723 protein-coding genes, 3 tRNA genes, 27 pseudogenes and 1 riboswitch (2 of these 754 cut by a window edge) are annotated in these 922,746 nt (G+C 72.6%); of the genes and pseudogenes, 434 read left to right on the forward strand and 319 right to left on the reverse strand.

Annotated features, from left to right (window positions below):
* From O7609_RS15460 to O7609_RS15470, 3 genes are all read left to right on the forward strand, one after another.
* A protein-coding gene (locus O7609_RS15460; protein WP_269736389.1) for a serine/threonine protein kinase crosses the window boundary here: on the forward strand, positions 1–747 show its final stretch. The gene continues 1,575 nt to the left of window position 1, outside the view; only the last 747 of its 2,322 coding nucleotides appear in the window; its start codon lies beyond the left edge, outside the window; the stop codon is at positions 745–747.
* A gap of 178 nt (positions 748–925) precedes the next feature.
* Positions 926–2,524, forward strand: coding sequence for a succinic semialdehyde dehydrogenase (locus O7609_RS15465; RefSeq protein ID WP_269736388.1), 1,599 nt, complete (start codon positions 926–928; stop codon positions 2,522–2,524).
* 59 nt (positions 2,525–2,583) lie between these two features.
* On the forward strand, positions 2,584–4,431 hold the full coding sequence (locus O7609_RS15470; RefSeq protein WP_443072131.1) for a GMC family oxidoreductase N-terminal domain-containing protein: 1,848 nt from the start codon (positions 2,584–2,586) through the stop codon (positions 4,429–4,431).
* A gap of 54 nt (positions 4,432–4,485) precedes the next feature.
* Here O7609_RS15470 and O7609_RS15475 read toward each other — a convergent pair whose 3' ends face one another.
* From O7609_RS15475 to O7609_RS15485, 3 genes are all read right to left on the reverse strand, one after another.
* Complete coding sequence (locus O7609_RS15475) at positions 4,486–5,073, reverse strand: hypothetical protein (RefSeq protein ID WP_269743720.1); 588 nt, start codon at positions 5,071–5,073, stop codon at positions 4,486–4,488.
* Positions 5,074–5,324: 251 nt separating this feature from the next.
* Entirely contained in the window at positions 5,325–6,413 is a 1,089-nt protein-coding gene (locus O7609_RS15480) for an LAETG motif-containing sortase-dependent surface protein (protein WP_269736386.1), read from the reverse strand.
* Between the two features lie 256 nt (positions 6,414–6,669).
* On the reverse strand, positions 6,670–7,119 hold the full coding sequence (locus O7609_RS15485; protein WP_269736385.1) for an ATP-binding protein: 450 nt from the start codon (positions 7,117–7,119) through the stop codon (positions 6,670–6,672).
* Between the two features lie 160 nt (positions 7,120–7,279).
* Between O7609_RS15485 and O7609_RS15490 the strand changes: the two genes are divergently transcribed.
* The 3 genes from O7609_RS15490 to O7609_RS15500 all read left to right on the forward strand — a co-directional run bounded on the left by O7609_RS15490 (position 7,280) and on the right by O7609_RS15500 (position 9,233).
* A complete protein-coding gene (locus tag O7609_RS15490) occupies positions 7,280–8,131 on the forward strand; it encodes a helix-turn-helix domain-containing protein (protein ID WP_269736384.1) in 852 nt (283 codons plus the stop codon).
* 14 nt (positions 8,132–8,145) lie between these two features.
* Positions 8,146–8,340, forward strand: coding sequence for a DUF397 domain-containing protein (locus O7609_RS15495; RefSeq protein ID WP_269736383.1), 195 nt, complete (start codon positions 8,146–8,148; stop codon positions 8,338–8,340).
* Positions 8,341–8,621: 281 nt separating this feature from the next.
* Positions 8,622–9,233, forward strand: a complete 612-nt coding sequence (locus tag O7609_RS15500) for a hypothetical protein (RefSeq protein WP_332330048.1) — start codon at positions 8,622–8,624, stop codon at positions 9,231–9,233.
* Here the strand turns inward: O7609_RS15500 and O7609_RS15505 are convergent.
* A complete protein-coding gene (locus O7609_RS15505; RefSeq protein WP_269743721.1) occupies positions 9,225–9,989 on the reverse strand; it encodes an IS5 family transposase in 765 nt (254 codons plus the stop codon). The genes O7609_RS15500 and O7609_RS15505 overlap by 9 nt on opposite strands.
* 1,481 nt (positions 9,990–11,470) lie before the next feature.
* On the opposite strand from O7609_RS15505, the gene O7609_RS15510 reads away from it, so the two are divergent.
* The 4 genes from O7609_RS15510 to O7609_RS15525 all read left to right on the forward strand — a co-directional run bounded on the left by O7609_RS15510 (position 11,471) and on the right by O7609_RS15525 (position 20,582).
* On the forward strand, positions 11,471–11,923 hold the full coding sequence (locus O7609_RS15510) for a hypothetical protein (protein WP_269743722.1): 453 nt from the start codon (positions 11,471–11,473) through the stop codon (positions 11,921–11,923).
* Between the two features lie 86 nt (positions 11,924–12,009).
* Complete coding sequence (locus O7609_RS15515) at positions 12,010–12,774, forward strand: IS5 family transposase (protein ID WP_269734603.1); 765 nt, start codon at positions 12,010–12,012, stop codon at positions 12,772–12,774.
* A gap of 16 nt (positions 12,775–12,790) precedes the next feature.
* A complete protein-coding gene (locus tag O7609_RS15520) occupies positions 12,791–14,029 on the forward strand; it encodes a LamG domain-containing protein (RefSeq protein ID WP_269743723.1) in 1,239 nt (412 codons plus the stop codon).
* A gap of 142 nt (positions 14,030–14,171) precedes the next feature.
* Complete coding sequence (locus tag O7609_RS15525) at positions 14,172–20,582, forward strand: RHS repeat domain-containing protein (RefSeq protein WP_269743724.1); 6,411 nt, start codon at positions 14,172–14,174, stop codon at positions 20,580–20,582.
* Between the two features lie 825 nt (positions 20,583–21,407).
* On the opposite strand, the gene O7609_RS15535 is transcribed toward O7609_RS15525, so the two are convergent.
* On the reverse strand, positions 21,408–21,995 hold the full coding sequence (locus tag O7609_RS15535; RefSeq protein WP_269736381.1) for a hypothetical protein: 588 nt from the start codon (positions 21,993–21,995) through the stop codon (positions 21,408–21,410).
* 170 nt (positions 21,996–22,165) lie between these two features.
* Between O7609_RS15535 and O7609_RS15540 the strand changes: the two genes are divergently transcribed.
* Together O7609_RS15540 and O7609_RS15545 are read left to right on the forward strand one after the other, a co-directional pair.
* A complete protein-coding gene (locus tag O7609_RS15540; RefSeq protein ID WP_269736380.1) occupies positions 22,166–22,456 on the forward strand; it encodes a hypothetical protein in 291 nt (96 codons plus the stop codon).
* A complete protein-coding gene (locus O7609_RS15545; RefSeq protein WP_269743725.1) occupies positions 22,453–22,848 on the forward strand; it encodes a type II toxin-antitoxin system VapC family toxin in 396 nt (131 codons plus the stop codon). The genes O7609_RS15540 and O7609_RS15545 overlap by 4 nt, the downstream gene beginning before the upstream one ends.
* A gap of 282 nt (positions 22,849–23,130) precedes the next feature.
* Here the strand turns inward: O7609_RS15545 and O7609_RS15550 are convergent, their stop codons facing one another.
* Positions 23,131–23,457 (reverse strand): chorismate mutase, encoded by a 327-nt coding sequence (locus O7609_RS15550; protein ID WP_269736378.1) that lies wholly within the window; start codon positions 23,455–23,457, stop codon positions 23,131–23,133.
* A 257-nt stretch (positions 23,458–23,714) separates the two neighbouring features.
* On the opposite strand from O7609_RS15550, the gene guaA reads away from it, so the two are divergent.
* The 3 genes from guaA (at position 23,715) to O7609_RS15565 (ending at position 26,990) form a co-directional block, all read left to right on the forward strand.
* A complete protein-coding gene (gene guaA, locus O7609_RS15555) occupies positions 23,715–25,328 on the forward strand; it encodes a glutamine-hydrolyzing GMP synthase (protein ID WP_443072254.1) in 1,614 nt (537 codons plus the stop codon).
* 158 nt (positions 25,329–25,486) lie between these two features.
* Entirely contained in the window at positions 25,487–25,927 is a 441-nt protein-coding gene (locus O7609_RS15560) for a cold shock domain-containing protein (protein WP_269736376.1), read from the forward strand.
* A gap of 280 nt (positions 25,928–26,207) precedes the next feature.
* Positions 26,208–26,990, forward strand: a complete 783-nt coding sequence (locus O7609_RS15565; protein WP_269743727.1) for a thioesterase II family protein — start codon at positions 26,208–26,210, stop codon at positions 26,988–26,990.
* 312 nt (positions 26,991–27,302) lie between these two features.
* On the opposite strand, the gene O7609_RS15570 is transcribed toward O7609_RS15565, so the two are convergent.
* On the reverse strand, positions 27,303–30,251 hold the full coding sequence (locus O7609_RS15570) for a helix-turn-helix transcriptional regulator (RefSeq protein WP_269743728.1): 2,949 nt from the start codon (positions 30,249–30,251) through the stop codon (positions 27,303–27,305).
* Positions 30,252–31,244: 993 nt separating this feature from the next.
* Here O7609_RS15570 and O7609_RS15575 point away from each other — a divergent pair.
* Entirely contained in the window at positions 31,245–32,642 is a 1,398-nt protein-coding gene (locus tag O7609_RS15575; protein WP_269736373.1) for an NAD(P)/FAD-dependent oxidoreductase, read from the forward strand.
* Between the two features lie 178 nt (positions 32,643–32,820).
* Here the strand turns inward: O7609_RS15575 and O7609_RS15580 are convergent, their stop codons facing one another.
* Both O7609_RS15580 and O7609_RS15585 read right to left on the reverse strand, forming a co-directional pair.
* Positions 32,821–33,228 carry a nuclear transport factor 2 family protein gene (locus O7609_RS15580; protein WP_269736372.1) on the reverse strand — a complete coding sequence of 136 codons (408 nt, stop codon included), beginning with the start codon at positions 33,226–33,228 and terminating at the stop codon, positions 32,821–32,823.
* A 29-nt stretch (positions 33,229–33,257) separates the two neighbouring features.
* Positions 33,258–33,695: a nuclear transport factor 2 family protein gene (locus O7609_RS15585; protein ID WP_269736371.1), complete on the reverse strand. Its 438-nt coding sequence runs from the start codon at positions 33,693–33,695 to the stop codon at positions 33,258–33,260.
* A 506-nt stretch (positions 33,696–34,201) separates the two neighbouring features.
* Between O7609_RS15585 and O7609_RS15590 the strand changes: the two genes are divergently transcribed.
* The 7 genes and pseudogenes from O7609_RS15590 to O7609_RS15620 all read left to right on the forward strand — a co-directional run bounded on the left by O7609_RS15590 (position 34,202) and on the right by O7609_RS15620 (position 120,580).
* Positions 34,202–70,675: a type I polyketide synthase gene (locus O7609_RS15590; RefSeq protein ID WP_269743729.1), complete on the forward strand. Its 36,474-nt coding sequence runs from the start codon at positions 34,202–34,204 to the stop codon at positions 70,673–70,675.
* 86 nt (positions 70,676–70,761) lie between these two features.
* Positions 70,762–76,461: a type I polyketide synthase gene (locus O7609_RS15595; protein WP_443072132.1), complete on the forward strand. Its 5,700-nt coding sequence runs from the start codon at positions 70,762–70,764 to the stop codon at positions 76,459–76,461.
* 81 nt (positions 76,462–76,542) lie between these two features.
* Positions 76,543–89,580 (forward strand): type I polyketide synthase, encoded by a 13,038-nt coding sequence (locus tag O7609_RS15600; protein ID WP_269743731.1) that lies wholly within the window; start codon positions 76,543–76,545, stop codon positions 89,578–89,580.
* Positions 89,581–89,608: 28 nt separating this feature from the next.
* A pseudogene (locus tag O7609_RS15605) lies at positions 89,609–98,728 on the forward strand (type I polyketide synthase); the annotation flags it as partial.
* A gap of 266 nt (positions 98,729–98,994) precedes the next feature.
* Entirely contained in the window at positions 98,995–112,035 is a 13,041-nt protein-coding gene (locus O7609_RS15610) for an SDR family NAD(P)-dependent oxidoreductase (RefSeq protein WP_443072255.1), read from the forward strand.
* Between the two features lie 43 nt (positions 112,036–112,078).
* Positions 112,079–119,470 (forward strand): annotated as a pseudogene (locus tag O7609_RS15615) (SDR family NAD(P)-dependent oxidoreductase); the annotation flags it as partial.
* A 183-nt stretch (positions 119,471–119,653) separates the two neighbouring features.
* Positions 119,654–120,580: an SDR family NAD(P)-dependent oxidoreductase gene (locus O7609_RS15620; RefSeq protein ID WP_269736364.1), complete on the forward strand. Its 927-nt coding sequence runs from the start codon at positions 119,654–119,656 to the stop codon at positions 120,578–120,580.
* Positions 120,581–120,886: 306 nt separating this feature from the next.
* On the opposite strand, the gene O7609_RS15625 is transcribed toward O7609_RS15620, so the two are convergent.
* Positions 120,887–122,494, reverse strand: coding sequence for an ABC transporter permease (locus O7609_RS15625; protein ID WP_269736363.1), 1,608 nt, complete (start codon positions 122,492–122,494; stop codon positions 120,887–120,889).
* Entirely contained in the window at positions 122,491–123,435 is a 945-nt protein-coding gene (locus O7609_RS15630) for an ABC transporter ATP-binding protein (RefSeq protein ID WP_269743735.1), read from the reverse strand. Before O7609_RS15630 ends, O7609_RS15625 begins: the two co-directional genes overlap by 4 nt.
* Before the next feature lie 113 nt (positions 123,436–123,548).
* Here O7609_RS15630 and O7609_RS15635 point away from each other — a divergent pair, with 113 nt between their 5' ends.
* On the forward strand, positions 123,549–124,049 hold the full coding sequence (locus tag O7609_RS15635; protein ID WP_269736361.1) for a GbsR/MarR family transcriptional regulator: 501 nt from the start codon (positions 123,549–123,551) through the stop codon (positions 124,047–124,049).
* Positions 124,050–124,252: 203 nt separating this feature from the next.
* Positions 124,253–124,672, forward strand: coding sequence for a peptidoglycan-binding domain-containing protein (locus O7609_RS15640; RefSeq protein ID WP_269736360.1), 420 nt, complete (start codon positions 124,253–124,255; stop codon positions 124,670–124,672).
* Between the two features lie 162 nt (positions 124,673–124,834).
* On the opposite strand, the gene O7609_RS15645 is transcribed toward O7609_RS15640, so the two are convergent.
* Genes O7609_RS15645 through O7609_RS15655 form a run of 3 tightly spaced genes read right to left on the reverse strand, consistent with a single transcriptional unit; the run spans position 124,835 to position 126,218 of the window.
* Positions 124,835–125,089, reverse strand: a complete 255-nt coding sequence (locus O7609_RS15645) for an AAA family ATPase (RefSeq protein ID WP_269736359.1) — start codon at positions 125,087–125,089, stop codon at positions 124,835–124,837.
* 50 nt (positions 125,090–125,139) lie between these two features.
* Positions 125,140–125,334 (reverse strand): DUF397 domain-containing protein, encoded by a 195-nt coding sequence (locus tag O7609_RS15650; RefSeq protein WP_269736358.1) that lies wholly within the window; start codon positions 125,332–125,334, stop codon positions 125,140–125,142.
* 2 nt (positions 125,335–125,336) lie between these two features.
* On the reverse strand, positions 125,337–126,218 hold the full coding sequence (locus O7609_RS15655) for a helix-turn-helix domain-containing protein (protein ID WP_269736357.1): 882 nt from the start codon (positions 126,216–126,218) through the stop codon (positions 125,337–125,339).
* Between the two features lie 194 nt (positions 126,219–126,412).
* Between O7609_RS15655 and O7609_RS15660 the strand changes: the two genes are divergently transcribed.
* Positions 126,413–126,829, forward strand: a complete 417-nt coding sequence (locus tag O7609_RS15660; RefSeq protein ID WP_269736356.1) for an ATP-binding protein — start codon at positions 126,413–126,415, stop codon at positions 126,827–126,829.
* 12 nt (positions 126,830–126,841) lie between these two features.
* Here O7609_RS15660 and O7609_RS15665 read toward each other — a convergent pair whose 3' ends face one another.
* Both O7609_RS15665 and O7609_RS15670 read right to left on the reverse strand, forming a co-directional pair.
* Positions 126,842–127,558, reverse strand: coding sequence for a LuxR C-terminal-related transcriptional regulator (locus tag O7609_RS15665; RefSeq protein WP_269736355.1), 717 nt, complete (start codon positions 127,556–127,558; stop codon positions 126,842–126,844).
* The gene (locus tag O7609_RS15670) at positions 127,555–128,820 is read right to left on the reverse strand and encodes an ATP-binding protein (protein ID WP_269736354.1); all 1,266 of its coding nucleotides are present in this window, start codon (positions 128,818–128,820) and stop codon (positions 127,555–127,557) included. The genes O7609_RS15665 and O7609_RS15670 overlap by 4 nt, the downstream gene beginning before the upstream one ends.
* A gap of 136 nt (positions 128,821–128,956) precedes the next feature.
* On the opposite strand from O7609_RS15670, the gene O7609_RS15675 reads away from it, so the two are divergent.
* The 4 genes from O7609_RS15675 to O7609_RS15690 all read left to right on the forward strand — a co-directional run bounded on the left by O7609_RS15675 (position 128,957) and on the right by O7609_RS15690 (position 134,107).
* Positions 128,957–130,576 (forward strand): PspC domain-containing protein, encoded by a 1,620-nt coding sequence (locus O7609_RS15675; RefSeq protein WP_269743736.1) that lies wholly within the window; start codon positions 128,957–128,959, stop codon positions 130,574–130,576.
* On the forward strand, positions 130,573–130,872 hold the full coding sequence (locus O7609_RS15680; protein WP_269743737.1) for a hypothetical protein: 300 nt from the start codon (positions 130,573–130,575) through the stop codon (positions 130,870–130,872). Before O7609_RS15675 ends, O7609_RS15680 begins: the two co-directional genes overlap by 4 nt.
* A gap of 364 nt (positions 130,873–131,236) precedes the next feature.
* Positions 131,237–132,631, forward strand: a complete 1,395-nt coding sequence (locus O7609_RS15685; RefSeq protein ID WP_443072133.1) for a helix-turn-helix domain-containing protein — start codon at positions 131,237–131,239, stop codon at positions 132,629–132,631.
* Between the two features lie 201 nt (positions 132,632–132,832).
* A complete protein-coding gene (locus O7609_RS15690) occupies positions 132,833–134,107 on the forward strand; it encodes a M64 family metallopeptidase (RefSeq protein WP_269736350.1) in 1,275 nt (424 codons plus the stop codon).
* Positions 134,108–134,232: 125 nt separating this feature from the next.
* On the opposite strand, the gene O7609_RS15695 is transcribed toward O7609_RS15690, so the two are convergent.
* The gene (locus O7609_RS15695) at positions 134,233–134,745 is read right to left on the reverse strand and encodes a DoxX family membrane protein (RefSeq protein WP_269743738.1); all 513 of its coding nucleotides are present in this window, start codon (positions 134,743–134,745) and stop codon (positions 134,233–134,235) included.
* 364 nt (positions 134,746–135,109) lie between these two features.
* On the opposite strand from O7609_RS15695, the gene O7609_RS15700 reads away from it, so the two are divergent.
* Entirely contained in the window at positions 135,110–135,493 is a 384-nt protein-coding gene (locus O7609_RS15700) for a hypothetical protein (protein WP_269736348.1), read from the forward strand.
* Positions 135,494–135,572: 79 nt separating this feature from the next.
* Here the strand turns inward: O7609_RS15700 and O7609_RS15705 are convergent, their stop codons facing one another.
* Positions 135,573–136,652, reverse strand: coding sequence for a C40 family peptidase (locus O7609_RS15705; protein ID WP_269743739.1), 1,080 nt, complete (start codon positions 136,650–136,652; stop codon positions 135,573–135,575).
* A 247-nt stretch (positions 136,653–136,899) separates the two neighbouring features.
* Here O7609_RS15705 and O7609_RS15710 point away from each other — a divergent pair, with 247 nt between their 5' ends.
* Positions 136,900–137,253: a hypothetical protein gene (locus O7609_RS15710; protein ID WP_269736346.1), complete on the forward strand. Its 354-nt coding sequence runs from the start codon at positions 136,900–136,902 to the stop codon at positions 137,251–137,253.
* A gap of 22 nt (positions 137,254–137,275) precedes the next feature.
* Here the strand turns inward: O7609_RS15710 and O7609_RS15715 are convergent, their stop codons facing one another.
* Complete coding sequence (locus O7609_RS15715) at positions 137,276–137,899, reverse strand: DUF1707 SHOCT-like domain-containing protein (protein WP_269743740.1); 624 nt, start codon at positions 137,897–137,899, stop codon at positions 137,276–137,278.
* Between the two features lie 67 nt (positions 137,900–137,966).
* On the opposite strand from O7609_RS15715, the gene pcrA reads away from it, so the two are divergent.
* A complete protein-coding gene (pcrA, locus tag O7609_RS15720; RefSeq protein ID WP_269743741.1) occupies positions 137,967–140,516 on the forward strand; it encodes a DNA helicase PcrA in 2,550 nt (849 codons plus the stop codon).
* 52 nt (positions 140,517–140,568) lie between these two features.
* Here pcrA and O7609_RS15725 read toward each other — a convergent pair whose 3' ends face one another.
* Both O7609_RS15725 and O7609_RS15730 read right to left on the reverse strand, forming a co-directional pair.
* The gene (locus O7609_RS15725; protein WP_269743742.1) at positions 140,569–142,224 is read right to left on the reverse strand and encodes a M23 family metallopeptidase; all 1,656 of its coding nucleotides are present in this window, start codon (positions 142,222–142,224) and stop codon (positions 140,569–140,571) included.
* A 242-nt stretch (positions 142,225–142,466) separates the two neighbouring features.
* Complete coding sequence (locus O7609_RS15730) at positions 142,467–143,330, reverse strand: esterase/lipase family protein (protein WP_269736342.1); 864 nt, start codon at positions 143,328–143,330, stop codon at positions 142,467–142,469.
* A gap of 275 nt (positions 143,331–143,605) precedes the next feature.
* Here O7609_RS15730 and O7609_RS15735 point away from each other — a divergent pair, with 275 nt between their 5' ends.
* Positions 143,606–144,016: a cobalamin B12-binding domain-containing protein gene (locus tag O7609_RS15735; protein WP_269737243.1), complete on the forward strand. Its 411-nt coding sequence runs from the start codon at positions 143,606–143,608 to the stop codon at positions 144,014–144,016.
* 64 nt (positions 144,017–144,080) lie between these two features.
* Here the strand turns inward: O7609_RS15735 and O7609_RS15740 are convergent, their stop codons facing one another.
* Together O7609_RS15740 and O7609_RS15745 are read right to left on the reverse strand one after the other, a co-directional pair.
* Positions 144,081–145,775, reverse strand: coding sequence for a DUF5691 domain-containing protein (locus O7609_RS15740; protein WP_443072134.1), 1,695 nt, complete (start codon positions 145,773–145,775; stop codon positions 144,081–144,083).
* On the reverse strand, positions 145,772–147,124 hold the full coding sequence (locus tag O7609_RS15745; RefSeq protein WP_269743743.1) for an SWIM zinc finger family protein: 1,353 nt from the start codon (positions 147,122–147,124) through the stop codon (positions 145,772–145,774). The genes O7609_RS15740 and O7609_RS15745 overlap by 4 nt, the downstream gene beginning before the upstream one ends.
* Before the next feature lie 164 nt (positions 147,125–147,288).
* Here O7609_RS15745 and O7609_RS15750 point away from each other — a divergent pair, with 164 nt between their 5' ends.
* The 5 genes from O7609_RS15750 to sucD all read left to right on the forward strand — a co-directional run bounded on the left by O7609_RS15750 (position 147,289) and on the right by sucD (position 154,418).
* Positions 147,289–148,437, forward strand: coding sequence for an ATP-binding protein (locus tag O7609_RS15750; RefSeq protein WP_269736340.1), 1,149 nt, complete (start codon positions 147,289–147,291; stop codon positions 148,435–148,437).
* Positions 148,434–150,863: a DUF5682 family protein gene (locus O7609_RS15755; protein ID WP_269736339.1), complete on the forward strand. Its 2,430-nt coding sequence runs from the start codon at positions 148,434–148,436 to the stop codon at positions 150,861–150,863. The genes O7609_RS15750 and O7609_RS15755 overlap by 4 nt, the downstream gene beginning before the upstream one ends.
* Positions 150,864–150,943: 80 nt before the next feature.
* The gene (locus O7609_RS15760) at positions 150,944–152,119 is read left to right on the forward strand and encodes a VWA domain-containing protein (protein ID WP_269736338.1); all 1,176 of its coding nucleotides are present in this window, start codon (positions 150,944–150,946) and stop codon (positions 152,117–152,119) included.
* A 200-nt stretch (positions 152,120–152,319) separates the two neighbouring features.
* Positions 152,320–153,492, forward strand: coding sequence for an ADP-forming succinate--CoA ligase subunit beta (gene sucC / locus O7609_RS15765; RefSeq protein WP_269743744.1), 1,173 nt, complete (start codon positions 152,320–152,322; stop codon positions 153,490–153,492).
* A gap of 41 nt (positions 153,493–153,533) precedes the next feature.
* Entirely contained in the window at positions 153,534–154,418 is an 885-nt protein-coding gene (gene sucD, locus O7609_RS15770; RefSeq protein ID WP_269736336.1) for a succinate--CoA ligase subunit alpha, read from the forward strand.
* Between the two features lie 87 nt (positions 154,419–154,505).
* Here the strand turns inward: sucD and O7609_RS15775 are convergent, their stop codons facing one another.
* On the reverse strand, positions 154,506–155,606 hold the full coding sequence (locus tag O7609_RS15775; protein ID WP_269736335.1) for an RNA polymerase sigma factor: 1,101 nt from the start codon (positions 155,604–155,606) through the stop codon (positions 154,506–154,508).
* Between the two features lie 116 nt (positions 155,607–155,722).
* On the opposite strand from O7609_RS15775, the gene O7609_RS15780 reads away from it, so the two are divergent.
* Positions 155,723–157,312, forward strand: a complete 1,590-nt coding sequence (locus O7609_RS15780; RefSeq protein ID WP_269744363.1) for a cell division protein PerM — start codon at positions 155,723–155,725, stop codon at positions 157,310–157,312.
* A 26-nt stretch (positions 157,313–157,338) separates the two neighbouring features.
* On the opposite strand, the gene O7609_RS15785 is transcribed toward O7609_RS15780, so the two are convergent.
* Complete coding sequence (locus O7609_RS15785; protein WP_269736334.1) at positions 157,339–158,166, reverse strand: hypothetical protein; 828 nt, start codon at positions 158,164–158,166, stop codon at positions 157,339–157,341.
* Positions 158,167–158,451: 285 nt separating this feature from the next.
* On the opposite strand from O7609_RS15785, the gene purN reads away from it, so the two are divergent.
* Together purN and purH are read left to right on the forward strand one after the other, a co-directional pair.
* Entirely contained in the window at positions 158,452–159,093 is a 642-nt protein-coding gene (gene purN, locus O7609_RS15790) for a phosphoribosylglycinamide formyltransferase (protein ID WP_269736333.1), read from the forward strand.
* Entirely contained in the window at positions 159,090–160,667 is a 1,578-nt protein-coding gene (gene purH, locus O7609_RS15795) for a bifunctional phosphoribosylaminoimidazolecarboxamide formyltransferase/IMP cyclohydrolase (RefSeq protein WP_269743745.1), read from the forward strand. Before purN ends, purH begins: the two co-directional genes overlap by 4 nt.
* A gap of 134 nt (positions 160,668–160,801) precedes the next feature.
* Here the strand turns inward: purH and O7609_RS15800 are convergent, their stop codons facing one another.
* From O7609_RS15800 to trpS, 3 genes are all read right to left on the reverse strand, one after another.
* Positions 160,802–161,725 carry a YihY/virulence factor BrkB family protein gene (locus tag O7609_RS15800; protein WP_269743746.1) on the reverse strand — a complete coding sequence of 308 codons (924 nt, stop codon included), beginning with the start codon at positions 161,723–161,725 and terminating at the stop codon, positions 160,802–160,804.
* 98 nt (positions 161,726–161,823) lie between these two features.
* On the reverse strand, positions 161,824–162,411 hold the full coding sequence (locus tag O7609_RS15805) for a 2'-5' RNA ligase family protein (RefSeq protein WP_269743747.1): 588 nt from the start codon (positions 162,409–162,411) through the stop codon (positions 161,824–161,826).
* A gap of 103 nt (positions 162,412–162,514) precedes the next feature.
* Positions 162,515–163,528, reverse strand: coding sequence for a tryptophan--tRNA ligase (gene trpS, locus O7609_RS15810; RefSeq protein ID WP_269736329.1), 1,014 nt, complete (start codon positions 163,526–163,528; stop codon positions 162,515–162,517).
* A 195-nt stretch (positions 163,529–163,723) separates the two neighbouring features.
* Here trpS and rocD point away from each other — a divergent pair, with 195 nt between their 5' ends.
* Both rocD and O7609_RS15820 read left to right on the forward strand, forming a co-directional pair.
* Entirely contained in the window at positions 163,724–164,929 is a 1,206-nt protein-coding gene (gene rocD / locus O7609_RS15815) for an ornithine--oxo-acid transaminase (RefSeq protein WP_269736328.1), read from the forward strand.
* A gap of 319 nt (positions 164,930–165,248) precedes the next feature.
* A complete protein-coding gene (locus O7609_RS15820) occupies positions 165,249–165,875 on the forward strand; it encodes a LuxR family transcriptional regulator (RefSeq protein ID WP_269743748.1) in 627 nt (208 codons plus the stop codon).
* Here O7609_RS15820 and rfbB read toward each other — a convergent pair.
* The 5 genes from rfbB to mpaP all read right to left on the reverse strand — a co-directional run bounded on the left by rfbB (position 165,830) and on the right by mpaP (position 173,775).
* Positions 165,830–166,864, reverse strand: coding sequence for a dTDP-glucose 4,6-dehydratase (gene rfbB / locus O7609_RS15825; protein WP_269736326.1), 1,035 nt, complete (start codon positions 166,862–166,864; stop codon positions 165,830–165,832). The genes O7609_RS15820 and rfbB overlap by 46 nt on opposite strands.
* Complete coding sequence (locus O7609_RS15830; RefSeq protein WP_269743749.1) at positions 166,861–167,928, reverse strand: glucose-1-phosphate thymidylyltransferase; 1,068 nt, start codon at positions 167,926–167,928, stop codon at positions 166,861–166,863. The genes rfbB and O7609_RS15830 overlap by 4 nt, the downstream gene beginning before the upstream one ends.
* 43 nt (positions 167,929–167,971) lie before the next feature.
* Positions 167,972–169,297 carry a YcaO-like family protein gene (locus O7609_RS15835; protein ID WP_269743750.1) on the reverse strand — a complete coding sequence of 442 codons (1,326 nt, stop codon included), beginning with the start codon at positions 169,295–169,297 and terminating at the stop codon, positions 167,972–167,974.
* On the reverse strand, positions 169,294–171,954 hold the full coding sequence (lanKC, locus tag O7609_RS15840) for a class III lanthionine synthetase LanKC (protein ID WP_269736323.1): 2,661 nt from the start codon (positions 171,952–171,954) through the stop codon (positions 169,294–169,296). Before lanKC (O7609_RS15840) ends, O7609_RS15835 begins: the two co-directional genes overlap by 4 nt.
* 87 nt (positions 171,955–172,041) lie before the next feature.
* Positions 172,042–173,775, reverse strand: coding sequence for a daptide biosynthesis intramembrane metalloprotease (gene mpaP, locus O7609_RS15845; protein WP_269736322.1), 1,734 nt, complete (start codon positions 173,773–173,775; stop codon positions 172,042–172,044).
* A gap of 14 nt (positions 173,776–173,789) precedes the next feature.
* Here mpaP and O7609_RS15850 point away from each other — a divergent pair.
* Positions 173,790–174,704: pseudogene (locus tag O7609_RS15850) on the forward strand (RNA-guided endonuclease InsQ/TnpB family protein); the annotation flags it as partial.
* Between the two features lie 30 nt (positions 174,705–174,734).
* Here O7609_RS15850 and O7609_RS15855 read toward each other — a convergent pair.
* The 10 genes from O7609_RS15855 to O7609_RS15900 form a co-directional block, all read right to left on the reverse strand.
* Positions 174,735–175,478: an ABC transporter permease gene (locus O7609_RS15855; protein ID WP_269736321.1), complete on the reverse strand. Its 744-nt coding sequence runs from the start codon at positions 175,476–175,478 to the stop codon at positions 174,735–174,737.
* Positions 175,471–176,241 carry an ABC transporter ATP-binding protein gene (locus tag O7609_RS15860; protein ID WP_269736320.1) on the reverse strand — a complete coding sequence of 257 codons (771 nt, stop codon included), beginning with the start codon at positions 176,239–176,241 and terminating at the stop codon, positions 175,471–175,473. The genes O7609_RS15855 and O7609_RS15860 overlap by 8 nt, the downstream gene beginning before the upstream one ends.
* Positions 176,238–176,435: a hypothetical protein gene (locus O7609_RS15865; RefSeq protein WP_269736319.1), complete on the reverse strand. Its 198-nt coding sequence runs from the start codon at positions 176,433–176,435 to the stop codon at positions 176,238–176,240. The genes O7609_RS15860 and O7609_RS15865 overlap by 4 nt, the downstream gene beginning before the upstream one ends.
* A gap of 97 nt (positions 176,436–176,532) precedes the next feature.
* Entirely contained in the window at positions 176,533–176,703 is a 171-nt protein-coding gene (locus tag O7609_RS15870; protein ID WP_269743751.1) for a daptide-type RiPP, read from the reverse strand.
* A gap of 137 nt (positions 176,704–176,840) precedes the next feature.
* Entirely contained in the window at positions 176,841–177,047 is a 207-nt protein-coding gene (locus O7609_RS15875) for a daptide-type RiPP (RefSeq protein WP_257578109.1), read from the reverse strand.
* A 36-nt stretch (positions 177,048–177,083) separates the two neighbouring features.
* Positions 177,084–178,385, reverse strand: coding sequence for a daptide-type RiPP biosynthesis dehydogenase (gene mpaC, locus O7609_RS15880; protein ID WP_269736317.1), 1,302 nt, complete (start codon positions 178,383–178,385; stop codon positions 177,084–177,086).
* A complete protein-coding gene (mpaD, locus tag O7609_RS15885; protein WP_269736316.1) occupies positions 178,382–179,674 on the reverse strand; it encodes a daptide-type RiPP biosynthesis aminotransferase in 1,293 nt (430 codons plus the stop codon). The genes mpaC and mpaD overlap by 4 nt, the downstream gene beginning before the upstream one ends.
* Positions 179,671–180,546, reverse strand: coding sequence for a daptide-type RiPP biosynthesis methyltransferase (mpaM, locus tag O7609_RS15890; RefSeq protein ID WP_269736315.1), 876 nt, complete (start codon positions 180,544–180,546; stop codon positions 179,671–179,673). Before mpaM ends, mpaD begins: the two co-directional genes overlap by 4 nt.
* Entirely contained in the window at positions 180,543–181,637 is a 1,095-nt protein-coding gene (gene mpaB / locus O7609_RS15895; protein WP_269736314.1) for a daptide biosynthesis RiPP recognition protein, read from the reverse strand. The genes mpaM and mpaB overlap by 4 nt, the downstream gene beginning before the upstream one ends.
* A 208-nt stretch (positions 181,638–181,845) precedes the next feature.
* Positions 181,846–182,844, reverse strand: coding sequence for an LLM class flavin-dependent oxidoreductase (locus O7609_RS15900; RefSeq protein ID WP_269736313.1), 999 nt, complete (start codon positions 182,842–182,844; stop codon positions 181,846–181,848).
* Positions 182,845–183,458: 614 nt separating this feature from the next.
* Between O7609_RS15900 and O7609_RS15905 the strand changes: the two genes are divergently transcribed.
* From O7609_RS15905 to O7609_RS15935, 7 genes are all read left to right on the forward strand, one after another.
* Positions 183,459–184,505 (forward strand): glycosyltransferase, encoded by a 1,047-nt coding sequence (locus tag O7609_RS15905; protein ID WP_269736312.1) that lies wholly within the window; start codon positions 183,459–183,461, stop codon positions 184,503–184,505.
* Positions 184,502–185,938 carry an NDP-hexose 2,3-dehydratase family protein gene (locus O7609_RS15910; protein WP_269743752.1) on the forward strand — a complete coding sequence of 479 codons (1,437 nt, stop codon included), beginning with the start codon at positions 184,502–184,504 and terminating at the stop codon, positions 185,936–185,938. Before O7609_RS15905 ends, O7609_RS15910 begins: the two co-directional genes overlap by 4 nt.
* Positions 185,935–186,906 carry an NAD-dependent epimerase/dehydratase family protein gene (locus O7609_RS15915; RefSeq protein ID WP_269743753.1) on the forward strand — a complete coding sequence of 324 codons (972 nt, stop codon included), beginning with the start codon at positions 185,935–185,937 and terminating at the stop codon, positions 186,904–186,906. Before O7609_RS15910 ends, O7609_RS15915 begins: the two co-directional genes overlap by 4 nt.
* Positions 186,903–188,012: a DegT/DnrJ/EryC1/StrS family aminotransferase gene (locus O7609_RS15920; protein ID WP_269736309.1), complete on the forward strand. Its 1,110-nt coding sequence runs from the start codon at positions 186,903–186,905 to the stop codon at positions 188,010–188,012. The genes O7609_RS15915 and O7609_RS15920 overlap by 4 nt, the downstream gene beginning before the upstream one ends.
* Positions 188,009–188,593 carry a dTDP-4-dehydrorhamnose 3,5-epimerase family protein gene (locus O7609_RS15925; RefSeq protein WP_269736308.1) on the forward strand — a complete coding sequence of 195 codons (585 nt, stop codon included), beginning with the start codon at positions 188,009–188,011 and terminating at the stop codon, positions 188,591–188,593. The genes O7609_RS15920 and O7609_RS15925 overlap by 4 nt, the downstream gene beginning before the upstream one ends.
* A 2-nt stretch (positions 188,594–188,595) precedes the next feature.
* The gene (locus O7609_RS15930) at positions 188,596–189,825 is read left to right on the forward strand and encodes a class I SAM-dependent methyltransferase (protein WP_269743754.1); all 1,230 of its coding nucleotides are present in this window, start codon (positions 188,596–188,598) and stop codon (positions 189,823–189,825) included.
* Positions 189,826–189,985: 160 nt separating this feature from the next.
* Positions 189,986–190,291, forward strand: coding sequence for a hypothetical protein (locus tag O7609_RS15935; protein WP_269743755.1), 306 nt, complete (start codon positions 189,986–189,988; stop codon positions 190,289–190,291).
* A 43-nt stretch (positions 190,292–190,334) separates the two neighbouring features.
* On the opposite strand, the gene O7609_RS15940 is transcribed toward O7609_RS15935, so the two are convergent.
* The 8 genes and pseudogenes from O7609_RS15940 to O7609_RS15975 all read right to left on the reverse strand — a co-directional run bounded on the left by O7609_RS15940 (position 190,335) and on the right by O7609_RS15975 (position 201,279).
* On the reverse strand, positions 190,335–191,099 hold the full coding sequence (locus tag O7609_RS15940; protein WP_269734603.1) for an IS5 family transposase: 765 nt from the start codon (positions 191,097–191,099) through the stop codon (positions 190,335–190,337).
* A gap of 194 nt (positions 191,100–191,293) precedes the next feature.
* Positions 191,294–191,943 (reverse strand): annotated as a pseudogene (locus tag O7609_RS15945) (RloB family protein).
* Positions 191,940–193,256, reverse strand: coding sequence for an AAA family ATPase (locus O7609_RS15950; RefSeq protein WP_269743757.1), 1,317 nt, complete (start codon positions 193,254–193,256; stop codon positions 191,940–191,942). Before O7609_RS15950 ends, O7609_RS15945 begins: the two are co-directional and overlap by 4 nt.
* A 543-nt stretch (positions 193,257–193,799) precedes the next feature.
* Positions 193,800–194,774: an ABC transporter substrate-binding protein gene (locus O7609_RS15955; protein ID WP_269736303.1), complete on the reverse strand. Its 975-nt coding sequence runs from the start codon at positions 194,772–194,774 to the stop codon at positions 193,800–193,802.
* 91 nt (positions 194,775–194,865) lie between these two features.
* On the reverse strand, positions 194,866–196,983 hold the full coding sequence (locus O7609_RS15960; RefSeq protein WP_269736302.1) for an ABC transporter permease: 2,118 nt from the start codon (positions 196,981–196,983) through the stop codon (positions 194,866–194,868).
* A pseudogene (locus O7609_RS15965) lies at positions 196,980–198,078 on the reverse strand (quaternary amine ABC transporter ATP-binding protein). The gene O7609_RS15960 and the pseudogene O7609_RS15965 overlap by 4 nt, the downstream one beginning before the upstream one ends.
* The gene (locus O7609_RS15970) at positions 198,078–199,667 is read right to left on the reverse strand and encodes a GMC family oxidoreductase (protein WP_269736300.1); all 1,590 of its coding nucleotides are present in this window, start codon (positions 199,665–199,667) and stop codon (positions 198,078–198,080) included. The pseudogene O7609_RS15965 and the gene O7609_RS15970 overlap by 1 nt, the downstream one beginning before the upstream one ends.
* Before the next feature lie 118 nt (positions 199,668–199,785).
* Complete coding sequence (locus O7609_RS15975) at positions 199,786–201,279, reverse strand: aldehyde dehydrogenase family protein (protein ID WP_443072135.1); 1,494 nt, start codon at positions 201,277–201,279, stop codon at positions 199,786–199,788.
* Between the two features lie 185 nt (positions 201,280–201,464).
* On the opposite strand from O7609_RS15975, the gene O7609_RS15980 reads away from it, so the two are divergent.
* Positions 201,465–202,238 (forward strand): hypothetical protein, encoded by a 774-nt coding sequence (locus tag O7609_RS15980; RefSeq protein WP_269743758.1) that lies wholly within the window; start codon positions 201,465–201,467, stop codon positions 202,236–202,238.
* Positions 202,239–202,377: 139 nt separating this feature from the next.
* Here the strand turns inward: O7609_RS15980 and O7609_RS15985 are convergent, their stop codons facing one another.
* The 4 genes from O7609_RS15985 to O7609_RS16000 form a co-directional block, all read right to left on the reverse strand.
* Complete coding sequence (locus O7609_RS15985) at positions 202,378–203,367, reverse strand: malate dehydrogenase (protein ID WP_269736297.1); 990 nt, start codon at positions 203,365–203,367, stop codon at positions 202,378–202,380.
* Positions 203,368–203,658: 291 nt separating this feature from the next.
* On the reverse strand, positions 203,659–204,777 hold the full coding sequence (locus tag O7609_RS15990) for a helix-turn-helix domain-containing protein (protein ID WP_269743759.1): 1,119 nt from the start codon (positions 204,775–204,777) through the stop codon (positions 203,659–203,661).
* 178 nt (positions 204,778–204,955) lie between these two features.
* Entirely contained in the window at positions 204,956–205,375 is a 420-nt protein-coding gene (locus tag O7609_RS15995; RefSeq protein ID WP_269736295.1) for a DUF3017 domain-containing protein, read from the reverse strand.
* A gap of 3 nt (positions 205,376–205,378) precedes the next feature.
* Positions 205,379–206,233, reverse strand: a complete 855-nt coding sequence (locus O7609_RS16000; protein WP_269736294.1) for a bifunctional methylenetetrahydrofolate dehydrogenase/methenyltetrahydrofolate cyclohydrolase — start codon at positions 206,231–206,233, stop codon at positions 205,379–205,381.
* A gap of 279 nt (positions 206,234–206,512) precedes the next feature.
* Here O7609_RS16000 and O7609_RS16005 point away from each other — a divergent pair, with 279 nt between their 5' ends.
* Positions 206,513–207,097 carry a hypothetical protein gene (locus O7609_RS16005; protein WP_269736293.1) on the forward strand — a complete coding sequence of 195 codons (585 nt, stop codon included), beginning with the start codon at positions 206,513–206,515 and terminating at the stop codon, positions 207,095–207,097.
* A gap of 24 nt (positions 207,098–207,121) precedes the next feature.
* Here O7609_RS16005 and O7609_RS16010 read toward each other — a convergent pair whose 3' ends face one another.
* From O7609_RS16010 to O7609_RS16025, 4 genes are all read right to left on the reverse strand, one after another.
* Positions 207,122–208,489 carry a D-alanyl-D-alanine carboxypeptidase family protein gene (locus O7609_RS16010; protein WP_443072136.1) on the reverse strand — a complete coding sequence of 456 codons (1,368 nt, stop codon included), beginning with the start codon at positions 208,487–208,489 and terminating at the stop codon, positions 207,122–207,124.
* 119 nt (positions 208,490–208,608) lie between these two features.
* Positions 208,609–209,982, reverse strand: coding sequence for a metallophosphoesterase (locus O7609_RS16015; RefSeq protein ID WP_269743760.1), 1,374 nt, complete (start codon positions 209,980–209,982; stop codon positions 208,609–208,611).
* Between the two features lie 29 nt (positions 209,983–210,011).
* Positions 210,012–210,278, reverse strand: a complete 267-nt coding sequence (locus O7609_RS16020; protein WP_269743761.1) for an SCO4848 family membrane protein — start codon at positions 210,276–210,278, stop codon at positions 210,012–210,014.
* Positions 210,279–210,372: 94 nt separating this feature from the next.
* Entirely contained in the window at positions 210,373–210,786 is a 414-nt protein-coding gene (locus tag O7609_RS16025) for a cytidine deaminase (protein ID WP_269744365.1), read from the reverse strand.
* Between the two features lie 149 nt (positions 210,787–210,935).
* Here O7609_RS16025 and O7609_RS16030 point away from each other — a divergent pair, with 149 nt between their 5' ends.
* Positions 210,936–211,865, forward strand: a complete 930-nt coding sequence (locus O7609_RS16030; RefSeq protein WP_269736290.1) for a LysR family transcriptional regulator — start codon at positions 210,936–210,938, stop codon at positions 211,863–211,865.
* Positions 211,866–211,953: 88 nt separating this feature from the next.
* Positions 211,954–213,312 carry an alpha-lytic protease prodomain-containing protein gene (locus tag O7609_RS16035; protein ID WP_269743762.1) on the forward strand — a complete coding sequence of 453 codons (1,359 nt, stop codon included), beginning with the start codon at positions 211,954–211,956 and terminating at the stop codon, positions 213,310–213,312.
* A 79-nt stretch (positions 213,313–213,391) separates the two neighbouring features.
* Here O7609_RS16035 and O7609_RS16040 read toward each other — a convergent pair whose 3' ends face one another.
* Both O7609_RS16040 and O7609_RS16045 read right to left on the reverse strand, forming a co-directional pair.
* Positions 213,392–214,981: an alpha/beta hydrolase gene (locus O7609_RS16040; protein ID WP_269743763.1), complete on the reverse strand. Its 1,590-nt coding sequence runs from the start codon at positions 214,979–214,981 to the stop codon at positions 213,392–213,394.
* Positions 214,982–215,186: 205 nt separating this feature from the next.
* Entirely contained in the window at positions 215,187–216,281 is a 1,095-nt protein-coding gene (locus tag O7609_RS16045; RefSeq protein ID WP_269743764.1) for a trypsin-like serine peptidase, read from the reverse strand.
* Between the two features lie 270 nt (positions 216,282–216,551).
* Here O7609_RS16045 and O7609_RS16050 point away from each other — a divergent pair, with 270 nt between their 5' ends.
* Complete coding sequence (locus O7609_RS16050) at positions 216,552–217,310, forward strand: SAM-dependent methyltransferase (protein ID WP_269743765.1); 759 nt, start codon at positions 216,552–216,554, stop codon at positions 217,308–217,310.
* Here the strand turns inward: O7609_RS16050 and O7609_RS16055 are convergent.
* The 6 genes from O7609_RS16055 to O7609_RS16080 form a co-directional block, all read right to left on the reverse strand.
* Positions 217,247–217,876, reverse strand: a complete 630-nt coding sequence (locus tag O7609_RS16055) for a PH domain-containing protein (RefSeq protein ID WP_269743766.1) — start codon at positions 217,874–217,876, stop codon at positions 217,247–217,249. The genes O7609_RS16050 and O7609_RS16055 overlap by 64 nt on opposite strands.
* Before the next feature lie 321 nt (positions 217,877–218,197).
* Positions 218,198–218,956 (reverse strand): succinate dehydrogenase iron-sulfur subunit, encoded by a 759-nt coding sequence (locus tag O7609_RS16060; protein WP_269736283.1) that lies wholly within the window; start codon positions 218,954–218,956, stop codon positions 218,198–218,200.
* Positions 218,956–220,710, reverse strand: coding sequence for a succinate dehydrogenase flavoprotein subunit (sdhA, locus tag O7609_RS16065; protein WP_269743767.1), 1,755 nt, complete (start codon positions 220,708–220,710; stop codon positions 218,956–218,958). Before sdhA ends, O7609_RS16060 begins: the two co-directional genes overlap by 1 nt.
* Positions 220,711–220,729: 19 nt before the next feature.
* Positions 220,730–221,188 carry a succinate dehydrogenase hydrophobic membrane anchor subunit gene (locus O7609_RS16070; protein ID WP_269736281.1) on the reverse strand — a complete coding sequence of 153 codons (459 nt, stop codon included), beginning with the start codon at positions 221,186–221,188 and terminating at the stop codon, positions 220,730–220,732.
* Positions 221,189–221,194: 6 nt separating this feature from the next.
* Entirely contained in the window at positions 221,195–221,575 is a 381-nt protein-coding gene (gene sdhC / locus O7609_RS16075) for a succinate dehydrogenase, cytochrome b556 subunit (RefSeq protein WP_269736280.1), read from the reverse strand.
* Positions 221,576–221,728: 153 nt separating this feature from the next.
* A complete protein-coding gene (locus O7609_RS16080) occupies positions 221,729–222,253 on the reverse strand; it encodes a 2-oxo-4-hydroxy-4-carboxy-5-ureidoimidazoline decarboxylase (RefSeq protein ID WP_269736279.1) in 525 nt (174 codons plus the stop codon).
* A gap of 429 nt (positions 222,254–222,682) precedes the next feature.
* Here O7609_RS16080 and O7609_RS16085 point away from each other — a divergent pair, with 429 nt between their 5' ends.
* Positions 222,683–224,308 carry a beta-N-acetylhexosaminidase gene (locus O7609_RS16085; RefSeq protein WP_269736278.1) on the forward strand — a complete coding sequence of 542 codons (1,626 nt, stop codon included), beginning with the start codon at positions 222,683–222,685 and terminating at the stop codon, positions 224,306–224,308.
* A 100-nt stretch (positions 224,309–224,408) separates the two neighbouring features.
* Here the strand turns inward: O7609_RS16085 and O7609_RS16090 are convergent, their stop codons facing one another.
* The 4 genes from O7609_RS16090 to O7609_RS16105 form a co-directional block, all read right to left on the reverse strand.
* A complete protein-coding gene (locus tag O7609_RS16090; RefSeq protein ID WP_269743768.1) occupies positions 224,409–224,969 on the reverse strand; it encodes a nitroreductase family protein in 561 nt (186 codons plus the stop codon).
* Between the two features lie 99 nt (positions 224,970–225,068).
* Positions 225,069–226,088 carry a CU044_5270 family protein gene (locus tag O7609_RS16095; RefSeq protein WP_269743769.1) on the reverse strand — a complete coding sequence of 340 codons (1,020 nt, stop codon included), beginning with the start codon at positions 226,086–226,088 and terminating at the stop codon, positions 225,069–225,071.
* On the reverse strand, positions 226,085–226,699 hold the full coding sequence (locus O7609_RS16100; RefSeq protein ID WP_269743770.1) for an RNA polymerase sigma factor: 615 nt from the start codon (positions 226,697–226,699) through the stop codon (positions 226,085–226,087). The genes O7609_RS16095 and O7609_RS16100 overlap by 4 nt, the downstream gene beginning before the upstream one ends.
* Before the next feature lie 55 nt (positions 226,700–226,754).
* Entirely contained in the window at positions 226,755–227,237 is a 483-nt protein-coding gene (locus O7609_RS16105; RefSeq protein WP_269736274.1) for a MarR family winged helix-turn-helix transcriptional regulator, read from the reverse strand.
* A 94-nt stretch (positions 227,238–227,331) separates the two neighbouring features.
* Here O7609_RS16105 and O7609_RS16110 point away from each other — a divergent pair, with 94 nt between their 5' ends.
* The gene (locus tag O7609_RS16110; RefSeq protein WP_269743771.1) at positions 227,332–228,210 is read left to right on the forward strand and encodes a haloalkane dehalogenase; all 879 of its coding nucleotides are present in this window, start codon (positions 227,332–227,334) and stop codon (positions 228,208–228,210) included.
* 300 nt (positions 228,211–228,510) lie between these two features.
* On the forward strand, positions 228,511–229,254 hold the full coding sequence (locus O7609_RS16115; RefSeq protein ID WP_269736272.1) for a DUF4333 domain-containing protein: 744 nt from the start codon (positions 228,511–228,513) through the stop codon (positions 229,252–229,254).
* 158 nt (positions 229,255–229,412) lie between these two features.
* On the opposite strand, the gene O7609_RS16120 is transcribed toward O7609_RS16115, so the two are convergent.
* Genes O7609_RS16120 through O7609_RS16130 form a run of 3 tightly spaced genes read right to left on the reverse strand, consistent with a single transcriptional unit; the run spans position 229,413 to position 230,897 of the window.
* A complete protein-coding gene (locus O7609_RS16120; RefSeq protein ID WP_269736271.1) occupies positions 229,413–229,814 on the reverse strand; it encodes a YchJ family protein in 402 nt (133 codons plus the stop codon).
* A 34-nt stretch (positions 229,815–229,848) separates the two neighbouring features.
* Positions 229,849–230,070, reverse strand: coding sequence for a DUF397 domain-containing protein (locus O7609_RS16125; RefSeq protein WP_269736270.1), 222 nt, complete (start codon positions 230,068–230,070; stop codon positions 229,849–229,851).
* The gene (locus O7609_RS16130; RefSeq protein WP_269736269.1) at positions 230,067–230,897 is read right to left on the reverse strand and encodes a helix-turn-helix domain-containing protein; all 831 of its coding nucleotides are present in this window, start codon (positions 230,895–230,897) and stop codon (positions 230,067–230,069) included. Before O7609_RS16130 ends, O7609_RS16125 begins: the two co-directional genes overlap by 4 nt.
* A 146-nt stretch (positions 230,898–231,043) precedes the next feature.
* Between O7609_RS16130 and O7609_RS16135 the strand changes: the two genes are divergently transcribed.
* The 3 genes from O7609_RS16135 to O7609_RS16145 are packed head-to-tail and all read left to right on the forward strand — an operon-like array spanning position 231,044 to position 231,827.
* Positions 231,044–231,262 carry a hypothetical protein gene (locus O7609_RS16135; protein WP_269736268.1) on the forward strand — a complete coding sequence of 73 codons (219 nt, stop codon included), beginning with the start codon at positions 231,044–231,046 and terminating at the stop codon, positions 231,260–231,262.
* Positions 231,259–231,441 carry a hypothetical protein gene (locus O7609_RS16140; RefSeq protein ID WP_269736267.1) on the forward strand — a complete coding sequence of 61 codons (183 nt, stop codon included), beginning with the start codon at positions 231,259–231,261 and terminating at the stop codon, positions 231,439–231,441. Before O7609_RS16135 ends, O7609_RS16140 begins: the two co-directional genes overlap by 4 nt.
* A complete protein-coding gene (locus O7609_RS16145) occupies positions 231,438–231,827 on the forward strand; it encodes a hypothetical protein (RefSeq protein WP_269743772.1) in 390 nt (129 codons plus the stop codon). Before O7609_RS16140 ends, O7609_RS16145 begins: the two co-directional genes overlap by 4 nt.
* 124 nt (positions 231,828–231,951) lie before the next feature.
* On the opposite strand, the gene O7609_RS16150 is transcribed toward O7609_RS16145, so the two are convergent.
* From O7609_RS16150 to O7609_RS16165, 4 genes are all read right to left on the reverse strand, one after another.
* Positions 231,952–232,194 carry a hypothetical protein gene (locus O7609_RS16150; RefSeq protein WP_269736265.1) on the reverse strand — a complete coding sequence of 81 codons (243 nt, stop codon included), beginning with the start codon at positions 232,192–232,194 and terminating at the stop codon, positions 231,952–231,954.
* A 122-nt stretch (positions 232,195–232,316) separates the two neighbouring features.
* The gene (locus O7609_RS16155; protein ID WP_269743773.1) at positions 232,317–234,698 is read right to left on the reverse strand and encodes an ABC transporter permease; all 2,382 of its coding nucleotides are present in this window, start codon (positions 234,696–234,698) and stop codon (positions 232,317–232,319) included.
* A 6-nt stretch (positions 234,699–234,704) separates the two neighbouring features.
* On the reverse strand, positions 234,705–235,502 hold the full coding sequence (locus tag O7609_RS16160) for an ABC transporter ATP-binding protein (protein WP_269736263.1): 798 nt from the start codon (positions 235,500–235,502) through the stop codon (positions 234,705–234,707).
* Positions 235,499–236,005 carry a PadR family transcriptional regulator gene (locus O7609_RS16165; protein ID WP_269736262.1) on the reverse strand — a complete coding sequence of 169 codons (507 nt, stop codon included), beginning with the start codon at positions 236,003–236,005 and terminating at the stop codon, positions 235,499–235,501. The genes O7609_RS16160 and O7609_RS16165 overlap by 4 nt, the downstream gene beginning before the upstream one ends.
* Positions 236,006–236,120: 115 nt before the next feature.
* Here O7609_RS16165 and O7609_RS16170 point away from each other — a divergent pair, with 115 nt between their 5' ends.
* From O7609_RS16170 to O7609_RS16220, 11 genes are all read left to right on the forward strand, one after another.
* Positions 236,121–237,389, forward strand: a complete 1,269-nt coding sequence (locus O7609_RS16170) for an ABC transporter substrate-binding protein (protein ID WP_269743774.1) — start codon at positions 236,121–236,123, stop codon at positions 237,387–237,389.
* Positions 237,390–237,657: 268 nt separating this feature from the next.
* On the forward strand, positions 237,658–239,379 hold the full coding sequence (locus tag O7609_RS16175) for a glycoside hydrolase family 13 protein (RefSeq protein WP_269743775.1): 1,722 nt from the start codon (positions 237,658–237,660) through the stop codon (positions 239,377–239,379).
* Between the two features lie 22 nt (positions 239,380–239,401).
* On the forward strand, positions 239,402–240,754 hold the full coding sequence (locus O7609_RS16180) for an ABC transporter substrate-binding protein (protein ID WP_269736259.1): 1,353 nt from the start codon (positions 239,402–239,404) through the stop codon (positions 240,752–240,754).
* A 12-nt stretch (positions 240,755–240,766) separates the two neighbouring features.
* Positions 240,767–242,113, forward strand: coding sequence for an ABC transporter permease (locus tag O7609_RS16185; protein ID WP_269743776.1), 1,347 nt, complete (start codon positions 240,767–240,769; stop codon positions 242,111–242,113).
* Entirely contained in the window at positions 242,110–243,048 is a 939-nt protein-coding gene (locus O7609_RS16190) for a carbohydrate ABC transporter permease (RefSeq protein ID WP_269736257.1), read from the forward strand. The genes O7609_RS16185 and O7609_RS16190 overlap by 4 nt, the downstream gene beginning before the upstream one ends.
* 528 nt (positions 243,049–243,576) lie before the next feature.
* Positions 243,577–245,070, forward strand: coding sequence for a xanthine dehydrogenase small subunit (locus O7609_RS16195; protein WP_269743777.1), 1,494 nt, complete (start codon positions 243,577–243,579; stop codon positions 245,068–245,070).
* A complete protein-coding gene (xdhB, locus tag O7609_RS16200) occupies positions 245,067–247,481 on the forward strand; it encodes a xanthine dehydrogenase molybdopterin binding subunit (protein WP_269743778.1) in 2,415 nt (804 codons plus the stop codon). Before O7609_RS16195 ends, xdhB begins: the two co-directional genes overlap by 4 nt.
* 1 nt (position 247,482) lies before the next feature.
* Positions 247,483–248,292 carry a xanthine dehydrogenase accessory protein XdhC gene (gene xdhC, locus O7609_RS16205; RefSeq protein WP_269736254.1) on the forward strand — a complete coding sequence of 270 codons (810 nt, stop codon included), beginning with the start codon at positions 247,483–247,485 and terminating at the stop codon, positions 248,290–248,292.
* A 529-nt stretch (positions 248,293–248,821) separates the two neighbouring features.
* Positions 248,822–249,682 carry a hypothetical protein gene (locus O7609_RS16210; RefSeq protein WP_269737238.1) on the forward strand — a complete coding sequence of 287 codons (861 nt, stop codon included), beginning with the start codon at positions 248,822–248,824 and terminating at the stop codon, positions 249,680–249,682.
* Positions 249,683–250,417: 735 nt separating this feature from the next.
* Entirely contained in the window at positions 250,418–252,757 is a 2,340-nt protein-coding gene (gene pucD, locus O7609_RS16215; protein WP_269736253.1) for a xanthine dehydrogenase subunit D, read from the forward strand.
* A 150-nt stretch (positions 252,758–252,907) separates the two neighbouring features.
* Positions 252,908–253,411, forward strand: a complete 504-nt coding sequence (locus O7609_RS16220) for a nucleoside deaminase (protein ID WP_269736252.1) — start codon at positions 252,908–252,910, stop codon at positions 253,409–253,411.
* Here the strand turns inward: O7609_RS16220 and O7609_RS16225 are convergent.
* Positions 253,405–254,400 carry a hypothetical protein gene (locus O7609_RS16225; protein ID WP_269743779.1) on the reverse strand — a complete coding sequence of 332 codons (996 nt, stop codon included), beginning with the start codon at positions 254,398–254,400 and terminating at the stop codon, positions 253,405–253,407. The two genes, O7609_RS16220 and O7609_RS16225, sit on opposite strands and share 7 nt — an antisense overlap.
* A gap of 173 nt (positions 254,401–254,573) precedes the next feature.
* On the opposite strand from O7609_RS16225, the gene O7609_RS16230 reads away from it, so the two are divergent.
* Both O7609_RS16230 and O7609_RS16235 read left to right on the forward strand, forming a co-directional pair.
* Entirely contained in the window at positions 254,574–256,160 is a 1,587-nt protein-coding gene (locus O7609_RS16230) for an IS1380 family transposase (protein ID WP_269736250.1), read from the forward strand.
* 10 nt (positions 256,161–256,170) lie between these two features.
* A pseudogene (locus O7609_RS16235) lies at positions 256,171–256,635 on the forward strand (tyrosine-type recombinase/integrase); the annotation flags it as partial.
* A gap of 88 nt (positions 256,636–256,723) precedes the next feature.
* On the opposite strand, the gene O7609_RS16240 reads toward O7609_RS16235, so the two are convergent.
* Complete coding sequence (locus O7609_RS16240) at positions 256,724–257,218, reverse strand: SMI1/KNR4 family protein (RefSeq protein ID WP_269736249.1); 495 nt, start codon at positions 257,216–257,218, stop codon at positions 256,724–256,726.
* Positions 257,215–259,761: pseudogene (locus O7609_RS16245) on the reverse strand (HNH/ENDO VII family nuclease); the annotation flags it as partial. The gene O7609_RS16240 and the pseudogene O7609_RS16245, both read right to left, overlap by 4 nt.
* A gap of 166 nt (positions 259,762–259,927) precedes the next feature.
* Between O7609_RS16245 and O7609_RS16250 the strand changes: the two are divergent.
* A complete protein-coding gene (locus tag O7609_RS16250) occupies positions 259,928–260,446 on the forward strand; it encodes a GNAT family N-acetyltransferase (RefSeq protein ID WP_269736248.1) in 519 nt (172 codons plus the stop codon).
* Positions 260,447–260,532: 86 nt separating this feature from the next.
* Positions 260,533–260,742, forward strand: a complete 210-nt coding sequence (locus tag O7609_RS16255; RefSeq protein WP_443072257.1) for a mycothiol transferase — start codon at positions 260,533–260,535, stop codon at positions 260,740–260,742.
* Between the two features lie 11 nt (positions 260,743–260,753).
* Here the strand turns inward: O7609_RS16255 and O7609_RS16260 are convergent, their stop codons facing one another.
* Positions 260,754–261,128 carry a hypothetical protein gene (locus tag O7609_RS16260; RefSeq protein ID WP_269736246.1) on the reverse strand — a complete coding sequence of 125 codons (375 nt, stop codon included), beginning with the start codon at positions 261,126–261,128 and terminating at the stop codon, positions 260,754–260,756.
* Between the two features lie 434 nt (positions 261,129–261,562).
* Between O7609_RS16260 and O7609_RS16265 the strand changes: the two genes are divergently transcribed.
* On the forward strand, positions 261,563–269,461 hold the full coding sequence (locus tag O7609_RS16265; RefSeq protein WP_269743780.1) for a golvesin C-terminal-like domain-containing protein: 7,899 nt from the start codon (positions 261,563–261,565) through the stop codon (positions 269,459–269,461).
* Positions 269,462–269,754: 293 nt separating this feature from the next.
* Complete coding sequence (locus O7609_RS16270) at positions 269,755–270,081, forward strand: hypothetical protein (protein ID WP_269743781.1); 327 nt, start codon at positions 269,755–269,757, stop codon at positions 270,079–270,081.
* A gap of 151 nt (positions 270,082–270,232) precedes the next feature.
* Here the strand turns inward: O7609_RS16270 and O7609_RS16275 are convergent, their stop codons facing one another.
* The 3 genes from O7609_RS16275 to O7609_RS16285 form a co-directional block, all read right to left on the reverse strand.
* Entirely contained in the window at positions 270,233–271,477 is a 1,245-nt protein-coding gene (locus O7609_RS16275) for a tyrosine-type recombinase/integrase (RefSeq protein ID WP_269743782.1), read from the reverse strand.
* On the reverse strand, positions 271,477–271,668 hold the full coding sequence (locus O7609_RS16280) for a helix-turn-helix domain-containing protein (RefSeq protein WP_269736241.1): 192 nt from the start codon (positions 271,666–271,668) through the stop codon (positions 271,477–271,479). The genes O7609_RS16275 and O7609_RS16280 overlap by 1 nt, the downstream gene beginning before the upstream one ends.
* 348 nt (positions 271,669–272,016) lie before the next feature.
* Complete coding sequence (locus O7609_RS16285) at positions 272,017–272,826, reverse strand: transposase family protein (protein ID WP_269744366.1); 810 nt, start codon at positions 272,824–272,826, stop codon at positions 272,017–272,019.
* Between the two features lie 315 nt (positions 272,827–273,141).
* Between O7609_RS16285 and O7609_RS16290 the strand changes: the two genes are divergently transcribed.
* Positions 273,142–273,303 (forward strand): hypothetical protein, encoded by a 162-nt coding sequence (locus O7609_RS16290; protein ID WP_269743783.1) that lies wholly within the window; start codon positions 273,142–273,144, stop codon positions 273,301–273,303.
* Between the two features lie 216 nt (positions 273,304–273,519).
* Positions 273,520–273,816 carry a bacteriocin immunity protein gene (locus O7609_RS16295; protein WP_269743784.1) on the forward strand — a complete coding sequence of 99 codons (297 nt, stop codon included), beginning with the start codon at positions 273,520–273,522 and terminating at the stop codon, positions 273,814–273,816.
* Positions 273,817–274,556: 740 nt separating this feature from the next.
* Here the strand turns inward: O7609_RS16295 and O7609_RS16300 are convergent.
* From O7609_RS16300 to O7609_RS16315, 4 genes are all read right to left on the reverse strand, one after another.
* Positions 274,557–274,985 carry a hypothetical protein gene (locus O7609_RS16300; protein WP_269743785.1) on the reverse strand — a complete coding sequence of 143 codons (429 nt, stop codon included), beginning with the start codon at positions 274,983–274,985 and terminating at the stop codon, positions 274,557–274,559.
* An 85-nt stretch (positions 274,986–275,070) separates the two neighbouring features.
* Positions 275,071–276,648: a peptidoglycan recognition protein family protein gene (locus O7609_RS16305; RefSeq protein ID WP_269743786.1), complete on the reverse strand. Its 1,578-nt coding sequence runs from the start codon at positions 276,646–276,648 to the stop codon at positions 275,071–275,073.
* Between the two features lie 164 nt (positions 276,649–276,812).
* Positions 276,813–277,703: a hypothetical protein gene (locus O7609_RS16310; RefSeq protein WP_269736236.1), complete on the reverse strand. Its 891-nt coding sequence runs from the start codon at positions 277,701–277,703 to the stop codon at positions 276,813–276,815.
* Positions 277,687–278,304 carry an RNA polymerase sigma factor gene (locus tag O7609_RS16315; RefSeq protein WP_269736235.1) on the reverse strand — a complete coding sequence of 206 codons (618 nt, stop codon included), beginning with the start codon at positions 278,302–278,304 and terminating at the stop codon, positions 277,687–277,689. Before O7609_RS16315 ends, O7609_RS16310 begins: the two co-directional genes overlap by 17 nt.
* 910 nt (positions 278,305–279,214) lie before the next feature.
* Here O7609_RS16315 and O7609_RS16320 point away from each other — a divergent pair.
* The 15 genes from O7609_RS16320 to O7609_RS16390 all read left to right on the forward strand — a co-directional run bounded on the left by O7609_RS16320 (position 279,215) and on the right by O7609_RS16390 (position 297,045).
* A complete protein-coding gene (locus O7609_RS16320) occupies positions 279,215–279,865 on the forward strand; it encodes an RNA polymerase sigma factor (protein WP_269736234.1) in 651 nt (216 codons plus the stop codon).
* Positions 279,866–280,080: 215 nt separating this feature from the next.
* On the forward strand, positions 280,081–281,445 hold the full coding sequence (locus tag O7609_RS16325) for a hypothetical protein (protein WP_269743787.1): 1,365 nt from the start codon (positions 280,081–280,083) through the stop codon (positions 281,443–281,445).
* Between the two features lie 216 nt (positions 281,446–281,661).
* Positions 281,662–282,273, forward strand: a complete 612-nt coding sequence (locus O7609_RS16330; protein WP_269736232.1) for a SecDF P1 head subdomain-containing protein — start codon at positions 281,662–281,664, stop codon at positions 282,271–282,273.
* Positions 282,274–282,628: 355 nt separating this feature from the next.
* The gene (locus O7609_RS16335; protein ID WP_443072138.1) at positions 282,629–283,966 is read left to right on the forward strand and encodes a DUF6716 putative glycosyltransferase; all 1,338 of its coding nucleotides are present in this window, start codon (positions 282,629–282,631) and stop codon (positions 283,964–283,966) included.
* An 84-nt stretch (positions 283,967–284,050) separates the two neighbouring features.
* Positions 284,051–285,280 (forward strand): acylneuraminate cytidylyltransferase, encoded by a 1,230-nt coding sequence (locus O7609_RS16340; protein WP_269736230.1) that lies wholly within the window; start codon positions 284,051–284,053, stop codon positions 285,278–285,280.
* Positions 285,281–285,423: 143 nt separating this feature from the next.
* Positions 285,424–286,359: an N-acetylneuraminate synthase family protein gene (locus tag O7609_RS16345; protein WP_269743788.1), complete on the forward strand. Its 936-nt coding sequence runs from the start codon at positions 285,424–285,426 to the stop codon at positions 286,357–286,359.
* 19 nt (positions 286,360–286,378) lie between these two features.
* On the forward strand, positions 286,379–287,476 hold the full coding sequence (locus O7609_RS16350) for a hypothetical protein (protein ID WP_443072139.1): 1,098 nt from the start codon (positions 286,379–286,381) through the stop codon (positions 287,474–287,476).
* Between the two features lie 270 nt (positions 287,477–287,746).
* The gene (locus O7609_RS16355) at positions 287,747–287,965 is read left to right on the forward strand and encodes a hypothetical protein (protein WP_443072140.1); all 219 of its coding nucleotides are present in this window, start codon (positions 287,747–287,749) and stop codon (positions 287,963–287,965) included.
* 302 nt (positions 287,966–288,267) lie between these two features.
* Entirely contained in the window at positions 288,268–289,515 is a 1,248-nt protein-coding gene (locus tag O7609_RS16360; RefSeq protein WP_269736228.1) for an amidohydrolase, read from the forward strand.
* Positions 289,516–289,804: 289 nt separating this feature from the next.
* Complete coding sequence (locus O7609_RS16365; protein WP_269743789.1) at positions 289,805–290,842, forward strand: BMP family lipoprotein; 1,038 nt, start codon at positions 289,805–289,807, stop codon at positions 290,840–290,842.
* A gap of 360 nt (positions 290,843–291,202) precedes the next feature.
* On the forward strand, positions 291,203–292,816 hold the full coding sequence (locus tag O7609_RS16370) for an ABC transporter ATP-binding protein (RefSeq protein WP_269737235.1): 1,614 nt from the start codon (positions 291,203–291,205) through the stop codon (positions 292,814–292,816).
* Positions 292,817–292,916: 100 nt separating this feature from the next.
* On the forward strand, positions 292,917–294,017 hold the full coding sequence (locus tag O7609_RS16375; protein WP_269737234.1) for an ABC transporter permease: 1,101 nt from the start codon (positions 292,917–292,919) through the stop codon (positions 294,015–294,017).
* Positions 294,014–295,285: an ABC transporter permease gene (locus tag O7609_RS16380; RefSeq protein ID WP_269736226.1), complete on the forward strand. Its 1,272-nt coding sequence runs from the start codon at positions 294,014–294,016 to the stop codon at positions 295,283–295,285. The genes O7609_RS16375 and O7609_RS16380 overlap by 4 nt, the downstream gene beginning before the upstream one ends.
* Positions 295,282–295,689 (forward strand): cytidine deaminase, encoded by a 408-nt coding sequence (locus O7609_RS16385; protein ID WP_269736225.1) that lies wholly within the window; start codon positions 295,282–295,284, stop codon positions 295,687–295,689. Before O7609_RS16380 ends, O7609_RS16385 begins: the two co-directional genes overlap by 4 nt.
* Positions 295,690–295,776: 87 nt before the next feature.
* Positions 295,777–297,045, forward strand: coding sequence for a thymidine phosphorylase (locus O7609_RS16390; protein ID WP_269736224.1), 1,269 nt, complete (start codon positions 295,777–295,779; stop codon positions 297,043–297,045).
* A 32-nt stretch (positions 297,046–297,077) separates the two neighbouring features.
* Here the strand turns inward: O7609_RS16390 and O7609_RS16395 are convergent, their stop codons facing one another.
* Both O7609_RS16395 and O7609_RS16400 read right to left on the reverse strand, forming a co-directional pair.
* Positions 297,078–297,875: a VOC family protein gene (locus O7609_RS16395; protein WP_269743790.1), complete on the reverse strand. Its 798-nt coding sequence runs from the start codon at positions 297,873–297,875 to the stop codon at positions 297,078–297,080.
* 175 nt (positions 297,876–298,050) lie between these two features.
* Entirely contained in the window at positions 298,051–299,307 is a 1,257-nt protein-coding gene (locus O7609_RS16400; RefSeq protein ID WP_269743791.1) for an MFS transporter, read from the reverse strand.
* A gap of 93 nt (positions 299,308–299,400) precedes the next feature.
* Between O7609_RS16400 and O7609_RS16405 the strand changes: the two genes are divergently transcribed.
* A complete protein-coding gene (locus O7609_RS16405) occupies positions 299,401–300,357 on the forward strand; it encodes a LysR family transcriptional regulator (RefSeq protein ID WP_269743792.1) in 957 nt (318 codons plus the stop codon).
* 13 nt (positions 300,358–300,370) lie between these two features.
* On the opposite strand, the gene O7609_RS16410 is transcribed toward O7609_RS16405, so the two are convergent.
* Both O7609_RS16410 and O7609_RS16415 read right to left on the reverse strand, forming a co-directional pair.
* A complete protein-coding gene (locus tag O7609_RS16410; protein WP_269736220.1) occupies positions 300,371–301,120 on the reverse strand; it encodes an alpha/beta hydrolase in 750 nt (249 codons plus the stop codon).
* A gap of 103 nt (positions 301,121–301,223) precedes the next feature.
* Positions 301,224–302,423: a lactate 2-monooxygenase gene (locus O7609_RS16415; RefSeq protein ID WP_269736219.1), complete on the reverse strand. Its 1,200-nt coding sequence runs from the start codon at positions 302,421–302,423 to the stop codon at positions 301,224–301,226.
* A gap of 328 nt (positions 302,424–302,751) precedes the next feature.
* On the opposite strand from O7609_RS16415, the gene O7609_RS16420 reads away from it, so the two are divergent.
* From O7609_RS16420 to O7609_RS16430, 3 genes are all read left to right on the forward strand, one after another.
* On the forward strand, positions 302,752–303,624 hold the full coding sequence (locus O7609_RS16420) for an SGNH/GDSL hydrolase family protein (protein WP_269743793.1): 873 nt from the start codon (positions 302,752–302,754) through the stop codon (positions 303,622–303,624).
* Between the two features lie 89 nt (positions 303,625–303,713).
* Entirely contained in the window at positions 303,714–304,883 is a 1,170-nt protein-coding gene (locus O7609_RS16425; protein WP_269736217.1) for an adenosine deaminase, read from the forward strand.
* A gap of 114 nt (positions 304,884–304,997) precedes the next feature.
* Complete coding sequence (locus O7609_RS16430) at positions 304,998–305,510, forward strand: hypothetical protein (RefSeq protein WP_269736216.1); 513 nt, start codon at positions 304,998–305,000, stop codon at positions 305,508–305,510.
* Between the two features lie 164 nt (positions 305,511–305,674).
* Here O7609_RS16430 and O7609_RS16435 read toward each other — a convergent pair whose 3' ends face one another.
* The 4 genes from O7609_RS16435 to O7609_RS16450 are packed head-to-tail and all read right to left on the reverse strand — an operon-like array spanning position 305,675 to position 309,389.
* On the reverse strand, positions 305,675–306,337 hold the full coding sequence (locus O7609_RS16435; protein WP_269743794.1) for a VanZ family protein: 663 nt from the start codon (positions 306,335–306,337) through the stop codon (positions 305,675–305,677).
* Positions 306,338–306,385: 48 nt separating this feature from the next.
* Complete coding sequence (locus tag O7609_RS16440) at positions 306,386–307,087, reverse strand: hypothetical protein (RefSeq protein ID WP_269736214.1); 702 nt, start codon at positions 307,085–307,087, stop codon at positions 306,386–306,388.
* Positions 307,084–308,715 carry a sensor histidine kinase gene (locus O7609_RS16445; protein WP_269736213.1) on the reverse strand — a complete coding sequence of 544 codons (1,632 nt, stop codon included), beginning with the start codon at positions 308,713–308,715 and terminating at the stop codon, positions 307,084–307,086. The genes O7609_RS16440 and O7609_RS16445 overlap by 4 nt, the downstream gene beginning before the upstream one ends.
* On the reverse strand, positions 308,712–309,389 hold the full coding sequence (locus O7609_RS16450) for a response regulator transcription factor (RefSeq protein ID WP_269736212.1): 678 nt from the start codon (positions 309,387–309,389) through the stop codon (positions 308,712–308,714). The genes O7609_RS16445 and O7609_RS16450 overlap by 4 nt, the downstream gene beginning before the upstream one ends.
* A gap of 216 nt (positions 309,390–309,605) precedes the next feature.
* On the opposite strand from O7609_RS16450, the gene O7609_RS16455 reads away from it, so the two are divergent.
* Complete coding sequence (locus O7609_RS16455; RefSeq protein ID WP_269736211.1) at positions 309,606–310,421, forward strand: SigE family RNA polymerase sigma factor; 816 nt, start codon at positions 309,606–309,608, stop codon at positions 310,419–310,421.
* Between the two features lie 182 nt (positions 310,422–310,603).
* Here the strand turns inward: O7609_RS16455 and O7609_RS16460 are convergent, their stop codons facing one another.
* The 3 genes from O7609_RS16460 to O7609_RS16470 all read right to left on the reverse strand — a co-directional run bounded on the left by O7609_RS16460 (position 310,604) and on the right by O7609_RS16470 (position 312,521).
* Positions 310,604–311,113 (reverse strand): PGPGW domain-containing protein, encoded by a 510-nt coding sequence (locus O7609_RS16460; protein ID WP_269743795.1) that lies wholly within the window; start codon positions 311,111–311,113, stop codon positions 310,604–310,606.
* Between the two features lie 122 nt (positions 311,114–311,235).
* Positions 311,236–311,697, reverse strand: a complete 462-nt coding sequence (locus O7609_RS16465; protein ID WP_269736209.1) for a PGPGW domain-containing protein — start codon at positions 311,695–311,697, stop codon at positions 311,236–311,238.
* 218 nt (positions 311,698–311,915) lie between these two features.
* The gene (locus tag O7609_RS16470) at positions 311,916–312,521 is read right to left on the reverse strand and encodes a uridine kinase family protein (RefSeq protein ID WP_269736208.1); all 606 of its coding nucleotides are present in this window, start codon (positions 312,519–312,521) and stop codon (positions 311,916–311,918) included.
* 130 nt (positions 312,522–312,651) lie between these two features.
* On the opposite strand from O7609_RS16470, the gene O7609_RS16475 reads away from it, so the two are divergent.
* The 3 genes from O7609_RS16475 (at position 312,652) to O7609_RS16485 (ending at position 313,556) form a co-directional block, all read left to right on the forward strand.
* Positions 312,652–313,005: a hypothetical protein gene (locus tag O7609_RS16475; RefSeq protein ID WP_269744368.1), complete on the forward strand. Its 354-nt coding sequence runs from the start codon at positions 312,652–312,654 to the stop codon at positions 313,003–313,005.
* A 45-nt stretch (positions 313,006–313,050) separates the two neighbouring features.
* Positions 313,051–313,188, forward strand: coding sequence for a hypothetical protein (locus tag O7609_RS16480; RefSeq protein ID WP_269743796.1), 138 nt, complete (start codon positions 313,051–313,053; stop codon positions 313,186–313,188).
* Positions 313,189–313,421: 233 nt separating this feature from the next.
* Positions 313,422–313,556 (forward strand): hypothetical protein, encoded by a 135-nt coding sequence (locus tag O7609_RS16485; RefSeq protein ID WP_269743797.1) that lies wholly within the window; start codon positions 313,422–313,424, stop codon positions 313,554–313,556.
* Positions 313,557–313,638: 82 nt separating this feature from the next.
* Here the strand turns inward: O7609_RS16485 and O7609_RS16490 are convergent, their stop codons facing one another.
* Genes O7609_RS16490 through deoC form a run of 3 tightly spaced genes read right to left on the reverse strand, consistent with a single transcriptional unit; the run spans position 313,639 to position 316,911 of the window.
* Complete coding sequence (locus tag O7609_RS16490) at positions 313,639–314,532, reverse strand: aldehyde dehydrogenase family protein (RefSeq protein WP_269736205.1); 894 nt, start codon at positions 314,530–314,532, stop codon at positions 313,639–313,641.
* Positions 314,525–315,955, reverse strand: a complete 1,431-nt coding sequence (locus O7609_RS16495) for an aldehyde dehydrogenase family protein (RefSeq protein ID WP_443072142.1) — start codon at positions 315,953–315,955, stop codon at positions 314,525–314,527. Before O7609_RS16495 ends, O7609_RS16490 begins: the two co-directional genes overlap by 8 nt.
* A 2-nt stretch (positions 315,956–315,957) precedes the next feature.
* Positions 315,958–316,911, reverse strand: a complete 954-nt coding sequence (gene deoC / locus O7609_RS16500; RefSeq protein ID WP_269737231.1) for a deoxyribose-phosphate aldolase — start codon at positions 316,909–316,911, stop codon at positions 315,958–315,960.
* Positions 316,912–317,226: 315 nt separating this feature from the next.
* Here deoC and O7609_RS16505 point away from each other — a divergent pair, with 315 nt between their 5' ends.
* Complete coding sequence (locus tag O7609_RS16505; protein WP_269736204.1) at positions 317,227–317,868, forward strand: PH domain-containing protein; 642 nt, start codon at positions 317,227–317,229, stop codon at positions 317,866–317,868.
* A gap of 217 nt (positions 317,869–318,085) precedes the next feature.
* Here the strand turns inward: O7609_RS16505 and O7609_RS16510 are convergent, their stop codons facing one another.
* On the reverse strand, positions 318,086–318,676 hold the full coding sequence (locus tag O7609_RS16510) for a dihydrofolate reductase family protein (protein ID WP_269736203.1): 591 nt from the start codon (positions 318,674–318,676) through the stop codon (positions 318,086–318,088).
* A gap of 238 nt (positions 318,677–318,914) precedes the next feature.
* Between O7609_RS16510 and O7609_RS16515 the strand changes: the two genes are divergently transcribed.
* From O7609_RS16515 to O7609_RS16525, 3 genes are all read left to right on the forward strand, one after another.
* A complete protein-coding gene (locus O7609_RS16515) occupies positions 318,915–319,727 on the forward strand; it encodes a purine-nucleoside phosphorylase (RefSeq protein WP_269736202.1) in 813 nt (270 codons plus the stop codon).
* A 95-nt stretch (positions 319,728–319,822) separates the two neighbouring features.
* Positions 319,823–321,478 (forward strand): phospho-sugar mutase, encoded by a 1,656-nt coding sequence (locus O7609_RS16520; protein WP_269736201.1) that lies wholly within the window; start codon positions 319,823–319,825, stop codon positions 321,476–321,478.
* Positions 321,479–321,685: 207 nt separating this feature from the next.
* Positions 321,686–322,246, forward strand: a complete 561-nt coding sequence (locus tag O7609_RS16525) for a GNAT family N-acetyltransferase (protein ID WP_269736200.1) — start codon at positions 321,686–321,688, stop codon at positions 322,244–322,246.
* 35 nt (positions 322,247–322,281) lie between these two features.
* On the opposite strand, the gene O7609_RS16530 is transcribed toward O7609_RS16525, so the two are convergent.
* Positions 322,282–324,204, reverse strand: coding sequence for an AfsR/SARP family transcriptional regulator (locus O7609_RS16530; RefSeq protein WP_269736199.1), 1,923 nt, complete (start codon positions 324,202–324,204; stop codon positions 322,282–322,284).
* 472 nt (positions 324,205–324,676) lie between these two features.
* A complete protein-coding gene (locus O7609_RS16535) occupies positions 324,677–325,114 on the reverse strand; it encodes a gamma-glutamylcyclotransferase (RefSeq protein WP_269736198.1) in 438 nt (145 codons plus the stop codon).
* A gap of 88 nt (positions 325,115–325,202) precedes the next feature.
* Between O7609_RS16535 and O7609_RS16540 the strand changes: the two genes are divergently transcribed.
* Positions 325,203–326,633, forward strand: a complete 1,431-nt coding sequence (locus O7609_RS16540) for an NAD(P)H-quinone dehydrogenase (RefSeq protein WP_269737230.1) — start codon at positions 325,203–325,205, stop codon at positions 326,631–326,633.
* Positions 326,634–326,782: 149 nt separating this feature from the next.
* Positions 326,783–327,715, forward strand: a complete 933-nt coding sequence (locus tag O7609_RS16545) for a DeoR/GlpR family DNA-binding transcription regulator (protein ID WP_269736197.1) — start codon at positions 326,783–326,785, stop codon at positions 327,713–327,715.
* A 176-nt stretch (positions 327,716–327,891) separates the two neighbouring features.
* Here the strand turns inward: O7609_RS16545 and O7609_RS16550 are convergent, their stop codons facing one another.
* Positions 327,892–328,179: a hypothetical protein gene (locus O7609_RS16550; RefSeq protein ID WP_269736196.1), complete on the reverse strand. Its 288-nt coding sequence runs from the start codon at positions 328,177–328,179 to the stop codon at positions 327,892–327,894.
* Between the two features lie 304 nt (positions 328,180–328,483).
* On the opposite strand from O7609_RS16550, the gene O7609_RS16555 reads away from it, so the two are divergent.
* Positions 328,484–329,680, forward strand: a complete 1,197-nt coding sequence (locus O7609_RS16555) for a cytochrome P450 family protein (protein ID WP_269736195.1) — start codon at positions 328,484–328,486, stop codon at positions 329,678–329,680.
* 99 nt (positions 329,681–329,779) lie between these two features.
* Here O7609_RS16555 and O7609_RS16560 read toward each other — a convergent pair whose 3' ends face one another.
* The 6 genes from O7609_RS16560 to O7609_RS16585 form a co-directional block, all read right to left on the reverse strand.
* Positions 329,780–330,382, reverse strand: coding sequence for a hypothetical protein (locus tag O7609_RS16560; protein ID WP_269743798.1), 603 nt, complete (start codon positions 330,380–330,382; stop codon positions 329,780–329,782).
* 126 nt (positions 330,383–330,508) lie between these two features.
* Positions 330,509–332,041 (reverse strand): FAD-dependent oxidoreductase, encoded by a 1,533-nt coding sequence (locus tag O7609_RS16565; RefSeq protein ID WP_269743799.1) that lies wholly within the window; start codon positions 332,039–332,041, stop codon positions 330,509–330,511.
* A 14-nt stretch (positions 332,042–332,055) separates the two neighbouring features.
* On the reverse strand, positions 332,056–332,850 hold the full coding sequence (locus tag O7609_RS16570) for a class I SAM-dependent methyltransferase (RefSeq protein WP_269736192.1): 795 nt from the start codon (positions 332,848–332,850) through the stop codon (positions 332,056–332,058).
* Positions 332,851–332,885: 35 nt separating this feature from the next.
* Positions 332,886–333,698 carry a hypothetical protein gene (locus tag O7609_RS16575; protein ID WP_269736191.1) on the reverse strand — a complete coding sequence of 271 codons (813 nt, stop codon included), beginning with the start codon at positions 333,696–333,698 and terminating at the stop codon, positions 332,886–332,888.
* An 88-nt stretch (positions 333,699–333,786) separates the two neighbouring features.
* Positions 333,787–336,936, reverse strand: coding sequence for a DNRLRE domain-containing protein (locus O7609_RS16580; protein ID WP_269736190.1), 3,150 nt, complete (start codon positions 336,934–336,936; stop codon positions 333,787–333,789).
* Between the two features lie 53 nt (positions 336,937–336,989).
* Entirely contained in the window at positions 336,990–339,917 is a 2,928-nt protein-coding gene (locus O7609_RS16585; protein WP_269743800.1) for a DNRLRE domain-containing protein, read from the reverse strand.
* 818 nt (positions 339,918–340,735) lie between these two features.
* Between O7609_RS16585 and O7609_RS16590 the strand changes: the two genes are divergently transcribed.
* Entirely contained in the window at positions 340,736–347,707 is a 6,972-nt protein-coding gene (locus O7609_RS16590; protein ID WP_269743801.1) for a polymorphic toxin-type HINT domain-containing protein, read from the forward strand.
* Positions 347,708–347,729: 22 nt separating this feature from the next.
* Entirely contained in the window at positions 347,730–348,170 is a 441-nt protein-coding gene (locus tag O7609_RS16595) for a hypothetical protein (RefSeq protein WP_269743802.1), read from the forward strand.
* 79 nt (positions 348,171–348,249) lie between these two features.
* Here O7609_RS16595 and O7609_RS16600 read toward each other — a convergent pair whose 3' ends face one another.
* From O7609_RS16600 to O7609_RS16630, 7 genes are all read right to left on the reverse strand, one after another.
* Positions 348,250–349,560, reverse strand: a complete 1,311-nt coding sequence (locus O7609_RS16600; RefSeq protein ID WP_269743803.1) for a tyrosine-type recombinase/integrase — start codon at positions 349,558–349,560, stop codon at positions 348,250–348,252.
* On the reverse strand, positions 349,560–349,784 hold the full coding sequence (locus O7609_RS16605; RefSeq protein WP_269743804.1) for a helix-turn-helix domain-containing protein: 225 nt from the start codon (positions 349,782–349,784) through the stop codon (positions 349,560–349,562). Before O7609_RS16605 ends, O7609_RS16600 begins: the two co-directional genes overlap by 1 nt.
* Complete coding sequence (locus O7609_RS16610; RefSeq protein ID WP_269743805.1) at positions 349,784–351,214, reverse strand: replication initiator; 1,431 nt, start codon at positions 351,212–351,214, stop codon at positions 349,784–349,786. The genes O7609_RS16605 and O7609_RS16610 overlap by 1 nt, the downstream gene beginning before the upstream one ends.
* A 153-nt stretch (positions 351,215–351,367) precedes the next feature.
* Positions 351,368–352,120, reverse strand: a complete 753-nt coding sequence (locus O7609_RS16615) for a DUF2637 domain-containing protein (protein WP_269743806.1) — start codon at positions 352,118–352,120, stop codon at positions 351,368–351,370.
* 36 nt (positions 352,121–352,156) lie between these two features.
* Positions 352,157–353,548 (reverse strand): cell division protein FtsK, encoded by a 1,392-nt coding sequence (locus tag O7609_RS16620; protein ID WP_269743807.1) that lies wholly within the window; start codon positions 353,546–353,548, stop codon positions 352,157–352,159.
* 1 nt (position 353,549) lies between these two features.
* Entirely contained in the window at positions 353,550–353,738 is a 189-nt protein-coding gene (locus tag O7609_RS16625) for a hypothetical protein (protein ID WP_269743808.1), read from the reverse strand.
* A complete protein-coding gene (locus O7609_RS16630) occupies positions 353,735–354,088 on the reverse strand; it encodes an SCO3933 family regulatory protein (protein WP_269743809.1) in 354 nt (117 codons plus the stop codon). Before O7609_RS16630 ends, O7609_RS16625 begins: the two co-directional genes overlap by 4 nt.
* A 165-nt stretch (positions 354,089–354,253) precedes the next feature.
* On the opposite strand from O7609_RS16630, the gene O7609_RS16635 reads away from it, so the two are divergent.
* From O7609_RS16635 to O7609_RS16650, 4 genes are all read left to right on the forward strand, one after another.
* Complete coding sequence (locus O7609_RS16635) at positions 354,254–355,144, forward strand: GntR family transcriptional regulator (RefSeq protein ID WP_269743810.1); 891 nt, start codon at positions 354,254–354,256, stop codon at positions 355,142–355,144.
* A 590-nt stretch (positions 355,145–355,734) separates the two neighbouring features.
* A complete protein-coding gene (locus tag O7609_RS16640; protein ID WP_269743811.1) occupies positions 355,735–356,982 on the forward strand; it encodes a helix-turn-helix domain-containing protein in 1,248 nt (415 codons plus the stop codon).
* Between the two features lie 126 nt (positions 356,983–357,108).
* On the forward strand, positions 357,109–357,480 hold the full coding sequence (locus O7609_RS16645) for a hypothetical protein (RefSeq protein WP_269743812.1): 372 nt from the start codon (positions 357,109–357,111) through the stop codon (positions 357,478–357,480).
* Entirely contained in the window at positions 357,473–357,748 is a 276-nt protein-coding gene (locus tag O7609_RS16650) for a DUF7848 domain-containing protein (RefSeq protein ID WP_269743813.1), read from the forward strand. The genes O7609_RS16645 and O7609_RS16650 overlap by 8 nt, the downstream gene beginning before the upstream one ends.
* A gap of 954 nt (positions 357,749–358,702) precedes the next feature.
* Here the strand turns inward: O7609_RS16650 and O7609_RS16655 are convergent.
* From O7609_RS16655 to O7609_RS16670, 4 genes are all read right to left on the reverse strand, one after another.
* The gene (locus O7609_RS16655) at positions 358,703–359,971 is read right to left on the reverse strand and encodes a tyrosine-type recombinase/integrase (RefSeq protein ID WP_269736187.1); all 1,269 of its coding nucleotides are present in this window, start codon (positions 359,969–359,971) and stop codon (positions 358,703–358,705) included.
* Entirely contained in the window at positions 359,968–360,153 is a 186-nt protein-coding gene (locus tag O7609_RS16660) for a helix-turn-helix domain-containing protein (RefSeq protein WP_128839800.1), read from the reverse strand. The genes O7609_RS16655 and O7609_RS16660 overlap by 4 nt, the downstream gene beginning before the upstream one ends.
* Positions 360,146–361,492 (reverse strand): replication initiator, encoded by a 1,347-nt coding sequence (locus tag O7609_RS16665; protein WP_269736186.1) that lies wholly within the window; start codon positions 361,490–361,492, stop codon positions 360,146–360,148. The genes O7609_RS16660 and O7609_RS16665 overlap by 8 nt, the downstream gene beginning before the upstream one ends.
* A gap of 137 nt (positions 361,493–361,629) precedes the next feature.
* Entirely contained in the window at positions 361,630–362,196 is a 567-nt protein-coding gene (locus tag O7609_RS16670) for a hypothetical protein (RefSeq protein ID WP_269736185.1), read from the reverse strand.
* Between O7609_RS16670 and O7609_RS16675 the strand changes: the two are divergent.
* A pseudogene (locus O7609_RS16675) lies at positions 362,112–362,576 on the forward strand (hypothetical protein); the annotation flags it as partial. The gene O7609_RS16670 and the pseudogene O7609_RS16675 sit on opposite strands and share 85 nt — an antisense overlap.
* On the opposite strand, the gene O7609_RS16680 reads toward O7609_RS16675, so the two are convergent.
* Together O7609_RS16680 and O7609_RS16685 are read right to left on the reverse strand one after the other, a co-directional pair.
* On the reverse strand, positions 362,554–363,087 hold the full coding sequence (locus O7609_RS16680; RefSeq protein ID WP_269736184.1) for an NUDIX hydrolase: 534 nt from the start codon (positions 363,085–363,087) through the stop codon (positions 362,554–362,556). The pseudogene O7609_RS16675 and the gene O7609_RS16680 overlap by 23 nt on opposite strands.
* Before the next feature lie 110 nt (positions 363,088–363,197).
* Entirely contained in the window at positions 363,198–364,139 is a 942-nt protein-coding gene (locus O7609_RS16685; protein ID WP_269736183.1) for a LysR family transcriptional regulator, read from the reverse strand.
* Between the two features lie 89 nt (positions 364,140–364,228).
* Here O7609_RS16685 and O7609_RS16690 point away from each other — a divergent pair, with 89 nt between their 5' ends.
* Together O7609_RS16690 and O7609_RS16695 are read left to right on the forward strand one after the other, a co-directional pair.
* Positions 364,229–365,149 (forward strand): zinc-binding dehydrogenase, encoded by a 921-nt coding sequence (locus O7609_RS16690; RefSeq protein WP_269743814.1) that lies wholly within the window; start codon positions 364,229–364,231, stop codon positions 365,147–365,149.
* The gene (locus O7609_RS16695; protein ID WP_269743815.1) at positions 365,146–366,162 is read left to right on the forward strand and encodes an alpha/beta hydrolase family protein; all 1,017 of its coding nucleotides are present in this window, start codon (positions 365,146–365,148) and stop codon (positions 366,160–366,162) included. The genes O7609_RS16690 and O7609_RS16695 overlap by 4 nt, the downstream gene beginning before the upstream one ends.
* Before the next feature lie 116 nt (positions 366,163–366,278).
* On the opposite strand, the gene O7609_RS16700 is transcribed toward O7609_RS16695, so the two are convergent.
* Entirely contained in the window at positions 366,279–366,689 is a 411-nt protein-coding gene (locus O7609_RS16700) for a type II toxin-antitoxin system VapC family toxin (protein ID WP_269736180.1), read from the reverse strand.
* Positions 366,686–366,910, reverse strand: a complete 225-nt coding sequence (locus O7609_RS16705) for a hypothetical protein (protein ID WP_269743816.1) — start codon at positions 366,908–366,910, stop codon at positions 366,686–366,688. The genes O7609_RS16700 and O7609_RS16705 overlap by 4 nt, the downstream gene beginning before the upstream one ends.
* A 193-nt stretch (positions 366,911–367,103) precedes the next feature.
* On the opposite strand from O7609_RS16705, the gene O7609_RS16710 reads away from it, so the two are divergent.
* Both O7609_RS16710 and O7609_RS16715 read left to right on the forward strand, forming a co-directional pair.
* Entirely contained in the window at positions 367,104–369,119 is a 2,016-nt protein-coding gene (locus tag O7609_RS16710; protein WP_269743817.1) for an NADPH-dependent 2,4-dienoyl-CoA reductase, read from the forward strand.
* Between the two features lie 96 nt (positions 369,120–369,215).
* Positions 369,216–369,770, forward strand: coding sequence for a PadR family transcriptional regulator (locus O7609_RS16715; RefSeq protein ID WP_269743818.1), 555 nt, complete (start codon positions 369,216–369,218; stop codon positions 369,768–369,770).
* A 36-nt stretch (positions 369,771–369,806) separates the two neighbouring features.
* On the opposite strand, the gene O7609_RS16720 is transcribed toward O7609_RS16715, so the two are convergent.
* The 3 genes from O7609_RS16720 to O7609_RS16730 all read right to left on the reverse strand — a co-directional run bounded on the left by O7609_RS16720 (position 369,807) and on the right by O7609_RS16730 (position 372,577).
* Entirely contained in the window at positions 369,807–370,049 is a 243-nt protein-coding gene (locus O7609_RS16720) for a type II toxin-antitoxin system Phd/YefM family antitoxin (RefSeq protein WP_269744369.1), read from the reverse strand.
* Positions 370,050–370,207: 158 nt separating this feature from the next.
* The gene (locus O7609_RS16725) at positions 370,208–371,407 is read right to left on the reverse strand and encodes a S8 family peptidase (protein WP_269736176.1); all 1,200 of its coding nucleotides are present in this window, start codon (positions 371,405–371,407) and stop codon (positions 370,208–370,210) included.
* 123 nt (positions 371,408–371,530) lie between these two features.
* Positions 371,531–372,577 carry a helix-turn-helix transcriptional regulator gene (locus O7609_RS16730; protein WP_269736175.1) on the reverse strand — a complete coding sequence of 349 codons (1,047 nt, stop codon included), beginning with the start codon at positions 372,575–372,577 and terminating at the stop codon, positions 371,531–371,533.
* A 396-nt stretch (positions 372,578–372,973) separates the two neighbouring features.
* On the opposite strand from O7609_RS16730, the gene O7609_RS16735 reads away from it, so the two are divergent.
* The 3 genes from O7609_RS16735 to O7609_RS16745 all read left to right on the forward strand — a co-directional run bounded on the left by O7609_RS16735 (position 372,974) and on the right by O7609_RS16745 (position 376,832).
* Positions 372,974–374,149: an aromatic ring-hydroxylating oxygenase subunit alpha gene (locus O7609_RS16735; RefSeq protein WP_269743819.1), complete on the forward strand. Its 1,176-nt coding sequence runs from the start codon at positions 372,974–372,976 to the stop codon at positions 374,147–374,149.
* Complete coding sequence (locus O7609_RS16740; RefSeq protein ID WP_269743820.1) at positions 374,142–375,446, forward strand: MFS transporter; 1,305 nt, start codon at positions 374,142–374,144, stop codon at positions 375,444–375,446. The genes O7609_RS16735 and O7609_RS16740 overlap by 8 nt, the downstream gene beginning before the upstream one ends.
* A 111-nt stretch (positions 375,447–375,557) precedes the next feature.
* Positions 375,558–376,832 (forward strand): pyroglutamyl peptidase, encoded by a 1,275-nt coding sequence (locus tag O7609_RS16745; RefSeq protein WP_269743821.1) that lies wholly within the window; start codon positions 375,558–375,560, stop codon positions 376,830–376,832.
* Between the two features lie 12 nt (positions 376,833–376,844).
* Here O7609_RS16745 and O7609_RS16750 read toward each other — a convergent pair whose 3' ends face one another.
* A complete protein-coding gene (locus O7609_RS16750) occupies positions 376,845–377,681 on the reverse strand; it encodes a TIGR02452 family protein (RefSeq protein WP_269743822.1) in 837 nt (278 codons plus the stop codon).
* Between the two features lie 163 nt (positions 377,682–377,844).
* Here O7609_RS16750 and O7609_RS16755 point away from each other — a divergent pair.
* Positions 377,845–378,121 (forward strand): annotated as a pseudogene (locus O7609_RS16755) (transposase); the annotation flags it as partial.
* Positions 378,122–378,619: 498 nt separating this feature from the next.
* Here O7609_RS16755 and O7609_RS16760 read toward each other — a convergent pair.
* Genes O7609_RS16760 through O7609_RS16770 form a run of 3 tightly spaced genes read right to left on the reverse strand, consistent with a single transcriptional unit; the run spans position 378,620 to position 379,886 of the window.
* On the reverse strand, positions 378,620–378,826 hold the full coding sequence (locus O7609_RS16760; protein WP_269743823.1) for a DUF397 domain-containing protein: 207 nt from the start codon (positions 378,824–378,826) through the stop codon (positions 378,620–378,622).
* Positions 378,827–378,841: 15 nt separating this feature from the next.
* Entirely contained in the window at positions 378,842–378,976 is a 135-nt protein-coding gene (locus O7609_RS16765; RefSeq protein WP_269743824.1) for a DUF397 domain-containing protein, read from the reverse strand.
* Positions 378,918–379,886, reverse strand: coding sequence for a helix-turn-helix domain-containing protein (locus tag O7609_RS16770; RefSeq protein ID WP_443072258.1), 969 nt, complete (start codon positions 379,884–379,886; stop codon positions 378,918–378,920). The genes O7609_RS16765 and O7609_RS16770 overlap by 59 nt, the downstream gene beginning before the upstream one ends.
* Positions 379,887–380,018: 132 nt before the next feature.
* Here O7609_RS16770 and O7609_RS16775 point away from each other — a divergent pair, with 132 nt between their 5' ends.
* Both O7609_RS16775 and O7609_RS16780 read left to right on the forward strand, forming a co-directional pair.
* Positions 380,019–380,642, forward strand: coding sequence for a hypothetical protein (locus tag O7609_RS16775; protein WP_269736169.1), 624 nt, complete (start codon positions 380,019–380,021; stop codon positions 380,640–380,642).
* Positions 380,639–381,061, forward strand: a complete 423-nt coding sequence (locus tag O7609_RS16780) for a hypothetical protein (protein ID WP_269736168.1) — start codon at positions 380,639–380,641, stop codon at positions 381,059–381,061. The genes O7609_RS16775 and O7609_RS16780 overlap by 4 nt, the downstream gene beginning before the upstream one ends.
* A 173-nt stretch (positions 381,062–381,234) precedes the next feature.
* On the opposite strand, the gene O7609_RS16785 is transcribed toward O7609_RS16780, so the two are convergent.
* The 3 genes from O7609_RS16785 to O7609_RS16795 form a co-directional block, all read right to left on the reverse strand.
* On the reverse strand, positions 381,235–381,534 hold the full coding sequence (locus O7609_RS16785) for a hypothetical protein (protein WP_269736167.1): 300 nt from the start codon (positions 381,532–381,534) through the stop codon (positions 381,235–381,237).
* A 79-nt stretch (positions 381,535–381,613) separates the two neighbouring features.
* Positions 381,614–382,177 carry a Uma2 family endonuclease gene (locus O7609_RS16790; RefSeq protein ID WP_269743825.1) on the reverse strand — a complete coding sequence of 188 codons (564 nt, stop codon included), beginning with the start codon at positions 382,175–382,177 and terminating at the stop codon, positions 381,614–381,616.
* A 132-nt stretch (positions 382,178–382,309) separates the two neighbouring features.
* The gene (locus O7609_RS16795) at positions 382,310–384,088 is read right to left on the reverse strand and encodes an ATP-binding protein (RefSeq protein ID WP_269736165.1); all 1,779 of its coding nucleotides are present in this window, start codon (positions 384,086–384,088) and stop codon (positions 382,310–382,312) included.
* Between the two features lie 366 nt (positions 384,089–384,454).
* Between O7609_RS16795 and O7609_RS16800 the strand changes: the two genes are divergently transcribed.
* The gene (locus tag O7609_RS16800; protein ID WP_269743826.1) at positions 384,455–384,901 is read left to right on the forward strand and encodes a hypothetical protein; all 447 of its coding nucleotides are present in this window, start codon (positions 384,455–384,457) and stop codon (positions 384,899–384,901) included.
* Positions 384,902–384,916: 15 nt separating this feature from the next.
* Here the strand turns inward: O7609_RS16800 and O7609_RS16805 are convergent, their stop codons facing one another.
* From O7609_RS16805 to O7609_RS16820, 4 genes are all read right to left on the reverse strand, one after another.
* A complete protein-coding gene (locus O7609_RS16805) occupies positions 384,917–385,534 on the reverse strand; it encodes a Maf family protein (RefSeq protein ID WP_269736163.1) in 618 nt (205 codons plus the stop codon).
* Between the two features lie 38 nt (positions 385,535–385,572).
* Positions 385,573–385,701 (reverse strand): morphogenic membrane protein MmpB, encoded by a 129-nt coding sequence (gene mmpB / locus O7609_RS16810; RefSeq protein ID WP_269736162.1) that lies wholly within the window; start codon positions 385,699–385,701, stop codon positions 385,573–385,575.
* A gap of 187 nt (positions 385,702–385,888) precedes the next feature.
* Positions 385,889–386,095: an acyl-CoA carboxylase epsilon subunit gene (locus tag O7609_RS16815; RefSeq protein ID WP_269736161.1), complete on the reverse strand. Its 207-nt coding sequence runs from the start codon at positions 386,093–386,095 to the stop codon at positions 385,889–385,891.
* Between the two features lie 40 nt (positions 386,096–386,135).
* Positions 386,136–387,731, reverse strand: a complete 1,596-nt coding sequence (locus tag O7609_RS16820; protein ID WP_269736160.1) for an acyl-CoA carboxylase subunit beta — start codon at positions 387,729–387,731, stop codon at positions 386,136–386,138.
* A 109-nt stretch (positions 387,732–387,840) separates the two neighbouring features.
* On the opposite strand from O7609_RS16820, the gene O7609_RS16825 reads away from it, so the two are divergent.
* From O7609_RS16825 to hutH, 6 genes are all read left to right on the forward strand, one after another.
* Complete coding sequence (locus tag O7609_RS16825) at positions 387,841–388,767, forward strand: biotin--[acetyl-CoA-carboxylase] ligase (RefSeq protein WP_269736159.1); 927 nt, start codon at positions 387,841–387,843, stop codon at positions 388,765–388,767.
* Between the two features lie 233 nt (positions 388,768–389,000).
* Positions 389,001–390,251 (forward strand): adenylate/guanylate cyclase domain-containing protein, encoded by a 1,251-nt coding sequence (locus tag O7609_RS16830; RefSeq protein WP_269736158.1) that lies wholly within the window; start codon positions 389,001–389,003, stop codon positions 390,249–390,251.
* Between the two features lie 124 nt (positions 390,252–390,375).
* Complete coding sequence (locus tag O7609_RS16835) at positions 390,376–390,879, forward strand: YfbM family protein (RefSeq protein WP_269736157.1); 504 nt, start codon at positions 390,376–390,378, stop codon at positions 390,877–390,879.
* Between the two features lie 156 nt (positions 390,880–391,035).
* The gene (locus tag O7609_RS16840; RefSeq protein WP_269736156.1) at positions 391,036–391,830 is read left to right on the forward strand and encodes an enoyl-CoA hydratase/isomerase family protein; all 795 of its coding nucleotides are present in this window, start codon (positions 391,036–391,038) and stop codon (positions 391,828–391,830) included.
* A gap of 56 nt (positions 391,831–391,886) precedes the next feature.
* A complete protein-coding gene (locus O7609_RS16845) occupies positions 391,887–393,017 on the forward strand; it encodes a GGDEF domain-containing protein (protein ID WP_269743827.1) in 1,131 nt (376 codons plus the stop codon).
* Positions 393,018–393,097: 80 nt separating this feature from the next.
* The gene (gene hutH / locus O7609_RS16850) at positions 393,098–394,651 is read left to right on the forward strand and encodes a histidine ammonia-lyase (protein WP_269743828.1); all 1,554 of its coding nucleotides are present in this window, start codon (positions 393,098–393,100) and stop codon (positions 394,649–394,651) included.
* A gap of 96 nt (positions 394,652–394,747) precedes the next feature.
* On the opposite strand, the gene O7609_RS16855 is transcribed toward hutH, so the two are convergent.
* Complete coding sequence (locus tag O7609_RS16855; protein WP_269736153.1) at positions 394,748–395,053, reverse strand: hypothetical protein; 306 nt, start codon at positions 395,051–395,053, stop codon at positions 394,748–394,750.
* A 142-nt stretch (positions 395,054–395,195) separates the two neighbouring features.
* Between O7609_RS16855 and O7609_RS16860 the strand changes: the two genes are divergently transcribed.
* The gene (locus O7609_RS16860) at positions 395,196–395,567 is read left to right on the forward strand and encodes a hypothetical protein (RefSeq protein ID WP_269743829.1); all 372 of its coding nucleotides are present in this window, start codon (positions 395,196–395,198) and stop codon (positions 395,565–395,567) included.
* 221 nt (positions 395,568–395,788) lie between these two features.
* Positions 395,789–397,048: a L,D-transpeptidase gene (locus tag O7609_RS16865; RefSeq protein ID WP_269736151.1), complete on the forward strand. Its 1,260-nt coding sequence runs from the start codon at positions 395,789–395,791 to the stop codon at positions 397,046–397,048.
* A 99-nt stretch (positions 397,049–397,147) separates the two neighbouring features.
* Here the strand turns inward: O7609_RS16865 and O7609_RS16870 are convergent, their stop codons facing one another.
* From O7609_RS16870 to hypA, 11 genes are all read right to left on the reverse strand, one after another.
* Entirely contained in the window at positions 397,148–398,506 is a 1,359-nt protein-coding gene (locus O7609_RS16870; protein ID WP_269743830.1) for an APC family permease, read from the reverse strand.
* Positions 398,507–398,516: 10 nt separating this feature from the next.
* Entirely contained in the window at positions 398,517–399,851 is a 1,335-nt protein-coding gene (locus O7609_RS16875) for an amidohydrolase (RefSeq protein WP_269736149.1), read from the reverse strand.
* A gap of 7 nt (positions 399,852–399,858) precedes the next feature.
* On the reverse strand, positions 399,859–400,710 hold the full coding sequence (locus O7609_RS16880; protein ID WP_269736148.1) for a hypothetical protein: 852 nt from the start codon (positions 400,708–400,710) through the stop codon (positions 399,859–399,861).
* A gap of 111 nt (positions 400,711–400,821) precedes the next feature.
* A complete protein-coding gene (locus O7609_RS16885) occupies positions 400,822–401,739 on the reverse strand; it encodes a TauD/TfdA family dioxygenase (protein WP_269736147.1) in 918 nt (305 codons plus the stop codon).
* A gap of 684 nt (positions 401,740–402,423) precedes the next feature.
* Positions 402,424–402,966, reverse strand: coding sequence for a type 1 glutamine amidotransferase domain-containing protein (locus O7609_RS16890; RefSeq protein WP_269736146.1), 543 nt, complete (start codon positions 402,964–402,966; stop codon positions 402,424–402,426).
* A gap of 109 nt (positions 402,967–403,075) precedes the next feature.
* On the reverse strand, positions 403,076–404,167 hold the full coding sequence (gene hypE / locus O7609_RS16895; RefSeq protein WP_269736145.1) for a hydrogenase expression/formation protein HypE: 1,092 nt from the start codon (positions 404,165–404,167) through the stop codon (positions 403,076–403,078).
* Positions 404,160–405,311: a hydrogenase formation protein HypD gene (gene hypD, locus O7609_RS16900; RefSeq protein WP_269736144.1), complete on the reverse strand. Its 1,152-nt coding sequence runs from the start codon at positions 405,309–405,311 to the stop codon at positions 404,160–404,162. The genes hypE and hypD overlap by 8 nt, the downstream gene beginning before the upstream one ends.
* On the reverse strand, positions 405,308–405,613 hold the full coding sequence (locus O7609_RS16905) for a HypC/HybG/HupF family hydrogenase formation chaperone (protein ID WP_219090145.1): 306 nt from the start codon (positions 405,611–405,613) through the stop codon (positions 405,308–405,310). Before O7609_RS16905 ends, hypD begins: the two co-directional genes overlap by 4 nt.
* A gap of 10 nt (positions 405,614–405,623) precedes the next feature.
* Complete coding sequence (gene hypF / locus O7609_RS16910; RefSeq protein ID WP_269743831.1) at positions 405,624–408,137, reverse strand: carbamoyltransferase HypF; 2,514 nt, start codon at positions 408,135–408,137, stop codon at positions 405,624–405,626.
* A gap of 18 nt (positions 408,138–408,155) precedes the next feature.
* The gene (hypB, locus tag O7609_RS16915; protein WP_269743832.1) at positions 408,156–409,028 is read right to left on the reverse strand and encodes a hydrogenase nickel incorporation protein HypB; all 873 of its coding nucleotides are present in this window, start codon (positions 409,026–409,028) and stop codon (positions 408,156–408,158) included.
* Entirely contained in the window at positions 409,028–409,429 is a 402-nt protein-coding gene (gene hypA / locus O7609_RS16920) for a hydrogenase maturation nickel metallochaperone HypA (protein ID WP_269736141.1), read from the reverse strand. Before hypA ends, hypB begins: the two co-directional genes overlap by 1 nt.
* A gap of 206 nt (positions 409,430–409,635) precedes the next feature.
* On the opposite strand from hypA, the gene O7609_RS16925 reads away from it, so the two are divergent.
* The 12 genes from O7609_RS16925 (at position 409,636) to O7609_RS16980 (ending at position 420,907) form a co-directional block, all read left to right on the forward strand.
* Complete coding sequence (locus tag O7609_RS16925; RefSeq protein ID WP_269736140.1) at positions 409,636–411,390, forward strand: hydrogenase maturation protein; 1,755 nt, start codon at positions 409,636–409,638, stop codon at positions 411,388–411,390.
* Between the two features lie 142 nt (positions 411,391–411,532).
* A complete protein-coding gene (locus tag O7609_RS16930) occupies positions 411,533–412,597 on the forward strand; it encodes a hydrogenase expression protein HypE (protein WP_269736139.1) in 1,065 nt (354 codons plus the stop codon).
* Between the two features lie 37 nt (positions 412,598–412,634).
* The gene (locus tag O7609_RS16935; protein ID WP_269736138.1) at positions 412,635–414,428 is read left to right on the forward strand and encodes a nickel-dependent hydrogenase large subunit; all 1,794 of its coding nucleotides are present in this window, start codon (positions 412,635–412,637) and stop codon (positions 414,426–414,428) included.
* A gap of 8 nt (positions 414,429–414,436) precedes the next feature.
* Complete coding sequence (locus O7609_RS16940) at positions 414,437–415,015, forward strand: NifU family protein (RefSeq protein WP_269736137.1); 579 nt, start codon at positions 414,437–414,439, stop codon at positions 415,013–415,015.
* Positions 415,012–415,713: a DUF5947 family protein gene (locus O7609_RS16945; RefSeq protein ID WP_269736136.1), complete on the forward strand. Its 702-nt coding sequence runs from the start codon at positions 415,012–415,014 to the stop codon at positions 415,711–415,713. Before O7609_RS16940 ends, O7609_RS16945 begins: the two co-directional genes overlap by 4 nt.
* Positions 415,698–415,904, forward strand: coding sequence for a hypothetical protein (locus O7609_RS16950; protein WP_269736135.1), 207 nt, complete (start codon positions 415,698–415,700; stop codon positions 415,902–415,904). The genes O7609_RS16945 and O7609_RS16950 overlap by 16 nt, the downstream gene beginning before the upstream one ends.
* Entirely contained in the window at positions 415,901–416,620 is a 720-nt protein-coding gene (locus O7609_RS16955; RefSeq protein WP_269743833.1) for a DUF6084 family protein, read from the forward strand. Before O7609_RS16950 ends, O7609_RS16955 begins: the two co-directional genes overlap by 4 nt.
* Positions 416,621–416,703: 83 nt before the next feature.
* On the forward strand, positions 416,704–417,789 hold the full coding sequence (locus tag O7609_RS16960; RefSeq protein WP_269743834.1) for a hypothetical protein: 1,086 nt from the start codon (positions 416,704–416,706) through the stop codon (positions 417,787–417,789).
* Positions 417,786–418,682, forward strand: coding sequence for a hydrogenase maturation protease (locus tag O7609_RS16965; protein ID WP_269736132.1), 897 nt, complete (start codon positions 417,786–417,788; stop codon positions 418,680–418,682). The genes O7609_RS16960 and O7609_RS16965 overlap by 4 nt, the downstream gene beginning before the upstream one ends.
* Positions 418,682–418,837 carry a hypothetical protein gene (locus tag O7609_RS16970; protein WP_219090158.1) on the forward strand — a complete coding sequence of 52 codons (156 nt, stop codon included), beginning with the start codon at positions 418,682–418,684 and terminating at the stop codon, positions 418,835–418,837. Before O7609_RS16965 ends, O7609_RS16970 begins: the two co-directional genes overlap by 1 nt.
* 136 nt (positions 418,838–418,973) lie before the next feature.
* On the forward strand, positions 418,974–419,321 hold the full coding sequence (locus tag O7609_RS16975; protein WP_269736130.1) for a DUF1330 domain-containing protein: 348 nt from the start codon (positions 418,974–418,976) through the stop codon (positions 419,319–419,321).
* A gap of 152 nt (positions 419,322–419,473) precedes the next feature.
* Positions 419,474–420,907, forward strand: coding sequence for an MFS transporter (locus tag O7609_RS16980; protein ID WP_269736129.1), 1,434 nt, complete (start codon positions 419,474–419,476; stop codon positions 420,905–420,907).
* A gap of 295 nt (positions 420,908–421,202) precedes the next feature.
* Here the strand turns inward: O7609_RS16980 and msrA are convergent, their stop codons facing one another.
* Together msrA and O7609_RS16990 are read right to left on the reverse strand one after the other, a co-directional pair.
* Positions 421,203–421,865 carry a peptide-methionine (S)-S-oxide reductase MsrA gene (msrA, locus tag O7609_RS16985; RefSeq protein WP_269736128.1) on the reverse strand — a complete coding sequence of 221 codons (663 nt, stop codon included), beginning with the start codon at positions 421,863–421,865 and terminating at the stop codon, positions 421,203–421,205.
* 35 nt (positions 421,866–421,900) lie between these two features.
* On the reverse strand, positions 421,901–423,091 hold the full coding sequence (locus O7609_RS16990) for a hypothetical protein (RefSeq protein ID WP_269743835.1): 1,191 nt from the start codon (positions 423,089–423,091) through the stop codon (positions 421,901–421,903).
* 138 nt (positions 423,092–423,229) lie between these two features.
* Between O7609_RS16990 and O7609_RS16995 the strand changes: the two genes are divergently transcribed.
* Entirely contained in the window at positions 423,230–424,372 is a 1,143-nt protein-coding gene (locus O7609_RS16995; RefSeq protein WP_269736126.1) for a cystathionine gamma-synthase, read from the forward strand.
* 69 nt (positions 424,373–424,441) lie between these two features.
* Here O7609_RS16995 and O7609_RS17000 read toward each other — a convergent pair whose 3' ends face one another.
* The 3 genes from O7609_RS17000 to O7609_RS17010 are packed head-to-tail and all read right to left on the reverse strand — an operon-like array spanning position 424,442 to position 425,802.
* Positions 424,442–424,726: a hypothetical protein gene (locus O7609_RS17000; protein ID WP_269736125.1), complete on the reverse strand. Its 285-nt coding sequence runs from the start codon at positions 424,724–424,726 to the stop codon at positions 424,442–424,444.
* Complete coding sequence (locus O7609_RS17005) at positions 424,723–425,205, reverse strand: sigma factor-like helix-turn-helix DNA-binding protein (protein ID WP_269736124.1); 483 nt, start codon at positions 425,203–425,205, stop codon at positions 424,723–424,725. The genes O7609_RS17000 and O7609_RS17005 overlap by 4 nt, the downstream gene beginning before the upstream one ends.
* 57 nt (positions 425,206–425,262) lie before the next feature.
* Positions 425,263–425,802, reverse strand: a complete 540-nt coding sequence (locus tag O7609_RS17010) for a MarR family winged helix-turn-helix transcriptional regulator (RefSeq protein WP_443072147.1) — start codon at positions 425,800–425,802, stop codon at positions 425,263–425,265.
* A gap of 247 nt (positions 425,803–426,049) precedes the next feature.
* On the opposite strand from O7609_RS17010, the gene ilvA reads away from it, so the two are divergent.
* The 3 genes from ilvA (at position 426,050) to O7609_RS17025 (ending at position 429,447) form a co-directional block, all read left to right on the forward strand.
* Entirely contained in the window at positions 426,050–427,267 is a 1,218-nt protein-coding gene (gene ilvA, locus O7609_RS17015; protein WP_269736123.1) for a threonine ammonia-lyase, read from the forward strand.
* Between the two features lie 318 nt (positions 427,268–427,585).
* Entirely contained in the window at positions 427,586–428,578 is a 993-nt protein-coding gene (locus tag O7609_RS17020) for an ATP-binding cassette domain-containing protein (protein ID WP_269743836.1), read from the forward strand.
* A gap of 50 nt (positions 428,579–428,628) precedes the next feature.
* Complete coding sequence (locus O7609_RS17025) at positions 428,629–429,447, forward strand: ABC transporter permease (protein WP_269737226.1); 819 nt, start codon at positions 428,629–428,631, stop codon at positions 429,445–429,447.
* Between the two features lie 110 nt (positions 429,448–429,557).
* Here O7609_RS17025 and greA read toward each other — a convergent pair whose 3' ends face one another.
* Both greA and O7609_RS17035 read right to left on the reverse strand, forming a co-directional pair.
* Positions 429,558–430,055, reverse strand: coding sequence for a transcription elongation factor GreA (gene greA / locus O7609_RS17030; protein ID WP_269736121.1), 498 nt, complete (start codon positions 430,053–430,055; stop codon positions 429,558–429,560).
* A 258-nt stretch (positions 430,056–430,313) separates the two neighbouring features.
* Complete coding sequence (locus tag O7609_RS17035; protein ID WP_269736120.1) at positions 430,314–430,718, reverse strand: DUF4307 domain-containing protein; 405 nt, start codon at positions 430,716–430,718, stop codon at positions 430,314–430,316.
* An 84-nt stretch (positions 430,719–430,802) separates the two neighbouring features.
* Between O7609_RS17035 and mca the strand changes: the two genes are divergently transcribed.
* Positions 430,803–431,675, forward strand: coding sequence for a mycothiol conjugate amidase Mca (mca, locus tag O7609_RS17040; protein ID WP_269736119.1), 873 nt, complete (start codon positions 430,803–430,805; stop codon positions 431,673–431,675).
* Positions 431,676–431,679: 4 nt separating this feature from the next.
* On the forward strand, positions 431,680–431,889 hold the full coding sequence (locus tag O7609_RS17045) for a hypothetical protein (RefSeq protein WP_269743837.1): 210 nt from the start codon (positions 431,680–431,682) through the stop codon (positions 431,887–431,889).
* A gap of 90 nt (positions 431,890–431,979) precedes the next feature.
* On the opposite strand, the pseudogene O7609_RS17050 reads toward O7609_RS17045, so the two are convergent.
* A pseudogene (locus tag O7609_RS17050) lies at positions 431,980–435,286 on the reverse strand (tetratricopeptide repeat protein).
* Positions 435,287–435,507: 221 nt separating this feature from the next.
* Here O7609_RS17050 and O7609_RS17055 point away from each other — a divergent pair.
* Entirely contained in the window at positions 435,508–435,765 is a 258-nt protein-coding gene (locus O7609_RS17055; protein ID WP_219090686.1) for a hypothetical protein, read from the forward strand.
* Between the two features lie 74 nt (positions 435,766–435,839).
* Here O7609_RS17055 and O7609_RS17060 read toward each other — a convergent pair.
* Positions 435,840–437,908, reverse strand: a pseudogene (locus tag O7609_RS17060) (thioredoxin domain-containing protein).
* Between the two features lie 94 nt (positions 437,909–438,002).
* On the opposite strand from O7609_RS17060, the gene O7609_RS17065 reads away from it, so the two are divergent.
* Positions 438,003–438,581 (forward strand): recombinase family protein, encoded by a 579-nt coding sequence (locus O7609_RS17065; protein WP_269736116.1) that lies wholly within the window; start codon positions 438,003–438,005, stop codon positions 438,579–438,581.
* 516 nt (positions 438,582–439,097) lie between these two features.
* Here O7609_RS17065 and O7609_RS17070 read toward each other — a convergent pair.
* Complete coding sequence (locus tag O7609_RS17070; RefSeq protein ID WP_269734603.1) at positions 439,098–439,862, reverse strand: IS5 family transposase; 765 nt, start codon at positions 439,860–439,862, stop codon at positions 439,098–439,100.
* 554 nt (positions 439,863–440,416) lie between these two features.
* Here O7609_RS17070 and O7609_RS17075 point away from each other — a divergent pair.
* Positions 440,417–442,213: a sugar-binding protein gene (locus O7609_RS17075; RefSeq protein WP_269743838.1), complete on the forward strand. Its 1,797-nt coding sequence runs from the start codon at positions 440,417–440,419 to the stop codon at positions 442,211–442,213.
* Between the two features lie 499 nt (positions 442,214–442,712).
* On the opposite strand, the gene O7609_RS17080 is transcribed toward O7609_RS17075, so the two are convergent.
* From O7609_RS17080 to O7609_RS24765, 14 genes and pseudogenes are all read right to left on the reverse strand, one after another.
* A complete protein-coding gene (locus O7609_RS17080; RefSeq protein ID WP_269743839.1) occupies positions 442,713–443,120 on the reverse strand; it encodes a hypothetical protein in 408 nt (135 codons plus the stop codon).
* Positions 443,121–443,493: 373 nt separating this feature from the next.
* Positions 443,494–443,799, reverse strand: a complete 306-nt coding sequence (locus O7609_RS17085; protein ID WP_269743840.1) for a hypothetical protein — start codon at positions 443,797–443,799, stop codon at positions 443,494–443,496.
* Between the two features lie 153 nt (positions 443,800–443,952).
* The gene (locus O7609_RS17090; protein WP_269736106.1) at positions 443,953–445,305 is read right to left on the reverse strand and encodes a peptide ligase PGM1-related protein; all 1,353 of its coding nucleotides are present in this window, start codon (positions 445,303–445,305) and stop codon (positions 443,953–443,955) included.
* A gap of 199 nt (positions 445,306–445,504) precedes the next feature.
* Entirely contained in the window at positions 445,505–446,950 is a 1,446-nt protein-coding gene (locus O7609_RS17095; RefSeq protein ID WP_269736107.1) for a class I SAM-dependent methyltransferase, read from the reverse strand.
* 380 nt (positions 446,951–447,330) lie between these two features.
* Positions 447,331–447,595, reverse strand: a pseudogene (locus O7609_RS17100) (transposase); the annotation flags it as partial.
* An 82-nt stretch (positions 447,596–447,677) separates the two neighbouring features.
* A pseudogene (locus O7609_RS17105) lies at positions 447,678–448,417 on the reverse strand (transposase family protein); the annotation flags it as partial.
* Positions 448,418–448,530: 113 nt separating this feature from the next.
* Positions 448,531–448,965: a cupin domain-containing protein gene (locus O7609_RS17110; RefSeq protein WP_269736108.1), complete on the reverse strand. Its 435-nt coding sequence runs from the start codon at positions 448,963–448,965 to the stop codon at positions 448,531–448,533.
* A 301-nt stretch (positions 448,966–449,266) separates the two neighbouring features.
* Positions 449,267–449,494: pseudogene (locus tag O7609_RS17115) on the reverse strand (helicase associated domain-containing protein); the annotation flags it as partial.
* Between the two features lie 575 nt (positions 449,495–450,069).
* On the reverse strand, positions 450,070–451,062 hold the full coding sequence (locus tag O7609_RS17120; RefSeq protein WP_269736109.1) for a sugar phosphate isomerase/epimerase family protein: 993 nt from the start codon (positions 451,060–451,062) through the stop codon (positions 450,070–450,072).
* 2 nt (positions 451,063–451,064) lie between these two features.
* Positions 451,065–451,982, reverse strand: a complete 918-nt coding sequence (iolE, locus tag O7609_RS17125; protein WP_269736110.1) for a myo-inosose-2 dehydratase — start codon at positions 451,980–451,982, stop codon at positions 451,065–451,067.
* 17 nt (positions 451,983–451,999) lie between these two features.
* Positions 452,000–452,542 (reverse strand): hypothetical protein, encoded by a 543-nt coding sequence (locus O7609_RS17130; protein ID WP_269736111.1) that lies wholly within the window; start codon positions 452,540–452,542, stop codon positions 452,000–452,002.
* Positions 452,543–452,564: 22 nt separating this feature from the next.
* Positions 452,565–453,707: a ferritin-like domain-containing protein gene (locus tag O7609_RS17135; RefSeq protein WP_269736112.1), complete on the reverse strand. Its 1,143-nt coding sequence runs from the start codon at positions 453,705–453,707 to the stop codon at positions 452,565–452,567.
* 66 nt (positions 453,708–453,773) lie between these two features.
* Positions 453,774–455,684 (reverse strand): GMC family oxidoreductase, encoded by a 1,911-nt coding sequence (locus O7609_RS17140; protein ID WP_269736113.1) that lies wholly within the window; start codon positions 455,682–455,684, stop codon positions 453,774–453,776.
* A 396-nt stretch (positions 455,685–456,080) separates the two neighbouring features.
* Positions 456,081–457,064 (reverse strand): hypothetical protein, encoded by a 984-nt coding sequence (locus O7609_RS24765; protein ID WP_443072148.1) that lies wholly within the window; start codon positions 457,062–457,064, stop codon positions 456,081–456,083.
* Between the two features lie 332 nt (positions 457,065–457,396).
* Here O7609_RS24765 and O7609_RS17150 point away from each other — a divergent pair, with 332 nt between their 5' ends.
* From O7609_RS17150 to O7609_RS17160, 3 genes and pseudogenes are all read left to right on the forward strand, one after another.
* Positions 457,397–458,143, forward strand: a complete 747-nt coding sequence (locus O7609_RS17150; protein WP_269743841.1) for a TNT domain-containing protein — start codon at positions 457,397–457,399, stop codon at positions 458,141–458,143.
* A 187-nt stretch (positions 458,144–458,330) separates the two neighbouring features.
* Positions 458,331–459,062: pseudogene (locus O7609_RS17155) on the forward strand (transposase family protein); the annotation flags it as partial.
* A gap of 170 nt (positions 459,063–459,232) precedes the next feature.
* Positions 459,233–460,003: a transposase family protein gene (locus O7609_RS17160; protein WP_269743842.1), complete on the forward strand. Its 771-nt coding sequence runs from the start codon at positions 459,233–459,235 to the stop codon at positions 460,001–460,003.
* A gap of 28 nt (positions 460,004–460,031) precedes the next feature.
* Here O7609_RS17160 and O7609_RS17165 read toward each other — a convergent pair whose 3' ends face one another.
* On the reverse strand, positions 460,032–460,274 hold the full coding sequence (locus O7609_RS17165) for a hypothetical protein (RefSeq protein WP_269743843.1): 243 nt from the start codon (positions 460,272–460,274) through the stop codon (positions 460,032–460,034).
* A 111-nt stretch (positions 460,275–460,385) separates the two neighbouring features.
* Between O7609_RS17165 and O7609_RS17170 the strand changes: the two genes are divergently transcribed.
* Positions 460,386–461,150 (forward strand): IS5 family transposase, encoded by a 765-nt coding sequence (locus O7609_RS17170; protein ID WP_269743844.1) that lies wholly within the window; start codon positions 460,386–460,388, stop codon positions 461,148–461,150.
* Between the two features lie 382 nt (positions 461,151–461,532).
* Here the strand turns inward: O7609_RS17170 and O7609_RS17175 are convergent, their stop codons facing one another.
* From O7609_RS17175 to O7609_RS17185, 3 genes are read right to left on the reverse strand one after another with little or no spacing between them, the layout of a single operon-like run.
* Positions 461,533–463,803 (reverse strand): MMPL family transporter, encoded by a 2,271-nt coding sequence (locus O7609_RS17175; RefSeq protein ID WP_269743845.1) that lies wholly within the window; start codon positions 463,801–463,803, stop codon positions 461,533–461,535.
* A gap of 45 nt (positions 463,804–463,848) precedes the next feature.
* The gene (locus O7609_RS17180; protein ID WP_269736100.1) at positions 463,849–465,108 is read right to left on the reverse strand and encodes a beta-ketoacyl-[acyl-carrier-protein] synthase family protein; all 1,260 of its coding nucleotides are present in this window, start codon (positions 465,106–465,108) and stop codon (positions 463,849–463,851) included.
* Positions 465,105–465,365 carry an acyl carrier protein gene (locus O7609_RS17185; protein ID WP_269736099.1) on the reverse strand — a complete coding sequence of 87 codons (261 nt, stop codon included), beginning with the start codon at positions 465,363–465,365 and terminating at the stop codon, positions 465,105–465,107. Before O7609_RS17185 ends, O7609_RS17180 begins: the two co-directional genes overlap by 4 nt.
* A gap of 346 nt (positions 465,366–465,711) precedes the next feature.
* Between O7609_RS17185 and O7609_RS17190 the strand changes: the two are divergent.
* A pseudogene (locus O7609_RS17190) lies at positions 465,712–466,800 on the forward strand (IS630 family transposase).
* A 149-nt stretch (positions 466,801–466,949) separates the two neighbouring features.
* Here the strand turns inward: O7609_RS17190 and O7609_RS17195 are convergent.
* Positions 466,950–468,139, reverse strand: a pseudogene (locus O7609_RS17195) (IS1380 family transposase); the annotation flags it as partial.
* Positions 468,140–468,242: 103 nt separating this feature from the next.
* A pseudogene (locus O7609_RS17200) lies at positions 468,243–468,404 on the reverse strand (DUF255 domain-containing protein); the annotation flags it as partial.
* A gap of 229 nt (positions 468,405–468,633) precedes the next feature.
* Between O7609_RS17200 and O7609_RS17205 the strand changes: the two are divergent.
* A complete protein-coding gene (locus O7609_RS17205; protein ID WP_269743846.1) occupies positions 468,634–469,200 on the forward strand; it encodes a Uma2 family endonuclease in 567 nt (188 codons plus the stop codon).
* 233 nt (positions 469,201–469,433) lie between these two features.
* Here O7609_RS17205 and O7609_RS17210 read toward each other — a convergent pair whose 3' ends face one another.
* The 3 genes and pseudogenes from O7609_RS17210 to O7609_RS17225 all read right to left on the reverse strand — a co-directional run.
* Positions 469,434–470,780: an SMODS domain-containing nucleotidyltransferase gene (locus tag O7609_RS17210; RefSeq protein ID WP_269743847.1), complete on the reverse strand. Its 1,347-nt coding sequence runs from the start codon at positions 470,778–470,780 to the stop codon at positions 469,434–469,436.
* The gene (locus O7609_RS17215; protein WP_269743848.1) at positions 470,777–471,979 is read right to left on the reverse strand and encodes an SAVED domain-containing protein; all 1,203 of its coding nucleotides are present in this window, start codon (positions 471,977–471,979) and stop codon (positions 470,777–470,779) included. The genes O7609_RS17210 and O7609_RS17215 overlap by 4 nt, the downstream gene beginning before the upstream one ends.
* Positions 471,980–472,905: 926 nt before the next feature.
* Positions 472,906–473,058 (reverse strand): annotated as a pseudogene (locus O7609_RS17225) (DUF255 domain-containing protein); the annotation flags it as partial.
* A 208-nt stretch (positions 473,059–473,266) separates the two neighbouring features.
* On the opposite strand from O7609_RS17225, the gene O7609_RS17230 reads away from it, so the two are divergent.
* From O7609_RS17230 to O7609_RS17245, 4 genes are read left to right on the forward strand one after another with little or no spacing between them, the layout of a single operon-like run.
* Positions 473,267–473,989, forward strand: coding sequence for an NUDIX hydrolase (locus O7609_RS17230; protein ID WP_269743850.1), 723 nt, complete (start codon positions 473,267–473,269; stop codon positions 473,987–473,989).
* Positions 473,990–475,165 carry a 5'-methylthioadenosine/S-adenosylhomocysteine nucleosidase family protein gene (locus tag O7609_RS17235; RefSeq protein ID WP_269743851.1) on the forward strand — a complete coding sequence of 392 codons (1,176 nt, stop codon included), beginning with the start codon at positions 473,990–473,992 and terminating at the stop codon, positions 475,163–475,165.
* Positions 475,162–477,201 carry a hypothetical protein gene (locus O7609_RS17240; RefSeq protein ID WP_269743852.1) on the forward strand — a complete coding sequence of 680 codons (2,040 nt, stop codon included), beginning with the start codon at positions 475,162–475,164 and terminating at the stop codon, positions 477,199–477,201. Before O7609_RS17235 ends, O7609_RS17240 begins: the two co-directional genes overlap by 4 nt.
* A gap of 26 nt (positions 477,202–477,227) precedes the next feature.
* Positions 477,228–477,761, forward strand: coding sequence for a hypothetical protein (locus tag O7609_RS17245; protein ID WP_269743853.1), 534 nt, complete (start codon positions 477,228–477,230; stop codon positions 477,759–477,761).
* A gap of 548 nt (positions 477,762–478,309) precedes the next feature.
* On the opposite strand, the pseudogene O7609_RS17250 reads toward O7609_RS17245, so the two are convergent.
* From O7609_RS17250 to O7609_RS17270, 5 genes and pseudogenes are all read right to left on the reverse strand, one after another.
* Positions 478,310–478,459: pseudogene (locus O7609_RS17250) on the reverse strand (DUF255 domain-containing protein); the annotation flags it as partial.
* 271 nt (positions 478,460–478,730) lie between these two features.
* On the reverse strand, positions 478,731–479,417 hold the full coding sequence (locus O7609_RS17255) for a DUF4011 domain-containing protein (RefSeq protein ID WP_269743854.1): 687 nt from the start codon (positions 479,415–479,417) through the stop codon (positions 478,731–478,733).
* Between the two features lie 198 nt (positions 479,418–479,615).
* The gene (locus O7609_RS17260; RefSeq protein ID WP_269736097.1) at positions 479,616–479,933 is read right to left on the reverse strand and encodes a helix-turn-helix domain-containing protein; all 318 of its coding nucleotides are present in this window, start codon (positions 479,931–479,933) and stop codon (positions 479,616–479,618) included.
* Positions 479,930–480,274, reverse strand: coding sequence for a type II toxin-antitoxin system RelE/ParE family toxin (locus O7609_RS17265; RefSeq protein ID WP_443072259.1), 345 nt, complete (start codon positions 480,272–480,274; stop codon positions 479,930–479,932). The genes O7609_RS17260 and O7609_RS17265 overlap by 4 nt, the downstream gene beginning before the upstream one ends.
* 127 nt (positions 480,275–480,401) lie before the next feature.
* Positions 480,402–480,563, reverse strand: a pseudogene (locus O7609_RS17270) (DUF255 domain-containing protein); the annotation flags it as partial.
* 231 nt (positions 480,564–480,794) lie between these two features.
* Here O7609_RS17270 and O7609_RS17275 point away from each other — a divergent pair.
* The 3 genes from O7609_RS17275 to O7609_RS17285 all read left to right on the forward strand — a co-directional run bounded on the left by O7609_RS17275 (position 480,795) and on the right by O7609_RS17285 (position 483,015).
* Entirely contained in the window at positions 480,795–481,361 is a 567-nt protein-coding gene (locus tag O7609_RS17275) for a Uma2 family endonuclease (RefSeq protein ID WP_269736095.1), read from the forward strand.
* 487 nt (positions 481,362–481,848) lie between these two features.
* On the forward strand, positions 481,849–482,400 hold the full coding sequence (locus O7609_RS17280; RefSeq protein WP_269736094.1) for a hypothetical protein: 552 nt from the start codon (positions 481,849–481,851) through the stop codon (positions 482,398–482,400).
* A 45-nt stretch (positions 482,401–482,445) separates the two neighbouring features.
* Positions 482,446–483,015, forward strand: coding sequence for a hypothetical protein (locus O7609_RS17285; RefSeq protein ID WP_269736093.1), 570 nt, complete (start codon positions 482,446–482,448; stop codon positions 483,013–483,015).
* 468 nt (positions 483,016–483,483) lie between these two features.
* Here O7609_RS17285 and O7609_RS17290 read toward each other — a convergent pair whose 3' ends face one another.
* Positions 483,484–484,581 carry a hypothetical protein gene (locus O7609_RS17290; protein ID WP_269744408.1) on the reverse strand — a complete coding sequence of 366 codons (1,098 nt, stop codon included), beginning with the start codon at positions 484,579–484,581 and terminating at the stop codon, positions 483,484–483,486.
* A gap of 102 nt (positions 484,582–484,683) precedes the next feature.
* Here O7609_RS17290 and O7609_RS17295 point away from each other — a divergent pair.
* Positions 484,684–485,085, forward strand: a pseudogene (locus O7609_RS17295) (outer membrane protein assembly factor BamB family protein); the annotation flags it as partial.
* A gap of 436 nt (positions 485,086–485,521) precedes the next feature.
* On the forward strand, positions 485,522–486,094 hold the full coding sequence (locus O7609_RS17300; RefSeq protein ID WP_269736091.1) for a DsbA family oxidoreductase: 573 nt from the start codon (positions 485,522–485,524) through the stop codon (positions 486,092–486,094).
* A 29-nt stretch (positions 486,095–486,123) separates the two neighbouring features.
* Here the strand turns inward: O7609_RS17300 and O7609_RS17305 are convergent, their stop codons facing one another.
* The gene (locus O7609_RS17305) at positions 486,124–486,606 is read right to left on the reverse strand and encodes a MarR family winged helix-turn-helix transcriptional regulator (protein ID WP_269736090.1); all 483 of its coding nucleotides are present in this window, start codon (positions 486,604–486,606) and stop codon (positions 486,124–486,126) included.
* 414 nt (positions 486,607–487,020) lie between these two features.
* Between O7609_RS17305 and O7609_RS17310 the strand changes: the two genes are divergently transcribed.
* Positions 487,021–488,067, forward strand: a complete 1,047-nt coding sequence (locus O7609_RS17310; RefSeq protein WP_269736089.1) for a ParB/RepB/Spo0J family partition protein — start codon at positions 487,021–487,023, stop codon at positions 488,065–488,067.
* Here O7609_RS17310 and O7609_RS17315 read toward each other — a convergent pair.
* From O7609_RS17315 to O7609_RS17325, 3 genes are all read right to left on the reverse strand, one after another.
* Positions 488,061–489,206, reverse strand: coding sequence for an FAD-dependent monooxygenase (locus O7609_RS17315; RefSeq protein ID WP_269743855.1), 1,146 nt, complete (start codon positions 489,204–489,206; stop codon positions 488,061–488,063). The genes O7609_RS17310 and O7609_RS17315 overlap by 7 nt on opposite strands.
* The gene (locus O7609_RS17320) at positions 489,203–489,823 is read right to left on the reverse strand and encodes a chorismate--pyruvate lyase family protein (protein WP_269736087.1); all 621 of its coding nucleotides are present in this window, start codon (positions 489,821–489,823) and stop codon (positions 489,203–489,205) included. Before O7609_RS17320 ends, O7609_RS17315 begins: the two co-directional genes overlap by 4 nt.
* Positions 489,824–489,924: 101 nt before the next feature.
* The gene (locus O7609_RS17325) at positions 489,925–490,404 is read right to left on the reverse strand and encodes a carboxymuconolactone decarboxylase family protein (RefSeq protein WP_269736086.1); all 480 of its coding nucleotides are present in this window, start codon (positions 490,402–490,404) and stop codon (positions 489,925–489,927) included.
* 412 nt (positions 490,405–490,816) lie between these two features.
* Between O7609_RS17325 and O7609_RS17330 the strand changes: the two genes are divergently transcribed.
* The 10 genes from O7609_RS17330 to O7609_RS17375 all read left to right on the forward strand — a co-directional run bounded on the left by O7609_RS17330 (position 490,817) and on the right by O7609_RS17375 (position 505,396).
* Positions 490,817–491,902, forward strand: coding sequence for an AMP-binding protein (locus O7609_RS17330; protein WP_269743856.1), 1,086 nt, complete (start codon positions 490,817–490,819; stop codon positions 491,900–491,902).
* Entirely contained in the window at positions 491,902–493,275 is a 1,374-nt protein-coding gene (locus O7609_RS17335; RefSeq protein WP_269736084.1) for an aldehyde dehydrogenase family protein, read from the forward strand. Before O7609_RS17330 ends, O7609_RS17335 begins: the two co-directional genes overlap by 1 nt.
* Positions 493,276–493,326: 51 nt before the next feature.
* Positions 493,327–494,727, forward strand: coding sequence for a 3-deoxy-7-phosphoheptulonate synthase (locus O7609_RS17340; protein ID WP_269736083.1), 1,401 nt, complete (start codon positions 493,327–493,329; stop codon positions 494,725–494,727).
* Between the two features lie 53 nt (positions 494,728–494,780).
* Complete coding sequence (gene pabB / locus O7609_RS17345; protein WP_269736082.1) at positions 494,781–496,964, forward strand: aminodeoxychorismate synthase component I; 2,184 nt, start codon at positions 494,781–494,783, stop codon at positions 496,962–496,964.
* A 49-nt stretch (positions 496,965–497,013) separates the two neighbouring features.
* On the forward strand, positions 497,014–498,504 hold the full coding sequence (locus O7609_RS17350) for an AMP-binding protein (RefSeq protein WP_269736081.1): 1,491 nt from the start codon (positions 497,014–497,016) through the stop codon (positions 498,502–498,504).
* Positions 498,505–498,588: 84 nt separating this feature from the next.
* Positions 498,589–500,181, forward strand: a complete 1,593-nt coding sequence (locus tag O7609_RS17355; RefSeq protein WP_269736080.1) for a class I adenylate-forming enzyme family protein — start codon at positions 498,589–498,591, stop codon at positions 500,179–500,181.
* 31 nt (positions 500,182–500,212) lie between these two features.
* Positions 500,213–501,445 carry an FAD-dependent monooxygenase gene (locus O7609_RS17360; protein WP_269736079.1) on the forward strand — a complete coding sequence of 411 codons (1,233 nt, stop codon included), beginning with the start codon at positions 500,213–500,215 and terminating at the stop codon, positions 501,443–501,445.
* A gap of 3 nt (positions 501,446–501,448) precedes the next feature.
* Entirely contained in the window at positions 501,449–502,261 is an 813-nt protein-coding gene (locus tag O7609_RS17365; RefSeq protein WP_269736078.1) for an aminotransferase class IV, read from the forward strand.
* A gap of 208 nt (positions 502,262–502,469) precedes the next feature.
* Positions 502,470–503,999: an FAD-binding oxidoreductase gene (locus O7609_RS17370; RefSeq protein ID WP_269736077.1), complete on the forward strand. Its 1,530-nt coding sequence runs from the start codon at positions 502,470–502,472 to the stop codon at positions 503,997–503,999.
* A 185-nt stretch (positions 504,000–504,184) separates the two neighbouring features.
* Complete coding sequence (locus tag O7609_RS17375; protein WP_269743857.1) at positions 504,185–505,396, forward strand: pyridoxal phosphate-dependent aminotransferase; 1,212 nt, start codon at positions 504,185–504,187, stop codon at positions 505,394–505,396.
* A gap of 67 nt (positions 505,397–505,463) precedes the next feature.
* On the opposite strand, the gene O7609_RS17380 is transcribed toward O7609_RS17375, so the two are convergent.
* On the reverse strand, positions 505,464–505,883 hold the full coding sequence (locus O7609_RS17380; protein WP_269736075.1) for an SCO4983 family protein: 420 nt from the start codon (positions 505,881–505,883) through the stop codon (positions 505,464–505,466).
* 214 nt (positions 505,884–506,097) lie between these two features.
* Positions 506,098–507,924, reverse strand: coding sequence for a phosphoenolpyruvate carboxykinase (GTP) (locus O7609_RS17385; protein ID WP_269743858.1), 1,827 nt, complete (start codon positions 507,922–507,924; stop codon positions 506,098–506,100).
* Positions 507,925–508,346: 422 nt separating this feature from the next.
* Between O7609_RS17385 and trhA the strand changes: the two genes are divergently transcribed.
* Positions 508,347–508,985 carry a PAQR family membrane homeostasis protein TrhA gene (gene trhA / locus O7609_RS17390; RefSeq protein WP_269737225.1) on the forward strand — a complete coding sequence of 213 codons (639 nt, stop codon included), beginning with the start codon at positions 508,347–508,349 and terminating at the stop codon, positions 508,983–508,985.
* Positions 508,986–509,055: 70 nt separating this feature from the next.
* Here the strand turns inward: trhA and O7609_RS17395 are convergent, their stop codons facing one another.
* Entirely contained in the window at positions 509,056–510,336 is a 1,281-nt protein-coding gene (locus O7609_RS17395) for an alanine racemase (protein WP_269743859.1), read from the reverse strand.
* Between the two features lie 120 nt (positions 510,337–510,456).
* Here O7609_RS17395 and O7609_RS17400 point away from each other — a divergent pair, with 120 nt between their 5' ends.
* The 17 genes from O7609_RS17400 to O7609_RS17480 all read left to right on the forward strand — a co-directional run bounded on the left by O7609_RS17400 (position 510,457) and on the right by O7609_RS17480 (position 525,697).
* The gene (locus O7609_RS17400; protein WP_269736072.1) at positions 510,457–511,419 is read left to right on the forward strand and encodes a trypsin-like peptidase domain-containing protein; all 963 of its coding nucleotides are present in this window, start codon (positions 510,457–510,459) and stop codon (positions 511,417–511,419) included.
* 132 nt (positions 511,420–511,551) lie between these two features.
* Positions 511,552–513,201 carry a hypothetical protein gene (locus O7609_RS17405; protein WP_269736071.1) on the forward strand — a complete coding sequence of 550 codons (1,650 nt, stop codon included), beginning with the start codon at positions 511,552–511,554 and terminating at the stop codon, positions 513,199–513,201.
* The gene (locus tag O7609_RS17410; RefSeq protein WP_269736070.1) at positions 513,198–513,632 is read left to right on the forward strand and encodes a hypothetical protein; all 435 of its coding nucleotides are present in this window, start codon (positions 513,198–513,200) and stop codon (positions 513,630–513,632) included. Before O7609_RS17405 ends, O7609_RS17410 begins: the two co-directional genes overlap by 4 nt.
* Before the next feature lie 172 nt (positions 513,633–513,804).
* Positions 513,805–514,653, forward strand: coding sequence for a hypothetical protein (locus tag O7609_RS17415; RefSeq protein ID WP_269736069.1), 849 nt, complete (start codon positions 513,805–513,807; stop codon positions 514,651–514,653).
* A 13-nt stretch (positions 514,654–514,666) separates the two neighbouring features.
* The gene (locus O7609_RS17420) at positions 514,667–516,028 is read left to right on the forward strand and encodes an Nramp family divalent metal transporter (protein ID WP_443072260.1); all 1,362 of its coding nucleotides are present in this window, start codon (positions 514,667–514,669) and stop codon (positions 516,026–516,028) included.
* Positions 516,029–516,139: 111 nt separating this feature from the next.
* Positions 516,140–517,120, forward strand: a complete 981-nt coding sequence (locus O7609_RS17425) for a hypothetical protein (protein WP_269743860.1) — start codon at positions 516,140–516,142, stop codon at positions 517,118–517,120.
* A gap of 179 nt (positions 517,121–517,299) precedes the next feature.
* Entirely contained in the window at positions 517,300–518,013 is a 714-nt protein-coding gene (gene cpaB / locus O7609_RS17430) for a Flp pilus assembly protein CpaB (RefSeq protein ID WP_269743861.1), read from the forward strand.
* Positions 518,014–518,021: 8 nt separating this feature from the next.
* On the forward strand, positions 518,022–519,359 hold the full coding sequence (locus O7609_RS17435; protein ID WP_269743862.1) for an AAA family ATPase: 1,338 nt from the start codon (positions 518,022–518,024) through the stop codon (positions 519,357–519,359).
* A 90-nt stretch (positions 519,360–519,449) separates the two neighbouring features.
* Positions 519,450–519,782, forward strand: coding sequence for a TadE/TadG family type IV pilus assembly protein (locus tag O7609_RS17440; protein WP_269736065.1), 333 nt, complete (start codon positions 519,450–519,452; stop codon positions 519,780–519,782).
* Positions 519,779–520,171, forward strand: a complete 393-nt coding sequence (locus O7609_RS17445; RefSeq protein WP_269743863.1) for a TadE/TadG family type IV pilus assembly protein — start codon at positions 519,779–519,781, stop codon at positions 520,169–520,171. Before O7609_RS17440 ends, O7609_RS17445 begins: the two co-directional genes overlap by 4 nt.
* A gap of 36 nt (positions 520,172–520,207) precedes the next feature.
* A complete protein-coding gene (locus O7609_RS17450) occupies positions 520,208–521,545 on the forward strand; it encodes a CpaF family protein (RefSeq protein ID WP_269736063.1) in 1,338 nt (445 codons plus the stop codon).
* 10 nt (positions 521,546–521,555) lie between these two features.
* Positions 521,556–522,494: a type II secretion system F family protein gene (locus O7609_RS17455; RefSeq protein ID WP_269736062.1), complete on the forward strand. Its 939-nt coding sequence runs from the start codon at positions 521,556–521,558 to the stop codon at positions 522,492–522,494.
* A 12-nt stretch (positions 522,495–522,506) separates the two neighbouring features.
* On the forward strand, positions 522,507–523,394 hold the full coding sequence (locus O7609_RS17460) for a DUF5936 domain-containing protein (protein ID WP_269743864.1): 888 nt from the start codon (positions 522,507–522,509) through the stop codon (positions 523,392–523,394).
* Positions 523,395–523,664: 270 nt separating this feature from the next.
* The gene (locus O7609_RS17465; protein ID WP_269743865.1) at positions 523,665–523,844 is read left to right on the forward strand and encodes a Flp family type IVb pilin; all 180 of its coding nucleotides are present in this window, start codon (positions 523,665–523,667) and stop codon (positions 523,842–523,844) included.
* Between the two features lie 56 nt (positions 523,845–523,900).
* The gene (locus tag O7609_RS17470) at positions 523,901–524,455 is read left to right on the forward strand and encodes a pilus assembly protein TadG-related protein (protein WP_269744372.1); all 555 of its coding nucleotides are present in this window, start codon (positions 523,901–523,903) and stop codon (positions 524,453–524,455) included.
* A gap of 29 nt (positions 524,456–524,484) precedes the next feature.
* Positions 524,485–525,078, forward strand: a complete 594-nt coding sequence (locus tag O7609_RS17475; protein ID WP_332330050.1) for a hypothetical protein — start codon at positions 524,485–524,487, stop codon at positions 525,076–525,078.
* A 40-nt stretch (positions 525,079–525,118) separates the two neighbouring features.
* A complete protein-coding gene (locus tag O7609_RS17480; RefSeq protein ID WP_269743866.1) occupies positions 525,119–525,697 on the forward strand; it encodes an OmpA family protein in 579 nt (192 codons plus the stop codon).
* Positions 525,698–525,794: 97 nt separating this feature from the next.
* Here the strand turns inward: O7609_RS17480 and O7609_RS17485 are convergent, their stop codons facing one another.
* Positions 525,795–526,244 carry an ATP-binding protein gene (locus O7609_RS17485; RefSeq protein WP_269743867.1) on the reverse strand — a complete coding sequence of 150 codons (450 nt, stop codon included), beginning with the start codon at positions 526,242–526,244 and terminating at the stop codon, positions 525,795–525,797.
* Between the two features lie 216 nt (positions 526,245–526,460).
* On the opposite strand from O7609_RS17485, the gene O7609_RS17490 reads away from it, so the two are divergent.
* The 6 genes from O7609_RS17490 (at position 526,461) to O7609_RS17515 (ending at position 530,375) form a co-directional block, all read left to right on the forward strand.
* Positions 526,461–527,312: a helix-turn-helix domain-containing protein gene (locus O7609_RS17490; protein WP_269736055.1), complete on the forward strand. Its 852-nt coding sequence runs from the start codon at positions 526,461–526,463 to the stop codon at positions 527,310–527,312.
* Between the two features lie 13 nt (positions 527,313–527,325).
* A complete protein-coding gene (locus tag O7609_RS17495) occupies positions 527,326–527,505 on the forward strand; it encodes a DUF397 domain-containing protein (RefSeq protein ID WP_443072151.1) in 180 nt (59 codons plus the stop codon).
* 31 nt (positions 527,506–527,536) lie between these two features.
* A complete protein-coding gene (locus O7609_RS17500) occupies positions 527,537–528,073 on the forward strand; it encodes an SMI1/KNR4 family protein (RefSeq protein WP_269736053.1) in 537 nt (178 codons plus the stop codon).
* 616 nt (positions 528,074–528,689) lie between these two features.
* Positions 528,690–529,253 carry a cysteine hydrolase family protein gene (locus O7609_RS17505; protein WP_269743868.1) on the forward strand — a complete coding sequence of 188 codons (564 nt, stop codon included), beginning with the start codon at positions 528,690–528,692 and terminating at the stop codon, positions 529,251–529,253.
* Positions 529,254–529,426: 173 nt separating this feature from the next.
* On the forward strand, positions 529,427–530,200 hold the full coding sequence (locus tag O7609_RS17510; RefSeq protein ID WP_269743869.1) for an SDR family oxidoreductase: 774 nt from the start codon (positions 529,427–529,429) through the stop codon (positions 530,198–530,200).
* Between the two features lie 34 nt (positions 530,201–530,234).
* A complete protein-coding gene (locus O7609_RS17515) occupies positions 530,235–530,375 on the forward strand; it encodes a hypothetical protein (RefSeq protein WP_269743870.1) in 141 nt (46 codons plus the stop codon).
* Here O7609_RS17515 and O7609_RS17520 read toward each other — a convergent pair.
* Positions 530,368–531,225, reverse strand: a complete 858-nt coding sequence (locus O7609_RS17520) for an alpha/beta fold hydrolase (protein ID WP_269743871.1) — start codon at positions 531,223–531,225, stop codon at positions 530,368–530,370. The genes O7609_RS17515 and O7609_RS17520 overlap by 8 nt on opposite strands.
* 29 nt (positions 531,226–531,254) lie before the next feature.
* Between O7609_RS17520 and O7609_RS17525 the strand changes: the two are divergent.
* Positions 531,255–531,560, forward strand: a pseudogene (locus tag O7609_RS17525) (rhodanese-like domain-containing protein); the annotation flags it as partial.
* Positions 531,561–531,590: 30 nt separating this feature from the next.
* On the opposite strand, the gene O7609_RS17530 reads toward O7609_RS17525, so the two are convergent.
* Positions 531,591–532,043 carry a hypothetical protein gene (locus tag O7609_RS17530; RefSeq protein ID WP_269736048.1) on the reverse strand — a complete coding sequence of 151 codons (453 nt, stop codon included), beginning with the start codon at positions 532,041–532,043 and terminating at the stop codon, positions 531,591–531,593.
* 230 nt (positions 532,044–532,273) lie between these two features.
* A complete protein-coding gene (locus O7609_RS17535) occupies positions 532,274–532,507 on the reverse strand; it encodes a hypothetical protein (protein ID WP_269736047.1) in 234 nt (77 codons plus the stop codon).
* A 448-nt stretch (positions 532,508–532,955) separates the two neighbouring features.
* On the opposite strand from O7609_RS17535, the gene O7609_RS17540 reads away from it, so the two are divergent.
* Positions 532,956–533,243 (forward strand): plasmid stabilization protein, encoded by a 288-nt coding sequence (locus tag O7609_RS17540; protein WP_269736046.1) that lies wholly within the window; start codon positions 532,956–532,958, stop codon positions 533,241–533,243.
* A gap of 568 nt (positions 533,244–533,811) precedes the next feature.
* Here O7609_RS17540 and O7609_RS17545 read toward each other — a convergent pair.
* Positions 533,812–534,312 carry a GNAT family N-acetyltransferase gene (locus tag O7609_RS17545; protein WP_269743872.1) on the reverse strand — a complete coding sequence of 167 codons (501 nt, stop codon included), beginning with the start codon at positions 534,310–534,312 and terminating at the stop codon, positions 533,812–533,814.
* A 103-nt stretch (positions 534,313–534,415) separates the two neighbouring features.
* Positions 534,416–534,784 (reverse strand): DUF192 domain-containing protein, encoded by a 369-nt coding sequence (locus O7609_RS17550; RefSeq protein WP_269737223.1) that lies wholly within the window; start codon positions 534,782–534,784, stop codon positions 534,416–534,418.
* 294 nt (positions 534,785–535,078) lie between these two features.
* Between O7609_RS17550 and O7609_RS17555 the strand changes: the two genes are divergently transcribed.
* Entirely contained in the window at positions 535,079–535,810 is a 732-nt protein-coding gene (locus O7609_RS17555; RefSeq protein WP_269736044.1) for a prepilin peptidase, read from the forward strand.
* A gap of 192 nt (positions 535,811–536,002) precedes the next feature.
* Here O7609_RS17555 and mgrA read toward each other — a convergent pair whose 3' ends face one another.
* Positions 536,003–537,067 (reverse strand): L-glyceraldehyde 3-phosphate reductase, encoded by a 1,065-nt coding sequence (mgrA, locus tag O7609_RS17560; protein ID WP_269736043.1) that lies wholly within the window; start codon positions 537,065–537,067, stop codon positions 536,003–536,005.
* A 124-nt stretch (positions 537,068–537,191) separates the two neighbouring features.
* Between mgrA and O7609_RS17565 the strand changes: the two genes are divergently transcribed.
* From O7609_RS17565 to O7609_RS17580, 4 genes are all read left to right on the forward strand, one after another.
* Positions 537,192–537,959 (forward strand): isoprenyl transferase, encoded by a 768-nt coding sequence (locus tag O7609_RS17565; RefSeq protein WP_269736042.1) that lies wholly within the window; start codon positions 537,192–537,194, stop codon positions 537,957–537,959.
* A 341-nt stretch (positions 537,960–538,300) separates the two neighbouring features.
* Positions 538,301–539,632, forward strand: coding sequence for a PhoH family protein (locus tag O7609_RS17570; protein WP_269736041.1), 1,332 nt, complete (start codon positions 538,301–538,303; stop codon positions 539,630–539,632).
* A gap of 498 nt (positions 539,633–540,130) precedes the next feature.
* Complete coding sequence (locus O7609_RS17575) at positions 540,131–540,847, forward strand: transglycosylase SLT domain-containing protein (protein ID WP_269743873.1); 717 nt, start codon at positions 540,131–540,133, stop codon at positions 540,845–540,847.
* Positions 540,848–541,099: 252 nt separating this feature from the next.
* Positions 541,100–542,536, forward strand: a complete 1,437-nt coding sequence (locus O7609_RS17580; protein WP_269736039.1) for an AI-2E family transporter — start codon at positions 541,100–541,102, stop codon at positions 542,534–542,536.
* Between the two features lie 51 nt (positions 542,537–542,587).
* On the opposite strand, the gene O7609_RS17585 is transcribed toward O7609_RS17580, so the two are convergent.
* The gene (locus tag O7609_RS17585; RefSeq protein WP_269736038.1) at positions 542,588–544,372 is read right to left on the reverse strand and encodes an alpha/beta hydrolase; all 1,785 of its coding nucleotides are present in this window, start codon (positions 544,370–544,372) and stop codon (positions 542,588–542,590) included.
* 270 nt (positions 544,373–544,642) lie between these two features.
* Between O7609_RS17585 and O7609_RS17590 the strand changes: the two genes are divergently transcribed.
* From O7609_RS17590 to O7609_RS17600, 3 genes are read left to right on the forward strand one after another with little or no spacing between them, the layout of a single operon-like run.
* A complete protein-coding gene (locus tag O7609_RS17590; RefSeq protein WP_269736037.1) occupies positions 544,643–545,167 on the forward strand; it encodes a PadR family transcriptional regulator in 525 nt (174 codons plus the stop codon).
* Positions 545,164–545,877: an ABC transporter ATP-binding protein gene (locus tag O7609_RS17595; RefSeq protein WP_269736036.1), complete on the forward strand. Its 714-nt coding sequence runs from the start codon at positions 545,164–545,166 to the stop codon at positions 545,875–545,877. The genes O7609_RS17590 and O7609_RS17595 overlap by 4 nt, the downstream gene beginning before the upstream one ends.
* Complete coding sequence (locus O7609_RS17600; RefSeq protein WP_269743874.1) at positions 545,874–548,264, forward strand: FtsX-like permease family protein; 2,391 nt, start codon at positions 545,874–545,876, stop codon at positions 548,262–548,264. The genes O7609_RS17595 and O7609_RS17600 overlap by 4 nt, the downstream gene beginning before the upstream one ends.
* Positions 548,265–548,361: 97 nt before the next feature.
* Here O7609_RS17600 and O7609_RS17605 read toward each other — a convergent pair whose 3' ends face one another.
* Entirely contained in the window at positions 548,362–549,324 is a 963-nt protein-coding gene (locus tag O7609_RS17605) for a hydrogen peroxide-inducible genes activator (protein ID WP_269743875.1), read from the reverse strand.
* Positions 549,325–549,508: 184 nt separating this feature from the next.
* On the opposite strand from O7609_RS17605, the gene O7609_RS17610 reads away from it, so the two are divergent.
* Positions 549,509–550,063, forward strand: a complete 555-nt coding sequence (locus O7609_RS17610; RefSeq protein ID WP_269736033.1) for a peroxiredoxin — start codon at positions 549,509–549,511, stop codon at positions 550,061–550,063.
* A gap of 36 nt (positions 550,064–550,099) precedes the next feature.
* A complete protein-coding gene (locus O7609_RS17615) occupies positions 550,100–550,636 on the forward strand; it encodes an alkyl hydroperoxide reductase (RefSeq protein WP_269736032.1) in 537 nt (178 codons plus the stop codon).
* Positions 550,637–550,712: 76 nt separating this feature from the next.
* On the opposite strand, the gene O7609_RS17620 is transcribed toward O7609_RS17615, so the two are convergent.
* The 4 genes from O7609_RS17620 to O7609_RS17635 form a co-directional block, all read right to left on the reverse strand.
* Entirely contained in the window at positions 550,713–552,794 is a 2,082-nt protein-coding gene (locus O7609_RS17620) for an ATP-binding SpoIIE family protein phosphatase (RefSeq protein WP_269736031.1), read from the reverse strand.
* Positions 552,795–553,326: 532 nt separating this feature from the next.
* Positions 553,327–554,043 carry a cytidylyl-2-hydroxypropylphosphonate hydrolase gene (fomD, locus tag O7609_RS17625; RefSeq protein WP_269743876.1) on the reverse strand — a complete coding sequence of 239 codons (717 nt, stop codon included), beginning with the start codon at positions 554,041–554,043 and terminating at the stop codon, positions 553,327–553,329.
* A 74-nt stretch (positions 554,044–554,117) separates the two neighbouring features.
* A complete protein-coding gene (locus O7609_RS17630; RefSeq protein ID WP_269736029.1) occupies positions 554,118–555,503 on the reverse strand; it encodes a class II fumarate hydratase in 1,386 nt (461 codons plus the stop codon).
* 156 nt (positions 555,504–555,659) lie between these two features.
* Positions 555,660–557,354 (reverse strand): fumarate hydratase, encoded by a 1,695-nt coding sequence (locus O7609_RS17635; protein ID WP_269736028.1) that lies wholly within the window; start codon positions 557,352–557,354, stop codon positions 555,660–555,662.
* A gap of 239 nt (positions 557,355–557,593) precedes the next feature.
* Here O7609_RS17635 and O7609_RS17640 point away from each other — a divergent pair, with 239 nt between their 5' ends.
* Both O7609_RS17640 and O7609_RS17645 read left to right on the forward strand, forming a co-directional pair.
* Complete coding sequence (locus O7609_RS17640; protein WP_269736027.1) at positions 557,594–558,328, forward strand: DUF1707 SHOCT-like domain-containing protein; 735 nt, start codon at positions 557,594–557,596, stop codon at positions 558,326–558,328.
* Between the two features lie 122 nt (positions 558,329–558,450).
* Positions 558,451–558,822 (forward strand): WhiB family transcriptional regulator, encoded by a 372-nt coding sequence (locus O7609_RS17645; protein ID WP_269736026.1) that lies wholly within the window; start codon positions 558,451–558,453, stop codon positions 558,820–558,822.
* Between the two features lie 39 nt (positions 558,823–558,861).
* Here O7609_RS17645 and glpX read toward each other — a convergent pair whose 3' ends face one another.
* A complete protein-coding gene (gene glpX, locus O7609_RS17650) occupies positions 558,862–559,893 on the reverse strand; it encodes a class II fructose-bisphosphatase (protein WP_269736025.1) in 1,032 nt (343 codons plus the stop codon).
* 171 nt (positions 559,894–560,064) lie between these two features.
* On the opposite strand from glpX, the gene O7609_RS17655 reads away from it, so the two are divergent.
* On the forward strand, positions 560,065–560,634 hold the full coding sequence (locus tag O7609_RS17655; protein ID WP_269736024.1) for a DUF4245 domain-containing protein: 570 nt from the start codon (positions 560,065–560,067) through the stop codon (positions 560,632–560,634).
* A 105-nt stretch (positions 560,635–560,739) separates the two neighbouring features.
* On the opposite strand, the gene O7609_RS17660 is transcribed toward O7609_RS17655, so the two are convergent.
* The 3 genes from O7609_RS17660 to xseA all read right to left on the reverse strand — a co-directional run bounded on the left by O7609_RS17660 (position 560,740) and on the right by xseA (position 563,013).
* Positions 560,740–561,333, reverse strand: coding sequence for a malonic semialdehyde reductase (locus O7609_RS17660; RefSeq protein ID WP_269736023.1), 594 nt, complete (start codon positions 561,331–561,333; stop codon positions 560,740–560,742).
* A 102-nt stretch (positions 561,334–561,435) separates the two neighbouring features.
* Positions 561,436–561,738 carry an exodeoxyribonuclease VII small subunit gene (locus tag O7609_RS17665; protein ID WP_269736022.1) on the reverse strand — a complete coding sequence of 101 codons (303 nt, stop codon included), beginning with the start codon at positions 561,736–561,738 and terminating at the stop codon, positions 561,436–561,438.
* A 60-nt stretch (positions 561,739–561,798) separates the two neighbouring features.
* Positions 561,799–563,013 carry an exodeoxyribonuclease VII large subunit gene (gene xseA, locus O7609_RS17670; RefSeq protein ID WP_269743877.1) on the reverse strand — a complete coding sequence of 405 codons (1,215 nt, stop codon included), beginning with the start codon at positions 563,011–563,013 and terminating at the stop codon, positions 561,799–561,801.
* A 123-nt stretch (positions 563,014–563,136) separates the two neighbouring features.
* Between xseA and O7609_RS17675 the strand changes: the two genes are divergently transcribed.
* Positions 563,137–564,117: a 4-hydroxy-3-methylbut-2-enyl diphosphate reductase gene (locus O7609_RS17675; RefSeq protein WP_269736020.1), complete on the forward strand. Its 981-nt coding sequence runs from the start codon at positions 563,137–563,139 to the stop codon at positions 564,115–564,117.
* Between the two features lie 60 nt (positions 564,118–564,177).
* Here O7609_RS17675 and O7609_RS17680 read toward each other — a convergent pair whose 3' ends face one another.
* Positions 564,178–564,840, reverse strand: a complete 663-nt coding sequence (locus O7609_RS17680; protein ID WP_269744374.1) for a DUF6542 domain-containing protein — start codon at positions 564,838–564,840, stop codon at positions 564,178–564,180.
* Positions 564,841–565,130: 290 nt separating this feature from the next.
* Between O7609_RS17680 and ychF the strand changes: the two genes are divergently transcribed.
* Positions 565,131–566,219, forward strand: coding sequence for a redox-regulated ATPase YchF (ychF, locus tag O7609_RS17685; protein ID WP_269743878.1), 1,089 nt, complete (start codon positions 565,131–565,133; stop codon positions 566,217–566,219).
* Positions 566,220–566,823: 604 nt separating this feature from the next.
* Here the strand turns inward: ychF and O7609_RS17695 are convergent.
* Positions 566,824–567,708, reverse strand: a complete 885-nt coding sequence (locus O7609_RS17695) for a PaaX family transcriptional regulator C-terminal domain-containing protein (protein ID WP_269736017.1) — start codon at positions 567,706–567,708, stop codon at positions 566,824–566,826.
* Positions 567,705–568,346: a GNAT family N-acetyltransferase gene (locus O7609_RS17700; RefSeq protein ID WP_269736016.1), complete on the reverse strand. Its 642-nt coding sequence runs from the start codon at positions 568,344–568,346 to the stop codon at positions 567,705–567,707. Before O7609_RS17700 ends, O7609_RS17695 begins: the two co-directional genes overlap by 4 nt.
* Positions 568,347–568,430: 84 nt before the next feature.
* Between O7609_RS17700 and O7609_RS17705 the strand changes: the two genes are divergently transcribed.
* Positions 568,431–569,504, forward strand: coding sequence for an alpha/beta hydrolase family protein (locus O7609_RS17705; protein WP_269743879.1), 1,074 nt, complete (start codon positions 568,431–568,433; stop codon positions 569,502–569,504).
* 216 nt (positions 569,505–569,720) lie between these two features.
* On the opposite strand, the gene O7609_RS17710 is transcribed toward O7609_RS17705, so the two are convergent.
* Positions 569,721–571,493, reverse strand: coding sequence for a M14 family zinc carboxypeptidase (locus O7609_RS17710; RefSeq protein WP_269743880.1), 1,773 nt, complete (start codon positions 571,491–571,493; stop codon positions 569,721–569,723).
* 263 nt (positions 571,494–571,756) lie between these two features.
* Between O7609_RS17710 and O7609_RS17715 the strand changes: the two genes are divergently transcribed.
* The 10 genes and pseudogenes from O7609_RS17715 to O7609_RS17760 form a co-directional block, all read left to right on the forward strand.
* On the forward strand, positions 571,757–572,725 hold the full coding sequence (locus O7609_RS17715) for a helix-turn-helix transcriptional regulator (protein ID WP_269743881.1): 969 nt from the start codon (positions 571,757–571,759) through the stop codon (positions 572,723–572,725).
* 233 nt (positions 572,726–572,958) lie between these two features.
* Complete coding sequence (locus O7609_RS17720; protein ID WP_269743882.1) at positions 572,959–573,498, forward strand: Asp23/Gls24 family envelope stress response protein; 540 nt, start codon at positions 572,959–572,961, stop codon at positions 573,496–573,498.
* Positions 573,499–573,862: 364 nt separating this feature from the next.
* Complete coding sequence (locus tag O7609_RS17725; protein ID WP_269736011.1) at positions 573,863–575,431, forward strand: S8 family peptidase; 1,569 nt, start codon at positions 573,863–573,865, stop codon at positions 575,429–575,431.
* Positions 575,432–575,652: 221 nt separating this feature from the next.
* Complete coding sequence (locus tag O7609_RS17730) at positions 575,653–576,405, forward strand: GntR family transcriptional regulator (protein ID WP_269743883.1); 753 nt, start codon at positions 575,653–575,655, stop codon at positions 576,403–576,405.
* 171 nt (positions 576,406–576,576) lie between these two features.
* A complete protein-coding gene (locus tag O7609_RS17735; protein WP_219092885.1) occupies positions 576,577–576,780 on the forward strand; it encodes an SPOR domain-containing protein in 204 nt (67 codons plus the stop codon).
* Positions 576,781–576,878: 98 nt separating this feature from the next.
* Entirely contained in the window at positions 576,879–579,443 is a 2,565-nt protein-coding gene (locus tag O7609_RS17740) for a SpoIIE family protein phosphatase (protein WP_269736008.1), read from the forward strand.
* Positions 579,444–579,550: 107 nt separating this feature from the next.
* Positions 579,551–581,473 (forward strand): annotated as a pseudogene (locus O7609_RS17745) (ATP-binding SpoIIE family protein phosphatase); the annotation flags it as partial.
* A gap of 176 nt (positions 581,474–581,649) precedes the next feature.
* Complete coding sequence (locus O7609_RS17750; RefSeq protein ID WP_269743884.1) at positions 581,650–584,040, forward strand: ABC transporter family substrate-binding protein; 2,391 nt, start codon at positions 581,650–581,652, stop codon at positions 584,038–584,040.
* A gap of 135 nt (positions 584,041–584,175) precedes the next feature.
* Positions 584,176–585,345, forward strand: a complete 1,170-nt coding sequence (locus O7609_RS17755) for an amino acid deaminase/aldolase (protein WP_269744375.1) — start codon at positions 584,176–584,178, stop codon at positions 585,343–585,345.
* A gap of 94 nt (positions 585,346–585,439) precedes the next feature.
* Positions 585,440–585,544: pseudogene (locus O7609_RS17760) on the forward strand (family 1 glycosylhydrolase); the annotation flags it as partial.
* Between the two features lie 61 nt (positions 585,545–585,605).
* Here O7609_RS17760 and O7609_RS17765 read toward each other — a convergent pair.
* Both O7609_RS17765 and O7609_RS17770 read right to left on the reverse strand, forming a co-directional pair.
* Complete coding sequence (locus tag O7609_RS17765; protein ID WP_269736006.1) at positions 585,606–587,702, reverse strand: discoidin domain-containing protein; 2,097 nt, start codon at positions 587,700–587,702, stop codon at positions 585,606–585,608.
* A gap of 138 nt (positions 587,703–587,840) precedes the next feature.
* Positions 587,841–588,440 (reverse strand): TetR/AcrR family transcriptional regulator, encoded by a 600-nt coding sequence (locus tag O7609_RS17770; RefSeq protein ID WP_269743885.1) that lies wholly within the window; start codon positions 588,438–588,440, stop codon positions 587,841–587,843.
* Between the two features lie 245 nt (positions 588,441–588,685).
* Here O7609_RS17770 and typA point away from each other — a divergent pair, with 245 nt between their 5' ends.
* The 11 genes and pseudogenes from typA (at position 588,686) to O7609_RS17825 (ending at position 603,414) form a co-directional block, all read left to right on the forward strand.
* Positions 588,686–590,551, forward strand: coding sequence for a translational GTPase TypA (gene typA / locus O7609_RS17775; RefSeq protein WP_269737221.1), 1,866 nt, complete (start codon positions 588,686–588,688; stop codon positions 590,549–590,551).
* 170 nt (positions 590,552–590,721) lie between these two features.
* Positions 590,722–592,353, forward strand: coding sequence for a peptide ABC transporter substrate-binding protein (locus O7609_RS17780; protein WP_269736004.1), 1,632 nt, complete (start codon positions 590,722–590,724; stop codon positions 592,351–592,353).
* Positions 592,354–592,429: 76 nt separating this feature from the next.
* Positions 592,430–593,353 (forward strand): ABC transporter permease, encoded by a 924-nt coding sequence (locus tag O7609_RS17785; RefSeq protein WP_269736003.1) that lies wholly within the window; start codon positions 592,430–592,432, stop codon positions 593,351–593,353.
* The gene (locus O7609_RS17790; protein ID WP_269736002.1) at positions 593,346–594,359 is read left to right on the forward strand and encodes an ABC transporter permease; all 1,014 of its coding nucleotides are present in this window, start codon (positions 593,346–593,348) and stop codon (positions 594,357–594,359) included. The genes O7609_RS17785 and O7609_RS17790 overlap by 8 nt, the downstream gene beginning before the upstream one ends.
* Before the next feature lie 14 nt (positions 594,360–594,373).
* Positions 594,374–595,372, forward strand: a pseudogene (locus O7609_RS17795) (ABC transporter ATP-binding protein); the annotation flags it as partial.
* Between the two features lie 133 nt (positions 595,373–595,505).
* Positions 595,506–596,738 (forward strand): ABC transporter ATP-binding protein, encoded by a 1,233-nt coding sequence (locus O7609_RS17800; RefSeq protein WP_269736001.1) that lies wholly within the window; start codon positions 595,506–595,508, stop codon positions 596,736–596,738.
* A gap of 443 nt (positions 596,739–597,181) precedes the next feature.
* Positions 597,182–598,222 (forward strand): ABC transporter permease, encoded by a 1,041-nt coding sequence (locus tag O7609_RS17805; protein ID WP_269743886.1) that lies wholly within the window; start codon positions 597,182–597,184, stop codon positions 598,220–598,222.
* 98 nt (positions 598,223–598,320) lie between these two features.
* A complete protein-coding gene (locus tag O7609_RS17810; protein ID WP_269735999.1) occupies positions 598,321–600,120 on the forward strand; it encodes an ABC transporter substrate-binding protein in 1,800 nt (599 codons plus the stop codon).
* 119 nt (positions 600,121–600,239) lie between these two features.
* Positions 600,240–601,217, forward strand: a complete 978-nt coding sequence (locus O7609_RS17815) for an ABC transporter permease (RefSeq protein ID WP_269735998.1) — start codon at positions 600,240–600,242, stop codon at positions 601,215–601,217.
* A 12-nt stretch (positions 601,218–601,229) separates the two neighbouring features.
* On the forward strand, positions 601,230–602,291 hold the full coding sequence (locus O7609_RS17820; RefSeq protein ID WP_269735997.1) for an ABC transporter ATP-binding protein: 1,062 nt from the start codon (positions 601,230–601,232) through the stop codon (positions 602,289–602,291).
* A 12-nt stretch (positions 602,292–602,303) separates the two neighbouring features.
* Positions 602,304–603,414: pseudogene (locus O7609_RS17825) on the forward strand (ABC transporter ATP-binding protein).
* Positions 603,415–603,505: 91 nt separating this feature from the next.
* Here O7609_RS17825 and O7609_RS17830 read toward each other — a convergent pair.
* Positions 603,506–605,680 (reverse strand): S9 family peptidase, encoded by a 2,175-nt coding sequence (locus O7609_RS17830; protein WP_269735996.1) that lies wholly within the window; start codon positions 605,678–605,680, stop codon positions 603,506–603,508.
* A 445-nt stretch (positions 605,681–606,125) separates the two neighbouring features.
* Between O7609_RS17830 and O7609_RS17835 the strand changes: the two genes are divergently transcribed.
* The 4 genes from O7609_RS17835 to O7609_RS17850 all read left to right on the forward strand — a co-directional run bounded on the left by O7609_RS17835 (position 606,126) and on the right by O7609_RS17850 (position 609,468).
* Positions 606,126–606,320, forward strand: coding sequence for a hypothetical protein (locus O7609_RS17835; protein WP_219092901.1), 195 nt, complete (start codon positions 606,126–606,128; stop codon positions 606,318–606,320).
* A gap of 23 nt (positions 606,321–606,343) precedes the next feature.
* Positions 606,344–607,225: an N-acetyl-1-D-myo-inositol-2-amino-2-deoxy-alpha-D-glucopyranoside deacetylase gene (mshB, locus tag O7609_RS17840; protein WP_269735995.1), complete on the forward strand. Its 882-nt coding sequence runs from the start codon at positions 606,344–606,346 to the stop codon at positions 607,223–607,225.
* Positions 607,222–607,605: a DUF6113 family protein gene (locus O7609_RS17845; protein WP_269735994.1), complete on the forward strand. Its 384-nt coding sequence runs from the start codon at positions 607,222–607,224 to the stop codon at positions 607,603–607,605. The genes mshB and O7609_RS17845 overlap by 4 nt, the downstream gene beginning before the upstream one ends.
* 78 nt (positions 607,606–607,683) lie before the next feature.
* Complete coding sequence (locus O7609_RS17850; protein WP_269735993.1) at positions 607,684–609,468, forward strand: hypothetical protein; 1,785 nt, start codon at positions 607,684–607,686, stop codon at positions 609,466–609,468.
* Between the two features lie 45 nt (positions 609,469–609,513).
* Here the strand turns inward: O7609_RS17850 and O7609_RS17855 are convergent, their stop codons facing one another.
* Complete coding sequence (locus O7609_RS17855; RefSeq protein ID WP_269735992.1) at positions 609,514–610,401, reverse strand: transglutaminase-like domain-containing protein; 888 nt, start codon at positions 610,399–610,401, stop codon at positions 609,514–609,516.
* A 13-nt stretch (positions 610,402–610,414) separates the two neighbouring features.
* Complete coding sequence (locus O7609_RS17860) at positions 610,415–611,428, reverse strand: GNAT family N-acetyltransferase (RefSeq protein ID WP_269735991.1); 1,014 nt, start codon at positions 611,426–611,428, stop codon at positions 610,415–610,417.
* A 113-nt stretch (positions 611,429–611,541) separates the two neighbouring features.
* Here O7609_RS17860 and fdxA point away from each other — a divergent pair, with 113 nt between their 5' ends.
* Positions 611,542–611,868, forward strand: coding sequence for a ferredoxin (gene fdxA, locus O7609_RS17865; protein WP_269735990.1), 327 nt, complete (start codon positions 611,542–611,544; stop codon positions 611,866–611,868).
* 181 nt (positions 611,869–612,049) lie between these two features.
* The gene (dapC, locus tag O7609_RS17870; protein WP_269735989.1) at positions 612,050–613,147 is read left to right on the forward strand and encodes a succinyldiaminopimelate transaminase; all 1,098 of its coding nucleotides are present in this window, start codon (positions 612,050–612,052) and stop codon (positions 613,145–613,147) included.
* Between the two features lie 117 nt (positions 613,148–613,264).
* Here the strand turns inward: dapC and O7609_RS17875 are convergent, their stop codons facing one another.
* Both O7609_RS17875 and O7609_RS17880 read right to left on the reverse strand, forming a co-directional pair.
* Positions 613,265–613,705 (reverse strand): ATP-binding protein, encoded by a 441-nt coding sequence (locus O7609_RS17875; RefSeq protein ID WP_269735988.1) that lies wholly within the window; start codon positions 613,703–613,705, stop codon positions 613,265–613,267.
* Positions 613,706–614,028: 323 nt separating this feature from the next.
* On the reverse strand, positions 614,029–614,943 hold the full coding sequence (locus O7609_RS17880; RefSeq protein WP_269735987.1) for a heavy metal transporter: 915 nt from the start codon (positions 614,941–614,943) through the stop codon (positions 614,029–614,031).
* A gap of 57 nt (positions 614,944–615,000) precedes the next feature.
* Here O7609_RS17880 and dapE point away from each other — a divergent pair, with 57 nt between their 5' ends.
* A complete protein-coding gene (dapE, locus tag O7609_RS17885; protein WP_269735986.1) occupies positions 615,001–616,077 on the forward strand; it encodes a succinyl-diaminopimelate desuccinylase in 1,077 nt (358 codons plus the stop codon).
* A 98-nt stretch (positions 616,078–616,175) separates the two neighbouring features.
* A complete protein-coding gene (locus tag O7609_RS17890; protein WP_269735985.1) occupies positions 616,176–616,961 on the forward strand; it encodes a TIGR00730 family Rossman fold protein in 786 nt (261 codons plus the stop codon).
* Positions 616,962–617,009: 48 nt separating this feature from the next.
* On the opposite strand, the gene folP is transcribed toward O7609_RS17890, so the two are convergent.
* Positions 617,010–617,870 (reverse strand): dihydropteroate synthase, encoded by an 861-nt coding sequence (gene folP, locus O7609_RS17895; RefSeq protein ID WP_269735984.1) that lies wholly within the window; start codon positions 617,868–617,870, stop codon positions 617,010–617,012.
* Between the two features lie 239 nt (positions 617,871–618,109).
* Here folP and O7609_RS17900 point away from each other — a divergent pair, with 239 nt between their 5' ends.
* A complete protein-coding gene (locus O7609_RS17900) occupies positions 618,110–618,574 on the forward strand; it encodes a DivIVA domain-containing protein (protein ID WP_269735983.1) in 465 nt (154 codons plus the stop codon).
* On the forward strand, positions 618,571–619,146 hold the full coding sequence (locus tag O7609_RS17905; RefSeq protein ID WP_269735982.1) for a DNA-3-methyladenine glycosylase I: 576 nt from the start codon (positions 618,571–618,573) through the stop codon (positions 619,144–619,146). The genes O7609_RS17900 and O7609_RS17905 overlap by 4 nt, the downstream gene beginning before the upstream one ends.
* Positions 619,147–619,228: 82 nt before the next feature.
* On the opposite strand, the gene O7609_RS17910 is transcribed toward O7609_RS17905, so the two are convergent.
* On the reverse strand, positions 619,229–620,017 hold the full coding sequence (locus tag O7609_RS17910) for an enoyl-CoA hydratase-related protein (protein WP_269735981.1): 789 nt from the start codon (positions 620,015–620,017) through the stop codon (positions 619,229–619,231).
* A 277-nt stretch (positions 620,018–620,294) separates the two neighbouring features.
* On the opposite strand from O7609_RS17910, the gene O7609_RS17915 reads away from it, so the two are divergent.
* Complete coding sequence (locus O7609_RS17915; RefSeq protein WP_191210935.1) at positions 620,295–620,462, forward strand: DUF3117 domain-containing protein; 168 nt, start codon at positions 620,295–620,297, stop codon at positions 620,460–620,462.
* A gap of 116 nt (positions 620,463–620,578) precedes the next feature.
* Here O7609_RS17915 and O7609_RS17920 read toward each other — a convergent pair whose 3' ends face one another.
* Positions 620,579–621,211: an O-methyltransferase gene (locus O7609_RS17920; protein ID WP_443072154.1), complete on the reverse strand. Its 633-nt coding sequence runs from the start codon at positions 621,209–621,211 to the stop codon at positions 620,579–620,581.
* Between the two features lie 172 nt (positions 621,212–621,383).
* On the opposite strand from O7609_RS17920, the gene sigE reads away from it, so the two are divergent.
* From sigE to O7609_RS17945, 5 genes are all read left to right on the forward strand, one after another.
* Positions 621,384–622,160, forward strand: a complete 777-nt coding sequence (gene sigE / locus O7609_RS17925) for an RNA polymerase sigma factor SigE (protein ID WP_269735979.1) — start codon at positions 621,384–621,386, stop codon at positions 622,158–622,160.
* Positions 622,157–623,020 carry an anti-sigma factor family protein gene (locus O7609_RS17930; protein ID WP_269735978.1) on the forward strand — a complete coding sequence of 288 codons (864 nt, stop codon included), beginning with the start codon at positions 622,157–622,159 and terminating at the stop codon, positions 623,018–623,020. The genes sigE and O7609_RS17930 overlap by 4 nt, the downstream gene beginning before the upstream one ends.
* A 158-nt stretch (positions 623,021–623,178) precedes the next feature.
* Complete coding sequence (locus O7609_RS17935) at positions 623,179–624,912, forward strand: S1C family serine protease (protein ID WP_269743887.1); 1,734 nt, start codon at positions 623,179–623,181, stop codon at positions 624,910–624,912.
* A 199-nt stretch (positions 624,913–625,111) separates the two neighbouring features.
* Positions 625,112–625,624 (forward strand): sec-independent translocase, encoded by a 513-nt coding sequence (locus O7609_RS17940; RefSeq protein ID WP_269735976.1) that lies wholly within the window; start codon positions 625,112–625,114, stop codon positions 625,622–625,624.
* Positions 625,625–625,753: 129 nt separating this feature from the next.
* Entirely contained in the window at positions 625,754–626,416 is a 663-nt protein-coding gene (locus O7609_RS17945; protein ID WP_269735975.1) for a hypothetical protein, read from the forward strand.
* Positions 626,417–626,519: 103 nt separating this feature from the next.
* Here the strand turns inward: O7609_RS17945 and O7609_RS17950 are convergent, their stop codons facing one another.
* Positions 626,520–627,677 carry an Mrp/NBP35 family ATP-binding protein gene (locus tag O7609_RS17950; RefSeq protein WP_269735974.1) on the reverse strand — a complete coding sequence of 386 codons (1,158 nt, stop codon included), beginning with the start codon at positions 627,675–627,677 and terminating at the stop codon, positions 626,520–626,522.
* A gap of 104 nt (positions 627,678–627,781) precedes the next feature.
* On the opposite strand from O7609_RS17950, the gene O7609_RS17955 reads away from it, so the two are divergent.
* Entirely contained in the window at positions 627,782–628,621 is an 840-nt protein-coding gene (locus O7609_RS17955) for a hypothetical protein (protein ID WP_443072155.1), read from the forward strand.
* Positions 628,622–628,709: 88 nt separating this feature from the next.
* Here the strand turns inward: O7609_RS17955 and O7609_RS17960 are convergent, their stop codons facing one another.
* Together O7609_RS17960 and O7609_RS17965 are read right to left on the reverse strand one after the other, a co-directional pair.
* A complete protein-coding gene (locus O7609_RS17960; RefSeq protein WP_269735973.1) occupies positions 628,710–629,267 on the reverse strand; it encodes a hypothetical protein in 558 nt (185 codons plus the stop codon).
* Between the two features lie 94 nt (positions 629,268–629,361).
* Positions 629,362–630,507, reverse strand: a complete 1,146-nt coding sequence (locus O7609_RS17965) for a magnesium and cobalt transport protein CorA (protein ID WP_269735972.1) — start codon at positions 630,505–630,507, stop codon at positions 629,362–629,364.
* A 415-nt stretch (positions 630,508–630,922) separates the two neighbouring features.
* Between O7609_RS17965 and O7609_RS17970 the strand changes: the two genes are divergently transcribed.
* The 5 genes from O7609_RS17970 to O7609_RS17990 all read left to right on the forward strand — a co-directional run bounded on the left by O7609_RS17970 (position 630,923) and on the right by O7609_RS17990 (position 635,245).
* A complete protein-coding gene (locus tag O7609_RS17970; RefSeq protein WP_269735971.1) occupies positions 630,923–631,561 on the forward strand; it encodes a suppressor of fused domain protein in 639 nt (212 codons plus the stop codon).
* 43 nt (positions 631,562–631,604) lie between these two features.
* The gene (locus O7609_RS17975; protein WP_269735970.1) at positions 631,605–632,237 is read left to right on the forward strand and encodes a DUF6758 family protein; all 633 of its coding nucleotides are present in this window, start codon (positions 631,605–631,607) and stop codon (positions 632,235–632,237) included.
* 234 nt (positions 632,238–632,471) lie between these two features.
* The gene (locus tag O7609_RS17980; RefSeq protein ID WP_269733058.1) at positions 632,472–633,539 is read left to right on the forward strand and encodes an IS110 family transposase; all 1,068 of its coding nucleotides are present in this window, start codon (positions 632,472–632,474) and stop codon (positions 633,537–633,539) included.
* A gap of 119 nt (positions 633,540–633,658) precedes the next feature.
* Positions 633,659–634,504 (forward strand): PHP domain-containing protein, encoded by an 846-nt coding sequence (locus O7609_RS17985; RefSeq protein WP_269744376.1) that lies wholly within the window; start codon positions 633,659–633,661, stop codon positions 634,502–634,504.
* Between the two features lie 138 nt (positions 634,505–634,642).
* Positions 634,643–635,245 carry a MarC family protein gene (locus tag O7609_RS17990; RefSeq protein WP_269735969.1) on the forward strand — a complete coding sequence of 201 codons (603 nt, stop codon included), beginning with the start codon at positions 634,643–634,645 and terminating at the stop codon, positions 635,243–635,245.
* Here the strand turns inward: O7609_RS17990 and O7609_RS17995 are convergent.
* The 3 genes from O7609_RS17995 to O7609_RS18005 form a co-directional block, all read right to left on the reverse strand.
* On the reverse strand, positions 635,214–636,386 hold the full coding sequence (locus O7609_RS17995) for a sulfite oxidase (protein ID WP_269743888.1): 1,173 nt from the start codon (positions 636,384–636,386) through the stop codon (positions 635,214–635,216). The genes O7609_RS17990 and O7609_RS17995 overlap by 32 nt on opposite strands.
* A gap of 354 nt (positions 636,387–636,740) precedes the next feature.
* On the reverse strand, positions 636,741–637,589 hold the full coding sequence (locus O7609_RS18000; protein ID WP_269743889.1) for an alpha/beta fold hydrolase: 849 nt from the start codon (positions 637,587–637,589) through the stop codon (positions 636,741–636,743).
* 135 nt (positions 637,590–637,724) lie between these two features.
* A complete protein-coding gene (locus O7609_RS18005) occupies positions 637,725–639,320 on the reverse strand; it encodes a DEAD/DEAH box helicase (protein WP_269743890.1) in 1,596 nt (531 codons plus the stop codon).
* 419 nt (positions 639,321–639,739) lie between these two features.
* Here O7609_RS18005 and O7609_RS18010 point away from each other — a divergent pair, with 419 nt between their 5' ends.
* A complete protein-coding gene (locus O7609_RS18010) occupies positions 639,740–640,477 on the forward strand; it encodes a ferritin-like fold-containing protein (RefSeq protein ID WP_269735965.1) in 738 nt (245 codons plus the stop codon).
* Between the two features lie 251 nt (positions 640,478–640,728).
* On the opposite strand, the gene O7609_RS18015 is transcribed toward O7609_RS18010, so the two are convergent.
* From O7609_RS18015 to O7609_RS18030, 4 genes are all read right to left on the reverse strand, one after another.
* Positions 640,729–641,004 carry a hypothetical protein gene (locus O7609_RS18015; RefSeq protein WP_269735964.1) on the reverse strand — a complete coding sequence of 92 codons (276 nt, stop codon included), beginning with the start codon at positions 641,002–641,004 and terminating at the stop codon, positions 640,729–640,731.
* Positions 641,005–641,166: 162 nt separating this feature from the next.
* Complete coding sequence (locus O7609_RS18020; RefSeq protein WP_219092018.1) at positions 641,167–641,394, reverse strand: DUF3107 domain-containing protein; 228 nt, start codon at positions 641,392–641,394, stop codon at positions 641,167–641,169.
* Positions 641,395–641,589: 195 nt separating this feature from the next.
* Entirely contained in the window at positions 641,590–642,216 is a 627-nt protein-coding gene (locus O7609_RS18025) for a TetR/AcrR family transcriptional regulator (RefSeq protein WP_269735963.1), read from the reverse strand.
* A gap of 187 nt (positions 642,217–642,403) precedes the next feature.
* Entirely contained in the window at positions 642,404–642,652 is a 249-nt protein-coding gene (locus O7609_RS18030; RefSeq protein ID WP_269735962.1) for a hypothetical protein, read from the reverse strand.
* 147 nt (positions 642,653–642,799) lie between these two features.
* Here O7609_RS18030 and O7609_RS18035 point away from each other — a divergent pair, with 147 nt between their 5' ends.
* The 7 genes from O7609_RS18035 (at position 642,800) to moeZ (ending at position 651,719) form a co-directional block, all read left to right on the forward strand.
* Complete coding sequence (locus O7609_RS18035) at positions 642,800–643,831, forward strand: alpha/beta fold hydrolase (RefSeq protein ID WP_269735961.1); 1,032 nt, start codon at positions 642,800–642,802, stop codon at positions 643,829–643,831.
* Between the two features lie 424 nt (positions 643,832–644,255).
* Positions 644,256–645,254 carry a DUF3152 domain-containing protein gene (locus tag O7609_RS18040; RefSeq protein ID WP_269735960.1) on the forward strand — a complete coding sequence of 333 codons (999 nt, stop codon included), beginning with the start codon at positions 644,256–644,258 and terminating at the stop codon, positions 645,252–645,254.
* A gap of 188 nt (positions 645,255–645,442) precedes the next feature.
* Complete coding sequence (locus O7609_RS18045; RefSeq protein ID WP_269743891.1) at positions 645,443–647,305, forward strand: DUF3492 domain-containing protein; 1,863 nt, start codon at positions 645,443–645,445, stop codon at positions 647,303–647,305.
* Between the two features lie 5 nt (positions 647,306–647,310).
* Positions 647,311–648,711 (forward strand): hypothetical protein, encoded by a 1,401-nt coding sequence (locus O7609_RS18050; protein ID WP_269735958.1) that lies wholly within the window; start codon positions 647,311–647,313, stop codon positions 648,709–648,711.
* A gap of 49 nt (positions 648,712–648,760) precedes the next feature.
* Positions 648,761–649,678: an NAD-dependent epimerase/dehydratase family protein gene (locus O7609_RS18055; protein WP_269735957.1), complete on the forward strand. Its 918-nt coding sequence runs from the start codon at positions 648,761–648,763 to the stop codon at positions 649,676–649,678.
* Positions 649,666–650,475, forward strand: a complete 810-nt coding sequence (locus tag O7609_RS18060; protein WP_269735956.1) for a spherulation-specific family 4 protein — start codon at positions 649,666–649,668, stop codon at positions 650,473–650,475. The genes O7609_RS18055 and O7609_RS18060 overlap by 13 nt, the downstream gene beginning before the upstream one ends.
* 65 nt (positions 650,476–650,540) lie before the next feature.
* The gene (moeZ, locus tag O7609_RS18065; protein WP_269735955.1) at positions 650,541–651,719 is read left to right on the forward strand and encodes an adenylyltransferase/sulfurtransferase MoeZ; all 1,179 of its coding nucleotides are present in this window, start codon (positions 650,541–650,543) and stop codon (positions 651,717–651,719) included.
* Positions 651,720–651,827: 108 nt separating this feature from the next.
* On the opposite strand, the gene O7609_RS18070 is transcribed toward moeZ, so the two are convergent.
* Positions 651,828–653,459: an alpha/beta hydrolase gene (locus O7609_RS18070; RefSeq protein WP_269735954.1), complete on the reverse strand. Its 1,632-nt coding sequence runs from the start codon at positions 653,457–653,459 to the stop codon at positions 651,828–651,830.
* 105 nt (positions 653,460–653,564) lie between these two features.
* Positions 653,565–656,501, reverse strand: coding sequence for a lysylphosphatidylglycerol synthase transmembrane domain-containing protein (locus O7609_RS18075; RefSeq protein WP_443072157.1), 2,937 nt, complete (start codon positions 656,499–656,501; stop codon positions 653,565–653,567).
* Between the two features lie 134 nt (positions 656,502–656,635).
* On the opposite strand from O7609_RS18075, the gene O7609_RS18080 reads away from it, so the two are divergent.
* The 11 genes from O7609_RS18080 to O7609_RS18130 all read left to right on the forward strand — a co-directional run bounded on the left by O7609_RS18080 (position 656,636) and on the right by O7609_RS18130 (position 671,040).
* Entirely contained in the window at positions 656,636–657,196 is a 561-nt protein-coding gene (locus O7609_RS18080) for an MGMT family protein (RefSeq protein ID WP_332330051.1), read from the forward strand.
* A 215-nt stretch (positions 657,197–657,411) separates the two neighbouring features.
* Complete coding sequence (locus O7609_RS18085) at positions 657,412–660,738, forward strand: ATP-dependent helicase (protein ID WP_269744377.1); 3,327 nt, start codon at positions 657,412–657,414, stop codon at positions 660,736–660,738.
* A 104-nt stretch (positions 660,739–660,842) separates the two neighbouring features.
* Complete coding sequence (locus O7609_RS18090; RefSeq protein ID WP_269743893.1) at positions 660,843–661,640, forward strand: hypothetical protein; 798 nt, start codon at positions 660,843–660,845, stop codon at positions 661,638–661,640.
* Positions 661,641–661,728: 88 nt separating this feature from the next.
* On the forward strand, positions 661,729–662,535 hold the full coding sequence (locus O7609_RS18095) for a hypothetical protein (protein ID WP_269735951.1): 807 nt from the start codon (positions 661,729–661,731) through the stop codon (positions 662,533–662,535).
* A gap of 61 nt (positions 662,536–662,596) precedes the next feature.
* Complete coding sequence (locus O7609_RS18100) at positions 662,597–665,998, forward strand: ATP-dependent DNA helicase (RefSeq protein ID WP_269735950.1); 3,402 nt, start codon at positions 662,597–662,599, stop codon at positions 665,996–665,998.
* Positions 665,995–666,939 (forward strand): NAD(+) diphosphatase, encoded by a 945-nt coding sequence (gene nudC, locus O7609_RS18105; protein ID WP_269735949.1) that lies wholly within the window; start codon positions 665,995–665,997, stop codon positions 666,937–666,939. The genes O7609_RS18100 and nudC overlap by 4 nt, the downstream gene beginning before the upstream one ends.
* Before the next feature lie 137 nt (positions 666,940–667,076).
* Positions 667,077–667,319, forward strand: a complete 243-nt coding sequence (locus O7609_RS18110) for a mycoredoxin (RefSeq protein ID WP_269735948.1) — start codon at positions 667,077–667,079, stop codon at positions 667,317–667,319.
* Positions 667,320–667,472: 153 nt separating this feature from the next.
* Positions 667,473–669,731 (forward strand): ATP-dependent DNA helicase UvrD2, encoded by a 2,259-nt coding sequence (locus O7609_RS18115; protein ID WP_269744378.1) that lies wholly within the window; start codon positions 667,473–667,475, stop codon positions 669,729–669,731.
* Between the two features lie 225 nt (positions 669,732–669,956).
* Entirely contained in the window at positions 669,957–670,253 is a 297-nt protein-coding gene (locus O7609_RS18120) for a hypothetical protein (RefSeq protein ID WP_269735947.1), read from the forward strand.
* Between the two features lie 122 nt (positions 670,254–670,375).
* Positions 670,376–670,735: a WhiB family transcriptional regulator gene (locus O7609_RS18125; RefSeq protein WP_269735946.1), complete on the forward strand. Its 360-nt coding sequence runs from the start codon at positions 670,376–670,378 to the stop codon at positions 670,733–670,735.
* Positions 670,732–671,040, forward strand: a complete 309-nt coding sequence (locus O7609_RS18130) for a hypothetical protein (RefSeq protein WP_269735945.1) — start codon at positions 670,732–670,734, stop codon at positions 671,038–671,040. The genes O7609_RS18125 and O7609_RS18130 overlap by 4 nt, the downstream gene beginning before the upstream one ends.
* A gap of 295 nt (positions 671,041–671,335) precedes the next feature.
* Here O7609_RS18130 and O7609_RS18135 read toward each other — a convergent pair whose 3' ends face one another.
* Positions 671,336–672,877, reverse strand: coding sequence for an ABC1 kinase family protein (locus O7609_RS18135; RefSeq protein ID WP_269735944.1), 1,542 nt, complete (start codon positions 672,875–672,877; stop codon positions 671,336–671,338).
* Entirely contained in the window at positions 672,858–674,060 is a 1,203-nt protein-coding gene (locus O7609_RS18140; protein ID WP_269743894.1) for a ThiF family adenylyltransferase, read from the reverse strand. The genes O7609_RS18135 and O7609_RS18140 overlap by 20 nt, the downstream gene beginning before the upstream one ends.
* 310 nt (positions 674,061–674,370) lie before the next feature.
* Here O7609_RS18140 and O7609_RS18145 point away from each other — a divergent pair, with 310 nt between their 5' ends.
* From O7609_RS18145 to O7609_RS18160, 4 genes are read left to right on the forward strand one after another with little or no spacing between them, the layout of a single operon-like run.
* Positions 674,371–674,955: a M48 metallopeptidase family protein gene (locus O7609_RS18145; RefSeq protein ID WP_269744379.1), complete on the forward strand. Its 585-nt coding sequence runs from the start codon at positions 674,371–674,373 to the stop codon at positions 674,953–674,955.
* A gap of 47 nt (positions 674,956–675,002) precedes the next feature.
* The gene (locus O7609_RS18150; RefSeq protein ID WP_269735942.1) at positions 675,003–676,613 is read left to right on the forward strand and encodes a TerD family protein; all 1,611 of its coding nucleotides are present in this window, start codon (positions 675,003–675,005) and stop codon (positions 676,611–676,613) included.
* 11 nt (positions 676,614–676,624) lie between these two features.
* Positions 676,625–677,308, forward strand: a complete 684-nt coding sequence (locus O7609_RS18155; protein ID WP_269735941.1) for an AIM24 family protein — start codon at positions 676,625–676,627, stop codon at positions 677,306–677,308.
* 16 nt (positions 677,309–677,324) lie between these two features.
* Complete coding sequence (locus tag O7609_RS18160) at positions 677,325–678,059, forward strand: AIM24 family protein (RefSeq protein WP_269743895.1); 735 nt, start codon at positions 677,325–677,327, stop codon at positions 678,057–678,059.
* A 146-nt stretch (positions 678,060–678,205) separates the two neighbouring features.
* On the opposite strand, the gene O7609_RS18165 is transcribed toward O7609_RS18160, so the two are convergent.
* Complete coding sequence (locus O7609_RS18165; protein WP_269735939.1) at positions 678,206–678,733, reverse strand: NUDIX hydrolase; 528 nt, start codon at positions 678,731–678,733, stop codon at positions 678,206–678,208.
* Positions 678,730–680,190, reverse strand: a complete 1,461-nt coding sequence (locus O7609_RS18170) for a zinc-dependent metalloprotease (RefSeq protein WP_269743896.1) — start codon at positions 680,188–680,190, stop codon at positions 678,730–678,732. Before O7609_RS18170 ends, O7609_RS18165 begins: the two co-directional genes overlap by 4 nt.
* Before the next feature lie 234 nt (positions 680,191–680,424).
* On the opposite strand from O7609_RS18170, the gene O7609_RS18175 reads away from it, so the two are divergent.
* The 4 genes from O7609_RS18175 (at position 680,425) to O7609_RS18190 (ending at position 683,666) form a co-directional block, all read left to right on the forward strand.
* Positions 680,425–681,543: an SDR family oxidoreductase gene (locus O7609_RS18175; RefSeq protein ID WP_269735937.1), complete on the forward strand. Its 1,119-nt coding sequence runs from the start codon at positions 680,425–680,427 to the stop codon at positions 681,541–681,543.
* Between the two features lie 108 nt (positions 681,544–681,651).
* A complete protein-coding gene (locus O7609_RS18180) occupies positions 681,652–682,122 on the forward strand; it encodes a molybdenum cofactor biosynthesis protein MoaE (RefSeq protein ID WP_269735936.1) in 471 nt (156 codons plus the stop codon).
* Between the two features lie 127 nt (positions 682,123–682,249).
* Positions 682,250–682,546, forward strand: a complete 297-nt coding sequence (locus O7609_RS18185; RefSeq protein ID WP_269735935.1) for a hypothetical protein — start codon at positions 682,250–682,252, stop codon at positions 682,544–682,546.
* 25 nt (positions 682,547–682,571) lie between these two features.
* Positions 682,572–683,666 (forward strand): YlbL family protein, encoded by a 1,095-nt coding sequence (locus tag O7609_RS18190; protein ID WP_269735934.1) that lies wholly within the window; start codon positions 682,572–682,574, stop codon positions 683,664–683,666.
* A 133-nt stretch (positions 683,667–683,799) separates the two neighbouring features.
* Here O7609_RS18190 and O7609_RS18195 read toward each other — a convergent pair whose 3' ends face one another.
* Positions 683,800–684,363, reverse strand: coding sequence for a PPA1309 family protein (locus tag O7609_RS18195; RefSeq protein WP_269735933.1), 564 nt, complete (start codon positions 684,361–684,363; stop codon positions 683,800–683,802).
* Positions 684,364–684,496: 133 nt separating this feature from the next.
* Between O7609_RS18195 and O7609_RS18200 the strand changes: the two genes are divergently transcribed.
* From O7609_RS18200 to O7609_RS18215, 4 genes are all read left to right on the forward strand, one after another.
* A complete protein-coding gene (locus O7609_RS18200) occupies positions 684,497–687,478 on the forward strand; it encodes a UPF0182 family membrane protein (protein WP_269737214.1) in 2,982 nt (993 codons plus the stop codon).
* Between the two features lie 43 nt (positions 687,479–687,521).
* A tRNA-Met gene (locus O7609_RS18205) sits at positions 687,522–687,595 on the forward strand.
* 195 nt (positions 687,596–687,790) lie between these two features.
* On the forward strand, positions 687,791–689,662 hold the full coding sequence (locus O7609_RS18210; protein ID WP_269735932.1) for a tetratricopeptide repeat protein: 1,872 nt from the start codon (positions 687,791–687,793) through the stop codon (positions 689,660–689,662).
* A gap of 66 nt (positions 689,663–689,728) precedes the next feature.
* Positions 689,729–689,802, forward strand: a tRNA-Met gene (locus tag O7609_RS18215).
* Between the two features lie 170 nt (positions 689,803–689,972).
* Here the strand turns inward: O7609_RS18215 and O7609_RS18220 are convergent.
* Complete coding sequence (locus O7609_RS18220; RefSeq protein ID WP_269735931.1) at positions 689,973–690,389, reverse strand: Fur family transcriptional regulator; 417 nt, start codon at positions 690,387–690,389, stop codon at positions 689,973–689,975.
* A 158-nt stretch (positions 690,390–690,547) separates the two neighbouring features.
* Here O7609_RS18220 and O7609_RS18225 point away from each other — a divergent pair, with 158 nt between their 5' ends.
* Positions 690,548–692,011 carry a catalase gene (locus O7609_RS18225; protein WP_269743897.1) on the forward strand — a complete coding sequence of 488 codons (1,464 nt, stop codon included), beginning with the start codon at positions 690,548–690,550 and terminating at the stop codon, positions 692,009–692,011.
* 142 nt (positions 692,012–692,153) lie between these two features.
* Here the strand turns inward: O7609_RS18225 and O7609_RS18230 are convergent, their stop codons facing one another.
* On the reverse strand, positions 692,154–692,579 hold the full coding sequence (locus tag O7609_RS18230) for a CBS domain-containing protein (RefSeq protein WP_269743898.1): 426 nt from the start codon (positions 692,577–692,579) through the stop codon (positions 692,154–692,156).
* Positions 692,580–692,762: 183 nt separating this feature from the next.
* Positions 692,763–693,557, reverse strand: coding sequence for a histidinol-phosphatase (hisN, locus tag O7609_RS18235; RefSeq protein ID WP_269735928.1), 795 nt, complete (start codon positions 693,555–693,557; stop codon positions 692,763–692,765).
* Positions 693,558–693,772: 215 nt separating this feature from the next.
* Between hisN and O7609_RS18240 the strand changes: the two genes are divergently transcribed.
* The gene (locus O7609_RS18240; protein ID WP_269735927.1) at positions 693,773–694,345 is read left to right on the forward strand and encodes a TetR/AcrR family transcriptional regulator; all 573 of its coding nucleotides are present in this window, start codon (positions 693,773–693,775) and stop codon (positions 694,343–694,345) included.
* Between the two features lie 69 nt (positions 694,346–694,414).
* Here the strand turns inward: O7609_RS18240 and rsgA are convergent, their stop codons facing one another.
* Genes rsgA through O7609_RS18255 form a run of 3 tightly spaced genes read right to left on the reverse strand, consistent with a single transcriptional unit; the run spans position 694,415 to position 697,546 of the window.
* A complete protein-coding gene (gene rsgA / locus O7609_RS18245; RefSeq protein WP_269735926.1) occupies positions 694,415–695,407 on the reverse strand; it encodes a ribosome small subunit-dependent GTPase A in 993 nt (330 codons plus the stop codon).
* Between the two features lie 13 nt (positions 695,408–695,420).
* Positions 695,421–696,734 carry a 3-phosphoshikimate 1-carboxyvinyltransferase gene (gene aroA / locus O7609_RS18250; protein ID WP_269735925.1) on the reverse strand — a complete coding sequence of 438 codons (1,314 nt, stop codon included), beginning with the start codon at positions 696,732–696,734 and terminating at the stop codon, positions 695,421–695,423.
* A gap of 41 nt (positions 696,735–696,775) precedes the next feature.
* The gene (locus tag O7609_RS18255) at positions 696,776–697,546 is read right to left on the reverse strand and encodes a M50 family metallopeptidase (RefSeq protein ID WP_269735924.1); all 771 of its coding nucleotides are present in this window, start codon (positions 697,544–697,546) and stop codon (positions 696,776–696,778) included.
* 244 nt (positions 697,547–697,790) lie between these two features.
* Here O7609_RS18255 and O7609_RS18260 point away from each other — a divergent pair, with 244 nt between their 5' ends.
* From O7609_RS18260 to O7609_RS18295, 8 genes are all read left to right on the forward strand, one after another.
* Positions 697,791–699,881 carry a glycosyltransferase gene (locus tag O7609_RS18260; protein WP_269743899.1) on the forward strand — a complete coding sequence of 697 codons (2,091 nt, stop codon included), beginning with the start codon at positions 697,791–697,793 and terminating at the stop codon, positions 699,879–699,881.
* A 51-nt stretch (positions 699,882–699,932) separates the two neighbouring features.
* Positions 699,933–700,748 carry an SOS response-associated peptidase gene (locus O7609_RS18265; protein WP_269735922.1) on the forward strand — a complete coding sequence of 272 codons (816 nt, stop codon included), beginning with the start codon at positions 699,933–699,935 and terminating at the stop codon, positions 700,746–700,748.
* Between the two features lie 31 nt (positions 700,749–700,779).
* Positions 700,780–701,418: an alpha/beta hydrolase family protein gene (locus O7609_RS18270; RefSeq protein ID WP_269735921.1), complete on the forward strand. Its 639-nt coding sequence runs from the start codon at positions 700,780–700,782 to the stop codon at positions 701,416–701,418.
* Between the two features lie 258 nt (positions 701,419–701,676).
* Positions 701,677–702,360 carry a sigma-70 family RNA polymerase sigma factor gene (locus tag O7609_RS18275; RefSeq protein WP_374226943.1) on the forward strand — a complete coding sequence of 228 codons (684 nt, stop codon included), beginning with the start codon at positions 701,677–701,679 and terminating at the stop codon, positions 702,358–702,360.
* Complete coding sequence (gene rsrA / locus O7609_RS18280; RefSeq protein ID WP_269743900.1) at positions 702,357–702,749, forward strand: mycothiol system anti-sigma-R factor; 393 nt, start codon at positions 702,357–702,359, stop codon at positions 702,747–702,749. Before O7609_RS18275 ends, rsrA begins: the two co-directional genes overlap by 4 nt.
* Before the next feature lie 372 nt (positions 702,750–703,121).
* On the forward strand, positions 703,122–704,135 hold the full coding sequence (locus tag O7609_RS18285) for a tetratricopeptide repeat protein (protein ID WP_269735918.1): 1,014 nt from the start codon (positions 703,122–703,124) through the stop codon (positions 704,133–704,135).
* Between the two features lie 96 nt (positions 704,136–704,231).
* Positions 704,232–704,891, forward strand: a complete 660-nt coding sequence (gene def, locus O7609_RS18290) for a peptide deformylase (protein ID WP_269735917.1) — start codon at positions 704,232–704,234, stop codon at positions 704,889–704,891.
* Positions 704,892–705,135: 244 nt separating this feature from the next.
* On the forward strand, positions 705,136–705,873 hold the full coding sequence (locus O7609_RS18295) for a D-Ala-D-Ala carboxypeptidase family metallohydrolase (protein ID WP_269735916.1): 738 nt from the start codon (positions 705,136–705,138) through the stop codon (positions 705,871–705,873).
* 538 nt (positions 705,874–706,411) lie between these two features.
* On the opposite strand, the gene O7609_RS18300 is transcribed toward O7609_RS18295, so the two are convergent.
* A complete protein-coding gene (locus tag O7609_RS18300; RefSeq protein WP_269735915.1) occupies positions 706,412–707,821 on the reverse strand; it encodes a hypothetical protein in 1,410 nt (469 codons plus the stop codon).
* A 295-nt stretch (positions 707,822–708,116) separates the two neighbouring features.
* Between O7609_RS18300 and O7609_RS24770 the strand changes: the two genes are divergently transcribed.
* Both O7609_RS24770 and O7609_RS18305 read left to right on the forward strand, forming a co-directional pair.
* Positions 708,117–708,347, forward strand: coding sequence for a DUF5988 family protein (locus tag O7609_RS24770; RefSeq protein ID WP_443072261.1), 231 nt, complete (start codon positions 708,117–708,119; stop codon positions 708,345–708,347).
* A gap of 137 nt (positions 708,348–708,484) precedes the next feature.
* Positions 708,485–714,964, forward strand: coding sequence for a type I polyketide synthase (locus O7609_RS18305; protein ID WP_269743901.1), 6,480 nt, complete (start codon positions 708,485–708,487; stop codon positions 714,962–714,964).
* 508 nt (positions 714,965–715,472) lie between these two features.
* Here O7609_RS18305 and O7609_RS18310 read toward each other — a convergent pair.
* The 8 genes from O7609_RS18310 to O7609_RS18345 form a co-directional block, all read right to left on the reverse strand.
* Complete coding sequence (locus O7609_RS18310; protein ID WP_269737213.1) at positions 715,473–715,982, reverse strand: GNAT family N-acetyltransferase; 510 nt, start codon at positions 715,980–715,982, stop codon at positions 715,473–715,475.
* A gap of 76 nt (positions 715,983–716,058) precedes the next feature.
* The gene (locus O7609_RS18315; protein WP_269735911.1) at positions 716,059–716,259 is read right to left on the reverse strand and encodes a YbdD/YjiX family protein; all 201 of its coding nucleotides are present in this window, start codon (positions 716,257–716,259) and stop codon (positions 716,059–716,061) included.
* A gap of 2 nt (positions 716,260–716,261) precedes the next feature.
* Positions 716,262–718,481 carry a carbon starvation CstA family protein gene (locus O7609_RS18320; protein WP_443072160.1) on the reverse strand — a complete coding sequence of 740 codons (2,220 nt, stop codon included), beginning with the start codon at positions 718,479–718,481 and terminating at the stop codon, positions 716,262–716,264.
* Positions 718,482–718,816: 335 nt separating this feature from the next.
* Positions 718,817–719,866 (reverse strand): SIS domain-containing protein, encoded by a 1,050-nt coding sequence (locus O7609_RS18325; protein ID WP_269735910.1) that lies wholly within the window; start codon positions 719,864–719,866, stop codon positions 718,817–718,819.
* 92 nt (positions 719,867–719,958) lie between these two features.
* The gene (locus O7609_RS18330) at positions 719,959–721,515 is read right to left on the reverse strand and encodes a glycoside hydrolase family 3 protein (protein WP_269735909.1); all 1,557 of its coding nucleotides are present in this window, start codon (positions 721,513–721,515) and stop codon (positions 719,959–719,961) included.
* A 3-nt stretch (positions 721,516–721,518) separates the two neighbouring features.
* Positions 721,519–722,322, reverse strand: a complete 804-nt coding sequence (locus O7609_RS18335; RefSeq protein ID WP_269744380.1) for a carbohydrate ABC transporter permease — start codon at positions 722,320–722,322, stop codon at positions 721,519–721,521.
* Between the two features lie 113 nt (positions 722,323–722,435).
* Positions 722,436–723,425 carry a carbohydrate ABC transporter permease gene (locus O7609_RS18340; protein ID WP_269735908.1) on the reverse strand — a complete coding sequence of 330 codons (990 nt, stop codon included), beginning with the start codon at positions 723,423–723,425 and terminating at the stop codon, positions 722,436–722,438.
* Between the two features lie 93 nt (positions 723,426–723,518).
* The gene (locus tag O7609_RS18345; RefSeq protein WP_269735907.1) at positions 723,519–724,790 is read right to left on the reverse strand and encodes an extracellular solute-binding protein; all 1,272 of its coding nucleotides are present in this window, start codon (positions 724,788–724,790) and stop codon (positions 723,519–723,521) included.
* A 303-nt stretch (positions 724,791–725,093) separates the two neighbouring features.
* Between O7609_RS18345 and O7609_RS18350 the strand changes: the two genes are divergently transcribed.
* Positions 725,094–725,876, forward strand: coding sequence for a GntR family transcriptional regulator (locus O7609_RS18350; protein ID WP_269737210.1), 783 nt, complete (start codon positions 725,094–725,096; stop codon positions 725,874–725,876).
* A 419-nt stretch (positions 725,877–726,295) separates the two neighbouring features.
* Entirely contained in the window at positions 726,296–727,780 is a 1,485-nt protein-coding gene (locus O7609_RS18355; RefSeq protein WP_269735906.1) for a PAS domain-containing sensor histidine kinase, read from the forward strand.
* 163 nt (positions 727,781–727,943) lie between these two features.
* Here the strand turns inward: O7609_RS18355 and O7609_RS18360 are convergent, their stop codons facing one another.
* Positions 727,944–728,201 (reverse strand): WhiB family transcriptional regulator, encoded by a 258-nt coding sequence (locus tag O7609_RS18360; RefSeq protein WP_191211014.1) that lies wholly within the window; start codon positions 728,199–728,201, stop codon positions 727,944–727,946.
* A 316-nt stretch (positions 728,202–728,517) separates the two neighbouring features.
* The gene (locus O7609_RS18365) at positions 728,518–729,489 is read right to left on the reverse strand and encodes a diacylglycerol/lipid kinase family protein (RefSeq protein ID WP_269743902.1); all 972 of its coding nucleotides are present in this window, start codon (positions 729,487–729,489) and stop codon (positions 728,518–728,520) included.
* Between the two features lie 116 nt (positions 729,490–729,605).
* Between O7609_RS18365 and O7609_RS18370 the strand changes: the two genes are divergently transcribed.
* Positions 729,606–730,133: a hypothetical protein gene (locus O7609_RS18370; protein WP_269735904.1), complete on the forward strand. Its 528-nt coding sequence runs from the start codon at positions 729,606–729,608 to the stop codon at positions 730,131–730,133.
* 40 nt (positions 730,134–730,173) lie between these two features.
* Here O7609_RS18370 and O7609_RS18375 read toward each other — a convergent pair whose 3' ends face one another.
* From O7609_RS18375 to O7609_RS18390, 4 genes are all read right to left on the reverse strand, one after another.
* The gene (locus O7609_RS18375; RefSeq protein ID WP_443072262.1) at positions 730,174–731,298 is read right to left on the reverse strand and encodes an RNA polymerase sigma factor SigF; all 1,125 of its coding nucleotides are present in this window, start codon (positions 731,296–731,298) and stop codon (positions 730,174–730,176) included.
* Positions 731,187–731,594, reverse strand: coding sequence for an anti-sigma regulatory factor (locus O7609_RS18380; protein WP_269735903.1), 408 nt, complete (start codon positions 731,592–731,594; stop codon positions 731,187–731,189). The genes O7609_RS18375 and O7609_RS18380 overlap by 112 nt, the downstream gene beginning before the upstream one ends.
* Before the next feature lie 236 nt (positions 731,595–731,830).
* Positions 731,831–732,355, reverse strand: coding sequence for a GNAT family N-acetyltransferase (locus O7609_RS18385; protein WP_269737208.1), 525 nt, complete (start codon positions 732,353–732,355; stop codon positions 731,831–731,833).
* An 18-nt stretch (positions 732,356–732,373) separates the two neighbouring features.
* Positions 732,374–733,297 (reverse strand): 1-aminocyclopropane-1-carboxylate deaminase/D-cysteine desulfhydrase, encoded by a 924-nt coding sequence (locus O7609_RS18390; protein WP_269735902.1) that lies wholly within the window; start codon positions 733,295–733,297, stop codon positions 732,374–732,376.
* A gap of 80 nt (positions 733,298–733,377) precedes the next feature.
* Between O7609_RS18390 and O7609_RS18395 the strand changes: the two genes are divergently transcribed.
* Positions 733,378–734,529, forward strand: coding sequence for a class I SAM-dependent methyltransferase (locus O7609_RS18395; RefSeq protein WP_269743903.1), 1,152 nt, complete (start codon positions 733,378–733,380; stop codon positions 734,527–734,529).
* Here O7609_RS18395 and O7609_RS18400 read toward each other — a convergent pair.
* Positions 734,495–734,980, reverse strand: coding sequence for an NUDIX domain-containing protein (locus tag O7609_RS18400; protein ID WP_269735901.1), 486 nt, complete (start codon positions 734,978–734,980; stop codon positions 734,495–734,497). The two genes, O7609_RS18395 and O7609_RS18400, sit on opposite strands and share 35 nt — an antisense overlap.
* A 215-nt stretch (positions 734,981–735,195) precedes the next feature.
* On the reverse strand, positions 735,196–735,888 hold the full coding sequence (gene snpA, locus O7609_RS18405) for a snapalysin (protein ID WP_269735900.1): 693 nt from the start codon (positions 735,886–735,888) through the stop codon (positions 735,196–735,198).
* Between the two features lie 227 nt (positions 735,889–736,115).
* On the opposite strand from snpA, the gene O7609_RS18410 reads away from it, so the two are divergent.
* The 4 genes from O7609_RS18410 to O7609_RS18425 all read left to right on the forward strand — a co-directional run bounded on the left by O7609_RS18410 (position 736,116) and on the right by O7609_RS18425 (position 739,482).
* Complete coding sequence (locus O7609_RS18410; protein ID WP_269735899.1) at positions 736,116–737,102, forward strand: LysR family transcriptional regulator; 987 nt, start codon at positions 736,116–736,118, stop codon at positions 737,100–737,102.
* Between the two features lie 182 nt (positions 737,103–737,284).
* A complete protein-coding gene (locus O7609_RS18415) occupies positions 737,285–738,484 on the forward strand; it encodes a S8 family peptidase (protein ID WP_269743904.1) in 1,200 nt (399 codons plus the stop codon).
* Between the two features lie 131 nt (positions 738,485–738,615).
* A complete protein-coding gene (locus O7609_RS18420; RefSeq protein ID WP_269743905.1) occupies positions 738,616–739,008 on the forward strand; it encodes a helix-turn-helix domain-containing protein in 393 nt (130 codons plus the stop codon).
* A 63-nt stretch (positions 739,009–739,071) separates the two neighbouring features.
* Positions 739,072–739,482, forward strand: coding sequence for a VOC family protein (locus O7609_RS18425; RefSeq protein ID WP_269743906.1), 411 nt, complete (start codon positions 739,072–739,074; stop codon positions 739,480–739,482).
* A gap of 86 nt (positions 739,483–739,568) precedes the next feature.
* Here the strand turns inward: O7609_RS18425 and O7609_RS18430 are convergent, their stop codons facing one another.
* Positions 739,569–740,195: a TetR/AcrR family transcriptional regulator gene (locus O7609_RS18430; RefSeq protein WP_269735897.1), complete on the reverse strand. Its 627-nt coding sequence runs from the start codon at positions 740,193–740,195 to the stop codon at positions 739,569–739,571.
* Positions 740,196–740,518: 323 nt separating this feature from the next.
* Between O7609_RS18430 and O7609_RS18435 the strand changes: the two genes are divergently transcribed.
* Together O7609_RS18435 and O7609_RS18440 are read left to right on the forward strand one after the other, a co-directional pair.
* Positions 740,519–742,183: an FAD-binding dehydrogenase gene (locus O7609_RS18435; protein ID WP_269735896.1), complete on the forward strand. Its 1,665-nt coding sequence runs from the start codon at positions 740,519–740,521 to the stop codon at positions 742,181–742,183.
* Positions 742,180–743,127, forward strand: a complete 948-nt coding sequence (locus tag O7609_RS18440) for a bile acid:sodium symporter family protein (protein ID WP_269735895.1) — start codon at positions 742,180–742,182, stop codon at positions 743,125–743,127. The genes O7609_RS18435 and O7609_RS18440 overlap by 4 nt, the downstream gene beginning before the upstream one ends.
* Before the next feature lie 126 nt (positions 743,128–743,253).
* Here the strand turns inward: O7609_RS18440 and sodN are convergent, their stop codons facing one another.
* Complete coding sequence (gene sodN / locus O7609_RS18445) at positions 743,254–743,649, reverse strand: superoxide dismutase, Ni (protein ID WP_219090416.1); 396 nt, start codon at positions 743,647–743,649, stop codon at positions 743,254–743,256.
* A 190-nt stretch (positions 743,650–743,839) separates the two neighbouring features.
* Here sodN and sodX point away from each other — a divergent pair, with 190 nt between their 5' ends.
* On the forward strand, positions 743,840–744,178 hold the full coding sequence (gene sodX, locus O7609_RS18450) for a nickel-type superoxide dismutase maturation protease (protein WP_332328091.1): 339 nt from the start codon (positions 743,840–743,842) through the stop codon (positions 744,176–744,178).
* Here the strand turns inward: sodX and O7609_RS18455 are convergent.
* The gene (locus O7609_RS18455) at positions 744,100–744,711 is read right to left on the reverse strand and encodes a CGNR zinc finger domain-containing protein (protein WP_269735894.1); all 612 of its coding nucleotides are present in this window, start codon (positions 744,709–744,711) and stop codon (positions 744,100–744,102) included. The two genes, sodX and O7609_RS18455, sit on opposite strands and share 79 nt — an antisense overlap.
* Before the next feature lie 89 nt (positions 744,712–744,800).
* Here O7609_RS18455 and O7609_RS18460 point away from each other — a divergent pair, with 89 nt between their 5' ends.
* Positions 744,801–745,571, forward strand: coding sequence for a class I SAM-dependent methyltransferase (locus tag O7609_RS18460; RefSeq protein WP_269735893.1), 771 nt, complete (start codon positions 744,801–744,803; stop codon positions 745,569–745,571).
* Between the two features lie 76 nt (positions 745,572–745,647).
* Here O7609_RS18460 and O7609_RS18465 read toward each other — a convergent pair whose 3' ends face one another.
* Positions 745,648–746,844, reverse strand: a complete 1,197-nt coding sequence (locus O7609_RS18465) for an NAD(P)-dependent malic enzyme (protein ID WP_219090419.1) — start codon at positions 746,842–746,844, stop codon at positions 745,648–745,650.
* Between the two features lie 558 nt (positions 746,845–747,402).
* Between O7609_RS18465 and O7609_RS18470 the strand changes: the two genes are divergently transcribed.
* From O7609_RS18470 to O7609_RS18490, 5 genes are all read left to right on the forward strand, one after another.
* A complete protein-coding gene (locus tag O7609_RS18470) occupies positions 747,403–748,368 on the forward strand; it encodes an ABC transporter substrate-binding protein (RefSeq protein WP_269743907.1) in 966 nt (321 codons plus the stop codon).
* 185 nt (positions 748,369–748,553) lie between these two features.
* Positions 748,554–749,498 carry an amino acid ABC transporter permease gene (locus O7609_RS18475; RefSeq protein WP_269737206.1) on the forward strand — a complete coding sequence of 315 codons (945 nt, stop codon included), beginning with the start codon at positions 748,554–748,556 and terminating at the stop codon, positions 749,496–749,498.
* Positions 749,495–750,283 (forward strand): amino acid ABC transporter ATP-binding protein, encoded by a 789-nt coding sequence (locus tag O7609_RS18480; RefSeq protein WP_269735891.1) that lies wholly within the window; start codon positions 749,495–749,497, stop codon positions 750,281–750,283. Before O7609_RS18475 ends, O7609_RS18480 begins: the two co-directional genes overlap by 4 nt.
* Positions 750,284–750,410: 127 nt before the next feature.
* Complete coding sequence (locus O7609_RS18485) at positions 750,411–751,385, forward strand: zinc-binding dehydrogenase (RefSeq protein ID WP_269735890.1); 975 nt, start codon at positions 750,411–750,413, stop codon at positions 751,383–751,385.
* On the forward strand, positions 751,382–751,861 hold the full coding sequence (locus O7609_RS18490) for a GNAT family N-acetyltransferase (protein WP_269743908.1): 480 nt from the start codon (positions 751,382–751,384) through the stop codon (positions 751,859–751,861). Before O7609_RS18485 ends, O7609_RS18490 begins: the two co-directional genes overlap by 4 nt.
* 121 nt (positions 751,862–751,982) lie before the next feature.
* Here O7609_RS18490 and O7609_RS18495 read toward each other — a convergent pair whose 3' ends face one another.
* The 3 genes from O7609_RS18495 to O7609_RS18505 form a co-directional block, all read right to left on the reverse strand.
* Entirely contained in the window at positions 751,983–752,978 is a 996-nt protein-coding gene (locus O7609_RS18495) for a PadR family transcriptional regulator (protein ID WP_269735888.1), read from the reverse strand.
* A 1-nt stretch (position 752,979) separates the two neighbouring features.
* Positions 752,980–753,981, reverse strand: coding sequence for a DUF4097 family beta strand repeat-containing protein (locus tag O7609_RS18500; RefSeq protein ID WP_269743909.1), 1,002 nt, complete (start codon positions 753,979–753,981; stop codon positions 752,980–752,982).
* A 255-nt stretch (positions 753,982–754,236) separates the two neighbouring features.
* The gene (locus O7609_RS18505) at positions 754,237–754,416 is read right to left on the reverse strand and encodes a DUF6104 family protein (RefSeq protein WP_219090424.1); all 180 of its coding nucleotides are present in this window, start codon (positions 754,414–754,416) and stop codon (positions 754,237–754,239) included.
* A gap of 139 nt (positions 754,417–754,555) precedes the next feature.
* On the opposite strand from O7609_RS18505, the gene O7609_RS18510 reads away from it, so the two are divergent.
* The 7 genes from O7609_RS18510 to fxsT all read left to right on the forward strand — a co-directional run bounded on the left by O7609_RS18510 (position 754,556) and on the right by fxsT (position 766,447).
* Positions 754,556–755,005 (forward strand): CU044_2847 family protein, encoded by a 450-nt coding sequence (locus tag O7609_RS18510; protein WP_269735886.1) that lies wholly within the window; start codon positions 754,556–754,558, stop codon positions 755,003–755,005.
* On the forward strand, positions 755,002–757,047 hold the full coding sequence (locus O7609_RS18515) for a VMAP-C domain-containing protein (RefSeq protein ID WP_269743910.1): 2,046 nt from the start codon (positions 755,002–755,004) through the stop codon (positions 757,045–757,047). Before O7609_RS18510 ends, O7609_RS18515 begins: the two co-directional genes overlap by 4 nt.
* Positions 757,048–757,156: 109 nt before the next feature.
* Positions 757,157–758,287, forward strand: coding sequence for an AAA family ATPase (locus O7609_RS18520; protein ID WP_269743911.1), 1,131 nt, complete (start codon positions 757,157–757,159; stop codon positions 758,285–758,287).
* Positions 758,288–758,294: 7 nt separating this feature from the next.
* A complete protein-coding gene (locus O7609_RS18525; RefSeq protein ID WP_269743912.1) occupies positions 758,295–761,519 on the forward strand; it encodes an SAV_2336 N-terminal domain-related protein in 3,225 nt (1,074 codons plus the stop codon).
* Between the two features lie 147 nt (positions 761,520–761,666).
* A complete protein-coding gene (locus tag O7609_RS18530; protein ID WP_269743913.1) occupies positions 761,667–761,966 on the forward strand; it encodes a hypothetical protein in 300 nt (99 codons plus the stop codon).
* A gap of 29 nt (positions 761,967–761,995) precedes the next feature.
* Positions 761,996–763,336: an aKG-HExxH-type peptide beta-hydroxylase gene (locus tag O7609_RS18535; protein WP_269743914.1), complete on the forward strand. Its 1,341-nt coding sequence runs from the start codon at positions 761,996–761,998 to the stop codon at positions 763,334–763,336.
* 90 nt (positions 763,337–763,426) lie between these two features.
* Positions 763,427–766,447 carry an FxSxx-COOH system tetratricopeptide repeat protein gene (fxsT, locus tag O7609_RS18540; RefSeq protein ID WP_269743915.1) on the forward strand — a complete coding sequence of 1,007 codons (3,021 nt, stop codon included), beginning with the start codon at positions 763,427–763,429 and terminating at the stop codon, positions 766,445–766,447.
* Between the two features lie 114 nt (positions 766,448–766,561).
* Here fxsT and O7609_RS18545 read toward each other — a convergent pair whose 3' ends face one another.
* From O7609_RS18545 to O7609_RS18555, 3 genes are all read right to left on the reverse strand, one after another.
* The gene (locus O7609_RS18545; RefSeq protein WP_269735878.1) at positions 766,562–770,461 is read right to left on the reverse strand and encodes a multifunctional oxoglutarate decarboxylase/oxoglutarate dehydrogenase thiamine pyrophosphate-binding subunit/dihydrolipoyllysine-residue succinyltransferase subunit; all 3,900 of its coding nucleotides are present in this window, start codon (positions 770,459–770,461) and stop codon (positions 766,562–766,564) included.
* A gap of 305 nt (positions 770,462–770,766) precedes the next feature.
* Entirely contained in the window at positions 770,767–771,819 is a 1,053-nt protein-coding gene (locus O7609_RS18550; protein ID WP_269737205.1) for a HAMP domain-containing sensor histidine kinase, read from the reverse strand.
* Positions 771,820–771,910: 91 nt separating this feature from the next.
* Positions 771,911–772,675 (reverse strand): response regulator transcription factor, encoded by a 765-nt coding sequence (locus O7609_RS18555; protein ID WP_269735877.1) that lies wholly within the window; start codon positions 772,673–772,675, stop codon positions 771,911–771,913.
* A gap of 221 nt (positions 772,676–772,896) precedes the next feature.
* On the opposite strand from O7609_RS18555, the gene O7609_RS18560 reads away from it, so the two are divergent.
* The 3 genes from O7609_RS18560 (at position 772,897) to O7609_RS18570 (ending at position 777,141) form a co-directional block, all read left to right on the forward strand.
* Positions 772,897–773,718: a rhomboid-like protein gene (locus tag O7609_RS18560; protein WP_269735876.1), complete on the forward strand. Its 822-nt coding sequence runs from the start codon at positions 772,897–772,899 to the stop codon at positions 773,716–773,718.
* A 284-nt stretch (positions 773,719–774,002) separates the two neighbouring features.
* Positions 774,003–776,426, forward strand: a complete 2,424-nt coding sequence (gene lon, locus O7609_RS18565) for an endopeptidase La (protein ID WP_269735875.1) — start codon at positions 774,003–774,005, stop codon at positions 776,424–776,426.
* Positions 776,427–776,685: 259 nt separating this feature from the next.
* Positions 776,686–777,141 (forward strand): MarR family winged helix-turn-helix transcriptional regulator, encoded by a 456-nt coding sequence (locus O7609_RS18570; protein WP_269735874.1) that lies wholly within the window; start codon positions 776,686–776,688, stop codon positions 777,139–777,141.
* A gap of 60 nt (positions 777,142–777,201) precedes the next feature.
* On the opposite strand, the gene O7609_RS18575 is transcribed toward O7609_RS18570, so the two are convergent.
* Positions 777,202–777,999: a hypothetical protein gene (locus tag O7609_RS18575; RefSeq protein WP_269735873.1), complete on the reverse strand. Its 798-nt coding sequence runs from the start codon at positions 777,997–777,999 to the stop codon at positions 777,202–777,204.
* A gap of 432 nt (positions 778,000–778,431) precedes the next feature.
* On the opposite strand from O7609_RS18575, the gene O7609_RS18580 reads away from it, so the two are divergent.
* From O7609_RS18580 to O7609_RS18600, 5 genes are all read left to right on the forward strand, one after another.
* Positions 778,432–781,374 (forward strand): sensor histidine kinase, encoded by a 2,943-nt coding sequence (locus tag O7609_RS18580; RefSeq protein WP_269743916.1) that lies wholly within the window; start codon positions 778,432–778,434, stop codon positions 781,372–781,374.
* Entirely contained in the window at positions 781,371–781,859 is a 489-nt protein-coding gene (locus tag O7609_RS18585) for a roadblock/LC7 domain-containing protein (protein WP_269735871.1), read from the forward strand. Before O7609_RS18580 ends, O7609_RS18585 begins: the two co-directional genes overlap by 4 nt.
* Entirely contained in the window at positions 781,856–782,275 is a 420-nt protein-coding gene (locus tag O7609_RS18590) for a DUF742 domain-containing protein (protein WP_269735870.1), read from the forward strand. The genes O7609_RS18585 and O7609_RS18590 overlap by 4 nt, the downstream gene beginning before the upstream one ends.
* A 70-nt stretch (positions 782,276–782,345) precedes the next feature.
* Complete coding sequence (locus O7609_RS18595; protein ID WP_269737204.1) at positions 782,346–782,969, forward strand: GTP-binding protein; 624 nt, start codon at positions 782,346–782,348, stop codon at positions 782,967–782,969.
* 117 nt (positions 782,970–783,086) lie between these two features.
* Positions 783,087–784,319, forward strand: coding sequence for a styrene monooxygenase/indole monooxygenase family protein (locus O7609_RS18600; RefSeq protein ID WP_269735869.1), 1,233 nt, complete (start codon positions 783,087–783,089; stop codon positions 784,317–784,319).
* On the opposite strand, the gene O7609_RS18605 is transcribed toward O7609_RS18600, so the two are convergent.
* The 4 genes from O7609_RS18605 to O7609_RS18620 all read right to left on the reverse strand — a co-directional run bounded on the left by O7609_RS18605 (position 784,309) and on the right by O7609_RS18620 (position 788,098).
* Positions 784,309–785,868 (reverse strand): NlpC/P60 family protein, encoded by a 1,560-nt coding sequence (locus tag O7609_RS18605; RefSeq protein ID WP_269743917.1) that lies wholly within the window; start codon positions 785,866–785,868, stop codon positions 784,309–784,311. The genes O7609_RS18600 and O7609_RS18605 overlap by 11 nt on opposite strands.
* A gap of 154 nt (positions 785,869–786,022) precedes the next feature.
* Positions 786,023–786,283, reverse strand: a complete 261-nt coding sequence (locus tag O7609_RS18610; RefSeq protein WP_269743918.1) for a hypothetical protein — start codon at positions 786,281–786,283, stop codon at positions 786,023–786,025.
* Between the two features lie 10 nt (positions 786,284–786,293).
* Complete coding sequence (locus O7609_RS18615; protein WP_269743919.1) at positions 786,294–787,007, reverse strand: TetR/AcrR family transcriptional regulator; 714 nt, start codon at positions 787,005–787,007, stop codon at positions 786,294–786,296.
* Between the two features lie 146 nt (positions 787,008–787,153).
* Positions 787,154–788,098, reverse strand: a complete 945-nt coding sequence (locus O7609_RS18620; protein ID WP_269743920.1) for an AurF N-oxygenase family protein — start codon at positions 788,096–788,098, stop codon at positions 787,154–787,156.
* 263 nt (positions 788,099–788,361) lie between these two features.
* On the opposite strand from O7609_RS18620, the gene O7609_RS18625 reads away from it, so the two are divergent.
* The 7 genes from O7609_RS18625 to O7609_RS18655 all read left to right on the forward strand — a co-directional run bounded on the left by O7609_RS18625 (position 788,362) and on the right by O7609_RS18655 (position 799,964).
* Entirely contained in the window at positions 788,362–789,996 is a 1,635-nt protein-coding gene (locus O7609_RS18625) for a M28 family metallopeptidase (RefSeq protein WP_269743921.1), read from the forward strand.
* Positions 789,997–790,229: 233 nt separating this feature from the next.
* Entirely contained in the window at positions 790,230–792,893 is a 2,664-nt protein-coding gene (locus O7609_RS18630) for a helix-turn-helix transcriptional regulator (protein ID WP_269743922.1), read from the forward strand.
* Between the two features lie 77 nt (positions 792,894–792,970).
* Positions 792,971–793,042, forward strand: a tRNA-Arg gene (locus O7609_RS18635).
* A 396-nt stretch (positions 793,043–793,438) separates the two neighbouring features.
* Positions 793,439–796,075, forward strand: coding sequence for a class III lanthionine synthetase LanKC (lanKC, locus tag O7609_RS18640; RefSeq protein ID WP_269743923.1), 2,637 nt, complete (start codon positions 793,439–793,441; stop codon positions 796,073–796,075).
* Positions 796,072–796,197 carry a SapB/AmfS family lanthipeptide gene (locus tag O7609_RS18645; RefSeq protein WP_269735861.1) on the forward strand — a complete coding sequence of 42 codons (126 nt, stop codon included), beginning with the start codon at positions 796,072–796,074 and terminating at the stop codon, positions 796,195–796,197. The genes lanKC (O7609_RS18640) and O7609_RS18645 overlap by 4 nt, the downstream gene beginning before the upstream one ends.
* Positions 796,198–796,341: 144 nt before the next feature.
* Positions 796,342–798,141: an ATP-binding cassette domain-containing protein gene (locus O7609_RS18650; RefSeq protein WP_269743924.1), complete on the forward strand. Its 1,800-nt coding sequence runs from the start codon at positions 796,342–796,344 to the stop codon at positions 798,139–798,141.
* The gene (locus O7609_RS18655) at positions 798,138–799,964 is read left to right on the forward strand and encodes an ATP-binding cassette domain-containing protein (protein WP_269743925.1); all 1,827 of its coding nucleotides are present in this window, start codon (positions 798,138–798,140) and stop codon (positions 799,962–799,964) included. The genes O7609_RS18650 and O7609_RS18655 overlap by 4 nt, the downstream gene beginning before the upstream one ends.
* A gap of 16 nt (positions 799,965–799,980) precedes the next feature.
* Here O7609_RS18655 and O7609_RS18660 read toward each other — a convergent pair whose 3' ends face one another.
* A complete protein-coding gene (locus O7609_RS18660; protein ID WP_332328075.1) occupies positions 799,981–800,541 on the reverse strand; it encodes a response regulator transcription factor in 561 nt (186 codons plus the stop codon).
* Between the two features lie 452 nt (positions 800,542–800,993).
* Positions 800,994–802,013 carry a TerC/Alx family metal homeostasis membrane protein gene (locus O7609_RS18665; protein WP_269735858.1) on the reverse strand — a complete coding sequence of 340 codons (1,020 nt, stop codon included), beginning with the start codon at positions 802,011–802,013 and terminating at the stop codon, positions 800,994–800,996.
* 323 nt (positions 802,014–802,336) lie between these two features.
* Here O7609_RS18665 and O7609_RS18670 point away from each other — a divergent pair, with 323 nt between their 5' ends.
* Genes O7609_RS18670 through O7609_RS18705 form a run of 8 tightly spaced genes read left to right on the forward strand, consistent with a single transcriptional unit; the run spans position 802,337 to position 810,509 of the window.
* Complete coding sequence (locus tag O7609_RS18670; RefSeq protein ID WP_269735857.1) at positions 802,337–802,687, forward strand: NADH-quinone oxidoreductase subunit A; 351 nt, start codon at positions 802,337–802,339, stop codon at positions 802,685–802,687.
* Complete coding sequence (locus O7609_RS18675) at positions 802,678–803,823, forward strand: hypothetical protein (RefSeq protein ID WP_269743926.1); 1,146 nt, start codon at positions 802,678–802,680, stop codon at positions 803,821–803,823. The genes O7609_RS18670 and O7609_RS18675 overlap by 10 nt, the downstream gene beginning before the upstream one ends.
* Positions 803,820–804,806: an NADH-quinone oxidoreductase subunit H gene (locus tag O7609_RS18680; protein ID WP_269743927.1), complete on the forward strand. Its 987-nt coding sequence runs from the start codon at positions 803,820–803,822 to the stop codon at positions 804,804–804,806. The genes O7609_RS18675 and O7609_RS18680 overlap by 4 nt, the downstream gene beginning before the upstream one ends.
* A 5-nt stretch (positions 804,807–804,811) precedes the next feature.
* Positions 804,812–805,336 (forward strand): NADH-quinone oxidoreductase subunit J, encoded by a 525-nt coding sequence (locus O7609_RS18685; protein ID WP_443072264.1) that lies wholly within the window; start codon positions 804,812–804,814, stop codon positions 805,334–805,336.
* Complete coding sequence (gene nuoK / locus O7609_RS18690; protein ID WP_269735853.1) at positions 805,333–805,638, forward strand: NADH-quinone oxidoreductase subunit NuoK; 306 nt, start codon at positions 805,333–805,335, stop codon at positions 805,636–805,638. Before O7609_RS18685 ends, nuoK begins: the two co-directional genes overlap by 4 nt.
* Positions 805,635–807,536 carry a proton-conducting transporter transmembrane domain-containing protein gene (locus O7609_RS18695; RefSeq protein ID WP_269743929.1) on the forward strand — a complete coding sequence of 634 codons (1,902 nt, stop codon included), beginning with the start codon at positions 805,635–805,637 and terminating at the stop codon, positions 807,534–807,536. The genes nuoK and O7609_RS18695 overlap by 4 nt, the downstream gene beginning before the upstream one ends.
* A 2-nt stretch (positions 807,537–807,538) precedes the next feature.
* On the forward strand, positions 807,539–809,023 hold the full coding sequence (locus O7609_RS18700) for a complex I subunit 4 family protein (RefSeq protein ID WP_269735851.1): 1,485 nt from the start codon (positions 807,539–807,541) through the stop codon (positions 809,021–809,023).
* A 7-nt stretch (positions 809,024–809,030) separates the two neighbouring features.
* Positions 809,031–810,509 (forward strand): NADH-quinone oxidoreductase subunit N, encoded by a 1,479-nt coding sequence (locus tag O7609_RS18705; protein ID WP_269743930.1) that lies wholly within the window; start codon positions 809,031–809,033, stop codon positions 810,507–810,509.
* A gap of 32 nt (positions 810,510–810,541) precedes the next feature.
* Here the strand turns inward: O7609_RS18705 and O7609_RS18710 are convergent, their stop codons facing one another.
* Positions 810,542–811,528, reverse strand: a complete 987-nt coding sequence (locus O7609_RS18710) for an NAD-dependent epimerase/dehydratase family protein (RefSeq protein WP_269737202.1) — start codon at positions 811,526–811,528, stop codon at positions 810,542–810,544.
* Positions 811,529–811,775: 247 nt separating this feature from the next.
* Positions 811,776–811,959: riboswitch (cobalamin riboswitch) on the forward strand.
* 30 nt (positions 811,960–811,989) lie between these two features.
* Here O7609_RS18710 and O7609_RS18715 point away from each other — a divergent pair.
* The 10 genes from O7609_RS18715 to O7609_RS18760 all read left to right on the forward strand — a co-directional run bounded on the left by O7609_RS18715 (position 811,990) and on the right by O7609_RS18760 (position 823,061).
* A complete protein-coding gene (locus O7609_RS18715; RefSeq protein ID WP_269737201.1) occupies positions 811,990–812,709 on the forward strand; it encodes an energy-coupling factor ABC transporter permease in 720 nt (239 codons plus the stop codon).
* Positions 812,706–813,068 carry an energy-coupling factor ABC transporter substrate-binding protein gene (locus O7609_RS18720; protein WP_269735849.1) on the forward strand — a complete coding sequence of 121 codons (363 nt, stop codon included), beginning with the start codon at positions 812,706–812,708 and terminating at the stop codon, positions 813,066–813,068. The genes O7609_RS18715 and O7609_RS18720 overlap by 4 nt, the downstream gene beginning before the upstream one ends.
* A 5-nt stretch (positions 813,069–813,073) precedes the next feature.
* Positions 813,074–813,823 (forward strand): cobalt ECF transporter T component CbiQ, encoded by a 750-nt coding sequence (gene cbiQ, locus O7609_RS18725; RefSeq protein ID WP_269735848.1) that lies wholly within the window; start codon positions 813,074–813,076, stop codon positions 813,821–813,823.
* Positions 813,820–814,683, forward strand: a complete 864-nt coding sequence (locus O7609_RS18730) for an ATP-binding cassette domain-containing protein (protein WP_269735847.1) — start codon at positions 813,820–813,822, stop codon at positions 814,681–814,683. The genes cbiQ and O7609_RS18730 overlap by 4 nt, the downstream gene beginning before the upstream one ends.
* Before the next feature lie 677 nt (positions 814,684–815,360).
* Positions 815,361–817,823, forward strand: coding sequence for a sensor histidine kinase (locus O7609_RS18735; protein WP_269743931.1), 2,463 nt, complete (start codon positions 815,361–815,363; stop codon positions 817,821–817,823).
* Complete coding sequence (locus O7609_RS18740) at positions 817,820–818,227, forward strand: roadblock/LC7 domain-containing protein (protein WP_269743932.1); 408 nt, start codon at positions 817,820–817,822, stop codon at positions 818,225–818,227. Before O7609_RS18735 ends, O7609_RS18740 begins: the two co-directional genes overlap by 4 nt.
* A gap of 77 nt (positions 818,228–818,304) precedes the next feature.
* Complete coding sequence (locus O7609_RS18745) at positions 818,305–819,513, forward strand: ABC transporter substrate-binding protein (RefSeq protein WP_269743933.1); 1,209 nt, start codon at positions 818,305–818,307, stop codon at positions 819,511–819,513.
* Position 819,514: 1 nt separating this feature from the next.
* Positions 819,515–821,557 (forward strand): ABC transporter permease, encoded by a 2,043-nt coding sequence (locus tag O7609_RS18750; protein WP_269743934.1) that lies wholly within the window; start codon positions 819,515–819,517, stop codon positions 821,555–821,557.
* The gene (locus tag O7609_RS18755) at positions 821,554–822,342 is read left to right on the forward strand and encodes an ABC transporter ATP-binding protein (protein ID WP_269735842.1); all 789 of its coding nucleotides are present in this window, start codon (positions 821,554–821,556) and stop codon (positions 822,340–822,342) included. The genes O7609_RS18750 and O7609_RS18755 overlap by 4 nt, the downstream gene beginning before the upstream one ends.
* Positions 822,330–823,061 carry an ABC transporter ATP-binding protein gene (locus tag O7609_RS18760; protein ID WP_269735841.1) on the forward strand — a complete coding sequence of 244 codons (732 nt, stop codon included), beginning with the start codon at positions 822,330–822,332 and terminating at the stop codon, positions 823,059–823,061. The genes O7609_RS18755 and O7609_RS18760 overlap by 13 nt, the downstream gene beginning before the upstream one ends.
* A gap of 97 nt (positions 823,062–823,158) precedes the next feature.
* On the opposite strand, the gene O7609_RS18765 is transcribed toward O7609_RS18760, so the two are convergent.
* Positions 823,159–824,382, reverse strand: coding sequence for an FAD-dependent monooxygenase (locus tag O7609_RS18765; RefSeq protein ID WP_269735840.1), 1,224 nt, complete (start codon positions 824,380–824,382; stop codon positions 823,159–823,161).
* 685 nt (positions 824,383–825,067) lie between these two features.
* On the opposite strand from O7609_RS18765, the gene O7609_RS18770 reads away from it, so the two are divergent.
* Complete coding sequence (locus O7609_RS18770; protein ID WP_269735839.1) at positions 825,068–825,991, forward strand: AurF N-oxygenase family protein; 924 nt, start codon at positions 825,068–825,070, stop codon at positions 825,989–825,991.
* 21 nt (positions 825,992–826,012) lie between these two features.
* Entirely contained in the window at positions 826,013–827,722 is a 1,710-nt protein-coding gene (locus tag O7609_RS18775) for an FAD-dependent oxidoreductase (protein WP_269735838.1), read from the forward strand.
* Positions 827,723–827,869: 147 nt separating this feature from the next.
* Here the strand turns inward: O7609_RS18775 and O7609_RS18780 are convergent, their stop codons facing one another.
* Positions 827,870–829,561 (reverse strand): glycoside hydrolase family 13 protein, encoded by a 1,692-nt coding sequence (locus O7609_RS18780; protein ID WP_443072162.1) that lies wholly within the window; start codon positions 829,559–829,561, stop codon positions 827,870–827,872.
* 267 nt (positions 829,562–829,828) lie between these two features.
* Here O7609_RS18780 and O7609_RS18785 point away from each other — a divergent pair, with 267 nt between their 5' ends.
* From O7609_RS18785 to O7609_RS18800, 4 genes are all read left to right on the forward strand, one after another.
* Positions 829,829–831,097 (forward strand): acyl-CoA dehydrogenase family protein, encoded by a 1,269-nt coding sequence (locus tag O7609_RS18785; protein ID WP_269743935.1) that lies wholly within the window; start codon positions 829,829–829,831, stop codon positions 831,095–831,097.
* A complete protein-coding gene (locus O7609_RS18790; RefSeq protein WP_269735836.1) occupies positions 831,094–831,945 on the forward strand; it encodes an SDR family NAD(P)-dependent oxidoreductase in 852 nt (283 codons plus the stop codon). Before O7609_RS18785 ends, O7609_RS18790 begins: the two co-directional genes overlap by 4 nt.
* Positions 831,946–831,991: 46 nt before the next feature.
* Positions 831,992–833,107, forward strand: a complete 1,116-nt coding sequence (locus O7609_RS18795; RefSeq protein WP_269735835.1) for a phosphotransferase family protein — start codon at positions 831,992–831,994, stop codon at positions 833,105–833,107.
* 73 nt (positions 833,108–833,180) lie between these two features.
* Positions 833,181–833,564, forward strand: a complete 384-nt coding sequence (locus O7609_RS18800; protein ID WP_269735834.1) for a PKD domain-containing protein — start codon at positions 833,181–833,183, stop codon at positions 833,562–833,564.
* Between the two features lie 74 nt (positions 833,565–833,638).
* Here O7609_RS18800 and O7609_RS18805 read toward each other — a convergent pair whose 3' ends face one another.
* Entirely contained in the window at positions 833,639–834,295 is a 657-nt protein-coding gene (locus O7609_RS18805) for a DedA family protein (protein ID WP_269735833.1), read from the reverse strand.
* 294 nt (positions 834,296–834,589) lie between these two features.
* Here O7609_RS18805 and O7609_RS18810 point away from each other — a divergent pair, with 294 nt between their 5' ends.
* The 24 genes from O7609_RS18810 to O7609_RS18925 all read left to right on the forward strand — a co-directional run bounded on the left by O7609_RS18810 (position 834,590) and on the right by O7609_RS18925 (position 858,600).
* Positions 834,590–835,051 (forward strand): response regulator, encoded by a 462-nt coding sequence (locus O7609_RS18810; RefSeq protein ID WP_269735832.1) that lies wholly within the window; start codon positions 834,590–834,592, stop codon positions 835,049–835,051.
* Between the two features lie 49 nt (positions 835,052–835,100).
* On the forward strand, positions 835,101–835,883 hold the full coding sequence (locus O7609_RS18815; protein ID WP_269735831.1) for an arginine--tRNA ligase: 783 nt from the start codon (positions 835,101–835,103) through the stop codon (positions 835,881–835,883).
* 18 nt (positions 835,884–835,901) lie between these two features.
* Positions 835,902–837,293, forward strand: coding sequence for a diaminopimelate decarboxylase (lysA, locus tag O7609_RS18820; protein ID WP_269735830.1), 1,392 nt, complete (start codon positions 835,902–835,904; stop codon positions 837,291–837,293).
* 125 nt (positions 837,294–837,418) lie between these two features.
* Positions 837,419–838,720, forward strand: coding sequence for a homoserine dehydrogenase (locus O7609_RS18825; RefSeq protein WP_269735829.1), 1,302 nt, complete (start codon positions 837,419–837,421; stop codon positions 838,718–838,720).
* Between the two features lie 5 nt (positions 838,721–838,725).
* Positions 838,726–839,814: a threonine synthase gene (thrC, locus tag O7609_RS18830; RefSeq protein WP_269735828.1), complete on the forward strand. Its 1,089-nt coding sequence runs from the start codon at positions 838,726–838,728 to the stop codon at positions 839,812–839,814.
* A gap of 293 nt (positions 839,815–840,107) precedes the next feature.
* The gene (thrB, locus tag O7609_RS18835) at positions 840,108–841,100 is read left to right on the forward strand and encodes a homoserine kinase (protein WP_269743936.1); all 993 of its coding nucleotides are present in this window, start codon (positions 840,108–840,110) and stop codon (positions 841,098–841,100) included.
* A 371-nt stretch (positions 841,101–841,471) separates the two neighbouring features.
* Positions 841,472–843,478, forward strand: coding sequence for a transcription termination factor Rho (rho, locus tag O7609_RS18840; protein WP_269743937.1), 2,007 nt, complete (start codon positions 841,472–841,474; stop codon positions 843,476–843,478).
* Between the two features lie 191 nt (positions 843,479–843,669).
* Positions 843,670–844,746, forward strand: a complete 1,077-nt coding sequence (locus tag O7609_RS18845; protein WP_269743938.1) for an LCP family protein — start codon at positions 843,670–843,672, stop codon at positions 844,744–844,746.
* 168 nt (positions 844,747–844,914) lie between these two features.
* Positions 844,915–845,133: a 50S ribosomal protein L31 gene (gene rpmE / locus O7609_RS18850; RefSeq protein ID WP_219093098.1), complete on the forward strand. Its 219-nt coding sequence runs from the start codon at positions 844,915–844,917 to the stop codon at positions 845,131–845,133.
* 115 nt (positions 845,134–845,248) lie between these two features.
* Positions 845,249–846,319: a peptide chain release factor 1 gene (prfA, locus tag O7609_RS18855; RefSeq protein WP_269735824.1), complete on the forward strand. Its 1,071-nt coding sequence runs from the start codon at positions 845,249–845,251 to the stop codon at positions 846,317–846,319.
* Positions 846,320–846,348: 29 nt separating this feature from the next.
* The gene (gene prmC, locus O7609_RS18860) at positions 846,349–847,239 is read left to right on the forward strand and encodes a peptide chain release factor N(5)-glutamine methyltransferase (protein ID WP_269735823.1); all 891 of its coding nucleotides are present in this window, start codon (positions 846,349–846,351) and stop codon (positions 847,237–847,239) included.
* Positions 847,239–847,886 carry an L-threonylcarbamoyladenylate synthase gene (locus tag O7609_RS18865; protein ID WP_269735822.1) on the forward strand — a complete coding sequence of 216 codons (648 nt, stop codon included), beginning with the start codon at positions 847,239–847,241 and terminating at the stop codon, positions 847,884–847,886. The genes prmC and O7609_RS18865 overlap by 1 nt, the downstream gene beginning before the upstream one ends.
* Positions 847,883–848,548, forward strand: coding sequence for an arsenate reductase/protein-tyrosine-phosphatase family protein (locus O7609_RS18870; RefSeq protein WP_269735821.1), 666 nt, complete (start codon positions 847,883–847,885; stop codon positions 848,546–848,548). Before O7609_RS18865 ends, O7609_RS18870 begins: the two co-directional genes overlap by 4 nt.
* A gap of 87 nt (positions 848,549–848,635) precedes the next feature.
* Complete coding sequence (locus O7609_RS18875) at positions 848,636–850,027, forward strand: MraY family glycosyltransferase (RefSeq protein WP_269735820.1); 1,392 nt, start codon at positions 848,636–848,638, stop codon at positions 850,025–850,027.
* A 224-nt stretch (positions 850,028–850,251) separates the two neighbouring features.
* Entirely contained in the window at positions 850,252–850,683 is a 432-nt protein-coding gene (locus O7609_RS18880; RefSeq protein WP_269735819.1) for a hypothetical protein, read from the forward strand.
* A gap of 267 nt (positions 850,684–850,950) precedes the next feature.
* Positions 850,951–851,760: a F0F1 ATP synthase subunit A gene (gene atpB, locus O7609_RS18885; RefSeq protein WP_269743939.1), complete on the forward strand. Its 810-nt coding sequence runs from the start codon at positions 850,951–850,953 to the stop codon at positions 851,758–851,760.
* A 92-nt stretch (positions 851,761–851,852) separates the two neighbouring features.
* A complete protein-coding gene (atpE, locus tag O7609_RS18890; RefSeq protein ID WP_219093090.1) occupies positions 851,853–852,086 on the forward strand; it encodes an ATP synthase F0 subunit C in 234 nt (77 codons plus the stop codon).
* A 40-nt stretch (positions 852,087–852,126) separates the two neighbouring features.
* Positions 852,127–852,669 carry a F0F1 ATP synthase subunit B gene (locus O7609_RS18895; RefSeq protein WP_269735817.1) on the forward strand — a complete coding sequence of 181 codons (543 nt, stop codon included), beginning with the start codon at positions 852,127–852,129 and terminating at the stop codon, positions 852,667–852,669.
* Positions 852,666–853,490, forward strand: coding sequence for a F0F1 ATP synthase subunit delta (locus O7609_RS18900; protein WP_269735816.1), 825 nt, complete (start codon positions 852,666–852,668; stop codon positions 853,488–853,490). The genes O7609_RS18895 and O7609_RS18900 overlap by 4 nt, the downstream gene beginning before the upstream one ends.
* 96 nt (positions 853,491–853,586) lie before the next feature.
* Positions 853,587–855,158 carry a F0F1 ATP synthase subunit alpha gene (atpA, locus tag O7609_RS18905; protein WP_269735815.1) on the forward strand — a complete coding sequence of 524 codons (1,572 nt, stop codon included), beginning with the start codon at positions 853,587–853,589 and terminating at the stop codon, positions 855,156–855,158.
* A gap of 2 nt (positions 855,159–855,160) precedes the next feature.
* Complete coding sequence (locus O7609_RS18910; RefSeq protein WP_269735814.1) at positions 855,161–856,087, forward strand: F0F1 ATP synthase subunit gamma; 927 nt, start codon at positions 855,161–855,163, stop codon at positions 856,085–856,087.
* A 2-nt stretch (positions 856,088–856,089) separates the two neighbouring features.
* Positions 856,090–857,532 (forward strand): F0F1 ATP synthase subunit beta, encoded by a 1,443-nt coding sequence (atpD, locus tag O7609_RS18915; RefSeq protein ID WP_269735813.1) that lies wholly within the window; start codon positions 856,090–856,092, stop codon positions 857,530–857,532.
* A 95-nt stretch (positions 857,533–857,627) separates the two neighbouring features.
* Positions 857,628–858,011: a F0F1 ATP synthase subunit epsilon gene (locus O7609_RS18920; RefSeq protein WP_269735812.1), complete on the forward strand. Its 384-nt coding sequence runs from the start codon at positions 857,628–857,630 to the stop codon at positions 858,009–858,011.
* A 136-nt stretch (positions 858,012–858,147) separates the two neighbouring features.
* Positions 858,148–858,600: a DUF2550 domain-containing protein gene (locus O7609_RS18925; protein WP_269735811.1), complete on the forward strand. Its 453-nt coding sequence runs from the start codon at positions 858,148–858,150 to the stop codon at positions 858,598–858,600.
* A gap of 136 nt (positions 858,601–858,736) precedes the next feature.
* Here the strand turns inward: O7609_RS18925 and O7609_RS18930 are convergent, their stop codons facing one another.
* The 3 genes from O7609_RS18930 to O7609_RS18940 form a co-directional block, all read right to left on the reverse strand.
* Entirely contained in the window at positions 858,737–860,353 is a 1,617-nt protein-coding gene (locus O7609_RS18930) for a glycosyl hydrolase family 18 protein (RefSeq protein ID WP_443072164.1), read from the reverse strand.
* 213 nt (positions 860,354–860,566) lie between these two features.
* The gene (locus O7609_RS18935) at positions 860,567–861,214 is read right to left on the reverse strand and encodes a response regulator (protein ID WP_269735809.1); all 648 of its coding nucleotides are present in this window, start codon (positions 861,212–861,214) and stop codon (positions 860,567–860,569) included.
* Entirely contained in the window at positions 861,211–862,416 is a 1,206-nt protein-coding gene (locus tag O7609_RS18940; RefSeq protein WP_269735808.1) for a sensor histidine kinase, read from the reverse strand. The genes O7609_RS18935 and O7609_RS18940 overlap by 4 nt, the downstream gene beginning before the upstream one ends.
* A 152-nt stretch (positions 862,417–862,568) precedes the next feature.
* Between O7609_RS18940 and O7609_RS18945 the strand changes: the two genes are divergently transcribed.
* Positions 862,569–863,153 carry a hypothetical protein gene (locus tag O7609_RS18945; protein WP_269744382.1) on the forward strand — a complete coding sequence of 195 codons (585 nt, stop codon included), beginning with the start codon at positions 862,569–862,571 and terminating at the stop codon, positions 863,151–863,153.
* A 175-nt stretch (positions 863,154–863,328) separates the two neighbouring features.
* Positions 863,329–863,535: an antitoxin gene (locus O7609_RS18950; RefSeq protein ID WP_269735807.1), complete on the forward strand. Its 207-nt coding sequence runs from the start codon at positions 863,329–863,331 to the stop codon at positions 863,533–863,535.
* Between the two features lie 60 nt (positions 863,536–863,595).
* On the opposite strand, the gene O7609_RS18955 is transcribed toward O7609_RS18950, so the two are convergent.
* The 4 genes from O7609_RS18955 to O7609_RS18970 form a co-directional block, all read right to left on the reverse strand.
* Positions 863,596–864,231 carry a class I SAM-dependent methyltransferase gene (locus O7609_RS18955; protein ID WP_269735806.1) on the reverse strand — a complete coding sequence of 212 codons (636 nt, stop codon included), beginning with the start codon at positions 864,229–864,231 and terminating at the stop codon, positions 863,596–863,598.
* 158 nt (positions 864,232–864,389) lie between these two features.
* Positions 864,390–865,208, reverse strand: coding sequence for an SDR family NAD(P)-dependent oxidoreductase (locus O7609_RS18960; RefSeq protein WP_269735805.1), 819 nt, complete (start codon positions 865,206–865,208; stop codon positions 864,390–864,392).
* 54 nt (positions 865,209–865,262) lie between these two features.
* Positions 865,263–865,940 carry a hypothetical protein gene (locus O7609_RS18965; RefSeq protein ID WP_269735804.1) on the reverse strand — a complete coding sequence of 226 codons (678 nt, stop codon included), beginning with the start codon at positions 865,938–865,940 and terminating at the stop codon, positions 865,263–865,265.
* A 124-nt stretch (positions 865,941–866,064) separates the two neighbouring features.
* The gene (locus tag O7609_RS18970; protein WP_269743940.1) at positions 866,065–866,889 is read right to left on the reverse strand and encodes a pentapeptide repeat-containing protein; all 825 of its coding nucleotides are present in this window, start codon (positions 866,887–866,889) and stop codon (positions 866,065–866,067) included.
* Positions 866,890–867,007: 118 nt separating this feature from the next.
* Here O7609_RS18970 and O7609_RS18975 point away from each other — a divergent pair, with 118 nt between their 5' ends.
* Both O7609_RS18975 and hemC read left to right on the forward strand, forming a co-directional pair.
* Positions 867,008–867,313, forward strand: coding sequence for a Uma2 family endonuclease (locus tag O7609_RS18975; RefSeq protein WP_269735802.1), 306 nt, complete (start codon positions 867,008–867,010; stop codon positions 867,311–867,313).
* A gap of 31 nt (positions 867,314–867,344) precedes the next feature.
* Positions 867,345–868,277 carry a hydroxymethylbilane synthase gene (gene hemC, locus O7609_RS18980; protein WP_269735801.1) on the forward strand — a complete coding sequence of 311 codons (933 nt, stop codon included), beginning with the start codon at positions 867,345–867,347 and terminating at the stop codon, positions 868,275–868,277.
* A gap of 49 nt (positions 868,278–868,326) precedes the next feature.
* Here hemC and O7609_RS18985 read toward each other — a convergent pair whose 3' ends face one another.
* On the reverse strand, positions 868,327–868,899 hold the full coding sequence (locus tag O7609_RS18985) for a cob(I)yrinic acid a,c-diamide adenosyltransferase (RefSeq protein ID WP_269735800.1): 573 nt from the start codon (positions 868,897–868,899) through the stop codon (positions 868,327–868,329).
* Positions 868,900–869,103: 204 nt separating this feature from the next.
* On the opposite strand from O7609_RS18985, the gene O7609_RS18990 reads away from it, so the two are divergent.
* From O7609_RS18990 to O7609_RS19000, 3 genes are all read left to right on the forward strand, one after another.
* Positions 869,104–869,955, forward strand: coding sequence for a 3-hydroxyacyl-CoA dehydrogenase family protein (locus tag O7609_RS18990; RefSeq protein WP_269735799.1), 852 nt, complete (start codon positions 869,104–869,106; stop codon positions 869,953–869,955).
* Positions 869,956–870,124: 169 nt separating this feature from the next.
* Positions 870,125–870,436, forward strand: a complete 312-nt coding sequence (locus tag O7609_RS18995; protein ID WP_269735798.1) for an STAS domain-containing protein — start codon at positions 870,125–870,127, stop codon at positions 870,434–870,436.
* Positions 870,437–870,556: 120 nt separating this feature from the next.
* Positions 870,557–873,067 carry an ATP-binding protein gene (locus O7609_RS19000; protein WP_269743941.1) on the forward strand — a complete coding sequence of 837 codons (2,511 nt, stop codon included), beginning with the start codon at positions 870,557–870,559 and terminating at the stop codon, positions 873,065–873,067.
* A gap of 75 nt (positions 873,068–873,142) precedes the next feature.
* On the opposite strand, the gene nucS is transcribed toward O7609_RS19000, so the two are convergent.
* Entirely contained in the window at positions 873,143–873,805 is a 663-nt protein-coding gene (nucS, locus tag O7609_RS19005; RefSeq protein WP_269735796.1) for an endonuclease NucS, read from the reverse strand.
* A 219-nt stretch (positions 873,806–874,024) separates the two neighbouring features.
* Here nucS and O7609_RS19010 point away from each other — a divergent pair, with 219 nt between their 5' ends.
* Complete coding sequence (locus tag O7609_RS19010; RefSeq protein WP_219093070.1) at positions 874,025–874,417, forward strand: SCO5389 family protein; 393 nt, start codon at positions 874,025–874,027, stop codon at positions 874,415–874,417.
* 6 nt (positions 874,418–874,423) lie between these two features.
* Here the strand turns inward: O7609_RS19010 and O7609_RS19015 are convergent, their stop codons facing one another.
* The gene (locus tag O7609_RS19015; RefSeq protein ID WP_269743942.1) at positions 874,424–875,515 is read right to left on the reverse strand and encodes an LLM class flavin-dependent oxidoreductase; all 1,092 of its coding nucleotides are present in this window, start codon (positions 875,513–875,515) and stop codon (positions 874,424–874,426) included.
* Between the two features lie 249 nt (positions 875,516–875,764).
* Here O7609_RS19015 and O7609_RS19020 point away from each other — a divergent pair, with 249 nt between their 5' ends.
* A complete protein-coding gene (locus O7609_RS19020; RefSeq protein WP_269735794.1) occupies positions 875,765–876,091 on the forward strand; it encodes an ATP/GTP-binding protein in 327 nt (108 codons plus the stop codon).
* Positions 876,092–876,117: 26 nt separating this feature from the next.
* On the opposite strand, the gene O7609_RS19025 is transcribed toward O7609_RS19020, so the two are convergent.
* From O7609_RS19025 to mce, 7 genes are all read right to left on the reverse strand, one after another.
* The gene (locus O7609_RS19025) at positions 876,118–877,065 is read right to left on the reverse strand and encodes an ABC transporter permease (protein ID WP_269735793.1); all 948 of its coding nucleotides are present in this window, start codon (positions 877,063–877,065) and stop codon (positions 876,118–876,120) included.
* On the reverse strand, positions 877,062–878,267 hold the full coding sequence (locus O7609_RS19030; protein WP_269743943.1) for an ABC transporter ATP-binding protein: 1,206 nt from the start codon (positions 878,265–878,267) through the stop codon (positions 877,062–877,064). Before O7609_RS19030 ends, O7609_RS19025 begins: the two co-directional genes overlap by 4 nt.
* A gap of 122 nt (positions 878,268–878,389) precedes the next feature.
* Positions 878,390–879,157, reverse strand: a complete 768-nt coding sequence (locus O7609_RS19035; RefSeq protein WP_269735791.1) for an ABC transporter permease subunit — start codon at positions 879,155–879,157, stop codon at positions 878,390–878,392.
* Positions 879,158–879,159: 2 nt separating this feature from the next.
* Positions 879,160–880,242 carry an ABC transporter ATP-binding protein gene (locus tag O7609_RS19040; RefSeq protein ID WP_269743944.1) on the reverse strand — a complete coding sequence of 361 codons (1,083 nt, stop codon included), beginning with the start codon at positions 880,240–880,242 and terminating at the stop codon, positions 879,160–879,162.
* A 140-nt stretch (positions 880,243–880,382) separates the two neighbouring features.
* Positions 880,383–881,321 carry a cellulose-binding protein gene (locus O7609_RS19045; protein WP_269735789.1) on the reverse strand — a complete coding sequence of 313 codons (939 nt, stop codon included), beginning with the start codon at positions 881,319–881,321 and terminating at the stop codon, positions 880,383–880,385.
* A 238-nt stretch (positions 881,322–881,559) separates the two neighbouring features.
* A complete protein-coding gene (gene scy / locus O7609_RS19050; RefSeq protein ID WP_269743945.1) occupies positions 881,560–885,012 on the reverse strand; it encodes a polarized growth protein Scy in 3,453 nt (1,150 codons plus the stop codon).
* 254 nt (positions 885,013–885,266) lie between these two features.
* Positions 885,267–885,698: a methylmalonyl-CoA epimerase gene (mce, locus tag O7609_RS19055; protein WP_219088558.1), complete on the reverse strand. Its 432-nt coding sequence runs from the start codon at positions 885,696–885,698 to the stop codon at positions 885,267–885,269.
* Between the two features lie 136 nt (positions 885,699–885,834).
* On the opposite strand from mce, the gene O7609_RS19060 reads away from it, so the two are divergent.
* Together O7609_RS19060 and meaB are read left to right on the forward strand one after the other, a co-directional pair.
* Positions 885,835–887,037, forward strand: a complete 1,203-nt coding sequence (locus tag O7609_RS19060; RefSeq protein WP_269735787.1) for an acetyl-CoA C-acetyltransferase — start codon at positions 885,835–885,837, stop codon at positions 887,035–887,037.
* A 55-nt stretch (positions 887,038–887,092) separates the two neighbouring features.
* Positions 887,093–888,052, forward strand: coding sequence for a methylmalonyl Co-A mutase-associated GTPase MeaB (gene meaB / locus O7609_RS19065; RefSeq protein WP_269735786.1), 960 nt, complete (start codon positions 887,093–887,095; stop codon positions 888,050–888,052).
* 13 nt (positions 888,053–888,065) lie between these two features.
* Here meaB and O7609_RS19070 read toward each other — a convergent pair whose 3' ends face one another.
* The 4 genes from O7609_RS19070 to O7609_RS19085 are packed head-to-tail and all read right to left on the reverse strand — an operon-like array spanning position 888,066 to position 890,556.
* Positions 888,066–888,542, reverse strand: coding sequence for a MarR family winged helix-turn-helix transcriptional regulator (locus O7609_RS19070; protein WP_269743946.1), 477 nt, complete (start codon positions 888,540–888,542; stop codon positions 888,066–888,068).
* A 27-nt stretch (positions 888,543–888,569) separates the two neighbouring features.
* Entirely contained in the window at positions 888,570–889,271 is a 702-nt protein-coding gene (locus tag O7609_RS19075) for an AIM24 family protein (RefSeq protein ID WP_269735784.1), read from the reverse strand.
* Positions 889,268–889,918 (reverse strand): AIM24 family protein, encoded by a 651-nt coding sequence (locus O7609_RS19080; protein WP_269735783.1) that lies wholly within the window; start codon positions 889,916–889,918, stop codon positions 889,268–889,270. Before O7609_RS19080 ends, O7609_RS19075 begins: the two co-directional genes overlap by 4 nt.
* Positions 889,918–890,556: an AIM24 family protein gene (locus tag O7609_RS19085; RefSeq protein WP_269735782.1), complete on the reverse strand. Its 639-nt coding sequence runs from the start codon at positions 890,554–890,556 to the stop codon at positions 889,918–889,920. The genes O7609_RS19080 and O7609_RS19085 overlap by 1 nt, the downstream gene beginning before the upstream one ends.
* A 108-nt stretch (positions 890,557–890,664) precedes the next feature.
* Between O7609_RS19085 and O7609_RS19090 the strand changes: the two genes are divergently transcribed.
* The 4 genes from O7609_RS19090 (at position 890,665) to O7609_RS19105 (ending at position 895,171) form a co-directional block, all read left to right on the forward strand.
* A complete protein-coding gene (locus O7609_RS19090) occupies positions 890,665–891,021 on the forward strand; it encodes a DUF3817 domain-containing protein (RefSeq protein ID WP_269735781.1) in 357 nt (118 codons plus the stop codon).
* On the forward strand, positions 891,018–891,308 hold the full coding sequence (locus tag O7609_RS19095) for an MTH1187 family thiamine-binding protein (protein ID WP_269735780.1): 291 nt from the start codon (positions 891,018–891,020) through the stop codon (positions 891,306–891,308). Before O7609_RS19090 ends, O7609_RS19095 begins: the two co-directional genes overlap by 4 nt.
* Positions 891,309–891,496: 188 nt before the next feature.
* Positions 891,497–893,233, forward strand: a complete 1,737-nt coding sequence (locus O7609_RS19100; protein WP_269735779.1) for a glycosyltransferase family 2 protein — start codon at positions 891,497–891,499, stop codon at positions 893,231–893,233.
* A gap of 3 nt (positions 893,234–893,236) precedes the next feature.
* On the forward strand, positions 893,237–895,171 hold the full coding sequence (locus tag O7609_RS19105; RefSeq protein ID WP_269735778.1) for a kelch motif-containing protein: 1,935 nt from the start codon (positions 893,237–893,239) through the stop codon (positions 895,169–895,171).
* 54 nt (positions 895,172–895,225) lie between these two features.
* On the opposite strand, the gene O7609_RS19110 is transcribed toward O7609_RS19105, so the two are convergent.
* Positions 895,226–896,230 (reverse strand): glycoside hydrolase family 6 protein, encoded by a 1,005-nt coding sequence (locus tag O7609_RS19110; RefSeq protein WP_269743947.1) that lies wholly within the window; start codon positions 896,228–896,230, stop codon positions 895,226–895,228.
* A 152-nt stretch (positions 896,231–896,382) separates the two neighbouring features.
* Here O7609_RS19110 and O7609_RS19115 point away from each other — a divergent pair, with 152 nt between their 5' ends.
* The 3 genes from O7609_RS19115 to O7609_RS19125 all read left to right on the forward strand — a co-directional run bounded on the left by O7609_RS19115 (position 896,383) and on the right by O7609_RS19125 (position 899,263).
* The gene (locus O7609_RS19115) at positions 896,383–896,892 is read left to right on the forward strand and encodes a MarR family winged helix-turn-helix transcriptional regulator (RefSeq protein ID WP_269735776.1); all 510 of its coding nucleotides are present in this window, start codon (positions 896,383–896,385) and stop codon (positions 896,890–896,892) included.
* Positions 896,893–897,064: 172 nt separating this feature from the next.
* Positions 897,065–897,403 carry a DUF3817 domain-containing protein gene (locus tag O7609_RS19120; RefSeq protein ID WP_269735775.1) on the forward strand — a complete coding sequence of 113 codons (339 nt, stop codon included), beginning with the start codon at positions 897,065–897,067 and terminating at the stop codon, positions 897,401–897,403.
* A gap of 159 nt (positions 897,404–897,562) precedes the next feature.
* Positions 897,563–899,263, forward strand: coding sequence for an acyl-CoA mutase large subunit family protein (locus O7609_RS19125; RefSeq protein ID WP_269735774.1), 1,701 nt, complete (start codon positions 897,563–897,565; stop codon positions 899,261–899,263).
* Between the two features lie 63 nt (positions 899,264–899,326).
* Here O7609_RS19125 and O7609_RS19130 read toward each other — a convergent pair whose 3' ends face one another.
* Entirely contained in the window at positions 899,327–899,920 is a 594-nt protein-coding gene (locus O7609_RS19130; protein ID WP_269743948.1) for a TetR/AcrR family transcriptional regulator, read from the reverse strand.
* 144 nt (positions 899,921–900,064) lie between these two features.
* On the opposite strand from O7609_RS19130, the gene O7609_RS19135 reads away from it, so the two are divergent.
* From O7609_RS19135 to O7609_RS19150, 4 genes are all read left to right on the forward strand, one after another.
* Positions 900,065–901,039 carry a tetratricopeptide repeat protein gene (locus O7609_RS19135; protein WP_269735772.1) on the forward strand — a complete coding sequence of 325 codons (975 nt, stop codon included), beginning with the start codon at positions 900,065–900,067 and terminating at the stop codon, positions 901,037–901,039.
* A 594-nt stretch (positions 901,040–901,633) separates the two neighbouring features.
* A complete protein-coding gene (locus O7609_RS19140; protein ID WP_269735771.1) occupies positions 901,634–902,272 on the forward strand; it encodes a DUF6230 family protein in 639 nt (212 codons plus the stop codon).
* A 104-nt stretch (positions 902,273–902,376) separates the two neighbouring features.
* The gene (locus O7609_RS19145; protein WP_269743949.1) at positions 902,377–903,018 is read left to right on the forward strand and encodes a DUF6114 domain-containing protein; all 642 of its coding nucleotides are present in this window, start codon (positions 902,377–902,379) and stop codon (positions 903,016–903,018) included.
* A complete protein-coding gene (locus O7609_RS19150; protein ID WP_269735769.1) occupies positions 903,008–904,285 on the forward strand; it encodes a hypothetical protein in 1,278 nt (425 codons plus the stop codon). The genes O7609_RS19145 and O7609_RS19150 overlap by 11 nt, the downstream gene beginning before the upstream one ends.
* Positions 904,286–904,380: 95 nt before the next feature.
* Here O7609_RS19150 and pyk read toward each other — a convergent pair whose 3' ends face one another.
* A complete protein-coding gene (pyk, locus tag O7609_RS19155) occupies positions 904,381–905,808 on the reverse strand; it encodes a pyruvate kinase (protein WP_269735768.1) in 1,428 nt (475 codons plus the stop codon).
* 54 nt (positions 905,809–905,862) lie between these two features.
* Positions 905,863–907,068: an acetate/propionate family kinase gene (locus O7609_RS19160; RefSeq protein ID WP_269743950.1), complete on the reverse strand. Its 1,206-nt coding sequence runs from the start codon at positions 907,066–907,068 to the stop codon at positions 905,863–905,865.
* A gap of 229 nt (positions 907,069–907,297) precedes the next feature.
* Here O7609_RS19160 and O7609_RS19165 point away from each other — a divergent pair, with 229 nt between their 5' ends.
* Entirely contained in the window at positions 907,298–908,323 is a 1,026-nt protein-coding gene (locus O7609_RS19165; RefSeq protein ID WP_269735766.1) for an ATP-dependent 6-phosphofructokinase, read from the forward strand.
* A 155-nt stretch (positions 908,324–908,478) separates the two neighbouring features.
* On the opposite strand, the gene O7609_RS19170 is transcribed toward O7609_RS19165, so the two are convergent.
* Complete coding sequence (locus tag O7609_RS19170) at positions 908,479–909,465, reverse strand: alpha/beta hydrolase (RefSeq protein WP_269735765.1); 987 nt, start codon at positions 909,463–909,465, stop codon at positions 908,479–908,481.
* Between the two features lie 366 nt (positions 909,466–909,831).
* Here O7609_RS19170 and O7609_RS19175 point away from each other — a divergent pair, with 366 nt between their 5' ends.
* The 10 genes from O7609_RS19175 (at position 909,832) to O7609_RS19220 (ending at position 920,484) form a co-directional block, all read left to right on the forward strand.
* Complete coding sequence (locus O7609_RS19175; protein WP_269735764.1) at positions 909,832–910,977, forward strand: hypothetical protein; 1,146 nt, start codon at positions 909,832–909,834, stop codon at positions 910,975–910,977.
* On the forward strand, positions 910,974–912,344 hold the full coding sequence (locus O7609_RS19180; RefSeq protein ID WP_269735763.1) for a hypothetical protein: 1,371 nt from the start codon (positions 910,974–910,976) through the stop codon (positions 912,342–912,344). The genes O7609_RS19175 and O7609_RS19180 overlap by 4 nt, the downstream gene beginning before the upstream one ends.
* Before the next feature lie 6 nt (positions 912,345–912,350).
* A complete protein-coding gene (locus O7609_RS19185; protein WP_269735762.1) occupies positions 912,351–913,094 on the forward strand; it encodes an SDR family NAD(P)-dependent oxidoreductase in 744 nt (247 codons plus the stop codon).
* 26 nt (positions 913,095–913,120) lie between these two features.
* A complete protein-coding gene (locus O7609_RS19190; protein WP_269735761.1) occupies positions 913,121–913,897 on the forward strand; it encodes a hypothetical protein in 777 nt (258 codons plus the stop codon).
* A gap of 22 nt (positions 913,898–913,919) precedes the next feature.
* Positions 913,920–914,834, forward strand: a complete 915-nt coding sequence (locus O7609_RS19195; RefSeq protein ID WP_332328074.1) for a carbon-nitrogen family hydrolase — start codon at positions 913,920–913,922, stop codon at positions 914,832–914,834.
* Entirely contained in the window at positions 914,831–915,820 is a 990-nt protein-coding gene (locus O7609_RS19200; RefSeq protein ID WP_269735760.1) for an alpha/beta hydrolase, read from the forward strand. The genes O7609_RS19195 and O7609_RS19200 overlap by 4 nt, the downstream gene beginning before the upstream one ends.
* Before the next feature lie 235 nt (positions 915,821–916,055).
* Positions 916,056–917,279, forward strand: a complete 1,224-nt coding sequence (locus tag O7609_RS19205; protein WP_269735759.1) for an ATP-grasp domain-containing protein — start codon at positions 916,056–916,058, stop codon at positions 917,277–917,279.
* Positions 917,276–918,487: an MFS transporter gene (locus tag O7609_RS19210; RefSeq protein WP_269735758.1), complete on the forward strand. Its 1,212-nt coding sequence runs from the start codon at positions 917,276–917,278 to the stop codon at positions 918,485–918,487. Before O7609_RS19205 ends, O7609_RS19210 begins: the two co-directional genes overlap by 4 nt.
* Before the next feature lie 54 nt (positions 918,488–918,541).
* Complete coding sequence (locus O7609_RS19215; RefSeq protein ID WP_269735757.1) at positions 918,542–920,230, forward strand: AMP-binding protein; 1,689 nt, start codon at positions 918,542–918,544, stop codon at positions 920,228–920,230.
* Positions 920,227–920,484: an acyl carrier protein gene (locus tag O7609_RS19220; protein ID WP_269735756.1), complete on the forward strand. Its 258-nt coding sequence runs from the start codon at positions 920,227–920,229 to the stop codon at positions 920,482–920,484. The genes O7609_RS19215 and O7609_RS19220 overlap by 4 nt, the downstream gene beginning before the upstream one ends.
* Positions 920,485–920,531: 47 nt before the next feature.
* Here O7609_RS19220 and O7609_RS19225 read toward each other — a convergent pair whose 3' ends face one another.
* Positions 920,532–921,803, reverse strand: a complete 1,272-nt coding sequence (locus O7609_RS19225) for an ATP-grasp domain-containing protein (protein ID WP_269735755.1) — start codon at positions 921,801–921,803, stop codon at positions 920,532–920,534.
* Positions 921,804–922,126: 323 nt separating this feature from the next.
* Here O7609_RS19225 and O7609_RS19230 point away from each other — a divergent pair, with 323 nt between their 5' ends.
* Positions 922,127–922,746 carry the 5' end (the start) of an MFS transporter gene (locus O7609_RS19230; RefSeq protein ID WP_269743951.1) on the forward strand. It continues 688 nt past the right edge of the window, so only the first 620 of its 1,308 coding nucleotides appear in the window; it begins with the start codon at positions 922,127–922,129; its stop codon lies off the right edge, out of view.

A 922,746-nucleotide genomic window follows, 5' to 3' on the forward strand; every position in this document is an offset into this window, starting at 1 on the left:
CCCCGCAGCCCTCGTCGGCTGGGGCTGCTGCTGCTCGGTGCCGTGCTGCTGGGGCTGGTCTCGGCCGTCACCGCGGCGGCGCTGCTGATGCCGCCCGCCGACCCGGCCGACCGGAACCGGCCCGGCTCGGTCGGCGAGGTGCCGGGCAAGCAGCCGGGGGAGACGCAGGACCCGCGGCCGGGCTCGCCGGAGCCGGGCGCCTCGGAGGAGACCGAGCCGCCGAAGGAGGATCCCGAGCCCGGGGAGTCGTCGGAGACGCCGCAGTCCGGGGAGCCGGGCGGCGAGGAGCAGGCCGCGCCGGAGGACTACGTGCTCCACCGCGATCCGGCCGGGTTCCAGATCGCCGTTCCGGAGGGCTGGACCCGGGGGCGGACGAGCAACGGGCAGGTCCGGTTCAGCCAGGGTGCGCTGCAACTGGTCGTCGTGCCCGGCCGGGACGGGACGGCGACGTACGGGACCGACCCGCGCGAGTACCAGCTCGCCGACGAGCCCGAGCTCGCCGACTACCGCGAGTCCACCGCCTGGAAGACGGTGAGCGGCGTCCGCAGCATCACCGTCGGCGACACGGCGATGGCGGAGGGCGAGTTCGTGTGGGAGTCGGGCGGGCGGCGGACGCTCGTGCGCAACCGGGCGATGCTGCTGGGATCGACGTACCACGTGGTGCTGGTGCGGGGCCCCGAGGACCGTAGGGCGGAGATCGACGCGCACTTCTCGCAGGTCGTCGACACCTACCGCGCGACGGGCTGACCGGCGGCGACGCCCCCGACCGCCCGGCTGCCGTGACGCGGTCTCGCCCCGCCGGGACGGTACGTCCGGCCTCACTCCGACGGGCGAACGATTCACGCCAGTGATTACTGGCAGATTTTGCAAAAACAGTGTTACCGCCGGGTACCCAATCGCTTTCCCGGGCCGTACCCTCCCCTCTATGACGGACTCCCAGCACAGGAACCCGGTCGCCGCCGCGCCCGCGGGCGCCCGCGGCGCCGCCGACGTCGTCACCCCGGAACTCCTCGCCCGCCTCACCCGCGACGTCCGCGGCTCCGGCCGCACCGCGTCGCACACCCCGCTCACCGGCGACCGCCTGGCCGAGCTGCCGGAGTCCACCCCCGAGGACGTCGCCACCGCCTTCGAGCGGGCCCGCGCGGCCCAGCGCGCCTGGGCGGCCCGGCCCGTCCGCGAGCGCGCGGCCGTGCTGCTCCGCTTCCACGACTCCCTCCTCCGCCGCCAGGCCGAGGTCCTCGACCTCATCCAGCTGGAGACGGGCAAGGCCCGGCTGCACGCCCACGAGGAGATCCAGGCCGTCTGCCTGGCCGCCCGGCACTACGGCCGCAAGGCCCCCGCCTACCTGGCGCCCAAGCGCCACGCCGGCGCCGTCCCGCTGCTGACCCGCACCCGGCAGCTGCGCCAGCCCCGCGGCGTCGTCGGCATGATCTCGCCGTGGAACTACCCGCTGGAACTGAGCGTCGGCGACGCGTTGCCCGCCTTCGCCGCGGGCAACGCGGTCGTCATGAAGCCGGACACCGAGACCGCGCTCACGGCCCTGTGGGCCCGGGACCTGATGGTCGAGGCCGGCATGCCCGCCGACGTCTGGCAGATCGTGATCGGCGAGGGACCGGTCGTCGGCCCCGCCGTCGTCGAGCGAGCCGACTACGTCTCCTTCACCGGCTCCACCCGCACCGGCCGCGAGGTCGCCCAGCGCGCCGCGGCCCGGCTCGTCGGCAGCACCCTGGAGCTGGGCGGCAAGAACGCCATGATCGTCCTGCCCGACGCCGACCTCGACAAGGCCGCCGCCGGGGCCACCCGCGCCTGCTTCTCCTCGGCCGGGCAGCTGTGCATCTCCATCGAGCGGCTCTACGTGCACGCCTCCGTCGCCGACTCCTTCGTGGAGAAGTTCGTCGCCCGCACCCGCGCCATGCGGCTCGGCGCCTCCCTCTCCTTCGGCGCCGACATGGGCTCGCTCGTCTCCGAGGCCCAGCTGAAGACCGTCTCCCGGCACGTCGACGAGGCCGTGGCCAAGGGCGCCACCGTCCTCGCCGGCGGCACGGCCCGCCCCGACATCGGCCCGCTCTTCTACGAGCCGACCATCCTCGACGGCGTCCAGGAGCCCATGAGCGTCTGCACCGAGGAGACCTTCGGCCCCGTCGTCTCCGTCTACCGCTACTCCGACCCGGACGAGGCGGTCGCCCAGGCCAACGCCACCCCCTACGGCCTGAACTCCAGCGTCTGGTCCCGCAGCGCCCGCTCGGCCTGGGACGTCGCCGCCCGGCTGCGCACCGGCACCGTCAACATCAACGAGGGGTTCGCCCCCGCGTACGGCAGCGTCCAGGCCCCGATGGGCGGCATGGGCGACTCCGGGCTCGGCCGCCGCCACGGCTCCGAGGGCATCCTCAAGTTCACCGAGGCCCAGACCATCTCCCAGCAGCGGCTGCTCCCGATGGCGCCCTCGCTGGGCATGTCCGACGCCCAGTACGCGGCCTTCATGTCCCGCTCCCTGAAGGCCCTCAAGGCGCTCCGCTTCCGCTGAGCCCTCGTCCCCCTTTCTCCTTCTCCGCCTCTTCCGCCTCTTCCGCCTCGGAGGTATCCGTGTCCCAGGACGAGTCCGTCCGCGCGCCGTCCCCGACGGCCCCGTCCTCGCCGTCCCCCGACGACGGTTACGACTACGACGTCATCGTCGTCGGCTCCGGCTTCGGCGGCTCCGTCACCGCGCTGCGGCTCTCCGAGAAGGGCTACCGCGTCGGCGTCCTCGAAGCCGGGCGCCGCTTCGACCGGGAGACGCTGCCGAAGAACTCCTGGGACATGAAGAACTACCTGTGGGCCCCGGCCCTCGGGCTCTACGGCATCCAGCGCATCCACCTGCTCAGCAACGTCATGATCCTGGCCGGGGCGGGGGTCGGCGGCGGCTCGCTCAACTACGCCAACACCCTCTACGTGCCGCCGCCCGCCTTCTTCCAGGACCGCCAGTGGGGCCACATCACCGACTGGCAGGACGAACTCGCGCCCTACTACGACCAGGCCAAGCGCATGCTCGGCGTCCGGCTCAACCCGACCACGACGCCGTCCGACGTCCACCTCAAGGCCGCCGCCGACCGCATGGGCTGCGGCGACACCTTCCACATGGCCCCCGTCGGCGTCTTCTTCGGCGACGGCGAGGACGCCGACGGCACGGCCAAGGCCAAGCCCGGCGAGACCGTCCCCGACCCCTACTTCGGCGGCGTCGGGCCCGCCCGCAAGGCCTGCACCGAGTGCGGCGAGTGCATGACGGGCTGCCGCCACGGCGCCAAGAACACCCTCAACGAGAACTACCTCCACCTCGCCCAGCAGGCCGGAGCCGTCGTCCACCCCATGACGACCGTCACCGCCGTCACCGAGGACGGGGAGGGGGGCCACGCCGTCACCGTCGTCCCCACCGACCGGCGCCGCAAGGCCAAGCCGCGCGTCCTGCGCGCCCGCCAGGTCGTCATAGCCGCCGGTACCTACGGCACCCAGACCCTGCTGCACCGCATGCGCGACGAGGGCCTCCTGCCCCGCCTCTCCCGCCGCCTCGGCGAGCTCACCCGCACCAACTCCGAGGGCCTCGTCGGTGCCCAGACGGCGGGCAGGCGCTACCGCAAGAAGTGGGGCAAGGACGCCACGCTCGACTTCACCCGCGGCGTCGCCATCACCTCCTCCGTCCACCCCGACGCCAACACCCACATCGAGCCCGTCCGCTACGGCAAGGGCTCCAACGCCATGGGCTTCATGACGACCCTGGCCGTCCGGCACAACTCCCGGCTGCCGCGCGTGCTCGGGCACGTCCTCACGTACCTCATGCACCCCTCGCAGGCCCTGCGCTCGCTGTCCAATTACAAGTGGTCCGAGCGGGTCATCATCGGCCTCGTCATGCAGTCCCTGGACAACTCGCTGACGACCTACCGGAAGGAAAAGGGGCTGGGCAAGGGCCTGCTCACCGCCCGGCAGGGCCACGGCGCGCCCAACCCGCTGCACATCCCCGAGGGCGCCGAAGCCTGCCGACTGCTGGCCGACGAGATCAACGGCTTCGCCGGCACCAACGTCGGCGAGGTCATGGGCACGCCGCTCACTGCGCACTTCCTCGGCGGCTGCCCCATCGGGGAGGACGCCGACCAGGGCGTCATCGACCCCTACCACCGCCTCTACGGCCACCCCGGCATCTCCGTCGTCGACGGCGCCGCCGTCTCCGCCAACCTCGGCGTCAACCCCTCGCTGACCATCACCGCGCAGGCGGAACGCGCCATGTCCCTGTGGCCCAACAAGGGCGAGGCCGACCCGCGCCCCGAACAGGGCGCCGCCTACACCCGGCTCACCGCCGTCGCCCCCAAGGCCCCCGCCGTCCCCGACTCCGCCTTCGGCGCCCTGCGCCTGCCCGTCCTCCCCGTCCCCACGGTCCCCCCGAAGCCCGCCGCCACCGACTGACGCGGCGTCGGACGCGGCCCCGGGCACCGGGGCCGGGGCCGGGTCCGCGGAGTCCTACCGCTGCGGGAGCCGCTGCTCACGGCTGAGCGGCGGCTTCGCGGAGACGGCCTGCTCGGGAAAGGGGACGCGCAGGGCGTCCTGGTGCATGCCCTGCCGGAGCAACTCCGGGAACACGGCGTCGGCGTGCGTCGTGCTGACGGTGATGTAGTGCCCGTCCCGGCTGACCATCTCGACGCCCGGGCCGGGCTCGACGACGATGTTCTTCCGCGACATCCGCCACCGGTTCGACCGGCTGAAGTCCGCCTTCCCGATGTAGGCTATGGCGCCCACCGGGACGTTGACCTTCTTCTGCCCGGTCGAGACCCGCAGGACGCCGTCCTTCAGCTCCATCCGCGCGGCGGCCATGTAGTAGGCGATGCCCCCGACGAACAGGACGCCCAGCAAACCCGCCAGCACCGCCCACAGCACGACCGAGCCGCCCTCCGCGTCCGCCATCGCGCCTCCGATGCCGCCGAACGCCGCCCCGCCGAACAGGCCGAGGGGCGCCGCTTGCAGCCAAACGGTCCGCGGGTGGTGCGCCCACTCGAACCTGCCCTCCGACACCTCACCGTTCATGCGTACGTACGTGTCGTCCTGCGCCATGCTTCGCCTCCCCGTGCTCGCACATTCCGGCCATGTGGCCGGAACTCCCCTGCTCAGGGGTACGGCCAAGCCTAGGCACGGCAGGCGCACGCCTCGTGAGGGGGGCCAGCGCCCCGGAGTTCAGCCCGGAACACGGCAGCCGCGCCGCCCGCACCGTCCACCACCCGGCCCCGGTACGCGTCAGGCCCCGGCCTCCCTACGGAGACCGAGGCCAGGCGGCCGTCTGCTACGGCCTAACGCTTGCCTGAGGCTCAGGCGGTGGCGTCGGCGTCCTTGCGGCGACGCACGACGAACATGGCGCCGCCACCGAGGGCGATGGCCGCGGCACCCGCGATGGCGAACATCGGCAGGTTGGAGTTCGACCCCGTCTCGGCGAGCTCACCCTCAAGCTTCAGGTTGGCGTCCGGCTTGCTGTCGGGCTTGGCCGGCAGCTTGGTCTTGCCTCCCTGGGGCTTGGCGTCGTTGCCGTTCGGCTTCTTGCCGGCCGCGATGATCTCGAAGAGGTAGTCCTCGCTGTAGTTGTCAGCGCAGGTCTCGTCGTCCGCGTCGGTCAGGTAGAACGCGTAGCTGAACGCCACGCCGAGAGAGTCCGGAGCCTTCTCGTCGACCTGGATCCGGAGCTGCAGCGTGCTGGCCTCGTCCTTGTCCAGGGAGCCGTTACCGACGTAGCCGAGCTGGTCCGACGACCAGTCCATGTCGACATCGACCCAGATGCCGTCGATGTCCTTGACCTGGAGGCTGAGGTGGTCGCTGTGGTCCTCGCCGTTCTCGTCGAAGGCGTAGGTGTACACGTGGGCCTGGGCGAAGTCCATCTTCGCACCGGTCTTGTTCGTGACCGTGAGGGAGAAGTTCTGCCAGCCGCTGCCGGCGGCGATCTGCGCGGGCAGGCCGTTGAGGGTCGAGACGAGGTCCTCGTCGGTGCCCGTGATGAGGCACTCCTCGAGCACCGGCTCCTCGGACTCGTCGGCGTCCTCGTCCTCTTCCTTGGAGCCGTCCTCGTCCTCGGACTCGTCGGCGTTCTCGTCGTCGGAGGCGTTCTCGTCTTCGTCCGAGGTGCTGTTCTCGTCGTCGGAGGCGTTCTCGTCTTCGTCCGAGGTGGCGTTCTCGTCCTCGGTGGTGTTCTCCTCGTTCGAGGTGCCGTCCTCGTCGGCCGAGGTGCCCTCGCCCTCCGTGGCGGTGTCCTCGGTCTCGTCCGACTTCGGGTCACCCTCGGTCTGCGAGGTGGTCTCGCCCGTGCCGCCGGCGGTCTCGTCGGCGTAGGCGGGCGCCGCCGCGAGAAGCGCGGCGGGGGCGATGACAGCCGTGGCGGCGGCAGCCGCTACTGCACGGCGAATACGCATGTGTGACCTCTTCGATGGTCGTCGCAAAGAAAGCGTTAATGGGGTGCCGGCGCGCCGGTGATGGTGACCGCGCTGCTCGGGCAGGACGACAGTAGAGCCGGCCAAACCGCCTGTCAGCAGGGAATTCCCTGCTCCGGGCGGCGATTGAGGCGCCTCACCGGAGGCAAAAGCGACACGCTGGGGTAGTTGCCCACGTCGCTGACCCTTCTCTGTGGTTCATCTCACATCCGTGAGGCGCGAAGCTGTTTCGCTACCGTTATCGAGCGCCGTACAACCTTGTCCCGCCCGCTCGGCTCCCGAGCTCGAACCAGACCACCTTGCCGCCGAACCGCCGGCGCGGGTCATGGAGCGGAAACCAACCCCAAGCCGTCGCACACAGGTCGAGAATGCGCAGCCCCCGCCCGCCCTCGTCGTCCCCGTTCTCCGTGACGACGCGTGGGCCGACATCGCTGACGTCGCACGAGCTGACCCGCAGGCACCGGCGCGCCGTCTCCCACTGCGCCCGCACCGTGATCGGCCCCTGGGCGTAGCGATGCGCGTTGGTCACGACCTCGCTGGTCAACAGCTCTGCAGAGTCGGCCAGTTCGCCGAGCTGGTACGCGTTCAGCGTCGTGCGCACGTGACTGCGCGCGATCCGTGGCGCCTGCGGACTGTTGGACAGCCGCAGTGTGAACCACCAGAAGGGCGCGGTGGCGGTCGTCGTCATGGCGGACTCCTTCGAGGCGTGACCGATCACGCGAAGCCTCAACGGCTCCACGTGAGTGACTCATCGCTCACGGTAGTCATTGAGGGGTCATGCTCGCTGCTTAATCTGGGAAATACATGTTCCCTAGTAGGCTGTTGCCCTACCGGGAGAGTGGAGACCGATGCCGCCGAGGAGTACGCCAACCGCGCGTGAGCAGCGGCTTGGCGCGGAGCTGCGCAAGCTACGGGAGCGCGCCGGGATGACGGCCACGGAGGCCGGAGCCCTGCTCGGCGTCGACCAAGCCCGGATGAGCAACATCGAGAGCGGCAGGGTCGGCATCAGCTCCACCCGTCTGCGGACACTGGCGTGCAACTACGACTGCATGGACGCGCAACTCGTCGACGCCCTCGCGGGCATGACCGGCCGACGCACCCGCCAGTGGTGGGAGGAGTACCGAGGACTCCTCCCACAAGCCCTCTTGGATCTCGCGGAACTTGAGCATTACGCGGTCTCGATGCGCACCGCACAGACGGCGACGCTGCCGGGGCTACTGCAGACCGTCGACCACGCTCGCGTGGTCTTCGGGCAGAGCATTCCGCAACTGCCACCGCATGAGGTCGAGCACCGGACTTCGTGGCGGATCAAGCGGCAAGCCGTGCTCTACGGGGAGGATCCGGCGCCTTACACCGCGATCATCCATGAGGCCGCACTGCGCATGCAGTTCGGAGGACGGGAAGTCGCCAAGGCGCAACTCCGGCACATCCTGGACATGAGCGATCGGGAGAACATCACGGTGGTGGTTCTCCCCTTCGAGGCGGGGGAGTACCCCGGCGCGGGGCAGACGATCTTCTACGCTTCGGGTGCGGCGCCGCAGTTGGACACGGTGCAGCTCGACCAGTCGCATGGGCCTGTGCTCCTCGACGCTGAGGCTCAGTTGAGCAAGTACCGCCAACTGCTCGACCGTATGCAGGCCATCGGTTTGGATGCTCGGAAGTCTCAGGACGTCATCCAAAGCATCATCAAGAGTCTCTGAGGGGGGACACACACGTGAACGAGGTGACCTGGCAGAAGTCGTCCTACTGTGCCGAGGGCAACAACTGTGTCGAGATAGGGGGCGGGATGGACGGGCACGTCGTCGTGCGGGAGTCCACAGAGGGAGAGCGCGTGCTCCACGCATCCCGGGAGCGCTTCGGCGTGCTGCTCGCGGCCGTGCGGCAGGGACGCCTCGACCTGCAGCTGTAGCCGACCCCAGACTTTGATGGGCGAACGGTGAAGGGTGCCGAGGCCGCCTGGCGCGACCCTCTATTCTATGCAGCGGATTGCCCGGAATGTCCCCTCTTATTTGCAAGAGGCTGTTGACATGTCCATACGTGACTGATGGGCTACAGAGCGTCCCCCCACGACGCACACTGACCACTTCTTTCACTGGGGGACACATGTCTCGCGCGGGGCGACGTGCCGACTCGCGAAGAACCATCGGGGCAGCAGTCGCCGGGATCCTGCTGGGAGGCTTCACTCCCGCGATGCCGACTGCGGCTGCCGCGATGCCGACGGCTGCGGAGCAAGCTTCCCAGCAGCTGACTGCGGAGCAAAGGGCGCTCGCTGAAGCCAGAGAGTCTGGTGAGCGGGTAGAGGTCACCCGGCAGCGATCCGAACATACAACGGTGTTCGCAAACCCGGATGGCATGACGTTCACGCTGGAGGAATCGGCCGTACCCGTGCGTGTCGAGGCCCCGGGGGGCGGTTGGCAGAAGCCGGATCCGACGCTGGAGAAGCGTTCCGACGGATCGATCGGGCCGAAGGCCGCAGCGGTAGAGATGTCCTTCGCCAACGGTGGTGACGGATCCGACCTTGTGAGGATTTCTGAGGGCGGACGAACCCTCGCTCTCGACTGGGAGGGCGAACTACCTACCCCTGACCTGAATGGTCCCAGCGCGCTGTATAGCGAGGTCCTGCCCGACGTCGACCTCCAAGTTACCGCAACTGTTGAGGGATTCCAGCACGTCTTGGTTGTCAAGACACCGAAGGCCGCACAGCTTCCAGAGTTCAGGCAACTAGATTTTGGCCTCAGGGCGCAGGGCCTGGACGTTCGTGCCGGCGAGCGTGGCAGTGAGCCTTTGCCAACCTCACTTTGAGCTGGCCAGATGTAGGGCGAGGACGGCCTGCACGAGGCCGGTGGTGCGCATGGTCGAGCAGCGGAGCCTGCGGAGGAGCCGCCAGGCCTTGAGAGTGGCGACGGCCTGCTCGACGAGGGCCCGGATCTTCGCTTGGGACCGGTTCACGGCTTTCTGACCTGCGGAGAGGGTCTCCCACCGTCCCCAGCACGGGGTGCGGACTGTGCCGCCGGCGCCCCGGTAGCCCTTATCCGCCCAGCACGTGACGCCGACCTCGGTGAGGGCTTCGACGATGCCGTGTTCGCGGGCCGCGCGGACGTCGTGGACCGCGCCGGGCAGGGCCGGTGAGGCCCACAGCAGACGGCCGAAGGGGTCGGCGAGGACCTGCACATTCATCCCGTGTTTCCTGTGCTTGCCGGAGAAGAAGGGCCGGTCGGCTGCGATCCGGTCGATCGGCAGGAGCGTCCCGTCGAGCAGGACGTAGGCCTTCCCCGAAGCGGTCCGAACCGCCTCGGCGAGGGTCGGTGCGAGTGCGGCCAGCAGCTCGACGGCCTCGTTGATGTACCGGTAGACCGTACTCGTGCCGATCTCGAAACCCGCCGCGAGCTGGGCATATGTGGTCCCGTTGCGTAGATGCGCCAGCACCAGCAGGGCCTGACGGCCGACGGTGAGCCGACGCCAGCGGCTTCCGATCCGACGACGGTGCTCGCGCAGACGAGCGGCGAGGAAGGTCAGGGACCGACTGGACACGTCCAGCCCGCACGGGTAGACAAGCACGTGAAGCCTCTGGTGGGTATCGGGCGATCTTGGTCGTGAACCCGTCTACCAGGGGCTTCACCCCTGTGTCGAGCCAACTGGACAGCTCAAAGCCCAGGTTGGCAAAGGCTCAGTCTCGAGGCTGTGGACGCGGAAGGAAAGACCGTGTTCCGTGCGCCGCCTGCCCAGATGTGGGATTCCTCAGGTGAAGTAGCCGCCAATGAGCAGAAGGCCAAGGATCGTAAGCTTGCGAATTCGGTCGACCGAATGAGGGGGCCTCCGGCAACGATTTGGTGCAAGATCCAGCCGCAGGCCCGGGGCCGGGTGACAAGGTAGCCCGGATGAGCGTCAAAGTACAGCCGCGTAAGCTCTCAGTGGTACCTGACAGCTCCATGCTGAAGGAGACGGACGCCACAGCCTTCCCTCTGTATATTGACCCGCCGGTCACTTGGGGGGAGTCCGAACGCACGTTGCTTCGGTCGGATGGCTACGAGGATTATTCCTGGGGCAACGGGAGCAACAACCACGGTGAAGGCGTGGGCAAGTGCGGAACGTATAACGGGTACTATTGCGGTCCCGGATATCGGCAGCGTCTCTACTTTGAGTTCTCGCCTTCGCAGCTGGCAGGGAAGCACGTCCTCGACGCCACGTTCCGAGTGACTCAGCCGTGGTCATTTACCTGCACCGCTCACACTGTTCAACTTTGGCGGACGAACAACATCTCCTCATCCAGTACGTGGCCAGGGCCAAAACACCTGGACATGATGGGCGACCGATCCGTGTCGGCTGGACGGGAAAGCCTTTGTAGCCCCTCCCAGCCAGATGTCCCCACTGAATTCCACGACAATCCGGGCGAGACTAACGAGAATCTCACGCCCACGGTGCGAGATTTTGCCAGTGGTAAGTTCTCTCGTTTCACCTTGATGTTGAAGGCTGCGGACGAGACCAACACTGGAGCTTGGAAGCGTTTCCGGAACGATGCGGTCTTGGCTGTCGACTACGTTGGAAAGCCTGCCAGGCCCACGAATATCGGTGTCGTTACAGGATCTGGCACGGTATGCGAGACGAATTCGTCGCACCCTGCCATCATTGCAGATCCGTCGCCGACCTTGACTGCTACGCCTCAGACTGAACGAGGAGGCGAAAATCAAGCGCAGCTCCGCGCCTATTTCGACATAGATGAACAGAACAGTGATGGATCCTGGTCAGACTCGCCAGCTTCCAATGGTGATCTCCGCCCGTCCAGCGGGTACGTGGGAGACAACGTCAAGTTGTCCATGTCCTGGCCCACTCTGACGGAGGGTGTGCTGTACCGTTATCGTGCCTGGACGCGTTCCTACCATTCGGGAGGACACCTCGCTGGTCCGTCCAACGCTACGGGTGATGGATGGTGCTATTTCGAAGTCGACCCCACTGCGCCAGCAGCTCCGGATCCCGTGATCTGGCGTGGTCCCTACACTGAATGCACGTCGAATGAATGCGTTCCTGGGGGAGGGCCAGGAGTGGTCGCACGCGTTGGCGTTCCAATTAAGACGTGGTATATCACGGGCGAGGTGCCGCCTCCGTATCAGTACAAACTGAGTACCGGGGATTCCTGGATTCAGACTGTTCCACAACTCGATTTCCGCACTCGCCAGGCCTATGCGTCGGCCTCCCTGATTCCGGAGAAATCCGGAACCTACAGGATCTATATGCGGCAGCAGGACGAACTCGGCCGATGGGGCGAGCATGCCGTGCTCGATATCCTGGTAGCCGCAGGGGAAGCGCCGGTAGCCCGCTGGAACTTCAGCGAGGCGGACGGTGTGGCCCAGAACTCGGAGAGTTCCAGCACCCATGACGCGACCCTCCATGATGGAGCCGTCCGAGATGATCGCGGGCGTCGCGGTACGTTGACGCACGACTCCTCTGGTGCCCCGCTGGATGTGCCAGTGAGCCTTTGCCAACCTGGGCTTTGAGCTGTCCAGTTGGCTCGACACAGGGGTGAAGCCCCTGGTAGACGGGTTCACGACCAAGATCGCCCGATACCCACCAGAGGCTTCACGTGCTTGTCTACCCGTGCGGGCTGGACGTGTCCAGTCGGTCCCTGACCTTCCTCGCCGCTCGTCTGCGCGAGCACCGTCGTCGGATCGGAAGCCGCTGGCGTCGGCTCACCGTCGGCCGTCAGGCCCTGCTGGTGCTGGCGCATCTACGCAACGGGACCACATATGCCCAGCTCGCGGCGGGTTTCGAGATCGGCACGAGTACGGTCTACCGGTACATCAACGAGGCCGTCGAGCTGCTGGCCGCACTCGCACCGACCCTCGCCGAGGCGGTTCGGACCGCTTCGGGGAAGGCCTACGTCCTGCTCGACGGGACGCTCCTGCCGATCGACCGGATCGCAGCCGACCGGCCCTTCTTCTCCGGCAAGCACAAGAAACACGGGATGAATGTGCAGGTCCTCGCCGACCCCTTCGGCCGTCTGCTGTGGGCCTCACCGGCCCTGCCCGGCGCGGTCCACGACGTCCGCGCGGCCCGCGAACACGGCATCGTCGAAGCCCTCACCGAGGTCGGCGTCACGTGCTGGGCGGATAAGGGCTACCGGGGCGCCGGCGGCACAGTCCGCACCCCGTGCTGGGGACGGTGGGAGACCCTCTCCGCAGGTCAGAAAGCCGTGAACCGGTCCCAAGCGAAGATCCGGGCCCTCGTCGAGCAGGCCGTCGCCACTCTCAAGGCCTGGCGGCTCCTCCGCAGGCTCCGCTGCTCGACCATCCGCACCACCGGCCTCGTGCAGGCCGTCCTCGCCCTACATCTGGCCAGCTCAAAGTGAGGTTGGCAAAGGCTCAGTGACAGACCGTGGGCTGGACCTCAACGGCACCACGGCGTATGCGGCCACCGGCGGTCCGGTGCTCGAAACGCGATCCGCCTACACGGTCTCCGCCTGGGCTCGGCCGGAGACTGCTTCCCAGGACGGCATCGTGCTGTCCCAGGACGGGACCTCGTACAGCCCGTTCGTGATTGGCCTCGACGACGGGCATGGTCGCTGGCTCTTCGGTGTCAGGGGGGCGGATGCGCCCAGCGAAGAGGGTGACTACTGGGGAGTGGTGTCCGATCACCCGGCGACTCTCGATGTGTGGACCCACCTTGCCGCCACATACGAACCTTCGACTGGGAAAGTCAGCTTCTATGTGAACGGCAAGCTACAAGGAACAAGCACGGCAGAGGGGTCCTGGTCGGCGGAAGGAGCCCTGCAGGTCGGCCGCTACAAGTCAGGCGGAAACCACCGGGGGTACTTCAAGGGTTCCATCGACGAGGTCGCTGTCTGGCAGCGCGCACTGACACCGCAGGAGATTGCTGACGAGGCCCGTCTGCTGACCTCGGAGACCTATGCGGGAGCGGAACTCGTCGCGGCCTGGGATCCCGAGACCGCTACGGACACCGCCGTGGCCGACACCCAGTCCGGGTACGGGCACACGCTCACCCTTACCGGTGGCGCGTCGACGGATGGGCAAGCGATCAGGCTCGACGGCATCGACGACGCAGCGACTACGCAGGCCTCGATTGTGGACAGCACTGGGTCCTTCACGGTTACCACCGCGGTGGCCCTCGATGGGGGCGAGCTGATCTCGAAGCCGACCGGATTCACGGGCCAGGTCCTGGGCCAACGCACAGCCGATGGCTCTGCCTGGGGCTTCTGGTTCGAGCTGACCGGTAAGGAGACGGTGCTCGACGATACCGGCAACGAGAGCACCGTACCCGTCGGGGTTTGGCATTTCGGTCGTCTCAACAGTGACGGCACGTTCAGTTCCGTGAAGTCGGACCAGGCCGCGGAGATGGATGCCCTGACGCGCCTCACAGGTGTGTATGACGCACAATCCGGGGAGATCAGTCTCTACCTCGGACACAACCAGAACGGTGACGACACAGCATTCACCGCGAAGCTCGCGTCCGGCGACCTGACCATCGGCCGAGGATTCACCGGCGGTGTCTGGAAGCACCACCTTCCGGCCCGTGTAGCCGACGTGCGGTTGTGGGTGGGGGCCATGGCAGGTGTCGAGCAGGTACGCACGACGGTGGGTGACTGAGGGCCCGGTTTGTGCGTGGTGGCGGCGCGGTCCGCGCCGCCACCACATCACAGTTCTTTCCTTCAACGGCCATGGGTGGGGAACCGAAGCCATGCGAATAGTCCGACGTGCGTCAAAGCCGACTCTCGTAGCAGCGATCGCAATGTCGTTGCTCGCACCGACAGCAGTGACGGCGGAGGCTCAAGGGAAGAATGGGGGGCTTGGTCGTCCTGATCTTCCGGAGCAGCGGGTCAGCAAGGTGAAGGCTGTCGAGGGGCTGGCGGCGAAGGAAGCCCGCGCCCAGGTCGCCAAAGACCGGAAGGCCAACGAGCAGCAGGCGGCAAAGGCGAGATCCGAACAGAAGGCGACCTGGCCAAGAGCGGGACAGGACGTCTTGGACTTCGAAGGGTCAGGCGAGGACTCCGGACAGCCCGGGGGCTTGCCGGTCACGGTCGACACCGGAGAGGCTGAGTCCGGAGGCGGACGAGTCACCGTTCTGAGCCGCAAGAAGGCACAGCAGGCCGGCGTCGACGGTGTGCTGCTGACTGCGGAGGTCACCGAAGGCGGCAGCGCCACCGTCGAGATCGACTATGGCGAGTTCGCCGGAGCCTACGGCGGCGGTTGGTCCAAGCGACTCCAGCTAGTCGAGCTGCCTTCTTGCGTGCTCACTACACCGGAGAAAGAAGAGTGCCGGAAGAGAACTGAGCTCGGCTCCCGGAACAACGTCTCGGATCAATCGGTATCCGCCGACGTATCGCTGGAGGCAAGCAAGCAGGGCCAGGTAGCGCAGCTCGGCAGCAGCGGCGACGCCACCGTTCTGGCCGTCACGGCGAGTGCGACCTCCACGTCCGCTTCGGGCGAGTCATCCGCAGGCAGCGGGGACTACTCAGCGACACCGCTAGCCGAGTCTGCCTCCTGGGAGGCGGGGAGTGGCTCCGGTGCCTTCACGTGGTCGTACGACTTCACCATGCCGCCCGCAGCGGCCGGCCCGACTCCGGCGCTCGCGCTGGCCTACGACTCGGGCAGCATTGACGGCCGGACGGCGACGACCAACAACCAGGGCACCGCGGTAGGTGAAGGCTTCTCTCTCACGGAGTCGTACATCGAGCGCTCCTACGTGGCTTGCGACGATGACGGCCACGACGATGTCTATGACCGCTGCTGGAAGTACAACAACGCGCAACTCGTGCTCAACGGTCAGGCGAACCGCCTGGTGAAGGACGACGACAGCGGCGAATGGCGCCTGGCCAACGACGATGCCTCCAAGGTCATCCGGCACACCGGGGCTGACAACGGTGACGACAACGGTGAGTACTGGCCCGTCGTCACCGGGGACGGCACCAAGTACGTGTTCGGCCTGCACAAGCTCGACGGTGCCGCAGAGCAACGCACCAACTCGACGTGGACCGTGCCCGTCTTCGGGGACGACGCAGGGGAACCGGGATACTCGAACGGCGGTGCTTTCAAGGACCGCTCGCTGACGCAGGCGTGGCGTTGGAACCTCGACTACGTTGAGGACACCCACGGAAACGCCATGACGTACTGGTACGCGAAGGAGACGAACCACTACAGGAAGAACAAGGCGGAGACGGCCAACGCATCCTACGTTCGCGGTGGGTATGTGAAGGAGATCCGGTACGGCCAGCGCGCGGGCGCGCTCTTCACCGACGACGCTGATGCCAAGGTCACGTTCTCCCATGCGGAACGTTGCACGGTGGGGGACTGCGCAGAGCTGACGGAAGACACGGCGAAGAACTGGCCGGACGTTCCGTTCGATGCCATGTGCTCCAGCGGTGACAGCTCCACTGACTGCCGCGTGACGGGGCCGGCCTTCTTCAGCCGCAAGCGGGTAACGGGCATCTCGACGTTCTCGTGGTCGGCACCCGACGGCTCCTACGACTCCGTGGATTCCTGGACGTTGAAGCAGGACTACCTCGATGGTGGTGACATCGGGGACACGACCGACCACGTCCTCGTGCTGAAGTCCCTCCAGCGCACGGGAAAGACGGGCACAGCCGTCTCGGTGAACCCCGTCACGTTCACCTACCAGATGCGCCCGAACCGTGTGGATGCTACAGACGACATCCTTCCGCTCACTCGGCCGCGTGTTTCCACAGTGACCTCTGAGACGGGCGCAATCACCACGGTGACGCTGTCGAATCCCGAATGCCGGCGTAGCGAGGTCATCGATGCTGCCGAGGACACCAACACCCGCAACTGCTATCCGCAGTACTGGCATATCAACGGTGCGCAGGAAGCGTCAGTCGACTGGTTCCACAAGTACCGTGTGCTTGCGGTCACTGTTTCCGATCCAACTGGTCACAATGAGGCAGTCGAGCACGCGTACACCTACTCCGGGGCGGCATGGCGTCACAACGACGACCCGCTCATCGCAGCCGACGAGCGGACGTGGTCGAACTGGCGCGGATACCGGCAGGTCACGGCCTACACCGGAGCTGAGAGCACCACTCGGTCCCGGGTCACCTCCGTGTACTACCAAGGTATGAACGGAGACAGAAAGGCAGACGGCTCCACCCGATCCGTCGAGCTACCGCCCTTGGCGTCTCCGGCGCTCGGCATTCCCACGGTCGCCGACAACGAGGCCTACGTCGGGCGTCTGCGCCAGCAGGTGACCTACAACGGTGCGACGCCGATCTCCGTCGTGGTGAACGACCCATGGAGCAGGGAAACCGCACGGCAAGACGTGCCTTCCGCCGCTGACCGGGTCGCTCGCTACGTGCGGACCGAACGCACCGCGACGCATACACACCTCACCGCTGCGCAGTCCTGGCGGGAACGTGCCCAGACGACATCCTTCGACGACCACGGCATGCCGGTGAAGGTCAGCGACTCGGGTGAGGTGGGCAAGTCGGGGGACGAGACCTGCACGCGAACCTGGTACGCACGCAACGCCAGCCTCGGCGTCACGTCGCTGCCTTCCCGCACCCGCACCGTGGGGAAGGCATGCTCGGTTGCCGAGACGGGGCTGGCCCTCCCTCTGACCACTGCCGCTCGCGGGGACGTGCTCGCCGATGTGGCCACGGTCTATGACGACCCCGAAGCGACGGCCTGGGCGTCAGGCCAGAAGCCGACGAAGGGCGCCGTCACGTGGACGGGGCGGGCGACCGGCTACTCGGCTATCGTCGGCCTTGACGGTGAACGAGATGTCACGGGATGGCAGACGACCAAGCGTGTCACTCACGATGCTCTGGGCCGTGTCGTCTCTGCCACCGACGCAGCAGGAAACACCGGAACCACGGCGTACACGCCGATCAGCTCGGGCCCGCTGACCCGGACCGTCACGACGAACGCCAAGGGACACAAGGAGTACGCCTTCCTGGACCCGCGGCGCGGGCTGCCGTTGCGGACGTACGACGCCAACATGAAGAAGACCGAGCAGACGTACGACGCTCTTGGCCGGCTCACGGCCGTCTGGCTCCCGAACCGCAGCAAGGGAGCTGGGTACAGCCCCAATCTCAAGTTCGGGTACCACCTCAGCAGTACTCAGCCGTCTGCCATCTCCACTTCATCGCTTCAGGCTGACGGGAGCACTTACAACACCAGCCACGAGATCTACGACGCTCTGCTGCGACCTCTCCAGACACAGAAGCCCACACCTGTGGGTGGTCGCCTGCTCACCGACACGCGCTACGACAGCAGGGGACTGGCATACGAGGCATACGCAGACATATTCGATAACGCTGCCGCCCCGAACCGGACGTATACGCGAGCCGAGTATGGGGAGGCCCCGAAGCAGACGTCCCTCACCTTCGACGGGGCAGGCAGGGAGACGAGCTCCTCTCTCTTCACCTACGGTGAGAAGCGTTGGTCGACGGTGACGACGTACACCGGCGACTCCACGGCGACTACGGCCCTCACCGGGGGCTCCGCCCGCCGCACGATCACCGATGCCCTCGGCCGCACAACGGAGGTTCGCGAATACTCGGGTGAGAGCCCCGCGGACAGCGGATACGGAACCGGACCTGGCGCCGCCTACACGTCGACGAAGTTCACTCACTTCCTCGACGGTCAGCAGGCCACCATCACCGGCCCCGATGACGCGTCGTGGACGTACTTCTACGACCTCTTCGGCCGTCAGACGGTCTCGAACGACCCGGACAAGGGTGAGGTCACGACCGAGTTCAACGAGCTCGACCAGGCAGTCAAGGTCACGGACGCCCGTGGCGAGGTCATCCACACCGCCTACGACGAACTCGGTCGTGCGACTGGCACCTGGTCGGGCACCAAGACCGATGCGAACCAACTGACGTCACAGACGTACGACGCGGTGCTCAAGGGCCACATCAGCGCATCGACCCGCTTTCTCGGGGGGAAGAACGGGCGCGCGTACACAAAGGAGATCACCGAGTACGACAGTCTGAGTCGACCAGTCACCCGGAAACTCCACCTTCCGTCGTCCGACCCTCTGGTCATGGCAGGCTCCCCTTCCACCCTGACCTTCGAGTCCCACTACAGCATTGATGGGAATCTCAAGAGTGCGACCGAACCGGCCCTCGGTGGTCTTGCCGCCGAGTCCGTCGAATATGACTACACGGACCTTGGGCAGGTCCAGGGTGTTGGCGGAGTAACCGGCTACGTGCTCGATGCCGACTATTCGGCGATGGGGCAGCTACAGCAACTGACGCTCGGCACAGCCAATACCGAGGCACACAAGAGGGCCTACATCACGAACACGTACGAGGAGGGCACCGGTCGGCTTATACGAAGCCATGTCACGGATCAGACCCACCCGTACATGCTGCAGGACCTCAACTACCGCTTTGATGAGGCCGGTAACGTCACATCGATCGCCGATCCCACGCACCTCGGCAACACCAGCGCAGCGGAAACCCAGTGCTTCGCGTACGACGGCTACCGTCGGATGAACCACGCCTGGACGCCGACGTCCCAGGACTGCCAAACAGAGCGCAGCGCGACAAGCCTCGCCGGACCTGCTCCGTACTGGACCAGCTACACGTACAACGATGCCGGCCTCCGAACCTCCGAGACCCAGCACAAGGCAGGCGGCCCGGAGAATACGACGTACTGCTACGAGGGAGACCAGCCGCACGCGCTGTCCGGAACCAGCACCACAGCGAACTGCGCAACCCCAGAGCGCAGCTATGCCTACGACGTAACCGGCAACACCACCGGTCGCCCGGGCGAGACCGCCTCACAGGAGCTGAGCTGGTCCGAGGAAGGCCAGTTGACGAAGCTGACCGAGGGTGAAACCTCCACGGACTACATCTACGACGCGGACGGCACCCTGCTGATCCGCAACACCGAGAACGGGGAGCGAGTCCTCTACGCGGGTGCCACGGAGCTCCACCTCCGAGCGAACGGTGACACCTGGGCGCAGCGCTACTACCGAGTCGGCGACCTCACCGTGGCTGTCCGCAGCAATGAGTCCGGGGAGCAGAAGGTCTCCTACCTAGCTGGCGACCACCACGGCACGTCCAGCCTGGCCATCGACTCCGAGACCCAGGACTTCGCCAAGCGCTACATGACCCCCTTCGGCGCGGAACGAACCGGCGGCGCGGTCGGCGCCTGGGCCGACGACAAGGGCTTCCTCGGCAAGACGACCGACAAGAGCACGGGCCTGACGCACATCGGAGCCAGGCAGTACGACGAGACCACCGGCCGTTTCATCAGCGTCGATCCGATCCTGGACCCGGCGAAGGCCCAATCCGTCAACGGCTACACGTACGCCAACAACAACCCCACAACCTTCTCCGATCCCACCGGGCTGGACTACGGCTGTGGCGCGAACACCGGTGCCTGCGAGTACAAGCAGGACGGAAGCAGCGGCAGCCTCGGCAACGGAATCCCTGCTGGTGGCCCGAGTGTTCCGGGCGGTGGCTCGTCGCCCAGTCGAGACACGGGAGGGTCTCATAGTTCCGCAAGCACATCTGTGCCTAGCCGGACCGACGCTCTAGGTAGTCGTGCACGGGCTTTGTACAAGACTGGTATCAAGTGGAATGAGCATGCCCTAGACCCATCTCCGTTCTCGATGCTTCAGATGTGGTTGGTTGGTGCGACACCCAGCAAGTGGATCTTCGTCGAAGGTGATCAGTTTACAGAGCTCGTTAAGAAGCAACGTCACATGGACGAGGTGAGGAAGATCTTGTCGATGTGTCAGACGTGTCAAGTCGGAGACAGCGTCGAAGGGCTTGGGTACTCGACTCGAAGGGCGGCCTCCGCTCATGATGTGGATATGCTCGTACTGGCGATGAATGACGCCAGTGCCATGCTGCTCAGTGGTTCAGGAGACAGTTCGCATGATGTTGCTGCGAGCGTTGCTCTCCTGGGCTCCTATTCACTGACGGCCGAGATCTCTGGGTACGACAAGCTGTCGCGCTCGGCAGAAGTTACTTTCCGCTTGAGGAGCGACATAACGATTGAATCGTTCACTCGAGCTCCCACTGAAGCGGGGTACACTGCAGGAGAATCTTCCGGCCCGGCGAAGCAGGCCTCTGATTCCCTATTGCGGGTCTTCCCGAGCGGGCAGCGTGACACGGAGCTGGTGGTTGTGTGGAGCGAGCGCGTACCCATGAAGGAGCCGGAATCACCGTGACATATGGGTCGCCAGGTCTCATGCCGGACTCGTAGCGTGTTAGGGGAGCCATGGATAGAAGGAGATTGAAGAGGGAGTGCGACCTCGAATCTCTCGAGTGTCGCGCGCGAAAAGCTGAGAGGCGCACGTGGATTACTGTCGCTGTGGTAATTTCCCTCATCTGTCTATTTGTTGTCCTGGCTCTTGCCTCGGTGGTTTTTGTGGCCATCTTCGGCCCGTTGATCATTAACGGCGGCTGATGAAACTTGCGACCGGGACGGGAGCGGATATGCCTTTGGGTGATACTCGGTGCAGAGCGCATGCCGCGCCCGGTTCTCCGCGGTGTGGTGTTTCCGGTGGTCGCTTGGGCCGTAGAATTGCTAAGCGCCGCTCTCATTGGTCTTTGAGTGGCTGACACAATGAGGTTCAATGTGGTTGGTAGCCTCGTCTGACCAATGAGTTGGACGCTGTTCGTTCTGTGGGGACTTCGCTGTGGATCGTGCTGGATGACTTGTGGGAGCGGATCGAGTCGCTGTTGTTCTAGGAAGCGACGCGGCTTTCGGTGCCCCGGCCGAAAGCCAGTTCCTGTTGCGACCGCGGTCTACGGCTACACCGTCGACCGCGTGCTGCACGGCCTGGCTCACCCCGACTGACTCCCGCGGGGGCGGCCGGAGGGGACAGTGCCCGCGACCGCACGCACGGGCACCGGCTTCAACTGCCCACCTGCTCGGCCATCCGGGCGGGGCGGAAGAGCTGGAAGGCCCGGCAACTGGCCCCGGCAGCGTTGGCGTACCCGGGTCCGCCCCTGAGGGCGGGGACGCGCGGGGCGGACCCGGGGGGGCGGGGTCAGAGCGTGGGGACCGTGCTGTCGAGCAGGGCGGTGGCGGTGCCGAGGGCGTCGGGGAGCTGGGAGTCGCCCTCCTCGTTGACGAGGTCGACGCGGGCCGTGCGCTCGCCCTGCACGGTGGGGGTGGTGAGGCGGGCGCCCGGGGTGGTGACGTCGGTGAAGCCGGAGGAGCTGCGGGCCGGGTTGGTCAGGGGGAGGTCCGCGCTCAGGGCCGGGGTGACGGTGTGCAGGGCCTCGCTGCCGGTGGACAGTTGGGCGGCCGTGCCGTCGAGGCCGGGTACCGGGGCCTCGGCGGTGAGGGCGGGGGAGTCCAGCACGGCCCCGAGTGCGGGGACGGCCGGGACGGTGACGCGCTCGTCCTGCATGAGCGGCGGCATCGTGGGCGTGGTCAGGGGGGAGGACGGGACGGTGGCGAAGACCGTGGGGGCGTCCGCCACGGGCAGCGCCGTCTCGACCGACTCCAGCGGGACGTCGACGGGCACCGGGACGCTGCTGTTGTCCGCGGCCGCCGCCTGGGCGGCGGGCGCGAGTGCGCTCGCCGCGCACATCGACAGTGCCGCGAACGTGCCCTGCTTGGAGATCTTCATGACCCTCTTCGTCCTCTCGACGCCGTGCTCAGCGGATTCCCCCGTCTCTGGGGGACAACGACGCGAACCGCCGCGCCAGTGCGCACCTCCACCCGAACGGCTGACCCGGACTTCGTCTCCGGGTAGGCAGGCACAACGATTCTGGCAAAACTTTTGTTAGAGTTGCTTTCGTGAGCGGTGCTACCTATGCCCCTGGTGAGGGGCCGACCAAGTCCGTGTCCGTGTCCGTGCACGAAGGCACGATTCAGGCCGTGCGTGCTCGTGTCGGCAAGCGCGGTGTCTCCCCGTACGTCGAGGCCGCCATACAGCGCCAGATCGAGCGGGACAACCTGGCTGAGCTGATCGAGGACTACGAGGCTCGTCACGGTGAGATCACTGAGAAGGAGTTGAAGGCGGCCGAGGAGAAGGTGTTCGGCCCCACGGACAGGGGCGGCGCGGGCCGGCCCGAGGCCGCCGCGTGAGCGGTACGTGGGTCCTCGACAGCGAAGCCCTGTCGCTGTATTTCCGTGATGACCGAGAGATCGTCACCCTGCTCAAGGTCGCGGCCAAGAGGGACGTCCGGGTCGTCGTCAGCGCGGTGACGCTCGTTGAGGCGGACCCGAACGGAGCCCACAAGGCGCGCATGTCCTGGGCTCTCTCGCGAGTCGTCGTCGAGCCGGTGACCAAGGAGATCGCCACGCACGCAGTCGAGCTACTGAGGGGCGGTGGCGGTCTGGCGGGGCACGAGTACGCGATCGACGCGATGGTCGCGGCCACGGCGCTGCGGGCCGCGCGGCCGGTGAGCGTGCTCACCTCGGACCCCGAGGACATGGCGTTGTTGTGCGGTGAGGACGTCACCGTCGTCAAGGTCTGACCGCCGCACGGAAGGTGCCCCGGGGCACGGTCGGCCCCAGGGGGGCCGGGGGCCGACCGCGGAAGGAGTGACCGGGCTGCTGTCCCCTGCCGTCCGGTCACCCGGGCCGGAGCGCGGTCCCATGGCGGGCCGCCCTCGTGGGGCGGGCCCGCCCCACGCTCCGGTGTGGGCCGTCCCGCGAGCCGCCGGGCGCCCGGCGGACATCGGGGACACCTCGGACAACGAAGGCCCGGCGGGCAGGGTCACGCACCGTACGGGTGACGGGGCGGACTCAGAGGCGACTCAGACTCGGCCTCGGGAGAGTTCGAGCAGGGTCATCGCGAGGGTCGTGCCGTGGCCGCCGAGCTCGGCGCGGAAGCGGGTGAGGATCTCCATCTCGCGGGAGAGGTGGACGCGGCGTCCGCCGCCGGCGATCCGGGCCTCCTGGATGGTGGCGGAGACGGCCATGCGCTCCCGGACGAGGGCGATGATCTCGGCGTCGAGGGCGTCGATGCGTTCGCGGGCCGTCGCGATCTCGGCCTCGGGGGAGGCGGGGTCTGTGGTCTCGCTCACGGGAGACGACACGGGGGACGAGGAGGCCGGGGCGGTGGCGGTGGTTGTGGTGCTCATGGAAAGGGGCTCCTTCGGCGGTGGTGGGGAGCCCCGGTCCGTCCGTCGGCCCGGGTGGGCGGAAACGCACAGGCGCCCCGGGCCTTGATCGGCCCGGGGCGCCTGTTGGGGTCTGTGGTGTCGCCTACGCGCGACGACGGTCGACCTGGCGGCAGCCGGACGGGCCGGTGCCATAGGTAAACCAGAAGCGCGGGTGCATAGGCATGCGGACAGTATGCCACGGGGGGCGCCGTGCGGCGTCGGTAGAATGGGTGGACATTCCTCCCGCTCCACCGCCGAAAGGCCGTCTCGTGGCTTCAGTGCCCACCCCGCCGGACGTCGTTCTCGTCGTCGACTTCGGCGCGCAGTACGCCCAGCTCATCGCCCGCCGCGTGCGCGAGGCCCGTGTCTACAGCGAGGTCGTGCCGTCGACGATGCCGGTCGACGAGATGCTCGCGAAGAACCCGAAGGCGATCGTCCTGTCCGGCGGTCCCTCGTCGGTGTACGCGAAGGACGCGCCGCGGATCGACCGGGCGCTGTTCGAGGCCGGGGTGCCGGTCTTCGGCATGTGCTACGGCTTCCAGCTCATGGCGGAGGTGCTGGGCGGCACGGTGGACAACACCGGGGCGCGGGAGTACGGGCGCACGCCGCTGACCGTCTCCAAGCCCGGGTCGACGCTCTTCGAGGGCACGCCGGCGGAGCAGAGCGTGTGGATGTCCCACGGGGACGCCTGCTCGGCGGCGCCGGAGGGCTTCACGGTGACGGCGTCCACCGACGGCGTGCCCGTGGCCGCGTTCGAGAACGACGAGCGCAGGCTCTACGCCGTCCAGTACCACCCCGAGGTGATGCACTCCACGCACGGGCAGCAGGTGCTGGAGCACTTCCTGTACCGGGGTGCGGGGCTGGCGCCGAGCTGGACGGCCGGGAGCATCGTGGAGGAGCAGATCGCCGCGATCAGGGCGCAGGTCGGCGGCAAGCGCGCGATCTGCGGGCTGTCCGGCGGCGTGGACTCGGCGGTGGCCGCGGCGCTGGTGCAGCGGGCCATCGGCGACCAGCTCACCTGCGTGTACGTCGACCACGGCCTGATGCGCCAGGGCGAGACGGAGCAGGTGGAGAAGGACTTCGTCGCGGCCACGGGCGTGCAGCTCAAGGTCGTGGACGCGGAGAAGCGCTTCCTGGACGCGCTGGCGGGCGTCAGCGACCCGGAGCAGAAGCGCAAGATCATCGGCCGGGAGTTCATCCGGGTCTTCGAGCAGGCGCAGGCGGAGCTGGTCGCGGAGGCCGGCGAGGAGGGCGCGGAGGTCGCCTTCCTGGTGCAGGGCACCCTCTACCCGGACATCGTGGAGTCGGGCGGCGGCACCGGTACGGCCAACATCAAGTCGCACCACAACGTGGGCGGGCTCCCGGAGGACCTGGAGTTCGAGCTGGTGGAGCCGCTGCGGCAGCTCTTCAAGGACGAGGTCCGGATGGTGGGCCAGGAGCTGGGGCTGCCGGAGGAGATCGTCCAGCGGCAGCCGTTCCCCGGCCCGGGGCTGGGCATCCGCATCGTCGGCGAGGTCACCAAGGACCGGCTGGACCTGCTGCGCGCGGCGGACGCGATCGCCCGCGAGGAGCTGACGGCGGCCGGGCTGGACCGGGAGATCTGGCAGTGCCCGGTGGTGCTGCTCGCGGACGTGCGCTCGGTGGGCGTCCAGGGTGACGGCCGCTCCTACGGCCACCCCGTGGTCCTGCGCCCGGTGTCCTCGGAGGACGCCATGACGGCGGACTGGTCGCGGCTGCCCTACGACGTCCTGGCGAGGATCTCCACCCGGATCACGAACGAGGTGCCGGACGTCAACCGTGTCGTCCTGGACGTGACGAGCAAGCCGCCGGGCACCATCGAGTGGGAGTGAGCGGGCGGCCCTCCGGGGCCGTTCCGCGCCGTCCCCGCGGGGGGACGTGTTCGCCTCGCCGTCGTCCGCCGAGCGGGCGGCGGCGACGGCGTTTTCGCTGGTGTATCGTTCCCGGGTCAATCGATAAGTCGTTACTGGCTGTTGTGGTGAGGTGTGCGGTGTCGCTGGGTCGAGTGGTTCGTTTCGACGACGTGCGTGGGTACGGGTTCATCGTTCCGGATGAGGGTGGCGAGGACATCTTCATGCACGCGAACGACCTTCAGGACGAGAAGCACCTGTACAAGCCGGGCACGGTCGTGGAGTTCCGCCTCGGGCACGGAGACCGGGGGCCGAAGGCGTCCATGGTGAGCATCGTCGAGTCGGACGGGGGGCCGCGCAGCGCCGTCGGCCAGCCCGCCTCCGACCGGGTCGCCCAGGCCGCCTACGCGGCCGAGGCCGACGACGACGTCATGTGCGACGTGCTGTCGCCGACCGAGTTCCGGCAGGAGCTGACGGAGGCGCTGCTGGACGCGGCGCCGACGCTGACCGGCGGGCAGATCCTCGCCGTGCGGCAGCGGATGGAGCGGCTGGCCCGCGCCCACGGCTGGCTGACCGCCTGAGCCGTCCCGGACTCCCGCCCGGGCCACGACCCGGGGCAGCGGCCTCTTCGCCCGCGGCCCCGGGTCGTCTCGCGTCTGCGCGGCCGGGGATCGCCGGCCGGGGATCGCCGGCCGGCGGTCGTGGCGGGGACGAGGCAGGGGCGCGGCGGGAACGAGGCAGGGGCGAGAGGCGCACGAGTAGGGGTCTTAGGGGGTTCTGCGGGGGCTGGCCCGAGCCGTACCGTGGTGATCACGCTCAAGGGCAGCACGCCCGGTGATCAGCAGGAGGAAGGGCTCCGTCATGTCGGCCGCATCCGGTAAGCACGACACCTGGTTCCGCAGGTTCCAGTCGGCGTCCTCGGGCGCCGTGAAGCTTGTCGCGCTGCCCCATGCGGGTGGTTCCGCCCCGTACTTCCTGCCACTGGCCCGTGCGCTGGCGCCGGAGCTGGACGTCCTGTGCGTGCAGTACCCGGGCCGCCAGGACCGCTACCGCGAGCCGCTCGTGGAGAGCCTCGACTCCCTCGCCGACCAGCTCTACGACGCGCTGACGGCCGAACCGCCGCAGCAGCTCGTGCTGTTCGGCCACAGCATGGGCGCCGTCCTCGCCTTCGAGCTGGGTCGGCGGATCGAGCGCGACGGGGGCGGCGAGCTGCTCGGCGTCATCGCCTCCGGACGCCGTGCCCCGTGCCGGCACCGCGAGGAGACGGTGCATCTGCGCGACGACGACGGCCTCGTCGGCGAGATCCGCGAACTCAGCGGCACCGACCCGGGCGTGTTCGACGACGAGGAGCTGCTGCGCATGGTGCTGCCCGCCCTGCGCGCCGACTACCGGGCCGTCGAGACCTACCGCTACCAGCCGGGCGAGCCGCTGCGGGCGCCGATCAGCACGCTGACCGGCGAGAGCGACACCCGGGTGACCCTGGAAGAGGCCCGTGCCTGGGGTGAGTTGACCAGCGGTTCCTTCCAGTTCCGCTCCTTCCCCGGCGGGCACTTCTACCTCAACGGCCATCAGGCGGCCGTCACGGAGGCCATCCGGGAGAGCGTCGCCGCCTTCCGCCTGGCCGCCGCGTCGGCCAAGCCCTGACGCGGCCGGGCCGAACAGGGCGAACCCGACCGCCGGACGCGCTGAGCGCACGCGTCCGGTGAGCCGAAGGGGCCCCGCCACGCGGAACCCGACCGCGAGGCAGGCCCGCAGCGTCCGGCGCCGGCGAGCGTCGGACGGCAGATACCACCCCTGAGCGCAGGGCAGCGGCACCCTTCCCCGCCGCGCCCTGCCACCTCTGGGGGTCACGCCCCCGGACCCCCAGGGGCGGGAGCCCGGCGGACGGCACGCCCCGCCACCGCCGGGCCCCGCCCGAACCCGAACCGAGCCGGCCGCCGGTGCGGGCGGCACGGTTCAGCCGTCCAGCCTGGGAACACCCGCCCGCACGGAGGACAGCCGGTTGGCCAGGTCCGTGCGCTGCTTGACGTCCAACTTCCGGTACACCCGCGTCAGGTGCTGTTCCACGGTGCTGACGGTGATGAACAGCTTGCTGGAGATCTGCCGGTTGGTGTGCCCCTGCGCGGCGAGCGCCGCGACGCGCCGCTCGGCGCGGCTGAGACCGGTGCCGGAGCCGGTGCCGGCGGCGTCGCCGCCTGAGTGCTGCTGTCCGTCGCGGGGCCGTGGGCACAGGGGGAGGTCGGCGGCCGCCCGGGCCGTGCGCTGCGCGAGCGCGGGCGAACCGGCCCCCTGGGCCAGCTGGCCGGCTCGCTGGAAGTACGGGCGGGCCCCGGCGTCGTCTCCGGCCTTGCGGAGCGCCTGACCGGTGTCGGCCAGGGCCCGGGCCAGCTCGATACGGTCCCCGCAGGCCTCCAGCAGCTGGACGGCCTGGGCACGCAGCCCCCCGCCCCGCTCGGGCGGCACGAGCCCGGCCAGCACGCGCAGGGCCATGCCGCGGGTGCGGTCGTCCACGCTCCGCCGGACGTCGAGCTGCTCCTCCAGCAGCCGGACGGCTTCGCAGTGGTCGCCGAAGGCCAGGTGGACCCGGGCCAGTTCCAGCCGCCACGGTACGAGCGTCGCGGTGTCCAACCGCCAGGTCGCGACCTCCTTGCCGCACCAGCGCAGGTCGTCGGCCGCGGCCCGGCGGCGTCCCGTGGCCAGGTGGTAGCGCGCGCGGGCGAGGAGGTAGTGCAGGCCGAGCGGGGTGCGGAACGACTCGGCCGGTACGGGCTTGGCCAGCCAGCGTTCCGCCTCGTCGTGGCGGCCCGCCTCCGTCGCGGCGCCGATCAGTGTGCTCAGAGGCCCGGCCACTGCCACGCCCCAGGCCTGCGGGGTGAGCACGGTCAGCGCGGTGCGGGCGTGCTCACCGGCGTCCACGAGAGCACCCAGGCGCAACCCCGCCTCGGCGTGGATGGCGTGCAGGACGGCCTTCCAGCTGGGCGCGTAGCCCACCGAGGGGCGCCGCAGCAGTACCTGCGTCCAGGCGACGACGAGGTCCGGGCGCCCGGCGTAGAGCATCGCCAGCAGCGGCGTGACGAGCGCTCCGAGAGCCCCCTCGTCGGCCATGTAGCGCTGGATCATCAGCTCGGCGTTGCTCACCGTGTCGTGCCGGGCGCGGTCGGGGGTCAGCGTGTCGGCGAGCAGTGTCATGGCGTCCAGGTGCCGGCCGGTCACGGAGGTCGCGGTGCCGACGTCGGCCACGTGCCGGGCGTCGGCGCGGGCCTGCGGGTAGCGGTCGGGGTGGACGAGCGAGATCAGCAGCCGGGCGGCGTCGAGCCGGGCCCGCACGTCGGGTGCGGGGTGCGCCTGGGCCGCGACGGTGCGCACGATCCGGCAGGCGGTGTCCGGACGACCGTGCCACAGCAGCGGCGGCACGGCGCCGACGGTCTCGGGCCCGTACCGCTGGTCGGCTGTGCCGGTGCCGGTGGCCGTGGCCTCCGCGTCGTGACCGGAGCCGTAGGCGTCCCCGGCGAGTTCGGTCAGGGCGCCCAGGTCGGTCGCGGCCGCGAGGGGGTTGATCTGCCACCGGGAGCGCAGCAGCAGCGTGTCGGCCTCCGTCCAGCGGGTGCCCGGGCGCACCGCGCCACGGGCCAACCGCAGGCAGGCAGCGGTGACATCGGGGCGCCCGGCCTCCAGCGCCTGGGCCGCGGCCTCGTGCAACGCCGCGTCGGCCCAGGCGGGTTCGGCCCAGTCGGCGCTGACGAGGTGCGCGGCGACGACCCCGGGCTCGGCACCGTACTCGTGCAGCACCTCCGCGGCGCGGCGATGCAGGCGGAGGCGCTCCTCCGTCGGCAGGTCGGCCAGGACGGCGCCGACGATGCGCGGGTGGCCTAATCCGTCGGACGAGACCAGACCGGAGCGCCGGAGCAGCCGCAGGGACTGGGAGGTGAACTCGGGGCTGAGGCCGAGGAGCCTGCCGAGGACGGGCAGCGGGGCCGGTCGGCTCAGCACGGCCAGGGCCTGTGCGGCGCCGCGGACTTCGGGCTCGTGGCGGTACAGGCAGCGCAGGACGGCCTGGTCGAACGTGCCGTGGAGGACGGGAGCGGGAAGGGGCTGGAGGCCGGGGACGGCCGACGCGTCCGGGGCGGGGGACGGCGTGGCGCACGACTCGTCGAGGAGCGCACGCATCAGCAGGGGGCTGCCCCCCGTCAGCGTCGGTGCCTCCCGGGCGACGCGGTCACGCGCCTCGGACGGCACCGGGTGGATGCGCGCCAGCCGGGACAGGGCGGCGTCCGTCAACGGTTCGAGGCCGATCCGGGAGACGTGCGGCTGGCTGAGGAGCTCGGCCCGGAAGTGCGGGTGCTGGGTGCGCAGCATCGGCGACTCGGTCAGGAGGACCATGATCTGCTTGTGCCGCAGCCGCCGTATCGCGTACAGGAGGCACCGCAGGGAGGCGGCGTCGGCATGGTGGACGTCGTCGATCGTGACGACGAGCGGCAGCGGCCCGGCGAGGTCGAGCAGGGAGGTGAACAGGCCGTAGGCGGCGGAGGTGGCGGTCGGCGGCGGGAAGCCGGGCGCGGGCGGGTGGAGCGCGTCGTCCTCGGGAGCCCCGGGGGGCGAGGTGGTGAGCGCGAGGTGGCGTACGACGGTGGCGGCCTTGCGGGCCGAGGCCCGTTCCAGCCCGGAACTGTCGATGAGCTGGTCCATCACGCCGAAGGGCAGATGGCGTTCGACCTGCGAACCGGTCGCACTCAGCAGATGGCCGCGCCCGTCCGTCACATGGGCGATGAAGGCTTCCAGCAGGGCTGTCTTCCCGCTGCCGACGGCACCGCTGATCAGGCATACCCGTCCGCCCTGCAACCCGGCACAGGCGTCGAATGCCGTGCGCAATTGTGAAAGCTGCGCTTCCCGCTGTATCAGAACCACTCGCGTCTATCCCCCTTGAACGCGATGACATGGAATGAACCAACGTTTTCGGTTGTCTCTGCAGTTGCTCTCGAAGCTGTTCCGGCCGAGCTGTCACGGCCGGACCGTTCTGGCCTGGCTGTTCTCGCCGGTCCGTGCGGTGCTGTGCACGGACTGACGGTGGACGGTGCGCGGTTCCACCGGTCGAGGCGGCGCGCGGGAGGCGGGGGCCACGGCTCGGGCTTCCCGCGTGCCGCGTGCGCGTGCCGGCCGGTGTGCTGACGGTGCGTTCCGGCACCGCTGCGGTGGCCCGTGTCCGCCCCTTGCGGGCCGGCCGTGGTCCGGAGGTCGTGGCTGTCCGCGTCGGTCGGGCCGATCGGGTCGGTCGTGGCTTCCGCCCGGCCGGGCGGACGTCCGCCGCGCGTTCCGGTGACCGTCCGGGACCGCCGCACCGAGGTACGAACACGCCAGATGTGTGAAGCCGTCGGATGAGGTTGTACGTGTAGGGGGCTTCCGGGGAAGCGCCGCCCGCACCGAACGTTCGCGCTCTTGAGAACCACCTCCACACTCGTCGTCCGTCGGCGTTCCGGTGCGTGACGCACGGGCACACCGGTACGACGCGGGGTCGGATTTTCGCCAACGGCGCACAGCTTACAGCCCGGTTTTCTACAGGACTCTTACCGCTGCGTTGCCGGAGTGAGGCAATCTCCGGATCGGGGGCGCCCGAGGAATCCACCATTCCGACCCCCTGTTCGGAAAGACAGGGGTTGACATGACGTCACGTCTGAACAAAGCCCGGTGGGCACGCTCCGAGGGAGACGGCCCGCCCCCGACGGCGGGTGACCCCCTCCGCGGGGCGCCGGCGACCACCCCACGGATAGGGGGCCGCAGGTGCCGTGAGGTTAGGGGTTGGTGGCCCGATGCCCGCTCAATAGATTCGGACCACGTCACGGATGCGGAACACCCCTCTGGGGAGCAGCACATCGGGAACGGGCAACGGGAAGGACCCCACCTGTGTCGACGAAGCCCACTCACGGCGTGGTGCTCGGTGGCGGGCTCGCCGGAATGCTCGCGGCCCGCGTGCTCCGGCGGCACCTCGACCGCGTCACCGTCATCGACCGCGACGAGCTGCCCCACGGGCCCGTCCCGCGCAAGGGCGTGCCCCAGGCGCGCCACGCCCACCTGCTGTGGTCCGGCGGCGCCCGGCTCATCGAGTCCCTGCTGCCCGGCACGACCCAGCGGCTCCTGTCCGCCGGGGCGCACCGCATAGGTGTCCAGTCCGATCTGGTCAACATGTCGCCGTACGGCTGGCAGCAGCGCTTCCCCGAGACCCAGTTCCTTCTCGCCGCGAGCCGGCCGCTCCTGGACTGGACGGTCCGCGACCTCACCCTCGCCGACGAGGCCGTCACCGTCCTCGCCCAGACCGAGGTCGACGCACTCCACGGAACCGAAGGCCACCTGGACGCCGTGTCGGTCCACCGCGCCGGCTCCGGGGACGCCGTCCGGCTGGACGCCGACGTCGTCGTCGACGCCGGTGGCCGCGGCTCCCGGCTACGCACCTGGCTGCGGCCCCTCGGCGTCCCCGAGCCGGAGGAGGACGTCGTCGACTCCGGCATCACCTACGCCACCCGCGTCTACCGCGCCCCCGAGCGGGCCGCCGCCACGTTCCCCATGGTCAGCGTGTACGCCGACTTCCGGGCCGGCGTCCCGGGGCAGAGCGGACTCATCCTGCCCATCGAGGACGGCCAGTGGATCGTCACGCTCTCCGGCACCCGTGGCGGTGAACCCCCCACCGACGAGGCCGGGTTCACCGCGTTCGCCGAGGGCCTGCGGCACCCGGTCCTCGGGCGGGTCCTGGCCGCCGCCGAACCCGCCGGGCCCGTACGCGGCTCCCGCAGCACCGCCAACCGGCGGCTCCACTACGACCGGGTCGAGCGCTGGCCGGACAACCTCGTCGTCCTCGGCGACGCCCTCGCCGCCTTCAACCCCATCTACGGGCACGGGATGAGCTCCGCCGCGCGCGGCGCCGCCACCCTCGACCGCACCCTGCGCCGCCACCTGGGCAAGCCGGACCTGGCCCGCACCGCGCTCCAGGGCATCGCCAAGGCCATCGACGATCCGTGGATCCTCGCAGCCTCCCAGGACGTCTTCTACCCCGACTGCCGCGTCGAGGCCAAGGACCCCCGGCTCTCCGAGGAACTGCACAGCCGCCAGGACTTCTCCGAGCGCGTCGGCACCGTCGGCCTCAGCGACCCCGTCGTCAGCGCCGCGTCGGCAGGCGTCACCACGCTCGCCGCACCCGTCGCCAGCCTCCAGTCGCCGGCCGTCCTCAACGCCCTGCGCACGGGCCCGGCGAACCCGCCGCCCTCCGAGCCCCCGCTGACGGACGAGGAGTGGGCGCGGCTGCGCTGAGCCGGGGCCGGCGGGCCGCCCCGCGTGCGGCTCGCCCGCCCGCGGGCGGTGCGGTACCGGGTGCGGCGGTGCGTGTCGGCGGGCCGGGCCTCAGCGGGCGCCTGTGGTCGGCGCCGGGTTTCGGCCTCGGTGCCGTTTCGGCCCGGATTCGACCTCAGTGCCGGTATCGGCCTCGGCGTCAGGTCCGGGTGGCGTCGTTCCGCAGCGTGTAGTCCGAGCGGCCCGCGATGATGCGCGTCTCGAAGATCAGGCCCGCGTCGTTCACCCGCATCAGGCTCACCAGGTTGAACGCCACCCGCGCCCCGTCCGACCGGCCGGGCGCGTCCATGGTCCCGGACAGCGGCAGCGTCACGCTCTCCCCGTCCAGCGCGGCGGTCGGCGTGCCCGGGCTCTCCCGCACCCCCGCCTCCACCGCCGCCGCCAGGTGTCGGCGCAGCGCCTCCCGGCCCACCAGAACGGGGGTGCCCACCGGGTCCTGAAACCGGACGTCGGGCGTGAACAACTCCACCACCCCGTCGACGTCACCGGCGTTCATCCGGCGGCAGTACTCCAGCGCCACCGCCTTGCGCCGTGCCTCGTCGGTCATCTGCGTCCTCCTCCGGCCGTTCCGGCGGTTCAGGCGATGAAGCGGACGTCCGAGCGGCCCCAGTACGCGCGCATGTCCTCGATCAGACCGGCGGCGCCGACCTCGATCACCAGCGTGCAGGTGAACTCCACGCGGGCCGACTCCGGCTCCGGCGGCGCGTCCAGAATCCCGTAACGCACGAGCAGCGGGCCGCCGGGCAGGAAGTTCATCGTGGACGTCACCGGCACCGCCGCGTGGCGGCCGTCGGGAGCCGCGACCGGCTCCCCGTAGGCGTCGTGCACCCCGCCCGCCACCGCACCGGCGATGTGCGAACGCAGCGCCCCGTGGCCGATCCGCGGCCCGGAACCGACCGGGTCCTCGAACCGCACCGCGGGTGAGTACAGCGCCAACAGGCCCTCAACGTCACCGGCGTTGATCCGCTCGCAGTGCGCGATCGCCAGGGCCTTGCACGTCGCTTCGTCGGGCACGGCGTCCGTCTCTCTCGTCTACGGCGGGCGGCACAGTGACGCGGGAAGTCTCACAGCGCCCGCCGCCGGCACGGAACCCCTAACGGAAGCGTCCGACCCCCTATGTGCCCACCCCCCACCAGGTTGCCCCGAAGGGACGGAAGACAGGGGTTGGTCGGCCGGTGCGGCGTTCATAGTGTGGGCGATCAACCTGGCCGGAGAACGGGGTGACGGAGCCCGGCACCGCTCGACAGCACCACACGCCCGGTGGCGAAAACCGCGCGCACCACGGACCTGCGGCATCCGACCACCGGACGGGACGACGTCACCCGTCACCCCTCCGCGACCGAACGCCGGACCGAACGCCGGAACTCGGCCCGACCCCTCGGGGCCGAGCGTCAATGGGAGACCTGGTGGCGAAGAGCGGAAGCCCTGACGGACGCGCCAACACCGCGACGACCGACGCGAACCGTGCGACCCACGGGGACCATGGAGATCGCGGGGGCCACACGAGCCCCGCGTCCGCCGTGGCGAGCGCGGACGCGGGCGCGCACGCGGCCCGTACCGAACCCATAGCGGTCGTCGGACTCGCCTGCCGGCTGCCGGGCGCCTCCGACCCCGCCGCCTTCTGGCGGCTGCTGCGCGAGGGCCGCGAAGCCGTCACCGACACGCCCGCCGAGCGCCACGGCGGCGCCGAACCCGGGCGAGCCGGTCCGCACCGTCCGGAGGACGAGGACACGCTCCCCGGCAGGGGCGGCTTCCTCGACCACGTCGACCGCTTCGACGCCGCCTTCTTCGGCATCTCCCCGCGCGAGGCCGTCGCCATGGACCCGCAGCAGCGGCTGATGCTCGAACTGGGCTGGGAGAGCCTGGAGGACGCCGGCATCGTCCCCGGCTCGCTCGCCGACCGCAGCACCGGCGTCTTCGTCGGTGCCATCGGGGACGACTACGCCACCCTCCTGCACCAGCAGGGCTCCCAGGCCATCGGCGCCCACAGCGCCACCGGCCTGCACCGCAGCATCATCGCCAACCGCATCTCCTACGCCCTGCACCTGACCGGGCCCAGCATGACGGTCGACACCGGCCAGTCCTCGTCGCTCGTCGCCGTCCACCTGGCCTGCGAAAGCCTGCGCACCGGCGAGAGCGAGATCGCCCTCGCCGGTGGCGTCAACCTCAACCTCGTTCCCGAGAGCACCATCAGCGCCGCCAAGTTCGGCGCCCTCTCGCCCGACGGCCGCTGCTACACCTTCGACGCGCGGGCCAACGGCTACGTCCGCGGCGAGGGCGCCGGACTCGTCGTCCTCAAGCCGCTCTCCCGCGCCCTGGCCGACGGGGACGACGTCCACTGCCTCATCGTCGGCAGCGCCACCGGCAACGACGGCGGCGGCGAGGGCCTCACCGTGCCCAGCCCCGACGGCCAGCGGCGCGTCCTCTCCCACGCCTACCGGCGCGCCGGGGTCGAACCCGCCGACGTCCAGTACGTCGAGCTGCACGGCACCGGCACCCGCCGCGGCGACCCCGTCGAGGCCGCCGCACTCGGCAGCGTCTTCGGCGGCGCCGCGTCCGGGGGCGCCGCGTCCGGGGATTCGGGAGACGCCGGCCGCAGCCCCCTGGCCGTCGGCTCCGTCAAGACCAACATCGGTCACCTGGAGGGGGCCGCGGGCATCGCGGGCCTCCTCAAGACCGCCCTCGCCCTCCGCCACCGCGAACTCCCCGCCAGCCTCAACTTCCAGCGGGAACACCCCGACATCCCCCTCGGCGAGCTGGGACTGCGCGTCCAGACCCGCCTCGGCGCCTGGCCCCGAGAGGAGGACCGGCTCCTCGCCGGTGTCAGCTCCTTCGGCATGGGCGGCACCAACTGCCACGTCGTCCTCGCCGAAGCCCCGCGGACGACGGACGGGGACGCGGACGGGGGCACGGGCGCGGACACCTTGGCCGCCGCCCGGTGCGCCGACGCCGTGCCTGCCCCTGGCACCACTCCTGGCGCGGACGCGGACGCTGCCGCGGGCCCGGGCACCGTGCGGGGCTGGGCGCTCTCCGCCCGTACCGCCACGGCCCTGCGAGCCCAGGCCCGCCGACTGCGCGCCCACCTCGACACACACCCACACCCCCGACCGTCCACCGCCGACGTCGCCCACTCCCTCGCGACCACGCGTACCGCCTTCGCGCGCCGCGCCGTCGTCCTCGCCACCGAGTACGAGGACTTCTCCCGCGCCCTCGCCGACCTCGCCGCCGGCCGGCCCAACCCCGCCGTCGTCCAGGGCACCGTCGACGACGGCGCCACCGCCTTCCTCTTCTCCGGCCAGGGCAGCCAGCGCATCGGCATGGGCCGCGAACTGTACGAGGCCGAGCCCGCGTTCGCCCGGGCCCTGGACGAGGTCTGCGCACACCTCGACCCCGACGTGCGCACCCTCCTCTTCGCCGAGCCCACCCCCGAGCACACCCACCGGCTCGCCCAGACCGCCTACACCCAGCCCGCCCTCTTCGCCGTCGAGGTCGCACTCCACCGGTACGTCACCTCCACCCTCGGCATCGCCCCCGACTACCTCCTCGGCCACTCCGTCGGCGAACTCGCCGCCGCCCACGCCGCCGGAGTGCTCTCGCTCCCCGACGCCTGCGCCCTCGTCACCGCCCGCGGCCGGCTCATGCAGACCCTGCCCGAGGGCGGCGCCATGGTCGCCGTCGAAGCCACCGAAGCCGAGATCACCGCGGAACTCGACCGAGCCGACTGCCACGGCGCCGCAGCGCTCTCCCTCGCCGCCGTCAACGGCCCGCGGGCCTGCGTCGTCTCCGGGGACGCCGACGCCGTCACCGCGTTCGCCGCCGCCTGGGCCGAGCGCGGCCGCCGCACCCGCGCCCTGACCGTCAGCCACGCCTTCCACTCCGGGCACATGGACCCGATGCTGGCCGACTTCCGCCGCGTCGCCGAAGGGCTCGACTACCACCCGCCGGCCATCCCCGTCGTTTCCAACCTCACCGGCCGCCCCGCCGACGCCGCCGAGATCCAGACCCCCGACTACTGGGTCCGGCACGTCCGGCAGGCCGTCCGCTTCGCCGACGGCGTCCACTGGCTCCTCGACCAGAACGTCACCGCCTTCCTGGAGCTCGGCCCCGACGGCGCCCTGTGCGCCATGGCACGCGCCTGCGCCGCCGAGCGGCACGCCACGGCCGACGGCACCGGCGCGGAGCCCGCACGGGGCGGTGCGCGGGACGCCGCCTTCCACGCCGTGCTGCGCCGCGACCGGCCCGAGCCGCTCAGCCTCGCCGCCGCCATGGCCGGGCTCCACGTGCGCGGCGCCGCCCCGGCCCGCCCCGCCCTCACCGCCGAGGCCCGCGCCCGCCGCGTCCCCCTGCCCACCTACGCCTTCCAGCGCAAGCGGTACTGGCTCACGGGGGCCGGGGTGTCCGACGTCCCGGCCCCGGGGGCGTTCCCGGCCCCGGCAACGGTTCCGGGGGCCTCCTCGGCCGGGGACGAGGCCGAGGAGCACGAGCACGGTCAGGCCACGCCCGCCGACGCCCCCGCCGACGCCCCGACCTCCTGGCGAGCACGCCTCGCCGCGCTCAGCGCCCCCGAGCAGACCCGAGCCGTGCTGGACCAGGTGCGCACCGACATCGCCATGGTTCTCGGCCACAGCGCGGCGGCCGACCCCGCCGACGGTGACGACGGCATCGACGTCACCTGGTCCTTCAAGGACCTCGGCTTCGACTCCCTCACCTCCGTCGAACTCCGCGACCGGCTCGGAGCCTCCACCGGCCTGCGGCTGCCGTCCAGCCTGCTCTTCGACCACCCCACCCCGGCCACCCTCGCCGAACACCTCCGGGCCGAACTCCTCGGCGTCGCCGCCGACGCCTCCGCGTCCGTCCGTCGGCGCCGGTCCGGGGCCGGGGCCGGTTCCGCGGGCACCGGGGAACCCGTCGCCATCGTCGGCATGGCCTGCCGCTACCCCGGCGACATCACCTCACCCGAGGCGCTGTGGCGCGTCGTCGCCGGGGAGCAGGACGTCATCACCCCCTTCCCCACCGACCGAGGCTGGGACCTCGAAGCCCTCTACCACGCCGACCCCCATCACCACGGCACCAGCTACACCCGTGAGGGCGGCTTCCTGCACGACGCGGCCGAGTTCGACGCCGAGTTCTTCGGCATCTCGCCGCGCGAGGCCCTGGCCATGGACCCCCAGCAGCGCCTGCTCCTGGAGACCAGCTGGGAAGCCTTCGAACGGGCCGGTATCGACCCCGCCACCCTGCGCGGCTCGCAGACCGGTGTCTTCGCCGGAGCCATGTCCCAGGACTACGGCGACCGACTCCACGAGGCCGGCGAACCCGCCGAGGGCTTCACCCTCACCGGCAGCGCCGCCAGCGTCGTGTCCGGGCGCCTCTCCTACACCTTCGGCCTCCAGGGCCCGGCGGTGACGGTGGACACCGCGTGCTCGTCGTCGCTCGTCGCCCTGCACATGGCCGTGCAGTCGCTGCGCAACGACGAATGCGACCTCGCGCTGGCGGGTGGCGTGACCGTCATGCCGACCCCCGGGATGTTCGTCGAGTTCAGCCGTCAGCGGGGCCTGTCGGCCGACGGCCGCTGCAAGCCCTTCGCCGAGGCCGCCGACGGCACCGCCTGGGCCGAGGGCGCCGGCATGCTCGTCGTCGAGCGCCTGTCGGACGCCCGCCGCAACGGTCACCGGGTGTTGGCGGTGGTGCGGGGTTCGGCGGTGAACCAGGACGGTGCGTCGAACGGTCTGACGGCGCCCAACGGCCCCTCCCAGCAGCGGGTGATCCACCAGGCACTGGCCAACGCCGACCTCACCCCGTCCGACGTCGACGCCGTCGAGGCGCACGGCACGGGTACGACGTTGGGTGACCCGATCGAGGCGCAGGCGCTGCTGGCGACCTACGGCCAGGGCCGGGACGCGGACCAGCCGCTCTGGCTCGGCTCGGTCAAGTCCAACTTCGGGCACACGCAGGCCTCCGCGGGTGTGGCGGGTGTGATCAAGACGGTGATGGCGTTGCGGTGCGGGGTGTTGCCGCGGACGTTGCATGTGGATGAGCCGACGCCGCATGTGGACTGGTCGTCGGGTGGTGTGCGGTTGCTGCGTGAGGCGCGGGAGTGGGTGCGTCGGGGTGACCGGCCGCGTCGTGGTGCGGTGTCGTCGTTCGGTGTCTCGGGCACGAACGCGCATGTGATCGTCGAGGAGGTGGGGTCGGACGACGTCACCGCCGAGCCGGAGACGGTGCTGGGTGGTGGGCGCGGCCTTGCGGGTTCGTCGGTGGTGCCGTGGGTGGTGTCGTCGCGTTCGGTGGGGGCGTTGGCGGCGCAGGCGGGTCGTGTGGCTGAGGCTTCGGTGGGTTTGGATCCGGTTGATGTGGGTTGGGGTCTGGTGTCGTCGCGTTCGGTGTGGGAGCACCGTGCGGTGGTGTGGGGTTCGGGGTCGGGTGAGCTGGCGTCGGGGTTGGGGGCGTTGGCGTCGGGTGAGGTGGTGGGGAACGTGGTTTCGGGGGTTGTTGCGGGTGGTTCGGGTGGTTCGGGTGGTGTGGTGTTGGTGTTTCCGGGTCAGGGTTCGCAGTGGTTGGGGATGGGCCGGGGGCTGTTGGCGTCGTCGCCGGTGTTCGCGGATCGTCTGGCTGAGTGTGAGACGGCCCTTGCTCCGCACGTTGAGTGGTCGTTGCGTGAGGTGCTGACGGGCGGGGATGAGGGTTGGCTGGATCGGGTGGATGTGGTGCAGCCGGTGTTGTGGGCGGTGATGGTGTCGTTGGCGGCGGTGTGGGAGTCCTTGGGTGTTGAGCCTGCTGGGGTGGTGGGTCATTCGCAGGGTGAGATTGCGGCTGCGGTGGTGGCGGGTGTGTTGAGTGTGGGGGATGGGGCGCGGGTGGTGGCGTTGCGGTCGGCTGCGATCCGGGAGGAGTTGGCGGGTCGTGGGGGCATGGTGTCGTTGGCGACGGGGGTGGAGCAGGCGGCGGCGTGGGTGGAGCCGTTCGGGGGCCGGGTCTCGGTTGCGGTGCTGAATGGTCCGTCGGCGACGGTGGTTGCGGGGGAGCCGGGGGCGTTGGAGGAGATCGCGGCGATGGCGGAGGCGGCCGGGGTGCGGGCTCGTCGGGTTCCGGTGGACTACGCCTCGCACTCGGTCCACGTGGAGGACATTCGCACGCGGCTGTTGGAGGCTCTGGCCGGCGTGGAGCCGCACGAGTCCCGGGTACCGGTGATCTCCACGGTGACGGGTGGGGTGTTGGACACCTCCACGATGGATGCGGCGTATTGGTACGCGAATCTGCGGGAGCCGGTGCGGTTCACCGATGCCGTGACCGAGGCGCTGGGGTCCGGTCACCGTACCTTTGTCGAGGTCAGTGCCCATCCGGTGTTGACGATGGGTGTGCAGGCGATCGCGGAGGCGGCCGAGGTCGAGGCGACCGTCGTGGGGACGTTGCGTCGGGAGGAGGATGAGTCGGCCCGGTTCATCGCGTCGGCGGCGGAGTTGTGGGTCCGGGGTGTGGATGTCGACTGGTCGGCTGTCTACGCGGGCCGTTCCGTGCGGCGGGTTGATCTGCCCACCTACCCCTTCCAGCGTCAGCGCTACTGGATGGAGTCCACGGCGGGAAGCGGGGATGTGAGCGGCGCCGGGCTTCAGGCGGCCGAGCATCCCTTCCTCGGCGCGACCGTCGGCTTGGCCGGAGGCGATGGCGCCGTGCTGACCGGGCGCCTTTCCCTGCGCACCCATCCGTGGCTCGCCGACCATGCCGTTGCCGGGACCGTGGTGTTCCCGGGGACGGGGTTCGTGGAACTGGCCGTCCGGGCCGGGGACGAGGTCGACTGCGGGTATGTGCGTGAGCTGACGCTGCAGGCGCCGCTGGTCCTGACCGACCAGGGGGCCGTTCAGGTTCAGGTGGTCGTCGGGGCGCCGGACGTGGAGGGACGGCGGTCGCTGGCGATCTACTCTCGGCCCGCCGGTTCCGGCACGGACGGTGGGGGCGAGCTCTGGATCCGGCACGCTGAGGGGATCTTGGAGGCCGAGGCGCCGTCCGTTCCGGCTGAAGACCTCGCCGCCTGGCCTCCTGCGGGCGCGGAGCCGGTGGACGTGCGCGACCGGTACCTGCGGCTGAGCGCTGCCTCCTACGGCTACGGTCCGGTCTTCCAGGGGCTTCAGGCGATGTGGCGGCGGGGAGAGGAGCTCTTCGCGGAGGTCGTGCTGCCGGACGAGCAGCAGGGCGAGGCCGGCCGCTTCGGGATTCACCCGGCGCTGCTGGACGCGGCGCTGCACGCGGCGCTCCCGGTGGGCGGCGGTGAGACCCTCCTGCCGTTCGTGTGGTCGGGTGTCTCGTTGGCCGCTGTGGGGGCCTCGTCCGTTCGCGTGCGCCTGGCGCCTGCGGGTGGTGACGCGGTGTCCCTGCTGGTGGCCGACGCCGCCGGGGCGCCCGTGGTCTGGGCGGAGTCGTTGGCGTTGCGGCCGGTCGACGTCGAGCGTCTCGACACCGGCGGCGCGGCGCAGCGCGACGGGCTGCTGCGCACGGAGTGGCAGCCCCTCACGCTGGATCCTCGGGCCGATGAGCTGGAACGGTGGGCGCTGTTGGGCGACGAGGACGCGTTCGGGTTCCATCTGCCGAAGCACCCGAGCGTGGCCGCGCTTGCGGCTCTGGAGCAGCCGCCGCTGGCCGCGGTGCTCTGCGTCCAAAGCGGCCAGGGACCGGGCCGGGCAGACCAAGCAGGCCAGGCGGACCAGGCGGTAGTGGCGCACGAGACGCTGATCCGTACCTGGGAGACCGTGTGTGACTGGTTGGCCGAGGAGCGGTTGGCTGGATCCCGTCTCGTCGTGGCGACGCGCGGTGCGGTGGCGACGGCGGCCGAGGGCGTATCCGACCTGGCCGCGGCGGGTGTGTGGGGGCTGCTGCGCTCGGCTGAGGCGGAGAACCCGGGGCGGTTCGCGCTCGTGGACGTCGACCCTGACAGCGCTGGCCCGAGCATCGATGCATCGGTGTCCTCGCTGGCCGCCGCGGTGAGTGGGGGCGAGTGGCAGGTCCGTGTGCGAGGCGGGGAGCTGGCGGCGCCGCGGTTGGTGCGCGCGGCGGGCACGACGGGCGAGGAGTCCCCGGGGTGGTCGGGTACCGGGACGGTGTTGGTGACCGGTGGCACCGGCACCCTGGGTGCGTTGGTGGCACGGCGCCTGGTGCGGGAGCACGGGGTACGGCATCTTCTGCTGACCAGCCGCCGGGGCCTGGGGGCGTCGGGTGCCACGGAGTTGGTTGCCGAACTCGAGGCTCAGGGAGCCTCGGTCGAGGTCGCCCGGTGCGACGTGGCCGACCGGGATCAGGCAGCCGCGCTGCTGGAACGGATACCCGGAGCACGTCCTCTGACCGGCGTCGTGCACACGGCCGGAGTCCTGGACGACGCCGTCGTCACCGGGCTCACGCCCGAGCGGTTCGAGCGGGTGCTGCGGCCGAAGGCGGATGCGGCGGTTCACCTGCACGAGCTGACCCGTGACAGCGAGCACCTGTCGCACTTCGTCCTCTTCTCCTCGGTCGTGGGGGTTCTGGGTGGCCCCGGGCAGGGCAACTACGCCGCGGCGAACGCCTTCCTCGACGCGCTGGCTCAGCAGCGTCGGGCCGAAGGGTTGCCCGCTACGTCGTTGGCGTGGGGACTGTGGGAGGACGCCAGCGGCATGACCGGCCACATGGACCAGACCGCCGTCCTGCGGATGGCCCGTGCCGGAATCGTCGGGCTGCCCACCGAGCAGGGTCTCGACCTCTTCGACGCGGGGACTGCCGGGAGCGACGCAGCCCTGGTCGCGGCCAAGCTCGACCAGGGTGCTCTGCGTTCCCACGCGGTGAACGGCACCCTCGCACCGATGCTTCAAGGCCTCGTCCGCGGCGCCGGACGCCGGACGGCCGCGGCCCCGCAGGGCGGAGCGGTCGCCGACTCCCTGAGCCGGAGGCTGGCCGGCCTCACGCGCGAGGAGCAGGAGCACGAACTGCTCAGCCTCGTCCGAGTCAACGTCGCCCTGGTGCTCGGATACGCATCCGACCGCACGGTGGACACCGACCGGACGTTCAAGGAGTTGGGTTTTGATTCCTTGTTGGCGGTGGAGTTGCGGAATCGGTTGGGTGAGGCGTCGGGTTTGAGGTTGCCGGCGACGTTGGTGTTTGATTTTCCGACTCCGGTTGCGGTGGCGGGGTTGTTGTTGGGTGAGTTGGTGGGTGGTGTTGAGGGTTCTGAGGGTGTTGTAGCGGGTGTGGGTGCGGGTGTGGTGTCGGGGGTTGGTGTGGATGATCCGGTGGTGATTGTGGGTGCGGCGTGTCGGTATCCGGGTGGGGTGTCGTCGCCGGAGGAGTTGTGGGGTTTGGTTGTGGGTGGTGGTGATGCGGTGGGTGGTTTTCCGGTGGATCGTGGTTGGGATCTGGGCGGTTTGCGGGAGCGGTCTGCTGCGGTTGAGGGTGGGTTCTTGTATGGGGCGGCGGAGTTCGATGCGGGGTTGTTCGGGGTGTCGCCGCGTGAGGCGGTGGCGATGGATCCGCAGCAGCGTTTGTTGTTGGAGACGTCGTGGGAGGTTTTCGAGCGGGCGGGTATCGCGGTGGATGCGGTGCGGGGGAGTCGTACCGGTGTTTTCGCGGGCGTGATGTACCACGACTACGCCAGCCGACTGAGCACCGTTCCGGAAGAGGTCGAGGGATATCTCGGCACCGGAAGCTGGGCCAGCGTGCTGTCCGGGCGTCTGGCTTACACGTTCGGTCTCGAAGGTCCGGCGGTGTCGGTGGACACGGCGTGTTCGTCGTCGTTGGTGGCGTTGCACCTGGCGGCGCAGTCGTTGCGGCAGGGCGAGTGCGACATGGCCCTGGCCGGCGGCGTCACCGTCATGCCGACACCGGCGACCTTCGTGGAGTTCAGCCGCCAGGGTGGTCTCGCCGCCGACGGCCGGTGCAAGCCGTTCGCGGCCGCGGCTGACGGGACGGGTTGGTCCGAGGGCGCGGGTGTGCTGTTGCTGGAGCGGTTGTCGGACGCGCGTCGTCAGGGGCATCGGGTGCTGGCGGTGGTGCGGGGATCGGCGATCAACCAGGATGGTGCGTCGAACGGTCTGACGGCGCCGAACGGGCCCTCGCAGCAGCGGGTGATCCGTCAGGCACTGGCCAATGCCGGGCTCGCCCCGGGTGATGTCGACGTGGTGGAGGCGCACGGTACGGGGACGACGTTGGGCGACCCGATCGAGGCGCAGGCGCTGCTGGCCACGTATGGGCAGGGCCGGGAGGCGGACCGGCCGCTGTGGCTGGGCTCGATCAAGTCCAACATCGGGCACACGCAGGCCGCGGCGGGTGTCGCGGGTGTGATCAAGATGGTGATGGCGATGCAGGCGGGGGAGCTTCCCCGCACCCTGCACGTGGATGAGCCGAGCCCCCACGTCGACTGGGCGAGCGGCAACGTCCGACTCCTCACCGAGGCGACCGAGTGGCCGCAGGCCGACAGGGCACGTCGAGCGGCTGTCTCGGCGTTCGGCATCGGCGGTACGAACGCTCACGTGGTGTTGGAGCAGGCTCCGGGGGTGGAGGCTGCTGAGGTTTCGGGTGTTTCCGGTTCGGGTTCGGGTGTGGGTGTGGTGCCGTGGGTGTTGTCGGCGGCTTCGGATGCGGGGTTGGTGGCTCAGGCGGGGCGGTTGGCTGAGCGTGTTGGTGTGGGTTCTGGTGTGGGTTCTGGGTTGGGTGCGGTGGATGTGGGGTGGTCGTTGGCGTCGGGTCGTGCGGCGTTGTCGCGTCGTGCGGTGGTGTGGGGTGCGGATGTGGGTGAGTTGCGGGAGCGGCTTGGTGGTGTGGTTTCGGCTGGGGGTTCTGTGGTGGATGGTCGTCTTGCGGTGTTGTTCTCGGGTCAGGGTGCGCAGCGGTTGGGGATGGGTGCGGAGTTGGCTGGGGTGTTTCCGGTGTTTCGGGAGGCGTTTGCTGAGGTGTGTGGGGGGTTTGAGGGGTTGTTGCCGCGGTCGTTGGGTGAGGTGTTGGGGTCTGGTGTGGGTTCGGGTGTGGGGGGGTTGGTGGATGAGACGGTGTTTGCGCAGGCGGGTTTGTTTGCGGTGGAGGTGGGGTTGTGGCGGTTGGTGGAGTCGTGGGGGGTGCGGCCTGATTTTGTTGTGGGTCATTCGGTGGGTGAGGTGGCGGCTGCGTTCGCGGCGGGGGTGTTTTCGTTGGAGGATGCGTGTCGTTTGGTGGCTGCGCGGGGTGGTTTGATGCAGGCGCTTCCGGGGGGTGGGGGCATGCTTGCGGTGCAGGCTTCGTTGGGTTGGGTTGGGGAGGTTTTGTCTGGGGTTGTGGGTGTGGAGGTGGCGGCGGTCAATGGGCCGTCGTCGGTTGTGGTTTCGGGTTTGGTGGCGGGGTTGGATGTGGTGGCTGAGCGGTGTGCGGTGTCGGGGGTGAAGGCGCGTCGTTTGAGGGTGTCGCATGGTTTTCATTCGGCGTTGATGGAGCCGATGTTGGCGGAGTTCGGGCGTGTGGTGGAGGGGATTTCGTTCAGTCCGCCCAGTTTGGGTGTGGTGTCGAATGTGTCGGGTGGTTTGGCGGGGGAGGAGTTGTGTTCGCCGGGGTATTGGGTGCGGCATGTGCGTGAGGCGGTGCGTTTCGGTGATGGTGTTGGGTGGTTGTGGTCTGCGGGGGTGCGGAAGTTCTGGGAGTTGGGTCCGGATGCGTCGTTGACGGCGTTGGCTTCGGAATGTGTCGAGGGTGAGGGTGAGGGTGGCGGGGTGTTCGTGGCTTCGATGCGGCGTGGGAAGGGCGAGGTGGAGACGTTCACCTCGGCCGTGTCCAGACTGTGGGCCAGCGGGGTCACCGTCGACTGGCCTGCGGTGTTCGCGGGGCATGAGCCTCGCCGGGTGGAGCTGCCGACGTATGCCTTCCAGCGGGAGCGTTATTGGCTGGAGGAGGCTGGGTCTGGGGTTGCGGATGTCAGTGGTGCCGGTCTGACCGCTGCCGGGCATCCGTTGCTCGGGGCTGCGGTGGGGTCGGCGTCGGATGGTGGCGTGCTGTTGACCGGTCGGGTGTCGCTTGGTGGGCAGGGGTGGTTGGCGGATCACGCGGTGGCGGGGACGGTGCTGTTCCCGGGGACGGGTTTTGTCGAGTTGGCCGTGCGGGCTGGGGACGAGGTGGGTTGCGGGTGTGTGCGGGAGCTGACGTTGCGGGCGCCGTTGGTGGTGCCGGAGCGGGGCGGGGTCCAGGTTCAGGTGGTCGTCGGCCCTGAACAGGACGGCGACGAGGCGGTTCGGACTGTTGCGGTCTACTCGCGGCTTGAGGGTGCTGGAGTGGACGCAGCCTGGACGGAGCATGCCCGGGGAGTGCTCTCACCGCAGTCCCGCCCCGAACCGGGCGTGGGGCTTGAGGCGTGGCCGCCGGCTGGTGCGGAGGCGTTGGATGTTGCCGGGTTCTATGAGCGGGCGGAGTTGGCCGGGTACGGGTACGGTCCGGCGTTCCGGGGGCTGACGGCGGCCTGGCGGCGCGGGGAGGAGCTGTTCGCCGAGGTCAGCCTGCCGGAGGAGCCGCGGAAGGACGCTGCCCGGTTCGGCATGCATCCGGCCCTGCTCGACGCCGCCCTGCATGTGGTGCTGGCCGCGGAGTCCGAGGGCGAGGGGCTGCGGCTGCCGTTCATGTGGGAAGACGTGTCGCTGTTCGCGGTGGGCGCCACGACCGCCCGCGTCCACATAACCCCCACCGGCGCGGAGTCGGTCGGCGTCCGGATCGCCGACGACTCAGGCGCACTGATCGCCGCCGCCGAGTCCCTGACCCTGCGCTCGGTCACGCCTGAGCAGTTGGCCCTTTCGAGTGGTGCTGGGGCGGAGCAGGAGTCGCTCTACCGCCTGGAGTGGACGGGTGCGTCCGTCGAGGACTCCGTCCCGGAGACCGCCTGGTCGGTGCTGGGTGAGGTCGACCTCCCCGGGGGAGGCGGCTCCCGGTACGCCGATCTCCCGACGTTGATCGCCGGTCTGGACGAGGGCGCGGAGGCTCCGGCTCTCGTCATGGTCGGGTTGTCCGCCGCGATGGACGGCGACGACGTGTCCTGTGCCGCGGAACACGTCACAGCGGAGGCCATGGCCCTGCTCCAGGAGTGGCTGGCCGAGGAGCGGCTCGCGGACTCGCGGCTGGTCGTCGTCACCCGTGGCGCGGTGGCCACCAGCGGCGGTGAGCTGCCAGGTCTCCTGTACGCACCGGCGTGGGGGCTCGTTCGTTCCGCCCAGACGGAGAACCCCGGACGCTTCCTGCTGCTGGACCTCGATCCGGCGGTCGAGGTCGCCGCAGGTGAGGACCTCGCCAGGGCCTTGGCCTGCGGTGAGCCGCAGGTTGCGGTGCGTGAGGGTCGGGTGTTGGTGCCGCGTCTGGTGCGGGCGGCCTCGGGTGAGGGGCTGTTGCCGCCGGCCGGTGAGCCGGCCTGGCGCCTGGACACCTCGGGCTCGGGCACGCTGGAGGGGCTGTCCCTCGTGCCGGCGCCCGAGGCATGGGCGCCGCTCGCGGAGGGTGAGGTGCGGATCGAGGTGCGCGCCGCCGGCGTGAACTTCCGCGACGTGCTCATGAGTCTCGGGATGTACCCGGGCGAGCCTCTGCTCGGCAGCGAAGCCGCGGGCGTCGTGCTTGAGGTGGGCCCGGGTGTTTCGGGTCTGGTGGTGGGTGATCGGGTTCTGGGTTTGGTGCCGCGGAGTTTTGGTCCGGTGGTGGTGGCGGATGCGCGTGTGGTGGTGCGGATGCCGGTGGGGTGGTCGTTTGAGCAGGCGGCGGTGGTGCCGGTGGTGTTTTTGACGGCGTTTTACGGGTTGGTGGATCTGGCGGGTGTGCGGTCGGGTGAGCGGGTGTTGGTGCATGCGGGTGCGGGTGGTGTGGGGATGGCGGCGATTCAGTTGGCGCGGTATTTGGGTGCTGAGGTGTTGGCGACGGCGAGTGAGGGGAAGTGGGGGGTTCTTCGGGGTTTGGGGGTTGCGGATGAGTGTATTGCGTCGTCGCGTGATCTCGGTTTTGCGGAGCGGTTCGCGGGTGTGGGTGTGGATGTGGTGTTGAATTCTTTGGCGGGGGAGTTTGTGGATGCGTCGTTGGGGTTGTTGGGTGCGGGGGGCCGGTTTTTGGAGATGGGGAAGACGGATGTGCGGGATGCGGGGGTGGTGGAGTCTGGTTGGGGTGTGGTGTATCGGGCGTTTGACATGTTGGATGCGGGGCCGGTGCGGATTGGGGAGATGCTGGGTGAGTTGATGGGGTTGTTCGAGGCGGGGGTGTTGGTTCCGCTTCCGGTGTCGGTGTGGGATGTGCGGCGGGCTCGTGAGGCGTTTCGGTGGATGAGTCAGGCGCGGCATGTGGGCAAGGTGGCGTTGTCGGTGCCGTGTGGGGTGGATCGTCGGGGCACGGTGTTGGTGACCGGTGGTACGGGTGCGTTGGGTTCGGTGGTGGCGCGGCATGTGGTGGCCGCGTATGGGGTGGGGCATGTGGTGTTGACCAGTCGCAGGGGTATGCGGGCGGATGGTGCGGGTGAGTTGGTGGCCGAGTTGGAGGCGTTGGGTGCGTCGGTGGAGGTGGCGGCGTGTGATGTGGCCGACCGGGAGCAGTTGGCCGCCGTGTTGGAACGCATTCCCGACACCCGGCCCCTGACCGGCGTCATCCACACCGCGGGAGTCGTTGACGACGGAGTACTGGGTGCGCTGACGTCCGAGCAGCTGGCTGCCGTGTGGGCTCCGAAGGCCAGGGCCGCCGTCCATCTGGATGAGCTGACGCGTGGTGCGGATCTGTCGCTGTTCGTGTTGTTCTCGTCGGTGTCGGGTGTGCTGGGTGGTGCGGGGCAGGCGAATTATGCGGCGGCGAACGCGTTCTTGGACGCGTTGGCTGAGCGGCGTCGGGCTGAGGGTCTGCCGGGGTTGTCGTTGGCGTGGGGTTTGTGGGAGCAGGCCGGTTCGATGGCCGGTGGTTTGGAGGAGGCGGACCGGCGTCGGCTGGGACGCATGGGGCTGGCGGCGTTGTCGTCCTCGGAGGGTGTCGAGCTGCTGGACCGCTCGCAGGTCCATGGAGATGCGGCGCTGGTGCCGGCCCGGCTGGACCTGGCGGCCCTGCGCGGACGGGAGGACATACCCACCGTCCTCCGCGGACTCGTGCGCGGTACCGCACGCCGCACCGTGACCGGAAGCGCCTCCCCCAGCACCACCAGCGGTACCGGCCCATTGGCCGCCCGGTTGGCGTCGATGGGCCGCGGTGAGCGGGAGCGGCACCTGCTGGAGCTGGTCCGTGCCGAGGTCGCGGCCGTGCTGGGGCACGGCTCGGGTGCGGCCGTGGAGGCCGAGCGGTCCTTCAAGGAGCAGGGCTTCGACTCGCTGACCGCCGTCGAACTGCGCAACCGCCTGGGTTCGGCCACCGGACTCCGGCTCCCCGCCGCCCTCGTCTTCGACCACCCGAGCCCCGCGCGAGTCGCCGCCTGCCTGCACGTCGAGCTCTGCCCGGACGACGAGCCCGCCGGCACCTCCGGGGCATCGGCTGCGGCAAGCCTTCCGGTCGCCGCCCGCGTCGACGAGCCCATCGCCATCGTCGGCATGGCCTGTCGCTACCCCGGTGGCGTGTCCTCGCCTGAGGAGCTGTGGCGGCTCGTCGACGCGGGCACCGACGCCATCGGCGACTTCCCGGCCGACCGGGGCTGGGACGTGGAGGGCCTGTACCACCCGGACCCGTCGCACCAGGGCACGAGCTACACCCGGCGGGGCGGCTTCCTCTACGACGCCGCCGACTTCGACCCCCACCTGTTCGGCATCTCGCCCCGCGAGGCCCTCGCCATGGACCCGCAGCAACGCCTGCTGCTGGAAACCACCTGGGAGGCCCTGGAGCGTGCCGGTATCGCTTCGGCCTCGTTGAAGGGCACCAACAGCGGCGTCTTCGTCGGAGCCGGATACCCCAGCTACCTCGTCGACCTGGAGCGCACGCCGGACGTCGTCGAGGGGTTCTCGCTGACGGGCAACGCGGCGAGTGTGGTCTCGGGCCGGCTCTCCTACACCTTCGGGCTGGAGGGCCCGGCGGTGACCGTCGACACGGCCTGCTCGTCGTCACTGGTCGCCCTGCACCTGGCTGCCCAGTCGCTGCGCAACGGTGAGTGCGACCTCGCGCTCGCGGGAGGCGTCACCGTCATGCCCGGTCCGGGCCTCTTCCTCGAGTTCAGCCGTCAGCGGGGCCTGTCGGCCGACGGCCGCTGCAAGCCCTTCTCCGCCGCGGCCGACGGCACCGGCTGGGCCGAGGGCGTGGGCGTGCTGGTGGTCGAGCGCCTGTCGGACGCGGTGCGCAACGGGCACCGCGTACTGGCGGTGGTCAAGGGCTCGGCCATCAACCAGGACGGGGCCTCCAACGGCCTGACGGCGCCGAACGGGCCGTCCCAGCAGCGGGTGATCCGCAAGGCTCTCGACGACGCCGGCCTGTCCGCTGCGGAAGTCGACGTGGTGGAGGCGCACGGTACGGGTACGACTTTGGGTGACCCGATCGAGGCGCAGGCGCTGCTGGCCACGTATGGGCAGGGCCGGGAGGCCGACCGGCCGCTGTGGCTGGGGTCGGTGAAGTCCAACTTCGGGCACACGCAGGCTGCGGCGGGTGTCGCGGGTGTGATCAAGATGGTGATGGCGATGCGGGCCGGGGAGCTTCCCCGCACCCTGCACGCCGACGAGCTGAGCCCCCACGTCGATTGGTCGGCCGGCGAAGTCCAACTGCTGACCGAACCCAGGGAATGGGCGACCGAGAACGGACGTCCCCGCCGGGCCGGCGTCTCCGCTTTCGGCATCAGCGGCACCAACGCGCACGTGGTTCTGGAGGAGGCTCCGGGGGACGAGGGGCCGGAGGCCGGTGCGGTCGTGCTCTCGGGCGCCGGCGGTTTGTCCGGGTCGTCGGTGGTGCCGTGGGTGGTGTCGGCGCGTTCGGTGGGGGCGTTGGCGGCGCAGGCGGGTCGTGTGGCCGGTGCGGTGGTGTCGGATGCGGATGTGGTTGATGTGGGGTGGAGTCTGCTGTCGTCGCGTTCGGTGTGGGAGCACCGTGCGGTGGTGTGGGGTTCGGGGTCGGGTGAGCTGGCGTCGGGGTTGGGGGCGTTGGCGTCGGGTGAGGTGGTGGGGAACGTGGTTTCGGGGGTTGTTGCGGGTGGTTCGGGCGTTGCCGACGGTGCTGATGGTGTGGTGTTGGTGTTTCCGGGTCAGGGTTCGCAGTGGTTGGGGATGGGCCGGGGGCTGTTGGCGTCGTCGCCGGTGTTCGCGGATCGTCTGGCGGAGTGTGAGACGGCCCTTGCTCCGCACGTTGAGTGGTCGTTGCGTGAGGTGCTGACGGGCGGGGATGAGGGTTGGTTGGATCGGGTGGATGTGGTGCAGCCGGTGTTGTGGGCGGTGATGGTGTCGTTGGCGGCGGTGTGGGAGTCCTTGGGTGTTGAGCCTGCTGGGGTGGTGGGTCATTCGCAGGGTGAGATTGCGGCTGCGGTGGTGGCGGGTGTGTTGAGTGTGGGGGACGGGGCGCGGGTGGTGGCGTTGCGGTCGGCTGCGATCCGGGAGGAGTTGGCGGGTCGTGGGGGCATGGTGTCGTTGGCGACGGGTGTGGAGCAGGCGGCGGCGTGGGTGGAGCCGTTCGGGGGTCGGGTCTCGGTTGCGGTGCTGAATGGTCCGTCGGCGACGGTGGTTGCGGGGGAGCCGGGGGCGTTGGAGGAGATCGCGGCGATGGCGGAGGCGGCCGGGGTGCGGGCTCGTCGGGTTCCGGTGGACTATGCCTCGCACTCGGTGCAGGTGGAGGACATCCACGCACGTCTCCTGGAGGCTCTGGCCGAGGTCTCACCGAAGGAGTCCCGGGTACCGCTCATCTCGACCGTCACCGGCGAGGTGTTGGACACCTCCACGATGGATGCGGCGTATTGGTACGCGAATCTGCGGGAGCCGGTGCGGTTCACCGATGCCGTGACCGAGGCGCTGGGGTCCGGTCACCGTACCTTTGTCGAGGTCAGTGCCCATCCGGTGTTGGTGATGGGTGTGCAGGCGATCGCGGAGGCGGCCGAGGTCGAGGCGACTGTCGTGGGGACGTTGCGTCGGGATGAGGATGAGTCGGCCCGGTTCATCGCGTCGGCGGCGGAGTTGTGGGTCCGGGGTGTGGATGTCGACTGGTCGGCTGTCTACGCGGGCCGGTCCGTGCGGCGGGTTGATCTGCCCACGTACGCGTTTCAGCGTGAGCGGTTCTGGCTGGAGTCGGTGTCGGGTGCCGGGGATGTGAGTGGCGCGGGGTTGGCTGCCGCTGGGCATCCGTTGCTGGGGGCTGCGGTGAGTCTGGCGGCCGATGGGGGTGTGGTGCTGACTGGGCGGTTGTCGATGCGGACGCATGCGTGGCTGGCGGATCATGCCGTTGGTGGTGTCGTGCTTTTCCCGGGTGCGGGGTTTGTGGAGTTGGCGGTGCGGGCTGGGGATGAGGTGGGGTGTGGGTGTGTGCGGGAGTTGATGTTGCGGGCGCCGTTGGTGGTGCCGGAGCGGGGTGGGGTTCAGGTTCAGGTTGCGGTGAGTGCGCCGGATGGGGAGGGTTGCCGGGCGTTGAGCGTGCACTCCCGTCCCGATGATCTGGGTTTGGCGGGGTCGTGGACGGCTCATGCCGAGGGTGTTCTGGTGACCGGGGCGGTCCGTGGGGTCGGGGGTGGTCTTGAGGTGTGGCCGCCGAGGGGTGCCGAGGCGGTGGATGTGTCCGGGTTCTACGAGCAGGCTGCGGCGGCCGGTTACGGCTACGGGCCCGCTTTCCAGGGGCTGCGGGCCGCGTGGCGACGCGGCGACGAGACCTTCGCCGAGGTGGAGCTGGCGCAGGAAGTCCAGGAGGAAGCCGGACGGTTCGGGATTCATCCGGCCCTGCTGGACGCCGCGCTGCATGCCGTGCTGCTGGGTGACGGACACGGTGACGGTGAGACGGCGCTGCCCTTCGCGTGGACCGGTGTGTCGCTGATGGCTGTGGGCGCCTCGACGGTGCGGGTGCGGTTGGCACCAGCCGAGGACGGCGGGGTGTCGTTGGAGCTGGCCGACGCCACGGGCGCGCCCGTGGCGTCCGTGGAGGCCCTGTCCCTGCGCCCGATGTCAGCCGAGCAGCTTGCTTCGGCCGTGCCGGGTGGCCAGGACGGCATGTTCCGGCAGGTCTGGACGGACGTCACCGCCGAGGCCGGTGACGTGCCCGGCCATGCCGCACTCGGCGAGGTTCCGGCGTCCCCGGACGTCGAGCGCTTCTCGACGGTGAGCGAACTGGCCGGCGCCGACGTCAGCCCGGCGTATGTGCTGTACACGCCGCCCGCCGTGGACGCCGGCGACCTCGCCGCGGCGGTGGAGTCGGTCACCGCCCAGGTGCTGCGCACGGTGCAGGAATGGCTCTCCGAGGAGCGCTTGGCGGAGGCGCGCCTCGTCGTGGTGACACGGGGAGCGGTCGCCGTGGACGCGTCGGGTGTGGAGGACCTCTCGTCGTCCGGTGTATGGGGGCTGATCCGTACGGCGGAGACGGAACACCCCGGCCGCTTCGCCCTCGTCGACCTGGACCCGGCGGAGTCCGGTCCCGAGTCGTGGGGCGCGGTTCTGTCCACGCTGGGCGCGGGGGAGTGGCAGGTCGCGGTGCGGGGCCGCGACGTCCTGGTTCCCAGGCTGGCGCGAGGTGCGGGAGGCGCGGCGGGCGCCGAGCCCGCCCATGCGTGGTCGGCCGAGGGAACGGTGCTGGTATCCGGCGGTACGGGGACGTTGGGCGGCCTCGTGGCACGGCGCCTGGTGCGGGAGCACGGGGCACGGCGGCTGATGTTGCTGAGCCGTCGGGGCCTGGATTCCCCCGGCGCCGTAGAGCTGGCGCGCGAGCTGGGCGCCGACGGCGCACACGTCGAGGTGGTGGCGTGCGACGCCGCCGACCGTGGAGCGCTGCGCGAGGCCCTGGCGCGAATTTCGGAAGACCATCCGCTGACCGGCGTCGTCCATGCCGCCGGTGTCCTGGCCGACAGCGTCCTCGAATCCCTGACGGTGGAAGAGCTCCAGCGCGTCCTGCGGCCGAAGGTGGACGCGGCGGTCAACCTGCACGAACTGACCCGCGAGCACGCACGCCTGAGGTCCTTCGTCCTGTTCTCCTCCGCCGCCGGTCTCTTCGGCACCGCTGGGCAGGCCAACTACGCCGCGGCGAACGCCTTCCTCGACGCGCTGGCCCAGCAGCGGCGGGCGGAAGGCCTGCCCGGGACGTCGTTGGCGTGGGGACTGTGGGACGACGCCAGCGGCATGACCGGGGACATGAGCGAGACGGATCGGGCTCGCGTGACCCGTCAGGCCGTGATCCCGCTCGCCGCCGACGAGGGCTTGGCACTCTTCGGCACAGCGCTGACGAGCTCCACGGACGCACAGCTCGTACCGGTGCGCTTCGACGGGGCCGAGCTGCGGGCCCGTGGAGCGAAGGGCACGCTTCCGCCCCTGCTGCGCGCCGTGGTGCCGGGCGCCCCGACCCGCCGTGCGGCACGGGCGGCGTCGGCGGAGCCCGCCGGCTCCGCACTCGCACGACAGCTCGTCGGCCTGCCTGAGGCGGAGCGGCTGCCGGTCGTCCTCGACGTCGTCCGCACCCATGTCGCCTCCGTCCTCGGCCACGCCGGAACGGCACTCGTCGGCGCTGACCGGACGTTCAAGGAGTTGGGTTTTGATTCCTTGTTGGCGGTGGAGTTGCGGAATCGGTTGGGTGAGGCGTCGGGTTTGAGGTTGCCGGCGACGTTGGTGTTTGATTTTCCGACTCCGGTTGCGGTGGCGGGGTTGTTGTTGGGTGAGTTGGTGGGTGGTGTTGAGGGTTCTGAGGGTGTTGTCGCGGGTGTGGGTGCGGGTGTGGTGTCGGGGGTTGGTGTGGATGATCCGGTGGTGATTGTGGGTGCGGCGTGTCGGTATCCGGGTGGGGTGTCGTCGCCGGAGGAGTTGTGGGGTTTGGTTGTGGGTGGTGGTGATGCGGTGGGTGGTTTTCCGGTGGATCGTGGTTGGGATCTGGGCGGTTTGCGGGAGCGGTCTGCTGCGGTTGAGGGTGGGTTCTTGTATGGGGCGGCGGAGTTCGATGCGGGGTTGTTCGGGGTGTCGCCGCGTGAGGCGGTGGCGATGGATCCGCAGCAGCGTTTGTTGTTGGAGACGTCGTGGGAGGTTTTCGAGCGGGCGGGTATCGCGGTGGATGCGGTGCGGGGGAGTCGTACCGGTGTTTTCGCGGGCGTGATGTACCACGACTACGCCAGCCGGCTCCAGAAGATCCCCGAGGACATCGAGGGTTACGTCGGCACTGGCACTTCGGGCAGTGTCGTGTCCGGGCGTCTGGCTTACACGTTCGGTCTTGAGGGCCCGGCGGTGTCGGTGGACACGGCGTGTTCGTCGTCGTTGGTGGCGTTGCACCTGGCGGCGCAGTCGTTGCGGCAGGGCGAGTGCGACATGGCCCTGGCCGGCGGCGTCACCGTCATGCCGACACCGGGCACCTTCATCGACTTCAGCCGCCAGGGCGCCCTGGCGGCCGACGGCCGGTGCAAGCCGTTCGCGGCCGCGGCTGACGGGACGGGTTGGTCCGAGGGCGCGGGTGTGCTGTTGCTGGAGCGGTTGTCGGACGCGCGTCGTCAGGGGCATCAGGTGCTGGCGGTGGTGCGGGGATCGGCGATCAACCAGGACGGCGCGTCCAACGGCCTGACCGCACCCAACGGCCCGTCGCAACAGCGCGTCATCCGACAGGCGTTGGCGAGCGCGGGGCTCTCCGCGTCGGACGTGGATGCCGTCGAGGCGCACGGTACGGGGACGACGTTGGGTGACCCGATCGAGGCGCAGGCGCTGCTGGCGACCTACGGCCAGGGTCGGGAGGCGGACCGGCCGCTGTGGCTGGGCTCGATCAAGTCCAACATCGGGCACACGCAGGCCGCGGCGGGTGTCGCGGGTGTGATCAAGATGGTGATGGCGATGCAGGCGGGGGAGCTTCCCCGCACCCTGCACGTGGATGAGCCGAGCCCCCACGTCGACTGGGCGAGCGGCAACGTCCGACTCCTCACCGAGGCACGCCCATGGGACGTGCGAGACGGCGTGCGACGCGCGGGTATTTCGTCCTTCGGGGCAAGCGGTACGAACGCGCACGTGGTCATCGAGCAGGCTCCGGTGGAGGAGTCTGCCGAGGGTGAGGTGCCGGTGGTGCCGTCGGTGGGTGTGGGTGTGGTGCCGTGGGTGTTGTCGGCGGCTTCGGATGCGGGGTTGGTGGCTCAGGCGGGGCGGTTGGCTGAGCGTGTTGGTGTGGGTTCTGGTGTGGGTTCTGGTGTGGGTTCTGGGTTGGGTGCGGTGGATGTGGGGTGGTCGTTGGCGTCGGGTCGTGCGGCGTTGTCGCGTCGTGCGGTGGTGTGGGGTGCGGATGTGGGTGAGTTGCGGGAGCGGCTTGGTGGTGTGGTTTCGGCTGGGGGTTCTGTGGTGGATGGTCGTCTTGCGGTGTTGTTCTCGGGTCAGGGTGCGCAGCGGTTGGGGATGGGTGCGGAGTTGGCTGGGGTGTTTCCGGTGTTTCGGGAGGCGTTTGCTGAGGTGTGTGGGGGGTTTGAGGGGTTGTTGCCGCGGTCGTTGGGTGAGGTGTTGGGGTCTGGTGTGGGTTCGGGTGTGGGGGGGTTGGTGGATGAGACGGTGTTTGCGCAGGCGGGTTTGTTTGCGGTGGAGGTGGGGTTGTGGCGGTTGGTGGAGTCGTGGGGGGTGCGGCCTGATTTTGTTGTGGGTCATTCGGTGGGTGAGGTGGCGGCTGCGTTCGCGGCGGGGGTGTTTTCGTTGGAGGATGCGTGTCGTTTGGTGGCTGCGCGGGGTGGTTTGATGCAGGCGCTTCCGGGGGGTGGGGGCATGCTTGCGGTGCAGGCTTCGTTGGGTTGGGTTGGGGAGGTTTTGTCTGGGGTTGTGGGTGTGGAGGTGGCGGCGGTCAATGGGCCGTCGTCGGTTGTGGTTTCGGGTTTGGTGGCGGGGTTGGATGTGGTGGCTGAGCGGTGTGCGGTGTCGGGGGTGAAGGCGCGTCGTTTGAGGGTGTCGCATGGTTTTCATTCGGCGTTGATGGAGCCGATGTTGGCGGAGTTCGGGCGTGTGGTGGAGGGGATTTCGTTCAGTCCGCCCAGTTTGGGTGTGGTGTCGAATGTGTCGGGTGGTTTGGCGGGGGAGGAGTTGTGTTCGCCGGGGTATTGGGTGCGGCATGTGCGTGAGGCGGTGCGTTTCGGTGATGGTGTTGGGTGGTTGTGGTCTGCGGGGGTGCGGAAGTTCTGGGAGTTGGGTCCGGATGCGTCGTTGACGGCGTTGGCTTCGGAATGTGTCGAGGGTGAGGGTGAGGGTGGCGGGGTGTTCGTGGCTTCGATGCGGCGTGGGAAGGGCGAGGTGGAGACGTTCACCTCGGCCGTGTCCAGACTGTGGGCCAGCGGGGTCACCGTCGACTGGCCTGCGGTGTTCGCGGGGCATGAGCCCCGCCGGGTGGAGCTGCCGACGTATGCCTTCCAGCGGGAGCGTTATTGGCTGGAGGAGGCTGGGTCTGGGGTTGCGGATGTCAGTGGTGCCGGTCTGACCGCTGCCGGGCATCCGTTGCTCGGAGCCGCGGTGGAGTCGGCGTCGGATGGTGGCGTGCTGTTGACCGGTCGGGTGTCGCTTGGTGGGCAGGGGTGGTTGGCGGATCACGCGGTGGCGGGGACGGTGCTGTTCCCGGGGACGGGCTTTGTCGAGTTGGCCGTGCGGGCTGGGGACGAAGTGGGTTGCGGGTGTGTGCGGGAGCTGACGTTGCGGGCGCCGTTGGTGGTGCCGGAGCGGGGCGGGATCCAGGTTCAGATGGTCGTCGGCCCTGAACAGGACGGCGACGAGCGGTCGGTTGCCGTGTACTCGCGGCTTGAGGACGCCGCCGGCACCGCTTGGACGCTGCATGCCGAAGGCGTGGTGTCGGCGCAGGGTCAGCCGGAGCCCGAGCCCGAGGCGGGGACGTGGCCGCCGGCCGGTGCGGAGGCGTTGGATGTTGCCGGGTTCTATGAGCGGGCGGAGTTGGCCGGGTACGGGTACGGTCCGGCGTTCCGGGGGCTGACGGCGGCCTGGCGGCGCGGGGAGGAGCTGTTCGCCGAGGTCAGCCTGCCGGAGACGGCGCACTCCGAGGCCGGGGCGTACGGCCTCCACCCCGCGCTCCTCGACGCCGCCCTGCATGTGGTGCTGGCCGCGGAGTCCGAGGGCGAGGGGCTGCGGCTGCCGTTCATGTGGGAAGACGTGTCGCTGTTCGCGGTGGGCGCCACGACCGCCCGCGTCCACATAGCCCCCACCGGCGGCGACACGCTGTCGGTGCGCCTGATGGACGAGAGCGGGCGGCCGGTCGCTCTCGCGGAGTCGTTGACGCTGCGGCCTGTCACGGCGGCGCAGATGGCCGCGCATGCGGCCGGCGACGACGACGCCCTGTTCCGACTCGACTGGACGGCCGCCCCCTCGGCCGCCCCCTCGGCGGACGACTCCGCCGACGCCCCGGCCGTGCCGGACTGGGTGGTGCTGGGCTCCGAGGAGGGTGGCGGTCTGCCCGCGCCGGGCGGCCGTCATGCCGACCTCGCGTCCCTGGTGGGGGCCATCGAGGCGGGGGCCGGTGCTCCGGCGCTCGTTCTGTGCTCGCTCTCAGCTGGCCGACTGCCGGAGGACCTGGCGACCGCCGCCCAGGGTGTGACGGCGGAGGCGCTTGCGCTCGTGCAGGAGTGGTTGGCCGAGGAGCGGCTCGCGGACTCGCGGCTGGTCCTGGTCACCCGGGGAGCGGTGGCGGCCGACGGGCGGGGTGTCTCGGAGCTGACCACTGCCGCGCTGTGGGGCTTGATCCGTTCCGCGCAGTCGGAGTACCCGGACCGGTTCGTGCTGCTCGACGTCGTGGGCGATGACGTGACGGACGGGGAGTTGCGTGCCGCGCTGGCCTGCGGTGAGCCGCAGGTTGCGGTGCGTGGGGGTCGGGTGTTGGTGCCGCGTCTGGTGCGGGCGGCCTCGGGTGAGGGGCTGTTGCCGCCGGCCGGTGAGCCGGCCTGGCGCCTGGAGCCCTCCGGTTCGGGGAGCTTGGAGGGGCTGTCCCTCGTGCCGGCGCCGGATGCGGTGGCGCCGCTCGCGGAGGGTGAGGTGCGGATCGAGGTGCGCGCCGCCGGCGTGAACTTCCGCGACGTGCTGATCAGTCTCGGGATGTACCCGGGTGCCGCGCAGATCGGCAGTGAGGTCGCCGGTGTGGTCACCGAAGTCGGCCCGGGTGTTTCGGGTCTGGTGGTGGGTGATCGGGTTCTGGGTTTGGTGCCGCGGAGTTTTGGTCCGGTGGTGGTGGCGGATGCGCGTGTGGTGGTGCGGATGCCGGTGGGGTGGTCGTTTGAGCAGGCGGCGGTGGTGCCGGTGGTGTTTTTGACGGCGTTTTACGGGTTGGTGGATCTGGCGGGTGTGCGGTCGGGTGAGCGGGTGTTGGTGCATGCGGGTGCGGGTGGTGTGGGGATGGCGGCGATTCAGTTGGCGCGGTATTTGGGTGCTGAGGTGTTGGCGACGGCGAGTGAGGGGAAGTGGGGGGTTCTTCGGGGTTTGGGGGTTGCGGAGGAGTGTATTGCGTCGTCGCGTGATCTCGGTTTTGCGGAGCGGTTCGCGGGTGTGGGTGTGGATGTGGTGTTGAATTCTTTGGCGGGGGAGTTTGTGGATGCGTCGTTGGGGTTGTTGGGTGCGGGGGGCCGGTTTTTGGAGATGGGGAAGACGGATGTGCGGGATGCGGGGGTGGTGGAGTCTGGTTGGGGTGTGGTGTATCGGGCGTTTGACATGTTGGATGCGGGGCCGGTGCGGATTGGGGAGATGCTGGGTGAGTTGATGGGGTTGTTCGAGGCGGGGGTGTTGGTTCCGCTTCCGGTGTCGGTGTGGGATGTGCGGCGGGCTCGTGAGGCGTTTCGGTGGATGAGTCAGGCGCGGCATGTGGGCAAGGTGGCGTTGTCGGTGCCGTGTGGGGTGGATCGTCCGGGCACGGTGTTGGTGACCGGTGGTACGGGTGCGTTGGGTTCGGTGGTGGCGCGGCATGTGGTGGCCGCGTATGGGGTGGGGCATGTGGTGTTGACCAGTCGCAGGGGTATGCGGGCGGATGGTGCGGGTGAGTTGGTAGCCGAGTTGGAGGCGTTGGGTGCGTCGGTGGAGGTGGCGGCGTGTGATGTGGCCGACCGGGAGCAGTTGGCCGCCGTGTTGGAACGCATTCCCGACACCCGGCCCCTGACCGGCGTCATCCACACCGCGGGAGTGGTCGCGGACGGTGTCATCGGCTCTATCACTCCGGAGCAGTTGGACCAGGTGTGGCGTCCCAAGGTGACCGCGGCAGTGAACCTGGATGAGCTGACGCGTGGTGCGGATCTGTCGCTGTTCGTGTTGTTCTCGTCGGTGTCGGGTGTGCTGGGTGGTGCGGGGCAGGCGAATTATGCGGCGGCGAACGCGTTCTTGGACGCGTTGGCTGAGCGGCGTCGGGCTGAGGGTCTGCCGGGGTTGTCGTTGGCGTGGGGTTTGTGGGAGCAGGCCGGTTCGATGGCCGGTGGTTTGGAGGAGGCGGACCGGCGTCGGCTGGGACGCATGGGGCTGGCGGCGTTGTCGTCCTCGGAGGGTGTCGAGCTGCTGGACCGGTCGCAGGTCCATGGAGATGCGGCGCTGGTGCCGGCCCGGCTGGACCTGGCGGCCCTGCGCGGGCGGGAGGACATACCCACCGTCCTCCGCGGACTGGTCCGGGCCAAGGAGCCGAGCCGCCGCCGGAGTGCGCGGCCCGGCGCCGGGGCGGAGACGGCCGGGGCCGGTCTCGCCGCCAGGCTGGCGTCCTTGAGCCGCGGTGAGCGGGAGCGGCACCTGCTGGAGCTGGTCCGTGCCGAGGTCGCGGCCGTGCTGGGGCACGGCTCGGGTGCGGCCGTGGAGGCCGAGCGGTCCTTCAAGGAGCAGGGCTTCGACTCGCTGACCGCCGTCGAACTCCGCAACCGCCTGGGTTCGGCCACCGGACTCCGGCTCCCCGCCGCCCTCGTCTTCGACCACCCCAACCCGACCGCGCTCGCCGCCTACCTGTACGCCGAGCTGTGCCCGGAGACGGAGGCCGGCGACGAAGGCGCGGACAGGGTCGGGGAGGCCGGTGCCGCCCGTGCGGCGCGCGGCGCCGCCGCGGCGTCCGTGGACGAGCCGATCGCCATCGTCGGGATGGCGTGCCGGTTCCCCGGCGGCGTCCGCTCGCCGGAGGAGCTGTGGCGACTGGTCGCGGACGGCGTGGACACGATCGGGGCGTTCCCGGCCGACCGGGGCTGGGACGTGGAGGGCCTGTACCACCCGGACCCGTCGCACCAGGGCACGAGCTACACCCGGCAGGGCGGCTTCCTCTACGACGCCGCCGACTTCGACCCCCACCTGTTCGGCATCTCGCCCCGCGAGGCCCTCGCCATGGACCCGCAGCAACGCCTGCTGCTGGAAACCACCTGGGAGGCCTTCGAGACGGCGGGCATGGCACCCACCGCGCTGCGCGGCAGCCGGACGGGAGTGTTCGCGGGGGTCGTATCCACCGACTACGCGTCGCGGCTGGACGAGATACCGGGTGACGTCGAGGGCTACCTCGGCATCGGCAACACCTCCAGCGTGGCGTCGGGCCGCCTCGCCTACACGTTCGGCCTGGAGGGTCCGGCCGTCACGGTGGACACGGCCTGCTCCTCGGCGCTGGTGGCGCTGCATCTCGCAGCCCAGTCGCTGCGTCAGGACGAGTGTGATCTCGCGCTGGCCGGCGGCGTCGCGGTGATGCCGTCGCCGTACATGTTCGTGGAGTTCAGCCGGCAGCGTGGGCTGGCGGCCGACGGCCGCTGCAAGCCGTTCTCGGAGGCGGCCGACGGTACGGCGTGGTCGGAGGGGGTGGGCGTCCTCGTCGTGGAGCGGCTCTCGGACGCCCGTCGCAACGGCCACGAGGTGCTGGCCGTCCTCAGAGGCTCGGCGGTCAACCAGGACGGCGCGTCCAACGGCCTGACCGCTCCGAACGGCCCGTCCCAACAGCGCGTCATCCGGCAGGCTCTCGCCGGGGCGGGGCTCGCGGCGTCCGAGATCGACGCCGTCGAGGCGCACGGGACCGGGACGGCGCTGGGTGACCCGATCGAGGCGCAGGCGCTGCTGGCGACGTACGGCAGGGACCGGGACGCGGTCCGGCCGTTGTGGCTGGGGTCGGTGAAGTCCAACATCGGGCACACCCAGGCTGCGGCCGGTGTCGCGGGCGTCATCAAGATGGTGATGGCGATGCGGGCCGGGGAGCTGCCCCGCACCCTGCACGCCGACGAGCCGACCCCGCACGTGGACTGGTCGACGGGCGGTGTCGCGCTGCTGCGCGAGGGCCGGGAGTGGGCGGCCGAGGGCCGTCCCCGCAGGGCTGGAGTGTCCTCGTTCGGCATCAGCGGCACCAACGCGCACGTCATCCTCGAACAGGAGCCGGACACGGCCGCTTCCCCCGCGCCCGCCGACACCGACAACACCGACAACACCGACACCGACAACAGCGACAGCGACAGTGGCACCGGCTTGACGCCGCCCTGGGTGCTGTCCGGCAAGACCGAGGCCGCGCTGCGCGCCCAGGCCGAGCGGCTGGAGGCCTTCGTCACCGCGCACCCGGGCACCCGGGCCGTGGACGTCGGGTGGTCGCTGGCGGCGACCCGGGCGACGCTCGAACACCGTGCCGTCGTCCTCGCCGACGACGTGAGCGGGCTGCGGCGCGGACTGACGGCCGTCGCGGAGGGACGGCGGGCTCCGGAGACGGTGACCGGGACGGCCCGGTCCGGTGGTGCCGTGGCGGTGCTGTTCACCGGGCAGGGCAGCCAGCGCCTCGGTATGGGCCGGGAACTGTACGCCGCGTTCCCGGCGTTCGCCGCCGCGCTGGACACCGTCTGCGAGGCGTTGGACGCGCACCTGGACCACCCGGTGCGCACCGTGCTGTTCGCCGAGCCCGGTACCCCCGAGGCCGAGCTGCTGGACCGGACCGCCTACACCCAGCCCGCCCTGTTCGCCGTCGAGGTGGCGCTCTACCGGCTGGCCGAACACTGGGGGCTGCGGGCCGACTTCGTGGCCGGGCACTCGATCGGCGAGCTGACGGCCGCGCATGTCGGGGGCGTCCTGTCGCTGGCCGAGGCCGCGGCGCTCGTGGCCGCGCGCGGGCGGCTGATGCAGGCGCTCCCGGAGGGCGGGGCGATGCTGTCCGTGACGGCGTCCGAGGACGAGGTCCGGGAGGACCTCGTCGGCCGGGAGGAGGCCGTGAGCCTCGCCGCCGTCAACGGCCCGCGGTCCGTCGTCGTCGCCGGTGACCGGGACGCGGTCGCCGCGCTGGCGGAACAGTGGCGCGAACGCGGCCGGAAGACGAAGTTCCTCCGCGTCAGCCACGCGTTCCACTCCCCGCACATGGACGGGATGCTGGAGGAGTTCGGGACCTTCGCCGCGGGCCTCGGCTACGCGGAGCCGGTGATTCCCGTCGTCTCCAACGTCACCGGTGCCGGTGCGTCGGCGGCGGAGCTGGGCGATCCCGGTTACTGGGTGCGGCACGTGCGCGAGCCCGTCCGCTTCCTGGACGGCGTCCGCTGGCTGCGGGCGCAGGGTGTGACGACGTTCGTGGAGCTGGGCCCCGACGGCGTCCTGACCGCCATGGCCGAGGACTGCCTCACCCCCACCGGCGGCGGGAGCGACGGCGACGGCGACCGGGGAGGGGACCGCGACGGCGACGAGGCCGGGCCGCTGCTGGTGGCCGCGCAGCGCGGTGGCCAGCCCGAGGTGGAGACCCTCCTGCGCGCCCTGGCCACGCTGCACGTCCACGGGGTCACGGTGGACTGGGCGACGGTGCACGAGGGCACCGGCGCCGAGCGGGTGAGCCTGCCGACGTACCCGTTCCAGCGGGAACGCTTCTGGCTGGAGCCCCCGGCCGCGGCCGGCGACGCCGGGCGGCGGTCCGGCTCCGGCCACCCCGGAGCCGACACCGTGGACGCCCGGTTCTGGGACCTGGTCGAACGCGGCGACGCAGCCGCCCTCGACCTGGCGGGTGCCGACGGCGCCCCGGAGGGCGCCGGGCTCGACGCGCTGCTGCCCGCCCTCGCCGCCTGGCGGCGCAGGCAGCGGGACCGCACGGCCCGGGACGCCTGGCGCTACCGCGTCGGCTGGAAGCCCGTCACCGCGCTGGAGACGGGACGGCTCACCGGCACCTGGCTCGCCGTCCTGCCGAGCTCGCGACGGCCGGGAGCGGCCCCGCGGGGAGCGGACCCGCGGGAGGTGCTCGACGCCCTGCGCGGGCGCGGGGCGGAAGTCACCGTGCTGCGGCTGTCCGAGGAGGACGCGGCGGGCGGTGCGGAGCGGCTGGCGGAGACGCTGCGGGCCGCCGCGCCGGACGGCGGCTTCTCCGGGGTGCTGGACCTCGCGACCGCCGGACTCGGCCTGCCCGCGACGCTCACCCTGCTGCAGGCCCACGCGACCGCGGGGCTCGCCGCCCCGCTGTGGTGCGTGACGCGCGGCGCCGTCGCCGTCACGCCCGAGGAGCGGATCGCCGATCCGGCGCTCGCCGGGGTGTGGGGCCTGGGCCGCGTCTTCGGCCTCGAACACGCCGAGCTGTGGGGCGGTTTGGTCGACCTGCCGGGGACGGGCCACGTCCTGCCGGGGACGGACGAGGGAGCCGGGACGGGGCCGGCCCTCGCCGAATCCGTCGCCGCCCGCCTCGTCGACGTCCTCGGCAACCGGGCCGGTGAGGACGCGTGCGCCGTGCGGCCCTCCGGGACGTTCCTGCGCCGCCTGACCCGCCCCACCACGACCGCGTCCGCCCCCGCGCCCACGAGCGCGGCCACGACCGGCGGCGGGCCGACGGGGCGCGACGGCTGGAGGCCGACCGGCACCGTCCTGATCACCGGTGGCACCGGCGGCCTCGGGGCGCACGTCGCCCGCTGGCTGGCCCGGACCGGGGCACAGGACCTCGTCCTCACCAGCCGTCGCGGCCCGCAGGCGCCCGGCGCCGAGGATCTGGTGGCCGAACTCACCGCGCTCGGAGCCGAGGTGCACGTCGTGGCCTGCGACGTCGCCGACCGGGACGCCGTCACCGCGCTCCTGGCCGAGCTGCCGGGACGCCGTCCGCTCAGCGCCGTCTTCCACGCCGCCGGCATCGCCCACTTCACCGCCGTCCGCGAGACCGACCGGGCCGCGCTGGCCGAGGTCCTCGCGGCGAAGGCGGACGGCGCGGCCCACCTCGACGCGCTCCTCGGCGACCGGGAGCTGGACGCCTTCGTCCTCTTCTCCTCCATCGCCGGGATCTGGGGCAGCGGCCACCAGGGCGCCTACGCGGCGGCCAACGCCCGCCTCGACGCCCTGGCCCACGACCGGCGCGCCCGCGGCCTGACCGCCACCGCCGTCGCCTGGGGAGCCTGGGCGGACGGCGGCATGGCCGACGGCGACATGACCGACCACCTCCTGCGCCGCGGCGTTCGCCCCATGCCGCCGGAGTCCGCCGTCGCGGCGCTCCAGCAGGCCCTGGACGGCGACGAGGCCACCGTCACCGTCGCCGACATCGACTGGGAACGCTTCGTCCCCGCCTTCACCGCCACCCGGCCCAGCCCGCTCCTGAGTGAACTGCCCGACGCCCAGGCCCTCATGGCGGGCCCGGACACCGGCGGCCCGCGAGCCACGGCGCCCCGCGACAGCGAGCTCGCCCGGCGCCTGGCCGGTCTCGGCACCGCCGAACAGGGCCAGCTGCTCACCGAGGTCGTGCTGACCGAGGTGGCCGCCGTGCTCGGGCACGCCGACACCACCGGCATCCCGGCCGGACGTGCCTTCAAGGACCTGGGCTTCGACTCGCTCACCGCCGTCGAGCTGCGCAACCGGCTGACCGCCGCCACGGGGCTGCGGCTGCCGTCCACCCTCGTGTTCGACCACCCGACACCCGCCGCGCTCACCGGTCACCTGCGGGACGAGCTCCTGGGCGCGGCCGCCGGGGGTGCCCAGGCCGCGGCCCTCGTCCCGTCCGGGGCCCGCACCGACGAACCCATCGCGATCGTCGGCATGGCCTGCCGCTACCCGGGCGGCGTCGAGTCCCCCGAGGACCTGTGGCGGCTCGTGAGCGAGGACGGCGACGCCATCGGCCCCTTCCCCGGTGACCGCGGCTGGGACGTCGACGCGCTCTACGACCCGGCGGCCCGGCGGCCCGGCACCTCCTACGTCCGCGAGGGCGGCTTCCTGTACGACGTCGCGGACTTCGACGCCGAGTTCTTCGGCATCTCGCCGCGCGAGGCCGTGGCCATGGACCCGCAGCAGCGGCTCCTGCTGGAGACCTCCTGGCAGGCGCTGGAGCGGGCCGGACTCCCCCCGACGGCGCTGCGCTCCACCCCCACCGGCATGTTCGTCGGCTCCAACGGCCAGGACTACGCGACGCTGCTCAACCAGGCCCCCGAGGACGTCGCCGGTTACCAGGCCACCGGCAGCGCGGCGGCCGTCGTCTCCGGCCGCGTCGCCTACGCCCTCGGCCTGGAGGGCCCGGCGGTGACGGTGGACACGGCGTGCTCGTCGTCGCTGGTGGCGTTGCACATGGCGGTGCAGTCGCTGCGGCAGGGGGAGTGCGAACTGGCGCTCGCGGCGGGTATCACGATCATGTCCACGCCCGGCGCCTTCGTGGAGTTCAGCCGGCAGCGCGGGCTGGCGGCCGACGGCCGCTGCAAGCCGTTCTCGGAGGCGGCCGACGGCACGGCGTGGTCGGAGGGCGTGGGCGTCCTCGTCGTGGAGCGGCTCTCGGACGCGGTGCGCAAGGGCCATCGCGTGCTCGGGGTGGTGCGCGGCTCGGCGATCAACCAGGACGGTGCGTCCAACGGGCTGACGGCGCCCAACGGCCCGTCCCAGCAGCGGGTCATTCGTCAGGCCCTCGCCAACGCCGGTCTCGCCCCGGGTGACGTGGACGCTGTCGAGGCGCACGGTACGGGGACGACGTTGGGTGACCCGATCGAGGCGCAGGCGCTGCTGGCGACCTACGGCCAGGGTCGGGAGGCGGAGCGTCCGTTGTGGCTGGGGTCGGTGAAGTCGAACATCGGGCACACGCAGGCCGCGGCGGGTGTCGCGGGTGTCATCAAGATGGTGATGGCGATGCGGGCCGGAGAGCTTCCCCGCACCCTGCACGCCGACACCCCCACGTCACACGTCGACTGGTCGGACGGCACCGTCGCCCTCCTCTCCCGGTCCGCCGACTGGACGGCCGATCCCGCCCGGCCGCGCCGCGCCGCCGTCTCGGCCTTCGGCATGTCCGGCACGAACGCCCACGTCGTCCTGGAGGAGGCCCCGGCGACCGCCGAGCCGGCCCGACCCGTGCTCGTCTCCGGGCCGCGCGGACTGCCGGGCTCGCCCGTCGTGCCGTGGGCGCTCTCCGCCCGCACGGCGGACGGCCTCGCCGCCCAGGCCCGCAACCTCGCCGCCCTCGTCGGCGGCACGGATCCGGGCCACACCGGCTCCGTCCTCGCCGGCCCCGTCCATGGCGACACCGACCCCGTCGACATCGGGTGGAGTCTGCTGGCCACCCGGTCCGCGCTCGAACACCGCGCGGTGGTGTGGGGCACCAAGACGGGCGAGCTGACCGACGGCCTCCGGGCGCTCGCCGCAGGCGAGCCCACCGCCAACCTCACCACCGGCGCCGCGGCGGAAGCGGTCGCCGGCACCGTCCTCGTCTTCCCCGGGCAGGGTTCGCAGTGGCTGGGGATGGGACGCGGGCTGCTGGCGTCCTCGCCGGTGTTCGCCGAGCGTCTGGCCGAGTGTGAGACGGCCCTCGCTCCGCACGTTGACTGGTCGTTGCGTGAGGTGCTGACCGGCGAGGACGACGGCTGGCTGGATCGGGTGGACGTCGTCCAGCCGGTGTTGTGGGCCGTGATGGTGTCCCTGGCCGCGGTCTGGGAGTCCTTCGGCGTCGAGCCCGCCGCCGTGGTCGGTCACTCGCAGGGTGAGATCGCCGCAGCGGTGGTCGCCGGTGCGCTGAGCGTGGAGGACGGAGCCCGCGTCGTGGCTCTGCGCTCGGCCGCCATCCGCGAGGAACTCGCCGGACTCGGCGGCATGCTGTCCCTGGCCACCGGCGCCGAGCAGGCCGCCGCCTGGCTGGCACCCCACGGCGAGCACGCCGCGATCGCCGCGTACAACGGCCCCACCGCCACCGTCGTCGCCGGAGACCCCGCCGCCCTCGACGCGATCGCCGCGACCGCCGAGGACGCCGGGGTGCGGGCCCGCCGCGTCCCCGTCGACTACGCCTCCCACTCGACCCACGTCGAGCGGCTCCACGACCGGCTGCTCGACGCCCTCGCCCCCGTCCGGCCCACCGCCGCCCGGGTGCCCGTCCTGTCCACCGTCACCGGCGAGGTCCTCGACACCACCACCATGGACGCCGACTACTGGTACACCAACCTCCGGCAGCCGGTCCGCTTCACCGACGCCGTCACCGCTGCCCTCGCCCTGGGCCACGGCCGCTTCGTGGAGGTCAGCGCCCACCCCGTCCTCACCATGGGCGTCCAGGCCATAGCGGAGGCGGCCGGTGCCCCGGCCACCGCCGTCGGCACCCTGCGCCGCGACGAGGACGAGAACGCCCGCCTCCTCGCCGCCCTCGCCGAACTGTGGACGCACGGTGCCGACGTGGACTGGTCGGCCCTCTACTCCGGCCGCGCCGTGAACCACGTCGAGCTGCCCACCTACCCCTTCCAGCACCGCCGCTACTGGCTCGACGCCGCCACCGACTCCGCCCGCGCCGCGCGGGCCGCGGAGGCCGCCGTCACCGCCGCCGCGGCCGAGGGCGGCGACTCGACGGACGCCGAGTTCTGGCAGGCCGTCGAGAGCCAGGACCTGGACGCCCTGACCGGCGCCCTCGCCCCGGACGGCGACACCCCGAACGGCCGGGCCGAAGCCTGGCAGCGCGTGCTCCCCGAGCTCGCCGCCTGGCGGCGCCACCGCCGCGAGCTGGCCACCATCCAGGGCTGGCGCTACAAGGTCGTCTGGCGGCAGCAGCCCGAGGCCGCGGCCGGGCCTGGCGCCGGGTCCGGCGCCGACGTGCTGCCCGGCCGCTGGCTCCACCTCCACCCCGAGGACGCCCAGGGCGACTGGTTCGAGGCCCTGCCCGAACTCCTCGGCGCGCACGGTGCCGACGTCGTGCCCGTCCCCGTCCCCACGGCGAGCGCCGACCGCACCGAACTCGCCCGCCTCCTCATCGAGGCCGCCGCCGACGCCACCCTCGCCGGCATCGTCTCCACCCTCGCCCTCGACGACGGCACCCCCGCACCCGGCCACCCGGTGGTGACCTCCGGTACCGCCGCCACCCTGGCGCTCATCCAGGCCCTGGCCGACACCGGGCTCCCCACCCGCCTGTGGTGCCTCACCCGCGGCGCCGTCGCCACCGGCTTCGGCGACACCGTGGACAGCCCCGCCCAGGCCGAGGTCTGGGGCATGGGCCGCGTCGCCGCGCTCGAACTGCCCCACCAGTGGGGCGGACTGCTCGACGTCCCCGTCGACGTCGACGACCGCGTCCTGCGCCGTCTCGCCGCCACCCTGGCCCAGGCCGCACCCGACGCCGAGGACCAGCTCGCCCTGCGCCCCGGCGGCACCTTCGCCCGCCGCATGGCCCCCGCCCCGCTCCCGGCCGACGGGCCCACCCGGAACTGGAAGCCCCGCGGCACCGCCCTCATCACCGGCGGCACCGGCCTCCTCGGCAGCCACCTCGCCCGCTGGCTCGCCCGGAACGGCGCCGAGCACCTCGTCCTCACCAGCAGGCGCGGCACCGACGCCCCCGGCGCCGAGGAACTGAGCGCCGAACTCCGCGCCCTCGGCGCCCGCGTCACCGTCGCCGCCTGCGACGTCACCGACCGGGACTCCCTCACCGCGCTCGTCACCGCGCTCGACGAGGCCGGGGAGGACGTCCGCACCGTCATGCACACCGCCGTCCGCTACGAACTCGGCGCCCTCGCCGACACCACCATGACCCAGTACGCCAACGTCATCGACGCCAAGATCGCCGGAGCCCGGCTCCTCGCGGAACTCCTCGGCGACCGGGACCTGGACGCCTTCGTCGTCTACTCCTCTGTCGCCGCCCTGTGGGGCAGCGGCGACCACGGCGCCTACTCCGCCGCCAACGCCCACCTCGACGCCTGGGCCCTCCAACAGCGCGCCGCCGGGCGACCCGTCACCGCCGTCGCCTGGGGCATCTGGGACGCCGTCAACACCTGGGACAGCCGCGACGCCGCCGAACGGCCCGTCCTCAACCAGCGCGCCGAGCGCCAGGGCCTGCCCCTCATCGACCCGGCACTCGCCCTCACCGCGTTCCAGCAGGTCCTCGACCACGACGAGGTCTGCGTCGCCGTCGCCGACGTCGCATGGGAACGCTTCGTGCAGCTCTTCACCTCCGCACGCGACACGCACTTCCTCGACGAGCTCCCGCAGGCCCGCCGCCACCTCGCCGCGGGCGACGGCACCGAACTCCAGGGCCGGGACAACGGCGAGGACGGCCAGCCCGCCCTCCGCCGCCGCCTGCTCGACCTTCCCGAGGCCGACCGCGACCGCGAACTCCTCGACCTCGTCCGCTCCCAGGCCGCCGCCGTCCTCGGCCACAGCGACCCCGCGACCATCGACCCCACCCGCGCCTTCCGCGACCTCGGCTTCGACTCCCTCACCGCCGTCGAACTGCGCAACCGTCTCGGCACCGCCACCGGGGTCAAGCTGCCCACCACCCTCGTCTTCGACCACCCGACCCCCGAGCACGTCGTCACCCTGTTCCGCGGCGAGCTGGGACTCGACACCGACGGCCCCGACCACCGCGCCCCCGGCACGGCCCTCCAGGAACTCGGCCGTCTCGAAGCCGCCCTGGCCGCGACGACCCCCGACAGCGACACCCGCCTCAAGCTCACCCGCCAACTCCAGTCCCTGCTCCTCCAGCTCACCCGCGACGACGGCACCGGCCCCGCCGCCGGCACCGGCTCGATCCCGGCCTCGGGCCCGGCCACCGGCATCGGCACGGGCGAGGAGGCGGCAGACCCCGACGACCTCGACTCCGCCACCGCGGACGAGATGTTCGACCTCATCGACCGCGAATTCGGCACCTCCTGACCCACCTGCCCCCCCGACCTCCCGACCCCACCTGACCGCCCCTCCCGCCCCGCCGCCGGGGTGTCCCCGGCCCCGACCCAGCAGCGTTGGAGACGTCGACGATGGCGCAGAACGAAGCAAAGCTCCTCGATTACCTCAAGCGCGTCACCGCAGACCTCCGGCAGGCCCAGAACCGCCTGGCGGCAGCGGAGGAGAAGGACCACGAGCCCGTCGCCATCGTCGGCATGGCCTGCCGCTACCCCGGCGGCGTCCGCTCGCCCGAGGACCTGTGGCGGCTCGTCACCGAAGGCGGGGACGCGATCACCGGCCTCCCCGACAACCGCGACTGGGACCTCGACAACCTCTACGACCCCGACCCCGACCGCCACGGCAAGACCTACGTGCGCGAAGGCGGCTTCCTCCACGACGCGGACCGGTTCGACGCCGACCTCTTCGGCATCTCACCCCGCGAAGCCCTCGTCATGGACCCCCAGCAGCGCATCCTGCTGGAAGTCGTCTGGGAAGCCTTCGAGCGCACCGGACTCGCCCCCACCGCCCTGCGCGGCACCGGCACCGGGGTCTTCGTCGGCTGCAACCCCCTCGACTACCGCTCCGGCATCCACCAGGTCCCCGAGGGGTTCGAAGGTCACCTCGTCACCGGCAGTGCCAGCAGCATCGTCTCCGGCCGCGTCGCCTACACCTTCGGCCTCGAAGGACCCGCCGTCACCCTCGACACGGCCTGCTCCTCCTCCCTCACCGCCCTCCACCTCGCCGCCCACGCCCTCCGCAGAGAGGAATGCAGCCTCGCCGTGGCGGCGGGCGTGGCCGTCATGTCCACCTCCGACGAGTTCACCGGCTGGAGCCGCCAACGCGGTCTCGCCGCCGACGGCCGCTGCAAGGCCTTCTCCGCCGCCGCCAACGGCATGGGCCTCGCCGAAGGCGCCGGCGTCCTCGTCCTGGAGCGGCTCTCCGACGCCCGCCGCAACGGCCACCGTGTCCTCGGCCTCCTCCGCGGCTCCGCCCTCAACCAGGACGGCGCCTCCAACGGCCTCACCGCCCCCAGCGGCCCCGCCCAGCAGCGCGTCATCAAGCAGGCACTCCTCAACTGCAGGCTGACCGCGTCCGACGTCGACGCCGTCGAGGCCCACGGCACCGGCACCCCCCTCGGTGACCCGATCGAGGCGCAGGCGCTGCTGGCCACGTATGGGCAGGGCCGGGAGGCGGACCGGCCGCTGTGGCTGGGCTCGATCAAGTCCAACATCGGCCACGCCCAGGCCGCCGCGGGCATGGCCGGCGTGATCAAGATGGTCATGGCCATGCAGGCCGGTGAGCTTCCCCGCACCCTCCACGTCGACGAGCCGACCCCGCACGTCGACTGGACCGCCGGCCACCTCGCCCTCCTCACGGAACCCGTCGCCTGGCCCGACACCGGCCGCCCCCGCCGCTCGGCCGTCTCCGCGTTCGGCATCAGCGGCACCAACGTCCACGTGGTGTTGGAGCAGGCTCCGGGGGTGGAGGCTGCTGAGGTTTCGGGTGTTTCCGGTTCGGGTTCGGGTGTGGGTGTGGTGCCGTGGGTGTTGTCGGCGGCTTCGGATGCGGGGTTGGTGGCTCAGGCGGGGCGGTTGGCTGAGCGTGTTGGTGTGGGTTCTGGTGTGGGTTCTGGGTTGGGTGCGGTGGATGTGGGGTGGTCGTTGGCGTCGGGTCGTGCGGCGTTGTCGCGTCGTGCGGTGGTGTGGGGTGCGGATGTGGGTGAGTTGCGGGAGCGGCTTGGTGGTGTGGTTTCGGCTGGGGGTTCTGTGGTGGATGGTCGTCTTGCGGTGTTGTTCTCGGGTCAGGGTGCGCAGCGGTTGGGGATGGGTGCGGAGTTGGCTGGGGTGTTTCCGGTGTTTCGGGAGGCGTTTGCTGAGGTGTGTGGGGGGTTTGAGGGGTTGTTGCCGCGGTCGTTGGGTGAGGTGTTGGGGTCTGGTGTGGGTTCGGGTGTGGGGGGGTTGGTGGATGAGACGGTGTTTGCGCAGGCGGGTTTGTTTGCGGTGGAGGTGGGGTTGTGGCGGTTGGTGGAGTCGTGGGGGGTGCGGCCTGATTTTGTTGTGGGTCATTCGGTGGGTGAGGTGGCGGCTGCGTTCGCGGCGGGGGTGTTTTCGTTGGAGGATGCGTGTCGTTTGGTGGCTGCGCGGGGTGGTTTGATGCAGGCGCTTCCGGGGGGTGGGGGCATGCTTGCGGTGCAGGCTTCGTTGGGTTGGGTTGGGGAGGTTTTGTCTGGGGTTGTGGGTGTGGAGGTGGCGGCGGTCAATGGGCCGTCGTCGGTTGTGGTTTCGGGTTTGGTGGCGGGGTTGGATGTGGTGGCTGAGCGGTGTGCGGTGTCGGGGGTGAAGGCGCGTCGTTTGAGGGTGTCGCATGGTTTTCATTCGGCGTTGATGGAGCCGATGTTGGCGGAGTTCGGGCGTGTGGTGGAGGGGATTTCGTTCAGTCCGCCCAGTTTGGGTGTGGTGTCGAATGTGTCGGGTGGTTTGGCGGGGGAGGAGTTGTGTTCGCCGGGGTATTGGGTGCGGCATGTGCGTGAGGCGGTGCGTTTCGGTGATGGTGTTGGGTGGTTGTGGTCTGCGGGGGTGCGGAAGTTCTGGGAGTTGGGTCCGGATGCGTCGTTGACGGCGTTGGCTTCGGAATGTGTCGAGGGGGATGCCGACGGGGTGTTCGTGGCGTCGATGCGGCGTGGGAAGAGTGAGGTGGAGACGTTCACCTCGGCCGTGTCGAGGTTGTGGGCCAGCGGGGTTGCCGTCGACTGGCCTGCGGTGTTCGCGGGGCATGAGCCTCGCCGGGTGGAGCTGCCGACGTACCCCTTCCAGAGCGAGCGTTACTGGCTGCAAGTAGAGGCCGGTTCGGGTGACGCCAGCGGACTGGGGATGAAGACGGCCGGGCATCCGTTGCTCGGAGCCGCGGTGGAGTCGGCGTCGGATGGTGGCGTGCTGTTGACCGGTCGGGTGTCGCTTGGTGGGCAGGGGTGGTTGGCGGATCACGCGGTGGCGGGGACGGTGCTGTTCCCGGGGACGGGCTTTGTCGAGTTGGTCGTGCGGGCGGGGGACGAGGTGGGTTGCGGGTGTGTGCGGGAGCTGACGTTGCGGGCGCCGTTGGTGGTGCCGGAGCGGGGCGGGGTCCAGGTTCAGGTGGTCGTCGGCCCTGAACAGGACGGCGACGAGCGGTCGGTTGCCGTGTACTCGCGGCTTGAGGACGCCGCCGGCACCGCTTGGACGCTGCATGCCGAGGGGCTGCTGACGTCGGGCGTGCCGCGGGCGAAGGAACCTGGGCTTGAGGCGTGGCCGCCGGCTGGTGCGGAGGCGTTGGATGTTGCCGGGTTCTATGAGCGGGCGGAGTTGGCCGGGTACGGGTACGGTCCGGCGTTCCGGGGGCTGACGGCGGCCTGGCGGCGCGGGGAGGAGCTGTTCGCCGAGGTCAGCCTGCCGGAGACGGCGCACTCCGAGGCCGGGGCGTACGGCCTCCACCCCGCGCTCCTCGACGCCGCCCTGCACCCGTTGGGCCTGTTGGCCGACGCCGAGCGGCACACCATACGGTTGCCGTTCGCCTGGACCGGGGTCGAGCTCCGGGCGACCGGCGCCGCGTCCGTGCGCGTCGCCCTGACTCCTCGCCGCGACGAAGACAACACGACGGTCGGCCTGACCGTCACGGACGCCGGCGGACGGTTGGTGCTCACCGCCGACTCGCTCACGCTGCGCCCCCTCGACCCGGACCAGTTGCCGTCGGCGTCCTCCCACGGGGACCGGCTGTTCCAGGTCGCCTGGAGTACCGCGGACCAGGAGGCGGCCCGGGACCTCTCCGAGGACGCCCTCGCCGGGGAACCGTGGGCCATCGTCGGACCCGACCCGCTGGGTTTGGCCGCTGGGCTGCAGTACGCGGGCACGACCGTCTCCGCCTACGACGAGCTGACGCCGTTCACCGAGGTGCTGGACGCGGGGGTGCCTGCTCCGCCCGTCGTGCTGCTGACCTGCTCGGAGGCTGGCGCTGACGCCGCGGAACCGGCGGTCGCCGCGCATGAGGCGGTGCAGCGCACGCTGTCCGCGCTCCAGTCGTGGTTGGCCGACGAGCGGCTGGCCGACAGCCGACTGGTCGTCGTCACGGGCAACGCGGTGGCCGCACGGCCGGGCGAGGACGTCACCGGTCTCGTGCACGCCCCGGTGTGGGGTCTGGTCCGCACGGCCCAGACGGAGAACCCGGGACGTTTCCTGCTCGTCGACGTCGACGTCGACGCGGCCGGTGGCGCAGGCGTGGAGGGTGAGGCGCTGGTCGCGGCCGTCTCCGTGGCGTTGGCCGAGGACCGGCCCCAGGTCGCGGTCCGCGGCGACGACATCCTCGTCCCCGCGATCGTGCCCGCCGTCGCCGGGGCCGCGCCGGCGGTTCCGGCGCCCGCGAACGCCCCGACGGCGGAGGCGGCGGAGGACGACAAGGGAACACCGTGGCACGCCGAGGGCACCGTTCTGATCACCGGCGGGACGGGTGCGCTGGGCATGCTCGTCGCCCGTCACCTCGCCGGTGAACACGGCGTGCGGAGGCTTCTGCTCACCAGCCGCCGTGGACCGGCGGCGCCCGGCGTCGAGGCCCTCCTGGCCGATCTCGCCCGGCTGGGGGCCGAGGCCGAGGTACTCGCCTGCGACGTCGCCGACCGGGAGGAGCTCGCCGCCGTTCTGCGGAAGGTGCCGGACGAGCACCCGCTGACCGCCGTCGTCCACACGGCGGGCGTCGTCGACGACGCGGTGCTGCCGGCACTCGTGCCCGAGCAGGTCGGGGCCGTGCTGCGGCCCAAGGTGGACGCCGCGCTGAACCTCCACGAACTCACCAGTCACGCGGGCCTCTCGGCCTTCGTCCTGTTCTCCTCGACGGCCGGCGTCCTCGGCGGCCCGGGGCAGGCCAACTACGCGGCGGGCAACGCGTTCCTGGACGCCCTCGCCCAGCACCGACGCGCACAGGGTCTCCCGGCCACGTCCATTTCCTGGGGGCTGTGGCAGGCGGAGCACGGAATGACCGGAGCTCTCCACCGCGCCGACCTCGACCGCATCACCCGCTCCGGGCTCGCCCCGATGCCCTCGCGAACAGCGCTGGCCCTCATGGACGCCGCCGGTTCCTCGTCCGACCCGCACTTCGTCGCCGCCGAGATCACCATGAGCGCCCTGCGTCAGAACGCCCAGGCCGGGACGCTTCCCGCCATCCTGCGCGCCATCGTCCCGAGCGCGACCGTCCGCCGCGCCGCCTCCGCCCACGCCGACGGCGGCGCGGACTCCCTCTCCCGGCAGCTCGCCGGTCGCAGCCCGGACGAACGGCTGGCCTTCTTCCACGAACTCGTGCGCGACCACGTGGCCGACGTCCTCGCCCGAGGCAGCGCCCACACCGTCGACACCACACGGGAGTTCGCCGATCTCGGCTTCGACTCCCTGACCGCCGTCGAACTGCGCAACCGCCTCGGTGGCGTGACCGGGCTCCGGCTGCCCGCCACCTTGGTCTTCGACTACCCGACCCCCGACGCCCTCGCCCGCCACCTCAACGACCGGATACGGCCCGACGCCGACGAAGTGCCCAGCGGCTACGCCGAACTGGACCAACTCGAAGCCGCCCTGAGTGCCACGAGGATCGACTCCGAGAACCGCGCGGGTCTCGTCAAGCGGCTCCAGTCGCTGGTCTGGAAGCTGGAGAACGACACCCCCGAGGACGCCTCCACCGGCCCGGGAGACGGCACGTCGCTGGACTCGGCCACCGACGACGAGATGTTCGACCTCATCAACAAGGAACTCGGCCTCGGCTGACGCCGGCCACCGGTGCACCACCGGCCCGACCCGCCCCTCCCGACCCGTCCCGTTCCACCTCGCGCCTGGAGACGAAGGTAGATGTCCGGCAACGAAGCGAAGCTCCGCGAGTACCTCAAGCTCGTCACGGCCGACCTGCAGGAAACGCGGCAGCGCCTGCAGCAGGCCGAGGCGAAGAGCAGGGAGCCCGTCGCCGTCGTCGGCATGGCCTGCCGCTACCCCGGCGGCGTCAGCTCGCCGGAGGAGCTGTGGCGGCTCGTCGAGTCCGGCGGGGACGGCATCACGCCGTTCCCCGTCGACCGGGGCTGGGACGAGAACCTCTACGACCCGGACCCGGACGCTCACGGCAAGAGCTACGTCACCGAGGGTGGTTTCCTGCACGACGCGGCCGAGTTCGACGCCGAGTTCTTCGGCATCTCGCCGCGCGAGGCCCTGGCCATGGACCCCCAGCAGCGCCTGCTCCTGGAGACCAGCTGGGAGGCCATCGAGACCGCGGGCATCCCCCCGGCCTCCCTCCGAGGGCACAGCACCGGAGTCTTCGTCGGCGCCTCCAGCTTCGGCTACCTGACGGACATGCTGAACGTCCCCGAGCACGTCAGCGGATTCTCCCTCACCGGCAACGCGACCAGCGTCCTGACCGGGCGCGTCGCCTACACCCTGGGCCTGGAGGGCCCGGCGGTGACCGTCGACACGGCCTGCTCGTCGTCACTGGTCGCCCTGCACCTGGCGGTGCAGTCGCTGCGCAACGGTGAGTGCGACCTCGCGCTCGCGGGAGGCGTCACCGTCATGCCCTCGCCTGGCGTCTTCGTGGAGTTCAGCCGTCAGCGTGGACTCGCCCGAGACGGCCGTAGCAAGGCCTTCTCCGCGGACGCGGACGGCACCGGGTGGTCCGAGGGCATCGGCGTCCTGGCGGTGGAGCGGCTGTCGGACGCCCGACGCCTCGGTCACCGGGTGTTGGCGGTGGTGCGGGGTTCGGCGGTGAACCAGGACGGTGCGTCGAACGGTCTGACGGCGCCGAACGGCCCCTCCCAGCAGCGGGTCATCAAGGACGCCCTGGAGAACGCCCGCCTCAACCCCTCGGACGTGGACGTGGTGGAGGCCCACGGCACGGGAACCCCTCTGGGTGACCCGATCGAGGCGCAGGCGCTGCTGGCCACGTATGGGCAGGGCCGGGAGGCCGACCGGCCGCTCTGGCTCGGCTCGATCAAGTCCAACATCGGGCACACGCAGGCCGCGGCGGGTGTCGCGGGCGTCATCAAGATGGTCATGGCCATGCGTGCCGGAGTCATGCCTCGGACGCTGCACGTCGACGAGCCGACGCCTCAGGTGGAATGGTCGGAAGGCGAGGTCTCGGTGCTGACCGGGCCCCGTGAATGGACCCTCGCCGAAGACGGCGGCCCGCGCAGAGCGGCCGTGTCGTCCTTCGGCATCAGCGGCACGAACGCGCATGTGGTCCTGGAGGAGGCTCCCCCGGAGGGTGAGCCGGGCGACGTGGTGGCGGCCGGGAGCGGGGGGCTCGCGGGTTCGTCGGTGGTGCCGTGGGTGGTGTCGGCGCGTTCGGTGGGGGCGTTGGCGGCGCAGGCGGGTCGTGTGGTTGAGGTTTCGGTGGGTTTGGATCCGGTTGATGTGGGTTGGGGTCTGGTGTCGTCGCGTTCGGTGTGGGAGCACCGTGCGGTGGTGTGGGGTTCGGGGTCGGGTGAGCTGGCGTCGGGGTTGGGGGCGTTGGCGTCGGGTGAGGTGGTGGGGAACGTGGTTTCGGGGGTTGTTGCGGGTGGTTCGGGTGGTTCGGGTGGTGTGGTGTTGGTGTTTCCGGGTCAGGGTTCGCAGTGGTTGGGGATGGGCCGGGGGCTGTTGGCGTCGTCGCCGGTGTTCGCGGATCGTCTGGCGGAGTGTGAGACGGCCCTTGCTCCGCACGTTGAGTGGTCGTTGCGTGAGGTGCTGACGGGCGGGGATGAGGGTTGGTTGGATCGGGTGGATGTGGTGCAGCCGGTGTTGTGGGCGGTGATGGTGTCGTTGGCGGCGGTGTGGGAGTCCTTGGGTGTTGAGCCTGCTGGGGTGGTGGGTCATTCGCAGGGTGAGATTGCGGCTGCGGTGGTGGCGGGTGTGTTGAGTGTGGGGGATGGGGCGCGGGTGGTGGCGTTGCGGTCGGCTGCGATCCGGGAGGAGTTGGCGGGTCGTGGGGGCATGGTGTCGTTGGCGACGGGTGTGGAGCAGGCGGCGGCGTGGGTGGAGCCGTTCGGGGGTCGGGTCTCGGTTGCGGTGCTGAATGGTCCGTCGGCGACGGTGGTTGCGGGGGAGCCGGGGGCGTTGGAGGAGATCGCGGCGATGGCGGAGGCGGCCGGGGTGCGGGCTCGTCGGGTTCCGGTGGATTACGCCTCGCACTCGGTGCAGGTGGAGGACATTCGCACGCGGCTGTTGGAGGCTCTGGCCGGCGTGGAGCCGCACGAGTCCCGGGTGCCGGTGATTTCCACGGTGACGGGTGGGGTGTTGGACACCTCCACGATGGATGCGGCGTATTGGTACGCGAATCTGCGGGAGCCGGTGCGGTTCACCGATGCCGTGACCGAGGCGCTGGGGTCCGGTCACCGTACCTTTGTCGAGGTCAGTGCCCATCCGGTGTTGGTGATGGGTGTGCAGGCGATCGCGGAGGCGGCCGAGGTCGAGGCGACCGTCGTGGGGACGTTGCGTCGGGATGAGGATGAGTCGGCCCGGTTCATCGCGTCGGCGGCGGAGTTGTGGGTCCGGGGTGTGGATGTCGACTGGACCGCCGTCTACGCGGGGCGGTGCACCCAGCGGGTTGATCTGCCCACGTACGCGTTTCAGCGTGAGCGGTTCTGGCTGGAGTCGGTGTCGGGTGCCGGGGATGTGAGTGGCGCGGGGTTGGCTGCCGCTGGGCATCCGTTGCTGGGGGCTGCGGTGAGTCTGGCGGCCGATGGGGGTGTGGTGCTGACTGGGCGGTTGTCGATGCGGACGCATGCGTGGCTGGCGGATCATGCCGTTGGTGGTGTCGTGCTTTTCCCGGGTGCGGGGTTTGTGGAGTTGGCGGTGCGGGCTGGGGATGAGGTGGGGTGTGGGTGTGTGCGGGAGTTGATGTTGCGGGCGCCGTTGGTGGTGCCGGAGCGGGGTGGGGTTCAGGTTCAGGTTGCGGTGAGTGCGCCGGATGGGGAGGGTTGCCGGGCGTTGAGCGTGCACTCCCGTCCCGATGATCTGGGTTTGGCGGGGTCGTGGACGGCTCATGCCGAGGGTGTTCTGGTGACCGGGGCGGTCCGTGGGGTCGGGGGTGGTCTTGAGGTGTGGCCGCCGAGGGGTGCCGAGGCGGTGGATGTGTCCGGGTTCTACGAGCAGGCTGCGGCGGCCGGTTACGGCTACGGGCCCGCTTTCCAGGGGCTGCGGGCCGCGTGGCGACGCGGCGACGAGACCTTCGCCGAGATCGCTCTGCCTGAGGAGACGCAGACAGAGGCGGGCCGGTACGGTCTGCATCCGGCCCTGCTGGACGCCGCACTGCAGGCCGTCGGCCTGGGCGACCCGTCCGGTGATGCGGCCGACGGGCTGCTACGGCTTCCCTTCGCGTGGAACGACGTGTCGTTGACCGCGTCGGGTGCGACCGCCGCCCGCGTGCGGCTGGCTCCGGCGGGTACGGATGCGGTGACGATCGAGTTGGCGGACGCCACGGGGCAGCCGGTGGCGTGGGTCGGTTCGCTCGGGCTGCGTGCCGTGCGTCCCGAGCAGATGACGGTGATGGCTCAGTCGGTGCCGGCTCGGGGTCACGCCGACGCGCTGTTCACCGTGCGCTGGGACCAGGCTCCCGGTGCGGGCGGAGCCGATGGACCGACCACCGCGTGGGCGGTCGTGGGCGAGGACGTGTTGGGGTTGGGCGCGTCGGTGCAGGGGGCGGGTGTCCCCGTGGACTCGTACCCGGAACTGACCGCGCTTCGGGCGGCGGTGGAGGCGGGGGTGCCGGCCCCGCAGACGGTTCTGTGCACCCCTCCTGCCGTCGCGGGCGACGACCTGGCCCGGGCGGCCGAGGAGACGACGGCCGGAATGCTCGGTGTCGTGCAGGAATGGCTGGCGGACGACGGGCTGGTGGACGCCCGGCTGGCCGTCGTCACCCGCGGTGCCGTCGCGACCGGCGGTGACGGCGACGTGGCGGACCTGGCGGCAGCGGCCACGTGGGGCCTGGTCCGCACGGCGCAGACCGAGGCCCCCGGCCGCTTCCTGCTCGTGGACCTGGACCCGGCCGTCGACGACTCCGCCGCCGCTGACGACCTGGTGGAAGCGCTGTCCGTGGCCTGGTCGGCGGACGAATCCCAGGTGGCGGTGCGAGGCGGTGAGGTGTTGGTGCCCCGGTTGGCGCGTGTGGACGCCGGTGGTGCGTTGGTGCCGCCTGCCGGTGCGTCGGCGTGGCGGTTGGACACGGCGGCTTCCGGGACGTTGGAGGGCCTGCGGTTGCTGCCCGCGCCGGAGGCGGAGGCGCCGCTCGCCGCCGACGAGGTCCGCATCGCCGTGCGTGCGACGGGTGTCAACTTCCGGGATGTGCTGATCGGTCTCGGCATGGTGCCGGGCCAGACGGTCATGGGCAGCGAGTGCGCCGGAGTCGTCCGTGAAGTCGGCTCCTCGGTGCAGGGCTTCGCGCCGGGCGACCGAGTCGTCGGCATCGTCAACGGTGGCTTCGGACCACTTGCCGTGGCCGATGCGCGCATGCTGGCGCCCGTTCCGGAGGGGTGGTCGTTCGAGCGGGCGGCGTCGGTTCCCGTCGCTTTCCTGACCGCCTACTACGGGCTGAAGGATCTGGCCGGTCTGCGGGCGGGGGAGACGGTGCTCGTGCATGCGGGGGCGGGCGGTGTCGGTATGGCGGCCGTGCAGTTGGCCCGGCATTTCGGGGCGCGGGTGTTGGCGACGGCGAGTCCGGGGAAGTGGGGTGCGCTGCGTGAGCTGGGGCTCTGCGAGGACGAGATCGCGTCCTCGCGTGATCTGGACTTCCGGGAGAAGTTCCTCGCGGTGACGGACGGGGCCGGAGTGGACGTGGTCCTGAACTCCCTGGCCGGTGAGTACGTGGATGCCTCCCTCGAACTCCTCCCGCGCGGCGGCCGGTTCCTGGAGATGGGCAAGACCGACATCCGAGACGCCGAACAGGTGGCGCAGGAGTACGACCGCGTCGATTACCGCGCCTATGACTTGAAGGAGGCCGGGGCCGAGCGTGTCGGCGAGATGCTGACCGAGGTCCTCGGGCTCTTCGAACACGGCGTTCTCGGGCACCTCCCGCTCACCTCCTGGGATGTGCGGCGTGGGCCGGAGGCGTTCCGGTACATGAGCCAGGCCAGGCATGTGGGCAAGGTGGTGTTGACCGTTCCCGGTTCGCTCGACCCGGACGGGACGGTGTTGGTCACCGGTGGGACGGGCACGTTGGGGTCGTTGTTGGCGCGGCATCTGGTGGTCGGGCACGGGGTGCGGCATCTGGTGTTGACGAGTCGCAGTGGTGATCAGGCGCCGGGGGCTGCCGAGTTGGTGGCGGAGTTGTCCGGGTTGGGGGCCGCTGTCGAGGTGGTGGCGTGTGACGCGGCGGACCGGGAGGCGTTGGCGGGTGTGCTGGAGGCCGTTCCGGCCGAGCGACCGTTGACCGGTGTGGTCCACGCGGCCGGCGTGCTGTCCGACGGTGTCGTCACGTCACTGACCTCCGAGCAGGTGGCGCGGGTGTGGCGGCCGAAGGTGGACGCGGCGGTCAACCTGCACGAGCTCACCCGCGACGCGGAGCTCGGGATGTTCGTCCTGTACTCCTCCGCCTCCGGGGTGTTCGGCGGACCGGGGCAGGCCAACTACGCCGCGGCGAACGTGTTCCTGGACGCGCTCGCGCACCACCGCCGGGCGCGGGGCCTGGCGGCGACGTCGCTGGCCTGGGGGCTGTGGGAGCAGGCCAGCTCCATGACCGGGCACCTGGCCGAGGGCGACATCGACCGCGTGGCCAAGAACGGCTTCGTCCCGCTCAGCGACGAGGTCGGCATCGGGCTCTTCGACGCTGCCGCACTGCGTGACGAGGCCCTGTTCGTCGCGGCTGAACTCGACCCCGGCGCACTGCGTGCCCGGGTGCGTGGCGCCGTCCCCCCGCTGCTGCGCGGCGTCGTCCGTGCCCCTGTGCGTCGTACCGCCGAGGCCGCGGACGGTTCGGACACGGGCGCTCTCGCCAGGAGCCTCACGGGCATGACCCCGGGGGAACGGGACCGCCATCTGCTCGAACTGGTCCGGTCCCACATCGCCGCCGTTCTCGGGCATACGGGCGCACACGCAGTCGAGGCCGAACGCCCCTTCAAGGAACTCGGGTTCGACTCCCTGACCGCCGTCGAGCTCCGCAACCGCCTCAACACCGCGACGGGTCTGCGCCTACCCGCCGCGCTCACCTTCGACCACCCGACGCCGACGGCCGTCGCTCGCTTCCTCGACGTCGAACTGGGCGGAGTACAGGGCGAGGTGGTCACCACGCGGACGCTCGGTGCCGCAGGAGGCGAACCGGGGGAGGACCCGATCGCCATCGTCGGGATGGCGTGCCGCTTCCCCGGCGGTGTCGATTCCCCCGAGGACCTGTGGCGACTGGTGCGGGACGGCGGAGACGCCGTCGCCGCGTTCCCCGCCGACCGCGGTTGGGACATGGAAGCCCTCTATGACGCGGACCCCGACGCACACGGCAAGACCTACCTGCGCGGTGCCGGTCTGATGGACGACGTCGCCGGCTTCGACGCGGACTTCTTCGGCATCTCGCCCCGCGAGGCACTCGCCATGGATCCGCAGCAGCGGATCGTGCTGGAGACCTCCTGGGAGGCGGTGGAGCGTGCCGGTATCGCGCCCGGTTCGCTGCGAGGGACCCAGACCGGCGTCTTCGTCGGTGCGCTCTCCTCCGAGTACCTGGCCCGGCTGAAGACGGTTCCCGACGGTGTCGAGGGCTTCCTCGGGACGGGGAACATGTCGAGTGTGACGTCGGGCCGGGTGGCCTATCAGCTCGGGCTGGAGGGTCCGGCGGTGACGGTGGACACGGCGTGTTCGTCGTCGCTGGTGGCGTTGCACATGGCGGTGCAGTCGTTGCGCCAGGGGGAGTGCGACCTCGCCCTCGCGGGCGGCGTCACCGTGATCTGTACGCCCGCCGGGTTCGTCGAGATGAGCCGGCAGCGCGGGCTTTCGACCGACGGCCGCTGCCGCGCGTTCTCCGCCGACGCCGATGGTTTCGGTCCGGCGGAGGGTGTGGGTGTGCTGGTGGTGGAGCGGTTGTCGGACGCGCGTCGTCAGGGGCATCGGGTGCTGGCGGTGGTGCGGGGTTCGGCGGTGAACCAGGACGGTGCGTCGAACGGTCTGACGGCGCCGAACGGGCCCTCGCAGCAGCGGGTGATCCGTCAGGCTCTGGCCAACGCCGGGCTCGCCCCGGGTGATGTGGACGTGGTGGAGGCGCACGGTACGGGGACGACGTTGGGTGACCCGATCGAGGCGCAGGCGCTGCTGGCCACGTATGGGCAGGGTCGGGAGGCGGACCGGCCGCTGTGGCTGGGGTCGGTGAAGTCGAACATCGGGCACACGCAGGCCGCGGCGGGTGTCGCGGGTGTGATCAAGATGGTGATGGCGATGCAGGCGGGGGAGCTTCCCCGCACCCTGCACGTGGACGAGCCCACCCCCCACGTCGACTGGACGACAGGCGACCTTCGGCTGCTGGACGCGCCTCGCGAGTGGGCGGCCGGCCACCGAACGCGTCGAGCGGGCATCTCGTCCTTCGGCATCTCGGGCACGAACGCGCATGTGATCGTCGAGGAGGTGGGGTCGGACGACGTCACCGCCGAGCCGGAGACGGTGCTGGGTGGTGGGCGCGGCCTTGCGGGTTCGTCGGTGGTGCCGTGGGTGGTGTCGGCGCGTTCGGTGGGGGCGTTGGCGGCGCAGGCGGGTCGTGTGGCCGGTGCGGTGGTGTCGGATGCGGATGTGGTTGATGTGGGTTGGGGTCTGGTGTCGTCGCGTTCGGTGTGGGAGCACCGTGCGGTGGTGTGGGGTTCGGGGTCGGGTGAGCTGGCGTCGGGGTTGGGGGCGTTGGCGTCGGGTGAGGTGGTGGGGAACGTGGTTTCGGGGGTTGTTGCGGGTGGTTCGGGTGGTTCGGGTGGTTCGGGTGGTGTGGTGTTGGTGTTTCCGGGTCAGGGTTCGCAGTGGTTGGGGATGGGCCGGGGGCTGTTGGCGTCGTCGCCGGTGTTCGCGGATCGTCTGGCGGAGTGTGAGACGGCCCTTGCTCCGCACGTTGAGTGGTCGTTGCGTGAGGTGCTGACGGGCGGGGATGAGGGTTGGCTGGATCGGGTGGATGTGGTGCAGCCGGTGTTGTGGGCGGTGATGGTGTCGTTGGCGGCGGTGTGGGAGTCCTTGGGTGTTGAGCCTGCTGGGGTGGTGGGTCATTCGCAGGGTGAGATCGCGGCTGCGGTGGTGGCGGGTGTGTTGAGTGTGGGGGACGGGGCGCGGGTGGTGGCGTTGCGGTCGGCTGCGATCCGGGAGAAGTTGGCGGGTCGTGGGGGCATGGTGTCGTTGGCGACGGGTGTGGAGCAGGCGGCGGCGTGGGTGGAGCCGTTCGGGGGTCGGGTCTCGGTTGCGGTGCTGAATGGTCCGTCGGCGACGGTGGTTGCGGGGGAGCCGGGGGCGTTGGAGGAGATCGCGGCGATGGCGGAGGCGGCCGGGGTGCGGGCTCGTCGGGTGCCGGTGGACTACGCCTCGCACTCGGTGCAGGTGGAGGACATCCACGCACGTCTCCTGGAGGCTCTGGCCGAGGTCTCACCGAAGGAGTCCCGGGTACCGCTCATCTCGACCGTCACCGGCGAGGTGTTGGACACCTCCACGATGGACGCGGCGTATTGGTACGCGAATCTGCGGGAGCCGGTGCGGTTCACCGATGCCGTGACCGAGGCGCTGGGGTCCGGTCACCGTACCTTTGTCGAGGTCAGTGCCCATCCGGTGTTGGTGATGGGTGTGCAGGCGATCGCGGAGGCCGCCGAGGTCGAGGCCACCGTCGTCGGAACGTTGCGTCGGGAGGAGGATGAGTCGGCCCGGTTCATCGCCTCGGCGGCAGAGCTGTGGACCCGGGGCGTGGACATCGACTGGACCGCCGTCTACGCGGGCCGTTCCGTGCGGCGGGTCGATCTGCCCACCTACCCCTTCCAGCACGAGCACTACTGGTTGGAGGAGCCGGCGGGAGCCTCCGACGTGAGCGGTGCGGGGCTGGCTGCCGCTGGGCATCCGTTGCTGGGGGCTGCGGTGAGTCTGGCGGCCGATGGGGGCGTGATGCTGACCGGGCGGTTGTCGACGCGGACGCACCCGTGGCTGGCCGACCACGCCGTCGGCGGAACCGTGCTCTTCCCCGGTACCGGGTTCGTGGAGTTGGCCGTCCGGGCCGGGGACGAGATCGGCTGCGGGCATCTGAGCGAGCTGACGCTGCAGGCGCCCTTGGTCGTACCCGATTCCGGGGCTGTGCAGGTGCAGGTCGTCGTGGGTGCGGCAGAGGCGGACGGGCGCAGGGAGCTGGCGGTCTATTCGCGCCCCGAGAACGCCGAGCGTGATCGTGCCTGGACGCTGCACGCCGAGGGGCTGGTCGGCCCCGAGGACGTGGAGCACGAGGCTGAGGATGAGCTGACGGCCTGGCCGCCGAGCGGTGCGGAGGCCGTGGACGTCTCGGCCTTCTACGCGGCCGCCGCCGAAGCGGGGTATGGCTACGGGCCCGCCTTCCAGGGGCTTGCGGCGGTGTGGCGGCGCGGGGACGAGGTGTTCGCCGAGGTGGCGCTGCCGGAGGGGGAGTCCGGTGAGGCGGCACGCTTCGGTGTGCACCCGGCTCTGCTTGACGCCTCACTGCATGCGATCGGGTTCGGCTCCTTCGGCGGCGAGACCGGTGCCCTGCGGCTTCCGTTCGCCTGGACTGGCGTGTCGTTGTTCGCGAGCGGTGCCAACCGGCTTCGGGTACGGCTGGCGTCCGCCGGGGACGGCGCGCTGACGGTACGGGTGGCGGACGCGGAGGGCAGCCCCGTCGCCCGAGTGGACTCGTTGGTCCTGCGAGCCGTCAGCCCGGAACAACTGGCAGCCGCGAGCGCACCGGGCGCGGATTCGCTTTTCACCCTCGCGTGGACGCCGTTCCCGGTTCCGGAGTCGGCGGTGGACGGGCGTGGCTGGGCACTGCTGGGCGACGGCGGCCCCGGCGGGGAGTACGGCGGGACGGCCGACGTCGAGCAAGGCGTGGACGCCCAGTGTCATCCCGAGCTGGCGGCTCTGCGCAGTGCGCTCGACGCGGGTGCCAGCGTCCCCGAGGTGGTCTTCTGCTCGCCTCCGGAACTGGTCGAAGCGAGCGGCGGGCTGGCGGATGCGGCGCGGCTGGCGACCGAGGCGGCGCTTTCCCTCGTGCAGGAGTGGCTGTCGGACGAGCGACTGGAGGAGGCGCGACTCGTCGTCCTCACGCGCGGCGCGGTGCCGGCGGCCGGGGACGAGGGCGTGACCGATCTGGTGCATGCTGCGATGTGGGGTCTGCTGCGTTCCGCCCAGTCGGAGAATCCCGGCCGACTGCTCCTGGTCGACCTCGACCCCGCCGAGTCCGAGCCCCATCTCACCCGTGCACTGCTCGCCACGGTGAGGGCAGCGCTGGACGCCGGGGAGACCCAGCTCGCCCTGCGCGGCGGGGAGCCCCTCGCACCGCGACTGGTGCGGTCGGGGACGACGGGATCCCTGGTACCGCCCGCCGAAACCGAGGCCTGGCGGCTCGACACGGCGGGCACGGGCACGCTGGAGGGGCTCACCCTGCTGCCCGCACCGCAGGCGACAGCGCCGCTGGGGCCGGAGGAGGTGCGCGTCGCCGTCCGCGCGGCCGGGGTCAACTTCCGTGACGTGCTCATCGGGCTGGGCATGGTCCCTGGCCAGACGGTGATGGGCAGCGAGGGCGCCGGTGTGATCCTGGAAGTCGGGGCCGACGTCACCGGGTTCGTCCCGGGTGACCGGGTACTGGGGCTGATGGGCGGGGGCCTGGGCCCGCTGGCCGTCACGGACCACCGCGTCATCGCCCCGATGCCGGAGGGGTGGTCGTTCGAGCGCGCGGCGTCGGTTCCCGTCGCCTTCCTGACCGCCTACTACGGGCTGAAGGATCTGGCCGGTCTGCGGGCGGGGGAGAAGGTGCTCGTCCATGCGGGGGCGGGCGGTGTCGGCATGGCGGCCGTCCAGTTGGCCCGGCACTTCGGTGCGAAGGTGTTCGCGACGGCGAGTCCGGGGAAGTGGGACACGCTCCGCGGTCTCGGCGTGCCCGATGAGCGCATCGCCTCGTCCCGCGACCTGGCCTTCCGCGCGGCGTTCAAGGAGGTGACGGGCGGCTCGGGTGTCGATGTCGTCCTCAACTCGCTCGCCCGTGAGTACGTGGACGCCTCCCTCGAACTCCTCGGCCAGGGCGGGCGCTTCCTGGAGATGGGCAAGACCGACAAGCGGGAGCCGGAAGAGGTCGGCCAGGAGCACCCGGGTGTCGACTACCGCGCCTACGACCTCGGCGAGGCTGGTCCTGAACGTATCGGCGAGATGCTGACGGAGATCCTTTCGCTCCTCGCCAAGGGGGTGTTGGAGCCTTTGCCGGTGCGGTCGTGGGATGTGCGGCGTGCGCCGGAGGCGTTCCGGTACATGAGCCAGGCCAGGCATGTGGGCAAGGTGGTGTTGACCGTTCCCGGTTCGCTCGACCCGGACGGGACGGTGTTGGTCACCGGTGGGACGGGCACGTTGGGGTCGTTGTTGGCGCGGCATCTGGTGGTCGGGCACGGGGTGCGGCATCTGGTGTTGACGAGTCGCAGTGGTGATCAGGCTCCGGGGGCTGGCGAGTTGGTGGCGGAGTTGTCCGGGTTGGGGGCCGCTGTCGAGGTGGTGGCGTGTGACGTGGCGGACCGGGAGGCGTTGGCGGGTGTGCTGGAGGCTGTTCCGGCCGAGCGTCCGTTGACCGGTGTGGTGCACGCGGCGGGTGTGCTGGCCGACGGTCTGGTGGGTTCGTTGTCGCCGGAGCAGGTGGCGCGGGTGTGGCGGCCGAAGGTGGACGCGGCGGTCAACCTGCATGAGCTCACCTGCGACGCCGACCTGGCCCTCTTCGCCCTCTACTCCTCCATCGCCGGTGTCGCCGGTGGCCCCGGACAGGGCAACTACGCGGCGGCGAACGTGTTCCTGGACGCCCTGGCCCACCACCGCCGGGCGCAGGGCCTGGTGGCGACGTCGTTGGCCTGGGGGTTGTGGGAGCAGGCCAGCACCATGACCGGCGCCCTCGCCAACCCCGAGGCGAGTGACGGGGGCAACCGGGAGCAGACGGGGCTCACCGGCCGGGACGGCGTCCTGCCCATTCCCTCCGACACCGGCCTCGCGCTCTTCGACGCCGCCCACCGCATCGGCGACCCGCTGGCCGTCCCGATCAGCCTCGACCTCACCGCGCTGCGGGCCCGCGCCCAGGCCGAGGGCGGGACCGTCCCGCCACTGTTCCGCACGCTCGTACGCGTCAGCGGGCGCGGGCAGGCCGCGGAGGGGCGCCGCACGGCGGACGGCGGCGCCTCGTTCGCCGCCCGGCTCAGCGGCCTCAGCGCCCCGGAACAGGAGCACCGGGTACTGGAGTTGGTGCGTACACACGTCGCGGCCGTCCTGGGGCGGACCGGCGGACGGAGCGTCGAGGCCGACCGGCCGTTCAAGGACCTCGGCTTCGACTCGCTGACCGCCGTCGAGCTGCGCAACCGGCTCGGCGCGGCCACCGGGCTGCGCCTCACCACGACGGTGGTCTTCGACCAGCCCACGCCGACCGCGCTCAGCCGCCACATCCTCGGCCAGGTCATGCCCGGCGAGGCCGAAGGCGCCGACGGAGCCGCCTCCGCCCCCGGCACGACGGGCCGCGCCGAGGAGCTCACCGGGGACGCGGAACTGAGCCGCGCTCTGGCCGCCATCCCGCCGCAGCGCCTCCGGGAGGCCGGGCTCGTCGAGACGCTCATGAGCCTCGCCCGGGCCGAGACGGAACGCGCCGACACGACCAACCCCACCACCCCACCCAACGACGACGGATCCACGGAAACCATCGCGGACATGGAGGTCGACGACCTCGTGCGGATGGCCCTCGGCGATGCCGACGCCTGAGACGACAGACCCGGAACACGGAGGCGTCATGACCAACCCCACCGGAAACGACAAGGTCGTTGCCGCCTTGCGGGCCTCGCTCACGGAGACCGAGCGGCTGCGCAAGCAGAACCGGCAACTCCTGGCGGCAGCACGCGAGCCCGTCGCCATCGTCGCCATGGCCTGCCGCTATCCCGGCGGCGTCCGCTCGCCCGAGGACCTGTGGCGGCTCGTCGACGACGGCGTCGACGCCATGTCCGCGTTCCCCACCGACCGCGGCTGGGACCTCGACGCTCTCTACGACCCGGACCCCGACCGCCAGGGCACCTCCTACGTGCGGGAGGGAGGCTTCGTCTACGACGCGGCCGACTTCGACGCCGAACTCTTCGGCATCTCGCCCCGTGAGGCCCTGGCCATGGACCCGCAGCAGCGCCTCCTGCTGGAGACCTCCTGGGAACTCCTGGAACGAGCTGACCTGGACCCGGCCGCCCTGCGCGGCCGTCCCGTCGGCACCTTCGTCGGCAGCGGCCACTCCGGCTACGGCACCAGCGGCGAGACCCTGCCCGAAGGCACCGAGGGCTACGCCCTGACCGGCAGCACCTCGAGCGTGGTCTCCGGCCGCGTCGCCTACACCTTCGGGTTCGAAGGTCCCGCCATCACCGTGGACACCGCCTGCTCCTCCTCCCTGGTCGCACTGCACATGGCCGTCCAGTCCCTCCGTCAGGGCGAGTGCGATCTCGCCCTGGCCGGCGGGTCGGCCGTCATGGCCACGCCTTTCGGGTTCGTCGAGTTCAGCAGGCAGCGCGGACTCGCGGCCGACGGCCGCTGCAAGCCCTTCGCCGCCGCGGCCGACGGCACGGGCTGGGGCGAGGGCGTCGGCGTGCTGCTGCTGGAACGGCTGTCCGACGCCCAGCGCAACGGTCACCAGGTGCTGGCCGTCGTGCGGGGTTCGGCCGTCAACCAGGACGGCGCGTCCAACGGCCTGACCGCGCCCAACGGCCCCGCCCAGCAGCGCGTCATCCGCCAGGCCCTCGCCAACGCCGGGCTCTCTCCGGCCGACGTCGACGCCGTCGAGGCCCACGGCACCGGCACCACTCTGGGTGACCCCATCGAGGCCCACGCCCTCATGGCCACCTACGGTCAGGGCCGGGCCGCCGACCGGCCGCTACGGCTCGGCTCGGTCAAGTCCAACATCGGGCACACTCAGTACGCCGCCGGGGTTGCGGGCGTCATCAAGACCGTCATGGCGATGCGGGCCGGAGTGCTGCCGCGCAGCCTGCACGTCGACGAGCCGTCTCCGCACATCGACTGGACGGACGGCACGCTCCGCCTCCTGACGGAGGCCGAGAGCTGGGACTCCGGCGAGCAGCCGCGCCGAGCGGCTGTCTCGGCGTTCGGCATCAGCGGTACGAACGCGCACGTGGTCATCGAGCAGGCTCCGGTGGAGGAGTCTGCCGAGGGTGAGGTGCCGGTGGTGCCGTCTGTGGGTGTGGGTGTGGTGCCGTGGGTGTTGTCGGCGGCTTCGGATGCGGGGTTGGTGGCTCAGGCGGGGCGGTTGGCTGAGCGTGTTGGTGTGGGTTCTGGTGTGGGTTCTGGGTTGGGTGCGGTGGATGTGGGGTGGTCGTTGGCGTCGGGTCGTGCGGCGTTGTCGCGTCGTGCGGTGGTGTGGGGTGCGGATGTGGGTGAGTTGCGGGAGCGGCTTGGTGGTGTGGTTTCGGCTGGGGGTTCTGTGGTGGATGGTCGTCTTGCGGTGTTGTTCTCGGGTCAGGGTGCGCAGCGGTTGGGGATGGGTGCGGAGTTGGCTGGGGTGTTTCCGGTGTTTCGGGAGGCGTTTGCTGAGGTGTGTGGGGGGTTTGAGGGGTTGTTGCCGCGGTCGTTGGGTGAGGTGTTGGGGTCTGGTGTGGGTTCGGGTGTGGGGGGGTTGGTGGATGAGACGGTGTTTGCGCAGGCGGGTTTGTTTGCGGTGGAGGTGGGGTTGTGGCGGTTGGTGGAGTCGTGGGGGGTGCGGCCTGATTTTGTTGTGGGTCATTCGGTGGGTGAGGTGGCGGCTGCGTTCGCGGCGGGGGTGTTTTCGTTGGAGGATGCGTGTCGTTTGGTGGCTGCGCGGGGTGGTTTGATGCAGGGGCTTCCGGGGGGTGGGGGCATGCTTGCGGTGCAGGCTTCGTTGGGTTGGGTTGGGGAGGTTTTGTCTGGGGTTGGGGGTGTGGAGGTGGCGGCGGTCAATGGGCCGTCGTCGGTTGTGGTTTCGGGTTTGGTGGCGGGGTTGGATGTGGTGGCTGAGCGGTGTGCGGTGTCGGGGGTGAAGGCGCGTCGTTTGAGGGTGTCGCATGGTTTTCATTCGGCGTTGATGGAGCCGATGTTGGCGGAGTTCGGGCGTGTGGTGGAGGGGATTTCGTTCAGTCCGCCCAGTTTGGGTGTGGTGTCGAATGTGTCGGGTGGTTTGGCGGGGGAGGAGTTGTGTTCGCCGGGGTATTGGGTGCGGCATGTGCGTGAGGCGGTGCGTTTCGGTGATGGTGTTGGGTGGTTGTGGTCTGCGGGGGTGCGGAAGTTCTGGGAGTTGGGTCCGGATGCGTCGTTGACGGCGTTGGCTTCGGAATGTGTTGAGGGTGAGGGTGAGGGTGGCGGGGTGTTCGTGGCTTCGATGCGGCGTGGGAAGGGCGAGGTGGAGACGTTCACCTCGGCCGTGTCCAGACTGTGGGCCAGCGGGGTCACCGTCGACTGGCCTGCGGTGTTCGCCGGGCATGAGCCCCGCCGGGTGGAGCTGCCGACGTACCCCTTCCAGCGGGACCGCTACTGGTTGGAGAGGCGGCGGCCCCCGGGCGGGTCGGCGTCGCCCGGGGACGTGGGGGACGCGCGGTTCTGGCAGGCCGTCGAGCGGCAGGACGTGGGCGAGCTGGCCGGGGCCTTGGACGGCGATGACGGTGTCGCGTTGCGCGAGGCCCTGCCGGCGCTGGCCGAGTGGCGGAGGCGGAGCCGTGAGCAGGAGGCTGTGGGCGGGCTCGGGTACGCGGTGACGTGGAAGCCGTTGGAGGCCGGGCCGGGAACGCTGCGTGGCCGTTGGGTGGTGGCCGTCCCGGAGGCTGGCGGTGACGTGGAGTGGCAGCAGGCCGTGCTCGACGCGCTCGGAGCCGCCGGCGCCGAGGCGGTGACGCTGTCGGTGCCGCTGACGGAGGCGCCTGACGTGGCGCGGCTCGCGGGGGAGCTGGCCGAGCTGTCGACCGACGAGGGCGCTGGGGAGACGGGGACGCTCACCGGGGTGTTGTCGCTGCTCGGATGTGACGGCGCCGCCCTACGGGCCGACGGGGACGGGCTCACTCCGGCGATGAGCGGAACCGTGGCTCTGCTCCAGGCGCTTCAGGCTCTCCAGGCGCGCGGGCCAGCCGGCACAGCTGGGTCAACCGGCACAGCCGGGGCGACCTGCGGCCCGGTGCCGTTGTGGTGTGCGACGCGGGGTGCGGTGGCGGCCACGGCGTCCGACGCCGCCCCGGAGGCCGGGGGCGCCGCGCTGTGGGGGCTCGGCCGGGTGGCGGGGCTGGAGCAGCCGGATCTGTGGGGCGGGCTCGTGGACCTCCCCCGGCGTTGGGGCGAGCGGACGGGGCGTCTCCTGGCCGGTGTGCTGGCCGGCGTGCGGGACGAGGACCAGCTCGCCGTCCGACCGTCGGGCCTGCTGGCGCGTCGGCTCACACGGGCGCCGCTGCCGGGTCCGGTGCCGGCGCCGGGCGCCCGCCGCTCGTCGACGACCGGCGGCGAACAGGGCGCGAAGGACGGGACCGAGGGGGGCGGTACCGGAGACGCGCGCGGGGTCCAGTGGCCGCCGAAGGGGACCGTCCTCGTCACCGGGGGCACGGGCGCGCTGGGGGCGCGGGTGGCGAGGTCGCTCGCGGAGGCGGGGACCGAGCATCTGCTGTTGCTGAGCCGTCGGGGCGAGCAGGCGCCGGGGGCCGTCGAGCTGGCCGCGGAACTGCGCGCGGAGGGCTGCGCGGTGACGATCGCGGCCTGCGACGCCGCGGACCGGGACCGGTTGGCGGAGGTGCTGGGCGGTGTTCCGGCGGACCGTCCCCTCGGCGCCGTCTTCCACACCGCGGGTGTGGTGGACGACGGTGTGCTGGGGTCGTTGACGACGGAGTCGCTGCGCCGCGTGCTGCGTCCCAAGGCCGCCGCCGCGCGCAATCTGCACGAGTTGACCAGCGGTGCCGAACTGAGCGCGTTCGTGCTGTTCTCGTCGTTCGCCGGTACGGTCGGGGCGCTCGGGCAGGCGGCCTACGCCGCGGCCAACGCCTTCCTCGACGCCGTCGCGGCGCAGCGGCGGGCGGCCGGGCTGCCGGCGACGTCGCTGGCGTGGGGGCCGTGGGCCGGTCAGGGCATGGCCGCCGAGGGAACGGTGGCGGCGGGGGCGCGACGCGTCGGGCTGCTCCCGATGGCGCCCGAGCGGGCCCTCACGGCGCTGAGCCGCGCCGCCCTGGGCTTTCCGGGGCCGGGCGCGGCGGCGGTACCCGGCGCGGCGTCCGGGAACGGCCACCTCGTCCTGGCGGACGTGGACTGGGAGCGCTTCGCCCCCGCGTTCACGGTGGGCCGTCCGAGCCCCCTCATCGCCGACCTCCCCGACGTCCGGCGCGTGCTCGACGCGACGCGGCCGACGGCGGGGTCCGAGGGCTCGGGCGGCACGGCGGACGAGCTCACCGCGCGGCTGCGTGGTCTGCCCGGACCGGACCGGGCCCGGGCTCTGGCCGATGTCGTCCGGGAGCACGTGGCGGCGGCCCTCGGGCACGCGTCGTCCCGCACCGTGGACCCGGACCGGCCCTTCAAGGAGCTGGGTTTCGACTCGCTCACCGCCGTCGACCTGCGCAACCGGCTGACCGCGCACACCGGGCTGCGGCTGCCGACCACGCTCGTCTTCGACTATCCCACCGCGGGCGCCCTCGCCGGGTACCTGCTCGCACGGCTCGTCCCGGAGGACGCGGACGCCGCCGGGCGGACCTCCGCCGCCGGGCTGCCCGCCGCCTTCGCGCCTCGCCCGGTGGACGACGAGCCGATCGCGATCGTCGGCATGAGCTGCCGCCTGCCCGGCGGGGTGACCTCGCCCGAGGAGCTGTGGGAGCTGCTGGCGGAGGGCCGGGACGCCATCACCCCGTGCCCCGACGACCGCGGCTGGGACATCGAGGACTTCTACGACCCCGACCCCGAGCAGCCCGGCCGCACCTACGGACGGCAGGGCGGGTTCATGGCCGGTGCCGACGCCTTCGACGCCGCCTTCTTCGGCATCAGCCCGCGCGAGGCCCTCGCGATGGACCCGCAGCAGCGCGTTCTCCTGGAGGCGAGCTGGGAGGCCGTCGAGCGGGCCGGAATCGACCCGCACAGCCTGCGCGGCAGCCGCACGGGCGTCTTCGTCGGCCTGGTCTCCTTCGACTACGCCGCCCGCTCCCTCGGGCCCGGGCTGGAGGACCTGGAAGGGTTCCTCGGCATCGGCAACTCGGCCAGTGTCGCCTCCGGCCGCGTGGCCTACACGCTCGGCCTGGAGGGCCAGGCGCTGACGATCGACACCGCCTGTTCCTCGTCCCTCGTCGCGCTGCACCTCGCAGCGAGGGCACTGCGCTCCGGCGAGTGCGGCATGGCCCTCGCCGGGGGCGTCACGGTGCTGCCGTCGCCGAGCATCTTCCTGGAGTTCAGCCGTCAGCGCGGTCTCTCCGAGGACGGCCGCTGCCGCGCCTTCTCCTCCGGCGCCAACGGCTTCGGCCCGGCGGAAGGCGTCGGCGTGCTGGTCCTGGAACGGCTGTCGGACGCCCGCCGCAACGGGCACCGGGTGCTGGCCGTCCTCAGGGGCTCGGCGGTCAACCAGGACGGCGCGTCCAACGGGCTGACGGCGCCCAACGGCCCGTCCCAGCAGCGCGTCATCCGCCAGGCCCTCGCCGAGGCGGGGCTCTCCCCGGCCGACGTCGACGCCGTCGAGGCCCACGGCACCGGGACGTCGCTGGGCGACCCGATCGAGGCGCAGGCGCTGCTGTCCACCTACGGACAGGGCCGGGAGGCGGACCGGCCGTTGTGGCTGGGCTCGGTGAAGTCCAACCTCGGCCACACCCAGGCCGCCGCGGGTGTCACCGGCATCATCAAGATGGTGCTCGCCATGCGGGAGGGCACCCTGCCGCGCACCCTGCACGTCGACGAGCCCTCCCCCCACGTGGACTGGTCCGGCGGTGACGTCACACTCCTCACCGAGGCCACCCCGTGGCCGGACACCGGCCGACCGCGACGCGCGGCGGTGTCCTCCTTCGGCATCAGCGGCACCAACGCGCACGTCATCCTGGAGGCCGCAGACCCCTTCGCCGGGGAGCACGAGGACGCCGAGCAGCCCGACGAGGCCGAGGAGCTTCAGGGGGCCGAGGGAGCTGGCGCTGCCGGTGCCGTCGGCGCGGGCCCGCTGTGGCGGGCGCAGGCCCCGCCGTGGGTGCTGTCGGCTCGTGACGGCGACGCGCTGCGTGCCCAGGCCGCCCGCCTTGCCGCCCACCTCACCGAAACGGCTCCCGACGCCGACCCCTTCGACGTCGGCCACGCCCTGCTCACCCAGCGGGCCGCTCTGGAGCACCGGGCCGTCCTCACCGGCCCCGACCTGCCCGGGCTCCTCGCCTCCGCCCGAGCACTGGCCGACGGCGCACCCGGGCCCGGCACCGTCACCGGGCGGACCGGGCAAGTCGGCGGCGTCACCTTCGTCTTCCCCGGCCAGGGCTCCCAGTGGCTCGGCATGGGCCGTGAACTGCTGGCCGACTGCCCGGTGTTCGCCGCCCGCATGGCGGAGTGCGAGAACGCTCTCGCGCCCTTCGTCCCCTGGTCGCTCACCGGACTGCTCACCGGTGACGGCTCCGACCCCGACGCGAAGTGGGGCGACTGGACGGAACGCGTCGAGATCATCCAACCGGCGCTGTGGGCGGTCATGGTGTCCCTGGCCGCGGTCTGGGAGGCCATGGGGGTGACCCCGTCGGCCGTCGTCGGACACTCGCAGGGCGAGCTCGCCGCCGCCGTCGTCGCCGGGGCGCTCAGCCTCCACGACGGCGCCCGCATCGTCACCGCCCGCTCGGCGCTGGCGGCGCCACTCGCCGAGCACGGCCGGCTCATGTCCGTCGCGCTCGGCGTGGACGAACTCGCGCCCCGCCTGGCCCGGTGGGAAGGTGTCCTGACCGTGGCCGCGGTGAACGGCCCCGCGTCCACCGTCGTCGCCGGGCCGCACGCGGAGCTCGACGCGCTCTCCGCCGAACTGGAGGCCGACGGAGTGTGGTCGCGCAACGTGGCCCACACCTACGCCTCCCACTCGCCGCAGATGGACGCGTTGCGCGAAGCGCTCCTCGACGTCGCGCGACCGGTGACCCCGGCGCCGTCCCGCGTCGCCTTCGTCTCCACCGTCACCGGCGGACTCCACGACGGCGAGCAGCTCGACGCCGCCTACTGGTACCGGAACCTGCGCGAGCCGGTGGCCTTCCGGAAGGCCGTCGAGACCGCCGTCGCCCTGGGCCACACCACCCTCGTCGAGGTCAGCCCGCACCCGGTGCTGGTCGGGGCGGTCCAGGAGACCGTGGAGGCCGCCGCGGCACCGGGGGCCGCCGAGACCGTCGGCGCCGCCGCCGTCGGCGGCACCCTGCGCCGGGACGACGGCGGCACCGCGCGGCTGACGTCCGCCGCCGCCGAGCTGTGGGTGCGCGGGGTCCCCGTCGACTGGCGGGCCCTGTTCACCGGCCGTCACCCGGCCCCCGTGGACCTGCCCACCTATCCGTTCCAGCGCAGGCGCTACTGGCTCACCGGGCAGACGGCCGCCTCCGGCGACCCCACCGGGCTCGGGCTCACCGACCCCCGGCACCCGCTGCTCGGCGCCGCCCTGCGCCCCGCCGACGGCACCGGGGACACCGTGCTCCTGACCGGCCGCCTAGCCACCCACGCCCACCCCTGGACGGCCGAACACCGCGTACTCGGCACCGCTGTGCTGCCCGGCTCCGCCCTCGTCGAGCTCGCCGTACGGGCGGGCGACGAGGTCGGCTGCGACCGGCTGCGCGAACTCGTCCTCCACAGCCCGCTGGTGCTGCCGGAGCGCGGCGGAACCCGGCTGCAGGTCGTCGTCGGTCCACGCGACGCCACCGGGGCCCGCGCCGTCGGCATCCACTCACGCCCCGAGGGCCGTCCCGAGGACCGCCCCGCGGAGGGCTCGGCGGGCGGCTCCGAGGACGGCTCCGAGGGCGTGTGCTGGACCTGCCACGCCGAAGGGATCCTCCTCCCCGACGCCGACCACGTCCCGGACGACGACCGCAGACTGGACGTCTGGCCGCCGCTGGGCGCCCAACCCGTGGACGTCAGCGGCTTCTACGAGAACCTGGAGCAGGCCGGTTACGGCTACGGCCCCGCCTTCCAGGGGCTCCAGGCGGCCTGGCGGCGCGGCGACGAGCTCTTCGCCGAGGTCGCCCTGCCCGACGCACTGCGCTCCGACGCCCAACGCTACGGGCTGCACCCCGTCCTGCTGGACACCGCGCTCCAGGCAGCCGCCGTGGCCTCCACGGACGCCACGGACGCCGGTGGTGGCCTGCGGCAGCCCTTCGTCTGGTCCGCCTTCTCCCTGCACGCCTCCGGCGCCACGGCGCTGCGCGTACGGCTCGCCCCCTCCGGCGCCGACGGCATCCAGGTCACCCTCGCCGACCCGGCCGGTCAACCCGTCGCCGAGATCGGCACGCTCGTCCAACGCCCCGTCGACGCCGAACAGCTCGCCGAGACCGTCCGCCGCGGCACGGACGCCGTCACCGCGCCCGCCCCCGGCGAGCCGGCCGGCCCCGCGACGGCGGACGGCGCCAGGCCCGGGGGCGCGGCACCGTCCGACGCGAGGCCGGGCACCCGCCGCCGCACGGCGGCCGCCGCCGCCCAGCCCGGCGACGGCACGGCGGCGGCCACCGCCCTCGCCCGACGGCTCGCCGGACTCGCCGCACCCGAGCGCGCCCGGCTGCTCACCGACCTGGTCCGGCACCAGGCCGCCGCCGTCCTGGGCCACGGCTCCCCGGACGAGGTCGAGGCGGACCGGCCGTTCAAGGACGTCGGCTTCGACTCGATGATGTCCGTGCAACTCCGCAACCGTCTCGCGGCCGAGACCGGGCTCGCCCTCCCCGCCACCCTCGCCTTCACCTACCCCGACCCCGCCCGGCTCGCCGCCCACCTGAACGACCTCCTCGACCCGGAGGGCGGCACCGGCGGCCCCGCCGACGAGACCGGCCGTGTGCTGGCCGAGATCGAACGCCTCGACACCGCCCTCGCGGCCGTCGAGGGCGGACTGACCGACCACGACGCCCGCGCCCGCGTCGTCAAACGGCTGCAGACCCTGCTGTGGCGCTGGACCGGCAGCAGCGCGGCCGCCCCCGGCACCGCCGAGGACGCCCCCGGCACCGGCGGTGTCCTTGACGACGGCGCCCTCGAATCCGTCACGGACGACGAGATGTTCGACCTGATCGACCGCGAGCTTGGAGCCTAGGAGTCCCGACGATGACCAGCAACGAAGACAAGCTCCGCGAGTACCTCAAGCGCGTCACCGCCGACTACTCCCAGGTGCGGCAGCGCCTCCGGGAACTCGAGGCCAAGGACCAGGAACCCGTCGCCGTCGTCGGCATGGCCTGCCGCTACCCCGGCGGCGTCAGCTCGCCGGAGGAGCTGTGGCGGCTCGTCGAGTCCGGCGGGGACGGCATCACGCCGTTCCCCGTCGACCGGGGCTGGGACGAGAACCTCTACGACCCGGACCCGGACGCCCACGGCAAGAGCTACGTCACCGAGGGTGGTTTCCTGCACGACGCGGCCGAGTTCGACGCCGAGTTCTTCGGCATCTCGCCGCGCGAGGCCCTGGCCATGGACCCCCAGCAGCGCCTGCTCCTGGAGACCAGCTGGGAGGCCGTCGAACGGGCCGGAATCGACCCGCACTCCCTGCGCGGAAGCCGCACCGGCGTGTTCGCCGGAGCCGTCGCCTCCGACTACGCCTCCCGCCTCGACGCGGTCCCCGAGGAGATCGAGGGCTTCCTCGTCACCGGCAATATGACGAGCGTCGTCTCCGGCCGCGTCTCCTACGTCCTCGGCCTCGAAGGCCCGGCGGTGACGGTGGACACCGCGTGCTCGTCGTCACTCGTCGCCACCCACCTCAGCATGCAGGCACTCCGACAGGGCGAGTGCGACCTCGCCCTCGCCGGCGGCGTCACCGTCCTCCCCACGCCCTCGGGCTTCGTCGGCTTCAGCCGGCAGCGCGGGCTCGCCCGCGACGGCCGCTGCAAGGCCTTCGACGCCTCGGCCGACGGCACCAACTGGTCCGAGGGGGTGGGCGTGCTCCTGCTGGAACGCCTCGCCGACGCCCGCCGCCACGGCCACCGGGTACTCGCCGTCCTCCGCGGCTCCGCCACCAACCAGGACGGCGCCAGCAACGGCCTCAGCGCCCCCAGCGAGCTCGCCCAGCGCAACGTCGTCGAGCAGGCCCTCGAGAACGCCCGTCTGACCGCGTCTGACGTCGACGCCGTCGAGGCGCACGGCACGGGTACGACGTTGGGTGACCCGATCGAGGCGCAGGCGCTGCTGGCGACCTACGGGCAGGGCCGGGAGGCGGACCGGCCGCTCTGGCTCGGCTCGATCAAGTCCAACATCGGCCACGCCGGCGCCTCCGCGGGTGTGGCGGGTGTGATCAAGACGGTGATGGCGTTGCGGTGCGGGGTGTTGCCGCGGACGTTGCATGTGGATGAGCCGACGCCGCATGTGGACTGGTCGTCGGGTGGTGTGCGGTTGCTGCGTGAGGCGCGGGAGTGGGTGCGTCGGGGTGACCGGCCGCGTCGTGGTGCGGTGTCGTCGTTCGGTGTCTCGGGCACGAACGCGCACGTGATCGTCGAGGAGGCTCCGGAGGACGAGGGGCCGGAGGCCGGTGCGGTGGTGCTCTCCGGTGCTGGCGGATTGTCCGGGTCTTCGGTGGTGCCGTGGGTGGTGTCGGCGCGTTCGGCGGGGGCGTTGGCGGCGCAGGCGGGTCGTGTGGCTGAGGCTTCGGTGGGTTTGGATCCGGTTGATGTGGGTTGGGGTCTGGTGTCGTCGCGTTCGGTGTGGGAGCACCGTGCGGTGGTGTGGGGTTCGGGGTCGGGTGAGCTGGCGTCGGGGTTGGGGGCGTTGGCGTCGGGTGAGGTGGTGGGGAACGTGGTTTCGGGGGTTGTTGCGGGTGGTTCGGGTGGTTCGGGTGGTGTGGTGTTGGTGTTTCCGGGTCAGGGTTCGCAGTGGTTGGGGATGGGCCGGGGGCTGTTGGCGTCGTCGCCGGTGTTCGCGGATCGTCTGGCGGAGTGTGAGACGGCCCTTGCTCCGCACGTTGAGTGGTCGTTGCGTGAGGTGCTGACGGGCGGGGATGAGGGTTGGCTGGATCGGGTGGATGTGGTGCAGCCGGTGTTGTGGGCGGTGATGGTGTCGTTGGCGGCGGTGTGGGAGTCCTTGGGTGTTGAGCCTGCTGGGGTGGTGGGTCATTCGCAGGGTGAGATTGCGGCTGCGGTGGTGGCGGGTGTGTTGAGTGTGGGGGATGGGGCGCGGGTGGTGGCGTTGCGGTCGGCTGCGATCCGGGAGGAGTTGGCGGGTCGTGGGGGCATGGTGTCGTTGGCGACGGGTGTGGAGCAGGCGGCGGCGTGGGTGGAGCCGTTCGGGGGCCGGGTCTCGGTTGCGGTGCTGAATGGTCCGTCGGCGACGGTGGTTGCGGGGGAGCCGGGGGCGTTGGAGGAGATCGCGGCGATGGCGGAGGCGGCCGGGGTGCGGGCTCGTCGGGTTCCGGTGGACTACGCCTCGCACTCGGTCCACGTGGAGGACATTCGCACGCGGCTGTTGGAGGCTCTGGCCGACGTGGAGCCGCACGAGTCCCGGGTACCGGTGATTTCCACGGTGACGGGTGGGGTGTTGGACACCTCCACGATGGATGCGGCGTATTGGTACGCGAATCTGCGGGAGCCGGTGCGGTTCACCGACGCGGTCTCGCAGGCTCTGGCGTCCGGCCACCGCACCTTCGTCGAGGTCAGTGCCCATCCGGTGTTGGTGATGGGTGTGCAGGCGATCGCGGAGGCCGCCGAGGTCGAGGCCACCGTCGTCGGAACGCTGCGTCGGGATGAGGATGAGTCGGCCCGGTTCATCGCCTCGGCGGCGGAGCTGTGGGTCCGGGGCGTGGACATCGACTGGACCGCCGTCTACGCGGGGCGGTCCACCCAACGGGTCGACCTTCCCACCTACCCCTTCCAGCGTGAGCGGTTCTGGCTGGAGTCGGTGTCGGGTGCCGGGGATGTGAGTGGCGCGGGGCTGGCTGCCGCTGGGCATCCGTTGCTGGGGGCTGCGGTGAGTCTGGCGGCCGATGGGGGTGTGATGCTGACCGGGCGGTTGTCGACGCGGACGCATCCGTGGCTGGCCGACCATGCCGTCGGCGGAACCGTGCTCTTCCCCGGTACCGGGTTCGTGGAGTTGGCCGTGCGGGCCGGGGACGAGGTCGGCTGCGGGCGCCTGGACGAGCTGACCCTTCACGCGCCGCTGATCCTTCCCGAGCGCGGCGGCGTGCACCTTCAGGTGGTCGTCGGCCCGGCGGATCAGAGGGGTGGGAGAGAGCTTGCGGTGTACTCACGCCCGGAGGAGGCGGCGTCCGATGACGCCTGGACGCTGAACGCCGACGGCTCTCTGGGCGCTGCGCCCGTAGCTCCGCCCACCATGGACCTGACCGCTTGGCCGCCGCCGGGTGCGGAGCGGGTCGACGTGTCCGATTTCTACGGTGCCGTCGAGGCCGCGGGCTATGGCTACGGCCCGGCGTTCCGCGGGCTTCGGTCGGCGTGGCGGCGCGGTGGCGAGGTGTTCGCCGAGGTTGCGTTGCCGGAGGAACCGCGCGGGGACGCGGGGGCCTTCGGCGTCCATCCCGCACTCCTGGACGCAGCGTTGCACGCGAACGGGTACGGGGACTTCGGCGGTGACGCTGATGCGCTGCGACTGCCGTTCGCGTGGACGGGGGTGTCGCTGTTCGCGGCCGGAGCGGACCGGCTGCGGGTGCGTATCTCCGCCGCGGGAGAGGACGCCCTGGCCGTGGAGGTGGCCGATGCGACGGGGCAGCCGGTGGCGGAGGTGCGGTCGATCGTCCTGCGACCGGTGTCGGCTGCGGCGCTGGCCGCGGGCGAGGCGCCCGGCGATGACCTCTTCCGCACGGCATGGACCGCGGTGCCGGTCGAGGAGGAGCTGACCGGGGCCGGCGTCTGGGCGGTCCTCGGAGCCGACGACCGCCTCGGCGTGGGCGCGGCCGTCCAGGGTGCGGGCTTGGCTGTGGACGCCTACCCGACGATGGAGGGTCTCCGGGCCGTGCTGGACGCCGGGGTCCCGGCACCGGAGGCGGTGCTGTACCCCGTCCCCGTCGGCCTTGCCGAGGGGACCGCGGAGGCGGCCCTGCGGACCACGACGGAACTGCTCGCCGTCGTCCAGGAGTGGCTGGCTCAGGAAGCGCTGGTCGACACCCGGCTGGTGGTGGTGACCTGTGGCGCCGTGGACGTCGACGGAGGCGGGGTCGCCGACCTGGCGGCAGCCCCGGTGTGGGGGTTGCTGCGCTCCGCGCAGTCGGAGAACCCGGACCGATTCCTGCTGCTCGACCTGGACCCGACGGATGCCATGGGCGCCGATCTGGTCGCCGAGGCCGTGACGGCGGCGCTGGAGGCCGGGGAACCGCAGGTGGCGGTGCGGGGCGGTGAGGTGTTGGTGCCCCGGTTGGCGCGTGTGAATGCCGGTGGTGCGTTGGTGCCGCCTGCCGGTGCGTCGGCGTGGCGGTTGGACACGGCGGCTTCCGGGACGTTGGAGGGCCTGCGGTTGCTGCCCGCGCCGGAGGCGGAGGCGCCGCTCACCGTCGGGCAGGTGAGGATCGCCGTACGGGCGGCGGGGCTGAACTTCCGGGACGTGTTGATCGGTCTCGGCATGGTGCCGGGGCAGACGGTCATGGGGAGCGAGGGCGCCGGTGTCGTCGTCGAGGTGGGCGAGGGAGTCGACCACCTCGTGGTCGGCGACCGGGTGATGGGATTCCTCACCGGTGGCCTGGGTCCCGTTGCGGTCACGGATGCCCGTGTGGTGGCCCGGATGCCGGAGGGGTGGTCGTTCGAGCGGGCGGCGTCGGTTCCCGTCGCTTTCCTGACTGCCTACTACGGGCTGAAGGATCTGGCCGGTCTGCGGGCGGGGGAGACGGTGCTCGTGCATGCGGGGGCGGGCGGTGTCGGTATGGCGGCCGTGCAGTTGGCCCGGCATTTCGGGGCGCGGGTGTTGGCGACGGCGAGTCCGGGGAAGTGGGGTGCGCTGCGTGAGCTGGGGCTCTGCGAGGACGAGATCGCGTCCTCGCGTGATCTGGACTTCCGGGAGAAGTTCCTCGCGGTGACGGACGGGGCCGGAGTGGACGTGGTCCTGAACTCCCTGGCCGGTGAGTACGTGGATGCCTCCCTCGAACTCCTCCCGCGCGGCGGCCGGTTCCTGGAACTGGGGAAGACCGACATCCGCTCGGCGGAGGATGTCGGCCGTACGCACGAGGGCGTCACCTACCGCGACTACAGCCCCGGCGACGGTGGCCTGGAACGAGCGGGAGAGATTCTGCGCACGGTGCTCTCCCTGTTCGGGGAGGGGGTGGTGGAGCCTTTGCCGGTGCGGTCGTGGGATGTGCGGCGTGCGCCGGAGGCGTTCCGGTACATGAGCCAGGCCAGGCATGTGGGCAAGGTGGTGTTGACCGTTCCCGGTTCGCTCGACCCGGACGGGACGGTGTTGGTCACCGGTGGGACGGGCACGTTGGGGTCGTTGTTGGCGCGGCATCTGGTGGTCGGGCACGGGGTGCGGCATCTGGTGTTGACGAGTCGCAGTGGTGATCAGGCTCCGGGGGCTGCCGAGTTGGTGGCGGAGTTGTCCGGGTTGGGGGCCGCTGTCGAGGTGGTGGCGTGTGACGTGGCGGACCGGGAGGCGTTGGCGGGTGTGCTGGAGGCTGTTCCGGCCGAGCGTCCGTTGACCGGTGTGGTGCACGCGGCGGGTGTGCTGGCCGACGGTCTGGTGGGTTCGTTGTCGCCGGAGCAGGTGGCGCGGGTGTGGCGGCCGAAGGTGGACGCGGCGGTCAACCTGCACGAGCTCACCCGCGACGCCGACCTGGCCCTCTTCGCCCTCTACTCCTCCGCCTCCGGGGTGTTCGGTGGTCCCGGGCAGGCCAACTACGCGGCGGCGAACGTGTTCCTGGACGCCCTGGCCCACCACCGCCGGGCGCAGGGCCTGGCGGCGACGTCCGTGGCCTGGGGGTTGTGGGAGCAGGCCAGCGCCATGACGGGGCACATGGGCGACCGCGATCAGGCCCGTCTCGGGCAGGGCGGCCTGCTGCCGCTCACCTCATCCGACGGACTGGCCCTGTTCGACCGTGCGACGGCCGTGGACGAGGCCCACGTGCTGGCGAGCCCCCTGGACATGCCGGGTCTGCGGCGTCTCGCCGCAGACGGGGTGCTGCCCGGCGTGCTGCGTGGCCTGGTACGGGCCGCGCCCGGAGGCGCGACACGACGCCTCGTGGGAGCGTCGGGAGCGGGCGGTTCCGGCGACGGTTCCGAGCTGGGCGCGCAGTTGGCCGGGCTGGGGGAGGGGGAGCGAGAGCGGCTCCTGCTGGATCTGGTGCGTTCGCACGTGGCGGCCGTGCTCGGGCATGCCGCCGGGCAGTCCGTGGACGCCGACCGCCCGTTCAAGGATCTGGGTTTCGACTCGCTGACGGCCGTGGAGCTGCGTAACCGGCTGAACGCCGCCACCGGCCTGCGACTGCCCGCCACCCTCGTCTTCGACCACCCCACCCCCACCATCCTCGCCACCCACATTCGCGCTCAGGTCACCGGCGCGGAGACGGCCCCCGTCGGCCTGGACGCAGGCGTCACCACGACGGACGACGAGCCGATCGCCATCGTCGGAATGTCCTGTCGCTTCCCGGGGGGCGTCGCGTCGCCGGAGGACCTGTGGCGACTGGTGCGGGACGGCGACGACGCGATCACCGCCTTCCCCACCGACCGCGACTGGGACGAGAACCTCTACGACCCGGACCCGGACGCACAGGGCAAGACCTATGTGCGCGGTGGAGGATTCGTCGCGGGAGCGGCCGAGTTCGACGCCGGCTTCTTCGGGATATCCCCGCGCGAGGCGTTGGCCATGGACCCGCAGCAGCGGCTGCTGCTGGAGGCGTCCTGGGAGGCGGTGGAGCGTGCCGGGATCGCTCCCATGTCGCTCCGGGGCAGCCGGACCGGGGTCTTCGCCGGTGCTCTGGCCTCCGAGTACGTAGCGCGGCTGAACGCCGTCCCCGATGGCATCGAGGGCTTCCTCGGGACGGGGAACATGTCGAGTGTGACGTCGGGCCGGGTGGCCTATCAGCTCGGGCTGGAGGGTCCGGCGGTGACGGTGGACACGGCGTGTTCGTCGTCGCTGGTGGCGTTGCACATGGCGGTGCAGTCGTTGCGCCAGGGGGAGTGCGACCTCGCGCTCGCGGGCGGCGTCACGGTGATGTGCACCCCGACGGGATTCGTGGAGCTGAGCCGTCAGCGTGGTCTTGCGGAGGACGGTCGGTGCAAGGCGTTCGCGGGTGCGGCCGATGGTTTCGGTCCGGCGGAGGGTGTGGGTGTGCTGGTGGTGGAGCGGTTGTCGGACGCTCGTCGTCAGGGGCATCGGGTGCTGGCGGTGGTGCGGGGTTCGGCAGTGAACCAGGACGGTGCGTCGAACGGTCTGACGGCGCCGAACGGGCCGTCCCAGCAGCGGGTGATCCGTCAGGCTCTGGCCAACGCCGGTCTCGCCCCGGGTGATGTGGACGTGGTGGAGGCGCACGGTACGGGGACGACGTTGGGTGACCCGATCGAGGCGCAGGCGCTGCTGGCGACCTACGGCCAGGGTCGGGAGGCGGAGCGTCCGTTGTGGCTGGGGTCGGTGAAGTCGAACATCGGGCACACGCAGGCCGCGGCGGGTGTCGCGGGTGTGATCAAGATGGTGATGGCGATGCGGGCGGGGGAGCTTCCCCGGACCCTGCACGTGGACGAGCCCACCCCCCACGTCGACTGGACGACAGGCGCGGTCGAACTGCTCACGGAACAGCAGGGCTGGGATACCGGCGAGCGGCTCCGCAGGGCAGGCATCTCGTCCTTCGGCATCTCCGGCACGAACGCGCACGTGATCCTGGAGGAGGCCCCGCCCGGCGAAACGTCCGGCCCGCAGACCGTTCCCGGCAGCGGTACCGGACTCACGGGCTCGGCCGTCGTGCCGTGGGTGCTGTCCGGGCGTTCGGCGGAGGCCCTGACCGCCCAGGCCGAGCGTCTGGCCGATGCTGTCTCGGAGGCCATGAACTCGCAGGACGTGGGCTGGAGCCTCCTGTCCTCGCGCACCGCGTTCGAGCACCGCGCTGTGGTGTGGGGCGCTGACACCGTTGAACTCGGTGACGGACTGCGCACGTTCGCATCCGCTGAGGCTTCCGGGAACCTGGTGTCGGGCGTTGCCGACGGTGCTGATGGTGTGGTGTTGGTGTTTCCGGGTCAGGGTTCGCAGTGGTTGGGGATGGGCCGGGGGCTGTTGGCGTCGTCGCCGGTGTTCGCGGATCGTCTGGCGGAGTGTGAGACGGCCCTTGCTCCGCACGTTGAGTGGTCGTTGCGTGAGGTGCTGACGGGCGGGGATGAGGGTTGGTTGGATCGGGTGGATGTGGTGCAGCCGGTGTTGTGGGCGGTGATGGTGTCGTTGGCGGCGGTGTGGGAGTCCTTGGGTGTTGAGCCTGCTGGGGTGGTGGGTCATTCGCAGGGTGAGATTGCGGCTGCGGTGGTGGCGGGTGTGTTGAGTGTGGGGGACGGGGCGCGGGTGGTGGCGTTGCGGTCGGCTGCGATCCGGGAGGAGTTGGCGGGTCGTGGGGGCATGGTGTCGTTGGCGACGGGTGTGGAGCAGGCGGCGGCGTGGGTGGAGCCGTTCGGGGGTCGGGTCTCGGTTGCGGTGCTGAATGGTCCGTCGGCGACGGTGGTTGCGGGGGAGCCGGGGGCGTTGGAGGAGATCGCGGCGATGGCGGAGGCGGCCGGGGTGCGGGCTCGTCGGGTTCCGGTGGACTACGCCTCGCACTCGGTCCACGTGGAGGACATTCGCACGCGGCTGTTGGAGGCTCTGGCCGGCGTGGAGCCGCACGAGTCCCGGGTGCCGGTGATTTCCACGGTGACGGGTGGGGTGTTGGACACCTCCACGATGGACGCGGCGTACTGGTACGCGAATCTGCGGGAGCCGGTGCGGTTCACCGATGCCGTGACCGAGGCGCTGGGGTCCGGTCACCGTACCTTCGTCGAGGTCAGTGCCCATCCGGTGTTGACGATGGGTGTGCAGGCGATCGCGGAGGCCGCCGACACCGAGGCCACCGTCGTCGGAACGTTGCGTCGGGATGAGGATGAGTCGGCCCGGTTCATCGCGTCGGCGGCGGAGTTGTGGGTCCGGGGTGTGGATGTCGACTGGTCGGCTGTCTACGCGGGCCGGTCCGTGCGGCGGGTTGATCTGCCCACGTACGCGTTTCAGCGTGAGCGGTTCTGGCTGGAGTCGGTGTCGGGTGCCGGGGATGTGAGTGGCGCGGGGTTGGCTGCCGCTGGGCATCCGTTGCTGGGGGCTGCGGTGAGTCTGGCGGCCGATGGGGGCGTGATGCTGACCGGGCGGTTGTCGACGCGGACGCATCCGTGGCTGGCCGACCATGCCGTCGGCGGAACCGTGCTCTTCCCCGGTACCGGGTTCGTGGAGTTGGCCGTGCGGGCCGGGGACGAGGTCGGCTGCGGGCGCCTGGACGAGCTGACCCTTCACGCGCCGCTGATCCTTCCCGAGCGCGGCGGCGTGCACCTTCAGGTGGTCGTCGGCCCGCCGGACGAGTCCGGGTGCCGACGGATGACCGTGCATGCGCGTGCGGAGGACGCGGAGCCGGACACTCCCTGGACCTGGCATGCCGACGGCACGCTGAGCACCGGGCCGGTCACCCCGTCCGCAACGGAGCTGACGGTGTGGCCCCCGCCGGGCGCGGAACGCGTTGACGTGTCGGGCTTCTACGCCGGGGCCGAGGAGGCAGGGTACGGCTACGGGCCGGCCTTCCGGGGGCTCCGGGCCGCGTGGCGACGCGGCGACGAGATCTTCGCCGAGGTTGCGCTGCCGGACGAACGGCAAGAGGAGGCGGCCGGGTTCGGCATCCACCCCGCCCTCTTGGACGCTGCCCTGCACGCCAACGGCTACGGGAGCTTCGTCGGCGCCCACGACGCCGGCGCCACCTCCCCGGAGTCGGTGAGGTTGCCGTTCGCGTGGACCGGTGTGTCGCTGTTCGCAGCCGGTGCCGATCGTGTCCGGGTGCGGATCACCGCGGCGGGGGAGGACGCGCTGTCCGTGGAGGTCGCGGACGTCACGGGGCAGCCGGTGGCCGAGGTGGCCTCGCTCGTCCTGCGTCCCGTCTCTCCCGGTCGGCTGGGCTCGGGCTCGGGCATGGGCCCGGATCTCGGCGCCGGGCAGGACGGGCTGTTCCGTCTCGACTGGACGGCGCTTCCGGCTCCGGAGGATGTGACCCCGGAGGCGGTCTGGGCGGTGCTCGGCACCGAGGACCGGTTCGCCGTCGGGGCGGCCGTCCAGGCGTCGGGGCTGGCCGTGGACTCCCATCTCGACCTCGACGGGCTCCGTGTCGTCGTCGAGGCCGGGGTTCCGGCTCCGGGACTGGTCTTCCACGCCCCGTCCGCGCCCCAGTCCCGGCCCGAGCCCGCCACTGGACCGGCGACCGAGTGGGGTCCGGCCCAGGACGCCGAGCGCATCACGGCCGAGGTGCTCGCAGTCGTCCAGGAGTGGCTGGCCGGGGACGCGTGGGCGGACGCCCGGCTGGTCGTCGTCACCCGAGGCGCTGTCGCCGTGGGGGACGAGAACGTCCACGACCTGGTGACCTCGCCGGTGTGGGGCCTGGTCCGGTCCGCCGAGTCGGAGAACCCGGGACGCTTCCTGCTGCTGGACCTCGACCCCGCGGGCGAGCCGGGCACCGACCCGATCGCCGAGGCCGTGACGGCGGCGCTGGAGGCCGGGGAGTGGCAGGTGGCCGTGCGGGGCGACGAGGTGCTGACGCCGCGACTGGCCCGCACGGGTGCTCCCGGGGGCGGCGCGCTGGAGCCGCCCGCCGGTGCCGCGGCCTGGCGGCTGGACATGAGGACGCCGGGGACCCTTGACGGGCTGGCCCTGCTGCCCGCCCCGGAGGCCGGGGCACCGCTCGCGGCCGGGCAGGTCAGGATTGGCGTGCGCGCCGCCGGAATGAACTTCCGCGACGTCCTGATCAGCCTCGGCATGTACCCGGGGCAGCCGATCCTGGGCAGCGAGGGCGCGGGCGTCGTCCTGGAGGTGGGCGAGGGCGTCGACGGCCTGGCGCCCGGTGACCGCGTGATGGGTGTGCTCCCGCACGCGTTCGGGCCGCTCGTCGTCACCGACGCGCGCACACTCGCCCCGATTCCCGAGGGGTGGTCGTTCGAGCGGGCGGCGTCGGTTCCCGTGGTGTTCCTGACCGCCTACTACGGGCTGAAGGATCTGGCCGGTCTGCGGGCGGGGGAGACGGTGCTCGTGCATGCGGGGGCGGGCGGTGTCGGTATGGCGGCCGTGCAGTTGGCCCGGCATTTCGGGGCGCGGGTGTTGGCGACGGCGAGTCCGGGGAAGTGGGGTGCGCTGCGCGCGCTGGGGCTCTCCGACGATGAGATCGCGTCCTCCCGCGACCTGGACTTCCGCGACGCCTTCAAGTCCGCCACCGGGGGCGCGGGCGTCGATGTCGTCCTCAACTCCCTGGCCCGTGAGTACGTCGATGCCTCGCTCGAACTACTCGCCCCTGGCGGCCGGTTCGTCGAGATGGGCAAGACCGACCTCCGTGACCCGCAAGAGCTCGCGCAACAGCATCCCGGCTGCCGCTATGCCGCCTTCGAACTCGGTGAGGCCGGTCCCGAGCGGATCGGAGAGATTCTGCGCACGGTGCTCTCCCTGTTCGGGGAGGGGGTGGTGGAGCCTTTGCCGGTGCGGTCGTGGGATGTGCGGCGTGCGCTGGAGGCGTTCCGGTACATGAGCCAGGCCAGGCATGTGGGCAAGGTGGTGTTGACTGTTCCCGGTTCGCTCGACCCGGACGGGACGGTGTTGGTCACCGGTGGGACGGGCACGTTGGGGTCGTTGTTGGCGCGGCATCTGGTGGTCGGGCACGGGGTGCGGCATCTGGTGTTGACGAGTCGCAGTGGTGATCAGGCGCCGGGGGCTGCCGAGTTGGTGGCGGAGTTGTCCGGGTTGGGGGCCGCTGTCGAGGTGGTGGCGTGTGACGCGGCGGACCGGGAGGCGTTGGCGGGTGTGCTGGAGGCCGTTCCGGCCGAGCGTCCGTTGACCGGTGTGGTGCACGCGGCCGGTGTGCTGGCCGACGGTCTGGTGGGTTCGTTGTCGCCGGAGCAGGTGGCGCGGGTGTGGCGGCCGAAGGTGGACGCGGCGGTCAACCTGCACGAGCTCACCCGCGACGCCGACCTGGCCCTCTTCGCCCTCTACTCCTCCGGTGCCGGTCTCCTCGGCAGCCCCGGGCAGGCCAACTACGCGGCGGCGAACGTGTTCCTGGACGCCCTGGCCCACCACCGCCGCGCCCAGGGCAAGGCGGCGACCTCTGTGGCCTGGGGCTACTGGGAGCAGGCCAGCGCCATGACGGGGCACATGGGCGACCGCGATCAGGCCCGTCTCGGGCAGGGCGGCCTGCTGCCGCTCACCTCATCCGACGGGCTGGCCCTGTTCGACCGCGCCGTGGCCTCGGACGAGCCGCTCGTGCTGGCGAGCCCGATGGACGTGGCGGGACTGCGGCGTCTCGCCGCAGACGGCATGGTGCCGGGGGTGCTGCGCGGCCTCGTGCGGGCGCCCGTGGGCGTGGGCCGTCGTGTCGTCGGGCCGACCGGCGGCACGGGTGCGGGCGCGGCCTCTCTCGCCGAGCGTCTCGCCGGGCTGGGGGAGGGGGAGCGAGAGCGGCTCCTGCTGGACCTGGTGCGTTCGCACGTGGCGGCCGTGCTCGGGCATGCCGCCGGGCAGTCCGTGGACGCCGACCGCCCGTTCAAGGATCTGGGTTTCGACTCGCTGACGGCGGTCGAGCTGCGTAACCGGCTGAACGCCGCCACCGGCCTGCGACTGCCCGCCACCCTCGTCTTCGACCACCCCACCCCCGCCGCGCTCACCCACCACATCCACTCCCAGGTCGCGGTTCCCGAGGGGACGGGCGGTGCCCCGACGCTCGCCGCCGAGCTGGAACGCCTGGAACAGATCATCGGCTCGGCCAGCGCGGACGACATCGTCGAACACCGGATGACGGACCGGCTCCGGGCGCTGCTCGGCAGGCTGGCGGAGCCGGAGCCGGCCGTGGAGGACACCGGTGACGAGGACCTCGACGGTGCCTCCGACGACGAACTGTTCGACCTCCTCGACGGGGAGCTGGGGAACCCGTGAACGGACCGACCTTCCGACCGCCAGCCTGGATGGATGACGCGCGATGAACAACGAGCAGAAGCTTCGTGAGTACCTGAAGCGGGCGACCGCCGACCTCCGGCAGGCTCGGCGTCGGGTGAAGCAGCTTGAGGAGCAGCCCCCGGTCGCGATCGTCGGCATGGCCTGCCGTTACCCGGGCGGGGTCTCCTCGCCGGAGGAGCTCTGGCGCGTGGTGGCCGACGGAGTCGACACCATCGGCCCCTTCCCCGAGGACCGCGACTGGGACGTGGAGAGCCTCTATGACCCCGACCCGGATGCCGAGGGCCGCACGTACGTCAAGGGCGGCGGCTTCCTCGACGGCGTCGGTGACTTCGACGCCGCGTTGTTCGGGATATCCCCGCGCGAGGCGTTGGCCATGGACCCGCAGCAGCGGCTGCTGCTGGAGGCGTCCTGGGAGGCGGTGGAGCGTGCCGGCATCGCGCCCGACTCGCTGCGGGGGAGCGCGACGGGGGTGTTCACCGGAGCGCCTTCCTCCGAGTACGTCTCCCGTCTGAACAGCGTGCCGGACGGGCTGGAGGGCTACATCAGCACCGGCAACGCGGTGAGCGTGGCCTCGGGCCGCGTCGCCTACACCCTCGGCCTGGAGGGGCCTGCGGTGTCGGTCGACACGGCGTGTTCGTCGTCCCTGGTGGCCCTGCACCTGGCGATTCAGGCACTGCGCCAGGGCGAGTGCACCCTCGCCCTGGCGGGCGGCGTGACCGTCATGCCGACTCCCGCGACGTTCATCGAGTTCGGACGTCAGCGTGGTCTTGCGGAGGACGGTCGGTGCAAGGCGTTCGCGGGTGCGGCCGATGGTTTCGGTCCGGCGGAGGGTGTGGGTGTGCTGGTGGTGGAGCGGTTGTCGGACGCTCGTCGTCAGGGGCATCGGGTGCTGGCGGTGGTGCGGGGTTCGGCGGTGAACCAGGACGGTGCGTCGAACGGTCTGACGGCGCCGAACGGGCCCTCGCAGCAGCGGGTGATCCGTCAGGCTCTGGCCAACGCCGGGCTTGCCCCGGGTGATGTGGACCTGGTGGAGGCGCACGGTACGGGGACGACGTTGGGTGACCCGATCGAGGCGCAGGCGCTGCTGGCCACGTATGGGCAGGGTCGGGAGGCGGAGCGTCCGTTGTGGCTGGGGTCGGTGAAGTCGAACATCGGGCACACGCAGGCCGCGGCGGGTGTCGCGGGTGTGATCAAGATGGTGATGGCGATGCGGGCGGGGGAGCTTCCCCGGACCCTGCACGTGGACGAGCCCACCCCCCACGTCGACTGGACGACAGGCGCGGTCGAACTGCTCACGGAACAGCAGGGCTGGGATACCGGCGAGCGGCTCCGCAGGGCAGGCATCTCGTCCTTCGGCATCTCCGGCACGAACGCGCACGTGATCCTGGAGGAGGCCCCGCCCGAGGAGACGTCCGGCCCCCACACGGTTCCGGGCGACACGGGGGGACTCACGGGCTCGGCGGTCGTGCCGTGGGTGCTGTCCGCGCGTACGGGCGAGGCGTTGGCGGTGCAGGCCGCACGTCTGGCCGAGACGGACTCGGATGTGGATCCGGTCGACGTTGGCTGGAGTCTGCTGTCGTCGCGTTCGGTGTTGGAGCACCGTGCGGTGGTGTGGGGGACGAAGGCGGGTGAACTGGTCACCGGCCTCGAAGCCCTCGCTTGTGGCGGGGCGACGGCGAACCTGGCGTCCGGATCGGCGGTCTCCGGTTCGGGTGGTGTGGTGTTGGTGTTTCCGGGTCAGGGTTCGCAGTGGTTGGGGATGGGCCGGGGGCTGTTGGCGTCGTCGCCGGTGTTCGCGGATCGTCTGGCGGAGTGTGAGACGGCCCTTGCTCCGCACGTTGAGTGGTCGTTGCGTGAGGTGCTGACGGGCGGGGATGAGGGTTGGCTGGATCGGGTGGATGTGGTGCAGCCGGTGTTGTGGGCGGTGATGGTGTCGTTGGCGGCGGTGTGGGAGTCCTTGGGTGTTGAGCCTGCTGGGGTGGTGGGTCATTCGCAGGGTGAGATTGCGGCTGCGGTGGTGGCGGGTGTGTTGAGTGTGGGGGATGGGGCGCGGGTGGTGGCGTTGCGGTCGGCTGCGATCCGGGAGGAGTTGGCGGGTCGTGGGGGCATGGTGTCGTTGGCGACGGGTGTGGAGCAGGCGGCGGCGTGGGTGGAGCCGTTCGGGGGCCGGGTCTCGGTTGCGGTGCTGAATGGTCCGTCGGCGACGGTGGTTGCGGGGGAGCCGGGGGCGTTGGAGGAGATCGCGGCGATGGCGGAGGCGGCCGGGGTGCGGGCTCGTCGGGTTCCGGTGGACTACGCCTCGCACTCGGTCCACGTGGAGGACATTCGCACGCGGCTGTTGGAGGCTCTGGCCGACGTGGAGCCGCACGAGTCCCGGGTACCGGTGATTTCCACGGTGACGGGTGGGGTGTTGGACACCTCCACGATGGATGCGGCGTATTGGTACGCGAATCTGCGGGAGCCGGTGCGGTTCACCGACGCGGTCTCGCAGGCTCTGGCGTCCGGCCACCGCACCTTCGTCGAGGTCAGTGCCCATCCGGTGTTGACGATGGGCGTGCAGGCGATCGCGGAGGCGGCCGAGGTCGAGGCGACCGTCGTGGGGACGTTGCGTCGGGATGAGGACGAGTCAGCCCGGTTCATCGCGTCGGCGGCGGAGTTGTGGGTCCGGGGCGTGGACATCGACTGGACCGCCGTCTACGCGGGGCGGTCCACCCAACGGGTCGATCTGCCCACCTACCCCTTCCAACGCAGCCGCTACTGGCTTGACGGCGGCGCCTCCGCGGCGGACGTGAGCGGGGCCGGCCTTGGCGCGGCGCAGCATCCGCTGCTCGGTGCGGCGGTGAGCCTGGCGGTCGACGGGGGCGTCATGCTCACCGGGCGGCTGTCGTTGCGGACGCATGCGTGGCTCGCGGATCACAGGGTCGGCGGAACCGTGCTCTTCCCCGGCACCGGGTTCGTGGAGTTGGCCGTCCGGGCCGGGGACGAGATCGGGTACGGGCACCTCCGCGAGCTGATGCTCCAGGCGCCGCTGGTCCTGCCCGAGCAGGGTGCCGTGCAGGTACAGGTGTTCGTGGAACCGCCGGACGAGGCGGGCCGGTGTGCTGTGTCCGTGCACTCCCGTCCGGAGGCGGAGCGGGCGGAGTCGGGCGAGGTGGGCGTGTCCGGAGGCGAGTCGCCCTGGACGTGCCACGCGGAGGGGACGCTGAGCCCTGAGCCGCCACCCCCCGCGACCGCTTCCCTCCCCGGAGCGGCGAGCGCCGGGCCCAGCGAGGCGTGGCCGCCGCCGGGCGCTGAGGCGGTGGACGTCTCGGCCTTCTACGCGGCCGCCGCCGAAGCGGGGTATGGCTACGGGCCCGCCTTCCAGGGGCTTGCGGCGGTGTGGCGGGGCGAGGGCGACGGCGAGGTCTTCGCCGAGGTCGCGCTGCCCGAGGGGCAGCGGCGTGAAGCGGCCGGGTTCGGCCTGCATCCGGCCCTGCTGGACGCCGCGCTGCACGCTCACGGCTTCGCGCCGGTGGAGGACGGCGAGGCCCGGGACAGCGGTACGTTGCGGCTGCCGTTCGCCTGGACCGGGGTCACGCTCCTGGCGAGCGGTGCGGACCGGCTGCGGGTGCGGCTGCGGTCGACGGCGCCCGACGCGGTGTCCCTGGAGTTGGCGGACAGCGAGGGTGCCCCGGTCGCCGTGGTCGAGTCGCTGCGCGTACGTCCGGTGACGTCGGCGCAGCTTGCCGCCGCGCGGGCGCCGCAGGCGCAGGACGTCTACGGGGTCCGTTGGACGGGGGCGCCCTGCGACGTTGACGCGGTACGGCACGCCACCTGGGCCGTGGTCGGGGACGACCCGTTCGGGCTGGGTGCGGCCGTGCAGGGCGCGGGGCTGGCGGCGGACGCCTACCCGGACGTCGCCGGCATCCGTACGGTGCTGGAGTGGGGTGTGCCCGCGCCGCGGGTTGCCCTGGTCGCCGTGCCCGGTGAGGTGGCCGCCGACGCGTCGCGGGTGGCCCGGCGCGCGGAGGAGACGACGAGCGCGCTGCTCGGCGTCGTGCGGGAGTGGCTGGCCGACGAGGGGCTGGCCGAGTCCCGGTTGGTCGTGGTCACCCGGGGCGCGGTGGCCGTCGGGGGTGACGCGGAGGTCACGGATCTCGCGGCGGCGCCGGTGTGGGGCTTGCTGCGCTCCGCCCAGTCGGAGAACCCGGGCCGCTTCGTGCTGGTGGACCTCGATCCGGCGGAGGCACCGGGCGGCGTGGACGTCGACCTGCTGCCCGCCGCCGTCACCCTGGCGCTGGACAGCGGCGAGGGCCAGGTCGCGGTACGGGGCGGGGAGGTGCTGGTGCCTCGGCTCGTGCGGGCTGGCACCGAGGGCGCCCTCGTTCCGCCGGCCGGTGAGCCGGCCTGGCGGCTGGACGCTGCCGGTTCCGGCACGCTCGACGGCCTGGGCCTGGTCGCGGCGCCGGGGGCGACGGCTCCGCTCGCGCCGGGGGAGGTGCGCGTCGCCGTCCGGGCGGCGGGCGTCAACTTCCGGGACGTGCTGCTGAGCCTCGGCATGTACCCCGGGAAGCCCGTACTGGGCAGCGAGGGCGCGGGCGTCGTGGTCGAGGTGGGTGACGGCGTCACCGGGGTCCAGCCCGGCGACCGGGTCATGGGGCTGATGACGGAAGGCTTCGGTCCGCTCGTCGTCACCGATGCCCGCACCCTGGCCCGGATGCCGGAGGGGTGGTCGTTCGAGCGGGCGGCGTCGGTTCCCGTCGCTTTCCTGACCGCCTACTACGGGCTGAAGGATCTGGCCGGTCTGCGGGCGGGGGAGACGGTGCTCGTGCATGCGGGGGCGGGCGGTGTCGGTATGGCGGCCGTGCAGTTGGCCCGGCATTTCGGGGCGCGGGTGTTGGCGACGGCGAGTCCGGGGAAGTGGGGTGCGCTGCGTGAGCTGGGGCTCTGCGAGGACGAGATCGCGTCCTCGCGTGATCTGGACTTCCGGGAGAAGTTCCTCGCGGTGACGGACGGGGCCGGAGTGGACGTGGTCCTGAACTCCCTGGCCGGTGAGTACGTGGATGCCTCCCTCGAACTCCTCCCGCGCGGCGGCCGGTTCATCGAAATGGGGAAGACCGACATCCGAGACGCCGAGCAGACGGCCGAAGAGCGTCCGGGCGTCGCCTACACCGCTTTCGAACTGAGCGAGGCGGGCGCGGACCGGATACAGGAGACGCTGCGTACGGTGCTCTCCCTGTTCGGGGAGGGGGTGGTGGAGCCTTTGCCGGTGCGGTCGTGGGATGTGCGGCGTGCGCCGGAGGCGTTCCGGTACGTGAGCCAGGCCAGGCATGTGGGCAAGGTGGTGTTGACCGTTCCCGGTTCGCTCGACCCGGACGGGACGGTGTTGGTCACCGGTGGGACGGGCACGTTGGGGTCGTTGTTGGCGCGGCATCTGGTGGTCGGGCACGGGGTGCGGCATCTGGTGCTGACGAGTCGCAGTGGTGATCAGGCTCCGTGGGCTGGCGAGTTGGTGGCGGAGTTGTCCGGGTTGGGGGCCGCTGTCGAGGTGGTGGCGTGTGACGTGGCGGACCGGGAGGCGTTGGCGGGTGTGCTGGAGGCTGTTCCGGCCGAGCGTCCGTTGACCGGTGTGGTCCACGCGGCCGGCGTGCTGTCCGACGGTGTCGTCACGTCACTGACCTCCGAGCAGGTGGCGCGGGTGTGGCGGCCGAAGGTGGACGCGGCGGTCAACCTGCACGAGCTCACCCGCGACGCCGACCTGGCCCTCTTCGCCCTCTACTCCTCCGCCTCCGGGGTGTTCGGTGGTCCCGGGCAGGCCAACTACGCCGCGGCGAACGTGTTCCTGGACGCCCTGGCCCACCACCGCCGGGCGCAGGGCCTGGCGGCGACGTCCGTGGCCTGGGGCTACTGGGAGCAGGCCAGCGCCATGACGGGAAACCTGGGACAGCAGGAACAGAGCCGCATGGCGCAGGGCGGGCTGCTGCCGCTCTCCACGCCGCGCGGGCTCGCCGTGTTCGACGCGGCGGTGGGCTCGGCGGCGGCCACGGCCGTCGGCGCCGCCCTGGACCTGGGCGGACTGCGCGGGCGCGGCGGGCACCAGGTGCCGCCGTTCCTGAGCGAGCTGGCGGCGGCGCCCCGGCGGCGTCGCGGCGTCGCGGCCACCGGGGGCGTGGCGGAGTCGCCGACCGGGCTGGCGGGACGGCTCACCGGGCTCGACGAGGCCGGGCGGGCCGAGGTTCTGCGGGACCTCGTGCGGGACCACGTCGCCGCGGTACTCGGTCACGCGGAGCCGACGTCGCTCGACCCGGGGAAGGAGTTCGTCTCGCTCGGCTTCGACTCCCTGACGGCCGTGGAGCTGCGCAACCGGCTGAACGCCGCCACCGGGCTCGACCTGCCCGCCACGCTCATCTTCGACCACCCGACGCCCTCCGCACTGGCCGAGCACCTGGCCCGCCGCCTGGCCGACGTCGGCGGCCCGAAGCCCGGCCCCGGCATGACGTCCGGCCCCGGCATGAAGCCCGGCTCCGGTACGACGTCCGGCGTCGAGGTGTCGCCGGAGGCAGCCCCGCAGGCACCCGGGCAGGAAGCCGGGGAGGGGCAGCCGCAACACCGTTCCGGCCGCCCGGCGCAGCGCACCGAACCGGAGTCGCTGAGCGGGCTGTTCGTGCAGGCGTGCCGGGAGGGCCGCTTCCCGGAGATCGGGCCGGTGCTGCGGACCGCGGCGGAGTTCCGTCCGTCGTTCTCCGGACCGTCCGAGCCGGGCGCTCTGCCGCGATTCGCCCGGCTGGCCCGCGGTTCACGGTTGCCCCAACTGGTCTGTTACCCGACGTTCGCCTGGAAGCCGAGCGTCTACCAGTACCTGCCGTTCGCGTCGGCGCTCGCCGAGTCCCGAACGGTGTCCGCGGCCTCGCTGCCGGGCTTCATGACGGGCGAGGCGTTGCCGGCCGACCTGGACGCGCTGGTGCGGGTGCAGGCCGAGGCGCTGCGGCGGAACGTGGCGGCCGACGAGCCGGTCGTGCTCGTCGGCTACTCCAGCGGCGGGCTGATCGCCGCGGCCGTGGCGCGCCACCTGGAGCTGACGGGAAGGGGCGCGGCCGGGCTCGTCATGATCGACACCCATTGGTGGGACTCGTCCGGGGGCTTCGGCCTGGACGACTGGGCCGCCACCGTCCTCGCCGGGTTGCTGGAGCGCATCGGCGAGGACGAGCACGACGGCGAGAGCTGGGGTGACGCCTGGGTGACGGCGCGGGCCCGCTATCTGGCCATGGACTTCGCGCAGGAGCCGGTGGCGGCGCCGACCCTGCTCGTCCGGGCCTCGGACCCGCTGACCCGGGACGGCGAGGGTGGCGAGCGCCGCGCTCACTGGCCGTTCCCCCACACCGCCGTCGACGTACCCGGCGACCACTTCACGCTGATGGAGGCCGGGCACGCGGCCGGCACCGCGCAGGCCGTGGACGGGTGGCTGCGCAGGCAGTTCTGCTGAGCCCCGGCGCGGCGGGCGGCGTCCGCCCGCCGCGCCGGCCACCACGACCGCGGCCACCTCCACCACCATGACCACATGCCACGACCACGAGCGCAACCACCACACCACGACCGACGACACACACGAGGAGCGACGGTGTTCGAACTCGAGGGGCGCACCGCCTTCATCACCGGTGGCGCCCAGGGCATCGGACTGGGCATCGCCAGGGCCTTCGCCAAGGAGGGCGCCCGGCTCGCCCTCGCCGACCTCGACGAGGGGGCGCTGAGCGCCGCGGGCGCGGAGCTCGCCTCGCTCACCCGGGTGGAGACGTTCCGTCTGGACGTCACCGACCGGGCCGCCTACGCCAGGGTGGCCGACGAGGCGGAGGAGAGGCTCGGTCCGGTATCGGTCCTGTGCAACAACGCCGGGGTCGGCGGCAGTTACCCCGTCGAGGCGATGACCTACGAGCTGTGGGACCTGTACGTCGGCACCAACCTCGGCGGTGTCGTCAACGGCGTGCAGACGTTCCTGCCCCGGATGATCGCCCGAGGCGAGCCCGCGTCCGTGGTGAACACCGCGTCGGCCGCCGGTCTGGCGCCCACGGGCGGGCAGGCGGGCTACATGTACGAGGGGACGAAGGCGGGCGTGATCGGGCTGTCGGAGGCGCTGTCGAAGCAGCTCGGGCACGAGGGCCACCCGATCGGGGTGACGGTGCTGTGCCCGGGGCCGGTCGCCTCCGACATGGTCGCGACGGGGCGCGCGGCCCGGGAGCGGCTGACCGGCGAGGTCCGGCTCACCCCCGAGCAGGAAGAGGTCCGGGACGGGCTGCTGGCCGAACAGGAGGCGTACCTGAAGTACCTGGGGCTCTCCCCGGACGCGGTCGGGCAGATGCTCGTGGACGGCGTCAGGGCGGGACGGCTGCACGTCATCACCGACCGCAGCATGGCCGAGCCGCTGGCCACCCGGGCCAAGACCCTGTTCACCTCGCTGCCCCCGGAGACCGAGCACGACCGGCGCCTGGCCCGGCACATCGCCGCCCAGATCCGCGAGTTCGCCAGGTCCGGGGGCGACCCGAGGCACTGAGCGCGCCGTGGGCACGGGCCGCGCGTGCCGCCGGCCTCCGCGCGGGGCGCCGTACCCCTGCCACGAGGTCCGGCGCGGCAGCCCGGTGACGCGCCGGGGACGGCTTCCTGGGGCTGGTGGACGCCTCGGTCGACACGTGGGGAGGCGGTCGGCCCGCCGGGCGCGATGCCGCGGTGGCCCAACCCTCCCGCCGCCCGGCCCGCACCCGGTACGGGGCCCACACCGCAGAGCGCGCTGCTGACCGCCCCGCCGAACCTCCCTCCTCCCCTCCGCCGCCCCTCCGCGGTGACGGCCGGCCCCGGTGCCCTACGCGATGTCGCGGCGCCGGAATCCGCCGAGCCCCGCGGCGACGAGGGCCGAGGCGAGGAGGGTCAGCAGGAGCAGGGGCGCGGCCTGGAGGTCCGCCGAGGGGAGGCCGGGGACGTGGGTGAAGGGTGAGAGGTTCAGGACGCTCTGGTCGAGCTGGAGCAACTCCCCGAACTGGCCGATCACCAGGGCGACGGCGAGGACGGCCCAGCTCAGCGCGGCCCAGCGGGGGGCCAGCCCGAACAGCAGGGCGCACAGGCCGACGAGCGTCCACACGGCCGGCACCTGGGCGAGCGCGGCGCCGAGGACGCGGGGCAGCTCGCCGCCGAGGTCGCCGCTGTTGAGGCCGTGGGCCAGCCCGGCGGCGAGGCCCGCGGACGTCAGCATGACGACGGAGCCGAGCGCCGCGACGGTCAGGTGGCTGGCCGCCCAGCGGACGCGGTCGACGGCGGTGGTGAGGATGGGGTCCGCGCGGTGCGTCGACTCCTCGCCGGAGAGCCGGAGGGAGGACTGCACCGCGTAGGCGCCGACGACGACGCCGATGAGCGAGGTGATCGTCGCGAGGAAGACGTCGACGATGTCGCCGCCGCCCCCGAGGTCGCGCAGCAGTTCGTCGATGTCCGGGTTGTCCGCGGCGACGTCGACCATACCGTCGGCCACGCCGCCGAACGCGGCGCCGACGACGGCGAAGCCGAGGGCCCAGCCGAGCAGGGAGCCCTTCTGCAGCCGCCAGGCGAGGGCGAAGGGGCCGCGCAGGGCGGGGGCCGCCTCGGCGGGGCCGAGCTTGGGGGGCAGGACGCCGCCGCCGATGTCACGGCGGTCGACGAGGACGCCGACGGCCGCCACCAGCCCCGCGACGGAGACGACGAACAGCAGCCCGACGGACCAGCTCTCGTCGGCGTAGGGGCGCATCAGCTCGGCCCAGCCGATGGGGGAGAGCCAGGTCAGCCACTCCAGGCCGCCGTCGGAACCGCTGGCCGCGTCACCGGTGGCCCGTAGGAGGTAGGCCAGCCCGAGCACGGCGGAGGCCAGTCCGGTCGCCGCCCGGGTGTGGTCGGTGAGCTGGGCGGTGATGCCCGCGACGGCGCCGAAGAAGATGCCGACGCCGGCGCAGCCGATGGCGTAGGCCCAGGAGCCCTCGGCGGGCAGCCCGGTGCTCTGGAGCCCGAGGGCCGTGAGGACGGCGACGACGAGGTTCACCCCGGTGACGAGCAGCAGCGCGCTGGCGAGCCAGGCCTTGCGGCCGAGGACCGCCGAACCGGCCAGCTCCGCGCGGCCGCTCTCCTCCTCCGCGCGGGTGTGGCGCACGACGAGCAGGATGCTCATGAGGCCGATGAGCGTGGCCATGAAGGCGACGAGCTGGTAGGCGTTGATGCCGCCCGCCGTATTCAGGTCGAAGGCCCGGCCGCCCAGGGCCAGCATCGCCGGGTTGGTCGCCACCGTCTCGGCCAGCCGGGCCCGGTCCTCGGCGGTCGCGTACAGCTCGTTGTTGCTGTTCGCGGAGGCGGTGGTGAACAGGACGATGCCCGCGACCCAGGCGGTGGCCCGGACGCGGTCGAGTCGGAGGGCGAGGCGCAGCAGCGTGCCGGTGCCGGTGTAGTCCTTCACCGCAGCGCCTCCGCGTCCGCGCCCTCGGCGGCCGGGCCCTCGTCGTCCCCGGCGGTGGTGTAGTGCCGCATGAACAGGTCCTCGAGCGTGGGCGGGTTGCTGACGAGGCTGCGCAGGCCCAGCGTCGTCAGGTGCTGGACAGCCGTGTTGAGGTCGTCGGAGTCGACGTCGAAGGTGACCTTGCGGCCGTCCTCGCCCTCGACGCGCACCTCGTGGACGCCCGGCAGCCTGGACAGGTCGCCCACGGGCTCGGCGAGTTCGGCGTGGACGGATGTGCGGGTCAGATGCCGCAGGTCCGCCAGCGTGCCCGACTCGACCGTCCGCCCGCCGCGGATGATGCTGACCCGGTCGCACAGCCGCTCGACCTCGGACAGGATGTGGCTGGAGAGCAGGACGGTGCGGCCTCGTCGGCGCTCCTCCTCCACGCAGTCCTGGAACACGGACTCCATCAACGGGTCCAGGCCCGAGGTGGGTTCGTCGAGGATGAGCAGCTCCACGTCGGAGGCGAGGGCCGCCACCAGGGCGACCTTCTGCCGGTTGCCCTTGGAGTAGGCGCGGCCCTTCTTCCGCGGGTCGAGCCCGAAGCGTTCGATCAGCTGGTCCCGGCGCTGTTTGGCCGCACCGCCGCGCAACCGCCCGAGCAGGTCGATGACCTCGCCGCCGGAGAGGGTGGGCCACAGCGTCACGTCACCGGGCACGTAGGCGAGTCGGCGGTGCAGCTCGACCGCGTCCCGCCAGGGGTCGCCGCCCAGCAGCGACGCCCTGCCGCCGTCGGGTCGCAGCAGCCCGAGCAGGACGCGGATCGCCGTCGTCTTGCCCGCACCGTTGGGGCCGAGGAACCCGTGCACCTCGCCGGCCTCGACCGTGAGGTCCAACCCGTCGAGTGCTCGGGTGGGCCCGAATGTCTTGACCAGTGAGGAGATGGAGATTGGCGTCGTCATGCTTTGAGATTAAGCGAATATTTTGAAATTTGCGAGAACTGGAAGAGTGCTGAGTGGCCGGTTAATGTGGGCTATCAGGAGGTGTGTCCGTGTCAACAGGCAGAACAGAATCAGTGCGGGAAACGTCCGCTTCCGCCGCGGAGCAGGCGGCCTCGGGGGAGGCCAGGGTCGTCGAGCGGCTGGCCGGCAGGTTCACCGAAACGGGTCTGCCCAGGATGACGGCGCGCGTGTTCGCCGCACTCATCGTCTCCCCGAACGGCGCGCTCACCGCGGCCGACATCGGCCAGTTCCTCTCCATCAGCTCGGGCACCGTCTCCACGGCGGTCCAGAGCCTCGTGCGCATCGGGCTGATCACCCGCGAGAACGTCCCCGGCTCCCGGCGCGACCTCTACCGGGTGCGGGAGGACCCGTGGCCCGACGTCTTCGCCATCCGCAGCCGCTGGCTGGGGGAGTTCGCCAAGGGCTCGATGGAGGACATCGAGATGCTGGAGGAGTCCAACTCCGGAGCGAAGCAACGCCTCACCGACATGCGGGAGTTCGGCCTGTTCGTGATGCCCAAGCTCGAACAGATCGTCACCGACTGGCGCACCCACCGCCCGACGGGAGAGGCCTGACGGTCCGGCCGCTGCCGGGACGTCCCGCCAGGCCGTCCCGAGGCGCGGCGTCCTCGCAGCTCAGCGCACGGGACGTCCCACGCGTGCGTCACTTCTCCGGTGATCGTTGCGGCCGTCGGCCCCGGGCCCGCAGCCTGGTTCCGGACCTGTCCGAGCAGCCGGAGCCCCTCGGCACGGCTGCTCCCCGACCGACCAGGAGAACCATGAAGCTCCGCGCCAAGACCGCGTCCGTCCTCGGGGCGGCGGCGGTCGCCACCGCCTCCCTCGTCGTCGTGCCCGCCGGCACCGCGCACGCCGCCTACCCGACGTGCAACAGCACCAAGAACCTCGACACGAGCTACGGAAACGTCCGCCAGCCGTACTACACCGGCAACGGCTCCCGGAACTGCGTCCTGAGCCTCGGGGACGACTCCATCGCCGTCACGCGCCTCCAGATCGTCCTGAGGGAGTGCTACGGCCGCAACATCACGGCCGACAGCCAGTACGGCCAGAACACCCGCGACGCCGTGCGGTACGTCCAGAACTACGAAGGCCTGCCCGCCGACGGCGTCTACGGCCCGCTGACCCGCAAGGCCATGAAGTGGAAGACGAGCAACGGCCTCTGCGTCCGCCTCGGCATCTGACACCCCCGCAGTGCCCCGCCGCCCGGCTCTGGCGCCCCCGCAGCGGTGAACGCAGAGCCCGGCGGTGGCAGGGGAACGAGCCGCGCGCCTGAAGGCCGACCGAGCGGGCAAGCCGGCTGGACGCTGTGAGCGCACGACGTGCCCCACCGTCCGGGCGGGTCGCTACGCGGACTCGGACGCATCATCCGCGTCAGCCGGTAGGCCGTGGTCCTTCGGGCAGTTCATGCGCAGCAGTCGGGCCGTGGTCCGGGAGGGTGACTCGTCCAGGGTGTAGAGCGTCCGTGTTGCGATCTGCCCGGCGTCCGGGTCGACGAACGGCCGGTGCGTCTTCGCCGCGACTTCCCGGCCGATGGTGGTCTTCCCGGTGCCGGCCGGACCGATGAGCACCATCCACGGTGCCTCGAGTTGTCGCCTCACACAGCAGTCACTTCGGGCTCGGAGAGGGCGGGTGAGCCCTTGCCCGCCCCTCAGGCCGCGCCCGGGTGCCGCGTCAGGGCGACGAAAGCCGCCCAGGCTTCGGGTGAGAGGTGGAGGGCGGGCCCGTCGACCGCCTTGGAGTCGCGGACGGCCACGACCGCCGGTACGTTGACGGCCACTTCGACACACTGCGAGTCCGGCTGCCCGCCGCTGTAGCTGGACTTGCGGAACTCGAACTGGGCCACGGCTACATCTCCTTACGGATGCTGTCGATCAGCCGGATGGAGTCGCGCTGTGCCAGGCCGAGCCGGGCGATGCGATCGAAGACCGCACTGTGGTGCTCGGCGTCAGCCTCGCTCTCCAGCCAGAGCTTCACTGCGAGTGTATCCGTGCGTACGACGTCCAGCGCTGCCGGTTCCGCGAAGGAGAGCAGGGTGAAGGCGCTGGTCATGCCGGGATGTGCGCCTGCCTGGTAGGGCAGCACCTGAAGGCGGATGTGGGGGAGTTCGGCGGTCTCGAGGAGGTGAGCCAGCTGTGAGCGCATGACCCCCGTGCCGCCGACGCGCTGACGCAGGACGGCCTCGTGCACGATGGCCCAAAGCTGGAGGGGCTGATCGCCACGAAGGCGTGCCTGTCGTGTCATCCGGGCCTCCACGAAAGGCTCGACTTCCTCGATGTCCTCCCAGTCGTGGTTGCCGACGGCCAGTGCCCTGGCGTAGTCGGGGGTCTGGAGGAGGCCGGGCACGAAGGCCAGCTCCCAGCTCCGGACCTGCGTCGCCATCTCCTCAAGGGCGAAGTACTCGGCCATGGCGGCGAGCTGCGGGTACTGATCCCACCATCCCTTGGCCTTGCGGCGGTCCCGGTCTGCTTTGGCCAGGCGCAGCAGCCGCTCTACGACCGCTTCGTCCTGCACGTCGTAGAGGTGGCACAGCGCCCTCACGTCAGGGTCGCGCACCGGGACCAACCCGCGCTCCAGCTTGGCCACTTTGGCGATCGAGCTGGTCAGGGCTTCAGCGGCCTGCGGCTGGCGTAGGCCGCATGCTTCACGCATGCGCAGGAGTTCGCCGCCGAGTCTGCGCCCGAGCACGGTTGAGACGGTGGCACCGCGATTCTCTCTCCTGCCAGGCATGAGTCTCTTCCTACCTGGGCTTTCCAGCTGCGCACAAGCCAACCAGACTTTCTGGAACACCAGTTCAGGAAATATTTCTGCGTGAAGATGTTGCTGCGAATGTCCCCGTGTGGCTACTTTGGGTGCGCAGTCGGACACGTCGCGGCGTCAGGGCGGGCGGCGGTCTCTGCCTGAATCCCGGAGGTGGATTGCGCATGCGAGAGCCAGGCGTCGTGCCCGTTGAAGTCCTTCAGGAAGACCGGCTGGACTACACGCCGTGCGCGGGGAGCGTGCGGCTCGCGCGGCGGCGTGCCGCGCGGCTGGCGGAGGAGTGGGGGTACCCCGCCGTCGCGGGGGACGCGGCGGTCGTCGTCAGCGAACTGGCGGGCAACGCCCTGCTGCACGGCTGCGTGCCCGGGCGGTACTTCCGGGTCCGGCTGGTGCTGACGTCGGCGGTGCTACGCGTCGAGGTGAGCGATCCGCGCGGGGAGCGTCGGCCGACGCGGCGGGCCGCGGCCGATGACGAGATGTTCGGCCGCGGCCTGCTGATCGTGGCCCACCTGGCCACACGCTGGGGCGTTGCCCCGCGCACGGTGGGCAAGACAGTGTGGGCCGAACTCGCCCTGCGGTGAGGTGCGGTGGTGTCAGACCAGGCGGCGGGCCGTCGCCCAGCGGGTGAGTTCGTGGCGGTTGGAGAGCTGGAGCTTGCGCAGGACCGCCGAGACGTGGGACTCCACCGTCTTGATGGAGATGAACAGCTGCTTGGCGATCTCCTTGTAGGCGTAGCCGCGGGCGATGAGCCGCAGGACCTCGCGCTCGCGCTGGGTGAGCCGGTCGAGGTCCTCGTCGACGGGCGCGGCGTCGGAGGAGGCGAAGGCGTCGAGGACGAAGCCGGCCAGCCGCGGGGAGAAGACGGCGTCCCCGTCGGCGACCCGGAAGACGGCGTTCACCAGGTCGGCACCGGTGATCGTCTTCGTGACGTAGCCGCGGGCGCCGCCCCGGATGACGCCGATGACGTCCTCGGCGGCGTCGGACACGGACAGGGCGAGGAAGCGCACCGGCTGGTCGATCGCGCCCATGAGCGAGGCGCTGCGCCGCAGGACCTCCACCCCGCCGCCGCCGGGCAGGTGGACGTCCAGCAGGACGACGTCCGGGCGGGTGGCGGTGATGACGGAGACCGCCTGGTCCACGTCACCGGCCTCGCCGACGACCTCCACGCCCGTGGTCGCCGTCTCGCCGATCTCGGCCTGGACGCCCGCGCGGAACATGCGGTGGTCGTCGACGAGGACGACCCGCACCCGGCGCCGCTCCGCCTCCGCCGGTCCGCCGGACGCCTGCCCCGGTGCCGTCTCGCCGCTCATGCTGTCTCCGCCCTCTCCATCTCCAGCTCCACTTCGGTGCCCTCGCCGGGCGCGGTACGGATACGTGCCGTGCCGCCGTTGCGCTCCATGCGGCCGATGACGGACTCGCGCACGCCCATCCGGTCCGCGGGGACGGCGTCCAGGTCGAACCCGGGGCCCCGGTCGCGCACGGAGACGAAGACGCCGCGCCCCTCCACCTCGGCGAACACCTGGACCGCACCGCCCTCGCCACCGTACTTGGCGGCGTTGACCATCGCCTCGCGGGCGGCCTGCACCAGCGCCGACAGCCTCTCGTCGCAGGGGCAGTCGCCCACGCAGACCACCTCGACCGGGACCCCGTGGTGGTCCTCCACCTCGGCCGCCGTCTTCTTCACCGCCTCGGCGAGGGTCCGCGGCGTCTCCGGCTCCTCCTCGGCGCCCGCCCGGGGCGCGCCCCGGTAGAGCCACTCCCGCAGCTCCCGCTCCTGGGCCCGGGCGAGCCGGGCGACCTCGCGCGCGCTGTCGGCGTTGCGCTGGATCAGGGTGAGGGTGTGCAGCACCGAGTCGTGGACGTGGGCCGCGACCTCGGCCCGCTCCTGCGCCCGGATGCGCATCGTCCGCTCCTCCGAGAGGTCCTGGGTGATCCGGACGAGGTAGGGCCCGGCCAGCAGCGCGATACCCACCAGGACGGCCAGCGAAGCCTGGAGCACGGCACCGAACTGCTCCGCCGACCCCTGGATGACGACGAACCCCGTCACCCCGACGCCGACGAGCACCATGCCCGCCGCGCTCCGCGCGATGGGCAGCAGCCGGTGCCGCCGGCCGACTTCCTCCCAGTGCGCCCGCCGCGCGTTGTCGGCCTGCCGCCACACCACGGCCACGCCGATGCCCATGATGACCAGGGGCCACAGATAGGCGTTGGCGCGGCCGAACTGCAGGTTCGCCCCGAGGGCCAGCAGGGCCGCGAACATCACCAGGACGGCGGAGATCTGCCCCCGGTCCGGACGCCGCAGCCACCGCTTTCCGCCGGGTGCGGCCGCCCGTCTTCCGGCCGCCACACCGCCCGCCCCGAGCGGGACGACGAACCAGAACACCGCGTACAGCAGCGCGCCCAGCCCGCTGGTGAAGAACAGCAGCAGGAAGACGACGCGCACCCACAGCACCGGCAGGGCCAGATGCCCGGCCAGCCCCCGTGCCACGCCGCCCAGCCAGTTCCCCTCCGAGCTGCGGTAGAGCTTGCGCAGGGGAGGGTCCTCGGCGGGGGCGGGCGCGACGGTGGTCATGGTGCGATCGTCACACGCGGCGCGGGGCGCGGGCATCAGGGTTGTCCCCGACCGTGCCCCCGAGCCGTGATCTCAGGGACGCCTCCGGGGCTGCCCCGGATGCCGCGCCCGGCGACGACGGGCGACCATGGGGCGCATGGTGAGTGACGAGGACGGGCAGGCCGGGCTGCGGTCCGCGCCGGGCCCCAGGTCGGGCACGGCCGACGGCCCGGGATCCGGTGCGGGCGGCCCGGGCGAGGCCGGTGCGGGCGGCCCGGGCGCGTCCGGCGCGGACGGCGGCCGGCCCACGCGACCGGAGCGGAGCAGGCGCACGAAGGTCGTCGCCGGGGTGTGCGGGGGCATCGCCCGCCACTACGACGTCGACCCGGTGATCCTGCGGGTGCCGCTCGCCGTCCTCTCCGCCATCGGCGGCCTCGGCCTCCTGCTGTACGGCTTCGCCTGGCTGCTGCTGCCCCTGGAGGGGGAGGACGAGAACGAGGCGAAGCGGCTGCTGTCCGGGCGGGTCGAGGGCCCCGGCCTCGCGGCCGTGCTGTTCACCCTGGCCGGCAGCGGGCTGATGCTCTCCTCCCTGGGCAACAACGGGCGGAGCATGTCGTTCTCGATCCTGGTGCTCGCGGCGGTCGCGGCGGGCGTCCACTGGTCGCAGCGCCGGCGTCGGCAGGACGCGCCGCGCGAAGCGGAGCCCGGCCACCCCGACGCCGGACCGCAGGCGCCTCCGGAGGCGCAGGCGCCGCCGGTGCCGAACGCCCCCTCGTGGTGGCGCGAGCCGCTCACCAAGGACCCGAACGCGCAGGACACCGGGTACCTGTGGGGCCCGGCCGACGCCTACCCGCAGGGCCGTGAGCCCACGCCGGCCGGCGGTGTTCCCACGGCCGGGCACGGCGCCCACCCGTGGCCCGGCCTTCCCCCGGGCTCGCGTCCGCCCGGTTCCGGTCCGCCCGGTTCCGGGCCGCTCGACCCCTTCCGTCCACCCGGTTCGGGCCTGCCCGGTTCCGGCCCGCCCGTGCGGCGCGGGTGGCGCGGCTGGCGGCTGGGCTGGGCGATCGTCCCGGCCGCCGCCCTCGCGGGCTGGATCGGCGTCGCCGCGAACTGGGACGGCGACTCCCTGTCCACCGCCCTGGTGACGGGGCTGGCCTGCGCGCTCGCCGTGCTGGGTCTCGGGCTGGCGGTGGGCTCGTTCGTCGGGCGCGTCGGCGCGGGCACGGTCATGGTGGCCGTCATGACCGCCGGTCTGCTCGCCGGTTCCGCGGCCCTGCCGGAGGACCTGTCCACGTCCTGGAGCAGCACCCGGTGGGCGCCGGCGACGGCGGCCGACGTCCGGCCCGCCTACGACCTCGGCAGCGGTGAGGGCGTGCTGGACCTCTCCGGCCTGGACCTCGCCGAGGACCAGACGGTCAGCAGCGAGGTGAGTGCCGGGGTGGGCGAGTTGCGCGTCATCGTGCCGGAGAACGCCAGGCTGGTGCTCGACCTGGACATCGTGGTGGGCGAGTACCGGCTGACCGGTGGGAGCTTCGACGGGGACGGGGGCGGGAACGGCGGAGGCGTCGGCCTCACCGAGACCGTCACGGTGGAGCCGCGGGGCGATGCCGAGCCGAGGGGCACCATCCGCCTGGGGGTGGATCTGGTGCTCGGCGAGGTGGTGGTGGACCAGGCGATCGTCGAACCCGCCCCCGCGCCGCAGCCCCCCGACGAGCCCGCCGACGCGTCAGCCGAGCAGGCCCTGGGACGGCCCGACAGGGAAGGAGCGAGGCTGTGAAGGACCCTGCGGCCCAGCCCGTGGAAACCTCCGCGGACCAGCCCGCGAACCACCCCGCCGAACGGCGCCGTTTCGAGCCCGCCAAGCTGGTGCTCGGCCTCTCCCTGCTCGCGCTGGCCGCGGGGTACCTGCTGCGGGAGCACGGTGAGCTGGACGTCTCCGCGCGAATGCTGGCCCTCCTGTTGCCCTGCGCGCTGCTGCTGACCCTGCTCGTCGCCGGGCTCGCGCTGCTCGTGCGCCGCGCGCGAGGGCGCCGTGCCCTAGCCCGGGCCCGCTCGGGGGGCCGAACGGGCTGAGCCGCGCCCGGACGCCGACGGGGGTGTGAGCGCGGGCGGTCTGTGGCACCGTGGAGCGCATTGGTCTGGACCTTGCGGGAGGGTGTGGGCATGCGCGGAACGACGGTGTTACCCGGCTCCGGGGACGAGGAGGGGCGGGAGGCGTTCCCCACGCACCGGCTGGCCGTACCGATGCCGAACGTCCTGCTCTTCGCGGTCGGCACGTTCGACACGAGACGAACCCGAGCCCGACGCGTTCGTTCCCACGCTCACCGACGCGTGTGAAACGACGGCCCGCACGGTCCTGACGTCGGGTTCGGCGGCGGCCCCGGCGGTCACCCGGCCCCGGGCCGCACCCCGGCCCGGGGCCGCTACCGTGGGCGACATGGGAGACGCGCGAACGTCCGGTCCGGCCCGGGGGAAAGGGCAGGAGGACGCGGTGGGGGAGGGGCCCGGGGCCGTGGGGCGGCGGGTACACCGCCTGCGCACGGAGCGGAGGTTGACCCAGCGTCAGGTGGCCGAGCCGGTGTACACGGCCGCGTACATCTCCACCGTCGAGTCGGGCAAGGTGCAGCCCTCGGAGAAGGCGCTGCGCCACATCGCGGAGCGGCTGGGCACGACGCCTGAGGAGTTGAGCAGCGGTCGCCCGGCCCACCTGGCGACGGAGCTGCGGCTGCGGCTCGCGGAGGCCCAGCGCGCTCTGGCCACCGCGGACCCGCGGGAGGCCGCGCAGCGGTACGCGGGCGTCGAGCGGGACGCCCGGGCGCACGGGCTGGCGGCCGAGCTGGCCGCGGCGCAGGTGGGACGAGGCCAGTGCGCGGTCGAGGCGGGTGAACTCGACCTGGCGCGCGGGTTCTTCGAGGCGGCCGAGACGGTCCTGGTGGACTCCGGAGCCACGCTCCCCCAGCGGGTGCCCGCCCTGCGCGGCCGGGCCGTGACGCACCTGCTGGCCGGGGAACTGCGCTACGCCTGCTACCTGCTGGAGACGGCGCTCGACGAGCTCAACTCCTCGGGTCTGTCCGACCCTGAGGCACTGGTTCTGCTGTACACCGCGATCATCGCGCCGTACATGGACCTGGGCGCGCACGCCCGGGCGGCGCAGGCCGCCGAACTGGCCCTCGCGCTGTCCTCGGAGGTCTCGGACCCGGCGCTGGTGGCACGGTTGCACCGGACGGTCGCCCGTACCCTCCTCGCGGAGGGGCGGGTGGCGGAGGCCGACGCCGCGCTGGTGAAGGCCGCGGACGCCTACCGGCAGCTGCAGATCAGCCCGGAGCTGGCGCACTGCCACTGGATGCGCGGCTACGTCTTCGCGCAGTCCGGCGACCTCGCCCGGGCCGAGGACGCGTATCGGACGGCCCGTGACATGCTCGCCTCGCGTCGGGCGGGGCTCTACACCCACCAGGTCGGCGTCGAACTGGCGGACGTGCTGCACCGGCGGGGCAAGGACGCGGAGGCCGAGGCGCTGCTGGACGAGCTCCTGGCCGGCTTCGGCGCGGGCCGGGGCGCGGTGCACGAGGCGGGCGCGCACCGGCTGCTCGGCCGCATCGCGGAGCGGCGGGAGGACGTCGAGGGGGCGGAGCGGCACTACGTCACCGCGCTGAGTCTGCTCGAACGCGCGGGCGCGGCCGGGGACCTGGCCGACGTCTGCCGTCTGCTGGGGGACCTGTTCCGGCGCACGGGCCGCCCCGAGGCGGCCCTGGACGTCTACCGGACGGGGCTGGGCCACCGGGCGGCGCCGGGAACCACGACCCTGGGCCCGGCACCGGTCGGGCCCTTCTGACCGTCCCGGTCGAAGTCCGTTGCCGAGGCGGCCGGTTGGGCCTGCGCTGATGTCTTGTCAGGGACGCGTAGCATCGTTAACTTAAGTGGCCACGCGAGTCCATTTAACTCCGTACTTAACTCGCCTTCGTGTCACCGCGCCCGCCTCCGGTACGGCCCGGCGCGCGCACCACTTCGCCGCACCCCCCACGAGGAGACGTCCATGCGTCGACGCCGTTCCGCCCTCCTGGCCCTGGCCGCCCTCTGCGCCGCGCCCCTGGCCGCCCTGCCCTCCGGCGCGGCCGTCGCCGGTCCGCCACCCCGTGGCGAGTGGCGGGAGGTCTTCTCGCCCGACGGTTCCCTCACCCGCGTCCACATACCCGTGCGGGCCGAGCAGGCGCCCGACGCCCGCGAACGGGAGGCGGCGGCCACCGCCGAGGTGATCCCCATCAGGGAGACCGGACCCTCCGACCGCCGCTTCGACGTGGTCGTCGTCGGCGACGGCTACACCGCCGAGGAATCGGCGACCCTGCGGCGCCACGCCGAGGAGAAGTGGGCCGAGATCGCCGCGACCGCCCCCTGGAACCGCTACGTGGACGGCGTCAACGTGTGGCTGGTGAACGTCGTCTCCCGGGAGTCGGGCGTCGACCACGACCCACAGTGGGGCGTCTACCGCGACACCGCCCTGGACATGCACTTCTTCTGCGGCGGCACCGAGCGCCTGCTGTGTCTGAACGAGTCGAAGGCCCAGGCGTACGCCGCGCAGGCGCCGGACGCGGACGCCGTCATCGCCGTCGGGAACACCACCAAGTACGGTGGCGCCGGGTACCCGAGCCTCGCCACCGTCGCGGGCGGCAACGCCCAGGCCGGACGCATCGCCATCCACGAACTCGGCCACTCCGTGGGCGGCCTGGCGGACGAGTACTACACCCCCGGCACGACCTACACCGGTGGCGAACCGTCCGCGCCCAACGTCACCAGGAGCCCGAACGGCGCCAAGTGGTCCGACTACCACGGCCGAACGACGCCGGACGGCGGCGTGATCGGAGCCTTCCAGGGCGCCCATTACCACGAGTACGGCATCTACCGGCCCTCGCAGGACTCGTTGATGCGCAACATCAACAAGCCGTTCAACCTCGTCGGCCTCGACGTCATGGACCGCGCCATCAGCGCCGAGATCAGCGGCCTCCCCGGCGCCGACTGCACCGGTCACGAGCACACCCGGACCGGCAGCCTGTCCGTCGGCGGCTCGGCCGGCCAGCCCGACGGCAGCTACTTCGGCGCGGTGGCGGGCACGCACCGCGCGTGCCTGCGCGCCCCCGAGGGCAGCCGGTTCACCCTGTCCCTGCTGCACTGGGACGGCGGCGCCTGGCGGACGGTGGCCACCGCCGACGCCGACGGCAGGCTGGAGCACACCGGCGCCCGGGGCTCCTACGCCTACCGCGTCCGCGCCGAGTCGGGCTCCGGTGCCTACACGCTGGGGTACGACGTCCCCTGACCTCCGCGGCGGTCCACCGGAGCCTCGTGACGACGGGGAGCGGCCGGACGCCGGACGCCGGAGGCCGAGAGGGGCGGGCCGGGTGACGGCGCTCGCCCTCCCGGCGTCCCTCGGCCGCGTCAGCCTTAGCCGAAGAGCTGGCCGCCGTTGCGCCTGCGGCGCTTGGCCAGCGCGGCGTCCAGTGACCACATCGGGGTCCCCGCCATGATCAGCGGCACCCAGGCCATCAGGTAGGGCAGATCCTGGCTGTAGTAGTAGGGGCCCACGCTCCAGCTGATGGTCAGCCAGAAGGAGAGGGAGATCAGCGCTCCGCCCAGCGCCGCGAGCCGGCCGAGCAGCCCGAGGAGCGTGCCGAGGCCCACCGCCAGCTCGCCGAAGGCGATCGCGTAGCCGAAGCCCTCCGGGCTCGCCAGCGCCATGTCGAGCAGCCAGGGTGCCGCCGCGTCGGTGATGGAGAGCAGCAGCGGTTCCATCGACCCGGGGAAGTCCGGATCGGTCAGTTTGTCGAGCCCTGCGTAGACGAGGGTCACGCCGAGGAAGACGCGCAAGGGCAACAGGGCGTACCGTGCCGCCGTATCCCGCAGGCCCCCGGGCTCCGCGACCCGGGCGTGCGTCCCTGGACGATTCTCGAAGGCCATCGCGCCGCCTGCCCTCCTGTTCGCGGACGCCGTCGTCCGCGGTCCGGCCGCCTGACGCCGATTGTCCTGCTCAAGCCTCTGTCCGGCCATACGTACGACACCGCCGTCGTGTTCAGCCGAGGTGGAGACCGATTCCGGAGCGGGTGCGGGGGCGTGCGTGAGGTTGGCACGCGCCGGCACCGGGCGCCGCACTCGCACTGCTTCGGCCACGCGTGAGCTGATGAGTGTGGGGAACATGCCATCGCTGTGGCCGGCGGTCGGCGGAGCGGAGGTCACAGGGGCACCCGTGTGGTCATGCACAATGGGCGATGGCAGGTTTACGGAGAGATCCCGCCGAAGTAGCGATCGGGCTGGTGGAACACACATGGGCAGCGAGAGTCATCTGACACCCCGCATCACGGAGGACCTCCGGCCGGATCCGGTCGGCGGCTCGGAGGACTACGGCTACGTCGCGGAGGGGCCCGTCAGCTATGTCGCGATCGGCTCCGAGGACGGCGTGCTGGGCTACCTCTGGGCGTCCGACGCCGAGGACGCCGCCGGGTTCGAGCCGCGTGGGGAGGCGGGGGACGTGGCGTTCAACGCCGCGGTGGCCTGGGCGCAGGCGCTGAGGGAGCGCCGGGCGAAGGGGCTGTCGCCGTCGCGGGCCCTGGGCGAGCTGGTCGAGGAGGCGGGGGACGACGCCATCGGCCGCGCCGTCCCCGGCACCCGGGCGGAGGCCACCCTGAAGGCCCTGCGCGAGGCACCGTAGGCTCCGGCGCCCTCGGCGCGGCCGTCGCCTTCGCCCTCGTCGCGTCCCTCGTCGCACCTCTCGGCGCGGCCGTCGTCGGTCAGGCGGGGCGGGTCGAGGCGGTGAAGGGCATCGAGTCGACGGGGGCCACCGTCACCGTCGATCCCGGGCGGGGCGCGTGGATCATCTGGCCGTTGCCGATGTAGAGGCCGACGTGGCTGAGGCCCTGGTAGAAGAAGACGAGGTCGCCCGGGGCCAGTTCGGCGCGGGACACCCGTCGGCCGGCGTCGACCTGGGTGTACGTCGTGCGGGGCAGCGAGACGCCCGCCGCCCGCCAGGCGGCCTGGGTGAGGCCGGAGCAGTCGTAGGAGCCCGGGCCCGTCGCGCCCCACACGTAGGGCCTGCCGATCGCGTCGCGGGCGAACGCGATGGCCTGGGCGGCCCGTCCGCTCGCCGCGGGGACGGGGGTCGCCGGGGCGGGTGCCCCGGGTGCGGGCCGTGTGCCCCGGTCGGCCCGGCCGTCCTCGCCGCCCCGGTCACCGGCGGTGCGTTCCCGGGGAGTGAGCTGCTTCAGTAACCGTTCGGCCTTCGCCAGCTTCCCGCGTGCCGTCTCCTTGTGCCGACGGGCCTCGCGTTCCGCCTTGCGGACCTCCTCCGCCCGCTCGGCGCCCTCGCGCCGGAGCTGTGCGCTCTCCCGGAGCCGTCCGCGCAGCTGCCGCAGGGCCCGGCTCTGGCGCAGCCCGGCGCGCTCCCGGGTGGCGGCATGGCGCAGGAAGTCCTCGGGGTCGCCGGCCAGGGCGAGTTGGGCCGGGGTGGCGGCCTGGCCGTTGCGGTACTGGGTGGTGGCGTGGGAGCCGAGGGTGTTGCGGGCGGCGTTCACCCGGGCCGCCGTGCGGGCGGACCGGCCCTGGAGGGCGGTGAGGCGCCGCTCCGCCTTGCGGGAACGTTCCTTCGCCGCGTGGTGCAGCTCGCCCGCCGCCTCCGCGTCCCGCTGCAGGCGGTCCACCTCGGCGCGCACCTGGCGGGCGTCGGGGCGGGGTGCGGCGAACGCGCCGCCCGCGCCCGACACGGCGGCCGTGGCCGTCGCCGCCCCCGCCAGGGCGAGACTCGCCCAGGCCCTCGTTCCCGGTCCCCGCACCGAGCGGGTCCACGCACTGCGGTTCTTGCGATGTGCTGCCATGGGCCCGGACGCTAGGGCTCTGCGGCCCCCGCGGACCCGGCGATGACCGGCACTGTCCGCATTCGGTTCGCTGTCGACCGAGTCTGCCGCCGGAGTGTTTGGACGGCACCGCTCGACGTCGTCCCCCGACCGTTCCTGCCCTGCCCGTTCCCGCCCTGGGTCTCGCCCGGCCTCGCCCGTTCCTGGCCCTGTGCGCCGAGCCCGACCTGCCCACCGACGCCGAAGGGCCGCCGGTTACCCTCCGGGCATGGACGTCCTGATCAATGTCTTCGTCGCCCTCCACGTCATCGGCATCGCCGCGCTGCTCGGTGGCTTCCTGTTCCAGACGAAGGCCATGCGCGCGGGCGAGGCGCGGATGCTGCCGGGCATGCTGCACGGCGCCCTGACCATGCTCGTCACCGGCATCTGCCTCGTCGGCCTGCACCAGGCCGAGGACCACGCGGTGAACAACCTCAAGATCGGGATCAAGCTCGCGCTGCTCGTCGTGATCCTCGGCCTCGTCTACGTCAAGCGCGACGACGCGAGGGTGCCCGCGTCCGTCATGGGCACCGTCGGCCTGCTGACCGTGGCCAACATCTTCATCGCGACCCTCTGGACCTGAGCCGCTGGTTCCGAGACGCGGCCTAGACGTCGCGCCCGCGGCGCTTGAACAGCTCCCAGCGGTTGGGGTAGCGGACCCGGACGTCGCCCAGCGCCGTCGAGCCGGTCAGAACCACGGTCGGCGCACCGGGCGTGGGCGGGTCCACGGCGCGGTTGCGCAGCGACCCCACGTACACCCGCATCCCCTGCGTGCGCACCGACCAGCCCCGGGGCACGACGACCGTGACGTTGCCCATGGCGGCCTTCACTTCGAGGGACACCTCGGAGACGCGGCAGACGGCCGCGCTGAAGTCGATGCGGATGTTGCCCATCTTGGAGGCTGCGGAGATCTGCCGTGGGACCTCCCAGTGACCGGTGTGGACGATGTCCCCCGCGCCCGTGCGCAGGACCAGGGGCTCGGCGGGCGCCCCGGGGGAGCGGCCGCCGTCCGGAAGGTCGCCGGTCAGCGGTGCCAGCTCGCCGTAGGTCTTCGCCGTGTAGGCCCGCTCCAGCCGTTCCTCCAGCTCCGCGAGGTCGATGCGCCCCTCCCCGGCGGCTTCGCGCAGCACCTCCGCGATCGCCTCCCGGTCCGCGTCCGAGGCGCGCAGCTGCTGTGCGTCGCCGGAGCCGTCGGGGCGGGGAACGGGCGCTCGTGAGGCGTCGGTCATACCGGTCAGTGTAGGAGTGGGGAACCGGCCGAAGGCCGTCGGCGGCAGACCCTAGACTCGGTAGGCGATGAGCAGCCTCTTCGACGACAGCTTCCTGGCCGACCTCGAACCGCCCCGGGACGACGAGCCGCCGCCCCCGGCCGAGGGCGGTGTCGGCGTGCCCGGCCGGCCGGGCGACGTCCCCGGGGAGGTGGCGGAGGAGGTGCCGGACGGCCTGTTCACCGGGGCCTACGCGGGCGGGCGCGGCCCGGACGCGCACTACCGGGACGGGGCGCCGCGTCCCGTCATCGACCCCGAGGCGCTGCTGACCGGGCTGAACGAGCAGCAGCGCGCCGCGGTCGTGCACAGCGGAGGTCCGCTGCTCATCGTCGCGGGCGCCGGCTCCGGCAAGACGCGGGTGCTCACCCACCGCATCGCCCATCTGCTCGGGGCCCGCAAGGTGCATCCGGGCTCGATCCTCGCCATCACCTTCACCAACAAGGCCGCCGGCGAGATGAGGGAGCGCGTCGAGGAGCTCGTCGGGCCGCGCGCCGGGTCGATGTGGGTGTCCACGTTCCACAGCGCCTGCGTGCGCATCCTGCGCCGGGAGAGCAAGAAGCTCGGCTTCACCTCCTCCTTCTCCATCTACGACGCCGCCGACTCCAAGCGGCTCATGGCCCTCGTCTGCCGTGATCTCGACCTCGACCCCAAGCGGTACCCGCCGAAGTCGTTCAGCGCGAAGGTCTCCAACCTGAAGAACGAGCTGATCGACGAGGAGGACTTCGCCGGGCAGGCGACGGACCACTTCGAGAAGACGCTCGCCGAGGCGTACACGCTGTACCAGGCGCGGCTGCGCGAGGCCAACGCGCTGGACTTCGACGACATCATCATGACGACGGTGCACCTGCTCCAGGCGTTCCCCGATGTCGCCGAGCACTACCGCAGGCGCTTCCGGCACGTCCTCGTCGACGAGTACCAGGACACCAACCACGCCCAGTACACGCTGGTCAGGGAGCTGGTCGGGGTCGGCGCCCCGGAGCCCGCCCGGGAGGGCGAGGACGGGAGCGCGGACGGGGACGGCGACGCGGACGGGACACGGGCCGTCGAGCGCGGCGAGCTGTGCGTCGTCGGCGACGCGGACCAGTCGATCTACGCCTTCCGCGGCGCCACCATCCGCAACATCCTCCAGTTCGAGGAGGACTACCCGGACGCGACGACGATCCTGCTGGAGCAGAACTACCGCTCCACCCAGACGATCCTCTCCGCCGCCAACGCCGTCATCGAACGCAACGAGAACCGCCGCCCGAAGAACCTGTGGACGCAGGCCGGTTCCGGCTCCCGCATCACCGGCTATGTCGCGGACAGCGAGCACGACGAGGCCCAGTTCGTCGCCGACGAGATCGACCGGCTGACGGACGAGGGCACGGCGGGCCCGGGCGACGTCGCCGTCTTCTACCGCACCAACGCCCAGTCCCGGGTCTTCGAAGAGGTCTTCATCCGGGTCGGGCTCCCCTACAAGGTCGTCGGCGGGGTGCGTTTCTACGAGCGCAAGGAGGTCCGGGACGTCCTGGCCTACCTGCGGGTCCTGGCGAACCCGGAGGACTCCGTCCCCCTGCGCCGCATCCTCAACGTCCCCAAGCGCGGCATCGGCGACCGTGCCGAGGCGATGATCGAGGCGCTGGCCTCCCGGGAGAGGATCGGCTTCCCGCAGGCCCTGCGCCGGGTGGACGAGGCGTACGGCGTGGCGGCCCGCTCGGTGAACGCCGTCAAGCGCTTCAACACGCTGATGGAGGAGCTGCACACCGTCGTCGAGTCCGGAGCCGGACCGGCCACCGTGCTGGAGGCCGTCCTCGAACGGACGGGGTATCTGGCCGAGTTGCAGTCGTCCAACGACCCGCAGGACGAGACGCGTGTGGAGAACCTCCAGGAACTCGCCGCCGTGGCGCTGGAGTTCGAGCAGGCCCGCGGCGACGACGAACCCGGCACGCTGGCCGACTTCCTGGAGCAGGTCGCCCTCGTCGCCGACTCCGACCAGATCCCCGACGAGGACGAGCGGGAGGAGGGCGACGGCGTCATCACGCTGATGACCCTGCACACCGCGAAGGGCCTGGAGTTCCCCGTCGTCTTCCTCACCGGCATGGAGGACGGCGTCTTCCCGCACATGCGGGCCCTGGGCCAGGTCAAGGAGCTGGAGGAGGAACGGCGGCTGGCCTACGTCGGCATCACCCGGGCCCGCGAGCGGCTCTACGTCAGCCGGGCCACGATGCGCAGCGCCTGGGGACAGCCCGCGTACAACCCGCCCTCCCGTTTCCTGGAGGAGATCCCCGCCGACCACCTGGACTGGCGGCGCCTCGGCGGAGGCCCCGGCGGCACCGCCTCGGCGAGCGTCGCGCGGCTGGCCTCGTCCTCGTCCACCGCCTCGGTGCGGCGGGACGGCTCCGGCTTCGCCACCCGCCGCGTCCAGGAACGACCGGTCGTCTCCCTGGCCGCGGGGGACCGGGTCACGCACGACAGCTTCGGGCTCGGCACCGTGGTGTCCGTCGAGGGCAGCGGAGACCGCGCGCAGGCGACGATCGACTTCGGGGACGCCAAGCCGAAGCGGCTGCTGCTGCGCTACGCGCCGGTGGAGAAGCTGTAGGCCGGGCCACGGCCGCCCGCGCCCCGTACGGGGCGCGGGCGTGGGCCCGGGCTTACGTCGGGTCGAGGCCCTTGGCGCGGAACCAGGCCACCGGGTCCACCGCCGAGCCGCCGCCGGGCCGCACCTCGAAGTGCAGGTGCGGTCCGGTGGAGTTGCCGGAGTTACCCGCGTAGCCGATGGTGTCACCCGCCTTGACCTGCCCGGAGCGGATACGGGTGCTGCTCAGGTGGCAGTACCACGTCTCGGTGCCGTCCGGCGCCGTCAGGATGATCATGTTGCCGTAGGCGAAGTCCCACTTGGTGGTGATCGTCCCGTCGGTCGCCGCCTTGACCGGCGTGCCGTAGCCGACGGGGAAGTCAACACCGGTGTGGACGGAGATCCAGTTGAGGCCCGCCTGACCGAAGTAGGCGCTCAGGCCGCGCTGGTCCACCGGGAGGGCGAACTTGGGCCGCAGCGCCTCGCGCCGGGCGGCCTCCTCGGCCTTGCGCTTGCGTGCGGCCTCCTCGCGGGCCTTCAGGTCGATGCGCTCCTGGGTGCGGCTCGCGCGGTCGCCGAAGTCCCGGGCGTCGGCGGAGAGCCCGGCGAGCTGGGTGTCCAGCTTGTTGTTGACGGCCACGGCCTCCGCGCTGCCCGTGTCCGGGGCGGCCTGCGCCGGGTTCTCCTCCGGGGTGTCGGCGACGCCGCTGACGGAGGCTGCGGAGATCCCGGCCACGCCCATGACGGCGACCGAGGGCACCGCGACGGTCAGCAGAGCCGAGCGCTTGGGCTTCGCCGCCCGGCGGCGTCCGGCCCGGGTGGACGCCACGGCCTCCTCCGGCTCCGCCGCCGGGGCCGCGTCCTCGGCGTACGCGCCGTCCTCGGGGTATCCGCGGCCCTCGGCGTACGCGCTGTCGTCGGTGTACGCGCCGTCCTCCGTGTACCCGCCGTCCCCGAGGTACCCGCCGTCGCCGAGGTGCCCGCCGTCGCCGTCGTGGTCCTCCGCGGGGCCCGCGGGGTCCCAGGCGTCGTGGGGGCGCTGGACGCCCTCGTCTCCCTCGGGCCCGGCCATCGCCTCGGCCGTTCCGGCGTCCGCCGGCTCGGGGGAGTACGCGGAGGCGTTCCAGGTCACCCCCTCGCCGTCGGCCCACGCGTGGTCCGGCTGGGGGGGCACGGAGTGCAGCGGCTGATCCACCGCGCCCCACGGATCGGCCGTTCCGAGGCCGTAGACGGCACGGGAGCCGTCGTGGGTTCCGCCGGTGTCGTAGGCGCCGGAGGAAAGGCCGCCGGTGTCGTAACCGGCGGCCTGGGAAAAGCTGTTGATCCCGGGATCGGAGGAGTGGAAGCTGTTCGCGTCGATGCCGACGCCGTAGCCGTCGGTGCCGTAGCCCGTGGCGAAGTCGGTGCCGTGGCCGCCCGTTCCGTAAGTGGAGCCGTCGTAAGCCGAGCCGCCGAACGGGTTGTCGGCCTGCTCGTAGCCGTGGTGGTCGGCAACACCGGCGGGCTGCTCGCCGTAGCCCGGGTAGCCCATGGTCCCGTGGCCGTCGCCCGGCAGAGCGCCGAAGAGGGGGTCGGCCTGCTGGTAACCGGAGGTGGTGTCGGTGACGCTGCCGCCGTAGCCGGCGGCCTGCCCGTAGGGGTCCTCGTATCCGGCGTACCCGGTATGGGGTGAATGCTCGGAGAACCCGGAGCCGACGGGAGTCGTCAGATCCGACGGGGGACGGTCGTTCACCACCAACTTCTCTTTCGCCTCGGAGACGGGGGCTGCCAGAGCAGTGTCGGCGACTGTACCGGGCGCGTCGTGACGTCGACAATGTTCAGCAGGTTTTGAGCTGGCCAAGAACGGGCAACCGTCCGTCCGTTTGGCGTACTACGAACCGGTAACGGGGGGCTCGTTCGAGCCTCATGTTCGGTTTCACGCCACTTCACGCTCGCGGTTTCTTCACCGTTCCCGGCGCCACCGCCACCGCGGGTTCACGCGACGTCGACCGATTCCGCCCGCTTCGCGGCAACATCGTCCGCGTCGGCCAGCTCGGCGTGGACCTGTGCGATGACGGCCGGGTGCACCGGCAGCGCGAGATGGCCCACCCCCCGTACCCGCACACCGCGGGACCGCAGATCGGGGTGGTCCAGCCGGGCCGTCTCGCGGGGCAGCATGAGGGGGTCGCTGTCGCTCCAGAAGCTGACGAACAGCGTCCGGCAGCCCGGCGCCGGGCCGGCCAGCTCGGCCAGGACCTCCGAGCCCGGCCGCAGCTGCCGGATGAGCGGAGGAGCGGCCACGGGCGGCACCGCCCGCGTGCCCGCGTGCGGGGTGCCCAGGGTGACGAGCGTGCGCACCCGGGCGTCACCGCCCTGCCGCTGCACGTGGTACCGGGCGATCAGCCCGCCCAGGCTGTGCCCGACGACGTCCACCCGCCGGTGCCCGGTCCGCGCCCGCAGTTCCTCGATCCGCTCGCCGAGGGTCTCCGCCGCGGCCCGGACGTCCCGCGTCAGCGGCGAGTAGTTGACGCACACGACCTCCGCCCTGCCGTGCCGCCGCAGCGAACGCCGCAGCAGGGTGAAGACGGAGCGGTTGTCGACCAGGCCGTGGAGCAGCAGTACCGGAGGCGGCCCGGGGAACTCCGGCCGGGGGCGCCCGGCGGCGGCCCGGTCGGAGCCGGGGCGCTCGGGGCGCACTCCGGTGGGGTAGAGGGCCAGGCGCCCGGTGAGGACGGCCGCCTCGACGACCGCCGTACGCAGCGTGCCGGACACGGCCGAGAGCCCGGAGAGCGCGGAGATGCCGGGAAGCCTGGTCAGCGCGGAGGTGCCCGCAAGCGCCGACGGAACCGGTCGTCGCATCCTTGCTCACCCCCGTCCCCGTGGCCGCCCGACCGGCTTGCGGCCGGTACGACGCCCCGGCGGTCGGCCGCCGCAGACTCCGTGCGACGCTCTGTGCCTCCCCGCTCACGAACCCGCGGCGGTGTGGCGGTGGAGTCGCTCTCCCATTGTGTGATTTCCCCCTCCCCCCGCACCATGAAACGAGCGGGTGCGCGATGCTGGGGAGATAACGTTCGTTCACACCGGCACCCCGAGCGGCGGAGCCGGAGCCGCGATCAATGACGATGGAGGCAGTGATGGGTGTGTCGGGTCCGATCCGCGTGGTGGTCGCCAAGCCGGGCCTCGACGGCCACGACCGGGGCGCGAAGGTCATCGCCCGCGCGCTGCGGGACGCTGGCATGGAGGTCATCTACACCGGGCTGCACCAGACGCCCGAGCAGATCGTGGCCACCGCGATCCAAGAGGACGCGGACGCCATCGGCCTGTCCATCCTCTCCGGGGCCCACAACACCCTGTTCGCCAAGGTGCTGGAGCTGCTCGACGAGCGGGACGCGGGGGACATCAAGGTCTTCGGCGGAGGCATCATCCCCGAGGACGACATCGAGCCGCTGAAGGCCAAGGGCGTGGCGGCCGTCTTCACCCCCGGCGCCACCACCTCGGAGATCGTCGACTGGGTGCGCTCCAACATCCGGTCCGTCGCCGCCTGAGCACCCGGCGGGTCCGGCGGTGCCGCGGGCGGGACGGCCGACCGCCGCCCGCCCTGCCGCCGCCTCAGCCCACCAGTTCCGCGTGCATGGCCGCCCGGACGGTCAACGTCGAGACCAGCCGCTGGAACGCCTCGGCCCAGTAGCCGCCCGCGCCCGGCGCCTCGGCGCCCGACTCCTTCGGCAGCGCCGCCAGCGGGGCTATCCGGTCGGCCTGGGCCGGATCGAGGCAGCGCTCGGCCAGCCCCATCACCCCGCTGAGACTCCACGGGTAACTCCCGGCGTCCCGCGCGATCTCCAGCGCGTCGACGACCGCCCCGCCCAGCTCGGGCGACCACGGCACGGCACACGTGCCGAGCAGCCGGAACGCCTCGGACAGACCGTGTGCCGCGATGAACGCCGCGGACCAGGCGGCCCGCTCGGCCGGCGGCAGCACCGTCAGCAGCCGCGCCGGATCGCCCGGCCCCTCGGCCGTCGGAGCCGTCGGCGCGCCGACGAGCGCCCGCGCCCACTCCTCGTCCCGCTGCCGCACGGCCGCCCGTGACCAGGCCGCGTGCAGATCGTCCCGCCAGCCGTCCGCGACCGGCAGCGCCACGATCTCCTCCGGCCGCAGTCCGCCCAGATGCGCCGACCAGCACGTGAGCGGTGCCGCCTCGACCACCTGGCTCAGCCACCACATCCGCTCCCCGCGGCCCGAGGGCGGCTTCGGCGTGATCCCGTCCCGCTGCATCGCCGCATCACAGGCGTGCGGCGCCTCGACGGCGAGACCGCCCCCGGAGCCGGCGCCCCCGCTGCGATCCAGGTGCACACAGACCCGGGCCCGCTCAGCCATCCGGCCGGCCAGCGCGGAGCCCGGCAGCGCCGACAGCAGCTCCGCGGCCATCGACCGCACCGTGCGGCTGCGGTCCGTCAGCGTCCGCTCCAGGAACTCCTCGTCCGCCGGGGTCAGGCCCTCCCGCAGCGTGTCGAGGAACATCAGCCGGTCCTCGGCGCGCTCGGCGGACCAGGTGCTCGCCAGCAGGCGCCGGGCCGCCGCCGGGTCGTGCCGACGCAGCGCGCCCAGCAGCGCCGCCCGCTCCGCGAACAGCCCCTCCTCCCACAGCGAGCGCACGGCCTCGGCGTCCTCGGGCGCCACGGGAGCCGCCGCCGTCCCCGTGCGCAGGGCGAACCTCCAGTCCGGGTTCAGCCCGGCCAGCCACAGCGCCCGGGGGCCGGCGAAGGCCAGCGCGTCGGCGCGCAGGTCCGTGCGGGCCCGAGCGGCGTCCAGCAGCGTCGGCAGGTGGGCTGCGGGGGCCCGGTAGCCGCGGGCGTTGGCCGCGGCGAGCCACTGCGGCAGCAGTTCGGCCAGGTCCGGCCCCGCACCGCGCCGCCCAGCGCCCCCACCCGGCTCGGCGCGTCCCGCCAGCAGGAGGGCCAGGCGCCGGGCCGCCGGGGCCGGCAACGGCGGACGCTCGTCCGCGGGGGCCGGGGCGGGGCGCGGCCGGGCCACCGCGGGCAGCAGCCCGGCCCGGCTCCGGACCGTCTCGCGCGCGGCCAGGGCCAGCAGCGCCCCGGGCGAGCCGCCCGGTGGCGTGCGCCGCTCCGCGCCCAGCAGCGCCGCCGTCACCAACTCCTGCCAGGCCGCCGCGCCCGGTTCTCCGCCTGGTTCTCCGCCCGGCGCCGACGGCGTGCCCGCGCCCGCGCCCGGCCCCGGCTCACGGCCGCCGGCCCGTGCCCGCGCCCGCGCTTCCTTCGCTTCCGTCGTCGTCTCCGTGATCGTCACAGCGACACCGCCTCCCCCTCGGACCAGACCGTGTGCGGCGTGAAGCCCCGATGCCCGCACGCGCCGAAGACCGTGACCGGGCCCCCGCCCGATATCGCGGCCAGTTTCCACAACGCCGACCGGCTCGCCGGCGCCAGCGGCAGCGCCGCCCCGCCGTCCTCGTCGGCCAGCTGCCAGCGCTCGTCGTCCGCTCCCGGCGACGGCACGACGTCCGCCAGAACGACCGGCCAGGACTCCAGCCACGGATCGCCGCTCACCCGCTCCCCGTACGCGGCCAGCGCCCGGGCCACCCCCACCCCGGGCGGTACTCCGCCGGGGCTCGACTCGCCCCGCCGCTCGCCCAGCGCGGCCCGCAGCGGCGCCTCCCCCGGGTGGAACGCCAACTCGGCCTCCACCACCCGGCCCACCGGCAGCGTCAGCTCCGGAGCCCGCCCCGCCGCCCCGAACGACAGCAGCAGCGCCGATCTGCCGTGGCGCTCGCCCCGCAGCCAGAACCGGCGCACGGTGAGCCGCCCGTCCTCCCCGTCCGACCGGCCGAGCACCAGCCAGCGGTCCGCCGTCACCGCGTCGGGCCGGGCGAACAGGGCCGCGGCCTCCGTCGTCAGCCCCAGGTGCGCCCGCACGGTCGCGGCCAGCGGCTCGGGGAGTCCCTCGGGCCCCTCCAGCGCGAGCACGCCCCGGCACAGCAGGTGCAGCAGCGCGCACTCGGCCAGCAGCCGGGCCGGCCAGCCCGGACCCGAGGCCGCGATCCCCGCCAGTTCCCTGATCCGCGAGGCGAGGCCGGGCGCCTGGGCGTCCACCATGCGCGCGGCCATCTCGTCCCAGCGGGCGTAGCCCGCCTGATCCGCCCCGGCGATACCGCCGTGCAGCAGGTCGGCGAGCCGCTGTTCCAGCTCCGCGGCGCCGGCGGCGACGCGGTGCGCCCGACGCTCGGCCCGGCGCCGCGCCGCCTCCGGATCGGCCGGTTCCCCCCGGCGGGCCCCGGCCCCCGACCCCGCCGCCCGTCTCTCCCGGCGCTTCTCCAGCCAGCTCGCCGCCCACTCCGGCGCCTCGCCCGCGGGGACGGCCTGGGCCCCCTCGGCCCACCGGAGCAGCAGGCCCAGGGCGTGCTTGCAGGGGAACTTGCGGCTGGGGCAACTGCACGTGGACGCCGGGCCCGTGAGGTCCACCGCGGTCCGGTACGGCTTGCTGCCGCTACCCCTGCACAGCCCCCAGACCGCGTCCTCGCCCGTACCCGCGTCCGACCACGGCCCGGCCGCCGCCAGCTTGCTTCCGGCCTTGCGCGACGCCGCGTCAGGAGCCAGCGTCAGCACCTGTTCCGCACTCCAGCGGAGCTGCTGTCCCGTCATGTCAGCGACGGTACGAGCGGGCACTGACACCGGCCACGCGATGCCGCGTCAGGAGCCCTGTGGCGGGGCCGAGATGAGAGGGGACGCGCTGGTCGGGGGCGTTGTCAGTGGCGGGGTGCAGGGTGGTGGACACGACGGAGAGCACACCGCACCGAGGGGGATCCGTGACCGCCACCGACACCGCTTCCCGGCCCGCCACCGCCACCGGCTCCCGGCCCGGGCCGCAGGCCGAGCCCGCCGTCCTCCGCCCGCACGCCGAGGACGCGTTCGCCGCCGAGCTGGCCGCCCTCGCCGCCGCCGACGACCGGCCCCGGCCCGAGCGCTGGCGCCTCTCACCGTGGGCCGTCGCCACCTATCTCCTGGGCGGCACCCTGGCCGACGGCACGGTGATCTCACCCAAATACGTCGGGCCCCGCCGCATCGTGGAGGTGGCCGTCACCACCCTGGCCACGGACCGCGCCCTCCTCCTGCTCGGCGTTCCCGGCACCGCCAAGACCTGGGTCTCCGAGCACCTGGCCGCAGCCGTCAGCGGTGACTCGACCCTGCTGGTGCAGGGCACCGCGGGCACGGCCGAGGAGGCGATCCGCTACGGGTGGAACTACGCCCAGCTCCTCGCCCACGGCCCCAGCCGGGACGCCCTGGTGCCCAGCCCCGTGATGCGCGCGATGGCCGAGGGCATGACGGCCCGGGTCGAGGAGCTGACCCGCATCCCGGCCGACGTGCAGGACAGCCTGATCACCGTGCTCTCGGAGAAGACGCTGCCCATCCCGGAGCTGGGGGAGGAGGTGCAGGCGGTGCGCGGCTTCAACCTCATCGCCACGGCCAACGACCGGGACCGCGGCGTGAACGAGCTCTCCAGCGCCCTGCGCCGCCGCTTCAACACCGTCGTCCTGCCGCTGCCCGAGGGCGTGGACGCGGAGGTGGACATCGTGGCACGCCGGGTCGAGCAGCTCGGCCGCTCGCTGGACCTGCCCGCCGAGCCGGACGGCGTGGACGAGATCCGCCGTGTCGTGACCGTCTTCCGGGAGCTGCGCCAGGGCGTCACCGAGGATGGCCGCACCAAGGTCAAGTCGCCGTCCGGCACCCTCTCGACGGCCGAGGCGATCTCCGTCGTCACCGGTGGGCTGGCCCTGTCCGCGCACTTCGGGGACGGTGTGCTGCGCCCGGCCGACGTGGCCGCCGGAATCCTCGGCGCCGTCGTGCGGGACCCGGCCGGCGACCGCACGGTCTGGCAGGAGTACCTGGAGACCGTGGTGCGCGAGCGGGAGGGCTGGAAGGACTTCTACCGCGCCTGCCGCGAGGTGAGCGCATGACGGGCGCCGAGGCCGGCGTCGAGCCGTCCGCCCCCCTGCTGCTCGGCATCCGGCACCACGGGCCCGGTTCGGCCAAGGCCGTCCGCGGCGCGCTGGACGACCGCCGTCCGCGTGTCGTCCTGATCGAGGGGCCGCCCGAGGCGGACGCCGTCGTCCACCTCGCGTCCGACGCGGGCATGCGACCGCCCGTCGCGCTCCTGGCCCACGCCGTGGACGACCCGGGCCGGGCCGCTTTCTGGCCCATGGCCGCCTTCTCGCCGGAGTGGGTCGCCCTGCGCTGGGCGCAGGAGCACGGCGTCCCGGTGCGGTTCATCGACCTCCCCGCCGCCCACTCCCTCGCGCTCGGCGGGGCCGAGCCAAAGACCCCGTCCGAGGAGCGGCCGCCGACGGAGCAGCCGTCGGAGCGACAGCCTTCCGAGGAGCCGCCGTCGGCGGCGCCGCCCGACGGGGGCGCGGGGGCGGGGGAGGGCGGGCGCGCCACCCTGCGCCTCGATCCGCTCGCCGTGCTCGCCGAGACGGCCGGGTACGACGACCCCGAGCGCTGGTGGGAGGACGTGGTGGAGCATCGCTCGCCCGCCCCCGGCCCCTCCGCGCCCGGCTCCCGGCCGGCCGCCGACCCGGCCGCGGCGTTCGCCGCCGTCGGCGAGGCCATGGCCGCCCTGCGCGCCGCCCACGGCACCGGGGGCGACGAGCGGGACGCCGTCCGGGAGGCCCACATGCGGCTGCGGCTGCGCGAGGCCGTCCGCGAGTTCGGGGCCGGAACGGTGGCCGTCGTCTGCGGCGCCTGGCACGTGCCCGCGCTCGCCGAACGCCGTCCCGTCACCGCGGACCGCGCGCTGCTCAGGGGGCTGCCCAAGGTCAAGGCCGAGATCACCTGGGTGCCGTGGACCAACCGGCGGCTGTCCCGGGCCACGGGGTACGGCGCGGGCATCACCTCGCCCGGCTGGTACGGGCACCTGTTCACCGCGCCCGACCGGCCGGTCGAGCGCTGGCTCACCAGGGTGGCCGGGCTCCTGCGCGACGAGGACGTGCCGGTGTCCTCCGCCCATGTGATCGAGGCCGTCCGGCTGGCCGGGACGCTGGCCACCGTGCGCGGGCGGCCCCTCGCCGGGCTGACGGAGACGGTGGACGCCGTCCGCGCGGTGATGTGCGAGGGCTCGGAGGTTCCCCTCGAACTCATCCGGGAGCGGCTCATCGTCGGCGGTGACCTCGGCGAGGTGCCCGCGAGCGCGCCCGCGGTCCCGCTCCAGCGGGATCTGAGCCGGCTTCAGCGTTCCCTGCGGCTCCGCCCCGAGGCGCGGGAGCGCCTCCTCGACCTCGATCTGCGCGAGCAGAACGGCACGGCCCGCAGTCGCCTGCTGCACCGGCTCCGGCTGCTGGGGATCGGCTGGGGCGAGCCCGCCGCCGGGCGGGGCGGCAGCACCGGCACCTTCAAGGAGCACTGGCGGCTGTGCTGGGAGCCGGAGCTGTCGGTCAGGGTGGCCGAGGCGGGGGTGTGGGGCACCACGGTGGAGTCCGCCGCGACGGCCCTGGCCGAGAGCCGGGCCGCCGAGGCACCGGGGCTGGCGGAGGTGACCTCCCTCGCCGAGCGGTGCCTCCTCGCCGGGCTCGACACGGCGCTGCCCACGGTCATGCGGGTCCTGTCCGACCGCGCGGCCCTCGACGCCGACGTCGGCCGGCTCGCCGAGGCGCTGCCGGCGCTCGTCCGTGCGGCCCGCTACGGCGACGTGCGCGGCACCGACGCGGCCGCGCTGCACGAGGTCGCGGAGGGGCTCGCCGAGCGGGTGCGCGTGGGGCTGCCCCCGGCGTGCGCCGGGCTGGACGCGGACGGCGCCGAGGCCCTGCGCGCCCACCTCGACGCCGCACACCGCGCCGTGGCCCTGCTCGACGCCCCCGGCCTGCGGGAGCGCTGGCGGAGCATGCTGCGCACCCTCGCGGGCCGGGACGGCGTCGCGGGTCTGCTGCGCGGGCGCTGCGCCCGGCTCCTGTTGGACGAGGGCGCGCTCGACGCGGACGAGGCGGCCCGGTCCATGGATCTGGCGCTCTCCCCCGGCACGGGGTCCGTGGAGGCGGCGGTCTGGCTGGAGGGGTTCCTCTCCGGGGGCGGGCTGCTCCTGGTGCACGACGAACGCCTGCTCTCCCTGGTGGACGGCTGGCTGGCCCGGGTACCCGGGCGGGAGTTCACCGACGTCCTGCCGCTCCTGCGCAGGACGTTCTCCTCCTACGAGCCCGGCGTGCGCCGCACCCTGGGCGAGCTGGCCCGCCGCGGTACGGGGGTCCGCGGCGGCCCGGAGCACTCCGGTGCCGGTGACCCGGGCTTCGGCCCGGGGCTCGACGCGGGCCGGGCGGACGCCGTGCTGCCCGTGCTCGCGCTGCTGCTGGGCGAGCGCACGAGGAACGACGAGACGGTGGGGGTGGCGAGTTGAGCACGGCGAAGACGCCGGGAACGGCGGCGCGGACGGAACCGGCGGCGCCGGAGGGTGGGGCGCCTGAGTCGGGCGTTCCGGTGGCCCCGCCGGCTCCGGCGGACGAGCGGCTGCGCCGGTGGCGGCTCGTCCTCGGCGGTGCGGGGGAGGCCGAGGGCACCGGCCACGAGCTGAGCGGCCAGGACGCCGCGATGGACCGCACGCTCGCGGCCGTCTACGGGGCGGGCGGTGGCGCGACGGGCGCCGGTGCCGCGGCGGGCGGTGCCCGTGGCGCGGGGCTGGGCGGCTCGGCGCCGCGGGTCGCCCGCTGGCTCGGCGACATCCGCACGTACTTCCCCAGTTCGGTCGTGCAGGTCATGCAGCGGGACGCGATCGAGCGGCTCGGGCTCGCCGCGATGCTGGTGGAGCCGGAGATGCTGGAGGCCGTCGAGCCCGACGTCCACCTCGTCGGCACCCTGCTCTCGCTGAACCAGGCCCTGCCCGAGACGAGCCGTGAGACGGCCCGGGCCGTCGCGCGGAAGGTCGTAGCCGAGCTGGAGCGCCGGCTCGTCACCCGCACCCGCGCCACGCTGACCGGGGCGCTGGACCGTTCCGCGAGGATCAGCCGCCCCCGCCACCGGGACGTCGACTGGAACGCCACCATCCGCGCCAACCTGCGGAACTACCTGCCGGAGCACCGCACCGTCGTCCCCGAGCGGCTCGTCGGGTACGGGCGGGCCGCCCAGGCCGTGAAGAAGGACGTCATCCTCGCCATCGACCAGTCCGGTTCGATGGCCTCCTCGGTGGTCTACGCGTCCGTGTTCGGCGCCGTGCTGGCCTCGCTGCGGTCCCTGGACACCCGGCTCGTGGTCTTCGACACCTCGGTGGTGGATCTCACGGACGAGCTCGACGACCCGGTGGACGTCCTCTTCGGCACCCAGCTCGGCGGCGGCACGGACATCAACCGGGCGCTGGCCTACTGCCAGACGAAGATCACCCGACCGGGGGAGACGATCCTCGTCCTCATCAGTGACCTGTTCGAGGGAGGCATACGCGACGAGATGCTGCGCCGCGTCGCCGCGATGAAGGCCGCAGGGGTGCAGTGCGTCGCGCTTCTCGCCCTCTCCGACGAGGGGGCGCCCGCGTACGACCGCGCGCACGCGGCGGCGCTGGCGGAGCTGGGCGTGCCCGCGTTCGCCTGCACGCCGGACCACTTCCCGGAGGTCATGGCCGCCGCCATCCGCAAGGACCCGCTCCCGGTGCCGGACCCGGCGTAGCCGCCGGGGGCCTCCCTGGCACACGCGGGCCTTCCGGGCTGTGACCCGTCTCACCGCGCCGGTGTGACGTGCGATTTAGGAAGCGCAAGTGGACACGGCTACCCTGCGAGACGGACATGCCGCGTACCCCGCCCCACGCGGCCACGCGGCACGCCCACGCTGACAACGAACCGCGATAACTGATTAAGGGACGGACGCGCGTGGACCTGTTCGAGTACCAGGCGAGGGACCTCTTCGCCAAGCATGACGTACCGGTGCTGGCCGGTGAAGTCATCGACACGCCTGAGGCGGCGCGCGAGGTGGCCGAGCGACTCGGCGGTCGCGCGGTCGTCAAGGCACAGGTGAAGACCGGTGGCCGCGGCAAGGCCGGTGGCGTCAAGCTGGCCGCCGACCCGGCGGACGCCGTGGAGAAGGCCAACCAGATCCTGGGCATGGACATCAAGGGCCACACGGTCCACAAGGTGATGCTGGCCCAGACCGCGGACATCGTGGAGGAGTACTACGTCTCCTTCCTGCTGGACCGCACCAACCGCACCTTCCTCGCCATGGCCTCCGTCGAGGGCGGCGTGGACATCGAGGAGGTCGCCGCCACCAAGCCCGAGGCCCTGGCCAAGATCCCCGTCGACGCGATCGACGGTGTGAGCGAGGCGAAGGCCCGTGAGATCGCCGAGGCGGCCAAGTTCCCGGCCGAGCTCGTCGACCAGGTCGCGGTCGTGCTCCAGCGGCTGTGGGACGTCTTCATCAAGGAGGACGCCCTCCTCGTCGAGGTGAACCCCCTGGTCAAGACCGCCGACGGCAAGGTCATCGCGCTGGACGGCAAGGTGTCGCTGGACGCCAACGCCGAGTTCCGCCAGCCCGACCACGCCGCCCTGGAGGACAAGGCTGCGGCTAACCCGCTCGAAGCCGCCGCCAAGGCCAAGGGCCTCAACTACGTCAAGCTCGAGGGCCAGGTCGGCATCATCGGCAACGGCGCCGGTCTCGTCATGAGCACCCTCGACGTCGTCGCCTACGCCGGTGAGAAGCACTCCGGCGTCAAGCCGGCCAACTTCCTCGACATCGGTGGCGGTGCCTCCGCCGAGGTCATGGCCAACGGCCTGGAGATCATCCTGGGCGACCCGGACGTCAAGTCCGTCTTCGTCAACGTCTTCGGCGGCATCACCGCCTGCGACGCCGTCGCGAACGGCATCGTCAAGGCCCTGGAGCTGCTCAAGTCCAAGGGCGAGGACGTCACCAAGCCGCTCGTCGTGCGTCTGGACGGCAACAACGCCGAGGTCGGTCGCAAGATCCTGACCGACGCCAACCACCCGCTGGTGGAGCAGGTCGACACCATGGACGGTGCCGCCGACCGCGCCGCCGAGCTGGCCGCGAAGTAATCCGGGCCCCAGGACTCAAAGGACACGAGGACAACCGAACCATGGCTATCTTCCTCACCAAGGAAAGCAAGGTCATCGTCCAGGGGATGACCGGCTCCGAGGGCCAGAAGCACACCAAGCGCATGCTGGCCTCCGGCACCAACATCGTCGGCGGTGTCAACCCGCGCAAGGCGGGCACCAGCGTCGACTTCGACGGGAGCGAGATCCCGGTCTTCGGCACGGTCAAGGAGGCCATGGAGGCCACCGGCGCCGACGTGACCGTCATCTTCGTCCCGGAGAAGTTCACCAAGAGCGCGGTCGTCGAGGCCATCGACGCCGAGATCCCGCTCGCCGTGGTGATCACCGAGGGCATCGCGGTGCACGACACGGCCGCCTTCTGGGCCCACGCCGGCAAGAAGGGCAACAAGACCCGCATCATCGGCCCGAACTGCCCGGGCCTGATCACGCCGGGTCAGTCCAACGCGGGCATCATCCCGGCCGACATCACCAAGCCGGGCCGCATCGGCCTGGTCTCGAAGTCCGGCACGCTGACGTACCAGATGATGTACGAGCTGCGGGACATCGGCTTCTCCACCTGCGTCGGCATCGGCGGTGACCCGATCATCGGCACCACCCACATCGACGCCCTCAAGGCGTTCGAGGCCGACCCGGACACCGACCTCATCGTCATGATCGGTGAGATCGGCGGTGACGCCGAGGAGCGTGCGGCCGACTTCGTCAAGGCCAACGTCTCCAAGCCGGTCGTCGGCTACGTCGCGGGCTTCACCGCGCCCGAGGGCAAGACCATGGGCCACGCCGGCGCCATCGTCTCCGGCTCCTCCGGCACCGCCCAGGCGAAGAAGGAGGCCCTCGAGGCCGCCGGTGTGAAGGTCGGCAAGACCCCGTCGGAGACCGCGCGGCTCGCCCGCGAGATCCTCGGCGGCTGACACGCCGGGCGACGCGTCGCCTGAACGGGTCCGGGCCCGCCCCGCAGAGGGGCGGGCCCGGACCCGTTCGTACGCCCGCCGGACGGGTCATTCCGTGAAGTGCCGCAGGGCGGTCGGCAGGCTCGTGGGCAGCAGTTTGTCGCTCTCGGCCGTCGCCACGCCCACCGAGGTGGCGGTGACGACGAGGGCCGTCAGCACGCAGGCCGCAGCGGTGCGGCCGAAGGTGAGCCGGTCGCTGGACCTGCGGACGTCGCGGGCCGGCGCGCTGTGCACGGGCTGGGCCGCCGCCAGCCGGTGCAGCAGCCGGGAGACGAGCGGTCCGCGCGCCTCGACGTCGGCCGCCGCCAGCTCCGGCAGCCGCGCGGCCAGCGCCTCCCGCGCGTGCCGCAGCCGGCTCGCCGTGGCCGGGGTGCTCGCCTCCGTCTCGGCCGCCGTCTCGGCGAGGCCGAGCCCGACGCCGTCGTGGAGCAGCAGCACCCGGCGGTACACGGTGGGCAGGGAGAGCAGCGCCTCCAGAATCACCCCGTCCTCGGGCAGCCCCGGATAGGCCTCCTCCGCGCCCAGCCTCGGCCGCAGCCAGTGCCAGGGGGAGAGGGCCTGCTCGTGTGCGGCGGCCCGCACCCAGCCGGCCGGATCACGGTCGACGGCGACCTCGGGCCACCGTTCCCAGGCGGTGTGGAAGGCACGCCCGACGGCCCACTCGGCGAGCCTGCGCCGCCCGGTGAGGAGGTACGTCTGCCGGGTGAGGGCGTGGACGTGCCGTTCGTAGAGGGCCTCGAACGCCGCCCGCGCGTCGGAGCCGTGCCCGGAGCCGTGCCCGGCGTCATGCCCGGAGCCGCGCGCCGGGTGAGCATCGGCGTCGGGAGCGGTGTCGCCGGCCGGGGCGTCGGCGGCGGGCGGGGGCTCGGCCGCGGCCCCCGACGTCCCGGGCTCCCCGGACCCGGAGCCCTCGGGCCCCTCCCCCGCGGGTTCCGTCGGCTCGGGTTCCGTCGGCGCGGACTCCTTCGGACCGGGCCCCGGCGGCTCCGGCCTGACCGCCGTGCGGCCGGAGGCGGCCCGGCCGCTCGCGCCCCGCTCGTGGCGCTGCGCGGGCGGCCGTGCCGCCTCCCGCTTGCGGGCGCGGGCCGCCGCCCGGCGGCGCTGCCGTGCCAACTGCTGGGCGGCCCGGTCTCGCTGCGGTGCGCTCATGCGCCCTGCCCACCCTCTGTGACGACGTACATACCGTCATAGTGGGCGACACCACGAACTTTCGCCCGCTACCCGAGCGAAACGGGTGTTGTTGGGAGCATGGCCGCGTGAGCCGAATGACGCAACAGGACGTCGGCCGTGCGGCCGGGCCGGGGGTGGGGCGAGTCCTCGAAGGGGCGCTCGCCGCCGCCTTCGGACTGGTGGCCGTCGCCATGCCGGCGCTGCTTCTGTGGACCCTCTCCCCGTACCCGGACGACGGCCCGTACGGCGCGCTGCGGGTCGCCGCCGCGCTGTGGCTGCTGGCCCACGGCGCGGATCTGGTGCGCGCGGACACGCTCAGCGGCGCCGCGGCACCCCTAGGGGTGACACCCATGCTGCTCACCGCGTTGCCCGTGTTCCTGCTGTACCGCGTGGTCAGGGCCACCGGGGGCGCGGACCGGCGGTCCCTCGGCCTCGTGTGCGCCGGCTACCTGGCCGTCGGCGCCGGGGCCGCGTGGTTCACCCGGGGCGGCTCCCTGTCCGTCGACCCGCTCAGCGCGGCCCTGTACGTGCCGCTGCTCACCCTGGCCACGCTGACCGCCGGCAGCTGGGTGGCGCGGGGGCGGCCGGCGCTGCACCCGCCGGGCTGGACGGGGCTCGCCGGGGGTCCGCACGGCCCGCGCCCCGGTGCCGCGCTGCGGGCCGCGGCGGTGGGCGTCGCGGTGCTGTGCGGGGGCGGGGCCCTGCTCGCCGCCGGGGCCCTGCTCGCGCGCGGCGGTGCGGTCCAGGACGACTTCGCCCGGCTGGCCGACGGCTGGTCGGGGCAGGTCGCGGTGCTGCTGTTGTGCCTCGCCCTGGTGCCCAACGTCGCGGTGTGGGGCGCGGCCTACGGGCTCGGCCCCGGCTTCACGCTCGGCGCGGGCAGTGTGGCGGGCCCGGTGCTGACGACGGCCCCGCCCGGCCTGCCGCCGTTTCCCCTGCTCGCGGCCGTCCCCGGGGAGGGGCACGGCGGCCCGCTGCTCTGGGTGGCGGCCGGTGCGGTGCCGCTCGCGGCGGGCTGGGGGGCGGGATGGTGCGTCGGCCGGGCGGGGGTGCCCGTTCCGGGTACCCGGCACGGCGCCGCGACGGGCCCGGGGACGGCGGCCACCGCGGGGCTGGGCGCCCTCGGCTGCGGGCTCGCGGTCGCGGCCCTCGCGGCCCTCTCCGGGGGGCCGCTGGGCCGGGAGGCCCTGGCCTCCGTCGGCCCGGCGTGGTGGCAGACGGGCGGGGCGGCCCTGGTCTGGACGGGGCTCGTGTCGGTCCCGTCCGCGCTGCTCGTGCGCTGGTGGCGGCTGCGGGACCCGCATCCGCTGCTGGCGGCCGCGCTGCTGTGGCGGCGGTGCGTCACCTGGTGCGCGTCGCTGCGTCCGGCCCCGCCCCAGGAGGCCGGCGGCGAGAGCGAGTGGCATTCGGGGGGCTCGCGGCACAGTCGCTGGGCCGCGTTGAAGGAGGCGTCCGGCGGGCTGATGCCCGACTTCGAGCCCCGCTGGCGGCCGGAGCCGCCGCCCGTTCCGCCCCAGCCGACCTCGCCACCGGCCGCGGGCCCACCGGCCGCGGGCCCACCGGCCGCGCCGCCACCGGCCGCGTCACCACCGGCCACGGCGGCCCCGCTGACATCGCCGCCGAGGACCCGCCCGAAGCTCCCCCTGCGCCCCACGCCGGGCCCCGGCCGTCACCGCCGCACCTGAGTCGGGCCCGGGGGGTCCGCAGTGAGTCAGCGGGTGATGTCGAGGAGGTTGTTGTCGCGGAAGGGCTCCGGGAGGAAGTCCTCGCACTGCTCGCGGGCCGCCGTGGTGAGGGCGTCCTCCACGCAGTCGTAGTAGTCCTTGTTGACGAGCTGGAACGTGTAGGTCCCGGCGACGATGAGGAGGGCCAGCGAGGAGAGGACGACGCCGGGGACGGCGGCCCGGGTCAGGGCACGGCGGCCGGTCTGCTCGTCGTCGGCGGGGGTGCCCGCGGAGCCGTTGAGGTCGGCGACGGCGGTGCGCTGCCCGTCCTCCGCGCGCTTGACGCCGGGGGCGCCGCGCAGGGCGCTGATGCCCCAGTGCAGGCCGAGGGCGCCGAGCAGCAGGCCGAGGGGCAGGAGACCGAAGGCCGCGAGGAAGAGGCCCCACATGCCGGAGAGCAGCGCGTACCGGGCGTGCCGCTGGGCGGGGTCGCGCGGGTCCCAGCGCAGGTCCGGGCGGCCGCCCGGACCCTCGGGGCCGGAGCCCTGGGAGCCGTTGCCGCCCTGGCCGCCGAAGCCGCCGCTCTGACGGCCGGGCTGGCGGCTGCTCCACTGGCTGCCCCACTTGCGGCGGGCGGACTCGTCGTCGCCGTTCCCGTCCTGGCCCTCGGCGCCCGAGTCGGAGCCCGAGCCCGAGCCGGAATCATGGTCGGCGCCCGGGCCCGGGCCGGAGGGCGGGGTCTGCGGGTAGCGGGGACGCCAGGGCTGGTCGGGCGCGCCCTCGGGCGGGGGCGCGAAGGGGTTGTCCTCCTGCTCGGGCCCGCTGGGCTGCCCGGGCCGTCCGGAGTCGCGGAAGGCGCGGCGTCGCTCCGTCATGTGGTGTGTGTCTTCCCCTTCGTCCGTCCGCTGCGCCACCCGTGGGCCAGGCGGAGGTTACGGAACCGTATGCCAGACGCTACCCGCTGCCCGGCCCCCGGTCCCGTGGGGGTGGGGGAGCGGTGCCGGTATCGTTGCTGCCGGTCGGCCGCTTCGTAGGGTTCCCCGGATTCCTCCGCCTCCGTCGTTCGTCCGATCGCACCAAAGTCTTCGTCGGCCCAGAGCGCGGCCGAGACCGTGGACCGAACGAACAGACCGAGAAGTAGACCGAGAAAGAGCCTCGTCGTGGCTGCTGCTGTGTCCCCTGCCCGGCTTGTGGTGCTCGTATCCGGTTCCGGTACGAACCTGCAGGCACTTCTGGACGCCGTGGAGCGGCTCGGACCCGAGGCGTACGGCGCCGAGGTCGTGGCTGTCGGCGCGGACCGCGGCGGCATCGCGGGGCTGGAGCGCGCCGAGCGCGCGGGCCTGCCGACCTTCGTCTGCCGGGTGAAGGACTACGCGACGCGGGCCGAGTGGGACGCGGCGCTGGCCGAGGCGACCGCCGCCTTCGAGCCCGACCTCGTCGTCTCCGCGGGCTTCATGCGCATCGTGGGCCAGGAGTTCCTGGCCCGCTTCGGGGGCCGGTTCGTCAACACGCATCCGGCCCTGCTGCCCAGCTTTCCCGGCGCCCACGGCGTGCGCGACGCGCTCGCGTACGGCGTGAAGGTGACCGGGTGCACGGTCCACTTCGTCGACGACGGCGTCGACACCGGCCCGATCATCGCCCAGGGCGTGGTCGAGGTCCGGGACGAGGACCATGCCGACGACGGTGCCGCTCTGCATGAGCGGATCAAGGAAATCGAGCGACGCCTGCTCGTTGACGTCGTGGGACGCCTCGCCCGCGACGGCTACAGCATTGAGGGACGAAAGGTACGGATTCCGGCATGACCGCCGAAGGTACGAAGCGGCCGATCCGCCGCGCGCTGGTCAGCGTCTACGACAAGACGGGTCTGGAGGAACTGGCACGCGGGCTGCACGCGGCCGGTGTGCAGCTCGTGTCCACCGGTTCGACGGCGGCGCGCATCGCCGACGCCGGGGTGCCGGTCACGAAGGTCGAGGAGCTGACCGGCTTCCCCGAGTGCCTGGGCGGGCGGGTCAAGACGCTGCACCCGCGGGTGCACGCGGGCATCCTGGCCGACCGGCGGCTGGAGAGCCACCGCGAGCAGCTCGCCGAACTGGGTGTGGAGCCCTTCGACCTGGTCGTGGTGAACCTCTACCCCTTCCGCGAGACGGTCGCCTCGGGCGTGTCCGACGACGACTGCGTCGAGAAGATCGACATCGGCGGCCCGTCCATGGTGCGCGCCGCGGCGAAGAACCACCCCTCGGTCGCCGTCGTGGTGAACCCGGAGCGGTACGCGGACGTGCTGAAGGCCGCCGCGGACGGCGGTTTCGAGCTGGCCGAGCGCAAGCGGCTGGCCGCCGAGGCCTTCGCCCACACCGCGTCCTACGACGTCGCCGTGGCGAGCTGGTTCGCCGGTGACTACACCGCCGACGACGAGGCCGAGGGTGAGGGCGAGCGGTTCCCCGTGTTCCTGGGCTCGGCGCACGAGCGCGTCCGCGTGCTGCGCTACGGCGAGAACCCGCACCAGGGCGCCGCGCTGTACGCCGACGGCTCGGGCGGGCTGGCCGCCGCCGAACAGCTCCACGGCAAGGAGATGTCGTACAACAACTACGTGGACACCGAGGCCGCCCGCCGGGCCGCCCACGACCACGCCGAGCCCTGCGTGGCCATCATCAAGCACGCCAACCCGTGCGGCATCGCCGTCGGCGCGGACGTCGCGGAGGCACACCGCAAGGCGCACGCCTGCGACCCGCTGTCGGCCTTCGGCGGCGTCATCGCCGTCAATCGTCCGGTGTCGGTGGCGATGGCCGAGCAGGTCGCGGAGATCTTCACCGAGGTCGTCGTCGCGCCGGAGTACGAGGACGGCGCGGTGGAGGTGCTGACGCGGAAGAAGAACATCCGCGTGCTGCGCTGCCCGGCCGCCCCGGCCGCCCGCACCGAGCTGCGGCCGATCGAGGGCGGCGCGCTGCTGCAGGTCAAGGACCGGCTCCAGGCGGACGGCGACGACCCGGCGGGCTGGACGCTGGCCACCGGTGAGGCGCTGGGCGAGGCGGAGCTGGCCGAGCTGGCCTTCGCCTGGCGGGCCTGCCGCGCGGTGAAGTCGAACGCGATCCTGCTGGCCAGGGACGGCGCCACGGTCGGCGTCGGCATGGGCCAGGTCAACCGGGTGGACTCGGCCCGGCTCGCCGTCCAGCGGGCGGGCGAGGAGCGGGCGGCCGGTTCCTACGCGGCCTCCGACGCCTTCTTCCCGTTCCCCGACGGGCTGGAGGTGCTGACGGCCGCCGGCGTCAGGGCCGTCGTCCAGCCGGGCGGCTCCGTGCGGGACGAGGCGGTCATCGAGGCGGCCCGGGCGGCCGGGGTGACGATGTACCTCACCGGCACCCGCCACTTCTTCCACTGAGACGCGTCCGGCGGCTTCGGCCGGCCGGTCACCGAGGCGCGCCGCCGAGGGCCCGCAGCCGTCAGGCCGCGGGCCCTCGGCCGTCTCCGGGGGCCTGACGGGCCCGGAGGCCCGGAGCGGCGCGGGTGCGCGCGTCAGGCCGTCCGGTCCTCGGCCGGTGCCGCCCGGCTCTCCTCGCCGTCCTCGCCCGGTTCCGCGGCCCCGTCGTCGCCGTCGCCGTCCGCGGCCGTCCAGGCGGCGCAGAACAGCAGCAGCTTGGCCATCAGGTTGATCCAGATCAGCAGGGCGACCGGCATGCCGAAGGTGCCGTACATGTTCTTGGCCGCCACGCCCTTCAGATAGCCGCCGAGCAGCAGCTTGAGCAGCTCGAAACCGACGGCGCCCAAGAGGGCGGCGGTGACCAGCGGGCGGCGGGCCGGGCGCACGCCCGGGACGCGGGTCAGCAGGTAGCAGAGCAGCAGGAAGTCGACGCCGATCGCCGCGAGCACGGGGACGGTGCGCAGCAGCCAGCCCACCGGCCCGCCACGGTCGACGTCGAGCGCGTCCGCCGCCCAGTCGACGGCCCCGACGGCGAACGCGGAGCCCGCCAGCGACAGCACGACGACGCCGCCCAGCCCGGCGAGCATGGCCAGGTCCTTCAGCTTCGCGTGGACGAAGTTGACCTCCTCGTCCGGCAGCAGCCAGACCTCGCGCAGGCACTCGCGCAGCGACCCCACCCAGCCGAGCCCGGTGAACAGCAGCAGGACGCCGGCGACGAGGCCGACGGCTGCGGCGTTGTCGACGAAGGACTGGATGCCGATCTGGTCCGAGATGCCGGGCACCTGGTCGGCCAGCCAGTCCTGGGCGGTGTCGATCTGCTCCTGGCTGAGGAACGCGGCGGCGATCGCGGCCCCGAGGGCGATCATCGGGAACAGGGCCAGGAAGCTGATGAAGGTGATCGCGGCGGCGAGCCGCGTCCAGTGCGTCGTCTCCAGGCGCTCGTAGGTGTTCCACAGGTGGGTGCGCATCAGCCGCTGGACGAGGGGACCGATGACGGGCAGTCGGGTCAGCCAATCCATCAACCCGTTGTACCCCGGGAACGTTTTTCCGCACCCCCCGACAGGCGGGGCGGGGACAGGGCGGGAACCCGGCCGCGCACAGGGCGGCGGCCCCTGCGCTAGGGCGCCGGGGCCGCCGGACGTGACATCCCCTGCTGTGGGACGGAGGGCAGGGGCGGTCTGCCGGGGAAGCGGAACTCCCGGATCAGCCGCCACACGCCGTCGTCCACGCCCCGCTCGTAGAGCGCGAAGCCGGTGATCAGCCAGGCGGCCTCGAAGTCGGCGAGCTCCTCCTGCGCGCGGTCCATGGCGGCCTCGTCGATGCCGTGCGCGATGGTCACGTGCGGGTGGTACGGGAAGTTCAGCTCGCGGGCGAGCGGCCCCTCGGGGGCGCGAACCCGCTCCTGGAGGCCCGCGCAGGACGCCGCGCCCTCGGTCAGCCGCACGAAGACGACGGGGGAGAGGGGACGGAAGGTGTCCGTGCCGGACAGCTTCAGCGGAAAGGGCTGCCCGGCGGCGGCGACGGAGGCGAGGTGACCCTCGATGACCGGTCGGTCGGCCGCCTCGACCTCCGTGGGTGGCAGCAGGGTGATGTGCGTGGGGATGCTGTGGGCCGCGTGGTCTCCGAAGCCGGCGCGCTGCTGCTGGAGCATGCTGCCGTACGGCTCCGGGACCGCGATCGACACGCCGACCGTGACGGTCCCCACGTCGTCTCCCTCCTGCTGTCGCCGTGGCCCGGCGCCCTGCGGCCCGCTGTCCGGTTTCAGGGCTTCCGCGCCATTCGGGTATTGCGTCGTTCTTCTGGGCTTCTCAGTGCTTCGCGGGCAGGAAGCCCACTTTGTCATAAGCCGCGGCGAGCGTCTCCGCGGCGACGGCCCGGGCCTTCTCGGCTCCCTTGGCCAGGAGCGAGTCCAGCGTCTCGGGGTCGCCCAGGTATTCCTGCGTCCGGTCGCGGAACGGCGTCACCCAGTCCGTGACGATCTCGGCGAGCTCGGTCTTCAGGGCGCCGTATCCCTTGCCCTCGAACCGCTGCTCCAGTTCGGCGACGGGGGTGGTGGTGAGCGTCGAGTAGATGCTGAGCAGGTTGCTGACGCCCGGCTTGTTCTCCGGGTCGTAGCGGATCTCGGTGCCGGTGTCCGTCACGGCGCTCCTGATCTTCTTCGCGGTGACCTTGGGCTCGTCGAGCAGCGAGATGATGCCCTTCGGCGAGGACGCCGACTTGCTCATCTTGACCGACGGGTCCTGGAGGTCGTAGATCTTCGCCGTCTCCTTGAGGATGTACGGGGCGGGGACGGTGAACGTCCGGCCGAAGCGCCCGTTGAACCGCTCGGCCAGGTCGCGCGTCAGCTCGATGTGCTGGCGCTGGTCCTCGCCGACGGGCACCTGGTCGGCCTGGTAGAGCAGGATGTCGGCGACCTGGAGGACCGGGTACGTGAACAGGCCGACCGTCGTGCCCTCGGCGCCCTGCTTGGCGGACTTGTCCTTGAACTGCGTCATCCGGGAGGCCTCGCCGAAGCCGGTGAGGCAGTTCATGACCCAGCCGAGCTGCGCGTGCTCGGGGACGTGGCTCTGGACGAAGAGGGTGCAGCGGTCCGGGTCGAGGCCGGCGGCCAGGAGCTGGGCGGCGGCGAGCCGGGTCGAGGCCCGCAGGTCCTTCGGGTCCTGCGGCACGGTGATCGCGTGCAGGTCGACGACCATGTAGAAGGCGTCGTGGGTCTCCTGCAGGGCCACCCACTGACGGACGGCACCCAGGTAGTTGCCGAGGTGGAAGGACCCGGCGGTGGGCTGGATACCGGACAGCGCGCGCGGACGATCGATAGCCATGCGGGCCATTCTCGCAGAGCGCGGGGCCTGATCGCGGAGTTCCCCCGTCCGGAAACGGGCGGGCTACGCGGACTCCGCGCGCGGTGGACGGACGGAGGTCGGTTCGGCAAAGAACGGGCGGAAATCCTTCGGGCGGCGATAGAAATGGCTGTGTCCGGCCCACCCGGCCGGACGTACCGACGAACGGAGCGTGCGATGCCCACTTCACCCGAGTTGATCGCCACCGCCGACGCCCACAGCGCGCACAACTACCACCCCCTGCCCGTCGTCGTCGCCTCCGCCGAGGGCGCCTGGATGACCGACGTCGAGGGCCGCCGGTACCTCGACATGCTGGCCGGGTACTCGGCCCTCAACTTCGGTCACGGCAACCCCCGGCTGATCGCCGCCGCCCGGGCCCAGCTCGACCGGCTCACCCTCACCTCCCGCGCCTTCCACCACGACCGCTTCGCCGACTTCTGCGTGCAGCTCGCCGAGCTGTGCGGCATGGAGGCGGTGCTGCCCATGAACACCGGGGCCGAGGCCGTCGAGACGGCGGTGAAGACCGCCCGCAAGTGGGGCTACCGGATCAAGGGCGTGCCGGACGGCCAGGCCAAGATCGTCGTCGCGGCGGACAACTTCCACGGCCGCACGACGACGATCGTCAGCTTCTCCACCGACCCCGAGGCGCGGGCCGACTACGGCCCCTACACACCCGGCTTCGAGATCGTCCCCTACGGCGACCTGGCCGCCCTGGAGGCGGCGGTGGACGACGACACCGTCGCCGTCCTGCTGGAGCCCATCCAGGGCGAGGCCGGGGTGCTGGTGCCGCCGCCGGGCTACCTGGCCGGGGCGCGTGAGCTGACCCGGGCGCGGAACGTGCTGTTCATCCTGGACGAGATCCAGTCGGGCCTGGGCCGCACCGGGCGGACCTTCGCCGCCGAGCACGAGGACGTCGTGCCGGACATGTACGTCCTGGGCAAGGCCCTGGGCGGCGGCGTGGTGCCGGTGTCGGCCGTCGTCTCGTCCCGCGAGGTGCTCGGCGTCTTCCGGCCCGGCGAGCACGGCTCGACCTTCGGCGGCAATCCCCTGGCCTGCGCGGTGGCCCTGGAGGTGCTGGCGATGCTGCGCACCGGCGAGTTCCAGGAGCGGGCGGCGGAGCTGGGCGAGCACCTCCACCAGGAGCTGGCCGCGCTGACGGCCGACGGGAAGGTCACCGGCGTCCGCGGCCGGGGGCTGTGGGCCGGGGTGGACATCGACCCGGCGCTCGGCACCGGCCGGGAGATCTCCGAGCGGCTGATGGCCGAGGGCGTGCTCGTGAAGGACACGCACGGCTCCACGATCAGGATCGCGCCGCCGCTGACCATCAGCAAGGACGACCTGGACTGGGGCCTGGGCCGGCTCCGCGAGGTCCTCGCCGGCTGAGCCCGCCCGCCGGGGGCCGCGCCCGTGAGCGGCCCCCGGGCCCTGCGCGCCCCGGCCCGCGCGCGTGCGTCGTGGCCGTTCGCGCCGTTCCCCGCGTCCCTTCCGGGGCGTCCCGGCCACCCGGGCCCGCAGGGCGGGCGCGGGGGGCCGGTCGGCGGTTGGTTACCCGCCGGTCGGCGGGGAAAGCCGGGCGATGGGCGGATTGCGCCCCCCGGCCGCATCTGCCAGCGTTCCATCGTGGTGTCGACGGCGGCCAGGCCGTCGGCCCCGGGTGCCGTCGCGGCGGCACTCCGCACAGCACGGGGGAAGAGCAGGAACGGTGACAGTTCAACGCACGACAGCGATCACCACGATCGGCCTCGCCATCGACAGCGGACCGGTGCGGCGCAGGCTCCAGCGGTTGTTCACCGGAGTGGGGTGGCGCACGCTGGAGTCCCCGGCTCCCGGGGACGTACCGCGGTGCGACGTCCTCGTGACGGACCTGCACCGGCTGGAGGACGTCCGCACGGCCCTCCCCACGCTCGCCCTCGTCTCCGGCACGGGGGCCGTCGGGCTGGGGGCGATCTCCGCCGACCTGCGGGCCATCGTCGACCGCGACGACCTCGACGGCGCGTTCCTCACCGCCGTGCAGGAGATTCTGGCCGGCCACGGCTGGGTCTCGCCCACCCTCATCCCGCCGCTGCTGCGCCACCTGCACCGCCCCTGGCCGCCCGCCGGGAGCGGCGCCGACGCCGCGCCGGTGCGGCTTGCGGGGCTCACGGCGCGGGAGAACGAGGTCGTGGCGCTGGTGGCCCGCGGCATGAGCAACGGCGAGATCGCCGCCGAGCTGCACGTGGCGGAGAGCACCGTGAAGTTCCACATGTCCAACATCCTCCAGAAGACGGGCCTGCGGGACCGCAGTCAGCTCGCGGCGCGGCTGCCCGGTCCGCTCGCCTGGTCCGCCTGACCCGCCCCGTCGTCGTCCGGCCCGCGGCCGCGCCACCACTCCGGGTTGTCCCGGTACCAGGCGACGGTCGCGGCCAGGCCGTCGGCGAACTCGCGCCGGGGCCGGTAGCCGAGCTCCTCGCGGGCCCGGGTCCAGTCGACCGCGTAGCGCAGGTCGTGGCCCTTGCGGTCGGGGACGTGGCGCACCCGGCTCCAGTCCGCCCCGCACGCCTCCAGCAGCAGGCCGGTGAGGCGGCGGTTGGTCAGCTCGGTGCCGCCGCCGAGGTGGTAGACGCGCCCCGCCCGGCCCCGGCGCCGGACGAGTTCGACGCCGTAACAGTGGTCGTCGACGTGCAGCCAGTCGCGGCTGTTGCGCCCGTCCCCGTACAGCGGCACGGTGCGGCCGTCGAGCAGGTTGGTGACGAAGCGCGGGATGACCTTCTCCGGGTGCTGGTACGGCCCGTAGTTGTTGGAGCAGCGGCTGACGCGCACGTCCAGCCCGTGGGTGCGGTGGTAGGACAGGGCCAGCAGGTCGGCCGAGGCCTTGGACGCCGCGTAGGGCGAGGACGGCGCGAGCGGCTGGTCCTCGGCCCAGGAGCCGGTGGCGATGGAGCCGTAGACCTCGTCGGTGGACACCTGGACGAAGAGCTCCGCCCGGTGCCTCAGGGCCGCGTCCAGCAGGGTGTGGGTACCCAGGACGTTGGTGCGCACGAAGGCGTCGGCGCCCGCGATGGACCGGTCGACGTGGGACTCCGCGGCGAAGTGCACGACCTGCGGGTGTCCGGCGAGCAGGGCGTCGACGAGCGCGGTGTCGCAGACGTCTCCGCGCACGAAGGTGAAGCGGGGGTCGTTCCGGACGGCGTCGAGGTTGCGGAGGTCGCCGGCGTAGGTGAGCTTGTCGAGCACGGTGACGGCGAGCGGCGCCGCGGGGTCGGCCAGCAGGGCGCGTACGTACGCCGAGCCGATGAACCCGGCGCCGCCGGTGACGAGGAGACGCTGGGGGCGGGTCATGCGCGGATCTCCACGGTGCTGTGGTCGCCGATGACGAGGCGGTGGGCGGCGGGCGCGGCCGGTGCGGGGGTGACGACGGCCTCCCGGCCGATCATCGAACCCGCGACGCGGCGGACGCCGTCGATGCGGGCGCCCTCCAGGACGATGGAGTCCGCGATCTCGCTGTCGGCGATGTGGACGCCCCGTGCGATGGAGCTGTGCGGCCCGATCCGGGAGCGGGTGACGACGGCGCCGGCGGCGATGGCGGCCGGGCCGACCACGCGGGAGCCGATGACGCGGGCGCCCGGCTCCAGCACGACGGGCCCGACGAGCTCGGACCCGGCGTCCACGAAGCCTTCGACGCGATGGGCGGTTCTGTCCAGCACGGAGCGGTTGACCTCCAGGATGTCCGCCACGTTCCCGGTGTCCTTCCAGTATCCGGTGATGCGGGTGGAGCGGACGTCGTGCCCGCTGTCCACGAGCCACTGGAGGGCGTCGGTGATCTCCAGCTCGCCGCGCGCCGAGGGCCGGATGGCGCGGACGGCGGCGTGCACGGCCGGGGTGAAGAGGTAGATGCCCACGAGCGCCAGGTCCGTCCTGGGGACGCGTGGCTTCTCCTCCAGGGCGAGCACCCGCCCCCGGCCGTCCGTCTCGACCACGCCGAAGGCGCTCGGGTCGGGGACGCGGGTCAGCAGGATGCGGGCGTCGGGGCGCTCGGCACGGAAGTCCTCGACGAGCGGGGTGATGCCGCCGAGCACGAAGTTGTCGCCGAGGAACATGACGAAGTCCTCGTCGCCGAGCCAGTCCCGGGCGATGAGCACCGCGTGGGCGAGGCCGAGGGGCGCCTCCTGCGGGATGTAGGTGACGTCGAGGCCGAAGGCGGAGCCGTCGCCGACGGCCGCCCGGATCTCGGGGGCCGAGTCGCCCACGATGACGCCGACCTCGGTGATGCCCGCCTCCGCGATGGACTCCAGGCCGTAGTAGAGCACCGGCTTGTTGGCCACGGGCACGAGCTGCTTGGCCGAGGTGTGGGTGAGCGGACGCAGCCGGGTGCCCTTGCCTCCGGCCAGAACGAGGGCCTTCACGCGGGGTACTCCTCTCGGGCGTGCTGCCGGTGCCGGGCGGCGGTCATGGCAGCGGGTGGGGTCGCCAGGCGAACCGGGACGCGGCCAGCGTGCCGAGGCCGGTGCGTGCCGGGGCCGTCGTCAGCCGCCGGGCGTGCCAGGTGAACGGGTGGTCCTCGCGGAGCCGCAGCGCCTGGTACCCGGCGGGCACGACCTTGACGGCGCACCAGCCCATCCTCCGCAGCGGCCGGGGCAGGCGGTACGTCAGGTCGACGAGAAGCGGGTCGGCGCCGTCGGCGACCAGCAGCCTCACCAGCTCGTCCGCGGACACCGGCGGCGCGGTGCGGGGCGGCCGCTCTGCGGCGAAGGAGTCCACCCACTCGCGCACCCGGGCGTGCCCCTGGGCGGAGGCGACGTAGCGCAGCCGGTCGTCGTCGTCCCGGATGGGCCGGCCGGTGACGTCCTCGGCGCGCTGCTCCTCGGACCAGGAGTTCAGTACCACCGAGCGCACCTGGAGGGCCTCCTGCAGCGCGCCCAGCATGCTCCAGGCCGCCTGGTCGTCGTCGGCGGTCGCGTTGCAGCCGACCGTGGCCAGTGGCACCGGGCGCCGCTCGTCCAGTACGATCCCGACCGTGCAGACGACGCCGGGCAGCCCGGTCGGCAGCTCGGCCAGGACGGGCGTCAGCCCGGCGCGCTCCACCTTGCCCCACAGCGCCCGCAGCTCGCGCATCCGCGCCCCGGCCCGGGCACCCGCCGTGCCGGGGCGTGCCGTGCCGGAGGCGGCCGGGCCCGGGGGCCGGAGGCGGTGGGGGCGCAGCCGGGCCTCCCACGCGGTGAGGAAAGCGTCCCGCTCGACGATCTCCAGCAGCGCGGCGCGCAGGGCGTCCCCGGGGCCGGCTCCGGAGGCGGCCCCGGAGGGGGTGGGGTCGAAGTGCGCGGCCTGGGGCGAGGGGTCGGGGTAGTCCACGAGCGGGGCGGGGACACAGACGTCCACGCCGTCGCGCAGCCGCCGGGCCGGGTACCAGGTGAGGGGCAGGGAGCGGGCCTCCGGAGCGCCGAGCGCGAGCCCGGGGTCGGCGAAGTCCGGTGCGCGGGTGCCCAGGTCCGCGGCGGTGGCCGCGGTCACCGTGCCGGGCGGCGGGCCGCCCTCGGGGAACAGGGCGTACCGCTCCACGGCTTCGCCGACGCCCCGCACGAGGGTGTTGCTCCGGGAGTGGCCGTAGGCGCCGACGACCCGGGGGGTCAGGGTGTGCCCGGCGTGCTCGGCGGCCGTGGAGCGGAGCCGGACCAGGAAGCGCCAGAGCAGGTCGTCGGGGGGTGCGGGCGGGAGCGCCTCGCTGTGTTCGGCGAGTCCGCCCGCGGGGTCGAGGGTGGCGCGGAAGTCGATCACGCGACGTCTCCGGGGGAGCCGGTGCCGTCCGGGCGGGGGGCGGTGCCGTCGGGCCCGGACGCGGGGGAGGCCGGGCGGGGCGTGGGGGAGGCCGGGCGGGGCGTGGGGGAGAAGAAGGGCAGCGAGGCGGGGGTGCCGGAGAGCACCGCGCCGAGGGCCAGCAGGACGCCCGCGCCGCCGGTGGCGAGGTCGGTGGAGATGCGCAGGGAGTCGTGCCCGAGGACGCCGACGCGCTCGGGTCCGGCGGCGTCCCCGTCCGGGGCGAGCGGGACGATCTGGAGCGCGTGGTCCCGGACGTGCCGCAGGGCGCCCGGAGCGGGGGCGTCCGCCGACGGCCCGGTGAGGTGGTGGAGGGCCAGCAGGGTGCCGGAGCGGCCGTGGAACAGCCCGGCCTGGGGCAGGTACTGGCGGGCGGCGCTCTCGGCGACGGCGTCGCGGGCGCGGGCCAGCCCGGCGTCGGGGCGGTGCCGCAGGAGATCGTGCAGCACCATGCCGGTGCCGGCGCAGCCCATGCCGAGCAGCGGCATGCGGCCCGGGGCGTCGGCGGGGAACTCCTCGCCCGTCCAGCCCAGGGCCGCGAGGTCGGCGCGGGCGGCCGTCACGGCGTCGTCGAGCAGGGCGGGGTCGTCCGTCTCCTCGTAGAGCCGCAGCAGGAACAGCGCGCTGCCCGAGGGCCCGCGCAGCAGCCCGAAGCGGGAGAGGTCGCCGGGCGCGCCGGGGGCGGTGTCGCGGACGCGGTCGGCCAGCCGCCGGGCGCGGGCGAGCAGGAGGTCGTCGCCGGTGCGGCGGGCGAAGTGCACGAGGGTGAGGCCGATGCCGGACAGCCCGCCCATCAGGGAGGCGTCCAGCCCCTCGGCGGCGTCGCCGTCCAGGCGGGGGAGCAGCTCGGCGGCCTCCCGCGGCCGGCCGAGCCGGTCGAGGGCGTAGGCGATGCCGGCGAGGCCGTGGAAGAAGTCCGGCCGGGGTTCGGACAGGGCGCGCGTGTCCCGCACGAGCCGGTCGACGTGCTGTTCGGGCACGGGGACGCCGGACTCGGCCAGCGCCCACAGCACGCCGGCGGTGCCGTGCGCGAACGCGGTGGTGCCCTCGGGGGTGAGGAACTGGTCGGGGTCGCCGGGGAAGAGCCGGTCGTCCCGCCCGGTCTCGGCGCATTCCAGGACGCCCTGGCCGAGCGCCTCGGCCAGTTCCGGCCAGGCGGCCCGCATCTCGGCGGCTTCGCCGGCGGGCCACGGGGTGGGCGTCCCGCGTTCCGTCAGCCCGAGGTCGGCGCGCACCCGGTGGGCGAAGTCCTCGGGCACCGGGAAGCGGGCGGTGACGGCGGCGATGAGGTCCTCCGTCTTCCGCGGCCCCCACGGCAGCAGGCTCGTCAGGGCGTTGAAGACGGCGAGGCGCAGGCAACCGAGGGCGTAGCGGTCGATGGCGAAGCCGGTGACGCCGTCGGGGGCGGTGAACCCGGCGGCGCCCATCGTCTGCCGCTCGGCCTCCTCGACGGGGGCGGCGGCCTCGAAGTCGATGAAGCCGACGGTGCCGTCGGGGCGGACGAGGATGTTGGAGGGGTGCAGGTCGCCGAAGACGATGCCGCGGGCGTGGAGGCTGTCCACGCCGCGCTCGACGCCGTCGAGGACGCCGAGGGCCCAGTCGGCGTAGGCGGCGAAGTCCCGCGGGTCCTCACTGCCGCGGGCCAGCGGGTTGCGCTGGATCATCTCCCGGCCCAGCGGCTCGCCCTCAATGAACTCCCTCACCAGGAACCAGTGTTCGCGGCCCTTGCGGAAGTCGTACAGCGCGGGCACGACCTCGGTGCCGGCGAGCTTCTCCAGTGCCAGGCGCTCCCGCTCCTGCCGGTACACGGCGTCCCTGCCGTCGACGAGTCCGGCGTGCGGCCGGGCCTCGCGCAGCAGTACGGGCGTCCCGGTGCGGGTGTCCTCGCCCCGGTAGACGCCGCCGCCGTTGGAGAAGTGCAGGGCGCCGGTGACGCGGTAGGGGAAGTCGCGCAGGGTGCCGGCGTTGCGGGCGGCGAGGGCCTCGGTGAGGCAGTCGGGGACCGGCGCCCACGGGGGCGGCCGGAAGCCGGGGCCGCGGTGGTCGGGCACGAGGTTGCCGTCCGGGTCCTCGACGCAGTGCACCGGGGTGCCGGAGGGGCCGCGCACGGTGCGCAGCACGAAGCCGCCGTACCGCACGTACAGGGGGCCCGAGCGCCAGCGCAGGTCGCTGAGGATGTAGGGCCCCTCCCGGCCGTCGAGCAGCTCGCCGAGCTCGTGCAGCACCCGCTCCAGGCGGGCCTCGTCGGCCGGGTAGACGGTGATGAACTTGCCGCTCGCGCTGCGGTCGCCGTACTTGCCGTTGCGCTGCTCCAGAACGGCCAGGCAGCGGATGAACTTGAAGGTGAGGCCGTGTTCGAGGCAGTAGGCGGAGGCGATGCCGAGGATCTCCTCGGCGTTCTCCAGCGTCGCGGACACATGGATCTTCCAGCCCTGCGGCGGCAGTTCGACGTCCGGCGGGTTGACGCCGATCCACTCGGCGTCCCGCTGCCTGCTCCAGCCCGCGGGCAGGCCGGCGTCGGCGAGGGCGAAGTTGCCCTCGTCCGGGCTGATGCGGGCGGGCACGTCGAAGAAGGGGCTGCCGGGCGGGCAGAAGTGCAGGTGGCGGCCGAGGTCCATGTGCGGTTTCCCTGGGTGTGGCGTGCGGGTCGGTGGGGTGCCGGGGCGGGGCGGTGTCGTGGATCGGGGGGAGGCGTCGGGGGCGGGTCAGCGGAGGGCGGGGGCGATGTAGGTGAGGTACATCCACGCGGCCAGCGGGCGTTCGCCGGCCTCGATCGTGGCCATGCCGGTGTGCTCCTCCGGCGGTTCGCCGGTGGTCAGCGGGAAGCTCTCCACCGGCATCGGCAGGTCCTCGACGTCGCGCACGGGCATGAACGCCGAGAAGGGCGCCGTGGTCCTCTCCGGGGTGGCGGAGGCGACGGTCGCGGTGCCGACGTCGCCGCGCAGGATGACGCCGAGCCGCTGGAGTCGCACCGTCGAGCCCTCGTGCACGGCGGACAGGTCGCTGGACTCGGAGAGCACGAGCGACACCGTGCCGCCCTCGGTGACGAACCCGCCGACGACGGTGTACGGCACCTTGACGAAGGCCAGGGCCGCCGTCACGGCGGCGAGGGCGAGCCCGCAGGCGGCGGCGATCCGGGCGCGGCTCGCTCCCGCCCTGCGCCCCTCGCGGACGAGCCGCCGCGCGGACAGGAAGGCCCGGTAGAGCAGGAAGCAGAGCGCGCCGACGACGAGCAGCCCGCCCACGGCTCCGAGGGCCTGGAGCACGTCCGCCCACAGCGTGGCGGCCACGCCCACCAGGTAGAGCGGGAAGACCATGCAGGCCAGCCCGAAGGGCACGGCCCAGCCGAACTGCGGCAGCCCGCGCGGGTAGCGGCCGCCGAAGAGGACCCTGGCCACCGCGCGGCGCGCGTCGGTCATGGCCCGGTCCCGCAGGTGCGAGACGTCCAGATGGCTCATCAGGGCGAGGTAGCCGTCGAGCTTCACGAACGGCACGACGTTGAAGAAGCTGGTGACGAAGGTGGAGACGGCGAACACGGCCATGCCGTCGTAGAGCGTCGAGGGGCCGTTCACCCGGCCGTAGACCAGGGCGGCCAGCGCCACCGAACCGCCGATCACCGTCTGGGTGACGATGCCCGCGAGGGCGATCCTCGTGCGCTGCTCCTTGTGCGGCAGCCGCCAGCTGTCGGAGACGTCGCAGAAGAACGCGGGCGACATGTAGAAGAGCATGAAGCCGATGCGGTTCGGGCGGCCGCCGTAGTAGGTCAGCGTCGCGCCGTGCCCCAGTTCGTGCAGCAGGGTCGCGAACGCCGTCGCCACCACGAGACCGAGGATGATCGCCAGCGGCATGGGCTGCCCCAGCGCCCGCTCCAGCGCGGGCCCCTGGAGGCTCAGCGAGAACAGCCCGCCGAGGACGAGCAGGGCCGCGAGGACGCCGAAGACCGGCCGGGCGACGGCGCGGATCAGCGGCTCCAGCGCGTCCATGAGCCGCTGCGGCCGCAGCAGGGTGAGCTGCACGGTGAACGGCGGCACGAACTTGACGAGGCCGCGGCGGCGCCGGTGCCGCCCGGGCCGCAGGCTGCCGTCGTCGAGCAGGCCCATGGCGTGCAGCCGCCCCACGGCGGCGCCCACGGCCTGCTCCGTCCACGGCGGGCCGAGGGCCTCCACGAGCCGGGCGTGGTCGCGGACGCCGTCCATGGCCCGCAGCAGCCTGGCCATGTCGGCGCCGACGCGGATGTACTGGTCACCGGAGCGCACGATCCACGGGGCGCCCTCGTCCAGCGGCGCGTGCACCGAGACCCGGCGAGCGGTGCGCGGATAGGCGAGGCGCTCGGCGGCCCGCTCTGGCGGCACCTCCCGCTCCTTGCCCGCGTCGCCGCGCCGCAGGGTGCCGCCGACGCGGGAGGCGATGCCCGTGGGGCGTTGTCCGGTGAGGGTCATCAGGGCCTTCCTTCTTCTACGGTCAGCGCGCGAAGTACCCGCGTTTCACGTCGCGGAAGAAGTCCCGGAAGTCGGCGGAGTACACCACCAGCGCGTTCCGGTTCCGGGACGGGAACCTGACCCTGGCGAAGATGACGGACCCGCTGGACATCGTGTGGTCCCGCCCCCTCCCCGAGGGGGCCTCGCCGTCCACGGTGACGGTGTCCCAGGACGCGGCCGGACGCTGGTACGTGTCCCTGCTCGTCGAGGACCCGTCCGTGAAGCCGCTCCCCGCCACCGACGCGGCCGTCGGCATCGACGTCGGGCTCGATCACCTGCTGACCCTCTCGACCGGCGAGAAGGTCTCCGACCCCCGGCACGAGCGGCGTGACCGTACCCGTCTGGCCAGGGCCCAGCGGCAGCTTGCCCGCAAGGCCAGGGGGGACGGGGCGAACCGGGCCACGGCTCGCCGGAAGGCTGCCAGGGTCTACGCCCGTATCACCGACCGCAGGCGTGGCCTGTTGCACAAGCTCACCACTCGGCTCGTTCGTGAGAACCAGACGATCGTGACCGAGGACCTGACCGTCCGGAACATGCTCAAGAACCGCAGCCTGTCCCGGGCGATCTCCGACGCCGCGTGGTCGGAGTTCCGCGGCATGCTGGAGTACAGGGCCGCCTGGTACGGGCGCGAGGTGGTCGCCGTCGACCGGTCGTACCCCTCCAGCAAACTCTGCTCGGCGTGCGGCGCCCTGCGGGAGAAGATGCCGCTGAACGTCCGCACGTGGACGTGCTGCTGCGGCACCGTGCACGACCGCGACGTGAACGCGGCGCGCAACATCCTGGCCGCTGGGCTGGCGGTATCGGCCTGTGGAGCCGGTGTAAGACCTCAACGGAGTACTCCGGGCGGGCAGTCGGCAATGAAGCAGGAAACCCCACGGCGCGAGCCGTAGGAATCCCCCTCCTGAGGGAGGGGGAAGAAGTCAAGCGATGTCCCGGCTGACCAGACGTCGGCGGGCGAGGAAGCCGGCGAGGGCGAGCCAGCCGCCGATCACCGCGAGGGCGAAGGGCACCGGGAGGGCGTCCTCCTTGCCGTCCAGGTAGACCGAGCCCATCGCGACCTGCATCGTGAAGCGGCCCACCTCGGGCAGCAGCAGGAACAGCGTCTCGTCCACGAACAGGGTCAGGACGAGGGCGATGGCCACGGTGGCGGCCTGGTTGCGGATGAGCCAGCCGAGCATGACGCCCCAGGGCGCGGCCAGGACGACGACGGTGGTGACGCCGAGCAGCGTGCGGGTCGCCTCCCCGCCCCACACCACGTCGAAGCCGAACAGGCCCGCGAACGCGTACGCCGAGGCCGGGGCCAGCGCGGCGGCGAGCAGGGCGAACAGCGCGCCCATCGCGGTGCCCACGGCCGCCTTGGCCGTGAACAGCCGGGTCCGGCCGCCGCACAGCAGCGCCGAGCGGTTGACGGCCCCCGAGCCGTACTCGCGGCTGACGAAGACGGCGCCGAACAGCAGCGAGCCGAGCAGCGCGGAGAACCAGGCGCGCACCATCTCGGCCGTCACGGCGGCGGCGTCGGTGACGCCCTCGTCGAGCTGCTGGTCACCGACGGCGGCGGCGCCGCTGCTGCCCAGCAGCCCCATGAAGAGCGCGACGACGGCCATGATCCACCAGGTGCGCCCGCTCCAGGCCTTGAGCCACTCGGCCTTCAGCAGATCACGCATGGCCCCGACCTCCGGTGGGTGCGGCGGGCTGCGGGGCGGCGGGGTGCCCGCCCCCGTCGGTGCCCGCCAGTTCGAAGAAGCGGTCCTCCAACGAGCCCCCGCCCGCCGGGACGAGCTGGGCGATCGGCCCGCTGTAGCGCAGGGTGCGCTGGACGATGACGACGTCGTCGACGGTCTGCTGCACCTCGGAGAGGATGTGGCTGGAGAGCAGCACGGTGCGGCCCTCGTCGGCGAAGCGGCGCAGGAAGTGCCGCAGCCAGCGGATGCCGTCGGGGTCGAGCCCGTTCGTGGGCTCGTCGAGCACCAGCAGCTCCGGGTCGGCCAGCAGCGCGGCGGCCAGGGTGTGCCGCTGCCTCATGCCGGTCGAGTAGCCCTTGGTCCCGCGGTCGGCGCCGTGCCCGAGGTCCACCAGCTCGATGACCTCGTCCACCCGGGACGCGGGCAGGCCGAGCATCTTCGCCCACACCTGGAGGTCCCGGCGCCCGGTGGTCCCGGGGATGGGGGAGACGCCGTCCATGCTGACTCCCACCCGGTGGGCCGCGCGCCGCAGTTGCGCGTAGGGGCGGCCGAAGACGGTGGCCGTGCCGGCGGTGGGCCGGGTGAGGCCCAGCAGCATGCGCAGCGACGTCGTCTTGCCCGCGCCGTTGCGGCCCAGGAGGCCCACGATCCGGCCGGGGTGCACGTCGAACGACACGTCCTCGACCGCGGTGAGTTCGCCGAACCGCTTGGTCAGCCTGCGGAAGCTCGCCACCGGGGTGCTCATGACCGCCCCGAACGGCGGTCGTTCGCGTTGATCGAGAAGGCGCACAGGACGAGGAAGGCGCCGGAGACACCGATCAGGATCCACTGCGCGGTACCGCCCACGGCCGCGCTCACGGGCATCAGCAGGGCCGCGATGCCCAGCAGGATGTAGGTGCTGGTCTTGGTGGACAGGGGTCCGCCCTGGGGCTGTGGCATGGCTTGCTCTCCGTTGGCTTGCAGACCGTGGGGGGATGGTGGGGGAGACCGGTGGGTGCGGGCCGGCCGCGCGAGGGCCGACCCGCACCCGGCCTCGTCAGGTCGTGGCGGCGACGCTGAGCGCGCTCACGGCGATGCTGAAGGTCAGGCCGTCCTTGAAGCCGGTGTAGAAGCCCGGGGCCTCCATGGCCTCCAGCTCCTGCATCCCCAGCTCCAGCTCGGCAAGACCGTTATCCTTGACGATGGAATCGAAGGTGTTGTCCTGCATCGTTTCTCACCACCTTTCCTGGAATACGTGGCATTCATGGGTTTCCTGGCATGGCGGACGGGAGAGACGGTGGGTTTCACCGCATCCCGCGTGCGGCGCCCTGGCGTGCGGTACAGGCACCCAGGGCGCCGTCCGTGTCAGGTGATCGCGGCGCCGGAGACAGCGAGGTAGACGCTGCCGTAGCCGATGGCGCTGGTCACGGCGGTACCCGTGCCGAAGCCGGCCCACGTGGCCCAGCCCGGGGCCTCCATGGCCTCCAGCTCCTGCATGCCCAGCTCCAGGCCGGGCATCTCCTCGGCCGCGAGGGTGTTGAACGTGGCCTCCATGTTTCCCTCCTTCATCATGTGCGGATTTCCTTATCGGTCCTCCGTGCGCACCGCTCAGACGGCGCGCACGGAAGTGTGCGGTGCCGCCCCCGGCCCGGCGGGGGCGGTTTCGGGAGCCGCTCCGGCGGGGGCTCCGTTGGCGGCGGGGGCGGCTTCGGGGGCGACGGCGGCGGACAGCACCCGGCGGACGGAGTCCGCCGGGACGCCGCGCAGCATCGGGAGCCCCGCACCCCAGGCGCGCTGGGTGCGGCGGACGGCGTCGTCGATCCGGGCGGGGTCCGCGGTGAGCCGCCGCCCGATGCCCCAGGCGTCGATCAGGGCCGCGACACCGTCCGCCGGGTCCGCGGGCCACCGGGGGGAGCCGGCGGCGCGGACGGTCTCCCAGACGCGGGCCAGCCGGCGGGCCGAGCCCCAGGCGGCGCCCGAGTCCTCCGCCACCGCCCGCCACAGCGGGGGCAGCAGCGCGGCGACGGCCGTCATCTTGCGCACGCCCAGCGTCCAGGACAGCTCGTTGGCCAGGAACCAGCCCTTGGCCGCGTAGCGCTCGCGCCCGACGGCGGCCCACGGGCCGTGGGTCAGCCCGCTGACCTTCGCGATCTCGGCGCGCAGGGCGTCGTCCCCCACGACGGCGCGCGCCCCGAGCGTCCCCCGGACCCGCGCGAGCTGCTCCCCGAGAGCGGTGAGCCGTGCGACGAGCGCCTCGGTCAGGGCGTCCTCGGTCGGCTGGTCGTGAGCGGCGCCCGCGTAGAGGCTGCTTGCGCGGAACAGCGCCTCCAGGACGCCTTCGGCGAGCAGTTCGCCGGGCAGCGTGGCGGTGGCCGCGGGGTCGACGAGCGCCACGTCGGGGCGCAGCCCGTCACCCAGCACCAGCCGTCGCCCGTCGCCGTGCTCGACACAGGCCGCCGCGCTCAGCTCGGTCCCGGTGCCGACCGTCGTCGGCACGGCGACGAGCGGCAGCGCCCGGGCTCCCCCGGAGGGCAGCACGACGAGCCCGGCCCGCTGGGGATGCCCCAGCCGCTCGGCGTTCCGGCCGTCCCCCCGGACGGCGACCGCCAGCTTGGCCTGGTCGACGACGGTGCCTCCGCCGACGGCGACGAGCAGCTCGGTACCCTCGGCGGCGAGCCGCCCGGCGAGCTCCCCCACCCGCGCGACCGTGCCCGGCGTGGTGACCGGCACGAGGGTGGCCTCGGCGCCAGCGGCGCGCAGCAGCGACAGCAGCCGGGTCGTCAGCGGGCCGCGGGCGACCGCCGGGTCGGCCAGGACCGTCACCCGGCGCTCGGGCCGGGTGGCCAGCCAGTCGCCGAAGCCGTCGGCGCCCAGCAGCACCAGGGTCGGGCAGTGCCAGCCGAGGCTCATCCGGCCACCCCCGTTCCGGTGGCCGCCGCGGTCGTTCCGGTGGCCGCCGCGGAGGGGGCGTCCAGACCCGCGCGCACGCAGTCCAGCAGCTCCGTCAGCTCGGCCTCGGTGTAGGTGAGGGCGGGGATCAACTGCACGCCGTCGGGCCCGGGATGGGTCACGGCACCGGCGTCCCGGACCGCGGCGACCACCGACGCCACCTCCGAGCCCGGCAGGGGGCCGCCGTCCCGGCCGGCCAGCCGGAGCGCGCGGAAGCAGCCCCGGCCCTCCGTGCTCAGTACCCGGGGGTGCTCCCGCACCAGCTCGGCCAGCTTCTCGTCGAGCCGCCGGGACAGGGCGCGGGACCGCCCGACGGCGTCCAGCCGGTCCATCTCCTCCAGCGTGGCCAGGATGGCGGCGCAGGCCGAGGGGGTGCCCGCCTGCGTCTCGCCGTGGGCCAGGACGACACCGGGCCGGTCGAACGACCGGGCCAGCTCGGCGGAGACGACCACGGCGGCCGCCGCCATCGTGCCGTTGGTCAGCCCTTTGGAGGTCACCAGCAGGTCCGGCTGCGAGGGCCACTCCTGCGAGGCGAAGAACGGTCCGGTGCGGCCGAAGCCGGTGGCCACCTCGTCGGCGACCAGCAGGAACCCGTACCGCTCCCGCAGCCCCAGCAGCCGCCCGAGGTAGTGCGGGCTCAGCGGGACGGTCCCGCTGCCGCGCACCGGCTCGACGACGACGGCCGCGATCCGGCCGCCCTGCCGCTCCAGCAGCTCGGCCAGCTCGGCCGGGTCGTCCCCGGACACATGGCGCACCAGCCGCTGGTCGACCCCGTAGAGCTGTTGCCCCAGGTCCTCACCGGTGAGGCCGAAGCTGCCGAACGTCAGCCCGTGGTAGCTGCCGCGCAGCCCCACGACGACCTTGCGGCCCGGGTCACCGCGCAGCGCGTGGTGCAGCCGGGCGAGCTTCATCACCAGGTCGTTGGCGGCGCCGCCCGAGGTGGAGAACAGCACCCGCCGGTAGTGCGGCCCGCAGACGTCGGCGAGGGCCTGGGCCGCCCGCCGCGCGTAGGCGTTCTCGTACCGGAAGACGCTGAGGTAGGAGGCGTCCCGCAGGGAGGCGGCGACGGCCTCGGCGATCGCCTCGTTGCCGTAGCCGAGGTTGGCGTTCCACAGGCCGCTGGTGCCGCACAGCAGCTCACGGCCGTCGGCCAGCCGCACGCGCACGCCCTTGGCGGACACGGTGCACAGGCCGTCGTCACCCTGCCGGGACGGCTCCAGCAGGGAGGGCCACAGCGCCTGAGGCGTCATCGGGGTCCCTCCGTCGCTTCGGTCGCTCGCGTGACCTCGGAAGCTCGCGTCGCTTCGGCCGCTGCGGTCGCCTCGAGCAGGACGTCGCGGTGCCGGCTCCCGGCCGCCGAGAGGGTCTGGGTGCCGCGGACCGTGAACCCGGCCGCCGTCAGCTCGGCGGTGAGGGCGGCGACGGGCAGCACCGTGACGCGGGAGACGCAGACCGGGACCGGTCCGGTGCCCGAGACGTCGGCCGGGCGCAGGGTCACGGTGCGCACACCGCGGGCCGGCTCCCACAGCTCGTGGAGCACGTACTCCCGGCCGCTCGCCCCGGTGAGGGGCTGCCGCACCTCCGTCGGACCCTCCCCGGCGTCCGCCACCTCGACGGTGGACAGCGCGAACGTCCCGCCCGGCGCCAGGTGTTCCCGAACGCAGCGGTAGAGCCCGGCCCGCCCGGCGGCGTCGAGCAGCGACACGGACGTCGTGCCCAGCACCACGGCGGCGAAGCGGCGCCCGAGGGCGAAGTCGCTCATGTCGCCGCGCACCGGGCGGCAGTTGCGGCGCAGCCGCTCGGGTGCCTCCGCGAGCCGGGCGGTCAGCCGCTCCAGCATGGCCGGGGCCAGCTCCAGCGCGGTCACCTCGCGGCCCGCTGCCAGCAGCGGGAAGGTCAGCCTGCCGGTTCCGGCGGCCAGTTCGAGCACCGGGCCGCGGGTAGGGCGGACCAGTCCGAGCAGTTCGCGCACCTCGAAGGCGTCCCGGCGGCTGAGGTCGTCGTAGAGCGGGGCGCCGGTCTCGTCGTAGACGCCGCAGACGCGCGCCCGCCCGCCCAGTGCGGCGAGCTCCTCGCCCGCGGTGCCGGGGACGCCGGCGAGGATGGGCGGTGGGGCCGTCATCGCGCGGCCTCCGTACGGTTCGTCAGGGGCACGTCGGCGCGCTCGAAGAACGCGGTGACCTCGGCCAGCGCGGCCGTGTCCACCCGCTCGGCGGCGGTCTCCACGTCACCGCAGGCCAGGACCGTCTCGGCGATGCGGGCGGCGTCCGTCCCGAGCTGGAAGAAGCGGCCGGTCCGCGGGGAGTGGACGTAGGCGCCCCGCTCGTTCCACAACAGCAGCGGCAGCTCGGTGCCGTGTGCGTCGGCGGCCCCGGCCACCGGCTCCGCCGTCTCCGACAGCCGGCCGCCGAAGCCGGAGACGCGCAGGTGGGACACGTCCCGGGCGCGCAGTTCGCGCAGCGCGTCCAGCGCCGCCAGATACCGGCCCAGCCAGGGGCGTCCGGCCAGGGCCGCGCAGCGCTCGGCCTCCGGCACGGCGGCCCCCAGCCCGACGGCGCAGGGGTGGGCGCTGTCTCCGTTGACGCGCTCCCAGGCGGCGAGGAGGTCGGCGAAGGCGTCCCCGGCCGAGCCGAGGGCCACCCCGCCGGGCGCGGTCGAGACGGTGCCGTCGGCGCCGGCGTACAGCCGCGTCGCCGGGCCGTCGGCGGCCGGGGACGCGCCCAGCGAGGGCAGGTCGGCGAGCCGGATGACGGGGTCGGTGGCGAAGGCCGGGAACACGCCCTCGGCACGGGCCCGGTCGGCGTCCGCGAGGTAGGCGGCGAAGTCGGAGCCGTCGGAGACGCGGATCAGGGTGGGCCCGATCACGGACATGTACTGGCTCGCGGAGTACTCCTGCGTCTGGAGGAAGAAGGAGTCGTCGATGGACAGTTCGTCGCCGGGCTGGGCGGCCGAGCCCTCGTAGCCGACGACGACCGGCGAGCCCGGCTCCGGACCCTCGGGCGGCGAGGGCGCCACGCCGGGGGCGAGTACGAGGGAGTGGGGTCCGGCCAGGTCCCCGCCGAGGACGGCGGGGAGCAGGCCCGCGTCCTCCAGGACCACGGTCAGGGCGCCGGGACGGGCCGCCGGCTGGGCGTCGGCGGCCTGCCGGTGGCGGGTGCCGGTGCCCCAGGACACGAGGTGCCGCTTCGCCAGGCTCGTGTGGTGGTCCACCATGTCCGCTCTCCCTTGGGTGTGCTGGTCGTGCTCGGTGTGCTCGGTGTGCCGCTGTGCGTGGGGGGTGAGAGGCCCGGCGCCGGGCCGTCCCGCTGACGGGCCCGGGTTCGCCGGTGGGTGCCGTCCCGGGCCGGGGATGTCTCCGGCCCGGGACGGCGGTCGGGGGCCGGGCCCGTCTCGTCCCCCTGGTGAGGTGGTCGGTGGCGTCTCAGCCCGGTGCGAGGGCCGTCAGCAGCGTCTTCAGGTCCTCCAGGGCCGCCTTCGGGCCCTCGCGTTGACACAGACCGGTGAGGTTGAGGACGACCTCGTCGACCCCGGCGGCGTGGTACTCGGCGATGCGCGAGCGCAGTTCGTCGAGATCCCCGTAGAGGAACGCGCCGCCCTCGACGAGCCGTTTGGCGTTCAGCCGCGCGTCGTCGGTGTCCGCCTCGATCCCGGCGCGGCGCAGCATGTCGACGTAGTGGGGCGCCGCGAGGTGCGCGGCGTTGCTCGCGAGGGCCAGCTCGGCGGCGTCCCGCCCGGGCCGGTGCAGCGCGAGGGGCACCATGGCCGTCAGATGCGGCACCGGCCGGTCCGCCGTCCGGGCCCCCTCCTCCAGCGCGGGCCGCAGTGTGCTCCGGACGTAGGAGGCGGGGGTGAGCCAGGTGACGGCGGCGTCCGCGACCTCCCCGGCCAGCCTGGCCATGCCAGGGCGCAGTACCCCGAGCCCGATGCCCACCTGAGGTGAGGGGGCCGGGGGCAGAGCGCCGTGGCAGGAGAAGTAGCGGCCCCCCACGTCGACGGTCTCGCCCGCGAGCAGCCCGCGCACGATGGTGACGTACTCACGGGAGGCGGTCAGGGGGCTCGCGTAGGGGGCGCCGAGCAGGCTGGCCTGGAAGGACGCGCCGCCGGGCCCGAAGGCGGCGAGCACGGACCGGCCCGTCGTCAGGGCCAGCGAGCGCGCCTGCTGGGCGGCCTCGAAGGGGTGCCGCAGCGGCATGAGCGTGACGCCGACGCCGGTGGGGACGCGGAAGCCGGTACCGGCCGCGGCGGCGAAGCCCTGGAACGGCTCCACCATCATGGCCTGGCCCTGCCACAGCCGCACCGCCGGAGTCCAGTCCACCAGCGCCGCGAACGGCAGCAGTTGCTCCGGCCGGCGCGGCAGGAACGGCACCAGCACCGAGAGGGCGGTCTCGGCGGCCCCGGGCTCTCTCCGGCTCGATCTCACAGTTCTCTCCTCGGTCCGTCCACGCCGCGCGTGCGGCGGTGCCGGACGTGATTCCCCCGTGGCCCAGGCGGTGGTCGACGCCGCCGACGGAAAACGTCGGAGACGCTTACCCTTTCGGGCCATCGTTCATGTTCCGGCGGTATTTCGGCGGGGCATTATCGAGGCTCGGGAAAACCGGCCGTCCGTGCCCTGTCCGCCGGACGGAAATGACGATAGCAGCGGACGGGCGGCCGGTGCTCCCGTCTCAGGACGGGTATCTCCCCCTCCCTGAGTAGGGGATCCGGAGCTTCCGCTTGCGCCGGCGAGGATGCCCGTTGCACCATCGCAGCGCAGCCGCCCACCCGCCGACGGTTCGGTGGCGGTCCGGTGATCAACGCTGGTCACGGCGGTGCGTGCGGCGCATACGGCCGAGGTCGGCACGGTGCCCACGGGCCCGCCGGAGCAGGCCGGAGCGGAAGCCCGGCAGCGGGTACGGGCCGGCGCGCGGCCGGCCGTGGAGGGGACGGCCGGCCCGGCCCGCCCCCTTTCCGTCCCCGGCATTCCACCGGTGTCCAACCTGGTTCACCTTTCCCGAAGACGGCGGTGTTTCGACCGGCGGGAACGAAAGGAAAACGATGCCCCGCGTCTCGGTCATCTGCCCGGCCTACAACCGCGGCCGGGAACTGCTGCACACCGTGAATTCCGTCCGGGCCCAGACGTTCCGGGACTGGGAACTGATCGTCGCCTCGGACGCCAGCGACGACGACACGGACGAGGTCGCCGCCGAAGTGGCGGCGGAGGACCGGCGGGTGCGGCTCCTGCGCACCGAGCGCTTCGGCTTCCCGGCCGGACCGGTGAACGCGGCCCTACGCGGCATCAGCGGCGCGTACGTCGCCTACCTCGACCACGACGACCTGTGGGAGCCCGAGCACCTGGCCACCCTCGTCGCCGTGCTGGACGAAGGCGCCGACTGGGTCGCCGCCCGCTCCCGCAAGGCGGACGCCCGGGGCCGCGTCACCGAGACCCTCGACCCCCTCACGCTGTGCTGGCACCCCGAGATCCAGCTCATGAACCCGCTGTTCGAGAACTCCTGCGCCCTGCACCGCAGCGAACTCGCCGAAGTCGTCGGCGGCTGGCGGGAGTCCGGCGTCGGGCTGGAGGACTGGGACCTGTGGCTGCGGCTCACGGACGCCGGGGCGCGCTGCACGACCCTGCTCGACCGCACCGTCACGCTCCTGCACGACCCGGGCACCCGGCAGCACAGCCTGCCCTGCGCCCACGAGCACGAGATCGCCCGGCTGCCCGACCCGCGCGCCGCCCGCGCCGCCTACCGCGCCCTCACCCACCCCCGGCACTTCGAGGCGGGTTACGAGGCGGCCACCGCCGACCTGCTGCGCTGGTACGGCGGCCTCGCCGAACGCGGCGAACTCGTCTTCCCCCGCGGCTGGGAGGGCGGCGCCGAGGCACTGCCGGAGGCCGTGCGGCGGCACGTCCGGGCCGTCGCGCCGGTGTGGAACAACCTCGTCATCGAGCCCAAGGACGACCACGTGGCGCTGAGCATGGTCCTCAGCACGATGACCGCCGAGCACGCGCGCCGCTACACCGACTACTTCCGCTCCGCCATGCACAGCCAGATGGAGTTCTACGAGGCCGTGCTGCCGCCCGGGAGCGTCGTCCGGTGAGCGGCGAGCGCGAGGCGTGCGGCGGGCGCGAGGCGTGCGGCGAGCGCGGGGTGTGCGGCGGGCGCGGGGTGTGCGGCGGGCGCGAGGCATGCGAGGCGTCCGGGACGCGCGGGGCGGCCGTCGTCCCGCCGGAACTGCGGCGGCTGCTGGACGAGGCCGCGGCGAGGACGTACACCCGCGCCGAACGCGTCCCGCTGGCCGAACTGGACTCCTGGTTCACCGACCCGGCCACCGGCACGCTGCGGCACGCGAGCGGCGGGTTCTTCAGCGTGCGCGGCGTCCGCGTCCACCGGCCCGGCCACCCCGTGCCCGGCTGGGACCAGCCGATCATCGACCAGCCGGAGACCGGCGTCCTCGGCCTCCTCGTCGGCGACCTCGGGGGAGTGCGGCACTGCCTCGTCCAGCTCAAGCCCGAACCCGGCAACCACAACGGCATCCAGATCTCCCCGACGGTGCAGGCCACCCGCAGCAACTACCTCGGCCTGCACGGCGGCCGCCGCGTCCCCTACCTGGAGCACTTCACCACCCGCGGCCGGCACCGGGTGCTGGCGGACGTGCGCCAGTCCGAACAGGGCGCCTGGTTCCTGCGCAAGCGCAACCGCAACCTCGTCCTCGACGCCGGCGACACCGCCGAGGAGATTCCGGTCCTGGATCACTTCACCTGGCTGCCGCTGGACACCCTGCACGCCCTGCTGGCCGTCGACGACCTCGTCAACATGGACACCCGCTCGGTGCTGGCCTGTCTGCCTCCGCCACCCGCCCCCCTGGGAACCCCCGCCCTGCACTCCGACACCGAGGTGCTGAGCTGGATCACCGACCAGCGCACGGCCACGGACCTGCGCGTCACCCCGGCCCCCCTGCACGACCTCGCCCACTGGCACCGCGACGCCGACGGCATCCGGCACGACAGCGGCAGCTTCTTCGAGGTCGTCGGCGTCCGGGTCACGGCCCACGGCCGGGAGGTCGCGGGCTGGTGCCAGCCGATGCTGGCCCCCGTCGGCACCGGGCTCGTCGCCCTGCTGACCACCCGGGTCGACGGCGTGCCGCACGTGCTGCTGGAGCTGCGTCCCGAACCCGGCTCCGCCGACGTCGCCGAGCTCGCCCCCACCGTGCGCTGCCTGCCGCGCAACTACACCGCCCTGCCCGCCGAGGCCCGGCCGCCCTTCCTGGACCACGTCCAGGACGCCGACCCCACCCGTGTCCTCTTCGACAGCGTGCAGTCCGAGGAGGGCGGTCGGTTCCACCACGCCCGCACCCGGCACCTGATCGTGGAGAGCGAGCCGCTGCCCGAGCCGCCCGGCCACCGCTGGCTCAGCCTGCCCCAGCTCACCGAACTCCTGCGGCACAGCCACTACGTGACCATGGAGACCCGCAGCCTCCTCGCCTGCCTGCGCTCCCTGCCCGGGTACGGCACCTCAGGGGGCGCGGCATGACGCCTCCGCTCGTCGCCGTCCTCGGTGCCGGCGGGCTGCTGGGCTCCGCCGTCACCGCGCTGCTGGCCCGCCGCCCCGGCCGGGTCCGCGCCGTCTCCCGCCGTCCCCTCGCCATGCCGCCCGACGCCCTCGCCTACGCCCCCGTCGGCGCCCTCGCCGACGTCGAGACCCTCACCGCCGACCTGACGGAACCCGGCGCCCTGGGCGCCGCTCTCACCGGTGCCGACGCCGTCGTCTACCTGCTCACCCACCGGACGCCCGAAGGCAGCTGGCGCGTCGACCCGCACGACGCCCACGCCCGCCACGTCAACCTCGGCCTGCTCGCCGACACCCTCACCGCGCCCCGCTGCGGCGCGCCCCGCCGCACCGTCGTCTTCGCCTCCTCCCTCGGCGCCCGCCCCGACGGCACGGCGTACGAGCGCTACAAGCTCGCCGCCGAGGACGCCCTGCTCCGCGCCTCCGGGGAAGGCGTCGTCTCCGGCGTCCCGGTACGTCTGCCCACCGTCTTCGGCCCGCCCGCCGCGCCGTCGGCCGTCGACCACGGCGTCGTCAGCGCCATGACCCGCCGCGCCCTGGCCGGGAAGCCGCTCACCCTGTGGCACGACGGCACCGTGCGCCGCGACTTCCTGTACGTCGACGACGCAGCCCGGGCCCTCGTCGCCGCCCTCGACCACGCCCCCCGACTCGGCGGCCGGGCCTGGCCCGTCGGCAGCGGCACCCCCATCGAGGTCGGCACCGTCTTCACCGCCGTCGCCGAGCTCGTCGCCCGCCACACCGGCACCGTCCCGGTGCCCGTGCACACCGCCGCCCCCGCCGACCCGGCGGCGGCCGACCTCCGCGACGTCACCGCGCACGACCCGCGGTTCCGCACCATCACCGGCTGGCACCCCCGCGTCCCGCTGCCCACCGCGCTGGAGCGGACGGTCGCCGCGCTCGCCCGCCCGCACCACGAGAGGACCCCGCTGTGACGATCCGCGTCTGGAGCTACCTGGAGGAGTACGGCGACGAACGCGAGGACCTCCTCGACGCCGTGCAGACCGTCTTCGCCTCGGGACAGCTCGTCCTCGGCGCCAGCGTGCGCGGCTTCGAGGAGGAGTTCGCCGCCTACCACGGGCTCGCCCACTGCGTCGGCGTCGACAACGGCACCAACGCCGTCAAGCTCGCCCTCCAGGCCCTCGGCGTCGGCCCCGGCGACGAGGTGATCACCGTCTCCAACACCGCCGCGCCCACCGTCCTCGCCATCGACGCCGTCGGCGCCACCCCCGTCTTCGTCGACGTCCGCGCCGAGGACCACCTCATGGACACCGGCCAGGTCGCCGCCGCCGTCACCGAACGCACCCGCGCCCTCCTGCCCGTCCATCTCTACGGCCAGTGCGTCGACATGGACCCTCTGCGTGAACTCGCCCGCCGCCACGGGCTCGCCGTCGTCGAGGACTGCGCTCAGGCCCACGGCGCCCGCCACCACGGCCGTCTCGCCGGCACCCTCGGCGACGCCGCCGCGTTCTCCTTCTACCCGACCAAGGTGCTCGGCGCCTACGGCGACGGCGGTGCCGTCACCACCGACGACGAGACGGTCGCCGAGAGCCTGCGCCGCCTGCGGTACTACGGCATGGAGGAGCGCTACTACGTCGTCCGGACCCCCGGCCACAACAGCCGCCTCGACGAGGTGCAGGCCGAGATCCTGCGCCGCAAGCTCACCCGGCTCGACGCCTACACCTCCGCCCGCCGCGTCGTCGCCGACCGCTACGCCGAGGCCCTCGCCGACACCCCGCTCGTCCTGCCCCGCACCGCGCCGGGCAACGAACACGTCCACTACGTCTACGTCGTCCGCCACCCGCGCCGCGACGACATCCTCGCCGCCCTCCGCCGCCGCGGCATCGAGCTCAACGTCAGCTACCCCTGGCCCGTCCACACCATGACCGGCTTCGCCCACCTCGGCTACCGCGAAGGCTCCCTGCCCGTCACCGAGGCCCTGGCCGAGGAGATCTTCTCCCTGCCCATGTACCCCGCCCTGCCCCGCGCCGTGCAGGACGAGGTCATCGGCGCCCTGCGCGACGTCCTGGCGGACCTGTGAGGTCCCGCCCGCTGGCCGTCGCCGGCGCCCTCGAGTTCACCCCCGAGGTGTTCCCCGACGCACGCGGCCGCTTCACCTCGACGTTCCAGGGCGAGCCCTTCGCCGCCGCCCACGGGACACCCCTGTTCGCCGTCGCCCAGGCCAGCTACAGCACCTCCCGGCGTGACGTCCTGCGCGGCGTCCACTACAACGCCCGGTTCCCCGGCGTCGCCAAGTACGTCACCTGCCCGGCCGGTTCGGCTCTCGACTTCCTCGTCGACCTGCGCCTGGGCTCGCCCACCTTCGGCCGCCACGACGTCGTCCGGCTCGACGCCGAGCACGCCCGCGCCCTGTACGTCCCGCCCGGCGTCGGCCACGCCTTCCTCGCCCTCACCGACGGCACCCTCATGGCCTACCTGCTCTCCGCGCCCTACGACCCGACGGACGAGCTCGCCCTCTCGCCCTTCGACCCGGCGCTCGGACTGCCCCTGCCCGACGGCCTGCGGCCCGTCGTCTCGCCCCGGGACCGCGCCGCCCGCACCCTCGCCGAGGCCCGCGCCGCCGACGCCCTGCCCACCTACCAGCCGCACCACGGGAGCTGACCATGCCGCCCACCACCACCTGCCGCGTCTGCGACGCGCCCCTTCGGCAGTTCCTCGACCTCGGACGCCAACCCCTCTCCGACGCCTTCCGCTCCCCGGACGCCGACCCCGCCGACGAGTTCTTCTTCCACCTCGCCGTCGGCCACTGCACCGGCTGCACCATGGTCCAGCTCATGGAGGAGGTCCCGCGCGAGAAGATGTTCCGCGAGGACTACCCGTACCACTCCTCCGGCTCCTCCGTGATGCGCGAGCACTTCGCCGCCACCGCCCGCCAGCTCCTGGCCCGGGAACTCACCGGCGAGGACCCCTTCGTCATCGAACTCGGCTGCAACGACGGCGTCATGCTCGACACCGTTCGGCGGGCGGGCGTGCGCCACCTCGGCGTCGACCCCTCGGCCGGCGTCGGCGACGTGGCCCGTGCCAAGGGCATCCGGGTGCGCACCGCGTTCTTCGAGGAGGCCACGGCACGGGAGATCGCGGCCGAGGAGGGCCCGGCCGACGTCGTCTACGCCGCCAACACCCTCTGCCACATCCCCTATCTCGACTCCGTCCTCCGCGGCCTCGACGCCGTCCTCGCCCCCGGCGGCGTCTTCGTCTTCGAGGACCCCTACCTCGGCGACATCGTCGAGCGCACGTCCTACGACCAGATCTACGACGAGCACTTCTACCTCTTCACCGCCCGCTCCGTCGCCGCGCTCGCCGAGCGCTTCGGCTTCGAGCTGGTCGACGTCGAGCGGCTCCCCGTCCACGGCGGCGAGCTGCGCTACACCCTGGCCCGCGCCGGCGCCCGCACCCCCGCCCCGGCCGTCGCCGCGCTCCTGGCCGAGGAGGAGCGCCGGGGCCTCGCCGACCCGGCCACCCTGGCCGCCTTCGCCGCCCGCGTCGCCCGAAGCCGCGACGACCTCCTGGAGCTCCTGACGCGACTGCGCGCCGAAGGCCGCACCGTCGTCGCCTACGGCGCCACGGCCAAGAGCGCCACGGTGGCCAACTACTGCGGCATCGGCCCGGACCTGGTCTCCTTCGTCTGCGACACCACCCCGGCCAAGCAGGGCAGGCTCACCCCCGGCGCCCACCTCCCGGTCCGCCCGGCCACCGCCTTCGCCGAGCCCTACCCGGACTACGCCCTCCTCTTCGCCTGGAACCACGCCGAGGAGATCATGGCCAAGGAGCCCGCCTTCGCCGCCTCCGGCGGCCACTGGATCACCTACGTCCCCGACGTCCGCGTGCTCTGACTCCGGGGGAGTTCACCGGGCCGGTCGTCCAGGAGCCGGGCGCTGACGAAGTCCAGGACTTGATCGAGTGCCTGGCGGGTGGGCTGGCCCGGTGCGTCGACGAGGTGCTCGGTGAGAACGGAGCGCGGGGGCAGGTACCCGTCCGTGCTGGCATCCTCGGATGCTCGCTCCGGTGCTGTGCCAGCCGTCGTTCCCGGTGCCGGTCACCGGAAGCCATGCCTCCACCTTCGACATCGCCCCCACGGGACTCGCCGCCGTCCGTGACCGCTGCGAGCGCGAAGGCCTGACGGTCATGGGGTGGCGCTTCCGCGCCGATCGCCTGGTGCCCGGCGCACGGTTCGCCTTCCTGCGCCGCGAACTCTGGTTGCCCTGGTCGGGGCCGGGATCGTTCACGCCCGCAAGACCGGCACGGGTCATGCACATCCCCACTGCACCGACACCCGGAAACCCGTCGCCACAGAGATGATCTTTTAATGACCTTGTCGGACCATACTGAGCCTTTGCCAACCTCACTTTGAGCTGGCCAGATGTAGGGCGAGGACGGCCTGCACGAGGCCGGTGGTGCGGATGGTCGAGCAGCGGAGCCTGCGGAGGAGCCGCCAGGCCTTGAGAGTGGCGACGGCCTGCTCGACGAGGGCCCGGATCTTCGCTTGGGACCGGTTCACGGCTTTCTGACCTGCGGAGAGGGTCTCCCACCGTCCCCAGCACGGGGTGCGGACTGTGCCGCCGGCGCCCCGGTAGCCCTTATCCGCCCAGCACGTGACGCCGACCTCGGTGAGGGCTTCGACGATGCCGTGTTCGCGGGCCGCGCGGACGTCGTGGACCGCGCCGGGCAGGGCCGGTGAGGCCCACAGCAGACGGCCGAAGGGGTCGGCGAGGACCTGCACATTCATCCCGTGTTTCTTGTGCTTGCCGGAGAAGAAGGGCCGGTCGGCTGCGATCCGGTCGATCGGCAGGAGCGTCCCGTCGAGCAGGACGTAGGCCTTCCCCGAAGCGGTCCGAACCGCCTCGGCGAGGGTCGGTGCGAGTGCGGCCAGCAGCTCGACGGCCTCGTTGATGTACCGGTAGACCGTACTCGTGCCGATCTCGAAACCCGCCGCGAGCTGGGCATATGTGGTCCCGTTGCGTAGATGCGCCAGCACCAGCAGGGCCTGACGGCCGACGGTGAGCCGACGCCAGCGGCTTCCGATCCGACGACGGTGCTCGCGCAGACGAGCGGCGAGGAAGGTCAGGGACCGACTGGACACGTCCAGCCCGCACGGGTAGACAAGCACGTGAAGCCTCTGGTGGGTATCGGGCGATCTTGGTCGTGAACCCGTCTACCAGGGGCTTCACCCCTGTGTCGAGCCAACTGGACAGCTCAAAGCCCAGGTTGGCAAAGGCTCACTGTGTGAATGAATTCCCGCCTTCGTTGACATGTGGCGTTGAATGATCAGGAGCACATACACGCGAGTGCCTGTCACTCGGGTCAGCCACAGGCTCCAGATGGTGCGGCGCCATCGTGCCCGGTGCCATGGACTGAAAGCAATGCTGAGATCAGATCGGGGACTGAGCTATGCGGGTTTGGCGGTGCATGCTCGACTTTCAGGTTCTCACATTGAGGGGCCCGAGTCATGGCCATTTGGTATTTATCGTACGGGAATTTGTCCGGCATGTTCTTTCCGGAGAACCCGTACTTGCGTAGAATTCTGGAAAGAACTTCGGAGTCAATCCATGCAGTTCGGTTCTCAAAATGCCAGAGTAGCCAAATCTCAAAGCATGGCGAGCTGATGGCCATCGCGATGCGTGAGCGTCGGGCCTCGAACACTCCTGCTCCAGGTTGGTGTGTTCGTCAACGTCAACAACGCACCAGGTCGAGTCAAAGGGATCGCCGCCCTTCTTCTCAACTTCGCGGATCCGTTTCGCTTCGCTGACGACACGTAAAGGATCCCGGCCGATGCCAACTGACTTGACGCTGACGACCCGAACTGCTTTGGCTCTTATCAGTGCGGAGAACTTCTCGAAATATTGTGGCTCCGTGGTTCTGCCTTCGGCGACGATGAGGATCTTTGCGTGTTCGAGTCTCCTGTTCTTCGACTTCGAGATCCTCCGCGAGCCGCGCAATTGTCGACGGCTCATGATTGAGTCTCCACCCGAAGAGATGCGAGCAGTTCCTCCCAGGCGAGCGTTGGGACGGCCCCGTACCTACCGCCTAGGTATCGGCGTTCCACGTTGTGGTCCTTCTTGACGGAGAAGTCTGTCAGAGGGTAGATCTCTGTGAAACCCTCGGGAGACTTCTCGGAAAACCACATTTCCTCCTTGTCCAGTCCATCGCCCGATAGATGACCCATCAGTGATGTGTCGTGTGAGGTGAACACGAGCTGGGCGCCATTCGGGTTGATATCCGGGGACTTGAACATGGAGATAAGTGCTGACGCGAGTCGGGGGTGGAGACTGGAGTCGAGCTCGTCTACGAATAGCACGCCACCATACTTGATCTCCTGCAAGGCAGGCAGGGCAAGTGAAAGCCATGCGACTGTACCGCTACTCTCGTCGCTCAATCCGAGACTGTGAGAACTCTCGCGCGCCGATCCTTGATGCCAGAAGCTGATTACCTTACTTTCCTCTTCGAGGAAATTTGCGAACAGCTTCTCCTCGTCGTCCTCTTCGTCCAGGAAAGCCTTCATGGTCCTGCGCATGAGGGACTGCGTCTGCTCGTCGACTTCGACCTCTTCCAATGAGAGGCGGCAGATTCCCAGATCGGCGAAGCGCAGCAGGTTCTGAGCTTTTTGCAGTGCCTCCTCGTCTTCTATCCACTTCTTGACTGACAAGATCCGGCTCTGTTTTTGACTCTCAGAGAATGCGGCGTAGCGCAAATGCCTGGTCAGGTAGTGATGGATTCTCCGAAGGTGGGCATGGTTAGCCATGCTTGCTGTGGAGAGATAGAGGTTGTAGCGCCCCATGAGGCGCGAGATTCGTGCGTTCTCTCCTTTGAGATTCCTGCTGAACGTCACATCCTCGGGTTCTGGGCCACTTCGCTCGAAGAGGATGCGGCGGCGTCCTTCGGGGAATGATTGGAGCCATTCGGAGGAGATCCCGCCGGAATTGCTCTCGAATCCATATACATGACGCGTGCCCTTGACTGTGAAGTCAAATTCGTATGCTGAAGTCTCTGTCCTCGAATCCCGGTCGAGCAGGTAGGGCGCGTAGGGGAAGGATTCCCGCTCGCTCCATTTGGCGGAGTTGTTGATAACCTTCACGGCGAAATCAACTGCGTCCAGAAGTGTGGTCTTCCCTGATGCGTTGGGTCCAAAAATTCCGGCGACCCGGTTGGTCACAGAGCCCCAGTCGCCGTCCTTGGGGCGCATCCCCGCGAAGCTTGACTTGGTGAACACGAGTTCGGTGGTGTCACGGATGGACTTGTGGTTCGTGACACGGAACCTGAGAAGCATGGCTACCTCGCGAGCTAGGTGCAGTTTCATCCAGTCCCAGGACGATTACCGCCCAGTTTGCTCCTCAAACAGTACGCCCTGTGCAGCTACGCCGCTAGATAGATCTACCCACAGGAAGGCGGGGCGTGGTAGGCCGGGGCTGGCTCGGCCTGCTCAGTGGCTGATGTCGAGCCAGGCTGGCGCTGAGCCACCACGGCACCCTGTTCCACCCGGATGGGGGACGGCGCTGACAGCCGCTCCAGCGGGCAACGCGCTGCGAGGTTCTGCCGTGAAGGCTTAGGCAACGGGCGGATCCGGCCCGTCCCCTTTGGCCAGGATGGTCTCCGGGTTTCTGCCTCCCGGCGCTGCTGCTCGCTGCCGGGTGGCATCCTCGCCCGTCGCTGTCCCGTTCACGCGCCGGAGTGATGGCGCTGCGGGCGGCCCGGCACCCGCGACGCCGCTTCCTCCCCGATACTCGCACCGTGTGTGTCCCACTGCTGACGAGGGGCCCCGCGGCTGTGTGCCGCGGGGCCCCTCGTCAGTCGACGTCAGAACGTCAGAACATCAGCTCTTGGGGAGCCAGTTCTTCCAGACGTCCTCGTTGTCGGCGACCCACTCGGCGGCGGCGTCCTCCTCGGACATCCCCTCACCGGCGATCATGCGGGCGACCTCGTTCTGGTCCTCGGTCTTCCACTGGAAGTTCTTCAGGAACTCCGCCGGGGCGCCGCCGTTCTCCGCGAAGTCGGCGTTGAAGAACTTCTGCAGCATGAGCGTGGGGTAGGCACACTCGGTCTTCTCGGCCGGCTCGTTGCAGCCCTCGGTGTACTCCGGCAGCTTGACCTCGACCATGTCGATCTCGGCGTTCATCCACTGCGGGTCCCACCAGTAGGTGAGGAAGGGCTCCTTGGCCTTGTAGAGCCGCTCCAGTTCCTTGAGCTGGGCGGCCTCGCTGCCGGTGGGCAGGATCTTGTAGTTCAGGCCGTGGTTCTTGATCAGGTGCTTGTCGTAGGTGGTGTACGACGGGGCGGCCCCGATGAACTGGCCCTTGTCGCCGGACTCGGAGGTCTTGAACTCGTCGACGAAGTCGTTCAGGTTCTCGTAGTCCAGCACCTCGGGGTTCTCGTCCGCGAAGTACTTGGGCACGAACCAGCCGATGTGGCCCTCGACGCCGAGGTCGCCGCCGGCGACGACGGTCTTCTTCTCCTCGACGTACTGCTTCTCCTTCTTCGGGACGCCGCCCCAGTCCTCCAGGATGGCGTCGGCCTTGCCGCTGTCGAGGGCGTCGAAGGCGACCGGCTCGTCCATCTGCTTGAGGGTGACGTCGACGTCCAGCTCCTCTTCGAGGATGTGCTTGGCGACGGCGCCGTTGGCCTGGGCGCCGACCCAGGACGGGACGGCGATGGTGACCTCGGTGGCCCCGCCGCTCTTGGTGTCGCCGTCGGAGGAGCTGCTGTCGGTCTCGGCGGCGCAGGCGCTCAGGGCGAGGCCCATGACACCGGCGGCGGCGATCAGGGAGGTGCGGATCGGTGCTCTGCTCATGGTGTGGCTACTTCCGTATCTCTCGGTGATCTGTTGGGGGTTGTGGCGGCGGCCGAACGTGCCGCCGCCGGGGCTTGCAGGGGGAAGGACGTCAGCGCCCTTCCGTGCGGGCGGGCTGGCTGAGCCGGTCGAGCATGACGCCGAGGCAGACGATGGCCGCGCCGGCCGGGAGGCCGAGGGCGAGGTCGCCCTTGGCGAGGCCGGTGATGACGTCGATGCCGAGGGCGCCGCCGCCGACCATGCCGGCGATGACGACCATGGACAGCACCAGCACGACGCCCTGGTTGACGGCGACGAGCAGGGCCCGCCGCGCCAGGGGCAGCTGCACCTGGAGGAGCTGCTGCTTGCTGGTCGCGCCCATCGAGCGGGCGGCCTCGACGGCCGCCGGGTCGACCTGCCGGATGCCCTGGGCGGTGATCCGGATGACGGCCGGCAGGACGAAGACGACCGCGGCCGCGATCCCGGCGACGCGGCCGACGCCGAACAGGGCGATGACCGGGATCAGGTACACGAACTGCGGCATGGTCTGCATGGTGTCCAGCAGCGGGCGCAGCCACCGCTCGACGACGGGCACCCGGGCCGTCAGGATGCCGAGGGCGAAGCCCAGCAGCAGGGTGAGGACGACGGCCAGCAGCACCTGGGACAGGGTGTCCAGGGACTTCGTCCACAGGCCGAGGACGCCGATCAGGCCCAGGGCGGAGGTGGCCGTGAGGGCTGCGCGCCAGCGGCCCACCGCCCAGCCGAGGGCGGCGACGAGGAGGAGCAGCGCCCACCAGGGGGTGGCGTTGAGGCCGTCGCGCAGGGGGTTGAGCACCCAGTTGGTGACGCCTTCCGCCCAGGTCAGGGTGCCGCCGAAGAGGGGCACGCCGGAGCCGAGGCTCTCCTCGATCCACTCGGTGGCGTCGTTGACGTAGGGGGTGATCCGGAACGTCCAGTCGCGCGGCCACTCGTCCTCGGAGAGGCTCGGGCCGACGGCGGACAGGACGGCGGTCAGGGCGCCCAGGCCCAGCCAGGCCGGCCAGCCGCGCAGGGCGGCGAGGCGGCCGGGGCGGACGGTGAAGGGGAAGCGCATGCGGGCCCGGCGGCCGTCGGCGTCCTGGAGCGGCTCGCGGGCGCTCGGCGCCGGGGGAGTGCGGGTGGTGGACTCCTCCAGGTTGGCGCCCGCGGCGGCGGTGGTGCGGTCGAGCAGGACGGCGAGGAGCACGATGGCGATGCCCGCCGTCAGCGCCTGGCCGACGTTGACCTTGCCCAGAGCGCGGTAGATGACGTCGCCCAGGCCGCCGGAGCCGACCACGGAGGCGAGGACGACCATGGACAGGCACATCATGATCGTCTGGTTGAGGCCGAGCAGCATCTCCTTGCGGGCCAGCGGCAGCCGGGCCGTCCACAGCCGCTGCCAGGGGCTGGCGCCGAGGGAGGCGGAGGCCTCCAGGGCGGCGGGGTTGGCGCCGCGCAGGCCGAGCGAGGTGAGCCGGGCCATGGGCGGGGCGGCGTAGATGACGGTGGCGACGAGCGCCGAGGGCACGCCGATGCCGAACAGCAGTACGAACGGCAGCAGGTAGGCGAAGGCGGGCATGACCTGCATGAGGTCGAAGACGGGCCGCAGGGCGCGGTCGCAGCGGTCGGAGAGCCCGGCGGCGATGCCCAGCAGCAGCCCGAGCAGGGCGGCGACGGCCACGGCGACCGTCATGAGGGCGAGGGTCTCCATGGTGGGTTCCCACATGCCCAGGACGCCGCAGACGACGAACACGCCGAGCGCGGTGCCGGCGGTCTGGAGCGCGCGGCGGCGCAGTCCGGCGCCGCCCGCGTACCAGGCGATGACGGTGCCGAGCACCGTCACACCCACCCAGCCGAGGCTCTCGAAGAGCTCGGTGAGGGAATCGACGGCCAGTTCCGCGTTGTTGCTGATGTGCAGCAGGAAGTACAGGAAGAGCCAGTGGGAGTCGCGGTTCTCGACGAGCCAGGTGTTGAGGTCTTCCAGCGGCGTCCGAACGTCCACCGTCAGGTCGGAGGGCCAGGCGCCGGAGCCGGTGACGAACGCGCTGACGAGGACGAGGAGGGACGCGAGGGTGACGAGCAGCACCGTCGGGCGGGCGGCGAGCCACGCGGCCACGCTCACCTGCGCGGGGGCGTCTTCGGAGGTGCCGGGGGTGTCGGTGGGCGGCTCCGCGGGCCGCTCGTCTCTCTTCTCCAGGGTGGGTGCGCTCATATGGCGGCCGCCTTCTCGGTGGCCCGGCCGTCCGGTCCGGAGTCCAGTCCGGCGATGACGGAGAGCAGCCGGGTGTGGCAGACGACGCCGAGGGTGTCGCCGTTGTCCGTCACGCGGATGTGGCCGCCGTCGCGGGCGATGGGCTCGATGGCGTCGATGACGCGGGCCGTGCAGGGCATGGCGGGGCCGGTGGTGGCCTCGTCGCCCTCGGCCGGACGCATGGCCCGGCGCAGGGTGATGACCTGCTCGCGGGGCACGTCGCGGACGAAGTCGCGCACGTAGTCGTCGGCGGGGGGTGGCGACGATCTCCTCCGGGGTGCCGAGCTGGACGACCTGGCCGTCGCGCATCAGGGCGATGCGGTCACCCAGGCGCAGGGCCTCGGAGAGGTCGTGGGTGATGAAGACCATGGTGCGGCCCTCCTCGCGGTGCAGGCGGATGACCTCCTCCTGCATGTCGCGGCGGATCAGCGGGTCCAGCGCGCTGAACGGCTCGTCGAAGAGCAGTACCTCGGGGTCGGTGGCCAGGGCGCGGGCGAGGCCGACGCGCTGCTGCTGGCCGCCGGAGAGCTGGCCGGGGCGGCGGTCGCCGAGCCCGGTGAGGCCGACCTTCTCCAGCATCTTGTTGGCCTGCTCACGCCGTTCGGCCTTGCCCATGCCCTGGATCTCCAGGCCGTAGGCGATGTTGTCGAGCACGGTGCGGTGCGGCAGCAGGCCGAAGTGCTGGAAGACCATGGCGGCGCGGTGGCGGCGCAGTTCGCGCAGCCGGGCCTTGTCCATGGCGAGGACGTCCTCGCCGTCGATCCGCAGCGAGCCGCTGGTGGGCTCGATGAGCCGGGTCAGGCAGCGCACCAGCGTGGACTTGCCGGAGCCGGACAGGCCCATGACGACGAAGACCTCGCCGGGGTGGACGTCGAAGGAGACGTCCCGGACGGCGGCGGTGCAGCCGGTGGCCCGGGTCAGCTCGGCGGCGCCGAGCTCGCGGAGGCTCTCGTCGCCGGGCACCGCGGCAGCCTTGCGGCCGAAGACTTTCCAGAGGTTGCGGACGGCGAACACCGGTTCGGTGGCCGCATCCTGACCGTTGTCGATGATGGTCATCAGGCAACACCTTCCGGTGTCGTGGGGGACGTCTGGACGGATTCCTTCTCGGCCTTGAGCAGGTCGGCGGCCTTTTCGCCGACCATGAGGACGCCGAGCATGGGGTTGACGGCGGGGATGGTGGGGAAGACGGAGGCGTCCGCGATCCGCAGCCCGCTGAGGCCGCGCACCCGCAGCAGCGGGTCGACGACGGCGAGGGCGTCGTCGGCGGCGCCCATCCGGCAGGTGCCCGCCGGGTGGTACACGGTGTGCGCGACCTGCCTCGCGTACGCGCTGAGTTCCTCGTCGGAGGTGACCTCGGGGCCGGGGGCGACCTCGCGGCTCAGCCACTTCGCGAAGGGCTCGGTCTTCGCGATTTCCCGGGCGATCTTGATGCCGTCGACGAGGGTGCGGCCGTCGTGGTCGTCCTCGTCGGTGAAGTACCGGAAGTCCAGCGCGGGCTTGACCTCGGGGTCGGCACTGGTGAGGTACAGCCGTCCGCGACTGCGCGGCTTGGGGATGTTCGGTGTCATCGACACGCCGTGCTCGGGCCGTTCGTAGCCGATGCGCTCGGGGTTGTCGGTGAAGGGGATCTGGTAGAAGTGGAACATCAGGTCCGGGCCCTCGGCCGCCGGGTCGCGGCGCACGAACAGGCCGGCGTCGGAGTCCATCGCGGAGTTGTCCGGTATCGGGCCGTCGGTCTCCCAGACGATCACCGACTCGGGGTGGTCCAGCAGGTTCTCGCCCACGCCCGGCAGGTCGTGCACGACGGGGATGCCCAGCGCGTCCAGGTCGGCGGCGGGGCCGATGCCCGAGTGCAGCAGCAGCCGCGGCGTGTCCACGGCGCCCGCGCAGACGACGACCTCGCGGCGCGCCCGCAGCAGCGTCTCGGTGCCGTCCTTGGCCCGCACGTGCACGCCGGTGGCGCGCTCGCCGTCCAGCTCCAGCCGGTACGCCCAGGTCTCCAGGAGCAGTTCGAGCTTCGGCCGGTCGCCCGCCGCCAGGTGCGGGTGGAGGTAGGCGACGGAGGCGGAGGAACGCTTGTTGTCCTCCGGGTGGTAGGCGAGGTCGAAGAACCCGGCGCCCTCGTGGAAGGGGGCCTTGTTGAAGCCCTCGACGCGCGGCACGCCGGTCGCGGTCACGGCGGCCTCGACCCAGTCGCGGGCGATGGCGTTCCGGTCCTTCTCGTGCACCGGGACGATGTTGTTGCGCAGCTTCCCGAAGTACGGGTCCATCTCCGCCGCGTTCCAGCCGGTGGCCCCGGCACGCTCCCACTCGTCCCAGTCGGAGGGCAGCGGCTTGAAGGAGATGAGGGTGTTGTGCGAGGAGCAGCCGCCCAGCACCTTCGCCCGGCTGTGCCGGATGTGGCTGTTGCCGCGCGGCTGCACGGTCGTGGGGTAGTCGTAGTCGAGCTCGCCGCCGAGCAGGCCGAGCCAGCGCCGCAGGGTGAGCACCTCCGGCCGGTCGACGTCGGACGGTCCGCCCTCGATGACGGCCACGCTGACGTCCGGGTCCTCCGTGAGCCGGGAGGCGATGACCGAACCGGCCGTTCCGCCGCCCACGATCACGTAGTCGTAGACGGGCCCGGGGGCGGGGTCGTGGCTGCTCATGGCGGTGTCGTGCTCCTTGTGGTGATGCTCAGCAGGGATGCTGAGACGGGGAGAGGGGGCGGGCCGCACGGTGGTGCGGCCGCCCCCGTCGGCCGGTGAGGGCCCGGGGGCGGCGGCGTCAGCCACCGAACCAGCGGACGGGCGCGGGACGCAGGTTCTCGTACACGTGCTTCGTCTCGCGGTACTCCGCCAGCCCGGCCGGGCCCAGCTCGCGGCCCACGCCGGACTTGCCGAAGCCGCCCCACTCGGCCTGCGGCAGGTACGGGTGGTAGTCGTTGATCCACACCGTGCCGTGCCGCAGCCTTGCCGCGACCCGGCGGGCCCGGGCCGTGTCGGCGGAGAAGACGGCACCGGCGAGGCCGTACTCGGTGTCGTTGGCCAGCGCGACGGCCTCGTCCTCGGTGTGGAACGTCTCCACGGTCAGGATCGGGCCGAAGGTCTCCTCTCGGACGACGCTCATCTCGCCGTGGCAGTGGTCGAGCACGGTGGGCAGGTAGAAGTAGCCGCCCTCGGGCAGGACGTCGCTCGGCTCGGGGCGCGCGCCGCCGCAGCGCAGCGTGGCGCCGTCGGAGAGCGCGGCCGCGACGTAGGCCTCGGTCTTCTCCAGCTGCTGCCGGGAGACGAGCGCCCCGCACTCGACGCCCTTCTCGGTGCCGCGGCCCAGGCGTATCCGCTCGGCGCGGCGGGCCAGTTCGGCGACGAAGCGGTTGCGGACCGACTCCTCGACGATGAGGCGGGCCCCGGCGGAGCAGACCTGGCCGCTGTGGATGAAGGCGGCGTTGAGCGCCTGGTCGACGGCGGTGTCGAAGCCCTCCTCGGTGGCGCAGGCGTCGGCGAAGACGACGTTGGGGTTCTTGCCGCCCAGCTCCAGCGCGACCTTCTTCACGCTCGGCGCCGCGGCCTGGGCGACCTTGACGCCGCTGGCCAGGCCGCCGGTGAAGGAGACCAGGTCCACGTCCGGGTGCTCGGCCAGCCGGGCGCCCACGGGGACGCCGGCGCCGGTGACGACGTTGCCCACCCCGGCCGGCAGCCCGGCCTCGACGAGCAGCCGCATGAGGTGCCCGGTCGACAGCGGGGTCAGCTCGCTGGGCTTGATGACGAAGGTGTTGCCCGCGGCGAGCGCCGGGGCGATCTTCCAGCTCGCCTGGAGCAGGGGGTAGTTCCAGGGCGTGATCATGGCGCAGACACCGACGGGCTCGTGCACGACGACGCTGTGCACGTCCGCGCTACCCGCGTCGACCACGCGCCCGCCGGACTCGTTCATGACGAGGTCGGCGAAGTACCGGAAGGCGGCCGTCACGTCGTCGACGTCGACGCGGCCCTCCTCCAGCGTCTTGCCGGTGTCCTGGGACTCGATGCGGGCGATCTCCTCGCGGTCCCGCTGGAGCAGGTCCGCGGTGCGCCGCAGGAGGCCGGCCCGCTCGGCGACCGGTGTGGTGGGCCACGGGCCGCTGTCGAAGGCGCGGCGAGCGGCCCGGACGGCCTCGTCGGCGTCGTCGGCCGTCCCTTCGGCGACCACGGCGAGCACACTGGCGTCGGCCGGGTCGACGATTTCCCGGGTGGCGCCCTGCGTGGCGGCGCGCCACACGCCGTCCACGTGGATCGTTGCCATTCCCGGCACGTCTTCTCGATGCATTTCCTTGCTTCCTGCCCGTTTTGTACTACGCCAGACGCACTGGCACCGGACACCCCTGCCCCGAACCTGCGATCTCATGCCAGTCGATGTGTGACAAGTGGGTTTCCTCACGCGGCGGCCCTCGGCACGCGGGTATTCCGCTGTCATACCCACCGGCTAGGTTGTCGCATGGCACAACTGCAACTTCGGGGAAGGTTCCTGCACGTGCGCAACCAGCACAAGAAGTCCGCTCTCGCGGCGGCCGCCGTCCTGCTCGCCGTCACCGGCCTGAGCGCCTGTGGCAGCGAGGCAACGGCCTGGCCGAGAAGTCCGGCAAGGAGGTCGTCGACGAGGCGGGCAAGGCGCTCAAGGACGCCAAGTCCGTCCGGATGAAGATGGACACCTCGGAGGAGGGCGCTTTCTCCATCGACCTGGCCATGGACAACGAGGGCAACTGCGCCGGGGTCATCGACCAGGGCGAACAGGGCAAGGTCGAGCTCGTCAAGCAGGGCGAGAAGGTCTGGATGAAGCCGGACCAGAAGTTCTGGGAGACGCAGGCGGGTGGCCCGGACGGCGCGGCCACCTGGGAACTCGTCAAGGGCAAGTACCTCTCGGGTACCACTGAGGACCCGATGATGTCCGGCATGGCCGGCACCTGCGACCTGAAGGCCATACAGGAGGACATCGGCTCCGACGACGAGGACGCCAAGTGGTCCGACCCGAAGGAGGGTGAGGTCGAGGGCCAGAGCGTGGTGACCGTCGAGAGCACCAAGGACGACGAGAAGACCACGCTGCACGTCGCCGCCGAGGGCACCGCCTACCCGGTGCAGTCGATCGGCGACGAGAGCGGCACCCAGTCGAAGGTCACCTTCTCCGAGTGGGACAAGCCCGTCGCGGACGAGGTGCCCTCGGAGGAGGAGTCCCTCGACATGGCCAAGCTGCAGCAGATGGGCTGACCCACGCCGGTCTGCCGCCTGAAGCGTCCCTCGGGGCGCGTCAGAAGCGCGACGGCCCCTCGCCGTCCCGGAGTTCCGGGAGGCGGGGGGCCGTTCCGCGTGGTGGGCCGGCGCGCCGTGCGGGATCAGGCGGGCGGGCTCAGATCAGGCCGAGGCCGCGGACGGCGTCCCGCTCCTCCGCCAGCTCCTTGACCGAGGCGTCGATGCGGGTGCGCGAGAACTCGTTGACGTCCAGGCCCTGGACGATCTGGTACTCGCCGTTCGCGCAGGTGACGGGGAAGGAGGAGATGAGGCCCTCCGGCACGCCGTAGGAGCCGTCCGACGGGATGCCCATGGACGTCCAGTCACCCTCGGCGGTGCCGTTGACCCAGGTGTGGACGTGGTCGATGGCGGCGTTCGCGGCGGAGGCGGCCGAGGAGGCGCCGCGGGCCTCGATGATGGCCGCACCGCGCTTGGCGACGGTCGGAATGAACTCCTCCGCCAGCCACTTCTCGTCGTTCACCGTCTCGGCGGCGTTCTTGCCCGCGACCTCCGCGTGGAAGATGTCCGGGTACTGCGTGGCCGAGTGGTTGCCCCAGATCGTGAGCCTGCGGATCTCGGAGACCGGGGCACCGGTCTTCTTGGCGAGCTGGCTCAGCGCGCGGTTGTGGTCGAGGCGGGTCATCGCGGTGAACCGCTCGGCCGGCACGTCCGGGGCGGCGGCCTGGGCGATGAGGGCGTTGGTGTTGGCCGGGTTGCCGACGACGAGGACCTTGACGTCGTCCGCGGCGTGGTCGTTGATGGCCTTGCCCTGCGGCTTGAAGATGCCGCCGTTGGCCTCCAGCAGGTCACCGCGCTCCATGCCCTTGGTGCGCGGGCGGGCGCCGACGAGCAGTCCGACGTTCGCGCCGTCGAAGGCGACGTTCGGGTCGTCGGTGATGTCGATGCCCTGGAGCAGCGGGAACGCGCAGTCGTCCAGCTCCATGGCCGTGCCCTCGGCCGCGCCGAGTGCGGGGGTGATCTCCAGGAGGCGCAGTTTGACCGGGACGTCCGGACCCAGCAGGTGGCCGGAGGCGATACGGAAGAGCAGCGCGTAGCCGATCTGGCCGGCGGCTCCGGTGACGGTGACATTGACGGCGTTGCGGGTCATGGCGGTCTCCGTTGAACCTGACGATGGCGCCTGGACCTCTGGACCAGGGAAGTCTCTCTACATCAAGAGACCCTGCGTCAGGCTATCGCGCCCGCCGGTGGCGACACACGGTGGGCAGCCGCCCCGGCGGGAGGGGGACGCGGGGCGGCTGCCCGGGGCGCGGTGGGCGCCTGTGGGGGGTGACGGTCTTGTGCCCAGTCCGCGGCGTCCTATGCACGCCGTCTCCCGCCGAGCCGAGCGTGCGGCCCCGGCCCGCTCGGGGGCGTGTGCGGCCCCGCTCAGCGGAGGGTCTCAGCGGAGGGTGCAGCCCTGCACCGCGCCCGCGCGCTCCACGCAGATCTGCACCGACTCCGGGTCCCCGGCGGCGACCATCATGGTGTAGCCCTCGGTGCTGTCGCCGAGATCCTCCGCCGCCTCGTCGCCGCCGTCCGTCGTGATGGTGACGGTGTCCCCGGGCCGGGCCGCGCCGATCCGCGCCCAGGCGGCCTCGCAGACCTCGCTGTAGCGCACCTCGACGTAGGCGGTGCCGATCATCGCGTCGGACGTCGTCGCCGCGTACTGCCCGCCGCAGCCCATCAGTTCGGGGTCCTCGCCGGAGCAGTCCGCGCCCGTGCACTTGACGCCCTCGGGCAGGGCGGGCGCCGTCGGGCTGGGCGGCGGCGTGGGCTCGGCGGCGGCCTCGTCCCCGCCGCCGGGCAGGCCCAGGAAGAAGAAGCCGCCGGCCACCACACCCAGGGCACACAGCCCGCCCACGAGCAGCATCGCCGCCCTGCGGCCCCCCGACGGGCGGCTCGCCTCCCGGGGCACCGGGCGCGTGGCGGCGGTCGCGGGCTGCCCGGCCCACGGGGCGGGAGGCGGTCCGGACGCCGAGGCGGCGGGCCGGGGCGCGGCGGAACGCGGCTCCCGCGCCGGGAAGCCGCCCGGGGCCTCCGGCCGGGCCGCGCCGAAGGGCACCGTGCCAGGCGGCGGGGGCTCGGCGGGCGTCGGCCGGGCGGCGGCGTTCTTCGGCCGCTTGCGGCCCGCCGCCGCTGCCTTGGAGCCGGCTGCCTTGGAGTCCGCGGCCTTGGCCTCGGCGGCCTCCAGGGCCTCTCGCGCCTGGGCTATGCGGATGGCCTCCATCGTCATGTCGTGCCGCATCTCGGCCCGGCTCCAGGCCCGTTCGGCCAGCTCCCACAGCGTGGCGAGGTGCCGCACGTCGGTGTCCGTGACCTCGGCCAGGGCCGAGATCGCGCCCTGCGGGGGCAGCAGCCGGCCGCCGAGGTAGCGCTCCCAGGACGTCTTGCTGTACCCGGTCCTGTCCGCCAGGGAGGAGAGGCTCAGCCCGCTGCGGTCCACGAGTCGGCGCATCTGCTCGGCGAAGTCGCGAATCTCCGGGTCCAGTTCCTCCGGTAGCGGCTTCCAGCGCGGCATGCCGATAACCCTCCCTCGTCCCCGGACGTGCTGTTGTCGAACCGCGTGCGTCGCCCCGTTGGCCACCCGGCCGGGGCACGAACATCTGAACAGTGTGCCACCCGTCGGATTCGGACCGGTACGCCCGCACCGGTTCCACGCGCGGGAGGCCGGCGGCGGTTCCCGTCCGGCGGGCCGGCTACCGGACGAGGTAGCGGATCAGGTCCTCCAGGAACGGAAGTTCCAGCCAGGGCTGCGGCTGCGCCATGAGGGCCAGGACGGTGATGAGCCCGCCGAGCAGCCCGTAGGTGGCCACGTCGGTGAAGCGGGAGCGGACCGCCAGCATGCCCACGTTCGGCATCAGCCAGCGCAGCAGGCTTCCGGCCAGCAGTGAGCCGCCGATGACGAGGAGCCCGGCCCGCATCTCCGCGAGCACGATCAGCAGCCCGGCCACCGTTCCCGCCAGCACCGCCAGCAGCGGCCACTGCCGGTAGGGCGCGGGCGCGCCCCCCGGTGCCGCCCGGCCGCCGCCCTCGGGGCGGGCGGTGTCGCGGGTGAACACCGGGAAGCGCCGGGAGCCGCGGTGCGGGGCGGCGGGGTTCGTGGGGTCCGCTCCCATGGCTCAGCCCGCGAGCCGCTCGGCGGCGTCCACGACGTTGGCCAGCAGCATCGCGCGCGTCATCGGGCCGACGCCGCCCGGGTTCGGGGAGAGCCATCCGGCCGTCTCCGCCACGCCGGGGTGGACGTCACCGGCGATCCTGCCGTTCTCGTCGCGGCTGACCCCGACGTCCAGGACCGCGGCGCCGGGGCGGACGTCCTCGGGCTTGATCAGGTGCGGCACACCGGCGGCGGCCACCACGATGTCCGCGTTGCGCAGGTGCGCGGCCAGGTCCCGGGTGCCGGTGTGGCACTGGGTCACGGTGGCGTTCTCGGAGCGGCGCGTCAGCAGCAGCGGCAGCGAGCGGCCCACCGTGATGCCCCGGCCGACGACGACGACCTCCGCGCCCTTGATCTCGACCTCGTGGCGGCGCAGCAGCTCGATGATCCCGTTCGGTGTGCACGGCAGCGGGGCCGGAACGCCCAGGACGAGCCGGCCGAGGTTGACGGGGTGCAGCCCGTCGGCGTCCTTGTCCGGGTCCATCAGCTCCAGCACCCGGTTGGTGTCGATGCCCTTCGGCAGCGGGAGCTGCACGATGTAGCCGGTGCACTCCGGGTCCTCGTTCAGCTCGCGGACGACGGCCTCGATCTCCTCCTGCGTGGCCGTCGCCGGCAGCTCGCGCTGGATGGAGGCGATGCCCACCTCGGCGCAGTCGCGGTGCTTGCCCGCCACGTACTTGTGGCTGGCCGGGTCGTCGCCCACCAGCACGGTGCCGAGCCCGGGACGGACGCCCCTGGCTGCCAGGGCCTCGACCCGGGTGGCGATTTCGGACTTGATGGCGGCCGCGGTGGCCTTGCCGTCGAGAATCTGCGCGCTCATGCCCCCATCCTCCCGGATGCCGGGCCCCGGGCTCCAATCCGGCCCCGCCGGATAAGAGCTTCGTCACGGTCGGGCACCGTGGTGGGCACCGCGCTGGACACCTCATACGAGAGCACAAGATGATGTGCGGCGTGCTGTGAGCCGACGAGGGGCGGCTGCGGGGGTCGGCACAGAGCAAGGGGAGGCCCCGTCTCGCCACTCGGAACCGGACTCGCGGCCTGCCCGGCGTCCGTTCACCGCGCACCGCAGACCGTCCGAACCCGTCGGAGGAAGACCGCCGTGAGCGACCCGAGTCAGCACAACCCCTACGGACAGCCGCCCCCGTACGGCTACCCGCCGCCCCCGCAGCCCGGCCCGACGGGTCCCGGCGGTCCCGGCTACCCGCAGTACCCCGGCGGCCCCGGCGGCATGATGCCGATGCGCATGTCCATGCCCGGCCTGGTCGTCACGGCCCGCGTGCTGCTCTTCGTCGCCGGCGGCCTCTGGGCCCTCACCATGGTGTTCGGCCTGATCATGATGCTCGCCGCCTCCGACATCGAGGACGACGCGGACTTCGGCGTGGCCGACTCCGACGTGGTCGTCGTCGGCGTCGTCATCCTGCTGGTCGGAGCCGCGCTGGCCGCCCTGCACATCGTTTCCGCGTCGATGTTCGGCAAGGGCCGCACCGGTGTCCGGGTGATGGGCATCATCACGGCCTCCCTGAACCTGATCCTCGCCGGGTTCAGCCTGCTCGGCTCGCTCGCCCAGACGGGGGCGCCGGGCGGGATCCTCCTCAGCCTGCTGTGGGTGGTCACGGCGCTGCTGACCGTGATCTTCCTCTCGCTCCGTCCGGCCGGAGAGTGGTTCAACCGTCCCCAGCACTGACGCGCCCGGCCGGGCCCCGGCGGCCTACAGCCGGGGGCCCTGCCCGGCACCCTGAGTCGGCCAGCGGCGGTGGACGAGCCACACCGTGACGGCGAGGACGCTGCCCGTCGCGCCCACCAGGCCGAGAGCGGTGCCCAGCCCCGAGGCGGAGGAGTGCCCGGCCGCCGACCCGTCCCCGGCCGTCGCCGGATCCGTCGGCTCGCCGTGACCGGCCGGTTCCAGGCCGTCCGCCGCAGGCTGCCGCGCGCTGAGCGGCGGCACCAGCTCACCGACCGGCTCCACCGCGTCCGCCGCGTCGAAGCCCCAGTCGAAGAGCAGCGCCGTCTCCTCGTAGACGCGGTTGCGGCCCTCCTTCCGGTGGTCGGGGTGCATGACGGTCACCAGCAGCGTCCGGTCGCCCCGCTCGGCGACGCCGGTGAAGGTGTAACCCGCGTTGGTGGTGTAGCCGTTCTTCACCCCGGCCAGGCCCTCGTACGGTTCCAGCGAACCGGCCCCGCGCAGCAGCCGGTTGGTGGTCTGGATCTGGTAGTAGGTCCGCTTGGGCCGGTCGGCCGTGCCGCTCTGCTCGCCGTCCTCGCCGTTCCCGCCGTCGTCGTCCTGGTCCTCCCTCTTCTCGCCGTCCTTCTTCTCGCCCTCGTCCTCGAAGGCACCGGGGAACTTGGCCGTCGTGGTCGCCGCGTAGGCCCGGAAGTCCGGCTTCTGCATGCCGGAGCGGGCGATCAGCGTCAGGTCGTAGGCGGAGGAGGTCTGGCCGTCGGCGTCGTAGCCGTCCGGGCTGACGACGTGGGTGTCCTTCGCCCCCAGCTCCGCGGCGCGCTCGTTCATCTCGCGCACCGTCTTCTCCAGCCCGCCGTTCATCGCGGCCAGCGTGTGCACGGCGTCGTTGCCCGAGGCCAGGAAGACGCCGTTCCACAGGTCGTGGACGGTGTACGCGTGGTCCTCCTTCACCCCGACCGCGCTCGACCCCGCGCCCAGTTCCGCCAGGTCCTCCGGCCGCACGGTGTAGCTCGTCGCGGCCTCGAAGCCCGGCTTGCCTATGAGCGTGTCGGCGAACAGCATCTTGAGCGTCGACGCGGGGGCCAGCGGCCAGTGCGCGTTGTGCGCGGCCAGGACGTCACCGGTCTCGGCGTCGGCCACGATCCAGGCGCGGGCGGTCAGCTTCTTCGGCAGCGCCGGTGCCTTCGCGCCGGGCTTCGGCTCGACCTGGGTACCGGGGAGTCCGAGCCGTTCCCCGCCCACGGTGGACATGCGCTTGGGCGGTCTCGGCTCCTCCTCGGCGGCCACCGCGGAGGTGCCCGTGAGGAGGGCCGGGAGCAGAACGGCTGCGGTCGCCGCGGAGCGTGCGGTGGAGCGCCGGGTGACGCGCCGAGCGGTATGAAGAATCCAGTCCACGAGGGGAACGTACAGCGTGTGGCGGCACCCTGTTAGCCCAGGGGCAGCACTTGGGTGACGTGCGCCGGCCCCACTCGTTCGGGTGAGGTTCAGGGGGTGCGGATGTGGTTGAGGAGGCGTCAGGTCTGTCGGCTCGCCAGCTCGACGACGGTGATGTCCGGCTCGGCCCCCACACGCACCGGCGGCCCCCAGGCCCCGGCGCCCCGCGTGACGTAGAGCTGGGTGTCGCCGTAGCGCTCCAGACCGGCCACCGTCGGGTTGGCGAGGTCGGCCAGGAGGTTGCCCGGCCACATCTGCCCGCCGTGGGTGTGCCCGGAGAGCTGGAGGTCGACCCCGTGCTCGACGGCGTCGTGGATCACCACCGGCTGGTGTGCGAGCAGCACCGAGGCCCGGGCGGGGTCGCGGTCGCCCAGCGCCGCCGCGAAGTCGGGGCCGTCGCCGTACCGCTCGCCCGCGACGTCGTTGACGCCGGCCAGGTCGAACCCCGGCAGCTCCACACGGGCGTTCTCCAGGGGACGCAGGCCCAGCTCGCGGACGTGGTCCACCCACTGCTCGGCGCCGGAGAAGTACTCGTGGTTGCCTGTGACGAAGTAGGCCCCGTCGCGCGAGCGCAGGCGGGCCAGCGGTTCGGCGGCGTCCCCCAGATGGGCGACGGAGCCGTCCACCAGATCACCCACGACGGCGACGGCGTCCACGTCCGCGCCGTTGATCAGGTCCACGATGCGCCGGGTGTGGGCCCGCCCGAGGACGGGCCCGATGTGGATGTCGCTCACCACGGCGATCCGGTAGCCGTGGGCCGCGCGCGGCAACCTGGCCAGCGGCACCCGCACCCGCTTGAGCCGCGGCCCGACGGCCAGCACGCTGTGCGCGCCGTAGCCGACCGTGCCCGTGGCCACCAGCCCGGCCGTGACGGCGGCGGCCCGGGCCACGAACAGCCGCCGCGACGGATCGTCCGCGCCGTCCTGTGTCGTCCGCGCCGCCTCGTCCCGGCCCGCCTCGCCGGGCGTCGCCTCGCGGGGGCCCGTGTCGCCGTCCCCGGCCGTCCGCGGTTCCGGGGCGTCCGGCAGGAGCCGTCCGCCGCCGTCCGCCGCGTCCGCGCCGCCGCCCGCCGGGCCGCCCGACACGCTTACCGGCTCGCGCCGGGGTTCGGGGACGGCGACGGGCCGCATATGCCGCGCCGTACGCCGGGCGAGCAGCCGCCGGGCCAGCGGGCGTACCGGCTCCAGGGCGAGGAGCGTCAGCAGCAGGTAGACGAGGACCGCGAACCACAGGAAGCCCGGCCAGGCGAGTGCCTGCTGCACCCCGAGAGGAGCTCCGGCCCGCCCCGCCGCCTGCGCGCTCACGGCCAGCAGCGGGAGCAGCACGGCCAGCGCCGTCCCCGCCCGCCGGTAGCCGCTGCCCGGCCGGGACACGTCGCGCACCAGCCGGCGCCACAGGTAGTAGTGCACGGCCGCCAGCACGCCGACGACCAGCACGAGGAACACGATGATCATGTGATGCTCTTCCCGCCCCTTGTTCTCCGCTATTCCCCGGCCGCGTCCCGGCCCGGTGTCCCGCGGCGCAGCGCCCGCAGCCCCCGCCAGCCGAGCACCCCGATGACCGTGCCGAGCCCGAAGGACACCACGGCCAGAGTGAGGTGCACCCAGAAGTACCCCGTCGGGTCGCCCGCGTCGTCGAAGGCCAGCCCGCTGCCGTCCTTCCACAGGTTGCGCACGAACGTGGTCCACACCAGCCACGACCACGCCCCGAACGCCAGCAGGAACCAGGACACCGGGCGGGAGAGCTTCATGGTTCAAGTATGCGTGGACCTGTTCGAACCCGTCCGGCGGCCCCCGTGGCCGCCGTGATCACGCGCCGCGCGCCCGGCCCGGGCGGGACGCGGCCTACTCCGCGTCGAGCTGGTGGTCGGCCCAGACGTAGGTGGCGGGCAGCAGCTCGGTGACGGGGGCCGCCCGCAGGCCGTCGCCCGTGCCGACGATGACCCGGAGGGCGGGGAAGTAGTCGAGGAGGACCTGGCGGCAGCGGCCGCACGGCGGGATGACGCCGCGGTCGCGGTCGCCCACGGCGACCATCGTGTCCAGCTCGTGGACGCCCTGCCCGGCCGCCGCGCCGATGACGACCAGCTCCGCGCAGGGGCCGCCCGTGAAGTGGTAGGCGTTCACCGCCGTGATGATCCGCCCGTCCCGGGCACGGGCCGCTGCCGCCACGGTGTGGTTGTCGCCCCGGCAGCACGTGCGGGCCACGTCGGCCGCCGCCTGGATGAGCTCGTGGTCGACAGGGTGGGACAGCGTCGTCATCTTCTCCGCCTTCGTCGGGTGCCAGACGACGGTGGCCCGGGTGGCGACGGTGCGCAAGCGGATATCGGCGGCGGGACGCTCGCGTCCGGCGCCACGTGGCGGCGTCACCGACCCTTGCCGTACCGCTTGGTCTGGACCAAACTCCCGTCATGGAGCTGGAGCTGCGCCATCTGAGGACGATCCACGCCATCGCCGAAGCGGGCAGCCTGACGAAGGCCGCCTCCGCGTTGGGAGTGGCCCAGCCGGCCCTGAGCGCACAGCTCAAGCGCGTCGAGCGGATGCTCGGCGGGCGGCTGTTCGAGCGTTCGCGGCAGGGCGTGCGGCCGACGGCGCTGGGCGAGCTGGTCCTGCACCGCACCCGGGTCGTCCTGCCGGCCGTCAACGAACTGCAGGACGAGGCGGTGCGGTTCGCCCGCGGCGGGTGCTCAGGCGTGGGGTACCGGCTCGGCGGCACGCACGGGCCGCTGCTGGGCTGCCTGGTGGACCGGCTGGCCTCGGCCCACCCGGGGGTGCCGGTCACGACGCAGACCTCGTGGTCGGAGCGGGAGATCGCGGACGACGTCGGCCGGGGGCGGCTGGACTTCGCGCTCATCGGCACCTGCGGGGAGAGCCAGCCGCCCGCCACCGAGCGGCTCGTGTGGCGGGAGGTGGGCGTCGACCCCGTGTTCGTCATGCTGGTCCACGACCACCCCCTCGCGGCGCGCGAGCAGGTGGCGCTCGCGGACCTCGCCCACGCCGCCTGGGTGGACGTGCCCGGTGACGGCTGTTTCGCCGAGTGCTTCGCCGCCGCGTGCGCTCGCGCGGGCTTCACCCCGGCCTCCGTGTACGAGACGGACACGGCCTCGTGCGTGCACCTGGTGCAGGTCGGCCGCGCCGTCGGGCTGTGCCGGGCCACCTTCCCGCCGACGCCCGGGATCGTCACCCGGCCGCTGGAGGGAACGCCGCTGCGCTGGCGGCATCTCCTGGGCTGGCATCCGGACGCCCAGGAGGCGGGCGCCGCCGACGCGGTGCTCCGCCACGCCCGCGCCGCCCACGCCGAGGCGACGATCCGCGCCACGGGCTCGGCCGTTCATCCATAACGCGGGGGAGGGGGCGAACTGACCTCTCCATTTCTTGACGTGTGCACGCCTACGGTTTCGGCACCCCCCAGAAACCGAGGAGAGTGTCATGTTCCACAGAACGCTCAAGGGCGCCTGTGCGGCCGTGTTCACGGCCGGCGTCCTTGTCCTGGCCGGGCAGCCGGGCGTCGCCGCGGCCGATCCCGTGCCGCTCGAAGCCACGGCCGCGCCCGCCCCCGCACCCGGGCTGCTCAAGGCGCTCCAGCGCGATCTCGGGCTCACGCCCGCTCAGGCCGAGCAGCGCCTCGCCGCCGAAAGCCGGGCCACGGCGGACGCCACCGCCCTGCGCACCGCGCTCGGCCCCGACTTCGCCGGCGCGTGGGTCAGCGAGGACGGCGGGGACGACGTCCGGCTCACCGTCGCCACCAGCGACGCCGACGAGGCCGGGAAGATCGCCGCAACGGGCGCACGGGCCACGGTCGTCCCGCACACGCTGGCCGAACTCGACGCCGCCAAGACCGCGTTGGACCGGGCCGCCGCCCCAAAGGACCCGCAGGCCGCCCGCGTCTGGTACGTCGACGTCACCACGAACTCCGTCGTCGTCCACTCCCCGCGGCCCGGACAGGCCCGCGCGTTCGTCGCCGCCAGCGGCGCCGACGCCGGCCTCGTGCGCGTCGTCGCCTCCGACGAACAGCCTCGCCCGCTCTACGACCTGCGCGGCGGCGACGCCTACTACATGGGCGGCAGCGGCCGTTGCTCCGTCGGCTTCCCGGTGACGCGGGGCACGCAGCACGGCTTCGCCACCGCGGGCCACTGCGGCCGGCCCGGCACCAGCACCTCCGGCTACAACCAGGTGGCCCAGGGCTCCTTCCAGGGCTCCTCGTTCCCCGGCAACGACTACGCCTGGGTCGCCGTCAACTCCAGCTGGACGGCCACACCGTACGTCAAGGGCTCCGGCGGCCAGAACATCCAGGTCACCGGCTCCACCCAGGCCCCCGTCGGCGCCTCCATCTGCCGCTCCGGCTCGACGACCGGCTGGCACTGCGGCACGATCCAGCAGCACAACACGAGCGTGACGTACCCCGAGGGCACGATCTCCGGCGTCACCCGCACGAGCGTGTGCGCCGAGCCCGGAGACTCCGGCGGCTCGTACATCTCCGGCACCCAGGCACAGGGCGTCACCTCCGGCGGCTCCGGGGACTGCCGCACCGGCGGGACGACCTACCACCAGCCGGTCAACGAGATCCTCCAGGCCTACGGCCTCACCCTCAAGACGACCACCGACCCCGGTGACCCGGGCGACCCCGGTGACCCCGGCGACCCGGGCGGCACCTGGGCGGCCGGCACGGACTACGCGGCCGGCGACCAGGTGACGTACGGCTCGGCCACCTACCGCTGCCTCCAGGGCCACCGCTCCCAGACCGGCTGGGAGCCCCCGAACGTCCCCGCCCTCTGGCAGCGCCTGTAGGCCCCGTCTGACGGGGGGCTGCCGACGGCCGGGCCGCATATGGGGATGCGGCCCGGCCGTCCCGCGCGCGTCCGTCCGGTCAGGGCTCGCAGGTCAGGCCGTTCCGCGGGACCTCGCCGCGGGCCAGGTACGCGTTGACGGTGTCCTGGACGCAGTCGCTGGCGAAGTAGGCGCCGTGCCCCTCACCGTCGAAGGTGACCAGGACGCCGACGTCCTCGCCCAGTTCCTTCGCCATGCGCTCGGCCCCCTCGAACGGCGTGGCCGGGTCGCCGGTGGTTCCCACGACGACGATGGGCGCGGCGCCCTCCGCGCTGGCCTCCGGGTCCTCGCGCTCACCCGGAACCGGCCAGTCCGCGCACCAGCCGGCCGTGTCCCAGGCCAGGAAGGGCCCGAAGACGGGGGAGACCTTCTCGAACTCCGGCAGGACGGCCTTGGCGTCGGCCATGGTCGGCCTGCTGCTGTCGTCGGCGCAGGAGACGGCACGCTGGGCGTGTGAGCTGGCCTCGAAACGGCCCTCGGCGTCCCGCCCGTGGTAGCTGTCGGACAAGGCCAGCAACCGGTCTCCCCGGCCGTTCTCCGCCTCTTCGAGCGCCTCCTCCAGCGCCGGCCAGCTGGACTTGCTGTACAGCGGGGTGACCAGGCCGTACAGGGCCTGCCCCTCGGTCAGCTCGCGCCCGCTGGAGGTGGGCAGCGGGTCCTCGTCGATCCGCTCCAGCAGTGCGGTGATGCGTTTCGTGCCCTTCGCGGGGTCCTCGCCGGTGCTGCGGAGGTAGTTCTCCAGCGCCCGCTGGAAGCCGAGGGCCTGGTTCTTCGCGTGGGTGACGGACCCGGCCGTCGGGTCCACGGCGGCGTCCAGCACCATCCGGCCGACGTTCCCGGGGAACAGGTGGGCGTAGGTGCCACCCAGCGAGGTGCCGTAGGAGAAGCCGAGGTAGTGCAGCTTCTCGTCGCCCAGGAGGTGCCGCATGAGGTCCATGTCGCGCGCGGCGTCGCTCGTGCCCACGTGCGGCAGTACCTTGCCGGCCTTCCGTTCGCAGTCGGCGCTGAGGGCCTTGGCGTCGTCGAGGAACTCCTTCTCCTCGGCGGCGGTGTCCGGGGTGAGGTCGAGGCTGAGCGACTCCTCGATCTCCGCGTCGCTCTGGCACCGCACCTTCGAGCTGCGCCCGACGCCGCGCGGGTCGAAGCTCACCAGGTCGTAGAACGTGTTGAGGGTGGAGAACGTGCGCTCCGTGTTCGGCAGCGTGGCCACTCCGGAGCCGCCGGGGCCGCCGAAGTTGAACAGCAGGGAGCCGACGCGTCGGTCGTCCTCGGTGGCCCTGGTGCGGATGAGGGCGATGTCGAGGGTCTCGCCGTCGGGCTTGTCGTAGTCCAGCGGCGCCTTCATGTCGGCGCACTCCCACCGGTCGGCGAGCTCCGGACGGCCCGGCGCCGGGGAACCGCACTCCTCCCAGGACAGCTTCTGCCCGGTCAGCGCCTCCGGGAGGGGCGGGGGGTTCCCGGCGGTCTCCGAGGGCCGCTTCGACGGGGTGGTGGACGCGGACGGTGCGGTGTCGTCCCCCGCCGCGTCGCCGTCGTCGCTGCACCCGGCCAGCGCGGTCAGGGCCAGCGCCGTCGCGGCGGCGACCGCGGCGGCCCTTCGGCGCGCCCGTTTGGTCCTCGTCTGGAACATCTGTTCCCCCGCTCGGCGTCACAGTCAGTGGCGGGCCATCCTAGAGCCTGTCCGATCGGCCGGTCCGGGCGGTCGCCCGCCCCGAGGTCCCCTTCGGCTGGTGGTACCCCCGCGAGCGCCGGGGGCTCCGCCCCGCCCCGGGGTGTGGGGCGGGGCGGAGCCCCCGGGAGTGCGGACCGGGCCCGCGCGGGGCCCGGAGGGTGGGTCAGAGGGCCTGCGCCTCGTCGTACAGGTTGCGGGCGTCGTCACCGAAGTACGGGCCGAACATGGTGTCCGGCCAGAACGCGTAGCCGAAGCTGTTCACCGACGTCTGCAGGCCGGTGCCGGTCGTCTCGTCGAAGTCGGTCAGCCAGGGGCCGCCGCTGGAGCCGCCGGTCATGTCGCAGGACAGCCCGTGGTCGCTGGAGAGGAAGAAGTCCTGGAAGCTAGTGCCGCTGCAGTAGGTGAACGTCTCGCCGTCGTAGGGGTCGGCGGCCGGGAAGCCGAAGGCGTACATCTCCCGGTTGTAGCCGCTGTTGAACGACAGGCCCTGCCCGCCGACGACGTCGGTGAGCCGCTGTCCGTTCAGCTCGGTGACGACGGCGGCGCCGACATCGTAGTTGATGTCCTCGCTCGCCGTCCACTGCGGTGTGGCGAGGGTGGCCTCGGCCGCCCACTGGCCGTAGGGAGCCTGGCCGTCGTGGTAGCCGGGCACGAACACCCAGTTGGTGTGCCAGGCGCCGTCCATCTTCACGCAGTGTCCCGCCGTCATGACGGTGCTGCCGTTGGCGCTGTTGACGGCGTTGCCGGAGCAGGAGGCGTTGCGGCCCTGGTAGGTGAAGAACACCCGGCCGCCGGTGGTGGTGATCTCCCCGCCGCCCGTCCAGGGGGCGCCGCCCTCGGGGAAGGCCAGGGTGCCGACGTCCGAGGGCGAGGCGGCCGGGGCCACCGGTGTGACGGTGCTGGCCGGCCCCTCGGGGACGCGGGCCTCGACGGCCGCGCCGCGCCGGTCGGCGCGGCCGGAGGCCAGCTGGTCCAGCGGTACGGCGTCGCGCATGCGGTCCGCCGTCCAGTAGCCGCGGACCCGCTCCTGGGCGGCGGAGGTGTCGGCCGCGACGTGGACGGCCGGGTGGACGTCCACGTCGGGCGCGTCCACGTCGGGGGCGTCGACGGTGAAGGAGTCCACGTCGGGCGCGCTGGCGCTGGGAGCGTCAACGTCGGGCGCGTCGCCGGCCGCGGCCGGCGTGGCCAGCGCCCCGCCGGCGATCAGGGCTCCGACGGCGACGAGGGTGCCCAGGAGGGATCGAGGGGTTCGTCTCACGCTGACTACTCCTTCTGCGACAGCCGCGCGGGTGTGCGCACGGTCGGCGGGGCCGGGAGTCCGGATCGGCTTCCCGGGCAGACGAGTTGAGCGGTCTGGACGTAGCAGCCTGCCACCGGGGACGCTGTTTGTCAGGCCTGCGTCAACGACTGGCTGAAACGTTTCCCTACGCCTCGTGAACCCCGGGGTGTCACACCTTCCGGAGCGGATGGCGCGGCCCCTCGCGCAAATCGCTGGCCCCCTCTGGGCCGTCCGGCCCAGACTGCGCGGGTGACGTTCAACGCCAGTCTCCACGCCCACTCCGATCATCCCGTCGCGGCTCCGCTGAGCGAGGCGAACACCGAGCGGCTGCTGCGCCGGGCCGTGCAGGGCCGAACACGGCCGCGGCTTCTCGACCTCGGCTGCGGTCGGGGCGCGTGGCTGCACCGCGCCCTCACCGCGTTCCCGCAGGCCCGCGCGGCGGGGGTCGACGTCGACGCGCAGGCCCTCGCGCTCGCCCGCGCCGAGGCCGAGGCCCTCGGCGTCGCCGACCGGCTGACGCTGCACGAGACGCCCGCCGCCGAGTTCCGCGCCGGAGAGGGGTACGACGTCGTCCTGTGCGTCGGCGCCACGCACGCCTTCGGCGGGCTCCCGGCCACACTGGAGGCGGCCCGCCGCCATCTCGCCCCCGGCGGCGTCGCCGTCGTCGGAGAGGGGTTCTGGGAGCGCGAGCCGGACGCCGCCACGCTCAGGGAACTCGGTTCCACGCGCGAGGAGTTCGGCGACCTCGCCGCAACCGTCGCCCGCGTCACCGAGGCGGGCTGGGCACCCGTCCACGGCCACACCAGCACGCTGGGGGAGTGGGACGAGTACGAGTGGTCCTGGACGGGTTCCCTCACCCGCTGGGCACTCGACCACCCCGGGGACCCGCACAGCACCGAGGCCCTGCGCCGGGCCACCGCACACCGCGACGGCTGGCTGAACGGCTACCGCGGCACGCTCGGCTTCGTCACCCTCGTCCTGCGCCCGGTGCCCTCCCCCGGGGTCTGACCGCCTCCGGCCGCCTCCCAGTGCTCCACGACACGGGCGTGCGCCGCGCCCAGGGCCGCCATCGACGACGGGCGCCAGGCGTACCCCACCGGCGTCGCCAGGGGCACGGCCCGGCCGTCGGCGCGGACCGCCACCACGCGGTGCACGGCGCCGTCCCAGCGGTGCGTCAGCTTCACCGTGACGCCGGTGACCTCCGGCCAGGGCGCGAACCGGCGGCGCACCGCGAGCCCGCCGCGCGTGCGCACGCCGCGGGCGTCCACGACGGTGACGGCGCCGGCCCGGTGCAGCAGCATCGGCAGCACGGCGCTCATACCCCACGCCGTGGCCCCCAGCGGGCGGTCCGCGGCGTGGTCGGCGTCCGCGGAGACGAACCCGCACCATCCCAGCGCGGCCACGACGACCACCACCCCGGCCCAGGCGTAGAGCCGCCCCCGGCGCGGATGGCGGTATGTGACCGGCCGCGGCGGCCGCTCCCGCCCCCCGGTGCGGACCAGCAGCACGCCCGCCAGCACGACCAACACGACGCCCGCCAGACCGGTCGTCTTCCGTCCCGTCGGCTGTGTCATACCGACTGACCCCCTCACGCTCCCCGCGTCAAGGAGATCACATTCCGGTCGGGTTCCGCTCGACATAACGTCGGCCCCGCCCCTGCCTGCGACCGCCCGCGCGCTGGGGAGCCCCGCGCGGAGGCGCAGGGCGCTGGCGAGCGCAGCTCCCGGCGCCGGGCGCCGCCTGGGCAGGGACTGCCCGTGGCAGCCGGCTGCGGGCGCGTTGTGGCTGATCGCGCGGTTCCCGTGCCCCGCTGCGGGGCGTGAAAGCGGTGAGGGTCCGGTGGTGCGGAACACCACCGGACCCTCACCGTGGGGCCGAAAGCCCGGCGCTCGGCGTCAGTAGCGACGCGTGATCAGCGCGCGCTTGACCTCCTGGATCGCCTTGGTGACCTCGATGCCGCGCGGGCAGGCGTCCGTGCAGTTGAACGTCGTGCGGCAACGCCACACGCCGTCACGGTCGTTGAGGATCTCCAGCCGCTGCTCCCCGGCGTCGTCACGCGAGTCGAAGATGAAGCGGTGCGCGTTGACGATGGCCGCCGGGCCGAAGTACTGGCCGTCGTTCCAGAACACCGGGCAGGAGGAGGTGCAGGCGGCGCACAGGATGCACTTGGTGGTGTCGTCGAACCGCTCGCGGTCCTCCGCGGTCTGCAGCCGCTCACGCGTCGGCTCGTTGCCCTCCGCCACGAGGAAGGGCATCACGTCCCGGTAGGCCTGGAAGAACGGCTCCATGTCGACCACCAGGTCCTTGAGCAGGGTGAGGCCCTTGATGGCCTCGACGGTGATCGGCTTGTCCGGGTTGATGTCCTTGATCAGCGTCTTGCACGCCAGCCGGTTGCGGCCGTTGATCCGCATGGCGTCCGAACCGCAGATGCCGTGCGCGCAGGAGCGGCGGAACGTCAGCGTCCCGTCCACCTCCCACTTGATCTTGTGAAGGGCGTCGAGGACACGCTCCTTCGGGTCGATCTCGATCGTGAAGTCCTCCCAGGTGGCCTCGGCCGAGACCTCCGGGTTGAACCGGCGGATGCGGAACGTCGCGGTGATGTACGGGGTGGCGTCCTTGACCTCGTCCGCCTTGTCCAGGGTCTGGGTGCTCATCAGTACTTACGCTCCATCGGCTGGTAGCGGGTCGTCACGACCGGCTTGTAGTCCAGCCGGATCGACTCGGTGCCGTCGTCGCCGACCTCGCGGTACGCCATGGTGTGGCGCATGAAGTTGACGTCGTCACGGTTCGGGTAGTCCTCGCGGTAGTGACCGCCGCGGGACTCCTTGCGGGCCAGCGCGGAGACCGCCGTCACCTGGGCCAGCTCCAGCAGGTTGCCCAGCTCGATGGCCTCCAGCAGGTCGGTGTTGAACCGCTTGCCCTTGTCCTGCACGCTGACGTTCTTGTACCGCTCGCGCAGCGCCGCGATGTCGTCCACGGCCTCCTTGAGCGTCTGCTCGGTGCGGAAGACCATGACGTTCTTGTCCATGGTCTCCTGGAGCGCCTTGCGGATGTCGGTGACGCGCTCGCTGCCCGTGGCGTCGCGCAGCCGCTCGACCTCGGTCACGACGAACTGCTCCGGTGCCTCGGGCAGCTCGACGTGGTCCGCCGTCGCGGCGTACTCGGCGGCGGCGATGCCCGCGCGGCGGCCGAACACGTTGATGTCCAGCAGCGAGTTGGTGCCCAGCCGGTTCGCGCCGTGCACCGAGACGCAGGCCACCTCGCCGGCCGCGTACAGGCCCGGCACGACGGTGGTGTTGTCCGCCAGCACCTCGCCCTGGACGTTGGTCGGGATGCCGCCCATCGCGTAGTGCGCGGTCGGCTGGATCGGGATCGGGTCCGTGTAGGGCTCGATGCCCAGGTAGGTCCGCGCGAACTCCGTGATGTCGGGCAGCTTGGCGTCGAGCTGCTCCGGCGGCAGGTGCGTCAGGTCAAGGAAGACGTGGTCGCCCTCGGGGCCGCAGCCGCGTCCCTCGCGGATCTCGGTGTAGATCGAGCGGGAGACGACGTCACGGGAGGCGAGGTCCTTCATGACAGGCGCGTACTTCTCCATGAAGCGCTCGCCGTCCTTGTTGCGCAGGATGCCGCCCTCGCCGCGCGCACCCTCGGTGAGGAGGATACCCATGCGCCAGATGCCGGTCGGGTGGAACTGGAAGAACTCCATGTCCTCCAGCGGCAGCCCGCGCCGGAACGCGGCGGCCTGCCCGTCACCGGTGAGGGTGTGGGCGTTGGAGGAGACCTTGAAGAACTTGCCGTTGCCGCCCGAGGCGAAGATGACGGACTTCGCCTGGAAGACGTGCACCTCGCCGGTGGCCAGGTCGTAGGCCACGACGCCGGCGGTGCGCCTGACGCCGTCCACCTCGCGCAGGAGGAGGTCCAGCACGTAGAACTCGTTGTAGAACTCCACGCCCTCCTTCATGCAGTTCTGGTACAGCGTCTGGAGGATCATGTGACCGGTGCGGTCCGCCGCGTAGCAGGACCGGCGCACCGGCGCCTCGCCGTGGTTGCGGCTGTGACCGCCGAAGCGGCGCTGGTCGATGGTGCCGTTCGGGGTCCGGTTGAACGGCAGACCCATCTTCTCCAGGTCGAGGACGGCGTCGATCGCCTCCTTCGCCAGGATCTCGGCGGCGTCCTGGTCGACCAGGTAGTCACCGCCCTTGACCGTGTCGAAGGTGTGCCACTCCCAGTTGTCCTCCTCCACGTTCGCGAGGGCCGCGGCCATGCCGCCCTGGGCGGCGCCGGTGTGCGAACGCGTCGGATACAGCTTGGTGAGGACCGCGGTGCGGCAGCGCTTCGTCGACTCGATCGCCGCCCGCATGCCCGCGCCGCCGGCGCCGACGATGACGGTGTCGTACTTGTGGATCTTCATCAGCGGGTTACCTCAGCCCTCAGCGGATGTTCGGGTCGAAGGTGAAGATCACCAGCGTGCCCAGGAGGACGGTGAATGCGGTGGCGGCGTAGAGCAGCCACTTGAGCCAGAACCGGGTGCCCGGCCGCTCGGCGTAGTCGTTGATGATCGTGCGCAGGCCGTTGGCGCCGTGCAGCGTGGCCAGCCAGAGCATGATCAGGTCCCACGCCTGCCAGAACGGCGAGGCCCAGCGGCCGGCGACGAAGGCGAAGCCGATGCGGGTGACGCCGCCGTCCAGCACGAGCTGGATCAGCAGGTGGCCGATCACCAGGAAGGTCAGCAGCACGCCGGAGGCGCGCATGAACAGCCAGCCGTACAGCTCGAAGTTGCCGCGCGTCGCCTTGGGCGAGCGGGCGCTACGGGCGCGGGGCGCCTCGATCACGGGCGCCGGGTTCTCCACCGACGGGCCGTTGCTGTTGGAGTCGAGAATCACGGACATCGCGCATCAGCTCCCGAAGACTTCGTGGATCGCGTGCGAGAGGACGGGCCAGAAGGCACCGGCCATGAGCACGGTCCAGATGCCGACGACGGTCCACAGCATCTGCTTCTGGTAGCGCGCGCCCTTCGACCAGAAGTCCACGGCGATGACCCGCAGGCCGTTCAGCGCGTGGAAGAGGACGGCCGCCATGAGGCCGTACTCCATCAGCGCCACGACGGGGTGCTTGTAGAGCGCGATGGTGTCGTCATAGGCCTCGGGCGAGACCCTGACCAAAGACGTGTCCAGGACATGCACGAACAGGAAGAAGAAGATGAGGACGCCGGTGACTCGGTGAGCCACCCAGGACCACATGCCTTCCCGGCCGCGGTACAGCGTTCCAGCCGGCACGGAAATACCCTCCGGGAGCGGGGAAAGGGCCTGCCGGCTTCAGTGTCGGTCGGGCCCGGCCGGGTACGGTCCACCGGCCGCGGCCATCGTAGCGACGCCTTGTCGGTTCGCTTGCGTGGGGGGCAAAGATGTGATCAATCAGGCACGGACGGACTACGGGCTGTGAGGTGTCCGGGGCGTCGCCGCGTCCGAGACGACACGCCGCAACCGCGCCAGTGCCAGCGCGCGCAGCGCGTCCGCGGCCACCCCTCGCTCCTCCTCGGGGGAGTTCCCCAGCCGGGCCCGGATCCCGTCCAGCAGCGCGTTCAGCCGCTCGTCCGGCGGGAGCCCGTCCAGGCAGATCACGAACGCGTGCCCGAACTTGCTCTCGTACGCCGCCTGGGCCGCACGCAGCGCCGTGTGCGCCACCAGCGCGCCCGGCCCGTCGCTCACCGGCTGCTGGGCGGCCGACTCCGCCGCCCAGGCCTCCAGGATGTCCGCCTCCCGCAGGTCGTAGCTCGCCTCCTCGGCCGCCGCGAGCAGAGCGTCGTCGTTCGGGTACGGACGGTGCTCGGTCACCCGTTCCGCCCAGCGCCGGCTGCCGTAGCAGCCGAGGAGAGTGGACACGGCGGCCTCGACGGGGGCGACGTTCAGCCGGTCGAGCGGCGTGCGCGGGCCGCGCTGGGCGGGCAGGCGCATGGACTCCTCGGGAGGGGTGAAGGGGGCGTCGGGGGTTTCGGGCGCTGTCGGAGGTCTTCGGCGGTGAAAGCGGAGGGAACCGACGGAAACCGTAAGGGAGGAGGGCGGGACGGCGGAAACCCGGGCGTGGCACTCGAATGGGCTATCGGTGCCGTCCCGGGCGCCCGGCGGCGGACACCACGCGGGCCACCGTAACGGGCGAGGCGCCACACACTCCGACGGATACGCGAATTTCACCCGAACGGGACCGGTCGTCGCCCCCGGCGGGGTTGCCCGTCGTCCGTCGGGCTCGTCCGTCGGGTGTCGTCCCGGCGGGACGGCGTGGCGGGGAAGGCCGCGCCGGTTCCGGGCGCCCGGCGTCCCGCGGTCCGCGTCCGCCCTCACGTGCTCGACGCGACCTCTGCGCCGTCTCGCCCTACAGTGCGGGGTATGTCCGCCAACCGAGGGGCGCAGCCGACCGGACGCCAACCGGACGACCGGCGCCAGGCCCGACAGCGGTACGCGATCGTGGGCGCCGTCGCCCTCACCATCGCGGCGGGCAGCGTGTTCACCGCCACCCAGGTCAAGGAGGAGCCACCCGCCCCCGGCGGGCCCGCCGCCACCGACTCCCCCTCGGCCCGGCCCTCGCCCTCCCCCGAGCCGAGCTCCATACCCTCCGTCCGTGAGTGGAACCCCGGCAGCGGCCCCGGCTGGGAGCCCGGCGAGGACACCCGCGTCGTCGCCGACCCCGACAGCCCCCTGGCCGACGAGGCCCGCCTCCTCGCCCGCGAGCTCGGCGTCGAGACCACCGAGGGTCCGGCCCGCTCCGGAGACGTCGAGCTGACCCTCCGGGAGAACGCCCTCGGCGGACGTGAGGGCTACACCCTCACCACGGCCGACGGCCAGGTCCAGATCACCAGCCGCGCCGACACCGGTGTCTTCTACGGCACGCGCACCCTCGTCCAGGCCCTCCGCGCCCAGGGCCGGATGTCCGAGGGTGAGATACGCGACTCGCCCGACCGCCCCCAGCGCGGGCTGCTCGTCGACACCGCCCGCAAGCACTTCAGCGCCGACTGGCTCGCCGACCGCATCCGCGAGATGGCCGACCTCAAGCTCAACCAGCTCCACCTGCACTTCGCCGACGACCAGGGGTTCCGCGTCGAGAGCGAGAGCCACCCCGAGATCGTCTCCGAGCAGCACCTCACCAAGGACCAGGTGCGCGAGCTCATCGAGCTGGCCGAGTCCCTCCACATCACGGTCATCCCCGAGATCGACTCCCCCGGCCACCTCGGCGCCGTCCTCGACGCCCACCCGGAGCTCCAGCTCCGCGACGCCGACGGCGACCCCGTCCGCGGGGCCGTCGACATCACCGACCCGGCCGCGGCCCGCCTGCTCGACGAGCTCCTCGACGAGTACGCCGAGCTGTTCCCCGCCCGCCGGTTCCACCTCGGCGGCGACGAGTACGTCCCCCTCATGCGCTCCGACCCCGCCGCGTCCTTCCCCGGGCTCCAGCAGGCAGCCGAGGACGAGTACGGCTCCGAGGCCGGCATCCAGGACCTCGCCACCGCCTGGCTCAACGACCGCGCCGCGACCGTCCGCGAACAGGGCAAGCTGCCCCAGGTGTGGAACGACGGCATGCACGCCGACGGCGTCGTCACCCCGAGCCGTCCCCGCGAGGTGACCTACTGGACGGGCCGTGAGATCGGCGCCCGCGAGCCCGTCTCCTACCTCGAAGAGGGCTGGAACCTCGTCAACCTCAACAGCAAGTACCTGTACTACGTGCTCGGCGAGCCGAACGAGTTCGTCTATCCGACGGGTGAGGCCATTTACGAGGAGTGGACGCCCGACGTCCTGCGCGGCTCCGCACCCGTCCCCGAGGAGTACGCGAACGCCGACCGCGTCCCCGGCGGGCGCTTCGCCGTCTGGTGCGACCAGTCGGGAGCCCAGACCCCGGCCCAGGTCGCCGACGGCATCCGCCTGCCCCTGACCGCCACGGCCCAGAAGCTCTGGGACCCGGCCGAACCCTCCCTCACCTGGGACCAGTTCACCGCCCTGGCCGACCGCGTCGACGACTGAACCGCGCCCCGCGCCCCGCGTCACCGCCGCGCCGACCACGCGGGGCAGGGGCCCGGCCGGCCGCGTGAGCCGGACACCCCGAGAGGGGCCCGACCGGCGGCTACTCCGCCGGTGACCAGGGACCGGCGCGCAGGTGCGCGACGCTGTGCCGGTCACGGCCCTTCGGCGGACCGCCCGCCGCCGTGCCCACCGCGACCATGGAGACGATCGCCCAGCCCGGGGCCGGGTCGAGCTCCTTCGTCAGCCCCTCCAGGTCGAAGGCCCGGAACTGGTGCGCGGCCAGCCCCATGGCCTGGGCCTGGACCGTCATGTGGGCGACGGCCTGGCCGAGGTCGTAGTCCGCGAACTCGGAGTAGAGCAGCGACGTGTCACCGACGTGCCGACGGGTCAGCGCGACGACGAGCAGGCCCGCGTCCGTCGCCCAGCGGGCCGAGCTCGGCGCGAGGTGGGGGAGCAGCCGGTCGTGCTCGGGCTCACCGGGCCTGCCGGTGAAGAAGCCCCAGGGCTGGGAGTTCCCCGCCGACGGTGCCCACCGCGCTGCCTCCAGCAGGAGGCCGAGAGCGCCGTCGTCGACAGCCGCCGACGGGTCGAAGCGGTCGGGGCTGAAGCGCCCGGCGAGGAGAGGGTGTATACCGCTGGGCGGCTCCGGAGAGGGGTGCACACCGCAAGGCAACCGGCGCCCCCGAGCGCGTATTCCGTCCGGGGCGGGCGTCGGCACCGCCCGCCCCGGACGGTCACCTCCGGCCGGCGTGCAGGACGGCTACGGGCGCTCGCCCGTACGGTCGACGACCGCGCGTTCCAGCACTGCGCTCTGGCCGATCAGGTCACCCCTGCTCAGACCGTTGTGCTCGTCCTTCTCCGTGCGCACGGTGCGCTCACCGAGGTACTCCTTGGTCGTGCGGTCGAAGACGATCTCCGTCCGTTCCCCGCGGCTCTCCCTGGTCACCGCGATACCCTCCCGCCCCGCGGCGTCCCTCACGTGGTCCCGCACCTCCACGCCGGGGATGGTCCCGGCGGCTCGGAACAGCGCGGCGGCGACGTCCGGCGGCAGCAGCGTCTCCCGGACCATGTCCCCCACCAGCACGAACGCGTTGTGGTCGTCATCGAACTCGTTGTCGGAGGCGTGCTCGTAGAGCCAGTCGCGCATCTCCTGCGGGTCGGTGGGCAGACGCTGGAGACTCCGGTAGCTGGTGTTCGTCGGGAGGCCCGGCGTGTCCGGCTCCGTCGCCGTCCTGCCGCCGAAGTGCCCCTCGTCGACGAGCAAGCCCTCGCGGCTGCCGTCCACCGCCGTCCACAGCTCCCGCTTCTGCGGCGGGTCGATGCGGGTCTTCCCTTCCTGGAAGTACGTGCGGTAGGCGCCCTTGCTGAGCACGTACACGTACTGGTCGTCGCGGATCTCCGCCGGTGCCTTCCGGCTCTCGGCCGCCAGCGCCACGTCCTCCAGCAGCGCCACCGCCCGCTGGTCGATCATCTGGCTCTCCTGCACTCCGCCGAGGGCGGGAGTCAGGGTGAGCACGGCCGCGGTCGCCGCCGCCACCGCGGCGACGCCGAGCGCGGGCCGCAGCAGCCGAGGGCGGGGGGACCGCCCATCTCCGGTGCCGCGTCGCCGCACCCACCCGGGGGTGCGGCGACCCGTGTGCTTCCGCTCTCCCGGCTCCTCGTGCTCCTGGCGCCTCAGTTCGGTCATCAACTGCTCCCGGAGTAGTGCGTGTCGGCCCGGCGGGAGGTCCCGCTCGGGCAGCTCGGATGCGTTCGCACGTCCGGCAGGGTGGTCGCTCATGGTTGGCCCTCCTGGATGGTCCTGGCCGTGCGTATCCGGCTACCTCTGACCTGTCCGCGCCCTTCGGGTGGTTCCACGGCTTTCGCGAGTTTTCTCCTGGCCCGGGAGAGCCGGGAGCGGACCGTGCCGACCGGGACGCCCAACGCCTTCGCGGCGGCGGCGTATTCGAGCCCGGACCAGACGCACAGCGCGAGCACCTCCCGCTCCCGGCGGTTCAGGGCGCCCAGTGCGGCGCGCACGAGTTCGATCTGTCTGCGGTCGTCGATCCGGGAGGCGACCTCGTCGGCGAAGTCCCGCTGCTCCTCGGGCGGCGGGAGCCGGGCCACGGCCTCGCCGTACCGCCGCGCGGCCCGGCGGGTGTTGCGGGTGACGTTGGTGGCCACCCCGAGCAGCCAGGGCCGCACCGATCCGCCCTCCGGGTCCACCCGCCCCCGCAGTCGCCACGCCTCCAGGAACGTCAGCGACACGACGTCCTCGGCGGCCGACCAGTCACCCGTCAGCCGGAAGGCGTGGTTGTAGACCGAGCGCGCGTAGGCGTCGAACAGTTCCCCGAAGGCCTCCGCCTCGCCGGCCCGCAACCGGCGTCTCAACTCCCGCTGGTTCGTCTCCACACCCCTCCCCTGTCCGCGCGCCGCGCCCGGGTTCCCGGCGCCGGTGCGAACGCGGTCACATGGTGCGGCCGTGGTGGTCGACGAGGGTGGCGAGGAGCCGGGTCAGCTGCTCGCGCTCCGGGACCGTCAGGGGTGCGAGCACCGCGTCCTCCGCCGTGGCCAGCAGTTCGTCCAGCCGACGCAGCCGCGCGCGGCCCTGCCGGGTGATGGTGACGACGTTCCGCCGGCGGTCGGCGGGGTCGGGGGAGCGCCCGACGAGCCGTCGCTCCGCCAGCTCGTTGACGACGGCGACCATGTCGCTCCGGTAGATGCCCGTGCGGCTGCTCAGTTCCGCCTGGCTCACGGCTCCGGACTCCTCCAGCGTGGCGAGCACCGCGTAGTGCCACTTCCGGGCGTCCGCGCGGGCCAACGCCTCGTTCACGAGCCGGTCCGAGTGGATCGCGGCGAGCGACATCAGCCTGGTCGGCAGCTTCCGCAGCCGTGCGGCGGTGGGCTGGCGGTCGTCGGGGTGAGTGGTGTCGGGGGTGTTGTCGGCCATGGCGCCACCCTAGTCGTTGCGTTAGTCCCACTAACGGAATAGGTTGACGGTCAACGGCAAACGTTAGTGACACTAGCGAAACGCGGAGGCAGTCGTGCCAGTGACACGTGTGCTCGACTCGACGATGTTCCACGAGGAGACCGGCAGCGGGGCCCCCGTCGTGTTCCTGCACGGCAACCCGAGCTCCTCGCACCTGTGGCGCAACGTGCTGCCCGCCGTGGACGTGCGCGCCCGTCTGCTCGCCCCGGACCTCATCGGCATGGGCCGCTCCGGCAAGCCCGCGGTTCCCTACCGCTTCGCCGACCACGCCCGCTACCTGGACGGCTGGTTCGACCGCCTGGGCCTGGACGACGTCGTGCTCGTCGGCCATGACTGGGGAGGCGCGCTCGCCTTCGACCTGGCGGCCCGCCACCCCGGGCGGGTCCGCGGCCTCGCGTTCCTGGAGGCCATCGTGCGGCCCATGACCTGGGCCGAACTGGGGGACGGCCCGCGCTCCCGGGCCGAGGCCATGCGCGGACCCCGGGGCGAGACCCTCGTACTGGACGAGAACGCCTTCCTGGAGAGCGCGTTCACCGGTGGCGTGCTGAACCCGGTCGGCGAGGCGGACCTGCGGGCGTACCGGGCCCCCTACCCCACCCGGGAGAGCCGCCGTCCGATGCTGGAGTGGGCGCGCTCCCTCCCGCTCGACGGCGAGCCCGCCGACGTCGCCGCCCGCGTCGGGCGGTACGGCGCGTGGCTGACGGCGAGCGCGGACGTCCCCAAGCTGCTCCTCACCTTCGACTCCTCGCCCACGCTGCTGATCGGCGAGGAGCTGGCCGCCTGGTGCGCGGCCAACATCGCCGCTCTGGAGACCCGCCACTGCGGTCCCGCCGGCCATCACGCCCCCGAGGACCAGCCCCAGGCCATCGCCGAGGCCCTCACCGCCTGGCTCCACCGCCACGCGCTGACCGGCTACCGGCCGGGGCCGGGCTGACGACCGCCACGGCGGTGCCCGTCAGGGGGACCCCTGAGAGGTGACTTCGACCTGGAGACAGCGGGCCACGTACCACTCGCCTTCGTGGGTGATCGCGGCGGTGAGGTGCAGTGCGTCGGCCATATCGCCAGTCTGGCGCGGGTCGCCGAGTCAGGGCAGTGGCCCTCTCCGTGGTCACCCGTCCGGGGCGGCAAGCGCGTCCGGGGGCGAACCCGTTCGACTCGACGATCGCGTCACGGTGTTCACAGGTCGGTAACCGGGGCGATCGTCGCGGTGCGGTACGCCTATAGGCTTCTGACCATGCGATATCCGAAAATGATCACAGGGCTCGTCGCCGCCGGTCTGCTCGTCACCGGCTGTGGCGGTTCCGACGACGGGGGCGGAGAGCGCGACGGGGGCAAGAAGGACTCCGCGGCCAAGGCCGACCGCACTCCGGGGAGCGACGACGAGCCAAAGGCCGACACGGGGGCCGGGCAGGAGGAGCTGCCGGTCAAGGTCACCGGGCCCGACCAGGACGTCGTCAAGGCCGAGGACGAGGACCCCGAGCCGCCCGGGAAGCCGGAGTCCGGCGCGGACTTCACGGCGCAGGTCGAGTACAAGCTGCGCGAGTCGGTCCTGCGTGCGGCCGGGGCCGACGGCGAGACGAGCGCCACCTGTCCGGACGGCGTGACCCAGAAGGCCGGCGCCACCAGCAAGTGCACCGCGACGTACGAGGGTGCGGAGATCCCGTACGAGGTCACCATCAGCGACAAGTACGAGGAGGGCGACTTCCTCACCATGTACAACGCCAAGCCCCAGAAGGGCCTGCTCGTCGCCAAGGCCGTGCACCACGAGCTGTGGACGACCTGGGGTGAGGGCCGCGAGGCCGAGAAGCTCGCCTGCGAGGAGCTGCCCGTCGCCAAGGCCGTGGACCTGGACGCCGACACCGGTTACGTCTGCCAGGCGTGGACCGAGTACGGCGGCCCGGACCGCGACGGCGGCTACGAGACGCTCAAGGTCGTGATGGGCAACTACGGGCCCAAGTTCGAGGCCGTGGACGCCTGACCGGTCCGACCCGTCCCGAACGGCGCACCGTCCACCGGGCGCCGTCAGCACCGCCACACAGAACCGGCGGCGCTGACGGCGCCCTCGCCGTCTCCGGGACCAGCCGGGACCAGCCGGGACCAGCCCGGGCCGGCCCGGGCCGGCCCGAGCCCCGGGCGTCAGTCGGTCTCGCCGTCCACGTAGACCCACGCGCCCCGGTGCCGGACGAAGCGGCTGCGCTCGTGCAGGGAGCCGACACCGCCGGGCTCGGCGTAGTGCGCGCGGAACTCGACGAAGCCCTCCGTGCCGAAGGGCCCGCCGTCGGAGCTGCCGAGCACGTCGAGCCGTAGCCAGGTCCGCGCCGGGTCCGGACGGAGCTCGGCGGGCCGGGTGTCGGGGTGCCACGTGCGGAGCAGGTAGTCGACGTCCCGCAGGGCGAAGGCGCTGTAGCGCGAGCGCATCAGCTCCTCCGGGGTGCCCGCCGTCGCCTCGCGGGTGTGCAGCCGGCCGCAGCACTGCGCGTACCCGGCCGGGCGCCCGCACGGGCACAGCTCCTTGTCCTGACGCTCGCGTTTCGACATGTCCCCAGTGTGGACGCTCGCCCCGCCGCCGGTGTCAGCCGGGGAGGCGGTCGCCCTTGACGGCGGTGACGAAGGCGGCCCAGCCCGCGCCGGGGAAGGCGAGGGTGGGTCCGTCGGGGACCTTCGAGTCACGGACGGGCACGGTGCCGCTCGCGGCGAGGGCCGGAGCCCACTCGACGCAGCCGCCGCCTCCGCCGTTGCTGTAGCTGGACTTGACCCAGACCGCCCGGGCCCGGGCCGGGGAGAGCTCGCTCATGGTGACAGTGCCTCCGAAGCTGCCGTGAGGATCGCCGCCGTTTCCTTCGGCGAGAGGGCGTGCGCCCGAAGCCGATCGTACGCCCGGCGCCGCGCCGCGACCCGCTCCTCGTCCTCGAACAGGGTGCCGCTGTCAATGCTCTCCTCGTAGGCCACGCACGAGCGGTCGCCGAGCGTCATGAGCGTCAACGCCCCTCCCAGCAGGGCGTGTTCCCCATGGGTGAAGGGCAGCAGCTGCATCACGGTGTTCGGGGTGTCGGCCAGCACGGCCAGCCGCCGGAGCTGCTCGCGCATCACCTCCCGGCCGCCGACCGGGCGCCGGATCACCGCCTCGTCCAGGATCACCGACACCTCCGCCAGCGACTTCGAGTGCAGGAGCGTCTGGCGGCTCATCCGGGCCGCGACCTTCTCCTCGATCTCCTCCGCCGACGCGGTGTCGTTGTGCACCCGGAAGACGGCGTGGGCGTACGGCTCGGTCTGGAACAGGCCGGGGACGAGGTGGCCCGCGTACTCGTCGATCACCCGGGCCTGTGCCTCCAGCTCCATCCGGCGGCGGTAGCGGTCCGGGTGGATCTCGGTCCGCGCGAGGCCGTAGAGGCGTTCGAACAGGCCGTCGGAGCCGAACGCCGCGTCGAGTCGGGCGGGAAGCGTCGGGGGCACCATCGCCTCGGCCGTCTCGATGCGGGCGAGATGGCTCTTGCTGTAGTTGACGATGTCCGCGAGCCGCTCCAGGCTCATTCCGGCCAGCTCACGGTGTCTGCGGATCTCGGCGCCGAACAGATGACGGGCGGAACGGTGTGGCGTCAGCGGACGAGCTGGCCTGCCCATAGGGACAACTCCTTTTTCCCATCAAGGTTTAGGGGAGGTGAAGCCTCTTCAGATCGTACGCGGAAATGCCGATTCTGGAATCACCGGAAGTGGCGAACACCCCTTATCCGGCTGGTGTTCGAGAATTGGTTCGACGGGAGTACGACGTGATCGCTGAAGGATTCGCGGCGGAAGCGGAAAGCGCCGCCGAGGAGTTGCGCGGTGCGCTGCACGCGGCGGGGCTGCGCCTGCCGAGCCTGCACGTGGACGAACGCGTCTGGGACTCGCCGTCCTACGGAACCGTCCGCCTCGTCGAACTCGGCAGCGTGCCGCCGTCCGTGGCCCGGCGCCTGGCGGACGTCGTCCGCAGGGGAGCGGCGTCGTGACGGGCTGTACCGAGTGCGCCCGGCTCATGCGGGACTGCGCCGCCCTGCTGCGCAGGCAGGCCGAACACCACTGCGGCCGACCCGCCCAGCCCCCGGGCACGGGGGATCTGCGCCGCCGGGCGGTGGAGTTGAGCCGCGTCGTGCGGGAACACCTCGCCGGGCTGGAGGGGCGCCGATGAGCGCGCGGAACGACGAGGGCTACCTCTGCGACGTCGTCGCCCACCCCTTCGACGTCATCCGGGCCCCGGTGCTGCTGGCCGAACACCGGGCGCCCACCTCCCGGCTGGCCCTGGTGTGGCTGCGCGGCCAGGCCGAACGGCTCGCCGGTGCCCTCGACCCGATCCCGGGAAAAGGGGCGCTGCCGGAATCGGCCCTGCGCGTCGTGGAGAGGCCCTCGGCCACTCCCAATCCCGGCCGGATTTTCCGGGTGTGGCTTTCCGACGAGATGACCCAGGAAACGCAGCGCAGAAATCTCACCTGCGGGCACCGGGTGCACGTCGTCGCCGGAGACGAACAGGCGCTCTACGCCCTGACCGCCCGCCCGATCCCCAGCGCCTCCGCCTGACGTGTTCAGCCGCCGGCCCGGTCAGCGGTACCGGGCCGCTCGTCTCCCGGCCGGGTGCGGTGGTCCGGCGTCGGGCTGGCGGTCGCGTACCGCGGTCGGCCCGCGGGGCGGTAGACCTGGATCGTCACCCCTCTCGGGGTGGAGCGCGATGACACGAGGCCGAGCGCGGCGTCTCGTACGTCCGCCGGCCGAACAGGAACGCGTCGGCGCGCCGGTACACCCCGTTCAGGAACGTCGCGGCCTCCTCGTCGAACAGCGGCATGGCCCATCCGCCGCGCTCGAAGCCGCCGCGGCGGTCCTCGTCGGCGCCGCCGAGCCCCTGCATCACGCCGTCGACGGAGATCCACGTGGTGGTGGTGAGCTTCACGGTCGCCTTCTCCCTCTCCTCGGATCGTGTCCTTCCCCTGTATCGACCGGACCGCCGCACCGATCTCATCGGCCGGCGGTTCCGGGACGCGGGCGGACGCGCGATCCGGGACGGCGGCGCGGCTACAGGGTCTCGCTGAGGGAGTCGGCGAGACGGCGGCGGGCGGCGCGGGCGGCGGGCAGCGCGGAGACCGCGACGGCGCCGAGGACGGCCGCCGCCGCGACCCCGGCCAGTACCGGGACGGGGGGCGCCACGGCGATGCCGGCGCCGATGCCCGACGCCTCGCCCTGCGCGTCCACGAGCAGGCGCCCGGCCGGCACGCCGAGGGTGATGCCCAGGACGGCGGCGGCCAGCGCCGTGAACCCGGTGGCGAGGACGATGACGGCACTGATCTGCCGGGGGGTGAGCCCGATGGCCTTGAGCGCCAGCAGGTCGCGGCCGCGGTCGCGGACGGTCGCGCCGATCGTGGTGAGCAGCTCGGTGAGACCGATGAGGGCCAGCACGACGATGACGCCGACGAAGACGACCCGCGCGGGGGCGAGCCCGTCGGTGAAGGAGGGCGTCTTGCTGATCTCCAGGGCAGGCCCGGCCCTCCGCGCCAGCTCCTCGCGCACGGCCCCGGCGTCGGCGTCCTCGTCCAGGACGAGCTGGTAGAAGGCGGGGCGCAGGCCGGGATCGCGTTCGTTCAGCGTGTCGAGGGAGGTGGAGATGACGCGGCCGTTCTTGTCGGGCTCGATGCTGCGCCCCACGATGTGCAGGATCTGGGGGCGGCCCTCGACCGTCATGCGCACCCAGTCGCCGACCTCGACGTCCAGCAGGTCGAGCAGGCCCTGCCCGGCCACGGCCTCGTCCGGGCCGGTCGGAAGGCGCCCGTCGGCGACGGTGAACGGGTAGGGCTCCGCGGTGCTGCCGAGGCCGCGCAGGGCGATGGTGCCGGTCTGGCCGGGGACGAGGGCGGCGACCTCGGCGCCGGGGAGCGCGGCGGCCACGCCGGAGTGGGAGACGAGGACGCGGCGGGCCTCGGCGTCGGTGACCGCGCCCGGGTCCGTCACGCGGGCGGTGAGAGCGGCGGGCATGCCGACCTCGGCCGGTTCCGTGCGGAAGCGGTCCACCGTGGTCCAGGCGGTGAGCGCGACGGTGATGATGAGGAGCGGCACGGACAGGCGGGCGACCGAGGTGAGGGTGCGCGGGCGGCGCGGGCCGCCGGCGAACGCCCCGCGCCAGCCGAGGACGAGCGCGGGCGGCAGCCGCAGGCCGAGGGCGTGGCGGGCGGGCGGGGAGAGCCGTCGCCCGGCGGGCAGCGCGGCGCGGGCGGCGGGCACGGGCGGGACGCGTCCGGCGCGCCAGGCGGCGAGCGAGGTGGCGGCGGCGATGAACAGTACGGCGGCGGCGGGGATGCAGAGCAGCAGGGAGGTGTGGCCGCGCAGGTCGTCCCAGACGCCGGCGGCCTCGCCGATGCGGCCGGGTATGCGGTCGCCGAGCACGGTGATGGCGGCCGTTCCGGTGGCGACGCCCACGACGGCGTAGGTGAGGTGCTGGAGGAGGAAGGCGCTGACGACCTGGGCCGGGGTGAAGCCGACGGCCTTGACGACGGCGATGTCGCGGAGCTGGCCGCGGACGCGCGCGTTGATGGCGCCGTAGGCGGCGAGCCCGGCGGCCAGGAGCGCGCCGAGCCCGAACACGGCGAGCAGCAGCCCGAGGAGCCGGTCACCGCCCTCGGCCTCGGCGCGGGCCTGCTGCCACTTGGTGACCCGGGCGACCCGGTCGGCGCCGAGCGCGGTGACGGCGCGCTGCACGATGAAGTCGGTGTCGGCGGGGTCGGTGAGCCGCAGCCCGACGGTGTACCCCACGCCGCCGGGGGCCACGCCCGAGAGCGTGCCGGGGAGGACCCACGCGGTGCCGGGGCGCTCGCCGGGCCGGTACCCGGGCTCGGCGGTCTCCACGACGCCGACGACGGTGAGCGGATGCCGCCCCCGGTCCTCGCCGGGCACGGTGACGGTGTCGCCGGGGGAGGCGCCGAGGGCCGTGGCGAGCGACTCCTCCAGGACGACGCCGGGGTGCGGGGAGACCTGCGACGGGCTGCCACCGGACTCCCCGTCCGGCGTCCCGGTGTCCTCGGCGGTGAGCCAGCGGCCGGTGACGAGCAGGGGGCGGGCGGTGCCGGGCAGCTCGGGGCCGGTGGCGCGCAGCTCCACGGCGGCCTCGGCGCTCGGGGACGAGGCGGCGGTGCGGGTGGTGCGGTAGGGCCCGGCGACGTCGGAGACCTCGGCGAGCCGGGAGAGGCCGAGGACGGCGGCGTCGTCGGTGTCCGCGCGGGTGTGGAGCCACACGTGGGCGCCCTCGGACTGGGTGAAGACCCGCTGCCAGGGGTTCGCCGCGTAGCTGAAGAGGGCCCCGGCGAGCAGGAGGGAGGCTGTGATGCCCGCGGTGGCCAGCAGGATGAACAGGGCCTCGCCGCGGTGTGCCCGCAGGTCGGCGTGTGCCCAGCGCAGTACGGCCCGCACGGTGGCTCAGTCCTTCAGTTCCAGCGTGCCCGACACGCCGCCCGTGCGGGGGCGGTCCGGGGTGCCGCCGAGGTGCGCGTCGTCGGCTATGCGGCCGTCGAAGAAGCTGATGACGCGGTCGGCGGCGCTGGCCACCCGGGCGTCGTGGGTGACCAGGACGATGGTCTGGCCGCGCTGGTGGAAGCGGGAGAGCATGCGCAGCACCTCGCGGGTACCCCTGCTGTCGAGGCTGCCGGCGGGCTCGTCGGCGAGGAGCAGGGCCGGCCGGTTGACCAGGGCCCGGGCGAGGGCCACGCGCTGCTGCTCGCCACCGGAGAGCTCCCCGGGCATGGCGTGCTCCTTGCCGCCGAGCCCGAGCTCCTCCAGCAGCTCCTCGCGGGCGGCGCGGGCGGCCTTGGGCCCGGTGCCGGCGAGGAGGGCGGGCAACTCGACGTTGTCGGCGACGGTGAGGTCGGAGATGAGGTTGAAGAACTGGAAGACGACGCCGATGCTGCGGCGGCGCAGCACAGCCCAGCGGGCCTCGTTGTAGCCGTCGACGCACCGGCCGTCGATCCACAGGCTGCCCTCGTCGGGGCGCTGGAGGCCGCCGAGGAGGTGCAGGAGGGTGGACTTGCCGGCGCCGGAGGGCCCGGTGACCGCGACGAACTCGCCGCGCCCCACGCTCAGGTCGACGCCGCGCACCGCCGGTACGGGGGTGCCCTCGCCGTGGTGGGTCTTGGCGAGCCCCTCGGCGCGCACGATGGGCTCGCCGCCGTGCCCGCCGGGGGCGGGTGGCGCGTCGGAAGCCGCGCGTGACCTTCTCAATCCAGCTCCTCCTGGCAGAGCTCCAGCCAGTCGAGGTCGGCCTGCAGATGCAGCATGGCGCCCTCGATGAGCAGATGGGCGACGCGGTTGTCGCGGTCTTCGGTCGCCGCGAGTTTGGACAGGTCGCGCATGGTGTTCAGGTACTGGCGCCGTTGGTTGTTGATCAGCGTGACCGGGTCCGCCATGCCGGAGTGCGGGGCGAGCGCGAGCTTCATGAAGAACTCGTCCCGCACGCGTGGCTCGGCGGCCGTCTCCTCGAACCACGACTCCACGGCCTCACGTCCGGCGTCGGTGAGCCGGTAGGTCCGCTTGTTCGGCCGGTTGCTCTGCTCGACCTCCTCGCCGAGGATGAGCCCGGCCTTCTCCAGCCTGCCGAGGGTGACGTAGATCTGGCCGATGTTGGGCTGAGGGTACGCGGCGCCCAGCAGGGACTCAAGGGCCTGCTTCAGCTCGTAGCCGTGGGCCGGTCCGCGGGCCAGGAGGGCCAGGAGCGGGAGACGCAACGGCGGTCTCCTCCTCCCGGCCCTGTGGTGCTCGTGCACCCCTAGTATCGCGTATGCCTAACAGGTATACATGGGCGGGAAGGCCGTGCGAGGGAGCCGGTGGCCGGGAGGACCGATGCGGTGGAAGCGTGCCGCGGGCAGAGGGCTGCTGGCCGGTGCCGTGCTGCTGGCGGCCTATGCCGGATGCGGCGTCCCGTCCCTGAGCGGGGGCGGTGAGCGCGGTCCGCTGACGCTGGCGACGGCCGGTGACCTCACCGAGTACCTCGGTCCCCTCCTCGACGGGTGGAACCGCACGCATCCCGGAGAAGAGGTCACCCTCGTCGAGCTCCCGGACTCGGCGGACGAGACGCGGGCCCAGATGATCACCGAGCTGCGCTCGGGCAGCGAGCGGTTCGACGTGCTCAACATCGACGTCGCCTGGACGTCGGAGTTCGCCGCGGCCGGCTGGATCAACCCGCTGAACCGCGACGACTTCCCGCTGAAGTCCTTCCTCGCGCCGGTCGTCGACACGGCGACGTTCGGCGGCGAGCTGTACGCCGTCCCGTACGTGACGAACGCGGGGCTGTTGTACTACCGCAAGGACGTCCTGGACCGGGAGGGCGAGGAGCCGCCGCACACCTGGGCAGAGCTGGAGCGGCAGGCGAGGACGATCGCGCCGGCGCACGGGCTGGAGGGCTACGCGGGCCAGTTCCTGCCGTACGAGGGGCTGACGGCGAACGCGGTGGAGGTCGTCCGCTCCGCGGGCGGCTCGTTCCTGGACGACGAGGGCACGCGGGTGACCGTCGACTCGGCCGCCGCCGCGAAGGGCCTGACCTTCCTGGCCGACGGGGTGCGGGACGGCTGGATACCGTGGGAGGCCCTGAGCTACAAGGAGGAGGAGTCCCGGCTCGCGTTCCAGAACGGCGAGCTGCTCTTCCTGCGCAACTGGCCCTACGTGCACGGGCTGGCCGGTGCGCCCGGCTCGGAGGTGGCCGGGAAGTTCGGCACCGTGCCGCTGCCCGGGCTGGACGGCCCGGGCACGAGCGTGCTGGGCGGCTCCAACCTCGCCGTCTCCACCCACTCCCGCCACCCGGACTCGGCGGCGGACCTGATCGCGTACCTGACGAGCGAGCGCGTGCAGCGCCGTGTGCTGACGGACGGCTCGCTGCCCCCGGTGCGCGCCGACCTGTACGCCGACCCGGAGCTCGTGCGCGAACACCCGTACCTGCCCGCGCTGCGGGAGAGCGTGCTGGCCGCCGAACCCCGGCCCAAGAGCGCCCGGTACGACCAGGTCAGCCTGGCCGTGCAGGCGGTCGTGCACGACACGCTGGCGCTGCGGCAGTCGCCGGAGGACGCCGTCGCCCGCCTCGGGCGGGAGCTGGCCCGGATCGCCGACGCCGGCTGACCGGGCCCTGCGGCCGGGCGCCCGGCCGCAGGGCCCGGTCCGTCCGTCGCCCCTTCTCCCGGCGCGGCCCTAGTTACACGTTAGGCATGCCCGGGTCTCGGGCACGTCACGATCCCCCGTCATGAGCTGGCCTCCTCCACGATACCGGTCGGTAAGGCGTTGACACCCCCGTGAAGTCGCTACTTAACATGCATGCATAACGACGGTGCATACGGCCCGTGGCCGCGCACCAACGGAACGCACAGCACAAAAAGTCGAGGTCAGCGGGATGCTCACAGCAACGGCCGGAGACGGCTCTCTCCCCCACCTGGGCCGGCAACGCCACTGGTGGCGAGATGCCGTGATCTACCAGGTCTACGTCCGGAGCTTCCTGGACAGCACCGGCGACGGCATCGGGGATCTCGCCGGCGTCCGCTCGGGGCTGCCCTACCTCAAGAAGCTCGGGGTCGACGGCATCTGGCTCAGCCCCTTCTACCCCTCGCCCCAGCACGACCACGGCTACGACGTCGCCGACTACCGCGACGTCGACCCCGTCTACGGCGACCTCGACGAGTTCGACCGGCTGGTGACCGACGCCCGGCGCCTGGGCATCCGGGTCCTCCTGGACATCGTCCCCAACCACTGCTCCGTCGAGCACCCGCACTTCCGCGACGCCCTGGCCGCCGGGCCCGGCAGCGCCGCCCGCGACCGGTTCCACTTCGCCGACGGCCGCGGCCCGGACGGCGGCGAACCGCCCAACAACTGGCGCGCCATGTTCGGTGGCCCGGCATGGACCCGCGTCACCGAGCCGGACGGCACGCCCGGCCAGTGGTACCTGCACCTCTTCACGCCCGAACAGCCCGACTGGAACTGGCGGAACCCCGAGGTCGCCGAGGACTTCGACGGGACCCTGCGGTTCTGGCTGGACCGGGGCGCGGACGGCTTCCGCATCGACGTCGCCGCGGGCCTCTACAAGCACCCCGAACTGCCCGACTCGCCCGACCCGGAGGCCGACGAGCGCGCCCGCGACTCGGTCAACCCGCTGGCCTGGAACCAGGAGGAGGTCCACCGGGTCTGGCGCGCGTGGCGGGCGGTGTGCGACGAGTACGCCGCCCGCGACGGCCGGGAGCGGCTCCTGGTCGGCGAGGTCTCCGTGCCGACCGCCCGGGAGCACGCCCGCTACGTCCGGCCCGACGAACTGCACCAGGCGTTCTTCTTCGACCTGCTGAGCGCCCCCTGGGACGCCGAGGCGTTCCACCGCACGATCAGCGAGGCCATGCGGGACATCGCCGGCACCGGGTCGACTCTCACGTGGGTGCTCAACAACCACGACCAGGTGCGCACGGTGACCCGGTACGCGGGCGGCGGCTCCGAGGGCGGCACCCTCGGCGCTGCCCGTGCCCGCGCCGCCGCCCTGCTCATGCTGGCGCTGCCGGGAGCCGCCTACGTCTACCAGGGCGAGGAGCTGGGCCTGCCCGAGGTCGTGGACCTGCCGGACGACGTCCTCACCGACCCCATCTTCCGCCGCACCGGCAGCCGCGCGCGGGTCCGGGACGGCTGCCGGGTGCCGCTGCCGTGGAGCGGGCACGCCTCGCCCTTCGGCTTCACGGCCGCCGCCCCCGGCGCGACCGCCGCCCGCCCGTGGCTGCCGCAGCCCGCGTACTTCGCCGAGCACGCCACCGACCGCGCCCTCGCCGACACCCGCTCGTCGTGGCACCTCTACCGCGACGGCCTCCACTTGCGGCGCAGCCTGCCGCAGTTGGGCGAGGGCTCGCTGCGCTGGCTGGAGACGCCGCCGGGCGTGCTGGCGTTCGTCCGCGGCGACGGGCTGGTCTGCGCCGTCAACTTCCTCACCGACCCGGTGCCGTCGCCCGTTCCGCACGCTCCGCTGCTGGCCAGCGGCCCGTGTCAGGAGGGTGTCCTGCCGGGCTCGACCGCCGCCTGGTACATGAGCGACCCGATCACCGAAGCCCCGGCCGAGGCGACGGCCGACATCCCCGAACCCCGCTGAACCCCCTGAAGGGACACCAGAGATGAGACGCACCACCAACCGCCCCGCCCGCCGGGCCCGGCGCACCGCGACCGCGGCCGCCGCCGCCCTGACCCTGGCCCTCACCGCCGCCGCGTGCGGTGACGGCGACGACGTCACGGGCCCGGCCTCGGACGGCGAGCTCAGCGGCAAGACGATCACCGTCGCGGGCGTGTGGACGGGTACGGAGGAGGAGAACTTCCAGCGGGTGCTGGAGGCGTTCACCGACGAGACCGGGATCAAGACCGAGTACCTGGCCACCGGCGACAACGTCTCCACGGTCATCGGCAGCAAGATCAAGGGCGGCGACGCGCCCGAGGTCGTCATGGTGCCGCAGGTCGGCGTCCTCCAGCAGTTCGCCCAAGAGGGCTGGCTGACGCCGCTGTCCTCGGACGTCGAGCAGGCGGCGACGCAGAACTTCGCCAACGTCTGGAAGGAGTACGGCACGGTCGACGGCGACTACTACGGCGTCTACTTCAAGGCCGCCCACAAGTCGCTCGTCTGGTACAGCCCGGACGCTTTCGACCAGGCCGGCGTCGAGCCGCCGACGACCTACGCGCAGCTGATGGAGACCGCGGGGACGGTGTCCGACTCCGGGCTGCCCGCCTTCGCCGTGGCCGGGCAGGACGGCTGGACCCTCACCGACTGGTTCGAGAACGTCTACCTCTCCCAGGCGGGCCCGGAGAAGTACGACCAGCTGGCTGAGCACACGCTGCCGTGGACGGACCAGAGCGTCGTCGACGCGCTCACCACGCTCGGCGAGCTCTTCTCCGACGACGACCTCCTCGCCGACGGCGCCCAGGGCGCCCTGCGCACCGACTTCCCCACCTCCGTGCAGAAGGTCTTCGGCCCCGAGCCGAAGGCGGGCATGGTCTACGAGGGCGACTTCGTCGGCGGCCTGGTCACCGGCGACCACGGCAAGACGCTCGGTGAGGACGCCGACTTCTTCCCGTTCCCGGCGGTCGACGGCGGCGAGGCGCCCGTGGTCAGCGGCGGCGACGCGGCCGTCGTGCTCAAGGACGGCGGCGAGCAGAAGGCAGCCATGGCCCTGCTGGAGTTCCTGGCGAGCCCGGACGCGGCCGCCGTGTGGGCCGAGGCGGGCGGCTACATCTCCCCGAACAAGGCGCTGGACCTCTCCTCCTACAAGGACGACCTCACCCGGCAGACCGCCCAGTCCCTGATCGAGGCCGGAGACTCGGTGCGGTTCGACATGTCCGACCAGGCGCCCGCGGCGTTCGGCGGCACGGTCGGCAAGGGCGAGTGGAAGATCCTCCAGGACTTCCTGCGCGACCCCTCCGACCCGAAGGCCACCGCCGCCGAGCTGGAGAAGGCAGCGGCCGCCGCCTTCGCGGACTGAGGTCGCCCGACCGTGTCCGCTCCCGCTCAGCGCACCACTGCCCCCGGCGCCGTCACCTCCCCGCGGCGCCGGGCCCAGCGGCGTCGTCGCACCATCGCGTGGCTGTTCGTGCTGCCCGCGCTGCTCCTGCTCGGCGCCCTCGTCGTCTACCCGGTGATCTACTCCGTCGGCCGCAGTCTGTTCGACGCCTCGGGCTCGGAATTCGTCGGCGTGGACAACTACACCGAGATGTTCGCCGACCCCACGACCCTCAAGGCCATCCGCAACAGCACCATCTGGGTCGTCGTCGCCCCGGCGCTCCTGACCGGCCTCGGCCTCATCCTGGCCGTACTCACCGAGAAGATCCGCTGGGCCACCGCGTTCAAGCTGCTGCTCTTCCTGCCGATGGCCGTGTCGTTCCTGGCCGCCGGGATCATCTTCCGGCTCGCCTACGAGCAGGACCCGGAGCGCGGCGTGCTCAACGCCGCCGTCGTCGGCGTCCACGACACGTTCACCGACCCCTCGCCGTACCCCACCGCCCGCGCCCGCGACGGGCACGGGGTCGAGAAGGGCGACGGTGGCGCGTACGTCACCAGCGCGACGGCCGGCCCCGGCGACACCGTGACGCTCGGCCTCGTCGGCGTCGCCCCCAAGGACCTGCCCGAGGACGCCGAGCCGGCCGCCGCCGTCACCCCCGCGGACGCCGAGCTGCGCGGCGTCGTCCACCTCGACTTCGTCCGCGGCGGCGGCGGCGAGGCGGGCCGGCTCGACGACGGCGAGAGCGGACTGCCGGGGATGGCGGTCGAGGCCGTCGACGGCGGCGGCGACGTCGCCGCGCGGACGACGACCGCGGCCGACGGCACCTTCGCCCTCACCGGCCTGGAACCCGGCGCCTACACGCTGCGGCTGCCACAGGAGAACTTCGCCGAACCCTACGGCGGCGTCTCCTGGCTCGGCCCGGCGCTCGTCACCCCCGCCATCATCGGCGCCTACCTGTGGATCTGGACCGGCTTCGCCATGGTCCTCATCGGCGCCGGGCTCGCCACCCTCCCCCGCGAGACCCTGGAGGCGGCCCGCATCGACGGCGCGAACGAGTGGCAGATCTTCCGCCGCATCACGGTGCCCCTGCTCGCCCCGGTGCTGACCGTCGTGTTCGTGACGCTCGTGATCAACGTGATGAAGGTCTTCGACCTCGTCTACATCATCGCGCCCGGACCCGTGCAGGAGGAGGCGAACGTGCTGGCCACGCAGATGTGGCTGGTCTCCTTCGGCGGCGGCAACGACCAGGGGCTGGGCAGCGCGCTCGCCGTCCTGCTGCTGGCCCTCGTCGTGCCCGCCATGGTCTTCAACGTCCGACGCTTCCGCAGGAGCCAGTCATGAGCACGCACGACACGCTGGAGCGGAGCCCCGCGGGCCCGCCCGCACGCGGCCTGTCCCCGGCGCCGGCGGGCGCCCGCTCCCCGCGCGGCGGCCCGGTGGCCCGGCTCACCTCCTGGCTCAGGGGCGGGCTCGTGCAGGCGCTGCTCGCCCTCGTCGCCCTGGTCTGGATCACCCCGCTGGCCGGTTTGCTGTTCGCCTCCCTGCGCGAGGAGTCCGACAACGCCTCCAGCGGCTGGTGGACGGCCCTGACCGAGCCCGCCCAGCTCTCCTTCGACAACTACAGCGCCCTGCTGGAGGACTCGGGCATCGTCCAGTCCTTCTGGAACACGGTGCTGATCTCCGTGCCGACCACGCTGCTCGTCGTCACCCTCGCCGCACTCGCCGGATACGCCTTCGCCTGGCTGGAGTTCCCCGGCCGCGACGCCATCTTCCTTCTGGTGGTCGCCCTGCTGGTGGTGCCGGTGCAGATCGGCCTGCTGCCGGTGGCCGAACTCTTCGGCGAGCTGGGACTGTTCGGCACGATTCCCGGCGTCGTCCTCTTCCACGTCGCCTACGGGCTGCCGTTCGCCGTCTTCCTGCTGCGCAACTACTTCGCGGAGATCCCGAAGGAGATGCTGGAGGCCGCCCGGATCGACGGCGGCGGCGAGTGGCGGATCTTCGTCCAGCTCATCCTGCCGCTCGGCCGTCCCGCGCTCGCCAGCCTGGCCATCTTCCAGTTCCTGTGGGTGTGGAACGACATGCTCGTGGCCCTGCTGTTCGCCAACGCCTCCGCCCAGCCGCTGACGGTGGCACTCCAGTCGGAGATGCGGCAGTTCGGCAGCAACATCGGGGTGCTGGCGCCCGGCGCCTTCCTGTCCCTGATCGTGCCGGTGGCCGTCTTCTTCGCCTTCCAGCGCCACTTCGTCCAGGGAGTCATGGCCGGCTCGGTGAAGTGACCCCGCGCTTGGGAGGTCTGCGCCAGAGGCGCAGGGCTGGCAAGCGCAGCCCCGGCGCCGGGCGCGTCCCCTGCTCGGACAGGGGGCACCCGGCGCCGCGGCGCGTCGGGACCGCGGTGTGCCCGGGGCCCGGCGCGCCGCGTTCGGTCTGCGAGACGCCGAAGTCGTCCCCTTGACCTCGGTGACCCCGGCCACTATTTTGCGGTAGGCGTCGACCCATCACCACGGAAAGGAGGCGACCAGCGGATGAACACCAGCTCTGATCTCGGTCGCCTCGCCCAGTGCACCGTCTGGGTTCCGGGTCGCATCGCCCACGGCTGCTAGTACGCCGTTCCGCTGTGCCCGCTCGTGGCACTTCTCGGGTTTCCCCCGCACTTTCTCTTCCCGCACTTTTTCTCCCGGCACGCCGCTCCTGCGTGCCGTCGTGAATCCGCCCCGCTCCCGTGGCGCGCGTCCGAACATAGAAAGCTGCCTGAAATTGGCGAACACAATGAACCGATCGATCACGCACCGAAACGAAGGCCTGTCATGGTAGCGGCGCGGGTCACGGTCAACGGACAAGAAACCCCGATTTCACCGGCCGCACCCCACACCACGGTGCTGGACTTCCTGCGCGAGCGCGGCCTCACCGGAACCAAGGAGGGCTGCGCCGAGGGTGAGTGCGGCGCCTGCTCGGTCCTGGTGGCCCGCCCCGGGGTGAAGAAGCCCACCGACTGGGTGGCGGTCAACGCCTGCCTGGTCCCCGTTGCGGCACTCGACGGTCAGGAGGTCGTGACCTCCGAGGGCCTCGCCACCGTCGGCGAGCCCGGCTCGGCGCCCACCCTGCACCCGGTGCAGAAGGAGATGGCGGCCCGCGGCGGCTCCCAGTGCGGCTACTGCACGCCGGGATTCGTCTGCAGCATGGCCGCCGAGTACTACCGGCCCGACCGCTGCGCGCACGCGGGCTCCGAGGACGGCGCCTCCCACGAGGGTGCCTCCCACGACGGCGCCGACGCCGAGCACGGTCCGAACGGTTTCGACCTGCACGCGCTGAGCGGCAACCTGTGCCGCTGCACCGGCTACCGCCCGATCCGCGACGCCGCGTTCGCCGTCGGCACGCCCGCCGACGAGGACCCGCTGGCCCGGCGTCGCGAGCAGGCCCCGCCCGCACCCGTAGCCACCGAATACGCCCAGGACGACCGCGCGTTCGTGCGCAGGAGCACCCTGGCCGAGACGCTCCACCTGCTGCGCGAGCGCCCCGACGCGGTGGTGGTCGCCGGCTCCACCGACTGGGGCGTGGAGGTGAACATCCGGTCCCGGCGCGCGGACTGTGTGGTCGCCGTCGACCAGCTGCCCGAACTGCGCGAGCTACGCGTCGAGTCCGACGTCGTCGAGATCGGCGCGGCGCTCACGCTCACCGAGATCGAACGCCGCCTCGACGGCGCCGTCCCGCTGTTGGCCGAGGTGTTCCCGCAGTTCGCGTCCCGCCTCATCCGCAACGGCGCGACCCTCGGCGGCAACCTGGGGACGGGCTCGCCCATCGGCGACAGCCCGCCGGCGCTGCTCGCCCTGGAGGCGTCGCTGGTGCTCGCCGACGCCGACGGTGAGCGCGAGGTCCCGCTGGCGGAGTACTTCACCGGCTACCGGCAGAGCGTGCGCCGTCCCGGCGAGCTGATCCGGGCGGTGCGCCTCCCGCTGCCGCTCTCGCCCGTGGTGGCCTTCCACAAGATCGCCAAGCGTCGCTTCGACGACATCTCCAGCGTGGCCGTCGCCTTCGCGCTCGACGTCGAGAACGGAGTCGTCCGCAAGGCCCGCATCGGCCTGGGCGGCGTCGCCGCCACCCCGATCCGCGCCCTGGCCACCGAGGCGGCCCTGGAGGGCAGGCCGTGGTCGGCGGAGACCGTCCAGGCCGCGGCCTCGACGCTGCGGGCCGAGGGCACGCCGATGAACGACCACCGCGCCAGTGCCGAGTACCGCTCCGCGATGCTCGGCCAGAGCCTGCTGAAGCTGTACGCGCAAACCACCGAGGCGGTGCCGTCATGAGCCATCTGTCCGAGCGCCCCGAGAAGCCCGTCGTCGGCGTGCCGATGCCGCACGAGAGCGCCGGCCTGCACGTCACCGGGACCGCGCTCTACACCGATGACCTGGTCGCCCGCACCAAGGACGTCCTGCACGCCTACCCGGTCCAGTCCACGCAGGGCCACGGCAGGATCACGGCGCTGCGCACCGGGGCCGCGCTCGCCGTGCCCGGTGTGGTCCGGGTGCTCACCGGTGCCGACGTGCCCGGCGTCAACGACGCCGGAATGAAGCACGACGAGCCGCTGTTCCCCGACGAGGTCATGTTCCACGGCCACGCCGTCGCCTGGGTGCTCGGTGAGACGCTGGAGGCGGCCCGGCTGGGGGCGGCGGCGGTCGAGGTCGAGCTGGACGAGCAGCCCTCGCTGATCACGCTCCAGGACGCGATCGCGGCCGACAGCTTCCACGGCGCCCGGCCCGTGATGCTGGCCGGGGACGTGGACGCCGGCTTCGCCGACTCCGCGCACGTCTTCACCGGCGAGCTCCAGTTCTCCGACCAGGAGCACTTCTACCTCGAGACGCATGCGGCGCTGGCGTACGTGGACGAGGCCGAGCAGGTCTTCGTCCAGAGCAGCACCCAGCACCCCTCGGAGACCCAGGAGATCGTCGCCCACGTCCTCGGCCTGCACAGCCACGAGGTCACCGTGCAGTGCCTGCGGATGGGCGGCGGCTTCGGCGGCAAGGAGATGCAGCCCCACGGGTTCGCGGCCGTCGCCGCACTCGGCGCCAAGCTGACCGGCCGTCCGGTCCGGCTGCGGCTCAACCGGACCCAGGACCTGACCATGTCCGGCAAGCGGCACGGCTTCCACGCCGAGTGGAAGATCGGCTTCGACGCCGAGGGCCGCATCCAGGCCCTGGACGCCACCCTGACGGCGGACGGCGGCTGGAGCCTGGACCTGTCCGAGCCGGTGGTGGCCCGGGCGCTGTGCCACATCGACAACACCTACTGGATTCCCAACGCGCGGGTCGCCGGCCGCATCGCCAAGACCAACAAGCCCTCCAACACCGCCTTCCGCGGCTTCGGCGGACCGCAGGGCATGCTGGTGATCGAGGACATCCTCGGCCGCTGCGCGGCGCGGCTCGGCCTGGACCCGATGGAGCTGCGGGAGCGCAACTTCTACCAGCGGGGCCAGACGACGCCCTACGGGCAGCCGGTCGTCCAGCCCGAGCGGATCTCCGCCGTCTGGAAGCAGGTCCGGGACACGTCCGGTCTAGCCGACCGGCAGCGCGAGATCGCGGCGTTCAACGCCGCGCACCCGCACACCAAGCGGGCGATCGCCGTCACCGGCCTCAAGTTCGGCATCTCGTTCAACCTCACCGCCTTCAACCAGGGCGGCGCGCTGGTGCTGATCTACAAGGACGGCTCGGTCCTCATCAACCACGGCGGCACCGAGATGGGCCAGGGCCTGCACACCAAGATGCTCCAGGTGGCCGCGACCACCCTGGGCATCCCGCTGCACAAGGTGCGGCTGGCCCCGACCCGGACCGACAAGGTGCCCAACACCAGCGCCACCGCGGCGAGCTCCGGCGCCGACCTCAACGGCGGGGCGGTGAAGAACGCCTGCGAGCAGCTGCGCGAGCGGCTCCTCCAGGTCGCGGCCACCCAGCTGGGGGCGAACGCCTCCGACGTGCGGATCGTCGAGGGCGTCGCGCGCAGCCTGGGCGGCGACAAGGAGCTGGCCTGGAACGACCTCGTGCGCACCGCCTACTTCCAGCGCGTTCAGCTCTCCGCGTCCGGCTACTACCGGACCGAGGGGCTGCACTGGGACGCCAAGACGTTCCGGGGCTCGCCGTTCAAGTACTTCGCCCACGGCGCCGCCGCGGCCGAGGTCGAGGTGGACGGCTTCACCGGTGCGTACCGCATCCGGCGCGTGGACATCGTGCACGACGTCGGCGACAGCCTGTCCCCGCTGATCGACATCGGCCAGGTCGAGGGCGGCTTCGTGCAGGGTGCGGGCTGGCTGACGCTTGAGGACATGCGCTGGGACGCCGGCGACGGCCCGAACCGCGGCCGTCTGCTGACCCAGGCCGCGAGCACCTACAAGCTGCCGAGCTTCTCGGAGATGCCCGAGGAGTTCAACGTCACGCTGCTGGAGAACGCCTCGGAGGAAGGCGCGGTCTACGGGTCCAAGGCGGTGGGTGAGCCCCCGCTGATGCTGGCCTTCTCGGTCCGCGAGGCGCTGCGGCAGGCCGCCGCCGCGTTCGGGCCGGGCGGGGTCGGCGTCGAGCTGGCCTCGCCCGCCACGCCGGAGGCGGTGTTCTGGGCGATCCAGTCGGCTCGCGAGGCCGGTGCCTCCGGGAGCGGTCAGGCCGGTGCGGCTCGTGCGGCCGCCGCCGGTGCGGTCCCGGCCGGCGTCGAAGCGCTGAGCGGTGCCTGACATGCCGTGGGTCGCCGCGGTCGCGCGGTTGCGGGCACGCCGGGAGCACGGCGTGCTGGTGACCGTCGCGACCGTGCGGGGCCACGCCCCGCGTGGCCCCGGTGCCAAGCTCGTCGTGGGGCCGAACGAGACGTGGGGCTCGATCGGCGGCGGCAACGTCGAGGCCGTGGCGATCGACCGGGCCCGGGAGATGGTGGCCGCGTCCAAGCCGGAGCCGGAGCTGATCGAGTTCGCCCTGAACGACAAGGTGACCAACCAGCACGGTGTGCAGTGCTGTGGCGGCACCGTCTCGGTGCTGCTCGAACCGCTGCCCGTGGTGCGGGCGGTGGCGATCTTCGGCGTCGGGCACGTCGGCCTGGAGCTGGCGCGGATTCTGGCCCGCCAGGACCTGGATCTCCATCTGGTCGACACCCGGTCCGACATCCTCGCCGAGGAGCGGCTGGCGGTGCTGTCGGACGCGGTGGCGCAGGTGCACGTGCACCACACGCCGCTGCTGCCCGAGGAGGTGCTGGAGCACCTGCCGGACGGCACCCACGTCCTGGTCATGACGCATGACCACGCCGAGGACGCCGCGCTGTGCGACGCCGCCCTGCGCACCGAGCACCTCGGCTCCGTCGGGCTGATCGGCTCCGCCGCCAAGTGGGCGCGGTTCCGCAAGCGCCTCGCCACCGAGGGCGGTCACGACGATGCCACGATCGACCGGATCAAGACCCCGATCGGGCTGGCCGACATCACCGGCAAGGAGCCCGCGACCATCGCGGTGAGCGTGGCCGCGGACCTGCTGCGCACCTTCGAGACCGAGGGGGACTGACCCTCCGGGCGATCCACAGGGGTGCTCCGCGCGTGTGCGTTTCGCATACGCGCGGAGCACCCCCTTTCTTTCGGCGCCCGGGCCTTTTCTCGGCGTGGCAGTGGGCCGCGTCCTTGCCACATGCCGTGGCCTTTCCACCCACCCAGGTTCGGACGGAGTGTCAACTTTGCTGAGTTATAGGAAAGTTGACGCAATGCTTCTTGTAGAAGCCTACGAAGCAGCAGCCTCAGTCCGCTGGGTTTTCATGGCTTTCACCCCTGGCTGGTCCCGCTCGGTTGGCTGTGTACTCCTCTTACACGTTGCAACAAAACAGGGGGAGTTGCGCCTGTGTCCGCACCGCTGGGACGTTCGTGGAGCGTTCGTGTGATGCCGGATCGACGGCCGGGACCGCGATCCTCCTCACATCGCACCGAACGAAGGAAAAACTTTGTCTGAGACGTTGTCCGGTCGGCTTGTCGAGATTTCCTGGCCGGATCTGGGAATCACGGTTACCGCTGAACTCGATGACCGGAACACCGCGTTGGCCGATGTGTTGTGGGAATCGCTGCCCTATCAGAGCCTGCAGGGGCACGCGCTGGTGGCCGGGGAGCACCTCTACCACGTGGCGCCGATTCACGAGCTGCTGTACACGCACCCGACGCACCGGATCGCGGATCGGCGGAACGCGCCGGACGGGACGGTGTTCCTCTCCGGGCTGCAGCACCTGGGGATCAAGTACGGAGAGCTGACCGAGCCCATGCCGGCCGCCCCGGTGGGGCAGGTGCGCGGGGCGGACATGCCGGCCCTCCTGGAGGCCGGCCAGGCCATCTGGGACGCGGTCTACGCGTCGAAGAAGGAGATCCGGGTGGAGGTCCGCAGGGCGGGCACGGCGGGCGGCCACCGCATCCCGTGCCTGGCCGCCACGGACCCGGAGGCCAGCCGGCTGATCCGCGACGTGCACGCCGAGACCGAGCGCATCTGGCTGTCCGAACCGGTCGAGCTCGCCGACCTGCACCGGGGCGTGATCGCGTCGGGTGCCGGGACCCACGAGACGGTGCTGCCCACCCTGCTGTTCGTCAACGGTGAGACCCGCCCGCTGGGGTACGCGGCCTACGGCGGCCTGGTCCGGGGCGCGGCCGGGGACATGCCCCTGGACTCGCTCCACCAGATGGCCCGCCTGCTGGTCGGCGTCCCGGCCGAGTTCCTGGGCTACTGCGGGCTGGAGAAGCTGTGGGCCTTCACCCAGCGCTTCCTCAGCCGCCTCGACCACCTCGACCGCGACGACTTCCAGGCCGTGGCCGGCCAGCTGGCCCTCTACATCAACTGCCTCGGCGGCTGGAACCTGCACCTCTACCCCTGGGACACCGGCGACCACCTGCGCCAGCTCCGCCCCACCGGGGCAGCCCAGTAGCACCGCGGCCGGGCCTCCGCACTTTCCGTGCTCGTCCCCGCGCGGAACGTGTGGGCCCGGCCTCTCTCCGTCCGGCCTCTCTTCGCCGGGCGTCCCTCGTGGGGCGTCACCGGCGGGCGACCCGGCGGAAAGCGCTGGCGTCGTGGCGTCCCGCCCTTCGTGCGAATCTACGGGAGGGCTCGGCCGACCAGCCAACTTCTTCATGGTTTCGGTGACTGACCCTCGACAGGGCCGGGCGGGTGTACTTGCGCTATTCGACATGAACAGCACGTGAACGAGTCACGCGAGGAGCTGTGGCCCTCCGGCTCGCACCGAAGACACCGCTACGAACGATGAGAGCCGCACATGGACTTCCCACCCCCCGTCGGCCGGGAGGCGGCGCTCGCCGCCCGGGCCGGGAAGTCCTTCCGCGGCGAGGGCCGCAGACGTGAGGGGACGGCGTGACGACGCGCGGCGGAGCCGTCGACCCGTGGCCGGGCCTCGTCGGCGCGGCCGCAGGGAGGTGCTCCCAGCGCTGGGCGCCGCGGTGTCCGGCCTCCTCCGGCCGCCAGGGCGCGTACCACCGCCCAGCAGGCTCCGGCCGCATGGGCAGGCGGCTCACGGCATCGTCCGGCCGGCTCCGCCGGACAGGTCCCAGCGGCAGCCCCGCGAGCGGGCGAACCCGCCCGAGCGCCCCCAACTCACCCGGCCAGACCCAGTTCTGGCCGCCGAGCACCAGACAGTGGAGGTTGCCTGATGACGAACCAGACTTCTCCCGCCCGTGCCCCGCAGGACCTCAACGATGCGATCACCGGTGGGATCGGCGACAGCCCGCAGCGTCCCGACGGAACGCTGAAGGTGAGCGGTGAGTTCGCCTACTCCTCGGACCTGTGGGCGGAGGACATGCTCTGGGGCGGGACGCTGCGCAGCCCGCACCCCTACGCGCGGATCAACTCCGTCGACATCACCGAGGCCGTCAAGCACCCCGGCGTGTACGCCGTGCTGACCCACGAGGACGTCCCCGGCGACAACGTCTACGGCCTGAAGGTCGCCGACACGCCGGCCCTCGCCGAGGACGTCGTGCGCTACAAGGGCGAGCCGGTCGCCCTCGTGGCCGCCGACCACCCGGAGACGGCCCGGCGCGCGCTGGCGAAGATCGTGGTCGACTACGAGGTGCTCGAACCGGTCACCGACCCGGAGCGGGCCGCGCACGACGACACGCTGCCCAGGCTGCACCCCGAGCACGCCGGGGGCAACGTGGTGCGCTACCAGCCGATCATCCAGGGCGACCCGGAGGCCGAGGCCGACGTCGTCGTCTCCGACGTGTACACCCTGGGCATGCAGGACCAGGCATTCCTCGGGCCCGAATCCGGCCTGGCCATCCCGGCCGAGGACGGCGGCGTCGACCTGTTCATCGCCACCCAGTGGCTGCACGTCGACCAGAGGCAGACGGCGCGGGCGCTCGGTCTCCCCGTCGAGAAGGTGCGCTTCACCATGTCCGGCGTCGGCGGCGCCTTCGGCGGCCGCGAGGACCTGTCCATGCAGATCCACGCCTGCATGCTGGCGCTGCACACCGGCAAGCCGGTGAAGATGGTCTACAACCGCGAGGAGTCCTTCTACGGCCACGTGCACCGGCACCCGGCCAAGATGTACTACGAGCACGGCGCGACCAGGGACGGCAAGCTCGTCTACGTCAAGGCGAAGATGTACTTCGACGGCGGCGCGTACGCCTCGAAGACCCCGGTCGTCGTCAGCAACGCCACGTCGCTCGGCGTCGGGCCGTACGAGGTGCCCAACGTCAAGATCGAGGGCTGGGGCCTGTACACGAACAACCCGCCGTGCGGCGCGATGCGCGGCCTCGGCGCCGTCCAGCCCGCCTACGCCTACGAGTCCCAGATGGACAAGCTGGCCCGGGCGCTGGACATGGACCCGGTCGAGCTGCGCCAGCTCAACGCCGTCTCCCAGGGCTCGACCATGCCCACCGGGCAGGTGCTCGACTCGCCCGCGCCGATCGCCGAACTGCTGCAGCGCCTCAAGGACATGCCGCTGCCCCCGGAGAACGCCTGGCGGGCCGCCGACGGCCGGGCCGACGTTCGCGGCCTGCCGGGCGGGCTGTCCAACACCTCGCACGGCGAGGGCGTCGTCCGGGGCGTCGGCTACGCGGTGATCGCCAAGAACGTCTCCTACGCGGAGGGCGCCGACGACTACTCGACGGCGCGGGTGCGGCTCCAGACCATCGGCGGCCGGCCGGTCGCCATGGTGCACACCGCGGCGGCCGAGGTCGGGCAGGGCCTGATCACCATGAAGCAGCAGATCGTCCGTACCGAGCTCGGCGTGGAGCGGGTGACCGTCCACCCGACCGACACCAACGTCGGCGACGCGGGCTCCAGCTCGGCCTCCCGGCAGACCTACATCACCGGCGGAGCCGTCAGGACCGCGTGCGAGGCCGTCCGCGAGGTGCTCTTCGAGCGCGTCGCCCAGCGCTTCGGCGAGGACCCCGCCGACCTGACGCTCACCGGCGGCAAGGTCGTCTCCGCCACCACCGGCGTCCTCGCCGACCTCGTCGACGTCCTCGGCGACGACGTCATCGAGGAGACCCGGGAGTACCACCACCTCAGGACGTACCCCATGGACCCGGTGACCGGACAGAGCCCGCGCGTGCACGTCCAGCACGCCTACGCCGCACACCGCGCGGTCGTGGAAGTGGACACCGAGCTGGGCCTCGTCAAGGTCGTGCAGCTCGACTGCGCCCAGGACGTCGGCAAGGCGATCAACCCGGACGCCGTCGTCGGGCAGATCCACGGCGGCGCCACCCAGGGGCTCGGCCTCGCCGTCATGGAGGAGATCAAGGTCCAGGACGGCAAGATCCGCAACGCCTCGTTCACCGACTACCTGATCCCGACCATCCTCGACACGCCGCCGATGACGGTGGACGTGATCGAGCGCGCCGACCCCAACTCCCCGTACGGCGTGCGGGGAGTCGGCGAGCCGCCCACCATCTCCGCCACCCCGGCAGTCGTGAACGCAATCCGCAACGCGACGGGGCTGAACCTGACCCACACCCCCGTCTCACCGGAACACATCGTCGGCGTCTGACAGCGCCGATCTCCGCGGGGGCGCCCATCGGGCTGCCCTCACGGCGGCCTCGCGGAGCCCAACCGACTGCCCCGGACGGCCCGTCCGTGCGTACTGCGCACGGACGGACCAGCACCGGGGAGTCCCCACCGTCTACGAGAAGGAGTGACCGTGACCGCGAACACCCAGGAGACGAGCAGCCAGGAGCTCGAGCGCACCTGGATGGACGAGGCCATCGGCCTTGCCACGAACAGCGTGCTGAACGGCGGCGGCCCCTTCGGCGCCCTGATCGCCAAGGGCGGCGAGATCGTCGCCATCGGCCACAACAAGGTCACCTCCAACCTGGACCCGACCGCACACGGCGAGGTGAGCGCGATCCGTGCCGCCTGCGAGAAGCTGGGCACGTTCTCGCTCGAGGGCTGCGTCCTGGTCACCTCGTGCGAGCCGTGCCCGATGTGCCTGTCCTCCGCGCTGTGGGCGCGCGTCGACCGGATCGTCTTCGCCGCCGACCGCGACGACGCCGCCGTGGCCGGCTTCGACGACCGCAAGTTCTACGACCTGTTCGACAAGAAGCCCGCCGAGCTGTGGCCCATGGCGATCGAAAGAGTCGAGATGCCCAACCGCACCGCGCCGTTCGACGCGTGGCTGGCCAAGTCCGACCGCATCGACTACTGACGCTCCCGCCCGCCGGGGGCTCCGTCGCCTCGTCGAGGTGGCCGATGCCCGGTGCGCCAGCACCCGACATCAGCCACCTCGATCGCCCGGGCCGTATCTGGCGCAACCCTGGGGGCGTTCTCCGCGCGCTCTTCTGAGGCACGGCGTCTGTCTGCCGCGTCGGTGAGGGCGCAGGCTGTGATTGCGGTGATCAGGGATGCGGCTGTGGCCTGGAGGAGCACGGTCTCGTAGTACGAGGTGCCGGGGCCGAGCCGGACGACCGCGTAGGCCACTGCCACGGCCGTTGCCGCGGCGCAGCCGAGCCTGCCCAGCAAGGCCAGCAGGCCTCGGATCTCGCCGGCTTCCCGGAGCCCCGCCAGGGTGTCCCGCAGGGCGTACAGGCTCGCCGCAGCCGCGACCGCAAGCCCCGCCACGGCGGCCAACATCGGCGTACCGAAGGTGACCCCATAACGCACCGCAAGGGCGGGAACGAAGAAGAGCACCAGCCAGCGGCGCAGAGCGTGGCCGGCGAACATCACGGCAAGTCCTGGCGAGTGACGAACCGGGAGCCGGGCGGCGGCCAGGCGACAAAGGGCCAGGCCCCCGGCGGCGGCCAGGGCGAGCGGAGCCCGGTCGTCAAGACGGCCCAGGTTGTACAGCAGGGCCGTGTCGTACACGACCAGGACCAGCACCCCCAGCGCACCCAACGAACCCAGGAACGCCAGCAGTCCGGCAGCGGTCCACGGCCCGCCCTCAGCGGTGTCACGCGCGCCCATGCGGGCCAGGAACAACGGCGTCAGGACCGCCGAGACACCGCGGATCACCACATCGTCGACGGTGTACGGGTTGTACAGGTCCCACTCGACGACGCAGAAGACCGCCGTGTACGACAACGCGGCCAGCGGCAGCAGCGCGGAGCACATGACCCTGCGGTACAGGCCGGCGTCCAGCCAGCGCAGAACAGTCCCGAAGGTCAGTAGGACGAAGAGAAGTTCCAGAAACGCCTGCACCCGCAGAACCGTTGGCCCCAGGAGCGACGGCCCCGGGAACCCATCAGCGAGCGAACCCTGGGTATTTAGCGGGATTGGGTGATCTGACGGCCCGGTAGCAGAAAGGTGCCGCTGGCCTGCAAGGATGCGAGTGTCGACGTCGTATCCGCTGCGAGGGTCAGGGCACCAATCTGGTGAGCGAGTTTACAGGGTGGGACCGGCGGCTGTCCGTGGTGGCCGACGGCAAGGGATTGATCGGCCATGCCGGGGCGGTGCTGCTTCGCAGGCTCGCCGACGGTACGGGGCTGACAGCGGCGCTCGCGGGCGTGCTGCCCGCCGGTACCGGAACCGGCTGGCGGGATCGAGCGGCCGTGGTGGTGCAACTCGCCGTGGCGATCGCACTGGGGGCGGTGAATTTCTCCGATGCCGAGCGGCTCCAGGATCATCACCAGGGCCTGTTCGGGCCGGCAGTATCGGACTCCACGATGCGCCGGACCCTCGCCGCGATGGACTGCGAGCTGCTGGCCAAGATCGCACACGTGCGGGCGCGGGTGCGCCGCCATGTGTGGACGCTGCTGAGCCTGCGGCCAGGCGGGTTCCCGTGGCTGACCATCGCCGGGAAGCGGCTGCACCGCTGGGTGGTGATCGACCTGGACGCCACGATCATCACCGCTGCGTCGAAGAAGGAAGGCGCCCGCGCGACCTGGAAGAAGACGTACGGGTTCCACCCCCTCGCGGCGTGGTGCGCGAACACCGGTGAGTGCCTGGCGATGTGGCTGCGCACCGGCAGCGCCGGTGCGAACACGGTGGCCGACCACCTCAAGGTGCTCGCCGACGCGCTGGCCCAGATCCCCGGCGCCTCCACCGCGAAGAACCTCGTCCGCGTCGACGGCGCCGGGGCCACCCATGACCTGCACGAGCGTCTACGGGATCTGAACACCCGGCGGCGCACGGTCCGCTTCACCACCGGCTGGAAGATCACGGATGAGGACGAGAAGGCCATCGCCCGCCTGCCCGAACGTGCCTGGCAGACCTCCATCAACCAGGACGGCAGCGTCCAGGAGGGCTACTTCGTCGCCGAGCTGACCGGGCTGAACACCCGCGACGGCTGGATCAAGGGCATGCGGCTGATCGTCCGCCGGGTCAAACCCTCCGCCCGGCAGATCAAGGACCTCACCGCGTTCGAGAAGAAGACCGGGTGGAAGCACTCGATCGTCGCGACGAACATCGCCAAGATGACCCGCATCCGCGGCAGCCACCAGATCCAGTGGCTGGACGTCCTGCACCGCCACCACGCCGTCGTCGAGGACCAGGTGCGCGCGAACAAGGCGATGGGCCTGCACAACCTGCCGTCGAAGTCCTGGCAGGTCAACGAAGCGTGGATGCTCACCTGCAACCTCGCGGCCGATCTCGACGCGTGGCTACGGCTGCTGACCCTGCACGACTGCGACGAACTCGCCGACGCCGAACCAGCCACCATGCGCTTTCGCCTCTACCACCTGCCCGCCCGCCTCAGCCGCCACGCCCGCCGCCGATGGCTCCGCATCGAGACCACTGGCCCTGGGCCAGCGCGTTCACCACCGCATGGACCCGGATCAGCAACCTCCCTGCCGTCATCTGACGAGCCGGCCTCCGCCCCGACGAAGACCAGAACGGAGAACGCAGCACCCCGGGACCGTGGAACCCGGCGCAGCCGCAGCGACACGCGAAGGCCCCACCCGGCACCCTCGGGAACAAACCGGGGTGAACCGATCACCTCAACAAGCAGCGATCACCGCTGACGAATCGAGGCTCACCGTCCTGCACACCAAGACCCGCGCCCCCGAGCGCCGCATCGCCCTGCCCACCGAATGCATCAGCTCCCTCAAGATCCACCGGGAAAGGCAGCATGACGAACGTCAGGCTGCGGGATCAGGCTGGGCGGACAACGGCCTCGTGTTCGCCACGCCCTCCGGCAGCCCTCTCGATCCCGCCAACCTCACACGCCACTTCAGCCGACTCCTCAGCCGGGCAGGGCTCCGCCGCATCCGCTTTCACGATCTCCGGCACTCGACTGCGACCCTGCTCCTGGAACAGGGCGTCGACCTCGTCGTGATCAAGGAACTCCTCGGCCACGCCCACATCGGCGTCACCGCCGGCGTCTACGCCCACGTCCGACTCCGCCTCCAGCGCCAAGCCATCGACACCCTCAGCCACGCCCTCGACCAGGACGACGACGAACCCGAAGACCCACCCGCCGCAGCCGTCGTCCGCTGACGTTGCCGTCAGCGTTGCCGTCAAGAACCGCAGAAGCCTCGCCAGGAACACCTGGCGAGGCTTCTCGATTTTCTCCTGATTTTCAGCTTCAGTCGGACTCTCGCCAGCGCGTTACAGCACGCTGGCACAGCGCGAACGCGAAGGACCCGAAATCATCCCCGAGCCTCTCCATGCTCTCGCGGTCCACAACTCCGGGGTTCCAAACGAGGACGGGATACTCGCCTTCCTGATTCACTTGAGAAGAATCGAGGACAACCAGTCCACCCATTCCGTCAAACATCACAACAATCAGATCGGATGGCATTCCGTACTGACTGCGAGCATCCAGGGTTTCCGCTACGGAGCCCAATAGTTTCTGCCCCATCGCGAGCGTCTGATATACGCCAAGAAATTCTTCACCAGTGATATCCCAGGTTCCGAACTCTTCGATCAGACGGCGGTACGAGGGAGGGAAGGCCACACCCAGATCACTCTCGGCGGCCGCCATCGTCCCTGCGTCACAGCCGTCAGCGTGGTTCGCGATGTCATCGTTCCCGCGAACCAGCTCGATCAGTCGCTCACTCGCCGCGACAGCGTTCATCATCCACCCAATCCTGCCGCTCGGTCCTTCCAATACTGGGATTTCCAGGCGTTGAAGGCATCTCGATCGATTCCACTGGGGATCTTGGTGCCCGCCTTCCAGTGCAGCTGATTGTAGTTCCCGAAGTGCATCGAGTGTGTCACCTCGGCGATCGGCCCGTCCTGCGTCTGGAGCATGTGATGGAGGTTCATCGGCTTGCCGTCCGGGCCCATCGGGGCGAGGCCCTGCTTCATTCTCTTGAGATTGCTTCGACCGTACTTGTCCGCAGGTGAAACAAAGCTCGGATTCACCAGATCATCCCGCTGATAAATTCGCTGACCGTTGTAGTCGGTCCGCGACCAGAATTGGCAGTTTGAATTGTGAACCAGGACCGGCGTGTTGCCCGCCAGCACATAGTACGTGTGGAGGTCGTCTACGGTGAAGTTGTAGGTCTTGGCGTGCTCGGTGTAGGCACGGTTGCCCGTGACGATTACCGTGTCACCTTCGTCGGTGAGCAACGTCATGCCGGGAGCGAGGTCGACCGCATCGACCCATCGGTCTTCAGACGGGGACCAGAATGGGTGCTCGTAGGTGGCGGTGAGGTTTACGACCCCTTCCTCAGTCGCGATCGAGAGCTCGTTGAAGTGCTTGTCGTACTCAGTGACGATGAGGTGGGTAACTACCCGTGCACCCGTTTCGCCAGTCTCTGGGTCCGTGGCCTTTACCTTATCGCCAACTTCGATGTCTTCGATGTCCTTCGATGTCCCGTCAGCCATGAGGACATCGGTGCCAGCAAGGAAGCACTTGGTGCAGTCGATCGGTGACTTATCCGGAGCCTTGTCCTTCTTGGCTAGCCTCTTGAGCCATCCGGCGAAGTGCTCCACACCTTTTTTGATCGAGCCTCTTCCGCCAGTTAGCAGATCCCCAGTGAACGCACCGTTTTCGTACGACTGGGATTCTGTATCGATACCGAGTGAAGCGACAGCGTCGTCATATCCATCCGTGAGACCGGAGCACCAGCACCCGGCCAGCATGGCAACGCCTTCGATCGCAGAGGGGATTCCTCGGCCAATCCCGGCCAAAAATTCCCAGCCATCACCTCCCGAGTCGGCCTCGTCAGGGTCAGAGCAATCCCCGCCCCCGTACTTGCGGCTACAGTGCCCGTCGATTTCGATGCGATTGACCGGGTTGCCGGCGGTATAGGCGTAGCGGTTGCCGGTCATGGGGTCGGTGGTGAGGTTGAGGTCGGCGAGGGCGCCGTTGTACATGTCGCGGGAGGTGAAGCGGTTGAGGCCGGGGTTGTAGTCGCGGAAGCCCATGTCGTAGGTGCCGGAGGCGGCGTCCCAGCGCTTGGCGTTGAAGCGGTAGGTGTTGTAGGCGTCCGTGGTGGGGTTGGCGGGGTCGGGTTTGTCGATGCCGGTGAACTCGGAGGCGTCTTCGCTGCCGTAGGCGGTGTAGCCGTAGGTGGCTTTGGTGTCGCCGGACTCGGTGGTGACGGTCTCGACGTCGCCGCGGGGGTTGTAGCCGTAGGCGGCGAGTTCCTGGGTGCCGGTGGTGGCGTCGTGCTTGAGCTGGGAGAGGCGCTGGCCCCAGGGGCTGTACTGGTAGGACTTGGTGACCTCGCCGGCGACTGCTTCGCTGAGCACCTCGCTCGACGTGCCGAGGTAGTTGAAGTCGGTGGTTTTGCCGTCGGTGGTCTTGGAGGCGGTGCGGTCGAGGGGGTCGTAGGTGTAGGCCGTCGTGGTCGTGGAGCCGGTTTCGTCGAGCTTGGTGTGCTTGATGACGTGGTCGAAGCCGTCGTAGGTGTTGCGTTCGATGACCTGGCCGGCGCTGGTGACGGATGCGAGGCGGCCGAAGGGGTCGTAGGTGTAGGCGGCGGTGCTGCCGTCGGTGGCGGCGGAGAGCAGGCGGTTGCGGTCGTAGGTGTAGGTGGTGGTTGTGCCGCCGACGGTCTGGCTGATGACGTTGGCGTTGGCGTCGTGGACGTAGGTTTCGGTGCCTGCGCCGTTGCCGGTCTTGGTGACCTCGGCGATGCGGTCGGCCGGGTCGTAGGCGTAGTCCGTGGTGGAGTTCAGGTACGCCGAGGTGTCGTCGGCGTTCATCTTCTTCGCGACGTCCTGCGTCTTGTTGCCGTTGGGGCCGTAGGTCAGGGCGTGGGAGGAGACGAGGGTGCCGTTGGACTTGGTCTCGGTCTGCGTCTTGACGGCGCCGTCGAGGTAGTAGGTGAAGTCGACGGTGTTGCCGTTGGCCTTGGTCTCACGGAGCTTCTGGCCGCGGGGTGTGTAGGTGAAGCTGGTCGTCTTCGGGTCGGCGTCGGTGGGGGTGTCGCCGACCTTGACCGTCCTGACCAGGTCCCGGAGGTCGTAGGTGTAGACCGAGTGCTGGTCGGGGTGGGCCTGGGTCTCCGGCAGGCCGTTCGCGTCGTAGGTGTAGGTCGTGGACGCCTGCGAGACACCGCCCGCGAACTCCTCGACCCGCTCGACCTGGTTCAGACCGGTGTACGTGACGCGGTACGTGTCGACGTCCGCGCTGGAGGAACCGTCGGCCAACTCCGACAGGTTGCCGTTGGAACCCACCCCATGGCCCGTTCAACGACACCCTGGAACCGATTCGCCTACCCCGGCAACACTCGGCCAGCGCCGCACGGTCTTGATCGCCTGGACTGCTCGTCGGAGCGCCTTCCCCCACAACACGCCTCCGGTCACGGAGGCTTGTTCGGTACTCTCGCCCGGTATGACCCTGTTGCACGGTTCCGTCGTCACCCTCCGCACCGCCACTGCCGAGGATGTCCCGGCTCTCGCGGCCATCCGTGCCACCCCCGAGGTGCTCGTGCACTGGCGCGGCTCCGCGGACCTGGAGTCGGAGGTCAGGGAAGAGCTCGAGGACGACGAGATCACCGCCCTGGCCGTCGAGTACGAGGAGCGCGTCGTCGGCCTCGTACAGTGGTACGCCGAGACGGAACCCGACTACCGGCACGCGGGCATCGACATCTTCCTCGAACCGGGCGTCCACGGCCGGGGCCTCGGCACCGACGCCGTGCGGACCGTGGCCGCCCACCTCATCGACGACCACGGCTTTCACCGCATCGTCATCGACCCCGCCGCCCACAACGCCGTCGCCATTCGCTGCTACCAGAAGGTCGGCTTCCGGCCCGTCGGCATCATGCGGCAGTATGAGCGCGGCCTCGACGGCACCTGGCACGACGGCCTGCTCATGGACCTCCTCGCCGACGAACTTGTCCGCCCGACCTGACCGTCCGGCCGCCCCGCGACCGGCCCGCGTTTCGAGGCCGCGTCGAGGACGGCGAACTGCGCGTCTCGGGCGTCCCGCTCGACCGACTGCTCAAGGAGTACGAGCGGCAGTGCGTGACCTCCGACGAGGTCATCGCCGCCCACCGCCTGGACGAGACCGGCCGCCACCCCGACTTCGAGGTCTCCGCGGCCTCCCTGCGCTGGATGCTGTTCCACATGATCGAGGAGACGGCCCGGCACGCCGGCCACCTGGACGCCGTCTGCGAGTTCCTCGACGGCGGCACCGGCTACTACTGAGCCAGCTCCGGCTACCGGGCCACCTCCGCCGAGCAGGTGGCCCGCCCGAAGGTGCCGAACGCCGTGGAGCGCTGCCGGTGCTCACCGCGCACCGCCACCGTGCACTGCGCCTCCCCGCCCTCCTCGCCGAGGACGACCGTCACCGTCGCCGGGCCCCCGTCGGGGGTCACCTCGACCTCGGCCGTCCACGGCAGCTCGGTCGCCGCGGCGGTCTTCGCCGCGCCGCCGTCACCGGCGTGGTAGCTGATGTCCGCGGGGCCCTCGCCCGTCACCGTGTAGATGACCGCCACCGTGGCGGGCGGCTCGGGGGCCTCGTCCTCGTCGGCGTCCAGCAGCCAGACCGCGCCACCGGCCACGGCCAGCAGTGCCGCCACGCCCACGGACATCAGCCACGTCCGGCGACGTGGCCGAAACGCGGAGGCTGTTTCCGGAGGTGTCGATTCCGGCGTCGTCGTTTCCGCCTTCTGGGACATGGGTTCTCACGCTCCGGCAATTCGCGGGACTGATTTCTCTCCGAGGTGAACCGACCTCTTTTACACTAGCGCACGCCTCCACGCACACGTAGGTACAAATCGCCCTGTCAGCTGTCCAGTTGGGGTGCTTAGATCCGCTGATATGTCACATCGTCTCGGTGGTTGACGTGGACAGAACGACGTGGGTAGAACACTGCGCGTTACACGTGGCACAGCGGTTCCGCTGCGCCGGGGCATTTCCGGCGTGGCCTATTCGGCATGCCGTTTTCCGCGGGTCGCCCGGCGGAGACGTGGGAGGGGAATTCGTCATGAAGGCGCGCTCGGCCAGATTCATATCGTGCCTGGCAATGACGGCGGTGCTCAGCACGCTGTTGCCGCAGCTCGCCTACGCGGCCCCGGCGTCCGAGGGGGACGGCGACGACGGCGGGTTCGTCGACACCGTGGCGGGCTGGTTCAGCGGGGACGACGACGAGGACAAGCGGCCCGAGCTCCCGAGCAGCGAGGCCGAGACGCTGCCCAGCCGCGACAAGTTGGCCAAGGGGCGGCAAGCGAAGAAGCCCGAGCGGGTCAAGGAGCTCAAGGAGAGGCGTACGCCGACGGCGCGCTACTGGCAACTCTCCGACGGCCGGGTCCAGGCCGAGATCTCCGCGACGCCGACGGTGTACCGGGACGGCGAGCGGTGGAAGCCCATCTACACCACGGTCCGGCCCAGCGAGCGCGAGGGCTACGGCCACGCCAACGTCACCAACACCGCCCGCACTTACTTCGGCACCGGTGACGGACCGCTGCTGCACGTCGAGGCGGACCGGGAGCACACCGCCACGCTGTCCTTCGTCGACGGCCCGAAGAAGCTCAAGCCGAAGGTGTCGGGCGACCGGGTCACCTACCCCGAAGCCCTCGACGGCGCCGAGCTGCGCTACGAGGTCGGCATCGGGGAGGTGAAGGAGGAGATCGTCCTCGCCGCGCCCCCGCCCGAGGGGTCGGCCTCGTTCGTCTTCCGGCTGGACACCGAGGGGCTGACGCCGAAGGCGCACCGGGACGGCTCGATCGCCCTCTACCAGGACGCCTCGCGCGAGCCGGTCATGACGATCCCGCCGGCGTTCATGACCGACGCCCGGAAGGACTCCTCCTCGCCCTACGGCAAGGCGTACAGCACGGACGTCGAGCAGAAGCTCACCCGGGACGGCGAGGGTTGGCGGCTCACCGTCACCCCGGACGCGGAGTGGCTGGCGGCCGACGAGCGGCGCTACCCGGTCGTCGTCGACCCCACGATCATCGTGTCACCGACGCCGTCCGGGTCCCAGGACGTGATGATCCTCTCCGACTACCCGACCACCAACTTCAACGGTGTGGCCGGTCAGGACTTCGGCAACTGGCGGCTGTCCGTGGGCACGACGGACACGGGAGTAGCCCGCTCGCTCCTCAGGTTCCCGCTGGACGAGATCCCGGCCGGGACGCGCATCGACTCGGCGCAGCTCGGTGTCTACTACGACCAGTCGCACACGACCAACGGCTTCGAGGTGGACATCGACGCGCACCGGGCCACCGGGCCGTGGGACCACAAGACGGCGACCTGGGACAACGCCAAGGACCTGACCGGTGAGTTGTCCGGCACCAGCGTCACCGTGGACGACGGGGACGCCGGTACCACGGCGGCGCAGGGCTCCTGGCCGGCCTCCGGCAACACCACCTACACGCAGCACGCGGTGGGCGAGGACTACCGGTACAACAAGGACGACATCGCCGGTGACGCGTACACCTGGCAGCCCGTCCTGCCGGAGGACGGCGACTACCGCGTGGAGGCGCACCACGTCCCGGCGTTCGACCGCGCCACCGACGCGCCGTACACCGTCTCCTACGACGGCGGCAGCCAGACCCACACCGTGGACCAGTCGGCGGGCACCGAGGGCGAGTGGACCACGCTCGGCACGCACCCGTTCCAGGCGGGCACGACGGGCAAGGTCGTCCTGGGCGACGACCCCGCCTCGACGTCGACGGCCGTCATCGCCGACGCCGTCCGCTTCACCAAGCCCGCCACCGTCACCAAGCCCGCCACCGTCACCAAGCCCGTCGGCGTCTACAACACCTGGCACCGGTTCTCCGTCACCGACACCGTGCAGAGCTGGCTCGACGGCGAGTACGCGAACCACGGCTTCGTGCTCAAGGCCGCCGACGAGTCCACCCTCGGCCGGGGCGGCCCGCGCTACGAGGCCGCCGAGTTCGGGTACGGCGGCGAGACGGCGACCTACCCGACGCTGACGGTCACCTACGGGCGGCCGGGCGTCGAGCTGGAACCGCCGACGACGATCCACGGCACCGGGCCCGAGCTGTCCTGGTCGGCGTACGAGGACCCGAGCGCCTCGACGGACGACGACATCGTCGAGTACCAGGTGCACCGCAGCGTCTTCCAGGGCTTCATCCCCTCGGCGGCGACGCTGGTGGCCCCCGTCGACGCGGGCACGACGGCGTTCACCGACACCACCGCCACGCCGACGCCCGCGGACTCGGCGTCCCAGACCGGACGGTCGTACTACTACCAGGTCGCCGTGAAGACCCGGGACGGGCGGATCATCGGCTCTCCCGTGCGCCTCGTCGGCCTTCCCAAGGCGGGCAGCACCACGAGGTTCGTCCGCGCGGACCAGCGCGACACCACGCTGTCCTCCGCCCAGCCGGACACCAACCTGGACGCCGTCCCGTCCTACGGCATCGGCCAGCACTGGCTGAGCGTCGGCAACAACTCCGGCACCTACGGCACGACGCGCAGCGTCCTGACTTTCGACCAGCTCGGGCTGCCCACCACCGCCCGCATCCTCGACGCCCGGGTGCGGATGTGGGGCACCCAGACCACCACGGACAGCAGCGGCGCGGTCTACGAACTCCACGCGCTGAACCGTGACTTCACGGAGGCGGAGGCCACCTGGAACGAGTCCGCGGCCGGCGCCGCGTGGGCCAGCCCCGGCGGCGACTTCGACACCGCCGTCGCCGACACCGTGCCGGACCGCACCGACGACCCGACCCGGCACTGGTGGGGAGCCACCTCACTCGTCCAGCAGTGGGTCGAGGACCCGGCGAGCAACAAGGGCGTGCTCTTCAAACTCGCCGACGAGTCCGCCACCGGCCCCCAGGAGCGGACGATCTTCCTCTCCTCCGAGGCCGAGGACGAGGCCCTGCGCCCCCACCTCAAGATCACCTACGTGGACGCCACCACCGCGTCCACCTACCACGCCCCGCAGACGCCGTCGCGGATGATCCCGGGCGACACCCACACCGTCGACGTCACGCTCACCAACACCACCACCTCGGTGTGGACGGCCGCCGACCGCGTGCTCTCCTACACCTGGCGGCTCCCCGACGGCACCGACGCGACCACCGGCGGCAACCAGCTCCAGACGGCACTGCCCGAGGACCTCGTACCCGGCGAGTCCGTCACCGTCAGCGCCCAGGTCAAGACGCCGATCAACTCCGACAGCGGCAACAAGCGCACCGACTACGTCCTCACCTGGGACGTGTACGACAAGACGGCGGGCACCTGGCTGTCCGACACGGCCGGCATCGCGGGCCTCGCGCAGGACGTCGCCGCCGAGGACCCGACGTCCAACCAGCTCGGTCTGGAGAAGTTCTACTCCTACGCGGGCAAGAACACCGGCGTCGGCTCCACGGTGATGAACAACCTGTACGCGGGTAACAGCGTGTGGTCGTACAACGCGTTCAGCAACCCCGGCCGCGGCCTCACCACCTTCGCCCGCTTCTCCTACAACTCCCTCGACACCTCCGACACCGTCCTCGGCCACGGCTGGTCGGCCCAGCTCGCCGCGCCCCTGCGCTCGGGCGCCGCACTGGACTTCCACCCGAACCCCAACCCGACGACGGTGACCCTGCCGGACGGCGACGGTACGTCCCACGTCTTCGAGAAGCAGGAGGACGGCGCCTGGAAGGCCCCGGCGGGCGTGCACTACCTGCTGGAGCGAAAGCCCGGCGTGGACTGCAAGCCGTCGGCCGACGGTGACCCGCGCGCCTGGTCCATGACGCGCCCGGATCGCACCCGGTTCTTCTACGACTGCGAGGGCTACGTCAGCGCGATCGTCGACCGGAACGGCAACACGCAGACGTACATCTACGAGGAACGCAGGTCCAACAACAAGCCGAAGAAGTTCCTGCGCTACATCACCGACCCGGCCGGGCGGCAGTCGCTCACCGTCGACTACTACACCAAGGGCGAGTCGTACCCGTACATCGACGCGACCGGGCAGAAGCAGACCGGCAGCAAGCTCAGCAACCCCAAGATCACCGACCACATCGCGTCGATCACCGACATCTCCGGCCGCGAGGTCACCTTCGTCTACACGGAAAAGGGCCTGCTGGGCGAGCTGACGGACGGCGCGGGCAGCGAGCAGCCCAAGACCTTCCGCTTCACCTACGACGCCACCCAGGGCAACAAGAACGTCAAGCTCGTCGGCGTCACCGACCCGCGCGGCAACGACACGGCCTTCGACTACTACGCCCCGAGCGAGGGCGACGACCCGAAGTACCACTGGGCCCTCCAGACCATCACCGACCGCCTCGGCCACGACACCGGCTTCACCTACACCGACCCCGACGGCACCGCGGGCTCGGTCATCCAGACCGAGGTCACCGACGCCGAGGGCAACGCCAGCGACTACACCCAGGACGGCTACGGCCGTCCCACCCAGATCACCAACGCCACGTCGCAGACGACGAAGCTCAGCTGGGACGCCGACAACAACGTGACCCGCCTGGAGGAGAACAACGGCGCCGTCACGACCTACGCCTACGGCCCCAAGACCGGCTACCCGCTGGAGCAGAAGGACGCCGAGGCCAACCAGAACGGCACCGAGCCCCAGACCTTCGCGTACCAGACGGCGATGAACGGCCACGTCGCCGACCTGTGGCGCAAGACCTCGCCCGAGGGCCGCACCTGGCAGTTCGGCTACGACACCTACGGAAACCTGACCTCCGTCACCGACCCCAAGGGCGTCGCCACCACCGAGGCCGACGACTACACCACCACCTACGCCTACGACGCCCACGGCCAGCTCACCACCGCCACCGACCCGCGCGGCAACCCGACGTCGTACAGCGACTTCGGCCCCACCGGCTACCCGGCCACCATCACCGACGCCCTGTCTCACGACACGACGTACGCGTACGACGCCCGTGGGCAGGTCGTGAAGGTGACGGACGCCCTCGGCGTCAGCACCACACAGACCTACGACACCTTCGGCCGACCCCTGGCCACCACCGTGCCGAAGGACCAGGAGTCCGGTGACCTCATCACCACCCCGGCCCCGGTCTACGACGCCAACGACAACGTCACCAAGGCCACGGCACCCAACGGCGCCGTCTCCACCGCCGTCTACGACCCGGCCGACCAGATCACCGCGGCCACCGCACCCCAGGACACCTCGACGTCCGACGTCCGCGAGACGTCCTACACGTACGACAAGGTCGGCAACCTGCTCACCACTGTCGAACCCAGGGGCAACCTGACGACGGAGGCGGGCGACTTCACCACGACCAACGCCTACGACGCGATCTACCAGCTCACCTCGGTCACGAACGCCGAGGGCCATCGTGTCAGCTACGGCTACGACGACGTGGGCAACGTCGTGAAGGTCGTCGACCCGAAGAAGAACACGACCGCCGACCCGGACGACTACACGACGAAGACGGCCTACGACCTCAACCACCGCGTCGTCTCGGTCACCGACGCCGCCGGGAACACCACCTCCCGAACGTACGACAAGGACTCCCTCGTCACCTCGACCACGGACGCCGAGGGCAACACGACCCTGGTCACGTACGACGAGCGCGGCCTGCAGAGCGAGGTCAAGACCCCGCATTCCAAGGACGGTTCCGGCAACGTCACCTACCGGACGACCCGGTTCCGCTACGACGAGGCGGGCAACCGCACCAAGGTGATCACACCGCGCGCGGTGGCGGCCGGCTCGGAGACGGCCTTCGTGCACGAGACGGTCTACGACGAGCTGAACCGTCCCAAGGAGCGGATCCAGCCCTACGACCCGGCCGACACCCGCTACAACACGCTGGTCAAGACGATCACGACGTACGACGCGGCCGGACGCGTGTCCAGGACCTCACTGCCCCCGTCCGAGGGCCAGTCCGTCCGCAACGACACCACCTACTCCTACTTCGACCACGGCCTGATCAAGTCCTCCACGGACCCGTGGGACATCGTCACCACCTACGACTACAACGAGCTGGGCAAGCAGACCGCCCGCACGATCACCTCGGCAGGCGGCTCGTCGTCCCGCACGATGGGCTGGGGCTACTACCCGGACGGCAAGCTCAAGTCCCGCACGGACGACGGCGTCCCCGTCGGCAACCACGTCGTCCTCGCCGACAACTCCGACACCCAGCACACGACGTCGACGGGTACCTGGACCACGGGAGACGCGGACGGCCAACAGGGCTACGACCACGCCGCCCACCCCGCCGGCACTGGTACCGACACCTTCACCTGGACGCTCAACATCCCGGCCGACGGCACCTACACGGCCTACGTCCGGTACCCCTCCGTCAACAGAGCAGCCACCGCCGCGCCCTTCACGGTGACGCACGCGGACGGCACGACCGAGGTGACCGTCGACCAGTCAACCGGCGCGGGCACCTGGGTCCCCCTCGGCACCTTCACCTTCGACCAGGGCAACGAGGCGAAGCTGGAACTCGGCGAATCCGACACCGGGACCGTCCTGGCCGACGGCGTCAAGCTCGTCCGCGACACCAGCTCCGAGACGGACACAGAGCAGAAGGACTTCACCTACACCTACGACGTCAACGGCAACCTGACCGAGCTGGCCGACGGTTCCTCCAGCGCGGACGTCGACACGTACCGCGTCACGTACACCGGTCTGAACCAGGTCGAGCGGGTCGAGGAGTTCGCGGGCGGTGTCTCGCAGGCGTCCACGACCTACACCTACGACGCGAACGGCCTGCCGGAGACCCAGGCCCACCCCGACCAGCACTCGGTCTACACCTACGACCTCCGGGACCTGGTCAGGACGGTCAAGGTCGGCGACACCCCCACCGACGCCGACCCGAAGACGACCAGCTTCACCTACACACCCCGCGGCCAGAAGCTCCGTGAGACCAAGGCCAACGGCAACACCGTCGACTTCACCTACTACCTCGACGGCGCCGTCAAGACGCAGACCGAGACCAAGTCCAACGGCACCCTCGTCTCCTCCCACGCCCTGACCTACGGCCCCAACGGCAACAAGACGCAGGACGTCGCGAAGAAGATGAACGCCGACGACACCTCGGCGTACCTGAACTCCACCACGGACTACGCCTACGACCCGGCCGACCGCATCGCCGAGGTCACCAAGACCGGCAACGGCGCAGGCACCGAAACCTACGTCCACGACGCCAACGCCAACGTCATCAGCCAGACCGTCGGCGGCACAACCACCACCTACACCTACGACCGCAACCGCCTGCTCTCCGCCGCCACCGACGGCAGCACCGCCGCCTACACCTACGACCCCTTCGGCCGCCTCGCATCCGTCACCAGCGCCGGCCAGGTCATCGAACGCAACACCTACGACGGCTTCGACCACGTCATCAAGCACACCAAGCTCGACGAAACCGGCTCCACGACCACGACGGCCTACACCTACGACCCCCTCGACCGCACCGCCTCCAAGACCACCGACGGCAAAACCACCGACTTCAACTACCTCGGCACGTCGAGCGAGGTGCTCAGCGAAGCAGTCGCCGGCGAGGTCACCAAGTCCTACCAGTACAGCCCCTGGGGCCAGCGCCTCTCCCAGCTCAAGCACGACGCCACCACCGGCACCCAGGAACTCGCCGCCTACGGCTACAACCCCCGCGGCGACGTCGAGACCGTCACCACCGAGTCCGGCGACACCAAAGCCACCTACGGCTACACCGCCTACGGCAGCGAAGACGCCTCCGAGTTCACCGGCATCGACAAACCCGACCCCGCCAACCCCACCACGGACGCCTACAACACCTACCGCTTCAACGCCAAGCGCTGGGACGCCGCCTCCGGCACCTACGACATGGGCTTCCGCGACTACAACCCCGGCCTCAACCGCTTCACCTCCCGCGACACGTACAACGGCGCCCACCGTAGACGACCTCCACACGTACTATGTGCTGGCGGGCGAGACTCCGGTCCTCGTTCACAACAGCAACTGTGGTGTTCGGAAGCACGACAAGGCTCGGGGTGCCGCCGGTGTTGATGAAATGACGGCGACGTTCGAGAAGTTCTACAAGAAGTCCGATATCTACAGCGAGAGCTACGGGAACGGACTCGAACTCTGGACCCCCTACGGCAAGCGGCAAGTGGATATCGCGATCAGGCAACCAAACGGCAACCTTCGCCTTTATGAGGTGAAGGTGAATAAATCGAACTACACGAGGGGTCAGCGAAGGAAGGACGAATGGCTAGCGAAGACGTACGGGTTTGAAACCTCGGTAGTCCGTCGCGGCACAGAGTGTCCAATCTGCAACCCCTAACCTGAGAGGATGGCCAGTGAGTAGCGACTTCGGCTTCTGGAAGCGTTGCATCGGGGACCCCGAGGAAGTCTTTGGCGCCCTCGCTGAAGGCGACACCAGTGACCTCGCGGCAAGTCCTGACGTATTGCGGTTTCGGGAAGAACTGCTGGCTAGGTGGCCGGACGTGGCCGACGTTCTGGAGCCGTCCCAGTTTGACCTGGAGGAGGAGCCTGACGATGCAGCCAAATACGTCCTCCTGACCCTTTCGGTTCGCCAGCTCGACTATCTCCCAGAGATTCTCGACATGGCGAAGAGGAACGGTCTCGTTGGTTTTAGCGGAGTGGCGGGCGAGTCAATCGCCTGATCCTCCACAGGGGTGGCCTGCCTCTTCGCTCAGGCGAATAGGCAGGGCCGCTTCATGCCCTGTATGGGGCATTACGTCCTGCCTTGGCGGCAGTAGTTGACGGCAACGGCGGCGAACACCAGGAGTGTTCGCCGCCGTTGCCGTGCGTGGGTCAGGGGCGGTCGAGAGCGTTGCCGAGGGCGGTCATGGCTTCGCGTTGGAGGCGGAGTCGGACGTGGGCGTAGACGGTGGCGGTGACGCCGATGTGGGCGTGGCCGAGGAGTTCCTTGATCACGACGAGTTCGACGCCCTGTTCCAGGAGCAGGGTGGCGGTGGAGTGGCGGAGGTCGTGAAAGCGGATGCGGCGGAGGCCAGCCTTGCGGAGGAGCGTGAGGAAGGTGCGGGTGAGGTTGGTCGGGTCGATCGCACCGCCCTGCGCAGTGGTGAACACGTGCCCGCTGTGCTGCCACGCGGCGCCCGCGGCCTCCCGCTCGCGCTGTTGCTGCTCACGGTGGAGCTTCAGCGACTGGACGCAGCGGGCGGGGACGGCGATGCGGCGCTCGGAGGCTCGCGTCTTGGTGGGCAGCGTGGTGAGACCGCCGGCATTGGTGCGTTGGAGTGTGCGGCGGATGGCGGCGGTGCCTGCGTCGAGGTTGAGGTCTTCCCAGTGCAGGCCGAGGAGTTCGCCTTTGCGGAGTCCGGTGTGGAGGGCGAGTTCGAACAGGGCGTGCAGCCGGTGGCCTTGGGCTGTGGTGAGGAGCTGGCGGGCTTCGTCGGCGGTGAGGGGTTCGAAGCGTCGGGGCCTTGGGGTGCCGGTGCGGACGTTGCGGGCGACGTTGCGTGGGATCTCTTCTTCGCGGACGGCGTGCTCCAGGGCGGATTTGAGCACGGAATGGATGTAGTTCAACGTCAGCGGAGAGAGCAGCTTGGAGCAGCACTGGCCGATTGCGCAGCAGCGGGGCTGGTCGCGCCGGGCGTCGAGGCGGCGGGTGCAGCACTGGCAGGTGGTGCGGAGCTGGTTGAGCCAGGTGCGGATGTCCTTGGCGGTGAGCTTGGTGAGCTTCTTCTTGCCGAGGCCGGGGATGAGGTACCGGTTGACGCAGGCGGTGTAGCGGGTGTGGGTGTTCTCGCGTAGGTGGTGGACGGCGACGTTCTCCAGCCAGTACGTCAGGTACGCGGCCACGCTGCCCTGCGCGGAGGGCACGGGGAGGCCGCGATTGCTGTTGGCGATCTTCTCGGTGAGTTTGGCCAGGGCCTCCTTGCGGGTGGTGCCGTAGACGCGGACGCGCTTGCGGGTGTTGCCGGGGGCGAGGACGTATCCGGCGGCCTCCCAGCGGCTGTCCTTGCGCTGGTAGACGGTGCCGTCGCCGTTGGCGCGGACGCGGCGGGAGGCGGGGGTGTCGCGGGGTGTGGTCATCAGGCGGCGGCTTCCTGTTCGAGGCGGGTGTGGATGAAGTCGGCCAGCGCGTGGGCGGGGATGCGGCGGGCGCGGCCGAGGGTGATGGAGGCGAGTTGTCGGGTGCGGAGCAGGTCGTAGACGGCGGAGCGGCCGAGCTGGAGGCGGGCCATGACCTGGGGAACTGTCAGCAGTTCCGTGCCGGCGGTCACGCGACGGCCTCAGGCCGGACGGCACTGGTCAGCCGATCGGTGGAGTGACCGACCGGGTGACCGGCGCGGTCGCCGGAGCGCTTCGAGCGTCGGGTTCGGGTCGGTTGCTCGGGTCGGGTCTGCCGTTTTGCGGCCAGGAGGTCGGCGAGGTGTTCGAGTTCGGGCAGGAGGCCGGTTCCGGCGTACTGCCAGTGGGAGATGACCAGCGTCGTGTCCGGGCCGTCGGGCCGTGCGGCGATGTCGCGGTGACCGGGACGGTGACCTGTGGAGTGACCGTGACCGGGTCGGTGACCGGCGGCTAGGTCAGTGGAGTGTCCGGCGCGGTCACTGACGTTTTCTCAGCGGTGATCATTTCCAGATTCCGTTGAGGACGAGAGCGGCGCGGGTGATGTCGCCGATCCGGCTGGGACTGAGGGTGATGCGCTGGAGAGTGCGCCAACGCTGCTTGAGTTCGGCCATGGCCCGTTCCCCGAGAGCTCGCACGCCTGTGATCAGGTTGTTCGTAGTGCGCGTGTCGGCGTCCAGGGCCTGTTCGGATCGTCCCTTCGGGCGCCGGACCGGAACGAGGACCCCGATCCCGGCGCCGATGTAGCCCTTGTCGGCCAGCGTGAGCAGGCCGTCGGCTGCCGCCTGGTACAACGCGGGCAAGGCGTGAATGCGGGCGGCGGTGATGTCGGGGGTGGAACCGGGCTCGGCGTCGGAGACCCACAGCGGGGCGCCATCAGGCGCGGCCAGGAACTGCACATTTCCGCCGAACGCCTTGTTCTTCTTGCTGAACCACAGGTCGTTGCCATTGTCCCGGACGCCGGCGAGGCGGTCCGTCTCGATGAGCGTGCCGTCGAGGATCACGTGTGTCATGCCCTCCCGTCGACACCGTTCCAGGACCTCGTGCAGGTCCGGGGCCTGGCCTGCGAGGACATCGACGCCTTCGTGCAGGTACCGGTAGCCGGTGGCCTGGGAGACACCGGCATCCCGGGCGAGGCAGTGGACACATCCACGCTCGCGGAACCAGCGCAGCACCAGCACGGCCTGGCGGAACGGGCCGAGCGCGCGCCTTCCACGCGGGGTGCCAAGCCGTCGTCTGTGCGCGGCCAGCAGACGGGACAGGTACTCCACGACATGGCGCGGGACGTCAAGCGTGGCAACATAGGTGACCAACGTGAAGCCTCTGGCGGTTACGGACATGATCTTGTGGTGAGACCTGTCCTACCAGGGGCTTCACGCCTATCCAGAGCTGGGGCCGCCCGGCCCCGGTCCACTGGGCCTGCACCGATCAGCCCGCTTCGCGTAGATCATTTCGCTGAGAAAACCTCACTATGGGAGGCCCCTTGATGGTAGGGATTCGCCTGACGATCCAGGAGTGGTGATGTACGTAGTCACTTCAAGTGAATGCTTCTCATCTTGTCTTGCGCGGGTCAGCCCCGAAGCCCGCTCGCCTTGCTGAGCAGGCTCGGCTGCGCGGCGGTAGCGGCCGTGACGGTGGCTTACGCCGTCGCACGGCTCGGCCCCGGCACCTCGTACTACGAGACCGTGCTCCTCCAGGCCACAGCCGCATCCCTGATCACCGCGATCACAGCCTGCGCCCTCACCGACAAGGTGGACAGACACCGTGCCTCGAAAGAGTGCGCAGAGTGAGTCCTGATGCCGTCGCCAACCACAGCAGCACCGGAGAGTGGCAGCTGACGCATCGGTCGCGCTGTTTCCCTCAACACGGGTTCTTGCAGATGCCTTTGCCACCTGTGTCCCCGTGTCGCATGTGGGTCGGGCCGCTTGATGTTGTGCGTAAGAACTGGAATTCTGAGTCTTTCGGTTTCGGGGCAGGAGCGTACTGAACCGTGTGGAGGGAATATTATGTCTAGACAAGAACTCATTGGGCTGGTGGAGCGCATCATGGCGGGCCAGGGGTCCGAACAAGAACATGACGCGCTTGTGCAAAAATTGATGGACAGTGTTGTGCATCCTCATGTCACCGATCTTATTTACTATGCCAATCCTGAGCTCAGTGCCGAAGAGGTTGTTGACGCTGCTCTCGCCTATAGGTCCATCGCTCTGCGATGGCATGTGAACGGTCGCATTTATCCTCGGCCAACATATCTACACCTCCTCACGCACCCTCCGGGAACGCCCATGCCAGCAAGCGGGCATTGATGAACCGCGCACAATCTGTCACTTTCCGACGGGTGCGTAGAGTCCACGTAGCCCAGCTCTTCCCGGTGGTTTTCTCCCGCGGATCCGGAGCGCGGGCCCAAGAGGCCGAACCGAACGCAGTCCTGGGCCACTCTTCGCTGAGCTTCGGAAAGTTGCGTTGATCGACAGTGAAACGGATCGTAGTGGTCTTGCTGCTCCCGTTGTCGCTTTTCGGTGGGTTGATTGCGTTGATGCGGTTCGAGTCAGCGACGGTGGAGGTTCACACCTTGGTCAGATTTGTCGGAGAGGCGGAAATTCGGGCAGAAGTGCGACTCGCGAATCCCGCTGGTGGGCCGGAGTATCGTATTGACTATCTCGTGCTCGACTACGGTGATGGCCGACCAGAAGATGTGCTGAGTCGAGAGGCTACGAGGCTCCGAGCTCAGGGGTGGGAATTCGAGTTCCGAGCGGGATCTGATGCTCAGGAGTCCGAGTTCGTGGCATTCGAGAGCAAGACTTCCACGCTCGGTACGGTGCAGACATTTTCGAGCTTCATGAAGACTCATGATGAGATGAGAGAGGGAGACGTAGCTCGGCGGTTCAGGGAGGGTTCTCCCGACTCTCGAGGTTTGTTTGTTGCGGTGTTGTTGCCAACTGCTTGATGTTGGCCGAGTGAGGGAATTGGCTGGAGCTGGTGCGGGGTGGTTGGAGGTCGGTTGCGTAAGTGGGCGGGGCCCGACCGGCCCCGCCCACCGCGCGGGCTACGGGTCGAGGCGGGTGCGGCCGTGGAGGGTCAGGTAGAGGGTGTGGAGGGACTCCGGGGGGCCGGAGTCGAAGCGGTTGAAGACCTTGCCGACGGGGTTCCACAGGCGGGTGTCGGGCATGCGGATGCCGACGGGCTGGCCGAAGAGGGCGCGGTGCTCGGGGGCGAGGTCCACCCACTGGGCGTTGAACTGGCGGACCAGGACCTCGCCGGCGTAGGCGCCGAGGGAGAAGAGCGTGCCCGTGACCTGCTCGCGGTGCGCGGTGCCGGTGCGCATGCCGTCGACGACGCGGTCGACGAGCTTGAGGCTCGAGATGGAGTAGTTCAGCGGCAGCTTGGTGCGCACGGTGAGGTCGGTGACGAACGCGGCCACGTGGGCCGGGATGTCGGCGGCGGCGGGGCGCGGGGTCATGGTTTCCGGCGGCATGGGTCGTGCCCTTCTGTCGCTCCAGGTGTGGGGAGTGGCGGTGGCCGGGGCCTCCGGTGGGAGGCCCCGGCCACGGGTGGTGCGGTTACTGCGTGGTGAAGGTGCCGGCTATGCGGCGGATCTCCGGAAGGGCGTTGTAGAGGTTCTCGCCCGGGCACTCGGTGGCGTAGCCGTCCCGGTGGCCGGAGATGGTGTGCAGGGTGGCTTCCTCGCCCGTCTCGTAGATGCCGGTGTTGCCGGCGGCGTTGAGGGTGACCTGGGCCGTCGGGTCGACGTCGAAGTGGCCGAGCTTCCAGGCGGAGACGTGGGCCACGGCTTGGTGGACGGCGGCGTCGGTCGTCGTCGCGTTGTAGTCGCCGAGGACCGCGATGCCGGTGGAGTAGCCGTTGAAGCCGTAGACGTGGGCGGCCCGGACGGGCTTGTCCATGCCGCCGCCGCGGCCTTCGTAGACCGTTCCGCACTTGTCGACGAGGAAGTTGTAGCCGATGTCGTTCCAGCCGAGGGAGTCGACGTGGTAGGCGAAGATCGAGCGGACGAGGGCGTCGGACTCGGCACAGGTGTAGTCGTTGCCGGTGGCGGTGTGGTGCACGAAGACGGCGTCGAGGCGGTCGAGGTACTCGGGCGCCTCCTCGACCTTCTCCTCCTCGGCGCCCCACTCGGCTCGGGTCGTGACGGCCGGGGTCGTCACGCCTGGTTCCGGCTCCTCGGTCGACTCCGGGTCGGGGGCCGGGTCGGTGGTCGGCGCCGTGGTGTCCGGTGCCGTGGGCTCATCCGTCGGCTCCGCGGGGGCCGTGGGCTCCTCGGTGGGCTCGCTGGTCTCCGTCGGCTCGGGGGAGGACGGTTCGTCGGTCGGCTCAGGGTCCGGCTCCGGTTCGGGATCCGGCTCGGGGGAGGTGGGCTCCTCCGTGGGTTCCGGGTCCTCGGTGGGGGGCGTGGGCTCCGGTTCGGGGGCCGGGGTGGTTTCGGTGGGCTCCGGGTCCGGTGCGGTCGCGGGCTCCTCGGTGGGGGTGGTCGGCTCCGGTTCGGGGGCCGGGGTGGTTTCGGTGGGCTCCGGGTCCGGTGCGGCGGTGGGGGCCTCCGTGGGTTCCTCGGTCGGCTCCGGGGAGGGGGACGTCGTGTTCTCGTCCTTGCCGTTGCCCTTGCCGTTGTTGGACTTCTCCTTGTCCTTGCCGTTGGCCTTGCCCTTGTCGGGGCCCGTGCCCGGGTCGATCAGGTCGAGGCGGAGGTCCTCGGGGAGGGGCTCGCTCTCGCCGCCGTCGGCGGGGGTGACGCGGGCCTCCACCCCGTCGGACGGGCCGACCCACAGGGGCTCGGTCGCGCCCCGGCCGCCGGTCTCGCCGGGCGTGTTCTCCACCCCGAGGGGCGTCCAGTCGGACCAGGCGCCGGATTCCGCGTCCCTGACGCGCACCTCGACGGTGCCGGTGAGCGGTTCCGTGGAGTCCGACCAGGTCATGCCCAGCAGGCTGAACGGCTCGGTGCCGCCCTGGGGGATGACGGCTGAGCCGTCGTCCCGGGTCTCGGCCTTCATCGTGTGCAGGGCGGTCGGAGTGATCGTGTCACTGTCGCCGTCCGGTGCGGCGGCCGTCGCGGCGACGGCGATTCCGGTGCCCCCCAGCACCATCGCCCCCAGCGCCAGCCAGGTCCGCCGCTTGAAGTTCGCCATGGTGCGTCTACGCGTGTTCCGCGGACTCAAAATCCCGCCCCTTCGTACGTCTTGGTAAGTGCGTGCGGCCGGATGAATGGCCGCACGCCCTACGAAGCGTCGAGGCGCTGGAAAACTTCACTCTGCTCGGGTGTGTGGCGGGTCACAGGGTGTTTGACGCCTGCTCAGGGGCGCCCTTGGCCACGATCCCGCTCCGAGTCGCCCCGCCTCGCGTCGTCCGGCTCTGACGGCGTACCCGGCCCGCCTTGCCGGGCGTCGGTCGCGCGCTCGGCGTCCCCGGGGGGCGCGGAAGCCGATGGCGTGCCCGCGGCGTCACCCGGGGCCGGGTCCGGGGTGCGGGCGCGGGACGGGAGCGGGGAGCCGGGCGGGACGGGGGCGGCGGGCGGTTGGCCGTGGCAGTAGCCCTCGACCGCGCCGGGCCCGCCGGCGGCGGTGACGAGGGGCTGGAACCCGGGCGTGGTGAGCGCTTGCGCGCGGCGGTGTTCCGGGAGCTGGAGGTAGGAGTGGCAGAGCCCGGCGAGGCGGGCTTCGTCGGTGCGGCTGGGCGCGGGCTCGGGAGGCCGCGTACGACCCGGTGCCGTGCGGTCGCCCTCGGCCGGGTGTGAGCCGGGTGGGGAACCGTCGGCGTCGGAGTCCCCTGGAGCGGCGGGCCCGCTGGTGGCGGCGGGTGACTTGGGGGCGGGGGCGCCGCTCTCCGGGGTGGCCGGGGTCGACGGGGCGAAGGGGAGGCCGCCGCTGACGGCGGTTGTGGTGACGCCGCCGGCCAGGAGGGCGGCTCCGGCCAGCCCGAGGACGGTGCCGCGCCGCCAGGGCCCGGAGCCCCGGCGGCGCCAGCCCCGGGGCGGGCTCGGTTGCGAGCCCGCGGCCGGAGATGCGCTCGCCGTGTCGCGGGCGGCGCGGAAGGCGGCCACCGCCGCCTCCTCGCCGTGGAGTTCTTCCGCGGCCGGGGGCGCGGCGGCGGCGTCGAGGATCTCGGGGAGGGAGGGGGGACGGCTCGCTCGCCCGGGGTCGTCTCCCGGCCCCGTGGGGCGGCGGGCGTCATCGTGGCTCGTCATGCCGGGCACCTCCCTCGTCGTTTCCGTCTCCGTAGGCGCGGGCCAGGGTGCGCAGGCCGCGGGCCAGCGCCATGGCGACGGCGCCGGGGCGCTTGCCGAGGACGCAGGCCGCGTCCTTCGTGCCGAGCCCCAGGATCACGCGCAGTATGACGGCTTCCGCTTGTGAACGGGGAAGTGACCGGATGATGGCGAGGGCGTCCTGGGTGGAGAGTCTGGTCCCGACGATCTCGGCGACGTCAGAGGCGCCTCCGCTCTGCGTGGAGCGGGGTTCGGGTAAGAGGTGGTTCTGCGTGGTGAGTTCCGTCGCGCGTCGGCCGCGGCGGCGGGCGAGGTCGCGGGCGCGGTTGCGGGCGACGGTAAGTGCGAAGCGGCGGAAGGCGGCGCCGTCGCCGTCGAAGCGGGGGAGGTCACGGGCGAGTTGGAGCCAGGTCTCGGCGACGACGTCCTCGGCGTCCTGGCTGCCGACGATGACGGTGACGTACCGGAGGAGGTCCGGGTTCACCTGTCGGTAGACCGCTCGGAACGCCTCCTCGTCTCCCTGCTGGGCCTGCTGCACGAGGGCGGTCAGCGTGTCCGAACGTTTGTTCGTCGCGTCTGCCACGTACTGATCCTCGCACGTCACACTCCGCGCTCGCGGGTGTTTTCTCGCAGGTCGGAGGCGTGGACACGCGAGGTCGTAGAAGGTTGTACGAATTGGGGTGAAGATGCTGTGCCCGTGTGAGGAACCGCGGGTCTCTCGGGTGTGAGGCGCCGGGGGGTGGGGAGGCGGGCTGGGGTCTGTCCGGCGGGTCGAGCCGAGCGTTGCCGTGAACGGCGTCGTCCTGCCGTCAGGCCGTCGTGCGCGGCGTCCGCGCCGTGCCGGCCGCGGGAACGCGGTCACGTCACGGTGCTGGGGTGTCTGCCGGTGTCACGCCGGAGGAGTGAGCGCCCGGCCGCGGCGCGCCGACCCGACGGCGCGGCGTCCGCGTCGGGCCGATCCGCCGGGAGGCGGCGCAAGGGGGTGACGGATCTACCGGATCCGGGCCCGGGGGTGCGCTCGGGGGAGGGGAGTTCCCTTGGCGGACGGGCGCGACGCGTGTGGTTCCGTGTGGACGAGGGGAGTGGTCGTCGCTGGTCGCGGGGAGGTTTCCGGGGCCGGACGCGAGGACGGCCGAGGTCGCCACCCCCCACAGGAGAGACCCCGGCCGCCGTCGTTCACGGACTGCGCAGGCAAGCCCGTATCTCCTTCTGCGCCAACGCGGCGCGATGTGTTACAGCCCACCGTGGCCGTTTCGCACCTGTTATCGAGCGGTTACCAAGGGGGGCGCACGTGCGTGCAAGTACACCTGCAAGTACAGATGCAAGTTCACTTACTCGTCCGTCCGGCATGGACGGGGGTGCTCTGGAGGGCTAGCCTTCAGGACGCATCGACATTGGTCGAAGCTTGAACATCTGTTGTGGGAGGCGCGCCCGGCCAGGGGTGTGGCCGGACCGTCCGTCGCGAATTCGACGCAAAGTAGGGGCAGGGCAGCGTGCAGGGGGACGACGCGGAACTGACGGCCGCGCTATGCGCGGCCCAGGAGGGTGACGAGTCCGCCTTCCGGACCGTGTACCGCGCTGTGCAGCCGAGGCTGCTCGGCTACGTCAGGACCCTCGTGCCGGAGGCGGACGCCGAGGACGTCGCCTCCGAGGCGTGGTTCCAGATAGCGCGGGACCTGGGCCGGTTCAGCGGTGACGCGGACCGCTTCCGGGGCTGGACGGCGCGCATCGCGCGCAACCGCGCCCTGGACCACATCCGGGCCCGGGGCCGGCGTCCGGTGCAGGGGGCCGACGAGAGCGAGCTGACCGGCATGCCGGACGGCGCGGACACGGCGGACGAGGCGTTGGAGTCGCTGGGGACGGGGCGGACGATGGCCCTCATCTCCCGGCTGCCCCGCGACCAGGCCGAGGCGGTGGTCCTGCGCGTCGTCGTGGGGCTGGACGCCAAGGGGGCCGCCGCCGTGCTGGGCAAGCGGGCGGGGGCCGTGCGCACGGCCGCGCACCGCGGCCTGCGTAGGCTGGCGGAGCTGCTCGACGGGGCTGACGAGGCAGAAGAGGGTGTGGAAGTAACCATTCCTGATCAAGCGCTGAACCAATCCCGCAGTGTGACGGAAAGGGCGGCCCCGACGCTGAGGGAAACGTGATGGCCGACGACCGGTACGCATGGTTGGACGAGGAGGCTGCGGAGCGGCTGCTGCGGGGGAGACCGGGTGACAGACCCGAAATGCCCCGAGTTGACGGGGTCGCGGTGCCGGAAGGCTTTTCCGGAGCCGGGGACGCTCAGCGGCTTGCCGAGTTGCTCGGCGAGTTGGTCCCGAGCTGCCCGGAATCAGCTGAAATGCCCGGTGAGGCCGCCGCCATGACCGCGTTCCGCGAGGCCCGCGAGGGGCGGGCCCAGGCCGCCCCGGTGGCCGGTGGCGGGGCACTGGGTACCTCGGTGCCCGATATCGGTCGACGTGCGTTGCGGCGTACCGGTCGCCCCCTGCGTGCCGGGTTCGCCGTCGCGCTGGCCGGGTGCGCCCTCGGTGGCGTGGCGGTCGCCGCGACCACCGGCGCCCTGACGGCCCCCTTCGACACTCCTACCCAGGAGCCCGGCCGGAGCGCCACCGCACCGCCCCTCGTCTCCGAGGACGACGGCTCCGCGCCCGGTGAGCGCGACTCCCACGACCACCGCGGCCCGGCCGGCGGAGCGCCGCCGACCGACACCACCGGCGACCCCGAGGCCAGCCGGCCCGGTGCGGGCGGCGAGGACGCCGTCGAGGGGCGCGGCGACGACACCGGTTCCTACTGGTCCTTCGACCGGCTCCTGCCCACGCTGCCGCGCACGGAGCAGGACCGCGCGCTGATGGTCCACCTGTGCCGCGCCTACGAGCGTGAGCTCATCCAGCTGGCCGAACGGCGGCAACTGGCCGAGGCGGCGGGCGGCTCCGAGTACATATCCCGCTTCTGCGGCTCCCGGGGCGACGGTGACGGCGAGAACGGCGACGGCGATCACGGCGACGCGGACGAAGACGGCTCCGGCTCCCCGGACGCCGGAGGCGAACTGCCCACCGACCCGAGCTTCCCCACCGGCGGCGACGGCGGCGACGGCGGCCTGGAGGGCGGTGACGAGGTGCCCGGGGGTGGCTTGGAGGGCGGTGACGAGGTGCCCGGGGGTGGCTTGGAGGGCGGTGACGAGGTGCCCGGGGGTGGCTTGGAGGGCGGTGACGAGGTGCCCGGGGGTGGCCTGGAGGGCGGCGACGAGGTACCCGGGGATGGCCTGGAGGGCGGTGACGAGGTGCCCGATCCGCCGCCCGGCCCCCCGCAGGGCCCGAACCCCGGCCCTCCCCACGGCCCCGGAGCCCACGGCCCCGGAGACCCCACGCCGGGCAACCCCACTCCCGGTGGTCCCGGAGCCGGTGGCGGGTCGGGCGACGGCGACGGTGGCCCGGGCAACGCTCCCGGCAACCCCCAGCCCAACCCGGACAACCCCAACCCCGGCACCCCGGGCAGTCCGACCCCCGGCACCCCGGGCAACCCCGGCGGCCCGGGGCCCGGAGCCCACAGCGACAAGGGCGGCACCGGGGACGGTCGCAAGCCCGGCTCCGGCAGCGGTGGCAACCCGGGTGCCGTGAGCGGCCCCGGGGCGGGTGTCGTGCCCGTCATCCCTGCTCAGCCCGGTGCGACCAGCCCTGAGGCGTCCGCCACCGAGGACCGTTCCGACGTCGCGCGCACCCCGGCGTAACGTTTTTCGACACCCTGACGCAGTACTGAGTGAGCCGACTGGTCATCGGCGAGCGCGACACCCGAGGTTCCCCCCGTACCGACGGGTCCGCGCATTGGCGCGGGCGGGATATGTTCCCCCGATCCCGCCCGCGCCCCATCTTTCTCCCCATCGCTTCCCCCGCGTCCTCGCCGGAGTGGATCCCCGGGAAGTCCGCCGGCTGACAGACTCGGCCGTATGGGAATCGCCTTCCGTACCGTCACAGGTCGTGCCCGAGCCGCTGTTCCCGGCTTTCGCCCCTCTCCCCGCTCCCGCCGGGCGGTTACCGCGGCCACCGCGGCCACCGCAGCCCTCCTCGCCCTCGGCGCCTGCTCCGATGACGCGAAGCCGGAGCAGGACGCGAAGCCGTCCGCCGAGCCGCCGCCGCTGCGGTTCCACCCGGTGGAGGACGTGCGGCAGGGGGCGTGCCCGCAGGACGAGCCCGGTGTGTGGATCGAGAACACGAGCACACCGGACGTGGCCGAGTGCCTCCTCCTCCAGGACGCGACCGCGCTGCGGCTGACGTCGCCGGTCGAGGCCTCGGCCGAACTGTCCCAGAACGCCGGGGGGTGGACGGTCCAGATCCAGCTGTCCGATCAGGACGGCCAGCGGTTCGGCGAGCTCTCGGCGAACGCCGCCACGCAGACACCGCCGAAGAACCGCATCGCCATCGTCCTCGGTGAAGGGGACGGCGGCCGGGTGCTGTCGGCGCCGCAGGTCCACGAGCGGATTCACGGCGGGACCATCGTCGTGAGCGGCACGTTCCGGGGGAAGGACGCCCGGAAGCTCGCCGCCGAGCTGAACGGCTGAGCATCGCCCCTGTCGGCCTCCGACGGGGGCGATGCTCAGCGGCTCTCCCGTCGAAGGTCGACGCGGGCCCGTTCCAGGCCAGTCCGCCAGTCCGCCAGTCCGCCCCGGCCCTCGTCTCCACGCTTCCGCCGCCCAAACATCACCGCCCTCGAACGCCCGGTGAACGTCCGGCGGCGGGAGCCGGGCCCGGCTCGCTCACTGCGTGACACGTGCCCGCCGTTGACGTGAACTCGCGGTGTACGAGTCGTTAACTACGCCCCAGAATGAGCGGGTTGGCCAACCGGCGAAGTCCTGTTAACCCTCCGTTGCCCCAACGTTGGGCAGTCCTGCGGAATCGCTTCCTAGCGTCGGGGACGTGCCTGTAGCAATCCCTTCCGAGTCCGCCGAACGCGCCCTGCGCGTCGCGGTACTCGCCGACTCCGACACCCGGTGGAAGTGGGGCGCGCTGACCGCTCAGCGCCTCGCCGAAACCACCGGGGACGCCGTCGTCGACGGCATGCTCCTGCGAGGGCGGGCCACGCCCACCGCCCGCCAGCTCGCGGACACCGGCGTGAGAGGCGCGGACGTCCGCGAGGTGACGACGGCCGAGTTCCTCGCCGAGGCCGGGGCGGAGGACGCCTACGACGTCGTCGTGCTGGCCTGCGTCGGCGGCGCCGTCCAGGCCATGCTGCACGGGCTGGCCCACCAGTGGCAGGGGAGACGGCGGCGCCCGGTCGTCGTCACGGGGTACGTGGGCGTCGTCTACGAGAAGCTGACCGACGGCCTGCTCCTGCGCAACGGCGCCGACATCGTGCTCGCGAACTCCGCCTACGACGCGGACCGCTTCCGCGCCGTGTACGCGGGTGTGGGCACGCGCACCGGGAGCATCGTGGAGTGCGCGCTCCCCTTCCTCGGCGGCGCGCCGTACGCGCCGTCCGACAAGCGCCCCCACACCGTCACGTTCGCCGTCCAGCCGTCCGTGCCCAGCACCCGCAAGGACCGGCTCCACCTGCTCCAGCGCGCCGTCGGCCACGCCCGGCTGCACCCGGAGCGCGAGGTGCTGATCAAGCTGCGCAGCCGTCCCGGCGAGCACACCACGCACATCGAGGAGCTGCCCTACCAGCGGCTCGCCGAGCGGCTGCCCGGCGGACTGCCGGACAACTGCCGACTGGTGTACGGGCACATGGGCGAGGTGCTGGACCGCACGGACGTGCTGGTGACGGTGAGCTCGACGGCGGCGCTGGAGTCCCTGCACCGCGGCATCCCGACCGGCATCCTCACCGACCTGGGCGTCCGCGAGGCCCTGGGCAACCACCACTTCGTCGGCTCCGGGTGCCTGATCTCCTGGGACCGGCTGGACGCCGGAGAGCTGCCCACGCCCGACCCGGAGTGGACGGCACGGCAGGGCGTCGCGTCGGACGGCGGCTACGAGGCGGCCTTCGACGCGGCCCGCAAGCGGCTCGCCGAGCTGCTCGCCGAGGAGCTGCCCCCGCTCAACCCCTACTACACGAGCGTCACGGCCGGGGGCTATCTGCCCGGCCTCCTGAACCGCTACGGCCTGACGCCCGACGGCACCCCGAACGCCACCGCCGGCGGCACGTCCACGGGACTGGGCGGTGCGGCCCGGCGCGTCGTCCGGCGTGCCGCGCGGGGGGCCTACCGCCAGGGCGTGCAGCGCGTGGCCCCCGTGATCCGGCGCATGGGGCAGCTGTGACTCCCGCCGCAGGGTCCGCCGGACCCGCCGAACCCCCCAGAACCGCAGCGGGCCCCGGGGCCCGACGTGAGCCAAGGAGCCACCGTGCCACCCACCGTCCTCGCCGTGATCCCCGCCCGGGGCGGCTCCAAGGGCGTGCCCGCCAAGAACCTCGCGCCGGTCGGCGGCGTTCCGCTCGTCGCCCGGGCCGTGCGCGAGTGCCTGGCGGCCGGGCACGTCACCGACGTCGCCGTCTCCACCGACGACCCCGCCATCGCCGCCGCCGCCCGCGAGGCCGGGGCGGGCGTCATCGAGCGGCCCGCCGAGATCGCGGGGGACACCGCCACCAGTGAGGCCGCCGTCCTGCACGCCATGGACAGCTTCGAGGCCCAGCGGGGGCGCGCGGTCGACGTCGTCCTCCTGGTGCAGTGCACCAGCCCGTTCATCGACCGGGACGACGTCGCCGGGGTCGCCGCGGCCGTGCTCGTCGACGGCGCCGACTCGGCCCTGACCGTCGCCCCCTTCCACGGCTTCGTCTGGCGCGAGCAGGCAGAGCAAGCCGAGCAGACCGAGGGGGCGTCCGGGCGCGGCCCCGGCGCCGACGGCGTCAACCACGACAAGGCGTTCCGCCCGCGTCGCCAGGACCGGCCGCAGGACTACCTGGAGACCGGCACCGCCTACGCCATGCGCGCCGACGGCTTCCGCGCCGCGGGCCACCGCTTCTTCGGCCGCACCGACCTCGTGCGCACCGACCCCGCCCGCGTGCTGGAGGTCGACGACCCGCACGAACTCGCCCGCGCCCGCGCGCTGGCCCCCCTGCTCGACACCCGGCGGAGGGGCACCCTGCCCGCCCGCGAGGACGTCGACGCGGTCGTACTGGACTTCGACGGCACCCAGACCGACGACCGGGTGTACGTCGACTCCGAGGGACGGGAGACGGTCGCCGTGCACCGCGGCGACGGGCTCGGCATCGCCGCGCTGCGCCGCGCCGGGCTGCCGGTGCTGATCCTGTCCACGGAGGTGAACACGGTCGTCGCCGCCCGCGCCCGGAAGCTGAACCTCCCGGTGCTGCACGGCATCGACCGCAAGGACCTCGCGCTCAAGCAGTGGTGCGAGGAGGAGGGCATCGCGCCCGAGCGCGTGCTCTACGTGGGCAACGACGTCAACGACCTGCCGTGCTTCGGCCTCGTCGGCTGGCCGGTCGCCGTCGCCAGCGCGCACGACGTCGTGCGCGGCGCCGCGCGCGCCGTCACCGCCACCCCCGGGGGCTCGGGGGCGATCCGGGAGATCGCCGCCTGGCTCCTCGGCCCCTCCCTCAGAGGCTCCGAGCTCTGAGGGCGGCACACGGGCCGAGACCCGGTCCCGACCCGCCGGTCCCGACCCTCCGGCCGAAGGGCTGTCAGAACCGCCCGGAAACGCCGGAACCAGCAGAACCGCCCCAGCCAGACCGTGCAACGCCCGGAAGAAGGAAACCTCCCATGAGCAACCCCCGCCTCCGCACCCTCGGCGCCAAGACCGCCGGCCCGGGGCAGCCCGTCTACGTCACCGGTGAGATCGGCATCAACCACAACGGCGAGCTGGAGAACGCCTTCGCGCTGATCGACGCCGCGGCCGACGCCGGCTGCGACGCCGTCAAGTTCCAGAAGCGCACCCCGGAGATCTGCACCCCGCGCGACCAGTGGGACATCGAGCGCGACACCCCCTGGGGCCGGATGACCTACATCGACTACCGGCACCGCGTCGAGTTCGGCGAGGACGAGTACCGCAAGATCGACGAGTACTGCAAGGAGAAGGGCCTCGCCTGGTTCGCCTCCCCGTGGGACACCGAGGCCGTCGCCTTCCTGGAGAAGTTCGACGTCCCCGCCCACAAGGTGGCCTCCGCCTCCCTGACCGACGACGAGCTGCTGCGCTCCCTGCGCGCCACCAGCCGCACGGTCATCCTCTCCACCGGCATGTCGACACCGAAGCAGATCCGCCACGCGGTCGAGGTGCTGGGCAGCGAGAACATCCTGCTCTGCCACGCCACCTCCACCTACCCGGCCAAGGCCGAGGAGCTCAACCTGCGGATGATCCACACCCTGCAGAACGAGTTCCCGAACGTGCCGATCGGCTACTCCGGCCACGAGACCGGTCTCCAGACGACGCTCGCCGCCGTCGCCCTCGGCGCCGTCTTCGTCGAACGCCACATCACCCTGGACCGCGCCATGTGGGGCTCGGACCAGGCGGCCTCCGTCGAGCCCGGCGGTCTCCAGCGCCTGGTGCGCGACATCCGCACCATCGAGTGCTCCCTCGGTGACGGCGTCAAGAAGGTCTACGACAGCGAGCTGGCGCCCATGAAGAAGCTGCGCCGCGTCAAGGGCGTCATCGCCGAGGCCGAGGAGACCCAGGGCGCCGGCGAGCCCGCGCGGGTCTGACGAGCCGCGCGAGTCCGAGGTGACCACCACCGCCGCCCCCGTCCCCGAGCCCGAGCGCACCGGCCCGCGCCGGGCCGGGGGCGGGGGGACCCTGGCCTTCGTCGAGAGCCCGGTCCAGCTCCTCAACGTGCTGGAGTGGGCGCACGCGCGTGCACCGCGCGCGTCCGTGACCGTCGTCGTCCTGCCGCCGCACGACCCCATGACGCGCGGTCAGCTCCGCCGCATGGCCCAGCTCGCCCGGGACGAGGGGCACGCCGTGGACTGGGCGGAGGCCAGGGGCGGGGCCGGCGCGCCCCTGCGGACCGTCACCGCGCTCGCCCGCCCGCTCCGGGAGGCCGGACGCATCGTCATCGGGGACCCGTTCTCGCGGTACGTGCAGCTGCTCCTCGCCCTGTCCGGCACCGCGGCCGACCTCACCGTCGTCGACGACGGCACCGCCACGATGGAGTTCACCGCCCAGCTCGCCGCCGGAGCGAAACGCTTCACCCGATGGCACCGCAAGGGCGCCGGGGGCGCGCGGGCGCTGCTGTTCGCGCCCGCCTCGCGGCGCGCCCGGCGGCGGCTGACGCCCGGACCGCGGCGGCGCGTCGAGCTGTTCAGTTCGATGCCGGTGGAGCCGCCCGAGCACGTCACCGTCGCCGAGAACACCTTCGCCTGGACCCGGGAGCGCTACGGCCCGCCCGCCCTGATCGACGGCAGCGACCTGGTGGGCACCTCGCTCGCGGAGACGGGCGTCGTCGACGCCGACCGCTATGTGGACGCCGTGCGCTCCCTCGCCCGCGCGCACGGTGCCGTGCGGTACTTCGCGCACCGCAGGGAGCGCACCGAGAAGCTGCACCGCATCGCGGTCGAGTGCGACCTGGAGATCGTCCGCCCGGACCTGCCGCTCGAACTCGTGGCCCGCCGCGGGCCCGTCGCCCGCACGATCCTCAGCTTCCCGTCCACGGTGGTGCACACGCTGCCGCTCGCCCTGTCCGGCACGGGGGCCGAGGTCGCCGTCTGCGACGTGGACCCGGCCTGGCTCAGCGACGGCGCCTCACCGCGCGCCCAGGGCTTCCTCTCCGGCGTCACCGCCACGGCCCGCGGCGTCCACCGCCTGCCCGCCTCCGGCGCCTGACAGGCGGGCGCGGGGGCGCGTTGTCGGCTCTCCTGCCGGGCCCCCGCGCCGGGCTCACGCCGGGCCCCGCGGCGGGCTCACGCCACCGGCGTCGCGCTGACGGCCCGTCGGCTCCGGCGGCTGCCCTCCGTCCGGCCGGGGCGCGCCGTGGCGAACAACACACGCGGTAGGCGGACGCGGACCCGCTGGTGAACGGTTGTCGGGTACGTGAGTACGCTCGCCGGGCGTCCCGCCCAACCCGGGCGGACCGGTGCCCCAACGGAGACTGACATGACGATGACCCGCCCGGCTCAGCCGGCGACCGGCCCCGCGCCGATCTACGACAGCCTCATAGCCGAACACGGCGACGTCCCCGCGGAGACCCGCGCGGTGGCCGAGAAGACCCAGCGAGAGGTCGCCAGAGCACTCGACTGGAGCGACCTCGGCAGGCACCCGCTGTCCTCCAGCACGCCGCCGCACGGCCACCCCCCGGAACGCGGCGGGCGCTGAACGTACGGCACCCAGAGGCCTGGCGGGCCGGCCCCCCACACGGCCCTTCGCCCTCTCCCGTCCGCGCCCCGTCCACGACCCCGCGGGTGCGCCGAACCACCGGCGCCAGTCGGTCGCGTGTGGAACCGGCGAAACATGCCAGAACGACACAGGGTGGAGGCAAGCGGTGGCAATGAACCAATTGGTGTACCCATCTCACTCGGGGCGTATGCGCGTCGAGCGCCGTGGATTTTTCCCCTGTGTGGCTTAACTTTCCGTGATCACTGGTCAGTTAGGGCCTTCGGGGGCATACGCTCAGTCGGGTGAACCAACTGCTGTCAGCCAAGTCCACCCAGCGGACGGCCGGTGAGACACCCCTGGACGGGGCCCTGCCCGGCGACCTGTGCCGCGAGCTCATCACGTTCCGGCGGGACCTGCACATGCATCCCGAGCTGGGGCACCAGGAGTACCGGACCACCGCGGCGATCAAGGCGCGCCTCGAACAGGCCGGCCTACGCCCCCGCGTACTGGGTATCGGCACCGGGCTGATCTGCGACATCCACCCCGACCTGGCCGAGTCATGGGACGGCGGCCGTCCCATGCTCGCGCTGCGCGCCGACATCGACGCCCTGCCGATTCCGGACACCAAGACCGTGTCCTACCGCTCGACCGTGCCCGACCGGGCACACGCCTGCGGCCACGACGTCCACACCACCGTCGTCCTCGGCGCGGGCCTCGTCCTCGCCGACCTCGCCCGGCGCGGCCGGCTGCCCCACTCCGTCCGGCTCGTCTTCCAGCCCGCCGAGGAAGTGCTCCCCGGGGGCGCGACGGACGCCATCGACGGCGGTGCGCTCGACGGCGTCGGGCGCATCCTCGCCGTCCACTGCGACCCCCGCGTGGACGCCGGCCGCATCGGCCTGCGCCCCGGCCCCATCACCTCCGCCTGCGACCGGCTGGAGGTCATCCTGGAGGGCCCCGGCGGCCACACCGCCCGCCCCCACCTGACGACCGACCTGGTCACGGCCGCCGCCCGCGTCGTCACCGACGTCCCCGCGCTGCTGGCGCGCCGTGTGGACACCCGGGCGGGGCTCGCCGTCACCTGGGGGCGCGTCGTCTCGGGGCACGCTCCCAACGTCATCCCGCAGCGTGCGGAGCTCTCCGGCACCATCCGTTGCCTCGACCTCCCCGGCTGGCGGGCCGCCCCGGACGTCGTGCACGCGGCCGTCGACGAGGTGGCGAGCCTGCACCAGGCCAAGCCGGAGATCAACTACATCCGGGGCGTCCCGCCCGTCGTCAACGAGACGACGACGACGGAGTTGCTGCGCAACGCGATGGCGGCCCGGCGCGGGGCGCACACGGTGGAGTCGACCGAGCAGTCCCTCGGCGGGGAGGACTTCTCCTGGTACCTGGAGCAGGTGCCCGGCGCCATGGCCCGGCTCGGCGTGCGCCCGCCCGGGGACCCGACGTCGCGCGACATCCACCAGGGGGACTTCGACGCCGACGAGCGGGCGATCAAGGTCGGCGTGGAGCTCTTCACGGCCGCCGCCCTCCTGGACGCCGCCCACGGCTGAGCCACCGGCCCGGACACGTCCGGTGCCGGGGCCTTCACGGCCCGATACCGAGCCGCGACCGCCTCGGTTCCGGACTGCTCCCAGAGCCGGGATCAGTGCTCTCACCAGGGCGGATGTGCCCCTGGCCGAGGCGGTCCCGGGCGGGTGGGCGGCTGGCCGAAAGTCGCGGTTAACACCGAAACGATAACGGACGGAAGCCAGGGCTTTACCTGACATCTACGCGCGTTACTCTGAGCCCGAGAGCCAGCGCCGGAAGGGGCGCTTCCTGAGAGTCGAAGGAGACCTCCTCTTGCGTCGCGTCACCAAGATTGCCGCCGCGGTCACCGCCACCGCGGCTCTCGCACTCACCACCGCCGCCTGCGGTGGCACTTCCACCGAGTCCTCCGGGGACAAGGGCGCCGCCATCGCCTACGACGTTGGCGGCCGGGGCGACCAGTCCTTCAACGATGCGGCCTACGCGGGCCTCCAGAAGGCCGAGAAGGAGTTCGGCTGGGAGGGCGAGGACGTCGAGCCGTCGGACGGCGAGTCCGACGCCGACAAGGCCGCCCGGCTGAAGGAGCTGGCCCGCCAGGGCTACAACCCGGTCATCGGCGTCGGCTTCGCCTACGCGGGCCCCATCGCCGAGGCAGCCGAGGAGTACCCGGACACCACGTTCGGCCTCATCGACGACGAGCAGGCCAAGGGCGACAACATCGTCAACATGGTCTTCAGCGAGGAGCAGGGCTCCTACCTGGCCGGTGTCGCCGCCGCCCACGCGACCGAGACCGACGTCGTCGGCTTCGTCGGCGGTGTCGAGGTTCCGCTGATCAAGAAGTTCGAGGCCGGGTTCGTCCAGGGCGTCAAGGACACCGACCCGGACATCACGATCAAGAGCCAGTACCTCACCCAGCCGCCGAACATGAACGGCTTCTCCAAGCCGGACCTCGGCAAGGAGGCCGCCCGCGGTCAGCTCGACGCGAAGGCCGACGTCATCTACCACGCGGCCGGTCTCGCCGGTCAGGGCGTGATCGAGGCCGCCGCCGACCGCGGCGAGTGGGTCATCGGTGTGGACTCGGACCAGTACGCCCAGAAGACCCTGGCTCCGTACAAGGACTCCATCCTGACCTCGATGACCAAGGACGTCCCGGACGCGGTCTACGAGCTCATCAAGTCCGTGGAGGACGGCGCCCCGCAGTCCGGTGTCGTCCGCTACAACCTGGAGACCGACGGCGTGGCGCTGTCGGAGTCCAACCCCGCGTACAAGGAGATGTCCGACCTGACCGCGGCCGTGGCCAAGGCCAAGGAGGACATCATCGCGGGCCGGATCACGGTGAACACCACCCCGTGACGCCGGTCGGCTGACCGCCGCCGTACGCGTACGGACCCGGCCCGGCCCGGTGGGCGCACCCCTCGCGCCCACCGGGCCGGGCCGCCCGGCACTGCCGGGGCGGTAGGTCCTCCCGGGAGCGGCGTGGGAAGCGCGCCCCGCACGGCGTTCCCGGCCGCCCGGGGAGGTGCTCGGTGCCCCGGGCGCCCCGGCACCCTCCCGCTGAGTGAGGAGTGCCCCGTCAACCGGGGACTCTACGCGCGTAGTCAGGGGCTCGGCGCGGTACCGTCACCCACGCCACCCCCGCACCCCCGCCCCTCGCCACTCCGTTCGAGCCCACCCCCGTTCGAGCCCGCTCCTTAGCCCCGAGGAGAGTGCACCATCTTCGCCTCCAGCAGCCCGCCCGCCGTAGAGCTGGCCGGCATCACCAAACGCTTCCCCGGCGTCGTCGCCAACCACGACATCCACCTGTCCGTCGCCAAGGGCACGGTGCACGCGATCGTGGGGGAGAACGGCGCGGGCAAGTCCACGCTGATGAAGATCCTCTACGGCATGCAGAAGCCGGACGAGGGCACCATCACCGTCGACGGCGAGCAGGTCACCCTGCACAGCCCCGCCGACGCCATCGCCCGCGGCATCGGCATGGTGCACCAGCACTTCATGCTCGCCGACAACCTCACGGTGCTCGAGAACGTCGTGCTCGGCAGTGAGTCCCTCCACGGGATCGGCGGCAAGGCCCGCGCGAAGATCCTGGAGATCTCCGAGGCCTACGGGCTCGGCGTCCGCCCCGACGCCCTCGTCGAGGACCTCGGCGTCGCGGACCGCCAGCGGGTGGAGATCCTCAAGGTCCTCTACCGGGGCGCCCGCACGCTCATCCTGGACGAGCCGACGGCCGTGCTCGTCCCGCAGGAGGTGGACGCGCTCTTCGACAACCTGCGCGAGCTCAAGGCCGAGGGCCTGACCGTCATCTTCATCTCGCACAAGCTCGGCGAGGTCCTCTCCGTCGCGGACGACATCACCGTCATCCGGCGCGGCACGACGGTCGCCTCCGTCCACCCGCGGGACGTCACGAGCAAGCAGCTCGCCGAGCTGATGGTCGGCAGCGAACTGCCCGTACCGGAGACGCGCGAGTCCACCGTCACCGACCGGCCGGTGCTCGCCGTCGAGGAGCTGACCGTCCGCATCCACGACGCCGAACACGGGCACCGCACCGTCCTGGACGAGATCGACTTCACCATCCACGCGGGCGAGGTCCTCGGCCTCGCGGGCGTCGAGGGCAACGGCCAGACGGAGCTGGTCGACGCCCTCATCGGCCTGCGGCACGCCGACGCCGGAACGATCCGGCTGGGCGAGGAGGACATCACCGGCTGGGCCACCCGCAAGCGTCGCGAGGGCGGCGTCGGCTACATCCCCGAGGACCGCCACCGGCACGGCCTGCTGCTGGAGGCCCCGCTGTGGGAGAACCGCATCCTCGGCCACGTCACCGAGGAGCCCAACAGCAACGGCTACTGGCTGAAGCCGAAGGAGGCCCGGGCCGACACCGAGCGGATCGTCGAGGAGTACGACGTCCGCACGCCCGGCATCGAGGTCACCGCGGCCTCCCTGTCCGGCGGCAACCAGCAGAAGCTGATCGTCGGCCGGGAGATGAGCCACAAGCCGCGCTTCCTCATCGCCGCCCACCCCACGCGCGGCGTGGACGTCGGCGCCCAGGCCCAGATCTGGGACCAGATCCGCGAGGCCCGCCACGAGGGGCTGGCCGTGCTGCTGATCTCCGCCGACCTGGACGAGCTGATCGGCCTGTCCGACACCCTGCGGGTCATCTACCGCGGCCGGCTCGTCGCCGACGCGGACCCCGCCACGATCACCCCGGAGGAGTTGGGCACCGCCATGACCGGTGCCGCGTCCGGCCACCTGGAGCACGAGGAAGGGCCCCAGGACGACGTCCGGCCCGGCGACACCGACGGCGCCCAGAACGAGGAGAACGAGCATGAGTGACGGTGGTGGCGGCGTGACCGACGGCGGAAAGCCGGGATCGCCCGAGCCGGGAGCACCCGCCCGGACACCCGGCGGGCGGTTCGACACCGACCGCCTGATCATGGCGTTCGGGGGCCCCGTCCTCGCCCTCGGCGTGGCGGTCCTGCTGACCTCGGTGGTGCTCCTGCTCTCCGGCCGCAACCCGGTCGAGCCGTACATCCTGATGGTGGAGTACGCGGGCAACGCCGACATCCAGGTCAACATCCTCAACCGGAGCACGACGTACTACATCGCGGCGCTCGCGGTGGCCGTCGGCTTCCGGATGAACCTGTTCAACATCGGTGTGGACGGCCAGTACCGGCTCGCCGCCGTGATGGCCGCCATCGTCGGCGCCGCGATCGAGCTGCCCGCACCGCTGCACGTGACGGCGATCGTCCTCGTGGCGATGCTCACCGGCGCCTTCTGGGCCGGTATCGCGGGCATCCTCAAGACGACGCGCGGGGTCAGCGAGGTCGTCTCGACGATCATGCTCAACGCCATCGCGACGAGCATCATCGCCTACCTGATCCTGCCCGCCCAGTTCGGCGAGCAGCGCGGCAACAACCTGACGACGGGTCTGATCCCCGAGTCCGGCTGGTTCCCCGGCTTCGACACCGGGGACGGCGGCGTCGTCTACGGCTTCATCGTCGTCGCCGTCCTCCTCGGCGTCCTCTACTGGCTCGTCCTGAACCGCACCCGCTTCGGCTTCGACCTGCGGGCCACCGGAGCCAGCCCGAGCGCGGCGGCGGCCAGCGGCGTCGACGCCAAGCGGATGGTCTTCACCTCCATGGTGATCTCCGGCGCCGTCGCGGGCATGGCGGGCATGCCGGTGCTGCTCGGCGACTCCCACACCTACAGCCTCGTCTTCCCCGTCGGCGTCGGCTTCACCGGCATCACCATCGCGCTGCTCGGCCGCAACCACCCGGTCGGCATCGCCCTCGGCGCCCTGCTGATCGCCTTCCTCGACATCGCGTCCCAGACGCTCGACTTCAACGGCTACGAGCGCGAGATCGCCACGATCATGCAGGGCCTGATCGTGATCGCCGTCGTCGTCAGCTACGAGGCGGTGCGCCGCTGGGGCCTGCGCCGCCAGCAACAGCGGGTCGGCGAGGAACTCGCCGCCCAGGCCGCGGGCGCCGCCGGCGGTAACAGCCAGAACCTGAGCAAGGGGGCCTCGGCATGAGCACCGTCGTCAGGACCAAGCCGACGCCCGGGCCGTCGCCCCACCAGCGCGCGGACCGACGCAGCCTGACCCTCGCCCAGTGGATGCTGGTCATCGCGGCCGGTCTCGCGCTGTTCTCCGCCGTCCGGCTGATCACCGACGCCAACGGCATCACCTCCACCGGGCAGGTCTCCGCCGCCCTGCGCCTGGCCGTCCCGATCGGCCTCGCCGGGCTCGGCGGCCTGTGGGCCGAGCGCGCGGGCGTGATCAACATCGGCCTCGAGGGCATGATGATCCTCGGCACGTGGTTCGGTGCCTGGGCCGGTGTGCAGTGGGGCCCGTGGACGGGTGTCGTCTTCGGCATCGTCGGCGGCGCGCTCGGCGGGCTGATCCACGCCATCGCCACCGTCTCCTTCGGCGTCAACCACATCGTCTCCGGTGTGGCGATCAACATCCTCGCCGTCGGCGTCACCCGCTACCTGTCGAAATTCACCTTCGACACGATGGAGGGCGGCACCGAGAAGCAGTCCCCGCCGATCGACTCGATCACCAGCATCACCGTGCCGGGGCTCTCGGACTGGATGCGCGACCTCAACAACGAACACTGGTTCTTCGTCTCCGACCTCGCGGGGATCGTCGGCGGTCTCGTCACCAACCTCTCCCTGCTGACGGTCGTCGCGCTGCTGATGGTGCCGTTCAGCTGGTGGGTGCTGTGGCACACCAGCTTCGGGCTGCGGCTGCGCTCCTGCGGTGAGAACCCGACGGCCGCCGAGTCCCTCGGCGTCAACGTCTACAAGTACAAGTACCTCGCGGTGATGATCTCCGGCGGCTTCGCCGGGCTCGGCGGCGTCTTCCTGGCCGAGGTCGCGGCCAACATCTACCAGGAGGGCCAGACCGGCGGACGCGGCTACATCGGCCTCGCCGCGATGATCTTCGGCAACTGGATGCCCGGCGGCATGGCCATGGGCGCCGGCCTCTTCGGCTACGCCGACAGCCTCAACCTGCGCGGCGGCGGCACCAACGTCCACGCGCTCCTGCTGTTCCTGGCCATCCTGCTGGCCCTCGCGGTCGTCTGGGAGATCTACCGCAGGAAGTGGGTCACCGCGCTCGTCGCCGGCGTCACCGGGCTCGGGCTGTTCGCCTACTACCTGTCCGTGGACGAGGTACCCAGCCAGTTCGTCTCCGCCGCCCCCTACGTGGCGACGCTGCTCGTGCTGGCCCTGTCCGCGCAACGGCTGCGCATGCCGAAGGCCAACGGCCGGCCTTACCGCAAGGGCGAGGGCAAGTGACCCCGGCCGAGCCGCCCGCCCCCGGCTGGGAGGCGCTGCGGAAGCTGGCCCGGGACGCCATGTCCCGGGCCTACGCCCCCTACTCCGGCTTCCCCGTCGGCGCCGCGGCCCTCGTCGAGGACGGCCGGACGGTCAGCGGGTGCAACGTGGAGAACGCCGCGTACGGCGTCGCCCTGTGCGCCGAGTGCGGACTCGTCTCCGAGCTCGTCGCCACCGGCGGCGGCCGGCTCACCCACTTCACCTGCTGCGACCGCAACGGCGACCTGCTCATGCCCTGCGGACGCTGCCGCCAGCTCCTGTGGGAGCACGGGGGCCCGGCGCTCGCCGTCGACACCCCCGGCGGCGTCCGCCCCCTGGCCGAGCTGCTGCCCGACGCCTTCGGCCCGCACGACCTGGAACGCTGACGCGCCGCCGGGCCGGCCCCGCCCCGCGCGGGCCGGGGCCCGGCCCGCCGTCAGCCCGAGCCTCGACGCCCCGCGAAGGAACCCCGCATGGACGCCATCTCCGTCATCCGCACCAAGCGTGACCGCGGCACCCTCAGCCCCGAGCAGATCGACTGGATCATCGACGCCTACACCCAGGGTGACGTGGCGGACGAGCAGATGTCCGCCCTGGCCATGGCGATCCTGCTCAACGGCATGGACCGGGCCGAGATCGCCCGCTGGACGGCCGCGATGATCGCCAGCGGCGAGCGGATGGACTTCTCCTCGCTGCCCCGCCCCACCGCCGACAAGCACTCCACCGGCGGCGTCGGCGACAAGATCACCCTGCCGCTCGCGCCGCTCGTCGCGGCCTGCGGCGCGGCCGTCCCGCAGCTCTCCGGACGCGGGCTCGGCCACACCGGCGGCACGCTCGACAAGCTGGAGTCCATCCCCGGCTGGCGGGCGCTGCTCTCCAACGCGGAGATGCTCGACGTCCTGCGCGACGTCGGCGCCGTCGTCTGCGCCGCCGGGGACGGGCTCGCCCCGGCCGACAAGAAGCTCTACGCCCTGCGGGACGTCACCGGCACGGTGGAGGCCATCCCGCTGATCGCCAGCTCGATCATGTCCAAGAAGATCGCCGAGGGCACCGGCTCCCTCGTCCTGGACGTCAAGGTCGGCTCGGGGGCGTTCATGAAGAACCTCGACGACGCCACCGAGCTGGCCCGCACCATGGTCGGCCTCGGCACCGACCACGGCGTGAAGACCGTCGCCCTGCTCACCGACATGTCCACCCCCCTCGGGCTGACCGCCGGGAACGCGCTGGAGGTCCGCGAGTCCGTCGAGGTGCTGGCGGGCGGCGGACCGCAGGACGTGGTCGAGCTGACGCTGGCGCTGGCCCGCGAGATGCTCGACGCCGCCGGACTGCCCGACGCCGACCCGGCCCGGGCGCTGGCCGACGGTTCCGCCATGGACTGCTGGCGCCGCATGATCACCGCGCAGGGCGGCGACCCCGACGCCCCGCTCCCCACCGCCCGCGAGCGCCACGTCGTCCCGGCCCCCGCCTCCGGGGCGCTGTCCCGGCTGGATGCCTACGCCGTCGGCGTCGCCGCCTGGCGGCTGGGCGCGGGCCGGGCCCGCAAGGAGGACCCGGTGCAGGCCGGAGCCGGCGTCGAGCTGCACGCGAAGCCCGGCGACACCGTGCGCGAGGGCCAGCCGCTGCTGACCCTGCACACCGACACGCCCGCCGCCTTCGACTACGCCCTGGCCGCCCTGGACGGCGCCGTCGAGGTCGGCGGCGCCTTCACCCCGGCCCCGATCGTGCTGGGCCGCGTGGACTGACGGGCGCGGGGCGGCGTGGTGCGGCCCGTCGCCTACGCCGCCTCGGGCGGGACGGGCGCGATGACGGCGAAGGCCGCGCCCTGCGGGTCCTGCACGACGGCCATCCGGCCGGCCATCATGTCGAAGGGCGGCTTCAGCACGGAGCCGCCCGCCCGCACCAGGGCGTCCACGGTGCTGTCGACGTCGTCCACGGCGAAGTACGTCAGCCAGTGCGAGGGCACGTCCGGGCCGAGCTGGTCGAGGCCCTGCATGCCGCCGACGGAGGTGCCCTCCACGTTCAGGGAGAAGTACCCCTCGGCGCCCTTCATCGTGCTGGCGCCGATGCCCAGCACCGAGCCGTAGAAGTCGGCCGCGGTGTCCGTGTCCCCGGTGTTGAGCTCGCTCCACACGACCGCCCCCGGCTCGCCGGAGACCCCGAAGCCGGGGAAGTCCCGGGCCTGCCACAGGCCGAACACCGCGTTCGTCGGGTCCTGGACGACGGCCATCCGGCCCAGGCTCATGACGTCCATGGGCGGCATGATCAGCGTGCCGCCCTCCGCGGTGACGGCGGCACCGGTGGCGTCCACGTCCCGGGCTGCCAGGTACGTCGTCCACACGGGCGGCGGGGGCGGGTCCGGGCGGCTGCCGTCCGGGTTCATCGCCGTCATGATCCCCGCCACCGGCCTGCCCCCCAGGGCGCACACGGAATAGCCACCGGTCTCGGGCGGGCCGATCTCGCCCTGCCAGCCGAACAGGTCGCGGTAGAAGTCCAGGGCGGCCTGCTGGTCCGGCACCATGAGGTCGATCCAGCAGGGCGTGCCCTGGGCGTAGGGCGTGGTGACGTCGGGCATGGGGTTCCTCCAGCCGGGATCGCGGACCCAACCCGGCGAGCGTATCCGTTATGCCCGACGTGTTCCGTTAAGTGCGAGCCCGTTCGGGGCAGCGCCTCCGGCCGGGAGAAGGCGGCGGCCTCCCCGTGAAGAGGACGGCCGGCCGCCGGGGGGAGTCCCGACGGCCGGCGTCCCGTCAGGCCGCGGCGAGCCGGAGGGCACGGCGGGTGGCGTAGAGGGTGACGCCGGTGGCGGCTGCCAGGGCCACCAGGCAGAGGGCGATGGTGGCCGCCCAGCCGCCGCCGTGGAAGGCGAGCGCGCCGAGCGTGCCGCCCAGGGAGCTGCCCACGTAGTACGCCATCTGGTAGAGCGCGGAGGCCTGCGCGCGGGCCGTCGTGGCCGTGCGGCTCACGGCGGACGAGGCGGTGGCGTGCCCGGCGAAGAAGCCAGCGGTGACGAGGACCAGGCCCAGCAGGACGGCGGCCAGCTCGGCGGAGAGCGTCAGCAGCAGCCCGGCCGCGGTGGTGCCGATGGCCAGGTACAGGGTGCCGCGCCGGCCCAGCCGGGCGACCAGCTTGCCGGCCGCCGCCGAGGACACCGTGCCCACGAGGTAGATGGCGAAGATGGAGCCGACCAGCCCCTGGGAGAGCCCGAACGGCTCGGCCACCAGCCGGTAGCCGACGACGGTGTAGACGGCCCCGAAGACGGCCATGAGCAGCAGCCCGATCGTGTACAGCCGAACCAGCAGCGGGTTGGCCAGGTGGCCGCGCACCGTGCGGGCCAGGGCCCGGGGCTCCAGCGGGGCGGGGGTGAAGTTGCGGGCCCTGGGGAGCAGCAGCCGGAAGACGACCACGCACACGGCGGCCAGCACACCGACGGCCAGCAGCCCGCCGCGCCAGCCGTGGCCCTCGGCGACCCAGCCGGTGACGATGCGGCCGGACATGCCGCCGACGCTGTTGCCCGCGACGAACAGCCCGATGGCGCCGACCAGCGCCTTCGGCGGCAGTTCCTCGGACAGGTAGGCCATCGCCGAGGCCGGTACGCCCGCGATGGCCGCGCCCTGCACGGCCCGCAGCGCGATCAGCCAGCCCAGGTCGGGGGCGAAGGGCAGCGCCAGGGCGAGGCCCACCGCGACCGTCACGGACACCGTCATCAGCCGCTGCCGTCCGAAGCGCTCCGAGAGCATGCTCAGCGGCAGCACACACACCGCCAGGGCGATCGTGGCGGCGGAGATCGTCCAGCTGGCCGCGTCCGGGGTCACCGCGAAGTCGGCGGAGAGGGCGGGCAGGAGTGCCTGGGTGGAGAAGAGGAGGGCGAAGGTGGCCAGGCCCAGGGCGAAGAGCGCGAGGTTGGCGCGGGCCCGGTGGCGGCCGGAGCGGGCGGCGGCGGTGGCGGGGGACGACGGCTGAGAGGCACCCGGGGTGACGGGTGCCCCGGTATCGACGGAAGGCATGTCTCGAACCTACGCAGCGCCACATTCATGCGTCCAATGCACAACGATGCGAGAATCGATCCACTGACGCATAAGCAGAGCTGAGGACGGCCAGTGTCACCACCAGGCAACGAAAAAGACATTCAGGCAACACTGGCCGACATCGACGCCGAGTCCTGGGCAGCCCTGCTGGCTCCGCGCCTGACCCAGTTCACGGCGGTCGCCCGGCACGAGCACGTCACCCGGGCGGCGCGGGAGCTGGCGGTGCCGCAGTCCACCCTCAGCCGTGCCGTCGCCCGTCTGGAGGAGGACCTCGGCGTCGCCCTGCTGGCCCGGCGGGGCCGGACGGTCTCGCTCACCCCGGCCGGTCGCACGTTCTGGGCCTCGGTGGAGAAGGCGCTCGCCGCCGTCGAACAGGCCGCGGAGGCGGTGCGCGCAGACGCCGACCCGACCACGGGCAAGGTGGCCTTCGGCTTCCTGCACACGCTCGGCTCGGAGACGGTACCCGGCCTGATCCGCTCCTTCCGGGCCGACCACCCCAGGGTGCGGTTCGCGCTCGTGCAGAACTACGGCGAGGCCATGCTGGAGCGGCTGCGCGAGGGCACCCTCGACCTGTGCCTCACCTCGCCCGTCCCGGACGACCCCGACCTCGTCACCCGGCGCCTGGACGAGCAGCGGCTGCGACTCGTCGTCCCGGACGACCACCGGCTCGCCCGCCGCAAGCGCGTCCGGCTCGCCGAGGCGGCCGATGAGCCGTTCATCACCCTGGAGCCCGGCTACGGCATGCGGCGCATCTTCGAGACTCTGTGCGCCGAGGCCGGGTTCACGCCCCGGGTCGCCTTCGAGGGCGAGGAGGCGGAGACGCTGCGCGGCCTGGTCGCCGCGGGGCTCGGGGTGGCTCTGCTGCCACCGGCGGCCGTGCCCCGGCCCGGGCTGGTGGAGCTCGCGGTGACCGCGCCGCGGGCGGTGCGGGAGATCGGCGTCGCCTGGCTCGGCGGCCAGCCCGACACCCCGCCGGTGGCCGCGTTCAAGCGGTTCCTCCTCACCCGGCGCGGCCGGCTGCTGGCCTGAGCCGCGCCGTGGCTCAGGAACCGCCGAACCCGGAGGCCAACGGCATGCGCAGGCCCAGGGGCGGCGGGGCGGCGAGGGCGTCGTGGACGGGGCGGGCGAAGTCCTGGGCGCACAGGGTGCCCAGGACGAAGTCCGTGGCCAGGGCGAAGACCTCGGCCCGGTACTCGCGCAGGGCGTGCCCGTCGGTGTGCGCCTCGAAACGGCAGACGCGGGAGCCCGCCTTCCGGGCCCGCTCGGCGAGACGGTAGGAGCGCTCGGGGTCCGAGCGCCGGTCGTTGGTGCCGTGGACGACGAGGACCTGGCGGTCCGTCAACTGCTCGACCGGCTCCTCGTCCGCGTCGGGCTCCTCCGGCAGCCACGGGGCCAGCGCGACGACGGAGACGACGGCCGGGTGCCCGGCGGCCCGGAGCGCGGCCCGCCCGCCGAGCCCGGTCCCGGCCAGGCAGACGGGCACGTCGCCGTAGCGCTGCACGAGTTCGTCGAGCGCCCAGGAGGCGTCGGCCACCGGGTGCGCGGAGGGGCCGTTCCACCCCTGGTAGCGGTAGTGGACGACGTGTGCGGTCAGCCCCTCGCCGAGGCGCCTGGCCGCCCGCGCCGCCTGCCGGGCCAGTCCCAGCGAGCCCGCGGCGGCCAGCGGCGAGGCCCGCCGCGTCGAGTGCGGGACGCCGCCGGGCAGCAGCAGGAGGACACCCTCGACCCGTCCCGTCGTCCCGAGCGGTCGGCCGAGCCGGGCGTCCCGCTGGGGCGGTGCTTGGCCATCCATGGGGCAACGATGGCAGACATCCCGGTGAGGGAAGCCCGCATCGGCAGTCACCGTTGCGTATCGAAGTGCCGGACGGCCTCGCCCGGCCAGGCCCGGCGCCGCGTCAGGCGGTGTGCCACAGCGCCTCGGGCGTCAGCTCGCGGTGACTGCGGTAGCCGGCGTTGCCGAGCGTCAGGTCCAACTCGGCGAGCAGACAGCGCAGGACGTGCTCGACGCCCGCCTGCCCGGCCAGCGCGAGACCGTACAGGTAGGGGCGGCCGAGGAGGACGGCGTCGGCGCCGAGGGCGAGGGCCTTGAAGACGTCGGCGCCGGTGCGTACGCCGGAGTCGAACAGGACCGTCGTGCGGTCGCCGACGGCCTCCGCGATGGCGGGCAGCGCGTCGAGGGAGGCGATGGCCCCGTCGATCTGACGGCCGCCGTGGTTGGAGACGACGATGCCGTCCATCCCGTGCTCGACGGCGAGTTCGGCGTCCGGGACGCACTGGATGCCCTTGAGGACCACCGGGCCGTCCCAGTGCTCGCGGATGAAGGGCAGCTCGTCCCAGCTCAGCCCGGTGTTGGGGAAGACGTCGGCGAAGACGAGCCCGGCCGTGCCCGCGTCGGCGTCCGCGGTACCGGACTCCTTCTCCAGCCGCCGCCGGAAGACGGGGTCGGAGGTGTAGTTGGCGATGCCCTCGCCCTGGAGGAAGGGCAGGTAACCCCGGTCGAGGTCGGCCGGGCGCCAGCCGAGCATCGTCGTGTCCAGGGTGATGACCAGGTGGGTGTAGCCGGCGGCGCGGGCCCGCCGCAGCAGGCTCACGCACAGCTCCGGGTCCCGGGGCCAGTAGAGCTGGTACCAGCGCGGCCCCGGCCCGCTCGCCTCCGCCGCCTCCTCGATCGAGTGACTGGCCTGGGTGGAGTGGATGTAGGGCAGCCCGAGAGCGGCGGCCGCGCGTGCCGTGGCCAGCTCCCCCTCGGGATGGGCGAGCTTCTGCACGCCGACGGGCCCGAGCAGCACGGGCGCGGGCAGCCCGGATCCGAGGACGGTCGCCGACAGGTCCCGCCGGGCGTGGTCGCGCAGCATCCGGGGAACGACGCGCCAGCGCTCGAACGCCGCCACGTTGGCCCGGGCGGTCGAGCCGCTCCCGGCGCTGGGGACGATGTAGCCGAGCGCCGCGCCGTCGAGCTTCTCGGCCGCGTGGACCTCCAGGTTCGCCAGGTCCGTCGTGAGCGCGGGCCGCTCCTTGAGGAAGGCGCCGTTGAAGTAGATCAGCGACTGGTGGTCCGAGAAGTGGGCGGGCGGTGGCGTGTTCGCGTCGGTCATGCGGTCCTCGCGCTCTCTCGGGGCTGCGGTCGGCCTGCGGCCGTGACGGTGGTGGTGTCCGTGCGGGCCCGGTCTCCGCAGAGTCTGCTGGCCGGGCCCGCCCGCGTCCACGGTGCGCGGCCGTCTTGGGAGTGGTCACAACGTCCCGGCGCGGAAGTCTGTGCGCATGCCAAGGGCCGGTGCGGGGGCGGCGGCTCGATGATGGACGAACTGACCGGTCAGTAACTACCGCTCCGCCGCGGGGCGGTGGCTCGCGGTTCGCCGGGCCCGAACCGTCGCGCCCCCTCGCGGGGCGGTCCCCACAGTGAACTGTCCGAAAGGTGTCCCCATGCCGCACGTACGCCGTCCGCGCAGAGCCGGGTTGCTGGCCGCGGCGGCGCTCGGACTCGCCGCCCTCACGGTGCCGAACGCCGCGTCCGCCACGCCGCCCCCCGTCGACCACGTCAACCTCGGCGACAGCTTCAGCGCCGGCTCCGGCATCCTGCCGCTCGCCGAGGGCAGCAACCCGCTGTGCACCCAGGCGGCCGCGAACTACGCCCACACCCTGGCCGAGGAGTACGGCCACGCCCTCACCGACGTGAGCTGCGGCGGGGCGCAGACCAGCCACTTCACCAGCTCCCAGTTCCCGGGCGTGGCGCCGCAGGCCGACGCGCTGTCCGAGGAGACCGACCTGGTCACGATGACCATCGGCGGCAACGACAACAACACCTTCATCAGCGCCGTGCTGGCCTGCGGGTCGGCGGGCCTCCTCACTTTCGGCCACGGCAGTCCGTGCCAGAACATCTACGGGGACACGTTCGAGGACGCGGTGCGCACCAGCACCTACGCGAACGTCGTCGAGGCCCTGAAGACGGTCAGGGCGAAGGCACCCGACGCGCGGGTGGCGATCTCCGGGTACCCGTGGCTGCTGCCGCCGACCGGGGGCTGCTTCCCGTTCATGCCCATCGCCAGGGGCGACGTGCCCTACCTGCGGGACCTGCAGACGACGCTGAACGACGCGGTCGAGCGGGCGGCGAAGGCCACCGGGGCCGTCTACGTCGACCAGTCCGCCGCCTCCGAGGGGCACGACGCGTGCCAGCCCCTCGGCACCCGCTGGATCGAGCCCGCCTTCGGTTCGCTCAACTACGTGCCGGTCCATCCCAACGCCCTCGGGGAGCGGGGCATGGCCGAGCAGTTCGCCGCGACGCTGAACCTGCGCTGACCCGCCGACACCGGGGTGGCGCCTCGTCGTCACCCCGGTGCGACCTGCTCCTCTCGCACTATCTACGCGCGTAGGCGTAGAGTACGAAGATGACAAGCGAGACCTTCACCACCCAGCCCACCGAGGAGCAGATCCGCCGCGCGCCCAAGGTGCTCCTGCACGACCACCTGGACGGCGGGCTGCGCCCGGCAACCGTCGTCGACCTGGCCCGGGACGCCGGCTACGACCGGCTGCCGGTAAGCGAGCCCGAGGCGCTGGGGCGCTGGTTCCGCGAGGCGGCCGACTCCGGCTCCCTCGAGCGCTACCTGGAGACGTTCGCCCACACCGTCGCCGTCATGCAGACCCGTGACGCCCTCGTGCGCGTGGCGGCCGAGTGCGCGGAGGACCTGGCCGCCGACGGCGTCGTCTACGCCGAGGTCCGCTACGCCCCCGAGCAGCACCTGGAGGGCGGGCTGAGCCTGGAGGAGGTCGTCCGGGCCGTCAACGAGGGTTTCCGCGAGGGTGAGCGGCGCGCCCGGGAGGCGGGCCACCGCATCCGCGTCGCCGCGCTGCTGACCGCCATGCGGCACGCGGCCCGGGCGCTGGAGATCGCCGAGCTGGCCAACCGCTTCCGGGACGACGGCGTCGCGGGCTTCGACATCGCCGGCGCCGAGGCCGGCTACCCGCCCACCCGGCACCTGGACGCCTTCGAGTACCTGAAGCGGGAGAACAACCACTTCACCATCCACGCGGGGGAGTCGTTCGGACTGCCCTCCATCTGGCAGGCCCTCCAGTGGTGCGGCGCGGACCGGCTGGGCCACGGCGTCCGCATCACCGACGACATGAAGATCGCCGACGACGGCACCGTGGAGCTGGGGCGGCTGGCGGCCTATGTGCGGGACAAGCGCGTTCCGCTGGAGATGTGCCCCACGTCCAACCTCCAGACCGGCGCCGCGTCCTCCTACGCCGAGCACCCCATCGGGCTGCTGCGCAAGCTGCACTACCGGGTCACCGTCAACACCGACAACCGGCTGATGAGCGGCACCAGCATGACCCGCGAATTCGGCCACCTGGTCGAGGCGTTCGGCTACACGCTCGATGACATGCAGTGGTTCACCGTCAATGCGATGAAGTCCGCGTTCATCCCTTTCGATGAACGTCTTGCGATGATCAACGACGTGATCAAGCCGGGGTACGCCGAGCTGAAGTCCGCCTGGCTGTTCCGCGAGACCGCCGCCGAGCGCTCCCTGACCAGCGATCCTTCGCGCTACCAGGGCTGACCTCGCCCCTGCGGGGCGGGCCCGGGAACCCTGCGGGAACCGCCCCGCGAGCACCGCCCCGCCCGCCCCCGGTGTTTGCCGCCCGCTCCGGGTGCTCACTAGGTTCTGCTGACCATGAGCAAGGGAACCCCCAGGAAGACTCTCGGCGTGGCCGCACTCGGCGCCGTCATCGCCGCCTCCGCGGCGGGCACCGCCTCCGCCGCCGGACCCACCGACGCCCTGCTGGACGCCGCGGCGGACCCGCAGAACCTCAGCGTGGAGGACCGCGTCATGGGCCTTCCCGGCGACCTCCAGCAGGCCGCCGGAGCGGTCCAGCAGACCACCGACCGCGCGGTGCCGAACGGGCAGGACCCGGTCGGCGGCCTGCTCGGCGGGCTGCCGGTCCTCGGCGACCTCGCGGGCTCCGGCCTGCCCACCGACCAGCTCACCGGCGGGCTGCCGACCGACCAGCTCACCGGCGGCCTGCCCACCGACCAGCTCACCGGCGGCCAGGCCGCTCCCCGCGCGCTGCAGGGCGGCGGCCTCCCCACCGACCAGCTCTCGGGCGCCCTGTCCACCGACAACCTGATCGGCGGCCAACTCCCCACCGGGGACCTCGGTGGCCTCACGGGCCCGCTCCCCCTCTGAGCCCACGGGCCCCGGAGACCCCGGGCCCGGCAGCGGGAACACCACACGCCGTGGGAGGGCGGACCACACCCGGTCCGCCCTCCCACGGCGTCTCGCCGTTCACAACGACCTGGCGTCCGGTCGCGACAGCCCCGGGACCCGGCTGCGGACCGTCGGACGACCGCCTACACGCCGGTCCCGACCCCCGCCGGACTGCGGGGACCGCCGCGGCCGGGGGCCGGAATCGGCCCCTCGCCCCGGGACGGCACCCCACGGCCGGACGGCTCCTCCCGGCGCCGGAGCGCGGCGCGGCCGCCCCCCGCCGGCCCCTCGCCCTCGTCACCGTCCCCCTCGGCGGCGGACGTGCGGACCGCCCGCCGCACCCGGCGCCGCACCACCGGGTACAGCAGCGCGTGCACGAGCCCGGCGCCCGTGGCGTTGAGGATCAGGGCGTCGACGTCGGCGCTCTGGCCCGGCACGGTCGTCCTGGCCACCTCGATACCGAGGGAGAGCACCGCCGTCACCGAAACGGTCCGGACGAAGGTCAGCACCCGCGGCGCCGGCATCCCGGCGGCCAGCGGCAGCAGGACGCCGAGCGGGGCGAGCAGCAGCAGGCCCGTGCCCAGCGAGAGCACGGCCTCGGCCGCCCCACCGAGCCAGACGGAGCGGATGGTGTCGAACGGCGTCAGGTTCGCCGGCTCGACCCAGGGCACCGTGCGCGGGCGCAGCGTGGCCAGGCCGACGGCGAGCAGATATCCGCCGAGGACGACGCGCCCCGTGGTCCGGAGGCGGATGGCGGCTCGGCCTTCGGCTCGGCCGGTGCGGCGGTGGGGTTCCTCGTGGGGCACGAGCAGAACGACGCCCGGCTGCGCCCTTGCGGTTCCGGGCGGCAGCCGTCAGAGTGGCACGCCCGCCGATTCGGCCGTCTCGGTCCGGGTGCGCAGCGCGGTGCTGCACTCGTAGCGCCGCAACTCGCTGCCCTCGGCCGCGCCGGCCCCGGTGCCGAAGGCCGGTCCGCCGAGCAGGACGCCCCGGCCGCTGTCCGCGAGCTGGGTGTCGGCGAACGTGCAGACCAGTTGGGCGAGGGCGAAGCTCGGCAACGCGGAGGGCGGTCGGCTGAGCCGCAGCGCCGCCCGCTCGTCGCCCGCCGCCGGCCCCTCGACCAGCAGGTCGTCGGGGACCGCGGTGGTGAAGCCGGCCGCCACCTCCACGTCGCGGGGGTCGCGGCGCAGCTCCCGCAGGAGGGTGCGGGCCAACTCGACCCGGTCCCTGCCCCCGTCTCCGGAGGGCAGCTCCAGCCGCCGCCGCACGTCCACCACGCGGCCGCTGCACACCAGCGCGATCCGTACCTCGCTGGCGCCCTCGCTCGGGACGCCGCTCGCGCCGCCGCGGACCCCGCAGGCGACCCGGCTCGGCGCGGACCCGGCGTCCACCGGCACCGGGGTGGCGCGGATGCCGCACCCCGCCAGGGCCACGCCCGCCAGCAGCGCCGCCACGCCCCGGCGCACCCCGGCCACGCCGCGGCCCGCGGCCGCCGCGCGGCGCGCCTCGACCGTGCGTGGCGCCTCGGCCGTGCGGCGGCCCCTCGCCCCGTTCACCTGCGATCCTCCCCGTCCTTCTCGTCACCCCGGCCCGGCCCGCCGTCCTCCCGGTGGCCCGTGCCCGGCCCGCCCTCGCCCGGGCCGTGGGCCCGGCCCTCGTCGTCCTCGTCGCCCTCGTCGTCTTCGCGCGGGGTGAGCCCGCTGGTGTCCCGGGGCAGCCGCAGCGTGAAGACGGCACCGCTTCCCGGAGCGTTCCGCGCGGTGATCTCCCCGCCGTGGATGTGGGCGTTCTCCAGGGCGATGGACAGCCCGAGGCCACTGCCCTCCGAACGCGGCCGCGAGGCGCTCGCCTTGTAGAACCGGTCGAAGACGTGGGGGAGCACCTCTTCGGGGATGCCGGGGCCGCGGTCGGCCACCTCGATCGTCACCAGCTCGGCTCCGTCGTCCCCCGTCTCGGTGCACACGGACACCCGCACCGGGGAGCCGCCGTGCTTGAGCGCGTTCCCGATGAGGTTGGCCAGGATGACGTCGAGCCGGCGCGGGTCCAGCCGGGCCCGCACGCCCAGCGGGGCGTCGAGTTCGACGGCGTCCAGCCACGCGCGGGCGTCCATGCAGGCCATGACCTGCTCGGCGACGTCCACGTCGTCCAGCACCAGGCGGGCCGTGCCCGCGTCGAAGCGGGTGACCTCCATCAGGTTCTCGACCAGCTCGTTCAGCCTGCGGGTCTCGCTGACGACGAGCGCGACCGCGGGCTCGATCATCGGGTCGAGGTTGTCCTGCTCGTCCTCCAGCACCTCCGTCACGGCGGAGATGGCCGTCAGCGGGGTGCGCAGCTCGTGTGACATGTCTGCCACGAAGCGGCGGCTCGACTGCTCCCGGGCACTCAGATCCTCGACGCGCCGCTCCAGCGAGGCGGCCGCGGAGTTGAACGTCCGGGAGAGGTCGGCCAGCTCGTCGGTGCCGGAGACCGTCAGCCGGGTGTCCAGCCGCCCCTCGCCGAGCCGCCGGGCCGCGTCCCCGAGCCGTTGCACGGGCCGCAGCACCGTGGAGGCGGCGGCCTGCGCCAGCAGTATCGAGCCCAGTACCGCGAAGGCGCTGGCGATCGCCAGGGACCAGGACAGGGAGTTGAGATCGTCCTGCTCGGGTTCCAGCGACTTGAACAGGTAGCCGGTCGGCCCGTCCCCGATGACGGTCGCCCCCGCCACGAGGTACGGGGTGTCGTCCTGGGTGACGCGCTGCCAGTAGAGGTGGTAGGGCGCCGTGTTGGCCGCGGTGAGCGGCCGCACCTCGCTCACCGCGTCCTGCAGTTTGCCCGGGACGTCGTCGAGGGTGAAGCCGTCATCCGAGGTGACCACGCAGCGCACGCCGTCACGCTGCTGGTCGATCAGCAGCACCTGGTAGTTCTGCGTGGTGTCGGCCATCGCGTTGGCCGCGTCCCGCAGCTGGTCACAGCGCGGGTCGGGCGGGAGCGTGCCCGCGTGGTCACCCAGCATCTTGCTGAAGTCGCCCAGCGCGGCGTTCTGTGCACGGGTGAGGACGGCGTCCCGGTTGAGCCAGTAGGCGATGCCGCTGACCGCGACGGCCGCGGACAGCGCCGTCACCGCGAACACCACGACGAGCCGCAGCCGCAGGCTCGGCAGTATCCCGCCCAGCCGGTGCCGCACCCGGCCGGGGCGACGCCTCACTGGGGCGCGTCCAGCCGGTACCCGACACCCCGCACGGTACGGATGAGGGTCGGCGAGGACGGGACGTCCTCCACCTTCGCCCGCAGGCGCTGGACACAGGCGTCCACCAGCCGGGAGTCGCCCAGGTAGTCGTGCTCCCACACCAGGCGCAGCAACTGCTGCCGCGAGAGCGCCTGCCCGGGGCGGCGGCTGAGCTCCAGCAGCAGCCGCAGCTCGGTCGGGGTGAGCTGGAGGTCGTCGCCGTTCTTCGTCACCGTCATCGCGGCGCGGTCGATGGTGACCGCGCCGAAGGTCGCCGAGTCGTTGGCCTCCCGTTCGCCGCGGCGCATCACGGCCCGGATGCGCGCGTCCAGCACCCGCCCCTGCACCGGTTTGACGACGTAGTCGTCGGCACCCGACTCCAGGCCCACGACGACGTCGATGTCGTCGCTGCGTGCGGTCAGCAGGATGATCGGGAGCTGGTCGGTGCGGCGGATGCGCCGGCAGACCTCGAACCCGTCGATCCCGGGCAGCATCACGTCGAGCACGATCAGGTCCGGTCGTTGCTCGCGCAGCAGTTTGAGCCCGTCCTCGCCGGAGGCGGCGGTCACCACACGGTGGCCCTGGCGGGTCAGACCCATCTCCAGAGCGGTACGGACTGCGTCGTCATCCTCGATCAGCAACAGGAAAGGCACGCGCGTCATTCTGGCCCATTCGGCCGTACAAGTTCGACCGTCCGGTCTCCCGGACCGCTGCGCACGGCCTCCACGCGGCCCCGCGCCCGCCCCCGCACGGGGTTCCGGGGCTTGTGACACCGCTGTGACAGTCGGAGGACTCCGTCATGAAACTGGCCCGGCAGTGTGTTCTTCACACGGCAAGCGATCCGCTGGCTTGAACGAAGGAGGCGCGAGATGACAGCACTGCGTGAGCTGGGCGGCCACACCGGAACGACGGCGCCGTCCGCCGGGAACGGCAGCTCAGTACGTCACACGCGTCGCCACGCCTCCGCGGTTCCCGCGCAGCGGAATCCGGGACGCAACGCCGTCGAGAACTCCGGTGCCGTGAGCGGGCGGGGGTGCGCTCGCGGCACCGGACGGCAGCGCCAGGCTCACCTCACCGCCGTCCCCGCGCCGGAGGCCCGGCCGACGGGCGCGACGGCGGCCGGGGCGAGCCGTCCCGCGTTGCCCGGGAACTCGATCTCCGAGGCCGAGTTCACCGCCTACGTGCGGGAGCGCCGCTCCGCCCTGTTCGCCACGGCCTACCACCTCACCGGCGACCGGTACGAGGCGGAGGACCTGCTGCAGAGCGCGCTGTTCTCCACCTACCGGGCCTGGGAGCGGATCAGCGACAAGGCCGCCGTCGGCGGCTACCTGCGCCGCACCATGACCAACCTGCACATCAGCGCGTGGCGCCGGCGCAAGCTCAACGAGTACCCGACGGAGGAGCTGCCCGAGACGCCGTCCACCGGCGACGTGGACGCGATGCGCGGCACCGAGCTGCGCGCCGTCCTGTGGCAGGCCCTGGCCCGGCTGCCCGAGGTGCAGCGGACCATGCTCGTGCTGCGCTACTACGAGGGCCGCACGGACCCGGAGATCGCCGACATCCTCGACATCAGCGTCGGCACGGTGAAGAGCAGCATCTGGCGCTCGCTGCGCCGACTGCGTGACGACGAGGTGCTGGCCCAGGGACGGGACCAGCGTGAATGCTTCGACGAGCTGGTCGCCTGAGACCGGATCGCCGAGGGCGCGCAGGGGGGAGCGCGCACGGGGGAACGGGGGAGCACGAGGGGAAGAGGGGGACACGGGGGAACAACGGGGGAACGAGGGGGAGAACACGGGTGCGGCCGACCGGGGGGGTCCGGCCGTGCCCGTTCTCCGCGTTCAGGGCCGGCCTCGGCGGGACCCCGCGTTCAGGGCCGGTTCCGACGCGCTCGCCCGTCGCCTGTGGCGGGACGCCCCTCGTCGCCTGTGGCGGGGCGCCCCCCGGGGTCGGACGCCGCGCCCCGTGTGGGGGCGCCCGCGGTCCGCGCCCGCTCCGCCCGCACCCGGCGGTAGCTCCACGCCAGGAGCACCCACAGGACGACGCCCGAGACGATCAGGCTCGTGCCCGCGCTCCAGCTGCCCAGCGGCAGCCCCGGGACCAGCGCCCAGGCCACCCCGGCGCCGATCAGGGCCAGCCCAACGAGCGAGGACCAGGCCAGCCGCCAACTCGACGACACGCTCTGCTCGGCCGCCTCCATCGCCCGTGCCCGCACCGGCTCCACGTGCCGCTCCAGCGCGGGGACGGCCCGGGCCAGCAGCACCATTCCGGCGAACACCGCGAGCAGTCCGGGGCCCGGCAGGACGAGCATCGCGATCCCGGCCAGCACCAGCACGCCGCCGAGCGTCACCAGCACCACACGTTTGACGTGTCCCACCATCGTCGTCCCGTCGTTCCGTCGTCGCGTCGGCCCGTCGGGGCCCACGGTAGGCGCGGGGGACGTGGACGGCCACGGCAACGGCCGCCGTCCGGAAGTCGGATCGGCGGCCGGGAGAGCGTGCGTCAGGCGGAGCGCTCGGTGGCCAGCTCCGTCGCGGGCGCGGGCACACCGTCAGCCGCCGGGGCGGCGTTCACGCCCGAACGCTGCGCGCGGTGACTCCACACCAGCAGGGCGAAGAGGATGACGCTGGAGACGATGAGGCCGGCGCCCGCGGCCCAGCCGGAGACCGGGAGCTGCGGGATCAGGCCGAGGCCGACGACGACGCCGGAGGCCAGCAGACCCAGGCCCGCCAGCACGGAACCGGCGATGCGCAGCGGGGAGGCCACGCTGTCGGCGGCAGCCTTCATCGCGCGGGCGCGCACCGGCTCGACGAACCGCTCGACGGCGGGCACCGCGCGGGACAGCAGCACCAGGCCCGCCAGCACCAGCAGCAGCCCCGGGCCCGGCAGCACCAGCAGCGCCACCCCCGTCACCAGCAGCAAACCGCCGACCGTGCCCAACGCCACCCGCTTGACGTGTCCCACGTTTCCCGTCCCGTCCCCGTTTCGATCCGTTGATCCGACCGCCCGCGCGTCGGCCTCTCGGGCGTGCCGCCCCCCGCGGCCAGGGCGGGGACCGTCGGAAACGATGGCACACGGCCGTCGTCCGCGGCCACGCGCCCCCCGGTGGTTCTCGTCACGGCGGCGGCAGCGGCTAAGACGCGGGAGACCGGCCCGAAGGTTCACTCACGCGGGGGTGAACGTCACACCCGGCTCGGGGTCCGCTCGGCCGCGGCGATGCGCGAGAGCGCCTCCGGGCCCCGGCACGGGTGCGCGCCGAGCGCCACGTGCCCCGCGACGATCCCGGGCTCGGCGCGCATCAGCCGCCAGCCCCGGGCCAGCAGGACGGGCAGCGGCTTGCGGCTCTCCCGCACGTCCCGCAGCAGCCGCCGCCGGAACGTCGTCGACGGACGGCCGCGCAGGCACAGCGCGTCCGCCAGCAGGTCCAGTTCGGCACAGCGGCGGGTGAGTTGCGCGGCGAAGATGCCCTCCGCGACGAACAGCCGGGCCGCGCCGAGCGCGATCTCGGCCTCGCCCGCGCGGGCGCTGGTGGAGATGTCGTAGACGGGGGCCCTCGTCCGTCCCCGCTCGCACAGCTCACGGACGGCGGCCAGCGCGGCCTCGACGTCCCAGGACCCCGGCGCGTCCCAGTCGGTCCCGCCGCCGGGCAGGAGCGGCAACGACGGGTCCCCGGCCTCCTTGTAGAAGTCGTCGAGCCGGAGCACGGGCAGGCCGGCGCGGGCGGCGAGCGAGGACTTCCCGGAACCGGAGGGGCCGGTCAGCAGGATCACACGAGCGGAGTCGGTCACGAGACGCCATTGTCCCGCATTACCCCGTACGGGTGAGCCCCCGGGGGCGAAAAGGTGAACAGCGGACGCGGGCTCCACTACGCTCCGAGTCCGCGCCCTCACCCGACCGAACCACGATGGACTGGTGCCGATGCCCGCTCACGCCCGCCCCCGCACCCGCCACGGCCTGCGTGCCGCGCTCACCGTCACGGCCGCCGCGGCGGCCGCCCTCGGGGCGGCGTCCGGCTCCGCCCAGGCGGACGTCATCGGAGAGGACCCGGTCGGCACCGCGGCCGACACCGCCGGCCACGTCCTGGAGCCGGTCACCGCCCTGCGCCCCTACGCCCTCGCCGGCACCGGGGTCGACCCGCTCGACAACGCCGTCGGCGCCCAGATCGCCGACTTCAAGCCCGTCAGCACCGCGCCCGTGGCCGCTCCCGTCACCCAGGGCGGCGCCAGCCTCGACAGCCTCACCGCCCCCGTCACCAACGCCCTCGACGGCTGAGCCGCACGCCCTGTGCTTGGCCTGCCACCTGGTGCACAGCGCCACGTGGCCATCGTTTTCCCCTGGGTGCGTTTCCTGCGGGAGGACGCGGTTCGGGAGTTCTTGGTCGAGTTCGTCGACACGGCGCGTGCCAGCGCGGAGATCAGCGTCTTCGCGCCGTTGGACTCGGTCGTCGCAGCCTGAGCCACACGGCGGAGATCTTTGCCGATCCGGAACTCCGCGCCCGGCTGAGCCGTCCGGCCGATGTCGACCGGGACGGTGGTCCGGTTCCCGTGCCGGAGGTGCCCGCGTGACACCGAAGAGGGGGGATCGCGTCGCACCGCCACCGGCCGAGGCGGAGGGGGAGCTGCGCTTCGCCGACCAGGCGGCGGCCAAGGGCTGGGAGGATCTGTGCGGTCAGGCTCCCGGGAACACGCGTGAGTGTTTCGAGAGGCCACTGGCAGTACGGGGTCACGTCCGGGGGCCGGGTCTGGTACGCCGTCGACGTGGACAAGCACACCCTGTGGGTGACCTACGCGGCGAGCAGGCACTCCAGAGCGACCGGCAGGTGAACGCTTCGGCGGAGCGGCCGGAGGCCGCAAGCCCCGCTCCCCGGACGGCGGGGGAGCGGGGCGTCTCGTGGGGCGCGGGACGTCAGTAGGAGGAGCCGGCGGCACCGAGGGAACCGGTGGGGTGCCAGACGGTCTTCGTCTCCAGGAAGGCCTGCAGCCGCTCGGTGCCGGGGTCGGCCGTCCAGCGCCCGGCGCGCGGGCGCAGGACGCGCTTGAGGTTGTCGGCCGCCGCGATCTCCAGCTCCTTGGCCAGCACCTCGTCGGCCCCGGCCAGGTCGATCGCGTTGACGTCCTGGTGGGCCGCCAGCGGTGCGCCCAGCTCGGCGGTGCGCCCGGACAGGACGTTGACGACGCCGCCGGGGACGTCGGAGGTGGCCAGCACCTCGGCGAGGGACAGGGCGGGCAGCGGCGCCCGCTCGGCCGCGACGACGACCACCGTGTTGCCGGTGACGATGGCGGGGGCCACCACCGACACCAGGCCGAGGAAGGTGCTGTCCTGCGGGGCCAGGACGGCCACCACGCCGGTCGGCTCCGGGGTGGAGAGGTTGAAGAACGGCCCCGCCACCGGGTTGGCGCCGCCCGCCACCTGGGCGATCTTGTCGGACCAGCCCGCGTACCAGACCCAGCGGTCGACGGCCGCGTCCACCTCGGCCGCCGCCTTGGCCCTGGACTGGCCCGAGCCGGCCGCCACCTCGGCGGTGAACTGCTCGCGGCGGCCCTCCAGCATCTCGGCCACCCGGTACAGCACCTGGCCGCGGTTGTAGGCCGTGGCGCCGGACCAGCCGCCAAAGGCCTTGCGGGCGGCGACGACCGCGTCCCGGGCGTCCTTGCGGGAGGCCAGGGGCGCGTTGGCCAGCCAGCGGTCCTTGGAGTCGGTCACCTCGTACACCCGTCCGCTCTCGGAGCGGGGGAACTTGCCCCCGACGAAGAGCTTGTACGTCTTGAGGACAGCGAGCCGCTCAGGTCGCTCAGACATCGAGGTACGCCTCCAGACCGTGACGGCCGCCCTCGCGGCCGAAGCCCGACTCCTGGTATCCGCCGAACGGCGAGGTCGGATCGAACTTGTTGAACGTGTTGGCCCACACCACTCCGGCCCGCAGCTTCGCGGTCATGGCGAGGATGCGCGACCCCTTCTCCGTCCACACGCCGGCGGACAGCCCGTACGGCGTGTTGTTGGCCTTCGCGACGGCCTCGTCCGGCGTCCGGAACGTCAGGACGGACAGCACCGGGCCGAAGATCTCGTCCCGGGCGACGGTGTGCGCCTGGGAGACGCCGGTGAACAGCGTCGGTGCGAACCAGAACCCGGACGAGGGCAGTTCGCAGGCGGGGGACCAGCGCTCGGCGCCCTCCGCCTCACCGGTCTCGGCGAGCGCCGTGATCCGGGCGAGCTGTTCGGCCGAGTTGATGGCACCGATGTCGGTGTTCTTGTCCAGCGGGTCGCCTAGGCGGAGCGTGGCCAGGCGCCGCTTGAGCGACGCGAGCAGCTCCTCCTGCACCGACTCCTGCACGAGCAGGCGGGAGCCCGCGCAGCACACCTGGCCCTGGTTGAAGAAGATGCCGTTCACGATGCCCTCGACGGCCTGGTCGATCGGGGCGTCGTCGAAGACGATGTTGGCGCCCTTGCCGCCCAGCTCCAGGGTCAGCTTCTTGCGCGTCCCGGCCACCGTGCGGGCGATCTCCTTGCCCACGGCCGTGGAACCGGTGAAGGCGACCTTGTCCACGCCGGGGTGGGCGACCAGCGCGGCGCCGGTGCGCCCGTCACCGGTCACGATGTTGACGACGCCCCGGGGCAGCCCGGCCTGGCGGCAGACGTCGGCGAAGAACAGGGCGGACAGCGGCGTCGTCTCCGCGGGCTTCAGCACCACGGTGTTGCCGGTGGCCAGTGCCGGGGCGATCTTCCAGGCCAGCATCAGCAACGGGAAGTTCCACGGGATGACCTGCCCGGCCACGCCCAGCGGCTTCGGGTCGGGCCCGAACCCGGCGTGGGAGAGCTTGTCCGCCCAGCCCGCGTAGTAGAAGAAGTGGGCCGCCACCAGGGGGAGGTCGGCGTCGCGCGTCTCGCGGATCGGCTTGCCGTTGTCCAGCGTCTCCAGCACGGCCAGCTCCCGCGAGCGCTCCTGGAGGATGCGCGCGATGCGGAACAGGTACTTGCCGCGCTCGGCGCCCGGCAGGGCGGACCAGGAGGCGAAGGCCCGGCGGGCCGCGGCCACCGCCGCGTCCACGTCCTCCTCCTCGGCCTGGGCGACCTCGGAGAGCACTTCCTCGCTCGACGGCGAGATCGTCTTGAAGACCTTCCCGCCCGCCGCCTCGCGGAACTCGCCGTCGATGAACAGGCCGTAGGACGGGGCGATGTCGACGATCGCCCGCGACTCCGGCGCGGGTGCGTAGTCAAAACCCATGATCAGTCCACCGTTACGTAGTCGGGGCCGGAGTAACGGCCGGTGCGCAGCTTCTGCCGCTGCATCAGCAGGTCGTTGAGGAGGCTGGAGGCACCGAAGCGGAACCAGTGGTTCGACAGCCAGTCGTCGCCCAGCGTCTCGTTGACCATCACCAGGTACTTGATGGCGTCCTTGCTCGTGCGGATGCCGCCGGCGGGCTTGACGCCGACCTGCACGCCCGTCGCCGCGCGGAAGTCGCGCACGGCCTCCATGAGCAGCAGCGTGTTCGGCGGAGTGGCGTTCACGGCCACCTTGCCCGTCGACGTCTTGATGAAGTCCGCGCCCGCCAGCATCGCCAGCCAGGAGACGCGGCGGATGTTGTCGTACGTGGACAGCTCGCCGGTCTCGAAGATGACCTTCAGCCGCGCCGTGCCGCAAGCCTCCTTCACCGCCCGGATCTCCTCGAAGACCTGGAGGTAGCGGCCGGAGAGGAAGGCGCCCCGGTCGATCACCATGTCGATCTCGTCGGCCCCGGCGGCGACGGCGTCCCGCGTGTCGGCGAGCTTCACCGGCAGCGCGGCCCGCCCGGCGGGGAAGGCGGTGGCCACGGACGCCACCTTCACGCCCGAACCCTCCAGGGCGGCCTTGGCGACGCCCGCCATGTCGGGATAGACGCAGATCGCGGCGACCCGGGGGGTCTCCCGGTCTGTCGGGTCGGGCGCCATGCCCTTCGCCGACAGCGACCGGACCTTGCCCGGAGTGTCGGCGCCCTCCAGCGTCGTGAGGTCGATCATCGAGATGGCCAGGTCGATCGCGTACGCCTTGGCCGTCGTCTTGATGGAACGGGTGCCGAGGGTGGCGGCACGGGCTTCCAGGCCGACTCCGTCCACGCCGGGCAGGCCGTGCAGGAAGCGGCGCAGCGCGGCGTCGGACGCGGTGACATCGGCCAGTGCGTTCTGGGGTGGGCTCAGCGGCATGGTCACCAGGGCAGCATATCTACGCGCGTTGCGTCCTTCCAGTGCCCGGTCGGACCGGGGTCACTCCGCGAGGCTTCCGCCCGGTGCAGCGAAGGCCCGGCTTCCCCGCGCCGGCCCGCCCCGCGTCGCGCCACGGCTGTCCCTCGGCGGGGCGCCCGGCCGGGCCCGCGCAGGCACCGCGCGGGCCGATGCGGCTCGTCGGCCGTGGCCACCAGGGACGGTGCCGGTGGGGCGAGCGCGACGGGAGAGGAGAGAGCGCCGAAAGATGCCGGACCGAGACGTCCGCCATGCGGACGGTCGGGCACAATCGGTCCCATGACCAGCGAGCAGCAGCCCTACGCCGACCGCAGCTACCGATCTCCCGCCGCACTCGTGGGCGGGACGCTGCTCCTCGGCGTCGTCCTGTGGATCGGCGGCGACGCGATGCTGCGCGGTGAGGGCCGCTCTCCCCTCACCGCCGCGGCCTTCCTGCTCTTCCTGGTCCCCCTCGTCGTCGCGTTCACCCTGCGCCCGGCGGTCTTCGCCGGGGCGGACGCGGTGCGCATCCGCAACCCGTTCCGCACGATCACCGTGCCCTGGGGCGCCGTCGTCTCGATCCGCTCCGTGTTCTCCAACGAGCTCGTCGTCGAGGACAGCCGCAAGTTCCAGCTCTGGGCGATCCCCGTCTCCCTGCGCGCCCGCCGCGTCGCCCAGCGCCGCAACGAGCGCCGGGCGGCCGGGAAGTCCGGGCGCGGCTATGTCGCCGGCGGCCTGTTCGGCCTGGGCGGCGGAGCCGTGAGCGACGACGACGGCAGCCCCAGCAAGGCCACCGGCGACGAGGCGGTGGCCACGCTTCGGGAGCTGGCCGAGCTCAACGAGGGCAAGAAGGGCGAGCCGACCGTCCGCTGGGCCTACGAGATCCTCGTTCCCGTGGTGGTGGGTGCGCTCGCCGCCGTCGTCCTCGTCGTCACCGGCTGACGGCGGCCCCTGGCCGCTGCGGCCGCGTCCCCGCCGGACGGCCGCCGGTCAGCCCTCCGGGCTGATGATCTCCAGTCTCGGGAAGTAGGAGCCGAAGTCCTTTCGGTTGCGGGTCAGCAACGTGTACCCCTGCCGGGCGGCGTGGGCGACAGTGGGGGCCGCGTCCGTGGGTCCGCGCCCCCGGCGGGCGGCCGGGGTACGGCGGCCGGGCCGGGATTCACTCGGCCGGCTGGAACGTGCACACCTGTACGCCGTTGGGGCTGACGGCCTGGGACACCAGCTTCAGGGGGCGCTTGCCGCCGTCCTCCGGGAAGATCGACTTCCCGCCGCCGAGGAGCACCGGCATGATCATGAGCCGCAGCTCGTCGACCAGGCCCTCGCTCAGCAGGGTGCGGGCGAGCGCGGAGCTCCCCATCACCACGAGGTCGCCGTCCTCCTTCTCGCGCAGCGCGCGCACGCGCTCCAGGGCTTCGTCGCCCGGCAGGAGCGTGGTGTTCTCCCAGCTCAGGTCGGATGCGCCCAGGGTCCGCGACACGACGTACTTGGTGATGGAGTTCATCCGGTCGGCGAAGGGGTCGCCGGCCCGGCCGGGCCAGGCGGCGGCCATCGTCTGCCAGGTGCGACGCCCGAACAGCAGTGCGTCGGCCTTGCTCAGCGCCTCGTCGAAGGTGCCGCCCACGACCTCCGGGTCGAAGTAGGCTCCGGTCCACCCGCCGTGGGCGAAGCCGCCGTCCGTGTCCTCCTCCGGGCCGCCGGGGGCCTGCACGACGCCGTCCAGGCTGCTGAACTCCACGATCACGATGCGCACGGCCGCTCCTCTGCTCGTTTCCTCGGTCGTATCGGGTTCTCGCCGGTACTGACGCCCGGGCGGTCGGGAAATCATCGCGTCACCCGAATGTGTTCCCCGTCACTCGGGAGCCGCCGGTTCCCTCGCCCGTCTACCCAGGTCACGGATGCGACGAACGGCGGGCCGGGCGGATTGTGGGATCACCCGGACTCGGCTGGGGCGTCTACGCGCGTAGCCGGAAACCGGCTACCCTCGTCGCGTGAACGTTTCTGAGACCCCCGCCGACCCCCACCTCGCCGCCGGCGCCGCCGCGGCCCGGCTGCGGGAACTGACCGGCGCCGAGAGCCACGACGTCGCCCTGGTCATGGGCTCCGGCTGGGTCCCGGCCGCCGAAGCGCTGGGCACGCCGCAGTCCGAGTTCCCCGTCACCGACCTGCCCGGATTCCCGCCCCCCGCCGTCGAGGGGCACGCGGGCACGGTCCGCTCGTACGCCCTGGGCGACAAGCGCGCCCTCGTCTTCCTCGGGCGTACCCACTACTACGAGGGCAAGGGTGTGGCCGCCGTCGCACACGGCGTGCGCACGGCCGTGGCAGCCGGCTGCAAGACGGTCGTCCTCACCAACGGCTGCGGCGGCCTGCGTCCCGGCATGCGCCCCGGCCAGCCCGTCCTGATCAGCGACCACATCAACATGACGGCCGCCTCGCCCATCGTCGGCGCCCACTTCGTCGACCTCACCGACCTGTACTCCCCGCGGCTGCGGGCGCTGTGCAAGGAGGTGGACCCCTCGCTGGAGGAGGGCGTCTACGTGCAGCTCCCCGGCCCGCACTACGAGACGCCGGCCGAGATCGGCATGGTCCGGACGATCGGCGGGGACCTGGTGGGCATGTCCACCACCCTGGAGGCCATCGCCGCCCGGGAGGCCGGTGCGGAGGTCCTCGGCATCTCGCTGGTGACCAACCTCGCCGCCGGGATGACGGGCGAGCCCCTGAACCACGAGGAAGTCCTCCAGGCGGGCCGGGACTCGGCCACCCGGATGGGCGCCCTCCTGGCCCAGGTGCTCGGCCGCATCTGAGGCCGCAGCCGCGGCAACATCCGAGGCAAGCCCGAATCCGCACCCGAGGCCGCGGCGCAGCGGACCCGGCCCCGACCCGAGACGCAGAGGACCCCGTGACCGCATCGCACGAGCTGATCGCCGAGGCCCGCACCTGGCTGGCCGAGGACCCGGACCCGGACACCCGCGCCGAACTGGCCGCCCTCCTGGAAGCCGGTGACGAGGCCGAGCTGGCCGACCGGTTCGCCGGCACCCTCCAGTTCGGCACGGCCGGCCTGCGGGGTCCGCTGGGCGCGGGCCCGATGCGGATGAACCGGGCCGTGGTGATCCGGGCCGCGGCCGGGCTGGCCGCCTACCTCAAGGACCAGGGGCAGGGAGCGGGGCTCGTCGTCGTCGGGTACGACGCCCGGCACAAGAGCGAGGCGTTCGCCCGCGACACCGCCGCGGTCATGGTCGGCGCCGGGCTGCGGGCCGCCCTGCTGCCCCGGCCGCTGCCCACCCCCGTCCTGGCCTTCGCCATCCGCCACCTCGGCGCCGTCGCCGGGGTCACGGTGACGGCGAGCCACAACCCGCCGCAGGACAACGGCTACAAGGTCTACCTCGGCGACGGCTCCCAGATCGTGCCGCCCGCCGACAGCGGGATCGCGGCGGAGATCGCGGCCGTCGGCGCGCTGGCCGACGTCCCGCGCGCCGAGAGCGGCTGGGAGGTGCTGGGCGAGGAGATCGTCGACGCCTACCTGGACCGGGCGCTGACCGTCCTGGACCCGGACGGCGCCCGGGACGTGCGGATCGTGCACACGGCCCTGCACGGCGTCGGCGGCGCGACGGTGGCCGCCGCGTTCGAGCGCGCCGGGTTCCCCGCCCTCGTGCCCGTCGCGGAACAGGCCGAGCCGGACCCGGAGTTCCCCACCGTCGCCTTCCCCAACCCGGAGGAGCCCGGCGCGATGGACCTGGCCTTCGCCACGGCCCGCCGCGCCGCGCCCGACCTGGTCGTCGCCAACGACCCGGACGCCGACCGGTGTGCCGTCGCCGTGCCCGACGCCTCGGCCGAGACGGGCTGGCGGATGCTGCACGGCGACGAGGTCGGGGCGCTGCTCGCCGTCCACCTGGTCCGCAGGGGCGTCACCGGGACGCTGGCGGAGTCGATCGTCTCCTCCACGCTGCTGGGGCGGATCGCGGAGGCGGCCGGCCTGCCGCACGCCGAGACGCTCACCGGCTTCAAGTGGATCGCCCGGGTGCCCGGCCTCGCCTACGGGTACGAGGAGGCCCTCGGCTACTGCGTGGACCCGGCCGGGGTGCGGGACAAGGACGGCGTCACGGCCGCACTCGCCGTCGCCGAGCTGGCCGCCGGGCTGCGCGCCGAGGGCCGCACGCTGTCGGACCTCCTGGACGAACTGGCCGTCACCCACGGGATGCACGCCACCGGGCAGCTCTCGGTGCGGGTCAAGGACCTGTCCCTCATCGCCGACGCCATGGCCCGGCTGCGTGCCGAGCCCCCGGCGGAGCTGGCGGGGCTGTCGGTGACGGGCGCGGAGGACCTGTCGGCCGGGGCCGCCGGGCTGCCGCCCACGGACGGCCTGCGCTACCACCTGTCGGGCGCCGCACGGGCCCGCGTGATCGTGCGTCCCAGCGGCACGGAGCCGAAGATCAAGTGCTATCTGGAGGTCATCGTGCCGGTCGCGGACGCGGCGGCGCTCCCGGCCGCCCGCGCCGAGGCCGACGCCCTGCTCGGCGCCCTGCGCACGGACGTCGCCCGCGCCGCCGGTCTCTGACCGCCGCCCCTCGTCCGTCACGGGCGCCACGTCCGTCACGCGCGTCACGGGCGCCACGTCCGCCACAACGCGTCATGGGCGTCCCGGGAGTCCAGGACGTCACATGTGGCGCCCGGGCTCCCGGGCGCGAACGGCCTGCCCCCGCGCTGCGGCCCGTGAGATGATCACTCCGCAACGCAGCAGCCGGCCATGACGCTGGAGGGGGCCATGTACGCGACTTCCCTGGGGGACGACGGAGCGGAACTCCGCCCGATCGAGCCGTGGCAGGCGGAGGAGTTCTTCGCCCACATCGAACGGGGCCGCGAGTTCATCGGGCAGTACGTCGGCATGGCGGACGTCGTCTCCGACCTGGAGAAGACGCGCGCGTTCCTCCAGAGGTACGCCGATCGGGTCGCCGCCGACACCGCGCGCATCTGCGGCATCCACGTGGACGGCCAACTCGTCGGCGGAGTCATGTTCCTGTCGATGGACCACAAGCGGGGGGTCGCGGAGGCCGGCTGCTGGCTGGAGCCCTCCGCCGCGGGGCGGGGCCTGGTGACCCGGGCCTGCCGGGTGCTCTTCGACTGGGGCTTCGAGCGGCGCGGGCTGCACCGCGTGGAGTGGCAGGCCTCGACCGCCAACGCGCCCAGCATCGCGGTGGCCCGGCGGCTCGGCATGACGCGGGACGGCGTCCTGCGGGAGAGCTACCTCTACCGGGGCAAGCGGCACGACATGGAGGTGTGGTCGGTGCTCGCCGACGAGTGGCGTACCGCCCGCGAGCGGCGCTGACGGACACCGGCAGGCACCCCGCGGGCGCCGAGCGGTCACGCGTCGGCCAGCCGCCGGGCGTAGGCGTGGATCAGCGGGTGCATCCGGTACCGGCCGGGCGTGGTCTGGAACAGCACGTGCTCGTCGAGCAGTGACTCCAGCAGCTCCTCGGCCGTCTGAGTGGGCAGCCCGGACGCCGCGGCGGCCGCGGCGGCCGTCGCGTCGGCGCCGGGCTGGGTGCCCAGCACCTGGAACATCCGCTGCTGCTCGACGTTGAGCGCCTGGTAGGACAGCCCGATGACGGCCCGCACCGAGCGGGTGCCGGCGGCCAGCTCGTCCAGCATCCGGGACGGGTGGCGCAGCCGGTGCAGCAGATCCGTGATCCGCCAGGCGGGCCGGGCACGGATGCGGTGCGCGGCCAGGGCGACGGCGATCGGCAGCCCGGCGCAGATCCGCAGCAGCTCCCGGGCGCCCTCCGGTTCGGCCGCCGCCCGCTCCCGCCCGATGTTCGCGGCGAGGAACTCCAGCGCGTCCGCCTCGGTGAACACGTCGACCGGCAGCGAGACGGCGCCCTCCAGCGAGAGGTTGCGGCGGCTGGTGACCAGCACCGTGCAGCCGGGCCCGGACGGCAGCAGCGGCAGCAGCTGGTCCTCGCTGGCCGCGTTGTCCAGGACGAGCAGCGCGCGCTGCCCCGCCAGCCGGTCGCGGAACAGCGCGGAACGGGCCGGCAGGGAGAGGGGAATCCGCTCCTCGGGGATGCCCATCTGGTGCAGGAACCACTCCAGCACCTCGGCCGGTGCGGCCGGGGGCTGATGCGCGTTCAGCCCCCGCAGATCGGCGTAGAGCTGGCCGTCGGCGTAGTGGCCGCAGCGCACGCGGCGGTGTGCGGCGTGGATGGCCAGTCGCGTCTTGCCGACGCCGCCCATGCCGTGCAGCACGCACACCACGGGCGCGTGCTCCGAGGGCTGCTTCAGGATCTGGTGCAGCCTCTCCAGCTCGTCCTGGCGCCCGGTGAAGTCGTAGATGTCCGGCGGAAGTTGACGACGGGCGCCGACGGGCTCGGGGTCCTCGGGCCGTCCGACGGCGTAGGCCGACGCCCCCGCCCCGGCGGACGCCCGTGCGGTGCCGGGGGCGGCCCGGTCCGCCGGCCCGGGGGCGGAGGGGACGTCGGCGGCGGTGACGGCCGAGCCGGACGGCGCCACCGCGACCGGGGCCGCCGGGGTAACCGGGGCCTGGGGATCGGCGGTGGCGTCCAGCACCTCGCGGTACAGCCTCTGGAGTTCGGCGTCGGGCTCCACCCCGAGCTCCTCGACGAGCCGCCGCCGGGTGGCGCGGAAGACCTCCAGGGCGTCGCTGCGCCGACCGCACCGGTAGAGCGCGCGCATCAGCAGCACCACCACGTCCTCGCGCAGCGGATGTTCCAGGGCCAGCGCCCGCAGCTCCGGGAGGACCTCGGCGTGCCGTCCCTGCTCAAGGCGGCAACGCAGCCAGCGTTGGTGCGCCCGGTCCCGCTGCTCGACCAGCTGGGCGATCTCGGCCTCCAGCGCGACGGTCGGGGCGACGCCGTCCAGCGGGTCGCCCCGCCACAGGCGCAGCGCGGTGCTCAGGTGCCCGCAGGCCGTCGCCGGGTCGGTGGCGGCCGATCCCCGGGTGAGCTGCTCCACGAAGTCCGCGAGGTCCAGCTCGCCCGGCCCGACCCGCAGCGCGTAACCGTGCTCGGTCGTCAGCAGCCGGGGCTCGGCCTCGCCGGGAAGCTGGAGGATCTGGCGGAGCCGGGCGAGGTAGGTGCGCAGATTGGCCTGGGCCGACTTGGGCGGATCGCTCCAGCAGAGCTCCAGCAGCCGGGTCACGGGAACCGCCTGACCGGCGTTGAGCAGCAGCGCCGCGAGCACGGTGCGCTGGCGGGGGCCGCCGAGCGGTATGCCCCGTCCGTCGATGCGGACCTGCACGGGACCCAGGAGCCGGAACCGGATGTCCACCGCCTTCGAGCCCCTCCCCTCCGTGGCGTGCCGGGCAGCATATCAGCCGTATGCCGCCTCTGTACGGGCGCGAGTGCGCTCCGTATGCACCCGCTCTGCCACGATGGAACCGCGAGCGGCCCTGCGGGGAGAGGCGCGCGTCGGGGGCGGCGGCATCGGGGGAGCCGCCGAGGTCGCGACGCCACCCCGTACGGCCCCGCACGTCGCGCCCGGTTCATCGGGCAGGGTGCGGCCGCGCAGTCGCCGGCGGGGAGGCCGGCGACGCGACCGCCGGGCGGTACCCCTCCGGGGGTGCCGCCCGGTTCGCCCGTAAGCCCCCGTGGTGGGTCGCCGTACGCCCGCGCGGTGTCCCGGTACGCCCGCGCGGTTCGCCGTGCGCGGCGCGGTTCGGCTGCGCGGGGCTCCTCGCCGTGACGCGGCGTGGCGGGCCCGGCGCCCGAGGGCGGCCCGCCGTCCCCGGCACGGGAACGTCTCAGCAGGGGCGCTTGCGCAGGGCCGTCACGTAGTCGTGCGGAGCTCCGGCGGACTCGGCGGCGTCGGCGATCTCGCCGAGGTAGCGCGGAGAGGGCAGGCCGCCCTCGAAGCCGTTGAGCACGTACGTCCACGCCGCCTCGTCGCCGTCCAGCGTGTGGACCCGTACCCGCATGCGGCGGTAGATGTCGAGGCCTACGCCCTCCCAGCGGTCCATCGCGTCCTCGTCCATCGGGGCGATGTCGTACAGCGCGACGAAGACCTCCGAGCGGGGCGCCTCCACCAGCGTCGCCAGGGCCCCCTCCCAGCCCATGTGCTCGCCGCCGAAGGTCAGCCGCCAGCCCGTGATCCAGCCGGTGCCGCGCAGCGGCGAGTGCGGCGCGCGGCGGGACATCAGCCGGGGGTCGAGGTTTCCGGCATACGCGGCGTAGAGCGACATGGCTACGAGGGTACGGGAGCGGCGTCCGGCGGATCGGGTGTCGCGGCCCGAGGGGGCCGGGCGGTGTGCGCGGGCCCGGTGCGAGACACTGGAGCACGTGACTCGGATCGTGATTATCGGTGGCGGACCCGGCGGATACGAGGCGGGGCTGGTGGCCGCGCAGTTCGGAGCGGAGGTGACCGTCGTCGACTGCGACGGCCTGGGCGGGGCGTCGGTGCTGACCGACTGCGTCCCGTCCAAGACGCTGATCGCCACGGCGGAGGTCAAGACCAACTTCGACGCCTCCTACCAGGAGCTGGGCATCACGCTCGGCGGGCACGCGGCGGAGAACGGCATCGGCGTGGACCTGGGCAAGGTCAACCGCAGGGTGAAGCGGCTCGCGCTGGCCCAGTCGCACGACATCACCGCCGCCGTCACCCGGGCGGGCGCGCGGGTCATGCGCGGGCGCGGGCGGCTGGAGCCCCACCAGGCGCCCGACGGTTCCCGGCAGGTCGTCGTCCAGGCGGCGGACGGCAGCGAGGAGACGCTCACCGCGGATGCCGTGCTGATCTCCACCGGCGGCCACCCCCGGGAGATCCCCGACGCGCAGCCGGACGGCGAGCGCATCCTGAACTGGACCCAGGTCTACGACCTCGACGAGCTCCCGGAGGAGCTGATCGTGGTCGGCTCCGGTGTCACCGGCGCCGAGTTCGCCGGGGCCTACCAGGCGCTGGGCTCGCGGGTCACCCTCGTCTCCTCCCGGGACCGGGTGCTGCCGGGCGAGGACCCGGACGCGGCGGCCGTCCTGGAGGACGTGTTCCGGCGCCGCGGCATGAACGTGATGAGCCGTTCCCGGGCGGCCTCCGCCAAGCGGGTGGGTGACCGGGTGGAGGTGACGCTGTCCGACGGACGGGTGATCTCCGGTACGCACTGCCTCATGGCCGTCGGAGCCATCCCCAACACCTCCGGCATCGGCCTGGAGGAGGCCGGGGTGCGACTGAAGGACTCCGGTCACATCTGGACGGACAAGGTCTCGCGGACGTCGGCTCCGGGCGTCTACGCGGCCGGCGACTGCACGGGCGTGTTCGCCCTCGCCTCCGTCGCGGCGATGCAGGGCCGGATCGCGATGTACCACTTCCTGGGCGAGACGGTGACCCCGCTGGACCTCAAGACGGTCTCGGCCAACATCTTCACCGACCCGGAGATCGCCACCGTCGGCTACTCGCAGGCCGACATCGACGAGGGCCGGATCGACGCCTGGGCGGTCAAGCTGCCGCTGCTGCGCAACCCGCGCGCGAAGATGCAGGGCGTGCGGGACGGTTTCGTGAAGCTGTTCTGCCGCCCGGGCACCGGGATTGTCGTCGGCGGCGTCGTCGTCTCACCGCGGGCGAGCGAGCTGATCCACCCGATCTCGCTGGCGGTGGACAACAACCTGACCGTGGAGCAGATCGCGAACGCCTTCACCGTGTACCCGTCCCTGTCGGGCTCGATCGCCGAGGTCGCGCGCCAGCTGCACACGCGCAAGGCCGCCCGGGACTGACGGCGCACGCCCACGGCGGGGCGCGGGCCTCGTGCGGGGCGCACGCCCGGGGCGCGCTCATACCAGAACGGGGCGTGCGACATGACCAACTTCGGTTGATTGCGGCATATTGCTGAAAGTTGGCGGTCGTTCACGTTACTGTCAGTTCTGTGTTCGCTGCAGAACGTCGACAATTGATCCTCGAAATGGTACGAGCCAACGGGGCGGTATCGCTGCGTGAGTTGGCCCGCGTCGTCCAGACCTCCGAAGTCACCGTGCGGCGCGACGTGCGCGCCTTGGAGTCCGAGGGGCTGCTGGACCGCCGCCACGGCGGTGCGGTGCTGCCCGGCGGGTACACCCGGGAGTCCGGGTTCCCGCACAAGTCCCACCTGGCCACGGCGGAGAAGACGGCCATCGCCGACGCCGCCGCCTCCCTCGTTCAGGAGGGCGAGGCCATCGTCGTCGGGGCCGGCACCACGACCCAGGAACTGGCCCGTCGGCTCGCCCGGGTGCCGGGACTGACCGTGGTCACCAACTCCCTGCTGGTCGCCCAGGCCTTGGCGCACGCCAACCGTGTCGAGGTGGTGATGACGGGCGGCACGCTGCGCGGCTCCAACTACGCGCTCGTGGGCAGCGGGGCGGAGCAGTCGCTCCAGGGCCTGCGGGTCTCCCGCGCCTTCCTGTCCGGCAGCGGCCTGACGGCCGAGCGCGGCCTGTCCACGTCCAACATGCTGTCCTCCAGCATCGACCAGGCGCTGGTGCAGGCCGCCGCCGAGGTCGTCGTCGTCGCCGACCACACCAAGCTCGGCACGGACACCATGTTCCAGACGGTGCCGACGGACCTCATCACCCACCTCGTGACGGACGAGCCCCCGCCCACGGAGGAACGGGCCGCGAGCGAGTTGCAGGCCCTGGCCGACCAGGGTGTGCAGATCGCGGTGGCCCGGCCCGGCCCGGTGGCGGAGCAGCCGGAGCCGCCGAAGCCCGGGCGGCACGACGTCCCGCTGCCCGGTCAGCGCCGGAACCATCCCACGGCCCCCGCGCTGCGGTCCGCCCCGGGCCCGGGCCCGGTCGCGGACCTCGCCCCCCGTCGCCGGGGCTAGCCTCCCCCGTCGCCGGGGTGGCGTCGCCGTACGGCGTGCGGGACCCCGCACCGGCCTGCGCGCTGGGGTGCGGGGTCCCGTGCGCCGTACGGGATGCGCTCGGGGTGTCGCGTCCCGGGGGAACGGCGCCCGGTGCGCCCTCCGTTACGGCTTGGGGGCGGCGTGCGGGGCGCAGCTCACGTCCCGCGAGCCGACCGCACCCGTGAGCAGGCAGGCGTCCACCCGGTCGTGACCCGCACGCCGCGCGCCTCCGCCCGCTCCCGGTGGTGCCGGTCGCCGCGCTGAGCGGCGGCGGTCGCGGCGACGGTGGTGGACGTGCCGGTGCTGAAGGTGCCGGTGGTGGAGGTCCCGTCCGCCGTGGCCGTGGGGGAGGCCACGGCGGACGGGACGGCAATGGCACCCGCGATCAACGCGGGCGAGGCGAGGGCGCCCGCTGTCGCGAGCGCGATGGTGCGCTGGGTCACGGTGGTGAGCCCCCGGGTCGCTTCTTCCGGCCGCGGTTCGCGGCGGGATGTGCACAGGTGGTCAGGGGGGATACTCCAACGCCGGGACGCCGCCGGGACACCTCCGGGCCCGCTTCTTTACCCGCACATGACCAACTTCAGCCACCTGTGCGTCCCTCCCGGCCGACCGGCCATCAGATCCGGCCGAACGGAGGGGTCACACCCGGCCACTCCGTCCCCCATCCTGGCCACGGCGCGTGTCCGCCCGCGCCACGGGCCCGGCCGGATGTCCGGCAACAGCGGCGTGACAGGGGAGACTTGGGCCATGCAGCGAACCGTGCTCTCCGTCGACCCCGGGGCCCTGACCGCCGACCCCCACCGCGCCTACGCCGAACTCCGCGCCGCCGGGCCCGTACACCGCGTCACGGGGACGGACGGCAAACCGGCCTGGCTCGTCACCCGGTACGAGGACGTCCGCCGCGCCCTGGCCGACTCCCGGCTCGCCCTCGACCGGCGCCACGCCCTCCCGGGCAACTACGCCGGCTTCAACCTGCCGCCCGCGCTCGACGCCAACCTCCTCAACATGGACCCGCCCGACCACACCCGGGTCCGGCGCCTCGTGGCCAAGGCGTTCACCCCCGCTCGGGTCGAGAAGCTCCGCGAACCCGTGCGCAAACTCGCGCACACCCTCCTGGACGCCGTCGAGCCGGACGGCCGCGCCGAGCTCATCGCCGCCTACGCCGGGCCCCTGCCCATCACCGTCATCTGCGACCTCCTCGGCGTCCCCCACGCGTCCCGCCCCGATTTCCGGGCCTGGACGGACACCCTCATCACCCCCGACCCGGAGCGCCCCGAGGCGGCCAGGCAGGCCGTCGGCGCCATGCTCCGCTTCTACACCGGCCTCATCTCCGGCAAGCGCGAGACCCCCGGCGACGACCTGCTGTCCGACCTGATCGCCGTCCGCGACGACGACGGCGACCGGCTCACCGAGGACGAACTCACCTCCCTCGCCTTCCTCATCCTCTTCGCCGGCTACGAGAACACCGTCCACCTCATCGGCAACTCCGTCCTCGCCCTCCTCGACCACCCCGAGGCCCTGCGCTCACTGCGCGGCCGCCCCGACACCGAGCTGGCCGACGCCGTCGACGAGCTGGCCCGCTTCGAGGGCCCCGCCCCGCTGGCCATCCGGCGCTTCCCCGTCGAGGACCTCGACGTGGGCGGCGTCACCGTGCCGGCCGGCGAGACCGTCCTGCTCTCCCTCGCCTCCGCCAACCGCGACCCCGAGCGCTTCCCCGAACCGGACACCCTGCAACCCGCTTCCGGCGGCGCCGGACACCTCGCCCTCGGCCACGGCATCCACTACTGCCTCGGCGCCGCCCTGGCCCGCATGGAGACCGGGGTCGCCCTCTCCGTCCTCCTCGACCGCCTCCCCGGCCTGCGGCTCGCCGTCCCCCGCGACACCCTGCGCCACCGCCCCACCTTCCGCGCCCGCGGCCTCCTCACCCTCCCGGTGACGTGGTGACCGCGTCCGACGCGTCGGCGCGCCGCATCCGGCACCGTCATACCGGGACGGGGTTCCCCGGGCCCGGGGAACCCCGTCCCGGTATGACGTGCGGCGGGCTCAGGGCCGGTACAGGGACTCCACCCGGATGACCTGGCCGCTTGCGTCGAAGGTCAGGTCGAACCCGACGTTGGCGCGCTCCGCGGCCGGCAGCGCCATCACCCGGCTGACGAACCGCGTCGGGGAGAGCCCCTCGGCCTGCCCGCGCTCGTCGGCGATCGGCACGTATGCGACCACGTCCGCGTCGATGGCCAGGGGCACCGTGGTGAACGGGCCCGTGCCGGGGGTGATCACCCAGGACTCGAACCGGGGGTGCGGCTCCTTCTGGGCGGGCCGGACCGAAAGCTGCGGCCGGTCGGCGTTGGTCCAGGCCTTCTCGATCTGCACGAACTGCTTGGTTCCGGCCCAGCGGGCGGTCTCGTCCGAGGCCTTCTCGGCCTGATCCGGGGCCTTCTCGGCCTGGTCCGGGGTCTTCTCGGTCTCCTCCTGCGTGGCGGACGGGACCGTGGCGTCGGCCGACACCACGGGCGCCGCCGTGGACGGCTTGACGGCCGCCTTGCCCTCGCCCTCCACGGCGCACCCGGTCAGGGTCAGCGCGCCGACGGCGAGTGCGGCGAGAACGTGTGCTGCGGAAGGGCGGCGGCGTGCGATGCGCGTGTTCATGGATCCCCCAAAGGCTCAGGTGCGCTGCGTGATTCATGACCTCTACGCACCGGCCCACCGACCGGGTTGCACACCGGTCCGAAGTTTTTCTCCACCGCCCGCCCCCTCGGGCGGACGCCCGCCGCCCTACCCCGCGCCGCCCTCCCGGCCCGGGGTCGCGTCCGACGGCGCGGCCCGCCCGGCCGGCGACTCGGCCGGCCCGCAGTGGTGCAGCAGCGCGGCCCGTAGCCCGGCCGGGTCGGGCTCGGACGTCGTCCAGGCGACGTGGGCGTCCGGCCGGACGAGGAGGACCGCGACGCCCGGCAGCCCGGGCAGCGGGCCACGGGTGGCCACGACGCACACGCGGCCGCCCCACGGCTCGGCGAGCTCGGCCCCGGCGCCGTCGGCGGAGAGGTCCAGCAGCAGGAACCGGCCGTCGCGCGTCAACTCGCCCGCCGGAACCGGCCGTCGCCCCGGCAGCGGCACGGCGACGTGGGGGAGCCGGGCGCCCGGCGCGAGGACGTGGCCGCCCCGCAGCCCGGTGAGCATCTCGGCGGCGCGGCGCCGGTGCCGGGCCGAGCGCAGCCGCCACAGCGCACCCCGCCGCGCCAGCCGCCGGCCCGGCGAGGTGGCGACGGCCAGTCGGGTCGCCCGGTCCGTGGCGGCGAGGGTCCGCTCGGCCTGCGGGCGCCGCTCGGCCTCGTAGGAGTCCAGCAGACCCGGCGCCGCCCGGCCCCGTACCTCGGCCGCCAGCTTCCACCCCAGGTTGACGGCGTCCTGGATGCCCAGGTTGAGCCCCTGGCCGCCGAGCGGCGAGTGCAGGTGCGCGGCGTCCCCGGCCAGCAGGACGCGCCCGGAGCGGTACCGGTCGGCGATCCGCTGGTGGATCTTGAACCGGGCCAGCCAGCGCACCCCGTAGGGCTCCGGATCGTGACCCAGCGTCTCGGCCAGCAGGTCCCGGAACTCCTCCAGCGTCGCCGCCTCCTCCCGCCAGCCGCGGTCGGCCCGGACGACGGCGAGCCGGTAGGAGCCGTCCGCGTACGGGACGGAGACGACGATCCCGCCCCGGCCCGGCAGCACCAGCAGCTCCCGGGGCAGCGGACGGCGCAGGCGGACGTCGGCGAGCAGCGGCGCCATGGTGTACGTGTGGCCGTGGAACGCGATACCCGCCAGCTCGCGGACCGCGCTGCCCGCCCCGTCGCATCCCACGACGTACCCGGCCCGTTCGTCCCACTCCCCGGCCGGCGTCCGCACCCGCAGGGTGACCCCCTCGCCGTCCTGCCGCAGCTCGGTCACCTCGGCCTCCCGCTGCAGCGTGACGCCCAGGTCGAGCGCCCGCCGCTGGAGCACCTCCTCGGTGCGGCTCTGCGGGATCACGTTGACGAACGGGAACGGGGAGTCGAGCCCGGAGAAGTCGATGGGCGGTGCCGACCCCACCGCCATCCGCCCCACCGGCCGCCCCGCACCGGCCAACTCCTCGGCATGCCCTCGCAGATGCAGCAACTCCATCGTCCTGCTGTACAGCGTCACGGACCGCCAGCCCTCCGCCGGCGCGGCCCGGCGCTCCAGCACGGTGCACGCCGCGCCCGCCGCGGCCAGCTCGCACGCGAGGGCCAGCCCGGTCGGACCGGCCCCGACGACGATGACGTCCTGCTCAGGAGTGATCGGCGACGACGACACGGGGACCCTCTCCCTCAGCATCCCGTCAGCGGCTTGACGCCGACGACCAGGCAGGCGCGCAGCGGCATCAGGAACTCGTCCCCGGCACGCCGGATGCCCAGCGCTTCCAGATGGTGCCGCGGAGCCTCGGCCAGCCGCTGCCGGATCGCCGCTTCGGCCTCCGCGCCGCAGGACGCCCGCTCGCACCACCGTCCGACGGGCACCCCCTCACGGCTCTCCGCGAGCGACCCCCGCGCCACCGGCACGTTGAGCCCCGCCCGCTGGAAGAAGCCGATCCACTCGGCCAACGTGCAACTGCGCTGGTGCCCCGGGTCGTGCAGCACCGCCAGAGCATGGTTGAACGCGTCGACGAGCGGCTCCTCGTGACCCTCCAGGTCGACGACGGCGAGCCTGCCGCCGGGCCGCAGCAACCGCGTCATCTCCGCCACGGCCCCCGCCGCGTCCCGGAACCGGTGCCCGGCGAACCGCGACACGACGAGGTCGAACGCGGCCTCATCCAGCGGAAGTTCTTCCGCCCGCGCCTCCACCGTCTCGACCGGCAGGGCCCGTTCGGCGGCCCGCGCCGCGAACGTCTTCAGCGCCCCGGGCGCCGGATCGACGCCCACGAGCCGCGACGGTCTCTGGCCGGCGAAGGACAGGGCCATGTGACCCGCCCCGCAGCCGACATCGCAGATCGCGGCGCCCGGCGCGGGCCCGAGCGCCGCGTGCAGGGCCTCCGTCGTCGGGCTGGAGCCGGGATCCTCGTCCGGGGAGGCGAAGGGGTCGTCGGGGATGTCCGTCACGTTGCCGAAGCGCTGGTTGGAGAGCATGGTCTGACGCCTTCTTCGCGTGTGGGGTCGGGTGGTCACAGCCGTGGCAGAGCCCGCTCGGCGAGCGCGGCCACCGGATCGTGCACGGCCTCGGGGACCAGCGGCTGAAGGGTGTGCCCCAGCCCCTCCAGCAACCGGACGCGCACGGTGAGCGGATGCCGGCCCACCACCCGGCGCGCCGACCACTCCCCGTACGTCTCCGGGCCCAGCACGGCGGGCGGCAGCGATCCGGGCCGCCGCGCCCGCTCGTCCGTCAGATAGCCGACGAGGTCAAGCCCGCCGTAGACGAGGTCGACGGAGCCCACCTCGGCGTCGAGGAACGACTCCTCCGCCAGCACGATGCCCACCAGCACGACCCGGTCCGCGCGGCGCAGCCGCCCCGACTCCAGCAGCCGCAGCACCGCCATCCCCCCGAGCGAGAACCCGACCAGCCCGAGCGGCCCGGCCACCAGATGCCGGTGCGCCGCCACCAATTGCTCCAGCCGGTCGGCGCGGGCCTCCTCGTCGGTCCCGTTCACCGGAAGCCCCGGCTCCCGCCGCGGCATGTCGCACTCCAGGACCTGCGCCCCCGCGGCCACCAACCGGCGCGTCAGCCGGGCCAGCAGCCGGGCGTCGGTCCCTTCCTCGTCCAGGCCGGCCACGCTGCCGGGGCCCGCGAGGACGACGGCGGCCCGCGACGGCCCCGCCGGGTGCGACCGGCGCACCCGGTACTCGGCGCCGTCCGGCCCCCGCCGCCACACCGTCCGCCGGTGCACCCGCCCCCGGCCGCCGCCGTCACCCGCGTCCGGGCCCATGCCCGGCAGCGGCACCACGCCGCCGCCGTCGACCTGTAAGGGAACCCTCCGCATGGCCTGCCTCCCCGCGTAGCCGTCACCGGCCACGAGGCACGCTAGCCCCCACCCCTAGCGCCCCACTGGAGCTTGGGCCCACGCGCCCTCAGCCGATGGCCACCGGACGCGTCCAGTCGGTGCCCTCGCCGGCGTCGCTGATCACCTGCTTCGGCGCCCCGTGCGTCGTCGCGCCACCGGGGTAGCGGTAGACGTTGCCGCTCTTGAACATCACCCAGATGTCCGGCACGTCGTCACCGTTGGCGTCGGGCGTGCCGACGAGGAGCGGGACGTTGGCCGGCTCCCAGCCCGAGTCGCCGTAGAGGATGTCGCTCCCGGTGCGTGAGCTGGCCGCCGTGCCCAGGGAGAGCATGTCCGTGCCCTTGCCGTCCTCGTCGGACTTGCCCTCGCGCATCCACAGGTTGCCGCCGTGGGTGCGGAAGATCAGGTCGGCAGTGCCGTCGCCGGTCAGATCTCCGACGAGGACGAGGTCCCGGGTGTCCCACGCCCCCGTCGTCAGCCGGTGGGCGGTCGCGAAGCTTCCACCGCTGTAGCCGCCGAAGGCCCACAGCTCCGCGCCCACGTTGGCGAACAGGTCCGGGTGGCCGTCCGCGTCGACGTCGCCTACCGAGAGGATCTGCGTCAGTGCGCTGGGTGCGGGGGCGTTCTCCGGAAGCAGCACCTCCTGGCGGCGGCTGACGTCGAAGCCGCTGTAGCCGTCGCCCGGGTAGACGTACAGGCCGCCGTCGACGCGGGCCACCAGGTCCTGGATGCCGTCCCCGGGCAGCCAGTCGCCGTTGTGGGTGATGAGCGCCCCGTCCCAGTAGCCGTCCGGCGTCGGTTCCGTCACCCCGCCCTCCGTGGTGTACGAGGCGTCCATCCCGGCGTGCAGGTCACCGCCGGACGTGCCGGGGAAGGCCTTGAGCCGACCGGTGGAGGTGACGGTGAGCAGGTCCGGATACCCGTCACCGGTGACGTCGCCGGGGGTGTCGAGACCCGCTCGCGGGGTCACGGTGAAGCGGTAGGCGGTCTGTGCGGAGACGTTCCCCACGGAGTCCACCGCCCTGACGTACAGCACGTTCGGTCCGGCCAGCGGGGCCGTGAACGGGATGGTCACGCTCTGCCCGGGGGAGGCGGGCGTGGCCTTCGAGGCGAACCCGGTCCAGTTGAGGCTGTACTCGTACCGGACGACGTCGCTGCTGCCCCCGGACCCGAAGGTGAACGCGCCGGGCGTGCCGAACGGCACGTTCGACCACGTCGCCTCGGTCCCGTCGTCGGCCGGGAAGTCGGACGAGGTCACCGAGGGGGACTGGGGCGCGGTGTGGTCCACGACGAACCTGCACGGCTGGCTGCCGTCGGGAGCGTAGGCCGATCCCGCGTTCTCGGTGTCGCGGGACCGCACGTCCCAGGAGTAGGTCGTGCCGTTGGTGAGATTCTCCCAGGGCAGGACGACGCTGGCGTAGCCGTTGCTGTCGACGTTCACGTAGGTGTTGACGAGGATGCTGCCGTAGTCACCGTCGGGCCACACCCGGAACTGGAGGTCCTTCAAGTTGCCGTCTGGATCGGAACCCTTGGCCCGGAACGTCAGGTCGGACTTGCCCACCGAGGAGTAGGGGCTGGTCAGGTCGCAGTCCGGGCCCGGCGTCATCGTCTGGGCTGTGGGCTGGTCGGGCCTGCGGTTGTAGGTGATCTCGATGTAGGGGGAATTCTCACCGTTCGCCCGGACCTTCTTCCACGCGTACGTGTCACTCTCGTTGTACGCGCGAAGCCCCAGGGCGATGACGTTCCAGCCCCCGTCGGCGGCGTCCTGCGCGGCGGACTTCACGTCCATGCCGACCCAACGGTCTGGACAGGAGCTGGGGTCGTAGCCGTAGCCGTTGGTCAGCGAGGACAGACGCCGGCTCCACGAGGGCTGGTTGTCCCAGGTGTGGCTGCTCGTGACCTTGGACGTCAGCCAGACGTCGTACCGCCGGGCCGAGCAACCCCAGGAGTAGGTCTGGAGGAGGCGCAGGGTCGCGGACTGGACGGTCGCGCCCTTCAGCAGCGACCCGTCGTGCTCGAAGTTGAACACCGAGCGGGAGAGGCCGCCGGTGGTGTTCTCGTATCCCACCCGGGCGTGGTTGGTGCCGTCATTGAAGTTCTGGCCGTTCCAGAAACTGGAGGAGCGGTACTTCGCGTAGAGCAGGGTCCAGCTCTGCTTGTGTCCTTTGAACGAGGGGTCGACGAAGACGGGGTAGACGGTGTCCTCGGCGTTCAGCAGGGCGGCGTCAGGAGTGACGGAGAGAACGTCGTCGTCGCCGAGCCGGGCTTCGAGACGCGCGTCGTGGGTGCCGGGCTGCGGTCCGGCCAGCCCCGGCAGACCGAGGGCGCTGGCGGCCCCCGCCTCGGAGGCCGCCTCGCCGCCGGTGGTGCGCATGCCCGCCGAGTCCCACGCGAAGGGCGTGGGTGAGGCGGCCATCTCCTCGCCGTCCTCCGTGAGCGCCTGGACGGTGCCGGTCGTCTCGTCGATGCGGAAGTCGAGGCTGGGAGAGGCGAGCCGGTAGCGCAGCTCCTCCAGCAGCGGGTCCTCGGCGGCTTCCGGCGTGTGCACGATGAGCACGTGCGAGTAGCCGCTGTCACGGGCGGTCAGAAGCAGGTCGATGTCCGGCCGGACGTTCTCGTACAGGGCGCGCGGGCCGTTGACCACGGGCTCGGGAAGGGGGCCGGGCCAGCTGACGGCGAGCTCGTGGCCCCCCGTCGTCATGGTGACCAGAGGCGTCCAGACGGCGTCGGCCGTGTCGGATGCGACTTCCTCCGTGCCGAGCTGCGTCCGGTGGCCGCCCGAGGTGCCCGCGCTGAACAGCAGGGGATCGTTGACCGCCTTGGGAGCGTAGCCGCCCTTCACCTTCTCCAGGTCGGTGTCGATCTTCTCCCAGCCGTCAGCCGTCCGGGCGCGGACGGTGTCGCTGTAGGTGCGCGTGCGCAGGAGCCCGTCGGGCTGGGCCCAGGTAGTGGACGACGCGGTGCGCTCCGCCTCCACCTCGACGTCCTTGCCGGTCTTCCGGGCCTGCTCCATCGCCTCGGCCGCCTCCAGCGGACCCGGTTCGCCCTGGGCCTGGCTGTCCTGGGGGCGCGGTCGCCTGTTCTCGCTCTCTTCGCTGTGTACGGCGAAGGGCACGGCGGCGGTGGTGGCGAGCAGGATGCACAGCACGGTGAGCTTGGATCGCCTGCGCCGGAGCAGCCGTCCCGGCGCCTTCTCGGTCTGCTCAGCTGTGTCCACGGACACCTTTCCTTCCTGGCTTTCCTACGGTCGTGTGCTTCGCGTTCGCCGGGTCAGCCGAGGGCGGGGATGTACTGCCAGCCGCTGATCCCGACCTCGTAGCGTGTGCCGTGTGTCTGCGGGCCGCCCGGATAGAGGAACAGGACCCCCGTGTACGCCGTTGCCCAGAAGTCCGGGATGCCGTCCCCCGTGACGTCCGGTGTGCCACGCAGGACGGGCAGGTGTTCGGGCAGCCAGGCGGAGGTGTCGTACACCTCGTCCTGACCGGTCCCGGATGCCGCCGCGGAGCCGAGCGAAGCGAGGTCCACGCCGCCGCCCGCGTCCGCCCTGCCGTGCCGGAGCTGCAGGCCCGCGCCCGAGATGCCGGTGCGGAACAGCAGGTCGGTGGCGTTGTCGCCGGTCAGATCGTCGACGATGACGAGGTCACGGGTCGCCCACGCGGTGTCCGTCTCCAACAGACGGGCCTCGGTGAACGCGCCGCCGGTGTAGCCGCTGAAGGCCCACAGTTCGTCACCGGCGATGGCGAGGGCGTCCGGATGACCGTCTCCCGTGATGTCGTCCGTCGTGACGACCTCGGTGAGTTCGGCCGAGTCGGGTGCGCCGTCCGGAAGCAGTACGGGTAGGCGCTGGCTGACGTCGAAGCTGCCGTAGCCGTCTCCGGGGTAGAGGTACAGCTTGCCGTCGGGCATGCGGGCGAGGAGGTCGGTGATGCCGTCGCCGGGGAACCAGTCGCCGGTGTGGCTGATCAGGGCTGGCTCGTCGGTCGCGTCCGCCCAGTAGCCGTCCGGGAGAGCCTGCCCTGCGTCGTGCGCCCCGGTGCCGTGGATGTGCGGATCGCCGCGGTCGTCAGCGGGATAGGTGCGGAGATTGCCGTCGTCGTCGATCGCGACGAGGTCGGGGTGTCCGTCACCGTTCAGGTCACCGGGGGCGTCGAGGCCGGAAGGCGGGGTCACGTGGAACCGGTAGCGCGTACGGGCGGACCGGTTGCCCGAGGAGTCGACCGCTCTCACGTACAGGTGATTCGGCCCCGCGTAGGAGGGCTTGAGGGAGACCGTGGCCGTACCGTCCTCTTCGGCTGCCACGGGCTGGTCGTAGGACCCCTCGTTCAGGCTGTACTCGTACGCGGCGACGTCTTCGGCCGCGCTGGTGACGCTGAAGGTGAAGTCGCCCGGGTTGCCGAACGGGATGGTGGACCAGGTCGATCCGTCCTCGCCCGGGGGCGGGAAGGCCGCGGAGGTCACCGACGGGGACGGCGGCCGCACGTGATCGACCACGAAGGCGCAGTAGGGCTTGGGGAAGGGCGAGAAGCGCGATGCCCGGCCCTCCTCGTCCACGGCTCGCACGGCCCACGTGTACTCGACGTCGTGGTCGAACGTCTCCCAGGGCAGGGTGACGCTCGCGTAGCCGTTGCTGTCGGTGGCGCGCTCACCGTCGTACAGCAGGTTCTCGAAGTTCCCGGTCGGCCAGATCCGGAAGTGCAGCGTGCTGAGGTCGCCGTCCGGGTCGGAGCCACGGGCGCGGAACGTGAGGTCCGACTTGCCGACGGAGCCGTACGGGCTCTCCCGGTCGCAGCCCGGGCCCGGGGACATGGTCAGTCCGGTGGGGTCGTCGGGCCTGTGGTTGTAGGTGATGTCGATGTAGGGCGAGTTTTCCCCGTTGGCGCGGAACTTCTTCCAGGCGTTCGTGTCCGACTCGTTCGTGGCCCTGAGCCCGAGGGTGATGGTCGACCATCCGCCGGCGGCGGCGTCCCGGGCCAGTGAGGTGATGTCATGGGCGACCCACTTGTCCGGGCAGGAACTGTCGTAGCCGTGACCGTTGGTGTTCTCCGAGATCACGCGCTTCCACGTCGGCTGGTTGCTCCAGGTACTGGTGCTGCTGATCTTTCCGGTCTGCCAGACCCGGTACTCGCGGGCAGCGCACCCCCATGAATAGGTCTGCAGGGCCCGGAGGTAGGCGCTTTGGACCTCGGCGCCGTTCAGCGTGCTGTCGTGCTCGAAGGTGAAGACGGACCGGGAGAGCCCACCGGTGTCTTCCTCATAGCCGACGCGGGCTTCGTTGGTGCCGTCGTTGTAGTTCTGGCCGTTCCAGAAGCTGGAGTCCGCGTACTTGGCGTAGAGCAGGGTCCAGTTCGTCTTGTGCCCCTTGAAGGAGGGGTCGATGAAGACGGGGTAGACGGTGTCCTCGCCGGTCAGCAGTCCGGCGTCCGGGGTGATGGTGAGGGCGCCGTCGGTGAGAGCGGTCTTGAGGCGTGCGTCGTGCGTGCCCGGCTGAGGCCCGGCGAGTCCGGCAAGGTTCAGAGTGTCGTTGTTCTCTTGGGGCGCGGTCGGTGTCTCGCCCATGGTGGTGGCCGGCTTGCCGGCGGAATCCCAGGCGAACTGAGTGGGGGAGGCGGCCATCTCCTCACCCTCGGGTGTGAGTGCCTGAACAGTGCCGGAGGCCTGGTCCAGGTGGAAGTCGAGGGTGGGGGAGTCGAGCCGGTAGCGCAGCTGCTTCAGGAGCGGGTCCTGGGCGGCCTTGTTGTCATGGATGATGAGGAGGTGTGAGTAGCCGCTGTCACGGGCGGTGAGGAGAAGGTCGATACCGGGGCGGATGTCCTCGTAGAGGGCCCGCGGGCCGCTCACGAGCGGCTCGGGCAGTGGCCCCGGCCACTGCACGGTCATCTCGTGGTCGCCGACGGCCATGGTGACGAGCGGGGTCCAGCCGCCGGAGTCCTCACCGGTCCTACGGCCCTGGGCCCGATGTCCGCCCGTGCTCCCTGCGCTGAAGAGGAGTGGGTCGTTGACGGCCTTGGGCGCGTAGCCGCCCTTGGCCTTTTCCAGGTCGGTGTCGATCTTCTGCCAGCCGTCGTCGGTGCGGGCGCGGATGGTGTCGCTGTGGATGCGGGTGCGGAAGTGCCCGTCCGGCTGGGCCCACGTGGTGGATTCGGCGGTGCGCTCCGCCTTGACCTCGACGTCCTTGCCCGTCTCTCTGGCCCGTTTCATCGCCCCGGGTGCGTCCAGGGGCGGCTCGGCCCGTGTCTGACCGTCTCGTGCCTGCGGGGCCGCCTCGTCCTCATCACCAGACCCGAGTATGAGCAGCGGTACGGCCAATGCCGTGGCGAGGAGAGCCGCCAGGCCACCGGCACTTCGGCGGGACATGAAGGGGAGACGGCGGGAAGGTCGTGAGGAAACCGCGGCCTTCCCGGCCGCATCTGATGCTTCCTCGGAGCCTTCCACGGCGGTCATGCGTTGCTTCCCCCACTGAGATCCGGATTCGCGCGCGGGACCGTGTCCGCGCGCAGTTAATGCGAGCAGAGCATGACCCATCTCCACGGTTTCGTCACCTGTCGGTTCCGTGCGGTGGGGAAGTTCCCGGCCGAAGGAGTGCAGTGAGAAATCCGGGGATGCATCCGGCATGAACGCCGGACCGGCAGTGTCAAATCCGGCACAGTGGTGCAAACAGGCCGCCACGCATGGTCGTCATGTCGACATTTCTACACTCCTGGCAGGCTGCGTGGCCTTATATCTGAGAAGTTGTCATATTGAACATGACATCAAGAAGCGCTGTAAATTTGCTGCTTCGTGAATACCCGCACGAAATGGTCCGGTGAGGCATGTCACATAACCCCGGGAACGGTGGACTCATGCTCATGAAATGCGCATAGTTCTCGCGGTTCTGTGTCACTTCTGTGTGGGTCGCGCTCGCTGTCCTGCGCGGCAATTCCCTGGGGGTCTCCACTGTGTCTACGCACGCCACGCGGAATTGGTTCCGGCGTTCCGGGTGGCGAGGACGGCGGGGACTGACCGGTGGCGGCAGCCGCGTGCGGCGGGGCCTCGGGGTCTCGCTGTCGGCGCTGATGGTGGTGACGCTGCTGCCCGCTCAGGCGGCCCTGGCGATCCCCCCGGGTGACGACCGCAACGGCCCGGACCTGACTGACCTCCAGCAGGAGGCCGTCGCTCCGCTGGACGAGGTCAAGGCCGCCGAACTCGCCGAGTGGGCCGGGGACCTGACGCCCCCGGTCGAGTACGAGCCGACCGATGTCGCCGTTCCCCCGGGCGGCACCGCGGACGTGCCGTTGGACGCGGCGGGCGAGGAGCTGGTGCAGGCCGGTGACCTGCCCGTCAGCCTCGGCAAGGCGAGCCCGACCGAGACCAACCCGACGCCCCCGGAGCCGTCGGGCACCTGGGGCGTGGAGGTCGAGCCGCGCACGACGGTGGAGGGCGTCGGCGTGGACGGCGCGCTCATCACCGTGACGCCGCCCTCGACGGAGGCCACCCCCGTCGACGTCGAGCTGGACTACTCCGCCTTCGAGGACCTGTACGGCACCGAGTGGGCCTCGCGGCTGAAGCTGGAGCAGCTCCCCGAGTGCTTTCTGACGACGCCGGAGCTGCCGGAGTGCACGGTGCCGGTCGAGGTGCCCTCGCAGAACGACGCCGGCTCGGACACGGTGCGGGCGACGGTCGACCCGGCGATGGCGCAGGCCTCGGGGCTGACGACGCAGTCCGGCGGCGGCCCCATGGTGCTGGCGGCGACGGACTCCGCGTCCGGCGCGGGCGGCACGTACAAGGCCACCGACCTGTCCCCGACGGGCTCGTGGACGGCCGGCGGCTCGGGCGGCGGTTTCTCCTGGTCGTACCCGCTGAACCTCCCGGCGGCCCCGGCCGGTCCGGGGCCGAGCGTCGGCTTCCACTACTCCTCGCAGGCGGTGGACGGCAAGACGTCGGTGGCCAACGGCCAGGCGTCCTGGGTCGGTGACGGCTGGAACTACCACCCCGGCTTCGTCGAGCGCCGCTACCGCTCCTGCTCCGAGGACCGCGACGGCACGCCCAACAACGACAACGCGACGGACAAGAAGAAGTCGGACCTGTGCTGGGCAGGCGACCACGTCGTCATGTCCCTGGGCGGCGCGACGACGGAACTCGTCCTCGACGACGGCGTGTGGACGCCCGCCTCCGACAGCGGCGCCAAGGTCGAGTTGAAGAAGGACATCGCCCTCGCTAACGGGGACGACGACGGCGAGTACTGGGTCGTGACGACCCGCGACGGCACCCGGCACTGGTTCGGCAAGCACGCCGTCGGTGGCGGCCGCCCCGACACCAACTCCGTCTTCACCGCGCCCGTCTTCGGCAACCACGCGGGCGAGCCCTGCCACGCCACCGCCTTCAAGGACTCCTCCTGCACGCAGGCGTGGCGCTGGAACCTGGACTACGTCGAGGACGTCCACGGCAACGCCATGGTCATCGACTGGGCCAGGGAGACCAACCACTACGCCAAGAACGGCAAGTTCAAGGAGCACGTCTCCTACGTCCGCGGCGGCTACCCGAAGAAGATCGAGTACGGCCTGCGCGCCGCCGACCTCGACGGCCCCCCGGCCGCCCGCGTGAGCTTCTCCGTCGCGGAGCGCTGCATCAAGGAAGGCACGGTCGACTGCTCGGACGCCGACTTCGACTCCACCAACTACGCGGACAAGCAGCCCTGGTGGGACACCCCGTCCACCCTGCACTGCAAGGCCGACGCCGAGAACTGCTACGTCTCCTCGCCCACCTTCTGGACCCGCAAGCGGCTCTCCGCCGTCACGACGTACGCCCAGCGCACCCCCGGCTCGACGGCCCTGTCCAAGGTCGACGTCTGGGCGCTGGAGCACTCCTTCCCCCGGCAGCGCACCGACACCCACCCGCCGCTGTGGCTGGAGTCCATCACCCGCACCGGCTACGGCCCGGACGGCGACAGCACGATGCTGCCCCCGGTGACGTTCCTGCCGAACGTCGTCGACATGCCCAACCGCGTCGCCCGCTCGTCCACCGACCCCACCCCCGACTTCGACCGCCTCCGCGTCGAGACGATCCGCACCGAGACCGGCGGCGAGATCCAGGTCACCTACTCCGCGCCCTGCGCCATCGGCGCCTCACCCGACCCGCTGACCAACGGCTCCCGCTGCTTCCCCGTGCACTGGTCCCCGGACCCGGAGCTGGAGACGCCGAAGATCGAGTGGTTCAACAAGTACGTCGTCACCAAGGTCGTGCAGAAGGACCGCGTCGCCCGCCAGCCCGACGTCGTCACCACCTACACCTACGAGGGCGACGCCGCCTGGGCCAAGGACAGCGACGTCTTCTCCAAGCCCGAGCTGCGCACGTACAACCAGTGGCGCGGCTACGGCTCCGTCGTCGTCAAGCAGGGCCTGACGCAGAACACCGGCGACCACGACGCCACCGTTCAGACCCAGACCCGCACCCGCTACTTCCGCGGCATGTCCGAGGACGCGGGACGGGCCACCGTCACGATCAAGGACTCCACCGGCGTCACGATCGCCGAGGACCTGCTGCCCTACCAGGGCATGGCCGCCGAGACCCTCACCTACGACCAGGCCGGCGGCACCGTCGAGGCCCGCACGGTGAGCTGGCCCTGGTCGAAGCTGACGGCCTCCCGCACCCGCGGCGACGGCCTCCCGCCACAGGAGGCGTACCGCACCGGCGTCGAGCGCACCGACAGCATCCGCAAGGTCAGCGACGGCGAGCGCACGGTCCGCACCGTCAACACCTTCGACGCCGTCTACGACCTCCCCGAGACGTCCTACGCCTACACCCTCACGCCCGACGGCAGCGGCGGCCACACCACGGGCAACCAGGTGTGCACCACCAACACCTACGTCCACAACACGAGCAAGCACCTCATCGGGCTCACGTCCCGGCAGCGCGTCACCACCGGCGACTGCGCCCAGGCCGCCACGGCCACCGGCGACGACGTCGTCTCCGACACCCGCACCTCCTACGACGCCCTCGACGCCTTCGGCCAGACCCCCACCCGGGGCCTGCCCTTCCAGGTCGACACCGTCGACGCCGCGGGCACCGGCTGGATCACCTCCGCGCGCACCACGTTCGACGCCCTCGGCCGCGCCCTCTCCGTCACCGACGCCGAGGACAACGTCACCCGGACGAGCTTCTCGCCCGCCACCGGCCCCGCGTTCTCCACGACGACGACCAACCCCCTCGGCCACACCACGACCACCACCGTCGACCCCGGCCGCGGCACCCCGCTCACGACCACCGACACCAACGCGCGCACGACGACTCTGGCCTACGACAACCTCGGCCGCAGCACGGCCGTGTGGACCCCGTCGCAGGACCCCGCCACCGACAAGGCCGCGCAGACCTTCGCGTACCAGATCGACGAGGACGCCCCGCCCGCCATCACCTCCCGCACCCTGCGCGACAACGGCACCTACGCGGACTCCGTCACCCTCCTCGACGGCCTCCTCCGCCCCCGCCAGACCCAGACCGAGGCCCTCGGCGGCGGCCGGATCATCACCGACACCCGTCACAACACGCTCGGCTCCGTCGCCGCCACCGACAACGGCTACCTCGCCACGGGCGAGCCGAAGGCCGAACTCTTCGTCCCCGAGAGCGTCTTCGTCGTCCCGCACTCCTCGGAGACCGCCTACGACGGCATGGGCCGCCCGGTCAAGACCACCGTCCTGCACGCCGGCGAGGTCGACCACACCTCCGTGACCTCCTACGGCGGCGACTGGACCCTCGCCCGCTCCGGCATGGCCGCCGACGGCACCACCCCGCGGCGGGGCAGCCGCGCCGTCAGGACCTGGACCGACGCCCTCGGCCGCACCACCCTCGTCCAGCACGCGACGGCGACCGACCTGTCCACCTGGAACGACACCCGCTACACCTACGACGCCCGCGGCAACCACACCAAGGTGACCGACGCCGAGGGCAACGAGTGGACCTACGAGTACGACGCCCGGGGCCGCCTCACCCGCACCACCGACCCCGACATGGGTGCCGGAAGCTTCACCTACGACGCCCTCGACCGCCAGGTCACCTCCACCAACTCCCGCGGCCAGACCCAGCACACGACGTACGACGTCCTCGGCCGCAAGACCGAACTCCGCGAGGACTCCGCCACCGGCACCCTCCTCGCGTCCTGGACCTACGACAGCCTCTACCAGGCCAAGGGCCTCCCCGTCGCCTCCACCCGCTACACCGACGGCGACGCCTACACCACCGAGGTCACCGGGTACGACGTCGAGTACCGGCCCACCGGCACCCGCGTCACCATCCCCATGACCCCGGACACCACCGGCCTCTCCGGCGTCTACGAGTACGGCCAGACCTACACCCCGACCGGCCAGCCCCAGACCACCACCCTCCCGGCCACCCCCGGCGGCCTGCCCGCCGAGAAGGTGATCACCCGCTACAACGGCGAGGGCATGCCGATCACCACGTCCGGCCACGACTGGTACACCGCCGACGCCACCTACAGCCCCTTCGGCGAGGTCCTGCGCACCGTCTCCGGCGAAGCCCCCCACCGCGTCTGGTCGACCGCCGAGTACGACGTCCACACCCGGCGCCTCGACCGCACCATCACCGACCGCGAGAAGGCGGGCCCCCACCGGCTCACGGACACCGGCTACACCTACGACGTCACCGGCAACGTCACCTCCGTCACCGACGCGACGACCGAAATGCTGCCCGACCGGCAGTGCTTCAGCTACGACAACCTCGGCCAGCTCCGCCACGCCTGGACGGCCCTGACCGCCTCCTGCCCGCGCAACGGCACCGCCGTCGACGCCGCCCCCGACCCGGCCGACCTGACCCTCGGCCCGGACTCCGACGGCTACTGGCACACCTTCACCTACGACGCCATCGGCAACCGCACCACCTTCACCGACCACGACCTCACCGACAGCGCCTACACCGACAGCCACACCTACACCTACGACTCCGCCCAGCCCCACACCCTCACCCAGGTCAACTCCACCGAGAAGTCCCCGACGGGCACGGTGGAATCCCTCCAGACCTACGCCTACGACGCGGCCGGCAACACCACGGAGCGCCAGATAGGAGGTGACACACAAAAGCTCACGTGGAACAGCCAGAACAAGGTCACCGGCGTCGACACCACGGGCGACGGCACGAACGACGTCACCTACATCTACGACGCCGACGGCAACCGCCTGATCGAGAACACCTCAACCGGCGCGACCCTCTTCCTCGGCGACGCCCAGATCACCGTCGACACCTTCGGCCAGGCCACCGAGGCCCGCCGCTACTACAGCCACCCCGGCGCGCCCACCACCGTCCGCTCCACCGGAGGCAGCGCCAACCGGGACGAGCACGAGCTCACCGTCCTGCTGGCCGACCACCACAACACGGCCACCACCGCCGTCACCCTCGACGCCACCATGGCCGTCCAGCGCCGCAAGTTCGACCCCTTCGGCAATCCCCGAGGTACCGAGCCCACCGCCTGGCCCGGCCGCGACTCCTTCCTCGGCACCGGCATCGACGACCCCGCCACCGGCCTCACCCACATCGGCGCCCGCGAGTACGACCCCACCCTGGGCCGCTTCATCTCCGTCGACCCGCTCATCGACATCACCGACCCGATGCAGATGAACGGCTACGCCTACGCCAACAACAACCCGGTCACGTACAGCGACCCGTCGGGCCTGATGCTCGCCTGCGGCCCCCAGTTCGGCATGGGATGCGGCTCCGGCGTCGCCACGCGAGGAGACGGCAGCCTCTCCAGCGGAGGAAACCCCACAGGCGGCGGCGTAATCAGCGGCGGAACTTCCCTCACCACTCATAGCGTCGCGCAGAAGGGCGACGTCGCTGCGAAGCCTGAGTCCATATCTATTGCAGGGCGCAAAATTCCCACCTTTGAGGAACTAAAGGGGACTTTGCTTTATCGCGAAAATATGGACTATCAATGGCACGTGGAGATGTGGGCTCGCTCGCAATGCTTTGGTGAAAGTGATGAGTTCTGTAGAACTGTTCACGCGTTGGGATGGTTCGGCAATTCTCCTGACGTTGATATCCTCGAAGAAATTGGCGTACGTGATCATTACGACTGTGTCGCAGCCGGAGATGGTGGGGCTTGTAAATCCGCCCTGCTCGATATTGGAGTCTCCTATGCGACAAAGGGTGGCTCCAAGGCATTGGGAGCCCTGTTCAAGGGACTAGTAAACGGGTTCAAGCGAGGCAAGTCGTTTCCGGTGGAGTGCCTCGTCGGCCGGCACAGTTTCGTCGAGGGCACTTCAGTGCTGCTCGCCAACGGCGAGTCTAAGCCAATCGAGGAAATAGAAATTGGCGACAAGGTACTTGCAGCAGACCCCCAAACGGGTGAGACGACCAGCAAGACTGTAACTTCGGAGATCTTCACCAAGAACGACAAGCGGTTCGTCGATCTCAGCATCCGGACTGCCGATGGCGTTCGAGTGATCGAGGCCACCGGTCACCATCCGTTCTGGTCGGAGTCTGAGCGGCAATGGATTGATGCCGTTGAGCTGAACCCGGGCATGACGCTCACTATGGATACTGGCGAGGCAGTGCCCCTCGTTGCGACCCGTACGTATAACGCTGATCAAGATACGTACGACCTGACGGTCGAAGGTCTCCACACGTACTATGTACTCGCTGGTCAGACGCCGGTCCTGGTGCATAACAGCGGAGGGTGCCTTCCTGCTCTCCGAGACTGGAGCAGTCAGCGGTTCCAGTTCGGGAATCAGTCCTTCTTGCTCGATAAGAAGGGAATGGAGCACATCCTCACTCGTCATCACCCGAAGTATTGGGATGGTTCGGTGAAGAAAACACAGTCCTTCTTCGATTCGGGCATGAGCGTTGATGACGTCCAAGGTGCTATCGGTCAAGTAATGCGGCAAAATCGCGATACGTTGGTTCAGCGAGGCAGTCAAGGCATGTATCAGATCCGCGGGAATGTCAACGGCGTCGATTACGTACTCGGCATGAATAGGGGTCGAGTGGGTCAGTTCTATCCGCAATAACCATCATCGAAGGACCTGAGACGTGGTTGAGATTGAGACGTTCCTGAAGGTCGCGGATGGCGGGTTCGTGCAGGTGGAAGCCTGCCGTACCCCACCGCCTGACCTTGACTACATCGAAGGTGCCATTCGGCTGTCTGTTGATGGATTGGAAATCATCGGCACTGACGAGTGGGACTACGTTGACCAGCTCTGGTGTTATATCGCCGAGATGGTGACGAAAATGCAGTCGTCGGGATATGCGGAGACGTATTTCCCGGATCAGCCGATCAAGCTCTCTTTTCGGGCCGCAGGGTCTCGCGTCTTGGTGGCCGCCAAGATTGGCGAAGAAACGAAGACGGTAAATGCTTCATCCGCGGATTTCCTGGAAGCTGTCAAGGCAGCTGGGATGATCTTCTTCAGGAAGATGTCCGAGCTTGTCCCGGCTAATTCGTACGCCGAGGCGCAGCAGGAGCTGTCAGTTTGAACAAGCCAGAGGCCCCGCCGGAAGTTTTTGAATCCGGCGGGGCCTCTGGGGCTCTTGACGGCAGTAGTTGACGGCAACGTCAGCGGACGGGCGCCGCGCAGAGCGGTGGTTCGTCGCCGTCGTCGGGCTTGCCGGTGATCTCGCTGGGGTTGCGGAGGGCGTAGCCAAGGAGGTCGATGGCGTCGCGTTGGAGGCGGAGCCTGACGTGGGCGTAGACGGTGGCGGTGACGCCGATGTGGGCGTGCCCCAACAGCTCCTTGATCACGACGAGTTCGACGCCCTGTTCCAGGAGGAGGGTGGCGGTCGAGTGGCGGAGGTCATGGAAGCGGATGCGGCGGAGCCTTGCCTGGTGGAGCAGGGTGTTGAAGTGCCGGGTGAGGGTGGACCCTTCGATCGGAGCGCCGTCGGTGCGGGTGAAGACGTAGCCGCTGTCCTTCCATCCCGTCCCTGCTGCGTCGCGTTCCTGGAGTTGTCGGTCACGGTGCTGTTCGAGAGAGCGTAGGCACGGTGTCGGTAGGGCGATGCGTCGTTCGGAGCTCTGGGTCTTGGTCGGGAGGGCGGTCAGGCCGCCGGAGTTGGTGCGTTGGAGGGTGCGTCGGATGCTGGCGGTTCCGCCGGCCAAGTCGAGGTCCTCCCAGCGCAGGCCGAGGAGTTCGCCCTTGCGGAGCCCGGTGTGCAGAGCGAGTTCGAACAGCGGCTGCAACCGGTGACCGTTGGTGGCGACCAGGAACGTGCGGGCTTCGTCGGCGGTGAGGGGTTCGAAGCGGCGGGGTCGGGGTGTGCCAGTGCGGACGTTGCGGGCAACGTTGCGCGGGATCTCCTCCTCGCGCACCGCATGCTCCAGGGCGGACTTGAGGACGGAGTGTACGTAGGCGAGGGTCAGCGGCGAGAGCCGTCTGGAGCAGCACTTTCCGGCAGCGCAGCAGCGGGGTTGGTCGCGGGTCGCGTCGAGGCCGCGTGTGCAGCACTGGCAGGTGGTGCGGAGCTGGTTGAGCCAAGTGCGGACGTCCTTGGCGGTGAGCTTGGCGAGCTTCTTCCGTCCGAGGCCGGGGATCACGTAGAGCTGGGCGACGGCGGTGTAGCGGGTGTGAGTGTTCTCGCGGAGCTGGTGGACGGCGACGTTCTCCAGCCAGTACGTCAGGTATGCGGCCAGGCTGCCCTGCGCGGAGGGCGCGGGGACGCCGCGGTTGCTGGCGGCGATCTTCTCGGTGAGTTTGGCCAGCGCTTCCTTGCGGGTGGTGCCGTAGACGCGGATGCGCTTGCGGGTGTTGCCGGGGGCGAGCACGTATCCGGCGGCTTCCCAGCGGCTGTCCTTGCGCTGGTAGACGGTTCCGTCGCCGTTGGCGCGGACGCGGCGCGAGGGGGCGGGGGTGTCGCGGGGTGTGGTCATCAGGCGGCATCCTGTTCGAGGCGGGTGCGGATGAAGTCGGTCAGCGCGTGGGTGGGGATGCGGCGGGCTCGGCCGAGGGTGATCGAGGCGAGCTGTCCGGTGCGGAGCAGGTCGTAGACGGCGGAGCGACCGAGCTGGAGGCGGGCCATGACCTGGGGGACCGTGAGCAGATCCAGTGCCGGTGCCGCCTCGGCGTGACGGACAGCGGATGGGGGCGAGGTCATCAGCAGCCCCCTTCGGCCGTGAACTGCCGTTCCAGTTCACTGCGGTGCCAGACGTGGGCGGCGAGGAGGGCTGCGCCGGGGCTGTAGCCCGAGCCGAGGTAGTCCCACTGGCCGACGACGAGCGTGGTGGCCGGGTCGTGCTTGGGCAGGCCGGCATGGGCGTGGGACTGTTCGTTGCGCCAGGTGCGGCGGGCGGCGCGCAGCGCGCTCAGGGTGGTGGAGTAGCTGCGGGACTTGGTGGAGAAGTGGCCGCGGAAGCCGAGCATGTGCGCCCACTTCCAGAGCTTGAGGTCGGCGAACTCCGGCAGGCGACCCAGTTCCCAGCAGGTGCGGATCATCTGGCGGACGTGGCGGGCGACGGCGAGGCGGGGCACTGGCCGGGTCTGTCCGGTGCCGTCGCAGGTGGTGCAGGGGAGCGGGGCTCCGTGGGGCAGGAGGGTGGCGCCGCGTCCCTGGCAGGGGCGGCAGTGCAGGGCGCGGTCGAGGGTGCCGGAGGCGTCGGCGGACTTGGTGGCGTACTTCGCGACGTAGGCGGCTACGGCCTGGTCGCTGAGTTCGGCGTCGGTGCCGAAGGCGGCGATCTCGCGCACGTCGAGCTGCTGGCCCCAGCCGAGTTCGCGTTCCCCGACCGCGTCGGAGTCGACGGAGATGCGGGCGCGCGGTGCGGCGGCGCGGATGGCGTCAGAGAGCACGGCGACAGTGGCGTGGGCGGGTGGGGGCTGGGTGTTGCCGTCGGGGCCGTCGAGTCGGATCACGGCGTGGAAGTGGACCAGTCCGCGCTTCTGGTACTCGGCGACCTTGGCGAAGGAGACCCGCAGGACGGCGCGGGCGGCCTTCTGGGTGAGGCCGAGCCGGACGGCGAGTTCGCGGCGCAGGTAGGTGGTGAAGCGGGCCCACAGGGCTCCGGCGTGGGCGTTGAAGAGGACCGCGCCCGCGTAGTCGTACGTCGCCGGGTTGAGAGGCGTGCCCAGCAGGGGGTCTGTGGGTTCGTGGCGGGTGCCGCAGCGGCAGCGCCGGGTGTCGGGGCAGTTGTGGACGGGGCCGAAGGAGGGGGCGGTGAGGGTGGCGAAGACGCGGGGGTGGGTGCGGACGGTGTCGGGCACGGTCTTGCCGCCGGTCAGGCCGGCGCGGATGAGGTGGTAGGTGTCGGCGGCGTAGAGGCGGGAGCAGGCCGGGCAGCGGGAGGAGCGGCGGTTGCCGCACGCGGTGAGCAGACTGCCCGTGGGCTCGGCGGAGGACGTGTAGGCGCGCAGTACCTCACCGGTCGTGGTGTCGACGGTGGTGGTGTGGCCGGTCAGGCGGACGGGTTCGGTGCAGCCGCCGAGGCGTTCGATCTGCTGCTGTACGCGATCGAAGTCGGGGTGGTTGACCAGGTGGAGCAGGTCCCGCACGGCGGGGCTTGCCACGTGGCGCAGGTCCAGGGTGACCATTCGGGGCGTGTCCCTTCTGTCGGGGTGGATGGCCCCGAGCAGCAACCAGCCAGGCAGGGAGGCGTGTTGGCGTTGCTCAGGGCATGGCGAACCAGGCCCATGAGCGGGCGTGGATTCAGGAAGGTGTGATGCGGCCGGCGAGGGCGCGGGGGGTCAGAGCTGCGCGAGCGCGGCGGTGGCCACCGGCAGGGCGATGCCCATGCGCGTTCCCAGGCGGGCGGCCGTGATCGGTGTTCCGTGCTCGGCGCGGTGGGCGTCGGCGATGTGCCGGGCCGCGTCCAGCAGGGCGGCCGGTAGGGCCGGGCCGGAGGCAGGACGGGGCGTCTTGGCGACGGTGACCGGCGGAACGGCGGCCGGAGTCGGAGCGGGCTCCAGTTCCTCGGCCGGAGAGACGACAACGGCCGGGACGGACGTCGGAGGTGCCGATTCAGGGGCGGGTGCTTCGTCGGGCACCGGCTCGGCGGCAAGCGTGGCGGCAGTGGCCTCCAGGTGCGGAGTGGGGCGGGCATAGGTGTGGAACTGGGTGAGGAGGGCGGGGCCGACGTGGCCCCAGCCGAGGAGCAGGAGCGGGGCGACGGTGTCCAGGCAGGCCCGTCCGTAACGTCCGGTCAGCAGCGGTTCGGCGGTGTTCAGCGCGAGAGTGAGCAGCCCGCACAGGTGCAGCAGCCGCGTACCGGCCCGCAACTCCGCCTTGGGCACCCCGCGCAGGGCCAGGAACCGCAGGGCGACCAGGAGCCCGACGACGGACAGGTCCACCATGGGGGCGATCAGCGGCGCGATCGGACGGGGCACGCCGAGCCGCAGGGCGAGCGCCCAGACGTTACCGAAGGAGAAGACGAAGGCCAGGGCCGTGATGACCGCCATGACCACGGTCACGGTGCGTCGGGTGAACCGTTCCTCCGCCATGTTCTCAACCTCCCTTCTGGTGTGGGCGTTTCGGGGTCACTTGGTGAGTGAGGGTGCGAGCCTTGCCGTCCGGCCGGTCGAGTGCAGGAGGGCGTCCAGGCACAGGTCCGGGTCGGCGGTCAGGTGCGAAGTGGCGTCCGCGACGCGGGCTGCGTCGGTGTCGGAGACGTAGGGGGTGCGGATGCGGGTGTAGCCGGGGCGGCCCTGCATCGCCATCACCGCAACGCCGACGTAGGCGGGGTCCTGCAAGGTCACCGGGCTGGCATCGGGCCAGTTACGGATGTCCTCACCCAGCGCGGCCACCGCTGCCTCCACCGTCTTCTGCGCGAAGGACAGCCCAATGGGGCACACGTCTCGGATGAACGTGGGGATGGCGTCGCCGGTGGTCTTCTGGCTGATCAGCATCACCAGGATGCCGACGCTGCGCCCCTTCTTGACCAGGTCCTCCACCAGCCGGGCGTTCTCCGCCGTCAACGCGGCCAAACGTTTCGTCTCGGCGTCGCTGCCCTTGTACTCACGGAAATACGTGTGCGCCTCATCGATGATCAGGACCGTGAGCGGCCACTCCGGAGAGGGGCCGACGTGCCACATGTTCTTCACGCCCAGCACGTCCCGGATGGTCGCCGAGCGCCGCTTGCGCAGCTCCACCAGACGCTTGAACAGCGCGTTCGCCTCGTCCAGGTCATCCCCGCAGAACGCGAACATCCGCTTGACCAGGTCGGCGTAGTCCCCCTCCGAGGCCCGTGACACCTTTCCGTCCGCGCCCGCGATCTGCACGGCCGGGGACGGTGCGAAGTCGCAGACGAACTTGTTGACCCCCGAGGTCTTGCCCGCACCCGGGACGCCGGCCACCGTCACTCCGGGCACGTTGGCCAGGGACACGCACACCCGGGAGGCGTACTCGTCCACGCCCAGCTCCCAGCGCGTCAGGTCCGCGAGCAGGCGGCCGGTGGGCCGATGGCGGGTGGGCATGGTGAGCGGGTCGGAGCGCACGCCCCGGATCACGACCTTGCCGGGGCCGTCGGGCAGCACGGATACCCGCGTGCACCGCCAGGCATCGGCCAGGAACCGCGCCGACTTCTGGTACTCCTCCAGCCCGACCTGCGGCAGCGTCCGAGCCTGCACGATCACGCCGTACTGGTCGGGCTTGACCTTGATCTTCGGCGTCAGGACCCGGGGAGCGGGCGGGGGACTGTCCTTCTGGGCGGTGATCTGCGTGAGCAGGCTCGGGGTCTTGTCGGTGACCGTCAGCCCCGCCATCCGCGCGAGGCGTACCCAGCCCCAGCGGACCCGGACGGCCTGCCGCATGCTGACCCGCGTGCCCTTGTCGGCCCGCACGTAGCGCACCACCGTCCACACCAGCCACACACCGATGAGCGCCGTAGTGATCGGCAGCGCGTACGAGGCGTATCCCGTGATGGCTTCCATGTCAGGCCCCCTCTTCGCGTATCAGGCGGAACACGTCGCCCAGGTCGAGGCGGGTCGCCTGTTCCGGGGCCAGGCCGAGGACATCGAGCACGGCAGCCGAGACGGCGAAGGTGGCCTTGCCTTCCGTACCAGTCAGGGGCCGCAGCAAGGTCAACCCCCGCTCCGACGAGTGGTGTTCGAAGCGGGTCACTGGTTCGCCTCCACCGTCACCAGTTCCAGGCGGGAAGCCCGGTAGGCGACGCCGTCGGAGAGCTGACCGTTGAAGAGCCGCGCCCACGGGGTCGCGAACAGCTCCACCGGCCGCACCATCGCCCCCGGCTTCAGCCCGGCCGCCAGGCCAGTCTCCGGGACGGTGATCTTCAGGACTTCGGCGCGGCCGTCCTCCATGAGCATCACGGTCACCGTGTACAGCGACGCGCCGGTCTCCCGGTCGGTGGCGACCTCCCCGGTCTGCTGGTCCTTGATCTTCAATGCCGGGTCGGTGCCCGCGATGCACACCGCCGACGGCAGCAGGGCAACACGGATTCGAGTCATGGCCATGCCATCACACCCCTTGTTCGGTGGAGCCGCTTGATCGACTCGCCATGACCATAGCGCTACGCCCGCTACACGCGCAACGGTCGATTCGTATCGCTACGCCGATACGTCTGGAACGCCGAGGACGCCCGGGTGTGCCGCGAGCGCCGACGCCGCTACCCTCATGCCATGAAGCTGCCCCTGGGAGAGGACCCCCGGCCGCCGTACGTCCAGGCCGCCGACGTCCTGCGCGCCGCCATCCACGACGGCGAGCTACGTCCAGGCGAGCGCCTCCCCGCCGCGCGCGAGCTGCAACGACGCTTCGGCATCGCCAGCTCCACCGTCCAAAACGCTCTGCGGCTCCTCAAGCGCGATGGGCTGATCTACTCCGTCCTCGGCAGGGGCAGCTACGTCCGCACGCAGGAGATGCCGGCCGAAGGGGAGCCGGAGGCCGCAGCGGAAAACGACGGGACGGATCCCGGCGAGTCCGATCCCGCGTACACCGGACTCGGTGATCTCCAGCGCGGATGGCAGACCGCCACCAGCCCCGCTGACGATCCCCGCCCCCCGTACGTACGGACCGCAGACACACTCCGCAAGCAGATCCAGGACGGCCAGCTCGCACCAGGGGCCAAGCTGCCGTCCGCCCGCGAACTGCAAGAACAGTTCAGCATCGCCAACTCCACCGCACAGAACGCCCTGCGGGTCCTCAAGGAGGAGGGGCTGATCTACTCCGTGCAGGGTCGAGGCGTCTTCGTTCGTGAGCTCAGCCCGCGCGATCAGTTCCTTAAGCGCTACAACGAGGGGCTGGAGGAGATGGCGGCGCAGCGCCGGGCCGACGAGGAAGCGGTGCGGCTCAGCGGCAAGAGCGACGACGAGGTAGCCGCCGAACTCGCCGCCGCCGAGGAACGGTTCACCAAGGCCAGCGCCGAGTTCGAAGCCGCCACCACCCATCGCGACGCCATGCGCGCCGTCATGGAGCAACGCAAGCGCCTCAGCGGCAACTACACGCCCGAGGAGCAAGCGGCCAGCGCCCAACGCTTGCGCGACCGACTGGCCGAACGCGGCTTCCAGATCTGAAGCGCTCCAAGCGAAGCAGCACCGAACAGCTCCCAGGGTCGGGCATGCCAGCAGATGAGTGAGCTGTTCAGAGTTTCTTTACTTGATCAAGGCGGCCCGCTGACGCGGCCCGCGCGCGCTCCGGCCCTGCGGGGCCGCCGCCCGCTCCTGTCTCCGCCCCGCTTGCCGTCGGCCCCGCCGGTCCGGGCGCGCAACAGCCCAGACAGCGAACGACCTGGGGCGCTGCCCCAGACCCCGGCCCTCACTCCGAGGGGGCAGGGGGCCGAATGTGGGGTGCGGCTTCGTCGTGGTGAGTGGTCGCGGGTCGCGGGTGGGGTCCCTCGTCGCCCGATCACCGGAGGCGTACCAGGAACCCCCGGGGGCCGCCAAGGCCGAGCGCACGCGTCACGATGTGAGCCTTGGCGGCCCCCGGAGAACCCTGGCACGGCGAAGCTGCCCGACCGACGAGGGACCCCACCCGCTCAGGCGGCGGTTCTGCCGGAGCCCGGCCCCGTGCGGGGGTGGTGATCGCTCCCTGGCGGGTATCTGCCGGATAGCCACCGGTTGATGCGCCCGTCCGGCGTACCGTGGCGCTGGAGGTGGTGAACGGGATGACTACGGAACTGGCCGACAACGTCCGCAAGTACCGGCGTCGCGCCGGGATGAGCCAGGAGGAACTGGCCCACGCCGCAGGCGTGTCACCGGGCACGGTCCGCAAGGTCGAACAGGGCGGGACGGTCCGCATGGAGACGCTGCACACCCTTGCCCGCGCCCTGGGGGTGACCACCGCCGCGCTGATGGCGCCGGACGCGCCGGAGCCCATAGGGCGGGCCGAGGAGCCGAACCGGCTCAACCTGATCCAGCTTCGCGCCGTCCTCACCCCAGCCGTCGGGCTTGTGGACCAGGCCGTCGAAGTCGCAGGCGAGGAACCGAACCTCCGCACCTTCAGCCGTACCGTACGAGACGCGCGAGAACTGTACTTCTCCGACAGCTACAAGAGCGTCGCCGCCCAACTTCCCGGCCTGCTACGCGATGCCTCCCTGGCCGTGGCCTACTACGACAGCGGAGACGAGCACCGGCAAGCCCTCATGGCCCGTGCCGAGGCGCTGCGCCTGGCCGGCACCTACCTCACTCAGGTGAGGCAGTACGACATCGCGTACGCGGCCCTGAGCGGAGCCATCGCGGACGCCAAGCAGAGCGGGGACATGCTCGCGGCAGGCTCCGGCGTCGGCGGCATGTGCTGGCTGCTGGTACGTCAGGGCCGACTGGACGAGGCGGAGCGGATCGCCGCCGAGAGCATGGACGCGGTCGAGCCGAAGATCACCGGGGCCGAGCCGGACCACTACGCGGTATGGGGCGGGCTTGCCATGGAGGCCGCAGCCGCAGCCGCCCGCAACAACCGCCCGGACGAAGCCAAGGAGTACCGCAAGGCGGCGCGGGTGGCGGCAACCGCCGTCGGCACCGCGCACCGCAACCTCTCCCGGCACTGGTCCGTCTTCGGCCCCGTCACCGCCGCCCTGAAGGCACTCGAAGACTCCATGGTCATCGGGGACGCCCGCGCGGTCGTACGGAAAGCAGACGAGGAAGAGGCGCTATCGCCCAGGGCGTGGAAGCGCCTGGGCAGGCCCAGTACCAACGACGGGAACCGCTTCACCCTCGACGTCGCGCGAGCCCACACCCGCACCGGAGACCTGTCGGCGGCGATGGACGAACTGACCCGGGTCCGGGAAGCCGCCCCCGAGTGGCTCAGGCACCAGAACTCGGCCGCCGAGACCATGCAGGAGATCTTGAGCAAGCGGAAGCGCACCCTGACGACGGAGATGCGGGACATGGCCGCCTACCTCGACGTTGTCGGATAGCCGCCACGCTGCGTGGTAGTTCGCAGACTCGGCGTCGCGAACTGTCGTGCTGCTTGCGTGGAGTGACGATTACTCAGACGGCTACGGTCGCCGTGCCCTATCAGCGACCCAAGCCAGGAGTGCACGGTGAGCAGTTCCAGGAGCGACGCGGACCGTATGCGACGCAGGGAGTTGTACGACGCTGCGACGGGCGTGGCCGGCCCCCGCTTACTTCCCTGGACCACCCCCGACGGGAACCCCTGCTACCTCAGCACCGACGGCAGGGGCTACCTGTCCACACTCGCTGACAGCATCGAAGCCGTCCAACTCGGCATGGGCGAGGAACTGCTTGAGCACGCCCGCGAAGCTCTGGCCCGCGGCGCGCGGGCACTGTCGGCCACCGAGTACCGCTGGCTGGCCAGCCGACTGGCCGAGGCCCTGACGGACGCGCTCCGGGTGGCCGAATCGCGAGGACAGCGCATCCCGGACCCGCAGGAGGAAGCGGCCGAGCATGTCTGACTCCGCAACCACCGGCACCCCGGTCCGTAGGCGCTACCGCTTCCGCGAGTACCACGTGACCGCCGTGGTGGACCCGATGACCCTGCCCACCTTCGAGGCCATCTGCGTCACCGGAGAAGACCACGACTGCGGCGCCACCTCCGGCGAACTTCACGCCGAGGAGGAGCTGACGCGCTGGATCGCCGAGCACTGCGCCCAGACCGGCCACGACTTCTACCACCGCACCACCCGCGCCACCCTCCGCGCCGAACCCGGCACATGGCAGTGAAGGGCCCGCCGCCCGCGCCCCTGACGGCAGTAGCGACGGCAACACCCACGGATTTCCACGCACAACCACGGATGCCAGCGGAACGCAAAACCCACGCTGACCAGCGAAAAAGCAGGTAGAGGGGTGCTGCGTAGCACACGTACTATGTGCTGGCGGGACAGACTCCGGTCCTCGTGCACAATTCGGGTGGACTCTGTCCGAAAATCCTGGACGAGACCTACAAGTCGGCGAGTACGCCAGCAAAGCTGGAGCATGTTATCGACCCGGAGAAGCATGGCTTCGCTGACCTAGTCGCTCGTTCTGGCGGCCGCGAGCAGGCAATGCGACGTATCGTGGACAGTCTGGGAGATGTAAGCGACCTTCCGACAGCGGGGCGATTTGAAGTGGGTCGAGTCATTGATGGTGAGAACGTGACTATTCGAGGAGCTGTTGTAAACGGCGTTCCGAGAATCGGCACGGCGTTCAACCCCGATAAGTTCCCTGGAGGCAAGTAGATGCAGGTTCCCGTTGAACCGCGCCCGCTGACCAGTAAGGAGCGGGCAGTAGCGGAGCAGATTCTGCAACTGGACTTCCCTGGAGCGGCAGAGCTCCGCCATCAGCTTGATTGGGTTCGGGTGGTGGCCCTGTGGGGATCCAATTCTGCAAGTGTTGACTTGCGAGTCACGAATGACGCGCCTCCTGCTCCTATCTCGGATGGGGTTGTGCCGGTAACTTGCACGGTTATTGACGAAGGGGGTGAGCTTATTGGCGAAATCATTCTCTGGACTGAAACGGGCATGTTGTCCGGCCTTGAATACGCCTGGTATGGCGATGAACCCCCGACTTCGCTCCCAGAGGTGGATCGAATAGTCATGTCATAGAGTCTGATCGGATCTACTTCCGGGCGCGAATGGGAAGCCCCGCCGGGATCCGGCGGGGCTTCTGGGGTGTTTGACGGCAACGCTGACGGCAACGTCAGCGGACGACGGCTGCGGCGGGCGGATCGTCGGGGTCGTTGTCGGTAAGGCCGAGTGCGTCGCCCAGGGTGTCGATGGCTTGGCGTTGGAGGCGGAGTCGGACGTGGGCGTAGACGCCGGCGGTGACGCCGATGTGGGCGTGGCCCAGCAGCTCCTTGATGACGACGAGGTCGACACCCTGTTCCAGGAGCAGGGTGGCGGTCGAGTGGCGGAGGTCGTGGAAGCGGATGCGGCGGAGTCCGGCCCGGTCGAGGAAGCTGCGGAAGCGGCGGGTGAGGTTGGCCGGGTCGAGAGGCCCGCCGGTCGGCGTGGTGAAGGCGAGGCCGCTGTCCTGCCAGGCTGACCCTGCGGTCTCGCGCTCCTTGTCCTGCCGCTCCTTGTGCTCCTTGAGGGAGTGGAGGCATTCGGTGGGGAGGGCGATGCGGCGTTCAGATGCCCGGGTCTTGGTGGGCAGATGGGTGAGGCCGCTGGTGCGGGTGCGCTGGAGTGAGCGTCGGATGCTGGCCGTTCCGGCGTTGAGGTCGAGGTCCTCCCACCGGAGGCCGAGGAGTTCACCTTTCCGGAGTCCAGTACGTAGTGCGAGTTCGTACAGCCCATGAAGCCGGTCGGCGCGGGCTGCGTCGAGGAACTGACGGGCCTCTGCCGCGGTGAGCGGACGGAAGCGCCTGGGCTGGTGCGTGGTGGTCTTGACGTTGCGGGCGACGTTTCGGGGCAGCTCGTCCTCGCGAACGGCGTGTTCCAGTGCCGACTTGAGCACCGAGTGCACGTACGTCACGGTCAAAGCGGACAACTGCTTCTGGCAGCACTCGCCGACCGCACAGCACTTCTTCCGTTCGACGTCCAGCCCCTGGGCACAGCACTGGCAGGTGGTGCGGAGCCGGTCGAGGAAGGTGCGGACGTCCTTGGCGGTGAGCCTTGCGATCTTCTTGGTGCCGAGGCCGGGGATGAGGTGGAGGCGGACGCAGGCGGCGTATCGGGTGTGGGTGTTCTCGCGGAGCCGGTGGACCGCGACACTGCCGAGCCAGTACGTCAGGTAGTCACCAAGCGTGCTGTCAGCGGTGGCGACCGGCAGCCCGCGGTTGCTATCGGCGATCTTCTCGGCGAGCTTGTCAGCCGCGTTCCTCCGGGTGGTGCCGTAGACACGGACACGCTTTCGTCTGCCGTCGGCGGCGAGGACGTAGCCGGCGGCTTCCCAGCGGCCGTCCTTGCGCTGATAGATGGTGCCTTCGCCGTTGGCGCGGGCCTTCCTGCGCTTGGGGACGGTCATCGGGCGACTTCTTCCAGATGGCGCTGGACGTAGTCGTCCAGGGCGTGGGCGGGGATGCGGCGGGCGCGACCGATGGTCAGCGAGGCCAGGCGGCGGGTGCGCAGGAGGTCGTAGAGGGCGGAGCGGCCGATCTTGAGGCGGGCCATCGCCTCGGGGACGGTGAGGAGTTCGTCGTCACGCACGAGTCGCCACCACCTGTTCGCGTGTCGGGCCGCCGCCGATGAGTGCGGCGAGGCGTTCGAGGTCGGGGGTGAGACCGGTGCCGTCGTAGGCCCAGTGGGCGAGGACGAGGGTGGTCGGGGAGATTGGAGGGGTGTGGCGTCGGTGCCATGCAGCGCGGGTGGCTCGGAGGGCGCCGAGGGTGGTGGAGTAGGCGCGGGTCTTGGTGGAGAAGTGGCCGCGGAAGCCGAGCATGTGGGCCCACTTGCGCAGGTTCAGGTGCTTGAGGTCGTCGCGGGCGCCGAGGGCCCAGGCGGTGCGGATCATCCGGGCGGCGTGCTCGGGCACGGACTCGAACCAGAGGTCGGTGATCCTCTTCAGCCGGTGGTCGAGGGTGCCGGTCGCGGCTTCGGTGCCCTTGGTGGCGTACTTGGCGACGTATCCGGCGACCTTGCCCTCGGTGATCGTGGTCCCGGCCCGGAAGGCGGAGGACCGGATGATCCTGATGTCGATCTGCTCACCGAAGCCGAAGGAGCGGGCGCGGCCGTTGACCTCCGGTCCGTCGATGTGCGCGCACGTGGCCGCGATCCGGATGGCATCGGCGAGGAGTTCGGGGGTGGCCCAGGCGGGTGGCGGGGTGTGGGGGCCTGCGGGGCCGTCGAGGCGGATCACGGCGTGGAAGTGGATCAGTCCGCGCTGCTGGTACTCGGCGACCTTGGCGTACGAGACCCGGACGACCTTGGAGAGCAGACGCTGCGGGAGTCCGGCCGCTGCGGCGATGGTGCGGCGCAGGTGGAGCATGAAGCGGGCCCACAGAGCGGGGGCGTGGGCGTTCCACAGCACGGCGCCGGTGTAGTCGTACCGCTCCGGGTCAAGCGCGGTGCCGAGGAGCGGGTCGCCCTGGGCGTGGGTGCGTCCGCAGCGGCAGCGGGCGGAGCCGCCCACGCGTCGGCCGTGGACCGGCCCGTATGAGGGTGCGGTGAGGGTGGCGAAGACGCGGGGGTGGGTGGAGACCTGGTCGGGGATGTTCTTGCCGCCGCGCAGGCCGACGGCGATGAGGTGGTAGGTGTCCTGGCGGTAGAGCTCGGCGCAGGAGGGGCAGCGGGTAGTGCGGCGGTTGCCGCAGCGCACCAGGAGGTGCCCGGCGGGTAGCTCCTTGGACTTCAGCTCGCGCAGGATCTCGCCGGTGAAGGCGTCGATCTCGGTGCGCTGGCCTTCGAGCCGGATCGGCTGGGCGCAGCCGCCGAGCGAGGACAGTTGCCGTACCAGGCCGAGCAGGTCGCGGTACCCGGTGAACGTGGGTAGCGCGGGTGCGGCCGGTTCGGGGTGGGGGATTGTGGTGGTGGGGTGGTGCGGTGGCATGCTGGCGGGACCTCTCTGCGCTGCGGCACACGCGTGTGCCGTGGATGGATGGGGAGGGAGGCCCCGGCAGGGGCGAGGGTTTGGCGACTACACGCCCTTGCCGGGGATCACTGCGAAGTAGGACCAGGAGGCGGCGGTCACGCGGCCTTGTCCAGGTCGATGTGGTTGGGCAGGTCGCGCACCTTGAGCCCTTCGGCGCACATCAGGTCGTTGATCTGCCAGCAGGCTTCGGTGGGCAGGTAGACCGAGCGCAGCCGGACGGGGGTGCGCATGTCGCCGACGGAGGCGATGGACACGCCTTGGGGCATGGTGCGGTCGGCGGCTGTGATGTCCAGTTCCCGGCCGTCGGGGAAGAGGTGCAGGAAGTCCTCGACGGTGTCGACGCGGTGGCAGATCCGGGCGGACAGGTTGTTGCGTACGGCGGTGGTGAGCACGTCGGCGGAGGGTTTCTGGGTGAGGAGCCACAGCCGGATGCCGAACTTGGCGCCCTGGCTGGCGATGGCCAGCAACTCGGCCTCGAAGCGTTCGCGGGCCTTGCGGTCGGGGTGCCGGGTGTAGTTCGCCACCTCGTCGATCACCACGAGCAGCAGCGGCAGCTTGGGGCTGAATTCGGTGATGCGGTCGGTACGGCCGGACCAGAACAGCCGTTCCCGGCGCTCGTCGACAGTTCGGACGGGTGCACAGCGGCGATCGTGATCCGGCATGGGTGACCTACTTCGATGAGACCAAGCTCCTCGTCGATACCGGCATCGCCCACAGTCGGCTGGGTGAAGCAGCGAAGGCCGAACCGCTCATCGCCGTGGCTTTGCAGCGGGAGAGCCACTCGAACCAGCGGGGCCGCGCGTTCCACGCCTTCTGGCTCGCCCGTACGCAGCTCCGCCTCGGCGAGCTGGAACAGGCATGTCTCACGGCGACGGATGCGTTGCAGCCTGCTTCGTCGGTGGCCTCATTACGCGTAACGAGCCACCTTCGGGAGTTCTTCGAGGAGCTGGCACCGTACCGACGGGAACCTGTCGTCCTGTCTTTCGAGTCGCGGCTACGGGATCTCCTCCCCGGTCAGGTCAGCGGATCCCCTCGTCCATGAGTGCGTACAGGAGGCCGACGAGGGTTCCACTGCTCACGATCTCGCGACGGTCGATCATGCTCCGGATCTCTGCCAGCGGAATCCACTCGATGCGGTCGGACTCGTTCTTCTCCGTCGGCGGCCCGACGTAGGTCGCCTCGTCCGCGCGGAACAGGTGATGCTGGGAGTCCGTGATCCCGTTCGCCGGCTCGGCGTAGACCAGCGGCTTCATCGGCCCGGGTCGCCAGCCGGTCTCCTCCAGAACCTCGCGGGCAGCGGCATCTGCCGGCGATTCGCCGTCCTCGACGAGGCCCATGGGAAGTTCCCAGGCCCAGGCGTCCGTGATGAAGCGGTGGCGCCACATCATCAAGACCTCCTGGCGGTCGTTGATCACGGTGGCCACCGCCAAGTGCCGGAGTTTGACGACGTGGTACTCCCACCGGCGCCCGTCTGGCTGCTCCACGTCGGTCAACCACAGATTGACCCAGCGGTTCTCATAGATCGGACGTTCCCCGTGGACCTTCCACTGCATCGCTGATGCCCCTCTCGACCAGTCCCCAGCATCGCAGAGCCGGTCTTCCGAGTAACCGGTTTGGATGTTCACGTCGTGGTTCTGTCGTGCCGGGTGGGGAGGACGTTCGCCTACTCCTGCCCGTCGAAGGCGTCGCCTGGGAGCCAGTCGTGGGAGGGGGTGTACTCGAGCCAGCGGTTGCGGGCGGCTTGGGCGGCGCAGGCGGCGGTGAGGGTGGTCAGGCCGGGGTGGCCGTCACCAGTGCGCCAGAGCAGTGACCAGGCGTACAGGGGTGTCGGGTTGAGGAGGGGGACGGAGCGCGGGGTGGGGGCGTTCGGGAGGGTCGGCAGGTGGAGGTCGGCGGGGAGGAGGGTGAAGCCGTCGGGGGTGTCGGCGAGGGCTTCGAGGAAGTGGGTGAGACCGAGGTTGACGCTGGTGGCCCGGTTCCGGATGCCGAAGTGGTCGGTGAACTGGCGGAGGAAGTCGAGGCGGTCGAGGGCGCCGGGGGTGAGCAGGACGCTGTCGGCGAGCTGGTGGGGGGTGAGGGACGGTTCGTCCGCGAGCGGGTGTCCGGCGTTGAGTACGGCGTCGACCGGTTCGAGGCGGACGAGACGGTGTGTCAGCCCGGACGGCAGGGGTGGGTGGACGCGGCCGAAGGCCGCGTCGATCTCGCCGTTCAGGAGGGCCGCCGTCACGGAGGGCAGGTCGCGGCCGTGCCCCAGGACCAGGTCTCCGGTTGGCCCGGCGAGCTGGGCCATCGTCCGCATGGGGCCGTAGAGGTGGCCCCAGACGTCGACGCGGAGGGGGCGGTCCTTGCCGAGGGCCGCGGCCACGGCCGCGTCGGCGGCGGTGAGGGTCTGGCGGGCTGGGGCGAGGAAGCGATGTCCGGCTTCGGTGAGGCGGGCGCCGTTGCGGCCACGCTCGAAGAGCGCGGTGCCGAGCAGGGTTTCGAGGCGGGCGATGCGCTTGGACAGGGCCTGCTGGGAGATGGCGAGCGAGCTCGCGGCCCGGCCGAAGTGCAGTTCGTCGGCGGTGTGGACGAAGGCACGGACCTGCGCCATGTCGAGATCCATGGCCCTCACCGTAGGCGACAACCGGAAGTTGTCGATGGAGTGTGGGAGTTGTTGGATCTTGGTGCGGTGTCGGCGGTTGCATCCTCGGTATGCACAGACTGATTCCCACCGGGGACGCGGCGCGGCCCGTCGCCTTCGCGGAGGTACCCCAGCCCGTGCCCGAGGAGGGTGAGGCGCTGGTCAAGGTCGAGGCGTTCGCGCTGAACCGGGGCGAGACGTTCCTGCTGGAGCGCCCGGAGCCGGGGCTGCTGCCGGGCAAGGACGTGGCGGGGCTCGTGGTGCAGGCGGCGGCCGACGGCTCCGGGCCCGGCATCGGCACCCGGGTGGTCGGGCATCCGGCGCGGGGCGGCTGGGCTGAGTACGTGGCCGTGCCGACGCACTCGCTCGCCGTGCTTCCGGACGGCGTCGACAGCGTGCGGGCGGCGGCGCTTCCGCTGGCCGGGATCACCGCGCTGCGGCTGCTGCGCGCGGCCGGTTCGACGGCCGGCGTGCGGGTGCTGCTCACGGGCGCTTCGGGCGGCGTCGGCCACTACGTCACCGAGCTGGCGGTGGCGGGCGGGGCCGAGCTGACCGCCGTGACGGCGACTCCGGAGCGCGGTGAGCGGCTCGCGGAGCTGGGGGCCACGGTCGTCCACGAGGTCGCGGAGGCCCGGGGGCCGTTCGACGTCGTGCTGGAGTCCACGGGCGGCCCCGACCTGGCGACCGCCCTGACGCAGGTGCGCCCCGGCGGCCTGCTCGTCTGGTTCGGGCAGGCCAGCCGGACGCCGGTGAGCCTGGACTTCTTCCGGCTCCTGGGCGGCCCCGAGGGCGTCACGATCCGGCACTTCCACTACGCGGGCGCACCGTACGCGGCGGATCTGGCGGCGTTGGTGCGGCTCGTGGAGCGGGGGCGCCTGCATCCGGAGATCGGCCGGGTCGCCGACTGGTCGCAGACCGCCGAAACGCTCGTCGACCTGCGGGAGCGCCGCATCCGTGGGAAGGCCGTTCTCCTGACTGGAGGTTCACCATGAGCGTCACCGAGTTCGTCGCCGCGCAGTGGACGCGCTCCACCGGGGCGGGAGTCGATCCGCACGAGTACCGGCGCGTCACCGACGGCGTGGGTTCCGTCGGCGACTGGGGGCCGTCTTTGCGGCGCACCGGGCGGGAGTATCTGGAGCGTGCGGAACGGGCGGGGTCGGCCGTGTCGGCGGGGGAGCACCTGCTGATGGCGGCGCGGTGGTTCCACCTCTCCACGCTCGCGCCGGACGCCGAGACGCCCCAGGGCGCGGCCGAGGCGGACCGGGCCCTGGGCAGGGCGCTGGACGTCCTGGAGCCGGGCGCGCGGCGGGTGAGCGGTGACGGGTTCACGGGCTGGCTGCGCGGCCCCGCCGACGCTCCGGCCACCGTGATCATCGTGCCCGGGCTGGACTCGGCCAAGGAGGAGTTCCTCGACCTGGCGTCCGCGCTGCTGAGCCGGGGCCTGGCGGTCTTCGCGATGGACGGCCCCGGGCAGGGCTCGCTCGCGGCCGAGACGGCGCTCACGCCGCGGTACGAGCGGGTCGTGGGCCGGGTGATCGACGCCCTCGGGCCCGAGCGCACCGGGCCGCTCGGGCTCGTCGGGCTCAGCCTGGGCGGGTACTTCGCCGCCCGTGCCGCGGCGGTGGAGCCCCGGGTGGACGTGGCGGCCGTCGTCAGCGGTCTCTTCCGCGTCGACTGGGAGCAACTGCCGCCTCCGGTCAGGGAGCTCATGGCCCGGCGGGCCAAGGGGGCGGACGCGGCCCGCGCCTTCGCCCGCGAGGTGGACCTCAGCGCCCTCGCGCCGCGCATCGCGGCCCCGCTGCTGGTCGTGGACGGGGGAGCGGACGTCATCCCCGGTGTGACGAACGGCGAGCCCTTGGCGCGTCTGGCGCCGCACGGGTCCTTTCTGTCCGTCCCGCACGGAGATCACCTGCTCGGTAACGCGCGGGCCGACTGGCTCCCCGTCGTGGCCGACCACTTCGCGCGCCACCTGAAGACACACCGCCAGAGAGGAGTGCCGGCGTGAAGCGCTGCGCCGGAGAGTCATTTCCCGTAGATCTCATGGGCGGCGGCGGGCTTGTGGCTCGACGCACGCCACTGCTGCAGGGGGCCTACGGTCCTGGCGGCCGTGAGTGACGATGGCTACGGCAACAAGGTGAAGGCCGGTACGTGGGTGGGCCGCACGATGCTGAAGTGGCGGCGGTCCAACGTCGCGATGTTGACCGCCCGGAACTTTTCGGCGACTGCCACCACGAAGGCGTCGGCCGTGCCCAGGGGGAGATTCGCGTACTGTTCCACCAGCTCGGCGGCCCGCGAGGCTTCGGTAGAGGTGACGGGGACCAGGTCGTACGCACCGTCGGCGACATCGCGCAGGAAGTCGGCCTCAGCCTTCGCTCCGGCACGGCTGGAGAGCATGTAGCCGATCTCCGCCACGAGTGGCGATGGCAGCAGTAGCGGACCGGGGTGGTTCTCGAGCAGGTGCAGGCAGTCGGCGTGGTGGTCGTCCTTGCGGTTGGCCGCGGCAACTACGGGGCCGGTGTCGATCACGATCACGCGTCGGGCCGCTCCTGCCCGTCCCACGACTCACGCACGATGTCCTTGGCGCGCACGCCGAGGTCTGGGTCGCCGTCGAAGGAAGCTGCCGTGCGGAAGCGCCGACGCGGGCGGTCACCTCGCTCCACCTCGGCCCACTCGCGCAGCAGCTCTATGGCGTCCAGCAGCCGCTCCTCCGGCAGCACGTCCAGCAGGCGGTGCGCTTCCTCGCGAACGGTCATACCGGCCAGTGTACGGCCCGGTGCCTCGCGGATCAGGTCTCCGAAAGGCTCCGACTGGCCTGCCGTCCCGGTCGGGGGCTTGACGGCGGCGACCCGCCGGGCGGGCTGTGGCCCAGGTCATGCCGGGCAGGGGTGCAGCGCGTTGTGCACCTTGTTGCATAATCGGGGCTCCGTCGAGGTGAGGGAGTGTGCCGTGAGTCGGTATCCGCATCTGCTCAAACCGCTGGACCTGGGGTTCACCAGCCTGCCCAACCGCGTGCTCATGGGCTCCATGCACGTCGGCCTGGAGGAGGCCGAGAACGGGTTCGAGCGCATGGCGGCGTTCTACGCCGAGCGCGCCCGGGGCGGGGTCGGGCTGATCGTCACCGGTGGCATCGCGCCGAACGAGGCCGGGCGGCCGTGGGACGGCGGGGCCGCGCTCACCACGGAGGCGGAGGCCGAGCGGCACCGGGTGGTCACGGACGCCGTGCACCGTGAGGGCGGCAGGATCGCGATGCAGATCCTGCACTTCGGCCGGTACGCGCACCACGAGAACCTGGTGGCGCCGAGCGCGCTCCAGGCGCCGATCAGCTTCCACGTCCCGCACGCCATGACGGACGACGAGATCGAGCAGACGATCGACGACTTCGCCCGCGCCGCCGAGCTGGCCCGGCGGGCGGGCTACGACGGGGTCGAGATCATGGGCTCCGAGGGCTACCTGATCAACGAGTTCATCGCCCCGGCGACGAACCAGCGCACCGACCGCTGGGGCGGCTCGCCGGAGAACCGCATGCGCTTCCCGGTGGAGATCGTGCGCCGGGTCCGGGAGCGGGTCGGTCCGGAGTTCATCCTGATCTACCGGCTCTCCATGCTCGACCTCGTGCCCGGCGGCTCGACGCTGGAGGAGGTCGTGGCGCTGGCCAAGGAGATCGAGGCGGCCGGGGCGACGATCATCAACACCGGCATCGGCTGGCACGAGGCCCGCATCCCGACGATCGTCACCTCGGTGCCGCGCGCCGCCTACGCGTGGGTGACGAAGAAGCTGATGGGCGAGGTGTCCGTCCCGCTGGTGGCGGTGAACCGCATCAACACCCCGGAGACGGCGGAGGAGGTGCTGGCCGACGGGTTCGCCGACATGGTGTCCATGGCGCGCCCGTTCCTCGCCGACGCCGAGTTCGTGGCCAAGGCCGCCGAGGGCCGCCCGGAGACGATCAACACCTGCATCGGCTGCAACCAGGCCTGCCTGGACCACGTGTTCAGCCTCCAGATCACCTCCTGCCTGGTGAACCCGCGGGCCTGCCACGAGACGGAGCTGGTGCTGGAGCCGACGCGGCGGCGCAAGAGCCTCGCCGTGGTCGGGGCCGGGCCGGCCGGGCTGGCGTTCGCCGTCTCGGCGGCGGAGCGCGGGCACGCCGTCACGCTGTTCGAGGCGTCGGAGGAGATCGGCGGCCAGCTCAACATCGCCAAGCGCATCCCGGGCAAGGAGGAGTTCGGCGAGACGCTGCGCTACTTCCGCACCCAGCTCGACCTGCGCGGTGTCGACGTCCGGCTGAAGACGCCGTTCACGGCGGCGGACGCGGCCGGGTTCGACGAGGTCGTCGTCGCGACCGGCGTCACCCCGCGCACCCCCGAGATCCCGGGCGTGGACCACCCGAGCGTCGTCAGCTACCTGGACGTGCTGCGCGACGGGGCGCCGGTGGGCGAGCGCGTGGCGATCGTCGGCGCGGGCGGCATCGGGTTCGACGTCGCCGAGTTCCTGACGGACGGCGGCGAGGGCGCGAGCGTCGACCCGGAGACGTTCGCCCGCACGTGGGGTGTGGACATGGAGTACGCCGAGCGAGGCGGGCTGCGCGCGCCGGAGCGCGCGAAGCCGCCGCGCACCGTGCACCTGCTCCAGCGCAAGACGAGCAAGGTCGGCGCCGGGCTGGGCAAGACGACGGGCTGGATCCACCGCACCGAGCTCAAGCACCGCGGCGTGACGATGGTCAAGGGCGCGACGTACGAGCGGATCGACGACGAGGGGCTGCACGTCACCGTGGACGGCAACGCCGACGTCATCCCGGTGGACACCGTCGTCCTGTGCACCGGGCAGGAGCCGCGGCGCGAGCTGCACGAGGAGCTGGCGGCGGCCGGGCACACCGTGCACCTGATCGGCGGCGCGGACGTGGCCGCCGAGCTGGACGCCAAGCGGGCGATCCGGCAGGGCACCGAGCTGGCGGCGGCCCTCTGAGCCGACCCCGGCTGGACCGACAGCGCCCCCCAGCACGACGACGCCCGGCCCCGGACCACGGCGGTCCGGGGCCGGGCCGTTCCTTAGGATGCCGACATGTCCCTGCCCCACGCGATCCTCACCGCCCTGCTGGAGAAGCCGTCGTCGGGGCTGGAGCTGACGCGGCGCTTCGACAAGTCGATCGGCTACTTCTGGTCCGCGACGCATCAGCAGATCTACCGCGAGCTGGGCAAGCTGGAGAAGGCCGGGTTCATCCGGGCACTGCCGGCGGAGGTGCCGACGCGCGGGCAGCGCAAGGAGTGGGAGGTCCTGCCGACGGGGCGGGAGGAGCTGGCGGAGTGGGTGGCCCGCGTCGAGGACCCGAAGACCGTCCGGGACCCGCTGCTGTTGCGGATGCGGGCGGCGGCCGTCGTCGGGAGCGCGGGCCTGGAGGCCGAGCTGCGCCGTCATCTGGAGCTGCACGAGCGGCAGTTGGCCGAGTACCTGGAGATCGAGAAGCGCGACTTCCCGCCGGAGCGGGACACCGAGCCGGACCGGCTGCGGCACGTCGTCCTCAAGGGCGGCATCGGGCTGGAGACGTTCTGGATCGTCTGGCTCACCGACGCCCTCGACCAGCTCACCCGCGGCCGGGGCGGGGCCGACGCTCCCTGAGCGCGAGGGCGCTGGCCTCGTCGGCCTCGGCTCGGCTCAAACGCGGCCCTCGGCCTCGGCGATGGACTCGACCAGGCGACGGGCGTTCGCGGGTGATCGCATCAGGTACATCGTCTCCTGCCAGGATGCGTAGTCCTCCTCCGAGATGAGGACGGCATTTCCGTTGCGGGACGTGATAAGCACCGGTGAGCGGTCGTCGTTGACCTGTTGGATCAGTGCGTGCAGGTTGTCGTGGGCCTCGTGGGCCTCGTGGGCCTCGTGGGCCTCGTGGACAGGGATGGGCACAGCTGCCTCCTCGTATGTCGTGTCGGCAACTGTGCCACCGCTTCCTGCCGGGGCGTCCCCTCCATGTCGTACAGCCCCGGAACCGCCGGGACGGCCGGCCCGGCCTGGGGAGGCGCCGGACCGGCCGTCGTGGCCGTGCGAGAGTGCGGGGCCTACTTGACGAGGTTCAGCAGGAGGTTCGGGGAGCCCTCGCCCGGGTTGCCGACGACGTCGGGGGAGGCCGCGTCCGTGAGTGCCTGGGAGACCTGCTCCGGGGTGGCCTCGCCGTTGTCCGCCAGGTACAGGGCGGCGACGCCCGCGACGTGCGGGGTGGCCATCGAGGTACCGGAGATGGTCTTGGTCGAGCCGTCGTTCCAGGCGGCGGTGATGTCCACGCCGGGGGCGAAGACGTCGAGCGGGGTGCCGTAGTTGGAGAAGCTCGCCATGCCGTCGGCTTCGTCGGTGGCGCCGACGGTGATGGCCTCCTCCACGCGGGCCGGGGACACGTTGGTCGCGTCCTGGCTCTCGTTCCCGGCCGCGACGGCGAAGGTCACGCCGGCGGCTATGGCGTTCCTGACGGCCTCGTCGAGGACCGGGTCGACGCCGCCGCCGAGCGACATGTTGGCCACCGAGGGGCCGGAGGCGTTCTCGGCGACCCACTCGATCCCCGCGACGACCTGGGCGGTCGTACCGGAGCCGTTGTCGTCCAGCACGCGGACGCCGACGACCTTGGCGTTCTTCGCCACGCCGTGCGCCTCACCGGCGATGGTGCTGGCGACGTGGGTGCCGTGGCCGTTGCCGTCCTGGGCGACGTCGTCCTCCTCGACGGCGTCGTAGCCGTCCTCGGCGCGGCCGCCGAAGTCCTCGTGCTCCACCATGACGCCGGTGTCGATGACGTACGCGGTGACGCCCTCGCCGCCGCCGTCCGGGTAGGTGTAGCTCTGGTCGAGGGGGAGTCCGGGCTGGTCGATGCGGTCCAGCCCCCAGTTGGGCGGGTCGGGCTGCTCGGCGGAGATGGTGTGCGTCTGGTTGGCGTACACCTTGTCGACGGCGGGGTCGGCGGCGAGCCGGCGCGCCTCCTGCGCCGACAGCGAGGTGGCGGAGTAGCCGTTGAGTGCGTGGGTGAAGGTCTCCTCGACCTTGCCGCCGTGCTTCTCGACGACGTCCTCGCCGCCCTGCGAGGCCGCCGAGACGCCGGTGTCCTTCAGGGTCACGATGTAGCTGCCCTCGACGGCGAGGGCGGAGTTCGCCCCGACGACCGTCCCTTCGGCGGGGCCGGCGTTGGCCGGGAGGGCGATGAGTCCGGTACCGACGGTCGCCGCGGCGACGGCCGCGGAGATGCCGAGGGTGAGCTTCCTGCGCGTCACTGCCATGTGAATGTCCTTCACTGCCGTGTCGTGGGGGATGCGCCGTGGGGGCGCGAACAGCAGCCAAGCTCATGTACACGACAGCATCAAGGGATGCAAAGAGAGCGCCATTCAGGGGCGATTCCGGCATCAGGGGGCGACTCGGCCGGCCTCCGGCTGGACAACTCCGCCCCCGATGTCCAGTCGTGCCGCCACCATGCCGAGCTGGAAGCGGGTCGTGACACCGAGCCGTTCCATCGTCGCCCGCAGCCGCCGCTGGAAGGTGCGGTGGCTCACGCCGAGCTGCCGCGCCATGACCTGGTCCGTCAACCCGGTGGCCAGCATCGCCAGCAGTCGCGTGTCGTCGCAGGGGAGGCCCGGCCCGTCGCCTTCCCCCTCGTCGTCCGCGAGGAATTCGGAGAGCGGCAGCGCCCGCTCCCACAGGACCTCGAAGAACGAACTCAGCGCGTCCAGCAGGCCCGAGGCGTGGACGACGACGCAACTGGCCACCTCGTAGTGCGTGGTGCGGAGGGGCAGGATGCCGGTCTGCTCGTCGGCCAGCAGCATCTTCGTCGGCGCGGTGGTCAGCACTCGGGCTTCCTCGCCGAGATCGGCGCAGGCCAGGATGTCGGTGTGGGTGCTGTGGAAGGTGGCCAGCCCCTCCGCGTCGTACAGGACGCGGTAGGCGACGCCGCGCCGCATCGTCTCGCCCTGGAGCGGCATCATGCCGGTGCGCGCGTCGTGCCGGTCGGGGTCGCTGTTGACGTACGGCGGCCGGTCCACGCCGCGGATCAGGTGCCGGGCGCCGCGTTGCAGCTGGTCCACCCGCTGCATGACGGCTGCGCGGCCGACGACGACCTCCACCACGTCGAGCGGGTCGCGGGCCTCCGCCGTCGCCCGGAACCGGGCCGCCAGGTGGTGCACATGGCGACGGGCACGCTGCAACTCCTCCTCGCGCGCGGCCAGGAGCGCGGCGAGCGCCACGTCCGGCTCGACGGGCAGGAACCGGTCCGGCCCCCGCCGTCGGCCGGCGACGCGCTGGACCAGCCCCAGCTCCTCCAGGGAGCCGAGGGCGCCCCGCACCCGGGTGACCGACAGCCCCAGGCCGTCCCGCAGCTCGGCCGTGGTGACGGCCCCGTCCACCAGCGCCTCGTACACCTGCTGCTGGACGGCGTCCAGATCCAACGCCTCAAGCATGTCCGAATCGTGACCTCGGCGGCGCAATCACGTCAATGGCGTCATGACGTCATTCCCGAGGCCCCCACAGAGCCTCCACAAATCGCGGTGGCCGCATCCGGTGCGGGCGGGGCGACCATCAGCCACCACCCTCGTTCGGGGGCGCCCGGACCGGGGTCCGGGCCGGTGGGGCGGTGAGCCCGCCGGGGCGGGGTCCGAGGCGTCCCGCCGACCCCGCTCCTGGCGTGCGTGCCCGTCGGTCGGGGGATTCTCAAGCGGGCTGTGCGCAAGGTGAGTTGAGTACGAGGGGAAGGGCCGTTGCCGTTGATCGCCCTCACCCCGATGTCAGTTGCCCGCGGCATGGCCGTCGTGTTCTCCTCGTGGCGACCACCGTGGATGAGTAGGGGGAGCTTCACGATGCGTAACCTGCCCGACGGCAAGGACATCTTCGACCCGGCGCTCTACGCCGGCACCCGGCGGCCCCGCGCGGAGGCCACCACCCTCCCGCACTGGGTCTACACCGACCAGACCTGGTTCGAACGCGAGATGACGAACCTCTTCCGCCCCGCGTGGCACTTCGCCGGGCTCGCCTCGTCCGTCCCGCAGCCGGGGGACTTCCGCACCCTGCGCCTGCTCGACGAGCCGCTGCTCGTCGTGCGCGGGGACGACGACCGGGTCCGCGTCTTCCGCAACTCCTGCCGCCACCGCGGCTCCCTCGTCGTCGAGGAGCCCTCCGGTAACTGCCGCGGCCTGCGCTGCCCCTACCACTCCTGGACCTACAGCCTGGAGGGCGTCCTCAAGCACGCTCCCGGCCTCGACGGCCACCGGCGCGAGGAACTCGCCGGGCTCGGCCGGAACCTCGTCCAGGTGCCCAGCGGCATCCGCGAAGGGCTCATCTTCGTCCACCTCGGCGACCCCGCCACCGCCCCCACCCTCGACGCCTACCTCGGCAACTACCTCTCCGCCGTCGCCGTCCCGCACCAGACCGCGCAGATGGTCGCCGTCCACGAACGCGAGTACGTCCTCGACTCCAACTGGAAGCTCTACGTCGAAGTCGACATGGAGACCCTCCACACCAAGCACATCCACCGCGGCTCCATCGGCGAGCAGCCCGTCACCGTGCCGCACTCCGAGGGCCACTGGATCGGCGTCTACCACGCGTCCGAGCACACCCCCGCCCTCCACCCCGGAGAGCGCCACACCGGCTTCCCCCACACCAAGGGCCTCACCGGAGCCGCCGAACACGGCGCCCACTTCTCCATCCTGCTGCCCGGCTTCTTCCTCGTCACCGCCCAGGACGTCATGTGGTGGATCCACAAGATCCCCGACTCCGCCACCCGCACCCGCGTCCGTGTCGGCTACTCCTTCCCCGCCTCCACCGTCGACCGCCCCGACTTCGACGACGTCTACCCGCGCTACGCCAAGCGGCTCGACCAGGTCGTCGAGGAGGACGACTGGATCACCGAGTACCAGCAGAAGGGCCTCAACGCCTCCCCGCCCGGCTGCTACGTCCCCGAAGAACACGTCGTGCACCGCCTCGACAACTGGATCCTGGACCAGGTTCTCGGCGGCCGTGACGTCTCCCATGACTGACACCGCCCGCCGCCGTGCCCGGGCCGACCGCCGTGCCCGGGCCGACCGCCGTGCCCGGGCCCGCCGCCTCCTCGCCTGGTCCGTCCTCGCGGGCTGCTTCCTGCTCGGCTTCTTCCACCGCTTCGCCCCCGCCACCTTCGCCGACGCCCTCTCCACCGACCTCGACGTCACCGACGCCCAGCTCGGCGCCCTCGCCTCCTGGCACTTCTGGACCTACACCGCCGCCCAGATACCCGCCGGGCTCCTCGTCGACCGCTACGGCACCCGGCGCTGCGTCGCCGTCGGCTCCACCGTCACCGCCCTCGGCGCCCTCCTGCTCGCCGTCGCCCAGAACCTCGTCACCGCCTCGGCCGGGCCCCTGCTGACCGGCGCCGGGCTCTCCGTCGTCTTCGTCGGCATCATGAAGTTCAACGCCGCCTGGTTCAGCCCCGAACGCTACGGCCTCGTCACCGGCGTCACCATGCTCCTGGCCACCTGCGGCGCCGTCGCCGCCGGTTCGCCCACGGCCTGGCTGCTGGAGCACTTCCACTGGCGCGCCCTCTTCGCCGTCGCGGCGGCGGCCGGGCTCGCCCTCTCCCTCGCCGTCGCCGCGCTCGTCCGCAACCACCCGTCCGACGCCGCGCCCGCCGAGGCACCCGCCGACCGTGGAGGTGCGCGCGGCGGCCTGCGGGACGCCTTCCGCAGCCGCGCCCTGTGGCCCCTGTTGCTCGCCACCGCCGGAACCAACGGCACCTTCTACGCCTTCTCCGGCCTGTGGGGCGTCCCGCTCCTGACCGACACCCGCGGCCTGTCCAACACCGCCGCCGCCTGGTACACCACCGCAGCGCTCACCGTCTACGGCATCGGCTGCCTGGCCATCGGCGTCTGGTCCGACCGCGCGGGCCGCCGCAAGCCCTTCGTCCTGGGCACCAGCGCCATGGCCCTCACCGGCTGGGCCTGCCTCGCCCTGCTCCCCTGGGACGCCGGCTGGCAGGGGCTCGCCCTCTACGCCCTCGTCGGCGCCGCCGCCTCCCAGGTCACCGTCTCCTTCGCCGCGCTCAAGGAAGCCGTCCCGGCCCACATCGCCGCCACCGCCCTCGCCATCCTCAACGCGGGCTGCTTCGGCGTCTCGGCCGCCCTGCAACCCCTCTTCGGCCTCGTCCTCGACGCCGGGCACGGCTGGGACTGGGCCCTCGCCCTCATGGCCGGCACCTCCGCCCTCGGCCTCCTCGCCGCCCGCGCCTCCCGCGAGACCTTCTGCCGTCCCCTCGCCCCCGCCGACTCCCCGGCCGCGCTGGAGGCGGTCGGGGAGCGGTAGGGCCTGAGCGGACGGCACCCTTGCCGTCCGCTCAACGCCCTTTCTAGGGTGCGCTCGTTCGGAAACCGAACACGTCGACGCATCGCCTCCGGGCCGAGGGAAGAGGACCGCATGGGAAGCACGTTCAGGCGCCTGTCCGTCATCGCAGCCACCACCACCCTCGCGTGCGCCACGCTCGCCGTCCCTCAGGCCACCGCCAACGGGGCGGGCACCGGGTGTCTCGACGACGCCGCACCCCTGACCGTCGAGGACGAACGGCTGAAGCGGGCCGTGCCCCAGGAGATCCTGCGGCGCAGCGGCTTCGACCGCGCCCTGCCCGCCTTCCTCCGGGAGCTGTGCCGTGCCGACTCCCTCACGGCGGCCGAGCGCGTCGTCGGCAAGCACGCCCGCAAGCTGTGGACGACCGCCGTCCACCGCGCGCAGTCCCCGGCCCGGAGCGGCGAACTGAGCGGCGAGGACGACCGCCCCCTGTACTGGGCCAGGCTCGGCCTCGCCACGGCCCTGCGCCAGTGGCAGCCCGGCTTCCCGCTCACGGGCGCGGAGCGCGCCGGGCTGATCCACCGCCTGGAGACCTCGTCCCGCGGCCAGGACGCCGTCACCTTCCCCCAGGGCGACGGCGTCAAGCGCATCCTGGTCACCGGCTTCGACCCGTTCACCCTCGACCGGGACATCCGCATCGGCAACCCCTCCGGCGCCGCCGCCCTCGCCCTCGACGGCACCACCGTCCAGACCGCCTCCGGCCCCGCCCGCATCGAGGCCGTCGTGTTCCCCGTCCGCTGGCGGGACTTCGCCGACGGCACCGTCGAACACACCCTGCTCCCGCACCTCACCGAGGGCCCGGGCCAGGTCGACATGTTCGCCACCGTCAGCCAGGGACGCCCCGGGCAGTTCGACATCGAGCGCTTCAACGGTGCCTGGCGCGGCGGCTACCCCGACAACGAGAACGCCTCGGACACCGGTCTCGTGCCCATCCCCGCCGCCGTTCCCTCCGTCACCCCGCAGCCCCAGTGGACCGCCACCTCACTGCCCTCCACCGACATCGTCAACGCCGACACCGGCCGGTTCCCCGTCCTGGACAACACCCGCGTCACCGAGATCCCCCTCGGCGCGACCGACCCCGTCACCCGGGACGACGGCCCGACCCCCGGCTCGCGGGCCCGCCAGGGCGGCGGCGGCAACTACCTGTCCAACGAGATCGCCTACCGCGCCACCCTGCTCCGGGACGCCCTCGGCCTCGACCTGCCCGGGGGCCACGTCCACACCCCGGTCCTCCGCTTCGGCGAGGGCAACACCGACGCCGTCACGGACCCGGCCTACGAGCGCAACCGCACCGACATCACCGCCCAGATCCGCGCCATCCTCACCGTGGCGGCGGGGACGCTGTAGCGGACTGCCCGCCTACGGCGCCGCCGGGGAAGGGAACGCCCGGCGGAACGCGGCGCGGGTGGGGGAGTCGGGCGTCCGGTCGAGAACGGCGAAGACGACGTGCGCGAACCAGCCGGCGAAGCGGCCCTCGCCCGTCAGATGCGCGCGGAACACGTCGGCGACGACCGCCGGGTCGTTCCGGAAGACGCCGCACCCCCAGGCGCCGAGCACGAGCGCGCGGTAGCCGTGGGCTGCGGCGACCTCCAGCACCCGTTCGGCGCGTTGTCGGACGGCGGCCGGTACCCGACGGGCCTCGGCGGGCGTCTGGCGGGCGATGACCCCGGCATTGGGGGCGGGGGAGGTCAGGAAGCCGGCCTCGAACGGTTCGTCCAGCAGCCGCTCGCGGCCGTCGCGGAACACCGGGACTCCGGGGGAATGGATGACGCGGTCGCTGTAGAAGGGGCTGCGCTCCGACCTGTGGTGGGCGTAGTACTCCGGGGCGCGCAGGAGACAGGTGTAGAGGGCGGAAGCCCTGCACACGGCCTCCTCCTGAGCCTGCGCACCGTTCAGATAGCCGCCGCCCGGGTTGCGCGCGGAGGCGAAGTTGAGCACGGCCACGGGCCCCAACCCGTTGGCCACGAGCCGACGGGCGGCCTCGGTGCTGCCCTCCTCCGTCACCTCGAACACCGGCGTGAACGTCTCCTCCGCGGCGGGCACCGCCACCGGCCCGGGGCCGAACATCCTCGTTCCGTCGGCCGCCGCGGTGACGGCCTCCGCGATGGACACGTCCCGCCCTCCGGGCGCCGCGTAACCCCCGCGCGCGACGATCTTCTCGGTCTCCTTCGCGATCCCGCGCAAGCGTGCGCTCATGACGCCCCCTTCGTCGTGTCCGGCGTCGAGTCTCCGGGGCGGGCCTCCGTGGGGCAAGGGAGTTTGAGACGTCATCCAGGCGGTTACCCTCTGCCGGCCAACCGCAACGACTGCACCGCCCTCGGCCCCTCGGCCCCTCGGCCCCTCGGCCCCTCGGCCCCTCGGGGCCGAAGCGGCCTGCGGGCGGGCGACGGTGGTGGCCGATGGCGGCCACCAGGGCACCGGCGCGATCATCCCGCACCGCCGTCGGCGGGACAGGTCGTCTTCCGGACTGGAAAGAGAAGCACAACGCTTCCCATTGCCGGAGGCGAGCCCGCGTCGAGCACGTCTTCGCCCGGATGAGAACCCGGAAGATCCTCCGCGACTGCCGCCGCCGCGGCGACGGCTTCCCCTGGGCCGCCACCGGTATCGCCCACATGCACCACGTCGCCCACCACTGACCCCTACGAGACAACGTTCGGGGCCGGTTCAGCGCGGTGGCACGAGTGGCGGAGGCGGAGGTGGAGGCGGCTCCACCGCAGGCAGCAGCGGCCCGCCCGCGCGTATCCTGGCGAGGCTCAATTCGGCACGACGCCGCGCCCGCGGGTCGTCGTCCCGTAGGAAGACGTACCGGTCGGGTCCGCCCTTGCCGAGATTCACGCACTTGAGCAGCCGGTAGCCGAGAGCGTGGGCTACCGGCTGAAACCGGTCCGATTCCCTGCCGCTGAAGACGACACCGACACGCCGGTGGACGTCCACCTCGACACGTGCCCGGCCGTCGAAGTGCCTCGCCAGCTCATACTCATTCGTCGTCACCCGGCCATGATCGGCCATGCATCGCCCGGTGGTCACGGGTCACCGCCCGCAGCGCGGCGGGTCGCTTCCAGCAACACCAGGTGAACGCCGGGATCACGTCACGCCGTTCCGGACTCAGCACCTGCGTGCGCGTGCCCTTGAGGCTAGAGCAGAGCTCCCGTGCAGGTGGCGGTGACGAAGGCGGCCCAGGCAGCGCGGGGAAACACCAGCACCGGGCCGTTAGCGGTCTTGCTGTCCCGGACGGGGACGCTGTCGTGGGTACCGAGGGCGGTTTCCACGCAGTTGCCGCCGTTGCCGCCGCTGTAGCTGCTCTTCGTCCACTGCGCGCTGGCGAGTTCGTGCTGATTCATTGAGGGCCGCCCTTCTCAGTGCAGTTCGTCGGAGCACGCGGCCCTGAGGAACGCAGTCCAGGCAGCGTTGGGGAAGACGAGCACCGGGCCGTCAACGGCCTTGCTGTCCCGGACGGGGACGCTGTCGTGGATGCCGAGGGCGGTTTCCACGCAGTCGCCGCCGTTTGCTCCGCTGTAGCTGCTCTTGGTCCACTGTGCGTTGGCAAGATCGTGCTGCTTCATGTCGGCCGTACCCTTCCATGATGTCGCTGATCAGTGCGGCGGACTCCCGAGCGGACAGTGCATCGGCTCGGAGCACATCATAGATCTGGGACTGTGCGGCGAAGGCCGCTGGATTATTGCTGAAGTGGCCTCGATCCAGCGACTCCGAGTAGACCCACTGCTGCCCGTCCGGCAGGTGGATCAGCGACATCGGGCTGTCCGGGGGGTTGAGGGTGGAGTCTGACGCGGGTGCGACCTGGACGCGGACAGAACTCAGCTTCCCTACGGTGAGGAGGTGCGCGCACTGCTCACGCATGACAGCCGCTCCACCGACTACGTTGTGCAGCGCGCTCTCGTCGAGTACTGCTACGAGCAGTGGGCCTTTCTTGTCAGCTGTGAGAAAGCGCTGTTGGCGGCTCATCCTGGCCCGGATCAACTCCTCCAATTCCGCGCCCTGGGCCAGGCGACGGAGAACAGCCCGTGCGTAGCCCTTCGTCTGAAGTAGCCCGGGGACGACCAAAGTCCCGTAGATCCGCAAAGCGACGGCCTCGGCATCCATCTGTGCCCGGCGCTTGAACCAGTCGGGGTGGGCGACTTCGGGGTACCAGTCGATGCGCTTCCACAGGCGTTCGAGCATGCCGCCGGTGCCCAGGACGTGGTCGGCGGCCACGGCGAACGTGTGCTGCGGGACGCGGGTACCGGCCTCGACGCGGGCGACCAGTGAGCGGTCGCACGGGATCTTGGTGGCCAGCTCCTCCTGTGTCAGGCGTGCTGACTCCCGCAGGTCGCGCAGGAGTTCCCCGAAGACGGCGGCCGAGGTCGCGGCCGGGTTCTTCGTACCGTTGCGTCGGTGTGCCAAGGTTCCCCCCTTGTGACAGAAGGTCCATGGCACGCGGAACGCGTTGAACACGCCATGGCCTAGGGCAACGCTGTACTCACGGATGGTAGCCGCCTCGTCCGACAAGCGGGGCGAAAACGTACAGGGATGCCCATGGTCGAGACGCCTGCGGACACGCAGCGCGAAGCGCGTCGCATCGCGACGCGGCTCGCGGAGGAGCTGCATATCACCTTGCTGGGAAGGGGGTTCTATCTCCCGATGCGCGCGGCGCCTCCGCTCGGCGGGCGAGGCTACATCGAGGTGGAGCCGATTCGGGCGGACGTCGCGGTCCGGCTGATCGACACCCTCGCGCCGCCCGCGCCCGTCCTCCCGGCCGTGGACGACCCGTGGGAGGAGGCCGAGGACGCGGTGGCCGCGATGCGCCGGGCGCTGTGGTCGGCGGGAGTCACGCTGCCTTCGCTGGCGGTTGACGCACCGTACGGCGAAGGACGCGGCGTCCTGGTGACGTTGGGCAGGGCACGGCCAGCGGCCGTGCGGCGGCTCGCAACCGCGGTTCGGGCGGGTGCCGGGCTCCTGCCGGGCGCGCTCGTCGTGGACGTCGCGACCGGTCGGCCGGGGTACGTCGCCGCGGACGCCGGTGAACGGTACCGGCTGCGTCCCGTCGCCGGGCGGGGACCGCAGTGGGATGCCGGGCACGTCCGCCAGCCGGATGCGAGGGAACGGCTCGCCGCCCGCAACGCCCGTGCGAACGCCCGCAGCCGCGGTGACGTGCTGTGAGCGCGCCCGGGGCCGCCGCCGTGTTCCGGTGCGAGGCGACGGCGTACGCGCTGGACCACGCGCGGACGTGGCGGCTCGGCGTGTACCGGACGCGAACGGCGCGGCTCGCCCTGCGCTGGCTGCGCGACCGGGCGACGCGCATCGCGGACGCGCTGGACCCGGCTCCGGGCCTGCCCTGGTGCCCGCCGGGAGCCCTGAGCTGTGCCACCGGGGACGCGACCGAGGCCGCCGAGACGCTCCGCGCCTGGCGCGACGGCACCGCCCAGCAGGACACCGCGCTCGCCCACCTGGCCGACGGCGCCGTGTTCACCCTCACTGCCCGCGACGACGCCGCCCACTACGTCCTCTGTGCCACCCTCGAACGCGGGCCGACAGCTCGTTCCCCGTGGACTGGCCGGGATGTCAGTGCCTCGGGATAGGTTGCGGGGTGATGGGCCGGACGGAGATCGTGAGGGATTCGCGGCCATGGGGGGGCGGGTCGTACAGGCCCCGGCGCCAGCTCGGGCCTGGAGGTATCTTGCCGTGCCCCCGCCCCCCACCCGGAAGCCAAGGCCCCGCCACGCACGTCATGGCGGGGTGGGCGCGGTGTCTGTCAGACGACTTCTTGGCCGATCGCGCGGAGGACGTCGGCAAGCCAGACCAAGTGGTAGCCCAGGGCCCGGTCCGGCTCGGCGAGAAGGCATTCAAGGTGTTGCCACGATTCGGAGAGCTGCCCGATGGTGAGTGTCGCCGGCTCTTTGGCGATCTCGTAGAGCTCGTCCCCCGGAACGGACCAGAAGTAGTCGTGCTCGACTTCGATGGTGCTCCCGGCTGAGGCTTCGATGTGTTGCAGCGTCAGCTCGAAGGCGCGGCGGAGCTGGTCAAGGTGGATCGGCAGGGGGTCGCTCGTCATGTGCCTTTCCTGTTGGCAGGAGTCCGGGAAGCCGGTCGATGCCGGAGAGCGGCGCTGCGCCGATTCTGTGCAGTTGAGGCTACTGCCGGGAGAGGCCGGCTGGGTCGATGTCGAGGGGCATCGGGGTGTCCACGTGCGTGACGGCACCCGCGAGGGCGGTGGTGCGCTCCACGTACCGGCCACTTTCGAGCTCGTGGATGATGAGCATGGGCGCCGGGTCGAACTCGAGCCGCCAGAAGTGCGGGATGGCGGCCTCGGCGTACAGCATCGGCTTGAACTTGCGGTCCACCGTGCGGTTGCCCGGGGAGACCAGTTCGACCACGAGCTGAACGCCTTCGGCGTCGATGCTGACGCCGTCCTCGGCGGTGGCTCCGGCGTCGGCCACCACGAGGTCGGGCACGACCAGCCCCGAGGGCAGGATGACGTTGACGGCCTCCAGCACCTCGACCGGCGCGTGGGCGGCGTGGGCGGCGGCGTGCAGGGCCGTGGCGAGCCGGAAGGAGGCTCGCTGGTGGCGGATGCAGCGCGCGGGGGTCATGACGAGGGACTCGCCGAGCAGTTCGTAGCGGGTGCTGCGGTCCTCCGGGAGGGCCAGGACTTCACCGATGGTCCAGGGGCCGGGTCGGTTCGTGCCGATGCTCATGCCTGCTCACCCTACGGCCGCCATCCGGTGGCGCCGGTGCGAGCCCGGGGCGCGGGCGGCACGGTCGGGGAACGCGTGAGCCCCGCCGGGCGGTGAGGCTCGGCGGGGCTCAGGCGTGGGACGGACGCGGGGTCAGTCCTTGATCTCGCAGATGACGGTGCCGGAGGAGATGGAGGCACCGACCTCCGCGGCCAGGTCCTTGACGGTGCCGGCGCGGTGGGCGTTGAGGGGCTGCTCCATCTTCATGGCCTCCAGGACGACGATGAGCTCGCCCTCCTCGACCTGCTGGCCCTCCTCCACGGCCACCTTGACGATGGTGCCCTGCATCGGGGACGCGAGGGCGTCGCCGGAGGCGGCGGAGCCGGACTTCTTGGCCGCCCGGCGACGCGCGGGCTTGGCGCCGCCCGCGACGGCGGCGCGGGCCAGCGGCATGCCGAGCGAGGCGGGCAGGGAGACCTCCAGGCGCTTGCCGCCGACCTCGACGACGACGGTCTCGCGGGAGGACTCGTCCTCGTCCTCGGCGACACCGGCCCCGGCGAAGGGCTTGATCTCGTTGACGAACTCCGTCTCGATCCACCGGGTGTGGACGTCGAAGGGCTCGCCCTCGCGGCCGTCGACCTCGGGCGCGAAGGCCGGGTCGGCGACGACGACGCGGTGGAACGGGATGGCGGTGGCCATGCCCTCCACGTCGAACTCCGCGAGCGCGCGGGCGGCGCGCTGAAGGGCCTGTTGCCGGGTGGCGCCGGTGACGATGAGCTTGGCGAGCAGGGAGTCCCAGGCGGGGCCGATGACGGAGCCGGACTCCACGCCCGCGTCCAGGCGCACGCCCGGGCCGGTCGGGGCGACGAACTTGGTCACCGTGCCGGGAGCGGGCAGGAAGTTGCGGCCCGGGTCCTCGCCGTTGATGCGGAACTCGAAGGAGTGGCCGCGCAGCGGCGGGTCGTCGTAGCCGAGCTCCTCGCCGTCGGCGATGCGGAACATCTCGCGGACGAGGTCGATGCCGGTGACCTCCTCGGTCACCGGGTGCTCGACCTGGAGGCGGGTGTTGACCTCCAGGAAGGAGATCGTGCCGTCCTGGCCGACGAGGAACTCGCAGGTCCCGGCGCCGACGTAGCCGGCCTCCTTCAGGATGGCCTTGGACGCCCGGTACAGCTCGGCGTTCTGCTCGTCGGTGAGGAAGGGCGCGGGGGCCTCCTCGACGAGCTTCTGGTGGCGCCGCTGGAGCGAGCAGTCACGGGTGGAGACGACGACCACGTTGCCGTGCTGGTCGGCGAGGCACTGGGTCTCGACGTGCCGGGGGCGGTCGAGGTAGCGCTCGACGAAGCACTCGCCGCGGCCGAACGCGGCGACGGCCTCGCGCACCGCGGAGTCGTACAGCTCCGGCACCTCTTCGAGGGTCCGGGCGACCTTGAGGCCGCGACCGCCGCCGCCGAAGGCGGCCTTGATCGCGATCGGCAGGCCGTTCTCCTTGGCGAACTCGACGACCTCGTCGGCGCCGCTGACCGGGTCCTTGGTGCCGGCGACCAGCGGCGCGCCGGCACGCTGGGCGATGTGCCGGGCGGCGACCTTGTCGCCGAGGTCCTGGATGGCCTGCGGCGGCGGGCCGATCCAGGTGAGTCCGGCGTCGAGCACGGCCTGGGCGAAGTCGGCGTTCTCCGAGAGGAAGCCGTAACCAGGGTGGACGGCGTCGGCACCGGAGTCGGCCGCGGCTTTCAGCACCTTGGCGACATCCAGGTAGCTCGTGGCCGGAGTGTCACCGCCCAGGGCGAATGCCTCGTCAGCGGCCCGGACATGCAGCGCGTCCCGGTCCGGGTCGGCGTAGACGGCTACGCTCGCGATCCCGGCGTCCCGGCAGGCCCGGGCTACGCGGACAGCGATTTCACCGCGGTTGGCGATGAGCACCTTGCGCACGATGGCTCCCTCCTTGAAACAACCTGAGTTTAGGTACCTGCGACACCACACGCGCAGTCTTCCAGGGGGGTGAGCTTGCCCACACGATCCGTAGCCGGGCTCGCGCGCCCCTTCCCGTTTTCCTTGTCGTCCCACGGTACGCCGGGAACACGAGGCTGACTGGAGCATCAGGAGCGTGATCGACGTCTCCTGCCGGACAGGGGATCTGTCGCGGTGGTCCTTTGTGGAACCCCTACTAATGAATAGGGGTTTCTTTGCGACGCGTCGGTGACGGAGGGGCAGCCGGTGAGCGACCTCTTGCCGCCGTCATTACCCGTTAGTAGCGTGCGCGCTCGACAGTAGCGTGCGGGCAGGAGGGGGCGTGCGGTGGGACTCCGGCGAGCGGTGGCGGCGACGACGGCGGCGGTACTGATCCTCGAAGGGCTCGGCCTGGCCGCCGTGCACTGGGTGTTGAGCCTCGTCGTGCGCCGCCAGTCGATGTCCCTGGACGGCCTCGACCCCGACCACATGGTGTGGGGGACGCGGATCGCGGGGCTGGCGCTCGGCGCCTTCGTCGTCCTGTGCGGGGTGGCCGCGCTCCTCGTCGCCGGACGCGACCGGGCCCCGGGGCGGGCCGCGCGGCTGGTGCTGATCGGCTGCGCGGTGACGCACGGGGTGCTGGGCGCCGTCGTCGTGGGGCTGGTGGGCTGGGTGGCCTTCGTCGCCCTCATGGTGGTGCTCGGGCTGATCGTCCTCACCCTGCTCGGCTACCCGGAGCAGAGCCACGAGCCCGAGTCGCGGGGCCAGGAGGGGCCGGAGCCCGCCGCTGCCTGAGCCCCGCCGGGACGTTCAGCGGGCCCACAGGGACGTGATGGCGACGTCCAGCCGGGCCAGGAGCCGGCGCAGGAGCGGCAGGGAGAGCCCGATGACGTTGCCGGGGTCGCCGTCGATGCCGTCGACGAACGGTGCCGAGCGGCCGTCGAGCGTGAACGCCCCGGCGACGTGGAGGGGTTCGCCGGAGGCGACGTAGGCGGCGATCTCCGCGTCGGACGGGTCGGCGAAGCGCACCGTCGTTCCCGCGGTGGCGGAGGCGCGGCGCCCGGTGGCGGTGTCGATGACGCAGTGCCCGGTGAGCAGGACGCCGGAGCGGCCGCGCATGGACTTCCAGCGGGCGATGGCGTCCTCGGCGTCCTCGGGCTTGCCCAGGGCGTGCCCGTCCAGCTCCAGGACGGAGTCACAGCCGACGACGAGGGCCTCGGCGGCCTCGGGGCGGACGGCGACGGCGTCCGCCTTCGCCTCGGCCAGGACGAGGGCCAGCTCGCCGGGGGTCGGGGCGCTCAGCGCGTCCTCGTCGACGCCGCTGACGATCACCTCGGGGGCCAGTCCCGCCTGCCGGAGCAGCCCGAGCCGGGCGGGCGACTGGGAGGCGAGCACGAGACGGCGGGAGGGCGTGGCGGATGCGGTCATGCGGCCATCGTAGAAGGCTCCCGGGCGGGCGATGTCCGTCAGCGCAGACCGATGACGAGGACGACGACGAGGACGGTCGCGGCCAGCAGCCAGCCGGCCCGTCGCAACTGCACCTGGGCGGCGCGCAGTGCCTCGGGGGGCCGGTTCGGGGGGTCGGACCACAGCATGGGTCCAGAGTCCGTCCGCGGCGGCGGGGGCGCCTGAGTACGCGTACTCACTTCGACCCTGATTCGAGCCCGGTTCAAGCGGGGTTCCGGCCCGAAGCCGCCCTGTTCCGGCCCCCAGTCCGCCCCGGTTCGCTCCGGCCCGGCCCGGCACCGCGCGAGGTCGGTGCCGGGCCGGGCCGGGCGGCCGTCAGACCGGCCAGTAGGACGTGCGCCAGGCCAGCGGGCCCGGGTGCGGGGTGCGGCGCGGGACCGTCCGGGCGGGGTCGGACCACTCGGAGACGTCGCGCGGACCGCCGGAGTCCGCGGACGCCGCCGCCGTGGCCCGGGCCTGGACCACCGCTAGTGCGGCGGCCAGCTCCTCGGGGGTCGGATTGCCGCGTAGGACCTTGATCATGCGCTGACCTCCATCACAGCGCCCTCCATCACAGCGGGCGTCACAGCGGGATGTTGCCGTGCTTCTTGGGCGGCAGCTGCTCCCGCTTGTTGCGGAGCGAGCGCAGGCCGCGCACGATGTGGCGGCGCGTCTCGGAGGGCAGCACGACGGCGTCGACGTAGCCGCGCTCGGCGGCCACGTACGGGTTGAGCAGCGTGTCCTCGTACTCCGCGGTGAGTTCGGCGCGCAGCTCCTCGCGCTCGGTCTCGTCCTCGACGCCGGCGAGCCGGCGGCGGTGCAGGATGTTGACCGCGCCCTGGGCGCCCATGACGGCGATCTGGGCGGTGGGCCAGGCGAAGTTGAGGTCGGCGCCGAGGTGCTTGGAGCCCATGACGTCGTAGGCGCCGCCGAAGGCCTTGCGGGTGATGACGGTGATCAGCGGCACCGTCGCCTCCGCGTAGGCGTAGATCAGCTTGGCACCGCGCCGGATGATGCCGTTGAACTCCTGCTCGGTGCCGGGCAGGAAGCCCGGGACGTCGACGAAGGTCAGCACCGGGACGTTGAACGTGTCGCAGGTGCGCACGAAGCGCGCGGCCTTCTCGCTCGCGTCGATGTCCAGGCAGCCCGCGAACTGGAGGGGCTGGTTGGCGACGACGCCGACCGCGTGGCCCTCGACCCGGCCGAAGCCGGTGATCATGTTGGGCGCGAAGAGGGCCTGCGTCTCCAGGAACTCGCCGTCGTCCAGCACGTGCTCGATGACGCCGTGCATGTCGTAGGGCTGGTTCGCCGAGTCGGGGACGAGCGTGTCCAGCTCCCGGTCCCGGTCGGAGGTCTCCAGGTCGACGTCCTCGGGGTAGACGGGGGCGTCGGAGAGGTTGTTGGACGGGAGGTAGGACAGGAGCGCCTTCACGTACTCGACGGCGTCCTTCTCGTCCCCGGCCATGTGGTGGGCCACGCCGGAGGTCGAGTTGTGGGTGCGGGCGCCGCCCAGCTCCTCGAAGCCGACGTCCTCACCGGTGACCGTCTTGATGACGTCGGGCCCGGTGATGAACATGTGCGACGTCTTGTCGACCATCACGGTGAAGTCGGTGATCGCCGGCGAGTACACCGCGCCGCCCGCGCACGGGCCCATGATCAGCGAGATCTGCGGGATGACGCCGGAGGCGTGGACGTTGCGCCGGAAGATCTCGGCGAACAGGCCGAGCGCGGCCACACCCTCCTGGATGCGGGCGCCGCCGCCGTCGTTGATGCCGATGACCGGGCAGCCGGTCTTCAGTGCGAAGTCCATCACCTTGACGATCTTCTCGCCGTAGACCTCGCCCAGCGAACCGCCGAAGATCGTGAAGTCCTGCGAGTAGACGGCGACCGGACGGCCGTCGACCGTGCCGTAGCCGGTGACGACGCCGTCGCCGTACGGGCGGTTCTTCTCCAGCCCGAAGTTCGTCGAACGATGCCGCGCGAACTCGTCGAGTTCGGTGAACGAACCCTCGTCCAACAGCAGTTCCACGCGCTCGCGGGCGGTCAGCTTGCCCTTGGCATGCTGCTTCTCCACCGCGCGAGCGGAACCGGCGTGCGTCGCCTCAGCGGCACGCCGCTGGAAATCGGCGATCTTGCCCGCCGTGGTGTGGATGTCGGGAGTGCTTTCCTGCTCGGACACGGGGAGCGGCTCCTAGTCGTCCTCGGGGCTACCGACTCGTAGCGTAGCGGCGACGGCCCGTGTCGGCGGTGCGTCGTTGGCCACACCCGCAGCCCCCTACAGTGTCGCCATGACACCGCAGATGTCCTCAAATGTGCCAGGTTCGGGTGGGGGCTCGGCAGGCCCTCAGGGTGCGGGCGGCTCGCCGGGCCCGTGGAGCGATCTCGAACGCCCGCCGCTCAGCGCCCCCGCGCTCCGGCGCGCGCTCCTGACGCCTGAGAGCCTGTGGAACGAGCTGGACGTCGTCGAGCGGACCGGTTCCACCAACACCGACCTCGTCCACCGGGTGAACCGGGGCCCGGTGGAGGAGGGCACGATCCTGGTCGCCGAGGAGCAGACCTCGGGCCGCGGCCGGCTCGACCGGCACTGGGACGCCCCGCCCCGCAGCGGACTCTTCTTCTCCTTCGTCCTCCACCCGGCCCCCGAGATCCCGCAGCGGGCCTGGAGCTGGCTGCCGCTGCTCGCCGGAGTCGCCACCGCGACCGCGCTCGCCCGCACGGCCGGGGTGGACACGATGCTCAAATGGCCCAACGACCTGCTGGCCGAGGTGGACGGCGAGGAGCGCAAGATCGGCGGCATCCTCGCCGAGCGGGTGGGCGACGCCGTCCACCACGCCGTCGTCGTCGGCATCGGCGTCAACGTGTCGCTGCACGCCGACGAGCTGCCCGTCCCCGAGGCGGGCTCGCTGCTCCTCGCCGGTGCCCGGGGCACCGACCGCGACCCGCTGCTGCGGGCCATCCTGCGCTCCGTCGAGGGCTGGTACCGCGAGTGGCGGGACGCCGGCGGGGACGCGGCAGCCTGCGGCCTCCAGGAGACCTACGCCGCCGGGTGCGCGACGCTCGGCCGGACGGTGCGCGCCGAGCTGCCCGGCGGCAAGGAGCTCGTGGGCGAGGCCGTCGCGGTCGACGGCGACGGGCAGCTGGTGCTCGCCACCGGCAGCGGCGTGGAGCAGGCCGTCGGCGCGGGCGACATCGTCCACCTGCGGCCCCACGACTGAGGGGTCGCCGGCACCCGGCGGGTGCCCGCCCGATCCCCGGTGGGGCGTCCCCCGGGAGGCCCCACCGGACGCGTCGCCGCAGGTGCGGACGCATCCGTCCGGTCCGCGTCGCGTGAGCTACGGCACACCTGCCGTATCGTGGTGGCGGTAGCGCGGCGCGGTGGGCGCGGTGTAGAGAACGGAAGGGCAGAGCGCAGGCACGTCATGCGCGAGAACCTGGCAAGGGGCGGGCAGTGACCGCGAACGATCCGGCCGTGCCGCCCGCCGACGCGGGCGGCGGCGCAGGCGGTGACGCGGCGGCCGACGCCGCCGCCGGCGCGGCCTCCGGTGCCGCCGACCCCTCCGCCGGTTCCACGCCCGGCTCCGCGTCGTCGTCCTCCTCCGCCGGTTCCGCCTCCGACCACGCCTTCTCCGTGCGCGGCGGCGAGGCCGCGTACGGCGAGGAGCGCGAGGGCGCGGAGGAACGCGGCAAGGAGAACCCGCTCGCCCTCAAGGTCGAGGAGCTGATCCTCGGCGCCGCCCGCACCTACACCCCCTTCCAGGCCGCCCGAGCCGCCGACGTGCCCATGGACCTCGCCGCCCGGTTCTGGCGCGCCATGGGCTTCGCCGACATCGGCCAGGCCCGGGCGCTCACCGAGGCCGACGTGCTGGCCCTGCGCCGCCTCGCGGGTCTCGTCGAGGCCGGGCTGCTGACCGAGGCCATGGCCATCCAGGTCGCCCGCTCCACCGGGCAGACCACGGCCCGCCTGGCCGAGTGGCAGGTGGACTCGTTCATCGCCGGGCTCACCGTCTCGCCCGAGCCGGGCATGAGCCGCATGGAGGTCACCTACCCCCTCGTCGAGCTGCTGCTGCCGGAGCTGGAGGAGTTCCTCATCTACGTCTGGCGGCGGCAGCTGGCCGCCGCCACGGGGCGCGTCGTGCAGGCGCAGGACGACGAGGAGATGGTCGACCGCCGCCTGGCCGTCGGCTTCGCCGACCTGGTGGGCTTCACCCGCCTCACCCGCCGCCTGGAGGAGGAGGAACTCGGCGAGCTGGTCGAGGCGTTCGAGACGACGGCCGCCGACCTGGTGGCCGCGCACGGCGGCCGGCTCATCAAGACGCTCGGCGACGAGGTCCTCTACGTCGCCGACGAGGCGGGGACGGCCGCCGAGATCGGCCTGCGGATGATCGAGACCCTGTCCGGCGACGAGACGATGCCCGAGCTGCGCGTCGGCCTGGCCTTCGGCACGGTGACGACCCGGATGGGCGACGTCTTCGGCAACACCGTGAACCTCGCGAGCCGGCTGACGTCCATAGCGCCCAAGGACACCGTGCTGATCGACGGCGCGCTGAAGGAGGAGCTCACGGCCGTGGGCGACGCCCCGCATTCGGAGAAGGACTCCGGGGCCGGAGCGGGGTACCGCTTCGCCCTCCAGCCCCTCTACCAGCGGCCGGTGCGCGGCCTCGGCGTCGTCGAGCCCTGGCTCCTGGGCCGCCGCGGCTGACGCGGCCCCGCGCGGAACCCCGCCCGGCGCGGCGGCCCCGACGCTCGCCATCCGCCGCGTCCCGCAAGGCACGAGCCGCACGGAGCACGGCGGCACTGTCGGTACCCCGCCCTACGGTTCCGCCATGAGCATGATCGGAAAACTCGCCCGCCTCACTCCGGCGGAACTCGACCGCGCGATCCGCGAGCCGGACTGGGCCCTCGAATTCGTCTGCCAACTGGACGATGCGGAACTCGACCAGAGGCCCGAGCCCTCGGCGGCACGCTGCCACGAGACCGACAAGCTGTGGAACGCCCTCGACTTCCTCCTGCGCCGCATCGACTTCCCCGTCGACGTCGTCCACGGCGAGGAGGAGATCCCAGGTGCGGGCGACTGGGGCTACGTGCCACCGCGTTACCTCACGCCGCAGCGGGTGCGCGTCGCCGCGACCGCCCTCGGCAGAACACCCCCCGAGAGGCTGATTGAGAACGTCAGCCCCGCAGACCTCGCACAGGCTGGCGTCTACCCCAGCCTCGTCTGGGAACGCGGGGAGTCATTGGACGTCGTGACCAGCCATTACCGCGTTCTGGTCCCGTTCTTCCAGGCAGCCGCCCGCGACGGACACGCCGTGCTGGTCTGGATCGTGTGACAGAGACCGTCCGTTCCCCGCCGCCGGGCCGGGGTGGTGCCCCGTTCTGGGATACGCGGGCTCCGGGGGTGTTGAGGGCGCCGGGGGTAGCCCGGTGCCCGGCGGCGGGGGCTAGGGTGTGAGCGGTCGTTAACCAAGCGCTGGGAGGGCATCGCGATGACGCGGTACGGCGAGTTCGTCGAGGTTCGCAAGGACACCGGGACGCATGTGGCGGAGCTGGTCCTGGACCGGCCGAAGGCCATGAACGCGGTCTCGACCGAGATGGCCGCCTCCATCGCCGCGGCCTGCGCCGCCCTGTCGGACGACCGCGACGTGCGCGCCGTCGTGCTGACGTCGAGCAACGAGCGGGCCTTCTGCGTCGGCGCGGACCTCAAGGAGCGCAACCGGTTCACCGACGCCGAGCTGGGGCGGCAGCGTCCGCACGCCCGGGCCGCCTACACGGGTGTGCTGGAGCTGCCGGTGCCGTCGGTCGCGGCCGTGCACGGTTTCGCGCTCGGGGGCGGGTTCGAGCTCGCCCTCTCCTGCGACCTCATCGTGGCGGACGCGACGGCCGTCGTGGGCCTGCCGGAGGTGTCCGTCGGCGTCATCCCCGGGGGCGGCGGCACGCAGCTGCTGCCCCGCCGGGTGGGTGCGGCCCGGGCGGCCGAGCTGATCTTCACGGCCCGCCGGGTGGCAGCGGAGGAGGCCAGGGCGCTGGGGCTGGTGGACGAGCTGGTGGCCGAGGGCACGGACACCGCGGAGGCGCTGGCGCTGGCCGCCCGGATCGCCGCGAACTCGCCGGTCGGGCTGCGGGCGGCCAAGCGGGCCCTGCGCACCGGATGGGGCATGGGGCTGTCGGCCGGCCTGGAGGTGGAGGACGCGGCCTGGCGGACGGTGGCGTTCTCCGGCGACCGGGCCGAGGGCGTCGCGGCGTTCAACGAGAAGCGCACGCCGGAGTGGCCCGGGGAGTAACGAGCGGCACACGGTCCGCAGCGCAGAGTGGGGCGTAGGGTCCTAATCTGGGTCGTATGGGTGACGATGCGAGGCTGCGTGCCGTGGTACGGGTGGCGCAGGCCATGGCCGCGGCCCCGGCCTCCGAGGAGGCCGCCCGGGCCGCGGCGGCCGGGGCGCGGGCGGCGATGGACGGCTCCTTCGCCGCCGTCTCGGTGTGGGAGCGGGCCCGGGGACGGCTGCGGGTGCTGGTGAACGAGGGTGAGCTGGCACCCGGTGAAGAAACCTTTCCCCGGGACGAGTCGTACCCCGTCCACGACTTCCCCGAGATCGCCGAGTTCCTGCACGAGCGCTGGGCGGGCGGCGAGGGGCCGCAGGCGTGGGTGGAGACGTCGGATCCGTCCTCGGCGGCGGGTGCCGGGGCCGGGGCCTACCGGCGCCACCGGTCGGCCACGCTCAGGCGCCGGGGGCGGGGGAGCTGCGTCGTCGCGCCGATCGTGTTGCACGGCCGGGCCTGGGGCGAGCTGTACGTGGCCCGGCCGCCGGGCGTGCCCGGATTCGGCCCGGGGGACGCGGAGTTCGCGACGGTGCTGGCCGCCGTCGTCGCGGCCGGGCTCGTCCAGTACGAGCGGCTGGAGGAGGTGCGACGGCTGGCGTTCACCGACCCGCTCACCGGGGTGGGCAACCGGCGGTCTGTGGACGTCCGGCTGGAACGGGCGCTGGAGCGCCACCGGGCGGACGGGGACGTCGTGAGTCTGGTCGTCTGCGACCTCAACGGCCTGAAGGAGGTCAACGACACCCTGGGGCACGCGGCGGGCGACCGTCTGCTGGAACGTTTCGGCGGACTGCTGTCCCGGTGTGCCGCCCGGCTGCCCGGCGCCCTCGTGGCCCGGCTCGGCGGCGACGAGTTCTGCCTCCTGGCCGAGGGGGCACCCGCGGACGAGGTGGTCGCCGTCGCCGAGGAGCTGTGCCGCCGGGCGGACGAGCTGGAAGGCGGGCAGGGGGTCGCCTGCGGCGTGGCCTCCACGGGCGACCCGGTGGGGCCGGTGCACTCCGCCCGCCGGCTGCTGCGGCTCGCGGACGCCGCGCAGTACCGCGCCAAGGCCGCGCGCTCGGGGAAACCCGTGGTGGCCGGGCGCGAGATCGTCCACCTCGCCGACGAGGCCGAGCCGCCCACGGGCGAGCGGCGCCGCTTCCGCGGCCGGTGACCGGCCCCGGGTCGCCGCCGGTCCCGGGAGCCCCGGCCAGGGGGTGACACGGACGCATTCAGTGCTTAGGGTGCGTGAATATGGATATGCAGAGCAGTGTGGTGGTGGACTCCGCGGGGGTCACCGCGGCCGACGTCCTGGCCGTGGCCCGCGGCGAGGCCCGCGTCGAGCTGGGCCGGGACGCGCTGGCCAAGGTCGCCGGGGCCCGCCGCTTCATCGACGACCTCGCCGCCAAGCCCGACCCGGTCTACGGCGTCTCCACCGGCTTCGGCGCCCTCGCCGTCCGGCACATCAGCCCCGACCTGCGCGCCCAGCTCCAGCGCAACATCGTCCGCTCGCACGCCGCGGGCACCGGGCCCCGGGTCGAGCGCGAGGTCGTCCGCGCCCTGATGTTCCTGCGTCTGAAGACCATCGCCTCCGGCCACACCGGCGTCCGCCCCGAGGTCGTCCGGACCATGGCCGACGTGCTCAACGCGGGCATCACGCCCGTCGTCCACGAGTACGGCTCGCTGGGCTGCTCCGGCGACCTCGCCCCCCTCTCGCACTGCGCCCTCACCCTCCTCGGCGAGGGCGACGCCGAAGGCCCCGACGGCACCGTCCGCCCGGCCGGCGAGCTGCTGGCCGAGCACGGCATCGCCCCCGTCGAGCTGCGCGAGAAGGAGGGGCTGGCCCTCCTCAACGGCACCGACGGCATGCTGGGCATGCTCGTCATGGCCGCCGCCGACCTCGCCCGGCTGTTCACCAGCGCCGACATCACCGCCGCCCTCAGCCTCGAAGCCCTCCTCGGTACGGACAGGGTCCTCGCCCCCGAGCTGCACGCCATCCGCCCGCACCCGGGGCAGGCGGCCAGCGCCGCCAACATGCTCAAGGTGCTCGACGGCTCCAAGCTCACCGGCCACCACCAGGACGACGCCCCCCGCGTGCAGGACGCCTACTCGGTGCGCTGCGCCCCGCAGGTCGCCGGCGCGGGCCGCGACACCCTCGCCCACGCCCGCCTGGTGGCCGACCGCGAGCTGGCGGCCGCCGTCGACAACCCCGTCGTCCTGTCCGACGGCCGGGTGGAGTCCAACGGCAACTTCCACGGGGCGCCCGTCGCGTACGTGCTCGACTTCCTGGCCATCGCCTGCGCCGACCTGGCCTCCATCGCCGAGCGCCGCACCGACCGGCTGCTGGACAAGAACCGCTCCCACGGCCTGCCCGCCTTCCTGGCCGACGACCCGGGCGTCGACTCCGGGCTCATGATCGCGCAGTACACGCAGGCGGCGCTGGTCAGCGAGCTGAAGCGGCTCGCCGTCCCGGCCTCGACGGACTCCATCCCCTCCTCCGCGATGCAGGAGGACCACGTCTCGATGGGCTGGTCGGCTGCGCGGAAGCTGCGCATCGCCGTGGACAACCTGAACCGCGTCGTCGCGATCGAGCTCTACGCCGCCGCCCGGGCGCTGGAGCTGCGGGCGGCCGAGGGCGGGTCGCCCGCACCCGCGAGCCGTGCGGTGCTGGAGGCGGCCCGCGGTGCCGGGGTCGGCGGCGCCGGGCCGGACCGCTTCCTGTCCCCGGACATCGCGGCGGCGGAGGCGTTCGTCCGCGACGGCGGGCTGGTCCGGGCGGCCGAGACGGTCACCGGTCCGCTGGCCTGAGCCGCCGCCGGAGCCGGACGCGGGCCGGACGAGGTACCGGACGCGGGGCCGGATGAGGCGCCGCGGGGCAGGCAGCCGGACGCGGGGCCGGCGCGCTCAGACGCCGACGGGGGAGCGGCGCGCCGCGTGGGCCACCAGGCCCGCGCCCGCCGCGAGGAAGGCGACGCCTCCGACGACGTAGGGCGTGGTGTCGACGGTCCCCGTCTCGGCCAGGCGGGGGCCCGAGCCCTCCTCGCCGGCCGTCGCCGTGCTCGTCCCGGCGGAGGCGGTCTGTGCCGGGCCCGCGGGCCGGGCGTCTGCGGGGTGGCTGCCCGAGGCGTTCGCCGAGGGGATGAACCACACGGCGCAGAGCAGGCCGCCCGCCACGGCCGAGGTCACCAGCGTGCGGCGGGTTGCGGCCACGGGGGCCTCCTTCGGTCGTGCAAGTGCTGCGTGCGTGGGGGGAGTACGGGCGGAACACCCGTGCGGACGTGCGGAAGTTGATGTTAGCCATGGCGGCGGGTCGCGGGGAAGTCCGGCCAGGGGGGCCGCCTACTCTCCGAACATGAGCGAACACGACATCCCCCGCTATGTCCGGCTCCAGGTCGAGGTCGTGCTGGAGGTGGCCGATCCCGAGGCCCTCTCGGCCGCGGCGGCCCAGCACGTCGAGGCCGACGAGTTCATGCCGGACGAGGAGCGCCGGCACGCCGTGGCCGCCGTCGCGGAGGACACGGCCGAGGCCCTGGCGTACCTCGTGGACCCGATCGACCTCGTCAGCGCCGTCCCCGGCGTCGAGCTCGCGCAGGCGTCCTGGAGCAGCGAGCGCGTCGACGATGTCGACGACCCCGACCTCTGGCTGTTCGACACCCCCGAACCGGCCGAGGACTCGGAGGAGGGCTCGGAAGAGGCCGCGGCATCCCGCGCGCCCTCCGCGTAGGTCCGGCCACCGGATCCGGCCTGGCACACGGGATGTGGCCGGCGGACGCCCTGGCGCGCGGTGCGGGCTGGACCGGAGCGGGTGTTCTGGGCCACAGTTTCTGTCGGGGTGGAACGCGCCACAGACTCCCTCGCGTCTCCCAAGTACGAATGTGAGGGCACATACCCGACATGTGGGGTGGCGATCCGTCCCGTGGTCGGGGAGTCCAGGGCCTGGAAGCGATGGAGAAGCGTGTGAAGACGGTCGGCAAGCGCCGCAAGGGCATAGCCGTGACGGCTGCCCTGCTCAGTGGCGTCCTCGTGCTCAGCGCGTGCAGCGAGGACGACGGCGGGCAGGAGGGCCCCGGCAAGAGCGAGCGCACGGACGCGGCCTCGAAGAACGGGGAGAAGCCGGATTCCGCCGCGCACATATCCATCACCCCGGAGAACGGCTCGCAGAACGCCGGGATCAACAACGACGCGCGGGTCACCGTCAAGGGCGGCAAGCTCACCGAGGTCACCATGACCGCGGTGGCCGACGGCAGCGGCGTCGAGGGTGAGATCTCCGCGGACGGCACCACCTGGCAGCCCACCGGCCAACTGGAGCGGGCGACCGAGTACCGCGTCGAGGCCGTGGCGGAGGACGGCAAGGGCGCGGAGACGACGGAGAACTCGACGTTCACCACCGTCTCCCCGAACAGCAGCTTCATCGGCTACTTCACCCCGGAGAACGGGGACACGGTCGGCGTGGGCATGCCCGTCTCGTTCAACTTCGACAAGGCGATCGAGAACAAGGCCGAGGTGCAGTCCGCGATCGAGGTCTCCTCGACGAGCGGCCAGGAGATCGTCGGCCACTGGTTCGGTGACAAGCGGCTCGACTTCCGGCCCCGCGAGTACTGGAAGCCCGGCACGCAGGTGGACGTCAAGCTCGCGCTGGACGGCGTGGAGGCGTCCAACGGCGTCACGGGTGTCCAGGACAAGAGCTTCAGCTTCACCGTCGGGCGTTCCCAGGTCAGCACGGTGGACGTCGAGGCCCACACGATGACCGTGGTCCGGGACGGCAAGGAGATCAAGACGGTCCCGATCTCCGCGGGCTCCGAGGAGACCCCGACCTACAACGGTCAGATGGTGATCTCCGAGAAGTTCCGGGAGACCCGGATGAACGGCGCGACGGTCGGCTTCACCGACGACGACGGCGAGGGGGAGTACGACATCCCCGACGTGCCGCACGCGATGCGCCTGTCGACCTCGGGCACCTTCATCCACGGCAACTACTGGGGCGCGCCCTTCGGCGAGGGCAACACCAGCCACGGCTGCGTCGGTCTCCAGGACGTGCAGGGCGCCGAGGACCCGACGACCGACGGCTACTGGTTCTTCGAGAACTCGCTGATCGGTGACGTCGTGACCGTCGTGAATTCCCCGGACAAGGAGATCAAGCCGGACAACGGTCTGAACGGCTGGAACATGTCCTGGTCCGAGTGGGTGGCCGGCTCGGCGGTCTGACGCCGTCCCGCACCGATACACGACGCCGCCGCGGGCCCGGGTGCTCACCCGGGCCCGCGGCGGCGTTCTCGTGCGTTCCCGCGCGGTTCGCTCCCGGCGTCAGACGCTCTTCTCGTCCCCCGCCGAGCGGCTCAGGACGTCGGTGGGCGCGGCCGGACCGGGGCCGGGCTCGGACCCCAGCAGGCGCATCTGCTCGTCGAGTTCGCGGCGCCCGCGCCACCGCGTGTAGCACAGGGCGACGGCGATCCAGCCGACGCCGGTGACGACGCCCGCGACGCCGGCCGAGGTGATGAAGACGAGGCACAGCAGCAGCGCCAGGGCCGGGGTCAGCGGGTAGAAGGGGACCTTGAACGAGGCGAGGACCCCGCGCCGCCGCGCCCGGAAGAGGGCCAGGATCGACGTGATGAAGGTGAGCGTGTAGAGGAACCCGGTGGCGGAGACCGCGAACCGCAGGTTGCCCGCGACCGACATCAGCGTCTGGGCGAGCCCGGCGCACACGATGGCGATGACCGGGACCTGCTTGCTGGAGACGGTCCGGTTGAGCAGGACGGGAGCCAGCCGGTCCCGGGCCAGCACCATCGAGGCGCGCGAGATGACGATCAGGTTCGCGTTGACGGCGGCCAGCAGGGCGATCAGGACGATGCAGTTCACGATGAACGGGCCCTGGGAGCCGAAGAAGGCGCGGCTGACGTCCACCACGGGCGTCTGCGAGGCGCCGAGCTCGTCCCACGGGATGATCCCGTTCTCGATCAGCAGGAGCCCGGCGTAGAGGATGAACGAGATCCCGAGGCTCGTCAGGACGGACAGCGGGATGGTCCGGCGCGGGCGCTCGATCTCCTCGGCCGATACCACGATCGCGTCCCAGCCGGTCAGGGCGAGGAAGCCGATGAGTGCCGCCTGCATGACGCCGCTCATCCCGTGGGGCATGAACGGCGTGTAGTTGGCGGTGTCCACGTGCGCGGCGCCCACGGCGATGAAGCTCAGCAGGACGATCACGGTGAGGATGAGCGCGACGAACTGCACGGTGCCGGAGAAGCGGATGCCGAGCAGGTTGAGGCCGGTGAAGACGGCGATCACCAGCGCGGAGGCGACGGGTTGGCTCAGGGCGGGGACGAGCAGGTGGAGATAGCTGCCGACGCCGATGCCGACGTAGGAGCTCGCGCACATCCAGGCGCCCCAGTTGGACCAGCCCACGACGGTCGCCACGGACGGCGGCAGGTGGCGCTTGGCGTAGGCGTACGGCCCGCCCGAGTCGTCGTGCATGGAGCTGAGTTCGGCGTAGCACAGGCTGAGGATGAGGGAGGCCCCGAAGGCGATCCCGAAGGCCAGGACCACCGCGGGCCCGGCGAGTCCGCTGGCGGTGCCGCTGAGAACGAAGATGCCGGCGCCGACGATGCCGCCGACTCCGAGAGCCGTGGCTTCCCGGTATCCGATTTTCTGACTGGGTTTCGTCGACAACCTGGTTCCTTCACCTTGCTGGGCTGGCCAGAGCGGAGAGCGCGGCCGTCACCATGGCTTCGGACGCCGTGCGGAGCGTGGGCCGGGGGTCGGGCGCGAACTGCGGGGAGTGGTTGGTGGGGAGGCGGGCGGCCTTCTCCTGCGGTGTGGCGCCGGGAGCCGACTCCCACGCCTCGGCCGGCGTCGCGCCGACGACCCAGTACACGGTGGGGACCGGCGCGCCCTCGTAGTGCACGCCCGCGCCCGCGGCGCCGAAGTGGGGGAAGTCCTCGCTGGCCGCGAGCATCGGCATCTCGATGACCCGGCCCTCCCCGAAGTAGGCCTGGTGGGCGGCGCGGACCGCGTCCGTGGCGGCCGGGGAGTTGGCGTTGACGGGGACGTGGTCGAGCACCTCGACCTCGGGCGGGCGGGGGGCTCCGGAGGCGGCGGCCTCCGCGTCCACGACGCGCCGGACGGCGCCGAGCAGCCGCTCGTGGAGGGCGTCGTCGTAACAGCGGATGCTGACGCCCAGCTCCGCCGTCTCCGGGATGACGTTGGCCTTCGTGCCGGCGTGCAGGCTTCCGACGCTCACCACGGCGCAGTCGGCCGGGTCCGTCTCGCGGGCGACGATGGTCTGGAGCCGGGTGACCACGTGGGCTGCGATGACGACGGGATCGATCGCCGCCTGCGGCGCGGAGGCGTGCCCGCCGCGGCCGAAGACGGTCACCCGCAGCGCCGCGGAGGCGGCCATCATGGGCCCCGAACGGTGGCCGACGACGCCCGCCGGCAGCGGCACGACGTGCTGGGCGAGCGCCACGTCGGGCTTGAGGAGGCGGCGGTAGAGCCCGTCCCCCAGCATGGCCCGCGCCCCGTCGCCGGTCTCCTCGGCCGGCTGGGCGACGGCGAGGAGCGTGCCGCGCCAGGCCGTGCGGCCCCGGGACAGCAGGGCGGCGGCCGTGAGCAGGGCGCTGGTGTGGGCGTCGTGGCCGCACGCGTGGGCCACGGGCACCTCCCTGCCCTCGTCGTCGACGGCGCGCCGGGTGCTCGCGTACGGCAGCCCCGTGCTCTCCCGCACCGGCAGGGCGTCCATGTCCGCGCGCAGCATCACGGCGGGCCCGTCCCCGTTGCGCAGGACGCCCGCCACGCCGTGGCCGCCGATCCCGGTGACGACGTCGAACCCGGCCTTCTCCAGCCGCTCGGCGGCCACGGCGGCGGTGCGCTCCTCCTGGTGGGAGAGCTCGGGGTGGCGGTGCAGGTCCAGGTAGAGGCTCTCCGCCTCGTCCAGCGGCCCGCCCTCCAGGGGGGCCAGGACGTGCCGGGCGCGCTGGGCGGCTCCGGTCTCGTCCGGGGTGTGCGGGGCGGTCATGGGCCCGTCACCGCCCCGCCGGGGCCGAGACGCGCCACGACGGCCGCCGGGACCGGGCCGCCCGCATCGCGCCGAGCTCCCGCGCGCCCCACTGCCGGACGAGCCGGGGCAGGCCGGCGCGGGCGACCACGATGTAGGCGTCGACCGGGCGCAGCGTCTCGCGGAAGAAGGCGTCGACGGCGCGGTCGCCGCAGCTGGGCAGGTCGCCGTAGAGGGCGTCGAGGTTGTCGTAGGCCCCGAGGACGCGCAGGCTGGCGCGGTCGAACTTGTCGCCCTGGCCCAGCCATTCCGCGACATCGGTGGCGATCAGCGAGACCCGGGGGTCGACGGGGGTGCCGGGGGCGGGCCAGATGTTGCCGGGGCCGCAGCCGTTCCGCAGGAGGCGGTACACGACGGGGCTCTCGGTCCGGGCCACCAGGTAGACCGGGCGCGGGGCGTAGGCGAGGCACTCCCGGCCGATCATCCGCGCGTGGACGTGCCCCATGAGGCCCCCGCCCTGCGACTCGGGCAGCACGCCGCTGGAGTCCAGGTAGAGGCAGTGGGCGTTGCCGAAGATGCGCCGGTGGTACCCGGTCCAGCCGCAGACGGCGCCGAGCGGGTCCACGAGCAGGCAGAACCTGGAGACCTTCTCGAAGAAGCGCCCCTTCCTGCGGTCGCGCCAGTACGGGGTCATGTCGGCGCCGAACGCCTTGGTGGAGATCTCCACGAGCAGGGAGTAGACGGTGTCCTGGAAGCGCTCGGAGAAGCGGGCGGTGTCGTGCCAGGAGACGTAGGACCAGCCGTCCTTGAGAGGACGCCGCGACAGCGGGGACGCCGCCGCGTCGCGCAGCGCGTCAAGGGAGGTCACGGGCGAGGACACGTCGGGCTCCTTTCGGTGGTGGGGGCACCGGACGGGCGAGGGCCGGGGCCCGCCGGCCGCGTCGCTCGCGGCGGGCGGGAGGCCGTCGTCACCACACCCGGGTGGAACCGTTCAACGCCGGTCGTCCACGTAGCCGAGGGCGACGTAGATGTTGCGGCGGTCGGCGTCCTCGATGGCCCGGCGCCCGTGCATGACCCGGGTGTTGTCGACGATCGCGACGTCGCCGTCCTGCCAGTCGAGGTCCTCCGTGAGCTCGGCCGTCACCCGCTCGATCTCCTCGATGACCTCCTTCGGGATCTCCTCGCCGTCCGCGAAGGCGATGCGGGGCTTCTCGTAGTGGTAGGAGGGCCCGAGGATGCTGTTGGCGAAGGCGAGCCGCTCGCCGAAGAGCGTCGGATGCGCCGCCGCCACCCGGTAGACGTAGTGGATCGACCCGTCGTCGTTGGCGCGGACCGCGAGCTGGTCCTCGCCGAAGAGCGCGGCGAGCCCGACGAGGTCGTCGACGGTGATCTCGTCGTCCGGCTTGGCCCCGGCCAGCAGACTGGCGGTCAGGGGCCGCCAGGTCTCCTCACCGATGTTCCGGGCGTAGACGACGTCCTGGGCCAGAAACAGCCGCCGGGTCTCCTCCGAGAGGTGTTCCCAGACCCGGTAGCCGTCGCAGACCGTGGTCTGGGAGCCGACGCGGGCCGCGCGCTCGCACAGAAACCAGGTGAGGTCCGGCGTCAGCGGGTTGGTGCCGTGCTCGACGTGCAGCCCCACCGCGTCCGTGCCGAGGTCGACCTTCTGGACGGTTCTCCCTTCGCTGAACTCCCGTGCCGGGTCGAGGGTGGTGCGGGTGCACACCGACCGCACCAGGGAGGAGAACTGCTCGATCGAGGGATCGAAGCCGCGGAGCACCAGATAGCCCGAGGCCGCGAGCTGCTCCAGCAGCCAGTCGCGTTCCACGGCGTCCAGGGGCCGGTTCTCCGCGGCGGTGACGAGAGCACCGTCCCCGCCGCCGTGCTGTCCGATCTCGAAGCGCTGCCGCATGTCGGTCCTTTCACGATGGACGGGGGGGACGCCGCACCCGGCCGGGGCGGCGCCGGGACACGCGGACGGTGCAGCCCCCGGCCGGCTCTCCGTGGCCCGGGACCGGCCGCGGCCGCCTGTCACGGGGCCCGTGGGGCCGGCGTCGACGGGCGAGGTGGAGCCGGAGGGGCCGGGGAGTGCCGACGGGAGTTCGGGTTGACCGACGTCACGGGAAACCGTCCCGTCGGCCGGGACGCGGTACGACGCTCACGTGCGGAAGCCGACCCCGTCGCGGAAGCGGGCGGGGACGTACGCGGTTTCGGGGACGTGCGTGCTCAACGCTGTGCCCTCGCGCCGTCGGCAGGCCCCGCGAAGCCAGCCCACGGTGCGCGTTCACGGCGGGGAGCGGCTCGAACGGGGATGAGCGTAGCCATTTGCATGACCGCATGACAAGTGCCCGTATTACTAGGGGAGTTGCGCCTCACGTGCGTGCTGTGGACACCCCGGCTCACACCCGCTGCGAGCGGTTCGGGCACGTGTCGGCACGGCGCGACACCGGGCCGCACGGGTGCGGACCGGTGCGGACGGGTGGGGTGCGGACGGGAGGAGGCGCGTCCGAGCACGACCGCCCCGCCGAGCGCTCGGCCCGGCGGGGCGGTCGTGGCGGCTCCTGTGCGGAGCCCTTTCCCGGACGGGGACCTTCTCCTAGGCGGAGACCTTCTGGAACTCGGGGACGAAGGCCGCGCAGAAGTCCTTGAGGTCGGCCGGCTTGCGGCTGCTGACCAGCACGTTCGGGCCGTCCTCGCAGCGGACCACCGACGCGTCCTCCCAGCGGGCCCCGGCGTTGCGCAGGTCCGTGCGGACGCTGGGCCACGAGGTGATCCGGCGGTCGCGCACGACGTCCGCCTCGACCAGGGTCCACGGGCCGTGGCAGATCACGGCGACGGGCTTGCCCGTCTCGAAGAACTCGCGCACGAACGCGACGGCCCGCGCATCCGTCCGCAGGAGGTCCGGGTTGGCGACGCCGCCGGGGAGCACCAGGCCGTCGTAGTCCTCCACGTCCGCCCGGCCGACCTCCTGGTCGACGGGGAAGGTGTCCGCCTTGTCGAGGTGGTCGAAGGCCTGGATGCTGCCGCTCCCGGTGGACAGCAGGTGCGGCGTGCCGCCCGCGTCCCGCACCGCCTTCCACGGTTCGGTCAGCTCGACCTGCTCCACGCCCTCCGGCGCCACGAGAAAAGCGACCCGCACGTCGTCCACGTCCTTTCTTCGCCGCCCCTGCCTTCCGGGGCGCACTGTCCGACAACGCCATCCGAGTGCCCCGGGACCGGGCGGCTATGCCCGGCCCCGGCGGACGGTCTCAGCAGATGCGGGGCAGCTGCTCGCCGAGGGGCAGATCGACCACGCGGGTGCCGCCGAACGCCGTCCGGGCGACGACCATGCCCGGGTGCTCGGCCACGCATTCCCCGATCAGCGCCGCACCGGCCCCCTGCGGGTGGGCGCGCATCGCGGCCAGCACCGCGTCGGCCTCCGCCCGGGGGACGACGGCGACGAGCCGGCCCTCGTTGGCCACGTAGAGCGGGTCGAGCCCGAGGAAGCCGCAGGCGTTGGCCACGGCCTCGGGGACGGGGACGGCCTGCTCGCTCAGGACGATCCCGGTGCCGGAGGCGGTGGCGATCTCGTTGAGCGTGGCCGCGACCCCGCCGCGGGTCGGGTCGCGCAGGACGTGCACGTCCCGGCAGGCCTCCAGCATCGCCGCTACCAGGCCGCCCAGCGGCGCCGTGTCGCTGACCAGCTCCGGGCCGCCGAACTCCAGCCCCTCGCGCACGCTCAGGATCGTCACCCCGTGCAGCCCGATCGGCCCGCTGACGAGGACCGCGTCGCCGGGCCGTGCGCGCTGCGGCCGGATGTCGACGCCCTCGGGGACGAGCCCGATCCCGGCGGTGTTGAGGTACACGCCGTCGCCGTGCCCGGCCTCGACCACCTTCGTGTCCCCGGTGGCCACGGTGACCCCGGCGGCCTCGGCAGCGGCCCCCAGCGCCTGGGCGATCCGCCCCACGACGGACAGCTCGGTGCCCTCCTCCAGGATGAACCCGCAGGACAGGTACGCCGCCCGCGCCCCGCTCATGGCCAGGTCGTTGACGGTGCCGTTGACGGCGAGGTCGCCGATGGAGCCGCCGGGGAAGAACAGCGGGCGGACGACGTAGGAGTCGGTGGAGAAGGCCAGCCTGGCCCCGCCCAGGGAGAGGGTAGCGGCGTCCGGGAGCCCTTCCAGCGTCTCGTTGCCGTAGGCCGGGACGAAGAGGTGGCGCATCAGCTCCGCGGACAGCGCCCCGCCGCCGCCGTGCCCCATGACCACCCGCGGGTGGTCGCGCAGGGGCGCCGGGCAGGACCACGCGGCCGGGTCCACCACCCCGGCCGCCGTCTCCGTCGCGGTGGTCGTCTCAGCCAAGGGGAGTCGCCTCCTTCGCGGGAGCGGGAGCGGGAGCGGGATCCGGTGAGGGGGCGGGGGACAGGCGGCGGTAGAGGTAGTACGCGGCGCACGCGCCCTCACTGGAGACCATCGTGGCGCCCAGCGGGGTGCGGGGCGTGCACCGCGTGCCGAAGGCCTCGCACTCGTGCGGCTTGATCAGCCCCTGCAGCACCTCGCCGCTGCGGCAGGCGGCCGGCTCGGTCGTGCGCAGGCCGGTCACGTCGAAGCGGTGCTCGGCGTCGAAGTCGCGGTAGGCCCCGGTGAGCCGCCAGCCGCTGTCCGGGATGGTCCCGATGCCCCGCCAGGTGCGGTCGGTGACCTCGAAGACCTCCTCGATGCGGGCCAGCGCGGCCGCGTTCCCCGCGTCGCGCACGGCCCTCGGGTAGGCGTTCTCCACCCGGTGCTCGCCGCGCTCCAGCTGGCGCACGGCGCGCCGCACGCCCTCCAGGATGTCCAGCGGCTCGAAGCCGGTGACGACGAGGGGCACCCGGTGCCGCTCGGCCAGCGCGGGGTACTCCTCGGTGCCCATGACGCTGCACACGTGCCCGGCGGCGAGGAACGCCTGCACCCGGCAGCGCGGGGCCCGCATGATGGCCTCGATGGCCGGGGGCACCCGCACGTGGGAGACGAGCATGCTGAAGTTGCGCACGCCCAGCCGCCGGGCCTCGTGCACGGTCATGGCGTTGGCCGGGGCCGTCGTCTCGAAGCCGATGCCGAAGAAGACGACCTCCCGGTCCGGGTTGCGGCGGGCGACGTCGAGCGCGTCCAGCGGGGAGTAGACGACGCGGACGTCGCCGCCCTCGCTCCGGACCCGGAACAGGTCGCGGTCGGTTCCGGGCACCCGCAGCATGTCGCCGAACGAGCAGAAGACGACCCCCGGGCGGGACGCGATCTCCAGCGCCCGGTCGATGGTCTCCAGCGGCGTCACGCACACCGGGCAGCCCGGCCCGTGGATCAGCTCCAGGGAGTCGGGGAGGAGCTGGTCGAGACCGTGGCGGACGATCGAGTGGGTCTGGCCGCCGCAGACCTCCATCAGCGCCCAGGGCCGGGTCACCGTGGCCGCGATGTCGTCCAGCAGCCTGCGCGCCAGCGCCGGATCGTGGAACTCCTCGATGTACTTCACCGCGTCGCCTCCTGATCGGGTCGTTCCGTGCCCGCCTCGGCCGCCGCCCGTCCCCAGGCGTCGCCGAACTCCTCCTCCAGCAGCCCCAGCTCCTCGAAGAGCCGCAGCGAGGCCCGCGCCGACTCCTCGTCCAGCCGCTGGAGCGCGAAGCCCACGTGGACGATCACGTACTCGCCCACCCGGGCGTCCGGCACGTAGGCCAGACACACGTCCTTCGTCACACCGCCGAAGTCGACCCGCGCCATGCGCGTCCCGTCCCGGTCACCGGTCTCCACGACCCGTCCTGGCACCGCCAGACACATCGCGCCCTCCTCATCCTGTCGTCGCCGCCGGGTGTCCCGGCCGTTCCCGGGCGGCGGCCACGAGCTGGCCCAGCGCCAGCCCGCCGTCCCCGGGCGGTACGCCGTGGTGCCGCAGCACCGTGAAGCCGCTCTCCGTCAGGCCCCGGTGGCAGGCCTCGTCCAGCAGCGCGTTGGCGAAGACCCCGCCCGTGAGGGCCACCGTCCGCACGCCCGTCTCGTGCCGCGCCCGGCGGCAGACGGTGACCACCGCGTCCGCCAGCGCCCGGTGGAAGCGGGCCGCCATGACCTCGGCGGGGGTGCCGCGCCGCAGGTCCGCGACGAGGTCCGCCAGCACCGGGGCCGGGTCGAACACCGTGGCGCCGGCGGGCTCGTGGGCCGCCGGGCCGCGCAGGGCGAAGGCGTACGCGGGCGCCGTGCCGTGCGGCCCCGGCCCCGCGCCGCCGTCCCAGGCCCGGGCTGCGGCGGCCTCCAGCTCGATGGCGGCCTGCGCCTCGTAGCCCGAGCGGTGGCAGACGCCGGTCAGGGAGGACACCGCGTCGAACAGCCGGCCCATGCTCGACGTCGGGGCGAGCGCGACGCCGCGCTCCAGCTGGCGGGCCAGCAGCCGCAGCTCGTCCCCCGAGCAGGCCGTGACGCAGGGCAGGTCCGGGTCCCAGCGGACGCCCGCCGCGCGCAGGCGGGCCAGCGCGGTGCGGCAGGGGTTGGCCACGGCGGCGTCCCCGCCCGGCAGCGGGGCGTAGGCCAGGTGGGCCAGCCGGCGGTAGCCGCCGTAGTCGGCGAGCATCACCTCGCCGCCCCAGACGGCGCCGTCCGCGCCGTAGCCCGTGCCGTCGAAGGCGACGCCGAGCACGGGCGCGGTGCCGTCGAGGCCGTGCTCGGCCATGGCGGAGGCGATGTGCGCGTGGTGGTGCTGGACGAACCGCAGGGCGCGCGTCCCGGCACGGCCGCGCGCCCAGCGCGAGGAGTGATAGCGCGGGTGCGGGTCGGCGGCGAGCAGCTCGGGCTCGACGCCGGTCAGGTCCCGCAGCCGCCGTTCGACCCGCTCGAAGGCGGCCGTCGCCCCGAGGTCGCCCAGCTCGCCCAGGTGCGGGGAGAACCAGGCCTCGGCCTCCCGGCCGAGACACAGGGTGTTCTTCAGGTCCCCGCCGACGGCCAGGGCCGGGCGCACCGGCACGGGCAGGGCCAGCGGCGTGGGGGCGTGGCCGCGCGAACGGCGCAGGACGAGCTCGGAGCCGTCGGACCGGACCCGCACGACGGAGTCGTCGCAGGGCACGTCGATGCGGCGGTCGTGGGAGAGCCAGGCGTCGGCGATCCCGGCCAGCCGCTCCAGCGCCTCGGTGTCGTCGGTGACGATGGGCTCACCGGAGCGGTTGCCGCTGGTCATGACGAGGACGCGGGGCCCCGGCGGGTCGTCGGGCAGCCCGAACAGCAGGTGGTGCAGCGGGGTGTAGGGCAGCAGCGCGCCGATGTCGGGGCTGCCGCCGCACACCCCGTCGGCGAGCCCCGGGGCCGCGCCGGACCCGCGGCGCAGCAGCACCACGGGGCGCTGAGGCCCGGTCAGCACCGCCCGCTCGGCGGGGCGCAGCGGCGCCAGCGCGGCGGCCGTCTCGACGTCGGCGCACATGACGGCGAAGGGCTTGCCGCCGCGCGCCTTGCGCTCCCGCAGCCGGGCGACGGCGGCCTCGTCGGCCGCGTCGCAGGCCAGGTGGTAGCCGCCCAGCCCCTTGACGGCGACGATCGCCCCCGCGGCCAGCAGCCGCCGCGCGAGGACGAGGGCCCGTCCGCCCTCGGCCGGCCGGGCGGCGGTCCCGGCGGCCGGCACGAACCGCAGCCGCGGGCCGCACACCCGGCAGGCGACGGGCTGGGTGTGGAAGCGGCGGTCCAGGGGGTCGTCGTACTCGGCCTGGCAGGCCGGGCACAGCGGGAAGGAGGCCATCGTCGTCGTCGCCCGGTCGTAGGGCAGCGCGGTGGCGATGGTGTAGCGGGGGCCGCAGTGCGTGCAGGCGATGAACGGGTGCCGGTGGCGGCGGTCGTCCGGGTCGGCGAGCTCGCGCAGGCAGTCCTCGCAGGTGGCGGTGTCCGGCGGGATGCGGGTGCGGCCCTCGCCCGGCTCGGACGGGCGGATGGCGAACCCGCACCCGCCGAGCGCGGCCAGCGGCTCGTGGGTGACGTCGGTGACCTGCGCGAGCGGCGGAGCCTGCCTCCGCAGCAGCCGGCAGAACTCCTCGACGGCCTCCGGCGTGCCCTCCACCTCGGCGGTGACGCCGCCGGAGGTGTTGCCGACGTGGCCGGACAGGGCGAGCTCCGTGGCCAGCCGGTACACGAACGGACGGAAGCCCACGCCCTGCACCACACCGCGGACGGTGACGCGCCGCCGCAGCGGCGGTTCCTGCCCGGGACGGTCCCCGGGAGCCGGCAGCGGCTCCGGGGCCGCGGCAGGCGCCGAGTCCGGGACCGGCTCCGGAGCCGGTCCCGGGGGGTCGGCCGGTGCCCGGCCGGGTGCTGTGGTGATGCCCTCGGTCATACGGCGGCCTCCCGGCGCTCAGGAGCCCTCGGAGACGGTCTGGAACGCGGCCTCGGCGGGCACGGGCCCGTCGGAGTGCGCGTGCCCCGGCTCGTCCGCGGCGGCGTGTGCGTGGGCGTGCTGGGGCCCCGGTTCGTGGCTGTGCTCAGGAACGGGCTCGTGGGCGTGCTCGGGCCCGTGCTCGTGGCCGTGTCCGCGGGCGTGCCGCCGGGCCAGGACGGGCTGGTGGGGCCGCACTCCGGCGCAGGTGGCCAGCGCCCGGTCGAGCAGCTCCTCGACGCCCTGCCCGGTGCGGGCCGAGGTGCGCAGGACCTCCACGCCGGGGTTGATCTGCTGGACGTGGGCCGCGAAGGCGTCCTCGTCGAACTCGACGGCCTGTGCGAGGTCGGTCTTGGTGAGGACGACGAGCTGGGCGAGCCCGAACGCCGTCGGATACTTGACGGGCTTGTCCTCGCCCTCGGTGACGGACATGAGGACGACCCGCAGGGACTCCCCGAGGTCGTAGCCGGCGGGGCAGACCAGGTTGCCGACGTTCTCGACGAACAGCACCCGGGTGTCGCGGGGCAGCCAGCCGGTGAGGTGCCCGCGCACCTGCTCGGCCTCCAGATGGCACAGGCCGCCGGTGAGCACCTGCCTGACGGGCGCCCCGGAGCGGGCCAGCCGCCGGGCGTCGTTCTCGGTGGCCAGGTCGGCGGTCAGCGCGGCGGCGTGGACGTGCCGCTCACCGGCCCTGGTCAGCACCCGCTCCAACAGGGCCGTCTTGCCGCTGCCCGGGCTGGACATGAGGTTCACCGCGGTGACGTCGCGGGCGGCCAGCTCGGCGCGCAGCTCCGCCGCCAGGTCGTCGTTCTTCGCCAGCACCGCGTGGCGCAGGTCTACTGTCCGGCACATCAGGGGAGGCCTCCTCGGGGTGGTGGTGGGGTGCCGCCCGTGGCCGCGGCGGCCGGTTCCGGCAGGGTGACGGCGGCGATCTCCAGCTCCCGTCCGGTCAGCAGCTCGGCCGCCGGGCCGCCGCAGTCCGGGCACTCCAGCCGCGGCGGGGAGCCCACGGCGAACGCGTCCGGGCAGCGCGCGCAGCGGGCCCGGGCCGGGACGTCCTCGATCAGCAGCCGCGCGCCCGCCAGGGCCGTGCCCTCGGCGGCCAGTTCGAAGGAGAAGCGGAGGGCGTCGGGCACCACGCCGGCCAACTCGCCCACGCGCAGACGCACCGACTCGACCGCCGTCGCCCCGTGCCGCCGGGCCGCCTCGTCGGCGCTCTCGACGACGGCCGTCGCGATCGAGAGTTCGTGCATGGAACGTCACGCTAGGGACCGCTCGCCGACCGCTCCGGGGACGCGAGCGGCGGGGGGCTCCGTTTTCGCCCGGCTAGCCCACGCGAGCGCCCCCCGCGCGGCCGTACCGGGCGCGTCCGCCGGGCGGCCGTCGCGCGCTGGGCCACCATCGGGCGGGAACCGCGCGGCCCGCCGGTTCCGCGGAACCGCCCAACCCGGGAGCTTCGATGCGCATCCTGCTTCTCGCCAGCGCCTTCAACAGCCTGACGCAACGGGTCTTCACCGAGCTCGTGGACCGCGGCCACGCCGTCGCGGTGGAGCTGGCCTCGGTGACGGAGCCCGGCGGCGGGCCCGCCGAGGCGGTGCGGCGGCACGGGCCCGACCTGGTCGTCGCGCCGATGCTGACGAGCGTCCTGCCGCCCGAGGCGTGGTCGGCCGTGCCGTGCCTGATCGTGCATCCCGGTCCTCCGGGCGACCGCGGCCCCTCGTCGCTGGACCGGGCGCTGACGGACGGCGTGCGGGAGTGGGGGGTCACGGTGCTCCAGGCGGAGGCGGAGCTGGACGCCGGGCCGGTGTGGGCGTCCGCGGCCTTCCCGGTGCCGCCGGGCGTGGGCAAGAGCGAGCTGTACCGGGGCGAGCTGGCGGACGCGGCGGTCGGGGCCGTGCTGGAGGCGGTCGGGCGGTTCGCCGCGGGGGAGGGGCCGCGGCGCACGCCCGCCCGGCCCGGCACCGGGTGGCGCCCGGTGCTGCGGCAGGAGGGCCGTCGCATCGACTGGGAGCGCGACCCGACGGAGGCGGTCCTGCGGCGGCTGCGGGCCGCCGACTCGCGGCCGGGCGTGCTGGACGCGTTCTGCGGCGGCGCGTGGTACCTGCACGGCGGCCACCCGGAGGACGGGCTGCGCGGCCGTCCGGGGGAGCTCGTCGCGACGCGGGACGGTGCGGTGTGCCGGGCGACGGTGGACGGCGCCGTGTGGATCCCGGAGCTGCGGGCCCGGCGCCGTCCGCCGTCCTGGCGGCTGCCGGCGACGCTGGCGCTCGGCGAGCGGCTGCCCGCGAACGTGCCCGAGGTGCCCGCGCCCCTGTGGTCCGCCCCCGAGGGCGAGGGGAGCGAGGGGCGCGGCGGCGGACGGACGTGGAGCGACATCCGCTACGCCGAGGACGGCCCGGCCGGTTTCCTGCGCTTCGGCTTCCCCGGTGGGGCCATGAGCACCGGCCAGTGCCGGCGGCTGCTGGCGGCCTACCGGTTCGCCTGCTCCCGGCCGACGGACGTGCTGGTCCTCGGCCCCGAGCGGGACTTCTTCTCCAACGGCATCCATCTGGGCGTGATCGAGGCCGCGGGCGATCCGGCGGCGGAGTCCTGGGCGAACATCCAGGCCATCGACGACCTGGTGGAGGCGGTCGTGACGACGACCGACCGGCTGGTGGTCGCCGCGCTGCCCGGGAACGCGGCCGCGGGCGGGGTGATGGCGGCCCTGGCGGCGGACGAGGTGTGGTGCCGGGACGGGGCGGTGCTCAACCCGCACTACCGGCTGATGGGGCTGAGCGGCTCGGAGCTGTGGACGTACCTGCTGCCGCGCCGGGTGGGAGCCGAGGCGGCGCGCCGGTTCACCGAGTCCGCCCTGCCGGTGAGCGCGCGGACGGCGCTGGCGGCCGGGCTGGTGGACCGGGTGCTGCCGACCGGGCCGGGGGAGTTCGCGGGGGAGGTGGCCCGGCTGGCCGGCCGTCTCACCCGGTCGGCGCAGCTCTCGGCGCGGGTGGCGGAGAAGAAGGCGCTGCGGGAGCGGGACGAGGCGCTCCGGCCGCTCGGGCGCTATCGGGCCGATGAGCTGACCGCCATGCGGCGGACGTTCCTCGACCCCCGTGCGCCCTACCACGCGCTGCGCTCGGACTTCGTGCGCAAGGCCCGCCCCGCGCGGACGCCGGAACACCTCGCGCGCTGGACCTCCGCCGGACACGCAGCGTCACGCGTGTCCGGTTTGTGAGGAATTGCACATCATGTCAGCCTGCTTGCGTGGCCGCCCCGGCCGAGCCGGGCCGTGCCGCGCCCGGCTCTCCCGCAGACCGGGCAACGGCCCGCGCCGGGCCGCCACCAGGCCATCAGGCCCAGGTCGAGAGGAAGGCGCCATGACGACCACCGAACCGGCCGCCGAGGTCGCCACCGGAGTGGAGGAGGTCCACATCCTGTGGACGTCCGAGGGGCTGAGCTGCGACGGCGACACCGTCTCCGTCACCGCCGCCTCCCTTCCCAGCCTGGAGGACGTCGTCCTCGGCGCCATCCCCGGCCTGCCCAAGGTGCACCTGCACAACAAGGTGCTCGCCTACGAGACGGGCGACGACTTCATGCGGGTCTTCCACGAGGCGGCCCGCGGCGAACTGGAGCACCCGTTCGTCCTCGTCGTCGAGGGCTCCATCCCCAACGAGAACATCAACGGCGAGGGCTACTGGACGTCGATGGGCAACGACCCGGCGACCGGGGAGCCGCGCCCGCTCAACACCTGGCTCGACCTGCTCGCGCCCAAGGCCTTCGCCGTCGTCGCCGTCGGCACCTGCGCCACCTACGGCGGCATCCACGCCATGGCCGGCAACCCGACCGGGTGCATGGGCCTGGCCGACTACCTCGGCTGGGACTTCCGTTCGGCCGCAGGGCTGCCCGTGGTCAACGTGCCCGGCTGCCCCGTCCAGCCGGACAACTTCATGGAGACGCTGACCTGGCTGCTCTACCAGGCCGCGGGCAGCGCCCCCACGATCCCGCTGGACGAACAGCTTCGCCCCACCTGGCTGTTCGGCAAGACCGTCCACGAGGGCTGCGACCGGGCCGCCTACTACGAGCAGGGCGACTTCGCCAGGGACTACAACTCGCCCAAGTGCCAGGTGAAGGTCGGGTGCTGGGGCCCGGTCGTCAACTGCAACGTCACCAAGCGCGGCTGGATGGACGGCGTCGGCGGCTGCCCCAACGTCGGCGGCATCTGCATCGGCTGCACCATGCCCGGCTTCCCGGACAAGTTCATGCCGTTCATGGACGAGCCCCCCGGCGGCAGCGTCTCGTCCGGCCTGCTCAGCAGCACCTACGGCCCGCTCGTCCGCTCGCTGCGCTCCATCACCAACCGCACCGTGAACCACGAACCCAAGTGGCGCCACAACCGGGCCGAGCTGACCTCCGGCTACGCCCCGCGGTGGACGGGCCGCTGAACACCCCGCCGACACCGCGCGAAAGGACCCGCATCCCGTGACGACGACGCAGGCCAGCCCGACGACCGAACAGCGCACCCTGACCGAGGTGGCGTTCGACCCCATCACCCGGATCGTGGGGAACCTGGGCATCTACACGAAGATCGACTTCTCCGCCCGGGAGGTCGTCGAGTGCCGCAGCACGTCCTCCGTCTTCCGCGGCTACAGCGTCTTCATGAAGGGCAAGGACCCCCGGGACTCGCACTTCATCACCAGCCGCATCTGCGGGATCTGCGGGGACAACCACGCCACGTGCTCCGTCTACGCCCAGAACATGGCCTACGGCGTGAAGCCGCCGCCGCTCGCCGACTGGATCATCAACCTCGGCGAGGCCGCCGAGTACATGTTCGACCACACGATCTTCCAGGACAACCTGGTCTTCGTCGACTACAGCGAACGCATGGTCAAGGAGACCAACCCCGGCGTCCTGGAGCGGGCCGAGCGCACCCCCTCGCCGCGCGGCGACGTCCACGGGTTCCGGACCGTCGCCGACATCATGCGCTCCTTCAACCCGTTCGAGGGCAGCACCTACAAGGAGGCCCTCGTCTTCAGCCGCCTCACCCGCGAGATGTGCTGCCTGATGGAGGGCCGGCACGTCCACCCCTCCACGCTCTACCCCGGCGGCGTCGGCACGGTGGCCACCCCCCAGCTCTTCACCGACTACCTCGTCCGGCTCACCCGCTGCCTGGACTTCGTCAAGCGCGCCGTCGCCATGAACGACGACGTCTTCGACTTCTTCTACGAGGCCCTGCCCGGATACGAGGAGGTCGGCCGCCGCCGCACCCTGCTCGGCTGCTGGGGCGCCTTCCAGGACCCCGGCGTCGTCGACTACCGCTACCAGTCGATGAACACCTGGGGGAACGCCATGTTCGTCACCCCCGGCGTCGTCGTCGACAACGAGCTCGTCACCACCGACCTCGTCGACATCAACCTCGGCATGCGCATCATGCTCGGCAGCTCCTACTACGAGGACTGGACGAACGAGGAGACGTACGTCGAGCGCGACCCGCTGGGCAACCCCGTCGACAAGCGCCACCCGTGGAACCAGACGACGCTGCCCGCGCCGCAGAAGCGGGAGCTGACCGAGGGCGGCAAGTACAGCTGGGTCATGAGCCCCCGCTGGCTCGACCGGCGCACCGGCGACCTGCTCTCCCTCGACACTGGCGGCGGCCCCATCGCCCGGCTGTGGGCCACCGCGCTGGCCGGCCGCGTGGACACCCCCTACGTGCGGGCCCGCGGCGGCGGCGTCGAGATCGACCTGCCGAAGACGCCCGGCATGCCCGAGAGCAACCTCCGCTGGACCCCGCCGCCCTTCCCCAACACCATCGAGCGCAACCGGGCCCGGATGTACTTCGTGGCCTACGCAGCCGGCATGGCCCTGCACTTCGTCGACCAGGCCCTCGCGGAGGTACGGGCCGGACGCACCAAGGTCTTCGAGGACTTCACCGTGCCCGACGAGGCCATCGGCGTCGGCTTCCACGAGGCCGTGCGCGGCGTCCTCTCCCACCACCTGGTGATCCGCGACAAGAAGATCGCCAACTACCACCCGTACCCGCCGACCCCGTGGAACGCGAGCCCCCGGGACATGTACGGGACGCCGGGCCCCTACGAGGACGCCGTCCAGGGCTGCCCCATCTTCGAGGAGAACGGCCCCGAGAACTTCAAGGGCATCGACATCATGCGCACCGTGCGCAGCTTCGACCCCTGCCTGCCCTGTGGCGTCCACATGTACCTGGGCGGCGGACGCACCCTCAGCCAGACGCACTCGCCCACCTTCGGCCAGCACCTCTAGGAGCCCTGATGACCTGGGACGACGCGCGGGCGCGGGAGACCGTCGGCCGCGCCGAGGAACTGCTGTCCGGCCTCGACGCCCTCCCCGACAACCGGGCCGCCGCCGGCGCCCGCGAGACGGTGGAGACCCTCGTCGCCCTCTACGGCGAGGCCCTCGCCCGCGTCCTGGCCCACCTCGGCCAGGACGCGGCGAGCGCACGGAAGCTGGCCGACGACGAACTCGTCGGCCACCTCCTCCTCGTCCACGACCTGCACCCCGACCCGCCCGCCGCGCGCGCCCGCCGCGCGCTCGACGCCGTCCGCGAGCACCTCGCCGGGCACGGCGTCGGCCTGGAGACGACGGAGCTCACCGACGAGAGCGCGCGGGTGCGCCTCACCGGAACCCCGCGCGGCTGCTCCGCCCCCGCCGAACCGCCCGAGCAGACCGTCCGGGACGCCCTGGCCGGCGCCGCCCCCGACCTCGTCCGCGTCGAGGTCGAGACGGAACCCGCCCCGGCCGCCGAACCGGCCGTGATCCCGGTGGACTCCCTCTTCCGCCGCCCGGAACCCGCCCGCGGCGCGGCGGCCGACGAGGTGTCCCACGCATGAGCGGCGCGACCGCCCCCGGCACCTCGAAGCTGCGCACGGTGGCCCGCCGAGCGACGGGCCGGGACCCCCGCGCCCCCGGCCAGGGCCCGGCGTCCGAGCGCTGCGACCTGTGCGCCGAACCCCTCGACCCCGAGCACCGGCACCTCCTCGACCTGCTCTCGGACGCGGTCTCCTGCGCCTGCCGCCCCTGCTCGCTCCTCTTCGACCACCAGGAGGCCGGGGGCGCCCACTACCGGCTGCTGCCGCAGCGCCGGCTCCGCCTCAGCGGCCACCCCATCGACGACGCCCTGTGGGCCGCCCTCGGCGTCCCCGTCGAGCTGGCCTTCTTCACCCGCGCCGGGAGTTCCGGCGACGTCACCGCCCGCTACCCGAGCCCCCTCGGCACGCTGCGGGCCCCGACCGACCCGGGCGTCTGGGCGCGCGTCACGGGCGCCCACCCCGACCTCGCCACCCTCGAGGACGACGTCGAGGCGCTGCTCGTCCACCGCGCCGGAGAGCGGCCCGAGCACTGGCTGCTGCCGCTGGACGACTGCTACCGCCTCGCGGCCCTCGTCCGCGCCCACTGGACGGGGCTGGGCGGCGGCGCCGAGGTGTGGCGCCACGTCGGCGCGTTCTTCGACGAACTGCGGGTACTCCCGGAGCACAGCGGCCCCGACACCAGCAGCACAGCACAGGAGGCGACATGGGTATCTCCGTAGGCCGACCGGACGTCAGCGTGGACGCCGCCGCCCACGTGGGCGGCATCCGGCGGGGCAACGCGACGGGCGGCTACAAGCACCAGAGGGGACACCGGGACGACGAGCGCAGCACCGCCCGCCGCTCCACCGGCATCTCCGCCCGGCACCACGAACCCGTCCAGCCCGACATGCCCAACCTGTCCCCGGCATGACGGCTCCGGAGCGGACGACGGCCGCCACGCCCGACATCCCCGACCTGAGCTTCGCCGTCACCGGCGTCGCCCAGGAGCGGTTCGCCGCGGTGCCCACCCTGCGCTTCGGCCTGGACGTCGGCAGCGACGGCGTCCCCGTCCGCTCCGTCAGCCTCACCGTCGCCGTCCGCATCGACGTCGTCCGGCGCCGGTACGACCCGGCCGAGCAGCGCGCGCTCGCCGAACTCTTCGGCGTCGCCGAGCGCTGGGGCACCACGCTCCACCCGCTGACCTGGACCCAGTTCACGGTCCAGGTGCCCGGGTTCACCGACGGCACCCACGTCGACCTCGTCCTCCCCTGCGGCTACGACAGCGAGATCGCCGTCACCAAGTACCTCTCCGCCGTCCGCGACGGGGAGGTGCCGCTGGACTTCCTCTTCAGCGGCACCGTGTTCTACACCGACGCCGACGGCAGGCTGCTGACGGCCCGCGTCTCCTGGTCCAAGGACGCCACCTTCGGGCTCCCGGCCGAGCTGTGGCACGAGCTGATCGACCGCTACTACCCGCAGAGCCCCTGGCTGCGGCTCTCCCGCGAGACCTGGGGGCGGCTCGCCGCCTACCGGGAGCGGCACGTGCTCACCGGCTGGGACGAGACCGTCCGCGGCCTGCTCGACCAGGCCGGCGCCGCCCCGGCCCCCGGCGTCCCGGCCCCCGGCGACGGAGCCGCCACCCGCTGAGCCCTCCGACGCCCGCCGCCAGACCCCCGCCGCACCGCACCCCGCACGAGCCCCCGACCGACCCCCCAGCACGACGGAGCGCCATGGACGCCGCCGAGGCCGTCGAGAAGATCGTCCGCACCTGCCTGTACGAGGGTTACCTCCTGTGGCCCTACCGCCGATCGGCGCTGAAGAACACCAAGCGGTGGACCTTCGGCGGCGTCTTCCCCGCGGGCGTCGCCGACGCCCTCGGCGAGCCCGCCACCCAGCGCACCCAGGTCCTGCTGTACCCCGGCCCGGCCGAGCCCGCCGAGCTGCGGCCGCGGCTGACGGTACGGGTGCCGTTCCTGCACGTCGTCGACCGCGCCGTCCTGCGCGAGGGCCCCGCGGGGCCCGAACCCGTCGACGCCGTCACCGTGGCCGGTGAGCGGTACGTCGCCTGGCAGGAGGCCACCGAGCGCGAGGTCTCCGCCACCCTCGACCTCGACGAGCTGCGCGACGGGCCCCGCCTCCTGCCCCTCGACATCCCCGCCGGCACCGAGCACGAGCCCCTGTACGCGGAGGACGGCACCCACGCGGCCACCCTCGTCCGCGGCTGGCAGGCGCTCACCGGCACCGTCGCCCTCCGCGCGGAGGCCCTGGACGGCGGCGTACACCGCGTCGAGGTCCGCGTCGAGAACACCACCCGCTGCCCCGCCCCACAGCCCGGGGACCGCGCGGCCCGGGAGAAGGCCGCGGCCCACGCCCTCATCTCCACCCACACCGTCCTGCACTGCGAGGGCGCCCGGTTCGTCTCCCTGCTCGACCCGCCCCCGCACCTGGCCGAGGCCGCCGCGGGCTGCCGCAACGAGGGGGTGTGGCCGGTGCTGGTGGACGGCGGCCCCGGGGGGCTGGGCGCCGGGCGTGCCGAGCGCACCGCGGGCGCCCACACCGTGCTGGCCTCGCCCGTGACCCTCTACGACTTCCCCGCCGTCGCCCCCGAGAGCCCGGGCGACCTCTTCGACGGGACGGAGATCGACCAGCTCCTCGTGCGGTGCGTGCTCAGCCTCACCGAGGAGGAGCAGGCCGAGGCCCGCGCCGCCGACCCCCGGGCCCGGGAGATCCTCGACCGCTGCTCCCGGCTCAGCCCCGCCGAGCTGGCCGCCCTGCACGGCACCATCCGCGAGTTCCGCCCCCTGGAGCAGACATGAGCGCAGACACGAGCACGCCCTGGGAGGCGCCCGAGCCCACCGGGGAGCGCGCGGTGACCGTCGACGGCGTCCGCGTCGCGCGCGGCAGCCGGGTCAGCCTCGCCCCGCTGCGCCGCGGCGACGTCCTCGACCTCGCCCTGGCCGGACGCGCCGCCGAGGTCGTCAGCGTCGAGGAGGACTTCGAGGGGCAGGTGCACGTCGCCGTCGTCCTGGAGGACGACCCGGGGCGGGACTTCGGCCCGGCCGCGCAGATCGGCCACCGCTTCTTCTTCACCCCCGAGGAGCTGTGCCCCGCGCCGCCCGAGGACACGCCCCGGCGCACGGGCCGCGTCCTGGTCGCGGGCATCGGCAACATCTTCATGGCCGACGACGGCTTCGGCCCCGCCGTCGCCGAGGAACTGCGCGGGGTGGAGCTGCCGCCCGAGGTGCACGTGGCCGACTTCGGCATCCGCGGCATGGACCTGGCCTACCGGCTCACCGAGGGCTACACCACGGCCGTCCTGGTGGACGCGGCGCCGCGTGGGGAGGCACCCGGCACCCTCGCCGTCGTCGAGCCGCCGCTCGACACCTTCGAGGACGCGATGCCGGAGGGCCACGCCATGGACCCGGTCAAGGTCCTGGCCCTGGCCCGGCGGCTCACCGGCGACCGGCCGCTGCCACGCGTGCTCGTCGTCGGCTGCGAACCGCTGGTGCGCATGACGGGGGAGGAGCCCGACGTCAGCGTGGGGCTCAGCCCGCCGGTACGCGACGCGGTCACCGCCGCCGTCCCCCTGATCACGTCCCTGGTCGCGGAGTTGCTGGCGCGGCCGGAGCAGCGTGGCGCCGCCGCGGGCCCCGGCGGGGCAGACCCCGGCGGGGCGGCTGCCGGAGTGGGAGAGGAGGTGAGCCCGTGATGCGGAGCGCGCTGACGCACGCGATGAGGAACGGCGTCGTCGTGCCGGGCGCCGTCGTGCGCCTGGCGGTGGGGATGCTGGCCCTGGCGACGGTCGCCGTCGTCGCCGCGGAAGGCCCCGAGGCCGTGCGGTACCTGAAGATGAAGCGCATGTGAGCCGTGGGCGCACGGCGGGCCCCCGGGGACGACGGCCTCGGGGGCCCGGTCATGACCTCGGAGGTCATCGACGTCATGACCCGGCCGGTGGCACAGTGAACGCACCTTGATCACCGCCCACGTGGAGGGGACCCCGATGCCCGGCTACGCCATCGCCCACCTGACCGAGCTCACCCCGCACCCCGACATCCCCGAGTACATCGAGCGCATCCAGGCCACCCTGGACCCGTTCTCCGGCCGCTTCCTCGTCCACGGCGCCGAGGTCGAGGTGCTGGAGGGCGCCTGGCCCGGCGACGTCGTCGTCATCGAGTTCCCCGACACGGCCGCCGCCCGGGCCTGGTACGACTCCCCGGCCTACCGTGAGCTGCTGCCGCTGCGCACCGAGCACATCAAGGGCGACGTGATCCTCGTCGGCGGCGTAGCCCCCGGCTACGACCCCGCCACGACGGCGGCGAAGGTGCGGGAAAGCCTGCCGCGAAGCTGAGTCACCGATCGGTACGTCTTGCGGCGTCCACCGCTGCGCGGCCGCCATCGCCGCCGAGCATCTGGACGCCTGAGCCGCGCCGCTTCGGACGCGGTGTGCGGAAGTGCGAAAAGGCGGCCTGAGACGCGGGGCCCGCGCCATAACATGGCCGAATGGTCCACATACCCACCGGTCAACGGACAGTCACCGAGCGTCGCAGGACCCCGCCGCTGTGGGCCGTGGTCTTCGCGGTCTGCGCCGGCCAGTTCCTCATCGTCCTCGACATCTCCGTCGTCAACGTGGCCCTGCCCTCCATCCGCGACGAACTGGGGATGAGCGCTTCGGGGCTGCAGTGGGTCGTGAACGCCTACACCATCACCTTCGCCGGGTTCCTGCTGCTGGGCGGCCGGGCCGGAGACCTCTTCGGCCGCAAGCGCGTCTTCCTCCTCGGGCTCGCCCTCTTCACCCTCGCCAGCCTCGCGGGAGGGCTCGCCCAGGAGGCGTGGCACCTGCTCCTCGCCCGGGCCGTGCAAGGCGTCGGCGCGGCCGTCCTGGCCCCCGCCACGCTGACCCTCCTCACCGTCTCCGTGCCCGAGGGCCCCGCCCGCAACCGCGCCATCGGCACCTGGACGGCGGTCGGCGCGGGCGGCGGGGCCGCGGGCGGGCTCGTCGGCGGCGTCCTCACGGAGGGGCTGTCGTGGCGCTGGGTCCTGCTCGTCAACGTGCCGATCGGCGCCGTCGTCCTGGCCGCCGCCGCGTGGTGGCTGGTCGAGACCCGGGCGGGCGGACGGCGCCGGCTCGACGCCCCCGGAGCCGTCCTCGTCACCGCCGGCCTCGGCACCCTCGCCTACGGCATCGTGGCGACCGAGTCCGCGGGCTGGACCGAGCCCGCCGCGCTCGTCCCGCTGCTGGCCGGGCTCGTCCTGCTCGCGGCCTTCCTCGCCGTCGAGGCCCGCACGGCGGAGCCGCTGATGCCCCTGCGGCTGTTCCGGCTGCCCTCGGTCGCGGCGGCCAACGCGGCGATGTTCGTCTCCGGCGCCACCATGATCTGCTCCTGGTACTTCATCACCCTCTACCTGCAGAACGTGCTCGACTACTCGCCCATCCAGGCGGGCCTGAGCTGTGTCCCGCACTCGCTGACGATCGTCGCCGCCGCCAAACTCGCCCCCCGGCTGATGGCCTGGGCGGGCGCGCGCAACGTCGCCGTCGCGGGATTCGTGCTGGCCTGCGGCGGCTACCTGTGGCAGAGCACGCTGCACGCCGACGGCAGCTACCTGGGCACCGTCCTGGGGCCGGGGATCATGATGATGCTGGGCGCCGGGCTCGCCGCGACCCCGCTCGCCTCGGCCGCGACGTCGGGCGCCCCGGCCGCCGACGCCGGCATCGCCTCGGGCCTGGTCAACATGTCCCGCACGATGGGCGGTTCCCTCGGGCTCGCCGTCCTCGCCACCCTCGCCGCCGCCCGGGTGACCGGTGACGCCCCCGCCGACCTGGCCCCCGGCTACGCGCTCGCCTTCCGGGTCGGCGCCGTCGTACTCGCGCTCAACGCGCTCTTCGTCCTGGCCGCCCTGCCCCGCAAGCCCGGCCCCGCCATGGACGCCCGATGACCGGATGGCACCGTCGAGCCATGTCAATTCAACAAAATGTTGCAGTCGGTGAGGTGGGCGCATGACCCGACCCGCCTCCCTGCGGCGCCGCGTCGCCGCCGAGGCACTGGGCGCCGCCCTCCTCGCCCCCGTCTCCGGGGCCCACCTCAACCCCCTCATCACCCTGGCGGCCGGGGGGCGGGAACGGGCTCTCACCGCTCGAACGCGTGAGGGAGGGGCCCGGGCCGTTCGGTGCCTGAACGGCCCGGGCCGGCGCGTCCGGCGCCAGGACTCGGCCGGGTGGATGGGGGGGTACTCAGCCCTCGGCCCGGAGGACGCCCACGGGGCAGGAGACCCCGGTGCCGCCGATGCCGCAGTAGCCGGTGGGGTTCTTGTCCAGGTACTGCTGGTGGTAGGGCTCGGCGGGGTAGAAGGGGCGGCCTTCGGCGGGCAGGACCTCGGTGGTGATGTCGCCGTGGCCGGACGCGGTCAACAGGCGCTGGTAGGCGTCCCGGGAGGCCTCGGCCTCCTTCTGGCCGGCGGGGGAGTGGGTGTAGACCGCCGAGCGGTACTGGGTGCCCACGTCGTTGCCCTGGCGGAAGCCCTGGGTGGGGTCGTGAGCCTCCCAGAACAGCTTCAACAGCTTGCCGTAGGCCACCTTCTGCGGGTCGTAGACGACGCGGACGGCCTCGGTGTGCCCCGTCAGCCCGGAGCAGACCTCCTCGTAGGTGGGGTGCGCGGTGTGTCCGCCCTGGTAGCCGACGAGGGTCGTCCACACGCCGTCCTGCTGCCAGAACACCCGCTCGGCTCCCCAGAAGCAGCCCAGGCCGAAGTCGGCCGTCGCCAGGTGCTCGGGGTAAGGGCCCAGCAGCGGGGTGCCGAGGACGGTGTGCGGCTCGGTCAGGGTGAAGGCGGGCTCGGACCGCCCGGGCAGGGCCTGTTCGGGGGTGGGGAGGTGCGTCTTGCGATGGGTGAACATTGCGGGGCTCCTCGTGACGTCGGGCGGGCGGGGCGTCAGTGCAGCGGGGGTGGCGGCGCGGTGGTGGTGCTGCCGCCCTGGCTCTCGTAGCCGGCGACGGCCAGCGCGCGGTAGGCGGCGTACTCGCCGACCGGGTTGGCCGACTCGATCCACGGCAGCGCGCCGACGTAGCCGTCGACGACGCTCAGAGCCTCCATGGCCTCCTCGTACCGCTCGGCCCGCACCAGCATGCACACGAGCAGGTGCAGGACGTGGGCGCGTACGGGGTGGTCGTCGTCGGCGTCGTCCACGGCGAACTCGGCCGCCTCGATGGCGTTCTCGACCACCTGGCTCTGGTACATGCCCCTCACCATCTGGGCCTCCGGCAGGTGCGCCCAGACGGCGAACAGCGGCAGGGCGGGCAGGAGGCTGCCCTCGGGGGCGCGGGAGGCGGCGCCCTCGGCGAAGGCGTAGGCGTCCTCGCGGGAGCCGTGCCACTTCTCCGACCAGTACGGCAGGGCGGCCAGATGGGCACCCATGTGGTGCGGGGCGCGGCGCACGACCTCGTGCCACAGGGCCTCGAAGTCGGCGCGGCGGTAGCTGAGCTGCCGGGCGACGAACAGTTCGGTGAGGTACGGCGTCGGGTCCTGCTCCGCCATGGCGGCCGCCTCGCGGGCGACGTTGCGCGCCTCCTCCAGGACGATCCGGTGGTCGGCCGAGGCCGGGTCGGCCATGGCCTGCCAGACGAGGAACTGGGCGTAGACCTGGGCGGCGCCCTCGTCCCCGGGGCGCTCCGCGCGCCAGTTGCGCAGCCAGCGGGCGTCCTGCTGGCGGGCCTCGCTGGGGGCGTCCTTGCTGAAGGAGAGGCCCGGCGGGGCCTGCGGCGAGGGCGCCTGCCCGGTGCCGGACTCGCGGGCGGCGCGCAGCTCCATCGCGGCGGCGCCCGCCACGGACTGCACGCGCTGCCAGCGCAGCTCCCAGTCGTCGCCGGTCAGCGCCAGCAGGCGGGCGACGGGGCCCCAGTCCTGCGTGCGCTGCGTCTCGCCGAGCGCCTCGACGAGCTCGGGGTCGGGCCCCGGAAGCCGGACGTCCAGCTGCTCGGCGGGCACGAACCCGTACGCGGCGGGGTCGTTCGACCGGGCCATACCGCTCACGACCTCCCGCACGGCGCGCCGCCGGTGCAGCAGACGGGGCACCAGGAACCCGGCGAGGACGGCGAGGACCAAGAGGAAGAGCAGGAACTCCATGGGTCCACCGTACGGCGCCCGCGTCGGGAGGCGGTGGGGACCGCCCGGAATCCCCCGCCGTCCGCCTCGGCGGCGGCCGCGCCGGACGGCGTTCGGAACGGGCCCGCTCGGCACCCGGGAGCGCTTAGGCTCGGCGTCATGAGCCACGAGCACTTCGAGACGCTTGCCATCCACGCCGGCCAGGAGCCGGACGCCGCGACGGGCGCCGTCGTTCCGCCGATCTACCAGGTCTCCACCTACAAGCAGGACGGTGTGGGCGGGCTGCGCGGCGGCTACGAGTACAGCCGGTCCGCCAACCCCACGCGGACCGCCCTGGAGGAGAACCTCGCAGCCCTGGAGGGCGGCAGCCGGGGGCTGGCCTTCGCCTCCGGCCTGGCCGCCGAGGACTGCCTGCTGCGCACCCTCCTCACGCCGGGCGACCACGTGGTGATCCCGAACGACGCCTACGGCGGCACGTTCCGGCTGTTCTCCAAGGTCGCCGAGCGCTGGGGCGTGCGCTGGTCGGTCGCCGACACCGGGGACGCCGACGCCGTGCGTGCCGCCCTCACCGACCGGACGAAGATCATCTGGGTGGAGACGCCCACGAACCCGCTGCTGGGCATCACGGACATCGCGCGGATCGCCGACGTCGCCCGCTCGGCCGGGGCCCGCCTGGTCGTCGACAACACCTTCGCCAGCCCCTACCTCCAGCAGCCGCTGGCGCTGGGCGCCGACGTCGTCGTGCACTCCACCACCAAGTACATGGGCGGCCACTCCGACGTCGTCGGGGGCGCCCTGGTCACCTCGGACGCCACCCTCGGCGAGGAGCTGGCCTTCCACCAGAACGCGATGGGCGCGGTGGCCGGTCCGTTCGACGCCTGGCTGGTCATGCGGGGCGTCAAGACGCTGGCCGTCCGCATGGACCGGCACAGCGCGAACGCCACCCGCGTGGCCGAGATGCTGGAGGCGCACCCGAAGGTCACCGAGGTCCTCTACCCCGGGCTGCCCGGGCACCCCGGACACGAGGTGGCGGCCAAGCAGATGCGCTCGTTCGGCGGCATGGTGTCGTTCCGGGTCGCCGGCGGCGAGGAGGAGGCGGTCGCGGTGTGCGACCGCACCAAGCTGTTCACGCTGGGCGAGTCGCTGGGCGGCGTGGAGTCGCTGATCGAGCACCCGGGACGGATGACCCACGCCTCGGCCGCCGGCTCGCTGCTGGAGGTGCCGGGGGACCTGGTACGGCTCTCGGTGGGCATCGAGTCCGTGGAGGACCTCCTCGCGGATCTCACCGAGGCGCTGCGCTGAGGCCGCGGGCGGCGGCGCCCGCCGCGCCGGTGCGGCTCGGGTGGCCGGCCGCCGGCCGCCGGTCGCCGGTCACCAGTCCAGGTCCGGCGGGGACAGCGTGTCCGGCGGGAGCTGCCAGGGCCGGGTGGCGGCCGCCCAGACCAGGAACAGCACGACGGCGACGGACAGCACCGTCCACGTGAGCGCGAGGGCGGTGTGCCGGCGCCGCAGCAGCCGGTCGCCGCGTACGGCCGCCCGCTCGGCCAGATCCGGTGGGACGGGCGGGTACGCGGTGTCCAGCAGGGCGAGGACGGGGCGCACCCGCGGGTCGGGCGGCTCCCCGTCGTCGAGCGTGGGGCCGAAGACGCGGATCATCGCGGCACCAGGCGGAGGGGGCCGGCGGAGCCGTGCGGCTCGGCCGTCCGGCTGCGCATCTCGGACAGGGCGTGCGTGTAGACCTCCCGGACGAGTTCCGGGGGCAGCCCCAGCGTCGCGGCCGCGCGCTCCTCGTCGACGTCCTCGTGCAGCCGCAGGACGAGGACGAGGCGCTCCCTCGGGCCGAGCCTCCCCAGGACCCCGCCGCGCGCACGCCGGTACCGCCAGGCGCTCCGGGCGAAGCGGGCCGTCAGCTCGGTGCGGGCGTGGTCGTACGGGTCCTCGCCGCGGAGCCCGTCCCACGCGGCGTAGGTGTGGGCGAGGGCGGCGACCAGCAACCGCTCGGCGGCGGGGCAGGAGCCACGTGCCTCGCCCGTCAACAGGGCGGCGACATGCAGGAGCCGGCCGGCCGCGCCCACCGTGAAGGACTCGAACTCCTGGGCGCGGCGGCGATCGGCTGTCTCTCGCCGCGTTCCCATGCTCCCATGGGACGGCTGGCCGAGTCCGGCGTCAATACCCCTGCGCGGGGCAGGTGTTCAGGAGCCGTCGAGCGGCGAGTGCAGCTCCGACAGGGCCGTGTTGAAGCGGGTGAGCAGGGCGCAGAACGTCTCGCGCTCCGCGTCGGTCCAGCCCTCCGTCAGCAGCGCCATGAGCGCCCGCCGGGACTGGCGCACCTCGGCCAGCCGGGAGGCGCCGCGCGGGGAGAGCTGGAGGACGACGGCCCGGCCGTCCGCGGGGTGCGAGGCACGGCTGACCAGACCGGACTCCACGAGCGGCGCCACCTGCCGGGTCACGGTCGAGGAGTCGATGCCCATGCCGGAGGCCAGCGCCTTGACCCCGGTCGGGCCCTCCTGGTCGAGCCGGTTGAGGAGGAGGTAGGCGGCGCGGTCCATGGAGTTGCGGGCGTGGCCGACGCCGCCGAGGCGGGTCTGCTCGGCCCGGCGGGCGAACAGGGCCACCTGGTGCTGCATGGTCTCGAAGGTGGGTTCGCCGTCGGGGGACTGCGCGGGGACGGCGGCAGGGGCGCCGGGGGCGCCGTCCGGGTGGGGGTCGGTCAGGTCCGGGTGCGTCGGCATGGCCGGGGTGCTCGCTTCTGTGGACGTACAGGCTTACGGCGGTCGTGCTGTGTGAGGGTGGCCACAGGGTACGCGCGTTGGGCCGATCCCGTACCGGTGCTGCGGTAACGACCTTGCACACACCACGCATCGCCTCCGCGCGGTCGGTGGGGTACGGGGCGGGTCCCCTGGGGCAGGGGGCGGGGGCGCCGGGAGTAGGGGGGTACCACGGGGCGCGCCGCGCGGGGCCCGCTGCGAGACTGACGGCATGGTTCACAGCTCCCGTTCCCTCACCGTCGATGACGTGCATGCCGCCCACAAGGCGCTCTCCGGGGTCGCCCGGGTCACGGCGATGGAGGGAAGCCGCCACCTGACCGGTCTGGTCGGCTCCCCGGTCCATCTCAAGTGCGAGAACCTCCAGCGCACGGGCTCGTTCAAGATCCGCGGCGCCTACGTCCGCATCGCCGGGCTCTCCCCGGCCGAGCGGGCCAACGGGGTGGTCGCCGCGAGCGCGGGGAACCACGCACAGGGCGTGGCGCTGGCCGCCTCTCTGCTGGGGGTGCGCTCGACGGTGTTCATGCCGGTGGGCGCCCCGCTGCCCAAGCTGGCCGCCACCCGCGAGTACGGCGCGGAGGTGCGGCTGCACGGGCAGGTCGTGGACGAGTCCCTGGCGGCGGCGAAGGAGTACGCGGCCGAGACGGGTGCCGTCTTCATCCACCCGTTCGACCACCGGGACGTCGTGGCCGGGCAGGGCACGGTGGGGCTGGAGATCCTGGAGCAGTGTCCCGAGGTGCGCACGATCGTCGTGGGCGTCGGCGGCGGCGGGCTGATCGCGGGAGTCGCGCTGGCGGTGAAGGCGCTGCGGCCGGACGTGCGGATCGTGGGCGTGCAGGCGGAGGGGGCCGCGGCCTATCCGCCCTCGCTGGCAGCCGGCCGCCCGGTGGTGCTGGACTCGGTGTCCACGATGGCCGACGGGATCAAGGTCGGCCGGCCGGGGGACGTGCCCTTCAAAATCGTTGGCGATCTGGTGGACGAGATCCGTACGGTTTCCGAGGACGCGCTCTCCAGCGCGCTGCTGCTGTGTCTGGAGCGGGCGAAGCTCGTCGTGGAACCGGCCGGGGCGAGCCCCGTCGCCGCGCTGCTCAGCGAGCCGGAGGCGTTCGACGGCCCGGTGGTGTCCGTGCTGTCGGGCGGGAACGTCGACCCGCTGGTGCTCCAGCGCACGCTGCGGCACGGCATGGCGGCGGCGGGCCGGTACCTCTCGCTCCGGCTGCGGCTGACCGACCGCCCCGGGGCCCTGGCGGCGCTCCTGGCAGAGTTGTCAGTGGCTGACGCTAACGTCCTCGATGTGAGTCACGTCCGAACCGATCCGCGGCTCGGGCTCACGGAGGCAGAGGTGGAGTTGCATCTGGAGACGAAGGGCCCCGAGCACTGCGCCGACGTGACCCGGGCGCTGCGGGAGGCCGGTTACACGGTTCGTGGCTGAACCGGGGGAGGGGGGAGACGTCGGTCCGCGGACCGTACCGCTTCATCGGAGTGGAGACAGACCGACATCCATGGACGCGATAGTGACGCGTTACATCGCGTTGCGCTAGCGTGGTCGTGGGGGAGTCCCGAGGAGTCCCGTCCCCGGGCGGGCCCCCGCCTGGCCGTGACGCGCAGGCTCGACCACACCCGCCCGCCCCTCCAGGCCGGAACCACGACCGGAGCCACGACCGGAGCCACACCGGTAGCCCGCCGGAGCAGGAGCCGGTGCACCGACGAACCATCCGTACAAGCCCCCATACCTTGGGAGAAACACAACATGCCAGGCGCTATTTACGCCGAGGGTCTCGTGAAGACGTTCGGCGACGTCAAGGCACTGGACGGCGTCGACCTCGACGTACCCGAAGGCACCGTCCTCGGTCTGCTGGGCCCGAACGGGGCGGGGAAGACGACGACCGTCCGTGTGCTCACCACCCTTCTCCGGCCGGACAGCGGCCGGGCGGTCGTCGCCGGCCTGGACGTCCTCAAGCAGCCCAACGAGGTGCGCCGCTCCATCGGCCTCTCCGGCCAGTTCGCCGCCGTCGACGAGTATCTGACCGGGCGGGAGAACCTCACCATGGTCGGGCAGCTCTACCAGATGCCCGCGAAGGTCGCGCGGCAGCGGGCCGACGAGCTGCTGGAGCGCTTCAACCTCACCGAGGCGGCCGACCGCACCGCGAAGACCTACTCCGGCGGCATGCGCCGCAGGCTCGACCTCGCCGCCGCGCTCGTCGTCAGCCCGCCGGTGATGTTCATGGACGAGCCGACGACCGGCCTCGACCCCCGCAACCGGCAGGCCCTGTGGGACGTCATTCAGGAGCTCGTCGCCGGCGGCACCACGCTGCTGCTGACCACCCAGTACCTGGAGGAGGCCGACCGCCTCGCCGACGACATCGCCGTCGTCGACAACGGCAAGGTGATCGCCCGCGGTACCTCTGACCAGCTCAAGCAGCGCACGGGCGGGGAGCGCATCGAGGTCGTCGTGCAGGAGCGCGGCCGCATCGACGACGCCCGCGGCATCCTCGGCGGCCACGGCGCCACCGCGGCGGAGGTCAAGGTCGAGCAGCACACCCGCAAGCTGACCGTCCCGGTCAGCGGCGGTGCCAAGCTGCTGGCCGAGGTCATCCGGGACCTCGACGCCGAGGGCATCGAGATCGACGACATCGGTCTGCGCCGGCCCACCCTGGACGACGTGTTCATCTCCCTGACCGGCCACGCGGCCGAGCAGGGCGGCACCGACGCCGACGAAAGCCCGAAGGAGCAGCAGCAGTGAGCACCGTCGCCGACCAGGCCGGGACCACCCGGCAGCCCGCGGCACCCAGGATGCGCGGCGGCGTCGCCCAGTCCCTGTCGGACTCGATGATCGTCGCCAAGCGCAACCTCATCCGGATGGCCCGCATCCCCGAGGTCATCATCTTCGGGCTCGTCCAGCCCATCATGTTCGTCGTCCTGTTCAGCTACGTCTTCGGCGGCTCGATCAACGTCCCCGGAGCCGGGCTGGACCCGGACGCCTACCGGTCCTTCCTCATGGCCGGCATCTTCGCCCAGACGGTCACCTTCGCCACTGCGGGAGCCGGCGCGGGCATCGCCGAGGACATGCACAAGGGCCTCATCGACCGCTTCCGCTCGCTGCCCATGAGCCGGGGCGCGGTGCTCACCGGGCGGACGATCGCCGACGCCGTCCAGACGGCGCTCACGCTGATCGTGCTGGCCGTCGTGGCGCTGCTCGTCGGCTGGCGGGCCCACGACGGCGTACTCAACGCGCTCGCGGGCTTCGGCCTGCTGCTCCTGCTGGGCTATGCCTTCACCTGGGTCGGTGCCCTCATCGGCCTGTCCGTCCGCTCCCCGGAGGCGGCGACCTCGGGCGGCCTGGTGTGGCTGTTCCCGCTGACGTTCGTCTCGATCGCCTTCGTCCCCTCGGAGAACATGCCCGGCTGGCTCCAGCCCGTCGCCGAGTGGAACCCGTTCAGCGCCACCGTCATGGCCGCGCGGGACCTCTTCGGCAACCTGCCGCCGGGGTACGTGGCGCCGGACGCCTGGCCCATGGAGCACCCGGTGATCGCGTCGGCCCTGTGGTCGCTCGCCATCATCGTGCTGTTCCGCACGCTGGCGGTGCGCAAGTACCGCTCGGCCACCGCCTGAGGCCCCGCCCGGCCCCGGGTACGACCGCGGCCCCTGGCCGCCCCTTCCTTCGAGGGGCGGCCAGGGGCCGCGTCACGTCCGCTCGCGCCCGGGGCGCACCCGGGCGCGGCTCAGCCCTGATAGGGCTTCGCCTCCAGGATGCGCACCATGGCCATCTTGCCGTTGGGCAGCTCGTACTCGGCGTCCTGGCCGACCTTCTTGCCGTTCACGCCCTGGCCGAGCGGCGACTGCGGCGAGTACGTCTCGACGTCGGTGCTGGCGTACTCGCGCGAGGCGAGAAGGAAGGACAGCGTGTCGTCCTCGTCGCCGTCGAAGGCGATCGTGACGACCATGCCCGGAGCCACCACGCCGGTGTCCGCCGGAGCCTCGCCGACCTTGGCGTTCTCCAGCAACTGGGTGAGCTGGCGAATGCGCAGTTCCTGCTTGCCCTGCTCCTCCTTGGCCGCGTGATAGCCGCCGTTCTCGCGCAGGTCACCCTCTTCGCGGGCCGCCTCGATCTTCTTGGCGATCTCGGTGCGTGCCGGACCCGACAGGTGCTCCAGCTCGGCCTTGAGCTGGTCGTACGCCTCCTGGGTGAGCCAGGTGACGTTGTCGCTGGTCTGGGTCACAGGTGCTCCTTGCAGGTACTCGGGGGAACTCGGAAAACAAGCAACGCCCTACCCAGAACAATGGTGCCTGACTGGGTGGGCGAAACATCGACCATAACAATTTCCACGGAAAACGGAAGATGCGCTGGCTCACGGTGGCGGAGCCCTCGCTCTGGGCGAACACCGCGGCGCGCCGATCACGTGCGGTCGGGGGGCCGTGCCTCGCTGCCGGCCGGGGCGTGGGGATGTGCCCTGGTCAGGGCCGCGCGGCCCGGCCCGTCAACCCTCCGACGGGTGGCAGCCGACCAGCTGGGCGGCGTGCGCGCGCCGGGTGGTCTCCAGGCTCACCACCCGGTCGACGCGGGCTTCACCGGCCTCGAACGTGAAGTCGGCCCGGCCGACCTCCACCCGGTCGTGGTCGAGCGCCCGCAGCGAGCACACGCCGGTGACGTCGCTCTCCTTGCGGACCTCGAGATGGGCCTCCACCTCGGTGTCCGACACCGGCCTGGACTTGATCAACTCCCCGCTGACCGTGCTCGCCTCAGAGACGTAGGAGAATCCGAACCAGCACAGCAGCGCGACGAAGCCCACGCCGAGCACGGCTCCGGCGACGCGCAACTGGCGGTCCTTGCGGGCGTCGTCGCTCACGGACCGGCCGTAGCGTCCGGCGGGGGGCTGCGTCATGTCACGTCCGGGGGAATACATCGGGTTGCTGTGTCAGTCACTATAAGAGCCGTGTTCCGACACCAGTGAACGAGGATCGAAGCCTTGAGTGAGCAGCTCCGACTGATGGCCGTGCACGCCCACCCCGACGACGAGTCGAGCAAGGGCGCGGCGACCATGGCGAAGTACGTGTCCGAGGGGGTGGACGTGCTGGTCGCGACCTGCACCGGCGGCGAGCGAGGCTCCATCCTCAACCCCAAGCTCCAGGGAGACGCCTACATCGAGGCGAACATCCACGAGGTCCGCCGCAAGGAGATGGACGAGGCCCGGGAGATCCTGGGCGTCAAGCAGGCCTGGCTGGGCTTCGTCGACTCGGGGCTCCCCGAGGGCGACCCGCTGCCGCCCCTGCCCGAGGGCTGCTTCGCCCTCCTGGACGTCGACGAGGCCGCCGGCGCCCTGGTCGAGCTCATCCGCGCGTTCCGCCCGCACGTGGTCACCACGTACGACGAGAACGGCGGCTACCCGCACCCCGACCACATCATGACCCACAAGATCTCCATGGTGGCCTTCGACGCCGCCGGGGACCCCGACCGCTATCCGGAGGCCGGCCCGGCCTGGCAGCCGCTGAAGCTCTACTACAACCAGGGCTTCAACCGCCCCCGCACCACGGCGCTGCACGAGGCGATGCTGGAGCGCGGCCTGGAGTCCCCCTACGGGGAGTGGCTCAAGCGCTGGGACGAGATCCAGCGGGTCGAGCGCGAGCTGACGACCTTCGTCCCGTGCGGGGAGTTCTTCGAGATCCGCGACAAGGCGCTGATCGCCCACGCCACCCAGATCGACCCGGACGGCGGCTGGTTCCGCGTTCCGATGGAGGTCCAGCGGGAGGTCTGGCCGACGGAGGAGTACGAGCTGGCCAGGTCGCACGTGGACACCACCCTCCCCGAGGACGACCTCTTCGCGGGCATCCGGGACAATTGAGCGCATGAGCGCTACGCAGGCCCTGCTGACGTCCCCCCGCGCCACCGAGCTGGCGGCCCTGGCCAAGGAGCTGGACGAGAACAAGGTGACGCCCGGCGTCCTCGGGTTCCTCGTCTTCGCCGTGATGGGCCTGGCGGTCTGGTTCCTGATGAAGTCGCTGAGCCGGCGCATGGCGAAGGTCGACTTCGAGGAAGAGCCCGAAGCGGACAAGTGATCTCCGGCTGACGCCGTTCCCCGCGCCCGCCAGGGGCGCGGGGAACGCGCGAACGGCGACGGCCCTCGCGCGGACCTCCCCGGTGCAGGCTCAGCGGTGCGCCCCGACGCCCATCGTGTCGCGGGACGCCCGGGAGGGCACCATGCCGAGCTGCCAGACGCGCCAGCCCTCCTCCAGCTCCACGCCCCGCTCCAGCATCAGCGCGTAGGCCTGTGCGCAGTCCGCCAGGACGGGGGTCGCGGTCGGGGTGCTCCTCGGCCGCCAGCTCGGCCAGCTCCTGCTGCGCCACCGCCGTGCCCACCACGGACCCGCCGGGCGAGGCGAACGGCAGCAGGGTGCAGCGCAGGAAGCGGGCCCAGTCGGCGCCGCGCCGGTCGGGCGCGGCGTCCGTGCCCGGGCCGCCGTATCCGGCCGAGAACCGGGCCAGCGCCTCGTCCGTCAGCTTCAGGGCCTGGGCGGGCTTGCCGTTGCCCGCGTCGATGACGGCCAGCTCCAGCGCGGACCACGCTTCCCCGTGGCCCACGCCGATGCGCTGGAAGTCGCTGCGGGCGTCCTGGAGGAGCTGGCGGGCGAAGCCGCTGTTGCGCAGGGAACCGGAGGCCGCCGCCGCGCGCTGGTCGCGGGTGACCCGGCCCAGGTGGTGCCGGGCGCAGGCGAGCCCGTAGACGTCCCGCATGCGGCTGAACTCGGCGCGGGCCCGCTCCAGCTCCTGGACGGCGCCGTCCCGGTTGCCGCTCTCCTCCAGCGCCAGGCCCAGGTAGTAGCGGGTCCAGGCGGTGCCGCGCGGGTCCTCGCCCTGCCGGTGCCGCACCAGCGCGCCGTGCAGCTCCTCGACGGCCTCGGCGGTGCTGCCCGCCTCCCCGGCGTACAGCCGGGCCCGGGCCAGCTCCGTCAGCGCCCAGGCCTCGCCGCGCCCGTCCTGGCTGCGCCGGTACTCCTCCAGCGCGCGGTGCAGCTCGGCCTCCGCGGCCGCCACGTCACCGGTGCGCAGCAGGGTCTGGCCGAGCTGGAAGTGCGCCCACGCCTGGCCGTGCACGCTCTCGCTGTGCCGGTGCCCCTCCAGCGACTCCCGGAGCAGTTCCAGCGCCTCGCCGACCCGGCCCAGGTCCCGCTCGACGGCGGCCAGGGCGTGCAGCGTCCAGGCCCGGTCGCCGCGCAGGGCCTCCGCGGTCTGGAGCTCCAGCCCCTCGCGCAGCTTCTCGGCTGCCTCGCCCAGCCGCCCCTGGTGGTGCAGGGTGATGCCCAGCTCCCGCAGCGTGCGGGCGGCGCCGGCGGTGTGGTCGGCCTCCAGGTACAGGCCGACGACGGAGGTCAGCGTCGTGTGCGAGCGGTCCAGCTCGCCGAGCTGGCGGGCGGCGACACCCGTGCGCCACTGCACGGAACGCGTCAGCAGCCCCTGGTCGACGGCCTCGGCGACCTCGCTCAGCTCGCCGAGCCGGTACAGGTCGCCGCGCAGCAGGCAGTAGTCGCACAGTGCGCCCAGCAGGTGCAGGACCGCCGAGCGGTCGACGGCGGCGTCCGCGTGCCGCAGCGCGGCGGTGATGAAGCTCGACTCCTCGTCCAGCCAGCGCAGGGCGGCGTCCAGGGAGGGGAAGCCGTGGCCGCCGAAGTGCCCGGCCGCGCGGGTCGAGGTCTTGCCGTCCACCATGCGGATGACGGTGTCGGCCAGCTCCGCGTAGGAGCGGATCAGCCGCTCCTGGGCGGCGGCGCGCTCGCCCGCCTCCTCCTCGTCCAGCAGCCGGGCGAGTGCGAAGCACCGCACGAGCCCGTGCAGCCGGTACCGGTCGCCGCGCACGGGCTGGACGAGCCCGGCACCGGCCAGGGCCGTCAGCTCCCGCGCCGCGGTCTGCTCGTCGCTGCCCAGGAGCGCGGCGCCGGCCGCGGCGCCGAGGCTGGCCCGCCCGGCGAGGGCGAGACGGCGCAGCAGCCGGCGGGCGGCCCCGGACTGGTCGGCGTAGCGCAGCGCCAGCGCCCGCTGCACCGGTTCCGGCGCGCCGGCCGGACCGTGGACGGCGAACTGCTCGGCGAGGGCGCCCGCGGCCCGCTCCCCGGCGAGCGCGGAACCGGTGAGCCGCAGGGCGAGGGGCAGCCCGCCGCACAGGGCGGCCAGCTCGTCGTAGCCGGTGGCGTCGTAGGGGGCCGGGCCCTCGGCCTCACCGCCGGCGGCCGCGCGCAGCAGCTCCTCGGCCCCGGCCGCGTCCAGCGGGCCCAGCTCCAGGTGGTGCACCCACGCGCCCAGCTCCTCCGGCAGCTCCAGCGGCGCCGTGGCGGTGACGAGGACCAGGCTGTCGGAGCGCTCGGGCACCAGCGTGGCGACCTGGTCCGCGTCCGTCGCGTCGTCCAGCACGACGACGACGGGCTGCCCGGCCAGGTGCTGGTGGTACAGCTCCGCGAGCCGCCGCAACTGCTGGTCCTGCGCAGGGCGCTCGCGCCCCGACGCCCCGCGGAACAGGAGCTGCTCGCGGGGCGCGCCGAGCCGGTTGAGCAGGTGCAGCAGCGCGTCCCGGGTGCCCAGCGGCGTCTCCCCGGCCCCGTCGCCGCGCAGGTCCACCAGGCAGGCGCCGCGGAACTGGTCGTTCAGCTCGTGGGCGGCCCGCAGCGCGAGCGCGGTGCGCCCCGACCCCGGCGGCCCGTGCAGGACGACGACGGTCGGCCGTGTCTCGGTGGCCGCCCGCGCCTGGCGCACCCACTGGCCGACCCGCTCCAGCTCCCCCTTCCGTCCCGCGAACGGCCGCACCGGATCGGGGAGCTGGGCGAAGGACTGGGCGAGGACGGTGCGCCGCCGCGCCGCCGCGCTGCGGTCGGTGCCGCGCAGCCGCGGCTGGCCCTCGCCGGCGCGGCGCGCGGACCGGGCCGCCCGGGTCCGCGGGACGCTGACCCGCTGCTGCTCCAGGTACGGGCGGATGCCCCGCACCTCCAGCGCCGTCAGCCAGGCCAGCCGCAACTGCTCGACGCCGCCGGGCTGGTGCCGCGCGCCCGCCCCGGACTGGGCGGCCCACAGGTGGGCGGTGAGAATCTGGGCGAGGGCGCCACCGAACCCGGCGATCCCCACCACCAGGGCGGCGCCCATCGCCTCCCCCGAGCCGTACTCCCGGTCCCACAGCATGATGGCCACCGCCGCGACCAGGACCGCCCCGAGGACGGGACCGAGCGTCCGGCCGGAGAAGCGCTCGGCGAGCCGCCCCGGACCGGCGGCGTCGAGCGCGCGGGCGAAGGCCGCGTACTCCTCGCTCGCCCGCCCGGCGATGTCGTCCAGCGCCGCGCGCGCCCGCGTCAGCAGCACGTCGCCGTCGGCCGTGCCGCCGGTGCGGCGCACCTCCTCCTCGACGGCACGGGCCAGCACGCGTTCCACCTCGGCGCGGTGACCCGCACTCAGTTCCGTCACTGCCTCCGACATGTGTGCCTCTCCGTTGTGGTCTCGTGGCCAAGTCTCCCCGCTCGGTGGCTGATTCGACACCCCGAAGGCCCCGCGAGGGGTGGCGGAGGGCGCCCGCCGGCGGCCCGGCACGTACCGCTCGGGCATCGTCAAAGGGCCTCTGGCCAGGGAGGATTGTCGGTGGGCGCGACTAGAATGGATACCAGTTCGACAGGGTCCGTTCCCGCGCCAGGAGGGTGCCGATGGCCGCTGCCACGCTGACGAGGAAGTCCCCGAGCCCCTACCGGAAGAAGCCGCTGCCGGCCGGGCAGCCGCGCGAGTGGTACATCGCGCACAACCGACGGCTGAAGGCCATGCGCCTGGCCATCGCCCTGCTCGACACGGGCGTCTACCACCCGGCCGCGGCCGACAACCGCCGCATCCGCGCGCTCGCCGCGCGCATCGGCGTGCACGCCCCGTCCACCACCACCTGCCGGATGGTCCGCGCCCTCATCTCCTGAGGAAAGCACACCGGTTGACGAGGGGCGGCCCGCGCCCGGACGGTCGGTGTCCGGGCGCGGGCCGCCCCGCTCGCTCAGGCGCGGAGCTGCTCGCCGAGCACCTCCGGGTCCGTGGCGGGCAGGCCGCACACGAAGTGACGGCACACGTACGCCGCGGGCCGCCCCTCGACCAGGCCGCGCCCGCCCAGCAGGGCCGGGCTCCCGGCGTTTGGCGGGCCGAAGGCCACGGCCGCTCCCGGCGCCGGGGCGACGAGGGCGGCCCGGTGCAGGGCGAGGGCCGCCGGGTCGGCCTCCCCGCCCACGACCGCGACCTCCCGGGGGCCGTCGAGCGCCGCCTCCGCCACGGCCAGCCCCCAGCCGATGAAGCGCGGCGCCCGGCTGCCCAGCGCCCTCACCACGCCGAGCGCCCGCTCCGCGGCCTCCCGGTACCGGGCGGCGCCGGTGTAGGCCGCGTGCGTCAGCAGGACGCCGGCCGCGGACGTCCACCCCGAGGGCGTGGCGCCGTCCGTCGGGTCCTGGGGGCGGCGGATGAGGGTCTCGGCGTCGTCCGCGGTGTCGAACAGGGCCCCGTCCTCGGCGGTGAACCGCGTCAGCACGGTGTCCAGCAGCAGCCCGGCCAGCTCCAGCCACGCGTCGTCACCCGTGACCGCGTAGAGCGCGTGCAGGCCCTCGGCGCAGCACGCGTAGTCCTCCAGCACGCCCGCGCTGGCGCCCACCGTCCCGTCGATCGAGGTGCGGGCGAGCCGCAGCTCGCCGCCGCGCTGCGTGGTGTGGACGCTGACGAGCAGGTCCGCGGCCGCCGCCGCGGCCTCGACCAGATCGGGTCGCTCGAAGTACGCCCCGGCCTCCGCGAGCGCGGCGACGGCCAGCCCGTTCCAGGCCGCCACGACCTTGTCGTCCCGGCCCGGGCGGGGCCGGGAGGCGCGCGCCGCGAGCAGCCGGTCCCGCAGGGAGGCGACCCGCTCGGCGTCCACCGGCTCGCCGGTGTCGGGGAGCCGGAGGACGGAGGCGCCCTCCTCGAACGTCCCCTCCTCGGTGACGCCGTAGTAGCGCGCGGCCAGGGCGGCGTCCTCCTCGCCGAGCACGGTGCGCAGCTCCTCCGGCGTCCAGACGTAGTAGGCACCCTCGCGGTGCGGGCCGTCCGGATCGGCGGGGTCGGCGCTGTCGGCGTCCAGGGCGGAGGCGAACCCGCCGTGCCGGGTGCCCAGTTCGCGGACCATGAAGTCCGCCGTCTCCAACGCCACCCGGCGGGCCCGCTCCGAGCCCGTGGAACGCCACAGGTGCGCGTAGACACGGCACAGGAGCGCGTTGTCGTAGAGCATCTTCTCGAAGTGCGGCACGACCCACCCGGCGTCCACGCTGTAGCGGGCGAACCCGCCGCCGAGCTGGTCGTAGATCCCGCCCCGGGCCATCGCCTCGCAGGTGGTCGACACCATCTCCAGCGCGCCCTCGGCTCCGGTGCGGGCGTGGTGCCGCAGCAGGAACTCCAGCACCATCGACGGCGGGAACTTCGGCGCCCCGCCGAAGCCGCCGTGCCGGGTGTCGAAGTCCCGGGTCAGCCCGAGGAGCGCGTCCGCCAGATCGGCCGCGCCGGGCTGCTCGGGCGCCTTCTCGCCGTAGCCGATCGTGCGTCCGGCGAGCTGGGACGTGATGCGCCCGGCCACCTCCGCCACCTCGTCGCGCCGCCCGGACCAGGCGTCCTTCACGCCCTCCAGCACCTGGCCGAAGGAGGGCATCCCGCCCCGGGGGGTGGGCGGGAAGTAGGTGCCGAAGTAGAAGGGCTCGGCCTCGGGGGTGAGGAACACCGTCATCGGCCAACCGCCCTGGCCCGTCGCCGCCTGCACCGCCTCCATGTAGACGGCGTCCACATCCGGCCGCTCCTCCCGGTCCACCTTGACGCTCACGAAGTGCTCGTTGAGGTAGGCGGCGGTGGCCTCGTCCTCGAAGGACTCGTGCGCCATGACATGGCACCAGTAAACTTACAGAAGCATAAGTGACAGGACGCATAGCCCACCGAAAGAAGGATGGGTACGTCCCGCCGCTTAGCTTCATTCATCGCCTCCTCTCCCCATGGCCACCAATCCACCGGATTGGAAGCGTGCTGGAGTAGGTAGGGCGACTGCTCGTTAGCCAGTCGGTTCATACCGGCATCGTCGCATGATCCGAACCGCCCCGCGTAGGTTTCGGGCGGCCGGGTCAGGAGTAAGTCCTTGAGCACAATCAGTAACCAACACGCCATGTCCAGCGCTCCGCCCGACGAAGCCGGGCCGGACGATCTTGAGCTGCGCGGCAGGCCCGCCGGGCTCGCTCCGCCGGAGGAGCTTGCCCGGCTCCACCCCGACACCCCCTTCTTGATCGCGTACTCCCGCATCTCGGACGACTGGCGCAAGCACAACAAGAAGAAGGCCGCCACCTCCGCGTGGTCGGCGGGTAAGGGCGTGGCCAACCAGCACCGCCGCAACGACAGGAACGCGGCTCGCCACAACGCCGTGATCGTCCACCGGTACACCGACAACGACCTGTCAGCCTCGAAGCGTGACGTGGTACGTCCGGACTTCATCCAGGCGATGCTCCGGGACCTCCGCCGCGGGCACACCCCAGAGGGCTACCCGGTCCACGGGGTCATCTGCGTGGACCAGGACCGCGTGCAGCGCACGGACCGGGACTGGGAGGACTTTGTCGAGGCGATCACGCTCGACCCAAGCCGGCGCTTCTACACCCCGTCGGGTCCGATGGATCTCACCGAGGAAAGCGAGATCATCAAGACAGATGATGGCCGCCCCACGAGTGTGCGGCTATCGCGCGAACCGTGGTGAACTCTGGGTGCCGGTAAGAACGCTGTCACCAGCCGCAAACGAGGGGTGTCACGTCCGGTGACGTGCGGCGGGGTCACGCTCGGAGGCATGACGGGCGACGGCGTCGACGCCGGGTCGGGCGTACCGCTCCAAGGCCCCGGCGTCCTATCTCTGACCCACGGTGCAAGGTAGAGCCGCACTCGCTACCGGTTCTGGCGACGTGCGGCGGGGTCTCGCTCGGCGACGTGCCGCGCAACCGCGTCGACGCCCGGGTGGCGTCTACGGACACGCTGCGTCACCATCCGCCGAGCCCGCGGACACCTCCGCACCGCACAACTTCGAAGACCCAGAAAACCTCAGTACTCGCCCTATAGCAGCGTATCGGCTATACGAGTGAACATGCCGTTCAAATATGCCATTGGTAGGCGAAAGCACCTGAGCGATCGGGAAGGGTGTGACGGACGCATTTCGCGTCAGGAAGCACATCGGTAGCAAGGGAGTGAAATGGATCCTCTGAAGAGTGAGCCTTTGCCAACCTCACTTTGAGCTGGCCAGATGTAGGGCGAGGACGGCCTGCACGAGGCCGGTGGTGCGGATGGTCGAGCAGCGGAGCCTGCGGAGGAGCCGCCAGGCCTTGAGAGTGGCGACGGCCTGCTCGACGAGGGCCCGGATCTTCGCTTGGGACCGGTTCACGGCTTTCTGACCTGCGGAGAGGGTCTCCCACCGTCCCCAGCACGGGGTGCGGACTGTGCCGCCGGCGCCCCGGTAGCCCTTATCCGCCCAGCACGTGACGCCGACCTCGGTGAGGGCTTCGACGATGCCGTGTTCGCGGGCCGCGCGGACGTCGTGGACCGCGCCGGGCAGGGCCGGTGAGGCCCACAGCAGACGGCCGAAGGGGTCGGCGAGGACCTGCACATTCATCCCGTGTTTCTTGTGCTTGCCGGAGAAGAAGGGCCGGTCGGCTGCGATCCGGTCGATCGGCAGGAGCGTCCCGTCGAGCAGGACGTAGGCCTTCCCCGAAGCGGTCCGAACCGCCTCGGCGAGGGTCGGTGCGAGTGCGGCCAGCAGCTCGACGGCCTCGTTGATGTACCGGTAGACCGTACTCGTGCCGATCTCGAAACCCGCCGCGAGCTGGGCATATGTGGTCCCGTTGCGTAGATGCGCCAGCACCAGCAGGGCCTGACGGCCGACGGTGAGCCGACGCCAGCGGCTTCCGATCCGACGACGGTGCTCGCGCAGACGAGCGGCGAGGAAGGTCAGGGACCGACTGGACACGTCCAGCCCGCACGGGTAGACAAGCACGTGAAGCCTCTGGTGGGTATCGGGCGATCTTGGTCGTGAACCCGTCTACCAGGGGCTTCACCCCTGTGTCGAGCCAACTGGACAGCTCAAAGCCCAGGTTGGCAAAGGCTCAGTGTCGCGGCAGTACGCCTCGGGGCCGCTCCTGCCGAGGACGACGTGGGAACTTCCACGCGTGCGCCACGTTCGACCTGACCACGTTCGTGAGGAAGTCGAGCACGTCGCGCACCATGTTCGGGACTGGTGTCCCCAGTCAGAGCGGCCCCCCTCGTGGACGGAACGCTCGATCCGCGCGGAGCTGCGCCATGCTCGTTGACACCAGCCATCGGGGTCGGCATGGGAGCCAGCCGAGTCCAGGAACGACGCGTCCCGCTGCGGCGACCAGGAGGCCGGCGGTGAGGAGCGATGCTGTGCCGCCGTTCGGGTGGTCGTGGTGCGCGGCGACGGAGAATCGTTCTTCCCGGTGGGCCTGGACGGAGCAGTGTCGAGGTCGGGGCGGGGAGTTGCCTCCCGCCCGCGCACATGAGGCTCACACCTGTGAAGGAGTCTGCTCCCTTATGCGGCACCCCTTGAGAAGAGTCCGGCCAGCGCTGCTCGGCTGTCTTGCGGCGGCCACGCTGGCGGCGGCGTGGCCCGCGTCTGTCGTGGCTGGCACCGCCGATGCCGGCCACGACCCCGCGCACACCGAGGTGCTGTTCGTCGGCGCACATCCCGACGATGAGTACCAGTCACTCTCCACCTTCGGGCAGTGGGCCGAGCGACGTGGTCTGAGCACCGGCGTGGTGACGATCACACGCGGCGAGGGCGGTGGTAACGCTGTCGGCCCAGAGGAGGGGGCGGAGCTGGGCATGCTCCGTGAGCGGGAGGAGCGGGAGGCCGTCGCCCTGGCCGGGATCCAGAATGTCTACTATCTCGACAAACCAGACTTCTGGTATTCGCTGTCGGCTCCGCTGACGGCCCGGGTGTGGGACGGCCAGACGCCGGCGAGGGACACCCTGTCGCGGCTGGTGCGGCTGATCAGGGCCACCACCCCCGAGATCGTGGTGGCCATGGACCCGCGCCCGTTCAATCAGCACGGTGGGCACCAGCTCTCGGGCCAGTTGGCGATCCAGGCCTTCCAGCTGGCAGGTGACCGGAACGCGTTCCCGGCGCAGATCACGGAGGAGAAGTACGCCCCTCATCAGCCTTCCCGGCTTCTGGCCCAGAACTGGGGGTTTCAGGGCCCGGTGGGCCGCGCGTGCGCCAAGTCGCCGCAGCGCGATCCGGCCACAGGGCTGCCCGTGCGCGGCTGGTGGAGCGGCGCCTGGTCCTCACGGCACGGCTCCACCTGGGCTCAGGTAGAGCGCGACGCGCAGCGCAAGTACCTCTCGCAGGGCTTCGGGGCGGTGCCCCCGGATGTAGAGACGCCGCGCGGAGAGCTGGGTTGCGACTGGTTCACCGTGCTGGCGCAGCACGGCAAGCCGGTCCGGGCTCCCGTCGAGCCGCAGTCAGGACTGCGTCCGCTCTACGCGAAGTTCGCCCGCTGGGCGCGCGATGTCGGCATGCCGTGGCTGGCCAATGCGGCCCAGCCGAACTATCCGGAACCACCCCGGGCCCGCGTACCCGAGGCGTCCGTCGCACCGGTCGTGGACGGGAAGGCCCGGGACGGCGAGTACCCGGGCGGGACGCTGCGCCTGACGCACTGGGAAGGGAAGGGGTGCAAGAACAGCGCCGACTGCGCCGCCGAAGCGAAGCTGTCCCGGTTCGGCGATGCGCTGTACGCACTGGTGCGGGTCAGGGACGACGTACGGGGCACGGCCCTGTCGGGAGACGACTGCAAACGGCACTGGCGCACGGACTCCGTCGAGGTCGGGCTCGACCCGGGTGGCGCGTCCGACGACACCTCCACGGTGTTCAAGGTCGGTGTGCTGCCCTTCACCGAGGCTGGCGGCCCGTGTGCCGGGCGTGACGCCGACCACTGGCAAGGGCCGGTCGCGCAGACCGCCGCCGGCATGCAGGTGGCGTCCGCAGTTACACAGGAGCCGTACACCGGCTACACGGTTGAGGTGAAGATCCCGCTCCGGGCCTTGCCCAGCACTGCGGACCCGAAGCGGCTGACCATGAATGTCATGGCATACGACTCGGACACCCAGGACAAGACCGGCCAGACCCGGCTCGCTTGGTCCCCGTTCGGGAGCGCGCAGGCCGACCCGTACGTGTGGGGGCGCGCGGAGCTGGAGGGCGGCGACGCACCTCACGTGCCGACCCGTGAGCCCCGGATCCCGACCGAGGCGGCGCGAAGCATCAACTCCCCCGCGTCGGTCGCCCAGAGCCAGCGCACCGGAGTCCCCCTCGCAGGCGGGCCCAGGACCTGAGGCACCCGTAGGACACGCAAAGCCGAACGCGGTGGGCCGGCCGTGCTGGCCGGCCCACCGCGTTTGCTGCCCTGTGCGGTCCGTTCCCGCGAACCGGGCACCGGAGGATGCAGCCTCCCGGACTGTCCCGGTCGCCAGCGTCATGTCTTCGTGGTTGTGCCATCGTGATGACGTTGGGGCCAGTGCGTCCGCCGGACGTGATGGCCCTTGCTTGCGTGGGCACGGGCGGCCGGCCGACCGCGTCCACGAGGCCGACGAGCTGGCCCTGGGCCCCACGTCCTCCTCGCCGCCCACAACCGGCTCGCACTCCTCCCAAACCCCGGCTGACCAGCAGAGAAGCCCTGTCAGCACGAGCAGAAGAACCCCCGGAGCAGTGGAACCCCGCGATCACGCGGTACGACAGCCGGGCGATCAGCCTGCCCCAACACCAAAGCCGACCCGAAAAGCAAGAAGTCCTCGCCAGCACGGGCTCACGAGGACTCTCACGCAAGATCGAGGCTTAAACAGGGCGATTGATCACCATGTTCTTGACCTTCTGTGAGGCCTCCGCGATGCCGTCGGGGTTGTTGGCGGACTTCTCCATTCGGCCGGGCATGGGACGCCAGATGAGGTCACCGAGCGTCATCTCGTTCATGCGCTCGACCATGTCTTCGAGGCTCAGAATCCCTTCAATACCGTTGGGGGTTGTGGCAATGCTTCCGGACCGGCGGCCAGCTTCGAGAAGTCCCGCCAGCTTGAGGAGTTCCTCTGGGGACAGGATGTCGGACAGGTTTCGTCCAAGCATGTCTGGGCTGCGGAGGGCCTTGTCGTCGAGGCGGCCGCCCGTCGCTTCGGACACTGCCTTGTTGATGGCGGACTGGTCGTTGACCGAGAAGGTGTGCTCGCCGTCTTCTCCGATGTTCACCATTTCGTGCACCTTCCTTGGGTGAGCCCGGCCGCGGGGGGCGGCTCTCGGGCGTTTGCGGTTCTTGTGCGGCGGGGCACCGCTCCTGAGCTTCGCTCAGGTGGCGGGATGGGGGCCGTTTGCGGGGTTGCAGGACGAGCGCAGCGTGTGGTCGACACACGTCAGGGACTTGAGTCTTGTTGAGGTCCTCGGTCTTCGCTCCTCTCGCGCCCCTCCGGGCCCTGCTGTCGAGAGTTCCCGCCCACCCACCTCCGATGTCGTGATGTGTCAGGTTTCGCTCTTACAGGTGAAGGGGGGTGGTGTACAGCCCGCGTGATCACACTGAGGGGGTAAGCCGGGTTGGCTGTTGTGGGTCCTTCGTCCAACGAGACAGCGGTCATGGTGCCGGCACCAGCGGGATCCGGCAGGGCGCGGGGACTGCAGGTCGACCTCGACCCGCACTGCCCTTCACCACGGTCATCTGGCCGACCGCGTCCACGAGGCCGACGAGCCGCCGTTCCAGCGGCGGTAGGCCGAACCGCTGCCCGAGCGTCGTCGTCGGTTCCGCGTCCAGCCGCTCCTTCTCCACGGTCAGCAGGTCGACGAGCAGCCTGCCCAGCCTCGCCCGCCGCACCACTTCCGCGGCTGCCCGGGTGCGCGGGCTGCGCCGCGAACCGCCGCGCCCGTGCGCGAACACCACCACGCACGGCGCCCCGTCCGGCACCGCCCCGCCCACCGGAAACCTCAGGCTTCCGACCCCCACCCGCGACCACCTCCCGTCACGGACACCCACCGCAGTACCCCCGACCGCGCAGCCGAACGAAACCGCCGACCCGTCAGGGCCACGGGATCGGCCTCACCGCTCCTGTGCGCGGCCCCCCGCCGCGGCTCCCGGTGCCGTGGCCACGAGCCCGTCGGCGAGTTCGCGCAGCTGACGCATCAGGCGCCGGGCCTCCGCCCGGTCACGCCCGACGCACACCGCACCGAATTTCCCGTACGTGAGGACGGCGCTCATCATGTGCAGCACGACCCCGGTCCGGCGGGCGGCGTCGTAGCGCAGGGGGGAGTCGGCGACCGCTGCGATCAGCTGAGTGGGCCGCAGCCCCCGGTAGCGGGGGTCCACGATGCTGTCCGAGGCCTCGTAGACCCGCTCCTCGCCCTCGGTGAACAGCCGCCCGTCCTCCGTCGGCCAGGTGCCGAGCAGCCCGGTGACCATGGCGAAGGCGTGTTTGGTCGCGGTGGCGCGGAGGTTCAGCTCGCAGCCGAGGACCTGCCATCCGGCCGCAGTGCGCCGGACGAGGAAGTCCACCCCGTAGTCGCCGCCGTGCGCCCCGCGCTGCGCCAGGACCCGCCCGACGTGGACCCCGTGCTCCAGGATCGTCCGGCGGTAGGCGTCGTCGGCCGGGAACGAGCACCCGGTGTAGGTCTGGGCGGCTTCGCTGAGCACCTGGTCGTGGGTCGACGCCACCTCCACCGCGCCCTCGCCGGTGATTCTCCCCTGGAAACTCGGGCTGCGGACCTCGTCGCCCTCGACCAGCTCCTCCGCGACGGCGCCGGACCGCGCGACCGCCTCGGCGTACTCCGGCCAGGAGAGCTTGGCGTCCACCAGGGCGGCGTGCGGCAGCCGCGCGAGCACACGCTCCGTCAGCGCGTCGACGCCGTCCGGCCCCCTGGAGGGGTCCAGGTCGCCGAGGTCGAGCAGCGCGTTGCCCAGCCCGCCCCCGTAGGCGGTGCTGTTCAGCTTGAGGACGAACCTCCGGTACCCGCCGCGCACCAGCCGGGCCGTCTCCCGCGCCAGGTCGGCGGTGCTGTGGCACAGCGGGCTGCCCGCGGGAACGGCGACCCCGGCCGCGAGGAGGAGGCGGCGTCCGGCGTCCTTGGTGCCCAGGGGGATGTACGAGGAGTGGATCTGGTCGCCGGGCACCCCCAGCTCCTGGGCCAGGTGCTCCAGCGGCTCCGAGGGTTCGAAGTAGTTCAGGGACACCTCGGCGCCCTCGTCCGCCTCCCGTTGGGCGAACGATCGGAGCGCGGCCCGCACCTCGGCCGCCTTCGGGCTGTCCGGGTCGAGGAGCTTCTCGCTGAGCCAGCGCGGGGAGGAGTCGTCGAGGCTCACGACGCGAACCCGGGCACGGTCCGTGCCCCGCCCGGGGCCCGTGCCCGCCGTGAGGAGGCCGAGGTAGTAGTCGACCTGCTGGTCGGCCTCGATCATGGCAGGTGATGTCACGTACAGCAGCCGCCCGCCCGACCGCTGGACCGTGTTGACGATGGCAGCCCCCACCGGCCGTTCGGGGAAGAGCGTGGCGCCGGTCAGCCGTTCCAGCAGTTGCGGGGAGCACTCCCGGCTCTGGACACAGATCCGGGCCGGACGCCGGTGCGTCCCCGCCCGTCCCGCCCCGGGGCTTTGGCGGTCATCGGGACCGTGGGGTGCGCAGTGTGAACACATGCGTACCAGCTTCGCGGTCCGAGGGGCCCAGTGTCGCGTGCACGCGCGTGTGGTCGAGGATCTCGAGCCCCTCGTCCTCTGCCAGGGCCATGAAGTTCTCCGGGTAGGTCTTCCGTTCGACGTCGTAGTCGAGCCCGGCCACCAGCGCCTCGAGCTCCAGAACGGTGAAGCGCACCCGCTGCCAGGGGCTGTCGTCATCGTGGTGGCAGTGCCGTTCGCGGCGCACCTGTTCCAGGAGCCGGTGCAGCGCCCCCGGTGTGCGCCGGTCCACCCCGCGGAGGGCCTCCAGCCTCCGCTGCTCCTCCGGCGGCAGCTCCGCCGCCCGGACATGCGCGAGGGCCTCCTCGATGTAGGCCAGGTGGTGGTCGGCGATGATGCGGGACCGCTGCTCCTCGGAGCTGAACGGCGAGATCATCTCGTCGGCGACCACGATGAGTCCACCGGGGGCGGTGTGCCGCTTCATGCCTTTGAGGAACACCCTGGTGTCCAGGTGGTGCGAGGCGCCGACGGACACGGTGAGGGGGTGGTCGGTGGGGCCGGCGTACTCGCAGATTCCGGTGTGGTGTGCGGTGATGCGGTGCCGGGCGGTGTTGCGCACCAGGTGCGGGAAGGCCGCCGCGCTGGGCTCCACCGCCTCGATGCGCGCGTCCGGGAACATTTCGGCCAGCATGACCGTCGGCAGGCCGGGCCCGCTCCCGACGTCCAGAATCGTCTCCGGAACGGCGGGCGCGTGGGCCCGCACGGTACGGCCCAGTTCCACCATCTGCACCGCGTAGGCGGGGTGGGTGGCCTCGTACAGGGCGTACTCGTCGACGCTGATCCGGGACTCCCAGCTCTCGGTGAACCGGCCGTCTGCGGGGCGGGCTCCGCCAAAGTCCGCGACGATCTGCGGATCGTGGTCACGCACGAAGTGCGGGACGGTCGCCGTGCCCAGGCGGTTGAGCAGGTCGGACGCCAAGGTGGCGACCAGCCAGCTGTCGTGCTTCAGGAGCCCTTCGAGCTCGGCGGGCGCCATCACCGGCCGCTCCCCGCCGAGCATGTCCATGAGGGTGTCGGCCTGCCGCCAGACCTCGTCGGCCCGGGGCGGGCGCGGCAGCAGCCCGGTGCCGTCAGGCGCGCCTGAGGAGTCCGTCCGGTGGCCGCAGACCAGGACCGATCCGGCCAGCAGCTCCACCGTGACGGCGGCCCGCGGCACCCGCAGGTCGACCCCGGTGTCCCGGCGGGCCCACGCCCCGTCGATGTACCGTGCGTAGTGGGCCAGTCGGTCGGTCAGCGCCTCCCACGGCACTGCGGTACTCAGGTGCAGAACACGGCTCGGAAGTCCGTTCTGGCATTCCTGGATCACCTTGGCGACGACGTCCTCGACACGTTCGCAGGAGTCGATCCCGGGGACGGGATGCAGTGCGTTCACAGGTACCCTTTCTGCTGCTGTGGAGCGGATCGAGTCGGACGTCTCGTGCACCACGTGCCGACAGCTGCGGACCGGCGAGAGCGGTGCACGTCCACATCGCCGACCGTGCCTTCCCTCCCACCCTCGGTGCCCCCCTCCTCGCCCGCCACATCACTCCCCCGAACGGGGGGCCTGGCAACCGCGTGCGCTCAGCGGGACGAGGAGGCCGAAGAGGAAGAGGTGGCAGCGACGGCATCGGCTGAGATACCGCAAGGGTGCCGACCTGCCCTCGGCAACGCACAGCAGACCTTCACGATCCTGTCGCAGGAGGTCCGGTTGGCATCGGAACCTGCGGCTGTGCTGTCCCGATTACTGAGGTTGCACTCGTGTGCCGCCTGGGGTCAGGGGTTGATTGCCAGGCCGGTCTCGGCGAGGCAGCCGTCGATGAGCCGGGGCGGTACTGGATGTGGCGTAGGCTGCGGCGGATGCGCTGGATGAGGTGCTCTGGCGTGCTGAAGGCGACGTTGGAGAGCCAGCCACTCGCAGGGACCAGATGCCTTCGACCGGGTTGAGGTCGGGGGCGTAGGGCGGCAGGTAGTAGATGGTCAGCCAGTCCCGCGACGTGGCGAACTCCCGTAGACCGGAAGCTTTGTGGACGGTGAAGTCGATCCGGAGCGCGGTTCCGGTCTTGTCGACCGGTCCGATTCCCCGGACCGCTTCCCGCACCCGGCGTGCCCGTTTCCGAGCACCGTTGCCTCTCGAGGGTGAGGACGGCTTTGGCGATTGACGTCATGCGGTGCGGGCTGCACCGCGATCTTCGGAGGATTCGCCAGGACTTGAGTCGTGCTATACCGCGTTCGACAGGAGCTCGGGACGTGGCCAGTGCCCGGTTGACCGTCCGTTCTGTCGGGGTCAGCTGGCCGTTGGGTGGGCGTCTGCGTCCGGTGGTGACCCAGGGGCCGGCGCTCGTGTAGGCGCGGTCGGCCAAATGGGGACGCCCTGGCGCTCGCAGATCCGGATGATCCGGTGGGTGCGGGCCGCGGTCAGGTCGTGACGTCTGCCGGGCAGGGCCGGGGAGATCCACAGAATCTGGCCGGTCGAGTCGGCCACGACCTGCACGTTCACGCCGTGGCGGCGGTGCTTGTGCGAGTAGTCGGCCGTCGCCCACGCGGTCGCACTCGGCGAGCGTCCCGTCGAGCAGTACGTACTCCGGGTCGGTCTCACGCAGGATCTTCAATAGGCCCGGTGACCGGTCGGCCAGGAGATCGATGACCTGGGCGGTGTAGGCGTGGGCGGTGCCGACCGATATGCCGAAGGCCGCAGCGATCTGACCAGGGTGTCGTGCTTGCGCAGGTACACCAGAGCGACGAGCGCGCGTTGGTGCGGCGGGAGCTTGCAGCGGCGTTCACCCTCGCGGGTGACGATGAGCATGGTGACCCACTCGACCAGCGCATGAGGCAGGTCGAGTGCGGCAGGATAGGGAGCCAACGAGGCACCTGCGCTGATGAGTTGAGACTTCGAATATCTCCCTCAACGGCGCGGGTGCCTCGTGCGTTGCGGCCTCGCCGCCGTCACCCCATCGGTGGCCGCTCTGAAAGCGCTCACTGGAACGGGCAGCCCGGGTTCGGGGCATCCTCGGAGAGCGGGGAGCCGTGCGGCAGCACGTACAGCACCTCCAGGACCACCGGGGTGTCGCCCAGATTGCGGCCGATGTGGACGTAGCCGGGGCCGACCGCTTCCCGGAACGTCCCGCCGGGGCCGTACACGCCGTCCGACCGGCACGTGGCATCGAAGTGGCTGAGGGTGCCCTGCCGCACCACGCCGTGCACCGGGCCGTCGTGGTAGTGCCAGCCGGTGGCCTGACCGGGCGGGATCGTGGCCTCCCGCAGGATGTAATCGGTGCCGTCGATGGTGGTCTGGGCGAGAAGCCGGGACGTGATGCCGGGCCCCGGCGGGGTGGCCCCGGCGGAGCCGCAGGTCAGGAGGGCGGCGACAGTGACGACACCGGCCACGGCAGTACGGTATGCGGTGCGCATGCGAGCCTCCGGGGCGTGGGCGGATACCGCCGCAAACATACCGGTAACCGGCCCCTGGGGGCGGAATCTTCGCATCCGGATGTCGCCGGGGTCCCTGCTGCGATCTGCCGGCTTGGTGTCGGCTCGCGGACAATGACGGGTAGTCAGGCCGGAGTGTTTTCGCTGGTCGGGCGTTGAGGAAGGGAGTGGTCACTATTGTGGGGCGGCTTCTGTAGCGGGTGTGGCTGTCTTGGGGCGGTACACCTCGCTCCGCTCCACTGTCTTGGGACCGGCACTTCTCACATCGCACCCGCGTGCTCGATCACGCCCATTGCACGCCCAGTTCTCGGAGTGCGGCCAGCTGGCCTGGGGTGAGTTTGTCGCGTCACGCGCGGGTGTTGGAGACCCATACGCTCAGTTTCACGACCACAGAATCCGTCTCGTCGTCGACGGCGATCTCTTCCCTGTGGCCGCGCGGTACAGGCCGATGGCCTTCCCGTTCGATCAACTGGGTGAGGGCTGCCAGACCGCGCTGGAACGCCTGCTGAGCGGTCTGCTAGCCACCCCGCCGCCCTGCAGCCCTTCCGGCAGTGGCCCGCGCCCGGACTCGCCGTGGTGCGGGTCGGCCCGGGGCCGCCTCGCGGTCGTCAGTCTGGTGGCCGGTGCTGCGAACCCTGCAACTCGTCGATATCGCACCGTCATCGGCTGTCACGACACCCTCCGCCGGGCCCTCGGCGGATGACGGCTCCGCCGCCCGTGGACGATCGCTCGCCGCGGGTCGGACCGTGCGCTCACGCATGGCTTGCCCCGCGGCACGCCTTCACCCCTCACGGCGCCGAGTGGGTTCGAACGGTCGCGGAAGTTCGCGGTGTGGCAGGCTGACCGGGGCCCGGTTGCAGGGCCTTGGCCAGCCAGTCGGGGCGGACGAACCACGACGGAAAAGGAAAGCCCGGCCGTCGAGCCCGTCGAGGACGCACGGGGGACGACGTCGTTCAGCGGCTGATGACCGCGCCGAGGCCTCCGGTGCCGCCCTCTCGGCGAGCAGGCTCAACCCATTTGAAGCCCCGTGGACTTGTTCAAGGTTCCTGACACGTCCACGGAGTCTTGACCGAGGGGCGGACCGGATCATGTCGTGTGCAGTGTGGCCAGCTCCGACTGCAGTTTCTTGATCCCTTCCTCGGCGACCTCGTAGGCGCTCGGCACGTCCCGCACCGGCTCGTCCTCACCGGGGATCCAGAACTTCCGCCTTGTCAGCCGCAACGAATTCAGGAATGCCGGGATGGCGTTGAAGACTTCGATGAGCAGCGGTCCGTCGTACACGGGGAGGATGGGCTCGAGGAACGTGCGCCAGGGGATCCAGCTGTCCGCGACCTCGCCGCGGTCCGGCGGGGACACCTGCACGTAGTGCAGGCGGTGCTGGGCGTCGGCGTCCGTGATGTCGCGGCGGTACGCCTCCGGGCCGCTGCTGCCGAGGACGACGTGGGAGCTGTCCACGGCCACGCCGATATGCGGAGTGCGCACGCCGACGAGGAAGTCGAGCACGTCGCGCACCATGTTCGGGGCTGGTGTCTCCCAGTGGTCGACGGGTTCGATGGCGACCTGGACGCCCTTGTCCGCCGCGTACTCGCCGAGCTGTTCGAAGAGCGGCTGCGCGAGCTCGTACCGGGGCTGCAGCCAGTCCTGCAGCGCGTCACTCCACAGGGGTTCGCCGTTGTGGGTGGGAAACAGGTTGTACGGGAACAGGACGGGGCCCGCCATGATGGTGCCGCGCAGGGCCGCTGTGATGTCCACCCGGGACTTGAGGTAGGCCAGGGCCGCCTCGCGTTCCTCGGATTTCAGCGATGTGGGATTGTAGGCCGGGGTCGTGGCCACGTTGGTGGTCAGACCTACCTTCTCCAGACCGGCTGCGTCGAGAGCCTTCCTGAGCTTTTCGTAGCGGGGTACGTCCGCTTGGGGGTCGCCCCCGCTGTTCGGGAAGACGGGCATGTCGAAGCCCGCGTACCCGATTTCCTGCAGTTCCTTCATGTGCCTGACGATGACCTCGGTGTACTGGGGATCATCCGGGTGCAGGTCGACGGTGAACATGAAGAAGCTGAGGTAGATGTCGCGTGCCCTCATCGTTACCACCCCAGGACTTTGGTGAGGTAACCACGGGCCATCTTGGCGTACGTCAGCGGGTGTGCCGTCGCCGGGTTCTGTTCGGCTTCGACGACCAGCCATCCCTCGTAGCCGGCTTCCCCCAGCGTCGCGAGGATGGACTGGAAGTCGACCGCGCCTTCCGGGTCTCCGGGAACGGTGAAGACGCCTTCCAGGATTCCCTCCTGGAAGGACAGACGGTTGCTCTGCACCTTTTCAACTACGGACTGGCGTACGTTCTTGAGGTGAACGTGCTTGATCCGTTGCTTGTGCCTTTCGACGGTCGGGAGCGGGTCGTCGCCCGCGAACTGGAGGTGCCCGCTGTCGAACAGCAGATGCACGTGGTCCGGGTCGGTGTCCGTCAGCAACCTGTCGATGTCGTCGGCCGTCTGCACGCCAGTGCCCATGTGATGGTGGTAGCAGAGCCGCATTTCCTTGTCCGCGGCCAGCTTACCGATTTCGTTGAGCCCGCTGGTGAGGAGGTACCATTCTTCGTCGGTGAACTCGGGGCGGTGGCCGAAGACCGGGATGGGCTGCAGGTGCGACGACAGCCCGAATTCCGCGACCACGATGTCCCTGCCGCCCACCTTCTCGAGGAACTCCAGTTGCCTCTTGAAGTTCTCAACGGTCCGTTCTTCTTCGCCGATGGTGAAGTAGGTGCTCACCCAGGGCTCGGACACCTTCAGGCCGCGCAGGTCGAGTGCCTTCTTCAGTGCGGCGGGGTCGTTCGGGTACTTGTGACCGATGCTGCAGCCCTGGAATCCCGCGAGCGCCATCTCGCTCACGCATTGCTCGAACGGGATCCCGATGTCGATCAGCGGAAAGTCGTCGTTCCACCACAGGGTCGGCGTCACGCCGAATGACACCTTGTCGGGACCCAGGTTCGGGACCGTGCTGGTCATGGCACTTTCTCCTCTTGTCAGATCTCGAATACGGGCGGATTGACCCACGATCCGTAGCCCGGCGCCTTCGCGCCGGACGGGTGGGCGCCGATGGCCCGCCACAACAGGCCCTCGGTGTACGCGTCGGGGGAGACGACGAACAGGGGCTTGCGCTCCGGTCCGCCGTGCGCGGGATCCTCCCCGGCCTGGTGCTGTCCGGACACGGCCGAAGAGCGAGTTCCCTCGGGCCGGCTGCCATCCGGGACGGCGGGCTTCCCTCCGCTCCGCCCGGGCGCCGTCCAGGCCGCGACGTCCATGCGTCCCACCAGTTCCGGGCCGTACCAGACGCCGACGTACCAGAGCTTGATGACGCTGTTCACCACTGGATCGGCGGGGACAGCGTGGGGATCGGAATCCATCACCTTCCGGAGCGCGTCCGGTCCTTCTTGATTCAGGACCGCCTCGTAGTAGGCCTCCGCCTGACCGGTTCCCCACAGGTCGAACTCGCTGAACCCGGTCACAGCGGAAGAGAATTTCACGAATTCGTGCAGCTGATTCACTGCGTCCGTGCTTTTCGTCATGATCCCGCCTCCGTCGACGGTCTTAGATCTCGAATGTCGGGCCGGCGTTCTTCCCTGCATGCCCTGTGAGCGGGTTACGGACGAGTCGGTTCATGCTGTCGCGCATGCGGAACATCTCCCAGACCGCCTTGAGCAGAAGGTCGGGCTGACCGTTGTAGGCCAGATTGATGTTGGTCAGGAAGGTGGCGTAGAACTGGTTGAATTCCGCGGCCGCCGCCAGAATTTCTGGGTCTCTCGCGAGGTCCGCCAGCTTGATGTCCGGCTTCACCGGGTAGACGGCATCCCAGTCGACGTGCAGATCCGGGCCGGAAGGAGCGCCCGGATCGTCGTCCTTCTGGTAGTACTTCAGCTTTTCCAGCTGCTGGAACCTGTAGTAGTGGGCGAGCTCGCCCTGGCTGTCGTAGATGCCGCCGTACAGCCCTTCGCCCTGCTCCGCGACGAGGGTGAGCGCCGCGACCGCGGTGTCGCGGCTGGTCACCTTGATCACATCGCCGCCACCGGAGTAGAAGTACTCGGGAGTCACCTGGCGGGCGGGATCACCGGTGAAAATCGTCTTCCCCGCCTTGCGGGCCTGGTCCTCCAGGTGGTTGATGCCCCGGATGATCTCCTCGTAGAACTCGCCGATGCTCGAGAAACGCTTGGTGGGGTCTCCGGGGACGAGGCCCAAGATCGACCCGGACTCCGCGAGTTCCGCCAGTTTCTCCGGTGGCGGCGGCGCGCCGTCGGACGTCAGTTCAAGGGCCGCCCAGTCCATCGGTACGATCCTGTCTTCCTCGCTGACTGCCTCTGGGGGCTTCTCGATCTTCAGGAACGTGTCGAGAGCCTCGCGCGAGAACGGCCGGAGATGGACATCGAAGTAAGTGGGACCACACGGCAGACGCGTCGGGTAATCCGGTACGAATCCCGGCTTGGTGAGGTCCGGCGTCCCGCCCACGGCGTTCAGGACGTTCGCGACCAGGGTGAGGTGCAGCATCTCCTCGACGGCCACGACCCTGATGACGTGCCGGGCATCCGAGTTTGTCCCCGGACGGAGCGAGTAGAGCGCGGTCAGGTAGGGCGGGAGCGTCGCATGCTCCAGCTGGAGTCCCGCGTAGAGGTAGTCGTACAGCTCCTCGATGGTCTTGATCTCCGGGTCCGGAGCGGGCTGCGATTCTGGAACGGACATGTTCCCCCAATCCTGGGCGGTGGACGGTCGGCGGCGTCGCGTTCGACCCGCCTGCCTGAAAGCCGTCTAGCTGCGGACGGTGAGCGGCGCCTTCGCGGCACGCAGATGCCTGACGATGTGGGTCGCACTGCGGAAGGCGAGCGCCGCCATGGTCAGGCTGATGTTGGACGTCCCGATCGAGGGCAGGCTGCCGGGCCCGACAAGGTAGAGGTTGTCGTGGTCCCACGAGTGCTGGGTGTGGTCGACCACGGAGGTCTCCGGGTCGGTTCCCATGATGTGAGTGCCCGCCAGGTGGTTGCCGCCCACGATGTTGTACCACTGGCCCTCGTGCTCGACGGCGCTGTGACTGTCCTTGTCGTACGTGGTCCTGTCCTCGGCACCGAGCTTCTCGAAGATGTCGGTCGCGAGCTTGCGGGCGAACGCGGCGCCCCGCATCGTGTAGGGCGGAATCTTGAGCGACACGACCGGCTTCAAGTTGCCGAGGGCGTCCTTGTATCGCTCGTCCACGGTGACCGTGTTATTCCTGTCGGGCAGCAGATCGATCATGAAGGCCAGCAGAAGCTGCCGGGAGATCTGGTTCCCGAGTGTCCTGCGCAGCTCCCGTCCGCGCAGGCCCCGCTTGTCCACGAGTTCGACCAGGTCCGTGTAGGGCGAGCCGGTCGCCCACCCCCAGCCGTCGTTGTGGATGTCCACACCGAATCCCGCCTGGGTTTGGCGGAATCGCCCGCCGCGCAGGTCGGTGATCCCGCCAGTGCAGGTTGTGCCTCGCATCGTGCCGGCGGGCTTGGGCAGCAGGCCCCAGGTCAGCAGGTACGCGTGGTCCATCAGGTTGCGGCCGATCAGCTTGCTGCGGCTCATGTCCTGCATGCCGGAGGCCAGCATGAGCCGGGCGTTCTCGATGGCGTGCGCGCAGAGGATGTACACGGTGCCCTTCACCGTGTACTCCTCGTACTTCCCGGAGTGGAGCGACTCGTAGTTCTTGACGGTGATCCCGGTAACCCTCTGGGTGTACTCGTCGATCTCGACCTTGGACGCGACGGCTTGCGTCACGATCTCGACGTTGCCCCTGCCGAGCGCCTTGGCCAGCGTCTTTCCCGCGTGGTATTTCGCCTGCACTGGACAGAGCGGCACGCAGTTGGTGTTGCCCTGACAGCGCTCGCCCTCTTCCACCTGGGTCGTGCTGACCGCGCCGACCGGGACGAAGCCCTTGCCGCCGTCGTACGCGGCGTTCGGCACGCCGTTACGGGCCTGCGGAAAGCTCCGCACCCGGAGTGTGTATTCGTCGTCGGCCAGGGTGACCTGCATGCCGTCCACGCCCCGGGCGACCGTCTGGTCGAGGTAGGACGGCGGCATGCGGTGCATCGGGAACACGTATCCCTTCGGGAAATGCATTCCCAGGTACGCCTGGTCCTCGACTTCGGCGGCTACGCCCAGTTCGGCCTCGGCCTTCCGGTAGTAGGGCTCCAAGTCGTCGTAGCTGAGCGGCCAGTTCAGGCCCTGGCCGTACCTGGTCCGCAGGTCGAAGTCCTCGGGAAGCATGCGCAGCGCTTTTCCCTCCCAATGCATGGAGGTGCCGCCGAGGACCCGGGTGAAGGTGGTGTCCGTGCAGTACTTGTCCTCTTGCACGAGGTAAAAGTTATCCCGGGGCGTTTCCGGATTCACCGGCATGGTGTCGGTGCTCCTGGGCATCCGGGCATTGGGGTTGAACGGGTACGGAGACTGGTTGTCCTTGACGACCGCGCCGTAGAACCGCGACAGGTACGACTCGTACTCCGCGGTGTCCATGTCCTTACCCGGGCCGGCTTCGAGGATCAGCACCTTGTAGCCTGCCTGGCCCAACTGCTCGGCGACGATGGAACCTGCCATGCCGCCGCCGACGACAACGGCGTCCCACTCGTCTTGCGCGGCCTCTGCGGCACTGGTCTGCGTCGCGGCCCCAGCCGGGAAGATCACCGGGTCTGTATCGTCGTTAGACATCACTGATGCCCCTTGTCGCGTCTGGGGGTGACCTCACCCCGGTTATGGGCAGTACAGCCCGATGACAGATCCCGCCAGCCGTCAGAACGGATGGTGATCGACTAACTGCGAAGGCCACCCCTGTCACTGGCAAAGAGAACCAGCTCGGACTTTGAGTTCAAGCTGGAGAACTAAGGCAAGCAAGCATCGCGGTGCCCACCGATGAACCGCTAAGGGCTTCCCGTAATCCCAGCGGGTGTCAGCGCCAACTCCGGGCGCTCGCCGCGTTGTCGGATCGTCCGCGTACGTTGCATACGAGGATCACCCTCCGTTTTGGGATGGACACATCTGGCGCCGCTCGCTGATCCACTGTGGATCGCGGGAAGGGCCTCAGCACGAGGCTCGCATATGACGCTGTCATTTCTCTCTATCGCAGCGGGATCTTGTCGGTGAATCCACCGTTCGGGCGTAATCAGTGCGCCCTTTCCGCGTCACCTCTCCAGGGTGAGGGCGGCCATGGCGTTGACGGTCCTGCGATCGGGGCTGATGCGTGACCTGCGGAGGATGCGCCAGGGCTTCAGCCGTGCCGTACCGCGTCCGACGGGAATCCGGGCCTGGGCAGGCGTAGTAGGCGCTCAGCGCCGCGTTTGCGGTGCCGCCGTCGGTCTGTAGCACTTGAGATCGGCCGGTGAAGTAGTCGGGGACGGCGAGCGCGGCCGCCGCTCCTTCACCCGCGGCCATCGCGATACGGCGCACGCCGCGGTACCGCACGTCTCCGGTGGCAAAGACTCCCGGCACGCTGGTGGCGTACGCGGGCACGGCCGTGCCGGAGATATTGGTGCCTGTGACCACGTACTTCCCCCGGACGGCCCCCAGGAACGCGTCGGCGGAATCCCAGTAACGCCCCAGTGATTCCTTCACTGATTTCGGCCAGTTCGGCATCCGCGCATCGGTCGGCCGGGGAATCCAGGTGCTCCAGAATTGCGCACGGCCGCCGAGATAGGGGATCTGCGGCGCGAGATCGAAGGTCGGGCCGATCGAGCGGCGCCAGGACCGGGCGACGGCGTCCTTTATCAGCCGCTGATATCGGGGACGAAGGTTCTGCACGTGTTCCGGAAGCAGGAAGCTCCCCTGTTCGAACACGAGCACCCGCGGGGCCGCACTCTTGTCGTCCCGCTTCATCAGCCGGTCGAGGACGGCCGCGCCGGCCGCGCCGCCCCGGACGATCACGATGTCGTACGCGACATCGTGGACCTGCTTCAGCGTCTTGCAGTAGTACGTGGCGACCGGGTCTCTGTCGGCCGGCACGGGCGGGGCCACGGCGCGCGGTGCGTCAACGACGTCGAGCAGGGTCGTCCCGTCCGCGTTCAAGAGCGGCGGATCGGAATCCGAATCTGACATGGGCGTACCTTCCCATCAGCGAAGCCGCAGTTGCTTGCGGAAGGATTCTGCGCGCCCGGCAATCGCCCCGGCAACGCCCGTGAATGACCGGTGATCAATCGGCCAAAACGTCTCTGCATGGTCCGCGCCCTGAAGGGAAACGTTTTTCCTTGCTCACTTGCGGACACCCATCCTCCTGAAATATTCACCAATGTGGGTTAAGCCCGGACCGCGCGCATCCGCTTTCATCCGAACGTGACGAGCGCGCCCCGCATGACCGGACCGGAAAGGGAGCAATCTCTCAGTGGCAGTACGCCACCGATTCCCCTCCGATCGCCCAGGAAAGGGTGCTCATGCGACTGCGCACGCTTGCCGCCACCGCCCTCACCGCCCCCCTCGTGGCCCTCGCCGCACTCTCCCCGGCCGCGGCCACGGCCACGGCCGCACCGGCCCCCCACTCCTCGCCAGCCGCGACATCCGTCCCCGGGGAGGACTGGAGCTACAAGTGCGACGGGTCGGTCCCGCTCACCGAGGTGTACCTGTGCGGTAACGAACACCTCGGCCCGCGCTACCGACCCGTCGACGAACCGGTCGCCACGCTGGTGAAGGAGTACACGCCGTTCGGTAAAGAACTCCACAGCACGGAGTTCCTGCGCAGGCACTCGTTCATCAACCAGCAGGGCAAGTTCCGCTGGAATTACCCCGACTACGACGGTTTCCTCACCGTGACGCACAACGGCAAGAAGTATCCGCTGCGTGCTCCACAGACCCTCACCGTCGGCACGTACGTGGACCGCTTCGGAGGCCCCAGCGGGCGCTTCATCAGCCCCGCCGGCACCTCCTTCGCGTCACGCTCACTGCCCCCGGACGCGCTCAACGGCCGCCTGAATAACTACCACTGCTACCAGGTCACCACGGCATTCAAGGTGGACGCCGGCCCCACGGCACCCGCCTTCGAGCAGCCTGGCGACTCGATCCAGTACCACCTGACGTACAGCCCCACCGACCCTGACAAGCTGGCCAAGACGACGGTCGAGGACCTGACCACCGACGATCAGTACCTCGCCGAGAAGTCCGCCAGCGAGTGCGCGCCGGGGTAACACGTCACGCAGAGGCTCGGCTCCCGGTAACCGGGAGCCGAGCCTCTGTGGTGGATAGGAGGGCGATGAGGGCATTGAGCCTTTGCCAACCTGGGCTTTGAGCTGTCCGGTTGGCTCGACACATGGGTGAAGCCCCTGGTAGACGGGTTCACGACCAAGATCGCCCGATACCCACCAGAGGCTTCACGTGCTTGTCTACCCGTGCGGGCTGGACGTGTCCAGTCGGTCCCTGACCTTCCTCGCCGCTCGTCCGCGCGAGCACCGTCGTCGGATCGGAAGCCGCTGGCGCCGGCTCCCCGTCGGCCGTCAGGCCCTGCTGGTGCTGGCGCATCTACGCAACGGAACCACCTACGCCCAGCTCGCGGCGGGTTTCGAGATCGGCACGAGCACGGTCTACCGGTACATCAACGAGGCCGTCGAACTGCTGGCCGCACTCGCACCGACCCTCGCCGAGGCACTTCGGACCGCTTCGGGGAAGGCCTACGTCCTGCTCGACGGGACGCTCCTGCCGATCGACCGGATCGCAGCCGACCGGCCCTTCTTCTCCGGCAAGCACAAGAAACACGGGATGAATGTGCAGGTCCTCGCCGACCCCTTCGGCCGATTGCTATGGGTCTCACCGGCCCTGCCCGGCGCTGTGCACGACATCCGCGCGGCCCGCGCACACGGCATCGTCGAAGCTCTCACGGAGGTCGGCGTCACGTGCTGGGCGGATAAGGGCTACCGGGGCGCCGGCGGCACAGTCCGCACCCCGTGCTGGGGACGGTGGGAGACACTCTCCGCAGGTCAGAAGGCCGTGAACCGGTCCCAAGCGAAGATCCGCGCCCTCGTCGAGCAGGCCGTCGCCACGCTCACGTCCTGGCGGCTCCTCCGCAGGCTCCGCTGCTCGACCATCCGCACCACCGGCCTCGTCCAGGCCTCGCCGTACATCTCGCCAGCTCAACGTGAGGTCGGCAAACGCTCACTGAGCCGTTCTCAACCTGCCTGTAGAGGACGGTGCTTGAGGGCCGGGGGCGGTGTCCGAACGTAGAGAAGCTCCTGGTAGACGGGTTGTCGACCAAGACCACCTGTCCGCCCAGGAGCTTCCGCGTGCTTGTCTACCCATCCGGGCTCGATCTGTCCAGCTCCACCCTGCGCTTCCTCGCCGACCAGTTGGCCGCTCGGCGGCGCGAGCAGGGCACCCGCTGGCGCCGGCTCCCGGCTGGACGGCAGGCCCTCCTCGTCCTGGCCCATCCGCGCCGCGGAGACACCTACGCCCAGCTCGCCGACGGATTCGGTGTCGGGACCGCCACGGTCTACCGCTACATCAACGAGGCCGTACAGGTCCTGGCCGCCCTCGCGCCCACCCTGGAGCAGGTGATGCGGGCGGTCCGAGCGAAGGCGTACGTGATCCTCGACGGGACGCTGCTGCCGATCGACCGGATCGCCGCCGACCGGCCCTTCTACAGCGGCAAGCACAAGAAGCACGGGATGAACATCCAGGTCCTCACCGACCCCTTCGGCCGCCTGCTGTGGGCCTCGCCCGCGCTGCCCGGGGCGGTGCACGACATCCGCGCAGCCCGCACTCACGGCCTCCTCGCCGCCCTGACCGAGGCGGACGTGACGTGCTTCGCGGACAAGGGCTATCAGGGTGCCGGCCCTGTGGTTCGTGTGCCCTTCCGCGGCCGGTGGGAGCTCCTCTCGGCCGGCCAGCGGGCGGTGAACGTCGCCCCCGCCCGGACTCGCGCCGTCGGCGAGCAGGCCATGGCCACCCTCAAGAACTGGCGGCTGCCGCGGAAACTGCGGTGCTCGACCACCCGCATCACCCCCCTCGTGCAGGCCATCCTGACCCTGCATCAGGCCAGCTCAGAACGAGGATGAAAAACGCTCCGTCTCCAGGTGTCCACGATCAAGGGGAAGCTTCAGATCCTGGCAGTCCCCACAGGGTGGACAACGCGCTGATGATGGAATTCTGTTCGTCCTCGCTGTAGGGACTGTCCTTGCTCTGGACGTAGTTAATCAGCTCCGAGGGATCGGCCTCCTTCCAGCCGTCAGGGAGAACGGCGTCCAGGAGCTCCAAGGCGATGGACTCATCCGGGGTCAGCTGCGGGACACTGGATGCGCGGGAGTCCTCCTCGTTGTAGGCGTCCATGAGCCTTTGCCAACCTGGGCTTTGAGCTGTCCAGTTGGCTCGACACAGGGGTGAAGCCCCTGGTAGACGGGTTCACGACCAAGATCGCCCGATACCCACCAGAGGCTTCACGTGCTTGTCTACCCGTGCGGGCTGGACGTGTCCAGTCGGTCCCTGACCTTCCTCGCCGCTCGTCTGCGCGAGCACCGTCGTCGGATCGGAAGCCGCTGGCGTCGGCTCACCGTCGGCCGTCAGGCCCTGCTGGTGCTGGCGCATCTACGCAACGGGACCACATATGCCCAGCTCGCGGCGGGTTTCGAGATCGGCACGAGTACGGTCTACCGGTACATCAACGAGGCCGTCGAGCTGCTGGCCGCACTCGCACCGACCCTCGCCGAGGCGGTTCGGACCGCTTCGGGGAAGGCCTACGTCCTGCTCGACGGGACGCTCCTGCCGATCGACCGGATCGCAGCCGACCGGCCCTTCTTCTCCGGCAAGCACAGGAAACACGGGATGAATGTGCAGGTCCTCGCCGACCCCTTCGGCCGTCTGCTGTGGGCCTCACCGGCCCTGCCCGGCGCGGTCCACGACGTCCGCGCGGCCCGCGAACACGGCATCGTCGAAGCCCTCACCGAGGTCGGCGTCACGTGCTGGGCGGATAAGGGCTACCGGGGCGCCGGCGGCACAGTCCGCACCCCGTGCTGGGGACGGTGGGAGACCCTCTCCGCAGGTCAGAAAGCCGTGAACCGGTCCCAAGCGAAGATCCGGGCCCTCGTCGAGCAGGCCGTCGCCACTCTCAAGGCCTGGCGGCTCCTCCGCAGGCTCCGCTGCTCGACCATCCGCACCACCGGCCTCGTGCAGGCCGTCCTCGCCCTACATCTGGCCAGCTCAAAGTGAGGTTGGCAAAGGCTCACTGCAGGAAGCAGCCGACCAGCGGCCTCTGCACGTGCAGGTGTCGCCGGTACACCGCGGCTACAACCATGGCAAGTACCGTCGGCTCTTTCACGCTCGCGGTGTTACGCCGAGGATCACGGGCAAGGGCACCGCCCACGGCCGCGGTCCGGGCAGGACAAAGTGGATCACAGAACCTCACTTCGCCTGGCTCCACCAGTCCCAGCGCCTACGTTCTGGCTACGGACACGCGGCGACCTCCACTGCGGAGTCCCCCCATTCGTAGGCAGCGTCAACTGATTGTGAAGCCCGCGAACCTCAGTCCGAAGTCAGGTCCAGGCGCCCCCTTCCGGTCCGGCCCGTCCCACGTGGGACCGTGACCCCCGCTTCAACCCTCGACCGTCGTTCGGCGACGCGGGTCCCCTCGCGGCGGACGGTTCGCTGACGTCGTTTCGGAGTGGCCGGGCTCGGCCCGGGGCACCAGGGGGTCGGCCGAAGCGGGGCCGGTGGGGTTGCTGCGAACTGGCGGGACGCCGAGCATGCCCGGTTCCGGTGTCCTCCCCCCGCACTCCGCGACCCCGATACGCCGATGCAACCGGGCCAGCGGCCCCGGCGCCCACCAGTTGGCTCGGTCGGTAAGAGTGAGGCAGGCCGGCACCAGGACGCCGCGCACGAGCGTGGCATCGATCAGGACAGCGACCGCGAGCCCGGTGCCGAGCAGCTTGAGTACCGTCAAGCCGGACGTAGCCAGCACGCCAGTGACCACAGCGACGGTCAGCGCGGCGGTGGAGATCAACCGTCCGGTCCTGGCGACGCCCTCGACGACGGCGGCCCGGTTGCTGTAGCCACGGAGCCAGTGTTCACGTACCCGGGAGAGCAAGAAGATCTCGTAGTCGACGGCAAGCCCGAAGGCGATGGCCGCCATCAGAGGCGGCATCGTCAGGTCCAGCGTGCCGGTCACCGTGAAGCCACCCAGCGCGTCGCTCAGATGGCCGTCCTGGAACACGTACACCAGCACCCCGAAGCTCGCGGTGAGGCTGAGTGCGCCGACAAGCAGTGCCTTGACGGGCAGCAGAACGCTGCCGGTCAGCAGAAACAGCATCACCCAGGTGGTGACGACCGCGACGCCCACGGCCAGCGGCAGCCGGTCGGCGACCGCCTCCTTGGTGTCCGCCAATTGCGCGGCACGCCCGGTGACCAGCGCCCGGCCAGGGGCTTCCAACGACCGCAACTCCCCGACCAACCGCTGTGCCGCATCGGACTGCGGATCGGGAGGGCCGGTGACCGTCAGCAAAGTACCCCGTTCGGAAGCGTGCTGTCCTGGGACGGCGGTCGGAGTTCGGGTGACCCTACTGACCGACGGCAGTCCCCGAATCCTCCGTTCGTACCGGGCCAGAGACTCCCCGGTCACCGACGGAGGGACGATGACGGTGAGGTTGCGCTCGGCCGGGGCGGGGAAACGGTCCCGGATCTGCTGGGCGGTGGCGTGTGCCTGAGCGTCGGCGGGGAGGGTCCGCTCGTCGGTCAGGCCGAAGCGGGCATGCCCGAACGGCACCGCGAGCAGGACGAGCAGCATTGCGCATCCTGCTCCGAAGGCGGCCGGATGGCGGGTCACCGAGCGGGCCAGCGTCCGCCAGCGCGGGCTGTCAGCGCGCCCGTGGCGGCCGATGCGCTCACCCAGCAGGACCAGCAGCGGCGGTACGAGCGTGGTGGCGGCCCCGGCCGCGAGCAGCGCGACGGACACCCCGGCCCAGGCCATGGATCGCAGGAAGGGCAGCGGGAGCACCAGCAGCGCCGCCATGGACAGCGCGACGGTACACGCGGACACCACGACAGTCCGGCCCGCCGTGCGGCTCGTACGGGCAACCGCCTCCTGAACCCCGGCGCCGCCGCTCAGCTCTTCCCTGAAGCGGGTGACGAGGAACAGTCCGTAGTCCACGGCGAGCCCGAACCCCAGCGCGCTGGCGAGGTTCAGGGCGAAGACGGACACCGGCGTGGCGTAGGTGAGCAGCCGCAGCAGCGCGATGGTGCCGACCACCGCGACCAGCCCGATGACCACGGGGAGAAGCGCGGCCAGCCAGGACCGCAGGGCCACCACCAAGATCAGCAGAACGAGCGGCGCCGCGATCAGTTCGGCGGTCAGGAGGTCGCGGCGGCTGGTCTCGGCCGCCTCGACGGTGATCTGGGCGGGCCCGGTGGCCGAGACCGTCAGTGCCCCGTGCCGCCCGGTCACGGTCGGCACCAACTCCCGGGCGGTCGACGCGGCCTCCCGGTCGGCCCCCGCGAGGTCCACGGCGATCAGGGCCGCCGTGCCGTCCGCCGAGCGTAGGGCGCCACGCCCGGCCCCCCTCTCGGCGGTCCAGTACGCCCGTACGGAGGTGACTCCGTCCGCGCGGGCGATCCGATCGGCCAGGCGGATGCCCTCGTTACGGGCGACGGCGGAGTCGACGCCATGCCGGGCCGCCCGTACGAGCAGCACCAGGTCGGCCGTACCGGTACCGAAGCGGTCCGCCAGCAGGTCGGCCGCGTGAGCGGCTTCCGTGCCCCGTGCCGTGTAACCGCCGTTGGCCAACCGGTCCTGGGTGTCCGCACCGAACGCTGCCAGCAGGACGGTGAGTACGGCGGCGCACAGCAGGACCAGTCGGGGACGCGCGGTCACAGCGGCCGACTCACGGGCGGCTCGGGGCGGCCCCACACCGGCGGCTCATGCGGCACGGAAGAACAACACGGCGTTCTGGCCGCCGAAGCCGAAGGCGTTGCTGAGCGCGGCGGACATGCGCCGCCGGCGCGGCACCTTGGTGACCACGTCGATGTCACACCCCTCGTCAAGCCGGTCCAGGTTGGCGGTCGGCGGGATCAGCCCGCGCTGCAACGTCAGTACAGTGACGGCAGCCTCCACCGCCCCCGCGGCACCCAGCGTGTGGCCCAGCACGCCCTTGACCGAGGTCACCGGCGGCGGAGCCCCTCCGAACAGGTCGGCCAGCACAGCGGCCTCGATCCGGTCGCCCTGCGGGGTCGAAGTCCCGTGCGCGTTGACGTGGTCCACATCGGTCAGCTCGGCTCCGGCGTCCTGGAGAGCCGTGAGGATAGCGCGCCGGGCCCCGTCGCCGTCCGGGTCCGGTGTGGCGTAGTGGTGTCCGTCGCAGGTGGCGCCGTATCCGGACAGGTATCCGCGGATGCGGGCATTGCGGGCGCGGGCGTGGTCCTGCCGTTCCAGGATGAGAACCCCGGCGCCTTCGCCGAGCACGAAGCCGTCCCGCTCGGCGTCGAACGGGCGAGAGGCGCTCGCCGGATCGTGGCGACGGGTGGACAGTGCCCGCATGCGGTAGAACGCTGCGGATCCCATCGGTACCCGAGCGCACTCGGCGCCACCGGTGATAGCGATGTCGCAGGCCCCGGCACGCAGAAGATCACGGGCCACCCCGATCGCGGTGGCGCCGGACGCGCAGGCAGAGGAGGTGGTCAGACACGGGCCCTTGGAGCGCAGATCCATCGAGACCTCACCGGCGGCCATGTTGGGCAGCGACCGCGTGAGGGTGGTGGGGGAGATGGACTCGACCCGACCCTCGGCAAGGTTCCGGTACTCGGTCGGCCAGCGGTCGCAACCGTTGGACGCGACGCCGAGCACGGTGGCGACCCTCGGCCCGTCCCAGTCCGGAGCGGCCGCGTCGAAACCGGCGTCCGCGACGGCCTCCCGGGCGGCCACCAGCGCCAGCTGGATGAACCGGTCGATACGCCACGTCAGCCGCCGCCCCAACAGCCCTACCCCGTCGAACCCGGGCACGCGGCAGGCGAAGTCCACCGGCAGTCCGTCAAGTTCCGGGTCCTTGGCAGCCAACCCCACACCGGCGCACAAACCGTCCCAGGACGCCTCAAGGCCGATTCCCGCAGGCGTGACCAGGCCGAGCCCAGTGACCGCGATGTCCTGCCTGTCACCACCGTTTCGGCTGCTTCGGCCGGTCACGCGCTGGCCTCCGCCCCGGTTGCCGCAGCAGCGGCCCTCGCCTCGGTCAGATATGCCGCCACCTCGCCGAGAGTGCTGCCGATGTGTTCCTCCGGCAGACTCACCCCGAGGGTGTCCTCCATGAGCGTGGCGAACTCCACCAGGGCCAGGGAGTCCAATTCCATGTCCTTGAAAGTCGCGTCGGGGCGGATCAGGTCATGCGGAACGCCGAAGTGGTCGGTGAGGTGCAGGGTCATCACGTCGTAGACGGGGTCCATCGATCTCCTTTGCCCGGATCAGGAGACACCCATCCTCTCAACCGGCGACGGCTGCTCCGGGAAAGCCTCACCCCTGACACGCTCAGTACCGTGCGCGTCAACCCATTTGGACTCATTTCGTCGATAAGCGGTCACGCGAGCGTCGGTTTACGAGGTACGGCGAAGAAGTTTGACGGCGGAACTCCGAAGTGCCGACACCCCCTGCAGCGCCTCGGCCGAAGCTGTGCGAGGCGCCCGCAGTGAAAAAATGGAAAATCGGTCCACCCTTCGTCGATACGACGTTGTGGCCGCCGCCGTGCACTAGCATCCTGAGTCGGTAGTTCATTGGCGGTTGTAGAGTTGGGGGATGCCGGGGTCGAAGCCGTTGTCATTGGAGTTGTCGGAGCGCGAACGCCGCGTATTGCGAGGCTGGTTGCGTAAGCGGACCGCGGGGCAGGCTCTGGTACTGCGCGCGAGGATCGTGCTGGCGTGCGCCGAGGGCCACCCGAACGCGCAGGTCGCATAGGAGCTCGGCGTCTCGCGGGAGACGGTGCGCAAGTGGCGGTCCTGGTTCGTGGCCGACCGTCTTGAGGGGCTGGTCGATGCTCCGCGTTCCTGTGCCCCGCGCAGGATCACGGACGAGCAGGTCGAGTCCCTGGTTGCCCGGACCCTGGGCCAGGCGCCCCCTTCGGGGGATTCGCACTGGTCGACGCGGTCGATGGCCCAGGCTGCGGGTATGTCGCAGTCGACTGTCTCCCGGATCTGGCGGGCGTTCGGTCTCAAGCCACACGTCGTGCAGACGTGGAAGCTGTCCACCGACCCGCAGTTCGTGACCAAGGTCCGTGACATGGTCGGCATCTACCTGTCCCCGCCGGAGAACGCCCTGGTCCTGGCGGTGGACGAGAAGTCGCAGATCCGGGCCCTGGACCGCACCCAGCCGGTCCTGCCGCTGGCGCCGACGACGCCGGCGCGGATGACGCACGACTACGTCCGGCACGGCACCACCAGCCTGTTCGCCGCCCTGGACATCGCCTCCGGCTCGGTCATAGCCCAGCACTACCGACGCCACCGCCACCAGGAGTTCCTCCGTTTCCTGAAGACCATCGACGCCGCTGTACGCAAGAACCTGGACCTGCACCTGGTCCTGGACAACTACACCACCCACAAGACCGAAGCGGTCAAGAAGTGGCTGCTGCGGCACCTCCGCTTCCACTTGCACTTCACCCCCACCTTCGCCTCCTGGCTCAACCTCGTCGAGCGCTGGTTCGCCGAGCTGACCTGCCGCAAAATCCGCCACTCGGCCCACCGCAGCGTCGTCGAACTGGAACGCGACATCCGCGGCTGGATCAACGAGTGGAACAAGAACCCCAAGCCGTTCCTGTGGACCAAGACCGCCGACGAAATCCTCGAAACCCTCGCCGCATACTGCACACGAACTAACGACTCAGGACACTAGCCTCGATCTTGCATGAGGGTCCGCCGACGGAGTCGGTGGACCCTTTCGCTTTCCGGAGCTGATGGTGGCCCGGCTGTCGCGTCGGGTGGGCGCCGGGCTCCACTGCCCGGGGCGGGTGATGTTGTCGTCGAGACGGTGGACGTTGCTGGTCAGCCGGGGTTTGGCAGGAGCGCGAGTCGTTCGAGGGCGGCGGTGATCTCGCCGGTCCAGGACCAGTGCTGGGTGAGGCGGAGGATCTTGCGGTGGCCGGTGGTGACGAGCTGGGCGGCCGCGGAGAACAGGCGGAATCGCAGGCGGCGGGGTTCCCAGAGCCGGGCCTTGCCGGTGAGGGCGAGCATGGGCATCCAGGCCAGGAGGTCGAGGGCGATCTGGACGATTTCGAGCCAGACCTTGTTCTGGGCGGTGGTGTGGAGGGGCAGGTTGCGCAGGCCGGTGGCGCGGGCGGCCCGGACCCGTCCTCGGCCCGGGCCCGCAGCCGGTGACGGAGCTCGAGGGCAGCGATCGGCCGGTCAGGTGTGTTGGTCGCGAAGCATGTGATCCGCATGCCGTCCGCGTCCGTGATCCTCAACTGGGCGCCAGAGTGGGGCCGTTCTTTGCGGACGATCAGTCGCATGCCGTTGGGCCAGCCGTCCAGGAGCTTGCCGGTGAGCTCGGCGCCCCAGGCCCCGTCACGGGCCTCACCGCCGGTCTCGACGGCTGGGGTCCAGGCTGAGGCGGGGACCTTCAGCACGTGTTCGTGGATTGCTTCGGTGATCACCATGCCGACCGAGTAGGACAGCCCTCGGCCTCGCCTGGCGAGCCAGGACACGAAGTCGTGGGTGCCGCCTGCGGAGTCGGTGCGGATCAGGGTCTGCCGCCCTCGTCGGGAGTGCTTCGGCAGTTGAGCCAGGGCGAGTTGGGCGGTGGTGATGTGGTCGGCGGCCGTGTTGGAGCCCGCGTTTCCCGGTCTGAGGAGGGCGGCGAGGGGCTCTCCGGTTCCGCCCTGGCCGTGGTCGAGGAAGGCCGTCAGGGGGTGATGGCCGTAGGTCTTCTTCCAGGTCGGGGCCGCGTCCTGCTTGTCGGAGTGGGCGATCACGAGGACTCCGTCGAGATCGATGACGACCTGGCCGTCGGCGTCCGGGGCGTTCTTGCCGGCCAACGACCAGGCACGATGGCGGGCTTCGGAGCGTGTGGACCGGATGGCCTGCAGGGCTTTCTCGCCGGAGGCGGCGAGGGTGTCGATCAGGCGGGAGATGGTCGGGTCGGAGGCGACCGGGCCGAAGACGGCCGGCTCACACTGCAGCATCGCGACGTCCGCGAGGCAGTCCCCGCCCAGTGCGACCGCCAGGGCGACGTCCATGGTGCTCCTGCACTGCCAGGCAGCTTCCGTGCGCTACGGCTTGCCCGTCACGAGCCCGGGTCTCGATGAGCCCCCCAAGTAACTACCTGGTTCTACACATCTACAACTGGCACCAGTGACACGCAGAGTAGCCGACTGACAACAGAACGGGTACATTGCGCCGTCGCGCTTCCTCGAACGCCTCCGGCGACCAGGGCCACCAGTCGACCGGATTGTCAGCGTGCTGAAGCAGATAAGGCGAGGTCACACCAGCCAACCGGTTCATGCGACCCAGCCTCTCACAACGCCTGGCACGACTGGCGAAACCCTCACGGACCCGCCTCGCTTGGCCGAATTACACTTATGGGCCATCACGTGGTGGGCGGCTCCTTGCCCTCGGAGTCGGGGGCGAACTCCTCCCGGCGTTCCTTCGACTCGGGCAGCCCGGCACCTCGGAACAGTAGGCTGGGCGCAGCAGTGCCGGACCTGCCGAGGCTCCTCGAAGGAGGTACACCATGACCGCCGAGATGGTGGCGCCCGCGTGGATGCATTCGCAGATCAGCGCGGAGGAGTACGACTCCTGGTCCGAGGAGCAGTGCGCCGGCATCGAGATCGTGGACGGAATGGTCGTCGTGAGCCCGAGCGCCTCCAAGCGGCACAACCGGCTGGCTCGGCTCCTGGCCAATGCCCTGGACGCCGCTGCGGGCCCGGACTGGAACGCGGACACGGACTTCGACGTCCGCTTGCAGGACGTTCCGCTCACCAACCGCCGTCCTGACGTCATCGTCTACCGGGCGGAGACCATCGACCTCACGCCCACCCGCCCCGAGCACGTACTGCTGGTCGTCGAGGTCGTGTCGCCTGGCTCGGAGACCACTGACCGGATCGTGAAGGTGGACCAGTACGCCAAGGCCGGCATCGCCTTCTACTGGCGGGTCGAACAGGCCGCCACCGGCATCCCGATCGTCTACACCTACGTCCTCGACCCCGCCACCAAGGCTTACAGGGACGGCGAGATGTTCACCGGCACCGTGAAGGCCACCGCGCCTTTCCCTGTCGCGGTCGACCTTGGGGCCCTGTGAGCAACGAGGAATCGCCCGCGCCCTCAGCGCCTCCGACGCCCTGTGGGCCGAGACATGTCCGCAACCGGGGACCTCTGGGCATCGGCCCCCAGCTCGGCCCGGACCCGTCGTAGGCGGTCCGGAGGGAAGCTGGAGAGCTTCAACCAGGTGCCGACCTGTACGTTCTCGCTGGGGACGAGCCGCGTGCGGAGCCACCCCCGCTTCATGCCCGTCACCCTGATGGCGTGGCGTCGTCAGCGGATCACTACGTCGTGGTGATCACTGGCGATGACCTTGCCGTCCTTGACGATCCATACCTCCACGTAATGCCGACCCCGATACCTTGTGCGCTCATGGATCCGTGGTCCGCGCCCTGGCGTGATCTGACCACGTAGGCCGTGGGCATTCTCGGCGTCCGGTCCGTAGTTGCGGACCTTCCACCAGATGTCGTACGGCTGCGGGGCGTCGGTGCTCACCGTGAAGTAGATGTCCCGGCCGACGGGGGCGAAGCCGGTACGGCGCAGGTCCACGGACCCGGTGCCGATGGGGTTCGCGACACGGGCCTCGATCCGAGCCCAGCATCCACCCGCCCACTGCACGCCCATCTCCTCAATGAACCTCTCCGACGGTGCCCGGGTGGCCCCTTCCGTCGAGGCCGGCTGCCCGGCCTTGGCGAGGGAGGCCGGCGCCGTCGTGGCCGGTGCCCTGAACCCGTCGCCGAAGAGCTCCTGCCAGAGCTTGACGCTCTTGTCCCTGTCCTGCTCGTCCAGGGCCGCACGCATCCGGGTCGCATACGACTGAATGTGCTTGGCGAAGTTGGCGTACCGGTCCTGGTTCCAGCGATGGTTGAAGCTGGTCTGCGGGCAACTCGGGTCGGCGATCACGGGCATTAGCGGGTTGAGGGCCAGCCACGCGGCGAGGTCCTCGATGAGGTGGACCAGAGTGGTGGGCACGCCGCTGTAGCGGTTGCCCGTGTCGTAGACCTGGACCCGTTCGCCGAGCAAGGCGGTCAGGATCACCGAGGGGATGCGAAAAGTGTCCTTGGAGTCCCGCAGGTACTTCACCAGGCGAATCACCTTGCGTAGGTTGCCGCCGGTCAGCGAGTCCTTCTCCTTCATCCACGCGGTGTAGCCCTCGGGGTTGGTCTCCTCTAACTCCTCTACCTCCGAGTTGACGATCCCCTGCCGACCGTCGGGCAGGATGAGGTGGGGGACGATGTCGACGTGGCAGTCGCCCGCGTAGTCGATCCGCACGCAGCGGTTCTTCTTCACTACCATCGACTTGTAAGTGTTGCTGCGCTTGAGCGCGGCGAACAGGGCGTTCAGGTACTCCGACGGCGTCGTTTCCCATGCCTCGACGACGGTCAGGTTGAGCAGGAAGTCGGCGTCGAACTCGTCGTTCTTGCCGGCCACTGGCTTGATGATGGTGCGATGGGCCCAGGAGCCCTGTCTGGTGGTGCCGAGGATCAGCGGGCCGATAGCCGAGTCGATGGTCAGGAAGTTCAAGATGGCCGTCACCCGGGTGTCCAGCTGATCCAGCCTGGTCTGGTTGAGGTTGACCGTCTCCTTGAGCAAGGTGTTGAAGTGCCCGTTCAGTTTCACTTGATCTCCAGCGCGGGGCGGTAGCCGCCGTCGGTGCGGTCGTAGATCGTCAGACTGAGATGGACCTGGCGGTCGTGGACACGGCCCAGACTCACTGCGGCGGACAGCGGTACAGCGGGCAGGATGTGCAGCCGGCGGATGGTCTTCGCGTTCGCCTCGATGTCGGCGAACAGGGCGCGAAGGTTCTCTTGAAAGCGGGCGAGGCTGTCGCGGTGGCGCATGATGTCCGGGGCAGCCGCCACGTCCGCCGGGCTGATCCGGTAGCGCCGCAGCCCGGCCAGTTGAGGGGGCAGTTCCCCGGGCTGGATGGTGCCGGAGATGTTGAGCACCAGGACGGCCTCGTCAGCGGGCGGCACGTCCAGGTCGAGGTGTGTCGCGAAGGCGACGACCGGTCCGTCCTCGCTCCATGTCCAGGTCTCATCGTGGCGGTGGCGCTGGTAGATATCGGTGGGCACGGTGTCATCCAGACGCGATCCCAGGTAGACGAGGAGCGGGATGCGGGCGAATCCGAAGACACTGAGATGGGCCACCTGGTCGCGGGAGATGCCCTCATTGAGCTTGTTGTCGACCACGTTGTCGATCACGGCCTTCGCCTGGCTGTAGTACTCGCCGTTGGTCCCATCCTCCCCGGAGACGTCGCGGAGGTCGATCGTGGCTTCGCCGAGTACATGGCGGAGCTCGATCTCAATTCCATGGCGGGAGTAGGACTCAAGGAAGAGGGGGACTCGATCGCCCGAGATGAGCACGGCGGACGAGGCTGTCTGGCGGGTCAGTTCGACTTGCTGCCCCCGAACCTGACCGATCATCCGCAGCACGGTGGTCGTACGGTCTGGTGCGATGCCGGTGACGTGCTTGATCCGGTCTTCGTGGGTGTGCTTGAGAGCGAGCAGTTTCTCGACGGTGAAGACGTCGAGGTTCTCCGGCGCGTCGATCTCGTCGTGCTCGTCGGCGCAGACCAGCATCACGTTGTCTGCGGTGTCGCGCTCGACGAGATCGTTCTGCCCCCGTGGAGAGCCCGCTGTTTTCTGCTGGCCGACGATGTGGGCGAGCTCGCCGAGGCGGATGGTCTTGTTGGCCAGGGCCCCATCGAGAAGGTAGCGGTTGCAGATCGCGCATCGGCCCCCGCTGCGGACCCAGACCTCGAACCTGACCGGCTGGGGCAGGGCCTTCCGCTTGTAGCCGCTCTTCTTTGCCGCCAACTGAACCTCGCAGGACGCCAAGTCGGTTGCAGGGGCAGGGAATCCTGCGCCGTGAGAGAACGGTACGCCCCTGGTCCGACACTTCGCGCGACCTCACATGCCGCAACTCCAGGCACGCCCACTTCGTGCTGCTGGGGTCGGGGCTACGTTATGGACCGGACCAGTAGCGGGTCAGCCGGATGAGACCGCCGAGACGCCGCCGGTGGCCACCAGGCGGTCGGGACGGCCTCTACGGCCAGCTGCGGCTTCCGCAGATCAACACGCGCGGCTCGCCCAAGTCCGTCCCCATTCCCTCTGTGTGCGTGGCCAGTTGAAGACGAGTGCGAGGAAGCCGTTTGCGGATGCTGGTCAGCGACTCGCAGTCGCGGGTGCAGTAGAGCTTGTTGGTCAGCAAGAGGGCCCAGGTACCGAGTTTGGGCGGGATGCACATGCCAGTGCCGATGAAGCCGCAGTGCACCCAGATGCGGTCGGCCACCCCGGTGCCTGGGTCTACCCCTGCCGCGCCGTAGCTGATCACCCTCGGCGCACCCGCCCTGCAGTCCTCACACTCGACCACGGGCGGCGGGTGCTGACCGCTCCCCCCACCGCCACTCTGACCCCACGGGGCTGCGACCGGATCGGGAGACCTGTCGCGGCCCCGTGGCGGCCCACCCCTGCCACTCCGCCACGTAATCCTGACTGTGGCGTGGGCCGCAGACTGCGGCTCCGTGCCCCCTACTCCTCAGCGGCGACAGCGGGTGCGCTGCCCTCCAAGCACTGGCGGATACTGGCTATCTTCTCAGGCCCCCACTCGGGCGAAGCGGCCAGTTCGGCCTCCACCCAGGCGTCGATACTTGCGTTCAGATCCTCACCGTACGTATCCACGCGACTCCCACCCCTGACAACACCCCAGGCCATGACTGCCTGGCCACTCACATGCGCTACCGCCAGTGACACGCAGGGTATCCAACTGGCAGCAAAACGGGAACATCGTGCCGTTTCGCTTCCTCGAACGCCTCGGGTCCCCACGGCCACCAGTCGACCGGGTTGTCAGCGTGCTGAAGCAGATATGGCGAGGCCGCACCAGCCAACCAGTTCATGCGGGTCAACCTCCCACAGGGTCTGACGCGAGCACCGAAACCCGCCCGAGCTCGCCACGCTCGGCCGGGTCGGGGTCCCACTGCCCCGGAACCGCCGGCTGGACCGCTGGCCATTCAGTCACGCCAGGGTCCTTGGGAACGAGTGGTGCGTCGATCGCGCCGTCCGACTTCTTGTGCAAGTGACAGTATCTGAAGTACCTTGCAAAGCATGCCAGATGACGCATGGTCACCGCCTTCCGTCCTGCTGACAGTCGACCTCGTGATCCTGACGCTGCGGGAGAGTCGTCTGCACGTGCTCTTGGTGGAACGGGGCGAAGAACCCTTCCGGGGCGCGCTCGCGCTGCCGGGAGGGTTTCTGAACCACGATGGCGAGGAGATCCTCGACGCCGCCCATCGCGAGCTGCGTGAGGAAACGGCGCTGACCTCCGGCTGGGTGCACCTTGAGCAGCTGGCCGTGTACGGAAGTCCGGGCCGCGACCCGCGGGGACGAGTCGTCTCCGTGGCTCACCTGGCGATCGCACCAGGGCTGCCCGATCCTGTCGCGGGGACCGATGCCACCGATGCCACCTGGATTCCTGCGGGCGCCGTCCTGTCCGGCGAAACCGCTCTCGCCTTCGACCACCGCCGCATCGCTGAGGACGGGATCGAACGCGCGCGAGCCAAGATCGAGTTCTCGGCGCTGGCCACCGCGTTCTGCGGGGAGACCTTCACCATCGCGGAGCTCCAGCAGGTGTACGAGGCCGTCTGGGGCACTCCGCTCGACACCCGCAACTTCTACCGGAAGGTCCAGGCCGCGAAGGGATTCATCGTTCCCACCGGCGCGTACCGCAAGGCCACAGGGGGACGGCCCGCGCGGCTGTACCGAGCCGGGCCGAACACCGTGCTGTTCCCACCGCTGATCCGACCCCACACGAGAGGGGAAGAGGAGTAGATGTCGAAAGACCTGGTGGTGATTCTCACCGCCCTCAATCTTGAGTATCAGTCCGTGCGCGAGAGGCTGGCGGATCTTCGATCACATCTCCACAAGAGTGGTACCCGGTTCGAAGTGGGCGTCGTGAAGGGCACGTCGTGCCGTGTGGCGCTCGGGCTGACGAGCAAGGGAAACCAATCCTCCGCGGTGATCGCGGAACGCGCGATCCAGGAGTTCTCGCCCGTGGCCGTGCTGTTCGTCGGGGTCGCCGGTGCCCTGTGGGACGCCACGAGGCTGGGTGACGTGGTGGTGGCGTCGCATGTGTACGCCTACCACGGCGGCACCAGCGAGGACGATGGGCTCAAAGCCCGCCCTCGGGTGTGGGAAGCGCCGCACGGCATCAGCCAGCTCGCCTCGCACCTGGCCCGTCTGGACGAGTGGGCGGATACCACGCCTGGTCACGAGGACCGACCGCAGGTGCGTTTCGGGGCTGTCGCCGCCGGCGAGATCGTCCAGAACTCGAGGATCTCGGCCGAGGCGAAGTGGATCCGGCAGCACTACAACGATGCGCTCGCCATCGAGATGGAGGCCGCCGGTGTGGCCCAGGCCGGCCATCTCAGCGGAGCTCCCGTGGCCATCGTCCGGGGAATCAGCGATCGGGCGGACGGCACGAAGAACAGTTCGGACGACCGCAACTGGCAGCCTCGGGCCGCGGCGAACGCGGCGGCTTTCGCCGTCCGCCTGGCAGTGGAACTGGTGAACGGGCAGAGGGAGTCCGCCATGCAGTCCGCAAGGGCCCAGGACGACAGGGACCGTTCGGTCGAGCGATTAGACCGGGGGGTCATCAACACCGCTCACAACAGCACCGTCGGCATCATGGCCGGCTCGGTCACGGGCAGCAGTGTCCACATGGGCACGGCCCCGAAGGCATCCGGTCCGACGGACCTGGTCACGGAGCTGAACGGGTTCCGCGACCAGCTGAGGTGGCACCGCGCCGAGGGCGTGCTCGACGAGGACAGTTACCAGGCGGCCCTGACCGATCTGGAATCCTCCCTCCGGTCGGCCGGAGAGCGCGCCCCTGGGTCGTCGAAGCAGACCGTCCTTGCGCTCAAGAGGCTGCGTGGACTGGTCGCGGAATGCCCCGCGCTGGTAGCCGCGTTGGCACCCCTGGTCGCCACGGCCGGTGGCCTGGCATGAGCCGCGACGACAGTGCCGCGTACAGCTCGGATTCGTACAACTCGGCCGCATACTCCACCGTCGGGATTCAGGCCGAGACCGTCCACGACTCCCACGTCTACATCGTCCACCCGGACGCCTCGCCGCAGGAGAAGTACCGGGTCGGCGTGCGGCTCCTGGAGGACGGCGTCCCCAGTCGCGCCCGGGAAATGATCACTGATGCCATCGCCCACGGCCACGACGGCACGGAGGTGCGCTTCCATTGGGTGCTGGCCATGCTCAGCGCACGTACCCACCACGACCTGAGCGACGAAGAGGTCCAGCGGCTGCGCTACACCGCCGTGCGCGTGCGGAACTACGCCGAGGACGAGTGGACGGAAGCCCTACGCGTCACCTTCGACCTGTTGGCGGCGCTCAGCACTGCCGGCAGCGAGACCGGACCCGTGCTGAAGCAGTTGCAGGACCTGCCGCACCGCCAGCACGACGCGATCCTCCGCCACCTCGACCTCATGCTCACCGGAGGCCTGAAGGACTACCTGTGGGCGGAAACCCTTGAACGGGCCAAGGCGGAACGCTTCGCCAACGACCGGGGCCAGCGGGTCTGGACCTACTTCGCACCCACCCCCATCGGGGCACGGGCCGTTCCGCCCCGCCCGAGCACCGCTGCCGCCGCCAAGGCGGCCCTCCCCCTCCGCGCGATCCTGTTCGTCGTCAGCAGTGCACTCCTCTGGGCCCTGGCACTGATCACGGATCCGGCCCAGGCGATCGTCGAGTTACCGGTGGCACTCGGCGCGGGCCTGACCGCGGCCCGCTTCGGCGTCCGGTGGTGGGGCCGGTGGCCCGGGCCGGGGCCTCACGGCCGGGGCGTACCCCACCCACGCGATCCTGCCTCCGACTCAGCACCCGGCCCAAACTCCGGACCCGACTCCGGCCCGGACTCCGCCGAGGGTAAGTTCACCAAGCGCGTCCGCCATTCGTTCGATCACTACTTCAGCAGGCGCAGGCCCCACGGGTTCACCTCGGACGCCTGGCTCGCCCACACGGATCAGATCCGCAGCGGCCTCGCCGCCGAGATCGCGGATCTCTACCGGGAGAGCCGGATCGGTGTGGAGCGGGTCGAATGGCTGATCCGGTACCTCGCCGAGGATGCCCGGAATCGCTACAACAACGGCACCCTGTTCGATCAGCACCACCAGGACCGGACTCCGGGCAGGACGAAGGCCCTGACCGTGGCAGCCCTCGCCGTTCTCGGCACGGCGGCTCTGGCCGCGTTCGCCACGGCGGTCACCGATGCCGCCCAGCAGCAGGTTCTGTGGGCGTTCCTGGCTGTGCTCGGTGCGGCCTGGTCCGGGCACGCAGCCGCTTCCCGTTGGCTGGAGGTCCGGCGCGAGGAGCACCGACTGGACCGGGAGAATCGGGAGTACCTGGAACAACTGGCCGCACGGCAGAGCGCCTACCAGCGCTGGCAGTCCTTCCTGGACGACAAGCGGCCCAGCGAACAGGAGATGGAGACTTGGCTCGCCTGCGACAAGACGTCGTTCGTCGACGAGGCGCTCCAGCACCACCGGCTCACCTGGCGCGACCTGATCACTCACACCATCCTGGTGGCCCCGGCTCCCTCCTACAAACGGGGCCGGGTCCGCGGCGGCCCATGGCGGTACTCGCACTACGTCTTCCGACTGTTCCTGTTCACCCAGGACGGCATCCGCGAGATCAGCTCCGAGTTCGACTTCTCCGACGCGACGCGCAGGAACGAGCAGCGGAACAACTACCGGTTCGACGCGCTGGCCTCCGTGCAGGTGACGGAGAACGCCGACGTCGGCTACGACCTGGAGCTTCTCCTCGCCAACGGACCAGCCAGGAAGATCCGCGTCAAGGACGCTGAGGCCCGTCAGCTGGCGCCGACCGAGAATCCCCAGGAAATCTCCGAGATCAGCCTCAGCGCGGCCGGCTCCACCCACACCTTCCGCCTCCTGGAGGGGATAGCGGCGGACGGGAAGAGCTGGATCGAACGGCACGGCCCCGACAGCCTGGCGCCCTTCCAGATCGCCGGCTGATCCTGAACTCGAGCCGAGGAGCACCTGTGACCTGCACGGACGACGTCACCGAGAGTAAGGTCCTGCTGGCCGAGTACGACCGTCTCAAGGAGGAACAGAAGACCCGCATAGGGTTTCGCGACAACCTGCTCTACTTCACGCTCGCCGCAGCCACCGCGGTCGTGGCGATCACCACCCAGAGCGGACAGTCCCGGCTGCTGCTCTTCGTTCCGGCGATCTGTCTGATCCTGGGCTGGACCTACCTGGCCAACGACGAGAAGGTCTCGGCGATCGGCGACTACGTCCGCGACCGGCTGGGACCCCGCCTGGGGGAGCTCACCTCCGCCGACGGCGCGGTGTTCGGCTGGGAGGTCTACCATCGCGACATCGCGGGCCACACCGTGCGCAAGCGGCTTCAGAGCGCAGTGGACCTGTTCACGTACCTGGTCCTGCCCATGGTCTGCACGACCGCGTTCTGGTGCTCTCCCGTCGTTCAGCCGCTGCTCCTGCTCGCGTCTCTCGGACAGACGCTCGCCCTGGCCGTACTGGGCTTGCAGTTCCTGCGCCGTACGGAGCGGTAGCACCACAGGCCTCGACAGGAATGCGTACGGCACCCCCTGCCGCGGGGCGCGAGTCGAACTCCGCCGTAGAGTCAGCAGGCGTCCGACTCGGGCTCGCGGACCAGCCGAGCAGTAGGTCCTGGCGCGCGACAACAGCGTCGGGATAGGAAATGAAGCGTTCCCGGGGGATGCCGAGGCTGCCGCGGATCGACCGATAGGACGTGTGTTGGAAACTGGGCACCTTACGCAGACCCGACTCCTTGTGTCGCTTCGCTGGCGCGTACGGCACATGCTTTGCGGTCAGCACCGACGTCACGCGCGAGGCGTTTCCGGACTCAAGCCATCTCTACTCGTCGGCAGCGAGAGTGCCTCCCTCCAGGTGCTGGCGGATGCTGACGTACTGCTCGGGTGTCCACTTGGGAGAGGCCGCTAACTGATCTTCGACCCAGCGCCTATGTCTCCATCTAGCCGCTCACCGAACGTGTCCATACGGGCCACTCCTTGGAAACACCACAGGTCAGCACTACCTGGTTGTTCACATGCACTGGCACCAGTGATCATCGGGCTAAGTGGCACGACGAATAGCCCACCGAGAGAAGGATGGGAACGTCGCGCCGCTTGGCCTCTTGCATCGCCTCCTCTCCCCATGGCCACCAATCCACCGGATTGGAAGCGTGCTGGAGTAGGTAGGGCGACTGGGAGTTGGCCAGTCGGTTCATACCGACATCGTCGCACTGTGGGGGCTCAGACCCAAGCCTGGCACGGCCGGGCCGCGGGATGCGGCGAGCTCGCGCGGATGGAACGACAGTGAGACGTACCAGAAATCTGCTACGCAGCAACCCTGCTGGCGGTGCTGATATCACCGCGGGCGCGGGTCGGCGCGGACCCAGGTCCGCAAGGTCTCCGCATTGATCCCCAGGTCACGTGCGGCCTGATTTCCCTGTGTAATCCGGAACTGATCCGTACCCACCTACCGTCCGCCCTGACAGCTCAGGCGGGATCCCGCACCCCTGCCTGAGCCGGCACCGCGCTGATGTGCGGCGGTCTGCCGCGTAGCGCGCCTCTCCGGTGCAGCTCGGCGATGTCTGCCTCCAGGCAGTCGCGGATGTCCCGGCCCATCCTCTTGCAGCCGAAGAACTGGCAGGTCTGCTTGATCAGCTCCTCTTCCGACATACCGGGGCATTCCGCAGCCAGCGCATAGAGCGCCAGCCGTCGCTCAGCCGGAGCGATCTGGATCACCGTCCGGGGCTTCTCGCCGGCCTCCGGGCGGCGAGCCTTCAACTCGGTCCGCTCGGCCATCTCGTGGAACGTGCCGTCGAGCGAGACCGTGCCCGAGCGGGCAAGGGCGTCGGCCACGGCCCGGACGTTGTCCCGGATGCGGCTACCCGCCCGCGCCACGCCCCAGGCCTCGTAGAGGGAGCTGTCGAGCGCCCGCTGTGTGGTCTTCTGCGTCACCAGTCCGCGCCCGGTGAGCTCCTTGGAAGGGTGTACGTCGCGGTGTGCTTCGCCGTCGGTCTCGTCGTCCTCGGCGATCGGGGCGAAGCCCCAGCCACGTGTGAGGCCCTTCAGTAGTTCCGTGGCCGGAGGCAAGGTCAGCTCGACCGTTGCTTTCTGGGTGTGGCGGAAGTTGAGGAGCCGGTTGCGGCCGCCCATGTCGATCAGCGAGGTGGTACTCACTTGTTGTGATGAGGCCGGTACTCGCGGGAGGGTCGAGGCACTCGTCTGCTCCATGCCCGGCGCTCTGATGGCCAGAACGCGGCCTTCTGCAGAGTCGCCCGGTCAGGCTGGGGAACGGAGGAACGGGTTTCCGGCTTGAGGCAGCGCGGTGGCAGGAACGGCAGGGTGTACATCGCCCGAGCCGGACGCGCTCCCGCCTCAGGCGATGGCGGCGATGTCACCATCATCGAAGTAGATGGCCTGGTGCAGACGCCCACCGAGTGCAGCGGCGAACCGCGCAAGAACGTCCTGCCCGGAGATGTGCCCACGCTCGATCTGCGACACGCGGCCCTTGGTGACCCCCATGCGATCGGCCACATCCTGCTGCGTCAGCCCACGGGCCCGCCGCAGCTCCGCCAGACGGCGCCCGGTCATCTCCGCGAGGAGTTCCTCCTTGCCTTCCCGTACAGCCTCCTCGCCACCAGCACGGGCGACGTACTCAGCGCGGATGTCCTGCCAACGGGTGTAGCCGCTCACGATCGTCCACCTTCTTCCCCGGCTCGTTTCTTCACATACGTCTCGTAGCGCTGCTCGGCCAGAGGGATTGCTTCCCGGTACCACTCGTTCCACCGACCCGACTTGTCTCCTGCGACCAGAAGGATGCTGCAGCGCCACGGATCGAAGGCGAACAGGATCCGAACCGTCCCCGGTCGCAGCTCCTTCAGGTTCGCCATCGACGAGCCGTGAATGGTGTCGACGAGCGGACGCCCCAGCCCGGGCCCCCCTTCGGCCAGTGCGTCCAGCGCCTGCACCACCCGGGCGAACGCGGACCCGTCCAAGCCGTCGATCCACTCACGAACCTCATCAACGAGGAAGATCTCCCACTCGCCATCTACAGGACTAGTATAGCTATCGCTATACCGAGTGGGCGGCTGCCCCGCAGGGCTGCACTGCTCTGGCCAGCCACTTACCCGGAACGGATGCGGGCTCCTGTGCCTGTGTGGTCACATGGCGCCAATGACACGCAGAGTATCCAACTGACAGCAGAACGGGTGCATCGCGCCGTTTCGCTTCCTCGAACGCTTCGGGTCCCCACGGCCACCAGCCGACCGGGTTATCAGCGTGCTGAAGCAGATAAGGCGAAGTCACGCCAGCCAACCGGTTCATGCGATCCAGCCTCTCACGTCACCACGGTCCTGCCGGTTCGGCCCGCAGGCCCCCGCCCTGCCTGGTCGACGTGCACTCATGTGCCATCACGTGGTGAATGCGGATCGCCCCCTTGGTGCCCAGGCCGCCCTGCGAGCGCTGGAGGTTCTGCCCGTGCCCAAAGCCGGTGCCCGGCTGGAAGCGGGCAGTACGCTGAGTCGAGCAGCACCGCATCCTCGAAGGAGGTACTTCATGACCGCCGAGATGGTGGCGCCCGCGTGGATGCATTCGCAGATCAGCGCGGAACAGTACGACTCCTGGTCCGAGGAGCAGTGCGCCGGCATCGAGGTCGTGGACGGGATGGTCGTCGTGAGCCCGAGCGCCTCCAAGCGGCACAACCGGCTGGCTCGGCTCCTGGCCAACGCCCTGGACGCCGCCGCGGGCCCGGACTGGAACGCCGACACGGACTTCGACGTCCGCCTGCAGGACGTGCCGCTCACCAACCGCCGACCGGACGTCACCGTCTACCGGGCGGAGACCATCGACCTCACGCCCACCCGCCCCGAGCACGTGCTCCTGGTCGTCGAGGTCGTGTCGCCCGGTTCGGAGACCACCGACCGGATCGTGAAGGTGGACCAGTACGCCAAAGCCGGCATCCCCTTCTACTGGCGCATCGAGCAGGCCGCCACCGGCGTTCCGATCGTCTACACCTGTGTCCTCGACCCCGCCGCCAGGGCCTACCGGGACGGCGAGGTGTTCACCGGCACCGTGAAGGCCACCGCGCCGTTCCCCGTCACGGTCGACCTCGGGGCCCTGTGAGCAACGAGGAATCGCCCGCGCCCCCCGCGCCTCCGACGTCCTGCGGGGTGAGACATGTCCGCAACCGGGGGCCTCTGGGCAGTGGCCCCCAGCGCGGCCCGGACCCGTCGTAGGCGGCCCGGAGGGAAGATGCAGAGCTTCAACCAGGTGCCGACCTGCATGCTCTCGCCGGGGACGAGCCGCGTGGGGAGCCGCCCCCGCTTCATGCCCGTCACCCTGACGACGACCTTGCCGCCTGCACCATCGCGGACGCGGCCGCCGAGTACGGTGCCACGGCTCGGCTAGAGCCGCATCGTCGCCCGCCCCGGAGCCCGCGCCCCAGCAGGCGGTGGTCCGCCGGGCCCCGCAGCGCGTCGCGCGGCCTCGCCGAGCGGGGAGCAGGCTCCGGCGGCGGCCGAGAAAAGTCCCGCCGGGATGCAACCCGCTGGGGGTGTGGGGCGTAGAAGGCGTGGAACCCACCCCACCGGCCTCCAGGAGAACGTTGACCATGTCCGCCTCACCCCGCCGGGCCACCGTGCGCCTGCTCACCGCCGTCGCCGTCGGCGCTCTCGCCCTGACCGGATGCGGCGAGGGCAGGCAACCCACGGACCCCGGCCCGGTCGCCGCGACGGACACCGCACCGGCGGGCGGTGAGGGGTCGCGGGACACGCCGGCGTCGGCCGGGACGTCGCCGTGGGCCGGTACGAAGCAGTTCGTGACGATCGACAAGGCGTGGACCGAGGGCGGAGTGACCCGGCTGTCGGTGCGGGTCGCCCAGAAGAAGGTCAACACGCGGTTCGACACCTGGGAGATCACCCCGGGCACCGGCCCGTTCACCACGGTGGCCCTGGCCGAGGACGCCCGGGCTCTGCTGACGGCCCCGGTCCGCGGCGACGGTGCGCCCGGCGCCAGCCAGGCCGAGCCCCTGCCCTTCTCGCAGGCCGAGTTCGTCACCCTCTTCGGGCAGCTCGATCCCCGGCTCTCCGCGGGCATCGGGTACGACCTGAGCTTCGACGGAGCGGGCCGGGTCGTCAGGCTGCAGTCCCTGTACACGCCGTGAGCCGCCGGTGCGCGAGCCCCGCCGATACCGCGGAGGAGGGTGAGCGTGGCTGACGAGACCGGCTTGGGGGACCGACTCGCCGATCTGGCCGCCTCCGGGCAGCGGTTCGCCGTGCCGCCGGACGCTGAGCGGGTCCGGGAACGTGGCGACCGGCGGCGGCGCCGCAGGCGTGCGGCCCTGGCATCGGGCGGGGTGGTGCTGACCGCCGCGCTGGCCGCCGGTGTCCTCACGCTGGTTCCGCTTGGCCCGGGGCCCGCACCGGCCGCCTCGGAGCCGACGGCGCCCAGCACGCCGCGGTTCGTCCCCCCGACGCCCGCACCGGGCGAGGAGTACGCGAGCGAATTCGGCTACGTGTACGACGCGGTGCCCGTGCAGGGGGGTACGGTCCGGATCACCGTGGAGCAGCTTCACACCGGTGTGGTGCACACGGTGACTCTGTCGGCTGAGACGCCGGTGGAGGTCAGGCAGGTGGCCGGCGGGACGCCGGGGGACATGCGGCTGGGCGAACTGGTGAGCCGGCTCAGCGCCGGGCCGCAGTGGGTGTTCGCCGTCGACTACGACGGCGAGGGCCGGATTCGGTCGCTGAGAGAGGCTTTCTGGCTGAAAGTCGAGTGAGGTGGTCAACGACGTTCCCGGGTCCGTCCGGAAACGGGCGACGAGATTCCGCCGATCTTCTGACCGGTCGGACTATTCGTCGTTGCGCGGGGAATGCGGAAGCCCCGTCGGAGGCCGCCCGGAATTCCGCGGAACCCGCCACGTCCGCAAAGGAGCGGTCGCCTTCACCGCGGACCGGCGGACCGGTCCGACAGCGGCGCGGCGAAGGACACGTCGGCGTCGACCGGCGGGACGCCGTGGGCCGTACCGAGCAGTTCGTGACGCTCGGCAGGGCCTGGACGGAGACCGGCGTGGCCCGTCTGCCGGTGCGGTTCGCGCAGGGGAGGGTCAACCCGCGGCTCGGCACCCGGGAGATCACCCCGGGTACCCGGCCCGCCCTGACCGGGACCTCCGCTGCCTGCTCCCGGCCGTGGGGCCGCCCCGCGCGACCGGCGTGCGCGGGCGGGCCCGTGCGCGCCGCTCGGTGCGTCACGCTCCCGGCGGGCCGTAGGCGGCGTACTGGGGCTGCGGCCACAACGCGCCCAGGATCCACGGCACCTGGTCGCGGTCCGCCGCGATCAGGACCTCGCGGTCGCCGTCGCGGCACTCCACCACCAGCGGGCGGCGTACTCCCGCGACGCGGCCGACGGCGTCCCCGCGGTGCAGGCGGACGAACGTGAGGGACGCGGGCAGGGACAGGCGCCAGCTCATGCCCCGGGCGTCGGGGGTGACGGCCAGACCGGCCGGGCCGACGACGAGGTGGTCGCAGTCGGTGCGGCTGTACGGGACTTCACCGGACACCCGCGCGGGGACGACCGTCTCCGCCACCGGGGCCCGGGCTCCGGTGGCGGCCAGCAGCCCGGCGGACCTCCGCTCCGCCTGGTTCCGCTGCCCGCGCCAGGCCAGAGCGCCGAGCGGGACGGCGACGGCGGCCACCGCGCCCGCGGCGGCCGCCGCGGCCAGGGCGCTGGGCGAGACCGCGACCGCGATCATCGCGGCGATCCCGTACAGCGCGGCCGTCACGAACGGGACCGACGTGTGCCAGCGGCCGGTGGACGCGAGGCTGCGGCCGGTGCGCCGGAGCCGCCGCAGCCAGTGGGCCATCCACAGCACCGATCCGCCCAGCGGCGTCATGAGCACGGCCAGGAGCAGCAGCGGGAGGTAGGAACCGACCGGATAGGCGCGGGTGGTCAGACGCTCGTCGTCGCGGGTGGTGATCTCGTGGACCTCGTGGCGCCACGACACGGTGGTGACCGTCTCGCCCGTCTCGACCTTCCGCTGGCTGTTCTTGCCGAGCTGGGCCCGCTGGCGCGTGCCGTCCGGGAAGCCGAGGACGAGGTAGTACCTCTTGTTGTCACCCAGGCCGGTGACGTCCTTGCCGGTCACGGTGGCCCGTCGCGTCAGCAGGCAGTCCGCCGCCGTGTCCGCCGGTGCCGCGCCCTCGGGGCACGGCGCGGCGGCGGCGTAGGCGCGCTCGTCCGCCAGCGCCGACGGCAGCATGGCGGCCGGCACCCCGACACCCGGCGTGACCAGGAACAACCCCAAGAGCACCAACTGCCAGGGGGCGATGCCCCCTTTGCGATACATCGGCGTGCCCGCCCGTCCCCCTCGTCCTCGCGCGTCCGGCGATCAACGTACCGATGGGTTCACGGCGTCGTCCCCGTCGCGTCCCGGCGTCGCCGCGACCGCCCGGCGGCGGTCAACGTACCCGACCGCGGGTCCGCGAAGGACGGACAGGCTCCCGAGCCGCTGTGGACGAAGCCGACCTCAGCGCAGACGTACGGGGACGACGACGAACTCGTGGTAGCGGCGGGCGTGGTGATCGCCAGCGGCCGCCCGCTCGCGGCCCTCGACACGGCGACGGGTGAGGAGCGGTGGTCGCTGGAGGACGGCGCGGTGCCCGGTGCGCCGCTCCTGCTCGGCGCCGGCACCGTGTACCTGGCCAGCGGCACGTACGACGGCACCGTCGGCGGGTACGACCCGGCCTCGGGAGAGCAGCGGGACGTCGGCACCGAGCAGAACGGCGTGCAGGCCGTGGTCCAGGGCCGCCACCTCGTCTACACCGACGTCAGGAAGAACCTCACGGTGCGCGGTTCGCGGTACGTACCCGGCCGTCCGCCGGGTACGTACCGCCGCTTCGACATGCCCAGGACCGTAGCGGTAGCCCACGGCTCGCGTGCTGGAGCAAACGCGGCGAAGTCCGGCCGGTGGGCCCGTCGCGGGCGTGGCCGTCCTGACGCAAGGCGCCCCCCGGCGGAGGCCGGCCGGTCCGCGGGAACGGGGGATGGGGGGCCGGATTTCGCCGGTTCGGGGCGGGGGCGTGCGGTGGGTCCCGCGGGGGCGCTGGTGGCCGGGCGGCGGGTGTGTGCGGGGCCGGTCGGCACGGTCGCGCAGGGGTAGTGTCCGAGTTCGTGGGGTAATGACGCGCGTATATTCCTAGGGGCCCGCCGCTACCGAAGGTGCGATCGGGGTTCGGTCCGGAATCCCGGTGCGGGGGCTCGGCGAAGTGGGAGGTGTGGGCCGGTCCATGGTCATCCGCATATGGTTCAACTACGTGTCCCCGTTCAGCATGTTGACCCGGCGCCTGCTCGGGAGCGCGTTGGCCGATCCGGCCGTCGAGGTGCGCTGGTTACCCCACGAGGGCGGAGGTCAGCGGCTCGGTGCTCCGCCGCCCTCGGCCCTCGTCTGGGAGTTCGGGGTGCGGCGGCTCGCGTGGCGGCTGGGGCTGGAGATCGGCCGGTCCGCGCCGCCGCCGACGGGTGGGCGGCTCGCCCTGCGCGGCTACCAGTACGCCTGTGACCAGGGCCTGGGGGAGGAGTACAGCGAGCACGTCTACGCGGCCTACTTCCTGGAGAAGCACGACATAGGGCAGCTGGGTCCGCTCGTGCGGGTCGCCGGGCTGGCGGGGCTGGAACCCGAGGCGTTCCGAAGAGCCGTCACTTCGCAGCACTACGCGCAGCGCCACCGCGCGGCGCTCAGGGAGGGCCGGAACGTCACCGTCGTGCCGACACTGGCCTGCGGGGGGCACCGGATCGAGGGTGTTCCCACGGTGGCTCAGATCGAGCGGCTGACGGCGGGCGCGGCGCCGCTGCGGGCCTGAGCGGCGGGCGGGAGCTCCGTGTGAGGGCCTCAGCGGCCGCCCCCGGCCGCGGTGCGCGCTCCGGGCTCGTCGATGTGTTCCAGTGTCGTGTTGAGCGCATCCAGCAGGCAGGCCGCGGTGTCGCCGGGCAGCGGGGCGAGGAGCCGGGTGTGGCGGTCCGTGACGGCCTCGGCGACGACGCGGGTCAGCTCCGCTCCCTCGGGCGTCAGCTGGACCCAGTTGCTGCGCCCGTCCCGGTCGTTCGCCTCGCGGTTGACGAAGCCCGAGCGCGCGAGGCGCTGGATGATGTTGCTGGTGCCCCCGGAGGAGAGCCCGCACGCGGTGGCCAGGGCGGTCGGCCGCAGCCGGTGGCCCGAGGCGCTCAGGAGGGCCCTCAGGACGTCGGCTTCGGCCCGGGTCAGTCCCACGCGGGCCGCGGCCGAGGCGGTGGCGGAGTCGAGGAGCCGGCCGAGGCGGTAGACCTGTTGGGCCAGCACGTTGGAATCGACCCTGAACTCGTCGGAAGGCGCCATCCCCAACGTTCTCCTTCTGCTTCTGTAGCTCCTGCTCCCCGGGCCGGTCCGCGCAGCGGTAGCGAAGGCTTCCTGACGGGGGTGCAAAGCCGCAGAGGGGGGGCTGTTCGTGCTCCCACTCCATGGCGAAGACGGCCCCCGGCGCCTTGCTGAAGCAAGTGTAGAAGGCAACCTTCGCCCACGGAGTGTCCTGGCGATATTGCCGGTTGATTCCGTGGGGCGGGGGATACTAACATAGGAATATACCTTTCCGGAAAGCTTTAAAGCGGGTTTTGGCCGGGGTGTTTCGCGGCTCGGCGGAATCCCGAATCCCACTCACCGGTCGTCAAGTCCCCGTGGTGGGCAACCGAGTGAATCGCCCGGTTGGCCACCCGGCGCCGACGCACACAAGCCGACGCACACAAAGGGTCACCCATGACGAGCCACGGCGAAGTCGCGCGACGCACCGTCTCCTTACCCACGCCCTCCGACGCCCCCGGCCCCGAACACCTCTCGGCCACGGTGAGCGTGGCGGTGGCCGACCTCCGTCCGGCCGACTCGCCACGGGTGCCGGTCGGGGACCCGGACCACCTCCGCGCGCTGGCCGCGTGGCCCGGGGAGCTGCCGCCGATCATCGTCCACCGGCCCTCCATGCGCGTGATCGACGGGACCTACCGCCTCCGCGTGGCCGTGCTGCGCGGCGCCACCCGGGTCGCCGCCCGCTTCTTCGACGGCAGCCCCGAGGACGCGTTCGTGCTCGCCGTCACCGCCAACGCCGGCCACGGCCTGCCGCTCACCCCCGCCGAGCGCTCGGCGGCGGCCGCGCGCATCGTCGCCTCGCACCCGCACTGGTCCGACCGGTCCATCGGCGCCGTCACCGGCCTCTCGGCCCACGCGGTGGCCGCGCTGCGGCGCCGCAACGCCATCCCCGCGGCGGACGCCCGGGTCGGCCGGGACGGCAGGGTCAGGCCGCTCAGCACGGCGGCCGAACGCCGGGAGGCGCGCCGCCTGCTGGCCGAAGCCCCCGAGCTCTCGCTGCGGCAGGTAGCCCGCCTCACCGGGCTCTCACCCGCCACCGTGCGGGACGTCCGGGACCGGGTCAGCCGGGGGGAGGACCCGGTCCCCAAGCGGCTGCGCCGCCCCGCCGCTGTCCCGGCACCGCCGGGACCGTCCCCCCGCCGGCAGTCCGGACGGCCCGCGGACGGCCAGCGCGGCGGCGGCGCCGTCAAGGAGTTCGGGGAACTGTACGGCAGCCTGTGCGGCGACCCCGCCCTCCGGCACAGCGAGTCCGGCCGCGCGCTGCTGCGGCTGCTGGGGCAGTGGAAGATCACGGCGGAGGAGTGGGGTGCCATGGCCGACGCCGTTCCGGGCCACCGCCGGGAAGACGTGGCCGAAATGGCCCTGGCCTGCGTTCGGTTGTGGGAGTCGCTGGCCGAAGCGATGGGTACCGCCGAGCGCGCGCCCCGAAGGCGCGGTCAGTAGCGGACGGCGCGCAGCCGGGGGCCGTACGGGGCGGCGTCGAGCCAGCGTCCGGCGGCGGGCCACAGGGGAGCGGCGAGGGCCGCCGTCCGCTGCGCGACCCGCTGCCGGAGGCGGGGCGCGAGGAGGTGGCCCAGCGCGCTCGCGGCCGCCGTCACGTTGCGGTGCGCGGCCCGGCGCCGCTCGTGCGCGTACCGGCGGACGGCGTCGTCCCGGACGGCGTGGGCCGCGGCCACGGCGTCCGCGATCCCGGAGTTCATGCCCCGGGCGCCGAACGGGGGCAGCAGATGGGCCGCTTCGCCCGCGAGCAGGACGCGGCCGTACGGGTCGGTGAAGGCGCTCGCGACGCGCTGCTGGAACCGGTAGGCGGAGGTCCAGGTGACGCGGGGGGCCCGCAGGTGGGGGACGGCCAGGGGGAGCCAGTCGCCGATCCGCCCGGTGAGGCGGGCGGCGTCCTCGTCCGGGCGGCACTGCACGTCGATCCGCCAGCCCCCGCGGAAGGGCACGAGGAGGACGTTGCGCCGCAGCGCCGGGTGCCGGTAGTGGAACACCCGCTCCGGCGCGGCGGGGACGGCGCCCTCGTCGACGTCGACGACGAGGAACTCGGCGGAGGTGGTGGCCCCTTCCATCGCCACCCCCAGCCCCGCCCGCACGGCGGAGCGGGGGCCGTCGCAGGCGATGACGTGTCCGGCCCGGTGCTCGGCGCCCGAGGCGGTGCGCACCAGCGCCCCGCCGGGCCGGCCGGCCGCCCGCACGACGGCCTCGCCCCACAGCACGGGGATGCCCGAGCTCTCGCAGGCCTCGCGCAGGAGGTCCTCCAGGGCGGTCTGGGGCAGGCTGGTGAAGGGCGGCGGTCCCTCGCCCGGGGGGAAGGAGCGGTGGTGCACCTCGCGTCCCGCCCACAGGGTGCGGTGGGTGCCCCAGGTGAGCCCGTCGCGCGCGACCCGCGCGCCGAGCCCCGGGCTGACGGCGTCCAGGTGCCGCAGCGTGGCGCGGTGCACGAACAGGGCCCGGCTGCCGGGGCGCTCGTCGTCCCGGCGCCGGGCCTCCAGCACCAGTGGCGTGAGGCCGAGGGAGGCCGCGGCGAGTGCGGCGCTGAGTCCCACCGGGCCCGCCCCGACGACGATGACGGACGCGGTCACGCGCGCACCGGCCACGGGCGCGCGGGGCTCCCGGGATGCGTCCCGCTGGGCACGACGGCCGGGTTGAACCGCTCGACGACGCGCAGGGGCGGCTCGTCGGCCAGGTACAGCAGGTAGGCGCGGCGTACCGCGGGCGGCCCGGTGGGGGCCTGCGGCCACGGGGCCAGGCCGACGCCGAGCAGGGTGCGGCGCTGGCGGACGCCGGCGCGGGCGAGCGCCGGGCCGAGCGGGGTGTCGGCGCGGGTGACGGCGTCGGCGACGGCGGGTGCGGCGGGCAGGGGCCCCGTCACGAGGTTGCGGGAGACGGTGATGCCGTCCGGGGTGAGGAGTTCGGTGACCCGTACGAGACAGGGCGTGTCCGCGGGGCGGCGCACCGTGGGAGATCCCGGGCGCGGGGCGTCGCCGTCGGCCGGGGGCACCGTGTGCTGGCTGACGAGCCGCAGGCGCAGGGGAGCCCCGGTGCGCCTGCGGAGCTGCTCCGTGGTGGAGCCGGTGTGGCCGAGCAGGTGCCGGGTGAACGGGTCGGCGAAGCGCTCCTCGTGCGCGGCGGGCGGCGGCGCTGCGCTCGTCGCGGGCGGTGGCGGTGTTCCGGTACGGGCGGTCCCAAGCGTCCGCATGGCGGCACACTCCCGGCTCGACGGGTGGAGGCGTGCTGGAGGGCGTGGAGGCGTGCGGAGCCGCTGTGGCCGGGCCGCGGCCACAGCGGTCGGCGCGGAGGTCAGGCGCCGGGGTTGTAGTTCCCGGGCGCCAGCCGGGCGGTGATGGCCAGGCGGTTGTAGCTGTTGATGGCGACGATGACCCACACGAGCTGGGCGAGCTGCTCCTCGCCGAACGCCTCGCGGCCCAGCTCGAAGACCTCGTCCGGGAGCTGACCGTCGTGGATGAGGGTGACGGCCTCGGTGACCTCCAGGGCCGCCCGCTCGCGGTCGCTGTAGAACGGGGTCTCCCGCCAGGCGTTGAGCGCGAAGATGCGCTGCTCGGCCAGGTCCGCCCGGCGGGCGTCGATGGTGTGCATGTCGATGCAGAAGGCGCAGCCGTTGATCTGGGAGGCGCGGATGCGCACGAGGTGGAGCAGCTCGCTCTCCAGGCCGGCTTCCTCGGCCGCCGTGTCGGCCTGGCCGGCCAGGCGGTTCATCACCGCGTAGGTGGAGGAGGACAGTTCGCGGAGGTTGAGGCGCTCGTTCTTTCCGGTAGCCATGCGCTGACCATATGTGACCCGCAGTTGCCCCGACACCCGTCACGGACAAGGCAGTTGAACACCCCAGACGGCTCCTCGCCAGGGAAGTCGCCTGGTGGCCGACGGTTCACTCGGGTCTCGCTCGGCTCTTCCTTGACAGAGGAACTAGCTCGCGAGAAAGATAACTGTGCTCGTCGGAGTAATGACCCCCTGCTCCGGTTCGAGCAACGACCACCCCCTTCTTCTCGGACCGATCCGCACCACAGCACCGTCGTGCTCGACGCCGCGGGTGGCGCCGCGCCGGACGTCCCCGCGCGCCTTCGTGCGTCACGCACCCGCCATGTTCCGCAGTTCGCCATGTTCCAACGCCCGGAGACCCGTCCCGCGCGCTCCGACGGTCATCCGGGACCGACCGATGAACGGCTGGAAAGATATGTCTGAGCTGACCCACGGCACGTCACGGCCCGAGGGCGAGGCCGCCCTCAGCCAGCACCTGAGCGAGATGCTGCGCTGGCACTTCGAACCCGCCACCGGTTCCCCGTTCTGGCTGAGCAGGGTGGGGGACCTGGACTTCGACCCGCTGACCGACGTCAAGGAGCCGGCCGACCTGCGCCGGTTCCCGGACGTCAGCGACGAACTGCGCACCGTCCCGGTCGAGGAGCTCTTCCCCAAGGGAGCGGCGTCCAGCGCGTTCGACGTCTTCGAGTCCGGCGGCACCGTCGGCGCGCCCAAGCGCATCGTCGACAGCACCGCCCGGACCCGGAACGTGGACTGGGTCAGCGAGGTGCTGGCGCAGCACGGCTTTCCCGCCAGCGGGCACTGGCTGCACGTCGGCCCCACGGGCCCGCACGTCGTCGGGCGGACGGTGCGCCACCTCGCCCAGTCGCGCGGAGGCGTGTGCTTCACCCTCGACTTCGACCCGCGCTGGGTGAAGCGGCTCATCGGCTCCGGCCGCACCGAACTGGCCGCCGAGTACCGCGAGTACCTGCTCGACCAGATGGAGCTCATCGCCCGTACCCAGGAAGTGCGGGTGCTGTTCATCACTCCTCCCGTGCTGGAGGCGGTCTGCGCGCGCGGCGCACTCCACGAGCGGCTCGCCGCCACCGTGGAGGGCATCCTCTGGGCCGGCACGAGCATGAGCCCGGAATCGCTGCGGCAGGTCGAGGAGTTCTTCTTCCCCCGGGCGAAGGTGGCCGCCATCTACGGCAACACCATCATGGGCATCGCCCCGCAGCGCCCGCGCGAGGAGGGCGACGAGCACCCCTGCGTGTTCCGGCCCTACTTCCCGCAGTCCGTGGTCGAGGTCCTCGACCCCGAGACCGGCGAGGAGGTGGAGTACGGGCAGCGCGGCCAGGTGCTCATGCACCAGATGAGCCACGACATGTTCCTGCCGAACGTCCTGGAGCGGGACACCGCGATCCGGGTCCGGCCCGCCACCGGGGACACCGTCGACGGGCTGGCCGACATCGCCCCGCTGCGCGCCAAGGACGCCCCGGCCGTCGTCGAGGGGGTCTACTGATGAGCGCGCTGCCCGTGGTGAACCCGGTCATCGCCGGCCGGGAGGTGGACAGCCGCGACCGCTCCACCCTCACGGCCGTCGACGGCTCCCCGCTGGCCTCGGTCGGCCTCGCCCCTCGGCTCATGGCCCAGGCCGCCCTCAACCGGCTCCGCTCCGCCGACGCCGAGCCCGCCCCCGACGCCGCACTCTTCGCCAAGGCCGGTGAGCTCTTCGCCACCGCCGAGCTGGACGGCGAGAGCCCGCAGGAGTACTGCCGCCGCGTCGCCCTGGCCACCGGTACCCCGCTGGGCGCCGTCACCGGGGCCCGCGAGGGCATCCGCAACCAGCTCTCCCTGGTCGAGCGGCTCAACCAGGCCGAGCTGCCCGCCCCGTTCGCCGCCCCCGGCTTCGCCACGCACTGGGTGCCGCGCGGCGACCTGCTGGCGGCCGTCGTCCCCAACAACCACCCCGAGCCCAACGTCACCTGGGTGCGCGCACTGGCGATGGGCGTCTCCGTGCTCGTGCGTCCCGGCAGCAAGGACCCCTTCACCCCGCGCCGGCTCGTCGCCGCCCTCTCGGCCGCGGGGCTCGACCCGGACCGCGCGGCCCTGCTGCCCGGCGGCCACGAGGTGGGCGAGCACCTGCTCGCCGAGGCGGACCTCGGCCTGGTGTACGGCGGACCGGCCGCCGCCGAGCGGTTCGGCTCCCGCCGCGACGTGCTCGTGCGCGGCCCCGGCCGCAGCAAGGCGCTGGTCGGTCCGGGCGCCGCGCAGGACGAGGGGCTGCTCGACGACCTCGTCGAGTGGATCGCCGACGACGGCGGAGTGCGCTGCAACAACATCTCCCTCGTCCTCACCAGCGGCCCCGTCGCGCCCCTGGCGGACGCGCTGGCCGCCCGGCTCGCGACGTTGCCGGTGCGCCCCGTGACCGACCCGGACGCGGCACTGCCCGCCATGACGGGGGAGGCGGGCGCCGTGCTGGCCGAGCACCTCGCCGGGATGACCGCGCACGCCGTCGACCACAGCACCCACCGGTACGCGGACGGGCTCTGCGCCGACCCCGGCGACGGCAGCGCGGTGCTGCGGCCCCTCGTCGTCTCGGTGCCGACCGCCACCGACCCGCTCGTCGGCACCGAACTCGGCTTCCCCTTCGTCGTCGTGGCGCCCTGGCGGCCCCAGGACGGCACCGCCCCGCTGCGCGAGTCCCTCGTGGTCAGCCTGCCCGACGAGCACGCGGGGCTGGCCGGGCGTGTCCTGCGCGAGCCCAGCGTGCGCAAGGTGGTGACCGGACGGGTACGGCCCTGGGCCTCGGTGCCCGAGACCCCGCACGACGGCAGCCTCGCCCAGTTCCTGCTGGAACCCAAGGGGCTGGTCTCCGCGCCGGCGGAGAGCTGAACCGCCACCAGTACGTGTAGTCCCCTGCCACGTCTACGGAAGTGATGAGCGGTGACGACGACTGAATCCCCCACCCAGGCCCCCTCCGAGACGCCCGCCGCGGCTGCGGCAGCCCGTCCCGGAGCCCCGGCCCACCCGTTCCCCAGCCTGCACTGGCGGCACCTGCCCGCCGAGCAGCAGCCCGAGTGGCCCGACAGCTCCCGGGCGGCCCGGGTGCAGGACCGGCTCGCCCTGTGGCCCGCGCTGACGGCACCGGCCGACGTCCGGCGGCTCGCTTCCGCCCTGGCTCAGGTCCGGGCCGGAGAAGCGTTCCTCCTCCAGGCCGGTGACTGCGCCGAACCCGTCGGCCCCGCCGCCCTCCCGGCGGCCCGCGCCAAGCACAAGGCCATCGGCACCATGGCCGAGCTCGTCAGCGACCGGCTGGACCTGCCGACGGTCACCGTCGGGCGCCTCGGCGGCCAGCACGCCAAGCCCCGTTCCAAGCCCTCCGAATGGGTCGAGGGCCGGTCGCTGCCCGTCTACCGCGGGGACATGGTGAACGGCCACGCCCCCGACGAGGCGTCCCGGACCCCGGACCCCGAGCGCATGCACCGCGCCTACGCGACCGCCCGCGCGGTGATGAACGAACTCCAGCTCCTGGCCCACGAGACGGCCGGCGAGCGGGCGCTGCGCGAGCTGAGCGGCACCGAGACCGTGACGGACTACCCGGTGCGCCCCTGGGACGGCAGCCTGCGCTCCGTGCTGCGCGGCTACGGCCAGACGGTCCCCGGTCGGAAGGGCTGGACCAGGACCGGGCTGTGGACCAGCCACGAGGCCCTCCTCCTCGACTACGAACAGGCACTCGTCCGGCGGGACTCGCACACCGGACAGCAGTACCTGCTCTCCACCCACTTCCCGTGGATCGGCGACCGGACGCGCCAGGTGGGCGGCGCCCACGTGGCGTTCCTCGCCGGGATCGCCAACCCCGTCGCGTGCAAGGTCGGCCCCGGCATGCGGGAGGACGACCTCATCGAGATCTGCGGCCGGATCGACCCCCACCGCACCCCCGGCCGGCTCACGCTCATCAGCCGCCTGGGCGTCGGACACGTCCGCGAGCGGCTGCCCGAGGTCGTCCGGGCGGTCCGCCGGGCCGGGCACGACGTGGTGTGGATGTGCGACCCCATGCACGGCAACACCATCACCCTCGGCAACGGCCTCAAGACCCGCAGGGTCAGCGACGTCCTCGCCGAGCTCACCGGCTTCTTCGAGGTGCTGGGACGGGCGGGCGTGTGGCCCGGCGGCGTCCACCTCGAGATCGCCGGCGAGGAGGTGACCGAGTGCCTGGGGGCCGGCGGCTGCTCCTCCGAGGAGGGGCTGACCCGCGCCTACCGGACCCTGTGCGACCCGCGGCTCAGCAACGCCCAGGCCTACCTCGTCACCGACGCCGTGGCCGATCTGCTGAGCGGTCTGTGAGCCCTTCTCCTTCAGAAGCCGGAGGCACGCGACTTCGGCAGAAAGCGACGACCATGCGCACTCTGCTGATCGACAACTACGACTCGTACACCTACAACCTCTTCCAGCTGATCGCCGAGGTCAACGGTGCCGAGCCCGAGGTCATCACGAACGACGCCCCGTCCGCCGCCGCCCTGGACCTGTCCGGGTACGACAACGTGGTCATCTCGCCCGGCCCCGGACACCCCGGCCGGGAACGCGACTTCGGCATCGTCACCGACGTGCTCAGGCGCGCCGACCTCCCCGTGCTCGGGGTCTGCCTGGGGCACCAGGGCATCGGGCTGAACGAGGGCGCCGAGGTCGGGCCCGCGCCCGCACCGCGGCACGGCTTCCTCAGCACGGTCGAGCACCACGGCGAGGACCTGTTCGCGGGGCTGCCGCAGGGCTTCACCGCCGTGCGCTACCACTCCCTCAGCGTGGCCGAGCCGGTGCCCGAGGCCCTGGAGGCCACGGCCTGGTCGGAGGACGGCGTCATCATGGGCCTGCGGCACCGTCACCGCCCGCTGTGGGGCGTGCAGTTCCACCCCGAGTCGGTGTGCACCGAGTACGGCCGGCAGCTCCTGGCCAACTTCCGCGACCTCACCGTCCGGCACGGGCTCCGCCCCCGCCCGGCCGTCCCGTCGGCCGACGTCCCCGACGCCGTCGGCGCGGGCCCCGAGGCCGCCCCCGCCGGGGCGTCCACCGGTACCTCCGACGCCTCGCCGCCCCGCGCGGAGGCCGGGCTCGTCCACCCCGAGGAGCCGTCCGCCGGGCTGCGCGTGCACCTGCGCACCATCGAGACGGCCGTGGACGCCGAGGCCGCCTTCACCCACCTGTACAGCGACTCCCCGGCCCCGGCGTTCTGGCTGGACAGCGCCCATGTGGAGCCGGGACGGGCCCGGTTCTCCTTCCTGGGCGACGCCTCCGGGCCCCTGGCGGAGCTGGTGCGCTACCGCACCGGTGAGGACGGCGTCGTCGTCGAGCGGGCCGGGCACCCCGCCCGCCGGGTCCCCGGCGACGTCTTCGACTACCTCCAGCGGCAGCTGCGCAGGCGTCGCACCGACCTCACGGACGTCCCGTTCGACTTCTCCGGCGGCTACGTCGGCTACTTCGGCTACGAGCTCAAGGGCGACCTCGGGTCGGTCAACCGGCACACGTCCCCCGTCCCCGACGCGACGTGGCTCTTCGTGGACCGTTTCGTCGTCGTCGACCACTTCGCGGAGTGCACCTACGTCGTCGCGCTGTCCGACCCCGACACCGAGGTGGCGGCTGCCCGCTGGATCGACACCGCCGTCGCGTCCCTGCTGTCCCTGCCCCCGGCTCCGCCCGTGCCGGTGGCCGCCGGCGCCGACGCCGAGTCCTGGCTGCTGCACGACCGCGAGCAGTACCGCGCCCGCATCGAGGAGATCCAGCGCGCCCTGCACGCGGGGGAGAGCTACGAGGTGTGCCTGACCACCTCGGCCTGGCTGCCCGCGGCCGAGGGCGACGGCTACCCCTACTACCGGGCGCTGCGCCGTCTCAACCCCGCCCCCTACGCGGCCTACCTGCGGCTGGGCGACGTCGAGGTGGCCAGCTCCTCGCCCGAGCGGTTCCTGACGATCGACCGGTCGGGGACGGTGGAGACGAAGCCGATCAAGGGCACCGTCCACCGCGGCGCCGACCCCGAGGAGGACGCCCGGCTGCGCGACTCGCTCGCCGCCGACCCGAAGACCCGGGCGGAGAACCTGATGATCGTGGACCTGCTGCGCAACGATCTCGGGCGCGTGTGCGAGATCGGCAGCGTCCACGTGCCGCGCCTGATGGCCGCCGAGACCTACACGACGGTCCATCAGCTCGTCTCCACCGTGCGCGGGCGGATGCGTCCGGAGCACGACGCGATCGACGTCGTCCGGGCCTGCTTCCCGGGCGGTTCGATGACCGGCGCCCCGAAGCTGCGGACGATGGAGATCATCGACTCCCTGGAGGACGAGGCCCGGGGCGTCTACTCGGGCACCATCGGCTTCCTGTCGACCAACGGCACGGCCGACCTGAACATCGTCATCCGCACCGCGGTGCGCAGCGGCGGACGCTGGCGGGTCGGCGCGGGCGGGGCCATCGTCCTCGACTCCGACGCCGACGCCGAGTTCGACGAGGTGCTGCTCAAGGCCGCGGCCCCGCTGCGCGCCCACGCCGCCCGGCAGCCGTCCGACACCGAGCCCCAGGTCCCGCTGCCGGGCTGACGAGCGTCCCACCCCGAGCCGCGAGCAGACACGAGACAGGAGCCCGAGCATGGACGCGAAGACGGCGGGGAACGCGGCGGCGGCGCTGGCCGCCACCTGCGCCCACCGCGGATGGACCACCCGCCCCGCCTTCCACGAGAACGACACGACCGTCACCCACGGGGAGATCCACGCCCTGGCGGCGCGGGTGGCCTCCGTCCTCGCGGACCGGGGCGTCACCGAGGGCGACCGCGTCTGCCTCGCCCTCCCCGACGGGATCGCCTGGGTGGCCACGTTCCTCGCCACCGCCCGGCTCGGGGCCGTCGCCGTCGTCACCAACCCGGCGCTCACGGCGGCCGACCACGCCCGGCTGGTCGAGGACAGCGGGCCCGTCCTCGCCGTCACCGGTGAGGAGACCGCCGGCCACTTCCCCGGCCTGCCGTGCCCGACCCCCGAGGAGCTGCTCGGGGACGCGGCGGACCGGCCCCCCGCCCCCGCGGCGCCGGTCTCCGGCGACCACCCCCTCTACCTCCAGTACACCTCCGGCACGACCGGCGCGCCCAAGGGCGTCGTGCACCGGCACGGAGACCTGGAGCGGTACCACGGCGGAGCCGGCGCCCAGGTGCTGGAGATCGGGCCCGACGACGTCCTGCTGTCGGTGTCCAAGCTCTTCTTCGCCTACGGGCTCGGCAACGCCCTCGCCTTCCCGCTGTGTTCGGGCGGCGCGGCCGTCCTGGAGCCGGGCCCGCCCAAGCCCGCGCGGATCGCCGAGCTGGTGGCCCGGCACCGGGTCACCTACCTCTTCGCGGTGCCCTCCGCGTACGCCAACCTGCTCGCCGAGACGGCGCCCGACGCGTTCTCCAGCGTCCGCGCTGCCGTCTCGGCGGGGGAGCGGCTCACCCCCGAACTGGCCGAGCGGGTGACCGCGTTCCTCGGCGCCCCCGTCTACGACCAGCTCGGCTCCACCGAGGCCGGTCACGCGATCGCCACGGGAGGGCCCGCGCACCACGTGCCCGGCACGATCGGCAGGCCCGTCCCCGGCTTCGAGGCCGAGATCCGCGACCGGCACGGCACCCCGCTCCCCGACGGCGAGGCCGGTGAGCTGTGGGTGCGCGGACCGACCGTCACCCCCGGCTACCACCGGCGCCCCGACGCCACCGCGCGGACGATCGTCGACGGCTGGCTCAACACCCGCGACCGGGCGGTGCGCAACCCCGACGGCACCCTCGTCCACCACGGCCGCACCGACGACCTGGAGATGGTCGGCGGCATCACCGTCTCGCCGGTGGAGATCGAACGTCTCCTGGCCCGGCACCCCGCCGTCCTGGACGTGGCGGTGGCCGGTGTCCCCGACGACCGGGGCGCCACCAAGCTGCGCGCCTTCGTGGTCCTGCGGCCGGCGTCCGCCGGGGCCGACGCGGTGAGCGCGGAACTGCTCGCCGCCGCCCGCGCCGGACTGGCGCCGTTCAAGGTGCCCCGGAGCGTGGAGGTCGTCGGCGCCCTTCCCCGCACCGCCACCGGGAAGATCCAGCGCTACCTGCTGCGCCGCGGCGCCTGGTGACGTCCCTCCGCGCGCCCGGACCCGACCGCCCCCAGGAGTCTCCGCCCGCCCCTTTTCGTCCGTCAGAAGAGAAAGCAGCCTGAGATGTTCCTTGATCGCCTGCCGGAAAGCGCCTTCTACGTCGGCCTCATGTGGGAGAAGGCGGCACGGAAGTTCCCCGCCACGCCCGTGACCCTGGACGAGCCGCTGGCGACCCTGCCCGGTCTTGGCACCCGCTTCACCTACGCCTCCGTCGCCGACGTCGTGGCCGACCTCGCCTCGCGGCTGTGGCACCTGGGCATCCGGCCGAGCGAGCACGTGGCGGTCCACAAGAACGACAACTTCGACATATCCCTGCTGGCCAGTGCCGTCTCCCGGATCGGCGCCGTCCCGGTGATGGTCTCGGCCGCGCTCCCCGGCGAGATCGTCGGCAAGCTGCTCCAGCGGCTGGACCGCCCGTGGCTGATCACCGACGCCGCGAAGCTGGCCGGCCCGCTCGACGGCGTCCCGGTGCGGGAGTTGACGCACGAGACCGTGCTCGCGGGCACCGCCGGGTTCGACGGGCTGCGGATGATCGCCGACCTCGACGACGTCCCGCGCCGCCCGGCGGTGAAACTGCACCCCACCCACCCGACGCTGATCACCCACACCTCCGGGACGACCGGCGTCTCCAAGCTCATGGTGCACAACGCACGGGGGCTGTTCCACCGGCTGCTGCCGCAGCAGGTCATCGCCTGGCCGGTCCGCGGGAAGGAGACCGTCGCGCTGTGCATGTCCTTCGTGCACTCGCGCTTCTTCCACTCGCTCGGCGTCTTCCTCGGCTACGGCAACCCGCTCGTCGTCCTCCACGACCCCGACCCGGACAAGATCGGGCCCACGTTCGTCCGCCACCGGCCCGGCCTCGTCGAGACCCACCCCAACAACTTCATCCAGTGGGAGGAACTGGCCGACGCCGAGGGCGCCCCGCTCTCCAGCGTGCGCTACTACAGCAGCACCTTCGACGCCATCCACCCGCGCACCATCCAGCGGCTGCTGGCCGCCTCCACCCGGCGCCGCCCGATGCTCGTCCAGCTCTACGGGCAGAGCGAGACGGGACCGATCTCCGGCGCCGTCTACACGGAGAAGGGCGCGGCCGCGATGGACGGCCGGGACGTCGGGTACGTGCTGCCCGGCTTCATCCGCCTGAGGGTCGTGGACGACGCGGGCCGCCCCCTGCCCAAGGGGCGCCCAGGCCACCTCGAACTGCGCGGGCGCAGCACGGTGATGACCTACCTCGGCGAGCACGAGCGCTACCTGCGGAACAAGAACCAGGGCTGGTGGCGGCTGGGCGACATGGGCTACCTCGGCCGTTTCGGAAAGCTGCACCTCATCGACCGCGAGATCGACCAGATCGACGACATCGACAGCAACCTGGAGGTCGAGGACGTCCTGATGTCCCGGCTGCCCGAGCTGCTCGAGGCCATCATCGTGATCGGCGCCGACGGCGAGCCCGTCCCCATCGTCTGCACCCGCCGCGACGCCCCGCTGGACCCGGAGCGCTGGGCGCGGGCCACCGCCGGGCTGCCCCCGCTCGCCCCGCCGCTCCACTGGCCGTTCGGCGAGGTGCCCCGCACCTCCACCTGGAAGGTGCGCCGCGTGGAGATCACCCAGATGCTGCGCGAGAACCGCGTGCCCGCCCTCAACGCCGACTCCGACTGACCCGAACGCGCCGAAGGAGACCGAGGAACCCATGTCCGAAACCGAGGCACCCCAGGACGTGCTGCCGGTGCTGGTCGTCGGCGCTGGACCGGTGGGGCTGACGGCGGCGCTGGCCCTGCGCAGCCACGGACTGCCCGTCGTGCTGCTGGAGGCCGAGCCCGAGGACCGGGTGCGGCCCGGCAGCCGGGCGCTGTTCGTGCACCGGGAGTCGCTGCAGCTCCTGGGCCGGATCAGCCCAGGGCTGGACCGCACCCTGGTCGACCACGGCGTCGTGTGGCCGACCCGACGGACCGTCTACCGGGGCCGCGAGGTGTTCGCGCGGACCTACCCGCCGCGCACCCCCTCCGCGGACTTCGTCCCGCCCTTCACCAGCCTGCGCCAGGTGGAGACGGAGCGGCACCTGCTCGCCGCGTGCCGCCGGGCCGGCGTCAGCTTCCGGTGGGGCACCCCCGTGCGGGGCGTGCGGGCCTTCGAGGACGCCGTGGAGGTCGACACCGGACGCGGCCCGCTGCGCGCCCGGTACGTGATCGGGGCCGACGGGGCGCGCTCCAGCGTCCGGCGCTCCCAGGAGATCACCATGGAGGGCGACCGTTCCGAGGCCTTCCACGTCGTCGTCGACATCCAGGAGGACGCCGACGACCCCATGCCGCTGGAGCGCGTCTTCACCTACGAACACCCCGGGCTGGGCGGGCGCAGCGTCATGCGGGTGCCGTTCGCCGGCGGCTTCCAGCTCGACGTCCAGTGCAAGGACGACGACACCCCGGAGGAGTGGGCGGACGAGGCGGCGGTGCGGCGCTGGGTGCCCCGCGTCGTCCCCGCCAAGTACGCCGAGCGCGTCCTGTGGGTCTCGCGCTACCACTTCCTGCACCTGGTGGCCGACCGCTTCGCCGACGCCCACCGCCGCGTCCTGCTCGTGGGGGAGGCCTCCCACCTCTTCCCGCCCTTCGGGGCCCGCGGCATGAACAGCGGCATCGCCGACTCGGTGGCCGCCGCCGACTCGGTGGCCGAGGCCCTGGACGCCCCGGGGCGACGGCTGCGCGCGGTGGACGAGTTCGCCCTGCTCCGCCGGGAGGCCGCCCTCTTCAACAGCGACGCCGCCCGCACCGCCCTCGACCACCTCCGGCCGAAGCGGCGGCTCACCCGGCTCAAGCAGGCGGCCGGGGCCGCCCTCGCCCCCGTCCTGCCCTCCTGCGGGGAGTGGCTGGAACGGGCGCCCTACGGGCCGCGGAACGGCGCCCGCACCAACCCGCGCGGGCGGTACTGAACCGTGCGGCGCCACGAGGCGCAACCGCGCTGGTGGATCTGGGACGACGCCGGCGGCTGCCTGGTCCCCGGTCCGCGGGAGCCGGGGACGCCGAAGGCGGAGGGCCCCGGCCCCGAGCTCCTCGCGGCGGACTCCTGGCTCGTGCGGGAGGGCCGGATGCGGGGCCGCAGCCGGCACCGCGCCCGGTTCACGACCGCCTGCCGGGAGGAGGGCCTCGGGGAGGAGCACGTCGCGCGGTTCTGGGACGCCGCCCTGGCCGCCCTGCCCCGGCGCGGCTCCTGGTTCCCCCGCGCGGAGCTGCACGCCGACGGGGTGCTCGGGCTGCGCGTCCGCCCGTCCCCGCCGCTCCGGCCCGACATCCGGGTGCTCCTGCCGCCGCGGCCCGACCCCCGGCTGGCCCCGGCCAGGAAGGGGCCCGACCTGCCGGTGCTGGCCGAGCTGAGGCGGGCGGCGCAGCGGGAGGGTGCCGACGACCTCCTGCTGGCCCTCCCGTCCGGCGCCGTCAGCGAGTCCACCACCGCCAGCCTGCTGTGGTGGGACGGCGCGACCCTGTGCGCCGCCGACGCGGGGAAGCGGCAACTGGACGGCGTCACCCAGACGTTGATCACCGAGCTGGCGGCCGGGCGGGGGGTGCCGGTGCGCACCGTCCCCGTCGGCCCCGAGGACCTGGCCGGACGCGAGGTCTGGCTCGTCAACGCGCTGCACGGCATCCGGCCGGTGACCGCGTGGGTCGGCACCGGCCACCGCACGGTCCCCGCGGAGCGGGCGCGGCACTGGCGGGGGCTCCTCGACGCCCTGGAGGAGCCCCTCCCGTGACCGCGCCCCCCTGGCCCCCGCCCCGTGACCGCCGCGCCCGGCCCTGGCCCTGGCCCTCTGCCGGGACGGGCGCCCCGACCGGCGGGCCCTGACCCGGCCCGCCCCGACCGGCGGGCTCCGACCCGGCCCGCTCCGAAGACCACCACCGAACGCACGTCGAACCACCGGTTCCGACCGACCGCGGAACCCCGGAAAGGTAGGAGAACGCATGATCAGCCGTAGGGCGCTCCTGGGCGCGGGTGCCGGACTCGCCTCCGTCACGGGCACGCTGGGGGCCGTCCAGAGCGCCGCCGCCCGCCCCCGCCGCTCCTCCGTCCCCTGGGACCGGCTCGACCGGTGGCTCACGGGCGACGTCGTGCTGCCGGACGACGCCGCCTACGACCAGGCGCGCCGGCTCGCGACCGCCATGTTCGACGACATACGCCCCCAGGCCGTCGTCCTCGTGGAGAACCCCTGGGACGTCAGCCTCACCCTGCGCTTCGCCCAGGACCACGGGCTGCACACCGCGGTCCGCAGCGGCGGCCACAACTACGGCGGCTGGTCCACCTCCGAGGGGCTCGTCGTCAACATGACCCGCATGAACGGCGTCCACGCCTGCGGCCGCACGGCCCGGATGGGCTCGGGCGTGCAGTCGGTGGACGCCGTCGAGCGGCTCGCGCCGCACGGGGTCGCCGTGGCCGGAGGCTTCTGCCCCTCGGTGAGCCCCGGCGGCTTCATCAGCGGCGGCGGCACCGGCTGGCAGTACCGCAAGTACGGCCCGGCCAGCGACCAGCTCGTCTCGGCCCGCGTGGTGCTGGCCGACGGGCGGATCGTCACCGCCTCCCGGCACTCCCACCCGGACCTGTACTGGGCGCTGCGCGGCGGTGGCGGGGGCAACTTCGGCGTCGTCACCGAGTTCGAGGTCGTCGCCAACCCGATCACCCACGTCGGCCACTACGCCCTGACCTGGACGTGGGACGACGCGCCCGCGGCCGTCCACGCCTATCTGCGCTGGGCGTCCCGGGCCTCCGGCGACCTGGCCTGCGGCGCGCTCCTGCGGCTGCCGGACGCCCGGGAGGGGAACCCTCCCACGGTGATCGTCACCGGCGTCCACTTCGGCGGGGTCGCGGAGCTGGAACGGGAGCTCTCCGAGCTGGTCTCGGCGGTGGGCGCGCCCCCGGCGACCCGCGCGGTGGAGGAGCTGTCGTACCGGCGGGCGATGATGAGGGTCTTCGGCTGCGAGGACCGCACGGTCGACGCCTGTCACCTGACCGGCAGCAACCCGGAGGCGGCGCTGCCGCGCCAGGCGTACGTGAAGAACCGCGGCCGGATGTTCGACGCGAACCTCTCCCACCAGGGCGTGGAGGACCTGCTCACCGCCTTCGACGCCGAGCGCCGCGCGGGGCAGACCCGGATCGTCAGCCTCCTCGGGCTCGGCGCCAACGCCAACCAGCCCGCGACCGGGGACACCGCCTGGGTACACCGCGACGCGCTCTACAGCATCACCTGCACCGTCTCCCTCGCCGAGGCCTCGCCGCCCGCCGAGGAGCGGGAGGCGGCGCAGCACTGGCTCGACGGGATCTTCGGGGCGATCGACCCGCACTCCAACGGGCGGTCCTACGTGAACTTCCCCGACACCGCGCTGACCGACTGGGCCTCGGCCTACTACGGCTCCAACCTTCCGCGGCTGCGTGACGTCAAGCGCTCCTACGACCCGCACGGGTTCTTCCGCTTCCCCCAGTCCGTCCCGCTGCCCTGACGGCGGCGTCACCCGGGCCCCGGGTGACGGGCGGGCCCCGGACCCGGAGGCCCGTGCCCGCGACCGTCGGTGCGCTGCCGCCCCGGGCGCTCGGCCGGGGCGGCGGCGCAGGTGGGAGGGGGTGACTGGGCCAAGGTGGTGAAAAACATAACGCGGCGGAGCGCCGTCCCCCGTATCGTGACCGCATGCAGGTGATCCAGTCCACGAAGCTCGCCAACGTCTGCTACGAGATCCGGGGCCCGGTGCTCGAGGAGGCGATGCGGCTTGAGGCCGCAGGTCACCGCATCCTCAAGCTGAACACCGGGAACCCCGCGGCCTTCGGTTTCGAGTGCCCGCCGGAGATCCTGGAGGACATGCTCCGCAACGTGGGCAGCGCCCACGGCTACGGGGACGCCAAGGGGCTCCTCGCCGCCCGGCGCGCGGTGATGCAGCACTACCAGACCAAGGGCATCCAGCTCTCCGTCGAGGACGTCTACCTGGGCAACGGCGTCTCGGAGCTCATCCAGATGGCGATGCAGGCGCTCCTGGACGACGGGGACGAGGTCCTCGTCCCGGCGCCGGACTACCCGCTGTGGACGGCGGCCGTCTCGCTCTCGGGCGGAACGGCCGTGCACTACCGCTGCGACGAGCAGTCGGAGTGGATGCCGGACCTCGCGGACATCGAGCGCAAGATCACCGACCGCACCAAGGCGCTCGTCATCATCAACCCGAACAACCCGACCGGCGCGGTCTACAGCGAGGAGATGCTGCGGTCCCTGACCGAGATCGCCCGCCGCCACCGCCTGGTCGTCTGCTCGGACGAGATCTACGACAAGATCCTCTACGACGGTGCCGTGCACACCTCGACGGCGACCGTCGCCCCCGACCTGCTGACGCTCACGTTCAACGGGCTCTCGAAGTCCTACCGGGTGGCCGGTTACCGCAGCGGCTGGCTGGCGGTGTGCGGGCCCAAGGCGCACGCGTCGAACTACATCGAGGGTCTGACGATCCTCGCCAACATGCGGCTGTGCGCCAACATGCCCGCCCAGCACGCGGTGGCCACGGCGCTCGGCGGACACCAGTCGGTCAACGACCTGGTGCTGCCCGGGGGGCGGCTGCGCGAGCAGCGGGACGTCGCCCACGAGATGCTGACCTCGATCCCCGGCGTCACCTGCGTCAAGCCGAAGGGCGCGCTGTACGCGTTCCCGCGGCTCGACCCGAAGGTCTACCCGATCAAGGACGACCGGCAGATGGTGCTGGACCTGCTGCGTGCCGAGAAGATCATGATCGTGCACGGCACCGGCTTCAACTGGCCCGAGCCCGACCACTTCCGCGTCGTGACGCTGCCCCCGGCCCGCCAGCTGGCGGACGCGGTGCAGCGCATCGGTTCCTTCCTGGACGGCTACAGCCAGCCGTAACCCTCCCCGCGTTCCGGCTCGGCGCCGCCGCCGGCGCCGTCCGGGCGGCCGGCGCCGTCCGGGCGGCTCAGAGGCCCAGTGCCTCGGCGTGGGCCTCCATCCGGGCGGCGGCGAGGGCCTCACCGGGCACGTCCTCCCGCGCGGTGGCGACGACGAGCGCGTTCCCGGCCAGGGTGTGCGCCCGCCGGTGCAGCGCCTCGACGTGCTCGGCCTCCGCGCGCTTCGACGTCGGATCGGCCCGCTGCGGGGGAGCGCCGCGGAGCCGGGCCACCTGGGTGGCCAGCCGGTGCGCGGCGGTGTCCAGCTCCGGGCTCGGCGCCAGGACGCGCAGCTCGTCCGTGACCGTCAGCAGGGCGGTGAGATGGCCGGCCAGCCGGATGTCCAGCTCCTCCTCGCGGGAGCGGTGGGGGTAGCCGTCGGCCGCCGCGTCCTGCTCGGTGACGGAGTGGACGGACGTTCCGCGGTGCGCTCGACTCGGTTCGTACATGGAGGCCTCCTGCGTGCTTCGGGAGACCATCCTAGCTTGGACCTTGTCTAAAGTTGTAGCCGATGCATTGCGCATTCGCCGACTGACGCTCGGCACGGACGTTCCCCGCGCCCCGAACGGGCGCGGGGAACCGCACGGGCGAGCACGGTGGACCGGCAGAGGACGACGCGCGGGAAGGGGCACCCCCTCTGCGCGGCGGACCCGCCGGGTACGGCTAGCCCAGACGCTCGACGAGCGCCCGGTACTCGTCCCACAGCTCCTTGGGCGTGTGGTCGCCGAAGGTGTTCAGGTGCTCCGGCACGAGCGCGGCCTCCTCACGCCAGACCTCCTTGTCCACCGTCAGGAGGAAGTCGAGGTCGGCCTCGGAGAGGTCGAGCCCCGCGGTGTCGATCGAGCCCTTCGCCGGCACCGTGCCGATCGGCGTCTCGACGCCCTCGGCCTCGCCGTTCAGCCGGCCCACGATCCACTTCAGGACGCGGCTGTTCTCGCCGAAGCCCGGCCAGACGAACTGGCCCTCGTCGTTCTTGCGGAACCAGTTGACGTAGTAGATCGTCGGCAGCTTCGCCGGGTCGGCGGCGTTCTTGCCGACCTTGATCCAGTGGGCCATGTAGTCGCCCATGTTGTAGCCGCAGAACGGCAGCATCGCGAACGGGTCGCGGCGCAGCTCGCCGACCTTGCCCTCGGCGGCCGCCGTCTTCTCGGAGGCGACGTTCGCGCCCAGGAAGACGCCGTGCTGCCAGTCGCGCGACTCCGTCACCAGCGGCACCGCCGAGGCGCGGCGGCCGCCGAAGAGGATCGCCGAGATCGGCACGCCCTTCGGGTTCTCCCACTCGGGCGCGATCGTCGGGCACTGCGCGGCCGGGACGGCGAAGCGGGCGTTGGGGTGGGCGGCCGGGACGCCGGACTCGGGCGTCCAGTCGTTGCCCTTCCAGTCCGTCAGGTGGGCCGGGGCCTCCTCCGTCATGCCCTCCCACCAGACGTCGCCGTCGTCGGTGAGCGCGACGTTGGTGAAGACGGTGTTGCCCCACAGCGTCTTCATCGCGTTGGCGTTGGTGTGCTCACCGGTGCCCGGTGCGACGCCGAAGAAGCCGGCCTCCGGGTTGATCGCGTAGAGGCGGCCGTCCTCGCCGAACCGCATCCAGGCGATGTCGTCGCCGATGGTCTCCACCGTCCAGCCCGGGAGCGTCGGCTCCAGCATGGCCAGGTTCGTCTTGCCGCAGGCGGAGGGGAAGGCGGCGGCGATGTACTTGGCCTCGCCCTTCGGCGGAGTGAGCTTGAGGACGAGCATGTGCTCGGCCAGCCAGCCCTCGTCGCGGGCCATCACGGAGGCGATGCGCAGCGCGTAGCACTTCTTGCCCAGCAGCGCGTTGCCGCCGTAGCCGGAGCCGAAGGACCAGATCTCGCGGTCCTCGGGGAAGTGGGAGATCCACTTGTCGTCGTTGCACGGCCACGGGACGTCCGCCTCGCCCTCGGCGAGCGGGGCGCCGAGGGTGTGCACGGCCTTCACGAAGAAACCGTCGGTGCCCAGCTCGTCCAGCACGGCCTGGCCCATGCGCGTCATGGTGCGCATGGAGACGGCGACGTAGGCCGAGTCGGTGATCTCCACGCCGATGGCGGACAGCGGGGAGCCGACCGGGCCCATGCAGAACGGGACGACGTACAGGGTGCGGCCCCGCATGGAGCCCCGGAAGATGCCCTGCTCACCGGCGAAGATCTCGCGCATCTCGCCCGGGGCCATCCAGTTGTTCGTGGGGCCCGCGTCCTCCTCCTTGGCGGAGCAGATGAACGTCCGGGACTCCACACGGGCGACGTCGCGCGGGTCGGAGGCGGCGTAGTAGGAGTTGGGGCGCTTGACCGGGTCCAGTTTGGTGAACGTGCCCTTCTCGACGAGCTCCTCGCACAGGCGCTCGTACTCGGCCTCCGACCCGTCGCACCACACGACGCGGTCGGGCTGGGTGAGGGCGGCGATCTCGTCGACCCAGGACACCAGTTCACGGTGCTGGGTGGGGGCTTGGGTGGGAGCCGCAGTACTGCGCGCCACAATCGCTCCAGAGGGTGAGAGGGTTTTTTGACCGCCCAGGGCGGTGTTGTTCCTGGGTTGTGCTTCGGCCCCGTGGGGGCTGCGACCCGGACGCTGCGGCGATGCTCATCCGGTGTCGACCACGCTCATCTGATCATGACTCTCTCCGCTCGTATGTGTCCAGAGGGCCGACAGGTGAGCATCGCCACTCGTTGAGTAGTGCTGAGTACACCCGCAGTCCAGGGGGTAAACCCCACTCCTTCACCTACGGGGGCGTAGGTACGCTGACGGCCATGACTGTCGCCGCCTCCGAGTCCGGGCCCCAGCCCGCTCCCGAGCACGTGTCCGAGCATCCCGCAACCGCGGCGGAAGCGCCTTCGGCGACGACCTCCGCGTCCGGTGCCCCCGCGTCCGGTGACCCCGCCGGGTACCCGTCGGAGGCCATGCCCCTCAAGCCCCGGCTGCGGGGCTGGCTGCACGCGGGCATGTTCCCCGCGGTCATGGCGTCGGGGATATTCCTCACCGCCCTCGCCGACTCCACCCGGGGCCGGGTCGCCTGCGCCGTCTACACCCTCACGGCCTGCCTTCTCTTCGGCGTCAGCGCCCTCTACCACCGGGGCGACTGGAGCCCGCGGGCCGGCGCCGTCCTGCGCCGCCTCGACCACGCCAACATCTTCCTGATCATCGCCGGCACCTACACGCCGCTGACGATCCTGCTGCTCGACGGCGCCCGCGGCGACCTCCTGCTGTGGGGCATCTGGGCGGCCGCCGCCCTCGGCATCGCGTTCCGGGTGCTGTGGGTCGGGGCCCCGCGCTGGCTCTACACCCCCTGCTACATCGCCATGGGATGGGCCGCCGTCTTCTTCCTCCCCGACTTCCTGCGCGCCGGAGGCATCGCCGTCCTCGTCCTCGTGATCGTCGGCGGGCTCCTCTACAGCGCGGGCGGCATCATCTACGGCATCAAGCGCCCGAACCCCTCACCGCGCTGGTTCGGTTTCCACGAGGTGTTCCACTCCCTCACGCTGGCCGCCTTCGTCGTCCACTACGTCGGCATCTCGATCGTCGCCTACCAACACGGCTGACGCTGACCTCCCCGGGCGGGGCGAGCGAACGCGCTCGCCCCCGGCCCCGCCCTGCGGCGCCCGCGCCCGCTCAGAAGAAGGTGCGCACGTAGTCGGTGACGGTGCCGTCCGCCGTGGCGAGCGGGATGAGCTGCCACTTGTCGAAGATCGTGCACGGGTGGGACATGCCGAGCCCCACCCAGTCGCCCACGGCCAGCTCGGTGCCCTCCGCCACCCGCAGCCAGGCGTGCTGGTCCGACAGGGCCGTCACCGTCAGCCCGTGCGCCGGACGCACCGCTCCGGTGTCCCCGTCGCGTACCAGCATCGGCCGGGGGAGGTGCAGGTCGTGCGCCGCGTCCCGCTTGCCGGCGTTGACGAACGCCTGCCCCGGCTCCGGGCGCGAGAGGACCTGGGTCCACAGGGTGAAGGCCGCCCGCAGCCCGCCCTCGTCCGGCACCCGGTTGAACGGGGTCAGGGCGCGGTAGTGCTCGTCGTCGTGCGACACGTACGCGCCCGAGCGCAGCAGCTTCACCACCGGGACCGACAGCGGCTGCCCGAACTCCTCCAGGACGTCGGCCACCGCGTCGAACCAGGCGCTGCCGCCGGCGCTGACCAGGACCTCGTCCACGCCCTCGAAGAGGCCGAGCCCGTCGAGGTACTGCGCGAGCGCCGTCAACCGCCGCATCCACGCCGTCACCGACGCCACGTCCGGCTCCGGCACCTCGCCCTCGTACCCGGCGACACCGACGAGCCGCAGAGCGGCGGACGCCGCGGCCGCCCGCGCCACCTCCACGCCCTCGGCCTCCCGGCGCACGCCGGTGCGCGCACCGTCCGCCGCGCCCAGCTCGACGACGACGTCGAGCCGCCGTCCGGCGCCGGCCTCGCGCAGCGCGGCCTCCATCAGCTCCACGCCCCGCACCGCGTCCACGTAGCAGACGAGCCGGAACTCGGGGTCCGCCGCGAGCTCCCGCGCGACCCAGCGCAGCCCGGCCGCGTCCACGAGCTGGTTGGCCAGGAACACCCGCCGCACCCCGAACGCCCGGCACACGCGGGCCTGCGCGACCGTCGCCACCGTGATGCCCCACGCCCCGCGCTCCAGCTGCCGCGCGAACAGCTGCGGCGCCATCGACGTCTTGCCGTGCGGCGCGAAGGCCAGCCCGTGGCGCTCGGTGTAGCGCTGGAGGGCCGCCAGGTTGTGTTCCAGCGCCTCGGCCGACAGCGCCAGCACGGGGGTGGTGAAGCCGCCGTGGAAGAGGTTCCTCCGCTCCTCGGCCAACGCCCCGACCGTCAGCCCCTCGGCGTCCGGCGGCAAGCCCTTGAACCGATGGTCGACGACATCGTCCCGCAGCGCCTTCAAGCCGAAATCCACCATTCGGGAAGCCTACTCGTGGCGCCCGTCACCGGTTCGGCCCAGTGGGGCCCGCCGGTGCGTAACCCGTCGGCGGCGGCCCAGTTCCCCGTACAGGGAGCAGGCCGGCACGGGAGACGGGCGATGACGCGTTCCGCACAGCCACGGCGTTCCGCGCGGGCCTGGCCCTGCGCACGGGCCTGGTGTTCCCGGAAGCCGAGGCGGCGGCCCGGGCGCCTCGGCACCGCGGGCGCCGCGCTCCTGTGCGTCGCCGCCACCGCCCTCGGCGCCGCCCCCGTCCCCGCCGCGATCGGCCCCGGGTACGCCCCGGCCGGCCCCGGGTTCTCCGGGCCGCCCCCACCGGCCCCCGACTCGCCGGGCGGGCTCGCCGGAACCGTCGCCCTCAGCAACTGCTCGGGCGCCGTCGTCCGCCTGCCCCGCTCCCGTCCCGCCGACCCCGCCCTCGCCCTCACCAACGGCCACTGCCTGCCGGGGCGGGTGCCCCAGCCCGGCGAGGCGCGCGCCGACGAGCCCGCCCACCGCACGCTCACCCTGCTGGACGTCGACGGGGACGCCCTGGGCACCCTGCGCGCCGACCGCCTCCTCTACGCCACCGTCACCGGCACCGACGTCGCCGTCTACCGGCTCACCTCCACCTACGCCGCGATCCGAGCCCGCCACGGCGCCGTCCCGCGCACCCTGGCCGCCCGCCGTCCCGCCGCCGGAACCGCCATCGAGATCCCGGCCGGGTACTGGAAGCACGTCTACCGCTGCGCGATCGACGGCGTCGTCCCGCTGCTGCGCGAGGGCCGCTGGACCATGGCGGACTCCCTCCGCTACACCCCCGAGTGCGCCACCGTCGGCGGGACCTCCGGCGCCCCCGTCGTCGACCGCGCCACCGGCCGGGTCGTCGGCGTCAACAGCACCGGCAACGACGAGGGCGGTCGCTGCACGGTGCACAATCCCTGCGAGGTCGGCGCCGACGGCACCGTCACCGTGCGGCAGGGCACCAACTACGGCCAGCAGACCAGCGTCCTCACCCGCTGCTTCCGCCCCGGCGGCACCCTCGACCTCGACGCCCCCGGCTGCTCACTGCCCCGGCCGTAGGCCTGCTCCGGCGAGCGGGGCGCGTCTGCTTCTCCGCACGCCCCTTTGACACCCTTGTGCGCCCCTGCACACCTGACCCTCTGTGACTAAGGTCATACGCAGCCAACTCGCCGGACGAGTCGGGGGACGCGCATGACGATTCCTGCCCAGGACACCGGTGACGGCGCCCAGCCCGCCGCCACTCCACGCCGCTACGTCCACACCGAAGCCACCCGGCTGCTCTCCGGCGGTGTCTACCTCGACCACGCGTTCCGCACCAAGGTGATCGACGAGCTCGTCGCCCACGAGGACCGCCCCGTGCCGCCCTCACTCGGCGTGGACGTCGTCTCGGTGCTCCACCACGCCCTGCGCGCCCGGTCCCAGGAGATCGGCAAGGCCGTCGGGGTGCTCGTCGTCTGGGTGCTGTTCTTCGCCCTGACGATCGGCCTCGGCCGCACCGCCTCCGGCACAGCGGCCGCCCTCGGGGCCTCACCGCTGGGCTTCTTCACCGTCTGGCCGCTGTTCTTCGCCCTCATCGGGCTGCTGCTGCTCCTCACCCGGCAGCCGCAGACGTCCAGGGCGCGGATCGGGCGGCTGCTCGGCTGGCTGTTGATGGCCCTGTACGTCGTCACGGTGTTCCTGGCCGCGATCAGCGGGGACCCGACGGCCTGGGCCGGCCTGCTGATGCCCTTCGCCCTGGCCCTGCCGCTGTGGGCCCAGCAGGTCGACCTCATGTCGCTCCTGCGCCGCGAGCTGACCGGCGAGGGGTTCCGCACCGCGCCGCCGCCCCGGCTTCCGGCGAGCGACCGGTACCGGCGCATCGAGGCGGCCATCACCGAGGAACAGCACTCACCGCTGACCGTCTACGACCCCTTCGAACCCTTCCTCGGCGCCGGACTCCCGCACAACCCGTGGTCCCTCGCCCTGGAGCTCAAGCGGCAGCCCGGCAGCACGTCCAAGGAGTCGCTCACCCCGCGTCAGGTCGTCGACCTCATCACCCCGCGGCTGACCGCCCTGCGGGATGCCGCCGGTGCCCGGCACAGCATGGACCGGCTGCGCTCGCTGGAGATGGAGGAGTTCGTCTACCTGCCCGGCGGCGTGGCCCGCCCGGCGGTCTCCCGGCGGGCCGAGCACATCCGCGAACACCTCGACGTCGCCGTCGACGAGGGCGGCGAGGGCCGCAGATACTTCCTCCGCGTGCGCATCGGCGCCTGGCACGAGCAGGTCGTCGTCTCCGTCCTCGTCCGCGTCCACACCCAGGGCGGCATGCTGGTGCTGGAGGTCGTCCCGCACGTGCTGACCCCGGTGCGCAGGTCCTTCACACGCATCGACGAACTGGCCGACCCGGCGCGCAACGACAACCGCCGGTCCGCCGTACGGGCTCTGGGCGACACCCCGACCGCCCTCTACGACAGCCTGCGCACCCTCGGCTCCGCCGTCGCGGGCGCGTTCCGGCTGTGGATGCGCAAGCCGCACCTGTCCGTCTCCGACGGCCCGAAGACGTCCATCCGCGAGCTCGGCAGCACCCCGAAGCTCTCCCTCTTCCAGGAGATGGACGTCAGCCGCTACATCAAGACCGTGCAGGACCGGATCGCCAGCGGGGTGCGGGACGCCCTGCGCACCTCCGGCTTCCAGACGGACGAGTTCCAGCAGCAGATCGTCCAGGTCTCCCAGGGAGGCGTCTACATCGGGGAGATGAGCGGCGGTGCCGTCGCCTCGGGCACGGGCGCCAAGGCCCGCGCCACCACGTCCACCGCCACGCAGAAGTCCACCGAACCAGCGGCACGGGAGAGCAGCGAATGAACGGGGAAGCCGAGCAGGAGCCGACACCGGAAACGCGGAACGTCCGGGTCTCGGGGGGCGTCTACGTCCGGAACATGAGCGGCGGCGCCGTCGCCGCGGGAGAAGGCGCCCAGGCCGTCAACGACTCGCCCGGAGCCGTCGTCTCCTCCGGCGAGCACGCCCGGAACCAGGCGGGTCATCAGGTCCTCACCGCCAGCCCCGAACTCCTGGCCGCCGTCCGCGAGCTGCGCCGGGGCCTGCCCATGCTCGCCCCCGGGGCCGAGGGCGTGGCCGAGGTGGGGGAGAGCCTCGCGGAGCTGGAGCGCACCGGCCAGGCCGAACGCGAACGGCTCGGCCGCCTCCGCGAGCTGCTGCGTTCCGGCGGCAGTGCGGTGGCCGCCCTCGCCGCCGCGGCCCCCGTCGTCCAGGCCGTCCAGGCCCTGCTGGGCTGAGCGGGCGGCCGTGGCGTACTGGGACGAGGAACGCGGAACCTGGGTCACCGAGCCCGGGCCCGAACCTGCGCCGGGGGCCGGGGCCTGGCCCGGGACCGAGCCCGAACCTGCGCCGGGGGCCGGGGCCTGGCCCGGGACCGAGCCCCGGCCTTCCGGCGGGCAGCCGCCGCCGATGCCGTCCGCGCCGCCCGCGGTGCCCCCTTCGCGGCAGCCCGGCCGGCCCGCGGAACCCGCGGCACCGGAACAGCGTTCCGAGGCGCCGACGGCCCGGGACGAGCGTTCGGTCCAGCCGCCCGACGGGCCGCCGGTCGGGCTCGGTGAGGCCGAGGCCGTCGGTTCGCGGCCCGCACGGGGGCGGCGAGCACCGGTCGTGGCCGGGGTCGTCGTCCTCGCCGTGCTGCTCGCCGTCGGCGCGGCCGTGTGGCTCGCGCTGGCCACCGGGGGCGAGGAGAACGAGCGGGACGACGCCCGGCCCCCGCGCCCGTCCACGAACTCCCCCTCCCCCTCCGACTCGTTCGACCCCGACCCACCGACGACTCCGCCCGCGTCCTCGCCGCCGCCCTCCGAGGCCTCGGCCCCGCTCCCCGAGGGCTGGGAGTGGTTCCGCGACGTCCGCTTCGACGTGGCCGCCCCCGAGGCGTGGCGGCTGCGGCGGAACGGGGTCAGCACCTTCATCGGCACCCCCGGTGAGCGCCGTCGCATCCAGGTGTTCACTCTGGGGAGGGACGCGCCGCAGGACTCGATGGACCAGGCCCGCGCCATCGCCGAGCGGTTCGAGGGCTACGAGCGGGATGAGTCCGGGCTCGTGACGCCCAGCCGTGCCGACAGCGTGCTGCACGCCTACCGGTACGAGCACGAGGAGTTCGGCCCCCGGATCAGCTTCGACGAGCGCTTCACCGCCGACAACGGCGTGCCCTACAGCCTCGTCACCTCCGGGCCCGTCGGCGACCGCATCGAGGTGGCGTGGGTACACCGCTTCGCGATGGAGACCTTCCGTGTCCACCCACCCAGCTTCGGCTGACGGCCCCGGCGCCGTGTCCGGCCCTGGCCCCGGCGCCGTGTCCGGCCCCGGTTCCGCCCCCGCGTCGGACGAGGCGGAGGGCCGGGTCCGCTGGCGGTCCGTCGGCCCCGGTCTCGTCGTCGCCGCCACCGGCATCGGCGCCGGGGACCTCGTCGCCACGCTCGTCGCCGGCAGCCGCTTCGGGTACACGCTGCTGTGGGCCGTCGTCGTCGGCTGCGTCATCCGCATCGCCTTCGCCGAGGGCGCGGCCCGCTGGCACCTGGCCACCGGCCGCACGCTCTTCGACGGCTGGCGCTCCCTCGGCTCCTGGACCCTCTACTACTTCGGCGGCTACGCCCTGCTGTGGGGCTTCGTCTACGGGGCGACGGCGATGTCCGCCGCCGCCCTGCCCCTGGCTGCGCTCTTCCCCGACACCGTGGACTTCACGGTGTGGGGGATCGGGACGGCTCTCCTCGGCCTCGTCTTCGTGTGGTTCAACCGGTACCGGGTCGTCGAGCGCGTCATGACGGTGCTCATCGGCGCCATGTTCGTCGTCGTGGTGGTGCTGGCCGTCCGGGTCGTGCCCGACGCGGGCGCGGCGTTCGCCGGGCTGTGGCCCTCCGTTCCCGAGGGCTCCGTCGTCTACACGCTCGGCGTCGTCGGCGGCGTGGGCGGCACCATCACGATGGCCGCCTACGGCTACTGGGTGAACGCCAAGGGCTGGGACACCCCGGGCTGGATGCGGATGATGCGGCTGGACAACGCGACGGCCTACGTCACCACGGCCGTCTTCACGATCGCCATGATCGTCGTCGGCGCCGAACTGCTGCACGCCACCCAGGCCACGCTGGACGGCAGCAGGGGCCTGCTGGACGTCGGCACGGAGCTGGAGCGGCGCTTCGACCCGCTCACCGCCGACCTGTTCCTCGTCGGCTTCTTCGCGACCTCGTTCTCCTCGCTCGTCGGCGTCTGGCACGGCGTGAGCCTGCTGTTCTCCGACTACACGGCCCACCTGCGCGGCGTTCCGGGACGGTGGGCGGGCGGCCGCACGGGCGGTGACGGGGCTGGTGGCGCGGGCGGTGACGTGGGCGGTGCCCGCGCGGTGGCCTCCGGAGCCCGGGAGCGCTCGCCCGCCTTCCGCTTCTACCTGCTCTGGCTCACGTTCCCGCCGATCGTGCTGCTCTTCCTCGACCGCCCCTTCGCCCTCGTCATCGGATACGGCGTCCTCGGGGCGCTGTTCCTGCCGTTCCTCGCCGGAACGCTGCTCGTGCTGCTCAACCGGCGCGACATGCCCGCGCCCTGGCGCAGCGGCCCGCTCAGCAACACCATGCTCGTCCTGGCCGCCGCGCTGTTCGTCGTCCTGTGCGTCGAACAGATCCGCACACTTCCCTGGTAGGGCTACTGCCGTGGCACGAGGAGCACATATGGTGAGGAACGGCCGCCGCGGCCGGTATCCGAGAGCGCCGCGCGGGGCCTGCGGAACCCGACCGACGACGGGCAGGCAGATGTGACGACCGCGATAGCCGTGACCAGCCCGGAGCTGGTGTTGCCGCCACCGGACCGGCAGACGCCGCCCGCCGTCGTCCTCCCGCCGCCCGACCGCACGCCGCTCGACGCCGCGCTCGACCACACCCGTCACCTGCTCGACCAGCACGGCTACCTCGTCGTCCTCTACCCCGCCTCGGTCCCCGCCGCCGTGCGGCGGCGGCTGCACACCGTCCGCTCCGTCCTGGAGTCCGACCGGATCGCGCTTGTGGAGTCCGAGCTGCCGCCGCTCGCGCTGGCCGTCCTGGTGCGGCAGCTGCGGCAGCTGTCGGCGACCGACCTCGGCCCCGGCGTGCTGGCGGCCGCCGTCCGCCTGCTGGCGCACTACGTCCACGCCGGTGCCGTCCTCACCTCGGTCGCCAAGCTGGACCGGGTGCCGGTCTCGCTCACCACGCACGCCAGGTCCTGGGTGCCGGGGAGCCAGTTCGCCGTCGTCACGGCTCCCGAGCCGCAGCTCGTCCGGCTCGGACCGCACGCCGCACCGCTCAAGGGCCCCGACTACGTCACCCGCCTCACCACCGCCGCCGGGCAGCTCACCTCCGCCTGGCCCGCCGGCACCCTGGCCGGGCAGTGGCAGGTCACCGGCGTCGAACAGGCCACGCTGCCACCCGACTCGGCGCGCTGGTGGGGCACGGGCAAGCTGGTCGAGTTCGCCGCGGCCATTCCCGACATCTCCGTCCTCTACCAGCTCATCGGCTCCGTGCGGCGCACCGTGTGCCACTGGTGCGGACTCGAACTCATCGGTGACCGCTGCGCCTTCTGCGCCGCCCCGGTGCCCCCCGCCGAACAGCGGCAGCCGAGCCGCCGCGCGCCGACGGACTACGGCACCGGTCTCGACCCGCACGAGGACACCAGCCCCGGCGTCGTCATACCGCACGAGGACGCGGTGTCGGACGTCGTCCCCTACGGACCCGTCCCATGGGCAGACATGACGGGCCCGTAGACCGCACCATGCTGGTACAACCCCATAGCACCCCGGACCGGCCCGGACCGACTCCCCGGCCCCTGGCCCCCAGCCCCCGCCGAACAGCCCCCGGCCCCCGGCCACCCGGCCTCCGGCCGGCAGCCCCGCCGAACAGCCCCCGCCCGGACTCGACCACGCAGCAGAGGTAGCGCCCCGATATGAACTCCCGCCAGCGCCGCGGCATCCTCCTGATGCTCCTGTCCGTACTCGGCGCGCTCGTCGCGTTCGTCGGCGTCCTCGCCGTCGTCAACGACGTGGAGTCCAAGGTCGGGCCCGAGGTGCGGGCTTACGAGGTGACGAAGGACATCGAGCCCTACCAGGAGCTGCGGGCCGAGCAGTTCACCGAGATCAGCATGCCCGAGCGGTGGCTGCCCGAGACGGCCGTCACCGACCTCGCGGCGATCAAGGGCAAGATCGCCGTCAACCCGCTGAAGTCCGGTTCCCTCCTGCAGCGCGACATGATCGCCGACCGTCCGGCCCTCGGCGCCGGGCAGCAGGAGATCGCCATCATGATCGACTCCGCCACCGGAGTCGCCGGGAAGATCACCCCCGGCGCCCGGGTCAACGTCTACGCCACCTTCCGCGGCGAGGGCGACGACCCCGACGTCTCCCAGCTCATCGTCGAGTCGGCCCGCGTCATCGACGTCGGCGAGCTCACCAGCATCGAGGACGACGCCGACACCGACTCCCGCCGCGCCGGCGGCACCTCCGAGGCCGTGCCCATCACCTTCGCCCTCGACACCCGCGGCGCCCAGCGCATCGCCTACGCCGAGTCGTTCGCCACCCACGTCCGGCTCGCCCTCGTCGCTCCCGGGGAGCAGAGCGGCATTCCCCAGGACGAACGCACCTACACGCTCGGCGAGGACAAGTGAGGCAGCCCATGCACCAGCCCGCCACGCGCATCCTCCCCGCCGTGGGCGACGCCGACCTCGCCCACGCCCTCGCCGAGCTCCTCGGGCGCCTCCCCGCGGCCGAACCCCAGCCGCCCATCGGCAACTCGACGTCCCTGCTCGACCTGCTGGCCGCGCTGGGCTCCGAGTCCGTCGCCGGGCTCCCCGAGGTCGTCCTCGTCCACGAGCGGGTCGGCCCCCGGCCCGCCCTCGACGTCATCCGCGAGATCGCGGTGCGCTTCCCGGCCGTCGGCACCGTCCTCATCACCAGCGACCCCAGCCCCGCCGTCTACTCCGCCGCCATGGACAGCGGGGCCCGCGGTGTCCTCGCCCTGCCCATCGGCTACGAGGACCTCGCCGCCCGGGTCCAGGCCGTCGCCGGGTGGTCCACCGGGGTGCGCCGCCACCTCGGCCCCGGCGAGGACCCGTTCGGCCCCGGGCCCGGCGGCACCCTCGTCACCGTCGCCGGGGCCAAGGGCGGCGTCGGCACCACCCTCACCGCCGTGCAGCTCGCCCTCGCCGCCCAGGCCTCCGGCCGCGAGACCGTCCTCGTCGACCTCGACCTCCAGACCGGCGACGTCGCCTCCTTCCTCGACGTCCAGTTCCGCCGCTCCGTGGCCGACCTCGCCGGCATCAGCGACCTCACCCCCCGCGTCCTCCAGGACGCCGTCTTCGCCCACGAGAGCGGCCTCGCCCTGCTGCTCGCACCCGCCGAGGGCGAGCGCGCCGAAGAGGTCACCGACTCCGCGGCCCGCCAGCTCCTCCACGCCCTGCGCGCCCGCTACGACGCCGTCGTCGTCGACTGCGGCGCCCACCTCGACGCCGCCGGCGCCGCCGCCGTCGAGACCGCCGACACCGCCCTGCTCGTCACCACCCCCGACGTCGTCGCCGTACGCGGCGTCAAACGGCAGGTGCGGCTGTGGGACCGGCTTCAGATCCGCAAGGCCGAGGACACCGTCACCCTCGTCAACCGGCACACCCGCGGCACCGAGATCCAGCCCCCGCTCATCGCGCAGATCTCCGGCACCCGCGTCGCCCGCACCACCGTCCCCGCCGCCTTCAAGGAGCTCCAGAGCTGCCTGGACTCCTCCCGCATGCACGAACTCGACAGCCGCGGCAGCGTCCGCCAGGCCCTGTGGGCCCTGGCCGGGGAGGTCGGCCTCGTCGGCGGCGAACGGCGCGGCGGCACCCCGGCCGCCGCCTCCGGCCGTTCCGCGCTCCTCCCCGCCCCGGCCGCCCCCGGCCAGGCGCTCGTCCCGGCCGCCCGCACCCGGGGCGCCCTCAGCACCCGCCGACGCCGCCGGGGCGGCGCGGCCGGGGAGCGGTGAGCCGTGCCCGGCGGGGCGGGGCCGGTCCCGCGCACATGGTGGCCCGGGGAGCGGCGCTCCCGGGAGGGGCGTTTCCGGGACCGGGGGCAGGTGACGGTCGAGTTCCTCGGCATGCTGCCGCTGATCCTGCTCACCCTGGTGCTCGTCTGGCAGTTCGCGCTCGTCGGCTACACCTACAGCCTTGCGGGGAACGCCGCCGACGAGGCCGCCCGTGCCGCGGCCGTCGGTGCCGACTGCGCCGCCGCGGGCACCTCCGACCTGCCCAGCGCCTGGAGCTCCTCGGCCTCCGTGGGCTGCGCCGAGTCCGGTGGGCTCGTCACCGCCACCGTCCGGCTGCGAGTGCCCGTGCTCTTCCCCGGCAGCGTCGCCTTCCCCTTCGACGTCACGGGCAAGGCCGCCCACGTGGTGGAGGAGGCGGAATGAGCCGACCACCGGGCTCCGGGGGCGCGAGTGGCTCTGTGCGTGCCCGGGACCGAGGCCAGGCGGCCATCGAGTACCTCGGCTTCCTGCCCCTGTTGCTCCTCATCGCCCTCGCCGCCGTCCAGCTCGGCCTCGCCGCCTACACCGCCCAGCAGGCCGGCACCGCCGCCCGGACCGCGGCCCGCTACGTCTCCCAGGACGACGAGCGGGCCGCCGCCGACGCCGGCGAGGCCGCCCTCAGCAGCTGGCTCGCCGACGGCGCGTCCTTCGCCGAGGCCCGCGCCCCCGGGGAGGTCACGGTGACGGCCACCGTCGACATCCCCTCCGTCATCCCCTTCGTAGACTTCGGCAGCGCCACGAAGTCGGCCACCATGCCCCGCGTCCGCGACTGACCGACCCACCGCACGAGCCGGAAGGAGAACCCCGCCGTGAGCCTCAAGGCCCGCATCGCAGCGCCCGAAGCCACCGCCGACCGGCCCGAGGAGAGCCACCTCGTCGGCACGTTCCGGGCCAAGCTGCTGGAGGAGATCGACCTCGCCGAGATGTCCTCGCTGACCGCCGCGGAACGCCGCACCCGCCTGGAACGCGTCCTCGGCCACATCATCAGCCGCGAGGGCCCCGTCCTCTCCACCTCCGAACGCGCCCTGCTCATCCGGCGCGTCGTGGACGAGGCGCTCGGGCTGGGCATCCTCGAACCGCTTCTGGAGGACCCCTCCATCACCGAGATCATGGTCAACGGGCCCGACCACGTCTACGTCGAACGCGCCGGCCGCGTCGAACGCCTCCCGCTGCGCTTCGCCTCCGGCGACCAGCTCATGCAGACCATCGAGCGCATCGTCTCGACCGTCAACCGCCGCGTCGACGAGTCCAACCCCATGGTGGACGCCCGCCTCCCCACCGGCGAACGCGTCAACGTCGTCATCCCGCCGCTCGCCCTCACCGGCCCGACGCTCACCATCCGCCGCTTCCCCCGCTCCTACACCCTCCACGAACTCATCGGCCTCGGCACGCTCGACGAACCGATGACCGTCTTCCTCGCCTCACTCGTCCGGGCGAAGTTCAACATCATCGTCTCCGGCGCCACCGGCTCGGGGAAGACGACGCTCCTCAACGCGCTCTCCGGGCTCATCCCCGACGGCGAACGCATCATCACCGTCGAGGACGCCGCCGAACTCCAGCTCCAGCAGCAGCACGTCATCTCCCTCGAATCCCGCCCGCCCAACGTCGAGGGCAACGGCCAGATCACCATCCGCGACCTCGTCCGCAACTCCCTGCGCATGCGGCCCGACCGCATCATCGTCGGCGAGGTGCGCGGCGGCGAGACCCTCGACATGCTGCAAGCCATGTCCACCGGCCACGACGGCTCCCTCGCCACCGTCCACGCCAACAGCGCCGAGGACGCCCTCATGCGGCTCCAGACCCTCGCCTCCATGTCCGAGGTCAAGATCCCCTTCGAGGCCCTGCGGGACCAGATCAACAGCGCCGTCGACGTCCTCGTCCAGCTCACCCGGCACCCCGACGGCTCCCGCCGCGTCACCGAACTCGCCCTCCTCGACTCCGCGGGCCGCGAGGACTACCGCATCACCACCGTCGCCCGCTTCCAGCACCGGCCGATCGAAGCCGACGGCGTCGTCCGCGGCCACTTCAGCTACCACCCCGTCCCACGCCGCGTCGCCGAACGCCTCTACCTCAGCGGCGAGGCCCTCCCGCCCAGCTTCGGCGTCGGCGACTCCGCACTCGAACTCGCCACCCGCGCCGCCCGCTGAGGACTCCGCCGTGACTCTCGACCAGCTCATCCTGCTCACCCTCGGCGCCACCCTCGTCGCCTGCGCCCTCGCCGTCGCCGGGCTACGCACCTACGCCGCGGGGCGCGCCCAGCACCGGACCCTCGTCGAACGGCTCAGCCAGACGCCCCCCGTGGCCGGCGGCGACCGCCGCTTCGCCGCCCTCGACCGCCGGCTGCGCCGCACCGCCCCCGGCCGCCGCCTCGAACTCCGCCTCGCCGCCACCGGGCTCGACCTCACCCCCGGCGAGTACACGGTCTACGTGGCCTCCGCCGTCGCCGCCCTGTGGCTCGCCGCCCAGTCCCTCCTCTCCCCCTTCTTCGGCCCCCTCGCCGCGGTACTGGGGCTCGGCGCGGCCAACGCCTTCCTCAACTGGCAGCGCCAGAAGCGCATCGACAAGTTCATCAACCAGCTCCCCGAACTCGCCCGCCTCCTCGCCAACGGCACCCAGGCCGGACTCGCCCTGCGCACCGCCATCACCATGGCCGCCGAGGAGATGGACGCACCGGCGGGGGAGGAGCTCACCAAGGTCTCCCACGCCCTCGGCGTCGGCCACTCCCTCGACGACGCCCTCGGCGAGCTCGCGGCCCGCCTCCCCTCCCGCGAACTCGTCGTCCTCGTCACCACCCTGGTGCTCTCCAACCGGGCCGGCGGCCAGGTCGTCAGCTCGCTGCGCAACCTCACCGAGACGCTGGAACAGCGCAAGGAGACCCGGCGCGAGGTCCGGACCCAGCTCTCCCAGGTCATGATGACCGCCTACGCCGTCCCCCTCATCGGCCTCACCGTCCTGCTCATGATGGACCGCGCGGGCTCCGGCGTCCTCGACCGCATGACCAGCACTTTCGTCGGCCAGGCCGCCGTCGTCCTCGCCTTCTCCCTCTACGCGGCCGGGTTCCTCGTCATCCGCCGCATGTCCCGGATCGACGTCTGAGGCCCACCACCCATGACCCTCCTCCTCGCCGCCCTCGCCGCGCTCTCCCTCACCGGGCTCGCCTCCGGCATCCGTCTCTACCGCGCCAACGCCAAGCTCCCGGCAGACCTGGCGTTGGCGCTGGAAGTCGGCGCGTCCCGCACCACGCCCGTCGGCTCCGCCCTCGACCGCCTCGGCATGCGCTGGGCGCCCCTCGTCCTCCGGCTCATGGGCCCCCGGCGCGTCGACTCCGTCCGGCGCCGCATCGACCGCGCCGGCAACCCCGGCGGCCTCACCCTCGACCGCTACGCCGCCCGCCGCGCCGTCTACGGCTTCCTCGGCGCCTTCGGCGCTCTCGCCATGCTCGCCCGCGGCCAGTGGCTCCTCGCGGCCCTCATGGTCGCCTTCGCCCTGTTCTGGGTCGAGGTCGGCATCGCGGCGTCCATCCGCATCCGCCGCGCCGAGATCGAGCGCACCCTCCCGGACTTCCTCGACGTGCTCGCCGTCGTCGTCTCCGCCGGCCTCGGCTTCCGCCAGGCCCTCGACCGCGTCGCCGAGCGGTACGAGGGCCCGTGGGCCGACGAACTCCGCATCACCCTGCGCCAGATGGACATGGGCGTCAGCCGCCGCCAGGCCTTCGAGGACCTCCGCCGCCGCAACGACTCCGAACAGGTCGCTCTGTTCGTCACCGCCCTCCAGCAGGGCGAGGACCTCGGCGCGCCCATCGTCGACACCCTCATCGCCATCGCCGCCGACATGCGGCGCACCGACGCCCAACTGGCCCGCCGCCGAGCCGCCCGCGCCGTCCCCAAGGCGACCCTCGTCATCACCACCGTCATGGTTCCGGCCACGCTGATCCTGCTGGTCGCCGGTCTCTTCCTCGGCACCGAAACCGAGTTCAGCCGCATCACGGGGGAGTGAGGGGTGAGTGAAGTGGCCTTGACACATTACGAATTCCCACACAATTCACCGCACCCCCTTCGCGTGCGCAACCCGTTGTGGCAGAGTCACTCTCTGGAGCGAACCCTGACCACGTCGCCGCGTACCGCTGACGGACCGCGAGGAGGCCATGTCCCATGCCGAACCATGTGACAGCGGCCCCCCGCGACGGTCTGGGCCCCGCCCCGCCCCCGTCCCGCTCCACAGCCCGACCCCACACCCCCGCGCCCGACCCCGGAGAGGGAGAACCCCATGCCGCGCCTTCCGCTCTTCAAGCCCCGCCCCGACGACCGCGGCCAGACCGCGATCGAGTACCTCGGCATCCTCGCCGTCGTAGCCGCGATCATCGTCGTGCTGTTGGCAACAGACTTTGGCTCGTCAATCGTCGAGGCCATCAACCAGCAGATCGCCAAGGTGACCGGTGGGGAGTAATTCGTTCTTCGTGGGGCAGTGAGTCCGGTCAGACCTTCCCTGCTTATATCACGGTCATTGCAGGCCTGTTGTTCCTAGCGCTCGCCTATTTTGCTTTCGGGCAAGCCTCTACCTCACGAAGCGATGCCCAAGGTGCAGCCGATGCTGCGGCCCTGGCTGCGGCCAACGATGTGCGGCAGCAACTAGGTGAGGGGTTGATTGAGGACATATCCACCCCGGATGAGTGGGAATCTTTGCTACGAGGGCATGGTTTCCTAGTGCACCGAGCGTGCGATTCAGCCCGAGAGTTCGCTGCTAAAAACGGGGCCGATTCGCTGTCGTGTGAGGCTAAAAATACTCCTCTTCCTGAGTTCACTGTCTCGGTGAAGAATCAGGAATCGATTGGCGATACGGTTATTCCTGGGACAACAGGTTTGTATGCCCAGGCTGTTGCCAGTGCGGTGATTGAGCCCCGGTGTCGTGTGGAGATGGGTGATGAGACGAAGGGGAGTGGTGAAGAGTCACCCCCAGTTGAGTTGCACTGCAACGGCGAAGAGTTCATCGTGGATACCGATCAACCTGATTCGGTGCCCGATTTTGATCAGCTCTTTGTGGTCCGGTTGTCGGAGTGACTGAAATGCATGGACTAAGGATGTATTGGATGATGGTGAAGCGTGTAAAGGGTCTGATCAGGGGGCTGGGTTACGGATGTTCCGCGGTTGCTTTGGCGTGCACGCTCGCTGCGTGCGGCGGTGGTGAAGAGAGCGCCGAGGAGGGGCGGAAGGACCAGCCATCCGACGCTCGGAAGAGCGAAGGAACCCAGGGTCCTGATGGTAAGAGTAAAGAGGTTGACACCGCTAGCGTAATTGGTGAGCTACGTGGCCCGAACGGCGTTCTTGTTCAAGTCCACTCTGCTGTGCGGGACCCCGGCGGATTCGTTACCGTTGAGGCAACGCTGAAGAATGAAGGGTCAAAGGCATTCGACCCTGTTCGTCTGCGGTCCCTTGAGAACAGCATCAAGTCGAAGTCCGATATATCCGGTGCCACGTTGGTGGACAAGGATGCAAAAAAAAGGTATCTGGTTCTCCGCGATACAGATGGCCAGTGCCTGTGCACAACCAGCATCTCGTTGACGGGGTCGGGGGAGTCACGTCCCCTGTTCGCCCAGTTTCCTGCGCCCCCGAATGGTGTGGTGGAGGTCGAGTTCCAGCTTCCCACGATGACTCCGGCCACGCTTGAACTGACCGAGGGGTGAGCATATGACCGTCCGGCGCGGCCCAGTGACATCCGCAGCGGTGGCGACGCTCACCGCCGCCGCGCTCACCCTCACGTTGGCTCCTGGCGCGAGCGCTGACGGGCCCTACGGTTCGGCCAACGACAAGCCGCCCGTACGCATCGACGCCAACTCACCGCAACTGCGGATGCGTGACGGTGCGACGCTCGCGGACCCGCGAGTCATCGACATCGTCCAGGTCGTCGAGGACGGCTCGGGCGAGGAGCGGCGCGAGGACTCGAACGAGAAGACGAAGTTCACCCTCCAGGCGGAAGTTCTCTTCGGTATGGACAGTGCCGAACTCAACAGCGAGGCCAGCGCCCGTATCAAGGACATCGCGGACGAGATCAACGAGCAGGGCTCGACCGAGGTCAACATCTACGGCTTCACGGACAACCTCGGCTCCTATGATCACGGCGTCACGCTTTCCCAGGATCGGGCCGAGGCTGTGCACCGTGCGTTGGCCAAGCATCTCGACAACCCGGGGATCACGTTCAACATCCGTGGGTACAGCGAGGACTACCCCGTCGCGTCCAACGCCACGGAGGAGGGCCGGACGAAGAATCGCCGGGTGGAGGTCTCGTTCCCCCGCAACGAATAAGCTGAGCGTAGTAGTGTGGTTACTCTGAGCCGGTTCGTTTACCTCTCCCCCGTGGCGGACCGGCTCAGGCCTACCTCGACCTCGGCGTGAACGGTTGTCAAGCTCCCAGCTCGAACCATACGACCTTCCCGGGGGCGGCCCCGCCCCGCGACTCCGAGCCGAAGGAATAGCGCCCCCAAGCTCGCGACAGCAGCTCCACGAGCAAAAGCCCCCGACCGAAAGGCTCCTCGGTGCCCACGGTCAACGGCTCCGGCAACTCCGGGTCGCTGTCCCACACGCTGACCCGTAGATCCCCCTTGCGGGCGGTGGCCCGGATGAACACCGGGCCGTCGGAGTGCTTCACCCCGTTGGTTACCAGCTCACTCGCGAGCAGCAGTGCGGTCTGGGTGACATCACTGCCGAGGCCGAAGTTCACCATGGCGGCCTTCAGGGTGCTGCGCGCGATGCCGGGTGCGCGCGGATCGTTCGTGAGCTGGAGGCCCAAGGCCCACTGGTCCGGCGGTTCCGTCGTCGGCTTGAGGTGATCGGAGGCAGAGTAGAGCGTCATGCGGAGCACTTCCTCTCGGAGACGGCGAGATGGCTACCCGTTCCGGTGGCCCGCCGCCCCACCGCGCGCAGGCAGGACGGTGCACTTCCTTCACGGTGCCACGGTCCGTGAGTGACCTGAAACACACGGTAGGGCATTAGGATGCTAATGGTCCACCATGTCAGGTTAATGAATGAAACTTCGATAGGTTGAGGCCCAGACCGAGGGAAGGACTGTATGCCTCAAAGGAGTGCTCCAACGGCTCGTCAGCGGCGGCTGGGCTACGAGCTGCGCCGACTTCGGGAGCGGGCGGGTCTGTCTGCTACTGAAGCCGGCCAGTTGCTGGGCGTGCAGCAGTCGCGGATCAGCAACACGGAAGCTGGGCGCATCCCCATCAGCCCCGAGCGAGTCCGCACGTTCGCACACGCCTACCAGTGTCCGGATGCGGATCTCATCGAGGCCCTTGCCGGCATGCCGTCCGGACGGGCGCGGAACTGGTGGGACGAGTACCGGGAGACGCTGCCTGCGGGGCTGTTGGACCTCGCGGAGATGGAGCACCATGCCACACGCATCCGGACTGCGCAGGTGACGCATATCCCGGGAGTGCTCCAGACCGTCGACTACGCACGGCTGGTCTTCCGGCAGAGCATCCCCGCACTGCCGCCTCCGGAGGTCGAGTTCCGGGTGTCGCACCGCGTCAAGCGTCAGGGCATCCTCTATCGCGATGTGCCGACCCCGTTCACCGCCGTCATTCATGAGGCGGCGTTGCGGATGAAGTTCGGCGGAGTCGCCGTGACCAGGGAGCAGCTCGAGCATGTAGCGGACATGAGTGAACGGCCCGAAATCGCCGTCCGAGTGATCCCCTTCGAGGCAGGAATCTTTCCCGGATCGGGCCAGACCATCGTCCTGGCCGAGGGGCCTGTTCCGCAGTTGGACACAGTGCAGCTCGACGTCGCACACGGTTTCGAACTCGTCCATGCGGAAGTAGCTTTGGAAAAGTACCGGATGGTTCTGGACCGCATGGAAGCGATGGCCCTGGATCCGGAGCCGTCAACCGAGTTCATCCGTTCCCTGGCCAGCGCCTTGTGAGAGGAAGCCCATGGTGGAGTGGCAGAAGTCGTCGTTCAGCAGCGAAGGCGCCAACTGCGTCGAGGTCGCGACGATGTTCCCGGGAGAGGTGGGCATCCGGGAGTCGGACGAGCCGCGGACGGTGATCTCGACTACGCCCCGGCGCCTGGCCGCCCTGCTCGCCGGTGTGCGTTCGGACAAGCTGCCCGAGTAGGGAGGTGCGGGCGCGCCGTTACCCTGGCCGGGTGACGGACGTTGACGATCGCGTGTTCCCCGCCGCGCTTGCCGCTGCCCTGGCGGAGCCCTTCGACTACGACGGCGGCGACGGCGTGGACTTCGAGCCCTTCGAGGGCCTTCTCTCCGCCGCCGACACGACCGATTGGTTCCGCGCCTGGACTGGTAACGGCGAGCTCACCGGGGACGCGTTCCGTGTGTTCGGCATGAACGGCGCCGGCGGCTACGCGGCGTTCTGGCTGGTCCGTCAGGGGCGCCCCCTGGAGGACCAGCCCGTCGTGCTCCTGGGCTCCGAGGGGGAGACCGGCGTCATCGCGCGCGACCTCGGCGACTTCCTGTGGCTGCTGGCCGAGGGCTACGGCCCGTTCGAAGCCATCTCGGCGTTCACCGGCTACGAGCCGGAGTGGACCGCGCGCCCCAACGAGAGGCTGACCGCCGTCGCCGAGCGCTTCGCGCCGCACGGCCGCCGCGCGGGCGCGGAGATCATCCGGAGTGCTGCCCGCGCATACCCGGACTTCGACGAGACGCTGATGAACCTCTGCCGGTGACCAGGCCATTCGCCTGGCGGCTGTAGGCCTGCTCTCACTCCGCCGCGCGGCGCGCACCAGAGCGAACCACGAACGACCTGTGCACCTGAGCCGCCCATGGTCGCGGTGGTGGACGTGGTGGCGAGAGCGAGTACCCCGAGAGCTCCGGCCAGGTGCGGTAGGCCGCGCAGGCGCCGGGGTTTCGCCATCCGGCCGGTTCGCGGGCGAAGGCCTCGACGAGTGGGGCGTCGCAAGTGGCGCTGCGTGCCTCATCGCTCGGCGTGTAGGGCACGAGCAGCAGCCAGGCGAACCCCACCCACAGCACGGACGTGAGTCCCCAGAGTATGAGGGTGCGGCTTCCGGCTCGCAGCTTCTCCGCTTCGAGTCGTTGCTCTGTGCTCACAGCCCCTCGCCTCCACCTGGTGGCCAGTGGAGATCCTCACGAACGGGTGCACGGGGCTCCGCGGCTCCTTGCCTACGTGCCCTTGGCTGACAGGCCGGCCGGGTTCGGCTGTCAGTCCGCCCGCGTACGGTGAAAGTCCATTCGACGCTCGGGTGGGGGCGGGTCCGCCGTTCGTAGGGGGGCGAACCGGCCGGGCCGCGGGCGACGTCCCGTGATCATGAACAGGAGCCTTCCATGACGACCCTGACCGATCGGCCGAACACCGCGTTGCTCGTCATCGACGTCCAGAACGGTGTGGTGGCGGAGGCCCACGACCGTGACGGGGTGGTCGCGAACATCAACACGCTGGTGGGCAAGGCCCGCGCGGACGGCGTCCCCGTGGTGTGGATCCAGCACGCGGACGACGAGCTCGAACGGGGCAGTGAGCCCTGGCAGTGGGTGCCGGAGCTGGACCGCGACGCGGCGGAGCCGCTCGTGCACAAGTCCTACGGTGACGCGTTCGAGGACACGACGCTGGAGGCGGTGCTCGCCGAGCGCGGGGTGGGCTGGCTGGTCGTGACGGGGGCGGTGACCGACGGGTGCATCCGCGCGACGATCCACGGTGCCTTCGTCCGCGGGTACGACGTGACGCTGGTCAGCGACGCGCACACCACGCAGGACTTCCGCGAGTACGGCGCGCCCGCGCCGGACCAGGTGATCGCGCACACCAACCTGTACTGGCAGTTCCAGTCCGCACCCGGCCGCCAGGCCGTGTCCGCCGGCACCGCGGACGTGGCTTTCACGGCGGTCGCCGGCTGACCCGGCCGCGTGTGGTGACGGCTTCGCCGTCGCCACACGCCGTGCCGCCCCTCGGTTCGCCGGTGGCCTCCCCCGAGAAGGGTGACGGGCGACGCTGTGTCGGTGTCACCGTTCGCGGGGGCGCGTCGTCACCCTGGGATGAGGACGGCGTCGGTGCGCGGAGGGCGGCACGGGTGAGCGGCAGCAGGATTCTGGTGACGGGGGCGACGGGCGTGCTGGGGCGGCCGCTGGTGGAGCGGCTGTTGGCGGACGGAGCCGCGGTGCGGGTGATGAGCCGGCGCGCGCGTCCGGCGGGGGACGGGCGGCGGTGTGAGTGGCGGGTGGCCGACCTGGAGACGGGGGAGGGGCTGGACGCGGCGGTGGCCGGCGTCGACGTCGTCGTGCACTGCGCCAGGCACCAGCGCAAGGAGGCGGTACACACGCGGAGGCTGCTGGACGCCGTGAAGGCGGCGGGGCGGCGTCCGCACGTCGTCTACATCTCCATCGTCGGCGTCGACCGCGTCCCGTTCTCCTACTACCGGAGGAAGGTCGAGACGGAGCGGCTGGTCGAGTCCTCCGGACTGCCGTGGACCGTGCTGCGGGCGACGCAGTTCCACGACCTGGTCGCGGCGGTGACGTCGGCTCAGTGCAGGCTGCCGTGCGTGTGCGTCGGCAAGGGCGTCCCGTGTCAGCCCGTGGAGGTGCGGGAGGTCGCGGCCCGGCTGGCGGAGCTGGCGCAAGGGGAGCCCTCCGGTCGCGTGCCGGACGTCGCCGGGCCCGAGGTGCGTTCCTGGTACGAGCTGGCGCGGGCGACGATGGCGACGTGGCCGCGGCGCCGCCGCATCGTGCAACTGCGATTGCCGGGGAAGACGTTCCGGGCGTTCGCGCAGGGACGTCACACCGCGCCCGACCGGGCCGTCGGCAAGGTGACGTTCGAGGAGTTCCTGGCCGCCCATCGGCGCGGGTGAGCCGGGATCAGGCTTCTCCTGCGGCGACGAGGCCGTGAGTCGGGACGCCGAGGACGCGGCGGCGGACGTGCACCAGACGGAGGGCACGTTCGGGGATCGCGTGCTGCACAGCAACCACTGGACGATCGAGCCCGGGACGGCCGTGTTCGGCGGCCCTTCGGCCGACGTCAGCTGAGGAACGCGGCCACGGTCGACGCGAACGGTGCCGGGTCGTCCAGCCAGGGGAAGTGACCGGCGCCGGGCTGGACGACGACACGGGCGTCGGGCAGTAGATCCGCGAGGCGCTCGACGGCGGCGGGCGGGCTGGCCACGTCGAACTCCCCGGCGAGGAGGAGCACGGGTCCGGGCAGGGCAGCCAGCGCGTGGCGGGTGGCTTCCGGTGCGAAGGAGTTGTCGCTCATGAACACCCCGGCGGCCTCCTCGTGCCGCTGGTGTTCTCCCGCCGCTTCGTGGGCCCGGGCAGCGTCGTCCCAGCGCCCGTACTTGAACGGAGTGATGCGCTGCCAGTCCTCGAAAGCGGCCTGCCCGGTGGCGACCGCCTGCAGGCCGGCCCAGGCGTCGGCGAACCAGGGCTCGTCCTCGCGGAGGAGAGCGATCTGCCGGCGCTCCTCGGCACCCGCGTCGATCCCGACGGCCGCCCCGTTGGGCGTCACCAGGACGAGCCGCCCGATCCGCTTCGGGTGGCGTTCCGCGTAGCGTGCGGCGAGGTTGGCACCGGCGGAGTGGGCGAGGAGGTCCAGCCGTTCCAGGCCGAGGTGCTCGCGGAGGGCCTCGATGTCGTGGGCCTGCCGGTCGCAGCGGTAGGTCGAGGGGTCCTCGGGCCGGGCGGACGCGCCGGTGCCGCGCAGGTCCAGGAAGACCAGCCGCCGTCCGGCCGCGGCGGCCAGGCCGCCCAGGGAGCCGAAGTAGGCGGCGTCCCGCATGGGTCCTCCCGGCAGGCACACGAGCGGCCGGCCCTCACCGTGGACGTGGTAGGCGAGCCGGGTGCCGTCGTGCGCGGAGAAGTGCGCGGCGGAGGCGGTCATGCCGGTGATCTTCGCACCCGCTCCGACGGCCCGGCAATCGGGTTACGCCGACGCACCTCCGCCCGTCCCGGCCCGTGGCGCGGTCGGAGGTGGCTGCGGCCGACGTCCTTGACCCCGCGGTCCCGGTGATCGCCCACTGCTGGGGCCCCGGCTGCGACGGCGCCACCCGGGCGGCCCTCGCCCTGGCCCGGCTCGGGTACCCGGTCAAGGAGATGTTCGGCGGCTTCGAGTACTGGACGCGGGAGGGCTTCGCCGTCGAGACGGCGACGGGGACGCGGAGTGCCGCCCCCGACCCCCTCACCGCACCGGCCGACGACGTCTCCTGCGGCTGCTGAGCACCCTCGCGGGCGGTGTCGGGGCGCGGCTCAGCAGGGGTGGCCCTGCCGACGCAGCCAGTCGCACTGGGTCTCGCCGCTCGTGGGGCCGCCGTCGTAGGCGCGCGGGTCCCGGTGCCCGGGGCCGACGGGCTCGTGTGGCTCGAACACTCCGTCACCGTCCAGATCGCCGCCGTCCGGGGTGATCTCGGCCCCGGGCGGCATGGTGCAGCGGGGGCGGTCCGCCGGATCCGTCGTGCACTGGCCGGAGGTGGCGGCGTCGGGTGCGGCGGGGGCGGGCGGAGCGCTCTCGCGCAGGGCGTTCGCCTGGGCGAGCAGGGCGCTCGCGGTGTCCGCCTGGCCCGGGCTCCAGGACGCCGGCCGTGCGGCGGCCCCGGCGGGCGCCTCCGCGGAACCGTCCGTCGCGGAGCAGGCTCCGAGTGCGAGGACGAGCGCGCACGCGGGCCCGGCGACGACGGCGGTACGCAGGCGGGTTGCGAGCATCTCGACCCCCAAGATCACATGGGCAAGATCACGTGAGTGGCGTATGTCAGGTTATGCCGGTTATCGCCTGCTGTACACCCCGGAGTTGTCCGGTGTGGGCCCGCGGGGTCGGCCCGCCCGGGCCGACCCGGGGTTCGGGTCGGCCCGGGCCCGGCACCGGCCGTCCCCTCCCGGCCGGCCGGTGCGCGCCGACGCCGGTGGGCGTCGGCGCGATCAGGGTGACGGGTCGGTCAGTCCTCGGGGCCGACGGCCTGGTCGACCGGGTCCGCGTGCTCGTCGCCGCTGAAGGCCGGAGGCCAGACGACGAGGGTCGCCTGACCCTGCCGGGTCAGGTCCGGGTCGTCCACGGTGACGAGTTGGCCGGGAAAGGCCCGTTTGAGGGCGAAGGAGTCGGCCTGGGTGAAGGTGCCGCGCAGGACGAGCGCCTGGCCGACCGCGTACACCGAGCGGGTGCCCGGCGGCATGGGCCAGTCGCCGTCGAGGAGCTGCGGAGGCGACTGTCCCTCCCCCTCCGGGGGGCCCTCGCGAAGGTACTCCGCGAACCGGTTGGCCGCGTCCTGCGCCCGGCCTAAGCCCGATCGGTCCCGACTGCCCCGTCCGTCATGTGCGTTCAAGTTCCCCACCCCGGTAGAACGTTCATTCTTTATTGTTGCGAGTTAAAAAGTTAGAGCGTTTGCGCGCGCGACATCAAGGGATTACTGATGGCTGCTTTAGGCCAGATTGGCAAGGGTTGCGCGCTGCGTCCAATGACTTTGCTCTGTGAATATGCCGCCTCCGTTGGCTGGGAGTGCGAGGCGTTGGGGTGCCGCCGTGCGGACGGAGCGATGCGGGGATATTTTGTGCCCGTATGCCCGGATTCGACGGCGTTGCTGTGGAACCGGGACCGGCCCACGCACACGGAGGAAGACCACGGTGGCCAAGACACCCAAGCGGGAACGGCAGTACGAGCACATCAAGGAGAGCGCGAAACAGCGCGGCGGGCGCTCCGCCCGACGGGCGGAGGAGATCGCCGCGCGGACGGTGAACAAGGAGCGGGCTCAGGCGGGGGAGACCCGCGGATCCTCCCGAGGCGGCCAGCGCTCGCGACAGGGCGCCTCGGAGCGGACGAAGGACGAGCTGTACGAGGAGGCCAGGCGGCGGGACATCAAGGGCCGCTCCTCGATGAGCAAGGACCAGCTGCGCAGCGCGCTGGGCCGCTGACCGGCGGCCCAGCCCGCGCGCCGAGCCGCTCGTGAGCCCCGGCCCGGCCGTCCGCACCACGGCGGCCGGGCCGGGGCCGTGCACGTCCTCGGCGCCGCGCCGCAGGCACACCCGTTGGCACGCCCGGAGCCGGGGATGCGTGAGCTCGCGGCCCGACGGGCACCCGAGACGACGGAAGGCAGCCAGCCCCCCGAGGCCCGGCCGGTGCGGCCGGGCGACTGGAGGTAGCAGTGAACGCCGCGACAGCCGTTCCCCGGACGCCGACGGCAGCCGTCCCGAGGCACCCCGAGCCGGTGCCGCCCGTACCGACTCCCGGGCCGGGGCCGGGCGGGCCGGAACCGGGACCGATCCCCGCTCCTCCTCCCGGGCCCGTCCCCATCCCGCCGGAGCCGCCGGTTCCGGAACCTCCGACGCCCGACCCGGGGCCCACGCCCGAGCCGCCCGCACCGGAGCCGGAGCCACAGCCCTCACCCGCCTGAGCACCGGCGGCCTTCGACACACCGGGCCGCGGGCGGGACGCCGAACGCGGCCGCCCGCGGACTCCGCACACAACGCTGCACGGCCCGCCCTACGCGGAGTGCGCCGACCGGTCCAGCCGGTTGACGACGACGGGCATCCCGAGGAGCGTGTCCTCCCGGAAGCGGCGGTAGCCGAGCCGCTCGGCGACACGGAAGGACGGCGCGTTGTCCGGGTGGATGTTGCAGGTGAGGTAGGGCTTGCCGCAGCGCGCGAACCCGAAGTCCACACAGGCGCGGGCCGCCTCCGTCGCGTAGCCGTGGCCCCAGGCGTCGCGGCGGAGCGTCCAGCCGACCTCGACCTCGTCGAACTGCTCCCAGTGGATCAGACCCACCCGGCCGAGGAACTCCCCGGTGCCCTTCCGCTCGACGGCGAACAGGCCGTAACCGCGCTCGGCCCACTGCGCCACGAAGTGACCGACGCGCTCTCGCGTGCGCTCCGCGTCGAACGCGGGCAGGTAGCGGCCGACCTCGGGGTCGGACTGCATCTCCACGATGCGGTCGGCGTCATCGAGGGTCAGCGGGCGCAGGAAGAGCCGTTCGGTGGTGATCACTTGACCGAGGATAGGCGGCCGCTCGGACAGCGGGGCCGAAACGGAACGATTCATCGCAGGCCAGGCGGGGGGCAGGCGGGGCGGGGAAGCCGGGCCGCCCGGTTCATGGACCGGCCGGGAGGGACTCCACCCGCACGACGGCGCCCGCCACGAGCCCCCAGCCCGCCATCGAGCCCGCCGCGGACTCCAGGACGTGCCGGGCCCGCGGCCGGGGCAGCCCGACCCGCCCGGGCCGCATCGTGCGCACGGCGAGCACCCGCAGGTCACGGCCCAGATAGGCGACGTCGATGGGGAACCGCATGCCGAGGGTGTGGACGCCGCCCGCCGGGGTGAGGAGCAGAGCACCCTCGACGCCGTCCCGGCCGAGCAGCCCGCGGCTGCGGGCGCGCAGCGTCGCGGCGACCTCCAGCCGGATGGTCACCTCGCCTACGTGCAGGAGAGCGGGGCCGTCGGCCGCCGCCGCGGGGGGCAGGCTCACGGCCGGTCAGACTAGCCGCTGTGGCGGCCGAGTTCTTCCGGGAGGGGATCGGCGACGAAGCTGGACGGAAGCCGAACGGCCCCCGCGCCGCACCCGCCCCGACCACTTCGCTCCGCACACCGGGCCGCCGACCCCGCCCGCCGACCCTGCCCGCCGACCCCGCCCGCCGACTCTGCCCTCCGACCCCGCCCTCCGAGCCCCTCCGCCGAGCCCGTCCGCCGACTCGGGCCGCCGAGTCGGCTGGCGGATCCGGCCTTCCGTGGGCCGCCGCGTCCGTAGGCTCGGGCCGTGGCCGAACTGATCGTGGTGCTCCTCGCCGTCGCGTACGGCGCCGTGGCCGGGCGGCTCCTCGTCCGTCCCGCCTACCGGTTCGCCGTCCCGGCGGGGGAGCCGTGGCGCGACCGCTGCCCGGACGGCCACCCCGTCGTGGGGTGGCTGGGCGGCGGCCGGTGCACCGGCTGCCGCGGCGCCGCCGCCTACGGCCCGGCACCCCTGTGGCTCGTGCTGCCCACGGCCGTCGCGTGCGGCGGGCTCGCCGCCGCCGTCGGCCCGCGGCCGGAACTCGTCGTCTGGCTGGCCCTGACCCCGGTGGCCGCCCTGCTCTGCGCTGTCGACCTGCGCGTGCACCGGCTGCCGGACCCGCTCACGCTGCCGCTGGCCACGGCCTCGGCCGCTCTGCTCGGCCTCGCCGCCCCCCTGCCCGGCGCCGGCGGGACGTGGCCCGGTGCGCTGCTCGGCGGTCTCGCCCTGGGGGCTGGCTATTTTGTGCTGTTTCTCATAAATCCCCGGGGCATGGGCCTGGGCGACGTCAAGCTGGCGATCCCCTGCGGTGTCGCTCTTGGGTGGTACGGCGCGCAGGCCGTGCTGATGGGCACCTTCACGGCGTTCGTGCTGGGTGCGGCCTATGGGACGGCCCTGGTCCTGGCGGGCCGAGCAGGGCGGAAGACCCCTGTGCCGTTCGGGCCTTTCATGATCGTCGGGGCCTTCGCGGGGGTGGCCGGAGGTGGACTCGCCCTATGAAGAAACGGCAACGATGCGCGGATCACGGCCGGGAAGGGGCTATGGTGGAAACCCCCCCTCGGGCCGGTCCGTATCCCCCCCACGGACCGGCCCGCTTTTCGTTCCGGGTGGGGTGCCCGTGCGACCGGGGCCCGGGGGGTGTCCCCCGGGGTGGCGCAGCCCCCCACGGACCGGCCCCCTTCTCGTTCCGGCTCAGTTCTCGCTGCTGCGGGCCCACAGGTTCGTGCCCGGTGCCGAGACCGCGTGGGCGTCGATCTCCGCCAGTTCCTCCGCGCTCAGCGGCGGGCCGCCCAGCGCCGCGACGTTGGCCTCCAGCTGGGCCACGCTGCTCGCGCCGATGAGGGCCGAGGTCATCCGGGGGTCGCGCAGGACCCAGCCCAGCGCGAGCTGGGCGAGGCTCTGGCCGCGCCGCTCGGCGATCCCGTTGAGCGCGCGCAGGCGGCCGACCACCTTGTCCGTCAGCAGGCCGGGGTCGAGGGAGGTGCCGCGGCTGGCCCGTGAGCCCTCGGGGATGCCGTGGAGGTATTTGTCCGTGAGCAGGCCCTGGGCGAGCGGGGCGAAGGCGATGCAGCCCATCTCCGCGTCCTCCAGGGTGTCGAGCAGGCCGTCCTCCTCCGTCCAGCGGTTGATCATGGAGTAGGAGGGCTGGTGGATGAGCGGGCGTACCCCCATCTCGCGCAGGAGGCCCACCGCCTCCCGGGTGCGCTGGGTGTTGTACGAGGACAGCCCGACGTAGAGCGCCTTGCCCTGCTGGACGGCGGAGGCCAGGGCGCCCATCGTCTCCTCGAGCGGGGTGTCGGGGTCGAAGCGGTGCGAGTAGAAGATGTCGACGTAGTCCAGCCCCATCCGGCGCAGCGAGGCGTCCAGAGAGGACAGCAGGTACTTGCGCGAGCCCCACTCGCCGTACGGGCCGGGGTACATGAGGTAGCCCGCCTTGGTGGAGATGACCAGCTCATCGCGGTAGGGGCGGAAGTCCTGGCCGAGGATCTTGCCGAAGTTCAGCTCGGCGGAGCCGGGCGGCGGGCCGTAGTTGTTGGCCAGGTCGAAGTGGGTGACGCCGAGGTCGAAGGCGCGGCGGAGGATGGCGCGTTGCGTGGCCAGCGCGCGGTCGTCACCGAAGTTGTGCCACAGGCCCAGGGAGACGGCGGGGAGCTTGAGCCCGCTCCGGCCGCTGCGGCGGTACTCCATCGTGTCGTAGCGGGAGTCCGCCGCCGCGTAGTGCTCGGTACTGGTCGTGGTGCTGGTCGTGCCGGTCATGCTCCTCTGACTATCACGGGCCGCCGACATCGCCCCGGAGCCGCCCGGGGCGTCCGGCGCGGCTGACTGGCAGTAGGCTTCTCGCGGCGTGCGACGTGGGCAGTGGAAGGGGCGACGGGCTCGGATGAAGGAGAAGCTGCGCAATCTGGTGGTCCGCCTCTACTCCCGCCGGGTGGAGGGCCATCTCGATCTGGCGCAGGTCCCCAAGCACATCGGCGTCATCCTCGACGGGAACCGGCGCTGGGCGCGGGCCTCGGGCGGTACGACGGTCGAGGGCCACCGGGCGGGCGCGGAGAAGATCCGCGAGTTGCTGAGCTGGTGCGACGAGACGGACGTCAAGGTCGTCACCCTCTGGCTGCTGTCGACGGACAACCTGGACCGGCCGGCCAACGAGCTGACCCCGCTGCTCGGCATCATCGAGGACACCGTGCGGCGGCTGGCGGGCGACGGGCGGTGGCGTGTCCACCACGTCGGCAACCCGGACCTGCTGCCCGACCACACCCAGCGGGTGCTCAAGGAGGCCGCGGAGTCGACGTCGCGGAACACGGGCATCCTCGTCAACGTGGCCGTCGGCTACGGCGGACGGCAGGAGATCACCGACGCCGTCCGCTCCCTGCTGGCGGACCGGGCCGACCGCGGTGAGGCGCTGCCGCACCTGGCCGACACGCTCACCATCGACGACATCGCCGAGCACCTCTACACGCGCGGCCAGCCCGACCCGGACCTGGTGATCCGCACCAGCGGCGAGCAGCGCCTCTCGGGCTTCATGCTCTGGCAGAGCGCCAACTCGGAGTACTACTTCTGCGACGTGTTCTGGCCGGCCTTCCGGAAGGTCGACTTCCTGCGCGCCCTGCGCGACTACGCCGCCCGGCACCGCCGCTTCGGCCGCTGACACCCCGGCCCGACGCGGCGCCGGAGTGCGCCGGACGGGGCGGGCCCGCGCGGCTGACCTCCCCGTTCACCCGCGGGTGAGCGGGAGTTCGTCTCGCCGCCCGCATATGCCAAGGCATGCGGGCGGCCGTGCGGGGGAATACCCCTGGCAGGCCGGCACCCAGACGGGGAGGTCGGCCCCGGGAGGCCCCTTGCCAGCCACGGACGTCGCACCGCGGGTGCGGGGACGCGGAGGGCCGGTGTCCGGCCCGCACAGGCAGCGGGCGGCCCGGCCTCGTTCCGCAGCGACCCGCGAACCGGCGGGCTCGCGCACCAACCTCTGCCGAGGGGGTTCGTCCATCCGTGGTGACCAGCAAGAAGCGCCGCGAGAACGACCGGCGCACCTATGTCATCGACACCAGCGTCCTGCTCGCCGACCCCGGGGCCATGGCCCGCTTCGACGAGCACGAAGTCGTGCTGCCCGTCGTCGTGGTCACGGAGCTGGAGGCCAAGCGCCACCACCCCGAGCTGGGCTATTTCGCCCGCGAGGCACTCCGGCGGCTGGACGGGTACCGGGTGCGGTACGGGAGGTTGGACGCACCCATCCCGATCGGTGAACTCGGCGGCACCCTGCGGGTGGAGCTGAACCACTCGGACACAGGGGTGCTGCCCGCCGGCTTCCGGCTGGGGGACAACGACTCGCGCATCCTGGCCGTGGCCCGGAACCTGCAGGCCGAGGGGTTCGACGTCACCGTCGTCTCCAAGGATCTGCCGCTGCGGATCAAGGCGTCCTCGGTCGGGCTGCTCGCCGAGGAGTACCGGGCCGAGCTGGCGATCACCGACTCGGGCTGGACGGGCATGAGCGAGCTGACGCTGCCCGGCCAGGCCATCGACGAACTCTTCGACCCGGACTGCGCGGACACCGTCTCGGTGCCGCAGGCGGCGGGCCTGCCCGTGCACACGGGACTGGTGCTGCAGTCGGAGAAGGGCAGGGCGCTCGGCCGGGTCACGCCGGACGGCCGGGTGCGCCTGGTGCGCGGCGACCGCGAGGCGTTCGGCATCCACGGCCGCTCGGCGGAGCAGCGCATCGCGCTCGACCTGCTGCTCGACCCCGAGGTCGGGATCGTCTCGATGGGCGGCCGGGCCGGGACCGGCAAGTCGGCGCTGGCGCTGTGCGCGGGGCTGGAAGCGGTGCTGGAACGGCGGCAGCACGGCAAGGTGATGGTGTTCCGCCCGCTGTACGCGGTCGGCGGCCAGGATCTGGGGTACCTCCCGGGCACGGCCGACGAGAAGATGAACCCCTGGGCGCAGGCCGTCTTCGACACGCTGTCCGCGGTGACGACGCGCGAGGTGATCGAGGAGATCGTCGCGCGCGGGATGCTGGAGGTGCTGCCCCTCACCCACATCCGGGGGCGCTCGCTGCACGACGCGTTCGTGATCGTGGACGAGGCCCAGTCGCTGGAGCGGAACGTGCTGTTGACGGTGCTCTCCCGCATCGGTCAGGACTCGCGGGTCGTGCTGACCCACGATGTCGCCCAGCGCGACAACCTCCGGGTGGGGCGCCACGACGGCGTGGTCGCGGTGGTGGAGAAGCTGAAGGGGCACCCGCTGTTCGCCCACATCACCCTGACACGTTCCGAGCGTTCGCCGATCGCCGCGCTGGTGACCGAAATGCTGGAGGAAGGACGCATCTGACCTGGTATCGGATGCCCGTGCTCCCGGGTACGGCCGCGGAGTGGATGCGGACGTGCCGGGGCCATTCCGGACAGAGAAGATAAACGGCGCGAAGAGGCGTGTTTGCGAGCAAGGGGGATGACGCGCCGTCAAAGGGTGGAGCAGCGTAGCCGGGTCACGCCCGGCTACGCTCGCGTTTCCACAAAGCCCCTGGCGCAAACGGGATGTGAGCTTTGCCACGTCACTCGGAATTGCCATCCGGGCCGCGCTTCCGGCAGGGTGTGTTTCCTGTCAGGCCCCGCATACGGCCAACCGCACCTCCAGGGGTGCCGCACCACACAACTCAACAGACATCACCGCCGTATGCCGCCCGAAGTACCACGCGGGCTCCCGCAGGGAGACCCCATCCGGGCCCGTACCTCCTGTGGCCATGTACGAACATGTACTGACGGAGGTCAGCGCCAGGGGCACGATTCTGCCCGCGGGGTCACCACCGCGGTCACTGTGGAAGGAAACTGTGTGACTGCTCGGATTTCGGTCCGGGGATTCGCCGTGGCGTCCGCCACCGCGGTCACCACCGTCGGCGCCGTCGTCGGTGTGGCCTCCGGGAACCAGCAGATCGGCGCGGAGCCGGTCGAGCTCGCCGCCTCCGACGCGACGCTGCTCGCCGACATCCCCGTCGACGGCACCACCCAGGTGCAGACCGCCTCCCTGACGCAGCAGGTGGACGCGCAGACGGACGCCGCCAACGACGCCGCCAAGAAGTCGGCGGCGGAGAGCGCGCGGAAGGCCGCCGCCAAGGAGGCCGAGGCCAAGAAGCAGGCCGCCGAGGAAGCGCGGAAGGTCAAGGAGGCCGCCGAGCGGGCCGCGAAGGAGCGCGAGGAGGCCCGGCAGGCCGCCAGCCGCAGCACCGAGCGGACCGACTTCCCGCAGCAGTCCTCGTACACGATCGCCGAGGTCAAGGCGATGGCGCAGCAGATCGTGGGCGGCGGCCAGTACCAGTGCTTCTCCAGCATCGTGGAGCGGGAGAGCGGCTGGAACTACCAGGCGCAGAACCCGTCCTCGGGCGCCTACGGCCTGGTGCAGGCGCTGCCCGGGTACAAGATGGCCTCGGCCGGTGCGGACTGGCGCACCAACCCCGCCACGCAGATCAAGTGGGGCCTGAACTACATGAACGAGCGCTACGGCAGCCCGTGTGGCGCCTGGGAGTTCTGGCAGGCCAACCACTGGTACTGAGGAACTCCCCGTTCCGGCGGGACGCCCCCGTCAGACGGCAGCCCCGGCTCCGGCACGGCGAGCGACATCCGGCGATGCCCTTCCCCTCTTCGGTGGGGGAGGGCATCGCCCGTTTCCGGCGCCGCACGGCCGGCACGGGGAGCGTCGGAGGGGACGCCGCCCGCGCTGCCGCCCGGACGCAACCTTTCGGTCCGGTAACGTCGTCCCCCGGTGGGACAGGACGGGCCGGGTACGGGGGCGAAGGAAACACCAATGTCAGGACTTGAGCGGCTGAGATCGGGAGCGTCCCGGTTCGCCTCGCGGGTTGCGGAGTACCGCCACCGTGCCGAACAGGAGCGCGAGGCCAGGGACCGGGAGCGCGGCCGGCGTGTCCAGCCGGAACCGGTCGAGGATGTGCCGCCGCCCCCGCCCGCGCCGCCCAGGCAGCCCGCGCCCGAGACGGTCATCCCGTGGGGTATCCGGGTCGCGTCCGAGGCGGGCTGGCGGATCCTCGTCCTGGCCGGGGTCGTGTGGGTGCTGATCCAGGTGGTCGGCGCGCTCAGCCTGGTGGTCATCGCGTTCTCCGCCGGGCTGCTCATCACCGCCTTGCTCCAGCCCACCGTCGCCCGGCTGCGGCGCATCGGCCTGGGGCGCGGGCTGGCCACGGCCGCGACCTTCGTCAGCGGTTTCGCCGTGATGGGGCTCATCGGCTGGTTCGTGGTCTGGCAGGTCATCGAGAACCAGGAGGACCTGACCCGCCAGGTGCAGGACGGCCTCAACGAGCTGCGGCACGCCATCCTCGACAGTCCCTTCCAGGTGACCGAGGAACAGCTCAACGACTTCGTGGACAACCTCAATCAGTGGATCGGCGAGCACAGCCAGGACCTCACCAGCGCGGGGCTGGAGGGCGCGTCCTTCCTGGTCCAGTTCTTCAGCGGCGCGGCTTTGGCCGCCTTCGTCTGCCTCTTCCTCCTCTACGACGGCCGCCGGGTGTGGATGTGGTGCCTGAAGTTCGTGCCGCTGAGCGCCCGGGAGGGCGTGGCGGGGGCCGGTCCGCGGGCGTGGGTCACCCTGACCGGCTATGTGCGCGGCACGGTCATCGTCGCGATGATCGACGCCATCGGCATCGGCGTGGGCATCTGGATTCTCGGGGTGCCGATGGCGGTGCCGCTGGCGGTCATCGTCTTCCTCTTCGCCTTCGTGCCGCTGGTCGGCGCCGTGGTCTCGGGCGCGCTGGCGGTGGTCGTCGCGTTCGTCACCAACGGGCTCGTCACGGCGCTGCTGGCCCTGGGCGTCGTCCTGCTGGTGCAGCAGATCGAGGGCAACGTCCTCCAGCCGTTCATCCTGGGCCGCATGGTGCAGGTGCACCCGCTGGCCGTCGTGCTGACCGTGACCAGCGGTTCGCTGCTGGCGGGCATCCCCGGCGCCGTCCTCTCGGTGCCGCTGGTGGCGGTGACCAACACGGTCGTCGGCTATCTGCGCTCGTACGCGGCGCAGCGACATCCGGAGGCGCACCGGCTGTACGGCTCGACCGCCTCCGACATGTCGTCGGCCGTGCCGCCGGGGGGCGTCCGGGGCGAGCTCCAGCCCATGGGCACGCTGGACCCCGGTCAGGAGACGGTCCACGAGCTGGCCGAGACGGAGCTGGGGCCGGAGGGCGCGCGGCCGGAGGACGGGCGCCGCTCCGAGGACGAGCGCCGCTCCGAGTGACCTCCGTCGGGGCGGGAGCGGCCTCCGGGGAGGCCCCCGCCCGCCCGCGGATCAGTACGGGGATTCGTGGGCCTCGGCGAAGGCCTTGAGCCGCAGGGTGTCCGCTTCGGTCCAGCCCTCGGGCGGGAGCACGGCGGCCCAGCCCTCCACGGCGTTCGTACCGTAGCGGTGGCCGTGCGGCGCCTCCACGCCGTACGACATGCTCATGTCCACGGCCGTCTGCCAGAAGGTGACGAACGGGAACCAGTTCAGCTCCTCGGTGACGTCCGGGCCCAGCGGCTCCTCCAGCCACTCCGGCGGCTGGAGGGCGAGGTCGGGCGACCACCACACGATCGGGTCCGAGGCGTTCTGCAGGTAGACGACGCGCGGGAAGGCCCACGCGCCCTCCGGGCGCCGCAGGTCGCGCTGCGGGTACTGGGCGAACCGCACATGCCGGCCGTCCTCGTACTCCGGGCGCCACACCGGGCTCCCCGGGTCCCGGTTCCCGGTGATCTCCGACCACACGGGGGAGTAGTTGGGCGGGCCCACCAGCAGCGCGCCGTCGGTCGTGGCCAGCAGGTCGTCGAGGCCGTCGAAGGAGTCCTCGACGGCCGTCGCGCCCATGGACTCGCCGAAGACGACGAACTTGGGCCGCTCGGCCTCGGGCATGGCGTCGAGCCGCTCCCGCACGGCCGTGACGAGCTCGCGGGTGGCCCGGCCGGCCTCCTCCCGGTCCACCAGGAAGGACACCCAGCTGGGCAGGTAGGAGTACTGGATGGCGACGATGGCGGTGTCGCCGTTGTAGAGGTACTCCAGCGGCTCGGCGGTACGGGCGTCGATCCAGCCGCTCCCGGTCGTCCCGGCGATCGCCAGGACCTCGCGCTCGAACGCGCCCGTGCGCTCCAACTCGGCCATGGCCAGCGTCGTCTGCTCGGTGTAGCCGTCGGCCGCCGCCCGGCCGACGTACACCCGGATCGGGTCCACCGACGGGCGCTCGGTGAAGGAGCTGATCTGCTGTCGGGAGAGCACGCTGCCGGTGAAGTTGCGTCCCTGGTACCCCAGGTCCTCCCAGCGGATCAGCGACTGCGGGCTGCCGGAGACGAACGGCGAGTCGGACTGGACGATGCCCTGGTGGGTGCTCCGGTCCGTGTTGGCCGCGATGTTCGAGGCGATGTCCACGACGCCGCGCTCGAAGACGACGTCCTTGGCGCCGAACGTCACGACCATGGCGCTGATGAGCAGCCCGGCGGTGACGGCGACGGGCCGGGGCACGAAGCGCAGCAGGAGGTCGATGAGCTTGCGGGTGCCGAGCCGGATGAGCCGGGCCACCAGGAGCAGGAGCCAGCACAGGGCCACGGCCAGCAGGGCGATCATCATCGAGTGCCAGGTCAGGGTGGGCGGCAGCTCCTGGAGCTTGCGCAGCTCCCGCTGCATGTCGGCGCTCTCGCCCAGCAGGAGGACCGTGAGGCTGAGGCTGAGGACCCAGTACGCCTGCCAGGCGTGGGCCCGTACCCGCAGCTGCGCCTCCGCGCTCGGCCGCCAGCGCACGACGGCGGGCACGATCCAGCTCAGCAGCGCGCCGATTCCGTAGCCGATGGCCGCGGTGATGCCGCCGATCACCCCCTGGAGGGCCCAGGGGCGGGGCACCAGCGAGGGGGTCAGGGACAGCCAGAAGAACAGGGTGGCCACGGTCGTGGCCGTCAGGTCCGGCCAGCGGCGCACCAGCCACGCCTCGTCGTGCCGGTCCCAGTACGGTCTGCGCGCGGCCTCCAGCGTGTGCCGGCCCGCGCGTTTCCACGCCGGCTCTGGGCGGTCCTGACCAGGGAAAGGTACCCGCTCCCCCGCGGTGTCGAGCATCGAGGTCTCTCCCGGCTGTCAATCCCTGAGGTAAGCGACACGTTATGTGATCGCCCGGTGCGATCCACGGACGTGCCACCGGAATCAGGGGTGAGTGGGGGCCACCCCTGCGGGTCCCCACCCCAGTGATCGTCCCGTCGGTCTGTTTCCCAGTCTGCCGCGCGTGTCGTCGCCGGGCACGCGGTTTTGCCCTTCTGGGTGCCCACGGGCCGGAGGCGTCGTTCAGGGGTGTATACATCGCATGTATACACCTGATGTAGAGTCCGTCCCATGTCAATCAGTCACACCCTCCTGGGGCTCCTGGAAGCGGGGCCCCGGCACGGCTACGACCTGAAGCGCGCCTTCGACGCGCGCTTCGGGCACGACAAGCCGCTGCACTACGGCCAGGTCTACGCCACGATGTCCCGGCTCCTGAAGAACGGACTGGTCGAGGTCGACGCCGTCGAGGCGGGCGAGGGACCGGAGCGCAAGCGCTACGCGATCACCGACGCGGGCGTCAGCGACGTCGGGAACTGGCTGGAGCACCCGGAGAAGCCGGAGCCGTACCTGCAGTCGACGCTCTACACGAAGGTGGTCCTGGCCTTGCTGACCGGTCGCGACGCCGCCGGCCTGCTGGACACCCAGCGGGCCGAGCACCTGCGGCTCATGCGCGAGCTGACCCGGCGCAAGCGCGAGGGTGACCTCGCCGACCAGCTCATCTGCGACCACGCGCTCTTCCACCTCGAAGCCGACCTGCGCTGGCTCGAACTCACCGCCGCCCGCCTGGACCGGCTCGCCCAGGAGGTGACGTCATGACCGGCGAACGCCTCAGCGGGCCGCTTCTGACGGCCGAAGGGCTGCACAAGACGTACGGCTCCACCCCCGCGCTCTCCGGCGCGGGCTTCAGCGTGCACGCGGGCGAGGTCGTCGCCGTCATGGGGCCCTCGGGCTCCGGCAAGTCCACGCTGCTGCACTGCCTGGCCGGGATCGTCGTGCCGGACGCGGGCACGGTGCACTACCGGGGACGCGAGCTGTCGGCTCTGTCCGACGCCGAGCGCAGCGCCCTGCGCCGCGGGGACTTCGGCTTCATCTTCCAGTTCGGCCAGCTCGTGCCCGAGCTGACCTGCACGGAGAACGTGGCCCTGCCCCTGCGGCTGGCCGGCATCGGCCGCCGGCAGGCCGAGGCGCGGGCCCGCGCGTGGCTGGAACGCCTGGAGGTGGAGGACGTCCGCCACCACCGGCCCGGCCAGATCTCCGGCGGCCAGGGTCAGCGGGTGGCCGTCGCCCGGGCGCTGGTCGGCGACCCGCGGGTCGTCTTCGCCGACGAGCCCACCGGGGCGCTCGACTCGCTCAACGGCGAGCGTGTCATGGAGCTGCTGACGGAGGCCGCCCGGGACACCGGCGCCGCGGTCGTCCTCGTCACCCACGAGTCCCGGGTCGCGGCCTACTCCGACCGCGAGGTCGTCGTCCGGGACGGCCAGGCCAGGGACCCCATGGGCTCGGCCGGTCTGGCGGGAGCCGCGTGATCGCCTGCTGGCTCCGCGAACTCGCCCTGGGCGTCCGGTTCGCCGCGACCGGCGGGCGGGCCGGCTGGGCCCGGGCGGTGCTGACGGCGACGGGCGTCGGCATCGGGGTGACCGTCCTGCTCGTCGCGGCCTGCGTGCCCCACGTCGCCACCGCGGTCGAAGGCCGGTCCGACGCCAGGGAGCACGCCCACCCCGGAAGTGAGCACGCGGTGCCGAAGGCCGCGGACACGCTGAAGGTGGCGCGCGTCGACACGGAGTTCCGCGGGCTGAACGTGTACGGCCGGCTCGTCCAGCCGGACGGCGAGCCCTCGCAGGCCGTCCGCCCGCCCGGGGTGCGGGAGCTGCCGGGGCCCGGTGAGATGGTCGTCTCGCCCGGGCTGAAGGAGCTGCTGGCGAGCGGGGAGGGGGAACTGCTCGCGGAGCGGTTCGACGGCGCGCGCGTCGTCGGCACGATCGGTGAGGCGGGGCTGACCGGCCCGGATGATCTCGCCTTCTACCGAGGCGCCGACATGTTCCTGGACCCCGAGGCGACGTGGCAGGTCGTCCGCGTCGACTCCTTCGGGCCGCAGCGGCCCGCCCCGGAGGAGGAACTGCCCGCCGAGCTCGTCCTCCTCGCCCTCGTCGTGCTCGTCGTGCTGCTCCTGCCGGTGGCCATGTTCATCGCCACCGCCGTCCGCCTGGGCGGCGAGGCCCGGGACCGGCGGCTGGCCGCCCTGCGGCTCGTCGGCTCGGACATCGCCATGACCCGGCGCATCGCCGCGGGGGAGGCCCTGTTCGGCGCGGTCCTCGGGCTGCTCCTGGGCGGTGGAACGTTCCTTCTCGCCCGGGCCAACGCCGACCGGTTCTCCATCCTCGGCCACAGCCTCTTCCCGTCCGACATCCAGCCCTCCGGCGCGCTCACGGCCGTGATCCTGCTCGCCGTGCCCGTGTGCGCCGTCCTCGTCACGCTGTTCGCGCTGCGCCGCGTGTCGATCGGGCCGCTCGGCGTCTTCCGGGAGGGCTCGGACAGCGGACGTCGGCTGTGGTGGCGCATCGCCCTCCTCGTCCTCGGCGGCCTCGCGCTGCTGGTGTTCGGCCCCAAGGTGCGGGGCTCCTCGGGCGGCTTCGAGGTCGGGATCGTCACCGGCGTCGTGCTGGTGCTCCTCGGCATCACCGCGCTGCTGCCGTGGGTGGTCGAGTGGCTGGTGTCCCGCGCGGGGGGCGGGACACTCTCCTGGCAGCTCGCCCTCCGCAGGCTCCAGCTCAGCAGCGGCCCCGCCGCCCGTGCGGTCAGCGGCGTCACGGTCGCCGTCGCCGGTGCCGTGGCCCTCCAGATGCTGTTCAGCCCGCTGGAGGAGCGGTACACGTCCTTCGCGGGGGAGCCCGGCGAACGGGAGTCGATCGTGGCGTCGGTCGGGGTGCGGGACGCCGGCCACGCCGCGGCGGTGATGCGCCGCTTCGAGAGCATGGAGGGCATCCGCTCGCAGTTCGGCTTCGTGCAGGCGGAGGTCACGGAGGAGGGGGCGCCGGAGCCCGACGAGCAGGGCTGGCGGCCGACGCTCTCCCTGGCCGTCGCGGACTGTGCCACGCTGCGGCTGATCACCGCGGCCGAGAGCTGCGCGGACGGCGACGTCTTCCTCGCGGCGGGAACCGAGGCGGAGCCCGATCCCGGAACTGAGCCCGCCGGGCGCACGGCGGTCCGGCCCGGCGACCGCCTGGACCTCCAGGCGGGAGGCCCCTTCGTCAAGGGCGGCCCGGAGCCGCTGTGGTGGGCGGTACCGGCCGACGCCCGCCCCGTCCCGGTCGACGGCGGGACGCTGATGTGGACCGGGCACCCGCAGGTGCTCGCGACCCCGGGGGCGCTGGACGTCGGCAGCCTGAACTCGGCCGCGCTGAGTGTGATCAGCGACCCGGAGCCCGGTGCGGCGGACGCCGTCGAGCACGTGCGGAACGCCGCGGGCCTCGCCACGGCGCAGACGTTCGTGTGGGACACCCGGGACGAGCAGACCGCTCCGGAGTTCGCGCTGATCCGGACCGGGCTGTTCGTCGGCGCGGTGCTGGTCATGCTGATGATCGGCGTCGCCATGGTCGTCCAGACGATGGAGCAGCTGCGGGAGCGCAAGCGGCAGCTGTCCGTCCTGGTGGCGTTCGGGACGCGGCGGGCCACGCTCGGGGCGTCCGTGCTGTGGCAGACGGCCGTCCCCGTCGTCCTCGGGCTGCTGCTGGCCTCGGCCGGCGGCCTGGCGCTCGGCCGGACGCTCCTGTGGATGGCGGACGCCTCCGCCGCCGACTGGCTGGCCTTCCTGCCGCTCGTCGGCGCGGGGCTCGTCATGGTCGCGCTGGTGACGCTGGCCAGCCTGCCGGTGCTGTGGCGGGCCATGCGGCCGGACGGGCTGCGCACGGAGTGACGCCGGGGCGGGGGCGCGGGCGCCGCGCCCCCGCCCCGGGCAGCGTGCGGGACTCGCCGGTGGAGGGGGCCGGCGAGTCCCGCACGGCGCGGTGCGGCTACGCGGCGGCCGAGACCTCCAGCGGGCGGACCGGCAGCGGCCGCATCGCCTCGCGCAAGGCGTCGGCGAGCGCCGTGAACTCCTGCTCGCGGGCCGTTCCCGTCCGCATGGCCAGCGCGATGCGGCGCCCCGGGGCCGGGTCGGCGAAGTGCCCGGTGGCCAGGTGCTCGTTGCGGGCCGTCTCCAGCCGCAGGGCGGTGCGCGGCAGCAGGGTCACCCCGAGCCCGCCCGCCACGAGCTGCACGAGCGTGGACAGCCCGGCGGCCGTCGTCGTCACCTCGCCCCCGGTCGCCCGGCTCTGCGGGCGGCCCGCCTCGCGGCACACCTCCAGCGCCTGGTCGCGCAGGCAGTGGCCCTCGTCGAGCAGCAGCAGCGGCAGGTCGCGCAGCCGCTCGCGGGGGATGCCCGCGCCGTCGGCGAGCTCGTGTCCGCGCTCCATGACCAGGACGAAGTCCTCGTCGAACAGCGGCAGCTCCCGCACGCCCGGCACGCCCAGCGGGACGGCGAGGAGCAGCAGGTCCAGCCGCCCGGCGGCCAGGCCGTCCAGCAGGGAGGTCGTCTGCTCCTCGTGGACGCGCAGGTCCAGCCGGGGATACCGCGCGTGGACGAGGTCGAGCACGGTGGGCAGCAGATACGGCGCGCAGGTGGGGATGACGCCGAGTCGCAGCGTCCCGGTGAACGGCGTCCGGGTGGCCTCGGCCTCCTCCAGCAGCGCCCCGACGGCGTCCAGCACGGCGCGGGCGCGGACGGCGAGCCGCTCTCCGGCGGGGGAGAGCAGCACCCGGCGCGTGGTGCGCTCCAGGAGCTGGACGCCGAGGGTCTCCTCCAGCGCCGCGACGGCGCCGGACAGCGCGGGCTGGCTCATGCCGATCTCGGCCGCGGCCTCGCGGAAGTGCAGCTGCTCCGCGACGGCGGTGAACGCCCGGAGCTGGGACAGACTGGGCTGACGGGCTTTGCTCATGTGACGTGCTCGCTGAGGGGTTGACGGGGAGGGTGACCGGGCGACTGATAGCCCGATCCGATCAACGCCGCCGAGTGTAGCTATTTCCGCGATCAATACGCCCTGTGGCAGGGTGTGAGATCCGTCCAACCCTCAAGAGGACCCCCGCGATCCGGGGTGCGTCCTCCCGCATCAAGGAGAGTCTGTGCTCACTGTCGGTGACCAGTTCCCCACGTTCGACCTGACGGCTTGTGTCTCGCTGGAGAAGGGCAAGGAGTTCCAGCAGATCGACCACAAGACCTACGAAGGTTCCTGGAAGTGCGTCTTCTTCTGGCCCAAGGACTTCACCTTCGTGTGTCCGACCGAGATCGCGGCCTTCGGCAAGCTGAACGAGGAGTTCGCCGACCGTGACTGTCAGATCCTCGGCGTCTCCGGCGACTCCGAGTTCGTCCACCACGCCTGGCGCCGGGACCACGAGGACCTGCGGGACCTGCCCTTCCCGATGCTCGCGGACTCCAAGCACGAGCTGATGCGGGACTGCGGCGTCGAGGGTGAGGACGGCTTCGCCCAGCGCGCCGTCTTCATCGTGGACCAGAACAACGAGATCCAGTTCACGATGGTGACCGCCGGCTCCGTCGGCCGTAACCCGAAGGAGGTCCTGCGGGTGCTGGACGCCTTGCAGACCGACGAGCTGTGCCCCTGCAACTGGACCAAGGGCGAGGACACCCTCGACGCCGGCAAGCTGCTGGCCGGCGAGTGACCGCGATCCACGGCGACTGAGTGAGGCCCTGAGCACATGGCACTGAACGACCTGAAGTCGGCGCTGCCCGACTACGCCAAGGACCTGAAGCTGAACCTCGGCTCGGTCATCGGCAACTCCGACCTGCCCCAGCAGCGGCTGTGGGGAACGGTGCTGGCCTGCGCCATCGCCTCCCGTTCGCCGAAGGTGCTGGCGGAACTGGAGCCCGAGGCGCGGGAGAACCTCTCGCCCGAGGCGTACACGGCGGCCAAGGCCGCGGCGGCCGTCATGGCGATGAACAACGTCTTCTACCGCACGCGCCACCTGCTCTCCGACCCGGAGTACGGGAACCTGCGTGCCGGTCTGCGGATGAACGTCATCGGCAACCCCGGCGTGGACAAGGCCGACTTCGAGCTGTGGTCGCTGGCGGTCTCCGCCGTCAACGGCTGCGGCATGTGCCTGGACTCGCACGAGCAGGTGCTGCGGAAGGCGGACGTGGACCGCGAGACGGTCCAGGAGGCCGTCAAGATCGCCTCCGTCCTCCAGGCCGTCGGCGCGACGCTCGACGCCGAGGCGGTCATCGCCCAGGCGTGAGGCCCGCCCTGAGCCCCTGACGCACGGATGCCCCGGACCACAGGGTCCGGGGCATCCGTGCGTCAGGGCGTGGCGGTCAGGGAACCGGCACCTCGAACCAGACGAGCTTGCCCGTCGACAGCCGGGTCGCGCCCCAGCGCCGGGCGATGCGGTTGACCAGGTAGAGCCCGCGCCCGCCCTCGTCCGTCGCCCGCGCCTGCCGCAGCCGCGGCAGCTCCGGCACGTCGTCGCCCACCTCGCAGCGCAGCGCGTCGGTGCGCAGCAGCCGCAGCGTCACCGGACGCTCGGCGTAGCGCACGGCGTTGGTGACGACCTCGCTCACCAGCAGCTCGACCGAGTCGGTCAGCTCCTCCATGCCCCAGGCCTCCAGCGCCCGCCGGGCCAGCCTGCGGGCCTGCCCGGCCGTCTCCGGGCGCGGCTCCAGCTCCCACAGGGCGACGTCGCTCGGGGCGATGCCGTCGAAGCGGGCGGCCAGCAGGGCGATGTCGTCGTCCCGGTCCCCGGGCCCGACGATGTCGAGGACCTCGTCACACAGCGGCTCCAGCGGCGCCGCGCTGCCCGGACGGATGAGCCGGCCCGTCTCGGCCAGCTTCTCCCGCAGCGTCTCGATGCCCGACCACACGTCCCGGTGCCGCGACTCCACCAGCCCGTCGGTGTAGAGCAGCAGCGTCGCCCCGGCCGGGGCGTCCAGCTCGACGGCGCGGAAGTCCACGCCGCCGACGCCGATCGGGGCGCCGGGCGGTATGTGCAGCGTCTCCGCCCGGCCGTCCTGGTGCAGCATCACCGGCGGCGGATGGCCCGCGTTGGCCACGATCATGCGGTGTGCCACCGGGTCGTAGACGACGTAGATGCACGTCGCCATCCGGTCCTCGCCCAGCCGCTGCGCCTGTTCGTCCAAGTGGTGCAGGACCTCCTGCGGCGGCAGGTCGAGCTGGGCCAGCGTCTGCGCCGTCGTGCGGAGCTGGCCCATGATCGCGGCGGACGTCGTGGAGTGGCCCATGACGTCGCCGACGACGAGCGCGACCCGGCTGCCGGGCAGCGGGATCGCGTCGTACCAGTCGCCGCCGACCCGGGCCGACTCGGCGGCCGGGAGGTAGCGGCTGGCGAGCTGGACGCCGGTCGGCTGCGGCAGCCGGTCGGGCAGCATCGTGCGCTGGAGCTCGTCGGCGATGTAGGCCTCCCGCCCGTAGAGCACGGCCTTGTCCACGCCCAGGGCGGTGTGGGTGGCGAGCTGCGCGGCGACGAGCAGGTCGTCGCCCTCGAACGCGGCGCGCTCCGGGCGGCGCAGGAAGACGGCCGCCCCGATCACCCGGCGGCGTCCGCGCAGCGGGGCGAGCACGGCCCGGTCGCCCGAGGGCAGGTCCCGTTCGCGGCCCAGCAGTTCCTGGAGGGCGGCCCCGGCGGCCGGGGAGTCGCCGAACAGCGGGCGTACGCCGCGCAGCACCTCGGCCAGGGCCCCGCCCGCGCGGACCTCCGTGACCTCCGCCGCCCCGGCGGCCGGCTGCTCCACCAGCCCGGCCAGCAGCGGCAGAGCCTCTCCGGGGCCGGGGGCCTCCGCGGCGCGGTCCTCCCCGGCGCCCTGGCCCTCGGCAGCGCCGTGGCTTTCGACGGCGGTGCGGTCGTCGGCCGGGACGGCGGCCGGGGCGCCCGGGCGGTCGGCGTAGTCCGGCAGCCGGTCGGTGCGCCGCAGCCGGAGCCGGACCGGGCCGACGGGCCGCTCCTCGCCGACGGGCAGCGGGTCGCGCAGGTACACCAGGATGGCGTCGGCGAAGGCGGGCACCGAAGCCCGGCACAGGCCGAGCACCGTCTCGTCCAGGTCCATGCCGCGGGCGATACGGCGCGTCGCCGCGCCGACGAAGCGCAGCCGGTCGCCGCCGCGCCGGGCGTGCTCGCTGTCCTCGGCCTCGACGGCGGCGTCCCCGGGGCCCGTCGGGGCGGGGACGGGCACGGGAGCCGACCCGGTGACCCCTCCCGCGGCGGTCTCCACGGGCGTCTCCGGTGAGGGATGCGCGGGCTCGCGCACGGGGCTGTCCTCGCCCGCCGTGTCGGCGGTGGCCCGCGCGTGCGGGATCGCCGACTCGGCGGGCCGGTGCGTGGGCGATCCGGCCTGCGACCGGCGGGGGGTGGTCGGGTGCTCCGTCACGCGTCGGGTTTCCATCCGTCCTGGGGGACACCGCCCGGCTGGCGGCCGGGTGAGGCTGATTTCGGCTGTGCTGCTCGGTTCTCTCGGCGGGCCGGTGTTCGGTGCGCCGGGTGCGTCGACGACGTCGACGGCGAACCGGTCACCCCGTTTCTCCGTTACCCCGATACCCGGATCATGCGGCCGGGGAACGGAAGCGGAAGATCGGCCTCCGGTACCGGGGGCGGGCCCGGACGAGTCTGCCGGGCGCCGGTCCGATACTGCTCACGTGCGTTGGCTCCTCTCGAGGGTGCCCACCAAGTCATTCCGAGCACAGGGGAGTTGCTGCGGTGCGTGATGCTCTGCGGTGCGTCCGGAGGAAGATCCTACGGTTGCGAGCCCGGAGCGTATCAAGGGGTCCCGGAGTCGGGGACGTCACGCGGTCGGGGCTCGGTTCACACCGACGTCATGAGACATGTGGGTGAACAACGCCGGACCCGCGCCACGGCGCCGGGGCGCGGCCACGCGCGGGACCGCCCGCCGCCCGCGCGGGATCGCGCGCCCCCGGCGCCTACGGTCGGTGGCGCGCCGTGCGCTCTCCGCCGTGCGCCGGGCGGTCCCAGTCGTGCGGCAGGTGGGGAACCGGCCAGGACGGGTCCGGCCGCCAGTGCTCCCAGCCGTCGGTGAACGGCGGGCCCCAGGCGCGTACCGCGTCCGCCGCCGCCCGGCCGGCCGCGCGCACCCGCTCGGCCTGGGCGGCGTCCATGAGCCCGGCCCGCTGCGCCTGGGCGAACTCGTCCTCGTCCCGCCAGCGCCAGCTGCGGTTGGGGTGCACCTCGATGTCCAGGAAGTGGTCCTCCGAGTCCACCCCGTGGGACCAGCGGTGACGCGGCTCCTCCAGGTTCACGTACCAGTTCTTGAACCGCCAGCCCGGCTCCCAGAACAGCCACACGGACCACGGGTCCCCGGGCCGGGCCAGCTTGAGCACGCCCGCCCCGAACCAGCGGCAGCGCGTGACGGTGCGCGGCTTGGTGTACCGCGTCGCCAGCGGCTCCCGGTGCACCGGCGTGCCGTCGGCGAGCTGCGGCTTGACGCACGGAGTGCCGGGCGCCATCCAGACCGCCAGCAGCTCCGGCGTGTCCTGGACGACGGTCACCGGACGGCAGATGTGCGGGTAGTCCTCGCCGTTCGCCCGGTACCGCCACAGGATCTGCTGCCCCGGGTTCCAGTGGCCGTCCGGGTTCCGACCGGTCTCTCCCTGCGCCGTTCGCTCCGTGTCCGCTGTCATTCACGGATGGTACCCGTACGGTCGCAGCGCGGCCGGGACCGTGGCCCCGGCCGCGAGCACCCCTGGAGCGTCCCTCAGGGCCGCGTCATGCGCAGCACGTCCAGCGCCGCGTCCAACTGCTCCACCGTCAGCAGCCCGCGCTCCACGTAGCCGCCGTCCAGCACCGCCTGCCGGATGGTGACGCGCTCGGCCAGCGCCCGCTTCGCCACCTTCGCGGCCTCCTCGTAGCCCAGGTACCGGTTCAGCGGGGTGACGACGGAGGGCGAGGACTCCGCGTACTCCCGGGCCCGTTCGACGTTGGCGGTGATGCCGTCCACCGTCCGGTCCGCCAGCAGCCGGCTCGCGCCCGCCAGCAGCCGCACGGACTCCAGGACGTTGCGCGCCAGCACCGGCAGCATGACGTTCAGCTCGAAGGCCCCCGAGGCGCCCGCGGTCGTCACCGTGACGTCGTTGCCCACCACCTGCGCGGCCACCATCAGCACCGCCTCGGGGATCACCGGGTTCACCTTGCCCGGCATGATCGAGGAGCCCGGCTGGAGGTCGGGCAGGTTGATCTCGGCCAGCCCGGTCCGCGGGCCCGAGGCCATCCAGCGCAGGTCGTTGGCGATCTTCGTCAGGCCCACCGCGACCGTGCGGAGCTGCCCCGAGGTCTCCACCAGGCCGTCCCGCGCGCCCTGCGCTTCGAAGTGGTCCCGCGCCTCGGTGAGGGGCAGCCCGGTCATCCGGGCCACCTCGGCGATGACGGCCGCCGAGAAGCCCGGAGGCGTGTTGATGCCGGTGCCCACCGCCGTCCCGCCGAGGGGCAGTTCGGCGAGGCGGGGCAGCGAGGCGTGCAGCCGCTCCACCCCGTGCCGCATCTGTGCCGCGTATCCGGCGAACTCCTGGCCCAGTGTCACCGGGGTCGCGTCCATGAGGTGTGTGCGCCCCGACTTCACCACGGAGGCGAACTCCGCGGCCTTGCGCTCCAGCGCGTCCGCCAGGTGCTCGAGGGCGGGGATCAGGTCCTCGGTGACGGCGGCCGTCGCGGCGACGTGGATGGAGGAGGGGAAGACGTCGTTGGACGACTGGCTGGCGTTCACATCGTCGTTGGGGTGCACCGGTGCGCCGAGCCGCTCCCCGGCGAGGGTGGCCAGAACCTCGTTCATGTTCATGTTCGACGAGGTGCCCGAGCCCGTCTGGAAGACGTCCACGGGGAAGTGGTCGTCCCAGCGGCCGTCGGCGACCTCGCCCGCGGCCGCGACGATCGCCGCCGCCATCTCCTTGTCGACGACGCCGAGCTCGGCGTTGACCGTTGCCGCGGCGGCCTTGATCCGTGCCAGCGCCTGGATGTGCGCCCGTTCCAGCCGCTGACCCGAGACGGGGAAGTTCTCCACCGCGCGCTGGGTCTGGGCGCGCCACTTGGCGTGGGCCGGTACCTTGACCTCGCCCATGGAGTCGTGCTCGATGCGGTAGTCGTTCATGGGCCGAGCGTATGCCGCCGATCGCGCGCTGGGCGCGCTTCCGGCCACCCCGGTGGTGGGCTTCGGACCACCGGCGGGAGGGACGCCACCGGCCACCGCGCGACGCGTTCCGGCCGCCTGCCGGAGGAGACGAACCCTCCGACAGGCGGCGGCGGATCAGTTCCGGACGGGGATGGACGTGACGAACGGCTGGGAGGGGCCGGGGTCGGTGAAGAAGTCGTTGCCCTTGTCGTCCACGACGACGAACGCCGGGAAGTCCTCGACCTCGATCTTCCAGACCGCCTCCATGCCCAGCTCCTCGTACTCCAGGACCTCCACCTTCTTGATGCAGTCCTGGGCCAGCCGGGCCGCCGGGCCGCCGATGGAGCCCAGGTAGAAACCGCCGTGCGCGGCGCAGGCGTCGGTGACCTGCTTGCTGCGGTTGCCCTTGGCCAGCATGACGAACGAGCCGCCGGCCGCCTGGAACTGCTCGACGTAGGCGTCCATGCGCCCGGCCGTCGTCGGGCCGAAGGAGCCGGACGCGTAGCCCTCGGGTGTCTTGGCCGGGCCCGCGTAGTACACGGCGTGGTCGCGCAGGTACCGGGGCATCTCCTCGCCCGCGTCCAGCCGCTCCTTGATCCTGGCGTGCGCGATGTCGCGCGCGACGACCAGCGGACCCGTCAGCGACAGCCGTGTCTTGACCGGGTGCCTGGTCAGCTCCGCGCGGATCTCGTCCATGGGCCGGTTGAGGTCGATGCGGACGACGTCGTCGTCAGCGGACCCGGCGCCGGCCAGCTCCTCGCCCGTCGTCTCCGGCAGGAAGCGCGCCGGGTCCCGCTCCAGCTTCTCCAGGAAGACGCCCTCGGCAGTGATCTTGGCCTTGGCCTGCCGGTCGGCGGAGCAGGAGACGGCGATCGCCACCGGGCAGGACGCGCCGTGCCGGGGCAGCCGCACCACGCGCACGTCGTGGCAGAAGTACTTGCCGCCGAACTGCGCCCCGATGCCGATCTCGCGGGTCAGCTCGAAGACCTTCTTCTCCAGCTCCACGTCGCGGAAGCCGTGGCCCGCGGGGGAGCCCTCGGTGGGCAGCTCGTCCAGGTAGTGCGCGGAGGCGTACTTGGCCGTCTTCAGCGCGTACTCGGCGCTCGTGCCGCCCACGACGACCGCCAGGTGGTAGGGCGGGCAGGCGGCCGTGCCGAGCGAGCGGATCTTCTCCTCCAGGAAGCGCATCATCGCGCCCTCGTTGAGCACCGCCTTCGTCTCCTGGTAGAGGAAGGACTTGTTGGCGCTGCCGCCGCCCTTGGCCATGAACAGGAACTTGTACGCATCGCCGTCGGTCGCGTACAGCTCGATCTGCGCGGGCAGGTTGGTGCCGGTGTTCTTCTCGTCCCACATGGTCAGCGGGGCCATCTGGGAGTAGCGCAGGTTGAGCTGGTCGTAGGCGTCGAAGACGCCGCCGGACAGCGCCCGCTCGTCGTCGCCCTCGGTGAGCACGTTCTGCCCGCGCTTGCCCATGACGATCGCGGTGCCGGTGTCCTGGCACATCGGCAGCACGCCCGCCGCCGCGATGTTCGCGTTCTTCAGCAGGTCCAGCGCGACGAAGCGGTCGTTCGGGCTGGCCTCGGGGTCGTCGAGGATCTTCCGGAGCTGGGCCAGGTGATCGGCGCGCAGGAAGTGCGCGATGTCCTTCATGGCCTCGGCCGCGAGCGTGCGCAGCGTCTCCGGCTCGACCTTCAGGAAGGTGCGGCCGCCCGCCTCGAAGGTCGAGACCCCCTCCGTGGTGACCAGGCGGTACTCGGTGGGGTCCTCACCCGTGGGCAGGAGGTCCGTGTAGGAGAACTCTTCGGTCTCCGGACGGGGACGGGGAGCCATGTGGACGGGTTCCTCTCTCGACGACGCGGCGACTCGACGGCTTCGGCAAGCGCGTCTCACAGGGTAGAACGCGCGGGGCGCTCCGATCCTGTGAGGTTGGGCTCAGGCCCCGGGCCCCGGGCCCCGGGGCCGGGGGTCAGCGGCCTGGGACCAGCCGCCCGGGGCCAGCAGCCGGGATCACGAGCCATCACCCGATCGGGCTCTCGCGATCTATCGCGATACTCGTTACGCTGCGGGATGTGGACGACGCAGCGCTCAGCAAGCGGGCCACGGCGGGGGCCGCGCCCGCCGCCCCGGCCCGGCCCGCACCCGAATCCCCGGTCCGTGCCTCGGACGCCGAGCGGGACCGCACCGCGGCCCTTCTCGGGGAGGCCCTGGCCGAGGGGCGGATCACCGCCGAGGAGCACGCGGAGCGGGTGGGGGAGGCGTACGAGGCCCGCACCCGGGAGGCACTCCGGCGCCTGCTCGCGGATCTGCCCGCCGGGCGCCCGCATGCGGCACACGTGTCGTATCCGGCGCGCCCAGTGCCCCCGTCGCACATGCCGCACGTGCCGCACGTCACGCGCTGGGCACGCGGCCTTCCGGGCCCGCCGCACAGCGCGCTCGGCCGCGCGCTGGTCGCCGTCTTCAGCGCCGTCGTGCGCCGGGGGCGCTGGCGGGTCGGCCGCGGCCTGCACGCCTACGCCGTCTTCGGCAGCGTGGAGCTCGACCTGACGGAGGCGGTCTTCGAGCGCCAGGAGGTCGTCGTGGCGGCGTTCGCCCTCTTCGGCAGCGTGGAGATCACCGTCCCGGAGAACATCACCGTGCGGGACGCCGGTTCGGGCGTCATGGGTGCCTTCGAGATCGAGCCCCTCGTGGCGGAGGACCCCCGGGCGCCGGTGGTCGTCGTGCGCGGGCTCGCCGTGTGCGGAGCGGTCCAGGCGGCCGCGAAGCGGGGCCGACGCATACGCGACTTGCGCTCGAGTGGCGACTGAGCGCATAAGCGCGCGCACAGCGGGTAGAGGTCCGGGCATCGCCTCTCGCACGGCTCCCAGTGAACTCCCGTGCGCCAGAGGGCTGATCAGGGTGCTCCCATCGCCGTCGTCAGGAGTAGACAGTGCCGCGAACGCAGCATCAGTCTCCGCAGGCAGCCGTCCTCCCCCAGCAAGGTCGCGGACCGGAACGCGAGCAAGCCGGCCCGTGGCACTCGGAGGCGGTCTGCCGCAGAGACGAGGCCGGGCTCTTCTTCGCCCCGTCGAAGGAGCCGACGGCCGAGCGGCTGGCTCGCGAGCAGGCGGCCAAGTCCGTGTGCGCACGCTGTCCGGTCCTCGTCGAATGCCGCGAGCACGCCCTGGTCCAGCCCGAGCCCTACGGCGTATGGGGCGGGCTGACGGCGGCCGAGCGCCGGGTCGTCCTCGCCCGGCGGCGCCGCCGGGATGCCGCCGGGCAGCCCGACGCCGTCCCCGCCCAGGTCCGCCGCATCGCCTGAGCGGCGAGGGCGCGCCGGAGCGGGGGAGGCCCGGAGCGGTCAGATCGCGCGGTCGAAGTCGATCGCGCTGTACGCGCGCAGCTTGGCCAGCCGGTGTGTGGAGTCGATCTGCCGGATCGTGCCGGACTTCGACCGCATCACCAGGGACTGGGTGTAGGCCGTCTCCGCCCGGTAGCGCACGCCGCGCAGCAGGTCGCCGTCGGTGATGCCGGTGGCCACGAAGAAGACGTTCTCGCCGTTCACCAGGTCGTCCGTGTGCAGGACGCGGTCGAGGTCGTGGCCCGCGTCCAGCGCCCGCTGCCGCTCGGTGTCGTCCTTCGGCCACAGCTTGCCCTGGATCGTGCCGCCCAGGCACTTGATCGCACAGGCCGCGATGATGCCCTCCGGTGTGCCGCCGATGCCCAGCAGCAGGTCGACGCCGGTGCCCTCCCGCACGGCCATGATGGCGCCGGCCACGTCGCCGTCCGAGATGAACTTGATGCGGGCCCCGGCCTCCCGCACCTCCTTGACGATGCCCTCGTGCCGCGGCCGGTCCAGGATGACGACGGTGACGTCCTCGGGCGCACAGCCCTTGGCCTTGGCGACCCGCCGCACGTTCACCGAGGCCGGGGCGTTGATGTCCACGTACTCGGCGGCCTCGGGGCCGGTGGCCAGCTTGTCCATGTAGAACACCGCGGACGGGTCGAACATCGCGCCCCGCTCGGCGACGGCGAGCACCGACACCGCGTTGGCCATGCCCTTCGCCGTCAGCGTGGTGCCGTCCACCGGGTCGACGGCGACGTCGCACTCGGGGCCGGTGCCGTCGCCGACGCGCTCCCCGTTGAACAGCATCGGGGCCTCGTCCTTCTCCCCCTCGCCGATGACCACGACGCCGTTCATCGATACCGTCGACACCAGGGTGCGCATGGCCTTCACGGCCGCACCGTCCGCGCCGTTCTTGTCACCGCGGCCCACCCAGCGGCCCGAGGCCATCGCCCCGGCCTCGGTGACCCGGACGAGCTCCAGGGCCAGGTTGCGGTCAGGCGCCTCAGGGCTCACCTCGAGCGGGGACGGGAGATGGTTTTCCGGCATCGGAACGCACCTTTCCACCTGGTCGGCCGGGAGGAGCCGCAGGCAGTCAAGACGGGTGAGGGTACGTACGACCTTATCCGGAGAGCGCCAGGATGAGCAGAGGGCCCCACGTATGAGCGGCGCACCGTGCAGCGGGGCCCCGGGTCCGGGCATCGGCGCCCATGGGGGACGATGGAGGGCGTGGCAGCAACGCGTGGCTTGAAGACCGTCAAGGACATGGTGCTCTCGATGGCCCTGATCGGCCTGGGAGCCTGGTTCCTGTACCTGTTCGTCCCGCACGACGAGCAGCAGGACCCGGTGAAGCCGCTCCGCAGCTACCGGGCCGAGTTGATCACGGCCGGGCGGACGGCCTCCTACCCCGTGCTCGCCCCGGTGGGGCTGGACGAGGGCTGGCGGGCCACCTCGGTGAGCTTCGACCGGAACAGCGACTACGGCGCCGTGTGGCACCTGGGCTTCCACGACGCCGACGTCGAGTACGCGGCCGTCGAGCAGAGCGACGGCGATCCGCGCCTCTTCGTGGCCAAGGTCACCCACGAGGCGGTCGACACCGGTGCCACGACCGAGGTGGAGGGCGAGGAGTGGGCGCGCTACGAGGGCGACAAGTACGACGCCCTGGTGCTGCGCGAGGGTGAGTTCACCACCGTCGTCACGGGGACGGCGGACTTCGCGCGGCTGGCGGAGCTGGCCGCCGCGCTGGAGCCCCACGAGCCGGAGCCGGCGCCCTCGGGCTCGCCGGAGTAGTCACCCCGGGCCAAGCCCGCCGGGGCATCCCGGCGAGCCCGGCGGGTCCGGAGTCCCGGAGGCGGAACCGAGGCGTCCGAGGTGGTGGACGTCTCGGCGCGGACGTCAGAGCGTGGTGACGGCGTCCCGCGCGGACAGCCGGGGAGCGCGCGGCCGGTAGGCGTCCGGGCCGGGGCGCCCGATGTTGACGACCATGAGCGCCTTCTGCCTGCCGTCGCCGAAGAACTCCTTGTCGACGCCCGCGGCGTCGAACCCGGTCATCGGGCCCGCGGCGAGCCCGGCCGCGCGGACGCCGAGGATGAAGTAGCCGGCCTGGAGCGTGGCGTTCAGCGTGCCCGCCTGCTCCCGTGCCGCACGCTCGGCGAAGACGGCGTCCTTGAGCCCCGGCACGGCGGGGAACAGCTCGGGCAGCCGCTCGTGGAACTCCAGGTCGACGGAGAGGATCGCCGTCAGCGGCGCGCTGCGCGTCTTGGCCTGGTTCCCCTCGGCCAGTCGGCGCACGAGCCGCTCGCGGGCCTCGGCCGAGCGTATGAGCGTGATCCGCAGCGGGGACTGGTTGAAAGCCGTCGGCGCCAGCTTCACGAGGTCGTAGACGGCCTCGATCTGTTCCTCGCTCACCGGCTCGTCGGTGAAGGTGTTCGCGGTGTGCGCCTCACGGAACAGCAGGTCCTGGGCCGCGGCATCCAGAGCGAATGACATGTCCGTCCTCGGGTTCGGGGTCGTACGGGACTCTCCCGAGCATAAGGGTGAACATTCAACGATTATTCCGTGTGCCCCACCACGCCGGACTACTCGCCCGGACTACTCGCGGTCCTCGCTCGCGGTCTCCTCCCCGTTCCCGGGGCCGCCGCCCGCCCCGGCGGACTCCGCCCCCTCCTCGGCGTCCCCCGCCAGTGCCGCGTCCAGCCTGGCCCGCGCCCCCGCCAGCCAGCCCCGGCAGATGCCCGCCAGCTCCTCGCCGCGCTCCCACAGGGCCAGCGACTCCTCCAGCGTGGCGCCGCCCGCCTCCAGCCGCCGCACGACGTCGATCAGCTCGTCCCGCGCCTGCTCGTAGCCCAGCGCCGCGTCCCCGCCGGTGCCCGCGCCCGTCTCCGTGTTCGCCATGCCCCCAGCCTAAGAGCGCACTCCGACACCCGAAGACCACATCCGGCACCCGCGGAGGCGCTACCTCCCGGGCGTGACCGTCACCGTGAACTCGCCCTCGGCCACCCGCGCCCGCAGTGCCTCGCCTGCGGCGACCTCCTCGGCGTCCCGTACCACCGCGCCGTCCTCCCGCTGCAGCACCGCGTACCCGCGCCGCAGCGTCGCCGCCGGGGACAGCGCCACAACCCGGGCGCGGGTGTGCTCCAGCTCGGCCCCCGCCCGGTCCAGCACGTGGCCCAGTGTGCGGCGGCCGCGCAGCAGCAGCTCCTCCACCCGGCCCGCCCGCTCCTCGACCATCCGGTGCGGACGCGCCAGCACCGGGCGGCTCACGCAGTCCGCCAGGCCGCGCTCCTGCGCCTCCAGATACGCATCGAGGCAGCGCCGCGCCCGCTCCCGCAGGCGCTCTATGCGCTCGTGCTCCTCGCCCACGTCCGGCACGACGTCCTTCGCCGCGTGCGTCGGCGTCCGCGAGCGCAGATCCGCCACCAGGTCCAGCAGCGGAGTGTCCGGCTCGTGCCCGATCGCCGAGACGACCGGCGTCGAGCACTCCGCGACCGCCCGCACCAGCCGCTCGTCCGAGAACGGCAGCAGATCCTCCACGCTGCCGCCGCCCCGTGCGACGATCACCACCTCCACCTCCGGCGCCGCGTCCAGCTCCCGGACGGCCGAGATCACCTGCGGCACCGCGTGGACCCCCTGCACGGCCACGTTGCGCACCGCGAACCGCACCGCGGGCCAGCGCTGCCGCGCCGTCTCCAGCACGTCTCGCTCCGCCGCCGAGGCCCGCCCCGTCACCAGCCCCACCACCCGGGGCAGGAACGGCAGCGGCCTCTTGCGCCCGGCCGCGAACAAGCCCTCCGCCGTCAGCGCCTTCCTGAGCTGTTCCAGCCGCACCAGCAGCTCGCCCATCCCCACCGGGCGGATCTCCGCCGCCCGCAGCGAGAGCTGCCCGCGCGGCGCGTACCACTCCGGCTTCGCGTGCACGACGACCCGGGCGCCCTCGCCGACGACGTCCGCCACCCGGTCGAACACCTGGCGGAAGCACGTCACGCTCAGGGACATCTCGTGCGAGGGGTCGCGCAGCGTCAGGAAGACCACCCCGGCTCCCGGACGGCGGCTGAGCTGGGTGATCTGCCCCTCCACCCAGACCGCCCCCAGCCGGTCGATCCACCCGCCGATCATCCGCGACACCTGCGCCACCGGGATGGGCGCCTCGGGCGACGTGTTGAGAGCCATGCGCGCGACCCTACCGGCCGCCGCCGACAACCCCCGGGCCCGGCGACACCCGCGCCGGGGCCCGGCGGCTCCGCACCCCCATGCGCCCTCAGCCGGCCACGCGTGCGCCCGTACGATGGGCGCATGAGTGCTGAGACCGCCCGCCGCGTCCTCCTCGCCGCCCCCCGCGGGTACTGCGCGGGCGTGGACCGAGCCGTCATCGCCGTCGAGCAGGCCCTGAAGCAGTACGGCGCACCCGTCTACGTCCGACACGAGATCGTCCACAACAAGTACGTGGTGAAGACGCTCGAGAAGAAGGGCGCCATCTTCGTCGAGGAGACCTCCGAGGTACCGCCGGGCGAGATCGTCATCTTCTCCGCCCACGGCGTGGCCCCCGAGGTCCACCGCGAGGCCGAGCGCGGCAAGCTCGCCACCGTCGACGCCACCTGCCCGCTGGTCACCAAGGTGCACAAGGAAGCCGTCCGGTTCGCCAAGGACGACTACGACATCCTCCTCATCGGCCACGAGGGCCACGAGGAGGTCATCGGCACCACCGGCGAGGCACCCGAGCACATCACCCTGGTCGACGGGCCCAAGGACGTCGAGAACGTCGAGGTCAGGGACCCGGAGAAGGTGGTGTGGCTCTCCCAGACCACGCTCTCCGTCGACGAGACCATGGAGACCGTCGACGCGCTCCAGCAGAAGTTCCCCGCGCTCATCAGCCCGCCCAGCGACGACATCTGCTACGCCACCCAGAACCGGCAGACCGCGATCAAGCAGGTCGCCGCCGAGTCCGACCTCGTCCTCGTCGTCGGCTCCAAGAACTCCTCCAACTCCGTCCGCCTCGTCGAGACCGCCCTCGCCCACGGCGCCGCGGCCGGCCACCTCGTCGACAACGCCGGTGAGATCGACGCGTCCTGGCTGGACGGTGTCACCACCGTCGGCCTCTCCTCCGGCGCCTCCGTGCCCGACGTCCTGGTCGAGGGCGTCCTCGACTGGCTGGCCGAACGCGGATTCGCCGACGTCGAGGTCGTCCAGCCGGTGCGGGAGCACATCGAGTTCTCCCTGCCCAAGGAGCTGCGCCGCGACCTGCGCGCCGAGGCCGCCCAGAAGGTCTCCGACTGAGCCACCGCCCGTCGCCGGACCTCGCCCCCGCGCCGGGCCGCCCCCGGCGCGGGACCGCCGTCAGCCCGAGGGGCGCCGGGACCGCGGCGGCCCCGCCCGGCCCGGGCCCGGCTCGGGCCGCGCCGGAGCCCCGGGCTCCCTCAAAGGCCCCGGCCGCCGCCCGGCCGCGGCCTCCCGGGCCGCGCCGCGCCGCGCCGCCGCCAGCACCGCCCGCCGCACCACCGCCGCCGCTCCCGTCGCCAGCGTCCCGCCGTAGACCCAGCCCGCCTCCACGGCCAGGGCCGTCACGAACGTCATCACGCGCGCCCCGAAGCCGCCGTCCTCCGCCCCGCCGGTGAGCAGCACCAGCCCGGTCGCGTACGCGATGGGGGCCACCACCGGTGCGGTGAACGCGTCGGCGGGCCGCACCCACAGGGCCGAGGCCAGTCCCACCAGCACGAAACAGCACCCGTACGCCGTCGTCGACGCGTCCAGCAGCCACCGCACGAGGCCGCCCAGCACCACCATGGCCGTGATCGTCAGCAGCCCGCTGCCCAGAGCCGTCAGCCGCATCGCCGACAGCTTCGCGACGACCGCGGGCGGCCGTCGCACCACCCCGGGCCGCGCCTCCCGCCGCGCCTCCCGGTCCCGCCGCACCGGCGCCCGCACCGGCCGCCGGGGACGCACCGGCCGTCGGCCCCGGCCACCCCGGGGCACCGGAACCCGCTCACGCCCGCCCTTCATCTGCTCCACGGGACCAACGTAGGCCGCATCCACCCCGTGCCCACCCCCCTGACACGCCGCCTCCCTCGCCCTCGTGACCCCCCCCCAGGCATGACATCGTTACGCCAGGGGAGGAGGTGTTCATATGACCGCGACGCTTCCGTAGGTCACCGTGGCCGACAGCCTGCGCGAGGTCGCCCACGGGCTCCCGGTTCCCGTCGTTGGAGGGACGGCCGCGCCCGTAGACTGGGGGACCGGCCCGCACGCACCGGGCCACCGGCCCAGATCATCTCGCTACGGGAAGTCGCCACGTGTCGCTCACGATCGGAATCGTCGGCCTGCCGAATGTCGGCAAGTCGACCCTGTTCAACGCCCTGACCAAGAACGACGTGCTGGCGGCCAACTACCCGTTCGCCACCATCGAGCCGAACGTCGGCGTCGTCGGTGTGCCCGACCCGCGGCTGGGCAAGCTCGCCGAGATCTTCAGCTCCGAGCGTGTCCTGCCGGCCACTGTCGACTTCGTCGACATCGCCGGCATCGTGCGCGGCGCCAGCGAGGGCGAGGGCCTGGGCAACAAGTTCCTCCACAACATCCGCGAGTCCGACGCGATCTGCCAGGTCATCCGCGCCTTCCAGGACGAGAACGTCGTCCACGTCGACGGGGAGGTCTCGCCCAAGAGCGACATCGAGACGATCAACACCGAGCTGATCCTCGCCGACCTCCAGACCGTCGAGAAGGTCCTGCCGCGGCTGGAGAAGGAAGCCCGGATCAAGAAGGACAAGCAGCCCCAGGTCAAGGCCGTCCAGGAGGCGAAGGCGATCCTGGAGGAGGGCCGTACCCTCTTCTCCGCGGGCGTCGCCCAGGGCACCGAGGCAGCCGAGGCCCTGCACGAGCTGCACCTCCTCACCACCAAGCCCTTCCTCTACGTCTTCAACGTCGATGAGGAGGAGCTGACCGACGAGGACTTCAAGGCCGAGCAGCGCGCCCTCGTCGCACCGGCCGAGGCGATCTTCCTCAACGCCAAGCTGGAGGCCGACCTCGCCGAGCTGGAGGAGGACGAGGCGCTGGAGCTCCTCCAGTCCGTCGGCCAGGAGGAGCCCGGCCTCGCCACCCTCGCCCACGTCGGCTTCCGCACCCTGGGCCTGCAGACCTACCTGACCGCGGGCCCCAAGGAGTCCCGCGCCTGGACGATCAAGCAGGGCGCCACCGCCCCCGAGGCCGCCGGAGTCATCCACACCGACTTCCAGAAGGGCTTCATCAAGGCGGAGGTCATCTCCTTCGACGCCCTCGTCGACGCCGGCTCCGTCGCCGAGGCCCGCTCCCGCGGCAAGGCCCGCATGGAGGGCAAGGACTACGTCATGCAGGACGGTGACGTCGTCGAGTTCCGCTTCAACGTCTGATACGTCCGGCGAAAGGCCGTCTGACCTGCGGCGGAGCGGGTTGGGCGGCTGGCGGTCGCGGAAGTGAGCACCCAACGAGAGCTCGACAGCGCCGAGCACACCGCCGAGGTCCTCACCTGGCGAGTCACCGCTCAGCCGAACCGGCGGACGCAAGCGGTTCGCAGCCCAAGCGCCCTCAGCGGAACGACGTCCACGTTCGCCACGCCCCACCCTCTGGCCCACACCGGTGACCAGGAAGCCCGAAGAGCTCAACCGGCGCCGCTGACACCAGTCGGATGACCTCCCACGCGTCCTGGCGGGGGCATCGGGCCGTGTTCAACGGCACGATCTGTGAGGACCTTCCACACCTCGCGCGGTTCATGCTGCTGCGCAGTCCGTGGCGCGGTCCGATCGGCGGGCGGGCCGATGTGGAAGCCGTCGATCAGCTTCCTTTCGCTCAGCGGCTCCCTATCGGGTATCGATGTCGGCTGGCTCGTCATGGAGTCAGCCGAAGCCGACGCCCCGACTGGTCGAGCCCTCTCGGGCCTGTACGAAGATGTCTTGGCCATGGACCCGAGTGGGCGCGATGGAGCGGATTGTCTGAACGGGATCCAGACTCAGAAGCCTAGCCCGCGGAGTCGTCGTAGAGGCGGAAGAGGCGGAGGCCACCGCGGGTGTGGTCGTCCTCCTCGCGGAGGGCGTGCCAGCACTCGGCGGTCAGTGCGCGGGCCCGGGTGCCGGCCCAGGGGCGGGGCAGCAGTTCGGGGGGCAGCAGGGGGTCGGGGCGCATGGCGGCTGTGAAGGCCGTGGCCAGTTCGATCGCGTACGTCAGCCGCTCGGTCGGGGTGGGCCGGACCGGCCCGGTCAGCCGGGCCAGGCGGGCGGTGGCGAGGGCGGCGAGGTCCTCGTGGCGGTCCGCGACGGCCTGGAGCGGCCAGAGCAGGGCGGCGAGCCGAACGGGGTCGTCCTCGTCGCCCACCCGCAGGTCCCGGGTGGTGAGACGGGTGAGGGAGGGGAGGACGTCGAGGTGCCGGGCGTGCGCCTCGACGACGGGCCCGATCGCGTTGGCGGTGACGTAGAGGCCGCCCTGGAGCGGGGCCGCGCCCAGGTGGAGGAGGGTGTCGCGCAGGGCGTCGCGGGCCTGCCGGGCGGTTTCGGGGACGGCGAAGGCGTACAGGTGCCAGGTGCCGTCCCAGGGGGCGAGTCCCCGGTCCTGCACGTAGGCGTGGCGGACGTACTCGACCTCCGGTGCGATGACGCCGGTGGGGTCGGCGGTGGCGTGGAGCACCGCCTTGCGGCCGCGGCCTTCCTGGGTGAACCGGCCCTCGGCGACGAGGCGTTTGACGCAGAGCCTGACCTGCTGGTCGGTCATGGCGAGGGCGCCGGCGACGGTGTAGAGCTCGCCGGCGTCGACGGTGCCGTCCTCGCGCAGGAGCGCGAACACCAGGGTCCGGGTGCTGATCTGGGGCGGGGTGGGCTCTGCCGCGTTGCTCGTCGTGCCGTCGGTCATCGTCGCTGCTCCTCGGTGCTGTCGGACGCGTCGCCGGCCGGGTGTGCCGGGACGGGGCGGTGCATCGTCGTCACGGCGCCGAAGCCCATCAGGCGCCTGAGATACGGCGTCCGCTCGGTGTGCACGGCGACGAAGCCGTGCCGCTCGTAGAGGGCGCGGGCGCGTGGGTTGACGTCGATGACGTCCAGGCGGACGCGGGCGCAGCCGTGTTCGGCGGCGAGGGTGGCCATCTCCGTCAGCAGGAGGCCGCCGATGCCGGTGCCCCGGTGTGCGGGGTCGACGGCGATGCCGTCCATGACCAGCTCGCCGGGTTCCGGGGTGCGTTCGAGCAGGGCCAGGAGGGCGAGCCGGGGCAGGCCTCGGAGGAGCCCGTAGGCGGAGAGGACATCGCCCGTGCCGCCGCCGGTCAGGGCGCGTCCGTCGAGCTGGTACCCGGCCACGGCGACGACCCGGCCGTCCGGGGCGAGGGCGACGGCGCCGCGGTCGTGGTGGAGGTGGGCGGCGATGAAGGCGCGGCCGCGTTCGGCGGGGCCCAAGGCGGCGCCGAGCTTGCGGCCGAAGGCCTCCCAGTACAACTCCGCGGCGCGTTCCTCGGCTCCGTGCGGTACGCCGCGCCGGATGTCGACTGCTGTGTCCACGCTTCCTCCTCGCACTGACTGTACTATCATCATACGCTCGTCTTGAGAACGAGCGTTCATATAGCGATAGTTATGGGGGCGGAGATGCGGACGAGGCCGAAGCGCGGGACGTCGACGCGGGGCCGGAAGGTGGTGCGGGTCCTGCTGGCGACGGCGGCCGCACTGGCGGTCCTGGCCGCGGGCCTGGGCGGCATCGTGGTCTGGCAGCACAGCTACGACCTGCGGGAGCGGGCGGTGACCATCCGCCACGGCGGCCGGGTCCTCGACGGGGTGCTGGCCCTGCCTCCGCAGGGGGAGGGGCCGTATCCCCTGGTGGTCTTCGTCCACGGGGACGGGCCGGTCGACGCGACGCACGACACCTTCTACCGGCCGATCTGGGAATCCCTCGCCCGTGCCGGGTACGCCTCGCTGTCGTGGAACAAGCCCGGCGTGGGCGGTGCTCCGGGAGACTGGCTCGACCAGACCATGGACGACCGGGCCGACGAGGCCGCCGCCGCCATCGCCTGGGCCCGCGACCATCCGGACGTCGACCGCGGTCGCATCGGGCTGTGGGGCGTGAGCCAGGCGGGCTGGGTCCTTCCCAGGGTCGCGGCCCGGGAACCGGGCCTGCGGTTCGTCATCGCGGTCTCACCCGCCGTCAACTGGCACCGGCAGGGCCGCTACAACCTTCTCGCCGAACTGCGCGAGGACGGCGCCTCCGCCGTCGAGACGGCCGCCGCCCTGCGCCGGCGCCAGACCGTGCTGGACCTGCTCCGGCGCGACGCGTCCCACGAGGCGTACGTCCGCGCGGTGGACGGCCCCGACCGCATGACGGCCGCCCGCTGGCGGTTCGTGTCCAGGAACCACACCGCGGACGCCACCGCGGACCTGCCGGCGCTGCGCGGCGTCCCCGTGCTGCTGGTGCTCGCCGGGCACGACCTGAACGTCGACACCACCGAGACGGAGGCCGTCTACCGGCGGCTGCTCCCCGGCCCCGAACTGCGCGTCGCCCGCTACCCCGACGCCTCCCACAGCCTGCTGCGGCACGACGTCGAGGACTCGTCGACCCGCCTCACCCTCACCGGACTGTTCGCCCCCCGCGGGCTGTTCGCCGATGGCTTCCTGGCCGACCAGCGGGAGTTCCTGGCCTCTCTCGGGACCGAGCGGGCGGAGTCGTGACCCTCTGAGGCGACCCCGGCGCCGCACACGCGCACCGCCGGGCGTCCCCACCCGGCGGTCGGTCTCAGCCGTCGGGGCGGGCGGCCGCGTCGGCGTCAGCGTCGTCCGTGCCGTCGCCGCGGCCGTCGCGCGCCGGCCCGGGAACCCGGGGGAGCGGAGAAGGGCCCGGGCCCGGCAGTGTGTGCCGGGCCCGGGCGGGTGGGGGGTGGGCGGGAATCAGAGCGAGAGGGTCCAGGTGTCGAGGTAGCCCGTGTCGTACCGGGCGGTGTCCTGGAGGCGCAGCTTCCAGGTACCGTCGCGGGCCTCGCCGGACAGGTCGACGGTGTAGGTCTGGTGGATGTCGTCGGCGCTGTCGCTGCCGCTGGCGCTCTTGAGCGGGTAGGTGCTGCCGTCGGGGGCGATCAGGTCGACGACGAGGTCACCGCGCCACGTGTGCTCGACGTGGACCTCGACGGTGCTGGTGCTGGACGCGGTGCCGCCGCAGCCCGAGACCTGGATGCTGCTGGTGACGGCCGAACCGTTGTCGGGGATGCTGAGGTTCGTGCCGTTGGTGACGCTGCAGTCCGAGGGCGGGGGCGTGCTGCCGCCGCCGTAGGGGTTCTCGGCGTTCTCGGCCGCGTAGACCAGCATGGGCTTGACCTGGTTCCAGAACGTGTTCTGGCAGGAGTAGTCCGGGTGGAAGCCGCCGCAGGAGCCGCCGGAGGGGCCGACTTCCCAGGTGAAGCTGGGGACGCCGAGGTCGTCGTAGGCCCAGTCGTCGTGGCTGCCGCTGGCGTTGTAGAGGATCTCGCCGGGCTGGCCGTACTGCCAGCCGCCGGCCAGGCTCGCCATGTCCTGGGCCATGGCGCGCATCGCGGCGTCGTTGCCGGTTTCGACGGAGGAGTCGAAGCCCCAGGGGAACAGCACCATGTTGGAGTAGCTGTGCATGGTGATGAACATGCCCTGGGTGTCGGGGTCGGCGGCGGTGCCGTCACCGGTGGAGCGGGTGTCCGGGAACAGGTCGCGGTAGAGCGCGTGCAGGGCCTGCGTCTCGACCTCGGAGTCCGCGGAGGGGCCCTTGTAGACCTTGGAGCAGGGGTCGGAGCTGGTGCCCGCTCCGCCCCAGTGGCTGCCGTTGTTGCGGTTGAGGTCGATGCCCTCGCCGCCGTAGGAGCCCTCGTAGCAGCCGTTGCTGTGGGTGTGGTTGGCGTTCTTGCGGTGCCACTGCTGCCCGCTGGGGCCGCCCATGAAGCCCTGCTGGACCATGTCGACGCCGTCGGGGTTGCCGATCGGCACGACCCAGACCTCGCGGGTGTCCAGGATCTCGGTGGCCGTCGCGTCGCTGCCGTAGCCGTCGGTCAGGTAGTCGATCCAGCGGTAGGCCATCTCGCCGGTGGTCAGCTCACGGGCGTGGACCTGGGCCTGGACGAACAGCCGCGGCTTGGTGGAGTTCGGGCTCAACTGGCAGTCGCCGGACTGCTTCTTGGTGATGCAGATGGCCTTGAGGTCGTAGCCGCCGGAGCGGCCGGTGGCCTTGCGCCAGGAGTCCCCGACGTCGAAGACGGTGGCCAGGGAGGAGTGGTCCGCGGCGACCTGGTCGAGGTGGGCGTACTGGGCGTTCACCGTGCGGTAGCCGCCGTAGTAGGTCTCCTCGGCCATCTCGGCGGTCATGCGCGGGGCCTGCCCACTGCGCTTGGGCGGCTCCCAGGGGGCCGGGGTCAGCTTCTGCTCGACGGTGGCCTTCAGCCCGGCCGCCTTCAGGTCCTTCGCGGTGCCGGCGTCGCCGAGGACGAACAGGTCGTCCGCGTCGCGGTCTTCGATCAGGTCGAAGCCGGCGAGCGCGCTCTCCGCCGCGTGGGCGCCGTCGTGGACGCGGTAGACGTAGGCGCGGTCGTCCTCGGCCGCGGCGGGTCTGTCGGGCGGCGGGGCGGCGACGCCGTAGCCGGTGCCGGCCGCGAGCGCGGCCGTCGTGGCGGCCGCGACCAGCCAGAGGGTCGTTTTCTTACGCACGTAAACCTCATTCAACGTGGGGGACGGCGGGTTGGGAACCGCCGTACGACGACGAGGTGCCTGATGACCGCAAGGGCCAGGGGCCAGGATTGGCCAGCCGTAGCGGTTCTGTGAATGCGCGTGCGCTTCCGATCCCGGACATTGTCCGGTTCCGGTACCGAACAACCCGGAAAAACAGCGCGAAACGCACTCTTGACGGTGACTTGAGAGCGGTCCTAAAGTCCGGTCGCGCCCGGCGGCCCCGTCGGCGCCGGGAGGTACACGTGTTCCTGTTGGAGCCGGTCGGCTTCGGCCGCACCGAGAACGACGCGTACCTCGGGCTGCTCGACCTGAAGCGGGCGACCGCGGAGGAGCTGGGCGAGCACCTCGGTGTCCCGGCGGCCGGGCTGCTGCCTTCCCTCCAGCGGCTCCTGGAGGCCGGGCTCGTCCAGCAGCTGGGCTTCACCCCGGCCGTCTACGCCGCCGTCCCGCCGGACGAGTCGCTGGCGGCGCTCATCGACCACCGGCGCGGCGAGCTGGCCCGGATGCGCTCGCACGTCGAGGAGCTGGCGGACCGGCTGCGCGCCGGCTCGCGGCGTGCCGGGCGGGACCAGCCCGTGGTGGAGCTGCTCGACGGTGAGGACGCCGTGCTGGCTGCGGTGGCCCGCATCCAGCTGCAGGCGCGGGAGGAGGTCATCGCCGTCGACGCGCCGCCGTACATCGGTGGCGGACCCGGCAACCCGAACGACCTCGAACTCAACCGGCTGGCGGCGGGCGTGGCCTACCGGTGCGTCTACTCACGTGAGGCGCTGGACTCGCCGGAGACGCTGGAGGCCATGCGGCGCTGCACCGAGGCGGGCGAGCAGGCCCGGATCCTCCCCGGGGTCACGCTGAAGATGGTCGTGGCCGATCGTTCGACGGCGATGCTGCCCGTCTCCTACACCGAGCCGGACCCGGGCATGCGGCTGCTCGTCCACGGGTCCGCCCTCGTCGACGTGCTGGTGTGCTGCTTCGAGCAGTTGTGGGCGCGGGCCACGCCGGTGGACGCCCGGCAGGCCGAGTGCGGCCCGACGGGGCGGGACCGCGAGCTGCTGTCCCTGCTCGCCTCGGGGCTGAAGGACCGCACCATCGCCCGGGCCCTGGGCGTCACCGAGCGGACCGTGGGCCGCCGGCTCACCGAGCTGATGGCCGAGCTCGGGGTGGAGACGCGCTTCCAGGCGGGCGTGCAGGCGGCGCGCCGCGGCTGGATCTAGCGGCTCGCCCGCCGGCGGACGTTGACGCCCGGCCCCGGGTTCCCCGGCCCCGGGCCCGTCCCGTTTGCCGCTCTCGCGGCTTCCCCCACCCGCCCCGCACCATGCCCTCGCGCCCCGGCTTGTCGGCAAGTCTGCGGAAAATTCATGGATTTCGCGGGCCGATCGGCCGTGCGCGGGGGCCGAGGAGGGGAAGCATGGTCCCCAGGCAACGAACGACGCAGAGGAGTTACCGCATGGCTGCCAAGACTTCCACCGTCAGCGCCCCGCAGTCCTCGCCCGAGCAGGTGGACGAGCGGGGCGACGGCGAGCCGGGCGCCGAGGGTGCGGCCCCCACCGTCACCACCACGAGGGTGGGGAGGACCGTTTCGGGGACCGAGCTCGTCGGCCCTCGGGGCAGGACGTCCATCGCCGACGGCGTCGTGGAGAAGATCGCCGGCATGGCGGCACGCGAGGTTCCGGGGGTGTACGCGCTCGGCGGCGGTCTGGCCCGGACCCTGGGCGCGGTGCGCGACCGCGTGCCCGGTGGCCGTCCGAACGTGGCTCGCGGCGTGAAGGTCGAGGTCGGCGAGCGGCAGACGGCGCTGGATCTGGACATCGTCGTGGAGTACGGGGTGCCGATCCCCGACGTGGCGCACGACGTGCGGGAGAACGTGATCGCGGCCGTCGAGCGGATGACGGGGCTGGAGGTCGTCGAGGTCAACATCGCCGTCGGAGACGTGCACCTGCCCGACGAGGAGCCGGACGAGCGGGTGGAGGCGCCGCGCGTGTCCTGACCGCAGCGCCGCGGCGAACGACGCCCGGGCGCGGTGCGGTTGGCGGAGCCCTCCGCCAACCGCCCCCGCGCCCGGGCGCGTCGCGTGTGCGGGCCTGCTCGGGCGCCCTGTGCGGCCCTCCGCGCCGCATACCGAAGGGTCCCTTTCGGCAGGCTTCATGGCGGTCCGTGATGAGGGAGAAGAGCCTGAATTGCCGGTCTTCACGGGCATATGAGGTGACTCAGGTGTGACAGATGCATGAAGTAGCGGCACACCCCTTGTGCGATTCCTATGGTTCCGCAAACCTTTCGGCTGTCGGCACGGATGACATGTCCGCGTCCGACTGATCTCTCATCAGCGCACCACCAACGAGAAGGATCTCTCAATGGCAGCGATGCGTTCCCCCAAGCGCAGATGGTCGGCCGTGGCCGTGGCGGGTGCCGCGGCGGTCGCGATGAGTGTCGGAGCCGCGCTCCCCGCGGCGGCCGACGAGCCGGAAGGCCAGATCGTCAACGCCGGTGCCCCGGGCGCGATCAAGGGCCAGTACATCGTCACCCTCAAGGCGGGTGCGCCGGACGCCGAGACCAAGGCCGGCAAGGACCTGGTCAGGAAGTACGGCGCGGAGATCGAGATCACCTACGAAGAGGCCCTCAACGGCTTCGCGATCGAGCTGAACGAGAAGCAGGCGAAGAAGCTCGCGGCCAACCCGCACGTCGCGAAGGTCGAGCAGGACGCCAAGGTCCAGCTCGCGGACACCCAGACCAACCCCACCTGGGGCCTGGACCGCATCGACCAGCCCGACCTGCCGCTGGACAACAGCTACACGTACTCCAACACCGCCGGCTCCGGCGTGACGGCGTACATCATCGACACCGGCATCAACCACAGCCACAACGACTTCGGCGGCCGCGCCAGCTTCGGCTTCGACGCCTTCGGCGAGGACGGTGAGGACGGCAACGGTCACGGCACCCACGTCGCCGGCACCGTCGGCGGCTCCGAGTGGGGCGTGGCCAAGAACGTCGACCTCGTCTCCGTCCGCGTCCTCGACGACGGCGGCTCGGGCTCCTACTCGGGCGTCGTCGCCGGTGTGGACTGGGTGACGCAGAACGCGCAGCTTCCGGCCGTGGCCAACATGAGCCTCGGTGGCGGCGCCAACTCCAGCCTGGACAACGCGGTGCGCAACTCGATCGCCGCGGGTGTGACCTACGCGGTGGCGGCGGGCAACAGCAACGCCGACGCCGCCAACTACTCCCCGGCGCGGACGACGGAGGCGCTGACGGTCGGTTCGTCGACCAGCAGCGACGCCCGCTCCTCGTTCTCCAACTACGGGTCGGTCCTGGACATCTTCGCCCCGGGCTCGAACATCACCTCGGCGTGGATCGGCAGCGACTCGGCCACCAACACCATCTCCGGCACCTCGATGGCCTCCCCGCACGTGGCCGGTGCCGCCGCCCTGCTGCTCGGTGACAACCCGGGCTACACCCCGACGCAGGTCGACTCCGCGCTGGAGTCCGCCGCCGCGCAGAACAAGCTCAGCGGCGTGCCGTCGGGCACCCCGAACCTGCTGCTCCAGGTCGGCGAGGGCGACCCGGGCGACCCCGGTGACCCGGGCGACAGCTTCGAGAACACGAACAACTACGACATCAACGACCACAGCACGGTCGAGTCGCCGATCTCCGTCAGCGGTGTCGGCGGCAACGCCCCGGCCGACCTGAAGGTGGCCGTGGACATCAAGCACACCTACATCGGTGACCTGAAGGTCGAGCTCGTCGCCCCGAACGGCTCCGCCGTCGTCCTGAAGGACCACGGCGAGGGTGGCAGCAGCAACGACATCAACACCACCTACACCGTGGACGCCTCGTCCTCGGCCGCGGACGGCACCTGGAAGCTCCGGGTGACCGACAACTACTCGTGGGACCAGGGCTACATCGACGCCTGGAGCCTCCAGTTCTGATCGCCTGCCCCGGGCACGACGGACTCCCCTGACCGGTTGAACACCGGGGTGACCCACCCACTCGGCCCCCACGGCCTCGCCGTGGGGGCCGAGCGCGTGTGCGGCGGGCCGCGAGGGGCACGCGGCCGGTGTCATCACATCGGGTGATTGCTAGACCGGATATTGCATGCGGACACCCAGCGTTGCCAAGCTGTTGCATACCGTCAAGCTGGGGAGGACGCGTGGCTTTCGGCGAGCAGCCCGCCTATCTGCGGGTGGCCGGGGACCTCCGGCAGAAGATCTTCGACGGCGTGCTGCCCCCGCACTCCCGGCTGCCCTCCCAGGCGAAGATCCGGGCTCAGTACGGCGTCTCCGACACGGTGGCGCTGGAGGCCAGGAAGATCCTCATGGCCGAGGGCCTGGTCGAGGGCCGCTCCGGCTCCGGCACGTACGTGCGGGAGATGCCGGAGCCCGCCCGCGTCCTGCGGGCCGGGAACCGGGTGCTCGGCGTCGGCGGGCCGTTCCGTCAGGAGCAGGCCGACGAACAGGTCAAGGGCTCCTGGGAGTCGTGCAGCGAGCAGCAGGAGGCCGCCCCGGCGGTCGCCGCGCGCCTGCGGATCGAGCCGGGCGGGCGGGTCATGTGCACCCGGTACGTGTACCGGATGGACGGCGAGCCGGCGATGCTCTCCACCTCCTGGGAGCCCTTGACCCTGACGGGCCGGACGCCGGTGATGCTGCCGGAGGAGGGTCCGCTGGCCGGGCAGGGCGTCGTGGAGCGGATGGCCGCGATCGACGTCGTCGTGGACAACGTGCTGGAGGAGGTCGCGGCGCGGCCGGGCCGGGCGGACGAGATGGCGGTGCTGGGCGGGGTCGCCGGGCACTGCGTCCTGGTGATCGCCCGGACGTTCTGCGCGAGTGGCCTGGCCGTGGAGACGGCGGACGTGGTCATCCCCGCGGACCGCTTCCACGCGGTGTACCACCTGCCCGTTCGCTGAATGCCCGGCCGTCACGCCCCGGCGCGGTCCGCCGGCGCGCGCCGGCCGGCGCCGGGTCCCCCGGTGGCCGGAATCATGTCTCGTTGTGGCAGAGTGAATGCGCTCCGTTAAGGTCAGGCGTACGCTCCGGCATATGCGGATTGCAGTCGTGTGTACGGGTGGGGAGGGGCGATGAGCGAGGCGGCCACGTTGCCCTGGCTGGTGATACGCCAGGACGAGGACGGCGGTCGGTACCGCGTGGGCCGGTGCGCGACACGCGTCGAGGCGGAGCGCCTCGCCGACCGGCTGGACGCGACGCGCTCCGGCGCGCGCCCCGGGCCGCCGACGCGCTACCTGGTCGAGCGTTTGGAGCAGCCGAGCGGTGGTCAGGCCTGACCGCGGGCACAATCGTGGGAGCGGGCATCGGGTCCGCCCTCGTCGGTGCGGAGACCCTGCTGCCCGGCTGAGGCCAGCCGAGCGGGGACGTGGGCGGAGTGAGCGAGGCACCCGACGCAGCCGCATCCGGCGCAGCGGCGTCCGACCCCCTCGCGCCGGGCGCGTCCGCGCCCGGGGCGCGCCCGCCCACGTCCGGCTCACGGGGCGCCGCCTCGGTGGACTCGCTGCTCGACACCCTCCGGCTGGGGGTCGTGATCCTCGACGCCAGGGGCCACGTCCTGCTGTGGAGCCCCACCACCGAGGAGCTGCTGGGCTGGCGGGGGGAGGAGGCGACGGGCCGTCCGTTCGCCGAGTTCCTCGCCGAGGACGAACTCCTCCGCGAGCCCTCGCCCCGCGTCTACGCCGAGCTGCGCCGCGGACGGCTGTGGCGCGGCGTGCTGCGCGCCCGCCACCAGGCCGGCCACGTCGTCGAGGTCGAGGGCTACGCCTCCCTGCTGGAAGACGCGAACGGGGAGCCGTTCATTCTGGCCAATGTCATCGAGATCAGCAGGCTGCGGGCGATCGAGCACGACCTGGCCGCACTGGACGCCCTGTTCGACTCGTCGCCGCTCGGCATCGCCCTCTTCGACGAGCAGCAACGGTTCGTCCGGGCCAACCGGGCGATGGAGGAGCTCTACGACACGCCCCTGGAGCGGATGGTCGGCCGGACCGTCGCCGAGGTCCTGCCGGCCGCGACCGCCCGGGAGATCGAGGAGGCGCAGTCGACCGTGCTGTCCACCGGGCGGACCCTCGTGGACCGGGTGATCCGCGCGCCGAACGGGCACGGCCACCGCTCGATGTCGTACTCGCGCCTCACGGACCGCTCCGGTCAGGTCCTCGGCACGAGCTGCACCGTCATGGACATCACCGAGCGCCGGGAGGCGCTGGAGAACGTGGAGCGGGCGCGGCAGCGGCTGGCCCTGCTCGACGACGTGGGGCTCGCCCTGGGCGACCTGCTGGACGTCCGCAAGATCTCCGGCGCGCTCGCCGAGGCCATCGTCCCCCGCTTCTGCGACTACGCCGGGGTGATGCTGCACGGCGCCATCGCCACCGGTGACGAACTCCCCGCGCGGCTGCCCATCGTCGGCGTGCCGCTCCTCCAGCTCGGCGTCGCGGGCAAGCGCAGCGGGCCCGAGGTGGACCGCATGCTGCGCGTCGGACAGGACATCGCCTTCGCCCCCCGCTCGTTCTTCGCCACCACCCTGGCGACCGGCCGCCCCCACCTGGCCGGCTCGCGGGAGGACCTGCTCGCCACCACCTACCCCGGCGACCCCAAGGTGCAGGCGGCGATGGACCTCGGCATCCACTCGCTCATGGCCGTTCCGCTGAGCGCCCGGGGCATCGTGCTGGGCCTGCTGGTCATCAGCCGGGCCGACGAGCGGGAGGCGTTCGACGAGGACGACGTGGCACTCGCCATGGAGCTGGCCCGGCGGGCCGGGGTGTCCCTGGACAACGCCCGCCTCTACGCCCGGGAGCGGGAGGGCGCGCTGATGCTCCAGCGCAGCCTGCTGCCCCAGCGGGTGCCCTCACCGCCCGGCCTGCACATCGGCTACCGGTACGTGCCCGGCAGCAGTGCGGCCGAGGTGGGCGGCGACTGGTTCGACGTCATCCCGCTGGCCGGCGGGCGCGTCGCGCTCGTCGTCGGCGACGTGATGGGGCACGGCCTGCGCGCCGCCGCCACGATGGGACGGTTGCGGACGGCCGTGCGGACCCTGGCCGCCTCCGACCTGAGCCCGGACGACCTGCTGCGCCGCGTCAACGAGCTCGCCGACGACCTCGCGCCGGACCCCGAGGAACCCCTCATGACCACCTGCGTCTACGCCGTCTACGACCCCTCGACGCGGTGCTGCACTCTCGCCAAGGCCGGCCACGTCCCGCCGCTGCTGCTCACCGTGGACGCCGCCACGGGCCGGCGGCGCACCGAGGCCGTGGAGCTGCCGTCGGGCGCGCCGCTCGGCGTCGGCGACGTGGCCTTCGAGGCCGTCGAGTTCGCCGTGGAGGAGGGCACCGCGCTCGTCCTCTACACCGACGGGCTGATCGAGTCCCGGCACGAGGACATCTCCGAGGGGCTGGGGCGCTTGCGCGAGCGCCTCGCCGAGGGCGAGGGGGAGCTGGACATCGAGTCCCTGTGCGACGACGTCATCGCGCTGCTGCCGCACGGCGCGCCCGGCGGCGGGCACGGCACCCACGGTGGCCCCGGCGGCCCCGACGACGTGGCCCTGCTCGTCGCCCAACTCGGCGGACTGCCCGGGGACAGCGCGGCGAGCTGGACGTTCCCGGCCGAGCGCACCGCCGTCCGGCGGGCCCGGGGCGTCGTGCGCACCACGTTGCACGAGTGGGGACTGGAGGCGCTCACCGACGAGGCCATGCTCCTCGTCAGCGAACTCGTCACCAACTCGCTGCGCTACGCCCACGGACCCATCGGGGTACGGATGGTGCGCGGCGGCTCGCTGCTCGTGGAGGTCTCCGACCCGCTGCCCGACCCGCCGGAGATCCGCACCCCCGCGGACGACGACGAGGGCGGCCGCGGCGTGCAACTCGTCGCCCAGTCGGCCCGTCGCTGGGGCACCCGGCACGGTCCGATCGGCAAGACGGTGTGGTTCGAGCTGCCCTTGCCTGGTTAGGAGACATGCAGCAGGCGACGGCGCGACGGCGCCGGGAGTCCGGCCCAGGTCACCTACCCCGGTGACCACGGCCGACCAGCTCCCCCGGCGGCTGACGGAATGCCACACTTCTGTCTGTGCCGCGCGCCTGCGGCCGAACAGCAGGACCGCGGGGCGGTGTGACGCGCCGCACGGGAACAACGGAAGGGGCGGCGTTGAGCGAGATGCCGGTCGAGACGGGGAAGCCTGACGACGTACGCCGTGCCCTGGCCCTCCTCAACGCCGCCGGAGCACGCATCGGCAACTCGCTGGACCTGGAACGCACGGCGCGCGAACTCCTCGACGTCGCCGTGCCGCAGTTCTGCGACCTCGCCGCCGTCGACCTGTACGAGGCGGTGCTGGCCGGTGAGGAGGCGCGGCCCGGCAGCGGCGGGGAGGGCAGTGCGCCACTGCGCCGCGTCGCCCTGGCCAGCGCCGTCGGCACGGTCGGCGGAGGGCCGCACCTCGACGGCATCCCCCTCGGAGCGACCCACCGGTTCGCCTTCGAGTCGCCCTGCGCCCTGGCGCTGCGCACCGCGCGGGTGCGCCCGGTGGCGCCCGGGGAGCACGGCGTCGGAGCCGGCGAACACCCTCCCGTTCCCGGCCCGTTCGGCCTGGCCGTGCACTCCACGCTGGCCGTGCCCATGGTCGCCCGCGACCGGGTGCTGGGCGTGGTCCAGTTCGCCCGGGCCAAGGGGAGCGAGCCCTTCGGCGAGCGGGACGCCGCCCTGGCCGCCGAACTCGCCGCACGGGCGGCGGTCTGCATCGACAACGCGCGCCTGTACCGGCGCGAGCACGAGCGGGCCCTGATACTGCAACGCAGCCTGCTCCCCCCGGGCGACCCCGAGGCGGCCGGGCTCGACATCGCCTGCCGCTACCGGCCGGGCACCGCCGCCACCGAGGTCGGCGGCGACTGGTTCGACGTCATCGAGCTGCCCGGGCACCGCACGGCACTCGTCGTCGGCGACGTCATGGGCCGCGGGCTCAGGGCCGCCGTCACGATGGGCGAGCTGCGCACCGCCGTCCGTACCCTCGCCCTGCTCGACCTCGAACCCGCCGAGGTCCTGGAACGGCTGGACGAGATCGCCCGCGGCCTGGGCGGAGCGTCCTACCGGCGGCGCGGCGGCGAGGGCTCCGACAGCCTGGACCACATGGCCGAGCTCTACCTCGCCACCTGCGTCTACGCCGTCTACGATCCCGTCTCGCGCCGTTGCACCTTCGCCAACGCGGGCCATGTGCCGCCCGTCCTGGTCGAGCCGCCGGGGGGCCGGAAGAGCCGGGGGAAGCCGCCGCTCCTCCTGGAGGTGCCCGGCGGGCTGCCGCTCGGCGTGGGCGGCGAGCCGTTCGAGCAGACCGACGTCGAACTGCCCGACGGCGCGCTGCTCGCCCTCTACACCGACGGGCTCGTGGAGTCCCGCGACCACTCCCTGGACGTCGGCCTGCTGCGGCTGCGGCGCACCCTCACCGACGCCGACCGCCCGCTGGAGGACATCTGCGACCGGGTGCTGGCCGGCATCGAGGACCAGCACGGAGACGACGACGTGGCCCTGCTGCTGGCCCGGGTCCAGGGCCTGCCGCCCTCCGCCGTCGGGGACTGGCGGCTGCTGTCCGACGCCCGCTCCGTCGCCCGCGCCCGCGACCTGGCCTGTGCCCAGCTCGCCGAGTGGCACCTCGACGGGCTCACCGACACCGCCGAACTGCTCGTCAGTGAACTCGTCACCAACGCGCTGCGCCACGGGGCCGGGGAAATCCGGCTGCGGCTGCTGCACGAGCGCACGCTGGTCTGCGAGGTGTGGGACACCAGCCCCGTGCAGCCGCGCCGCCGCCGGGCCCGGGACACGGACGAGGGCGGCCGCGGCCTCCAGCTCGTCGAGCTGCTCTCCGCGGGGTGGGGCAGCCGCCGCACCCCGGGCGGCAAGGCCGTCTGGTTCGAGCTGCCGCTGCCCAACGACGGCGGACCGAAGCCGCCGGACCCCCTCGACGCCTGGCTGGACGCCTTTCCCGCCCTCTGAGCCCGTCCGGCCGGGCTCGGGCACGCGGACCCCTAACCGGGTGAGCTTGGCGTGAGGTGACGCCGTGTCTGCACGGCCCGCGCGCCGGTGCGCCCTTCGATGGGTGGCGAAGATGTGATGAACCGTCCATCCCTATGGCTGGGGTGTCGGGCTCAGTCCCCGGAGGTCAGTTCGCCATGCCATCCGTGCAACTCCCCGAGTCCGCTCCCCGGCGCAGGGCCGCGGCCCTCTGCGCGGCCCTGCTGCTGGTACCCCTGGCCGCCGGCTGCACCGGGGGAGGAGACCTCAACGAGGGCAAGAGCGGCTCCACCGTGGACGTCTCCGCCGTCGAACGGGCGCAGATCCGCAGCGGTGGCACCCTGCGCTGGGCCGTCGAGGCCCTGCCCAGCACCCTGAACACCTTCCACGCCGAGGCCAACGCCGCCACCGACCGGGTCGCCGGAGCCACTCTCCCCGCGCTGTTCACCGTGGACGCCCAGGGACGACCACAGCTCAACGAGGACTACCTGGCCTCGGCCGAGGTCGTCGACGAGGAGCCGCAGCAGGTCGTCGTGTACACCTTGCGGCCCAAGGCCCGCTGGAGCGACGGCACCCGGATCTCCGCCGCCGACTTCACCGCCCAGTGGAACGCGCTGAGCGGCTCCGACGGCGGCTACTGGACCGCCCACCACGCCGGTTACGAGCAGATCCACAAGGTGACCCCCGGCCCCGGACCACACGAGGTCAAGGTCGTCTTCGCCCGCCCCTACGCCGACTGGCGTGCCCTCTTCACGCCCCTGTACCCCCGGGCGGTCACGGCCGAGGCGAAGGACTTCAACACCACCTCGCGGCGGAAGCTGGCCCTGTCGGCCGGCCCCTTCAAGCTCGCGGACGGCGCCCTCGATCCCAAGGCCGACACCCTCACCCTGGAGCGCAACCCGCGCTGGTGGGGCGACCGGGCGAAGCTCGACAGCATCGTGCTCACCGAGGTCCCGTTCGGCGAGCGCGACGCCGCCCTCGCGGACGGAGCGCTCGACCTCGCGGAGGTCCGGGCCCCGGTCGTCCGGCACATCGCGGAAGCCGCCCGCCCGGAGGAGGCCCCCGGCAACGCGACGGCCGAGGTCGCCACGAGCCCGGCCCCGGGCAAGGCGGACGGGAAGAACGAGGACGAGGAGAAGAAGGAAGAGGCGAAGGAGGAGGCCGAGCAGGACAAGGAAAAGGACGAGAAGGCCGAGGAGAAGGAGAAGCAGAAGGAGAAGCAGGAGGCGGAGCAGAAGGAAGAGGACAAGAAGGCCGAGAAGAAGGAAGCCGAGAAGGCCGAGGACGCGGAGAGAGCCGAGGACGCTGAGAAGGAAGACGAGAAGGAAGAGGACAAGAAGGCCGAGGAGAAGGCGAAGGCGGCGGAGAAGCGGCGGAAGGCGGCCGAGGAGGCGGCCAGAAAGCGGGCCAACCTCCGCGAGTACACCGTGCGCCGGGCCTACGCGCCCTCGTACACGCAGCTGGCGCTGAACGGGACGTCGGGGCCGCTGCGGGACGAGCGGGTGCGCCGGGCGGTCGGGCGGGCCCTGGACCGTGCCGCGCTGGCGGAGGAGGTGCACGGCGAGGCGGGCCTGCCCGCGCGGGCCCTGGGCAGCCACCTGCGCATGTACGGCCAGGAGGGGTACCGGGACAACAGCCCGGCGCTCGGCGAGGCCACCGGTGCGTCGGCCGCGGCCCTGCTGGCCGCGGCGGGATGGAAGGGCGGCCCCGTCGCGGCGGGCTCCGGGGCCGGGGACGACGCCCGGCCGGGGGCGGCCGGTGGCGCGTTGTCGGCGTTCACCGGCGTGTCGAGCAGTTCCGTACGCGGCCACGCCGCCGTGCTGATGCAGGTGGCCCGTGCCGACGCCCGGGCGGTGAAGGCGGCCAAGGGCGCGAAGAAGAAGGACGGGGAGGAGGCCGAGCGGCTCGCGAAGGAGGCCCAGGCGTCGATGGCGACGGCGAAGCAGGCCACCGAGCTGCTCGACACGTTGCTGCGGGCCGAGACGAGCCGGCTGCGGGTGAAGGAGGGCGAGAAGCTCGAGCTGCGCATGGTGCTGCCGACGGGGGAGGGGACGGAGGGCGTGCGCGCGACGGGCCAGCGGATCGCCCGCATGCTGGCGCGGGTCGGCGTCGGGGTGGAGCTGACGCGGGTGCCGGGTGACGACTTCTTCCTGGACCACATCGCGTCGGGCGACTTCGACCTCGCGCTGTACGCGTGGCCCGCGACGGCGTATCCGGCCACGGACGCCCGGTCGATCTACGCCAAGCCGGTTCCCGCGCCGGACGGCTCGCTGCTCATCGAGCAGAACTACACCCGGGTGGGCACCGACCAGATCGACCGGCTCTTCGAGCAGGCGGTGGCGGAGCTGGACGGTGAGGAGCGGGGCGAGCTGCTGCGGAAGATCGACACCCGCATCTGGGCGGCGGCGGGCTCGATCCCCCTGTACCAGCCGCCGCAGTTCGTGGCCGTGCGGCGGACGCTGGCCAACGCCGGGGCGTTCGGCCTGCGGAGCCCGCGCTACCAGGACATCGGCTATCTGCGCGCGGACCGGGAGCGGGGCGGCGCGTAGGCCGGACGAAAGTCTTGGACGCTTGACCCATTGCGGGCTCTGGGACATGCTCGACGTGTGGCCGACCTGACGCGCACCCTCCGCTCCCGGGCCCGCACCCGCACCACGCCGCCCGCCCGGACCGCCCCCGGCGGGCTGGAGCGCCTGCGCGCGGCCACGGAGGCCCTGGAGACCCCGTACGCGGTGGTGGACGCCGCCGCCCTCCGCCTCAACGCCGAGGATCTGCTGCGGCGCTCCGGCGGCAGGCCGATCCGGCTGGCCAGCAAGTCCGTACGGTGCCGCGAGGTGCTGCGGACGGCGCTCAGCCTGCCCGGTGTGCACGGCGTCCTCGCCTACACGCTTCCCGAGGCGCTGTGGCTGGCCGAGGAGGTCGAGGACGTGCTCCTGGGCTATCCGACGGCCGACCGCACCGCCCTGCGCCGGCTGGCCGCCGACGAGCGGCTGGCCTCCCGCGTCACGCTCATGGTCGACAGCGCGGAGCATCTGGAGTTCACCGCCGCGGCCGTCGGCCCCGACGGGCCGCCGCTGCGTGTGTGCCTCGAACTCGACGCCTCGCTGAGGCTGGCCGGCGGCCGGGTCCACTTCGGCGCCCGCCGCTCGCCGGTCCACACCCCGGAGGCAGCGGCCCGGCTCGCCCGGGCGGTGGTGGCGCGGCCGCGCTTCAGGCTGGTGGGTGTGATGGCCTACGAGGGTCAGATCGCCGGCGTCGGCGACAACCGGCCGGGCGTGGCCCGGTACGCCGTACGGGCAGCGCAGTACGCCTCCGCCCGGGAGCTGGCGGTGCGCCGGGCCGCGGCCGTGGCCGCCGTCCGTGCCGTCGCCCCCCTGGAGTTCGTCAACGGCGGCGGCACCGGCAGCCTCGAAGTGACGGCCGCCGAGCCCGCCGTGACGGAGCTGGCCGCCGGGTCCGGGCTGTTCGCGCCCGCGCTCTTCGACCACTACACCCGCTTCACCCCCCGCCCGGCCGCGTACTTCGCGCTGTCCGTGGTCCGCCGCCCCTCGCCGCGGCACGTCACCGTCCTCGGCGGCGGCTGGACGGCGTCCGGCCCGCCCGGCGCCGACCGGCTCCCCGTGCCCGTCTGGCCCCGGGGGCTGTCCCTGCTGCCCACCGAGGGCGCGGGGGAGGTGCAGACGCCCCTGACGGGGGCTGCCGCGGCCGGGATGCGCATCGGCGACCGGGTCTGGTTCCGGCACCCCAAGGCCGGGGAGCTGTGCGAGCACGTGGACGCCCTGCACCTCGTCGAGGAGGACGGCACCGTCCGGGCCGTCCCGACCTACCGGGGCGAAGGCCACGCCTTCCTCTGACGGCCACGGCGCTCAGCACGGGGGGAACCGTTCGACCGCGTCGACCGCTCCTGGGCCTGGCGCTTCGGCCTGGCCCGGGCCGACGGGCTGCACCGAACGCTTCGGGCTCGTGCACGTCGACTCGGCGACGCAGCGCCGCACCCCGGAGGGCTCCTACGCCTGGTTCCGGCGGCTCCTCGCCGCCCGGGGAACGCACTGACGGCTGCCGGGGGCGGCCGGTCACCCGGCCGCCCCCCACCGCCCGGCACCCCCACGGGCGTTCAGCGGTCGTAGACCCCGACCTCGTACAGCGAGTAGCCGTACCGCGTCGCGCGCTCGGTTCCGTGTACGCGCACGTACCGGGCCTCGACCGGCTCGAAGCGGGCGGTCGCGATGCCGCCCGTACCGGCGTCGGTGGACCACACCCGACGCCACGTGCTCCCGTCCGACGACACCTCGACCCGGTAGCCGCGCGCGTACGCGGCCTCCCAGTCCAGGACCACCCGGGCCACCGTGCGGGGCGCGCCGAGGTCGACGGTGAGCCACTGCCCGTCGCTCCACCGGCTCGCCCAGCGGGTCCCCGTGTCGCCGTCCACGGCACGCCCGGGGGCGTAGCGCCCGAAGAGGGTCCACTGCGTCGAGCTCGCGCTCACGGCGGTGTCCTCGGCGAGGTTCGCGGGCAGTGCGTGGCCCTGTGTGGCGGTCCAGGTGTCGAGGTAGGACTGTGCGCCGTCGAAGAGGTCGTCGACGACGTCGGCCCCGCCGATCCTGCGCATGTCCTCGATCCAGTCCGGCAGCAGCCCGTAGTGGGCCGCGCCGTCGAGGTTGACGTCCCAGGTGCGCTCGCCAGTGACCTGGCGGTCGATCAGCGAACCGCCGTCGACGCTGCGGTAGGGGTACGTCACCTTGTCGGGCGCGTCGGCTCCGCGCGGGGCCGGCCAGCCCCCGACGCCGTTCATGTCGGCCCCGACGCCCAGCCCCTTGCCGTGGGCGTCGCGCAGGTCGGCTCCGGCCCGGGCGGCCTCGACGAACTGCTCGCTGCCGTGCGGGTACTGGGCGATGAAGCCTCCGAGCCGGTAGACGCGCTCCGACCAGCCGCGGTCCATCCAACTGTGCGTCGACAGCACGCCCGGGTAGTCGGCGGACTCCAGGACGTCCAGCGCGCGGCCGGCCGCCTTGACGCTCATGTGGTCGATCTCGGCCATCATGCCGCGCTCCATCAGCCCGCGCAGCGCGTACTCGCCGAGCCGCGTCAGCCCGCGCGTGTTGCACCGCGCGCCGTCCTCCGCGTACGTCGGCACGCTCACCCCGGGCGGCAGCATCTTCTCGAACTCCGGCACCTCCGCCGTGCCGATCGGGTTGTCCTGCTGCGGGCCGCGGCACTCCTCCCTCGTCCACCAGGTGCCGGTGGACAGGAACTGGCCGACGTTGATGATCGTGCCCTGGGTGCCCGAGTCGAACCGGACGCCGCACAGGGCGTTGTCGAACTTGTGGCACAGGAACATGCTGCGGACGCCCAGGTCGTACAGCTCGTCCAGTCCGCGGTCGATGTCCTCCCGGGAGCACTGGGCGACGTCGAGGATCTGCTTGCAGCCGAACGGTTCGGACGTCTCGACGCCGAGCACGACGGCGAGCTTGCCGTCCTCGATCACCCGCCGAGCCTGCCCGGCGTCCGTGACGATGCGGAACCAGCCCTTGCCGGGACCGCCGTACATGGCGTCGACGTACCGCTGCATCGCGTACGTCCGCCGGATCTGGAGCCGGATGGACTCCATCTCGTCGCAGCCGCGGTCCTTGAAGAAGTAGATCGAGCACAGGACCCCGTTGGAGACCATGTCGGTCACCATCACCCGCTGCCCGGCGCGCCAGGAGCGCTCGATCCACGCGTAGTAGTTCTGCTGGTGGGTGAGGGACTTGTGCGTCGGCCAGTCGGCGAACGTCGGCCAGCCGACGGGGTCGTGGTGCCAGTCGGGGTCGGCGGTGAGGTTCTCGAAGATCGCGCCCTTGCCGTCCGGGTGGTGCTCGGGGCAGTCCTTGAGCGCGTCGGCGACGCCGTTCTCGGAGAACGGCTTGCCGCAGATGAGCCGTCCGCCGAAGCCCTCGTTCGACATCACGTGGTTGTGCGCGTCGACGAAGCCGCGCACGTCGCCGTTCTCGTCGGTTCCCGTGAAGGGCTCACCGGTGACGTTGATCTCGGAGTCGGGGGACGGCCGGGCGACGGGCTCCCACCAGGGGGTGTCCCCGGCCGCCGCGTCCGAGGGGCCGGCGGCGCGGGGCGGGGCTGCGGCGCCCGGCGGCGCGGCGAAGCCCGCGACGAGGGCGAGGAGGAGGGTCGACAGGACGGTGGCGGTCAGGGCGATACGACGGGGATGTCCCACATCCGCTCCCGGGGTCGTGTGACGTGGGTCGCACCATAATTTGGTCACATGACCAGGTCAATAGTCCGGGAAGCACGCTTTCAGGCCTCTCTGCGTTCGCCGGGCGCGCGGTCGCGCCGCTCGCCGGGCCGGCCGGGGTCAGTCCGCCGGCCGGGCCAGCCCGAGCACCTGGGTCGCCGCGAGATCCAGCGCCGCCCCGGCCGCCTCGGCGTCGCCCTCGGTGAGGTAGAGGAGCGTCAGCCCGTCGATCAGCGACGCCGTGTACCGGGCCAGCACCGGCAGCGGCGCCGTCCACGTCGCGTCGCAGCTCTCCGCCAGCGCCTCCAGTACCCGGGTACCCGCCTCCAGGTAGCTCTCGTACTGCCGCTTCGCCAGCTCCGCGAGGCCGGGGCGCCGTACCGCGTACTGGGTCAGCTCGTACGTCACCCGGTGCTCGTCGGGGTGGTCGAGCACGTGCTGCCAGTAGGCCCCCAGCCCCGCCCGCAGCTTGTCCTCCAGCCCGCCCGGCCCCTTCAGCTCCTCCAGCATGCGGTCCAGGGTGTGCCCGGTGATCGCGGCGATGACGTTCTCCAGCAGCTCCTCCTTCGAGCGGAAGCAGTAGTGGAACGCGCCCAGCGGCATGCCCGCCTCGGCCACCACGGCCCGCGTCGTCGCCCCGGCGACGCCGTCCCGGATCATCACCCGGATCGCCGCCTCCACCAGCAGCTCGCGTCGTACGTCCGCCGACACCCGCGCCATGCCGCCTCCTCGCTGTCCGCCCCGACCTGGGCGTTCTCCGGCTCGAACGCCCGCCCGCAGCCTATGCCGCCAGGGGCGTCGGGCCCTCCCTCCGCGGCCCGACCCCTGGACGGGCGCGGAGCGGCCGGGCCGGGACCCGTACCATGGAAGGACCAGGCCGCGGCGTCGAGGAGAACGAGCCCGGCGGGCAGTCGGGCGACAGCGCCCGCGCTGCCATCCACGAACCCGGGAGAAGCGCCGCCAGCATGCCCACGCGCAACGACATCCGCAACGTCGCCATCGTCGCCCACGTCGACCATGGCAAGACCACTCTCGTCGACGCCATGCTCAAGCAGGCCGGCGCCTTCGCCGCCCACCAGCACGTCGACGAACGGGTCATGGACTCCGGCGACCTGGAGCGCGAGAAGGGCATCACCATTCTCGCCAAGAACACCGCCGTCCGGTACCACCCCAAGGACGGGGGCGAGCCGGTCACCATCAACATCATCGACACCCCGGGCCACGCCGACTTCGGCGGCGAGGTGGAGCGCGGCCTGTCCATGGTCGACGCCGTCGTCCTCCTCGTCGACGCCTCCGAGGGCCCGCTCCCGCAGACCCGCTTCGTGCTGCGCAAGGCGCTCCAGGCCAAGCTGCCGGTCATCCTGTGCATCAACAAGACCGACCGCTCCGACGCCCGGATCGCCGCCGTCGTCGACGAGGCCTACGACCTCTTCCTCGACCTCGACGCCACCGAGGACCAGATCGAGTTCCCCATCGTCTACGCCTGCGCCCGCGACGGCATCGCCTCCCTCACGCAGCCCGACGACGGCACCGTGCCCTCCGACAGCGAGAGCCTGGAGCCGTTCTTCACCACCCTGCTGGAGACGGTCCCGGCTCCGACGTACGAGGAGAGTGCGCCCCTCCAGGCCCACGTCACCAACCTCGACGCCGACAACTTCCTCGGCCGCATCGCGCTGTGCCGCGTGCAGCAGGGCACCCTGAAGAAGGGCCAGACCGTCGCCTGGATGAAGCGCGACGGCTCCGTGCAGAACGTCCGCATCACCGAGCTGCTCATGACGGACGCGCTCACCCGCAAGCCGGCCGAGCAGGCGGGCCCCGGCGACATCTGCGCCGTCGCGGGCATCGCGGACATCATGATCGGTGAGACCCTCGCCGACGCCGAGAACCCGGTCGCACTGCCGCTCATCCAGGTCGACGAGCCGGCGATCTCCATGACCATCGGCACCAACAACTCCCCGCTCGTCGGCAAGGGCGGCAAGGGGCACAAGGTCACCGCCCGGCTGGTGAAGGACCGCCTCGACAAGGAGCTCGTCGGCAACGTCTCGCTGCGCGTCCTGCCCACGGACCGTCCCGACGCCTGGGAGGTGCAGGGCCGCGGCGAGCTGGCGCTGGCCATCCTGGTCGAGACGATGCGCCGGGAGGGCTTCGAGCTGACCGTCGGCAAGCCGCAGGTGGTCACCAAGGAGGTCGACGGCAAGGTCCACGAGCCCGTCGAACGCATGACGATCGACGCCCCCGAGGAGCACCTCGGCGGCATCACCCAGCTCATGGCCAGCCGCAAGGGCCGTATGGAGACCATGACCAACCACGGCTCCGGCTGGGTGCGCATGGAGTTCGTCGTCCCCTCGCGCGGCCTCATCGGCTTCCGCACCGAGTTCCTGACCGAGACCCGCGGCACCGGCATCGCCCACTCCATCTCCGAGGGCCACGAGCCGTGGTTCGGCGAGCTGCGCACCCGCAACAGCGGCTCGCTCGTCGCCGACCGCGCGGGCGCCGCGACGGCCTACGCCATGCTCAACCTCCAGGAGCGCGGCACGATCTTCGTCGAGCCCGGTACCGAGGTGTACGAGGGCATGATCGTCGGTGAGAACTCCCGCGCCGACGACATGGACGTCAACATCACCAAGGAGAAGAAGCTCACCAACATGCGCGCCGCCTCCGCCGACACCACGGAGAACCTGGTGCCGCCGCGGAAGCTGTCGCTGGAGCAGTCGCTGGAGTTCTGCCGCGAGGACGAGTGCATCGAGGTGACCCCCGACACCGTGCGCATCCGCAAGGTGAACCTCGACGCCCGGGAGCGCGCCCGCGCCGCCTCCCGCGCCAAGCGCTGACGCCCGGCCGGGCCGGAGCCCGGCACGGCATCACCACACCGAGGCCGAGAACGCCCCCATACGGGGGGTTCTCGGCCTCGGTTTTGCCGTCCACGCGAGTGGCACACGTGCGGTTCGTACCGGAAGCAGATGGTATGGGCGGAAAGTGAGCACTCGATGAGGAGGCACCCATGCGCGGAGCCAGGCGTGTCGGCGCAGCCGTCGCTACCGTGACGGCGATCGCCCTGGCCGCCGGAGCCTGCGGCGGCGATGGAGGAGGCAGCGGCGGGGAGGGCGTCGTCCGCGCGTCGTGGGGCGACCCGCAGAACCCGCTGGAGCCGGCCAACACGAACGAGGTGCAGGGCGGGAAGGTCCTGGACATGATCTTCACCGGCCTCAAGGAGTACGACCCGGAGACGGGCGAGGCCCGGGACGCCATGGCCGAGTCCATCGAGACCGACGACCAGCAGACGTTCACCGTGAAGATCAAGGACGGCTGGACGTTCTCCGACGGCACCGAGGTCACCGCCGATTCCTTCGTCGACGCCTGGAACTACGGCGCCAACCTGGAGAACAACCAGGTGGGTTCCTACTTCTTCCAGTTCATCGAGGGATACGAGGACGTCCACCCCTCCGAGGAGGGCGCGGAGCCCACCGCCGAGGAGATGTCGGGCCTGGAGGTCGTCGACGACCAGACCTTCCGCGTGAGGCTCAGCCAGAAGTTCTCCCTGTGGCCCGAGACGCTCGGCTACACGGCCTACGCGCCGCTGCCGCAGTCCTTCTTCGACGACCACGAGGCCTGGCTCCAGAAGCCCGTCGGCAACGGCCCCTACCAGGTGGAGTCCTACAACCGCGGCCAGTCGATGCGGCTGTCGAAGTACGAGGACTACAGCGGTGAGAACGAGGCTCAGAACGAGGGCGTCGAGCTGATCGTCTACACCTCCAACAACACCGCCTACACCGACCTCCAGGCGGGCAACCTGGACATCAGCGACGACATTCCCGCCTCCCAGGTGCGCAACGCCGAGGAGGACCTCGACGGCCGCTACATCAACCAGCCCGCCGGCATCATCCAGACCGTCACCTTCCCCCTCTACCAGGACGACTGGGAGGGCGAGGACGCGGCCACCGTGCGGCGCGGCATCTCGATGGCGATCAACCGCGACGAGATCACCAGCCAGATCTACGCCGACACCCGCACCCCGGCCACCGACTGGACCTCACCGGTGATCGGTGAGGACGGCGGCTACGAGGAGGGGCTGTGCGGGGACACCTGCACCTACGACCCCGAGCGGGCCAGGGAGCTGATCGAGGAGGGCGGCGGCCTCCCCGGCGGCGGCATCACGCTCACCTCGAACGTGGACACCGGCTCGCACCGGCAGTGGATGGACGCCGTCTGCAACAGCATCAACAACGTCATGGACGACAACAGCGCCTGCCGCGTCAACCCGGTGGCCACCTTCGCCGAGTTCCGCGAGCGGATCAGCGCCGACGAGATGACCGGCATGTTCCGCGCCGGCTGGCAGATGGACTACCCGCTCATCCAGAACTTCCTCCAGCCGCTCTACTACACCGACGCCTCCTCCAACGACGCCGGCTACAGCAACCCCGAGTTCGACCGGCTCGTCGACGAGGCCAACGCCGCCGCCGACCAGGGCGAGGCCGTCGGCCTGTTCCAGGACGCCGAGCGGCTCCTCGCCGAGGACCTCCCGGCCATCCCGCTGTGGTACCAGAACGGCACCGCCGGCTACTCGGACCGGGTGGACAACGTCCGCCTCAACCCCTTCTCCGTCCCCGTCTTCACCGAGATCACGGTCAACTGAGCCCGCCTCCGGGGCCGGTCGCGCGCAGTGGGCGGCGACCGGCCCCGGAACCGGCCCCGAGAAGGGAGGCTGGCCCGTGGGGCACTACGTCATCCGGCGCCTGCTCCAGATGATCCCGGTGTTCATCGGGACGACGCTCCTCATCTTCATCATGGTGCACGCCCTCGGCGACCCGGTGGCCGCGCTGTTCGGCGACCGCACCCCCGACCCCGCCACCGCCGCGCGGCTGCGCGCCGAGTTCAACCTCGACAAGCCCGTCTGGCAGCAATACCTGTTCTACATGCGCGACATCTTCACCGGGGACTTCGGTACCGCCTTCAACGGGCGCCCGGTCGTCGACCTGCTGTCCTCGGCGTTCCCCATCTCCTTCCGCCTGATGATCGTGGCCATCGTCTTCGAGCTGACCATCGGCATCGTCCTCGGCGTGATCTCGGGTCTGCGCCGCGGCGGGGGCGTCGACTCCTCGGTCCTCGTCCTCACGCTCGTCGTCATCGCCATCCCCACCTTCGTCACCGGCGTCCTCGCCCAGTTCCTGTTCGGTGTGCGGCTCGGCTGGACCTCCCCGGCCGTCAGCCCCGAGGCTCCGCTCGACGAGCTGCTGCTGCCCGGGCTGATCCTGGCCCTGGTCTCCCTGGCCTACGTCACCCGGCTCACCCGCACCTCGGTGGCCGAGAACGCCCGCGCCGACTACGTCCGCACCGCCGTCGCCAAGGGGCTGCGCCGCCGCCGCATCACGACCCGGCACCTCCTGCGCAACTCCCTCATCCCCGTGGTGACCTACCTCGGCACGGACGTCGGCAGCCTGATGGCGGGCGCCCTCGTCACCGAGCGGATCTTCAACATTCAGGGGGTCGGTTACCAGCTCTACCAGGGCGTCCTCCGGCAGAACTCGCCCACGGTCGTCGGCTTCGTGACGATCCTGGTGCTGATCTTCCTCCTGGCCAACCTGCTCGTGGACATCCTGTACGCCGTGCTCGACCCGAGGATTCGCTATGCCTGAGCGGGAGCCGCACACCTACGAGACGCCCGGCGCCCCCGAACCCGCCAACGCGATCGGCGGCGCCGGAGTCTCGGCCGACACGGCCTACGCCGAGGGGGAGACGCTGGAGAGCGGACGCGGAACCGGACCCCGCGACGGCGGCGCCGAGCAGGGGCCCGCCCGCAGCCTGTGGTCGGACGCCTGGCACGACCTGCGACGCCGGCCCGTCTTCATCGTCTCGGCCCTGGTGATCGTCTTCCTCGTCCTGATCTCCGTCTGGCCGCAGCTCATCGCCTCCGGCGACCCCCTGGACTGCCGCATCAGCCGCTCGCTCGACGGCGCCACCGCCGGTCACTGGTTCGGCTTCGACACCCAGGGCTGCGACGTCTACACCCGCACCGTCTACGGGGCCCGCGCCTCGGTCACCGTCGGCATCTTCGCCACCCTCGGCGTCGCCGTCCTCGGGGCCCTCTTCGGCGGCCTCGCCGGGTACTTCGGCGGCGCCGCCGACACCCTGCTCTCCCGGCTCACCGACGTCTTCTTCGGCATCCCCATCATCCTGGGCGCGCTGGTGTTCCTGGCCATGATCACCGTCACCGGCGTCTGGCCCGTCGTCGGCGTCATCACGGCCCTGGCCTGGCCGCAGATCGCCCGTATCGCCCGCGGCGCCGTCATCACGGCCAAGCAGAACGACTACGTGCACGCCGCCCAGGCCCTCGGCGCCGGCCACCCGCGCATCCTGCTGCGGCACATCACGCCGAACGCCGTCGCCCCGGTCATCGTCGTCGCCACGATCGCGCTGGGCACCTTCATCGCGCTGGAGGCCACGCTGAGCTTCCTCGGCGTCGGCCTGCGCCCGCCCACCGTCTCCTGGGGGGTGGACATCTCCAACGCCTCCGACGGCATGCAGTTCCGCAACGCGCCGCACATCCTGCTCTACCCGGCCGCCGCGCTGAGCCTGACGGTGCTGGCCTTCATCATGCTCGGCGACGCGGTGCGCGACGCCCTGGACCCCAAGCTGCGCTGAGGAGTTGACGCCGCGTGCCACCGCTGCTGGACGTGCGTGACCTGTATGTGGAGTTCAAGACCCGCGACGGCGTGGTCAAGGCCGTCAACGGCGTCAACTACTCGGTGGACGCCGGGCAGACACTCGCGGTGCTCGGCGAGTCGGGCTCCGGCAAGTCGGTCACCGCCCAGGCCATCATGGGCATCCTCGACACGCCCCCCGGACGCATCCCGAGCGGGCGCATCCTCTTCCAGGGCCAGGACCTGCTGAAGCTGTCGGCCGAGGCCCGCCGCCAGGTGCGCGGGGCCCGGATGGCGATGATCTTCCAGGACGCCCTGTCCTCGCTGAACCCCGTGCTGAGCGTCGGCTACCAGCTCGCCGAGATGTTCCGCGTCCACCGCGGGGACTCCCGCAAGGAGGCCAGGGCGAAGGCCATCGAGCTGATGGACCGCGTGCGCATCCCGGCGGCCGCCCAGCGTGTCGGCGACTTCCCGCACCAGTTCTCCGGCGGCATGCGCCAGCGCATCATGATCGCGATGGCGATGGCCCTGGAGCCCGAGCTGATCATCGCCGACGAGCCGACGACGGCGCTGGACGTCACCGTACAGGCGCAGGTCATGGAACTGCTCGCGGAGCTTCAGCGCGAGTACCACATGGGACTCATCCTGATCACCCATGACCTCGGGGTCGTCGCCGACGTCGCGGACAAGATCGCCGTCATGTACGCGGGCCGGATCGTGGAGACGGCCCCGGTCCACGACCTGTACAAGCGCCCGGCCCACCCCTACACCCGCGGCCTGCTGGACTCCATCCCCCGCCTCGACCACAAGGGGCGGGAGCTCTACGCGATCAAGGGCCTGCCGCCCAACCTCCTGCGCATCCCCTCCGGCTGCCCCTTCCACCCGCGCTGCCCGCAGGCCCGGGACGTCTGCACCGTCGAGGACCCGCCGCTGTACGAGCTGACCGAGCGGGACGGCACGCCGGTGCCGGACCGGACGAGTGGCTGTCACTTCTGGAAGGAGACCATGTATGGCCGGGACGGCGCGGCGGCTCGCCGCGGGGACCTCGGAGCCGCCGGAGCGGACGCCGCCGGGGACGTCACCGGGGACGAAGCCGGGGACGCCGCCGGGGACGAAGCCGGGAACGGGGAACGGGGCGGGCGAGCCGATGGCTGACGGCATGACCGGGGCGCTCCCGCAGGGCGCGGCCGGAACGGCCTCCGCCCCGGTGGCGGAGTCCTCGCCGGGCGGGGCGGCCGAGCGCGGCGAGGTGATCCTCGAAGTCCGCGACCTCGTCAAGCACTTCCCGCTCACGCAGGGCGTCATCTTCAAGAAGCAGATCGGGGCGGTGCGCGCCGTCGACGGCGTGTCCTTCGACCTGCACCGCGGCGAGACGCTCGGCATCGTCGGCGAGTCCGGGTGCGGCAAGTCCACCGTGGCCAAGCTCCTCGTCAGCCTGGAACGGCCCACCTCCGGGCACATCCGCTACAAGGGCGAGGACATCGCGGGGCTGTCGGGCAAGGCGCTCAAGGCGGTGCGCCGCAACATCCAGATGGTCTTCCAGGACCCCTACACCTCGCTCAACCCGAGGATGACGGTCGGCGACATCGTCGGAGAGCCCTTCGACATCCACCCCGAGGTCGTCCCCAAGGGCGGCCGGCGCCGCCGGGTGCAGGAGCTGCTGGACGTCGTCGGCCTCGACCCCGACTACGTCAACCGCTATCCGCACCAGTTCTCCGGCGGGCAACGGCAGCGCATCGGGATCGCCCGGGGCCTGGCGCTCAACCCGGAGATCATCGTCGCCGACGAGCCGGTCTCGGCCCTGGACGTGTCGGTGCAGGCCCAGGTGGTCAACCTGATGGCGCGGCTCCAGCAGGAGTTCGGGCTCGCCTACATCGTCATCGCCCACGACCTGTCCGTCGTCCGGCACATCTCCGACCGGGTGGGCGTGATGTACCTGGGCAAGATCGTCGAGCTGGGGACCGACCACGAGATCTACGAGCACCCCACGCACCCCTACACCCAGGCCCTGCTGTCCGCCGTGCCCGTGCCGGACCCGGAGCTGGCCGAGGAGCGCGAACGCATCATCCTCACCGGCGACGTGCCCTCCCCGGCCAACCCGCCCTCCGGCTGCCGCTTCCGCACCCGTTGCTGGAAGGCGCGGGAACGGTGCGCCCTGGAGATCCCGCCGCTGGCCGTACCGGCCGAGTACCGGTACGCCGCGGGCCCGGCCCACCACGACTCCGCCTGCTTCTTCGCCGAGGACCGCCCGGACCTGACCCACCCGGACGAGGCGGCCGGCGGCCCCCACACCGGGCGCCCGGAGAACGAGACGGACGGCGCCGGGAACGAGACGGGCGGCCCGGAGGGTGAGACGGGCTCGGCACCTCCGGAGAACTGAGCGCCGCGGGGCTTCGCGGGAGGCCCCGCGTCCGGGTCTTCCGCACGCGGGTGTGACGCGTGATCCTCGTGGGTAACAAAGGACGATCACGCAGCCCGGCGGGGCACTACGCGCGTCGTGCGCTCGTTGCACGTGTGAGCCGCTGTTCGGGTCTTCGTACAACTCAGTTCGTATATCGGTGCCGACTCATTTCCGTTGCGGACGGATTACCGCGCTCGATGCGGTTTATGCGCCTTTATGTCCGTTGTTAACGATCGTTGTCAAGCACGCCTGGACCTCGATCTGCATAACCTTTGCTCAAGAATCGGGCCCTGCCTCCCCGGCCCGCCGGAAACTCTTGACGCCGCTATCCGCGGGTTGCAAGAGTCCGCTCATCCCAACGGCACACCAGTGCCACCGAATGACCGGGTTCCGCCAAAAACAGAGCGCGGGGGCACAACGCGATGACCAGTCCTCCCCAGGCTGCGACAGCCGGGAACGACACCACCACCACCGGGGAACCGACTTCCCTCGACAAGGAGAAGTCCGGCAAGTCCTCCGGTGAACACACCGGCCGGTCGCCCGGCCAGCTCATGTGGATGCGCTTCAAGCGCGACCGCACCGGCGTGGTCGCCGCCTGCGTCGTCCTCTTCTTCTTCGCCATCGCCGCGCTGGCGCCGGTGATCGGCATGCTGTACGGCAAGGACCCGTACACGTTCTACGGCCAGAACGACCCCTCCCTGCTGGGCCCGTTCGGCTACCCGACGGGTGGCCCGGGCGGCATATCGGGCGAGCACTGGTTCGGGATCGAGCAGGACCTCGGCCGCGACGTCATGATGCAGCTCCTCTACGGCATGCGGACGTCGCTGTACACCGCCGTGCCGATCACGATCGTGGCCGTTCTGATCGGCGTCCTCATGGGCCTGGTGGGCGGCTTCTTCGGGGGCTCGACCGACCGCTGGGTCGGCCGCGTCACCGACTTCTTCATGGCGCTGCCCAGCCAGCTGTTCCTGATCTCGACGATGCCGGTGGTCGTGGCCCTCTTCGTGGACCCGCAGAAGGAGACCCCCGTCTACGTGCGCTTCTCCGCGATGCTGATCATCCTGTCGCTCCTCGGCTGGATGGGCATGGCGCGGCTGGTGCGCAGCCAGACCCTCTCCCTGCGGGAGCGGGAGTTCGTGGAGGCCGCCAGGGTCTCCGGTGCCTCGCGCTGGCGCATCCTCCGCAAGGAGGTCCTGCCCAACCTCTACACGCCGATCCTGGTGCAGGGCACGCTGATGCTGCCCATGGCGATCCTGAGCGTCGCGTTCCTCTCCTTCGTCGGTATCGGCTACACGGAACCCACCCCGGACTGGGGCCGGATGTTCCAGACGGCCGGCAAGGTCTACCAGGACAACCCGACGTACATGCTCTTCCCGGGCATCGCGATGGTCATCTTCGTTGTGGCCTTCAACCTCTTCGGTGACTCCGTGCGGGACGCCATCGACCCCAAGGCTGGACGCTGAGCCGTCCGATAGCAGGGGGGCTGCCACCCCTGCGCCGGGCGACCGGGCCCGTCAGGCAGCGCAACCGAACACGACAACCAGGCAGGTGGAGAAACTCCATGAGGCTCTTTTCCACGCGCAGAGCGCGGACCGCGGTGATAGCCGTCGCGGTGGGCTCTCTCGCCCTGACCGGCTGCGGCAGCAGCGGCAGCGACACCGAGACCAAGGACCAGTCCAAGACCCAGGACGACGCCAAGTCGCAGTCCGAGGCGGTCGCCTACGGTGACGTCGAGGCCTCCAAGGGTCCGGCCGCCCCGGTCGAGGGCTCCCGCGAGGGCGGGACGATGCGGATCTTCCAGGAGAGCGACTTCTCCCACCTGGACCCGGGTCAGATCTACGTCAGCGACGCGGGCCAGCTCGCGGTGCTCATCCACCGCGGCCTGACCACCTTCGTCCAGGACGACGAGGGCAAGCTCTCCGTCGTGGGCGACCTCGCCACCGACTCGGGCACCCCCTCCGAGGGCGGTAAGGTCTGGACCTTCACGCTCAAGGACGGCATCAAGGACGAGGACGGCGACCCGATCGACTCGGCGGACATCCGCCACTCGATCGAGCGCCTCTACTCGAAGCACATCACCGACGGCCCGACCTACCTGCAGCAGTGGCTGTCGGGTGACGGCACGGCCTACCGGGACGCCTACGAGGGCCCGTACGACGGCAAGCACCTGCCGGACAGCGTCCTGGAGACGCCGGACGAGAAGACCATCATCTTCAAGTTCGACAAGCCCCGTGCGGACCTCCCCCAGGCCCTGACCATGGCCGGCTACTCCATCGTGCCCGACGAGGACGACACGAAGGAGAAATACGACAAGGCCCCCAAGGCGCTCGGCCCGTACAAGATCGCCGAGTTCAGCCCCGGCAAGAGCATGAAGCTCGAGCGCAACGAGAACTGGGACCCGAACACGGACCCGAAGCGCCACGCGTTCGTCGACGCCTGGGACATCACCTTCAACCACGACCGGGTGGACCAGTCGAAGCGGATCGCGGCCGACCGCGGTGACGCCAAGAACGCCATCCAGTTCTCGGGCACGGTCGACACCTCGCAGGTGAAGAGCGTCATCACCAACGAGGAGACCAACGCCCGGACGGTCAAGGGCTACCAGCCCTACGTCTGGCAGCTCAACATGAACATGATGCGCATCAAGGACAAGAAGATCCGCGATGCCATCACCCACGCCCTGCCGAACGGCGACATCCTGCGTCCCGACGGCGGCACCTACGGCGGTGAGCCGGCCGGTGGTCTGCTGGCCCCGACGCTGCCCGGCTACGAGAAGGGCTACGACCCCTACGGCAAGATCGACAAGCCGCACGGCGACATCGAGAAGGCCAAGCAGCTCCTGAAGGAGGCCGGCGCCGAGGGCAGGACCCTGGTCTACGGCTACGCGAACTCCCCGCACCGCCAGAAGCAGGCCATCATCATCGAGAAGGCTCTCGAGAAGGCCGGCTTCAAGGTGGAGAAGAAGGAGATCGAGGGCGCCACGTACTACGAGCGGGTCGGCAAGGTCGAGAACGGCCTCGACATCTACATGACCGGCTGGGGCCAGGACTGGCCGTCCATCTCCACCGTCATCCCGCCGCTGTACGACGGCACCCAGATCGCCGACGGTGCGTCGAACTACGCGCGCATCGACGACGAGCACGTCAACTCCGAGATCAAGCGGATCAACGACATCACCGACCCGCAGAAGGCGACGCCCGAGTGGCAGAAGCTGCACCAGTACATCGTCGAGGAGGTCAACCCGGCCGCCCCGCTGTACTTCACCAAGCTCCTGCAGATCCACGGCTCGAACGTCGGCGGTGTCCGCTACAGCTCCGAGAAGAGCTACATCGACATCACCCGGGTCTTCCTGAAGTCGTAACACCCCGTTGAACGGGTCCCCGGGAACGCGCGCGCGGCGGAGCGCGGGTTCCCGGGGACCGTTCGCGGATCACCACCCTTCCCATCCCCCTGCCGCCACCCCGAGAGCAGCGGACTTCCATGCTTCGATTCCTTACACGACGGCTGATCAGTGCGTTTGTGATCCTGATCCTGATCAGCATGTTCACCTTCCTCATCTTCTTCGTCGCCCCGCGTGACCCCGCGGTCCTGATGTGTGGAAAGAACTGCACCACGGAGGCCAAGGAGATCATCCGGGCGAACCTGGGGCTCAACGATCCCATCACCAGTCAGTACTGGGAGTTCATGCGTGGGATCGTGATGGGCCGGGACTTCCCCGTGGGCCGTTGTGACGCACCGTGCTTCGGCGTCTCCTTCGCCGAGGACCTGATGGTCTGGGACATGATGGTCGACCGTCTGCCCCTGACCCTGTCCCTCACCATCGGCGGCATCGTGGTCTTCCTGACCCTCGGCCTCGGCGCCGGTCTCCTTGCCGCCGCCAAGAAGGGGACGGTGACGGACAAGTCGCTCAGTTCCCTGTCGCTGGTCTTCAGCTCGATGCAGATCTACTTCCTGGGCCCGATCGTCCTCGGAGCGTTGGTCTACAGCACCGGCTGGCTGGAATCGCCACGCTACGTGCCGCTCACCGAGGATCCCACCGGGTGGTTCATGGGTCTGCTGATCCCCTGGGTCGTCATGGCGCTGATCTTCACCGCCCAGTACACCCGTATGTCGCGGTCCACCATGATCGAGCAGCTCCAGGAAGAGCACGTCCGGACGGCGCGCGCCAAGGGCATGTCCCGGGGGTACGTCTTCTTCCGGTACGCCTGGCGGGGCTCCCTCGTCCCGATCGTGACCATCCTGGGCATGGACATCGCGGCGCTGCTCGGCGGAGCCGTCGTCACCGAGATGACCTTCGGTCTGGCCGGCCTCGGACGCCTCGCCGTCGACTCGGTGGTCAACATCGACCTCCCGCTGACCATGGGCGTCATGCTGCTCGGCGCGGTGTTCATCCTCGCGTGCAACGTCGTCGTCGACGCCGCTTACGCCTACATCGACCCCCGCGTGCGGCTGGGCTAGGAGTACTTCCCGATGACCACACTGACCACGACCGAGGACGCCGCGGCCCCGACCGGCCGGGACGCCTTTCTCTCGGTCAACGACCTGCGGGTGCAGTTCTCCACCGAGGACGGCATCGTCAAGGCCGTCGACGGTCTCTCGTTCGACGTCGAGCGGGGCAAGACCCTCGGCATCGTCGGCGAGTCGGGCTCCGGCAAGTCGGTGACCAACCTGACGATCCTCGGCCTGCACAACCCCAAGACCACGACGATCACCGGTGAGATCGTCCTGGACGGCCAGGAGCTGACCGGAGCCAGGGAGAAGACCCTGGAGAACCTCCGCGGCAACAAGATGGCCATGATCTTCCAGGACCCGCTGACCGCGCTGTCGCCGTTCTACACGGTCGGCCGCCAGATCATGGAGCCGTTCCGCAAGCACACGGGGGCGAGCAAGAAGGAGGCGCGGGAGAGGGCCATCGAGATGCTGACCAAGGTCGGCATCCCGCACCCGCAGACCCGCGTGGACGACTACCCGCACCAGTTCTCCGGCGGTATGCGGCAGCGCGCGATGATCGCCATGGCCCTGGTCTGCGACCCGGACCTGATCATCGCGGACGAGCCGACGACGGCCCTGGACGTGACCGTCCAGGCGCAGATCCTCGACCTCCTGAAGGACCTGCAGCAGGAGTTCGGCTCCTCCATCATCTTCATCACCCACGACCTCGGTGTCATCGCCGAGATGGCCGACGACATCATGGTCATGTACGGCGGCCGGGCGGTGGAGCGGGGTACGGCCGCCGAGGTGCTGCGGGCGCCCCGGCACCCCTACACCTGGGGCCTGCTGTCGTCCATGCCCAGCCTGTCGGGCAACGTGCACGAGAAGCTCACGCCGATCCCCGGCAACCCGCCCTCGCTGCTCAACCCGCCGTCCGGCTGCGCCTTCCACCCGCGCTGTGAGTTCCGCGCCGAGGTGGGTGGCGACACCTGCACCACCGACCGACCCGACCTGGGCGAAGGGCGCGCGGCCGCGTGTCACCTGACGGCCGAGCAGAAGCAGACCATCTTCGTCGAGCAGATCAAGCCCCGGCTGGGCTAGGGAGAACGAATCATGAGTGACGAACTCACCCTGACCGAGCCGAAGGACACCCCATCGGCCAAGGGCGAGCCGCTGCTGACCGCCGAGAACCTGAAGATGCACTTCCCCGTCTACGGGGGCTTTCCGTTCAAGCGGAAGGTGGGTGCGGTCAAGGCGGTCGACGGCGTCGACCTCGAGGTCTTCCCCGGGGAGAGCTTCGGCGTGGTCGGCGAGTCCGGCTGTGGCAAGTCCACGATGGGCCGGATGCTGACCCGCCTGCTGGAGCCGACCGACGGCAAGATCACCTACCGTGGGCAGGACATCACCCGGGCCGGGCGCAAGCAGCTGGCGCCCGTCCGGTCCGAGATCCAGATGATCTTCCAGGACCCGTACTCGTCGCTGAACCCGCGGCAGACGGTCGGCAAGATCATCAGCAGCCCGATGGAGGTCAACGGCGTCAACCCGCCCGGCGGCCGCGAGGCCCGGGTGCGGGAGCTGCTGGAGATCGTCGGCCTCAACCCGGAGCACTTCAACCGCTTCCCGCACGAGTTCTCCGGCGGTCAGCGGCAGCGCATCGGCGTCGCCCGGGCCCTGGCCCTGCAGCCGAAGCTGATCGTGGCCGACGAGCCCGTCTCCGCCCTGGACGTCTCCATCCAGGCGCAGGTCGTCAACCTGCTCCAGGACGTCCAGAAGGAACTGGGCATCGCCTTCGTGTTCATCGCCCACGACCTGGCCGTCGTCCGGCATTTCTCTGAGCGCCTGGCCGTGATGTACCTCGGCAAGGTCGTGGAGGTGGGCGACCGCGACTCGATCTACAACGCGCCGCGCCACCCCTACACGCACGCGCTGCTCTCCGCGGTGCCGGAGGCGACGCTGCACGACGAGGATGACGACACCAGGCCCGAGCGCATCCGGCTCGAAGGTGACGTCCCCTCGCCGATCAACCCGCCCTCGGGCTGCCGGTTCCGCACCCGGTGCTGGAAGGCGCAGGACAAGTGCGCGACCGAGGAGCCGCCGCTGGTCCAGATCTCCGGCAACAAGGAAGGCCACCTGACGGCCTGCCACTTCCCGGAGGCCGGGGACGCCTCCTCCCGCCGGTAAGGACGTCGTCATGGACGAGGCCCCGGCCCGACTGGAGAAGTGAGCACGGCTCACTGACGTACCGCGACGACGGTGCCGCCGGACCCTCGGGGGGTCGGGCGGCACCGTCGTCGTTTCGCCGGTACCGACACCCCCTAGTCCAGGCCGATGCCCAGCGAGCGCTTGAGGAAGGCGACCTGGAGCAGGAGGAGGTTCTCGGCGACCTCCTCCTGCGGTGTCATATGGGTGACGCCGGACAGCGGCAGGACCTCGTGCGGGTGGCCGGCGGCCAGCAGGGCCGAGGAGAGCCGCAGCGTGTGCGCGACGACGACGTTGTCGTCGGCGAGGCCGTGGACGATCATCATGGGCCGCTGCGGCTCCCGCGCTCCGACGAGGCCGTCGTCGGCCACGAGCGAGTTGGCGCGGTAGACCTCGGGCCGCTCGTGCGGCAGCCCGAGGTAGCGCTCCTGGTAGTGCGTGTCGTACAGGCGGAGGTCGGTGACCGGCGCGCCGACGACGGCGGCGTGGAAGACGTCCGGACGGCGCAGGGCGGCGAGCCCGGCGAGGTAGCCGCCGAAGGACCAGCCGCGGATGGCCACCCGGGTGAGGTCCAGGGGGTGGTCGGCGGCCAGCGCGTGCAGGGCGTCGACCTGGTCCTGGAGGACGACGTCGGCGATGTTCCCGGAGATGGCCTTCTCCCAGGCGGGGGAGTGGCCCGGGGTGCCGCGGCCGTCGGCGACGAGGACGGCGAAGCCCTGGTCGGCGAACCACTGCGAGGTCAGGTGGGCGTTGTGGGCCGCCGCGACCCGCTGGCCGTGCGGACCACCGTACGGATCGAGGAGCACGGGGAGCGGACCGTCCTCCTCCCGGTGGCCGGTGGGCAGCAGCAGGGCGGTGGGGATGGCGCGTGCGCCGGCGCGGAGCAGCGTGGGCGCGGCGGCGATGACCGGGGTCTCGGCGTACGAGGGGATGAGCCGGCCGTTCACTTCGGCGCGGGCTCCGGGGCGGGTCAGGTCCGCGGTGACGAGGACCAGGGTGTCACCGCCGCGCACCGCCGAGGCGAAGTGCGGCGTGTCGGCCGCGCCCGTGCCCGACACGCGCTCGCAGGACGAGCCGTCCGACGCCGCCCGGTACACCGCCACCTGGCCGACCGTGTCGGCCGAGGCGCTGAACAGGACGTCGTGTTCGCCCACGTCCAGGACGGCGCGGACGTGCAACGCGGGGTCGCTGACGACCGTGTCGCCCACGGACAGCGCCCGCGCGCCGGTCTCGTCGCCGACCCGTACCAGCCGTCCGTCCGGAGCCCACACCGGCGTGCCGGGGATGATTTCCAGCCACGCCGGGTCCTGCTCGGTGCGCAGGACCGTCGTCTTGCCACTCGTCACGTCCACGGTGAGGTACCGCTGGGTGCGCTGGTCCCGCGACTGGACGAGCAGCAGCGGCGGGCCGCCGGCCGACCAGTGCACGCTGACCAGGTACGGGAAGGCGGCCCGGTCCCAGTCGACGTCCAGGGGCCGGGGCGCGTCCGGCTCGACGTCCAGCAGCCGCAGCGTGACGTCGGCGTTCGGGGTGCCCGCGGCCGGGTAGGCGACCTCGGCGGGGCGGCTCCCGGGGTGGGCCGGGTCCGCGATCCACCAGCGCCGCACCGGCGCGTCGTCCACCCGGGCGACCAGCAGCCGGCGGCTGTCCGGGGACCACCAGAAGCCGCGGCTGCGCTGCATCTCCTCGGCCGCGATGAACTCGGCCAGGCCGTAGGTGACCGTCTCGGCCTCCGGCTCGGCCAGGGCCCGGTCGCCGCTTCCGTCGGCGCCGACGACGCGCAGTGCGCCCCGGGACGCGTAGGCGACGCGCCGGCCGTCGGGCGACGGGCGCGGGTCCACGACCGGGCTCTGGGAGGGGAGTTCGCGGGCGGTGCCGGCGCGCAGTTCGGCCACGAAGAGCCGGCCCGAGAGCGCGAACGCGGCCAGTTCGACGGCGGAGTCCGTCGCGTAGCCGACGATGCCGGCCGAGCCCTCGCGGCTGCGCTCGCGCCGCGCTCGCTCCTCGGTGGACAGCTCCTCGGCGGCGCCGCCCAGCAGCGCGGCCGGATCGGCCGCCGGGTACTCGCGCGACGTCCCGTCGGCCGCCGTCTCGTGGACCCACAGCGCCTGGGCGCGTTCGGCGCCGTCGGCCGAACGGAGGAAGGCGACACGCGAACCGTCGGGTGCGACGGTGAAGGCCCGGGGCGCTCCGAGGGTGAAGCGCTGGGTCCTGGCGTGCTGACGCGGAAAGCTCTCCGCACGGGTGGTGCCCGGGGCGTCGGTGGCCGGGCCGCTGGTGTTGGCAGGCATGATCCGAGCCTACGTGTGACGTACACCGCTGAGGGAACGGCGGCGTTTGCCGGGCCCGGGGTTCGGGGTAGTTCGGGCGGTGACGACGCGACGATGCCCGTGAGGGCGGAACGGGGGCCGAGGGTGGCGTGCTTAGGGGCCGTGGCGCCGAGCCGAGGGTGTGCCACGGGCGCACGTCGCGGGCTGCGCGCGCTGCCCGTGCCGAGCGCGTTCCCGGTCCGGCGCCGGGGTCCTCGTCGAAGCCGTCCGTGGGGGGCGTGCGCCCCCGTCTGCTCCCGTGCTCCGAGCCATGTCGACTCACCGGTAGTTATGATCAGTTGCGCGGCGTGGACGCGTGGGTATGCCGTTGGTATGCCCTGCGCTCGCAGCCGTCGCACCGTGTTCGACCGTATGACAGTCCGACCGTCCGACCCGCGCAACGACGCAGTCTTGGAGGTGAACCGCCGTGGCACTCTCGATTTCGGCGGTGGTGCTGCTGGCGATCATCGTCTTCTTGTTGATCAAGAAGTCAGGGCTGAAGGCGGCCCACGCGGTGGTCTGCATGCTGCTGGGTTTCTACCTGGCCAGCTCGTCCATCGCCCCCACCATCAGTGACTTCACCACCAGCGTGGCGGACATGCTGGGCAGCGTCGACTTCTGAGCCGGGCCACGTAGGCTCGGCACATGACCGAGCCCGCTCCTTCCCGTGACCGCCGGCTGCTGCTGGTGCACGCTCACCCGGACGACGAGTCCATCAACAACGGCGCCACCATGGCCAAGTACGCGGCCGAGGGGGCCCGGGTCACGCTGGTGACGTGCACACTGGGCGAGGAGGGCGAGGTGATCCCGCCCGCGCTGGCCCACCTGGCGCCGGACCGGGATGACGCGCTGGGTCCGCACCGCATCGGTGAGCTGCGCGTGGCCATGCGGGAACTCGGCGTCGCCGACCACCGGTTCCTCGGCGGTGCGGGACGGTACCGGGACTCGGGCATGATGGGCGCCCCGCAGAACGACCGCCCCGAGTGCTTCTGGCGGGCGCCCGTGGACGAGGCGGCGGCCCTGCTCGTCGACGTCATCCGGGAGACCCGGCCGCAGGTGCTCGTCACCTACGGGCCCGACGGAGGCTACGGGCACCCCGACCACATCCAGGCCCACCGCGTTGCCGTGCGCGCCGCGGAGCTGGCCGCCGACCCGGCCTTCCGGCCCGAGGCCGGCCGGCCGCACCGCGTCACGCGCACGTACTGGAACTGCGTGCCCCGCTCGGACGTCCGCCCCCAGGCGTTCGCGGGCAACCCGTTCCCGCTGACGGCCGACCCCGCCGACGTCCCCGGGGTGGTGGACGACGCCGAGGTGGCCGTCCGCATCGACGGCGGACCCCGGTACGTGGCGGCCAAGGCGGCGGCCATGGCGGCGCACGCCACCCAGGTCACCGTGGACGGCACCTGGTTCGCACTCTCCAACCACCTCGGCCAGCCGCTGCACACCGTCGAGTGTTACCGCCTCCCCGACGGCCAGGACCCTCCGGCCGAGCCCCACGACGACCTGTTCGCGGGGGTGTTCGGATGAACGCCGGGCGCCTCCTCACCCTCGGCGCGCTCGCCGTCCTGGGGATCGTCGTGGCGGTGGCCGGAGCCCTCGTCCACACCGCCTTCTTCCCCGGTGGGCTGTTGCTCGCGCTCGGGGGGACCGCCGCCGCCTGCGTCGGCGGTTCGCTGCTGCTGCGCATCCGGGCGGGCGCGGCCGTGCCCGCCGTCGCCTGGACGCTCACCGTCCTGGTGCTGTTGCTGTGGACGCGCCCCGAGGGCGACTTCCTCTTCGGAACGGCGCTCGGCTCGTACGTCTTCCTCTACGGGGGGATGATCCTCGCTGTGATCTGCGCCACCGTGGCGCCGCCGGGAGGATCCCGATTCACCGGTCAGGGAGACCCCGTGGGCCGCCCCCAGTAAGGTAGTGCCGCCGGCGAGCCGTACTCGCTCCACCTTCCCCACCGATGAGTGCGGCGCACCCAACCGGGAGATCCTGTTTTGAGTCGTGAAACTGACAGTTCGTATCCGGCGGGCAACGAACCGGACGAACCGAAGACCGAAACCACGCTGACCACGCGTATCCGCATCAACATCCCCGGGTCCCGGCCCATTCCGCCGGTGGTCATGCGCACGCCGGTGAACGAGGACGAGCCGCAGCCGGAGCAGGGTGACGCCGCTCGGCGCACTCCCGGCGCGTCGCCCGGCCCCGGTGGCCCGGGCGCCGGGGACCCCGCGGGCCCGCCCGGCGGCGCCCAGGGGACGAGTTCCTGGTTCGCCCCGCGCAAGCCGCCCTCGGGTCCGCCACCGCTCGACGACCCCTCAGCCGCCCCGCGCGGCCCGGCCGGGGCGCAGACGCCCCCCGGCGGCACCGGCGTTCCCGGCGGCCCGCCTCCGCGCGGCGCGGCCCCGGCGGCACCGGGCGGCCCGGCTCCGCAGGGCGGTCCGGCGCCGCAGGGCGGTCCGGCGCGGCCTCCGGCCGGTGGCCCGCCCGGTCAGCCGGCCGGGCCCACGACCGGCGCCACCGGCGAGATGCCGCTGCTGCCGCCCGAGTTCCGGATGGACCACGAGTCGGCGCAGCCGCCCGGCCCGCCCTCCGTGCTGGCCCCGCCGCCCGGCGCCCAGTACGGAGGACAACCCGAGCCCGAGCGGCCCGGTCCCGGCGCTCCGCCGCCCGGCGGCGCCGCGCGCTCCGGAGCCGGCGACACCGTGCCCGGCGGCATCCCCGCCGTACCGCAGCGGCCGGGCTCCCCGGACGAGCCCTTCGGCGACCTGGAGCCGCCCGCCCCGCAGGCGGAGGCGCCGGCGCCGAAGACCGCGCCCAAGGCGCCCGCGAAGAAGGGGCGCTCGAAGCTCACCCTGCTCGGCGTCGCCGCCGTGGGCGTCATCGGCGTCGCCTACGGAGCCGGGCTGCTGATGAACCACGCCGACATCCCCAACGGCACCACGGTGCTCGGCGTCGACATCGGCGGCGCGACCCGGGAGGAGGCCGTCGCCGCGCTGGAGAAGGAGATCGGCGACCGGGCCACGGCACCGCTGACCGTGGAGATCGGCGGCACCGAGCACGAGTTGAAGCCGAGCGTCGCGGGGCTCTCGTTCGACACCGAGACGACGGTGGGCAACGCCTCCGGGCGGGAGTACAACCCGGTGTCCGTCATCGGCTCCCTCTTCGGGGGCGAGCACCCGGCGGAGCCGGTGTTCACCGTGGACGAGGAGAAGCTGCGGGCCGTGCTCGCGGACCTCGGCGGCGAGGGCGGCTCGTCCCAGGACGGCATGATCACCTTCGAGAACGGCAAGCCCGTCGTCGTCAAGGGTGAGCCGCGGCAGGCCGTGGACGCGGCCTCGGCGGCCCAGACCGTCGAGGCGGCCTACCGCGAGCGGGCGGCCAGCGGGACGAACCCGGTGATCAGCCTGCCGGTCGGGGAGCAGCCTCCCCAGGTCACGGACGCCGAGTTCGACCGGGCGCTGAAGGAGTTCGCCGAGCCCGCGATGTCCGGGCTCGTGACGGTACGGGCGGGTGCGAAGGAGATCAGCTTCAGCCCGGAGCGTTCGCTGCCCAAGTTCCTGTCGATGCGGGCCAACCCGAGCGGCAAGCTCGTCGACCACTACGACCTGGAGGCACTGGAGGAGCTGTACGGCGGCTTCTTCGACGGCGTCCTCGTCGCCCGGGGCGACGGCAGCCGGACGCCGGTGACGCCGCAGGACGTGGCAGGGGCGCTGCGGACCGCGCTGCTGGAGACGGACCCGGCCAAGCGGGTCGGCGTCATCGAGCTGAACGCGCAGTAGTCCGGCCGCCGGGCGTGCCGGAAGGGGCGACGCGCCCGGGCGGGCTCAGTTGAGCCTGGCCCGGGCCGCGTGCGCCTCGCGGAGCACCTCCTGCGCCCGCTCCGGTTCGACCTCGGAGACCAGCGCGGCGTACTCCTCCAGCGCGGCGGCGCCGCCGGGGAAGTCGCCGCGTTCGACCAGCAGCCGGGCCCGCTCGTGCCGCAGCCGGGCCGGGTGGTGGGGCAGCAGGAGGGACAACTCCACAGCCCACAGCCGCACTTCGCTGCGCTCGGGCCGGGCGGCCGCCCAGACCCGGATGTTGCCCAGGATCCGCAGCACGATGTCCAACGGGTCGGCCGGGCTCAGCATGGACGGCGACAGCGGCCCGCCGGTCGCCCCGGCGACCAGCGCTCCCGCGTCGTCGAGGGACAGTGGCTCGCCTCCGGCGAACGGGTCGGCGAGGACCTGCTCCGTGCTGTCCGGGGCGCCGAAGCCGACGACGAAGTGGCCCGGCAGCGCCACCCCGTGCACCGGTGCCCCGGCGCGGCGGGCCACCTCCAGCCACACCACCGACAGCAGGATCGGGAGCCCCCGCCGGCGCCGCAGGACGTGGCCCAGGAGGGAGGACTCCAGCCGCTCGTAGTCGCGGTCGGTGCCGTGGAAGCCCTCCCGCGCCCCCAGCAGCTCCGCCAGGTCCCGGGCCCACTGCCCGGGCGTGCGCCGGGGGACGTAGGGCAGCGCGCCGGCCAGCCGGTCGAGCTCGATCTGCCCGCCGTCGACGACGGCGTCCACCCGGCCCTCGGGCGTGGAGAGCAGCAGGCTCTCGCGCGCCTCGGGGGAGGCGGCGGTGGCCTCCGGCTCGGCCGCCGCGTCGACGAGGAGGCACAGCGTCGCGAGGTCGGGGCGCCCGGAGCGGGCCGCCTCGGCGAACCGCTCCCGCACGATCGGGTCCATCGTGGCCCTCCCCTCAGCCCCTGGGGGCCCGGTAGTGGTGGTAGCTGTGGTGCCGGGTGAAGCCCAGCCGGTCGTAGAGCGCGAGGGCGGCGGCGTTGCCGCTCTCGACCTGGAGGTAGGCCGCCGAGGCGCCCTCGTCGAGCGCACGCTGCGCGAGGGCGGCCATGACGGCGGTGGCCAGGCCCTCGCGGCGGCGCTCCGGGGCCACCTCCACGCAGGTGAAACCGGCCCAGCGGCCGTCGACAGCGCAGCGGCCGATGGCGGCGGGGACGTCGTCCTCGCCCGGAACCGTCGCGAACCACACCGAGGGCCCGCCGGCCAGCACCCTGGCGGCGTCCGGCCCCGGGTCCCCGGCCCGCCCGTAGCGGCGCAGCCACGCCGGGCCCGGCGTGCGGTCGAGCGTCACCCCGGCCGGTCCGGCCGCCTGCCCCGCCGCGTCGGCGGCGGGAGCGAGCCCGGCGATCCACACGTCGGCCGACAGCTCCCGGTGCCAGCCCCGCTCGTCCAGGGCGGCGGCGAGCTGCTCGTCGGCGCCTTCGGCGCCCGTGGACACCTGGATGAAGGGGGGCAGCCCGCGGCGCGCGTACCAGTCGACGACGTGCTCCAGGGCGGCGTCGAGTGGCAGCCCGGGGTCACCGAGGGGCAGGACGGAGTTGGCGCGGCGGGTGAAGCCGCCCGACGCGCGCAGCTCCCAGTCGCCCAGCCGGGTGCGCTCCACCGGCGGCCACCCCCGCGCGGCGGCCCGCGCCAGCTCGGTGAAACCGGCGGCCGGAAGCCCGCGACGGCGTGCGGGGGCGGCCGGCACGACCTTCGCCGCCACGATCCGCCCCTCCGGAATGCGGACGGTTTCGCCGTCGCGCCGTGTGATGTGTACCACTTCAGCTGTCCAGGAAGTGAGAACACCGACGGTGTCGGTCAGGGTTCCCGCCCGTTCCCCGGGGTCCGCCACGCTGCGCACCGAGACGCGTTTTCCCACGTCATCTGGTGTAATGCGCACTTCGAGACGTCCGCTCATGGTGAATTCCACTGCTCTCTCAGACCCTCTTGTTCGTCTCCTGCCCGGGAACGGCGATACTAGATGCGGGCATCGACGACGCCGCGCTCCCGCGCGATATGGCCCTATCGAGGAGGAACGACAGCGTGACCTACGTCATCGCGCAGCCTTGTGTCGACCTGAAGGACAAGGCGTGCATCGAGGAGTGCCCCGTCGACTGCATCTACGAGGGCAAGCGAGCCTTGTACATCCACCCGGACGAATGCGTCGACTGCGGGGCCTGTGAGCCGGTCTGCCCGGTGGAGGCGATCTTCTACGAGGACGACACCCCGGAAGAGTGGCAGGACTTCTACAAGGCGAACGTCGAGTTCTTCGACGAGCTCGGTTCGCCCGGCGGCGCCAGCAAGCTCGGCCTGATCGACCGGGACCACCCGGTCATCGCAGCCCTGCCGCCGCAGGAACACGACGAGTGACACGACGGGGTGCCCCGGGCGCCCGCTCCGCGTGACGGGTGCCCCAGCGCGCCCGGGCGCGCCCCGCACGCCGCGGTCCCGTACGGCCCCGCCGTACGGGACCGCGGCGTTCGTCGTACCGGGGCGCCCGCACGGCGCCCCGGTACGTGCCGTACCCGCCCGTAGAAAGAGAGACCCGCACGTGCCCACCCTGTCGTCCCGGCTGCCGGTCTTCCCCTGGGACCGCCTGGAGCCCTACAAGGCCACCGCCGCCGCCCACCCCGGGGGCATCGTCGACCTGTCGGTCGGAACCCCCGTCGACCCCGTGCCCAGGGTGATCCAGCGGGCCCTCGCCGACGCGAGCGACCGCCCCGGCTACCCGACGGTGTGGGGGACGGCCGCGCTGCGGGACGCCATCACCGGCTGGTGCGAGCGCCGGCTCGGGGCGCGCGGGCTCGGCCACGAGGGCGTGCTGCCGGTCGTCGGCTCCAAGGAGCTGGTGGCCTGGCTGCCCGTCCAGCTCGGCCTCGGGCCCGGGGACCGGGTGGCGTTTCCGCGGCTCGCCTACCCGACCTACGAGGTCGGCGCCCGGATGGCGGGCGCCGACCCGGTCGCCTACGACGACCCCCGCGAGCTCGACCCCGAGGGGCTCCGGCTGCTGTGGCTGAACTCGCCGTCCAACCCCACCGGACGGGTGCTGGACGCCGAGGAGCTGCGCGTGACCGTCGCCTGGGCCCGGGAACACGGCGTGCTGGTGCTGAGCGACGAGTGCTACCTGGAGCTGGGCTGGGAGGCCGAGCCCGTCTCGGTCCTGCGTCCCGACGTCTGCGGTGACACGCACGCGGGCGTGGTCGCCGTGCACTCGCTCTCCAAGCGTTCCAACCTCGCCGGGTACCGGGCCGCGTTCCTCGCCGGGGACGCGGCGGTGCTGGGCGAGCTGCTCCAGATCCGCAAGCACGGCGGCATGATGGTGCCCGCTCCGGTGCAGGCCGCCACCGTGGCGGCGCTCGGCGACGACGCGCACGTGGCCGAGCAGCGGGAGCGGTACGCCGCCCGCCGGGCCGCCCTGCGCGGAGCCCTGGAGCGGTCCGGCTTCCGTATCGAGCACAGCGAGGCGTCGCTGTACCTGTGGGCAACCCGCGACGAGCCCTGCTGGGACACGGTCGCGGCGCTGGCCGAGCGCGGCGTCCTCGTCGCCCCCGGCGTGTTCTACGGGCCGGCCGGAGAACGGTTCGTGCGGGTGGCGTTCACCGCCACCGACGAGCGGGTCGCCGAGGCCGTCCGCCGTCTCGCCCCCTGACACCCGCGCGCCGCGCCGCGGGCCGGACGCGGCAAGGCCCGGGGGCCACGTGAACCTCGGGAGAGGTCCGTGGCCCCCGGGCCTTTCGCCGGGATGTGGCAGGAGCCTTGAGGAGGCTCAGAGGGGGAGGCCCGCCAGGGAGCCCTTGCCGAGCGGAAGCCCGCTGGTGAGCTGGTCGGTCGGCAGGCCGTCGGTCGGCAGCCCGCCCTCGGCGACGGAGGTGACGGAGCGGCCGACCGGGCCCTCGGTGGCCATCTCGTCGGCGGCCGGCAGCACCGACCTGCCGAGAGAGCCGACGGTGCGCCCGGCGGCCGGGACACCCTCCTCGACGGCCTCGCCGCCGGCCGCGCCCGCCAGCTCGGTGACGTTGCGCGCCGCCCCGTCGACTCCGCCGCCGAGGTCCTGGCCATCCAGGCTGTCGAGGTTGCTCAGCGTCCCGAGGTCGGGCGTGCCGGGCAGCGAGACGGCCTGGGCCGAGCCGGCGGCGGCACCGACGACGGAGGCCGCGCCCGCGGCCGTCAGCAGTGCGCTCTGGGCGATCCGGCGCGTGATGGACATGATGCTCCTTTGACGGAGGTGATGGTCTTCGGGCTCGTGCTCAGTGGTCCGCCGGGCTGCCCCGGTGGACGCTGTGCCTATCGCCTCCGCCGCGCTTTTGGTTGCGGTCGGCCCGGGTAAAGGATTGGCAATGCGTCGCATCATATGGGTGGGGCAAACCGGGCAATCCCCCTGCCGCGCCGACCCGTTGGCACGGCCGACCCACGGAGATCACCGCCTGACGCCGGGGCCGCGCCCACGGCACGCCGTCTCCCGGCCGAGCCCGCCCGGCCGTCAGCCTTCGTACTCCGTCACTGACCCGTCCGGGTGAGTCCGTCGGGCGCTCAGCCCGCGTCGGCGGCGCCGGGGACGAGTGTGATACGGACCTCGTCCGTGTGGACGCCGGAGGCGTCGGAGCTCCGCCAGCCCTCACCGGACGCCGACACGTCCCACACCCGGCCCCCGTGGGCCACCCGCTCCACGCCGAGCTCCGCGGCGTTCGCGAGCGCCCAGTGCGCCAGCTCCCAGCCGCGCCGCGAACCCTCCGGCACCTGCAGCACGACCTGCCCGGCCGGGGCGCTGCGGCCACCGCCGGTGTCCGCCGGGACCGCCACGTCGGGGCCGAACTCCTTCAGGAGCCTGCTCCGCATCGCGCCCGCGTCCCCCGCCTTCGTCGCGGCGATGCCCGTGCAGTACAGGGCCGCCGCGCGCTTCCCGGTCAGCGCCTCCGTGAGCCGCCCGGCCCGCGGCTCGTGCTTGGCGTACGCGTCCGGGTAGGCGCTGCGCTGCACCCGCTGCGCGGCCACCGTGAGCGGCAGCTCGGTGTAGCCGGGCACCTCGACCAGGTGGTCGTAGAACTTCCCGGCCGCGTAGACCGGGTCCATGATCTGCTCCGCGTCGCCCCAGCCCTGCGAGGGCCGCTGCTGGAAGAGGCCCACCGAATCCCGGTCGCCGTAGTCGATGTTGCGCAGCCCGGACTCCTGCATGGCCGTGGCCAGCCCTATCGTCACCGCCCGCTCGGGCAGCCCGCGGGCCGTGGCCACCGCGGAGATCGTCGCCGCGTTGCGCGCCATCTCCGGGTCCAGCTCGAAGGACTCCTCGCCCTCCGCGCCGCGTACGACGCAGCGGGGCGCGCCCCCGCCCGTCGACACGTACTGCACGATCGCGTACCCCGCCAAGGCGAGCAGCACCAGAGCGGCGGCGGCCGTCCGCGGCCACCGCCTGCCCTCACGTCGTCGAACCCCTCCGGCCTCGCCCATGGGCGTCAGCCTAACGGGCGTATCCGCGCCGCTCCCGGGCAGCGGTAGGGTCGGGCCATGGCCGTATCGAAGCTGGACCTGCACCAGGACGCGGCGCGGCTGACCGCGCAACTCGTCGACTTCCCCTCCGTGAGCGGGGACGAGAAGGCGCTCGCCGACGCGATCGAGCAGGCCCTGTCCGGCCTCGGCCACCTCACGGTCGACCGCCACGGCAACAACGTCGTGGCGCGCACGCACCTCGGCCGTCCCGAACGCGTCGTGCTGGCCGGGCACATCGACACCGTGCCCGTCGCGGACAACCTGCCCTCCCGCAGGGACGAGGACGGCTTCCTGTGGGGCTGCGGCACCTCCGACATGAAGTCCGGCGTGGCCGTCCAGCTCAGGATCGCCGCGACCGTGCCCGAACCCAACCGGGACCTCACCTTCGTCTTCTACGACAACGAGGAGGTCGCCGCCCACCTCAACGGCCTCGGACACGTCGCCGAGGCCCATCCCGGCTGGCTCGCGGGGGACTTCGCCGTCCTCCTCGAACCGTCCGGCGGCCAGGTCGAGGGCGGCTGCCAGGGCACGCTGCGGGTGAAGCTGCGCACCGCCGGCACCCGGGCGCACTCGGCCCGCGGCTGGCTCGGCGACAACGCGATCCACCGCGCCGCCCCGATCCTCGCCCGGCTCGCCGCCTACGAGCCGCGGCGTGTGGAGATCGACGGACTGGAGTACCGCGAGGGGCTCAACGCCGTCGCCGTCGAGGGCGGGGTCGCGGGCAACGTGATCCCCGACGCGTGCACCGTCACCGTCAACTACCGCTACGCGCCCGACCTCACGGAGGACGAGGCCCTCGCCCACGTCCGCGAGGTGTTCGCGGGCTGCGACATCGCCGAACTCCTCGTCGACGACCACTCCGGCGGCGCCCTCCCCGGGCTCTCCCACCCCGCCGCCGCGGCCTTCGTCGCGGCCGTGGGCGGCGCCCCGCGCCCCAAGTTCGGCTGGACGGACGTCTCGCGCTTCAGCGCACTGGGCGTCCCGGCCGTCAACTACGGCCCGGGCGAGCCCAATCTGGCCCACAAGGTCGACGAACGGGTCGAGGAGGCCCTGATCCTGCGCTGCGAGGAGCGGCTGCGCGCCTGGCTCGCCTGAGCGCCCGCGCGTGGGGACCCGTATGCCCGGTATTCCGGCGCACGTCATCTGCGCCTGCCTACTCTGACGTTTCCGAGCACACCCGGAGGGAGCACGACATGACTGAAGCGGCGGAGGAGCGCGGCCCGCAGCCCGGCGAACAGGGGCAGCGACGGTTGAACGGGCGCCCCGAAGCCCGCGAGCAGCACCTCGGCGCCGTGGTGCGCCGGCGTGGGCAGACGCTCACCGGGACGACGGACCAGCGGCTCCTGGAATCGGCCGGGCCCACCGACTTCATCCACCGCGACTCCTGGCGGGTCCTGCGGATCCAGTCGGAGTTCGTGGAGGGCTTCGGCGCGTTGGCCGAGATCGGTCCCGGCATCAGCGTCTTCGGCTCCGCCCGCACGCACGAGGGCTCGCCCGAGTACGCCGCCGGTCATGCCATCGGCCGGGCCCTGGCCCAGGCCGGCTACGCGGTGATCACCGGCGGCGGCCCGGGTGCGATGGAGGCGGCCAACCGCGGCGCCTCCGAGGCGGGCGGCACCTCCGTCGGCCTCGGCATCGAGCTGCCCTTCGAGCAGGGCCTCAACCCGTACGTGGACCTCGGTGTCAACTTCCGGTACTTCTTCGTCCGCAAGACCTGCTTCGTCAAGTACTCCCAGGGCTTCGTCGTCCTGCCCGGCGGCATGGGCACGCTGGACGAGCTGTTCGAGGCCCTCACCCTCGTGCAGACGCGCAAGGTGACGCGCTTCCCGATCGTGCTGTACGGCTCGGCCTACTGGGAGGGCCTGCTCGGCTGGCTGCGTGAGCGCGTCGTCGGCGAGGGCAAGGTCTCGGCCGGTGACCTCGACCTGATCCACCTGACGGACGACGTCGAGGAAGTCGTCACCCTCGTCACCCAGTAGCCACGGGGGAGCCGGCCGCGCCGGGGCGGGCCGTCGGGCCCGGGGACGTCACGCCAGGCCGCGGCGGGCCACGGCGGGCTGACGGTGTCCGGCGATGGCGGCCACCATGTCCAGCACCTGCCGCGTCTCCGCCACCTCGTGCACGCGGTACACCCGGGCGCCGAGCCACGCTGAGACCGCCGTCGTGGCCAGCGTGCCGAGGAGCCGCTCCTTCACCGGCCGGTCCAGCGTCTCGCCCACGAAGTCCTTGTTGGACAGCGACACCAGGACCGGCCAGCCCGTCGCCGTCATCTCGTCCAGCCGCCGGGTGGCCTCCAGCGAGTGCCGGGTGTTCTTCCCGAAGTCGTGGCCCGGGTCGATGAGGACGCCCTCCCGGGGGACGCCGAGCGAGACGGCCCGCTCGGCGAGGCCCACCGTGGTGCGGAGGATGTCGGCCATCACGTCCCCGTAGGCGACCCGGTGCGGCCGGGTCCGCGGCCGGGCCCCGCCCGCGTGCGTGCACACCAGCCCCGCGCCGTGGCGGGCGGCGACCTCGGCCAGAGCCGGGTCCACGCCGCCCCAGGCGTCGTTCAGGAGGTCGGCCCCCGCCTCGCACACGGCCTCGCCCACCTCGTGGCGCCAGGTGTCCACGCTGATCACCACGTCCGGATACCGCCTGCGGACCTCGGCGACGAAGGAGGCCGTGCGCCGGATCTCCTCCTCGACCCCGACCTCCTCGCCCGGCCCGGCCTTGACCCCGCCGATGTCCACGATGGCGGCACCCTCGGCCACGGCCTGTTCCACGCGGGCCAGGGCCGGTTCGTCGCGGAAGGTGGCCCCCTGGTCGTAGAACGAGTCGGGCGTCCGGTTGACGATCGCCATGATCACCGGTTCGTGCTCCCCGAACTCCCGCCGTCCCAGCCGCAGCATCCGGCCTCCCCTTTCCGAACTCTCCCGACCAGCGGGGCTTCCCCGATCACCGACGTCCACCCAGACCCTAGGCCACGGCGGCGCGGCCCGACGCCGCCTCCGGCCGACCGCTGGGGGCAGGTCACGCGGGGAAGCGCCCGGCCGGGACCTCCCGGCCGGGACCTCCCGGCCGGGCCCGGGCTGTCACACCGGCATGGCACGATCGGTCCCGAAGGCTTTCCGACGGTCCGGGAGATCGCGTGTTCTGGTTTCTGCTGCTCGCCATGCTCGTGGTCGTCGGTTCGGTCACCCTCGCCGTCGTCGGCGGCGCGGACGGCACGGGGCACACGGTCCGCGGCGGGCTCACGGACCCGGCCCCGGACCGGCCGCCCGTGCTGCTGCCCCACGACCGCCCGCTGGCCCGGGCGGACGTGACGGGGCTGCGGCTGCCACTCGCGGTGCGCGGTTATCGCATGGCCGAGGTGGACGACGTCCTGGACCGCCTCGGGGCCGAGCTGGCCGAGCGGGACGCGCGGATCGCCGAGCTGGAGTCCGCGCTGGCCGGCTCCCACGCCACCGCGCTCAGCGGCCCGGAGCTGTTCGGCGGCCCCGGCGGCCCCGGCGGGCCGGACGGGCTCGGCGGGCCGGATGCGGAATCGGAGGCGGGCCTCGGCCGGGAGGCGGGGGCCCCGGGCGACGAGAGGGACGAGGGGGAGGGCCGATGACGGACGCGATCGCCGGGCCGGACGGCCGGCCGCGCTGCCCGTGGGGCGCGAGGCCGGAGGACTACACGGCCTACCACGACGAGGAGTGGGGCCGCCCGGTGCGCGGGGACGACGCCCTGTTCGAGCGGCTGTGTCTGGAGGCCTTCCAGTCAGGGCTTTCCTGGCTGACGATCCTGCGCCGCCGGGAGGGCTTCCGCAAGGCCTTCGCCGGGTTCCGGATCGCCGAGGTGGCCCGGTTCACCGAGGCCGACCGGGAGCGGCTGCTCGCCGACGCCGGCATCATCCGCAACCGCGCCAAGATCGACGCCACGCTGGCCAACGCCCGGGTGCTGGCCGGCTGGGCGCCCGGTGAGCTGGACACGCTCCTGTGGTCCTTCGCCCCCGCGCCCCGCCCCGCCCCGGCCACGCTCGCCGACGTCCCGGCCAGCACGTCGGAGTCCACGGCGCTGGCCAGGGAGCTCAAGCGGCGCGGCCTGCGCTTCGTCGGCCCGACGACGGCGTACGCGGCCATGCAGGCCTGCGGCCTCGTCGACGACCACCTTCGGGACTGCGCCTTCCGCCGGGAGGGCTGAGGCAGCCCGACGGGGCGGCTCGGGCGGGGCCGCCAGCCGGCGTTCGGGCGGGGCCGTCACCCGGCTCGCCCGGACGGGGAGATCAGCGGCCCGTGAAGCGCGGCCGCTCCTTGTTCACGAACGCGTCGACGGCGATGCGGTGGTCCGCGGAGCCCCCGGCCCGGAGCTGGAGCTCCGCCTCCTTGTCGAGGGTGTCGGCCAGCGAGTGCGCCGCCCCGAAGGCCATGGCCTCCTTCATCGCCGCGTAGGCGAGGGTGGGGCCGTCCGCCAGCCGGCGGGCGACGGACGTGGCCTCGGCGGCGAGCTCGTCCGCCGGGACGACGCGGTGGGCGAGACCCAGCTCCAGCGCCTCGTCGGCCTTCACGGTCCGGGGGAAGAGGAGCAGCTCGGTCGCGCGGCCGGGGCCCACGAGTCGGGGCAGCGTCCAGGCCATGCCCGAGTCGGTGGAGAGCGCGACCCCGGCGAAGGAGGTGTTGAAGGCCGCGGTGTCGGCGAGCATCCGGTAGTCGCCGGCGAAGGCGAATCCGGCTCCGGCGCCCGCGGCCACGCCGTTGACGGCCACGACCACCGGCTTCGGCATGGACGCGATCGCCAGGGTGATCGGGTTGTAGTGCTCCTCGACGGTGGTGAGCGCCTCGCCGCCGTGCTCGTCGAGCGCGCTCACGTGCTCCTTGAGGTCCTGGCCCACGCAGAAGGCCCGGCCCTCGCCGGTGAGCAGGACCGCCCGTACGCCGGCGTCGTCCGCGGCCTGGCGCAGGGCGTCCCGCAGGGCGTTCTTCAGTTCGGTATCGAGGGCGTTCATCGCGTCGGGGCGGTTCAGGGTGATCGTCGCGAGACCCTCGGACATGTCATAGAGCACGGTGTCGGCCATGCGCACAGCATGGCGGAGATCATCCGGCTCCGATATACGGACTCGGGTGTGACCTGCGTCAAACCGGCCACCGGGGTCATGCACGCGGGATTGCGGAGTGATGGCCACATTGGGGGGTTTTGCGCTGCGGCGATGCCGAGGAGTTGTTCACCGATGTTGGTCATCGGGTCCTGAGATGCGGGATAATGGCTGGGAAGCAATGTGTTCGATGCCGGTGACACGTGCCTATGCCGGGCCGTCGGCTGACGATGAGCTGGTTTCAGGAAGGGGAACGAGCATGGCGGCCATGAAGCCGCGGACGGGCGATGGCCCGCTCGAGGTGACCAAGGAGGGGCGGGGCATCATCATGCGCGTTCCGCTCGAGGGCGGTGGGCGACTCGTCGTCGAACTGACCCCGGACGAAGCGGTCGCTCTCGGCGAGGAACTGAAGAAGGTCTGCGACTGACCTCGGCTCCGGCACCGCTTGATCTTCCGCCGCCCCCTGCCGCGCCGCCGCGTGGCAGGGGGCGGCGGCCTTCGTGTGGCCTTCGCCTGGGGCCCGGCCGTCGCGGGTGCGGCGGCTCAGCGGCGCACGGCGCACAGGAGGCCGTCGCCCACCGGAAGCAGCGAGGGCAGCAGGGCACCGCTGTCCCGCACGTCGCGGAGCAGCTCCCGCACGGCCAGCACCTCCCGCGGCTGAGCGCCGGAGTCGACGGTGCGGCCGTCGGCGAAGACGCCCTCGAAGCAGATCAGCCCGCCGTGCCGCAGTAGCCGCAACGATTCGTCCAGATACCGGGGGTACTCGGTGCGGTCGCCGTCGCAGAAGACGAGGTCGTAGCCGCCGTCCGCCAGCCGGGGCAGGACGTCCAGGGCCCGCCCGGGGATGAAGCGCGCCCGGTTCCCCGCGAAGCCCGCCGCGCGGAACGCCTCGCGCGCGAACTGCTGTCGCTCCGGCTCGATGTCGACCGTCGTCAGCACGCCGTCGGGCCGCATGCCGTGCAGCAGGTGGATGCCGGAGACGCCGGTTCCGGTACCGATCTCCGCGACCGCCTTGGCGTCGGTCGCGGCCGCCAGCAGCCGCAGCGCCGCGCCCGTACCGTCGGATACCGGCCGCAGCCCGGCGTCCTCGGCCCGGTCCCGGGCCCAGGACAGCGCGACGTGCACCGTGCTGTCGGCGGGCTCACCGCCATACGCATCGGCGAACGCCCAGCTCATCAGCCGGTTGCCGGTAATTGCCGTCTCCTGTCCCCGTGAATCACCCAACGGCGACTGTATCCGTTGCTCCGGGAACCCGCTGATGGGACCACTCGTTGAGGGGGATGACAGGGAGCGCCGGCGCGATGGGCCGGGCGACGATGTTTATCCGGAGCTAACGGGCGAGGTGGCTATGGTAGGGGCTCCACTGGACACCACCAGAGCCACAAGGGGAGGTGCGGCTCATCGCGGTGACCGCGGGGTGCTGCGGTACTTCCGACGGTCCGCCGCCGAGCCACCATCCGTGACCGACACCGCTGACCACCGCCAGGCTCCCGACTCCGCACCGGCCGCGGCGCCCGCCGCCCGGGCCACGTTCGCCACCGACGCGGACAGCCAGGCATGGGCTCCCCCTTCCTGGGAGGAGATCGTCAGCACCCACAGTGCACGGGTGTACCGCCTCGCCTACCGCCTCACCGGCAACCAGCACGACGCGGAGGACCTGACGCAGGAGGTCTTCGTCCGCGTCTTCCGCTCGCTGTCGACGTACACCCCGGGCACCTTCGAGGGCTGGCTGCACCGCATCACGACCAACCTGTTCCTGGACATGGTGCGGCGCAAGCAGCGCATCCGCTTCGACGCCCTGGCGGACGACGCCGCCGAGCGCCTCCCCAGCCGGGAGCCCTCACCCCAGCAGCACTTCAACGACACCCACTTCGACGCGGACGTGCAGCACGCGCTCGACACGCTGGCACCCGAGTTCCGCGCCGCCGTCGTCCTGTGCGACATCGAGGGGCTGTCCTACGAGGAGATCGCCGCGACGCTCGGTGTGAAGCTCGGCACCGTACGCAGCCGCATCCACCGGGGCCGCTCCCACCTGCGCAAGGCCCTGAACCACCGCTCGCCCACGCGGCGTGGCGCCCGCCGCGTGGCCGCGGTCCCCGTCGGGGCGGAGGGGGGCGCCGGATGAGCGAAACCCCCGGGCCCACGCGGGCCGAACAGCACCTCGGGGACAGCTTGGCGGCGCTCGTCGACGGCGAGCTGGGGCACGACGCCCGGGAGCGGGTCCTCGCGCACCTGGCCACGTGCCACGGCTGCAAGTCCGAGGCCGACGCCCAGCGGCAGCTGAAGAGCGTGTTCGCGGAGACGGCTCCGCCGCCGCCCTCCGCCGGGCTGCTGGCCCGTCTCCAGGGGCTGCCCGTCAGCGTGGAGAGCGAAGCCGACGACGACCCCCCGCCCCCCGGCGGGGCGCGGGGGGCCTCCCCCTCCCTCTCCCTCCTGCCCGGAGGGAGCAACGCCGCCTCGCTGCTCGACCCGCGGGGCGGCTTCCCCGTGCACCGGCCCGTCCAGCCCGCTCGGGGCTCGGCCGGCCGTGGGCGTCGCCGGTTCGCGTTCGCCGCCGCGGGGGCCTTCTCGCTGGCAGCTGTGGCCCTGAGCGGCGTCTTCGCCTCGTCCGGGCCCTCCGGCGGGCCCACCGCCTCGTCCAATGGCACCGGAACGGCGCCGCCGCGGCCGACGTCCGCCGTGGAGCGCCCGGCGGAACGCCGCAACGAGGAGGCGGGCCAGGCCGTCACGCCCATCCGGCAGGGCTTCCGGGGCCTGGCGGCCTCCAGCGAGCCCTCCGCCGCGGCGGCGGCACCGCGGCCCGCGCCCACCGTGCGCAGCAGCGGCCTGCCCGCCCGCTCCCCGGAGCCGGAGTCGCCGTGGGTGCACGCGCCCGGCGTCCCCTACGTCGCCATGCCGCCGCCGTCGTTGCGCGCACCGCACCTGGAGCGTCCCGTGCCCGTGCCCGTACCCGGTACGGCGCCCCTGGCGGTCTCCGGGCGTTGACGGCGGTCCCCGGCCGGGCACGCTCGCGTGGGCGCGCCCGGCCGGGGGCGTCTGATCTTGTAGGATTTCCGGCCCGTCGGGGTCGAGCGTCGGTGTGACGACGTAGGGTGACCGCCGGAGTCGGTCCCGCCGGGCGGGACGAGGTGAGTGGGGATCAGATGGACGAGGCGAGGGAATCCCGGGCGACGCCGCAGTGGTGGAGCCGCCCGATCCCGGTGCCCGCTCCGCAGGCCCGCCGCGCGGAGGGGGCCGGGCGGCAGGGCGGCCGGGGTACGGCCAAGGAGGCCGCACCGGTGCCGCGGCACGGTGAGGACCCGTACTCCACCCCGCCCTACGGCGATCCCGGCCCGTGGTCCCCCGCCCCGCTCGTCCAGCACCCGGGCGCCACACCCTCCGGCGGCACCCCGCTCCCGCCGCCGCACCCCACCGCGCCCTCGACGGCCACCCCGCCCGCCGGCACGGCCGTGGGCACCGCCCCGGCGGGCGCCACCCCCGCCGCGGGCACTGCCGTGCACGGCACCCCCGCGGCCGGGACCCCCACCGCCCGGACCGTCACGGGCGGCACTCCGGCCGCCGGAACCCCGGTGCCGTCGGCACCGGGGGCTCCCGCCCCGACCGACGCCTACGCCGAGACCGGCGGGCACGCCCCCGGTCCGGCCACCGGGTCGGCCGCACCCGTACCCGGTTCGGCCGCACCGGCCACCGGCGCCGCTCCGCAGGTCGGCTGGCGCGGCTACGACCCGTGGTCGCAGCCCTCCTCGGGCGGCCCCGCACAGCCCGAGCGGCCGGAGCCCGGGGGCCGGCGACGCGGCCGGCTTCTCGCCGCCGTCCTCGCCTGTGTGCTGGTCGCCGCGGTGGCGGGCGGCTTCGCGGGCGCGTACCTGGAGCGCAACGGGGACTTCGGCTCGGTGACGCTGCCGCAGTCCGCCCCGGGCGGCCCCGAGCGTCCGGCGGACAGCGTCGCGGGGATCGCCGCGGCCACGCTGCCCGGGGTGGTGACCATCCACGTCCGCGGCGGCGGGGCCCAGGGCACCGGCACCGGCTTCGTCCTCGACGACCGCGGGCACATCCTCACCAACCACCACGTGGTCAGCCCCGCGGGGGAGGACGGCCGGATACAGGTGACGTTCAGCAGCGGTCACACGGCCAGGGCCCGGCTCGTCGGCGGGGACGGCGGCTACGACCTGGCCGTGGTGAAGGTCGACGGCGTCCAGAACCTCAGGCCGCTGCCGCTCGGCAACTCCGACTCGGTGCAGGTGGGTGACCCGGTCGTGGCGATCGGCGCCCCGTTCGACCTGGCCGGGACGGTCACGTCGGGCATCATCAGCGCCAAGGAGCGGCCCATCACGGCCGGCGGCGAGGACGCGAGCGACATCAGCTACGTCGACGCCCTCCAGACCGACGCGCCCATCAACCCGGGCAACTCCGGTGGCCCGCTCGTGGACGTCGAGGGCCGGGTCATCGGCGTCAACAGCGCCATCCGCTCCGCCGAGGGCGCGGTAGGGGAGAGCCAGGGCGGCTCGATCGGCCTCGGTTTCGCCATACCGATCAACCAGGCGAAGCGAGTCGCCGAGGAGCTGATCAACACCGGCCACGCCACGCACCCGGTGATCGGGGTGCGGGTGGACATGTCCTACAGCGGTGACGGCGCCCTGGTCGGGGTGACCGAGGAGGGCCGCCCGGCGGTCGTCGAGGACGGCCCGGCCGACCGGGCGGGCATCCAGGAGGGCGACGTCATCACCGCCGTCGACGGTGACGTCGTCCGCACCGGCGAGGAGCTGATCGTGAAGATCCGCAGCCACCGCCCGGGCGACGCGTTGGAGCTGACGGTCCGACGGGACGGCGAGGAGGACACCGTCGTCGTGACCCTGGACACGGCCCGCGGTGACTGAGGCCCGTCCGGCGGCACGGGCGGGACGCGGCCGTGAGCCGGGGAGCGGCCGCGGCGGCGCACGGCACGGGCGGCGGGCGGCGGGCAACCCCTCAACGTGACGTGTCGGCGTCGACCGACTCCCGTCGCGTACCCCCGGGCGGGTACCGTGACCGAGGGACCGGAAGCCCGGACCGTCGCAGCCTTGGAGGAGTGGCACAGTGTTCATGGACATAGGGGCCCTCGAGTTCGCGGTGCTGTTCATCCTCGCGGTGCTGATCTTCGGCCCGGACAAGCTGCCCAGGCTCATCCAGGACGCAGCCGGTTTCATCCGCAAGGTCCGGCAGTTCTCCGACAGCGCCAGAGACGACATCCGCAAGGAACTGGGCCCCGAGTACCAGGACTTCGAGTTCCAGGACCTGCATCCCAAGCGCTTCGCCCAGAAGCACCTGATGAGTGACGACGACGCCTTGGGCCTGAAGGAGCTGCGCGAGAGCCTGGACGTGCGGGAGGACCTGCGTGCCCTGGACGTCCGCAAGGAACTCACCGAGACGACGGACCTGATCAACGGCCGCGGCACGCCGGGCCCGGTCCGGCCGACGGACGCGGGGGGCGCCGCCCCGGCGGCCGGAGCGGCGGGTTCCGAGTCCGTCTCCACCGTCCCTGACCTGCTGCGGAAGAAGGACGTGGGCTCCGGAGGGACGCCGACGCCCTTCGACGCGGACGCCACGTGAATGCCGTACACGTCGGATTCATCACCTGATCAACTGATCCCCTGATCGGACACGGCGCGTCCCGGTCGTTATCCTCCCTGTGTCCGGGGCAGTAAGCCCGGGTGTCACCGGCGAGGAGGCTTCGCGCAGATGGAGAGCACCAGACGGGCGGTCCAGTCATCCGTGTTCGCCCCGGCTCGGGCCGCGCACCGCAGCGTGGACGGATACCTGATGGCCGCGTTCCCCTGGTACGGGCTGGACGAGGCGTTCACCGGCCCGCGCTGGCTGATGCAGGTCGGAGCGGCGGCCGACGGCACCGTCGAGCACGGGTCCACCGGCCACGGCGACGAGCCGTCGCTGCGGGTGGAGACCAGCCCGGACGAGCAGCGGTTCGCCGTCGTCGTCACCGTGGCGAGCCGTCCGCTGCGGCGCAGCGCTGACGGTACGGGGATGCTGGAGGCCACCTCCGTGTCCTCGGCCGCCTGGCTGGCCGGTTCGGGGCTGCTGTCGTGCACCTGGCCCACGCACATGGAGCGGGCGCTGCGGCAGGACTGGCTGGACCAGCAGACCGCCATCGCCTGGGACCTGGCCGACCACCTCGGCGGCGAGGGCTGGGCCACGCTCAGCCTCCCGGTCGACGGCGTGCCCACGCCGTTCCACTACCGGGACTCCGAGTACGGCTGGGTGCTGGCCGGAACCGCGGGCAACGACGTCCACATCGGCGCCTACGGCCGCGGCATGAGCGCCTACGGCCTCGGCTTCAGCGTGATCCAGGACATCACCGGCTACCGGGCCGCCTCCGACGGCTCCTGAGCGCCGCGCGCGGCAACGCACAGGGCGGGCCCGACAGCCGGACCCGCCCCTGTGTGTCGGTGCGTGCGCGCCGCTCCGCGCGCCCGGCGCGGAGCGGCGCGTCTCAGAACTTGTTGCGCGGCGTGATGCCCAGCGACATCCCGGCCAGGCCCCGCTGCCGGCCGCCCAGCTTGCCCGCCACGGAGCGGATCGCCGCCCCGGCGGGGGAGTCCGGGTCGCTCAGCACCACGGGCCTGCCCTCGTCCCCGCCCTCGCGCAGCCGCACGTCGATGGGGATGGAGCCGAGCACCGGCACCGTCGTGCCCGTCGTCCGCGACAGGCCCTCGGCGACCCGCTCGCCGCCGCCGGTGCCGAAGACGTCCACCATCTCGTCGCAGTGCGGGCAGGGCAGCCCGGACATGTTCTCCACCACGCCGACGATCTTCTGGTGCGTCTGGACCGCGATCGACCCCGCCCGCTCGGCCACCTCGGCGGCGGCCTGCTGCGGGGTGGTGACGACGAGGATCTCCGCGTTCGGGACGAGCTGCGCGACCGAGATGGCGATGTCGCCGGTGCCCGGGGGCAGGTCCAGGAGCAGCACGTCCAGGTCGCCCCAGTAGACGTCGGCGAGGAACTGCTGCAGCGCGCGGTGCAGCATCGGTCCGCGCCAGACGACGGGGGCGTTGCCCGGGGTGAACATGCCGATCGAGATGACCTTCACGCCATGCGCCGAGGGCGGCATGATCATGTCCTCGACCTGGGTGGGACGTCCCTCGGCGCCCAGCATGCGTGGCACCGAGTGGCCGTAGATGTCCGCGTCCACGACGCCGACCTTCAGCCCGTCCGCGGCCATGGCGGCGGCGAGGTTCACCGTCACCGAGGACTTGCCGACGCCGCCCTTGCCGGAGGCCACGCAGTACACGCGGGTCAGCGAGTTCGGCTGGGCGAACGGCACCTCGCGCTCCGCCTTTCCGCCGCGTAGGTTCTCCGCCAGCTCGCGGCGCTGCTCGTCGCTCATCACGTCCAGCTCGACCTGGACGTCCGTGACGCCCGCGACGCCGCGCACCGCGTCGGTCACCCGCGCGATGATCGTCTCGCGCATCGGACAGCCTGAGACGGTGAGATAGACGGCGACGGCCACCGAGCCGTCAGCGGCGATGTCGACGGACTTGACCATGCCCAGGTCGGTGATCGGACGGTTGATCTCCGGGTCGTTCACCGTGGCGAGGGCGGCGCGCACCGCCTCGTCGGTGGGAGCCGCTCCGTACGTGTCGGTAGCCATACGCCCGATGGTACGGCGCCCTCCGCCGGACCGTCACCGCCAGGTGGCGCCGATGCGGGTAGTGTGCGGTTCCCCACGCCGACGTCACCGGAGGAAGAGCCGCAGTGTCCGCAGTACGTCCCGCATGGTTCCGCATCGGCAGGAGGACGCCGCGGGGGGCCGCCGGTCCCGGGCTGCGGGCGGTGCTCGCGATCGGCCTCGCGGCGGGGCTCGCCACCGGGCTCACGGGCTGCTCGGAGGAGAAGAAGGACCCGGACGCGGGCACCAACGGCGTCGGCAAGCTCACCGCCGAGCGCATCGAGAAGAAGGCCAGGGACGCGGCGGACGCGGCGGACGCCGTCCGGCTGACCGGCACGCTCGTGACCAGGGGCCGCACCTACCGGCTCGACATGCGGCTGAAGGACGACGGCGGGATCGGCGAGGTCTCCGCGCAGGGCGGCAACCGCTTCGAGCTGCTGCGCGTCGGCGAGCAGCTCTTCCTGAAGGCCGACGCGGAGTTCTGGGTCCACCAGGAGCACGGCGGTGAGGAGCCGACCGAGGCCGACCGCGAGGCCGCGGGGAAGCTCGACGGCAAGTACGTGAAGGTCCCGGCCGAGGACCCGGCCTACGACCAGCTCAGCGGCTTCACGACCATGGACGTCCTGCTGGACGGCGTCCTCGCCATGGACGGGAAGCGGGCCACCGGAGAGCGCGGCGAGGTGGACGGCGTCCGCACGATCCGGGTCACCGCGGCGGGCGGCGCGGGGGGTGTGATGGACGTCTCCCTCATCGACACCCCGTATCCGCTGCGGCTGGAGCGGGCCGGGGACGCGGGCGTGATCACGATGTCCGACTGGGACAAGCAGTTCTCGCTGCGCGCCCCCAAGGAGGAGCAGGTCCTGGACTACGGCAAGGACATCTTCGCCGAGCAGGAGACCGGGTCGGACTCCGGCTCCGAAGGGTGACGCCGGCTCCGCCTCCGCGGCGTGGACGCCGGGGCCGGGGCAAAACGCCCGGCGCGGTGGGGCCCGTGGCCCGTCCGGTGCCGGGGCCTCAGCCCTCGCGGCGCCTGCGGAACATCAGCCGGGGCAGACCGGCCGGGACGGGCTGCCGCGTCGTGGCCGGGGACGCCACCGGGGGCGCGGCGGTCGTGCCCGAGGGCATCGCGCCCGGCTGCTCCACCGGCTCTCCCGCGGGCTCCAGCCGCAGCACCCGGCACTCACGCGCCCAGCGGTCCAGGAGGGTGTCTGCGTCGGGGGCGTTCAGGCGCTTGCCCTTGAGCTCCTCGGCCGTGGCCGACCACGCCTCGCCGTCCGGCCGCAGCGTGACGACCCGGGCGGGCCAGACGACGAGCCGGCCGCCCTTGTCCTTGCTGCGGACGCTGACCGTCGTGGTGGCGCCGTCCGTCAGCCCGAGGCCCGCCAGAGGCTGTTCGCCAGGTCCGTCGCCGACGACGCAGACCGCGCCCTCGTGCCACACGTGCCACAGCGCCCGCGCCGGGCCGCCCTGCGGACCGCGCACCCACACGAGGGCGGACTTCTTCGCGGCTTCCTCGACGAGGGCGCGTCCGAACAGGGCCCCAGCACCGTCGGGGGCTGTGGTCTCGGTCATGCCCCGACCCTACCGTGCGTGCGGCGGGCGACGTGGCGCCGCCGGGAGGGCGCGAGAACGGGCCCCACGCGGGGCGAGGACACCCGGTGCACGGCTACAACCAGCCGTTTCGCTTGAACCCGCGGTGCATGGCGAAGCAGATGCCGGTGATCAGGAGCATGACGGCCGGATAGCCGTACTTCCAGTCGGTCTCGGGCATATAGGAGAAGTTCATGCCGTAGACACCGGCGATCATCGTCGGCACCGCGAAGATCGCCGCCCAGGAGGTGATCTTGCGCATGTCCTCGTTCTGCGCCACGGTGGCCTGCGCCAGATTGGCCTGAAGGATCGAGTTGAGGAGGTCGTCGAAGGCGAGCACCTGCTCGCTCACCCGGGCGAGGTGGTCGGCGACGTCCCGGAAGTACTTCTGGATGTCCGGGTCGATGACGCGCATCGGCCGCTCGCTGAGCTGCTGCATGGGGCGCAGCAGCGGGGACACCGCCCGCTTGAGGCCCAGCACCTCCCGCTTGAGCTGGTAGATGCGTCCCGCCTCGCCCCCGGCCCGCTGCTGGGCGCGGTTGCCGCCGGTCTGCTGCGAGAAGACGTCGATCTCCACGTCGTCGATCTCGACCTGCACCGCGTCCGAGACGGCCAGATAGCCGTCGACCGCCTGGTCGGCGATGGCGTGCAGGACGGCCGACGGCCCCCTGGCCAGCAGCTCCGGGTCGTCCTCCAGCCGGTGCCGCAGGGAGCGCAGCGAGCCCTCGGCGCCGTGCCGGACGGTGATGATGTAGTCGGCCCCGGTGAAGCACATGACCTCGCCCGTCTCCACGACCTGGCTGCCGGCGGAGCGCTCGGCACGCGGGCGGTAGTGGATCGTCTTGATGACGGTGAACAGCGAGTCGTCGTAGCGCTCCAGCTTGGGGCGCTGGTGGGCGTGGACGGCGTCCTCCACCGCGAGCGGGTGCAGCCCGAAGACCTGCGCGAGCCCGGCGAACTCCTCCTCCGTCGGCTCGTGCAGCCCGATCCACACGAAGCCGCGGGTGCCGTCGGGCCTGACCCCGCCGCGGACGGCCGCGAGCGCCTCGGCGGGCGTCAGGCTGTCGGCGCGGCGGCGGCCGTCCTGGTAGACGGCGCAGTCGATCACGGCGCTGGACGGCGCGGGCCCCGGGCCCGGCTTGTAGGGGCCGACCGCCAGGCCGCGGCGGAAGGGACGGCGGGCGGGCCGTACGGCGGCACGCAGGTCACGGATCATCGACATGCTGGGCTCCTTCGCGGGTGTCACGCGCAACGAGCCGTCAGCGGCGCTGTCGCCGGGGCTGGCCACCACGGGCACGACGGTCCGGCCGGGAGGGCCGGGCAGCGGGCACGGCGGAGCGGGGAAGGCGGGAGGGCGTTCCCGGAGCCGTGGAGTGCCTGGAGTGAGCGTCAGCAGGGCCGCTGGCGGAGGGGAGACGGGCTGCAACTGCACGGTCGACTGGGATCCACGTCCGCCCACCTCCTCCGGTCGGCCCCCTGGGGGGAATCGCTGGATGCCCCGGCCGCTGGGCCCCGAAGGGCGGAAACAGGCGGCGGCGGGCGGCATAACGGTAGCATCCGGTGGGCCACTTCCCCGGTTCGGGAGGCCGAAAAGCGCCTCTTCTTTTCCCAACCAACACGCGCCCTAAACTCGCCGCATGACCGATCTTCTCGAACTGGTCGAGGCACGGCTGCGCTCGGCGCTCGGCGAACCGGACGCCCGCGCGGCGATCACCTTCCTCGGAACCGACCGGATGGCGGTCCTGCGCTTCGTCGATCCGACCGGCGGACCCACCCCGGACGACGGCCCGGCCGCCGGTGACACCCGGGCTCCGGTGGTCCGCTACGCGACGCTCGGCATGTCGGCGGCGCCCATGAGCGACCCGACCGCCGCCCTCGCCGACCCCGAGCGCGGGCCGCGCGCCGAGCTGCTGCTCTCGGTCAGGGCCGGGATCGTCGACACCGACAAGGTGCTGCGCCCGCTCGCCGTGCTCGCCGCGTCCCCGCAGGTCGAGGGCGTCGTCGTGGCGCCCGGCGCCTCGCTCGACGTCGGCGAGCCGCTGTGGCCCGGGGCGCCCTTCAGCTCCGTGCTGGTGGCCGAGCCGGGCGGCCTCGTCGAGGACCTGGAGCTCGATGCGCCGCGCGAGCCCGTCCGCTTCCTGCCGCTGCTGCCCATGACGCCGACCGAAGCGGCCTGGAAGCGCGTGCACGGTGCCCAGGCCCTCCGGGAACGCTGGCTCGAGCACGGCACGGACCTGCGCGACCCGCTCCGCCGCGCGGTACCCCTGACCGGGTGATCGTCCTTGACGAAGCCCGTCGGGGGGAGCACCGTGGATGCCCATGAGGGGCGAACCCAGTTGCCCGAAGTGTGGTGGCCGCGTGAGGGCACCCGGTCTCTTCTCCGACTCCTGGCAGTGCGCCGTGCACGGCGCCGTACAGCCGGTCCAGCCCGTGGTCCCGCCCAGCGTCGAGGCGCTCACCGTCGCGATCAAACGGGCCCAGGTCCCGGTGTGGATGCCCTGGCCGCTGCCGCTCGGCTGGCTGTTCACCGGGGTCGCCAGCGCCGGTGACGACCGCAGCGGCGGGCGGGCCACCGCCGTCGCCTGCACGGGCCCCGGTCCCGTGGGCGGGGTCGGCGAGATCGTCCTCGTCGCCGAGGATCTGGGGCTCGGCCTCGGCGCCCGCTACGCCGGAGTCCCCGGTCTCGACCCGGGGCTCGACGTCTCCGGGCCCCCGCAGGCCAAGGTCGTGGCCGCCGGGCGGCCCACCCCGCTGTGGCACGTCGCCCAGACCCCGGACGACCGCGCGGTGTTCGCGGGTGAGGCCCGGGGACTGTGGCTGTGGGTCGTCGGCTGGCCGGAACAGGCGGGCATGCTCCTCTACGACGACCTCGTCCTCGCCGACATGCGGGAGGTCGGAGCCGAGGTGGAGATGGTGCCCTGCGGGGCGCTCTCCCCGCGCCTCCTCGACTGACAGTGAGGATTGGCCATGGCACCGCTCGGGGGTCTGACTCTTCGACTGACTGGCGCTTCGGCTGTCCTTCTGCGGAATCGTCGGCCTGCCGGGCGGTGCCACCTGGCGTGTGGCCGGTCGGGCTTCTGTGACTTCATAGGAGCCCGGCCAAAGGTCCCATCACTGTCTTGTCCGTCTGCCCGACCGGCCCGCGCCCTCCCATCGGCGCGCGTTGGAAGGGCAGCACACAACAGCATGGCAGCACAGGACATAGCGGTGGTCGGCGGGATCGACACCCACACCGACCTCCACCAGGCCGCGGTCATCGACAGCATCGGCCGGCACCTGGCCACCGAGCAGTTCGAGACCACCCCAACCGGCTACCGCAGGCTGCTGGACTGGCTGCGCTCGCACGGCGAGGTCCTGGCCGTCGGGATCGAGGGGACAGGCGCCTACGGTGCCGAGATCGCCCGGTTCCTCACCGCGAACGAGATCACCGTGGTCGAGGTGGACCGGCCCGACCGCAAGGCCAGGCGTGACAACGGCAAGTCCGACGCCATCGACGCCTACGCGGCCGCGACCGCGGTCCTGTCGGGGCGGGCCGCGGGCACGCCCAAGGCCCGTAACGGGATCGTAGAGGCGATCCGGGCCCTACGGGTGGTCCGCAAGAGCGCCGTCAAGGCCCGCACCCAGACCATCAACCAGGTCCGCACCCTCATCGTCACCGCGCCCTCCAGCGTCCGGGACAAGCTGCGCGGGCTGTCCCCGAAGGAGCTGATCGATACCCTGGCCCGCTCCCGCCCCACGGGCGAACTCGCCGACCCGGCCTGCGCGGTGAAGACCGCACTACGCAGGCTCGCCCGCCGCTACCAGGCACTCGACGAGGAGATCAAGGAGGCCGACCGGGAGATCGGTCCGCTGGTCACCCAGGCCGCTCCCAGGCTCATCGCCCTGCCCGGCGTCGGCCCGGAAACCGCTGGCCAGCTGCTGGCCAGCGCGGGCGATAACCCCGACCGACTTCGCTCCGAAGCCGCTTTCGCCCACCTCTGCGGGGCCGCTCCGGTCCCGGCCTCCTCCGGCCGCACCAACCGCCACCGCCTCAACCGCGGCGGCGACCGCGCGGCCAACAACGCGCTGCACACCATCGTCCTGGTCCGCATGAAGTACGACCAGCGCACCCAGGAGTACGTCGCCCGCCGCACCGCCGAAGGCATGACCAAGAAGGACATCGTCCGCTGCTTGAAACGGTTCGTCGCCCGCGAGGTCTACCGCCATCTACCCCACACGGCCCGAAACCGCGAACAGCTCCCGCAGACCGCTTGACGATCTATAGGAGCTTCCGCGCTGGACCGACCGCGCTCGGCCGACGCGGCGGCCCGGGCGTCCGCGGCTCGCCGCTAGACTGGTGCCGACCCCGTCCCGTCGAGCGTTGGAGCGTGCCTGTGCGGATCGACCTGCACACCCACTCCACCGCCTCCGACGGCACGGACACCCCGGCCGAGCTGGTACGCAACGCCGCCAGGGCCGGGCTCGACGTCGTCGCCCTCACCGACCACGACACGGTCGCCGGTTACGCGGAGGCCACCGCGGCCCTGCCCGCCGGGCTGACCCTGGTCACCGGGGCCGAGCTGTCCTGCCGCCTCGACGGTGTGAGCCTGCACATGCTGGCCTATCTCTTCGACCCCCGCGAACCCGAGTTGGCCCGGCAGCGCGAGCTGGTCCGCGACGACCGGGTGCCGCGGGCCCGGGCCATGGTCGCGAAGCTCCAGGAGCTGGGCGTCCCCGTCACCTGGGAGCAGGTCGCCCGGATCGCGGGCGACGGCGCCGTCGGCCGTCCGCACATCGCGTCGGCCCTCGTGGAGCTCGGCGTCGTCCCCGACGTGTCGGCGGCCTTCACCTCCGAGTGGCTCGCGAACGACGGCCGGGCCTACGTGGAGAAGCACGAGCTGGACCCCTTCGAGGCGATCCGCCTCGTCAAGGGAGCGGGCGGCGTGACCGTCTTCGCCCACCCGCTCGCCCTCAAACGCGGCCAGTGCGTCCCGGAGAGCGCCATCGCCCAGCTCGCCGCCGCCGGTCTCGACGGCATCGAGGCCGACCACATGGACCACGACCCGGCCACCCGGGCCCGCCTGCACGGCCTCGCCGCCGATCTCGGTCTGCTCGCCACCGGCTCCAGCGACTACCACGGCAGCCGCAAGACGTGCCGCCTCGGTGAGCACCTGACGGCCCCCGACGTCTACGCCGAGATCGCCGACCGCGGCTCCGGAGCCCGGCCGGTCACGGCCTGACCTTCCGGCGGCCGCCGGGCGGGGAGACGCGCCCAGCCCGGTCGAGCCCGCTCCCGGGCTCCCCGTCGGCGGACTCGCTCCTCTCCGCTTCCCCGACCCTCCCCCTCCCTCCCGTACGACCCGCTCCGAGGCACCCCCATGTTCGACGCCGCAGTCTTCGGCTCCCTCTTCCTCACCCTCTTCGTCATCATGGACCCGCCCGGCATCACGCCGATCTTCCTCGCGCTCACCTCCGGGCGCCCGGTCAAGGTCCAGCGCAGGATGGCCTGGCAGGCCGCGGCCGTCGCCCTCGCGGTCATCACCGTCTTCGGCCTCTGCGGCCGGCAGATCCTCGACTACCTGCACGTCTCCACGCCCGCGCTGATGATCGCGGGAGGGCTGCTGCTGCTCCTCGTCGCGCTCGATCTGCTCACCGGCAAGACGGACGAGCCGAAGCAGACGAAGGAGGTCAACGTCGCCCTCGTGCCGCTCGGGATGCCGCTGCTCGCCGGGCCCGGCGCCATCGTCGCCGTGATCATCGCCGTCCAGCGCGCGGACGGGCTCGGGGGCCAGGTGTCGGTGTGGAGCGCGATCGTGGCCATGCACGTGGTGCTCTGGCTGACGATGCGCTACTCCCTGGGGATCGTCCGGCTGATCCGGGAGAGCGGCGTCGTCCTGGTGACCCGGTTGTCCGGCATGCTGCTCTCCGCCATCGCCGTCCAGCAGATCATCAACGGCGTCCGCCAGGTGATCCAGGGCTGAGCGGACCCGGCCCGCCCGCCTCGTCCGTGCACAGGACCGGCACCCGCTGCACCACGTTGTTCGCGAAGCCGCCGAGGTTCCACGGCTGGTGCAGCGGCTGCGCGCCACCCTCCGCGTCGCTCGCCCGCGCGCCGAGCACATGGCCGCCGGGCTCGGCGTGCCACTTGCACCGCCAGTGCCGCCAGGCCCAGCGGTCCGCCGCGTCGCCGGGTGCGGGGTCCAGCTCGGCCCGGCCCCAGGTCGCCCCGTCGTCCGTGCTGACCTCGACGCCCCGCACCGGTGCCCGCCCCGACCAGGCGCGGCCCTCCAGCCGCACCGGGCCAGGGCGGACGACCCGCGTGCGGGACAGGAAGTCCGGGAAGCCGGGCGGGATCAGCAGGGCCCGCGGAGCGATCCGGGTGACGGGCTCGCCCTCCTCCTCCGCGTCCTGCCGCAGGCGGTAGGCGACCGTCTGCTGGAACCCGGTGAACGCGGCGTCGACGACGGTGATGTCGCGCAGCCACTTCACCTGGGCCATCCCGTACCAGCCGGGCACGACCAGCCGCACCGGGTGGCCGTGCTGAGGTGGCAGCGGACCGCCGTTCATCGCGTAGGCCACCAGCACCTCGGGGTCCTCGCCCCGGGCCACCGCCAGGGGCAGGCCGCGCTGGTAGTCCTGCTCGACCCCGCGCTCGACGCCGTGGTCCGCGCCGGTGAACACGACGTCCACGGCACCGGGTTCCACGCCCGCCTCGGCGAGCAGCGTCCGCAGCGGGACGCCCGTCCAGTCCGCGGTCCCGACGGCCTCGACGAGCCAGGGCTGGCTGACCGGTCGCGGGGTCAGCAGCGCCCGCCCGTTGCCCGCGCACTCCATCGTCACGCGCCGGGTGACGGCGGGACGGGAGCGCAGGTCGGCGAGGGTGAGCCGCAGTGGGCGGTGCACCAGGCCGCCGACCGTCACCTCCCACCCCGCCTCGTCCGCAGCGGGGATGTCGTAGTGGACGAGCACGTAGTGCAGTCCGGGCGGGGTGACGTCGTAGCGCAGGGCCTCCAGCGGCAGCCCGTGGTTGCGCGTGGCCAGCCCGAGTTCCGCGCGGCTGATCCCCTCGTCCGCGTCCGCCAGCCGCGCCGGGGTGCTGATGTCCGTAAGCCGTCGCCCCATGGGCTCATGGTCCTGCGGCGCGGCCCGGCCCACCACTCGGGCGGGAGCGCGTTCCCTCCTCTCGCGCGGCGCGGGAGGAGGCGACCCGCCCGGCGACGTCCGGGTCGATCGGGTCCCGCAGCCCGTCACCCTCGCCCACCGCTCCTCGGCCTCCGGCTGGTCCGCGAGAGCGGCCGCGGCGCCGGGCGGCACCGGTCCGGCCACCCGGTGGGAGAGCCGCGCCGCCGCCATCCGGGCCTGGACGCCGCCGCTGGAGCCGCCGATGAGCACGGCGTGTTCGAGCTTCAGACCGTCCAGGAAGGCGGAGAGGTCCGCCGCGAAGTCCCGGGGGTGAGGAGGCCCGGCGGTGGGGCGTCAGTGGGCCGCCCAGAATCTCGCGAGGGCGGCGGCCGTCTCCGTGGGCCGGTCGGCGTTGGGGGAGTGGTCGGCGCCGTCGATGACGGTGTGCGGGGCGTCGAGCCGGCGGGCCATGTCGGCCAGCAGCGGGACCGGCCAGGCGTAGTCGGTGGCGCCGGACACGACGTGCCGGGGCAGCGGGACGGCCGCCAGCTCCGCGACGCGGTCGGGCTCGCCGGTCAGGATGCGGCCGGTGGCGACGAGCTGGGCGGGGGCGGTGGTGAGCCAGCGGTCGCGCAGGAACTCCTCCACCTCCGGCGGGGTGGCGGCGTCGGCGGCCTCCGGTGGGTCCAGGGCGCGCATGTGTTCCCACACCTCCGCCATCGTGAACGTCCGCAGCGCCTCGGTCAGCATCCTGACCCGGTCCTGCTGGAGGGGCGAGGTGGCCTCGGGGCCGCTGCTCATGAGCGTGAGCGAGCGGAAGGGCGCGGCGTCGCGCAGCACGGCGGCCCGGGCGATGAGGCCGCCGAGCGAGTGGCCGAGCAGATGCAGGGGGCCGGCGCCGAGCGCCTCGGCCTGGGCCAGGACGTCCGCGGCGAGCTCCGGCAGGGCGTAGGCGTCCTCGTCGGCCGGGCCGTCGGACTCGTACTGGCCCAGGCCGTCCACCGCGACGACCCGGAAGCCGGCGTCGGCGAGCGGGCCGAGCAGTGCGACGAAGTCCTCCTTGCTCCCGGTGAAGCCGGGCAGCAGCAGGGCGGTGCCCAGCCGGGGCGTCCCCGCGTCGTGGACGGCGAACGCGCCCCGGGAGGTGTGGAGCCGGTACGCGCGGCCTCCGGGCGGCAGCTTCAGGAACGGCGGCTTGCTCATGCGCCGACGCTAGCGTCCGCCGCCGCGGGCGCGGCGACCGGGGCATACGGCAGGAGCCGCGGACCGCGACAGCGGAGCCCGAGGCTCCGGTGCCGTGGTCCGCGGCTCCTGGGGACGGGGGCGGGCCCCCGCGCGTCACTCCGCCTTCGACTCCGCCGAGGACGAGCGCGTGCGACGGCGACGACGGCGCGGCTTGCGGGCCGCCGTGCCCTCCTGGGCGGCAGGGGCCGCCGCGTCACCCGACTCCGGCCGTCCGGCGGCCGGACGGGCGTCGGAGCCGGAGGCCGCGTCCGCGGAGGAGCCCTCCACGGAGACGCCGCCGCGCGTGCGGCGACGGGTGCGGGTGTTGCGGGCCCGGCGGGGGCGCTCCTCCGCGGGAGCGGCGGCCTTCGCCCCGCGACCGCGGCGTCCGCCCGGCTCGCCCAGGTCCTCGACCTCCTCGGCGGCCAGCCCCGCGCGCGTGCGCTCGGCCCGCGGCAGGACACCCTTCGTGCCGTCCGGGATGCCCAGCAGCTCGTAGAGGTGCGGCGAGGTGGAGTACGTCTCCGGCGGGTCGGGGAAGCTCAGTTCCAGAGCCTTGTTGATCAGCTGCCAGCGCGGGATGTCGTCCCAGTCGACGAGCGTGACGGCCGTACCGGAGGCCCCGGCCCGGCCGGTGCGGCCGATGCGGTGCAGGTAGGTCTTCTCGTCCTCGGGCGTCTGGTAGTTGATGACGTGGGTCACACCCTCGACGTCGATGCCGCGTGCGGCCACGTCGGTGCAGACGAGGACGTCCACCTTGCCGTTTCGGAAGGCGCGCAGCGCCTGCTCGCGGGCGCCCTGGCCGAGGTCGCCGTGGACGGCTCCGGCGGCGAAGCCGCGTCGGGTGAGCTGCTCGGCGACGTCGGCCGCGGTGCGCTTCGTCCGGGTGAAGATCATCACCAGTCCGCGGCCCTCGGCCTGGAGGATGCGGGCGACCATCTCCACCTTGTCCATGGAGTGGGCCCGGAAGACGTGCTGTGTGGTGTTCGCCACGGTGGCGCCCTCGTCGTCCGGCGCGGTGGCGCGGATGTGCGTGGGCTGCGACATGTAGCGGCGGGCCAGCGAGATGACCTGCCCCGGCATCGTGGCGGAGAAGAGCATGGTCTGCCGCTTCACCGGGAGCTGCTGGATGATCTTCTCGACGTCGGGCAGGAAGCCCAGGTCCAGCATCTCGTCGGCCTCGTCCAGGACGAGGGCCCGCACCTGCTTCAGGTCGAGCTTGCGCTGCCCGGCCAGGTCCAGCAGGCGCCCGGGGGTGCCGACGACGATGTCGACGCCCTTGCGCAGCGCCTCGACCTGCGGCTCGTAGGCCCGGCCGCCGTAGATGGACAGGACGCGCACGTTGCGCACCTTGCCGGCGGTGAGCAGGTCGTTGGTCACCTGCTGGCAGAGCTCGCGGGTGGGGACGACCACGAGCGCCTGCGGCGCGTCGGTGAGCTGCTCGGCCGTGGCCCGGCCCGCCTCGACGTCGGCGGGGACGGTGACGGTCTCCAGGAGCGGCAGACCAAAGCCCAGGGTCTTGCCGGTGCCGGTCTTGGCCTGGCCGATGACGTCACCGCCGGAGAGGGCGACGGGAAGGGTCATCTCCTGGATGGGGAAGGGGTTGACGATGCCGACGGCCTCCAGGGCCTCGGCCGTCTCGGTCAGGATGCCGAGTTCGCGGAAAGTCGTGGTGGACAGGGTGTGCCTCTTCCATGAGACGCGACACAAGGCGGCGAGGCGGGTCGTACCGCGTCCACGTCGTTGATCGCGCGCGGCGCGGGACCACGAGCTCTCGCTCAAGCGCTCGTCTCGCGCGAGCGGCCCCTCACTGTGCGGAGGGCGGTCTGGTCGGAGCCGATCGTGCTACCGACCGGGCATCCGCTTTCCGGGAGCTTCCCGGATCATGCGTTGTTCACACATAAACGTTCACACGAGCTCTCACACGGACCGTCTCAGAGGCCGTGGCCCACCGTCGGGCTCGTGTGCGCTCATGCATGCGCCCGTCGAATACTCGGCGGGCTCCGTATCACTGTACAGCCAAAGCGCGCATCCGCACCGGCCCGATCTCCGGGGGCGGCCGTCCGGACCTCGGACGCGATGTGCCCTGGCCGCCTGCGCAGCAGGTCGGGAGGGCTATTGTGCCCCGCATGGGAACGTCTGAGACCTCTGCCACCTCTCCGCACCCCGAGACCGGCATCGCCGCGCAGGACTGGGCGCAGGCATCCGCCGATCCCCACTACCGGGCGGCCGTCGTCGACCTGCTGGGGGCGCTGGCCTACGGCGAGCTGGCCGCCTTCGAGCGGCTCGCCGAGGACGCCAAGCTGGCGCCCACCCTTGAGGACAAGGGCAGGCTGGCCGCCATGGCCGCGGCCGAGTTCCACCACTTCGACACCCTCCGCGAGCGGCTGACCCACATCGACGCGGACCCGACGGAGGCCATGGCTCCGTTCGTCTCCTCCCTGGACGAGTTCCACCGCCTCACCGCGCCCTCGGACTGGCTGGAGGGCCTGATCAAGGCGTACGTCGGAGACTCCATCGCCTCGGACTTCTACCGGGAGGTCGCCGTCCGGCTGGACTCCGACACCCGGGCCCTCGTCCTCCGCGTGCTGGACGACACCGGCCACTCCAGCTTCGCGGTGGAGCGGGTGCGCGCCGCCATCGAGGCCGACCAGCGGGTGAGCGGGCGGCTGGCCCTGTGGGCGCGGCGGCTGATGGGCGAGGCGCTCTCGCAGGCCCAGCGGGTCGTGGCCGAGCGCGACTCGCTCTCGACCATGCTGGTCGGCGGGGTCGCCGAGGGCTTCGACCTGGCGGAGGTCGGCCGGATGTTCTCCCGCATCACGGAGGCGCACACGAAGCGTATGGCCGCTCTCGGCCTGGCCGCCTAGACCTCTTCCGGCCGGTCAGACGCACGCGCGGCCGGGCTGGTCGGCGCTGCGACCGGACTCTCACCGCCGCGGTCCCGCGCCGTCGAGGCCGGAGTCCCGCCTCTTCCGTGTGGCCGCCGGGAGGTTCCCCGGCGCGGTGCGCCGTCGCCGCTCTGGTCCGGCCGCCACGGGCGAGCACCACCACGCAGCAGGGTCCGGCCGCATGGCGGCGCGGCTCCCGTCACCGTTCGGTGTGCTCCGGCGGACAGGGCCTAGCGGTGGTGGCCCCAGGAGGGCCGGGAGTAGGCGCGGCGGCCGTCGAGCAGCAGGGACACCAGCGCCGCGGCGACCGCGACCGCCAGCAGGAGTGAGACGCCCAGATGACCCGGGCCGAGGACGGCGCGGGTGACGAGGCCGCCCAGGGCGGCGGCGATCGTGCCCGTCGCCAGGACGAGCGGTGGGTTCCCGAACCGACGGGGGAACGACCACAGAGCCGCACAGGCGACGGCGAGACCGAGCAGAGCGGAGCCGAGCGCTTCCCCGAGCATGAGAACCTCCGAGCCGGCGGCGAACGGGACCGTCCGCTTCCTACCCCGGGGGTGGCACACGTCAAACGGCGGCCGGGAGGAACTCCCCCGACCGCCGTCGTATACGTCCTGCGCCCGTGGGCGCCGTGCTCGGGGACGACCCGAACGGCGCTCCGCGGTGGCTCAGACGGCGCCGAAGCCCACGCGACGGGCCGACGGGTCGCCGATGTCCACGTACGCGAGCCGGTCGGACGGCACCAGCACCTTGCGGCCGTGCTCGTCCTCCAGGCTCAGCAGCCCCGACTTGCCGGCCAGCGCGTCCGCCACGGTGCTCTCGATCTCCTCCGCGCTCTGCCGGCTCTCCAGGGTGATCTCGCGAGGCGTGTGCAGCACGCCGATCCTGACCTCCACGCTATGTCCCTTCGACCCTTCCGACACGCTCACTGACTGCGCGGTCGACCGCGCACTGTGTCCTCACCCTAGCCCGGCCGCAGCGCCCCCATCCGCCCGCCCGCCACGCCCGTGGCGAACAGGCGGACCGCGTGGCGGGCGCGGTCGGCGCCCCCGACCCCGGGGGAGCGGCGTACCAAGCGGCGTACCGTCTCGTCAGTCGTGCAGCGGGAAGCCGGCGATCCCGCGCCAGGCGAGGGAGGAGATCAGGGAGGCGGCCGCGTCCTTGGGAATGGGCTGGCCCGCTCCCAGCCAGTAGCGCGCGGTGATCTGGGCCAGGCCGCACAGCCCGACGGCCAGCAGCATCGACTGCTCCTGCGGCTGCTTGGTGTCCTCGGCGATGACGGCGCTGACCGCCTCCGCGCACTCCAGGCTCACCTTGTCCACCCGCTCGCGGACGGCTGGCTCGTTCGTCAGGTCCGACTCGAAGACGAGCCGGAAGGCGCCGCCCTCGTTCTCCACGAACCGGAAGTAGGCGTCCATCGTGGCCGCCACGCGCTGCTTGTTGTCGGTCGTCGTCTCCAGGGCCGTGTGCACGGCCTGGAGGAGCGCCTCGCAGTGCTGGTCGAGCAGGGCCATGTAGAGGTCGAGCTTCCCCGGGAAGTGCTGGTAGAGCACCGGCTTGCTGACGCCTGCCCGGTCGGCGATGTCGTCCATCGCCGCCGCGTGGTAGCCCTGGGCTACGAAGACCTCCTGCGCGGCTCCCAGCAACTGGTTGCGCCGTGCCCGCCGCGGCAGGCGGGTGCCCCGCGGACGTGCCTCGGTCTGCTCGATGGCTGTCACGCCGCCTCCCTGGTTCGTTCCGGGCGCGAAGGTGCGCCGCACCCGTCATCGTACTTTCGGGTAACCGGTACCCGCGCGCTCCGGCCGCAGTTTTTCACTTTCCGGACAGCGAAATGACCGGCTCGTGACGGTCTGTCCGAACCTGGTGCCGGGTGCGCGGCGGGTATGCCGGGCGCACCTCCGGTCGTCACCGGTACTCGTCCTCGTTCATCTCCACGACGCGCGCCTGGTCCGCCGCGTCGGCGGGGTCGACGTCGTCCCGGGTCGGGCCGGGCAGGGCCTCCTCCTGGGGTTCCACGAGCTCGGTGTGCTGTTCCGCCACGTCGGCCTCGGGGGCCTCCGGCGTCTCGGTTCCCGGTTCCTCGGCGGCACGGCGCCGCTTGTCGTCGTTCACGATCTCCTCGAAGGTGTCCGGATCGGTCTGATCTCCTGGCATGACGGGCGTGACGCCACCCCTTACCCAGACGCCCGCCTCCTCACACGAGCCTATGGGCCGCCGCATCGGCGCGCGAGGTGGTGTGTGACCCCGAACACGCGAGCGCTCCCGTGATCGCCCGCGTGATCAAGCCGTAACATGCCAGGCATGGCTTCTACCGACCCTCCCCACGCGCGGACCGCAGCACAGCGCCGTGGGCCGTCGGAACCCGCGCCCGCGGCCGGTGGCGGCCCCCTGCGGCACCCCCCGCGCACGGTGTCCCTGCCCGGTCTCACCCTGGCCGTCCGCGACATGCCGGGGCGGGTACCGGACGGTGTGCCGCCCGCGCTCTTCGTCCACGGCCTGGGCGGCTCCTCGCTGAACTGGACGGCCCTGATGGAGGAGCTGTCCGGGGCGGTGGACGGCGTGGCGCTCGACCTCCCGGGCTTCGGCTGGTCGCCTCCCCCCGAGGACGGGCGGTACACGGTCGCCGCGCACGCCCATGCCGTCATCCGGCACCTCGACTCCGCCCGGCGCGGTCCGGTGCACCTCTTCGGTAACTCCCTCGGCGGTGCGGTCACCACCCGGGTGGCCGCCGCCCGGCCCGACCTCGTGCGCACCCTGACGCTCGTCTCCCCGGCCCTGCCGGAACTGCTCCCGCAGCGCACGGCGCTGCCGACGGCCCTGCTCGCGGTTCCCGGCGTCGTCCAGGCGTACCGCAGGCTCGCCCGGGGTATGACGGGGGAGCAGCACACCCGCGCACTGCTCAAGCTCTGCTACGGCGACCCGGGCCGGGCCACCGAGGAGAGCCTGGCCGAGGCGGCCCTGGAATTCGAGCGGCGGCTGCGGCTGCCGTATTTCTGGGATAGCCTCGCCCGATCCGCGCGCGGGGTCGTCGACGCCTACACGCTCGGCGGGCAGTACTCGCTGTGGCGGCAGGCCGAACGCGTCCTCGCACCGACCCTGCTGATCTACGGCCGTCGTGACCAGCTCGTCTCCTACCGCATGTCACGCAAGGCGAGCCGAGCCTTCCGCGACTCCCGCCTGGTGACCCTGCCCGAGGCCGGGCACGTGGCCATGATGGAGTATCCGCGGGAGGTGGCGGCGGCCTTCCGCCGGCTGCTGGCCGAGAGCGGGGAGCGCGCCCGGAGCGCCGGCGGAGACGCCGGGGAGAACGCAGTCGAGCCGAACGGGAGCTGAGGGGAACGTGGGACGTCACAGCCGGCCCCGCCGCACCCCCCGCGACGGGGCGACGTCCACCCCGCCGCGCCCCCGGCCGGACGACCCGTGGTCGCGCCCCTCCGCTGACCAGTCTCCGGCCGGTGCCGAGGGCCTGCCGTCCCGGGGCGGAGCCGACGGCCCGGCACCGGGTTCCGTCCAGGGCCCGCCGCCGGGCCGTGCCCAGGGCCCGTCGGCGGGCCGTGCCCAGACTGCCGCGCCCGCTCCGGGGCAGGCGCCACGCGGTCCCGTCCAGGGGGCGCGCCCGGTCCCCGGGCAGGGGCAGCCCTCGCGGCCCGGTCAGGGCCCACGCCCGTGGCCCGGTCACGGCCAGCCCCCGCCGCCCGGCCACGGTCGACCGCCGGGGTCCGGCCAGGGAACGCCGCGGCCCGGATCTTCGGGCCCGGTGCCCCCGGCGGCCATACCGCGGCCCCGCACCCCCGACGCGCCCGCCGCGCCGCACCCCGAGTACCTGAGCGCCTTCGACGGCCCGTCGGATCCGCCGGCCACGCCGCCCGGGGAAACGCCCCAGGCGGCGCCGGACTCGGGCCCGGGCGGAGGCGACGCCCCCGGCGCCCCGGATCCCGAGGCCGTGCCGGGCGGGGGGCCGGGCGGGCGGCTGCGCCTCTTCACCGGGCTCTGCGCGGCGGCCGTCACGGCCGGACTGACGCTGCTGGTCGTCGGCCAGGACGCCACGGTCGGCGGTGGCGCCGAGGAGCTGGCCGGGGCCGACGAGCAGCCCGGCGGCGGGGCCCCGGCCGGGGATGAGCTGCCGGAGAATCCTCCGGAGGAGCGGGAACCGACCTACGAGGAGTGGCTGGCGGCCACCCAGGACGTCGACCCGGAGCTGGACGGGCCCGGCACCTTCACCGTCGTCCCCGGTCAGCAGGGCGGAGGGGGCGAGGGCGCCACCAGCCTGACCTACCGGGTCGAGGTCGAGGACGAGGTCGGCGTGGACGCCGCGAAGTTCGCGCGGGCCGTCCACACCACCCTGAGCGACGCACGCAGCTGGAGCCGTGACAGCGCGTACAGCTTCGAGCGGGTCGACTCCGGGCCCGTCGACTTCGTGCTGACGCTGGCCAGCCCGGCGACCACGGCGGAGTGGTGCGCCAAGTCCGGCCTGGACACGACGGTCGACAACGTCTCGTGCGACTCGGCGGCGACCGAGCGCATCATGATCAACGCCTACCGTTGGGGCCACGGCTCCCCGACCTTCGGGCCCGATCTGATCCGCCCGTACCGGGAAATGCTGATCAACCACGAGGTCGGGCACCGCATCGGGCTCGGGCACGAGTTCTGCCCGGAAGACGGCGCGCTCGCCCCGGTCATGATGCAGCAGACGAAGACCCTCACCACGGGTGACCGCACCTGCCGCCCCAACGCCTGGCCGCATCCGGGGGCGTGAGCCGGGCGTCCGCCGCCCCGCCGCCGCTCCTGCCCGTGCCCTACCCGGGCGGAACGCCGAAGGGGGCGGAAGGTCACGGTAGTTCACCCCTTCCGGTGGTAGAGCGGACAACCGTCCATCATCCCCCCGTGTCGCCCGCATAGCGTCATCCCGTTGCGCCGGAACAGGAGAAGATCGGGGGTGACGCCGTGCGGATCGCACTCCTCACCGAGGGCGGTTTCCCGTACGTCCGGGGCGAGTCCGTCCACTGGTGCGAACAGCTGGTTCACGGGCTGGCCGGTCACGAGTTCACCGTGTACGCGCTCAGCCGCAGCCGTCGGCAGGCCGAGGGAGAGCGCCTCGCGCTGCCCCCGCAGGTGCGCGGTGTGCGCACCGCCCGGCTGTGGGGGCCGCCGGACGGCGGCGGACCGGGCGAACGCCGTGGCTACGGACGCCGGGTCCGGGCGCAGTTCGAGGAGCACCTCGCCGAGCTGACGGGCGCCGTCTGCGCCGAGGCGCCACAGGCGGACCGTTTCGCCAACGGGCTCCACGGCCTCGCCGACCTCGCCGGGACCGAGCCGGGACGGCTTTCCGCCGCCCTGTGCTCCGAGCGGGCCCTCCGCGTCCTGGAGGCCGCCTGCCGGGCGCCGGAAGCACTGCGGGCCGTCCGCTCGGCGACCGTCGCCGACCTGCTCGCCGTCATGGAGCGCCTCGAACGCGCTCTGCGGCCGCTGTCGCTCGACTGGTACGCCGCGCCGGCCGACGCCGACGAGAGCGACCCCGGCCTGTCCACCGCCGACCTGTGCCACGCCGTCGGCGGCGGTCCCGGCGTGCTGCCCGGGCTCCTCGCCCGGCGCCGCTTCGGCGTGCCGCTCCTGCTGACCGAGTACGGCGTCCGGGTGCGCGAGCAGTACCTCGGCGGAGCCGCGCGCGCCGTGGCGCCCGCCGCCGCGGCGGCACCCGTGCGGGCCCTGCTCGCCTCCTTCCAGACCCGGCTGGCCGGCGAGGCCTACCGGTGCGCCGAGATCATCACCCCCGGCAACGCCCACGCCCGGCGCTGGCAGGAGCGCTGCGGCGCCGACCGCGACCGTCAGCGCACCGTCTACCCGGGCATGGACGCCCACCCCTTCGCCGCCGTCGACGAGGACGACGGCGCGCCCGACCCGGACCCGACGCTCGTGTGGACCGGGCCCCTCGCGCCGGCGAAGGACCTCGTGGCCCTGCTGCACGCGTTCGCGGAGGTCCGCCGCGCCGAACCGCGCGCCCGGCTGCTCCTCGTGGAGACCGGCGGGCGGGCCGACGAGGGCTACGCCGCACACTGCCGGGCCCTGGCCGCCCAGCTCTTCCCCGACGAGGCCGCCGACCCGCGCAGTGTCGGCACGAACCCCGTCACCTTCACGGAGGTGGGCAGCCCCGCCGTGCCCCGGCCTGCCGACGCCTACGCGGGGGCCACCGTCGTCGTCCTGTCCAGCGTGGTCGAGGGCTTCCCGGTCTCGCTCGTCGAGGCGATGTTCAGCGGCCGGGCCACCGTCTCCACGGACGCGGGCGCCGTCTGCGAGGTCATCGGCGGCACCGGTCTCGTCGTCCCGCCGCGCAACCCGCGGGCCCTGGCCGAGGCGTGCCTGCAGCTCCTGCGCGACCCCGCCCGCCGGGCCCGGCTCGGCGCGGCGGCCCGGGCCCGGGCACTGGAGCTGTTCACCGTCGAACAGAACCTCCAGGCCTTCCACGGCATGTACCTGGAGCTGATCGCCGGCCGCCGCGCCGGGGAACCGCTCGCCGCCCCCTCGGCCCACCCCTTCGGGCGGACGGCGGAGGGGCAGGTGCCGGGCCGCTGGGCGGCGGCGCGCCGAGCCCCGGTGCGTCCCGCGCCCACGGCCTCCCCGACGTCCCCCGCCCACGCCCCGGCCCATGCCCAGGCCCAGCCTCAGGGCCAGGCCCAGGTCCCGAGCTGGGCCCGCGCCGCGGGCGAGCCGGTTCCGGGCCGCGAGCCGGTGCCGGAGCGCGAACCGGTGCCGGCGTGTGCCCCGGTGCCCGCCGTGGCCGGTGCCGCCGAGCCGGAGAACCGGGGGTGAGCGCCGTGGAGTACGAACCGCGTGCCCCCCGCAGCCCCGGAGCCTGGGACGACCGCTCGTCGGCCGCCCTGCGCGGCACCGCGGCCGCAGCGCCGCAGCGGGACAGGAGCAGACCGGCGCCGGCCCGGCACGGCCCCGCCGACCCCGTGCGAGCCCTGCTCCACCAGCACCGGAAGCTGTGCGAACGGGCCGTCCACCCCCTGGAGATCGCCGCCGCGCTGGAGGCCCACGGCATCAACGACCGCGCGGCCGCCCGCTACCGGCACCGGGACGTCTTCGCGCTCGCCGAGGAGATGTTCGCCCGCGCCCCCGGTGCATCGGCCCGCCCGGACGGGGGCCTGGGCGCGGAGCGGGCCGCGGGTCCGGGCGGGGCCGTCGGCGCGGACGGGGACACGGACCGGGCGGCGGGCGGCCGACGTCCGGCCGGCTCCCCGCCCGACCGGACCCGCGCGGCCGTGCGCGGACTGCCCTGGCTGCTGCCCGGCCTCCTGGCCGCCCTCGTCCTCACCGTGCCCGTGCCCGCGGCCCTGCGCTGGCTCGTCCTCCTCGCCGGGGCGCTGCTCTGCGCCGGCGCCCTGCGGCTGTGCCTGCGCGGGGTCCCGCTCGGGGCGCCCACCGTGCTGGCCGGCTGCTGGCTCACCGGCTACGCCCTCTTCGGCGACGGGCTCCTGCGCGCCCTCCTCGAACCCGGCACCGCGCCGGGCCCGGCCCCGGCCTGGGTCGCGCTGTCCCTGGCCTGCGCCGTCGCCCCGGCGGCCGGGTGCGCCCAGCGGTTCGCCGCCTCGGCCCGGCGCCGGCTCGCCGTCAGCCGCAGCCTGGGCGACTTCGCGGCCCGCGTCCGCCCCGCCCTGGCCGCCTCCGTCGCCCTGTGCGCCCTCGCCCTCCTCGCCGTCCAGGCCGGAGCCCGGTCCGCCCTCACCGGCGCCCCCGTGGGCCCGGGCGCGGTGGACGCGCGGACCGCGGCCGTCACCGCGCTCGGGCTGCTCTTCCTCGCCGTGCTGCTGCTGGCCGCGCACGGTTTCCCGCGCGCCGCGGCGCTGGGGCTCGGCGCCGCCTGCGCCGCCGAGTGCCTGACCCTCGGCGTCGCCGCCGCGGCCCGGCTGCCCGGCCTCGACGCGGTGGCGGAACCGCTGCGGTGGGCCGTCGCCGGGCCCGGGCCCGCCGCGATCCCGGCGCTCGCCTGCGCCCTGGCCTGCCTGGCCCTGCTCGGCTACGCAGCCACCGCTCTGACCGGCGCCTCCGCCCACCGGCCCGCCTCGGCGGGGGGCGCGCCCGGCTTCGTCGTCCCCGGGGCACCGGGCCACGGACGGCCCGCCGCCGGCCGGGCGCCGGCCCCGGGCCACCGTCCGCCCGCTCCCGCCCACCATCCGCTCACCACCAGCACCAGCAAGGAGCTCAACCGATGACCGTGTCGTACGTCGCCGGCGTCTTCCGCCTCCCAGGGGAGGAAGCACGATGAGGGTGCTGCTGCTCGGGGCCAACGGCTTCCTCGGCCGTTTCGTGGCCGACCGACTCCTCGCCGACCCGGCCGTGCAGCTCACGGCGCTCGGCCGCCGGGACGACTCCGACGTCCGCTTCGACCTGTCCAACGGCAGCCCGGGCGCGCTCACCCGCTTCCTGGACGCCGTCCATCCCGGCGTCGTCATCAACTGCGCCGGAGCCATCCGGGGCACCGCCCGCGACCTGCTGCGCCACAACACCGTCGGCACCGCCACCGTGTGCGAGGCGCTGCGGCGCAGCGGCTGCACGGCCCGGCTGGTGCACGTGGGCTGCGCAGCCGAGTACGGGCCGTCCCCGTCCGGCTCGTCCACGGCCGAGGACGCCGTGCCGCGGCCGGGGGGCCACTACGGCGTCAGCAAGCTCGCCGCCACGGAACTGGTCCTCGGCTCGGGCCTGGACGCCATCGTGCTGCGCGTCTTCTCCCCGGCCGGGCCGGGCACCCCGGCGGGCTCGCCGCTCGGCCGCCTGGCCGAGGCGATGCGCCGGGCCATGCAGCACGGCGACCACGAGCTCAAGCTGGCGGGGCTCGGCGTCCAGCGGGACTTCGTGGACGTCCGGGACGTCGCCCGGGCCGTGCACGCGGCCTCGCTGTCGGCCGCCCAGGGCGTCGTCAACATCGGCACCGGGCGGGCGGTACGGCTGCGGGAGGCCGCCGGGACGCTCGTGCGGGTGGCCGGCTACACCGGCTCCGTCCTGGAGCTGGACGAGCCCCACCTCGGCCCCGGGCACGCGCAGCCGCCCTACCCCGACGGCTGCGGCGCCTGGCAGCAGGCCGACGTGCGCACCGCGCGGGACCGGCTCGGCTGGCGTCCCCGCATCGGGCTGGAGGAGTCGCTGGCGGACATCTGGATGGAGGCGGCGTGTCGGATCTGAGACGGGTTCCGGCGCCCCCGGGCCGCCGCGCGGGCCGGCTCGGTGTCGGGGCGCCGGGCTACGCGCACCCGATGCTGGCCCCGGTGGAGTGGGCGGAGCTCGTCCGGCCGGACGCGCCGGTGCACTGGGCTGTCCTCAAGGTGCCGGTGACCGGCGGCGCCGGGGCGCGTCCCGACCCGTACTGCCTGACGGCGGCGTCGCGGCTGCGCTCGGCGGGCGTGCCGCTCCTCGGCCATCTCGACTTCCGGCGCGGCAGTCGGCCGGGCGCGGAGCTGCTGACCGAGGCGGGCCGGTTCCTGGACTGGTACGGGGTCGCCGGTTTCTACCTCGACCGCGCCCCGGCCGCCCTCGCCGCGCTCCCGGCGACCGCCACCGCCGTCGGCGCGCTGCGCTCGGTCGCCGCCGAGCACGGCCACCCGCCGCTCCACGTGGTCCTGGGCACGGACGCCTATCCGCACCCCGGCTATCTGGACCTCGTCGAGCAGCTCGTCGCCTTCCGGGGCAGCTGGACCGACTACCGCTGGTCCGAGGCGGCGGCGTGGACGGCGGACCACCCGCCGTCGCGCTTCTGCCACCTCGTCCACGGGGTGCCGCGCGGGCATCTGGAGGAGGCGCTGCGGATCGCGCGCTGGCAGGGCGCCGGGACCGTCTACGTGACGGATGCCACGGATCGGCCACGGCGGCCGATTCTCGGCGTATCGTCCGGATCCAGGAGCTCCGGCACTGACCCGTTCGAGACGCTGCCCGGCTACTGGGACGACATCATCTCGCGGACCGGAACGGCCATCTCGGAATGAGATCGCGCGTGGCAGTGTTACGGACAGAACAACCGTACGTTCCGACCACCCAAGCTGAGGTCTCCGTGTCGCTGCCACCGCTGGTCGAGCCGGCTGCCGAGCTCACCGTCGACGAGGTCCGCCGGTACTCCCGCCATCTGATCATCCCGGACGTCGGGATGGAGGGGCAGAAGCGGCTGAAGAACGCCAAGGTGCTGTGCGTGGGCGCCGGCGGTCTCGGCTCGCCCGCCCTCATGTACCTCGCCGCCGCGGGCGTGGGCACGCTGGGCATCGTGGAGTTCGACGAGGTCGACGAGTCGAACCTCCAGCGCCAGATCATCCACAGCCAGGCCGACATCGGCCGCTCCAAGGCCGAGTCCGCCAAGGACACGGTGCTCGGGATCAACCCCTACGTGCAGGTCAACCTGCACAAGGAGCGCCTCGACTCGACGAACGTGATGGAGCTGTTCGCCCAGTACGACCTGATCGTCGACGGCACCGACAACTTCGCCACCCGCTACCTGGTCAACGACGCCTGCGTGCTGCTGAACAAGCCGTACGTGTGGGGCTCGATCTACCGCTTCGACGGCCAGGCGTCGGTGTTCTGGAGCGAGCACGGTCCGTGCTACCGCTGCCTCTACCCCGAGCCCCCGCCGCCGGGCATGGTCCCCTCCTGCGCCGAGGGCGGCGTGCTGGGCGTGCTGTGCGCCTCCATCGGTTCGATCCAGGTCAACGAGGCCATCAAGCTGCTCGCGGGCATCGGCGACCCGCTGCTCGGCCGGCTGATGATCTACGACGCCCTGGAGATGACCTACCGCCAGGTCAAGGTCCGCAAGGACCCGGACTGCGCGGTGTGCGGTGAGAACCCGACCGTCACCGAGCTGATCGACTACGAGGCGTTCTGCGGTGTCGTCTCCGACGAGGCCCAGGAGGCCGCGGCCGGTTCGACGATCACGCCGAAGCAGCTCAAGGCCTGGATCGACGAGGGCGAGAGCATCGACATCATCGATGTGCGCGAGCCGAACGAGTACGAGATCGTCTCGATCCCGGGCGCCCGGCTCGTCCCGAAGAACGACTTCCTGATGGGCAACGCCCTCCAGGGCCTTCCGCAGGACAAGAAGATCGTCTTGCACTGCAAGACGGGTGTCCGGTCCGCGGAAGTCCTCGCGGTGCTGAAGAACGCCGGGTTCTCCGACGCCGTCCACGTCGGCAGCGGCGTCATCGGCTGGGTGAACCAGATCGAGCCGGAGAAGCCCGTCTACTGAGCACGACGCCCGGGCCGGACCACCCGGCCCGGGCGCGTCCGGACCGTGCGGTCCGCCCGTGGTCGCGCCCGCTGACCGCCGGGCCGGCGGGCGGCCGTCACGTCGCGCCTACTCCCCGCCGCACTCGGCGCCGTCCTCCGGGACCTTGCCCTTCAGCAGGTACTCGTTCACCTGCCGCTGCACGCACGGGTCACCGCTGTTGTAGGCGCCGTGCCCCTCGCCCCGGTAGGTCAGGACGACCGCGTCCCCGCCCAGCTGGTCGGCCATCCGCGCCGCGCCCTCGTACGGGGTCGCCGGGTCACCGGTGATGCCGACCAGCACGATGGGCGCCGCCTCCGGGGCACTCACCGTCGGGCGCTCCCACGCGCCGTCCACCGGCCACTCGTGGCAGGAGACCAGCCCCCAGGCCGAGTACGCCCCGAACACCGGCGAGGCCTCCGTGAAGTCCGGCAGCCGCTCGCGCACGTCCTCCAGCGTGTAGCGCGGCTTGGTGTCGGCGCAGCTGATGGCCGTCAGCGCCGCCTGGCTGTTGTCGTACGTGCCGTCCTCGCGGCGACCGTTCAGCAGATCGCTCAGCCGCAGCAGCAGGGTGCCGTCGCCGTCGTTGAGGGCGTCCTCCAGCCCTTCGGTGAGGACGGGCCAGAACTCCTGTGAGTACAGGGAGAGCGCGATCCCGGCCGCGGCGAGGGAGCTGTTCAGCTCGCGCCCGTCGGGGTCGTTCGTCGGCAGCGGGTCCTTCTCCAGCTGGTCCAGCAGGTCCACGATCTCCTGCTCGCCCTGCGCGGGGGTCTCGCCGACCGGGCACTCGCCGGTCTGGTCGCACGCCTTGAGGTAGTTGGTCAGGGCCAGCTGGAAGCCCTTCGTCTGGTTCAGCGCGGACTCGGCCGGGTCCAGCGTCGGGTCCACGACGGAGTCGAAGACGGCACGGCCCACGCGCCGCGGGTACAGGTGCGCGTAGACGCCGCCCAGTTCGGTGCCGTAGGAGATGCCGAAGTAGTACAGCCGGTCGTCCCCGAGGACCTGCCGCATCAGATCCAGGTCACGGGCGGTGTCCGTCGTGCGCAGGTGGTCCAGGATCGGCCCGGAGCTCTTCGCGCAGGCCCGCGCGTAGTCCGCCTGCTGGTCGAGGTACGTCTCCTCCTCGGACGGGCCGGTGGGGAGCGTGGCCTCCTGGTGGTAGGCGTCCAGCTCCGCGTCCGACAGGCAGCGCACCCCGGCGGTGCGGGCGACGCCGCGCGGGTCGAAGCTCACCAGGTCGTAGCGCTCGTGGAACTGTGCGAACTCGGCTCCGGAGACGGGCAGCGTGGCCACGCCGGAGCCGCCCGGGCCTCCGAAGTTGAAGATCAGCGAGCCGATCCGGTCCTCCCCCTCGGCCGCGGAGGCGGCCCTGACCAGGGCGACCTCGATCGTCTCCCCGTCGGGGTCGTCGTAGTCCAGCGGCGCCTTCATCGATGCGCACCGCCACTCCGTGCCGTCCGGCAGCGGCTCGGGCTCCCGCGGTTCGGCACCGCCGCCGTACGCCGGGGCGGGCGGGCACGCCCGCCAGTCCAGGTGCTGTCCGGTCAGGGAGGACGGCAGCTCCGGTGCCGGCGGCGGACTCGGCGACTGCCCGGCGGCCTGCGGTGTCGAACGCCCGTCGGGCGCCCCGGAGCCGCCCCCGCAGCCGGACGTGCCGGCCAGGCCGGCGGTGAGGAGGATGGCGGCGGCGACGGTCGATCCCCGGCGGACGCGTTCTGTCATGGCGGCTCCCTCGGTCGGGGATGCCATCGTCAGCGCGTCACCGCAGCTCTCGCCCGCTGTACGGGACCGTCCGGGTGAGCGGACACGCCGCCGCACCCACGGACGTCACAGCGCCTTGCGGGCCGTCAACCGGGTGAACGCCAGCCAGCCGGGCAGGACGGGCAGCCAGAACGTCAGCAGCCGGAAGAGGAGCACCGCGGAGACCGCGGTCCCCTCGCCCAGGCCGCCGAGCGTGGTGAGGCCGAAGATGAGCGCCGTCTCCACCGCGCCCAGGCCGCCGGGGGTGGGCGCGGCCGAGCCGAGCGCGTTCCCCGCGAGGAACACCACGGCGACCATCGCGAAGCTCACCTCACCGCCGAAGGCCCGCACCGAGGCGTCCAGGCACAGGACGAAGGCCACGGTCAGCAGGAGCATGCCGCCGATGCCGCTCGCCAGCTTCGTGGGCCGCTGGACGACGTCGAGCATGCGCGGCACCACGCCCGCGAACAGCACCCGCAGCCGGGTGACGACGAAACGGCGCAGCGGCGGAATCGCCGAGACGACCAGCACCAGGACCGCCACCGTCAGCAGACCGGCGATCACCGTACGGGACGGCGGGATGGACGGCGCCTGCTCCTTGCCGGTGATGTAGCCGAAGCTCAGCAGCAGCAGGACGTGCACGCTGAGCGCGAAGAGCTGGGACGCGCCGACGCTCGCCACCGCGTACCCCGGGCGCACGCCCGCCCGCTGGAGGAAGCGGGTGTTGAGCGCGACACCGCCGATCGCCGCGGGGGCCACCAGCTTCACGAACGAACCCGCGACCTGCGCGGCCACCGTGCGCGGGAACGGCACCTTCTCCGGCACGAAGCCGAGCAGGCTCAGCGCCGCGCCCACGTAGCTCATGGCCGAGGCGGCGACGGCGAACGCCACCCAGCCCCAGTGGGCGTCGGAGACCAGATCCGTGAAGCTGTCCCCGGTGAGCTGCGTGAGCAGGAAGTAGACCGCCAGCGCGCCCGCGATGAAGCTCACCAGGGTGCGCGGCCGGATGCGTTCGAGCTGGACCGGGACGACCGGGGCCTGCGGCCTTATGCGCAGGACCTCCTGCCGGATCTGGGAGAGGAGGTCCTCCTCCCGGGTCTCCTCCACCACCCGGTCGACGGCCTCCGCCTCCGCTCGCTCGTGCTCGGCGGCCTCCGACCGGGCCGCTCCCTCGGGAAGCTGCGGCTCGCCCGACTCCTTCGACCGCGCCTCCCGGGCCTCGCGGTGCGCCTTCGCGACCTCCAGCACCCGCTCCCGCTCCCGCTCGGCCCGCTCCTTGGCGAGCTTGCGCAGGGTGTGCCGGGTGCTGCGGCTCAGGGCCAGCGGCTGGAGCAGCGGCAGGCTGTCGGCCACCGTGTCCGGCCCGAGGACGTTCACGGCGGCGCGGACGGCCCGCTGGGCCCCCACCCGCAGGCCGAAGGTGGTCAGCAGCTGGGAGACGTCCATCCGGAGGCTGATGTCGCCCGCCGCGATCTCGCCGACCCGCAGGTCGGTCAGGAAGACGGCGCCGGAACGATCCACCAGCAGGGCGTCCCCGCTGAGCCTGCGGTGGGCGATGCGCCGGGACTGCAGCGCCCGCACCTGCCGCCAGGACGCCTCCATGAGGGCGTCGGTGACCTCGTCCTCCGGCAGCGCGTCGAGGGGACGGCCGCCGATGTGCTCGTACACGAGCATGACGGCGTCCGGCCCCAGCTCCGAGGTGGCGATGAGCTTCGGCGCGTTGGCCCCGGCCGCGATCGCGGCGTACGCCAGCAGCGCCTCCTGCTCCAGCGCCTGCCGCAGCGACTGCAGACTGCGGCGCTGGCCGATGCCGCGCAGGACCAGCCGCCGCCAGGCACGGTAGAAGTAGCCGTGGGCCTGCTGCTCGCGGTCCACGATGGTGACGTCGAGGGGCGGGCCCTCCTCCATCGTGACGACGTAGCGGCGGCCCCGGTCGTGGTCGCCGTACCCGTCCTCCGCGCGCAGCGCCGTGACCGGGGTGAACCCGACCCGACGCAGGCCCGCCAGCAGGTTCTGCCCGGTCGGACGCACGTTGGGGGAGCCGACGGCGTACACGGTTCCGTAGGCGACGCTCCAGCCGATCAGCACCGTCAGCACGATCGCCATCGACGTGGTGTAGCCGCTGATCAGCACCGACAGCGCGTCGGCCAGCAGCACCACCCACAGCAGCACCCGCCAGCGCGGCCTGCGGGCCATCCCGACCGCCGTCATGTAGGCGATGACCGGCCCCAGGTAGTTGTGCACGGGATCGGTCATCCCGCCGCCGGGCGCCGGCTTGGTGAAGGCCTCCTGGATCGGGAGGGGCGCCGCCTCGGCGATCCACAACGCGGCAGTGAGTGAGACGCCGTGCGCGAGCACGGCCGCCAGCACGCCGTCGGCGATCCGCAGCCCGTCGCGTTTGATCAGCCGTTCGATGGCGAAGGCCACCGGAACGATCAGCACCGCGATGCTGGAGACCACCCCCAGGATGCTGATGACCAGGGGCGGAGCCTGGCCCGCGCCCTTGTCGATGTCCTGCTCGATCCCCGCCGTCGTCGCATGGGCGAAGTAGGCGATGGCCAGGACGACGGCGATGCCGACCGTGCCGAGCAGCAGCCGCATCAGGTCCGAGGGGCGGTGCACCCGCGCCGACAGCAGCGGTTCGTCGCTCTCGAGCTGGTCGGAGCCGTCACCCTCGGGGTGCGGGGGCCAGCCCGCCGCCCGCCGCAGCAGATGTCGCAGCCCGGCCGCGGGGCCGGACTGCGCCGCCCGGGCGGTGCCGTTGACGTGGCCGGTCCCGGTGGCTGTGCCGGCGCCGGTGGTTGTACCGGTGCTGCTCGTGCTGCCGGTGCCGGTCGTGCGGGTGGTCGGAAGGTCGGGAGGCCGCGGCGGGGCGGGAGCCTCGGCCACGCCGTCGTCGCCGCCGTCCCGCGCGGGCGCGGGTGCCGCCGGCGGGTGTGCGACGTCCGCCCGGCGGCCCTCCTTCTCTGTGGAGGGCCCACCCGGCTGCTGCTGCTCCGACTGCTGGTCTCTGTCCCGTATCACGCGTCACCGCCCGGATGATGGTGGCATGCGCGGGCCTCGGCCGCGCGCATCAGGGCGCAAGTGCGGGCAGACCTGTGAGCTTCCCGACATCCGGGACCCGGGCAGTGTCCGAGGAGTACGGCACCATGACCCTCATGGGAGAGCTGCCTGAATACGCGGAACGGGTGCTGGAGGTCGCCGAGCTGATCCCGCCCGGGCGCGTCCTGACCTACGGGGACGTGGCGCGGTGGCTGCGCGAGGAGGACGCCGAGCTCGACGCCGAGGAGCCGGCCGCGGCGAGCGCCGGCCCGGCGGCCGAGCAGCGCGACGGTTCCGCGGACCCCGGCTTCCGGGGTCCCGCGATATCCCGCCCCGCCCGCTCCCGGGGCACGGGCGGGCCCCGCCAGGTCGGCCGCGTGATGGCCCTGTACGGCGGCGGCGTCCCGTGGTGGCGTGTCGTGCGGGCGGACGGCGCCCTGCTGCCGGGCCACGAGCAGCGCGCCCTCGCGCACTACCGGGCGGAGGGCACCCCGCTGCGGGAGCCCGCCACCGGCGCGCGGCCCCGGCTGGACCTGTCCCGCGCCCGCTGGGACGGCACGGGAGGCGACGTCCCGGGAGCCGAAGCCGGGCACGGCACCGGGCACGGCATTGAGGGCGTCCACCCGGAGGGCCCCGGGGAGCCCGCCCGCGTCACGCATCCGGGCGCTTCCCTCTAGCGGGGCGCTGCGGACGCCGTACCAAGCCGTTCCGCGGCTGCGGTGCTCCAGGCCGTTCACACTTACCAGCTTCCGTCATCGTTCGCCGTCCCCAGAGGCGAGCGCGCCGTCCGGAGTACCGCCGAGACGTCCTGCGGCCCGGCAGGCCCGTCGCGTACCGTCTGCACCACCCAGCACAGACCCCAGGACCGGCGATCCACGTGAGTTCCCCCCAGATGTCCGATGGCTACCGGTTGGTGCGCACCCCGCCGGATCGGGCGAGTCTCCCTGCCTTGGACGCAGGGCAGCGGGCTGTGGTTGACCATGACCGGGGCCCCCTGCTCGTCCTCGCCGGGCCCGGCACCGGAAAGACGACGACGCTGGTCGAAGCCGTCGCCGAGCGGGTGCGCCGGGGCGCGGACCCGGAGCGCGTCCTCGTCCTGACCTTCAGCCGCAAGGCGGCCGTCGAGCTGCGGGACCGCATGGCCGCCAGAATGGGCGGAGCCGCACCCCAGGCGACCACGTTCCACTCGTACTGCTACGCACTCGTGCGCGCCCACCAGGATGCCGAACTCTTCGCCCGGCCCATCCGGCTGCTCTCCGGTCCCGAACAGGACCTTCACATCCGTGACCTCCTGCGGGGACATGCGGAAGGCGCCGCTCCGAACCTCGACTGGCCCCACGAGCTGCGCGCCTGCCTCACCACCCGCGGCTTCGCCGACGAGCTGCGCGCCGTGCTCGCCCGCGCCCGGGAGCTCGGGCTCGCCCCCGAGGAGCTGGCCGCCTTCGCCGCCCGCACCGGGCGCCCCGACTGGTCGGCCGCCGCCGCGTTCCTCGCCGAGTACCTCGACGTCCTGGACCTCCAGGGCGTGCTCGACTACGCGGAGCTCGTCCACCGCGCCGTCCTCCTCGCCGAGCGCACCGGACCCGAGGGCGCCGCCGAGTTCCTGGCCGGGGCCTACGACGCCGTCTACATCGACGAGTACCAGGACACCGACCCGGCCCAGGTGCGCCTCCTGCGGGCCCTCGCCGGGCCGCCCGCCACCCGGCGGACCCTGGTGGCCTTCGGCGACCCCGACCAGTCCATCTACGCCTTCCGGGGCGCCGACGTGAACGGCATCCTCGACTTCCCCGAGATCTTCCCCGGCGCCCGCACCGCCGTCCTGCGCGCCAACCGCCGGTCCGGCGCCGCCCTGCTTACCGCCACCCGCCTGCTGACCCGCCGGATGCCGCTGCCCAAGCTGCCCGCGGACGCCGTCCGGGCCCACCGCGAACCGACGGCCGAGCGTCCCGGAGGGCGCGTCGAGGCGTACACCTACCCCACGGCCGGGGCCGAGACCGACAACATCGCCGACCTGCTGCGCCGCGCCCATCTGGAGGACGGCGTGCCCTGGGCGGAGATGGCGGTCCTCGTCCGCGCGGGCGCCTCGCTGCCCGTGCTGCGCCGCGCCCTCACCTCGGCCGGGGTCCCCGTCGACGTCTCCGGCGACGACCTGCCGCTGCGCCGCGAACCGGCCGTGACGCCCCTGCTCGCCGCCCTGCGCGCGGTCGCGGGCAGCGCGGCCGAGGCGCCCGCGGACACCGCCGCGCCGGACGCGGAGGCCGTCACGGCGGACGCGGAGGCCGTCACGGCGGACGCCGCGCCCGACGGCGCCGGGGGGTCCCTGCCCGAAGACGCTGCGGAATCCGCCGCCTCCGCCTGGCTGGACACCGAGACCGCCCTGACTCTCCTCGCCTCCCCGCTCGGCGGACTGGACAGCGCCGACCTGCGCCGCCTCGGCCGAGCTCTGCGCGAGGAGGAACGCGCAGCGGGACGTACCGTCCCCCGCCCTTCCGACGCACTCCTCGCCCTGGCCCTAGCCGAGCCCGAACGCCTCGTCGCCCACGATCCCGCCTACGCGTCCGGCGCCCAGAACCTCGGCCTGCTGCTCCGCAAGGCGCGTGAGCTGCTGGCCGGAGGCGGCACCGCCGAAGAAGCCCTGTGGGAGCTCTGGAACGGCACCACCTGGCCCGCACGGCTCGAACGCGCCGCCCGCCGCGGCGGTGCCGCGGGCCGTAACGCCGACCGCGACCTCGACGCCGTGTGCGCCCTGTTCGCCGCCGCCGCCCGCGCCGAGGAGCGCACCGGTGGCCGCGGCGCGCTCAACTTCCTCGCCGAACTGGATGCCCAGGACATCGCCGCCGACACCCTCGCCGGCCGGGCGGCCCGCCCCGACGCCGTCAGCCTCATGACCGCCCACCGCAGCAAGGGGCTGGAGTGGCGGCTCGTCGTCGTCGCCGGCGTCCAGGAAGGGCTCTGGCCCGACCTGCGCCGGCGCGGCTCCCTGCTGGAGGCCGACCGCATCGGCCGGGACGGCCTGGCCGAACCCCTCCCGCCCGGCGCCCTCCTGGCCGAGGAGAGGCGGCTCTTCTACGTCGCCGCGACCCGGGCGAAGGACCGTCTCGTCGTCACCGCCGTCAAGAGCGCCAGCGACGAGGCCGACCAGCCCTCCCGGCTCCTCGCCGAGCTGGGCGTCGAACCCCGGGACGTCGGCGGGCGGCCACCGCGCCCGCTGTCCGTGGCCGGACTCGTCGCCGAACTGCGCGCCACCACCGTCGATCCCGCCGCGAGCCCGGCCCTGCGCGAGGCGGCCGCCCGACGGCTCGCCCGGCTGGCCGCCCTCCGCGACGACGACGGCCACGCCCTGGTTCCGGCGGCCCACCCCCAGCGCTGGTGGGGCCTGGCCGAACCCACCCGCTCCGCCGTACCGCTGCGCGACCCGGACCTGCCCGTCGCCCTGTCCGGCAGCGCGCTCGGCCAACTCACCTCGCAGTGTTCCCTCCAGTGGTTCCTGGGACGGGAGGTGAGGGCCGACGCCCCGCCTTCCACGGCCCAGGGCTTCGGGAACGTGCTGCACGTCCTGGCCGACGAGGTCGCCTCCGGCACCACACCGGCGGACCTGGGCGTGCTGCTCGAACGTCTCGACTCCGTGTGGGACGCCCTCGCCTTCGAAGCGCCCTGGAAGTCCCGCCAGGAGAAGGAGAACGCCCGCGCGGCCCTGGAGCGCTTCCTGCGCTGGCACGTGCTGGACCGCTCCGGCCGCCGGACCCTCGGCACCGAGCACCCCTTCGACGTGACCCTCACCGCCGGGGAGGTCCGCGTCCGGGTCCGGGGCAGCGTCGACCGGCTGGAGCAGGACGCCGAAGGCCGTGTCTACGTCGTCGACTTCAAGACCGGCCAGGCCAAGCCCACGGCCGCCGACGTCGAGCGTCACCCCCAGCTCGCCGTCTACCAGCTCGCCGTCCGGGAGGGCGACCCGGCGCTGGAGGCGGGCGGCGCCGAACTCGTCCACCTCCGCCTCCCCGCGGCCAAGCGGGACGGCGGCGACGCGCTCCCGGCCGTCCAGCGCCAGGAGCCCCTGTCCCCGCGGCCGGAGGGCGAGTGGGTCGGCGAGCTCCTCGCCACCGCCGCCGGGCGCGTCCTCGACGAGCGCTTCACGCCCAGCCCCGGCCGTCAGTGCGCCAACTGCTCCTTCCGCTCCTCCTGCAGCGCCCTCCCCGAGGGCCGGCACGTCGTGGAGTGAGGCCGCGCGGCCGGCGGTGGCCCGCTCGCCGGGCGTTCACCTCGCTGTGATGGGATACCGCTTCGCGCCGTCCAGGCGCGGCAACCAGGGAGGGGAACGAACACGTGAAGACCGCTATCCGTGCCACGGCGGCCGTCGCCGCACTCGTGCTGGGTATCACCGGCTGCGGGTCGGGCGACTACGACACCAGCGCCGGGGGCGAGCAGACGCCCGCGTCGTCGCCGCAGCCGGATCCGACCGTTGAGAAGTCCGTCGGCACGGAGCTGGAGCGTAAGGACGCCCAGGAGGTCATGAGACTCTCCGAAGAGGCCATGACGCAGGCGGAGAGCATGCGGGTCAAGGGCACCGTCGACCTCGACGGTGTGGAGACGGAGATGGAGATCGCCCTGGACAAGGGCGGCTCCTGCGAGGGCAGGATGTCCCAGCCCACCGGCGGCTTCGAGTTCATCGGCGTCGAGGGGCACGGCTACATGAAGGCCGACGAGAAGTTCTGGCGCGCCAACTCCGAGGAGTCGCAGGAGGTCGAGGACATCATGGTCGACCTCTTCGCCGACCGCTGGGTGGACATGGGCGAGGACGAGGACATCTCCGGGTTCTGCGACCTCGGCGAGCTGATGGGCGACACCTCGGACGCCGGCTCCGACCCGTCGGCGACCAAGGGCGAGAAGAAGCAGCACGACGGCGTCGAGGTCATCCCGGTCACCACGAAGGAGGAGGGCGGGACGACCACGGGCCTGGTCGCCAACGACGACGACGCGCCCTACATCCTCGAGATGACCAACGAGACCGAGGACGGCACGGTCGAGAAGATGACCTTCTCCGACTTCGACAAGCCGATCGAGGTCACCGCCCCCGCCGACGCCGTCGACCTGAACGACCTGGCCGGAGGCGCCGAGGCGTAACCCCCGGGCTCTCCCGGACCGACGGGCCCGTGATGGGATACCGCTTCGTGCCGGACCCGGCACGAAGCGGTACCGGAGGGGGTCACGGATGACGACCGGAAGAGCCGGAGGGAGACGCGCCGCGGTGGCAGCCGCGGCGCTGGTGCTGGGCCTCGTCGGGTGCTCGGAGAACGAGGACGCGGGCGCCGCGAACGAGGGGACGCCGAGCCCGAAGGCGACTGCCGAGGAGCGGCCCGGCACCGCGCTGGAGCGCAGGTCCCCGAACGAGATCATGGCCGCCGGCCTTGAGGCCGTGCGGCAGTTGGACAGCGCGCGCGTGAGAATCACCCTGGGCACGCTGGAGTCCGACGTCCTCGTGGCGGGGGACGGCTCCTGCCGGGGCAGCCTGTCCCAGCCGACGGTGGGCAGCGTCGATGTTCGGAGCGTTGACGGGCAGGACCTCTACCTGAAGGGGGACGAGGGCTTCTGGCGCACGCGCTACGACCTGCCGGAGGACAGGCCTGACCGCCTGGTCGACCTGCTCACCGAGCGGTGGATCGACGTGAGCGGCATCGAGGACCCGGGCGACTTCTGTGCACTCGACGTGTTCGACGAGATCTCGCGGGAATCCCTCGACTCGGAACGGTGGCTCACCAACGGTGAGCCGCTCACGCACGTCGGCGTAGAGGCCATTCCGATCGTCAGTCTCGGCTCTATGCGGTCCGTGGAGGCGTTGATCGCCAATGACGACGACGCCCCGTACCTTCTCGAAGTGAAGCGGATCAGCGGCGATCACGTGACGCACAGGGTGGCGATGTCCGATTTCAACGGACCCGTCGAGGTCGTGGCGCCGCCGGACGCTCTGGACCCGGGTGACGTCGACGGGCTGGCGGAGCTGCTCGCGGCCGGGGTGTGACGCAGGCCTCGTGGGTGGGGGCGTCGGCCGGTGTCGGTGGGGCGCGTTAGCGTCTTGCCCCGTGACGGCACGGCTCAGCGACCCGGAGCAACTCAAGGAGCTGCTCGGCATCCCCTTCACCGGGGAGCAGCTGGCGTGCATCACGGCGCCGCCCGCCCCGCAGGTCATCGTCGCGGGCGCCGGCTCGGGCAAGACGACGGTGATGGCAGCCCGGGTGGTGTGGCTGGTCGGCACCGGGCAGGTCGCGCCCGACCGGGTGCTGGGGCTCACGTTCACCAACAAGGCGGCCGGGGAGCTGGCCGAGCGGGTGCGTCGGGCGCTGGTGGCCGCCGGGGTGCTGGACACCGCCCCGGCCGACCCCGAGGAGGAACCGGGTGAGCCGGACATCTCCACCTATCACGCCTTCGCCGGGCGGTTGTTGACGGAGCACGGGCTGCGGCTGGGGGTCGAGCCCACCGTGCGGCTGCTGGCGGACGCCACCCGGTTCCAGCTGGCGGCCTCGGTGCTGCGGGCGGCGCCGGGACCCTTCACCGCGTTGACCAAGAACCTCGGGGCGCTCGTCGAGGACCTGCTGGCGCTGGACGGTGAGCTGGCCGAGCACCTGGTGGAGCCGGAGCGGCTGCGGGCGTACGACACCGAGCTGACGGCCCACCTGGAGGGCGGCGCCGTCAAGCTGACCAACGCCGCTCTGCGCAAGGTGCCGCAGACGGCCCGGGGGCGGCTGGAGCTGCTCGGCCTCGTCGAGGAGTACCGGGCCCGCAAGCGCGAGCGCGACCTCGTCGACTTCGGCGACCAGATCGCGCTCGCCGCCCGGCTGGCCCGGGACGTCCCGGAGGTCGGGCGGCTGCTGCGGGAGCAGTACGCCGTCGTCCTGCTGGACGAGTACCAGGACACCTCCGTCGCCCAGCGGGTGCTGCTCGCCGGGCTGTTCGGCGCCGGCACCGGCCATCCCGTGACCGCCGTGGGCGACCCCTGCCAGGCCATCTACGGCTGGCGCGGCGCCTCGGTGGCCAACCTGGACGAGTTCCCGCGGCACTTCGCCGGCCCCGACGGCACGCCCGCCGCCCGGTACGCGCTCGGCGAGAACCGGCGCAGCGGCGGCCGTCTCCTGGCTCTCGCGAACACCCTCGCCTCCCCGCTGCGCGCCCGGCACGCCGGGGTGGAGGCCCTGCGCGCCGCACCGGGCGAGGAACGGGCCGGGCGGGTGCGGTGCGCGCTGCTGGAGACGCACGCCCAGGAGCTGGAGTGGCTCGCCGACTCCCTCGCCCACCTCGTCCGCACCGGCACCCCGCCGGGCGAGACCGCGGTGCTGTGCCGGGGCGCGGCCGACTTCGCCGAGATCCACGCCGCCCTCGTCGCCCGCGAGCTGCCCGTCGAGGTCGTGGGACTGTCCGGGCTCCTGCACCTGCCGGAGATCGCCGACCTCGTCGCCACCTGCGAGGTCCTCCAGGACCCGACGGCCAACGCGGCCCTCGTCCGGCTGCTGACGGGGCCCCGCTGGCGCATCGGCCCCCGCGACCTTGCGCTGCTCGGCCGCCGCGCCCGGCTGCTGGCCGGGCCCCCGCCCCTCGACCAGGCCGACGCCGACGCCCGGCTCGCCGCCGCAGTCGAAGGCACCGACCCGGCCGAGGTCGTCTCGCTGGCCGACGCCCTGGACACCTTCCTGGAATCCGGCGGACACGAGGACGAGCTGCCGTTCTCCGCCGCGGCGCGGGTGCGGTTCGCCCGGCTGGCGGCCGAGGTCCGGGAGCTGCGCCGCTCCCTGGCGGACCCGCTGATGGACGTGCTGCACCGGGTCCTCGCCGTCACCGGGCTCGAGGTGGAACTGGCCGCGTCCCCCGAGGCACTGGCCGCCCGCCGCCGGGAGACGCTGGGCACCTTCCTCGACCTGGCCGCGGGCTTCGCCTCGCTCGACGGCGAGACGACGCTGCTCGCCTTCCTCGGCTTCCTGCGCACCGCCGTCCGTTACGAGAAGGGGCTGGACAGCTCGCTGCCGGGCGGCGAGAACACCGTGAAGGTGCTGACGGCCCACAAGTCGAAGGGCCTGGAGTGGGACGTCGTCGCCGTCCCCGGGCTCGTCGCCGGCCAGTTCCCCAGCGAGCGCGGTCAGGACTCCTGGCTCACCCAGCCCAGGGTCCTCCCGCACCCCCTGCGCGGTGACGCCGCCACCCTGCCCGAACTGGGCGGCTGGACGGCCAAGGCGCGCACCGCCTACGAGGCCGCCGCCAAAGAGCACCAGGCCACCGAGGAGCTGCGGCTCGGCTACGTCACCTTCACCCGCCCCCGCGGCCTGCTCCTCGCCTCCGGGCACTGGTGGGGGCCCAGCCAGAAGAAGCCCCGCGGCCCCTCGCTCTTCCTGGACGCCGTCCGCGGCCACGTCGAGGAGGACCCGGCCCACGGCGAGGTGGAGGTCTGGGCCGAGGCGCCGCCCGAGGGGGCCGAGAACCCGGCGCTGGCCGCGCCCGAGGAGGAGCGGGCCTGGCCGCTCCCGCTCGACGAGGAGGCCCTCGCCCGGCGCCGCGCCGCCGCCGATGCCGTCCAGGCCCACCTGAGCGTCCTGGGCGGGCCCGAGGCAGCCGTCCCCGCCCAGCAGCCGGCGCCGGAGGAGGAGTCCCTGCTCACCCCCGAGGAGGAGCGGCTGGCCGCCTCCTGGGACCGGGACCTGACGGCTCTGGCCGGCGAGCTGCGCCGGGCCCGCCGCACCCGGCGCGAGGTGACGCTGCCCGCCAGCCTCACGGCCTCCGAGCTGATGCGGCTCGCCGCGGACCCGGAGCAGTTCGCCCGTGACCTCGCCCGCCCGATGCCGCGCCCGCCCCGCCCGGCCGCGGCCCGCAGGGGCACGCTCTTCCACGCCTGGGTCGAGTCGCGTTTCGAGGAGCTGGCCCTGCCCATGCTCGGCCCGGACGAGCTGCCCGGTGCCGAGGACGAGGAGGGCCCGCTCGGCGGGCCGGAGGGGCGGCTGGACGGCGCGGCCGAGCGCGCCGACGAACGGGAGCTGGAGGCCCTCAAGGCCGCCTTCTCCCGCACCCCCTACGCCGAGCGCACCCCCTATCGCGTCGAAGCGCCCTTCCAGCTGGAACTGGGCGGGCGCATCGTGCGGGGCCGCATCGACGCCGTCTACCGGGACGAGGACGGCTTCGAGATCATCGACTGGAAGACCGGCCGCGGGCAGGCCGCCGACCCGCTGCAGCTGGCCCTCTACCGGCTGGCCTGGGCCGAGCAGCACGGCCTGGACCCCCAGGCGGTGCGGGCGGCGTTCCTGCACGTGCGCAGCGGCCGTGTGGTCCGGCCCGCCGCCCTGCCGGGGCGGGCCGAGCTGGAGCGGCTGCTCCTGGAGGGCACCCCGCCGGGGGCGCAGGACCCCGCACGGGGGACACAGCCCCACGACGGCACCGATAAGCTCGCAGGCACGCCCGAGCGCCCGAACCTGTCGACGTCGACAAGGAGCACCGAACCGCCGTGACGACCTGGACCGAGGAGTACACCGAGCGCCCGCTCACGCTGGCCGGCACCGGAGGCATAGACCGGGCGGCCGGACACCGGCTCGACGAGGCGTGGCTGGCGGCGGCCTGGAGTCACCCCACCACCCGCTGCTTCGTGGTCTCCGGCGGCCAGGCCCTGGTCGTGGACACCGAGGACGGCGGCACCGAACTGGTGACCATGCCGTCCTTCGACGCGCCGTTCACCGAGTCGCACCGCTACTTCCTGGGGGTGGACGCCGAGGGGGTGCGCTACTTCGCCCTGCAGAAGGACGCGCTGCCCGGCCGCATGGACGACCTGGCCCGCCCGGCCGGGCTGCGGGAGGCGGGTGCCCTGCTCGGCGAGCGCGACACGGCCCTGCTCGTGCACGCGGTGGCCCTGGAGAACTGGCAGCGCCTCCACCGCTTCTGCTCCCGCTGCGGCGAGCGCACCGTCATCGCCGCGGCCGGGCACGTGCGCCGCTGCCCGGCCTGCGGCGCCGAGCACTACCCGCGCACCGACCCGGCCGTGATCATGCTCGTCACCGACGAGAAGGACCGGGCGCTCCTCGGCCGCCAGGTGCACTGGCCCGAGGGCCGCTTCTCCACCCTGGCGGGCTTCGTCGAGCCCGGGGAGTCGCTGGAGAACGCGGTGATCCGGGAGGTCGCGGAGGAGGCCGGGGTCACCGTCGGCTCCGTGGAGTACGTCGCCAGCCAGCCGTGGCCGTTTCCCACCAGCCTCATGCTGGGTTTCATGGCCCGTGCCGTGGACCCGGCGATCACGGTGGACGGCGAGGAGATCGAGGAGGCCCGCTGGTTCTCCCGGGACGAGCTGCGCGCCGCGATCCTGGCCGGCGAGGTGAAGTCGCCCTCGGGCATCTCGATCGCCGCCCGGCTGGTGGAGCACTGGTACGGGGGCCCGCTGCCCACCGTCTCCGCGGCCTGACGCACCCCGCCCGCCCGGCCGGGCCCGGGCCGGGCCGCTTTCCGCCGTTCCCGCGCCCCGGGAATCCCGGCGGGCCGGTCCGCGTTCCCCCTGTGCCAAGCGCACGACCCCCAACGACGCGAAGGAGCACGAGCCCCATGCAGGGAACCGTGACGATGTACAGCACCACCTGGTGCGGCTACTGCCGCCGCCTGAAGGGCCAGATGGACCGCGAAGGCATCCCGTACACCGAGGTCAACATCGAGCTGGACCCGGATTCGGCGGCGTTCGTGGAGAAGGCCAACGGCGGCAACCAGACGGTGCCCACGCTGCTCTTCGCGGATGGCTCGACGCTGACCAACCCGTCGCTGGCGCAGGTCAAGGAGAAGGTCGGCGCCTGAACCCCGCCTGATCCGGTGCCGGCCGAGTGTGGGGCCCCGGGCCGCTGAGGCCCGGGGATGGCCCCTCGTACCCTTGTGCGGTGACGTGGGGACGCCCTCCGGCTCGGGGCGGGTCGGCGTGGTCCGGCGGGGCGGGTCGCGTCGGTACGACGAATCGCTCGCTCCTGTGGACGACCGGCACGGGCCCCGGCGCGGAGCTGGCAGCATGGCGGGGTGACAGCAGCAGCGCAGACCTCAGCCTTCCCGCGCGTACCGGAGTCGGCCGACGCGGTGCTCGCCGGGCTCGACCCGGAGCAGCGCGAGGTCGCGACAGCACTGCACGGTCCGGTGTGCGTGCTGGCCGGGGCCGGTACGGGCAAGACGCGTGCCATCACCCACCGGATCGCCTACGGCGTACGCGCGGGTGTGCTGCCGCCTGCCGGAGTGCTCGCCGTCACCTTCACCAACCGCGCCGCCGGGGAGCTGCGCGGCCGGCTGCGCCAGCTCGGCGCGGAGGGAGTCCAGGCGCGCACCTTCCACTCGGCGGCCCTTCGACAGCTCCAGTACTTCTGGCCGCGTGCCGTCGGCGGCGAGCTGCCCCACCTGCTCGACCGCAAGGCCGCGCTCGTCGGGGAGGCGGGCGTCCGTACCCGGCTGCGGCTGGACCGCACGGAGCTGCGGGACGTGACGAGCGAGATCGAGTGGGCCAAGGTCACCCAGACCGTCCCCGACGACTACCCGGGGGCCGCCGCCCGCGCCGGGCGCGCCGTCCCGCGGGACGCGGCGGAGATCGCCGCCCTCTTCACCGCCTACGAGGAGCTCAAGCGGGAGCGCGGAGTCATCGACTTCGAGGACGTCCTGCTGCTGACCGTGGCCATCCTGCAGGACCGGGCGGACATCGCCGAGCAGGTCCGCCGCCAGTACCAGCACTTCGTCGTGGACGAGTACCAGGACGTCAGCCCGCTCCAGCAGCGCCTGCTGGAGCTGTGGCTCGGCGAGCGGAACGACCTGTGCGTCGTCGGGGACGCCTCACAGACGATCTACTCCTTCACCGGCGCGACCCCCGACCACCTGCTGGACTTCCGGGCCCGCCACCCCTCGGCGACCGTGGTCCGCCTCGTGCGGGACTACCGCTCGACACCACAGGTCGTCCACCTGGCCAACGGGTTGCTGGCGCAGGCCGCCGGACGGGCTGCCCGGCACCGGCTGGAGCTGCGCTCGCAGCGCGAGGCCGGCCCGGAGCCCGGCTACGCCGAGCACGCCGACGAACCGGCGGAGGCCGCGGACACCGCGCGCCGCGTCCGGGATCTCATCGCGTCGGGGGTGCCCGCCAGCGAGATCGCCGTGCTGTACCGGATCAACGCGCAGTCGGAGGTCTACGAGCAGGCCCTGGCGGACGCCGGGGTGCCCTACCGGCTGCGCGGCGCCGAGCGTTTCTTCGACCGCCCCGAGGTGCGCGAGGCGGGCATCTCCCTGCGCGGAGCCGCGCGCGCCGGGGACAACGATCCCGTCCTCGCCGGCGTCCGCGGGCTGAGCGCCCGGGTGCGGGCCGTGCTCCGGGCCGGGGGCTGGCCGGCGGAGCCGCCCGCCGGATCGGGCGCCGTACGGGAGCGCTGGGAGTCCCTCGCCGCCCTCGTGCGCCTCGCCGAGGATCTGGAGCGGGCCCGGCCCGAGGTCACCCTCTCGGCCTTCGTCGAGGAGCTCGCCCAGCGGGCCAGCGCCCAGCACGCTCCCACGGTGGAGGGTGTGACGTTGGCCTCGCTGCACGCGGCCAAGGGCCTGGAGTGGGACGCCGTCTTCCTGGTCGGCCTCTGCGAGGGCGTCCTGCCGATCAGCTACGCCCGCACCCCCGAGCAGCTGGAGGAGGAGCGCCGGCTGCTCTACGTCGGGGTGACGCGGGCCAGGCGGCATCTGCGGCTTTCCTGGTCGCTGTCCCGGACGCCCGGGGGGCGCCCGTCCCGTCGGCCGACCCGCTTTCTCGACGGCCTGCGCCCGGGCTCCGGCGGCGGCTCCGCGGCCACGTCACCGGGCCGGGCGCCGGCGGCGCCGGGAGGCGGTGCCGAGGCCGGCCGCGGCCCCGCCCGCCCCGCACGGCGGCGGGCGCTGGTGCGCTGCCGCGTCTGCGGTCGCACCCTGACCGGCGCCGGCGAGGTCAAGCTCATGCGCTGCGAGGAGTGCCCCTCGGAGCTCGACGAGGAGCTGTACGAGCGGCTGCGCGCATGGCGGGCCGGGCAGGCGAGCAGGATCGGCCAGCCCGACTTCTGCGTCTTCACGGACAAGACGCTCATGGCCATCGCCGAGCGCGTGCCGGACGACGAGTCCGAGCTGCGCTCCATCGCCGGCGTCACGGCACGCAAGGCGCGCTCCTTCGGCGCCGCGGTCCTGGCGCTGTGCGCGGGAGAGGAGCCCGCTCCGGAGGACGCCGGGGGCTGAACGGAACATCAGGTTCCGCGCTCTTCGCGAGGGGGCGCCGCCGACCTGGGAAAAAACCGTGGGGAAAATAGTTTGCGCGGGCCGCCACCGGCCCCATAGCCTTCCGGATGTGGAGAGGGCGGCAGGCTTTCCGGCTTCTTCCCTTCCACGCTGTACTTATCCCTGAACACGTTCGGGTCCGGCTTCGGCCGGTTCCCGCCGAGACGCCGAGAGGAGGCGAGACCAGTGAACGGCATCTTCGAGATCACCCCGGGCAACACCAACGCCCTGACGACCGCTCGCTCGGTCGTTGCCACCTGCTCGCTCGGCGGCAGCCTCCTGGCCACCGGTCTCTCCGGTGTCCGGGTGGGCGATGAGCGACCGGCGAAGGCATCCGCCGCAGTGTCGGGGGCGCGGGCCACGGCCCACGCCTTCACCGCAGCGGTGGCGGGTGCCGGCGAACGTCGCCAGAAGACGCTGTACATCAAGCACCACACGATGTGGGCCTTCCGTGGGCCTGAACCCTGGAGAGATCCAGCCTGATCGGCGATCAGGTCGGCACCTTCCAGGGCCGCGGAACCCACATCGGGTACCGCGGCCCTTCTGTTTGCCCGAGCAGCCCGGTTCACCCACCGGACCGACAACGACAGACGAGGAAGTCACCAGTGCAGACGCAGACGCACGCACCGTCACCGCAAACCGACCTGAACCCGCCTGATCCCACGGAGGACTCCTTGACCCCCCTGACCACGCTCACCGAGCTGGACGACGCCATCGACCGGCTCGGCGTGGCCGTTCCCTGCCGCAGCTACGACCCCGAGGTCTTCTTCGCCGAGGCTCCCGCCGACGTGGAGTACGCCAAGTCGCTGTGCAGGACCTGCCCGCTGCGCGAGGCCTGCCTCGCCGGAGCCAAGGACCGTCGCGAGCCCTGGGGCGTCTGGGGCGGCGAACTGTTCGTCCAGGGCGTCGTGGTGCCCCGGAAGCGGCCGCGTGGCCGCCCGCGCAAGAACCCGGTCGCGGCATGAACGCCCCCGGCACGATCGACAGCCCGGCCGCGTACGGGCCGACGCAGCAGGACCCGATGAACGACACCGACTTCACCGCACGTGGGCGAAGCCGCGACGAGTGGCCCGCCATCACGCAGAACAGGACCCGCAAGATGCAACTCATGCCCGAAACACTGAGCCGAGCACGAATACAGCAGTACCGGAGCGAGGCGCGCGAAGAGCAGCTCGCGTGCCAGATCGTGCTGGCCCGGCGGATGCAGCGCAAGGCGGAACGCGCCTCGCTGAAGGCCCGCCGGGCTCTCGCCCGGACCGTCATGTACTAGAGCCCGTCCGGCGGTACCAGCCGACCGGCTCGGCATGGCTCCCGAGCGCACCGCCGGAACGCCGGCGGGCCGCGTCCGGGAGCCGGCCGCAGCCCGTCTCGGCCGGCTCCCGGACGCGGCGGTGACGCCAGGGAGGCGACGTCCGTGATCCGGCACCGTGGCAACAACGATCACCACACCACCTGAACCGACCGCAGCTCCCGTGGGGCCGGCCGCGGTCGTCGGCAGTAGCCCGGAGCCGGGGCGCGAACCAGCGCCCCGGCTCCGGCCATCGGGGCCCGGGAGCCCGGTGGCCTCAGGCCACCGTCCCGGCCACGGCGGTCGGACCCTCCGGGTCGGGCTCCTGCGCGTGCTTCTCCAGGGCCACCCCCGAGACGCCGCCTGGGGCGGCCCGGCCTCCGGCCGCCGCCGGGTCCTCTCCGGGGCCTTCCTCGGCGTCCTCCCCGGCGGGCTTCTCGGCGCGCACCTCCGCGCACTCCTCGCCGCTCCCGTCAGCGGCTTCCCCGGTGAGCTCCTCGTCCGCCTCCTGCGGGCAGAAGCCGGGCAGCCAGTCCTCCAGCTCGTCGCGCAGCCGCACCCGGGCGCCGAGCTGGCACAGCACCCCGATCGTGCTCAGGGACACCCGGTGGATCAGCAGGTAGGACGGGGGGAGGTTGAGCTGCTTGCCCAACTGGTGTGCCGGGGAGCGGGGGTCGGCTATGCGTGCTCCCTGGTCACGCATCCAGTCGCGGGTGAAGGGGAACTCCCCGGCCGCGGCGGGCTCGATGATGGGGCGCAGGTACGCGTAGACCGCCTCCGGGTCCAGCTCGATGTCCGGCTTGATGAACCCCTCGCCCCGTAGCAGCGCGTAGACCTCCTCGGTCCGCCCCTCCAGCGTCATCCGCAGCGTGACGCCGATGGGCCCGGGCAGCCCCTCCGGCAGCCGGTTGACCGTGCCGAAGTCCATGACGCCGAGCCGCCCGTCATCCAGCAGCCGGAAGTTGCCCGGGTGCGGGTCGGCGTGCAGCAGACCGGTCCGCGCGGTGCCGCTGAACAGGAAGCGGGCGAGCAGCTGGCCGACCCGGTCCCGCTCCTCCTGGCTGCCCTCGCGGATCACCGCGGCGAGCGGGGTGCCGTCCATCCACTCGGTGACCAGAACCTGTTCGCACTGGTGGACCACGTCGGGCACCCGCACGTCCGGGTCCTCGGCGAACTCCGCGGCGTAGGCGCGCTGCGCCTCCGCCTCCAGCCCGTAGTCCAGCTCCTCGGCGATCCGCTCCCGCAGCTCCGAGATCAGCGGCTTGACCTCCATGCCCGGTATGAGCGGGCCCAGCAGCCGGGCGAACCGGCTCAGCTGGGACAGATCGGAGAGCAGGGCCTCGCCGGCGCCCGGGTACTGCACCTTGACGGCGACCTCCCGGCCGTCGTGCCAGACCGCTCGGTGTACCTGGCCGATGGAGGCCGCGGCCGCCGGCTTGTCGGTGAACTCGTCGAAAAGCTCCCGCCAGCCCGGCCCGAGGCGCTGGGCGAGTACCGAGTGCACCGTCGCCGCCGGCATCGGAGGGGCGGCGTCCTGAAGCTTCGTCAGGGCGGCCCGGTACGGGCCGGCCACCTCCTCGGGAAGCGCAGACTCGAAGACCGAGAGCGCCTGGCCGAACTTCATCGCCCCTCCCTTCAGCGATCCCAGCGTCGAGAAGAGCTGTTCGGCGGTGCGCTGTTGAAGCTCCGCGGCGATGGCTTCGGCCGGACGGCCGCCGAGGCGCTTGCCGATACCGAGTGCCGTACGGCCCGCGAATCCGAGTGGCAGCGCCGCCAGCTTGGCGGTCCGGGTCACGGCCTTACGGGGAAGATCTGACATGCGACGCCCCTCCAACTCGCGGACTGGCTCCAGGAGCTCCCGCGCCGCCCGGCCCGGTCGCCATGGTCACCTGTGGCATGCCCGAGGCGGGGGCCGCCTCGCCGAGCCCCTCGGGCTCCTGTTCGGCTGCACCGCACGGGCACTCGCTATACGGTCGCACAGCCTCCTCCTCGCGCCGCAGCCCGGGCAGGACGAACGAGCCGCGTACCCCGGGCGGGGCCGCGCCGTCCCCGTCCAGGAAGCTCAGGACGAAGGAGGCGGCCGCGCCCGCCGTCACCGCGGCCAGCGCCACGTCGCAGGCCGGGACCGTGGTGCGCCGGGCCTGCCGCCACTGGCCGACCATGAGCGGCCAGGCCGGCTCCCGGGCCGCCCGCCGTTCCCACATGCACCGGGCACAGGCCGACTCCCCGGGCAGGACGAGCGGGCCGACGAAGCCGGTCGCCTCCAACACTCCCGTGTACAGGTGCGGGTGGCCGGCCGCGAGCAGCTCCCGCGCCGGCTCGGGATCCGGCGCGTAGGCCGCGAGCCCGTCCCGGGGAGCGAAGACCACCAGATCCAGGCCGCTCCCCGCGCGGCCGGGCTCGCCCCGGGGCCGCCGGGACCAGGGCGCCGCCCGCGTCACCACCCGCCGCAGGGCCGCCGATCTGCGCCGCCCCTCCTGCTCGGGGCCGACCCCGCCCGGGGCGGTGTCCCCGGCCGTGACACAGCCACCGTCCGCCACCTCCACCCGCCCCACCCCGGCGGCGGCCAGGAGCGCGGCCAGGGTTCCGCCCACCCTGCCGCCACCGCGCACCTGCACCTGCGCGGACCGCCGCGCGGCCAGCAGCCGGGGCGCCGTGCCCGGACACGGGTGCAGGACCGACAGCGAGGCCAGGTCCGGGCGCAGCCGCTCGCCCGCGGCTCCGGGAACGGCTGCACCCCGGACCGCCGCCGCGTCCTCCAGCAGCCCCGCGCCCGTCAGCCGGTCCACCACCCGCTCCGCCGTCCCGCGGGCGAGCCCCATCCCGGCCGCGGCCTCCCGCAGCCGGGCCATGCTCCGAGTGCCGTCCAACAGGTCGAGGAAGCTGCCCGTGGCCGTGTCGACCGGTCCCAGCACGACCGCGTGCGCGGGCGTGACCCCGTACTGGACCGTCTGCCGGTCCCGCCAGCAGCGCCTCAGCGCCGGTTTGATCATCGGATGCATCGGTGACCCCCTTCAAGGCGCCCGCCCACGGCGGACGTACCGCGTGAACCGCGGGAAACGGCTCAACTCACGACAACTTCCGACAGCATGGACCCTCCGGCCGGATCGTGCGTCGCGTTGTCCACAGGGGGTGGGTGACAGTCGTACTAGTCCTGCGCAGGAGTCATGTGACCTCGGCAGCCGGCCTCCGGCCCGGTACCGTCGAGGGGTGACCGCCGAACCGCTGGACAGCGCCGCACCTCTCGACGGCCGCCCGCCCGCGCATGCCGCGCACCCCCACGAGAGCGCGCCGTCCCGGGAGGGCGCGCTCGTGGTGACCGAGCACGGCCCGGTCGAGGTCCGGCGCAGCGCCCGCCGGAGACGCACCGTGTCGGCCTACCGGGAGGACGGGCGCACCGTCGTGCTCATCCCCGCCCGCATGTCCGCGGCCGACGAGCGGCGCTGGGTCGGCGTCATGCTGGACAAGCTGGCCGCGCAGGAGAGCCGGCGGACTCCGGCGGCCGGGGAGCTGGCCGAGCGCGCCGCGCGGCTCTCCGAGCAGTACCTGGACGGCCGGGCCCGCCCCACGTCGGTGCGCTGGGTCACCAACCAGAACACCCGCTGGGGCTCCTGCACCCCGGCGGAGGGGACGATCCGGCTCTCGCACCGGCTGCAGGGCATGCCGGAGTACGTGCTCGACTACGTCCTGCTCCACGAGCTCGCCCACCTGCTCGTTCCCGGGCACGGGCCCGGCTTCTGGCGGCTGCTGGAGGCCTACCCCCGCACCGAGCGGGCCCGTGGCTACCTGGAGGGCGTGGCGTCGGCCGGGCGGCTCCCGCACGCCCGTGAACCCCGCGAGTCCCGGCCCCGCGAGTCCCGGCCCCGCGGGGGTCGCGCTCCGTGGGCGACCGGTTAGCCTGGCGCGCAGCAGTTTCCGGCACGGATGGGGGACGGTCGTTACGCATGGCGAGGCAATTCCAGCGGGGCCACAAGGCCAAACTCAGTGACCTGACGGCGGGGACCGATCTGTACGTCGGCGTGCAGATCGGCGGCCCCGGGCTGACGTTCGACATCAGCTGCTTCGGCCTCGACGGCGATGAACAGCTCTCGGACGACCGCTACTTCGTCTTCTACAACCAGCCGAAATCCCCCGAGGAGGCCATCCAGCAGCTCGGGCCCCAGGCCGGGGACACCGAGTCCTTCCGGGTGACGCTCGACAAGATCCCGGACGCGGTACGCCGCCTGTCGTTCACCGCCACCCTCGACGGCGAGGGCCAGCTGTCGAACGTCTCCCCGGGCTATCTGCGGATCGTGGCGGGGGGCGAGGAAGTCGCCCGCTACTCCTTCGACGGCACGGAGTTCAGCACCGAGCGGGCCGTCATGCTCGGTGACATCTACTTCAAGGACCTCTGGCGGTTCGCCGCCGTCGGCCAGGGGTTCGACGGCGGACTGGCGGCCCTGCTCCAGCACTTCGGTGGTGAGGTCGCGGACGAGCAGGAGCAGCCCGCGGCGCCCTCCGCCCCCGCCGCGGCCCCGGGCTTCGCCCCGCCGCCCGGCCCCGAGGCCCCGGCTCCGGCCCCCGCACCCGGCTTCGCCCCGCCGCCGGGCGGCCAGCAGTCGGTGGCCCGGCCTCCCGCGGCCCGGGCGCCGTCGGCGCCCGTCCCCGCTCAGGCACCGGCGCCCGCCCCCGTCCAGCCCCCGCAGCCGGCCGCCGCCGTGCCGCAGCACGCCGCGCCGACGATCGCCGCGCCGCTGTCCCCGCCGGGCGCCCCCTCGATGCCGCAGCCCCCGGGGCCGCCGCAGCCCCCGCCGGGCGTCCACACCCCGCCGGGCTTCGGGCAGCAGCCGCCCGGCCCGCCCGGGGCCGCCGTTCCCGGCGCCGCAGGCGGCTACACCGTGCCGCAGCAGGGCGGCGGCGGGCTGCGGGTCAGCCTGGAGAAATACCGGGAAGCGCCCGTCGGTCAGCGGTGGACGGCGCAGAACAGCCAGCTCGTCCGGGTGGACCTCGGCAGCGACCCGCAGCCCGTCCTCGCCCGCCAGGGCAGCATGGTGCTCTACCAGGGCGACGTGGACTTCAGCCACAAGGGCGCCGGCTTCATGGGCCGGGTCGTCGGGCACGCCACCGGGCAGGAGATGCAGCTCATGCGCTGCGCCGGGCGCGGGCAGGTCTTCTTCGCCGACGAGAGCAGCTATCTCCACCCGATCGAGCTCCAGGGTGACGGCATCTGCGTCTCCGCGGAGAACGTGCTGGCCTTCGACGAGACGCTCCACTACGAGGTCCGCCGCATCGAGGGGCACGGCATCCCCGGTGGCGTGCTGTTCACCATGCAGTTCCAGGGCACCGGAACCGTCGTGGTCAAGACGCACGGCACCCCCGTGGTGCTGCCCGTCACGCCGATGACGTACGCCGACGCACAGGCCGTCGTCGCCTGGTCGTCCGCGGCCCAGGTCATCGTCTCCAGCCAGGTGCGGCTGCGCCGCAGCGCCTACCCGGGCCACAGCGGGGAGAGCGTGAACCTCCAGTTCCGCGGCGCGCCCGGCAACTTCATCGTCGTCCAGCCCTACGAGGTCTGAGGGAGCCCGTCATGACCCAGAACCAGCTCGCGGGCTTCGCCCCGACTCCGCCGGCCGCGCGGATGGAGAACCACGGCAGCCACATCCTCAAGGTGGCCATGGCCTCCGGCCGGGACGTCTACGCCCGCACCGGATCGATGATCTCCTACGAGGGCTTCGTGCAGTACGAGCCCAACCCGCCCGCCGTCCGGCAGCAAGCCGCCCAGTGGCTCACCGGCGAGGGCGCGCCCCTGATGCGCTGCCACGGCGACGGCCTGCTCTACCTCGCCGACTACGGCGCCGAGGTCGTCGTCCTGCACCTCGCGGACGACTCCCTGTCCGTCAACGGCACCAACGTCCTGGCCTTCGACGCCCAGCTCCAGTGGGGTGTCGAGCGGGTCAAGGGGCTGGCCAAGCTCGCGGGCCAGGGCCTGTTCAACGTCACCATCGCGGGTACCGGATGGGTGGCGCTGACCTCGCGCGGCACACCCGTCGTCGTCGACTGCGGCCGGGGCGAGGACGAGACGTACGTGGACCCGGACGCGCTGGTGGCCTGGTCCACCAGGCTGAAGGTGAAGGGCAAGCGCAGCTTCAAGGCGTCGTCTCTGATCGGACGCGGCAGCGGCGAGGCCTTCCAGCTCGGCTTCTCCGGCGAGGGCTTCGTCGTCGTCCAGCCCAGCGAGGACAGCGCCGACCGCCTGCGCGTGCGCGGCTGAGGGGGAGGAACACACGATGCAGAGTCCGCTTTTCGCCCACGTCGAGGTGCAGGACGCACCGCCGTTCGGGCTGCAGAACGACAAGCTCCTGCGCGTCGTCATCGACGGGCACCGGGACGTGCTGGCCCGCAAGGGCAGCATGGTCGCCTACCAGGGGCAGGTCGAGTTCGACGGGGAGCCGCACCAGCACGGCCGCCGCCGCATGGGCCGCGAACACCTGGACCTGATGCGCTGCTCGGGCAACGGGACGGTCTTCTTCGCCAACCTCGCCCAGGACGTCCACATCGTCGACGTCGGCCGGGACGGCCTGACGGTGGACAGTTCCTATGTACTCGCGCTCGACACGGGGCTGCACTGGGAGGTCATCAGCGTCGACAGCCAGTACGGCATCGCCGGAACCGGCAAGTACAACCTGCTGATCACCGGGCACGGTCAGGTGGCCCTGATGACGTCGGGGAAGCCGCTGATGATGCCGGTCACCCCCGATCGATACGTCAGTGTGGACTCGGACGCCGTCGTCGCCTGGTCGACCGCGCTCACGGTCCAGATGCAGGCGCAGACCAGCTCCTCGGGTGTCTGGCGTCGCCGGGGCAGCACCGGCGAGGGCTGGGAGCTGAACTTCATGGGCGAGGGCTTCGCCCTCGTTCAGCCCAGCGAGCTGCTGCCGCCGCAGAACGCGCAGATCGGCGGCGGGGTCAGGGGCCAGTTCGGCATGGACCGGCCCACCGGAGGCAGCATCTTCACCAACTGACGCTCTTCACCGGCGGGCCGAGCGACCGAACAACGGCCGAGCGGCCGAGCGACCGAACAACGGCCGAGCGACCGGCCGACGACCGACCGGCAGACGGGCGCCGGGCCGGGATCCCCGCATCACGGCGGGGATCCGGCCCGGCGGCGTCACAGCAGTGCGCGGGCCCGCTCGGTGAGACGGACGACGGAGGCGTCGGCCGCCCGCCCCACCTCGTCGAACGGGAACCAGCGCAGCTCGAGCGACTCCTCGCTGACGGCCTCCACGGCCCCGGCCGGGGCGAGGGCCACGTACTGCACGTCCAGGTGCCAGGCACACGGCGTGTGATGCCGGTCCAGGCGCGCCGGGCCGCCCGGCAGCAGCCTGAGCCCCGGAATGCCGGACTCCTCCGTCGCCTCCCGCAGCGCGGCACCGGCCAGCGTGGTGTCCCGCGGCTCGCAGTGGCCGCCCATCTGCAGCCACATGCGCAGCTTCCCGTGCAGGGTGAGCAGCGCCCGGCCGGCCTCGGCGTCCACCACCAGGGCGCTCGCGGTGAGGTGGCCGGTGTCGCAGGAGCGCCACATCGCGTCGTGCCGCGCGGCCAGGTGGTCGAGGTAGGCGCCGCGCAGCGTCTCCTGCCCGGCGTCCGGAGCGGGCCACTCCTTCAGCACCCGCACCGCGTCGTCCCGCAGGCTCACCGCGCGTCGTCCCCTCTGCCGCCCTGGCCCTCCTCGCCGGACTCGCCCTCCCGGCCCGGCTCCTCGCCCGGCTCGCCGGTGTCCGAGGTGCCCTCGGCCGCCACGCCGAGCATCTTGTCCAGCTCGGAGAAGTCGGGCTGCTCGTGGTGGACGAAGCCGTCCGGGTCGTCGAGGTCGGCCGCGGTGGGCAGCATGTCGGGGTGCGCCCACAGCCCGTCGCGCCCCTCGGGGCCCCGGGCGTCGGCCAGGGAGGCCCACAGCCGTGCGGCGTCGCGCAGCCTGCGGGGCCGCAGCTCCAGCCCGATCAGGGTGGCGAAGGTCTGCTCGGCGGGGCCGCCCGTCGCCCGTCGGCGGCGCAGCGTCTCGCGCAGGGCGTCGGCCGCGGGCAGGTGCGGCTGCGCGGCGGCGTGCACGACGGCGTCCACCCAGCCCTCCACCAGAGCCAGCGCCGTCTCCAGCCGGGCCAGCGCCGCCTTCTGCTCGGGCGTGTCCTCCGGCTGGAACATGCCCTGCTGGAGCTTCTCCTGCAGCTCCTCGGGGCGGCTCGGATCGAGCTGTCCGACGACGTCCTCCAGCTTGGCCGTGTCCACCGCGATGCCCCGGGCGTAGCCCTCTACGGCGCCGAACAGGTGCGAGCGCAGCCACGGCACGTGGGCGAAGAGCCGCTGGTGGGCGGCCTCACGCAGTGCGAGGTAGAGCCGCACCTCCTCCTGCGGGACGCCGAGGCCCTCGCCGAACGCCGCCACGTTGCGCGGCAGCAGCGCGGCCTTGCCGGCCGGGCCGAGAGGCAGCCCGACGTCGGTCGAGCCCACGACCTCGCCGGCGAGCACGCCGAGGGCCTGCCCGATCTGGGTGCCGAACATCGCGCCGCCCATCGAGCGCATCATGCCGAGCAGCGGCCCGGCCATGGCCTGCATCTCCTCGGGCAGGACGTCGCCCATGGCGGCGCCCACCCGCTCGGCCACCGGGTCGACCAGTTCCTTCCACACGGGCAGCGTGGCCTCGACCCACTCCGCCCGGCTCCACGCCACGGTGGCGGCGGCTCCGGAGGGGAGCGAGGTGACGCCGTCCAGCCACAGGTCGGCCAGCCGGAGGGCCTCCTCGGCCTGGGCGCGCTCCTGCGGGCCGACGCTGGCGTCCTTCGAGCCGTCGGCGGCGCCCTGGGCGACCGTCTGCCGGGCGATGTCCTTGGCCATGTCCCAGTTGACCGGGCCGCCCTCGTAGCTGAGCATCTGGCCGAGGCGCTGGAAGGCCGCGCCCAGGTCGCCCGGGTTCATCCCGCCGGGGCCGCCGAGCGAGCCGAACATCGCGGCGAGCGGGTTGTTCGGGTCCCCCGTGCCGCCGGGCATGCCGCCGAAGCCGAACGGGTTACCGCCCTCGCCGCCCTTCTTCCTGCCGTCGTCGCCGTCCTCCGGCTCCTCCGGCGGAAGGCCGAATCCGAATGGGGTGTCACTCACGGAAAGTCCTCGGCTCTGTCGGTAGGTCGGATCGGGTCGGTGCGCGGTGCGGCGGCGTCCACGCGCAAACGCATCGGCGCCACGCCGAACCGCGGCGTCGGGCGGCTGCGTCCGTATGAAGCGTCCATACCGAGCGGGACCGCCCGTTTCGCGGGCACTCCCTCCAGCCTAGACACCTGTCAGGCAGGATGGGTCCTGCGCACCCGTACCAGAGACAACCACTGGAGCAGCCCGGTGAGTTCCCCTGAGCACCACGTTCGCGCAGCGCGAAACGGCACTTCCGGCCCCGTCGTCGCCGTCACCGGCGCCGCCGACGGCATCGGCGCGCTGCTCACCGAGCGGCTGGCCGCCTCGCCGGAGATCCGGCAGGTCATCGCGCTGGACGAGCGGCGCGGCGAGACGGAGGGAGTGGAGTGGCACACCCTCGACGTGCGCGATCCCGCCCTCGCCGACCGGCTGCGCACCGGTGACGACGGAGGGGAGCCGGCCGACGTCGTCGTGCACCTGGCCCTCGACCTGGACCTGGAGTCGGACCCGGAGGCCCGTACGGCCTTCAACGTGCGCGGCACCCAGACGGTGCTCACGGCGGCCGCGGCGGCCGGGGTGCGCCGTGTCGTGCTGTGTACCTCCGCCATGGTCTACGGAGCCCTGCCGGAGAACGAGATCCCCCTCGCCGAGGACGCCGAGCTGCGGGCGACCGCGGAGGCGACGGGCGTGGGCGACCTGCTGGAGATCGAGCGGCTCGCTCAGCGGGCGCCCCGGGCCCACCCGGGGCTCGACGTGACCGTACTGCGCCCCGCCGTCATGGTCGGGGGCATGGACACCGCGCTGACCCGCTACTTCGAGTCCCCGCGGCTGCTCGTGGTGGCCGGCTCCCGCCCGTGCTGGCAGTTCTGCCACGTGGAGGACCTGGTGAGCGCGCTGGAGTTCGCCGCGCTGGAGAAGGTGGACGGCGAGCTGGCGGTGGGCTGCGACGGCTGGCTGGAGCAGGAGGAGGTCGAGGAGCTGTCCGGCATCCGCCGGATGGAGCTGCCCTCGGCCGTCGCCTTCGGCGCCGCCGCGCGGCTGCACCGCCTCGGGCTCACCCCGTCCCCGGCCGGTGACCTGGCGTACACGATGTACCCGTGGGTGGTGAGCGGCTCGCGGCTGCACGACGCGGGCTGGCGGCCGAAGTGGACGAACGAGGAGGTGCTGGCCGAGCTGCTGGAGGAGGCGGAGGGCCGGCACGCCGTGGCCGGGCGCCGGCTCGGCCGTAAGGACGCCGCGACGACGCTGGGGGCCGCCGGCGCGACGGTCGCCCTGGTGGGCACGGCCGCCCTGGTCCGCCGCGCCCGCAGGCGCCGCGGCCGGTGACGCGGAACGCCCATCCGTGCCCCGGGACGCCGGGGCGACCGCGACCGGAGGTGACCGGAGGACGGAAGCGTGTTTCCGAATCCCGTCCCCGTGCGGCAGCATGAGCCCATGGCACACACGCACGACGCGGCCCAGCACCCCGGCGAACAGGGTGCGGCCGCCCCGATCCGGCTGCTGGCGATCCGCGAGACGCCTCTCTCGCTCGACGAGGTCTTCCGCGCGGTGGGGGACAGCGCGGCCGGGGGCACGGCGCTGTTCGTCGGCACCGTCCGCGACCACGACGGCGGCGCGGACGTCTCCCGGCTGGGCTACTCGGCCCACCCCACGGTGGAGGCGGAGATGCGCCGGATCGCCGAGCGGGTCGCCGCCGAGTTCCCGGTGCGGGGGCTCGCCGCGGTGCACCGCGTGGGGGACCTGGCCGTGGGGGACCTGGCCGTCGTCGTCGCCGTCTCCTGCCCGCACCGGGGAGAGGCGTTCAGCGCCTGCCGCAAGCTGATCGACGACCTCAAGCACGAGGTTCCCATCTGGAAGCAGCAGATCTTCGCCGACGGCACCGAGGAGTGGGTCGGCGCCTGCTGACCGGCGCGCCGGGTTCCGGTTGCGTGGCCCGGCGCCCGGCCCAAGAGTGGAATCTCCCGATCCGTCCGCCGTGCCCGCCTCCGCCGTCCGCGGCGGTTCGGCGGGCCGGTCCGCGAAGGAGGTTCGCATGGCGTCGCTGGTCTGGTTGCTCATACCCCTGGCGGGCGTGATAGCGGCGGCCTTCTGGGCTTCCTGGGCCGCCCGGCAGTCCCCGGAGAACGGCTCGGGCGACGCCGCCGGGGTGGCCGGGTACGACGCCTTCCGCAGCGCCATGGAGAGCGCCGCGGCGGACCGCTACCGGATACCCGCGCGCTCCGCGGCCGCCCCGGGAACGCCGCAGGCGCCGCCCGCCCCCTCCCCGGAGGCGCCCACCGTCCCGGACGCGCCCTCCTCCCCGGACGGCCCGTCCCGAGCGGGCGGTTGAGCGGAGGGTCCCGTAGTGTCGGGGCATGCCTCGCCGCCACGCCTCGATGCTCGCCTCCGCGCTCCTCCTGATAGCGATGCTCTGCGCGGTGGCCCTGGTGCGGGTCCCCTACGCGGAGCTCTCACCCGGGCCGACGGTCAACACGCTCGGCGAGTACGGCGACGAACCGGTCCTCAGCATCGACGGCCGCCGCTCCTACGACACGTCCGGCAACCTCAACATGACCACCGTCCGCGTCACCAGCGCGGACTACCGGATGACCCTCGGCGAGGCCCTCTACGGCTGGTTCGCCGACGACTCGGCCGTCGTCCCGCACGAGACGCTGTACCCGGAGGGCACGACCGTCGAGGAGGCGGAGCAGGAGAACGCCGAGGAGTTCACCCGGTCGCAGGAGAGCGCCAAGGTCGCGGCCCTGCGGGAGCTGGACATCCCGGTGGCGACCCGCACGGTGGTGAAGGCCGTGGTCAGGGACAGCCCCTCCGAAGGCGTGCTGCGCGCCGGTGACGTCATCAAGGCGGTGGACGGCAGCCCCGTCGACGAGCCGTCCGACGTCGCCGAGCTGGTCACGGAGCACGAGGCGGGGGAGGAGGTCGTCTTCACCGTCGTCCCGGTCCAGCAGGCGACGGACGCGGAGGAGGCGGGCGAGGACCCGGCCGCGGGAGAGACCCGCGACGTCACCATCACCACCACGGCGGCCGAGGGCGACGGGCGCGCCATCGTGGGCATCGAGGCCGGAACGGCCCACACCTTCCCGTTCGAGATCGACATCAAGCTCGCCGACGTCGGCGGCCCCAGCGCCGGGCTGATGTTCGCCCTCGGCATCACCGACAAGCTCACCCCCGAGGACCTCACCGGCGGCACCTTCGTGGCCGGTACCGGAACGATCAACCCGGACGGGGAGGTCGGCCCGATCGGCGGCGTGACGATGAAGACCCGGGCCGCCCGGAACGCGGGGGCGCGCTACTTCCTGACCCCCGAGGCCAACTGTCCGACGGCGGCGGGGGACCGCCCGGACGGCCTCACCCTGGTGAAGGTCGCCACGATCGACGACGCGCTGGACGCCCTGGAGAGCATCCGCGAGGACGACACGGACGCCCTGCCCCGCTGCACCGCGAGCTGACCGGGCGGGCCCACCGGCCCCGCGCCGACGACGGCCCACCGCCGATCCGGCGGCCCTCCGACGCCGCGGCCCGTAGCCGGGCCCGCGGCACCACCGCCGACCGAGCCCCCCCCCGTCCGGCTCGGCGTGCGGCTCAGCCGGAGAGGGTGGCCGTCAGCGCCTCGGCCAGCCCGGGGACCAGGTTCTCCCCGGTCAGCACCTCCGTCGTGGCGTCCTTCTCGCGCAGCCGCAGCGCCGCCTCGCGGCCTCCGTCGCGCAGGACGCCGACCGTCATCCGCACTTCCTGGCGCTCGGGGTGCTCGGCCACCCAGGCGGTGAGCGCTTCCTCGTCCAGGTCCTTCGGCAGGGAGGTCTCGGCGGTGGGGGGCAGCATCAGCCGCTCGATGCTCAGGGCACAGCCGGTGACGGCGTCCGGCCAGGCGATGGTGCCGAGGAACTCGTCCAGCGGCACGCCGGGGGGCAGTTCGTCCTGCTCGATGGGCGTGAGGCCGACGGCCGGTCCGGTGTCGCCGTCGTCCAGGCCGAGGCGTTCGGCCAGCTCGGGCTCCTCTTCCCGCAGCTGCGCGGTGTCGACGAGGGCGAAGAGTCGGGCGGGCTGGTCCCAGCCGAGCCCGGCGGCGTACTCGTCGATCTCCAGTACGGCACGGGTCAGCGGGGACGCGGCGGGCGGGGTTCCGTCAAGGGGGAGGTTGCTCATGCCCATATCGTGCCTTCTGAAGCCCCGGGAACGGGAACCGAGTAAAGCTTCGTTAAGTTGACCAGACGAGCCCTGTGGTACGGGGCCCGCATCATCCATCGCGATCTTCGAGGTGCGCACCTTGGCTTTCCAGATGCCGGACCGGGGCTCAGGGGGCCCCTCCGGGCCACGGATCAGAGTCGGCCAGCCATCCCGGCGTGCCAAGACGCTGTTGCTGACAGCAGGCGTGCTGGCCGTGCTGGCCATGCTCTTCGTCATGTTCGCCGGGTTCTGGACCGACTGGCTCTGGTACCGGTCGCTCAATTACACGACGGTCTTCACCACCACGCTGTGGACCAAGATCGGCCTGTTCGCCGTGTTCGGCGTCCTCATGGCCGTCGCCGTCGGGCTCAACGTCTGGCTCGCGCACCGGCTGCGCCCGCCACTGAGCGCGATGTCGCTGGAGCAGCAGAGCCTGGACCGCTACCGGATGGCCATCGCGCCGTTCAAGAAGTGGATCCTGCTCGGCGTCGCCGCCCTGGTCGGGCTGATCGCCGGCGCCTCCGCCTCGGGGGAGTGGCGCACCTGGCTGATGTGGGTGAACGGCACGTCGTTCGGAGAACGGGACGCCCAGTTCAACAAGGACATCTCGTTCTTCGCCTTCGACCTCCCCTTCTACCGCTTCCTGCTGAGCTTCGGCTTCGCCGTCGTCGTGCTCTCCCTGATCGCCGCGGCGATCGTGCACTACCTCTACGGCGGTCTGCGCGTCACGACGCCCGGGGCCCGGGCCACGACCCAGGCCACCGGCCACCTGTCGGTGCTCCTCGGCCTCTTCGTCGCCCTCAAGGCGGTGGCGTACTGGCTGGACCGCTACGGGCTCGCGGTGAAGTCCAGTGACATCCGGGGCACGAGCGACTGGACGGGGCTGCGCTACACCGACGCGAACGCCTACCTCCCGGCGAAGACGATCCTGTTCTTCATCGCCGCGATCTGCGCCCTGCTGTTCTTCGGCGCGCTCTGGCGGCGCACCTGGCAGCTCCCGGTCATCGGCCTCGGTCTGCTGGTGCTCTCCGCGATCCTCATCGGCGGGCTGTACCCGGCGATCGTCGAGCGTTTCCAGGTCCAGCCGAACCAGCAGGCCAAGGAGACGCCGTACATCCAGAAGAACATGGAGGCCACCCGCAAGGCCTACGGCATCGACGACGTCCAGTTCTCGAACTTCGAGGGGCCGCCGGAGGACCAGGCCGACACGGACGACGCCCAGCGCAACCAGGAGGCGCGGGACTCGGTGGGGGACACGGCCAGCATCCGCCTCCTCGACCCGAGCGTCGTCTCGCCGGCCTTCCGCCAGCAGCAGCAGGTGCGCGGCTACTACACGTTCCCCGACGACCTCGACGTGGACCGCTATGCCACGGCGGAGGGCGGCGAGCAGGACACCGTCGTCGGTCTGCGTGAGATCAACATCGGCGGGGTCACCGAGCGCAACTGGATCAACGACCACTTCAAGTTCACCCACGGCTACGGCGTCGTCGCGGCCAAGGGCACCGAGGTGGACTACGAGGAGGGCGGCGGCACCCCGGTCTTCACCGAGAGCGACCTGCCGCCGCAGGGGCAGCTCCCCGACTACCAGCCGCGCGTCTACTACGGCGAGAAGACGACGATGTACTCCATCGTCGGCGGCCCCCAGCAGGAGCTGGACTACGTCGCGGACGACCAGGAGAAGCTGTACACCTACGAGGGCGACAGCGGCGTCGACATTTCCAACACCTTCAACCGCGCCGCGTACGCGCTGACCTTCGGGGAACCGAAGATCCTGTACTCCGGCGCCATCGGCGACGGCTCGCGGATCCTGTACAACCGCACGCCCAAGGAGCGGGTCGAGGCCGTCGCGCCCTGGCTGACGATCGACGGTGACCCGTACCCGGCCGTGGTCGACGGCAAGATCCAGTGGATCGTCGACGCCTACACGACGTCCAACGGCTACCCGTACTCGTCGCGGACGACCCTCGGGGACACCACGCAGGACGCGCTGACCGACGGCCAGCGCACCGTGATCGCCCAGCAGGACCGGGTCAACTACATCCGCAACTCGGTCAAGGCCACCGTGGACGCCTACAGCGGCGACGTGAAGCTCTACGAGTGGGACACGAAGGACCCGGTGCTCAAGACCTGGATGAAGGCGTTCCCGGGCACCGTGGAGCCGCGTGAGGAGATCAGCGAGGACCTGATGCGGCACCTGCGCTACCCGCAGGACCTCTTCAAGGTCCAGCGGGAGCTGCTGACGCGCTACCACGTCGACACGGCCGGCCAGTTCTACAGCGGCAGCGAGCGCTGGCAGATCCCGATCGACCGGACGCGGGACGACGAGCCGGTGCCGCCGTACTACCTCAGCATGAAGATGCCGGGGGAGGACGCGAAGAGTTTCTCGCTGACGACCACGTTCAACCCCAACAACCGCGAGACGCTGAGCGCGTTCATGGCGGTGGAGTCGGACGCGGCCAAGGACGACTACGGCACGATCCGCATCCTCAAGGTGCCGACGTCCCTGGAGGTCTCCGGCCCACAGCAGGTGCAGAGCCGCTTCAACTCCGATCCGCAGATCGCCGAGTCGATCAACATCCTCGAGAGAGGTGACTCGGAGGTCGAGTACGGCAACCTGCTGACGATCCCGATGGACGACGGCATGCTCTACATCGAGCCGCTCTACGTCCAGGGCGCCAACACCAACTACCCCCGCATGCGTAAGGTGCTGGCGGCCTACGGCGGTGAGATCGCCTACGAGGACACGCTGGAGGAAGCCCTCAACGGGGTGTTCTCCGTCAGCGGCGAGAGCGAGCAGCCACCGGGCGACCAGCCCGAGGAGCCCCCGGCCGACCAGCCGGAGCAGCCCGACCAGCCGGAGCAGCCCGCCGAGCCGGGAAGCCCGACGGAGCTGTCCGAGGCCCTGTCGGACGCCCAGGACGCCTACGAGGCCGGTGAGCGTGCGCTGCGCGAGGGCGACTGGGAGGCCTACGGGCGCGCACAGGACGACCTTCAGGACGCGCTGCGCCGTGCCGAGGACGCCCAGGGCGGCGACGGTGGCGGCGCAGGCGGCGGCGAGGGCGGCGGCCAGGACGGCGAGGGCGACGGGGGGTGAAACGAGCACGCTCCGCGCCGTGCTAGAGTTGTGAACACAACGGCGCGGGGTGGAGCAGCTCGGTAGCTCGCTGGGCTCATAACCCAGAGGTCGCAGGTTCAAATCCTGTCCCCGCTACTGAACGGAAGGGCCCGGAGTATTCACTCCGGGCCCTTCCGCTTGTCCGGTGTCGGCCGTCGATCGCGCCCGTTGTCAACTCTCCTTCCAACAACTGGGTTTGAGCCCTCGTTATATCGGGAAGTCGACAAAACGCTGAAGTGACCTAGTGGGTTGGGGTATACCGGGTGTACCCGGGTTGCAGGTGGTGCGACGATGGACGTTATGGGGGAGATGACAGGGCTTGGCTACACAGAGCGCCGGAATGCCGGAGTTGTGCGTGACGTCCGCACCGCAGGGCCCGACGAACCGCTCGTGCCGTCCCCGGCAGGGGCCGGCGGCCTGAGCGCACTCGGTGCCGCCCTCCTGCGCCGGGGCGAGCTGGACGAGGCAGAGCCGCACCTGCGGGCCGCCGCCGCGGCCGGGGACCGGGCCGCCGTCAACAACCTCGGAGTGCTGCTGCACCAGCGCGGCCGTGCCGACGAGGCTGCCGAGTGGTGGCGGGCCGCGGCCGTGGCCGGTTCGGCCGCGGCCGCCCACGCGCTCGGCCGGCACCACCGGGAACGCGGTGACGAGGTGGCGGCCGACTACTGGCTGCGGCAGTCGGCCGAGGCGGGGCACACCCTGGGTGCCTACGCCCTGGCCGATCTACTCGACCATCGCGGCGAGGAGGGGGCCCAGGCGTGGTTCCGGGCCGCCGCCGAGGGCGGGCACCGTGAGGCCGCCTACCGGATGGGCCTGCTCAGCCTCCCGGCCGCCAGTAGCGCGGGCGGCGCCTCCACGGCCGCGGAGTCCTGGTTCCGGCAGGCCGCGTCCCGTGGCCACCGCGGAGCCGCTCTGCGCCTCGGCGTGATCCTGGAGGAACGCGGAGAAGCGCGGGAGGCCGGCCGCTGGTACCTGATCGCCGCTGGCGAGGGAGAGCCCGGTGCCGCCTGTGCGCTCGGCTTCCTGCTGCGCGACGGCGGGAACGAGGAGGCTGCCGAGGAGTGGTGGCTGCGGGCCGCGCGGGAGGGCGACGGGAACGCCGCCAACGCCCTGGGCGCGCTGCACGCCGAGCGCGGCCGTCGCCAGGAGGCGGAGCGCTGGTACCTGGCGGCCCTGGACGCGGGGGACATCAACGGCGCGTTCAACCTCGGCCTGCTCTGCGCGGGGCAGGGCCGCGAGGCCCAGGCCGAGCAGTGGTACCGCAAGGCGGCCTACGCCGGTCACACCGAGGCGGCCAACGCGCTGGCCGTGCTGCTGCTCCAGCGAGGGGACACCGAGGGCGCGGAGCCGTGGTTCTCCAAGGCCGCCGAGGGCGGGAGTGTGGACGCGGCCTTCAACCTCGGCATCCTGAACGCCGGGCGCGGGGCGGAGCGCGAGGCGCTGCACTGGTACCGGCAGGCCGCCGAGGCCGGCCACGCGGGGGCGGCCCTGCAGGTCGGCGGCTCGCTCCTGCGGGACGGCGAGGAGGACGCCGCCGAGCGCGTCCTGCGCCGCGCCGCGGAGGGCGGCAGCGTGGAGGGTGCCTTCCGGCTGGCCTCCCTGCTGGAGCGCCGCACGGCCGGGGCGTCCGGGGCGACGGAGGCTTCGGTCCCGTCCGGGCGGCCGGGACCGGCCCGGATGTCCGCGGGCTCTTCCGAGCGTGCCGGGGCTGGTGCACCGGCCGGGACGTCGGCAGGCGGCGGGGACGACCGGGACGGCGAGGATCCGCCGGAGTACGAACGCTGGTACGCCGCGGCGGCCCGGGGCGGCCACCGACGGGCGCAGGTGCGGGTGGGCATGTGCGCGGCGGCCCGGGGGGAGGTCGTCGAGGCGGCCCACTGGTACCGCACGGCCGCGGAGGCGGGGAGCCCGAACGGCGCGTTCAACCTCGGCCTGCTGCTGGCCCGGGAGGGGGCGGAGCCGGAGGCGGCCCTGTGGTGGGCCCGTGCCGCCGAGGCGGGCCACGGCCGGGCGGCGCTGCGCCTCGGCCTGCTGGCCGCGCGCCGCAACGAGCTGGCCGAGGGACGGCGCTGGTGCGCCCTGGCCGTGGAGCTGGGGCCGGCGGCCGTGGCGGAGCGGGCGGCCCGGCTCAGCGAGGCGCTGCACTCCGAGCTGTCGGCCTGAGCCTGGCGGGCGACCCATGGATTTGCGCTGGTCGTAACCCTGTGGCTAAAGTAGGGGACACAACGGCGCGGGGTGGAGCAGCTCGGTAGCTCGCTGGGCTCATAACCCAGAGGTCGCAGGTTCAAATCCTGTCCCCGCTACTGAAAACGGTGGCCCGGAACCCATGGTTCCGGGCCACCGGTCTTTTCGTGTCCGCCCGTCTGTCCGTCCGGGAATCCGTCCGCCCGTCCGGGCAAGTGAAAGGCCCGCCCCTCGGGGCGGGCCTTTCACTTGCGTCGTGGCGTCCGTCCGTCCGGGCGGGCGCGGCCGGTCAGGCGGCGGCGCAGGAGGGGCACACGCCCCGGTAGATGACGGAGGCCTCGGAGACGGCGAATCCGAACCGCTCGCTCTCGGGCAGGGCGCCGAGCGGGTCGGCGGCCGGGTGGACGTCCCGGATCGTGCCGCAGTGCGAGCACACCAGGTGCTGGTGCGTGTGGTGGGCGTTCGGGTCGTATCGCTTGGCGCGGCCGTCCGTGCTGACCTCGATGATCTCGCCGAGTGCGACGAGCTCGCTCAGCGTGTTGTACACGGTTGCACGAGCGATCTCGGGAAGCCGTTCGGCCGCCCGGGCGTGCACTTCGTCGGCGGTGAAGTGCACGTGGTCCCCGTCGAGGACCTCGGCGACGACGCGACGCTGTGCGGTCAGCCGCCAGCCGCGGTTGCGCAGCCGTTCCAGAAGGTCACTCATCGATCCCATCCATCGTTCAGGTGGGGCCAGCTTAACAGTGGGCTGCCACCTGGTCGGACTGTGTACGGACTTCATAGTCATCTTGACTTAGACACAGTCCAATGTAGGCTCTGGTCTCGGCGACAGTGCAGGACAGGACAAGTGCGGGAGGCGAACGAGTGACTGCCCAGAGTGAGAACGGTCCTCTGACCACGGAGGCGGGCGCTCCCGTCGCGGACAACCAGAACAGCCAGACGGCCGGAGCCGGCGGCCCCGTCCTGGTCCAGGACCAGCTTCTGCTGGAGAAGCTCGCCCACTTCAACCGCGAGCGCATCCCCGAGCGGGTCGTTCACGCGCGGGGTGCGGGTGCCTACGGCACCTTCACGGTGACCGCCGATGTGACGAAGTACACGCGTGCGAACTTCCTCTCGGAGATCGGCAAGCGGACCGAGGTATTCCTCCGCTTCTCCACCGTGGCGGGCAACCTGGGTGCGGCCGACGCGGTGCGCGACCCCCGCGGCTTCGCGGTGAAGTTCTACACCGAGGAGGGCAACTACGACCTCGTCGGCAACAACACCCCGGTGTTCTTCATCAAGGACGCCCTCAAGTTCCCCGACTTCATCCACACCCAGAAGCGCGACCCGTACACCGGCTCCCAGGAGGCGGACAACGTCTGGGACTTCTGGAGTCTCTCGCCGGAGTCCACGCACCAGGTGACCTGGCTCTTCGGCGACCGCGGGATCCCGGCCTCCTACCGCCACATGAACGGCTACGGCTCGCACACCTTCCAGTGGAGCAACGAGGCCGGCGAGGTCTTCTGGGTCAAGTACCACTTCAAGACCGACCAGGGCGTCCGGAACCTCACCCAGGAGGAGGCCGACGTCCTGGCGGGCCGGGACCCGGACAGCCACCAGCGGGACCTGCGCGAGTCCATCGAGCGCGGCGCGTTCCCCGGCTGGACCGTGCAGGTGCAGATCATGCCGGCGGCCGAGGCGGCGGAGTACCGCTTCAACCCGTTCGACCTCACCAAGGTCTGGCCGCACGAGGACTACCCGCCGTTCGAGATCGGCAGGCTGGAGCTCAACCGCAACCCGGAGAACATCTTCGCCGAGGTCGAGCAGTCGGTCTTCAGTCCGCACCACTTCGTCCCGGGCATCGGCCCCTCGCCGGACAAGATGCTGCAGGGGCGCCTCTTCGCCTACGGCGACGCGCACCGTTACCGCGTCGGCGTCAACGCCGACCACCTGCCGGTCAACCGTCCGAAGGCCGGCGAGGCCCGCACCCACGGCCGGGACGGCGTCCTGTACGACGGCCGCCACGGCCGGGCGCGCAACTACGAGCCCAACAGCTTCGGCGGCCCGGCGGAGACCGGCCGTCCGCTCTGGGGGCCCGTGCCCGTCTCCGGTGCCACCGGGGACCACGCGGCGCCGCGCCACGTCGAGGACGACGACTTCGTCCAGGCGGGCAACCTCTACCGGCTGATGTCGGAGGACGAGAAGCGGCGCCTGATCGACAACCTGGCGGGCTTCATCGCCAAGGTCTCGCGCGAGGACATCGCGGAGCGCGCCGTCGAGAACTTCCGCCGGGCCGACACCGACTACGGCAAGCGGCTGGAGGAAGCCGTGCGGGCGCTGCGCGGCTGAGCCGCGCCATGACCGCGGCAGGCGGTCCTCCACCGTGGTCAAGGCCCTGCGCGGTGGGGCCGACCGCCTGCCGCCCACCCCGGAGGGGCCGGACGCCGATGCCGATGGGCTCCGGCCCCTCCGGCCTTCTCGGGCCGTGGGATCAGACGGCGACGGTGCCCCGCCGGGACGCCGCGCGGGGCGGTCCGCCCGAGGCCGTCCAGCAGCGGACGATGTCGCGCACGGACACGATGCCGACCGGTTCGCGGTCGTCGAGCACGATCAGATGGCGGAAGCCGCCGCGCGTCATCGTTCCGGCGGCCTCCTCCAGGGTCCATTCCGGCGCGGCGAAGACGACGGACGTCGTGGTGTGGGCGTGCGCGGTCTCCCGGTCGGGGTCCTGCCCGCAGCCCACGGAGTTGAGGATGTCGCGCTCGGTCAGGATGCCGAGCCCGCTGGTGTCGGTGTCGAACACCACCGCGGCCCCGACCCGGCGCCCCGCCATCAGGCAGGCGGCCTGACGGAGAGTGTGGGTGGGGCCGATGGTGAGGACCGTGGTCGTCATGGCGTCGCGGACGAGGTCGGGCATGGTCGACGTGCCACCTCCTTGGCGGAGCCCGGAGTCCGGTCGCGTCTACGGGAACGGATTCACAAGCTCACAAGCGGGGGAGTGTTCATCGTCACACGGACGTCGAACCCCAACAAGAGGTCGTACGCGGCCCGCTGCCGCCCACACCCCCGCACGCCCCCGACGGGCGCCGGGCGCGGCCCGTCAGCCGCCCAGGTACTCCAGCAGCTCCGGGTGCAGCAGGCCGTTGGACGCGGCGGCGTCCCCACTGTGCGGTCCGGGACGGCCGTCGAGCCCGGTGAACGTGCCGCCCGCCTCCTGGACGATGACCACGTTGGCCGCCATGTCCCACAGCGACAGCTCCGGCTCCGCGCACAGGTCCACCGAGCCCTCGGCGACCATCATGTAGGGCCAGAAGTCGCCGTAGGCCCGGGTACGCCACACGGAGCGGGTGAGGTCGAGGAAGCCGCCGAGCCGGCCGCGCTCCTCCCACCCGGACAGCGAGGAGTACGCGAACGAGGCGTCCCGCAGCCGGGACACCCGGGACACCTGCATCCGCGTCGCCGCCGACAGGCTCCGTCCCGTGTAGGCGCCGCCGCCCTCGGCCGCCCACCAGCGGCGGTTGAGCGCCGGGGCGGAGACGACGCCGACGACCGGACGGTCGCCCTCCTCGCCCCGCTCCATGAGGGCGATCAGCGTGGCCCACACCGGGACGCCGCGGACGTAGTTCTTGGTGCCGTCGATCGGGTCGATCACCCAGCGCCGGGGGCCCGTGCCCTCGGTGCCGAACTCCTCGCCGAGCACGGCGTCGCGCGGTCTGGCCCGTTGCAGTGACGCCCGGACCAGCTCCTCGGCGGCCTTGTCGGCCTCGCTGACCGGCGTCATGTCAGGTTTCGTCTCGACCTTGAGGTCGAGCGCCTTGAACCGCTCCATCGTGGTGGCGTCGGCCGCATCGGCCAGCACGTGGGCGAGACGCAGATCATCGTGATAGTCCGGCATGATCGAACAGTATCGAGCGGAGCGTGCCCCGGCCACACGGGCGGTCCGTCCGGGCGCGGCACGCTCGGCACGCTCGTCCGAACGCCGCCGTCCCTCACGCCTCCCGACACCGCCGTCCGCGCGCCTCCCGGGTTCTGGCCTCCCACGTATTGACATGCCTGGTCCGTCCGTTGATCCTGTGCCGCAATCGACCGTGGCCGAGGGGGGAGGGGAGCATGCCCAGCGCGCGCGAGGCCCTGCTGATCGCCGCTCAGACGGCGCTGGCGGACCGGCCCTGGGCGACCGTGCGCATGGTGGAGGTCGCCGCGGCGGCCGGAGTCTCCCGGCAGACCCTGTACAACGAGTTCCGCACGAAGGAGGGGCTCGGGGCCGCTCTCGTGGACCGGCAGATCGACGGGCTCGTCACCGGCGCGGCCGACGCGGTGACCGCCGCCCGCCGCCGCGGCGGCGATCCGGCCGCGTGCTGCGCCGCGGCGGCCGTCTGGATGCTCGACCGGGCGCGGGAGGAACCGCTCCTGCGCGCCGCGCTGACCGGCTTCTGGGACTCCCGGCTGCCGCTGCCCGAGTACCGACCCGAGCAGGTCGTCGCCCGGCTGTGCGCGACCACCCTGGACGCCCTGTGCGGCACCGGGGAGGCCGAGTTGCGCCGGGCCTGCGAGGTGGGTCTGCGGCTCGCCCTCTCCTACGTCGTGGTGCCCCCGGCCGACCCGGAGGCCCCGGCCGGGGTGGCGGCCGTCGTCGCGGCCCTCCTGCGCGGGACACCCGCCGGGGCGCAGTCCGTCGACTGACGGCATCGACGGGCTGCGGCGGGCATCGACCGGCGGCGGAGCCCGGTGGAGGGTCGCGGACGGACGGGCTCAGTCGCCCTCGCGGCGCTCCCGGGTGGCCAGGAGCCGGCGCAGGGAGTCCAGCCGGGCCGGTTCCGCGTGCCCCCCGGCCACCCACGCGTCCAGCGCGCAGTCCGGCTCGTCGTGGCTGCACGCCCGCGGGCACTCCGCCGTGCCCGGCTCCAGGTCGGGGAAGGCGTGGATCACGCGGGACGGGTCCACGTGGTGCAGTCCGAACGACCGCACGCCCGGGGTGTCGATGACCCAGCCCTCGTCGTCCGGCAGCGGCAGCGCCAGCGCCGAGGTCGTCGTGTGGCGGCCCCGCCCGGTGACGGCGTTGACGACGCCCGTCGCCCGGCTGCGCTCCGGCACCAGGGCGTTGACCAGCGTCGTCTTGCCGACGCCCGAGTGCCCGACGAAGGCCGTGACCCGCCCCTCCAGCAGCTCGCGCACCAGGGTCGCCGGTTCGTCGTGCCGGGTCGCCACCGCCCGCACCCCCAGCGGCGCGTACGCGGACAGCAGTTCCTCGGCGGGGGCCAGGTCCGCCTTGGTGAGGACGAGCAGCGGTTCGAGCCCCGCGTCGTAGGCGGCCACGAGGCAGCGGTCGATCAGCCGCGGCCGCGGTTCGGGGTCGGCGAGCGCGGTGACGATGGCCAGCTGGTCGGCGTTGGCGACGACGACGCGCTCGTACGGGTCGTCGTCGTCGGCCGTGCGGCGCAGCACCGACGAGCGCTCCTCGACGCGCACGATCCGCGCGAGGGTGTCCTTCTCACCCGAGAGATCTCCCACGACGGCGACCCGGTCGCCCACCACCACGCCCTTGCGGCCCAGTTCGCGGGCCTTCATGGCGGTGACGGTCCGGCCGTCGACCAGGGTCGTGATGCGTCCGCGGTCCACGGTCAGGACGAAGCCCTCGGTCGCGTCCTCGTGCTTGGGCCGGATGCGGGTGCGCGGACGGCTGCCCCGGCGCCCCGGGCGGACCCGGATGTCGTCCTCGTCGGTGTGCTTGCCGTAGCGGCGCATGCCCGCGCCGTCCCTACGCGGCCACGCCGAGCATGGCCTGCCACAGCTCCGGGAACTCCGGCAGCGTCTTTGCGGTCGTCGCCACGTTCTCCACCTCCACGCCGGGCACCAGCAGGCCGAGCAGCGCTCCCGCCGTCGCCAGTCGGTGGTCGTCGTAGGTGTGGAAGACCCCTCCGTGCAGCGGCCGCGGCCGGATGCGCAGGCCGTCGGCCGTCTCGGTCACGGCGCCGCCCAGGCCGTTGATCTCCTTGGTGAGCGCAGCCAGCCGGTCCGTCTCGTGCAGCCGCAGATGCGCGACGCCGCGCAGCACCGACTCGGAGTCCGCGAGCGCCGCGACCGCCGCGATGCCCGGGGTGAGCTCGCCGACGTCCGACAGGTCGACGTCGATGCCGTGCACGGCGCCGGTTCCGGTGAACGTCAGCCCGCGCTCGTCCAGCTCGCAGCGGCCACCCATCGCGGTGAAGATCTCCCGCAGCGCGTCACCCGGCTGGGTGGTGTGCCGCGGCCAGTCCGGAATGGTGACCCGGCCGCCGGTCACCAGGGCGGCGGCCAGGAACGGCTGGGCGTTGGAGAGGTCCGGCTCCACCGTCAGGTCCCGACCGAGCAGCGCGCCCGGCGTCACCCGCCAGACGTTCGCCTCGCCGCCCGACTCCGGGGTGTCCACCTTGGCGCCGACGGCCCGCAGCATCTCGACCGTCATCCGGATGTGCGGAAGCGAGGGCAGCGTCGGCCCGGTGTGCCGCACCTCGACGCCCTGGTTGAACCGGGGGGCCGACAGCAGCAGGGCGCTCACGAACTGGCTGGAGGACGAGGCGTCGACCTCCACCGGGCCGCCGGCCAGCGAGCCCGCGCCGTGCACGGTGAGCGGCAGGGCGCCCCGGCCCTCGTCGTCGATGCGGGCGCCCAGGGAGCGCAGAGCGTCGATCACGCCGTGCAGCGGACGCTCGTACGAGCGCGGGTCGCCGTCGAAGTGGACGGGCCCGTCCGCCAGGGCCGCCACGGGGGGCAGGAAGCGCATGACGGTGCCCGCGTTGCCCACGTCCACCCGGGCCGGGCCGTGCAGGCCCGCCGGGATGACGCGCCACGCCTCGCCCGTGCCGTCGGGGCCGACGCCCTCCTCGATGCCCACGCCCATCGTGCGCAGCGCCTCGGCCATCAGCACGGTGTCCCGGGAGCGCAGGGGGCGCCGGACCCAGCCGGGCTCGGAGGCCAGGGCGGCCAGTACCAGCGCGCGGTTGGTCACCGACTTGGAACCGGGCACGGTGACGGTCGCGTCGACGGGGCCGGCCGCGCAGGGGGCGGGCCAGTGGGCTGCGGTGGCGGTCATGACCTTCACTTTAGGCCGTGGGCGGCGCGGGGGACGAACGCCTACCCGCCCAGCAGCCAGGTGCCGCCGCCCACGAGCGAGCAGAGCGCGACCGCGTGGAAGAACAGCAGCCAGCCCACGGCGGGGACGTTGGTCAGCCGGTGGAGCTGGTCGGCGTCGCTGTCGGGCAGGCCGGACGACCCCTCGGGGACGCCCTGGGGCCACCCGTACACGGGCTGCGGCATCCTGCGGGTCCGGCGCCGCTCGCGCTGGAGCTCGAACACCGGGCGCACCCCGCCCAGGAGCAGGAACCACACCGCCGCGTAGGCGAAGAGGGCCTGCACCTCGGCGGACGTCAGCCAGGACACCAGCACGAACAGCGAGCCCGCGGACACCACGGTCAGCACGCCGTAGGCGTTGCGCACCATCACGAGCAGGGCCAGGAGGAGTGCCGTGGCCCCCCACAGCAGCGCGGTGATGCGCCCGGAGGCCAGCAGCGCCGCCCCGCCCAGGCCCAGGAGCGGCGGGGCGGTGTAGCCGGCCGCCGCGGTGAGCACCATGCCGAGCCCGGTCGGCCTGCCGCGGGAGACCGTCAGCCCGGAGGTGTCCGAGTGCAGCCTGATGCCCTGGAGTTGACGTCCCGTCAACAGGGCCATGAGGGCGTGGCCACCCTCATGGGCGATCGTCACGGCGTTCCGTGCGAGCCGCCACGGCGCCCGTACCCCCACCACCGCCAGCGCGAGCAGGCCGGTGGCGACGACGAGCCACAGCGCGGGCGCCGACTGGACGCCGGTCACCCGGCCCCACACGTCGGTGAAGTCGTCGATCCCCATGTGCTCCTCTTCCCGTTCCGCTCGCCGTCCACCCTGCCACGCCGTCCTCCGCGGGCCGGCGGGGCGGCCGTCCCCGTCCGCCCGAGCGGTACGGCCCCGCTCCCGCGCGGCCGTACCGCTCGGGCGGACCCCCACCCCCTGCGACGCCTCCGGGCGCCCGAATCGTTGCGGTAGATAGCCCGGTCCCACGCGGCCGGGCGTCCACGTCGACGGGCCGGGACAGGCCGGAACAGGAAGGTGCGAGGTGCACATCGCGTTCCTCCTCTACAACGCGTACGGAATCGGCGGCACGATCCGCTCCACGGTGAACCTCAGCGGCGCCCTCGCCGCGGCCGGGCACACGGTCGAGATCGTCTCCGTCCACCGGACCAGGGACGACCTGCGGCTGGAACTGCGCCCCGGGGTGCGCACCCGGGCGCTCATCGAGTGCCGCCGGGACGCCCCCGGCTACGACGGCGGGCACCCGCGCACGGCGGAGCCGACCGGCATGTGGGAGGACAGCGGCGTCAGCAGCGGCCCGCTCGCCCCCACCCGGCTGACCGACGAACGGGTCGCGGAGTACCTGCGCCGGACGGAGGCGGACGTCGTCATCGGCACCAGACCCGTCATCAACGGCTACCTGGACCGCTACGGCCGCTCGCGCTACCTGCGCATCGGGCAGGAGCACCTGACCCACGACTTCCACAACCCGCAGCTCCGCGAGGACCAGAAGGCCGCCTTCGCGGGGCTCGACGCCCTCGTCACCGTCTCCGAGGCCGACGCCGTCCGCTACCGCGAGATGCTGCCCGGAGCCGACACCCGCGTCCTGTGCATCCCCAACGGCGTGCCCGCCGTTCCCGTGACCCCCTCCGCAGGCGACTCGAAGACGATCGTCGCCGCCGGACGGCTCATCCCGGTCAAGCGGTACGACCGGCTCGTGCGCGCCTTCGCCAAGGTGGCCGCCCAACGCCCCGACTGGACCCTGCGGCTCTACGGCCGCGGGCCGCGCGCCGCGTCCCTGCGGAGCCTGGTCGACGAGCTCGGCCTGTACAACCGGGTCCGCCTGATGGGAGCCGTCACGCCGATCGAGACCGAGTGGGCCAAGGGAGCCGTCGCGGCCGTCTCCTCCGACGGCGAGTCCTTCGGCATGACCATCGTGGAGGCCATGCACTGCGGTGTCCCGGTGGTCTCCACGGACTGCCCGCTCGGCCCCGGGGAGATCATCACCCACGGGCGCGACGGGCTGCTGGTGCCGCTGGACGGCGGCGAGGACGCGTTCGCCGAGGCCCTGCTCCAGCTCATCGACGACGACGAGCGACGGCGGGCCATGGGCCGCGCCGCCCGCGAGACCGCCCGGACCTACGACCCCGAGCGGATCGCGGCCCGCTACATCCGGCTGATGGAGGAGCTCGGCGCGTCCCGCCGCGGCCCCGCCCACCGGCTGCGCGGCGCCCTCGCCGGCTACCGCGCGCGGCGCGCGGCCGCCCCCGGCGGCCACGGGCCCGGCGAGACCGGCGTGCCCGCGCCCCGGGCCCGCGCCGCCGCCACCGCGGACGGGGGCGTCGCCGTCCGCCTCGCCGCCGCGGACCTGCCCGACACGCCGCTCGACTTGGTGCTGCGCCTGCGCAGGGACCCCGGGGAGCGGCAGGTCGTCCTCCCGCTGCCGCCCGGGCGGGACGCCACGGACGGCTGGCTCGAGGTCGTCCTGCGGCGGAGCGAGCACCGGCTTCCCGAGGGCCGCTGGGACCTCCACACGGCACCGCGGGGCACGGACCGGCGCCGCCGGGTGCGGGCGGAGCTGGTGGAGCAGGCCGCGCTGGTCACCCTGGAGCCCAGGGTGGACGAGAACGGCGTCTCCGCCTGGGTGCCCTACACCACCTCCGAGGGCAACCTCAGCGTGCGCACCTGGCTGCGTCCGGCCCACGCCGAGGTGGAGCACGTCGAGGTGGGGGAGGAGGCGGTCGTCGTCACCGCCGTCGCGCACGGGGCCGTCCCGGGCCCGGACGCGGCGGTGCTGGCCGCCTCCCGCGAGGACGCCGACCGGGACTTCGCCGTCGCGGCCCGCCCGCTGGCCGGCTCCCGGTTCACCGTCGCGCTGCCGTACGCCGGGGCGCTGGCCCGGCGGAGCGCCGGACACGACCTGTGGGACCTGCGCCTGCTGCCCGCACCCGGGGCGGAGCCGGTGCCGATCGGGCGGATCGGAGGCGACTCGGCCGACCGCCGGAAGACCGACGTCTACCCCGCCGTGGAACTGCCGCACCCGGAACGCGGGACGACGCGGATTCGGCCCTACATCACCTTCCGCAACGAACTGGCCCTCAGCGCCCGCGACATCGAGCCGCCCGGCGACGCCTGAATACCCGCCTTGGGCGCCCGGTTGTCCGGGCCGCGTGGCAGGCTTGCACACATGTGCGGAAGGTACGCGGCGAGCCGGAGCCCGGAGGACCTGGTCGGGCTCTTCGACGTGAGCAAGTGGGAGCCGACGGAGACGCTGGCCCCGGACTGGAACGTGGCGCCGACCAAGGACGTGTTCGCGGTGCTCGACCGTCCGGTGAAGGGGTCCGGCGATCCGGACCCCGTGCGGCAGCTGCGGGTGCTGCGCTGGGGCCTGGTGCCCTCCTGGGCGAAGTCCCCGGAGCTCGGAGCCAAGATGATCAACGCCCGGGCGGAGACGGTGCACGAGAAGGCGGCGTTCCGCCGCGCCTTCACCTCCCGCCGCTGCCTGCTGCCGGCCGACGGCTACTTCGAGTGGGTGACGGGGACGGAGGAGCTGGACCTGGAGCAGCGGGGTCGGCGGAAGCGCCCCCGCAAGCAGCCGTACTTCGTCACGCCCGTCGACGGCTCGGTGATGGCGCTGGCGGGGCTGTACGAGTTCTGGAAGGACGTCACCAGGGCTCCGGACGACCCCCGGGCCTGGTGGGTGACGTGCACGGTCATCACGACCGAGGCCGAGACGGTGCCGCTGCCCGGCGGCGGGGAGGGCGGCCCCCGGTCGCTGGCCGACATCCACCCGCGCATGCCGGTCGCCCTGCCCGCGGACCGCTGGGACGCCTGGCTGGACCCGGCGCGGGACGACGAGGGCGAGCTGCGGGAGCTGCTGGGCGGGCTGCCCACCGGGCTGCTGCGCGCCTACCCGGTGAGCACCCAGGTCAGCAACGTGCGCAACAACTCCCCGGAGCTGGTGGAGGAGCTCGACGCCCCCGAGGTCGGCACGCTGTTCTGAGCCGCCCGCGCTCTGGGGTCTAATGGCCCCCATGAGCACCGAGAAGCCGAAGGCCGAGGACGTCGGGACCCCGGCCGGACCGGCCCGCGTCACCTGGCACCGCGCTTCCGGGGCGCACACCGTCCTGGCCCTCGGGCACGGGGCCGGCGGCGGCATCGAGGCGCGCGACCTGGCCGCTGTGGCCGCGGTGCTGCCCGGGCACGGCGTCACGGTCGCGCTCGTCGAGCAGCCCTGGCGGGTGGCGGGCAAGAAGGTGGCGCCCGCGCCGAGGACGCTGGACACGGCCTGGCGGGCGCTGTGGCCCCGGCTGGCGGCCGAGGGGCTGCCCGTCGTGGCCGGCGGCCGCAGCGCCGGGGCCCGGGTCGCGTGCCGCACGGCCGCGGACCTGGGCGCCGCCGGGGTCGTTGCGCTCTCCTTCCCGCTGCACCCGCCGGGCCGGCCCGAGAAGTCCCGGGCGGAGGAGCTCCTCGGCGCCGGGGTGCCCGTGATCGTCGTCCAGGGCGGGCGTGACCCGTTCGGGCGGCCCGGGGAGTTCCCGGCCGGAACGGCGATCGTCGAGGTGCCGGAGGCCGACCACGGCTTCGCCGTCCCGCGGCGGGCGGAGCTCTCCCAGGACGCGGCTGTGACGCTGATCACGGATGCCGTGGCCGGGTGGCTGACCCGGGAATGATCCGCCCGGCGCCGGTGTTGTGACCGATTGCCGGGCGGGAGTCCGGCACGGACCACACGGCGTCACGAGGCACCAGGAGAGGGAGCCGCCCCCATGGGTTCAGTCGCTTGCCCGCAGCGTCCCCAGGCCGTCGCGATGGACTGGGCCACCCTCGCGCTGGCCGGTGCGGGGGAGATTCAGGCGGCGAATGGTGTGGAACGTCGTCTATTCTCCGGTTCCAGCGGGCCCGGTGAGGGGTTCGCCGCCGATACGGAGGAGGTGGGTCCGGTCACGGGCACCGAGGACGGCACGCAGCATCTGCCGCGGGAGACGGACGCCGAGCGCAACGCCCGGTTCGAGCGGGACGCTCTCGGCTTTCTCGACCAGATGTACTCCGCCGCCCTGCGCATGACGCGCAACCCGGCGGACGCGGAGGATCTGGTCCAGGAGACGTACGCCAAGGCCTACGGCTCGTTCCACCAGTTCCGCGAGGGCACCAACCTCAAGGCGTGGCTGTACCGCATCCTCACGAACACGTTCATCAACTCCTACCGCAAGAAGCAGCGGGAGCCACAGCGCAGTGCCGCGGAGGAGATCGAGGACTGGCAGCTGGCCCGGGCCGAGTCGCACATGTCGACGGGGCTGCGTTCGGCCGAGTCGGAGGCGTTGGATCACCTGCCCGACTCGGATGTGAAGGAGGCCCTCCAGGCCGTTCCCGAGGAATTCCGCATCGCGGTGTACCTCGCGGACGTCGAGGGCTTTGCCTACAAGGAGATCGCCGACATCATGGGTACGCCGATCGGCACCGTGATGTCCCGTCTGCACCGAGGCCGCCGCCAGCTCCGCGGAATGCTGGAGGACTACGCGCGCGAGCGCGGCCTCGTCCCCGCGGGGGCGGCTGCGGGTGCGGGCGGTTCCGGGGGGTTCGACGAAGCGCACGACCGGAAAGGCTCGGACTCATGAGCTGCGGAGATCCGCACGAGACGGACTGCTCAGAGGTCCTGGACCACCTGTACGAGTACCTGGACCAGGAAATGCCCGACGCTGACCGGGAGAAGCTGGCCGAGCACTTCGACGAGTGCTCGCCCTGCCTGGAGAAGTACGGGCTGGAGCAGGCCGTGAAGAAGCTTGTCAAGCGATGCTGCGGCCACGACGACGTCCCCACGGACCTGCGGTCGAAGGTGATGGGCCGGATCGACCTCATCCGTTCCGGCGGCGCCGTGCCGGATCAGGCCGTCCTGGACACCGCCCGCTACTCCCACGGCGCTTCAAACCCCGGTCCGGCCGCCGAGGAGAGCCTCGGCGCGGGCGTCGACGAAGCCTCGTCCCCGGTACGCCCCAAGCTGAACTGAGCCCCCGCCGGGCACCCGTTCGGCCGGTTCGGGCTCCGGCGTCACCCCTCGCGTCCGGGCGTCTCCACGCCGTGTTCGCGCGGCTCCGTCCGAGTGCTCCCGCCGCCGCCCCGAGGGGGCCGTTCACCGGGCACGTACCCGGCCGACCCCCGTCATGTCGCGCCCTGCTGTCGGCTGAAGCAAGCTGACCCTGTAGCGACCGGAACGCCGCGGAACGGTTCGCCCCTTGCGGTAATGAGCGCGGGCCGGAGCGGGCATGGTTGGATGCGGGGGTAGTGCTCCGTAACGACCCGACACGCCACTGCACGCGGCGCCCTCGACAGGGAGACGGCAGACGCCATCATCGACAGGCGGGAATCAGGCGGGATCATCGTGAAGATCTTCGGCAGGGCACGGCACCGGCCGTCCACCGACTGGCGGCTCGCCACCGACCGCGCGTTCACCCTCATCGGTGACGGCCGGTACGAGGACGCGGGCGAGCTGTTGACGCGCGCTGCCGACCTGGAGCCCTGGCTCTCCGAGTCCTGGTTCAACCTCGCCCTGCTGCACAAGTTCCGGCACGACTGGGAGCAGGCCCGCACCGCCGGTCTGCGCGCCGTGGCGCTGCTGGACCGGGCGACGGGCGCCCCCGACTGGTGGAACGTGGGCATCGCCGCGACCGCCCTGCAGGACTGGCCGCTGGCCCGCCGCGCCTGGCAGGCCTACGGGCTGAAGGTGCCGACAGACGCGGCCGACGCCGCGGCCCTGGGCGAACCGACGGGCATGGAGCTGGGCAGCGCGGCCGTGCGGCTGTCCCCCGAGGGGGAGTCGGAGGTCGTGTGGGGGCGCCGGCTGGACCCGGCCCGGACCGCCGTGCAGTCGATCCCGCTGCCCTCCTCCGGGCGCCGCTGGGGCGAGGTGGTGCTGCACGACGGCGTGCCGAACGGCGAGCGCACGGTGAGCGGGGGCGGACGGCCCGCGGCGTACCCCGTCTTCGACGAGATAGAGCTGTGGGCGCCCTCGCCGGTGCCCACCTGGGTGGTGCTGCTCGAGGCGGCCACCGAGGCGGACCGCGAGGCCCTGGAGCAACTGGCCGCCGACGCCGGTTTCGCGGCCGAGGACTGGTCGTCCTCGGTGCGGCTGCTGTGCCGCTCCTGCTCGGAGTCGCGGATGCCGAGCGACGAGGGCGACGGCACCGCGCCCCGGCACGACCCGCACGACCACAGCGAGCCGGGCCACCCCGGCCCGCTGGGCCACATGACGGCCGGGGGGCCCGGCCAGGTCTGGATGCCGGAGCGCGAGTGCGGTCTGGCGGCGCCCGCCGCCCTCGTCCGCGGTCTCCTGGACGGCTGGGTGGCCGACAGCCCGGACACCCGCGAGTGGCGGGATCTGGAAGAGGTCTGCTGAGCCGTAGCCGGAAATGGCCGCTGGCGGCCGCCACCGTGCCGTCTCCCCGTACCCTGTAGGGCGGAACAGCAGGTTGTCAGGAAGGCGTACGGCGGCATGACCCAGCAGCAGGAGACCCGGCCGGATGCGGCCGGGGAGGGCCGGGAGGACGCGGCGGCCTCGGAGTTCGTGATCGACACCGAGGACTGCGAGGCGCGGGAGCGGGCCTACCGCGAGCGGGGCACCGCCCGTCCGATCACGGTCGTCGGCAATCCGGTGCTGCACCGCGAGTGCCGGGACGTGACGGAGTTCGACGACGAGCTGGCCCGGCTCGTGGACGACATGTTCGCCTCGCAGCGGGCCGCGGAGGGGGTCGGGCTGGCCGCGAACCAGATCGGGGTCGATCTGAAGGTCTTCGTCTACGACTGCCCGGACGACGAGGGCGTGCGGCACGTCGGCGTCGTCTGCAACCCGGTGCTGGCGGAGCTGCCGGCCGAGCGGCGGCGGCTGGACGACAGCGGCGAGGGCTGCCTGTCGGTTCCCGGCGCCTACAGCGAGCTGGCCCGGCCGGACTACGCGGAGGTCAGCGGCCAGGACCTCGACGGCAAGCCGGTCAAGGTGCGCGGCACCGGCTATTTCGCGCGCTGCCTCCAGCACGAGACGGACCACCTGTACGGGCGGCTCTACATCGACCGGCTCTCCAAGCGGGAGCGCAAGGACGTGCTGCGTCAGATGGCCGAGGCGACGCCCCGCTACGAGACGGTCCCGAACGACTGACCCGCCCGCCGGCCCCGGGCCACTCCGCCCGCGCCGGCCACCCGTCGAACCCGGCCACCCGTCAGCGCCGGCCCCCCCCGTCGTCCCTGGTCACCGCTGCCCGGGGCCGGCGGAGCCGTCGGTGCCCGGACGTCCGACGGCGGGGTCGTGCGCGCGGGGCGCGGCGTTTTCGTCAAAGGCCCGTCCATTGGCATTGCACCCGCGTTGTTGACGTGTACAACCGGCTCCGCCACGCTCTTCAGCCATGCGCAGACGACTGGTCAGAACGTTCCTCGCACTTGTCATGTTCGCGGCTGCGGCCCTTACGGGCACGATCGCCACAGCGGGTACCGCGCAAGCCGACAGCTGCTACACCTGGGGCCGCACCCTCAACCGCGGTGACTCCGGCTCGGACGTCAAGCAGCTCCAGATCCGCGTCGCGGGCTACCCCGGATACGGCAACGTCCTCGCCATCGACGGCGAGTTCGGCCCCGCCACTGAGGCGGCGGTCAAGCGCTTCCAGAGCGCCTACGGCCTTTCCTCCGACGGCGTCGCCGGATCGCAGACGTACAACAAGATCTACGCGCTCCAGGAAGCCGACTGCTCACCGGCCCACTTCGACTTCAGCGAGCTCAACCGGTGCAACTCGACCTGGAGCGGCGGTGCCGTGAGCGCCGCCACCGCACGGGAGAACGCCAAGCGCACCATGTGGAAGCTGGAGGCCATGCGGCACGCCCTCGGTGACGCGCCCATCCGCGTCACCAGCGGCTTCCGCTCCTACTCCTGCAACAACGCCGTCGGCGGCTCCCCGAGCAGCCGACACCTCTACGGGGACGCCGCCGACCTCGGCTCCGGCTCCCACTCGCTGTGCACGCTGGCCCGCCAGGCCCGCTACCACGGCTTCCGGGGCATCCTCGGCCCCGGCTTCCCCGGGCACAACGACCACACCCACCTCGACCACCGCTCCAGCCGCTACTGGTCCGCGTCGAGCTGCGGCATCTGACCCGCACTCCACCGACGGCCCAGTGCCGGGCAGGGCGCCAGCGCCCTGCCCGGCACTGGGCCCATCTCAACGGCTCTCGTCGGCCGTTCGGCGGGTTCCCTGACAGCAGACACGTCGGCCACAGAGGCCTGTGCTCGGCGGACCTGCGCCTGAGGGGACGAGAGACGAAGTACTGACGCAAGGGGAGCTCCGCCTTGCCCCATGTCCGAGGTCACGACGGCAACGGCTCGATAGCGGGCTCCTTGCTGCAGACTTCAGGACTCGCGGCTTTCGGAGGGTGCGCGTGGGAGACGGTGGGCCTCCCGTCCGTCGATGTCGTCGAGGAGAACATGGGAAGGCAGGCGGAAACCGGAATGAGCGGCTTGTCCGAGCCGGTCGCGGTGGCCTTACCTGCGCTTGTGTCAGGACCTTTCGCCGCCTTCGGCGTTGCGGCGAACGACGTGACTGCTTGAACGCAGGCGCGCGTGAATGGATCTTGCATGTGCTCAGTCAAGCGGCTTGTCATTCGAAATGCTCGTGACTCGCACACGCGGGGTGTCTAAAGTTCCGTGGAACCGTTGGCGTCTGAGCTGTTTGAGCGCATCGCACGAGCGTTGTCGTTGTGACGATGAGACGGAAGTGAGGCTGCCCGTTTCATGAGGGCTGATGCTTGACCATGGCGCTGATGTGGAGTGAGAAGTTGCCGCATGCCGACGATTCGGCGCTGTGCGGTGGCGGAGCGCAGGCGTGGGTAGCCCTCCAGGAACGCATGCCACTGAGATATGGCTTCTTCCAGGAAGCCAAGGCGCAGGAGCGTTTCCGCGAGGCGGGCGTGGCTCAGGATCTTGGCGCGGCGCTCACCCGCGGCGCGTAGGCGTAGGGAGAGCGTCAGAGCATCGGCGGCTCCTGAGTGGTCTCCGAGCGTAGCCAGGGTCTGGGCGCGCTGGTAGTGCAGGGCACCGGGTGGGTAGGTGGTGAACACGCCGGAAGCGGCGTCGCTCTTCTCGTAGAGGCGTTCGGCGTGGGACAGGGCCTTCAGAGCGGCGTGTCGGTCGTCCTGCGCCTCTAGCACAGCCAGTTGTGCCTGGCTATACGCTTGCACGGCGGGTGGAGAGGAACGGGCGTGGTCCGTCGCCTGTCGAGCCAGGTTGACGACTGGGGGGTGGCGATGCCCCAGATCATGGGCATGGGTGGCCATGGTGCGCAGCGCGATGGCCGAAGTAGCCGCATGCCGGGCTTCGAGGGCGAGGCGAGCGGCGGTGTGGTGGTACCGCTGGGCCACCGCGTCATCACCGCAGTCGGCGCACGCGTTGCCGAGCAGCAGAGTGAGCTGGGCGGCTGCTGTCAGAAGCTCACGGTGGGCTGCCTGTGAGGCGGGGTGGTGGAGCCAGCCGGTGACATCGCGAGCGAGGTAGGCGGTCAAGGCGGTGCGCACGGATCGTCCGCCGCCCGACTCGATCGCCTGGGCGAAGGCCGCGGTCATGGCCCGCATCTGCGCGGCCTCCGCGCCGCCGGCGCGCCACCCACCGGACTCCGGCGGGGAGACGGCCGCGCGGCGAGGCAGCGGGGGCGCGGGGGGCTGGGAGAGCGCCGAGATACTGAAGACGCCCTCACCCAGTTCGCTGCGACGAGGAGAAACGAGTTCGGTTGCGGCGAGGCGGACCAGGGCACGCAACGGATCAGGTTCCCTGAACACGTCTATTCCCGTGGCGGGTGAACAGGGCGTGAGCCCGGCATCCCGCCCGCTGACGGGATAACCGAGCCTTCGCGTCAGGGCCTCCAAGAGCAACTCGTCTGCAGGTGGCCGGGGCCGGGTTCCCGCCAGCCAGCGGGAAACGGTGGAGTGATCACAGCTCAGCCTTCTCCCGTTCTCGGCAGCGACGCGACGAACGGCACGGGCGAGTTGAGTCCGGTTCCAGTCGGCGGCCTCAAGCAGGCTCTGCAGTCGGGCATTCGGCGTACGCGTCATCGCCTTCCCCTTCCGGTATCCGCGAACCTTTCATCGATTCACAAGTGCACAAAGTTGCACGCCGGGCCCGATTCTCACAGCTCCGGGCGTCTGTGAACGCGTGGGTTCCTGCGGTCAACTGGAACGTACCCGGTGAGATCGACAGTTCACCGTGAGAACGCGCACAGGTGTGAGCTGCCCGACCGCTGGGGTTCGTACCGCCCTCAGACGCCAGGCATATTCCCCTTCGGCTAGCGCGTGGTGGTGCAGATTCGTTCCTGCGTATATCGGCTCTTTCTGATGTGGCTGATAGATGATGTGCGGAGAGGGGCATGGTCAAGTGATAGTCATATTTCTTACGGGCGGACCTGATGAGTTGGAAGGGGTCCGGCGCGTCAGGGCGGAAGTTCTTCCGGAGCGCTGGACTGTCACCTACTGCGGCCGTCACCAGCACTTCGAGCGAAGCGGTACCGCCGCTCCGGTGGATTTCGACGGCGAGCAGGTGCCGGTATTTCGGTTCACCCACAGTACGGCGATCGCCGAGTAGGAGTGTGGAACGCAGATGGTGAAGTGCCAAGCAGGGCGCGAGTTCGGTTCGGGGCAGGTGTCCGTCTCCGCCCGTCCTGCCGACGGCGGGCACCCCGGGGCTCCGCGGCGCCGGGTCTCGTTCAGCGGGGGTGAGACGTGAGGGCAGACGGACATCTGACTCATCGCGGGAGCGCGTTGCGTCTCTTCTGCCTTCCCTACGCAGGCGGTTCCGCAGCGGCTTTCGATGCTTGGCACGAGAATCTCCCCGACGGGGTGTCGGTGCGGCCGGTTCGATTGCCTGGCCGAGAACCGGGAGACACCCGGGAGCCACCGTCGAGGATGGATGTGCTGGTCCGCGCCACCGTTGCTCAGGTCCTTGCCTGTCCTGATGAGCCGTTCGCTCTGTTCGGGTACAGCATGGGCGCTCTCGTGGCCTACGAATCCGCTGTCGTCTTGGAGCGGGATCACCGCCGGACGCCTCTCCTGCTGATTGTCGCTGCCCACCCGCCGCCGCAATTGTCGGTGGTCACCAGCCAGGCGCATGTCCTCGGCGACGAGGACTTGGCGGAGTACTTGATGCGGTCCGGGGTTCTTCCCGAGGAACTACGAGGACGGCGTGCGTTGCTCACCGCCGTCCTTCCGTTGCTGCGGGCCGACGCCGCCGTGATCGAGACGTACCAATTCCGCCCCGGTCACCGATTGTCCTGCCCGGTCGTCGTGGTCAGCGGGTCTGAGGACAAGGTGGCTCCCCCTCATGTGGCTCCCTTGTGGTCCGAAGTGACCGCAGCGGATCCGCGCTGTCACTTGGTCAGTGGTGACCACTTCTTTCTCCGCCGAAGCCAGGTCGAGCTCCTGACACTGATCAGGCAGAACCTTCAGCGTGTCCTCGATGGGTGGCAGGCCCTCAAGGGCGCTCGTTCCGGCGCACCGTCGACGGCGAACCGGCCCGGTTCCCCAACCAGACAGAGCGCAAGCAGGACCGAACCGTCATCCGCAACCGCTCAGCCTCACGCGAGAGGAGCGATCATGCGTAGCTCAAGCACGGGAATGGGGAGGGACTCACGCCGTGCGGCTGAGCCCATCGCCATCGTCGGCATCGGCTGCCGCTTCCCCGGCGCGGATCATCCTGACGCCCTGTGGACACTCCTCCTTGAGGGACGGGACGAGATCACCACCGTCCCCGCCGATCGCTTCGACGTCGATGCGTATTTCGATCCGAGGCCGTCCACGCCTGGACGCACCCATAGCCGATGGGGCGGGTTCGTGAGCGACCTGCGCGGTTTCGATGCCAAGTTCTTCGGCATCTCACCGCGCGAGGCCGAACGGATGGACCCCCAGCAGCGCATGCTGTTGGAGACGGCATGGGACGGACTGAGGGACGCGGGGCTGGCGCCGCGAAACCTCGCCGGAAGTCGCACGGGTGTCTACATGGGGATGATCGCCAGCAACTACTGGGAGCTGCAGGACCGCACCGACCTCAACGTGTATTCGGTCACGGGTACCTCCTACGCGGTCTTGTCCGGGCGGCTCTCCTACCAACTCGACCTCCGCGGGCCTAGCCTGACCCTCGACACCGCCTGCTCGTCGTCTCTGGTGGCCGTGCATCTGGCTTGCCAGAGCCTTCGTCACGGAGAATCCGAACTCGCCATCGCCGGCGGGGTCAACGCAGTCCTCCTGCCCGATGAGGGCGTCGCCTATTCTTCGGCGGGCATGCTGTCCACGCACGGCCGCTGCAAGTTCGCCGACACCGACGGCAACGGATTCGTCCGCAGCGACGGTGTGGGCATCGTGATCTTGAAGCGGCTTTCGCAGGCCCTGAAGGACAGGGACCGTGTCTACGCCGTGATCGCGGGTAGTGCCTGCAACAACGACGGCCAGGGTAGTGGCTACCTGCTCACCCCGGCGGAATCCGGACAGGTCGAACTGCTGTCCACCGCGCTGCATGACAGTGGTGTGGAGCCGAGCGAGCTGGACTACGTCGAGGCGCACGGCACGGGCACCTCGGTCGGGGACGCCGTCGAGCTGCGTGCGCTCTCTCAGGTGCTGGCAGGCCACCGTACCGAGGCCGACCCCTGTCTGGTCGGTTCCATCAAGACCAACATCGGGCACGCCGAGGCAGCCGCTGGGGTCGCAGGGCTCATCAAGGCCGCTCTCAGCGTCCACCATGCCCGTATACCCGCCAGCCTGCACCTGGAGAATCCGAATCCCGCTCTCGACTGGGAGACCGCACCTTTGCGGGTACCCACCGAGGCCACTGCCTGGCCCCAGCGGCCTGGCGGCGCAACCACGGCGGGTGTCAGCGCCTTCGGCATCAGCGGTACCAACGCCCACGTCGTCCTGCGCCGCCCGGACCCCGCGCCCGCGTCCCGTGGCCGGCGCACCGGACCCGGCACCCTGCTGCTCCCGGTATCCGCCGCCAGCGGCGCCGCGTGCCGCACCCTGGCGGGGGAATACGCGCGGATGGCCGAACAGAGGCGCCGCGCCGATGTCCGGCGTCTCTGCGTGGCTGCCGCGCGCCGCAGCGACCACTACGCCCACCGGGTCGCCGTCACCGCCCCGGACCCCGAGGCCCTGGCCGCCGCTCTCACCGAGGCGGCCGAACGCGATGACCCCGGCTACCACGCCGAGCCGGACGCCGCCCCCGGCATCGTGTTCGTCTTCCCCGGCCAGGGGTCCCAGTGGATCGGTATGGGGCGCGATCTGATGCGCTGCTGGCCGGTCTTCCGTAGCGCGCTGCGCGCGTGCGACAAGGCCATCCACGATGAGACCGGCTGGTCCGTACTCGACGTGCTCGCGCGGGGCACCAGTGAGGACTTGGAGCGCATCGAGGTGGTGCAGCCGTTGCTGTGGGCGATGGAGGTGGCACTCGCGAGGTTGTGGGAGTCCTTCGGTGTCACACCGCGTGCGGTGATCGGCCACAGCATGGGGGAGGTCGCCGCCGCTCACGTCAGCGGCGCACTGAGCCTCACCGACAGCGCGCGGGTCATCTGCCGCCGCAGTCGGCTTGCGTCCGAGGGCCGTGGCATGGGTGCCATGGCCGTCATCGACGCCTCCGCCGACGATGTCGAGCGCCTGCTGGCGGAGAACACGGAGAGCGGGACGGTGTGCGTCGCCGCCCACAACAGCCCGTACAGCACCGTTGTGTCGGGCGATGCCGAAGCGGTGGCAGCCGTGGTCGGACAGGCCACGGGCAGTGGAACGGGTGGCCGTCTCATCCGCGTTGACTTCGCCTCGCACAGCCCTCACATGGACCCACTGCGGGAGGGCCTGCTGAGGCAACTCGACGACCTCTCTCCAGGCCCCACCCGCATCAGGATGCACTCCACCGTGCACGGCAGGGATGTCGACGGCAGTCGTCTGGACGCCCGGTACTGGGCCGACAACTTGCGGCAGCCGGTCCACTTCGCGGAGGGGATCGCCGCACTCGCAGCCGAATCACCCACGCTCTTCCTTGAGGTCAGCCCTCACCCCGTCCTGCTTGCCTCGCTGAACGCCTGCCTCGGCTCCCAGGATTCCCAGAGTGGCGCGCTGGCCAGCGTCAGTCGCGACGAGCCTGAGGACTCCGGTGTCTCCGACCGGGTCGCGGAGCTGTATCAGGCGGGAGTGGAGATCGACTGGTCGGGCTTCTACCCTGGCCCCGTCCCGCACGTCGGCCTGCCGCGCTATCCGTGGGAGCGCGAGGAGTTCTGGGTGTCCCCCGCCACCGACCAGTCTCCCTCCACACACGCACAGGACACCTCAGGCCCCACACCCGCGCCGCACCACCACCCGCTGCTGGGCCGCCATGAACAGCAGGGCCCGGTCCACCGCTGGGAGGGCACACCGGACCCCGCCGCCCACGATCGTCTCAGAGCGCACCAGGTCCAGGGCGCTGCAGTTTTCCCGGCGACCGCCTACCTGGAACTGGCCCAGGCCGCCCACCGCAGGCTGTCCGGCGAAAGCGTTTCCCTGGAGCTGCAGGACGTCCGTTTCCGGAGCGGCTTGTACCTTCAGCCCGAGCCGCCCACCCTGCGCACGGACGTCGACACCTCTCAGGTGCCGTGGACCTTCAGCGTCAGCAGCGCGCAGCCCGAGGGCGACTGGCTGGTGCACGCCACCGGGACCCTGGCCCCGGCGAGCGCTCCCCCTGCCACCGTCGATCTCGATGCGGTGCTCGACCGCTGCACCACCGTGGTCCCTGGCGCTGAGTTCTACGCCCTCAACGCTGCTCGGGGGAACGACTGGCAGGGCGATTTCCGTTGCCTTACACGGCTGTGGACTGGTCCCGGCGAGCTCCTCGCCGTCCTGCGGACTCCTCCGAGGCCCACGCAGGACGACTCCGCGTACCACTTCGACCCGGCACTTCTCGACGCCGGCTGCCATGTCCTGGCCGCCCTGACGGAACAGCTTGGCTCCTCCCGTGCACGGGGAGCCTTCCTCGGTATCCTGATCGAGACCGTTCGCCTCCACCGTTCCCCGGAGCCGAAGCTCCTCAGTCACGCCGTTCTGCATCGCGAAGCCGACGGCACACTGCGCGGCGACATTCATCTGCTCACCACGGGCGGAGCACCCGTCGCAGATCTGCTGGGAGTCACCTCCGCCTTCGTCGAACAGCTTCCTGCATCAACCACGGAGAGGCCCACTCCCCGCGACGTGTCAGACTGGCTGTTGAGCGTGGACTGGCGCGAGACGCCAGCCTCTCCTCCCAGCACGAACCCGCCTGCACACTGGTTGCTGGTCACGGACGACGACGCTGCGGCACGGCACTTGCCTCGGTGCCTCCCCGGCGATGTCACCGTTGCCCCGTACTCCTCTGATGTCGGGGACCGGACGGGTTTCGACGAGTTGCTCCGAGAGCGTCAACAGGTTGCTCCCGTCCGGCTGGGCGTGGTGTTCGTACCCGCCCCTGACCACTCCCGGCGATGGGAACGTCCCGCGAACAACCCTTCCCATCAGCTGGCTCGACTGCTCCGTGTGCTGGCTGCGTTTCCCGCTTCTGCCCAGCTGTGGGTCGTAACCCAGGATGTCCAGGCGGCTGTTCCAGGCGACTCCGTATCGCAGCCCGCGGCCGCCCCGCTCTGGGGCATGGCCCGCACAGCGGCCCTGGAACTCCCGGAACTCGGCTGCACGCTCATCGACTTGCCCGAACAGCCTGAGGACGGCGACTGGTGGCAGCTCTCCCGGGAATTCTTGGGCGACTCCGGTGAAGACCAGATCGCCCTGCGGCGGGGACGACGCCTCGTCGCCCGGCTCCAGCCGACGGCGCTTCCCGCCACCACTCAGCCTGCCCACCCCGACCTCCTCATCCGGCCAGACGCGGGATACCTCATCACCGGTGGTCTTGGTGCACTTGGCCGCCTGGCCGCGCAGTGGCTCATCGACCACGGGGCGCGCAACATCCTGCTGACCGGTCGCACCCCCCTCCCGTCCCCGGACGAACCCGCCGTCCCCGACGGTCACCCTCTGGCCGAGGCCCTCCACACTCTGCGTGATGGGATGAACCAAGGACTTCACGTCGAGTACCACTCGGTCGACGTGGCTGACCGAGTAGCCCTGGCCGACCTGCTTCACCACTGGCGGGAAGCCGGGCGCCCCCGTATCCGGGGAGTCCTGCATACGGCGGGGATCGCCACCGAGAGCTCACTCGCCGACCTCAGCAGGGGCGAGCTCGATGCTCTGCTGCACGCCAAACTCCAAGGGGGTTGGGCCCTGCACCACACGATCGGACAAGAACCGCTCGACTTCTTCGCTCTCTACTCGTCCGCCGCTTCCATGATCAGCTCGCCGATGCTCGGCGGCTACGCCGCAGCCAACGCCGCCCTGGACGCACTCGCCCACTACCGCAACGCCCGCGGCCTTCCGGCGGTGAGCATCCAGTGGGGATTCTGGAACGAGGTCGGCATGGACGCCCGCCAGGAGAGCCGCAGCGGCCGGACTCGCAAGCCGGCGGGGGTCAGGGGGTTCACACCCGCGCAGGGTGTCTCGGTGCTCGGCGAGATCCTCACCCACCGGACCAGCGGGCAGGTCATGGTGATGCCCGCCGACTGGCAGACCTGGGCTGAGACGTATCCACAAGCAGCCGCCGTCCCGCTGATGTCAGGACTCGGCTCCGCGATGCCCGGAGAACCGGAGAATCAGCGGACCCCTCTGCTCCGGCCGGTGCGGCAAGCGAAGCCCGAGCCGCCGGCCGGTCGGAAGACGGTGGAACCCAGCCACGACGACGCTCAGCGAACGGTTCGTACCGCCGCCCCAGCCCCCGCCTCGCCCCGGTCCCTCCCAGAGACTCCCGGGCACGGTGACGGCGTGGCCGCTGTGCCAACGCCGCGCGAAGCCGCGCCGCCGGCGGCCGGCCGACGTGACAACGCGGACTCGGACGGCACCGACGCGAGGGACTCCCTCACTGACAAGGTCGCACAAGTTCTGGCCGACGTGATGCGCATACCCGCTGCTCGCCTGCCCCGGCGCCGTCCCCTGAACCGCATCGGTCTGGACTCCCTCATGGCCAACGAGGCAGCCGCGCGCATACGCCGCGAGACGGGCATCCAGATCCCTCTCGTCTCGCTCCTGCGCGGCGCAACGCTGGACGATGTCATCGCCGCCGCTCAGTCTGACACCTCCGCCGCGACATCGTTCGACCACGGTCCCCGGCAGTTGTGATGGAGTGCGGCGGTCCCCGCACCTCCCGGAGGACTCGCGCCCGGACCCCCGTGGCCGGTGACGAGGCGGGCGGGCTCGTGCGGCCCGCTTTCCCTCTGCCCAAGGGCAAGCGCTCAGTGAGAACAACGGCAGCCGGCCGGGTACCGGCCCGTCCCGGCCGCGAGGAGGCGCTGCTGCCAGCTGGGGAGGCCAGCGGCGAGCGGCACCGCGGGTGGGGCGGCTCGGTCGTCGCACCGGGGCGAGCGGCCTTCCACCGCCTGAGACCTGCTCGTCCCCGTCGGCGAGGGCGAGGAACAGAGCCGTCGACGGCACCTCTCCGGGGGCCGCCGGACACACCGGCGTACGAGGTCACGCCAGCCCCGTGCCGTCTTCACCATGTTTCAGGGCCACGGAAGCTCCGGACCACCCCGAACGGTTCTCCGCGATCGAACGCTCCCGTGATCACGGGGAGTTTCGCGCTGTGCGGGGGGCAGCTACGGGAGGACACGCCGGACACCGTGAGCTAGCGTCAGCCGGACAGTTCCAGCGCGAACGTCCACAGCGCCCCGAAGTCCGGCAGCGGCTCCCAGTCCCGCTCGGGGGTGCGGACGAAGCCCAGCCGCCGGTAGAGCCGGTGGGCGGGCTCCATGCTCGCCTGGCTGGACAGCACCAGCCTCGCCAGCCCCCGCTCCCGGGCCCGGTCTATGCAGGCCCGCACGAGCGCCTCGCCGGCGCCGCGCCCCCGGCCCTCACGCCGCACCGCCAGCATGCGGAACTCGGCCTCACCCGCCCGCGCGATGTCGGCGTACTCCCCGCCCTCCCCGACGAAGGCGACCGCCCCGAGGACGTCCCCGCCGCGATCGTCCACCGCGACGAGCACCTCGGCCAGCTGGGAGCGGCGGCGGGCGTCCCGGAGCTCGGCGAGGTACGGATCCGCCTCGCCGAAGTCCAGCAGCCCGTCGCCCAGATACGCCGCGGCGGTCAGCTCCCCGATCTCGTCCAGCTCTTCGGGGCGGGCTGCGCGCACGGTGAGGTTCATGGTGGCGTTCATGCCGACCAGTGTGCTGCACCGCTCGGACATCGCGCCGGACTTTTCCCCGGCCGTCCCCGGAGACTCAGCAGCAGCGGAAGCCCTCGCGCGGATCGGCCTCCCGGGCGTCGGTGCGACGCCGCTCGAAGGCCCGGCGGCTGAGCACCCGCGCCCCGGGATCGTGGGCGCGTGCGTGGGCCACGTAACGCTCGTAGGCGGCCTCGCCGGTCAGCTCGCACCAGGACCGGCGCGCCCGGGCGGCCGCCGCCCGGAGCCTCGCCGGCACCCTCACGAGCGCACCTCCGCCGGGCTCTCCGGCTCGGCCGCGTCGGCCGAGCGGGCCGCGGCCATCTCCGCCTTCTCCTCGCGGGTGGCGAACAGCCCGGCGGGGGCCACGAGCGCGGAGCGCCGGTAGGGCGCCTCGTGGAGCTTCACGGTCTCCGGCGCGGTGGCCGCCTTCCAGCACACCCGTCCGGCGTCCACGATCACCACGATGATCAGCAGGGCGAAGAGCGCGCACAGGACGCCGTCGACCGTGGAGTTGGTGACGATGGTGTGCATGTCGTCCATGTTCTTCGCCGGGGCGAGGACCTCCCCGTTGTCGATGCCCTCCTGGTAGATCCGCCGCTGGGTGAAGAAGCCCACCCGCGGGTCGTCGGAGAAGATCTTCTGCCAGCTCGCGGTCAGCGTGACGGAGACGTCCCAGGCGAGCGGAACGCCCGTCACCCAGGCCCACCTGAGCCGTCCCGACTTCACCAGGAGCGTCGTGCACACGGCGAGGGCGACGGCGGCCAGGAGCTGGTTGGCGATGCCGAAGAGCGGGAAGAGCTGGTTGATACCGCCGAGCGGGTCGTGGACGCCGACCCACAGGAAGTACCCCCAGCCGCCCACGACCGCCGCGCTCGTCAGCCACACGCCGGGCTTCCAGCTCACGTCCCGCAGGGGCTTCCAGACGTTGCCCAGGGTGTCCTGGAGCATGAACCGGCCGACGCGGGTGCCCGCGTCCACGGTGGTGAGGATGAACAGCGCCTCGAACATGATCGCGAAGTGGTACCAGAACGCCTTGAGCGACGCCCCGCCGATCACCGCGGAGAAGATCTCCGACATGCCGAGCGCGAAGGTCGGCGCACCGCCCGTCCGGGAGAGCAGCGAATCCTCCTCGACGGACTCGGCGGCCGCCGCCAGCGCCTCGGGGGAGATGCTGAAGCCGAGCCCGGCGACCGCCTCGGAGGCGGACTGCACGGTGTCACCGACCACCCCGGCGGGGGAGTTGACGGCGAAGAAGAGACCGGGGTCGATGATGCAGGCGGTGATCATCGCCATCACGGCGACGAACGACTCGGTCAGCATGGCGCCGTACCCGACCATGCGGACCTGGGTCTCCTTCTGGATCATTTTCGGGGTCGTGCCCGAGGAGACCAGGGCGTGGAACCCGGAGAGCGCGCCGCAGGCCACGGTGATGAAGACGAACGGGAACATCGACCCGGCGAAGACGGGGCCGTCCCCGCGGGAGGCGAAGTCCGTGACGGCGGGCATCTCCAGCGTCGGCAGCGTCACGACGACGCCGAGCGCCAGCAGGGCGATGGTGCCCACCTTCATGAACGTGGACAGGTAGTCGCGCGGGGCCAGCAGCATCCACACCGGCAGCACGGAGGCGACGAAGCCGTAGACCACCATCCACACGACGAGCGTGCCGGGGGTGAGCGTGAAGGTGTCGGCGAGCGAGGACTCCGCGACCCAGCCGCCCGCCACGATCGACAGCAGGAGCAGCGAGACGCCGATGACGGAGACCTCGGTGACCCGTCCGGGGCGCAGGACCCGCAGGTAGAAGCCCATCAAGAGGGCGATCGGGATCGTCATCGCGATGGAGAACACGCCCCAGGGCGAGTGCGCGAGCGCGTTGACGATGACCAGGGCCAGTACCGCCAGCAGGATGATCATGATGGCGAAGACGGCGACCAGCGCGGCGGCGCCGCCGAACGGGCCGATCTCGTCCCTGGCCATCTGGCCCAGGGAGCGGCCGTCGCGACGGGTGGAGAAGAACAGGGTCACCATGTCCTGCACGGCGCCGGCGAAGATGACGCCGACGATGATCCAGATGGTGCCCGGGAGATAGCCCATCTGGGCGGCGAGGACGGGGCCGACGAGCGGACCGGCCCCGGCCACGGCCGCGAAGTGGTGGCCGAAGAGGACCCGGCGGTCGGTCGGGTGGAAGTCGACGCCGTTGTCCAGCCGTTCGGCCGGGGTCGCGCGGGTCTTGTCGACCCGCAGCACGCGGTGCGCGATGAAGCGGGCGTAGAAGCGGTAGCCGATGGCGTACGAGCCGAGGGCCGCGGCGACCATCCAGGCGGCCGAGACCTCCTCGCCGCGGGAGAGCGCGAGCATGGCCCAGCCGGCGGCGCCGACCAGCGCCACCGTCGTCCACACCGCGATCTTCCCCGGCGACGGGCTGCCGCCTCCCGCCGCGCCGCGTTCGCCGGTCGGTGCCGACGTCTCGGGTCCGCTCATGCTGCTCAGCCTCCGTTCCCGCTGCCCCCGTGATCTTCGTCAAGGTGCGCGGGAACCCTAGCCGTGGGTGACCGGGGCGTCACGGGTGCGTCCGGCGGGGGTAGGCCGACGGTCGCGATGCGCGCCGAGCGGTCGGCGACCGGTGTCCCCGCGCCCCGAAGAGGCGCGGGGAACTGTGCGAACGGCCGCGACGCGCCCGCGGGCCGCGACGCGCAGGCGCTCCCTGCCCGGGCGGGTCCCGGCGGCGTGGCCGCGCTTGCTGCCCCGCGTCGTCGCGCAGACCTCCCCAGCGCGGCGCGGGGAGCTGTGCCGGCAGGGCACGTGCCGGGAGGGGCTTACCGCGTCTCGGTGACCTTCGCCAGGGCGCGGGGCGCGTCCGGGTCCTGGCCGCGGGCGATGGTCACCTCGTAGGCCAGCATCTGGAGCGGCAGGATCTCCAGCACGGGCTGCAGCTCCTCCGGCACCCCGTCCACCGGCAGGACGAAGCCGGCCGAGGCGGCGTCCACCTGCGGCTTGGGACCGATGACGACGAGGTCCGCGCCGCGGTCGCGCAGCCGGTCCAGGACGGGCTGGAGGGCTTCGCCGCCCTTGCCGTCCGTAACGATGGCGATGACGGGGGAGACGTTGTCCACCATGGCGAGCGGGCCGTGCAGGAGGTCCGCGCCGGAGTAGGAGAGAGCGGGGATGTAGCTCGTCTCCATGAGCTTGAGGGCCGCCTCCTTGGCCGTCGGATAGCCGTAGCCGCGCGAGGTGAGGACCATCCGCTCGGCGAACCGGTACCGCCCGGCGAGGGCCCTGACCTCGTCCCTGCGGGCGAGGATCTGCTCGGCCAGCTCCGGCAGGGCCGCGGCCCGCGCCGCGCCGTCGCCGCCGCGCAGCCCCTCGACGAAGAGGTAGAGGGCCAGCAGCTCGGCGGTGTACGTCTTGGTGGCGGGCAGGGCCTCCTCCGGTCCGGCCAGGACGTCGATGTGGAACTCGCTGACCTCGGCCAGCGGGGAGTCCGCGTTGTTGGTGACGGCCAGGGTGATCGCCCCCGCCTCGCGTGCGGCCCGGGTGGAGGCCACGAGGTCGGGGGAGCCGCCGGACTGGCTGACGGTGACGACGAGGCAGTCGGTGAGGTCGGGGCGGGCGCCGTAGGCCGTGGTCGTCGACATGGAGGTCAGCCCGCAGGGCTTGCCCAGCAGGACCTCCAGCAGGTACTTGGCGTAGAGCGCCGCGTTGTCGGAGGTGCCGCGCGCGGTCAGGAGGACGAAGCGCGGTGCCCGGGCGGCGATCCGCTCGGCGACCTCGCGGATCCTCGGTGCGCCCTCGGCGAGGATGCGGCGCAGGACGGCGGGCTGTTCGGCCATCTCGCCGGACATGATGCGACCGGTCGTGACGGTCATGCTGGGTGCCTCCAGTCGGCTGTGGTGCGGTTTCTCCCCTGGGCGCCGGGCGGTCGGCGCGCCGGGCGGCTGCGCGCGTCGGACGTCACCGCTCAGGCCTGTCCGGCGGTGTCGCTCCGGCGGCCGGCGACGACCTCGGCGGCGGCTCGGGCGCAGACGCGGGCGGCGCCGTGGGTCGCGATGTGCAGGGCTCCCACGGGCGGTGCCTGCGGGACGCCCATCTCGACCACGGCGGAGTCCGGCCGGGCGGCGAGCACGGCGTCGAGGGCGGCGGCCATCCAGGGGTGACGGTGGACGTCGCGGACCACGGCGACGATCCTACGGTCCTCCGCCGCGGCCAACACCCGTGCGGCGAGGGCGGCGACGCCGTCGGCCTCGGCGTCCGCGCGGCCCCACGAGCCGGTCCCGCTGCCCGGCAGCAGCCGGGTCAGCTCGGCGGCCAGGCCCCAGGGCGTCTCGTCGCCGACGGCGATGTTCGCGACGGGGGTGAGAGCGGCGACGAAGACGGGCGCGTCCGAGGGCTTGTCCTCGAAGCGGCGGGTGACGCGCAGGGCGCGGCGGGCTGCGGTGAGGCCGATGTCGGAGGGCTGGCGCGCGGCGTCCGGCCCGGTGGCGGCGGCGCGTTCGCGCGTCCAGCGGGCGAGGTCGCGTACCCGGGCGGCGGCAACGGCGAGCCGTTCCTCGGCCAGCTCGCCGTCGCGGACGGCACGCACGAGGGCGTCGCGCAGCCGCAGGACGGTGTCCTCGTCGGCCAGGCCGCCGCCGACGCAGATGGCGTCGGCCCCGGCGGCCAGGGCCAGCACGGCGCCGCGTTCGATGCCGTGGGTGTCGGCGATGGCCTTCATCTCGACGGCGTCGGTGACGACGAGCCCGTCGAAGCCGAGCCCGCCGCGGTCGGCCGGGGCGCGCAGCAGGCCGGTGAGGGCGGCGGGGCTGAGCGTGGCGGGACGGTCCCGGTCGAGCGCGGGCAGCAGGATGTGGGCGCTCATCACGACCTTGGTACCGGCGGCCACGGCGGCGCGGAACGGGACGAGTTCGCGCTCGCCGAGGGTCTTGAGGCCGACGTCGATGCGGGGCAGGGCGTGGTGGGAGTCGACGTTGGTGTCGCCGTGCCCGGGGAAGTGCTTGGTGCAGGCGGCCACTCCCGCGGCCTGCATGCCCTCGACGTAGGCGGCGGTGTGCCGGGCGACGAGGCCGGGCTCGGCGCCGAAGGAGCGCACGCCGATGACCGGGTTGTCGGGGTTGGAGTTCACGTCGGCGGAGGGCGCCCAGTTGAGGTTGACTCCGCACCCGAGGAGGCGGCGGCCCAGCTCGCGGGCGACGGCGCGGGTGAGCTCCGGGTCGTCGATGTGCCCGAGGGCGAGGTTGCCGGGGAAGGAGGAGCCGGTGCGGGCCTCCAGCCGGGTGACGTCGCCGCCCTCCTCGTCGATGGCGACGAGGACGTCGGGCCGGACGGCCCGCAGCTGGGCGGTGAGCTCGGTGAGCTGGTCGGCGGAGGCGATGTTGCGCCCGAACAGGCCGACGGAGGCGAGTCCGTCGTCGAGGCGGCGCAGCAGCCACTCGGGGGCGTCCGTGCCGACGAAGCCGGGCTGGAGGACGGCGAGTGCGTCCCGCAGCAGGGTCGGGGAGGCGGTCGCGAGGACGGTCATGCGTTATCCCTTCACCGCGCCGGCGCTGAGCCCGCCGACGGCACGACGCTGGAGGAAGAGGAACAGGAGCAGGACGGGGACGGCGAACAGGGAGGACGCCGCCATGGTGGCGCCCCAGTCGTTGCCGAACGCGGACTGGAACTGGGTGAGCCACAGCGGCAGGGTGTAGGCCTCGGGGTCCTTGTTGACGACCAGGACCATGGCGAACTCGTTCCAGGCGGTGATGAAGCCGAACAGGGACGTGGACATCAGCCCGGGGGCCAGCAGCGGGAAGATCACCCGGACGAAGGCCTGGGTGCGGCTGCAGCCGTCGATCATGGCCGCCTCCTCCAGCTCCTTCGGCACGGCGGCGATGAAGCCCTTCAGCGTCCAGATGGTGAAGGGCAGGACCATGACGAAGTAGACGAGCGTCAGGAAGCCGATGCTGTTCAGGACGTGGGCGTCCCGGGCGATGAGGTACATCACGATGACCATGACTTCCCAGGGCGCGAGCTGAGCCATCATCACGGCCAGGACGAGCCCCTTGCGGCCCCTGAACCTCATCCGGACGATGGCGAAGCTGGCGGCCAGCGCGACCACGAGGGCGAGCAGGACGGCGCCCACCGTGACGGTGACGCTGTTGCGGACGAAGGTCCAGAACAGCTCCACGTCGGTGGCCGTGCCGTAGTGCTCGAAGGTGGGCGTGAAGACGAACGTCGGCGTCTTCGTCAGCACCTCGGCGGCCGGCTTGAAGGAGGTGGAGAACATCCAGTAGACGGGGAAGACGAAGAACGCCGCCAGGACGAGCGCCAGGGCGTTGGGCCAGATCCGTCCGAGGCTCTTGCGGCGCCGGGCGCGGACGGCCGCGCGGTCGGGGCCCGCCGCTCGGGGGGTGACGGCGTCGGGCGCGCCGGCCGGTCCGGCGAGGGTGGTGGAGTGGCTCACTGCTCGTCCTCCTGCTTGAGGATCAGGCGGAAGTAGAACGACATCGCGACCAGCAGGATGAGGATGGTCAGCACGGAGGCCGCGGCGGCGACGCCGAAGTTCATCTGGCTCATGCCCTCGACGTAGGCGAAGACGGGCAGCGTCTCGGACTCGCGGTTGGGGCCGCCGGAGTTGAGGGCGACGATCTGCGCGAACGCCTTGAAGACCCAGATGATCTCCAGGAACGTGGTGATCAGGAAGAACGGCCGGAGCATGGGGAAGACGACCGAGCGGAAGATCCGCCAGGCGGAGGCGCCGTCCACGCGGGCCGCCTCGTAGAGCTCCCCGCTGATGGTGGTGAGTCCGGCGTACATGTTGAGGGCCACGAAGGGGATCGAGGCCCAGACGACGAGCAGGGTGACGATCGCGAGGGTCGAGAAGCCGGTCTCGAACCAGTTGTGCTGCTCGTAGCCTTCGAAGCCGAGGCTGCGCATGACCCAGTTCATGACGCCGAACTGGGTGTCGAAGAGCCAGCGGAAGACGGTGGCGGAGGCGACGATCGGCATGGCCCAGGCCAGCACGAGGGACAGGGACAGCACGAGCCGCATCGTCTTGCCGAGCCGGTTGAGCAGGAGCCCGATGAGCGTGCCGCAGGTCATGATGAGCACGACGTTGACGGTCATGAAGGCGAACGTGCGCGCCACGACCGTCCAGAAGGCGCTGTCCCCGAGCAGCTCCGTGTAGTTGTCGAAGCCCGTCCACACGGTCGCCCGGGAGATCATCTCGACCCGCCCGAGCTGCTGGAGCGAGACCAGCACGTTGCGCACGAGCGGGTAGCCCAGGAAGACGGCGAGGGCCAGGACGGCGGGGGCGATCAGCAGATAGGGCAGCCAGCCCGAGGGCAAGCTCGGCCTGGGGCGTGGTGCGGGGGTGGCCGGCCCCGGGGCCGGTTCGCGCGGGGGCGGTTCCTCGGCCACGGGAGTGACGCCCTCGGTCTGCACGGTCATGGTCTACTTCCTCGCCTGCGGGCTGCGGAGGGGTGTGGGACGGGGCCCGGGGTGCCCCGGCCGGTACGCGGCCGGGGCACCCCGTCGGGGGCGTCAGTCCTGGTTGACGCGCTCGGTGATGATCTTGTCGGCGTCCTGACCGGCCTTCTGGGGGTCCGTCCCCTGCAGCACGTTGGACATGTACTGCTTGATCGGGTTGGGGTCGGTCTCCACGTTGGCCCAGCCGGGGGTCACGGGGGTGATCCGGCCGACGTCCGCGGAGGCCACCATGGCCTCGGCGAAGGACCCCGGCTCCGGGGTGATCTGCGCGGCCTCGGAGTTCGGCAGCAGACCGCCGCCGGTGACCTCGGCGTACTTCTTCATCCACTTCTCGGAGGTGGCGAGCTTCAGCCACTCCTGGGCGAGCTCCTTGTTCTGGGAGCGCTCCGGGACGGCGAGGTTGGAGCCGCCGAAGAAGACGTGGCCGGGCTGGTCGGCCGTCTTGCCCGGGATCGGGAAGTAGCCGAAGTCGGCCTCGCCGCCGGCCTCCTCGATGGCGGCGGTGGCGCCGCCGGCCTCCCAGCCGAGTCCGATCCATGAGGCGACGTCGCCCTTGGGCACCACGTCGGTGGACTGCTGCGGGGTGGCCTCGTCGGTGTCCTTCGGCGCGGTGGAGAAGGCGGCCAGCTCCTGGTAGAAGTTCATGGCGGCCTCGCCCTCGGGCGTGGCCAGGGCGCCCTTCCACTGGTCGCCGTCCTGCACGGCGAGGTCGCCGCCCTCGTCCCACAGGAAGCCGGCGTAGACGTACCAGCTCTGACCCGGCAGGTAGATGGGCTGCGCGTCGGTCTCGTCCTCGATCTTCTGCAGCCCGGCCAGCCACTCCTCGCGGGTGGTGGGCGGCTTGACGCCGGCGTCGGCGAAGATGCTCTTGTCGTAGATGACGACGCGGTTGGCGGCGTACCAGGGGGCCGCGTACAGCTTGCCGTCCAGTTCGGCCGAGCTGACCATCCCCTCGTTCCAGGAGTCGTAGCCGAGCTCACCCTTCTTGTCGGTGAGGTCGGCGAGACCGCCGGTGACCGCGTAGCCGGCGGTCTGGGTGTTGCCCAGCTCGAGGACGTCCGGCGGCGAGTCCTCGGACAGCGCGGTGGTCACCTTCTCCTGGATCCCGTTCCACTGCTGTGTCTCGATCTTGACGGTCACCCCCTCGTGGGCGGCCTCGAACTCCTTGTTCAGTTCCGTGACCCACTCCTCGGGCGCGGAGCCGTCCATGACCCACACGGTCAGGGTCTTGTCGCCGGAACCGGAACCGGAGCCGTCGTCGGAGCCACACGCCGACACACCCAGCATCGCCGCGACGCCGATGGCTGCTATGAGCTTGCGCTTCACGTCACCCTCCCAGGATGCAGAACCTCCCGCCCACCGAGATGACATACGACGAGGTAGTGCCCGTGGGACTGGGATTGGTCTTTAATGGTTTAGACCAGTTCCCGCAGCTTGGCCTAGACCTATAGGGGTGTCAAGAGTGGATCAGAAGGCCCGTCCGGTCCGTTACCGGACCGACATCTGTGCCGGGCGGTGGCCGAGCGGTGCCGCCATGCCAGGATGTGAGGCCGTTACGCACGGAGTCGGAGGAAGCCGGTGACGGTAACAGGACGGCAGGAGGCGGGGCAGCGGCCCCAGGGCGGCGGCATGCCCGCCGCGACGAGCGTGGAAGAGCCTGGTGGTGAGCCGGGTACGTCGGCCCAGGGCGGCTCGCGGGTCGCCCGCGTGCCCAAGTACTACCGTCTCAAACGGCATCTCCTGGAGATGACCGAAACCATGCCCCCCGGCACCCCCGTCCCGCCCGAGCGCACCCTGGCGACCGAGTTCGACACCTCCCGCACGACGGTGCGCCAGGCCCTCCAGGAGCTGGTCGTCGAGGGCCGCCTGGAGCGCATCCAGGGCAAGGGCACCTTCGTGGCCAAGCCCAAGGTCTCCCAGGCGCTCCAGCTCACCTCCTACACGGAGGACATGCGCGCCCAGGGGCTCGAGCCCACCTCGCAGCTCCTGGACATCGGCTACGTCACCGCCGAGGACCGCCTGGCCGCGCTCCTCGACATCCCGCCCGGCGGCCGGGTGCTGCGCATCGAGCGGCTCCGGCTGGCCAGCGGCGAGCCCATGGCCATCGAGACCACGCACCTGTCGCAGAAGCGTTTCCCGGCGCTGCGCGGAAGCCTGATGAAGTACGCCTCGCTCTACGCGGCCCTCTCCGAGGTCTACGGCGTCCACCTCGCCGAGGCCGAGGAGACGATCGAGACGTCGCTGGCCTCGCCCCGCGAGGCCGGGCTCCTCGGCACGGACGTCGGGCTGCCGATGCTCATGCTCTCCCGGCACTCCTTCGACCTCGGGGGTGAGCCCGTGGAGTGGGTGCGCTCGGTCTACCGCGGGGACCGCTACAAGTTCGTCGCCCGTCTCCGGCGTCCCGAGCAGTGACCGCCTCGACGATCGCTCGACGGGCGTGAAGAGGGGAGCCCGGGGCCTGTCGCCCGGCGCCGTTGTGCGCAAGAATCGACGCTGTCGAGCCTGAGACGGGCCCCGGTCCGTTCACGGCATGGACAGACCGAGTGGTCTAGTCCACAATCGACGGCAGGGCTTCTGTCCTCCCCGCACAGGAGGGCAGAGCGAGACCCACGGGCGCCTTCTGCCCTGACTGCGCCCCGGGTCTCCGGTCGCTCCGGGCTGCGGTGCCGGACGGGTTGAGGGTCCCGTCCAGGCGCCGCGGCCCGAAGTGCGTTCGCGCCCTGGACGAGCGCGGGGAACCCGCGCTTTCACGCAGACCTCCCCAGCGCGCGGGCGCCGCCTGCGCGCGGCTGATCCGCCGATCAGGCCTTAGGCTCGGCACCGTGCCCTCCATGAACGACCTCGTACGCCAGCACACCGCTCTCGGCGAATCCGACCTCGAGTGGCTGCACCTGCTCGTCTCCGAGTGGCAGCTCCTCTCCGACCTCTCCTTCGCCGACCTCGTGCTGTGGGTGCCCACCCGCGACGGCACCCGGTACGTCTCCATCGCGCAGATGCGCCCCAACACCGGGCCGACGTCCTACCAGGACGACATGGTGGGCCACCTCGTGCCGCGGGGGCGCCGTCCGCTGCTGGACTCCGCGCTGGACGAGGGCCGCATCGTCCGGGAGGGCGATCCGGAGTGGCGCGAGGAGGTGCCCGTACGGGTCGAGTCCATCCCGGTCCGGCGGGACGGCCGGGTGCTCGGGGTCATCGCCCGTAACACGAACCTGCTCACGGTGCGCACGCCGAGCCGGCTGGAGCTGACCTATCTGCAGAGCGCGTCCGACCTGGCGCAGATGATCGCCGCCGGGGAGTTCCCCTTCCCCGGCCAGCAGGTGGACATGGACGCCTCGCCCCGCGTCGGGGACGGGCTGATCCGGCTGGACGCCGAAGGGCACGTCCAGTACGCGAGCCCCAACGCCCTGTCCGCGTACCACCGGCTCGGGCTCGCCGCCGACCTCGTCGGGCTGCAGCTCGGTGAGACGACCGCCGAACTCGCCCCCGCCAAGGGGCCGGTGGACGAGTCGCTGGTGAAGCTGGCCAGCGGCTGGGCGCACCGGGAGGCCGAGATCGAGGGCGACGACTGCGTGGTGCAGCTCCGCGCGATCCCGCTCCGGCCCAAGGGCACCCGCATCGGCTCCCTCGTCCTGCTGCGCGACGTCACCGAGCTGCGGCGCCGGGAGCGTGAGCTGATCACCAAGGACGCGACGATCCGGGAGATCCACCACCGGGTGAAGAACAACCTGCAGACGGTGGCAGCGCTGCTGCGCCTGCAGGCCCGGCGCATCGGCGCCACGGGTGACGACAGCGCGCGGGCGGCGCTGGAGGAGGCCGTGCGCCGGGTGGGCTCGATCGCCATCGTCCACGAGACGCTGTCCCAGAACCTCGACGAGCGCGTGGACTTCGACGAGATCGCGGACCGCGTCCTCGCGATGGTGGCCGAGATCGCACCGGGGAAGATCGTGGGGCGGCGCACCGGGCGGTTCGGCATCCTCTCGGCGGAGGTGGCCACGCCGCTGTCGATGGTGCTCACCGAGGTGCTCCAGAACGCCCTGGAGCACGGCTACGGACCCGACGAGCACGGGACCCTGGAGATCGGCGCGGTGCGCGGCGGGGCACCGGGCACCGGGGCGTCCCGGCTGCTGGTGACCGTTCAGGACGACGGACGCGGCCTGCCCGAGGAGTTCGACGTCCGTACGGCCGGGAACCTGGGGCTCCAGATCGTCCGCACCCTGGTGGAGGGCGAGTTGGGCGGGACGTTCGACATGGTGCCGGGGGAGGAGCGCGGCACCCGCGTCGTCTTCGACCTCCCGGTCGCCCCGGAGAAGTCCTGAACCCGCTGGACCGGGCGGGCTGGTGTGCTTCCGCACAGCACTGAGCCCCGGGCCGTCCGGGAGATCGGACGACGCCGGGGCTCGGGCTGTCGTGCTGCGTGCTAGCGGTGGCTTGCCGGCACTGCGTGCTGCGGCTCGGGGCAGCGGGTGGCCACGCCGGGCGTCAGGCGGTCGCCTTACGCGCGCGGTTGCGGGCGGCGCGGCGCTTCATCGCACGACGCTCGTCCTCGCTGAGGCCACCCCAGACGCCGGAGTCCTGACCGGACTCCAGGGCCCACTGCAGGCACTGCTCCTGGACGGGGCAGCGGCGGCAGACGGCCTTGGCTTCCTCGATCTGCAGCAGCGCAGGACCGGTGTTGCCGATGGGGAAGAAGAGCTCGGGGTCTTCCTCGCGGCAAACGGCGTTGTGACGCCAGTCCATGGCTGCTCCATCTCCTACGCGGTTGGTACGTGGCTTGTGAATGTGAACGCTTTCACGAATCCCTCGACAAAGGAAGGTCCGATCAGTGGATGTGATGCGGGTCCCACGGCTTCGTGGAGGGAGTTCGGGCTGATTCGGGAGCTGCCGGAAGGCGCTGTCCCGATCGCCACGAAGAGACTCGCAAACCTCGGCGGCGGATACAACCCCTTCCGGCAAGTTTTTTTTGATTCCTTGGTGTCGCTTGCCTCACAGCCGTACTTCTAGTGGGTGGAGACTGGCCTAAACGTTCGAGTGGAAGGACTTTCGGCCCTTCTACTTACGCAATCACACGCAGTGCACGCCGAACACCTGTGAAGCTGATGCTCGTACGCAGCCCCAGGTGGTCACCGTCCATCTGAAACGGCAGCGGCACCTGCGAATGCAAGGTGAAGGCCGGGAGGTCATGCCGTGACACCGCGTGCTTGCCATGCGGGCCACGCTCCGGCGACGACGTCAGGAGCTGCGTGCCGTACCGCGTCACCGCGGCCGAGGACAGCCTGGTCAGCCCCAGGACGTCGAGCGCCGTGTCGAACGACGCCTCCGGCGCCGCGTACACCGGCCGGTTCCCCAGGAAGGTCCAGGGAGCGGTGTTACAGACTATGGACGCCACGAGACCCTCGACCGGTTCCCGCTCCGGCTCGGCCAACTTGATCGTGCCGCGCCGGCGATGCGGATCACCGAAGAACTGCCGCAGAACCTGCCGCATGTACAGGGCGTGGGTGGAACGCTTCCCGCGCTCCCGCTGCTGCTCGACGCGGCCGACGACGCCGGCGTCGAAGCCGAACCCGGCGCAGAAGGTGAACCAGCGCGGCGGGACCCCGGCGTCGTCCGTGTCCGGGGTGCCCGAGGCGAGGCCCAGCCCCACCGTCCGGCTGCTGCCGTTCTCCAGCGCGTTCAACAGCGCGCCGGTCGCCTCGACGACGTCGTTGGGCAGGCCCAGGGCGCGGGCGAACACGTTCGTCGAGCCGCCCGGCACGACCGCCAGCCTCGGCAGCCCGTCCGGGTCGGGACCGTGCGGCTCCAGCAGCCCGTTGGCGACCTCGTTGACGGTGCCGTCGCCGCCGAGGGAGATCACCAGCTCCGTCTCGCCGTCCTCCGCCGCCTGCCGCGCCAGCTCGCGCGCGTGGCCCCGGTGCCCGGTCTCGACGACTCTGAGCTCGAGGTCGCTCGCCAGCGCGTGGACGAGAACGTCCCGCGTGCGCGCACTGGTGGTGGTTGCCTTCGGGTTGACCACGAGGAGTGCGCGCATGGTGTGCAGGTTACCGACTGGCGGTCGGCACGCTCACCCGGACCGCTCCCCAGCGCACCCCCGCCCGCCCCCGACGGCCTCCGGGCGCGCTCGGCCGTGCGGGCTACGCTGGCGGGGTGAGCAGAAACCGAGCAGGCAAGCGACCGGGGCCGGCGGTGTCCGGCGGAAAGAAGACCGGGGGTGGCACCCGGCCCAAGCCCGAGGTGCCCGAGGCCGAGAGCGGCGTGACGGCGGCCGAGCGGCCCACCCGCGTCGTGGTGGCCGCGGGGCTGGTCGCGCTGGAGGGCCTCGTCGTCCTCACCGTCGGCGTGGTCATGCTCGCGCTGCCGTTCACCGGAGGGCGCACCGACGGTACCGTCCAGGCCGTGACGGGAGCCGTCACCGTGCTGGCTCTCGCGCTGCTGCCGCTGCTCACCGCACGCGGGCTGTGGCGCCTGCGCCGGTGGAGCCGCGGGCCCGCGATCTTCACCCAGCTTCTGGCGCTGCCGGTCGGCTGGCAGATGGGCTCGGGTACCGGCTGGTGGGTCGCCTGCGGCCTCGCCCTGGCCGCCACGTCGATCGCCGTGCTGGTGTGCCTGTTCCACTCCCGGGCCGCCGCCGCACTCGGTGTCGAGACGGGCCGGGTGCGGGACGCCGACGCCTGAGCCGCCGCACCCCCGGCGGACCGGGGGAGCGCGGAGAGCCTCACTCCTCCACGAGGAGCTTGTCCCGGAGCTGGGCCAGGGTTCTGGCCAGCAGGCGGGACACGTGCATCTGCGAGATGCCGACTTCCTGGGCGATCTGCGACTGCGTCATGTTGCCGAAGAAGCGCAGCAGGAGGATCTTCTTCTCCCGCGGCGGGAGCTGCTCCAGCAGGGGCTTGAGCGACTCCCGGTACTCCACGCCCTCCAGTGCGTCGTCCTCGGCGCCGAGGGTGTCGGCCACGGCCGGGGACTCGTCGTCCGTGTCCGGCACGTCCAGCGACAGGGTGCTGTAGGCGTTGGCCGACTCCAGCCCCTCCAGGACGTCCTCCTCGGAGATCGACAGCCGCTGCGCCAGCTCGTGCACCGTGGGCGCCCGGCCGTGCTGCTGCGACAGCTCCGCCGTCGCCGAGGAAAGTGAGAGCCGCAGCTCCTGCAGCCGCCGCGGGACCCGTACCGCCCAGCCCTTGTCCCGGAAGTGGCGTTTGATCTCGCCCACGACGGTGGGCGTGGCATAGGTGGAGAACTCCACACCGCGATCGGGATCGAACCGGTCCACCGACTTGATCAGGCCGATCGTGGCCACCTGCGTCAGGTCGTCCAGCGGCTCGCCGCGGTTGCGGAAGCGGCGGGCCAGATGCTCCACCAGCGGCAGATGCATGCGGACGAGCCGGTCGCGCAGCTCGGCCCGCTCGGGGGAGCCCGCGTCGAGGCCGCGCAGCTCGATGAACAGCTCCCGGGCTCCGGAGCGGTCCGGCCCGGACTGCTGCCGGACGGCCCCGTCACCCGCCGATCCGTCGTTCGCGCCGCCGCCCGCGCGATGCTGCTCCGGCTGCTGCTCCATGGCCTCCGCCCGCTTCACCGGTTCCGCCCGCTGGCCGACGTCGGCCGGATGCGGTCGGGCCTGCTGCTCCGGGATCGCCGTATCCGCCGCCATGTCGTGGCGGCCGACCGGCGCGTTGCGCTCCAGGTCGTTCATACCGGCCCCCTCGTTGCGGGACGGCCCCTCGGTATCGGTCACGATGCCCCTGGGCCGGCGCCGCGCTTTTTGTGCAGGCTGATGCTGACCGTGCGGTCCTCGGCCACGGCCGAGTCCACTTCGCCCGCCAGCGCCGAGAGCACCGTCCAGGCGAAGGTGTCGCGCTCGGGGGCGCGACCGTCCGTCGTCGGCGCCGAGACCGTCACTCTCAGTGAATCTCCCACCAGGGTGAAGACACAGCTGAGGACGGAACCCGCCACCGCTTGCTGGAGGAGGATCGCGCAGGCCTCGTCGACGGCGATGCGCAGGTCCTCGATCTCGTCGAGGGTGAAGTCCAAGCGGGCGGCAAGGCCGGCCGTGGCCGTCCGCAGCACCGACAGATAGGCACCCGCCGCGGGCAGCCGGACCTCGACGAAGTCCTTGTCCGCACCTACGATCTGGGACACCCTCACCTCCAAGGTGACACAAACTGGTTGGGCTGCCGCGAACACCCGCCGACTCCCCGGGCTACCGGAGGGCCGGGCCGGCGCGAAGCAGATGGTCCGCCTGCGACGCTACCGCGATCCGTGGCACGCTGTCCCACGGAAGCCGTCACGCCTTCCCACACCATGAACTGTCACCCATCGTAAACACATGGGCACTGTCCGTGGCTAGGGGTGTGGCACTATCAATTCCAAGCAGATTACGCTGCGTTGCTTCCCGTACCGGAGCCGACCCCGGCGCCGGGTGCCGAACCGGTTGCCGCCAGGGCCCGCAGCGGCTCGCCGCTCATCCGGAACACCGTCCACTCGTCCATGGCCTCGGCGCCGAGCGAACGGTAGAAGCCGATCGACGGCTCGTTCCAGTCCAGTACCCACCACTCGAAACGCTCGTAGCCGCGCTCCACGCAGATCCGCGCGAGTTCCGCGAGCAGCGCCTTGCCGTGCCCGGCGCCCCGGGCCTCGGGCCGCACGTACAGGTCCTCCAGATAGACGCCGTGGGTGCCCGTCCAGGTGGAGAAGTTCCGGAACCAGAGAGCGAAGCCCACGGGGGAGCCGGCCCCGTCCTGCGCGATCAGCGCGAAGACGGCCGGGTGCGGCCCGAACAGCGCGTCGCGCAGCTGCCGCTCGGTGACCCGGGCCTGCTCCGCGGCCCGCTCGTACGCGGCGAGTTCCCGGATCATGTCCAGGATGACGGGGACGTCGCCGGACGTGGCGTCTCGGATCATGGGGGACATGGGGAGAGATTAGCCGGTGACGACGACGGCGATCCGGCTGCCCGCCGCGAAGGCCCCCTCGGCGGCCAGCGTCGTCACGGCGTACAGGGCCTTCGCCACGTAGACCCGCTCCACGGCGAGCCCGTGCCGCGCCTCGAAGTCCCGGGCGAACGCCTCCAGGGCCGGGGTGCCGCGGGCGTAGCCGCCGCAGTGGAAGCGTTCCTCCAGCCGCCAGGTGCCGCGCGGGCCGCCGAACGCCTCGCGCTGCAGCCGGCTCACCTCCCCGCCCAGGAAGCCGCCCGCCAGGACGGGCACGCCGATGGCCGGCGGTCCCTCGGCCGCCAGTCCCGCCAGCGTGCCCCCGGTGCCGCAGGCGACGGCCGCGACGTCGGCGGCGCCCCGCAGCTCCCGGCCCAGCGCGACGCAGCCGTGGACCGCCCGGTCGTTGCTCCCGCCCTCGGGGACGACGAGCGTTCCGGGCGGCAGGCCGAGCCGTTCGCACAGCCCGGCCCGGTACGCCGGGTCGGCGCGCTCGCGGTACTCGCTCCGGGAGACGAAGTGGAGCCGCATGCCGTCGGCGGCGCAGCGGGTCAGCGCGTCGTTGAGAGGACGGCCGGCCAGCTCCTCGCCCCGTACGACGCCGACGGTGGCCAGGCCCAGCAGCCGTCCGGCCGCCGCGGTGGCCCGCAGGTGGTTGGAGTACGCGCCGCCGAAGGTCAGCAGCGCCTCGTCCCCCCGCCGCCGGGCCGCCAGGAGGTTGGGGACGAGTTTGCGCCATTTGTTGCCGGGCAGGGCCGGGTGCAGGAGGTCGTCCCGCTTCAGCAGCAGTTCCAGGCCGCGCGCGGCGAAGCGCTCGTCCGCGACGGGAGTCAGCGGGGACGGCAGCGCGGCGCGCAGCGCCTCGGGCAGGCCGTCCAGCGCGCCGCCGCGGTGATCGTCGGACAGTGGTGTCACCCCACGATTCTCCCGCGCCCGGGCCTGCCGCCGCGCGGACCGGCTCGGGGGCCGGCGCACGGTCGGGCTAGAGTCCAGACATGCCTGACATGGACGTCCTCCCCCTCCCCGACCCGGAGCCGGCGCTGCGCTGGCGCTCCGAGTCGGGCGCCCCCGCGCCCCGGCGGGTCCGGGAGGCGGACGACAGCCTGCGCGCCGCCGAGGCGTACCGGCTGGCCTGCGAGGGCACGGCCGTGCTGTGGCGCGGCGACTTCCAGGGCGCCAGGCAGCTGCTGGCCGCGCTCGGCCGACGCGTCGACCGCGGGCCCCGCCGGTCGGCGAGGCCGGAGCCCGCGACGCCGTACGACGCCTTCCACCGGCACCGCCAGGAGCAGGGCAGACGGGCACGCGTGCTCGGCATGCTGCTCGTCCCCGTCGAACCCGGCTACGTCGTACCGCTGCGCCGCGCCCCCGACGTGCGGGCCGCCTGCGCCGAGGCCTACGGGCCGCCCGGGGACGAGCCCTTCGCCGTCTCCCTGCGCGAGCTCCTCGGTCTCGTCGGCGCCCACGAGTGGCGGCGCAAGGGCGTCCCGGTGCCGGCACTCGGCGGCGACCGCGTCCACCCGCACTACGGCGTCTTCTCCCCGGTGCGGGGCGAGTACGTGGACCTGGTGGCCCGCGCGCCGCTGCCCCGCGACCACGAGCTCGCCTACGACATCGGCACCGGCACGGGCGTCCTGGCCGCGGTGCTGGCCCGGCGCGGGGTGGCCCGCGTCGTCGGCACGGACCAGGACCCCCGCGCCCTCGCCTGCGCCCGGGAGAACGCCGAGCGCCTGGGCCTGGCGGGCCGGATCGACGTCGTCAAGGCGGACCTCTTCCCGTCCGACGTCCCGCCGGGGAGGGCGCCGCTGATCGTGTGCAACCCGCCGTGGCTGCCCGCGAAGCCCACCTCGGCCGTCGAGCACGCCGTGTACGACCCCGGCAGCCGCATGCTGCGCGCGTTCCTCGCCGGGCTGCCCGGCGCTCTGACGCCGCAGGGTGAGGGGTGGCTGATCCTCTCCGACCTCGCCGAGCACCTCGGCCTGCGCAGCCGCGAGGAACTCCTCGGCCACGTCGACGCCGCCGGGCTCGCCGTCGTCGGCCGGCTGGACGCCCGGCCCACCCACCCGCGCTCCGGCGACGCCGCCGACCCGCTGCACGCGGCCCGCGCCGCCGAGGTCACCTCGCTGTGGCGGCTGACCCCCAGCCGGTGAGCAGCACCCGGTGCTCACCGGCCCGGTAGCGGGCCACCGCCTCCGCGGTGGGCTCCACGGCGTCGGCCGGCACCTCGGCCGCGGACACCCAGCTCACCCGCGCGTGCTTCTCCGGCTCCGCGTTGACCGGCTCCCCGGACCACGTCCGGGCGGCGAACACGACCGTCAGAAAGCCGCCCGCCGCCTCGACGCTGCGGGACCCGTGCACCACGTGGACCAGCCTCAGCTCCTCGGGCGGGACCACGAGCCCCGTCTCCTCCCGCAGTTCGCGCACCGCGGCCTCGGTGACCGGCTCGCCCGGTTCGGCCTTGCCGACCGGCAGGTCCCACCGCCCTCTGGCGAACTTCGCGTCGGGGCCGCGCTGGACCAGCAGCACCCGGTCCCGCTCGGCGTCGTGCACGATCACGGCGGCGGCCAGCAGGCACAGCGAGTCGACGGCGGGCGGCAGCATGGGACGTCCCCTCTCGTTGCGTTCCAGCCCCGGCACGTACCGTTCTGCCACGGCGGAGCCGACCGGAGGGCTCCACCCTCTCACCGGGGTCCGACAACGCGGACGCCCGTCCGGCCGGACGGCCGGACGGGCGCCGTGCCGGGAGCCGTTCGGGCCGGCCCCCAGAACCCGGGCGCGGTGCGGGCACCCGGGCAAGGCTCCGCTGCGCAGGCGGGCTACTTCAGCGCGAGCTCCTTGTCGAACGCCGAGAGGGCGTAGCTCCACATCGAGTCGACGCGGCTGATCTCGTCGCTGTTCGGGTAGGCGTTGGTGCACGAGGGCCCCGGCCCGCCCCCCGACATCAACTCGCTGCAGGGACCCGAGTAGTGGTCCGGCAGCCCGAGGACGTGCCCGGTCTCGTGCGACGTCACCCGGGTGGAGTCGTAGACCTGGTTCTGCTGGTAGTCGAGGAAGATGTAGCCGTTGCCGCGCCCGTCCGTGTACGCGTACGAGCCGCGCGAGCTGTTCCCCTCGTAGTAGCGGAAGTCCGCGGGGTACCCCTCGCGGAGCTGCACGCTGCTCACCGAGGAGTTCCATATGGAGGTCGAGCTGGCGATCTCACCGGCGAACGACGGTGCCTGGCTGGCGTCGTAGGTGACGGTGACGACCTGGGCGCTCGGGTTCTCGGCGTGCTTCTTCAGCGCGGAGGCGCGCACGGCCTCGAAGAACGCCCGGGTGGCCTCCTGGTCGGACACGCTCGTGTCCGGGGTGCGGGGGCCGGTGAAGGCGGCGGTCACGAAGTCCCGCTCGCTCTGGGTCTCGGCCGGGTTGGCGGGCGACGCCGTGGTGGTCGTGGCGGGCACGGCGGCGAGTCCCGTCGCCAGACCCAGCCCCAGGGCGGCCGTCAGTACGTTTCTGAGGTACTTCATGGGGGGTTCCCTTCATCGCCGGACGCCGGCCGGCCGCCTGCGCGTGGGGGGTTGCGGCCGACCGGGCGTCCGGACCGAATCGCGGTCCCAGCGAGTGTCGGGTACATGGCACGGCGGGCGGAGGATGTCAGCAGGCGATAGCCCGGAGCTATACCCCCGCGCCTTTCCGGGTGTTCGGGGCATCCGACCCCTGGTGGCCCCGCTCGCGCCCCCGTTATCCTCCGCTCGTGGAGCTGGAGGTCAGGCATCTGCGGGCGCTGTGTGCCATCGCCGACGCGGGCAGCGTCCGGGCCGCCGCGCGCCGGCTGAGCATGACGCAGCCCTCCCTGACGACGCAGTTACGGCGCATCGAAAAGGCATTGGGCGGCCGGCTCTTCGTCCGGGAGCGCACCGGCAGCCGCCCCACCCCGCTCGGCCGCACCGTCCTCAGCCGGGCCCGCCCCATCGTCACGGAGATGGCGGCGCTCATCAACGAGGCGCGGGAGGCCGTGCTGCGCTCCGACGGGGCGCGGCTGCGCATCGGCAGCACCGGCGGCACGGGCAGCAGTACCGTCGTGGGCTGGCTCCGGCGTCTGCACGAGCGGTATCCGGACGTCGACACCACCATCCACTTCGAGGTCTCGGCCAACCTGCTGCTGCGGATGGTCGCCAGCGGGCAGCTCGACGCGGCCTTCGTGCACGAGGTGGGGGGCAGTCCGCTCAGTCTGCCCTCGGACCTGCGGCAGCGGGTCCTCATCGAGCGGGAGCCGCAGTTCGTCGCCGTCCCCGACTCCCATCCGGCCGCCCGGCGCCGCGAGCTGACCCTCGAGGACCTCGCCGGGGACCGCTGGATGGTCGACCCGAGTGCGGACGGCGAGTGGGACGGCCTGCGCCGCGTCTTCGCGGCGGCCGGGGTGAACCCCAAGGTCGTGCTCGGCGACTACGCCACCGCCTGGGTGCTGACCGCAGCCGGGGAGGTCGTCATGCCGTGTCAGCCGACCTCCCCGGAACGCTCGGGGCTCGTCGTGCGCCCCCTCACCGGTGATCCGCTCACCGTGCGCCTGCTGCTGGTCTCCCGGCCGGCCGCCACGGCCGGCACCGACCTGGACGCCGTGTTCGACGACCTGCGCGCGGCCTACCTCGAGATCGCGCGGCAGTGCGCGGTGTACCACCGGTGGCTGTGCCGCAACGCCGACCCTGCCCTCCTCCGGACGGAGCAGGGCGCGGACGTGTGACGGGACGCCCTCCCCGGGCGGCGGACCGGACGGGCGAACGCCACACCCGCACCCCTCGGACGGGTGACGATCCTCAAGCCCGTGGTGTGCCGCGGACGATGGGCAGGGAGACGGCCGTCGAACACGTCAGCGACCAGGCGCGTGCGGCGGCCCATGCTCCCCACGTCTGAGAGGCGCCACCGATGTCCCGTTCCCTGACGCACCGTCTGGCCCTGCTGACCGCCGCGGCACTCCTGCCCGCGCCGCTCGCCTTCGCCGCCGGCACCGCCGACGAGGCGCCCGAACCGAACCCCGAGACACTGGCACCGCTCCACCGCAGCCCCGACGCCATCCCGGGCCGGTACCTCGTCACCCTCGACACCGGTTTCGACCCGACGGCGATCGCCGAGGGCCTGGGGGTGGACCCCGACTTCGTGTACCGCTCGGCGATGCTCGGCTTCGCCGCCTCGCTCACCGAGGAGCAGGTGGCGGCCGTGCGCAGGCTGCCCGGCGTCGCCGCCGTCGAGCAGGACGCCGTCGTGCGGGCCGACACGCAGCCCGCCGCCGCGGCGGCGGCCCCGCCCGCGGTCTGGGGCCTGGACCGCATCGACCAGCGGGACCTGCCGCTCGACTCCGACTTCACCACCCGCAACGACGGGTCCGGCGTCACCGTCTTCATCCTCGACACCGGCATCGACTACCGGCACCAGGAGTTCGGCGGCCGGGCCGTCCCTGGCTTCGACGCCGTCGGCGACGGCCGCGACGGCGCCGACTGCGCGGGCCACGGCACCCACGTCGCCGGTACGGTGGCCGGCTCGACGTTCGGCGTCGCCCCCGCGGCGAAGCTCGTCAGCGTCCGCGTGCTCGACTGCGAGGGCAAGGGCAGCATGGGCGGCATCGTCGCCGGGCTCGACTGGACGGCCCGCAACGCCGAGGGGCCCGCCGTGCTCAACGGCTCCCTGGGCGGCTCGTACTCCCTGGCCACCAACATGGCCACCGAGAACCTCGCCGCCTCCGGCGTGCTACCCGTCGTGGCAGCGGGCAACTCGGACCAGGACGCCTGCCGCGTCTCCCCGGCCAGCGCCCCCTCCGCGGTCACCGTCGGCGCGACCCGCCGGGACGACGCCGAGGCGGGCTTCAGCAACCACGGCCGCTGCCTGGACCTGTACGCGCCCGGCCAGGGGATCGTCTCCGCCCGGCTGGGCGGCGGGAGCGAGGCGCTGAACGGCACCTCCATGGCCTCGCCGCACGTCGCCGGGGTGGCCGCGCTCGCCAAGGACGAGCACGGCGACGTCCCCTCCGCCGTGCTCGCCCGCTGGCTGACCGACACCTCCAGCACGGGCAAGGTCGGATCGCTCGACGCCGGTTCCCCCAACCGCCTGCTGTACACCGGCGGTCTGTGACCCCTCCGCCCCGAGCCCCCTCGGCCCGGCGCACGGTGCGTGCGCCGGGCCGAGGAGTGCGCCGGGCCGCCCCGGGCCCGTCCACGGGCGGACGTGCCTCCCTGCCTCCGTGCCCGTGATGTGATGGGGCCGTGAGCCGTGCGACGGAGGACAGCAACCGCCGGATGCTCCGGGCCCGCGACACCATGGACCGCCGGTACGCGCATCCCCTGGACATCCCGGCCCTGGCCCGCGTCGCCCACGTCTCCGAGGCCCACTTCGTCCGTACCTTCCGGGCCACCTTCGGCGAGACGCCGCACCGCTACCTCCAACGCCGCCGCGTCGAGCGCGCCATGTGCCTGCTGCGGGAGACCGAGCGCAGCGTGACGGACATCTGCCACGACGTCGGCTTCGGCAGCCTGGGGACCTTCAGCCGCACGTTCCGCGCCATCGTCGGACGCTCCCCGCGGGAGTACCGCACGCACGCGGCGGCCACGGCCGTGCCCACCTGCTTCACGAAGACCTGGACGCGGCCCCGCTCCTGACCGCCTCTGACGGAGCAGTTTCGGACAAGTATTCCGCCCGGTACACCCCATAGCGTGATGGGCATGTTCACAGCCATCAGCCATTCACAGCTCTACGTCCTCGACCAGGACGAGGCCCTCGACTTCTACGTCGGCAAGCTCGGCCTGGAGGTGACCGCGGACATCGACATGGGCTTCATGCGCTGGCTGACCGTCGGCGTCCCCGGCAGCCCGGACCGACACGTCCTGCTGGAGCGCCCCGGCCCGCCCGCGATGACCGAGGATACGGCGGAGCAGGTCCGCGAGCTGCTGACCAAGGGCGTCCTCGGCGGACCGCTCATCCTCACCACGGAGGACTGCCGCAAGACCTACGAAACCCTGCTGGGCCGGGGCGTGGAGTTCACCGAGGAACCCACCGAGCGGCCTTACGGGATCGACTGCGGCCTGCGCGACCCCTTCGGCAACGCCATCCGCTTCACCCAGCTCCACGCCTGACGTCGCCCGGCCCCGGCCCCGGCCCCGGCCCCGGCGACGGTGACGAGCCCGGCGGTCCGTGCTCCGGCACGGACCGCCGGGCTCGCTCACGTTCCGCGCGGACCACCCTCCCGTTCCTCGCTGGCCGCGCGCAGCAGGACCGGCAGGAAGGCCCGCTCCAGGGTGTTCGGGGGCAGCTGCTCCGGCTCGACGAGGCTCTGCATCAGACCGCCCTCCCGGACGGCGATGACGAGCCGGGCGAACTGCTCCAGGTCGACCGAGGGCGACCTGCCCATCTCGTCCAGCAGACGGGACAGGACGCGGACGAGCTTGGCCCGGACCCGGGCGTCGTGGTCGGCCAGGGTCCGGGCCGCCTCCGGGTTGCGCATGGCGTAGAGGGTGAACTCCGTGCTCACGAGGAACCACTGTCGCTCGTCCGGGCCGATCTCCCCGGCCAGGGCGACGAGCTGCTCGGGCGATGTCGGGTCGTCGAGCCGGGACAGCCGCTCGGAGAGCCGGTCCACCGCCTTCGCGGCCTGCTCGTCGAAGAGCGCGTAGAACAGCTCGTCCTTGCTGGCGAAGTTCGAGTAGTAGGCACCGGTCGTGTACCCGGCCCTGCGGCAGATCTCGTCGATCGTCGCGCCGTGGAAACCCAGTTCGGCGAACGCCTCCATCGCGGCGTCGAGCAGCCGTGCCCGGGTCTGCGGGCGCCGCTTCGTCGGACCTTTCGGCACGGGTTCTCCTCCTTGACGGGCGTCGGACCACCGGCCATGATGCCCTCGTCAATAGGAAATCCTATCGGATAGGGAAGACCATCCGGTGTTCGCCGGCCTCGGCCGGTGCGCTGACGGCCGCGTCGCCGAGCGGTCGGTGCCGCCCCGCGAACGTCCTGGACCGGCCGTCGAGCACCGCGCCACCGCGCGCGGTCCGGTGCACCGGGCGGCCGCATGCGTCGGCCCCCTCCAGCGGCGGGAGCCGTCCGGCCAGGTGGCCGGGCCCGCCGGGCCACCCGGCCGGACACCCCGCCCTGCGCGCCCTCAGACAGCGAAGGAAGACCATGGCATTCGAACCCGATGTGATCGTCGTCGGTGCCGGCCTGGCCGGGCTCGTCGCGACCCACGAGCTCGTCAAGGCGGGCCGCAGCGTGCTCGTCGTGGAGCAGGAGAACCGCGACAACCTCGGGGGCCAGGCCTTCTGGTCGCTGGGCGGGCTGTTCCTCGTGGACAGCCCCGAGCAGCGCCGCATGGGCATCTCCGACTCCGTCGAGCTGGCCTGGCAGGACTGGCAGGGCTCGGCCGGGTTCGACCGCGACCGGGAGGACCACTGGGCGCGTCAGTGGGCGCGCGCCTACGTGGAGTTCGCCGCCCACGACAAACGCCGCTACCTGCACGACCTCGGGCTGCGGCTGACGCCGGTCGTCGGCTGGGCCGAGCGTGGTGACGGAACCGCGGACGGCCACGGCAACTCGGTACCGCGCTTTCACCTCACCTGGGGTACCGGCCCGGAGGTCGTCCGGGTGTTCGCCGAACCGGTGCTCGACGGCGAGCGGCGCGGGCTGGTCCGGTTCGCCTTCCGGCACCGTGTCGACGAACTCGTCGTCGAGGACGGCGCCGTCGTCGGCGTCCGGGGCGAGGTGCTGGAGCCCACCGACCTGGAACGCGGAAGGGCCTCCTCCCGCACCCCGGTGGGGGATTTCGGGTTCCGGGCGCGGGCCGTGGTCGTCACCTCCGGCGGCATCGGGCACAACCTCGGCCTCGTCCGCCGGAACTGGCCGGCGGACCGGCTCGGCCCCTGCCCGCAGACGATGATCGCGGGTGTCCCCGCCCATGTGGACGGGCGCATGCTGGAGATCACCGAGAGGGCGGGCGGTGCCGTCGTCAACTCCGACCGGATGTGGCACTACACCGAGGGGCTGCACAACTGGGACCCGATCTGGCCCGACCACGCCATCCGGATCATCCCCGGACCGTCATCGCTGTGGTTCGACGCCACGGGGAAGCGGCTGCCTGCACCGAACTTTCCCGGTTTCGACACCAACCGCACCCTGAAAGCCGTCCTCGACACCGGCTACGACTACTCGTGGTTCGTCCTCACCCAGACGATCATCGAGAAGGAGTTCGCGTTGTCCGGATCGGAGCAGAATCCGGATGTCACCGGCAAGAGCATCAGGCAGACCCTCGCCAGCCGGCTCAGCGGTGGGGCGCCCGGCCCGGTCGAGGCGTTCAAGCGGCACGGCGCGGACTTCGTCGTCGCCGACACGCTCCGCGAACTGGTCGACGGCATGAACGCGATCGCCCGCGGACCGCAGCTGGACCACGCGGCGCTGGAGCGGCAGATCCTGGCCCGGGACGCCGAGGTCGGCAACTCCTACTCCAAGGACCTGCAGCTCATGGCGATCGGCAACGCGCGGCGGTACCGGGGCGACCGGCTGACCCGCGTGGCCAGGCCGCACCGCGTCCTCGACCCGGCGCACGGCCCGCTCATCGCCGTGCGGCTGAACATCCTGACCCGCAAGACACTCGGCGGCGTGCAGACCAACCTGGACTCGCAGGTGATGCGCGCCGACGAGACGCCCTTCCCCGGGCTCTACGCGGCGGGGGAGGTCGCCGGCTTCGGCGGTGGCGGCGTGCACGGGTACAACGCCCTCGAAGGCACCTTCCTGGGCGGCTGCATCTTCTCCGGCCGGGCGGCGGGCCGGGCGCTCGCGAAGGAACTGGCATGACCGCGCTCGGCCAGCGGGTGGAGGTGAGCGAGGACCACCCCCTGCTCGACAACGCGCTGATCGACACCGGGCTGCCCATCGCCCTGTTCGTCATCATGATCGGCATCGGGCTGAGCCTGACCCGCCGGGACTTCGGCCGCGAGCTCCGCGCCCCACGCGGCGCCCTCGCCGGAACCGTGGCCCAGCTCCTGCTGATGCCCCTGCTCGGGGTCGCCCTCGCCTGGGCCCTCGCGTTGCCCGCCGTCGTCGCGGTGGGCCTGGTGATCATCGCGGCCTGCCCCGGCGGGACGACGTCGAACCTGATCGCCTACCTGGCCCGGGGCAACGTGGCCCTGTCGATCGTGCTGACCATCATCGCCAGCGCCGCCACCATCGTGACGCTGCCGGTCTTCGCCAACCTGGCGCTCGACATCTGGCCCGTCAGCGGCGGTGGCGAGGTCCGCGTCCCCGTGCCGCGCACCATCGCCCTCCTGCTCGTGCTGGTCCTGCTCCCGCTGCTGCTCGGGATGGCCATCCGCACGGGACGGCCCCGGCTGGCCGACGCCATGGAACGGGCCGTGTCCGTCTTCGGCGGGCTCGTCCTCGCGGCGCTGGTCGCGGTCATCGCCGTCTCGCTGGGCGAGGATTCCTGGGAGTACCTGCGCACGGCGGGCGCCCCGGCCCTCCTGCTCAACCTGGGCGGGCTCGGCGTCGGCTTCGGCGTCATGGCGCTGGCCGGGCTCCCGTGGGCGGACCGGATGACCGGCGCCGTAGAACTCGGCGTCAAGAACGCCACCATCGGCATCCTCATCGCCGTCACCGTCATGGGGCAGCCGGAGATGGCCGTGCCCTCGGGGGTGTACGGGCTGCTCATGAACGTCTCGGCCTTCGCCCTCATCTGGTACGGACGCCGCCGTACGCGCGCGGCCGGGGAGCCCGCCGCGGCCACGGGCAGCAGCGCCTGACGTCGGACGCGGACGACCGCACCCGGCCCGCATGGCACGCCGTGCAGGCGCGCCGCGGACCGGGTGCGGTCGCGGTGACCGGGCGACGTCCGGGGACGCCGCCGGCCGCGGAGGTGCGAGGCCGGGTCAGGCCTTCTTGGTCTCCCAGAAGATCTTGTCGATCTGGGCGATGTAGTCCAGGGCCTTCTGGCCGGTGGCCGGGTCGGTGGAACCCTTGGCGGCGGACAGCGCCTTGAGGGTGTCGTTCACGAGCTGGTGCAGCTCGGGGTACTTCTCGAAGTGCGGGGGCTTGAAGTAGTCGCTCCACAGCACCGAGATGTGGTGCTTCGCGAGCTCCGCGCGCTGCTCCTTGATGTCGGTGGCGCGGGCGCGGAAGTGGGGGTCCTCGTTGGCCTGGTACTTCTCCTGGACGGCCTTCACGGACTCGGCCTCGATGCGGGCCTGGGCCGGGTCGTAGACGCCGCAGGGCAGGTCGCAGTGGGCGCTGACCTTCACCGTCGGGGCGAACAGGCGGGAAAGCATGAGAGCTGGGCCTCCTCGTGATCGTCTTCTCGCGTGCGAGATTACTCCCTGAGGGAATGCTTTTCGCGCGGGGGCCCGCGGGATTAGGGCGAAAGTCCGATACCGGCCGCGGGGTTCTCGGATGATGTGACCGGAGGGACGGCTGGTGGCGGTGGGGCGGATCGGGCTGGCGGAGGTCTTCAACCCGTCGATGGTGCCGACGCTGCGGCCGGGGGACCGGCTCGTGCTGCGGTACGGGGTGCCGGTGCGGCCGGGGCACGTGGTGGTGATCCGGCACCCGCTCCAGCACGACCTGCTGATCGTCAAGCGGATCGTGGGCCGGCGGGCCGGGGGCTGGTGGGTGCAGGGCGACAACCCGTATGTGCACAACGACAGCCGGGAGTTCGGCGCGGTTCCGGACGAACTGGTGGTGGCCCGGGCTGCGGTGCGGCTGCGGCCGCCCCGGGAACTTCAGCGCTCGGTGGCCTCCGTGGCGGGCTGGGCGCTGTCGGCCGTCCGGCCACTCTCCAGGCGCTTGCGGGCGCGGTAGGCGGCGACGTTGGCCCGGGTGGCGCAGCGGTCGGAGCAGTAGCGCCGGGAGCGGTTGGTGGAGGTGTCCAGGTAGGCGTTGCGGCAGGGGTCGGCCTGGCAGATGCCGAGCCGGTCGACGCCGAGGTCGGTGAGGCTGAAGGCGAGGCCGATGGCCGCCATGGCGGTGTAGCCCGCGCCCGCGCTCGCGGCGTTCTCGGCCAGGTGCATGTGCCACTTCGGGCTGCCCTGCTCGTCCCGGTACTCGTGTCCGGCCACCTGCGGGCTGCACGGGTACTCCATGAGGAGGGCGTTCAGCAGGTCCACCGCGCGGACCTCGTCGTGCTCGGCCGCCGCGGTGAAGACGGCGCGCAGCCGGGTGCGGACGCCCCGCAGCCGGGTGACGTCGGCGTCCGAGGCGCGCCGTGCCGTCTGCTGGTTCACGCCGAGCAGCTCCCGCACCGTGTCCACGGATGTGAGCCGGTCCTCCCCGCGCAGCGGCTCCTCGGTGTTGACGAGGCGCACGGCGAAGTCGGCGTAATAGGTCAATTCCACTTGTGGTCCTTACGGGCGAAGTCTAGGGTGGCGGACAGGAACGTAAGGGCTGGCTATGGAAACAGCCTATTACCTGCGGAGGGGAAGCGATGACCGAAAGCGCACACGTCGACTGGCGGAGCTGGCAGAGCTCGTGGGACCGGCAGCAGGAGTGGTACCTGCCCGACCGCGAGCAGCGCTTCGGCGTCATGCTCGACGCCGTCGAGGCGCTGGTCGGCCCCCGGCCCCGGGTGCTGGACCTGGCCTGCGGCACCGGCAGCATCTCCGACCGGCTGTTCGCCCGGCTGCCCGAGGCACGCAGCGTCGGCGTCGACCTCGACCCGGCGCTGCTGACCATCGCGCGCGGCCACTTCGCGGGCGATGAGCGGATCGAGTTCGTCAGCGCGGATCTGCGGGACGCGGCCTGGGCGGAGAAGCTGCCCCACCGGGAGTTCGACGCCGTCCTGACGGCCACCGCGCTGCACTGGCTGCGCACGGACGAGCTGGCCACCCTCTACGGGCAGGTGGCCGGGGTCGTGCGCGGCGGTGGCGTGTTCCTCAACGCCGACCACATGCCCGACCCGGAGACGCCGCGGATCAACGAGGCGGTGCACGCCTTCGACAAGGCCCGCCGGGAGCGCGCGAAGGCGGGCGGAGCCCAGGACTGGAGTGGCTGGTGGGAGGAGGCCGCAGCGCACCCGGCGCTCGCCGGTGCGGTCGCCGAGCGCAACCGCCTCTTCGGCCGCCCCGCCGACGACCACAGCGACGGTCAGCTCCAATCCCCGGCGTGGCACGCCCGCGCCCTGCGGGACGGCGGCTTCGCCGAGGCGCGCACGGTGTGGGCCTCGCCGCACGACGCGATGGTCCTCGCCCTCAGGTGACGGGCCCCGGGGGCGGGCGGACAGCACGCGGGGGCGGTACGGGACACGACCCGTACCGCCCCCGCGCCGCTCACGGTCAGCGGCGGGCGACGCCCTCCGCGCGGGCGGCCGCGGCCACGGCCGCGGTCACCGCGGGGCCCACCCGCTCGTCGAACGGCGAGGGGATGACCTTGTCCGCGCTCAGCTCGTCCGCCACCACGGCGGCCAGCGCCTCGGCCGCGGCCAGCTTCATGCCCTCGGTGATGCTCGTCGCCCGCACCTGCAGGGCGCCGGCGAACACGCCGGGGAAGGCCAGCACGTTGTTGATCTGGTTCGGGTAGTCGCTGCGCCCGGTGGCGACGACGGCCGCGTACTTGTGCGCGACGTCGGGGTGGATCTCCGGGTTGGGGTTGGCCATGGCGAAGACGAACGCGCCCTCGGCCATCGTGGCGACGGCCGGCTCGGGCACGGTGCCTCCGCTGACGCCGATGAAGACGTCGGCGCCGTCCAGGGCCTTCTCCAGCGAGCCGGACAGCCCGGCCTTGTTCGTGAAGCCGGCGACCTCGCGCTTGACGGCGTTCAGGTCCTCGCGGTCCTGGGAGACGACGCCCTTGCGGTCGCAGACGGCCACGTCGCCGATGCCCGCCTCGATGAGGATCTTGGCGATCGCCACGCCGGCCGCGCCGGCACCGGAGATGACGGCCCGCAGCTCGCCCAGCGCGCGGTCGGTCAGCCGGGCAGCGTTGCGCAGCGCCGCCAGCGTCACGATGGCGGTGCCGTGCTGGTCGTCGTGGAAGACGGGGATGTCCAGCCGCTCCTTCAGGCGCTGCTCGATCTCGAAGCAGCGGGGCGCGGAGATGTCCTCCAGGTTGACGCCGCCGAAGGAGGGGGCGAGGCGCACGACCGTCTCGACGATCTCGTCCGTGTCCTTGGTGTCCAGCGCGATCGGCACCGCGTCCACGCCGCCGAACTGCTTGAACAGGATGGCCTTGCCCTCCATGACCGGAAGCGAGGCCTCCGGGCCGATGTCACCCAGCCCGAGCACCGCGCTGCCGTCCGTCACGACCGCGACGACCTGGGACTTCCAGGTGTAGTCGTCGACCAGCTCCGGCTGCTCGGCGATCGCCGTGCAGACCTTGGCCACGCCGGGCGTGTAGGCGAGGGACAGGTCGGCGGTGTCCCGCACGGGGACGGTCGCCTGCACTGCCATCTTGCCGCCTCGATGCAGGGCGAAGGCCGGATCGATCGCGTCTTCGGCCAGCTCTCCCTGCGGATTGACGATCTCCGCTGCCACTTTGACCCCTTATTCCGAATAACTGCCGAGGGTACCGCTGCCTGGTTGAGGCGCGGGCGGAACCGCGTCCAGGCCCCGTCCGGTGATCGACACCGTTCAGGGGGGAGGTGTTGGACGCCGGGCGCGCCGCACACGCGCCCCGGGTCCCCAGGTGAGGGGTGTAACAGCCCTTTGTACCGGATGACGATGACTGCCACGAGCCACTTCCCCCGTCACTGCCGCGCCATGAGTACGCCTCGTGATCGACTGCAAGGGATGTATCCGGCGAACGACCGGAAAACGGATGACCAACGCCCACCGATGAGGGGTTTCCTCACCGTCGCCGGACCCCGGCGTGAGGAACCTCTCACAAAGCTCCGGTCCTGCTCAGTCCGGTGCGTCTCCTGACCAAACCATGTTCGGTCACCGATCTCCGTTATCCGATTTTGATATCGCTGACCTCTCCCCAAGGCATGTCCGGATGGCAAGATTCCTCCCACTACGCAGGGTCGCCGTCACACTCGAGGGTGGGACGCGGCCCGCCGAAGACCCCCTCACCCCTCGCAGGAGGACCTCGTCATGACCGCACGCTTCACCCGCCGTCCGTCCGCGCGTCGTCGTCTCGCCGCGGCCGGAGCCATCGCGGTCACCGGGGCTCTGCTGCTGACCGGCTGCGGCGACCAGACCGACGACGCCGACGGCGGCTCCGGTGACGGCGGCAAGGAGGGCGCCAAGGGCACCAAGAGCTCTGAGGCCCCGCTCTTCTCGGAGCTGCCCAAGGAAATCCAGGACGCCGGCGTCATCAGGGTCGGCTCCGACATCGCCTACCCGCCCATCGAGTTCTTCGACGACAAGGAGCTCAAGGGCGTCGACCCGGGCATCGCGGAGGCCCTGAGCGAGCAGCTCGGCGTCAAGCTGGAGTTCAAGGACGCCGGCTTCGACCAGCTCATCATCGGCCTCAACAAGTCCGGCAAGTACGACATCGTGATGTCCGCGATGACCGACACCAAGGAGCGCCAGGACGGCGCTGCCGAGGACGAGGCCGGCGGCGTGGACTTCGTCGACTACTTCAAGGCCGGTTCCGCCCTCCTCGTGGAGAAGGGCAACCCGAAGAAGATCGAGAGCCTCGACGACCTGTGCGGCCTCGGCGTCGCCGCCCAGCGCGGCACCGCCAACGAGACCCTGGTCAACGAGCAGAACAAGAAGTGCGGCGACGACAAGATCGACTTCTTCATCGCCGACAAGGACACGGACTCGGTCACCCAGCTCCAGAACGGCCGCGTCCAGGTCGTCGTCACCGACTACCCGGTGGCCATCTACAGCGCGGAGACCGCCGGTGGCGGCGACCGCTTCGAGGTCGTCGGCGACCAGATCGACGCGGCGCCCTACGGCATCGCCGTCCACAAGGACAACACCCAGCTCCGCGACGCCATCCAGAAGGCCCTCCAGGCGATCATGGACAACGGCGAGTACGCCAAGGTGCTGAAGGAGTGGGGCGCCGAGGCGGGCGCCCTGGAGCAGGCCACCGTCAACGCGGGCAAGTGACCCGCACCGGCCGCACGACCACTCCCGACTGAAGCGACTCTCCCGTGAGCGAACCACACGAGACGCCCGACGGGCTGCGCAAGGCCGACCAGGCCGCGCAGCCCGCCCAGGGCGAGAAGACGGTCGGCGACACGAAGCCGACCAAGACCGACACCGCCGTGTCGACCACCGCGGACCCGGCGGAGCTGACCAAGACCGCAGGACCCGGGGAGCCGGCCGACGACGAGAGCGTTCCGTCGGCCGCCGTCAAGGCCATTCCGGTGCGTCACTACGGCCGCTGGATCGGGGCCGCCCTCGTCATCGCGGCCCTCGGCCTGATCGGCCTCGCCTTCGCCAACGGCGACATCGCCTGGGCCGTCGTCGGCGAGCGGCTGACGGACGGCACGTTCGTCGGCCCGGCCTGGGAGACGCTGAAGATCAGCGTCTACGCCATGCTCATCGGCGTGGTGCTGGGCACCCTGCTCGCGGTGATGCGGCTGTCCGCCAACCCGGTGCTGTCCGCCGTGTCCTGGGCCTACATCTGGTTCTTCCGCGGCACTCCGGTGATCGTCCAGCTCCTGCTCTGGTTCAACCTGTCCGCGGTCTTCACCACCCTGGACCTGGGGCCGATCTACAAGAACGAGATGAACGACGTCATGACGCCGTTCGTCGCCGCCCTCCTGGCCCTCGGCCTCAACGAGGCCGCGTACATGGCGGAGATCAGCCGCGCGGGCATCCAGTCCGTCGACCACGGTCAGACCGAGGCGGCGCACGCCCTCGGCATGAGCGGTGCCAAGACGATGCGCCGCATCGTCCTCCCGCAGGCGATGCGCGTCATCATCCCGCCGTCGGGCAACGAGTTCATCAACATGCTCAAGACCTCATCCCTGGCCTACATCATCGGCTTCGGCGAGCTCTTCTACGTGGCGAAGAACATCGGTGCGACCGACTACGCCGTCATGGAGATGTACCTCGTCGTCTCCGTCTGGTACCTGCTCCTGACCACGGTCTTCAGCATCGGCCAGTACTACCTGGAGCGGCACTACGCCAAGGGCGCCAACCGCTCGCTGCCGCCCACCCCGCTACAGCGGATCCGCGGCCAGCTCTCCTCCTTCCGCACGCCGAGCAAGGTGGGAGGGACCACCGTATGAGCAGCGAGAACACGACGGACACCGTCCAGCCGATGGTGAAGGCCGAGCAGGTCCACAAGTCCTTCGGGCACGTGGAGGTGCTCAAGGGCATCGACCTGGAGGTCGCGCCGCAGGAGGTCTTCTGCCTCGTCGGCCCCTCCGGTTCCGGCAAGTCGACCTTCCTGCGGTGCATCAACCACCTGGAGAAGATCAACGCCGGGCGGCTCTCCGTCGACGGACAGCTCGTCGGCTACCGGGAGAAGGGCGACAAGCTCTACGAACTGCGTGAGCGCGAGGTCGCCGAGCAGCGCAAGGACATCGGCATGGTGTTCCAGCGCTTCAACCTCTTCCCGCACATGACGGCGCTGGAGAACGTCATGGAGGCGCCCGTCCAGGTCAAGCGCGAGTCCAAGTCCGTCGCGCGGGAGCGGGCGGAGCGGCTCCTGGAGCGCGTGGGGCTGGCGGACCGGATGAAGAACTACCCCGCGCAGCTCTCCGGCGGTCAGCAGCAGCGCGTCGCCATCGCCCGGGCGCTGGCGATGGAGCCCAAGCTGATGCTCTTCGACGAGCCGACCTCCGCGCTCGACCCGGAGCTCGTCGGCGAGGTGCTGGACGTCATGCGGGGCCTGGCCGAGGACGGCATGACCATGATCGTCGTCACTCATGAGATGGGCTTCGCCCGCGAGGTCGGCGACTCCCTGGTCTTCATGGACGAGGGCGTGGTCGTCGAGTCCGGCCATCCGCGGGACGTGCTCACCAACCCGCAGCACGAGCGCACGCAGGGTTTCCTCTCCAAGGTGCTCTGAGCGCACAGCTCCGGAACGAGACACACCGTGGGGCGGTACCGGCCGGTACCGCCCCACGCGCGTGCGCGGCGCGTGTCACAGCGGCAGGCCATTCCACACGGCCCCGACGCGGCGTAGCGTGCGGATCATGTTTGCTGCGTATGCCGCCCGGATGGACCGGGAACAGCCGCTCACCGGACTCGAACTCGGAGAGCGTCCGGAGCCGGACGTGCCGCCGGGCTGGACGACCGTCGACGTCAGGGCGGCCTCCCTCAACCACCACGACCTGTGGACGCTGCGCGGGGTCGGGCTCGGCGAGGAGGCGCTGCCGATGATCCTCGGCTGCGACGCCGCCGGGATCGACGCGGACGGCAACGAGGTCGTCGTCTACCCGGTGATCGGGCTGACCGGCCACGGAGTCGGCCCGCGCGAGCCGCGCACCATCCTCACCGAGAAGTACCAGGGCACCTTCGCGGAGCGGGTGGCCGTGCCGCAGTGGAACGTGCTGCCCAAGCCTCCGCAGCTCTCCTTCGAGGAGGCTGCCTGCATGCCCACCGCGTGGCTGACCGCCTACCGCATGCTGTTCACCAAGGCCGGGGTCCGGCCCGGGGACAGCGTGCTGGTCCAGGGCGCCGGCGGCGGCGTGGCGACGGCGGCCATCGCGCTCGGCGCGGCGGCGGGGCTGCGGGTCTTCGCCACCAGCCGGGACGAGGGCAAGCGGAAGAAGGCGCTCGAACTCGGCGCCGAGGCGGTGTTCGAGCCCGGAGCGCGGCTGCCGCACCGGGTGGACGCGGTGATGGAGACCGTCGGCGCGGCGACCTGGTCCCACTCGGTGAAGTCCCTCAAGCCGGGTGGCGCGCTCGTCATCTCCGGTGCCACGAGCGGCTACAACCCGCCCAAGGCGGAGCTGAACCGCATCTTCTTCCTGGAGCTGAAGGTCGTCGGCTCCACGATGGGCACCAAGGAGGAGCTGGCGGGGCTGCTGAACTTCTGCGCGGCCAAGGGGCTGCGCCCCGTCATCGACTCGACGCTGCCGCTGGAGCGCGCACGCGAGGGCTTCGAGAAGATGGCCTCCGGCGACCTGTTCGGCAAGATCGTGCTCACCGTCGGCGCCGACCGATGACCTGGGCCGTGGCCTCGGCGCCCGTGGGCGGCGCCGAGGCCGAAGGCATCCTCCTCGCCTACTACGCCGACATCGTGGGCCGCTACTACCGCCGGGCCGCCACCCGGGACGAGGTGCGGGCCGCGATGGCGGCAGAGCCCAGCGCCGGGCTCACCCCGCCCGAGGGCAGGTTCCTGCTGGGCCGGTACGACGGCGAAGTCGCCGGCTGCGTCGGTGTACGCCTGCTGGAGCCCGGCATGGGGGAGTTGGCGCGCGTGTACGTGCGGCCGGAGCTGCGGGGCACCGGCGGCGGGGCCGCGCTGCTCGGGGCCGCGGAGGCCGCCGCCCGGGAGCTGGGCGCCACGGTGCTGCGCCTGGACACGCGGGCGGATTTGGTGGAGGCGCGGGCGCTCTACGCCGCGCATGGCTATCAGGAGATCCCGGCCTACCACGACGGCCCGTACGCCGACCACTTCTTCGAGAAGACACTCCGCTGATCCCGGGGGCCGGACGGTGGTACCCGGCCCCCGGCCCCGGCCCTCGCGATCAGCGGCTCCCACCCGCCGTTCGGCACCCTCCCACCCTCCACGGCTCAGCCGTGCCGGGACAGGGACCGGTTCAGCGGGGGGCTCGGAGCGCGGCGGCGATCTGCGCTGCCGCGGTGGACAGATGGCGTCTCACCTCGCGCAACTGCTCGGGCGTGACGCCGTGGTCGCGGGAGGCGTCCCGGACCTCGTCCCGGAAGCGGTCCAGCAGCCGTTCCAGCGCGCGCGCCGGGTCGGTGCCGGGCTCGGCGGCCTCGCCGGGCCACTCGGGCTCGGGGGGTTCCGCCGCGGCGGGGGACTCGCGCGGCTCCTGGGGCCGGTGCGGTACGCCGGGCTCGCCCGGCGGTGTCCCGAACGGAGGCGGCCAGGCCGTGCCCTGGCCCGTCGTACGGCCGAGGCCGCCCATCTCCTTGGCCAGCTGGGCCATGCCCTCGCGGACAGCCCGCTGCCAGTCCCCGCTCTGGGCGTGCGGGGAGACGCGGTCCTGTACCTGGCGGGCGATGCGCCGCACCTCCTCCTGCGCGGCCCGCTGGGCCTCCTGCCGGGCCTTCCGGCCCTCCTCCTGAGCGGCCTGGATCTTCTCCTGGCGGATCTGGCGGTGGTCCGCCCTGCCGCGGCGCGCCTCCTCCTTCCAGCCGCGCCCCGCATGCCCGGAGGCCGCCCGCTCGCCGCCGGCCGTGGTGCCGCCGCCCTCGGCTGCCTCGCGCATCTCCCGGCGCAGGTCGTCCGCGGAGCCGCGCACATCCTCCCGGATCTCGGCGGCGAGCGCCGTCAGTGAATCGTGGATCTCCCGCTCCAGCTCCGTCAGCTCGCCCTGCCTTCCGGCGAGCTCCGCCCGCCCCCGCGGGGTCAGCGAGTAGACCTTGCGGCCTCCTTCGGTGGTGTGGGTGACCAGCCCCTCGGCTTCCAGCTTGGCGAGCCGGGGGTAGACGGTGCCGGCCGAGGGGGCGTACAGGCCGCGGAAGCGCTCTTCCAGCAGCCGGATCACCTCGTAGCCGTGCCGGGGGGCTTCCGCCAGCAGCTTCAGCAAGTACAGGCGCAGTCGGCCGTGGGCGAAGACGGGGGGCATGTCAGGCGTCCTTCACGAACGAGGGGGCGGCGTCGGCGGGGGCGGGCGCTCTGCGCAGGAGGGCGATGCGGCCGGAGACCGTGGTGGCCTTCAGCCTGCCGCGCCCGGAACCGAGCGTTCCGGTGATGCGTCTGGCTCCCCAGTGTCCGTCCATCCGGAGGTCCTCGAAGCCGCAGGAGAGCGAGCCGCCGGTGGTGTGGGCCTCCACAACGGCGTCGGGACGCGGGGGGAGCCGGACGGCGATGTCCCCGGAGACGGTCGCCATGGCCAGCTCCGTGGGCGTGGCGTGACCGGGCGGGAGGCAGCCCGGGCCTTCGGCGCCCTGCCCTTCCGTGACGTCGACGATGAGGTCTCCCGTGACGGAGTCCGCCTTGACGGCGCCCGCACCGCCGTCGAGGACCGTGAGGGTGCCGGAGACCGAGTGGAACGCGAGCTGTCCGCGCAGGGCCTGGACCTCCACCGCACCGGAGACGGTGTGCGCGGTGACCGGGCCTCGCAGCCCGACGAGCGTCGTGTCGCCCGTGATGCTGCGCGTCTCGGTGGGACCGGTGAGGCCGGAGACGACCGTGGCGGCGCTCACGGCCGCGAGCCGGACCTCGGCGTGCGCGGGGACGGCCAGCGTGATGTCGGCACTGCGGCGCCGGCCCCTGCGGTCCAGCAGCTTGAGAAAACCCTGCCACGGCACGTCGTCGTAGGCGACGGTGAGCACGCCGCCCTCCAGGGTGACGCGCAGCGGGGGTCCGTCGATCGCGGCCACCTCCAGCCGGGCCCCCGAACCGGCCGCCCCCTCGCCACCGGCCCCGGGGGCGAGACCGACGACGTTGACGGTGCCGCCGACGACCCGGACCTGCAGGCTCTCCACCGGCTCCTCCAGGGCGAGCCGCCGCGGGCTGTCGATCAGCCACTCGGGACGGCCGGGATGCCCGCCCGGGCCCCGTCGGCCCCACTGCCCGGACGACTGGTCCGACGACTGCTCCGGCGACTGGTCCGACTCGCTGGCCACGGTGCCTCCTCGGTCCGGTGGTGGACATCAGCCATCACGCAATATATCGCGTCACGACATTCACGATACATCGCGTTCTCGTGGCGTCAAGCTCCACCGGAACCGGACATCCTGCTGGAACCGGACATGCCACGGGCCTCGGAGCGGTGCTCCGAGGCCCGGATGAGGGGAGCCGCTCAGCGGGCGGGCACGGGCGCCGGCCGGCCGGGCCCTGCGGCGGCCCGGCCCGCCCGGTGCGTCGTCAGCTCGTGCCCGTCACTCGTCGTCCTCGTCGTCCAGTCGGGCGAGCCAGGTGGCCAGCCGCTCCACGGGGACCTCGAAGTCGGGGTTGAGGTCGACGAACGTGCGCAGCAGCTCGGCCAGCTCGCCGAGGGTGATCTCCTCCTCGCCGCGCCGGTTCTCCAGCTCCTCGATGCCGCGGTCGGTGAAATACAACGTGCTCTCCGTCGCCGATGGGATCTACCTCCGCAGGATATGCCGGGCGAGGCCGGGCCCCTCGCGCCCGCCGGGTGGCGCCGTTAACCTGCGAACCGACCGGGGGTCGACGAGTGGGGGGAGACGGGGGTGTCGGGTCGTGGGTGACGGCATTACGCAACTGCGCCTGGACGACGGGACGGTGGTGTGGGCGCGCGTCAGCGGGGCACAGGAGCTGCGCCCGCGCGGCGGATACCAGGACTCGGCCCTGGGCGGCCGGGTCACCGAGCTGGCCTCGGGCCTGGCCGACACCGTGCGCGGTGTCGTGCGCTCCGTGCGCATGGGCATGGCCGCGGCGGCGCCGGACGAGGTGACCGTCGAGTTCGGGCTGGAACTCGCGGCCCAGGAGGGGAAGCTGGTCAGCCTGCTGGCCAACGCCCAGGGGACGGCGTCGATCAACGTCACCCTCACCTGGACGGAGCGCGGCGGCGGGCGCGGTCGCGCCCCGGAGGCCGAGGCCGTCCCCGAGGGGGAGGCGGCCGCGCCCGCGCAGGAGCCGCGGAGCGCGCCCCCCGTGCCCCGGTCCGCCGCCACCCCTTCGACCCCGTGAGCGCCCTCGACGCGCTCGTGCGCGGTGCGGTCGCGCGCATTGCCGCGCCCGGCGAGGGGTATGACGGGCCCAGCGACACCTTCTGGGGGAGCGGCTTCTTCGTCGCGCCCACGTACTTGCTGACCTGCGCGCATGTCCTGGATCAAGGAGGTGGCGAGGTGTGGACCAGGCCGGAGGCCGTCGGCGTGACGTGGGCCGGCGGCCGGGCGGCCGGCACTGTGCGCCTCGCGCTGCCGGTGCCGGAGCCGGGCGGCGGCCGCACGTTAAGCGGCTGGCCCGCGCCCGACCTCGCCCTCGTGGAGGTGCCGGAGGCCACCGACATCGAGTGCGTGTGGCTCAGCGACCGGGCGGTCTTCGAGGGCAGCCGGGTCTCCCTGCACGGCTGGTCGCTGGTCACCGGCACCCGGGCCTACCGCCCGGCGGCCGGAGAGGTCAGCGGGCTGGACGGGCCGCTCCTCCTGTTGCGCGGTGAGCGGCCCGTCGAGGGCACCTCCGGCGGCCCGCTGGTGGACACGGTGCGCGGCGAGGTGATCGGCGTCTGCAAGGCCCGGGACGAGAGCGATCCGACGGCGGGCGTGGCCGTCCCCGTCACCGCCCTGCACGCCCTCCACGACCTGCCCGGTGGCGGGCTGCTGGCGCAGGTGCTGGCCGCGCACGACCGGTACCACCTCGGCCGGTTCCGGGCGAACGCCCCCGACCCCTCGTGGGCGGACGCGCAGTACGAGCTGTGCGGCGAGCGGCTGCGGCGCTTCACCCCGGGGCTGCGCACCCATCTGCTCGGCTGTCTGGCCGCCCTGACCCCGCCCGACACCTCCGGCGAGGTGGCCTCGCTCGTGGACGCGGTCCGCCGGCGCACGCTCCAGGGCCGCTTCCGGCAGGGTGTGGACGAGCCGACGCCCCGCACCTGGCGGGAGGGCGTCGGGCTCCTCTACGGGCGGGACGAGTTGCGCGAGCTGATGGGCATCGTGCTGTACGCGGCGGAGGTCGTGAGCCTCGTGCGCGCCCGCGGCCACACTCAGGACGCGGGCCCCCTGGCGGAGTTGAGCGCGTGGGTGCGGGCCACCGCGGAGCCGTTGATCGACATCCGCCAGGAGGTCCAGGAGATCCTGGACGGCGCCGACCCGGGCACCCCCAAGCACCGTTCCCGGCCCCGCGCCGCTGTCCGGGTGGTCATCCATCCGCGCAGCTACGGCGACCGCTACCCGTGGGAGGTCAAGCTCGTCTTCGACCCCCTGGGCGCCGACGATCCGAGCGGTGTCACGGGTTTCGACGGTGACGACACCGGGCACCGCCGCGGCGAACTGCGGGAAGCGCTGCGGGGGCCGCTGGCCGCCGCGCTGAACCAGTGCGACGTGGGCGGCCAGCTGGCGGCCGTCGAGTTCGTGGTCCCGCGCGACCTGTTCGACCTCCCCTTCGACTCCTGGGAGCTGGCTCCGCGGCGCACGCCGGAGGGGGCGACCAACCCGCACGGGCTGCCGCTCGGGCAGCGTCGGGTGGTCGCCGTCCGGGATCTGCTGCGCACGGTCGTCGAGCCCACCCAGGAGTGGCGGCGGCGCTGGGCGGCCGCGCAGAGCGGTCCGCTGACGGCGGTTCCGCTGCGCTCGGGGGCGGAGGTGCACGGGCACGACGGCGGGCCCCGCGCCGAGCGCTGGGGCGCCGTCTACGACCGGCTCTCCAGCGCCGAGCCGGGGAGCGTGCCGGTCTTCTGCGGCGGTGTCGGCGACGGGGACGGCGCGGAGGCGATGGACGCGGCGCTGACCGCGGGCCACCCGGTGGTGGTCTGGCGCTCGCAGGCCGGCGGGCACACGGATTGCGCCGATTTCCACCGTCAGGCCGAGGACTTCGTGGCCGAGGTCCGTACCGCCGAGGGCCTGCACGGCCCGCTGCGCAGTCTGCGCATCCGCACCTGCGATCCCGGCGGGAGCGACCCGGACTCCGCCTGGGGCCGCTCGGTCGCCCTGCTCTACGACCCGCCGGAATCCGGTTCGGGCGCCGTCGGACCCGTCCACGAGCCGTATCCGACCCCGGAGGTGCCGTGGTGAGCACCTGGTCGAGAACGCGTCAAGTGCCCTGCTTCGGACGGCCGGAGGTCTCCGCAGGCCGTTCCGTGCGCAGTACCGTCGAGCATCGAGGCCGTGAGGAGGCCGTGTCGTGAACGACTGGCGCATCTACCGCGGTGCGGGGCTCCCGCACGACGGCATCCTGCGGCTGCCGCCCCCGCCGCCGTGGCGGGACTTCGCCGCCGCGGGCCCGGACGGGGACGGCGGGCCGGAACCCGACGCGGCCCCGCAGACGGGAGGGACCGACCGTCCGGGCGAGACGAGCACGGCAGAGGCCGCAGCGGACGCGGCCGGTCCGGCCGGGGCCGGGGCGGCCACCGCGGCCGAGGCGGACCCGAGCGCCGCGCGCCGTCTCGGCGTGCGCCGGCGCCTCGTGGAGCACCACCACCCGCGACCGGAGGAGGTGGAGGCGGTCAACGCCGCCCTCTACCTGCGGCGGCCGCTCATCGTGACGGGCAACCCGGGCACGGGCAAGTCGACCCTGGCCCACGCCGTGGCCTACGAGCTGGGCCTCGGACGGGTGCTGCGCTGGCCGATCGTCAGCCGCACGACCCTGCAGGACGGGCTGTACCGCTATGACGCCATCGGGCGGCTCCAGGACGTCCAGCTGGAGCGCGCGGCGAGCGGCGGGGAGGCGACGACGCCCCGGCCCATCGGTTCGTACGTCCGGCTCGGCCCGCTGGGCACCGCCCTGCTGCCCGCATCCCGCCCCCGGGTCCTGCTCGTGGACGAGCTGGACAAGAGCGACCTCGACCTCCCCAACGATCTGCTCAACGCACTGGAAGAGGGCGAGTTCACCATCCCCGAGCTGGAGCGGGTGGCGGACCGGGAGCCGACGGCCGAGGTGCTGACGGACGACGGCCGCCGGGTGGAGGTGACGAGCGGGCGCGTCCGGTGCACGACGTTCCCGTTCATCGTCCTCACCTCCAACGGCGAGCGGGACTTCCCGCCCGCCCTGCTGCGCCGGTGCATCCAACTGGAGCTCGCGCCGCCGGGGGAAGAACAGCTCGCCGCGATGGTGACGGCCCATCTGGGCGCGGACGCCGTCACGGCGGGGGAGGACCTGATCGCCCGCTTCCTCAGCCGCGACCCGGGCTCCGTCATCGCCGCCGACCAACTCCTCAACGCCCTCTACCTCACCCAGCACACCCCGCAGGCCGAGCGGGTGACCCGGGACCGACTCGCCGAGATCCTGATGCAGCCGCTCGACCGGCCGCGGTGAGGCCGCGATGACGGAGGAGGGGCGGCTGCGGGACGTCTTCACCCGGCTGCGGGCGGCCGGGCTCGACCCGAGCGCCGAGGACGTCGCCGACGCGCTGTGGCTCGCCCGGGTCACGGCCCCGGAGGGGACCAGGGGCGCGGAACCCCGTTCCGGGGGCGCCGTCTCCGGCCCGGACGGGCGCCCCGCCGAGGGGCGCTCCCGGCCGGGTGGCGCCGTCGCGGAACCGTCCGCGGCGCCGTCGGCCTCACCTTCCAGCACGTCCCGGCCGGAGCCCCGGCCGTTCCCGCCCGTCTCGCTGTTCACTCCGGCGCCCGAGGCCGGGGGCTCCGCGGGCCCCACCGTGTCCGGTGCCGACCATCCGGTGGCGGACGGGGTGGCCGACGGATCGGCGGACGGCTCGGCCGAGGAGCGGCAGGCGGCCTTCCCCGTCCGGGTTCCGGTGGCCGCCGCGCTGCCCGGGCTGCTCGGCCTGCAACGCGCACTGCGCCCCCTGCGCGGCTACCGGCCCCGGGCGGCCAGCGGCCGCTATGGTCTCGACGAGGAGGCCACCGCCGACCTCAGCGCGCGGGCCGGAGTCGTGCGGCCCGTGTTCCGCCCGGTCGAACGCTGGGGAACCGACATGCAGCTCCTGCTGGACACCTCACCCTCGATGGTGGTGTGGGAGCGGATGTTCGAGGAGTTGCGGCAGGTCTGCGAGCAGATCGGCGTCTTCCGCGACGTGCAGGCGCACTACCTGCACCGCGCCGAGGACGGCAGCGCGGTGATCGGCACCACGGCCGGCGGCGGCGTGCCCCGGCTGCGGTCCTCCGGCCAGTTCCGCGATCCGACGGGGCGTCGGCTGACCGTCGTCGTCAGCGACTGCGTGGGGCCGCTGTGGCGCTCCGGCGCCGCCCAGCGGATGCTGCACGCGTGGGCCGCGGCCTCGCCCGTCGCCGTCGTCCAGCCGCTGCCGCCCCGGCTGTGGTCGCGCACCGCTCTGCCCGCCGTCCCCGGCCGGCTGGTGCGCAGGCCCGCGGGCGGGCCGCTGGGCTTCCGGTCCGACGGCTACGGCCCCGGGGCCCGGCCGGTCCCCGGGGCGCGGCCGGTTCCGGTGCTCCTGCCCACCGTCGACGCCCTGGGCGCCTGGGCCCGGCTGCTGTCCGGGACGGGCGACGCCTCCGCGCGGGGCGCCGCCGCCTGGCTGCGCGCCGACCACCCGCCCGCGCCGGCGCCCGGCCCGCGGCGCCAGGCCGCCCGCAGCCCGGAGGAGGTGCTGCGCGCGTTCACCGCCGCGGCCTCGCCCGGCGCACGCCGGCTGGCCACCCATCTCGCCGCTGCCCCGACGACGCTGCCGGTCATGCAGCTCGTCCAGCGGGCCCTGCTGCCGGACACGGGCCCGATGGAGCTGGCCGAGGTGCTGCTCGGCGGCCTGCTGTGGCAGGTGCCGGGCCAGGCCGAGGGCCCGGGCCACGGCATCGGCGCGGGGCCGCACTACCGCTTCGCCCGCGGGGTGCGGGAGATGCTGCTGGACTCGCTCGGCCAGGACGCGGCCGCCAACGTGCTGGGACACTGCTCGCGGCTGGTGGCCCGGCATTTCGGCAAGGGCGCCCGCAACTTCCCGGCCCTCGCGGTCGCCCGGCTCACGGACGCCTCACCCGCGCCGCGGGCCGAGCCGGCGCCGTCGGCTCCGGACGAGCGCACGCGGGCGCAGGGGGGTGTGGCCCCGCCCCCGTCGGCAGAGGAGGAGGACGACGGCGGAGTCACCTCGCAGACGTCCCTGTTCGCCGAGGTGCCCGCCCGTGTCGTGCGCTGGTTCCAGCCCGCCCCCTCCAGCGAGGACGGGGCCGGGCCCCTCGGCAAGGCCGAGGCGCTGCTGCGCGAGTGGCGGCAGCAGCGCGACCCGGCCCTGCTCGCCCAGGCCGGGCACTACGCCGAGGACGCCCTGCTCGGGCAGGAGGGGGACGCGGGGGAGGACGCCGACGGGGTGCGGGCGCTGCTGGCCCTCGGCAGGGTGCTGCTGGCCCAGTCGGGCACCCCGGCCGTCCGGCGGGACGATGCGGTCCGCCGCGATGTGCTCGGCCAGGCCCAGACGTATCTGACGGAGGCCCTGCGCCGGGCGGAGCCCGGGCACCCCTGGCGGGCCCAGGCAGCGCTGGAGCTGGCAGCCGTCCACTACGGCACCTGGCACGCGGCCGGTGACGCCGAGCAGCTCGCCGCGGCCGAGCGGGTGCTGCGGGGGCTGGACGCGGCGTCCCTCCCGCCCGAGGAGCGGCGCACCCGGCATCTGCGGCTCGGCCGGGTGCTGCTGGCCCGTGCCGAGGCCGAGCTCGCGCCGCGGCTGAGGGCGGGGCTGGCCGCGGAGTCCGTGCGGGAACTGCGGGCGGCCTGCGAGCAGTCGGAGGCGGCGGACGTGCCGGACGACCTGCGGGCGGGAGCGCTGCTGGACTTCGCCGCAGCGCTGCGGCTGCACGGCCGCGCCGAGGAGGCGCTGGAGGCCGTGCGCCGGGCGCAGGAACTGACGGCACAGGCCCCGGCGCTCGGCGAGCGGGCGCTGCTCGTGCGCGCCCGCACGCTGGCCGACGCCGGGCGGGCCGAGGAGACCGACGCGGCCTACGCGCAGGTCGCCGACGCGGCCCCGCGCGACAGTATGCGCCGGTGCGAGATCCTCGCGGAGTGGGGCGAGCGGTTGCTCGACCGGGCTGCCGTCCCCGCCGCGAGCGACGCCACCGTCGCCCGGGCCGAGGGGGTGCTGCGGGAGGCGTTCGCCACCGTTCCGGGCCGCGCAGCGCTCTTCTCCCGGCTGCAACTCGCCCTGGCCCGGGCGCTGCTGGTGCGCTACCGCCGGGGCGGCTTCCCGCCCGACCGGTACGAGGCCGTGCACCTGCTCCAGGGGGCGGCACGGCGCGGTGCCGACGCGGAGCTGCGCGCCGCCGCCTGGCTGGAGCTGGGCCGGGTGCACGCGGCCGAACTCCCGGCGGGCGGGGGCCGGGACGCGACGGAGGCGGGGGTCGCCTTCCGGAACGCGCTCCGCGAGGCGCGTGCCGCCGCCGCGGGCGCGCCGTCCGTCGCGGTGGCCCGCGTCCTGCACGCCCAGGGCGCGCTGCTGGCCTCCGAGGGACACGCCGGTGCGGCCCGGGAGGCCTTCGCGGAGGCGTCGTCGGAGTGGCGGCGGCTGGTCGCGCATCTGGAGCCGGTGCCGTGGGACGAGGTGGACGAGACACGACGGCGCCTCGCGCCTCCGACCGGACGCTGACCGGGCCGGGCCGGACGTCCCCAGCGCTGGCCCGCCTGACGGTGGCCGAAGCGAAGCCGGGCGGGTTTCCAAAACCGGGCCTGCGGGAAGAACCGTGCAGCCGTTCGAGCGGCGTACGGCAGCAGTCGGCGGGGAGGAGAGCCCAGGGTGTCCACCGACGAGCAGACGGCGCCGCCCGGCCCCGTGGCCGACGTCTGCCCCCTCCCCGACCTCGGCGAAGTCCTGTTGGCCACGCTGGCCGACCACCCCGACCCCCGGCTGGCGAAGCGCGTCGAGGCGCTCCTGCGCCACCCGGAGACGCTCGACGAGACCTGGGCGGGGACGCCCGACCCGGAGCCGGCGCCGCCCCAGCCGCCCCCGCCGCCCCCGCCCCCAGGGATCGGTTTCCGGTCACATCCCGCATCCGGGCAGCCGTATGACGACGGCGCCGGGGCCTGCCGGAGGTGACGGCGTACCCGGTCGGCACGGTGGACACCGTGGGCGGAACGCGCCTGCCCGCCTCCGCGCTCGCCCGCATGGCGGCCACCCGGCTCCTCCGCGGCGATCTCGCCCTGCTGCGCCGGGCCCAGGAGGACCGCGCCCTGGTTCTCCTCAGGGCCGTGCACACCCGGCTGCGGCGCCGCCCCGAGGCCGTCGGCCCCGAGGCGCACCGTGCCTTCGAGGCGCACTGGGCGCTCCTGGCCCGGGCCGAGGCGCGGCGGCCCGCGGTCGCCCGCTTCGCGCTGGGTTACCCGGCCGTGGGGGCCCGGCTGGTGGCGGTGGTCCGGGCCGCCGACGGTGCCGAGCTGGAATGGGCGCTGGCCGCCTTCGGCGCCGCCGCGGTGGCCGTCGCCCTGCTCACCGGCACCGCCTGCACGGCCGACCTCGCCGCGCCAGAGGGCGTGCTGGCGCTTCCCGGGGTGGGTGTCCTCCGGGCCTTTGCCCCGGGGGCGCGGGTGAGCGTGCGTGCGGGCGGGGCCTGGGTGCGGCCGCTGGGTCACCGCCGGGCCGGGGCGGCGGTGCTGCGGCTCCCCGGAACCGGGGCCGGAGCCGGGTCCCGTCCGCGGTGGACGGCGGTGGGGGTGGGCTGGCGGCAGCCCGCCCGGCTGCCCGGCTCGGCGGCCCGTCTGGAGGACATCGACCCTTTCCGTGTCCCGCCCGGCGGGGTGGGCCTGCCCGGGCTGGAGCCGAGGCCCGCCGCGGAGCGGGACGAGACGGCGGCGTACCCGTGGGCGGCGCGCTGGGACCGTGCGCTGGCCCTGCTGCTGACGGCCGATCCTGTCCGGGCGGCCGAGATCGGGGCGCTGGTCCGGGCGGTCGTGCCGCTGGGCGCGGCGCCGTCCGGCGGCGGAGGGGGCCGGGTGAGCGCGACGACGCGGGCCGTGCCGGGCGCGCTGCTGACCACGTGGCCGGGTTCCGCGGCTCAGCTGGCGGCCGTCCTCGTCCACGAGACGCACCACACCAAGCTGGACCTCGTCCACGAGCTGGCTCCCCTGCACGGGTCCGAAGCCGGGGAGCGGGAGGGAGCGGCGGGCGGCGCGGCCCACCGGGTGGGGTGGCGCCCCGATCCGCGCCCGGTGCGGGGGGTGCTGCACGGCACGTACGCGCACCTGGCGCTCGCGGACCTGTGGGCCCGGTTGGCGGGCGCCGGGACAGTGCCCGAGCGGTTCCGGCGGGCGGCCCGGGACCGGCACGAGCAGTGCTGGGAGCAGGTGCGCGAGGCGCTGCCGATCCTCCTCAATTCGTCCGAACTCACCTACGCTGGCAGGCAGTTCGCGATAGGCATGAGTGAGTACCACCAGAATCTGGGGAAACGGGTCCGACCGCGCCACCGATGACCGGAGAGCGACGTAACCGTGACGTAGAGTGCTGCTCTCTCGCGTCGGTCGGCGGGGCGGCGCGGTCCTACGCAACGAGGGAGCGTGCGCATGGCCGCACAGCGGCATTCGGCAGGCAGCGGGGCGGTAGCGCACCGCAGCGAACATTTCGTCATCGCCTTCCCCGGCTACAACCGGCCCTGGGCGTCCTGGATCGCCCGGCGGCTGGAGGCCTACCGCCACACCACCACGCTGCACCGCTGGGACCCGCCCCGCGACGAGCCGCTGGAGTCCGCGTTCGCGGACCTCCTGCTGTCGGGCAGCCGGGTGATCCTCGTCCTGAGCGACTGGTTCTTCCAGCTCGGCCCGCGCCGCGAGGGCGAGTGGAACGAGGTGCTGCGCGGCTATCTGCGGGAGAACGCCGACCGGTTCGCCGCCGTCAGCCTCACCAACCGCACCCTGCTCCCGGCCACCACCGTCCTCCAGCCCGTCGACCTGTGGTCCGTCGGTGCGGAGGAGGCCGAGTGGCGGCTGCTGACGCGGCTCGGGCTTCCGACCAACGCGCCGGAGCGCACGCTGGGCGGCGGCTCCCGCTACCCCAACGACCCGCCCGTCGTCTGGGGCGAGGTGCCGCTGCGCAACCCCCGCTTCACCGGCCGCGAGGACCTGTTGATGGAGCTCCAGCAGCGGCTGACCGACGCCCAGCACGGCATGTCGGCCTGCGCTCTCGTCGGGATGCCCGGCATCGGGAAGTCGCAGCTCGCCGCCGAGTACGCGCATCGCTTCACGCCGGACTACGACGTCGTCTGGTGGATCCCCTCGGACCTGCGCGGCACCCTGCGTGAACGGTACGGCGAGCTCGCCCCCGAGCTCGGGCTGTCCGTCGGCACCGAGACCGGTGAGCGCATCCGCGTCGTGCGGGAGGCGCTGCGCCGGGGCGACCCGTACGGGCGCTGGCTGCTCGTCTTCGACGGCTGGGACGACGTCGAGGCCGCCGACGTCCTGCTCCCGCAGGGCTACAGCGGGCACGCCCTGATCACCTCGCGCAACCGGAACTGGGGCCGCACGGTCGACGTCCTGGAGGTACCCGGCTTCCAGCGCTACGAGTCGGCCGCCTATCTGATGCGCCGGGCGGCCCACGTCACGGTGGGCGACGCCGAACGCGTCGCCGAGGAGCACTGGGACGTCCCTCTGTCGCTGGACCAGGCCGCGGCACTGCTGGACGAGACCCAGATGCCCGTCTCCGAGTACCTGCGCATGGTCCGGGACACCGTCACGCCGCTGCGGGGGCGGGCGGAGCTGGAGGGCTACTCCGACTCCTCCCTCACCTCCTGGTCCATCATGATCAACCGGCTGCGGGCGGCCCAGCCGCGCGCCGTCGAGCTGCTGACCCTGGCCACCTGCTTCGCCCCGGGGCGCATTCCGATCGGCCTCGTTCACGGGGTCCCGCAGGGCGACCTCCCCGACCGGCTGTCCTGGATCGCCGACGACCCGACGGGCTGGTCCCGCGCCCTGGACGCCCTCGTCAACTACTCCGTCATCACCCGCGACAGCCGCGGCGCGGCCGCCGCGTCCAGCGGGGGCGAGCCCAGCCCCCGGCACGAGACGATCCACATGCACCGGCTCGTCCACGAGGTGATGGGACGGCTGACCACCGCCGAGGACCGCGAGACCTACCGCAGGGTCGTGCGCAGGCTGCTCGCCGAGGCCGACCCCGGACAGCCCTTGGAGGCCGCCCAGTGGCCCCGCTACGCCGAGCTGCTGCCGCACCTGGAGCCCTCCGGGGCGTTGAGCAGCACCCACGCCCGCGTCCAGGCCACCGTGCTCAACTGCCTCAGCTACTGTCTGCGCGCCGGTGAGTACGTCCTCGGCAACCAGCTCGCCGAACGCGTCCGACTGCGCTGGTCCGAGTTCCTGGAGCCCGGCTCCCGCCGCATGCTCGAACTCACCACACAGCAGGGCAACATCCTGCGCAACATGGGGCACTTCCGCACCGCCTACGAGCTCGACCGCAGCATGCTGGAACGGCTGCGGGCCGCCGGGCAGCCCGACGAGAACTCCCTGCTGACGGCACGGAACAGCTACGCCCAGGACCTGCACTACCTCGGCCAGTACGAGGAGTCGCTGCAGCTCCAGCGCGAGGTGCTGGAGACGGCCCTGCGGGTGCGCGGCCCGGAGAACTACACCACCCTGACCAACCGCCACAACGTGGCGCTCGCCCTGCGCATGCTCGGCCGCTACGCCGAGGCGTACGAGATGGACGTCGAGACGCTGCGGCTGCGCGAGTCCCTGCTGCGCCCCCGGCACGCGGCGACCCTCTTCTCCGGCACCGCCTGCGCCCGCGACCTGCGGCTGATGGGCCGCTACCGGGACGCGCTGGCCCGCCAGGAGCTCGTCGTCCGGCTGCACCTCCAGGTGCTCGGGGCCCAGCACCCGCAGACGCTGGCGGCCCGCGCCAACCTGGTGCTGTGCGAACGGCGGGCCGGCGGCCCGCACCAGGAGGTCGGCCGGGTCATGGCGAGCCTGCTGGAGCAGTACGAGCAGGTCTACGGTGCCCGTCACCACCAGACGGCCGTCTTCCGCACGGACTACGCCAACTACCTGCGCGAGCACGGCGACCTCGACCTCGCCCGGGAGTACCTGGAGCAGGCCGCCGCCGTCTTCCGCGACGTCCTGGGGCCCGCCCACCCGATCACCACCGGCATGCTGTCCAACGCGGGGCTCGTCCTCCAGGCCGCGGGCGAGCGGGCCGAGGCCATGGCCGTCTTCGAGTCCGCCTACGCCGGGCTGGCCGCCACGCTCGGCTACGACCACCCGTGGGTCCTGGGCTGCGCGCTCAACGCCGCGCGCGGCCGCAACTTCAACGACCGGCTGGAGGACGCCGCCGAGCTCAGCCGGGACACCCTGCGCCGCTCGCGGCGGTCCCTGGGGGAGGACCACCCCATGACGCTCTCCGCGCAGACCGGGCTCGTGGCCGACCTGCGCTCGCTGCGCGAGCGGACCGAGGCCGACAAGCAGGAGGACGACGCCCTCCAGCGGCTCACCCGCACCCTCGGCGCCCAGCACCCGCACACGCTCTCCGCCCAGCGCCGGGTGCGGCCCTACTGGGACCTGGAGGCCACCATGGGCTGAGCGCCACGCCCAGCCGGCGCCGTCCCACGGGACGCCCGGGGAAACGGCCCGGGGCCGGGCCTCTCCCAGGAGAGGCCCGGCCCCGGGCGGGTTCCGGCCGCGGGTGCGTCGGCGTCAGATGTCGAAGACCTCCGACACCAGCTCCGACTGCTCCTGTGCGTGCCGCTTCGGCGAGCCGACCGCCGGCGAGGAGGACGACGGACGGGAGACCCGGCGCAGCCGGTCCGCGTTGTCCGGCGCCGCGCCGATGATCAGGTCCAGGTGGTCCACCAGGTTCAGCGCGATGAACGGCCACGCACCCTGGTTGGCCGGCTCCTCCTGGGCCCACACGTACTTCTGGGCCTTGGTGAAGGGGGCCAGCGCCTCCTGGATCTCCTTGGCGGGCAGTGGGTAGAGCCGCTCGATGCGGATGAGCGCCGTGTCCGTCGCGCCCCGCTTGCGCCGCTCGGCGTCCAGGTCGTAGTAGACCTTGCCGGAGCAGAAGACGACCTTGCGGATCGCCTCGGCGCTCACCTCGCCGGAGTCGACGAGCGTGTCGCCGATGACCGGGCGGAAGCCGCCGCTGAGGAACTCCTCCGTCCTGGAGGCCGCGGCCTTGAGCCGGAGCATCGACTTCGGGGTGAAGACGACCAGCGGCTTGTGGTGCGGGTTGTGGACCTGCCAGCGCAGCAGGTGGAAGTAGTTCGACGGCAGCGTCGGCATCGCGACGGTCATGCTGTTCTGCGCGCAGAGCTGCAGGAACCGTTCGATGCGGGCCGAGGAGTGGTCCGGCCCCTGGCCCTCGTAGCCGTGCGGCAGCAGCAGGGTGACGCCGGAGGTCTGGGCCCACTTCTGCTCGGCCGAGGAGATGAACTCGTCGACGATCGTCTGGGCGCCGTTGACGAAGTCGCCGAACTGCGCCTCCCACATCACCAGCGCCTCGGGGCGGGCCAGCGAGTAGCCGTACTCGAAGCCCATCGCCGCGAACTCGCTCAGCAGCGAGTCGTAGACGTTGAACCGCGCCTGGTCCTTGCCCAGGTACAGCAGCGGCGTGTAGTCGTCGCCGGTGTTCTGGTCGATGAGCACCGCGTGCCGCTGGCCGAAGGTGCCGCGGCGCGAGTCCTGGCCCGCCAGCCGCACCGGGGTGCCCTCCATCAGCAGCGAGCCGATGGCCAGCGTCTCGCCCATGCCCCAGTCGATCGTGCCGTCCTCGACCATCGCCATGCGGCGCTGGAGCTGCGGCAGCAGCCTCGGGTGGACGGCGATCCGGTCGGGGATGTTGACCTGGGACTCGGCGATCCGCTTGACGACCTCCTCGCTGACGGCGGTGTCCAGCGCGACCGGGAACTCCGGCTTGACCGCCGGTGCCCCGGCGGCCTCGCCCGGCGTCACGGCAGCGGCCTCGCGGACCTCCGTGAACACCTTCTCCAGCTGCCCCTGGAAGTCCTGGAGCGCCTGCTCCGCCTCCTCCATCGTGATGTCGCCCCGGCCGATCAGCGACTCGGTGTACAGCTTGCGTACCGAGCGCTTCTTGTCGATCAGGTTGTACATCCGCGGCTGGGTGAACTGCGGGTTGTCGGTCTCGTTGTGACCGCGGCGGCGGTAGCAGACGAGGTCGATGACGACGTCCTTGTTGAACGCCTGGCGGAACTCGAAGGCGAGCCGGCCCACGCGGACCACGGCCTCCGGGTCGTCCCCGTTGACGTGGAAGATCGGGGCCTCGATCATCCGCGCCACGTCGGTGCAGTACATCGACGAGCGGGCCGCCTCGGGCGCGGCGGTGAAGCCGACCTGGTTGTTGATGACGATGTGCACCGTGCCGCCGGTGCGGTAACCGCGCAGCTGGGACATGTTCAGCGTCTCGGCCACGACGCCCTGGCCGGCGAAGGCCGCGTCGCCGTGGAGCTGGACCGGGAGGACGGTGAAGTCCGTGCCGCCCTTGCCGATGATGTCCTGCTTGGCGCGGGCCACGCCCTCGACGACCGGGTCCACGGCCTCCAGGTGGGAGGGGTTCGCGGTGAGCGAGACGTTGATCTTCTCGCCGTCCAGGCCCGTGAACTCGCCCTCGGCGCCGAGGTGGTACTTCACGTCGCCGGAGCCGTGCATCGACTTCGGGTCGAGGTTGCCCTCGAACTCGCGGAAGATCTGGGCGTAGGACTTGCCGACGATGTTGGCGAGCACGTTCAGCCGGCCGCGGTGCGGCATGCCGATGACGACCTCGTCCAGCCGGGACTCGGCAGCGGAGTCGATGACGGCGTCGAGCAGCGGGATGACGGACTCGCCGCCCTCCAGCGAGAACCGCTTCTGGCCGACGTACTTCGTCTGCAGGAACGTCTCGAACGCCTCGGCGGCGTTCAGCCGCCGCAGGATGCGCAGCTGCTCCTCGCGCTCGGGCGAGGTGTGCGGGCGCTCGACCCGGTCCTGGATCCACTTGCGCTGCTTCGGGTCCTGGATGTGCATGTACTCGATGCCGGTGGTGCGGCAGTACGAGTCGCGCAGGACGCCGAGGATGTCGCGCAGCTTGAGCATCGACTTGCCGGCGAAGCCGCCGACGGCGAACTCTCGCTCCAGGTCCCACAGGGTCAGCCCGTGGGAGGCGATGTCCAGGTCGGGGTGCTTGCGCTGCTTGTACTCCAGCGGGTCGGTGTCGGCCATGACGTGGCCGCGCACCCGGTAGGAGTGGATCAGGTCGAAGACGCGGGCGGCCTTGGTGACCTCGTCGTCGTGGGAGACGTCGATGTCCTGGTTCCAGCGCACGGGCTCGTACGGGATGCGCAGGGACTCGAAGATCTCGTCGTAGAAGTCGTTCTGCCCCAGCAGGAGCTGGTGCATCTGGCGCAGGAACTCGCCGGAGGCCGCGCCCTGGATGACCCGGTGGTCGTAGGTCGAGGTGAGCGTCATCACCTTGGAGACGCCCAGCTTGTTCAGGGTGTCCTGGGAGGCGCCCTGGAACTCGGCCGGGTACTCCATCGCGCCGACACCGACGATCAGGCCCTGCCCGGGCATCAGCCGCGGCACGGAGTGCACGGTGCCGATGCCGCCCGGGTTGGTGAGGGAGGCGGTGACGCCGGTGAAGTCGTCCATCGTCAGCTTGCCGTCGCGGGCGCGGCGGACGATGTCCTCGTAGGCCTGCCAGAACTCGAAGAAGGTGAGCGTCTCGGCCCGCTTGATCGCGGCGACGACGAGCTGGCGGTCGCCGTTCGGCTTCACCAGGTCGATGGCCAGGCCCAGGTTCACGTGCTCCGGCTTGACCAGCGTGGGCTTGCCGTCCTTCTCGGTGAACGAGTGGTTCATCGAGGGCATCGCCTTCAGCGCCTGCACCATGGCGTAGCCGATGAGGTGCGTGAAGGACACCTTGCCGCCGCGGGCGCGCTTGAGGTGGTTGTTGATGACGATGCGGTTGTCGAAGAGCAGCTTCACCGGGACGGCGCGCACGGACGTGGCCGTGGGCAGCTCCAGCGAGGCGTTCATGTTCTTCGCGACGGCGGCGCCGGGCCCGCGCAGCGTGACGTACTCGGGCCCCGTGCTCTCCTCGGCGGGAGCCGGCTTGGGCTTCGGCTGCTCCTTCGGGGTGGCGGCCCGCGTCTTCGGGGCGGCCTGCGGCTCCGCCTTCGGGGTGGCCTCGGTGGCCGCCCTGGGCGCCGCGGGCGCGGGCTCCGCCGGCCGTGCCGGTGCCGCGGGGGCCTGGGCCGCCGGGGTCTGGGCGGCCGGGGTCTGGGCGGCCGGAGCCGGAGCGGCCGGAGCCGCAGCGGGCTGCGGGGGCGTGGCAGGCCGCACGTCGGCGGCCGGTGCGGGCCGGGCCTGCGTGGGGGCGGCGGCTGCGGGAGCCTGCGGCTCTCCGCTCGTCGTCTTGCCCGGCTTGTAGTCGGCGAAGAAATCCCACCAGGCCCGGTCAACCGAGTGCGGGTCCTGGAGGTACTGCTGGTAGATCTCGTCGACGAGCCACTCGTTGGGACCGAAACCGGTGGCCGGGCTCTTGCTTTGCCCGTCCTGGTCGGTCGAGATGCTCGAGGTGTTCGGGGACTGTGACGACACGGCGGCAACCGCCCTCTTCCGCTTCACATGGTGGTGGACAGCGGAAATAAAGGCTACGCCTCTGATGCGCTTCGGTGCAGTCCGGACCGGCCAGTCGTCGTGTACGTCACATCTCAGCGTGTGTTTCAGGGCACGGTGAGGTGGGAAAGACAATTGATTTCAGCCGTCCGGGTACGCGAACCCGGGGCTGTGGCGCGAGACTGCCACAGCCTTTCGAAGGTGTCGCCGGTTCACGCGGACTTCACGCCGTGGACGCTCCGGCGCCCGACGGCGGCCCGCCGGCGGACGTCGGCGTCGAGCCTACGTCAACCCCGCACCCGGCCGAGACCCGGAAGGATGACGACCATCCGGCAGCCCCGGGACGACTCGGCGACCCTGATCCGGCCCCCGTGCAGATCCACCGCCCACCGGGCGATGGCCAGGCCGAGCCCCGTCCCGCCGTCGCCCGCCTGGGCGCTCGCCGTCCGCCCGAACCGCTCGAAGACCCGCTCCCGGTCCGGCTCGGGGATGCCGGGCCCCTCGTCCTGCACCTCCAGCACCAGGCTCTGCGGCTGCCGCCCCGGCCGGGCCGCGACGCTCACCCGGCCGTGCGGCGGACTGTGCTTGACGGCGTTGTCGATGAGATTGGCCACGACCTGGTGGAGCCGGGCGGTGTCGGCGTGCGCGGTCAGCTCCGGCGGCGAGACGTCCAGGTGCAGGTGCACGTCGGTGCGCGCGTGGCCCTGGCCCTTGCTCATGTTCGCCTCCTTGAGCACGTTGGCCAGATAGGGCCACACCTCGAAGCGGCGGACGTGCAGGGGCACCACGCCGTGGTCCAGCCGCGAGAGGTCGAGCAGCTGCTCCACCAGCCCGCCCAGCCGCTCCGTCTGCCGCAGGGCGGTGCGCATCGTCTCCGGATCGGCCTGCGAGACGCCGTCCACCACGTTCTCCAGCACCGCGCGCAGGGCGGCGATCGGGGTGCGCAGTTCGTGCGAGACGTTGGCCACCAGCTCCTTCCGGTGCTGGTCGGCGGCCTCCAGGTCGGCGGCCATCCGGTTGAACGTCGCCCCCAGCTCGCCCAGCTCGTCCCGGCGGTCGAAGCACACCCGGCGCGCGTAGTCCCCGAGCGCCATGGCCCGGGCGGCGTCCGTCAGCTCGTCCAGCGGGGCGGCCAGCCGCTGGGCCACGAACTGCGTGATCAGCAGCGAGGCGATGACCGCCAGGATGACGATCATGCGCAGCTCGATCGCCACGTTGAGGGCGACGAGGATCAGGAACGTGGTGATCCCCACCGAGGTGCTGACCAGCCAGCCGAGAGCGCCCTTGACCGAGCGGAACGGGTCCACGTGGCGCAGGGCCAGCCAGACCCTGGCCCGCAGCGAAGGCTCGGCCCGCTCGGCCCGGCGGGCCCGCGCGGCCGGCCCGCGCCGTCGCCGCGCGGCCGCCGGCCGGAAGCCGTGCACGCCCGGGTCAGACACCGTCGGCGGCGGGCGCCGGGGACTCCAGGGCGTAGCCCACGCCGTGGACCGTCCTGATGCGCTCGGCGCCGATCTTCCGGCGCAGCGCCTTGATGTGCGAGTCGACGGTGCGGGTGCCGGAGGCGTCCGTCCAGTCCCAGACCTCCGCGAGGAGCTGCTCCCGGGAGAGGACGGCGCGCGGCGAGTTCGCCAGGCACACCAGCAGGTCGAACTCCGTCGGCGTGAGGTGCACGTCCTCGCCGGTCACGCGGACCCGGCGCTGGGCGTGGTCGATCTCCAGTTCGCCCAGCCGCAGCGAGCCCGCGGGCGGCACCGAGGCGGCCTGGGCGGCCCGCTCCACGCGGCGCAGCAGCACGTGCACCCGCGCCGCCAGCTCCCGCATCGAGAACGGCTTCGTCATGTAGTCGTCGGCGCCCACGCCGAGGCCCACGAGCATGTCCGTCTCGTCGTCCCGCGCGGTCAGCATGAGCACCGGCACCGGTCGTCTGGCCTGGACCCGACGGCACACCTCGAGGCCGTCGTAGCCGGGCAGCATGACGTCCAGGACCAGCAGCTCCGGGCCCCAGCTCTCGGCCGCCGCCACCGCGGCCGGCCCGTCGGCCGCCGTCTGCACGGCGAACCCCTCCGCGCGCAGCCGGGCGGCGACCGCCTCCACGATGGTCGGATCGTCCTCGACCACCAGGATGCGGCGCTGCGCGCCGGGCGTGGCCGCCGCTCCCGCACCGGCCTGGCCGTGCCCCGTGTTCGTGTGCTCCATCTGCCCCGCCTGCCTGTGCCATACCGAGGTGTGTGGCAGAAGCGTACGGGTGCCGCGCCGCACCGGGCCATGCCGGGCCCACCCGCCCGGTTCCCGGCCATGACATGCGCTCACGGCCGGTTGACAGGTGTGGCGCCGACCACTGACATTGACCGAGGACCGGGACGTTGGGCGGGCCCGGCCGCTTGAGCACGTGCCCGCAGAGGGAAGGAGCCCGGTCGATGCGGACCACAGTACGGGCGGCGTCACGCGTCCGGGCCGCGGCCGGCGAGGGTGCCCCCGCCCCGCAGCCCCCCTCGGCCGGGCGGGCGGGCCGCCCCACGGGCGCCCCCGGGCCGTCCGGTGCGGACCGGGCGGGCACCCCGCCGAGGCCGCCGCACCTGCCCCCGCACCGCCACCTGGCCCGGCTCCTGCCGGACCCCAAGGGCACCCCGTTCACGTTCTGCTACCTGCTGCTCCTGATCGGGACGACGCTGCTCACGGAGTTCGGCGACCCGGAGGTCGTCGGCCGCTGGCTGGCCGGCTCCAGCACCGACGTCGAGCACCTGGCCAAGGAGCCGCTGTTCGTGCTCTTCGCGAGCGCGCTGTTCTACAACGGGCCGCTGCTGGCGCCGATCGCCTTCGGCTTCGTCTTCGCCCTGACGGGGCTGGAGCGCCGTGTCGGCGGCTGGCGGACGGCGGCCGTCTTCATCGCCGGGCACGTCCTGGCCACGCTGGCCACCCAGCTCACCGTCGCGGTGGCCGTCGCGCTCGACCACCTGCCGCGCTCCTCCCTCACCCGGCTGGACTACGGCATCAGCTGCGGTGTCCTGGCCTGCGCGGGCGCCCTCGCGGGCGTGCTCTACGTCACCTGGCTGCGCTGGCTGCTGCTCGCCGGGCTCACCACCGTCGTCATCGCCGACCTCGTCACCCTGACGGACCCGGTCACCGACTGGAGCCATCTGCTGGCGCTCCTGACCGGCATCGCGCTGTGGCCCCTCCTGCGCCGCTACCAGCGCCAGGGATCGGCCGCGCGCCGGTCCGGCGGCGGCTCGGCCGCGTAGCGGCCCCGCCGCGCCTCGGAGGTCCCGCGCCGGAGGCGCAGGGCCGGCAGGGCCAGCCCCCGGCACCGGAGTCGGTGCGCACCCCGGGGTGCCCCCGCGGGCGCGTCGCCGGCCACGGGTGCCCTGGGGCCGGTCGCGCGGTTCCCCGCGCCGCTTCGGGGCGAGACCTCCCCGTCCGCTCCTGGCGAACGTCGTCCGGGCCGGGGAACACTTCGGGCGCCCGCGGCATTGACCCCGGCACACGTGAGCCGTCAAGGCTCAACTTGCTTGCCGAGGGAAAGGTCATGGCTGTGTCACAGGAGACCCTCACCCTGCCCGTGGTGCCGCTCGACGACGACGTGGTCCTGCCCGGCATGGTCGTCCCGCTGGACCTGACGGAGCCCGAGGTCCGCGCGGCCGTCGAGGCCGCCCGGGCGGCGGCACCGGCGGGGGAGAAGCCCCGCGTGCTGCTCGTCCCGCGGATGGACGGGACGTACGCGGCGGTCGGCGTCCTCGGCCGGGTCGAACAGGTCGGACGGCTCGCCGACGGCGACCCCGGCGCCCTGATCCGCGGCCTGCGCCGCGTCCGCATCGGCGCCGGCACCAGCGGCCCCGGCGCCGCCCTGTGGGTGGACGGCACCCGGATCGACGAGCACGTGCCGGACCCGCTGCCGGGGGCCGTCGCGGAGCTGGCCGAGAAGTACAGGGCCCTCACCACCTCCTGGCTGCGCAAGCGCGGCGCCTGGCAGGTCGTGGACCGGGTGCAGCAGATCGAGGACGTCGCCGCCCTCGCCGACAACGCGGGCTACTCGCCGTTCCTCAGCGTGGAGCAGCGCGTCGAACTGCTGCAGACCACGGACCCGGCCGCCCGGCTGAAGCTCGCCGTCACCTGGCTGAGCGAGCACCTCGCCGAGGAGGAGGTCGCCGAGTCCATCGCCAAGGACGTGCAGGACGGCGTGGACCGCCAGCAGCGGGAGTTCCTCCTGCGGCGCCAGCTGGAGGCCGTCCGCAAGGAGCTGGCCGGGCTCACCGGGGACGACGAGGACCCGGGCGAGGACTACCGGGCCCGCATCGAGGCGGCGCACCTCCCCGAGGACGTGCGCAAGGCCGCCCTGAAGGAGGCCGACCGGCTGGAGCGCGCCTCGGACCAGAGCCCGGAGAGCGGCTGGATCCGCACCTGGCTCGACACCGTCCTCGAACTGCCGTGGAACGAGCGCACCGAGGACGCCTACGACATCCCCGGCGCCCGGGCCGTGCTCGACGCCGACCACGCCGGGCTGGACGACGTCAAGGAGCGCATCACCGAGTACCTGGCCGTCCGTAAGCGCCGGGCCGGGCGGTGCGGGACCGACGACACGGACCGCGCCGCGGCCCCCCGGCACTCCGGCGGAGCCGTACTCGCGCTCCTCGGCCCTCCGGGGGTCGGCAAGACGTCGCTGGGGGCCTCGGTCGCCCGGGCCATGGGCCGCAGCTTCGTCCGCGTCGCACTCGGCGGCGTCCGGGACGAGGCGGAGATCCGCGGTCACCGGCGCACCTACGTCGGCGCCCTGCCCGGCCGCATCGTGCGGGCCGTCAAGGAGGCGGGGACGATGAATCCGGTCGTGCTGCTCGACGAGGTCGACAAGCTCGGCTCCGACTTCCGCGGCGACCCCGCGGCCGCCCTCCTGGAGGTGCTCGACCCGGCACAGAACCACACCTTCCGCGATCACTACCTGGAGGTCGAACTCGACCTGAGCGACGTCGTCTTCCTCGCGACGGCCAACGTCCCGGAGGCCATCCCGCAGCCGCTGCTGGACCGGATGGACCTCGTCCGCCTGGACGGCTACACGGAGGAGGAGAAGGTCACCATCGCCCGCGACCACCTGCTGCCCCGCCAGCTCGGCCTGGCCGGGCTGGACGCCGACGAGGTGACCGTCACCGAGGAGGCACTGCGACGGCTCGCCGGCGAGTACACGCGGGAGGCCGGCGTCCGCTCGCTGGAGCGCCACCTGGCCCGGCTGCTGCGCAAGATCGTGGCGCGCGGCGAACTGGGGGAGCAGCACCTGCCCGCCACGGTGGGCCCCGGGGAACTGCGGGAGCTGCTGGGCCGCCCGCACCACACTCCCGAGTCCGCCCAGGACCCGGAGCGCCGCCGCACGGCCGTGCCGGGCGTGGCGACCGGGCTCGCCGTCACCGGTACCGGAGGCGACGTCCTCCATGTCGAGGCCTCGCTCGCCGATCCGGAGACGGGCGGCGCCGGACTCACGCTGACCGGCCAGCTCGGCGACGTCATGAAGGAGTCCGGGCAGCTCGCCCTGTCCTACCTGCGCTCGCGCGGCGCCGAACTGGAGCTGCCCGTCGGGGACCTGAAGGAGCGCGGCGTCCATCTGCACGTCCCGGCCGGGGCCGTGCCCAAGGACGGGCCGAGCGCGGGCATCACCATGATCACCGCGCTCGCCTCGCTGCTCAGCGGCCGTCAGGTGCGCCCTGACGTGGCGATGACCGGCGAGGTCTCGCTGACCGGCCGGGTCCTGCCCATCGGGGGCCTCAAGCAGAAGCTGCTCGCGGCACACCGGGCCGGGATCACGGAAGTGATCATTCCGCAGCGCAACGAGCCGGACCTGGACGACGTCCCCGAGGACATCCTCGCCGATCTCACCGTCCACCCCGTCTCGGACGTCCGCCGGGTGCTGGAGCTGGCGTTGGCACCGGCGACGTCCGACGGGCACCGCGTCCCGCTGGCGGCGTGACCCGCGGCGCCCCGGGGCCCGCGTCCTCCCCGGCGGGGGCGCGGGCCCCCGGGGCGCGGCGCGACGGCGGAGCCGCCCGCGAAGCCCTGCGTAATACTGGCGTGACGTCCGAGAAGCCCGCAGAAGCCCGAAGCCCGAAGCCCGAAGCCCGAAGCCCGAAGCCCGAAGCCCGAAGCCCGAAGCCCGAAGCCCGAAGCCCGAAGCCCGAAGCCCGAAGCCCGAAGCCCGAAGCCCGGAAGCCGGGAAGGAGAAAGCCGACATGAACCACGGGTCCGCCCCCGAGGTGCTCGACCTCGAACGCGAGCTGTCGGTCCTGCTCCGGCGGGCCCGCGCGTCCTCGGGTGAGATGGCCCGTGCGGTCCACCCCGACCTGGAGCCGTCCGCCTACGGGATCATGGTGCGGCTGGACGAGGCCGGGGCCCTGCGCGCCACCGAACTGGCCGGCTACATCGGCGTCGGCAAGGGCACGATGAGCCGTCAGCTCAGCGCACTGGAGGCACTCGGGCTGCTCGTGCGCACCCCCGATCCCGCCGACGGCCGGGCCTTTCTCGTCGATCTCACGACCGAGGGCCGGGAACGCTTCGCCCGCGTGCGGCAGGCCCGGCGCGAGCGCTATCTGCGCAAGCTCGCGGACTGGGAACGCTCCGACATCGCCGAGCTGGCCCGACTCCTCCACCGCCTCAACACCCCGGAGGACGCCGAGGGCCAGCCCTGAGCGCCGGTGGCACCCCGGCCCCCGGCCCGGCGGCCGCAGGGCCCCGGCCCGTCCCGGCCCTCAGAACACGACGAGGGCGGCGGTCGCGTCGTCCCGCGCCTTGCCCCGGGGGTGGGTGACGCCGTCCGGGTCGGCCGCCTCGGCCTCCCGCACCTGGGAGACCACCGCCTCCGGGCCGTGTTCGCGCAGTGCGGTGCTCAGCGCCGTCCAGTCGCCCAGGGCGAAGGTCTCGGTCCAGCGGGCGGCACCGTCCGTCAGGGCGGCCAGCGAGCGGAGCCGGGCGCGCGGCGTCGTCCCGGTGACGGCCCGTTCGGCGACGGCGGGGTCGGCGGCGGCGGTGAAGAAACCGCCCGCAACGTTGCGCAGCGACTCGATCCGGGCGGCCCGGCGGCCCGGCGGCGCGGTGCGTGCCAGGGCCCGCACCCGGTCCAGCCGGTCGTCCAGGACGGGCACCACCGTCCCGTCGGCTGACCCGAGCAGCAGCACGGAGTCGGAGAGGACCAGATGCTCGACGACGTCCTCGTCCCACCGCACGGCGATCACCGTCGCCTGGGGGGTGCGCCTGTGAGAAAGATCACAGGTTGAACGGTGCTCGGAAGAGGTACGCAGCACTGCTGCGGCCAGGCACTGGGTCAGCGTCATATCCCGGCGCGAAGCGGACAGTTCCAGCAAACCACCGCCCAGTCGCGCGGTGAACCACGGGACGCCGTGGTGGCAGCCGTCGGGGCCGTCGGGCGGCGTCACCCCGTCCAGGACGACGACGGCGCCGCCCCGGCCGTCCCCCGGCAGGACCGCCGAAACGAGGTCCTCGTTGGGGACTTCACCGCTTCCCGGCCGGGTGGTCATCTCCACGCGCATGGTGCCAGTGTGCCGAAGTCGCGCCCGGTGGCGGTGCCGTGGCGCCGAGGCGGGCCGCGGCGTCATCCCCGCGAGGGGCGGGATCAGGGCGATACCACGGTGGGTCGCTCGCCGTTCGTGGGCCTTTCCCCCCGGATCTACCGGAATCAAGCGGTCCGTGAAACTGCGGGTGCGCATCCTGTCACGCCCCGGCACATGTTCCAAGCCCCGGAACCCCGCCCGCCACCCGGGCGGAGGCGCTCGGAGTTGTTCCACGTCACATCGGTGAGGTTCACTTTTTCGAGTGGCCGGGAAGACGAAGTCCCACCCGCGTCCGAAGGACCCATGCAGGGTCAGATGCCGTCATGCGGTGTGGCGTTGCCCTGCCGCGCCGTAGGAGTCGCCGACCGGAGCCGTCCGGGCGGCGGAAGGAGAATGCGAGCACGGGTGGGGATGCAGCGACTTCGAGTCGGCCGCCGCGGCCGGCAGGCCGACGCCCAGGACGTTCCCGGACGCCGGGCCCGCGTGCGCAACCGACTGCTCGCCTCGGTGGCCCTGTGCACCGTGGCCGTGCTCGCCGCCGGGGTGCCCAGCGTCGTCGCGGGAAGCTCGGACGTGGCCGAGTCCCAGGAGCTGGTCGACCAGGCCGACGTGGCGCGCCGCGCCGTCTCCCTGGCCCACGCCGTCGCCGACGAGCGGGACGGCGCCGTCCGCACCCTCGCCGAGCGCGGCGCTGACAGCGCTCCCGAGGTGCCCGAGGCCGACGTGCCGGAGCCCGGCGTTCCGGACCCGGGCGTCCAGGACCCCGGCCTTCCCGGCTCCGGCGTCCAGGACCCCGGCCTTCCCGGCTCCGGCGTCCAGGACCCCGCCCTCCCGGGCTCCACGGTGCCCGGAACCGGCGTCCCCGGAACCGTCGGCGCGACCGCAACCCCCGGGACGACGGGCGGAACCGGTTCGGCCGCCACCGTCGCGCACCCGGCCGCCCACACCGCCACCGGCGACCGCTCGGAGAACGGCCCCGACGCCGCCCAGCGCTCCCGTGTGGACCGCAAGGTCGCCGAGCTGCGCTCCGAACTGCCCGGGGACGTCAGGGCCCTGGTCGACCGTCTGCCCGAGCTGCGCCAGCAGACCGAGGCGGCGAAGGGCGGGGCGGAGGACGCGCAGGCCGCCTACTCCGGTTACACCGCCATCGTGCTCGCCCTCGGCTCCGTCTCCGGGGACGCCGCCGGCGCGCTGCCCGCCCGGGCCCGGGACGCCGCCGGCGCCGGGACGGCCGTCGCGCTTCCGTACCTCGGCCGGGCCGTCGCCGAGGCCTCCGGTACCCGCGGACTGCTCCTCGGCGTCCTCACCGCGCAGGACGGCGACAGCCGCCTCGTCGCCACCGCCCAGGAGGCCCGCGTCCGCGAGCGGACGGCCCTCGCCGACTTCGAGCGCCATGCGCCCGACGCCGCCCGCGAGCGGTTCTCCAGCACCGTCAACGGCACCGACGTGACGACGGCGGAGACCTACCTCGGCCGCCTGGCCGACCGGCCCCGGCTGGACGACGCCGAACTCGACGTCGACCAGGAGCGGGTGGCCTCCACGCTGACGGCCCGCGTCGACCGTATGCGCGGCCTGCACTCCTCGCTGGCGGGCGCCGAGGTCGCCCGTCTCGAACAGCTCCGCGACGACGACGTCACCGCTCTCCAGCTGCGGTTCGCCCTGCTCGGCGCAGCCGTGCTGCTGGCCGCCGGGGTCAGCATCAGCACCGCGCGCTCCATGGCCCGTCCCCTGGCCGCCGTGCGGCGCGGCTCCCAGCGGGTGGCCGCCGACCCCGTCGCCGAGGAACCGGTGCGGTACACCGGGAGCAACGACGAGTTCGCCGACGTCGTACGCGCCGTCAACGCCCTGCGCGAGGCGGCGGTGGCGCTGGCGGAGCGGGCCGGGGCCGCGGAGGCCGACGCCGCCGAGCAGTCCGCGGCCCGGGACCGCCTCGCCGCGGAACGCCGGCGGCTGACCACCGAGCGGGAGGCCCTCCGCGAGGAGCTGGACGGGCTGTCCAGCGCCGTGCACGGCACGTTCGTCCGGCTCGCCCTGCGCAGCCTCGGCCTCGTCGAACGGCAGCTCGCGCTGATCGAGTCCATGGAGGAGAAGGAGGACGAGCCCGGCCGGCTGTCCACCCTCTTCAGGCTCGACCACATGGCCACCCGCATGCGTCGCCACGGGGAGAACCTGCTCCTCATGGCGGGCGCCGAGCACACGGCCTCGGGCCACCACCCGCAGCCGGTCTCGCTGCTGGACGTCCTCCGCGCCGCCGTGAGCGAGATCGAGCGCTATGAGCGGGTCGAGCTGACGTCCCTCCCGCCGCACGCCCAGGTAGCCGGGCACGCGGCCGACGACGTCAGCCACCTCGTCGCCGAACTGCTGGACAACGCCACCTCCTTCTCGCCGCCCGACGCCGACGTCGAGCTCTCCGGTTGGCTGCTGGAGAACGGTGAGGTCATGCTCTCCGTCCAGGACACGGGCATCGGCATGGCCGCCGACCGCCTCGTGGAGCTCAACGAACTGCTCGGCGAGCCCGCCGACCGGCGTCCCCGGGTTCCGGAGGGGCGCGACGGGCTGGGCCTCGGGCTCCACGTCGTCGCCCGGCTCGCCGCCCGGCACGGCGTCCGGGTGCAGCTGCGCGCCCAGCGGGAGGGCGGCATCACGGCCGTCGCGGTCCTGCCCAGCGCCCTGCTGCCCGACCGCCCGGCCCCCGGCACGACCGGGACCGTCGAGCCGGGCACGGCGACGGCGACGGGCATGCCCGGCTCCGTCGCGGAGGCCAACTCCAACGCGCTGCCCACCCGTGCCAGCCGCCGCTTCGCCCTCCGCAAGGCGCAGCCGGAGCCGACGCCCGAGCCCGCGCCCGGCACGGAGGACGAGCCGTCTGCCGTCTCCGCGCCGGAGTCGACGCCCGTGCCGGAGCCGGAGCCGGAGCCGACGCCCGCGCCGGAACCGGAGCCGACGCCCGCGCCGCAGCCGTCCGGGTCCGAGCCGTCCGCGCCCGGGGGCGTACGCCTGCCCGGGCAGACGGCCGAGCCGGACGAGCACGCCAGGGCCGAGGAGGAACCGCCGACGGCACGGCGGCTCACGGACAAGGGGCTGCCCAAGCGCACCCCGCACGTCAGCGCCCCGACGGCCGGGCCCGCCGCCGGCGGTGCGGCCCGCAGCGGGGTGAACGCCGAGGAGCTGCGCAGACGGCTCGGCGGCTTCCAGCGCGGCGCCCGTGCGGGCCTGCGCGAGGCGGCGGCTCAGCTCGCCGCCGACCCACCGTCCGACGCCCCGTCCGAGCGGGCCGCGGGCAGCGGACAGGAATCTTCCAGCGACCGCGCGGGGGCGGACGACATGGGTGGCACCGAGGAGGCACGTCAGTGAACGCGTCGACCACCGCGCACACGCGCCGCAGCGAGGCGGACAACCTGCGCTGGCTACTGGCCAACCTGGTCGAGGAGGTGCCAGGCATCCGCTCGGTCGCCGTGGTCTCCTCCGACGGGCTGCTCCTGCTGTCCTCCGACCCGGGGCTGGCCACCGCGGGGAAGGACCCGGAGGGGCCGGGCACCGGGCCGAAGGGTTCGAGCGCCGACCTGGCCACGATCGTCTCCGGCGTCGGCTCGCTGACCACGGGTGCCGCGAAGCTCATGGAGGGCGGGACGGTCACCCAGACGATGGTGTCCATGGACGCGGGCGCGCTGTTCGTCATGTCCATCAGTGACGGTTCCCTGCTGGGCGCGTACGCGACCCCCGACTGCGACATGGACGTCGTCGGCTACCACATGGCCCTCTTCGTGGGGCGTGCCGGGCACGTGCTCACGCCCGAACTCCGCACCGAACTGCGCAAGTCGATGGAGCTGGACCAGTGACCTCCCATCATCCCCTGCCCGTGCGGGGCGCGGTCGTCGACCGCAAGCCCGCCCGGGTCCGTCCCTACTCGCTCACCGGCGGCCGGACCCGGTTCGGGCACGTCCTCCTGGTGGAGACCTTCGTCGCGGCCATCGCGGCCCCCGAGCCGCTGCGCGAGCTGCCGGGGCTGAGCCGCGAGGGCCTGCGTGACCGGGTGATGCCGGAGATGCGGGCGATCGTCGAGCTCTGCCGGCGCATGCGTACCGTCGCCGAGATCGCCGCCGTGCTCCGGATGCCGCTCGGCGTCGTCCGCGTCCTGCTGAGCGACCTGGCCGACCAGGGCCGTATCCGGGTCTACGGAACCGGCCGGGAGACGGCAGGGCGCCCCGACCGTGCACTACTGGAAAGGGTGTTGGGTGGACTTCGCAGGCTCTGACACCGCACCGACCGCACCGACCGCTCGAACCGCCCCGGCGACGGACGCGGCGTCCCCGGCCGGGGCCGGTGTGCTGACCGGCCCCGCGCCGCTGCCCCCGGTGGAGCCCGCCGAGGAGCTCCAGGACTGGCAGCGGGACACCTCGCGCGCGCCCATAGCGACGAAGATCGTCGTGGCCGGTGGGTTCGGCGTCGGCAAGACGACGTTCGTCGGCTCCGTCTCCGAGATCGAGCCGCTCACCACCGAGGCGGTGATGACGCGGGCCAGCGAGTCGACCGACGACCTGGAGGCCACCCCGGAGAAGACGACGACGACCGTCGCCATGGACTTCGGGCGCATCACGCTCGACGCCGACCTGGTGCTCTACCTCTTCGGCACGCCGGGCCAGCAGCGGTTCTGGTTCATGTGGGACGACATCGTGCGCGGCGCGATCGGCGCGATCGTCCTGGCCGACACCCGCCGCCTGGACGACTGCTTCCCGGCGCTGGACTACTTCGAGAGCTGCGGACTGCCCTACATCGTGGCCGTCAACCACTTCGAGGGCACGCACCGCTACGACGTCGCCGACGTGCGCGACGCGCTGTCCGTGTCCGAGGACGTCCCCGTGGTGATCATGGACGCGCGGCGCACGGACAGCGTCGTCGAGTCCCTGTCCGCTCTGGTCGGCCACGCGGTGGACCTCACCCCGGCCTGACCCGCCGCCGGGGTCCTCCCCGGCACCGCGGGGCCCGTCCATCCGTCCCGTCCACCAGCCAGCACGCCGGTCCCCCCGGCGGTGCGACGCGCGCAAGACTTACGAGGAGCTTCGACCATGCGCAGGATACTCATCGTGGGAGCCGGGCAGGCCGGTCTCCAGCTCGCGCTCGGCCTGCAGGCGCAGGGGTACGACGTCACCGTCATGTCCAACCGGACCCCGGACGAGATCCGGGGCGGCCGGGTCATGTCCACCCAGTGCATGTTCGACCGCGCGCTCCAGCACGAGCGGGACACCCAGATCAACTTCTGGGAGAGCCAGGCTCCCCGCATCGAGGGCCTCGGTGTGTCGATCGCCGCGCCCGACGCCTCCCGTGCCGTCGACTGGCTCGGCCGTCTCGACGGCTACGCGCAGTCCGTGGACCAGCGGCTCAAGATGGCCGGCTGGCTGGAAACCTTCGCCCAGCGCGGCGGCCAGCTCGTCGTCCACGGCGCCGCCGTGTCCGACCTGGACTTCTTCGCCCGGACCTACGACCTCGTCCTCGTCGCCGCGGGCAAGGGCGAGCTCGTGTCGATGTTCGCCCGGGACGCCGCCCGTTCGCCCTACGACGCCCCGCAGCGCGCCCTGGCCGTCTCCTACGTCCACGGCCTCGGCCCGCGCCCGGAGCACCCGGAGACCGAGGCCGTGCGCTGCAACCTCGTCCCCGGCGTCGGCGAGCTGTTCGTCATGCCCTGCCTGACGACGTCCGGGCGCTGCGACATCCTGTTCTGGGAGGGCGTGCCCGGAGGCCCGCTCGACGTCTTCCAGGACGTCAAGGACCCGGCCGAGCACCTGGCGACCACGCTCGCACTGATGGAGAAGTTCCTCCCCTGGGAGTACGCGCGGGCCACGGACGTCGAGCTGACGGACGCGGGCGGCACGCTCGCCGGCCGCTACGCCCCCACCGTGCGCAAGCCCGTCGGGCGGCTGCCCGGCGGCGGTGCCGTGCTGGGCGTCGCCGACGTCGTCGTCGCCAACGACCCGATCACCGGGCAGGGCTCCAACTCCGCCTCCAAGTGCGCCGCCTCCTACCTCGCCTCGATCGTCGAGCACGGTGAGCGCCCGTTCGACGAGGAGTGGATGCAGGCCGCCTTCGACCGCTACTGGGAGACGGCCCAGCACGTCACCAAGTGGACGAACGCCATGCTCGCCCCGCCGCCCGAGCACGTGGTCAACCTGCTGGGCGCGGCGGGACAGCTCCAGCCCGTCGCCGACCGGTTCGCGAACGGCTTCAACGACCCGGCGGACTTCGAGGAGTGGTTCTTCGAACCCGCCAGGGCGGAGGCCTACCTCACCTCGGTCACCGGCTGACCGCGGCACCGGGCCGCGGGACGGCCGACGTACCGGGCCGCGGCGTGGACGTGGCGCCGGAGGGCGGCCTGGACGTGGCGCCGGGCCGCGGCGTGGTCGCGGCGCCCGGGGGCGGGGCGGGCGACGACGAGGGCGCCCGCGCCGAGCCGTGGCCCGTGTCGGTCCCCTCGCTCGCCCCCGGCGGCAGCGGCGGCGGCGCGTACCGCGGCAGGGGGCGTCCTTCGGGGTCCGGGCGCACGGCGCCCAGCAGCGGGTTCGCCGCCACGGGGGAGACCTTGACGGTGGCTCCCGGGCGGGGCGCCTGCACCACCCGGCCGTCGCCGATGTACAGGGCGACGTGGGTCGCCTCGGCGAAGTACACCACCAGGTCCCCGGGACGCAGCTGGTCCAGCCCGACCCGGGGCAGGCGGCGCCACTGCTCCTGACTCGTGCGCGGAATGGGTCGCGCTGCTCCGGCCCAGGCCCAGGAGGTCAGGCCCGAGCAGTCGAACGAGGCCGGGCCCTCCGCGCCCCACCGGTACGGCTTGCCGACCTGCGCGAGCGCGTTCCGCACCGCGGCCGCCCCCGCCGCCGACGGAGCCCGGGCCGCGGCCTCCGTCTCCGAGCCCAGCTTTCCGTCGTCCAGCAGCTCGCGCTGGGCCCGCCGCACCTCGGTGCGCTCGCGCTCCCTGACGGCGGCCAGCTGGCTGTCGCTCAGCGAGGCCAGCAGGCGGGAGATGTCGTCCAGCCGGACGAGGACCGCGTCCCGCCGCTCGGCCTCGTCCGCGGCCAGCCGCTCGCGCCGTTCCAGCGCGCGCCGGGCCCGCTCCGCCGTACGCCGCAGCCGTCGCTCGCCCGCCGCCAGCCTGCGTACCGTGGCGGCCTGGCTCTGCGCGGCCTCGTCCAGGACGTGGCCCCGGTGGAAGGCGTCTTGCGGGGTGCGGCTGAGCAGCATCCCCAGATACGGGTCCAGCGCCGCACTGCCGCCCCGGTACTGCTCGCGGGCCAGCCGCCCGGCCGCCCGCCGCTGCGCGTCCAGGTCCGCCCGGGCCCCGGTCAGCCGCTTCCGCAGCCGCTCCACCTTCTCCCGCTGCTCGCGCAGGGCCTCCTCGGCCGCGTTGTACTGCTCGGTCGCCGAGCCCGCCTCGCGGTACAGGGTGCGCAACCGGCCCAGCAGCTCGCCCACCGACCGCCCGGCGGCCCCTCCGGCGCTCTCCGCGGCCCCGGGGGTCGGGGCCTCGGGCGTGTCGGCGGGCGCCTCGTGCGGACCCGGCTCCTCCGGGCCCGGTTCCTGCGGGCTGCCCGGGTGCGGGAGCCGGGGCGCGTCGGGGTGCCGAGGCGGGCCCGTCAGCCACCCTCGCCACGCCGGTGCCGGCGCCTCCTCCGACGTCCCCGCGGCCGATCCGCCGGGCGGGGCGGGGAGGAGCCCCGCGACGGCGGGGAAGGCGGCCGGGCCGAGCGGCGCGGTGAGGGCGAGCACCACGGCCGTGGCGGCGCCCAGCCCTCCGGCCCGACGTGTTCCGGCCCGACGTGTTCCGGCCCGGCGGGCGGCGCGTCGATTGGCTGACACCTCATCACCTCCGCGCCCAGCAGAGGCGATACGGAGGTCGTACGGTCATATCGTCGCCGACGGCTAGGTCAACCGGCCCACCAGAAATCACCCCCTGGTGAGCCCGGGCCGTCCGCCGTGGCGGCGCCCGGCGTGCTCCCGGGCGCCGCCGCCCTCAGGCCCGCTTGCCGCGCCAGGGCCAGTTCCGCGGGGGACGCCCCTCCGGCGCGTACACATAGCGCCAGCCGCGCGGCATGCCCAGCCGCGACGTCCCGGCCGGCTCCAGCCGGTAGACGTGGACGACCGGCGGGCCGCCCTCCGCGTCGGGCACCGGGATCTCGTACCACCTGGGCGGCCGGCCCGTCGGGCCCAGCAGGACGTCCAGAACCCGGCCGTCCATCGGGCCGCCCACGAACACCGTCTTCTCGCTTCTCACCCGGCCAGTGTCACAGCAGCGACTCGCCGACGCTCAGGACGGGCGCCAGCCGCCGGAACAGCTCCCCGGCCGGGCCCTCGCGCTCCTCCGTCGCCACCGCCGTCGCGACCACCTCCGCGGACTCCTCGTCCCGGCTCGCCGTCACCAGGAGCTGGGCGACGAACTGCTCGACCATCCAGGCCGTCAGCTCCGCGCGGGGCGGCACCCGGCCCTCGTCCAGCCAGATCAGCGAGGCCGCCTCCACGGCCGCGATCCACGTCCGCACCGCCATCCGCAGCCGGGTCCCGGGCTCCGAGACCTCCAGATGCCTCAGGATCTCCTCGGCCGCGGCCCTGCGAACCTCGTCCACGATGGCGTTCGTCCGCGAGGTCTCCGCCACGCTGCCGCCCGCCAGCAGTGCCGCGAACCCGGCGTCGTGCTGCTCGACGAAGGCCAGGTAACGGTCCAGCACGCGCAGCAGCCGCTCGGTCATGGGCCCGGCCGTCGGCTCGTCGAAGCAGGCCTCCAGGGCGTCGGCGGCCTGGCGCAGCGCCGCCTCGTACAACTGCTGCTTCCCGCCGGGAAAGTAGCGGTAGACGAGCGGCCTCGACACGCCCGCCGCGGCGGCCACGTCGTCCAGGGTGATCTCTTCGGGCGGGCGGTGTGCGAACAGGCCGAGCGCCGTCGAGATGAGCTGGGCCCGCCGCTGTTCCACGCTGAGTCGTCGGTACGCGGGGGCGGTCATGCCCAGCAGGGTAGCGGGGGGCCGGACGAACCGCTCCGGGCAGGTGCGCACCGGGCGCGGGAGCGGACCGCGCCCGGCCGCTCGGCGACGTGGGGGAGAGGGGACGCGGAGCCGGCCGGAACACCCTGCCCGGCGGCGCGGACGGGTCAGGCAGCGAGCAGGCCGGAGCTGATCCAGAGTCGGCGGCCCACACCGCGCAGCACGCCGATCTCGTCCAGGAAGTCCGTCAGCCGCCTGGCGCCCGTCTGCATGACCTCGCGCCGGTGCGCGCTCGCCCGTACCTGGGCGAGGGCCTCCCGCCGGTCGAGTCCGACGTCCGTGTAGACCTGCGGATTGACGAAGGCGACGGAGAAGACGCGGGCCGCCTCGCCGGCGCTGAGCCGGGTGAGCGCCCGTTCCCAGCGCGGCGCGGACACCATCTGCCGCCGCAGCTCCTCCCGCGCGTAGCGCACGTGCCGGGCCTCCTCCACGACGTGGATGCGCGTGATGCCGCGCACGAGCGGCTGCACCCGCTCGTCGGGGAAGGTGAGGCGCTGCATCCAGTCCAGGATCTCCTCGCCCAGGAGGGTGCAGGCGAACGAGCCGGGCGTGGTCGAGACCGTCTTCAGAACGCGGGCCAGGTTGTGGTTGAGCCGGCTGACCGGGTACGGGTTCGAGCCGCCCAGGTTGATCAGCCGTCCGAACATCAGCGAGTGCCGGCACTCGTCGGCGATCTCCGTCAGCGCATAGCGCACGTGGCTGCTGGTGAGCGGCTTGTCGTAGATGTGCCGGACGAGGAGCTGCATGAGGATGATCTCGAACCAGATGCCCAGCGAGGCCAGCGAGGCCGCCTCGTGCCGGGCCAGGTCCATCCGCTGCTCCTCGGGCATCCGGTGCCACAGGGGCGTGTCGTAGAGGGACACCAGCTCGGGCGGCCAGAACCACTTGCCCTCCTCGTAGGGCGCGTCCCAGTCCAGCTCCACGTCCGGGTCGAAGGAGTGCTTCCGGGACGCCTCCAGCAGGCGTTCGGCCACCTCCTCGCGGTCCTTGAGCCGACCGAGTGCGTCGCGCAGGAGGGTGTGGTCGGTACCGGGTTCGGAGGCTGTGGTCATGGCTGCACCTCACTGCGGGTCTGGACACGGCGGGTCGTTACCACCGGTCACATCGGCGACCCTTTTATGAGACTGCCTGTCAGCAAGTGCGTCAATCCCCCGGACCCGACTCTTTGCGCGACTCCGCCCGTTCCGCGGGACGACAAGGGTTCTCCCCGATTCCGCCGCCCGCTTCCCTCCCTACGCTCGCTGGCCACGGCCACCCCCCGGCCGACGCCCTGCCCGCAGGCGGCAGGAGCGAGACCATCGGAAAGGAGGACGAGATGCTGAGACGCTTGACGGCCCCGGTCGTCACCCTGGCCCTTGCCGCGGCTCTGCCGATATCCGGCCTGGTCACCACCGGAAGCGCGAGCGCGGCACCGCGGCAGGCCCCCACCACCGCGACGACGGCGGCCGCTCCCGACATCTCGCTCGACGGAGTCAGGGATCACCTCTCCGCGTTCCAGGACATCGCCGACCAGCACGGCGGCAACCGGGCCCACGGCACCCCCGGCTACCAGGCCTCCGTCGACTACGTCCAGGCCGAACTGGACGCCGCCGGCTTCGAGACCCAGGTGCAGTCGTTCACCTACTACGGCAAGACCGGCTACAACCTCATCGCCGACTGGCCCGGCGGCGACCCGGACGACATCCTCATGGTCGGCGGCCACCTCGACGGCGTCAGCTCCGGCGCCGGCATCAACGACAACGGCTCCGGCTCGGCCGCCATCCTCGAAGTCGCGCTGGAGGTCGCCCGCAACGACTACCAGCCCGACAAGCACCTCCGGTTCGCCTGGTGGGGCGCCGAGGAGCTCGGTCTGATCGGCTCCAGCCACTACGTCGACAGCCTCTCCGCCGCCGACCAGGCGCGGATCAGCGGCTACTACAACTTCGACATGGTCGGCTCGCCCAACCCCGGCTACTTCATCTACGACGGCGACGACTCCGACGGCGTCGGGGCCGGACCCGGGCCCGACGGCTCCGCCCACCTGGAGACCGTCCTGGAGGACTACTTCACCTCCATCGACTGGCCCACCCGCGGCACCGACTTCAGCGGCCGCAGCGACTACGGCCCGTTCATCGAGGTCGGCATCGCGGCCGGCGGCACCTTCACCGGTGCCGAGGGCCGCAAGACCCAGGCCGAGGCGCAGCTGTGGGGCGGCACCGCCGGGCGCGCCTACGACCCCTGCTACCACTCCTCCTGCGACGGCCTCGCCAACCTCGACGACGGCGCCCTCAACCGCAACGCCGACGCCATCGCCTACGCCGTGTGGACGGTCGCCGGCGAGCAGACGGCCGACGACTTCTCGGTGAGCGTCTCGCCGGCCTCGGGCACCGTGGACGCCGGCGCCTCGGCGACGGCCACCGTCGCCACCCAGACGACGCGCGGCACCGCCCAGCAGGTCCAACTCGCCGCCTCCGGGCTGCCGGAAGGCGTCACCGCCACGTTCAGCCCCGCCGCCGTCACCTCCGGCGAGTCCGCCACACTGACCCTCACGGCCGCGGAGTCGGCGCCGTCCGGCACCCACGCCGTCACCGTGACCGGCACCGGGACGCAGACCTCCGACACCGCGACCTACACCCTGACGGTCAACGGCACCTCGTCCTGCGGCGGCCACGGCAACACCCGCACCGGAACCCTCTCCGGCCAGGGCGACGCCGACTACCAGCCCGACGGAAGCTACTTCCACACCCCCACCTCGGGCACGCACAGCGCCTGCCTCGACGGCCCCGACGGCGTCGACTTCGACCTCTACCTGCAGAAGTGGAACGGCTACGGCTGGTCCAACGTCGACAGCGGCACCAGCTCCGGGCCCGACGAGTCGATCTCCTACTCCGGCACCTCCGGCTACTACCGCTACCGGGTCTACGCCTACTCCGGCAGCGGCTCCTACACCCTGGGCTACGACACGCCCTGAGGCGCACCTGAGCTGGCCCTGAGCACGCCTTGAGCCCCTGAACGCGCCCCGACTGCCGAGCGGCCGACGTCACCGCACCACCCCGCCGCCCGGCCGGGCCCCACCCGGCCGGGCGGCACCGTCGCCGTCCCGGTGCCGCCGTCCCGGTACGGCAGCCCCGGTGCCGCCGTCCAAAGCCGTCACACCCGCGCCGTTGAGCCCCGGCGCGCCACGTCGCTAAGGTCGGTGCGACCGTGCACGCGCCCGGGGGAGCCATCGACGACCACGCCGGAAGACCGGCCGATGACCTCACCCCATCAGCGCCACCGCTGGTGGGGCGCTCCGCCCTGCTCCGCGCCGTCGAGACCCGCCTCGCCGCCGGCGGCAGCGTCGTCCTCACCGGCCCCGCGGGCATCGGCAAGACCGCGCTCCTCACCACCCTCGCCACCACCGCCCGCGCCCGGGGCGAGAACGTCCTGCGCGTCACCGTCCCCCGCAGGCCCCCGCCCCGCACCCCGCAACCGCCCCCCGACACCCCCACCCTCCTCCTCGTCGACGACGCCCAGTGGCTCCACCCCCGGGCCGTCGAGGCCGTGCGGCGCACCCTGGCGCGCGCTTCCAGCCGCCTGCGGCCGGCCCCCGTCCGCGCCGTCGTCGCCGGCCGCTGGACACCCCGCCTCCCCGCCGACGTCGCGCCCGACGCCGCACCCTGGCGGCCCGCCCCGGACGCCGTCGAGCTCCCCGTGCCCCCGCTCGGGCCCGAGGGCGTCGCCGAACTCCTCGACCCGCACGGCCTGCCCGCCCGGCTCACCAACAAGCTCCACGCCGACTCCGGCGGCAATCCCCGCCTCGCCCTCGCCCTCGCCGCCGCCTACGCGGACCGCGTCCCCCGCCCCGGCCGCCCCGCGCCCCTTCCGGCCGAGGTCACCGCCCTCCTCGCGGAACGCCTCGCCACCCTGCCCGACGCCGTCCGCGACACCCTCCTCGCCGCGGCCCTCTCCGACCCGCCCACCGTCCCGCTCCTCCTCCGCACCGGCCGCCCCGCAGCCGGCGACCACATCGCCCGCGCCGCCACCGCCGGGCTCCTCCTCACCGACGGCGACATCATCCGCTTCACCCCGCCCGACGCCGCCGACGTCATCGCCGCCCAGGCCGGTGCCGCCCGCCGCGCCGCCCTCCACATCACCCTCGCCGCCGCCACCACCGACCCCGCCGCCCGCGCCCGGCACCAGGCCCTCGCCGTCACCGACCCCGACCCCGGCCTCGCCCACCGCCTCACCCGGGCCGCCGACGCCGCCCGCCGCAAGGGTGCCCACCGCACCGCCGCCGAGCTGTACCTCCTCGCCGCCGAACGCACCCCCGCGGCGCCCCCGGCCCGCGAAGCCGACCGCCTCGACCGCCTCCTCGCCGCCGCCCGCTCCGGCGCCACCGCCGCCCACGGCGCCGTCGTCCACCGCGCCGCCGACGCCGTCCTGCGCACCGACGCCCCACCCGCCGCCCGCGTCGCCGTCCGGCTCGCCCTCCTCGACCTCGCCGGCCGGGGACTCGGCGACATGGACGAGACCTTCGCCGCCGCCCTCCTCGACGCCGCGGACCACCCCGCCCACCTGGCCCGCGTCCGCCTGCGCCTGGCCTGGGCCGCCCTCCTGGACGGCAAGCCCCTGCGCGCCGAGACCGAGGCCGACCGCACCGTCCGCCACGCCCGCGCCGCCGTCGACCCCGCCACCGAGGCCATGGCCCTCGCCGTCAAGGCCGCCGTCGCCCGGGCCACCGGACGCAGCGACCACCAGGCCCACCTCGACCACGCCCTGCACCTGCCCCACCGCGCCCCCGACGGCTGGCTGCACATGACGCCGCGCTTCCTCTCCGCCCGCTTCGCCGCCGCCGACGACCGCCTCCACGAGGCCCGCGAAGCCCTGCTGCGCATGCTCGCCGAGGTCGGCCACGGCACCGGCGAGGAGACCGTCGCCGTCCTGTCCGCCCTCGCCGAGACCTGCGCCGCCCTCGGCCACTGCCGCGAAGCCCTCGACTACGCCGACCGCGCCGTCCACCTCACCCGCGAAGCCGGGTACAGCCCCGGCCCCGCCTGGTACGGCGCCGCCGTCGCCGAGCTCGCCGGCGGCGACCTCACCCGCGCCGCCGCCTACGCCGACCGCGGCGTCCTCGCCTCCGAGCAGGAACGCGACATCCCCCACCTCGCCCGCCACCTGCACGCCCTCGGCCAGGCACGCCTGCGCACCGGCGACCTCCGCGGCGGCGTCGCAGCCCTCCACCGCCTCCGGGACCTGCACCAGGCCCAGGGCATCGACTCACCCCACACCCTGCGCTGGCACGCCGACCTCGCCTCCGGCCTCGTCGCCCTCGGCGACCTCACCGCCGCCGCCGAGCTCATCCACGCCACCCGCACCGCCCTCACCGCCCCCGGCAACCCCGGCGGCGTCGAGGCCCGCCTCGACCGCGCCGAAGCCGCCCTCCACGCCGCCCACGGCGACCCCGACACCGCCCTGGCCCTCCTCGACGCCGCCACCGCCCGCTTCGCCGCCCTCGGCCAACCGCTCGAACACGGCCACTGCCTCCTCGAACGCGCCCGCCTCGAACGCCGCCGGCGACGCCACGCCGCCGCCCGCGCCGCCACCGCCGAGGCCCTCGCCCTCTTCACCCGCCACGCCGCCCGCCCCTGGCGCGCCCAGGCCGACCGCCACCTCACCCACCCCGACGACGGCACCGTCCTCACCGTCAGCGAGGAACGCATCGCCGCCCTCGTCGTCGGGGGCGCCACCAACCAGGAGGTCGCCGCCCGCATGTTCCTCAGCGTCAAGACGATCGAGGCCTCCCTGACCCGCATCTACCGCAAGCTTGGCATCCGCTCCCGCACCCAGCTCAGCACCCTCCTCCACACCACCCACCCCGGCACCTGACCCCGCCAGCCGAAACGGGTTCCTGACCATCCCCGCCGAGCTGGTAAGGTTTCACCCGTCGCCGCAACACGCGGCAAGCCCCCGTAGCTCAGGGGATAGAGCAACGGCCTCCGGAGCCGTGTGCGCAGGTTCGAATCCTGCCGGGGGTACTTCGGAATCAAGGCTCTGACCAGCAGCAATGCCGGTCAGAGCCTTTCTTGTGTAGGTCGACGCGTATACATCGCCTCGCGTCATCTCCCCTCGCCTCCATGTGCCCGTGCGCCGGGGATCGCGTCTGCGGGCGCGCGCACTCCCCGTCCCCGGGTGCGCGGCAACGGCATGCAGCCCCGGTGGTGTTGGCGTGGCCCGGCAAGGTCGCCCTCATGAACCGGTGTGCCCCTGCCGCGTCCGTCAACGGAGCCGCCCCGGGCGGAGCGTACGCATGAGTAGCGCACGGCCGGACGGTGACACTTGTGACTACTGGTGCGCCGCCGCGCCGTGAAAACGTGGTCGCGGCGACACGGTGAGTGACGCTCTGCGGAGGCAACCGTCCGAAGGGAGTGCGCGTGAACCAGGGGTACGCGGCGTTCTGCGGCACCGACCAGTACTTCTACGACACCCCTCGGCGCCCCCTCACCGCCTCCGACGACGGCCGGTCGACCGCCGAGTACCGGGCGGCCGCACGCCCTGTGCCGGACGGCTGGCGCACGCACCGGGCCGGTGACTGGCTGGCGCTGCGCCCTGAGGACGGTGAACTCCCCGACCAGGGCTGGAAGATCCACGTCTCGGCCACCCTGCGGAACGCGGAGTCGGTGCTCGACCGGGTGTGGGAGTACTGCGTCGACCACGGCCTCGCCTTCAAGTTCGTCCCCGGTCCGCACCTGCTGCGACTGCGGAACGCCAAGTACGCCAACCGCGGCGCGAGCGGGAAGTTCATCACCGTCTACCCGCCGGACGAGGCGGCGTGCGAGACCACGGCACGCGAGCTGGACGGCCTGCTGGCCGGCGAGCCGGGCCCCTACATCCTCAGCGACGTGCGCTGGAACCAGGGCCCGGTGTACCTGCGCTACGGCAGCTTCACCCGGCGCCACGCGTACGACGAGAGCGGCGAGGCGGTCCCGGCGGTCGAGACCCCGGAGGGCGTGCTCGTGCCGGACCTGCGCGGCACCGCTTTCCAGGTGCCCGAGTGGGTCGAGCTGCCCGCCTTCCTCCGGCCGCACGTCGAGGCGCGCTCGGCGGTGGACGTCACCGGTCTGCCGTACGCGATCGAGCGGGCGCTGCACTTCTCCAACGGCGGCGGGGTGTACCAGGCCCGCGACACCCGCACCGGGGAACGCGTGGTGCTCAAGGAGGCCCGGCCGCACGCGGGGCTGGCGGCGGACGGCGCCGACGCGGTCGAACGCCTGCACCGGGAGCGCCGGGCCCTGGAGCGGCTGTCGGGCCTGAGCTGCGCGCCGGAGGTGAAGGACTCCTTCGTGCTGGGGGACCACCACTTCCTGGTGCTGGAGTACGTCGAGGGCAAGCCGCTCAACTCGTTCTTCGCCCGGCGCCACCCGCTCATCGACCCCGACCCCGAGCCGGAGCGGCTGGCCGAGTACGCGCGGTGGGCGATGCGGATGCACGCGCTGGTGGAACAGGCCGTCGAGGCCGTGCACGCGCGCGGCATCGTCTTCCACGACCTGCACCTCTTCAACGTGATGGTCTCCGAGGACGAATCCTCCGTGGTGCTGCTGGACTTCGAGGTCGCCCAGGACGTCGCGGACGCCGGGCGCCAGACGGTGGCCCACCCCGCCTTCGTGGCCCCGCCGGGACTCCGCGGCTTCGACATCGACCGGTACGCGCTCGCCTGTCTGCGCCTCGCCCTGTTCCTGCCGCTGACCAGCCTGCTCGCCATCGACCGGGCCAAGGCCGCCCATCTGGCCGAGGTGGCGGCGGAGCGGTTCCCGGAAGCTGAAGCGTTTCTGCGGCGCGGCGTCGCGGAGATCCTCCGCACCCCGGCCCAGGGGGAGACCGGCCGGCGCCTACCCCCGGTCGACCCCGGCGACTGGCCGAACAGCGGGGACTCCCTGGCACGCGGCATCGCGGCTTCCGTGACGCCCGACCGGGAGGACCGCTGCTTCCCCGGCGACATCGCCCAGTTCACCGCCACCGGCGGCGGCCTGTCGTTCGCCCACGGTGCGGCCGGAGTCCTGTACGCGCTCTCCGCCAGCGGCGCGCCGAGGTGCCCGGAAGCCGAGGAATGGCTGCTGGCCCACGCCAAGCAGCCCCCGTCCGGGACCCCGCTGGGCTTCTACGACGGACTGGCCGGCCTCGCCTGGACGCTGGACCACCTCGGCCACCGCGACCAGGCCCTCTCGCTGGTGGAGCTCGCCCTCGACCAGCCCTGGGAGTCGCTGCCGTCCGGCCTGCACGGCGGCCTCGCCGGATTCGGCCTGGCCCTGGACTCGCTCGCCGCCACCACCGGTGAGCAGCAGCTGCGCACGGCGGCTCTGCGCTGCGCCGAGATCATCCGGACCCGGCAGCAGCCGGCCGGCCAGGACGGCTCTGCGCACACCGGCCTGCTACGAGGCGCCAGCGGGCCCGCGCTCCTGGGCGTCCGGCTGTACGAGCACACCGGCGACACGTCCCTCCTCGACCTGGCCGCCGACGCGCTGCGCCAGGACCTCGACCGGTGCGTCACCCGCCCCGGCGGCGCCCTGCACACCGACGAGGGCTGGCGCACCCTGCCCTACGTCGGGGCGGGCAGCGTCGGCGTCGGCATGGTCCTGGACGACTACCTGGCCCACCGCCCGGACGAGCGGTTCGAGCGGGCCCGGGCCGGGATCGTCCGCGCCGCGCGGGCCGGGTTCTACGCCCAGCCGGGGCTGTTCCGCGGCCTGGCGGGCATGGTGCTCTACCTCGGCCGCACCACCGCGCCCGGCGCCAGCGCCGCCGACCTCCGGCGCCAGACCGGGGCGCTGGCCTGGCACGCCATGAGCTTCCAAGGCCATCTGGCCTTTCCCGGAGAGCAGATGATGCGGCTGTCCACGGACCTCGCCACGGGCTCCGCCGGTGTGCTGCTGGCGCTGGCCGCGGCACAGCCGGGACACCCGGCCGCGCTGCCCTTCCTGCCGCCCCCGGGGCGGCCCCACGGACCGGTTCCCACCAGGGGACCGATGCAGGAAACACGCAACACCATCCCGAGTGGAGAGGAATCATCATGACCCTGCTCGACCTGCAGACGATGGAGACCGTGAAGGACGAGGCCATGGGCGACACCGCCCACGGCAGCGAGGCCAGCCTGCTGCTCTGCGGTGACAGCTCCCTGAGCCTCACCACCTGCTGACACGGGCTCCACAGGGCCCGGACCGCCCACGGCCGCCGTCGCATCGCCGACGGCCCGTGGCGGTCCGGGCCCTGCCCGCGCCGCCGCGCCCCGGGGCCGCGGCCGTGGCACCGCCGTCCGTCCCGAAGCAAGGAGACACCGCCTATGGCGCCCGCTCCTCCCCGGCCCGCCGGGAGTGGCACCTCCGGACGGCGACTGCTCCTGCGGACCGCCTGGCACGCCCGGTTCGGCACCGCGGGAGTCCTGCTGTGCGCCACGCTCTCCGCCGCGACCGCCCTGGCCCTGCCGGCCGTGCTGGGGCACACCCTCGACCTGCTGATGGAGGGTCGGCCCGGCGCCGGCCGATGGCTGGCTCTCTGCGTCACGCTGATGGCCGCCGACGTGCTGCTGGAGGCCGTGCTCGCCTACCTGGCCGGGGCCGTGGGGGGCCGCTCGACCGCCTGGCTGCGTACCCGGGGCCTCCAGGCCCTGCTGGCCGCCGCCCCGCACCGGCTCTCCCGGGTCACCCCCGGTGACGCCGCCACGCTGCTCTCGGCCCGCACCGCCGAGGCGGGCGCCGGGCCGGCCGCCGGGGCGCGGCTCGTCGCCTCGCTGCTGACACCGGCCGGGGGCCTGATCGCCCTGTTCCTGATCGACGTCCGCACCGGCCTGGCCTTCGCCGTCGGACTTCCGGCGCTGGTGTTGCTGCTGCGGGCCTTCGCCCGCCGTTCCGCCGAGAGCGTGACGCACTATCAACGGGTCCAGTCGGACATCGCGTCGCGGCTGCTGGACGCCCTGGCCGGAGCACACACCATCGCCGCGGCGGGGACGGAGGACCAGGAACGGCGGCGTGTGCTGGCTCCCCTGGCGGAACTCGGCCTCCAGGGCCGGCGGATGTGGAGTGCGTACGGCCGGGCGGTCGCCCGGGGCGGCGTCCTCATGCCGCTGCTCGTGACCGCGGTACTGGCGGTCGGCGGCCTCGGTCTCACCGAGGGCCGCCTGAGCGTCGGGGAACTGCTGGCGGCCGCGCGATACGCGGCGCTCGCGGCCGGCGCCGGGGCCGTCGCCGGTCCTCTCCAGGCGCTGGTCCAGGGCCGGGTCGCGGCGGTCCGGCTCGCCGAGCTGCTGGCCGTCCCGCCCGTCACCTACGGCACGACCCCGCTCCCGGCCGCCGGACCGGGCAGACTGGAACTGCGCCGTGTCCGGGTGTCGCGCGAGGGCCGGACGCTGCTGGACGACGTCGATCTGACCGTTCCGGGTGGAGTGACCGCGGCGGTCGTCGGGCACTCCGGAGCCGGGAAGTCCACCCTCGCAGCGATCGCCGGACGGCTCGCCGACCCCGACGGGGGCCGGGTGCTGCTCGACGGCGTCGAGCTGGCCTCCGTGCCCCGCGCCGCGCTGCGCCGGGAGGTCGGCTACGCCTTCAGCAGGCCCGTTCTCTTCGGCGACACGGTCCAGGACGCCCTGGCCTGGGGCGCGGAGACGGCGCCGCCGGCCCGCGTGGTCGCGGCGGCCCGTGCGGCCGGGGCCGACGGCTTCGTCCGGCGGCTCCCGCACGCGTACGCCACCCCACTCGCGCTGGCTCCGGTGTCCGGAGGGGAGTCCCAACGGCTCGGCCTGGCCCGGGCCTTCGCGCACGCCGGCAGGCTGCTGATCCTGGACGACGCCACCTCCAGCCTGGACACCGCGACCGAGCGGGAGGTGGACCGGGCGCTGGCGCGGGAGGTACGTCCCGGGACCCGGCTGATCGTCGCTCGCCGCCAGGCCACGGCCGCCCGCGCGGATCTGGTGGTCTGGCTGGACGGCGGCCGGGTCCGTGCCGTCGCCCCGCACGCCGAGCTCCGCCACGACCCGCACTACCGGGCGGTGTTCGCCGAAGCCGACGCAGGGCCCGATGCCGAGTCCGATGCCGAGTCCGGCGCCGAGGCGGGCGCCGCCACCGCCGACGGACGGAGCGGGGCATGAGCCGGCCGCCGCGACCGGGCCGGGGCGCACTGCGTCGGCTGCTGCCGCAGGCCCGCCGGTTCCTGCGCCACCGCACCCGGGTGCTCGTCCGCCTGGCGCTGCTGTCCCTGCTGGAGTCCGGGGGGACGTTCCTCAGCGGCTACGCCCTGGCGCGGGCGCTGGACGACGGGTTCCTGGCCGGCCACCCCGGAGTCGGTTTGCTCTGGCTGGGCGCCGGTGCCCTCGCCGTCCTGGTGAGTGGCCCCGTGGTGCGGGCCGTGTTCGGCGCGCTGGCGGAACTGACGGAGCCGCTGCGGGACGGGCTCGTCCGGCGGGCGGTGACGCGCGCGCTGCACCGGGCGACGGCCGACCCCGCACGCGCGGGCGGCGGGTCCGCGGCGGGTGCGGACAGCGCGGTGGTGTCCCGGCTGACCCAGCAGACCGAGATCGCCCGCGACAGTTTCGCGGGCCTCGTCCTGACCACCCGCTCGTTCGTCTTCACCGCGCTCGGCGCCCTGGTGGGCCTGGCCTCCCTCGCCCCGCAGTTCCTGCTGGTGGTGCTGCCTCCGCTGGCTGCCGGTCTGCTGCTTTTCCTGTGCACCCTGACGCCGATGGCCGCGGCCCAACGGCGGTTCCTGGACCGGGACGAGGCGTTCGCCGACCGGGCCGGGGCGCTGCGCGGCGGGCTGCGCGACATCGCCGCGTGCGGCAGCCGGCAGCAGGCCGAAGCGGAGGCGGCCCCGCTGGTCGAGGCGGCCGCGTCGTCGGCGCGCGCCCTGGCCCGCTGGGCCGCCGCGCGTACGGTGGCGCTCGGTGTTGCGGGTCAGCTCCCCGTCGCCCTGCTCCTGGTGGCCACCCCCTGGCTGCTGCGCCAGGGAGTGACCCCGGGGGCGCTGCTGGGCGCCTTCGCCTACCTCGTCCAGGCGCTGCTGCCCGCCCTGCGGACCCTGATGACGGCGGTGGGGGCGGCCGGAACGCGTCTGCTGGTCGTGCTGGACCGACTCGCCGGTACGCCGCCGCCGGCCCGGCCACGTCCGGACGCCGCACCGGCTCCGGGACCGCCCGGACCCGGACGCCGTGCCCCGGCGGTGGAGTGCCGCGGCGTCACCGTGTCCTACGGCCCCGGCTCGCGTCCCGTCGTGGACGGTCTGGACCTGGTGGTGGAGGAGGGCGAGCACCTCGCCGTGCTGGGGCCGAGCGGGATCGGCAAGTCGACCCTCACCCATGTGCTGTCCGGGCTGATGACCCCCGACCGCGGCAGCGTGCGCCTGGCCGGGCAGCCGGTCGCCGGGCGGACACGCGCGGAGCTGGCCCGCCTGCGGGCCGTTCTGCCGCAGCAGGCGTACGTGTTCACCGGTTCGCTGCAGGACAACCTGCGGCTGCTGCGCCCGGACGCGCACTCCGCCGACGTCCGGGCCGCCGCGGAGGCGCTGCTTCCGGACGAACTGCTGCGCCGGCTCGGCGGGCTGGACGGAGCGGTCCGGCCCGGCACGCTGTCCGAGGGCGAACGGCAACTGATCTGTCTGGCACGGGCCCACCTTGCCCAGGCACCCCTGCTGATCCTGGACGAGGCGACCTGTCACCTCGACCCGGGCGCGGAGGCGCACGCGGAACGGTTCCTGGCGAGGCGGAGCGGCACGCTGCTGGTGGTCGCCCACCGGCTGTCGTCCGCGCGCCGCGCCCATCGGGTGCTGCTGCTGGACGACACGGAGGCGGTGTGCGGAACCCACGGCCACCTGCTCCGGAGCTCTCCCGCGTACCGCCGCCTCCTCGGCCACGCCGAACCCGGAGCCGCGGGCCCAGCGGCCGTGAGCGCCCTGCCGGTCCCCCCGGGCGGCCGCTGACCTCCCCCGCGAACGCTCAGATCCAGCCCGACTGCCGGCCGATGCGGACGGCGTCCAGCCGGTTGCGAGCCCCCGCCTTCCGGGTGGCGGACGCGATGTAGTTGCGCACCGTGCCCAGGGACAGGTGCAGCGTCGCCGCGATGTCGGCGGTCGACGCCCCTTCCGCCGCCAGGCCCAGCACGCCGCGCTCGCGCCGGGTCAGCGGCATCTCGGCCGCCTGCAGGAGGCTGGGTGCGAGCGAGCCGTCGATGAACTCCCCGCCCTTCGCCACGCGGTGGACCGCCTCGACGAGTCGGCCCCGGGGGCCGTCCTTGTCCACGTACCCGGACGCCCCGGCCTCGTAGGCCCGGCGCAGCGCACCGGCCTGGTCGGGCGACACGAGCACCAGCAGGGCTCCTCCGCCCCGCAGGCCGATCCCCGGGCGCAGCGACGCGGCGTCGGTGATCCAGACGTCCACCGGCCCCCGGACCGCGGCGTCGCGCTCGGCCTCCTCCCAGGAGGCTTCCGAGACCTCCAGCGAGTCGTCCGAGCGCAGTAACGCTGCGAGCGACGCCTTGAGCAGATTGTGCTCATGCACCACCACAACATGAACCATCGCGGTCTCCAACCCCCTGCTTCCTGCGGATCTCCCGTGACACGGAGTGTGGAAACAGACACGCGGCGGTCCCGCATCGTGTCGACTCCGTCACACACAGTCGCAGTACGATTATCACGGTGCTGTGGGGGTGCGGAAGCGGCGCAGGAGGGCCCGCCCCGCCCATACCGTGCCTCGCGTGCGCCCGGCGTGTGCCCCCGCCGCGCGTTTCCCGGTGTGCGGTCGGCGGCCAGCAGGACGCAGCCGAGGGCGTCGTCGGCCGTGGCGGCCCGCTGGTCCGCGCCGACCTCCCCGTCCTGCCCGGCGGATCGGGGCGGGCCTGCGGAGTGCCGACCGTCGGCCTCGACCTCGCCGACGGGCGCCCGTCCCGCGGTGCGGGTGAGCGGCGCGGTGCCTCGCCGGGCGCCCGGCCTGCCGCGCTGACCCCGGGCCGCTCAGCGGCGGTCGGCCTCGCGCTCGGCGTCCCCGGGCTGGGAGGGGTGGGCGCGCAGGGAGCCGGGGTGGGCCTTGGCCGTCGGGTCCTGCCTGGTCTTGACGAGGCTCGCCACGGTGACGACGGCCAGGACGACGGCGATGACGGCGAGGCTGAGCGGCGTGGGAATCTCGGGGACGCTGTCGTTCACGTCGACGTGCGCCCAGTGCAGGATGAGCTTGACGCCGATGAACGCGAGGATCAGCGCGAGCCCGGCGGACAGGTACACCAGCCGGTCCAGCAGCCCCTTGACGAGGAAGAACAGGGCGCGCAGACCGAGCAGGGCGAAGGCGTTGGCCGCGAAGACGATGTAGGGCTCCTGGGTGACGCCGAAGACCGCGGGGATGGAGTCCAGCGCGAAGAGCAGGTCGATGCTGCCGATGGCGAGCAGGACGACGAACAGCGGGGTGACCATCCGGCGCCCGTCGACGCGGGTGAGGAGCCTGCCGCCGACGTAGTCGTCGGTGACCGGCAGCAGCCGGCGGGCCCCCTTGACCATGGGGTTGTCCTCGATGTCCGGGTCCTCGTCGCGGTGCCGGAACAACTGCACGGCCGTGTAGATGAGCAGCAGGCCGAAGAGCAGGAACATGAACGAGAACAGCGCCAGCAGGGTGGCGCCGAGCACGATGAAGACCGCGCGCATGGCCAGGGCGAGCACGATGCCGAACGTGAGCACCTTGTGCTGGTGCTCCGCCGGTACGGCGAAGGTGGTCATGATGATGACGAAGACGAACAGGTTGTCGACCGACAGGCTCTTCTCGACGATGTAGCCGGCGAAGTACTCGGTGCCGAGCTCCCCACCGTACCGTGCGGCGAACCAGAGGCCGAAGGCCACCGCGACGAGGATGTAGAACACCGACCAGGCGGTTGCCTCGCCGAAGCCGACGCGGTGGGGGCGCACGGCGGCCACGATCAGGTCGACGGCCAGCAGGGCGAGGACCAGCCCGATGGTGACGGCCCAGGTGAGTGCGCTGATGTCCACCGTTCCTCCGTGCCGTGTCCGTCCCGCCGTTCTCTTCCCGGCCCAGGCCGGCCTGCGGACGGGGCCGAGCGACCAGGTTCCCACTCGGCGGCGGCCCGGCGCGGCAACGGCACACAGGGTGTCGGCCCCGGGCCCGCCTCTCGGGAGGAGGCGGGGTGCCGCGCCTTCGGCGTCCCCGGACCGGTCCTCGGGGCCTCCCGGCGGGCGCGGCGGGGCCGCCGTGCGCCGGACGGGTGAGGTACGGAATGGGCGGCTGCGGGCCGGGTACCGGACGGCGGACCGAACCTGCCCGCGGAGCGCGGCTCCGGACGCCTGAGGAGAGCATGCGGGACTTTCTCGACGTGGGCGCCATGCTGGTGCTGGCGGTCGGCCTGGTCGCCGGGCTGCGCGGGCTGCACCGGCTGACGGCCGTCCGCGCGGATCCGCTGCTCGCCGCGCCCTTCCTCTCGGGCAACGTGCCGGGCGAGCACGCGGTCTCCCGCTTCCACGCCCGCTGGTACGCGCTGACGCTGGTGTTCCTGGCCTTCGACGTCGAGATGCTGTTCATGTACCCGTGGGCGGTCGTCGTGGCGCGGATGGGGGCGTCGGCCGTGGTGGAGATGTTCGTCTTCCTCGGCCTGCTGATGTGCGGTGTGCTCTACGCATGGCGGGAGGGCGCCTTGCGATGGGCCTGAACGTCGTCCTGCGGAGCGCCGTCATGCGGGGCCTGGCCGGTGGTCCCCGCGTGCTGCTGGTGGCATGCCCCGGCGGCACGGCGGTGCGGCTGGCCGCTGAGGCGGCCGTCGGGGAGCGTGGCGGACGGCTGGCGCTGACCCCGGCCGAGGCGGATGTCCTGCTGGTCGCGGGGGAGCCGGCCGCGGAGCTGCGCTCGGCCGTGGACGTGCTGTGGGGGCAGATGCCGGGACCCCGGCGGCTCGGGCAGGCGGCTCGGGCGCGGGACGTCGGGGCCGTGCTGGAGGCGCTGCTGCCCGGGCGCGGCGACGGGGGCCGGGCAGCGCGATCGGCGCCGTGGGCGCCGTCCGGCGGGGACGGGGAGACGGCGCGGCTCGGCGAGCCGGTGATGGCCGGCCGGGGCGAGGACCGCGACGGGCTGAGGCTGGACGTGCTGCGCGTACCGCTGGGCCCGGTGCTGCCGGACTGGCCCGCCGGCCTGGTCGTGGACACCGTCGTGCAGGGCGACGTCGTCCAGCGCGCCGGGGGCCGGGTGCTGCCCTTCGCCGGGCCGCGTCGCCCGCCGTTCTGGCACGCGGGGAAGAGCCCGGACGCCCGTCGGCGTCGTACGGCCGCCGCTCATCTGGACTCGCTGGGAAGGCTGTTGGCCGTGGCCGGGTGGGAGGCCGCCGCCCGCGAGGCGCGGCGGCTGCGGGACCGGCTCCTGGACGGCGAGCCCGAGCGCGGGGTGCGTGCGGACGTCGGGGCGTGGCGGCGCCGGGTGGAGCGGTCCCGCACGCTGCGGTGGGCGACGGACGGGCTGGGCGTGCTCACCCCCGCGGACGCGGCGGGGCTGGGCGTGAGCGGCCCGGCGGCGCGGGCCCGGGCGCCGCATGACGCGACGGCGCGCTGGCGGCGCTGGCTGGAGGAGGCGGACGGGCTGCTCGCGGGCGGCCCGGTGCGGGACGGCGGGCCTCGGGGCAGCGCGACGGTGGAGGGGGTGCCGCCCTCGCGGGGGCTGTTGGCGGCGGCCGTCGAGCGGATGCCCGGTCGGGAGCTGTCCGCCGCGCGGCTGCTGCTGGCCTCCCTCGACCCGGATCCGGACGAGCTGGCCGCGGGACGGGCGCCCGGTGGCACCCGGGGGGTGGGCGTCCGGTGACGGTGAGCGGAGCGCCGGTGTGGGCGGTGGTGCCGGCCGCCGCCGTCCTGCTGGCCCTGGCGTGGGCCGCGGCCGTGCTCGACGCCGTGCTGGACGCCGGGCCGAGCGTCCCGGGCCCGCGGCGCGGTCCCGGCCGTGGGTACGGGCTCGGCCGTGCATCGGCGCCCGGATCCGGGGGCCGGGCGTGGGCCCGGCCGCTGGCCGAGGCGACGCGGCTGATGCGGCAGGGTGGCCGTACGACGGTGGCTCCGGACCGGCTGCTGTGGCGCGTCGGGACGGCGGGCCCGCTGGTCGCGGCCCTGCTGATGGCGGCGGTGGTGCCCGTCGGGGGCACGGTGGTGGCGGATCTGCCGGTGGGCATCGTCTGGTTCAACGCGGTGGACGTCACCCTGTGGGCGGCGGTGTGGCTGGCCGGCTGGGGTCCGAACAGCGTGTATCCGCTGGTCGGCGGCTACCGCTTCGTGGCCCAGGCGCTCGGCTACGAGCTGCCGCTGATGTTCGCGCTGACCGCGCCCGCCGTGGCGGCGGAGAGTCTGCGGGTGGGGGAGGTGGTGCGGGCCCAGCAGCCGCTGTGGTTCGCGGTGTGGATGCCGGTGGCCTTCCTCGTGTTCCTGGCGTCGGTGGCGGCCTTCAGCATGTGGGGGCCCTTCGCCTCCCCGGTGGGGCGGGACGCGGCGGGGGGTGTGCTCGCGGAGGCGGCGGGGGTGGACCGGCTGCTGGTGCTGGCCGGCCGGTACGCGTTGCTGGCGGCCGGGGCGGGCATGGCGGTGGCCCTCTTCCTGGGCGGGGGCGCGGGGCCGTGGCTGCCCGGCTGGGCGTGGTCGCTGCTGAAGACGCTGGCCGTCCTCGCGGTGCTGGTCGCGCTGCGGCGGCTGCCACTGCTGCATCCCGAACGCCTGGCCCTGCTCGGGTGGCTGGTGGCGCTGCCTGCCGTGCTGCTGCAGGTGCTCGTGGTGGCGGTCGTCGTGGTGTGGAAGGGGTGAGCACGGTGGAGACGGTGCTGTTCTGGGGGCTGGCGGTGGTGGCCGTCGCGGCGGGCGTGGCGGTGTTCACGGTGGACTCGATGGCCCGGGCGACCTATGCGCTCGCGCTGTCGTTCGTCGCGGTGGGCGCCGAGCTGCTCCTGTTGGACCTGGCCTATCTGGGCGTGGTGACGGTGCTGATGATGGTCATGGAGATGGCGGTCATGGCCGTCTTCATGATCATGTTCATGATGAACCCGGCCGGTCTCATGCCGATGTCGATGCTCCACAACAAGCGCGGCGCCCCGGTCATCGCCGGCGGGGTCTTCGCGGCCCTGGCGGCCCTGGCGCTGCTCACCCCCTGGCCCGAGCGGCGCGGCGCCGTGCCGGCCGATCCGACCCGGGCGGCGGGTGAGGCGGTCATGGGCTCGAAGATGCTCGTGATGATCGGCGTCAGCGCGGTGCTGTTCACCACCATCGTGGCCGCGCTCGTTCTCGCCTCCGCACGCAACCGGTACGACGACGAGCGGGCCGGAGGCGGTGGCGCGTGACGCTGGAACCGTTCCTGCTGCTGGCCGCGGCCCTGTTCGCCGTCGGGCTGTACGGGGCCCTGAGCCAGCAGTCCGTCGTCATGGTGATGATGGGCCTGGAGCTGATGATCAACGGCGTGATCGTGGCGGCCGCGGCCTTCTGGTACTTCCTCGCCCCCGCGGCACCGGAAGGCCAGGTCCTCGTCCTGGTGGTCATCGCGGCCATGACCGTGGACATGGCCCTCGGATTCGCCGTCGTGACGCTGCTGTTCCGGGCCAAGGACGTGGACACGACCGACAGCGCCGCGGAGCTCCGGCGGTGAGCGGGGCCCTGAGCCCGGCGGTGGGCTGGGAAGGCGCCCTGCTGTGGGCCCTCGTCCTGCTGCCCGCCGTGGCCGGGGGCGTCCTCACCCTGTCCGGGGGCGGACGCCGTCCGGCCGGAACGTACGAACGCCCCGGCGGCACGGGCCGTACCGCGCCCGCGCTCGCCGTGGCCGTCGCTGCGGTCACGCTCGCGCTGGCGGTCGCCGCCGCCCTCACCCGCCCCACGGCGCGGACGGGCTTCGTGGCGGGCGGGCCGCTGGCCCTGGCCGTCGACGGTCTCTCGGCGGTGGTGATCGTGACCGTGGCGGCGGTCGGCCTGCTCGTGCTCGTCTTCGCCGCGGCCGACGTCCGCGCCGAACGGCCGCGCTTCTTCGGGCTGATGCTGCTGTTCGTCGCCGCCGTCCTGGTCACCGCCACGGCCACGACCCTCACCGCGCTCCTGCTGGCCTGGGAGGTCATGGGCGCCACCTCCTACGCCCTGATCGCCTTCCGCTGGCGCGCGAACGAGGCCGTCGCGGCCGGGACGACCGCCTTCCTCACCACCCGCGCCGGGGACCTCGGGCTGTACCTGGCGGCCGGCGCCGCCCTCGCCGCGGCGGCCGGAGCACCCGAGCCGCTCTCCCTCGACGCCCTGGCCGCCCTGGACCGCCCGTGGCTGCACCTGGCGGCCGTGGGGGTGCTCGCGGCCGCCTTCGGCAAGGCCGCCCAGCTCCCCTTCTCCTTCTGGCTGTCGAAGGCGATGCTCGGCCCAAGCCCGGTCAGCGCGCTGCTGCACTCGGCGGCCATGGTGGCGATGGGCGGCTACCTCCTGCTGCGCCTGCGCCCGCTGCTGGAGGCCGCGGGCTGGGCGACGACGGCCGCCGCCTGGGGCGGCGCGCTCACCGCGCTGGCCCTGGGCGCGGTCGCGCTCGCCCAGCCGGAGCTCAAGCAGCTGCTGGCCGCCTCCACCGCCGCCCAGCTGGGCTTCGTCGTCCTGGCCGCCGGCGCCGGGGGCCTCGCCGGCGGCACCGCCCACTTCGCCGCCCACGCCGCCGTCAAGGCGCTGCTGTTCCTGGCCGCCGGCCACTGGCTGGCCACCCGGGGGACCGACACCCTCAGCGCCCTGCGCGGCGCCGCCCGGCGCCCGTGGCCGGCCGGCCTCCCCTTCGTCGTGGGGGCGCTCGCCCTGGCCGGTGTGCCGCCGCTGTCGCTGTGGGCCACCAAGGACGAGATCCTCGCCGCCGTCGACGCGCCCGCCCTGTACGGGGTGACGCTGGCGGCCGTCACGCTGTCCGCGCTCTACGCGGGCAAGGCACTCGGGCTGCTGCTGCGGCCCGCCCCGACCGGCGCCCCCGCCCGCGAGCCCGGACCAGGTCTCACGCGGGGCGCGCCCCTGGCGCTCCTCGCCCTCGGCGCCGCCGTGCTCGGGGCCCTTGCCCTGCCACCGCTGGCCGGGGAGCTGAAGCGGTCCCTCGGAGTGTCCGGCGAGCCCTCCGCCGGCCCCGCCCTCGTGCTGGGCACGGCCGTGCTCGCCCTGGTCGCGGCCCTGCTCGCCGCCGTGTTCGCGGCCCGGCTGCCGGAGCCCGGGTGGGCGCGGGCCTGGCTGCACCTGGGGACGGCGGCCCACGCGCTCGCCGTGCGGCCCACGCTCACCGCGGCCCACGCCCTCGCCCGCTTCGACGACGCCGTGCTGCACCGAGCCGCCCTGGGAGCCGCAGGGGCCGTGCGGCGCCTGGCCGCCTGGGCCTGGGCCGTCGACCGGTCCGGGGTGGACCGGCTCGTCCAGGGCGTGGCCGACGGCACCCGGCGGCTGGGTGAACTGGCCCGCCGCCCGCAGACCGGGCAGCTCCACCACTACTACGCCCAGGCCCTCACCCTGCTGGCCGCCGCCGTCCTCCTGCTCCTGCTGCTGAGGTGAGCATGCTCTCGCTGACCGTCTTCCTCCCGCTGGCCGCCGCCGCGCTCCTGCTGGCCTGGCGTGCGCTGCCCGAGGCGGCCGTGCGGGCGGTGTGGGTCGCGGTCTCGGCGATCGAGCTGGCGCTGGTCGCGGCCCTGTGGGTGACGTACGACGGCCCCGGCCCCGACCACGAGACCGACCGGCCCTGGATGCCCAGCGCGGGCGCGGGCTACCACGTCGGCGTGGACGGACTGTCCCTGCCGCTCCTCGCGCTCACCACCGTCGTCTTCCTCGCCTGCGCCGTCCACTCGCTGTCCGGGCAGCGCGCCCTCCGCCGCTTCGCCGCGCTCTTCCTCGCCCTGGAGACGACCTGCCTGGGCCTGTTCGCCGCGCTCGACCTGATCCTATTCTTCCTCTTCTTCGACCTGTCCATCGTCGGCATGTACCTCGTCATCGCGGGCTGGGGACACGGCAGCCGGGCCGCCCGCTCGGCACTCGTCTTCTTCCTCTACACCTTCCTCGGCTCGCTCGCCCTGCTGCTCGGCTTCATCGGTCTGTACGCCGCCTCCGACCCGCACACCTTCGACATCGCCGAACTGACCGCGGCCCCGCCGCTGGAGAGCGGGGCCGCCGGCACGCTCGTCCTGGCCGCGATCGTGGTGGGCCTGGCCGTCAAGACCCCCGTCTTCCCCTTCCACACCTGGCTGCCCCCGGCCCACACCGACGCCCCCGCCGCCGGCTCGGCCGTCCTGGCCGCCGTCCTGCTGAAGATGGGGACCTACGGCTTCGTGCGGATCGCCATGCCGATCCTGCCGGGCCCCTGGCGGGACTGGGCCCTCGTCCTCGTCGTCGCCGGCGTCGTGTCCGCCCTCTACGGCGCCCTGGTCGCCCTGGCCCAGAGCGGTTTCAAACGGATGGTCGCCTACACCAGCGTCAACCACATGGGGTACATCCTGCTCGCCCTCGGCGCCGCCGGACTGCTCTCCGGGGCGGACGAGCAGGCCCGCACCACCGCCGTCACGGGGGCCGTCGTCCTGATGGTCAGCCACGGGCTCGTCACCGGGGCGCTGTTCCTGCTGTCCGGGGTGCTGTGGGACCGCGGCGGCACCTACGACATGGGCGCCTGGGGCGGACTGGCCGGAGCCATGCCCCGCTTCGCCGCGCTCACCGCCGTCGCCGCCTTCGCAAGCCTGGGCCTGCCGGGCTTCAGCGGATTCGTCGCCGAGTTCCAGATCTTCGCCGGGAGCCTCGGCCCCGCCCCCGTGGCCACCGCGCTCGCCCTCCTGGGCATCCTCGTCACCGCCGGCCTGCTCCTGTGGGCCCTGCACCGGGTGTTCCTCGGGCCGCGACGCGAGCCCCGGCCCGTCGACGCCGACCTGCGCCCGGCCGAACTGTCCGCCGTCGCACCGCTGCTCGGCCTGTCCCTGCTCGTCGGCGTCCTGCCGCGCGCACTGCTGGACACCGTCGAGCCCGCCGCCCGCACGGCCGTCGACCTCCTCGCCCGGTGACGCCGCGATGCACAAGGACCCCCTCGCCCTCGCCCCCGAGATCCTCCTGCTGGCCGGAGCCGTCGCCACGCTCCTCACCGGCTCGTTCCTGCCCCGCCGCCGGCAGTGGATCGCCAGCGCCCTCGCCGCCGCCGCGCTCGCCGCGTCCCTGACCGCCGCCGTCGTCCTGGCGCCCGGGGACGACCGCACCGTCTACGCCGGCACCTACGCCCTCGACGGCGCCACCGACGCCGCCCGCGTCATCGTCCCCGCGGCCGCGCTCGCCGTCCTCGCGCTGGCCGGCGGCCGGGTGCGCGGCGACCGGCGCGAGGCCGAGTTCGGCGCCCTCGTCCTGCTCGGCTCGCTCGGCGCCGTCCTCCTCGCGGGCGCCTCCGACCTGCTGCTCCTCGCCGTCGCCTACCTGCTCGCCTCCCTCCCCCTCTACGCGCTCGCCGGCTGGGCCCGGGACCCGCGCGGGGCCGAGGCCGCCCTGAAGCTCTACCTCCTCGGCGTCCTGCTGGGCATCACCATGATGTTGGGCGCAGCCCTCCTCTACGGGCTCGGCGGAGCCACCGACTACGCGGCGCTGGCCGAGGGGCTCGCCGACGCCCCCACGGCCGCTCTGGCGGTGGGGACGGTGGCGCTGCTGTCCGGACCGCTGTTCAAGGCCGGCGCCGTCCCCGTCCACTTCTGGGTCCCGGACGCGGCGGCGGGGGCCACGGTCCCGGCCGCCGCGTTCCTCACCACCGTGCCCAAGGTCGGCGGCCTGCTCGCCCTGTACCGGGTCGTGACCCTCCTGCCCGAACACACCCTGGACTGGCGGCCGCTGCTCGCCGTGCTGGCGGTGGCGACCATGACCCTGGGCAATCTCGCGGCCTTCCCCCAGACCGACCCGCTGCGGCTGCTCGGCTACTCCACCGTCGCCCAGGCCGGTTACCTGCTCATGGCCGTCGCCGTCGCCGCACGCCCCGGCGCCCTGCGCGCGCTCCTGCTCTACCTCGCCGCGTACGCCGTCACCAACCTGGGGGCCTTCGCCGTGGCCGCCGCGCTGCCCCGCCTGCGGACCCTCGCCGCCTACCGCGGCCTCGGGCACCGCCGGCCCTGGCTCGCCGCCGCCCTCACCATGTGCCTCCTGGGGCTGGTCGGCACCCCGCCGACCGCCGTGTTCACGGGCAAGCTGACCGTCTTCTCCGCCACCTGGGACGGCGGCCTGGGCTGGCTCGTCGTCGCCGCCGCCGTCAACACGCTCGCCAGCCTCTTCTACTACCTGCGCTGGATCGCACCGGCGCTGTCCCCGGGCGCGGACGCCGACCGGGAAGGAGCCGGAAACGCGGACGGCGCCGCGGACGGTGGCACGGACGGTGACGCGGACGGCGTGACGGCGGCCGGTGTGCGGCCGGACCGCGGGGCGGCGGGCACCGCCGTCGCGGCGGCCGCCGGGTCCGTGATCCTGGGGGCGGGAGCGGGCCCGGTGCTCTCCGCGCTCTCCGACACGCTCGTCCGCTGAGCCCGCGCGCACGCGGCCGTGCGAGCCCGCCCTCAGGCGAGGGCGGCGAGGAGCTCGCGCTCGCGCTCCGCGCTCAACCCCGCACGCCGGGGCCGGTCCAGGCCCTGCGCGCGTTCCCAGCGCAGGGTGTCGGCCAGCAGCTCCGCGCGGGGGCGGTGCCGCAGGCCCGCGGCCCGGGCGGCGGCGCCGCTGCGGGCGGACCAGCCCTCCCAGCCCGGCTTGACGAGCCACATCGGCAGCGACCCCGGGCCCAGGTACTCGGCCACGCCGTGCGCGAGCAGGCGCGCGGACTCGACGGCGGCCACCGGCCCGGTGTGTCCGCCGACGGCGCGGGAGAGCCGGATCCACTCCTCCAGCGGCACGACCGGGCCGACGGCGTCGAAGACGCCCACGCCGCCCCGCTCCGCGGAGTCGAGCAGCCACGCGGTGAGGTCGCGGACGTCCACCACCTGGGTCGGCAGCCCCGGTTCGTCGGGGACCAGCAGCGGACCCCGGGGGTCGCGGGCCGCCCGGGCCACCCAGTAGCCGCTGCGTCCGCTGCCGTCGCCGGGGCCGCCGATGAGCCCGGCGCGGGCGATCAGGAGGCGCTCGCCCACGGCCGCGCGGCAGGCCCGTTCGCAGGCCACCTTCGCCTGGCCGTACACCGAACGGTCGGCCGCGTCCCGGTCGGTCGGCGGCAGGAGGGGCGCCGACTCGTCGGCGTCCGGCCGCGCGTGGGAGGCGTAGGCGTTGACGGAGGAGACGTACGTCCAGTGCCGGGCCCGTGCCCCCAGGGCGGCGAGCGCCCGGCGGACGAACAGCGGCTGCCAGGACACCTCGACGACGGCGTCCCAGGTGCGGTCGAGGAGCGGCGCGTACGCCGAGGGGTCGCGGCGGTCGGCGGGCACCAGCGTCGCGCCCCGCGCGACCTCCCCGCTCTCACCGCGTGCCAGGCACGTCACCCGGTGGCCGCGGGCCAGCGCCTCTCGTGCGACGTCCCGGCCCAGCCACGCCGTTCCGCCCAGCACCAGGATCTCCATACCGCCACCCAAGCACCGCGCGCCGCGGACCTCCAGACCGGTTCGCTCAAGGCCGAGGACGGTTCCGGCGGACGGGGCGGTCACGTGGTGAGCGCCACATGACCGAAAAGGCCCGGCCGTTCGGGAGGACGAGGGGGCCGCGGTGGCCACGGGGAACACGATGGCGCAGGTGACCGGGTGTGGCGTGCGCCCGGGGCGAGCGCCCGCGCGCCCCCGGGCATGGCTTGTCACGGCCTGTTCCAGCCGACTACTGTCACCACGCCTTGGTGAACGGGAAATCCGGTGCGAAACCGGTGCGGCCCTCGCCACTGTGATCGGGAAGTCCGGCTCCGGCCCCCTGCGGGCAGCCACTGGGTCCTCGGACCCGGGAAGGCGGAGTGCGGGCGGTAAGACCCGTGAGCCAGGAGACCGGCCGAGGCACGTCGTCCATCCACGAGGTGCTGGAGAGGGTCTGCCGAGCCATGCACATAGCCGAGGGTTTTCTTCCTCCGGTGCACGCCGTCGCCTGGAGTGTCGCGGCCGCGCCGTTCGTCGTCCACGGAGTCCGGGCACTGACCCGTGAGGTCAGGGAGCATCCGGAGAGCACCCTGCTCCTGGGGGCCTCCGGGGCCTTCACGTTCGTCCTGTCCGCGCTCAAGCTCCCCTCGGTGACGGGGAGCTGCTCCCACCCCACCGGCACGGGGCTGGGCGCCATCCTGTTCCGGCCGCCCGTCATGGCGGTCCTGGGCACCATCACGCTGCTCTTCCAGGCGCTCCTGCTGGCCCACGGCGGCCTGACCACGCTCGGCGCGAACGTCTTCTCGATGGCCGTCGTCGGGCCGTGGACGGGGTACGCCGCGTACCGGCTGCTGCGGCGCTACGACGTGCCGTTGATGGGCGCCGTGTTCTGCGGAGCGTTCGTCGCCGACCTCTCGACCTACTGCGTCACCAGCGTGCAGCTCGCGCTCGCGTTCCCCGACCCGGGCAGCGGCTTCCTGGGCGCGCTCGGCAAGTTCGGCGGCATCTTCGCCGTCACCCAGCTTCCGCTGGCCGTCAGCGAGGGGCTCCTCACGGTGCTCGTCATGCGGCTGCTGGTGCAGTCGAGCAAGGGCGAACTGACCCGGCTCGGTGTGCTGCTGTCCGGCGGCCGCGCGAAGCCGGGGAACGCCGACGACGCCGAGCAGGGGACGGTGGCCCGATGAGCCGGAACGCGAAGACCAACAGCCTGCTGCTGCTCGTCGTCGTGGCCCTCGCGGTGCTGCCGCTGGCCCTCGGCCTGGGCGACCACAAGGAGGAGCCGTTCACCGGCGCCGACGGCGAGGCCGAGACGACGATCACCGAGATCGACCCGGACTACGAGCCCTGGTTCTCCCCGCTGTACGAGCCCCCCTCCGGTGAGGTCGAGTCGGCGCTGTTCTCCCTCCAGGCGGCGCTGGGCGCGGGCTTCCTCGCCTACTACTTCGGCCTGCGGCGCGGGCGCCGTCAGGGCGCCGAACGGGAACGCACCGCCGCTGCAGCCCGTACGGCCGGTACCGGCGAGCCTGCCGCCGGGCAGGGCTGACCGGCGTGCTGCCGATCGACGCGGCGGCGCACAGCAGCCGCTGGCGCCGCCGCCACCCGGTCGACAAGGCCGTGCTCGGGCTGGGGCTGACCGCCACGGCCGTCTCCCTGCCGCCCTGGCCCGGCGCCGCCCTGGTGCTGCTGACGGCCCTGGCCGTGCTGCTCGGGCCGGCGGGGGTGCCGGGCGGGCGGCTGTGGCGGGCCTACCGGGTGCCGCTGGGCTTCTGCGTCACGGGCGCGCTCACGCTCCTCGTCGAGGTCGGAGGGCCCGGCGGGTTCCTCGCCCCCGCCGAGGGCGGCGCGGTACGGGCGGGCGAGCTGCTGCTGCGGACCTCGGCCGCCTCGCTCGGGGTGCTGCTGGTGGCGTTCACCACGCCCATGTCGGACCTGCTGCCCCGGCTGGTGCGGGCCGGGGTGCCCACGCCGGTCGTCGACGTCGCCCTGGTGACGTACCGCATGAGTTTCCTGCTGCTGGACGCGGTGCGCCGGATCCGGCAGGCGCAGGCCGCGCGGCTCGGGCACACCACCCGGGCGGCCGAGTGGCGGTCGCTGGCCGGGCTCGGCGCCACCGCGTTCGTCCGCGCCTTCGACCGGGCGGCGCGGCTCCAGAGCGGGCTCGCCGGACGCGGGTACGACGGCACGCTGCGCGTGCTGGTGCCCGAGGCCCGTGTCTCCGTCCCGTTCGTCGCCGCGAGCGTGCTGCTGCTCGCCGGGGTCGTCGCCGTCACGCTCGTCCTGAAAGGGTTCCTGCCATGACCGAGGCCGTCCTCGTCGCCCTGCGGGGCGCGTCCTTCGCCTACGAGGACGGCCCGACCGTCCTCAGCGGGCTCGACTTCGCGGTGCGGGAGGGGCGGGCGCTCGCGCTGCTCGGCCGCAACGGCAGCGGGAAGACCACGCTGATGCGGCTGCTCAGCGGCGGGCTCCGCCCGCGCGACGGCGAACTGACCCTCCAGGGGCGGGCGGTGACGTACGACCGCAAGGGGCTGCTGCGGCTGCGCACGACCGTCCAGCTGGTCGTCCAGGATCCGGACGACCAGCTCTTCGCCGCCTCCGTCGCCCAGGACGTGTCCTTCGGCCCGCTCAACCTGGGCCTGCCCGACGCGGAGGTGCGCGCGCGGGTCGACGAGGCCCTGGCGGCGCTGGACATCGCGGGCCTGGCCGACCGGCCCACCCACCTGCTCTCCTACGGCCAGCGCAAGCGAACCGCGATCGCCGGTGCCGTCGCCATGCGGCCCCGCGTCCTCATCCTGGACGAGCCGACGGCGGGGCTCGACCCGGACGGCCAGGAGCGGCTGCTGGCCACGCTGGACGGGCTCCGCTCGGGCGGCACCACGGTCGTGATGGCCACCCACGACGTCGACCTCGCCCTGCGCTGGGCCGACGACGCCGCGCTGCTCACCCCGTCCGGGGTGCGCACCGGACCCGCACCCGGGACGCTGGGCCGCACCGAGCTGCTGACGGAGGCGGGGCTACGGCTGCCGTGGGGGATCGCGACGACCCGACTGCTGCGCGAACGGGGGCTGTTGAGCGAGGCCGACGCGGGACCGCGGACGGCCGAGGAGCTCGCCGCGCTGTCCGCCGCGCTCGCCGGGCCGAGACCGCCGGCACAGGCCTGACCCCCGCCCCGTCGTCCGGCCGGTTCGCGGGACGCGGCACCGGCCGGACGTCCGTCACGCCAGAGGCATACACCACTGGCACACCCCCGTCGCCCGGGGCGGCATGGCGTGCGAGTTCGCACGGGCGTTAAGGTGCGGTTGTTTTCGACGGCGCGCCGGCCTCGGCCGGTGACGGGGACCGTCCACGTGCGGAGCGTTCCGCGCGGACCACCGCCGGGATCACCGGCCCGTGCTCGCGCACTTCCCCGCCCGGTACCGGCCCCTGGTGTTCGCGCGGTGCGTTTCACCGCACCTCCAGTGAGGAGAACTGCAACACGTGAATGGCATACGGGACCGCGGACGTGTGTGTGGGTGCTGTGAAGGTCCGGCGGCCGGGTGAACGCGTCCATGGCGACTGAGAATTCCCGACCCCTGCGGTTATGGCGCCCCGTCGGTTTCCGTCCCCGCGCACTGACCAGAGCTGCTCCAACGGGTCTGAGAAGTTTCGTTCACAGCCTCAGTTTGGACATTCACCAGCGGTTTGTTGCAAAGTGTTGTGGCGCAAAGTCACGTACCGCTACCCGAGGTGCCGACTGCCCCCGCAACGCTGTGCCACTCCACCCTCCATCCCCCAACACAGCTAGGCGTTCACGCGTGTTACTGACCAGGACCCGGGCTCCTCGCGAGGGGGCCGCGACGTGACGATCAGCCGCCGCCTCGTACTCCTCGTCTCCATCCCACTGGCCGTGGCACTGGCCTTCGCCGTGCTCGGCCTGGTGCCGGCGACCAACCAGACCATCCAGGCGCACCGGCTCACCACGATGGCCGAGGTCGCCGGTTCCGCGGCCAGACTGACGCACCGGCTGCAGGACGAACGCACCGCCGCGACGGCACTGGTGGCCGGCGAGAGCGAGGCCAGCGACTTCGCCGAGCACGCCGGCGAGACCGACGCCGCCGTCCGCGACTTCCGCGCCCGCAGCGCCGACCTGTCCTCCGTGCCGGGGAAGGCCCAGAGCGCGCTCCGGCGGGTCGAGAGCTCCCTGGGGCACCTCGCCTCGCTGCGGGCCCAGGCCCGCTCCGGGAACAGCGCGCTCTCCTCCCTCGCCTTCGGCTACCGGATCGCCGTCGCCGACCTCATCGACTTCCGGGACGGCATCGCCCTGTCCGACGGTGTGTCCGCGACCACCGCCGACCACATCAGGGCCGCCGCATCCCTCTCCCGCGCGGGAGAACACCTGGCCCGGCAGCAGGTCGTCGTTCTACGGGCGATGTCCAGCGGCGGCTTCACCCCGGCGTCCAAGCGGTCCTTCGAGGCCACCCGGCTCGGCTACGCCGACTCCGTCCGCGTGCTGTTCGACATCGGCAAGCAGGAGTGGCGCACCTGGTTCGAGTCCACCCTCTCCGGCCCCGAAACGCTGGCCGCCCGCGGCCTGGAGGACCGGGCCGGACGGGCCGAGCCGGGGCAGGGGGTCGACATCCCCGGCGACGCCTGGCGGACGGCCACCGCCGAGCGGATCGAGCTGCTGCGCTCCATCGAGCAGCGGGTGGGGTTCGACGTCCACCAGGACGTCGTCGACTCCCGGGACGTGCTCGCCTGGTGGGCCGTCGCACAGGTCGGCCTGGTGCTGCTCACGCTCGTTGCGGTCGTGCTCATCGCCGTCCGGTCGGGACGCCTGATGATCCGCCGGCTGCGGGACCTGCGCAACGCCGCCCACGACGTCGCCCACGTGCGCCTGCCGAAGGTGGTGACCGAGCTCTCCCAGCCGGGGGCCCTCAGCGGGGCGAGCCCCGAGGAGATGGCGATGGCCTCCGGCCGTCCCGTCACCACGACCGGCAGGGACGAGATCGGCGAGGTGGGCGAGGCCTTCAACGCCGTCCACTACGAGGCGGTGCGGCTGGCGGCCCGACAGGCGCTGTTCCACGAGAAGTTCGCCGAGACGCTCGTCGGCGTCGCCCGCCGGGGCGCCCAGCTCACCAGCGTCATGGTCGGCGAACTGGACGCCGTCCAGCGCGACGAGGCCGACCCCGAGCGGATGAAGGCGCTCTTCGCCCTCGACCACCTCGCCGTGCGCATGGAGCGCAACACCAACAACCTGCTGGTGCTCGGCGGTTACGGCCACGGACGGGTCCGCGTCGACGACGTGCCCTGCTCCACCGTGGTCGTCGCCGCCGCGCAGCAGATCGAGCGCTTCGACCGCGTCGAACTGGGCATCGTCGAACCCGGCATCGGTATCGCCGCCCGCGTCGTGCACGACGTCGCCCACATCCTCGCGGAGCTGCTGGACAACGCCACCCGGTACTCCCCGCCGGACAAGCGGGTCGGCGTGGCGGTCTGGCGGCTGTGGGACCGGGCCGTCCTGCAGGTCGTCGACGAGGGCGTGGGCATCAACGCCGACCGGCGCGCCCGGCTCAACGCGGTCCTGACCGAGCCGCCGAGCGATCTCGGCGACGTCCGGTCCATGGGCCTGCACGTCGTCGCCCGGCTGGCGGCCCGCCACGGTATCTCCGTCGAACTGCGGGACTCCGCCGGGCCGGGCACGATCGCCGAGGTCACCCTGCCGCCCGGGGTGCTCGCCGACGTCTCCGCGAAGGAGGCGGCGCTCGGCGACGCGGCCCTGCAGCCGTTCACCGCCAGCGCCCGCCGGGAGACGACCGACGAGCGGGCCGCCGTGGCGGTGGCCGCGGTCGGCGCCGGGGACGCGTCCGGCAGGGGGACGACGCGTGACGATCCCCGCGCGGGGACGACGGGCGAGGTGCCCGGCGCGGGGCTGCGGGGCGAGCCCGCGGGGCGCACCACCGGCGGCACGGACACCCCGGCCACCGGGCACGGGCCCGGCGGGGCCCGGCGCAGCCCCGGACCCGAACCCGAGGCGCAGCGCGTGGCCCGCTACAGCGCCGCCGGACTGCCCGTGCGACAGCGGCGCGGCGCGCCGGACCGGCCCGGACCGGGCCGCCGGGGCGACGACACCCCCCTGCGCCCCGCCGCTGCCCCACGCCCGGCCAAACCGGCTCCGCGGCAGCGCGACTCGCGCCAGATCTCCGACGTCCTGGCGGCCTACACCCAGGGGATCAACCGCAGCACCAGCCGCCGCCAGCGACCCACCGGCGCGGAGTCCATCCGTTCCGGCACCGACGACCACTCCAACGGAGCTCCCAGATGACCACGTCCACCGCCGACCTGAACTGGATCCTGGGTGACTTCGCCCGGCACCTCCCGGAGGTCACCCAGGCGATCGCCGTGTCCGTCGACGGCCTGGCCCTGGCGTTCACCGGTGTCGAGCGCGACGACGCCGACCGGCTCGCCGCCATCGCGTCCGGCCTCGTCAACCTGCTCTCGGGAGCCGCCCAGGTCATGCGCACCGACCCGGTGGAGCACAGTCTGACCGCGATGGAGGGCGGCTACATGTTCTCCATGGCCGTCTCCAGCGGGGCCTCCCTCCTCGTGACCACCACCCGCGACGCGGACATCGGCGAGGTCAGCTACCGGATGGCGGAACTGATCAACCAGGTCGGCGACGCCCTGTCCCCCGCGATCCGGAACGGAGGCCGGCAGCCCGCCTCCTGACCCTCCCCGCGTCAGCCCGCCACCCCCCAGCAGCCCCAGCGGAAATGATCCCCCGAACACGCACCTGGAGCCTCCCCATGTCCTCGACCGCCCGCACAGCCCACCGCGCCAGAACCCGCACCGCCGCGGCGGCGGCGCTGGTCCTCGCCCTGACCGCCGCCACCGGATGCAGCAGCGACAGCGGCGACACCGGCGGCGACACGGTCAAGGTCGGGCTGCTGGTCTCCCTCTCCGGCACCTACAAGACCGTCGGCACCGACATGCGGGACGGCTTCCAGCTGTACCTGGACACCCACGGCGGCAAGCTGGGCGGCCACGCGATCGACCTCGTGGTGGCCGACGAGGGTGACGGACCGCCCACCGCGCTCCCCGCCGCCACCAAGCTGGTCAAGAAGGACAAGGTCGACGTCCTCACCGGCGTCGTCGGCGGCGGCTCGGTGAACGCCGTCCTGCCGCTGGTGGACCAGGCGCGCATACCCTTCATCGGCTCCAACGCCCGGCCCACCGTCGAGAACGTCGACTACGTCTGGCACACGAGCTACTTCTCCGACGAGCCGGGCAAGGCCATCGCGGAGTACGTGGCGAGCGAGACCGACGGGCCCGTCTACGCCATCGGCCCCGACTACCAGGGCGGCCACGACGAACTGCGCGGCTTCACCGACGCGTTCGACAAGGCCGGGGGTGAACTGGCCAACTCCGACGGGAAGACCACCTGGACCCCCTTCCCGACCACCACCAACTTCACCCCCTACTTCGCCGACATCGCCGCGTCGGACGCCGAGGCCGTCTACTGCTTCTACGCCGGCAAGGCCGCCATCGACTTCGTCAAGCAGTACGCCACGTCGGACATCGCCGACGTGCCGCTCTACGCCGCCGGGTTCCTGACCGAGGGCAGCGTCCTGCCCGCCCAGGGCAAGGCGGCCGAGGGCATCTACTCCGTCCTCAACTACGCGGCCGACCTGGACAACGACGCCAACCGGAAGTTCGTCGCCGACTGGACCGCCCAGCACGACGCGCCGCCCACCACCTTCGCCATGGCCTCCTACGACGCCGCCGCCGTGCTCGACAAGGCCATCGCCAAGGCCGACAAGGACGGCGACGTCACCCCCGAGACCATCAACAAGGCCATCGGAGCGCTCGGGCAGATCGACAGCCCCCGCGGCCCGTGGGAGTTCAACCAGGACACCCACGCCCCGGTGCAGAAGTGGTACCTGCGCGAGGTCCGGCCGGACGGCGAGCAGCTGGCCAACGTCATGGTCCAGGACCTGGCGACGCTCGGCGGCTGACGTGGACGTCCTGGACGCCCAGCTCGTGCCGGCGGTGGACGGCGTGGCCTACGGGCTCCTGCTGTTCGTCGTCGCCGCCGGCCTGAGCCTGGCCTTCGGCACGGCCGGGGTGCTGAACCTCGCCCACGGGACGCTGTACGCGGTCGGCGCCTACACCGGCGCCCACTTCGGCGACGGCACCTGGGGCGGCTTCCTCCTCGGCCTCGCCGCCGGGACGACCGCCGCCTGCCTGGCGGGAGCCCTGTTGTCGGCGGCCACCGCTCCGCTCGCCCGGCGCGGCCACCTCGCCGAGGCGCTGCTGACGTTCGGCCTCGCGCTGATCGGCGGCAACCTGCTCGTCGAGTTCTTCGGCGCGGACGAGATGCCGGTACGCGTTCCCGAGGCCCTGGACGCCTCCGTCTCCCTCCTCGGCCACCGCTACCCGGCCTACCGGCTCGGGTTCATCGTCATGGCCGTCGTGCTCGCCGGGGCCGGGACCTGGGCACTGACCCGCACTCGGGCCGGTGCGGCCGTCCGGGCCGCGGCGGACGACCCGCAGATGCTCGCGGCCACCGGCTTCAGCCCCCGGGCCGTCCATACCGGCGTGCTCGCCGTGGCCGGCGCGCTCGCCGGTGCCGCGGGGGTGCTCGGCGCGCCGATCATCGGTCCCGGGCCGGGCGCCGCCGAGACGGTGCTCATGCTCTCGCTCGTCGTCGTGGTGCTGGGCGGGCTGCGCTCGCTGTGGGCCACGCTCCTGGCCGCCCTCGCCGTCGGCGAGGTGCAGACGCTCGGGGTGTCACTCGCCCCGGACTGGGCGCCCTACCTGCTGTTCGCCGCGATGGCGGCGGTGCTGATCCTGCGCTCCCGGCTGACCCTGGAGCCGCGGTCGGCGCCCCCGTCCGGCCCGGAACGCGGCGGCCCCGGCCTCCTCGCCCGGTGGCGGCGGCACCTGCCCGAGGGCCTGATGACGGAGCGGCTCGGGGCCGGGCGGCTGTGGCCCGGGCGGAGGAAGGCGGCCGACGGTGGCCGGAGCGGGACGGGGCCGTCCCCCGCCCGCCCGACGACCCCGCTCGCCCTCTCCGCCCCGGCGCCCCTGCGCCGCGCGCTGCCCTCCCTGGGGCTCCTCGGCGTCCTCGCCGTCCTGCCGCTGACGCTGGACGCCTACGCCGTCTCCCTCGTCGGCTACGCCCTCGCGCTGGGGCTGCTCGCCGTCAGCGTCACCGTCCTGACCGGCTACGCGGGGCTGCCGACCCTCGGCCAGACCGCGCCGTTCGCCGTGGGGGCCTACGCCACCGCGCTCCTGGCCGACGCCGGCTGGACGACGGGCCCGCTGCTGGTGCTCGTCGCGGCGGCCGGCGGTGCGCTCTTCTCCCTGCTGACCGGCCCCGCCGTCATCCGGGCCCGCGGCACGACCGTCCTGATGATCACGCTGGCCATCGGCGAGCTCACGGTCATCGCGATCGACCAGATGCGCTGGCTCACGGGCGGCACCGACGGCTTCGTCGGCTTCGCGCCGGTGCGCTGGCTCTGGTTCACCGAGCCGCTGACGGACGAGTTCGCCGTCTACGGGTACGCCCTCACCGTCGCCGCCGTGGCCGTCGCCCTGACCCTGCTCGTCCTGCACTCCCCGGCCGGCCGGCTGCTCACCGGCGTCCGCGCCGCCGAGGCCAGGATGCGGGCCTCCGGGCACCCCGTGGGGCGCTACCTCCTGACGGCCTATGTCGGAGCGGGCGCGCTCGCCGGGGTCGGCGGCTCCCTCATGGTCACCGTGCGCTCCTACGTCTCCCCGGCCGACGTCGGCTTCGAGATCGCCGCCTTCGCACTGCTCGCCGCCGTCATCGGGGGCACCAGCTCGGTGCCGGGCGCGCTCCTGGGCGCCGGGCTGATCGTCATGACCCGCGACTGGCTCGCCGGGGCCTGGCCCGGGCACGGGCCGCTGGTGCTCGGCGTGCTCTTCGTCGCCGTCGTCTACCTGCTGCCGCGCGGGCTCGCGGGGCTGGGCTCGCCGCGCGGCCCGCTCCGGGCGCGGGCGGCGGCACGGCCGGTGGGGAAGGCGGTGTCATGACGCCACCGGTCCTCGAACTCAACGGTCTCACACGCCGGTTCGGCAGCCTGGCCGCCGTCGACGGGGTCGGCCTCAGGCTGCCCGCGGGTGCCCGCCACGCCCTCGTCGGCCCCAACGGCGCCGGGAAGACCACCCTGCTCAACCTGATCGCCGGAACCGACCGGCCCGGACGTGGAACGGTCACCCTCGACGGCCGCGACATCACCCGGTCCGGGCCCGCCCGGCGCAGCCGTCTCGGCATCGCCCGCAGCTTCCAGCAGCCCAGCGCCATCGGCGAGTTGACGGTGCTGGAGAACGTGGTGCTGGCGGGCTGGCGGCACCACGCACACGGGTCCGCCCTGTGGCGTCGGCCGGCGGCCCATCGCCGCCTCGCGCAGGACGCCCGCGGCCGGCTCGACGCCGTCGGGCTCGGCCCGCACGCCGAGCGGCCCGCCGCGGACCTCTCCCACGGCCAGTGCCGTCTGCTCGACCTCGCCGCCGCGCTCATGGGCGCGCCCCGGCTGCTGCTGCTCGACGAGCCCGCCGCCGGGCTCACCGACGCGGACCTCCCACGGCTGCTCGACGTCCTCGCCGCCCTGCCCGACGACGTCGCGGTCCTCCTGGTCGAGCACCACACGGGCGTCGTCGCCGAGTTCGCGGACACCGTGACCGTCCTGTCCGCCGGGCGGGTCCTGGCCAGCGGGCCCACGCGGGAGGCCCTGGCCCACCCCGAGGTGCGCGGCGCCTACCTCGGCACGCCCGGCGCCGCACCGCGAGCCGAGGAGCACGACCGATGCTCGAACTGAGCGCGCTGACCGCCGGATACCACGGCGGTACCGTCCTGCACGGCCTGGACGCCGAGGTCCCGGCCGGGGCCGTGCACGCCGTCGTGGGCCACAACGGCGCGGGCAAGACCACCCTCGTCCACGCCGTGGCGGGCCTGTTGCGGCCCGGCTCGGGAACGGTCCGGCTGGACGGCACGGACGTCACCGGCTGGCCGCCGCACCGCGTGGCCCGTGCCGGCATCGGCCTCGTGCCCCAGGGGCGCCGCGTCTTCGGCTCGCTGACGGTCGCCGAGCATCTGCTCCTGGCCCACCGCCCCCGGCGCCGGGTGAGCGCGCCGGGTGGCGAGTGGAGCGTCGGGCGGGTGCTCGACCTGCTGCCCCGGCTCGGCGAGCGGCGCGGCCACCGCGGCGCCGAACTCTCCGGCGGCGAGCAGCAGATGCTCGCCCTCGCCCGGGCCCTCCTCGGCTCCCCGCGGGTGCTGCTGCTGGACGAGCCGACCGAGGGGCTCGCCCCGGGCCTGACCCGGCAGGTGCACGCCCTCGTCGGAACCCTCGCCGCGGAGGGACTCGCGGTGCTGCTGGTCTCCCCGAGCCCGGAGTCGGCCGCGGCCTGCGCGGACACGGTGACGGTCCTCGCCTCGGGCCGGGTGACCGCCCGGTTCGACGGCGCCGAGGTGCGCGCGGACCAGGCTGCCCTGCACGAGGCCCTCGCCCCGGCGCCCCTGCCCGCCGGGAGCTGAACGGGCCCCGCCGCCCGCGCGGTTCGGGGCCGGGAGAGGCCCCCGCGTCCCCGGGAGGCCCGGCGCCCGGAAGCCCGGCACCCGGAAAGGGGACCGCTCAGCGACGGTCCAGTGCCACCCCGCCGAGGGTGCCGCCCGCTCCCGCGCCCGTCAGTTCGCGCCACCAGGCGTCCAGCTCGGCTTCGCCCATCGTGGACCAGTCGGGCGTCTCCTCCACCTGGGCCCGGCCCAGCCGGCGGCCGAGGGCCACCATGGCCCGGCCGACCGCGGTGCGGTCCGCGTCGTAGGCGCCGGTGACCGCCGGCCAGCCGTCCCCGGCCCGCCAGGCCGCCTCCAGGGCGGTGGCGTCCTGGAGCGCCTTGACGCTGCCGCCGCCGGTGTGCGGCCGCGCGACGGTGGCGGCGTCCCCGGTGAGCAGGACGCGTCCGGCGGCGTAGGCGGGGACCTCGACGTCGTGGATGGGCTGGGCGAACATCGACTCGGCCGGGGAGCGCAGCAGGCACTCGGCCCAGAACGGGGCGAACCGCCGCGTGACGAGGTCGCGCAGATACGCCGTCAGCGCCGGGCCGAGCCTGCCGGGCGGGAGGGAGGCCGCTGTCCAGGTGGCGGCGTCCGGGCCGCCGGGAGGCTCGGGCGGGGCCGCGTAGAGCACCCAGTTGACGCGGTGCCCTTCGACGGGGTCGGGGATGCGGTAGATCATGCAGTGGCCGCCGGGGAAGACCACGGTGTGGCAGTCGCCCTCGGCCCAGAGGGCCGTGTCCACCGGGGGAGAGGTGCCACGCCAGGCGAGGTAGCCGGCGTACCGGGGGGCGCCCTCGGAATCCGGGAAGAGTGCGGCGCGGACCGCCGAGCGGTAGCCGTCGGCGCCGACGACCGCGTCGAACCGCTCGGTGCTCCCGTCGGCCAGGCGGAGCGTGGCGCCCTCGGCGCCGGGCTCGACGGCGGTGACGGTCGTGCCCGAGCGGTAGCGTGCGCCCTCGGGCACCCGGCGCCGCAGCCCGCTCCACAGCGTGCCCCAGTTGTAGGCGCGGAAGTGGAAGGGCCGGATGGCGATCGTCCGTCCCAGCGGCGCGTCCCCGTCGCGCACGCTCCACACCCGGCGGGACATCGGCAGCCACGGCACTCCGTCGTCCACATAGCCCGCGTCCCGGAGTTCGGTGTACCGCTCCCGTTGCAGAGTGATGCCCACACCCCGGTCCCGCAGCGCCCCGGCGGTGCGCTCGAAGACGGTGACCTGTCCGGCCCCGCCGCGCGCCACCGCCAGGGCCGCGGCGCAGCCGGCGATGCTCCCGCCGACCACGGCGACGCTGCCTCCCCGCATTCCGCCCTCCCGTCTCGTCGTCGGGCCGGCGGTCGCTCGTCCCGGCCGGCCGCGCAGATCCTAGCCGCGATCCCCAACTGCCGCACTGCGCGGGGCTGGAGGGCGGTGAGCACAAACTCGTAGAGCGCCGCGACGACGGGCACGAGCAGGCCCGGCAGTGTGAGCAGGAGTTCCCACGGAAGGGAGTCCACGTCGTTCCCCCTTGACGATCCGGACACCGGCTCCTCGAACAGCCGGGCGGCCACGGTAGGTCGGCGTCCGGGCACCCGGTCCGGCGAGCCGGTGCTGTTCAGGGGAAGTTCACCGGGTGTTGCCGGGCTCCGGGGCGAGCGCACCGGCGTGGCGCCGCAGGTGACGGCGTGGCGTCGGAGGGTGGTGGCGGGGTCGGCGGAACTTGTTCTTACCGAGGGGTAGGCTCCGGGCGGCTCTTGCTATACGTTCTGTCTAACAAGGGGTGGCCGCCCGGCTGCCCTCCTGTGACCCACCGGAGGTGTCGACCATGGCGACGACCGCCACCGGCTGACGCCGCGCCGCGTCCCCACCCCGCCCGCCGACGGTCCCAGGTCGCCCCGTCGTGCGGTGAGCACCGCCCCGCCTTCCGCGTCGAGTGGGCGTGCCGGCCGGCACGGACGACCCACCGGCACCGACGGACAAGGACCTCACTCTCGATCCGAGGAGCACAGCCATGGCCAGCAGCACCGTTCGCCCGGACGCCTCCGCGCACGAGGGCCGCCCCGACGAACAGGACGTCGCACGCCGCCTGCTCGACTCCGCGGCGACGCTGGCGTACGACCCGGCCACCGAGGTGGACTGGGACACGCCGCTCGACAAGGACTTCCACGGCGCGAGCCCCGAGTGGAGCACCCTCTACGGCACGGCGTACTGGAACGAGCTGAGCGAGGCGCAGCGCAGGGAACTCACCCGCCACGAGGCGGCCTCCGTGGCCAGCACCGGCATCTGGTTCGAAATGATCCTCCAGCAGATGGTGCTGCGCGACATCTACGCCAAGGACCCGACCGGTGCCGAGTTCCAGTGGGCGCTGACCGAAATCGCCGAGGAGTGCCGGCACTCGATCATGTTCGCCCGGGGCGCCGCCAAGCTGGAGGCCCCGCCCTACCGGCCCCACCGGGCCGTGCTGGAGCTGGGGCGGGCGTTCAAGACGCTCGCCTTCGGCGAGGCCGCCTACGCGGCGATCCTCGTGGCCGAGGAGGTCCTCGACGTCATGCAGCGCGACTGGATGCGCGACGAGCGGGTCGTACCGTTCGTGCGGACCATCAACAACATCCACGTGGTGGAGGAGTCGCGGCACATGAAGTTCGCCCGCGACGAGACGCGCAAGCGGCTGCGCCGCGCCGGCTGGGTGCGGCGGCAGATCAACGCGTTCGTCGTCGCCGTCGCCTCCTACTTCATCGTCACCAGCATGGTGAACAAGAAGGTCTACGCGAACGCCGGGCTCGACTCGGAGCGGGCGATCGCCGAGGCCCGCGCCAACGAGCACCACAAGGCGATGATGCGGTCGAGCTGCTCCGGCCTCATGGAATTCCTGGCCTCCGCCCGCCTGCTCACCAAGCCCGCGCTCGCCTTCTACAAGCGCGCCAACCTGATCTGACCGAGCGAGCTGACGAGTCCCATGGCCTTCGCCATCACCCAGACCTGCTGCAACGACGCCACCTGCGTGTCCGTGTGCCCGGTCAACTGCATCCACCCCACGCCCGAGGAACGGGCCTTCGGCAGCACCGAGATGCTGTACATCGACCCCAGGGCGTGCATCGACTGCGGGGCCTGCGCGGACGCCTGCCCGGTGGACGCCGTCTTCCCCGTGGACCGGCTGAGCCCCGCGCAGAAGGAGTACGCTGACATCAACGCCGCGTACTTCTCCGCCGGTTCGGAGGCGCCGGGGGCCGCCGGGACGCCGGACGCGCCGTCGTCGGGTGCGGAGGAGCACCGCCCGAACTTCCACGCCTGGGGCAAGCCGGTCTTCGACCGGGTCCTGCCGTCCGACTTCCCGCCCCTCCGCGTCGCCGTCGTGGGCACCGGCCCGGCCGGGATGTACGCGGCGGAGGACCTCCTCCTGCACACCGGCGCCGAGGTGACGCTCGTGGACCGGCTGCCCGTCGCGGGCGGCCTCGTCCGGTACGGCGTGGCGCCGGACCACCCGGGGACGAAGAAGGTGGGGGAGACCTTCGCCCGCTTCCACCGCCATCCCAGGGTCCGGATGCATCTCGGCGTCGAGGTCGGCCGGGACATCACCCCCGCGGAACTGGCCGCCCACCACGACGCCGTCGTCTACGCCGTGGGCGCCTCCACCGACCGCCGCCTGGACATCCCGGGCGAGGACGGGCCGGGCAGCGTCTCGGCCACCACCTTCGTCGCCTGGTACAACGCCCACCCCGACGTCGCCCCCGACGCCGTCGACCTGTCCGCCGAGCGCGTGGTGCTCGTCGGCAACGGGAACGTCGCGCTCGACGTCGCGCGCATCCTGGTCTCCGACCCCGAGACCCTGGCCGCCACCGACATCGCCGACCACGCCCTGGCCGCCCTGCGCGGCAGCCGGGTGCGCGAGGTGGTGCTGCTCGGGCGGCGCGGGCCCGAGGACGTGGCCTGCACCCGGCCCGAGCTGCTGGCCCTGCGGCATCTGCCGGGGGTGCGGCTCGTCGTGGACGACCACGACGAGCGGGTCGGTGCGGCCCTCGACGCGTCGGGCGCGCGGGACAGGGCCGCGGTGCTGCGCGACGTCGAACGGGAGCGGGTGGACTGGTCGGCTCCGCCGGGGCCGGGGCGGCGCATCGTCTTCCGCTTCCACTCGGCCCCGCTGGCGGCGCTCGGCGAGGACGGGCTGCGGGCGGTGCGCACCACGGACGGCGCGGGGGAGCGGGAGATTCCGGCCGGGCTGCTGCTGCGCGCCGTCGGCTACCGGGGCGTGGGCGTCGCCGGGCTGCCGTTCGACGAGGCGGACGGCACCGTCCCGCACGAGCGCGGCCGGGTGACGGGTCATCCGGGCACCTACGTCGTCGGCTGGATCAAGCGCGGGCCCTCGGGCGGCATCGGGGCCAACCGGACGTGTGCCGCCGAGACGGTCGGCACCCTGCTCGCGGACGCCGCCGCCGGGGCGCTGCCCCCACCGGCCGGCGGGGCCAGGGCGTTCCAGCGGCTCGTGCGGCGGCGCAGCCCTCACCTCGTCGACGCCCGCGGTCAGGCCGCGATCGAGCGGGCCGAGGCCTCCCGGGGCCGGCGCGACGGGCGTCCCCGCGTCAAGCTGGCCACGGTGGAGGAGTTGGTGGCCACCGCCCGCGGCGGTCCGCTGGCGCCGCTGCGGCGCCGGGCGCGCACCCCGTCCTGAGACCGGCGGTGCCCGGAGGGCATGGGGGCCGGGCACCGCCGCGCCGGGCCGTCACCGCCGCGCCGGGCCGTCACCGCCGGGCCGCGCCGTCACCGCCGCCGTGACCGGAACCCCGGTGGCGGTGACGGCCCGGGCGGCCCTTCGGCGTCAGCGGGCGACGACCCAGGCCGTGCAGTCGGACGGCAGCATCCCGTCCTCCAGCGGGGCGCTGCTGAGGACGACGTCGCCCCCGGGCAGAGGCGCCGGGGCGTCTCCGAAGTTCGTCGCCGAGATCCAGCCGCCCGGCCGCCGGAAGGCGAGGACCGGTCCGGTGGCGGCGTCCTCCTCCCACCGCAGTTCCTCGGTGCTCTGCAGCTTCCGGCGCAGGGCCAGCGCCTGCCGGTACAGCTCCAGCGTCGACCCCTCGGTGCCGTCCTGCGCCTCCGCCGAGGCGGGGCCGAACCAGGGCGGCTGCGGCAGATGGGCGCCCGCCGGGCCGAAGCCGTAGGAGGGCCCGTCCACCGACCAGGGCAGCGGTACCCGGCAGCCGTCGCGGCCCTTGTCCCGGCCCTGCGAGCGGAGGTACGTCGGGTCCTGGAGGACGTCCCGGGGCAGGTCGCCCACCTCGTGCAGCCCCAGCTCCTCGCCCTGGAACAGATAGGCGGAGCCGGGCAGGGCGAGCATCAGCAGCGTCGCGGCGCGGGCCCGGCGCAGCCCGAGCGCGGTGTCGAGCGGCGGCCGCGTGCCGTCGCCCCGCAGCCAGGCGCGGCCGTCCTGCCCCAGCGGCCCGGGCACCTGGGGCAGCCCGTAGCGGGTGGCGTGGCGGACGACGTCGTGGTTGGACAGGACCCAGGTGCAGGAGGTGGCCGAGCCGGACGTGCGGGCCAGGCTCTCGTCGATCGTCCGGTGGAAGGCGGTCCTGTCCCAGCCGGCCCGCAGGAGGTCGAAGTTGAACGCCTGGCCGAGCCCGGTGGCGCTGGCGTAGCGGGCGAGCCGCCGCGGGTGCACCCACGCCTCGGCGACGGCGGTGCGCGGCGGGTCGTAGTCGTCGAAGACCTGGCGCCACTCGGCGTAGATGTCGGTGACCTCGTCCCGGTCCCAGAAGGGGTGGCTGCCCTCGGCCAGGTGCGGGGCGGGCAGCTCGGCCTGCGGCGGGAGCGGCCCGGCCAGGGACTTGGCGAGGCCGTGGGCGACGTCGACGCGGAAGCCGTCGACGCCGCGGTCGGCCCAGAAGCGCAACGTGGTCAGGAAGTCGTTGCGCACCTCCCGGTTCTCCCAGTTCAGGTCGGGCTGCTCGGGGGCGAACAGGTGCAGGTACCACTGGCCGTCCGGCACCCGCTCCCACGCCGGGCCGCCGAAGACCGACTCCCAGTCCGAGGGCGGCAGCGCGCCGTCCGGGCCGGTGCCGTCGCGGAAGATGTAGCGGGCGCGGGCGGCCGAGCCCTTCGGGGCGGTCAGCGCCTCGCGGAACCACGCGTGCCGGTTCGAGGTGTGGTTGGGGACGATGTCGACGACGATCTTGAGCCCGGCGGCGTGCAGGCCGGCGACGAGGGCGTCGAAGTCGGCCAGGGTGCCCAGCCGGGGGTCGACGTCGCGGTAGTCGTCGACGTCGTAGCCGCCGTCGGCCAGTGCCGAGGGGTAGAAGGGGCACACCCACACGGCGTCGACGCCGAGCGACACGAGATAGGGGATGCGCGACGTGATGCCCCGGAGGTCGCCGACGCCGTCGCCGTCGGAGTCGGCGAAGCTGCGGGGGTAGATCTGGTACACGACGGCCTGGCGCCACCAGTCGTGGTTCGGGCGCGGGTCGGGGGTCCGCGTCCGGTCGGTGACACCCGGCACAGGGGGAACAGGGGGCACTGCGGTCTCCTCGCTCTGCGGGACCGCGTGCGGACGCGACAGCGGCCCCGGCTGCTCAGAGCCGATCCGCCGGCGCCGCCGGACCCCGCGGATGGGAAGCGATTCCGACGTCGGGATGGGTGGGAAACACGTCAAGGTCAACGCCTGTCCGGTGCTACCCATTCCCCGCCCGCGGCACACCAGGACGCGTCCACCCGCGCCCCTGATCCGGCACTCGCCCGGCGCCACACTATTGAGCAATGCTTAACAAGGCCCTACTGTCGGCCCATGGACTTCACGCCCTCGCCCCGCGCCGCCGATCTGACCGCGCGGGTGGACGCCTTCATCCGCGACGAGATCGAGCCGGCCGAGGCCGGCTACCACCGCGAGGTTGCCGCCCGCCGGCACGGTGCGGGCGACCCCTGGGAACCGCTGCCGCTCATCGGCGAACTGCGCGCCCGGGCCCGTGCCCAGGGCCTGTGGAACCTCTTCCTGCCCGCCGGGCACGAGGGTCCCTACGCCGAGCGGTACGGCACCGACGGCGGCGCCGGGCTCAGCAACGTCGACTACGCGCCCATCGCCGAGCTGACCGGCCGCTCCTTCCTCGCCCCGCACGTGTTCAACTGCAACGCGCCCGACACCGGGAACATGGAGGTGCTGCTGCGGTACGGCACCGAGGAGCAGCGCGCCCGGTGGCTCGAACCCCTCCTCGACGGCCGCATCCGCAGCGCGTTCTGCATGACCGAGCCCGACGTGGCCTCCTCCGACGCGACGAACATGGAGCTGCGCGCCGTCGTCGAGGGCGACGAGGTCGTCGTCAACGGGCGCAAGTGGTGGGCCACGGGCATCGGCCACCCCGACTGCGAACTCCTGGTCGTCATGGGCCTCAGCGATCCCGGAGCGGACCGCCACCACCGCCACTCCATGGTCCTCGTACCCCGCGACACGCCGGGGGTGAAGGTCGAGCGGATGCTGCCCGCCATGGGCGTCCACGACGAGCCCCACGGCCACGGCGAGGTGTCCTTCACCGACGTGCGGGTGCCCGCCGCCAACCTCCTCGTCGGCCCCGGCCGGGCCTTCGAGATAGCCCAGGGCCGCCTGGGCCCCGGGCGCGTCCACCACTGCATGCGCCTCGTCGGCCTGGCCGAGCACGCCCTCCGGCTCGCCTGCGACCGCGGGCTGGCCCGCACCGGCTTCGGCAAGCCGCTGATGAACCTCGGCGGCAACCGCGAGCGCGTCGCCGACGCCCGCATCGCCATCGACTCCACCCGCCTCCTCGTCCTGTACACCGCCTGGAAGCTGGACACCGCCGGGCCGCTGGGCGCCTTGAGCGAGGTCAGCCAGATCAAGGTGGCCGCGCCCAACACCGCCCAGCACGTCATCGACTTCGCCATGCAGGTCCACGGCGGCGCCGGCCTCTCGGACGACCTCCCGCTCGCCGCGGCCTGGACGGCGGCCCGCGCCCTGCGGCTGGCCGACGGACCCGACGAGGTGCACCGCGCACTCGTCGCCCGCCTGGAACTGGCCAGGTACCGGGCGGACAGGGTACGCCCATGAGCCGCCGCGTCCTGGTCACCGGCGGCGCCTCCGGGCTCGGCGCCGCGCTCGCCGCGGGCTTCGCCCGGCAGGGCGACCGCGTCCTCGTCACCGACCGGGCCGGGGAGCATGGCCCGCTCCCCGCCACCGCCGCCTACCAGCGGCTCGACGTCACCTCCGACGCCGACTGGGCCGCCGCCCGCGCCCGGGTCGAGGAGGAGTGGGGCGGCCTCGACGTCCTCGTCAACAACGCGGGCGTCGCCGCCGGGGGCCGCATCGACGTGCTCACCCTGGACGACTGGCGCTGGATCACCGACATCAACCTCTTCGGCGTCGTCCGCGGCTGCCGTACCTTCACCCCCCTGCTGAAGGGCCAGCGCTCCGGCCACATCGTCAACATCGCCTCGATGGCCGGGCTCGTGCATCCGCCGGGCAGCGCCTCCTACAACGCCGTCAAGGCCGCCGTCGTCGCGCTGAGCGAGACCCTGCGCCACGAGCTGACGCCCTACGGCATCACCACGTCCGTCGTGTGCCCCTCCTACTTCCGCACCAACCTCGCCGAGTCCCTGCCCGGCAGCGACCCGCTGATGGAGCAGGTGGCGAGCCGGCTCATCACCCGCTCCCGGCTCGACGCGGACACCGTCGCCGCGATCGTCCTGGAGGGCGTGCGCAAGGGCAGGGGCGTCGTCCTCACCGACCGCCCCGGGCGGCGGGCGTACTGGAGCAAGCGGCTCCTGCGACCCCTCTACGACCGGCAGATGCACGCGTTCGGGCGGCGCATCCACCGGGACGCCGAGGACGGCGCCGGGCGCGGGCCGGACCGGCGGCGGGACGCAGATCACGAGCGGAAGCACGAGGGGGAGCGGTAAGCATGTGGGGCAGTGCCACGATCCCGCCCGTCGTCAGGAGGCCGGTGTGAGCGACACCGAACACGTCCCCGGAACCCCCGGAGCCGCCGGGGTCCCCGACGTCCGCGACGTCCGCGACGAGGACGCCTTCGACGCCGGAGCCGTCGCCCGCTGGCTGCGCGAGCACGCGGGGGACGCGTCCGGGCTCGACGGCACCCCCCGGGTGCGGCAGTTCTCCGGCGGCGCCTCGAACCTCACCTACCTGCTGCGCTACCCCGGCCGCGATCTCATCCTGCGCCGCCCGCCGCACGGGCAGAAGGCGGGCGGCGCGCACGACATGGGCCGGGAGTACCGCATCCAGCGGCAACTGGCCCCCGTCTTCCCGTTCGTGCCCGCCATGGTGGCGTTCTGCGAGGACTCCTCGCTGCTCGGCTCGCCCTTCTACGTCATGGAGCGCCTCACGGGGCACATCCCCCGCAAGGAGCTGCCGCGCGGCGTCGAGCTGACGCCCGGGCAGACCCGCGAGCTGTGCACCAACGTCCTCGACCTGCTCATCGACCTGCACGGCGTGGACCCGGCCGCCGCCGGGCTGACCGACCTCGGCAAGGGCGAGGGCTACGTCGGGCGGCAGGTCGCCGGCTGGTCGAGGCGCTACCGCGGGGCCAGGACGTGGAACGTGGGCTCCGCCGAGGCGGTGATGGAGTGGCTGGACGCCCACCAGCCTCCCGACCGCGGCATCCGCCTCATCCACAACGACTTCCGCCTCGACAACGTCGTCCTGGACGCCGACGACCCGACCCGCCCCGTCGGGCTGCTCGACTGGGAGATGGCCACCCTCGGCGACCCGCTGATGGACCTCGGGGGAGCCCTGGCGTACTGGGTCGAGGCCGGGGACGGCCCCGCCTTCCGCCGCTTCCGCCGTCAGCCCACGCACCTGCCCGGGATGCTGACCCGCGCGGAGGCCGTCGCCTACTACACCTCCCGCACGGGGCTGGAACTCACCGAGCGGGAGTGGGCGTTCTACGAGGTCTTCGGCATCTTCCGGCTCGCCGTCATCTGCCAGCAGATCTACTACCGCTACCACCACCGGCAGACCACCAACCCGGCCTTCCGGCACCTGTGGCTCGCCACCCGCATGCTGGAGCGGCGCTGCCGCCGCGTCATGCGGCGGGCCGACGGGTGAGCGTGCCGTCCCCGCTCCGGCGCGGCGAGGCCCCCTCCGGGGCCGCCGCGCCGGTGAGGTGCGGGACGCGGTCGTGGGTGCGGCCGAGCAGGGTGTGGTCGGGAACCCGGGCAGTGGTTCGCCGAACCTGCTGCTGAACGTCACCGGGCTGGGGGACGCTCCGGAGCCGGGGCAGCCGTCGGCGGAGTGCGCGGCGGACTGTTCGCAGACGGAGCCGGCGTGCGCGTTCGACGCCTCGGGCTCCACGGACGCCGACGGTGACGTCGCCTCCTACGCCTGGTCGTTCGGTGACGGCGGGACGGGCGGCGGGGTGACGGTCTCGCACGCGTACCCGGTCGCGCAGCAGAACTACACCGCGCAGCTGACGGTGACCGACGCGGCGGGCAACAGCGACACCGCCACCCGGCAGATCCAGTGCTGGGGCTTCGGCACCAGCGCCTTCTGCTTCGGCCAGTGACCGTTCCCGCGACGTGAAAGGGGCGCGCCCGGGACTCCCGGGCGCGCCCCTTTCACGTCAGGGCGGCGGACGGCTCACGAGCGCCGGTGCCGGCCGGAGGCGGGCTTCATGCGCTTGGCCAGGAAGACGGCGACGGCCAGCACGGCCAGCGCGAGCACCACCTTGGAGAGCACGCCCACGTAGTTCTCGACGACGTGCCACTGGTCGCCGAGCCAGTAACCGGCCATGACGAGCACCGTGTTCCAGATCGCGCTGCCCAGGCTCGTCAGGATCAGGAACGTGAGCACCGGCATGCGTTCCACGCCCGCCGGAACGGAGATGAGGCTGCGGAAGACGGGCACCATCCGGCCCAGGAAGACGGCCTTCCGGCCGTGCTTGACGAACCACGCCTCCGTCTTCTCCAGGTCGGAGGTCTTCACCAGGGGAAGGCGCTCCCACACCGCGTACATGCGCTCCCGTCCCAGCAGCGCTCCGATCCAGTACAGGGCGACCGCGCCGACGACCGAGCCGAGCGTCGTCCAGAACAGGGCCGAGGGCAGCGACAGGACGCCCTGGCCCGCGGCGAAGCCGGTCAGCGGGAGGATGACCTCGCTCGGCAGCGGCGGGAAGAGGTTCTCCAGCGCGATGGCCAGACCGGCCCCGGGGCCGCCCATGGTTTCCACCAGGCCGGTGGCCCAACCCGCGATGCCACCGGTGGGCTCGCCTTCCAGAGCCAGGTTCACGGAGTGCATGTACAGCCTTTACGAGTCGAGGTCGGGCCTTTACCGTGCCCGAACCTACGGGGCGCGCCGTGGCGCCCGCGACCGGGGTGGCCACCGAGGCGGGGTGGGGTTCCCCCGAGCCCAAACGAAGGGCCGCCGACGGCAGTTCCCCGCCGGTGGCCGGAGCCGGTGGCCGGAGCCGTGGCGCCCGCGGCGGTCCGCCCGCGGGCGGAGGATCACGGACACCGAGCACGGGCGCCCGCTCGCCGGGCGGAAAAGCGGAAAAGCCGGACGCGGCGACTCAGGCAGTCCTACGCTGAGTGCGTGGCAGGAGCATCCGGCCGGGTGCTGGTGGTCGACGACAGCACGGTGATCCGGCAGCTGATCAGGGTGAACCTCGAACTGGACGGGTTCGAGGTGCTGACCGCTGCCGACGGAGCCGAGTGCCTCGACGTCGTCCACCACGTGTGCCCCGACGTGATCACCCTCGACGTGACGATGCCGCGGCTGGACGGTCTGCGCACCGCCGAGCGGCTGCACGCCGACCCCCGGACCCGGAGCATCCCCGTCGCCATCGTCAGCGCCTGCAGTCAGCTCGGGGCCGGCCGGGGCGTGGACGCGTTCCTGGCCAAGCCCTTCGAGCCGGCGGAGCTGGTGCGGCTCGTGCGCCGGCTGCGCCAGAGCGGCCCGGCCCCCGGCCCGCCCCTGCCGCCCGGGGTGTCGGTCCAGCTTCCTCCGTCACCGTCCGTGGCGGGGGATGCGGAATCCGTGGTCCGGCGTCCCTGAGGCTGAAACGGATTGGCTCGCCCAGCCCTCCCCTCCTTACGCTGACCTCGTGACCCCCGCGCAGCTCTCCCGCACCGTGCGGCACGCGTGGTGCCGTGCCGTCGCCGACGGGGCGCTGCCCGCACGCGGCGCGCTGCCCGACCGGGTCACCCTGCGCCGCCCGCCGCACGGCGATGCCGACTACGCCTCCAACCTCGCCCTGCGCCTCGCCCCCGGCACCGGCCGCAGCGCGGCCGACGTCGCCGCCGTGCTGCGCGAGCGGCTGGCGGCCGAACCCGGCATCGCCCGGGTCGAGGTCGCGGGGCCCGGCTTCCTCAACATCACGGTGCGCGACGGGCACGCCGACGTCCTCGCCGAGCTGCTGGCCCGGCCCCGGCCCTCGGGGCCGCCGGAGGACCCGGCGTGCGACGCCCGGCGCTGGGCCGAACTCACCGGCGCCCCCGTGACCCACGAGCGGCGTGCCGCGAACCCGCTCTTCCGGGTGCAGTACGCGCACTCCCGCGCCCGTGCGCTCCGCGCGGGCGCCCACGCGCTCGGCTTCGGCGCCGAGCCCGGCCCCGCCCCCGGCGCGCCCGAGGCGGCCCTGGGCGCGCTGCTGGCGGACGCCGACCGGGTCACGGCCACCGGGGACGGCGAGGCCCTGGCCCGGCACCTGCTCCGCGTCGCCGACGCCTTCCTGGACGTGCTGTACGGGCCCCGGGCCGTGCTTCCCCCGGGAGACGAGAAACCCGGGGCCGCCCACCGTGCCCAGCTGGCCCTCGCCGAGGCCGCCGGGACGGTGCTGGCCGGCGGCCTGACCCAGCTCGGCATCAGCGCACCCGACCACCTCTGAGGGGAATCAGAGCACGCCATGAGCCGTTCCGCCCACCCCGCCGGGCCCCGTCACGCCGACGTGCTGCCCGAGGGCCACTACATGCCGCCGCCCGCCGACCTCAACGCCCTCGACGCGCACATCTGGTCCCGGACGACCACCCGCGACGAGCGTGGAGTGCTCACCGTCGGCGGGACGAGCGTCCTCGACCTGGCCGCCGAGTTCGGCACCCCGGCCTTCTTCCTCGACGAGGCCGACTTCCGGGCCCGCTGCCGGGCCTGGCGCGACGCCTTCGGAGAGGACGCCGACGTCTTCTACGCGGGCAAGGCGTTCCTGTGCCGGGCCGTCGTGCGCTGGCTGCGCGAGGAGGGCCTGAACCTCGACGTCTGCTCGGGCGGCGAGCTGGCCACCGCCCTGGCCGCCGGGATGCCGCCCGAGCGCATCGCGCTGCACGGCAACAACAAGTCCACCGCCGAGCTGCGCCGCGCCGTCGAGGCCGGGGTGGGCCGCATCGTCGTCGACTCCTTCCAGGAGATCGCCCGCGTCGCCCACCTGGCCGGGGAGCTGGGCCGCCGCCAGCGCGTCCAGATCCGGGTGACGGTCGGCGTCGAGGCGCACACCCACGAGTTCATCGCCACCGCGCACGAGGACCAGAAGTTCGGCATCCCGCTGGCCGAGGGGCAGGCGGCGGAGGCCGTGCGCCGGGCGCTCAAGCTGGACGCGCTGGAGCTCGTGGGCATCCACTCCCACATCGGCTCCCAGATCTTCGACACCTCCGGCTTCGAGGTGGCCGCGCACCGCGTCGTCTCACTGCTGCGGGACGTGCGCGACGAGCACGGCGTGGAGCTGCCGGAGATCGACCTCGGCGGCGGGCTCGGCATCGCCTACACGGCCGAGGACGACCCGAGCGAGCCGGCGGACATCGCGGCCTCGCTCAACGCGATCGTGCGCCGCGAGTGCGAGCTGGCCGGGCTCGCGGTGCCGCGGCTGTCCGTCGAGCCGGGCCGCGCCATCTCCGGTCCGACGACGTTCACCCTCTACGAGGTGGGCACGGTCAAGCCGCTGCCGCACCTGCGCACCTACGTGAGCGTGGACGGCGGCATGTCGGACAACATCCGCACCGCGCTCTACGACGCCGAGTACACCGTCGCCCTCGCCTCCCGCACCTCCACAGCGGAGCCGATGCTCGCCCGGGTGGTGGGCAAGCACTGCGAAAGCGGCGATATCGTCGTGCGTGACGCCTTCCTCCCCGCCGACCTCGCCCCGGGTGACCTGCTGGCCGTACCGGCCACCGGGGCCTACTGCCGGTCGATGGCCAGCAACTACAACCACGTGCCGCGCCCGCCCGTCGTCGCGGTGGCGGACGGTGCCGCCCGGGTCATCGTCCGCAGGGAGACGGAGGAGGATCTGCTGCGTCTCGACGTGGGCTGAGGAGAGCCCGCGCGGAGGAGCGGGACACACCGTGAGAACGACGTTTCACATGCTGGACCCCGGCGGGAATCCCCGGTCCGGTGGGTGAGACTTGTAGCACCGACATCGACGAGAGACGAGGTCAGATGATGCGTACGCGTCCGCTGAGGGTAGCGCTGCTCGGATGTGGAGTCGTGGGCTCCGAGGTGGCGCGCCTGATGACGACGCACGCGGACGACCTCGCGGCCCGCATCGGCGCCCCGGCCGAGCTGGCCGGGATCGCCGTGCGGCGGCCCGACCGGGTGCGGGCGGGCGTGCCCGAGCACCTGATCACCACGGACGCCCGGGCCCTGGTCACCCGGGAGGACGTCGACGTCGTCGTGGAGGTGATCGGCGGGCTGGAACCGGCCCGCGCGCTGATCACCGCGGCGTTCGAGAGCGGCGCCAGCGTGGTGTCGGCCAACAAGGCGCTGCTCGCCGAGGACGGCCCGACGCTGCACAAGGCGGCCGAGAAGCACGGTGCCGACCTCTACTTCGAGGCCGCCGTGGCGGGCGCCATCCCGCTGGTGCGGCCGCTGCGCGAGTCGCTGGCCGGGGACACCGTCAACCGCGTGCTCGGCATCGTCAACGGCACCACGAACTTCATCCTCGACCGGATGGACACCCAGGGCTCGGGCTACTCCGAGGCTCTGGACGAGGCCACCGCGCTCGGCTACGCCGAGGCCGACCCGACCGCCGACATCGAGGGTTTCGACGCCGCGGCCAAGGCGGCCATCCTCGCGGGCATCGCCTTCCACACCCGGGTGGGCCTGGACGACGTGCACCGCGAGGGCATCACCGAGGTCACCGCCGCCGACATGGCCTCCGCCCGCCGCATGGGCTGCACCGTCAAGCTGCTGGCCATCTGCGAGCGCGCCGCGGACGGGCGCAGCGTCACCGCCCGCGTCCACCCGGCGATGATCCCGCTCAGCCACCCGCTGGCCTCCGTCCACGAGGCGTACAACGCGGTCTTCGTGGAGGCCGAGGCAGCCGGGCAGCTCATGTTCTACGGCCCGGGCGCGGGTGGCTCGCCCACCGCCTCGGCCGTGCTGGGCGACCTCGTCGCCGCCTGCCGCAACAAGCTGAGCGGCGCGCGCGGTCCGGGGGAGTCGGCCTACAGCCGGCTGCCGGTCAGCCCGATGGGCGAGGTCGTCACGCGGTACCACATCAGCCTGGACGTCGCCGACAAGTCCGGCGTCCTCGCCCAGTGCGCCCTCGTCTTCGCGGAGCACGGGGTGTCGATCGACACCGTCCGCCAGCAGGGCAAGGACGGCGTCGACGGCGAGGCCTCCCTCGTCGTCGTCACCCACCGGGCAACCGACGCCGCGCTGGGCGCGACCGTCGAGGCACTGCGCCGACTGGACACCGTCCGCGGCGTGGCCAGCATCATGCGGGTCGAAGGGGAATGAGAGAGATGTCCGCAACCGTAGGCGCCCACCGCGCCGCCACCCACCAGTGGCGGGGCATCATCGAGGAGTACCGCGACCGGCTGCCGGTGAGCGACTCCACGCCGGTGGTCACCCTGGGGGAGGGCGGCACGCCGCTCGTGCACGCCCAGGTGCTCTCCGAGCGCACCGGGTGTGATGTGTATCTCAAGGTCGAGGGCGCCAACCCGACCGGCTCCTTCAAGGACCGGGGGATGACGATGGCCATCTCCCGGGCCAAGGAGGAGGGCGCCAAGGCCGTCATCTGCGCCTCCACCGGCAACACCTCCGCGTCCGCCGCCGCCTACGCGGTGCGCGCGCGCATGGTCTGCGCGGTACTCGTGCCGCAGGGCAAGATCGCACTCGGGAAGATGGGTCAGGCCCTCGTCCACGGGGCGAAGATCCTCCAGGTCGAGGGCAACTTCGACGACTGCCTCAGCCTCGCCCGCGGGCTGAGCGACAACTACCCGGTCTCGCTGGTCAATTCGGTGAACCCAGTTCGCATCGAGGGGCAGAAGACGGCCGCCTTCGAGGTCGTCGACCGCCTGGGTGACGCCCCTGACGTGCACGTTCTGCCGGTGGGCAACGCGGGCAACATCACCGCGTACTGGAAGGGGTACCAGGAGTACGCCGCCGACGGGATGGCCTCCCGCACCCCCCGGATGTGGGGGTTCCAGGCCGCCGGATCCGCCCCCATCGTCCGTGGCGAGCCCGTCAAGGACCCGCAGACGATCGCCACCGCGATTCGCATCGGCAACCCCGCCTCCTGGGAGTTCGCCGAGGCCGCGCGGGACGCCTCGGGCGGCCTCATCGACGAGGTGACCGACCGTCAGATCCTCGCCGCCTACCGGCTGCTGTCCGCGCAGGAGGGCGTGTTCGTCGAGCCCGCCTCCGCCGCCTCCGTCGCCGGCCTGCTCAAGGCCGCCGAGCAGGGCCTCGTGGACACGGGCCAGCGCATCGTGTGCACCGTGACGGGCAACGGGCTCAAGGACCCCGACTGGGCCGTCGCCGGCGCCCCGCAGCCGGTCACCGTCCCGGTCGACGCGGCGGCCGCCGCCGCCCGGCTCGGTCTGGCCTGAGCCCTGCCGTTCACCGCCTGACCAGCGCCTATTCCCGGATACGCGCAGTGCTCACAGTGACGGGTGCACGGGCGCGGCGACGACACGCATCGTGCGCCTCCCGTGCGCCCTGTGGAGCCGCTGAACCTTCCTTCGATAGGCTGTTGTCATCCCCGCCCTTCGTGCACGCATGTGCCAAGGGCCACTGCCGCGCGCCGTCGCGGCCACCCAGGGAGCCGAACCCCACGTCGGCCGCCCCGGGGCAGGTCCCTACTCACCGAGCACATCCACCGACCAAGGAGAGTCATCGAGCGATGGCCGGTCCAGCCTTCCGAGCCGCCGCCGTCCGGGTACGGGTGCCCGCCACCAGCGCCAACCTCGGGCCGGGCTTCGACGCCCTCGGCCTGTCCCTGGGCCTGTACGACGACGTCGTGGTCCGCGTCGCCGAATCGGGGCTGCACATCGACATCGCCGGCGAGGGGGCCGACACCCTTCCCCGGGACGAGAGCCACCTCCTCGTCCGCTCGCTGCGCACCGCCTTCGACGCCCTCGGCGGGCAGCCGCGCGGCCTGGAGATCGTGTGCGCCAACCGCATTCCGCACGGCCGCGGCCTCGGCTCGTCCTCCGCGGCCATCTGCGCCGGGATCGTCGCCGCCCGCGCCGTGGCCACCGGCGGGCCCGAGCGGCTCGACGACGCGGCGCTGCTGGAGCTGGCCACCGAGATCGAGGGCCATCCCGACAACGTCGCCGCCTGCCTGTTCGGCGGGTTCACCCTGGCCTGGACGGAGACGGGCGCCGCCCGTGCCATCCGCATGGAGCCCGCCCCCGGACTCGTCCCCGTCGTCTTCGTGCCCGGCAAGCCGGTCCTGACCGAGGCCGCGCGCGGGCTGCTCCCGCGCACCGTGCCGCACGTGGACGCCGCCACCAACGCGGGCCGGGCCGCGCTGCTGGTCGAGGCGCTCACCCGCCGCCCCGAACTGCTCCTGCCCGCCACCGAGGACCGGCTCCACCAGGAGTACCGGGCCTCCGCGATGGCCGACAGCGTGGAGCTCGTCGCCCGGCTGCGCGCCGAAGGCGTCCCCGCGGTCATCTCCGGGGCCGGGCCCACCGTCCTGGCCCTGACCGAGGACGGCTCGGTGGCGAAGGCCGAACGGATCGCCCAGGCCGCCGGAGCGGGCTGGGCGGCGAACCGACTCGCCCTCGACCTGTCCGGTGCCGTGGTGCTGCCGCTCGGCGGCAACGGCTCCGACCCCGACCCGCACACCCGCGCCGAGCAGGCGCATCACCGCAGCGGTCAGGGGCAGTGACACGATTGCCGGTCTGGGAGAGGGGGAATGTTTGAAAGAGCCGGTAGTGTTAACCTCAAGTCTGCATCCGCAGCCGAAAATGGTGCGGTGCACAGCGTCCCGTCACGGGGCCACCCTCTCTTCCGGGAGCCACCCACACTGTCCGAGCAGCATGCCGAGCAGTGCCGAGCCTGCCCCGGAACCGGCGCCAACGACGCAGGTCAGCCTGCCGCGCCAGGCGTCACACACTTTTGTGATGAATTGATCTTTCCGCCGTACGCACAGGCGGGACCACCGCCCCGGCACGGTCCACCCGAACAGGGCCGCAGCCGGACAGCACAACCGGTCGCCGAGCCAGACAGGCCGACGTCCGCTCCAGGGAAGGACCCTTCGTGAGCGACACCACCGATCTGATGGGCGTGAACGCCGACGCGCCTGCCACGGACGCCTCTGCCGCGCCTGCCACCGGTGCTTCCTCCGGCACCGCCGGACGGCGGCGCCGCTCCGGCACCGGCCTTGAGGGCATGGTCCTGGCGGAGCTGCAGCAGGTCGCTTCCGGCCTCGGTATCCGGGGCACCGCACGGATGCGCAAGAGCCAGCTCATCGAGGTCATCAGGGAGAAGCAGGCCGAGAACTCCGGTGCCCGGGGTTCGGCCGGCGAGGGCGGGGCCGACCAGCCCGCCGAGAGCAAGCCCAAGCGCCGCTCCACCTCCCGGGCCCGCACCAGGGAGGCCGCCCAGGCCGAGGGTGCCGAGGCCGGCCAGGGCGCCGCCCAGCAGCAGATCGACATTCCCGGCCAGCCCGCCAGCGACGAGACCGGACGCCGGGGCAAGGGCGAGCAGCCCGCCGAGCAGCCCGCGAAGGGCGGCAAGGCCGAGAAGGCCGAGAAGGCGGACAAGCCGGCCAAGAGCGAGAAGGCCGCCGACACCGCCGAGGGCAGGACCGACGCAGCCAAGCAGGAGACGCAGAAGGCCGACTCGGGCAGGTCCGAGGGCGGCAAGAGCGACTCCGGCCGCGGCGGCGACGGCAAGCAGGGCGGTCAGGGCGGCCAGCAGGAGCGCCAGAGCAAGCGCGACCGCCAGCGCGACCGCCGCAAGGGCGACGGCGGCGGCCAGCAGCAGGGCGGTGGCGGCCGTCAGCGCGACGGCCGCGACGACGACGACTTCGACGGCGGGCGCCGCGGGCGTCGCGGCCGGTACCGGGACCGCCGGGGCCGCCGTAACCGCGACGAGCAGTTCGAGCCGCAGATCGCCGAGGACGACGTCCTGATCCCGGTCGCGGGCATCCTCGACATCCTCGACAACTACGCGTTCGTGCGCACCTCCGGCTACCTGCCGGGGCCGAACGACGTGTACGTCTCCCTCGCCCAGGTCCGCAAGAACGGTCTGCGCAAGGGCGACCACGTCACCGGCGCGGTCCGCCAGCCCCGCGAGGGCGAGCGGCGCGAGAAGTTCAACGCGCTCGTCCGCCTCGACTCGGTCAACGGCATGTCGCCCGAAACCGGCCGCGGACGCCCGGACTTCACCAAGCTCACCCCCCTGTACCCGCAGGAGCGGCTGCGCCTGGAGAACGACCCGGGCGCGCTGACGACCCGGATCATCGACCTCGTCTCGCCCATCGGCAAGGGCCAGCGCGGTCTGATCGTGGCCCCGCCGAAGACCGGCAAGACCATGATCATGCAGGCGGTGGCCAACGCCATCACCCGCAACAACCCCGAGTGCCACCTGATGGTCGTCCTCGTCGACGAGCGTCCGGAAGAGGTCACCGACATGCAGCGGTCGGTGAAGGGCGAGGTCATCTCCTCGACCTTCGACCGTCCGGCCGAGGACCACACCACGGTCGCCGAGCTGGCCATCGAGCGGGCCAAGCGGCTGGTCGAGCTGGGCCACGACGTCGTCGTCCTGCTGGACTCCATCACCCGTCTGGGCCGTGCCTACAACCTGGCCGCCCCGGCCTCCGGGCGCATCCTCTCCGGTGGTGTGGACTCCACGGCGCTGTACCCGCCGAAGAAGTTCTTCGGTGCCGCCCGCAACATCGAGGACGGCGGCTCCCTGACGATCCTCGCCACCGCGCTGGTCGAGACCGGCTCCCGGATGGACGAGGTCATCTTCGAGGAGTTCAAGGGCACCGGCAACATGGAGCTCAAGCTCGACCGGAAGCTGGCCGACAAGCGCATCTTCCCCGCGGTGGACGTCGACGCGTCCGGCACCCGCAAGGAGGAGATCCTCATGGGCAGCGAGGAGCTGAGCATCGTCTGGAAGCTCCGCCGTGTCCTGCACGCGCTGGACCAGCAGCAGGCCATCGAGCTCCTGCTGGACAAGATGAAGCAGACCAAGTCCAACGCCGAGTTCCTCATGCAGATCCAGAAGACGACGCCGACCCCCGGCAACGGCGACTGAGATCCGCGCCGGGCCGCCTGCTGCGCGGCCCGCACGGCCACAGCACGGCGAAGGGGCCGCACCGGACGGTGCGGCCCCTTCGCCGTGCCTGCCTGTGCCCGCCCGGGCCCGCCACGCGCGGGCCCGGAGCGCGCGCGTTGCCGCCGCTCGCGAGCGGGCCCACCATGGAATCCCGGAACCGAGGTACGGACATGGGACGAAAAGGCGGTAGGAACGGTCGGGGCCTGCTGTGGTCCGAGCGGGCGGCGGCCGTCGTCGGCGGCATCCTCGTGCTTGCCCTCGCCGTCGCCGCGGTGATCGGCGCGGTGCGGCTCTTCGGCGGCGACGACGAGGACGGCTCCGGCCTGGGGAACGCCCCCGGCCACGAGCGGCCCCCGGACGCCCGGAACGGCTCGCTGGACGTGCTCGTCCTGGGCTCGGACTCCCGCGCCGGAGACAACGCCCGCTGGGGGCGGGATACCGGGAGCGCGCGGTCCGACGTCATGATGCTCGTCCACCTCCACGCCGGTGAGCGCGGCGCCACCGTCGTCTCCCTCCCCCGGGACACGCTGGTGGAGCGGCCCGCGTGCGACCGTCCCGACGGCGGTACCGAGCCCGCCTCCCGGGCCATGATCAACTCGGCCTACGCGGTGGGCGGACCGGACTGTGCCGTGGCCACGGTCGAGGAGCTGACCGACCTCCGCGTCGACCACTTCCTCGCCGTGGACTTCTCCGGCTTCGCGGATCTCGTCGACGCGCTCGGCGGCGTCGACGTCACCGTCGAGCGTCCGCTCAACGACCCCAACAGCCACCTCGACCTGGCCGCCGGAGCGCAGACCCTCGACGGCGAGCAGGCGCTCGCCCTCGTCCGTACCCGGGGTTCCGTGGCGGGCGGCAGCGACCTCGGGCGCATCCAGCTCCAGCAGGCCTTCCTGACGGCCCTCGTCGCCCAGCTCCACGCCGAGGACCCGCTGGCGGACCCGGCCCGCGCGCTCCGGCTCGCCGACGCCGCCGACGAGGCGCTGATCACCGACGACGGGCTCGACTCGCCCCGCGAGCTGGCCCGGCTCGGCAGCGGCCTCGCCTCGCTCGGCCCCGAGGACCTGGACCTCCTCACCCTGCCCGTCGTCCCCGCCCCCGAGGCCCCGGGACGGCTCGTGCCGCTGAGCGGGCAGTCGGCCGAGGTGTGGCGCGCCCTGGCCGCCGACGAGCCCGTTCCGGCGTCGGCCACCCGGGGCTCCGCGGCCGAGGGCTTCCAGGTCGGGGACGTCCTCCGCCCCCGGCCCTGACCGCGCGGGGCGCTCCGGAGGGAGAAACCCGGGCACGACGGAATAACCGAGGGGGTGCCCTCGTTTTTGTCGGTGCGGCCAGTAATGGCAGACTGGACCGTCGGCCCCGGTTCACGCCCCGCGTCCGCGACGGCGACCCGGCGCCCTCCCGATCCATAGGAGAAGACCGTGAAGCGCGACATCCACCCGGAGTACGTCGAGACGCAGGTGAGCTGCACCTGTGGCGCGTCGTTCACCACCCGCAGCACCGTCAAGGAAGGCACCATCCGTGCCGACGTGTGCTCCGAGTGCCACCCCTTCTACACCGGCAAGCAGAAGATCCTCGACACCGGTGGCCGCGTGGCCCGCTTCGAGGCTCGGTTCGGCAAGAAGGCCGGGGCCAAGTAGCGACCCTCAGCGCCGGTTCCCGCGCCCGCCCGACGGCGGCGCCGGGACCGGCGCTTTGTCGTCGCCCGCCCGCCCCCTTCGCCCAGTGAGCCCTTCGCCCAGTTAAGGAAGCCCGATGTTCGAGGCCGTCGAGGAACTGATCGGTGAGCACGCGCAGCTCGAGGAGCAGCTCGCCGACCCCTCGGTCCACGCGGACCAGCCGCGTGCCCGCCGGCTGGGCAAGCGCTACGCCGAGCTGACGCCCATCGTCGCCGCGTACCGGAGCTGGAAGAGCACCGGCGAGGACATCGAGACCGCCCGGGAGCTGGCCGCCGACGACCCCGAGTTCGCCGGCGAGGTCAAGGAGCTGGAGGGGCGCCGCGAGGAGCTGACGGACCGGCTGCGGCTGCTCCTCGTCCCGCGCGACCCGAGCGACGACAAGGACGTCATCCTGGAGGTCAAGGCCGGCGAGGGCGGCGACGAGTCCGCGCTCTTCGCCGGCGACCTGCTGCGCATGTACCTGCGCTACGCCGAGCGCCAGGGCTGGAAGACGGAGGTCATCGAGGCCACCGAGTCCGACCTCGGCGGCTACAAGGACGTCCAGGTGGCGGTCAAGGCCAAGGGCGGCACCGAGCCCGGCCAGGGCGTGTGGGCGCGCCTGAAGTACGAGGGCGGCGTCCACCGGGTGCAGCGCGTACCCGCCACGGAGTCCCAGGGCCGCATCCACACCTCGGCCGCCGGGGTCCTCGTCCTCCCGGAGGCCGAGGAGGTCGACGTCGAGATCAACGCGAACGACCTGCGCGTGGACGTGTACCGCTCCTCCGGCCCCGGGGGCCAGTCCGTCAACACGACCGACTCCGCCGTCCGCATCACCCACCTCCCCACCGGCATCGTGGTCTCCTGCCAGAACGAGAAGAGCCAGCTCCAGAACAAGGAGCAGGCCCTGCGCATCCTGCGCGCCCGGCTGCTGGCCGCCGCCCAGGAGGAAGCCGAGCGCGAGGCGTCCGACGCCCGCCGTAGCCAGGTCCGCACCGTGGACCGCTCGGAGCGCGTGCGCACCTACAACTTCCCGGAGAACCGGATCTCCGACCACCGCGTCGGTTTCAAGGCGTACAACCTGGACCAGGTCCTCGACGGCGAGCTGGACGCCGTCATCCAGGCGTGCGTCGACGCCGACTCCGCCGCCAAGCTGGCCGCGGCGGGCTGAGCGCACAGGGGACGGGTGAGGTACACGCGATGCAGCAGTCTCCCGGGGGGCGCGGCCCCCAGCAGTCGTCGGCACGCAGCGTGCTGCTCACCGAGGTGGCGCAGGCGACGCAGCGGCTCGCCGACGCCGGCGTGCCCTCGCCGCGGTTCGACGCCGAGGAGCTGGCCGGATTCGTGCACGGCGTCAAGCGGGGCGAGCTGCACCGCGTCGCCGACGCCGACTTCGACGCCCGCTACTGGGAGGCTGTCGCCCGCCGCGAGGCGCGCGAACCCCTCCAGCACATCACCGGCCGGGCCTTCTTCCGCTACCTCGAACTCCAGGTAGGACGCGGGGTGTTCGTGCCGCGCCCGGAGACGGAGTCGGTGGTCGGCTGGGCGATAGACGCGGTCCGGGCGATGGACGTCGCCGAGCCGCTGATCGTCGACCTGTGCACCGGCTCCGGGGCCATCGCGCTGGCCCTCGCCCAGGAGGTGCCGCGCTCCCGCGTGCACGCCGTCGAGCTGGACGAGGACGCCCTGCACTGGGCCCGCCGGAACACCGAGGGCTCCCGGGTGCGGCTCCACCACGGCGACGCCCTGACGGCGCTGCCCGAGCTGGACGGCCGGGTGGACCTCGTCATCTCCAACCCGCCCTACATCCCCCTCACCGAGTGGGAGTACGTCGCGCCCGAGGCCCGGGACCACGACCCCCAGCTCGCGCTGTTCTCCGGCGAGGACGGGCTCGACCTGATCCGCGGGCTGGAGCGCACCGCCCACCGGCTGCTGCGGCCGGGCGGGCTCGTCGTCGTCGAGCACGCCGACACCCAGGGCGGCCAGGTGCCGTGGATCTTCGCCGAGGACCGCGGCTGGGCCGACGCCGCCGACCACCCCGACCTCAACAACCGACCCCGATTCGCCACAGCCCGCAGGGAGGTGCCGTAATGGCACGGCGCTACGACTGCACCGAAGCAACCGACCGGAAGACCGGGCTGCGGGAGGCCGCCTCCGCGATCCGCCGCGGTGAGCTGGTCGTGCTGCCCACCGACACGGTGTACGGGATCGGCGCGGACGCCTTCACCCCGGAGGCCGTCGCCGATCTGCTGGAGGCCAAGGGCCGCGGCCGCGGCATGCCGACTCCGGTGCTCGTCGGCTCGCCGAACACGCTGCACGGTCTCGTCACCGACTTCTCCGAGCAGGCCTGGGAGCTCGTGGACGCCTTCTGGCCGGGCGCGCTCACCCTCGTCGCCCGCCACCAGCCCTCGCTGACCTGGGATCTCGGCGAGACCGGCGGCACCGTCGCCGTCCGCATGCCGCTGCACCCCGTGGCCATCGAGCTGCTGACCGAGGTCGGGCCCATGGCCGTCTCCTCGGCCAACCTGACGGGCCACCCGGCCCCGCAGGACTGCGACAGCGCGCAGGAGATGCTGGGCGACGCGGTGGCCGTCTACCTGGACGGCGGCCCCACCCCCGACAACGTGCCGTCCTCGATCGTGGACGTCACCGGGAAGGTGCCGGTCCTGCTGCGGGCCGGGGCCATCGGCGCGGAGGAGCTGCGCACGGTGGCGCCGGACCTGAAGGAGGGCAGTTGACCGCGCCTGAAGGGCGTGGAATACCGACTTCGTCCCCGGAGGCCCCGTCCGCGGGACGGCCTTTCCGGATCCTCCACGTCTCCACCGGCAACGTGTGCCGCTCGCCCATCACCGAGCGGCTGACCCGCCATGCCCTCGCGCTGCGGCTCGACGGCGAGCGGGTCGGCGGTCTGCTCGTCGAGAGCGCCGGCACCTGGGGGCACGAGGGCGCCCCGATGGAGGAGCACGCCGCGACGGTCCTGGCCGACTACGGCGCCGACCCGGCCGGCTTCACCGGGCGCGAGTTGCTGGACGAGCACGTCATCCGGGCCGACCTGGTGCTGACCGCCACCCGCGACCACCGGGCGCAGGTGATCTCCATGGGCCACTCCGCGGGGTTGCGCACGTTCACACTCAAGGAGTTCACCCGTCTGGTGCGGGCCATCGACGCGGCGAGCCTGCCGGACGCCGCCTCGCCGGGCGGGGTCGCCGAGCGCGCCCGCGCGCTGGTGCAGGCCGCGGCGGCGCTGCGCGGCTGGCTGCAGGCGCCCAGCGCCGAGGCGGACGAGGTCTACGATCCCTACGGCGCTCCGATCACCTACTTCCGCAGCGTGGGGGAGGAGATCAGCCTCGCCCTCGACCCCGTCGTCACCGCGCTGACAGGGGTGCCCGCCCCCGCCTAGGCGGGGAGCGGTCCGGTCGGAACCATCCAGCGGCGTCGCCGTGTCCTAACCTGTGGGCCGAGATGCCCGAGATCCTCTGGGGAGCCCGTGCGGGAGTATCTGCTGACGTTGTGCGTCACGGCCGCGGTCACCTACCTGCTGACCGGACCGGTGCGGAAGTTCGCCATCGCCGCCGGGGCGATGCCGGAGATCCGGGCCCGGGACGTGCACCGCGAGCCCACTCCGCGGCTCGGCGGCATCGCCATGTTCGGCGGCCTGTGCGCAGGGCTCCTGGTGGCCTCGCAACTCAGCAACACCGGTGACGTCTTCACCCTGTCCGACGAGCCGCGGGCCCTGCTGGCCGGCGCCGGGATCATCTGGCTGCTCGGGGTGCTGGACGACAAGTGGGGCGTGGACGCGCTCGTCAAGCTGGGCGGGCAGATGATCGCCGCCGGCGTGATGGTGTGGCAGGGCCTCACCATCCTGTGGCTGCCGATCCCGACCGTCGGCATGGTCGGCGTCACCCCGCTCCAGGGCACGCTGCTGACGGTCGCCCTCGTCGTCATCACGATCAACGCCGTCAACTTCGTGGACGGGCTGGACGGCCTGGCCTCCGGCATGGTGTGCATCGCCGCCCTCGCGTTCTTCCTGTACGCGTACCGCATCTGGTACAGCTACGGGATCGAGGCCGCGGCCCCGGCCACGCTCTTCGCGGCCGTCCTCATGGGCATGTGCCTGGGGTTCCTGCCGCACAACATGCACCCCGCCCGGATCTTCATGGGCGACTCGGGCTCGATGCTCATCGGACTCGTGCTCGCCGCGGGCGCGGTGTCCATCACCGGCCAGGTCGACCCGGACGCGCTGCGGCTGTTCGAGGGCTCGGAGAAGTCGGCGGTGAAGGCCACGGTGCCCGTCTACATGCCATTGCTGCTGCCGCTGACCATCCTCGCGGTGCCCGTCGCCGACCTGGCGCTCGCCATCGTCCGCCGCACCTGGCGGGGCCAGTCACCCTTCGCCGCCGACCGGGGCCACCTGCACCACCGGCTGCTGGAGATCGGCCACTCGCACAGCCGGGCCGTCCTCACCATGTACTTCTGGTCCGGGCTGATCGCGTTCGGCGCCGTGGCGTTCTCGGTCAAGTCCCGCAGCCTGGTGATCGTGCTCACCGTCGTCGCGCTGTCCGCCGTCGGTCTGGTCGTGCTGCTGCTGCCGCGCTTCACGCCGCGCGTCCCGGCCTGGGCCGAACGCCTGGTGCCGCCCCGCTACCGCCGCGACCGCGCGGAGGACGAGGAGGGGATAAAGGCCCAGGGCGAGCCGGGGGAGACGGACGCCGGAGGCGGCCGTGACGGAGACGAGGGCCCCGGCGGGCCCGGGGTATTGGACGACGCCGATCCGGAGCCCGTTGCCGCCACCCGGGTGAGTGCGCCGGGGCCGAACGGGGCTACGGCACTGGGCCGTCGACGGACCGGGCAGGGCCGCCGGCTCGACCCGCGCGCGTGAACTCCCGGTCAGTGCACGGATGATGCGATGCACTCTCAAGTGTGACGGCTGGCACACCAACTTGGTAAAGACCTCATCAAATAGTTTGTGATACCGTTCACGAGAGCCGGTAAGGAGCCCGGCGTCCCGCCCCAGGGGCCCGCTCCGCTGCACTCTGCACCGCCGGTTACGCTCGCCCCCCGACGGCCACGTCGTACCCACTCTCCTCCGCTGGAGCAGCTCGTATGCAGTCGAACGACGCCCGGATTCTCCGTGGCGCCGCGATTCCCTCGGCATGCGCCGGTCTCGTCGGCGTCATCGTCGGCGTACTCGCCGCCGGTGCCGAGGGTGCCATCGGCGCCGGGCTCGCCACCGCGGTGGTCATCACCTTCTTCGGCCTCGGCCTGACCGCGGTCAGCCGCATCGGTGAGGCCTGGCCCCACCTTCTGCTGGGTGCCGGATTCCTCGTCTACACCACGCAGGTCGGCGTCATGCTCGTCCTCCTGCTGCTCCTGCGGGACGTGACCTGGATGGACGGGCCGGTCTTCGGCCTCACCGTCCTCGCCTGCCTGCTGGTGTGGCTGGCGGCGCAGGCGTGGACGCAGACCCGGGTGAAGCAGCTCTATGTCGAGCCCTCCGGGGCCGGCGAGTCCGCGGACGCGGAGCCCCGCGCATGAGGGTGGCCCGCGACTGCGCCGAAGGTAGGGGCGATATAAAAGCCCCCTCGGCGGACTGCTATGGTCCGACGCCGAGAGTGTGGCGAGCGATGGAGCGTGCGCTGTGCGGGACAGCGCCGCGTGCTCCCCGCCTTCCCTCGGGCCGCCCTGCCGTCGCGCCGGCCGGTCCTGCCTCCCGCGATACCCAGTCCAGTGCCGCTCCGTGGCCTGCGCCACGCCGACACATCGAGGTAGCCGTACCTATGCGTCCGACCGAAGGAGCTCGCGGTGAGTAGTGACCAGTTGCTCGCCTTCGAGACCGACTGCCACCTGTTCAAAGGCTGTGGCTTCGAGGCCCCGAGCGTGTGGTCGTTCATCTTCGACCCGATGTTCACGGTCGGCGGGATCGAGTTCAACAAGCCGATGCTGCTGGCTTTCATCGGCACCGGCATCATCCTGACCTTCTTCTGGATGGCGTTCTCGAACCCGAAGGTCGTTCCCGGCAAGCTCCAGATGATCGCCGAGGCCGGCTACGAGTTCGTGCGCAAGGGCATCGCCCGCGAGGTGATCGGCAGGAAGGGCGAGCCGTTCATCCCGCTGCTGGTCTCGTTGTTCTTCTTCGTCTGGATGATGAACCTCTGGGCGCTCATCCCCGTCGCCCAGTTCCCGGTCACCTCCGTGATCGCGTACCCGGCCGGGCTCGCGCTCGTCGTGTGGGTCACCTACATGACGGTGACCTTCCGGTCGAACGGCTTCGTGGGCGGCATGCGCAACCTGTGCGTGCCCAGCGGTCTGCCGAAGCCGATCTACGTCATCCTGACGCCGATCGAGTTCCTGTCGAACATCTTCGTGCGGCCCTTCACGCTCGCCGTGCGACTCTTCGCGAACATGTTCGCGGGCCACGTGCTCATCCTGATCTTCACGATCGCCACGTGGTACATGCTCGGCACCTTCCTCGGCAGCATCTACGCCACCGCCTCGTTCGCCATGACGCTCGTCCTCACGGTCTTCGAGCTGTTCATCCAGGCGCTGCAGGCCTACGTCTTCACGGTGCTGACCGCCACCTACCTCTCCCAGGCCCTCGAAGAGGCGCACTGAGGCAGAGGCGCAAGCCCCAAGCCACTCGCCCAACCCCCAGTCGTCCGGTGGACCAACCACCCACCGGCCCACCAAGAGAAGGAACCAACGGAATGTCTGCTGCTCTCGAGACCCTCGCGGCTGTTGAAGGCAACGTCGGCACCATCGGTTACGGCCTCGCCGCCATCGGCCCCGGCGTCGGCATCGGCATCATCTTCGGTAACGGTGTGCAGGCCATCGCCCGCCAGCCCGAGGCCGCCGGCCTCATCCGCCAGAACATGCTGCTCGGCTTCGCCGTCGTCGAGGCCCTGGCCCTGATCGGCTTCGTCGTCCCGTTCATCATCTGACGGACCCGGACCGCAGCCTTATATCGACGAAAGGTCCACCATGATGTACCTGGCAGCCGAGGATCCGCAGAACCCGCTGCTCCCGGTCTGGCCCGAGGTCGTCATCGGCCTGCTCGCCTTCGGCATCGTCTTCTTCGTCTTCGCCAAGAAGCTCCTTCCGGCCATCAACAAGGCCCTGGACGAGCGTCGCGAGTCGATCGAGGGGGGCATTGAGAAGGCCGAGGCTGCTCAGGCCGAGGCGCAGCAGACGCTGGAGGAGTACCGGGCTCAGCTGAGCGAGGCCCGGCATGAGGCCGCCCGTCTGCGCCAGGAGGCGCAGGAGCAGGGTGCCGCGCTCATCGCCGAGATGCGCGCGGAGGGCCAGCGGCAGCGTGAGGAGATCATCGCCGCCGGTCACACCCAGATCGAGGCCGACCGCAAGCAGGCCGCGCAGGTGCTGCGCCAGGACGTGGGCAAGCTCGCCACCGACCTGGCCGGCAAGCTGGTCGGCGAGTCCCTTGAGGACCACGCCCGGCAGAGCCGCACCATCGACCGCTTCCTGGACGAGCTGGAGGCCAAGGCCGAGACCGGGGCCGCCCGATGAACGGAGCGAGCCGCGAGGCACTGGCCACCGCCCGGCAGCAGCTGGACGCGCTGACGGACAACACGTCCGTCGACGCGGCGCGGCTCGCCGAGGAGCTGGCAGCCGTCACCGCGCTGCTCGACCGTGAGGTGCGACTGCGCCGGATCCTCACCGACCCGGCGCGGTCCGGCGAGGCCAAGGCCGAGCTGATCGGCGGGCTGCTGGGCGGCCGGGTCGGCGGCGAGGTCACCGACCTCGTCTCCGGCATGGTCCGCTCCCGCTGGTCGCGCCCGCGCGACCTGGTGGACGCCGTCGAGGAGCTCGCGGACAGCGCCGACCTGATCGCCGCCTACCGCGACGGCAACCTCGGTGACGTCGAGGACGAGCTGTTCCGGTTCGGCCGGATCGTCGCCTCCTCCACCGAGCTGCGCGCCGTGCTCAGCGGCAAGGCCGGGGACGCCGCGTTCAAGGACGCGCAGACCGCGCTGCTCCACCGTCTGCTGGGGGGCCGGGCCAAGCCCGCCACCGAGCGGCTGGTGGTCCGCCTGGTCGCACATCCGCGAGGCCGTAGCCTGGAAAGTGGCCTGGAGGCCCTGTCCAAGCTGGCCGCCGAGCGCCGCAACCGGTCGGTCGCCGTCGTCACCTCCGCGGTTCCGCTCAGTGACGGGCAGCGGGAGCGCCTGGGCGCCGCGCTGACCCGGCTCTACGGGCGTGAGGTGCACCTGAACCTGGACGTGGACCCGGAGGTCCTCGGCGGGATCACGGTGCGCATCGGTGACGACGTCATCAACGGCAGCGTGGCCGCGCGCCTCGAAGAGGTCGAGCGGCGGATGGCCGGCTGAGCCGGCCGTCACACCAACTCAACAAGCAGTACGTAGCGGCCCGAGTTGGGCCGTAGCAGATACATACGGGCCCAACAAGGAGAGCAGGGAACCCAGATGGCGGAGCTCACGATCCGGCCGGATGAGATCCGGGACGCGCTGGAGAACTTTGTCCAGTCGTACACGCCGGACGCGGCCTCGCGCGAAGAGGTCGGGACGGTCAGCGTTGCCGGTGACGGCATCGCGAAGGTCGAGGGTCTCCCCTCGGCCATGGCGAACGAGCTGCTGAAGTTCGAGGACGGCACGCTCGGCCTCGCCCTGAACCTCGAGGAGCGCGAGGTCGGTGCGGTGGTCCTCGGCGAGTTCAGCGGTATCGAGGAGGGCCAGACGGTGCGCCGCACCGGCGAGGTCCTCTCGGTGGGCGTCGGCGAGGGCTACCTCGGCCGGGTCGTCGACCCGCTGGGCAACGCCATCGACGGCCTCGGCGAGATCGAGACCGAGGGCCGCCGCGCCCTGGAGTTGCAGGCCCCCACGGTCATGCAGCGCAAGTCGGTGCACGAGCCCATGGAGACCGGCTACAAGGCCGTCGACGCCATGACCCCGGTCGGCCGCGGTCAGCGTCAGCTGATCATCGGTGACCGGCAGACCGGCAAGACGGCCCTCGCGGTCGACACGATCATCAACCAGAAGGCCAACTGGGCCACCGGCGACCCGAACAAGCAGGTCCGCTGCATCTACGTCGCCGTGGGTCAGAAGGGCTCCACCATCGCGGGCGTGCGCGGTGCGCTGGAGGAGGCCGGTGCCCTGGAGTACACGACCATCGTCGCCGCCCCGGCGTCCGACCCGGCGGGCTTCAAGTACCTGGCGCCCTACACCGGCTCGGCCATCGGTCAGCACTGGATGTACGAGGGCAAGCACGTCCTGATCATCTTCGACGACCTGTCCAAGCAGGCCGACGCCTACCGTGCCGTCTCCCTGCTGCTGCGCCGTCCGCCGGGCCGTGAGGCCTACCCGGGCGACGTCTTCTACCTGCACTCCCGGCTGCTGGAGCGCTGCGCCAAGCTCTCCGAGGACATGGGTTCCGGTTCGATGACCGGTCTGCCGATCGTCGAGACCAAGGCCAACGACGTGTCGGCGTTCATCCCGACCAACGTCATCTCCATCACCGACGGCCAGTGCTTCCTGGAGTCGGACCTGTTCAACGCGGGCCAGCGCCCGGCGCTGAACGTCGGTATCTCCGTCTCCCGCGTCGGTGGCTCCGCGCAGCACAAGGCCATGAAGCAGGTGTCGGGTCGCCTCCGGGTGGACCTGGCCCAGTTCCGTGAGCTGGAGGCGTTCGCCGCCTTCGGTTCGGACCTGGACGCCGCGTCCAAGGCCTCGCTGGAGCGCGGTCAGCGCATGGTGGAGCTGCTCAAGCAAGGGCAGTACGCGCCCTACCCCACGGAGGACCAGGTCGTCTCCATCTGGGCCGGCACCAACGGTCTGATGGACGAGGTCCCGGTCGCGGACATCCGGCGCTTCGAGAAGGAGCTGCTGGACTACCTGCACCGCGAGCACAAGGACCTGATGACCGGCATCCGCGAGGGCGGCAAGCTGTCGGACGACACCCTCGGCAAGCTGCGTGAGGTCGTCGAGACCTTCAAGAAGCAGTTCGAGACCGCGGACGGCAAGCTTCTGGGCGAGGGCTGAGCATGGGTGCCCAGCTCCGCGTCTACAAGCGACGGATCAAATCCGTCAAGGCCACCAAGAAGATCACCAAGGCGATGGAGATGATCGCCGCCTCGCGCATCGTCAAGGCGCAGCGCCAGGTGGCGGCCTCCACCCCGTACGCCGACGAGCTCACCGCCGCGGTCACCGCGGTGGCGGACGGTGCCGACGTCAAGCACCCGCTGACCACCGAGGCGGAGGCCCCGAAGCGGGCCGCGGTCCTGCTCGTCACGAGCGACCGCGGACTGGCCGGCGGTTACTCCTCCAACGCGATCAAGGCGGCGGAGGCGCTGACGGAGCAGCTCTCGGACGAGGGCAAGTCCGTCGTGACCTACGTCGTCGGCCGCAAGGGTGTCGCGTACTACGGCTTCCGCGAGAAGGCGGTCGAGGAGTCCTGGACGGGCTTCACCGACAGCCCCTCGTACGCCGACGCGAAGGCGGTCGCCGCGCCCCTCATCGAGGCCATCGGGCGGGACACCGCCGAGGGCGGCGTGGACGAGCTCCACATCGTCTTCACCGAGTTCGTCTCGATGATGACGCAGACGCCGGTCCAGCGCCGGATGCTCCCGCTCACGCTGGAGCCCTCGGACGCCGAAGCCGGTGCCAAGGCCGCCGACAAGGGCGTCCAGCCGCTGTACGACTTCGAGCCGTCGGCGGAGGAAGTGCTCGACGCGCTGCTGCCGCGCTACGTCGAGAGCCGCATCTACAACGCTCTGCTCCAGGCCGCCGCTTCCGAGCACGCGGCCCGCCGCCGGGCGATGAAGTCGGCGACCGACAACGCGGAAGAGCTCATCAAGTCGCTCACGCGGCTTGCCAACGCGGCCCGCCAGGCCGACATCACCCAGGAAATCAGCGAGATCGTCGGTGGTGCCAGCGCGCTGGCCGACGCTTCTTCGGGGAGTGACCGATAACTATGACCACCACTGCTCAGACGGCCGCCGCGACGGGCCGCGTCGCGCGGGTCATCGGCCCGGTCGTCGACGTGGAGTTCCCCGTCGACGCGATGCCGGACATCTACAACGCCCTCACGGTCGAGGTCGCCGACCCGGCCGCCGAAGGCGCCACCAAGACGCTGACCCTGGAGGTCGCGCAGCACCTCGGCGAGGGCCTGGTGCGGGCCATCTCCATGCAGCCCACCGACGGCCTGGTCCGCCAGGCCTCGGTGACCGACACCGGCGACGGCATCACCGTCCCCGTCGGTGACGTCACCAAGGGCCGCGTCTTCAACACCCTCGGCGAGATCCTCAACGAGCCGGAGGCCGAGTCCGAGGTCACCGAGCGCTGGGCGATCCACCGCCAGGCCCCGGCCTTCGACCAGCTCGAGTCCAAGACCGAGATGTTCGAGACCGGCCTGAAGGTCGTCGACCTGCTGACCCCGTACGTCAAGGGCGGCAAGATCGGTCTGTTCGGCGGCGCCGGCGTCGGCAAGACCGTGCTCATCCAGGAAATGATCATGCGTGTGGCCAAGCTGCACGAGGGCGTTTCCGTGTTCGCCGGTGTGGGTGAGCGCACCCGTGAGGGCAACGACCTGATCGAGGAGATGGCCGAGTCCGGCGTGCTCCCGCAGACGGCCCTCGTCTTCGGCCAGATGGACGAGCCCCCGGGCACCCGTCTGCGCGTGGCCCTGGCCGGTCTGACCATGGCGGAGTACTTCCGCGATGTGCAGAAGCAGGACGTGCTGTTCTTCATCGACAACATCTTCCGCTTCACCCAGGCCGGCTCCGAGGTCTCCACGCTGCTGGGCCGCATGCCCTCCGCGGTGGGTTACCAGCCGAACCTCGCGGACGAGATGGGCATCCTCCAGGAGCGCATCACCTCGACCCGTGGTCACTCGATCACCTCGATGCAGGCGATCTACGTCCCCGCGGACGACCTGACCGACCCGGCCCCGGCGACCACGTTCGCCCACCTGGACGCCACCACGGTGCTCTCCCGTCCGATCTCGGAGAAGGGCATCTACCCGGCGGTGGACCCGCTGGACTCCACGTCCCGCATCCTTGACCCGCGCTACATCTCGCAGGAGCACTACGAGTGCGCCTCGCGCGTCAAGGGGATCCTGCAGAAGTACAAGGACCTCCAGGACATCATCGCCATTCTCGGTATCGACGAGCTCGGCGAGGAGGACAAGCTCACCGTCCACCGCGCCCGCCGTATCGAGCGCTTCCTGTCGCAGAACACCCACGCGGCGAAGCAGTTCACCGGTCTCGACGGATCGGACGTTCCGCTGGACGAGTCGATCGCCGCGTTCAACGCGATCGCCGACGGTGAGTACGACCACTTCCCCGAGCAGGCGTTCTTCATGTGCGGTGGCCTGGACGACCTGAAGGCCAAGGCCAAGGAGCTGGGCGTCTCCTGACGCCGGGCCCGGCGTACGGGTGAGGACCGGACCCCGGTCCGGTCCTCACCCGGCGCACCCCCTATTCTTGAGAAATCCCAGTTTGAGGAGCCACAGTGGCTGAGCTGCACGTCGAGTTGGTCGCCGCCGACCGCAAGGTCTGGTCGGGCGAGGCCAGGCTGGTCGTCGCGCGCACCTCTTCGGGTGAGATCGGCGTCATGCCCGGCCACCAGCCGCTGCTGGGCGTGCTGGAGTCCGGCCCGGTCACCATCCGCACCACCGGTGAGAGCGGCGACGGCACCGTGATCGCCGCGGTGCACGGCGGTTTCATCTCGTTCGCCGACGACAAGCTGTCGCTGCTGGCCGAGATCGCCGAACTGAGTTACGAGATCGACGTCGAGCGGGCCGAGCGCGCGCTCGACCTGGCGAAGGCGGACCAGGACGCGGCGGCCGAACGCCGCGCCCACGTCCGGCTGCGGGCAGTGGCGGTCGCACACTGAACCCGCGGGTACACGTCGCTCAGCCGCGGATGGTCCCGGAGTCCTGCTCCGGGACCATCCGCGGCTGAGTCATCATGGAAGGCGTATCCGCGCACGGGGCGCGGCACGCAGGGAGATGCGAGGAGGTCGGTGACGCGTGACCCTCGCCCTGGTGCTGTGCGGGATGTTCGTCGCGCTGGTGCTGCTGGCGCTGTTCGTCTTCGGGCTGCGCCGTCGGCTGATCCAGCGGTCGGGCGGCACGTTCGACTGCAGTCTGCGCTGGAACGTGCCCAAGGAGGAGACGGAGGAGCCCACCGGTAAGGGCTGGAGCTACGGCATCGCCCGCTACCGGGGTGATCGCGTCGAGTGGTTCCGCGTCTTCTCCTACGCTCCCCGCCCGCGGCGGCTGCTGGAGCGGGAGTCGGTGGAGGTCCTCCAGCGGCGAACCCCGCAGGGGGAGGAGGAGCTGGCCCTGCTCTCCGACGCGATCGTCCTGAGCTGTCTGCACGCCGGCACGCCGGTGGAGCTGGCGATGAGCGAGGACGCGCTGACCGGCTTCCTGGCCTGGCTGGAGGCCGCGCCCCCGGGCCAACGCGTGAACGTGGCGTAACCCCGCACGGGCGCGGGGAACTGCGCGGGAACGGCCGCGACGCGGCCGTTCCCCGGCACGGGGAAAGCCGGGGAACGGCGGGCGGGCCGTCCCCCGGCGCATCGGGGCCCCTGTCACGGGGTGAAGGGGCGTCGGCTCAGCCGTTGAGCCCCTGGTGGATCGCGGTGATCAGCTCACCGTCCGCGGTGTCCCCGCTGGTCTCCCAGAAGAACGCACCGCCCAGGCCCTGCTGCTTGGCCCAGTCCATCTTGCCCGTGATGGTGGCGGGCGTGTCGTAGCTCCACCAGTTGTTGCCGCAGTACGCGTAGGCGGTGCCGGCGATGGTTCCGGTGGCCGGGCAGCTGTTCTTCAGCACCTTGTAGTCGTCGATGCCCGCCTCGTAGGTGCCCGGGGCGGGACCTGTGGCCGTGCCGCCCGGCTCGGCCTGGGTGACGCCCGTCCAGCCGCGGCCGTAGAAGCCGATGCCGAGGAGCAGCTTGTCCGCGGGTACGCCCTTGGCCTTGAGCTTCGCGATGGCGTCCGCGGAGTTGAAGCCGTCCTGCGGGATGCCGGGGTACGAGTTCAGCGGCGAGTGCGGGGCGGTCGGGCCGTCCTTGTCGAAGCCGCCGAAGAAGTCGTACGTCATGACGTTGTACCAGTCGGTGTACTGCGCGGCCCCGGCGTAGTCCGCCTTGTCGATCTTGCCGCCGCTGGAGGCGTCGGCGGTGATGGCGGCCGTCACGAGCTGGTCCGGGCCGAACTTCGTGCGGAAGGCCTGCATCATCTCGCGCATGACGTCCGGGCCGCTGTTGTCGCAGCTGAGCCCGCAGGCGTTGGGGTACTCCCAGTCGAGGTCGATGCCGTCGAACAGACCGGCCCAGCGCGGGTCGTGCACCAGGTCGTGGCAGGACTGGGCGAACGCCGCCGGGTTCTGCATGGCGTCCCCGAAGCCGCCGGACCAGGTCCAGCCGCCGAAGGACCACAGGATCTTGATGTGCGGGTACATCTCCTTCAGCTTCAGGAGCTGGTTGAAGTTGCCACGCAGGGGCTGGTCCCAGGTGTCGGCGACGCCGTCCACGGACTCCGCGGCTGTGTAGGCCTTGTCGGTGGCCGCGTAGCTGTCGCCCATGGTGCACTTGCCGCCCTGGACGTTGCCGAAGGCGTAGTTGATGTGCGTGAGCTTCTCGGCCGAGCCCGAGGTGACCAGGTCCTTGACGTGGTAGTCGCGGCCGTAGACGCCCCACTCGGTGAAGTAGCCGAGGTTGACGTACTCACCGGGCGGCTGCGGCGGGGGGTCGGTCGGGTCGGGGTCCGGCGGCGGGTCGGTCGGGTCCGGGTCGGGCGTGCCGGAGCCGTCGCAGGGCTGGCCGTTGATGAGACACCCGCTGGGCGCGCCGGGACCGCTGCCGTTGTAGCCGAAGCTCACGCTGGCGCCGGGGGCGATGGTGCCGTTCCAGCCCGCGTCGACGGCGGTGTAGTGGTTGCCGTCCCGGGTGATGGTGGCTTCCCAGTGGCTGTTCACGGTGGTGTCGGAGGGGTAGTCCCACTCCAGCTTCCAGCCGTCCAGCGTCGTGGTGCCCGAGTTCTTGATCGTCCATTTGCCCTCGAAGCCGGTGCCCCAGTCCTGGGTCTTGGCGAAGGTGGCGGTCACCTCTTCGGCGGCCTGGGCCGGTGAGGCGAGGGCGACGAGGCCGCCTGCGGGTATGAGCAGGGCCGCCACGACCGCGAGGGCCCGGCGGGGAGTGAATCGTCGTGGTCTGCTTCGTGTGTTCAACAGCGCTCCATAGAGCTGGGGCCGGTGGGGGCCGGTCCGATGGGGGTCGCTGCGCCGCCCGTGGAGCGTTCCGGTGCCTGTCCCGCTCCTCGCAGTTGTCCACGGAGAGTAGAGAGGTCTGGACCACTGGTCAATAGGTCTGGACCAAATTGCCTCCGGTGGTGAGATCCCCAGCGGAGGAGGGGAGTTGGGCCGCGCACCCCACGCCGGACCTCAGCCCGCGCTCACACCCCACTCCCGGGCGCGGACCGCCGCCTGGGTACGGCTGCGCAGGCCCAGCTTGCGCAGGACCCGGCTGACGTGGGTCTTCACCGTGGCCTCGGCCATCGACAGCGAGGCCGCGATCTCCGCGTTGGACCGCCCCTCGCCCAGCAGCGCCAGCACCTCGCGCTCCCGCGCCGTCAGGGACTCCAACTCGGCCGGCGGCGCGATCTCGGGGCCCGGCTCCGCGAACTCCGCGATCAGCCGACGGGTGACGGCGGGCGCGATCAGCCCCTCGCCCCGGGCCACGGTGCGGACGGCGTCCACCAGCCCTGCCGCGTCGGTGTCCTTCAGCAGGAAACCCGCCGCCCCCGCGCGCAGCGCGCCGAAGACGTAGGCGTCCAGGTCGAACGTCGTCAGCACCAGCACGTCCGCCAGGGCCTCGGCCGTGATCCGCCGGGTGGCCGAGACGCCGTCCAGCCGCGGCATCTGGACGTCCATCAGCACGACGTCGGGGCCCAGTTCGCGCGCCAGCCGCACTGCCTCCTCGCCGTCCCCGGCCTCCCCGACGACCTCGACGTCCGGGGCGCTCCCCAGGATGAGGACCAGCCCGGACCGCACGGCGGCCTGGTCCTCGGCGACCAGTACCCGGATCGTCACGCGGCATCGGCTCCTTCGCTCAGCGGCAGCCTGGCCCACACCCGCCAGCCGTCGGCGTCCGGCCCGGCGGAGAACGCCCCTCCGAGCAGTTCGACGCGTTCCCGCATGCCGACGAGGCCCGCGCCGGACCCCGGCAGCCGGGGGCCACCGCGGCCCAGCGGCGACTGGACGCTCACCGTCAGGTCCGCGGCCCGGTCCACCCGGACGGTCACCTCGCCGGGCGCGGCATGCTTCAACGCGTTGGTCAGCGCCTCCTGGACGACGCGGTACGCGGCCAGTTCGACCGGCGCGGGCAGACCGTCGGCCGCCCCGGCGGCGCCGGGCTCCGTGTACGTGCCGCACAGCGTGAACCGGAGCCCGTCCGGTGCGCCCCCGGAGCGGGCCTGGTCGACCAGCGCGGGCAGACCGTCCAGCGTAGGGCGGGCGGCGGGGGCGTCGCCGTCCCCGGCCTCGTCGCGCAGGATGCCGATCAGCCGGCGCATCTCCGTGAGTCCCTGCACGCTGTTCTCCCGGATCACCCCGAGCGCCCGCGCGGTGGCCGACGTGTCGTCGAGCGACTGCGCGGCCGTCGCGTGCAGGGCGATGGCCGACAGGTGATTGGCGACCAGGTCGTGCAACTCCCGTGCCATCCTCGCCCGTTCCGCGCCCACGGCCTGACGGCGGTCCATCTCGGCCAGCCGTGCCGTCTGCTCGGCCCGCAGCCGCATGGCCGTGGCCGTGTCGCGATGTGTGCGCACCAGCAGCCCCGTGTAGGCGGGCACGGCCGTGACCCCGGCGAACAGCGCCCCGACGAGCAGCGCCTCCGCCTCCCGCAGCGCGGCCAGCATGGCCAGGGTGAACGCCACGCTCATCGCCATCGTCCACGGCGGCAGCAGCCGCGCCCGGCGCGGGCCGCCGTAGAGCACCGCGGCGTAGACGATGTCGGTGAAGACGATCAGCGTCGCCAGCAGGCCGCCGGTCAACGCGTCGCCGACGAACGCCAGTGCGGCGACGACCAGCGTCCACGGCCCGCGGCTGCGTCGTCCCAGCGCGGCCAGGCACATGACGAGCAGCGGCAGCAGTGCCCAGTCCCCGTACGCCTCACCCAGCCCCTGGTGGATGGTGAACAGGTCCAGCGCCCAGAGGAGCAGCCCGCCCAGCAGGCCGACGACGGCGATCACGACGTCCGAGCGGTGCGGGCGGAGCGAGGTGGCGCGGGGCATGACCCCATCTCAGCACGGGGCGGGCCTCGGTACCTCCGCCACCCGGCGGATGCCGGAAGTACATCGAAGGATGCAGGGGCGGATCGTCACCCACGACGACGAACGGGCCGGTCGTGGCGGAGACCCTGGAGGGGAGAGACAAGGAGCTCGCCGTGCTGGTCGCCCTCATCATCGCCGCCGAGATCGGATTCTGGATCCTGCTCGCCCTCGGCCTGTCCCTGCGCTACCTGGCCCGCATGCCCCGGGCCGGGCTCGCCGTCCTCCTGTGCGAGCCGCTGCTCGAACTCGTGCTCCTCGTCGCGAGCGCCCTCGACCTGCGCGACGGTGGTGAGCCCGGGTGGCGGCACGGGCTGGCCGCCGTCTACATCGGGTTCACGCTCACCCACGGTCACTACCTGGTCCGCTGGGGCGACGCCCGGTTCGCCCACCGGTTCGCGGGCGGCCCGCCGCCGGTCAAGCCGCCGCGCTACGGAAGGGCCCGCGCCCTCCACGAGTGGAAGATGAGCGCCCGCGCCGTCGGGGCCGCCGCCATCGCCGCCGCCCTGCTCCAGGGCGCGATCTGGTTCGTCGGAGACGGCGGCGACGTCGACCCGCTGCGGATGTGGCAGACGCGGATGGCCTGGGTCGTGGTCATCGCCCTCATCATCGCGGCGAGCTACACGATCTGGCCCAAGCAGCCGCCCCGGAGCGCGCGGCCGGACTCCGGCGCGGCGGCGCGGGAGCGCCTGCGGCGCTGACCGAGGGGAGCGCGGCCGGGAAGCCACGGGGGTGCGTCCCGGCCGCGCTCCGGCCGTCCTCGCCCTTCCGGAGGCCTCCGGGGGCTCCGGCTGCTCCCGGCTGCTCCGGATGCAGGAACGCGGCATTCGGGGTGATCCTGGACGAGGACACCGCACATCGGCGGAAAGGACAGCCATGTCCATCATGGATAAGCTGAAGGGCATGCTCAAGGGCCATGAGGACCAGGCCCGCCAGGGCGTGGAGAAGGGCGGCGACCACGTCGACAAGCGCACCGGCGGCCGGTACGAGAAGCACGTCGACACCGCCCAGGAGCGACTCGACGAGCAGCTCGGCGGCGAGCAGCCGAGGGGACGTGGCGAGGACCGTCCGCCGGAGCCCTGACCGGGCGCCCCGGAACACCGTCCCCCGCCGCCGGAGTCCCGGCGGCGGGGGACGCCGCGTTCAGGCGACCGCCGTCCCCCGGACGTGGTCGGCGGTCGGGAACAGGACTCCCGTCTCGGGGAAGCGGAAGCGGTGCAGCTCGGTGACGGTGAAGCCGGCCGCCTCGATCGCCCCGGCCGTGTCCCGTCCGGTGTGGCAGCCGCCCATCAGCCGCGGCCAGAACGTCGAGTCCAGCACGTCCTGAAGCCGCCGCTCCCCGGCCGACGCCGCCCGCACGTGCTCGAAGAAGCGCAGTTCCCCGCCCGGGCGCAGGACGCGGCGCAACTCGCGCAGCGCTGCCCACGGTTCCGGCACGGAACACAGCACCAGCGAGGCCACGGCCGCGTCGAACGATCCGTCCGGGTACGGCAGCGCCTCGGCAGAACCGGCCACGACCTCGATCGGGGCCGAAACCGCCCCGGCCGCCCGCTCGGCCATCTCCCGCAGGTGCCGCTCCGGCTCCACGGCCACCACACGCGTCACGTCGGCCGGGTAGTGGGGGAAGTTGAGGCCGTTCCCGGCCCCGAGCTCGATCACCTCGCCCCGGAGCCCGGCCAGCATGCGGTCGCGCTGCTCGCCCGCCCCGGCGCGCTCCAGCCCCGGCCCGGCCAGCCGCGCGTAGAACCGCGAGAACACCGGCCGACTCGTCTGCGTCATGTCCGCACCACCTCCTGAACGCGCCCGCCACCGTGCGGCGCTCCGGCCACGGTGCCACGCTCCGGCCACGGTGCCACGCCCCGGCGCGCGCGCACACCCGCCGCGCCGTCCGGGCCCACCGTGCGGGCTCGCGCCCGAGCTCGCGGGCGGCGCGAGGCTCAGGTGCGCAGGTAGGAAGCGCCGTTGACGTCCAGGACCGTGCCGGAGCTCCACTGCGCCTGCGGGGACGCCAGCCACAGCACGGCCGCGGCGACGTCCTCCGGGACGGCGACCCGGCCGAACGGGCTCTGCGAACGGATCGCCTCCCCCTCGGCGCCGCTCAGCCGGTGCGCCACCCGGTCGGTGTCGATGAAGCCGGGTGCCACCGAGGCCACCGCGATGCCGTGCGGGCCGAGCGCCACCGCCAGGGACTGGCCCAGCGCGTGCAGCCCGGCCTTCGTCGCCCCGTAGGCCGGATGGTCGGGCTCGCCGCGGAACGCCCCGCGCGAACCGACGTTGACGATCCGTCCGCCCCCGCCCTGGGCGATCATGCGCTGCGCGGCGGCATGGCTCAGATGGGCCGGCGCGAGCAGGTTGACGGCCACGTGGCGCTCCCAGGCCGCGATCCAGTCGGCGGCCGGGGTGCCGGCGGGCGGGTGCGCCGCGGTGCGCGCCGCGGCGTTGTTCACCAGCACGTCGATCCCGCCGAGCGCGTCGGCCGCCGCCTCCACCAGGGCACCGGCCCGGGCGGCGTCCGTCAGATCCGCGCCCAGCACGGTGTGTCCGGTGCCCGGCAGGCCCGCCGCCGTCTCCTCGGCCTCGGCGCGGCGGCTGCCGTAGTGCAGGGCCACCCGGTCCCCGTTGGCCGCGAACGCCCGGACCAGAGCCCGGCCGAGGCCGCCCGCCGCGCCGGTCACCAGCACCCGTCGGCCGCTGCCGGGGAAGCCGTCGCCCGTCACCGGGGCCCGATCCGCCGTTGGTTCCCTGTCGTCCCGCACCGCGTGTCCTCCCGCCTGGTCCGGCCCCACCCTACGGGAAGGCCCCGCGGGTGCTCAGCCCACGGCCAGCCGGGCGGAACGGCGCAGGTCGGCGGCGAACCGGGCGCCCTCCTCGGTGCTCGTCCGCCCGCTCGCCCGGGACACGACCACCATGCCCGCGGTGCTGTGGTCGGCCCACATGCAGAACTGCGTCTCCTGGCGCTCGCCGGTCACCACGTTCGCGCCGACCGCGAGCCGGCACTTGACGACCGCGTTCTCCGCCCCCTGCGGGGTGACCCGCTCCGGGGCGCCCTTGAGCGTCGTCCGGGACCCGGGGGAGTCCGCCACGTCCTCGGCGAGCTGCCGGAAGGCGGCGTCGACGGCGGCCTCGGGGTCCGCCACCCGTCCCCAGGCCCCGGCGAAGATCGCGAACCGCGCCTCCGGGTCCTCCAGGACGTCCGGCTCCAAGGGGTCGACGGTGGCGTAGTTGGCGTTCACCGTCGTCGCGTCCTCGACGCCGAAGGCCGCCACCGTCCCCTCCGAGCCTTCGGGCAGGACGGCGTCCCCCGTCCGGTAGAAGGGGCCCGCTGCCTCCGGAGGCAGCAGCAGGTGCGGCCCGTCGTCCGTGACCCCGTCGTCGCCGGAGAGCAGCAGCGTCGTACCGGTGAGCACCCCCACGAGGGCGAGGGCGCCCACGGCGGTCCACACACCCCGCGGGCGGCGGAGTCCGGCCAGGGACAGACTGAGGTTCACGGCGGCGTACCTTCCGGGGGCGAGGACGAGCGGCCGCCGCCCGGAGAGCGGCGCCTGACCCCGTGCGGGTCCGGGCCATTACAGATCACCGCCGCGCCGGGGGCTAGAGGTGCGACCCCGATCGTTACCAGTGGGTAGGCCGGGTGAGACCCCGCGGCAGCCTCGTGGCGCCGTCCCCGTGCGCGCCGTCGACCTGCGCCTGACCGAGGAACAGGGCCCCGGTGAGATCCGCCCCCGCGAGCCGGGCGTCCCGCAGGTCGGCGCCCAGCAGGTCGGCGTGGCGCAGGTCCGCGCGGGTCAGGTCGGCGGCGATCAGGCAGGTTCCCCGCAGCGCTGCCCCGCGCAGACCGGCCCCGCGCAGCCGGGCACCCGCCAGGTCCGCGCCCCGGCGGTCCCGCCGCCCCGGCACACCGGCCCGCACCAGCTCGCTCGTCCGCCACAGCAGCGCGCCCACCTCCTGCCGCAGCGCGTCGACGTCCAGCGCCGCCACCTGCGCCGCAGCGCCCCGGCTCAGCCCGTCGACCCGCTCCAGGCTGCGGCGCAGCTCACCGTGGACGGGCGCCGCCTCGGGCCGCTCCAGCGCCTCCGTCAGGTACCACAGCAGCTCGTGCAGGTGCCGCATGATGGGGAAGACGCCGAACATGCCCCGGGCCGTCTCCGGCGCCGAGCGCCAGTCCTTCCCGCCGAACGTGTGCTGCGAGACCTTCTGGCCCGCGCCGAAGCAGTCGTAGACCGTGCAGCCGGAGAACCCGCGCTCCCGCAACTCCGCGTGCACTGCGCAGCGGAAGTCCGCCCGCAGGTTGCGACACGGCTCGCCGGCCGCCTTGTCCGCGGGGAAGCCCGCCGACGCGGCGAAGGGCAAGGCCACACAGCACAGCCCGAAACAGCTTCCGCACTCCGCGTACAGCCCCAGCTCCCGCCGCTCCACCCGCAACACCCTGCTCTCCACGCCTCCGACGTCTCCGCACGTGCCATTCTGCCCGGTCCGCCGACGCCGCGCGCTCACCCGTTCGGCGGTAGCCCGGGTGAATATGCCCCGCTGATCGGTCAGCGCTGAGGCCGTGCCGATGACAGCGCCGTGGATACGATGGAGGCGCATTCCGGCCGACCGGGTCGAGCTGGCGGTCGAGATCGTCTCGACCGACCGGAACAGCTATCACCACAAGAAGCAGCTCTGGTACGCCCGCAGCGGCATTCCCGTCTACCTGCTCATCGACCCGAACGTCGGCGTCTGTGAGCTGTGCACCGAGCCCGTCTCACCGTCCTACCGCGCCGTGCGCCACTCGGAGTTCGGGGAACCCGTGAAGCTGCCCGAGCCGTTCGGGTTCTCCGTGGAGACCTCGCGGTTCCGCCGCCACCCGCCGCGGCCGTAACCGGGGGAATCTGACGGGCTATCGTGTGAGGATGGCCGTACCTGAGCTGATCCGTATCGTTTCGCGTTCGTCACCGATGGCCCTGGCGCAGGTGGAGCGGGTACGCGCCGAGCTGGCGGCCCGTCACCCGGGCGTGCGCACGGAGGTCGTCCCCGTCACCACCGCGGGCGACCGGTGGATGGGCGACCTGGCACGTCTCGGCGGGAAGGGCGCGTTCACCAAGGAGGTCGACGCCACGCTGCTGGCCGGCGAGGCGGACCTGGCGGTGCACTGTGTGAAGGACGTCCCCGCGGACCGCCCGCTGCCGGCCGGGACGACGTTCGCGGCGTTCCTCAAGCGCGACGACGTCCGCGACGCCCTCATCCACCCCGGAGGCCTCCCCCTCGACGAACTGCCGCCGGGCACTCGGATCGGCACCTCCTCGGTGCGACGCCGGGCCCAACTCGCCGCCTCCCACCCGCATCTGGAGTGCGTGCCCATGCGGGGCAACGCCGGGCGCCGGATGGAGAAGCTGGCCGCGGGGGACGCCGACGCCCTGCTGCTCGCCGTCTCGGGCCTGGAGCGCATCGACCGCATGGACGTCGTCACCGACGTCCTGTCCACCGAGACCATGTGCCCGCCCGTCGGCGCCGGCATCCTCGCGCTCCAGTGCCGGGAGGACGACGCCGAGCTGATCGACGCCGTCAGCCTCCTCGGGGACCCGGACACCCATCGGGAGGCCACGGCCGAGCGGATGTTCCTCCACGTGCTCCAGGGCCACTGCAACAGCCCGATCGCCGGCTACGCCCGCGCCCGGCGCGACGATCTGTCGCTGCGCGCGTGCGTCTTCACGCCCGACGGCAAGACGGTGCTCAACGCGCACGAGTGGGCCGGGCGGCTCGACCCGGCGACGCTGGGCACCTCCGTCGCCGTCGCCCTCCTGCGGCAGGGCGCCCGCGACCTGATCGACGGCATCGCGCACTGACGCCGCCGAGCAGGCTGCCGGCCCCGGGTCCTGGGGGAGCGGCCTGCCCTCAGCGGTTCTCGCCGGGCACCCAGAGGACGTCGCCCTGGGCCTTGTTCGCCGTGCGGGCCAGGATGAACAGCAGGTCCGACAGGCGGTTGAGGTAGGTGGCGGTGAGCGGGTTCATCGTGTCGCCGTGCTCGGCCAGCGCCGCCCACGTGGACCGCTCGGCGCGCCGGACCACCGTGCACGCCTGGTGCAGCAGGGCCGCGCCGGGGGTGCCGCCGGGCAGGATGAAGCTGCGCAGCTTCTCCAGGTCGGCGAGGAAGGTGTCGCAGTCGCTTTCCAGCCGGTCGACGTAGGACTGCAGCACCCGCAGCGGGGGGAACTTCGGGTCCTCCACCACCGGCGTGGACAGGTCGGCGCCCACGTCGAAGAGGTCGTTCTGCACCCGGGTGAGGACGGTCACGACCTCTTCCGGGAGGCCGCCCAGGGCGATCGCCACGCCGAGCGCCGCGTTCGCCTCGTTCGCGTCGGCATACGCCGAAATGCGGGTATCGGTCTTGGCCGTGCGGCTCATGTCGCCCAGGGCCGTCGTGCCGTCGTCGCCGGTGCGGGTGTAGATACGTGTCAGGTTGACCATGGTGTGAGCGTAGCCCCGGCGAGGGCTCCCGGTCCGGCTGCGCGAACGTCAACTGGCGGGGCGCCGCAGCGGGATAACGATCGGATGTGATGTCCGTCAGCTGAGACGTGATGCGCATCTCTTCGCCGCCCACGCTCCGCTCACGGACGCTATGGTCCGCCTGAGAGCACGCACTGGTGACTGTTTTCCAGAGGGGACATCACGTTGGAAGCCAAGAAGCTCGCCGTCATCGGAGCCGGACTCATGGGCTCCGGCATCGCGCAGGTCTCCGCCCAGGCGGGCTGGGACGTGGTGCTGCGCGACGTCACCGACGAGGCCCTGGCCCGCGGTAAGGGCGGCATCGAGGCCTCCTACGAGAAGTTCGTCGGCAAGGGCAAGCTCTCCGCCGAGGACGCGCAGGCGGCGCTCGGCCGCATCACCACCACGACCGACCTGGACGCGGCCGCCGACGCCGACATCGTCGTCGAGGCCGTGTTCGAGAAGCTCGACGTCAAGCAGGAGATCTTCCGCGCGCTGGACGGCGTGGCGAAGGACGAGACCATCCTGGCCTCGAACACCTCCGCCATCCCGATCACCAAGATCGCCGCGGCCACGAAGCGCCCGGACCGCGTCGTCGGCACGCACTTCTTCTCGCCGGTGCCGATGATGCAGCTGTGCGAGCTGGTGCGCGGTCTGAAGACCAGCGACGAAACCCTCGCCACCGCCCGGGCGTTCGCCGAGGGCATCGGCAAGACCTGCATCGTCGTCAACCGGGACGTGGCCGGGTTCGTCACCACCCGCCTGATCGCCGCCCTCGTCGTCGAGGCCGCCAAGCTCCGCGAGTCCGGCGTGGCCACCGCCGAGGACATCGACATCGCCTGCAAGCTCGGTTTCGGGCACGCCATGGGCCCGCTGGCCACCGCCGACCTCACCGGCATCGACATCCTGCTCAACGCGGCCGACAACATCTACACCGAGTCGCAGGACGAGAAGTTCGCCGCCCCCGAGCAGATGCGCCGCATGGTCGACGCGGGCGACCTGGGCCGCAAGTCCGGGGAGGGCTACTACCGCTACTGAACGGTCGGGGCGCGGCCGAACGGGCCGCGCCCCGTCATCCGCCAGGGTGAACTTCCGTGTCGATTCCCACACGGACAGCAACCCCGCCCACCGGCCGGCCGTCAGGTGTGGTGGGACATTCGGATACGAAGGTTCACGCAGCGTAATAACGGAGCACCGGGAGCGCGTTATGCAGATCAAGGGCGATCACGCCGAGCTGTACGTCGGGGGCCGCCTCGACGTGCGCAGCGCAGCGGACGCCCGGTCGGCTCTGCAGACCGCCCTCGAGAGCGGCGACGGCGACCTCGTCCTCAGCCTCGCCCAGCTCGACTCCTGGGACGCCACCGGCCTCGGCGTCATCATGGGCGCCCACCGCCGCGCGGGCCGCTGCGGCCGCCGCCTCGTCCTGCGCGACGTCCCGCCGCAGATGCAGCGACTCCTCGTCGCCACCCGGCTGCACCGCATCCTCGCGATCGAGGGCGAAACGCTCACGAAGCCGTGACGATTCCACCCGCCCCCGGGGGGTGGGGTTCGTCCGGGCCCGGCGGCCGTCTACTGTTCCCTTCACTGCCGGGAAGGGCCCAGGGAGTACCGCACGCACCGCCACTGGGGGGCTTTCACCATGCACCCGTCCCACCGCGGACCGGAGGACCACGACGGCCACGAGAGCCATGACAGCGGGGCACTCGCGCGCACGGTCCAGCTGGTCGCCGGTGACTACCTGCTGACCGTCAACCCCGTCGACGGCAGCGAGATCGAGCCATGCCCGCCGGACCGCCGGCCGGAGACCCCGCGCCGGCGCGGTCCCGAGCAGCGGGCGGAGCGCGGCCGTGCGGCCGTGCCGCCCGCCCTCGTCGGCGAGGCCGCCCTGGACCTGCCGCTGCTGGAGCGCGAGGAGGAGCGCGACCGGCTCGTCCGGCTCCTCTCCCGCGGCCGCTCGGTACGCCTCAGCGGCCCCTCCGGCTCCGGCCGCACCGCCCTGCTCGACGCCGTCGCGGCCGACTGCGCGGAGCTGGCCCCCGACGGCGTCGTCCGGCTGCACGGGCGCGGGCGCGGCCCCGCCGACCTGCTCTACGAGCTCTACGCCGCCGTCTACAAGACCGCCCGGCACCGGCCGCGCGACGAGCAGCTCCTCGATCTTCTCGCCGACATCGGCGCCGTCGTCGTCCTGGACGACCTGGAGTTCGGCGGCGAGACGCTGGAGGAACTGCTCGAGGCGACCCCCGAGTGCGCGTACCTCGTCTCCGTCACCCCCGACGTCCCCGCCCCCGCCGCCCACTCCGGGATCGAGGAGGTCTTCCTCCGCGGCATCAGCCGCACCGCCTGCGTGGACCTCCTGGAGCACGCCACCGGCCGGACCCTCCTGGAGTACGAGGCCGACTGGGCCGGCGACCTGTGGTTCGAGTCCGAGGGGCTGCCCCTGCGCTTCGTCCAGGGCGCGGCCCTGCTGCGTCAGCGGGCCGTTCCATCCTCCGCCGACCCGACGGCCCCGGTGGTCATCGAGACGGACGAGGAGAAGAGCCCGCCGCCGCTGTCCGTCGCCTCCGTCGTCGCCGAGCGCCTCGCCGAGACGCTGAGCGAGCAGGGCCGCGAGGTGCTGCGGTTCGCCGTCGCCCTCGACGGCGCCGTGCCGCAGGCCGCGCACCTGCCCGCCCTGCTCGACGACGAGCGCGCCGACGCCGCCCTGGCCGAGCTCGTCGCCGCCGGCCTCGCCACCGCGGACGGACCCCACTACCGGCTCGCGGCCGGCGTCACCGAGCAGCTCGCCCGGGCGGGCTACGACGAGGGTGCGGGCGCCCGCGCCCGGACCGCGGCACGGCACTACGCCTGGTGGGCCGGCCACCCCTCCGTCACCCCGGAACGGGTGGCGCAGGAGGCCGGCACCCTGCTGGCGGCCGTCGCCGCCGCCCGTGCCGCCGGGCACGACTCCGTCGTCGTGCTCCTGGCCCACACCGCGGCCCCCGTCTTCGCGGCTGCGGGCCGCTGGTCGCCCTGGCGGCGGATCCTCACCGAGGGAGGCGGCGTCGCCGCCCAGGCCGGTGAGCTGGCCGAGGAAACGTACTTCCACCACGAACTGGGCATCCACGCCCTGTGCGTCGGTGACCTGGACCGCGCCCGCGCGGAGCTGGAGACCGCGATGCGGCTGCGCGGCGAGCTCGCCGACCGCAGCGGCTCGTTCGCCAGCCGCCGTGCGCTGGCGCTCGTCGCCGACGCCGCCGCCGCGAAGCGGCCCGCCCTCGGCCCGGGCGGGGCACCGCCCACGGGCTCCGAGGACGAGACGGCCGTCGTCCCGTCCCTCACCCCGCCGGTCCCCGCCGCGCTGGCGGGCACGGCCGCCCTGCCGGCCGTCGACCCCGTGCCGTTCGGGGCCGACGAGGAGCCCCGGGGCCTGCTCACCGGACGCCGCCGCAACGTCTTCGCCGCGGCGGCAGGAGCGGTGCTCGCGATCCTGCTGGGCACGGCCGTCACCCTCGCCAACATCGGTGGCGACGGCGGCGACGCCGGTGACTCTGTGCAGCCGGATCGTTCCGCCACGTACGACGTCACCGACACGCGTTACCCCTCGGAGGGCAGCGCCTCGCCCTCCGAGTCCGAGTCCGAGGACGCCTTGACGCCCGGCCCGAGCGGCGACCCCAGCGACTCCGCCGACACGCCGAGCGGCTCGCCGTCGGAGTCCGAGTCCTCGAGCACGCCGTCGGAGGAGTCCTCGTCCCCCGAGGACGAGCCCTCGGACCCGGCCGGCGGCGGTTCGTCGGACGGCGGGAGCACGGCGGACGGTGGCAACACGGCCGACGGCGGGAGCACGGCGGACGGCGGGAACACGGCGGACGGTGGCAACACGGCCGACGGTGGCAACACGGCGGACGGCGGGAACACGGCGGACGGTGGCAACACGGCCGACGGCGGGAGCACGGCGGACGGCGGGAACACGGCGGACGGTGGCAACACGGCGGACGGCGGGAACACGGCCGACGGTGGCAACACCACCGACGGCAGCGACACGACCGGCGGCGGCAGCACCACCGACGGCAGCGACACGACCGGCGGCACCACCACCGCCACCGGCCCCGGGCCCACGACGACCGGCGGCGAGACGAGTACCTCCGGCGGGAACGACCCGGAGATCGTCTGACCTCACGCAGCCGCCCCGGCCCCGGTGTGTCACCGGTGCCGGGGCGGCGGTCCGTGCGGCGGAGGCGCCGAGGGGTCAGAAGAGGCGGAGCTTGTCGTCGTCGACGCCGCGCAGGGCGTCGTAGTCGAGCGTCACGCAGTCGATGCCGCGGTCCGTGGCCAGGACGCGGGCCTGCGGCTTGATCTCCTGGGCCGCGAACACACCCTTGACCGGGGACAGACGGGGGTCGCGGTTCAGCAGCTCCAGGTAGCGGGTGAGCTGCTCGACGCCGTCGATCTCGCCGCGGCGCTTGATCTCGACGGCCACCGTCGCACCGTCGCCGTCGCGGCCCAGGATGTCCACCGGACCGATGGCGGTGGGGTATTCGCGGCGGATGAGGGTCCAGCCGTTGCCGAGGGTCTCCATGCGGTCGGCGAGGAGTTCCTGGAGGTGCGCCTCGACACCGTCCTTGATGAGCCCCGGGTCCGTCCCCAGCTCGTGGCTTGAGTCGTGGAGGATTTCTGCCATCGTGATGATCAGTTTTTCGCCCGCCTTGTTGATGACCGTCCAGACCCCGTCCTCGGCCTCCTTGAGCGTGCACGGCGGAGACATCCAGTTGAGGGGTTTGTAGGCCCGGTCGTCGGCGTGGACGGACACCGATCCGTCGGCTTTCACCAGAATCAGGCGGGGCGCCAGGGGGAGGTGGGCGGTGAGCCGGCCGGCGTAGTCCACGGAGCAGCGGGCGATGACGAGACGCATGGCGGCACGCTACTCGACCGGGACGACGCGGAGCGATTCGCCCCTGGTTCTCCCCGTTCATACATGGCCTGTTGTGTGCGCAACCCTATGGTGGCGGACTCGTTACGGCCTTACCGTAGGTGATGGGGGTGTCGCTGCTCGGTGAGCGCACCACGAGCGGGGCCCCTCGTCCCGTCCGTACGGCCCCGGGTTCGTCCGGGGCCGCGAGAGGAGAACCCCATGTCGCTCGACGTCTCACCGGCCCTTCTGGCACAGGCCGAGCGAGGCGAGGTCGACGAAGCGGCTTTCGTCGACTGCGTCAAGAACTCCCTCCCCTACGCATGGGAGATGGTCAGCTCCCTCGTCGCCCGACTCCAGGTCGACGGTGGGGATTTCGCCGACAACCAGACACCGCCGCCGGACGAGCAGGCGCGCGGTCAGCTCCTCCGGGCGCTGGCCAGCGACGCGATCCGGGGGGCGCTGGAGCGGCACTTCGGGGTGCGGCTCGCCTTCCAGAACTGCCACCGGGTCGCGGTCTTCCCGCTCGACTCCACGGCGGACGAACGGCTGGAGCGCTTCACCTCGGTCCGTGGCCAACTGCTCAACCAGTCGCCTCTGCTGCGCGACTGCTGAGTCGTTTCAGCACGGGCTGTCGCCGCTCGCGCAGGCCGTGGACGCGCCCTCGCCCGCCCCGGCGCCGAGGAGCGGCAGCACCTCGGCGCCGAGGCGGTGGACGTTCGCCTCGGTGGCCGCCAGGTCGCCGGAGCCCTCGGCGAGCAGCGCGAAGCGCTGGATGCCGGTGCGCTCCGACGTCCGGGCCAGGCGCTCGGCGCACAGCTCGGGCGGGCCGACGGGGTGCAGGCCGCACAGCAGCTCCGTGTAGGCGACGGGGTCGCGCATGGCGCGCTCACGGCCGTCCACGGTGACGTGTGCGGCCAGCCCCTGCCGCAGCCAGCCCGGCATGGCCTTGAGGAGCACCTCGGCGGCCTCGGCGCGGCTCGGGCCGACCTGCACCACGCCGGCGGACACGTGCTCGGCCGCCCGCGCTTCGACGGTGGCCGCGGGCCACCCGGCGGCCAGCGCCTCGCGCCGCCACAGTGCGGTCAGCCGCGCCTTCTCGTCGTCCCCGCAGTGCATGCCGAGCAGCATGGGCAGCCCGCGCCGGGCGGCGAGCCGCACCGAGCCCTCGGAGGTGCAGGCGACGACGACGGGTGGCCCGTCCGCCGCCGCGGCGAGAGCCTCCGCCGGGCGCGGTACGACGGCGACCTCGCGGAAGCGGTAGCGCGGCCCGTCCGCGCCCACCCGGCCCTCGCGGAGCCAGCGCAGCAGCAGGTCGAGGGATTCGGGGAAGCCCTCCTCGTACGCCTCGACCCCCGCGCCGAACACCTGCAGGTCGACCCAGGGTCCGCCCCGCCCGACGCCGAGGGTGAACCGCCCGGCGGCGGTGTGGTGCAGCAGGGCCGCCTGCTCGCCGAGGGCCACCGGGTGGGTGGTGGGCAGGACGCTGACGGCGGTGCCGACGCCGACGCGCCGGGTGCGCCCGAGCAGGTAGGCCGCCAGCGTCACGGCGGAGGGGCAGGTGCCGTAGGGCACGAAGTGGTGCTCGGCCAGCCAGACGGCGTCGAGGCCGGCCTCCTCGGCGGCCGTCGCCGAGCGCACCGCGCGGTGCAGCGCCTCACCCTGTCCCTGCCCGGGGAACTGGGCGGCCAGTACGAACGTGCCGACGCGCATGTCCATCGCCTCCTGGTGGCCGACGCGGGGTCACTCCACCGCACTAACGCGTGACACGTGCCATGGGCACGGCCGCCCCGCGAGTTCTTCCGATCATCAGCAGAACGAGTGACACGGCGCCCGCCGGTGCGAGTGCGCGCGGGCCCGCGACCGGACGGAAGCGGCCCGAACGGCCCAGCCCCGGCGGCTAGGCTGGAACGGACCGCACCACTCGGGGCAGGCCCGCCCCCGCACACCGTGAGGTGAAACGTGTCTCCGCGTCGAAACCGCCCACGTGGCGGAGCCAGGAACGGCAACGGCCCCGCCACCGGCGGTGGTCGGGGCATCGGCGTGGAGCACACCGAGGACTGGCGGGGGCAGGAGTGGGTCGTGCGCCGCGTCAGCGGAGCCGCCGCGGCCAAGCACTACCGCTGCCCCGGCTGCGACCAGCAGATCCCGCCCGGGGTGCCGCACGTCGTCACCTGGCCGCAGTTCGGGGACGTGGACGACCGCCGGCACTGGCACGCCCCCTGCTGGTCGGCCAGAGACCGGCGGACGACCCGGGTCCAGCGCTCCCGCAACGCCCCCCGGTACTGAGGGAGCGGCGGGAGCGGGGGCGGGCCTCAGACGTCCCGGGTGGCGATGCGGGCGTAGGCGGCGATGAGGACGGCGCCGGTGACGGCCGCGAGCAGACCGAGCAGCGGCCAGCCGTTGATCTCCTGGCCCGGGTCGAAGTCGAACCGGAACGGGATGTGGTAGAGCGTCGCCAGCCCGTTGAGCGTGGAGTACTCGCGGATCGTGTCCCCGAGCTCGCGGGTGCTCTCCGTGACCATGAACAGCGAGGCGATGAACGGCAGCAGGACGAGGCCGAGCATCGTGGTGACGGTGCCGGGCGTGCTGCGCAGCAGCGTGCCGACGGCGAGGGAGAGCAGGCCGAGCAGCGAGACGTAGAGGGAGGCCCCCAGCGTCGCGTCGAGCCACTGCGTCGACGTGGCCGTCGCCTCGCCCGCCGCCAGCGCGTCCTCGTTCCAGATGGCCGGGTCCGGGTAGGGCGAGAGCGGCTTGCCCTCGATCATGGCCGAGTGGATGAGGGCGGTCAGGCCGCAGGCCGCGAACGTCATGACGAACGACAGGACGAAGAACACGAGGGCCTTGGCGGTCAGCACCCGGGTGCGCTTGGGCGAGACGGCCAGCGTCGTGCGGATCATGCCGGTGCTGTACTCGGAGGTGACGACGAGCACGCCGAGCGTGATGATCGCCAGCTGTCCCAGCATCAGGCCGAAGAGGCCGGGGGCGAGGACGGGGATCTCGGCGTAGTCGGCGCTGCCGAAGGCGAGGCCGACGAGCAGGCCGATGCCGACGACGAGGACGAACATGACCGCGAGCGTCCAGATCGTCGACCGGACCGAGCGGATCTTCGTCCACTCCGAGGCGATGGCGTGGCCGAGGTGCGTCTTCTTGTCGCCGCCCTGGGCGGGCTGCGGGTAGCCCTCGGGGGCGCGGCCGTGCGCCCCCTGCGGAGCGGGCTGCTGGGGCGCTGCGGGCTGCTGCGGGGCGTAGGGCGTGCTCATCGGGCGTCCTCGCGGTCGGACGTGGGCTGCTGGGCGGGCGCGGGCGCGGGCGCGGGGGCCGGGGGACCGGCGGGCGGCGCCTGCGGGGGCGGGGCGTAGGGACCGCCGGGAGCCTGGGGCACGGGAGCCCCGGCGGGCGCGGCGCCCTGCCACGGCCCCGGCTGCCCCGGCTGCTGTCCGGGCGCGGAAGGTGCTCCGCCGCCCCAGCCCCAGGCGGTCTGGCCGCCGTGGGAAGCGCCGTGCGGGGCACCCTGCGGCGGCAGGCCCGGGTGCCCGGTACCGGCGGCCGCCGCGGCGTAGTCGACGGCGCCCTGCGTCATGAGCATGTAGGCCTCCTCCAGGGAGGCGTGGTGCGGGGAGAGTTCCCACAGCCGGACGTCGGCGGAGTGCGCGACGTCGCTGATCCGGGGGAGCGGCAGCCCGGTGACCTTCAGCGCGCCGTCCTGCTCGGGCTCGACGCGGCCGCCCGCCTCGGCGAGCGCGGCGGAGAGCTTCTCCCGGTGCTGTGGCAAGTCGTCCGGGGTGCGGACGCGGGCGAACTCCGCGGAGTTGGCGGCGATGAACTCCTTCACCGACTGGTCGGCCAGGAGCTGGCCCCGGCCGATGACGATGAGGTGGTCGGCGGTGAGGGCCATCTCGCTCATGAGGTGGCTGGACACGAACACGGTGCGGCCCTCGGCGGCCAGCTGCTTCATGAGCTGCCGCACCCAGCGGATGCCCTCCGGGTCGAGGCCGTTGACGGGCTCGTCGAACAGGAGCACCCGCGGGTCGCCGAGCAGCGCGGCGGCGATGCCGAGCCGCTGGCCCATGCCGAGGGAGAAGTCCTTGGCCCGCTTGCCCGCGACGGACCGCAGGCCGACGATGTCCAGCACCTCGTCCACGCGCCGCTTCGGGATGCCCGACAACTGCGCCAGGCACACCAGGTGGTTGCGCGCGGTGCGGCCACCGTGCAGGGCCTTCGCGTCGAGCAGCGCCCCCACCTGGCGGGCCGCGTTGCCGTGCTGGCGGAACGACCGCCCGCCGATGGACACGGTCCCGCTGCTCGGCTCGTCCAGCCCCAGGATCATCCGCATCGTCGTGGACTTTCCCGAGCCGTTGGGCCCGAGGAAGCCGGTGACGACACCTGGACGTACCTGGAAGGACAGGTTGTACACGGCTGTCTTGGCACCGTAGTGCTTGGTCAGCCCGAAAGCCTCGATCATGCAGTTCGCCCCTGGCCGTACGTGCGTGCGGGGCCTCGGTCAGCGCCCCCGTAGGCAAGGAGGCTACCGTCGCTTGAACGGTTCCCGTCGGACGGGTGGGCCAGGGGCGGTCCGGGACGAACTCAGGCGTCCCGCTTCCTCAGCGTCAGATAGCCGGCGACGAGGGCCACCGCCGTCCAGCCCACCATGATGAGCAGCCCGCCCCACGGGCCGTAGGGCCGGTCACCGGTGTCCACGACGCTCATGATCCAGCCGCCGGCCTGGTCCGGGAACCAGTACCCGACGTCGCGGGTGGCCTCGATGTTGGCCAGGATCGGCGTGACCAGGAAGAACAGCGGGACGAGGATGGAGAACGCCAGCAGCGCGCTGCGCAGGATCCAGGTGACCCCCATGGCGAACAGCGCGATGAGCGTCATGTAGAGACCGCCGCCGATGACGGCGCGCAGCACGTTCTCGTCGCCGAGCGAGACCGAGAGGTCGCCGAGCATCGCCTGACCGAGGAAGAACGACACGAAGCTGGTGATCATGCCGACGACGAGGACCAGCCCCGTGCCGACGACCAGCTTCGCCGTCATGAACGTCCCGCGCTGCGGAACCGCGGCCAGCGAGGCCCGGATCATCCCGGTGCTGTACTCGTTGGAGACCAGCAGGATGCCGAAGGCGATCATCGCGAGCTGCCCGAGCGACATCCCGGCGAAGCTGGTCAGCACCGGGTCGAAGGTGAGCCGGTCCCGCTCGGGGAGGTCCTCGAAGCTGCTGTTGATCACCAGGCTGATCAGGACGCCGATCGCGACCGTGACGAGGAACGCGATGCCGAGCGTCCACATCGTGGCCCGGACGGTGATGGCCTTGGTCCACTCCGAACGGAGGACCCGAGTCGTGTGAGCCATGGTCAGGCCCCCTTTCCGTGACCGTCGGCCGCCGCGGGCCCCTCCGGCCCGCCGGGCGCCGTCGTGGCTGCGGGCCCGCCCGCGGTGCCCGGCCCGCCCGGAGCCGCGGGCACCCCGGATCCGCCGGGACCACCGGGCGCGCCCGGCGTGGCGGGGCCGCCCGGCGCCGCCGCGGGGGCGGCCCCGTGCGCGTGGTACTGCACCGAACCGGCCGTCAGCCGCATGAAGGCCTCCTCCAGCGAGGCCTGCTGCGGGCTCAGCTCGTGGAGCACGAGCCCCTCGCCCGCGGCCAGCTCACCCACCCGGTCGGATTCGGCGCCGTCCACCTCCAGCGCGCCGTCCCCGGAGTCCGCGGCCGTCAGCCCGGCGCCCGCCAGGGCGTCGCGCAGCCGCTCGGGCTCGGGCGTGCGCACCCGCACGTACGAGCGGGAGTTCTCCCGGATGAACTGGCGCATGGAGGTGTCGGCGAGCAGCCGCCCCTGGCCGATGACGATGAGGTGATCGGCGGTGAGGGCCATCTCGCTCATCAGATGGCTGGAGACGAAGACCGTCTTGCCCTCGGAGGCCAGGTACTTCATCAGGTTGCGGATCCAGTGGATGCCCTCCGGGTCCAGTCCGTTGACCGGCTCGTCGAACATCAGGATCTTCGGGTCGCCCAGCAGCGCCGTGGCGATGCCGAGCCGCTGGCCCATGCCCAGCGAGAACGCCTTGGGCCGCTTCTTCGCCACCGAGGTCAGCCCGACGAGGTCCAGCACCTCGGGCACCCGGCGCTCGGGAATGCCGTTGGACTGGGCGAGGACCTTCAGATGGTTGTACGCCGTCCTCCCCGGATGGACGGCCTTCGCCTCCAGCAGCGCTCCGATGCGCTTCAACGGATCGCGAAGCCTGTCGTAGTGTTCGCCGTCGATGCGGACGTCGCCCGCCGTCGGCCGGTCCAGGCCGAGCATCATGCGCATCGTGGTCGACTTGCCTGCCCCGTTTGGACCCAGGAAGCCGGTCACGACGCCGGGCTGGACCGTGCAGGTGAGCCGGTCCACCGCGACGGTGGTGCCATAGTGCTTCGTGAGCCCGTCAAGCTCGATCATGGTCCGAACCTAAACGGTCCGGGCGGCGCACGCCAACTTGCGTGCGCCGCCCGGAGCGGTGCCGGCCACGGAGGCCGTCCGAGGATGCGTCCGAGGCCCCGGCGGGCCTCAGCCGGGGCCGCCGACGCGTCGGCAGGGCGTCAGCGGGACTGCTGCGCCGGGACGTTCTTGGCCACCTCGTCCTCGTCGACCGGCTGCCCGGAGGCGGCGACGGCCGCACCCGTGAGGGTGGCCAGCATCTCGCGCACGTTCGTGAGCTGGGCGTTGATGCTGTCGCGGCGGTTGGTCAGCGCGGCCAGCTCGCGCTCGGACTCGCTGCGGACGCGGTCGGCCTTGGCGTTGGCGTCGGCCACGATGTCCTCGGCCTGGCGCTGGGCCGTCTCCACCGTCTGGCGGGCCCGGCGCTCGGCGTCGGTGCGCAGCTTCTCGGCCTCCAGCCGGAGCTGCTCGGCGCGGTGCTCGATCTCCGCCAGCCGCTTCTCCGCCTTCGCCTGGCGGGAGGCCAGGTCGCGCTCGGACTGCTCGCGGCGCTTGGCCAGGTTCGTCTCGAAGTCGGCGGCGGCCTGAGCGGCCTTCGCCCGGGTGTCCTCGAAGAGGGCGTCCGCCTCCTCCCGCTTGGACTGCGCGTCCTTCTCGGCGTCGGAGCGCAGCACCTCGGCCTCGCCCTTGGCCTTGTCGACGATGCGGACGCCGTCTTCCTCGGCCTTCTGCTTCCGGTCGGCCGCGAACGCCTCGGCGTCGTCCCGCACCTGCTGGGCGGCGCTCTCCGCGAGATCCCGGTGCTGCTCGGCAGCCCGACGGGCCTCCTCACGCAGGTCCTTGGCCTCTTCTTCGGCCAGGCGCAGGATCTTCTCGACCCGGGCGCCGAGCCCGGCATAGGACGGTTCGGAGTCATTGACCTGGGCCTGGGCGTTCTGTGTCTCGAGGTGCAGCTCCTCGATGCGCTTTTCCAGCGAGGTGATGCGGGCCAGGGCGCTGTCACGGTCGGCGACGAGCTTCGTGATGCGGTCGTCCACCTGTCCGCGGTCGTAACCACGCCGCACGAGCTCGAAGCCGAAGGGGGAGGAAGTGTCGCTCATGGGGTTCCTGTCGAAAGAGACCGGTGAGGTGTTAAGCGGAATCCTAGGGGCCCAAGCGGCGTGTCATCGAGCGGATGGCCGATTCATGGGGTTTGCTGAGGACAATGTGCGCTCTTTCGGGTGGCTTTCGGGCGGGCGTCCCGAACGCCCGACGGCCCGGCCCCCCAACGCCCAGGACTCGGACGGCTGGACCCTGACGGCCCGGACCTGACGGTGGGCGCCACCGGCCACGGCCGGCTCACGCCTTGCCGTTGCCGCGCTGACCGCCCGCCCCCGCTCCGGCCTTGACGCCGTCGTCCTTCCCGGCCGCACCGCCCTCGCCGGCGTCCTCCGCCTCCCGGCCGCCCTTGCCGTCTTTGCCCTCCTTGGCGCTCTTGCCCGACCGGCCCGACTTGCCCCCGTCCTCGTCCCGGCCGCGCCCGCCGCCACCGCCCGGCATCTCGAAGGACTCCAGTGCCTCCAGCACGTCCTGTACCCGGGAGATCTCGGCGTTGATGTCCTCCTGACGCCGCACCAGGGCCTCCAGCTCGCTCCGGCCCTCGTCCACGATGCGCTGGGCCTCCGCCCGGGCCTCGCTGCGCGTCTCCTCCGCCTCCCGCAGGACGGCGGCCTTCTTCTGCTCGGCCTCCTTCAGCAGCGATTCGGCCTTCTTCACCGCCGAGATCCGCACGCTGCTCGCCTCGGACTTCGCGTCCGAGACCAGCTCGGCGGCCTTCTCCTTCGCCTCGCTGAGCTGCTCCTCGGCCGCCCGGACCAGCTTGTCCGTCCGCTCACCGGCCGACTTCATCGCCTCGGCCGCCTCCCGGCGGGCCCGGTCGTGCAGCTCCTCGACCTCGCTCTCCACCCGGCTGCGCCGCTCCTCGGTGCGCTCCCGGATGGCGGCCGCGTCCCTGCGGGCCTCCTCCAGCATCGTGTTGGAGTCCCCGCGGGCCTGCTCGACCAGCTCGTGGCTCTCCGCGCGGGCCTCCGCGACCAGCCGATCGGCCTCGGCGCGCGCCACCCCGATCATCGTGTCGGCCTGCTCCTCGGACGCCGTCGCCGTGCGCAGTGCCTCCTTGCGGGCCTCCGCCAGCAACTCGTCCGCCTGCTCGGCGGCTTCGGTGACCTTGCGGGACGCCTCCGCCCGGGCCTCGTCCCGGACCCGGTCCCCGTCGGCGCGCGCCTGCTCGGACTCCCGCTCCGCGGTCGAACGCAGCCGCTCGGCCTCCGCGATGGCGTCCGCGACCGTGCGCTCCGCCAGGGCCTTGGCCGCCTCCGACTCCTCGCCGGCCTCCCGGCGCAGGGTCGCCGCAGCGTGCTCGGCCGCCGTACGCAGCCCGGTGATCTCCTCCTCGGCCTCCTCCCGCAGCCCCGAGACCGCGTCCCGGACCTGCTGGGCCTGCTCCTCGGCGGAAGCCACGAGCCCCGCGGCCCGCTCCTCCGCCTCGGCCACCAGCCGGGTGGCCTCCGCCTGCGCCTCCTCCACCCGGCGGCGGGCCGAGGCGAGCAACTCCTCGCTCTGCTCGCGCGCCTGGGTGCGCTCGCGGTGGGCCTCCTCGCGGGCGTCGGCCAGCAGCTCCTCGGCCTCCCGCCGGCGCCGGGACGCCTCCTCCTGCGCCGCCGACAGCGCCTCGGCGGCCTCGGCGCCCAGCCGTTCGGCCGCCGTGTCCGCCTCCGACCGCACCCGGTCGGCCGCCTCCTGGGCGTCCGCCCGCAGCCGCTCCCCCTCGGTCGCCGCCTCGGTGCGCAGCCGGACGGCGACGGCCTCGCCCTCCACCCGCGCCTGCGCGGCGTCCGACGCGGCCTCCGACCGCAGCCGGTCGGCCTCCTCCTCGGCCTGCTCGCGCAGGGTCCGGACCCGCTCGGCGGCCTCGGACCGGAGCCGCTCCGTCTCGGCCCGCGCCTCCTCGCGCAGCCGCTCGGCCTCCGCGCGGGCGGCGGTCAGCTCCTCCTGCGCGGCCGAGAGCTGCTGCTCCGCCTCGTCCCGCCGCCGCGCGGCCGCCTCCTCCGCCTCGGCCGTCGTCTGCGCCGCCTGCTGCTCGGCCTCCTCACGGGCGCGGCGCCCGGCCTGCTCGGCCTCCGCCCGCGCCCGCTCCGCCTGCTCCTCGGCGTCCCGGCGCAGGTCCTCGGCCTCGCCCCGGGCCCGCTCCAGCAGCTCGTCCGCCTGCCGCCGCAGGCCCGTGGCCCGCTCGATGGCCTCGCCGCGCAGCCGCTCCGCCTCGGCGCTCGCCGAGCCGCGCGTCTCCTCGGCGTCCGCCTTGGCCTGGCTCAGCAGCCCCTCGGCCTTGGACGCCGCCTCCTCGATCTGCTGGACGGCGTCCTTGCGGGCCTCGGCCCGAATGCGCTCGCCCTCCTCGACGGCGTCCGCCCGCAGTTGCTCGGCCTCGCCGCGCAGCCGCCGCGCCTCCTCCTGGAGTTCGACGGTCTTCGCCCGGTAGTCCTTGGTGTCGGCCTGCGCCGCGCCCTTCAACTGCTCGGCCGTGTCGTGCGCTTCGGCCCGCAGCCGGTCGGCCTCATCCTCGGCCTTCCGGCGCAGCCGCTCGGCCTCCTCGGCGGCCGACTTCTTGGTGGAGCGGGCTTCCTCCGCCGCCTTGCTCAGGATCTCCTCGGCGCCGCGGGCCGCCTCGGCCAGCTGGACCGCCGACTCCTCCGCCGCCGAAGCCTTCGCGTCCTCCTTGGCCTCGGCCAGCAGCCGTTCCGCCTCCGCCTTCGCGTCGGCGCGCAGCTGCTCGGCCTCCGCCTTGACCGCCTCCGCCTCGCCGGTGGCCTCGCTGACCAGGCGGGCGACCTGCGCCTTCGCGGTGCGGGTGCGCTGCTCGTTCGTGGCCTCCGCGTCGGCGAGCCGCTTCTCCGCGTCCTCCCGGGCGCTCTCCAGCAGCTTGTCGGCCTCCGCGCGGGCCGCGCGCAGCGCCTCGTCGGCCTCCCGCACCCGCTCCTCGGCCCGGCGCGCCTGCTCGGTGGCCTCGCGCCGCGCCGAGTCCGCCTCGGCGGCGGAGGTGGTCCGCAGCCGGTCGGCGTGCTCGGTGGCCTCCTGGGCCTGGGCGGACGCGGCCGTCAGCAGCCGCTCCGCGTCCGTGCGGGCCCGGCGCAGCAGCGCCTCGGCCTCGGCCCGAGCGCTCTCGGCCTCCTCGTTCAGCCGGTGCCGGGACTGCTCCGTCAGCCGCTGGGCCTCGGCCCGGGCGGCCCGGAGCGCCTGCTCGGCCTCGGCGCGGGCCTCCTCGGTGAGCCTGCGCGCCTGGGACTCGCTGCGCGCCCGCACCTGCTCCGCCCACGCCACGTTCTCGTTGACGTGCGACTCGACGGTGGCGCGGCGCTCCGCCAGCTCCTGGTCGAGCTGCTGCCGGCGGCGGACGGCCTCCGTGTGCAGCTCGGACTCCATGCGGGCCTGCGCCTCGGCGTGCTCCTGCTGGATGCGCTGGACCTGGGCGCGCGCCTCGCGCAGCTCGCGGTCGGCGTCGGCCCGCAGCTGCTCGGCCTGCATCTGGGCGTTGCGCAGGAGCTGTTCGGCCTGCCCGGCCAGGTTGTCGTAGCCCGCGGGCCGGGAGGCGAGACTGCGGCGCGCCTCGTGGAGCTTGGCGCGCAACACCTCGACCTGATAGCCGAGGTCGTCGGCGTGGTCGACCGCCTTGTCCCGTTCCTTCTTCAGCCGTTCCATCTCGGCCTCGAAGCGCGACAGGTGATCGTCAGCCTCGTAGCGGTCGTAGCCCCGCACTGCGCGGTCCCATCCGTCCCCTGGTCGGTAAGGTGTGCAGGCTGTTCCGGCGGGCGTCCGCGGATCACTCCACGGAGTGCTTCCGTAGAGCCTCCGAGGAAATGGTGTCAGATCATCGGGGGTGTGCGGAACGGGCCCACGGCGGTTCGCCGTGCCGCGTACTCTACCGAGTTCGGCGATCTCGGTGTTCTCGTGCGTCGACCCGGGCGACGGGCGGCACCCGCGGCGCCGCCCTTCGTCCTCGCCTCAGCGGGTCAGTGCGGGTCCTCGGCCGAGGTCACGAGCTCGGTCAGGACGCCGTGGCAGTCCTTCGGGTGCAGGAACGTGATCCTCGAGCCCATGGAGCCGATGCGCGGCTCGTCGTAGAGGACGCGCACGCCCTTGTCGCGGATCGCGGCCGCGTCCCCGTCCACGTCGGCCGTGCCGAAGGCGATGTGGTGCACCCCCTCGCCGTTCTTCGCCAGCCACTTCCCGACGGCCGAGTCCTCCCGCGTCGGCTCCAGGAGCTGCAGGTAGGAGGCGCCGCCGTCGCTCGTCTCGTTGATCTTCAGCATGGCCTCGCGGACGCCCTGCTCCTCGTTGACCTCGGTGTGGAACACCTCGAAGCCGTACGTGGCACGGTAGAACTCCACCGTCCGGTCCAGGTCGAAGCAGGCGATCCCGATGTGGTCGATACGCGTCAACATGGAACCAGGACACCGCTTCGGAGGTGGTTACGCAACGTGCGCACGGTCACACCTTCCGACCGGTGACCTGGCCGCATACCGCTCAGTACATTGACGATTAACCCTCGTTCACTTCCTTCTCCGAAGGGGCCGCAGCATGACTGGCACGACCGGCACCACCTCAGTGATCGTCGCGGGCGCCCGTACGCCCATGGGCCGACTGCTCGGCTCGCTCAAGTCCTTCTCCGGCGCCGACCTCGGCGGCTTCGCGATCAAGGCCGCCCTCGACCGTGCGGGGATCGGCGGCGACCAGGTCCAGTACGTGATCATGGGGCAGGTGCTCCAGGCCGGCGCGGGGCAGATCCCGGCCCGCCAGGCCGCCGTCAAGGCCGGCATCCCCATGAACGTCCCCGCCCTCACGATCAACAAGGTCTGCCTCTCCGGCCTCGACGCCATCGCGCTCGCGGACCAGCTCGTCCGCGCCGGCGAGTTCGACGTCGTCGTCGCCGGCGGTCAGGAGTCGATGACCAACGCCCCGCACCTGCTGCCGGGATCCCGCGAGGGCCACAAGTACGGCGCGGTGGAGATGCTCGACGCCATGGCCCACGACGGCCTGACGGACTCCTTCGAGGGCGTCGCGATGGGCGAGTCGACCGAGAAGCACAACACCCGCCTGGGCATCCCGCGCGACGTGCAGGACGAGATCGCCGCCGCCTCGCACCAGCGGGCCGCCGCCGCGCAGAAGAACGGGCTGTTCGAGGCCGAGATCACCCCTGTCGAGATCCCCCAGCGCAAGGGCGAGCCGGTCGTCTTCAGCAAGGACGAGGGCATCCGGGCGGAGACGACGGCCGAGTCCCTGGGCAAGCTGCGCCCCGCCTTCGCCAAGGACGGCACCATCACCGCGGGCTCCGCCTCGCAGATCTCGGACGGCGCCGCCGCGGTCGTCGTCATGAGCAAGGCCAAGGCCGAGGAGCTGGGCCTGGAGTGGATCGCCGAGATCGGTGCCCACGGCAACGTGGCAGGGCCGGACAACTCGCTCCAGTCGCAGCCGTCCAACGCGATCAAGCACGCCCTCGGCAAGGAGGGCCTCGACGTCGCCGACCTCGACCTCATCGAGATCAACGAGGCCTTCGCCGCCGTCTCCCACCAGTCCATGAAGGACCTGGGCGTGACCGCCGACAAGGTGAACGTCAACGGTGGCGCCATCGCCCTCGGCCACCCGATCGGCATGTCCGGCGCCCGCATCGTCCTCCACCTCGCCCTGGAGCTGAAGCGGCGCGGCGGCGGTACCGGTGCGGCGGCCCTGTGCGGCGGCGGCGGCCAGGGCGACGCCCTGATCGTCAAGGTGCCCGGCAAGTAACCCGGCGCAGGACCCGGCAACGCGTACACGCAACGGAGCGAGGAGCGCAGCACAGATGACGGTGGACGTCCCCGGACTGGTGGAGCAGGCCCGCGAGGGCAGGCCGCGGGCAGTGGCGCGGCTGATCTCACTGGTGGAGGGGGCGTCCCCGCATCTGCGTGAGGTGATGGCGGCCCTCGCCCCGCTGACCGGCAACGCCTACGTCGTCGGGCTCACCGGCTCCCCGGGCGTCGGTAAGTCCACCTCGACGTCGGCGCTGGTCAGCGCCTACCGCAGGATCGGCAAGCGGGTCGGTGTCCTCGCCGTCGACCCGTCCTCGCCCTTCTCCGGCGGCGCCCTGCTCGGGGACCGCGTCCGGATGTCGGACCACGCCTCCGACCCGGGCGTCTACATCCGCTCCATGGCCACGCGCGGCCACCTGGGCGGGCTGGCTTGGGCCGCCCCGCAGGCCATCCGCGTCCTGGACGCGGCCGGGTGCGACGTCGTCCTGGTCGAGACCGTCGGGGTCGGCCAGTCCGAGGTCGAGATCGCGGGCCAGGCCGACACCTCCGTCGTCCTGCTCGCCCCGGGCATGGGCGACGGCATCCAGGCGGCCAAGGCGGGCATCCTGGAGATCGGCGACGTCTACGTCGTCAACAAGGCCGACCGGGACGGTGCCGACGCCACCGCGCGCGAGCTCAACCACATGCTCGGCCTCGGGGAGTCCCGGGCGCCGGGGGACTGGCGTCCCCCCATCGTCAAGACCGTCGCCGCACGGGGCGAGGGCGTGGACGAGGTCGTGGAGGCGCTGGAGAAGCACCGCGCCTGGATGGAGGAGCGCGGCGTCCTCGCCGAACGCCGCACGCGCAGGGCGGCCCACGAGGTCGAGACCATCGCCGTGACCGCCCTGCGGGAACGCATCGCCGACCTGCACGGCGACCGCCGCCTCGGCGCCCTGGCCGACCGCATCGCCGCCGGCACGCTCGACCCCTACGCGGCGGCCGACGAGCTCGTCGCGGGCCTGACCGCCGGGTAGCCGCCCAGGCCCCTCAGACCCGGCCGCGACGGGAGCGCAGATGCTCCGCGACGGGCGCCAGGGTGGTCTGGAGGGCGCTCAGGCTCTCCGGGGCGAGCAGGTCGATGAAGTGCCTCCGCACCGACTCCACGTGGTGCGGGGCGACCTCCCGCATGGTGTTCCAGCCGTGGTCGGTGAGGCAGGCGAACAGCCCTCGCTTGTCCGTGTCGCAGTGCTCGCGCCGCACCAGCCCCGCGCTCTCCATCCGGGTGATCTGGTGGGAGAGCCGGCTCTTGGACTGCAGCGTCGCCTGCGCCAGATCGCTCATGCGCATCCGCCGGTCCCCGGACTCCGAGAGATTCACCAGGATCTCGTAGTCGTGCATGGTGAGGCCGAACGGCTGGAGGTCCCGTTCGAGCTGGTACATCAGCAGGCGGCTGACGTCGAGGTGCGTGCGCCAGGCCCGCTGCTCGTCGTCCGTGAGCCACTGCGGACCGTTTTCGGTGTCCATGCGGCGACTTTACCCAGCCCGCCCGGCTCAGCCGCCGTGAGCACCGGGAACGCCCGGCTGTCCCGGCACCCCGCCGACGGCCCGTTCGGCCATGAGCGTCTCGGACGACTGCAGCAGCACCGTGCCCGCGCCGGTGAACTCGAACTGGTGCTCCTCGCCCGAGGCGCCGCCCAGCCCCGTCAGCGCGCGGACCCCGCCGAGGAATCCGCGCAGGTAGCCGTGGTCGTAGTGGTGGCACGGCGACGGACAGTCGGCCCAGCCGACCAGCGCCTGCGGGTCCACCCGAACCGGGGGCTCGACGAAGTGCACCGGGCCGTTGGACGCGGCGACGAACTTCCCGGTGCCGATGAGCGTCACGAAGCCCGGGATGATGGACTGCTTGAGCGAGAGCGTCTCCTGGAACGCGAGCAGGTTGCCCGAACGGATCGTCAGGTTGCCCTCGTCCAGGTCGTAGGAGTTGACGTCGAAGGCGCGGTCGGCGAGCAGCAGCCTCCCCCGGCCCTGGGCCACGACCCAGTCGGCCGCGTGCAGCGGGGAGTGGAAGCTGCGGGCCACCAGCTGGTCGAGCGGGCCGTGGCCGATGCCGTCGAAGCGGATGTCGCCGAAGTAGGCGATCATCTTGCCCTTCTGGAGGAACCACTGGCCGTTCAGGTCCACGCTGAAGGCGTAGGGGTTGACGTTGTCGTCGACCGGCAGCGTGTGCGCGTCGTAGACCACCGGACCGTTCACAGCTTCTCCTCGCTCGCCTGGACGTAGACGGTTCCCTGGCCGGACAGTTCGAGCTGGAAGGCCTCCCCCGAGCCGCGGCCCACCATGTCCCGCCAGCCGAGGGCGGACGACAGCTTGTTGCGCAGGTCGCCCTGGTGGCCGACGTAGGCCTGCGGGTCCACGTGGACCGGACGCCGCGGCGTCACCGGCAGCTCCAGCACCCCGCCGTGGGCGAGGACGGCGACGCTGCCGTGGCCTTCCAGGGTGGTGGTGAACAGCCCCTGGCCCGTGGCCTGGCCCCGCACCATGCCCATGACGCCGCCCTGGGAGCCGAGGAAGACGGTGCCCTGGCGGAGCGTGCCCTCGAAGGCCAGCAGCCGGTCGGCCTCGACGTGCAGCAGGGAGCCGGCCAGCTCGACGACGTGCACGTGGTGGCCGCCGTGCCCGAACAGGACGCTGCCCCGCCCCTCGACGGTCATCAGCGGCGCGGCCTCGCCCCGCACCCGGCGCCCGATGGCGGACATCACCCCGCCCTGCCCGCTGGTCAGGTTGGGCGTGAAGGAGACGTCGCCGCGGTAGGCGAGCATCGCGCCGCGCTGGCTGTAGAGCCGCTCGCCGCCGCGGAGGTGCGCCTCGACCATCTGGCTGCTGATCTTGGTGAACCCCATCAGAGCTGTCCTCCCAGGGTGGTGCGCTCGCTGGGCTGGACGTAGACCAGGCCCTCGCCCTCGAAGTGGATCTGGAACGCCTCGCCGGAGCCCTCGCCGAGGAAGGTGCGGAAGGTCACTCCGCTCTGCAGCTCCTGGCGGAGCCGGCCTGAGTGGGCGAGGTAGGCGCCCGGATCGACGCGCAGGGGCGTCTGCGGAGTCACCCGGAGGACGATCGCCGGCCCCTGGGACGTCAGGGCCGCCTGCCCGGTGCCCTCGACCGTGGTGGTGAACAGCCCGTTGCCCTGGGAGGCGCCGCGCAGCCCGGTGAACGTCGTCCCGGTGCGCAGCCCGCCCTCGGTGCACAGCAGGTTGCTCGACTCCACGTGCAGGGTGTCCTGCCGGAGTGTGACGAGGGAGACGTCACCGGCGGCGTCGGCGAAGTAGCAGGTGCCCTTCCCCTTGACCTCCATGACCTCCATCTGCTCCCCGGTGAGCCTGCGGGTGACCATGCCGCGCAGGCCGTCACCCCCACCAGTGAGCCGTTTGAACGCCATCTCGCCCTCGTAGGCGATCATCGATCCGTTCTTCGCCCGCACGCTGTCACCGCTGAGGTCGACGGCGAGGACCTTGCCGCCCTGGAGTCGGAACTGAGCCACGGGCCCGAACCTACCCCGTGCGGGTGACGCTCCGGGAGGGTGCCACAATGTCCGGAAGCCTTGTGCTTTCCTTCACAAGCCCCTCCCAGCTTTTCCCGAGGACTCCCCGTGGACATGAAGACCGTCTCCGCCCTCCGCCGTCTCCGCCTCGTCTCCGTCGTCGAGGCGGTGTCCTACCTCGTCCTCCTGCTGTGCTCCGTGCTCAAGCGGACGACGGACTTCAACGCCGTCCCGGTGATGGGTGCGGTGCACGGCGCCCTCGTCGTGCTCTTCCTCGTCTTCCTGGCCGACGCCTGGAACCGCACCCGGTGGCAGCTCGGCCGTCCGCTGGTCTACTTCGTGCTCTCGCTCGTGCCGTTCGGCGGCTTCTACGCCGACACGATGCTGCGCCGCGAGTGCGAGGAGGCCGTGGCCGCCGGGCAGGACGCGGGCGAGCCGCAGCGCGAGGGCGTGGCGGGCGCGTGATCGTCGCCTTCTCGGTGACGCCGCTCGGGGTCGGCGAGGACGTGGGGGAGTACGTCGCCGATGCCGTCCGAGTGGTCCGCGAATCCGGCCTCCCGAACCGGACCGACGCGATGTTCACGTCGATCGAGGGCGAGTGGGAGGAGTGCATGGACGTCGTCCGCCGCGCGGTGGCCGCCGTCGAAGCGCGAGCGCCGCGCGTCTCCCTGGTCCTCAAGGCGGACGTCCGCCCCGGGGTCACCGATGGACTAACCCGGAAGGTGGAAACGGTCGAGCGCCACCTGCGCTGACCGACCCCCTCCCCAGCGCCCCCGCACCGGGCGGTCGCGCTGTACCACCGCCCCGGCGGGCCGGAGAGCAGAAGCCCTCCGGGGCCGCAAGGCGGCGGCGGACACCCTCCGCACTCCGTTCGACACGAAACCGCACGTCCCTTCTGCTGGGACGTGTCGGTTTCGTTCGAGTGAGTCGTGGAGGGACCGTGCGCCAGCAGGGCTACGACTACGAGAGCTACAGCCGACTCGCGGGGCCTCTCACCGAGCCTGACGCGTCGCCCTACCGGGTGCGCTACCGCAGCCTGCTGTCGCAGGAGCCGCACCGGGTGCGCGCGATCCTGCTGATGACGGCGGCCCCCGCGCTGTCGGCCGTGCTCCTCCTGTGGCTCGTGTGGCCGGACCACTGGACGGACCGGCCCGGAGCCGCCGGCTGGCTGGTGGCCGCCGACTGGGTGATGCTCGGCTGCATCGGCTGCATCGAGCTGTTCCGCTTCGTGAACGTGCTCTCCATCGCGCACGCCACGATGGTCGCCCGCGATCCTGTCCCCGTCACGCCCGAGCCCGGCACGCGGGTCGCCTTCCTGACGACGTACGTGCCGGGCAAGGAGCCCATCGAGATGGTGCGGGCGACGCTGGAGGGCGCCGTCGCCCTCCGCCACGACGGCGTGCTGGACGTCTGGCTGCTGGACGAGGGCGACGACGAGGTGGCCCGCGCCCTCTGCGCGGAGCTGGGTGTCCACCACTTCACCCGCCGGGGCGTCGAGGAGTGGAACCAGGACGACGGCGTCCACCGGGCCCGCACCAAGCACGGCAACTACAACGCCTGGCTGGCCCTGCACGGCCCCGACTACCACTACTTCGCCTCCGTCGACACGGACCACGTGCCGCTGCCCAACTACCTCGAACGGATGCTGGGCTACTTCCGCGACCCCGACGTGGCCTTCGTCGTCGGCCCGCAGGTGTACGGCAACTACACGCGGACCGTCACCAAGCTCGCCGAGAGCCAGCAGTTCCTGTTCCACGCCCTCATCCAGCGGGCCGGGAACCGCTACGGGGCCCCCATGTTCGTCGGCACCAACAACGCCGTGCGCGTCTCGGCCGTGCTGCAGATCGGCGGCCTGCGGGACTCGATCACCGAGGACATGGCCACCGGCTTCGAGCTCCACCGCACCCGCAACCCCGCCACGGGCCGGTGCTGGCGTTCCGTCTACACCCCCGACGTGCTGGCCGTCGGGGAGGGGCCGGCGTGCTGGACCGACTTCTTCACCCAGCAGACCCGCTGGTCGCGCGGCACGTACGAGACGATTTTGCGGCAGTTCTGGCGCGGCCCCCACCGCTTCCCCCCGGGCCGTCTCCTCAACTACTCGCTCATGCTGGCCTACTACCCCATGAGCGCCGTCACCTGGCTGCTGGGCGCCCTGAGCTGCACGCTCTTCCTCTGGCTCGGCGCCTCCGGGACGCAGGTCACCGCCGCCGTGTGGATGATGCTCTACAGCGACGTCGCCGCCCTCCAGATCGGCCTGTACGTGTGGAACCGGCGGCACAACGTCTCGCCCCACGAACCGGAGGGCTCCGGCGGCCTGGCGGGCATGGCCATGTCCGCGATCTGCGCCCCGGTCTACGCGCGCTCCGCCATGGCCGCGGTCCTGCGCCGCGACTGCCGGTTCGTCGTCACGCCCAAGGGAGGCACCGCCAGCCCCGACCGCCTCAGCACCTTCCGCGTCCACCTCATGTGGATCGCCGTGCTCGGCTCGGGGCTCGTGGCGTCCTTCGCCCTCGGCCACACCCACGCCGCCATGCGCACCTGGACGGTGCTGGCGCTCGTCGTCGCACTCGCCCCGGTGGCGCTGTGGAGCCTGTCCGAGTACCGCACGAAACGCGTTCGCCGCGCACCGCGCGACGAGCGCGAGCCCGCCCTCGTCGCCACGTCCAGCGGGAGCTGACCCATGCCCTACCGCCCGAGCAAGCAGTTCCGAAAGACCCTCATAGGCACCGGCGTCACCGTCGTCCTCGCCGGGCTCAACGCCCCGGCCGCCCTGGGCTTCGCCCAGGAACGGCTGCACGAGTACCGCATATCCCGGCCCGCCTACAAGGCGCGCTACGGGTCCTGGCAGATCATGGACGTCCCCTCGCAGTACCAGACCAACGCCATCCACGCCGCCCTGCTGCACACCGGCAAGGTGCTGCTCATCGCGGGCTCCGGCAACAACCAGGAGCAGTTCGACGCCGGCACCTTCGCCACGATCCTGTGGGACCCGGCGGACCACACCTTCGAGCGCGTCCCCACTCCCGAGGACCTGTTCTGCGCCGGACACGCCCAGCTCGCCGACGGCAGCATGCTGGTCGCCGGGGGCACCGCGCGCTACGAGGTCCTCGACGGGAAGGTGAAGCGCGCGGGGGGCGCCATGAGGGTCAAGAACGAGAACCCGGACGAGCCCCGCACCCTCCCCGAGGGCACCCGCTTCCGCTCCCCCTCCGGCAAGGAGTACGCGAGCACCGCCTCGGTGCTCGTCCCGCGGGCGGAGAAGGAGGCGGACGACGAGACCGGCGAAGTCACCGTCACCGCCAGCGAGGCCGTCGTCTTCGTGGAGGCCGTCGAGGAGGGCGAGGAGTACGTCACCGACGACCCGGCGCAGTACGAGATCGTCGGCCTTCGCGGCAAGGAGGCCGACAACCTCTACGGCCTCGCCGAGCAGCTCAATCTCGACAAGCAGGACTTCCAGGGGATCAAGGACTCCTTCGAGTTCGACCCCGTGGCCGAGAAGTACGTGCGCGTCGACCCCATGGACGAGGCCCGCTGGTATCCGACCCTCGTCACCCTGCCCGACGGCCGGGTGCTGTCCGTCTCGGGGCTGGACGAGGTCGGCGAGATCCTCCAGGGCGACAACGAGATCTACGACCCGGAGACGCAGAGCTGGTCCACCGGCCCCAAGCGCTACTTCCCGACCTACCCGGCACTGTTCCTCTTCGAGGGGGACAAGCTCTTCTACTCCGGGTCGAACGCCGGGTACGGGCCCGCCGACGAGGGCCGCGTCCCCGGGATCTGGGACCTGTCGGCCAACACCTTCGAGAAGGTCGGCGGGCTCAAGGACCCCGACCAGCTGGAGACCTCGAGCTCCCTGCTGCTGCCCCCGGCCCAGGACCGCAAGGTCATGGTGCTCGGCGGCGGGGGAGTGGGCGAGTCGGAGAAGTCCACGGAGCGCACCGCGATCGTGGACCTGACCGCGGAGAACCCCGTCTACCGCGACGGTCCCGATCTGCCGGAACCGACCCGCTACCTCAACAGCGTGATCCTGCCCGACGACACGGTCTTCACCACCGGAGGATCGCGCGACTACCGGGGCCGGAGCGACAGCGACATCCTCGCCGCGCAGATCTACGACCCGCGAAGCGGTGCGTTCACCGAGGCCGCGGCGCCCGAGGTGGGCCGCAACTACCACTCCGAGGCGCTGCTCCTGCCCGACGGCCGGGTCGCGACGTTCGGCTCCGACCCCCTGTACGCGGACGAGGACAACACCCGCCTGGGCACCTTCGAGAAGCGGATCGAGGTGTACACGCCGCCGTACCTGCACGGGGAGCGCGGCGAGAACCGGCCGGTGATCGGCGACGGCCCGGTGAAGCTGGAGCGCGGCGGCGAGGCCACGTATGCGACGCCGGACGCCGACCGCATCGCCACGGCCCGGCTGATGCGGCCGAGCGCCGTCACCCACGTCACCGACGTCGAGCAGCGCTCGATCGCGCTCGGTGTCGACCGGGCCCCGGACGGCGTGACGGTCTCGGTGCCGGACGACGGCTCACTGATCCCGCCGGGCTGGTACATGCTCTTCCTCACCGACGAGGAGGGCACCCCGTCGGTCGCGAAGTGGGTCCACCTGCCGTGAGCGGCCGCGGGGCACGCACCCCGCGACGCGGGTCGCGGCAGCCCGCCGGCCGGGTCACCCGCGCGCGTTGCGGGCCAGGCCCAGGGCGTACTCGGGCCACCACCGCCCGGCCTGCGGGCCGCCCCGGCACTCGCCGTCCGACTCGCCGGGGCGCTTGACCCACAGGTAGGCGTCGAGCAGCGGCTCGTCCGTGTCCCGTGTGGGCGGGGTGCCGAGGGCCCGCCCGGGCGGGTTGCACCAGGGCTCCTCCCCGCCGGTGTACGGGCCGTTGCCGTTGCGGCTGGAGTCGATCACGAAGTGCTGGCCGCCGAGCGCGGCGGAGAGCGCGCGCCCGTAGGAGGCCACGGCTTCGTCCCGGTGAAAGTTGGCCACGTTGAGGGCGAAGCCGTCGGCCGCCTCGATGCCGGCGCGGCGCAGCGGGCGGACCAGCTTCTCCGGGTCGGTGATCCAGCCCGGGTTGCCGGCGTCCAGGTAGACAGTCGTCCCGGGCAGCTGCCCGAGCCGGGCCACGGCCTCGGCGAGGAGGGTGTAGCGCTCCTCGTGGTGGACGGCGGGGGTGCAGCCGTCCACGATGTGCGCGACCGCGTCCGGCTCCAGGACGACGACGGCCTCGTGCTCGCCCACGGCCTCGGCGAACTTCTCCAGGTAGGCCCGGTAGGCGGCGGCGTCCGGGGCGCCGCCGCCCGAGTACTGGCCGCAGTCGCGGTGGGGGATGTTGTAGGCGACGAGCACCGCCGTCGTGCCGGTCGCCTCGGCACCCGCCACGGCCGGGCCGATGCGGGCGGCCGGGTCCTCGGGGGTGGGCCAGACCGCCGCGGGCCGCTCGGCGATCCGGCGCAGCATCTCGGCGTCCTTCCCGCGGCCCGCGCGTTCCCACTCCTCGACCTGCCGCGCGGCGTCGCTGTCCGGGTCGACCCAGAACGGGGAGGAGCCGGAGGCGACGCCGGCGCCGTCCGAGCCCGGCCGGTCGGCGGGGGCGGCGGCGCCCTGGCCCGAGCAGCCCAGGGCCGTGGCGAGCAGGGTGAGGGCGGCGAGCGCCCGCAGACGGCGGCCGGACATCGACTCTCCTCAGGAGACCGGGGGAACGCAGCGCGGATAACCCTGGCATAACGGACGGAAGGTCGGCCGGAGGGACACGGCGGGTGGCGGCCGGTGGCCGAGGTGTGAGATGCGGCTGATCACCATGTGGCCGCGCGGGTAGGGTCGGAGGCGTGCCCAAGCCGCTCAGTCTCTCCTTCGACCCGATCGCCCGCGCCGACGAGCTGTGGAAGCAGCACTGGGGTTCCGTCCCGGCGATGGGGGCGATCACCTCGATCATGCGCGCCCAGCAGATCCTCCTGGCCGAGGTGGACGCGGTGGTCAAGCCGTACGGCCTCACGTTCGCCCGCTACGAGGCGCTGGTGCTGCTCACCTTCTCCCGCAACGGTGAGCTGCCGATGTCGAAGATCGGCGAACGGCTCATGGTGCACCCCACGTCCGTCACCAACACCGTGGACCGGCTGCAGCGCGTCGGGCTGGTGGCCAAGCGGCCCAACCCGAACGACGGCCGGGGCACGCTGGCGTCGATCACCGACAAGGGGCGCGAGGTGTGCGAGGCGGCCACCCGCGACCTCATGGAGATGGACTTCGGGCTGGCGGCGTACGACGACGAGGAGTGCGCGGAGATCTTCGCGCTGCTGCGGCCCCTGCGCATAGCGGCCAAGGACTTCGACGAGTCCTGACCCGGACCGGGGGCTGCGCCCCGGCCCCTGTCCCGGTCCGCCCCGGCGTGTGTCGCGGGAGCCGCGGGCTGCCGCACGGCGGCGTCGGGTGCCCGGTTACGCTCGACGGGACGCCGCAGCCTGCCCGGGGCCACCCCCGCACCCCGGCCGTGCGGGCTGCCTGACGCGAGGAATGGGCTCTGTGAAGCAGAAGGTGCTGACCCGCTACCGGGTGATGGCCTACGTGACCGCCGTCTGGCTGCTCGTGTTCACGGGCTTCATCGTGGCGAAGTACGGCTTCGACACCGGCGACACCATGCTGGTCTCCCAGATCCACGGTGTGCTCTTCATCGTGTACGTGATCTTCGCCTTCGACCTGGGCTCGAAGGCGCGGTGGCCCTTCGGGCGGCTGCTGTGGGTGCTGGTCGCCGGGTGCATCCCGTTCGCCGCGTTCTTCGTGGAGAAGCAGGTGACGCGTGACGTCGCCCCGCTGGTGGAGGCCGAGCCCGCCGAGGCCCCGGCCGGCGTCTGACGCTCCCCGCGCTCCGGGTGGACGATCCGGGGCGCGCCGGATGCCGGAGGGGCCCGCGGTCGGCGCACGGCGGTGTCGGGCCGCTCCCGTCCCGGGTCGGCGTAGTACCCCACCTGCGACGCTGGCCAAATACTTGGACGTCCTAGTAAATTCGTGGGTATGGACGCTGACGCCATCGCAGAGGGCCGCCTTCGGTGGCAGGCCCGGTACGACGCCGCACGCAAGCGGGACGCCGACTTCACCACCCTGAGCGGTGACGAGGTCGACCCGGTCTACGGGCCGCGCCCCGGGGACAGCTACGAGGGCTTCGAGCGCATCGGCTGGCCGGGGGAGTTCCCGTTCACCCGCGGTCTCCACCCCACCGGCTACCGGGGGCGCACCTGGACGATCCGGCAGTTCGCGGGCTTCGGCAACGCCGAGCAGACGAACGAGCGCTACAAGATGATCCTGGAGGCGGGCGGCGGCGGGCTGTCCGTGGCCTTCGACATGCCGACGCTGATGGGCCGTGACTCCGACGACCCGCGCTCGCTGGGCGAGGTCGGGCACTGCGGCGTGGCGATCGACTCCGCGGCCGACATGGAGGTCCTGTTCAAGGACATCCCCCTCGGCGACGTCACCACCTCGATGACGATCAGCGGCCCCGCCGTCCCCGTCTTCTGCATGTACCTGGTGGCCGCCGAGCGGCAGGGCGTGGACCCGTCGGTGCTGAACGGCACCCTCCAGACGGACATCTTCAAGGAGTACATCGCCCAGAAGGAGTGGCTCTTCCAGCCCGAGCCGCACCTGCGCCTCATCGGTGACCTGATGGAGCACTGCGCGCGCGGCATCCCGGCGTACAAGCCGCTGTCCGTCTCCGGATACCACATCCGGGAGGCCGGGGCCACGGCCGCGCAGGAGCTCGCGTACACCCTGGCGGACGGCTTCGGCTACGTCGAGCTGGGCCTCAGCCGCGGGCTGGACGTCAACCGGTTCGCCCCGGGGCTGTCCTTCTTCTTCGACGCCCACCTGGACTTCTTCGAGGAGATCGCCAAGTTCCGCGCGGCCCGCCGCATCTGGGCCCGCTGGATGCGCGACGTCTACGGGGCGACGAGCGAGAAGGCCCAGTGGCTGCGGTTCCACACCCAGACGGCCGGGGTCTCGCTCACCGCGCAGCAGCCGTACAACAACGTGGTCCGCACGGCGCTGGAGGCGCTCTCCGCGGTGCTCGGCGGCACCAACTCGCTGCACACCAACGCGCTGGACGAGACGCTGGCGCTGCCCTCGGAGCAGGCCGCCGAGATCGCGCTGCGCACCCAGCAGGTGATCATGGAGGAGACGGGCGTCACCAACGTGGCCGACCCGCTGGGCGGCTCCTGGTTCGTCGAACAGCTCACCGACCGGATCGAGGCGGACGCCGAGAAGATCTTCGAGCAGATCAAGGAGCGCGGTCTGCGCGCCCACCCCGACGGCCAGCACCCCATCGGCCCGGTCACCTCCGGCATCCTGCGGGGCATCGAGGACGGCTGGTTCACCGGCGAGATCGCCGAGGCCGCCTTCCAGTACCAGCGGGCGCTGGAGAAGGACGACAAGAGGGTCGTCGGCGTCAACTGCCACACCGGATCGGTCACCGGTGACCTGGAGATCCTCCGGGTCAGCCACGAGGTCGAGCGCGAGCAGGTGCGCGTGCTGGCGGAGCGGAAGGGCTCGCGGGACGACGCGGCCGTGCGCACCGCGCTGGACGCGATGCTGGCGGCGGCGCGGGACGGCTCGAACATGATCGAGCCGATGCTGGACGCCGTCCGGGCGGAGGCCACGCTCGGCGAGATCTGCAACGCCCTGCGCGACGAGTGGGGCGTCTACACGGAGCCCGCCGGCTTCTGACCGGGAGGCGGTACCGGGAGCGGACGGGCAGCGGGCTCCCCCGGCTTCGGCCGGGGGCCCGTTTCACGTCTCCAGGGCCGTCAGCCCGCCGACGAGGAGGGCGGTGAAGCGGCGGGCCCAGGCGGCGTCGACCGACTCCGCGCTCACCAGGGCCCGGTGCACCACGGCGCCCGCGACGACGTCGAAGACGAGGTCCACGTGCGTGGCGGTCTGCCGCGGGTCCTCGTCGGGCGGCAGCTCGCCGCGCTCCTGGGCGCGCAGGCGGCCCTGGACGACGAGCCGCTTCTGCCGGTCGACGACGGCCGCCTTGAGCCGCTCCCGCAGCGCCGGGTCGTGGGTGGACTCGGCGACCACGGCCATCAGCGACGTCCGCGTCTCCGGGCGGGCCAGCAGGGCCGCGAACTGGAGGACCGTGCCCTCGATGTCGGCGGCGAGGCTGCCGCGGTCGGGGAGGGCCAGCTCGTCGAAGAGGACGGCGACGGCGTCGACGACGAGTTCGCTCTTGCCCGGCCAGCGCCGGTACAGCGTGGTCTTCGCCACACCCGCCCGGACGGCGATGTCCGCCATCGTCAGCCGTGACCAGCCCATTTCCACCAGTGCGGCCCGGGTGGCGAGGAGGATCGCCTGGTCGGCGGCGGTGCTGCGGGGACGTGCCATGGCGTGACCCTATCCGCCGTCCTGCGTTACGCTACGACCCGTAGCGAAATGACGTGCCGTGTCAGCGACGGCATCCTCGCGACGACCACGACGCCGGGTGGGGACCCGGCACACAACACCGCGCGAAGGGGGGAGACTGTTCCCATGCAGCCACGCAACATGTCCATGAGCGGAGTGGTCGACCTCGCCGCGGTGAAGGCGGCCGGTGAGGCCAGGCAGAAGGCGGAGGAGGCCCGCGCCCAGCGTGCCGCGTCCGCCGATGAGGGCGGCGGCGTCCCGGCCGGCGGCGGCCGCGTCGTCATCGACGTCGACGAGGCGACCTTCGAGAGCGAGATCCTCCAGCGCTCGGCCGAGGTGCCCGTCGTCATCGACTTCTGGGCCGAGTGGTGTGAGCCGTGCAAGCAGCTCGGGCCCGTCCTGGAGAAGCTCGCCCACGAGTACGCCGGGAAGTTCGTCCTCGCCAAGGTCGACGTCGACCAGAACCAGATGCTCTTCCAGCAGTTCGGTGTGCAGGGGATTCCGGCGGTCTTCGCCGTGATCGCGGGCCAGGCCCTGCCGCTGTTCCAGGGCGCCGCGCCCGAGCAGCAGGTCCGGCAGGTGCTGGACCAGCTCGTCGAGGCGGCCCGGCAGCAGTTCGGGATCGAGGGCGCCCCCGTCGAGCCGGGCGCGGAGGAGCAGGCGGTCCCGGCGGCCCCGGAGCCGCCCGCGAACCCGGCGCTGGCGGCGGCGCACTCCGCGCTGGACGCCGGTGACCTGGGCGGCGCGGTCCAGGCCTACAGGAACGTGCTCTCCGACGATCCGGGCAACCTGGAGGCGAAGCTCGGACTCGCCCAGGCCGAGCTGCTGGGCCGGGTGCAGGGGCTGGACGCAGCCCAGGTCCGCAAGGACGCCGCCGACCGTCCGGGCGACGTCGAGGCGCAGCTCCGCGCCGCCGACCTGGACCTGGTGGGCGGCCACGTCGAGGACGCCTTCGGCCGCCTGGTGGAGACGGTCCGCCGCACCGCGGGGGACGAGCGGGAGGCCGTGCGGGTCCGGCTCCTGGAGCTGTTCGAGGTCATCGGCGGTGAGGACCCGCGGGTGGTCGCCGCCCGCGGCGCGCTCGCCCGCGTGCTCTTCTGACGCCGGAGGCCGCTCGCGTCGAGTCCGTCTCGACCTCGCGACATAGCGACAAACAGCGACCGCGCTTTGCCAAAATTTGGTGAACGCGGTCGCTGTTACTTCTGGTAAGTCGGCCACTTCCCTACGTCCGAGTGCGCGCCGAGAAATCACCTCATAGCAGCGCATACCGCTGGCTACGGACGGTGCCCGGCGAGACGTTCCCGCGCCGTTTCCTTCATCTCTCCGTTACTCATAAGTAACGAGCCCCTTGTGCCGTCCCCCGTTGATGGACGACGATCGCCACGCTCGGTTCGTGAACGCAGCCCGGCAGCCATCCGGAGCCCGGCGTGAACGGAGTCCCCACCGAGCGACCGGGGCCTTTCCCGCCCCGGTGGAGTGTGGACAGGGGGGTCTCCGCCTCGGCGGCGGAGCCTGTCCCCCGGCCGTGCGCGAGCACGGCCTGTGGTTGTCGCTCGGGGGTGATCGCCGGCAGTCCGACGCACGTCTCACGTCGTCACCCCGTCGGCGCTCCTTCCCGAGGGCGTAGCACTTCTCCCATCCCAGTACCGGTCGCGGGCCGGCTGACGGGATGTACGTCCGAGAAGGAGGAAAGTCATGAAGTCCCAAGTTCGTGGCGGGACCAGATGGAAGCGGTTCGCCGTCGTCATGGTGCCGAGCCTGGCGGCCACGGCGGCGGTCGGCATCGGTCTGGCCCAGGGTGCGCTCGCCGCGTCGTTCAGCGTCTCCGGCCAGTCGTTCAAGGTGAGCGCTGACAAGCTCGTCGGCTACGACTTCGTTCAGTACGGCAGCTACACCGAGGGATACGACCTCAAGGGCAACAAGGCCAACCACCCGGTCGCGGTCTCCGGCTTCAAGCGCGCCGAGATCACGAACATGTGCCAGTCCGTCGTCACGCCCGACGTGCCGTTCATCGGCTCCGTCAGCCTCAACCTGACCGCGGGCACCGGCGACACACCGGTGAAGGCCAAGAACCTCTACCTGGACGTGGCCGACCTGGACGCCGACGCGACCTTCACCAACATCGACATCGGTGTGGCGACGAAGGACGCGAAGAAGGGGCCGGGCATCCAGCCGGGCACCGAGGACCGCGTCAACCCGTTCGGCTTCGCGCAGCAGGCCGAGGAGGTCCTGCTGACTGACGTCGAGCAGCGTGCGTGGGCGACCACCGCGGGCACCTTCGAGCTCAGCAACCTGAGCCTGCGCCTGCACAAGGGCGTCAAGGAATGCTACTGAGCACCCCTTGACGCGGGTGGGGGCCGGCTGCGGCCCCCACCCGCGTCTCCCGCACCTCTCTCCACCTTCACCACGGCATTGCCGGTTCCAGGGAGCTGTTTTCCATGAGCGCCGAGTCTCCGGGTCTCCGCGGCCGACTCACCGACTGGCGGCTGCGGTTCCGCGCCTGGCGGCGCAGCCGGCCCTTCTGGGCGGGTCTGCTGACCCTGCTGGGCGGTCTGCCGATCGCCTACTTCCCCTACGCCAACCTCAACCTCGGCCACATGACGCTGACGATGGCCACCACCGCGGGAGCGGGCTCACTGATCATCGGCGTGCTGCTGGTGACGCTCGGCCTGACGATGTGGTTCCAGCAGGTGGTCCGGGTCTTCGCGGGCGTGGCCGCCATCCTGCTTGCCCTCATATCCATACCCATCTCCAACCTGGGCGGGTTCTTCATGGGCTTCCTGCTCGCCCTCGTCGGCGGGGCCCTGTCCGTGTCGTGGGCGCCGCACGAGCCGGCCGACGAGAGCGGCGAGGACGACGGCGAGGACCCCGCGCGGACGTCGGCGACCCCGGCCGGGGACGCCGAGGACCAGGCGCCCGAACCGGCGGCGACCGAGCGGCCGGAGCCGGAGCCGTCGAAGTCCGCGCGGCCGGAGGCCGGGCAGGCCGAGGCGTCCGGGGAGGAGGCACGCGAGGAGACGGCCCGTGAGCCGGCCGTCGCCGGGGCCGAACCGAGCGGGGGGAAGATCAGTGCAGCGTGACGACAAGCCCGGGCCCGAGGCCGGGCAGGAGGCCCTCCGCGGCCGCGCCACGGGCCCGCGCCACGCGGCGCCGCGCAGGTCGCTGCTGATGAGGGTGCAGCTCCCCGCGGGACGGGCCATCGCGCTCGCGGCCATGCCGAGCGCCCTGCTGTTCGGCATGGGACTGACGCCCAAGCTGGCGCTGGCCGACGAGCCGGTGAACCCCTTCGCGCCGGGACCCTGCGTCACCCAGCCGGACGAGGGGAGCCAGCCCGAGCCGGAGCGGCCGGAGCGGGAGACCGGCGAGGGCCAGGACGGGAGCGACGGCGAAGGGGACGGCGAGGACGGCGGTGCCGGGGAGTCCGAGGCCCCAGAGCAGCCGGCGGAGCCGGAGCCGGCCCCGGAGCCCACCGAGACGGCGCCCGAGCCGGAACCGGAGCCCGAGCCGCAGCCGGAGCCGGAGCCGGACAACCCCTGGGACCCGCTGGGCCTGGGCGACGCGCTGGAGGATCTCTTCACCGGCGGCGACGAGCGGTCCACCGCGCCGCAGGGCGGTTCGGAGGCCGTGGTCGAGCCGCAGCAGGAGACGGTGGCGCAGCCCGCGGCCGAGCCGGAGGGCACCGACGCGGTGACCCGGACGGTCGACGACACGGTGGAGCGTGCCGACGACGCGGTGGACGAGACGGAGCGGGCGATCCGCGACGCCGCCGAGCAGGCCGGTGCCGACGTCGAGGAGCTGCCCGAGGACGTCACGGACGGGGTGACGCGGGAGCAGCAGCCCCAGCCGGACGCCGACGGCAAGCAGCCCTTCCCCTGCCCCACCCACGACCCGGAGGCGCTGGCCAACGCCGAGCTGGAGCAGGGCATCCCGCTGCTGCCCGACGAGCCGTGGCGGCTGGAGTCCTCCAAGCTGGTGCTGCGCGGGCTCGACTACCACGGCATCGTCGAGGTCAGGACGGCCGGCGGCAAGGTCAAGAAGGCGCTGAAGTTCACGGCGGACACCGTGGACATCGGGAATCTGCACCAGCTGGTGGTGGGCCCCCAGGGCACGACGTCGCACGTGCAGGCGGAGCCGGGCTCGACGTCCACCTTCCGGGGCGGCACGGTGACGATGTACACCGAGGAGCTGAAGGGCAACCTGTTCGGGCTGATCCCGGTGACGTTCAGCCCCGAGACGCCGCCGCCGCTGAACGTGCCCTACGCCGTCTTCACCGACGTGCACGTGACGCAGGCGGCCCAGTTCGGCGGCACCCTCACCATCCCGGGCATGCGCCTGTACTCGGACTGAGGCCCGCGGCCGGGGCATGCCCCACGGCGTGGGAAAGGCCGGGCCCGCCGCACAGCGCGGCGGGCCCGGCCTCCTTCGTCCCGGGAGGAGCCGGGTCAGTGACTGCCCTGGCCCAGGTGCAGGACGCGGACCATGTTGGTCGTGCCGGGGACGCCCGGCGGCGTGCCGGCGGTCATGATCATCACGTCGCTCTCGCTGTACCGCTGGAGCTTCAGCAGCTCCCGGTCCACCAGGTCGACCATGGCGTCGGTGTTCTCCGCGTGCGGTACGACGAACGTCTCGACGCCCCAGCTCAGCGTGAGCTGGTTGCGGGTGCCGGGGTCCTCGCTGAAGGCGAGGATCGGCTGCTCGGCCCGGTAGCGCGAGAGCCGCCGCGCCGTGTCGCCCGACTTGGTGAAGGCGACGAGCGCCTTCGCGCCGAGGAAGTCGGCCATCTCGCAGGCGGCCCGGGCCACCGAGCCGCCCTGGGTGCGCGGCTTCTTCCCCGGCACCAGCGGCTGGAGGCCCTTGGAGAGCAGCTCCTGCTCCGCCGCGATGACGATCTTGGACATCGTCTTGACGGTCTCGATGGGGAACTGGCCGACCGAGGACTCGGCCGACAGCATCACCGCGTCGGCCCCGTCCAGGATCGCGTTCGCGACATCGGACGCCTCGGCGCGCGTCGGCCGCGAGTTGGTGATCATGGACTCCATCATCTGGGTCGCCACGATGACCGGCTTGGCGTTGCGGCGGCACAGCTCCACCAGGCGCTTCTGCACCATCGGCACCCGCTCCAGCGGATACTCGACCGCCAGATCGCCACGGGCCACCATGACGCCGTCGAACGCGAGGACGACGTGCTCCATGTTCTCGACGGCCTGCGGCTTCTCGACCTTGGCGATGACGGGCACCCGGCGCCCGACCTCGTCCATCACCCGGTGCACGTCGCGCACGTCCGAGGCGTCCCGCACGAAGGAGAGGGCGACCATGTCGGCGCCCATCCGCAGGGCGAACCTCAGGTCGTCGACGTCCTTCTCGCTGAGCGCCGGGACGTTGACCGCCGCGCCGGGCAGGTTGATGCCCTTGTGGTCGGAGACGACGCCGCCCTCGATGACGATCGTGTGGACCCGCGGCCCGTCGACCTCGGTGACCTGCAGGGCCACGTTGCCGTCGTTGATGAGGATGGGGTCGCCCTTGGAGACGTCGCCGTTGAGGCCCTTGTAGGTCGTCCCGCAGATGGTCTTGTCGCCGGGGACGTCCTCCACGGTGATCGTGAACTCCTCACCGCGGACCAGCTCGACCGGGCCCTCGGCGAAGGTGCCCAGCCGGATCTTGGGCCCCTGGAGGTCGGCGAGCACGCCCACGGCGCGGCCCGTCTCCTCGCAGGCCTTGCGGAGCCGGGCGTAGCGCTCCTCGTGCTCCCGCTGGGTGCCATGGCTCATGTTGAAGCGGGCCACGTTCATGCCTGCCTCGATCAGCGTCTTCAGCTGTTCGAAGGAGTCAACGGCTGGGCCCAGGGTGCAGACGATTTTGGAACGGCGCATGGTGTCGATCCTATCGTTTTGTTTAGACGCCAAACGTACTGGGGGTGATCTGCCTCACCCCGCATCCTTGACCAGGGCATATGTCTGCGTGGCGATCTCCAGCTCCTCGTCGGTGGGCACCACGGCGACGGCGACCCGAGCGTACTGCGGCGAGATGACGCGCGCCGTGGACGACTGCTCGCGGTTCAGCCGCTCGTCCACGGCGAGCCCCAGCTCCGCGAGCCCGGCCACGGCGGCCCGCCGCACGCGCGGCATGTTCTCCCCGACGCCCGCCGTGAAGGCCACCGCGTCCACCCGGCCGAGGACCGCGCAGTACGCCCCGATGTACTTCCGCAGCCGGTGGACGTAGATCCCGAAGGCCAGCTCGGCGGCGGCGTCGCCCTCGTCCATCCGGCGGACGACCTCCCGCATGTCGTTGTCCCCGCACAGGCCGAGGAGCCCGCTGCGCCGGTTCAGCAGCTCGTCCACCGCCTCAGCGTCCAGACCGGCCGTCCGGGTCAGATACGTGACCACCGCGGGGTCGAGGTCCCCGGAGCGGCTGCCCATCACCAGCCCCTCCAGAGGGGTGAAGCCCATCGAGGTGTCCACGCAGCGCCCGGCGGCGACGGCGGCGGCCGAGGCGCCGTTGCCCAGGTGCAGCACGATGACGTTCACCTCCGCGGGCTCCCTGCCCAGCAGCTCGGCGGTGCGGCGCGAGACGTGGGCGTGCGAGGTGCCGTGGAATCCGTAGCGCCGGATGCCGTGGGCGTCCGCCGTCTCCACGTCGACCGCGTACCGCGCGGCGTGCTCCGGGAGCGTCGCGTGGAAGGCCGTGTCGAAGACCGCGACCTGCGGCAGCCGGGGGTTCAGCGCGCGGGCGACGCGGATGCCGCCGAGGTTGGCCGGGTTGTGCAGCGGCGCCATCGGGGTGAGCCGCTCGATCTCGGCGAGCACGGCGTCGTCCAGCACCGTGGGCCGGGTGAACCGCGACCCGCCGTGGACGACCCGGTGCCCGACGGCGGCCAGCTGGGGGGAGCCGAAGCCGAGGCCGTCCCGCTCCAGCTCCTTCGCCAGGGCGCGCAGCGCCGTCTCGTGATCGGGGACGCGCGGCGTGGTCTCCCGCCCGTCCCCGCCGCGCGGTGTGTGCACCAGCCGGGAGGCGTCCTCACCGATCCGTTCCACCAGCCCCACCGCGAGCCGGGTGCGGTCGGTCATGTTCAAGAGTTGGTACTTCACGGACGAGGAGCCACTGTTGAGGACGAGGACGTGGCTGGCGGTCATGCCGGGCCCTTCCCTTCGCCGACGGGGTCGACCGCGTGTTCCGGCGGTGACCGACCGCACGGATACCCGGTTCCGCCCGGGTGGAACCGGATACGCTGCAGACGATACGCGCGAAGGGCGACATATCGCGCGGTGAAGGCCAGCATGAGGACAGCCCCGTGGGCCGTGTTCAGAACATGAAACAATCCCCCCTCCATCGGACCGTCACCCGATCAGGAGTAGCGATCACATGCGTATCGGAGTCCTCACCGCCGGCGGCGACTGCCCCGGCCTGAACGCCGTCATCCGGTCGGTCGTGCACCGGGCCGTGGCCGACCGCGGCGACACGGTCATCGGTTTCGAAGACGGTTACAAGGGGCTGCTGGACGGCCGTTACCGCGAGCTCGACCTCAACTCCGTCGCGGGCATCCTGGCCCGGGGCGGCACGATCCTCGGCTCCGCCCGGCTGGAACGCGGCCGGCTGGCCGAGGCCTGCGCGAACGGTGAGGAACTCCTCGCGCGCCTGGGCGTCGACGCGCTGATCCCGATCGGCGGCGAGGGCACCCTGACTGCCGCGAGCATGCTCTCCGAGGCGGGCCTGCCCGTCGTCGGAGTTCCCAAGACCATCGACAACGACATCTCCGCCACCGACCGCACCTTCGGCTTCGACACCGCGGTCGGGGTGGCCACCGAGGCGATGGACCGGCTCAAGACCACCGCCGAGTCCCACCAGCGGGTGATGGTCGTCGAGGTCATGGGCCGGCACGCCGGGTGGATCGCGCTGGAGGCGGGCATGGCGGGCGGCGCCCACGGCATCTGCCTGCCCGAGCGGCCGTTCCAGATCGACGCGCTGTGCAAGATGATCGAGGAGCGTTTCTCCCGGGGTAAGAAGTTCGCCGTCCTGTGCGTCGCGGAGGGCGCTCGCCCGGCCGAGGGCACGATGCCCTACGAGAAGGGCGTGATCGACCAGTACGGGCACGAGCGGTTCACCGGCATCGGCAACCGCCTCGCCCGCGAGCTGGAGGACCGCCTCGGCACGGAGGCACGTCCCGTCATCCTCGGCCACGTCCAGCGCGGCGGCACCCCGACCGCCTACGACCGCGTGCTCGCCACCCGTTTCGGCTGGCACGCCGTGGAGGCGGCGCACCGCGGCGACTTCGGCATGATGACGGCCCTGCGCGGCACCGACATCGTCATGGCGCCGCTCGCCGACGCCACCCGGGTGCTGAAGACCGTGCCCCAGGCCCGGATGGACGAGACCGAAGCCGTCTTCTGAGCCTCGGCGGGGGCGCAGGCCGGTCCGCGCCGGGGCCGGGACGGCGCCGGGTGGGTGGCGCCACGCGGTGGCACCCGCGCGCCGGGCGGAGCGCGCACGGGTGCGGCCGCGCGTTCCCCGCCGGAAAGGTGGAGGAGTTGTGGGAATTCCGTGACTCACCCGGCGCGCACGGTGAAAGCCGCTCTCAGGGCGGCCGCCTGGTCCGCGTGCGCGCGGCGACTGGCCGCGGCGTTCGGGGCGGCGAGTTCGAACCCGTGAAATGCCCCCGCATAGCAGTGGAGTTCGACGTGGACGCCATCGCGCATCAGGCGGCAGGCATAGTCGATTCCCTCGTCGCGCAGTGCGTCGACCTCGGCCACCAGCAGGTAGGCGGGAGCGACGCCGTGGAAGTCGTCGCACCGGGCCGGCACCGCGTGCGGGGGCGGTTCGGCCTCCGGCTCGCCCCCGAGGTAGTGGCGCCACATGTGCGGGCTGTCCTCGACGTCCCAGCCCGAGGCGCGGCGGAAGCGCTGGACGGAACCGCTCTCCAGCCGGTCGTCCAGGGCCGGGTACAGGAGCAGCTGGAGCACCAGGGCGGGGCCCCCGCGGTCCCGGGCCATGAGGGCGACCGCCGCGGCGAGGTTGCCCCCCGCGCTGCTGCCCCCCACGGCGACGCGCGTGCCGTCCCAGCCGCGCGTGTCCGCCGTCCGCACGACCTCGGACACGACGGCGTAGCCGTCCTCGGCCGGTGCCGGGAAGGGATGCTCGGGCGGGCGCCGGTATTCCACGGAAACCAAGGCGCAATCCACCTCCCGCACGTAGCGAACACAGCGGTCGTGTTCCGTCTCCAGATCACCCGCGACAAACGCCCCGCCATGAAGGTAAACCAGCACCGGAAGCGGTGCGGTGCTGTTTCTGTTTTTCGGTTCGTAAATGCGGACCGGGATTTCCCTGCCACCGTCCGCGGCCGCGACAACGGTATTCCTGATCGTCACGTCGTCCTGTTCCGGGGCCGGGCCGCGCAGAGCCCTGGAGAGGGCGACCGCCCGCCGGAAATTGCGGCGGGCCTTCAGCGGATCATCGAAGGACACGAAGGGCTGCCGCCGCTCGGCATCCCGCAGGTCGTTGTCAAGTAGCTCTGAAATGTCTTCTGTTGACGTCATGGGCCGGACTGTAGCGCGGGCGCCGTGACGAACCGTAGTCAGGCCGTCCCGGTTGTTCCGCGAGGTTTGCGTCCTCTGCGGCATATGTCGCACTCATGAACTCCGGTCATATTTCCGCTGGCCGCCGCCCGAAAGCCGAGCGACGCGTTCCGGTGGGGCAGCGGATTCCAGCCAAATCCATTGACCACTGATCACACGCTGGGTAGCTTCCAGGGGTGCGACGTCGAGTCAACCTTTTTGACGACCCTTGAAGGCTACTCTCCGTCGCACACTCCGCAGCTGTTCGGTGGAGTCGTAATTCGCGCAACGTCCAAATGGAACGCAGACACAATCTGTCACTCGTTTGCCCGGAGGGGTGAGTGTTCCGTGGAATCGTCCGTGAAACTCCTCGTGGACGCGCTGCTGGTCGTGGGGTTCGGAGTGCAGCACTCCGTCCTCGCCACGCTGCGCGTCAAGCGCGTCGTCAAGGCCAGGACCGGCATGGAGGCGCTGGCCTGGCGCTCCGTCGAGTCCCTGGCCAACGTCGTGTACATCCTCGTCGCGGCCTCGCTGTGGCAGCACACCGGTGATGTGGTGTGGGAACTGTCCGGCGCGGCGATGGTCGCCATGTACGCCCTCGTCGCGGCCTCGTGGCTCTGGTACTGGCAGCTCCACCTGTTCGAGTACGACTGCGGCCTGGCCTTCGGCTCCACCACCCTCGTGGCGCAGACCGCCGGCGCCCAGGGCCCCAAGCTGATCAACTGGAAGGTCGGGACGCGCCGCTGGATCCGCTTCCCGGTGCACACCGCCTTCTTCGGCATGTTCTTCCTCCTGCCGACCATGACCACCGATCTGCTCGTGCTGGCCGTGGTGATCAACATCTACAACATCATCGGCAGCATCCTGTACGACAAGCGCCTCCTCGCCGTGGCCGGTGACGCCTACCGCCCGTACCTGGACCGCACCGGCCTGATCCTCCCGCCGGTCTACCGCAACGCCAAGGGCGCGGCCGACCTGGAGATGGCGGCACCGCAGCACTGGCGCAAGCCGTCCATGCACCTGCCCGGCCTCGTCGTCGGCATCGGCCTCGGCGTCATGTACCACTTCCTCATCGGCGCGCACGCCGTCACCGGTACGGACATGCTCAAGGCCGGTGGCGCGGGCCTCCTCGGCGCCGTCGTCACCGGCCTGATCCTGGGCGCGTGGCTGAAGCCGCGGGCCTCGGACTGGGGCCAGCAGCAGACCGACCTGTCGACCACGGTCGCCCTCAACGCCGCGACCGGCGTGGTCACCTGGGCCGTCATCGGCTGGATCCAGACCGGCCAGGCCCCGCCCTTCGCCGCCTTCCTGCCGCTGTGGTTCACCGTCCAGTACCTCGGCCACGTCTTCGCCTTCCTGGCCGACCGCAAGAAGTGGTCCGTCTCGCTCGTGCCCGTCGACGAGGCCCCCGCTGCCCAGCCCGCCGCGCAGCCGAACCCGCGGACCCCCGTCGGGAGCGCCCTCGCGGTGGAACAGGCCGGAGGCCGCGGGTGAGTACGACCGCGGAGCAACACCCCACGCACAGCGCGACCCTGGACATACCCCTGCGCCAGACCATCCACGGGTACCCCTACTGGCACCGCGACGAACCCGTCGTCGCCGTGTCCCGGATGGATCCCGAGTACGCGGAACTGCGCCGGAACTTCCCCGACGGCTGGCGGCACCTCGTCCGGGTGAAGAAGCTGTTCGACAGCGTCAGCGCGCTGGACGCGCCGTCCCTCTCGGGCGACGACCCGCAGTACGCCGAGCGGATCGACGCCCTGCTCACGACGGCCGCGGACACGCTGCTGCGCTTCGCCGACGCGGAGCGGGGCCCGGCCACCCGCGCCGTCGTGGAGCACGCCCGCACCGCAGCCCAGCGGCTGGCCGACCACGTGGTCACGCGGGAGTGGAAGCCCGTCACCCTCTACGAGCCGCGGCCGGGCGAACCGTGGTTGTACTGCGGCCCCATCAACACCTGGGCGACCCGGGACGTGGCTTCCCCGGTCGCCCTGCTGGTGGCCGTGCCCGACGCCGGCCTCCAGGCGGAGGTGGACGAGGTCAGCTCGCGGGTCGACGCGGTCCGCGCGGAGGCGGCGCGCGTCCTGGGCGGGCCGGTGCGCTCCGTCCAGGAGGTCCACCCCACCATGCAGATCACCGACCTGCTGCTGGCCGGGGGCGAGTCGGTGTCCGGGCACAAGAACTTCGCCCACTTCTTCCCGCTGGAGGCGGCGGGGTCCACGGTGCTCGGACCCGAGTTCACCGTGGTCTTCGCCAACGTCCACCGCGAACGGCTCCGGCGGTGTTCGCTGGAGCTGCTGCGGGGGGTGACGGACGCGCCGGACGAGGCGCGGCTGGACGAGGCGCTGCGCATGTCGCTGCGCTGGTTCCGCTGCCACGACCTCGGGCACTTCTGGCGCCGCGCCTCGGTACCGGACGAGGGCCGGTCCGCCGAGGGGCTCGAGCACTTCGAGCGGATGGCCCTGGAGGAGGCCTACGCCGACACGCTCGGACTGCTCACGGCCGAGGCCCTCGGCGGGGCGGGCGAGGCGCTCGACACGGCCTTCGCCGCCGAGCTGATCCGCTATCTGTCCCGGCGACACCACCACTTCGCCGACAGCGCGGCGGCCATGCTCACCCTCGGCTGGATCCAACAGCACGCCAAGGCCGCGGACTTCCCCGCCAAGCGGTGCTTCTTGCAGAAGTCGCGTCCCACCCTGGAGGATCTGGTGCGCACCCTGCACGAGGTGCTCTGGGACGCCGACGGGGCACAACTCGCCCGGCTACGCTCGGCCTTGGCCAAGGGTGCGGCGTACTACTACGACACCCTGGCCGAGCACTTCGGCTCCACTCCCACCGACCTCTCCTACACCTTCGGATAAGGACATATGACCGCTCGAACTGTCGTCATCTCCGGAGCCTCGTCCGGAATCGGCCTCGCGACCGCGCGCCGCTTCGCCGAAGCGGGTGACCACGTCGTCAACCTCGACCTCAGCGAACCCGCTCCCGGCGACGCGGTGGGGCAGTGGCTCCACGCGGACGTCACCGACTGGGCCGGTGTACGACAGACGGTGGACGGCGTCGTCGCGGAGCACGGCTCCGTCGACGTCGTCATCGCCAACGCGGGCATCAGCCTGCGCCGCCCCTTCGTGGAGATGACCGAGAAGGACATCAGGCAGCTGATGGACATCAACGTCATGGGCGTCATGGCACTGTGGCAGGCCGCTGCGCGTCACATGATCGAGGCGCGCAGCGGTGTGCTGCTGGCCACGGCGTCCACCAACGCCTCCGCGGGCTACCCCTACTACGCCGACTACAACGCCTCCAAGGCCGCCGTGCTGGCCCTGACCCGCAGCCTGGCCCTGGAGCTGGCCCCCCACGTGCGCACGGCCTGTGTCAGCCCCGGCTACGTGATGACGCCGATGCAGCGCGCCGAGTACACGGACGCGATGTTCGCCGAGGTCAATGCCAAGATCCCGGCCAACCGCCACGCCGACCCGGCCGAGATCGCCGAGACCTTCTTCTTCCTGGCCTCCGACGGAGCCAGGTTCGTCACAGGCCAGCAGCTCGTCGTCGACGGCGGCGAACTGGCCGGCGGTACGGCGTCGGCCCACGGAACCATGTTCGCCTGACAGGTCAGAACCAAAAGGAAGCCATCATGACCTCGACCGCGGCCGTCGCCCACGGCCTTCCCCTGATCACCGAGGTGCTCGGGGAGGCCCTGGAGCGCTGCCGGACGACCGCCCTCGACGGCGGTCTGACCGCCTACGTCGTGGACAACCCCCGGCAGAACCTCAGCGTCTCGGCGCACCACCGCGTCTACGACGCCCTGGTCCCGGTGACCACCCAGTCCTTCGAGGCCGACATGACGCCCTACTGGGCGCAGCGGAGCAAGGAGGGCTACCTGGAGCGGCTGGCGGAGTTCGTGCTCGTCGCCGACGAGGAGGGCGCCATCGTCGGCTGGACCGGGCACCATCTGCTCCGGTTCGACGAACGCGTCATCGTCTACCTCGACTCCACCGGCATGGTGCCCCGGCGCCAGTCCAAGGGCACCATGCGCAAGCTGATGGGGGAGCGGGTCGCCGAGGCGGTGCTGCCGAGCTGCCCGGGCGAGCTGCCCGTCTATCTGACGGCGCGCACCGAGAGCCCGATCTTCTACCGGCTCATGCGCGGCCTCGTCGACGGCGGCACCGTCTTCCCGCACCCGAGCACCCCGCTGCCGGCGGACGTCGCGGCCTGCGGCGTCAGCCTGGCGACCTGGCTGGGCCAGCGGCACATCCTGGAGCCGTCCACGCTCACCCTGCGCAACGCCTACGACGCGCTGGACGAGCTGTACGGTGAGCTGCCGACGACCGGGGACCCGGAGCTGGACGCCATGTTCCGCGGCACCCTCGGCCCGCTCGACGCCTTCCTCATCATCAGCAGGATCCGCTGAGCGACCGCGACGGGAGACAGTGGTGCGCGCTGTTCTGCTCCAACTCGACGTGGACCGCCGGGAGCCCTTCCCCCGGCGGGTCGCGGCGGTGTGCGACCGGGTGGTCGCCCACCGCGGCGCGGACCTCGTCGTCCTGCCCGAGCTGTGGGCCACCGGCTACTTCGCCTTCGACGCCTACGAGGAGACGGCTGAGCCCCTGACCGGCCCGACCGTCCGGGCGCTGGGCGAGGCCGCCCGGACGGCCTCGGTCCATCTGCACGCGGGCAGCGTGGTGGAGCGGAGCCCGGACGGCCGGCTCCACAACACGAGCCTGCTGTTCGGGCCGGACGGCGGACTCCTGCACGCCTACCGCAAGTTCCACCTGCTGGGATACCGCTCGCGGGAGGCGGAGCTGCTCGCCCCGGGGGACAGCGTGCGGGCGCGGGACACCGCGCTCGGCCGGGCGGGCCTGGCGACCTGCTACGACCTGCGCTTCCCCGAGCTGTTCCGGGCCCTCGCCGACGACGGCGCCGAGCTGCTGATCGTGCCCGCCGCCTGGCCGGCGTCCCGGATCGGGCACTGGCGCCTGCTGGTGCGGGCCCGAGCCCTGGAGAACCAGGCGTTCCTGCTCGCCTGTAACGCCGCCGGGCGGCAGGAGGGCGTCGCGGTGGGCGGCACCAGCATGGTCGTCGACCCCTGGGGGACCGTCCTCGCGGAGGCCGGAGACGAGGCCGGGACGCTCACCCTGGACCTCGACCCGGCCGAGGTGGGCCGGACCCGGGCCGAGTTCCCCGCCTTCCACGACCGGCGTCCCGTCCCCGGCGCGGGCCCCGGCCCCGCCCCCGTCCCGGGGGACGGCCCGGCCCCGTCCGCGCACCGGCCGGAGAGCGCCGGTGGCCCGCCTCCGTCCCGTCCTGTCCCGCCCGCTCCGTCGCAGCCGCTGAGGAACCGCCCGTGACCCTGACCGTGCCCGAGGGCATCGACCCGGAACTCGCCCGCTCCGCCGGGCTGCAGCCCGACCTCGACTACGCCCTCCCCCGGGAGGCGCGCGCGGCGCTCGCCCGGGCCTACCGGATCTCCAAGGCGATGCGCGGCAGAGCGGCGCCACGGGACGAGGTGGCGGTCACCGACCGCACCGCGCCGGCACGCAAGGCAGGAGCCGGCATACCGGTCCGCGTCTACGCCGCGCCCGGGCCCGGGGAGCCGGCACCGGCCCTCCTCTTCTTCCACGGCGGCGGCTTCGTGACGGGGGACCTGGAGACGGAGGACGCCCGCTGCCGGGAGATCGCCCGGCGCACGGGCATCGTGGTGATCTCGGTCGACTACCGGCTCGCTCCCGAGCACCCGTTCCCGGCCGCCTTCGAGGACTGCTACGACGTCCTGGTGTGGGCCGCGGGCAACGCCGCCGAACTCGGCATCGACCGCGAGCGCGTCGCCGTGGGCGGCACCAGCGCGGGCGGTGCCCTCGCGGCGGCCGTCTCGCTGGCGGCCCGCGACCTCGACGGGCCACGCGTCGTCCACCAGCTCATGCTCTATCCGGTCACGGACCACCGCATGACCACGGATTCGATGAAGGAATTCGACTCCACCCCGGGATGGCACCAGCGCAACAACGTCCACATGTGGCGCCATTACCTGGGTTCCGGTACGCCGGAAACCGTGTCCCCCTATGCCGCCCCGGCCATGGCGGAGGACTTGAGCGGACTTCCGCCCGCCTATGTCATGACGGCGGAGTTCGACCCGCTGCGGGACGAGGGGCTCGTCTACGCGCGGCGACTGCTGGCCGCGCGCGTTCCCGTCGAGATCCATCACTTTCCCGGCACGTTCCACGGGTTCGACGCGGCGGCGGCCGAGGCGACGGTCACCCGGCGGGCGCTCGACGAGCAGTGCGCCGTGCTCGTGCGGGCCACGGGCGCCCGGCCGCTCGACCCGGCCCTCGGGTGAGGCCGGGCCGGTCACCGTCCCCGCGGCCACGCCCTCCCCCTCGGGAGTGCGGGACGGTGTCGGCCGGGCTTTTGCGGCGCGGGGATTCCACGTCGGGGCGGCCGGGGAAACGGCTGGAATTCCCCGGCTCCCGAGATGGCCCCGAGAAGCCCGTTTCCGGGGCGCTGATATACGCAACTCCCTGGTGTATAAGAATGATTGACAGTCAATCGAGGCCTGTGGTGGGGTACGCTGTATGAGCAGGAAGAAGCTGCTACTGATCGGCAGCGGCGGTCAGCCGTTTCGCGACTACGCGCTCAAAGCGATCAGTGAGCGCGTCGACGTCATTCTTGTCGAGGGCAGGGACCTGTCCTGGCAGGAGCCTTACGTCAAGGGATTCCACCGAATAGACGCCGAGGATTCCGAGCGGCTGCTCGCCGTCGCGCGGGAGGAGTCCCCGGACGGCGTGCTGACCTACGACGAGGCGCTGGTCGAGCCGGCGGCCCGGCTCGCCCGGGAGCTGGGCGTCCCGCACACGGACCCGGAGGCGGTCCGCCGGTGCAAGGACAAGGGCGCCCTGCGCACCTGCCTCACGGAGGCCGGCCTGGGCCCCGTCCGCTTCGCCGTCGCCCACGACGTGGAGACGGCCCGCCGGGCGGCGGCGGACATCGGCTACCCCGTGGTCCTCAAGCCCCGCGCCCTCGGGGGCAGCATCGGCGTCGTCCGCGCCGACACCGAGGCGGACCTGCTGGACGCCTTCGGCACGGCGGACACCGCCCGGGCCGGAGACGGCACCGTCTCCCGGCTCGACGGGGTGCTCGTCGAGGAGTACCTCGACGGCCCCGAGTACAGCGCCGACTGCGCCGTCTGGCAGGGGACGGCCGTTCCGCTGGTCGTGGCGGAGAAGGAGATCGGCTTCGCGCCGTACTTCGAGGAGCTCGGGCACGTGGTGCCGGCCAGGCCGCACCCCGATCTGGACGCGGCCCTGGAGCTGGTCGCGGCCGCGCACAAGGCGGCCGGCCTGGACAACCTCGTCACCCACGCGGAGTTCCGGCTCACCAGCCGCGGCCCCCGGATCGTGGAGATCAACGTCCGGCTCGGCGGCGACCTCATCCCGCACCTCGGCGCGCTCGCCCACGGCGTGGACCTCGCCGGGGCCGCGGCCGACATCGCGGTGGGCCGGGAGCCCGACCTGTCCGCGCCCGGCGACGGCACCGCCGCCATCACCATGATCTACCCCCCGCAGGCCATGCGGCTCGGCGACGTGCGGCTGGCCGAGGCCCCCGACGCCTACCCCGGTCTCGACCGCTTCGTCGCCTTCCTCCCGCCCGGCACCGAGGTACGGCTGCCGCCCGAGGGCTTCCTCTCCCGGATGGGGTTCGCCGTCGTCAGCGGAACCGACCGGGACGAGTGCCTGCGACGCCGCCGGGCGGTGGAGGCGGGTGTCGTGATCGAAGGCGAGCCGCTGAGCGCTCGATGAGTACCGACGAGGCGGTCGGCACCGACCGGCCACAGCAGCGGCGCTCGGTGCTCCGGGTCGTCCGCGACGCCCCGCGGCCCGTCTGGGTCCTGGTGGCCGGTGTCTTCCTGAACCGGGCGGGCTCGTTCTTCGCCACCTTCCTGGTGCTCTTCCTCAAGCAACTCGGCTTCACCACGCAGGAGATGCCGCTCATCCTGCTCGCGGTCGGCATCGCCACCCCGATGGGCTCGCTGCTGGGCGGCTGGGCCTCGGACCGGCTGTCCCGGAAGGCGTCCCTGGTCGGCTCGACCGTGCTCGCCTCCGGCGGACTCGCGGTCATCGGCATGTCCCCGAACCGGCCGGTGGCCCTGTGCGGCGTGTTCGCGACCGCGCTGTTCGCGCAGGCCTACCTGCCGGCCGCCTCGGCGCTGCTCGTCGACCACACGAAGGAGGAAGACCGGGTCCCGATCTTCGCCTTCTTCCGGCTCGCGCTGAACCTCGGCTCGACCCTCGGGCCGCTCATCGCCGCCACCGTGGCGAACGACAACCTCAAGACGCTCTTCGTCATCAGCAGTTGCACCTACGCCGCGTTCAGCCTGCTGCTCTGGCTGGGTCTGCCGACCGTCCCGTCCCGGGCGCGTACGGCCGACGCGCGGCGGGCCGCGGGCGGCGGCCTCCCGCCGCTGCGCCTGATCCTCTTCTACGGTTCGATCATCGCCATCACGGCCGTGTACGTGCAGTACACCTCCACGGTCGCGCTGGCCGTCGAGGAGGGCCACAGCGCCAGCGCCTACGCCCTCCTGCTGACGCTCAACAGCGGGCTGGTGATCCTCTTCGAGATGCCCCTCAGCGGGCTCACCCGCCGGGTGCCCTGGTGGATTCCCGCGGCGATCGGCACCCTGCTGATGACCTTCGGCATCGTGCTCACGGGCGTGGCAGGCCCGTACTGGCTGATCGCCGTGGCGGTCGGCGTCTGGACCGTGGGCGAGATGCTGTTCTCGCCCGTCGTCAGCAGCGCCACGGCCGCGCTCTCCCCGCCCGACCGGGTCGGGCTCTACCAGGGCTATCTCGCCACCGTCCAGGCCGTGGCCTTCGGCCTCGGACCGGCCGTCGGCACGTACCTCTACGGCATCGGCACCGGGCTGCTGTGGCTGAGCTGTTCCGTGGTGGGCCTGCTGGCCTGCTTCGGCTTCCTCGGCGTCAGCCGCTGGGCCCGCAGCCCGGGCTGACGGACGGCGCACCCCCGGCCCGTGCACGTCGGCACCCCCAGCTTGGAGAAGGCAATGCGTGAACAGCAGGCCCCGGCAGGCGCCGGTCTCCCGCGCCACGACCACTCCGACGGCCCCCGGGTCGTCCTCGAGTGGCTGCGCCGCAGCACCTCGGGCGGTGTCCGCGTCTTCGACCGCGACGGGGCGCGGTTCGTCTCCTGGCGCGCGGTGCTGGACGACGTGACGGCCCTCGCGAAGAGCCTGGAGGCCCACGGCTTCCGTGCGGGCATGCGCGTCGGCATCCGCGGCCACAACTCCTACCCGTGGCTCGTGCTGGACCTGGCCCTGCTGGAGCTCGGGGCGACCCCCGTAGCCATCCCCGTCCCCGACTTCAAGGGGCGGGACAACGGGGAGGTCGTCGAGACCTACGGGCTCGCTGCCGTGTTCGCGGGCAAGGAGGCCCGCGGCCGCTCCGAGGACGCCGCCGTGGCACCGCTCGAGACCGTCCTCGACCAGCCCCTCGCCGTCACCCCGCGCGACCCGGCCCCGAGCCCGGCGGGAGAGCGCGTCCCCGCCGACGGGCCGGAGCCCTTCACTCTCGCCTTCTCCTCCGGCACCGCGGGGCGGGTCAAGTGCCTGCACATCGCCTGGCCGGGCGTGCGCGAACTGATCGAGGCCCACACGGCGGCCTACCCGTTCCGGCCCGACGACCGCCTCATGATCGCGCTGCCGCTCTCCACCTTCCAGCAGCGCTACCTGTGCTACCTGGCCATGCGCAACGACTGCGACATCGTCCTGACGACGGTCGGCCGGTTCCTGCCCGCGCTGCCGGAGACCCGGCCCACGATCCTTCTCGGCCCCCCGAACTTCTACGAGTTCGTCGAGAACCGCTACCGGAACATGCCGCCGCGCCGGCGGGCCGCGCTCGACGCGGCGGCCTCCCTGGCGTACCTGCTGCCCTCGCCCGGGCTGCGCCGCCGCTGGCGGCGGCTCGTCTTCCGCGAGCTGCACCGCATGTACGGCGGGGCGATGCGGCTCATGCTGGTCGGCTCGGCCCCGGTCCGCGACGGCATGCTGGAGTTCTTCTCCAGGACCGGCTTCGAGCTCTACCAGATCTACGGGATGACGGAGATCGGCTACCTGACCTGGAACCGGCGCGGCGCCAACCGGATCGGCTCCGTGGGGCGCCCCGTCTTCCCGGGCACGGTCGCGATCACCGACGACGGCGAGGTCGTCGTCCGGCACGACCGGCACCTGTGCGTCGGCTACGAGGGAGAGCCCGCCGACGGCGTGCGCGCCGTGCTCCGCGGCGACGACACCATCGCCACCGGCGACCTCGGCGCCTTCGACGAGGACGGCTACCTCTTCCTGCGCGGCCGCAGGAAGAACCTCATCATCACCACGGGCGGACAGAAGCTCCAGACGGAGGACCTGGAGGACGAGCTCGCCCGCGCCCGCGGCGTGACGCAGGCCTGCCTGTACCCCCTGGGGGACGGGGGCGGCATGGCGGCCGTGCTCTGGTACGAGGGCGACGAGGACGCCGTCCGGAGCTCGCTGCGGCCGCGCGTCGAGCAGCTCAACGCGAAACTCGGCGCGGCCCAGGCCGTGCGCGGGATCGGCCTCCTGCCCGGGCCGCTCGCCCCCGACAGCCCGCTGCTCAACCGCAACCTCAAGGTCAACCGTGAGGCGGTGCGCCAGGCCACCGCCGACCGGCTGGAAACCCTCCCCCGGCCCGATTCCCGCACGAAAGGCAGTCAGGCATGACGGAACACCGCACCGCGGACCTCGACACCCCGGTGGCCCAGGTCGCCGAGCTGTGGCGGAAGCTGCTCAAACGCGACGACGTGCCGCACGACGTCTCCTTCCCCGAACTCGGCGGCGACTCCCTGCTCCTGATCGCCATGCTCACCGAGATCGAGGGCGAGTTCGACGTCTACCTGGAGGCCGAGGACATCCTGGACGACCTGACGGTGAGCGGCATCGCCCGGGCGATCGGCGAGGCCCAGGCGGCCGCCTGACCGGGCACGGGGTCCCGGTGACACGGGACCCCGTGCCCGGTGGACCGTCACCCGGCGGGCACGGCCTCGACGTCGTAGAAGCCGCGGCCGTCCAGGTAGCGGACGGTGCCGAGATCGCGCAGCAGGACCTCGTCCACGTCGTGGGCCATCGAGATCGACATCGGGTACGTGGAGTCGTCCACCGTGGGGTGCAGCGTGTCGCCCGGCGCGACCAGCACCCGCACGTCCTCGACGCTCTCCAGGCCGCGCAGCTCCTCCAGGCCCCGGTAGCCGAGCAGCCTGCCGCCCACGGGGGAGACCATGCCCGCCCAGGCCACGCTGCGGCGCATCACGTAGTCCTCGTCGCAGCGCGCGAGGAACCGCTCGGGGTCGGTGTACGCGTCCACCGTCCAGTTGATCTGTGACTCACCGGTGGCCCGGGCCGTGTAGCCGGGCAGGTCCAGGCCGGAGACCCGGGCCCCCAGCTCCACCAGGCACGGGCCCTCCGGCGTCATCTTGACCTCGACGTGGGCGGGGCCGTGCTCGATGCCCAGGGCGTCCAGCGCCCGGAAGCCGTAGTCGACGACCTGCTCCTGCACCGCGCCCCGGCGGGGGAGCAGGTGGACGGCGACGGCCAGGTCGCGGATGCCGTTGGCGCTGATCCGGTAGGTCTTCCAGATGTCGCAGACGTGGTGCCTGCCGTTCCGGCTCACGGTGTTGAGGAGGTACTCGGCGCCCACCAGGTACTCCTGCGCGACCACGCCGTCGCCGGGCTCGGAGAAGATGTTGCGGCGGCCGGAGAGCCGGCGGAAGGCGCGGACCGACTCCTCCGGCGTGTCACACCACTGCACCCCGTCGTTGGCGGCGCTGCGCAGTGGCTTGAGCACCACCCGGCGGCCCAGCTTCCGGTGCCACTCGGCCAGTTCGTCCTCGTCGGAGACGCGGATCTGCTCCGCGCCGTGCAGCCCGTGGGACTTGACGGTCTCGATCATCGCGAACTTGTCCCGCCGCGCCCGGCTCAGGGCGGTGCCGTTGGTCGGGAGGCCGAGCTCCTCGGCGAGGTGCTCGCTGAGCGCGTCGGCCAGTTCCACGCCGATCTCACCCCCGGCCACGACCGCCAGCGGACGGAACGCGGCCACCTGCTCGGCCGTCCCGGCCACATCGCCGTGGTGCACGATCTCCGCCGCGTAGGGGTGCGGGTCCGGCTTTCCCTCGTACAGCGCCGGGACCTCCGGAGTGCTCTGCACCCGGATGGGCGTGAACCCCGCGGACGCGAATCCCGCGGCCAGCCGCTGGGACAGCGCGTACGTATCGACCAGGGCGATATGGCGAGAAGTCATTCCGGTCAGGTCCGTTCTGTCGGATCGAGCTCCGCGAACAGGGGCCGACGGCGGGTCCGCGGGGATTCCCGATCAGACCCGATAGTGAATGAAATGTCAACTTCCTTGTTGTGTAAGGTAGTTGACTTCACGGCTATTTCGGTGAGGAAGGTCACATGCGTCAACCGCGTGGTCCGTTTTGCTGATTCCTCCTTGTAGGGTCGGGTACGGGGAGACGGTCTCTCGACCGGGGTGAGTTCGGCCTCTGACCAGCTATGTTGGGGGAATCCATGAGATCCGGCATGCGCCGGTTATCCGCTGTGGGCGCAGCCCGCTTCGGCGGAATGCCACGAAGTTTCTGGGTCGTTTTCGCCGGGCAGTTCATCAATCGCATCGGCAGCATGGTCGTCCCCTTTCTGGTCCTCTATCTCGGAGATCGCGGACTGTCATCGGGGGACGCCGGACTCGTGCTCGGCGCCGTCGGTCTCGGGGGGCTTTTCTCGCAGCCCCTCGGCGGCGTCCTGGCCGACCGGTGGGGGCCGCGGTTCGCGCTGGTGACCGGCCTGGCCACGAGCGCCGTCGCCATCGCCCTGCTCGGCATGGCCACCGGGCTCCCCGCGACCCTCGCGGCCGGCCTGCTCGTCGGCCTCGTCGTGGACATCTACCGTCCCGCCGCCGCGGCCCTGGTGGCGATGGTCGTCGCGGCCGGCGACCGGACCCGTGCCTACAGTCTCGTCTACTGGGCCGTCAACCTCGGTGTGGCCCTGGGCGGACTCGTCGCCGGGCTGCTCGCCCGGCACGGCTACTGGCTCCTGTTCGTCGTCCAGGCCGTCACGACGGCCGCGTTCGCGGTGGTCGCCGCCACCCTCCTGCCGGACGACCGGCCGGCGGGCGCAACGGTACGCCGCCGCCCCCTCGGCCGCCTCTTCGGCCGCCGCGTCGGTCCGCACGCGCCGGCCGGGGG

Origin of the sequence: Streptomyces sp. WMMC1477 (genome assembly GCF_027460245.1) — a bacterium.
In the GTDB taxonomy this organism is placed as follows: domain Bacteria; phylum Actinomycetota; class Actinomycetes; order Streptomycetales; family Streptomycetaceae; genus Streptomyces.

Bases quoted from the DNA above. Each gene is read 5' to 3' on its own strand.
- O7609_RS18230 (WP_269743898.1), bottom strand. From the start codon at position 692,579: ATGCCCGACCTCGTCCGCGACGCCATGACGACCACGGTCCTCACCATC.
- pucD (WP_269736253.1), top strand. From the start codon at position 250,418: ATGACGAACCAGACTTCTCCCGCCCGTGCCCCGCAGGACCTCAACGAT.
- pabB (WP_269736082.1), top strand. From the start codon at position 494,781: ATGCGCACTCTGCTGATCGACAACTACGACTCGTACACCTACAACCTC.
- O7609_RS15800 (WP_269743746.1), bottom strand. From the start codon at position 161,725: ATGGATTGGCTGACCCGACTGCCCGTCATCGGTCCCCTCGTCCAGCGG.
- O7609_RS19105 (WP_269735778.1), top strand. From the start codon at position 893,237: ATGCCCTACCGCCCGAGCAAGCAGTTCCGAAAGACCCTCATAGGCACC.
- O7609_RS18790 (WP_269735836.1), top strand. From the start codon at position 831,094: ATGAGCCGCCGCGTCCTGGTCACCGGCGGCGCCTCCGGGCTCGGCGCC.
- O7609_RS16395 (WP_269743790.1), bottom strand. From the start codon at position 297,875: ATGCCCGACGTCACCACGCCCTACGCCCAGGGCACGCCCTGCTGGATC.
- deoC (WP_269737231.1), bottom strand. From the start codon at position 316,911: ATGCCGCTGAGCCCACCCCAGAACGCACTGGCCGATGTCACCGCGTCC.
- O7609_RS15775 (WP_269736335.1), bottom strand. From the start codon at position 155,606: ATGAGCGCACCGCAGCGAGACCGGGCCGCCCAGCAGTTGGCACGGCAG.
- O7609_RS16740 (WP_269743820.1), top strand. From the start codon at position 374,142: ATGACTGACACCGCCCGCCGCCGTGCCCGGGCCGACCGCCGTGCCCGG.
- xdhC (WP_269736254.1), top strand. From the start codon at position 247,483: ATGCCGTGGGTCGCCGCGGTCGCGCGGTTGCGGGCACGCCGGGAGCAC.
- O7609_RS16570 (WP_269736192.1), bottom strand. From the start codon at position 332,850: ATGCTCTCCAACCAGCGCTTCGGCAACGTGACGGACATCCCCGACGAC.
- O7609_RS15855 (WP_269736321.1), bottom strand. From the start codon at position 175,478: ATGCGTGATCTGCTGAAGGCCGAGTGGCTCAAGGCCTGGAGCGGGCGC.
- O7609_RS18600 (WP_269735869.1), top strand. From the start codon at position 783,087: ATGCGCAGGATACTCATCGTGGGAGCCGGGCAGGCCGGTCTCCAGCTC.
- mpaM (WP_269736315.1), bottom strand. From the start codon at position 180,546: ATGACGGCCCCACCGCCCATCCTCGCCGGCGTCCCCGGCACCGCGGGC.
- O7609_RS17335 (WP_269736084.1), top strand. From the start codon at position 491,902: ATGAGCGCGCTGCCCGTGGTGAACCCGGTCATCGCCGGCCGGGAGGTG.
- O7609_RS17185 (WP_269736099.1), bottom strand. From the start codon at position 465,365: ATGGACCCCGTCTACGACGTGATGACCCTGCACCTCACCGACCACTTC.
- O7609_RS17880 (WP_269735987.1), bottom strand. From the start codon at position 614,943: ATGGGCGAGGCCGGAGGGGTTCGACGACGTGAGGGCAGGCGGTGGCCG.
- O7609_RS16030 (WP_269736290.1), top strand. From the start codon at position 210,936: ATGGAGCTGGAGCTGCGCCATCTGAGGACGATCCACGCCATCGCCGAA.
- O7609_RS16305 (WP_269743786.1), bottom strand. From the start codon at position 276,648: ATGGCGAACTTCAAGCGGCGGACCTGGCTGGCGCTGGGGGCGATGGTG.
- O7609_RS18765 (WP_269735840.1), bottom strand. From the start codon at position 824,382: ATGCGGGGAGGCAGCGTCGCCGTGGTCGGCGGGAGCATCGCCGGCTGC.
- O7609_RS19130 (WP_269743948.1), bottom strand. From the start codon at position 899,920: ATGGCACGTCCCCGCAGCACCGCCGCCGACCAGGCGATCCTCCTCGCC.
- O7609_RS17045 (WP_269743837.1), top strand. From the start codon at position 431,680: ATGAGCGCTACGCAGGCCCTGCTGACGTCCCCCCGCGCCACCGAGCTG.
- O7609_RS16650 (WP_269743813.1), top strand. From the start codon at position 357,473: ATGTCTGACTCCGCAACCACCGGCACCCCGGTCCGTAGGCGCTACCGC.
- O7609_RS17675 (WP_269736020.1), top strand. From the start codon at position 563,137: ATGAGTGCTGAGACCGCCCGCCGCGTCCTCCTCGCCGCCCCCCGCGGG.
- O7609_RS18365 (WP_269743902.1), bottom strand. From the start codon at position 729,489: ATGCGCGCACTCCTCGTGGTCAACCCGAAGGCAACCACCACCAGTGCG.
- O7609_RS19215 (WP_269735757.1), top strand. From the start codon at position 918,542: ATGCGTGAACAGCAGGCCCCGGCAGGCGCCGGTCTCCCGCGCCACGAC.
- O7609_RS18620 (WP_269743920.1), bottom strand. From the start codon at position 788,098: ATGACCACAGCCTCCGAACCCGGTACCGACCACACCCTCCTGCGCGAC.
- mce (WP_219088558.1), bottom strand. From the start codon at position 885,698: ATGTTGACGCGTATCGACCACATCGGGATCGCCTGCTTCGACCTGGAC.
- O7609_RS18900 (WP_269735816.1), top strand. From the start codon at position 852,666: ATGAACGGAGCGAGCCGCGAGGCACTGGCCACCGCCCGGCAGCAGCTG.
- O7609_RS19220 (WP_269735756.1), top strand. From the start codon at position 920,227: ATGACGGAACACCGCACCGCGGACCTCGACACCCCGGTGGCCCAGGTC.
- xseA (WP_269743877.1), bottom strand. From the start codon at position 563,013: ATGGCTCTCAACACGTCGCCCGAGGCGCCCATCCCGGTGGCGCAGGTG.
- O7609_RS16310 (WP_269736236.1), bottom strand. From the start codon at position 277,703: ATGACGAGCCACGATGACGCCCGCCGCCCCACGGGGCCGGGAGACGAC.
- O7609_RS16655 (WP_269736187.1), bottom strand. From the start codon at position 359,971: ATGACCGTCCCCAAGCGCAGGAAGGCCCGCGCCAACGGCGAAGGCACC.
- O7609_RS16730 (WP_269736175.1), bottom strand. From the start codon at position 372,577: ATGCTTGAGGCGTTGGATCTGGACGCCGTCCAGCAGCAGGTGTACGAG.
- O7609_RS18355 (WP_269735906.1), top strand. From the start codon at position 726,296: ATGAACGACCTCGTACGCCAGCACACCGCTCTCGGCGAATCCGACCTC.
- O7609_RS15485 (WP_269736385.1), bottom strand. From the start codon at position 7,119: ATGACGACGACCGCCACCGCGCCCTTCTGGTGGTTCACACTGCGGCTG.
- O7609_RS15490 (WP_269736384.1), top strand. From the start codon at position 7,280: ATGCCGCCGAGGAGTACGCCAACCGCGCGTGAGCAGCGGCTTGGCGCG.
- O7609_RS17820 (WP_269735997.1), top strand. From the start codon at position 601,230: ATGACCACACTGACCACGACCGAGGACGCCGCGGCCCCGACCGGCCGG.
- O7609_RS16735 (WP_269743819.1), top strand. From the start codon at position 372,974: ATGCGTAACCTGCCCGACGGCAAGGACATCTTCGACCCGGCGCTCTAC.
- O7609_RS16760 (WP_269743823.1), bottom strand. From the start codon at position 378,826: ATGAATCAGCACGAACTCGCCAGCGCGCAGTGGACGAAGAGCAGCTAC.
- O7609_RS15985 (WP_269736297.1), bottom strand. From the start codon at position 203,367: ATGACCCGCAACGCCGTCAATGTCACCGTCACCGGAGCCGCCGGCCAG.
- O7609_RS16840 (WP_269736156.1), top strand. From the start codon at position 391,036: ATGACGCGGTACGGCGAGTTCGTCGAGGTTCGCAAGGACACCGGGACG.
- O7609_RS18775 (WP_269735838.1), top strand. From the start codon at position 826,013: ATGGCCTTCGCCATCACCCAGACCTGCTGCAACGACGCCACCTGCGTG.
- O7609_RS16865 (WP_269736151.1), top strand. From the start codon at position 395,789: ATGGAGAAGCGTGTGAAGACGGTCGGCAAGCGCCGCAAGGGCATAGCC.
- O7609_RS16425 (WP_269736217.1), top strand. From the start codon at position 303,714: ATGACAAGCGAGACCTTCACCACCCAGCCCACCGAGGAGCAGATCCGC.
- O7609_RS18785 (WP_269743935.1), top strand. From the start codon at position 829,829: ATGGACTTCACGCCCTCGCCCCGCGCCGCCGATCTGACCGCGCGGGTG.
- O7609_RS17460 (WP_269743864.1), top strand. From the start codon at position 522,507: ATGACCCTCCTCCTCGCCGCCCTCGCCGCGCTCTCCCTCACCGGGCTC.
- O7609_RS16080 (WP_269736279.1), bottom strand. From the start codon at position 222,253: ATGCGCCTGCCCGCCCAGCGCGGCCCGCGCACGCCGCTCGACCGGCTG.
- O7609_RS15915 (WP_269743753.1), top strand. From the start codon at position 185,935: ATGACGCCTCCGCTCGTCGCCGTCCTCGGTGCCGGCGGGCTGCTGGGC.
- O7609_RS18440 (WP_269735895.1), top strand. From the start codon at position 742,180: ATGACCGCGCTCGGCCAGCGGGTGGAGGTGAGCGAGGACCACCCCCTG.
- O7609_RS16195 (WP_269743777.1), top strand. From the start codon at position 243,577: ATGGTAGCGGCGCGGGTCACGGTCAACGGACAAGAAACCCCGATTTCA.
- O7609_RS17090 (WP_269736106.1), bottom strand. From the start codon at position 445,305: ATGATCGAGGCCGACCAGCAGGTCGACTACTACCTCGGCCTCCTCACG.
- O7609_RS16635 (WP_269743810.1), top strand. From the start codon at position 354,254: ATGAAGCTGCCCCTGGGAGAGGACCCCCGGCCGCCGTACGTCCAGGCC.
- O7609_RS16750 (WP_269743822.1), bottom strand. From the start codon at position 377,681: ATGAGCGCACGCTTGCGCGGGATCGCGAAGGAGACCGAGAAGATCGTC.
- O7609_RS16620 (WP_269743807.1), bottom strand. From the start codon at position 353,548: ATGGAAGCCATCACGGGATACGCCTCGTACGCGCTGCCGATCACTACG.
- hypB (WP_269743832.1), bottom strand. From the start codon at position 409,028: ATGTGCCGGACAGTAGACCTGCGCCACGCGGTGCTGGCGAAGAACGAC.
- O7609_RS17695 (WP_269736017.1), bottom strand. From the start codon at position 567,708: ATGACCGACGGCACGACGAGCAACGCGGCAGAGCCCACCCCGCCCCAG.
- O7609_RS19185 (WP_269735762.1), top strand. From the start codon at position 912,351: ATGACCGCTCGAACTGTCGTCATCTCCGGAGCCTCGTCCGGAATCGGC.
- O7609_RS15500 (WP_332330048.1), top strand. From the start codon at position 8,622: ATGCCGACTGCGGCTGCCGCGATGCCGACGGCTGCGGAGCAAGCTTCC.
- O7609_RS18155 (WP_269735941.1), top strand. From the start codon at position 676,625: ATGACCCAGAACCAGCTCGCGGGCTTCGCCCCGACTCCGCCGGCCGCG.
- O7609_RS18985 (WP_269735800.1), bottom strand. From the start codon at position 868,899: ATGGTCAACCTGACACGTATCTACACCCGCACCGGCGACGACGGCACG.
- O7609_RS17585 (WP_269736038.1), bottom strand. From the start codon at position 544,372: ATGCTCGACACCGCGGGGGAGCGGGTACCTTTCCCTGGTCAGGACCGC.
- O7609_RS17520 (WP_269743871.1), bottom strand. From the start codon at position 531,225: ATGACCGCCTCCGCCGCGCACTTCTCCGCGCACGACGGCACCCGGCTC.
- O7609_RS16175 (WP_269743775.1), top strand. From the start codon at position 237,658: ATGCTCACAGCAACGGCCGGAGACGGCTCTCTCCCCCACCTGGGCCGG.
- msrA (WP_269736128.1), bottom strand. From the start codon at position 421,865: ATGTTCACCCATCGCAAGACGCACCTCCCCACCCCCGAACAGGCCCTG.
- O7609_RS17970 (WP_269735971.1), top strand. From the start codon at position 630,923: ATGACCGATCTTCTCGAACTGGTCGAGGCACGGCTGCGCTCGGCGCTC.
- O7609_RS15715 (WP_269743740.1), bottom strand. From the start codon at position 137,899: ATGACCGACGCCTCACGAGCGCCCGTTCCCCGCCCCGACGGCTCCGGC.
- O7609_RS15475 (WP_269743720.1), bottom strand. From the start codon at position 5,073: ATGGCGCAGGACGACACGTACGTACGCATGAACGGTGAGGTGTCGGAG.
- O7609_RS16375 (WP_269737234.1), top strand. From the start codon at position 292,917: ATGGCGTTCGGGGGCCCCGTCCTCGCCCTCGGCGTGGCGGTCCTGCTG.
- O7609_RS16685 (WP_269736183.1), bottom strand. From the start codon at position 364,139: ATGGATCTCGACATGGCGCAGGTCCGTGCCTTCGTCCACACCGCCGAC.
- O7609_RS19120 (WP_269735775.1), top strand. From the start codon at position 897,065: ATGGGCTCTGTGAAGCAGAAGGTGCTGACCCGCTACCGGGTGATGGCC.
- prfA (WP_269735824.1), top strand. From the start codon at position 845,249: ATGTTCGAGGCCGTCGAGGAACTGATCGGTGAGCACGCGCAGCTCGAG.
- O7609_RS17065 (WP_269736116.1), top strand. From the start codon at position 438,003: ATGTCCAGCGCTCCGCCCGACGAAGCCGGGCCGGACGATCTTGAGCTG.
- O7609_RS17680 (WP_269744374.1), bottom strand. From the start codon at position 564,840: ATGAAGGGCGGGCGTGAGCGGGTTCCGGTGCCCCGGGGTGGCCGGGGC.
- O7609_RS16960 (WP_269743834.1), top strand. From the start codon at position 416,704: ATGGACGCCGCCGAGGCCGTCGAGAAGATCGTCCGCACCTGCCTGTAC.
- O7609_RS18325 (WP_269735910.1), bottom strand. From the start codon at position 719,866: ATGACCGTCACGACCGGTCGCATCATGTCCGGCGAGATGGCCGAACAG.
- O7609_RS18255 (WP_269735924.1), bottom strand. From the start codon at position 697,546: ATGGGGATCGACGACTTCACCGACGTGTGGGGCCGGGTGACCGGCGTC.
- O7609_RS18995 (WP_269735798.1), top strand. From the start codon at position 870,125: ATGCAGATCAAGGGCGATCACGCCGAGCTGTACGTCGGGGGCCGCCTC.
- O7609_RS15630 (WP_269743735.1), bottom strand. From the start codon at position 123,435: ATGACGACGCCAATCTCCATCTCCTCACTGGTCAAGACATTCGGGCCC.
- O7609_RS17305 (WP_269736090.1), bottom strand. From the start codon at position 486,606: ATGGCGCCTTCCGACGAGTTCAGGGTCGATTCCAACGTGCTGGCCCAA.
- O7609_RS15955 (WP_269736303.1), bottom strand. From the start codon at position 194,774: ATGAGCAGAGCACCGATCCGCACCTCCCTGATCGCCGCCGCCGGTGTC.
- O7609_RS18805 (WP_269735833.1), bottom strand. From the start codon at position 834,295: ATGCACTCCGTGAACCTGGCTCTGGAAGGCGAGCCCACCGGTGGCATC.
- O7609_RS18720 (WP_269735849.1), top strand. From the start codon at position 812,706: ATGAGCCGGAACGCGAAGACCAACAGCCTGCTGCTGCTCGTCGTCGTG.
- O7609_RS15665 (WP_269736355.1), bottom strand. From the start codon at position 127,558: ATGAGCGGCGAGACGGCACCGGGGCAGGCGTCCGGCGGACCGGCGGAG.
- O7609_RS16845 (WP_269743827.1), top strand. From the start codon at position 391,887: ATGGGTGACGATGCGAGGCTGCGTGCCGTGGTACGGGTGGCGCAGGCC.
- O7609_RS18705 (WP_269743930.1), top strand. From the start codon at position 809,031: ATGCACAAGGACCCCCTCGCCCTCGCCCCCGAGATCCTCCTGCTGGCC.
- O7609_RS18360 (WP_191211014.1), bottom strand. From the start codon at position 728,201: ATGGACTGGCGTCACAACGCCGTTTGCCGCGAGGAAGACCCCGAGCTC.
- O7609_RS19205 (WP_269735759.1), top strand. From the start codon at position 916,056: ATGAGCAGGAAGAAGCTGCTACTGATCGGCAGCGGCGGTCAGCCGTTT.
- O7609_RS18270 (WP_269735921.1), top strand. From the start codon at position 700,780: ATGAGCACCGAGAAGCCGAAGGCCGAGGACGTCGGGACCCCGGCCGGA.
- O7609_RS18070 (WP_269735954.1), bottom strand. From the start codon at position 653,459: ATGACAGAACGCGTCCGCCGGGGATCGACCGTCGCCGCCGCCATCCTC.
- O7609_RS17290 (WP_269744408.1), bottom strand. From the start codon at position 484,581: ATGTATCGCAAAGGGGGCATCGCCCCCTGGCAGTTGGTGCTCTTGGGG.
- O7609_RS17435 (WP_269743862.1), top strand. From the start codon at position 518,022: ATGCACCAGCCCGCCACGCGCATCCTCCCCGCCGTGGGCGACGCCGAC.
- O7609_RS19165 (WP_269735766.1), top strand. From the start codon at position 907,298: ATGCGTATCGGAGTCCTCACCGCCGGCGGCGACTGCCCCGGCCTGAAC.
- O7609_RS16945 (WP_269736136.1), top strand. From the start codon at position 415,012: ATGAGCGGCGCGACCGCCCCCGGCACCTCGAAGCTGCGCACGGTGGCC.
- rfbB (WP_269736326.1), bottom strand. From the start codon at position 166,864: ATGACCCGCCCCCAGCGTCTCCTCGTCACCGGCGGCGCCGGGTTCATC.
- hutH (WP_269743828.1), top strand. From the start codon at position 393,098: ATGGATATGCAGAGCAGTGTGGTGGTGGACTCCGCGGGGGTCACCGCG.
- O7609_RS16555 (WP_269736195.1), top strand. From the start codon at position 328,484: ATGCAGCGAACCGTGCTCTCCGTCGACCCCGGGGCCCTGACCGCCGAC.
- atpE (WP_219093090.1), top strand. From the start codon at position 851,853: ATGTCTGCTGCTCTCGAGACCCTCGCGGCTGTTGAAGGCAACGTCGGC.
- O7609_RS18880 (WP_269735819.1), top strand. From the start codon at position 850,252: ATGCAGTCGAACGACGCCCGGATTCTCCGTGGCGCCGCGATTCCCTCG.
- O7609_RS19025 (WP_269735793.1), bottom strand. From the start codon at position 877,065: ATGAGCACGCCCTACGCCCCGCAGCAGCCCGCAGCGCCCCAGCAGCCC.
- O7609_RS17370 (WP_269736077.1), top strand. From the start codon at position 502,470: ATGATCAGCCGTAGGGCGCTCCTGGGCGCGGGTGCCGGACTCGCCTCC.
- O7609_RS15565 (WP_269743727.1), top strand. From the start codon at position 26,208: ATGTCGGCCGCATCCGGTAAGCACGACACCTGGTTCCGCAGGTTCCAG.
- O7609_RS15730 (WP_269736342.1), bottom strand. From the start codon at position 143,330: ATGCGACGACCGGTTCCGTCGGCGCTTGCGGGCACCTCCGCGCTGACC.
- O7609_RS18320 (WP_443072160.1), bottom strand. From the start codon at position 718,481: ATGAGCGGACCCGAGACGTCGGCACCGACCGGCGAACGCGGCGCGGCG.
- O7609_RS17360 (WP_269736079.1), top strand. From the start codon at position 500,213: ATGTCCGAAACCGAGGCACCCCAGGACGTGCTGCCGGTGCTGGTCGTC.
- O7609_RS17350 (WP_269736081.1), top strand. From the start codon at position 497,014: ATGGACGCGAAGACGGCGGGGAACGCGGCGGCGGCGCTGGCCGCCACC.
- O7609_RS15690 (WP_269736350.1), top strand. From the start codon at position 132,833: ATGCGTCGACGCCGTTCCGCCCTCCTGGCCCTGGCCGCCCTCTGCGCC.
- O7609_RS17945 (WP_269735975.1), top strand. From the start codon at position 625,754: ATGGAGAGCACCAGACGGGCGGTCCAGTCATCCGTGTTCGCCCCGGCT.
- O7609_RS17275 (WP_269736095.1), top strand. From the start codon at position 480,795: ATGACCGCCGAGATGGTGGCGCCCGCGTGGATGCATTCGCAGATCAGC.
- O7609_RS17580 (WP_269736039.1), top strand. From the start codon at position 541,100: ATGTCAGGACTTGAGCGGCTGAGATCGGGAGCGTCCCGGTTCGCCTCG.
- O7609_RS18160 (WP_269743895.1), top strand. From the start codon at position 677,325: ATGCAGAGTCCGCTTTTCGCCCACGTCGAGGTGCAGGACGCACCGCCG.
- nucS (WP_269735796.1), bottom strand. From the start codon at position 873,805: ATGCGTCTCGTCATCGCCCGCTGCTCCGTGGACTACGCCGGCCGGCTC.
- O7609_RS18560 (WP_269735876.1), top strand. From the start codon at position 772,897: ATGCGGACCACAGTACGGGCGGCGTCACGCGTCCGGGCCGCGGCCGGC.
- O7609_RS16990 (WP_269743835.1), bottom strand. From the start codon at position 423,091: ATGGAGTTCCTGCTCTTCCTCTTGGTCCTCGCCGTCCTCGCCGGGTTC.
- O7609_RS17300 (WP_269736091.1), top strand. From the start codon at position 485,522: ATGGTCATCCGCATATGGTTCAACTACGTGTCCCCGTTCAGCATGTTG.
- O7609_RS18350 (WP_269737210.1), top strand. From the start codon at position 725,094: ATGCCCGCCGCGACGAGCGTGGAAGAGCCTGGTGGTGAGCCGGGTACG.
- O7609_RS16665 (WP_269736186.1), bottom strand. From the start codon at position 361,492: ATGCCACCGCACCACCCCACCACCACAATCCCCCACCCCGAACCGGCC.
- O7609_RS17800 (WP_269736001.1), top strand. From the start codon at position 595,506: ATGGCTGACGGCATGACCGGGGCGCTCCCGCAGGGCGCGGCCGGAACG.
- O7609_RS16605 (WP_269743804.1), bottom strand. From the start codon at position 349,784: ATGACCTCGCCCCCATCCGCTGTCCGTCACGCCGAGGCGGCACCGGCA.
- O7609_RS17075 (WP_269743838.1), top strand. From the start codon at position 440,417: ATGCGGCACCCCTTGAGAAGAGTCCGGCCAGCGCTGCTCGGCTGTCTT.
- O7609_RS17120 (WP_269736109.1), bottom strand. From the start codon at position 451,062: ATGAGGGCACGCGACATCTACCTCAGCTTCTTCATGTTCACCGTCGAC.
- O7609_RS19125 (WP_269735774.1), top strand. From the start codon at position 897,563: ATGGACGCTGACGCCATCGCAGAGGGCCGCCTTCGGTGGCAGGCCCGG.
- O7609_RS15960 (WP_269736302.1), bottom strand. From the start codon at position 196,983: ATGAGCGCACCCACCCTGGAGAAGAGAGACGAGCGGCCCGCGGAGCCG.
- atpA (WP_269735815.1), top strand. From the start codon at position 853,587: ATGGCGGAGCTCACGATCCGGCCGGATGAGATCCGGGACGCGCTGGAG.
- O7609_RS18220 (WP_269735931.1), bottom strand. From the start codon at position 690,389: ATGAGTGACCTTCTGGAACGGCTGCGCAACCGCGGCTGGCGGCTGACC.
- O7609_RS18625 (WP_269743921.1), top strand. From the start codon at position 788,362: ATGCTGAGACGCTTGACGGCCCCGGTCGTCACCCTGGCCCTTGCCGCG.
- O7609_RS18185 (WP_269735935.1), top strand. From the start codon at position 682,250: ATGGCGTCGCTGGTCTGGTTGCTCATACCCCTGGCGGGCGTGATAGCG.
- O7609_RS16815 (WP_269736161.1), bottom strand. From the start codon at position 386,095: ATGATCAAGGTCCTACGCGGCAATCCGACCCCCGAGGAGCTGGCCGCC.
- O7609_RS16790 (WP_269743825.1), bottom strand. From the start codon at position 382,177: ATGAGCATCGGCACGAACCGACCCGGCCCCTGGACCATCGGTGAAGTC.
- O7609_RS18300 (WP_269735915.1), bottom strand. From the start codon at position 707,821: ATGACGCGTACGCCGAATGCCCGACTGCAGAGCCTGCTTGAGGCCGCC.
- O7609_RS18195 (WP_269735933.1), bottom strand. From the start codon at position 684,363: ATGAGCAACCTCCCCCTTGACGGAACCCCGCCCGCCGCGTCCCCGCTG.
- O7609_RS17535 (WP_269736047.1), bottom strand. From the start codon at position 532,507: ATGCCGCCGGGCACCCGCTCGGTGTACGCGGTCGGCCAGGCGCTCGTC.
- O7609_RS17080 (WP_269743839.1), bottom strand. From the start codon at position 443,120: ATGGTGAACATCGGAGAAGACGGCGAGCACACCTTCTCGGTCAACGAC.
- O7609_RS18010 (WP_269735965.1), top strand. From the start codon at position 639,740: ATGGGAACGTCTGAGACCTCTGCCACCTCTCCGCACCCCGAGACCGGC.
- O7609_RS18760 (WP_269735841.1), top strand. From the start codon at position 822,330: ATGCTCGAACTGAGCGCGCTGACCGCCGGATACCACGGCGGTACCGTC.
- iolE (WP_269736110.1), bottom strand. From the start codon at position 451,982: ATGACCAGCACGGTCCCGAACCTGGGTCCCGACAAGGTGTCATTCGGC.
- O7609_RS15535 (WP_269736381.1), bottom strand. From the start codon at position 21,995: ATGAAGATCTCCAAGCAGGGCACGTTCGCGGCACTGTCGATGTGCGCG.
- O7609_RS19035 (WP_269735791.1), bottom strand. From the start codon at position 879,157: ATGGCTCACACGACTCGGGTCCTCCGTTCGGAGTGGACCAAGGCCATC.
- hisN (WP_269735928.1), bottom strand. From the start codon at position 693,557: ATGCCGGACTATCACGATGATCTGCGTCTCGCCCACGTGCTGGCCGAT.
- thrB (WP_269743936.1), top strand. From the start codon at position 840,108: ATGGCCGGTCCAGCCTTCCGAGCCGCCGCCGTCCGGGTACGGGTGCCC.
- folP (WP_269735984.1), bottom strand. From the start codon at position 617,870: ATGCTGCGGCTGGGACGGCGGGAGTTCGGGGAGCACGAACCGGTGATC.
- O7609_RS16145 (WP_269743772.1), top strand. From the start codon at position 231,438: ATGAGCGCGCGGAACGACGAGGGCTACCTCTGCGACGTCGTCGCCCAC.
- O7609_RS17750 (WP_269743884.1), top strand. From the start codon at position 581,650: ATGCCATCCGTGCAACTCCCCGAGTCCGCTCCCCGGCGCAGGGCCGCG.
- O7609_RS16300 (WP_269743785.1), bottom strand. From the start codon at position 274,985: ATGCCGCCGGAAACCATGACCCCGCGCCCCGCCGCCGCCGACATCCCG.
- O7609_RS15745 (WP_269743743.1), bottom strand. From the start codon at position 147,124: ATGACGGGACAGCAGCTCCGCTGGAGTGCGGAACAGGTGCTGACGCTG.
- O7609_RS15695 (WP_269743738.1), bottom strand. From the start codon at position 134,745: ATGGCCTTCGAGAATCGTCCAGGGACGCACGCCCGGGTCGCGGAGCCC.
- O7609_RS19135 (WP_269735772.1), top strand. From the start codon at position 900,065: ATGCAGCCACGCAACATGTCCATGAGCGGAGTGGTCGACCTCGCCGCG.
- O7609_RS16995 (WP_269736126.1), top strand. From the start codon at position 423,230: ATGAGCCACGAGCACTTCGAGACGCTTGCCATCCACGCCGGCCAGGAG.
- O7609_RS17890 (WP_269735985.1), top strand. From the start codon at position 616,176: ATGACTGAAGCGGCGGAGGAGCGCGGCCCGCAGCCCGGCGAACAGGGG.
- O7609_RS18490 (WP_269743908.1), top strand. From the start codon at position 751,382: ATGACCTGGGCCGTGGCCTCGGCGCCCGTGGGCGGCGCCGAGGCCGAA.
- O7609_RS15865 (WP_269736319.1), bottom strand. From the start codon at position 176,435: ATGCCACAGCCCCAGGGCGGACCCCTGTCCACCAAGACCAGCACCTAC.
- O7609_RS17605 (WP_269743875.1), bottom strand. From the start codon at position 549,324: ATGAGCAAAGCCCGTCAGCCCAGTCTGTCCCAGCTCCGGGCGTTCACC.
- O7609_RS16965 (WP_269736132.1), top strand. From the start codon at position 417,786: ATGAGCGCAGACACGAGCACGCCCTGGGAGGCGCCCGAGCCCACCGGG.
- O7609_RS17000 (WP_269736125.1), bottom strand. From the start codon at position 424,726: ATGATCCGCGTCTTCGGCCCCACGCTCGACGACGGGGAGCCGCCCGAC.
- O7609_RS16420 (WP_269743793.1), top strand. From the start codon at position 302,752: ATGCCGCACGTACGCCGTCCGCGCAGAGCCGGGTTGCTGGCCGCGGCG.
- O7609_RS17660 (WP_269736023.1), bottom strand. From the start codon at position 561,333: ATGTCATTCGCTCTGGATGCCGCGGCCCAGGACCTGCTGTTCCGTGAG.
- O7609_RS17810 (WP_269735999.1), top strand. From the start codon at position 598,321: ATGAGGCTCTTTTCCACGCGCAGAGCGCGGACCGCGGTGATAGCCGTC.
- rsgA (WP_269735926.1), bottom strand. From the start codon at position 695,407: ATGCGCCGCTACGGCAAGCACACCGACGAGGACGACATCCGGGTCCGC.
- O7609_RS15875 (WP_257578109.1), bottom strand. From the start codon at position 177,047: ATGATGAAGGAGGGAAACATGGAGGCCACGTTCAACACCCTCGCGGCC.
- O7609_RS18085 (WP_269744377.1), top strand. From the start codon at position 657,412: ATGTCCGATGGCTACCGGTTGGTGCGCACCCCGCCGGATCGGGCGAGT.
- O7609_RS17590 (WP_269736037.1), top strand. From the start codon at position 544,643: ATGTCAATCAGTCACACCCTCCTGGGGCTCCTGGAAGCGGGGCCCCGG.
- O7609_RS18000 (WP_269743889.1), bottom strand. From the start codon at position 637,589: ATGAGCAAGCCGCCGTTCCTGAAGCTGCCGCCCGGAGGCCGCGCGTAC.
- O7609_RS16325 (WP_269743787.1), top strand. From the start codon at position 280,081: ATGACCGCGTTCCGCGAGGCCCGCGAGGGGCGGGCCCAGGCCGCCCCG.
- O7609_RS17805 (WP_269743886.1), top strand. From the start codon at position 597,182: ATGACCAGTCCTCCCCAGGCTGCGACAGCCGGGAACGACACCACCACC.
- O7609_RS18740 (WP_269743932.1), top strand. From the start codon at position 817,820: ATGACCACGTCCACCGCCGACCTGAACTGGATCCTGGGTGACTTCGCC.
- O7609_RS16745 (WP_269743821.1), top strand. From the start codon at position 375,558: ATGGGAAGCACGTTCAGGCGCCTGTCCGTCATCGCAGCCACCACCACC.
- O7609_RS18555 (WP_269735877.1), bottom strand. From the start codon at position 772,675: ATGGAGCACACGAACACGGGGCACGGCCAGGCCGGTGCGGGAGCGGCG.
- O7609_RS17990 (WP_269735969.1), top strand. From the start codon at position 634,643: ATGTTCGACGCCGCAGTCTTCGGCTCCCTCTTCCTCACCCTCTTCGTC.
- O7609_RS15525 (WP_269743724.1), top strand. From the start codon at position 14,172: ATGTCGTTGCTCGCACCGACAGCAGTGACGGCGGAGGCTCAAGGGAAG.
- O7609_RS17375 (WP_269743857.1), top strand. From the start codon at position 504,185: ATGCAGGTGATCCAGTCCACGAAGCTCGCCAACGTCTGCTACGAGATC.
- O7609_RS17025 (WP_269737226.1), top strand. From the start codon at position 428,629: ATGCGCGGCGGCGTCGCCCAGTCCCTGTCGGACTCGATGATCGTCGCC.
- O7609_RS18730 (WP_269735847.1), top strand. From the start codon at position 813,820: ATGACCGAGGCCGTCCTCGTCGCCCTGCGGGGCGCGTCCTTCGCCTAC.
- O7609_RS19015 (WP_269743942.1), bottom strand. From the start codon at position 875,515: ATGCGCGTCGGCACGTTCGTACTGGCCGCCCAGTTCCCCGGGCAGGGA.
- O7609_RS17280 (WP_269736094.1), top strand. From the start codon at position 481,849: ATGTCCGCCTCACCCCGCCGGGCCACCGTGCGCCTGCTCACCGCCGTC.
- hypF (WP_269743831.1), bottom strand. From the start codon at position 408,137: ATGACCGAGGGCATCACCACAGCACCCGGCCGGGCACCGGCCGACCCC.
- O7609_RS18035 (WP_269735961.1), top strand. From the start codon at position 642,800: ATGGCTTCTACCGACCCTCCCCACGCGCGGACCGCAGCACAGCGCCGT.
- O7609_RS24765 (WP_443072148.1), bottom strand. From the start codon at position 457,064: ATGTCAGATTCGGATTCCGATCCGCCGCTCTTGAACGCGGACGGGACG.
- O7609_RS17920 (WP_443072154.1), bottom strand. From the start codon at position 621,211: ATGAGCTGGGCGTTCGCCGATGCGTATGGCGGTGAGCCCGCCGACAGC.
- O7609_RS18055 (WP_269735957.1), top strand. From the start codon at position 648,761: ATGAGGGTGCTGCTGCTCGGGGCCAACGGCTTCCTCGGCCGTTTCGTG.
- O7609_RS24770 (WP_443072261.1), top strand. From the start codon at position 708,117: ATGTGCGGAGAGGGGCATGGTCAAGTGATAGTCATATTTCTTACGGGC.
- O7609_RS15755 (WP_269736339.1), top strand. From the start codon at position 148,434: ATGACGGGCGCCGAGGCCGGCGTCGAGCCGTCCGCCCCCCTGCTGCTC.
- O7609_RS17150 (WP_269743841.1), top strand. From the start codon at position 457,397: ATGCGACTGCGCACGCTTGCCGCCACCGCCCTCACCGCCCCCCTCGTG.
- O7609_RS18670 (WP_269735857.1), top strand. From the start codon at position 802,337: ATGCGGGACTTTCTCGACGTGGGCGCCATGCTGGTGCTGGCGGTCGGC.
- O7609_RS16875 (WP_269736149.1), bottom strand. From the start codon at position 399,851: ATGACCGCCCCGCACACCCCGGACGAGACCGGAGCCGCCCAGCGCGCC.
- O7609_RS18825 (WP_269735829.1), top strand. From the start codon at position 837,419: ATGATGCGTACGCGTCCGCTGAGGGTAGCGCTGCTCGGATGTGGAGTC.
- O7609_RS18265 (WP_269735922.1), top strand. From the start codon at position 699,933: ATGTGCGGAAGGTACGCGGCGAGCCGGAGCCCGGAGGACCTGGTCGGG.
- O7609_RS17965 (WP_269735972.1), bottom strand. From the start codon at position 630,507: ATGTCGATGATCCGTGACCTGCGTGCCGCCGTACGGCCCGCCCGCCGT.
- O7609_RS16970 (WP_219090158.1), top strand. From the start codon at position 418,682: ATGCGGAGCGCGCTGACGCACGCGATGAGGAACGGCGTCGTCGTGCCG.
- O7609_RS19040 (WP_269743944.1), bottom strand. From the start codon at position 880,242: ATGATCGAGCTTGACGGGCTCACGAAGCACTATGGCACCACCGTCGCG.
- O7609_RS17815 (WP_269735998.1), top strand. From the start codon at position 600,240: ATGCTTCGATTCCTTACACGACGGCTGATCAGTGCGTTTGTGATCCTG.
- O7609_RS17855 (WP_269735992.1), bottom strand. From the start codon at position 610,401: ATGGACCCGATCGTGCGGGAGCGGTTCGCCGAGGCGGCCCGCTCCGGG.
- O7609_RS16930 (WP_269736139.1), top strand. From the start codon at position 411,533: ATGACGACCACCGAACCGGCCGCCGAGGTCGCCACCGGAGTGGAGGAG.
- O7609_RS16000 (WP_269736294.1), bottom strand. From the start codon at position 206,233: ATGAGCGCGCAGATTCTCGACGGCAAGGCCACCGCGGCCGCCATCAAG.
- O7609_RS17490 (WP_269736055.1), top strand. From the start codon at position 526,461: ATGCCTCAAAGGAGTGCTCCAACGGCTCGTCAGCGGCGGCTGGGCTAC.
- hypA (WP_269736141.1), bottom strand. From the start codon at position 409,429: ATGCACGAACTCTCGATCGCGACGGCCGTCGTCGAGAGCGCCGACGAG.
- O7609_RS16975 (WP_269736130.1), top strand. From the start codon at position 418,974: ATGCCCGGCTACGCCATCGCCCACCTGACCGAGCTCACCCCGCACCCC.
- O7609_RS16460 (WP_269743795.1), bottom strand. From the start codon at position 311,113: ATGGTGGGACACGTCAAACGTGTGGTGCTGGTGACGCTCGGCGGCGTG.
- O7609_RS15655 (WP_269736357.1), bottom strand. From the start codon at position 126,218: ATGCCTGGCAGGAGAGAGAATCGCGGTGCCACCGTCTCAACCGTGCTC.
- O7609_RS16380 (WP_269736226.1), top strand. From the start codon at position 294,014: ATGAGCACCGTCGTCAGGACCAAGCCGACGCCCGGGCCGTCGCCCCAC.
- O7609_RS18745 (WP_269743933.1), top strand. From the start codon at position 818,305: ATGTCCTCGACCGCCCGCACAGCCCACCGCGCCAGAACCCGCACCGCC.
- O7609_RS19070 (WP_269743946.1), bottom strand. From the start codon at position 888,542: ATGGACACCGAAAACGGTCCGCAGTGGCTCACGGACGACGAGCAGCGG.
- mmpB (WP_269736162.1), bottom strand. From the start codon at position 385,701: ATGCTGTGGTCCGACCCCCCGAACCGGCCCCCCGAGGCACTGCGCGCC.
- O7609_RS19060 (WP_269735787.1), top strand. From the start codon at position 885,835: ATGACTGGCACGACCGGCACCACCTCAGTGATCGTCGCGGGCGCCCGT.
- cpaB (WP_269743861.1), top strand. From the start codon at position 517,300: ATGAACTCCCGCCAGCGCCGCGGCATCCTCCTGATGCTCCTGTCCGTA.
- O7609_RS16295 (WP_269743784.1), top strand. From the start codon at position 273,520: ATGTCTAGACAAGAACTCATTGGGCTGGTGGAGCGCATCATGGCGGGC.
- O7609_RS16070 (WP_269736281.1), bottom strand. From the start codon at position 221,188: ATGTCCGTGATTCTCGACTCCAACAGCAACGGCCCGTCGGTGGAGAAC.
- O7609_RS17310 (WP_269736089.1), top strand. From the start codon at position 487,021: ATGACGAGCCACGGCGAAGTCGCGCGACGCACCGTCTCCTTACCCACG.
- O7609_RS18425 (WP_269743906.1), top strand. From the start codon at position 739,072: ATGTTCACAGCCATCAGCCATTCACAGCTCTACGTCCTCGACCAGGAC.
- O7609_RS17465 (WP_269743865.1), top strand. From the start codon at position 523,665: ATGCCGCGCCTTCCGCTCTTCAAGCCCCGCCCCGACGACCGCGGCCAG.
- O7609_RS19045 (WP_269735789.1), bottom strand. From the start codon at position 881,321: ATGAGCGACACTTCCTCCCCCTTCGGCTTCGAGCTCGTGCGGCGTGGT.
- O7609_RS17230 (WP_269743850.1), top strand. From the start codon at position 473,267: ATGCCAGATGACGCATGGTCACCGCCTTCCGTCCTGCTGACAGTCGAC.
- O7609_RS18095 (WP_269735951.1), top strand. From the start codon at position 661,729: ATGACGACCGGAAGAGCCGGAGGGAGACGCGCCGCGGTGGCAGCCGCG.
- O7609_RS18650 (WP_269743924.1), top strand. From the start codon at position 796,342: ATGGCGCCCGCTCCTCCCCGGCCCGCCGGGAGTGGCACCTCCGGACGG.
- O7609_RS15600 (WP_269743731.1), top strand. From the start codon at position 76,543: ATGTCCGGCAACGAAGCGAAGCTCCGCGAGTACCTCAAGCTCGTCACG.
- mgrA (WP_269736043.1), bottom strand. From the start codon at position 537,067: ATGACCGGCACGACCAGCACCACGACCAGTACCGAGCACTACGCGGCG.
- O7609_RS16265 (WP_269743780.1), top strand. From the start codon at position 261,563: ATGACGGCGGTGCTCAGCACGCTGTTGCCGCAGCTCGCCTACGCGGCC.
- O7609_RS16275 (WP_269743782.1), bottom strand. From the start codon at position 271,477: ATGACCACACCCCGCGACACCCCCGCCTCCCGCCGCGTCCGCGCCAAC.
- O7609_RS16060 (WP_269736283.1), bottom strand. From the start codon at position 218,956: ATGAGCACCCAGACCCTGGACAAGGCGGACGAGGTCAAGGACGCCACC.
- O7609_RS16560 (WP_269743798.1), bottom strand. From the start codon at position 330,382: ATGAACACGCGCATCGCACGCCGCCGCCCTTCCGCAGCACACGTTCTC.
- O7609_RS15550 (WP_269736378.1), bottom strand. From the start codon at position 23,457: ATGAGCACCACAACCACCGCCACCGCCCCGGCCTCCTCGTCCCCCGTG.
- O7609_RS18480 (WP_269735891.1), top strand. From the start codon at position 749,495: ATGAGCAGCGAGAACACGACGGACACCGTCCAGCCGATGGTGAAGGCC.
- O7609_RS17875 (WP_269735988.1), bottom strand. From the start codon at position 613,705: ATGTCCATCACGCGCCGGATCGCCCAGAGCGCACTGCTGACGGCCGCG.
- O7609_RS16615 (WP_269743806.1), bottom strand. From the start codon at position 352,120: ATGGCGGAGGAACGGTTCACCCGACGCACCGTGACCGTGGTCATGGCG.
- O7609_RS18615 (WP_269743919.1), bottom strand. From the start codon at position 787,007: ATGACCGCCCCCGCGTACCGACGACTCAGCGTGGAACAGCGGCGGGCC.
- O7609_RS17140 (WP_269736113.1), bottom strand. From the start codon at position 455,684: ATGTCTAACGACGATACAGACCCGGTGATCTTCCCGGCTGGGGCCGCG.
- O7609_RS16925 (WP_269736140.1), top strand. From the start codon at position 409,636: ATGCGCATCCTGCTTCTCGCCAGCGCCTTCAACAGCCTGACGCAACGG.
- O7609_RS18015 (WP_269735964.1), bottom strand. From the start codon at position 641,004: ATGCTCGGGGAAGCGCTCGGCTCCGCTCTGCTCGGTCTCGCCGTCGCC.
- O7609_RS17110 (WP_269736108.1), bottom strand. From the start codon at position 448,965: ATGCGCACCGCATACCGTACTGCCGTGGCCGGTGTCGTCACTGTCGCC.
- O7609_RS18675 (WP_269743926.1), top strand. From the start codon at position 802,678: ATGGGCCTGAACGTCGTCCTGCGGAGCGCCGTCATGCGGGGCCTGGCC.
- O7609_RS17960 (WP_269735973.1), bottom strand. From the start codon at position 629,267: ATGACCGAGACCACAGCCCCCGACGGTGCTGGGGCCCTGTTCGGACGC.
- O7609_RS18330 (WP_269735909.1), bottom strand. From the start codon at position 721,515: ATGACCGTCCTCGCGACCGCCTCCCCGACCCTGCTGCGGGACGCACTC.
- sdhA (WP_269743767.1), bottom strand. From the start codon at position 220,710: ATGAAGATCCACAAGTACGACACCGTCATCGTCGGCGCCGGCGGCGCG.
- O7609_RS16885 (WP_269736147.1), bottom strand. From the start codon at position 401,739: ATGCGGCAGCGCTTCGAGATCGGACAGCACGGCGGCGGGGACGGTGCT.
- O7609_RS15975 (WP_443072135.1), bottom strand. From the start codon at position 201,279: ATGGCAACGATCCACGTGGACGGCGTGTGGCGCGCCGCCACGCAGGGC.
- O7609_RS16835 (WP_269736157.1), top strand. From the start codon at position 390,376: ATGAGCATGATCGGAAAACTCGCCCGCCTCACTCCGGCGGAACTCGAC.
- O7609_RS17735 (WP_219092885.1), top strand. From the start codon at position 576,577: ATGAGCGAGGCGGCCACGTTGCCCTGGCTGGTGATACGCCAGGACGAG.
- O7609_RS18210 (WP_269735932.1), top strand. From the start codon at position 687,791: ATGGACGTTATGGGGGAGATGACAGGGCTTGGCTACACAGAGCGCCGG.
- O7609_RS16455 (WP_269736211.1), top strand. From the start codon at position 309,606: ATGACAGCACTGCGTGAGCTGGGCGGCCACACCGGAACGACGGCGCCG.
- O7609_RS18110 (WP_269735948.1), top strand. From the start codon at position 667,077: ATGCAGGGAACCGTGACGATGTACAGCACCACCTGGTGCGGCTACTGC.
- typA (WP_269737221.1), top strand. From the start codon at position 588,686: ATGCCCACGCGCAACGACATCCGCAACGTCGCCATCGTCGCCCACGTC.
- O7609_RS17705 (WP_269743879.1), top strand. From the start codon at position 568,431: ATGCGGACGAGGCCGAAGCGCGGGACGTCGACGCGGGGCCGGAAGGTG.
- O7609_RS16345 (WP_269743788.1), top strand. From the start codon at position 285,424: ATGAGCAACCCCCGCCTCCGCACCCTCGGCGCCAAGACCGCCGGCCCG.
- O7609_RS15930 (WP_269743754.1), top strand. From the start codon at position 188,596: ATGCCGCCCACCACCACCTGCCGCGTCTGCGACGCGCCCCTTCGGCAG.
- O7609_RS17485 (WP_269743867.1), bottom strand. From the start codon at position 526,244: ATGACGCTCTACTCTGCCTCCGATCACCTCAAGCCGACGACGGAACCG.
- O7609_RS15970 (WP_269736300.1), bottom strand. From the start codon at position 199,667: ATGAGCAGCCACGACCCCGCCCCCGGGCCCGTCTACGACTACGTGATC.
- pcrA (WP_269743741.1), top strand. From the start codon at position 137,967: ATGAGCAGCCTCTTCGACGACAGCTTCCTGGCCGACCTCGAACCGCCC.
- O7609_RS17720 (WP_269743882.1), top strand. From the start codon at position 572,959: ATGGCTGCCAAGACTTCCACCGTCAGCGCCCCGCAGTCCTCGCCCGAG.
- O7609_RS19110 (WP_269743947.1), bottom strand. From the start codon at position 896,230: ATGTCCGGCCGCCGTCTGCGGGCGCTCGCCGCCCTCACCCTGCTCGCC.
- O7609_RS17935 (WP_269743887.1), top strand. From the start codon at position 623,179: ATGGACGAGGCGAGGGAATCCCGGGCGACGCCGCAGTGGTGGAGCCGC.
- O7609_RS15700 (WP_269736348.1), top strand. From the start codon at position 135,110: ATGGGCAGCGAGAGTCATCTGACACCCCGCATCACGGAGGACCTCCGG.
- O7609_RS17410 (WP_269736070.1), top strand. From the start codon at position 513,198: ATGAACGGGGAAGCCGAGCAGGAGCCGACACCGGAAACGCGGAACGTC.
- O7609_RS19170 (WP_269735765.1), bottom strand. From the start codon at position 909,465: ATGACGTCAACAGAAGACATTTCAGAGCTACTTGACAACGACCTGCGG.
- O7609_RS17395 (WP_269743859.1), bottom strand. From the start codon at position 510,336: ATGGTGGATTTCGGCTTGAAGGCGCTGCGGGACGATGTCGTCGACCAT.
- O7609_RS16715 (WP_269743818.1), top strand. From the start codon at position 369,216: ATGTCCCTGCCCCACGCGATCCTCACCGCCCTGCTGGAGAAGCCGTCG.
- O7609_RS17620 (WP_269736031.1), bottom strand. From the start codon at position 552,794: ATGGAAACCCGACGCGTGACGGAGCACCCGACCACCCCCCGCCGGTCG.
- O7609_RS17615 (WP_269736032.1), top strand. From the start codon at position 550,100: ATGGCACTGAACGACCTGAAGTCGGCGCTGCCCGACTACGCCAAGGAC.
- O7609_RS16600 (WP_269743803.1), bottom strand. From the start codon at position 349,560: ATGACCACACCCCGCGACACCCCCGCCCCCTCGCGCCGCGTCCGCGCC.
- O7609_RS15935 (WP_269743755.1), top strand. From the start codon at position 189,986: ATGCTCGCTCCGGTGCTGTGCCAGCCGTCGTTCCCGGTGCCGGTCACC.
- O7609_RS17235 (WP_269743851.1), top strand. From the start codon at position 473,990: ATGTCGAAAGACCTGGTGGTGATTCTCACCGCCCTCAATCTTGAGTAT.
- O7609_RS16640 (WP_269743811.1), top strand. From the start codon at position 355,735: ATGACTACGGAACTGGCCGACAACGTCCGCAAGTACCGGCGTCGCGCC.
- O7609_RS18700 (WP_269735851.1), top strand. From the start codon at position 807,539: ATGCTCTCGCTGACCGTCTTCCTCCCGCTGGCCGCCGCCGCGCTCCTG.
- O7609_RS17830 (WP_269735996.1), bottom strand. From the start codon at position 605,680: ATGCCTGCCAACACCAGCGGCCCGGCCACCGACGCCCCGGGCACCACC.
- O7609_RS16015 (WP_269743760.1), bottom strand. From the start codon at position 209,982: ATGATCATCGTGTTCCTCGTGCTGGTCGTCGGCGTGCTGGCGGCCGTG.
- O7609_RS17020 (WP_269743836.1), top strand. From the start codon at position 427,586: ATGCCAGGCGCTATTTACGCCGAGGGTCTCGTGAAGACGTTCGGCGAC.
- O7609_RS17530 (WP_269736048.1), bottom strand. From the start codon at position 532,043: ATGCTCGCAACCCGCCTGCGTACCGCCGTCGTCGCCGGGCCCGCGTGC.
- mpaD (WP_269736316.1), bottom strand. From the start codon at position 179,674: ATGACGCCTCAGGCGCTGTGGCCCTCCCTGCTGGAGCCGTCCCGGCAG.
- sodX (WP_332328091.1), top strand. From the start codon at position 743,840: ATGGTGCCGACGCTGCGGCCGGGGGACCGGCTCGTGCTGCGGTACGGG.
- O7609_RS17405 (WP_269736071.1), top strand. From the start codon at position 511,552: ATGACGATTCCTGCCCAGGACACCGGTGACGGCGCCCAGCCCGCCGCC.
- O7609_RS16505 (WP_269736204.1), top strand. From the start codon at position 317,227: ATGACCAGCGAGCAGCAGCCCTACGCCGACCGCAGCTACCGATCTCCC.
- O7609_RS17380 (WP_269736075.1), bottom strand. From the start codon at position 505,883: ATGTACGAACCGAGTCGAGCGCACCGCGGAACGTCCGTCCACTCCGTC.
- O7609_RS16860 (WP_269743829.1), top strand. From the start codon at position 395,196: ATGAGCGAACACGACATCCCCCGCTATGTCCGGCTCCAGGTCGAGGTC.
- O7609_RS17055 (WP_219090686.1), top strand. From the start codon at position 435,508: ATGGCCGCTGCCACGCTGACGAGGAAGTCCCCGAGCCCCTACCGGAAG.
- dapE (WP_269735986.1), top strand. From the start codon at position 615,001: ATGGCCGTATCGAAGCTGGACCTGCACCAGGACGCGGCGCGGCTGACC.
- O7609_RS15950 (WP_269743757.1), bottom strand. From the start codon at position 193,256: ATGCTTCTCAGGTTCCGTGTCACGAACCACAAGTCCATCCGTGACACC.
- mpaP (WP_269736322.1), bottom strand. From the start codon at position 173,775: ATGACCCTCACCGGACAACGCCCCACGGGCATCGCCTCCCGCGTCGGC.
- O7609_RS17445 (WP_269743863.1), top strand. From the start codon at position 519,779: ATGAGCCGACCACCGGGCTCCGGGGGCGCGAGTGGCTCTGTGCGTGCC.
- O7609_RS17725 (WP_269736011.1), top strand. From the start codon at position 573,863: ATGGCAGCGATGCGTTCCCCCAAGCGCAGATGGTCGGCCGTGGCCGTG.
- O7609_RS16955 (WP_269743833.1), top strand. From the start codon at position 415,901: ATGACGGCTCCGGAGCGGACGACGGCCGCCACGCCCGACATCCCCGAC.
- O7609_RS19000 (WP_269743941.1), top strand. From the start codon at position 870,557: ATGCACCCGTCCCACCGCGGACCGGAGGACCACGACGGCCACGAGAGC.
- O7609_RS17400 (WP_269736072.1), top strand. From the start codon at position 510,457: ATGACGCGTTCCGCACAGCCACGGCGTTCCGCGCGGGCCTGGCCCTGC.
- O7609_RS18435 (WP_269735896.1), top strand. From the start codon at position 740,519: ATGGCATTCGAACCCGATGTGATCGTCGTCGGTGCCGGCCTGGCCGGG.
- O7609_RS17135 (WP_269736112.1), bottom strand. From the start codon at position 453,707: ATGTCCGTTCCAGAATCGCAGCCCGCTCCGGACCCGGAGATCAAGACC.
- O7609_RS15675 (WP_269743736.1), top strand. From the start codon at position 128,957: ATGGTGAGTGACGAGGACGGGCAGGCCGGGCTGCGGTCCGCGCCGGGC.
- O7609_RS15660 (WP_269736356.1), top strand. From the start codon at position 126,413: ATGCGAGAGCCAGGCGTCGTGCCCGTTGAAGTCCTTCAGGAAGACCGG.
- O7609_RS19080 (WP_269735783.1), bottom strand. From the start codon at position 889,918: ATGGGGTTCACCAAGATCAGCAGCCAGATGGTCGAGGCGCACCTCCGC.
- O7609_RS16695 (WP_269743815.1), top strand. From the start codon at position 365,146: ATGAGCGTCACCGAGTTCGTCGCCGCGCAGTGGACGCGCTCCACCGGG.
- pyk (WP_269735768.1), bottom strand. From the start codon at position 905,808: ATGCGCCGTTCCAAAATCGTCTGCACCCTGGGCCCAGCCGTTGACTCC.
- O7609_RS16775 (WP_269736169.1), top strand. From the start codon at position 380,019: ATGGTCGAGACGCCTGCGGACACGCAGCGCGAAGCGCGTCGCATCGCG.
- prmC (WP_269735823.1), top strand. From the start codon at position 846,349: ATGCAGCAGTCTCCCGGGGGGCGCGGCCCCCAGCAGTCGTCGGCACGC.
- O7609_RS16825 (WP_269736159.1), top strand. From the start codon at position 387,841: ATGACACCGCAGATGTCCTCAAATGTGCCAGGTTCGGGTGGGGGCTCG.
- O7609_RS15735 (WP_269737243.1), top strand. From the start codon at position 143,606: ATGGGTGTGTCGGGTCCGATCCGCGTGGTGGTCGCCAAGCCGGGCCTC.
- O7609_RS16940 (WP_269736137.1), top strand. From the start codon at position 414,437: ATGACCTGGGACGACGCGCGGGCGCGGGAGACCGTCGGCCGCGCCGAG.
- O7609_RS16190 (WP_269736257.1), top strand. From the start codon at position 242,110: ATGAGCACGCACGACACGCTGGAGCGGAGCCCCGCGGGCCCGCCCGCA.
- snpA (WP_269735900.1), bottom strand. From the start codon at position 735,888: ATGAAGTACCTCAGAAACGTACTGACGGCCGCCCTGGGGCTGGGTCTG.
- O7609_RS17980 (WP_269733058.1), top strand. From the start codon at position 632,472: ATGGCAGCACAGGACATAGCGGTGGTCGGCGGGATCGACACCCACACC.
- O7609_RS15670 (WP_269736354.1), bottom strand. From the start codon at position 128,820: ATGACCACCGTCGCGCCCGCCCCCGCCGAGGACCCTCCCCTGCGCAAG.
- O7609_RS17665 (WP_269736022.1), bottom strand. From the start codon at position 561,738: ATGGCGAACACGGAGACGGGCGCGGGCACCGGCGGGGACGCGGCGCTG.
- O7609_RS16705 (WP_269743816.1), bottom strand. From the start codon at position 366,910: ATGACCGTTCGCGAGGAAGCGCACCGCCTGCTGGACGTGCTGCCGGAG.
- O7609_RS18645 (WP_269735861.1), top strand. From the start codon at position 796,072: ATGACCCTGCTCGACCTGCAGACGATGGAGACCGTGAAGGACGAGGCC.
- O7609_RS19210 (WP_269735758.1), top strand. From the start codon at position 917,276: ATGAGTACCGACGAGGCGGTCGGCACCGACCGGCCACAGCAGCGGCGC.
- O7609_RS18240 (WP_269735927.1), top strand. From the start codon at position 693,773: ATGCCCAGCGCGCGCGAGGCCCTGCTGATCGCCGCTCAGACGGCGCTG.
- O7609_RS16085 (WP_269736278.1), top strand. From the start codon at position 222,683: ATGTCCGCCAACCGAGGGGCGCAGCCGACCGGACGCCAACCGGACGAC.
- O7609_RS18950 (WP_269735807.1), top strand. From the start codon at position 863,329: ATGTCCATCATGGATAAGCTGAAGGGCATGCTCAAGGGCCATGAGGAC.
- O7609_RS16125 (WP_269736270.1), bottom strand. From the start codon at position 230,070: ATGAGCGAGCTCTCCCCGGCCCGGGCCCGGGCGGTCTGGGTCAAGTCC.
- O7609_RS16170 (WP_269743774.1), top strand. From the start codon at position 236,121: ATGCGGTGGAAGCGTGCCGCGGGCAGAGGGCTGCTGGCCGGTGCCGTG.
- O7609_RS18340 (WP_269735908.1), bottom strand. From the start codon at position 723,425: ATGACCGTGCAGACCGAGGGCGTCACTCCCGTGGCCGAGGAACCGCCC.
- O7609_RS16260 (WP_269736246.1), bottom strand. From the start codon at position 261,128: ATGTCCGTGGGCGTGGCGGCACTGCTGGCCGTGGCCGGTGGCGCGGTC.
- O7609_RS17630 (WP_269736029.1), bottom strand. From the start codon at position 555,503: ATGAACGACTACCGCATCGAGCACGACTCCATGGGCGAGGTCAAGGTA.
- fomD (WP_269743876.1), bottom strand. From the start codon at position 554,043: ATGACAGCGGACACGGAGCGAACGGCGCAGGGAGAGACCGGTCGGAAC.
- O7609_RS17930 (WP_269735978.1), top strand. From the start codon at position 622,157: ATGAGCGAAACCCCCGGGCCCACGCGGGCCGAACAGCACCTCGGGGAC.
- O7609_RS16400 (WP_269743791.1), bottom strand. From the start codon at position 299,307: ATGCCTTCCGTCGATACCGGGGCACCCGTCACCCCGGGTGCCTCTCAG.
- O7609_RS18130 (WP_269735945.1), top strand. From the start codon at position 670,732: ATGAACGCCCCCGGCACGATCGACAGCCCGGCCGCGTACGGGCCGACG.
- O7609_RS16950 (WP_269736135.1), top strand. From the start codon at position 415,698: ATGGGTATCTCCGTAGGCCGACCGGACGTCAGCGTGGACGCCGCCGCC.
- O7609_RS15780 (WP_269744363.1), top strand. From the start codon at position 155,723: ATGACGCAACAGGACGTCGGCCGTGCGGCCGGGCCGGGGGTGGGGCGA.
- O7609_RS18080 (WP_332330051.1), top strand. From the start codon at position 656,636: ATGGGAGAGCTGCCTGAATACGCGGAACGGGTGCTGGAGGTCGCCGAG.
- O7609_RS18715 (WP_269737201.1), top strand. From the start codon at position 811,990: ATGCACATAGCCGAGGGTTTTCTTCCTCCGGTGCACGCCGTCGCCTGG.
- O7609_RS17565 (WP_269736042.1), top strand. From the start codon at position 537,192: ATGAAGGAGAAGCTGCGCAATCTGGTGGTCCGCCTCTACTCCCGCCGG.
- O7609_RS17995 (WP_269743888.1), bottom strand. From the start codon at position 636,386: ATGGGGCGACGGCTTACGGACATCAGCACCCCGGCGCGGCTGGCGGAC.
- O7609_RS18895 (WP_269735817.1), top strand. From the start codon at position 852,127: ATGATGTACCTGGCAGCCGAGGATCCGCAGAACCCGCTGCTCCCGGTC.
- thrC (WP_269735828.1), top strand. From the start codon at position 838,726: ATGTCCGCAACCGTAGGCGCCCACCGCGCCGCCACCCACCAGTGGCGG.
- O7609_RS16490 (WP_269736205.1), bottom strand. From the start codon at position 314,532: ATGTCTGAGCGACCTGAGCGGCTCGCTGTCCTCAAGACGTACAAGCTC.
- O7609_RS18655 (WP_269743925.1), top strand. From the start codon at position 798,138: ATGAGCCGGCCGCCGCGACCGGGCCGGGGCGCACTGCGTCGGCTGCTG.
- O7609_RS16355 (WP_443072140.1), top strand. From the start codon at position 287,747: ATGACGATGACCCGCCCGGCTCAGCCGGCGACCGGCCCCGCGCCGATC.
- O7609_RS18400 (WP_269735901.1), bottom strand. From the start codon at position 734,980: ATGCTGCCGCCCGCCGTCGACTCGCTGTGCCTGCTGGCCGCCGCCGTG.
- O7609_RS18485 (WP_269735890.1), top strand. From the start codon at position 750,411: ATGTTTGCTGCGTATGCCGCCCGGATGGACCGGGAACAGCCGCTCACC.
- O7609_RS15905 (WP_269736312.1), top strand. From the start codon at position 183,459: ATGCCCCGCGTCTCGGTCATCTGCCCGGCCTACAACCGCGGCCGGGAA.
- O7609_RS18975 (WP_269735802.1), top strand. From the start codon at position 867,008: ATGACAGCGCCGTGGATACGATGGAGGCGCATTCCGGCCGACCGGGTC.
- O7609_RS16525 (WP_269736200.1), top strand. From the start codon at position 321,686: ATGTACGCGACTTCCCTGGGGGACGACGGAGCGGAACTCCGCCCGATC.
- O7609_RS16575 (WP_269736191.1), bottom strand. From the start codon at position 333,698: ATGCGGAGGGTTCCCTTACAGGTCGACGGCGGCGGCGTGGTGCCGCTG.
- ilvA (WP_269736123.1), top strand. From the start codon at position 426,050: ATGGTTCACAGCTCCCGTTCCCTCACCGTCGATGACGTGCATGCCGCC.
- O7609_RS18955 (WP_269735806.1), bottom strand. From the start codon at position 864,231: ATGACGCAGACGAGTCGGCCGGTGTTCTCGCGGTTCTACGCGCGGCTG.
- O7609_RS18525 (WP_269743912.1), top strand. From the start codon at position 758,295: ATGACGGAGGAGGGGCGGCTGCGGGACGTCTTCACCCGGCTGCGGGCG.
- O7609_RS15860 (WP_269736320.1), bottom strand. From the start codon at position 176,241: ATGAGCACCCCGGTGGCGAGCTTCCGCAGGCTGACCAAGCGGTTCGGC.
- O7609_RS16055 (WP_269743766.1), bottom strand. From the start codon at position 217,876: ATGACACAGCCGACGGGACGGAAGACGACCGGTCTGGCGGGCGTCGTG.
- O7609_RS18940 (WP_269735808.1), bottom strand. From the start codon at position 862,416: ATGCCCCGCGCCACCTCGCTCCGCCCGCACCGCTCGGACGTCGTGATC.
- O7609_RS18755 (WP_269735842.1), top strand. From the start codon at position 821,554: ATGACGCCACCGGTCCTCGAACTCAACGGTCTCACACGCCGGTTCGGC.
- O7609_RS19030 (WP_269743943.1), bottom strand. From the start codon at position 878,267: ATGATCGAGGCTTTCGGGCTGACCAAGCACTACGGTGCCAAGACAGCC.
- O7609_RS19010 (WP_219093070.1), top strand. From the start codon at position 874,025: ATGTCGCTCGACGTCTCACCGGCCCTTCTGGCACAGGCCGAGCGAGGC.
- O7609_RS16495 (WP_443072142.1), bottom strand. From the start codon at position 315,955: ATGGGTTTTGACTACGCACCCGCGCCGGAGTCGCGGGCGATCGTCGAC.
- O7609_RS19140 (WP_269735771.1), top strand. From the start codon at position 901,634: ATGAAGTCCCAAGTTCGTGGCGGGACCAGATGGAAGCGGTTCGCCGTC.
- rocD (WP_269736328.1), top strand. From the start codon at position 163,724: ATGCCCACTTCACCCGAGTTGATCGCCACCGCCGACGCCCACAGCGCG.
- O7609_RS18030 (WP_269735962.1), bottom strand. From the start codon at position 642,652: ATGCCAGGAGATCAGACCGATCCGGACACCTTCGAGGAGATCGTGAAC.
- O7609_RS16670 (WP_269736185.1), bottom strand. From the start codon at position 362,196: ATGCCGGATCACGATCGCCGCTGTGCACCCGTCCGAACTGTCGACGAG.
- atpD (WP_269735813.1), top strand. From the start codon at position 856,090: ATGACCACCACTGCTCAGACGGCCGCCGCGACGGGCCGCGTCGCGCGG.
- O7609_RS18140 (WP_269743894.1), bottom strand. From the start codon at position 674,060: ATGCATCCGATGATCAAACCGGCGCTGAGGCGCTGCTGGCGGGACCGG.
- lysA (WP_269735830.1), top strand. From the start codon at position 835,902: ATGAGCCGTTCCGCCCACCCCGCCGGGCCCCGTCACGCCGACGTGCTG.
- O7609_RS16680 (WP_269736184.1), bottom strand. From the start codon at position 363,087: ATGCAGTGGAAGGTCCACGGGGAACGTCCGATCTATGAGAACCGCTGG.
- O7609_RS16805 (WP_269736163.1), bottom strand. From the start codon at position 385,534: ATGACCGCATCCGCCACGCCCTCCCGCCGTCTCGTGCTCGCCTCCCAG.
- O7609_RS17010 (WP_443072147.1), bottom strand. From the start codon at position 425,802: ATGCCGACGCACCCGGACCTGACCGACCCCCACCCGGACGGCGCCCCC.
- fxsT (WP_269743915.1), top strand. From the start codon at position 763,427: ATGGCCGCACAGCGGCATTCGGCAGGCAGCGGGGCGGTAGCGCACCGC.
- rsrA (WP_269743900.1), top strand. From the start codon at position 702,357: ATGAGCTGCGGAGATCCGCACGAGACGGACTGCTCAGAGGTCCTGGAC.
- O7609_RS16585 (WP_269743800.1), bottom strand. From the start codon at position 339,917: ATGAAACGGGCCAGAGAGACGGGCAAGGACGTCGAGGTCAAGGCGGAG.
- O7609_RS16690 (WP_269743814.1), top strand. From the start codon at position 364,229: ATGCACAGACTGATTCCCACCGGGGACGCGGCGCGGCCCGTCGCCTTC.
- O7609_RS17505 (WP_269743868.1), top strand. From the start codon at position 528,690: ATGACGACCCTGACCGATCGGCCGAACACCGCGTTGCTCGTCATCGAC.
- O7609_RS17770 (WP_269743885.1), bottom strand. From the start codon at position 588,440: ATGGCGCGGGTGTCGGCGGACGTACGACGCGAGCTGCTGGTGGAGGCG.
- O7609_RS17595 (WP_269736036.1), top strand. From the start codon at position 545,164: ATGACCGGCGAACGCCTCAGCGGGCCGCTTCTGACGGCCGAAGGGCTG.
- O7609_RS16120 (WP_269736271.1), bottom strand. From the start codon at position 229,814: ATGTCGAAACGCGAGCGTCAGGACAAGGAGCTGTGCCCGTGCGGGCGC.
- O7609_RS18135 (WP_269735944.1), bottom strand. From the start codon at position 672,877: ATGTCAGATCTTCCCCGTAAGGCCGTGACCCGGACCGCCAAGCTGGCG.
- O7609_RS18570 (WP_269735874.1), top strand. From the start codon at position 776,686: ATGAACCACGGGTCCGCCCCCGAGGTGCTCGACCTCGAACGCGAGCTG.
- O7609_RS17635 (WP_269736028.1), bottom strand. From the start codon at position 557,354: ATGGCTCCCCGTCCCCGTCCGGAGACCGAAGAGTTCTCCTACACGGAC.
- O7609_RS16415 (WP_269736219.1), bottom strand. From the start codon at position 302,423: ATGACCGACGCGAACACGCCACCGCCCGCCCACTTCTCGGACCACCAG.
- O7609_RS16115 (WP_269736272.1), top strand. From the start codon at position 228,511: ATGCGATATCCGAAAATGATCACAGGGCTCGTCGCCGCCGGTCTGCTC.
- O7609_RS18150 (WP_269735942.1), top strand. From the start codon at position 675,003: ATGGCGAGGCAATTCCAGCGGGGCCACAAGGCCAAACTCAGTGACCTG.
- O7609_RS16630 (WP_269743809.1), bottom strand. From the start codon at position 354,088: ATGGCCATGACTCGAATCCGTGTTGCCCTGCTGCCGTCGGCGGTGTGC.
- O7609_RS17205 (WP_269743846.1), top strand. From the start codon at position 468,634: ATGACCGCCGAGATGGTGGCGCCCGCGTGGATGCATTCGCAGATCAGC.
- O7609_RS16025 (WP_269744365.1), bottom strand. From the start codon at position 210,786: ATGACGACGCTGTCCCACCCTGTCGACCACGAGCTCATCCAGGCGGCG.
- O7609_RS17325 (WP_269736086.1), bottom strand. From the start codon at position 490,404: ATGGCTACCGGAAAGAACGAGCGCCTCAACCTCCGCGAACTGTCCTCC.
- O7609_RS17330 (WP_269743856.1), top strand. From the start codon at position 490,817: ATGTCTGAGCTGACCCACGGCACGTCACGGCCCGAGGGCGAGGCCGCC.
- glpX (WP_269736025.1), bottom strand. From the start codon at position 559,893: ATGCCGGAAAACCATCTCCCGTCCCCGCTCGAGGTGAGCCCTGAGGCG.
- O7609_RS15480 (WP_269736386.1), bottom strand. From the start codon at position 6,413: ATGCGTATTCGCCGTGCAGTAGCGGCTGCCGCCGCCACGGCTGTCATC.
- O7609_RS17975 (WP_269735970.1), top strand. From the start codon at position 631,605: ATGAGGGGCGAACCCAGTTGCCCGAAGTGTGGTGGCCGCGTGAGGGCA.
- trpS (WP_269736329.1), bottom strand. From the start codon at position 163,528: ATGGCTATCGATCGTCCGCGCGCGCTGTCCGGTATCCAGCCCACCGCC.
- O7609_RS17950 (WP_269735974.1), bottom strand. From the start codon at position 627,677: ATGGCTACCGACACGTACGGAGCGGCTCCCACCGACGAGGCGGTGCGC.
- O7609_RS17915 (WP_191210935.1), top strand. From the start codon at position 620,295: ATGGCGGCCATGAAGCCGCGGACGGGCGATGGCCCGCTCGAGGTGACC.
- O7609_RS16475 (WP_269744368.1), top strand. From the start codon at position 312,652: ATGCCCGCTCACGCCCGCCCCCGCACCCGCCACGGCCTGCGTGCCGCG.
- O7609_RS17415 (WP_269736069.1), top strand. From the start codon at position 513,805: ATGCCGTCCGCGCCGCCCGCGGTGCCCCCTTCGCGGCAGCCCGGCCGG.
- O7609_RS18470 (WP_269743907.1), top strand. From the start codon at position 747,403: ATGACCGCACGCTTCACCCGCCGTCCGTCCGCGCGTCGTCGTCTCGCC.
- mpaC (WP_269736317.1), bottom strand. From the start codon at position 178,385: ATGAGCCTCGGCTGGCACTGCCCGACCCTGGTGCTGCTGGGCGCCGAC.
- O7609_RS19190 (WP_269735761.1), top strand. From the start codon at position 913,121: ATGACCTCGACCGCGGCCGTCGCCCACGGCCTTCCCCTGATCACCGAG.
- O7609_RS17165 (WP_269743843.1), bottom strand. From the start codon at position 460,274: ATGGACGCCTACAACGAGGAGGACTCCCGCGCATCCAGTGTCCCGCAG.
- O7609_RS18190 (WP_269735934.1), top strand. From the start codon at position 682,572: ATGCCTCGCCGCCACGCCTCGATGCTCGCCTCCGCGCTCCTCCTGATA.
- O7609_RS15710 (WP_269736346.1), top strand. From the start codon at position 136,900: ATGGACGTCCTGATCAATGTCTTCGTCGCCCTCCACGTCATCGGCATC.
- O7609_RS18180 (WP_269735936.1), top strand. From the start codon at position 681,652: ATGGCACACACGCACGACGCGGCCCAGCACCCCGGCGAACAGGGTGCG.
- O7609_RS15990 (WP_269743759.1), bottom strand. From the start codon at position 204,777: ATGCCGCGCTGGAAGCCGCTACCGGAGGAACTGGACCCGGAGATTCGC.
- O7609_RS17475 (WP_332330050.1), top strand. From the start codon at position 524,485: ATGATGGTGAAGCGTGTAAAGGGTCTGATCAGGGGGCTGGGTTACGGA.
- O7609_RS15465 (WP_269736388.1), top strand. From the start codon at position 926: ATGACGGACTCCCAGCACAGGAACCCGGTCGCCGCCGCGCCCGCGGGC.
- O7609_RS18495 (WP_269735888.1), bottom strand. From the start codon at position 752,978: ATGCCCCCCGTCTTCGCCCACGGCCGACTGCGCCTGTACTTGCTGAAG.
- O7609_RS18575 (WP_269735873.1), bottom strand. From the start codon at position 777,999: ATGCGCGTGGAGATGACCACCCGGCCGGGAAGCGGTGAAGTCCCCAAC.
- O7609_RS18910 (WP_269735814.1), top strand. From the start codon at position 855,161: ATGGGTGCCCAGCTCCGCGTCTACAAGCGACGGATCAAATCCGTCAAG.
- def (WP_269735917.1), top strand. From the start codon at position 704,232: ATGACCCAGCAGCAGGAGACCCGGCCGGATGCGGCCGGGGAGGGCCGG.
- O7609_RS15705 (WP_269743739.1), bottom strand. From the start codon at position 136,652: ATGGCAGCACATCGCAAGAACCGCAGTGCGTGGACCCGCTCGGTGCGG.
- O7609_RS17790 (WP_269736002.1), top strand. From the start codon at position 593,346: ATGCCTGAGCGGGAGCCGCACACCTACGAGACGCCCGGCGCCCCCGAA.
- xdhB (WP_269743778.1), top strand. From the start codon at position 245,067: ATGAGCCATCTGTCCGAGCGCCCCGAGAAGCCCGTCGTCGGCGTGCCG.
- O7609_RS16020 (WP_269743761.1), bottom strand. From the start codon at position 210,278: ATGAAGCTCTCCCGCCCGGTGTCCTGGTTCCTGCTGGCGTTCGGGGCG.
- purH (WP_269743745.1), top strand. From the start codon at position 159,090: ATGACCGCCGAAGGTACGAAGCGGCCGATCCGCCGCGCGCTGGTCAGC.
- sodN (WP_219090416.1), bottom strand. From the start codon at position 743,649: ATGCTTTCCCGCCTGTTCGCCCCGACGGTGAAGGTCAGCGCCCACTGC.
- O7609_RS17845 (WP_269735994.1), top strand. From the start codon at position 607,222: ATGAACGCCGGGCGCCTCCTCACCCTCGGCGCGCTCGCCGTCCTGGGG.
- O7609_RS15995 (WP_269736295.1), bottom strand. From the start codon at position 205,375: ATGGGAGCGGACCCCACGAACCCCGCCGCCCCGCACCGCGGCTCCCGG.
- O7609_RS17035 (WP_269736120.1), bottom strand. From the start codon at position 430,718: ATGACGCAGCCCCCCGCCGGACGCTACGGCCGGTCCGTGAGCGACGAC.
- O7609_RS18295 (WP_269735916.1), top strand. From the start codon at position 705,136: ATGCGCAGACGACTGGTCAGAACGTTCCTCGCACTTGTCATGTTCGCG.
- O7609_RS18200 (WP_269737214.1), top strand. From the start codon at position 684,497: ATGCCGGACCGGGGCTCAGGGGGCCCCTCCGGGCCACGGATCAGAGTC.
- O7609_RS16610 (WP_269743805.1), bottom strand. From the start codon at position 351,214: ATGGTCACCCTGGACCTGCGCCACGTGGCAAGCCCCGCCGTGCGGGAC.
- O7609_RS18845 (WP_269743938.1), top strand. From the start codon at position 843,670: ATGGGACGAAAAGGCGGTAGGAACGGTCGGGGCCTGCTGTGGTCCGAG.
- meaB (WP_269735786.1), top strand. From the start codon at position 887,093: ATGACGGTGGACGTCCCCGGACTGGTGGAGCAGGCCCGCGAGGGCAGG.
- O7609_RS18395 (WP_269743903.1), top strand. From the start codon at position 733,378: ATGCCTGACATGGACGTCCTCCCCCTCCCCGACCCGGAGCCGGCGCTG.
- O7609_RS16535 (WP_269736198.1), bottom strand. From the start codon at position 325,114: ATGTCGCTCTACGCCGCGTATGCCGGAAACCTCGACCCCCGGCTGATG.
- O7609_RS16250 (WP_269736248.1), top strand. From the start codon at position 259,928: ATGACCCTGTTGCACGGTTCCGTCGTCACCCTCCGCACCGCCACTGCC.
- O7609_RS18770 (WP_269735839.1), top strand. From the start codon at position 825,068: ATGGCCAGCAGCACCGTTCGCCCGGACGCCTCCGCGCACGAGGGCCGC.
- mshB (WP_269735995.1), top strand. From the start codon at position 606,344: ATGACCGAGCCCGCTCCTTCCCGTGACCGCCGGCTGCTGCTGGTGCAC.
- mpaB (WP_269736314.1), bottom strand. From the start codon at position 181,637: ATGGTGGACCACCACACGAGCCTGGCGAAGCGGCACCTCGTGTCCTGG.
- O7609_RS16095 (WP_269743769.1), bottom strand. From the start codon at position 226,088: ATGAGCGACCACCCTGCCGGACGTGCGAACGCATCCGAGCTGCCCGAG.
- sigE (WP_269735979.1), top strand. From the start codon at position 621,384: ATGGTAGGGGCTCCACTGGACACCACCAGAGCCACAAGGGGAGGTGCG.
- O7609_RS18710 (WP_269737202.1), bottom strand. From the start codon at position 811,528: ATGGAGATCCTGGTGCTGGGCGGAACGGCGTGGCTGGGCCGGGACGTC.
- O7609_RS18310 (WP_269737213.1), bottom strand. From the start codon at position 715,982: ATGAACCTCACCGTGCGCGCAGCCCGCCCCGAAGAGCTGGACGAGATC.
- O7609_RS16130 (WP_269736269.1), bottom strand. From the start codon at position 230,897: ATGGGCAGGCCAGCTCGTCCGCTGACGCCACACCGTTCCGCCCGTCAT.
- O7609_RS18415 (WP_269743904.1), top strand. From the start codon at position 737,285: ATGTCCCGTTCCCTGACGCACCGTCTGGCCCTGCTGACCGCCGCGGCA.
- O7609_RS15580 (WP_269736372.1), bottom strand. From the start codon at position 33,228: ATGACCGACGAGGCACGGCGCAAGGCGGTGGCGCTGGAGTACTGCCGC.
- O7609_RS16785 (WP_269736167.1), bottom strand. From the start codon at position 381,534: ATGACGAGCGACCCCCTGCCGATCCACCTTGACCAGCTCCGCCGCGCC.
- lanKC (WP_269736323.1), bottom strand. From the start codon at position 171,954: ATGGACCTCGGCCGCCACCTGCACTTCTGCCCGCCCGGCAGCCCCTTC.
- O7609_RS15870 (WP_269743751.1), bottom strand. From the start codon at position 176,703: ATGCAGGACAACACCTTCGATTCCATCGTCAAGGATAACGGTCTTGCC.
- O7609_RS17130 (WP_269736111.1), bottom strand. From the start codon at position 452,542: ATGACGAAAAGCACGGACGCAGTGAATCAGCTGCACGAATTCGTGAAA.
- O7609_RS16390 (WP_269736224.1), top strand. From the start codon at position 295,777: ATGGACGCCATCTCCGTCATCCGCACCAAGCGTGACCGCGGCACCCTC.
- O7609_RS16040 (WP_269743763.1), bottom strand. From the start codon at position 214,981: ATGTTCCAGACGAGGACCAAACGGGCGCGCCGAAGGGCCGCCGCGGTC.
- lon (WP_269735875.1), top strand. From the start codon at position 774,003: ATGGCTGTGTCACAGGAGACCCTCACCCTGCCCGTGGTGCCGCTCGAC.
- O7609_RS17910 (WP_269735981.1), bottom strand. From the start codon at position 620,017: ATGGCCGACACCGTGCTCTATGACATGTCCGAGGGTCTCGCGACGATC.
- O7609_RS18865 (WP_269735822.1), top strand. From the start codon at position 847,239: ATGGCACGGCGCTACGACTGCACCGAAGCAACCGACCGGAAGACCGGG.
- hemC (WP_269735801.1), top strand. From the start codon at position 867,345: ATGGCCGTACCTGAGCTGATCCGTATCGTTTCGCGTTCGTCACCGATG.
- O7609_RS16980 (WP_269736129.1), top strand. From the start codon at position 419,474: ATGGTCCACATACCCACCGGTCAACGGACAGTCACCGAGCGTCGCAGG.
- O7609_RS16410 (WP_269736220.1), bottom strand. From the start codon at position 301,120: ATGGATGGCCAAGCACCGCCCCAGCGGGACGCCCGGCTCGGCCGACCG.
- O7609_RS17240 (WP_269743852.1), top strand. From the start codon at position 475,162: ATGAGCCGCGACGACAGTGCCGCGTACAGCTCGGATTCGTACAACTCG.
- O7609_RS18460 (WP_269735893.1), top strand. From the start codon at position 744,801: ATGACCGAAAGCGCACACGTCGACTGGCGGAGCTGGCAGAGCTCGTGG.
- O7609_RS15685 (WP_443072133.1), top strand. From the start codon at position 131,237: ATGGGAGACGCGCGAACGTCCGGTCCGGCCCGGGGGAAAGGGCAGGAG.
- O7609_RS17905 (WP_269735982.1), top strand. From the start codon at position 618,571: ATGACGGACGCGATCGCCGGGCCGGACGGCCGGCCGCGCTGCCCGTGG.
- aroA (WP_269735925.1), bottom strand. From the start codon at position 696,734: ATGACCGCCACCGCAGCCCACTGGCCCGCCCCCTGCGCGGCCGGCCCC.
- O7609_RS17355 (WP_269736080.1), top strand. From the start codon at position 498,589: ATGTTCCTTGATCGCCTGCCGGAAAGCGCCTTCTACGTCGGCCTCATG.
- O7609_RS16430 (WP_269736216.1), top strand. From the start codon at position 304,998: ATGAGCAAGGGAACCCCCAGGAAGACTCTCGGCGTGGCCGCACTCGGC.
- O7609_RS16725 (WP_269736176.1), bottom strand. From the start codon at position 371,407: ATGGCAGTGACGCGCAGGAAGCTCACCCTCGGCATCTCCGCGGCCGTC.
- O7609_RS18385 (WP_269737208.1), bottom strand. From the start codon at position 732,355: ATGATCCGAGACGCCACGTCCGGCGACGTCCCCGTCATCCTGGACATG.
- O7609_RS16105 (WP_269736274.1), bottom strand. From the start codon at position 227,237: ATGGCCGACAACACCCCCGACACCACTCACCCCGACGACCGCCAGCCC.
- O7609_RS16905 (WP_219090145.1), bottom strand. From the start codon at position 405,613: ATGTGTCTGGCGGTGCCAGGACGGGTCGTGGAGACCGGTGACCGGGAC.
- O7609_RS17780 (WP_269736004.1), top strand. From the start codon at position 590,722: ATGCGCGGAGCCAGGCGTGTCGGCGCAGCCGTCGCTACCGTGACGGCG.
- O7609_RS16330 (WP_269736232.1), top strand. From the start codon at position 281,662: ATGGGAATCGCCTTCCGTACCGTCACAGGTCGTGCCCGAGCCGCTGTT.
- O7609_RS19225 (WP_269735755.1), bottom strand. From the start codon at position 921,803: ATGACTTCTCGCCATATCGCCCTGGTCGATACGTACGCGCTGTCCCAG.
- O7609_RS18580 (WP_269743916.1), top strand. From the start codon at position 778,432: ATGCAGCGACTTCGAGTCGGCCGCCGCGGCCGGCAGGCCGACGCCCAG.
- trhA (WP_269737225.1), top strand. From the start codon at position 508,347: ATGCCCCTCAAGCCCCGGCTGCGGGGCTGGCTGCACGCGGGCATGTTC.
- O7609_RS17005 (WP_269736124.1), bottom strand. From the start codon at position 425,205: ATGGGAACGCGGCGAGAGACAGCCGATCGCCGCCGCGCCCAGGAGTTC.
- O7609_RS19145 (WP_269743949.1), top strand. From the start codon at position 902,377: ATGAGCGCCGAGTCTCCGGGTCTCCGCGGCCGACTCACCGACTGGCGG.
- O7609_RS19160 (WP_269743950.1), bottom strand. From the start codon at position 907,068: ATGACCGCCAGCCACGTCCTCGTCCTCAACAGTGGCTCCTCGTCCGTG.
- O7609_RS16180 (WP_269736259.1), top strand. From the start codon at position 239,402: ATGAGACGCACCACCAACCGCCCCGCCCGCCGGGCCCGGCGCACCGCG.
- O7609_RS15640 (WP_269736360.1), top strand. From the start codon at position 124,253: ATGAAGCTCCGCGCCAAGACCGCGTCCGTCCTCGGGGCGGCGGCGGTC.
- O7609_RS17320 (WP_269736087.1), bottom strand. From the start codon at position 489,823: ATGCGGACGCTTGGGACCGCCCGTACCGGAACACCGCCACCGCCCGCG.
- O7609_RS16240 (WP_269736249.1), bottom strand. From the start codon at position 257,218: ATGATGAACGCTGTCGCGGCGAGTGAGCGACTGATCGAGCTGGTTCGC.
- O7609_RS16035 (WP_269743762.1), top strand. From the start codon at position 211,954: ATGTTCCACAGAACGCTCAAGGGCGCCTGTGCGGCCGTGTTCACGGCC.
- O7609_RS17655 (WP_269736024.1), top strand. From the start codon at position 560,065: ATGGAGGGCGTGGCAGCAACGCGTGGCTTGAAGACCGTCAAGGACATG.
- sucD (WP_269736336.1), top strand. From the start codon at position 153,534: ATGGCTATCTTCCTCACCAAGGAAAGCAAGGTCATCGTCCAGGGGATG.
- O7609_RS15785 (WP_269736334.1), bottom strand. From the start codon at position 158,166: ATGACGGAGCGACGCCGCGCCTTCCGCGACTCCGGACGGCCCGGGCAG.